Origin of the sequence: Shimia sp. NS0008-38b (assembly GCF_040370365.1) — a bacterium.
Taxonomy (GTDB): Bacteria; Pseudomonadota; Alphaproteobacteria; order Rhodobacterales; family Rhodobacteraceae; genus Shimia.
On sequence record NZ_BAABWQ010000001.1, the window covers coordinates 56,526 to 972,314 of the forward strand.

Annotated in this window: 879 protein-coding genes, 12 tRNA genes, 1 other RNA gene, 1 pseudogene and 2 riboswitches (2 of these 895 running past the window's edge); of the genes and pseudogenes, 437 read left to right on the forward strand and 456 right to left on the reverse strand. The window is 55.3% G+C overall.

Features of this window, described 5'->3' with window-relative positions; all coding sequences use genetic code 11:
* From ABWV47_RS00270 to ABWV47_RS00280, 3 genes are all read left to right on the forward strand, one after another.
* Positions 1-179, forward strand: partial view of a PQQ-like beta-propeller repeat protein gene (locus ABWV47_RS00270; protein ID WP_353307824.1) — the end only. 1,120 nt of this gene lie to the left of the window's left edge; the window shows 179 of its 1,299 coding nt (coding positions 1,121-1,299); its start codon lies off the left edge, out of view; the stop codon is at positions 177-179.
* A 48-nt stretch (positions 180-227) separates the two neighbouring features.
* A complete protein-coding gene (der, locus tag ABWV47_RS00275; RefSeq protein WP_353307825.1) occupies positions 228-1,718 on the forward strand; it encodes a ribosome biogenesis GTPase Der in 1,491 nt (496 codons plus the stop codon).
* Between the two features lie 202 nt (positions 1,719-1,920).
* On the forward strand, positions 1,921-2,904 hold the full coding sequence (locus tag ABWV47_RS00280) for a fatty acid desaturase (protein ID WP_353307826.1): 984 nt from the start codon (positions 1,921-1,923) through the stop codon (positions 2,902-2,904).
* A gap of 36 nt (positions 2,905-2,940) precedes the next feature.
* Here the strand turns inward: ABWV47_RS00280 and ABWV47_RS00285 are convergent, their stop codons facing one another.
* From ABWV47_RS00285 to ABWV47_RS00325, 9 genes are read right to left on the reverse strand one after another with little or no spacing between them, the layout of a single operon-like run.
* Complete coding sequence (locus tag ABWV47_RS00285) at positions 2,941-3,933, reverse strand: energy transducer TonB family protein (RefSeq protein ID WP_353307827.1); 993 nt, start codon at positions 3,931-3,933, stop codon at positions 2,941-2,943.
* 6 nt (positions 3,934-3,939) lie between these two features.
* Complete coding sequence (locus tag ABWV47_RS00290) at positions 3,940-4,323, reverse strand: ExbD/TolR family protein (RefSeq protein WP_353307828.1); 384 nt, start codon at positions 4,321-4,323, stop codon at positions 3,940-3,942.
* Between the two features lie 3 nt (positions 4,324-4,326).
* On the reverse strand, positions 4,327-4,704 hold the full coding sequence (locus ABWV47_RS00295) for an ExbD/TolR family protein (RefSeq protein WP_353307829.1): 378 nt from the start codon (positions 4,702-4,704) through the stop codon (positions 4,327-4,329).
* 3 nt (positions 4,705-4,707) lie between these two features.
* Positions 4,708-5,376: a MotA/TolQ/ExbB proton channel family protein gene (locus ABWV47_RS00300; protein ID WP_353307830.1), complete on the reverse strand. Its 669-nt coding sequence runs from the start codon at positions 5,374-5,376 to the stop codon at positions 4,708-4,710.
* Positions 5,377-5,378: 2 nt separating this feature from the next.
* Positions 5,379-5,759 carry a DUF8817 family protein gene (locus ABWV47_RS00305; protein WP_353307831.1) on the reverse strand — a complete coding sequence of 127 codons (381 nt, stop codon included), beginning with the start codon at positions 5,757-5,759 and terminating at the stop codon, positions 5,379-5,381.
* 1 nt (position 5,760) lies between these two features.
* The gene (locus ABWV47_RS00310) at positions 5,761-6,552 is read right to left on the reverse strand and encodes a heme ABC transporter ATP-binding protein (RefSeq protein WP_353307832.1); all 792 of its coding nucleotides are present in this window, start codon (positions 6,550-6,552) and stop codon (positions 5,761-5,763) included.
* Positions 6,553-6,556: 4 nt separating this feature from the next.
* Complete coding sequence (locus ABWV47_RS00315) at positions 6,557-7,633, reverse strand: FecCD family ABC transporter permease (RefSeq protein ID WP_353307833.1); 1,077 nt, start codon at positions 7,631-7,633, stop codon at positions 6,557-6,559.
* 3 nt (positions 7,634-7,636) lie between these two features.
* Entirely contained in the window at positions 7,637-8,506 is an 870-nt protein-coding gene (locus tag ABWV47_RS00320) for a heme/hemin ABC transporter substrate-binding protein (RefSeq protein ID WP_353307834.1), read from the reverse strand.
* Positions 8,503-9,555, reverse strand: a complete 1,053-nt coding sequence (locus ABWV47_RS00325) for a hemin-degrading factor (protein WP_353307835.1) — start codon at positions 9,553-9,555, stop codon at positions 8,503-8,505. Before ABWV47_RS00325 ends, ABWV47_RS00320 begins: the two co-directional genes overlap by 4 nt.
* 243 nt (positions 9,556-9,798) lie before the next feature.
* On the opposite strand from ABWV47_RS00325, the gene ABWV47_RS00330 reads away from it, so the two are divergent.
* The gene (locus ABWV47_RS00330) at positions 9,799-11,823 is read left to right on the forward strand and encodes a TonB-dependent receptor domain-containing protein (RefSeq protein ID WP_353307836.1); all 2,025 of its coding nucleotides are present in this window, start codon (positions 9,799-9,801) and stop codon (positions 11,821-11,823) included.
* Positions 11,824-11,956: 133 nt separating this feature from the next.
* Here the strand turns inward: ABWV47_RS00330 and serS are convergent, their stop codons facing one another.
* Both serS and ABWV47_RS00340 read right to left on the reverse strand, forming a co-directional pair.
* Positions 11,957-13,249: a serine--tRNA ligase gene (gene serS / locus ABWV47_RS00335; RefSeq protein ID WP_353307837.1), complete on the reverse strand. Its 1,293-nt coding sequence runs from the start codon at positions 13,247-13,249 to the stop codon at positions 11,957-11,959.
* An 88-nt stretch (positions 13,250-13,337) separates the two neighbouring features.
* The gene (locus ABWV47_RS00340) at positions 13,338-14,720 is read right to left on the reverse strand and encodes a pentapeptide repeat-containing protein (protein WP_353307838.1); all 1,383 of its coding nucleotides are present in this window, start codon (positions 14,718-14,720) and stop codon (positions 13,338-13,340) included.
* Between the two features lie 206 nt (positions 14,721-14,926).
* Here ABWV47_RS00340 and yajC point away from each other — a divergent pair, with 206 nt between their 5' ends.
* The 10 genes from yajC to ABWV47_RS00390 all read left to right on the forward strand — a co-directional run bounded on the left by yajC (position 14,927) and on the right by ABWV47_RS00390 (position 22,125).
* On the forward strand, positions 14,927-15,211 hold the full coding sequence (yajC, locus tag ABWV47_RS00345) for a preprotein translocase subunit YajC (protein WP_353307839.1): 285 nt from the start codon (positions 14,927-14,929) through the stop codon (positions 15,209-15,211).
* Between the two features lie 34 nt (positions 15,212-15,245).
* On the forward strand, positions 15,246-16,907 hold the full coding sequence (gene secD, locus ABWV47_RS00350) for a protein translocase subunit SecD (protein ID WP_353307840.1): 1,662 nt from the start codon (positions 15,246-15,248) through the stop codon (positions 16,905-16,907).
* 3 nt (positions 16,908-16,910) lie between these two features.
* On the forward strand, positions 16,911-17,879 hold the full coding sequence (gene secF, locus ABWV47_RS00355; RefSeq protein WP_353307841.1) for a protein translocase subunit SecF: 969 nt from the start codon (positions 16,911-16,913) through the stop codon (positions 17,877-17,879).
* Positions 17,872-18,627: a TSUP family transporter gene (locus ABWV47_RS00360; protein ID WP_353307842.1), complete on the forward strand. Its 756-nt coding sequence runs from the start codon at positions 17,872-17,874 to the stop codon at positions 18,625-18,627. The genes secF and ABWV47_RS00360 overlap by 8 nt, the downstream gene beginning before the upstream one ends.
* A 10-nt stretch (positions 18,628-18,637) precedes the next feature.
* On the forward strand, positions 18,638-18,991 hold the full coding sequence (locus ABWV47_RS00365) for an Mth938-like domain-containing protein (protein ID WP_353307843.1): 354 nt from the start codon (positions 18,638-18,640) through the stop codon (positions 18,989-18,991).
* A gap of 335 nt (positions 18,992-19,326) precedes the next feature.
* Complete coding sequence (gene ccmA / locus ABWV47_RS00370; protein ID WP_353307844.1) at positions 19,327-19,947, forward strand: heme ABC exporter ATP-binding protein CcmA; 621 nt, start codon at positions 19,327-19,329, stop codon at positions 19,945-19,947.
* Positions 19,944-20,600 carry a heme exporter protein CcmB gene (gene ccmB, locus ABWV47_RS00375; protein WP_353307845.1) on the forward strand — a complete coding sequence of 219 codons (657 nt, stop codon included), beginning with the start codon at positions 19,944-19,946 and terminating at the stop codon, positions 20,598-20,600. Before ccmA ends, ccmB begins: the two co-directional genes overlap by 4 nt.
* A 90-nt stretch (positions 20,601-20,690) precedes the next feature.
* Positions 20,691-21,443 carry a heme ABC transporter permease gene (locus tag ABWV47_RS00380; RefSeq protein WP_353307846.1) on the forward strand — a complete coding sequence of 251 codons (753 nt, stop codon included), beginning with the start codon at positions 20,691-20,693 and terminating at the stop codon, positions 21,441-21,443.
* Positions 21,440-21,589 carry a heme exporter protein CcmD gene (gene ccmD / locus ABWV47_RS00385; protein WP_353307847.1) on the forward strand — a complete coding sequence of 50 codons (150 nt, stop codon included), beginning with the start codon at positions 21,440-21,442 and terminating at the stop codon, positions 21,587-21,589. Before ABWV47_RS00380 ends, ccmD begins: the two co-directional genes overlap by 4 nt.
* 23 nt (positions 21,590-21,612) lie before the next feature.
* On the forward strand, positions 21,613-22,125 hold the full coding sequence (locus tag ABWV47_RS00390) for a DsbE family thiol:disulfide interchange protein (RefSeq protein ID WP_353307849.1): 513 nt from the start codon (positions 21,613-21,615) through the stop codon (positions 22,123-22,125).
* Between the two features lie 53 nt (positions 22,126-22,178).
* Here ABWV47_RS00390 and rpiB read toward each other — a convergent pair whose 3' ends face one another.
* Positions 22,179-22,619: a ribose 5-phosphate isomerase B gene (gene rpiB / locus ABWV47_RS00395; protein WP_353307851.1), complete on the reverse strand. Its 441-nt coding sequence runs from the start codon at positions 22,617-22,619 to the stop codon at positions 22,179-22,181.
* Positions 22,620-22,946: 327 nt separating this feature from the next.
* Here rpiB and ABWV47_RS00400 point away from each other — a divergent pair, with 327 nt between their 5' ends.
* Positions 22,947-23,642, forward strand: a complete 696-nt coding sequence (locus tag ABWV47_RS00400; protein ID WP_353307853.1) for a DUF1223 domain-containing protein — start codon at positions 22,947-22,949, stop codon at positions 23,640-23,642.
* Positions 23,643-23,677: 35 nt separating this feature from the next.
* Here ABWV47_RS00400 and ABWV47_RS00405 read toward each other — a convergent pair whose 3' ends face one another.
* From ABWV47_RS00405 to purB, 3 genes are all read right to left on the reverse strand, one after another.
* Positions 23,678-24,757: a flagellar motor switch protein FliG gene (locus ABWV47_RS00405; protein ID WP_353307854.1), complete on the reverse strand. Its 1,080-nt coding sequence runs from the start codon at positions 24,755-24,757 to the stop codon at positions 23,678-23,680.
* A gap of 65 nt (positions 24,758-24,822) precedes the next feature.
* The gene (locus ABWV47_RS00410; RefSeq protein ID WP_353307855.1) at positions 24,823-25,356 is read right to left on the reverse strand and encodes a tetratricopeptide repeat protein; all 534 of its coding nucleotides are present in this window, start codon (positions 25,354-25,356) and stop codon (positions 24,823-24,825) included.
* A 144-nt stretch (positions 25,357-25,500) separates the two neighbouring features.
* Positions 25,501-26,805, reverse strand: coding sequence for an adenylosuccinate lyase (purB, locus tag ABWV47_RS00415; RefSeq protein WP_353307856.1), 1,305 nt, complete (start codon positions 26,803-26,805; stop codon positions 25,501-25,503).
* Between the two features lie 159 nt (positions 26,806-26,964).
* Between purB and ABWV47_RS00420 the strand changes: the two genes are divergently transcribed.
* Together ABWV47_RS00420 and ABWV47_RS00425 are read left to right on the forward strand one after the other, a co-directional pair.
* Complete coding sequence (locus ABWV47_RS00420; RefSeq protein ID WP_353307857.1) at positions 26,965-27,522, forward strand: hypothetical protein; 558 nt, start codon at positions 26,965-26,967, stop codon at positions 27,520-27,522.
* A 12-nt stretch (positions 27,523-27,534) separates the two neighbouring features.
* Positions 27,535-27,837: a hypothetical protein gene (locus ABWV47_RS00425; RefSeq protein ID WP_353307858.1), complete on the forward strand. Its 303-nt coding sequence runs from the start codon at positions 27,535-27,537 to the stop codon at positions 27,835-27,837.
* Here the strand turns inward: ABWV47_RS00425 and ABWV47_RS00430 are convergent.
* Positions 27,834-29,069, reverse strand: coding sequence for a bifunctional alpha/beta hydrolase/OsmC family protein (locus ABWV47_RS00430; RefSeq protein WP_353307859.1), 1,236 nt, complete (start codon positions 29,067-29,069; stop codon positions 27,834-27,836). The two genes, ABWV47_RS00425 and ABWV47_RS00430, sit on opposite strands and share 4 nt — an antisense overlap.
* Before the next feature lie 166 nt (positions 29,070-29,235).
* On the opposite strand from ABWV47_RS00430, the gene ABWV47_RS00435 reads away from it, so the two are divergent.
* Positions 29,236-29,988 carry a heme-dependent oxidative N-demethylase family protein gene (locus ABWV47_RS00435; protein WP_353307860.1) on the forward strand — a complete coding sequence of 251 codons (753 nt, stop codon included), beginning with the start codon at positions 29,236-29,238 and terminating at the stop codon, positions 29,986-29,988.
* Positions 29,989-29,995: 7 nt separating this feature from the next.
* Here the strand turns inward: ABWV47_RS00435 and ocd are convergent, their stop codons facing one another.
* Both ocd and rocF read right to left on the reverse strand, forming a co-directional pair.
* Complete coding sequence (gene ocd, locus ABWV47_RS00440) at positions 29,996-31,042, reverse strand: ornithine cyclodeaminase (protein ID WP_353307861.1); 1,047 nt, start codon at positions 31,040-31,042, stop codon at positions 29,996-29,998.
* A gap of 71 nt (positions 31,043-31,113) precedes the next feature.
* Entirely contained in the window at positions 31,114-32,040 is a 927-nt protein-coding gene (gene rocF / locus ABWV47_RS00445; RefSeq protein WP_353307862.1) for an arginase, read from the reverse strand.
* A 117-nt stretch (positions 32,041-32,157) separates the two neighbouring features.
* Between rocF and ABWV47_RS00450 the strand changes: the two genes are divergently transcribed.
* Positions 32,158-32,583: an Lrp/AsnC family transcriptional regulator gene (locus tag ABWV47_RS00450; RefSeq protein WP_353309516.1), complete on the forward strand. Its 426-nt coding sequence runs from the start codon at positions 32,158-32,160 to the stop codon at positions 32,581-32,583.
* 9 nt (positions 32,584-32,592) lie between these two features.
* Here ABWV47_RS00450 and ABWV47_RS00455 read toward each other — a convergent pair whose 3' ends face one another.
* Positions 32,593-33,060 carry a disulfide bond formation protein B gene (locus ABWV47_RS00455; RefSeq protein WP_353307863.1) on the reverse strand — a complete coding sequence of 156 codons (468 nt, stop codon included), beginning with the start codon at positions 33,058-33,060 and terminating at the stop codon, positions 32,593-32,595.
* On the reverse strand, positions 33,057-33,635 hold the full coding sequence (locus ABWV47_RS00460; protein ID WP_353307864.1) for a YqaA family protein: 579 nt from the start codon (positions 33,633-33,635) through the stop codon (positions 33,057-33,059). The genes ABWV47_RS00455 and ABWV47_RS00460 overlap by 4 nt, the downstream gene beginning before the upstream one ends.
* Positions 33,636-33,804: 169 nt before the next feature.
* Between ABWV47_RS00460 and ABWV47_RS00465 the strand changes: the two genes are divergently transcribed.
* The 3 genes from ABWV47_RS00465 to ABWV47_RS00475 all read left to right on the forward strand — a co-directional run bounded on the left by ABWV47_RS00465 (position 33,805) and on the right by ABWV47_RS00475 (position 35,443).
* Positions 33,805-33,890, forward strand: a tRNA-Leu gene (locus ABWV47_RS00465).
* A 172-nt stretch (positions 33,891-34,062) separates the two neighbouring features.
* Positions 34,063-34,416: a hypothetical protein gene (locus ABWV47_RS00470; RefSeq protein ID WP_353307865.1), complete on the forward strand. Its 354-nt coding sequence runs from the start codon at positions 34,063-34,065 to the stop codon at positions 34,414-34,416.
* A 67-nt stretch (positions 34,417-34,483) separates the two neighbouring features.
* Positions 34,484-35,443, forward strand: a complete 960-nt coding sequence (locus ABWV47_RS00475) for an ABC transporter transmembrane domain-containing protein (protein ID WP_353307866.1) — start codon at positions 34,484-34,486, stop codon at positions 35,441-35,443.
* 51 nt (positions 35,444-35,494) lie between these two features.
* Here ABWV47_RS00475 and mepK read toward each other — a convergent pair whose 3' ends face one another.
* The gene (mepK, locus tag ABWV47_RS00480; RefSeq protein ID WP_353307867.1) at positions 35,495-36,070 is read right to left on the reverse strand and encodes a peptidoglycan L,D-endopeptidase MepK; all 576 of its coding nucleotides are present in this window, start codon (positions 36,068-36,070) and stop codon (positions 35,495-35,497) included.
* Between the two features lie 324 nt (positions 36,071-36,394).
* Here mepK and ABWV47_RS00485 point away from each other — a divergent pair, with 324 nt between their 5' ends.
* The 4 genes from ABWV47_RS00485 to ABWV47_RS00500 are packed head-to-tail and all read left to right on the forward strand — an operon-like array spanning position 36,395 to position 40,649.
* Positions 36,395-38,002, forward strand: coding sequence for a L,D-transpeptidase family protein (locus tag ABWV47_RS00485; protein ID WP_353307868.1), 1,608 nt, complete (start codon positions 36,395-36,397; stop codon positions 38,000-38,002).
* A gap of 32 nt (positions 38,003-38,034) precedes the next feature.
* On the forward strand, positions 38,035-39,126 hold the full coding sequence (gene lpxD / locus ABWV47_RS00490; RefSeq protein ID WP_353307869.1) for a UDP-3-O-(3-hydroxymyristoyl)glucosamine N-acyltransferase: 1,092 nt from the start codon (positions 38,035-38,037) through the stop codon (positions 39,124-39,126).
* Positions 39,127-39,154: 28 nt separating this feature from the next.
* Positions 39,155-39,409 (forward strand): acyl carrier protein, encoded by a 255-nt coding sequence (locus tag ABWV47_RS00495; RefSeq protein WP_353307870.1) that lies wholly within the window; start codon positions 39,155-39,157, stop codon positions 39,407-39,409.
* A 31-nt stretch (positions 39,410-39,440) separates the two neighbouring features.
* Positions 39,441-40,649 (forward strand): beta-ketoacyl-[acyl-carrier-protein] synthase family protein, encoded by a 1,209-nt coding sequence (locus ABWV47_RS00500; RefSeq protein WP_353307871.1) that lies wholly within the window; start codon positions 39,441-39,443, stop codon positions 40,647-40,649.
* A 78-nt stretch (positions 40,650-40,727) separates the two neighbouring features.
* Here the strand turns inward: ABWV47_RS00500 and ABWV47_RS00505 are convergent, their stop codons facing one another.
* Positions 40,728-41,333, reverse strand: a complete 606-nt coding sequence (locus ABWV47_RS00505) for an invasion associated locus B family protein (RefSeq protein ID WP_353307872.1) — start codon at positions 41,331-41,333, stop codon at positions 40,728-40,730.
* Positions 41,334-41,835: 502 nt separating this feature from the next.
* On the opposite strand from ABWV47_RS00505, the gene ABWV47_RS00510 reads away from it, so the two are divergent.
* Positions 41,836-43,383, forward strand: coding sequence for a helicase HerA-like domain-containing protein (locus ABWV47_RS00510; RefSeq protein ID WP_353307873.1), 1,548 nt, complete (start codon positions 41,836-41,838; stop codon positions 43,381-43,383).
* Positions 43,384-43,467: 84 nt separating this feature from the next.
* Here the strand turns inward: ABWV47_RS00510 and ABWV47_RS00515 are convergent, their stop codons facing one another.
* From ABWV47_RS00515 to ABWV47_RS00540, 6 genes are all read right to left on the reverse strand, one after another.
* Positions 43,468-44,772 carry a branched-chain amino acid ABC transporter permease gene (locus tag ABWV47_RS00515; RefSeq protein WP_353307874.1) on the reverse strand — a complete coding sequence of 435 codons (1,305 nt, stop codon included), beginning with the start codon at positions 44,770-44,772 and terminating at the stop codon, positions 43,468-43,470.
* Positions 44,769-45,779, reverse strand: coding sequence for a branched-chain amino acid ABC transporter permease (locus ABWV47_RS00520; RefSeq protein ID WP_353307875.1), 1,011 nt, complete (start codon positions 45,777-45,779; stop codon positions 44,769-44,771). The genes ABWV47_RS00515 and ABWV47_RS00520 overlap by 4 nt, the downstream gene beginning before the upstream one ends.
* The gene (locus ABWV47_RS00525; RefSeq protein WP_353307876.1) at positions 45,779-46,315 is read right to left on the reverse strand and encodes a hypothetical protein; all 537 of its coding nucleotides are present in this window, start codon (positions 46,313-46,315) and stop codon (positions 45,779-45,781) included. The genes ABWV47_RS00520 and ABWV47_RS00525 overlap by 1 nt, the downstream gene beginning before the upstream one ends.
* A gap of 1 nt (position 46,316) precedes the next feature.
* Positions 46,317-47,144 carry an ABC transporter ATP-binding protein gene (locus ABWV47_RS00530; protein ID WP_353307877.1) on the reverse strand — a complete coding sequence of 276 codons (828 nt, stop codon included), beginning with the start codon at positions 47,142-47,144 and terminating at the stop codon, positions 46,317-46,319.
* Between the two features lie 108 nt (positions 47,145-47,252).
* Positions 47,253-48,035 carry an ABC transporter ATP-binding protein gene (locus ABWV47_RS00535; protein ID WP_353307879.1) on the reverse strand — a complete coding sequence of 261 codons (783 nt, stop codon included), beginning with the start codon at positions 48,033-48,035 and terminating at the stop codon, positions 47,253-47,255.
* A gap of 94 nt (positions 48,036-48,129) precedes the next feature.
* Positions 48,130-49,317, reverse strand: coding sequence for an ABC transporter substrate-binding protein (locus ABWV47_RS00540; RefSeq protein WP_353307880.1), 1,188 nt, complete (start codon positions 49,315-49,317; stop codon positions 48,130-48,132).
* Between the two features lie 191 nt (positions 49,318-49,508).
* On the opposite strand from ABWV47_RS00540, the gene ABWV47_RS00545 reads away from it, so the two are divergent.
* Entirely contained in the window at positions 49,509-50,582 is a 1,074-nt protein-coding gene (locus tag ABWV47_RS00545) for a PQQ-dependent sugar dehydrogenase (protein WP_502959682.1), read from the forward strand.
* A gap of 40 nt (positions 50,583-50,622) precedes the next feature.
* Entirely contained in the window at positions 50,623-51,042 is a 420-nt protein-coding gene (locus ABWV47_RS00550; protein ID WP_353307882.1) for a hypothetical protein, read from the forward strand.
* A gap of 13 nt (positions 51,043-51,055) precedes the next feature.
* Here ABWV47_RS00550 and ABWV47_RS00555 read toward each other — a convergent pair whose 3' ends face one another.
* On the reverse strand, positions 51,056-52,051 hold the full coding sequence (locus tag ABWV47_RS00555) for a GlxA family transcriptional regulator (RefSeq protein WP_353307883.1): 996 nt from the start codon (positions 52,049-52,051) through the stop codon (positions 51,056-51,058).
* A 168-nt stretch (positions 52,052-52,219) separates the two neighbouring features.
* On the opposite strand from ABWV47_RS00555, the gene ABWV47_RS00560 reads away from it, so the two are divergent.
* Together ABWV47_RS00560 and ABWV47_RS00565 are read left to right on the forward strand one after the other, a co-directional pair.
* A complete protein-coding gene (locus ABWV47_RS00560) occupies positions 52,220-53,587 on the forward strand; it encodes a class II 3-deoxy-7-phosphoheptulonate synthase (RefSeq protein WP_353307884.1) in 1,368 nt (455 codons plus the stop codon).
* A gap of 158 nt (positions 53,588-53,745) precedes the next feature.
* Positions 53,746-53,835 (forward strand) — tRNA-Ser (locus tag ABWV47_RS00565).
* 80 nt (positions 53,836-53,915) lie between these two features.
* Here the strand turns inward: ABWV47_RS00565 and ABWV47_RS00570 are convergent.
* Positions 53,916-54,137 (reverse strand): sulfurtransferase TusA family protein, encoded by a 222-nt coding sequence (locus ABWV47_RS00570; protein ID WP_502959670.1) that lies wholly within the window; start codon positions 54,135-54,137, stop codon positions 53,916-53,918.
* Between the two features lie 92 nt (positions 54,138-54,229).
* Here ABWV47_RS00570 and ABWV47_RS00575 point away from each other — a divergent pair, with 92 nt between their 5' ends.
* Genes ABWV47_RS00575 through ABWV47_RS00585 form a run of 3 tightly spaced genes read left to right on the forward strand, consistent with a single transcriptional unit; the run spans position 54,230 to position 57,601 of the window.
* Positions 54,230-54,982, forward strand: a complete 753-nt coding sequence (locus ABWV47_RS00575; RefSeq protein ID WP_353307885.1) for a cytochrome c biogenesis CcdA family protein — start codon at positions 54,230-54,232, stop codon at positions 54,980-54,982.
* A 55-nt stretch (positions 54,983-55,037) separates the two neighbouring features.
* Positions 55,038-56,258 (forward strand): hypothetical protein, encoded by a 1,221-nt coding sequence (locus ABWV47_RS00580; RefSeq protein ID WP_353307886.1) that lies wholly within the window; start codon positions 55,038-55,040, stop codon positions 56,256-56,258.
* Positions 56,255-57,601, forward strand: a complete 1,347-nt coding sequence (locus tag ABWV47_RS00585) for a cytochrome P450 (RefSeq protein ID WP_353307887.1) — start codon at positions 56,255-56,257, stop codon at positions 57,599-57,601. The genes ABWV47_RS00580 and ABWV47_RS00585 overlap by 4 nt, the downstream gene beginning before the upstream one ends.
* 98 nt (positions 57,602-57,699) lie before the next feature.
* Here the strand turns inward: ABWV47_RS00585 and ABWV47_RS00590 are convergent, their stop codons facing one another.
* Positions 57,700-59,514 (reverse strand): extracellular solute-binding protein, encoded by a 1,815-nt coding sequence (locus tag ABWV47_RS00590; protein ID WP_502959671.1) that lies wholly within the window; start codon positions 59,512-59,514, stop codon positions 57,700-57,702.
* Between the two features lie 297 nt (positions 59,515-59,811).
* Here ABWV47_RS00590 and ABWV47_RS00595 point away from each other — a divergent pair, with 297 nt between their 5' ends.
* Positions 59,812-60,585, forward strand: coding sequence for a 3-hydroxybutyrate dehydrogenase (locus tag ABWV47_RS00595; RefSeq protein WP_353307888.1), 774 nt, complete (start codon positions 59,812-59,814; stop codon positions 60,583-60,585).
* A 20-nt stretch (positions 60,586-60,605) separates the two neighbouring features.
* Entirely contained in the window at positions 60,606-61,631 is a 1,026-nt protein-coding gene (locus tag ABWV47_RS00600) for a patatin-like phospholipase family protein (protein WP_353307889.1), read from the forward strand.
* A 136-nt stretch (positions 61,632-61,767) separates the two neighbouring features.
* Here ABWV47_RS00600 and ABWV47_RS00605 read toward each other — a convergent pair whose 3' ends face one another.
* From ABWV47_RS00605 to ABWV47_RS00625, 5 genes are all read right to left on the reverse strand, one after another.
* Complete coding sequence (locus ABWV47_RS00605) at positions 61,768-62,451, reverse strand: DUF502 domain-containing protein (RefSeq protein ID WP_353307890.1); 684 nt, start codon at positions 62,449-62,451, stop codon at positions 61,768-61,770.
* A gap of 137 nt (positions 62,452-62,588) precedes the next feature.
* On the reverse strand, positions 62,589-63,506 hold the full coding sequence (locus ABWV47_RS00610) for a pseudouridine-5'-phosphate glycosidase (protein ID WP_353307892.1): 918 nt from the start codon (positions 63,504-63,506) through the stop codon (positions 62,589-62,591).
* The gene (locus tag ABWV47_RS00615) at positions 63,503-64,396 is read right to left on the reverse strand and encodes a PfkB family carbohydrate kinase (protein ID WP_353307893.1); all 894 of its coding nucleotides are present in this window, start codon (positions 64,394-64,396) and stop codon (positions 63,503-63,505) included. The genes ABWV47_RS00610 and ABWV47_RS00615 overlap by 4 nt, the downstream gene beginning before the upstream one ends.
* A gap of 38 nt (positions 64,397-64,434) precedes the next feature.
* Positions 64,435-65,058, reverse strand: coding sequence for a thiamine phosphate synthase (locus ABWV47_RS00620; RefSeq protein ID WP_353307894.1), 624 nt, complete (start codon positions 65,056-65,058; stop codon positions 64,435-64,437).
* An 82-nt stretch (positions 65,059-65,140) separates the two neighbouring features.
* The gene (locus ABWV47_RS00625) at positions 65,141-65,470 is read right to left on the reverse strand and encodes a TfoX/Sxy family protein (RefSeq protein WP_353307895.1); all 330 of its coding nucleotides are present in this window, start codon (positions 65,468-65,470) and stop codon (positions 65,141-65,143) included.
* Between the two features lie 144 nt (positions 65,471-65,614).
* Between ABWV47_RS00625 and ABWV47_RS00630 the strand changes: the two genes are divergently transcribed.
* The 3 genes from ABWV47_RS00630 (at position 65,615) to ABWV47_RS00640 (ending at position 69,120) form a co-directional block, all read left to right on the forward strand.
* The gene (locus ABWV47_RS00630) at positions 65,615-66,358 is read left to right on the forward strand and encodes an RNA methyltransferase (protein ID WP_353307896.1); all 744 of its coding nucleotides are present in this window, start codon (positions 65,615-65,617) and stop codon (positions 66,356-66,358) included.
* A gap of 107 nt (positions 66,359-66,465) precedes the next feature.
* Positions 66,466-67,617 (forward strand): heme A synthase, encoded by a 1,152-nt coding sequence (ctaA, locus tag ABWV47_RS00635; RefSeq protein ID WP_353307897.1) that lies wholly within the window; start codon positions 66,466-66,468, stop codon positions 67,615-67,617.
* 27 nt (positions 67,618-67,644) lie between these two features.
* Complete coding sequence (locus ABWV47_RS00640; protein WP_353307899.1) at positions 67,645-69,120, forward strand: carboxypeptidase M32; 1,476 nt, start codon at positions 67,645-67,647, stop codon at positions 69,118-69,120.
* A gap of 669 nt (positions 69,121-69,789) precedes the next feature.
* On the opposite strand, the gene ABWV47_RS00645 is transcribed toward ABWV47_RS00640, so the two are convergent.
* A complete protein-coding gene (locus ABWV47_RS00645) occupies positions 69,790-70,674 on the reverse strand; it encodes a LysR family transcriptional regulator (protein WP_353307900.1) in 885 nt (294 codons plus the stop codon).
* A 311-nt stretch (positions 70,675-70,985) separates the two neighbouring features.
* Positions 70,986-73,721, reverse strand: coding sequence for a DNA gyrase subunit A (gene gyrA / locus ABWV47_RS00650; protein WP_353309523.1), 2,736 nt, complete (start codon positions 73,719-73,721; stop codon positions 70,986-70,988).
* A gap of 259 nt (positions 73,722-73,980) precedes the next feature.
* Here gyrA and ABWV47_RS00655 point away from each other — a divergent pair, with 259 nt between their 5' ends.
* Positions 73,981-74,724: a lipid-binding SYLF domain-containing protein gene (locus tag ABWV47_RS00655; protein ID WP_353307901.1), complete on the forward strand. Its 744-nt coding sequence runs from the start codon at positions 73,981-73,983 to the stop codon at positions 74,722-74,724.
* Positions 74,725-74,746: 22 nt separating this feature from the next.
* Here the strand turns inward: ABWV47_RS00655 and ABWV47_RS00660 are convergent, their stop codons facing one another.
* Positions 74,747-75,688: a radical SAM protein gene (locus ABWV47_RS00660; RefSeq protein ID WP_353307902.1), complete on the reverse strand. Its 942-nt coding sequence runs from the start codon at positions 75,686-75,688 to the stop codon at positions 74,747-74,749.
* Between the two features lie 183 nt (positions 75,689-75,871).
* Here ABWV47_RS00660 and zwf point away from each other — a divergent pair, with 183 nt between their 5' ends.
* The 3 genes from zwf to pgi are packed head-to-tail and all read left to right on the forward strand — an operon-like array spanning position 75,872 to position 79,601.
* Entirely contained in the window at positions 75,872-77,326 is a 1,455-nt protein-coding gene (gene zwf, locus ABWV47_RS00665; RefSeq protein WP_353307903.1) for a glucose-6-phosphate dehydrogenase, read from the forward strand.
* Positions 77,323-77,994, forward strand: coding sequence for a 6-phosphogluconolactonase (gene pgl / locus ABWV47_RS00670; RefSeq protein WP_353307904.1), 672 nt, complete (start codon positions 77,323-77,325; stop codon positions 77,992-77,994). The genes zwf and pgl overlap by 4 nt, the downstream gene beginning before the upstream one ends.
* 5 nt (positions 77,995-77,999) lie before the next feature.
* A complete protein-coding gene (gene pgi, locus ABWV47_RS00675) occupies positions 78,000-79,601 on the forward strand; it encodes a glucose-6-phosphate isomerase (protein ID WP_353307906.1) in 1,602 nt (533 codons plus the stop codon).
* Between the two features lie 111 nt (positions 79,602-79,712).
* On the opposite strand, the gene ABWV47_RS00680 is transcribed toward pgi, so the two are convergent.
* Positions 79,713-79,786 (reverse strand) — tRNA-Gly (locus tag ABWV47_RS00680).
* A 125-nt stretch (positions 79,787-79,911) separates the two neighbouring features.
* On the opposite strand from ABWV47_RS00680, the gene ABWV47_RS00685 reads away from it, so the two are divergent.
* The gene (locus ABWV47_RS00685) at positions 79,912-80,298 is read left to right on the forward strand and encodes an ankyrin repeat domain-containing protein (protein ID WP_353307908.1); all 387 of its coding nucleotides are present in this window, start codon (positions 79,912-79,914) and stop codon (positions 80,296-80,298) included.
* Here ABWV47_RS00685 and ABWV47_RS00690 read toward each other — a convergent pair.
* Positions 80,295-82,337, reverse strand: a complete 2,043-nt coding sequence (locus ABWV47_RS00690) for an ASKHA domain-containing protein (RefSeq protein ID WP_353307909.1) — start codon at positions 82,335-82,337, stop codon at positions 80,295-80,297. The genes ABWV47_RS00685 and ABWV47_RS00690 overlap by 4 nt on opposite strands.
* Positions 82,338-82,611: 274 nt before the next feature.
* Here ABWV47_RS00690 and guaB point away from each other — a divergent pair, with 274 nt between their 5' ends.
* Positions 82,612-84,063 carry an IMP dehydrogenase gene (gene guaB / locus ABWV47_RS00695; RefSeq protein WP_353307910.1) on the forward strand — a complete coding sequence of 484 codons (1,452 nt, stop codon included), beginning with the start codon at positions 82,612-82,614 and terminating at the stop codon, positions 84,061-84,063.
* A gap of 100 nt (positions 84,064-84,163) precedes the next feature.
* On the opposite strand, the gene ABWV47_RS00700 is transcribed toward guaB, so the two are convergent.
* A complete protein-coding gene (locus ABWV47_RS00700; protein WP_353307912.1) occupies positions 84,164-86,131 on the reverse strand; it encodes a methyl-accepting chemotaxis protein in 1,968 nt (655 codons plus the stop codon).
* A gap of 293 nt (positions 86,132-86,424) precedes the next feature.
* On the opposite strand from ABWV47_RS00700, the gene ABWV47_RS00705 reads away from it, so the two are divergent.
* Both ABWV47_RS00705 and ABWV47_RS00710 read left to right on the forward strand, forming a co-directional pair.
* Positions 86,425-87,573, forward strand: a complete 1,149-nt coding sequence (locus tag ABWV47_RS00705; RefSeq protein WP_353307914.1) for an RsmB/NOP family class I SAM-dependent RNA methyltransferase — start codon at positions 86,425-86,427, stop codon at positions 87,571-87,573.
* Between the two features lie 191 nt (positions 87,574-87,764).
* Positions 87,765-89,978 carry an ATP-binding protein gene (locus tag ABWV47_RS00710; protein ID WP_502959683.1) on the forward strand — a complete coding sequence of 738 codons (2,214 nt, stop codon included), beginning with the start codon at positions 87,765-87,767 and terminating at the stop codon, positions 89,976-89,978.
* Here ABWV47_RS00710 and ABWV47_RS00715 read toward each other — a convergent pair.
* Positions 89,975-90,574 (reverse strand): gamma-glutamyl kinase, encoded by a 600-nt coding sequence (locus ABWV47_RS00715; protein WP_353307916.1) that lies wholly within the window; start codon positions 90,572-90,574, stop codon positions 89,975-89,977. The two genes, ABWV47_RS00710 and ABWV47_RS00715, sit on opposite strands and share 4 nt — an antisense overlap.
* A gap of 195 nt (positions 90,575-90,769) precedes the next feature.
* Between ABWV47_RS00715 and recA the strand changes: the two genes are divergently transcribed.
* From recA to ABWV47_RS00740, 5 genes are all read left to right on the forward strand, one after another.
* Positions 90,770-91,837: a recombinase RecA gene (gene recA, locus ABWV47_RS00720; protein WP_353307917.1), complete on the forward strand. Its 1,068-nt coding sequence runs from the start codon at positions 90,770-90,772 to the stop codon at positions 91,835-91,837.
* Positions 91,834-92,388 (forward strand): hypothetical protein, encoded by a 555-nt coding sequence (locus ABWV47_RS00725; protein ID WP_502959672.1) that lies wholly within the window; start codon positions 91,834-91,836, stop codon positions 92,386-92,388. Before recA ends, ABWV47_RS00725 begins: the two co-directional genes overlap by 4 nt.
* 97 nt (positions 92,389-92,485) lie before the next feature.
* On the forward strand, positions 92,486-95,158 hold the full coding sequence (gene alaS, locus ABWV47_RS00730) for an alanine--tRNA ligase (protein WP_353307918.1): 2,673 nt from the start codon (positions 92,486-92,488) through the stop codon (positions 95,156-95,158).
* Between the two features lie 78 nt (positions 95,159-95,236).
* Positions 95,237-95,524, forward strand: coding sequence for a DUF1330 domain-containing protein (locus tag ABWV47_RS00735; protein WP_353307919.1), 288 nt, complete (start codon positions 95,237-95,239; stop codon positions 95,522-95,524).
* A gap of 22 nt (positions 95,525-95,546) precedes the next feature.
* On the forward strand, positions 95,547-96,329 hold the full coding sequence (locus ABWV47_RS00740; protein ID WP_353307920.1) for a class II glutamine amidotransferase: 783 nt from the start codon (positions 95,547-95,549) through the stop codon (positions 96,327-96,329).
* Between the two features lie 2 nt (positions 96,330-96,331).
* On the opposite strand, the gene ABWV47_RS00745 is transcribed toward ABWV47_RS00740, so the two are convergent.
* The 5 genes from ABWV47_RS00745 to ABWV47_RS00765 all read right to left on the reverse strand — a co-directional run bounded on the left by ABWV47_RS00745 (position 96,332) and on the right by ABWV47_RS00765 (position 101,736).
* Entirely contained in the window at positions 96,332-97,393 is a 1,062-nt protein-coding gene (locus tag ABWV47_RS00745) for a ligand-gated ion channel (RefSeq protein ID WP_353307921.1), read from the reverse strand.
* A gap of 115 nt (positions 97,394-97,508) precedes the next feature.
* Positions 97,509-99,329, reverse strand: coding sequence for a translational GTPase TypA (gene typA, locus ABWV47_RS00750; RefSeq protein WP_353307922.1), 1,821 nt, complete (start codon positions 99,327-99,329; stop codon positions 97,509-97,511).
* 69 nt (positions 99,330-99,398) lie between these two features.
* On the reverse strand, positions 99,399-99,734 hold the full coding sequence (locus tag ABWV47_RS00755) for a DMT family transporter (RefSeq protein ID WP_353307924.1): 336 nt from the start codon (positions 99,732-99,734) through the stop codon (positions 99,399-99,401).
* Positions 99,735-99,749: 15 nt separating this feature from the next.
* Positions 99,750-100,358, reverse strand: coding sequence for a YitT family protein (locus ABWV47_RS00760; protein WP_353307926.1), 609 nt, complete (start codon positions 100,356-100,358; stop codon positions 99,750-99,752).
* A gap of 163 nt (positions 100,359-100,521) precedes the next feature.
* Positions 100,522-101,736: an NADP-dependent isocitrate dehydrogenase gene (locus ABWV47_RS00765; protein WP_353307927.1), complete on the reverse strand. Its 1,215-nt coding sequence runs from the start codon at positions 101,734-101,736 to the stop codon at positions 100,522-100,524.
* A gap of 250 nt (positions 101,737-101,986) precedes the next feature.
* Here ABWV47_RS00765 and ABWV47_RS00770 point away from each other — a divergent pair, with 250 nt between their 5' ends.
* Together ABWV47_RS00770 and ABWV47_RS00775 are read left to right on the forward strand one after the other, a co-directional pair.
* Positions 101,987-103,816 carry a glycerophosphodiester phosphodiesterase family protein gene (locus ABWV47_RS00770; protein WP_353307928.1) on the forward strand — a complete coding sequence of 610 codons (1,830 nt, stop codon included), beginning with the start codon at positions 101,987-101,989 and terminating at the stop codon, positions 103,814-103,816.
* A complete protein-coding gene (locus ABWV47_RS00775) occupies positions 103,803-104,372 on the forward strand; it encodes a hypothetical protein (RefSeq protein WP_353307929.1) in 570 nt (189 codons plus the stop codon). Before ABWV47_RS00770 ends, ABWV47_RS00775 begins: the two co-directional genes overlap by 14 nt.
* On the opposite strand, the gene ABWV47_RS00780 is transcribed toward ABWV47_RS00775, so the two are convergent.
* The 3 genes from ABWV47_RS00780 to ABWV47_RS00790 are packed head-to-tail and all read right to left on the reverse strand — an operon-like array spanning position 104,373 to position 105,843.
* Positions 104,373-104,954 (reverse strand): HD domain-containing protein, encoded by a 582-nt coding sequence (locus tag ABWV47_RS00780; RefSeq protein ID WP_353307930.1) that lies wholly within the window; start codon positions 104,952-104,954, stop codon positions 104,373-104,375.
* Complete coding sequence (locus tag ABWV47_RS00785; protein ID WP_353307931.1) at positions 104,951-105,187, reverse strand: hypothetical protein; 237 nt, start codon at positions 105,185-105,187, stop codon at positions 104,951-104,953. The genes ABWV47_RS00780 and ABWV47_RS00785 overlap by 4 nt, the downstream gene beginning before the upstream one ends.
* A complete protein-coding gene (locus ABWV47_RS00790; RefSeq protein WP_353307932.1) occupies positions 105,187-105,843 on the reverse strand; it encodes an alpha/beta hydrolase in 657 nt (218 codons plus the stop codon). The genes ABWV47_RS00785 and ABWV47_RS00790 overlap by 1 nt, the downstream gene beginning before the upstream one ends.
* 161 nt (positions 105,844-106,004) lie before the next feature.
* Between ABWV47_RS00790 and iscR the strand changes: the two genes are divergently transcribed.
* The 11 genes from iscR (at position 106,005) to ABWV47_RS00845 (ending at position 117,810) form a co-directional block, all read left to right on the forward strand.
* On the forward strand, positions 106,005-106,469 hold the full coding sequence (iscR, locus tag ABWV47_RS00795; RefSeq protein ID WP_353307933.1) for a Fe-S cluster assembly transcriptional regulator IscR: 465 nt from the start codon (positions 106,005-106,007) through the stop codon (positions 106,467-106,469).
* A complete protein-coding gene (locus tag ABWV47_RS00800) occupies positions 106,466-107,509 on the forward strand; it encodes a cysteine desulfurase family protein (protein ID WP_353309528.1) in 1,044 nt (347 codons plus the stop codon). Before iscR ends, ABWV47_RS00800 begins: the two co-directional genes overlap by 4 nt.
* Before the next feature lie 36 nt (positions 107,510-107,545).
* Positions 107,546-109,069, forward strand: a complete 1,524-nt coding sequence (gene sufB / locus ABWV47_RS00805) for a Fe-S cluster assembly protein SufB (RefSeq protein WP_353307934.1) — start codon at positions 107,546-107,548, stop codon at positions 109,067-109,069.
* Positions 109,069-109,272 carry a hypothetical protein gene (locus ABWV47_RS00810; protein WP_353307935.1) on the forward strand — a complete coding sequence of 68 codons (204 nt, stop codon included), beginning with the start codon at positions 109,069-109,071 and terminating at the stop codon, positions 109,270-109,272. The genes sufB and ABWV47_RS00810 overlap by 1 nt, the downstream gene beginning before the upstream one ends.
* A 66-nt stretch (positions 109,273-109,338) precedes the next feature.
* Positions 109,339-110,094, forward strand: a complete 756-nt coding sequence (gene sufC, locus ABWV47_RS00815; protein WP_353307936.1) for a Fe-S cluster assembly ATPase SufC — start codon at positions 109,339-109,341, stop codon at positions 110,092-110,094.
* The gene (locus ABWV47_RS00820) at positions 110,094-111,380 is read left to right on the forward strand and encodes a SufB/SufD family protein (protein ID WP_353307937.1); all 1,287 of its coding nucleotides are present in this window, start codon (positions 110,094-110,096) and stop codon (positions 111,378-111,380) included. Before sufC ends, ABWV47_RS00820 begins: the two co-directional genes overlap by 1 nt.
* On the forward strand, positions 111,380-111,865 hold the full coding sequence (locus tag ABWV47_RS00825) for a YIP1 family protein (RefSeq protein WP_353307938.1): 486 nt from the start codon (positions 111,380-111,382) through the stop codon (positions 111,863-111,865). Before ABWV47_RS00820 ends, ABWV47_RS00825 begins: the two co-directional genes overlap by 1 nt.
* The gene (locus ABWV47_RS00830; RefSeq protein ID WP_353307939.1) at positions 111,862-112,443 is read left to right on the forward strand and encodes a YIP1 family protein; all 582 of its coding nucleotides are present in this window, start codon (positions 111,862-111,864) and stop codon (positions 112,441-112,443) included. The genes ABWV47_RS00825 and ABWV47_RS00830 overlap by 4 nt, the downstream gene beginning before the upstream one ends.
* Before the next feature lies 1 nt (position 112,444).
* Positions 112,445-113,665, forward strand: coding sequence for a cysteine desulfurase (locus ABWV47_RS00835; RefSeq protein WP_353307940.1), 1,221 nt, complete (start codon positions 112,445-112,447; stop codon positions 113,663-113,665).
* 54 nt (positions 113,666-113,719) lie between these two features.
* Positions 113,720-113,796: transfer RNA gene (locus tag ABWV47_RS00840), tRNA-Arg, on the forward strand.
* A 501-nt stretch (positions 113,797-114,297) separates the two neighbouring features.
* The gene (locus ABWV47_RS00845; protein WP_353307941.1) at positions 114,298-117,810 is read left to right on the forward strand and encodes a calcium-binding protein; all 3,513 of its coding nucleotides are present in this window, start codon (positions 114,298-114,300) and stop codon (positions 117,808-117,810) included.
* A gap of 4 nt (positions 117,811-117,814) precedes the next feature.
* On the opposite strand, the gene ABWV47_RS00850 is transcribed toward ABWV47_RS00845, so the two are convergent.
* The 8 genes from ABWV47_RS00850 to ABWV47_RS00885 all read right to left on the reverse strand — a co-directional run bounded on the left by ABWV47_RS00850 (position 117,815) and on the right by ABWV47_RS00885 (position 126,091).
* A complete protein-coding gene (locus tag ABWV47_RS00850) occupies positions 117,815-118,420 on the reverse strand; it encodes a nucleotidyltransferase family protein (protein WP_353307942.1) in 606 nt (201 codons plus the stop codon).
* 37 nt (positions 118,421-118,457) lie between these two features.
* Positions 118,458-120,875: a GcvT family protein gene (locus tag ABWV47_RS00855; protein WP_353307943.1), complete on the reverse strand. Its 2,418-nt coding sequence runs from the start codon at positions 120,873-120,875 to the stop codon at positions 118,458-118,460.
* A gap of 214 nt (positions 120,876-121,089) precedes the next feature.
* Positions 121,090-121,500 (reverse strand): Fur family transcriptional regulator, encoded by a 411-nt coding sequence (locus ABWV47_RS00860; protein WP_353307944.1) that lies wholly within the window; start codon positions 121,498-121,500, stop codon positions 121,090-121,092.
* Between the two features lie 109 nt (positions 121,501-121,609).
* On the reverse strand, positions 121,610-122,455 hold the full coding sequence (locus tag ABWV47_RS00865) for a PhzF family phenazine biosynthesis protein (RefSeq protein WP_353307945.1): 846 nt from the start codon (positions 122,453-122,455) through the stop codon (positions 121,610-121,612).
* Between the two features lie 22 nt (positions 122,456-122,477).
* A complete protein-coding gene (locus tag ABWV47_RS00870) occupies positions 122,478-123,182 on the reverse strand; it encodes an endonuclease/exonuclease/phosphatase family protein (RefSeq protein WP_353307946.1) in 705 nt (234 codons plus the stop codon).
* Between the two features lie 66 nt (positions 123,183-123,248).
* Positions 123,249-124,661: a protein adenylyltransferase SelO gene (locus ABWV47_RS00875; RefSeq protein ID WP_353307947.1), complete on the reverse strand. Its 1,413-nt coding sequence runs from the start codon at positions 124,659-124,661 to the stop codon at positions 123,249-123,251.
* A 42-nt stretch (positions 124,662-124,703) separates the two neighbouring features.
* A complete protein-coding gene (locus ABWV47_RS00880) occupies positions 124,704-125,153 on the reverse strand; it encodes a GNAT family N-acetyltransferase (RefSeq protein WP_353307948.1) in 450 nt (149 codons plus the stop codon).
* A complete protein-coding gene (locus ABWV47_RS00885; RefSeq protein ID WP_353307949.1) occupies positions 125,150-126,091 on the reverse strand; it encodes a nucleoside hydrolase in 942 nt (313 codons plus the stop codon). The genes ABWV47_RS00880 and ABWV47_RS00885 overlap by 4 nt, the downstream gene beginning before the upstream one ends.
* 273 nt (positions 126,092-126,364) lie before the next feature.
* Here ABWV47_RS00885 and selD point away from each other — a divergent pair, with 273 nt between their 5' ends.
* Positions 126,365-128,554: a selenide, water dikinase SelD gene (gene selD, locus ABWV47_RS00890; RefSeq protein ID WP_353307950.1), complete on the forward strand. Its 2,190-nt coding sequence runs from the start codon at positions 126,365-126,367 to the stop codon at positions 128,552-128,554.
* On the opposite strand, the gene mnmH is transcribed toward selD, so the two are convergent.
* Positions 128,541-129,611 carry a tRNA 2-selenouridine(34) synthase MnmH gene (mnmH, locus tag ABWV47_RS00895; RefSeq protein WP_353307951.1) on the reverse strand — a complete coding sequence of 357 codons (1,071 nt, stop codon included), beginning with the start codon at positions 129,609-129,611 and terminating at the stop codon, positions 128,541-128,543. The genes selD and mnmH overlap by 14 nt on opposite strands.
* Positions 129,612-129,721: 110 nt before the next feature.
* Between mnmH and paaI the strand changes: the two genes are divergently transcribed.
* From paaI to ABWV47_RS00910, 3 genes are all read left to right on the forward strand, one after another.
* Positions 129,722-130,147 (forward strand): hydroxyphenylacetyl-CoA thioesterase PaaI, encoded by a 426-nt coding sequence (gene paaI, locus ABWV47_RS00900; protein WP_353309531.1) that lies wholly within the window; start codon positions 129,722-129,724, stop codon positions 130,145-130,147.
* A gap of 21 nt (positions 130,148-130,168) precedes the next feature.
* The gene (paaK, locus tag ABWV47_RS00905) at positions 130,169-131,476 is read left to right on the forward strand and encodes a phenylacetate--CoA ligase PaaK (RefSeq protein WP_353307952.1); all 1,308 of its coding nucleotides are present in this window, start codon (positions 130,169-130,171) and stop codon (positions 131,474-131,476) included.
* 201 nt (positions 131,477-131,677) lie between these two features.
* Entirely contained in the window at positions 131,678-132,064 is a 387-nt protein-coding gene (locus tag ABWV47_RS00910) for a hypothetical protein (RefSeq protein ID WP_353307953.1), read from the forward strand.
* Positions 132,065-132,111: 47 nt separating this feature from the next.
* Here ABWV47_RS00910 and ABWV47_RS00915 read toward each other — a convergent pair whose 3' ends face one another.
* From ABWV47_RS00915 to pcaF, 7 genes are all read right to left on the reverse strand, one after another.
* Entirely contained in the window at positions 132,112-133,182 is a 1,071-nt protein-coding gene (locus tag ABWV47_RS00915; protein WP_353307954.1) for a 2Fe-2S iron-sulfur cluster-binding protein, read from the reverse strand.
* Positions 133,183-133,193: 11 nt separating this feature from the next.
* Entirely contained in the window at positions 133,194-133,694 is a 501-nt protein-coding gene (paaD, locus tag ABWV47_RS00920) for a 1,2-phenylacetyl-CoA epoxidase subunit PaaD (protein WP_353307955.1), read from the reverse strand.
* The gene (gene paaC, locus ABWV47_RS00925; RefSeq protein WP_353307956.1) at positions 133,688-134,455 is read right to left on the reverse strand and encodes a 1,2-phenylacetyl-CoA epoxidase subunit PaaC; all 768 of its coding nucleotides are present in this window, start codon (positions 134,453-134,455) and stop codon (positions 133,688-133,690) included. The genes paaD and paaC overlap by 7 nt, the downstream gene beginning before the upstream one ends.
* Positions 134,455-134,739, reverse strand: a complete 285-nt coding sequence (gene paaB / locus ABWV47_RS00930; RefSeq protein ID WP_353307957.1) for a 1,2-phenylacetyl-CoA epoxidase subunit PaaB — start codon at positions 134,737-134,739, stop codon at positions 134,455-134,457. Before paaB ends, paaC begins: the two co-directional genes overlap by 1 nt.
* Positions 134,740-134,984: 245 nt before the next feature.
* Positions 134,985-135,464, reverse strand: a complete 480-nt coding sequence (locus ABWV47_RS00935; RefSeq protein ID WP_353307958.1) for a DUF3291 domain-containing protein — start codon at positions 135,462-135,464, stop codon at positions 134,985-134,987.
* The gene (gene paaA / locus ABWV47_RS00940; protein ID WP_353307959.1) at positions 135,461-136,435 is read right to left on the reverse strand and encodes a 1,2-phenylacetyl-CoA epoxidase subunit PaaA; all 975 of its coding nucleotides are present in this window, start codon (positions 136,433-136,435) and stop codon (positions 135,461-135,463) included. Before paaA ends, ABWV47_RS00935 begins: the two co-directional genes overlap by 4 nt.
* Positions 136,436-136,462: 27 nt before the next feature.
* The gene (gene pcaF / locus ABWV47_RS00945) at positions 136,463-137,668 is read right to left on the reverse strand and encodes a 3-oxoadipyl-CoA thiolase (protein ID WP_353307961.1); all 1,206 of its coding nucleotides are present in this window, start codon (positions 137,666-137,668) and stop codon (positions 136,463-136,465) included.
* A gap of 513 nt (positions 137,669-138,181) precedes the next feature.
* On the opposite strand from pcaF, the gene ABWV47_RS00950 reads away from it, so the two are divergent.
* The 7 genes from ABWV47_RS00950 to ABWV47_RS00980 all read left to right on the forward strand — a co-directional run bounded on the left by ABWV47_RS00950 (position 138,182) and on the right by ABWV47_RS00980 (position 145,755).
* Positions 138,182-138,721 carry a ferredoxin-type protein NapF gene (locus tag ABWV47_RS00950; RefSeq protein WP_353307962.1) on the forward strand — a complete coding sequence of 180 codons (540 nt, stop codon included), beginning with the start codon at positions 138,182-138,184 and terminating at the stop codon, positions 138,719-138,721.
* Positions 138,714-138,977 carry a chaperone NapD gene (locus tag ABWV47_RS00955; RefSeq protein WP_353307963.1) on the forward strand — a complete coding sequence of 88 codons (264 nt, stop codon included), beginning with the start codon at positions 138,714-138,716 and terminating at the stop codon, positions 138,975-138,977. Before ABWV47_RS00950 ends, ABWV47_RS00955 begins: the two co-directional genes overlap by 8 nt.
* Before the next feature lie 13 nt (positions 138,978-138,990).
* The gene (napA, locus tag ABWV47_RS00960; RefSeq protein WP_353307965.1) at positions 138,991-141,480 is read left to right on the forward strand and encodes a nitrate reductase catalytic subunit NapA; all 2,490 of its coding nucleotides are present in this window, start codon (positions 138,991-138,993) and stop codon (positions 141,478-141,480) included.
* 129 nt (positions 141,481-141,609) lie between these two features.
* Positions 141,610-142,044, forward strand: coding sequence for a nitrate reductase cytochrome c-type subunit (locus tag ABWV47_RS00965; protein ID WP_353307966.1), 435 nt, complete (start codon positions 141,610-141,612; stop codon positions 142,042-142,044).
* A gap of 23 nt (positions 142,045-142,067) precedes the next feature.
* A complete protein-coding gene (locus ABWV47_RS00970) occupies positions 142,068-142,781 on the forward strand; it encodes a NapC/NirT family cytochrome c (RefSeq protein WP_353307967.1) in 714 nt (237 codons plus the stop codon).
* Positions 142,782-143,279: 498 nt separating this feature from the next.
* Positions 143,280-144,071: a YihY/virulence factor BrkB family protein gene (locus ABWV47_RS00975; RefSeq protein WP_353309534.1), complete on the forward strand. Its 792-nt coding sequence runs from the start codon at positions 143,280-143,282 to the stop codon at positions 144,069-144,071.
* A gap of 82 nt (positions 144,072-144,153) precedes the next feature.
* Positions 144,154-145,755 (forward strand): AMP-binding protein, encoded by a 1,602-nt coding sequence (locus tag ABWV47_RS00980; protein ID WP_353307968.1) that lies wholly within the window; start codon positions 144,154-144,156, stop codon positions 145,753-145,755.
* A 6-nt stretch (positions 145,756-145,761) separates the two neighbouring features.
* Here ABWV47_RS00980 and ABWV47_RS00985 read toward each other — a convergent pair whose 3' ends face one another.
* The 4 genes from ABWV47_RS00985 to ABWV47_RS01000 form a co-directional block, all read right to left on the reverse strand.
* Positions 145,762-145,995, reverse strand: coding sequence for an N-(5'-phosphoribosyl)anthranilate isomerase (locus ABWV47_RS00985; RefSeq protein WP_353307969.1), 234 nt, complete (start codon positions 145,993-145,995; stop codon positions 145,762-145,764).
* Positions 145,996-146,116: 121 nt separating this feature from the next.
* Entirely contained in the window at positions 146,117-147,196 is a 1,080-nt protein-coding gene (locus tag ABWV47_RS00990; protein ID WP_353307970.1) for a methyltetrahydrofolate cobalamin methyltransferase, read from the reverse strand.
* Between the two features lie 11 nt (positions 147,197-147,207).
* Positions 147,208-148,131 (reverse strand): methylenetetrahydrofolate reductase, encoded by a 924-nt coding sequence (locus tag ABWV47_RS00995; protein ID WP_353307971.1) that lies wholly within the window; start codon positions 148,129-148,131, stop codon positions 147,208-147,210.
* Positions 148,132-148,157: 26 nt separating this feature from the next.
* Positions 148,158-148,454 (reverse strand): virulence factor, encoded by a 297-nt coding sequence (locus ABWV47_RS01000; protein ID WP_353307972.1) that lies wholly within the window; start codon positions 148,452-148,454, stop codon positions 148,158-148,160.
* Between the two features lie 309 nt (positions 148,455-148,763).
* Here ABWV47_RS01000 and ABWV47_RS01005 point away from each other — a divergent pair, with 309 nt between their 5' ends.
* Positions 148,764-149,876: a Ppx/GppA phosphatase family protein gene (locus ABWV47_RS01005; protein WP_353307973.1), complete on the forward strand. Its 1,113-nt coding sequence runs from the start codon at positions 148,764-148,766 to the stop codon at positions 149,874-149,876.
* A gap of 68 nt (positions 149,877-149,944) precedes the next feature.
* A complete protein-coding gene (locus tag ABWV47_RS01010) occupies positions 149,945-150,661 on the forward strand; it encodes an RlmE family RNA methyltransferase (protein ID WP_353307974.1) in 717 nt (238 codons plus the stop codon).
* 6 nt (positions 150,662-150,667) lie between these two features.
* Here the strand turns inward: ABWV47_RS01010 and ABWV47_RS01015 are convergent, their stop codons facing one another.
* Both ABWV47_RS01015 and ABWV47_RS01020 read right to left on the reverse strand, forming a co-directional pair.
* A complete protein-coding gene (locus ABWV47_RS01015) occupies positions 150,668-150,850 on the reverse strand; it encodes a hypothetical protein (protein ID WP_353307975.1) in 183 nt (60 codons plus the stop codon).
* A 121-nt stretch (positions 150,851-150,971) separates the two neighbouring features.
* Entirely contained in the window at positions 150,972-151,892 is a 921-nt protein-coding gene (locus ABWV47_RS01020; RefSeq protein ID WP_353307976.1) for a lysophospholipid acyltransferase family protein, read from the reverse strand.
* Positions 151,893-152,067: 175 nt separating this feature from the next.
* Here ABWV47_RS01020 and ABWV47_RS01025 point away from each other — a divergent pair, with 175 nt between their 5' ends.
* Both ABWV47_RS01025 and ABWV47_RS01030 read left to right on the forward strand, forming a co-directional pair.
* Complete coding sequence (locus tag ABWV47_RS01025; protein ID WP_353307977.1) at positions 152,068-152,961, forward strand: hypothetical protein; 894 nt, start codon at positions 152,068-152,070, stop codon at positions 152,959-152,961.
* Positions 152,958-153,662, forward strand: coding sequence for an acylneuraminate cytidylyltransferase family protein (locus tag ABWV47_RS01030; RefSeq protein ID WP_353307978.1), 705 nt, complete (start codon positions 152,958-152,960; stop codon positions 153,660-153,662). Before ABWV47_RS01025 ends, ABWV47_RS01030 begins: the two co-directional genes overlap by 4 nt.
* On the opposite strand, the gene ABWV47_RS01035 is transcribed toward ABWV47_RS01030, so the two are convergent.
* From ABWV47_RS01035 to ABWV47_RS01045, 3 genes are read right to left on the reverse strand one after another with little or no spacing between them, the layout of a single operon-like run.
* Complete coding sequence (locus tag ABWV47_RS01035) at positions 153,659-154,984, reverse strand: 3-deoxy-D-manno-octulosonic acid transferase (protein ID WP_353307979.1); 1,326 nt, start codon at positions 154,982-154,984, stop codon at positions 153,659-153,661. The two genes, ABWV47_RS01030 and ABWV47_RS01035, sit on opposite strands and share 4 nt — an antisense overlap.
* 59 nt (positions 154,985-155,043) lie before the next feature.
* Complete coding sequence (gene neuC, locus ABWV47_RS01040; protein WP_353307980.1) at positions 155,044-156,162, reverse strand: UDP-N-acetylglucosamine 2-epimerase; 1,119 nt, start codon at positions 156,160-156,162, stop codon at positions 155,044-155,046.
* An 8-nt stretch (positions 156,163-156,170) separates the two neighbouring features.
* A complete protein-coding gene (locus ABWV47_RS01045; protein ID WP_353307982.1) occupies positions 156,171-156,860 on the reverse strand; it encodes a hypothetical protein in 690 nt (229 codons plus the stop codon).
* 163 nt (positions 156,861-157,023) lie between these two features.
* On the opposite strand from ABWV47_RS01045, the gene ABWV47_RS01050 reads away from it, so the two are divergent.
* Positions 157,024-157,797, forward strand: coding sequence for a hypothetical protein (locus ABWV47_RS01050; RefSeq protein WP_353307983.1), 774 nt, complete (start codon positions 157,024-157,026; stop codon positions 157,795-157,797).
* Positions 157,798-157,814: 17 nt separating this feature from the next.
* Here the strand turns inward: ABWV47_RS01050 and ABWV47_RS01055 are convergent, their stop codons facing one another.
* From ABWV47_RS01055 to ABWV47_RS01065, 3 genes are all read right to left on the reverse strand, one after another.
* On the reverse strand, positions 157,815-158,486 hold the full coding sequence (locus ABWV47_RS01055; protein ID WP_353307984.1) for a sulfotransferase family 2 domain-containing protein: 672 nt from the start codon (positions 158,484-158,486) through the stop codon (positions 157,815-157,817).
* A 3-nt stretch (positions 158,487-158,489) separates the two neighbouring features.
* Complete coding sequence (locus ABWV47_RS01060; protein WP_353307985.1) at positions 158,490-159,518, reverse strand: N-acetylneuraminate synthase family protein; 1,029 nt, start codon at positions 159,516-159,518, stop codon at positions 158,490-158,492.
* 139 nt (positions 159,519-159,657) lie between these two features.
* The gene (locus ABWV47_RS01065) at positions 159,658-160,962 is read right to left on the reverse strand and encodes an ATP-binding protein (protein WP_353307986.1); all 1,305 of its coding nucleotides are present in this window, start codon (positions 160,960-160,962) and stop codon (positions 159,658-159,660) included.
* Between the two features lie 39 nt (positions 160,963-161,001).
* Between ABWV47_RS01065 and ABWV47_RS01070 the strand changes: the two genes are divergently transcribed.
* Positions 161,002-161,916 carry an MBL fold metallo-hydrolase gene (locus ABWV47_RS01070; protein WP_502959673.1) on the forward strand — a complete coding sequence of 305 codons (915 nt, stop codon included), beginning with the start codon at positions 161,002-161,004 and terminating at the stop codon, positions 161,914-161,916.
* Positions 161,917-162,023: 107 nt separating this feature from the next.
* Positions 162,024-162,098 (forward strand) — tRNA-Asn (locus ABWV47_RS01075).
* Positions 162,099-162,987: 889 nt separating this feature from the next.
* Here the strand turns inward: ABWV47_RS01075 and ABWV47_RS01080 are convergent.
* The 4 genes from ABWV47_RS01080 to ABWV47_RS01095 all read right to left on the reverse strand — a co-directional run bounded on the left by ABWV47_RS01080 (position 162,988) and on the right by ABWV47_RS01095 (position 169,325).
* Complete coding sequence (locus ABWV47_RS01080) at positions 162,988-164,541, reverse strand: alanine/glycine:cation symporter family protein (protein ID WP_353307987.1); 1,554 nt, start codon at positions 164,539-164,541, stop codon at positions 162,988-162,990.
* 12 nt (positions 164,542-164,553) lie between these two features.
* Complete coding sequence (locus ABWV47_RS01085) at positions 164,554-164,985, reverse strand: universal stress protein (RefSeq protein WP_353307988.1); 432 nt, start codon at positions 164,983-164,985, stop codon at positions 164,554-164,556.
* A 911-nt stretch (positions 164,986-165,896) separates the two neighbouring features.
* A complete protein-coding gene (locus ABWV47_RS01090; protein WP_353307989.1) occupies positions 165,897-168,164 on the reverse strand; it encodes a response regulator in 2,268 nt (755 codons plus the stop codon).
* 150 nt (positions 168,165-168,314) lie between these two features.
* Positions 168,315-169,325, reverse strand: a complete 1,011-nt coding sequence (locus ABWV47_RS01095; RefSeq protein WP_353307990.1) for a cytochrome-c peroxidase — start codon at positions 169,323-169,325, stop codon at positions 168,315-168,317.
* 455 nt (positions 169,326-169,780) lie between these two features.
* Here ABWV47_RS01095 and ABWV47_RS01100 point away from each other — a divergent pair, with 455 nt between their 5' ends.
* From ABWV47_RS01100 to ABWV47_RS01120, 5 genes are read left to right on the forward strand one after another with little or no spacing between them, the layout of a single operon-like run.
* Positions 169,781-170,773: a BMP family protein gene (locus ABWV47_RS01100; protein ID WP_353307991.1), complete on the forward strand. Its 993-nt coding sequence runs from the start codon at positions 169,781-169,783 to the stop codon at positions 170,771-170,773.
* Between the two features lie 39 nt (positions 170,774-170,812).
* Positions 170,813-172,330, forward strand: a complete 1,518-nt coding sequence (locus ABWV47_RS01105) for an ABC transporter ATP-binding protein (protein ID WP_353307992.1) — start codon at positions 170,813-170,815, stop codon at positions 172,328-172,330.
* Positions 172,330-173,403, forward strand: coding sequence for an ABC transporter permease (locus ABWV47_RS01110; protein WP_502959684.1), 1,074 nt, complete (start codon positions 172,330-172,332; stop codon positions 173,401-173,403). Before ABWV47_RS01105 ends, ABWV47_RS01110 begins: the two co-directional genes overlap by 1 nt.
* On the forward strand, positions 173,403-174,344 hold the full coding sequence (locus tag ABWV47_RS01115; RefSeq protein WP_353309538.1) for an ABC transporter permease: 942 nt from the start codon (positions 173,403-173,405) through the stop codon (positions 174,342-174,344). The genes ABWV47_RS01110 and ABWV47_RS01115 overlap by 1 nt, the downstream gene beginning before the upstream one ends.
* A 10-nt stretch (positions 174,345-174,354) precedes the next feature.
* Complete coding sequence (locus ABWV47_RS01120; RefSeq protein WP_353307994.1) at positions 174,355-175,641, forward strand: amidohydrolase family protein; 1,287 nt, start codon at positions 174,355-174,357, stop codon at positions 175,639-175,641.
* A 7-nt stretch (positions 175,642-175,648) separates the two neighbouring features.
* Here the strand turns inward: ABWV47_RS01120 and ABWV47_RS01125 are convergent, their stop codons facing one another.
* Together ABWV47_RS01125 and ABWV47_RS01130 are read right to left on the reverse strand one after the other, a co-directional pair.
* Complete coding sequence (locus ABWV47_RS01125) at positions 175,649-176,425, reverse strand: class I SAM-dependent methyltransferase (RefSeq protein ID WP_353307996.1); 777 nt, start codon at positions 176,423-176,425, stop codon at positions 175,649-175,651.
* A gap of 224 nt (positions 176,426-176,649) precedes the next feature.
* Positions 176,650-176,739 (reverse strand) — tRNA-Ser (locus ABWV47_RS01130).
* A gap of 81 nt (positions 176,740-176,820) precedes the next feature.
* Between ABWV47_RS01130 and ABWV47_RS01135 the strand changes: the two genes are divergently transcribed.
* The 9 genes from ABWV47_RS01135 to ABWV47_RS01175 all read left to right on the forward strand — a co-directional run bounded on the left by ABWV47_RS01135 (position 176,821) and on the right by ABWV47_RS01175 (position 184,114).
* Positions 176,821-177,711 carry a DUF2059 domain-containing protein gene (locus ABWV47_RS01135; protein WP_353307997.1) on the forward strand — a complete coding sequence of 297 codons (891 nt, stop codon included), beginning with the start codon at positions 176,821-176,823 and terminating at the stop codon, positions 177,709-177,711.
* Positions 177,712-177,904: 193 nt separating this feature from the next.
* Complete coding sequence (locus ABWV47_RS01140; protein WP_353307999.1) at positions 177,905-178,519, forward strand: 50S ribosomal protein L21; 615 nt, start codon at positions 177,905-177,907, stop codon at positions 178,517-178,519.
* Positions 178,520-178,542: 23 nt separating this feature from the next.
* On the forward strand, positions 178,543-178,812 hold the full coding sequence (rpmA, locus tag ABWV47_RS01145) for a 50S ribosomal protein L27 (protein ID WP_353308001.1): 270 nt from the start codon (positions 178,543-178,545) through the stop codon (positions 178,810-178,812).
* A gap of 81 nt (positions 178,813-178,893) precedes the next feature.
* Positions 178,894-179,487, forward strand: a complete 594-nt coding sequence (locus ABWV47_RS01150; RefSeq protein WP_353308002.1) for a LysE family translocator — start codon at positions 178,894-178,896, stop codon at positions 179,485-179,487.
* A gap of 13 nt (positions 179,488-179,500) precedes the next feature.
* Entirely contained in the window at positions 179,501-180,040 is a 540-nt protein-coding gene (locus ABWV47_RS01155; RefSeq protein WP_353308003.1) for a GNAT family N-acetyltransferase, read from the forward strand.
* A 4-nt stretch (positions 180,041-180,044) separates the two neighbouring features.
* The gene (locus ABWV47_RS01160; protein ID WP_353308004.1) at positions 180,045-180,587 is read left to right on the forward strand and encodes a GNAT family N-acetyltransferase; all 543 of its coding nucleotides are present in this window, start codon (positions 180,045-180,047) and stop codon (positions 180,585-180,587) included.
* 54 nt (positions 180,588-180,641) lie between these two features.
* Entirely contained in the window at positions 180,642-181,688 is a 1,047-nt protein-coding gene (obgE, locus tag ABWV47_RS01165) for a GTPase ObgE (protein ID WP_353308005.1), read from the forward strand.
* Positions 181,676-182,782 carry a glutamate 5-kinase gene (gene proB, locus ABWV47_RS01170; protein ID WP_353308006.1) on the forward strand — a complete coding sequence of 369 codons (1,107 nt, stop codon included), beginning with the start codon at positions 181,676-181,678 and terminating at the stop codon, positions 182,780-182,782. Before obgE ends, proB begins: the two co-directional genes overlap by 13 nt.
* A gap of 66 nt (positions 182,783-182,848) precedes the next feature.
* Entirely contained in the window at positions 182,849-184,114 is a 1,266-nt protein-coding gene (locus ABWV47_RS01175; RefSeq protein ID WP_353308007.1) for a glutamate-5-semialdehyde dehydrogenase, read from the forward strand.
* Positions 184,115-184,197: 83 nt separating this feature from the next.
* Here the strand turns inward: ABWV47_RS01175 and ABWV47_RS01180 are convergent, their stop codons facing one another.
* Entirely contained in the window at positions 184,198-184,794 is a 597-nt protein-coding gene (locus ABWV47_RS01180; RefSeq protein WP_353308008.1) for a histidine phosphotransferase family protein, read from the reverse strand.
* Positions 184,795-184,823: 29 nt separating this feature from the next.
* On the opposite strand from ABWV47_RS01180, the gene ABWV47_RS01185 reads away from it, so the two are divergent.
* The 5 genes from ABWV47_RS01185 to tsf all read left to right on the forward strand — a co-directional run bounded on the left by ABWV47_RS01185 (position 184,824) and on the right by tsf (position 188,659).
* Entirely contained in the window at positions 184,824-185,006 is a 183-nt protein-coding gene (locus tag ABWV47_RS01185; protein ID WP_353308009.1) for a DUF3553 domain-containing protein, read from the forward strand.
* Between the two features lie 122 nt (positions 185,007-185,128).
* A complete protein-coding gene (gene olsB, locus ABWV47_RS01190) occupies positions 185,129-185,908 on the forward strand; it encodes an L-ornithine N(alpha)-acyltransferase (protein WP_353308010.1) in 780 nt (259 codons plus the stop codon).
* On the forward strand, positions 185,905-186,732 hold the full coding sequence (gene olsA / locus ABWV47_RS01195; protein WP_353308011.1) for a lyso-ornithine lipid O-acyltransferase: 828 nt from the start codon (positions 185,905-185,907) through the stop codon (positions 186,730-186,732). The genes olsB and olsA overlap by 4 nt, the downstream gene beginning before the upstream one ends.
* Before the next feature lie 189 nt (positions 186,733-186,921).
* Entirely contained in the window at positions 186,922-187,695 is a 774-nt protein-coding gene (gene rpsB, locus ABWV47_RS01200) for a 30S ribosomal protein S2 (protein ID WP_353308012.1), read from the forward strand.
* An 88-nt stretch (positions 187,696-187,783) separates the two neighbouring features.
* Positions 187,784-188,659 carry a translation elongation factor Ts gene (gene tsf, locus ABWV47_RS01205; RefSeq protein ID WP_353308013.1) on the forward strand — a complete coding sequence of 292 codons (876 nt, stop codon included), beginning with the start codon at positions 187,784-187,786 and terminating at the stop codon, positions 188,657-188,659.
* A gap of 83 nt (positions 188,660-188,742) precedes the next feature.
* Here the strand turns inward: tsf and ABWV47_RS01210 are convergent, their stop codons facing one another.
* The 12 genes from ABWV47_RS01210 to ABWV47_RS01265 form a co-directional block, all read right to left on the reverse strand.
* Positions 188,743-189,924 carry a hypothetical protein gene (locus ABWV47_RS01210; protein WP_353308014.1) on the reverse strand — a complete coding sequence of 394 codons (1,182 nt, stop codon included), beginning with the start codon at positions 189,922-189,924 and terminating at the stop codon, positions 188,743-188,745.
* Positions 189,925-190,216: 292 nt separating this feature from the next.
* Complete coding sequence (locus ABWV47_RS01215; RefSeq protein ID WP_353308015.1) at positions 190,217-190,816, reverse strand: autoinducer binding domain-containing protein; 600 nt, start codon at positions 190,814-190,816, stop codon at positions 190,217-190,219.
* 356 nt (positions 190,817-191,172) lie between these two features.
* Positions 191,173-191,862 (reverse strand): phosphate regulon transcriptional regulator PhoB, encoded by a 690-nt coding sequence (gene phoB / locus ABWV47_RS01220; RefSeq protein WP_353308016.1) that lies wholly within the window; start codon positions 191,860-191,862, stop codon positions 191,173-191,175.
* Positions 191,863-191,883: 21 nt separating this feature from the next.
* The gene (gene phoU / locus ABWV47_RS01225; protein ID WP_353308017.1) at positions 191,884-192,579 is read right to left on the reverse strand and encodes a phosphate signaling complex protein PhoU; all 696 of its coding nucleotides are present in this window, start codon (positions 192,577-192,579) and stop codon (positions 191,884-191,886) included.
* 13 nt (positions 192,580-192,592) lie between these two features.
* Positions 192,593-193,390 (reverse strand): phosphate ABC transporter ATP-binding protein PstB, encoded by a 798-nt coding sequence (pstB, locus tag ABWV47_RS01230; RefSeq protein WP_353308018.1) that lies wholly within the window; start codon positions 193,388-193,390, stop codon positions 192,593-192,595.
* Between the two features lie 17 nt (positions 193,391-193,407).
* Complete coding sequence (pstA, locus tag ABWV47_RS01235; RefSeq protein WP_353308019.1) at positions 193,408-194,763, reverse strand: phosphate ABC transporter permease PstA; 1,356 nt, start codon at positions 194,761-194,763, stop codon at positions 193,408-193,410.
* Positions 194,760-196,232, reverse strand: coding sequence for a phosphate ABC transporter permease subunit PstC (gene pstC, locus ABWV47_RS01240; RefSeq protein WP_353308020.1), 1,473 nt, complete (start codon positions 196,230-196,232; stop codon positions 194,760-194,762). The genes pstA and pstC overlap by 4 nt, the downstream gene beginning before the upstream one ends.
* A gap of 86 nt (positions 196,233-196,318) precedes the next feature.
* Positions 196,319-197,353, reverse strand: a complete 1,035-nt coding sequence (locus ABWV47_RS01245; RefSeq protein ID WP_353308021.1) for a substrate-binding domain-containing protein — start codon at positions 197,351-197,353, stop codon at positions 196,319-196,321.
* 141 nt (positions 197,354-197,494) lie between these two features.
* Positions 197,495-198,571 carry an ATP-binding protein gene (locus ABWV47_RS01250; protein ID WP_353308022.1) on the reverse strand — a complete coding sequence of 359 codons (1,077 nt, stop codon included), beginning with the start codon at positions 198,569-198,571 and terminating at the stop codon, positions 197,495-197,497.
* Positions 198,572-198,694: 123 nt separating this feature from the next.
* On the reverse strand, positions 198,695-199,216 hold the full coding sequence (locus tag ABWV47_RS01255) for a gamma carbonic anhydrase family protein (protein ID WP_353308023.1): 522 nt from the start codon (positions 199,214-199,216) through the stop codon (positions 198,695-198,697).
* Positions 199,216-199,857: a guanylate kinase gene (gene gmk / locus ABWV47_RS01260; RefSeq protein WP_353308024.1), complete on the reverse strand. Its 642-nt coding sequence runs from the start codon at positions 199,855-199,857 to the stop codon at positions 199,216-199,218. Before gmk ends, ABWV47_RS01255 begins: the two co-directional genes overlap by 1 nt.
* A 5-nt stretch (positions 199,858-199,862) precedes the next feature.
* The gene (locus ABWV47_RS01265) at positions 199,863-200,753 is read right to left on the reverse strand and encodes a YicC/YloC family endoribonuclease (RefSeq protein ID WP_353308025.1); all 891 of its coding nucleotides are present in this window, start codon (positions 200,751-200,753) and stop codon (positions 199,863-199,865) included.
* 233 nt (positions 200,754-200,986) lie between these two features.
* On the opposite strand from ABWV47_RS01265, the gene ABWV47_RS01270 reads away from it, so the two are divergent.
* The gene (locus tag ABWV47_RS01270) at positions 200,987-201,685 is read left to right on the forward strand and encodes a PAS domain-containing protein (protein ID WP_353308026.1); all 699 of its coding nucleotides are present in this window, start codon (positions 200,987-200,989) and stop codon (positions 201,683-201,685) included.
* A gap of 106 nt (positions 201,686-201,791) precedes the next feature.
* Here the strand turns inward: ABWV47_RS01270 and ABWV47_RS01275 are convergent, their stop codons facing one another.
* The 14 genes from ABWV47_RS01275 to ABWV47_RS01340 form a co-directional block, all read right to left on the reverse strand.
* A complete protein-coding gene (locus ABWV47_RS01275; protein WP_353308027.1) occupies positions 201,792-202,511 on the reverse strand; it encodes an alanyl-tRNA editing protein in 720 nt (239 codons plus the stop codon).
* Complete coding sequence (locus ABWV47_RS01280) at positions 202,508-204,937, reverse strand: mechanosensitive ion channel family protein (RefSeq protein ID WP_353308028.1); 2,430 nt, start codon at positions 204,935-204,937, stop codon at positions 202,508-202,510. Before ABWV47_RS01280 ends, ABWV47_RS01275 begins: the two co-directional genes overlap by 4 nt.
* 13 nt (positions 204,938-204,950) lie before the next feature.
* Entirely contained in the window at positions 204,951-205,988 is a 1,038-nt protein-coding gene (locus ABWV47_RS01285; protein ID WP_353308029.1) for a cysteine synthase A, read from the reverse strand.
* Positions 205,989-206,045: 57 nt separating this feature from the next.
* Positions 206,046-207,167 carry an NUDIX domain-containing protein gene (locus ABWV47_RS01290; protein ID WP_353308030.1) on the reverse strand — a complete coding sequence of 374 codons (1,122 nt, stop codon included), beginning with the start codon at positions 207,165-207,167 and terminating at the stop codon, positions 206,046-206,048.
* A gap of 3 nt (positions 207,168-207,170) precedes the next feature.
* Positions 207,171-207,605, reverse strand: coding sequence for a TrgA family protein (locus tag ABWV47_RS01295; protein WP_353308031.1), 435 nt, complete (start codon positions 207,603-207,605; stop codon positions 207,171-207,173).
* Complete coding sequence (locus ABWV47_RS01300; protein WP_353308032.1) at positions 207,602-208,813, reverse strand: class I SAM-dependent methyltransferase; 1,212 nt, start codon at positions 208,811-208,813, stop codon at positions 207,602-207,604. The genes ABWV47_RS01295 and ABWV47_RS01300 overlap by 4 nt, the downstream gene beginning before the upstream one ends.
* Before the next feature lie 64 nt (positions 208,814-208,877).
* Positions 208,878-210,305 (reverse strand): cryptochrome/photolyase family protein, encoded by a 1,428-nt coding sequence (locus ABWV47_RS01305; RefSeq protein WP_353308033.1) that lies wholly within the window; start codon positions 210,303-210,305, stop codon positions 208,878-208,880.
* Between the two features lie 57 nt (positions 210,306-210,362).
* On the reverse strand, positions 210,363-211,583 hold the full coding sequence (locus ABWV47_RS01310; protein WP_353308034.1) for an aminotransferase class V-fold PLP-dependent enzyme: 1,221 nt from the start codon (positions 211,581-211,583) through the stop codon (positions 210,363-210,365).
* A gap of 81 nt (positions 211,584-211,664) precedes the next feature.
* Entirely contained in the window at positions 211,665-212,084 is a 420-nt protein-coding gene (locus ABWV47_RS01315; protein ID WP_353308035.1) for an HIT family protein, read from the reverse strand.
* A gap of 74 nt (positions 212,085-212,158) precedes the next feature.
* Entirely contained in the window at positions 212,159-213,151 is a 993-nt protein-coding gene (gene acuI, locus ABWV47_RS01320; RefSeq protein WP_353308036.1) for an acryloyl-CoA reductase, read from the reverse strand.
* An 87-nt stretch (positions 213,152-213,238) separates the two neighbouring features.
* Positions 213,239-214,342: a dimethylsulfoniopropionate demethylase gene (locus ABWV47_RS01325; RefSeq protein WP_353308037.1), complete on the reverse strand. Its 1,104-nt coding sequence runs from the start codon at positions 214,340-214,342 to the stop codon at positions 213,239-213,241.
* Complete coding sequence (locus tag ABWV47_RS01330) at positions 214,333-214,854, reverse strand: DinB family protein (protein WP_353308038.1); 522 nt, start codon at positions 214,852-214,854, stop codon at positions 214,333-214,335. The genes ABWV47_RS01325 and ABWV47_RS01330 overlap by 10 nt, the downstream gene beginning before the upstream one ends.
* A gap of 24 nt (positions 214,855-214,878) precedes the next feature.
* Positions 214,879-215,508 carry a DUF1326 domain-containing protein gene (locus ABWV47_RS01335; RefSeq protein WP_353309541.1) on the reverse strand — a complete coding sequence of 210 codons (630 nt, stop codon included), beginning with the start codon at positions 215,506-215,508 and terminating at the stop codon, positions 214,879-214,881.
* 80 nt (positions 215,509-215,588) lie between these two features.
* Positions 215,589-216,350 (reverse strand): DUF2182 domain-containing protein, encoded by a 762-nt coding sequence (locus ABWV47_RS01340; protein WP_353308039.1) that lies wholly within the window; start codon positions 216,348-216,350, stop codon positions 215,589-215,591.
* A gap of 88 nt (positions 216,351-216,438) precedes the next feature.
* On the opposite strand from ABWV47_RS01340, the gene ABWV47_RS01345 reads away from it, so the two are divergent.
* From ABWV47_RS01345 to ABWV47_RS01400, 12 genes are all read left to right on the forward strand, one after another.
* Complete coding sequence (locus ABWV47_RS01345; protein WP_353308040.1) at positions 216,439-217,167, forward strand: FadR/GntR family transcriptional regulator; 729 nt, start codon at positions 216,439-216,441, stop codon at positions 217,165-217,167.
* A gap of 113 nt (positions 217,168-217,280) precedes the next feature.
* Positions 217,281-217,766, forward strand: coding sequence for a peptidase associated/transthyretin-like domain-containing protein (locus tag ABWV47_RS01350; protein ID WP_422065133.1), 486 nt, complete (start codon positions 217,281-217,283; stop codon positions 217,764-217,766).
* 9 nt (positions 217,767-217,775) lie between these two features.
* Positions 217,776-218,399 (forward strand): ferric reductase-like transmembrane domain-containing protein, encoded by a 624-nt coding sequence (locus tag ABWV47_RS01355; protein WP_353308041.1) that lies wholly within the window; start codon positions 217,776-217,778, stop codon positions 218,397-218,399.
* 78 nt (positions 218,400-218,477) lie between these two features.
* Positions 218,478-219,125 carry a TenA family protein gene (locus ABWV47_RS01360; protein ID WP_353308042.1) on the forward strand — a complete coding sequence of 216 codons (648 nt, stop codon included), beginning with the start codon at positions 218,478-218,480 and terminating at the stop codon, positions 219,123-219,125.
* A 115-nt stretch (positions 219,126-219,240) separates the two neighbouring features.
* Positions 219,241-219,593: a transfer-messenger RNA gene (gene ssrA, locus ABWV47_RS01365) on the forward strand.
* Positions 219,594-219,824: 231 nt separating this feature from the next.
* Positions 219,825-220,256 (forward strand): ester cyclase, encoded by a 432-nt coding sequence (locus ABWV47_RS01370; protein ID WP_353308043.1) that lies wholly within the window; start codon positions 219,825-219,827, stop codon positions 220,254-220,256.
* Between the two features lie 51 nt (positions 220,257-220,307).
* A complete protein-coding gene (gene chrA / locus ABWV47_RS01375) occupies positions 220,308-221,564 on the forward strand; it encodes a chromate efflux transporter (protein ID WP_353308045.1) in 1,257 nt (418 codons plus the stop codon).
* An 80-nt stretch (positions 221,565-221,644) separates the two neighbouring features.
* On the forward strand, positions 221,645-222,115 hold the full coding sequence (locus ABWV47_RS01380; RefSeq protein ID WP_353308046.1) for an SspB family protein: 471 nt from the start codon (positions 221,645-221,647) through the stop codon (positions 222,113-222,115).
* A 114-nt stretch (positions 222,116-222,229) separates the two neighbouring features.
* Positions 222,230-222,787, forward strand: coding sequence for a class I SAM-dependent methyltransferase (locus tag ABWV47_RS01385; RefSeq protein WP_353308047.1), 558 nt, complete (start codon positions 222,230-222,232; stop codon positions 222,785-222,787).
* A 348-nt stretch (positions 222,788-223,135) separates the two neighbouring features.
* Complete coding sequence (fumC, locus tag ABWV47_RS01390; protein ID WP_353308048.1) at positions 223,136-224,530, forward strand: class II fumarate hydratase; 1,395 nt, start codon at positions 223,136-223,138, stop codon at positions 224,528-224,530.
* Between the two features lie 85 nt (positions 224,531-224,615).
* Positions 224,616-224,789: a DUF4169 family protein gene (locus tag ABWV47_RS01395; protein WP_353308049.1), complete on the forward strand. Its 174-nt coding sequence runs from the start codon at positions 224,616-224,618 to the stop codon at positions 224,787-224,789.
* A complete protein-coding gene (locus ABWV47_RS01400; protein WP_353308050.1) occupies positions 224,786-225,013 on the forward strand; it encodes a ribbon-helix-helix domain-containing protein in 228 nt (75 codons plus the stop codon). The genes ABWV47_RS01395 and ABWV47_RS01400 overlap by 4 nt, the downstream gene beginning before the upstream one ends.
* A 49-nt stretch (positions 225,014-225,062) precedes the next feature.
* Here the strand turns inward: ABWV47_RS01400 and ABWV47_RS01405 are convergent, their stop codons facing one another.
* A complete protein-coding gene (locus tag ABWV47_RS01405; protein WP_353308051.1) occupies positions 225,063-225,482 on the reverse strand; it encodes a SufE family protein in 420 nt (139 codons plus the stop codon).
* Positions 225,483-225,610: 128 nt separating this feature from the next.
* Here ABWV47_RS01405 and ABWV47_RS01410 point away from each other — a divergent pair, with 128 nt between their 5' ends.
* A complete protein-coding gene (locus tag ABWV47_RS01410) occupies positions 225,611-226,117 on the forward strand; it encodes a hypothetical protein (protein WP_353308052.1) in 507 nt (168 codons plus the stop codon).
* A 50-nt stretch (positions 226,118-226,167) separates the two neighbouring features.
* Here ABWV47_RS01410 and ABWV47_RS01415 read toward each other — a convergent pair.
* Both ABWV47_RS01415 and ABWV47_RS01420 read right to left on the reverse strand, forming a co-directional pair.
* Positions 226,168-226,244, reverse strand: a tRNA-Ile gene (locus tag ABWV47_RS01415).
* A 35-nt stretch (positions 226,245-226,279) separates the two neighbouring features.
* Positions 226,280-227,212 (reverse strand): LysR family transcriptional regulator, encoded by a 933-nt coding sequence (locus ABWV47_RS01420; RefSeq protein ID WP_353308053.1) that lies wholly within the window; start codon positions 227,210-227,212, stop codon positions 226,280-226,282.
* A 127-nt stretch (positions 227,213-227,339) separates the two neighbouring features.
* Between ABWV47_RS01420 and ABWV47_RS01425 the strand changes: the two genes are divergently transcribed.
* From ABWV47_RS01425 to rnd, 4 genes are all read left to right on the forward strand, one after another.
* Positions 227,340-228,305: an MBL fold metallo-hydrolase gene (locus tag ABWV47_RS01425; protein WP_353308054.1), complete on the forward strand. Its 966-nt coding sequence runs from the start codon at positions 227,340-227,342 to the stop codon at positions 228,303-228,305.
* A gap of 107 nt (positions 228,306-228,412) precedes the next feature.
* The gene (purM, locus tag ABWV47_RS01430; protein WP_353308055.1) at positions 228,413-229,462 is read left to right on the forward strand and encodes a phosphoribosylformylglycinamidine cyclo-ligase; all 1,050 of its coding nucleotides are present in this window, start codon (positions 228,413-228,415) and stop codon (positions 229,460-229,462) included.
* A complete protein-coding gene (gene purN, locus ABWV47_RS01435; protein WP_353308056.1) occupies positions 229,459-230,052 on the forward strand; it encodes a phosphoribosylglycinamide formyltransferase in 594 nt (197 codons plus the stop codon). The genes purM and purN overlap by 4 nt, the downstream gene beginning before the upstream one ends.
* 85 nt (positions 230,053-230,137) lie before the next feature.
* A complete protein-coding gene (gene rnd / locus ABWV47_RS01440) occupies positions 230,138-231,295 on the forward strand; it encodes a ribonuclease D (protein ID WP_353308057.1) in 1,158 nt (385 codons plus the stop codon).
* Positions 231,296-231,322: 27 nt separating this feature from the next.
* Here rnd and cls read toward each other — a convergent pair whose 3' ends face one another.
* Positions 231,323-232,732 (reverse strand): cardiolipin synthase, encoded by a 1,410-nt coding sequence (gene cls / locus ABWV47_RS01445; RefSeq protein ID WP_353308058.1) that lies wholly within the window; start codon positions 232,730-232,732, stop codon positions 231,323-231,325.
* A 417-nt stretch (positions 232,733-233,149) separates the two neighbouring features.
* Between cls and ABWV47_RS01450 the strand changes: the two genes are divergently transcribed.
* Positions 233,150-233,494 carry a TfoX/Sxy family DNA transformation protein gene (locus tag ABWV47_RS01450; protein ID WP_353308059.1) on the forward strand — a complete coding sequence of 115 codons (345 nt, stop codon included), beginning with the start codon at positions 233,150-233,152 and terminating at the stop codon, positions 233,492-233,494.
* 157 nt (positions 233,495-233,651) lie between these two features.
* Here ABWV47_RS01450 and ndk read toward each other — a convergent pair whose 3' ends face one another.
* Positions 233,652-234,074: a nucleoside-diphosphate kinase gene (ndk, locus tag ABWV47_RS01455; RefSeq protein ID WP_353308060.1), complete on the reverse strand. Its 423-nt coding sequence runs from the start codon at positions 234,072-234,074 to the stop codon at positions 233,652-233,654.
* Positions 234,075-234,206: 132 nt separating this feature from the next.
* Between ndk and ABWV47_RS01460 the strand changes: the two genes are divergently transcribed.
* Genes ABWV47_RS01460 through ABWV47_RS01470 form a run of 3 tightly spaced genes read left to right on the forward strand, consistent with a single transcriptional unit; the run spans position 234,207 to position 237,351 of the window.
* Positions 234,207-236,063, forward strand: a complete 1,857-nt coding sequence (locus ABWV47_RS01460; RefSeq protein ID WP_353308061.1) for an ABC-F family ATP-binding cassette domain-containing protein — start codon at positions 234,207-234,209, stop codon at positions 236,061-236,063.
* A gap of 60 nt (positions 236,064-236,123) precedes the next feature.
* Positions 236,124-236,747 carry a MarC family protein gene (locus ABWV47_RS01465; protein WP_353308062.1) on the forward strand — a complete coding sequence of 208 codons (624 nt, stop codon included), beginning with the start codon at positions 236,124-236,126 and terminating at the stop codon, positions 236,745-236,747.
* Positions 236,748-236,769: 22 nt separating this feature from the next.
* The gene (locus tag ABWV47_RS01470) at positions 236,770-237,351 is read left to right on the forward strand and encodes a retropepsin-like aspartic protease family protein (RefSeq protein WP_353308063.1); all 582 of its coding nucleotides are present in this window, start codon (positions 236,770-236,772) and stop codon (positions 237,349-237,351) included.
* Between the two features lie 54 nt (positions 237,352-237,405).
* Here ABWV47_RS01470 and ABWV47_RS01475 read toward each other — a convergent pair whose 3' ends face one another.
* Together ABWV47_RS01475 and ABWV47_RS01480 are read right to left on the reverse strand one after the other, a co-directional pair.
* Complete coding sequence (locus tag ABWV47_RS01475; RefSeq protein ID WP_353308064.1) at positions 237,406-237,873, reverse strand: DNA polymerase III subunit chi; 468 nt, start codon at positions 237,871-237,873, stop codon at positions 237,406-237,408.
* 4 nt (positions 237,874-237,877) lie between these two features.
* The gene (locus ABWV47_RS01480) at positions 237,878-239,344 is read right to left on the reverse strand and encodes a leucyl aminopeptidase (protein ID WP_353308065.1); all 1,467 of its coding nucleotides are present in this window, start codon (positions 239,342-239,344) and stop codon (positions 237,878-237,880) included.
* A gap of 143 nt (positions 239,345-239,487) precedes the next feature.
* Between ABWV47_RS01480 and lptF the strand changes: the two genes are divergently transcribed.
* The 7 genes from lptF (at position 239,488) to ABWV47_RS01515 (ending at position 248,342) form a co-directional block, all read left to right on the forward strand.
* A complete protein-coding gene (lptF, locus tag ABWV47_RS01485; RefSeq protein ID WP_353308066.1) occupies positions 239,488-240,606 on the forward strand; it encodes an LPS export ABC transporter permease LptF in 1,119 nt (372 codons plus the stop codon).
* Positions 240,603-241,700, forward strand: coding sequence for an LPS export ABC transporter permease LptG (gene lptG, locus ABWV47_RS01490; protein WP_353308067.1), 1,098 nt, complete (start codon positions 240,603-240,605; stop codon positions 241,698-241,700). Before lptF ends, lptG begins: the two co-directional genes overlap by 4 nt.
* Positions 241,697-243,844 carry an LPS-assembly protein LptD gene (locus ABWV47_RS01495; protein ID WP_353308068.1) on the forward strand — a complete coding sequence of 716 codons (2,148 nt, stop codon included), beginning with the start codon at positions 241,697-241,699 and terminating at the stop codon, positions 243,842-243,844. The genes lptG and ABWV47_RS01495 overlap by 4 nt, the downstream gene beginning before the upstream one ends.
* The gene (locus tag ABWV47_RS01500) at positions 243,825-245,123 is read left to right on the forward strand and encodes a peptidylprolyl isomerase (RefSeq protein WP_353308069.1); all 1,299 of its coding nucleotides are present in this window, start codon (positions 243,825-243,827) and stop codon (positions 245,121-245,123) included. Before ABWV47_RS01495 ends, ABWV47_RS01500 begins: the two co-directional genes overlap by 20 nt.
* The gene (pdxA, locus tag ABWV47_RS01505) at positions 245,120-246,088 is read left to right on the forward strand and encodes a 4-hydroxythreonine-4-phosphate dehydrogenase PdxA (protein WP_353308070.1); all 969 of its coding nucleotides are present in this window, start codon (positions 245,120-245,122) and stop codon (positions 246,086-246,088) included. Before ABWV47_RS01500 ends, pdxA begins: the two co-directional genes overlap by 4 nt.
* Before the next feature lie 76 nt (positions 246,089-246,164).
* Entirely contained in the window at positions 246,165-247,007 is an 843-nt protein-coding gene (gene rsmA, locus ABWV47_RS01510) for a 16S rRNA (adenine(1518)-N(6)/adenine(1519)-N(6))-dimethyltransferase RsmA (RefSeq protein ID WP_353308071.1), read from the forward strand.
* Positions 247,008-247,469: 462 nt separating this feature from the next.
* Positions 247,470-248,342 (forward strand): hypothetical protein, encoded by an 873-nt coding sequence (locus tag ABWV47_RS01515; protein WP_353308072.1) that lies wholly within the window; start codon positions 247,470-247,472, stop codon positions 248,340-248,342.
* Here the strand turns inward: ABWV47_RS01515 and ABWV47_RS01520 are convergent.
* From ABWV47_RS01520 to ABWV47_RS01535, 4 genes are read right to left on the reverse strand one after another with little or no spacing between them, the layout of a single operon-like run.
* Positions 248,314-249,192, reverse strand: coding sequence for a UPF0280 family protein (locus ABWV47_RS01520; RefSeq protein ID WP_353308073.1), 879 nt, complete (start codon positions 249,190-249,192; stop codon positions 248,314-248,316). The two genes, ABWV47_RS01515 and ABWV47_RS01520, sit on opposite strands and share 29 nt — an antisense overlap.
* Positions 249,189-250,643, reverse strand: a complete 1,455-nt coding sequence (locus ABWV47_RS01525) for a 6-hydroxynicotinate reductase (RefSeq protein ID WP_353308074.1) — start codon at positions 250,641-250,643, stop codon at positions 249,189-249,191. Before ABWV47_RS01525 ends, ABWV47_RS01520 begins: the two co-directional genes overlap by 4 nt.
* A 3-nt stretch (positions 250,644-250,646) precedes the next feature.
* Entirely contained in the window at positions 250,647-253,376 is a 2,730-nt protein-coding gene (locus ABWV47_RS01530) for a molybdopterin-dependent oxidoreductase (RefSeq protein ID WP_353308075.1), read from the reverse strand.
* The gene (locus tag ABWV47_RS01535; protein ID WP_353308076.1) at positions 253,373-254,224 is read right to left on the reverse strand and encodes an FAD binding domain-containing protein; all 852 of its coding nucleotides are present in this window, start codon (positions 254,222-254,224) and stop codon (positions 253,373-253,375) included. The genes ABWV47_RS01530 and ABWV47_RS01535 overlap by 4 nt, the downstream gene beginning before the upstream one ends.
* A 147-nt stretch (positions 254,225-254,371) precedes the next feature.
* Here ABWV47_RS01535 and ABWV47_RS01540 point away from each other — a divergent pair, with 147 nt between their 5' ends.
* Entirely contained in the window at positions 254,372-254,830 is a 459-nt protein-coding gene (locus tag ABWV47_RS01540) for a MarR family winged helix-turn-helix transcriptional regulator (protein ID WP_353308077.1), read from the forward strand.
* Between the two features lie 77 nt (positions 254,831-254,907).
* Here ABWV47_RS01540 and ABWV47_RS01545 read toward each other — a convergent pair whose 3' ends face one another.
* The 6 genes from ABWV47_RS01545 to ABWV47_RS01570 form a co-directional block, all read right to left on the reverse strand.
* The gene (locus ABWV47_RS01545; RefSeq protein ID WP_353308078.1) at positions 254,908-255,603 is read right to left on the reverse strand and encodes an ABC transporter ATP-binding protein; all 696 of its coding nucleotides are present in this window, start codon (positions 255,601-255,603) and stop codon (positions 254,908-254,910) included.
* Positions 255,590-256,312 carry an ABC transporter ATP-binding protein gene (locus ABWV47_RS01550; RefSeq protein ID WP_353308079.1) on the reverse strand — a complete coding sequence of 241 codons (723 nt, stop codon included), beginning with the start codon at positions 256,310-256,312 and terminating at the stop codon, positions 255,590-255,592. Before ABWV47_RS01550 ends, ABWV47_RS01545 begins: the two co-directional genes overlap by 14 nt.
* Positions 256,309-257,256, reverse strand: a complete 948-nt coding sequence (locus ABWV47_RS01555; RefSeq protein ID WP_353308080.1) for a branched-chain amino acid ABC transporter permease — start codon at positions 257,254-257,256, stop codon at positions 256,309-256,311. Before ABWV47_RS01555 ends, ABWV47_RS01550 begins: the two co-directional genes overlap by 4 nt.
* Positions 257,253-258,179, reverse strand: a complete 927-nt coding sequence (locus ABWV47_RS01560) for a branched-chain amino acid ABC transporter permease (protein ID WP_353308081.1) — start codon at positions 258,177-258,179, stop codon at positions 257,253-257,255. Before ABWV47_RS01560 ends, ABWV47_RS01555 begins: the two co-directional genes overlap by 4 nt.
* Positions 258,180-258,236: 57 nt before the next feature.
* Positions 258,237-259,541: an ABC transporter substrate-binding protein gene (locus tag ABWV47_RS01565; protein ID WP_353308082.1), complete on the reverse strand. Its 1,305-nt coding sequence runs from the start codon at positions 259,539-259,541 to the stop codon at positions 258,237-258,239.
* Between the two features lie 107 nt (positions 259,542-259,648).
* A complete protein-coding gene (locus ABWV47_RS01570) occupies positions 259,649-261,004 on the reverse strand; it encodes a hypothetical protein (RefSeq protein ID WP_353308083.1) in 1,356 nt (451 codons plus the stop codon).
* Between the two features lie 113 nt (positions 261,005-261,117).
* On the opposite strand from ABWV47_RS01570, the gene ABWV47_RS01575 reads away from it, so the two are divergent.
* The 3 genes from ABWV47_RS01575 (at position 261,118) to ABWV47_RS01585 (ending at position 265,785) form a co-directional block, all read left to right on the forward strand.
* Positions 261,118-261,903, forward strand: coding sequence for a copper chaperone PCu(A)C (locus tag ABWV47_RS01575; protein WP_353308084.1), 786 nt, complete (start codon positions 261,118-261,120; stop codon positions 261,901-261,903).
* 61 nt (positions 261,904-261,964) lie between these two features.
* Positions 261,965-264,031 (forward strand): hydantoinase/oxoprolinase family protein, encoded by a 2,067-nt coding sequence (locus ABWV47_RS01580; RefSeq protein ID WP_353308085.1) that lies wholly within the window; start codon positions 261,965-261,967, stop codon positions 264,029-264,031.
* A complete protein-coding gene (locus ABWV47_RS01585) occupies positions 264,028-265,785 on the forward strand; it encodes a hydantoinase B/oxoprolinase family protein (protein ID WP_353308086.1) in 1,758 nt (585 codons plus the stop codon). The genes ABWV47_RS01580 and ABWV47_RS01585 overlap by 4 nt, the downstream gene beginning before the upstream one ends.
* A 36-nt stretch (positions 265,786-265,821) precedes the next feature.
* Here the strand turns inward: ABWV47_RS01585 and ABWV47_RS01590 are convergent, their stop codons facing one another.
* Entirely contained in the window at positions 265,822-267,036 is a 1,215-nt protein-coding gene (locus tag ABWV47_RS01590; RefSeq protein WP_353308087.1) for an acyl-CoA dehydrogenase, read from the reverse strand.
* Between the two features lie 425 nt (positions 267,037-267,461).
* On the opposite strand from ABWV47_RS01590, the gene ABWV47_RS01595 reads away from it, so the two are divergent.
* The gene (locus ABWV47_RS01595) at positions 267,462-268,574 is read left to right on the forward strand and encodes a CaiB/BaiF CoA transferase family protein (RefSeq protein ID WP_353308088.1); all 1,113 of its coding nucleotides are present in this window, start codon (positions 267,462-267,464) and stop codon (positions 268,572-268,574) included.
* Here the strand turns inward: ABWV47_RS01595 and ABWV47_RS01600 are convergent.
* The 13 genes from ABWV47_RS01600 to purC form a co-directional block, all read right to left on the reverse strand.
* Complete coding sequence (locus tag ABWV47_RS01600) at positions 268,571-269,260, reverse strand: ABC transporter ATP-binding protein (protein ID WP_353308089.1); 690 nt, start codon at positions 269,258-269,260, stop codon at positions 268,571-268,573. The two genes, ABWV47_RS01595 and ABWV47_RS01600, sit on opposite strands and share 4 nt — an antisense overlap.
* Positions 269,257-270,012, reverse strand: a complete 756-nt coding sequence (locus tag ABWV47_RS01605; RefSeq protein ID WP_353308090.1) for an ABC transporter ATP-binding protein — start codon at positions 270,010-270,012, stop codon at positions 269,257-269,259. The genes ABWV47_RS01600 and ABWV47_RS01605 overlap by 4 nt, the downstream gene beginning before the upstream one ends.
* Positions 270,005-270,988 (reverse strand): branched-chain amino acid ABC transporter permease, encoded by a 984-nt coding sequence (locus ABWV47_RS01610; RefSeq protein ID WP_353308091.1) that lies wholly within the window; start codon positions 270,986-270,988, stop codon positions 270,005-270,007. The genes ABWV47_RS01605 and ABWV47_RS01610 overlap by 8 nt, the downstream gene beginning before the upstream one ends.
* Position 270,989: 1 nt before the next feature.
* A complete protein-coding gene (locus ABWV47_RS01615) occupies positions 270,990-271,907 on the reverse strand; it encodes a branched-chain amino acid ABC transporter permease (RefSeq protein ID WP_353308092.1) in 918 nt (305 codons plus the stop codon).
* 1 nt (position 271,908) lies between these two features.
* Positions 271,909-272,187, reverse strand: a complete 279-nt coding sequence (locus ABWV47_RS01620; RefSeq protein ID WP_353308093.1) for a hypothetical protein — start codon at positions 272,185-272,187, stop codon at positions 271,909-271,911.
* Between the two features lie 58 nt (positions 272,188-272,245).
* A complete protein-coding gene (locus tag ABWV47_RS01625) occupies positions 272,246-273,379 on the reverse strand; it encodes an ABC transporter substrate-binding protein (RefSeq protein WP_502959674.1) in 1,134 nt (377 codons plus the stop codon).
* Positions 273,380-273,688: 309 nt separating this feature from the next.
* The gene (locus ABWV47_RS01630; protein WP_353308095.1) at positions 273,689-276,841 is read right to left on the reverse strand and encodes an Rne/Rng family ribonuclease; all 3,153 of its coding nucleotides are present in this window, start codon (positions 276,839-276,841) and stop codon (positions 273,689-273,691) included.
* A gap of 435 nt (positions 276,842-277,276) precedes the next feature.
* Positions 277,277-277,963, reverse strand: a complete 687-nt coding sequence (locus tag ABWV47_RS01635) for an HAD family hydrolase (protein WP_353308096.1) — start codon at positions 277,961-277,963, stop codon at positions 277,277-277,279.
* A gap of 124 nt (positions 277,964-278,087) precedes the next feature.
* Positions 278,088-279,422: a sigma-54-dependent transcriptional regulator gene (locus tag ABWV47_RS01640; RefSeq protein WP_353309544.1), complete on the reverse strand. Its 1,335-nt coding sequence runs from the start codon at positions 279,420-279,422 to the stop codon at positions 278,088-278,090.
* Positions 279,423-279,426: 4 nt separating this feature from the next.
* Entirely contained in the window at positions 279,427-281,190 is a 1,764-nt protein-coding gene (locus tag ABWV47_RS01645; protein ID WP_353308097.1) for a sensor histidine kinase, read from the reverse strand.
* Positions 281,191-281,226: 36 nt separating this feature from the next.
* Positions 281,227-281,895 (reverse strand): phosphoribosylformylglycinamidine synthase subunit PurQ, encoded by a 669-nt coding sequence (gene purQ, locus ABWV47_RS01650; RefSeq protein WP_353308098.1) that lies wholly within the window; start codon positions 281,893-281,895, stop codon positions 281,227-281,229.
* Positions 281,895-282,125, reverse strand: a complete 231-nt coding sequence (purS, locus tag ABWV47_RS01655; protein ID WP_353308099.1) for a phosphoribosylformylglycinamidine synthase subunit PurS — start codon at positions 282,123-282,125, stop codon at positions 281,895-281,897. The genes purQ and purS overlap by 1 nt, the downstream gene beginning before the upstream one ends.
* Positions 282,126-282,231: 106 nt before the next feature.
* Positions 282,232-282,990: a phosphoribosylaminoimidazolesuccinocarboxamide synthase gene (gene purC / locus ABWV47_RS01660; protein WP_353308100.1), complete on the reverse strand. Its 759-nt coding sequence runs from the start codon at positions 282,988-282,990 to the stop codon at positions 282,232-282,234.
* Positions 282,991-283,143: 153 nt separating this feature from the next.
* Here purC and ABWV47_RS01665 point away from each other — a divergent pair, with 153 nt between their 5' ends.
* From ABWV47_RS01665 to bmt, 3 genes are all read left to right on the forward strand, one after another.
* Complete coding sequence (locus tag ABWV47_RS01665) at positions 283,144-283,458, forward strand: DUF1476 domain-containing protein (RefSeq protein WP_353308101.1); 315 nt, start codon at positions 283,144-283,146, stop codon at positions 283,456-283,458.
* A gap of 145 nt (positions 283,459-283,603) precedes the next feature.
* Positions 283,604-285,508 carry a bifunctional lysylphosphatidylglycerol flippase/synthetase MprF gene (locus ABWV47_RS01670; protein ID WP_353308102.1) on the forward strand — a complete coding sequence of 635 codons (1,905 nt, stop codon included), beginning with the start codon at positions 283,604-283,606 and terminating at the stop codon, positions 285,506-285,508.
* A 93-nt stretch (positions 285,509-285,601) separates the two neighbouring features.
* The gene (gene bmt, locus ABWV47_RS01675; protein ID WP_353308103.1) at positions 285,602-286,618 is read left to right on the forward strand and encodes a betaine--homocysteine S-methyltransferase; all 1,017 of its coding nucleotides are present in this window, start codon (positions 285,602-285,604) and stop codon (positions 286,616-286,618) included.
* Between the two features lie 166 nt (positions 286,619-286,784).
* Here the strand turns inward: bmt and ABWV47_RS01680 are convergent, their stop codons facing one another.
* Positions 286,785-287,870 (reverse strand): PA0069 family radical SAM protein, encoded by a 1,086-nt coding sequence (locus ABWV47_RS01680; protein WP_353308104.1) that lies wholly within the window; start codon positions 287,868-287,870, stop codon positions 286,785-286,787.
* A gap of 218 nt (positions 287,871-288,088) precedes the next feature.
* Between ABWV47_RS01680 and ABWV47_RS01685 the strand changes: the two genes are divergently transcribed.
* Complete coding sequence (locus ABWV47_RS01685) at positions 288,089-288,790, forward strand: cobalamin B12-binding domain-containing protein (RefSeq protein WP_353308106.1); 702 nt, start codon at positions 288,089-288,091, stop codon at positions 288,788-288,790.
* 111 nt (positions 288,791-288,901) lie between these two features.
* Complete coding sequence (locus ABWV47_RS01690; protein ID WP_353308107.1) at positions 288,902-289,552, forward strand: DUF1638 domain-containing protein; 651 nt, start codon at positions 288,902-288,904, stop codon at positions 289,550-289,552.
* 3 nt (positions 289,553-289,555) lie between these two features.
* Here ABWV47_RS01690 and ABWV47_RS01695 read toward each other — a convergent pair whose 3' ends face one another.
* On the reverse strand, positions 289,556-290,599 hold the full coding sequence (locus tag ABWV47_RS01695) for a fatty acid desaturase (protein WP_353308108.1): 1,044 nt from the start codon (positions 290,597-290,599) through the stop codon (positions 289,556-289,558).
* 124 nt (positions 290,600-290,723) lie between these two features.
* Complete coding sequence (locus ABWV47_RS01700) at positions 290,724-291,347, reverse strand: helix-turn-helix domain-containing protein (protein WP_353308109.1); 624 nt, start codon at positions 291,345-291,347, stop codon at positions 290,724-290,726.
* Between the two features lie 86 nt (positions 291,348-291,433).
* On the opposite strand from ABWV47_RS01700, the gene ABWV47_RS01705 reads away from it, so the two are divergent.
* From ABWV47_RS01705 to ABWV47_RS01750, 10 genes are all read left to right on the forward strand, one after another.
* Positions 291,434-292,966 carry a class I adenylate-forming enzyme family protein gene (locus tag ABWV47_RS01705; protein ID WP_353308110.1) on the forward strand — a complete coding sequence of 511 codons (1,533 nt, stop codon included), beginning with the start codon at positions 291,434-291,436 and terminating at the stop codon, positions 292,964-292,966.
* A complete protein-coding gene (locus tag ABWV47_RS01710; RefSeq protein ID WP_353308111.1) occupies positions 292,963-293,604 on the forward strand; it encodes a DsbA family oxidoreductase in 642 nt (213 codons plus the stop codon). Before ABWV47_RS01705 ends, ABWV47_RS01710 begins: the two co-directional genes overlap by 4 nt.
* Before the next feature lie 186 nt (positions 293,605-293,790).
* Positions 293,791-295,002, forward strand: a complete 1,212-nt coding sequence (locus ABWV47_RS01715; RefSeq protein ID WP_353308112.1) for a multidrug effflux MFS transporter — start codon at positions 293,791-293,793, stop codon at positions 295,000-295,002.
* A 53-nt stretch (positions 295,003-295,055) separates the two neighbouring features.
* Complete coding sequence (locus ABWV47_RS01720; RefSeq protein ID WP_353308113.1) at positions 295,056-296,273, forward strand: MFS transporter; 1,218 nt, start codon at positions 295,056-295,058, stop codon at positions 296,271-296,273.
* 235 nt (positions 296,274-296,508) lie between these two features.
* Positions 296,509-296,718: riboswitch (cobalamin riboswitch) on the forward strand.
* A 103-nt stretch (positions 296,719-296,821) separates the two neighbouring features.
* A complete protein-coding gene (locus ABWV47_RS01725) occupies positions 296,822-297,232 on the forward strand; it encodes a DUF1636 family protein (protein WP_353308114.1) in 411 nt (136 codons plus the stop codon).
* A complete protein-coding gene (locus ABWV47_RS01730) occupies positions 297,229-298,017 on the forward strand; it encodes an ABC transporter ATP-binding protein (protein ID WP_353308115.1) in 789 nt (262 codons plus the stop codon). Before ABWV47_RS01725 ends, ABWV47_RS01730 begins: the two co-directional genes overlap by 4 nt.
* A gap of 9 nt (positions 298,018-298,026) precedes the next feature.
* Positions 298,027-298,980 carry an ABC transporter substrate-binding protein gene (locus tag ABWV47_RS01735; protein WP_353308116.1) on the forward strand — a complete coding sequence of 318 codons (954 nt, stop codon included), beginning with the start codon at positions 298,027-298,029 and terminating at the stop codon, positions 298,978-298,980.
* Positions 298,981-300,009 (forward strand): FecCD family ABC transporter permease, encoded by a 1,029-nt coding sequence (locus ABWV47_RS01740; RefSeq protein WP_502959675.1) that lies wholly within the window; start codon positions 298,981-298,983, stop codon positions 300,007-300,009. It abuts the gene before it with no gap.
* Between the two features lie 102 nt (positions 300,010-300,111).
* Entirely contained in the window at positions 300,112-300,987 is an 876-nt protein-coding gene (locus ABWV47_RS01745) for a TIGR01459 family HAD-type hydrolase (protein ID WP_353308117.1), read from the forward strand.
* 102 nt (positions 300,988-301,089) lie between these two features.
* Entirely contained in the window at positions 301,090-301,533 is a 444-nt protein-coding gene (locus tag ABWV47_RS01750; RefSeq protein WP_353309547.1) for a MaoC family dehydratase, read from the forward strand.
* Between the two features lie 95 nt (positions 301,534-301,628).
* Here ABWV47_RS01750 and mfd read toward each other — a convergent pair whose 3' ends face one another.
* Positions 301,629-305,096 (reverse strand): transcription-repair coupling factor, encoded by a 3,468-nt coding sequence (mfd, locus tag ABWV47_RS01755; RefSeq protein WP_353308118.1) that lies wholly within the window; start codon positions 305,094-305,096, stop codon positions 301,629-301,631.
* A gap of 39 nt (positions 305,097-305,135) precedes the next feature.
* Positions 305,136-305,660, reverse strand: a complete 525-nt coding sequence (locus tag ABWV47_RS01760) for a component of SufBCD complex (protein WP_353308119.1) — start codon at positions 305,658-305,660, stop codon at positions 305,136-305,138.
* A 117-nt stretch (positions 305,661-305,777) separates the two neighbouring features.
* On the opposite strand from ABWV47_RS01760, the gene hemB reads away from it, so the two are divergent.
* The 3 genes from hemB (at position 305,778) to ABWV47_RS01775 (ending at position 308,247) form a co-directional block, all read left to right on the forward strand.
* Complete coding sequence (gene hemB / locus ABWV47_RS01765) at positions 305,778-306,776, forward strand: porphobilinogen synthase (RefSeq protein WP_353308120.1); 999 nt, start codon at positions 305,778-305,780, stop codon at positions 306,774-306,776.
* Between the two features lie 103 nt (positions 306,777-306,879).
* A complete protein-coding gene (locus ABWV47_RS01770) occupies positions 306,880-307,440 on the forward strand; it encodes a lipid-binding SYLF domain-containing protein (protein WP_353308121.1) in 561 nt (186 codons plus the stop codon).
* A gap of 3 nt (positions 307,441-307,443) precedes the next feature.
* Positions 307,444-308,247: a hypothetical protein gene (locus tag ABWV47_RS01775; RefSeq protein ID WP_353308122.1), complete on the forward strand. Its 804-nt coding sequence runs from the start codon at positions 307,444-307,446 to the stop codon at positions 308,245-308,247.
* Here the strand turns inward: ABWV47_RS01775 and ABWV47_RS01780 are convergent.
* Complete coding sequence (locus ABWV47_RS01780) at positions 308,222-309,094, reverse strand: NAD(P)-dependent oxidoreductase (RefSeq protein WP_353308123.1); 873 nt, start codon at positions 309,092-309,094, stop codon at positions 308,222-308,224. The genes ABWV47_RS01775 and ABWV47_RS01780 overlap by 26 nt on opposite strands.
* Before the next feature lie 81 nt (positions 309,095-309,175).
* Between ABWV47_RS01780 and ABWV47_RS01785 the strand changes: the two genes are divergently transcribed.
* A complete protein-coding gene (locus tag ABWV47_RS01785; protein WP_353308124.1) occupies positions 309,176-311,647 on the forward strand; it encodes a penicillin acylase family protein in 2,472 nt (823 codons plus the stop codon).
* Between the two features lie 64 nt (positions 311,648-311,711).
* Here ABWV47_RS01785 and hflX read toward each other — a convergent pair whose 3' ends face one another.
* The 4 genes from hflX to trkA form a co-directional block, all read right to left on the reverse strand.
* Positions 311,712-312,986 carry a GTPase HflX gene (hflX, locus tag ABWV47_RS01790; protein WP_353308125.1) on the reverse strand — a complete coding sequence of 425 codons (1,275 nt, stop codon included), beginning with the start codon at positions 312,984-312,986 and terminating at the stop codon, positions 311,712-311,714.
* Positions 312,986-313,225: an RNA chaperone Hfq gene (gene hfq, locus ABWV47_RS01795; protein WP_008204623.1), complete on the reverse strand. Its 240-nt coding sequence runs from the start codon at positions 313,223-313,225 to the stop codon at positions 312,986-312,988. Before hfq ends, hflX begins: the two co-directional genes overlap by 1 nt.
* Positions 313,226-313,347: 122 nt before the next feature.
* The gene (locus tag ABWV47_RS01800) at positions 313,348-314,868 is read right to left on the reverse strand and encodes a TrkH family potassium uptake protein (protein ID WP_353308126.1); all 1,521 of its coding nucleotides are present in this window, start codon (positions 314,866-314,868) and stop codon (positions 313,348-313,350) included.
* 3 nt (positions 314,869-314,871) lie between these two features.
* Positions 314,872-316,248 carry a Trk system potassium transporter TrkA gene (trkA, locus tag ABWV47_RS01805; protein ID WP_353308127.1) on the reverse strand — a complete coding sequence of 459 codons (1,377 nt, stop codon included), beginning with the start codon at positions 316,246-316,248 and terminating at the stop codon, positions 314,872-314,874.
* 131 nt (positions 316,249-316,379) lie between these two features.
* On the opposite strand from trkA, the gene ABWV47_RS01810 reads away from it, so the two are divergent.
* Both ABWV47_RS01810 and ABWV47_RS01815 read left to right on the forward strand, forming a co-directional pair.
* Positions 316,380-316,862 carry a hypothetical protein gene (locus ABWV47_RS01810; protein WP_353308128.1) on the forward strand — a complete coding sequence of 161 codons (483 nt, stop codon included), beginning with the start codon at positions 316,380-316,382 and terminating at the stop codon, positions 316,860-316,862.
* Between the two features lie 16 nt (positions 316,863-316,878).
* Complete coding sequence (locus ABWV47_RS01815) at positions 316,879-317,313, forward strand: hypothetical protein (RefSeq protein WP_353308129.1); 435 nt, start codon at positions 316,879-316,881, stop codon at positions 317,311-317,313.
* Positions 317,314-317,340: 27 nt separating this feature from the next.
* Here the strand turns inward: ABWV47_RS01815 and ntrX are convergent, their stop codons facing one another.
* From ntrX to dusB, 5 genes are all read right to left on the reverse strand, one after another.
* Positions 317,341-318,765: a nitrogen assimilation response regulator NtrX gene (gene ntrX, locus ABWV47_RS01820; protein ID WP_353308130.1), complete on the reverse strand. Its 1,425-nt coding sequence runs from the start codon at positions 318,763-318,765 to the stop codon at positions 317,341-317,343.
* Complete coding sequence (locus tag ABWV47_RS01825) at positions 318,762-321,011, reverse strand: sensor histidine kinase NtrY-like (RefSeq protein WP_353308131.1); 2,250 nt, start codon at positions 321,009-321,011, stop codon at positions 318,762-318,764. The genes ntrX and ABWV47_RS01825 overlap by 4 nt, the downstream gene beginning before the upstream one ends.
* A 135-nt stretch (positions 321,012-321,146) precedes the next feature.
* Positions 321,147-322,511 (reverse strand): response regulator, encoded by a 1,365-nt coding sequence (locus ABWV47_RS01830; protein ID WP_353308132.1) that lies wholly within the window; start codon positions 322,509-322,511, stop codon positions 321,147-321,149.
* Positions 322,511-323,596 (reverse strand): two-component system sensor histidine kinase NtrB, encoded by a 1,086-nt coding sequence (locus ABWV47_RS01835; RefSeq protein ID WP_353308133.1) that lies wholly within the window; start codon positions 323,594-323,596, stop codon positions 322,511-322,513. Before ABWV47_RS01835 ends, ABWV47_RS01830 begins: the two co-directional genes overlap by 1 nt.
* Positions 323,593-324,609, reverse strand: a complete 1,017-nt coding sequence (dusB, locus tag ABWV47_RS01840) for a tRNA dihydrouridine synthase DusB (RefSeq protein ID WP_353308134.1) — start codon at positions 324,607-324,609, stop codon at positions 323,593-323,595. The genes ABWV47_RS01835 and dusB overlap by 4 nt, the downstream gene beginning before the upstream one ends.
* Positions 324,610-324,768: 159 nt before the next feature.
* Here dusB and ABWV47_RS01845 point away from each other — a divergent pair, with 159 nt between their 5' ends.
* From ABWV47_RS01845 to ABWV47_RS01860, 4 genes are all read left to right on the forward strand, one after another.
* Entirely contained in the window at positions 324,769-325,938 is a 1,170-nt protein-coding gene (locus ABWV47_RS01845; RefSeq protein WP_353308135.1) for a bifunctional 2-C-methyl-D-erythritol 4-phosphate cytidylyltransferase/2-C-methyl-D-erythritol 2,4-cyclodiphosphate synthase, read from the forward strand.
* Entirely contained in the window at positions 325,935-326,417 is a 483-nt protein-coding gene (locus tag ABWV47_RS01850; RefSeq protein WP_353308136.1) for a phosphatidylglycerophosphatase A family protein, read from the forward strand. Before ABWV47_RS01845 ends, ABWV47_RS01850 begins: the two co-directional genes overlap by 4 nt.
* Entirely contained in the window at positions 326,414-326,890 is a 477-nt protein-coding gene (locus ABWV47_RS01855; protein ID WP_353308137.1) for a CinA family protein, read from the forward strand. Before ABWV47_RS01850 ends, ABWV47_RS01855 begins: the two co-directional genes overlap by 4 nt.
* Before the next feature lie 160 nt (positions 326,891-327,050).
* Positions 327,051-328,238, forward strand: coding sequence for an ammonium transporter (locus tag ABWV47_RS01860; RefSeq protein ID WP_353308138.1), 1,188 nt, complete (start codon positions 327,051-327,053; stop codon positions 328,236-328,238).
* Between the two features lie 62 nt (positions 328,239-328,300).
* Here ABWV47_RS01860 and ABWV47_RS01865 read toward each other — a convergent pair whose 3' ends face one another.
* Complete coding sequence (locus ABWV47_RS01865; protein WP_353308139.1) at positions 328,301-329,920, reverse strand: calcium-binding protein; 1,620 nt, start codon at positions 329,918-329,920, stop codon at positions 328,301-328,303.
* Between the two features lie 130 nt (positions 329,921-330,050).
* A complete protein-coding gene (locus ABWV47_RS01870) occupies positions 330,051-330,506 on the reverse strand; it encodes a type II toxin-antitoxin system RatA family toxin (RefSeq protein WP_353308140.1) in 456 nt (151 codons plus the stop codon).
* A gap of 112 nt (positions 330,507-330,618) precedes the next feature.
* Here ABWV47_RS01870 and hpt point away from each other — a divergent pair, with 112 nt between their 5' ends.
* A complete protein-coding gene (gene hpt / locus ABWV47_RS01875) occupies positions 330,619-331,164 on the forward strand; it encodes a hypoxanthine phosphoribosyltransferase (RefSeq protein WP_353308141.1) in 546 nt (181 codons plus the stop codon).
* A 136-nt stretch (positions 331,165-331,300) separates the two neighbouring features.
* The gene (locus tag ABWV47_RS01880; RefSeq protein WP_353308142.1) at positions 331,301-331,480 is read left to right on the forward strand and encodes a hypothetical protein; all 180 of its coding nucleotides are present in this window, start codon (positions 331,301-331,303) and stop codon (positions 331,478-331,480) included.
* A gap of 175 nt (positions 331,481-331,655) precedes the next feature.
* Here the strand turns inward: ABWV47_RS01880 and ABWV47_RS01885 are convergent, their stop codons facing one another.
* Positions 331,656-332,546, reverse strand: a complete 891-nt coding sequence (locus ABWV47_RS01885) for a LysR substrate-binding domain-containing protein (protein WP_353308143.1) — start codon at positions 332,544-332,546, stop codon at positions 331,656-331,658.
* 97 nt (positions 332,547-332,643) lie between these two features.
* Here ABWV47_RS01885 and ABWV47_RS01890 point away from each other — a divergent pair, with 97 nt between their 5' ends.
* Positions 332,644-333,348 carry an SDR family oxidoreductase gene (locus tag ABWV47_RS01890; RefSeq protein ID WP_353308144.1) on the forward strand — a complete coding sequence of 235 codons (705 nt, stop codon included), beginning with the start codon at positions 332,644-332,646 and terminating at the stop codon, positions 333,346-333,348.
* On the forward strand, positions 333,323-333,589 hold the full coding sequence (locus tag ABWV47_RS01895) for a DUF6552 family protein (protein ID WP_502959676.1): 267 nt from the start codon (positions 333,323-333,325) through the stop codon (positions 333,587-333,589). The genes ABWV47_RS01890 and ABWV47_RS01895 overlap by 26 nt, the downstream gene beginning before the upstream one ends.
* Positions 333,590-333,816: 227 nt before the next feature.
* Here the strand turns inward: ABWV47_RS01895 and ABWV47_RS01900 are convergent, their stop codons facing one another.
* Positions 333,817-335,277 carry a divergent polysaccharide deacetylase family protein gene (locus ABWV47_RS01900; protein WP_353308146.1) on the reverse strand — a complete coding sequence of 487 codons (1,461 nt, stop codon included), beginning with the start codon at positions 335,275-335,277 and terminating at the stop codon, positions 333,817-333,819.
* Positions 335,278-335,422: 145 nt separating this feature from the next.
* Between ABWV47_RS01900 and ABWV47_RS01905 the strand changes: the two genes are divergently transcribed.
* From ABWV47_RS01905 to lexA, 7 genes are all read left to right on the forward strand, one after another.
* Positions 335,423-336,016 carry an anthranilate synthase component II gene (locus ABWV47_RS01905; protein ID WP_353308147.1) on the forward strand — a complete coding sequence of 198 codons (594 nt, stop codon included), beginning with the start codon at positions 335,423-335,425 and terminating at the stop codon, positions 336,014-336,016.
* Positions 336,013-337,032 carry an anthranilate phosphoribosyltransferase gene (trpD, locus tag ABWV47_RS01910; protein ID WP_353308148.1) on the forward strand — a complete coding sequence of 340 codons (1,020 nt, stop codon included), beginning with the start codon at positions 336,013-336,015 and terminating at the stop codon, positions 337,030-337,032. The genes ABWV47_RS01905 and trpD overlap by 4 nt, the downstream gene beginning before the upstream one ends.
* Before the next feature lie 5 nt (positions 337,033-337,037).
* A complete protein-coding gene (locus ABWV47_RS01915; protein ID WP_353308149.1) occupies positions 337,038-337,697 on the forward strand; it encodes a uracil-DNA glycosylase in 660 nt (219 codons plus the stop codon).
* Positions 337,694-338,509: an indole-3-glycerol phosphate synthase TrpC gene (trpC, locus tag ABWV47_RS01920; RefSeq protein ID WP_353308150.1), complete on the forward strand. Its 816-nt coding sequence runs from the start codon at positions 337,694-337,696 to the stop codon at positions 338,507-338,509. The genes ABWV47_RS01915 and trpC overlap by 4 nt, the downstream gene beginning before the upstream one ends.
* Positions 338,509-338,997 (forward strand): cyclic pyranopterin monophosphate synthase MoaC, encoded by a 489-nt coding sequence (gene moaC / locus ABWV47_RS01925; protein WP_353308151.1) that lies wholly within the window; start codon positions 338,509-338,511, stop codon positions 338,995-338,997. The genes trpC and moaC overlap by 1 nt, the downstream gene beginning before the upstream one ends.
* Positions 338,994-340,169, forward strand: a complete 1,176-nt coding sequence (locus tag ABWV47_RS01930; protein WP_353308152.1) for a molybdopterin molybdotransferase MoeA — start codon at positions 338,994-338,996, stop codon at positions 340,167-340,169. Before moaC ends, ABWV47_RS01930 begins: the two co-directional genes overlap by 4 nt.
* Positions 340,170-340,294: 125 nt before the next feature.
* Positions 340,295-341,005, forward strand: coding sequence for a transcriptional repressor LexA (gene lexA / locus ABWV47_RS01935; protein ID WP_353308153.1), 711 nt, complete (start codon positions 340,295-340,297; stop codon positions 341,003-341,005).
* Here the strand turns inward: lexA and ABWV47_RS01940 are convergent.
* A complete protein-coding gene (locus tag ABWV47_RS01940) occupies positions 341,002-342,954 on the reverse strand; it encodes a ComEC/Rec2 family competence protein (protein ID WP_353308154.1) in 1,953 nt (650 codons plus the stop codon). The two genes, lexA and ABWV47_RS01940, sit on opposite strands and share 4 nt — an antisense overlap.
* A 154-nt stretch (positions 342,955-343,108) precedes the next feature.
* On the opposite strand from ABWV47_RS01940, the gene gltX reads away from it, so the two are divergent.
* From gltX to ABWV47_RS01960, 4 genes are all read left to right on the forward strand, one after another.
* Positions 343,109-344,524 carry a glutamate--tRNA ligase gene (gene gltX / locus ABWV47_RS01945; RefSeq protein WP_353308155.1) on the forward strand — a complete coding sequence of 472 codons (1,416 nt, stop codon included), beginning with the start codon at positions 343,109-343,111 and terminating at the stop codon, positions 344,522-344,524.
* A gap of 87 nt (positions 344,525-344,611) precedes the next feature.
* On the forward strand, positions 344,612-345,907 hold the full coding sequence (gene gltA / locus ABWV47_RS01950) for a citrate synthase (RefSeq protein ID WP_353308156.1): 1,296 nt from the start codon (positions 344,612-344,614) through the stop codon (positions 345,905-345,907).
* 345 nt (positions 345,908-346,252) lie between these two features.
* Positions 346,253-347,116, forward strand: a complete 864-nt coding sequence (locus ABWV47_RS01955) for a calcium-binding protein (protein WP_353308157.1) — start codon at positions 346,253-346,255, stop codon at positions 347,114-347,116.
* Between the two features lie 243 nt (positions 347,117-347,359).
* Positions 347,360-347,869, forward strand: a complete 510-nt coding sequence (locus ABWV47_RS01960; RefSeq protein ID WP_353308158.1) for a DUF2087 domain-containing protein — start codon at positions 347,360-347,362, stop codon at positions 347,867-347,869.
* A 5-nt stretch (positions 347,870-347,874) separates the two neighbouring features.
* Here the strand turns inward: ABWV47_RS01960 and ABWV47_RS01965 are convergent, their stop codons facing one another.
* From ABWV47_RS01965 to ABWV47_RS02010, 10 genes are all read right to left on the reverse strand, one after another.
* Positions 347,875-348,651, reverse strand: a complete 777-nt coding sequence (locus ABWV47_RS01965; RefSeq protein WP_353308159.1) for an enoyl-CoA hydratase-related protein — start codon at positions 348,649-348,651, stop codon at positions 347,875-347,877.
* 65 nt (positions 348,652-348,716) lie between these two features.
* Complete coding sequence (locus ABWV47_RS01970; protein ID WP_353308160.1) at positions 348,717-349,199, reverse strand: cytochrome c-type biogenesis protein; 483 nt, start codon at positions 349,197-349,199, stop codon at positions 348,717-348,719.
* Positions 349,196-351,169, reverse strand: coding sequence for a heme lyase CcmF/NrfE family subunit (locus ABWV47_RS01975; RefSeq protein ID WP_353308161.1), 1,974 nt, complete (start codon positions 351,167-351,169; stop codon positions 349,196-349,198). Before ABWV47_RS01975 ends, ABWV47_RS01970 begins: the two co-directional genes overlap by 4 nt.
* A gap of 87 nt (positions 351,170-351,256) precedes the next feature.
* A complete protein-coding gene (locus tag ABWV47_RS01980) occupies positions 351,257-351,820 on the reverse strand; it encodes a holin family protein (RefSeq protein ID WP_353308162.1) in 564 nt (187 codons plus the stop codon).
* Positions 351,811-352,422, reverse strand: coding sequence for a holin-associated N-acetylmuramidase (locus ABWV47_RS01985; RefSeq protein ID WP_353309549.1), 612 nt, complete (start codon positions 352,420-352,422; stop codon positions 351,811-351,813). The genes ABWV47_RS01980 and ABWV47_RS01985 overlap by 10 nt, the downstream gene beginning before the upstream one ends.
* Positions 352,423-352,567: 145 nt before the next feature.
* Entirely contained in the window at positions 352,568-353,017 is a 450-nt protein-coding gene (ccmE, locus tag ABWV47_RS01990; protein ID WP_353308163.1) for a cytochrome c maturation protein CcmE, read from the reverse strand.
* A 28-nt stretch (positions 353,018-353,045) separates the two neighbouring features.
* Entirely contained in the window at positions 353,046-354,074 is a 1,029-nt protein-coding gene (gene argC / locus ABWV47_RS01995; RefSeq protein WP_353308164.1) for an N-acetyl-gamma-glutamyl-phosphate reductase, read from the reverse strand.
* Between the two features lie 122 nt (positions 354,075-354,196).
* Complete coding sequence (locus tag ABWV47_RS02000) at positions 354,197-355,009, reverse strand: glutamate racemase (protein WP_353308165.1); 813 nt, start codon at positions 355,007-355,009, stop codon at positions 354,197-354,199.
* Between the two features lie 18 nt (positions 355,010-355,027).
* Complete coding sequence (locus ABWV47_RS02005; protein ID WP_353308166.1) at positions 355,028-355,906, reverse strand: lysophospholipid acyltransferase family protein; 879 nt, start codon at positions 355,904-355,906, stop codon at positions 355,028-355,030.
* Between the two features lie 156 nt (positions 355,907-356,062).
* A complete protein-coding gene (locus tag ABWV47_RS02010) occupies positions 356,063-359,479 on the reverse strand; it encodes an indolepyruvate ferredoxin oxidoreductase family protein (RefSeq protein ID WP_353308167.1) in 3,417 nt (1,138 codons plus the stop codon).
* A gap of 473 nt (positions 359,480-359,952) precedes the next feature.
* Between ABWV47_RS02010 and ABWV47_RS02015 the strand changes: the two genes are divergently transcribed.
* The 3 genes from ABWV47_RS02015 (at position 359,953) to ABWV47_RS02025 (ending at position 364,627) form a co-directional block, all read left to right on the forward strand.
* Positions 359,953-360,858, forward strand: coding sequence for a LysR family transcriptional regulator (locus ABWV47_RS02015; RefSeq protein ID WP_353308168.1), 906 nt, complete (start codon positions 359,953-359,955; stop codon positions 360,856-360,858).
* A gap of 318 nt (positions 360,859-361,176) precedes the next feature.
* Positions 361,177-363,456 carry a mechanosensitive ion channel family protein gene (locus ABWV47_RS02020; RefSeq protein WP_353308170.1) on the forward strand — a complete coding sequence of 760 codons (2,280 nt, stop codon included), beginning with the start codon at positions 361,177-361,179 and terminating at the stop codon, positions 363,454-363,456.
* A 22-nt stretch (positions 363,457-363,478) separates the two neighbouring features.
* Entirely contained in the window at positions 363,479-364,627 is a 1,149-nt protein-coding gene (locus ABWV47_RS02025) for a BamA/TamA family outer membrane protein (protein ID WP_353308172.1), read from the forward strand.
* 9 nt (positions 364,628-364,636) lie between these two features.
* Here ABWV47_RS02025 and ABWV47_RS02030 read toward each other — a convergent pair whose 3' ends face one another.
* Positions 364,637-365,428, reverse strand: a complete 792-nt coding sequence (locus tag ABWV47_RS02030) for a metallophosphoesterase (protein WP_353308173.1) — start codon at positions 365,426-365,428, stop codon at positions 364,637-364,639.
* 194 nt (positions 365,429-365,622) lie between these two features.
* Here ABWV47_RS02030 and purL point away from each other — a divergent pair, with 194 nt between their 5' ends.
* From purL to grxD, 6 genes are all read left to right on the forward strand, one after another.
* A complete protein-coding gene (gene purL, locus ABWV47_RS02035; RefSeq protein ID WP_353308174.1) occupies positions 365,623-367,782 on the forward strand; it encodes a phosphoribosylformylglycinamidine synthase subunit PurL in 2,160 nt (719 codons plus the stop codon).
* Positions 367,783-367,848: 66 nt separating this feature from the next.
* The gene (locus ABWV47_RS02040) at positions 367,849-368,271 is read left to right on the forward strand and encodes a hypothetical protein (protein ID WP_353308175.1); all 423 of its coding nucleotides are present in this window, start codon (positions 367,849-367,851) and stop codon (positions 368,269-368,271) included.
* Positions 368,272-368,301: 30 nt separating this feature from the next.
* Entirely contained in the window at positions 368,302-368,823 is a 522-nt protein-coding gene (locus ABWV47_RS02045; protein WP_353308177.1) for a hypothetical protein, read from the forward strand.
* A gap of 65 nt (positions 368,824-368,888) precedes the next feature.
* Positions 368,889-369,125: a BolA/IbaG family iron-sulfur metabolism protein gene (locus ABWV47_RS02050; protein WP_353308178.1), complete on the forward strand. Its 237-nt coding sequence runs from the start codon at positions 368,889-368,891 to the stop codon at positions 369,123-369,125.
* A gap of 202 nt (positions 369,126-369,327) precedes the next feature.
* Positions 369,328-369,591, forward strand: a complete 264-nt coding sequence (locus ABWV47_RS02055; protein ID WP_353308179.1) for a hypothetical protein — start codon at positions 369,328-369,330, stop codon at positions 369,589-369,591.
* Positions 369,592-369,702: 111 nt separating this feature from the next.
* On the forward strand, positions 369,703-370,065 hold the full coding sequence (gene grxD / locus ABWV47_RS02060) for a Grx4 family monothiol glutaredoxin (RefSeq protein ID WP_353308180.1): 363 nt from the start codon (positions 369,703-369,705) through the stop codon (positions 370,063-370,065).
* 63 nt (positions 370,066-370,128) lie between these two features.
* On the opposite strand, the gene ABWV47_RS02065 is transcribed toward grxD, so the two are convergent.
* Genes ABWV47_RS02065 through ABWV47_RS02075 form a run of 3 tightly spaced genes read right to left on the reverse strand, consistent with a single transcriptional unit; the run spans position 370,129 to position 371,698 of the window.
* On the reverse strand, positions 370,129-370,479 hold the full coding sequence (locus ABWV47_RS02065; protein WP_353308181.1) for an MliC family protein: 351 nt from the start codon (positions 370,477-370,479) through the stop codon (positions 370,129-370,131).
* Positions 370,476-370,871, reverse strand: coding sequence for a cell division protein ZapA (locus ABWV47_RS02070; RefSeq protein ID WP_353308182.1), 396 nt, complete (start codon positions 370,869-370,871; stop codon positions 370,476-370,478). Before ABWV47_RS02070 ends, ABWV47_RS02065 begins: the two co-directional genes overlap by 4 nt.
* A complete protein-coding gene (locus ABWV47_RS02075) occupies positions 370,871-371,698 on the reverse strand; it encodes a hypothetical protein (protein WP_353308183.1) in 828 nt (275 codons plus the stop codon). The genes ABWV47_RS02070 and ABWV47_RS02075 overlap by 1 nt, the downstream gene beginning before the upstream one ends.
* Before the next feature lie 257 nt (positions 371,699-371,955).
* Between ABWV47_RS02075 and tkt the strand changes: the two genes are divergently transcribed.
* From tkt to ABWV47_RS02090, 3 genes are all read left to right on the forward strand, one after another.
* Complete coding sequence (gene tkt / locus ABWV47_RS02080) at positions 371,956-373,977, forward strand: transketolase (RefSeq protein ID WP_353308185.1); 2,022 nt, start codon at positions 371,956-371,958, stop codon at positions 373,975-373,977.
* Positions 373,978-374,170: 193 nt separating this feature from the next.
* The gene (locus ABWV47_RS02085) at positions 374,171-374,917 is read left to right on the forward strand and encodes a lysophospholipid acyltransferase family protein (RefSeq protein ID WP_353308186.1); all 747 of its coding nucleotides are present in this window, start codon (positions 374,171-374,173) and stop codon (positions 374,915-374,917) included.
* Positions 374,918-375,025: 108 nt separating this feature from the next.
* Positions 375,026-375,433, forward strand: coding sequence for a hypothetical protein (locus ABWV47_RS02090; protein WP_353308187.1), 408 nt, complete (start codon positions 375,026-375,028; stop codon positions 375,431-375,433).
* Between the two features lie 94 nt (positions 375,434-375,527).
* On the opposite strand, the gene ABWV47_RS02095 is transcribed toward ABWV47_RS02090, so the two are convergent.
* The 5 genes from ABWV47_RS02095 to ABWV47_RS02115 form a co-directional block, all read right to left on the reverse strand.
* Positions 375,528-375,812, reverse strand: a complete 285-nt coding sequence (locus ABWV47_RS02095; RefSeq protein WP_353308189.1) for a hypothetical protein — start codon at positions 375,810-375,812, stop codon at positions 375,528-375,530.
* A gap of 42 nt (positions 375,813-375,854) precedes the next feature.
* Positions 375,855-376,829: a DUF808 domain-containing protein gene (locus tag ABWV47_RS02100; protein ID WP_353308190.1), complete on the reverse strand. Its 975-nt coding sequence runs from the start codon at positions 376,827-376,829 to the stop codon at positions 375,855-375,857.
* A gap of 236 nt (positions 376,830-377,065) precedes the next feature.
* Positions 377,066-377,563, reverse strand: coding sequence for a pantetheine-phosphate adenylyltransferase (coaD, locus tag ABWV47_RS02105; RefSeq protein ID WP_353308191.1), 498 nt, complete (start codon positions 377,561-377,563; stop codon positions 377,066-377,068).
* Positions 377,564-377,667: 104 nt separating this feature from the next.
* Positions 377,668-378,102, reverse strand: coding sequence for a CBS domain-containing protein (locus ABWV47_RS02110; protein ID WP_353308192.1), 435 nt, complete (start codon positions 378,100-378,102; stop codon positions 377,668-377,670).
* Between the two features lie 70 nt (positions 378,103-378,172).
* On the reverse strand, positions 378,173-379,069 hold the full coding sequence (locus ABWV47_RS02115; RefSeq protein WP_353308193.1) for a LysR family transcriptional regulator: 897 nt from the start codon (positions 379,067-379,069) through the stop codon (positions 378,173-378,175).
* A gap of 99 nt (positions 379,070-379,168) precedes the next feature.
* Between ABWV47_RS02115 and ABWV47_RS02120 the strand changes: the two genes are divergently transcribed.
* The 6 genes from ABWV47_RS02120 to ABWV47_RS02145 all read left to right on the forward strand — a co-directional run bounded on the left by ABWV47_RS02120 (position 379,169) and on the right by ABWV47_RS02145 (position 386,690).
* Positions 379,169-380,668: a CoA-acylating methylmalonate-semialdehyde dehydrogenase gene (locus ABWV47_RS02120; protein ID WP_353308194.1), complete on the forward strand. Its 1,500-nt coding sequence runs from the start codon at positions 379,169-379,171 to the stop codon at positions 380,666-380,668.
* A gap of 79 nt (positions 380,669-380,747) precedes the next feature.
* Complete coding sequence (locus ABWV47_RS02125; RefSeq protein WP_353308195.1) at positions 380,748-381,167, forward strand: hypothetical protein; 420 nt, start codon at positions 380,748-380,750, stop codon at positions 381,165-381,167.
* 299 nt (positions 381,168-381,466) lie between these two features.
* A complete protein-coding gene (locus ABWV47_RS02130; RefSeq protein WP_353308196.1) occupies positions 381,467-382,606 on the forward strand; it encodes an acyl-CoA dehydrogenase family protein in 1,140 nt (379 codons plus the stop codon).
* Between the two features lie 400 nt (positions 382,607-383,006).
* Positions 383,007-384,047: an enoyl-CoA hydratase/isomerase family protein gene (locus ABWV47_RS02135; protein ID WP_353308197.1), complete on the forward strand. Its 1,041-nt coding sequence runs from the start codon at positions 383,007-383,009 to the stop codon at positions 384,045-384,047.
* A 4-nt stretch (positions 384,048-384,051) separates the two neighbouring features.
* Positions 384,052-384,924, forward strand: coding sequence for a 3-hydroxyisobutyrate dehydrogenase (gene mmsB, locus ABWV47_RS02140; RefSeq protein ID WP_353308198.1), 873 nt, complete (start codon positions 384,052-384,054; stop codon positions 384,922-384,924).
* Positions 384,925-385,112: 188 nt separating this feature from the next.
* Entirely contained in the window at positions 385,113-386,690 is a 1,578-nt protein-coding gene (locus tag ABWV47_RS02145) for a Hint domain-containing protein (protein WP_353308199.1), read from the forward strand.
* Positions 386,691-386,692: 2 nt separating this feature from the next.
* Here ABWV47_RS02145 and ABWV47_RS02150 read toward each other — a convergent pair whose 3' ends face one another.
* Positions 386,693-387,457 (reverse strand): helix-turn-helix domain-containing protein, encoded by a 765-nt coding sequence (locus ABWV47_RS02150; RefSeq protein ID WP_353309551.1) that lies wholly within the window; start codon positions 387,455-387,457, stop codon positions 386,693-386,695.
* Between the two features lie 129 nt (positions 387,458-387,586).
* On the opposite strand from ABWV47_RS02150, the gene ABWV47_RS02155 reads away from it, so the two are divergent.
* Positions 387,587-388,021: an excinuclease ABC subunit A gene (locus tag ABWV47_RS02155; protein WP_353308200.1), complete on the forward strand. Its 435-nt coding sequence runs from the start codon at positions 387,587-387,589 to the stop codon at positions 388,019-388,021.
* 46 nt (positions 388,022-388,067) lie between these two features.
* Here the strand turns inward: ABWV47_RS02155 and uvrA are convergent, their stop codons facing one another.
* From uvrA to lpdA (ABWV47_RS02170), 3 genes are all read right to left on the reverse strand, one after another.
* Complete coding sequence (gene uvrA, locus ABWV47_RS02160; protein WP_353308201.1) at positions 388,068-390,929, reverse strand: excinuclease ABC subunit UvrA; 2,862 nt, start codon at positions 390,927-390,929, stop codon at positions 388,068-388,070.
* A 356-nt stretch (positions 390,930-391,285) separates the two neighbouring features.
* Entirely contained in the window at positions 391,286-392,455 is a 1,170-nt protein-coding gene (locus ABWV47_RS02165) for an MFS transporter (protein WP_353308202.1), read from the reverse strand.
* A 59-nt stretch (positions 392,456-392,514) separates the two neighbouring features.
* Positions 392,515-393,909 carry a dihydrolipoyl dehydrogenase gene (gene lpdA, locus ABWV47_RS02170; RefSeq protein ID WP_353308203.1) on the reverse strand — a complete coding sequence of 465 codons (1,395 nt, stop codon included), beginning with the start codon at positions 393,907-393,909 and terminating at the stop codon, positions 392,515-392,517.
* Positions 393,910-394,078: 169 nt separating this feature from the next.
* On the opposite strand from lpdA (ABWV47_RS02170), the gene ABWV47_RS02175 reads away from it, so the two are divergent.
* Entirely contained in the window at positions 394,079-394,540 is a 462-nt protein-coding gene (locus tag ABWV47_RS02175; protein WP_353308204.1) for a hypothetical protein, read from the forward strand.
* An 8-nt stretch (positions 394,541-394,548) separates the two neighbouring features.
* Here the strand turns inward: ABWV47_RS02175 and ABWV47_RS02180 are convergent, their stop codons facing one another.
* The 4 genes from ABWV47_RS02180 to ABWV47_RS02195 form a co-directional block, all read right to left on the reverse strand.
* The gene (locus ABWV47_RS02180; protein WP_353308205.1) at positions 394,549-395,124 is read right to left on the reverse strand and encodes a DUF924 family protein; all 576 of its coding nucleotides are present in this window, start codon (positions 395,122-395,124) and stop codon (positions 394,549-394,551) included.
* 142 nt (positions 395,125-395,266) lie between these two features.
* Positions 395,267-396,532 carry an MFS transporter gene (locus tag ABWV47_RS02185; RefSeq protein ID WP_353308206.1) on the reverse strand — a complete coding sequence of 422 codons (1,266 nt, stop codon included), beginning with the start codon at positions 396,530-396,532 and terminating at the stop codon, positions 395,267-395,269.
* A 104-nt stretch (positions 396,533-396,636) separates the two neighbouring features.
* Complete coding sequence (gene queA / locus ABWV47_RS02190; protein WP_353308207.1) at positions 396,637-397,683, reverse strand: tRNA preQ1(34) S-adenosylmethionine ribosyltransferase-isomerase QueA; 1,047 nt, start codon at positions 397,681-397,683, stop codon at positions 396,637-396,639.
* A gap of 14 nt (positions 397,684-397,697) precedes the next feature.
* Positions 397,698-400,988, reverse strand: coding sequence for a hypothetical protein (locus ABWV47_RS02195; protein ID WP_353308208.1), 3,291 nt, complete (start codon positions 400,986-400,988; stop codon positions 397,698-397,700).
* Positions 400,989-401,200: 212 nt separating this feature from the next.
* Here ABWV47_RS02195 and ABWV47_RS02200 point away from each other — a divergent pair, with 212 nt between their 5' ends.
* From ABWV47_RS02200 to aqpZ, 6 genes are all read left to right on the forward strand, one after another.
* A complete protein-coding gene (locus ABWV47_RS02200; RefSeq protein WP_353308209.1) occupies positions 401,201-401,662 on the forward strand; it encodes a peroxiredoxin in 462 nt (153 codons plus the stop codon).
* Between the two features lie 27 nt (positions 401,663-401,689).
* Positions 401,690-402,520, forward strand: a complete 831-nt coding sequence (locus ABWV47_RS02205) for a ferritin-like domain-containing protein (protein ID WP_353308210.1) — start codon at positions 401,690-401,692, stop codon at positions 402,518-402,520.
* A gap of 225 nt (positions 402,521-402,745) precedes the next feature.
* A complete protein-coding gene (locus tag ABWV47_RS02210) occupies positions 402,746-404,059 on the forward strand; it encodes a DUF5930 domain-containing protein (protein WP_353308211.1) in 1,314 nt (437 codons plus the stop codon).
* A gap of 263 nt (positions 404,060-404,322) precedes the next feature.
* Positions 404,323-404,859, forward strand: a complete 537-nt coding sequence (locus ABWV47_RS02215; protein ID WP_353308212.1) for a bactofilin family protein — start codon at positions 404,323-404,325, stop codon at positions 404,857-404,859.
* A 298-nt stretch (positions 404,860-405,157) separates the two neighbouring features.
* Positions 405,158-405,748, forward strand: a complete 591-nt coding sequence (locus ABWV47_RS02220) for a hypothetical protein (RefSeq protein ID WP_353308213.1) — start codon at positions 405,158-405,160, stop codon at positions 405,746-405,748.
* A 120-nt stretch (positions 405,749-405,868) separates the two neighbouring features.
* Positions 405,869-406,561, forward strand: a complete 693-nt coding sequence (gene aqpZ, locus ABWV47_RS02225; protein ID WP_353308214.1) for an aquaporin Z — start codon at positions 405,869-405,871, stop codon at positions 406,559-406,561.
* Here aqpZ and ABWV47_RS02230 read toward each other — a convergent pair.
* Positions 406,558-407,307: a helix-turn-helix transcriptional regulator gene (locus tag ABWV47_RS02230; RefSeq protein WP_353308215.1), complete on the reverse strand. Its 750-nt coding sequence runs from the start codon at positions 407,305-407,307 to the stop codon at positions 406,558-406,560. The two genes, aqpZ and ABWV47_RS02230, sit on opposite strands and share 4 nt — an antisense overlap.
* Positions 407,308-407,382: 75 nt before the next feature.
* Here ABWV47_RS02230 and ABWV47_RS02235 point away from each other — a divergent pair, with 75 nt between their 5' ends.
* Positions 407,383-407,697 carry a hypothetical protein gene (locus ABWV47_RS02235; RefSeq protein ID WP_353308216.1) on the forward strand — a complete coding sequence of 105 codons (315 nt, stop codon included), beginning with the start codon at positions 407,383-407,385 and terminating at the stop codon, positions 407,695-407,697.
* 38 nt (positions 407,698-407,735) lie between these two features.
* Here the strand turns inward: ABWV47_RS02235 and ABWV47_RS02240 are convergent, their stop codons facing one another.
* Entirely contained in the window at positions 407,736-408,671 is a 936-nt protein-coding gene (locus ABWV47_RS02240; RefSeq protein ID WP_353309553.1) for a DUF3179 domain-containing protein, read from the reverse strand.
* Positions 408,672-408,909: 238 nt separating this feature from the next.
* Between ABWV47_RS02240 and ABWV47_RS02245 the strand changes: the two genes are divergently transcribed.
* The gene (locus tag ABWV47_RS02245) at positions 408,910-410,091 is read left to right on the forward strand and encodes a class I SAM-dependent methyltransferase (RefSeq protein WP_502959677.1); all 1,182 of its coding nucleotides are present in this window, start codon (positions 408,910-408,912) and stop codon (positions 410,089-410,091) included.
* 229 nt (positions 410,092-410,320) lie between these two features.
* Here the strand turns inward: ABWV47_RS02245 and ABWV47_RS02250 are convergent, their stop codons facing one another.
* The 3 genes from ABWV47_RS02250 to ABWV47_RS02260 form a co-directional block, all read right to left on the reverse strand.
* Entirely contained in the window at positions 410,321-412,699 is a 2,379-nt protein-coding gene (locus tag ABWV47_RS02250) for a methyl-accepting chemotaxis protein (RefSeq protein ID WP_353308217.1), read from the reverse strand.
* 508 nt (positions 412,700-413,207) lie between these two features.
* Positions 413,208-413,756 (reverse strand): peptidylprolyl isomerase, encoded by a 549-nt coding sequence (locus ABWV47_RS02255; protein WP_353309559.1) that lies wholly within the window; start codon positions 413,754-413,756, stop codon positions 413,208-413,210.
* The gene (locus ABWV47_RS02260; RefSeq protein ID WP_353308218.1) at positions 413,749-414,261 is read right to left on the reverse strand and encodes a peptidylprolyl isomerase; all 513 of its coding nucleotides are present in this window, start codon (positions 414,259-414,261) and stop codon (positions 413,749-413,751) included. Before ABWV47_RS02260 ends, ABWV47_RS02255 begins: the two co-directional genes overlap by 8 nt.
* A 128-nt stretch (positions 414,262-414,389) precedes the next feature.
* Here ABWV47_RS02260 and ABWV47_RS02265 point away from each other — a divergent pair, with 128 nt between their 5' ends.
* Both ABWV47_RS02265 and ABWV47_RS02270 read left to right on the forward strand, forming a co-directional pair.
* Positions 414,390-415,580 carry a phosphoglycerate kinase gene (locus ABWV47_RS02265; RefSeq protein WP_353308219.1) on the forward strand — a complete coding sequence of 397 codons (1,191 nt, stop codon included), beginning with the start codon at positions 414,390-414,392 and terminating at the stop codon, positions 415,578-415,580.
* A 151-nt stretch (positions 415,581-415,731) separates the two neighbouring features.
* Positions 415,732-416,625 (forward strand): fructose bisphosphate aldolase, encoded by an 894-nt coding sequence (locus ABWV47_RS02270; RefSeq protein WP_353308220.1) that lies wholly within the window; start codon positions 415,732-415,734, stop codon positions 416,623-416,625.
* A gap of 87 nt (positions 416,626-416,712) precedes the next feature.
* On the opposite strand, the gene ABWV47_RS02275 is transcribed toward ABWV47_RS02270, so the two are convergent.
* On the reverse strand, positions 416,713-417,864 hold the full coding sequence (locus ABWV47_RS02275; protein WP_353308221.1) for a lytic murein transglycosylase: 1,152 nt from the start codon (positions 417,862-417,864) through the stop codon (positions 416,713-416,715).
* Positions 417,865-418,244: 380 nt separating this feature from the next.
* Positions 418,245-418,964, reverse strand: coding sequence for a GntR family transcriptional regulator (locus tag ABWV47_RS02280; protein WP_353308222.1), 720 nt, complete (start codon positions 418,962-418,964; stop codon positions 418,245-418,247).
* A gap of 261 nt (positions 418,965-419,225) precedes the next feature.
* Between ABWV47_RS02280 and ABWV47_RS02285 the strand changes: the two genes are divergently transcribed.
* From ABWV47_RS02285 to ABWV47_RS02325, 9 genes are all read left to right on the forward strand, one after another.
* Entirely contained in the window at positions 419,226-420,212 is a 987-nt protein-coding gene (locus ABWV47_RS02285; RefSeq protein WP_353308223.1) for an ABC transporter ATP-binding protein, read from the forward strand.
* A gap of 40 nt (positions 420,213-420,252) precedes the next feature.
* The gene (locus ABWV47_RS02290) at positions 420,253-421,539 is read left to right on the forward strand and encodes an ABC transporter substrate-binding protein (RefSeq protein ID WP_353308224.1); all 1,287 of its coding nucleotides are present in this window, start codon (positions 420,253-420,255) and stop codon (positions 421,537-421,539) included.
* Positions 421,540-421,596: 57 nt separating this feature from the next.
* Positions 421,597-422,460: an ABC transporter permease gene (locus ABWV47_RS02295; protein WP_353308225.1), complete on the forward strand. Its 864-nt coding sequence runs from the start codon at positions 421,597-421,599 to the stop codon at positions 422,458-422,460.
* A 3-nt stretch (positions 422,461-422,463) separates the two neighbouring features.
* Positions 422,464-423,300: an ABC transporter permease gene (locus ABWV47_RS02300; RefSeq protein ID WP_353308226.1), complete on the forward strand. Its 837-nt coding sequence runs from the start codon at positions 422,464-422,466 to the stop codon at positions 423,298-423,300.
* Positions 423,300-423,932, forward strand: coding sequence for an aspartate/glutamate racemase family protein (locus ABWV47_RS02305; RefSeq protein ID WP_353308227.1), 633 nt, complete (start codon positions 423,300-423,302; stop codon positions 423,930-423,932). The genes ABWV47_RS02300 and ABWV47_RS02305 overlap by 1 nt, the downstream gene beginning before the upstream one ends.
* A gap of 551 nt (positions 423,933-424,483) precedes the next feature.
* Positions 424,484-424,786 carry a septum formation initiator family protein gene (locus tag ABWV47_RS02310; protein WP_353308228.1) on the forward strand — a complete coding sequence of 101 codons (303 nt, stop codon included), beginning with the start codon at positions 424,484-424,486 and terminating at the stop codon, positions 424,784-424,786.
* A gap of 118 nt (positions 424,787-424,904) precedes the next feature.
* Complete coding sequence (gene pdhA, locus ABWV47_RS02315) at positions 424,905-425,900, forward strand: pyruvate dehydrogenase (acetyl-transferring) E1 component subunit alpha (protein WP_353308229.1); 996 nt, start codon at positions 424,905-424,907, stop codon at positions 425,898-425,900.
* Between the two features lie 233 nt (positions 425,901-426,133).
* Positions 426,134-427,504 carry a pyruvate dehydrogenase complex E1 component subunit beta gene (locus ABWV47_RS02320; protein WP_353308230.1) on the forward strand — a complete coding sequence of 457 codons (1,371 nt, stop codon included), beginning with the start codon at positions 426,134-426,136 and terminating at the stop codon, positions 427,502-427,504.
* Between the two features lie 12 nt (positions 427,505-427,516).
* Positions 427,517-428,827 (forward strand): pyruvate dehydrogenase complex dihydrolipoamide acetyltransferase, encoded by a 1,311-nt coding sequence (locus ABWV47_RS02325; RefSeq protein ID WP_353308231.1) that lies wholly within the window; start codon positions 427,517-427,519, stop codon positions 428,825-428,827.
* Positions 428,828-428,903: 76 nt separating this feature from the next.
* Here ABWV47_RS02325 and cysE read toward each other — a convergent pair whose 3' ends face one another.
* The 23 genes from cysE to fabD form a co-directional block, all read right to left on the reverse strand.
* A complete protein-coding gene (gene cysE, locus ABWV47_RS02330) occupies positions 428,904-429,719 on the reverse strand; it encodes a serine O-acetyltransferase (protein WP_353308232.1) in 816 nt (271 codons plus the stop codon).
* Positions 429,720-429,852: 133 nt separating this feature from the next.
* Positions 429,853-433,773, reverse strand: coding sequence for a baseplate multidomain protein megatron (locus tag ABWV47_RS02335; RefSeq protein WP_353308233.1), 3,921 nt, complete (start codon positions 433,771-433,773; stop codon positions 429,853-429,855).
* Positions 433,773-434,252: a C40 family peptidase gene (locus ABWV47_RS02340; RefSeq protein ID WP_353308234.1), complete on the reverse strand. Its 480-nt coding sequence runs from the start codon at positions 434,250-434,252 to the stop codon at positions 433,773-433,775. The genes ABWV47_RS02335 and ABWV47_RS02340 overlap by 1 nt, the downstream gene beginning before the upstream one ends.
* A complete protein-coding gene (locus tag ABWV47_RS02345; RefSeq protein WP_353308235.1) occupies positions 434,249-435,136 on the reverse strand; it encodes a phage/gene transfer agent baseplate hub protein in 888 nt (295 codons plus the stop codon). The genes ABWV47_RS02340 and ABWV47_RS02345 overlap by 4 nt, the downstream gene beginning before the upstream one ends.
* Positions 435,136-435,768 carry a phage distal tail protein, Rcc01695 family gene (locus ABWV47_RS02350; protein ID WP_353308236.1) on the reverse strand — a complete coding sequence of 211 codons (633 nt, stop codon included), beginning with the start codon at positions 435,766-435,768 and terminating at the stop codon, positions 435,136-435,138. The genes ABWV47_RS02345 and ABWV47_RS02350 overlap by 1 nt, the downstream gene beginning before the upstream one ends.
* A gap of 10 nt (positions 435,769-435,778) precedes the next feature.
* Complete coding sequence (locus ABWV47_RS02355; RefSeq protein WP_353308237.1) at positions 435,779-436,432, reverse strand: RcGTA-type gene transfer agent tail tape measure protein; 654 nt, start codon at positions 436,430-436,432, stop codon at positions 435,779-435,781.
* Complete coding sequence (locus ABWV47_RS02360; protein WP_353308238.1) at positions 436,425-436,628, reverse strand: rcc01693 family protein; 204 nt, start codon at positions 436,626-436,628, stop codon at positions 436,425-436,427. The genes ABWV47_RS02355 and ABWV47_RS02360 overlap by 8 nt, the downstream gene beginning before the upstream one ends.
* Complete coding sequence (locus tag ABWV47_RS02365) at positions 436,615-436,950, reverse strand: gene transfer agent family protein (RefSeq protein WP_353308239.1); 336 nt, start codon at positions 436,948-436,950, stop codon at positions 436,615-436,617. Before ABWV47_RS02365 ends, ABWV47_RS02360 begins: the two co-directional genes overlap by 14 nt.
* Position 436,951: 1 nt before the next feature.
* Complete coding sequence (locus ABWV47_RS02370; protein ID WP_353308240.1) at positions 436,952-437,365, reverse strand: phage major tail protein, TP901-1 family; 414 nt, start codon at positions 437,363-437,365, stop codon at positions 436,952-436,954.
* Between the two features lie 17 nt (positions 437,366-437,382).
* On the reverse strand, positions 437,383-437,799 hold the full coding sequence (locus ABWV47_RS02375; RefSeq protein WP_353308241.1) for a DUF3168 domain-containing protein: 417 nt from the start codon (positions 437,797-437,799) through the stop codon (positions 437,383-437,385).
* Complete coding sequence (locus tag ABWV47_RS02380; protein ID WP_353308242.1) at positions 437,796-438,140, reverse strand: head-tail adaptor protein; 345 nt, start codon at positions 438,138-438,140, stop codon at positions 437,796-437,798. The genes ABWV47_RS02375 and ABWV47_RS02380 overlap by 4 nt, the downstream gene beginning before the upstream one ends.
* Complete coding sequence (locus tag ABWV47_RS02385) at positions 438,137-438,736, reverse strand: head-tail connector protein (RefSeq protein ID WP_353308243.1); 600 nt, start codon at positions 438,734-438,736, stop codon at positions 438,137-438,139. The genes ABWV47_RS02380 and ABWV47_RS02385 overlap by 4 nt, the downstream gene beginning before the upstream one ends.
* Positions 438,737-438,876: 140 nt before the next feature.
* A complete protein-coding gene (locus ABWV47_RS02390; protein WP_353308244.1) occupies positions 438,877-440,070 on the reverse strand; it encodes a phage major capsid protein in 1,194 nt (397 codons plus the stop codon).
* A 29-nt stretch (positions 440,071-440,099) separates the two neighbouring features.
* Complete coding sequence (locus ABWV47_RS02395; protein ID WP_353308245.1) at positions 440,100-440,663, reverse strand: HK97 family phage prohead protease; 564 nt, start codon at positions 440,661-440,663, stop codon at positions 440,100-440,102.
* A complete protein-coding gene (locus tag ABWV47_RS02400) occupies positions 440,660-440,887 on the reverse strand; it encodes a GTA head formation protein, RCAP_rcc01685 family (RefSeq protein ID WP_353308246.1) in 228 nt (75 codons plus the stop codon). The genes ABWV47_RS02395 and ABWV47_RS02400 overlap by 4 nt, the downstream gene beginning before the upstream one ends.
* Complete coding sequence (locus ABWV47_RS02405) at positions 440,880-442,067, reverse strand: phage portal protein (protein ID WP_353308247.1); 1,188 nt, start codon at positions 442,065-442,067, stop codon at positions 440,880-440,882. Before ABWV47_RS02405 ends, ABWV47_RS02400 begins: the two co-directional genes overlap by 8 nt.
* 134 nt (positions 442,068-442,201) lie before the next feature.
* Positions 442,202-443,602 carry a DNA-packaging protein gene (locus ABWV47_RS02410; RefSeq protein WP_353308248.1) on the reverse strand — a complete coding sequence of 467 codons (1,401 nt, stop codon included), beginning with the start codon at positions 443,600-443,602 and terminating at the stop codon, positions 442,202-442,204.
* Between the two features lie 776 nt (positions 443,603-444,378).
* The gene (mltG, locus tag ABWV47_RS02415; protein ID WP_353308249.1) at positions 444,379-445,530 is read right to left on the reverse strand and encodes an endolytic transglycosylase MltG; all 1,152 of its coding nucleotides are present in this window, start codon (positions 445,528-445,530) and stop codon (positions 444,379-444,381) included.
* A complete protein-coding gene (gene fabF, locus ABWV47_RS02420; protein WP_353308250.1) occupies positions 445,530-446,789 on the reverse strand; it encodes a beta-ketoacyl-ACP synthase II in 1,260 nt (419 codons plus the stop codon). Before fabF ends, mltG begins: the two co-directional genes overlap by 1 nt.
* Positions 446,790-446,906: 117 nt before the next feature.
* Positions 446,907-447,650, reverse strand: a complete 744-nt coding sequence (locus ABWV47_RS02425) for a 1-(5-phosphoribosyl)-5-[(5-phosphoribosylamino)methylideneamino]imidazole-4-carboxamide isomerase (RefSeq protein WP_353308251.1) — start codon at positions 447,648-447,650, stop codon at positions 446,907-446,909.
* 168 nt (positions 447,651-447,818) lie between these two features.
* Positions 447,819-448,052, reverse strand: coding sequence for an acyl carrier protein (locus tag ABWV47_RS02430; protein WP_209356079.1), 234 nt, complete (start codon positions 448,050-448,052; stop codon positions 447,819-447,821).
* A 232-nt stretch (positions 448,053-448,284) separates the two neighbouring features.
* Entirely contained in the window at positions 448,285-449,022 is a 738-nt protein-coding gene (fabG, locus tag ABWV47_RS02435) for a 3-oxoacyl-[acyl-carrier-protein] reductase (protein ID WP_353308252.1), read from the reverse strand.
* Positions 449,023-449,039: 17 nt separating this feature from the next.
* Positions 449,040-449,981, reverse strand: coding sequence for an ACP S-malonyltransferase (fabD, locus tag ABWV47_RS02440; RefSeq protein WP_353308253.1), 942 nt, complete (start codon positions 449,979-449,981; stop codon positions 449,040-449,042).
* 177 nt (positions 449,982-450,158) lie between these two features.
* Between fabD and ABWV47_RS02445 the strand changes: the two genes are divergently transcribed.
* On the forward strand, positions 450,159-451,361 hold the full coding sequence (locus ABWV47_RS02445) for a cytochrome b/b6 domain-containing protein (RefSeq protein ID WP_353308254.1): 1,203 nt from the start codon (positions 450,159-450,161) through the stop codon (positions 451,359-451,361).
* Positions 451,362-451,424: 63 nt separating this feature from the next.
* Here the strand turns inward: ABWV47_RS02445 and ABWV47_RS02450 are convergent, their stop codons facing one another.
* The 5 genes from ABWV47_RS02450 to ABWV47_RS02470 form a co-directional block, all read right to left on the reverse strand.
* The gene (locus tag ABWV47_RS02450) at positions 451,425-451,673 is read right to left on the reverse strand and encodes a hypothetical protein (protein WP_353308255.1); all 249 of its coding nucleotides are present in this window, start codon (positions 451,671-451,673) and stop codon (positions 451,425-451,427) included.
* A gap of 137 nt (positions 451,674-451,810) precedes the next feature.
* Positions 451,811-452,392 carry a YceI family protein gene (locus tag ABWV47_RS02455; RefSeq protein WP_353308256.1) on the reverse strand — a complete coding sequence of 194 codons (582 nt, stop codon included), beginning with the start codon at positions 452,390-452,392 and terminating at the stop codon, positions 451,811-451,813.
* A gap of 182 nt (positions 452,393-452,574) precedes the next feature.
* On the reverse strand, positions 452,575-453,093 hold the full coding sequence (locus tag ABWV47_RS02460) for a hypothetical protein (RefSeq protein ID WP_353308257.1): 519 nt from the start codon (positions 453,091-453,093) through the stop codon (positions 452,575-452,577).
* A gap of 122 nt (positions 453,094-453,215) precedes the next feature.
* Entirely contained in the window at positions 453,216-453,470 is a 255-nt protein-coding gene (locus ABWV47_RS02465) for a hypothetical protein (protein WP_353309608.1), read from the reverse strand.
* The gene (locus ABWV47_RS02470) at positions 453,401-453,847 is read right to left on the reverse strand and encodes a class I SAM-dependent methyltransferase (RefSeq protein WP_353308258.1); all 447 of its coding nucleotides are present in this window, start codon (positions 453,845-453,847) and stop codon (positions 453,401-453,403) included. The genes ABWV47_RS02465 and ABWV47_RS02470 overlap by 70 nt, the downstream gene beginning before the upstream one ends.
* On the opposite strand from ABWV47_RS02470, the gene rpsF reads away from it, so the two are divergent.
* The 7 genes from rpsF to ABWV47_RS02505 all read left to right on the forward strand — a co-directional run bounded on the left by rpsF (position 453,830) and on the right by ABWV47_RS02505 (position 458,591).
* On the forward strand, positions 453,830-454,186 hold the full coding sequence (gene rpsF / locus ABWV47_RS02475) for a 30S ribosomal protein S6 (protein ID WP_353308259.1): 357 nt from the start codon (positions 453,830-453,832) through the stop codon (positions 454,184-454,186). The two genes, ABWV47_RS02470 and rpsF, sit on opposite strands and share 18 nt — an antisense overlap.
* Positions 454,187-454,211: 25 nt before the next feature.
* Entirely contained in the window at positions 454,212-454,439 is a 228-nt protein-coding gene (rpsR, locus tag ABWV47_RS02480) for a 30S ribosomal protein S18 (RefSeq protein ID WP_009805008.1), read from the forward strand.
* A gap of 12 nt (positions 454,440-454,451) precedes the next feature.
* The gene (gene rplI, locus ABWV47_RS02485; protein WP_353308260.1) at positions 454,452-455,075 is read left to right on the forward strand and encodes a 50S ribosomal protein L9; all 624 of its coding nucleotides are present in this window, start codon (positions 454,452-454,454) and stop codon (positions 455,073-455,075) included.
* A gap of 178 nt (positions 455,076-455,253) precedes the next feature.
* A complete protein-coding gene (locus tag ABWV47_RS02490; RefSeq protein ID WP_353308261.1) occupies positions 455,254-455,724 on the forward strand; it encodes a transglycosylase SLT domain-containing protein in 471 nt (156 codons plus the stop codon).
* A 69-nt stretch (positions 455,725-455,793) separates the two neighbouring features.
* Positions 455,794-456,258 carry a hypothetical protein gene (locus ABWV47_RS02495; protein ID WP_353308262.1) on the forward strand — a complete coding sequence of 155 codons (465 nt, stop codon included), beginning with the start codon at positions 455,794-455,796 and terminating at the stop codon, positions 456,256-456,258.
* A gap of 3 nt (positions 456,259-456,261) precedes the next feature.
* Positions 456,262-457,497 (forward strand): HlyD family secretion protein, encoded by a 1,236-nt coding sequence (locus ABWV47_RS02500; RefSeq protein ID WP_353308263.1) that lies wholly within the window; start codon positions 456,262-456,264, stop codon positions 457,495-457,497.
* Between the two features lie 155 nt (positions 457,498-457,652).
* On the forward strand, positions 457,653-458,591 hold the full coding sequence (locus ABWV47_RS02505) for a sulfotransferase family protein (protein WP_353308264.1): 939 nt from the start codon (positions 457,653-457,655) through the stop codon (positions 458,589-458,591).
* 35 nt (positions 458,592-458,626) lie between these two features.
* Here the strand turns inward: ABWV47_RS02505 and ABWV47_RS02510 are convergent, their stop codons facing one another.
* The 4 genes from ABWV47_RS02510 to ABWV47_RS02525 form a co-directional block, all read right to left on the reverse strand.
* Positions 458,627-459,040, reverse strand: a complete 414-nt coding sequence (locus tag ABWV47_RS02510) for a DUF1330 domain-containing protein (protein ID WP_353308265.1) — start codon at positions 459,038-459,040, stop codon at positions 458,627-458,629.
* Positions 459,037-459,321 (reverse strand): hypothetical protein, encoded by a 285-nt coding sequence (locus tag ABWV47_RS02515; protein WP_353308266.1) that lies wholly within the window; start codon positions 459,319-459,321, stop codon positions 459,037-459,039. Before ABWV47_RS02515 ends, ABWV47_RS02510 begins: the two co-directional genes overlap by 4 nt.
* Before the next feature lie 23 nt (positions 459,322-459,344).
* Positions 459,345-460,679 carry a trigger factor gene (gene tig, locus ABWV47_RS02520; protein WP_353308267.1) on the reverse strand — a complete coding sequence of 445 codons (1,335 nt, stop codon included), beginning with the start codon at positions 460,677-460,679 and terminating at the stop codon, positions 459,345-459,347.
* A gap of 174 nt (positions 460,680-460,853) precedes the next feature.
* Positions 460,854-461,957, reverse strand: coding sequence for a porin (locus ABWV47_RS02525; RefSeq protein ID WP_353308268.1), 1,104 nt, complete (start codon positions 461,955-461,957; stop codon positions 460,854-460,856).
* A gap of 1,027 nt (positions 461,958-462,984) precedes the next feature.
* Between ABWV47_RS02525 and ABWV47_RS02530 the strand changes: the two genes are divergently transcribed.
* The 7 genes from ABWV47_RS02530 to ABWV47_RS02560 all read left to right on the forward strand — a co-directional run bounded on the left by ABWV47_RS02530 (position 462,985) and on the right by ABWV47_RS02560 (position 473,254).
* A complete protein-coding gene (locus tag ABWV47_RS02530; protein ID WP_353308269.1) occupies positions 462,985-466,083 on the forward strand; it encodes an Ig-like domain-containing protein in 3,099 nt (1,032 codons plus the stop codon).
* Between the two features lie 128 nt (positions 466,084-466,211).
* Positions 466,212-467,489, forward strand: coding sequence for a TolC family protein (locus ABWV47_RS02535; RefSeq protein ID WP_353308270.1), 1,278 nt, complete (start codon positions 466,212-466,214; stop codon positions 467,487-467,489).
* Positions 467,486-469,783 carry a type I secretion system permease/ATPase gene (locus ABWV47_RS02540; RefSeq protein ID WP_353308271.1) on the forward strand — a complete coding sequence of 766 codons (2,298 nt, stop codon included), beginning with the start codon at positions 467,486-467,488 and terminating at the stop codon, positions 469,781-469,783. Before ABWV47_RS02535 ends, ABWV47_RS02540 begins: the two co-directional genes overlap by 4 nt.
* Positions 469,780-470,961, forward strand: a complete 1,182-nt coding sequence (locus tag ABWV47_RS02545; protein WP_353308272.1) for an HlyD family type I secretion periplasmic adaptor subunit — start codon at positions 469,780-469,782, stop codon at positions 470,959-470,961. The genes ABWV47_RS02540 and ABWV47_RS02545 overlap by 4 nt, the downstream gene beginning before the upstream one ends.
* A gap of 206 nt (positions 470,962-471,167) precedes the next feature.
* The gene (locus ABWV47_RS02550) at positions 471,168-472,169 is read left to right on the forward strand and encodes an aldo/keto reductase (RefSeq protein WP_353308273.1); all 1,002 of its coding nucleotides are present in this window, start codon (positions 471,168-471,170) and stop codon (positions 472,167-472,169) included.
* A 111-nt stretch (positions 472,170-472,280) separates the two neighbouring features.
* The gene (locus tag ABWV47_RS02555; protein WP_353308274.1) at positions 472,281-472,886 is read left to right on the forward strand and encodes a LysE family translocator; all 606 of its coding nucleotides are present in this window, start codon (positions 472,281-472,283) and stop codon (positions 472,884-472,886) included.
* A gap of 2 nt (positions 472,887-472,888) precedes the next feature.
* Positions 472,889-473,254: a bleomycin resistance protein gene (locus tag ABWV47_RS02560; RefSeq protein WP_353308275.1), complete on the forward strand. Its 366-nt coding sequence runs from the start codon at positions 472,889-472,891 to the stop codon at positions 473,252-473,254.
* Between the two features lie 204 nt (positions 473,255-473,458).
* Here the strand turns inward: ABWV47_RS02560 and ABWV47_RS02565 are convergent, their stop codons facing one another.
* The gene (locus ABWV47_RS02565; protein ID WP_353308276.1) at positions 473,459-474,157 is read right to left on the reverse strand and encodes a trypsin-like serine peptidase; all 699 of its coding nucleotides are present in this window, start codon (positions 474,155-474,157) and stop codon (positions 473,459-473,461) included.
* A gap of 279 nt (positions 474,158-474,436) precedes the next feature.
* Here ABWV47_RS02565 and ABWV47_RS02570 point away from each other — a divergent pair, with 279 nt between their 5' ends.
* From ABWV47_RS02570 to ABWV47_RS02585, 4 genes are all read left to right on the forward strand, one after another.
* A complete protein-coding gene (locus tag ABWV47_RS02570) occupies positions 474,437-474,937 on the forward strand; it encodes a flavin reductase family protein (protein ID WP_502959685.1) in 501 nt (166 codons plus the stop codon).
* 139 nt (positions 474,938-475,076) lie between these two features.
* A complete protein-coding gene (locus ABWV47_RS02575) occupies positions 475,077-476,051 on the forward strand; it encodes a bifunctional enoyl-CoA hydratase/phosphate acetyltransferase (RefSeq protein ID WP_353308278.1) in 975 nt (324 codons plus the stop codon).
* Entirely contained in the window at positions 476,048-477,199 is a 1,152-nt protein-coding gene (locus ABWV47_RS02580; RefSeq protein WP_353308279.1) for an acetate/propionate family kinase, read from the forward strand. Before ABWV47_RS02575 ends, ABWV47_RS02580 begins: the two co-directional genes overlap by 4 nt.
* A 52-nt stretch (positions 477,200-477,251) precedes the next feature.
* On the forward strand, positions 477,252-477,884 hold the full coding sequence (locus tag ABWV47_RS02585; RefSeq protein ID WP_353308280.1) for a MarC family protein: 633 nt from the start codon (positions 477,252-477,254) through the stop codon (positions 477,882-477,884).
* A 136-nt stretch (positions 477,885-478,020) separates the two neighbouring features.
* Here ABWV47_RS02585 and ABWV47_RS02590 read toward each other — a convergent pair whose 3' ends face one another.
* Positions 478,021-481,233 carry a reductive dehalogenase gene (locus tag ABWV47_RS02590; protein WP_353308281.1) on the reverse strand — a complete coding sequence of 1,071 codons (3,213 nt, stop codon included), beginning with the start codon at positions 481,231-481,233 and terminating at the stop codon, positions 478,021-478,023.
* A 145-nt stretch (positions 481,234-481,378) separates the two neighbouring features.
* A complete protein-coding gene (locus tag ABWV47_RS02595; RefSeq protein ID WP_353308282.1) occupies positions 481,379-485,077 on the reverse strand; it encodes a calcium-binding protein in 3,699 nt (1,232 codons plus the stop codon).
* Positions 485,078-485,519: 442 nt separating this feature from the next.
* On the opposite strand from ABWV47_RS02595, the gene ABWV47_RS02600 reads away from it, so the two are divergent.
* From ABWV47_RS02600 to ABWV47_RS02625, 6 genes are all read left to right on the forward strand, one after another.
* A complete protein-coding gene (locus ABWV47_RS02600) occupies positions 485,520-487,253 on the forward strand; it encodes an ABC transporter substrate-binding protein (protein ID WP_353308283.1) in 1,734 nt (577 codons plus the stop codon).
* 146 nt (positions 487,254-487,399) lie between these two features.
* Positions 487,400-488,461, forward strand: coding sequence for an ABC transporter ATP-binding protein (locus ABWV47_RS02605; RefSeq protein WP_353308284.1), 1,062 nt, complete (start codon positions 487,400-487,402; stop codon positions 488,459-488,461).
* A gap of 11 nt (positions 488,462-488,472) precedes the next feature.
* The gene (locus tag ABWV47_RS02610) at positions 488,473-489,576 is read left to right on the forward strand and encodes an ABC transporter ATP-binding protein (RefSeq protein WP_353308285.1); all 1,104 of its coding nucleotides are present in this window, start codon (positions 488,473-488,475) and stop codon (positions 489,574-489,576) included.
* A complete protein-coding gene (locus ABWV47_RS02615) occupies positions 489,573-490,436 on the forward strand; it encodes a carbohydrate ABC transporter permease (protein WP_353308286.1) in 864 nt (287 codons plus the stop codon). Before ABWV47_RS02610 ends, ABWV47_RS02615 begins: the two co-directional genes overlap by 4 nt.
* A gap of 11 nt (positions 490,437-490,447) precedes the next feature.
* A complete protein-coding gene (locus ABWV47_RS02620; RefSeq protein ID WP_353308287.1) occupies positions 490,448-491,245 on the forward strand; it encodes a carbohydrate ABC transporter permease in 798 nt (265 codons plus the stop codon).
* A gap of 1 nt (position 491,246) precedes the next feature.
* Positions 491,247-491,525, forward strand: a complete 279-nt coding sequence (locus ABWV47_RS02625) for a DUF2160 domain-containing protein (RefSeq protein ID WP_353308288.1) — start codon at positions 491,247-491,249, stop codon at positions 491,523-491,525.
* Positions 491,526-491,918: 393 nt separating this feature from the next.
* On the opposite strand, the gene ABWV47_RS02630 is transcribed toward ABWV47_RS02625, so the two are convergent.
* Both ABWV47_RS02630 and ABWV47_RS02635 read right to left on the reverse strand, forming a co-directional pair.
* Positions 491,919-493,031 carry a M56 family metallopeptidase gene (locus tag ABWV47_RS02630; RefSeq protein ID WP_353308289.1) on the reverse strand — a complete coding sequence of 371 codons (1,113 nt, stop codon included), beginning with the start codon at positions 493,029-493,031 and terminating at the stop codon, positions 491,919-491,921.
* Complete coding sequence (locus ABWV47_RS02635; protein ID WP_353308290.1) at positions 493,021-493,413, reverse strand: BlaI/MecI/CopY family transcriptional regulator; 393 nt, start codon at positions 493,411-493,413, stop codon at positions 493,021-493,023. The genes ABWV47_RS02630 and ABWV47_RS02635 overlap by 11 nt, the downstream gene beginning before the upstream one ends.
* A 240-nt stretch (positions 493,414-493,653) precedes the next feature.
* Here ABWV47_RS02635 and ABWV47_RS02640 point away from each other — a divergent pair, with 240 nt between their 5' ends.
* On the forward strand, positions 493,654-494,274 hold the full coding sequence (locus tag ABWV47_RS02640) for a hypothetical protein (RefSeq protein ID WP_353308291.1): 621 nt from the start codon (positions 493,654-493,656) through the stop codon (positions 494,272-494,274).
* A gap of 227 nt (positions 494,275-494,501) precedes the next feature.
* Here the strand turns inward: ABWV47_RS02640 and ABWV47_RS02645 are convergent.
* Positions 494,502-494,586 (reverse strand) — tRNA-Leu (locus tag ABWV47_RS02645).
* A gap of 60 nt (positions 494,587-494,646) precedes the next feature.
* Complete coding sequence (locus tag ABWV47_RS02650; RefSeq protein WP_353308292.1) at positions 494,647-496,302, reverse strand: NAD(P)H-hydrate dehydratase; 1,656 nt, start codon at positions 496,300-496,302, stop codon at positions 494,647-494,649.
* Between the two features lie 175 nt (positions 496,303-496,477).
* On the opposite strand from ABWV47_RS02650, the gene ABWV47_RS02655 reads away from it, so the two are divergent.
* Positions 496,478-496,816: a P-II family nitrogen regulator gene (locus tag ABWV47_RS02655; RefSeq protein WP_353308293.1), complete on the forward strand. Its 339-nt coding sequence runs from the start codon at positions 496,478-496,480 to the stop codon at positions 496,814-496,816.
* A 40-nt stretch (positions 496,817-496,856) separates the two neighbouring features.
* A complete protein-coding gene (glnA, locus tag ABWV47_RS02660) occupies positions 496,857-498,263 on the forward strand; it encodes a type I glutamate--ammonia ligase (protein WP_353308294.1) in 1,407 nt (468 codons plus the stop codon).
* Between the two features lie 123 nt (positions 498,264-498,386).
* Here the strand turns inward: glnA and ABWV47_RS02665 are convergent, their stop codons facing one another.
* Complete coding sequence (locus ABWV47_RS02665; RefSeq protein ID WP_353308295.1) at positions 498,387-499,019, reverse strand: DNA-3-methyladenine glycosylase family protein; 633 nt, start codon at positions 499,017-499,019, stop codon at positions 498,387-498,389.
* A gap of 203 nt (positions 499,020-499,222) precedes the next feature.
* On the opposite strand from ABWV47_RS02665, the gene ABWV47_RS02670 reads away from it, so the two are divergent.
* From ABWV47_RS02670 to ABWV47_RS02685, 4 genes are all read left to right on the forward strand, one after another.
* Positions 499,223-499,618: a VOC family protein gene (locus ABWV47_RS02670; protein ID WP_353308296.1), complete on the forward strand. Its 396-nt coding sequence runs from the start codon at positions 499,223-499,225 to the stop codon at positions 499,616-499,618.
* A 61-nt stretch (positions 499,619-499,679) separates the two neighbouring features.
* A complete protein-coding gene (locus ABWV47_RS02675; RefSeq protein ID WP_353308297.1) occupies positions 499,680-499,994 on the forward strand; it encodes a muconolactone Delta-isomerase family protein in 315 nt (104 codons plus the stop codon).
* 17 nt (positions 499,995-500,011) lie between these two features.
* The gene (locus ABWV47_RS02680) at positions 500,012-500,383 is read left to right on the forward strand and encodes a ribbon-helix-helix domain-containing protein (protein ID WP_353308298.1); all 372 of its coding nucleotides are present in this window, start codon (positions 500,012-500,014) and stop codon (positions 500,381-500,383) included.
* Positions 500,384-500,500: 117 nt separating this feature from the next.
* Positions 500,501-501,715, forward strand: coding sequence for an MFS transporter (locus tag ABWV47_RS02685; RefSeq protein WP_353308299.1), 1,215 nt, complete (start codon positions 500,501-500,503; stop codon positions 501,713-501,715).
* A 123-nt stretch (positions 501,716-501,838) separates the two neighbouring features.
* Here the strand turns inward: ABWV47_RS02685 and ABWV47_RS02690 are convergent, their stop codons facing one another.
* The 4 genes from ABWV47_RS02690 to cysS are packed head-to-tail and all read right to left on the reverse strand — an operon-like array spanning position 501,839 to position 506,332.
* Positions 501,839-502,612 carry a squalene/phytoene synthase family protein gene (locus tag ABWV47_RS02690; protein WP_353308300.1) on the reverse strand — a complete coding sequence of 258 codons (774 nt, stop codon included), beginning with the start codon at positions 502,610-502,612 and terminating at the stop codon, positions 501,839-501,841.
* Positions 502,609-503,340, reverse strand: a complete 732-nt coding sequence (locus ABWV47_RS02695; RefSeq protein ID WP_353308301.1) for a class I SAM-dependent methyltransferase — start codon at positions 503,338-503,340, stop codon at positions 502,609-502,611. Before ABWV47_RS02695 ends, ABWV47_RS02690 begins: the two co-directional genes overlap by 4 nt.
* A complete protein-coding gene (gene cimA / locus ABWV47_RS02700) occupies positions 503,340-504,971 on the reverse strand; it encodes a citramalate synthase (RefSeq protein WP_353308302.1) in 1,632 nt (543 codons plus the stop codon). Before cimA ends, ABWV47_RS02695 begins: the two co-directional genes overlap by 1 nt.
* Positions 504,968-506,332: a cysteine--tRNA ligase gene (gene cysS / locus ABWV47_RS02705; RefSeq protein WP_353308303.1), complete on the reverse strand. Its 1,365-nt coding sequence runs from the start codon at positions 506,330-506,332 to the stop codon at positions 504,968-504,970. The genes cimA and cysS overlap by 4 nt, the downstream gene beginning before the upstream one ends.
* Before the next feature lie 227 nt (positions 506,333-506,559).
* Here cysS and ABWV47_RS02710 point away from each other — a divergent pair, with 227 nt between their 5' ends.
* Positions 506,560-506,904, forward strand: coding sequence for an MmcQ/YjbR family DNA-binding protein (locus tag ABWV47_RS02710; protein WP_353308304.1), 345 nt, complete (start codon positions 506,560-506,562; stop codon positions 506,902-506,904).
* Between the two features lie 3 nt (positions 506,905-506,907).
* Here ABWV47_RS02710 and ABWV47_RS02715 read toward each other — a convergent pair whose 3' ends face one another.
* Both ABWV47_RS02715 and ABWV47_RS02720 read right to left on the reverse strand, forming a co-directional pair.
* Positions 506,908-507,855: a DMT family transporter gene (locus tag ABWV47_RS02715; RefSeq protein ID WP_353308305.1), complete on the reverse strand. Its 948-nt coding sequence runs from the start codon at positions 507,853-507,855 to the stop codon at positions 506,908-506,910.
* Positions 507,848-508,222: a VOC family protein gene (locus tag ABWV47_RS02720; RefSeq protein ID WP_353308306.1), complete on the reverse strand. Its 375-nt coding sequence runs from the start codon at positions 508,220-508,222 to the stop codon at positions 507,848-507,850. The genes ABWV47_RS02715 and ABWV47_RS02720 overlap by 8 nt, the downstream gene beginning before the upstream one ends.
* A gap of 99 nt (positions 508,223-508,321) precedes the next feature.
* Between ABWV47_RS02720 and soxR the strand changes: the two genes are divergently transcribed.
* The 3 genes from soxR (at position 508,322) to ABWV47_RS02735 (ending at position 511,939) form a co-directional block, all read left to right on the forward strand.
* On the forward strand, positions 508,322-508,801 hold the full coding sequence (gene soxR, locus ABWV47_RS02725) for a redox-sensitive transcriptional activator SoxR (RefSeq protein ID WP_353308307.1): 480 nt from the start codon (positions 508,322-508,324) through the stop codon (positions 508,799-508,801).
* Positions 508,802-508,973: 172 nt separating this feature from the next.
* Positions 508,974-510,161 carry a pyridoxal phosphate-dependent aminotransferase gene (locus tag ABWV47_RS02730; RefSeq protein ID WP_353308308.1) on the forward strand — a complete coding sequence of 396 codons (1,188 nt, stop codon included), beginning with the start codon at positions 508,974-508,976 and terminating at the stop codon, positions 510,159-510,161.
* 242 nt (positions 510,162-510,403) lie between these two features.
* Complete coding sequence (locus ABWV47_RS02735; RefSeq protein WP_353308309.1) at positions 510,404-511,939, forward strand: trimethylamine methyltransferase family protein; 1,536 nt, start codon at positions 510,404-510,406, stop codon at positions 511,937-511,939.
* 78 nt (positions 511,940-512,017) lie between these two features.
* Here the strand turns inward: ABWV47_RS02735 and lipA are convergent, their stop codons facing one another.
* The gene (lipA, locus tag ABWV47_RS02740) at positions 512,018-512,968 is read right to left on the reverse strand and encodes a lipoyl synthase (protein ID WP_353308310.1); all 951 of its coding nucleotides are present in this window, start codon (positions 512,966-512,968) and stop codon (positions 512,018-512,020) included.
* Between the two features lie 220 nt (positions 512,969-513,188).
* On the opposite strand from lipA, the gene ABWV47_RS02745 reads away from it, so the two are divergent.
* Positions 513,189-513,737 (forward strand): peroxiredoxin, encoded by a 549-nt coding sequence (locus ABWV47_RS02745; protein WP_353308311.1) that lies wholly within the window; start codon positions 513,189-513,191, stop codon positions 513,735-513,737.
* Positions 513,738-513,795: 58 nt separating this feature from the next.
* Here ABWV47_RS02745 and ABWV47_RS02750 read toward each other — a convergent pair whose 3' ends face one another.
* Positions 513,796-514,878, reverse strand: a complete 1,083-nt coding sequence (locus tag ABWV47_RS02750; protein WP_353308312.1) for a DUF6456 domain-containing protein — start codon at positions 514,876-514,878, stop codon at positions 513,796-513,798.
* A gap of 245 nt (positions 514,879-515,123) precedes the next feature.
* Here ABWV47_RS02750 and ABWV47_RS02755 point away from each other — a divergent pair, with 245 nt between their 5' ends.
* Complete coding sequence (locus ABWV47_RS02755; protein ID WP_502959678.1) at positions 515,124-515,414, forward strand: DUF6477 family protein; 291 nt, start codon at positions 515,124-515,126, stop codon at positions 515,412-515,414.
* A 9-nt stretch (positions 515,415-515,423) separates the two neighbouring features.
* Here ABWV47_RS02755 and ABWV47_RS02760 read toward each other — a convergent pair whose 3' ends face one another.
* Together ABWV47_RS02760 and ABWV47_RS02765 are read right to left on the reverse strand one after the other, a co-directional pair.
* Entirely contained in the window at positions 515,424-516,974 is a 1,551-nt protein-coding gene (locus tag ABWV47_RS02760; protein ID WP_353308314.1) for a trimethylamine methyltransferase family protein, read from the reverse strand.
* Between the two features lie 130 nt (positions 516,975-517,104).
* Positions 517,105-517,812 carry an MgtC/SapB family protein gene (locus ABWV47_RS02765; RefSeq protein WP_353308315.1) on the reverse strand — a complete coding sequence of 236 codons (708 nt, stop codon included), beginning with the start codon at positions 517,810-517,812 and terminating at the stop codon, positions 517,105-517,107.
* Between the two features lie 159 nt (positions 517,813-517,971).
* On the opposite strand from ABWV47_RS02765, the gene guaA reads away from it, so the two are divergent.
* The 8 genes from guaA (at position 517,972) to ABWV47_RS02805 (ending at position 524,216) form a co-directional block, all read left to right on the forward strand.
* Positions 517,972-519,531, forward strand: coding sequence for a glutamine-hydrolyzing GMP synthase (guaA, locus tag ABWV47_RS02770; protein ID WP_353308316.1), 1,560 nt, complete (start codon positions 517,972-517,974; stop codon positions 519,529-519,531).
* A gap of 133 nt (positions 519,532-519,664) precedes the next feature.
* Complete coding sequence (locus ABWV47_RS02775) at positions 519,665-520,015, forward strand: hypothetical protein (protein WP_353308317.1); 351 nt, start codon at positions 519,665-519,667, stop codon at positions 520,013-520,015.
* Between the two features lie 7 nt (positions 520,016-520,022).
* Positions 520,023-520,316: a putative quinol monooxygenase gene (locus tag ABWV47_RS02780; protein WP_353308318.1), complete on the forward strand. Its 294-nt coding sequence runs from the start codon at positions 520,023-520,025 to the stop codon at positions 520,314-520,316.
* Positions 520,313-521,179: a DMT family transporter gene (locus ABWV47_RS02785; protein ID WP_353308319.1), complete on the forward strand. Its 867-nt coding sequence runs from the start codon at positions 520,313-520,315 to the stop codon at positions 521,177-521,179. The genes ABWV47_RS02780 and ABWV47_RS02785 overlap by 4 nt, the downstream gene beginning before the upstream one ends.
* Positions 521,180-521,297: 118 nt before the next feature.
* Entirely contained in the window at positions 521,298-522,389 is a 1,092-nt protein-coding gene (locus ABWV47_RS02790) for an OmpP1/FadL family transporter (RefSeq protein ID WP_353308320.1), read from the forward strand.
* A gap of 103 nt (positions 522,390-522,492) precedes the next feature.
* Positions 522,493-523,407 (forward strand): DMT family transporter, encoded by a 915-nt coding sequence (locus ABWV47_RS02795; protein ID WP_353308321.1) that lies wholly within the window; start codon positions 522,493-522,495, stop codon positions 523,405-523,407.
* Positions 523,408-523,497: 90 nt separating this feature from the next.
* Positions 523,498-523,791, forward strand: a complete 294-nt coding sequence (locus ABWV47_RS02800) for a DUF1330 domain-containing protein (protein WP_353308322.1) — start codon at positions 523,498-523,500, stop codon at positions 523,789-523,791.
* A complete protein-coding gene (locus ABWV47_RS02805; protein ID WP_353308323.1) occupies positions 523,788-524,216 on the forward strand; it encodes a tellurite resistance TerB family protein in 429 nt (142 codons plus the stop codon). The genes ABWV47_RS02800 and ABWV47_RS02805 overlap by 4 nt, the downstream gene beginning before the upstream one ends.
* A 20-nt stretch (positions 524,217-524,236) precedes the next feature.
* Here the strand turns inward: ABWV47_RS02805 and ABWV47_RS02810 are convergent, their stop codons facing one another.
* From ABWV47_RS02810 to ABWV47_RS02820, 3 genes are all read right to left on the reverse strand, one after another.
* Positions 524,237-525,664: a TRAP transporter large permease gene (locus tag ABWV47_RS02810; RefSeq protein WP_353308324.1), complete on the reverse strand. Its 1,428-nt coding sequence runs from the start codon at positions 525,662-525,664 to the stop codon at positions 524,237-524,239.
* Positions 525,657-526,292, reverse strand: a complete 636-nt coding sequence (locus tag ABWV47_RS02815; protein ID WP_353308325.1) for a TRAP transporter small permease subunit — start codon at positions 526,290-526,292, stop codon at positions 525,657-525,659. The genes ABWV47_RS02810 and ABWV47_RS02815 overlap by 8 nt, the downstream gene beginning before the upstream one ends.
* Before the next feature lie 70 nt (positions 526,293-526,362).
* Complete coding sequence (locus ABWV47_RS02820) at positions 526,363-527,379, reverse strand: C4-dicarboxylate TRAP transporter substrate-binding protein (protein ID WP_353308326.1); 1,017 nt, start codon at positions 527,377-527,379, stop codon at positions 526,363-526,365.
* Positions 527,380-527,857: 478 nt separating this feature from the next.
* On the opposite strand from ABWV47_RS02820, the gene ABWV47_RS02825 reads away from it, so the two are divergent.
* Together ABWV47_RS02825 and ABWV47_RS02830 are read left to right on the forward strand one after the other, a co-directional pair.
* On the forward strand, positions 527,858-529,273 hold the full coding sequence (locus tag ABWV47_RS02825; RefSeq protein WP_353308327.1) for a sensor histidine kinase: 1,416 nt from the start codon (positions 527,858-527,860) through the stop codon (positions 529,271-529,273).
* The gene (locus ABWV47_RS02830) at positions 529,270-529,653 is read left to right on the forward strand and encodes a response regulator (RefSeq protein ID WP_353308328.1); all 384 of its coding nucleotides are present in this window, start codon (positions 529,270-529,272) and stop codon (positions 529,651-529,653) included. Before ABWV47_RS02825 ends, ABWV47_RS02830 begins: the two co-directional genes overlap by 4 nt.
* Positions 529,654-529,834: 181 nt before the next feature.
* Here the strand turns inward: ABWV47_RS02830 and ABWV47_RS02835 are convergent, their stop codons facing one another.
* Entirely contained in the window at positions 529,835-531,175 is a 1,341-nt protein-coding gene (locus ABWV47_RS02835) for a sigma-54-dependent transcriptional regulator (protein ID WP_353308329.1), read from the reverse strand.
* A gap of 1 nt (position 531,176) precedes the next feature.
* Entirely contained in the window at positions 531,177-532,922 is a 1,746-nt protein-coding gene (locus ABWV47_RS02840; protein ID WP_353308330.1) for a sensor histidine kinase, read from the reverse strand.
* A gap of 174 nt (positions 532,923-533,096) precedes the next feature.
* Here ABWV47_RS02840 and ABWV47_RS02845 point away from each other — a divergent pair, with 174 nt between their 5' ends.
* From ABWV47_RS02845 to ABWV47_RS02900, 12 genes are all read left to right on the forward strand, one after another.
* Positions 533,097-533,537 carry a tellurite resistance TerB family protein gene (locus tag ABWV47_RS02845; RefSeq protein ID WP_353308331.1) on the forward strand — a complete coding sequence of 147 codons (441 nt, stop codon included), beginning with the start codon at positions 533,097-533,099 and terminating at the stop codon, positions 533,535-533,537.
* Positions 533,534-534,268, forward strand: coding sequence for a phosphate/phosphite/phosphonate ABC transporter substrate-binding protein (locus ABWV47_RS02850; protein ID WP_353308332.1), 735 nt, complete (start codon positions 533,534-533,536; stop codon positions 534,266-534,268). The genes ABWV47_RS02845 and ABWV47_RS02850 overlap by 4 nt, the downstream gene beginning before the upstream one ends.
* 128 nt (positions 534,269-534,396) lie before the next feature.
* Positions 534,397-535,170: an ABC transporter ATP-binding protein gene (locus ABWV47_RS02855; RefSeq protein WP_353308333.1), complete on the forward strand. Its 774-nt coding sequence runs from the start codon at positions 534,397-534,399 to the stop codon at positions 535,168-535,170.
* Between the two features lie 36 nt (positions 535,171-535,206).
* Positions 535,207-535,914, forward strand: a complete 708-nt coding sequence (locus tag ABWV47_RS02860; RefSeq protein WP_353308334.1) for a transporter substrate-binding domain-containing protein — start codon at positions 535,207-535,209, stop codon at positions 535,912-535,914.
* Positions 535,915-536,016: 102 nt separating this feature from the next.
* Complete coding sequence (locus tag ABWV47_RS02865; RefSeq protein WP_353309562.1) at positions 536,017-536,907, forward strand: ABC transporter permease; 891 nt, start codon at positions 536,017-536,019, stop codon at positions 536,905-536,907.
* Positions 536,904-537,710, forward strand: coding sequence for an ABC transporter permease (locus ABWV47_RS02870; protein WP_353308335.1), 807 nt, complete (start codon positions 536,904-536,906; stop codon positions 537,708-537,710). Before ABWV47_RS02865 ends, ABWV47_RS02870 begins: the two co-directional genes overlap by 4 nt.
* A 191-nt stretch (positions 537,711-537,901) precedes the next feature.
* Positions 537,902-539,218 carry a glutamine synthetase family protein gene (locus tag ABWV47_RS02875; protein ID WP_353308336.1) on the forward strand — a complete coding sequence of 439 codons (1,317 nt, stop codon included), beginning with the start codon at positions 537,902-537,904 and terminating at the stop codon, positions 539,216-539,218.
* 58 nt (positions 539,219-539,276) lie between these two features.
* Positions 539,277-539,960, forward strand: coding sequence for a type 1 glutamine amidotransferase (locus ABWV47_RS02880; RefSeq protein ID WP_353308337.1), 684 nt, complete (start codon positions 539,277-539,279; stop codon positions 539,958-539,960).
* Positions 539,957-541,315, forward strand: coding sequence for a glutamine synthetase family protein (locus tag ABWV47_RS02885; RefSeq protein ID WP_353308338.1), 1,359 nt, complete (start codon positions 539,957-539,959; stop codon positions 541,313-541,315). Before ABWV47_RS02880 ends, ABWV47_RS02885 begins: the two co-directional genes overlap by 4 nt.
* Before the next feature lie 67 nt (positions 541,316-541,382).
* Positions 541,383-542,687 carry an NAD(P)/FAD-dependent oxidoreductase gene (locus ABWV47_RS02890; protein ID WP_353308339.1) on the forward strand — a complete coding sequence of 435 codons (1,305 nt, stop codon included), beginning with the start codon at positions 541,383-541,385 and terminating at the stop codon, positions 542,685-542,687.
* A gap of 115 nt (positions 542,688-542,802) precedes the next feature.
* Positions 542,803-544,020 (forward strand): DegT/DnrJ/EryC1/StrS family aminotransferase, encoded by a 1,218-nt coding sequence (locus ABWV47_RS02895; RefSeq protein WP_353308340.1) that lies wholly within the window; start codon positions 542,803-542,805, stop codon positions 544,018-544,020.
* A 117-nt stretch (positions 544,021-544,137) separates the two neighbouring features.
* The gene (locus ABWV47_RS02900; protein WP_353308341.1) at positions 544,138-545,121 is read left to right on the forward strand and encodes an LLM class flavin-dependent oxidoreductase; all 984 of its coding nucleotides are present in this window, start codon (positions 544,138-544,140) and stop codon (positions 545,119-545,121) included.
* A gap of 1 nt (position 545,122) precedes the next feature.
* Here ABWV47_RS02900 and ABWV47_RS02905 read toward each other — a convergent pair whose 3' ends face one another.
* The 4 genes from ABWV47_RS02905 to ABWV47_RS02920 form a co-directional block, all read right to left on the reverse strand.
* A complete protein-coding gene (locus ABWV47_RS02905) occupies positions 545,123-545,833 on the reverse strand; it encodes an alpha/beta fold hydrolase (RefSeq protein ID WP_353308342.1) in 711 nt (236 codons plus the stop codon).
* A 71-nt stretch (positions 545,834-545,904) separates the two neighbouring features.
* On the reverse strand, positions 545,905-546,333 hold the full coding sequence (locus ABWV47_RS02910) for a VOC family protein (RefSeq protein ID WP_353309564.1): 429 nt from the start codon (positions 546,331-546,333) through the stop codon (positions 545,905-545,907).
* A gap of 24 nt (positions 546,334-546,357) precedes the next feature.
* Positions 546,358-547,338: an alpha/beta hydrolase gene (locus tag ABWV47_RS02915; RefSeq protein ID WP_353308343.1), complete on the reverse strand. Its 981-nt coding sequence runs from the start codon at positions 547,336-547,338 to the stop codon at positions 546,358-546,360.
* The gene (locus ABWV47_RS02920) at positions 547,338-548,090 is read right to left on the reverse strand and encodes an alpha/beta hydrolase (RefSeq protein WP_353308344.1); all 753 of its coding nucleotides are present in this window, start codon (positions 548,088-548,090) and stop codon (positions 547,338-547,340) included. The genes ABWV47_RS02915 and ABWV47_RS02920 overlap by 1 nt, the downstream gene beginning before the upstream one ends.
* Before the next feature lie 553 nt (positions 548,091-548,643).
* On the opposite strand from ABWV47_RS02920, the gene thrS reads away from it, so the two are divergent.
* The 5 genes from thrS to ABWV47_RS02945 all read left to right on the forward strand — a co-directional run bounded on the left by thrS (position 548,644) and on the right by ABWV47_RS02945 (position 553,558).
* Positions 548,644-550,593, forward strand: a complete 1,950-nt coding sequence (gene thrS / locus ABWV47_RS02925) for a threonine--tRNA ligase (RefSeq protein ID WP_353308345.1) — start codon at positions 548,644-548,646, stop codon at positions 550,591-550,593.
* A gap of 242 nt (positions 550,594-550,835) precedes the next feature.
* Positions 550,836-551,141, forward strand: a complete 306-nt coding sequence (locus tag ABWV47_RS02930) for a BufA1 family periplasmic bufferin-type metallophore (RefSeq protein WP_353308346.1) — start codon at positions 550,836-550,838, stop codon at positions 551,139-551,141.
* Between the two features lie 277 nt (positions 551,142-551,418).
* Complete coding sequence (gene bufB, locus ABWV47_RS02935; protein ID WP_353308347.1) at positions 551,419-552,276, forward strand: MNIO family bufferin maturase; 858 nt, start codon at positions 551,419-551,421, stop codon at positions 552,274-552,276.
* Entirely contained in the window at positions 552,273-553,025 is a 753-nt protein-coding gene (locus tag ABWV47_RS02940) for an HvfC/BufC family peptide modification chaperone (protein ID WP_353308348.1), read from the forward strand. Before bufB ends, ABWV47_RS02940 begins: the two co-directional genes overlap by 4 nt.
* A gap of 11 nt (positions 553,026-553,036) precedes the next feature.
* Complete coding sequence (locus ABWV47_RS02945; protein ID WP_353308349.1) at positions 553,037-553,558, forward strand: DoxX family protein; 522 nt, start codon at positions 553,037-553,039, stop codon at positions 553,556-553,558.
* A 54-nt stretch (positions 553,559-553,612) separates the two neighbouring features.
* Here the strand turns inward: ABWV47_RS02945 and ABWV47_RS02950 are convergent, their stop codons facing one another.
* Positions 553,613-553,927, reverse strand: coding sequence for an ArsC/Spx/MgsR family protein (locus ABWV47_RS02950; RefSeq protein ID WP_353308350.1), 315 nt, complete (start codon positions 553,925-553,927; stop codon positions 553,613-553,615).
* Positions 553,928-554,137: 210 nt separating this feature from the next.
* Here ABWV47_RS02950 and ABWV47_RS02955 point away from each other — a divergent pair, with 210 nt between their 5' ends.
* Complete coding sequence (locus ABWV47_RS02955) at positions 554,138-554,344, forward strand: cold-shock protein (RefSeq protein WP_353308351.1); 207 nt, start codon at positions 554,138-554,140, stop codon at positions 554,342-554,344.
* A gap of 451 nt (positions 554,345-554,795) precedes the next feature.
* On the opposite strand, the gene ABWV47_RS02960 is transcribed toward ABWV47_RS02955, so the two are convergent.
* Positions 554,796-555,272, reverse strand: a complete 477-nt coding sequence (locus tag ABWV47_RS02960; protein ID WP_353308352.1) for a dihydrofolate reductase — start codon at positions 555,270-555,272, stop codon at positions 554,796-554,798.
* A gap of 3 nt (positions 555,273-555,275) precedes the next feature.
* Entirely contained in the window at positions 555,276-556,055 is a 780-nt protein-coding gene (locus ABWV47_RS02965) for a thymidylate synthase (protein WP_353308353.1), read from the reverse strand.
* A 214-nt stretch (positions 556,056-556,269) separates the two neighbouring features.
* Here ABWV47_RS02965 and ABWV47_RS02970 point away from each other — a divergent pair, with 214 nt between their 5' ends.
* Together ABWV47_RS02970 and ABWV47_RS02975 are read left to right on the forward strand one after the other, a co-directional pair.
* The gene (locus ABWV47_RS02970) at positions 556,270-556,698 is read left to right on the forward strand and encodes a VOC family protein (protein ID WP_353308354.1); all 429 of its coding nucleotides are present in this window, start codon (positions 556,270-556,272) and stop codon (positions 556,696-556,698) included.
* Positions 556,682-557,425, forward strand: a complete 744-nt coding sequence (locus ABWV47_RS02975) for a DUF1194 domain-containing protein (protein ID WP_353308355.1) — start codon at positions 556,682-556,684, stop codon at positions 557,423-557,425. Before ABWV47_RS02970 ends, ABWV47_RS02975 begins: the two co-directional genes overlap by 17 nt.
* 262 nt (positions 557,426-557,687) lie before the next feature.
* Here the strand turns inward: ABWV47_RS02975 and ABWV47_RS02980 are convergent, their stop codons facing one another.
* The 3 genes from ABWV47_RS02980 to ABWV47_RS02990 all read right to left on the reverse strand — a co-directional run bounded on the left by ABWV47_RS02980 (position 557,688) and on the right by ABWV47_RS02990 (position 558,968).
* Entirely contained in the window at positions 557,688-558,185 is a 498-nt protein-coding gene (locus ABWV47_RS02980; protein ID WP_353308356.1) for a MarR family winged helix-turn-helix transcriptional regulator, read from the reverse strand.
* 91 nt (positions 558,186-558,276) lie between these two features.
* A complete protein-coding gene (locus ABWV47_RS02985) occupies positions 558,277-558,564 on the reverse strand; it encodes a succinate dehydrogenase assembly factor 2 (RefSeq protein ID WP_353308357.1) in 288 nt (95 codons plus the stop codon).
* Between the two features lie 2 nt (positions 558,565-558,566).
* On the reverse strand, positions 558,567-558,968 hold the full coding sequence (locus tag ABWV47_RS02990; RefSeq protein WP_353308358.1) for a helix-turn-helix domain-containing protein: 402 nt from the start codon (positions 558,966-558,968) through the stop codon (positions 558,567-558,569).
* A gap of 87 nt (positions 558,969-559,055) precedes the next feature.
* Here ABWV47_RS02990 and ABWV47_RS02995 point away from each other — a divergent pair, with 87 nt between their 5' ends.
* Positions 559,056-560,258, forward strand: coding sequence for a pyridoxal phosphate-dependent aminotransferase (locus ABWV47_RS02995; RefSeq protein ID WP_353308359.1), 1,203 nt, complete (start codon positions 559,056-559,058; stop codon positions 560,256-560,258).
* Between the two features lie 19 nt (positions 560,259-560,277).
* A complete protein-coding gene (locus tag ABWV47_RS03000; RefSeq protein WP_353308360.1) occupies positions 560,278-560,682 on the forward strand; it encodes a hypothetical protein in 405 nt (134 codons plus the stop codon).
* Between the two features lie 97 nt (positions 560,683-560,779).
* Here ABWV47_RS03000 and ABWV47_RS03005 read toward each other — a convergent pair whose 3' ends face one another.
* Positions 560,780-562,189 (reverse strand): MATE family efflux transporter, encoded by a 1,410-nt coding sequence (locus tag ABWV47_RS03005; RefSeq protein ID WP_353308361.1) that lies wholly within the window; start codon positions 562,187-562,189, stop codon positions 560,780-560,782.
* 105 nt (positions 562,190-562,294) lie between these two features.
* Here ABWV47_RS03005 and ABWV47_RS03010 point away from each other — a divergent pair, with 105 nt between their 5' ends.
* A complete protein-coding gene (locus tag ABWV47_RS03010) occupies positions 562,295-562,939 on the forward strand; it encodes a DUF2461 domain-containing protein (RefSeq protein WP_353308362.1) in 645 nt (214 codons plus the stop codon).
* A 2-nt stretch (positions 562,940-562,941) separates the two neighbouring features.
* Here the strand turns inward: ABWV47_RS03010 and ppk2 are convergent, their stop codons facing one another.
* Positions 562,942-563,898 (reverse strand): polyphosphate kinase 2, encoded by a 957-nt coding sequence (gene ppk2 / locus ABWV47_RS03015; protein WP_353308363.1) that lies wholly within the window; start codon positions 563,896-563,898, stop codon positions 562,942-562,944.
* Between the two features lie 186 nt (positions 563,899-564,084).
* Here ppk2 and ABWV47_RS03020 point away from each other — a divergent pair, with 186 nt between their 5' ends.
* The 7 genes from ABWV47_RS03020 (at position 564,085) to ABWV47_RS03050 (ending at position 571,688) form a co-directional block, all read left to right on the forward strand.
* Positions 564,085-565,413: an alpha/beta hydrolase family protein gene (locus ABWV47_RS03020; protein ID WP_353308364.1), complete on the forward strand. Its 1,329-nt coding sequence runs from the start codon at positions 564,085-564,087 to the stop codon at positions 565,411-565,413.
* 204 nt (positions 565,414-565,617) lie between these two features.
* Positions 565,618-566,394, forward strand: a complete 777-nt coding sequence (locus ABWV47_RS03025) for a substrate-binding periplasmic protein (protein ID WP_353308365.1) — start codon at positions 565,618-565,620, stop codon at positions 566,392-566,394.
* A gap of 233 nt (positions 566,395-566,627) precedes the next feature.
* Positions 566,628-568,586, forward strand: a complete 1,959-nt coding sequence (parE, locus tag ABWV47_RS03030; protein ID WP_353308366.1) for a DNA topoisomerase IV subunit B — start codon at positions 566,628-566,630, stop codon at positions 568,584-568,586.
* Positions 568,583-569,401 (forward strand): hypothetical protein, encoded by an 819-nt coding sequence (locus ABWV47_RS03035; protein WP_353308367.1) that lies wholly within the window; start codon positions 568,583-568,585, stop codon positions 569,399-569,401. Before parE ends, ABWV47_RS03035 begins: the two co-directional genes overlap by 4 nt.
* Before the next feature lie 278 nt (positions 569,402-569,679).
* The gene (locus ABWV47_RS03040) at positions 569,680-570,114 is read left to right on the forward strand and encodes a hypothetical protein (RefSeq protein ID WP_353308368.1); all 435 of its coding nucleotides are present in this window, start codon (positions 569,680-569,682) and stop codon (positions 570,112-570,114) included.
* A gap of 70 nt (positions 570,115-570,184) precedes the next feature.
* Entirely contained in the window at positions 570,185-570,970 is a 786-nt protein-coding gene (locus ABWV47_RS03045; protein ID WP_353308369.1) for a hypothetical protein, read from the forward strand.
* A 43-nt stretch (positions 570,971-571,013) separates the two neighbouring features.
* Positions 571,014-571,688: a hypothetical protein gene (locus tag ABWV47_RS03050; RefSeq protein ID WP_353308370.1), complete on the forward strand. Its 675-nt coding sequence runs from the start codon at positions 571,014-571,016 to the stop codon at positions 571,686-571,688.
* 123 nt (positions 571,689-571,811) lie between these two features.
* Here the strand turns inward: ABWV47_RS03050 and ABWV47_RS03055 are convergent, their stop codons facing one another.
* The 3 genes from ABWV47_RS03055 to ABWV47_RS03065 all read right to left on the reverse strand — a co-directional run bounded on the left by ABWV47_RS03055 (position 571,812) and on the right by ABWV47_RS03065 (position 574,439).
* Positions 571,812-572,390 (reverse strand): PA14 domain-containing protein, encoded by a 579-nt coding sequence (locus ABWV47_RS03055; protein WP_353308371.1) that lies wholly within the window; start codon positions 572,388-572,390, stop codon positions 571,812-571,814.
* Positions 572,391-572,486: 96 nt separating this feature from the next.
* Positions 572,487-573,161, reverse strand: a complete 675-nt coding sequence (gph, locus tag ABWV47_RS03060; protein ID WP_353308372.1) for a phosphoglycolate phosphatase — start codon at positions 573,159-573,161, stop codon at positions 572,487-572,489.
* A 45-nt stretch (positions 573,162-573,206) separates the two neighbouring features.
* Positions 573,207-574,439: a urate hydroxylase PuuD gene (locus ABWV47_RS03065; RefSeq protein WP_353308373.1), complete on the reverse strand. Its 1,233-nt coding sequence runs from the start codon at positions 574,437-574,439 to the stop codon at positions 573,207-573,209.
* 104 nt (positions 574,440-574,543) lie between these two features.
* Between ABWV47_RS03065 and ABWV47_RS03070 the strand changes: the two genes are divergently transcribed.
* The gene (locus ABWV47_RS03070; RefSeq protein WP_353308374.1) at positions 574,544-575,482 is read left to right on the forward strand and encodes a LysR family transcriptional regulator; all 939 of its coding nucleotides are present in this window, start codon (positions 574,544-574,546) and stop codon (positions 575,480-575,482) included.
* Here ABWV47_RS03070 and uraH read toward each other — a convergent pair.
* Positions 575,467-575,823: a hydroxyisourate hydrolase gene (uraH, locus tag ABWV47_RS03075; protein ID WP_353308375.1), complete on the reverse strand. Its 357-nt coding sequence runs from the start codon at positions 575,821-575,823 to the stop codon at positions 575,467-575,469. The genes ABWV47_RS03070 and uraH overlap by 16 nt on opposite strands.
* 152 nt (positions 575,824-575,975) lie before the next feature.
* Between uraH and puuE the strand changes: the two genes are divergently transcribed.
* The 6 genes from puuE (at position 575,976) to lpdA (ABWV47_RS03105) (ending at position 585,188) form a co-directional block, all read left to right on the forward strand.
* A complete protein-coding gene (puuE, locus tag ABWV47_RS03080; RefSeq protein ID WP_353308376.1) occupies positions 575,976-577,391 on the forward strand; it encodes an allantoinase PuuE in 1,416 nt (471 codons plus the stop codon).
* Complete coding sequence (locus tag ABWV47_RS03085; protein ID WP_353308377.1) at positions 577,388-577,900, forward strand: ureidoglycolate lyase; 513 nt, start codon at positions 577,388-577,390, stop codon at positions 577,898-577,900. The genes puuE and ABWV47_RS03085 overlap by 4 nt, the downstream gene beginning before the upstream one ends.
* A gap of 64 nt (positions 577,901-577,964) precedes the next feature.
* Positions 577,965-579,299, forward strand: a complete 1,335-nt coding sequence (locus tag ABWV47_RS03090; protein ID WP_353308378.1) for a uracil-xanthine permease family protein — start codon at positions 577,965-577,967, stop codon at positions 579,297-579,299.
* Between the two features lie 200 nt (positions 579,300-579,499).
* On the forward strand, positions 579,500-582,154 hold the full coding sequence (gene aceE / locus ABWV47_RS03095; RefSeq protein ID WP_353308379.1) for a pyruvate dehydrogenase (acetyl-transferring), homodimeric type: 2,655 nt from the start codon (positions 579,500-579,502) through the stop codon (positions 582,152-582,154).
* A gap of 23 nt (positions 582,155-582,177) precedes the next feature.
* Positions 582,178-583,443: a dihydrolipoyllysine-residue acetyltransferase gene (aceF, locus tag ABWV47_RS03100; protein WP_353308380.1), complete on the forward strand. Its 1,266-nt coding sequence runs from the start codon at positions 582,178-582,180 to the stop codon at positions 583,441-583,443.
* Positions 583,444-583,454: 11 nt separating this feature from the next.
* Positions 583,455-585,188 carry a dihydrolipoyl dehydrogenase gene (gene lpdA / locus ABWV47_RS03105; RefSeq protein WP_353308381.1) on the forward strand — a complete coding sequence of 578 codons (1,734 nt, stop codon included), beginning with the start codon at positions 583,455-583,457 and terminating at the stop codon, positions 585,186-585,188.
* A gap of 329 nt (positions 585,189-585,517) precedes the next feature.
* On the opposite strand, the gene ABWV47_RS03110 is transcribed toward lpdA (ABWV47_RS03105), so the two are convergent.
* The 3 genes from ABWV47_RS03110 to ABWV47_RS03120 form a co-directional block, all read right to left on the reverse strand.
* Positions 585,518-587,296: an SLC13 family permease gene (locus tag ABWV47_RS03110; RefSeq protein WP_353309567.1), complete on the reverse strand. Its 1,779-nt coding sequence runs from the start codon at positions 587,294-587,296 to the stop codon at positions 585,518-585,520.
* A 72-nt stretch (positions 587,297-587,368) separates the two neighbouring features.
* Positions 587,369-588,220 carry a DMT family transporter gene (locus ABWV47_RS03115; RefSeq protein WP_353308382.1) on the reverse strand — a complete coding sequence of 284 codons (852 nt, stop codon included), beginning with the start codon at positions 588,218-588,220 and terminating at the stop codon, positions 587,369-587,371.
* Positions 588,221-588,245: 25 nt separating this feature from the next.
* Positions 588,246-589,064 (reverse strand): TIGR00282 family metallophosphoesterase, encoded by an 819-nt coding sequence (locus ABWV47_RS03120; protein ID WP_353308383.1) that lies wholly within the window; start codon positions 589,062-589,064, stop codon positions 588,246-588,248.
* 208 nt (positions 589,065-589,272) lie between these two features.
* Between ABWV47_RS03120 and ABWV47_RS03125 the strand changes: the two genes are divergently transcribed.
* The gene (locus tag ABWV47_RS03125) at positions 589,273-589,509 is read left to right on the forward strand and encodes a putative hemolysin (RefSeq protein WP_353308384.1); all 237 of its coding nucleotides are present in this window, start codon (positions 589,273-589,275) and stop codon (positions 589,507-589,509) included.
* Between the two features lie 15 nt (positions 589,510-589,524).
* Here the strand turns inward: ABWV47_RS03125 and ABWV47_RS03130 are convergent, their stop codons facing one another.
* On the reverse strand, positions 589,525-590,088 hold the full coding sequence (locus tag ABWV47_RS03130) for a 5-formyltetrahydrofolate cyclo-ligase (RefSeq protein WP_353308385.1): 564 nt from the start codon (positions 590,086-590,088) through the stop codon (positions 589,525-589,527).
* 17 nt (positions 590,089-590,105) lie between these two features.
* Positions 590,106-591,503 carry a magnesium transporter gene (gene mgtE / locus ABWV47_RS03135; protein WP_353308386.1) on the reverse strand — a complete coding sequence of 466 codons (1,398 nt, stop codon included), beginning with the start codon at positions 591,501-591,503 and terminating at the stop codon, positions 590,106-590,108.
* A gap of 201 nt (positions 591,504-591,704) precedes the next feature.
* Between mgtE and guaD (ABWV47_RS03140) the strand changes: the two genes are divergently transcribed.
* Positions 591,705-592,994: a guanine deaminase gene (gene guaD / locus ABWV47_RS03140; RefSeq protein WP_353308387.1), complete on the forward strand. Its 1,290-nt coding sequence runs from the start codon at positions 591,705-591,707 to the stop codon at positions 592,992-592,994.
* Here guaD (ABWV47_RS03140) and ABWV47_RS03145 read toward each other — a convergent pair.
* Both ABWV47_RS03145 and ABWV47_RS03150 read right to left on the reverse strand, forming a co-directional pair.
* Positions 592,991-593,374: a nuclear transport factor 2 family protein gene (locus ABWV47_RS03145; RefSeq protein ID WP_353308388.1), complete on the reverse strand. Its 384-nt coding sequence runs from the start codon at positions 593,372-593,374 to the stop codon at positions 592,991-592,993. The two genes, guaD (ABWV47_RS03140) and ABWV47_RS03145, sit on opposite strands and share 4 nt — an antisense overlap.
* A gap of 22 nt (positions 593,375-593,396) precedes the next feature.
* The gene (locus tag ABWV47_RS03150) at positions 593,397-593,636 is read right to left on the reverse strand and encodes an Lrp/AsnC ligand binding domain-containing protein (RefSeq protein ID WP_353308389.1); all 240 of its coding nucleotides are present in this window, start codon (positions 593,634-593,636) and stop codon (positions 593,397-593,399) included.
* 132 nt (positions 593,637-593,768) lie between these two features.
* Between ABWV47_RS03150 and hisB the strand changes: the two genes are divergently transcribed.
* Positions 593,769-594,356, forward strand: a complete 588-nt coding sequence (gene hisB / locus ABWV47_RS03155; RefSeq protein ID WP_353308390.1) for an imidazoleglycerol-phosphate dehydratase HisB — start codon at positions 593,769-593,771, stop codon at positions 594,354-594,356.
* Positions 594,357-594,411: 55 nt separating this feature from the next.
* Here the strand turns inward: hisB and ABWV47_RS03160 are convergent, their stop codons facing one another.
* Entirely contained in the window at positions 594,412-595,044 is a 633-nt protein-coding gene (locus ABWV47_RS03160; protein WP_353308391.1) for a DUF2306 domain-containing protein, read from the reverse strand.
* A gap of 97 nt (positions 595,045-595,141) precedes the next feature.
* On the opposite strand from ABWV47_RS03160, the gene ABWV47_RS03165 reads away from it, so the two are divergent.
* A complete protein-coding gene (locus ABWV47_RS03165) occupies positions 595,142-595,744 on the forward strand; it encodes a TetR-like C-terminal domain-containing protein (protein WP_353308392.1) in 603 nt (200 codons plus the stop codon).
* 108 nt (positions 595,745-595,852) lie between these two features.
* On the forward strand, positions 595,853-596,491 hold the full coding sequence (hisH, locus tag ABWV47_RS03170) for an imidazole glycerol phosphate synthase subunit HisH (RefSeq protein WP_353308393.1): 639 nt from the start codon (positions 595,853-595,855) through the stop codon (positions 596,489-596,491).
* Between the two features lie 318 nt (positions 596,492-596,809).
* Here the strand turns inward: hisH and ABWV47_RS03175 are convergent, their stop codons facing one another.
* From ABWV47_RS03175 to gloA2, 14 genes are all read right to left on the reverse strand, one after another.
* Entirely contained in the window at positions 596,810-598,879 is a 2,070-nt protein-coding gene (locus ABWV47_RS03175) for an FAD-binding protein (RefSeq protein ID WP_353308394.1), read from the reverse strand.
* 21 nt (positions 598,880-598,900) lie between these two features.
* Positions 598,901-600,064 (reverse strand): Gfo/Idh/MocA family protein, encoded by a 1,164-nt coding sequence (locus tag ABWV47_RS03180; protein ID WP_353308395.1) that lies wholly within the window; start codon positions 600,062-600,064, stop codon positions 598,901-598,903.
* A 22-nt stretch (positions 600,065-600,086) separates the two neighbouring features.
* Positions 600,087-601,091, reverse strand: a complete 1,005-nt coding sequence (locus ABWV47_RS03185; protein WP_353308396.1) for a LacI family DNA-binding transcriptional regulator — start codon at positions 601,089-601,091, stop codon at positions 600,087-600,089.
* Positions 601,092-601,124: 33 nt separating this feature from the next.
* Positions 601,125-601,433: a Dabb family protein gene (locus ABWV47_RS03190; RefSeq protein ID WP_353308397.1), complete on the reverse strand. Its 309-nt coding sequence runs from the start codon at positions 601,431-601,433 to the stop codon at positions 601,125-601,127.
* A complete protein-coding gene (locus ABWV47_RS03195) occupies positions 601,430-603,022 on the reverse strand; it encodes a GMC family oxidoreductase (RefSeq protein ID WP_353308398.1) in 1,593 nt (530 codons plus the stop codon). The genes ABWV47_RS03190 and ABWV47_RS03195 overlap by 4 nt, the downstream gene beginning before the upstream one ends.
* Positions 603,022-604,506, reverse strand: coding sequence for a GMC oxidoreductase (locus ABWV47_RS03200; RefSeq protein ID WP_353308399.1), 1,485 nt, complete (start codon positions 604,504-604,506; stop codon positions 603,022-603,024). Before ABWV47_RS03200 ends, ABWV47_RS03195 begins: the two co-directional genes overlap by 1 nt.
* Complete coding sequence (locus tag ABWV47_RS03205; protein WP_353308400.1) at positions 604,506-605,618, reverse strand: ABC transporter ATP-binding protein; 1,113 nt, start codon at positions 605,616-605,618, stop codon at positions 604,506-604,508. The genes ABWV47_RS03200 and ABWV47_RS03205 overlap by 1 nt, the downstream gene beginning before the upstream one ends.
* Positions 605,619-605,622: 4 nt before the next feature.
* Positions 605,623-606,504: a carbohydrate ABC transporter permease gene (locus tag ABWV47_RS03210; RefSeq protein WP_353308401.1), complete on the reverse strand. Its 882-nt coding sequence runs from the start codon at positions 606,502-606,504 to the stop codon at positions 605,623-605,625.
* Positions 606,504-607,397 carry a carbohydrate ABC transporter permease gene (locus tag ABWV47_RS03215; RefSeq protein WP_353308402.1) on the reverse strand — a complete coding sequence of 298 codons (894 nt, stop codon included), beginning with the start codon at positions 607,395-607,397 and terminating at the stop codon, positions 606,504-606,506. The genes ABWV47_RS03210 and ABWV47_RS03215 overlap by 1 nt, the downstream gene beginning before the upstream one ends.
* 90 nt (positions 607,398-607,487) lie before the next feature.
* Complete coding sequence (locus ABWV47_RS03220) at positions 607,488-608,741, reverse strand: ABC transporter substrate-binding protein (protein WP_353308403.1); 1,254 nt, start codon at positions 608,739-608,741, stop codon at positions 607,488-607,490.
* 40 nt (positions 608,742-608,781) lie between these two features.
* Positions 608,782-610,305: an aldehyde dehydrogenase family protein gene (locus tag ABWV47_RS03225; protein ID WP_353308404.1), complete on the reverse strand. Its 1,524-nt coding sequence runs from the start codon at positions 610,303-610,305 to the stop codon at positions 608,782-608,784.
* A 3-nt stretch (positions 610,306-610,308) separates the two neighbouring features.
* The gene (locus ABWV47_RS03230) at positions 610,309-611,076 is read right to left on the reverse strand and encodes an enoyl-CoA hydratase/isomerase family protein (RefSeq protein ID WP_353308405.1); all 768 of its coding nucleotides are present in this window, start codon (positions 611,074-611,076) and stop codon (positions 610,309-610,311) included.
* Positions 611,073-612,644: an acyl CoA:acetate/3-ketoacid CoA transferase gene (locus ABWV47_RS03235; RefSeq protein WP_353308406.1), complete on the reverse strand. Its 1,572-nt coding sequence runs from the start codon at positions 612,642-612,644 to the stop codon at positions 611,073-611,075. The genes ABWV47_RS03230 and ABWV47_RS03235 overlap by 4 nt, the downstream gene beginning before the upstream one ends.
* Positions 612,645-612,747: 103 nt before the next feature.
* A complete protein-coding gene (gloA2, locus tag ABWV47_RS03240) occupies positions 612,748-613,155 on the reverse strand; it encodes an SMU1112c/YaeR family gloxylase I-like metalloprotein (RefSeq protein WP_353308407.1) in 408 nt (135 codons plus the stop codon).
* A gap of 214 nt (positions 613,156-613,369) precedes the next feature.
* Between gloA2 and ABWV47_RS03245 the strand changes: the two genes are divergently transcribed.
* Positions 613,370-613,561: a hypothetical protein gene (locus tag ABWV47_RS03245; protein ID WP_353308408.1), complete on the forward strand. Its 192-nt coding sequence runs from the start codon at positions 613,370-613,372 to the stop codon at positions 613,559-613,561.
* 26 nt (positions 613,562-613,587) lie between these two features.
* On the opposite strand, the gene ABWV47_RS03250 is transcribed toward ABWV47_RS03245, so the two are convergent.
* Positions 613,588-614,313 (reverse strand): AraC family transcriptional regulator, encoded by a 726-nt coding sequence (locus tag ABWV47_RS03250; protein ID WP_353308409.1) that lies wholly within the window; start codon positions 614,311-614,313, stop codon positions 613,588-613,590.
* Between the two features lie 95 nt (positions 614,314-614,408).
* On the opposite strand from ABWV47_RS03250, the gene ABWV47_RS03255 reads away from it, so the two are divergent.
* Complete coding sequence (locus ABWV47_RS03255) at positions 614,409-614,945, forward strand: peroxiredoxin-like family protein (RefSeq protein ID WP_353308410.1); 537 nt, start codon at positions 614,409-614,411, stop codon at positions 614,943-614,945.
* A gap of 70 nt (positions 614,946-615,015) precedes the next feature.
* On the opposite strand, the gene ABWV47_RS03260 is transcribed toward ABWV47_RS03255, so the two are convergent.
* On the reverse strand, positions 615,016-615,408 hold the full coding sequence (locus tag ABWV47_RS03260) for a DUF2147 domain-containing protein (RefSeq protein WP_353308411.1): 393 nt from the start codon (positions 615,406-615,408) through the stop codon (positions 615,016-615,018).
* A gap of 214 nt (positions 615,409-615,622) precedes the next feature.
* On the opposite strand from ABWV47_RS03260, the gene hisA reads away from it, so the two are divergent.
* The 8 genes from hisA to ABWV47_RS03300 all read left to right on the forward strand — a co-directional run bounded on the left by hisA (position 615,623) and on the right by ABWV47_RS03300 (position 622,752).
* Positions 615,623-616,345, forward strand: a complete 723-nt coding sequence (gene hisA, locus ABWV47_RS03265) for a 1-(5-phosphoribosyl)-5-[(5-phosphoribosylamino)methylideneamino]imidazole-4-carboxamide isomerase (protein WP_353308412.1) — start codon at positions 615,623-615,625, stop codon at positions 616,343-616,345.
* 125 nt (positions 616,346-616,470) lie between these two features.
* Positions 616,471-616,644, forward strand: coding sequence for a hypothetical protein (locus tag ABWV47_RS03270; RefSeq protein WP_353308413.1), 174 nt, complete (start codon positions 616,471-616,473; stop codon positions 616,642-616,644).
* Between the two features lie 73 nt (positions 616,645-616,717).
* The gene (locus ABWV47_RS03275) at positions 616,718-617,188 is read left to right on the forward strand and encodes a DUF2867 domain-containing protein (RefSeq protein WP_353308414.1); all 471 of its coding nucleotides are present in this window, start codon (positions 616,718-616,720) and stop codon (positions 617,186-617,188) included.
* An 89-nt stretch (positions 617,189-617,277) separates the two neighbouring features.
* Positions 617,278-618,039 carry an imidazole glycerol phosphate synthase subunit HisF gene (hisF, locus tag ABWV47_RS03280; RefSeq protein ID WP_353308415.1) on the forward strand — a complete coding sequence of 254 codons (762 nt, stop codon included), beginning with the start codon at positions 617,278-617,280 and terminating at the stop codon, positions 618,037-618,039.
* Entirely contained in the window at positions 618,036-618,353 is a 318-nt protein-coding gene (locus tag ABWV47_RS03285) for a phosphoribosyl-ATP diphosphatase (RefSeq protein ID WP_353308416.1), read from the forward strand. Before hisF ends, ABWV47_RS03285 begins: the two co-directional genes overlap by 4 nt.
* A 67-nt stretch (positions 618,354-618,420) precedes the next feature.
* Positions 618,421-618,969 carry a hypothetical protein gene (locus tag ABWV47_RS03290; protein WP_353308417.1) on the forward strand — a complete coding sequence of 183 codons (549 nt, stop codon included), beginning with the start codon at positions 618,421-618,423 and terminating at the stop codon, positions 618,967-618,969.
* 356 nt (positions 618,970-619,325) lie between these two features.
* A complete protein-coding gene (locus ABWV47_RS03295; RefSeq protein ID WP_353308418.1) occupies positions 619,326-620,801 on the forward strand; it encodes an ATP-binding protein in 1,476 nt (491 codons plus the stop codon).
* A gap of 475 nt (positions 620,802-621,276) precedes the next feature.
* Complete coding sequence (locus ABWV47_RS03300) at positions 621,277-622,752, forward strand: ATP-binding protein (RefSeq protein WP_353308419.1); 1,476 nt, start codon at positions 621,277-621,279, stop codon at positions 622,750-622,752.
* Here ABWV47_RS03300 and ABWV47_RS03305 read toward each other — a convergent pair.
* The 3 genes from ABWV47_RS03305 to rlmB all read right to left on the reverse strand — a co-directional run bounded on the left by ABWV47_RS03305 (position 622,749) and on the right by rlmB (position 624,695).
* Positions 622,749-623,216: a CoA-binding protein gene (locus tag ABWV47_RS03305; RefSeq protein ID WP_353308420.1), complete on the reverse strand. Its 468-nt coding sequence runs from the start codon at positions 623,214-623,216 to the stop codon at positions 622,749-622,751. The two genes, ABWV47_RS03300 and ABWV47_RS03305, sit on opposite strands and share 4 nt — an antisense overlap.
* 228 nt (positions 623,217-623,444) lie before the next feature.
* Positions 623,445-623,789: a hypothetical protein gene (locus ABWV47_RS03310; protein WP_353309570.1), complete on the reverse strand. Its 345-nt coding sequence runs from the start codon at positions 623,787-623,789 to the stop codon at positions 623,445-623,447.
* A 114-nt stretch (positions 623,790-623,903) separates the two neighbouring features.
* Complete coding sequence (gene rlmB, locus ABWV47_RS03315) at positions 623,904-624,695, reverse strand: 23S rRNA (guanosine(2251)-2'-O)-methyltransferase RlmB (RefSeq protein ID WP_353308421.1); 792 nt, start codon at positions 624,693-624,695, stop codon at positions 623,904-623,906.
* 138 nt (positions 624,696-624,833) lie between these two features.
* On the opposite strand from rlmB, the gene ABWV47_RS03320 reads away from it, so the two are divergent.
* Positions 624,834-624,917 (forward strand) — tRNA-Tyr (locus tag ABWV47_RS03320).
* A 155-nt stretch (positions 624,918-625,072) separates the two neighbouring features.
* Here the strand turns inward: ABWV47_RS03320 and ABWV47_RS03325 are convergent.
* A complete protein-coding gene (locus ABWV47_RS03325; RefSeq protein WP_353308422.1) occupies positions 625,073-625,903 on the reverse strand; it encodes a LysR family transcriptional regulator in 831 nt (276 codons plus the stop codon).
* Between the two features lie 122 nt (positions 625,904-626,025).
* Here ABWV47_RS03325 and ABWV47_RS03330 point away from each other — a divergent pair, with 122 nt between their 5' ends.
* Together ABWV47_RS03330 and ABWV47_RS03335 are read left to right on the forward strand one after the other, a co-directional pair.
* Positions 626,026-626,583: a carboxymuconolactone decarboxylase family protein gene (locus tag ABWV47_RS03330; RefSeq protein ID WP_353308423.1), complete on the forward strand. Its 558-nt coding sequence runs from the start codon at positions 626,026-626,028 to the stop codon at positions 626,581-626,583.
* 24 nt (positions 626,584-626,607) lie between these two features.
* The gene (locus ABWV47_RS03335; RefSeq protein ID WP_353308424.1) at positions 626,608-627,420 is read left to right on the forward strand and encodes a TlpA family protein disulfide reductase; all 813 of its coding nucleotides are present in this window, start codon (positions 626,608-626,610) and stop codon (positions 627,418-627,420) included.
* Positions 627,421-627,552: 132 nt separating this feature from the next.
* Here ABWV47_RS03335 and ABWV47_RS03340 read toward each other — a convergent pair whose 3' ends face one another.
* The 4 genes from ABWV47_RS03340 to ABWV47_RS03355 are packed head-to-tail and all read right to left on the reverse strand — an operon-like array spanning position 627,553 to position 631,491.
* Entirely contained in the window at positions 627,553-628,335 is a 783-nt protein-coding gene (locus tag ABWV47_RS03340; RefSeq protein ID WP_353308425.1) for an SDR family NAD(P)-dependent oxidoreductase, read from the reverse strand.
* Positions 628,332-629,270 carry an SDR family oxidoreductase gene (locus ABWV47_RS03345; protein WP_353308426.1) on the reverse strand — a complete coding sequence of 313 codons (939 nt, stop codon included), beginning with the start codon at positions 629,268-629,270 and terminating at the stop codon, positions 628,332-628,334. Before ABWV47_RS03345 ends, ABWV47_RS03340 begins: the two co-directional genes overlap by 4 nt.
* The gene (locus ABWV47_RS03350) at positions 629,267-630,175 is read right to left on the reverse strand and encodes a bile acid:sodium symporter family protein (RefSeq protein WP_353308427.1); all 909 of its coding nucleotides are present in this window, start codon (positions 630,173-630,175) and stop codon (positions 629,267-629,269) included. The genes ABWV47_RS03345 and ABWV47_RS03350 overlap by 4 nt, the downstream gene beginning before the upstream one ends.
* On the reverse strand, positions 630,175-631,491 hold the full coding sequence (locus ABWV47_RS03355; protein WP_353308428.1) for a flavin-containing monooxygenase: 1,317 nt from the start codon (positions 631,489-631,491) through the stop codon (positions 630,175-630,177). The genes ABWV47_RS03350 and ABWV47_RS03355 overlap by 1 nt, the downstream gene beginning before the upstream one ends.
* A gap of 63 nt (positions 631,492-631,554) precedes the next feature.
* Between ABWV47_RS03355 and ABWV47_RS03360 the strand changes: the two genes are divergently transcribed.
* Positions 631,555-632,235: a TetR/AcrR family transcriptional regulator gene (locus ABWV47_RS03360; protein ID WP_353308429.1), complete on the forward strand. Its 681-nt coding sequence runs from the start codon at positions 631,555-631,557 to the stop codon at positions 632,233-632,235.
* On the opposite strand, the gene ABWV47_RS03365 is transcribed toward ABWV47_RS03360, so the two are convergent.
* Entirely contained in the window at positions 632,224-632,682 is a 459-nt protein-coding gene (locus ABWV47_RS03365; RefSeq protein ID WP_353308430.1) for a hypothetical protein, read from the reverse strand. The two genes, ABWV47_RS03360 and ABWV47_RS03365, sit on opposite strands and share 12 nt — an antisense overlap.
* Positions 632,683-632,786: 104 nt before the next feature.
* Between ABWV47_RS03365 and ABWV47_RS03370 the strand changes: the two genes are divergently transcribed.
* The 4 genes from ABWV47_RS03370 (at position 632,787) to ABWV47_RS03385 (ending at position 639,274) form a co-directional block, all read left to right on the forward strand.
* Complete coding sequence (locus ABWV47_RS03370) at positions 632,787-633,791, forward strand: GT-B fold glycosyltransferase domain-containing protein (RefSeq protein WP_353308431.1); 1,005 nt, start codon at positions 632,787-632,789, stop codon at positions 633,789-633,791.
* 172 nt (positions 633,792-633,963) lie between these two features.
* Positions 633,964-635,256, forward strand: a complete 1,293-nt coding sequence (locus tag ABWV47_RS03375; protein ID WP_353308432.1) for an O-acetylhomoserine aminocarboxypropyltransferase/cysteine synthase family protein — start codon at positions 633,964-633,966, stop codon at positions 635,254-635,256.
* A gap of 207 nt (positions 635,257-635,463) precedes the next feature.
* On the forward strand, positions 635,464-638,088 hold the full coding sequence (locus ABWV47_RS03380) for a prolipoprotein diacylglyceryl transferase (RefSeq protein WP_353308433.1): 2,625 nt from the start codon (positions 635,464-635,466) through the stop codon (positions 638,086-638,088).
* Positions 638,089-638,293: 205 nt separating this feature from the next.
* On the forward strand, positions 638,294-639,274 hold the full coding sequence (locus tag ABWV47_RS03385) for a hypothetical protein (RefSeq protein ID WP_353308434.1): 981 nt from the start codon (positions 638,294-638,296) through the stop codon (positions 639,272-639,274).
* Positions 639,275-639,355: 81 nt separating this feature from the next.
* Here ABWV47_RS03385 and hppD read toward each other — a convergent pair whose 3' ends face one another.
* Complete coding sequence (gene hppD / locus ABWV47_RS03390; RefSeq protein WP_353308435.1) at positions 639,356-640,453, reverse strand: 4-hydroxyphenylpyruvate dioxygenase; 1,098 nt, start codon at positions 640,451-640,453, stop codon at positions 639,356-639,358.
* Between the two features lie 149 nt (positions 640,454-640,602).
* Between hppD and ABWV47_RS03395 the strand changes: the two genes are divergently transcribed.
* The gene (locus ABWV47_RS03395; RefSeq protein WP_353308436.1) at positions 640,603-641,058 is read left to right on the forward strand and encodes an Lrp/AsnC family transcriptional regulator; all 456 of its coding nucleotides are present in this window, start codon (positions 640,603-640,605) and stop codon (positions 641,056-641,058) included.
* 29 nt (positions 641,059-641,087) lie between these two features.
* On the forward strand, positions 641,088-642,971 hold the full coding sequence (locus ABWV47_RS03400) for a monovalent cation:proton antiporter-2 (CPA2) family protein (protein WP_353308437.1): 1,884 nt from the start codon (positions 641,088-641,090) through the stop codon (positions 642,969-642,971).
* A 4-nt stretch (positions 642,972-642,975) separates the two neighbouring features.
* On the opposite strand, the gene cobT is transcribed toward ABWV47_RS03400, so the two are convergent.
* Positions 642,976-643,986, reverse strand: a complete 1,011-nt coding sequence (gene cobT, locus ABWV47_RS03405; RefSeq protein WP_353308438.1) for a nicotinate-nucleotide--dimethylbenzimidazole phosphoribosyltransferase — start codon at positions 643,984-643,986, stop codon at positions 642,976-642,978.
* A gap of 84 nt (positions 643,987-644,070) precedes the next feature.
* Here cobT and cobS point away from each other — a divergent pair, with 84 nt between their 5' ends.
* Entirely contained in the window at positions 644,071-644,832 is a 762-nt protein-coding gene (gene cobS, locus ABWV47_RS03410) for an adenosylcobinamide-GDP ribazoletransferase (RefSeq protein ID WP_353308439.1), read from the forward strand.
* On the opposite strand, the gene ABWV47_RS03415 is transcribed toward cobS, so the two are convergent.
* The 6 genes from ABWV47_RS03415 to ABWV47_RS03440 all read right to left on the reverse strand — a co-directional run bounded on the left by ABWV47_RS03415 (position 644,829) and on the right by ABWV47_RS03440 (position 650,879).
* Complete coding sequence (locus ABWV47_RS03415; RefSeq protein WP_353308440.1) at positions 644,829-645,599, reverse strand: potassium channel family protein; 771 nt, start codon at positions 645,597-645,599, stop codon at positions 644,829-644,831. The genes cobS and ABWV47_RS03415 overlap by 4 nt on opposite strands.
* Positions 645,600-645,726: 127 nt before the next feature.
* Positions 645,727-646,236 (reverse strand): CarD family transcriptional regulator, encoded by a 510-nt coding sequence (locus tag ABWV47_RS03420; RefSeq protein WP_353308441.1) that lies wholly within the window; start codon positions 646,234-646,236, stop codon positions 645,727-645,729.
* Positions 646,237-646,533: 297 nt separating this feature from the next.
* Positions 646,534-646,872 carry a ferredoxin FdxA gene (gene fdxA, locus ABWV47_RS03425; RefSeq protein ID WP_353308442.1) on the reverse strand — a complete coding sequence of 113 codons (339 nt, stop codon included), beginning with the start codon at positions 646,870-646,872 and terminating at the stop codon, positions 646,534-646,536.
* Between the two features lie 50 nt (positions 646,873-646,922).
* Positions 646,923-647,300 (reverse strand): RNA-binding S4 domain-containing protein, encoded by a 378-nt coding sequence (locus ABWV47_RS03430; protein WP_353308443.1) that lies wholly within the window; start codon positions 647,298-647,300, stop codon positions 646,923-646,925.
* 4 nt (positions 647,301-647,304) lie between these two features.
* Entirely contained in the window at positions 647,305-650,187 is a 2,883-nt protein-coding gene (locus ABWV47_RS03435; protein ID WP_353308444.1) for a helicase-related protein, read from the reverse strand.
* A gap of 32 nt (positions 650,188-650,219) precedes the next feature.
* Positions 650,220-650,879, reverse strand: a complete 660-nt coding sequence (locus ABWV47_RS03440; RefSeq protein ID WP_353308445.1) for a tetratricopeptide repeat protein — start codon at positions 650,877-650,879, stop codon at positions 650,220-650,222.
* A 37-nt stretch (positions 650,880-650,916) separates the two neighbouring features.
* Here ABWV47_RS03440 and ABWV47_RS03445 point away from each other — a divergent pair, with 37 nt between their 5' ends.
* On the forward strand, positions 650,917-651,207 hold the full coding sequence (locus tag ABWV47_RS03445; RefSeq protein ID WP_353308446.1) for an SCP2 sterol-binding domain-containing protein: 291 nt from the start codon (positions 650,917-650,919) through the stop codon (positions 651,205-651,207).
* Positions 651,207-652,145, forward strand: a complete 939-nt coding sequence (locus ABWV47_RS03450) for an alpha/beta hydrolase (protein ID WP_353308447.1) — start codon at positions 651,207-651,209, stop codon at positions 652,143-652,145. The genes ABWV47_RS03445 and ABWV47_RS03450 overlap by 1 nt, the downstream gene beginning before the upstream one ends.
* Positions 652,146-652,316: 171 nt before the next feature.
* On the opposite strand, the gene ABWV47_RS03455 is transcribed toward ABWV47_RS03450, so the two are convergent.
* Positions 652,317-653,060, reverse strand: a complete 744-nt coding sequence (locus ABWV47_RS03455; RefSeq protein WP_353308448.1) for a metallophosphoesterase family protein — start codon at positions 653,058-653,060, stop codon at positions 652,317-652,319.
* 107 nt (positions 653,061-653,167) lie between these two features.
* Between ABWV47_RS03455 and ABWV47_RS03460 the strand changes: the two genes are divergently transcribed.
* Both ABWV47_RS03460 and ABWV47_RS03465 read left to right on the forward strand, forming a co-directional pair.
* The gene (locus tag ABWV47_RS03460) at positions 653,168-654,985 is read left to right on the forward strand and encodes a M3 family oligoendopeptidase (RefSeq protein ID WP_353308449.1); all 1,818 of its coding nucleotides are present in this window, start codon (positions 653,168-653,170) and stop codon (positions 654,983-654,985) included.
* Positions 654,982-655,689, forward strand: a complete 708-nt coding sequence (locus tag ABWV47_RS03465; protein ID WP_353308450.1) for a hypothetical protein — start codon at positions 654,982-654,984, stop codon at positions 655,687-655,689. Before ABWV47_RS03460 ends, ABWV47_RS03465 begins: the two co-directional genes overlap by 4 nt.
* A 155-nt stretch (positions 655,690-655,844) precedes the next feature.
* On the opposite strand, the gene ABWV47_RS03470 is transcribed toward ABWV47_RS03465, so the two are convergent.
* The gene (locus tag ABWV47_RS03470; protein ID WP_353308451.1) at positions 655,845-655,982 is read right to left on the reverse strand and encodes a hypothetical protein; all 138 of its coding nucleotides are present in this window, start codon (positions 655,980-655,982) and stop codon (positions 655,845-655,847) included.
* Between the two features lie 132 nt (positions 655,983-656,114).
* Here ABWV47_RS03470 and ABWV47_RS03475 point away from each other — a divergent pair, with 132 nt between their 5' ends.
* Complete coding sequence (locus ABWV47_RS03475; protein WP_353308452.1) at positions 656,115-656,576, forward strand: hypothetical protein; 462 nt, start codon at positions 656,115-656,117, stop codon at positions 656,574-656,576.
* Between the two features lie 12 nt (positions 656,577-656,588).
* On the opposite strand, the gene ABWV47_RS03480 is transcribed toward ABWV47_RS03475, so the two are convergent.
* Positions 656,589-657,074: a flavodoxin family protein gene (locus tag ABWV47_RS03480; RefSeq protein ID WP_353308453.1), complete on the reverse strand. Its 486-nt coding sequence runs from the start codon at positions 657,072-657,074 to the stop codon at positions 656,589-656,591.
* Between the two features lie 169 nt (positions 657,075-657,243).
* Between ABWV47_RS03480 and ABWV47_RS03485 the strand changes: the two genes are divergently transcribed.
* Complete coding sequence (locus ABWV47_RS03485; RefSeq protein ID WP_353308454.1) at positions 657,244-657,687, forward strand: hypothetical protein; 444 nt, start codon at positions 657,244-657,246, stop codon at positions 657,685-657,687.
* 91 nt (positions 657,688-657,778) lie between these two features.
* The gene (locus tag ABWV47_RS03490) at positions 657,779-658,951 is read left to right on the forward strand and encodes a dipeptidase (RefSeq protein ID WP_353308455.1); all 1,173 of its coding nucleotides are present in this window, start codon (positions 657,779-657,781) and stop codon (positions 658,949-658,951) included.
* A 287-nt stretch (positions 658,952-659,238) separates the two neighbouring features.
* Here the strand turns inward: ABWV47_RS03490 and ABWV47_RS03495 are convergent, their stop codons facing one another.
* Entirely contained in the window at positions 659,239-660,084 is an 846-nt protein-coding gene (locus ABWV47_RS03495) for a LysR family transcriptional regulator (RefSeq protein WP_353308456.1), read from the reverse strand.
* 82 nt (positions 660,085-660,166) lie between these two features.
* On the opposite strand from ABWV47_RS03495, the gene ABWV47_RS03500 reads away from it, so the two are divergent.
* Complete coding sequence (locus tag ABWV47_RS03500) at positions 660,167-660,532, forward strand: DUF1330 domain-containing protein (RefSeq protein ID WP_353308457.1); 366 nt, start codon at positions 660,167-660,169, stop codon at positions 660,530-660,532.
* A gap of 252 nt (positions 660,533-660,784) precedes the next feature.
* Here ABWV47_RS03500 and ABWV47_RS03505 read toward each other — a convergent pair whose 3' ends face one another.
* Together ABWV47_RS03505 and mazG are read right to left on the reverse strand one after the other, a co-directional pair.
* Complete coding sequence (locus tag ABWV47_RS03505) at positions 660,785-661,798, reverse strand: Fe(3+) ABC transporter substrate-binding protein (RefSeq protein WP_353308458.1); 1,014 nt, start codon at positions 661,796-661,798, stop codon at positions 660,785-660,787.
* Positions 661,799-661,875: 77 nt separating this feature from the next.
* On the reverse strand, positions 661,876-662,709 hold the full coding sequence (mazG, locus tag ABWV47_RS03510; protein ID WP_353308459.1) for a nucleoside triphosphate pyrophosphohydrolase: 834 nt from the start codon (positions 662,707-662,709) through the stop codon (positions 661,876-661,878).
* 63 nt (positions 662,710-662,772) lie between these two features.
* Between mazG and ABWV47_RS03515 the strand changes: the two genes are divergently transcribed.
* The 6 genes from ABWV47_RS03515 to ABWV47_RS03545 all read left to right on the forward strand — a co-directional run bounded on the left by ABWV47_RS03515 (position 662,773) and on the right by ABWV47_RS03545 (position 668,599).
* Positions 662,773-663,933 carry a M20 aminoacylase family protein gene (locus ABWV47_RS03515; protein WP_353308460.1) on the forward strand — a complete coding sequence of 387 codons (1,161 nt, stop codon included), beginning with the start codon at positions 662,773-662,775 and terminating at the stop codon, positions 663,931-663,933.
* Between the two features lie 97 nt (positions 663,934-664,030).
* Positions 664,031-664,990 (forward strand): agmatinase, encoded by a 960-nt coding sequence (gene speB, locus ABWV47_RS03520; protein WP_353308461.1) that lies wholly within the window; start codon positions 664,031-664,033, stop codon positions 664,988-664,990.
* A 153-nt stretch (positions 664,991-665,143) separates the two neighbouring features.
* On the forward strand, positions 665,144-665,563 hold the full coding sequence (locus ABWV47_RS03525) for a DUF1499 domain-containing protein (protein WP_353308462.1): 420 nt from the start codon (positions 665,144-665,146) through the stop codon (positions 665,561-665,563).
* Positions 665,564-665,856: 293 nt separating this feature from the next.
* Entirely contained in the window at positions 665,857-666,906 is a 1,050-nt protein-coding gene (prfA, locus tag ABWV47_RS03535) for a peptide chain release factor 1 (protein WP_353308463.1), read from the forward strand.
* Complete coding sequence (prmC, locus tag ABWV47_RS03540; RefSeq protein ID WP_353308464.1) at positions 666,903-667,736, forward strand: peptide chain release factor N(5)-glutamine methyltransferase; 834 nt, start codon at positions 666,903-666,905, stop codon at positions 667,734-667,736. Before prfA ends, prmC begins: the two co-directional genes overlap by 4 nt.
* A 221-nt stretch (positions 667,737-667,957) precedes the next feature.
* Positions 667,958-668,599, forward strand: coding sequence for a DUF4167 domain-containing protein (locus tag ABWV47_RS03545; protein WP_353308465.1), 642 nt, complete (start codon positions 667,958-667,960; stop codon positions 668,597-668,599).
* 81 nt (positions 668,600-668,680) lie between these two features.
* Here ABWV47_RS03545 and ABWV47_RS03550 read toward each other — a convergent pair whose 3' ends face one another.
* From ABWV47_RS03550 to ABWV47_RS03565, 4 genes are all read right to left on the reverse strand, one after another.
* The gene (locus ABWV47_RS03550; RefSeq protein ID WP_353308466.1) at positions 668,681-669,652 is read right to left on the reverse strand and encodes a Gfo/Idh/MocA family protein; all 972 of its coding nucleotides are present in this window, start codon (positions 669,650-669,652) and stop codon (positions 668,681-668,683) included.
* 97 nt (positions 669,653-669,749) lie between these two features.
* Positions 669,750-670,679: a hypothetical protein gene (locus tag ABWV47_RS03555; protein WP_353308467.1), complete on the reverse strand. Its 930-nt coding sequence runs from the start codon at positions 670,677-670,679 to the stop codon at positions 669,750-669,752.
* A 131-nt stretch (positions 670,680-670,810) separates the two neighbouring features.
* Entirely contained in the window at positions 670,811-671,707 is an 897-nt protein-coding gene (gene rpoH / locus ABWV47_RS03560) for an RNA polymerase sigma factor RpoH (RefSeq protein ID WP_353308468.1), read from the reverse strand.
* A 303-nt stretch (positions 671,708-672,010) separates the two neighbouring features.
* Positions 672,011-673,048 (reverse strand): RluA family pseudouridine synthase, encoded by a 1,038-nt coding sequence (locus tag ABWV47_RS03565; protein ID WP_353308469.1) that lies wholly within the window; start codon positions 673,046-673,048, stop codon positions 672,011-672,013.
* Here ABWV47_RS03565 and ABWV47_RS03570 point away from each other — a divergent pair.
* The gene (locus ABWV47_RS03570; RefSeq protein ID WP_353308470.1) at positions 673,047-673,340 is read left to right on the forward strand and encodes a DUF6476 family protein; all 294 of its coding nucleotides are present in this window, start codon (positions 673,047-673,049) and stop codon (positions 673,338-673,340) included. The genes ABWV47_RS03565 and ABWV47_RS03570 overlap by 2 nt on opposite strands.
* A gap of 75 nt (positions 673,341-673,415) precedes the next feature.
* On the opposite strand, the gene ABWV47_RS03575 is transcribed toward ABWV47_RS03570, so the two are convergent.
* The 5 genes from ABWV47_RS03575 to ABWV47_RS03595 all read right to left on the reverse strand — a co-directional run bounded on the left by ABWV47_RS03575 (position 673,416) and on the right by ABWV47_RS03595 (position 683,430).
* Positions 673,416-675,158, reverse strand: coding sequence for an adenylate/guanylate cyclase domain-containing protein (locus ABWV47_RS03575; RefSeq protein WP_353308471.1), 1,743 nt, complete (start codon positions 675,156-675,158; stop codon positions 673,416-673,418).
* On the reverse strand, positions 675,155-680,053 hold the full coding sequence (locus ABWV47_RS03580; RefSeq protein ID WP_353308472.1) for a PKD domain-containing protein: 4,899 nt from the start codon (positions 680,051-680,053) through the stop codon (positions 675,155-675,157). The genes ABWV47_RS03575 and ABWV47_RS03580 overlap by 4 nt, the downstream gene beginning before the upstream one ends.
* A gap of 35 nt (positions 680,054-680,088) precedes the next feature.
* A complete protein-coding gene (locus tag ABWV47_RS03585) occupies positions 680,089-682,404 on the reverse strand; it encodes a FecR domain-containing protein (protein ID WP_353308473.1) in 2,316 nt (771 codons plus the stop codon).
* A gap of 418 nt (positions 682,405-682,822) precedes the next feature.
* A tRNA-His gene (locus ABWV47_RS03590) sits at positions 682,823-682,899 on the reverse strand.
* Positions 682,900-682,941: 42 nt separating this feature from the next.
* Positions 682,942-683,430: a GNAT family N-acetyltransferase gene (locus tag ABWV47_RS03595; protein ID WP_353308474.1), complete on the reverse strand. Its 489-nt coding sequence runs from the start codon at positions 683,428-683,430 to the stop codon at positions 682,942-682,944.
* A 110-nt stretch (positions 683,431-683,540) separates the two neighbouring features.
* Here ABWV47_RS03595 and ABWV47_RS03600 point away from each other — a divergent pair, with 110 nt between their 5' ends.
* Positions 683,541-683,729 (forward strand): DUF6324 family protein, encoded by a 189-nt coding sequence (locus ABWV47_RS03600; RefSeq protein WP_353308475.1) that lies wholly within the window; start codon positions 683,541-683,543, stop codon positions 683,727-683,729.
* A gap of 82 nt (positions 683,730-683,811) precedes the next feature.
* On the opposite strand, the gene ABWV47_RS03605 is transcribed toward ABWV47_RS03600, so the two are convergent.
* Positions 683,812-684,297: an MmcB family DNA repair protein gene (locus tag ABWV47_RS03605; protein ID WP_353308476.1), complete on the reverse strand. Its 486-nt coding sequence runs from the start codon at positions 684,295-684,297 to the stop codon at positions 683,812-683,814.
* A 258-nt stretch (positions 684,298-684,555) separates the two neighbouring features.
* Complete coding sequence (locus tag ABWV47_RS03610; protein ID WP_353308477.1) at positions 684,556-685,341, reverse strand: ATP-grasp domain-containing protein; 786 nt, start codon at positions 685,339-685,341, stop codon at positions 684,556-684,558.
* Between the two features lie 137 nt (positions 685,342-685,478).
* Between ABWV47_RS03610 and ABWV47_RS03615 the strand changes: the two genes are divergently transcribed.
* The 3 genes from ABWV47_RS03615 to ABWV47_RS03625 are packed head-to-tail and all read left to right on the forward strand — an operon-like array spanning position 685,479 to position 686,696.
* Positions 685,479-685,916 carry a hypothetical protein gene (locus ABWV47_RS03615; RefSeq protein ID WP_353308478.1) on the forward strand — a complete coding sequence of 146 codons (438 nt, stop codon included), beginning with the start codon at positions 685,479-685,481 and terminating at the stop codon, positions 685,914-685,916.
* Positions 685,917-685,939: 23 nt separating this feature from the next.
* Positions 685,940-686,284 (forward strand): ArsR/SmtB family transcription factor, encoded by a 345-nt coding sequence (locus ABWV47_RS03620; RefSeq protein ID WP_353308479.1) that lies wholly within the window; start codon positions 685,940-685,942, stop codon positions 686,282-686,284.
* On the forward strand, positions 686,259-686,696 hold the full coding sequence (locus ABWV47_RS03625; protein WP_353308480.1) for an SRPBCC family protein: 438 nt from the start codon (positions 686,259-686,261) through the stop codon (positions 686,694-686,696). The genes ABWV47_RS03620 and ABWV47_RS03625 overlap by 26 nt, the downstream gene beginning before the upstream one ends.
* 54 nt (positions 686,697-686,750) lie before the next feature.
* On the opposite strand, the gene ABWV47_RS03630 is transcribed toward ABWV47_RS03625, so the two are convergent.
* Together ABWV47_RS03630 and ABWV47_RS21045 are read right to left on the reverse strand one after the other, a co-directional pair.
* Complete coding sequence (locus tag ABWV47_RS03630; RefSeq protein WP_353308481.1) at positions 686,751-687,080, reverse strand: hypothetical protein; 330 nt, start codon at positions 687,078-687,080, stop codon at positions 686,751-686,753.
* Between the two features lie 284 nt (positions 687,081-687,364).
* Positions 687,365-687,451 (reverse strand): annotated as a pseudogene (locus tag ABWV47_RS21045) (GFA family protein); the annotation flags it as partial.
* Between ABWV47_RS21045 and ABWV47_RS03640 the strand changes: the two are divergent.
* Positions 687,410-687,631, forward strand: a complete 222-nt coding sequence (locus tag ABWV47_RS03640; RefSeq protein ID WP_353308482.1) for a winged helix-turn-helix transcriptional regulator — start codon at positions 687,410-687,412, stop codon at positions 687,629-687,631. The pseudogene ABWV47_RS21045 and the gene ABWV47_RS03640 overlap by 42 nt on opposite strands.
* 156 nt (positions 687,632-687,787) lie before the next feature.
* On the opposite strand, the gene nusB is transcribed toward ABWV47_RS03640, so the two are convergent.
* From nusB to ABWV47_RS03665, 5 genes are all read right to left on the reverse strand, one after another.
* On the reverse strand, positions 687,788-688,258 hold the full coding sequence (gene nusB / locus ABWV47_RS03645) for a transcription antitermination factor NusB (RefSeq protein WP_353308483.1): 471 nt from the start codon (positions 688,256-688,258) through the stop codon (positions 687,788-687,790).
* On the reverse strand, positions 688,255-688,806 hold the full coding sequence (locus ABWV47_RS03650) for a 6,7-dimethyl-8-ribityllumazine synthase (RefSeq protein ID WP_353308484.1): 552 nt from the start codon (positions 688,804-688,806) through the stop codon (positions 688,255-688,257). Before ABWV47_RS03650 ends, nusB begins: the two co-directional genes overlap by 4 nt.
* Before the next feature lie 3 nt (positions 688,807-688,809).
* A complete protein-coding gene (gene ribB, locus ABWV47_RS03655; protein ID WP_353308485.1) occupies positions 688,810-689,931 on the reverse strand; it encodes a 3,4-dihydroxy-2-butanone-4-phosphate synthase in 1,122 nt (373 codons plus the stop codon).
* Positions 689,932-690,340: 409 nt separating this feature from the next.
* Entirely contained in the window at positions 690,341-690,466 is a 126-nt protein-coding gene (locus tag ABWV47_RS03660) for a hypothetical protein (RefSeq protein ID WP_353308486.1), read from the reverse strand.
* Positions 690,467-690,802: 336 nt separating this feature from the next.
* On the reverse strand, positions 690,803-691,393 hold the full coding sequence (locus tag ABWV47_RS03665; RefSeq protein ID WP_353308487.1) for a riboflavin synthase: 591 nt from the start codon (positions 691,391-691,393) through the stop codon (positions 690,803-690,805).
* Between the two features lie 158 nt (positions 691,394-691,551).
* Between ABWV47_RS03665 and ABWV47_RS03670 the strand changes: the two genes are divergently transcribed.
* The 3 genes from ABWV47_RS03670 to ABWV47_RS03680 all read left to right on the forward strand — a co-directional run bounded on the left by ABWV47_RS03670 (position 691,552) and on the right by ABWV47_RS03680 (position 696,088).
* Positions 691,552-692,844 (forward strand): capsule polysaccharide biogenesis protein, encoded by a 1,293-nt coding sequence (locus ABWV47_RS03670; protein WP_353308488.1) that lies wholly within the window; start codon positions 691,552-691,554, stop codon positions 692,842-692,844.
* A 95-nt stretch (positions 692,845-692,939) separates the two neighbouring features.
* A complete protein-coding gene (locus ABWV47_RS03675; protein WP_422064030.1) occupies positions 692,940-694,076 on the forward strand; it encodes a polysaccharide biosynthesis/export family protein in 1,137 nt (378 codons plus the stop codon).
* Between the two features lie 101 nt (positions 694,077-694,177).
* A complete protein-coding gene (locus tag ABWV47_RS03680; RefSeq protein WP_353308489.1) occupies positions 694,178-696,088 on the forward strand; it encodes a capsule polysaccharide biogenesis protein in 1,911 nt (636 codons plus the stop codon).
* Positions 696,089-696,093: 5 nt separating this feature from the next.
* Here ABWV47_RS03680 and ribD read toward each other — a convergent pair whose 3' ends face one another.
* The 16 genes from ribD to ABWV47_RS03760 form a co-directional block, all read right to left on the reverse strand.
* On the reverse strand, positions 696,094-697,209 hold the full coding sequence (gene ribD / locus ABWV47_RS03685) for a bifunctional diaminohydroxyphosphoribosylaminopyrimidine deaminase/5-amino-6-(5-phosphoribosylamino)uracil reductase RibD (protein ID WP_353309581.1): 1,116 nt from the start codon (positions 697,207-697,209) through the stop codon (positions 696,094-696,096).
* Positions 697,206-697,673, reverse strand: coding sequence for a transcriptional regulator NrdR (gene nrdR / locus ABWV47_RS03690; protein WP_353308490.1), 468 nt, complete (start codon positions 697,671-697,673; stop codon positions 697,206-697,208). The genes ribD and nrdR overlap by 4 nt, the downstream gene beginning before the upstream one ends.
* A gap of 227 nt (positions 697,674-697,900) precedes the next feature.
* Positions 697,901-698,317, reverse strand: coding sequence for a secondary thiamine-phosphate synthase enzyme YjbQ (locus tag ABWV47_RS03695; RefSeq protein ID WP_353308491.1), 417 nt, complete (start codon positions 698,315-698,317; stop codon positions 697,901-697,903).
* A 20-nt stretch (positions 698,318-698,337) separates the two neighbouring features.
* Positions 698,338-698,751 carry a hypothetical protein gene (locus ABWV47_RS03700; protein ID WP_353308492.1) on the reverse strand — a complete coding sequence of 138 codons (414 nt, stop codon included), beginning with the start codon at positions 698,749-698,751 and terminating at the stop codon, positions 698,338-698,340.
* 556 nt (positions 698,752-699,307) lie between these two features.
* Complete coding sequence (locus ABWV47_RS03705; RefSeq protein WP_353308493.1) at positions 699,308-699,718, reverse strand: hypothetical protein; 411 nt, start codon at positions 699,716-699,718, stop codon at positions 699,308-699,310.
* A gap of 128 nt (positions 699,719-699,846) precedes the next feature.
* Positions 699,847-700,125 (reverse strand): HlyU family transcriptional regulator, encoded by a 279-nt coding sequence (locus tag ABWV47_RS03710; RefSeq protein ID WP_353308494.1) that lies wholly within the window; start codon positions 700,123-700,125, stop codon positions 699,847-699,849.
* 3 nt (positions 700,126-700,128) lie between these two features.
* Positions 700,129-702,117, reverse strand: coding sequence for an RNA polymerase sigma factor RpoD (gene rpoD, locus ABWV47_RS03715; RefSeq protein WP_353308495.1), 1,989 nt, complete (start codon positions 702,115-702,117; stop codon positions 700,129-700,131).
* Between the two features lie 118 nt (positions 702,118-702,235).
* The gene (gene dnaG, locus ABWV47_RS03720) at positions 702,236-704,197 is read right to left on the reverse strand and encodes a DNA primase (protein ID WP_353308496.1); all 1,962 of its coding nucleotides are present in this window, start codon (positions 704,195-704,197) and stop codon (positions 702,236-702,238) included.
* 10 nt (positions 704,198-704,207) lie between these two features.
* Positions 704,208-704,543 carry a hypothetical protein gene (locus ABWV47_RS03725; protein WP_353308497.1) on the reverse strand — a complete coding sequence of 112 codons (336 nt, stop codon included), beginning with the start codon at positions 704,541-704,543 and terminating at the stop codon, positions 704,208-704,210.
* Between the two features lie 34 nt (positions 704,544-704,577).
* Positions 704,578-705,123 (reverse strand): sarcosine oxidase subunit gamma, encoded by a 546-nt coding sequence (locus ABWV47_RS03730; protein ID WP_353308498.1) that lies wholly within the window; start codon positions 705,121-705,123, stop codon positions 704,578-704,580.
* Positions 705,116-708,046 (reverse strand): sarcosine oxidase subunit alpha family protein, encoded by a 2,931-nt coding sequence (locus tag ABWV47_RS03735; protein WP_353308499.1) that lies wholly within the window; start codon positions 708,044-708,046, stop codon positions 705,116-705,118. Before ABWV47_RS03735 ends, ABWV47_RS03730 begins: the two co-directional genes overlap by 8 nt.
* The gene (locus tag ABWV47_RS03740; protein WP_353308500.1) at positions 708,043-708,315 is read right to left on the reverse strand and encodes a sarcosine oxidase subunit delta; all 273 of its coding nucleotides are present in this window, start codon (positions 708,313-708,315) and stop codon (positions 708,043-708,045) included. Before ABWV47_RS03740 ends, ABWV47_RS03735 begins: the two co-directional genes overlap by 4 nt.
* A gap of 11 nt (positions 708,316-708,326) precedes the next feature.
* A complete protein-coding gene (locus ABWV47_RS03745; protein WP_353308501.1) occupies positions 708,327-709,583 on the reverse strand; it encodes a sarcosine oxidase subunit beta family protein in 1,257 nt (418 codons plus the stop codon).
* Between the two features lie 162 nt (positions 709,584-709,745).
* Entirely contained in the window at positions 709,746-710,627 is an 882-nt protein-coding gene (locus ABWV47_RS03750) for a porin family protein (protein ID WP_353308502.1), read from the reverse strand.
* Between the two features lie 77 nt (positions 710,628-710,704).
* Positions 710,705-711,301, reverse strand: a complete 597-nt coding sequence (locus ABWV47_RS03755) for a DUF6151 family protein (RefSeq protein ID WP_353308503.1) — start codon at positions 711,299-711,301, stop codon at positions 710,705-710,707.
* A 3-nt stretch (positions 711,302-711,304) separates the two neighbouring features.
* On the reverse strand, positions 711,305-712,735 hold the full coding sequence (locus ABWV47_RS03760; RefSeq protein ID WP_353308504.1) for a Glu/Leu/Phe/Val family dehydrogenase: 1,431 nt from the start codon (positions 712,733-712,735) through the stop codon (positions 711,305-711,307).
* Between the two features lie 325 nt (positions 712,736-713,060).
* Between ABWV47_RS03760 and ABWV47_RS03765 the strand changes: the two genes are divergently transcribed.
* The 3 genes from ABWV47_RS03765 to ABWV47_RS03775 are packed head-to-tail and all read left to right on the forward strand — an operon-like array spanning position 713,061 to position 716,040.
* Positions 713,061-714,917 carry a pilus assembly protein TadG-related protein gene (locus ABWV47_RS03765; protein ID WP_353308505.1) on the forward strand — a complete coding sequence of 619 codons (1,857 nt, stop codon included), beginning with the start codon at positions 713,061-713,063 and terminating at the stop codon, positions 714,915-714,917.
* Positions 714,914-715,450, forward strand: coding sequence for a TadE/TadG family type IV pilus assembly protein (locus tag ABWV47_RS03770; RefSeq protein WP_353308506.1), 537 nt, complete (start codon positions 714,914-714,916; stop codon positions 715,448-715,450). The genes ABWV47_RS03765 and ABWV47_RS03770 overlap by 4 nt, the downstream gene beginning before the upstream one ends.
* A gap of 2 nt (positions 715,451-715,452) precedes the next feature.
* Positions 715,453-716,040 carry a TadE/TadG family type IV pilus assembly protein gene (locus ABWV47_RS03775; RefSeq protein ID WP_353308507.1) on the forward strand — a complete coding sequence of 196 codons (588 nt, stop codon included), beginning with the start codon at positions 715,453-715,455 and terminating at the stop codon, positions 716,038-716,040.
* Positions 716,041-716,052: 12 nt separating this feature from the next.
* On the opposite strand, the gene ABWV47_RS03780 is transcribed toward ABWV47_RS03775, so the two are convergent.
* The 6 genes from ABWV47_RS03780 to ABWV47_RS03805 form a co-directional block, all read right to left on the reverse strand.
* The gene (locus ABWV47_RS03780; RefSeq protein WP_353308509.1) at positions 716,053-716,562 is read right to left on the reverse strand and encodes a hypothetical protein; all 510 of its coding nucleotides are present in this window, start codon (positions 716,560-716,562) and stop codon (positions 716,053-716,055) included.
* A gap of 20 nt (positions 716,563-716,582) precedes the next feature.
* Complete coding sequence (locus ABWV47_RS03785; protein ID WP_353308510.1) at positions 716,583-717,629, reverse strand: aldo/keto reductase; 1,047 nt, start codon at positions 717,627-717,629, stop codon at positions 716,583-716,585.
* Positions 717,630-717,753: 124 nt separating this feature from the next.
* Positions 717,754-718,716, reverse strand: coding sequence for an agmatinase (gene speB, locus ABWV47_RS03790; protein WP_353308512.1), 963 nt, complete (start codon positions 718,714-718,716; stop codon positions 717,754-717,756).
* Positions 718,717-718,879: 163 nt separating this feature from the next.
* The gene (locus ABWV47_RS03795) at positions 718,880-720,763 is read right to left on the reverse strand and encodes an acyl-CoA synthetase (protein ID WP_353308513.1); all 1,884 of its coding nucleotides are present in this window, start codon (positions 720,761-720,763) and stop codon (positions 718,880-718,882) included.
* Between the two features lie 222 nt (positions 720,764-720,985).
* Complete coding sequence (locus ABWV47_RS03800) at positions 720,986-722,779, reverse strand: ABC transporter transmembrane domain-containing protein (RefSeq protein WP_353308515.1); 1,794 nt, start codon at positions 722,777-722,779, stop codon at positions 720,986-720,988.
* Between the two features lie 146 nt (positions 722,780-722,925).
* A tRNA-Gly gene (locus ABWV47_RS03805) sits at positions 722,926-722,999 on the reverse strand.
* A 296-nt stretch (positions 723,000-723,295) separates the two neighbouring features.
* On the opposite strand from ABWV47_RS03805, the gene ABWV47_RS03810 reads away from it, so the two are divergent.
* Positions 723,296-724,174: a GNAT family N-acetyltransferase gene (locus ABWV47_RS03810; RefSeq protein WP_353308517.1), complete on the forward strand. Its 879-nt coding sequence runs from the start codon at positions 723,296-723,298 to the stop codon at positions 724,172-724,174.
* Between the two features lie 3 nt (positions 724,175-724,177).
* Here the strand turns inward: ABWV47_RS03810 and ABWV47_RS03815 are convergent, their stop codons facing one another.
* The 9 genes from ABWV47_RS03815 to ABWV47_RS03855 form a co-directional block, all read right to left on the reverse strand.
* Positions 724,178-724,579 (reverse strand): RidA family protein, encoded by a 402-nt coding sequence (locus ABWV47_RS03815; protein ID WP_353308518.1) that lies wholly within the window; start codon positions 724,577-724,579, stop codon positions 724,178-724,180.
* Positions 724,580-724,589: 10 nt separating this feature from the next.
* Positions 724,590-725,789 (reverse strand): kynureninase, encoded by a 1,200-nt coding sequence (gene kynU / locus ABWV47_RS03820; protein ID WP_353308520.1) that lies wholly within the window; start codon positions 725,787-725,789, stop codon positions 724,590-724,592.
* Positions 725,786-726,625, reverse strand: a complete 840-nt coding sequence (locus ABWV47_RS03825) for a tryptophan 2,3-dioxygenase (RefSeq protein ID WP_353308521.1) — start codon at positions 726,623-726,625, stop codon at positions 725,786-725,788. Before ABWV47_RS03825 ends, kynU begins: the two co-directional genes overlap by 4 nt.
* Positions 726,622-728,238 (reverse strand): AMP-binding protein, encoded by a 1,617-nt coding sequence (locus ABWV47_RS03830; RefSeq protein ID WP_353308523.1) that lies wholly within the window; start codon positions 728,236-728,238, stop codon positions 726,622-726,624. The genes ABWV47_RS03825 and ABWV47_RS03830 overlap by 4 nt, the downstream gene beginning before the upstream one ends.
* Complete coding sequence (locus ABWV47_RS03835; RefSeq protein WP_353308524.1) at positions 728,235-729,401, reverse strand: acyl-CoA dehydrogenase family protein; 1,167 nt, start codon at positions 729,399-729,401, stop codon at positions 728,235-728,237. The genes ABWV47_RS03830 and ABWV47_RS03835 overlap by 4 nt, the downstream gene beginning before the upstream one ends.
* A gap of 81 nt (positions 729,402-729,482) precedes the next feature.
* Positions 729,483-730,283, reverse strand: coding sequence for an enoyl-CoA hydratase family protein (locus tag ABWV47_RS03840; protein WP_353308525.1), 801 nt, complete (start codon positions 730,281-730,283; stop codon positions 729,483-729,485).
* A 3-nt stretch (positions 730,284-730,286) separates the two neighbouring features.
* Positions 730,287-730,736, reverse strand: a complete 450-nt coding sequence (locus ABWV47_RS03845) for a MarR family winged helix-turn-helix transcriptional regulator (protein WP_353308527.1) — start codon at positions 730,734-730,736, stop codon at positions 730,287-730,289.
* Positions 730,733-731,491 (reverse strand): SDR family NAD(P)-dependent oxidoreductase, encoded by a 759-nt coding sequence (locus ABWV47_RS03850; RefSeq protein WP_353308528.1) that lies wholly within the window; start codon positions 731,489-731,491, stop codon positions 730,733-730,735. Before ABWV47_RS03850 ends, ABWV47_RS03845 begins: the two co-directional genes overlap by 4 nt.
* On the reverse strand, positions 731,488-733,782 hold the full coding sequence (locus tag ABWV47_RS03855) for a bifunctional salicylyl-CoA 5-hydroxylase/oxidoreductase (RefSeq protein ID WP_353308529.1): 2,295 nt from the start codon (positions 733,780-733,782) through the stop codon (positions 731,488-731,490). The genes ABWV47_RS03850 and ABWV47_RS03855 overlap by 4 nt, the downstream gene beginning before the upstream one ends.
* A 199-nt stretch (positions 733,783-733,981) precedes the next feature.
* On the opposite strand from ABWV47_RS03855, the gene ABWV47_RS03860 reads away from it, so the two are divergent.
* Both ABWV47_RS03860 and ABWV47_RS03865 read left to right on the forward strand, forming a co-directional pair.
* Positions 733,982-735,064, forward strand: a complete 1,083-nt coding sequence (locus tag ABWV47_RS03860) for an alcohol dehydrogenase family protein (protein WP_353308530.1) — start codon at positions 733,982-733,984, stop codon at positions 735,062-735,064.
* A gap of 3 nt (positions 735,065-735,067) precedes the next feature.
* The gene (locus tag ABWV47_RS03865; RefSeq protein ID WP_353308532.1) at positions 735,068-735,454 is read left to right on the forward strand and encodes a DUF1801 domain-containing protein; all 387 of its coding nucleotides are present in this window, start codon (positions 735,068-735,070) and stop codon (positions 735,452-735,454) included.
* Here the strand turns inward: ABWV47_RS03865 and guaD (ABWV47_RS03870) are convergent.
* The 4 genes from guaD (ABWV47_RS03870) to xdhA are packed head-to-tail and all read right to left on the reverse strand — an operon-like array spanning position 735,451 to position 741,370.
* Positions 735,451-736,743 (reverse strand): guanine deaminase, encoded by a 1,293-nt coding sequence (gene guaD, locus ABWV47_RS03870; protein ID WP_353308534.1) that lies wholly within the window; start codon positions 736,741-736,743, stop codon positions 735,451-735,453. The genes ABWV47_RS03865 and guaD (ABWV47_RS03870) overlap by 4 nt on opposite strands.
* A gap of 28 nt (positions 736,744-736,771) precedes the next feature.
* Positions 736,772-737,551, reverse strand: coding sequence for a xanthine dehydrogenase accessory protein XdhC (xdhC, locus tag ABWV47_RS03875; protein ID WP_353308535.1), 780 nt, complete (start codon positions 737,549-737,551; stop codon positions 736,772-736,774).
* Positions 737,552-737,595: 44 nt separating this feature from the next.
* A complete protein-coding gene (gene xdhB, locus ABWV47_RS03880; protein WP_353308537.1) occupies positions 737,596-739,908 on the reverse strand; it encodes a xanthine dehydrogenase molybdopterin binding subunit in 2,313 nt (770 codons plus the stop codon).
* Positions 739,909-739,918: 10 nt separating this feature from the next.
* The gene (xdhA, locus tag ABWV47_RS03885; RefSeq protein WP_353308539.1) at positions 739,919-741,370 is read right to left on the reverse strand and encodes a xanthine dehydrogenase small subunit; all 1,452 of its coding nucleotides are present in this window, start codon (positions 741,368-741,370) and stop codon (positions 739,919-739,921) included.
* Between the two features lie 164 nt (positions 741,371-741,534).
* Between xdhA and ABWV47_RS03890 the strand changes: the two genes are divergently transcribed.
* Positions 741,535-742,443 (forward strand): LysR family transcriptional regulator, encoded by a 909-nt coding sequence (locus ABWV47_RS03890; RefSeq protein WP_353308541.1) that lies wholly within the window; start codon positions 741,535-741,537, stop codon positions 742,441-742,443.
* A 138-nt stretch (positions 742,444-742,581) separates the two neighbouring features.
* Here the strand turns inward: ABWV47_RS03890 and ABWV47_RS03895 are convergent, their stop codons facing one another.
* The 6 genes from ABWV47_RS03895 to ABWV47_RS03920 all read right to left on the reverse strand — a co-directional run bounded on the left by ABWV47_RS03895 (position 742,582) and on the right by ABWV47_RS03920 (position 748,967).
* On the reverse strand, positions 742,582-743,589 hold the full coding sequence (locus tag ABWV47_RS03895; protein ID WP_353308543.1) for a diguanylate cyclase: 1,008 nt from the start codon (positions 743,587-743,589) through the stop codon (positions 742,582-742,584).
* A 5-nt stretch (positions 743,590-743,594) separates the two neighbouring features.
* Entirely contained in the window at positions 743,595-744,182 is a 588-nt protein-coding gene (locus ABWV47_RS03900) for a heme NO-binding domain-containing protein (protein WP_353308544.1), read from the reverse strand.
* A gap of 61 nt (positions 744,183-744,243) precedes the next feature.
* Positions 744,244-745,995, reverse strand: a complete 1,752-nt coding sequence (locus ABWV47_RS03905; RefSeq protein WP_353308545.1) for a DUF4153 domain-containing protein — start codon at positions 745,993-745,995, stop codon at positions 744,244-744,246.
* 135 nt (positions 745,996-746,130) lie between these two features.
* Positions 746,131-747,693: a trimethylamine methyltransferase family protein gene (locus ABWV47_RS03910; RefSeq protein ID WP_353308546.1), complete on the reverse strand. Its 1,563-nt coding sequence runs from the start codon at positions 747,691-747,693 to the stop codon at positions 746,131-746,133.
* Between the two features lie 198 nt (positions 747,694-747,891).
* Positions 747,892-748,581 (reverse strand): HAD family hydrolase, encoded by a 690-nt coding sequence (locus tag ABWV47_RS03915; protein WP_353308547.1) that lies wholly within the window; start codon positions 748,579-748,581, stop codon positions 747,892-747,894.
* Between the two features lie 101 nt (positions 748,582-748,682).
* Positions 748,683-748,967, reverse strand: a complete 285-nt coding sequence (locus ABWV47_RS03920; RefSeq protein WP_353308549.1) for a DUF3572 domain-containing protein — start codon at positions 748,965-748,967, stop codon at positions 748,683-748,685.
* 45 nt (positions 748,968-749,012) lie between these two features.
* On the opposite strand from ABWV47_RS03920, the gene ABWV47_RS03925 reads away from it, so the two are divergent.
* Both ABWV47_RS03925 and ABWV47_RS03930 read left to right on the forward strand, forming a co-directional pair.
* Positions 749,013-750,476, forward strand: coding sequence for a diguanylate cyclase (locus ABWV47_RS03925; RefSeq protein WP_353308551.1), 1,464 nt, complete (start codon positions 749,013-749,015; stop codon positions 750,474-750,476).
* A 169-nt stretch (positions 750,477-750,645) separates the two neighbouring features.
* Complete coding sequence (locus tag ABWV47_RS03930) at positions 750,646-750,846, forward strand: hypothetical protein (RefSeq protein WP_353308553.1); 201 nt, start codon at positions 750,646-750,648, stop codon at positions 750,844-750,846.
* Positions 750,847-751,041: 195 nt separating this feature from the next.
* Here ABWV47_RS03930 and ABWV47_RS03935 read toward each other — a convergent pair whose 3' ends face one another.
* The 4 genes from ABWV47_RS03935 to ABWV47_RS03950 form a co-directional block, all read right to left on the reverse strand.
* The gene (locus tag ABWV47_RS03935) at positions 751,042-751,557 is read right to left on the reverse strand and encodes a periplasmic heavy metal sensor (protein ID WP_353308555.1); all 516 of its coding nucleotides are present in this window, start codon (positions 751,555-751,557) and stop codon (positions 751,042-751,044) included.
* 2 nt (positions 751,558-751,559) lie between these two features.
* Positions 751,560-751,946: a hypothetical protein gene (locus ABWV47_RS03940; protein WP_353308557.1), complete on the reverse strand. Its 387-nt coding sequence runs from the start codon at positions 751,944-751,946 to the stop codon at positions 751,560-751,562.
* Positions 751,939-752,523, reverse strand: a complete 585-nt coding sequence (locus ABWV47_RS03945) for an RNA polymerase sigma factor (protein WP_353308558.1) — start codon at positions 752,521-752,523, stop codon at positions 751,939-751,941. Before ABWV47_RS03945 ends, ABWV47_RS03940 begins: the two co-directional genes overlap by 8 nt.
* Before the next feature lie 82 nt (positions 752,524-752,605).
* Positions 752,606-753,199: a hypothetical protein gene (locus ABWV47_RS03950; RefSeq protein ID WP_353308559.1), complete on the reverse strand. Its 594-nt coding sequence runs from the start codon at positions 753,197-753,199 to the stop codon at positions 752,606-752,608.
* 220 nt (positions 753,200-753,419) lie between these two features.
* On the opposite strand from ABWV47_RS03950, the gene ABWV47_RS03955 reads away from it, so the two are divergent.
* Together ABWV47_RS03955 and ABWV47_RS03960 are read left to right on the forward strand one after the other, a co-directional pair.
* Complete coding sequence (locus ABWV47_RS03955) at positions 753,420-753,797, forward strand: DUF983 domain-containing protein (RefSeq protein ID WP_353308561.1); 378 nt, start codon at positions 753,420-753,422, stop codon at positions 753,795-753,797.
* 55 nt (positions 753,798-753,852) lie between these two features.
* On the forward strand, positions 753,853-754,557 hold the full coding sequence (locus ABWV47_RS03960; protein ID WP_353308563.1) for an NUDIX hydrolase: 705 nt from the start codon (positions 753,853-753,855) through the stop codon (positions 754,555-754,557).
* Here ABWV47_RS03960 and ABWV47_RS03965 read toward each other — a convergent pair.
* The 3 genes from ABWV47_RS03965 to ABWV47_RS03975 form a co-directional block, all read right to left on the reverse strand.
* On the reverse strand, positions 754,554-755,456 hold the full coding sequence (locus ABWV47_RS03965; protein ID WP_353308564.1) for an EamA family transporter: 903 nt from the start codon (positions 755,454-755,456) through the stop codon (positions 754,554-754,556). The two genes, ABWV47_RS03960 and ABWV47_RS03965, sit on opposite strands and share 4 nt — an antisense overlap.
* A 69-nt stretch (positions 755,457-755,525) precedes the next feature.
* Complete coding sequence (locus tag ABWV47_RS03970) at positions 755,526-756,443, reverse strand: fatty acid desaturase (protein WP_353308566.1); 918 nt, start codon at positions 756,441-756,443, stop codon at positions 755,526-755,528.
* Positions 756,436-756,642 carry a DUF2061 domain-containing protein gene (locus ABWV47_RS03975; protein WP_353308567.1) on the reverse strand — a complete coding sequence of 69 codons (207 nt, stop codon included), beginning with the start codon at positions 756,640-756,642 and terminating at the stop codon, positions 756,436-756,438. Before ABWV47_RS03975 ends, ABWV47_RS03970 begins: the two co-directional genes overlap by 8 nt.
* 118 nt (positions 756,643-756,760) lie before the next feature.
* Between ABWV47_RS03975 and ABWV47_RS03980 the strand changes: the two genes are divergently transcribed.
* Entirely contained in the window at positions 756,761-757,618 is an 858-nt protein-coding gene (locus ABWV47_RS03980) for a helix-turn-helix domain-containing protein (RefSeq protein ID WP_353308569.1), read from the forward strand.
* A gap of 71 nt (positions 757,619-757,689) precedes the next feature.
* On the opposite strand, the gene ABWV47_RS03985 is transcribed toward ABWV47_RS03980, so the two are convergent.
* Together ABWV47_RS03985 and ABWV47_RS03990 are read right to left on the reverse strand one after the other, a co-directional pair.
* Positions 757,690-758,448, reverse strand: a complete 759-nt coding sequence (locus ABWV47_RS03985) for an SDR family oxidoreductase (protein WP_353308570.1) — start codon at positions 758,446-758,448, stop codon at positions 757,690-757,692.
* On the reverse strand, positions 758,445-759,920 hold the full coding sequence (locus ABWV47_RS03990) for a carnitine 3-dehydrogenase (protein WP_353308572.1): 1,476 nt from the start codon (positions 759,918-759,920) through the stop codon (positions 758,445-758,447). Before ABWV47_RS03990 ends, ABWV47_RS03985 begins: the two co-directional genes overlap by 4 nt.
* Positions 759,921-759,997: 77 nt before the next feature.
* On the opposite strand from ABWV47_RS03990, the gene ABWV47_RS03995 reads away from it, so the two are divergent.
* Positions 759,998-760,462 (forward strand): DUF1203 domain-containing protein, encoded by a 465-nt coding sequence (locus ABWV47_RS03995; RefSeq protein WP_353308574.1) that lies wholly within the window; start codon positions 759,998-760,000, stop codon positions 760,460-760,462.
* Between the two features lie 176 nt (positions 760,463-760,638).
* Here ABWV47_RS03995 and bcoG read toward each other — a convergent pair whose 3' ends face one another.
* Positions 760,639-761,550 (reverse strand): 3-dehydrocarnitine:acetyl-CoA trimethylamine transferase BcoG, encoded by a 912-nt coding sequence (gene bcoG, locus ABWV47_RS04000; protein ID WP_353308576.1) that lies wholly within the window; start codon positions 761,548-761,550, stop codon positions 760,639-760,641.
* 74 nt (positions 761,551-761,624) lie between these two features.
* On the opposite strand from bcoG, the gene ABWV47_RS04005 reads away from it, so the two are divergent.
* On the forward strand, positions 761,625-762,602 hold the full coding sequence (locus ABWV47_RS04005) for a GlxA family transcriptional regulator (protein ID WP_353308577.1): 978 nt from the start codon (positions 761,625-761,627) through the stop codon (positions 762,600-762,602).
* Positions 762,603-762,645: 43 nt separating this feature from the next.
* Here the strand turns inward: ABWV47_RS04005 and ABWV47_RS04010 are convergent, their stop codons facing one another.
* The 4 genes from ABWV47_RS04010 to cobO all read right to left on the reverse strand — a co-directional run bounded on the left by ABWV47_RS04010 (position 762,646) and on the right by cobO (position 765,700).
* Complete coding sequence (locus tag ABWV47_RS04010) at positions 762,646-764,079, reverse strand: cobyric acid synthase (RefSeq protein WP_353308579.1); 1,434 nt, start codon at positions 764,077-764,079, stop codon at positions 762,646-762,648.
* Between the two features lie 16 nt (positions 764,080-764,095).
* Positions 764,096-764,440 carry a Lin0512 family protein gene (locus ABWV47_RS04015; RefSeq protein ID WP_353308581.1) on the reverse strand — a complete coding sequence of 115 codons (345 nt, stop codon included), beginning with the start codon at positions 764,438-764,440 and terminating at the stop codon, positions 764,096-764,098.
* Entirely contained in the window at positions 764,437-764,784 is a 348-nt protein-coding gene (locus ABWV47_RS04020) for a Lin0512 family protein (RefSeq protein WP_353308582.1), read from the reverse strand. Before ABWV47_RS04020 ends, ABWV47_RS04015 begins: the two co-directional genes overlap by 4 nt.
* Before the next feature lie 298 nt (positions 764,785-765,082).
* On the reverse strand, positions 765,083-765,700 hold the full coding sequence (cobO, locus tag ABWV47_RS04025; RefSeq protein WP_353308584.1) for a cob(I)yrinic acid a,c-diamide adenosyltransferase: 618 nt from the start codon (positions 765,698-765,700) through the stop codon (positions 765,083-765,085).
* 39 nt (positions 765,701-765,739) lie between these two features.
* Positions 765,740-765,952: riboswitch (cobalamin riboswitch) on the forward strand.
* A 77-nt stretch (positions 765,953-766,029) separates the two neighbouring features.
* Here cobO and ABWV47_RS04030 point away from each other — a divergent pair.
* From ABWV47_RS04030 to cobJ, 7 genes are read left to right on the forward strand one after another with little or no spacing between them, the layout of a single operon-like run.
* Positions 766,030-766,413: a DUF1636 family protein gene (locus ABWV47_RS04030; protein ID WP_353308586.1), complete on the forward strand. Its 384-nt coding sequence runs from the start codon at positions 766,030-766,032 to the stop codon at positions 766,411-766,413.
* Positions 766,410-767,447 carry a cobalamin biosynthesis protein CobW gene (cobW, locus tag ABWV47_RS04035; RefSeq protein ID WP_353308587.1) on the forward strand — a complete coding sequence of 346 codons (1,038 nt, stop codon included), beginning with the start codon at positions 766,410-766,412 and terminating at the stop codon, positions 767,445-767,447. Before ABWV47_RS04030 ends, cobW begins: the two co-directional genes overlap by 4 nt.
* A gap of 7 nt (positions 767,448-767,454) precedes the next feature.
* A complete protein-coding gene (cobN, locus tag ABWV47_RS04040; protein ID WP_353308589.1) occupies positions 767,455-770,748 on the forward strand; it encodes a cobaltochelatase subunit CobN in 3,294 nt (1,097 codons plus the stop codon).
* On the forward strand, positions 770,745-771,878 hold the full coding sequence (locus tag ABWV47_RS04045) for a ferredoxin-like domain-containing protein (RefSeq protein WP_353308591.1): 1,134 nt from the start codon (positions 770,745-770,747) through the stop codon (positions 771,876-771,878). The genes cobN and ABWV47_RS04045 overlap by 4 nt, the downstream gene beginning before the upstream one ends.
* Positions 771,878-772,507 (forward strand): precorrin-8X methylmutase, encoded by a 630-nt coding sequence (locus ABWV47_RS04050; RefSeq protein ID WP_353308593.1) that lies wholly within the window; start codon positions 771,878-771,880, stop codon positions 772,505-772,507. The genes ABWV47_RS04045 and ABWV47_RS04050 overlap by 1 nt, the downstream gene beginning before the upstream one ends.
* Positions 772,504-773,235 carry a precorrin-2 C(20)-methyltransferase gene (locus ABWV47_RS04055; RefSeq protein WP_353308595.1) on the forward strand — a complete coding sequence of 244 codons (732 nt, stop codon included), beginning with the start codon at positions 772,504-772,506 and terminating at the stop codon, positions 773,233-773,235. The genes ABWV47_RS04050 and ABWV47_RS04055 overlap by 4 nt, the downstream gene beginning before the upstream one ends.
* Positions 773,232-773,981, forward strand: coding sequence for a precorrin-3B C(17)-methyltransferase (cobJ, locus tag ABWV47_RS04060; RefSeq protein ID WP_353308597.1), 750 nt, complete (start codon positions 773,232-773,234; stop codon positions 773,979-773,981). The genes ABWV47_RS04055 and cobJ overlap by 4 nt, the downstream gene beginning before the upstream one ends.
* Before the next feature lie 11 nt (positions 773,982-773,992).
* Here cobJ and ABWV47_RS04065 read toward each other — a convergent pair whose 3' ends face one another.
* On the reverse strand, positions 773,993-774,739 hold the full coding sequence (locus ABWV47_RS04065; protein WP_353308599.1) for a cobalt-precorrin-6A reductase: 747 nt from the start codon (positions 774,737-774,739) through the stop codon (positions 773,993-773,995).
* Here ABWV47_RS04065 and cbiE point away from each other — a divergent pair.
* The 6 genes from cbiE (at position 774,738) to cobF (ending at position 779,960) form a co-directional block, all read left to right on the forward strand.
* The gene (gene cbiE, locus ABWV47_RS04070) at positions 774,738-775,934 is read left to right on the forward strand and encodes a precorrin-6y C5,15-methyltransferase (decarboxylating) subunit CbiE (protein WP_353308601.1); all 1,197 of its coding nucleotides are present in this window, start codon (positions 774,738-774,740) and stop codon (positions 775,932-775,934) included. The two genes, ABWV47_RS04065 and cbiE, sit on opposite strands and share 2 nt — an antisense overlap.
* Positions 775,931-776,296 (forward strand): cobalamin biosynthesis protein, encoded by a 366-nt coding sequence (locus tag ABWV47_RS04075; RefSeq protein ID WP_353308603.1) that lies wholly within the window; start codon positions 775,931-775,933, stop codon positions 776,294-776,296. The genes cbiE and ABWV47_RS04075 overlap by 4 nt, the downstream gene beginning before the upstream one ends.
* Positions 776,293-777,087, forward strand: a complete 795-nt coding sequence (gene cobM, locus ABWV47_RS04080) for a precorrin-4 C(11)-methyltransferase (protein WP_353308605.1) — start codon at positions 776,293-776,295, stop codon at positions 777,085-777,087. Before ABWV47_RS04075 ends, cobM begins: the two co-directional genes overlap by 4 nt.
* Before the next feature lie 14 nt (positions 777,088-777,101).
* The gene (locus ABWV47_RS04085; RefSeq protein ID WP_353308606.1) at positions 777,102-778,412 is read left to right on the forward strand and encodes a cobyrinic acid a,c-diamide synthase CobB; all 1,311 of its coding nucleotides are present in this window, start codon (positions 777,102-777,104) and stop codon (positions 778,410-778,412) included.
* Positions 778,409-779,131: a uroporphyrinogen-III C-methyltransferase gene (gene cobA / locus ABWV47_RS04090; RefSeq protein ID WP_353308608.1), complete on the forward strand. Its 723-nt coding sequence runs from the start codon at positions 778,409-778,411 to the stop codon at positions 779,129-779,131. The genes ABWV47_RS04085 and cobA overlap by 4 nt, the downstream gene beginning before the upstream one ends.
* A gap of 73 nt (positions 779,132-779,204) precedes the next feature.
* Positions 779,205-779,960 carry a precorrin-6A synthase (deacetylating) gene (cobF, locus tag ABWV47_RS04095; protein WP_353308609.1) on the forward strand — a complete coding sequence of 252 codons (756 nt, stop codon included), beginning with the start codon at positions 779,205-779,207 and terminating at the stop codon, positions 779,958-779,960.
* On the opposite strand, the gene ABWV47_RS04100 is transcribed toward cobF, so the two are convergent.
* From ABWV47_RS04100 to ABWV47_RS04130, 7 genes are all read right to left on the reverse strand, one after another.
* Positions 779,961-781,106: an iron-containing alcohol dehydrogenase gene (locus ABWV47_RS04100; protein ID WP_353308610.1), complete on the reverse strand. Its 1,146-nt coding sequence runs from the start codon at positions 781,104-781,106 to the stop codon at positions 779,961-779,963.
* Positions 781,103-782,485 carry an aldehyde dehydrogenase family protein gene (locus ABWV47_RS04105; RefSeq protein ID WP_353308612.1) on the reverse strand — a complete coding sequence of 461 codons (1,383 nt, stop codon included), beginning with the start codon at positions 782,483-782,485 and terminating at the stop codon, positions 781,103-781,105. Before ABWV47_RS04105 ends, ABWV47_RS04100 begins: the two co-directional genes overlap by 4 nt.
* 96 nt (positions 782,486-782,581) lie before the next feature.
* Positions 782,582-783,946, reverse strand: coding sequence for a glutamine synthetase family protein (locus tag ABWV47_RS04110; protein WP_353308614.1), 1,365 nt, complete (start codon positions 783,944-783,946; stop codon positions 782,582-782,584).
* A gap of 74 nt (positions 783,947-784,020) precedes the next feature.
* Complete coding sequence (locus ABWV47_RS04115) at positions 784,021-785,055, reverse strand: TRAP transporter substrate-binding protein (protein WP_353308615.1); 1,035 nt, start codon at positions 785,053-785,055, stop codon at positions 784,021-784,023.
* A 52-nt stretch (positions 785,056-785,107) separates the two neighbouring features.
* A complete protein-coding gene (locus ABWV47_RS04120; RefSeq protein ID WP_353308617.1) occupies positions 785,108-786,430 on the reverse strand; it encodes a TRAP transporter large permease in 1,323 nt (440 codons plus the stop codon).
* A complete protein-coding gene (locus ABWV47_RS04125; protein ID WP_353308619.1) occupies positions 786,430-787,026 on the reverse strand; it encodes a TRAP transporter small permease subunit in 597 nt (198 codons plus the stop codon). Before ABWV47_RS04125 ends, ABWV47_RS04120 begins: the two co-directional genes overlap by 1 nt.
* Complete coding sequence (locus tag ABWV47_RS04130; protein WP_353308621.1) at positions 787,026-787,787, reverse strand: N-formylglutamate amidohydrolase; 762 nt, start codon at positions 787,785-787,787, stop codon at positions 787,026-787,028. Before ABWV47_RS04130 ends, ABWV47_RS04125 begins: the two co-directional genes overlap by 1 nt.
* Before the next feature lie 121 nt (positions 787,788-787,908).
* Between ABWV47_RS04130 and ABWV47_RS04135 the strand changes: the two genes are divergently transcribed.
* Positions 787,909-788,784 (forward strand): MurR/RpiR family transcriptional regulator, encoded by an 876-nt coding sequence (locus tag ABWV47_RS04135; RefSeq protein ID WP_353308622.1) that lies wholly within the window; start codon positions 787,909-787,911, stop codon positions 788,782-788,784.
* A 280-nt stretch (positions 788,785-789,064) separates the two neighbouring features.
* Positions 789,065-790,144, forward strand: coding sequence for a response regulator (locus ABWV47_RS04140; protein WP_353308624.1), 1,080 nt, complete (start codon positions 789,065-789,067; stop codon positions 790,142-790,144).
* Between the two features lie 11 nt (positions 790,145-790,155).
* Here the strand turns inward: ABWV47_RS04140 and ABWV47_RS04145 are convergent, their stop codons facing one another.
* Positions 790,156-790,749 carry an acyl-homoserine-lactone synthase gene (locus ABWV47_RS04145; RefSeq protein ID WP_353308625.1) on the reverse strand — a complete coding sequence of 198 codons (594 nt, stop codon included), beginning with the start codon at positions 790,747-790,749 and terminating at the stop codon, positions 790,156-790,158.
* Between the two features lie 543 nt (positions 790,750-791,292).
* Here ABWV47_RS04145 and ABWV47_RS04150 point away from each other — a divergent pair.
* Positions 791,293-791,673 carry a hypothetical protein gene (locus ABWV47_RS04150; protein WP_353308627.1) on the forward strand — a complete coding sequence of 127 codons (381 nt, stop codon included), beginning with the start codon at positions 791,293-791,295 and terminating at the stop codon, positions 791,671-791,673.
* A gap of 228 nt (positions 791,674-791,901) precedes the next feature.
* On the opposite strand, the gene ABWV47_RS04155 is transcribed toward ABWV47_RS04150, so the two are convergent.
* Entirely contained in the window at positions 791,902-792,366 is a 465-nt protein-coding gene (locus ABWV47_RS04155) for a hypothetical protein (protein ID WP_353308628.1), read from the reverse strand.
* A gap of 93 nt (positions 792,367-792,459) precedes the next feature.
* Between ABWV47_RS04155 and ABWV47_RS04160 the strand changes: the two genes are divergently transcribed.
* On the forward strand, positions 792,460-793,278 hold the full coding sequence (locus ABWV47_RS04160) for a sensor histidine kinase (RefSeq protein ID WP_353308630.1): 819 nt from the start codon (positions 792,460-792,462) through the stop codon (positions 793,276-793,278).
* Positions 793,265-793,603, forward strand: coding sequence for an Hpt domain-containing protein (locus ABWV47_RS04165; protein ID WP_353308631.1), 339 nt, complete (start codon positions 793,265-793,267; stop codon positions 793,601-793,603). The genes ABWV47_RS04160 and ABWV47_RS04165 overlap by 14 nt, the downstream gene beginning before the upstream one ends.
* Before the next feature lie 6 nt (positions 793,604-793,609).
* On the opposite strand, the gene ABWV47_RS04170 is transcribed toward ABWV47_RS04165, so the two are convergent.
* On the reverse strand, positions 793,610-793,999 hold the full coding sequence (locus ABWV47_RS04170) for a response regulator (RefSeq protein WP_353308633.1): 390 nt from the start codon (positions 793,997-793,999) through the stop codon (positions 793,610-793,612).
* A 192-nt stretch (positions 794,000-794,191) separates the two neighbouring features.
* Here ABWV47_RS04170 and ABWV47_RS04175 point away from each other — a divergent pair, with 192 nt between their 5' ends.
* On the forward strand, positions 794,192-794,956 hold the full coding sequence (locus ABWV47_RS04175) for an enoyl-CoA hydratase/isomerase family protein (RefSeq protein WP_353308634.1): 765 nt from the start codon (positions 794,192-794,194) through the stop codon (positions 794,954-794,956).
* A gap of 41 nt (positions 794,957-794,997) precedes the next feature.
* Here ABWV47_RS04175 and ABWV47_RS04180 read toward each other — a convergent pair whose 3' ends face one another.
* Complete coding sequence (locus ABWV47_RS04180) at positions 794,998-797,238, reverse strand: xanthine dehydrogenase family protein molybdopterin-binding subunit (RefSeq protein ID WP_353308636.1); 2,241 nt, start codon at positions 797,236-797,238, stop codon at positions 794,998-795,000.
* A gap of 3 nt (positions 797,239-797,241) precedes the next feature.
* Positions 797,242-797,700, reverse strand: coding sequence for a (2Fe-2S)-binding protein (locus tag ABWV47_RS04185; RefSeq protein WP_353308637.1), 459 nt, complete (start codon positions 797,698-797,700; stop codon positions 797,242-797,244).
* A 327-nt stretch (positions 797,701-798,027) separates the two neighbouring features.
* Here ABWV47_RS04185 and gap point away from each other — a divergent pair, with 327 nt between their 5' ends.
* Positions 798,028-799,026 carry a type I glyceraldehyde-3-phosphate dehydrogenase gene (gene gap / locus ABWV47_RS04190; RefSeq protein ID WP_353308638.1) on the forward strand — a complete coding sequence of 333 codons (999 nt, stop codon included), beginning with the start codon at positions 798,028-798,030 and terminating at the stop codon, positions 799,024-799,026.
* Positions 799,027-799,116: 90 nt separating this feature from the next.
* Entirely contained in the window at positions 799,117-799,260 is a 144-nt protein-coding gene (locus ABWV47_RS04195; protein WP_353308639.1) for a hypothetical protein, read from the forward strand.
* A gap of 93 nt (positions 799,261-799,353) precedes the next feature.
* Here ABWV47_RS04195 and ABWV47_RS04200 read toward each other — a convergent pair whose 3' ends face one another.
* Complete coding sequence (locus tag ABWV47_RS04200) at positions 799,354-800,178, reverse strand: ABC transporter permease (RefSeq protein WP_422063950.1); 825 nt, start codon at positions 800,176-800,178, stop codon at positions 799,354-799,356.
* 158 nt (positions 800,179-800,336) lie between these two features.
* On the opposite strand from ABWV47_RS04200, the gene ABWV47_RS04205 reads away from it, so the two are divergent.
* Complete coding sequence (locus tag ABWV47_RS04205) at positions 800,337-800,930, forward strand: GcrA family cell cycle regulator (protein WP_353308641.1); 594 nt, start codon at positions 800,337-800,339, stop codon at positions 800,928-800,930.
* A 72-nt stretch (positions 800,931-801,002) separates the two neighbouring features.
* Here the strand turns inward: ABWV47_RS04205 and ABWV47_RS04210 are convergent, their stop codons facing one another.
* The 3 genes from ABWV47_RS04210 to ABWV47_RS04220 form a co-directional block, all read right to left on the reverse strand.
* On the reverse strand, positions 801,003-801,830 hold the full coding sequence (locus ABWV47_RS04210) for a prephenate dehydrogenase/arogenate dehydrogenase family protein (protein WP_353308643.1): 828 nt from the start codon (positions 801,828-801,830) through the stop codon (positions 801,003-801,005).
* Positions 801,831-802,045: 215 nt separating this feature from the next.
* Positions 802,046-803,263, reverse strand: coding sequence for a multidrug effflux MFS transporter (locus tag ABWV47_RS04215; protein WP_353309585.1), 1,218 nt, complete (start codon positions 803,261-803,263; stop codon positions 802,046-802,048).
* Between the two features lie 2 nt (positions 803,264-803,265).
* Entirely contained in the window at positions 803,266-805,173 is a 1,908-nt protein-coding gene (locus tag ABWV47_RS04220; RefSeq protein ID WP_353308645.1) for an AsmA family protein, read from the reverse strand.
* A gap of 227 nt (positions 805,174-805,400) precedes the next feature.
* Between ABWV47_RS04220 and rimO the strand changes: the two genes are divergently transcribed.
* Together rimO and ABWV47_RS04230 are read left to right on the forward strand one after the other, a co-directional pair.
* Positions 805,401-806,783: a 30S ribosomal protein S12 methylthiotransferase RimO gene (rimO, locus tag ABWV47_RS04225; RefSeq protein ID WP_353308647.1), complete on the forward strand. Its 1,383-nt coding sequence runs from the start codon at positions 805,401-805,403 to the stop codon at positions 806,781-806,783.
* Between the two features lie 205 nt (positions 806,784-806,988).
* Positions 806,989-807,378 carry a thiol-disulfide oxidoreductase DCC family protein gene (locus tag ABWV47_RS04230; RefSeq protein WP_353308649.1) on the forward strand — a complete coding sequence of 130 codons (390 nt, stop codon included), beginning with the start codon at positions 806,989-806,991 and terminating at the stop codon, positions 807,376-807,378.
* On the opposite strand, the gene ABWV47_RS04235 is transcribed toward ABWV47_RS04230, so the two are convergent.
* From ABWV47_RS04235 to ABWV47_RS04255, 5 genes are all read right to left on the reverse strand, one after another.
* Complete coding sequence (locus ABWV47_RS04235; RefSeq protein WP_353308651.1) at positions 807,366-807,635, reverse strand: DUF6455 family protein; 270 nt, start codon at positions 807,633-807,635, stop codon at positions 807,366-807,368. The two genes, ABWV47_RS04230 and ABWV47_RS04235, sit on opposite strands and share 13 nt — an antisense overlap.
* Positions 807,635-807,916: a DUF6455 family protein gene (locus ABWV47_RS04240; RefSeq protein WP_353308653.1), complete on the reverse strand. Its 282-nt coding sequence runs from the start codon at positions 807,914-807,916 to the stop codon at positions 807,635-807,637. The genes ABWV47_RS04235 and ABWV47_RS04240 overlap by 1 nt, the downstream gene beginning before the upstream one ends.
* A gap of 14 nt (positions 807,917-807,930) precedes the next feature.
* On the reverse strand, positions 807,931-808,188 hold the full coding sequence (locus ABWV47_RS04245) for a DUF6455 family protein (protein WP_353308655.1): 258 nt from the start codon (positions 808,186-808,188) through the stop codon (positions 807,931-807,933).
* Positions 808,189-808,264: 76 nt separating this feature from the next.
* Positions 808,265-808,618: a YigZ family protein gene (locus ABWV47_RS04250; RefSeq protein WP_353308657.1), complete on the reverse strand. Its 354-nt coding sequence runs from the start codon at positions 808,616-808,618 to the stop codon at positions 808,265-808,267.
* A 4-nt stretch (positions 808,619-808,622) separates the two neighbouring features.
* Positions 808,623-809,348 carry a M48 family metallopeptidase gene (locus tag ABWV47_RS04255; protein ID WP_353308659.1) on the reverse strand — a complete coding sequence of 242 codons (726 nt, stop codon included), beginning with the start codon at positions 809,346-809,348 and terminating at the stop codon, positions 808,623-808,625.
* A gap of 123 nt (positions 809,349-809,471) precedes the next feature.
* On the opposite strand from ABWV47_RS04255, the gene ABWV47_RS04260 reads away from it, so the two are divergent.
* On the forward strand, positions 809,472-809,711 hold the full coding sequence (locus tag ABWV47_RS04260) for a DUF8831 family protein (RefSeq protein ID WP_353308660.1): 240 nt from the start codon (positions 809,472-809,474) through the stop codon (positions 809,709-809,711).
* Between the two features lie 22 nt (positions 809,712-809,733).
* On the opposite strand, the gene ABWV47_RS04265 is transcribed toward ABWV47_RS04260, so the two are convergent.
* Positions 809,734-810,027, reverse strand: a complete 294-nt coding sequence (locus ABWV47_RS04265) for a DUF167 domain-containing protein (RefSeq protein WP_353308662.1) — start codon at positions 810,025-810,027, stop codon at positions 809,734-809,736.
* Positions 810,028-810,083: 56 nt separating this feature from the next.
* Between ABWV47_RS04265 and ABWV47_RS04270 the strand changes: the two genes are divergently transcribed.
* Genes ABWV47_RS04270 through ABWV47_RS04280 form a run of 3 tightly spaced genes read left to right on the forward strand, consistent with a single transcriptional unit; the run spans position 810,084 to position 812,547 of the window.
* The gene (locus ABWV47_RS04270; RefSeq protein WP_353308664.1) at positions 810,084-811,211 is read left to right on the forward strand and encodes a histone deacetylase-like amidohydrolase; all 1,128 of its coding nucleotides are present in this window, start codon (positions 810,084-810,086) and stop codon (positions 811,209-811,211) included.
* 50 nt (positions 811,212-811,261) lie between these two features.
* The gene (locus ABWV47_RS04275; RefSeq protein ID WP_353308665.1) at positions 811,262-811,840 is read left to right on the forward strand and encodes a nitroreductase family protein; all 579 of its coding nucleotides are present in this window, start codon (positions 811,262-811,264) and stop codon (positions 811,838-811,840) included.
* Positions 811,825-812,547, forward strand: a complete 723-nt coding sequence (locus ABWV47_RS04280) for an EI24 domain-containing protein (protein WP_353308666.1) — start codon at positions 811,825-811,827, stop codon at positions 812,545-812,547. Before ABWV47_RS04275 ends, ABWV47_RS04280 begins: the two co-directional genes overlap by 16 nt.
* Here ABWV47_RS04280 and ABWV47_RS04285 read toward each other — a convergent pair.
* The gene (locus tag ABWV47_RS04285) at positions 812,492-812,797 is read right to left on the reverse strand and encodes a DUF1467 family protein (protein WP_353308668.1); all 306 of its coding nucleotides are present in this window, start codon (positions 812,795-812,797) and stop codon (positions 812,492-812,494) included. The genes ABWV47_RS04280 and ABWV47_RS04285 overlap by 56 nt on opposite strands.
* Positions 812,798-812,865: 68 nt before the next feature.
* On the reverse strand, positions 812,866-813,270 hold the full coding sequence (gene mce / locus ABWV47_RS04290) for a methylmalonyl-CoA epimerase (RefSeq protein WP_353308670.1): 405 nt from the start codon (positions 813,268-813,270) through the stop codon (positions 812,866-812,868).
* A 178-nt stretch (positions 813,271-813,448) separates the two neighbouring features.
* On the opposite strand from mce, the gene ABWV47_RS04295 reads away from it, so the two are divergent.
* Positions 813,449-814,165, forward strand: coding sequence for a response regulator (locus tag ABWV47_RS04295; RefSeq protein ID WP_353308672.1), 717 nt, complete (start codon positions 813,449-813,451; stop codon positions 814,163-814,165).
* 74 nt (positions 814,166-814,239) lie between these two features.
* On the opposite strand, the gene ABWV47_RS04300 is transcribed toward ABWV47_RS04295, so the two are convergent.
* From ABWV47_RS04300 to ABWV47_RS04325, 6 genes are all read right to left on the reverse strand, one after another.
* Positions 814,240-814,956 (reverse strand): GNAT family N-acetyltransferase, encoded by a 717-nt coding sequence (locus ABWV47_RS04300; protein WP_353308674.1) that lies wholly within the window; start codon positions 814,954-814,956, stop codon positions 814,240-814,242.
* Positions 814,957-815,040: 84 nt separating this feature from the next.
* The gene (locus ABWV47_RS04305; protein WP_353308675.1) at positions 815,041-816,288 is read right to left on the reverse strand and encodes a DUF1501 domain-containing protein; all 1,248 of its coding nucleotides are present in this window, start codon (positions 816,286-816,288) and stop codon (positions 815,041-815,043) included.
* A gap of 11 nt (positions 816,289-816,299) precedes the next feature.
* Complete coding sequence (locus ABWV47_RS04310; RefSeq protein ID WP_353308676.1) at positions 816,300-817,700, reverse strand: DUF1800 domain-containing protein; 1,401 nt, start codon at positions 817,698-817,700, stop codon at positions 816,300-816,302.
* Positions 817,701-817,932: 232 nt separating this feature from the next.
* A complete protein-coding gene (gene aspS, locus ABWV47_RS04315; RefSeq protein ID WP_353308677.1) occupies positions 817,933-819,789 on the reverse strand; it encodes an aspartate--tRNA ligase in 1,857 nt (618 codons plus the stop codon).
* Between the two features lie 257 nt (positions 819,790-820,046).
* Positions 820,047-820,709 (reverse strand): aminotransferase class IV family protein, encoded by a 663-nt coding sequence (locus ABWV47_RS04320; RefSeq protein ID WP_353308678.1) that lies wholly within the window; start codon positions 820,707-820,709, stop codon positions 820,047-820,049.
* The gene (locus ABWV47_RS04325; protein WP_353308680.1) at positions 820,664-821,791 is read right to left on the reverse strand and encodes an aminodeoxychorismate synthase component I; all 1,128 of its coding nucleotides are present in this window, start codon (positions 821,789-821,791) and stop codon (positions 820,664-820,666) included. The genes ABWV47_RS04320 and ABWV47_RS04325 overlap by 46 nt, the downstream gene beginning before the upstream one ends.
* A 215-nt stretch (positions 821,792-822,006) precedes the next feature.
* Here ABWV47_RS04325 and carB point away from each other — a divergent pair, with 215 nt between their 5' ends.
* Positions 822,007-825,336 carry a carbamoyl-phosphate synthase large subunit gene (gene carB, locus ABWV47_RS04330; RefSeq protein ID WP_353308681.1) on the forward strand — a complete coding sequence of 1,110 codons (3,330 nt, stop codon included), beginning with the start codon at positions 822,007-822,009 and terminating at the stop codon, positions 825,334-825,336.
* A gap of 79 nt (positions 825,337-825,415) precedes the next feature.
* Here carB and ABWV47_RS04335 read toward each other — a convergent pair whose 3' ends face one another.
* Positions 825,416-825,748 (reverse strand): winged helix-turn-helix transcriptional regulator, encoded by a 333-nt coding sequence (locus ABWV47_RS04335; RefSeq protein WP_353308682.1) that lies wholly within the window; start codon positions 825,746-825,748, stop codon positions 825,416-825,418.
* A gap of 130 nt (positions 825,749-825,878) precedes the next feature.
* Between ABWV47_RS04335 and gstA the strand changes: the two genes are divergently transcribed.
* From gstA to ABWV47_RS04360, 5 genes are all read left to right on the forward strand, one after another.
* On the forward strand, positions 825,879-826,535 hold the full coding sequence (gene gstA, locus ABWV47_RS04340; RefSeq protein WP_353308684.1) for a glutathione transferase GstA: 657 nt from the start codon (positions 825,879-825,881) through the stop codon (positions 826,533-826,535).
* Complete coding sequence (locus tag ABWV47_RS04345) at positions 826,532-826,912, forward strand: nuclear transport factor 2 family protein (protein WP_353308685.1); 381 nt, start codon at positions 826,532-826,534, stop codon at positions 826,910-826,912. Before gstA ends, ABWV47_RS04345 begins: the two co-directional genes overlap by 4 nt.
* 3 nt (positions 826,913-826,915) lie before the next feature.
* Complete coding sequence (locus tag ABWV47_RS04350; RefSeq protein ID WP_353308687.1) at positions 826,916-827,131, forward strand: tautomerase family protein; 216 nt, start codon at positions 826,916-826,918, stop codon at positions 827,129-827,131.
* Between the two features lie 125 nt (positions 827,132-827,256).
* Positions 827,257-828,510: an Hsp70 family protein gene (locus tag ABWV47_RS04355; protein WP_353308689.1), complete on the forward strand. Its 1,254-nt coding sequence runs from the start codon at positions 827,257-827,259 to the stop codon at positions 828,508-828,510.
* A 411-nt stretch (positions 828,511-828,921) separates the two neighbouring features.
* Positions 828,922-829,122: a hypothetical protein gene (locus ABWV47_RS04360; protein ID WP_353308691.1), complete on the forward strand. Its 201-nt coding sequence runs from the start codon at positions 828,922-828,924 to the stop codon at positions 829,120-829,122.
* A gap of 17 nt (positions 829,123-829,139) precedes the next feature.
* Here the strand turns inward: ABWV47_RS04360 and ABWV47_RS04365 are convergent, their stop codons facing one another.
* The 15 genes from ABWV47_RS04365 to ABWV47_RS04435 all read right to left on the reverse strand — a co-directional run bounded on the left by ABWV47_RS04365 (position 829,140) and on the right by ABWV47_RS04435 (position 845,218).
* Positions 829,140-830,981, reverse strand: a complete 1,842-nt coding sequence (locus ABWV47_RS04365; RefSeq protein ID WP_353308692.1) for a methyl-accepting chemotaxis protein — start codon at positions 830,979-830,981, stop codon at positions 829,140-829,142.
* A gap of 21 nt (positions 830,982-831,002) precedes the next feature.
* Complete coding sequence (locus ABWV47_RS04370; protein WP_353308693.1) at positions 831,003-831,572, reverse strand: PDC sensor domain-containing protein; 570 nt, start codon at positions 831,570-831,572, stop codon at positions 831,003-831,005.
* Between the two features lie 963 nt (positions 831,573-832,535).
* Positions 832,536-833,363, reverse strand: coding sequence for a hypothetical protein (locus ABWV47_RS04375; protein WP_353308695.1), 828 nt, complete (start codon positions 833,361-833,363; stop codon positions 832,536-832,538).
* An 891-nt stretch (positions 833,364-834,254) separates the two neighbouring features.
* Positions 834,255-835,514, reverse strand: a complete 1,260-nt coding sequence (locus tag ABWV47_RS04380; RefSeq protein ID WP_353308696.1) for a CaiB/BaiF CoA transferase family protein — start codon at positions 835,512-835,514, stop codon at positions 834,255-834,257.
* A gap of 8 nt (positions 835,515-835,522) precedes the next feature.
* The gene (locus ABWV47_RS04385) at positions 835,523-835,852 is read right to left on the reverse strand and encodes an NIPSNAP family protein (protein ID WP_353308698.1); all 330 of its coding nucleotides are present in this window, start codon (positions 835,850-835,852) and stop codon (positions 835,523-835,525) included.
* A gap of 17 nt (positions 835,853-835,869) precedes the next feature.
* Complete coding sequence (locus ABWV47_RS04390) at positions 835,870-837,306, reverse strand: aldehyde dehydrogenase family protein (RefSeq protein ID WP_353308699.1); 1,437 nt, start codon at positions 837,304-837,306, stop codon at positions 835,870-835,872.
* Positions 837,307-837,325: 19 nt separating this feature from the next.
* A complete protein-coding gene (locus ABWV47_RS04395; RefSeq protein ID WP_353308701.1) occupies positions 837,326-837,697 on the reverse strand; it encodes a YciI family protein in 372 nt (123 codons plus the stop codon).
* Between the two features lie 64 nt (positions 837,698-837,761).
* A complete protein-coding gene (locus ABWV47_RS04400; RefSeq protein WP_353308702.1) occupies positions 837,762-838,721 on the reverse strand; it encodes a Bug family tripartite tricarboxylate transporter substrate binding protein in 960 nt (319 codons plus the stop codon).
* 70 nt (positions 838,722-838,791) lie between these two features.
* Entirely contained in the window at positions 838,792-840,291 is a 1,500-nt protein-coding gene (locus ABWV47_RS04405; protein ID WP_353308703.1) for a tripartite tricarboxylate transporter permease, read from the reverse strand.
* Positions 840,292-840,293: 2 nt separating this feature from the next.
* Positions 840,294-840,761: a tripartite tricarboxylate transporter TctB family protein gene (locus ABWV47_RS04410; protein WP_353308704.1), complete on the reverse strand. Its 468-nt coding sequence runs from the start codon at positions 840,759-840,761 to the stop codon at positions 840,294-840,296.
* Between the two features lie 39 nt (positions 840,762-840,800).
* Entirely contained in the window at positions 840,801-841,847 is a 1,047-nt protein-coding gene (locus ABWV47_RS04415; RefSeq protein ID WP_353308706.1) for an Ldh family oxidoreductase, read from the reverse strand.
* A complete protein-coding gene (locus ABWV47_RS04420) occupies positions 841,844-842,731 on the reverse strand; it encodes an alpha/beta hydrolase (RefSeq protein WP_353308707.1) in 888 nt (295 codons plus the stop codon). The genes ABWV47_RS04415 and ABWV47_RS04420 overlap by 4 nt, the downstream gene beginning before the upstream one ends.
* A 36-nt stretch (positions 842,732-842,767) precedes the next feature.
* Complete coding sequence (locus ABWV47_RS04425) at positions 842,768-843,325, reverse strand: NADPH-dependent FMN reductase (RefSeq protein WP_353308710.1); 558 nt, start codon at positions 843,323-843,325, stop codon at positions 842,768-842,770.
* A 21-nt stretch (positions 843,326-843,346) separates the two neighbouring features.
* On the reverse strand, positions 843,347-844,252 hold the full coding sequence (locus ABWV47_RS04430; protein ID WP_353308713.1) for a VOC family protein: 906 nt from the start codon (positions 844,250-844,252) through the stop codon (positions 843,347-843,349).
* A gap of 120 nt (positions 844,253-844,372) precedes the next feature.
* Positions 844,373-845,218: a fumarylacetoacetate hydrolase family protein gene (locus ABWV47_RS04435; protein ID WP_353308715.1), complete on the reverse strand. Its 846-nt coding sequence runs from the start codon at positions 845,216-845,218 to the stop codon at positions 844,373-844,375.
* Positions 845,219-845,390: 172 nt separating this feature from the next.
* On the opposite strand from ABWV47_RS04435, the gene ABWV47_RS04440 reads away from it, so the two are divergent.
* Positions 845,391-846,089, forward strand: coding sequence for an FCD domain-containing protein (locus ABWV47_RS04440; protein ID WP_353308717.1), 699 nt, complete (start codon positions 845,391-845,393; stop codon positions 846,087-846,089).
* Positions 846,090-846,692: 603 nt separating this feature from the next.
* Here the strand turns inward: ABWV47_RS04440 and ABWV47_RS04445 are convergent.
* Both ABWV47_RS04445 and ABWV47_RS04450 read right to left on the reverse strand, forming a co-directional pair.
* The gene (locus ABWV47_RS04445; RefSeq protein WP_353308719.1) at positions 846,693-847,382 is read right to left on the reverse strand and encodes an aspartate/glutamate racemase family protein; all 690 of its coding nucleotides are present in this window, start codon (positions 847,380-847,382) and stop codon (positions 846,693-846,695) included.
* Between the two features lie 360 nt (positions 847,383-847,742).
* Positions 847,743-848,972 (reverse strand): acyl-CoA dehydrogenase family protein, encoded by a 1,230-nt coding sequence (locus ABWV47_RS04450; RefSeq protein WP_353308722.1) that lies wholly within the window; start codon positions 848,970-848,972, stop codon positions 847,743-847,745.
* Between the two features lie 221 nt (positions 848,973-849,193).
* On the opposite strand from ABWV47_RS04450, the gene ABWV47_RS04455 reads away from it, so the two are divergent.
* Positions 849,194-849,268 (forward strand) — tRNA-Gln (locus tag ABWV47_RS04455).
* Between the two features lie 608 nt (positions 849,269-849,876).
* On the opposite strand, the gene ABWV47_RS04460 is transcribed toward ABWV47_RS04455, so the two are convergent.
* The 5 genes from ABWV47_RS04460 to ABWV47_RS04480 form a co-directional block, all read right to left on the reverse strand.
* The gene (locus ABWV47_RS04460; protein ID WP_353308725.1) at positions 849,877-850,863 is read right to left on the reverse strand and encodes a zinc-dependent alcohol dehydrogenase family protein; all 987 of its coding nucleotides are present in this window, start codon (positions 850,861-850,863) and stop codon (positions 849,877-849,879) included.
* 185 nt (positions 850,864-851,048) lie between these two features.
* Positions 851,049-851,957 carry a 2OG-Fe(II) oxygenase family protein gene (locus ABWV47_RS04465; RefSeq protein WP_353308728.1) on the reverse strand — a complete coding sequence of 303 codons (909 nt, stop codon included), beginning with the start codon at positions 851,955-851,957 and terminating at the stop codon, positions 851,049-851,051.
* Positions 851,958-852,109: 152 nt separating this feature from the next.
* The gene (locus ABWV47_RS04470; RefSeq protein WP_353308731.1) at positions 852,110-852,955 is read right to left on the reverse strand and encodes an enoyl-CoA hydratase/isomerase family protein; all 846 of its coding nucleotides are present in this window, start codon (positions 852,953-852,955) and stop codon (positions 852,110-852,112) included.
* A 101-nt stretch (positions 852,956-853,056) separates the two neighbouring features.
* A complete protein-coding gene (locus ABWV47_RS04475; RefSeq protein WP_353308735.1) occupies positions 853,057-853,845 on the reverse strand; it encodes an SDR family NAD(P)-dependent oxidoreductase in 789 nt (262 codons plus the stop codon).
* A gap of 36 nt (positions 853,846-853,881) precedes the next feature.
* A complete protein-coding gene (locus tag ABWV47_RS04480; protein ID WP_353308738.1) occupies positions 853,882-854,667 on the reverse strand; it encodes a CmcJ/NvfI family oxidoreductase in 786 nt (261 codons plus the stop codon).
* 98 nt (positions 854,668-854,765) lie between these two features.
* Here ABWV47_RS04480 and ABWV47_RS04485 point away from each other — a divergent pair, with 98 nt between their 5' ends.
* A complete protein-coding gene (locus tag ABWV47_RS04485) occupies positions 854,766-855,689 on the forward strand; it encodes a LysR family transcriptional regulator (protein WP_353308741.1) in 924 nt (307 codons plus the stop codon).
* Between the two features lie 195 nt (positions 855,690-855,884).
* Here ABWV47_RS04485 and ABWV47_RS04490 read toward each other — a convergent pair whose 3' ends face one another.
* Positions 855,885-856,610: a helix-turn-helix transcriptional regulator gene (locus tag ABWV47_RS04490; RefSeq protein WP_353308744.1), complete on the reverse strand. Its 726-nt coding sequence runs from the start codon at positions 856,608-856,610 to the stop codon at positions 855,885-855,887.
* Positions 856,611-856,696: 86 nt separating this feature from the next.
* Between ABWV47_RS04490 and ABWV47_RS04495 the strand changes: the two genes are divergently transcribed.
* Genes ABWV47_RS04495 through ABWV47_RS04505 form a run of 3 tightly spaced genes read left to right on the forward strand, consistent with a single transcriptional unit; the run spans position 856,697 to position 860,573 of the window.
* Positions 856,697-859,087: a vWA domain-containing protein gene (locus tag ABWV47_RS04495; protein ID WP_353308747.1), complete on the forward strand. Its 2,391-nt coding sequence runs from the start codon at positions 856,697-856,699 to the stop codon at positions 859,085-859,087.
* Positions 859,088-859,098: 11 nt separating this feature from the next.
* Positions 859,099-859,998: a hypothetical protein gene (locus tag ABWV47_RS04500; protein ID WP_353308750.1), complete on the forward strand. Its 900-nt coding sequence runs from the start codon at positions 859,099-859,101 to the stop codon at positions 859,996-859,998.
* 11 nt (positions 859,999-860,009) lie between these two features.
* Complete coding sequence (locus ABWV47_RS04505) at positions 860,010-860,573, forward strand: hypothetical protein (RefSeq protein WP_353308753.1); 564 nt, start codon at positions 860,010-860,012, stop codon at positions 860,571-860,573.
* 808 nt (positions 860,574-861,381) lie between these two features.
* On the opposite strand, the gene ABWV47_RS04510 is transcribed toward ABWV47_RS04505, so the two are convergent.
* Entirely contained in the window at positions 861,382-861,618 is a 237-nt protein-coding gene (locus tag ABWV47_RS04510) for a hypothetical protein (RefSeq protein WP_353308756.1), read from the reverse strand.
* A gap of 49 nt (positions 861,619-861,667) precedes the next feature.
* Positions 861,668-863,221 carry a UxaA family hydrolase gene (locus ABWV47_RS04515; RefSeq protein WP_353308759.1) on the reverse strand — a complete coding sequence of 518 codons (1,554 nt, stop codon included), beginning with the start codon at positions 863,219-863,221 and terminating at the stop codon, positions 861,668-861,670.
* A gap of 81 nt (positions 863,222-863,302) precedes the next feature.
* Between ABWV47_RS04515 and ABWV47_RS04520 the strand changes: the two genes are divergently transcribed.
* Positions 863,303-864,040 carry a GntR family transcriptional regulator gene (locus tag ABWV47_RS04520; RefSeq protein ID WP_353308762.1) on the forward strand — a complete coding sequence of 246 codons (738 nt, stop codon included), beginning with the start codon at positions 863,303-863,305 and terminating at the stop codon, positions 864,038-864,040.
* A 1,017-nt stretch (positions 864,041-865,057) separates the two neighbouring features.
* Here the strand turns inward: ABWV47_RS04520 and ABWV47_RS04525 are convergent.
* From ABWV47_RS04525 to ABWV47_RS04535, 3 genes are read right to left on the reverse strand one after another with little or no spacing between them, the layout of a single operon-like run.
* Positions 865,058-868,387 (reverse strand): error-prone DNA polymerase, encoded by a 3,330-nt coding sequence (locus ABWV47_RS04525; protein WP_353309588.1) that lies wholly within the window; start codon positions 868,385-868,387, stop codon positions 865,058-865,060.
* Between the two features lie 38 nt (positions 868,388-868,425).
* Positions 868,426-869,901 (reverse strand): Y-family DNA polymerase, encoded by a 1,476-nt coding sequence (locus ABWV47_RS04530; protein WP_353308764.1) that lies wholly within the window; start codon positions 869,899-869,901, stop codon positions 868,426-868,428.
* Positions 869,843-870,412, reverse strand: coding sequence for an ImuA family protein (locus ABWV47_RS04535; protein ID WP_353308767.1), 570 nt, complete (start codon positions 870,410-870,412; stop codon positions 869,843-869,845). The genes ABWV47_RS04530 and ABWV47_RS04535 overlap by 59 nt, the downstream gene beginning before the upstream one ends.
* Before the next feature lie 381 nt (positions 870,413-870,793).
* Between ABWV47_RS04535 and speA the strand changes: the two genes are divergently transcribed.
* Genes speA through speB (ABWV47_RS04555) form a run of 4 tightly spaced genes read left to right on the forward strand, consistent with a single transcriptional unit; the run spans position 870,794 to position 875,984 of the window.
* A complete protein-coding gene (speA, locus tag ABWV47_RS04540; protein ID WP_353308769.1) occupies positions 870,794-872,683 on the forward strand; it encodes a biosynthetic arginine decarboxylase in 1,890 nt (629 codons plus the stop codon).
* Positions 872,684-872,702: 19 nt separating this feature from the next.
* Positions 872,703-873,914, forward strand: a complete 1,212-nt coding sequence (locus ABWV47_RS04545) for a saccharopine dehydrogenase family protein (RefSeq protein ID WP_353308772.1) — start codon at positions 872,703-872,705, stop codon at positions 873,912-873,914.
* A gap of 52 nt (positions 873,915-873,966) precedes the next feature.
* Positions 873,967-875,136: a carboxynorspermidine decarboxylase gene (nspC, locus tag ABWV47_RS04550; RefSeq protein WP_353308774.1), complete on the forward strand. Its 1,170-nt coding sequence runs from the start codon at positions 873,967-873,969 to the stop codon at positions 875,134-875,136.
* Positions 875,133-875,984 carry an agmatinase gene (gene speB / locus ABWV47_RS04555; protein WP_353308777.1) on the forward strand — a complete coding sequence of 284 codons (852 nt, stop codon included), beginning with the start codon at positions 875,133-875,135 and terminating at the stop codon, positions 875,982-875,984. The genes nspC and speB (ABWV47_RS04555) overlap by 4 nt, the downstream gene beginning before the upstream one ends.
* Here speB (ABWV47_RS04555) and ABWV47_RS04560 read toward each other — a convergent pair.
* Positions 875,977-876,870, reverse strand: a complete 894-nt coding sequence (locus ABWV47_RS04560) for an AraC family transcriptional regulator (RefSeq protein ID WP_353308779.1) — start codon at positions 876,868-876,870, stop codon at positions 875,977-875,979. The two genes, speB (ABWV47_RS04555) and ABWV47_RS04560, sit on opposite strands and share 8 nt — an antisense overlap.
* A gap of 162 nt (positions 876,871-877,032) precedes the next feature.
* Here ABWV47_RS04560 and ABWV47_RS04565 point away from each other — a divergent pair, with 162 nt between their 5' ends.
* From ABWV47_RS04565 to ABWV47_RS04595, 7 genes are all read left to right on the forward strand, one after another.
* Positions 877,033-877,281: an SDR family NAD(P)-dependent oxidoreductase gene (locus tag ABWV47_RS04565; protein WP_353308782.1), complete on the forward strand. Its 249-nt coding sequence runs from the start codon at positions 877,033-877,035 to the stop codon at positions 877,279-877,281.
* Entirely contained in the window at positions 877,263-878,105 is an 843-nt protein-coding gene (locus ABWV47_RS04570) for an SDR family NAD(P)-dependent oxidoreductase (protein ID WP_353308784.1), read from the forward strand. Before ABWV47_RS04565 ends, ABWV47_RS04570 begins: the two co-directional genes overlap by 19 nt.
* A 39-nt stretch (positions 878,106-878,144) precedes the next feature.
* The gene (locus ABWV47_RS04575) at positions 878,145-878,609 is read left to right on the forward strand and encodes a (2Fe-2S)-binding protein (RefSeq protein ID WP_353308786.1); all 465 of its coding nucleotides are present in this window, start codon (positions 878,145-878,147) and stop codon (positions 878,607-878,609) included.
* A 4-nt stretch (positions 878,610-878,613) separates the two neighbouring features.
* Entirely contained in the window at positions 878,614-880,800 is a 2,187-nt protein-coding gene (locus ABWV47_RS04580; protein ID WP_353308789.1) for a xanthine dehydrogenase family protein molybdopterin-binding subunit, read from the forward strand.
* A gap of 204 nt (positions 880,801-881,004) precedes the next feature.
* A complete protein-coding gene (locus tag ABWV47_RS04585; protein ID WP_353308792.1) occupies positions 881,005-882,561 on the forward strand; it encodes a hypothetical protein in 1,557 nt (518 codons plus the stop codon).
* 128 nt (positions 882,562-882,689) lie between these two features.
* Positions 882,690-883,583: a hypothetical protein gene (locus ABWV47_RS04590; RefSeq protein WP_353308795.1), complete on the forward strand. Its 894-nt coding sequence runs from the start codon at positions 882,690-882,692 to the stop codon at positions 883,581-883,583.
* Positions 883,584-883,738: 155 nt separating this feature from the next.
* Positions 883,739-886,186: an acylphosphatase gene (locus ABWV47_RS04595; RefSeq protein WP_353308797.1), complete on the forward strand. Its 2,448-nt coding sequence runs from the start codon at positions 883,739-883,741 to the stop codon at positions 886,184-886,186.
* Positions 886,187-886,189: 3 nt separating this feature from the next.
* Here the strand turns inward: ABWV47_RS04595 and ABWV47_RS04600 are convergent, their stop codons facing one another.
* From ABWV47_RS04600 to ABWV47_RS04620, 5 genes are read right to left on the reverse strand one after another with little or no spacing between them, the layout of a single operon-like run.
* Positions 886,190-886,519 carry an L-rhamnose mutarotase gene (locus ABWV47_RS04600; protein WP_353308799.1) on the reverse strand — a complete coding sequence of 110 codons (330 nt, stop codon included), beginning with the start codon at positions 886,517-886,519 and terminating at the stop codon, positions 886,190-886,192.
* Positions 886,520-886,579: 60 nt separating this feature from the next.
* A complete protein-coding gene (locus ABWV47_RS04605) occupies positions 886,580-887,416 on the reverse strand; it encodes an amidohydrolase family protein (protein WP_353308801.1) in 837 nt (278 codons plus the stop codon).
* Complete coding sequence (locus ABWV47_RS04610; protein ID WP_353308804.1) at positions 887,413-888,393, reverse strand: aldo/keto reductase; 981 nt, start codon at positions 888,391-888,393, stop codon at positions 887,413-887,415. The genes ABWV47_RS04605 and ABWV47_RS04610 overlap by 4 nt, the downstream gene beginning before the upstream one ends.
* A complete protein-coding gene (locus ABWV47_RS04615) occupies positions 888,390-888,560 on the reverse strand; it encodes a hypothetical protein (RefSeq protein WP_353308806.1) in 171 nt (56 codons plus the stop codon). The genes ABWV47_RS04610 and ABWV47_RS04615 overlap by 4 nt, the downstream gene beginning before the upstream one ends.
* Entirely contained in the window at positions 888,557-889,105 is a 549-nt protein-coding gene (locus ABWV47_RS04620; protein ID WP_353308808.1) for a hypothetical protein, read from the reverse strand. The genes ABWV47_RS04615 and ABWV47_RS04620 overlap by 4 nt, the downstream gene beginning before the upstream one ends.
* A gap of 539 nt (positions 889,106-889,644) precedes the next feature.
* On the opposite strand from ABWV47_RS04620, the gene ABWV47_RS04625 reads away from it, so the two are divergent.
* From ABWV47_RS04625 to ABWV47_RS04640, 4 genes are all read left to right on the forward strand, one after another.
* Entirely contained in the window at positions 889,645-891,987 is a 2,343-nt protein-coding gene (locus tag ABWV47_RS04625) for an ankyrin repeat domain-containing protein (protein ID WP_353308810.1), read from the forward strand.
* Positions 891,988-892,310: 323 nt separating this feature from the next.
* Positions 892,311-892,451, forward strand: a complete 141-nt coding sequence (locus ABWV47_RS04630; protein ID WP_353308813.1) for a hypothetical protein — start codon at positions 892,311-892,313, stop codon at positions 892,449-892,451.
* 105 nt (positions 892,452-892,556) lie between these two features.
* On the forward strand, positions 892,557-893,252 hold the full coding sequence (locus tag ABWV47_RS04635) for a fumarylacetoacetate hydrolase family protein (protein ID WP_353308816.1): 696 nt from the start codon (positions 892,557-892,559) through the stop codon (positions 893,250-893,252).
* A gap of 122 nt (positions 893,253-893,374) precedes the next feature.
* Positions 893,375-894,202, forward strand: a complete 828-nt coding sequence (locus ABWV47_RS04640; protein WP_353308818.1) for a GNAT family N-acetyltransferase — start codon at positions 893,375-893,377, stop codon at positions 894,200-894,202.
* A gap of 209 nt (positions 894,203-894,411) precedes the next feature.
* Here ABWV47_RS04640 and ABWV47_RS04645 read toward each other — a convergent pair whose 3' ends face one another.
* On the reverse strand, positions 894,412-895,305 hold the full coding sequence (locus ABWV47_RS04645) for a LysR family transcriptional regulator (protein WP_353308820.1): 894 nt from the start codon (positions 895,303-895,305) through the stop codon (positions 894,412-894,414).
* 111 nt (positions 895,306-895,416) lie between these two features.
* Here ABWV47_RS04645 and ABWV47_RS04650 point away from each other — a divergent pair, with 111 nt between their 5' ends.
* The 5 genes from ABWV47_RS04650 (at position 895,417) to ABWV47_RS04670 (ending at position 899,947) form a co-directional block, all read left to right on the forward strand.
* Positions 895,417-896,085, forward strand: a complete 669-nt coding sequence (locus ABWV47_RS04650) for a YceI family protein (protein WP_353308823.1) — start codon at positions 895,417-895,419, stop codon at positions 896,083-896,085.
* A gap of 16 nt (positions 896,086-896,101) precedes the next feature.
* Positions 896,102-896,863 carry an SDR family oxidoreductase gene (locus tag ABWV47_RS04655; protein WP_353308826.1) on the forward strand — a complete coding sequence of 254 codons (762 nt, stop codon included), beginning with the start codon at positions 896,102-896,104 and terminating at the stop codon, positions 896,861-896,863.
* A gap of 271 nt (positions 896,864-897,134) precedes the next feature.
* Positions 897,135-898,682 carry a phage tail sheath family protein gene (locus ABWV47_RS04660; protein ID WP_353308829.1) on the forward strand — a complete coding sequence of 516 codons (1,548 nt, stop codon included), beginning with the start codon at positions 897,135-897,137 and terminating at the stop codon, positions 898,680-898,682.
* 12 nt (positions 898,683-898,694) lie between these two features.
* Positions 898,695-899,195 (forward strand): phage tail protein, encoded by a 501-nt coding sequence (locus ABWV47_RS04665; protein WP_353308831.1) that lies wholly within the window; start codon positions 898,695-898,697, stop codon positions 899,193-899,195.
* Positions 899,196-899,230: 35 nt separating this feature from the next.
* Positions 899,231-899,947 (forward strand): hypothetical protein, encoded by a 717-nt coding sequence (locus ABWV47_RS04670; protein WP_353308834.1) that lies wholly within the window; start codon positions 899,231-899,233, stop codon positions 899,945-899,947.
* Positions 899,948-900,697: 750 nt separating this feature from the next.
* On the opposite strand, the gene ABWV47_RS04675 is transcribed toward ABWV47_RS04670, so the two are convergent.
* The gene (locus ABWV47_RS04675) at positions 900,698-900,967 is read right to left on the reverse strand and encodes a hypothetical protein (RefSeq protein WP_353308836.1); all 270 of its coding nucleotides are present in this window, start codon (positions 900,965-900,967) and stop codon (positions 900,698-900,700) included.
* Between the two features lie 31 nt (positions 900,968-900,998).
* Between ABWV47_RS04675 and ABWV47_RS04680 the strand changes: the two genes are divergently transcribed.
* The 12 genes in view from ABWV47_RS04680 to ABWV47_RS04735 are tightly spaced (at most 11 nt apart) and all read left to right on the forward strand, a layout consistent with a single transcriptional unit that may run on beyond the window.
* Positions 900,999-902,168: a Pvc16 family protein gene (locus ABWV47_RS04680; protein WP_353308838.1), complete on the forward strand. Its 1,170-nt coding sequence runs from the start codon at positions 900,999-901,001 to the stop codon at positions 902,166-902,168.
* Complete coding sequence (locus tag ABWV47_RS04685) at positions 902,165-904,054, forward strand: ATP-binding protein (protein WP_353308841.1); 1,890 nt, start codon at positions 902,165-902,167, stop codon at positions 904,052-904,054. Before ABWV47_RS04680 ends, ABWV47_RS04685 begins: the two co-directional genes overlap by 4 nt.
* Positions 904,051-904,335, forward strand: a complete 285-nt coding sequence (locus ABWV47_RS04690; protein WP_353308844.1) for a hypothetical protein — start codon at positions 904,051-904,053, stop codon at positions 904,333-904,335. Before ABWV47_RS04685 ends, ABWV47_RS04690 begins: the two co-directional genes overlap by 4 nt.
* A complete protein-coding gene (locus tag ABWV47_RS04695) occupies positions 904,332-905,030 on the forward strand; it encodes a hypothetical protein (RefSeq protein WP_353308846.1) in 699 nt (232 codons plus the stop codon). Before ABWV47_RS04690 ends, ABWV47_RS04695 begins: the two co-directional genes overlap by 4 nt.
* Before the next feature lie 7 nt (positions 905,031-905,037).
* Positions 905,038-905,316: a LysM peptidoglycan-binding domain-containing protein gene (locus tag ABWV47_RS04700; RefSeq protein ID WP_353308849.1), complete on the forward strand. Its 279-nt coding sequence runs from the start codon at positions 905,038-905,040 to the stop codon at positions 905,314-905,316.
* 9 nt (positions 905,317-905,325) lie between these two features.
* Entirely contained in the window at positions 905,326-906,471 is a 1,146-nt protein-coding gene (locus tag ABWV47_RS04705) for a hypothetical protein (protein ID WP_353308851.1), read from the forward strand.
* Entirely contained in the window at positions 906,468-907,148 is a 681-nt protein-coding gene (locus ABWV47_RS04710; protein WP_353308853.1) for a phage baseplate assembly protein V, read from the forward strand. Before ABWV47_RS04705 ends, ABWV47_RS04710 begins: the two co-directional genes overlap by 4 nt.
* A 7-nt stretch (positions 907,149-907,155) precedes the next feature.
* Positions 907,156-907,626: a hypothetical protein gene (locus ABWV47_RS04715; protein WP_353308855.1), complete on the forward strand. Its 471-nt coding sequence runs from the start codon at positions 907,156-907,158 to the stop codon at positions 907,624-907,626.
* An 11-nt stretch (positions 907,627-907,637) separates the two neighbouring features.
* Positions 907,638-908,033, forward strand: a complete 396-nt coding sequence (locus tag ABWV47_RS04720) for a GPW/gp25 family protein (protein ID WP_353308857.1) — start codon at positions 907,638-907,640, stop codon at positions 908,031-908,033.
* Positions 908,030-910,462, forward strand: a complete 2,433-nt coding sequence (locus tag ABWV47_RS04725; protein ID WP_353308859.1) for a baseplate J/gp47 family protein — start codon at positions 908,030-908,032, stop codon at positions 910,460-910,462. Before ABWV47_RS04720 ends, ABWV47_RS04725 begins: the two co-directional genes overlap by 4 nt.
* Positions 910,459-913,008, forward strand: a complete 2,550-nt coding sequence (locus tag ABWV47_RS04730; RefSeq protein ID WP_353308861.1) for a baseplate J/gp47 family protein — start codon at positions 910,459-910,461, stop codon at positions 913,006-913,008. The genes ABWV47_RS04725 and ABWV47_RS04730 overlap by 4 nt, the downstream gene beginning before the upstream one ends.
* A protein-coding gene (locus tag ABWV47_RS04735) for a hypothetical protein (protein ID WP_353308863.1) crosses the window boundary here: on the forward strand, positions 913,008-915,789 show its 5' portion. Its footprint extends 461 nt past the window's final position; 2,782 of the gene's 3,243 nt are visible here — the first part of the coding sequence; the start codon lies at positions 913,008-913,010; its stop codon lies off the right edge, out of view. The genes ABWV47_RS04730 and ABWV47_RS04735 overlap by 1 nt, the downstream gene beginning before the upstream one ends.

Here is a 915,789-nt window from a genome sequence, read left to right on the forward strand (position 1 = left end):
TGGCTGGCGGTCAGTTGGTTGTCGCCTCCTCTGATGAGCGCATTCGCTTTTATGATCCGCAATCAGGTGCGCTGACCTATTCCATAGAACTGCCTCATGGTGCCGCGACCAATCCGGTTGTTGCAGGAGGCGTGCTCTACGTTGTGAACCGCAAAGGCGAATTGTACGCTTTCCGTTGACGCAATAATGGTATATCGGAGCGACTTCAGACGTTCCGGAGACCTGTCATGAGTTTCACGCTCGCCATCGTGGGCCGCCCCAATGTGGGCAAATCCACTCTATTCAACCGCCTCGTGGGCAAAAAACTGGCTTTGGTCGACGACCAGCCGGGCGTCACGCGTGATTTGCGGGAAGGGGACGCGAAACTCGCCGATCTGCGCTTCACGGTGATCGACACCGCAGGGCTGGAAGACGCCACCGATGACAGCCTCGAAGGCCGTATGCGTCGCCTGACAGAACGTGCCGTGGACATGGCGGACATCTGTCTGTTTATGATTGATGCCCGCGCCGGGGTGACCCCCACCGATATGATCTTTGCGGAGATTCTGCGCAAACGTGCCGCTCATGTAATTTTGGCGGCGAACAAAGGCGAAGGATCTGCTGCGGATGCAGGGGTGATTGAGGCCTATTCCTTGGGGCTGGGTGAGCCGATCCGCCTGTCCGCTGAGCACGGCGAGGGGCTCAACGATCTCTACGTGCATCTGATGCCGCTTGCGGATGAATTTTCAAAGAAAGCCGAAGAGTTAGCGGATAGTGTTGAAGTTGATGTAGAGATTGACGAAGACGAAGCGCAAGCTGAAATCGATCCAAATGCTTTGCGGCCATCTCAGCTGATCACCGAAAAAAGACCGCTTCAAATTGCGGTTGTTGGACGCCCAAATGCGGGTAAGTCCACGTTGATCAATCAGATCATTGGCGAGGATCGTTTGCTGACAGGCCCGGAGGCCGGCATCACGCGGGATGCGATCAGCCTGCGCACCACGTGGGGTGAAACGCCCATGCGTATTTTTGACACTGCCGGGATGCGCAAGAAGGCCAAAGTGCAGGACAAACTGGAAAAGTTGTCTGTTGGCGACGGCCTGCGTGCCGTGAAATTTGCCGAAGTGGTTGTGGTGTTGCTGGATGCCGCGATTCCTTTTGAGCAACAGGATTTGCGCATCGCGGATCTGGCGGAGCGCGAAGGCCGTGCCGTGATTGTGGCGGTGAACAAATGGGACGTCGAAGAACACAAGCAAGAGAAGCTGCGCGATCTCAAAGAGGCGTTCAACCGATTGTTGCCACAGCTGCGCGGCGCGCCGCTGATCACCGTGTCGGCCAAAACCGGTCGTGGATTGGATCGTCTGCACGACGCCATCCTGACCGCCTATGACACTTGGAACCAGCGTGTGCCTACATCTCACCTGAACCGCTGGCTTGTGGAAATGTTGCAACAGCATCCGCCACCCGCACCACAAGGCAAACGCATCAAGCTACGCTATATGACGCAGGCCAAAACCCGTCCTCCGGGCTTTGTTGTGATGTGTTCGCACCCCGATAAGCTGCCGGAAAGCTACTCGCGCTATCTGGTGAACGGGCTGCGTGAGACCTTTGACATGCCGGGCACTCCGATCCGGTTGTTCATGCGCGGGCAGGGGGATCAGAACCCCTACAAGGGCAAAAAGAAGTCCACGCCGTCACGTCTGCGCAAACATATTAAGGGGCGCGGTGCAGCACATTAGACGGCATCCTCGCGCCCAGACACCTCAGGGCGGTCTGGGCCACCCACTTTACTTGCTTTGATTTCAAACCGCCCGTTGTGAGTTCCTTTTTTCGCGCTATAGTTGGAAAGCGTGGGCCAACTGTGCTGGCTCATGCATTTTGTAGTCACCCAGGCGTTTCGGGACGCCTAGGCAGAATTTTGATTGAATAGAGGGGTTTGCGATGGACATTCGCGAGCGCTTAAAAGAATTCACCGTGCAAGATGATCGCCTTGGAGCGTTGAGCTTCTTTGGCTCCTATGCATTTTATCTGGCGACGCTCTATCTGGCGATCACCTATCAAGGTGTCTGGTACATCCTGATTCCGATGATGGTGCTAAACGGGCTGTCTGCGGTACGCCTTTACGTGCTTCAGCATGACACCGGACACGCGTCGCTATTCACCAATCGCAAGCACAATGATTGGGCCGGCGATGCGCTTTCCGTGGTGACCTTTGCGCCTTATGCGGCCATGCGTCTCAACCACAACATGCACCACAGCCACATTGGGAATCTGGAACATCGTGAAACCGGTGAGATTCACACCATGACTTTGCGAGAGTGGACAGAGGCCGGCTTTTGGCAACGCCTGCAATATCGGCTCTATCGCAATCCCTTTGTCCTGATCCCTTTGGGCAGTCTGTTTACCTATTTTATTCGCTACCGGTGGCCCAAAAATGCCCATACGGTTTGGCGCTCTGTTGTGCTGCACAATGTTGTGATTTTCACCTATATGGCGGTGATCTTTGCACTCGCAGGCTGGACCGGTGTGTTGATTTGGTTCCTGGCATCGTTTTTTGGCGGCATGGTTGGGGTGTTTATGGTCTACCTTCAGCACAATTTTGAAGACACGTACTGGGACCGCCGTCCGGATTTAGATCCACGTATCGCGGCCCTTCAGGGCTCTTCGGCGTTGGATCTTGGCTGGTGGATGGATTTGGCCTCGGCCAATATCGCCTATCATGACATCCACCATTTCAATGCACGAATTCCGCATTACAACCTGCGCAAATGCCACCAGATGATCCGGGACGAGTACGACCTGCCTACGATTGAGTGGCCGGAGGCCATACGCTCTTTTTCCCTGAAGTTGTGGGATGAGGACGCCGGGCGTCTGGTCCCTTTCCCCAAGAAGGGTGCAACACAGAAACCTGTTGCGGCAGAATAAGAAAATGCGCTGCAATTTCGCAGCGCAACTTCAACATCAGCGGGACGCTATTGGGATGTCAAAACTCTGCTTCCCGACACTCAATCCTTTTGGGGCTTTGGGCAGACGTTTGACATTTTTCACCGCTGAGAGCGCAAGCCGGTCGATCTTGTCGTTGCCTGATGATTTCACAAGCTTGGCCGCCAAAAGATCACCTTTGCCTGACACAGTGACTCGGATCACCGCTGTGCCTTTTCCGGCCCCTTTGGGAGAACGTTGCGCCACGCGTGCGCGCACCTGACTCCCCCACTTACGCATCAGAGATGTCTGTTTGGCGTTTGATTTTGTGGCAACTTCTGCCTGTCCATTGTCACCTTTTGCAGTTTTCCCTCCTGATCCGCTGGCCTTGCGCGCCTCGACCTGAATGCTGGCTTGTGATGATTGCGCGGTGGTGGTTTTTGGCGGCTCGGGAGTCGGTGTTGGTTGCGGTGGCTTTGGCGGTGCGGGGGGCGCTGGAGATGGCGGTGTTGGTGGACTCTGCGGGGTGTGATCGGCTGTGATCTCAAGTTTTTTTGGGGGGGTTGGCGTTTGCGGTGTGTCAGGCACCGATGCCGTTTGCGGGTCCAATATCGGTTCAGATGGAACCTGCTGTGGCGCGGCCGGAGCCATGTCTGTCTCAGGTATGGAAGCCGGGGCAGGCGGCAGCACTGGCAGGGGCGGCGCATCATGGGATGCAACAGGCATGCTGAACTCTGGTGCCGCGCTGTTTGGTGCGGTTGGGGTTTTGGGGGCCGGAGGTGTGTGGACTGCGGGCTGCGTCGTTGGAGGAGCTGGCGCAACAGGGCTCTCGACCTGATCAGTGGCTTGGGGTGGGCTGTCCCACGTTTGAACCATGGTCTTGATGCTGGCATTGGACGCCATCATCTGCAGAAGATCGTCGCCTCCATCACCGGCACTGACCAACCCAGTCTCATCAGGTGGCGTCAGAAAAGAAAGGTGCAGACCAACCGCCATGGCTGCAAACATCAAAATTTCCAGAAACGTGCGCATGTTTGGCTACCGTGATGTTGAGATAAGCTTGAGGTGACGCACACCCACGCTGGCTAATTTTGGCAACAGGGCGGCGATGGTTTCGGCCGGCACTGCCCGATCTGCGCGCAGCATCAACGCATCCCCGTCCATGGAGTCCTTAAGCGCGCTCAAAACCGCGTCCTCGCCGCGCGCATCGCCATAGGCCATTTCACCTTCCGCAGACACATGAAGGGTTTGACTGCCTTCTGCAGGCGCCTCAGCAAGTGACTCAGGGGGGCTGACTTCAAATGGCTCAGGGGGCGCAATCTGTGCCGTCATCAAAAAGAAAATCAGCAACAGAAACACCACGTTGATCATGGGAATGATACTCTCACCCATGTCACGTTTTTGAGGCCGGGCCATTTTCATCGGTTACTCCACCAACACCAAGGTTTCGTAGCCTGCACTGGACAGACGCTCCATCACCACAACAACGCGTTGCAGATCCGCCTCATCACGGGCGCGCAGCACAATAGCGTCGTCATGCGACAACATCATTGTCCCCAGATCAGAGAGCAGATCCTCAATCGCTGTTTCAACACCATTCAGTCGCACCGCGTCCGGGGTGATCTCCACCAAACGTGGTGGGCCCTGATAAGGCGTATCGGCGGCACCGGTCAGGGGCAGGTTGATCTCAACCTCCTGTCCAAACCGCGATGCCAGCATAAAAAACACCAACAGCAAAAACACCACATCGATCATCGGTGTCAGGCTGGGCTTGCGCCGGATCTGTGCGGGGGCGAATTTCATGGATCACTCAGCGGCGGCAAGCACAGGGCTTGTGCCCGGTGCATCACGGGTCAGGATGCGGGTTGCGGCATCTTCCATGTCGGTTTGCGCGCGGTTTGCGACACTCTCAAACCATGTCAATGCAACCGAGGCCGGGATCGCAACCGCCATGCCGGCGGCGGTGGTCAGGAGCGCCTCCCAGATGCCGCCTGCCAAAGCTGCCGGATCGGCGCGTGAGCCAGCTTCTTGCAAGGTTTGAAACGCGGCGATCATGCCCAAAACGGTGCCCAGCAAGCCGAGCAGCGGCGCAATGGTTGCGATCAGCTCCAATGCGCGCAGCCCACTTCTGGCGCGAGACAGCTGTCGTTGTGCGACACGCTCCACTTCTTCGCGAAGGTCTGTTGCATTGAAGGTCCCGTTGAGGCGCGCGGTGATTGCTGTGCGCGCCACCACGGCCCGGATAGAGCGGCGATGTATCAGAAGATCACGTGCAGCTGTTGCCTGTCCGTTTGTCCAAAGGTCTACGGCGCGCTCCGTGGTCCGGCCAGCCCAGGCCCCCATCAGCACCAATCGCCAGACCTTCCACAAAATCAACGCCAATGTGAGAACCGACAAGGCCGCGATCGCCCATATCGACGGGCCACCCATTTCCAGAAAACTCTGAGCTTCAGCCCATCGTGCGGTCAGGTCCATCTTTAGGACTCCCAATTTGGGGCGTCAAAACCCACGGGCAAAGCATCAGAAGACATGCCAAACTTCAGCAGGTTGCCATGTGGATCGTGCAGATAGAATTCTGTCATGCCCCAATCGCGCTTGGTGATGTCGCTAAGCCGCGCGGCTCCACGCGCTTTGAGCGTCGCATGCAACTCAAGAATGCCGCCGCCTCGGATGTAGCAACTGGTTTCCTTGCAGGCCTCTGGCCTGTCGGTGTGGCTGTAGTGAATTTCAATCCCATGGCCGCGCAGGATGGCATAGCCGCCAAGGGTTTCGACGTCAAAGCCCAAGCTTTCGGCAAAAACGCAGGTCTCTGCCACAGAAGGGGTGAGTAAGATTGGTATGGTCTGAAGGTCTGTCATGTCACTCAGCTGCAATGGATGAATTTGCCATATGTGGAAGTAGGTAGGTGCCCGCGGACGGGGCCGTGTTGACCCGCACATTGCATTGATACGCACGGCTTAAGAGCCCGTCGGTAAAGACGTTTTCCGCAGTATCTTGCTTAAGGATGCGTCCCTCTGCGATCAGAGCCACAGAATCTGCAAACATGGCGGTCAGGTTCAAATCATGCATCACCGCCACAACGCCGCCGCCTGCATCTGCATAGTCTCGAGCAATCTGCATCACCTGTAGCTGATGCCCGATATCGAGCGCGGACACCGGCTCGTCGAGAAACAACCAACGGGGAGCGCCGTTCTCAAGAGGTGTCCAAACTTGCGCCAACACGCGCGCCAATTGCACCCGTTGTTGCTCTCCGCCAGAGAGTTCCTGATAGAAGCGCCCCCCAAATCCGGTCAGGCCAACCCGTTCCAGCGCACGCGGGATAAGGTGTTCACGCCCGGCGGTGATGCCACTGGTCAAGCCAAGCCGGACCACTTCGACGACGGTGAACGGAAAGGCCAGCGGGGTCGACTGTGGCAACACAGCACGGATTGCGGCGAGTTCCCAAGGTTTTGCGCTGACAATGTCACGGCCATTTAGAACGACCTCTCCGCCATAGGTGTTCTCACCCGTGATGGCGCGCATAAGGGTGGTTTTGCCTGACCCGTTGGGGCCAACGATGGCGGTCACCTGTCCAGCGGTGGCCTGAAAATCAACCGCGTGTAAAATCTCACTTCGGCCATAGGACACGGTTATATTGTTTGCTGTTAGCATGGTTTCACATATCCAGCACGCCGCGTTGACGCAGCAAAATCCATAGGAAAAACGGGCCGCCCAATGTGGCGGTGACGATGCCGATTGGCAGTTCGGCAGGCGCGATGATCACCCGGCTGATGACATCCGCAACCAACAGTAGCGCCGCGCCAAGGATCGCAGAATTTAGCAACAGATAGCGGTGATCTGGCCCAACCAGCAGGCGAAGAAGATGTGGGACAACAATGCCTACAAATCCAATGCCGCCGGACACCGCCACGGAGGCACCAACGGCGCAGGCCACCATCAGAATGGCGCTGTTTTTCAGCTGCTGAACCGGAATGCCCATATGCGCTGCTGCTGCTTCCCCCAAAGCCAAGCCGTTTAGGCCACGGGCCAGAAAGGGCAGGGCAGCAAGCGCCAGCAGAATGAGGGGGGCTGAGGTGAATACTTTGGACCATGTCGCGCCTGCAATCGATCCCATGCCCCAAAAGGTCAGGGTCCGCAGCTGTGCGTCGTCTGCCATATAGACCAACACACCTTGCACGGCGCCCATCAAAGCAGAGAGCGCGATGCCGGCCAAAAGCATGGTGGCGATGGACGTGCGTCCGCTGCGCGTGGCGACACGGTAGAGCAGCAACATAGACCCCCACGCCCCGACAAATGCCGCAACAGGCACGACATAATATCCCAGAAGCGACGTGATCGCGGCGGGCAAATAAGCGCCCAATACAATCGCGATGATCGCGCCAAACCCCGCACCAGCGCTCACACCGACCAAACCGGGATCCGCCAGTGGGTTGCGAAACAGCCCCTGCATGACCGCACCAGACGCGGCCAACGCGGCCCCGACAAGTGCGCCCATCACCGTGCGCGGCAGACGGATGTCAAGCAAGACCACGCGATCACGTAGTTCCAACGGAACACCTCGCACAAGATCAAACAGCCCTTGCCAAAGTGAGGTGCCGGCCGCGCCAATAGCAAGGCTGGCCAGCATGGCGCAACTGAGCAGCAACAGAAGCACCAAGGACAGCAAGCGCGCCTGTGCGCTGCGATCCCCGTCAAGCACCGTGCTGGGCGAGTTTTGCGTTAGAACCGTCATTGGTCAGCTGCCTGTTTCTTTCAGCGCAGCTGAGAGTTTTTCAATCGCTTCTGCGGTGCGCACCGAAAATCCTGTCATCAGCATGCCATCTAATCGCACCACAGCCCTATTTTGACCGGCTGGTGTCGCCGCAATGGCGGGGTGTGAAAACAATTGTTCGTCGGTGATGGCTGCGTCGCCTTCGCGCGCCATCAGTAGGATCACGTCTGGCTGGCTGGAAATCACCGCTTCGTCTGTGAGTGGTTTCCATCCTTCAAAGACTGAGGTTGCGTTTGTGCCACCGGCCAAAGTGATGATCCCATCCGCAGATGTCTGGGACCCTGCCGCCATAATGCGCCCCCCTGTCATGGAGAGGATAAACAAGACGTTTGGTTGGTGATCGGTGTTTGTGGCCTGTACTGCAGCGTCAATCTTCTCAGACACATCTGTCACCAAATGGTCGCCCTTGGTGGGCACACCCAGCGCGTTTGCCACCACTTTGATTTTCTCCAGAACGGCGTCTTTGGTGAACCCATCGGGCACCCAGACGATCGGGATACTTGCTGATTCAAGCAATTCCACAGTCTCCAGAGGCCCGGCGCCTTCTTTGGCGATGATCAAATCGGGGTTCACTGACAAAATGCCTTCAGCGGACAAGGCACGGATGTAGCCGACGTTTGGTAGGTCCAACGCAGGTTGTGGATGGTTCGAGGTTGTATCGCGTGCCACCAAACGATGCTCTTCACCCAGCGCATAGACGATTTCTGTTATGCCTCCCCCCAAGGAAGCAATACGATGTGCCGGCTCATCGGCACGTCCGGAGGCGGCGATCACCACCACCAAAACGGCGCTCATCAGCAACTGAAGCCGTGATATCCCTGTTAGTCGCCTCATGCTGCCACAAGGCCTTTCTCAGCCTCAAGATCGGCCACAAGGGCGTTCCAACCTGCTGCGGCGTCTTCTCCACGCAACACCCCAAAGAATTGCGCGATCACCCAGCCGTCCGCATCAAACGCCTCGATCGAAATGGCCGGTCCACGCTTAGTGTTTTTGGTGACAGCCCAAACCTCAGCGATGTGGTCGGTGCGCAAATGTAGATCAAATCCGGGATCTAACACATTGATCCAAGGCCCCATTTCAACAATGCGCTTCACGGGTCCTGTGTGAATTTCAATGCAACCAGGGTTGCCTACAAAAACCATGATCGGCACCGCACGGTCCGCCGCTTGATGCAGAAGCGTGGTCACCGCCTCAGGTGCCAGCTGGCGCGCATACGGTGCACCGGCGAGATGATATGCACCCAAACGGTTCATTTTCAATTTGCGAGTCATCTGCAAGAATTGGTGTGTGTCGGTCAGCTTGTCCCACTCAGCGCGCAGGATATCGGCTTTTTCCGGATCCGCCTTTGGACCTTCCACAGGTTGGCGTGGGGACACGGACAGTGTGTCAGACTGATCAGGGTGACGCAGCTCTTCAACCACGTGATCCCATTCCTCAATCACCGAGCTTTCGCGCAAGTGCACTTTGTGAATGGCATCCCCGGCGGCATCAAAAACCTGTAAGGAACGCTGCACGCCTTTGTCGGTCTGTTTCTCAACCGCAAAGCCGTGCACCCATTGTTTTGGGAACATACGCATATCGATCTGTTCATTCAAAATCATCGCGGCATGCTGGCCTGCGGTGAATTTGTCGTAGATACCGACTTTCTCGATCACGCAGCTCTCGTTGCGCGTCAGCGCCATAACTTCGCCCAAACGTGCAACCGCAGGCATAAGGCTCTCAAGCTCAGCGTGGATCCGCGTGACTCCATGGCCTGTGTGTGCCGCAACAAGCTGCGCCTCGCTCACGCCGAGTTTTTGGGCCAGATCGCGCTCGCGCATCTTGGCGTTTTCGATCTTTGCGGCGCGGATGTCTTCGGACGACAAAACGTCTCCCATGGTCATGGAAGTCTCCTGAGTGCTGGTGTTTTTGAAATACGTCTGGCTGTCCGTCGAACGGGGTGTTGCCGATCGACACACTTGCTGGTGTATCGTGACTCTTCGGTGAATCACATTGTTGACAGAATTAGTCGGAAAAATTATGGAACGCAAGTCTGCCGAACGACTCGGTGGAAAAACACTCAACAAACCAAGCCAGTGCCAGCTCCTCCGCCAGCAGATCTAACTGACTTCTGGAAAGGGACAACCATGCGCGCGCGAACATCTATTCGGACCGCACTGATGTGCGGCGCCGCCGCAATTATTGCTTCACCAGTCTGGGCACAAGACAACGATACTGTCATTGAGCTCGACCCGATTTTCCTCGGCAAAAGCAAACGAGAAGTGCAAACGGACATCGCAGAAAGCGAAACGGTCATCGGGCAGGAAGAAATGAATGACCGGCAGGCCAGCACGATTGCTGAGCTGGTAGATTCTGTGCCAGGTGTCACCTTGATCAACGGCGCATCACCACAAGGGTCAGGCATCAACATCCGTGGTTTTGGCGCCAATCCCACTTACGGCAGCGACCAGAAAGTGTTGATCCAGATCGACGGCGCGTCAGTTGGTTCAGAAGAGCTCTATCGTATTGGTACCCAGCTCTATACTGACCCTGAACTCTACAAAGAGGTCACGGTTCTGCGCGGCATGGGCGGATCTTACGAGTATGGATCAGGGGCCATCGGTGGGACAATCCTTTTGGAAACCAAAGACGCGTCTGATTTCACCAACGGGGAACTTGGGTTCCGCTTCAGAGAGACCTTACAGTACAACTCAAATGGTGATGGCTTTACGTCGTCTTCAATTTTGGCCTGGCAGCCGACGGAAGACTTTGAAGTTTTGGGGAACTACACCTATCGGAACCAGGGGCTGCAGACGGATGGCAGCGGTGCGATCATCGGAAACTCTGATTTCTCTCTGCCATCAGCCGCGCTCAAACTGCGCAAATTCTTTGGCGATGCCAAAGAGCATAGGTTTGAACTGTCACTCAGCGACACCAACTCCGAAGCGTTGGATGTGCCCTATGACAGCTTTGGCACCACAACTGACTCCTTTGGAAACGTGGATCGGTTCACACACACGCAAACGGGCGTGCTCACCTACGGCTACAATCCCGCAGACAACGATCTGATCGATCTGTCGGTTGTGCTGAGCTACGCCAACCAAGAAATCGAACAGAGCTACGTTGCGGGCAGCTCTTCGCTGGAAGGCACACCGTCGTTTCCATTCTTGCTGCCTTTGGTTGAGGCCGATCATCAATATGAAACCACCAAACTCACTGTAAAGAACGCATCGACCTTTGCGACGGGCAATGTGACGCACAACATGCGCTACGGCGCTGAGTTTAGCCAACGTGATCGTTTGGACGCCTCGTCGGCTCCGGGCGGCACAGATGAACGGCTGGCTCTGTTCTTGGTTGACGAAATGGATTTTGGCAACGGGCTCATACTGACACCGGGAGTGCGCTATGAGGATCAACACATCGGCGGAAGTGGCACCTACTACGACAATTCCGCGCTGATGGGCGGCATTTCGGCGTATTATGGCTTCCAAAGCGGATGGGGCGTGTTTGGGAGCGCGGGCTACACCGAAAACATGCCGATTATCGATGATTTGGGAACAGCCGCCTACATGACGCAACCGGAAAAAGGCCGCAACTTCGAGCTTGGGTTCTCGTTTGACAATGCGTCTGTGTTCTCTGAGTCAGATCAATTGGGCTTCAAAGTCACAGGCTATAAGACCGATGTTTGGGATGTCACCTCCTACTCGCATACGGTTGGGACGACGTCATATCCCGTGACAGAAATCAACACACGCGGGTTGGAAATTGAGGGTCGGTACGCCCATGCCTCCGGCGCCTATGTTGACCTGAACGCCAATATCCAACGCGGCACGTTCCGCGCGCCGACAGCGCCCGCAGGGGATCAAAACGGAGACTGGAGAGGGATTCCAGCCGATCAGCTGCGCCTGACATTGGGCAAACGTTGGGGTGAGACCATCGATCTCAGCTGGGAGATTGTTGCGGATGCCAATATGTCGCGTTCAACCTCACCCACACCATCGCAAGTGGTCAACAATGTGCGGGCCACGTTCCGTCCGCAGTCCGGGGTGTTGGAAGGTGCCGAAGTGCGTGTAGGTCTGGAGAATGTGTTTGATGAACTCTACACACCTCACTTGGCGACCCGTCCCGCGCCCGGCAGAACGCTGAAACTGTCTTTGGCAAAAACGTTCTAAGACAAAAGAGATGGCAGCAAGTGGCCAGAGTGTGCAGCGGCGTGTTGCCACTCTGGTCCAGCGCATCGTTTGAAACACAAAAAAGGCGCGACCAAATTGGGTCGCGCCTTTTTACATGTTTGGCTTAAGGGTGTTACACCAGCACACCGGCGGGTGTCAGAACGGTTTTGCCGCCTAGATAAGGCACAAGCGCCTCTGGCAGCTGCACAGAGCCATCCGCCTGTTGACCGTTTTCCAGCACCGCAATCAGACAGCGGCCGACAGCAAGGCCAGAGCCGTTGAGCGTGTGCACATACTCAGGCTTGCCACCATCTGTTGGGCGGAACCGCGCATTCATACGACGGGCTTGAAACGCACCGGTGGTGGAGACAGAGCTGATCTCGCGATAGGTGTCCTGACCGGGAATCCACGCCTCGATGTCAAAGGTGCGGCGCGCGCCAAAACCCATGTCACCGGTGCACAGCACCACGGTGCGATAGGGAATGTCGAGCTTTTCCAGAATGCCCTCAGCACAGCGCAACATACGTTTCTGCTCCGCGTCACTCTCATCCGGATGGGTCACCGACACCATCTCCACCTTCTCAAACTGGTGCTGACGCAGCATGCCGGAGGTGTCTTTGCCTGCACTGCCCGCCTCGCTGCGGAAACACAGCGAATGCGCCGTGTAGCGGATCGGCAGCGCGCTTTGCTCCAAGATGTCACCGGCCACCGAGTAGGTCAGCGGAATTTCCGACGTGGAGATCAACCACCAGCCATTGGTGGTCTGATAGCTGTCCTCGGCAAATTTGGGCAACTTATCAGTGCCATACATCGCCTCATCGCGCACCAGAACCGGGGTGTTGACCTCGGTCAGACCGTTCTCATCCACATGGGTGTCGATCATAAACTGCGCCAGCGCGCGGTGAATGCGCGCCACGGCGCCTTTGAGCATCACAAACCGCGCGCCCGAGATTTTGGCGGCGGTTTCAAAATCCATCGCAGCCGCAACGCCTTTGATCTCAAAGTGCTCGACGGGGGCAAAATCCATGTCACGCGGCGTGCCCCAGCGGGACACTTCCACGTTGTCATCTTCATCCGCGCCCTCTGGCACATCGTCCGCAGGCAGGTTGGCAATGCGCGCCAAAGCGTCGGTCAGCTTGGCGTCAAGCTCCTTGGCCTCGTTTTGCATGTCGGCCACTTCGGATTTCTTCTCGCCCACCAGCGCGCGCAGCCGTTCGAACTCGGCCTCGTCACCTTTGGCTTTGGCGGCACCAACCTCTTTGGCAGCCACCTTCTGGGCGGCCTGCGCAGCCTCAGCGGCGCCAATTTTGGCGCGGCGTTCTTCGTCCAAAGCCAGCAGAGATGAGGACATGGCCGCGTCCCCACGCCGCGCCAGGGCGGCGTCAAAAGCGGCCGGGTTCTCGCGGATCGCCTTGATATCATGCATCGGTCTTGTCCTTTGGATCGTGTGAATCTGTAGGGCCTTATATGCCGAAACGATCCGCAAAGGGGAAGGGTGGTGTTCGCTGAAAAGACTACTTGGGACTCTCCACCCCTTTGCGCGCCGCAAACGCGCGCCATTGGGTGTCGTAGTCTATCTCGTTCAGCTTTTCATTTGGCCAAGTTGCCGGACGCCTCACATCTTCCGGAAGCTTCGTTGTGCCATCGCCAAACACCGCGTCGATATGGATGGCAATCTGTGGTATATCCGTAAAATCAACAAACCTCACAGACGCACCTGCAAAGAAGGCGTCTGTGAGGTTTGTTGAAATATCCAGTTTTGCGCTGTTGAGGTCAGCCCCCTGCAGTTCCGCGCCCACGAGGTAAGCCCCCCGCAGTTCCGCGCTGTTGAGGTCAGCCCCCTGCAGTTCCGCACTGATGAGGTCAGCCCCCTGCAGTTCCGCACTGATGAGGTCAGCCCCCTGCAGTTCCGCGCCCACGAGGTCAGCCCCCTGCAGTTTTGCGCCCCAGAGGTTAGCCCCCTGCAGTTCCGCACTGATGAGGTGAGCCTCCTGCAGTTCCGCACCCATGAGGTTAGCCCCCTGCAGTTTCGCGTTTGTCAGTTGGGCCTTGTCAAAACTTAGGCCTGAAAGGTCCATCGCTTGCAAATTGGCCTTGCGCAGGTCAATCGACAGGGTGGAGGTGTCTACATCGGTTATGGTGGCCAGTCGGCCCAAAACCTGCACCGCGTTTTGCATGTCCGACCGGGGGATGGTCAATTTGTGGGCCCAGTCTTTCAACGTTTCCACATCCTCGGTGTCCGGAGTCGGCTGTGCTGGAATTTCATCTGACAGTTCACGCACATACACGCTCAGCAGGCGGGAGACCCGCGCGGCCTCCTGCGGCTCTTCACGCACGAGGCCTTCAAGCCGGTCAATTGCCGCATTGCGGCGCACAATGTCATCTTCCCACAGCGTTTCCCATTTGCGCACACCCACCTTTTTCGAAATCTGTCGCTGCGCATGCAGATCCGCTGCGGCTTCGGTGATCTTTTGATTAAACAGCGATGCTTTGGCGGTGTGCGTTTGGTCTTGTGTGAGTTTGAGCCGGATCACGGTGAAGGGCAGGGCGACCGTGGCCCCCAATGTGGCTGTCAAAGCCGCCAGTTGGATCAGCGGAAAGCGGTTGGCGGTGAAATCATCCGCAAAAAACAGTTGGTGGCCTATCATGCCAATGGTGACGACCAATCCTGCAAACAGGCACAGGGCCAGAACCATCCATAACAGGACCAGCAGGAAAAACAGCGCTTCCGGCATGTCCTGTGCCCCCAGCGCCTTTCGCACATTCACATTCTTGGCGTCTGCATCCTCACGTGAGGTTGGCAGCACCGCGTAAATCAGGCCTGACAGCACAACAATGCCTGCAAGGGTGACACATAGCCAAAACACCTGTGGCTCAATCGGAAGGGTGGTGTGCACCTAAATACCTCTGCTCAAATGTTCAGGTCACTCTAGAGTTGCACCCGTCACAGGTCCACCCGTCCGGCGGCGTTTGCGTCTTAAATCCGTGCACAAAGGGGGGCATGTGTATTTCCCATCATCTCACCTTGCATGTGGCGCCAAGGGCTCATAGGTTCCCTGCGACTTTTACGGGGCAACCCCGCACTTACAGAGGACCTGACATCATGGACCAAATTGGCCAGTTTCTGCCGCTCATTCTGATCTTTGCGATCATGTATTTCCTGCTGATCCGCCCACAGCAGAAAAAAGTTAAAGAGCACCAAGCCATGGTTGCGGCTGTGCGTCGTGGCGACCAAGTGGTGACCCAAGGCGGTCTGATCGGCAAAATCAGCAAGGTCAAAGACGACAACGAAGTTGAGGTTGAGCTGGCCGAAGGTGTGAAAGTGCGTGTGGTGAAGTCCACCATCGCCAACGTCACATCCAAGACCGAGCCGGCCAAAGCCGACTAAGCACCCCATAAACAAGACCAACAGGGCATCTAACATGCTGCAAATTGACCTTTGGAAACGGGTCCTGATCTGGCTCACCTGCGCGGTGGGCCTGCTTCTGGCCATGCCAAACGCGTTTTATCCGAGGGTTGAGGCCCATAATGATGCCGTTGCTGCCATTGAGGCAGGGCAAACCGGGGAGGCGCTTGAGGCACAGGTTGCAGGCTGGCCCTCAGCTTTGCCCAGCCGTCTGGTGAACCTTGGTCTTGATTTGCGCGGTGGTGCGCATCTTTTGGCAGAGGTCAAAGTGGCTGAGGTCTATGAGGCGCGCATGAAAAGCATGTGGCCCGAAGTGCGTGACCTTCTGCGGGCTGAACGGGCCACCATTGGCACCATCCGCCTGCAACCGTCACCGCCGGAACAGTTGCGCGTGAAGATCTCCAAACCGGAGGCGGTTCAAGACGCCGCGTCCTTGGTGCGTGGTCTGTCTCGCCCTGTGACGTCCATCACCGGGGCGGGCGCAAGCGATATTGTTGTCTCCACCGATGGTGATGTGATTGTGGTGGAGCTGTCCGATGCCGAAAAGCTGGCCACCGATCAGCGCACGGTGCAGCAGGCTCTGGAGATCATCCGGCGCCGGATTGATGAGGTTGGCACACGCGAACCCACCATTCAGCGCCAAGGTGCAGACCGCATTCTCATTCAGGTGCCCGGTATCGGCTCCGCCTCAGAGCTTAAAGGGCTGATTGGCACCACAGCGCAACTGACGTTTAACCCGGTGGTGGGCCGCGCCAGCAGCGCGGATGCATCCGCCGGTGTGGGCAATGAAGTTCTGCCATCACTGGACGAAGAGGGTGTGTTCTACATCGTAGAAAGCGCCCCCGTTGTGACCGGCGAAGATTTGGTTGATGCACAACCGAGCTTTGATCAAAACAACCGCCCAGCTGTGTCTTTCCGGTTTAACGCCTCAGGCGGCCGCAAATTTGGCAATTACACAGCGGACAATATCGGCAGCCCCTTTGCGATTGTGCTGGACGGTGAAGTGATTTCTGCCCCTGTTATTCAAGCGCATATCTCAGGGGGCTCCGGCATCATCACCGGGCGGTTTTCTGTGGAAGAAAGCACCAACCTTGCGGTGCTGCTGCGCGCAGGTGCTTTGCCTGCCGGCCTTGAGTTCCTAGAGGAGCGCACCATTGGGCCAGAGTTGGGGCAAGACAGCATCGAGGCTGGGCGCATCGCCTGTATCGTGGCTTTTGTCGCAGTGCTTGTGTTCATGTTCCTCAGCTACGGCACCTTTGGTATCTTCGCCAACATCGCCCTCATCATCAACGTCGGTCTGATCTTTGGTTTGTTGTCGCTGATTGGTGCGACGCTGACGTTGCCGGGCATTGCCGGTATCGTGCTGACCATCGGTATGGCGGTGGACGCCAACGTGCTGGTGTTTGAACGCATCCGAGAAGAGCTCAAATCCGCCAAAGGCCCGGCCCGCGCAATTGAGCTTGGCTATGAGAAGGCGCTCTCTGCCATTCTGGATGCCAATATCACCACCTTCATCACCGCTGTGATCCTCTTTGCGGTAGGCTCCGGCCCGGTACGCGGCTTCGCCATCACGCTCGGCCTTGGCATAATCACCTCTGTCTTCACCGCGATCTTTGTGACCCGTGTGATGATTGTGATGTGGTTTGAACGCCGCCGACCCAAGACAATCGAGGTATAAGCCATGCGTTTGAGACTTGTTCCCCAAGAGACCAACTGGGATTTCTTTTCCCGCCCCACGCTGTGGCTTGGTATTTCCGGTGTTCTGATGGTGGCCGCTCTGGTCAGCTTTTTCCTTCAGGGGCTGAACTTTGGCATCGACTTCCGCGGTGGGACCACCATTCGCACACAAAGCGCTCAGGAAGTGGTGGTGTCTGACTACCGCGACGCTTTGGTGCCGCTGGAACTTGGAGATGTGACCATCACAGAGGTGTTTGACCCCACCTTTGAAGATGATCAGAACGTCACGATGATCCGCATTCAGGCGCAGGATGGCGAAGAGGCTGTCAGCTCTGAGATGATTGAACAGGTCATGGCGGCCCTGGCCACCGTGGCACCTGACATCGATGATGTGGCCGTGGAATCCGTTGGGCCGAAAGTGTCCGGTGAGTTGATCAAGACCGCTGTGATTGCGGTGGTTTTGGCAATTGGCGCCGTGCTGGTCTACATATGGCTGCGGTTTGAGTGGCAGTTTGCCGTCGGTGCCGTTCTGGCACTGGTGCACGATGTGGTGCTGACCATTGGTGTGTTTTCTGAGCTGCAAATCCGCTTTGACCTCGCCATCATTGCCGCGCTTTTGACCATTGTGGGCTACTCGCTCAATGACACGGTGGTGGTGTTTGACCGCGTACGGGAAAACCTGCGCAAGTTCAAAAAGATGGACCTCAAAGAGGTTATGAACCTGTCGATCAATGAAACGCTGAGCCGCACGGTTATGACCTCTGTCACGACGTTGCTGGCGTTGGTATCATTGTTTGTGCTGGGCGGTGACGTGATCCGTGGTTTTGTCTTCGCCATGATCTGGGGTGTGATTGTCGGGACGTATTCTTCGATCTTTATCGCCTCTGCGGTGCTTCTGAAACTCGGGGTGAAACGGGATTGGTCCAAGCAGGCCAACACCGCAGGTAATCAATTTGCCGACATAGATGCCTGATCTTCTGACCCAGGCACTGGCTTTTGACGGCCTGGCCTGGGTCATCCTTGCCGCCTTTGTGGCTGGGATTGTGCGCGGCTTTTCTGGGTTCGGCACAGCACTTATCTACCTTCCCATCGCCGCGCAGTTCATGCCGCCCATTTGGGCGATTGTGACACTGGCGTCTATGGATTTACTCGGGCCGGCGCCAAACATCCCTGCGGCGGTGCGCAATGGCCATCCCCGCGATCTGATGCGTTTGTTGTGTGGTGCGGCGGTGATGTTGCCTGTTGGATTGTGGGTCTTGGGGCGGACCGATCCGGAAGTCTTCCGCTATGGTGTGTCTGTTTTGGCATTGGTTATGTTGGCCATTCTGCTGACCGGCGTTCGCTATCGCGGGCGGGTGACGCGGACTATGGTGTACGGGCTTGGTGGGGCAGGCGGGTTTTTGGGAGGGGCTGTGGGCTTACCCGGGCCCCCCGTGATTCTGTTTTATATGGCCAGCCCACATGGCGCCGGTGTGATCCGCGCCAACACCATGGCCTTTCTGTTTTTCTTCGATCTGATGCTGGTGGCGCTGTTGGCTGTGCTGGGGCGGCTGGAGACACTGCCTTTTGTCGGGGGCTTGGCACTGACCGTGCCGGCAATGGCCGGCAACCTTTTGGGCGCTTGGCTCTTTCATCCACGGTATGAAAAGATATATCGAAGCGTGGCCTACCTATTGATCGCGCTGGCGGCCCTTTCAGGGCTTCCATTTGTACACAGCTGAGGACCGCATCATGCAAATGACTGAAGTGACCTATTCGGATGCCATTCCAATTGACAGCTATGGCCCCGGGTTCTTTCGCATTGCGGGGGAAGTGATCGAGGGCGGGGCAATTGTGCACGCCAAAGGCGCGCGCAGCTGGAACGGCTATGAAGATGTCGATGCGGTGCTGTCGCTGAAAGACCAAGTCGACTTCATCTTGATGGGCACCGGCGCGGCCATGGCCCCTGTGGATGCGACATTTCGTGCAGCACTGGATGCGGCGGGCATTGGTGTGGAACAAATGGCGTCATCTTCAGCGTGTCGCACCTACAATGTCTTGGTCAGCGAAGGCCGTCGCGTCGCGGCGGTGATGTTGCCAGTGTAAGCAATGGGCTCCCGCCCAAAACACCCGCATTCAAGATGCGTGATTTTGGTTGGGCGATGCTCAGCGAAGCTGAGCCTGGCGGGCGCTGTCCTTCTGCGGTGTTTACAAACGGACCGCGCAACCCCCTTTGCAGCATTTGTGAACACAACAAAAGCGGCCAGAGCCATGCAACGGTCGATGGTTTCACGGGTGTATTTGGCATTTGAGAGCCGTTTTGCACCTCCGCAAAACAGTCGCGATACCGACGCGATACAGATGTGTCGTTCCAAGAGATTCGCTGCTGCGTCAAAAGGTTACTCTTTTGCCATTCGCGCAGATGGGATAAGTCTCAAAACATGAAATTGCATGCGCAAGATGTCAGCGTGGCCCGGGGTGGGGTGTCGGTCCTAGAAGGGCTGTCATTTGAGTTGTGCGCAGGCGAGGCTCTGGTCATTCGCGGACCAAACGGCATCGGAAAAACCACGTTATTGCGCACCCTTGCTGGGTTGCAGCCTGCCCTCAAAGGACGAGTGGACGCCCCGGAAGACAGTATTGCCTATGCGGCCCACAGCGACGGGTTGAAAACCATGTTAAGTGTCGCGGAGAACCTGCGGTTTTGGGCAGATGTGTTTGGAACATCAGACATTTCCTCAGCTCTTGAGAGCTTCGAGCTGACGGACCTGCAGCACCGGTTGGCAGGCAGCTTGTCGGCGGGTCAGAAGCGGCGGTTGGGGCTTGCGCGGCTGATGGTGACCGCGCGGCCAATCTGGATCTTAGACGAACCGACGGTGTCGCTGGACAAGGCGGCGGTTGCGCTTTTTGCGACGGCCGTCAAACGGCATTTGGCGCACGGTGGCAGCGCGATTTTGGCCACACACATCGAGTTGGGACTTGAGGCCAATGTATTGGAGTTAAGCCCATATAAAACGGTGGCAGGGAGCGCTGTGCTCAGCGGTCAGGATGAGGCGTTTTTATGAGAGCGCTTCTGACACGTGATTTGATCCTGGCATTCCGCGCCGGTGGCGGTTTTGGTCTCGGCATCGCTTTTTTTCTGATTGTGGTGATCTTGGTGCCATTTTCTGTAGGGCCCTCGAGTGCGCTTCTGACCAAGATTGCGCCGGGCGTGCTTTGGCTTGGCGCGCTGTTGGCCTGCCTGTTGTCACTGGACCGTATTCTCGCGCTCGACTGGGAGGACGGCACGCTTGATTTGATCGCCACCTCACCGTTGCCGTTGGAAGCTGTGGTATCTGTCAAAGCACTGGCACATTGGCTCACAACTGGTGTGCCCTTGGTGGTTGCCGCGCCGATTTTTGGTGTGTTTCTGAATTTGCCGCCTCAGGGATTTGTTTGGCTTGTCGTATCGTTGGTCTTGGGGACACCTGCGTTGAGTGTTATTGGGACGTTTGGCGCGGCGTTGACAGTTGGGATCAAGCGGGGGGGCTTGCTGCTTTCTCTTTTGGTTCTGCCGCTTTATGTGCCGACATTGATCTTTGGATCGGAGTTGGCTCGGCGTGGCGCAGAAGGTCAACAGGTGATGACGCCAATGCTGATGCTTGCAGGGATTAGTTTTGGCGTCATCGCGCTTTTGCCCTTTGCCAGCGCCTTGGTGTTGCGGATTAATCTGCGCTAGCGTAGGCGCGGTTTAATCCATATCAAAGCGGCTGTGTTGCTCTCATGGAAGTGAGGTGCAAATCAGCCAATAGCAATATAGGACGGCCTTATGGGATCGATCTGGGAATATGCCAATCCGGTCAAGTTTAGCCAAACCGTGTCGCGGTTGCTGGCGCCGGTGGCCTTGGTAGCCACATTGTGTCTGCTGGTGGGGCTGATTTGGGGGTTTTTCTTCACGCCGGATGACTATCGTCAAGGCGCGACAGTGAAGATCATCTATCTGCATGTGCCGTCTGCACTGATGGCAATCAATATTTGGTTTATGATGCTTGTCACGTCGCTTATTTGGCTGGTCCGCCGCCATCATGTGAGTGCACTGGCTGCCAAGGCAGCCGCACCGGTGGGCATTGTGATGACCATTATCGCACTTTTGACCGGTGCGATTTGGGGACAACCGATGTGGGGCACTTGGTGGGCTTGGGATCCGCGCCTGACGTCCTTCCTGATTTTGTTCCTGTTCTATCTTGGCTACGCAGCTCTTTGGGAAGCCATTGAGGATCCGGATACCGCCGCTGATTTAACGGCAGTTCTGTGTATCGTTGGATCCGTCTTTGCGATGCTCAGCCGCTATGCAGTGAACTTCTGGAATCAGGGTTTGCACCAAGGTGCATCGGTGATGCGGGCCGGGGCCGTGACAGGCACGGACACCGAGGAGAAAGTCTCCAACGTCTTTTTCTATCCGCTTCTTATGTGCATCATCGGCTTTGTTCTTCTGTTTGTCGCGCTTGTGCTTTTGCGCACGCGCACTGAAATTCACAAACGGCGCGCCCGCGCGCTGTTGGCACGGGAGCGGACGGCATGATGCCAGATTTGGGAAAATATGCCGAGGCGGTTCTGTCCTCTTATGTGTTTTCGATCGCCCTGATTATTGGTTTGGTATGGTGGAGTATCCACGCTGCGCGCAAAGCACGTCGCGCACTGGACGATGTTGAGGCACGTCGCAAATGAGCAAAGGCCGAATATCGCCGCTGATGTTGTTGCCCCCAGTTTTGTTTGTGGGGCTTGCACTGATGTTCTTGTGGGGCATGCAACGTGAGAACCCAAATGAGCTGCCAAGTGCGTTGGTGGGGCAACCCGCACCTGATGTACAACTTACAGCCTTGGGAAACAAAGTTCTCTGGAACAAGGACGCTTTGCAGACAGGCGCACCGGTGCTGGTGAACTTCTGGGCAAGTTGGTGCGGGCCTTGCCGCGTAGAGCACCCAAATTTGACCCAATTGCAAAGCGAAGGGCTCAGCATTTTGGGAATCAACTACAAAGATCCTGCTGGCAATGCTCTCAGGTTTTTGGAGGAGCTTGGAGACCCCTATACCGCTGTTGGGGCGGATGATGCCGGGCGCATGGCGCTCAATTGGGGGGTATATGGCGTGCCGGAAACCTATCTGATTGACGGGCAGGGCAACGTTGTTTTGAGGATTGCCGGCCCTGTGACGGAACGCGAAATCGAAGGACGGCTACGACCTGCTTTAGAAGCTTTGAAGTAGGGCAACACGCCTCTGGTTTGGGTAACCTAAGGCGTGCTGCAAAACGCTTAGAATTAGTCTTCTATCATGTCGGCACGGGTTGCATGCCTCCCGCCCTCAAATTCTGTGCGCAAGAACGCATCCACAATTTCCAGTGCCAGTCCTTCTCCAACCACGCGCGCGCCAATCGATAGCATGTTGGCGTTATTGTGCGCACGGATCATGCTGGCAGAGAACGTGTCTGAGCACACACCGCACCGGATGCCGGTGACCTTATTGGCGGCCATCATGATGCCCTGACCCGTTCCGCATAAGACAATTCCCAAATCGCAGTCACCAGACGCCACCCGCGCCGCAGCCGCTTTGCCGTGGATCGGATAGTGGGTACTTTCAGGTGTGATCGGGCCGATGTCGATCACCTCATATCCATTGGCTGTGATATGGGCGGCGACCGCTTGACGCAAGGCGATGGCGGCGTGGTCGCTGGACAGGACGATGCGTTTGGTATCAGTCATAAATCAAGACCTTGTTATGTGCGTTTTGCCAGACGCATATGCGTAACTGGGGCATTGTGCAATTGGCGCTTTGGCGCAAATGAACGTATCTGCCGCCACATCTTTTTGTGACCATCGCATTTTTGTCTTCGGCGCCCAAAATAGTCCTCATTGCACAAGGTCTGGCGATCATTGTCCACCGTGCCTTTTGACCTGCGTTGACCAGTTTGGCGTATGGTCGTTTGGGTCGCAGGTCCCTCACTTTCATCTCGCGAAACCTTGATTGGCATGTCACCTATTCTCAGCTTAGAAAGGGGCGGGGATAGATACGATGAAATGGACACAATCATGATCCGAGCGACTGGCGTTTTGGCGACACTCTGGCTGAGCGTGGCTTCTGTTTTAGGGGCTGAAGAGGCTCCGGTTGTGGTTGAACTTTACACATCACAAGGATGTTCTTCCTGTCCACCGGCAGATGACTACTTTTATCGACAGCTTTCTATGAGAGATGATGTTATCGCGCTGGCCTTGCACGTAGACTATTGGGACTACATTGGTTGGAAAGACGAGTTCGCCAGCCCTCAGTACACGCAACGGCAGCATCGGTACGCACATGCTGCCGGGCATCGTTCGGTCTACACCCCGCAGATGATTGTGAATGGCCAAGATCATGTGGTTGGTGCCCATCCGGATAAAGTAGAGCGTTTGATTGCGGCCCATAAATCGGCGCCGCGGTCCGTGGACCTACAGATCGAACGTAGCGGAAATCGCGTAAAAATTCGCGCAACTTCTGAAGTTACAGCGCCTCTGCAAGTGCATGTCGTTCGGTATCGATCTGCTGAAAAAGTGGCGATCAAACGCGGCGAGAATGCAGGGCGTGTCTTGACCTACGCCAACATCGTTGATGATTGGGAAATGGTGAAAGCTTGGAATGGTAAGTCGGAGCTTTCAATGGCCGTCCGAGCAGCCGGCGAGACACCGGTTGTGGTGCTCATTCAACGTGAAAACGGGGGCCCCATCGAAGCTGCAGCGCGTTTGCCCTAAAAAATAGGTATTCGTTCTACGGGACGTGGATGTGGCTACTCGTCGTCTTCATCCTCGTCGCTGACCAGTTTGATTTCTCCCATATCCACCAACTCGCGGATGGATTTGGTGATTTCTGACATGGCCGCCTCGGCCTCTTTGGTTTTCACTGTGCCGCGCTCGGTGATCCCTTCGCGCAACTGATCTGCCATGCGGCCTGACATGTTGGACAGGATGAATTCAGTCGAAAGGCCAAAGTCTCCGGCGGTTGCGAAAGCCATGGCAGTGATTAGGATGTCGTCTTCCAAGTCTTTGACAAGGCGTGGAACATCAAGCGGCTTCACTCGTGTTGCAATATGCGCGTAAGTGAAGATTCGACGGCGTACTGCACCCGCAAATTCCGCATCTTTTTCGTCCAGAGATTCGAGCACTTCGTCGCGCGTAGCCGTGGTCGCGTTGTTCAAAATCGCGCCCAAACGATCTTCGGGACCCTGCTTGAAGGCTTTGGGTGGTTGATCCTCCAATTGGCAGGCCAAAGTCAGGCCAATTCTGTCGACAGCTTCGGGGGTGATGGATTCCGTCATGGACATCGCAAAAGTGATCCGCCGCGCTTTGTCACCGGGCAATTTGGCCAACACCATCGCGGCTTTTTCCACCGGAAGTTTGGAAATCAACACGGCCGAGACTTCGATGCTTTCGCCGTCAATCATGGTGATCAATTCTGGTACAGATTGCTCTTTGATCCGCGCCCATGGATTGCCGATCATCCGCACGCCGGCTTCTTTGCGGAGCCGGGCCTCGGTTAACGGGCTGATCTGGCCTTGCAGCACGCTGAGCGCACCGGAGATCCCGTTGGGGAAGGACAAACCGATTGACTCGAGTTCTTGCGCAAACTCCATGAGCACATCGCTCAAAGTCTCGCGGTCAATATACCCCATGTCGCCCATCATATAGGTCAGGTCAGCTTGGTGCCCGTCTGACAGCTCCGCCAGCGCCAGCTCCGCGCCTTCATTCAGCAGGAACCGCACAATGATGGCTGCCTTCTGTGGACGGGTGAGATTGGTTTTGCGCATGCCGCCAAAACTGGTCAAGTCGCCAGCGCCGCCCAAGGGTGCCATAGGAATCATGCTGCTCATCAGGGTCTCCATAGATCTTGAGTGCAATCAATCACTCAAGCCTAAAGAAACCCTGAACAAAATCGTCAGTAGTTGAATGTTTGACCGGTCTGAATGGCTTTCGCCAAAGAGGTTTCAGACCAGCTGCCGTCGCCACCACGATCCCTGATTTCCTTCAGTTGAATCCGCGCGAGATCGAGCCGCCCGGCTTCTACGTGCGCCTGGCCCATGTAGGACCGTGCCAAGAGGTTGTCGGGGTTCTGCGCCAAGGCTTTGCCATAGTAAGCCATGCCCGTATCCACGTTGCCCAAACGTCTATGTGTAAAGCCCCAATAAGTGAGAGCTCTGTCTGATGATTGGTCTTCCAACAAGCTCAGCAGCGTCTGAGCGGACTCGTTTTGGCCCGCGTAAGCAAGGCTGCGCATCGTGTCAAAATAGTCGTCGTCAGTCAGCGAACTGTCCTGTTGCGCCACACATTTGCCTTTGCTCTCGCTAAAGACTTTACCATCGCTACAAACAACGGTCTTGGGCTTGGTATCGGAGTCACTGCCAGCGGCAAAAACCGACCCGGCGAGTCCTGTGGCCACACAAACGCTCAAAGCTATCTTAGAAAATGACATGGTGTTCTCCCAACGCTCAAAAATACATATTTAGAGATACGGTAACACGCAGCTTCTGGATGCAGAAATCACACAGTTGTCAGAAATGCAACAAGGGCGCAGCATCATGCCACGCCCCTGAATTTAATTCTATCGGGTCAGCTTTTAGTCTTTGAAAACACGAGAAAAAATCGTGTCCACATGCTTGGTATGATAACCCATGTCGAACTTTTCGTTGATCCCATCTACCCCAAGCGCTGTAACCACATCGGCGTCCGCCAAAAGTTGCTCTTGGAAGTCGACGCGCTCCTCCCAGACTTTCAACGCGTTGCGCTGAACCATGGCGTATGCATCTTCGCGTGACACACCAGCCTGTGTCAGTGCCAACAGAACGCGCTGAGACATTACCAGACCGGGGAACTTGTTCATGTTGTCGAGCATGTTGTCGGGGAAGATCAACATCTTATCGATCACACCTGCCAAACGGTTCAGTGCAAAATCCAGCGTCACTGTGGCGTCTGGACCAATGCCGCGCTCTACAGAGGAGTGTGAAATGTCGCGCTCGTGCCACAAAGCCACGTTCTCCATAGCTGGGATCACGGTCATGCGCACCAGCCGAGCCAAACCTGTCAGGTTTTCAGTCAGAACCGGGTTCTTTTTGTGTGGCATTGCAGAAGAGCCTTTTTGGCCCATCGAGAAAAACTCGGCACCTTCTAGCACCTCGGTGCGCTGCATATGGCGAATTTCCACCGCAACGTTTTCGATTGAGGAGGCGATGACTCCCAAAGTGGCAAAGAACATGGCGTGCCGATCGCGCGGGATCACCTGTGTGGAAATTGGTTCTGGGCTTAGGCCAAGCTGTTCACACACGTGCTCTTCAACTGCGGGGTCGATGTTGGCAAACGTGCCCACCGCACCAGAAACAGCACCAGTTGCGATCTCCTCACGTGCCTGAACCAAACGTGCTTTGTTGCGATCCATTTCGGCGTAGAAGCGCGCAAAGGTCAAACCCATAGTGGTCGGCTCTGCATGGATGCCATGCGAGCGGCCAACACGCAGCGTGTCTTTGTGCTCATAAGCACGTTTCTTTAATGCCGCTAGAAGCTTGTCCATGTCCGCCAGCAAAATATCTGCTGCTCGCACAAGTTGTACATTCAAGCAGGTGTCCAACACATCTGACGATGTCATGCCCTGATGCACAAACCGTGCTTCTTCAGAGCCAACATGCTCCGCCAAATGGGTCAAAAAGGCGATAACGTCATGTTTCGTGACCGCTTCGATCTCATCAATCCGGGCAACGTCAAATTCTACGTCTTTTGCCTTCCACACTGCGTCCGCATTTTCTTGTGGAATGACGCCCAGTTTAGCCATTGCGTCACAGGCATGCGCCTCGATCTCGTACCAGATGCGGAATTTGGTTTCAGGTGACCAAACGGCGACCATCTCGGGGCGGGCATAGCGCGGGATCATATCAAAGCCTTGTTTTGTTAGCGTGGGGTCGCGCGTCGTTTAGACCGTGGGGGGGGAAACAGCAAGGCAACAGGCGTTTATACCTGCTGAATGCCATTTTTAGGCTGTACCTATGTGCATTTGGCTGCCCTAATGGGGGCGATTTTGATGGAGGAATAGATGAAAGCTCTAATCTGGCTTCGCGCCGCGGCGACTTTGGGCTGTTTTTGTGCCTCTGTGACCGCAGTTACGGCTGGCACGACAGCTGTGTATGAGGATGCAGGAAAAGGCGTTTTTGAGGTGACCGTTCCAGACTTCTGGACCCTGCGCGTTGGCGGTGATCGCGATCTGACGCCTTCGTCTGAGGATGAGTTGCGGGTGGTTGAACGTGTGTTCGGTCTGACACCGGAAAAAGACCATGGAGTGTGGATTGGGTTGATCTCTCCCCCTCGTTTTCACACGCTGCAAGACGCGAAAGACTATGCGCGCAGCCTAGGCGGCCAGTTGGCCAAAACAACAGAAATCACCAGCAGCAAAGATCGCCGAATTTCCGGATATCCAGCTCACGTGATTGAGGGCACCGGTCGGCGTGACGGGCGGGCTGTAAATTTCACGGTGATGCTTTTGGATATGCAAAACAGCCGTGTTGTGGTCGGCCTGACGGTATTGGAAAAGGGCTATGACCCAAACGCGGTCGCAGATATTAATGCAATTTTGCAGTCCATAAAAGCGCGTTGAGGAGTCGATGGTATGTTATTGAAAAATATGCGCTCTCTTAAGTTGGTGTCCGGCATTCTAGTGGCGGGTTTCACACTGGCCGGCTGTGAAGGCACCGGGTCAGGGTATTACAGCACCGGCGTGTACTACGACTCCATGATGTGGAACGATTACTATCGACCTCGTCCACCACATCCAGACCGGCCCCCAAAGCCTGAGCATCCGATTGAGCGCCCTGAGAGGCCGGTGCATCCAATTGCACCACGTCCTCCCGTGGCCCGTCCGGCGCCCCGGCCAGCTCCGCGTCCGGCGGCACGACCGTCTCCGCGCCGCTAGGTCGCGCCTTCGACCACGGCTTCTGACAGATGTGTCGTCACAACAGAAGCACGCTCCAAGGTCTGATGAACTGGGCAGCGATCAGCGATTTCAAGCAATCGCTGGCGCTGTTCGTCGGTCAGCTCCCCTTGCAGATGTATGGTGCGCAAAAACGTGTCCACTTTCTGCCCAGCGGGAGCCTCCGCGTCGCGCGCGTGCACTTTGTCGTGGCTCACATCCACCCAGACGTGGTCCAGTGGCCACCCCTTACGCCGTGCATACATCCGGATGGTCATTGACGTGCACGCCCCCAAACCTGAGGCGAGAAAGCCATAGGGCGTCATACCCTGATTTGTCCCTCCGTAAGCCAAAGGTTCATCGGCGAGCGCATGATGGAGGGGGCCTGCATTCACATCTTGCAAAAAGCCTTTGGGATCAGCTTCTGACACACGTACAATCCCTTCAGGCGCGCCCGGAGGTGGGGCAGGTGGCGTCAGTGAGAGGTAGCGTCCCGCCCAAGATGCGATAACTTCTGCAGCATATTCTGCATCACTAGGCTCGCTTATCAAATGATCCGCATCATCCAATGTAACAAAGCTCTTGGGATGTTTCGCAGCTTCAAAGATTCGCGCTGCATTGTCGATGCTAACCGTGGCATCTTTGGGGGCGTGCAGAACCAACAACGCTTGTTTCAGACCACGTATGCAGGGCTCTAGGTTTTGCCCGGACACATCCTCAAGAAAGGACTTCTTGATGGTAAAGGGACGGCCTGCCAGTGAAACTTCTGCCTGCCCATTTGCGCTGATCTTGCTGATGGCGTCACCAAATTGATGGCTGACATGGTCAGGTTCGTAAGGTGCACCCACCGTGACAACTGCTTTTGATGACACAATACGTGTTGCAGCCTTCAGTACCGCAGCGCCGCCCAAACTGTGACCGATCAGCAGCGCTGGTGCCATACCCCGTGAGGCCAGATAGTCAGCTGCGGCTTCCAAATCGGCCACATTGGAAGAGAAATGTGTGTTGGAGAACTCTCCCTCGCTGTGCCCAAGCCCTGTAAAGTCAAAGCGCAGCACGGCAATGCCCATCGTTGCCAGCCGCGCAGCGATCCGCCGTGCCGCTGGAATGTCCTTTGAGCAGGTAAAACAATGAGCAAACAGGGCCGTCGCCAGATGTGGGCCGTCCGGCATATCCAGGCGTGCGGACAGCATGTCGCCGCTATGGCCGGGAAAGGTGATGCGTTCGATGGGCATGTGAGGTCTCCTGCAGGCGTTGTCCGACCAATGTGAGATCTGGTGGCCATGAGTAAAAGCACGATCTGGCGTATTCACGGCAAGGTGAGTGCGCGCGATCTGGCGTTAGCTGGTATGGAACCGAATTTGACGTGCACCCGCTAAGAAGCTGCGCTACGCCTGCGGTATGGATACGATACTTCAGAAACATATGCCGTTTGACCCGCTGCAAAACACACCGCTGCCGGGGGTTGCCCCATTGGCCATGTCGGACTGGCTGATCATTGATGATGCCTACGCGCCGCAAATGGCGTTGCGGCGTCGGTTGCTGGCCAATAGACGCCAAGACGTTCTGCAAGTGGCGCCTCAAGCGCTGCCTGCCGCACAAGAGTTGCTCTCTCTGGTGCTGGAACAGCTTGCAATGCGGGAGGAGTTTGACGTGTCAGAGCGCCATGTGACCTGCCCGGACGGGCATCGCGTCACACTGATCTGGGACGATCCAATGCAAACCGTGGGGCAACTTGTTCAAGAGGATATGTGCCTGCTGCAAAAACAAGGAGACGAGCACGTGCTGTCAGGTGCCGTATTGTGTTTCCCCGCAGGCTGGACGCTCTCGGAGAAATTTCAAAAACCCTTGTTGCGTATCCATGCGCCGGTGTCTGAGTATGACGAAAACATTGCCAAGCGTGTGCAGCGTTTGTTTGATGGCGTGCGCCCGGGGCGGCCTCTCTGGCGTAAAAACGCGCTCTGGTACGATGACCCTTGCCTCTTTGCCCCTCGATCCGAAGCAACACCACATCTCCCAGCCCGAGATCCGGGAACACATCGTCCGTTTCTACGATCTGAGAGGCAAAGTGTCGTACGTCTTCCGAAATCTCAGGCTGTGGTTTTCTCTATTCATACCTTTGTGTTACGGCGCGAAGATGCATCGTCTGAATGACACCCCTCTAGGTCTTTGCGCGCTGTAACATGCCAAACAGATCGCGCGGGTCGTCAGGATCTGCCAACATATCCAGATCTTCGTGGAATGGTGTTTGAGCCACCTTGTCGCGCACGTATCGCAGAGCTGAAAAGTCCTCGATGGCAAATCCGACGCTGTCAAATAATGTCGTTTGGCGCGCATCGCGTCGCCCGGGTTTTGCCCCTGTGATCACCTGCCAGAGCTCCGTAACTTCAAAATCTTCCGGCATCTGCTGAATCTCGCCCTCAATGCGCGTTTGCGGCGGAAACTCCACAAACACGTCGGACCGATCCAATATGCCTTTGGCCAATTCTGTTTTCCCTGGGCAATCCCCACCAATTGCGTTGATGTGCACGCCTGCACCGACCATGTTGTCGCTGAGGATCGTTGCGTTTTGCTTGTCTGCTGTACACGTCGTCAGAATTTGTGCGCCTTCGATGGCCTCTTCAGGGGAGGAACACCGCACGACATTTAACCCGCTGTGCTTCAGATTGGCGGCGCATTTCGCTGTCGCTGCAGGGTCTTTGTCATAGAGGCGGATAGATTTCACACCAACGATGGCCTTCATGGCCAGCGACTGAAACTCAGATTGCGCTCCGTTGCCGATCATTGCCATTGTGTCGGCCCCTTTAGGCGCCAAGACTTTCGCGGCCACGGCTGATGTGGCGGCTGTGCGCAAGGCCGTCAAAATAGTCATTTCTGTCAGCAACACGGGGTAGCCGGTATACACGTCCGCTAGCAGACCAAAGGCTGTGACGGTTTGCAGGCCTTCTGCGGTGTTCTTTGGGTGTCCATTGACATATTTGAACCCGTAAGCCTCACCGTCCGATGTTGGCATAAGTTCAATAACACCGACGTCTGAATGACTTGCCACGCGGGGGGTCTTGTCAAACATCTCCCAACGCCGAAAATCTTCTTCAACGTATGTGGCAAGATCTACCAACATTTGCTCAACACCAACGTGATGCACAAGACGCATCATGTTGTCGACAGAAACAAATGGAACCAGCGCTTTGTCGGAGGGTTGTGTCATTAGATTGATCCTTCAATCGGCAGTAGCTGTGGCAAAATTCTATTGAACTTTGCCATTTACTCATCTGATTATTATGTAAAACTTCTTGTCGTACGGTCAAAAACACGACGCCCTAATGCCGAAGCTGCTAGATCGACGATCAGCTTTGCAGTGCGCCCGCGCTCGTCCAGAAATGGGTTCAATTCCACCAGATCCATAGATGTTACCAGCCCACTGTCGTGCAACATCTCCATGACCAAATGTGCTTCGCGTACGGTGGCGCCACCCGGGACTGTGGTGCCGACGGCGGGTGCTTCGGAGGGATCGAGAAAATCCACATCCAGCGAAACATGTAACAATCCGTTTTGCGCGGCCACGTCCTTTAGGAATGCCGCCAAAGGCTTTGCAATGCCATTTTCGTCGATCTCACGCATATCGTGACGGCGGATTTGTGTGGTTTGGAGCGTTGCCCGCTCAGCCGCATCCACAGACCGAAGGCCGATCATACATATGTTTTCTTCTGGTACGGTGTTCCGTACAGCGGGAAAACCCTCAAACCCGTCTTTGCCAACGACATAGGCCACCGGTGTGCCGTGCAAATTGCCACTGTCTGTGCTGTCTGGCGTGTGAAAATCCGTATGGGCATCAAGCCATAGAACAAACAATTTGCGTCCAACTTTGGCCGCGTAGTTGGCGACGCCGCTGACTGTGCCGGCGGACAGGCTATGATCACCACCCATAAAGATAGGAAAGCCAGCCTCAGAGGTCGACTGAGCTGTATCGCACAGCGCTTTGGTCCATGCGATCGTTTCGTTCAATGCGTGAAGTGTTTGGCCCTCTGAATCAGGCTCAAACGGGGTAGGTTGCACATTCCCAAAGTCTGTCACTGCGTGTCCGAGGTCTCTCAGACTCTGACCAAGTCCCGCCGTGCGCAGCGCATCTGGTCCCATCAAACACCCGCGTCGACGTTTACCACTGTCCACAGGTGCACCCACCAAAATACAGGTTTTTTGCGTCATGTGTGTTTCCATCATTGTCATTGAGGCAAAAGATGTTTCCGAATTGGGTTGAAATACACCCAACATTTTGCGCATAACGGGCGCAATTTTACCAATATGGAAATGGAGTTCTCCGAAATGGATGATGTGGATCGTAAGCTGATTTCTGCTTTGCGAAATGATGCGCGAGCATCTCTTTCTGATCTTGCCTTGCTGCTTGGCGTGTCCAGAACCACCGTTCGGGGTCGTATTGAACGACTGCGTCAACGCGGAGACATTGTGGGGTTTACCGTTGTCCTACAGGATGATGTGAAGAGCGATCCTGTGCGTGGTCTGATGCTTATCGGTATTGAGGGAAGAGGAACAGACCGCATTATTCGCCATTTAACCGGTTTTACCGCTGTCCGTGCGATCCACAGCACCAACGGCCGTTGGGATCTTATTTTGGAATTGGGCACCCAAACGCTTGCGGAATTGGATGATGTGCTGGCGCAAATCCGACGTCTTGATGGGGTTGCCACCAGCGAGACAAATTTGCTGCTGTCCACCCGAAAGTCCGGATAGACTGGCGCCTTAGGTCAGGCGTTTGATTGCATAGATCCAGAGCGCTGCCGCTGCCAATGATAAAATGGCGTTGTAGCTTGCCATCGATAAGCCAAACATCTGCCACGGGATATCATCACAGCGCACAATAGGCGCGGCCATGATCTGGTTGAACAGATCATCAGAGCTCATGTTTGAAACGTCACCGCTTGTGCAGGTCGACGGCCCCTCCCACCATTTTTGCTCAACACCCGCATGATACAGCCCAATAAGACCGGACGCCGCGGCGCCGACGGCGGCAACGTAGGCCAGAAAAAGCGTGCTAGTGGCGAGTGCCAAAGCTCCTGCTCCGGCGGCCAACCAATGGGGATACCTTTGATAGTAGCAAAGCTTGCAAGGTGCCAAACCGCCAATGAATTCAAAGGCCCAAGCGCCAAGGATCATGCTCACTGAGAACGCGGTGAGTAGCGCAAATGCGGTATTTCGGTTCAAGGTCATAAGAAGCTCACGATCAGGAAGCCGCCAAAAAGAAGCAGCAGAAATATGGTGGATACAAGGCCCAGTCGTTTTTCGATGAAGTCACGGATCGGGGGCCCAAATGCGCGCAAAAGTGCTGCGACGAGAAAGAAACGGATGCCACGTGCCAGAACAGATGTGATCATAAAGGTCATCAACGGCATATGGGTGAAACCGGACATAATGGTGATAACCTTGTAAGGAAACGGCGTCACCCCTGCGCCCAAAACCGCCCAAAACCCAAAATCATTGAAACGGCTTGAGAATTCGGCGACCGAGTCTGCTTTGCCAAGAGAAGACAATATGGGTTCGCCAATTTGCTCAAACGCGAAATACCCAATTGCGTACCCAAAAAGACCGCCGAGAACCGAGGACCCAAGTGCGACCAGCGCAATCATCCAAGCACGTGACGGTGCTGCGAGAATCATTGGAATCATCAAGACATCGGGCGGAATCGGAAAAAAGGAACTCTCGACAAAACTGACAATTGCCAATGCCCAAAGGGCCCTCGGATGATCTGCCAGACGCATGGTCCAGTTGTACAGGCGTTGCAGCATAGCGCGGTCTCATGGGCCTTTATTTCAGTCTTTTCCTGCCTATGCGATTGGCTTTGAAGTGCAAGCAAATAATCCGTGTACGCGCCGACATCGGTCGATTCTTTCTCATCAAAGAAGTTGCGTTTTGTGTCTGGACCTTCGCTGAAAGCTTATATAAATCACTCCCGTGGCCCAAGTGGCGGAATGGTAGACGCAGGGGATTCAAAATCCCCCGATAGCAATATCGTGAGAGTTCGAGTCTCTCCTTGGGCACCACAATCCGCATGTTATCAACTGCTTGATCGTCGAATCTTATCTAAGACTTCGCCGGTCTGGTGAGCATTTGCGTGCCGCAATACGACCAAAGGCCAATTCCGCAATACAGGCTTTTTATATGTGCTTTGGCTCAGGTGGGGTCCAAAGACCCGACGTTTTGGGGAGAGGACATATGTCAGGACACATCAATAGACCTATGGCTGCCGCGGCGACGGCTGGTTTGATTTTCGTTTTGAGCACATTTGGTTTTGGTTGGAACATTGCTGTGTCCGGTCTCTTGGCCATCGCAGCCTACGTCGGCATCTCGCGGTTGCGAACGGCACGTAACATGCCCACCGCCACTGCCGCATCGGTCCTTGAGGAGCCAGTTCCAAAGCCGGAAACGGAGTCGGTTTCATCAGACGTGCCGACGCAGAGCCCTCCAAAATCAACCTCGAGTGCTGCTGGAAGGGTGAAACTGGGCACACTATTGCCGGGTGAGATCGAATTGGCTGAGCGTCGTGGTGGTTGGCGTTACCAAAGCTAGACTCGCCCCTCGGGGAGTGGTTCTTTGGGATGCAGTCAGGATTTCATTCCCCGTTCTAGGACCTCACATGTTCAAATTTTACAAACGCATCTGGCAAGTCACGGGACGGGTGCAGGTTCTACTCATCGTTTTGTCGCTTGTCGTGGCTGCATTGGCCGCTGTGCCACTGCAGTTTCAGAAAGACATCATCAACAGCATTGGTCCAGATCTTGACGTCAATGTCCTTCTGTCAATGTGTGCCGGGTATTTCGCAGTTATTGCTGTCACCAACCTGTTCAAATTTCTGCTGAATTACCGCAGTTCTGTGTTAGGCGAGGCGACCATCCGACGTATCCGAGCGGCGGTGTATGAGGCCCGCTTTGGTGCAGACAAGGGGCTACCCATCAAGTCAGAGTCCAGTGGCACGGTGGCAACCATTCTGTCAGCGGAAGCCGAAGAGGTCGGTCGGTTTGTGGGGCAGGCGGTCGCCAACCCGTTGCTGCAAATCGGCACGCTTGTGTCTGTTGTTAGCTTTGTTGCTGCGACACAGCCGTATTTGGGTGCATTTTTGGTGGCCATTGTATTGCCGCAGGCTTTGATTGTTCTTGTACTGCAGGAGAAGGTCAACACGCGCGTCAAATCTCGTACTTTGGTGTTGCGACGTGCCACCGGCGCGGTCTCTGATCAATCGCTTTCAGACGCTGCGCAGATATCCCAAGATGTGCTCGCCGATTTCGACGAGATATATGAAACCCGAACAGGCATCTTCAAACTCAAACTGTCGATGAAATTCCTGATGAACTTGCTCAGTGGAGCAGGGCTTGTTGGTATTCTGCTTATTGGCGGGCTCTTGATGATGCATGGACGCAGTGACATCGGCACCGTGGTGGCATCCATTTCGGCTTTGGAAAAAATCAACAGCCCTTGGCGATTGTTGTTGGGCTTTTACAAAGAGCTGAGTTCGGTGCGGGTAAAATATGATCTGATTGTGGGAGAAGGGCTTGTGACTCAGACCGCAACACAACAGCCCTCCAAGCGCTCCAAATAAAAAAAAGGCGCCCATCTCCGAGCGCCTGTTTCATATTCTGACCCTGGGCTTTTAGCGCCCCCAAGTCCTGACCGGGCCACAGTCCATATGCACAAAGTTGGAACCAGAGTAACGGCCAACACCTCCCGCGCGACACGCGGCGGCGGCTTTGGCCATCTGATGCACAGACCGAGATCCCAAACGAAGGTCAGCTGCCTGACCCTTCATATGTAGCGAGTTCTTGGCCACACCACGTGAGCGCGAACGCAACATGGCATTTGTGGCTGGGCTGCGATAGCCAGACAACAACATGTACGGCTCATCAGCATCCATAAGATTGTGGGCCGCCGCCATAATGTCGATTGTCCGAATATCAATGTCGATCACAGAGTTGGTACGCCAGTCGCGCATAAACGCATTGACCTCTTTGACCGCGTCTTTGATGTATTTGCCTTCCACCCAATAGATAGTGTCAATGCGCTCGCCGGTACGGCCAGAATACATTTTGATGCGGCGGATATCGCCACCGCCACGCAGGAAACCTGCCGCTTTGGAGTAGCTTGGAGCTGCAACAAGTGCTGTTGCTGCGAACGCGCCGAGTAGGCTGCGTCTGGTCATGCTCAAAGAGCCGTCTTTCGGTTCGTTCATTGTTTCAGCGCCTGTCCCGTCGCTAACCTGCCACCGCGATGTTACGCGGTAATGTTCATCCTCATCCCCTCAGATGTGCGGATTTTATGACACACAAGGAAATTTACACCAAGGGTTCTTTTCCCCCTTGACCTAGGGAAGCATCAAATTTCGGCGAAATTTTGCTGAATAGGTGAACAGATTGTTTACCGTGTGGGCGAATTAAGGCGCGATATCGATGCAACAGGTGCTGATTTCAACACCTTGTTCGAGAACTTGTGATTGGACAGGCAAGCAGCTAGGGAGAACTCTAGTGAAAATTAGTCCTGATTTTGGAAGTATCTCATGTTGTTACCTGTGCGCGCGCGCAAGTCTTTTGGCCAACTCGGTGCCTTAATCTCTCTTATGTGGCTGCTCGCAACCGCAGCCCAAGCCTTTCCGGCTTTCAAACAGGCTGTTGCCGAGTCTGCTGCGCGTGATGATGCGCTGGCGCAATTCTATAGAGAAGCTGCCTATACCCCGGTTTGGACAGGGCAGGGCGAAGGGTACGTGGCGCGTCGTAAGGCTTTGATCAATGCTTTGGCCAACGTCGAAGATCACGCGCTGCCCGCCGCGCGGTATGATGTTGATGCTCTGGTGTCACAGATGGCCACAGCCAAGAGCGCGCGCGACCTTGGATTGGTCGAAGTGGCGCTTAGCAAAGCCTATTTGACATATGCCCGAGATTTGACATCGGGCATGCTTGTACCAAGCCGCATTGATGATGGTATTGTGCGTAAGATTGAGCGCCGCGACCGCACCGAATTGCTCGCGAGTTTCGTCGAGAATGCAGAGCCAAAGGCGTTCTTGCGCTCCCTTGCGCCGCAAACACCTGAATACACTCGTTTGATGAAGGAAAAAATGCGCCTTCAGCGTTTGGTTTCGCAAGGTGGCTGGGGGTCAACGGTGCCGGTAACCAAGTTGGAACCAGGTGACAAAGGTGACGCCGTCGTGGCTTTACGCAACCGTATGATGCGCATGGGTTTCATGTCGCGGTCGGCTACAGCGTCCTATGATCGGGATGTTGAGAAAGCGGTTCAGGCCTTCCAAATCGCGCACGGGCTGGAAAGTGATGGAGTGGCAGGCAAAGGAACCATCACAGAAATCAATGTCTCCGCTGAAACCCGTTTGAAATCGATCATGGTTGCGATGGAACGTGAACGTTGGTTGACCCGAGACGCCATTGGCCGCGAAGTTCTCGTGAATCTGACCGATTTCACGGCCAAAATTCTGGATGACGGAAAGCTGACCTTCCGCACACGGTCTGTGGTTGGAAAAAACCAATCAGATCGCCGCAGCCCTGAATTTTCGGATGTAATGGAGCATATGGTCATCAATCCGACCTGGAATGTGCCGCGCTCCATTGCGACCAAAGAATATCTGCCGATGCTGAAGAACAACCCAAACGCGGTCAGCTATCTGCGTTTGGTGAATGGTCGTGGACAAACCGTAGATCGCTCTGCCGTAGATTTTTCACAGTTTACCACGCGCAACTTTCCCTTCGACATGAAACAGGCGCCTGGCAATCGCAACGCTTTGGGTCTGGTGAAGTTCATGTTCCCAAATCGGCACAACATTTACCTGCATGACACACCACAAAAGGCCCTGTTTAAACGCGAAGTCCGCGCTTACAGCCATGGTTGCATCCGCCTGCAGGACCCGTTCGATTTCGCCTATGCATTGCTGGCGGTTCAGGAAGACAACCCCAAAGCGTTCTTTCAGTCTAAGCTGAAAACCGGCCGCGAAACCCGTGTGGATCTGGTGACGAACATTCCTGTACACATCATTTACCGCACCGCTTACACCGAAGCCAAAGGGCCGGTTCAATATCGTCGCGATATCTATGGTCGTGACGCTAAGATCTGGAAAGCTCTGGCAAATGAAGGGGTGGCCTTAACTTCCCATCAAGGATAAACACGCCTCCGAGATCATCCGGAGGACCACGCATGTCGTTCACTGTTCAGCAGATTGCAGAGGCGATTGACGCAACTGCACATGGCAACACAGGTCTGACTGTCAATCGCGTTGCAGAGCCGGCGTTGGCTGGTCCGGATGAGCTGGCGCTTTTGACCAACCCGAAATTTGCTGATGGGCTGTCTCAGGGACAGGCGCGTGTTGCGTTGCTTTGGGAGGGTGCTGACTGGCAATCCATGGGGCTGGAGGCGGCGATCACCGCCACGCGTGGTCGCTATGCGATGGCTGCGCTGTCCAAAATGGTGGATCCGGGCCAGGGCTTTGAGATGGGTATTCATCCGACGGCAGTGATTGATGCAAGTGCGGTTTTGGGCGCAGATGTCTCTATCGGGCCGTTCACGGTTATTGGCGCCAACGCGCAGATCGGCGAAGGCTCGGTGATTGGACCACACTGTCATATCGGGGCAGATAGCACTTTGGGCGCGCGCGCTATGCTGCGTGATCACGTTTCCATTGGCGCACGTGTGACCATCGGGGCGCGGTTTTGGGCTCAACCGGGCGCGCGAATCGGCTCCGACGGCATGTCTTTTGTCACACCAGAGGCCAGCGGTGTGGAAAAAGCCCGCGCCAGCTTGGGTGACCAAGGCGAGGTGACCCAGCAAGCTTGGGCGCGTATCCATTCTCTTGGGGCGGTGACCATAGGGGACGACGTGGAGATCGGCGCAAACACCTGTGTCGACTATGGCACCGTACGTGACACCTGTATTGGCAATGGATGCAAAATCGACAACTTAGTGCACATTGCCCACAACGTCGTGATCGGCAACGATTGTCTTTTGGCTGGCCAAGTCGGTATTGCGGGCTCCACGCGCATTGGCAACAACGTGGTGATGGGGGGGCAAGTCGGCGTCTCTGACAACACGGTTGTGGGCGACAACGTTATATGTGGTGGCGCCTCAAAAGTCCTGAGCAAAGTGCCCGCAGGCCAAGTTGTGCTTGGGTACCCTGCGGTCAAGATGGACACCAATCTCGAAATGTATAAATCCCTGCGGCGGTTGCCTCGATTGGCCAAGCAATTCGCCGATCTTCAAAAAACTGTTTCGAAGTTAGGCTTGAAGTCCTAACACAGCCTGCAGTGCGGGAGAGGAAAACATGAGTGTTAAAGAAAACGTCATAGCCATCATCGCAGAACAAGCGGTTTTGGACCCATCAGATATCGCGATGGAGAGCACCCTAGAGGATCTGGGCATAGACAGCCTTGGGCTTGTCGAGAGCATTTTTGCCATCGAAGAAGCCTTTGATATTACAATACCATTTAACGCCAACGAGCCTGAGAAAAGCGATTTTGATATCTCATCAGTGGCGTCCATCATTGCTGGCATCGAGCAGCTGATTGGTCAGAAGTAAACCATACCCAAACCAAAGAGAGCAGGGAGTCATGAAGCGCGTCGTCATCACCGGAGCGGGGACCATCAATGCCTTGGGGCACGATGTGCCACAAACACTCGCCGCTATGCGAGAGGGGCGGTGTGGCATTGGCGAGCTTCGCCTAAGAGATGTTGACCGTCTTGCTGTGCAAATTGGCGCGCAGGTCTGTGGGTTTGAGCCAGATACCATCTTCAACCGCCAACAATTGGCGCTTTATGACCGTTTCACACAATTCGCTTTGGTGGCCGCTCGTGAAGCGTTGGCCCAATCCGGCCTGACGTTTTCTGGCGAGCTTTCCGCAAAAACCGGGGTTGTCTTGGGAAACTCCGGCGGCGGTATGCAGACTTTGGACGAAAACTACCGCACGGTTTATGAAGACGGAAAGAACCGCGTGCACCCCTTTGTTGTCCCTAAGTTGATGAACAATGCAGCCGCGAGTCACATCAGCATGGAGTTCAATCTCAAAGGCCCAAGCTTCACTGTGGCCTCTGCCTGTGCCAGTTCCAACCATGCGATGGCCCAAGCCTTTCAAATGGTCCGCCATTCCATGTCACCAGTGATGATCACTGGTGGAGCAGAATCCATGCTGTGTTTCGGAGGCGTAAAGGCTTGGGAAGGCCTGCGGGTTATGTCCAAAGACGCGTGCCGACCGTTCTCTGCGACCCGCAATGGAATGGTTCAGGGCGAAGGCGCTGGAGTGTTTGTATTTGAAGAGATGGGCCATGCCAAAGCGCGTGGCGCCGAAATCCTCGCGGAAGTTGTGGGGTTTGCGATGACGTCTGACGCCGCTGACATTGTGATGCCATCTCGTCAGGGGGCCTCGCGGGCGATCTCTGGTGCGCTGGCCGATGCGCGGCTAAACCGCGAAGAAGTCGGCTACATCAATGCGCACGGCACCGGAACTGCGGCCAACGACAAAACCGAATGTAGTGCAGTGGCGGATGTGTTTGGTCCGCATGCAGACAATCTGATGATCTCATCGACAAAATCCATGCACGGCCATCTCATCGGCGGGACGGGCGCTGTGGAACTTTTGGCCTGCATTATGGCTCTGCGCGATGGGGTGATCGCGCCAACCATCGGCTATGAGGAAGCTGACCCGGAATGTGCCATGGATGTGGTGCCAAATGAGGCGCGCGAAGCCAAGGTGGACGTGGCTTTGTCCAACGCCTTTGCGTTTGGTGGCTTAAACGCAGTGATGGCACTTAAGCGGTTCTGAGCCTCAATAAAAAAGCCGCAAACACTTGGTTTTGCGGCTTTTGTTGGGGGTACTTCTCCAGCTAGAAATCGAAGCGCTCTATTCCGTTGTGCCTTCAAGTTTACCATAAGCTCTGGTGAAACCTTTCAAAGACATACGGATATTGACAACCTGTGTTGGCGCTAGGGCGGGCACGATCGTAAGCTCTGCTGCCTCTCCACTCTTATAGCTCGCAATGTCTTCGGCGCTCAAACCGATGCGGGCGACACAGCCTGTCTGATTGCAAAAGGCAAACGGGTATCTGCGGGCGTTATCTTCATCCACTTTGACGGTCAGTTGCGATGTAAGCAGTGTTTCCAGCGGAACAATCACGGTGGCGCCTGCAATGGCTTCTCCTTCAGGAATCGCCAACTTGAACAGAGTCACCTCTGCAATCGGCGTATCGCCGGCATCCCGTAAAAGTTGCACAAGGCGACAGGGGCGCGGTTCAGGGCCCGATGCCGCGCACTGTGCTTCCCAATCACCAATGACCTCCGAAGTGACCCCTTCCGCGGCTGCTTGCGGAATCTGTGCTTCCGAAACCCCACTGACATCTTCACCCATCGAGAGAGTGCCGTCCGCCAACGAAGGCACCCCTTGTGCAGACAGTTGTCCAGCCAACAAAAGCGCGGTTGCTGTTGCAAAAAAGGAAGGGCATTTGATCATGATATTTCCACGTGTGTCTTTTTCTGTCCGATGTGAATTAGCATGTGTCGATGTGAAAGTCAGTCTGCGCATATTGAAAAACTGACTGATTTTGGCAAGTTTTTGCTCTCAGCGTCAACGCAAGCCGTTTGCATCGCAGATCCATCAGAGATGGCTGCCAAATATCAAGAAATGTGCCTGTTTCACAAAAAAAGAAAAGGGCCTGAAAACAAGCCCTTTTCCATTTTTTCACTCCCCGTCGGACTGGCCGACTTATTCATTGGCGAAAAGTTACGAAGAAAACGCACATTGGTCAACAGAAAAAAGAATTTAGTTTGTTACTGAAATTGTTAAAAAAAAGGCCGCACATGACGTGCGGCCCAGTCTCAACAGGGAGGAGTTCTTTCCCAAACCGTTAAGGTCTGGTCTGGAACGCTTTAGAAAATGACGCATAAAGGTTAACAATGTATTTGATGCTCGAAAAATGGGCGCGCAACTTCTTGACCAAAGGGATAAGCCACTGATGGAAGGCAAAATTTTTTTAGGCGGCGGCGGTGCTGACTATGCAGAAAAACAGGGGCTGTCGCTGAAATATGCCAACCGACATGGGTTGGTTGCGGGGGCAACCGGCACCGGGAAGACAGTCACGCTACAAATTCTCGCGGAGGGTTTTTCCGAAGCAGGTGTGCCAGTGTTTCTATCTGACGTTAAGGGTGATCTGTCCGGATTGGCCGCCGCAGGTCGCGCTGACTTCAAATTGCATCAACCCTTTATGGATCGTGCGAAGACGATCGGTTTTGAGGACTTCGGATACCGGGCCTTCCCGGTCACTTTCTGGGATTTGTTCGGTGAACAAGGCCATCCCGTGCGCACCACGGTGGCTGAGATGGGTCCTTTGCTGCTGGCACGTCTGATGGAGCTTTCTGAGGCGCAGGAGGGCATTTTGAACATCGCCTTTCGTCTTGCCGACGAACAGGGGCTACCGCTGCTTGATTTGAAAGACTTGCAGGCTTTGTTGGTCTGGGTTGGCGAAAATCGCACCGATTTGGCGCTGCGCTACGGCAATATCTCGGTCAATTCCATTGGCGCCATCCAGCGACGTCTGCTTGTGTTGGAAAACCAAGGAGCGAACAAGCTCTTTGGGGAGCCTGCCTTGGCGTTGGAGGATTTGATGTGTACCGCACCGGATGGCCGTGGTCAGATCAATATTCTCGCGGCGGACAAGCTGATGGGCGCACCACGCCTCTATGCGACATTCCTGTTGTGGCTGCTCTCTGAGTTGTTTGAGACTCTGCCTGAAGTGGGTGATCCTGATAAGCCCAGATTGGTGTTCTTCTTTGACGAGGCGCACCTGCTGTTTGACGGTGCACCCAAAGCTCTGGTGGACAAAGTTGAACAGGTTGCGCGCCTGATCCGATCCAAAGGGGTCGGCGTGTTCTTTGTCACGCAGAACCCCGATGATATCCCCGAAGACATCCTCGGCCAGCTCGGCAATCGGGTGCAACATGCTCTGCGCGCCTTCACAGCTCGGGACAAAAAGGCTCTGCGCATGGCGGCTGAAACCTACCGACCAAACCCTCGCTTTTCCACAGAAGAGGCTATTCGTGAGGTTGGGGTCGGGGAGGCGGTGACCTCGATGCTTATGAAAAAAGGTGTGCCGGGTGTTGTCGAGCGTACGCTCATCCGCCCACCATCCTCACAACTTGGTCCATTGGACGACACCGCGCGTGCATCAGTTCTGGCGACCTCACCGGTCACTGGGAAATATGACACTCTTTTAGATCGTCGTTCGGCTTATGAAATCTTACGAGATCGCGCTGCCAATGCGGCGCAAGAGGCCGAACAGATAGAAGCTCAGGAAGAAGAGCAGTCGGTTGCACAGCGCGAGTTCAGTGCGGCACGTCGTTATTCCGGCAGCCGTGTTAGCAGATCAACCTCTCGCTCCATGCGCATCCGTGCAGATGACAGTTTTGGCGAAGCGATGGGCAAAATGGTGATGAAAGAACTCACCGGCACCACAGGCCGCAAAATCGTGCGCGGCATTCTGGGTGGCCTGTTCAAAGGGCGCTAACCCAAGGTCTCATTCTGCGAACACTACCCACACAGAAGCAAAGAGGCGCCCCAGAAGGAGCGCCTCTTTTCGCACTTCATACACTCACTTCTCGGGGATCAATCCGCGCGGGCTGAACCTCAGCACCAACAGCAAGATCACTCCCATCGTCAACAGCCGCATGTGCGCCGCACTGTCAATCAAGTGTTTCTTCAAACCGCTGTCGTCGGCCAGACCAGATGTGATCAGCTCCATCAAGAACAGGCCCATCGGCTCCACCTGCACCCAAAGGAACCAGATCAGGAACCCCCCCAGAACCGCGCCAAGATTGTTGCCAGAGCCGCCAACAATCACCATCACCCAGATCAGGAAGGTGTAGCGCAGCGGCTGATAGGTGCCCGGTGTGAGTTGCCCATCCAACGTGGTCATCATGGCGCCCGCGATGCCGCAAACGGCAGAGCCGAGCACAAAGATCTGCAAATGGCGGTTGGTCACATCTTTGCCCATCGCCTCAGCCGCCTCCTCATTGTCGCGGATCGCGCGCATCATCCGGCCCCACGGGCTTTTGAGCGACAACTGCGCAGCCACAAAGATCAAGATCAGCACAACAGCGAACAGCAGCGAGTAGTTGAGCTTCACAAAGAGTGATGAGGCCGTGGCCACATCCAGCCCCAACCCCTCGGCGCGGTTGATAAAGCTTGACGTGTTCTGCAAGTCGATTTCGTAAGGCACGGGACGATCCAGCCCAACGACGTTTTTCACGCCGCGCGCCAGCCAGTCCTCATTTTTCATCACTGCAATGATGATTTCCGCAATCCCCAATGTGGCAATCGCAAGATAATCGGAACGCAGCCCCAATGCGGTCTTCCCAATCAACCAAGCCACACCCGCCGCCAGCAATCCGCCCATGGGCCAAGCCAGCAACACTGGTAAATTTAGACCACCAAGGTTGCCTTGCAGCGCCGGATTGATGGCTTCCACGGCCTCAACGCCGGGATCAAGAATGCCGCGATAGAGGAAGAAGCCAAGACCGAGAACCGCGACGGTCGCCGCATTGCGCGCACGCCCAACGGCCATCCGTTGGCGCACCATCACCGTGCCAATAATTGTGCCGGCGCCTGCAAGCAGCGCGATCATGATCCGCCAGCCACCCGCACTCCACGCACCCTCCACTGGTGCGGCAGAGGTCAGGACAACCGCCAAGCCGCCAAGCGCAACAAAGCCCATGACACCCACGTTAAACAGGCCCGCAAAGCCCCATTGCAGGTTTACACCCAGCGCCATGATTGCCGAAATCAGCCCCATATTGAGGATCAACAAAGCAACGTTCCAGCTCTGCATAAAGCCCGTCAACGCGATCAATCCAAAGACCAGCGCAAACAGCGCGATATTTTTCATCTGCTCGCTCATACCGATTTCCCCTTAAACAGACCGGTCGGCTTAAACAGCAGGACCACAATCAGGATCACAAAGCTGACGGCAAATTTATAGTCTGTGCTCAAAAGCTGCACGAGGCTGTCCGGTTCCAAATTCTCTGGCAGCATGTATTTCAGTACTTTTTTCCACGCATAGGTGATGGTGACCTCGCTAAAGGCGATCACAAATCCGCCCGCAATCGCACCTAATGGGCTGCCCAAACCGCCCACAATCGCAGCGGCAAAGATCGGCAGCAACAGCTGGAAATAGACAAACGGTTTAAACGATTTATCCAATCCGTAAAGCACACCGGCAATCGTCGCCAATGCGGCCACAATCATCCATGTGTACATCACCACGCGCTCTGGGTTGATGCCAGACAGCAGCGCCAAGTCTTCGTTGTCGGAATAGGCGCGCATCGACTTTCCAGTACGTGTGCGGTTCAAAAACCAGAACAGCACGGCAACACAGATGATTGCCACAACCACCGTAATGCCTTGAGATGTCTTGATCGCCAGCCCTTCTTTCAGCCCGGTCAACTGTTTGAATTCCCGTGCAGAAATGATGAATCGTTCGCCATCGGCAAATCGTTGGTCATTTGGCCCGATGATAAACCGCACCAACCCGTTCATGATGAACATCACACCCATCGACACGATCACAAGGATCACTGGCTTGGCCTTTTGTTCGCGATAAAAGCGGTAAACCACACGGTCGGTGATCAGCATCAGCACCATGGTGCCAAGGATCGCAAAGGGCAGGGCCAAAAGCGCCGTTGGCAGCGGACCAAAGCTTACACCCATGGATTGGAACCACCAGGTGACCAACACGGCGAGCATCGCACCAAAGGCCATGGTGTCGCCATGTGCGAAGTTACTGAATCGCAGGATGCCGTAGATAAGCGTAACACCCAGCGCCCCAAGCGCCAGTTGGCTGCCATAGGCAATTGCGGGGACGATGACAAAATTAGAAAGCGCCACAATGGCGTTGAGGAAGTCCATTAGAACTCCAGTTCGCAAGGGCCAGCGAATACCCGCTGGGCGTTGTTATAATCCGCATATTTTGCAGGAATGGTCATGAGTGTGGCGTAAACAGTTTCTGCATCCGCTTGGGCCAAAGTCAAAGCGAGCGATCTCCCGTCAGACTTAGATAAAGTGCGTATCATATTGCTGCTTGAAGTAATTGTGTACTCGCCACTGGCAAGTTTGACCTCATCCAGCTTTGTTCCAGCCTTGGCCTTTATTTCAACTTCAAAATCACCGAAGTTGGTGTGCAGCCTATCTGATTGGATGTCGCCAAAACCAATTGATAGCACGCCTTCACAGTTGGCTTCTGCTGTGCAGGTTTCCTCAAGTGTACAGTTAAACACGGTTTCTTCAGCGGTCGCGACTTGAGCTGCAATGACGCCGAGACTCAGAGCGCTGGCTGCCAACGGCGCGGCTTTGCCGCGCCACGCGTCCGACCCGCCCCCACGGGCGGGCGCGTTCTGCACCCACCCTCGGGCCGGACGCGTGGGAGTATGAGGTTGTACTGTCATATCAGCCCCCCAAGAACGACTTGCGGACGTCGTCATCCGCAAGCAGGTCTTTGCCAGTGCCGGTATAGGCGTTGCGCCCCTGAACCAGCACGTAACCTTTGTCGGCAATTTCCAGCGCCTGACGGGCGTTTTGCTCGACCATCAGGATCGGAATGCCGGTGCGGCTCACCTCAATAATGCGGTCAAACAGCTCGTCCATCACGATGGGGGAAACTCCAGCGGTCGGCTCATCCAGCATTAGCACCTTCGGCTGCGTCATCAACGCGCGGCCCACGGCCACCTGTTGGCGCTGACCACCTGACAGCTCGCCCGCAGGCTGGTTGCGTTTTTCTTTCAGGATAGGGAACAGGCCATAGATCTGCTCCATCGTGTCGGCAAAATCATCTTTGCGGATGAAAGCCCCCATCTCTAGGTTCTCTTCCACCGTCATCGAAGTGAAGATATTGCTGGTTTGCGGCACAAACCCCATGCCTTTGGCCACACGGGCCTGCGGGGTCAGCGCGGTGATGTCCTCGCCGTCGAGCCGCACCGAGCCTTGGCGCAGGTTCAACATGCCAAACACCGCTTTCATGCCTGTGGACTTGCCTGCGCCGTTGGGGCCGACAATCACCGCGATCTCGCCTGGGTTCACGGCAATGGTGCAGTCATGCAAAATGTCCGGTCCATCTTTGCCGTAACCACCGGTCATGCTGTCGCCAACCAGAAAGGCTTCGGTTGTATTCATTTCTTTGCCACTGCCCACATAGGAGGTCATATCACCTCCATTCTTGGGCTTGGTGATCGAGGCGTCTTTGTTGCCACGATCGTCCTGATACGGGTTCCCCGTCATCCCATTATCTCCCCGCTGATACGCATTTTTTGCCGGATTTTGGCGTCGTTTTGGCACCTCCGCGATACAGTCGCGATACAGACGCAATACAGACGTGCCATTTTGGCCCTATGCGTTCAGCTGTTCCTTGTTTTTGAGACCGGTGCCAAGGTAGGCCTCGATCACCTGTTCGTTGGCTTTGATCTCATCCAAAGTGCCTTCTGCGAGCACCTTGCCTTCGGCCATACAGATCACCGGATCACACAGGCGACCAATGAAATCCATGTCGTGTTCGATGACCACAAACGTGTAATTTCGCTCTTTGTTCAGGCGGATAATTGCGTCACCTATGGTGTTGAGTAGCGTGCGGTTCACACCTGCGCCAACCTCATCCAGAAACACAATTTTGGCGTCCACCATCATAGTGCGCCCCAGCTCCAGCAGTTTCTTTTGGCCACCGGAAATTTGGCCTGCCTTGTGATCGGCAAGGTGTTCAACTGTAAGGAATTCAAGCACTTCGTCAGCTTTCGCCCGCAGCGCCCGCTCTTCATTGGCAATGCGTTTGCGGCCAAACCACGTGTTCCACAACGCCTCACCGGACTGATTGCCCGGCACCATCATCAGGTTCTCTCGGCAGCTCATAGAGCTAAACTCATGCGCAATTTGGAAGGTGCGCAAAAGACCTTTGTGAAACAGAGTGTGTGGCGGCAGCCCGGTGATGTCTTCACCATCCATGGTCACCCGCCCTGATGTGGGCGGTAGTACCCCTGCGATCACGTTGAAAAGTGTGGTTTTCCCGGCACCGTTGGGCCCGATCAGCCCGGTGATCGAACCCGGTTCGATTGTGAGGGTGGCGCCGTCCACAGCGTGGAACCCCCCAAAGTGTTTGTGAACGTCTTCAACGACGATCATGGCATTTTCCCCCATGCGCGGTTCTAGCCGCGCCTTATATATTGAAAAACAGCCCGGGCAAGCCGGGCTGTTTCTACCGTAGATCGATAAATGATTATCGATACTTAGCTGTTGCGATCTCGCCGCCATCGATGACTATCTGGCGATAGTTGCCCGCTGATTCACCGGGGCCGATCAATTCGACAGCAGTTGCACCAACGTAGTCTACGTCACCACCGCCAGCGATAATGTCGAGCGCTTTGCCCAGCTCGCCAGGGAAAATTTGTTCGCCTGGCGCGTTGGCCACATCCATCACTTTTTCTTTGTAAGCTGCTGGATCGGAAGAACCCGCCGCCTGCATCGCCAGCAGCATGAGAGCTGCTGCGTCATAGCTTTCAGGGGTGAATGGGGACGTTGCATCAAACGCACCGCCAACCAGCTCTTCGAACTTTGCAGCACCTGGGCTGTCTGTACCTGGGTGCTGACCAGTAGACCCTTCGATTTCGTCACCGAAGTTTTCCTGCAGCTTCGCACCGATCATACCGTCTGGGAAGTGGAATGTGTCAAACGCACCAGAGTCGATGGCCGCACGCACGATGCCGGAACCACCTTGGTCCACGTAGCCTGCGACGACCAAACGGTCTCCACCTGCAGCCGCCAGCGCGCCGACTTCAGCGGAGTAGTCCGCTTTTCCGTCTTCATGTGCTGCGTTGATGGTGACAGTACCACCAGCCGCTTCGAATGCAGCTTGGAAGCTATCGGCCAAACCTTTTCCGTAGTCGTTGTTGGTGTAGGTCAGAGCAACTTCTTCGATGCCTTCTTCCATCAAAATTTCTGTCATAACAACGCCTTGACGCGCATCAGACGGAGCCGTGCGGAAGAAAAGCCCATTGTCTTCGTTGCCTGTATGGCTCAGGCCTGGAGAGGTCGCTGACGGTGACACCATAACAACACCATTGGCTAAAGCCACGTTGTTAAGGATCGCGCCAGTCACACCAGAGCAATCCGCACCCATGATGCCTTTTACGCCGTCAGCCGTGATCAGGCGCTCTGCAGCAGCGGACGCGGCAGCTGCGTCAACGCAGGTAGAATCCGCTCGCACCGGAATGACAGTAGAGCCATCCAACAGCTTTCCGCTGTCGGTCACTTCTTTCATCGCCAACTCCGCACCATCCGCCATAGATGGCGTCAGCGATTCAATGGGTCCAGTGAAGCCAAGGATGATCCCTAGCTTGATGTCCTCTGCAGACGCAGTACCAGCCAGAAGTGCGCCAGCAGCAGACGCCAAAAGCAGCTTTTTCATTGTGAAACTCCCTATTTGTTTTTTTTGTTCCAATTCAAAGCCTATGCGGGCGCAATTCAAAAGAAAAGGGGCAGATGACCAATATTTGATCACATTGTCCCAGCGAATATGAGATGCTTGAGACATGAGTTCATTTGTTGAATGCTTGAGAGGGATAAGTGTTTTTTGTCAGAGTTTTATCGCTTTTTGCTTTGGTGTCCCAAAGCGGACCAGCTTTCGCGCAGAGCATATCGACCTCGCAGGGAAGAGTGCAGGTAGAGGCTGTCGTTGAAAATTTGAGCGAACCTTGGGGGTTTGCTCATCTATCGGACGGAAGCGTTTTGATCACTGTGCGTGGCGGCACGCTTTTGCATGTCTCTCCTCGCGGAGTGCGGCAGGAGGTGCAAGGTGTGCCTCAGGTACATGTTCAAGGGCAGGGAGGCTTGTTGGACGTCATTGTGTCTCGAGATTTCCCTCAAACAAGAGAGGTTTTTCTCAGCATGTCGGTGCGGCAGAAAGACGGAGCTGGAACGGCAGTGCACCGCGCCCAGCTTTCTAGGGACGGTAGTCGGCTGACCAACGTGATCAAAATCTTCGAGATGGCTGCCGGAAGCTCAGGTGGCAGACACTTCGGAAGTCGCATTGTCGAAGCGACGGACGGGACACTTTTTGTGACAATCGGTGAGCGCGGAGACCGGCCGGCTGCTCAGGATATTTCGAGTCATGAGGGAAGTGTTGTTCGGGTTACAAAGTCTGGGGCTGTGCCCAAGGATAATCCTTTTGTTGGGAAAGAAGCTGCTCGTGCCGAAATCTGGTCTTTTGGCCACCGAAATCCCCAAGGCGCTGCATTGGATTTGCAGGGACAATTGTGGGTCGTTGAACATGGTGCAAGAGGCGGAGACGAGCTTAACTTGGTCCGGAAAGGTTCCAATTTTGGCTGGCCAGTGATTGCATTTGGACGACATTACTCAGGCGCGAAAATCGGCGAAGGTACATCGAAAAAAGGCATGCAACAGCCTGAATTCTATTGGGATCCTTCAATAGCGCCTTCAGGAATGATGGTCTATTCGGGAGAACTATGGCCCGAATGGAAAGGACACTTCTTTGTTGGAAGTTTGAAGTTCGACTACATCAGCCGATTGTCCGGGGCTCCTGTGGTGGAACGTGAAAAAATCCGTGGTCCAAGTACGGGACGAGTTCGGGATGTTCGCGAGGGTCCCCATGGTGGAATTTGGTTTTTGTCCGTAGAGAACGGCGCGCTTTACCGGATGACGCCCAACGAGTAGGGTGGTGAAAACACTAATAATTTTTCTATCAGGGTCCTTTATGTTTAGAATATCTATTCTTAGCGCAGTTGCTGCGTTCTTGTTCTGCACCGCGTCTTTGGCTCAGGTCAATCAGCGCACACAGTTCAATCAAGGTCTGGCGATGTTCAATGAATTGGTGATGCAACATGAGTTAGGGGAGGCCATTGATTTCATCCAGATCGACAAGCTGCTCGAAGAGGAAGAGCTGACTGAGCTCAATAGATCCCTAAGAGTGGCCATACCAGATGATTTTGTTAACAATCAATCGGTCAGAAGCGAAGTGCTTAAGAACGGTTTTCGTCAAGAACTTTTGGCGTTCTGGACAGAGGAAAACGACTACTACTTCGTCTATATCCTTTTTCACTCCCGCAAGGATGGTTTTTCGGTGATACACATTGAGCACAGCACCGAAATTCAGAATTTGATGGCGTTCTTCTAGAGATTGTTGCCGTCTAAACAGACAGCCTAGTGCTTTGGGACCCGCGCTCGCGATAAGGTGTGGTCTCATAGTGGGCCCGGTAGCACTTTGAAAAATGACTAGGGGACGCAAAGCCACAAGCTAAGGCAACGTTAATCACACTCATATCTGTTTGCATTAACAGGTTGCGTGCTTTTTGGAGGCGAAGTTCCATGTAGTACCGCTTTGGAGATCGGTTGAGATATCGACGGAACAACCTTTCCAACTGGCGCGTAGACATGCCCACTTCTTTTGCCAAAAGCGACGGGCTTATTGGTTCTTCGATGTTGGCTTCCATCATTTGGATAACCATTGACAATTTGGGGTGACGAACGCCAATGCGTGTCGGGACTGATAGCCGCTGAGTGTCCTGGTCGGTGCGGATTGAATTGTAGATCTGTTGATCCGCAACCCAGTTTGCGACTTCTTCACCCAGATCTTCTGCGATCAACTTCAAAAAGAGGTCAATCGAGGAAGTACCTCCTGCGGTCGTCATGCGGTTTCCGTCGATGCTGAAAACAGATTTCGACAATTCGACTTCGTCAAATTCTTCGGCAAAGCTGTCTTGGTTCTCCCAATGGATTGTTGCTTTCTTTCCATTCAGGAGCCCAGCCTTCGCCATCGTGAAAGATGCTGTACACAGCCCGATAATTGGCGGGGCTTTACGCGCTTCGCGACGCAACCAGTTCAACAGCCTTTTGGTCGTCGCTTTCTGAATATCGACGCCTCCACACAAAACGATTGTGTCATCACGCTGCAAATCTTCCAGGTCGCTGTCCAGTTGTAGCGTGGTTTGAGTAGAGCAAGACACGACCTCTCCGCCTTCACCGCAGAGAATCCACGTATAGTGATCTTTGCCCAGCCGTCGGTTCGCCAAACGCAGGCAATCGACCGCAGATGCAAACGACAATAGTGTAAAACTCTCAAGAAGAACGAACACGAAGCGCCGCGGTTTGTTGTCTTCCCGTTCAGAAGCGATAGCCGAAGTCATTGACATCGTTTCCTTTTCCCTGTTTTGATGAGCGTCTCAATGCGCCTTCAGTTTATTGACTAAACGTGCATTTTGCGGTGCGCGTCAAGTGCCGATATTTCATCTATGGTCCTATCACAAGAGCTTTTGTATAAGGTGCTTCAAACCTGTCTAAGCGGAGTAAAGACGATGGCGGAATGGCAAAAATCTGACTGGCGCTCAAAGCCCCGGGTGCAGATGCCTGAGTATACGGACGAGGCAAAGCTGACGGCTGTTGAAGCCAAGCTTGCGAGTTATCCGCCGTTGGTCTTTGCCGGTGAGGCGCGGCGCCTGAAAGCACAGCTTGGTGCCGCATCTCGTGGTGAGGCATTTTTGCTGCAAGGGGGCGATTGCGCTGAAAGCTTTGAGCAATTCAGTGCGGACGGAATTCGCGACACCTTCAAAGTGATGTTGCAGATGGCTATGGTGTTGACCTATGGCGCGAAAGTGCCGGTGGTGAAAGTTGGCCGGATGGCAGGGCAATTTGCCAAGCCACGTTCAGCACCAACCGAAACGGTTAATGGTCTGGAACTACCCAGCTACCGTGGCGATATCATCAATGATTTGGCGTTCACGTCTGAGTCACGCATTCCAAATCCAGATAAGATGTTGCAAGCCTATACTCAGGCCGCTGCGACATTGAACCTGCTGCGCGCATTTTCGACGGGTGGTTACGCCGACGTGCACCAAGTCCATTCATGGACACTTGGCTTCGCCGAAGGCGAGAAGGCAGTGAAATACCGTGACATGGCCAACCGGATCAGTGACGCACTGGATTTCATGAAAGCAGCGGGTGTAACGTCCGAGCGCTTGCACTCGTTGCAGACGGTCGATTTTTACACCAGTCACGAGTCACTGCTGTTGGAATATGAAGAGGCGTTGACGCGTTTGGACTCGACTTCGGGTCAATGGCTTGCTGGGTCTGGCCACATGATTTGGATCGGTGACCGCACACGTCAACCTGATGGGGCACATGTCGAATTCGCGCGCGGGGTTCAAAACCCAATTGGCCTGAAATGTGGTCCTACGACCACTGCAGACGACCTGAAAGTGCTGATCGAAAAATTGAATCCTGAGAACGAGGCTGGCCGCTTGACACTGATTGCGCGGTTCGGTGCAGGCAGTGTTGGTGATCACTTGCCACGTCTGATCAGAACCGTGCAAGAAGAGGGTGCCAACGTTCTTTGGACCTGTGATCCAATGCACGGCAACACCATCAAGTCGGCAACCGGATATAAAACGCGTCCATTTGACAGCGTGTTGCGCGAAGTGCGCGAGTTCTTTGGTGTACACAAAGCTGAAGGCACCATCCCGGGCGGTGTTCACTTTGAGATGACTGGGCAGGACGTTACAGAATGCACCGGTGGCGTGCGTGCGGTAACTGAAGAAGACCTGTCAGCGCGCTACCACACGGCATGTGATCCGCGCTTGAACGCGAGCCAATCTTTGGAATTGGCGTTTTTGGTGGCTGAAGAGTTGTCCAATCGTGAACAGCCGCGAGCCGCAAAAGCCGTCTGAGAGCTATGCGAAACAATTCAAAAGAGCCGTTCGGAAGTGCGGCTCTTTTTTTGTGCCAAATTGCCAAGATATCCGCAATTTGCCTCTTGCATCCCACCAATAGATACCGCTAAACACCGCTCCACAGAGACATGATCAGCCGGTCAAGTCTTTGTTGCGGAGAGGTGGCCGAGTGGTCGAAGGCGCACGCCTGGAAAGTGTGTAGGCGGGAGACCGTCTCCAGGGTTCGAATCCCTGTCTCTCCGCCATACATTAAACAGACATTTCTGAATTCGATCGCTGTTTGCGGCTGTATTAATTTTGAGTATTAGCATTTTTGCAAAAGGCCTTATGCCTTTTGAACCGTAAACTCCAAATAGCCGTCTTTTTCCACCATACCCAAAAATCTGTGGCCAGCTTCGTTGCAGAAATGCGGGACGTCGACAATCGCGGCGGGATCATCTGCAAGCAAGCGAATGGTTGCCCCAGATGGCAACGGTTGCATGCGTTTGCGCAATCGTAGCACCGGCAGAGGGCAAAGCAAATTCAGAGCGTCAATTTTCATATCCATAATAATCACATAAGCGCGATATTTTGTCCTGTCCACGGGGATGTTACCTGCGGAGAGGTGACCTTGTCGCTGCGATGATCTAAGTGTGACTCATGTTTGGAATAGATATCATAGACGCGGGACTTTTGCCTGCAATGTTGGTGGCTCTAATGGCGGGCACCATCTCCTTTCTCAGTCCCTGTGTGTTGCCGATTGTACCACCGTACTTGGCCTACATGAGCGGCGTCAGCATGTCGGAACTCACCACACAAGAAGAGGCGCGGCGCAAAGCAATTGTCTCGGCCCTTTTCTTTGTACTCGGATTGTCGACAGTCTTTTTATTTCTTGGCTTCACAGCCTCGGCGTTTGGAGCGTTTTTCCTTCAAAACCAAGAGCTTTTTAGCAAAATCGCAGGCGGGGTTGTGGTAATCTTTGGTCTGCATTTCCTAAACGTTTTCAGAATACCGTTTCTTGATCGCGAAGCACGGATTGAGACGGGAGAAAGCGGCGGTTCGGCCTTTGGCGCCTATGTGCTGGGACTGGCGTTTGCGTTTGGGTGGACCCCATGTATTGGTCCGCAGTTGGGTGCGATCTTGTCCATCGCGGCCAGTGAGGCGTCAATCGCGCGTGGCACGTTGCTTCTTGGAGTCTACGCTGCAGGGCTTGGCATTCCCTTTTTATTGGCGGCGGTTTTCTTGAATCGAGCGATGGGCGTGATGGACCGCATCAAGCCTTACATGGGTACCATCGAAAAGGTTATGGGTGGGCTGCTCTTGTTTGTTGGGATCATGTTGTTGACCGGAGCATTTTCCACCTTCTCCTATTGGCTGCTTGAGTCCTTTCCTGCACTTGCAACTCTCGGATAAGGCTTAATTTTGCCAAAGAGAGCCGCTACACTCCTGTGAAAGGAGACAGCAGTTTATGCGGCCACCCGATCAAAAAAAAGTGCATCGGCGCCGGGTTTTTTATATTCCCGGTTACGACCCGATTCATCCACGGCGTTACCGCGAGCTATACCGCAAGGAAAGCGCCGCGCAGGCCGAGGTCTCAAAGTACAGCATTGATTTGAGTGCCAAGAAGAGGTCCAGCGGTGGTCCCTATGGATGGCAGGTAGTAAGCGTACAAGAAGGTGACAACGTGCGCGCGGATTTCGAAGTTCTGGTCTGGTCAGACATCGTGCGCGACAGCATGGAGAAGGGCATTTTCGGCACATATATGCAGCTTGTTCGCACAGCAATCGCCTATATCGGAAGCGGAGTGCTTTGGCGATTGATGCGTCTGCGCAAAGGGCCAGTAATTGCAGCGCTGTATCCGGTATGTTTTCTTTTAATTCAATTGGTTATTTCGGTTTTATTCGCGTGGATTTTGGGCTCAATTTTCGCGCTCTTTGGACCTTGGTGGCTGGGGTTTTTCGGCCTCGGAGCGGTCTATCCGGTGTTGCGCTGGTTCCAAAAGCATGACGGAAGGTTTTTTGCGTACTACCTTATGCATGATTACGCATATTCAGCGGCCTCGAATGGTGAAAACTCCATTGCGCTAGAAGCACGTATGTCTGAATTCAAAGAGCGTATCGGCACAGCGTTGCAAGAGGAGTACGATGAAGTTCTCGTGGTAGGGCATTCGAGTGGGGCGCATTTGGGTGTGTCGATCCTGTCTGATTTGATTCGAGAGGGTCGATGTCAGCAAACGGGCCCGTCATTGGGGTTTCTCTCGTTGGGTCAAGTTGTTCCGATGGTGTCATTCCTGCCCGAGGCGCAGAGGTTGCGGGCCGATTTGGCGTTTCTGTGCCAGCGCCAGGAACTGACATGGGTCGATGTGACTGCCCCGGGAGATGGATGCGCGTTTGCGCTGTGTGACCCCGTTTCAGTTTCAGGTGTTGCACCGAGCCAGGGCAAACGATGGCCATTGGTGGTGTCTGCTGCATTCACAAAAACCCTAAGCGAGGCCCGTTGGGCGGAGTTGCGGTGGCGGTTTTTTCGTCTGCACTTTCAATACCTTTGTGCCTTTGACCGTCCGGGAGACTATGACTATTTCCGGATTACGGCTGGGCCTTTGACATTGGAGGAGCGGTACCATGGACGCAAACCTTCCAAGTCGCGGATCGAGACGCCTGTTAGCAAATACACATCGGTCACGTCATGATCCCACCCAAACCTGAGCCACGCCCTGATAAAGTCTCTTTGCGCCAGTATGTTAAACTGTTTCAGAAAGATTTGCTTTCTGCTCAGCCGCAGCGACTTTACCGTGCATGGATGGCCGAATTTAGGACCCCCTTTTTCCGATCTTACATGATCAATCAGCCGTCTTTGGTTCAGGCGGTGCTTAAAGAGAGACCAGATGATTTTCCTAAATCACAACGGGTTAGCGAGGGTTTGAAACCTCTTCTGGGAGAATCTGTCTTTCTTACCAATGGCGAAACGTGGAAGCGGCAGCGGCGGATCATCGATCCCGCGTTTGAAGGTGGGCGGCTGCGTGATACTTTTCCGGCGATGTGGGCGGCAGGTCAGGCCGCGATTGCACGTCTGGACCGATTTGATGGTCAGGTCGTTGAAATTGAAGAGGAAACCAGTCACGCAGCGGCAGATGTGATCTTTCGTACTCTGTTCTCGATCCCGATTGAACATGAAGTGGCGGGGCGGGTGTTTGAGGAGTTTCGCACCTATCAGCGCAGTGCTCCGATTGTAAATTTGGGCGCGTTTTTCCCTTTACCACGTTGGTTTCCAAGGTTTTTCCGAAAGGACACCAAGCGTACTGCGGTGAGCATTCGAAAGCTCATCACCCAGTTGACTGCCGAGCGCATGGCGGCGATCGCTTCGGGTATGGCCCCGGATGATTTGGCAACGAAGATCATGACAACTGTCGATCCTGAAAGCGGAAAATCGTTTGATGCCAATGAGATGGTTGATCAAGTTGCAATCTTTTTCTTGGCTGGGCATGAAACCAGTGCGTCGGCCCTCGCGTGGGCGCTTTACCTGTGTGCCTTGTATCCAGAGTGGCAAGAGAAAATCTCGCAGGAAGCAGCGGAGCTGAGCGAAGATTTCGCCAGCATCAGTAAGCAGCGTACTTGCCGAGATGTGTTCCGGGAGGCGTTGCGCTTGTATCCGCCTGTGCCGATGATGGTGCGTGAGAATACCTGTCCTGAGAACTTCAGAGATCGAGATATTTCCGTTGGTTCTCAGGTTGTTATCTCCGCTTGGCATCTGCATCGCCAAGAGCGGCTTTGGGACAATCCGGACGGATTTGACCCGACACGGTGGCAGACCGAAAATGGTAAGACGTGTGCGCGCGACGCGTATATCCCGTTCTCCGCGGGCAGTCGCGTGTGCACGGGTGCAGGGTTTGCGATGGTGGAAGGAGTTTTGATGCTGTCGATGATCCTAAAGCATTTCAAGGTCACCCCAGTTGGCGATCCGCCTGTGCCAATTGCACATCTGACGGTGCGGTCGCGTGATGGCATTAACCTGCGTTTGGAGCGCCGAAAGTAGCGTCGGTATTGCGTCTGTTTTGCGACTGCATTGCGGAGGTGCAAAATCCGGGCAACAAATGGTTAATGAAAGGGCGCCAAGAGGCGCCCTTTTGAGGATTATTCTTCGTGCCACCAGACGCCGGGCAACCATTTGACACCATCGCCGTAGATCGGCAGCGACTCCGGGAAATGCAGGTCTTGGTGATGTGCGACGCGGCCCGCAGCGTAGGTCCAGATTGGGATCACGTAGCGCCCGGTTGTCAGGACGCGATCCAGCGCCTTGGTTGCGGCGAAGAAGTTTTCCCGAGATTCAGATGTGAGCATCTCATCGATCATTGCGTCGATCGCTGGGGACTGGACACCCATCCAGTTGCGTGACCCGTCTTGAGACGCGGCTTCCGACCCCCAATACAGGCGTTGCTCGTTTCCGGGGCTGAGAGAGATCGCTCGGCGGTAGTTGGTGATGTCAAAGTCGAACGTCCCGGTACGTTGTTTGTACTGAGGGCCATCCACAAGCGTTATGGTTACGTCCACACCAAGGGCTTCCAGCGCCTTGCTGTAGATGTCGGTGATGGCTTTGTTTTCTGTGTCGCCCTGTGAGAGCAGGATCTCCAGCGCGAGCACCTCACCAGATGCGTTTTGCATTTTGCCGTCTACCACTGTCCACCCAGCGGCTTCCATCAAGGACATGGCTTTGCGCAGATTGGCCCGATTGCGTACGGAGCCGTTGGATTCTGGCAAGCTGTATCCAGAAAACGCTTCAGGCGGCAGGGTGTCTTTGAAAGGCATCAAGAGCTCTTGCACACGGCCTGTTGCGGGGCCGTCTTCCATTGCCAGCTGTGAGCCTGAAAAATATGAAGAAATGCGCGGCTGGCGACCGCCAGTCATCGTGTCGTTGATGAATTCAAAGTTGAACACGTGCATCAGTGCGTCACGCACGCGAATGTCATCCAGCGGGGCGCGACGGGTGTTGAGTACCAAGCCGGTGATGCCAGACGGTTTTTGATGCGGAATCTCCGATTTTATGATGTCGCCAGATTGGGCGAGGGGGAAGTTGTAGTTCGACGCCCATTTTTCAGCATTGAATTCGCGGACATAAGAGATTTCACCTGCTTTGAAGGCCTCAAACATCACAGAGGCGTCGCCAAAGAAATCGATTTTGATTTCATCAAAGTTCTGCGTGCCTTGGCGAAATGGCAGGTCTTTGCCCCAATAGTCTTTGTTGCGGCTTAATGTAACAAAGCGACCAGCTTCAAAGTCGGAGACCACATATGGGGCTGTTCCAATGGGGGCCTCTTGTAACGTGATGTCTTCAAAGGCTTTGCCCTCAAACTGAGCTTTTTGGAGGATGGGGCGGAGGCCTGCGATTAAGGCCAATTCTCGGTCGTCGGTGTTAAAGGTGATGCGCAGGCTCCTTGGACCTGTCGCCTCGATGGTCTCCACTTTTTTCCAAAAACCGAGGTAGCGCGGGTGGCCAATTGTCCCCAACGTTTCATAGGACCAGATCACGTCATCGACGGTCACAGGCGCCCCATCAGAGAAGCGCGCTTCCTCACGCAACGTGAATTCGACCCACGAGCGATCCGCTGGTGTCTCAATCGATTCGGCAAGAAGACCGTATAGGGAGAATGGCTCGTCAAAGTTACGACCCATGAGGGATTCATATGCGAAGAACCGGAGTTGCCACGGGACCGTGCCTTTGCGGACAAACGGGTTGAGTGAGTCAAAGCTGCCACCGTTGCCTGTGACGATTCGGCCACCCTTGGGGGCGGTGGGGTTCGCGTAGGGCAAAGACACAAAATCGTGTGGCAGGGTGGGGTCGCCATACATAGCGATGCCATGGCTGGGCTCTGCCAGGCTTGGGTTGCCAAGCAATGTGAGTGCCAGCGCAGCGGCGGCTCTGGTGAGTTTGGGGAAACATATTGGTGTCATTGCCTGAACAATCCTGTTGGTTGCTTGTTTTGCTTACCCAAAAAGTAACGCCGGATTCGTGGGTTATCAAACTTTTAGCTTGGAGCCCGGCGCACTAACGCTTATAAAGGTGTCACTGCTCGATAGGTTTCTTGCCTGTATGAAACCTGCCTCAATAACTTTACGCCCGCTTCGCGCGGGCGTTTTTTTTGGGCAATCGGCGGGTTTACGTAAGACTACGGTATCGCAGGTATTTCCCTTATTTTGCGGGTGCAGCATGTTATGGTGCGCGTGAGCGTTTAGTGGAAGGGCAGCAAGATGAGTATGACGGGCAAAACGGCGATTGTGACGGGGTCAAATTCGGGAATCGGTCTGGGGGTGGCGCGTGAATTGGCGAAGTTGGGCGCAGATGTTGTGCTCAATTCGTTCACAGATCGCGATGAGGATCATGCGCTGGCTGCGGACATCGCCTCAGAGTTTGGTGTCGTTGCACGATATATCGCTGCAGATATGTCACAAGGAGATCAATGTCGGCGTTTGATCGAAGATGCGGGCGGATGTGACATTCTGGTGAACAACGCAGGCATTCAGCATGTGGCACCAATTGACGAATTTCCGGTGGAGAAGTGGGATGCAATCATTGCGATCAACATGAACTCCGCGTTTCACACAACGGCTGTTGCGCTGCCACATATGCGTGCAAGGGGCTGGGGGCGTGTGGTGAACATTGCAAGTGCGCATGGTTTGACAGCATCGCCGTTTAAAGCCGCGTATGTCGCTGCCAAACACGGTGTGGTTGGCATGACAAAGACGGTTGCGTTGGAAACAGCGGAGGAACCGATCACCTGCAATGCCATCTGCCCCGGATATGTGCTGACCCCGCTGGTGGAAGCGCAGATCCCGGACACAATGGCGAAATACAACATGGGCCGCGAGGACGTGATCAAAAAGGTCATGTTGGAGCGTCAACCCAGCCGCGAGTTTGCCACGGTCGAGCAGCTGGGTGGCACGGTGGCCTTTCTGGCCAGTGATGCAGCTGCACAGATCACCGGCACGACCATAAGTGTCGATGGCGGCTGGACCGCACTTTAAATGTATCTAGGGAGGGTTTCATGAAGCGCATCAATCTGGCTTTGCAAGGGGGCGGCGCGCATGGGGCCTTTACCTGGGGGGTTCTGGACGCGTTGTTGCAGGACGAAGATATCGAGATTGCCGGGATCACCGGCACCTCTGCTGGGGCGATGAATGGCGCTGCGCTCAAGGCGGGTCTGCTGAAAGGTGGGCTTGACGGCGCGCGACAGAATCTAGATTGGTTCTGGCAAAAAATGGGAGCGGCGCAGGTTCCGGGTTTAGATGCGTGGTTTGCCGCTGTGCCACCGGGGATGGTGAGCCGGGCGATGGAATACAGTTGGCCGTTTATGGCGGTCGATATGATGCAGCGCTTGACGTCGCCGTATTCCATGGGGCCGTTATACGAGCATCCGCTGCGCGACATTGTCGACCAGTTCAGTTTTCAAGATGTCTGCGCGGACGAAGGTCCGGAGCTATTTGTCTGTGCCACCAATGTGCGCAGCGGCAAGGCGCGGGTGTTCTCCGGTGGTGAGATTTCCACCGATGCGCTTTTGGCCTCAGCCTGTCTGCCGACTTTGTTTAAGGCCGTGCAGATTTACGACGCCAAGAGCGGTAAAACCGAGGCCTTTTGGGATGGGGGGTATACCGGCAATCCGCCGCTGTGGCCGCTCTACCGCCGTTCATTGCCGGAGGATGTGGTGATTGTGAACATCAACCCCTTGCGTCGAGAAACGGTTCCGGTGACGCCGCAGCAGATTGCCAATCGGATCAATGAGATAAGCTTCAATTCGTCTTTGATGAGTGAATTGCGAGCGGTGGAGTTTGTACAGCGACTGATTGATGTGGGGGCGTTGACGCGGGAAGAGAAGCGTGAAGTTAAGGTGCACATGATTGCGGATGACGATCTGATGACGCGCCTGTCTGTGGCGACCAAAAGCTGGCCAATCACATCGGTTTTGTTACATCTCAAAGAAGCAGGGCAAGTGGCTGCCAAAACGTTTTTGAGCGCGCATAAAGCGGATATCAACGAGCGCGGAACTGTGGATTTGGCGGCGATGTACAGCTGACTGGGGAAGAATCCCTAGACGGAGATACACTGGGTTGGCGCCATGTTCCGAACAGGTGCACGGTCGCGGTTTTGACGCGTTCGGTCTCTGGGTGAGAGTAGTTTGGATCAATTTAGGCTGGTCGGGGCTGTCTGTGTTAGGCCTCTGCCGGGAGCGTCGGATCCTTGGGATTCGGATAAACCAAGCCTGCGGAAATCACCAGTTTGGCGGCTTCTTCGACGGACATCTCCAGCTCGATCACGTCGTCTTTGGGAAAAAAGAGCAGAAAGCCAGATGTTGGGTTTGGTGTTGTTGGTACAAAAACGCTCATCAGCGGGCTTGTGGTGGCCGCTGTTTCTGCCACTTCGCCTTTGGCATTGGTGGAGATAAAGCCAATCGCCCAGATGCCGCGGCGGGGGTATTCGATCAGGCAGGCCTTTTCAAAGCTGCGTTCGGTTTGCGCAAAAACCGTTTCAGCGATTTGTTTCACACCGGAATAGATTGACCGCACCACCGGCATGCGGGCGACGATGTTTTCGGCGACACGCAACAGCGAGCGGCCCATAAGGCCTTTGGCGATCCAGCCGACCATAATGGTGAAGATCAGGAAGATGATCATCCCCACGCCACGCAGGTTAATGCCAATGTAGTTTTCTGGCTTGATCGTGTTGGGAATGAGCGGCAGCACAAATCCGTCCACCCAGCCGACAAATGTCCAAACCAGCCAAATTGTCAGAGCAATTGGCAAAATGACGACGATGCCGGTCAGGAAGCTGGACCGCAAACGTCCAAAGAAGCCAGTTTTATGCGGCGGATCGTTTTCGTCGAATGGGGTCGTCATTGGGCATTCCTGCAGGGGGGTGTCATGCCTAGTTAGGTGTTTGTAACGCAAGCTGCAATGACGTTTACGTAGGGGCGACATTTGGCGGCTGCCGCACGGGGCGACAGCCTTAGTTTTAGGCAGATGAAAATGGCAACTTAGGCCACGAGGGCGGTTGCGATGTCTGCCGCAAGCCGCGCGTTGTTGCGCACAAGTGCAATATTGGCGGTTAGAGAGCGGCCATCGGTCAATTCAAAGATGCGTTGTAGCAAAAACGGTGTCACATCTTTGCCGCTGATCCCCTGATCTGAGGCTTCTTGTGTCGCCTGCGCAATCACTGGCGCCAGCGTTGCGGCCGCGATTTCATCTGTGGCCGGGATTGGATTGGCCACCAATTGGCCACCCGGCAGTCCCATCGCGCCGCGCATTTTATGCGCAGCTGCGATCTCGGCAGCACTGTCCATGCGCAGCGGTGCTATGAGATCAGAGCCTGCAGACCAAAACGCAGGGAAGCTGTCTTGGCCATAAGCAATCACCGGCACTCCGTTGGTTTCGAGAACTTCCAGCGTTTTTGGGACATCCAAAATCGCCTTGGCACCGGCTGCCACAACAGTAACGGGCGTGTGTCCCAGTTCGGTGAGGTCTGCGGAAATGTCAAAGCTGTCCTCCGCCCCTTTGTGCACGCCGCCGATGCCGCCGGTTGCAAACACTGCGATGCCTGCCAGATGGGCGGCGATCATGGTGGCGGCGACTGTGGTCGCTCCGGTACGACCTTGCGCCATAATCACGGCGATGTCGGCGCGGCTTACCTTGGCGACATCGCGGGCTTGGGCAAGCTCTTCGAGTTGTGTGTCGTTCAGGCCTGCGTGCAGGGTGCCGTTGAGTACCGCCATTGTTGCGGGAGCGGCACCTTTCTCACGAATGTCGTTTTCCACCTGACGCGCCACTTCGAGGTTTTGCGGGTACGGCATGCCGTGTGTGATGATGGTGCTTTCCAGCGCCACAATGGGCGTGCCATTTTTCTTGGCTTCAGAAATTTCTGATGACAATTCAAGGGGAAGTGCGGTCAAGCTCATGTGGCGTGTTCTCCGGAGACGTATTTTGCAGCAGCGGTGAGCGCACGTTCTAGGGCGTCTGCACGGCTGCAGTTTCGAGATTCGGCTACGATGTGCGCGGCCATGAAAGTATCCCCTGCGCCGGTGACGCGCGTCACTAAGACAGCGGGAGGTTGTTGTGTGATGATGCCATCAGGCGTTCCGTCGGAGGCGTCGTTGCCACCATCCGTGACCAAAGCACGTGCGGCCCCACGTGCCAGCAGGCCCTCGGCGGCGTCTTGCGAACTTTGGAATTCGGTCTGGCAGAGGTATCCGGCTTCCTCAAGGTTCACATAAAGGACCGCGCGTGAGTGCATTAGGAATGGCATCAGCCGCTCGGCTTTGCCCGGAGAGGCCGGGGCGACACGTAGATCGGCCTCTGAAAACAGAGGGCTGCGGGCAATTTGATCCAGCAATCGTTGGGTCAGGTTCCCGTCTAGCGCGATGAGACCTGCGTAGGGGGCTTTGGGGGACCCAAGTGTTCCGTCTTCGAGTGGAGAGAGAATTTTCTCGCCGGCGGCTTCTAGAGAGTGAGCGTCAGCAATGGCCGCGATGAGGCCGTTTTTGCCCTCAATGGCCATATAGGTGTCGGTCGGCAGATCAGCGGAGCGATAGACGTAGTCCATGATCGCCCCCATTTCGCGGCAGGCGGTGATCAGTTCGTCCCCTTCCACGTCTTGGCCGATGGCAGAGAGGGCTGCAGGGCGCAGGCCAAAACGCGCAAGGGTCATTGCGATGTTCCAAGCGACGCCACCCGGCAGGCGGGAGATGCGGCCCGGCACGTCAGAGCCCACGCGCATATGGCTTGGCGCGCGTCCAATGATGTCCCAGAGTACGGAACCGATGCAAAGGATGTCAGGTGTGGCAGTCATGTTTGGCCTCACAAATCAGAGTGGGCGGAGCAGTTTGATCAGGCGGAGAAAGCGGCCTGTAGGTCTTTGAGTTTGGAAGCTGGATCATCGGTGCGCCAGATTTCTTCACCAATGCCAAAGAAATCCGTGAAAGGCGACAGTTTGGCAATGATGTCGACGTCCAGCGCGCCTTCGGCAACCACAGGCACTTCGATCATTTGCGACCACCATTCAAACAGGTCTTGTTCCGCCAAAGTCCCGTCACCCAAAGGGGTTGTGCCAACTGGACCGAAGCTCACGTAGTCCGCGCCGTTTTCGGCAGCAGACATGCCTTCGTGGCTGGACGCGCTACAGAAGGCGCCAACAATGGCGTCTTTGCCGAGGTCCTTGCGGGTCTTGGCCACAGAGCGCGCGCCATCGGTGAGATGGACGCCGTCCAGACCAAGCCGTTCGGCAAGGATTACATGTGCATCGATGACAATCGCCACATCGCGGGCGTGCGTCACTTCGCGCAGGGCGTCTGCGGCGCGCGACAAGCGGTCTTCGTCGCGTGTGGCAAGCGCAAGACGGACGCAGGCGATATCAGCGGTGTCCAGCACGGCAGCAAGTTGATCAGGAAAGCTTGAGAGTTCGATTTCTGGCGGGGTGATCAGGTAGATCTGCGGCAGCTCTATGTCGGACATGCTCTGGCTCCTTGACGTTGGATCGGGCCGCTATAACGCGGTTTTTTGGGAATGGCTATCGGCAGTTGTGCAAAATGGGTTTTCATTTTGGCGGCAGGCTACGCGCATATGTTAGCGCCATGGCCACGATTTGAGTGCGTCGGGTGTCGTCACCGAGGAGATCCTCAGACAGATCCACCATGCCGCCCATGGGACGTCCGGTAAAAGACAAAGGGTCTACGCCTTCAATTTTAAGAGCCGCAGGTTCAGCTGCTTTTCCGATACGGGCCATGCCGCCGTCTTTGTGCACGCCGCAGATCATGTTGCCGCAGAGCAGAAAGCAAAGGCCACCAAACATCTTTTTCTCAGAGATACCGTCGACATCCTGTAGGGCTTCGCGCATCAAAGTTGCGTGTCCTTCGTCATAGGCCATGGATCTGTCTCCGAATGTTGCGCACTGGGATTCTATGCCTCCGGTGGGGATATTTACAGCCAAATGAATCGGGAGCGCTTGTTTTGTTGGGGGCACAGGGGTATCAGCGGCCAGATTTTAGCGCAGCATCGTCTGGAGAGCCTCATGACCACCGACACACCGCAGCCCGCCTTTGTTCTTGTGCGTCCGCAGATGGGTGAAAACATCGGTGGCGCGGCGCGGGCGATGCTGAATTTTGGGCTCGATAAGATGCGGGTGGTTGACCCACGGGATGGCTGGCCAAACGAGCGCGCTGTGGCGATGGCCTCTGGCGCAGGTCGGGTGTTGGACGCGGCGTTCTTGACGGACACCACGGAGCAGGCGCTAGAAGACTGTCACTACGTTTTTGCCACCACGGCGCGGGCGCGGGGTCTGACGAAGCCAGTGGTCACGCCTGAGAAGGCGATGCAGCAGGCCGCGGAGATGATCGGGCGTGGCGAAAAGGTTGCGGTGTTGTTTGGGCCGGAGCGTGCCGGGCTTGAGAATGAAGACATCGCGCGGGCCAATGCAATCATCAATGTACCGGTAAACCCAGAGTATGCCTCACTTAACTTGGCGCAATGTGTTTTGTTGACTGCCTATGAATGGCGTCGTCAAAGCGCCACTATTGTGCATGAGCGGGTGGATATGGCCAAGACCGATTGGGCCAACCAATCGGACATGGACGCATTGGGGCGTCACTACGAGGATCGGCTGGAGGAGGCCGGGTTCTTTTTTCCGTCTGAAAAGTCAGACGGCATGAAAATCAATCTGCGCAATATGTGGAGCCGGATGCGGCTGACTCGCGCGGATGTGCAGATGTTGCATGGTGTGATGCGACAGATGGTCCGTTGGAAAGAAAAAGACTGATTTGTCGCTTGTTCCGGTGGGCTGAATATACGTTCATTCCGTAAGAGTGAATGGTTGAAGCTTCGACGCGGCCCTACTAGGCTCGCGCGCAAGATCAGGAGTCAGCGATGAGCCAGAAACGTAACATTTTCGAAGAGGTTGGCAGCGAGGCGTCCAAAGTTTCGCCCGCAGCTGTGGGTGTGATTGATGGCGCAGCAAAAGGTGCACGGCGCGGCATCCGTGTCTGGCTGATGGTCCTGTTTGCGCTGGTGTTTGCGATGATTGCTGTCGGGGGGCTGACCCGGTTGACCGACAGCGGCTTGTCGATCACCGAATGGCGTCCCGTGACCGGGGCCATGCCACCGATGAACGCGCTCGAATGGCAAAGCGAGTTTGATAAATACAAGCAGATTGACCAATGGGCGATTGAGAACCAGTGGATGACGTTGGCTGATTTCAAATCCATCTATTGGTGGGAATGGGGACATCGCCAGCTAGGACGTGTCATTGGCCTTGTTTGGGCCCTTGGCTTTGCAGGTTTTGCATTGGCACGACAGATTCCGACCGGATGGACGGGGCGGCTTTTGCTGATTGGGGCGCTTGGTGGTTTGCAAGGGGCTGTGGGCTGGTGGATGGTGGCCAGTGGCGTGACGTCCGGTGAGGGCGTGACAACAGTTGCGAGCTATCGTTTGGCGACTCATTTGGGGCTGGCCTTTGTGATCCTTGGGTTCATAACTTGGTACATTCTACTTCTGGGACGCACTGAGCGTGATCTGATGCAGGCGCGACGCGGCAAAGAAGACAAGTTGTTTTCCATGTCGACGGGGCTGTTGCATATGACAGCTGTGCAGATCCTCTTGGGGGCTCTGGTGGCGGGTATTGACGCCGGGCGCAGCTTTACCGACTGGCCCTTGATGGGGGGGCAGGTGTTTCCGCCTGATGCGTTTATGATCGAGCCGATCTGGCGCAACTTCTTTGAAAACCCTGGTCTGGTTCAGTTTGTACACCGGATTTGGGGCTATCTTCTGGCGATCTTTGCCATCGTTGTTTGGCGTCGCGCACGAGGCTCTGCCCATGGGGCAACAAAATTTGCTTTTAATGCGATGTTGGCAGCTGTTGCCCTGCAAATCACCATTGGCATTGCCACGGTTCTCTATGCCGCACAGGTGCATGTCGCCATTGTGCACCAAGCGGTTGCTGTTGTGGTTTGGGTTTTGATCCTGCGCGCCCGGTTCCTGAGTCACTATCCCATTGCAACCTCCCTGCGGGAGTCCTCCTAAAAAACCTTCTGAGAAAAGGAAGATACGATGTCTGCATATGAGCAGTTGATGGCTTTTGAGCACACCACACAGGCGCTGGGTCAGGTGGCCGGGCGTTTGGGATGGGACCAAGAGGCCATTATGCCAGTTGGCGCAGCGCCGCAGCGCGCCGAAGAGATGGCAGCGATGGAAAGCGTGCTGCATGCGCGCCGGATTGATCCCAAAGTTGGCGAGTGGCTGGCGGCCGTCGATGAGACACAGCTGGATGCGGTGGCACACGCGCAGGTGCGCCACATTCGCAAGTCTTTTGAGCGCACATCAAAAGTGCCTGCTGATCTCGCCGCTGAAATTGCCAAGGCAACAAGCCGCGCGCAGGGGATTTGGGCGCAAGCGCGCGCCGATGAGGATGTGGCCGGGTTCCTGCCAACTTTGGAAGAGGTTGTGACTCTAAAGCGTCAAGAAGGGCAGGCACTGGCCGCCGGTGGCGACGTATATGATGCCATGGTTGATGACTACGAACCTGAGATGACGGCCACAGAGATCGCTGCGATGTTTGATGCCATGCGGCCGCGGTTGGTGGCGTTGCGCGCGGCGGTATTGGCAGCAGAAGCCCCACAGAAACTCTCAGGGCAGTTCGCGGCAGACACACAGATGGCGCTGACCAACAAATTGGCGGCGTCGTTTGGCTATGACTTTGAGCATGGGCGCATCGATTGCGTGACGCACCCGTTTTGTTCTGGTTCCGGTCAAGATGTGCGGATCACAACGCGCACCAGCGAAAGTGACCCGTTTAATTGTTTCTACTCCACGATCCACGAAGTGGGTCATGCTGCGTACGAGCAGGGCATTGATGATGCGTATCTTTTGACGCCTTTGGGACGTGGTGTTTCAATGGGTGTGCATGAAAGTCAAAGCCGAATTTATGAGAACCAGATGGGGCGGGGGCGTGCCTATACCAGCTGGCTTTATGAACAGATGAAAGCAGCGTTTGGAGATTTTGGCATCGACAATGCTGAGGCGTTTTATGGCACGGTGAACCGTGTCAACGATGGCTATATCCGCACGGAATCTGATGAAGTTCAGTACAATCTGCACATCATGCTACGCTTTGATCTGGAGCGTGCTCTGATGCTGGGTGATCTGGCGGTTGGTGATTTGGAAGCCGCATGGAATGAACGCTTTGAGGCCGATTTTGGCTATGCGGTGGACAAGCCGTCAAACGGCGTTTTGCAAGATGTGCACTGGTCTGTGGGTCTGTTTGGCTACTTTCCGACCTATTCATTGGGCAATGTATACGCCGGATGTTTGTTTGATGCGCTGAAAACGGAGGTGCCGGATCTGGATGCGCAGCTGTCACAGGGTGACACTTCGGCGGCGACAGGCTGGTTGCGGACAAATTTGCAGACCCACGGCGGGTTGCGCAAGCCAGCGGATACGATTGTACACGCAACGGGTAAGACGCCAAGCGGAGAGCCACTCTTGGCGTATCTGGAAGCCAAATTTGGTGATATCTACAAGCTGTAAAAAAAATGGACGCGCCCGGTTGCAGTTGGGGCGCGTCCAGTTGGCTAGGTAACCCTAGTTGAGCGGACTTGAAAGTGGGTGGAGTCGCAAAGAACTGGCAACGGTGCTGTCGTGGCGGGGTCTGGCCTGGGGTAGTACACAGAACCCGCCGCTGCCTGACAGCACGACTGGGGATGTTGCAGCAATGAAAATCCAAAAGCGTATGGCAAGGAAATCGGGTATGGCTGCGCCGTCTTGGACATAAAGCGAAGTCAAAGACACAATCGCGAGCAATGACCAGAGTGCAGTGAGCCGTGCGGCAAATCCGAAGCCGAGAAAGAGGGCGGCCAAGATCATTTGCACACTTACTACGTGTTTCATCCAGTCAGCTGTCACGACGCGATCTAACGCGCCAATGACGGAATGTCCTGCAATGTCGAATACAAAGTAAATGATCTGTTCCGTGAGAAGAACGATTATTACAACCCGACAAACCAAGAGCGCGAGATCACTTGCAATACGGTCACTATTAGATGAATTTAACATTTTGTGCCTCAAATTCAATCAAGTCTACTTAGTCAATAGTTTTAGTGACTTTGTAATTATGAGTGTTTCGCGGCGCAGTTAATTTGGCAATCGTCAATACTGCATGCCTGAAATTGCATTTTTGTCGGTTGCTGGGGGTTTTCCTTACTCGAGATCAGGAAACACGTTCCGGCAGAGCGCGCTTTCAGCTTTAAAGGTCTCTTTTATCCAGTCTGCAACAGCGCGCACAGTTGGGTCAGACTTCCGGCTTTCGTGAAAACACAAATACAATGGCACGTGCTTTGTTCGGCTTGGATCCACGCGAGACAGTTTTGATGCGTGATCCCGAGCCAATGCGCGCGGCAATACGCAAGCCCCGCCATTGGCGAACATCATTCGAAGGGCATCCGCAAACGTATCCAAGTGGTGCGTTGGTGGACAACCAAAGATACTGGTGCCCAAATCAGTGACGGAGAAGGGCCCCTCCGCTTCGGAGCCCGCAATCCAGTTCTTTTGTCTCTTTAGGTCAGCATCTTTTGGTGCAAATGCTTCCAATGTCATTTGCCCGATGGCTTGTGTCATCAGACGCCCGTGTTCAGGTTGGATGGACGTGACGATCAGGTCGTTCTGGCCAAGCCCTGTTGATGCCAATGACCGGTGCAACGTCACGTTTAACTCTGGTGCAGAGGACGTGAGATTTTCGAAATTTGGTAAGAAAACCCCGCTTACCACACAAGCCGGGGCCTCAACGCTGATCTGACCTGAGGGTGTACTGTCTAAAGATGTGAGTTGGTTGACGACGTTGCTCAACTCCAAGTTGAAGCGCTCAATCACTTCAAAAAAGCTGTCTAGTTCGGGGTTTGCGCGCCATCCGTCAACTTGTTTGCTATAAACCGGCTTACCCAGCGCCTGAGACAGACGTGCCATACGGCGAGAAACCGTGGCAGGATCAACATTTAGAACCTTAGCCGCCCCTGTAAGGCTTTTGGTTTCACTCACAGCGGAAAGAATCCGAAGGTCGTCCCAATTGATTGTACGTACATTTGCCATGTAGGTGCTCTCGTTTGAACTGGGTATCCTCCACACGCCTTCGAAGTGTGCCTCATTCCTTTTTACGGTTATTGTACTCAATGGAGTCAAAAAATTCAGTCAGCGTGAGCGGATTAACGCGGGGCTCATTCTTGATGTGCGCTGAATTCAGCCGAGTTGGCAACTCAAAGACTCTTTCACAATTTACGCGATTCACTTGTTAATTTGAAGAAACAGATTGGTCCCTGAGGGAAAAGTGGCACCCGCCAAAATCAATATGGGCGGCCCGAGAGAACAGGCCGCCCATATTTAAGCATTATTGGAAAAGCAAACTAGCTATCGTTGGTCTCGTCTTCGTCGTCCTGTTCGGCGATCCAGGCAACCGAAACAACTTCCTCACCTTTGCCGGTGTTGAACACTTTCACGCCACCTGCCGAGCGGGAGCGGAACGAGATGCCATCAACAGGCACGCGGATGGATTGGCCTTTGGAGGTGGCAAGCATGATTTGGTCGCCAAGCTCCACCGGGAAGGAGGCCACCAATTCACCGCCACGCATGGCTTTGTCCATAGCAGCAACACCTTGGCCACCACGTCCGCGCACTGGATAGTCGTGGCTTGAGCTGAGTTTGCCAGCACCGCCAGAGGTGATTGTGAGGATCAAGTTTTCGGCGGCAGACATTTCAGCGTACCGCTCTTGGGTCAGCTCACCCGCTGGGGCGTCGTCCTCGTCTCCACCATCATCCGTCAGACCAGCCACAGCGCGGCGCATCTTGAGATATGCAGCGCGTTCTTCGCTTTCGGCGCGGAAGTGGCGGATGACGGACATGGAGACAACTTCGTCGTCCCCATTTAGGCGGATGCCGCGCACCCCAACGGAGGCGCGGCTGTTGAACACCCGCACTTCGGTGGTTGGGAAGCGGATGGCGCGGCCCGAATTGGTGACCAGCATCACATCGTCCTCATCTGTGCAGATGCGGGCGTTGATCAGTTTGGTGTCGGCGTGATCATCCTCAAACTTCATCGCAATTTTGCCGTTGGATTTCACATTGGTGAAATCGGACAGGCGGTTGCGACGGACTGAACCTGCCGAAGTTGCAAACATAATTTGCAGATCATCCCATTCATCCTCAGGACGGTCGACCGGCATGATGGCCGCAATGGAAACACCTGACGGAATTGGCAGGATGTTGACAATGGCTTTGCCTTTGGCGGTACGTCCACCCAACGGTAGGCGCCAGGTCTTGAGCTTATAGGCCATGCCGTCGGTGGTGAAGAACAACAGTTGCGTGTGCGTGTTGGCCACAAAGAGGGTGGTGACCACATCCTCTTCTTTGGTTTGCATGCCCGAGATGCCTTTGCCACCGCGTTTCTGAGCGCGGAAGTCGGCCAGTGGGGTGCGTTTGATGTAGCCACCGGACGTGACGGTCACCACCATGTCTTCGCGCTCGATCAGGTCTTCGTCGTCCATGTCGCCAGACCAGTCGACAATCTCTGTGCGGCGGTCTACGGCAAAGTTCTCGCGCACTTCACGTAGCTCGTCACCAATGATGCCCATGATGCGTTCGCGTGATCCAAGAATTTCTAGGTATTCCTTGATCTTAGATGCCAACTCTTCAAGTTCGTCCGTGACCTCTTTCACACCAATTTGTGTCAGGCGCTGCAGACGCAATTCAAGGATGGCGCGCGCTTGTGTTTCGGACAGATTGTAGGTGCCATCCTCGTTCATCTTGTGTGTCGGATCATCGATCAATTTGATGTAGTCGGCGATCTCTCCGGCAGGCCAGCGACGGGTCATCAGCTTTTCGCGCGCTTCGGCCGCATCCGCAGAGCTTCGAATGGTGGCGACAACTTCGTCGACGTTGGTGACCGCAACAGCCAGCCCGCAAAGGATATGGCTGCGTTCCCGTGCTTTGCGCAGCAAATACGCGGTACGGCGGGCAACAACATCTTCGCGAAAGTCGATGAACGACGTCAGGAAGCGGCGCAGCGTAAGCTGTTCTGGGCGGCCGCCGTTCAGCGCCAGCATGTTGCAACCGAAGTAGGTTTGCATCGGGGTAAAGCGGAACAATTGGTTCAGCACCACTTCAGCAGTTGCGTCGCGCTTAAGCTCCACAACAACACGCACACCATCACGGTCAGATTCATCTTGAACGTGGGCAATGCCTTCGATGCGCTTTTCACGTGCTGCTTCGGCGATCTTTTCGATCATCGTCGCTTTGTTCACCTGATAAGGGATCTCGTCGATGACAATGGCATAGCGATCTTTACGGATTTCCTCGACGCGGGTCTTGGAACGGATCACGACGCTGCCGCGCCCTTCAAGATAGGCTTTGCGCGCGCCAGAGCGGCCCAAAAGAATGCCGCCGGTTGGAAAATCCGGGCCAGGCACGTAATCAATCAGTTGCTCAGACGTCAAATCCGGATCTTCGATCAAAGCCAGAGTTGCATCGATCACTTCGCCCAAGTTGTGCGGCGGGATGTTTGTGGCCATACCCACAGCAATCCCCCCGGCGCCATTGACCAACATATTAGGGAAGCGGGCAGGGAGCACAGTGGGTTCGCGGTCTTTGCCGTCGTAGTTGTCTTGAAAATCGACGGTTTCTTTGTCGATGTCCGCCAACAATGCCGCTGCGGGTTTGTCCATGCGAACTTCGGTGTAACGCATGGCAGCAGCGTTATCGCCGTCCATTGAGCCAAAGTTGCCCTGACCGTCAAGAAGCGGAAGAGACATAGAGAAATCTTGCGCCATACGCACCAATGCATCGTAGATCGCACTGTCACCGTGTGGGTGATATTTACCCATAACATCCCCGACGGGGCGGGCGGATTTCCGATACGCTTTGTCATGGCTATTGTTGGTTTCATGCATCGCATAAAGAATGCGGCGGTGCACCGGTTTGAGGCCATCACGCAGGTCTGGAATGGCCCGGCTGACGATCACGCTCATGGCGTAATCGAGGTAGCTGGCGCTCATTTCCTCCTCGATGGTCACAGATGGACCTTCGTGGATCATCCGTTCACGTGGTGTTTCTTCTTCATTTTCAGGGGTTTCCGGCGTGTCGCTCAAGTCCTGATCTCGCTTCTTTGTGGCGGTCAATATATTGTTGGTTTCGTTATATCAGAGGCATCATATAGGGTGCAATGGCGCTGTTCATCTTCCTGATACAATTGATCTGAAAACGCACTAAATCACTGAATTTAAAATGTGAAAATCCCCTGAAATGTGGATAGAGAGTTTCGCAAGAGCGGGGCACTCTCGGAACGCTTCGGAATCCGCCTGTTTCGTGGTTAAGTGGGGGCAGAGATTGCCTTGTGGAGATTTGGGTATGCGGCACGTTTTAACTGGGTTGGGTATATCGTTGTTGGTGGTGACACACAGCAGCCCTGGGGTGGCTGAAGGGCTGTGGAGAAAGATCAAAAAGGGGGCTGAGTCCACAGGTGACGCAATTGGCGACGGCGTGACGGCAACGGGCGAAGCTATAGGCAAAGGTGCAAACGCCGTTGGAGGCGCGATTGAGGGGGGCGTGGAGGCGGTCGAGGGCGCAGTTTCCTCTACAGGGGAGTTGGTCTCAAATGAAGAGACACCGGAGGCCACGCGTGCGCGTTTGGACAAAATGGCGAGCGACATTTTGGCTCGGCTGTTGGCAGAAAACTCTGACGCCGCCACACTTTATGAGGGCAGTGCTGGATATGCCGCATTTGACAGTCGCAAGGTGACGATTTTTCCGGTGACGACGGGCTATGGTCGCGGGGTGGCCGTGGCCAAAGATGACACATTGCGCAGCTATATGAACATGGGGACCGGTGGCCTTGGCGGAAGTTTGGGGATTGGGGGCTTCGAAAGCCAATTTGTGATTTTGTTTGAAACACCAGCGGATTTGAGGGCCTTTGTTGACAGCGGATACGATGCCACAGCCAGTCGCGGTGCGCAGGCCGGCGCAGACGGAGGCAGCGAAGACTTACACTTTGTCGAGGGACGATCCGTTTTTGTGCTTAGCAAAGACCGCTGGCGCGTCAATGCAAGCCTAGAGGGGACCAAATATTGGCGGTCTCCTGAGCTGAACGACTAATTTCGTGGTGCGGTTTGGGAGTTTAGGCGGAGCAGGAGGCCCCGCCAAGCACACAGAATTTGGCGCAATGGGGATGATTGAGTTGCACCGGCCTCTCGGCCTCCTCAAGCGTTGAACCAAGCTCAAACAAGGGATCGTAGGGCAGAAGTGTACAAGCAATCACCGAAGGCGTTTTAGCGCCGCGATGTTTGACCACCATGCGAGAATTTGAACACATGATTTCTGTTGGAGATTTGTTGAGGATGCCCCAGCATTCAGTGGTGATTTCCGGCACTTCTACTTTTTCATTCATTTCCGGAAAAAGAACTGTTTCACCGGGGTTTAACGCATCGATATTAAAGTTTTCTTTGGCATATAATCGCGCGTAGCCCGCCCGTCCATCTAACTCAGATTCTCCCCACATAGTGCGCCCGGCCACCGTCATCTTTATCATATTGTCGCGCAGCCAGCGCATGCCCTCAAGTGTCCGCTCAAAAGTGCCTTTCCCACGCTCTTTGTCATGCAGCTCTGCGCTCCAGTGATCGACGGAGACACGCAAGGTCAGTTTATCCGGATAGTCTTGCGCCAGCTTCAATAGGTCAGCTCGCACCCGTTTGCGCTGCATGGGTTGCATTGCGTTGGTCAGGATCAAGACCTCATACCCGCGCGCGAGAGAGCGCCGTGCCATTTCGATCATGTCTGGGTTCATGAAAGGTTCGCCGCCCGTAAATGCAATTTCGCGTACGTGCCATTGGCGGATGTCGAGCTGGTCGAGATAGTCGCTGACTTCATCTGCGGTTATGTAAACCAGCGCATCATTTTTTGGGGAAGACAGAATGTAGCAGTTTTCGCAGGCGATGTTGCACAGTGTTCCGGTATTAAACCACAGTGTCTGAGGGTTGTTCAGCGCCACATGCGCACGGGTTTCCCCTTTGGCTGTGATGTAGGGGTCTTGAAACTTGCCGATATTTACGTGGTCTTTCATGCGACTGCCATCTGTGAGTGTTGTTATCCTCCTACCCAATGTTGAAAGGATTGGCCAACCCACGAGTGACTCATCTGACACAGTTGTGAAGCGCGCTTGCGATGATAGGGTAGCAGTGATACATCGTCGTTAGCGCTAACGATAAGCCGTTTTATAACGGTCAGCAAGCAGGGGAAAAGGCCGATGGTTTCTCGCATCATACCGGTGGAAACATTCGATTTGGTGGTATTTGGCGGTACGGGGGATCTTGCAAAGCGCAAGATTTTGCCTGCGCTTTTCAAACGGTTTTGTTTTGGTCAGGTGCCTGACGGCAGCAAAGTTGTTGGCGCGGCGCGCGGAGAGTTGAGCACGTTGGACTATCGTTCATTGGTGGCTCAAGCACTGCGTGAGTACGGCGGTGAGATGGCTCAGGACAGTGAGAAAGTGTCCGCGTTCTGTGAGCATGTTGACTACGTGGCCGTGGACGCGCGTGGCGAAAGTGGCTGGACTGAGTTGGCAGATGTGTTGTCACCTGATGTTGTGCGCGCGTTCTACTTCTCCGTAGGGCCGGGAGTGTATTCTGATCTGGCGCAGGGCCTGCAGCGCCATGGTTTGGTGGCCGATGACACGCGGATCGTTGTAGAAAAGCCCTTTGGTCACGATCTGGAGACCGCACAGGCGCTGAATCGCGAACTCGCGCAGTTTTTCAATGAAAGCCAAATCTACCGGATTGATCATTACTTAGGCAAAGAGACCGTTCAGAACCTTATGGCAGTTCGGTTTGGCAACATGCTGTTTGAACCGCTTTGGAATGCACAATACATCGACCACATTCAGATAACTGTTGCAGAAACGGTGGGCGTCGCAGGGCGCGGTGGATATTACGAAAAATCGGGTGCGATGCGCGATATGGTTCAGAACCATCTGATGCAACTCTTGTGTTTGATTGCAATGGAACCTCCGGCACAATTTGAGCCGGACGCGGTGCGCGATGAGAAGCTCAAAGTCATCCGTGCGTTGGATAGTGTTCAGCCGCACCACATTGTGCGGGGGCAATACACCGCTGCAGATGGTGAAATGAGCTATCGAGAGGATGTAGACAACCCGCGTTCCAAAACCGAGAGTTTTGTGGCGCTAAAATGTCTGGTGAACAATTGGCGATGGGCTGGAACCCCGTTTTATCTTCGTACCGGAAAGAGGCTCAGTGCGCGTGATAGCGAGATCACAGTGGTGTTCAAGGACACGCCACATTCGATCTTTGGGCCGGAGGCCGGTCAGCATCGAAACGAGTTGAGCATTCAACTGCAACCTAATGAAGGCATTACGTTAAATGTCACTATCAAAGAGCCGGGTCCCGGCGGTATGCGGCTTATAAACGTACCTTTGGACATGAGCTTTGCGGAGGCTTTGGGGCCTAAACTTGAAGGCACGTCGGACGCTTACGAGCGGCTGATTATGGATGTCATCCGTGGCAATCAAACGCTGTTCATGCGTGATGATGAGGTGGAGGCCGCCTGGGCTTGGACCGACCCGATCATCCAGGGCTGGGAAGCACGCGGCGACGTGCCAAAACCCTACGACGCCTTTGGCAACGGGCCGGATGATGCAGATGTAATGATGCGCCGGGATGGGCGTGAATGGAGAGGATTGGACAAATGAATTTCAACACTTACCCGGACGCGGACATGATGGCGATTGATGTCGCCAATGTACTTGCAGAGGATTTGCGCGAAGCTCTCCATCAGAAAGACCGAGTGGTTATGGCGGTGCCTGGCGGCACCACTCCGGGGCCGGTTTTTGATGCGTTGAGCGCGGCGGATTTGGATTGGGCGCGCGTTGATGTTCTTTTATCAGATGAACGCTGGGTGCCTGAGGATCATGAACGCTCTAACTCTGCTTTGGTCAAAGCGCGTTTGCTCACAAACCGGGCGATTGCGGCGCGATATCTGCCACTTTATGCCCCCGCTGAGGTTCCTGAAGATGTTTTGCCAGAGTTGGAGGCGGGTATTGTGAATGCGTTGCCGCTGGATGTGGCGCTGCTTGGCATGGGAGCCGACATGCACACAGCATCGCTTTTTCCGAATTCCGCGGGGCTTGAAGACGCACTGGCAGAAGACGCGCCGGTGTTGCTTCCAGTGCGACGAGACGATTTACCTGACACGCGCATCACCTTGTCAGCCCGCGTGCTGAACGGGGCGATGCGCAAACATATTTTGATTAAGGGTGCAGACAAACGCGAGGCGTTGAGTGCTGCACAAAATTTGCCAGCCACAGATGCACCTATTCGTGCAGTGTGTGCCGGCGCAGATGTGCATTGGACGGAGTAATATCAATGTGGAGTGACTTGGACGGCATGAAAGCCGATGCAAATTCTCGCAAGATTGTGGACTTATTTGCGCAAGACGAGACCCGCTTCGGCGCGTTCTCATTAGCTTCAGACGGGTTGGTTTTCGACTACAGCAAAACCTCGATCGACGCGGCGGCCAAGGCCGCACTTGTCACTCTTGCGCAAAAGGCGGGCGTCGCAGAAAAGCGCGCTGCAATGTTTGCCGGAGACAAGATCAACGAGACCGAGGGTCGGGCGGTGTTGCATACAGCATTGCGCAATTTGGATGGCGCACCGGTTGTTGTGGACGGCGAAGATGTGTTGCCTGAGGTAAAGGCGACCCGTGCCCGAATGGCAGAGTTTGCGCAAAAGGTTCGCGACGGTAGCTATCCAGGCGATGGGCGTCGTATCACAGATGTGGTGAACATTGGGATTGGCGGGTCTGATCTGGGGCCGTTGATGGCTGTGCTGGCCTTAGCGCCATATCACGACGGGCCAAAGTGCCATTTTATCTCCAACGTGGACGGCGCGGACGCGACCGACACGCTGGCAGAACTTGATCCGGCAACCACACTGGTGATTGTGGCGTCAAAGACGTTCACGACTCAAGAAACACTGATGAATGCCCGGACGGTGCTCAATTGGGCGGGGGGCGATGCGGCGCTCGGGCGGTTTGTCGCGATATCCTCTGCTGTGGAGAATTGCGCAGAGTTTGGCATTCCAGCAGAGCGGGTGTTTGGATTTGAGGACTGGGTGGGCGGACGCTACTCGGTTTGGGGCCCCATCGGCTTTTCACTTATGCTTGCGATTGGGCCAGCGGCCTTTGAGAGCTTTCTTGAGGGGGGGCAGGCGATGGACCGGCACTTCCAAGAGGCGGGGTTTGCGGAAAACATGCCGGTGCTTTTGGCGCTTGTTGGGATATGGAACCAGCAGGTATGTGGCCATGGCACGCGCGCGGTTTTGCCGTACGAACAGCGTCTTGCGCGTTTGCCGGCGTATCTTCAGCAGCTGGAGATGGAGAGCAACGGCAAGGGTGTTGCCATGGACGGGAGCCCCTTAACGCGCGTCGCCGGGCCGGTTGTTTGGGGAGAGCCTGGCACCAACGGCCAGCACGCCTTCTATCAGCTGATCCACCAGGGACAGCAGGTGGTGCCCTGTGAGTTCATTGTCGGTGCTGAGGGGCATGAACCCGCGTTGGGAGACCACCACCGGGCATTGGTTGCCAATTGTTTGGCCCAATCAGAAGCGCTTTTGAAAGGGCGGACCGAGGATGAGGCGCGAGCGCAACTTGTGACCAAAGGTGTGTCGGGGGACAGGCTCGATCAGTTGGCCAAACATAGGGTGTTTAGCGGAAATCGTCCGTCGACCACTTTGGTTTATCCACGTTTGACGCCTTATGTATTGGGCCAGTTGGTTGCGCTTTATGAACATCGGGTTTTTGTCGAGGGCGTGATCTACGGTCTGAATTCCTACGATCAATGGGGGGTTGAGCTGGGCAAAGAGCTGGCCAACGGGCTGGTTCCGGCCGTGGCTGGCAAAGGCGCGCCTGAAGGGGCAAGCGCTTCAACGGTGGCGCTGCTTGATCATATCCTGAGCCTGCGCGCTTAAGCCGGTCAGAGTTGTTTGGAACTGGACCGCCGTGCAGACATGCGCGGCGGTTCTTTTTGGTCTAAAGCTTTGGTGAGGCTGGGTCTTTGAGAAGATCATGCTGTGAGGTGGTGGAGCGGGTAGCGGGAATTGAACCCGCACCTTAAGCTTGGGAAGCTCGTATGATACCATTTCACCATACCCGCAACGTCGCTTTAGGTAGGGCAGCGGTACGGGAGGGTCAAGCAGGTTTTGCATCAACTGTGCCGTGAGGCACGCTCTATTGTGCGCGCTCTGATGGAGCGCAGAAGGTCAAAAAAGTGAGGCGCGGATGGCCCGTAGATCTAAGAAAAGAGAGACTTTGGATGACATATTGGCTTCCTGTTCTGAAACGCTTTTTCCGGCCGAGATGGGAGCTGCGCCTGTCCTTCTAAACAGTCAGAGCAGCGAAGGTGAGACACCTTTGCATGTGATGCTTCGGAGATCGAATTCCTTTGCTGCCCTGCAAATGATCGCGGCCGGAGCCGAAGTGAATGTCAAAGGCGACATGTCAGAGACGCCTCTGCATTTGGCTGTGCGTAAGGGGCACCTCGACGTTGCTGAAGCGCTTCTTAAGGCAGGCGCGGCGATAGATGTGGTTTCTGAGTTTGGTCAGACACCTAAAGGGCTTGCGCAGGATGCGGGCGGCGCAATGGCACGGCTGTTTGCACTTATCTAGCCGCGCCGGCGGCGTCGGCGGCCACCGGACGTACTACCATCGCCGCCACCGGTGTTAAAGCTGACATCCGGTAAATCCACCACGCCGCGCAAGATTGGGAAAGGATCCGCCGCGTTTGGCAGAGCGGAGGCGTTCACAAAATGCTCTTGGAAGCGTGGCTCCACAGCAGTTTCGATTTTCTCGATCTGGCGCACGAGGGCTTCAATTTGGCCACGAGCGGTTTTGTTAAGCAGCGCGATGCGCGCGCCGGTGCCTGCGGCGTTGCCTGCAGATGTGACCTTGTCGAGCGGGCAGTCGGGGATCATGCCAAGCACCATGGCGTGTTTGGCGGAGATATGTGCCCCAAAGGCCCCCGCAAGCACGACGCGATCCACCTGATCCACACCGCGTTTGTCCATCAGAAGGCGCGCGCCAGAGTATAGCGCGGCTTTGGCCATTTGAATGGCGCGGATGTCAGCATTGGTCACGGTAATCGGTTTCTGGTCCGCGTCACCTTCCCACAGGGTATAGGAGTTGGTGCGCCCGTCGAGGAAACAGCGGGTTGTGCCAGTTTGCTCAGCTGATCCGATGAGACCTGAGGCGTCTACCAGACCGGCAAGGCGCATCTCTGCAATCACCTCAATGATACCAGATCCGCAGATGCCGGTGATACCGCTGTCGGCCACTGCGGCGGCGAATCCTTCGTTATCTGACCACAGCTCGCATCCGATCACGCGGAAGCGCGGCTCCTTGGTGGTAGGGTCGATTTCTACGCGTTCGATGGCGCCGGGTGCGGCCCGTTGGCCTGCGCTGATTTGGGCACCCTCAAAGGCGGGGCCGGTGGGTGATGAGCATGCCAGAACGCCATTGGTGTCGCCGAGAAGGATTTCGGCGTTGGTGCCCACATCAACCACCAGAGCGAGGTCTTTGGATTTATCTGGGGCTTCAGAGAGCGCAACGCCAGCAGCATCCGCGCCCACATGGCCCGCAATGCAAGGCAGGAGATAGGCGCGGGTGCCGGGTGCAATAGAGAGGCCAAGATCGGTGGCGGGCAGGGACAGCGCATCCGACGTGGCCAACGCAAATGGGGCTTGGCCCAGTTCAAACGGGTCGATGCCCAGGAACAGGTGGTGCATCACTGGGTTCATGACAAACACAGCATCCAGAATATCGGTGGTCTCGATCTCGGCCTCTTTGGCGACATCCGCGACAAGCTGATCGAGGCCTTCTCGAACAGCGCTGGTCATTTCCTGATCGCCGCCGGGGTTCATCATCGCATAGCTGACCCGGCTCATGAGATCTTCGCCAAAGCGAATTTGTGGGTTCATGAGGCCAGAGGAGGCAACGACCTCGCCGGTGGCTAAATTGCACAGGTGACCAGCAATTGTGGTGGAGCCGAGGTCTACAGCAAGACCGTAAACTGGGGCATCATAGTAGCCGGGCCAGAGCGCGATAAGGCGCGGGTGGGCATCGGTGTGGTCGGTGTGAATGGCCGCAGTGACGGACCAATTTCCTTTGCGCAAAGTTGGCTGTAATGGGCGCAAAAGGTGTGTATCTACGCTGATTTTTGCATGCCCAGTGGCGGCCTTCAGGGCGGTCAAAAGCCGTTCCAGATCGCCAGAGGGCTTGTGCATGTCGGGCTCTTCGACCTCGACGTAACTGAGTTGCACGGTCGGGTTGAGCGTGATGTCTCGCACCTCAGCACGTTTGCGCACAACCTGCTTGTGAACTTGGCTTTCGGCAGGAACATCAATCACGATGTCGCCTTGCACGGTGGCCTGACAGCCCAGACGGCGACCTTTGGGAAGGCCACGTTTGTCGTCATAGCGCTGCTCAACCTTATTCCACTCAGATAGAGCATCTTCAGCCACCGTCACGCCATGCTTGGGGAACTCTCCGTATGAGGGGGTGATCTGACATTTTGAACAGATGCCGCGGCCACCACAGACAGAGTCCAAGTCGACGCCAAGTTGGCGTGCCGCTGTCAGGATTGGCGTGCCCACCGGAAAGTTGCCGCGTTTGCCGGAGGGGGTGAAGATCACAAGTGGGTTGCTGCTCATCAAGGGTCTCAGTTCTGTTGGCTTGGCTGCGAGCATAGCTGCCTATTTTTGCTGCAAAAGGCAAGGAGCGGCATTGACCGGTCAAAGCGCGCCATTTTTTTCGGACCGTGCGCCAAAACTGTGCATCAAACATGGACGCGAGACCCGCAATGAGGTGCTAAAATGCGCTGCACAAATGGTTGTACCGCGATTTGGCGGCGATTAGGGGTTTTCCACAGGCCAAGGTCGTGCGATAGCGACGTGCCAAATGATGACCCGCAATAGGAGATTTGCGATGGAGATTCGTGAGGCCCTCACTTTCGATGATGTACTACTTGTTCCAGCTGCGTCGGTGGTGCTGCCATCAACGGCGGACACGCGCACGCGGGTTACAAAATCCATCGATTTGAACATCCCTTTGCTGAGTTCCGCGATGGACACGGTCACCGAGAGCCGCATGGCAATTGCGATGGCGCAGGCCGGTGGAATGGGTGTGATCCACAAGAACCTCAACGCAGATCAGCAAGCACGTGAAGTACGTCGGGTGAAACGCTTTGAGAGTGGTATTGTTTACAACCCGGTCACTTTGACGCCCAACCAGACCTTGGCTGATGCCAAGGCCTTGATCGAGCGCTATCGCTTTACTGGTTTCCCAGTCGTGGACGAAAAAGGCCATGTGGTTGGGATCGTCACCAACCGCGACATGCGCTTTGCCCAGAGCGATGACACGCCAGTGCATGCGATGATGACCACCGCTGATTTGGCAATGCTGGCAGAGCCTGCGGATCTGGAAGAGGCCAAAAGCCTGATGCGTGCGCGGCGGATTGAAAAACTTCTCGTACATGACGGCAACGGCAAGCTGACTGGGCTGTTGACGTTGAAGGACACTGAACAGGCTGTTCTGAACCCTACAGCATGTAAGGATCACTTGGGACGTTTGCGGGTTGCGGCCGCGTCTTCTGTTGGTGACAGCGGGTTTGCGCGCTCAGAAATGCTGGTGGATGCTGGGGTGGACATCGTGGTCATTGACACGGCACACGGGCATTCTGCAGGGGTGATTGAGGCGGTGAAACGCGTGAAGGCTCAAAGCAATGCGGTGCAGGTGATTGCGGGCAACGTTGCCACGGGCGAAGCGACCAGAGCCTTGATCGATGCGGGAGCAGATGCGGTGAAAGTGGGGATTGGGCCTGGCTCGATCTGCACCACACGTATGGTGGCCGGTGTGGGTGTTCCTCAACTGACCGCGATTGATGACTGTGCGACTGCGGCGGGTGATGTGCCGGTGATCGCCGATGGCGGCATCAAGTTCTCTGGTGATTTTGCCAAGGCAATTGCTGCGGGCGCGTCCTGTGCCATGGTCGGGTCGATGATTGCAGGTACAGACGAGAGCCCGGGTGAGGTGATCTTGTATCAGGGGCGGTCCTACAAATCGTATCGGGGTATGGGCAGTCTTGGCGCCATGGCCCGTGGCTCGGCTGATCGGTATTTTCAGAAGGATGCCGCCAGTGACAAGCTGGTGCCGGAAGGCATCGAAGGGCAGGTCCCCTACAAAGGTCCAGCGGGCACAGTGATCCATCAGTTGGTTGGCGGTCTACGTGCCGCCATGGGCTACACCGGAAATGCAACGGTAGAAGAAATGCGCAAAAACTCAAAATTCGTGAAAATCACGGGCGCGGGCCTAAAAGAAAGCCATGTGCACGATGTGCAGATCACGCGGGAAGCGCCGAACTATCGCATTGGCGGTTAAGCACTTTGGGCGCGCGCCCTACTTTGATCGTTGACTAAAAAAAGAGGGCTGAACCTGCTGGTTCAGCCCTCTGTTGTTACTGTGGTTGTTTGGATGTAGATCAGAAATCGCTCCAGGTTTCCTCTGCTGCATTACCGTTGCTGGTGAACGAAGCAGCTTTGGGTGCTGGGGCACTGGCTTTCTTTTCTGATACGCGGTCTTCTTCCCAGTCATCGCCGGTCACTTGGGCCGGTTGCGGTTTGGCAGGCTGTGCGGATTTAGCCGGCTGTGCTGGTTTGGCTGGCTGCGCCGGTTTGGATGCGGTGTTGGCCGTAACCGGAGCGGCTTTCTTGCTGCCGTCGATGGTGAAGCGGTCCATCAAGCCAGCAAGGCTGGATGCATCGGACTTGAGTAGGTGCGTTGCGGCAGTGGCTTCCTCAACCATGGCGGCGTTTTTCTGGGTCACCTGATCAAGTTGCGTCACACCGGAGTTGATTTCACCAAGGCTCAGAGATTGCTCAGTTGCGCCTTCAGCAATGTTGGACACCATTTCCGAAATGTGCACCACACGCTCAACAATTTTGTTCAGAGCGTCACCGGTTTGGCCCACCAGAACCACACCACGTTCCACATGTTTGGAGGAGTCACTGATCAGAGTCTTGATTTCGTTGGCCGCTTCCGAAGAACTCTGAGCCAACTTACGAACCTCAGAGGCCACAACCGCAAACCCACGACCAGCGTCGCCTGCACGCGCGGCTTCAACACCAGCATTCAGCGCCAACAGGTTGGTCTGGAAGGCGATGTCGTCGATCACCGAGATGATCTGAGAAATGTGGCTGGAGCTCTGCTCAATTTCAGTCATCGCTGACACGGCGTTTTGCACGACTTCACCACTGGCCTCTGCCTCATGTTTGGCATCGTTCATGGTGCTTTCCACGTCACGTGCTCCATCTGCGGCGGATTTTACCGAGCGCGTCAGATCGTCAAGAGCTGCAGCAGTTTCCTCAAGTGTCGCCGCCTGGCCTTCGGTGCGCTGAGACAAATCGTCAGACGCTTGGCTGATTTCGCCGGCGCCGTTGCGGATGGACTGTGCTGAGTCAACAACATCGGTGATGGTCTGGCTTAGATTGTCCAGCGATGCGTTAAAGTCAGTGCGCAGTTTTTCGTAGTCAGACGGGAAGGCAGTTTCAATCTTTGCGGTCAAATTGCCCTTGGAAAGTGTAGACAAGTGATCGGAAAGCGTTTGAACCACTTCGTTCTGTGAAGCCGCCGCTGCCTTCTGGTTCTCTTCAAGCTCATGCTGTCGCACCATGGTGTCACGGAATACGTCCAGCGTACGGGCCATGTCACCCAATTCGTTTTGGGTGGAGATGAAAGGGATTTCTGAATCGGTGTCGTTCTCTGCGAGGCCGGCCATCCGTGCACGCAGCTTGTCCATTGGACCGGTCACGCTGCGGGTGATGAAGAAAGCTGCGACGCCGAGTGCCAAGAGAATGCCGCCTAGAACCATTATGGCTTTGTTGCGCACCAGCGCCATTTCGGCTTCGATATCTGCGACATATGCACCGGTGCCCACAATCCAATTCCAAGGCTCAAAGTGAAGCGCCATGCCAATTTTGGCCTCCGGAATTGTGCTGTCGGGTTTGTAGAAGTGATACACTAAGGTACCGCTTCCGTTTTCAACTGCGACCGCCTTCATCTCTTCAAAAATCCGAACGCCGTTTACGTCTTCGACTTCGATTTGGTTGTTGCCAATCCACTGAGGACGGTGCGGGTGGGCCTGCATGATGTAGTCAGTGTCAAATGCGAAGATATAGCCTGATGTGCCAAAGGAAATTGCTTCGAGCTGTTCGCGAGCAAGGCCCCGTGCTGTGTCTATATCAAGATCACCAGCTTGAACACGGTTGTCCAATGCGGTCAAAAGGCTGGCTGCAGACTCGGTGATTTCCAACAGACCTTTGTTGCGCAGGGTCTCGGCGGTATTGCGCATGTGGTTCTGTAGAAGTGCAGTCAGAAGTACAGCGAGCGCCAGAGCAACAAAGGCAAGGGCGCTGATCCGCGTGGAAATTTTGGTGAGGAAGGCGGGCATCGCAGGCGGTTCCTAGGTTTGTTTCGTTACCACCGCAGTATCTGAGACAGGTTTATGAAGTGTTAGGTGGTCCAGAGAATGTGCAATTTGGAGAGGTACTGCCGTAGATGTAGGTGAGCGACTCACCTTATGGATGAATTGAGTTCAAAGTGGTGCTCTTTAAATTGATTTTCAGCTCATACCTGTATGTGACGATGGGCCGAGATGAAGCATCGGCTGGTGAGCAGGTTTGTTATGTGCCTCCAGTCAGTGTATTTGCAGTTTCGGAAAGAGCAGACAAATAGGAGAGTCGCATGACTCCTGCGGCGCGCGTTCAGGCATCGATAGAAATTTTGGACCGAATCCTGGACGGGACACCGGCGGAAAAAGCCTTAACAGGATGGGCGCGTAGCAGTCGTTTCGCAGGGTCCAAGGATCGCGCTGCAATTCGCGATCATGTGTTTGATGCCCTGCGCCAATGGAATTCCGCGGCCGCACTTGGAGGTGCATCAACGGGTCGAGCCTTGATGATAGGCTTACTCCGGCTACAAAATGTCGGGTTGGCTGACGTGTTTTCCGGTGCGACCTATGCGCCAGCGACCTTAATTGAGGGCGAAGACACAGTTGAGGTAAGTCAATTGCCGCACGATGTTCCCGCGTGGGTTCTGGAAAAATTAGAAGCAAGCCTTGGGGCTAAAACTGAGCAGACTCTGCGCGATCTTAGGCAGCGCGCACCAATCACTCTGCGGGTGAATTTATCCAAGCTGTCTCGGACGGAGGCGCAACGCCAGCTGATGGCGGACGGGATCGAAACAGAGATGATGGACTTGGCCAACGGCGCGCTCTGCGTGACGGCAGGGGCGCGGCGTATCCGTCAGTCTGCATTGTATTTAGATGGTGTCATCGAGCTACAGGATGCGGCCAGTCAGGCCATGGTGGAAGCCTTGCCGATATCGGAGGGCATGAAGATTCTCGACTATTGCGCAGGTGGCGGCGGGAAGACTTTGGCCATGGCTGGGCACGTGGACGGGCGTTTTTTTGCTTATGACATAGCTCCCCATCGGATGGTTGATCTGCCAGCTCGTGCAGAACGTGCTGGGGTCCAAGTGACGCTCACAGATGCACCTGTGGACAGTGCTCCATACGACTTGGTGTTGTGCGACGCGCCATGTTCTGGCAGCGGTACATGGCGACGTACGCCGGACGCAAAATGGCGATTTACCCCTGAGCGGTTGGGCGAACTCATTGAAACACAGGCCGAAATTTTGACCACTGCGAAAAACCTTGTCGCTACGGGTGGCGCGTTGGCCTATGCGACGTGCTCATTTCTAAAGGAAGAGAACATGGATCAAATCCAGGCCTTTCTTTCAAGGCACAAGGATTGGACGCTAGAGTGGAGCCATCAATATGGGTTCGAAGAAGGCGGAGACGGCTTTTTTGGCGCTGTCTTGCGAAAATCATAAAGAAAACAGGATTTTCTTCAGTCTTCGTTAATGTGGGATTAAGATAAATCTACATAAATTGACGAAGACGAGGAAATAAAGGTGCTGACGTGACCACACTCATTGAGTCAACCGAAGCCAAACGGCCAATGCCCCGGTCCTTCGCAGCCCCAGCCCACCATGCTGGAATTTTGGCCGCCGCCGCTTTGGCAATGGCGGGAACAGCTTATGTGCTCGAAGGTGGTGTTATGCGCGTGGCTATGCTGCTGGCAAGTGGGCTGTTAGGGGGGGCGTGTGGCGCGACGATCCTGATTTCACTGCGTAAGAAATCTGCGCAATTGGGGGTCATTGACCTGCTGGACCGTCTAAATGGCTCATCTACTGATCGTATCTATGCCACCGACACTGCGGCGCAACTGTTCTATTCCAACAAAGCGGCAAGCGAGGTCGGGGACGATCGCCATTCCTCGATGATGGATGTTTTGTCTGGTCAAGTGCTCGACGCTGAAACCAAAGTGAAGGATGCTATAAGTGCATGCCTGAAGAATGGTGAATTTCAGCGAGAACTCGTACTCCGTGACAACACCTTGACGCTGAGCGTGCAGGCACTGGAGGCAGGCGTTCTGGTGTGGCAGTTGCGCAAAGTGCATACGGTGCCAGAGACGCAAACCGGCGCTGCACCTCGGCTTCCGATGCTCACAGCTGGGCGTTCGGGCACCATTTTGTTCATGAATGCAGCGGCACGTCAGTTGTTAGGCGAACGCAAAAAGACGTTGGCAGATGTGTTTGGCACCGACGTGCAGAACCCGCGCGATGCAAATGTTGTTCACACATCAAATGGCGATCAGCAATGTTTGGTTGCCGAATTTGAGGCCTCGGCCGGGCGGCGAGAGGTTTATCTTTTGCCGACTGAGACGCCGGTGGTGCGCGAAGGTGCTGTGCAGTTTGATGAGCTTCCTGTGGCCTTGCTGAAACTGGAGTCGGAAGGTCGGATCGTTTTGGCCAACCGCGCAGCACGCGGATTGCTGAAGCTGGAGATCACTCCGCAAACTGTGATGAGCGATTTGATGGAAGGACTGGGCCGATCCATTCGGGACTGGCTCGTAGAGGTTGCGCTAGGAAAAACAGCGAATCACAGCGAGTTTTTACGCCTTAAACGGGAAGACAAAGAAGTCATCGTTCAGGTGAGTTTGAATCGCGTCGTTGAAGGTGGTGTCAGTTCGTTGATCGCGGTTCTGAGTGATGCGACTGAATTGAAGTCACTCGAAGCGCAGTTCGTGCAGAGCCAGAAGATGCAGGCAATCGGGCAGCTTGCGGGCGGGGTTGCGCATGATTTTAACAATCTTTTGACAGCGATTTCAGGTCACTGTGATCTATTGTTGTTGCGGCATGACCAAGGCGATGCGGATTACGCAGATCTTATTCAGATCAACCAAAACGCCAATCGCGCCGCGGCTCTTGTTGGCCAGCTCTTGGCGTTTTCGCGCAAACAAAACCTGCGGCCTGAAGTGCTTGATCTCCGCAATACCTTGGCGGATCTGACTCACCTCCTCAATCGGTTGGTGGGCGAGCGCGTGACGCTTTCGTTGAACAATGACCCGGTTTTGCCCGCGATTCGTGCGGACAAGCGGCAGTTGGAACAGGTGTTGATGAACCTGGTTGTGAACGCGCGTGACGCTATGCCTGATGGCGGAGAGATTAAAGTCGTTACCCAAGGTGTTGAACTTGAAGAGGCATTGGAGCGGGATCGTGTTGTGGTTCCAGTCGGAAAATATGTTTCGGTCTCCGTCGGAGACGAGGGCATCGGAATCGCTCCGGACAAGCTTCAGAAAGTGTTTGAGCCGTTTTTCACGACAAAACGCACTGGTGAGGGCACCGGACTTGGGCTGAGCACAGCGTACGGAATCGTCAAGCAAACTGGTGGATATATCTTTGTGGACAGCGCCGAAGGCGTCGGTACAACATTTACTTTGATGTTTCCGGCGCATGGGCCCGCGGAGGAATTTGTCGCCGAACTGGATATGTCTTTGCGCCCAGATCTCCCTGTCGTGGAACATAGCGGGGTGGTGTTGCTGGTGGAAGACGAGGCCCCAGTGCGGTCATTTGCAACTCGCGCGCTAAAGATGCGTGGCTTTACCGTGCTTGAAGCGGCGTCGGGTGAAGAAGCATTGGAGCTTCTTGCGACAGATAAGCCAAACGTTGATGTGTTTGTCAGCGATGTGATCATGCCTGGCATCGATGGCCCCGGTTGGGTCCGTCAGGCACGCAGCGCCTATCCGGATGTTCCGGTGATCTTTGTGTCTGGCTATGCGGAAGACAGCTTCTCTGATGATCAGGCGCGGATTGAGAATTCCAGCTTTCTGCCCAAACCGTTCTCGCTTGGTGATCTGACGGAAGCGGTTCAAGCGCGGATCAGCGTCAGTTAAACAAGGCTTTCGTAGAGCTCAAATTCCGCGGCATGTTTCCGGCGCAGTTTGGCCAGTGTTGGTGCTGGTAGGTCTAGTTGCATGTCCGGTGACGTGTTTCGGCGCTCCAATGTAATTTTGTGCTGTAGCCGTGTTTCAAGAAAGGCCAGCAGCTTCGGCTGATCCTCATATCGAAACAAATGGTCAACTTTCACACCGTTGGGGCGCGGCTCCAGAAATTTCGCTTGGCTGCCGACATTTGCGAAGGGCGCCTTTTTGTCGCCTTTCATGTACTCTTGGACAAAGTCTTCAAAGCTTACATCGCGGGTGGAGTTGGGATGACCCTGCATAAAGTCGCGGCGTCTGTACCTGTACCAACTGGCAAGCCAGCTGACCGGTTCGCGCATGACTGCCAGCAGTTCCATGTCTTCTACCCCACAAGCGCGCTCAAACATGGGGCGAAAAAAACGGTTATAGCGGTAGACTGGCGCGTGTTTGAGTTCTGGGGGATTCGAAATCACCATGTCCGCTTTAGAAGCCAAAGCTGCCTCTATCGCGGTGGTTCCTGTCTTGGGAACCGATAGGAACACCAGTTTTTTGCTCCAGAAAACAAGCATATGCGCGACCTCGTTCGAGTTTGACTAAATTTGCTCTTTGTCCGTAAACTACTTGTTAACCTTGGAGGGCGGAAGATGTTCCTATTATTTTCTATTGATTTGTTCTCCTTTTGATCTCATAAAGTTGAAGAACAAGAGGTGAACGCAGGCAGCGATTGCCGCCCGTGCGCGGGTATGGAATAAGGAACCAAGCAAATGGCAACGGCAGATCTTTTGACAATGACCTCCAAAAAAACCCCTGACAAACAGAAAGCGCTTGATAGCGCGCTGGCACAAATCGAGCGGCAGTTCGGCAAAGGCTCGATTATGAAGCTGGGTGCGGACAATCCAGCACAGGAAATCGAATCCACCTCGACTGGGTCTCTGAGCCTGGATATCGCGCTGGGTATCGGTGGGCTCCCTAAGGGCCGCATAATCGAGATCTACGGGCCAGAAAGCTCTGGTAAGACAACGCTCACGCTGCACTGTATTGCAGAAGAGCAAAAGAAAGGCGGCGTTTGTGCCTTTGTGGATGCGGAGCACGCGCTTGATCCACAATATGCAAAAAAGCTGGGCGTGAACCTTGATGAGCTGTTGATTTCGCAGCCTGACACGGGGGAGCAAGCGCTTGAGATCACGGACACGCTGGTCCGGTCAGGGGCTGTGAACATGGTCGTGGTAGATTCGGTTGCAGCACTGACGCCGAAATCTGAACTTGAAGGCGACATGGGAGACAGCAGTGTCGGCGTTCAGGCCCGCTTGATGAGTCAGGCGATGCGCAAGCTCACTGGGTCGATTTCACGATCCAACTGTATGGTGATTTTCATCAACCAAATCCGGATGAAAATTGGTGTGATGTTTGGTTCACCTGAGACGACCACAGGCGGCAACGCACTTAAATTCTATAGCTCTGTGCGTTTGGACATCCGGCGTATTGGTGCCTTGAAAGACCGCGATGAAGTGGTTGGTAACGCAACCCGCGTGAAAGTGGTCAAGAATAAGGTTGCACCACCATTCAAGCAGGTTGAATTTGACATCATGTATGGTGAGGGCATCTCTAAGATGGGCGAATTGCTTGATCTGGGGGTGAAGGCTGGCGTGGTGGAGAAATCCGGCAGCTGGTTTAGCTATGGGGATGAGCGGATCGGGCAAGGGCGTGAAAATGCGAAGACTTTCCTGAAAGAAAACTCCCGTATGGCCTATGAAATCGAGGACAAGATCCGTGCGGCGCATGGGCTGGACTTTGATATGCCACCGGGTGACGAGGAGCTCTTGGAAGAGTGACACCATCTTATGATGATTTGATGCGGGCTTTGCCGCATGTTTTGGCCGCTCCCAAAGACGGGGCGGCCATTTCGCATTTGTGCCTTCGGCCTCAGCGCAATGAGCGGCGGTTTGTGGAAAAGATCACGCTTACCAAAGAACACGGTATTCCGGGAGAGCGGTGGGCGACGCAGCCTTGGTTGCGAGATGCAGCTGGGGACGCACATCCGGGCATTCAGGTCTGTGTAATTCCAACACGAGTTTTGGATTTGGTTTGGTCTCCCGATGCAGATGCAGTGCATCCTGGTGATACCTTTGCTGCGGATTTGGACATGAGCGAAGACAACCTGCCAACCGGTCAGCTTTTGGCTGTTGGTACGGCGGTCCTGCGGGTGTCTGACGTATTCAACGATGGCTGTGTCAAATGGAAAGCCCGGTATGGCCGTGATGTCTATGATTGGGTGCGCGCGCCGGAACATCGTACATACCGGCTGCGCAGTATTTTGTGCAGCATCGAGCAGGATGGGGTTGTTTGTACCGGTGACGTGATGCGTAAAGTCCCGGACGTCTGAGTCCAGATGGACGAAGAAGCCTTTGACATGTGGACAGGCGGGCGCGGGGGTTATACACCCGTTTCGATATCGAAACTCACGCCACGAGAGCCAACCCATGCCCAGCTTGAACGACATCCGGTCGACCTTTCTGAACTACTTTGAAAAGCAAGGCCATGAGGTGGTTGCCTCAAGTCCTCTGGTGCCGCGCAACGACCCGACGTTGATGTTTGTCAACTCGGGAATGGTGCAATTTAAAAACCTGTTCACCGGTGTGGAAAAGCGGGACTATCAGCGCGCGACGACATCTCAGAAGTGTGTGCGCGCAGGTGGGAAGCACAACGACCTGGACAATGTGGGTTACACCGCACGTCACCACACGTTTTTTGAGATGCTTGGTAACTTCTCCTTTGGCAACTACTTCAAAGAAGAGGCAATTCCGTTTGCGTGGCATTTGATCACCAAGGAATTTGGGATTGATCCCAACCGGTTGTATGTCACCGTCTATCACACGGATGACGAAGCATATGACATCTGGAAAAAGATTGGCGTTCCTGAGGAACGGATCATTCGCATCGCAACGTCGGACAATTTCTGGCAGATGGGCCCGACGGGGCCTTGTGGTCCATGCACCGAGATTTTCTACGATCACGGCGAGCATATCTGGGGTGGCCCTCCCGGTTCGCCTGAGGAAGATGGCGACCGGTTCATTGAGATCTGGAATGTGGTTTTCATGCAGAACGAGCAGTTCGAAGACGGCTCGATGAAAGCGCTGGACATGCAGTCGATCGACACTGGCATGGGGCTGGAGCGGATCGGTGCGTTGCTGCAGGGGTCTCACGATAACTACGACACGGATTTGTTTAAGGCGCTGATCGAGGCGTCAGCGAATGTGACATCAACCGACCCATATGGCGATCAGAACGTGCACCACCGGGTGATTGCCGACCATTTGCGGTCCACGTCGTTCCTGATGGCAGATGGCGTGATGCCGTCCAATGACGGTCGCGGTTATGTGCTGCGTCGGATCATGCGCCGGGCCATGCGCCATGCTCATCTGCTCGGCGCAAAAGACCCTGTGATGCATCAGCTGGTGCCATCCTTGGTGACTCAGATGGGCCAAGCCTATCCGGAGTTGGGCCAAGCTCAGGCGTTGATCGAAGAGACGCTGAAGCAGGAAGAGACCAAGTTTAAAGCGACTTTGGATCGTGGTTTGAAGCTGCTTGACGAAGAATTGGGTGGTTTGGAGCAGGGCGCACCGTTGTCCGGTGAGGCTGCGTTCAAGCTTTATGACACCTTTGGGTTCCCGCTTGATTTGACGCAGGATGCGCTGCGCGAGAAGGGGCGTGAGGTTGACACTGATGGCTTCGATGCTGCGATGGCAGAGCAGAAAGCCAAAGCGCGTGCTGCTCATAAGGGGTCAGGTGACACGGCAGAAAACGGCGCGTGGTTTGATGTCGTTGATGAAACTGGTGTTTCGGAGTTTCTTGGCTACGACACTGAGGTCGCCGAAGGTCAGGTACAAGCGATCATGAAGGACAGCGCGTTGGTTGATGCGTTGACGGATGGCGAAGAGGGCTGGCTGGTGATGAACCAGACGCCGTTTTACGCCGAAAGCGGTGGTCAAGTGGCTGACCATGGTTTGGTTGAGCGTTTGGAAAATCGCGACGAGATGGCCCATGTCACGGATGTGCAGAAGTTTGCAGATGGCAAACTGATCGCGCACAAAGTCAAGGTCGCTCGCGGTAAGATTTCCAAGGGGGATCCAGTTGTGATGATCGTTGATCATGGCCGCCGGACTTCAATCCGAGCCAACCATTCGGCAACGCACCTATTGCATGAAGCCTTGCGTGAGGCGCTTGGTGATCATGTGGCACAGCGCGGATCCTTGAATGCGGATGATCGCCTGAGGTTTGATTTTAGCCACAATAAAGCTTTGAGCGCAGACGAGTTGATGCAGGTTGGCTTGGATGTAAACGCGTATATTCGTCAAAATACCTCTGTTGAAACACGGATTATGACACCCGATGATGCGCGCGGAATTGGCGCGCAGGCCCTGTTTGGGGAAAAATACGGCGACGAAGTGCGTGTGGTTTCCATGGGCCGCGCCAACACCGGCAAAGGCCATAACGGCGACACCTATTCGCTTGAACTTTGCGGAGGCACACATGTCAAACAGACCGGGGATATTGGTGTGTTTGTGCTTTTGTCTGATAGCGCATCTTCAGCGGGTGTCCGACGGATCGAAGCTTTGACTGGTGAGGTGGCGTTTGCTCATCTGGAGCGCGAGGCCAAACGTGTGGCCGAGGTGGCTGGCACCCTCAAAGCGCAGCCTGCTGAGATTGTGGACCGCGTGAAAGCTCTCTTGGATGAGCGCAAGGCTTTGCAAAATGAGGTTGCAACTTTGCGCCGTGAGTTGGCGATGTCTGGCGGTGCAGGGCAGGGCGCAGGCCCTGAGGTAAAAGAGATCAACGGCGTGAAATTCTTTGCGCAGGTGTTGTCTGGCGTGTCTGGTAAAGACCTTCCTCCATTGATTGATGAACACAAAGCGCGGCTTGAGAGCGGCGCGGTTCTTCTGATTGCAGATACTGATGGCAAAGTGGCTGTGGCTGCGGGCGTGACAGATGATCTAAAGGGCGCTCTGAGCGCGGTTGATCTTGTACGTGCGGCGGTTGTCCCATTGGGTGGTAAAGGGGGCGGCGGCCGACCTGATATGGCGCAGGGTGGTGCAAAAGATTCTGCTAATGCAGATGAGGCATTTGCGGCGGCGGAGGCGGTGATTGCAAGCTGACCAACTGGTCAGAATTCGCTTGGCCTGCCTCGCCAAATGCATAGACTGCCAGGCAGCACAACAGAATTGGAGACCCAGATGGGCGCACTTTGGATTGCACATGTGACCGTGACCGACGCGGACGCTTACGGAAAATACGCAGAGCTGGCTGGTCCGGCGATTGCCAAACATGGTGGCGAGTTTGTTGCGCGTGGTGGTCGATTTGTGCAGCTGGAAGGCAAAGAGCGGCCACGGAATGTTGTGGCGAAGTTTCCAGATGTCGATACCGCCGTTGCCTGTTACAACAGCCCGGAATACCAAGAAGCGCTGAATCATGCCCGAGGGGCAAGTGAACGCGAACTGATGGTGGTCGAAACCACCGATTGAGACCACAAAGGAGTGACGCCGCATGTGTCGTTGGGCCGCCTATATTGGGGCACCTTGTTATCTTGAAGACGTCGTGACGCGGCCAGATCACTCTCTGATCCAGCAAAGCATCCAAGCAACTGAATGTAAGACCCAGACCAACGGCGATGGCGTTGGTCTGGCATGGTATGGTGGCAAGTCTGAGCCGGGCTTGTATCGTGATACCCACCCAGCGTGGTCTGACCCCAATTTGCGTTCAATCACGGCGCAGGTGAAATCTGGGCTGTTTCTGGCACACGTTCGGGCTTCGACCGGCACCGCCACAAGTCGCAACAATTGTCACCCATTTGCGGTCGGGAAATGGTCGTTCATGCACAACGGGCAAGTCGGTGGATTTGAGACGTTCCGGCGGCGAGCGGATATGTTGATTCCTGACGAGCTCTACCAAGAACGTAAAGGCGCCACGGACAGCGAAGTGCTGTTTTTGTTGGGGCTTACCGAAGGGTTGAATGACAATCCCAAAGAAGCGATGCAAATTGCGGTTGGCATTTTGGAACGTATGAGCCGAGATCGTGGTACAACTCCGCATATGCGGTTGGGTGCGGCGTTCTCGGATGGTGAAACGCTATATGCCGTCCGCTACGCTTCTGATGAACGTGCGCCGACAGTCTATCACCGTGCCAGCGATACGCGACACGGTCGCGCAGTTGTAAGTGAGCCATTGGTGGAAGCGGAAGACGGTTGGGAGGAGATTCCACCCAACTCGTTTTGTCGGTTCCAGCAAGATGGAAGTTACGAAATTGAGCCGTTTAATGCGCTTTCGTAACGCTATATCAGAAAGAACTTAACCGCCCAAAACAAGAACGCGGCGTGCAGGATTGGGAAAATCCAAATGACCAGATAGCTGTCAATTTTACGGGCTAGATCTTCTCGCCCAGAAGTTTTCATGCGTCTGAGTGCAATGTTGACCAAGACTGTAGATCCGGTGATCAAGAACATACCTGCAAGCAGTGAGTCCATAAAAGTGAGATAGCCGAGTTTTGGCAGCATGGTAGATATGGCAAAATTGAAGGCAACAAAGACCAATAAGTTGGCTGACGCCATGTCGATCCTTCGGCGGTATTCCGACAGAAAGAACGTGGCCCAAGTGACCGACAGGATAATCAACAACGGCAGCAAAATTCGCAAAGCGTAATATTGGATGTGCCGTTTGCCTTCAAAACGAAGCGCCACCATGGACGTGCCTTGCTGTCCTATGCCGGGCACAACGGACGCAGAAATGCTGTCATTGCTTAGGATCCACTCTTCTTCGCCGAGCAGATCGCCCATCCCGCTTTTCTCCTCGAGCGGATAGAATTCGACAAATTCGTTGGGAAGCAGGGACGACACCTCAACAAAGAACACTTGCGTGTCAAAGGGGTAGCGTTTGAAGTTGAAATGAGGCGCTTGAAACGTAGCAGAAAAGCGTTCCGCGTAGGTTATGCGCCCGGTGTCTTCGACCAAAACCGATGTTTGTTGGGTGAAGCGACGCCCTTGTTGGTTTCGGAAAATGAAAAACGGTGCAAGCACGCCCTCATCCTCCAAAATCTGTCGAAAACCTTCAAGGCTGTATGTTTTGAACGTTGAGCCATGTTCTTCGGCGTCAAAGGCAAAGGCAGAGTAGTCGACCTGTAGAAAGAGCGTGCCGACCACACCGAAGTTTTCTGCTTGCTGATCCACAGAGGTGATCTGATCGATTTGTATCCCTACACCGACTTTTTGTGAATCTCTTTCAGGTTTGATGAAATCGGTTTGAGAGTATCCCCCGAACCCTTCGATTTGGGCGTGGGCTACCGTGGAGATGAGCAGCAACAGCGCCGCAGCGACGAACGCAATTTGTTTGGTGAACATGACGTTTGAAAAATCCGTGCAAAATACTCTAGGCATATTGTTCGGATAGAATGGCCGCGTACTCAAGCCTTAGTTCAAAGAGAAACGCCGGAGCATTGCCCCGGCGCTTGAATTCTTAGCCAATCTGCTTGGACATCCGCTTACGCTCATGCGGATCAAGGTAGCGTTTGCGCAGGCGCACATTGCTTGGCGTGACCTCAACCAACTCGTCGTCGTTGATGTAGGCAATGGCCTCTTCCAACGACAGGGTTGTTGGTGTGGTCAAACGTACAGCTTCGTCGGTACCGGACGCGCGCACGTTGGTCAGTTTCTTACCCTTCAGTGGGTTCACTTCCAGATCATTTTCACGGCTGTGCTCACCAATGATCATACCGGTGTAGACGTCCGCCTGTGCGCCAATCATCATCTTGCCGCGATCCTCGAGGTTCCAAAGCGCAAATGCGACTGAGGAGCCATTTTCCATGGAGATCAGGACGCCGGCGCGGCGGCCTGCAATGGCGCCTTTGTAGGGTGCCCAGCCATGGAAAACGCGGTTCAGAACACCAGTACCGCGGGTGTCCGTGAGGAATTCACCGTGATACCCAATCAGGCCACGTGATGGAACATGCGCGATGATCCGGGTTTTACCAGCACCGGCAGGGCGCATCTCAACCAATTCACCTTTGCGCGAACCGGTGAGCTTTTCGATCACAGCGCCTGAATACTCGTCATCCACGTCGATGGTGGCTTCTTCGATGGGCTCAACCTTTTGACCGTTTTCCTCGCGCATAATCACTTGCGGGCGCGAAATTGACAGCTCAAAGCCTTCGCGGCGCATGTTTTCAATCAGCACACCCATCTGAAGTTCGCCACGGCCAGAAACTTCGAAGGCTTCGCCACCGGGTGTGTCCGCGATTTTGATCGCTACGTTGGATTCTGCTTCTTTCATCAAACGGTCGCGGATAACGCGTGATTGAACTTTCTTGCCGTCGCGCCCAGCGAGAGGACTGTCGTTGATACCAAAGGTAACCGTGATGGTGGGCGGATCGATCGGCTGCGCTTCAAGCGGATCATCAACGGCCAACGCACAGATTGTGTCCGCCACGGTGGCTTTGGCCATGCCTGCGATAGATACGATGTCACCAGCCTGAGCTTCTTCGATGTCTTGTTGAGCCAGCCCACGGAACGCTTGAATTTTTGTGACGCGGAATTGTTCGATTTTCTGGCCGATACGGGTCAGAGCTTGAACGGTGGCACCAACACGCAGCGTGCCGGATTCAACGCGACCTGTTAGGATACGGCCGACAAAGGGGTCGGAACCAAGTGTGGTCGCCAACATGCGGAAGTCGTCTTCTTGTTTGTGTACCTGTTTAGGCTCAGGCACGTGGTTCACAATCAAGTTGAACAATGCATGCAAGTCTTTGCGTGGACCATCCAGATCAGCATCTGCCCAACCGTTGCGGCCTGATGCGTACATGTGTGGGAAATCGAGTTGATCGTCATTGGCATCCAGTGATGCAAAGAGATCAAAACACTCGTCCAGCGCACGGTCCGGCTCGGCGTCAGGTTTGTCGACCTTGTTCAGTACCACAATAGGGCGCAGTCCGAGCGCAAGCGCTTTGGAGGTCACAAATTTGGTTTGAGGCATTGGGCCTTCGGCTGCGTCTACAAGCAATACAACGCCGTCAACCATACTCAAAATGCGTTCGACTTCACCACCAAAGTCGGCGTGGCCAGGAGTGTCCACGATATTGATACGCGTGCCTTTCCATTCGACCGAAGTCGGCTTGGCAAAGATTGTGATGCCGCGCTCACGCTCAAGTGCGTCGCTGTCCATGGCGCGTTCAGCCACTTCCTGATTTTCACGGAATGCGCCCGACTGTTTCAGCAGCTCGTCCACGAGCGTGGTTTTACCGTGGTCAACGTGGGCGATGATGGCGATGTTGCGAAGATCCATAAGGGCAGCCTTTCATGTTCGCGCTCGCCCTATCGCGGGTCGCAGCAAAAGGCCAGCCCTTTATCTGTCTTAATGCACAGCGGTCTTAGAAAACAGGTTAATCACGAGGATTCCGGCAACAATCAGACCCATGCCCAGAATGGCAGCGAGATCGAGTTTCTGTCCAAAGGCAAAATAGGCAATGATCGAGATCGAAATGATCCCTAGGCCAGACCAAACTGCGTAAGTGATGCCAACAGGAAGAAACTTGAGGGTCAATGCCATCAAATAAAACGCGAGGCCATAGCCGACGACCACGATGATGGACGGAATGGGTTTGGTAAACTGTTGGCTTGCTTGCAGCGCCGCCGTACCAATCGTTTCAAACAGGACGGCGAACATGAGTATCAGATAAGCTTTGGGCATGGGCGTCCTGACGGGTCACTGGGCGACGTAGCGGTCTCGCCGATGGTTGGTTGCAATCATGATATTCGCAATTGCTGCGCCAATCAGCGAGAAGATCACCGCTTCGACGTCAAAAAACGACACCGCCAACGCAAAGACAAGCACATCAAACCCCAGTTGCACGTATCCAGCTTTAATTCCTTTGGCGTCCTGAAGCCATACGGCTACGATGCCGACCCCACCCAATGTGGCGCCATGTCGGAACAAAACGATCAGACCCGTACCGGATGTGACGCCCGCCAAAATCGCAGCGGTTAATGTGTCAGGCTCTTGAAAGCTGATCAATCCAGGAAGGAGCGCTGTCCAGATACTTAGAAAGGCTACTGAGACAAATGTTTTGACTGTAAACCACCATCCCATTCGGTAATAGGCAACCAGATAGAATGGCAGGTTGAACAGGAAGAATAGTGTCGCAAAAGACAGGCCGGTTGCCCGGCTTGCGACCAAGGAAAGCCCCGCTATTTGTCCCGTAAAAAGCCCGCTAATTTGCAAGAATTGGACCGCAAGGGCGACCAGTAGCGTTCCAACAAGAATGCCTTGGGCATCTTCCAATATATTATGTTGCTGCGAAGTTTCGTGTTTCACAAGTCTAAATCCAGTTTAACAAATCTGCTGTAAGGCGACTGAAATGGGGCAGAAATATGATTGTGTCTAGCGTATGAATTGCAAAGCCGTCATGCAAATATCGAAACCCGAAAATAGTTGGGCGATCTGAATGCCGCCCAACTATTTGGCAGTGAAATGCCGGTTAACCCGCCAATGCCTTGTTGAGGTTCTCGTCGATCTTCTCCAGGAAACCCATTGTTGTCATCCAACCTTGGTCTGGGCCCACAAGAAGCGCGAGGTCTTTCGTCATATGACCGCTTTCAACCGTTTCCACGATAACACGTTCCAGCGTTTCAGCAAAAGCGCGTAGGGCAATGTTCTCATCAAGCTTTGCGCGGTGCTTTAGTCCTCCAGTCCATGCAAAAATCGACGCGATGGAGTTCGTGGACGTCGCTTCACCTTTTTGGTGTTGACGGTAGTGGCGTGTGACCGTGCCATGGGCAGCCTCAGCTTCCACGATTTTCCCGTCCGGGGTCATCAGTTGGCTTGTCATCAGGCCCAGCGAACCAAAGCCCTGAGCGACGGTGTCTGATTGAACATCACCATCATAGTTTTTGCACGCCCAGACAAATTTACCGTTCCATTTCATCGCGCATGCAACCATGTCGTCGATCAACCGGTGTTCATACCAAATGCCAGCGGCTTTGAATTTCTCTTCGAACTCTTCTTCAAAGACTTTCTGAAACAGGTCTTTGAAGCGACCGTCATAGGCTTTCAGAATGGTGTTTTTGGTGGACAGGTAAACCGGCCAGCCAAGGTTAAGACCGTAGTTCAGCGACGCACGTGCAAAATCGATGATCGAGCTGTCGAGGTTGTACATGGCCTGATAAACACCGGCGGACGGCGCGTCGTAGACTTCTTTCTCGATCACTGTGCCGTCTTCGCCCACAAACTTCATGGTCAATTTGCCTGCACCAGGAAAGGTGAAGTCCGTCGCTTTGTATTGGTCGCCGAATGCGTGGCGTCCTACAACAATCGGAGACGTCCACCCAGGAACAAGACGCGGCACATTCTTACATATGATGGGTTGGCGAAACACCACGCCGCCCAAGATGTTGCGGATCGTACCGTTGGGCGAGCGCCACATTTGCTTCAGGCCGAATTCCTCAACCCGCGCTTCATCAGGTGTGATGGTGGCACACTTTACGGCTACGCCGACTTCTTTGGTTTTTTCAGCGGCATCAATGGTGATCTGATCGTCAGTGCGATCGCGTTCTTCGATGCCCAAATCGTAGTAAAGAAGATCAAGGTCAAGGTAGGGTAGGATCAACTTGTCTTTGATGAACTGCCACATAATGCGGGTCATTTCGTCGCCGTCCATTTCGACAATGGGGTTATCGACTTTGATCTTGGTCATTGGGGTCTCCTGGTCACCGAGTCGTCTAAGACTCTCCTAAGGTATGTCGCCGCATTTGGAAAGCTCTGTATGCGATGGTATACAATTTTACCTGCAGCGTGTTTTGGGTACTTTTAACAAAAAATGTGCGCGGACCCATTGTGTAGCACTCTTGAGCGCTCCTCAGTTTTTTGCCCCGAATTTTCGAGTCTCGACCCAATAGGACACACCGGATAGGGTCGCTTTATCGATTTGAACTTAGGAGCCATTTATGCGGCACGCTATATTAGAAGTCTTAAAACACTATGGCGTTGCATGGCGATTGCGCATGTCGTTTGTGAAATCTCACTTGGCGTTTAACATTTTGTTGGCGGCGGTTTTTACACCCATGATGGCGGCGACTATATTTGTTGCATTGAAGATGTCAGGTAAGCCAGCTTTGGCCGATTTTGACATCGCTCTGTTTTTGGTTTCACCGATAGGGTTGGTATTTGGTGTCATTTTGGCAGGATTGGCAATTGTGTTGTTGGTCTTGGATGTGTCTTTGATGATGGCCGTTGCTCTCAAAGACAGGCAGGGTGGCTCAACTCGGCTTTCGGACGGGATTGCAATGGTGATCCCTCGCTTACCGCTTGTATTCGGTGTGGCAGTTCAAATTGCCTTGAGATTGTTGGCGATTATGGCACCGTTTTTGGTGGTCAGTGGTGGCGCGTATGCGATGTGGCTCACCGAATACGACATAAACTACTATCTTAGCCAGCATCCGCCGGAGTTCGTCCGCGCAGTTGTTGTGATTGGAATGACGCTTGTTGCAATGATAGCCGTCGCCGTATGGCGCAGTCTTGGCTGGGCATTGGCGGTCCCGTTGGTGCTGTTTGACGGGCAGGCACCGCGAGAGGCTATGCGTATCAGCCAACGCGACATGAAGGGGCGCCGGTTGTCGTTTGTTTTGCGGTTGTCCTTGTGGGCGGCAGTTGGTGCCGTGATCAGTTTGGCGGTCTTGACTCTGGTTGGCGCCGTCCTGCAACTTGGATTGATTTTGGTGCCATCCGGGCTGCGGTATGTTGCATTATTTCTTTTATTTTCAATGATTTTGTGGTCGTTGTTGAACCTTTTTTTGACGGCCATCACAACCGGTGCATTGGCGGTGTCGATCATGGAAATATCGCATTGGCCTTCGGGCAGTGTGGAAAAATCGCAACCGTTGCCGCGCGGTGTCTTTGTTGCGGGAATATGTGTTGCTTTGGCTGCTGTGGTGTTTGGGGGCTTTGGGGTGGCAGGGGTGATGGGCGTCGATCAGACACGTCCTGTTGCAGTGATTGCCCATCGGGGCGCTGCTGGTGCACGTCCCGAAAACACCATGGCGTCGGTACATAAGGCCTTAGAGGATCAAACGGATTGGATTGAGATCGACGTTCAAGAAACTGCGGATGGCAAGGTCGTGGTCATCCACGACAGCGATTTCATGAAGGTGGCCGGAAACGGAACCAAAGTTTGGGACGCCACCTATGAGCAGCTTGGTGAGATTGATATTGGAAGCTGGTTTGACCCCGCATATGCCGATGAACGCACGCCATTGCTAAGCGAAGTTTTATCGGCAGCCAAAGACAAAGCAGGCGTGATCATTGAGTTGAAATACTATGGTCATGATCAAGACCTTGAGGCGCGGGTCGCACGGATCGTTGAGGAAACCGGTATGGTCGATCAAGTCCAGATTATGTCGCTGAAATATGACGCAGTACAGAAAATGCGTGCGCTCCGTCCTGATTGGTCGGTTGGGTTGCTGGCTTCTGCATCGCTTGGCAATATGTGGAATTTGGACGCTGACTTTTTGGCTGTGAACAGTGCCACGGTGTCATCGCGGTTTGTGCGCTCTTCGCACGAGTCGGGAAAAAACGTATATTCATGGACAGTCAACGATGCCTTGTCGATGTCCGCGATGCTGTCTTTTGGGGTAGATGGTCTCATTACCGATGAACCCGCATTGGCCCGCCAAGTTGTGGCAGATCGTCATGAAATCAGTGGAGTCGAGCGGCTTGTTCTGGGACTGGCTGGCAGGATTGGGCTCGATTTGCCGGAGCAGGGCGATGAAGTATTTTAGAGTCCTCTGCGCCGGTCTGATTTTGGCGAGCGCCGGGGGCGCGTTGGCGCAGGATCAGCCGCTCCAAAAGGGAAGTTTGTCGTGGACGGCAAAAGTTGAAGTTTGGCGGCATGCAAGGCTCGAAGCTGTTCGTGCCAAAGATGACAGTCAGTTGAATGCGTTTACCACAGATGGATGCTCTGGGGGAATGTCAGCCGCATGGATGGCGTTGGCCGAGACTTTTCCGTCTTTCTATCAAACATTTGAGCACCAAGCGCCGTGGCACAACTGCTGTGTGGTTCACGATAAAGCCTATCATCTTGGAGGGGCTACATCTGATCCACAGGCGAGTTTTTATGCGCGACTGCGTGCGGATGAGGCGCTACGACACTGTGTAAAGCAGGTGGCAGACTCCGAGAGTGGCGCGTTGTCACGGCAATACAGCCAGTCGCCACAAGATATTGAAACTGTCATAAACTTTGTTGCAGATCGAATGTTTGAAGCGGTGCGGGTTGGTGGCTTGCCGTGTTCCGGGCTGCCATGGCGTTGGGGATACGGCTGGCCACAGTGCTGGTAGTTAGGCTCGTTGATCAAACCAAGTTGCAATGCGGGATTTTAGATGCTCCCAAAGCGCCGGTGCGCCTTTGGCAACTTTCCAACCGACACGATCTTCGAGTTGTTCACGGGACACGTTGTAGTCCACCCAGCTTTGCCCGCCAGTTTCCAGATTGCTGAGAACAGGCTGCACGCGATCGATGCTTTTTGCATACACCGCGTCATTCGTTTCAGCGGCCTCAAATTCTTTCCAAAGCGCGAGAAATTCCGCTGCCTGGTCTTGCGGTAACATTCCAAACAGGCGGTCGGCTGCTGCGTTTTCAGCGGCTTCGGTGGATGCGATGTCATGGTCGCCATGAATCGGGCTGTCGCCGACATCAATCTCGACAAGGTCGTGGATCAAGAGCATTCGAATGACTCGATCAATGTTGATCGACTGGCTGGCGTGTTCCTGCAGGATCAGCGCAAAAAGCGCGATGTGCCAACTGTGACTGCCACTGTCTTCAAAGCGGTGACCGTCCATGACCTTCGTTGCGCGATAGACCGACTTGAGTTTGTCAGCTTCGGTGAGAAACGCCAATTGGCGATCAAGGCGACCTGTCATTCTGTTTGGGCCTTAGCCGTGCGGGCGTCTTTGACTTTGTTGACAAGAAAGGCGCGTGCCTTTTCCTCAGACATACGCACGCGGACTTCTGTCAAATAAGCTTCTTCAAGGGACTGGGACGACGCGGCCAGAATATTGCCAACTTCTACGAACAAACGTTCATCACCCAGCTCTTTCTGAGCCTTTAGGGTGTCGTCAGCAAGCTTCGCAGCCAGCGTCTCCAGTGTGCTCATCAGCGGCTACTTTCGGTCAGACGTCGTTTCACATAGTCAGTCACGTGACCAGTCATTTGATCCATATGTTCTTCGGTTTCGAAGAAATGCCCAGCACTCTCAATCTCTGTGTGGGTGATCGTGATCCCCTTTTGCTCATGTAGCTTGTTTACAAGCGTGTGCGTTTCGGCGGGCGGAGCAACGCGATCATTGGTCCCGTTGATGATCAGGCCAGAGCTAGGACAGGGTGCCAAGAAAGAGAAGTCATACATATTTGCTGGGGGTGCAACTGAGATGAAACCAGTGATTTCCGGGCGGCGCATCAACAGCTGCATGCCAATCCAAGCTCCAAACGAGAAACCAGCAACCCAACAATGTTTGGAGTTGTTGTTCATGGACTGCAAATAGTCGAGGGCTGAGGCTGCGTCAGACAGTTCACCGATACCCTGATCGTATTCGCCCTGAGAGCGGCCGACACCACGGAAGTTGAACCGCAAAACGGTGAACCCCATGTTGTAGAAAGCATAGTGCAGATTGTAGACGACTTTGTTGTTCATCGTTCCGCCAAATTGCGGATGTGGATGCAAAACGATCGCAATCGGCGCGTCTTTTTCTTTTTGCGGGTGGTAGCGGCCTTCGAGGCGGCCTTCTGGTCCTGGAAAAATCACCTCGGGCATGTTTGTCGTCTATCTCCCTCAAAAGGTGGCCGTGTATTCTTGACGAATTTGCTTGGCTACCTTAGAACGCTTCTAAATCTATTTGACGCGTTTGCGCCGTTTGGGTTCTAGCGACTTAAGCACAGTGGCGGCTGAGGTCAATCAATTCGAAGGGGAGTGTGATGAAACTGTCGACAAAAGGCCGGTATGCGGTTGTCGCTTTGGCCGATATTGCATTGCAACCCATCGAAGATTTGGTGAGTCTGAACGAAATTGCCAAGCGCCAAGACATCTCGCTGCCCTATCTTGAACAATTGTTTGTAAAGCTGCGCCGGGCCGGTTTGGTCGAATCTGTGCGTGGGCCGGGCGGAGGCTATCGCCTTGCCCGTTCGAAATCTGACATTCGTGTTGCCGACATTCTGGCCGCAGTCGATGAAACAGTTTCAGCGTTGCACACCGGCGCAGGCGCGAGCGGAGGGTCTTGCGGCTCACGTGCGCAATCGATGTCCAATCGGTTGTGGGAAGGATTGTCAGCACATGTTTATGTCTTTTTGCACCAAACACGCTTATCGGACATCGTTGAAAACGATCTTGCTCCATGCCCCGCTGTGCCAACACTGTTTTCTGTGGTGGACGAAACCATCTGATGCGAGCCTACCTTGATCATAATGCCACAACGCCGTTAAGGCCTGAGGCCAAAGACGCGATGATCGCGGCGATGGACGTTGTCGGGAATCCGTCTTCGGTGCACGCAGAAGGACGTCATTCCAAAAGTCTACTGGAGCGTGCCCGCTCAGACATTGCCAGCGCATTTGGCGCGGACGGAGCAGATGTGATTTTCACATCAAGCGCAACTGAGGCTGCTGCTTTGGCCTTAAAAGGTCGCCATCTTCATGGTGCGGACATAGAGCATGATGCGGTGGGCGCCTGGATTGAAGGTGACCTATCTGTTTCGGCGGATGGTGCGGTTGAGATTTTGGACCCGTCGCAAAGCTGTGTGCAGCTTGCGAATTCAGAGACCGGTATTGTTCAAAACTTGCCTGAGGGTCTCGCGGTAAGTGACATGACGCAGGCTTTTGGCAAACTGCCGCTTGCCTTCAACTGGAGCGGCGCGCAAATGGCGCTGATTTCCGCGCACAAGCTCGGCGGGCCAAAAGGTATTGGTGCTTTGGTTGTGAAACGCGGCACAGAAATTGCTGCGCAGTTGCGTGGCGGCGGTCAAGAAATGGGACGGCGTGCCGGTACCGAAAACATCATTGGAGCGGCCGGATTTGCAGCGGCAGCAACTGCGGCGGCACATGACCTTGCGAGTGGCGTCTGGGATCGGGTTGCAGAGTTGCGAGATTTGCTGGAAGAGAGACTTGCTGTTGATACCAACGACACCATCTTTGTCGGGCAGGGCGCGCGACGACTTCCCAACACCAGCTGTATTGCGACAGCGGGTTGGAAGGGTGAAACGCAGGTGATGCAATTGGATTTGGCAGGCTATGCGGTGTCTGCTGGGTCGGCCTGTTCCTCCGGCAAAGTCCGGGCGAGCAAGGTGCTGACCGCGATGGGTTTTGATGACTCGATAGCCGCAAGCGCGATCCGGGTCAGTCTCGGCCCTGCGACAACAGAACAGGACGTGATGGGGTTTGCCGACACATGGCGCGCCATTCAAAGGAAACATCTTGCGCGCTCTGCATGAGAGCTCCGCAAACAAGCGAACAGACAGGAGTAGCCAATGGCCGCTATCGACCAGACACAAGTAAAAGAAGGCGTCGATCAGGAGACTGTAGATGCCGTTCGCGAAGTGGGCGGAAAGTACAAATACGGTTGGGAAACTGAAATCGAGATGGAATATGCCCCCAAAGGGCTGACCGAAGATATCGTGCGCCTGATCTCTGAGAAAAACGATGAGCCGGAATGGATGACAGACTGGCGTCTTGAGGCCTACCAGCGCTGGCTAACCAAAGAAGAACCAGAGTGGGCGATGTTGGACTATCCTGAAGTGGATTTTCAGGATCAGTACTATTATGCGCGTCCAAAGAGCATGGAAGAGAAGCCAAAATCGCTTGATGACGTGGATCCTAAGCTCCTGGCGACCTATGAAAAGCTGGGTATTCCGCTGAAAGAACAAATGATTTTGGCTGGCGTCGAAGGTGCAGAGAACGCACCGGCCGAAGGACGCAAGGTGGCTGTGGATGCGGTGTTTGACTCGGTCTCCTTGGGCACCACCTTCCAAGACGAGCTGAAAAGCGCTGGGGTGATTTTCTGTTCCATCTCCGAGGCAATCCGCGAGCACCCTGAATTGGTGAAGAAGTACCTCGGTTCCGTGGTGCCTGTGTCTGACAACTTCTACGCCACATTGAACAGCGCTGTTTTCTCAGACGGGTCGTTTGTCTATGTGCCGCCCGGCGTGCGCTGCCCGATGGAGCTGTCTACCTATTTCCGCATCAACGCGGAAAACACAGGCCAATTTGAGCGTACATTGATCATCGCGGACAAAGGATCATATGTGTCTTATCTAGAGGGCTGTACTGCTCCTCAGCGTGACACCAGCCAGTTGCATGCCGCGGTGGTCGAAATCATCATCGAAGAAGATGCTGAGGTAAAATACTCCACCGTTCAGAACTGGTATCCCGGCGATGAGAACGGCAAGGGCGGCATCTATAATTTTGTGACCAAACGCGCGGATTGCCGTGGCGATCGCTCCAAAGTGATGTGGACCCAAGTCGAAACTGGCTCTGCGGTAACATGGAAGTATCCATCTTGCATTCTGCGTGGAGACGACAGTCAGGGCGAGTTCTACTCGATTGCGATTACCAACCACCATCAGCAGGCAGATACCGGCACCAAGATGGTGCATTTGGGCAAGAACACCAAATCGCGCATCGTTTCCAAAGGCATCAGCGCTGGTGTGGCGCAGAACACCTATCGCGGTCTGGTGTCGATGCATCCAAAAGCAAAGAACAGCCGTAACTACACCCAATGTGACAGTTTGCTGATTGGCGACAAATGTGGGGCACACACGGTGCCGTATATCGAGGTGAAGAACAACTCTTCGCGCGTGGAGCATGAGGCAACGACGTCTAAAGTGGATGACGAGCAGATGTTCTATTGCCGCCAGCGTGGCATGGGGGAAGAAGAGGCCGTGGCCTTGATTGTGAATGGTTTTGCCAAAGAGGTGCTTCAGGCTCTGCCGATGGAATTTGCCATGGAAGCGCAACAACTTGTGGCGATTTCGCTGGAAGGGTCTGTGGGCTAATGGAAACGATTCATGCACTTATGCAGCAATCCGCAGGCGTCGGGGCTGGCATTGCGCTTGGCTCGGCCGTGGGGTTCGGGATTCGCAAAAGCCGTACGGGTAGCTCAGATGGGTTGCTGGCTGGATCGGTTTTTGTGACCTCTGCCATCTGCGGAATTGCCGCGATGAGCGTGATGATGGTGATGACATACGTGTTTGGCTGAGGCCAATTCACATCAAAGAAATATGACCGAGCGCCTGGCGCTTGAGGAAACGCGAAGGAATACAAGATGTTGGAAATCAAAGGCCTAAAGGTCAAACTTGAAGACGAAGACAAGCAGATCCTGAAGGGTGTGGATCTGAAAGTGGAAGCGGGCAAAGTGCACGCAATCATGGGTCCTAATGGTTCAGGTAAATCCACGCTGTCTTATGTGCTGTCTGGCAAAGACGGCTATGAGGTCACTGACGGCGAAGCCACTTTGGCGGGCGAAGACCTGCTTGAGATGGAAGCTGAAGAGCGCGCGGCTTTGGGACTGTTTCTGGCGTTTCAGTATCCGGTGGAAATCCCCGGTGTTGGCAACATGACGTTCCTGCGCACTGCGGTGAATTCACAGCGCAAAGCACGCGGCGAAGAAGAACTGTCTGCCGCAGATTTCCTAAAAGAAATCCGTGCAAAAGCGAAAACACTGAAGATCGATGCGGACATGCTAAAACGTCCGGTCAATGTGGGCTTCTCCGGCGGTGAAAAGAAACGCAACGAGATCCTTCAGATGGCGATGCTTGAGCCAAAGATGTGTATCTTGGACGAAACAGACTCCGGTCTGGATGTGGATGCGATGAAACTGGTGTCTGAAGGCGTAAACGCTCTGCGTGACGCTGGACGTGGTTTCCTTGTGATCACGCACTATCAGCGCCTCTTGGATCACATCAAACCCGACGTTGTGCACATCATGGCGGATGGCCGTATCATTAAAACTGGTGGCCCAGAGCTTGCGCTTGAAGTTGAGAAGAACGGCTATGCAGACATTTTGGCGGAGGTGGCGTAATGGCCGCTTTGGCAAAGAAACAAGAGGCTGCAGCAGCGCGTTTGGACACCATGTCCTTGCCTGTTGGTGGCCAGTGGGCTTCGGAGGCGCGCAAAACAGCGCTCGCACGCCTCACTGAGATGGGTCTGCCGGATCGTCGCGATGAATACTGGCGCTACACTCGTCCGGATTCTTTGACGCAATCAGAAGTGCCCGCGGCGGCGGTTTTCGAAACCGGCGAAGCGCCACTGTTTGACAGCTTTGATAGGATCAAAGTGGTGTTTGTCGATGGCGTGTTTGATGCGGAGCAGTCCGACGATCTCAGTGCTGAAGGCATGACAATCGAACGTTTGGTCGATGCCGCGGCAAAAGACATCCATTGGGCCAAAGATCTATATGGTACGTTGGAAACCAACGGGCAGACACCTGTTGAGCGCCCGTTGGCGGCGATGAATACTGCTTTTGCCACAGATGGCGTTGTGATCCATGCCACGTCTAAGGTCAGTAAGCCGGTGAATTTGATTTACCGTCACAAGGCACCAACATCTGATGCCATCCTGCACCACCTTGTAAAGCTTGACGCTGGTGCGGAAGTGACCATTTTGGAGAATGGTCCAGCTGCGGCGCGTTTGAACAAAGTCATGGAAGTAGATGTGGCCGACGGAGCAACGTTCCACCACGTACGTGCCCAAGGCCGTGATCATGAGCGCCGTGCAGTGACTCACATCTTTGGTCGTTTGGCGACTGAAAGTGTGTTCAAGTCGTTCACACTTACCGTCAATGGTCGTTTGACACGGAATGAAGCCGTGCTTGAACTGACGGGTGATGATGCTGTGGCCCACGTCGCAGGTGCGTGTTTGGGTGACGGCGAGTTCCACCATGATGATACGGTGTTCGTGACACATGACGCGGTGAACTGTGAAAGTCGCCAGGTCTTCAAGAAAGTGCTCCGTAACGGTGCGATTGGCACGTTTCAGGGAAAAATTCTGGTCCAGCCCGACGCTCAGAAGACCGATGGCTACCAAATTAGCCAGTCTCTGCTTTTGGATGACGACAGTCAGTTTCTCGCAAAACCTGAGCTTGAAATCTACGCTGACGACGTAGCTTGTTCTCATGGGTCAACCTCCGGTGCGATCGACGAAGATGCTCTCTTCTATTTGCGCGCTCGCGGCGTGCCAAAAGACATCGCAACGGACCTGCTGGTGATGTCCTTTGTGGCGGAAGCAATCGACGAAGTTGAAAGCGAAGCGCTGCGCGATGAGTTGATCGCCCGTTTGGAAGGCTGGTTGGAGCGTCGGCGCGACTGATGTCGTTTGTACGCGATATTGCCATGAGTTACCGCGCACCACGGACTGTGGTGCGCCGGCTTTTGGACATGGGTGAACGTGAGGATCGTGCGTTTGCGATCCTTATGGGCGCCTGTGTCGTGATTTTTGTGTCCCGTTGGCCTGCATTGGCGCGAGAGGCGCATTTGAAGCAAACAGAGTTGAACCCACTGTTGGGGGGCAGCTTGTTTGCATTGTTGTTCATTTTGCCGCTGTGCGCCTATTTGCTCGCGTTTGTAAGCCATCTGTTTCTGAAGCTGTTGAGGCGTAAACAGACGGCTTTTGGCGCGCGTCTGGCACTGTTTTGGGCACTTGCTGCGACCGGACCCATCTACTTGCTTGTTGGGCTTGTGGAAGGGTTTGTGGGAGATGGTGCTGCGCTCGGCCTTGTCGGCGTGGTTTGGTTGGTGGCATTTCTTTGGATTTGGGTGTCCGGTTTGATTGAAGCGGGTAGGGCAGCAGCATGAGAGCTCAACTGAGTGCCCTATTGTGGCTCACCATTCGGGACCCGGCCGAAGCCGCACTTGTATTGCTTGGAATACCTGTTTCAAGGAACGTCGGCTGGCAAAATCTTGCTCTTGGTGTTGTGCTTAATACATTGGCGGGCATTGTGATGCTCGCTGTGTTTCCGCTCCCCGCAGAGATGCAAGCGCCGTTTCTTAACAAGCCACTTCTATATGCCTTGGTGTTTGGAAGCGTTTTTGTGATTTTGGTGTTCTCCCTTTTTTGGGGCGGGCGCGCAATTGGCGGCCGTGGTCGGTTCGAAGATGTGCTTTTGGCCATTGGCTGGTTGTTACATGTCCGATTTGTAGTTCAAGTCGCATCGCTTCTGTTGATGCTGGCGATGCCAGGCTTTGCCTTGATTTTCGTGCTTGGAGTAGGGCTGTACTCAATTTGGGTGTCTTTGAACTTCATAAACGTGGTTCACGGCTTCAACAGCTTGATGAAAGCGGTGCTTTTGTCGGTGATCACCATGGTTGGGATGTTTGCCGGAATGATACTTCTATTGTCGCTTGTCACAGCGACAGCGATTGGGATGCCCTGAGATGTACGACGTAAATGAAATCCGTTCTGATTTTCCAATTCTCAGCCGAGAGGTGAATGGAAAGCCGCTTGTCTATCTCGACAATGGTGCATCTGCACAAAAACCGCAGGCCGTTATCGATGCTATTTCACAGGCGTATTCTGAGGAATATGCTAATGTTCATAGAGGTTTACACTTCCTATCCAACCTTGCGACGGACAAGTATGAGGCTGTGCGTGGCACAATCGCAAAGTTCCTCAATGCAGGGAGCGAGGATGAGATTGTCCTGAACTCCGGCACCACCGAAGGCATCAATATGGTGGCTTATGGTTGGGCGATGCCGCGCATGGAAGCGGGCGATGAAATTGTGCTTTCCGTGATGGAGCATCATGCCAATATCGTTCCTTGGCACTTTTTAAGGGAGCGTCAGGGCGTTGTGCTAAAATGGGTGGACACCGCGCTTGATGGGTCGCTAGATCCGCAAGCGGTGATCGATGCCATTGGTCCAAAAACTAAGTTGGTTGCAATCACTCAGTGTTCAAACGTCTTGGGCACCATGGTTGATGTGAAGGCGATCACACAAGCCGCCCACGAACGTGGTGTTGCGGTGATGGTTGATGGCTCTCAGGGGGCGGTTCATGCCCCGGTTGATGTTCAGGACCTTGGTTGCGATTTTTACGCTATAACCGGGCATAAGCTCTATGGGCCGTCAGGGTCAGGTGCAATCTTTTGCAAGATGGACCGCATGAAAGAAATGCGCCCGTTCATTGGGGGGGGCGACATGATCAAAGAGGTCAGTCGTGATACGGTGATTTACAATGATCCCCCTATGAAATTCGAAGCTGGTACGCCGGGTATTGTTCAAACCATCGGGTTTGGCGTCGCATTGGAGTATATGATGTCTCTGGGTATGGAGAACATCGCGCTACATGAGGCGAAACTGCGGGATTATGCGGTGCGAAAATTCGCGGGTTTGAACTGGATGCAGGTTCAAGGTACCACGCCTGACAAAGCGGCGATCTTCAGCTTTACGCTCGATGGGGCCGCGCATGCACATGATATCTCGACCATTCTGGACAAAAAGGGCGTTGCAGTCCGAGCCGGCCATCACTGCGCCGGACCTTTGATGGATCATCTGGGCGTGTCTGCGACCTGTCGTGCTAGTTTTGGGCTATACAACACCACCGAGGAGGTTGACGTGCTTGTTGACGCATTGGAACTGGCACATGAACTCTTCAGTTAAGCATTCATTTTGCGATTGCGGGGCATAGCCACACTGGCTATACCCCGAACTCAGGCACCTGTAGCTCAGCTGGATAGAGCGCTGCCCTCCGAAGGCAGAGGCCAGAGGTTCGAATCCTCTCAGGTGCGCCATCTTCCCAACTCAATGTTTTTACTTAGCCTAAAGTCGCGAATCTCTTTGGGTCTGTCGACTCAAATGAGACCTTTTGAAGCCTTTGTTTGTTGGGGTCTGGCACCGCGGTGGCCTAAATGTGGCGGCAATTGGGCATGCCGTATCTTCTTAAAATTTTGACAACATTGGGTTTCGAAAGTCTTGCCAAAACCGCTGCTAAAAAGTGCATTTTATCAGTCGCTTACATTCAGTTTCATTTGTTCTAAATTACGCCTCAAATTCTGCTCGATGTGTTTCTAGTTTGTTTTGGTTTCGTTAAGTCCCCCGGCCTACCACTGTATGTGGGATTTGTAGCGGTCCGTAAGGGCCATATCGTGGGGATACAGGTATGTTTCTCAAACAGAATTGCTTTGCCAAAAGCATGACGCATAGAGCGTCGACTACGTACTCAGAACGGTACGCAGTCAAGCGAATGGACTTTATCCAAGCCACCAGCTCGTAACGCTTCTGAGGACTGATTTATGCCTATTACCATTACTGTGGACCGCAGTAGTGCGCCGGTAGAGGTGCGCGAGGATATGTTTGGGATCAACCTTCTTGGCTCGACCAATGAGGAGAATGGGGTTCCCAACGATCTGTTCGTGGATGCTGTTGATCTGGTCGGGGGTACGCGTTTGCGTTATCCTGGAGGGCGGGCCGCATCTGAGAACATTATCGAATTGGACCGCAGCCAATCCGGCTCAGATCAACTACGGGAAGATCTGCGTAACTATTTGGATTGGGTGAAGGAAACAGGCACGCGCACTACGCTGGTTGTTGCAGCGCTCACCGATGAAAACGCCGATCAACGCGATGTTCAGGATTGGGCGGAACTCATGTTGGCATACATGGGTGATCAGGCACACTTGATCGTTGGCTACGAGATTGGGAATGAATTTTGGGCTGAGATTGACGAAGTCGAGTATGGGACGCACGCCTATGACATTGCCAAAGCTCTTGGTACAGCGTCTGTGGATGGCTATCAGCCGGATATATGGGTCCAAACATCAAATGTTGTCGGTAGCGCATCGAACTACAAAGGCGGTAGCTACGGTTCCGTTAGCGACAATGATGCCATTGCGGCAATGGGGCACTGGGACGAGGAGCACCGTCCAGACGACTGGTCTGACAGCCAGAACGCCGAGCAATACTACCGCAGCCTAAGCAACTTTCATCAGCGCGTAATCAAAGGCAATCTCGAATTGATGGAGCAGTTGGATGATGATCACGACATCACCAACGGGTTCCAAAATGACAGCGCTTCCGCTGGGATCGACGGCATTATTGCGCATTACTACTACGATGATGATGTTGAAGGTTATGATCTAAGCGAGCAGTCTACGCGGTCTGAAATCAAGGCTCTGGATTTGAGGTTTTCCACATGGGAAGCCATGATGCCTCAAGACATAGACATTCAGGTTACCGAGTGGAACGTTGAGACCAACATATGGTCTTGGATGGGTCTCCGAGGCGCTGGTGTTGTCGTCGAGCAATTTGAGAACATGATGGAAATGGGCGTAGACGGCGCCGATTTTTGGACTCTGCGCCATAACACGACAACGGCTATCGCAGGTGGTAACTCTGACGCCGGTCCGGTGCAGCTAACACCTGCCGGGTTGGCTGTGAAACTCATGGCCGAAAGCTTGGTAGGCCACGAAGACACTATGTATAGCGTGTCACTTGGAGGGTTTGATCCCACGGAATTGGAGGTCAACGGCTACAGCAACGGGTATCGAAGTGTCGTCTACGTTACCTCCCATAGCGACCAGTTCGGTGAAGGTTTCACTCTTGATCTCTCACAGCTTGCTGGTCAGGCGGTGGAATGGTCTGGCCGCATTATTGGGATCGACTTGGACAGCTCGGACGGTTTCAGCGACAATGCAGCATATGACGCAAACGGTGATCTGGTCTCACGGTTACCGAAACGAAAAATCGAGGATTCTGAACGGCAGGATCTGATAGACGTGCTTGGTGACGCATATGACTCATCTTACTTTAAGTTGAGTAATGGAAATTGGACCACTTATCTTCCTAAGCCTGAAGATATCTATGTTTTGCCCGGCGTCGGGACACCTAACAATCTTGATGATTTCTATTTTGTAACTGAAACCGATGTTGCGGGATCTTTGACCGCGGTCACGCAGTCTCAACTGGGCAGCAGCGTTTCCAATTTGTCCTTTGACCTTGATCCCTACGAGGTGATCGAGATCGTCATTGAGCATGCAAATGTATTGTCGGGAAGCAGTTCTTCAGAGACCATGTACGGCGGCAGTGGCGTAGATGATTTCTTTGGTAGCGGTGGCGACGACTATCTGCGCGGATATGATGGTATGGACGTGCTGGTTGGTGGAACTGGACACGATACTATTTATGGCGATGGCAACAATGACCGTTTGGAAGGGAAATCCGGTAACGATCGGCTCTATGGGGGCAGTGGCGACGACAAGCTGATTGGCGGAGATGGCAACGACTATCTGCGCGATGAAAATGGCAAAGATGATTTTTTCGGCGGCAACGGAAGTGATACTGTTTCTTACTGGGGCCATAAGTACGGCGTGGAAGTCAATCTTGGCACGGGCGCGAATTCCAGTTCTGATACGTATGACAGCATAGAAAACCTTTATGGATCTGATCTGGCCAATGACACCCTGTGGGGAGATGGCGTTGACAATCTTTTGTATGGCGCAAGTGGTGACGATCGGCTCTATGGTCAGGCCGGAAACGATACACTGAAGGGGGGCGACGGAGACGACTATCTCAGGGATGAAAACGGACGTGATGTTTTTATTGGGGGAGATGGGCAAGATACAGTTTCGTACTGGGGACACAAATATGGTGTGACCGCGAATTTGACTACGGGCGCCAATTCGAGTTCAGACAGCTATGACAGCATTGAACACTTTCTCGGCTCCAATATTGCAAATGATAAGTTTTACGGCAATCACCTTGGCAATCACTTAGATGGGGCCGGGGGTGATGATACACTCTATGGCTATGGCGGTGAGGATTCACTGGTCGGCGGTTTGGGTACGGACCGGCTTTACGGCGGGTCCGGGAGTGACACGCTTGAAGGCGGCGCAGGGGATGACTACCTGCGAGATGAAAGCGGCGCTGATTACTTCGTAGGTGGGGATGGCGTGGATACGGCCTCTTATTGGGGCCACAAGTCGGGTGTTTCCGTCAATCTGCTGACAGGTGAAAACACGAGTGCGGATGCTTATGACAGTATCGAGAATTTGTTGGGGTCCAATTTGGCGGCGGATACGCTTATTGGTGACCATGGCGCAAATCTACTAGACGGCGCGGCCTACAACGATGTTCTGTCAGGCAACAACGGGAATGACACGTTGTTTGGTGGGTCAGGAAATGACCACCTCTATGGCGATGCGGACGACGACAGGCTGTACGGAAACAGTGGCAACGACACAATGGACGGTGGTTCAGGTGATGATTATCTGCGCGATGATGCCGGTCGAGATACGTTTGACGGAGGCGCCGGTCAGGACACAGTCTCTTATTGGGGCCACACATCTGGCGTGACCGTGGACTTGGGTACGGGTGCCAATTCAAGTGCGGACACGTATATTGATATTGAACATCTATGGGGTTCTAATGTTGCGGCGGATCATCTCACCGGGAGTTCTGGCGACAACTTTTTGCGCGGTGCAGGCGGTGACGATACATTGATCGGTGGCGCGGGCAATGACACATTGCGTGGTGACGGTGGCAATGATCGAATGGAAGGCGGAGATGGCGTCGATGCCTTTGTTTTCCAAGACAGTTTCGGTCAGGATACCATTGTTGATTTCGCCACATCCGGCGTATCGGATGTCATCGATTTTTCCGAAGTTTCGTCTATCTCAAGCTTTTCCGATCTGATGAACAGTCATATTGTCCAATCTGGCGTCGATGTGGTCATTTCGGTCGGTGCCCATTGGATCACATTAGACGACGTGGATCTAAACGATCTCAGCGCAGATCATTTTGTGTTCTGAAATCTCAGGTGGTTGTCGGTGCAGATTTAGATTTGCGCCAACTGACCCACTGCTCAGGGGTATCTAAATCCGTCAAGGCGTGTTCATTGGGCAGTGCAATTGTCTCGATCACCCCCTGCTTGCGCCGCAACACATCCCGTGCGCCGATGTCTCCACACAGAGCTCCCAACTCAACAAAACAAGATTTCGGGAACAGCACAGGATGCCCCGGTTGTCCTGTTTCAGAAACCCCGCGGAAGATCGTTTCTGGCGCGGCAGAGTGCGCATTTGCAAACAGTTGTAAATCTTCCGCGCTAAGATCCGGCATATCTGCCGGGAAGATCACCACACCAGAGGCCGTTGGATGGAGAACATCAATGCCCGCGCGCAGGGAGTGTGCCATTCCCAAATAGGCATCTTGTACCAACGCCGTTGTCACTTTGAGTCCGTCAAGCGCTGCCAGCCGTTTGGCGTTCTTGGGCGGTAAGGTCACAATGACTGTGTCACAAACATCTAGAGAACGCATTGCCAGCGTTCGCAACAGTGGCGCACCGTCGACCTCCTCAAGTAATTTGTCGCCCCCTCGCATGCGAGAGGATGCACCGGCTGCAAGTAATAAAATTGACAGCATAGTAGGCTGGGTTCCCAGAGCGTTGCTTTACGCGATATTACCCGCGCATGCAGGCTCCGTCTGCATCAAAAAGCGCCTTATCAAGAAGTGTGGCCGGGCGCATTTGCCCAAGGATCTCGATCTCCACAGAAAGGCCGTTTGAAATCTTGTCCGTCGGGAGGAACCCAAGCGCGACAGATTTCTTACTGTAGTGGGAGTAGCCGCCCGAAGTGCAGAAACCGACCACCTCTCCGTCGAGCCAGATCGGCTCGTAGGCATGTACATCGGCATTGTCAGCTTTAACTTCAAATGCACATAAGCGGCGGGTTGGCCCTTGCACACGTTCTGCCTCAGCGGCAGAGCGGCCAATGAAGTTATCCGATTTATTGAACGAGATGAAGCGGTCAAGACCGGTTTCCGCGGCGGTGTAGTCCGGCGAGAACTCAGACAACCAAGACCCAAAAAATTTGTCCAGTCGCAGTGACATCATCGCTCGCATGCCAAAAGGTTTCATGCCCAACGGTTCACCCGTTTCCCACAGGATGTTCCAAAGCGCGCGCTGAGCCATTGGATCGCAATAGATTTCAAATCCGAGATCACCGGTGTAGCTGACTCGTTGCACGATACAGTCGACCATACCAACCATCACCGGTCGCACGTCCATGAAGGCCATTTCGGAGATGTCATCACGCGTGCAGGCTTGTAGCACGTCGCGCGCCTTTGGGCCCGCAATCTGGAAACCGTTTAGCTGATCTGAAACGTTTTTGACGTGTACCCCTTCGGCCTCATTCTTTTCAAACCAGCGCATATGGAACGCTTGTGAGCCGTAGGACGCGGTCAACTGGAAAGCATCGTCAGACAGACAAGATACTGTGAAATCACCAATGAGGCGGCCTTTGTGTGTTAGCATCGGAGTCAGACACAGACGGCCTGGCTTCGGGATGCGCCCGGCCATGATTTTGTTCAACCAGTTCCGCGCATTTGGCCCCGCTATCATGTATTTGCCGAAGTTATGTACTTCGTTGATGCCAGCTGCATTGCGCACGGCGTCGACCTCGCGTGCCGTCGCTTGAAAAGCGTTGGACCGACGGAAAGAAGGGGTCTCGAAGCGCGGCTCATCGCCACGTGCAAAATAGTTCACCACTTCGAGACCAAACTGTTGTCCCCAGACTGCCCCCATTTTGTCAAAAGTGTCATACATTGGCGTCTGGCGGAAAGGACGTGCGGCTGGCAACTCTTCGTTAGGGTAAGAAACGGAAAAACGTTTTTGATAATTTTCGATCACCTTTGGCCGGGTGTACCCGGGTGTTATCCAATCGCCGAACCGCGCACAATCCATGGCAAATGTGTCGCGTTCACATTCCCCCTCAACCATCCATTGCGCCAACATCAAGCCAACGCCGCCACCTTGGCTGAAACCGGCCATTACAGCGCAGGCTGACCAGTAGTTGCGCATCCCCGGAACCGGTCCAACCAATGGGTTGCCGTCTGGCGCAAAGGTAAACGGGCCATGGATCACAGACTTCACACCTGCAGTCTCAAGGGCTGGAAAACGGGCATAGGCAAAGTTGATGCTGTCTTCGATCTTGTCGAAGTCATCCGGAAGCAATTCGTGACCAAAGTTCCAGGGCGTGCCATCCACAGCCCAGGGGCGACAACGTTGTTCATAAAACCCAATACAAAGCCCACGTCCTTCCTGACGCAGGTAGCTTTCGCCCGCTGGATCCATAACATGCGGGTGTTCTTTGCCGTCTTGCATCATCTCTTTGATTAGCGGCACGTCTTCGGTGACGATGTACTGGTGTTCCATTGGGTGCAGTGGGAAGTATACGCCGGCCATTGCCCCCACTTCACGCGCCCAGAGACCCGCTGCGTTGACAACATGCTCTGCGTGAATTGTGCCCTTGTCCGTAACAACATCCCATGTACCGTCAGGCCGTTGTTTGGTTTCAATGACCTTGGTGTGGGTTTGAATTGTCGCGCCCCCCAAACGAGCAGCCTTCGCGTAGGCATGCGTCGTACCTGATGGATCCAGATGCCCATCCAGTGGATCATATAGCGCCCCAATGATGCCCTCGACATTGGTGACCGGTGCGAATTTTTTGATCTCTTCGGGTGTAATGATCTCGGTCTCTAACCCCATAAACCGATGTTTGGCGCGCTCGGCCAACAGCATGTCAAACCGTTCTCGGTTGTCCGCCAATGTCACACCGCCAACATGATGAAGCCCGCAGGACATACCTGTCAGCTCTTCGAGCTCGCGGTACAGGTTAATCGTGTACCCTTGCAGCGCCGCCATATTGGTGTCGCCATTCAAGGTGTGAAACCCGCCAGCAGCATGCCAAGTCGATCCAGAAGTCAGCTCTGAACGCTCTAGCAACATGACGTCGGACCACCCAAGTTTGGTCAAGTGATACAAAACGGAGCAGCCAACCACGCCACCCCCGATAACGGCGACTCGTGTCGTCATGTCCATCGGCTTCTCCTTGTCGTCTGTTAAACTCAGCAACTTCGAACTGGACTAAATCGGCAAGTCGGAATGCGACAATGTTTGTCGCAAAATTAACTTATGAGGCCTGAACGAAGACGGAAACAAGGAACATCGCCGCCCAAATGCAAAAAAACCTCCCGCCGTGCGAGAGGTTTGAAACGTTGGGCGCAGGCACAATCCTAGCTGAATGCGTGAGCGGCTATTTTTTCAAAGGTACGCCGTAGAGCTCCAAACGGTGCCCCTTGAGTTTGTACCCGAGTTTTTCAGCTATTTTCTCTTGCAGCGCTTCGATCTCTGGGTCGACGAACTCAATCACTTCACCTGAATTGATATCAATCAGGTGATCATGGTGTGCCCGCTCCGCATCTTCGTAGCGCGCACGACCATCACCAAATTCCAGTTTGTCCAAGATGCCCGCTTCTTCAAATAATTTCACGGTGCGATATACTGTGGCCAAAGAAATGCCAGCGTCACGTGCAGAGGCCCGTGCATAAAGCTGTTCAACGTCGGGATGATCGGTGCTGTCTTGAAGCACGCCAGCAATTGTCCGGCGTTGTCCGGTCATTCGAAGGCCTTTGGACTCGCAGCGGTCTAAGATGGTGTCGCACATGGCTTATCCGTATATTTGGCTTCGATTTACGTCTGGCTTTCCTGTGTATCCAAACCCAGAACCGGATTCCACCGTTTTTGTGATTGGAGCTCAAAAAGACGCCAACGGCTTAAGCAAATGAGAACGCGCCTTCCATCACTCGCACGGCATTGCCTGAAACAGTGACACCATTGCTGTCGGCTACAACAGAAATTGCGCTGGGGCGGCCCATATCTTCACCTTGCAGAATCGAGAGCGTTACTGGAGTGCTTTCGATTTTGGCCAAAAGCGCTCCGAGAGTGGCGCACGCACTGCCGGTTGCGGGATCTTCAGGGATGTCATCTAGCGGTGCGAACATCCGTGCGAAAACCTGCGATCCTTCGCGGACATAGGCGAATTGAGCAAAGTCCAAGCTAGACGGATGTGCGTCACGTCCACGTCGAAATGCGGCAATGTCGGGGGTGAGTGATGCAAGGCTCTCGCGGTCCTTGAGTTGTGTGATGGTGAAAGCGAGACCCAAAGAGGCCATACAAGGCGGATGAACCGAAAAGTCGATCGCATCTGTGGTTTTTCCCAAGGCCTCCGCAACCAAAGTGGGGTCTGGATCCGCCAAATGCTCAAGCGGAGCTTGTGTTAGGAACTCTGCGGATGACTCTGAAATTTGGCACGTGATCGGTCCAACCCCAAGCTCAAACGTCAAAGGTCCTTTGGCACCTTCATCCCTAAGTGCCAGAGCGGTTCCAATCACAGGGTGCCCGGCAAAGGGGATCTCCATGGTCGGCGTAAAAATGCGCACCCGCGCCGTATGCTCCTCCGACTCTGCCGGATACACAAAGGTTGTTTCGGAGAAGTTGAACTCGCGTGCGATCTTCTGCAAGGTTTCTTCAGCAATATTTCTTGCATCAGGGATGACAGCTAAAGGATTGCCACCGAAAGGTGAGTTCGTGAACACGTCGTAAACGAAATAGCGGGTCATCAAACGTTGAGTCCTTGAGTTTTTACGCTGTGAGCGCGGTTTCATGTTGCAGATCAAAGTCCAGCCAAATCGGAAGGTGATCAGATGCAGCTTGTGCAGGGCGGCGTGTAAGCACGCCATTGTCACGCGGTAAAATCCCAGAGTTTAAGGCAAAGCCGTCTAGTGCCGCTATGGGTCTTGGTGCTGGAAAGCTATGGGGTGTGCGGATGAAATCGAACCCAGGTGTGGCTGCATCAAGTGCTGCTTTAGATCCCCATTCATTGTAGTCACCTGCCAATAGTGTTGGCATGGGTTCCAAACGCCTTAGCACGCGAGAAATTGCGTTCAATTGAAGCAAGCGATAACGGCGAATGAGTCCGAGATGAAGACCGATCACTCGAAGGGGTCCGCTTGGAGTGAGCAAATCTGCGCAAATGGCCCCGCGTGGCTCAAGCCCGGGAAGATGGATGCCTTTTGCCTTTGTGACCTCGATAGTGGGACGCACAAGCATGGCGTTCCCGTGCCACCCTAAGGACCCATGTGGTTGACCAAAGTCCACCGCAACGAAACCCTTTTGGGCCACAAGTTCGCGTGGCAAAGCTGCTGGTCGGGGCGGCATGCGTTTGTCCGCTTCTTGCAGCACGGTAATGTCGGCGCGCAGTGCACGTATGACAACCATAGTTCGCGCCGGCCGACGCTGTAGGTCTATCCCCACGCATTTTTGTAGATTGTAAGTGGCAATACGCACTGGGTTTCCCGCGCTGGCATTCAAACATATTCACTTTGCGCCATGATACGCGACGCCGCAGAATTGTTAAGTGCCGCAAAAGGTTTGTGTGACGGTTTCTTCTGGTTGCGGGGGCAAAGTGTATCTTTGAAACTCTGATGAGCGCTCAAACGGTTTCGAGAGTGCTGTATTGAGCGCGAAAAATGGACCGTAGTCCCCATCAACGGCCTCTTTAATCATCGCCTCGACATTGTGGTTGCGAGGAATGCGGATCGGATTGGCTTTGCTCATAATTTCTTTTGGGTCTTCTGGCTGTGCTTCCAAATGCGTTTGCCAGTCCTCTAGCCAGGCAGGCCATTCTGTTGAGTTCGCCAACTCAGTGATCTGCCATGTGTCTTCGGTTAGAGACCTGAAAGTATTGGTGAAATCTGATCTTTTGTCCGTCACTATCGACAAGAGTCTCGAAATCAATTGCTCGTCAGTTTGCGCGGGTGTAGCGATCCCCAACTTGGCAGAAAACCGATTGCGCCATGCGGTACGGATCAGGTCAGGCATGTTATGGACTACGTCTGTAAATTGCGCGACAGCGCTGTCGGAATTGTCTTCCAACGGCAGCAAAGCAGTGGCGAGCTGGGCCATGTTCCAAACGGAGATATCTGGTTGATTTCCATAGGCATATCTCCCGTTTCGGTCGATCGATGAAAACACCTTACCAGGGTGGAATTCATCCATGAACGCGCAGGGGCCGTAGTCGATGGTCTCTCCTGAGATCGTACAATTGTCGGTGTTCATAACCCCGTGGATGAAACCAAACGACATCCAATGCGCCACCAATTCTGCCTGACGTTTACTCACCGATTGCAGGAATTCAGCAGGATCTGAAACGTGCGGGTAATGACGCGCGCAGGCAAATTCGAATAACGCCCTTAGACCGTCGAGGTCTTGGCGTGCGGCAAGCACCTGAAAGGTGCCAACGCGTATATGGCTACTTGCTACACGCGTTAGAACTGCGCCAGGCAGGGGCCGCTCACGAAAAACTTCCTCGCCAGTCGCAACAGCGGCCAAAGCACGTGTGGTCGGAACCCCTAAAGCGTGCATTGCTTCAGACATCACGTATTCACGTAGTACGGGCCCCATCCATGCGCGCCCATCGCCACGCCGGGAGAAAGGTGTTGGCCCGGATCCTTTGAGCTGAATGTCGTAACCGTTTGATTCTCCTAACAATACGGCTCGTCCGTCTCCAAGCTGAGGATTCCAGTTTCCAAATTGGTGCCCCGCATAGAGTTGTGCGATCGGATCAGCGCCGTCCGGAAGTACAGAGCCGGAAAACACTTGTGCAAGTTCGGTTTCATCCTGTGTCTCTTTGAAACCTAGTTCCGCACCCAAAGCGGCATTGTAGGCAATCAGTTTTGGTGACCTAACTGGCGTGGGTTTTTGTCTGGAAAACAAGCGCTCAGGGAGCGCGGCATAGGTGTTCTCAAACGGGATTTGCAAAGTCATGATGGCAACCTTAGCGCAGTGTGGCGGAGATTTGGTTGCAACCTATGCCTTTCTTGTCATCAACGCAAAGCGTTCGCGTATCAAAAATCCCATGCGTGTATACAGCTTTTGTGTAGCCAAGTCGTCTTTGTCCACTTCAAGGCTGATGCCCATTATGCCATTTTTTTCAAGAGTTTGACAAAGCAAGATGAGCGCTTGGGAGGCCATACCTTTGCCGCGCACATTGGGACGTATGTAGACTTCGTCGAGGGTGGCCTCCATGCCGCCAAATTCTACTGACCACGTGAACGTAACCACGATATAGCCAACTGGCGCGCGACGTGGGCCAATCAAATAAGCCGCTCCATAAGGCGAGCCCTCCAAGAGTGGCATCAGAGCAGCGTGACGGTGGGCCGTATCTGTGGTGATGTGCATTTCGGCGTGAAAGGCCACAACAAGGCCTTCCAGAGCTTTGAAATCCGTGCCTGTCGCAAGGTGCAGAGCACTGCTCATAGACGAGCAAGTCTTTCTTTCAAAAGGGAAAAGAAACCATCTGCATCCACATCCCCAACAAACAGTGCATTGGCGTCTCGGCCTGTGACGCCCCACCAATCTGCAACGGTCATGCCCATGGTCAGTTCTGACTGTGTCTCGATCTCGACGTTGATGTGGCGACCGGAAAACAGTTCAGGCTTGATTAGGTAGGCTGTGACGCAAGGATCATGGAGCGGCGCCCCTTCAGAGCCGTATTTCTCTTTGTCAAAACGTTCAAAGAAATCAGTCATTTGCGCGACGGCAATGCCAACGTCGGTGTTCAGGGCGCGGAAGGCATCATTGCGGGGTTTGGTGACCAAAGCCTTGTGTGTGACATCAAGGGGCATCACCACAATGGGGACACCTGACTTAAAGACAATATCTGCCGCCTGTGGATCAACATATATGTTGAATTCTGCTGCAGGTGTGATGTTGCCTACCTCAAAGTAAGCGCCGCCCATGAGAACAATTTCCTGAACTTTTTCAATGATGTCAGGGGCTTTTGTGAAAGCAGTGCCGATATTTGTGAGGGGACCCAACGGGCACAGTGTGACTGTGCCAGCCTCATGTGCACGAAGTGTTTCGATGATGTAGTCCACACCATGCTGATCCTGAACAGGCATCACGGGATCCGGAAGGGTTGGCCCATCAAGACCAGTCTTGCCGTGCACATGCTCAGCGGTCACCAAGGGTCGACCCATCGGCCGATCACAGCCTTCATAGACCTTAACATCGTGTTTACCTGCTAACTCACAGACAATACGCGCATTTTTAGAAGTTAAATTCAGTGGAACGTTGCCAGCAACAGCCGTGATGCCCAATACGTCAATCTCTTCGGGACTTGCCAGAGCGAGAAGAATTGCGACCGCGTCGTCTTGTCCAGGGTCTGTGTCGATGATGATTTTGCGCGCGCTCATGGCCATACCTCGTTGTCTTGAGCGGGCACCCTGTCAAGGTGGAGCTGGCTTGTCTAGCCGCTTCCTTTCAATCAGGGCAATAAGTTTACCAGATGGTCTAAATTGGGGATTTTGGCACGTCGGTATTGCGTCGTTATCGCGGCTGTATCGCGGAGGTGCCAATTTTGTCGGCAAAAGGCTGCGGGTAAATCTTGCGTTCACTTTGTTTCAGGTGGGTGTTGTGGGACCGTACGATAGGGTAACCAGACAGAAAGCAAAGAAAGAGCAGACTACATGCCGATGACTGGTGACCCCATTTTGACACGTGATCTGGTTTTGGTGGGAGGTGGTCATACCCACGCGCTTTTGCTGCGGATGTGGGCCATGAAGCCGGTGGCAGGTGTGCAGATCACTTTGATCAATCCGGGGCCGACCGCACCGTATTCTGGCATGTTGCCGGGCCACATCGCCGGGCACTACTCGCGCGAAGATTTGGACATTGACCTTGTAAAGCTGGCTCATTTCGCCGGGGCGCGTTTGATTGAAGGCACGGCCGAGGCGATTGATCCGTTGGCCAAAACGATCTCCGTGGCGGGGCGTGGGGAGATTGCCTATGACGTGGCCTCTTTGGATGTGGGTCTTCACGCGGTCACGCCGCACATAGCGGGGCTTGCGGCGCACGGAATGGGCGCCAAACCATTGGATCGCTATGCCGACGGGTGGGCACGGTTTTTGGGGCAAGTACGGGCGGGTGACAGCGGCGCAAACGTTGCGGTGATCGGCGGTGGTGTGGCGGGTTGTGAGCTTGCCATGGCGATGGCTTATCAACTGTCAAAGCTTGGCCACCGGGACTGTGTGACCTTGATTGAAGCTGGTGCGCAATTGGCGGCGGAAGTCCCGGCTGTTGACCGGGTGCTTGCGGCGGCGATGGCGGAGTTGGGGGTACAGGTCCTTCTAAACGCGCAGGTGTCTGAGGTGACATCTGGATCGGTTGAACTGTGCGGGCAGTCTGTGGTGCCTTCCGATTTCACCGTTGTAGCTGCGGGCGGCTTCGCGCATGGCTGGATTGCGCAATCTGGGCTGCCCTGTGATGACGCGGGCTTTGTGAAGGTGGATGCCCAGCTGCAAGTGCCGGGCTGTGACGGGTTATTTGCGGTTGGAGATTGCGCCCATCTGAGCGCGTCGCCACGGCCAAAAGCCGGGGTGTTTGCGGTGCGGGCCGCGCCAGTGCTCTTGGCGAACCTGCGTGCGGCGTTGACCGGGGGGCAGTTCAAATCCTTTGCGCCGCAGAATGATTATCTGAAGCTGATCTCTTTGGGCGAGCAGGCCGCTGTGGCGGCAAAATGGGGGCGGTGTTTGCGCCAACCTGGCAAAGCTCTTTGGCGGATCAAGGACGGCATAGATCAGCGATTTATGGCCAAGTTTTCGTCACTGCCCACGATGGAGCGTTCCGTGCGCCCCGCGTTGCTTGCGCAAGGCGGGGATCACGGAGGAGACGTGCAGATGTTGTGCGGCGGATGTGGTGCTAAGGTTGCGCCTGGCCGGTTGGAACAGGTTCTAAGTGCGCAGCCAAGGATGCAGCGTGAGGATGTCGTGAGTGGTCCCGGAGATGACGCTGCGGTGTTGCAAATGGGATCTGTGCAACAGGTCATCAGTGTGGATCATCTGCGTGGATTTACCGCTGACCACGGTCAGATGGCCCGCATCGCGGCAGTGCATGCACTTGGGGATGTCTGGGCCATGGGGGCTGCGCCGCAGTCCGCGTTATTGTCGGTGACATTGCCGCGGATGTCTGCAGACCTTCAGGCGCGCGCCATGACGGAGATTTTGCACGGAGCAGGTGATGTGCTGCGCGGTGCGGGGGCCGAAATCGTTGGGGGGCATTCGACCATGGGTGCGGAGTTGACGATTGGGCTTACGGTGACGGGTTTGTTGCCGGGCAAGGCGATCTCTGTTGGCGGCGCGCAGGTCGCAGATGAGTTGGTGCTGACACGCCCAATTGGCAGCGGGACGATTTTGGCGGCAATGATGAAGGGGCATGCGCGTGGTGTGGATGTTTCGGCGCTTCTAAAGAAAATGTCGGAACCACAAGGGGATGCGGCATCAATCTTAAAGTCACCACACGCGATGACAGATGTTACTGGATTTGGCTTGGCAGGACATTTGATGGCGATCTGTCGGGCGTCAAATGTGGCCGCAGAGGTGGACTTGGCCTCGGTGCCGATTTTTCCCGGCGCCGAGGCGTTGGCCGAGGCGGGGCACCGCAGCACAATTTTTGACGACAATCGCGCGCATGCGCCGGTGTTTGGGCCAGAGAGCGCGAAGGCGGCGCTTTTGCATGATCCGCAGACGGCGGGAGGGTTTCTGGCTGCTGTGTCTGCGGGTCACGCCAGTGAATTGGTCACCCAACTGCGCGCGGCCGGGCATGAGGCCGCTGTTATTGGGCGTTTGAAGGCAGGCCCGCCCGCGATCACTCTGCGCTGATCAACTGGGCCGCCGTGGTCGCAAGGGTGCTGTCACTGAGATCAGGCAGATCAATAGATTTGGCCACTGGTGCGTGCGCGCGTGAGATGCGCATATAGCGGGGATCATAGTGGGTTTCGATCAAGGCGCGGATCAGCGGCGAGTAAGCGCGTTCGGAGGCCATTTCTTGCCAATATCTGACATTTTCGCGGCCGTGATACCGGATCAGTTGCTCTAGGATTGAGACAAGCTTTTCGGGCTCTGCCAGCATGTCAGGATAAGCGTCCAACAGATGAGTGATGCGGGCTTGCATGGGGCAGGTCAGGCGCAGATTGGGCGCGGCGATCATAGCTTGCCACAATGTTGGTGGGATGATCAGGCGACCAATCTTAGAGCTTTCGGCCTCCACATACACCCGGCGCTCGGGCACAAGATGCGCCATTTCACCTGCGAGGCTGCTCTCAAAGGCTTTTTGGCTTGGTTGAGCATCGCTCAGTGGGCCAAACAAGCTGCCACGATGGTTGGCCATCGCCTCAAGGTCTAACGTTTGTGCGCCTTGCGCGGCGAGGTGGTGCAAAAGGCGGGTTTTTGCGGTGCCGGTTCCGCCATCGATCACCACCACAGGGCAGGGCATCACACCCTCGTAGAGGGTCTTAGATACCAACCTGCGGTAGGCCTGATAGCCGCCCGTTATGGTATCTGCGCGCCAGCCGATTTGTTGCAGAATAATCGCGACCGATCTGGAGCGTTGTCCCCCGCGCCAGCAATATACCAAGGGTTTGTAGGCGCCGTTGTGGGCCGAAAGGGGACCTTCCAGATGTGCGGCCACGTTGCGTGCCACGATGGCGGCACCGATCTTACGGGCTTTGAAGGGGCTGTCTTGCACGTAGATTGTGCCGACACGTGCGCGCTCTTCATTGGACATGGCAGGCAGGTTGACGGCGCCTGGGAGGTGGTCCGTGGCAAATTCGGCCGGCGAACGGACGTCGATGATGTCATCAAATGGCAGCGTTGCAAGGTCAGAAAGCTGGGTCAGAGTAAGCGGCATCGAGCGGTCCAAGTGAGGTTTGTTCTGCATAGCTTGGATGGGCACGGGATGCCAGTTTGTCGAGGGCTTATCATTGACCAAAGGTTTGGTTGATGTAGGCTGCGTTCAGCGCAGGCCAAGGGGAGGGTGGCGTGAAAAAAATGACGCCAAAGCAACGGGCGACGAAATGTGCGGAGGTTCTGTGGGCTGCGGATCGGGCCAGCCAGCTTCTGGGGATAGAAATCAGGGATGTGGACGCAGGCTGCGCGGAGCTGCGCATGGAGGTGCGTCCAGAGCATTGCAATGGGCATGGCATATGCCACGGCGGGTTTACCTTTACGTTGGCTGACTGTGCCTTTGCCTTTGCGTGCAATAGCCGCAACCAAGCCACCGTCGCGCAGCACAACACCATTTCGTATATCGCGCCGGGACGTGAAGGGGATGTTCTCAGAGCGGTTGCGAGTGAAGTCACTCTGAGCGGTCGTAGCGGTGTTTATGATGTGACTGTCTACAATCAAACGGACGAGATTGTGGCGGTGTTTCGTGGCGCGTCGCGTGCCATCAAGGGGCAGGTATTTCCGGAATAAGACGCACTTGGGGAGGGTGTTATGAAAGATTTATCGCCACGCAAAGAAGAGTTGGACCCAATTGAAGTTGCGTCAATTGACGAAATTCAGGGGCTGCAACTGAAGCGGTTGAAGTGGTCATTGTCGCATGCATATGAAAATGTGCCGATGTATCGCGAGCGCTTTGATCAGGCAGGTGTACACCCAGAGGATCTGACATCGCTGAGCGATTTGGCACGGTTCCCGTTCACCTATAAAGACGACCTGCGGCGGCATTATCCGTTTGGTATGCTGGCGGTGCCACGAAAACAGATTGCGCGTATACATGCCAGCTCTGGCACAACCGGCAAGCCTACCGTTGTGGGCTATACCCAAAAAGACATCGACACTTGGGCGGACCTTATGGCGCGCAGTCTACGCGCCTCGGGACTTCGAGCAGGAGACTTGGTGCACAACGCTTATGGCTATGGGCTTTTTACGGGTGGTTTGGGTGCGCATTATGGCATTGAACGGCTTGGCGCGACCGTTGTGCCGATGAGCGGTGGCCAGACCGAGAAGCAGGTTGGTTTGATCACCGATTTTTGTCCTGACGGGATCATGGTCACACCAAGTTACATGCTCAATATCTTGGAAGCGTTTCATAAGGCTGGGCTGGATCCACGAGACTGTTCTTTGTCGGTTGGGGTGTTTGGCGCAGAGCCTTGGACAGATGCGATGCGTCAGGAAGTTGAGGCCGCGTTTGATATGCACGCCGTTGATATCTATGGTCTTTCGGAAATAATGGGACCGGGAGTGGCCAATGAATGTGTGGAAACCAAAGACGGGCCGGTGATTTGGGAAGATCACTTCTATCCTGAGATCATTGATCCCAAGACAGGTTTGGTTTGCGAGGATGGCGAGATGGGGGAGTTGGTTTTCACCACGCTGACCAAAGAGGGCCTCCCGATGATCCGATATCGTACAAGAGATTTGACGCGGCTTCTGCCGGGCACCGCGCGCAGCATGCGTCGGATGGAAAAAATCACCGGGCGCAGCGATGATATGATCATCGTGCGCGGGGTGAACGTCTTTCCCAGCCAAGTGGAAGAGCAAGTGCTCGCCACCGAGGGACTGGCGCCGTATTATCAGATCGCGCTTCACAAATCTGGTCATTTGGATGGGATGCGGGTGCTGGTGGAGGCGACACCCGTGGCGGCGGACGTGCTCAGTAGAGCTGCAGCCGCCCGCGTTTTGCGCAAGCACATCAAAGATATTGTTGGTGTGACGGTGGAGGTGCACGTTGGCGATCCGGGTTCCGTAGAGCGAAGTCAGGGGAAGGCAAAGCGGGTGATTGATCACCGAAAAGAGTGACGTTTACCCCTGAATTTTGGGGTGGCGCTGTCTATCTATTTCTTGTGCTTTATGATAAATATCAGTTCCCTAAGGCGCTTGTTTAAAGTGGTTTTTGAAAGATTGGTCAGGCTGCTGTTTTTGTCAGTCGCCGATGCGATGTTCAGGTTGCAAAAACTATGCTAAAATCGCCGCATTTGGTGTTTTAGTTGGATTGATTAGATGAAGAGTATTTTTGCAAGCGCTGCTGTCGCCATTGGATGTTTGAGCGCATCAACAGGCGTTTCGGGTCCGTCATACGGTATTGGATTGACCTATGTTTTTGGCGGGGATTTTGCGCTTGGGTTTCGGGTGTTCCATGATGATGAGCCGGGAAGCGCGGTTTTGGCGATTGGTGCAGATTACAAATTCAGTTCTCAGGCCTTCCGTCCAACAGTTGGCGTCGGCTACTTGGACGAAGACTACTATCTTGATTTCAGTCTTGGCTACGACACCCGGCTTCAGGCGTTAGACTATGGCATGGGGTTGGGGGCGTCGTTTGAAACTGAGGAAGAGGCTGGGACCACCACAGGTGGCGGCGGACCAATTCCCACCGATTTAATGCGCTAATACGGACAGAAACGTTGTGATTTGAGCGTGACGGTTGCCACGCTCATTTACTGATCATAGTCGACAACGACACGATTGGTCAGCGGATACGATTGGCAAGACAGAATATAGCCTTTGTCGACTTCATAGTCCTCCAACGCATGGTTGGCGGCCATCTCAACCTCACCTGAGATCAAACGACATTTGCAGGTCGAGCAGACGCCCGCTTTGCAGGCAAACGGCGCATCGATGTTATTGGCGCGCGCGGCGTCCAGAAGGGACGTATCGCGCTTCACCGCCACTTGCCGGGTTGTGCCATCCAGTGTGATTTCGGCAGTCACCAATGTCTGCGTTTCCGATTTGGAGATGGTTTGGTGCTTGAGGCGTCCCGGTTGGTCTGCGCCAAAGAGTTCAAATTTTATCTGCGCCTCATCGAGGCCATGGGTCTTTAGGGCAGTTACAATGCTCAGCATCATAGGTTTTGGGCCGCAGATATAGGCAACATCCACGGACGAAATATCAATCCAACCGGCTTGAAAAAGCTTCGCGCACTTTTGTTCTGTGACGCGGCCCGTGAAAAGGTCAATTTCTTGAGCGTCGCTTTCCAGAATGTGGATCACATTGAAGCGGCCGATGTAGATATTTTTGAGGTCCTCAAGTTCCTCTCGAAACATGATCGTTGCGATGCCTTTGTTGGCATATATCAGCGTGAAAGATGACTGTGGCTCTTGGGCGAGAGTGGTTTTGATCAGCGACAGGACCGGGGTTATGCCCGAACCGCCAGCAAAGCCGAGGTAGGTTTTAGCGGCGTCTGGGTGAAGGGCTGTGAAAAACCCACCCATCGGGGGCATGGCTTGCAGGGTGTCACCGACTTTGAGGTCGGTATTGGCCCATGTGGAAAAGGCGCCGCCATCTACGCGCTTGATGCCGACCTGCAAGAACCCGTCGTCCGTGCCCGCGCAAATCGAATAAGACCGGCGCAGCTCTTCGCCATCAAAGTCGCGCTTGAAGGTCAGATATTGTCCCTGAATAAAATCGAAATATTGTTGGGCGCCATCTTCAGGTGTCAACGTCAGCACCACGGCGTCCCGGATGGTCTTGTGAATATCGGTGACGGTCAATTTGTGGAAGTGTGCCATGCGGGATTCCCTCAGATGCACTTGAAGTAGTCAAAAGGTTCGAGGCACATGCAGCATCGCCACAGAGCCTTGCAGGGTGTTGACCCAAATTGGCTTATTTTTTCAATATCTTGACTGCTGCAGTTGGGGCACTTTTGAGGTCCGCCTGCCGGTTCTGGAGGTGCTATGCCGTAGCGTTCAAGTTTTTCACGGCCCTGCTGCGAGAGCCAATCGGTGGTCCAGGCAGGACTCAGTTGGCGGCGAAGTTGTAGGTTCGTAATGCCATGGCTGCGCAGCGTGGTTTCGATGTCCAGATTGATGATGGTGGTGGCCGGGCAGCCAGAGTAAGTGGGCGTCACCGAGACAATCAATGTGTCGCCCTCGTAAGCCACATCACGGATGATGCCGAGATCGGTGAGCGATATCACAGGGATTTCTGGATCAGGCACAGTGTGCAACCACTGCCAAACCTGATCGATGCTTGGAACGGGCGTACCGTTGTCCGCAGGTGTTGTCTGCGCTTTTGTTACCATGTTGCACCGGGGTAAGCGCGTTGAAGCCACTGCATCTGTGTGAGGAGGTGGCCGAGATGTTCGGAGTGAGTTTTGCCGTTGCGGCCGCCTTTGTGGGCAAAAGTGCTGTCCGGTATGGTCAGCGTGGCCTCAAAAAGTACCTTGCCAATCAGCGCGTCATACTCTTCGCGCAAAGAGGCTGGGTCAGGTGCAACACCAGCTGCAACCATGGCCCCGTCGACCTCATCAGCAGCAAACATCTCCCCCACATAGGGCCACAACCGGTCCAATGCGGCTTGCATACGTGTGTGGCTTTCTTCTGTGCCATCGCCCAGACCCACCACGGTATCGGCAGACCGCTCGACGTGATAGGCGACTTCTTTTCTGGCTTTTTCTGCAATCTCTGCAACGGCTTGGTCGGAAGACTTCATCAAGCGCGGCAGCAAGATGGACTGATAGGCGTCAAACAGAAACTGACGCATCAGGGTCTGACCGAAGTCTCCATTTGGCAGCTCCACCAGCAGCAGATTGCGGAACTCCCAGGCATCGCGCAGGAAAGCGAGATCGTCGGCCGTTTTGCCGTTGCCCATGACCTCCGCGGCATAGCCAAGCCAGAGTTGCGTCTGTCCAATCAGATCAAGCGCGGTGTTGGCGAGCGCAATGTCTTCTTCCAGAACCGGCGCATGACCGCACCACTCAGAGACGCGATGGCCCAGAATGAGGGTGTTGTCACCCATACGCAGAAGGAACTGCGTGAGCATATCCTTGTCGACACTTGCCATCACATGTTCCCCACTTCGTCCGGGATGTCGAAGAAGGTTGGATGGCGGTAGATCTTGCTTTCGGATGGCTCGTAGAGTGGGCCTTTTTCCGACGGAGAAGATGCGGAAATATTGTTTGCCTCCACAACCCAGATCGACACACCTTCGTTGCGGCGGGTGTAGACATCGCGGGCGTTCTTTATCGCCATTTCCGCGTCTGGCGCGTGCAGGCTGCCGACGTGACGGTGGCTCAGACCATGCTGACCACGAATGAAGATTTCCCAGAGGGGCCATTCTTTGCTCATGTGTTCCTCCGTTAGTCGAATACGAAGCGAGTGCGTTCGCACAGTGCGTCAGGTGCGCACAGGTAATGGGTTGAGAGGGGTCCTAAGGTTTCCGTGTCCACTCCCCAGACAGTGGTGGGATCGAATAGAAAACCGGAGCCGCTCAATCCTTCGATGAGATGCGGTGACCCAACAAAAAAAGTTGCGACAAGTGATACCGCAAATGTGCCTAAAACCAGCTGGCGGGTGCGTGCATTGGCCATAACCTACTCTGCCGCCACGTTGTTACATCGCGCGCTGCGCCAGCGCGTGGCTTGTGGAACATAAGACCAACCAAAGGCGTGGTCGCTGTCGCCATGTTGATTCAGGTGTTCGAGACGAGCGAGCGCGTCGTCAATTGTGGGCTCTTCCCCCGGTTCAATCCACCACATGCAGAAATGCATACTTTCCATCAGATCAAACCAGTCTTCGCGACGCTGATAGAATTGGCGGTGGATTGTGCCCCAAACAAAAGTCTCCAAGCTTTCGACAGAGTCCCATGTCGACACATTGATGATCACACGGGGATTGTCCGTCGCCTGTGTGTCAGTCGCGTTGCCACTGTTGTCCGTGTAGCGCCATTGGAATCCTTCGGAGCGTTCTGCAATCCCGTTGATCTTGTCCAAAGCGTTGAAAAACGGCGCAACGCGGGGGTCATCGGCATCATGCTTCAGGCGGGCGATGTTCACTTCGGCAAGATGTTTCATTCGGCTGCGGCCTTTGTTTTTTTCTTTTCTGCATGCGCCATGAGTCCATCGCGGACCCATTGGCCGTCGTCCCATGCTTTGTTGCGGGCCTCAAGCCGTTCCGTGTTGCAGGGGCCGTTGCCTTTGAGCACATCAAAGAACTCGGACCAGTCGGGATCAGAGTAGTCGTAGCCGCCTTTTGCTTCGTTCCATGTCAGGTCCTTGTCCGGAATGGTTAGGCCGAGGTATTTGGCCTGTGGCACGGTCTGGTCTACGAATTTTTGGCGCAGCTCGTCGTTGGTGTTCATCTTGATCTTCCACGCCATATTTTGCGTGGAGTGCACGGAGTCTTTGTCAGACGGGCCAAACATCATCAGCGAAGGATACCACAGGCGGTTCAGTGCATCTTGCGCCATTTGTTTTTGCGCCTCAGTGTCTTGCGCCATTTTCATCATGATGTCGTAGCCCTGTCTCTGGTGAAAGCTCTCCTCTTTGCAAATGCGGATCATCGCGCGGGAGTAGGGGCCGTATGATGTGCGTTGCAGCGGCACTTGGTTCATGATCGCAGCACCATCCACCAGCCAGCCCACCGCCCCGATGTCTGCCCAGTTCAGCGTGGGATAGTTGAAGATGGAGGAATATTTCATCTTGCCAGACAAAAGCTGTTCGGTCAGATCGTCCCGGCTCACCCCCAATGTTTCAGCAGCCGCATACAGATAGAGGCCGTGGCCGGCTTCGTCTTGTACTTTTGCAAGCAGGATCATCTTGCGCTCCAGTGTCGGCGCGCGGGTGATCCAGTTGCCTTCAGGGAGCTGGCCGACGATCTCGGAATGCGCGTGTTGACCGATCTGGCGGATCAGGGTTTTACGATAGCCCTCAGGCATCCAATCGCGTGGCTCAATTTTAATGTCGGCATCGATTTTGGCCTGAAAGGCGGCCAGCTGTTCTGGGTTGTCCTGTGACGCCTCGGACGTGATCATCTGGGCATACATATGGGGTTCTCCTCCGACAAATGCGCGCTAGACCCGTTCTAAAATAAGGGCCGTGCCTTGGCCCACACCAACACACATGGTGCAGAGCGCGTAGCGCCCGCCTGTGCGTTTTAGCTGATATGCTGCAGACAGCACGATGCGCGCACCGGTCATCCCGAGCGGGTGACCAAGGGCGATGGCGCCGCCCTGTGCATTTACATGTGGTGCGTCGTCCGCAACGCCAAGTTCGCGCAATGATGCCAGCCCTTGTGCGGCAAAGGCCTCGTTCAGTTCGATAAGATCCATCTGCTCGATGGTGAGGCCCGTCCGAGCCAGCAGTTTGCGGGTGGCAGGCACAGGGCCGATGCCCATCACACGCGGCTCTACACCGGCCGCAGCCATGCCAACGACGCGCACCATTGGTGTCAGACCATTGGCAGCTGCTGCGGACTCGGTTGCCAAAAGCAGCGCGGCAGCGCCGTCGTTGACGCCAGAGGCATTGCCCGCAGTCACGGACATGTCGGGACCGTTCACGCCGCGCAACTTGGCAAGTTTGTCGGCCCCAGTGCCGGGACGGGGGTGCTCGTCGGTGTCAAAGGTCAGAGGGTCTCCCTTGCGTTGAGGCACGCACATGGGGGTAATCTCGGCTGCAAAGTGCCCGGCTTCGTGGGCGCTCGCCCAGCGCGCTTGAGAACGGGCAGCAAAGGCATCCTGATCAGCCCGGCTGATGTTGTAGTCCTCTGCCACGTTGTCCGCGGTTTGTGGCATGCTGTCGGTGCCATACTTTGACTGCATCTTTGGATTCACAAACCGCCAGCCAATTGTGGTGTCATAGATATCGTTGGTGCGGGAAAAGGCGGTGGTGGCCTTGGGCATCACAAAAGGCGCGCGCGACATGCTTTCGACGCCGCCTGCTATCACCATATCATAGTCTCCAGCGCGCAGTCCGCGTGCGGCCATGCCGACGGCGTCCATGCCGGAGGCACACAGGCGGTTGATCGTTGTACCAGGTACGTCGGAGGGCAAGCCCGCCAACAAGGCTGCCATGCGCGCAACGTTCCGGTTGTCTTCGCCTGCTTGGTTGGCTGAGCCGTAAATGACATCATCTAACGCAGCCCAATCGACCTGAGGATTGCGTGCCATGAGTGCGGCTATTGGAGCCGCCGCAAGATCATCAGTGCGCACAGATGACAGTGCGCCTCCGTAGCGACCAATTGGCGTGCGGGTTGCATCACAGATGAAGGCGTCAGTCATAGGGGCTCCTGAGCATACGGCGCGCTGGTAATGATCGGCACCACTGCGAAATGCACATCGTGGCACGCGATTCGAGAAGATTTATTTGTTACAACAATAAACGATCTAGTAAAAAATGGTAACCCTTTTGATTTGCGTTGCCGGTATTTTTTGAAACGTTCGCACCTCAGGGCTCCCGTTGAAAACCCAAGCAATCTCACAGTTGACGCCAAAGCGCCCGGACGCGGTGTGTGGCAGAAAATGTGTGCGAGAGACATATAAAGCAGGACAAAGGTGGGTTGTGATTTGGGGGGGGTGTGCAGGTGCGGTGAGGAATTTTTACGCAGATTACAAACAGTCCGCAGTTTCGAGTTGAGGTGTTAGAAGCTCTATTTTCAGTCTTTCACTCAAAAAACTAAGCGCTTTGACGAACAGGCTTTTCGGGTCATGATCTGAATCAAATACAATACCCAGCTTGTCGTTCAAGGTTGCCCATAATTTCATCGGGACCGTTTTTGTAGAGATCGGATCTACATGTCGACCGCCACATCCTTTTCGCTCGGTAGGCGATCAATCCTAAAGGGCCGTTTCGACGGAAGCTTCGCGTTGCGTCCGCCCGGAGCACTGGGCGCTGGATTGTTCGAAGAGGCCTGCAGCCATTGCGGCGACTGCGCATTGGAATGTCCTCAAGCCATAATTGTTGCTGATGAAGAGGGTTTTCCCAAGGTTGATGTCAGCGCGCGTGGGTGCACCTTCTGTGGCACATGCGCAGAGGTGTGCGAGGATGGCGCCATTTTGTCTGCGGAGGGCTGGGACGTTCGGGCTTCAGTCGATGACACCTGCCTGTCCGTGCAAGGCGTGTCTTGCCGGACATGCGAAGACCACTGTGATGCCGGTGCCATCCGGTTTCGATTGATGACTGCCGGCCGGGCACAGCCAGAGGTCAGCCTAGATGACTGTACCGGATGTGGGGCTTGTGTCGCGCCCTGTCCAAGCGATGCCATTTCCTTGCTGCGCCCAGCGCCGCAACCTTCCACAAGCCAGCCAACAGCGAGCGAGAACCAGAATGTATAATATCTGCGGATGCCTAGTTCATGCGATGCCTGACAAAGTGTCAGACGTCGTAACCGCAGTCGAAAGATCTGAGGGCTGTGAAGTACACGCCCATGAGGAAGGGCGCATTGTGGTCACTGTGGAGGACACGGAGACCAAGCGCGCTTCAGAGATCATCATGGACATGCATCAAATTCCTGGCGTGATCACGGTTGCGCTGACCTATCACCATTTTGAATCCATTGGCGCGGACGCGTCATCATCGCAAACGCTCTGAAGGGGGTCCCGCTATGACATTGCCAACATCCCGACGTACACTCTTGAAAGCTTCCGCCGCGGCCGCGACTGCTTCTGCTGCAGGCATCACACTCTCTAGCCCAGCGCAAGCCCAAGTTGGCGCCCCTGATATTCGATGGGACAAAGCCGCGTGCCGGTTTTGCGGCACCGGGTGTTCGGTTTTGGTGGGCGTCAAAGACGGTAAAGTGGTTGCCACACAGGGTGATCCAGATGCCGAAGTGAACCGCGGCCTGAATTGCATCAAAGGCTACTTCCTCTCCAAAATCATGTATGGTCAGGACCGCCTGACCCAGCCGATGTTACGCAAGACCAACGGTGTTTACGACAAAGAAGGTGAATTCACCCCAGTGAGTTGGGAAGAAGCCTTCGACATCATGGAAGAGAAGTTCAAAGCGGCCCTAAAAGAAAAGGGGCCCACAGGCATTGGGATGTTTGGGTCCGGTCAGTGGACGGTTTGGGAGGGCTACGCGGCCGCCAAACTTTGGAAGGCTGGCTTTAGATCCAACAATATCGATCCGAACGCGCGCCATTGTATGGCTTCTGCTGTGGTTGGGTTTATGCGCGCCTTTGGCATTGACGAGCCGATGGGGTGTTATGACGATCTTGAGGCCGCCGATACCTTTGTGCTTTGGGGATCGAACATGGCGGAGATGCACCCGATCCTGTGGTCGCGCATCACCGACACACGCTTGACCAAGCCCGGTGCGCAGGTGCATGTGCTGTCTACGTTTGAACACCGCTCGTTTGAGCTGGCGGACAATGGCATGATCTTCACGCCACAAACCGATCTGGCAATCCTGAACTTCATTGCGAATTACATCATCGAAAACGATGCGGTGAATTGGGATTTTGTGAACAAACACACAAATTTCAAGAAAGCCACAACCGACATTGGCTATGGATTGCGTGACGAAAACCCGCTTCAGCAAGCGGCGGCCAATCCGAACAGTGGCGCGATGGAAGACATCGATTTTGAGGCCTACAAAAAATACGTCAGCGAATACACCGTAGAAAAGGCCAGCGAGCTTTCAGGCGTGCCGGAAAGCGCCTTGTTGCGGCTGGCCGCGCAATATGCCGATCCAGATCGCAAAGTGATGAGCCTTTGGACAATGGGCTTTAACCAACACACGCGCGGCTCTTGGGTCAACGGGCTGTGTTACAACGTGCATCTGCTGACCGGTAAAATTTCAGAGCCAGGCAATTCGCCTTTCTCTCTGACGGGGCAGCCTTCGGCCTGCGGGACGGCCCGTGAAGTCGGCACGTTCTCGCACCGTTTGCCAGCTGACATGGTGGTGACCAATCCGGAACACCGTGCGCTTTCAGAGAAGAAATGGAAAATCCCATCTGGTTTGCTCAACGGCGAGGTCGGCTCACACGCGGTGCAACAAAACCGCGATCTTAAAGACGGTAAGATCAACGCCTATTGGGTACAGGTGAACAACAACATGCAAGCCGCCCCCAATATGAACGAGGAAGGCTATCCGGGGTACCGCAACCCCGACAACTTTATTGTGGTGTCTGATCCTTATCCAACCGTCACAACCATGGCGGCAGATTTGATCTTGCCGACAGCGATGTGGGTGGAAAAAGAAGGGGCATACGGCAATGCGGAGCGCCGCACCCAGTTTTGGCGCCAGCAAGTGGATGCGCCCGGCGATGCAAAGTCAGATCTGTGGCAACTGATGGAGTTTTCAAAGCGCTTTATGACCGATGAGGTGTGGCCGGCCGACATTCTGGATGCCAATCCTGAGTTCAAAGGCAGAACGCTTTTTGAAGTGCTTTATGGCAACGGGCAAGTGGACAAGTATCCGCTTTCTGAAACCGCTGACGGGTTTGCCAACGACGAATCCGAGGCCTTTGGGTTCTATGTTCAGAAAGGCCTGTTTGAAGAGTATGCCACCTTTGGGCGTGGCCATGGACATGATCTCGCAGACTTTGATGTCTATCATGTTGAACATGGATTGCGCTGGCCTGTTGTAGACGGGAAAGAGACCAAATACCGGTTCCGCGAAGGCTACGACCCCTATGTCAAAGAGGGCGAGGGGGTGAAGTTCTATGGCAACAAGGACGGCCGGGCCAACATCATCTTTGCACCTTATGAACCGCCTGCAGAGTTACCGGATGATGAGTTTAATCTCTGGTTGGTCACAGGTCGCGTGCTGGAGCATTGGCACTCTGGTTCTATGACGCGCCGGGTCCCAGAGCTGCATCGGGCATACCCATATGCGCAGGTCTATATGCATCCGGAGGACGCCAAAGAACGTGGACTACGGCGTGGGCAGGAAATCAACATCGCAACCCGTCGTGGCGAGATGACCAGCAGGGTTGAAACACGTGGGCGCAATAAGATGCCGCGTGGGGTTGTGTTTGTGCCTTGGTTTGATGAGGGCCAGCTGATCAACAAGCTGACGTTGGATGCCACCTGTCCGCTGTCTAAGGAGACGGATTTCAAAAAGTGCGCCTGTAAGATCGCGCGCGTCTGAGACGGTTTTTGAGTTTTGAAAGACTGAGCCATGTTTGCCAAGTCACCACAGTTGAACGCCATCTGTCGCAGCCCCGCTCGGGCCGCGATCGACCTGTCGGCCCGCTGTGTCAGTTACGGAGATAACAAGATGAAACAGCGTCACCTTATCAATGCCTTTGTGGCGGTTGTGATCGCATGTGCCGGGGGGATTGCGGCCGCTGATCAAGCGGGAACCGTGCGCGCGTTGCGCAATGAGCCGATTGATAGCCTGAATCGGATCGGAGAGGTTCCACATCAGGAAACGCGGCGGTTTGTACGCAACTACCGCCAACAGCCACCTATTATTCCGCATTCCATCGACCAGTATCAAATCGACCTGAGCGCCAACCAATGCCTTGCGTGTCATGATTGGTCGGTGGCGGGCGATCGCGGTGCGCCCACGTTGTCTATGACCCACTATTTGGATCGCGATGGAACGCAGTTGGATGCGATCGCTGGCACCCGATGGTTCTGCAATCAATGCCATGTGCCTCAGGTTGACGCACCGGCATTGGTCAACAACACCTTTGAGCCGTCCAAGTGATCGCCTGGCAGAGGAGCTAGAACATGTCTGATCAAGACAACAATACTGGTGAAAAAGCCGGGTTCTTGCGCCGCGTATGGCGTACCGTCAAGACACCAACGGCCAGCTGGTCCTTGGGAGTATTGGTGGTGGGTGGATTTGCTTCGGGTATCTTATTTTGGGGCGGCTTCCACTGGGCGTTGGAGCTGACCAACACGGAAAAGTTCTGTGTGTCCTGCCATGAGATGGAGCGCAACTTTGTCGAATACCAAGATACGATCCACTACAACAACCGCTCCGGTGTGCGCGCGACGTGTCCGGATTGCCACGTGCCCAAAGAGTGGCAGTATAAGATCAAAGCCAAGATCATGGCGTCCAAAGATGTCTATCACACGCTGGCGGGCACGATTGATACACCTGAAAAGTATGATGCACATCGCCTTGAGATGGCGTCTATGTCCTGGGTGAAAATGAAAAAGAGCGACAGCCGGGAATGCCGAAACTGTCACAAGTTCACCTACATGGATTTCACGGTGCAGGAGAACCGGGCTGCCGCCCAGCACCAAACCGCATTGGATGAAGGCAAGACATGTATCGATTGTCACCAAGGCGTCGCGCACAAGCTCCCGGAGGGGTATCTTGAGAAATACAAAGAAGTGACCGCAGATCTGGTCGACACCGTGGAAATTCCTCAGGCGCGTGGCACAAGCGTTGCCGCCTCAGGTGAAGAAATCAGAGGATATCTGGCATCCCACTAAAAGCTTAGGGCAAAGAACCAGACTACGTGTTCTCTTTTTGGGTGTTGTTTTCGCGGGGCCAAAAAAGAAAGCGCCGACGCTCGGGGGGGAGCGGCGGCGCTAGCCTTGATTTCCGTGAGTGGTCTGGCAGGGGCGCAGACAGTGCATGAACGCCAAGGCGTAACGTTTTAGCACAACAGCCAACTCCAAGAGGGAGGAGGGAGGGAGAGTTTGAAGTCAACTGTATCTTTACACCACCAATTGTTGGTTGATGGCGCGGGTCTTTCCAGAAAACCGACGATGTGTCCCCATCGGCGTCCTTCTGTACAACTGTGATATAGGCAGTTCCTAAACAAAACGTTTTCGATTGTAGGAAAATTCCCTTGGAATTTACGCCAATTTGAGCGCTGTAGCGGCCTAGGGTTGCACGGCTTGACCTGAGAGCACGCTTAGGGCCAAATCTAACAAGATGACTTGCGGGGCGCGACAGTGACATTGGCAAAAGACGTACTGTTGACAGTGCAACGGTTCCTGGAAAAAGACGGCTTCATGCGCAGCTCTCATTTGGCGCTGTCCTTTATGTTTGCGATTTTCCCGTTCTGTCTGTTCGCTCTGTCATTGGCAGGGGTTCTGAGTCCCGAGGCCAAGGTGGACGACGTGATCGATTTTGCGATAGGTGCCTGGCCGGATGCAATTTCAGCCACAATCGAAAATGAGTTGCGGGCTGTGTTGCAGGCGGGGAGCTCGACCGTCACACTTGGCGCGATTTTGGCGGTTGTGTTTGCGTCAAATGGTGTGGATGCAATTCGGCTTGTCATCACCGAAGCGTACCGGGAAACGGATCCTCGGCCGTTTTGGAAGACACGTGGCTTGTCGATCTTATTTGTAATCGCGGGGTCGAGCCTGTTTATTGTGGCCGGTGTGGTCAGTTTGGTGGTGCCATTGGCGCTGCATTTCTTTGATGGTCTCGTGCCTTGGCTGGATCAATCCATTCTCAGCAATGATCAATTCCGCCAGTTGGTGACCATGTCAATCACGCTGTTTTTCCTGTTTGCATGCCACAAATGGTTGCCCGGCGTGCCGCATAAGTCCGGCGATCTGTGGCCTGGCATATTACTTTGCGTATCGCTTTGGTGGCTGGCGTCCAAAGGATTTGCTTTTTATATCTCCAGCTTCTCTACCTATTCGGTGACCTATGCGGGTTTGGCCGGGATCATGTCGGCTTTGGTCTATCTTTACCTGATGTCCGCGATCTTTGTGCTGGGTGCAGAATTTAACGGTCAGCTGTTGGATGCGCGTCGCAGAACCTAAGGCACGGTATCGCGCTGTGCAATCACGTTGCACGTGAAGTTGTTGCGCGTATGGTCGGTGCTCAGGGAGAGGGAGACACGACATGAGCACGACCATTGGAGATCTGTTTAACGCGCGTGCGCAGAGCTTTGCGGACAATCTGTTTTTGCAGGTCCCTGCCGATGCGGACCGTGCGTATCATCCCGGCGGATATCTCTGTACGTTCTCTGAGGCGCAGAGGCGCGTTGACAAGATGGTGCAATCGCTTGCGGCCGCCGGATTTGGGCACGGTCACCGTATCGCCGCGCTGCTTGAGAACCGCCCGGAAATGCTGTTGCTTAAGCTGGCTCTTGCGGCGCGTGGGATCAGTTGGGTGCCAGTCAATCCGGACTACCGCGCCGCCGAAGTTGCATATCTTTTGCAGGACAGCGGCGTGGTGCTTGTGCTTGTGGTGCCTTCATTGGCAGTGTTGATGGAAGCGGGGATCTCTGAGAGCGGTGTTGACGTGCCGATGGTGGTCATGGACGGAGATGTTCCTGAGCTGCCACCCGCGCCAACCGCACCTCCGTTGAAGGGGGCGATTTCAGCGGAAACAGAGGCCAGCCTCATCTATACTTCTGGCACAACAGGGCGGCCCAAAGGGTGCATGTTGAGCCATGGGTACGAAGTTGAGATGGGTCAGTGGTATGCTTCTCAAGGTGGATTGATTGCGTTCGAAGCGGCGCATACCAAAGTCTATTGTCCACTGCCGTTGTTCCATGTGAACGCGGCCATATTGTTGTTTATGGCCGTGATTGACACAGGAAGCACTCAGATCATTCCAGAAAGGTTTCGCGCCAGCGCATGGTGGCGGGAGTTGTCAGAAACGGGCGCGACCGCTGCGCACTACCTTGGCATCATCATTCCGGCTCTGATGAATCGCGTACCGGATGAATGGGAGCAGAAGCACAGCGTCGAATGGGCCGTAGGGGCAGGGGTTGAGCCAACGCTACATGGTCCCTTTGAGGACAGGTTTGGATTTCCGTTGATCGAAGTGTGGGGTATGACTGAAATGTGCCGCATATTGGGAGATTGCCACGCCCCTCGCCAGATCGACACACGGGCGATGGGGCGACCAAAGCCTGGGCTTGATGTGCGTGTGGTGGACGACAATGATGTTGAAGTGCCACGCAACACCCCAGGCGAGATGGTGCTGCGCCACAGTGCTGAGACTCCACGCAAAGGTGCGTTTAGCGGCTATCTCAATCTTCCTGAGGTCACTGAGGAGGCCTGGCGTGGTGGTTGGTTTCATACCGGCGATACGGTGGTCATGGACAACAGTGACATGATCTATTTCGTGGATCGCAAAAAGAACATCATTCGCCGCTCCGGGGAGAATATTGCTGCCGCTGAAATTGAGGCCTGCTTACAAGATCATCCGGCAGTCGCACGTGTGGCTGTTGTGGCGGTGCCTGATGCGATGCGTGATGAGGAAGTTATGGCCTGTGTGCAAACGCTTGAAACGCCCCATGCGGGGCTTGCAGATGAGCTGTTTGAGTGGTGTTTCGCCCGTCTGAGCTATTTCAAAGCGCCGGGATGGTTGCGGTTTATGGAGGGGATTCCCGTGACCGGAACGCAAAAGGTTCAGAAACACAGCCTTTTTGGCGACGAAACAGATCCCACCTCCGTGGCGGCGGATTTTCGTCCCCGCAAAAAACGTGGCTAGTCGCGGTCAGCAGATGACACGAAACGGGTTTGTGTCGCACAGAATGATGAAATCGCGGTCAGTTTCGATCAGGTGCCAGCCACGTTTGCGCACCGCAAGTTCCAACGCCGCACGTCCACATTCGCGATCGACATCAGCAACCCGCCGTTTAACGGCGCATGTTTCGCCCGTTGTGAGCGTTTTGAAGACCTGATCAAGCCAATTTTGACCCGTGGTCGTATGAGCAAGGTTGGGTTGCATCCACTCACTTGAGCGCATCTTGGTGAATCTAGGGTTAAATTTAGCAACTGGATTTGAGGAAAGCACCAATAGAAAAAGGCCCGGTGCAAAGCCGGGCCTTTCTAAAGCTGCACTCTATGCCTTAGCCGCGACGACGACGGCCGCCTCCGCGACGCCCACGACCGCCGGATTCTCCGTCTGCCGCAGGAGATTTGTTGAACTTGATCCAAGCACCGCCTGCTTCATCGTTGTTGGTCAGGAAGTTGGCGGCGCGGATGGCTTCCATTTCCTTGCCGGCGCGGGCTTTGGTCGAACCAATACCAAACAACTGACAGAAGGCCTCGTCGTCCATACCCTCTGGCAATACAATGCCAGCGGCTTCTACTTCGGCCTTTTTCTCCGCGAGTTTTTTCGGGCCGACAGGAATGGCAATTGGGTTCATGATTGCAGAGGTCATGCCCGCCCCCATGGCCATCGGCAGGAAGGCATTGTTGATGCCATGCCGGTTTGGCAAACCAAAGGAGATGTTGGAGGCACCACAGGTCGTATTCACACCCAATTCTTCGCGCAAGCGGCGCACAAGCGTGAACACCTGAAGGCCTGCGGTCCCCATAGCGCCGATTGGCATGACCAGCGGGTCCACCACAATGTCATGGGCAGGAATGCCGAAATCCGCGGCACGTTCTACGATCTTTTTGGCAACGGCAAAGCGCACATCCGGATCTTCAGATATCCCTGTGTCATCGTTGGAGATTGCCACCACCGGCACGTTGTATTTCTTCACCAACGGCAGAACCAACTCGAGGCGTTCTTCTTCGCCAGTGACCGAATTCAACAATGGGCGGCCGTTGGCGGCCTCAAGACCCGCCTCAAGCGCGCCAGGCACGGAACTGTCGATGCAGAGCGGGCAGTCGGTGACTTCCTGCACTTTTTCCACCAGCTGACGCATCAGGTCTGGTTCAACAAAGTTGTTGTCGGCGTAGCGCGGATCTTCTGCCATTTTGTTTGAAAATACAGCGCCAGAGTTGATGTCGAGCACGGTTGCACCGGCGGCGACTTGAGCAATCGCGTCGGCCTGAACGCGGGAGAAATCTCCCGCCTCCAGTTCGGCATTGAGAATTTTACGACCCGTCGGGTTGATGCGTTCACCAATCACAGTGAAGGGTTCATCAAAACCCATAATCGCGGTTTTTGTATTTGATTCAATAACGGTACGGGTCATTTTTAATCCTGTCAGACTTTGGCCGGTTGCGCGGATGCGCCGCCGTTTTCGATGGCCCAGTTGGCATTGGTCTTAATGCCGCCAAGTGGGAAGAAATGCACCGACTCGATGTTGAAGTCGGGGTTTACGGCTTTGTGGGCGGCCAGTGCGCTCAGAACCTCAGTCGGCTCATAAGGCAGAAGCAGCTTAGACACATCCATTGCACGTTTTTGCAGCACCTTGAGTGAAGGACCAACGCCGCATGCAATTGCAAATTTGATCAAAGTTTGGAGCTTTGCAGGGCCTGCAATGCCAATATGGATTGGAATGTCGACTCCCGCCTCTTTGACACCGTTAGCCCAGTCAATGATTGGGCCTGCCTCAAAGGCAAACTGAGTGGCCAATGCCATCTTCGCGTCGCTGCGCTGTGAGAAGTCTTGTTTCCACATAAGTGCGGCGTCAACGTTTGCGCTGCCGCCGGATGGATCGATGTCTTTGTTGCCCTCAGGGTGGCCTGCAACGTGCAGACGTTCAAAACCTGCTTTGTCAAATAGACCGGTGTCCAACAGCTGCATCGAGTCAGAAAAATCGCCATGGGGCTGTGCCACACCACCAGCCAGCATCAACGCTTGTTTGACGTTGGCCTCGCCCTGATACATTGCGATCCAGTTTTCCAGTGTTGCCTTGTCTTTGATGATGCGCGCCGGGAAGTGCGGCATCACGTCATAGCCGTCATCGGCGATGCGCTTGGCGGTGGCGACCATCTCTTCAATGGGTGTGCCCTCGATATGCGCAATATAGACACGGGTGCCCGCTGGCAAAAGTGCTCGGAAATCTTCGACTTTGGCCGCGGTGCGGGGCATCACCTCGATGGAATAGCCCTGCAGGAACGCTTCCATTTCAGGAGACGTGGTTTTGACCTCGTCGGTCTTACGCTTGAAATTCAACAAAGCCATTGTGGCCTCCCAAAAAGAGGGGCGTGTCATGCCCAGCCTTCATTGTCGATCAGCGCCTTGATACGCGCCTGATCGAATTCGGTCTCAAGCCGGGTGACCTCGTTTTCCAAGATCGCCTGTGGCTCTCCCTCAACCGTATAGGGATCAGCTTTGCGCCATTCCGCCAAATAAGCGTCTGTGTCAGAGGCACCAATTTTCATTGCTGCACGGTCGATGGCCTGCTCAAAGCGTTCAGCCAAGGGTCTTTTTGCGCCGCGGCGCCCCTTGCCGACGATGACTTGAGCTGGAATATCGCGCCAATAAACAATGGTGACGTCAGGCATGTGATCTGATTCCTTCAGTATCGGTAGAGTATTCGTAGGGCAGGGTGATCCGACGGTTTGGCTCAATTTCGACAGATGGATCGCATTCCGCGACCTTGGGGTTTGTTGTGGGCGCTTTGTAGCGAGCCAAGCGCCCCTTTGGCTATGGCCCCGGCGTGAATTCTTTGCATGAAAAAGATGAGTGGCCGCCGTGAGGGGCGCAAGTCTACGGAGTGGCGCTCGCGGAAACGTGTTGAGACGTGCGCTAGGGATTGCACGGCGGCGGGCGACGGACTACGTTGGAGGTAACACGAAATGGAGGGCGTAACGATGACGCCCAAGCGTCCCAAAGGTGCGGGCGCATTCCCAAAACCGGTTGAGAGCCCCGCGCCGAAACCGCCTGATCCAAGTTCGCTTTATGCGGCGCTGGATTTGGGCACAAATAGCTGTCGCATGTTGATTGCCCAACCCAAGGGCAGTCAAATTCATGTGGTCGACAGCTTTAGCAAGTCTGTGCAATTGGGCTCGGGGCTGGAAAGCACTGGGAGGCTGTCACGTGGGTCTATGCGGCGCACAATACAGGCGATGCGGATTTGTCAGCAGAAGTTGAAACGTCATAAGGTCAAACGCATGCGTTTGGTCGCGACAGAAGCTTGTCGTCGGGCCAAAAATGCGCGCGAATTTGTAAGGCAGGTGCGCCGCGAAACCGGACTTCAGTTGGAAATAATCCAGACCGAAGAAGAAGCGCGTTTGGCGGTGATCAGCTGCGCGCCTTTGGTGTCAACAAAGACGGATCAGTTGCTCGTCGTTGATATTGGCGGCGGCTCTACGGAATTGGTGTGGATCGATTTGACATCAGTGCCACGGATCGAACGCCCACGTGCCATCATGCGACTGCGTGGCGGGTTTCACGCCGCAGACAGCCCGTTTCCAGCGGCCAAGGTTGTGGATTGGATCAGCGTGCCTCTTGGCGTAGCGACATTGCGTGATCAATTCCGGGATGTCGAAGATGATGCTGCACGGTTTGCTTTGATGAGCTGGTTCTTTGAGGAGAACCTAAGCGAGTTCACCCCCTACAAACATGAGGCCCCCAGCGAAGGGTTTCAGATCATTGGGACAAGTGGGACTGTTACAACAGTGGCGGCCAGTCATCTTGGGTTGCGGAGGTATGATCGCACCAAAGTGGATGGATTGCGCATGACCAGCGATCAAATCGACAAGGTGATCCGTGGCTACCTCGATCTTGGCCCCAAGGGGCGTCGCAATGATCCGCGCATTGGCCAAGATCGTCAGGCGTTGATTATGAGCGGGTCAGCCATTTTGCAGGCTTTGCTGCGGTGTTGGCCAACGGATCGTTTGTCTGTGGCGGATCGCGGTCTGCGTGAAGGGCTGCTCTATGCGCAAATGAGTGCGGATGGTGTGCTTGAGGACGGCCCTTATTGAGAGTGCCGCCTTGTGGTGCTGGAAAAAATGACTAGAAGGCTTTGTCTTGAAGCAAAGTGGTGATGGAAATGGCCAAGAGCCCAACCGGCAAGAATACATCTGGACGCGGACAGCGGGATTTGACCATCAAGGTCAAGTCAGCACGCGGGCGTAAGCTGTCGAGCACACGATGGTTGCAGCGTCAGCTCAATGACCCCTATGTGGCCAGGGCGAAAGCTGAAGGGTATCGCGGGCGCGCGGCCTTCAAGATCATGGAACTGGATGACAAATACCGCTTTCTGGTGCCCGGTGCGCGGGTTGTCGATTTGGGATGTGCCCCTGGTGGCTGGCTACAGGTTGCGGTGCCGCGCGTAAACGCGCTTGGTGAGAAGTCCGGCAAAAAGGTTGGCACCATTTTGGGTATTGATCTGCAAGAAGTTGAAGCCGTTGCCGGGGCGGAAATCCATGTATTGGATTTCATGGATGAAGGTGCGGATGACAAGGTCAAAGAGTGGTTGGGCGGCAAAGCGGATGTTGTGATGAGCGACATGGCTGCGTCCAGTTCCGGGCACAAGCAAACCGATCACCTTAAGATCATGGCTCTGTGCGAAACTGCGGCTTACTTTGCCTTTGATGTTCTAGAAGAAGGCGGCACGTTTGTGGCCAAGGTTTTGGCCGGTGGCGCCGAGGGTGAGCTTCAGAAGCTGTTGAAACAGAAATTCACCAAAGTCGCCAATGTGAAACCCCCGAGCAGTCGGTCTGACAGCTCGGAGAAGTTTGTAGTGGCAACAGGATTTCGCGGTTAGGTGCGCTTAGGCGCTGCGCCGGAGCGAACTGGTGGCGCTGCGCAGAAGACGTTCGGCGAGGAAATCGCCTTCTTGTCGTTTTGGTTTAATGTCTTCGCACTGGGACGCCATGTTTTGCTGACGTAACAGTTCAAACAAACGTTTGTGACGTGACGGCTGTGCGACCACAGCATGTGGAGCGTGGAACATTGGATGTCTCCTTTGGCAACAGGACCCGGTGTTGTGCAGATGGGCCTGTCAGACTTTTGCCGTTCAGAGATGGTCAAACTGGTGCGCAAATAAGGTGATTTTGGGGTAAGGTGTTAAGGAACTATTGTTTTGCACGCTTTTTTACCCGCGCTCGGTCCTCTGACGTATCATTTCCCGCACCGCGCCACCGATTGTGGGTCCACATCCATTGGCCGGGGTAGGCACGTATTTTGCGCTCTAAACTCGCGTTTAGAGCACGTGTCATTTGTTCGGCGGTGGTGTGTGGAATGGGAGATTCTGTCTCGACAACATAGCTCCCATCGGGTTGACGGATTCCATAACAAGGGACCAAATCAACATCATATTTCAATGCCAAATCCGCCGCCGAAAATGCTGTGCGGGCCGGCTTCCCCATAAAGTCAATAATCGGCGCGTCGTTGATACGTTGGTCATGCACGATTCCGATAAACGCACCGGACCGCAGATGTTTGATCATATTGGACATCCCTCTGCGGCCCCGTTCAAACATCGGTTCGCCAAATTCTGCCATTGCGCTGACGTAGTGTGCGTTAAAGTAGGGGTTGGACATCCGCTTATAAAGCACCCCGATGGGAATGCCGCGCGCAAGAAAGCCGCCTCGAATGGCCAGATAGTTGCCAAAATGTCCGGTGACCAACAAAGCACCTCGGCCTTCTTCGTGTGCTTTTGTCAACGCCTCAAGGCCGGGGCCAACAATAGGAGCTTGCGCGAGGCGCTCTTTGTATTCTTTCGCCGAATAGGTTTCCATCATCACACGGCCCATTGTTTCAGGGGCCTGATGCACGATGGCTTCGCGGTCGCTTTCAGACAGCTCCGGCATCACAAGGTTGAGATTTTCACGGATACGCTGGCGGTTGCCTGTCAGCGGAGCAAGGACGTTGGTGGAGACCCATCCAGCGATCGAAATGCGCCGATCGTAGGGCAGCTTTCGCATGGTCCACAGAAAAAACCGAATGGCCGCATCGGCGACTTTGTGTTCCAGTTTGCGCAGAAAAGAGCTCATGGGGTTTGTGCTGTACCTAGACATAAACGAGTGTCCGATATCTAGGTTCTGAGACGCGCGCGTGCAAGACAATAGACGAGTTTCGCGTTGCGCCGCCTGACCGTGCAGCGTAACAAAATGCAACAGTTTTTCCGAATGTTGCCTGCAAGCTTTGGCATCAGAGAAAGGGCGCAGAATGGCAGACTTGGCAGAATGGCAATTGGTTCTGATCCTTTGGGGGACCAAATACGGCACCCAAGAAGTTACGCAGCTGGTCGAGACGGTTCGCGCAACAGCCAGTCGTCCGTTTCGTGTTGTATTGATCACCGATCGGGACCGCGACAACATGCCAGAAGGCGTCATTCAGCGTCCATTTCCTGAGTTCTTTTTGAAGCCGGAGTTTCTGGGGCCGGGGTGTCAGGCCAAGCTTGCCATGCATGAAGCGGGTGTTGTGCCTCAGGATTTGCCGTCGATTTACGTTGATCTGGATACGGTTGTATTTGGTGATCTATCCAAGTTTCTGGACCTGTCCAAATCGGACAAAGCTCTGGTTCTTTTTCAAAGCACACTACTGCCAATTGGCGTGATCGGGCGGTGGCTTTATCGGGTCACAAACAAGCGTCGATATGCGCGTGGAAATTCGTCGATTGTGATCTATCATCCAAAAGAAACCACCCATATTGCCGAACAGTTCAGGTCGCTGTTTGACCAATATGACGGTCTGAATTTCAAACCGATGGTCGCAGATGAGAGGTTCATGAGCTGGGCTCAACAAGACCATTTGCAAGCCATCCCACGGAAGTTGGCTGTGAAGTTTCCCACGGAATTTATGTTGCCATGGAAATGGGCGATTGTGTTGCGTGCCTCGATGCCTTGGGTGCGTCGCAGGTGGAACGGGTTGCAGGCGGTGACCTTGCCGGGTGTCGAAGTCAAAGGGCAGCAGCTCTTGGAAATGAAAGAAGGGGCAGAGGTTGTTGATCGAAAAGGGCGCAGATTGATCTGGTCAGACCGCGCCATCGGGCCAATGAAGCAAAAACTGACAGACTACTATCTCGCACTAGACGCGCGGGAAAAGGAGAACGACCAATGATTTTGGGGCATATCGGAGCGCGCCAGGGCTCGAAAGGTGTGGTTGGCAAGAACTTCCGCGAAATCAACGGTAAACCGCTGATTGACTGGTCATTGGACATGCTGTTGGCGCATCCGCTGATCGATCAGGTGGTCGTGTCGACCGACGACGAGCAGATGTATGAGCATTCCGTTGCAAAAGGTGCGCTTGAAATCGGTTTGCGCCCCGCGGAACTGGCCACGGATGCTGCGCCGAAATGGGGTGTTTGGCAGCATGCTTTATCGGCAAGTGAAGCAATCACTGGACAGGATGTGGAGGCTTTCCTTGATTTGGATTGCACCAATCCGCTGCGGATTCCCGAAGACATTACCGGTGCATTGTCGCTTTATCAGGCCGAAAACCCTGACATGGTGATGAGCGTCTGTGAAGCGCGTAAAAACCCTTATTTCAATCTGGTTGAGCCTGACGAAAACGGTGCGTTGCAGGTGTCCAAACAGCTGTCAGGTGGCGTGTGGGCCCGTCAAGCGGCGCCGGTTGTCTATGAGCATGTTGGATGTGTCTATGTGGTTGCCCCGGCTTATTTGAAGCGCGCAAAAACTCTCTATGAAGGGCGTGTATTGCCTTATGAAATCCCATCTGTCCGCGGCTTTGACATTGACGAACCGCATGATTTTGGGTTGGTTGAGTATCTGTTGAAAGAACTGCAAAACGGGCGTCTCTAGTGTTTTGAGTGTGCAGCCTCAAGTGCTGCGGGCAGGGCACTAAGAAGCTTTTCGGTGCCTCCTGCGTGTGCTGTGAAGAACTGATTGATGCTGGCGGCATCAGGGGCAAATGTCCCAGCAAGGCTGTCGCAGAGTTCTCTGGCATCCGCTGCGGCGGCGGCCACTCCTGCGGCTTTTGCCTCTTCAAACGGATATTCAATAGTCCAAGTTTGCGGCCCTGTCATGACTGGCTTCTTAAGGGCGAGAGGTTCAATGATGTTGTGCGCGCCCGCAGGAACAAATCCACCGCCAACAACGGCTTTGTCCGCCAACGCCAAATAGAAATACATCTCACCCAGGCTGTCACCCAACAAGATGTCCGGTGGCCCTGACGGCAGTTCCCATTGATCTGGTTCCGTTGAGAGGTCGTCGGGCAAGGTGGAGGAGCGTCGCAAAACAGCAAAACCTTCGCTCTGTAGCATGTCATAGATTTCGTCAAAGCGTTCTGGACGGCGTGGGACATAGACAAACAACGGCGGGGTGGAAAACTGAGCCTGCAATTTATGCATCGTTTCAATATAGACCGAGTCTTCACCTTCGACTGTGGAGGCGTATGTGATCACCGGGCGGTCAATCGCGCCCAGTTTTTCGCGCACAAATAGGCCCGCTTTTGTCAAATGCTCCGGAATGGGTTGATCAAACCGCAATTCGCCTGTGATATGGATGTTTTTCACGCCGACAGCTGCAAAGCGCGCGGCTTGGAGATCTGACTTCACAAAAGCTCCAGCGAATTGGCGCATCACTGCAGGTCGCAAACCAAAGCTACGTTTGTCTTTTTCAATTGATTTGGACGGGTACTGCGCATTGCACATAAACAATGGCACAGAGGCGCGTTTGGCGGCCACCGCCATTCGGGGCCAGATCTCGATCTCCATTACCAAGCCATACTTGGGCTGAAAGCTGTGAAAGAAGCCGCGATAAGCCCATTTGGTTTCAAGCGGCACCCATACGGATTGCAGCTGTCCAGCAGCGATGGCTTGCGCAAAAACGCGTTCCGTTTCGCGCCGACCTGCCGGGGTAAATTGAGTGACAACCACCTTTTCTCCCTGCGCAAGCAGTGCCTTGATCAGCGGAACCGCGCTGCGCAGTTCACCAAGCGAAACGGCATGCACCCAGACCGCGCCCTGCATGGGCACTCGGTAGCGTCCAAAGCGCTCGTTCAGATGTTCGCCATACAATGCGTCTTTGCGCGCTCTCTTGCGAAGATACAAAAGGATCGCCGGCAAGAACAGATTCCATATGAGTGACCAAAATCCGAGAAAGACGCGTGTTTTCAGCTCCATAAGGCGCTATCCTGATGTTTCGGACCGGCATGTTTGGCCGAACCATATGGTCATTGAAGTCAGATGTCTTGAAACGCTTTTTGCAACCCTTGGTCCCAAAATTCAGGTTGGCCGAGCAACTCTGCAAAGCGACCGGCGGCGTTGCCTTCGCCAAAACCTGTGTGTGGTGTGTGCCGTTGGCCCCATTCGGAGTCTAGGAACGCTTGGATGGCCGCGACGTCCGTAGCCGCGCAACTGTGCACCGAACCCGCCTGAGCGCGGTTTGTTTGACGCGTGCCGACATCCAGCGACGGCAAGCCAAGAAAGGGGGCTTCACGCACGCCAGCGGATGAGTTGCCAATCATACAGGCTGCATTTTTCATCAACTCAGAGAAGTGGTTGAAGCGCATCGAGGGGAATTGGCGAAATCTGTCAGCAGGCAGCTTGTCCAAGACGGCAAAGATGTCCTCTGAGCCGGGATCATTGTTGGGTGCGATCACCACGAAGTTCTTCTGCGAGTTTTCCAGAACCCCAAAAAGTGAAGCGGCCTGTGCGCCCATTGTCGATTGCTCTGAGGTGACGGGGTGAAATGTCACCAAACCGAAGTCCTCAAACCCGATCTCATATCTCTCACGCACTTCCTGCAGAGACACGCCGGATGGGCCTGCGTGAAAATCTAACTCTGGTGAGCCGATCACATGGATTGCACCCTCAGGTTCGCCCATCGCCATCGCCCGACGTTTGGCGTCTTGAGAACTGACAAAATGATGGCTAGAAAGCTTGGTGTTACAGTGACGATAAATTTCGTCAATGGTGCCAGAGACTTCGCCGCCTTCAATATGGGCGCAAGGGATGTAATTGGTCGCGGCCACCAGTGCACCCGCCAAGGCCTCAATCCGGTCGCCGTGCACAATGACCAGATCAGGGCGGGTTTCGGTTATGTAGTCTGAGAACCCCACAACTGTTTTCGCCAAAACGATATCCTGTGGATCACCGGGGCGTTGATTGAGAAACTCGTGTTTGGTTACGCCGGGCATGCGGTGCACTTCAAGCTTGGTAAGCCCATAGCGCTCCAACATATGCATGCCTGTGATGAAAAACGTAACAGAAAACCCAGCATCGCGTGCTGCGATAGCGAGTGGTTCAAGTTTTCCAAAATCGGCGCGCGTGCCTGTCAGAAAAAGGAGTGTGCGGGTCAATGTCGGTTTCAATCTACGTTTTGAGTTGCCGGGAGACTAGCGATGGGCCAAAGCCCGATCGATTTGTCGGTATGTCGCCCGTTCTTGTCGCTGAAGCCCTCATTGATCAGAACATCGGGTTCAGGAAAGTTGAACGGGGGCAAGCACATGTTTAAGCGTCGCCATTCACCAGTCAAAATATCTTCGTTTTCAGCGACTTCAGTGAAGGTGGTCATGAGAAGCCACTTTGCTTCCGAACTCCGGATTGTCTCGATCGCCTTGGTCGCATCGGAGAAACTGAGATGAACAATGCAATCTCTGGTGAAAATGACATCTGCAGAAGGTATGTCAGACTCCAAGAGATTGATCACCTGAAATGCGCGATTGTCTGACCCGAATTTTTGTTGGTTGGCTTCGACCAACTGCGGGACAATATCACCGCCGATGTAAGTGAGATCATCCAAGTCCACTTTGGACATCCAATTAAAGTCCCCACAAGGAACATCAACGATGGATGTCGCAGACAGCTTTTTGAGAAGCGGGGGCAGCTTCTCGCGCAGGGTTTCGGTAACCGCGAGATTTGACCCCTTGCCTGACGCGCTTTCGGCGTCTCCCCACTTATTTGTTTCATAGTAGCGAGAGAACGTTTCTTCAGGTTTCTCAGTAGCCAGTTTGTGGCGGCTTCTCTTACTCTGTAGTGATTTGAGAAACTTAAACATTGTCAGCTGAGCTTCCTACTGGATGAATATGCTATGCGCGTAGCTATTTAGAGGTCTCACGACAATAAGCTTTAAGTCGTTTGAGACACAAGCCTTTGCAGTGGTCTGGACAGCTATCAAGCGACAAGGTTAAAAGGCAAACGACAGTCGCAGGAGGACTCCAATGAACAAATCCGATCGGGTCATCTTGTGTATGAAGTGGGGAAGCCTGTACCCGTCTAGCTATGTCAATGTCTTGTATTCTGCGTGCCAGCGTCACTTGGAGGGAGACTTTCGGTTTGTGTGCTTCACCCCGGATACAGACGGTTTTGCCGAAGGAATTGAAGTTTTTCCGATCCCTGACCTTGGATATGGCGATCAGCATTGGCGTTCTGGTGCATGGCCGAAGTTGTCAGTTTTCCTAAAGAACTTATACGAACTCCAAGGGCGCGCGCTGTTCATTGATCTAGATTCGTTGATCGTCGGCGATCTGGCGCCGTTCTTTGAGGGAGAAGGCTTTCATGCCATCGGTGGGGGCCCTGATTGGCGCCCGGGGCGGACACCGGTTGATCCACCTTTGTTGACAGGTGTGTTCGCTTTTGACCTTGGCGCGCATGGTCACATTCCAGAGGCTTTTACCAAAGACCCTGTTGATGCGTTTGACAGATGTAAATTGGAACAGGTGTTTGTCCAAGAGCACATGCCAGAGTGGCAAGCGTGGCCGCCTGAATGGGTGATCAGTTTTAAACGCCATCTCAGACGACCGATTGGTGTGGATCGTTTTTTGGCACCAAAAGAGCCTGAGAAGAGCGCTCGAATTGTTGCGTTTCATGGCGACCCACGCCCGGTAGACGTGGCCAGAAAAGATGCCGGGGCCTGGGGCAAGTTCCCACGAGCGGGGCGGGGACCGATCCCGTGGGTGCGTCAGTATTGGATCGACAATGGGTTTGAGGGATGACCTCAACGGGAAGCTGACTAGGTTATGGTTTTTTGGTACCCAAGCAGGCCGAAATCCACATCATACAATTGATCGACAAGGGATTTGGCCTCGTCGTCAAAGTAGCTTTGCCAGGGTCTCTTATCCGCACGACTGACCGTTTCGTTCTCCCGTCTCAACGATACGCCGTCAAAATCGAGTTTCTTAGCCAGCTGATCAAAGTCGTCTGCTAGTGTTTCGAAACGCAAGATTTGGTCCACCAGAAGAGATCCTGCGCTGTCGGTGAGAAAGTAGCTTTGATTGGGCAGTCGCGCAAAAAACGTGTCGTTCCAAAAGGGGGGCTTCATGCGATAGCGCAAATAGTCCGAAAAGGACATATTGGCGACCTTTTCGGCGATTTTTGGCAGGCGGAATTGCTTCATGAATTCATAATGGCTCACCGCATGGTCGTAAGGGTTTCGTACGACGGCGAAGCGATGAAATTGACTGAAAACTTCTGCACCAAGTTTGCGTTTTATCCCAGCGGCGGTTTCGTGTTTGCGCAGGTAAACCTGATCGGGCGATTGAATTATCGGCAGGCGCCTCACAAACGAACGCCATAGCGTGCGGGGTGGATAAACCCCATAAGGTTCAAGTGCGGATGTCATGGCTGTGCCTGCAGTTTTGGGCACATGTACAAAAATGAAGTTATGAGATTTAGACAGGATCATAACTTACTCCAAATCTTCCCACTTTAACTGTGTGTTGCGTGTCACTGCCCGTTTCAGTTTTGTGCCGACCACTTTGTCAAAATCATACCCGGCGATCTCACCTGACCCCGGACGGCGCGCCCAAATGTCGGATTCGCCAATCACATGGCCCGCAGGTAGGTCTTTGTCGGCAACAACAGAGGCGCGCGCGAATGCGTAGACCGACTCCTCGGCCGCTGTACGTTGTTTGGGATTGTTGGCAGCGATCCAGATTTCACGTGACCGTTCGATCAATAGGCGCAACTCAGATGGATCCATCGAGTTGATGATATCTGGGCCTTCGCGGTAGCGGGTATCGGTATAGTGACGTTCAAGAATGCACGCGCCCAGTGCCACAGACGCCAAAGCCATTTCAGGACCGATGGAGTGATCAGAGAAACCGACAACTGCATTTGGGAAGGCCGCTTTGAGATCGGTAACACCGCGCAACGAGACGATCTCTGGCGGGGAAGGGTAGAGGTTTGTGCATTCCAGGAGCGCATAGTCGATCCCCGCATCCTCAAGGATTTGAACAGAGCGCTGCATGGTTTCAATGGTTTGCATGCCGGTCGACATGATGACCGGTTTTCCGAACGATGCGATGTGACGGATCAGGGGCAGGTTATCCGCTTCGCCTGATCCGATTTTGAAAGCCGGAACATTGGCCTCTGCCAAGAAATCCGCCGCGCGTCGGGAGAATGGCGTGGAGATGAAGATCATGCCTATCTCTTCAGTGTATCGCATCAACTGCAGCTCATCCTCGGCGGAAAGCGCGCAGCGTTCCATCACGTCCCAGATCGAGACATCCGCGTTTGGCGGAAAGATCTGTTTGGCCTCCTCAGTCATTTCGTCATCCACGAAATGGGTCTGGTGTTTTACCATCTCGCAACCGGACAGCGCTGCGAGGCGCACCATCTCTTTGGCCACTGCAAGGTCGCCACCATGGTTGATACCGATTTCTGCGATCACGAGGGGCGGGTGATTGGGGCCTATTTCGCGGTTTCCAATGCGCATATCGCTTCCTTTTCTCATTGTCACAGCTCGGTTTTTTGACTGCTAACCTCTGGGAAGCCGTCTGTAAAGCGGAGGCAGAAACGATCAAGGCACCAAACTGATATTCGCGCAGGGCCGCAATCTGGTTTCGGTTTTGTTGCTATTTTCCCAATACCAAATCAGCACAGAGCCCACCAAGCCGTTCGCTTTGTTTCAATCGAAGCACTCCCCCATGTGCGCGGGCCACATCTGCCGCGATTGACAGGCCAAGACCAACGCCCATCCCTCGGTTTTGATTGCGACCCGGTTCCAGACGCGCAAAAGGTTTCACCGCTTCTTCGCGATCCTCAGGCGGAATGCCCGGACCGTCGTCTTCTACGCGCACGCGTACATAGCGGTCGTTGATCTGTACTGACACTTCCGCCCGGTTGGCGTAACGGATGGCATTGCCCACAAGGTTTTCGATGGCGCGCCGCACGGTTTCTGGTCGCAAGGCAACCTCGCCCGTTCCATCCGTTTCATACAAGGAAACCTGCGCACCGCTCCTTTGAAAGTCTTCGACGATACTCTGGATAAGCTCAATCGGATCGATGGTTTCGCTGTCATCTTCATAAACACCGCGGGCAAAGTCGAGAAAAGCGTCCAGCATGCGTTGCATCTCGTCGACGTCTTTTTCGAGTGGCTCGCGATCCTCATCGTCCAGCAGAGATAGTCCGAGTCTAAACCGCGTTAGTGGCGTGCGCAGATCATGGCTGACGCCGGACAGTAAGAGCGTACGCTGCTCCATTTGCCGTTCGATCCGTGACCGCATGTCTAAGAACGCACTGCCCGCTGCCCGCACCTCAACGGCACCGCCGGGCGCGTAGGGCACAGAACGGCCCCGTCCAAAGGCCTCAGAGGCCGCCGCGAGTCGTTTGATGGGGCGCAGCTGATTTCGCAGATAAAGATAGGCAACAAATGTCAAAACAGCGCCAAAGAACACCATGTTCACAAAAAGCTGGTGGGAATTGGATGCTGAGACCCGACCGCGTTCGAAACTCAGCACCGCAGGTCCGGTTGGCAATGCAAGATGCAAGAAAACCTTGCGGTTTTGCGCCAATTCCACCGCGCTGGTTTCGGGGACAAATTTCTTAAAGTCACGTGTCACAATGATGGCGGAAAAATCGTACCAGACGCGCGTGTCCTGTGTTGAAAGTGTTTCGGGATAAGTCACCGACATATCCAGTTCCTCCAAAACCACCGGCAAGGCTTCGGGCGTTCTGTCCTGTGCTTCGAGAGCTGCCATCACCAATTGGACCTCGCGCGCAACAGTGCGGGTCATCTGTTCGGTGACACCCTGAAAATGGCGTGTGACCAACCCAAACGACACAACCAGCTGTAACAGAACCACGGGCAGAATCAGGATCATCGCGGCGCGGCCATAAAGGCTGCGCGGCATATAGGGTTTGAGCCAGCGAAAAAACATGCCTACACCTTGGCAAAAGACTTATGTGAGAGGATGACCATGGACGCGCAGATGAAGGCTTTCAACCCTGAACCGGGCAAAGCGGAGTTTTTGGAAGCCAGTGTTCAGCGCGTGCTTGCTCCCAACCCTTCACCGATGACCTTTCGTGGCACAAACACGTATCTGGTTGGGACAAAAGATATAGCTGTGATTGATCCGGGACCAACGAGCGAGCCTCATCTGGAGGCAATTATGCGTGCCTTATCACCTGAGCAGAGCATTTCCCACATTGTTGTCACCCATGCACATTTGGATCATTCCCCGCTGGCCGCACGGTTGGCACAAGAAACCGATGCAAAAATTTACGGATTTGGCGGACCAAAAGCCGGTCGCAGCACGGTAATGCAGTCTTTGGCAGACGCGGGGTTGGCAGGAGGAGGCGAGGGGGTGGATGAAGCGTTTTCCCCAGATGTGACCGTTGCGGATGGAGACGTGATTGCTGGGACAGACTGGCGTTTGGAGGTGTTGCACACGCCAGGTCATTTTGGAAACCACATTTCGTTGGCTCTTGATGACATTTGTTTCTGCGGGGACCACGTCATGGGGTGGGCCAGTTCGCTGGTGTCGCCACCTGACGGAGACCTAACCGATTTTATGATGTCCTGTGAAAAACTCCGCGCCAGACCGTGGCGCGTGTTCCATCCAGGACACGGCGCGCCAGTCGAGGATCCCAAAGCGCGGTTGTCTTGGTTGATCGAACATCGCAAAGGCCGGGAGCGCGAAATTGTGCATGCTTTGCAAGCTGCGCCAGCCACGACAAAAGCGCTGGCCGCGCAGATATATACGGACACACCTCAGGCGTTGTTTCCTGCTGCGGAACGAAACGTGTTTGCGCACCTTATTGATCTTGTTGGTAAAAATGTAGCAACTTCAAAGGGTCCCCTTTGCGAAGGGGCCATGTTCGAACTCCTATGAAATTTTTTTGTCAAAAATCAAAAAACTTGAAAAATGCCTCTGGACGTCCTCAGAAACCAAAGCTATACCCCGCCACATCTCCTGAAGCACTTCAGAAGATAAAATGTTCCGGCGTAGCTCAGCGGTAGAGCAGTTGACTGTTAATCAATTGGTCGTAGGTTCGATCCCTACCGCCGGAGCCATAAAAAGCCTCTAAGCCACTGAGCTTGGAGGCTTTTTTGCTATACGGGTGCCGCCCTTTTCCACAGTATTTCCCACAAATGGATCGAGAGTTTTGCTCCTGAGATGTCGTGGTTTACCCCAGCCACTAGATGATTTCTGTATTGGGTCTTTGCGGGTCAAGCGCGTGAATGTGCTCAAGCTGACGCCCGCACGTCCTGCCCACACCTCACGCAGCAGCGGTTCAGCCCATCGAAAGCAGTAACAGGCTGCCTGCGTGCCGTGAAGCCAAACCCATCTGAAAGGCGTGTGGACACGATGTAGTCACCTCGGGTGGGCCTATTTAGAGCAGGCACCTTAGCAGTTTCTTGAGTATTTCTGAGTTTCAGTTTTATGTGAGTCCGCCGCAGGGGCGTTGTGTGTCGTAAGGCTTACGCAGACAGTGCCAACTGGAGACACACCACTTTTGCTCATAGATTCCAAGCTGAACAAAGTGAAATTGGTGCTGTCCGGATGGAACGGCAATTCCTTTCAAATCGTTATTTTTCAAAATGTTATATATATTAGATCGCGTGCGCGCGCCCTAAGCCTGTAAGCCAAGGCGAGGAGGTGTCACTCAAAGATCGCTGCTTGTTGCTCGCGGCTCTGAACGGTCTTTGGCTCACCTTCCGTCTCAGAGAACAGCTCGCTACCCGGAGGTGGCACGACCTGCCGACACCAAGGGCGGAGAGCAAAGGTATGCTACAAGTGCGAAGTTCGATTGGGTCGCCATGACCAACCGACATTTAAACAGTCAAAAACCAGGATTTCGCCGGCAAACCTGAATTGTCCCACTGGACTGCATGGACTTCCGTTCAAAGGAAGAGGCCGCAGTTTGCCACTGCGGCCTCTCACATGCTCAATAAAAGTCGCCTAGTGTGTAAACTTCTTGATTTCACCTGACTTCAAACGTGACGCGTAAGAATTCAACTCTGTGCGGACGACCTTCATCAGGAAGTACAAGCAGAAGATGTTGACCACGGCCATCGCAAATATCGCTGCATCAGAGAAGTCGATAACAGGTCCAAGGCTGGCTGCTGCTCCGATGACGATGAAGATGCAGAAGATGATCTTAAAGACCAATTCGGCGGTCTTTCCTTCGCCAAACAGATATGTCCAAGCCTTTAGTCCGTAGTAAGACCACGAGATCATGGTCGAGAAGGCAAACAGGATCACTGCAATCGCCAGCACGAATGGGAACCAGCTGATCGCCGATCCAAACGCAGCGGAGGTCAGTGCTACACCGCCGTTACCGTCAACTGTCGCAATGGCTGTGCCAACTTCGTTCAGCATGTATTTGCCTGTTGCTTCATCAATAATCAGCTGCTGCGAGATGATGATAACCAAGGCGGTCATTGTGCAAATCACAACGGTGTCGATCAGTGGCTCAAGCAAGGAAACAAAGCCTTCCGTGATTGGCTCTTTGGTTTTCACCGCAGAGTGTGCGATCGCTGCAGACCCTACGCCTGCTTCGTTTGAAAACGCCGCACGTTTAAAGCCTTGGATCAACGCGCCGACGAAACCGCCTGCAACACCAAGACCGGTGAAAGCACCTGCAAAGATCTGACCAATGGCCCAACCGATCATGTCGTAGTTCACGATCAGCACGACAATGGCTGCACCAACATAGAGTATGCCCATGAATGGCACGACTTTTTCAGTAACCCGCGCGATGGATTTGATGCCGCCCACGATGACGGCAAAGACGACGCCCGCAAATATGAGACCTGTGATCCAGCCTGGGAAATCACCTGTGATCTGTGTGATCTGTGCGTGTGCTTGATTGGCCTGGAACATATTTCCGCCACCCAATGCACCGAGAATACAAAACACAGAGAACAGCACCGCAAGAATTTTACCTCCCGGCAAACCCAGCTCATCGAACCCCTTTGAGATGTAGTACATCGGACCACCAGAAACCGTGCCGTCAGGGTATTCATTGCGATATTTCACACCCAATGTACATTCGGTGAACTTGGACGCCATGCCCAACAGACCCGCTAGGATCATCCAGAACGTAGCCCCCGGACCGCCGATACCGACCGCCACCGCAACACCCGCGATGTTACCAAGCCCAACGGTGCCCGAAAGGGCCGTGGCCAGCGCTTGGAAGTGGCTGACCTCGCCAGCGTCTTTGGGATCTGAATAGTCGCCCTTCACCAGAGCAATCGCGTGTCCGAAGAAACGGAATTGCACGGCTGCGAAGTAAATTGTGAAAACGGTGGCACCAATGACCAGCCACATCACGATCCACGGGAAACTTGTGCCCGGAATGGACATGAAGATGAAATTCACAAACCAGCCAGTCGCACTGGCAAACATTTCGTTGACACGTGCATCCAGGGACCCAGCGTCTTGGGCCATTGCTGGCAGCGCGACCGTAAGACTGGCGGTGATCGCCAAGAGGATTGAATAGAGCTTTTTCATGAGGCTTGTTCCTTATGAGACGACGGTGACAGGAACGCGTGCGTTCATCACGAGGTTTGCAGTTGAGCTACCAAACAGGCGCGACGTCAGGCCACCAGCACTGGAGCGGGCGACAATGATCTGTGTAGCTCCTTCGGAATGGGCAATGTCGTCAATCGTGTCAGCCACATCACCGTGACGCACAATGGCCTGAGCCGAAATTCCAGCCTCTTTCAGTGATGCAACTGCGGGATCGACAACCCGCTCCATCGCAATTGAAATTTCTTCCTCACGTCGTTTATGGCGCTGCGCGTTCTCTTCAGCAGTCTGAAAAGAGAAGGGTGACCATTCGATCACATAAACGACGATCATCTCGCAACTGTTGGCTTTCGCTGCGACGGCTTTTGCAAATTCGAGGGCTTTCTCCCCCGAACTTTGTCCGTCCAGTCCAATAACTAATTTCATAATAAGTCCCCGTTCCTATTAGTTTTGTTTGATTTAATTGGCAAAGACGCGCCAAAAAAATACCAGGTGGGCCAATTCCCTATGATAACGGTAGCGAAGGAAATCAAACCGGTCCAATGGTATATTGGCCTAAGGCAGCGCGACAAATCTCTTGAGTGGAGGCCATTTCCACGACAGCGAAGGAACGTCCCAATCTCCAGCAATCGTGGTCCTGCGGTCATTTTTGACTTTGCAGCTGCTGCGAATGCCCATCTCGAAGGACTGGTTAAAGTACCTACGAACGTCGGCGAAATTTGGGTTTGGCTCGCTTGCTTACCTTTGCCAGCGTCGCGTCCTGCGCAGTGCCGTGATTGCTTTGGTCGGCAACAGACGCCACGAGAACGCCCTGAGCCGACGGACGCGCGAATGAGCGACGGCGCAGCTCGGCACCTCACAAAACAGACATTTACTGCGCAGGTAAATCCCGAGCGAGACCATATGTCGATTGCGGGCCAATTCGCTGACGCGGGTCGCGTCCAATAGTTGAGCACGCATGTCTTTCACCCCTTGGTTGTGACTTGGTCAGCAAGATCGGCTTGAAAATCTTTTAGCTTTTGACTGGCTTTTCTATTGCTTGCGAGAACAGGGCTTCTGAACGTTCAACGGGCTCTAAAGTTCCTGTGTGCTTATAAGATCGGCAGGGCGGGGAAGTATTCATTGTACGCGGCTGGCCTCGTTGCGGTCTCAAAGGCGTAACAAATGGTGCGTGCTACTGATCAATGTTGACCGTCGAAAATCGGCGGCTACGGTCTTGGGGACGTCTGTCTGGATCTGCAGCACGCCAAACTTCGAAAGTCATCGCCTGCAGCCTTAAAGCGGTTCGGCTTGAAAGGCACTCTGGCGCCGGTGTGACGTGTTTGCTTTGAAAACCGCTAGCGTGTGTTGTGACGCTTTCGCGCGCGATCATCTTTTTCCGCAAGCTGGCCAATCAATGCCTTTATAAGCTCGGCTTTGCGCACGGGTTTTGCCAGAAAGTCGTCCATTCCGACTATGTGGCACGCTTGTCGATCTTCTTCCATGGCGTTGGCGGTCAGAGCGATGATAGGGCACGATGGCTTTCCGGTTTCTTGCTCAAACTCACGTATTTTGTTGGTAGCGGTGAGCCCGTCCATCACAGGCATAGACATGTCCATCAAAATCACATCGGCTCCGTCCGCTTTATATGCGTCCAGAGCAACTTGTCCGTTGTCACACATGGAGAGTTTTGCACCGGTCTTGGCCAACAATTTTCGCACCACAAGTTGGTTGGTGCGGTTGTCCTCAGCAATCAAAACACGCGCATTCTTTAAGGCAATTTCTGCTGATTGGATTGGTTTGTGTTCGGCAACCGGTTGTGAGGCAGCCATCACATTCCACAACACGCGGGCCATGGCCTCGGCGCGGGCCGGTTTCATCAGGACTGCGCTAAAGCCTGCGGATCTCAGGGCGTCCACTTCGGAGAGTTTGTCGCTTGAAGAGTATAACACGACTGGGCACAGGTCGGTGCCATCACGGTGTAGTATGGCTTGCAGCAATTCAACACCATCGGTTCGCGGCATGTGGTAGTCGAAAATCGCGGCATCAAAGATGGTCAGAAACCCCGGATTTTCCTCGATTTTCTCAAGTAAACTGTCTGCGCTCTCAAATTCATCTACCGAGATGCCCCAGTGTTGCAGACGTCTGCGAAGCACTGTGCGATTGATCGCGAGATCGTCGACAACAAGCACATGTTTGTTCTGCAGCATCCTGAGGTCTATGTCGTTTGATGTAAGGGTGTCTTCATTTTTGTCGGCCACCGGAAGATTAAGCGCCACACGGAACGTGGTGCCGCCTCCTGGTGTAGATGTGACACCTATTTCGCCGCTCATGAGGTCGATGAGTTGTTTGGTAATGGCGAGCCCCAAACCAGTTCCGTCAAACCGGCGTGTCGATTTCATGTCAACCTGCTGAAACGCGACAAAGATATCATCCAAACGGTCCTCTGGGATGCCGATGCCATTGTCTTGGATACTGATTGAAAGCGGTTTGTGCGCAGAAGAGTCCAATCGAACGATGATCGAAATGAAACCCTCTGGCGTGAATTTGACGGCATTGCCGATCAGATTCATGAGAATTTGGCGGCAGCGTTGAGCGTCCCCAACAAAGAGGTGTGGCACGTCCACTGGATAGTCGATGCAGATTTCAACATTTTTCCCACTGCCAGATGGGCTTAGCAAGGTCGCAATGTCGTAGATCAGACGACACAAGTTAAACGGTTCGCGCACCAGCTTGGTCTCACCGGACTCGTTTTTTGAAAAGTCCAGAATGCTGTTGATGACCAACAACAGGGCTTCCGACGCGCTCAAAATTGTCTCAGAACATTCTTTCTGATCGTCGTCCAGATCGGTATTGTCCAGCACTTCTGCCATTCCGAGGATACCGTTGATCGGTGTGCGGATCTCGTGGCTCATATTGGCCAAGAAACGCGCTTTGGTTTGCAAAGCGGCTTCTGCGCGCCGGTTTTCGAACACCAGCTGCTGAGCGATGTTGGATTTCTCATAGATGCTGTTTCTGACCACATTGAGGGCCGCGAACATTTTAGAAATTTCGCCTGCATTTGCCTTCAGATCGACACCTTCCATATCCGCCAAAGCCGCCAAAGAGCTGGAGATATCATTCATGGAGTGTGAAATCTGATTTGCAACAATTGTTGCCAGTCCGGTCATAACAACAAAGACGGCGACAGAAAGCGTTGCCACAATCAACACAGTGCGTTGGAGGCTGCGCTGAGATGCCGTTGTGATGTGATTGGCCTTTTCCTCGCTCAATTTCACCAACACTTCGGCTTGGTCCTTTGCGTTCTGAGCGTGCATGTGCAACGTCCAAAATGCCGGGATCTGAACGCCTTGCTTTAAGCTCAACAATATCGCGGATCTGTCAGTCCATTCCTTCACTTCCGATGCCAGTTTGGAAATCTCAAACGAGAGTTGCGCGTCAAATTGGATTGCACCGAGCGCATCTAAGTTGTGTCTTAGGCGACCCAGCTGCGTGTTAAACACCTCTTGAACGTCTTTCTTTTCAACCATGTGTGTCATGGCAAGAATGTCGTCAGTGTAGCTGCGCATTGCGGCGATTTCAGTTTCCGTTTGCCGTGCCAGATCCGCGATTTTTTGGGTTGTCATCAGCGTGTCTGCTATATTGCGCGATGCCAAAATCGCGCTTCCACCAATGACAGAGATTGCAATCAATGCGAGTATTGAAATGGCGATAATTGGTATCAATACCGCCTGCCGGATTCTTAGATGAGAACGGTTTAATAAGCTTTTCATGTGTCAATTGGCGGGCAATACGGGCGCTCGAACATCCGTGCCTTCCTCCGTTAGAGTTCTAAGGAATGCGATGATGTCGCTGATTTCTTGCGGCGTCGCTTCGAAAGGCGCGATGTCTAGCGTGGGATCGGTATCGGAAACCTGTGCGTAGTGGTTTACGACCTCTTGCAAATCTCGGAGGTTCCCAAGGTGCATGTACGGGGCGCGCAACGAGATATTGCGCAATGTTGGCACCTTAAACAGCGGCTTTGAGGTCTCTGGCGGCGGGGGCACATACCGCGAAAACATCCGGTCCTGCGAGCCCACGTTGAAAAAGCCATTGCTTGAAAAGCGCCATGTTGCATGGCACCCGCTACAACCGGCTTTCCCAACAAATAGGGAAAACCCATTTTTGGCGCTTTCGCTGATTGCGTTTGTGTCTCCCTCCACCCAATAATCAAATGGGGCGAGTTTGGTTACGACGGTACGCTCAAACGTGGCCAGAGCGAGCAAAATGGTCCTTTCCCTGATCCCTTCCTGTGGAAAAAGGCGATTAAAATGCTCGTGGTATTCCTCAACCTGATTGAGTCTTGCCTCGATGACTGTGAACGAAGAGTTCATTTCCTCAGGTGTTAAAATCGGCGCTTTCGCTTGAGTTTCCAAACTTCTTGCGCGCCCGTCCCAAAAAAATCGGTCTGACCACGCACTGTTCAAAATTGTGGGGGTGTGGCGAGAAAGTGGGGTGTTTTTGGTGCCTACGGCGCGGGCAACAGGGGCCTCCCAACCGAACGAAGGGTTGTGGCATGTAGCACAGCTCATGTTTTGCTCCGCGGACAAGCGCGGATCAAAAAACAGCATTTTCCCCAATGTCGCGATCTCACGATCGTAAGGGGCATTTTGAGGAAAAGGTACCACTGCGGGGCGGCGAAAGGCCTGAAGATCTTCTGGGCTCACAAGTTCCGCAAACGCTGGCAGAGGCCAAAGAATGGCCAATGTACCCAATAAAACACGGGCGAACATAACACTCCAACTCACGACACGGTCCAAACATCGGACCAGCACATAACCAATGTACGAAGTGTATCTGCGACGTTTTAATCTCGATTTAACAATGCACGTAAAATTTGATGGTTTGCCTCCGATATAGTTTTTGAATTTTATGATGATGAGAAAAATATAATTAAAAACAAAACGGTGCAGCCGTAAATTAATCTAACCTCAAGTGAAGGAGTTGCGCCGAAAAAACAGGATGTGGTCGGAATTTGTGATCGGAGTTTGACCCAAAAAGGTGCTTTGGAAAGCGACACCGATGGCGCACATGACGCGAAACCCTGCATCACGCCGACCGCCTATTTTGTGCTCTTTGCCTGTTTTTGTCGCAAAGGACTTTGGCCACGCTGGATTTATGTTAGGGTCATATCTGCGATTTATTGACCGGAAAGTAAAAATCAAAACTATTGCAGAACAACAATCGACAACAGGGACATAACATGACGAAATTTGGTCACTTAAACAGGCGCCTTCTTCTGGCCTCCGCCGTCGGCTTCGGTTTGGTCGCAGGCGCCGGTGCGGCGGTTGCAGATGCGGTGAAGGTTGCGGCAATCTATACATTGCCCGTCGAGCAACAGTGGATCAGCCGCATTCACACCGCTTTGAACGCCGCTGCTGAGCGTGGGGAGGTGGAGTATGTTTTCTCTGAAAACGTCGCAAACTCTGACTATGAGCGCGTTATGCGGGAATATGCCGAACAAGGTTCGCAACTGATTGTTGGGGAAGTCTTCGGTCTTGAGCGTGCCGCGCGCAAAGTTGCGAAAGATTATCCGGAAACGGGCTTTCTGATGGGCTCTTCTTTCGGACCAGTCGCACCGAATTTTTCAGTATTTGACAATTGGATTCATGAACCAAGCTACCTGTCTGGTATGGTTGCTGGGGCAGCCACCGAAAGCAATGTGATCGGCATGGTGGGCGGCTATGCAATTCCAGAAGTGAACCGTTTGATGCACGCGTTTATGGACGGCGCACGTGAGGTCAATCCCGAGGTGACGTTCCTCGTGAACTTCATCGACAGCTGGTATGATCCACCCAAAGCCAAAGAAAGCGCCTTTGCGATGATGGATGCTGGCGCAGACGTTATGTATGCAGAGCGTTTTGGTGTGTCTGATGCGGCTGTTGAGCGTGGCGTAAAAGCCATTGGCAACGTGATCGACACGTCTGCTGATTACCCCGGCACTATCTTGGCGTCCGCCCTGTGGCACATGGAAGCCACCATCGACAAAGCTGTGGCCAATGTGGCAGCGGGCAGCTTTGAAGCGTCGGACTATGGTCAGTATAGCTTTATGGGCTATGGCGGCGGCTCTTTGGTATTGGACGAAACTTTGGTGTCTGCAGAGGTGGTGGAGTCCGTTCGTGCGAAAGAAACTGAGATCATGGACGGTATGTTCCGTGTAAACGTTAACGACGCCCGCCCGGTGTCGGACAACTGATGGCAAAGGAGGCCGGCTCCGCGCCGGCCTCATGATTTTATGACTGACACCCCCGTATTGACCCTCAATGGGCTGACCAAACGTTTTGGCAAAGTTGTTGCGAATGACGCCGTCAGCCTTTCCTTAAAGGAGGGTGAAGTGCTTGCGTTGCTTGGAGAAAACGGCGCGGGTAAAACCACTCTGATGAATATGTTGTTTGGCCACTACCTGCCGGATGACGGCACAGTTGACGTGCGAGGCGCAGATGGCGAGATGCACGCTCTACCGCTTGGGCACCCTCAGGCCGCGTTGGACGCAGGCATCGGCATGGTTCATCAACATTTCACGTTGGCGGAAAACCTGAACGCGCTCGACAACATCGTTCTGGGTGCAGAGCCGCTGTTTGGAGTGCGTCGGGATCGCGCCGCTGCACGTGCCAAAATCGAGGCCACAATGGCCGAAACCGGACTGCGCGCCCCATTGGATGTACCGGTTGGTCGACTGACGGTGGGAGAGCGTCAGCGGGTGGAAATTCTCAAAGCGCTCTATCGAGATGCGCGGATTTTGGTGTTGGATGAACCGACAGCCGTGTTGACACCACAAGAAGCGGACACACTGTTTGACAACATTGGGGCGATGACCCGCAATGGCCTGTCTGTGATCTTTATCTCTCATAAGCTGCGCGAAGTTTTGGCGTTTTCGCATCGGATTGCGGTGCTCCGTCATGGAGTCAAAGTGGGCGAAATGGCCACGTCTGATGCAGATGAACGCAGCATTGCACGGATGATGGTTGGGGCCGACACGCCCTCAACCGAGCGCACAGCCATGGCGCCGGGTGACATCATTCTTAAACTGGAAGATGTCTCTGTTCGTGGCAGCTCTAAGCGCGACAGTCTGAGCGACGTGAATTTGTCTTTGGCTGCGCATGAAATTGTGGGGATCGCCGGAGTATCCGGCAATGGCCAGACCGCGCTTGCAGGATTGATTTCGGGCCTAACAGCCCCGACGTCCGGGCAGTTGATGCTTGACGGCAAACCACTGACGCACAGCCATCCTGCCACAATGATTGACGCAGGGATCGGCCGAATTCCGGAAGACCGCCATCACGATGGCATCGTGGGGTCGATGAGCGTTGCGGAAAACATGGTGATTGAACGGCTGTCTGATCCAGACGTTCAGTCGCATGGCATCTTACGCCGAGATCAGATCGAAAAGAACGCCACAAGATTGTCTGCTGACTACGACGTGCGAGGTCCGGGCGTTACAGCGCGTGCGCGTTTGCTTTCAGGTGGTAACATCCAAAAGCTCATTTTGGCACGTGTGTTTGAGCAGTCACCCAAGTTGATTTTGGCAAACCAACCCACGCGAGGATTGGACATGGGGGCAGCCGCCGAAGTTGGGCGGCGTTTGCTTGAAGCGCGTGCAGGAGGCGCGGCGGTTGTTTTGATCTCTGAGGACCTAGATGAAATTCTGAACTTATCGGATCGGATTGTGGTGATCCACGACGGTAAGTTGGTTGAGGCGTCCACCCGTGATCGCGAAGAAATAGGCCTGATGATGGCAGGGAAACACGCATGATCCGTATTGAACCCCGCACGGCACCAAGCCGCGCAATCACTTTGGGCCTCCCGGTGTTTTCGGCGCTTGTTGCGCTGGGATTGGCCGCAATTCCACTCATTTTCGCGGGGGCCAATATTGCTGTTGCCTACAGCGAAATGTTCCGCGGTGTATTTGGCTCCGTCTTTGCCTTCACAGAAATGCTCACCCGCGCCACACCGCTAATTTTCACAGGACTGGCTGCTGCTTTGGCTTTTCGGGCACGGCTTTGGAATATTGGCGCAGAAGGACAGCTCTACTTGGGCGCAATGGCGGCAGTCGCGGTTGGGGCCGGATTGTTTGACTGGCCAGCAGTGGTCTTGATCCCCACAATCATTGTCTGCGGCTGTGCCGCCGGTGCGGCCGGCATGGTGGCGTCCACCACGCTCAAAACCCGCTTTGGGGCGGATGAAGTTGTCACGACGCTGCTGTTCAACTTCATCATATTGATTTTATTGCAATATATGCTGGAGGGCCCGTTGCAAGATCCCATGGGTCTGGGGTGGCCGCAAAGTGCGCCGATCTTGGATCAAGGCATGCTGCCGCAGTTGATTGACCGCATGCGGGTACACGCCGGTCTGATCATCGCCTTGATTTGTGCAGCTGTGGCACAATTCATGTTGGTCTACACCGTGTGGGGGTTCAAACTCCGCGCCGTAGGGGAGAACGCCGCCGCGGCGCGTCACGCAGGGATCAACGTAAACCGCACCATGATGAGTGTGGCGATTGTCTCGGGTGGATTGGCCGGCATGGCTGGTGTGAGCGAAGTGATTGGTCTGAAAGGGTATCTGACCGCTGATCTGTCGCCCGGATTTGGCTACACCGGCATCGTTGTGGCGATGCTTGCTGGGTTGTCACCCGTCGGCGTTGTGATCTCTGCTTTGTTCATCGCCTCAGTGTTTGTAGGCGCTGATAGTATGAGCCGCGCCATGGGCGTTTCATCCTATCTGGCAGACTTGGTGGTGGCGATGTCGTTGTTATGTGTGTTGATCGGCGGGTTCTTTGCCCGGTTCAAAGTCACGCGTATCCACGCCGCAAAAGGAAAAAGCGCATGATGGATATCTTGCAAATTCTCCTGAGTGAGAGCTTCTGGGCGGCGTCTCTGCGCATAGCAACCCCCTTGATTTTTGGCGTTTTGGGTGCGTTGCTTTGCGAAAAATCCGGTGTCCTGAACCTTGGTATCGAGGGTATATTTGTGGCCGGCGCGATGTCGGGCTGGATGGCCGTCTGGCTGGGCGCAGGTCTATGGGGCGGCGTCTTGGTGGCCGCAGGCGCAGGCGCTTTTTTTGGTCTTTTGCACGCAATTTTGACCGTGCCATTGGGATTGAGCCAACACGTATCCGGGCTTGGCGTGACGCTGTTTGCCACCTCGGTGAGCTATTTCACCTATCGCACCGCTTTGCCCAATGTCTCGTCACCACCTCGTATAGAGCCTTTCCGTGCGCTTGATATTCCGATTTTGTCTGACCTGCCATTCCTCGGCCCAGTGCTGTTTCAGCAAACCGCGCTCACTTGGTTGGCGCTCTTAATGGTGGGGTTGATTTGGTATCTTCTCTACCGCACCCCATTGGGCGTGGCGATCCAAGCGGTTGGCGACAATCCAGACAGTGTGGATGCGCAAGGCCTGTCTGTTTACGGATTGCGGATCGGCGCGGTTGTGGCTGGCTCGGCACTGATGGCGGTGGGCGGGGCGTTTCTGACCATGTCAGCCTTTGACGCCTTCTTCTTTGGGATGGTGAATGGTCGGGGTTGGATTTGCATCGCTTTGGTGATTTTCGCCTCTTGGCGCCCCGGCAAGGCTTTGCTGGGTGCCTTGCTGTTTGGAGCTTTTGATGCCTTGCAGGTACGGTTGCAAACCGAAGTTGGCGCGTTTGTCCCAAGTCAGGCCTTTTTGGCAGCCCCTTACGTGCTGTCCATCATTGCGCTTGTGGTTGCGGCGCGCAAAGCTGACTATCCGCGGGCTCTCCTGACACCTTGGTTCAAAGGTCAACGCTAAAGGACACCACATGTTTGATCTGATCATCAAAAACGCCACGCTACCGGATGGGCGGTCAGGGGTAGATATCGCCTGTAAAGACGGAATGATCTCTGCTGTCGAACCCGCGATCACCGCGGAGGCTCAAGCGGTCATTGACGCGCAAGGACAGCTTGTTTCGCCGCCGTTTGTGGATCCACACTTTCACATGGACGCAACGCTGTCTCTGGGCACGCCGCGCATGAATGTGTCCGGCACCTTGTTGGAGGGCATCGCGCTTTGGGGTGAGCTAAAGCCCGTACAGTCGGTTGACGATATCATCGCGCGGGCTCTGAAATATTGCGATTTGGCTGTGTCCAAAGGGCTTGGCGCAATCCGGTCGCATGTGGACACTTGTGATGACGACCTCAAAGGCGTGCAAGCGCTGCTTGAGGTGCGTGAGCAGGTCAAAGACTACATTGACCTGCAATTGGTGGCCTTTCCGCAAGATGGCGTCCTGCGTGATCCAACGGCGATGCACAACACATTGCGCGCGTTGGACATGGGGGTGGATGTGGTGGGCGGCATCCCGCATTTTGAGCGCACGATGGCGGATGGCGCAGAGTCAGTGCGTCAGCTGTGCGAAATCGCGGCGGGTCGGGGCTTGATGGTCGATATGCATTGCGACGAAAGCGATGACCCGCACAGCCGCCACATTGAAACGCTCGCCTATGAGACCCAGCGTTTGGGCCTGCAGGGTAGGGTGGCCGGTTCGCACCTGACCTCCATGCACTCGATGGACAATTACTACGTGTCCAAGCTGATCCCGCTCATGGTGGAGGCAGGGGTGCATGCCATTCCCAATCCGCTGATCAACATCATGTTGCAAGGTCGGCACGACAGCTATCCCAAACGGCGTGGCCAGACCCGGGTGCGCGAGTTGCGCGATGCAGGGATCATCGTGGGCTTTGGCTCTGATTGTGTGATGGACCCGTGGTATTCGCTTGGCACAGCTGACATGCTTGATGTGGCCTTTATGGGACTGCACGTCGGCCAACTCTCAAGCCGTGAGGACATGGCGTGGTGTTTTGAGGCGGTCACCGCAAACTCCGCAAAAATCATGGGGCTTGAGGGGTACGGCCTCGCGCCGGGCTGTCGCGCAGATATGGTCTTGTTGCAGGCCAAAGACAAAATCGAAGCCGTGCGTTTGCGCGCACATCGATTGGCCGTGATACGTGCAGGCAAAGTTATTGCTCGCAATCAGCCCGTTGTGACGGAGCTGTCTTTGCCAAACAGACCGAGCACCGTCAACGAAGCCAGCTTTGCGCCAGGCCAATAACCGGTCGCTAAACAGGGCGCTGCGCAATGAGCGCTGTGTGCCTGTTCAACGTGGTCCAAGGACCTGGCCCATAAGGCATCAATACGTCGCGCGTTTTGGCCTCCATCTCTTCCAGCCGATCGCCAATCAGGGCTTCGGTTGTTGCGGATCGAGAAAGGGTGTGCTGGATCAGCCGCTCAAATGTCCATTGGTGTGTTTTGTATACAGAGACAGAGCGCATCTTTGAGAAGGCAGAGGCAAACAGGACCTCTTCGTGTGGCACCCAGTTATGTGACATCCGGTGTGCATTAAAGGCATCGATCACCGCGAAGCTTTTGGCAACGGCGTTGACCTCTTTCCACCAAGTGTTTGTGGGAATATCCGTTGGCCCGTCATTTAGGAGCGCGATTGCTCCATTGCGCGCGACCAAAACATCGAGGTCCCTTAAGGTTTGCGGGCGATTCATCCAATGAAACGCGCGCCCGATGGTGACCAATTGCACCGGTGCGTCAACTTTGGACAGCTCCTCTGAGCTGCCGACCTCAAAACGCGTATTCGGCGCCGCCTTTAAGCGGGCAGCAGCAATCATGTTGGGGCTTGGGTCAAGACCCAGAACGTCTGCAGCCATCGGGGCAATGGCATGGGCGATAAACCCCGGGCCGCATCCCAGATCGAGAACGCAACGCCCCAATGTCTGTGTGTCATGGGCGATCCAATTTATCAGGTCAGGTGCATATTGCGTACGCGCAGCCACATAATGCGCAACCTCCGCGTCAAAGCGTGCTGGCTCGAATGGTGCGTCCATAAATCAAGCTCCTATGCCTTGTCGTGTATGATGCGCGAGCCAAAATCTGGATGTGTGCGGCGCGGCATCGATAAAAAGAGACCTTTGTAGGCCGCTTTGATCCTCGGTCAGGATCAAGCTTTGGAAGCGCTAACAGAGTTGGGCGACAAAAACACGACAAAATGCATGGACAAATCCAATGCCGGCAGCTTTTCAATTTGTTCGTTTCAATTGGGTTTGGTGTATGGCGGAGAGACAGGGATTCGAACCCTGGGTCCCCGTGAAGGGACAACGGTTTTCGAGACCGCCCCGTTCGACCACTCCGGCACCTCTCCGCGGTAGGGTCTTGGTGAGGGCGTCGTTTAATCATCTTCGTGATCAGGTGCAAGCGGGTTTTGCATTGTTTCGCCGCCGAAATGAACTACCTTAAAACCATGAACGCTCTTTCCGCCGCATTGGCCCCGAAGAACACCCTGATGTCACGCCTCGCTGCATATTTTGTGGCGTTGGGACTGGTTTTTTTGAGCTTTGGTCAGCACACCGCACAGGCCGCAGATCGCGACAATGTGGCCGCGTTTTTAAAGATCACCGGATTTGATGTGGCGCTTGACTCCATAGCTTTCACAGCCTCAGCCGCCCCAACAATGTTGGGGCTTGAGGAGGAGGATTTTGGCCTTCAATGGCAAACGCTGGCCGATGATGTTTTTGACACCACACTGATGCGCACAAAGGCGTTGAACATTCTGGAAGCCACACTTGAGGATGATATGCTGGCTCATGCCGCTGAGTTCTATGCAAGTGATCTGGGGCAGCGATTGGTTGCGATGGAAAACGCATCTTACAACTCTGACGAAACCGACAAAGAGCGCGAAGGAAGCGCCTTGCTGGCCGCGTTGGAAGCCGCGGAGGATCCACGCATAGATTTGTTTCAGCGTATGAGCATGGCCATCGACCCTGAGGATGTCGGGTCCAAAGCCATGACTGAGATCCAAGTTCGCTTCATTCTGGCGGCCTCTTATGCGGGGGTGATCTCGCTGCGCACTGACGAAGATGGGTTGCGTGCGACATTGAACGAAAACGCCGCAGAACTGGCAGCTGAATTGGAGCAGTCTGCGCTTGAGAATTCCGCCTACACCTATCGTGACTTCTCGGTTGCGGAGCTTACCGCTTATACCGAAGCGCTTGAACAGCCTGAGATGATGACAGTATATGAGTTGATGAACGCGGTGCACTTCGCAGTCATGTCAGATCGGTTTGAAGCGCTTGCGTTGCGTATGGCCGAGCTTCAGCCGGCACAAGAGCTTTGAGCGTCAACTTAAGGGTTGACTAGGGTCCGTTTCCGCAGGATAAGCGCGCATCTGGCGTGAAGTGCACACTTTGCGCCTGATTTTATTGTAACACAGCCCGAAAAGGGCGCGCTGTTCGAGGCGGCATTGCCACAAATACCCGATCCGCAAGGTGAGGGGGCCACAGAACGCGGGAAGATCGAAGGAATAGGACATGTTCGCAGTCCTGAAGACCGGCGGCAAACAGTATAAAGTACAGGCAGGTGATATCCTGCGTGTCGAAAAACTGGCTGCAGACGCTGGCGAGACAATTCAATTCAACGATGTGCTGATGCTTGGTGGTGATACCACCGTTGTTGGCGCGCCTTTCGTTGAAGGTGCGGCCGTGCAGGCTGACGTGATCGACCAGATCAAAGGCGAGAAGCTGATCAAGTTCGTCAAGCGTCGTCGTAAGCACAGCTCCAAGCGCACCGTGGGCCACCGTCAGAAACTGACTTTGGTTCGCATCACCGACATTCTGGCCTCTGGTGCAGACAAGTCCGGCGTGAAAGCAGCCATCGGTTCGGGTTCCGCACCTGCATCCGCAACTGCAGAAGCCGCTCCGGCCAAACCTGCCAAGAAAGCCGCCAAAAAAGCCGAAGCACCTGCTGCAGCAGCTTCCGCTGACGATCTGACCACCATCACTGGTGTTGGTCCGGCCGCCGCGAAAAAGCTGGCAGACGCAGGCATCACCTCTTTCGCTCAACTGGCAGCAGTTGACGTAGAGAGCTTTGACGCTGTTAAAGTGAAGCCTGAGTGGGTTGCACAAGCAGCCGATCTGGCGAAGTAAGCGAAGTATAGGAGACCAACGATATGGCACATAAAAAAGCTGGTGGTAGTTCCCGTAACGGTCGCGACTCTGCTGGACGCCGCCTTGGCGTCAAAAAGTACGGTGGCGAAAACGTGATCTCTGGCAACATCATCGTGCGTCAGCGCGGAACTAAGATGTGGCCAGGCGAAGGCGTCGGCATGGGCAAAGATCACACAATCTTTGCAACCACCGAAGGCAACGTAAAGTTCCACAAAGGCCTCAAGGGCCGTACCTTTATTTCGGTTCTGCCAGTGGCGGAGGCCGCTGAATAAGCCGACCCTAAAGGTTTGAAACATTTGAGGGACCGGCGACAAACGCCGGTCCCTTTTTCATTTTGATGAGTGTCATCCGCCATGAGCGTTGCAGTGATCAGTTTTGGCATATTTGCCGCAAGCCAAGTGGGGACACCCGGGCCTGCGAACATGGCCCTTTTGGCCACAGGCGCGCGGTTTGGTTTTCGGGCGGCGCTGCCCTTTGTGGTTGGCGTTGCGCTTGGCAAACAACTGATTATTTGGCCCATTGGGTTTGGGTTGATGGAGTTGGCAGAAACCGTGCCCAGCGTGTTTGTTACGCTGAAATGGATCAGTGCGGCCTATATTTGCTGGCTCGCGTGGAAGGTTGCCAATCTGCGTTTAAACACCGATCGCGATCTGGTGTCTGCTGCTCCTGGATTTAAGGCCGGGCTGCTTGTGCACCCGCTTAACCCCAAAGCTTGGGCGATGATTGTTGCCGGATTCACAAACTTTGTCACACCCGGGACACCCGCCTTGCAGGCCACGGCGACAATTGCCATTTGCCTATTGGGCGCACAGGCAATTTTTCACCCGATGTGGACCTATGCGGGCGACCGGATTGCGCAGACCGTGGCAGGCAAACCTGCGGAACGATATTTGATGCTGACGTTGGCCGCTTTGACTGTGGCCTCTGTTCTGTACGTGGTTCTTTGAGGAGGAGAGCGCGATGAAATTGGATACGATTGTTAATCAGCCCGTGCTTGATGCGCAGCGTTTTGTGTTGCGCCCATTGCGCCGGTCTGATCAAGGCCTGATTGAGCTGCACACCGCTGACCGAGAGTTGGCGCGCATGACCACTTCAATCCCGCATCCCGTTCCGCCGGGCGCGACGGAAGCCTTCATCGCACGATCGCAATCTGATGGCCGTATGTCAGATGTCTGGGCCATCGACGGAAGCGTCGAAGATCACCCTGAAATCATGGGTGTGATCAGCCTTACACGCGTGGATGCCGGGCAGACAGAGATCGGGTATTGGATTGGCAAGGTATTTCGCAACACCGGTGTGGCTTCAGAGGCCGTGCGCGCGTTGATTGAAGCCAACCCTCTGAACAGCAACACCATTTTTGCAAGCGTGTTTCAAGATAATGCGGCTTCTGCGCGGGTGTTGACCAACTGTGGCTTCCAATACCTTGGCGATGCTGAGAGTTTTTCGGTGGCCCGCAATGCCAACGTTCCCACATGGACGTACAGTCTGAAGCTGGATTGATGTTATGGATATAAAAACAGAACGGCTTACCCTTCGGCGGCTTGTACCGGAGGACGCGTCGTGGGTTGCACAGGGTATCTCGGAACCCTCAGTGCACAGATGGCTGCCCGCTGTGCCTTTCCCTTACCAAATCACATATGCAGACCAATTTATCGCGCGATCGGGCGACCTCGCGGGTGTCCGCGCTGTGGTCAAAGAGGGCGAGCCTCTTGGTGTTGTCTCCCTCGTACCCCGCGATAGCGCTGACCAAAGTCAGCATGTCTCAGGGGCAGGGTTGGGCTATTGGCTCAAAGAGTCGGCTTGGGGAAAAGGCTATATGACGGAAGCGGCTCTCGGGCTGTTGTCTTGGCACTTTGACAATTCCGATCAGATGGTCATCTCAGGTTGGGTCGAAGGCAACGTCGGATCCGAAAAGGTGCTCGACAAACTTGGCTTTCGCCGCACCGGACAAAGACCAGAACGCGACTCTCTGTTTTTGCGCGAAAAAGTGCGTGTTATTGAAGTGGTATTGAGCAAAGACCAAGCGCCAACCGCACAACAGCCTTGAGGCCAAAGCCGTTCCCCGATATGCGGCACACACTTTAACCCGAAAGAGACATCTATGAAATTCCTCGACCTTGCCAAAGTCTACATCCGTTCCGGCGGCGGTGGGGGCGGTTGTGTGTCCTTCCGGCGTGAAAAATACATTGAATATGGTGGGCCTGATGGCGGCGACGGCGGCAACGGCGGTTACGTCTGGGCCGAAGCGGTCGAAGGTCTGAACACGCTCATCGATTTTCGATACCAACAGCACTTCTTTGCCAAATCCGGGCAACCCGGTATGGGCAACCAGCGCACAGGAAAAACCGGAGACGACATTGTCTTGCGGGTGCCTGTTGGTACCGAAATTCTGGACGAAGATCAGGAAACCGTTGTTGCCGACCTGACCGAGGTCGGTCAGCGCGTGTTGCTCGCCAAAGGCGGCAACGGTGGCTTTGGCAACCTGCACTTCAAATCCTCCACCAACCAAGCGCCGCGCCGTGCCAATCCGGGCCAACCCGGTGTGGAACGCACCATCTGGCTGCGCCTTAAACTGATTGCAGACGTGGGTCTTCTTGGCCTGCCCAACGCGGGCAAGTCCACCTTCCTTGCGGCCACATCAAACGCGCGGCCCAAGATTGCCGACTACCCCTTCACCACGCTGCACCCAAATCTCGGTGTGGTGGGCGTTGATGGCGTCGAATTTGTGGTGGCAGACATTCCCGGCCTGATCGAAGGGGCCAGCGAAGGTAAAGGCCTTGGCGATCTCTTCCTCGGGCACGTGGAACGGTGTGCCGTGCTCTTGCATTTGGTGGATGGTACGTCAGGCACGTTGCTTGAAGACTATCAAACCATTGTCAAAGAGATCACCAATTACGCCGATATTCTCGCGGACAAACCCCGCGTCACGGTGCTCAACAAGATCGACTCTCTGGACGAAGAAGAGCGGGTGTTCCTCAAGGAAGAACTCGAAACTGTGGTGGGTGGACCTGTGCTGTTGATGTCTGGCGCAAGCCACGAAGGCACCACCGAGGTGTTACGGGCGCTGCGCGCTCAAATCGATGACGACCGGGTGCGCCAAAAAATCGATGACACTGCGGATGAGGAAGAGGCACCTTGGCAACCCTAAAAGACGCAAAACGGGTTGTTATAAAAATCGGGTCGGCGCTGCTTGTCGACCGGAACAGCGGTCTTTTGCGAGGCGAATGGCTCAAAGCCTTGGCGGAAGATGTGGCGATGCTCAAAGCGCGCGGCACGGACGTTGTGCTTGTGTCCTCAGGCTCGATCGCCTTAGGGCGCAACGCGCTCAAACTGCCACCTGTTGATCTATCGCTTGACCAATCCCAAGCAGCTGCGGCTGTTGGCCAAATTCGACTTGCGGGCGCCTACGAAGACGCGCTTGCGCCTCATGGCATCACCACGGCTCAGGTCTTGGTCACACTGGAAGACAGCGCAAACCGCCGCCGATACCTCAATTCACGTGCCACCTTGGATCAGCTTCTGACCTTGGGTGTGGTGCCTATTGTGAATGAGAATGATACAGTGGCCACAGACGAAATTCGCTATGGTGACAATGATCGTCTGGGCGCGCAAATTGCGCTTACAACCGGCGCTGATCATCTGATCCTTCTGTCAGATGTGGATGGTTTTTATTCTGCCAACCCGATGACAGATCCAACGGCCAAGCGGTTTGATGTGATCGACACGATCTCAACCGATATCGAGGATATGGCCGGTGAGGGGGTCTCTGGTCTCTCCAAAGGCGGCATGATCACCAAGCTGATGGCCGCCAAAACTGCCACTGCTGGTGGCTGCGCTATGGCGATCACCGAAGGTTCGGTCATGCGTCCGGTTTCCGCTTTGGAAAACGGAGCAAACGCCACTTGGTTTACCGCCCAAGGCACCCCACAGCTGGCGCGCAAACGTTGGATCAATTCAATGAAACCCCAAGGCGCGCTGGTGATAGACGCGGGTGCTGCACGTGCGCTTAAGGCCGGCAAAAGCTTGCTGCCCGCCGGGGTCACTGATGTGAACGGCGATTTTAGCCGTGGTGACCCAATTGAGATCACGGACGCCACCGGCCATCGGTTGGGGCAGGGGCTAACAGCCTACTCTTCGATGGAGGCAACGCGCATCAAAGGTCGTCACAGCCGCGATATTGAGCCGATCTTAGGCTACCCGGGCCGAGCCGCACTCGTTCATCGAGATGACTTGGCGCTCTAGGCTTTTTCTTGTTATTACCGACCCGCGTCTACAGCGCACAACACACCCTCGCAAAGGACAGATCTGATGAAAGACATCGCAGATATCCCCGCCCTGATGGCTCAGATTGGCGCAAACGCCAAAGCTGCAAGCGCAGAGCTGGCCTTTGCCCCGCCGGAAGCAAAACGTGCCGCACTTGAAGCTGCAGCGGATGCCGTCTGGGCCCGCCGTGCCGAAATCATTGAGGCCAACAAAAAGGACCTTGAATTTGGCCGCAACAAAGGTCTGTCGGATGCAATGATGGACCGTCTGATGCTGGACGAAGACCGTATCGATGGCATGGTGACCGGTTTGCGCACCGTTGCCGCACAGGATGATCCCGTTGGCGAAGTGTTGACGGAGTGGGATATGCCCTCAGGCCTCAATATCCGCCGGGTACGCACGCCTTTGGGCGTGGTTGGTGTGATCTATGAAAGCCGCCCCAACGTGACTGCAGATGCAGGCGCGCTGTGTCTCAAATCCGGCAACGCTGTGATCCTACGTGGTGGCTCTGAGGGCTTTCACAGCTCGAGTGCGATTCACGCCTGTCTGGTCGAAGGCCTCAAATCTGCCGGTCTGCCAGAGACCGCCATTCAGTTGATCCCAACCCGTGACCGGGCCGCAGTTCAGGAACTTCTGACAATGATTGACACAGTGGACGTGATTGTTCCGCGTGGCGGCAAAGGCCTTGTTGGGTTGGTGCAACGCGAGGCTCGTGTCCCGGTGTTTGCGCACCTTGAAGGCATTGTGCATATCTACGTAGATGCAGCCGCGGATCCGGTGAAAGCCTTGGACGTGGTGCTCAATGCCAAAACACGTCGGACAGGGATCTGCGGCGCGGCGGAATGCCTTTTGATCCATGAAAGTCTTGCGGACACTCTTGGTGTCGCGCTTGTTCAAATGCTCTTGGATGCAGGTGTAAATGTGCATGCGGATGACAGACTGACAGCAATTGCGGGCACAACCGCAGCAACGTCTGAGGATTGGGGCAAAGAATATCTGGATATGGACATTGCTGCCAAAGTGGTCAGCGACGTAGATGGCGCTATTGCTCATATTCGGGAACATGGCTCAAATCATACAGATTGCATTCTGACGGAAGACGATGAAGTTGCTGCGCGGTTCTTTGAGCGTCTGGACAGTGCAATTTTGATGCGCAACGCCTCAACACAGTTTGCCGATGGTGGTGAGTTTGGCATGGGGGCTGAGATCGGTATTGCCACCGGAAAAATGCATGCCCGTGGACCGGTTGGCGCTGCGCAATTGACCAGCTTTAAGTATCTGGTCGAAGGCGATGGCACCACCCGAACCTAACTCAGACGACCACCAGTAAGAGCCGAATGTCATTAAGAAAGGGCGCCTGAAGAGGGCGCCCTAACATATTGAAAGAATTCACTTTAGAATCGAAGCTCTACACTCACATCCGTCATCGCCACAGACAGCGGCCGTCCAAGCAGAGTCGCCCCTTGAGGCAGTAGGCCAAACTGTACTTTTGCGGGCACAAGACCTTCAGGAATTTCTCCGCGAGAAATTGGATCCCAGAGCGTGGCATCAGCGCGCATTTTTTCACTCTCCGCGAGCAGGAACCAGCGCTCGTCTTCTTTGGTCACAGTGACGGCTCCACCGAAGGGCAGAGAGCTTTCAAAGCACATCAAAGCCAAAAACGCGAGGCGCAGCTCAGAGCGTGACACGGACCCTTCAACTTCCCAGTAGGTTGACATGCGAGAGCTTGGCGCAAGACTCTGTAGGATGGATTGAATTTCCGCCTCACCAACCATCTGGCTATCGCCGGGTTGCCCGAAGGCCACGCGAAACAGTCTGATGCGGGCATTCGCGTTGGTGACGCTATCCGAAATCATCTCCATTTCCGGGCCCTTCGCGTCGCCCGTAAGTGCAATGAGTTCCAACCCATTGCCAATTGCGCCGACTGGGCTGATCAGGTCGTGGCAAATGCGTGACCCTACCAATGCAGCGAAATCCGTATTATCTGACATTTGTATTCCCTTTTGAAACGAGCAGCCCCATGCAGAATCTCAACGCGTTTTTGGAACCCGGAATGTTGGTGACCCATCCCGACCAACCCGATTGGGGGTTGGGGCAAGTGCAATCCAATATCGGTGGCAAAATCACCGTAAACTTCCGAGAAACCGGCAAGGTTGTCATCGATGGAACTCGTGTCATGTTGATGCCGGCATCAGACAGTTGAAATGGTTAACAAATAGTGCACACACCGTAAAATTCGTCAACATCTGACATCCTTTTCATGTGGTTGATTTCTGCCGATTGCATGCCTAAAACTCCGACAAACAAACAGGAAATGACAGTTTTATGAGCACGCATGTGCCCGAGTTTAAGGTTAATTTGGCGACAACGCAGGCTGAGCTAAGAGCTGCGCAGCGCTTGAGATATCATGTGTTTGTCAAAGAGCTCGGCGGTGACGGTCCGATGGTGGATCACACAGAACAGCTGGAAATCGATCGTTTTGACCCGCATTTTGATCATTTGATCCTGCGTGACGTCGCGCTGCAGGCAGACGTTGTTGATCAGGTGGTTGGCGTCTACCGCGTGCTGCGCGGAGAGCAGGCCAATAAAATGGGTCAGTTCTATTCAGAGGACGAATATGATCTGACACCACTCAAATCTTCCGGACGCAAATTGTTGGAACTTGGAAGATCCTGCCTGCATCCAAATTACCGAGGTGGTGCCGCGATGTTTCACCTGTGGAATGCTCTGTCGGCCTACGTGACAGACCATGGCATCGAGGTATTGTTTGGCGTGGCCAGTTTCCATGGCACCAATATCGCGGAACATGCTGCGTCGTTGTCATTGCTTCACCACCGACATCTTGCCCCAAAAGAAATTCGCGCCCGGGCGCAGCCTGATGTCTATCAGTCGATGGACTTGATCCCTGAAAGTGAAATTGATCGCCGCACGGCCATGCTTGCGGTGCCGCCTTTGATCAAAGCCTACCTTCGGCTAGGGGGCTTTGTTGGGGATGGCGCCTTTCTGGACGAAGCATTTAACACAACTGACGTTTGCCTGATCCTTGATACCGCGCGCATGAATGAAAAAAACAGAGCGCTCTACACCAAGGACAGAGAGCTTTGAGCACGTGGGAAAGCGACGAGGGGTATCCAGAGCCTGAGAAACTGCGTGTTCAGGGTGTTTTGCGTGCGCTGTTGCGCGGCATACCCTTGGCAGTGTTGGTATTTGGCTGCCTTGGTCTGCTGCTGTTGGTGCGTATCGTTGAGCGACCCCTGTTTGGGCTACGCCGACCATGGACGCCCTTTATCACTCAATTTGTGTGTCGCAACGCTTTTCGGTTCATAGGGATGTCGTTTCAAGTCATAGGCAAACCCATTCGCGAGCGCGGAGCCATAGTGGCCAACCATTCGTCTTGGCTGGATATCTTTGCACTGAACGCAGCTCAACAGGTCTACTTCGTGTCTAAGGCAGAAGTGGCCAACTGGCCCGGAATCGGGTGGTTGGCGCGCGCCACGGGCACCGTGTTTATCCGCCGGGACCGCCGAGAGGCGCGGGCACAGAAAAAACTGTTTGAAGACCGGCTTCTGGCCGGCCATCAGCTGTTGTTTTTTCCCGAAGGGACCAGCAGCGATAGCCTGCGCGTGCTCCCCTTTAAAACCACACTGTTTGAGTCATTCTTTGAGCCCGAACTCAAAGAGTTTATGCTCATTCAACCTGTGACAGTGTATTACCAAGCCCCCAAGGCCGCGGAACCTCGGTTTTACGGTTGGTGGGGAGACATGGACTTTGGCACACATTTGATTGCCACACTTGGTGCGGCTCAGCAGGGGCGCGTTGAAGTTGTCTATCACACTCCCTTGCGGGTCTCTGATTTTGCCAATCGCAAGGCTTTGGCAATGGCCTGTGAGGTGAAAATCCGGAACGCTTTGGTCGACCGCATAAGCTAAACGTCATTCTCGGTTGTTTTATTCTTGGTTCCCTCTTGCACCCGGCATGATCCTGCGGTAAACGCGCGCCATTAAACCCGCAGGCGAGGTTTGGGCTAGGGCAGGGGAGACATCCCTGTCGGTCCGCCGGTTGGAGCATCCGCTCTCACTTAACCCCGCCAAGGCGTAAACCGGAAAAGGAAATAAAGCATGGCTCTTCCCGAGTTCTCCATGCGTCAGCTGCTCGAAGCTGGCGTTCACTTTGGTCACCAAACACAGCGCTGGAACCCTCGCATGGGCCCGTTCATCTACGGCTCCCGCAACGGCATCCACATCATGGACCTGACACAGACCGTTCCGATGCTGGATCAGGCGCTGACAGCTGTTCGTGACACTGTTGCAAAAGGCGGCCGCGTTCTTTTCGTTGGCACCAAGCGTCAGGCCGCAGGCCCAATTGCAGACGCTGCTGACAAATCCGCACAGTACTTCATGAACCACCGTTGGTTGGGCGGTACGCTGACAAACTGGAAAACTGTTTCCCAATCGATCAACCGTCTTAAAGAGATTGACGAGAAGCTCGCGTCTGGCGCCGAAGGCCTGACCAAGAAAGAGCGTCTTGGCATCGAGCGTGACCAAGAGAAGCTGCAAGCGTCTCTGGGCGGCATCCGCGACATGGGCGGCGTTCCTGACCTGCTGTTCGTCATCGACGTGAAAAAAGAAGCACTGGCAATTGCCGAAGCCAACAAACTGGGTATCCCAGTTGTGGCTGTGGTGGACACCAACTGTAACCCAGATGGCGTTGACTACATCATTCCAGGCAACGACGATGCGTCCCGCGCGATCACCCTGTACTGCGATCTGGCAGCCCGTGCGGCTCTGGACGGCATGACCGCACAGCTGGGCGCAGCTGGCGTGGACTTGGGCGAATTCGAAGAAGCACCGGTTGAAGAAGCCGTGGCTGAAGAAGCTGCCGCAGGCGCATAAGCGCAGCGCGACTGACGTTACAATGTTGACATGGGGGCAGGGTAGACCGGCCCTCATTAAATTCGAATTCTGACGAGGAGAGCCTAAGATGGCGATCACAGCAGCAATGGTAAAAGAACTGCGCGAGATGACTGGCGCAGGCATGATGGACGCAAAGAAAGCGTTGACCGAAACCGATGGTGACCAGGAAGCAGCAATCGATTGGCTGCGCACCAAAGGTCTGGCCAAAGCGGCGAAAAAATCCGGCCGCACCGCAGCCGAAGGTCTTGTGGCCGTAAAGGTTGAAGGCGGCAAAGGTGTTGCCGTTGAAGTGAACTCTGAAACCGACTTCGTTGGCAAAAACGCGGACTTCCAGTCCATGGTTGCCAACATCGCTGGTGCAGCAATCAACGTGTCCGATGTGGATGCGCTGAAAGCGGCTGATCTGGGCGGCAAGACTGTTGAAGAAACTGTCACTGACGCTGTGGCCACCATCGGTGAAAACATGTCTGTGCGCCGTTTGGCATCTGTCGAAGGTGACGTTGTGACCTCTTATGTGCACAACCCAGCGGCTGACGGCATGGGCAAAATCGGCGTTCTCGTGGCGCTGAAAGGCGGCGACGAAGCGTTTGGCAAACAGATCGCCATGCACATTGCAGCAGCAAACCCACAGTCTCTGTCTGAAGCAGACCTGGACCCAGCGGTTGTTGAAAAAGAGAAAAACGTTCAGATCGAGATCGCACGTGAGTCCGGCAAGCCGGAGCAGGTGATCGAGAAAATGATCGTGGGTCGCATGAAAAAATTCATGTCCGAAGTCACCCTGTTGGGCCAGAACTTCGTGATCAACCCTGACCTGACCGTTGAAGCAGCAGCCAAAGAAGCGGGTGCTGAAATCGTTGGTTACGTTCGCATGGAAGTGGGCGAAGGCATCGAGAAAAAAGAAGAAGACTTTGCAGCAGAAGTGGCCAAAGCCGCTCAGGGCTAATCCGCTCTGGTCCTGCAAAAGATTTAAGGCCGCCTGAAAGGGCGGCCTTTTTCATTTGTTGAAACCTGACACAAGTGCCCGCATCAGTAGTTGCATGGCTCCAGACACAGGTTTTGGTCAATGCAGTAACCCGGCACACATTCCGGGCCTGCGTATCCTGCAGGTGGGTTTGAGACACATTGGTAGTCAGTGGTCAACGTCGTCCCAGAGCAACTTGCGTTTTCCAAACAGTCTTCGGTGGTGTCTGTTTGAAACTGGTATAGCCAGCGCGTTTCGCCATCCACGGGATCGCACACAGCTTTGGTCGATACTGTCACGGATTCAGTCAGGGCTGTCTGGTAACCGGCTGAGCTGGCGAAACTTATCGACACTTGTTCGCTGACCTTGTCGCCTGTGCCAGCGATCGTAAAGCTCTCTTCAACAGACTCGGTTACAGATGTTTGCCACTGATCCGTAAAAGACCACGTGTTCGTGCGCGAGGTCCCAACAGAGATCACCTGAGAAATAGAGCATCCCGCGCCGCCACACGACGTGACTTCGATCCAACGTCCGATTGTGCTGATTGCGGCTGGCGAAACTGTCATCCAATCACACCGTTTGGCCACCTGAACCGGATCGGCACCAAAAGTTTCATTGGCACATTCATATTGGGCGTTTCCAGAGTGGATGAACCGCCAATTGTACAGATTTTCTGCACCATATCGAATGAGAACAACATCGCCAGAGTTCACGTCACAGGGTTGCCCCTCAGACGCGCATTCTTGCAGCGAGCTTGGATCAGACAGTTCGTAGTAGGCCGCTTGGCTGTATTCACACGTTTTGTCTGTGCCATCCAGCGGGTTGTAGTTGAAGTAGTCATTGGTGCAGGCCATGGTTTCTGACCCATCATTGGCCATCACCGTGTAGATCCACGTTCCCTCAGCACCATATCGAATCCAGTGCATTTGATCACCCACAGTTTCGACATTGGCCAAGGTGAAACTGTCTCCTTCATCCGCAATTTTCTTGAAAGAGTCATCAGGCGTAACGCCCAGCAGATTGGCGGTTGTATACGCACATTTGTTGTCACTGCTGTCAGAAGGGCTTCCCCAGAAATCATTACATGCAATACGATCAAACCCCTCTGTTACAATGTAGGTGTAGTTTTCACCTTCACCGTATCGCATGGTCACAAGACCTTTGCTGCTGGGATAACAGTGATCACCTTCACTTGCACAATTGGACCAGCTATCGCTGGTGTCAGAATGACCGGAAACGGTGGTCATCGCGAGACCGCTCAGCGTAGCGCTGGCGAAAATCAATAAATACCTAAACACGTGAAACACACTCCAAAACTCGTTAACGACGAATTCATGATACCATAATTCGCCTATAACTAGAAGTTATGATGTGAGGCGCAATCCGCATCACGGCGCTTGGGTCGACCTGCTGCGATCAAAACCTGACTGAGGAGACATCGAGCAAAAGGGAACGCACAAAAACGGCGCCATCCGAAGATGACGCCGCTCTTTTCTATGGCCTCCAATACATGGGGATGGGGAGGCCGCCGAAAAGTAGTTAGTTTAAGATCGAAATAAACCTCAAACTAACATCCGGGCTGATTACCGGTCGGCCAAGAGAGCTTCGAAATTGAATCTTGAGGTGTGCGACATTATTCATCAACGAGATTTCCCGTCCACGTTTTTCCCACATCACATCAATCTGCTCCTGGGTGAAATCACGGTGCGCAGCCAAGGAAATGGCGCCTTTGGTGCGGGAAGACACTGTGGGAAAACTCACGGTGTAACCCGCGCTTAGGCCATTTGCTTGATTGAATTCGAAAACCCGGCGCTGCTTGTCCGTCAAAAGCCCTTGCTCAAATGCTTTTTGGGCCAAGTTCCAACTCTTCGCACCAGAGTTTTCTAAGGTCCAGCGCATCATGGGGCCGTCAAAATAAAGCCGATCTCCCAAATACTTATCCAGATAACAACGTTCGTGATTGGACAGAATGAAGAAATCTTCTACATCACCCAGCGACATGCCGTTGCGATAGTTGGTATATCCATAGATCAGCTTGTCAAACCCGAAGGATGACATCTTTACGCAATGCATGTCCCACAGCTCTTCGAGGCTGGTTTGGTTCATCACGTCTTCGATGTAGTCCATAGTCGATTTCATAATCGCTCTCATTGCTTTTGCCGCAAGAGACCCAGACACGATTTTGCATCCACTTGCGGGGTCGTCATGATTTTTGACAGGATGTTCATCCCCATGAACACGAATTGTCTACAGCTTAGAGTAGTTATATTTCAAATGTCTAGTGCAGCTTGCCTTCTATCACGGTGGGATCACGATAAATATATTACCATAATACCTATTATGCGCTTTACGTGTGCCGGATGTTGATTTTGTATTCAGCCAGGCGTGCACGGCTTTGATATGGCCATGCACCCGCTTCAACGGGCCTCCCTGCGAGCACAGGGTACTCGAGATACACCCAAGCGTCTCTGAAGATCGTCCGTAACGTCTTTCCGCTAGCCCAAGGCATATCCTGCACCACGAACCGTTCGCAGCGGATCCTCGCCTCCATGGACACACAGCGCTTTACGCAAGCGTCCGATGTGAACATCAACCGTTCTGCTGTCGACGTAGATGTCGCGACCCCACACACGATCAAGCAACTGCTCACGGCTCCAGACCCGTCCGGGCTTTTCCATGAACGTGGCCAAAAGCCGGAACTCAGTTGGCCCAAGGCGCAGCGCTTCGTCAGACCGCGTGACACGGTGCGTTTCCGCATCCAATATGATGTCTTCGTAATTCAGTGTCTGACCAACTGATGATGGACGCACCCGGCGCAACTGGTTGCGCACACGCGCCATCAGTTCCATCACAGAGTATGGTTTGACAACATAGTCATCTGCGCCAGTCTCAAGGCCCCGCACCCGGTCAACTTCTTCTGAGCGGGCTGAAAGCATGATGACCGGGATGTCACGCGTCTCTGCCCGTGTCTTAAGGCGCCGACAGATTTCGATACCAGACGTTCCGGGAAGCATCCAATCCAGCACAATAATGTCTGGCATGACTTCTTGAACCATCAACAAGGCGGTATCGCCATCTGCGGCGGCCTCTACATCAAACCCTTCGGCTTGGAGGTTGTAGCTTAGCACTTCGCGTTGTGCAGGTTCGTCTTCGACGACGAGCACAGTGGGATGATCTTTGGCCATAATCTTGTCTCTAACAGTCTTTTATGCGTCCAAACGGGTGGCTTTGGGCCGCGCTTCTTCGGGCATTGACCCGGTCACGAGATAGATCACCTGCTCGGCAATCGATGTGACGTGATCTCCCATACGTTCCGTGTTTTTTGCCATGAAATGCAAATGCATACAGGGTGTTATGTGACGTGGATCTTCCATCATGAAGGTCAGGAATTCACGGAACAAAGCGTTGTACATCTGATCAACGCTCTGGTCCCGCTCCAGCACATCCTGCGCCAAGTTTGCATCGCGCTGAATGAACGCGTCCAGCACGTCCTTGAGCATCAGCTGGACTTCGTTTGCCATGCGTTTCAGCGAGCCGTTGGCGCCTTCAACCTGCTCCATATGCACCAAAACGGAAGTCCGCTTGGCCATGTTTTTCGCATAGTCTCCGATGCGCTCCAAGTTGCCTGCAATTTTCATCACCGACAAAACCACGCGCAAATCCACGGCGGCGGGTGCACGCAATGCAATCAAATTGGCGCATTGCTCGTTGATCAGGTCTTCGAGTTCATCGATCGCCTTGTCGGCCGCTTTGACCCGTGCGGCCAGTTCTTCGTCGCGTGTGGCCATGGCATGGGCCGCTTCGCCAATCGCAGCCTCTACAAGGCCGCCCATTTTCATGACATGCGCCTGAATGCCTTCCAAGTCACGGTCAAAGGCCGAAGCAATATGTTGGTCGTTCATGATCCAGTTCTCCTTAGCCGATCCGGCCAGTGATGTAGCTTTCAGTGCGTTCATCTTGCGGGTTTGTGAAGATCTGAGAGGTTTCGCCATACTCCACCAAGTTGCCGAGATGGAAGAAGGCTGTCTTCTGGCTCACACGGGCCGCCTGCTGCATGGAGTGTGTCACAATCACAACCGAGTACTGGTCGCGCAGCTCATCGATCAGCTCCTCGACCTGCGCCGTTGCAATCGGATCAAGTGCGGAGCACGGCTCATCCATCAACAAGACTTCAGGCTCGGTTGCCACGGCGCGCGCGATGCACAAACGTTGCTGCTGACCACCAGAAAGCCCAGTTCCTGGCGCATGCAGGCGATCTTTGACTTCGTTCCAGATCGCCCCGCGACGCAACGACTTTTCAACAATGTCATCAAGTTCCGCTTTGTTCTTGGCCAACCCATGAATACGTGGCCCATAGGCGATGTTGTCATAGATCGATTTTGGGAACGGGTTTGGCTTTTGGAACACCATGCCAACCTTGGCGCGCAATTGCACGGGGTCGACACGTTTGTCATAGATGTCTTCGTCATCAATCAGAATATCACCTTCCACACGACACACATCAATTGTGTCGTTCATCCGGTTGATACACCGAAGAAAAGTGGACTTTCCGCAGCCCGACGGGCCGATAAAAGCGGTGACCGCTTTGGCTTCAATGTCGACGTTTACATCTTTGATGGCGTGGGTGTCACCATAGTAAACTTGTACGTTACGGGCCGAGATTTTTGTCGATTTTTGGTCCACGTCGGTCCCCAATTTTGCTGTGTCATACATGGGTAAAGATCCTTTGCTTACCAGCGGCGTTCAAACCGACGGCGCAGGATAACTGCGAGGGTGTTCATTGAAATGAGGAAGACCAACAGAATGATGATCCCGCCCCATGCGCGTTCGTAATAGGCTGGGTCGGCACGTTTGGCCCACTCATAGATTTGCGCTGGCATGGCTGAGTTTGGTGACATCAGGCCACTGACGATGCCGTCGGGTGCATTGGAGGCAATGTAGCCCACCATACCGATCAACAAGAGTGGTGCGGTTTCCCCAAGCGCCTGTGCCAGACCAATGATTGTACCGGTCAGAATACCTGGAGCGGCAAGGGGCAAGACGTGGTGGAACACCGATTGCATCTTCGAGGCCCCTACTCCCAGTGCCGCATCCCTAATCGAAGGTGGCACGGCTTTAAGAGAGGCGCGTGTGGAAATGATGATCGTCGGCAATGTCATCAGCGTCAGCACCAGACCACCGACCAGAGGCGCGGACTGCGGCAAGTGCATGAACTGAATGAACACAGCGAGACCAAGAATACCAAACACGATGGACGGCACTGCGGCGAGGTTAGATATGTTGACCTCAATCAGATCCGTCCAGCGGTTCTTGGGCGCAAATTCTTCGAGGTAAATCGAGGCTGCCACCCCAATGGGCAGGGCCAAGAACAGCACCACAAACATCATGAACAATGAGCCGATCATGGCCACACCGATCCCGGCTTGTTCTGCACGGCTTTCCGACGCGTCTGCCCCAAAAATGAAGGCCGGGTTGAACGACTTTTTAAGAACACCGGCTTCACGCAGACCGTCGACAATATCGAGATGCTCTGCGTCGATGTTTTTGTCACGCGCCAGATGTTCACGGTGCACGCGACCTTTCAGATAGCCGTCTACACGGCTGGACGCGAGGAATTTGAACTCAACGGTCTCGCCGATCAGCTCCGGGTTATCAATCACCGCGCTGCGGACCTGAGCAGCTGCCGAGGCCGAAATCAACGCTTTCATTTCTTTGGACTTGGTCAGCGGAGTATCGATGTCAGCATCTTCTACCGCCTTGAGCACCGCGTTCTGGATCAACGGGTTATAGCCAAAGGTCGACACTTTTTTGATGTCATCAATGTTGCGCTCACCCTTTTTGTCGAGCTTCGCCGCGTCCAGATAAACCGGAACACTGATAAAGGTTTGCTGAAATGCTCCGATGCCGTTGCTCAGGATAGCGCTCAGAAGCACCACCAGAAAAATGATGCCGGTAGCAATCGCAGCAACACCATAGGCGCGGAACCGTTTCTCAGACGCATTGCGCTTTTTTGTGCGCGCATCCAGCGTGATCAAGGACCCGGAACGCGGCGTCTCGCCGCCTGTGGGTAGGCTTGAGTCGGTCATTCGTACTGCTCCCGGTATTTCCGCACGATGTAGAGTGCGAGCACGTTGAGGCCCAATGTGAGCATAAAGAGGGTGATGCCAAGTGAGAAGGCCACCAGAGCTTCAGGTGAGGCAAAGTCAGAGTCACCCGTCAGCTGGGAGACAATTTTGGCGGTCACAGTGGTCATGGCTTCGAAGGGGTTGAGCGAAAGCCGTGCTGCGGCCCCTGCCCCCATCACCACAATCATCGTCTCGCCGATCGCGCGGCTTGCGGCCAAGAGGACAGCGCCGACGATGCCCGGCAACGCCGCTGGCAAGATCACTTGTTTGATGGTTTCGGATTGCGTTGCGCCAAGCCCATAAGAGCCGTCGCGCATGGCTTGAGGAACTGCGTTGATGATGTCATCAGACAGCGAGCTCACGAAGGGGATCAACATGATGCCCATCGCAATGCCGGCCGTCATCACAGACCGCCCACCACTCATCCAGCCAAGACCTTCTTGACCAAACACGGACACCAACATTGGCCCAATCGTCAGAAGGGCAAACAGACCATACACAATGGTTGGGATACCCGCGAGGATTTCGAGCAGTGGCTTAGCAATGCCGCGGACAACTGGGGAGGCATATTCTGACAAATACACCGCCGCAAACAGACCAATTGGAACCGCCACCAGCAAGGCAATGAAAGAGATATAGAGCGTGCCCCAAAGCAGTGGCAAAATACCAAGTTGCGAAGACCCACCCCGGCCGGAGAAGCTTGGCGCCCATTCCAGCAGCGTGAAGAAGTCGATTGCCGGATACAGCTGGAAAAACTCAATCGTGTTGAACACAAGTGACAGAACAATGCCGATGGTGGTCAAAATCGCCACCGAGGCCGCCGCAATCAACAGTGCCAAAATGCCCTGCTCAACGGAGTTGCGTGCCTTATAGTCTTTGTGACACTGCATGATTGCAACACCTGCTGCGCCCAGTACCACCGCGATCGCTAGAATGGTCATCAAGAGCGCACCGGTGGACGTCATGGCACGATACGCCTGCGCCGCCAGCAAAATGGGTTGCGTAATCGTATTTGTGACAACCTGCCCCGCGTTCTTCAAACGGGCTGTCATATCTGTGATGTCTGCGCGCGCATTGCTGGCCATGTCTTCGCTGATGGCGCCAGCGGCAACCGCGTTGTTAAGACCGTTTGCAGTACGGCGCACCTCGGCCATTACCAAATTGAGGTTTGAGCCCTCTTTGATCTCGCTCGCCGGGATCATGTTGCCAATGCTGCCTTGGATCACCATGGGTTGGGCGATCAGCCAAACGACGATCAGTCCAAACGCGGGAACAGAGGCTTTCATGAAAACACTCCAGCCATAATAACTTGGCAGAGAATGCAGTTGTCTTACGTCTCCGGCGGCGCTGGCAAGTGCGCGCTGCCGTCCAAAAACAAAGCCGACGATAGAAATCGCCAGCACAATCAAACAGAGCCATAGAACGGGCATCGGTCCCCCAAACGTCTCAATGCTAAGACACAAGTGACAAGAGGCGGCGACATGCGCCGCCTCTCATTTTTTCACGCTAAGATGGCTTACATGCCGCCCATGGTCGCCTCAGAAGACACAGCTTCCTGAGTGTCTGCCAGAGCTGGGTCAGAAACCAGACCGTACTCAGCCAATGGGCCGTCGCCGCCTGCGATCTCATCAGAGATGAAGAACTCAGCATATTCTTTCAGGCCAGGGATCACGCCGATGTGGGCTTTCTTCACGTAGAAGAACAGTGGGCGCGATACAGGGTATTCACCAGTGGAGATGGATTCTGTGGATGGTGCAACACCAGCCATTGTCGCCACTTTCAGCTTGTCAGTGTTGTTCTCATAGAACGCCAGACCAAACACGCCGATGCCGTTTGCATTTGCGTCGATGGATGCCAGAGTCTCAGTGTAGTCGCCGTCGATGTCGACCGCGCGACCGTCAGACATAACTGCCAGACATGCATCTTCTGCATCGTCTTCGGACATGCCAGCAGCCATCATAGCTTCAAAAGCGCCAGTGGCTTCACAGCCTGCTGCAACAACTTTTTCTTCAAACACTTCACGGGTGCCGTGCTTGGTGCCCGGGATGAAGGCCAGGATATCTTCGGAAGGCAGGTCAGCGTTGAAATCAGACCACCGCTTGTGTGGGTTGTCGACCAGCTCACCGTCTACCATTACTTTTGGGGCCAACGCGTTGAAGATGTCGGACTGAGTGAAAGCTGTGTATGCAGGGCCGTTCAGCTGGGAAGCAAACACGATGCCGTCATAACCGATGCGAACTTCGATGATGTCGGTCACGCCGTTTTCGGCACAGGCTTTGATCTCTTTGTCACGGATCGCGCGAGATGCGTTTGCAACGTCGGTGTGCTCGGTGCCAACACCTTGGCAGAAGCGCTTCAGACCAGCAGAAGATCCGCCAGATTCAACAACAGGTGTTGGGAAGTCAAAGTTTTCTCCGAATGCTTCAGCAACGATAGATGCGTAAGGCAAAACGGTTGAAGAACCGGCGACCTGTACTTGGTCACGCGCGGCGGCAGATGTAGCAGCAACGGCCGCGATGGCCAGAGCAGAGGCTGTCAGTTTGACGGACATAGGTGTAACTCCATTTTTTTCGGACTGTTTGTTCACAGTCTCGAGAGGCGGTCTATTCGTCCTGAGCAAAGCTTTTGTGACGCGTATGTAACATCTGTATGACAAACGGGCGTCTTTTGTGACATCCAACACATTTTTGTTCTATTGCGCCGGAAGAACCACGCTAAAAACGCTGCCTTTACCTAAAACACTCTCGATCTCAAGCCGACCGCGGTGACGGTTGATGATGTGTTTTACAATGGCCAAACCAAGCCCAGTCCCGCCCATTTCCCGCGATCTATGAGAATCAATGCGATAAAAACGCTCAGTGAGACGGGCAATGTGAACACTGTCTATGCCCGGTCCATCGTCCGCCACCGAAAGTTCAAAACCATTGCCACGCAGCCCGGCCACGTTGTTCACAGGTGTCAGGGAAATAGACACGGTGGTGTTTTGCCCACCATACTTCAGCGCGTTTTCTACAAGGTTTGTGACAACCTGCAAAAGTTGATCCGCGTCACCGGGAACAAAGACTGGCTCATCGGCTGCGTCATACGTCACCCGGCTTTCACTCTCATTGGCAAGATGTGACAGGTTTTGGATGACAGACCGGATCAATTGATCGAGATCCACCGGATCCTTGGGCCGCATTCTTGAAACTTCTTCCACGCGACTGAGCGACAAAAGATCGCCCACAAGTCGGTTCATCCGGCTCGCTTCCGCAGCCATAATCGACAGAAAACGCTCAGAGGCTTTTGGATCACCCCGTGCAGGGCCTTGTAATGTTTCAACAAAACCAAGGATGGCTGTCAAAGGTGTGCGCAATTCATGGCTGACATTGGCCACAAAGTCACGACGCATCTGATCCAGTTGCTGTACTTCTGTGACATCTTGGAACGTGACCATGACGCCCTTTTTGCGCAGCGACGGTGGTACCATACGTCCGCTGACTTCAGCCACCAGATCTACCGGGGCACAATTCACGTCAAACCGATATTCCTGCGGCCCTTCGCTGTGCATATAGATGGCTCGTTGTGCTTGGCCAGTGCGCAAACACTGCTCAACGGCAGTGTTCAAACTGGGTTGGCGAAACACCAATATCAGCGGCCGATCAGCATCGGCATGAGGGTTCAACTTAACTGCGCTTGCGTTGCCCGCCAGAATACGTGCTTGTCCGTCAATCAAAAGCGCGGGCAGTGGCACGGCCTCCAGATAGCTTCTGTAAAACTCATGCGGCATTGCCCGCTCCTGTCATTCCGATCTTTCAGCGTGGCACGCGTCAGGCGCACCAATCAAAAGGCACAAACGCTTTTTATGTAACGGTTTTATGACACATCGCTGCGGGGCACCTGCATCACAGGTTTAAATCTCAACCAGCCCGGACCGGAACCGCTTCGCGTTGGCCTGATAGTGCTGCGCAGACCGCGTGAGCCCGGCAATGGCGGCGTCGTCCAATTGTCCCACCACTTTTCCCGGCGCACCCATCACCAGACTCCCATCTGGAATGACCTTGCCTTCGGTGATCAAGGCGCCTGCCCCAATCAGACAGTTTTTGCCGATCTTGGCTCCGTTCAGCACGGTGGCCCCCATGCCAATCAGGCTGTTGTCGCCAATTGTGCAGCCATGCAGCATGGCTTTGTGACCAATTGTGCAATTCACCCCGATCGTCAAAGGACAGCCAGGATCGGTGTGCATCACCGTGTTTTCCTGAATGTTGGACCCTGCGCCGACACGGATGTCATCGTTGTCTCCACGAATGGTACAGCCGAACCAAACCGAAGTGCCTGCCGCCAGCACCACGTTGCCGATGACATTTGCGTCCTCGGCGACCCAACTGTCTGCGTCAATCTGCGGCGCAATTCCGTCCAATTCGTAAATCGGCATTATGACATCTCCTGAAATTCGCTTTGCAGCCCGTTCACATGTGTTTGTAGGGCCGGTTGTTGTTCTCTGCGCATCCGCTCTGCGGTGATGATGGTCTTGAGCTGGGTTTCTGTGGCGTCCAGATCGTCGTTGACCAAAACATAATCATAAGAATGCCAATGGCTGATCTCATCCCAGCTTTTTAACATCCGTTTGGAGATAACCTCTTCGCTGTCTTGTCCACGGCCCACCAAGCGTCGGTGCAACTCCGTGATTGAAGGGGGGAGAATAAAGATCGACAAAGCATGTTTGCCCAAATCTGAATTCCGGATCTGGGCTTCCCCCTGCCAATCGACATCAAAAAGCACATCGTTGCCGCTTTCGATGGTCTCACGCACGGGCCCGGCAGGTGATCCGTAGAAATTGCCAAATACATGTGCGTGCTCAAGCATTTGACCTTCTGCCACCTGCTTTTTGAAGTCTTCCTCTGATAAAAAGAAATACTCACGTCCGTGCTCTTCACCGGGGCGCGGTGAACGTGTGGTCGCGGATACCGAGAAACTCAACCCCTCATCCCACTGCATCAGCCGCCGCGCCAAAGTGGACTTGCCTGCACCCGATGGGCTGGACAGGATGATCAATAGGCCGCGTCTGTTGCTCATAGTCTTTATTCCACGTTTTGAACTTGTTCGCGCATCTGATCTATCACGGCCTTGAGGTCCAGCCCAATCCGCGTCAAATCCACAGACTGTGCCTTGGAGCAAAGCGTATTGGCTTCGCGATTGAACTCCTGCATCAGAAAATCCAGCTTGCGCCCCACGGGGCTGCCCTGCGCCAACAGATCGCGCGCCGCTGCCACATGGGCGCGCAATCGATCCAATTCTTCCATCACATCAGCCTTCACCGCCAACATCGCCAATTCCTGCGCCACGCGGGTTTCATCAGCGCCATCGCTGTTGTCCAAGACCCGCGCCAAATTGGTCCGCAAAATGGTGGCGCTTTCCGCACGCCGCGCCCTCGCCGCCTCTGCAGCCTGAGCGGTAAGCTCTTCAATCTGTTCCAGTTGATCCAGCAGAACAGCTTCAAGGGCGACCCCTTCTTTGCGCCGCATGTCTTTGAAACTTTCCAGCAAGACAGGCAACTGCGCCGTGATCGCGGCCAACAACGCCTTTGTGTCGGTATCCTCGACCGAGGTTTCCAGTACGCCACGCAAGTTTAGCAGATCGCTGGCTTTGGAGGGGGCAAGCCCGACGCCTTTGTCGATTGCCAGAGTTTCCGCATCCGCCAAAGCATCCAGCACAGCGGACAGCTGCACCTGATTGACCGTCAACGTTCCCTGCTCTTCATCTCTTTGAACGCGCAAAGAGAGGTTCACACTCCCCCGCGCCAGAGATTTGGACAGACCACTGCGCAGAGCAGGCTCCAAGCCTTCGATCCAATCCGGAACCCGAAGCCGCAAATCCAAGCCCTTTGCATTGACGCTGCGCAGATCCCACGTCCAATTGTGACCAAAGGCGTCTCCCTTGAGCGCGGCATATCCTGTCATTGACTCCAGCACGGTCACCTCCTGCTGTTTGAAGTTGAGACAGATAAATCTATTCTGCCGCCAAGAGCAACGTTAACGGCGCGACCGGTTAACCATTCAAATCGATTTTAATCGTAAACCGGCTAAAATGTGAGATAAACGGTTTACAAGTTGTAAACGAACTCAAATCGACAGAGAATAAAACCAGATCTGAGACTGTTTAGACAACATTGAGACATCAAATAGTTTTTCCAGGGGGAAAAGTTGTGAGAATTTTTGGAGACAGCAAATCGAGCGCGGCTAAGGTGCAAAGCATTGCAGTCATGCAAGATGTCAAAAAATACTGGGATGGCTTGAGCGATGGACATCCTGTGCCTTTACGCAGCGATGTAGATCCGCGCAGTATCCAAAAAGTTCTCAAACACGCGTTCATCTTGGAACGGATTGCACCCGGCATGGCGCGTTTGCGCGTCTCGTGCAACACACTGACAGATGTCATGGGGATGGACATGCGCGGCATGCCAATGTCCTCGATGATCAATGATGCTTCCCGCGACAGCTTTGCTGAGGCAATGGAGCGTGTATTTGACGCGCCGGCCATCGGCCGTCTTGAACTGGTGTCGAGCCGCAGCTTTGGCCGCACGGGTCTGCACGCTGAAATGATGTTGCTTCCTCTGCGCAGCGACAGCGGACAAGTGGACCGCATTTTGGGCGCGATCACCTGCGAAGGTGGACCGCTCAAAGCACCGCACCGCTTTGATGTTGAAGGAAGTTTCCTGCGCCGGATTGATATGCCGGGCAATGAAAAACCGCTTCTGCAAAACGCTGTGATGCGTCCGCAGAAGGTCGAACTCACCGCGCCGCTGGCGAACAGTCAAATGCGAAAGCAGTCTGAGCCATCAGACGCACCGCGGCTGATCCCAACGCGGCACCCGCACCTGCGGGTGGTAGTGTCAGGCGCATAGGAAGAATCCTTAGCGTCACGAAAAAGGCGGGGTCTACTGGACATGGCACCCCGCCTTTTTTCGTTTCTGGTACAGGCTTCAGCGCGGGCCACTTGAATGGCGTGATCTAGCCGTCAAGATGCAGATACACCCGCCGGTTCTGACGCCCTTTTTTCTCAATTTTTCCGATCCTCACGGGGCCAATTTCGCCCGTGCTGGCAACATGTGTGCCCCCGCAAGGTTGCAAATCCACCTGTTGGGTCTCAGTGCCAATGCGCACCAAGCGTACTTTACCAGCCCCTTTTGGTGGGGCCACCGACATGGTTTTCACCAAGCCTGGATTGGCTGCGAGCTCTGCATCCGTGATCCACTCTTCCGTCACCGGCAGGTCATCCGCAATCAATCGATTCAACGCATCGGTCAACGTCTGCTTGTCTTCTGGTGCTTCGGGCATATCGAAATCCAACCGGCCTTTTTCGGCGCCAATTGACCCCCCTGTGACTGGCAGGGGCACAACCACTGACAACAGATGTAGCGCTGTGTGCACCCGCATATGTCTGTGACGACGGGGCCAATCCAGCACCTGCATAACATCTGTCCCCACCGGCGGCAACTTCGCAGGTTCGGAGGGCACAAGCACAATTGACCCCTCAGGCGATTTGATGGTCGTTGCAATTTCCAGCTGGCCACTGTCCCATTTTAGGTGCCCACTATCACCGGGTTGTCCGCCGCTGGTGGCATAAAACAATGGGGCATCCACGATAAGGCCACCTTCTGGGGTGTGATCGATCACAACACCAATGGCCTCTTTCTGATACGCATCTTTCAGAAACAAAAGTTCGGTCATCGTCCGTCTCCATCAGCTTCGCCATCCATGTCGTCCAAATCCGGCGGTGTCGGCGCGGCTGAAACAACGGAGGTCGCAGACGTCACAGGGGGCACAGGCGTGGCGTTTTTGGCGTCCTCCCCCCGCAGAGTTTCAGGATTTCGAAGCCACACATCACGCTGCGCGAATGGTATCTCGATACCCTCTTCTACAAACCGACGGGCAATCTCATGGTTCAAGTCGCTTTTGACGGTCAGCATCCAGTTCACGTCGCGCAGAATGGCGCGAATTTCAAAATCCAGCGAATCCGCACCAAAACCTTGGAACACCACCGAAGGGCCGGGATTTGCCAAAACCATCGGGTGTGATTGTGCGATGTCCATCAGAATGCCCTCCACCCAACGCGTGTCGGTGCCATATGCCACGCCAACGGGCACAATCACCCGCCCAACCGTGTTGCCGCGTGTGTAATTGGTGACCGTGCCTGACACCAAATCAGAGTTCGGCACAACCACATCCGTGCGATCAAACGTCTCGATCCGGGTGGAGCGTACCGAGATGTCACGCACATAGCCCATTTGACCACCAACTTCGATCCAATCACCTTCGCTGACAGGGCGTTCTACCAACAAGATGATCCCGCTGACAAAGTTGGACACAATGTTTTGCAGACCAAAACCAATGCCCACGGACAGCGCCCCGGCAAACAACGCAATGTTGCTCAAATTGATGCCCGCAACGGTGAGCGCCACCAAAGCGGCGAGGAATATCCCAACATAGCCGGCACCGGACACCATGGCGTTTTGACCGCCCACATCCAGACTGGTTTTGGGCAGGATATTGTCGCGCAAAAATGCCTGCACCAACCGCGTGATGGCGTGGCCAAAAGCATAGACCACAATCAGCAGGAAAACCGTTTCAGGTGACAGCACCAAATCCCCAAAAGTGAGGCCGTTTGAAATCCCTTGCCAAGCTTGGTGCAAATGAGTGATTTGCGCGCCCCAGCATAGGGCAAACACCGGCAGTGCCAGAACAATCAACGCAATGCCCACCACCACGGAGGCCAGCGAACTGTCATCCTCTTCGTTTTTCCCAGCCAGCGCGGCGAAAATCTTCTGGATCAGGCGCTGCATCACCAACAAAAAGGCGACAAGGAACATACTGCGGGTGCTGGAGAACACCAGATAACTTGCACCACGTGTCAGCCCAGCAAAGGACAGCACCACCGCAATCAGGGACACAAACATCATGTAGCGGCCCATCAGGAAAATCAGTTGCCCAACAGCGGTCCGAGGGGCCTCGTCATCGATGCGCATCGTACGGGCATGGCGCGTGATCAGATGGCCCAACCGCGCCAAAAACAGTGCGGCAACAACCGACAGCACAAAGAACACCACAGCCTCAGTGCCGACGTCCCAGTTTTCATAGCGCGCCAATTCAACAAATAGGCTGCTGAATGCCAGTATCGCTCCCAAAATCGTGCTGGCATGTCGGCCTTGCCGCTTCTCCACGGAGGTCAGATTGATCGTCAAAAGCGGCCGTGGGTGGCGCGAGAAAATCCGTTCCCCCAACCAGCGTGCAGTCAACAACTCAAACGTCATAAGCGGCAGGACGGACAACATCACATCCCCCCGCAGCCCGGGTAAATCAGTGGCATAGACCGCTTTGGAGAAGGCAAACACACCCAGCATTGGCAGAATGACCTGCCCATATGACAGCACAAATACCATCACCCAGCGTATGGCAGACAGCTCCGCATCTCGACGTGTCATGTGGTTCAACACTCGGTCGGTCCAGCGCATACCCTGCGTTAGCAAGGCCACGCTGATCACCAAGTAGAACAACATTGTTGGCAGAGATTTGCGCAACTCATTGCGTTGCTTTTCGTGAATCCACCCGGTTTGGAACTCCAGTGCCACAAGCCGGAAGGTCTCGTTGATCTGTTTGAGTGCTGGCCACCACAGCCCAGGTGTCAACGGAAACGGCCCCGGCTCCAACAGCAGCTGTGCCTGCCGGTTGCGCAGCAATATATCGATCGAACGGATCAGTTCATCCGCTTCGGTCTGTGCCAACTCCGCCCGGCGCACGGGCGCCTGGGCCTCTGACAATTGCAGCTGCAATTGCCGCCGTTCTTCGGCCACATCCTCCGCTTCACCGCCCTCAGGGACTGAGCCAAGCCTATTCAGCTGTGCTTCCAAGGTTGTTACGGAGATACGGGAGCGCGAGCTTTCGTCCGAAAATGTCGCGCGCCAGCCGCTCAATTGCCCGCGCAGACTGTCCATCGCGGCCTCAGAGGCGCGATCATTGTCAATCGCTTCGGTGGCGCGGTCCACCACGTGGCGCCATGCACCATAGTCCGGCTCTTGCACATCTTGCGCCCAAACCGATGAAACTCCGACGATCAAACAAGTGATCGCCACAACAAAGATTTGGGCGAATGCGCGCATGTGGCTGGTGTCCTTAGGCGTCTTCAAACACGCCCGGAATGCTGGACGGGCCTTTGTTGCCCAACCATTCCGGCATCGGCAATCCCTTTTCTTTCAGGAATTCCGGATTGAACAGTTTGGATTGATACCGCGTGCCATAGTCGCACAGGATGGTCACAATCGTGTTGCCTGGGCCCATCTCTTTGGCCATGCGCACAGCGCCTGCCACGTTGATGCCCGAGGACCCGCCCAAACACAGGCCTTCGTCCTGCAACAGATCAAACACGTAAGGCAGCGCCTCTTCGTCCGAAATTTGATAGCTCATATCCGGCGTGAACCCTTCGAGGTTGGCGGTGATCCGCCCCTGCCCGATCCCCTCAGTGATCGACCCACCTTCGGATTTAAGCTCACCAGAGGTGTAGAAGCTGTACAAAGCCGCACCCATCGGATCAGCCAGACCAATTTTTACACCCTTGGACTGAATGGCTTCTGCAACCCCCGCCAATGTGCCGCCGGAGCCAACCGCACACACAAATCCGTCGACTTTCCCTCCGGTCTGCTCCCAGATTTCTGGGCCGGTGGTCTCGACGTGAGACTGGCGATTGGCCACGTTGTCAAACTGATTGGCCCAGATCGCACCATTTGGCTCAGTCTTGGCAAGCTGTGCTGCAAGCCGCCCAGAGTAACGTACATAGTTGTTGGGATTGCGATATGGCGCCGCTGGCACCTGAACCAATTCGGCACCCGCAAGCCGCAGCATATCTTTCTTTTCCTGAGACTGGGTCTCCGGGATCACAATCACGGTTTTGAACCCCATCGAGGCGCCAACCAGCGCCAGACCGATACCGGTGTTGCCAGCGGTGCCTTCCACAATCGTGCCACCCGGCTTCAGGTCGCCGCGCGCCAGCGCATCTTTGATGATGTAGAGCGCTGCACGGTCCTTTACCGATTGGCCGGGATTCATGAACTCCGCCTTTCCGTAGATGTCACAACCAGTGGCCTCACTGACCTTGTTGAGACGGATCAAAGGGGTGTTGCCGATGGCTTGGGCCAGATCACGGGCAATATGCATGTTGCGCGGTCCTTTATAGATGTTTGAAAACCTGTGTAGGCAAGCCTTGCGCGGAACTCAAGCGGTCGTGCGCAGCCTGTCGCGATGTCGTGCCAGCCAAAGGGCAGAAAGCACAAGCGGTGCATTCACCGCCTGCATGGTGTCGGTCATCTCCATGAGCTCGTCAAACGAGTAGAGAAACGAACGAATATCCTCCGCTTCATGCTCCAAGCCAGACACCCCCACAACCTCATCGGGAAGGTCTGAAATCCCCAAATAAATATGGTAAAACTCGGTGGTACAGCCGGGTGAGGCATAACAATTAGCAACCTCGTGCAAGGCGTCCAGTGTCAGCCCAGCCTCCTCCATCGCCTCCCGTCGCGCGGTCGTTTCCGCAGTTTCATTGGCATCGATCCGCCCCGCGATTGGCTCCAATTGCCAAGGCAACGCGTCGCCGCGTGCAAAAGGGCCCGGACGAAATTGCTCAATCAAAAGCACGCGATCACGCACAGGATCATAGGGCAGAACAATCACCGCATCCGTGGCCACAAACACCGCGCGGCGCACCATATCGCTGTTGGCGCCATCATACCGCCTAAACGACAGGTCATATTCATCTAAGGTGAAATAGTTGGCATAGGGCCGTGTCAGGGCGACATCAGTCACGTCTGCCCGCGTCATGCCGCCGGGGCTCAGAGCGAGATTTTTGGTGCGCGCCTGAACTTGGGATGTGGCGCGCGCGCGGATCATCGGCAACATGCCGTCGACGTCGTCTCGACTGCGAATACCAAAGTAGCTCATCTCTTCTAAGGCGCCCAAAACCGCCCATTCGCCGTATCGATCAACCCATGAATTTAGGGACCACGCCCCGTTTGGAGCCCAAGCCGCTTCGCTCTTAAACACTTCTGCGGGACGCGATTCTCCCGCCACCTGCACCGTGATCGGAACCAAATCATATGCAAAACCGCCCTCGTAAAACTGCAACCGCGCAACATCGGTCTCCGTCAGCGCGCCCAGCCAAAGCCCCTCTGCATGTCCATCGCCGGCCTTGATGATCGGGAAGTCTTGATCTTTGACGGCAAAAACCTCGTGATCTGCAAGCTGTGCGGAGGCAATCTGAAGGTCGCTGACATCCTTTCCCAGCACAGCCTCAAGCAGCGGCACGTGTCGCAACGTGCCATAAACAAACAGGTTTTTCATGATTTATCCCCAGCGCCGATGCGCAAAATTCGTCACATATCCGCTGAAAACAACCCCAACGGCCAAGGTGATCAGAATGGGTGGCGCAAGTAGATACACCCCGTAGTCCAAAGCAATCGTCACCAGCGCTTCCAATGCCGCCACCGGCTCGTCAAATCGGTGCCGAATGGCAAGACGTATCATCTCGATTGTCGCAAAAACGGCCAGCCCCCAGAACACCAGCCAAAACACGCCCACCATACCCAACTCAAGGGAGCCGCTGCGCCCGGCTCTGCGCCCCATGATGCGCCAGCCGACAAACAGCCCCACCGCAGCCGCAACCAAGGTCATATGTCCGGGATCTGAGCCTTCCGGCATTTGAGGTTTCACAAATTCCGCCACAAGCCCGCCGATAAAGGCAAGACATATGGCGGCAATCAGTTTGTTAGAGGTTGTCATGTGCTCGGTTTAGATATTGTGATTTGCGTTACGTCACAGCTTCCACTGTGAAACGCCGCAGCACAAGAGGTCAGATAGAAATTCCACATTCTACGGAACCTTTCATCAAAACCCATCGGCTGAATGCGGTCCCACTGATCATTAAACGTGTCATACCAGCGCCGCAGAGTTTGACTGTAGCTTTCGCCAAATTCGATCGAGCTTGCAAACTTCAACCCTGCCCGTTGCACCTCTTCACGCAGGGCTGTTGGACTGGGCAGCATTCCACCGGGAAAGATGTACTTCTGAATAAAATCGACGTTTTTGCGATATTGCTCAAAACGGCTTTCGGTGATTGTGATGATTTGCAATGTTGCATTGGCACCCGGCTTTAGTCGGTCGCGCACACTTTCAAAGTAAATCGGCCAGTACTTCTCTCCCACGGCTTCAAACATCTCAATACTGGCGATGCCGTCATAGGTCGCCGTTTCATCGCGATAGTCCTGAAGTTTGAAGTCAACGATCTCAGAAAGGCCCGCCTTTTCAATCCTTTCTCTGGAGAACTTCAACTGCTCTTCTGAGATTGTCAGACCGGTCACCCGCAGTCCACGTTCCTTTGCCGCGTATTCAGCAAACCCACCCCATCCACAGCCGATTTCCAAAATATGGTCGCCGGGTTTCACCCCCATTTGATCCACCATAGACGCATATTTTGCGGTTTGTGCCACCTCCATGCTTTCTTGGCCTGTCTCAAAAATCGCTGAGGAATAGGTCATCGTGTCGTCAAGCCATAGGCTGTAGAAGTCGTTGCCCAAATCATAGTGATGGCTGATGTTCTTCTTTGCCTGCGACTTTGAATTGTTGTTCATCCAGTGACGCAAACGTTCAAAGGCGCGCACAAAATACATCCCGGGAAAGCCATCATATAGCGCGTCATTGTCAGCCCGCAGGAAATCACAAAACGCCTGCAAATCCGGCGTGCCCCACCAGCCCTCCATGTAGGCTTCACAAAATCCAAGCTCCCCTTCACGCATCAAGCGCCCGAAGGTGTCACCATTGTGAACATGCATTTCGCAAACCGGGCCGGGTTTGGGCCCTTCTGCGCGGAACACACGTCCATCATCCAAAACAAAATCAATCTGACCGTGGTTGATTTTCTTTGCCGTTTCAAAAACAGCAGCAAAATAGCGTGGCAAGTTGGTCTCGCCTTGTGTCGAAGTCAGGAACATCGTTTCCCCTCTCCCCCTGTTTATGTGTGAATGCTAGGCGCAGAAATGGCCTTACCGCAAGAAATTATTGAGTTTTGAACGTCTCATAGGCTGCAAGTGCCCGCCTCCGACCGTCCATGAGCGGGACAATTGGTGTTGTTTGAGGCGTTTCAAATTCAGACAACCAAGAACGGGGCACCGCCTGAAAAAACTGGCGCGCCGTATCGGACCCTTGCGTAGGTCCATCACCCAACCATGTGTTGCGGTACTGCCGATTTGGGTCAAAGCGCTCCGCTTGCGTGTCGGGATTGAAGATACGGAAATAGGGCGCCGCATCCGGTCCGCACCCTGCAACCCACTGCCAGCCCATCGCATTGGATGCTGGGTCCCAATCGACAAGACAGTCTTCAAACCACGCCAGCCCCAAACGCCAATGAACGCCCAAATGTTTGGTCAGATAACTTGCGGCAATCATCCGGGCGCGGTTGTGCATTTTTCCGGTGACATAAAGTTCGCGCATCGCGGCATCCACCAATGCGACACCTGTGCGCCCCTGACACCACGCCACAAAGTGCGGGTGCTCGGCGTCCTCTATCCACTTAAACCCATTCCAAGTGTCGCGCCAATTGGCGGTCGCCATTGTGGGGAAATGCCACATCAGGTGCCACGCGAACTCTCGCCAGACCACCTCTTTGAGGAAATGCTCTGCACCTGCGGCCCCGCTGTGCAACGCACGTTGCCCGCCGTGCCACATCTGAGCCGGACTGATTTCTCCGTATGTCAGTGCATCCGACAAGTCCGACGTGGCCGTTTTATCTAAGAAATCGCGCTCAGCCTTGTAGCCCTGCACCTTTGAGGCCAAAAACGCCTGCAACTTGTGCTGTGCCGCCGCCTCACCCGCTTGCAGAAAAGAGCTCACCACAGGCGCGCCGCGGCGCATGTCCCCATCCAGCGCCCAATCTTCCAAAATGTCGCTGTCTGGCAAAGTCTGCGGTGCAAACATTTCAGGCACAGGCAAAGGCGCCGCAATATCCCGATGCCGCACGGACTTCCAATAAGGCGTGTAAACCCGAAAATGCCCGCCCTGTTTGGTTTGAACGGTCCAGGGCTCAAACAACAGACTCCCGGCAAAGCTTTCCGCTGCAAACCCTTGATCCTTCAGCCAAGACTTGATTCCACAATCCCGCGCCACCCAGTCGGGTGCGTAGTTGCGATTCCAATAAACCCCGCGCGCATCAGTTTGCTTTAGCAGTGTTCTCAAGACGGTTTGTGCAGAGCCACGTTTCAGCACCAAAGGCATGCCTTTACTTGCCAAATCCTGCGCCAGAGCTTTCAAAGACACCATCAAACGCAGCTTGGCCGCGGCCCCAAGCTGCTCGAATAGTGGATCGAGCACAAACACCGGGATGACCGGCCCCTGCTCTGCTGCCGCTGTCAAAGCTGCATTGTCGCTCAAACGCAGGTCTCGCCGCAGCCAGACCAAGGTTGGTTTTGTGACCGTATTTTGCGCCAAGGTGTTGTTTTCCTGTCCTGTATTCAGAACAGATTACGTCTCATAGCAGCGCTTAGATCACAATACGGCGTCCAAAGCGGTCAGAAGTTTCTGCACTTCATCTTCGGTGGTATAATGCACAAAACTGACGCGCAACACGCCGCGCGCCTCATCCACGCCCATACCGGACAACGCCCGCACCGCATAGAAATCGCCGCCCCCCGCCATCACGTCATGTTCTGCGAGTTGCGCGGCCAAGGCTTCACCGGGCACGTTCGCTGCCAAAGCCACAGTGGGCGCGCGATTTTCTGCCTCCGCGGGTCCAAGCAGTCGCACGGAATTGCGGGTTTTGGCAAAATCAAGAATGGGCTGTAACAGTTTGATTTCATGAGATCGAATGACGTCATGTACAGCCACGCCAGTGGCCACAGGGGTTTCCCCCATCACGCCATGATGCGCCGCAAAAGCCTCAAAATAGTCCACCATCCCCGCACAGGCCGCAACCTGTGCATGGTCCGGACCCGCGGGCGTAAAGCGTTTGTACAGGCTGTCAGCGTTGAAATAGTGCCCCTGATTTGGCAGCATTTCCCCAAGATTTCTGCGCATCACCATGATGCCCTGATGGGGACCATAGGTTTTGTAGGCCGAAAACAGATAGACATCAGCGCCCAGCCCACCGACGTCTGGAATCCCATGGGGCGCGTAGCTGACACCGTCCACACAGACAAAGGCCCCGGCCGCATGCGCACGGGCTGTGATCTTGGCCACCGGGTTGATTTCTCCCACAACGTTGGAGCAATGCGGGAAACAAACCAGACGCACACGATCGTCCAGCAATGCGTTTAAATCCTCGGGATCCAAGTGCCCGGTTTCGGGATCAACCCGCCACTCGCGCACCTCAATCCCGTCCTCAGCCAAGCGTCGCCACGGGCCTGAATTGGCTTCATGATCTTGGTTGGTGACGATGATGGCGTCTCCGGGGTCCATCCACTGGCGAAACGCCTGCGCCAAAACATAGGTATTTTGCGTCGTCGAGGGGCCAAACGACACCTCATCGGTGGCCACACCCATAAAACCCGCAAGACGTGCGCGGGCCTCGTCCATCTCCGCACCCGCCAGATCGGAGGCCCGGTACGGCGCATAAGGCTGCACTTTGCGCTCCCGGTAAAATCGGGTCAGCCGGTCAATCACCGGCGCACAGGTGTAGCTGCCCCCGGCGTTTTCAAAAAACGCTTGTCCCTTAAGGCTCTGTTCAGCAAAAGCCGGAAACTGGCTGCGGACAAAATCAACATCAAGCATGGCGCATCTCTCCCTATTGCACGGGAGAAAAGCCCCCTTTGCCTGCGCGGTCAAGCGGCCAATTGCAAAGCGACGTTGTGTTTAGGCCAGTGCGGCACGGATCTTGTCGGCCTGCGTTTTGAGAACCGCAAAATCCGCCATCGTGCCAGGCGGGCGCAGGCTCACACCCGCATGCCTTGGCAGCACGTGGTAGTGTAGGTGAAACACCTCTTGTCCACCCGCGTCTTCGTTAAACTGCTGCACAGTCACGCCTTGTGCGCCAAAGGCTTTCATCACGGCATGGCCCATTTTTTGCACCGTTATTAGGCAGGCGGCCATTTGCTCTGGCGTCGCATCCAGCATGTTGCGGCACGGCGTTTTGGGGATGATCAGACAGTGCCCATCTGCACGCGGCATGATGTCCATGAACACGTAAGTGTCGTCATCTTCGTACAATTTCTCGCTTGGAATTTCTCCGCGCAAAATCTTGGCGAAAATATTGTCGTTGTCATAGGCCGTCATCACATGCCTCCCCTCAGAAACGCAAAAGGCGGGCGAATTCCCTCACCCGCCACTTGCTTTGTGTTCTCGCGCCCTTAGGCGTTCACGTCAACCACAACGCGGCCCTGAACCTGACCTTTGAGAATGTCTGCCCCCAATTGCGGCAAATCGCTCAACGTGGCGGGTTTCACCATGGCGTCCAGTTTGTCCATTGGTAGGTCTTTTGCGATGCGCTCCCAAGCCCGCAAACGATTGTCATAGGGTTGCATAACAGAATCGATGCCAAGCAAGTTCACACCGCGCAGAAGGAACGGGATCACGGTTGCAGGCAAGGCTGCCCCGCCGGCCAGACCCACAGCCGCCACCGACGCCCCGTATTTCATCTGTCCCAACACACGTGCCAGCATCTCGCCGCCCACCGCATCCACACAGCCAGACCATGTTTCGCTTTCCAGCGGGCGTTTTACGGTTTCATTGAGCTCTTCGCGTGCCACAATTTGTGTGGCGCCCAGCGATGTCAGGTAGTCCGCAGTCTCCGGTCGGCCTGTCACCCCGGCAACCTCGTAGCCAAGGTTGGCAAGAATACCAACCGCCACGGACCCGACGCCGCCCGCCGCACCGGTCACCAACACAGGCCCGTTGCCCGGTGTCAGACCGTGATCTTCCAATGCCATAACTGACAGCATGGACGTGAAACCGGCGGTGCCCACCGCCATCGCCTGCGCCGGTGTCAGCCCGTCCGGCAGTGGCACAAGCCAATCCGCCCGAACGCGGGCTTTTTGCGTGTAACCGCCCCAATGTGCTTCGCCCACGCGCCAGCCGGTCAGCACCACTTTGTCCCCCGGTTTGTAGCGCTCGTCACTGGACGCTTCGACCGTGCCTGCGAAATCAATGCCCGGAATATGCGGATATTTGCGCACCAAGCCGCCACCTTTTGCAGACAGGCACAGGCCGTCTTTGTAATTCACCGTGGAGTATTCAACGGCAACCGTAACCTCACCATCAGGCAGATCATCCAGTGTCATGTCTTTGACAGAGGCGCTCGCAAGCCCCTCATCGTTCTGTTCCATCACCAGTGCCTTGAACATCATCTCTCTCCTGTCACGCCGCGCCCCTGCCCGGCTTCACTTGCCAAAATTATCTGCGCCGAAATCATCCGGTTTCGGCGTGTTTCGCTATTGCCAAAAGGCTTCATGCACCGTTGCTGGGCGCACACCGTCCGGCGTCACCACATCCACCTCGGTGCCGAAATTCCAATGGGTCATCCGCACCATGCCGATGCTGACGTTTGTGTTGAAGTCCGGCGACCACGCCGCGCTACTGATGTTCCCAACGTGGTCATTGCCATCCATGATGGGCCAAAGCTGATCACAGGCCGGCACAGCGCCTCCGTGGATTTCGATCGGTCTGATCTGACGCACTGGCCCCTCTTGTGCCACCCGCAGCAACGCATCTCGCCCCACACAGCCGATGGCCGTATTGGTATTGCAAAACCGTCCCAAACCACACTCATGTGGGGTGTTGTCATCGGTCATATCGTTGCCATAACTCAGCAGGCCGCTTTCGATCCGCTCAATCAAGTTGGGACAGCCCGCGTGCACGTCCAGATCTTTGCCCGCCTCCATAAGCGCATTCCAAAGCGGCATGCCGATGTCGCCACCCTCAACATAGATCTCAAACCCGCCCTGCTTGGAATACCCTGATCGCGCCACAACAAGGCTGCGGTTTTGAAATTCAAACCATCCAAATCGGAAGAACTTCACGTCACGGATTTTTTCGCCAAACACCCGCACCATCAAGTCTTCGGCTTTTGGTCCTTGCACCGCGAGCGGGCTGACATCTGGTTCATCCACCAAAACATCCAACCGGTAGCCATAAGCGATGCCTTTGACCCAAAACAACAAATCGCTGTCTGCAATCGAAATCCACCACCGGTCTTCGGCCAGTTTCACCGCCACCGGATCGTTCAACATGCCGCCCGTTTCATCCACAATCGGCACGTAATAACACTGCCCCGGCAGCATCCCGCGCAGATCACGTGGCGTGAGCATCTGCAAAAGCCGTCCGGCATCTGGCCCGCGCACCTCCACCTGACGCTCCACAGCCACATCCCAGACCTGAACTGCGCTTTTGAGATGGCGGTAGTCTTCTTCAACAGAGCGGAACACGGTTGGCAAAAGCATATGATTGTAGACCGTAAAGGCCTTCACACCGGCCGCGTCTACGCCGTCGGAAAATGGGGTGCGCCGCAGCCGACGCGAGAGAGAAATCAGGGCCATGTTTCAATCCCCGGCATAAAGATCAAATCCGTGTCACTGGTCTTTTGACCGGCGCTGGTCAGCATGGCGTGCACTTGCCCGCGATGGTGGGTTTGGTGATTGAACATATGCACCACACACACAGACTTGGGCATCTGATAGTCACGCTGGAACATCCCAGAGAACCAAGATAAATCTTGACCGATCTCTTCAGAAGTCAGCGCGTCAGCCCAAGTTTGAATGCGCTGATCCATGGCCTCACGCGCCGCGCCCCATTCGGCAAAGGTTGCGCAGATCTCTTTGTGCTCTGCAGCTGGCACTGCGGGGGCCGCACCCCCATCAAACCGGCTCATCCAAATGGTGTCACCCCACACAAGATGATTGATCGTGGCCATGATCGAGCCAAAAAACACGCCCCTGTCGGCCCGCAATTCTTCCTCGGTCAGGGACGTGCAGGCCGCGCGCATCTGCGCGTTCTGCCACGTATTATAACGCGCCATCATCTGGCAATATTGCGGGGTGATCAGTGACATTTCGCGCTCCTTTGGCGTCGAGTTTTATCGAGGGCCGTGCCAGTCAATCTGGCAGATTTCAGCGGACCGACCGTCAAAATCCCACACCCGACCAAAGGCCCGAACACGGCCCTTGCTGGCAGTGGCAACAGTGATGTCAGGCCCCATCCAGTACTTTGTGTTTGAGATCACGATCTCTTCGTCTTTGTCTTTTCCTTCAACAGGATAGACCACACCGTCAATCTTGCGTCCAACGGTGATATGGCGTGTTTTGCCATCGGTTTCATAGGCAACCGGTTGACGCTCTACGCCAATGATTTCGCCCACCAACACGGAAAACAGACCGGTTGTGCCTTTGGCTTTGCCGCTGAAGATATCGACCAGGGCGTTGTAGGCTTCATTGGAGGCGCGATCATCAATAAACAGCGCCACTTTCCAATTTCCGCGGCTCATCATGCCCGGAATTTCTATCAACAAACCGATGTTCAATCCTGACAGGTCCACATCGCCATATTGACCTTCGTCGATGCGCACACCGCCCCATGTCTGACAGTGGCCTTCTGTGGGCGGATGCAGGCCCAAGCTGACCACACAGGGACAGAACACCGTGCAGTTACAATTGAGGATAAGCTCACCCTTGATGGTCCATGGGATCGTCCCAAGCCCAGATTTCATCGCCTCCGGATGGCGGTTGTCAATCTTGGCGGGCGCCTCAATGCGGTCTGATGCCATAACGTATCCTCCTTATGTGTTCCTCAAAAGGCGCTTGCCACCACAAAGGCGGCACTGCACAGCAGCACCAGCCCCAATGGCTTCGTCACCCACCGCCCGATCTCAGGCAGTTTTTCCAAAATCATAATCACAGTTGCGAGCCCCATGAACGCAATGTTCATAACGCCGCCCACAAAAGCCAACAGCATCAACGCCCAGCAGCAGCCCAGACATGTCGCGCCCAAGCGCAATCCGTTGCGCCATGGCCCGTCGTCAAAATGCTGCAGAAAGAATGTGATGGGCATCCGGCACTTGCTCAGGCAGGCATCTTTGAGCGCTGAGAACTGGTAGAGCCCTGCGATCGTCAGCAGTCCAGCCGAGAGCACCGCAGACTGGCTTTCGCCGAGAGCCCCAATCAACCCCGCTTGAAACAGTCCCATCTGAACCGCAGCGGCAACCACTGCAAAACCAATCCAAATCACCAAGTAACCGGCCACCAAAGGGCCAAACCTCGCATGTGACGTTTGGCGTGACAGATCATCATAGGTTGCGAATGCTGGCAACGCTGTTGGCGCCATCATCGCGGCGCTCATCACAATCCACATCAGCAGCACACGTGCAAACCCGGCGGCGTCCGGCGTGATTGTACACAGGCTTTCCCAAAAATCGGCGCCGTAAACCGCGTTTAATGCGCGCATTTCTGCCGGAACCGCCATCAAAAAAAGCACAACCCAAGCCAACAGGATGCCAAAAAACAGCGAAATCCAATGAAAACCGGTCATGGAACGAATGCGATCTGCGATCATCTCGGCACTCCTCCTCTTGCCGCGACTCACTTCTTGAGTTTAAAATGTCAGACAATTAAATGCACAGCAAACACTAAATGTCAGACAATTGAAAATAGACCCTAAAAGCCCCGCCGATCTGTCGGCTCAAATCGCCAAGGCCATCCGCGATGCCATCATTTCTGGTGACATGATTGTCGACGAACGCCTTCCCTCTGAGTCAGAGTTGGCGGACCAATTCCAAGTCTCTCGCCCCACGGTACGAGAAGCTCTGAAACGTTTGGCGGCGCAAAATCTGATCCGCACCCAACGCGGTGCAACGGGCGGCGCGTTTGTCCGGCGGCTGTCGTATGACGAAGCTTATGCGCAACATATCACAACCAGCACGCTTTTGCTGTCTATGAACGCTGTGGATTTTGAAACCGCCTGCGAAGCGCGATATGCGTTGGAGCGTGCCTGTGCGCCGATGTCTGCGGCCCGCCGCACACCCGACCATCTGGCGACCATGCGCGCTGAAATTCATCGCCAAGCGCAGCCTGGCCTCTCCGATGAGAGGTTCTGCGATTCAGATGTGGCGTTTCACCGCGCGCTTGTGGATGGCGCGGGAAACCCGGTTCTGTCTTACCAACTGGCGGGCGCTGTGGAATCCATGCAGCCACTCATGAACATGATCACCTTCACCCAACGCAACCGCGACGTGATCATCGGCCTGCACACCCGCATTGCGGATGCGCTTGAGAAACATGACGGCGCAGCCGCAGACACAGCGCTGGCGGAGCTTACGGCCTACACGCTGACACTGGGCGAAGAGGCGATGGCGGCGCGTGCCAAACGCTGATCCGGACGTTCTCAAATCCGGGCCTTCACAAATATGTGCACGGCAAAAACCGACTGATGTGGCACACTGAAACGTAGAGGAATGACACCTTCGCTTTTTCAAAGGAGCCCGCCATGCAAGCGCCCTTCTATACCCGTCGCCGTTTTCTGATCGGGGCCGGTCTGACCACAACCGCCTTTGCCACCGGTTTGGCATCCCCTGTCACCGCCCAATCCTTCAAGCCAACGCAAACCATGCGCGGCGGCTCAAACAACTATCGCCCAAATGCCCCTTTGGTGGACAAGCTGGGCAATGGGTTTCACATCTCAGGCAACGTCCGTCTCGCAGGCACCGGCCAACCCATCCAAAACGCCCGCATTCAAATCTGGGCCGCCACCACGCTGGGTGGGGAGCGGGAACCGCGCAATCATGGCTCAGTTCTGACACAGGCGGATGGCTCCTATCATTTGGAGATGGAGCAGATCGTGCCCAACTTCGGTCAGCCCCACGCACATCTGGCCTATGATGACGGATCGTTCAAAACTGTCTTCCTGCGCCCCGTGATGCCAAGCGCAAGTGACACGTCTCTTGCCGTCGACTTTGTGCTGACTCGCGCCTAACCCGCCGCTATGGCAGATCAGCCCCTGCATTCCCGCTTCAAAAACGCGCTCATCTGGGGCGCCCTCGCTTTGGCTTTGGTCACACCATTACTTGTGGCCACCCAAAGCCCGTATTTGGCAAGCCGCCAACCAATCTATATCGCTGCTGGATTTGCCGGCATCCTCGCCTTGTTGCTCTTTCTGCTACAGCCTCTGCTCGCAGGTTCCTTGCTGCCAGGTCTTCGGCCACGTGCCTCTCGTATGTGGCACCGTGCAACCGGCAGCCTGATCTTGGTATCTGTGGTGGCGCATATCGGCGGTCTTTATCTCACAAGCCCACCGGACACGCTTGATGCTCTCTTGCTGGTCTCACCAACGCCTTTCTCCGTCTATGGGGTTGTGGCGCTCTGGGGCTTGATCATCACGGCGCTGCTTGTGACCTTGCGCCAAAAACTGCCCCTAAGGTTTTTGCACTGGAGCATCCTGCACAACACGCTTGCGGTTGTGGTGGTTCTGTCAACTGTGGTGCACGCGCTTCTGATCGAGGGCACAATGGGGATTGCTTCAAAGTGGCTCACCTGCGGTGCGGTCCTCACAATCACCGCTTGGGTGCTGTTTGATATCCGTATCCGTCGCCCTAGGCGCACGCGCTGAATCCTGCTTGCAACTTTGGCCTGCGCGGGGTTTTCTCCGACGAAACCGGCCACAAGACCGATCTTCAGGAGACCCCCAATGCGCCCCACAGACCATTTGCGACAGCTTGCAGGCGACGACTGGATTGCTGCCACCACACACCCCTTTTGCACAGAGCTGGCCGAGGGCACGCTGCCGCTGAACAAGATGCGTTGGTATTTGGCGCAGGACTACCAATTCATCGACGGTTTTGTACGTCTCTTGGCCAGCGCCATCGCCAAAGCCCCGACATTGGCGGATTCTGTGCCTGGCGCACAATTCTTGGCTGTGGTGACTGGGCCAGAGAACACCTATTTTCTGCGCGCGTTTGAGGCGCTGGACATGGACGCGGCCGCGCAAACACCTCCGCCTGCGGCCCCTACGGCAGGTTTTATCGCTCTCATGACTGAGGCCGCAGAGTCCGGTCGGTACGAGTTGATGCTGGCGGTGCTGGTTGTCGCTGAATGGGTTTATCTCAGCTGGGCATCCCCGGTGAATCCGCCCAAACCTGAGTTGCCATTCTACTTTGCCGAATGGATCACCCTGCACGCAGGCGACGGGTTTGAAGGTGTCGTAGCCTATCTGCGTGATCAGCTCGACAAGACATGGGAAGGTTTGGATTCGGCTGCACAGGGCGAAGTTGAAACCTTGTTTTTGCGGGCCACAAAACTGGAGCGCGCCTTTTGGGATGCGGCCCACACCGCGTGACACAATGAGGCGCAACGCCCGGTCCAATAACGGTTTTTACGGCACAACAATTGGCACCTCCGCGATACAGTCGCAATGCAGATGCGATACCGACGTTCAAAAAACCCGTTAACAGCGGCTTGCACCCCCCGCGCAACGGGCTTATCTAGAGGGTGTCTCTTCGGGGACTATGGACATAAACGCGCTTGCAATAAACGGATCGGACCCGGGGGCGGTACCCGGCGTCTCCACCAAACATCCTTCATTTGGGGATCATGGGGACGAAATAGGATCGACGGACGTCTAAAGAAGTTAGCTTTGTCTCGGCTGTCTGCCACCGTTATCGGCGAAAACTGTACAATTGCAAATGACAATCGTGCTCCGGCAATGGCAGTTGCAGCGTAAGCTGTAAATGTCGCCGAAACTAACTCCTTGGGTTTAGCGACCTAAGGCGGGGTTCGCAGGTACCTGGCAACAGAAACCTGCACTTTTCACACAGAGAATCACCGCGTCAGATAGTCGGCGAATATCGCTCAAATTTCTTTGATTTATTGGGCGATCGTATCTTGACCTTTTGTAAATCAACCTTCGAATAGAGTGATTTTTGGTCTTTTTGGTCAAATTCACAGTTTTGACCAATTTTGACCTTATTTTTTAACCTTTCGCTTACTTTTTGGTCCCTAGCGTTACGCTATGGGGATAAATAGAAGGCAATAGAATATGACTGTTGATAAAAAACAGATCATCGAGGACTGGTTCCGCCGCGTTTGGGTGGAGCAAGACTTGGATGCCATCGATGAAATGTTCCGACCTGACAGCACAGCCGAAGGCGTTTTGCCTGGCTTTGATGTCGGCCCAGAGGATTTCCGTGAAATGGCGTCGATGTATCTCGCGCTGGTCGAAGATCCAATTGTATGTGTTGAGAAAGTCATGGTGGATGGTGACTGGGCCGCAGCTTTGTGGACCATGAGCATAATGAACCCTGTCACGGGCGAAAGAATAACAGGCTTTGGTCAGTTGTTCGTTCGGTTTGAAGAGTCCGTCATGGTCGAAGCTTACAACAACTTTGATCTTGTCGCATTTTTCGAGAAGATGGGCTTCTTGCCTGAGCAGACAATGGCATTGTGCTTGACCGGTCAGAAAGTCGCCTAGGGAGAACAGAATTCACTTGCATCTGAGACCTGCGTCGATAGCCATTGGCGCATGTCTCAGACACCTGACATATCGCAACTAGTCCGCGTCTTTGGGCGTATCGGCCTTCTTTCATTCGGAGGGCCTGCGGCGCAAATTGGCCTGATGCATCAGGAGCTTGTCGACCGTGCTCGCTGGCTCAAGGAAGAAGAGTTTCTTGGGGCTCTGTCTTTTTGCATGCTTCTGCCTGGTCCCGAAGCGATGCAGTTGGCAACGTTTTGCGGCTGGAAATTGCGTGGCACATTGGGCGGCGTCATAGCTGGTGCACTGTTTGTGCTGCCGGGTGCTGCGCTGATCTTTCTTTTGGCGGCAGGCTACGCCCACTACGGCGATGTACCATTGGTCTCCGCCGCCTTCGTCGGCGTTCAAGCCGCGGTTGTTGCCCTTATTCTTCAGGCCTTAATCAAGCTTTCTCGTCGATTGCTGAGAAAGCGGTTAGACATCGCTGTTGCAACGTTGAGTTTTGCGGCGCTCTACACGGCAACCCTGCCCTTTCCTGCGGTTATTCTCGCAGCAGGTATTCTGGGGTTTGTTGTGCCTTCCAATGAGCCTGTGAAGGCCGTTGTCAGCCCCCATGTTTCCCGAGACTCTGCGACCCGCTCATCGCTCAAAGCGATTGCAATTTGGGGGACGTTGTGGGCCATTCCCGTTGCCATCTTGGTGTTCAACGGCGGGTTTCTAAAAGACGTGGCTTTGTTTTTCTCCAAATTGGCGGTCGTCAGTTTTGGTGGTGCCTACGCGCTCTTGGCCTATATGGTTCAAACAGTGGTTCAGGACTTTGGTTGGTTAAGCACGGATCAAATGATGGATGCTTTGGGGCTTGCAGAAACCACGCCCGGTCCATTGATCTTGGTGACACAGTTTGTCGCGACGGTTTCGGGCGTCTTCCAAGGCGGCCCTATGATGGCCTTTGCGGCAGGTCTCGTCGCGCTTTGGTGTACCTTCATTCCTTGCTTTCTCTGGATTTTTGCTGGTGCGCCGCATGTTTCTCGCATCCTGTCAGCACCGCGTCTTAGTCAATCACTCAACTTGATCTCGACCGCTGTTGTCGGAGTGATCATGAACTTGAGCCTCTGGTTTACGATCAATCTGCTTTTCTCGGATGTCGTGCCAACAACCATTGGCCCCCTCCCAGTTCTGAACAGTCTTGATCTGGGAGCCAGTGCGCTTGTTGCAATCGCAATCACAGCGCTGATCGCCCTTAGGTTGCCGCTCTTGGTTGTTCTAGTCCTTTCTGCATGCGCAGCGACACTTTTGAATCTCGTCTAACGCATTTTTTTGCTGATGATCATCTTTCGTTTCCCGCACAATGAGTTATTGTCGAAGAAGTAGACTATCGGAGCCCTGCAATGTCCGGAACTATCGACTACGGAAACCTTATGCATCGCGCCATGCGCAGTCTGATTCAGACCGTACTGGCAGACGTGCAAGCTGACGGGTTGCCGGGAGAGCATCATTTCTTCATTACGTTTGATACCCAACACCCGGATGTTGAAATCGCGGAGTGGCTCGCGGATCGCTACCCCGGTGAAATGACGGTTGTCATGCAGCATTGGTACGACAATCTTACAGTCACCGACGAGGGGTTTGCTGTCACACTGAACTTTGGTGATTCTCCGGAGCCGCTCTATATTCCTTACAACGCCATCAAAACCTTCGTTGACCCGTCGGTGGAATTTGGTCTTCGGTTTGAGACACAGGAAGAAGATGGCGAAGAAGAGGTCTTGGACGAACTCCCTGAAGAGATCAATCTCGAGGAAATCGTTGAAGAACCACGCAAAGATGCAGATGTGGTGTCTCTGGACAGCTTCCGTAAATAGCCAACGCAGCCATCAGCTGCCTGTGAAACTTTCTTGAAATTCGACCTGTGGCTCTTGCGTCCAAAGGGGGTTGCAGTGTGCATTCACCTTAGGTTTTTCTTAAGGCACAGGCTCATGGCAAACGACATTGCAGTATTCATCGGTGAAATGATGCGCCGCCCCTCTCAAGTGGTGGCGCTTGCGCCATCTTCCGCCGCAACCGCCAAACTGATGACAAGCGGTTTAGAACATGTGTCCGGCCCGATTGTCGAAATTGGCCCAGGCACCGGCAGTTTCACAAAGGCAATTCTGGACCTCGGTATCGCGCGTGAACGTCTTACGTTGTTGGAGCTCAATCCAAGGTTCTGCGACGCACTTCGTGAGAAATTTCCCGGCGTGAATGTCTTGAACAGACCCGCACAGCATATTGAAAGCACTGGTTTAAAAGGTGTTGGCGCTGTGGTTTCGGGCGTTCCCGTTTTATCGCGTCCTGCCATCCAGCGCGAAGTGGTCGGTCGGGCTCTCAAAGTGATGGCACCGGACGGAATCTTCACCCAAATCACCTACAGCCCCACCGCCCCAATTTCAGCGCAGATGCAGGCCGAGCTTGGCATCACGTCGAAACGTCGCGGTATCGTTTGGGCCAACCTTCCGCCGGCACACGTCTACCAATTCACGCGATTGGCACAGTAACTCCACTGAGGGTCTCGGTCCTTTTGGTGCGTCCAGAAATCGGCCATCAGCTAAGGCTGGGCCAAATTGACCCCCAATTTTCATTGGAGTTTGAACTCAAAGCTGATCTGCTTGTCAAACTCATGCCGCGCTCTTTGAAATCACAGATGACAAAAACTGTTGCGCCAAACAATTTGTGCCAACACTGCTTATGATGCCAGGGCATGGTTTTGAGTGCGTTGCTGGGCCATACATTCATTGGCCGACGCACGAAACTTGGCATTTGTTAGCGGTATCCCATGGTATACAGCATTGCACTTTGCCTCCGTTCCGCTATGACACTCGTGACATATTTTACCGGAGGTCACGATGGCAGATACCCGCACCGAAACCGACAGCTTTGGGCCACTTGAGGTTCCATCCGAAAAATACTGGGGCGCACAAACCCAACGCTCGATCATGAACTTCCCGATCGGCTGGGAAAAGCAACCGGTTGCCATTGTGCGCGCTTTGGGCGTTATCAAGCAGGCCTGCGCCATGCAGAACAAAGCGACTGGTAAAATGGATGCAAAAATCGCCGATGCGGTGATCGAGGCTGCGTCCGAAGTGGTTGCGGGTAAGTTTGATGACAACTTCCCGTTGGTTGTCTGGCAGACCGGCTCTGGCACGCAATCCAACATGAATTCCAATGAGGTGATCGCCAACCGTGCGATTGAAATCCTTGGGGGCGTGATTGGCTCAAAAGACCCAGTTCACCCCAATGATCACTGCAACATGGGGCAATCCTCTAACGACACGTTCCCCACTGCGATGCACATCGCCGCTGCCATGACCGTGCGCGATGTCCTGCTGCCCGGCCTGACCAAATTGGCCGAAGGTTTGGAAGCCAAGTCTGATGAATTCAAAGACATCATCAAAATCGGCCGCACCCACACACAAGACGCCACACCACTTACACTGGGCCAAGAGTTTGGCGGCTACGCCCACCAAATTCGCCAAGGTATTGCCCGTATTAACGCCGCCCTACCCGGCATCTATGAGCTTGCTCAAGGTGGCACGGCTGTCGGCACCGGCCTAAACACTCAGCACGGCTGGAGCGAAGCTGTTGCGGCCAACATGGCTGAGATCACCGATCTGCCGTTTGTCACAGCGCCCAACAAATTCGAAGCATTGGCGGCCCATGATGCCATGGTCTTTATGTCTGGCGCTTTGGCCACTGTCGCAGGCGCGATGTACAAAATTGCCAACGACATCCGATTCTTGGGGTCTGGCCCGCGCTCAGGTCTTGGGGAGCTGATCTTGCCGGAAAACGAGCCAGGTTCGTCCATCATGCCTGGCAAAGTGAACCCAACTCAGGCCGAAGCCATGACACAGGTTGCAGCACATGTGATGGGCAATAACGCTGCGATGACATTCGCTGGCTCCCAAGGCCATTTTGAGCTCAACGTCTACAACCCGATGATGTCCTACAATCTGTTGCAATCAATGCAGCTTCTGGGCGATGTGGCCGACAGCTTTACAGAGCGTATGCTCAACGGGATCCAAGCCAACGAGCCCCGGATTGATAAGCTGATGAAAGAAAGCTTGATGCTGGTGACCGCGCTGGCGCCTACCATTGGTTATGACAACGCAACCAAAGTTGCCAAGACAGCGCACAAAAACGGCACCACCCTGAAGGAAGAGGCCATCGCGCTAGGGTTTGTGGACGAGGCAACTTTTGATGCAGTGGTACGTCCTGAGCAAATGGTCGGCCCCAAGGACTGATCCTACATCCAACATGTGATTTCAAAGAGGCGGTCCCCAAAACCGCCTCTTTTCTTTTGCCGTCAACCAACGCAATATTGGTCTTATGGCAGACATCATCAATCTCAATACCTTTCGCAAGGCACAAACCCGCGCTGCAAAGAAAGCCTTGGCCGAAGAAAATGCCGTCAAGTTTGGCCGCACCAAGGCCCAGAAAAACCTCGACAAAGCCAAAGCTGAAAAGGCTGACAAAGATTTGGACGGAAAACAGCGCGAATGAGCCGACCAATCAAGCGATCGCTTACCCTGCGGGGGCACCGCACCAGCGTTTCACTCGAAGATGACTTCTGGCGCGCGTTCCGTGAAATCGCGGCAGAGACACATACTCCGATCAATGAACTTGCGGCTCAGATTGACGCAGAGCGCGACTTGGAAGCTGGTCTGGCCACTGCCATTCGACTCTTTGTATTGAATCACTACCGCAAACGCGCGTCCGCCACGTAGCTGACAGGCTTCAATTGGCCACAACGATCCCCAGCTGAGGACACGCGCGTCAGGACAACTTTACGGCCTCACCAGCCACCAAACGAATCCGTTCAATCATCGCGCGCAAACCATTGGACCGCTGCGATGACAGGTGCTCATTAAGGCCCAAGCGTTCCATTTCGGCCCGGGCATCCACGTCTAATACGTCTGACACAGCCAACCCATTGTAGAGCTTGCGCAACACCGCAATCAAACCGCTCACAATCATCGCATCACTTGCCCCCTCGAAACTGAACACGCCAGCCTCAATTTTGGGGTGCAGCCAAACCTGACTGGCGCAACCGTCTACCTTGGTGGCGGGCACACGCAAAGCTTCTTGAAGCTCTGGCATGTCCTTGCCTTGTTCAATCACATACCGATAACGATCTTCCCAGTCCTCGATGAACTCAAAATCTTCGACAATGTCTTCAAACGCTTGCGTCGCCATGTTCGTGGCTCTCCTGATTGATGACATTCACCTAAGCGGGAAGGCTCAAAAGGTCCAGCCCCGCCATAGACGCTTTTCAAGTCGTCGCGAATAGGATAACCCATGACCCCAAAGAATGAGGCCTATCGATGCGCATACCCACCCTGCTTCTGTTGACAGCCACGCTCACACTGTCGGCCTGCCAATCCCGTTGGAATCCAGCCAATTGGTGGGGGCGTGATCGCGAAAGCGCTGTTCAAACAGATGTGAACCCCCTGATTCCGGACCAAACAGAAGACGGGCGCTCGTTTTTTTCCAGTCAGGAACAGAATGCCTACGTCGGACAGCCCATTCAGCAGGTGATCAAAGCAGAATCGCACCGTGTGCCTGAAGGACAGATGATCCTCGCAGTGGGCGTCGCCGCAGTTCATGGTGTAAACAACATCCGATTGATAGCGGCAAATGGCGGCGCTGTTGAAGGCGGTGTTTTGACCCTCAACCTGATGGGTATTGTCCCTGAAGAACCTGTTGTTGGTGGCTCTGATGTGACCCGCGAAGTAACGGCTGCGGTTGTTTTGACCGATCAGCAACTGGCGGGTGCACGGGTGGTGCGCATCAGAGCAGCCGCCAACAGCCAAGACACCCGCGTACGCTGACGCACGCGCAACATATCTGATCACGTAGTTCTTTGACTTTACAGCGGATTTGGTAGGCCCGGCAGGACTTGAACCCGCAACCAAAGCGTTATGAGCGCTCTGCTCTAACCAATTGAGCTACAGGCCCGCCGGATGCTTGGTTATGAAATGCGGCCCATAACGTCAAGCGGTCAGTTTGTTATTTGTGTTGGCAATTGCAGGCGCGGTTGCGATCTCGTTCAATTTGGCCACAAAGGCATTGATCACCAACTCCACCTTAGACCCCGCAATCAATCGCGTGGGGGTGATCGCAAATAGATCTTTGGGGGGCGCAACATAGTCGGTCAGCATCACCTCAAACACACCAGCCTCCAACTCCTCCTGAATCAACATTCGTGGCACACGGGTATATCCGGCACCGGTGCGCACTGCGTTCAAAATGACGTGCGGATCATCTGCGGTAAAGCCAACCCGGATCGGTGCCTGAAATTCCACGCCCTCTTGGGTAATCGGAAAATAGCCCAGTGTTTTGTCTTCCCGATGCTGAATGAATTTCAGACACAGCAAATCTTCGGGTTTGTTCGGACGCCCGTGCTGATCCAAATAGGCCGGGCTTGCAAAAAACACAGTTTCCAGAGATGCGATCTTGCGGCCATATCCGGACGTCTCTCCCATTGAACCGGCCCGAATGGCCAGATCGTAGCCTTCACGTACCACGTCCACCAAACGGTCTTCTGAGCGCATCACGATGTCCAAATCGGCATGGGCTTTATCCAACTCTACCAACACCGGCCCAAAGATTGCGCGCCCTAGAAAGTGACCGGCACTGATGCGAATGGTGCCTGCCACGTCTTTGTGCAAAGCCTCAAGCTCTGCCATCATCAGATCGTGGCGCTCCAGCAAACGCTGTGCGTGCTCGCGCACCAAAACCCCTGCGCGCGTTGCTGTTACCCCCTGTGGTGAACGGTGCAACAACTGTTGCCCAAAATGGATCTCAAGTTGGCGAATTTGCTGGCTGGCAGCAGATTGCGAAATCCCGCGGCGCTGCCCGGCTGCAGAGAGGCTGCCTTCGTTTAGCGCGCTCACAAATGTTTCAAGCAGTCCAAGTCGATCCATGGGTATTAGCTTTCCTTATGCCTAATAGAGGCTCTGGTATGGTACAAGATGTAACCTAACAGTCTATTTTCCAATAGCCAGCCAATGCTGAGCTCAGAAACATGCCAATTTGATAATGGAGTTCCTTATGTCTATGAACCGCAGACGTTTTCTCGCAACCGCAGCCGCCGCCCCTGCAGCAGTTGCGCTTCCAAAAGCTACCCTGGCGTCAGGTGCCCCAACCAAAGCACAGCCAGTGACCTATCGGTTCACCGTCGGTGAGGCCACCGTGACAGCCATTCTGGACGGCTATCTCGACGCGGCACCGGAAATTATTCCGGGATTTGACGCGGACACAGTCGGGTCAGCTCTTGCTTCCGCGCAACAAAAACTGCAGCCAGGTGGTGTGCGTATTCCAGTCAACGCCTTTCTGATCGAACAAGGTGAGACCAAAACGCTGGTAGATGCCGGGACGTCGTCATTTCTAGGCGACACAATGGGTGACACAGGCGCGGCACTGTCTGCGATTGGGGTCACACCACAACAGATCGACGCCGTTGTGCTCACCCACATGCACCCTGATCACTCAGGCGGGCTGATCGATGGCTCCGGCGCCGCCGTGTTTGCAAACGCACAGATCGCAGTGGATCAAACTGAATTTGGCTTCTGGCATGATGATGCGATCATGGCGAGCGTCCCGGAGAGCAGCCGAGGCTTTTTCCAAATCGCACGCAATACCGTGGCACCTTATGCCGACCGCATGATCATGCACACAGGAGAGACTGAGGTCTTGCCCGGCATCAGCACCCTGCCCCTGCCCGGCCACACACCCGGTCATGCAGGCTACATTTTGCAATCTGGCTCAGAGCAGGTGCTGTTTTGGGGAGACATCATCCATCTGACAGCGCTGCAATTTGCAAACCCACAGATGACCATTGCGTTTGACGGCGACCCTAAACTGACGGTGGAAACACGTCTGAAAATGCTGGACCGCGCAGCGGCGGATGGCCTGCGGGTTACCGGTGCACATTTGGATTTCCCGGGGCTCGGCAAAGTGCTCAAAACTGCAGATGGCTATGCATATCAGGCTGCGCCATGGCAATACGGCGCTTAAAATGAGCTTGGCACCGTCTGAACGCTCAGGCGGTGCATTCCTTGGTTTCCTTCGGCCAATTGATGCAGTAAGCAACGCGCCAAGCATTGGTTGTAAGGACGTATCTCATGAGCGACGGCAAGAACGGCATCACCTACGCAGATGCTGGCGTGGACATTGACGCAGGCAACGAACTGGTGGAGCGCATCAAACCCGCCGCAAAACGGACCACCCGGTCCGGCGTTATGGCGGGTCTGGGTGGCTTTGGCGCGTTGTTTGACCTCAAAGATGCTGGCTACACCGATCCAATCCTTGTTGCCGCCACCGATGGTGTTGGCACAAAGCTGCGCATTGCCATCGACACCGGTAATGTGGACGGCGTGGGCATCGACCTGGTTGCCATGTGCGTCAACGACCTTGTGTGCCAAGGGGCCGAGCCGCTCTTCTTTCTTGACTATTTTGCCACCGGCAAACTGGAAACCGAAACCGCCGCCCGCATCATCGAAGGTATTGCTGAGGGGTGTTTTCAGTCCGGTTGCGCGCTGATTGGTGGCGAAACCGCTGAGATGCCCGGCATGTATGAAGCCGGTGACTTTGACCTAGCAGGTTTCTCTGTTGGCGCCATGGAGCGCGGTTCTGACCTGCCCGCCGGTGTCAAAGATGGCGACGTACTGCTGGGCCTTGCCTCCAACGGGGTACACTCCAACGGCTACAGCCTTGTGCGCAAACTGGTCGAGGTCTCTGGCCTTGGTTGGGCAGACGCCTGCCCATGGGACGACAGCCAGACCCTTGGCGTGGCACTCCTTGCCCCAACCCGCTTGTATGTCAAACAGGCGCTCGCGGCTGTGCGCGCTGGTGGCGTGCATGCACTGGCCCATATCACCGGCGGCGGTCTGACTGAAAACCTGCCACGTGTGCTGCCCGACGGGCTGTCAGGTTCAATCGACTTGAACACATGGGATCTTCCGCCTGTGTTCAAATGGCTCGCGAAAACCGGCGGCATGGACGAAGCAGAGATGCTCAAGACCTTCAACTGCGGCGTGGGCATGATTCTGTCCGTAGACGCGGACCAAGCTGCTGCTCTGACATCCTTGCTGCAGGAACACGGCGAAACGGTCTATCAATTGGGCACCGTTTCTGTGGGTGAAGGCGTTTCTTACACCGGGTCACTCTTGTGAAAAAAAAGGTCGCGATCTTTATTTCGGGTGGCGGCTCCAACATGATCCGCCTGCTTGAAGACATGGCCCAAAACGACCATGCAGCTGAGCCGGTCTTGGTACTCGCCAACAGTGCGGACGCTGGCGGGTTGGCCAAAGCACAGGCTCTGGGGGTGAAGACCGTCTCCGTGGATCACCGCCCTTTCAAAGGCGATCGTCCCGCGTTTGAAGCTGCGCTGCAGGCAGAACTGGACAAAGTGCAGCCTGACATTCTGTGTCTGGCAGGCTTTATGCGGGTTCTGACCGAAGGATTTGTGGCCCCATGGGAGGGCCGGATGCTCAACATTCACCCCTCACTACTGCCAAAATATAAGGGTCTGCACACTCACAAACGCGCGCTCGAAGCCGGCGATTCAGAGCACGGCTGCACCGTACACCTGGTCACCCCGGCGCTTGATGATGGCCCAATCCTCGGACAAGCACGTGTACCCGTTCAAAAGGGTGATACACCGGAGAGCCTCGCCGCCCGCGTTTTGGTTCAGGAACACAAGCTTTACCCGGCCGTTTTGCGCCGTTTTGCGTCAGGAAATACAACACCGGTCACTCTTTAAGGCTTGGTCAATTGCTTTCCGTTTAAATTGTACGTAGTGCTGTTATCCACAGCATGGCACACCAGACCAAGAAGATAAGCCGCAGATGAAAACCATCACCACGACCGAAGAGCTCGCGCAGTTTTGCAACATGGCGCGCCAAGAGCCCTATGTGACGATCGACACGGAATTTCTGCGCGAGCGGACTTACTATTCCAAGCTTTGCCTCGTGCAACTGGCCTTGCCCGGCGATACCGATCACAACGCGGTTCTGGTTGATCCGCTTGCGGACGGATTGTCTCTTGAACCGCTGTATGAGTTGTTTCGCGACACTTCCGTGGTCAAGGTGTTTCACGCCGCCCGCCAAGATTTGGAAATTTTCTTTGTCGAAGCGGGTGTTTTTCCAGATCCGCTGTTTGACACACAGGTTGCGGCCATGGTCTGCGGCTTTGGCGAGCAAGTTGGCTATGAAACACTGGTGCGCAAAATTGCGAAACAGGGGTTGGACAAGAGTTCTCGTTTTACCGATTGGTCGCGCCGCCCCCTGACCGATGCGCAAAAAACCTATGCGTTGGCGGATGTCACGCATCTGCGCAAAATCTATGAATTCCTGGCTGCGAAACTAGCGGAAACCGAACGGTCCCATTGGGTCGAAGAAGAGCTGCAAATGCTCACCCGTCCGGAAACATATATCATTGAGCCGGAAAACGCTTGGAAACGGGTGAAGACCCGTACAACGTCACCGAAATTTCTCGCCATTGTGCGCGAGCTGGCCAAATTTCGTGAGGCCCACGCCCAAAGCCGCAATATCCCGCGCAACCGTGTCTTCAAAGATGATGCATTGGTTGAGCTTGCCTCGACCAAACCCGGCAACATGAATGATCTGAGCCGGTCCCGGCTCCTGCTGCGTGAAGCCCGAAAAGGTGAAATCGCAGATGGTATTCTCACAGCTGTTAAGAACGGTATCGCCTGCCCTCAGGACGACATGCCGCGCGTGCCCAAACGTGACGACAAACTACAGGTCAATCCGGCTCTTGCAGACTTGCTGCGCGTGTTGCTCAAGGCCAAGACCGAAACCTCCGGGGTTGCCCCCAAATTGATCGCCACCGCTGCGGATTTGGATGCGCTTGCCTCTGGCGGTCGCGATGTCGATGCCTTGCACGGTTGGCGTCATGAGGTGTTTGGCGCAGACGCCTTACGTCTCTGTGAGGGCAAAGTTGGTCTTGCTGCCAAAGGCAACGCCATCAAAATTGTGTCGCTGTAAGGTCTGAAGCCGCCCGACATGGACCCGTCATAAGATCGGGGCAAACAACCGTGCAATCGGCGCGCCAAGGCGAATATGCCAAGGCTGCGCGCTGATATCAGCGACCAAGCTGTCCGCGCGCGCAAAATCTTCGATCAACATCTCTTCGACATCTCGTGCCGCCCGCTTGTTAAAGAACAGCGCCATGGCTTCAAAATTGAGCCGAAACGACCGATTGTCCAAATTGGTCGTACCCACCCCTGCCAGTTCATCGTCGACCAAAAACACCTTTTGATGCATGAATCCAGGCTTGTAGCGGTAGATCTTAACGCCGGCAAAACGCACCTCATCAAAATAGGCAAACGCCGCAAGCCATACCACCCGATGGTCAATCACCTCCGGCAACAGCAGACGTACATCCACACCGTTCAAAGCGGCAAACTTCAAAGCGCTCAATACATCCCGATCGGGTACAAAATAAGGTGAGGCAATCCAGACGCGTTCCTTCGCTGCGCAAATTGCTGCAAAAAACATCAAAGCGCCGGTTTCCAGCCGATCCGCCGGACCGGTTGGCACTATCAGTGCGGTCATGTCCTCAGGCACCGGTTCAGGTTGCCAATTGAGTGTGTCGCCTAAAAACTCATCGGTCACCCAGTGCCAGTCTTCCACAAACACAAGCTGCAACTGCATCACAACCGGACCACACAGTTTCACATGGGTATCGCGCCAATCGCCAAATGCGGGGTCTTTCCCGAGATATTCATCTCCCACATTGTGACCACCGATAAACCCCACTTTGCCATCAACAACCACGGTTTTTCTGTGGTTGCGAAAGTTGAGTTGAAATCGCGTCTTTGGCCCCCGCATTTCTTCATTTGTTGGCACCTTTACGCCTGCGGCACTGAGGTCGTCCAAATAGGTTTGCGAGAGCCTCAGACTGCCAACCCGGTCATATAAAAACGCAACGGACACCCCACGCTTTGCCGCCGCGATCAACCGATCTTTGAGCGCACGTCCCAGACCGTCATCTCTGAAAATGTAGAACTGCACCAACACATAGTGCTCAGCCTGATCAATCGCAGCAAAGATCGCCTCAAAGGTGGTCTCCCCGTTGCGCATGAGCTGCATTCCATTGCCGCCAAGCGCACCCATATCCGCAACCTTCTCAAACGCTTTGGGTGATACTGCCGGCGCGCTCGATGGTCGAAAAGCCGCCTGAAAATCATCAAGACGGTCAATCACTCGAACCGAATTGCGCCGCGCCACTCGATAGTCTCGAAACCTATGGTGTCCCAGAAAAAGATACAAAGGCACGGCAATCAGCGGGGCAAATAGCAAAAATATCACCCAACCCAGCGCGCCTTGCGACGTGCGGGCCGATGAAATCGCAAGCCACGCACAATACAGCGCTGCAAGTTCCAGAGCGACGATTCCCACCGCCACAAAAAGTGCAAACATGTCCTGTCACCTCTTCTCACCTCGGCAACCCTAGCGAGACTTGCCCTCAAAACAAGCGTGTATACGCGCCGCTCTCACCTGTCCAAACGATTAGACTTGTCTCTTTTGCGCAAGAAAATGCCCTATTTTCAGCACCCCCGCACCCAATCTTTCTCACAGAGTGCTAACACAATACTCATATCTTTCCGATCCACTCGGCAAGATCACCTCACGCAAGAAAGGACAAATCAATGCCTTACGCAACACAAGATGCAGCCCCCAATCCGTCCAGCTCTGCCCGCAAAGATGCGCCCGCACCAAACACAAAGCCTAGCGCCACACCCATCTTTTCAGACTGGGCCATGATCTGAACCACCCGCGACACGACGCGGTCGAAACCGGTTGAATCTGTCTGTGCCTGCAGCGTAACTTTGGCACATGAGTACGCCCGTTTCCTCCATTCGCAATCTTGGCCCAGCGGTGCAAGCCGCCTGCGACAAGGCTGGCATCCATTCCGCGGAAGAACTCCGCGCGTTGGGCGCTGATGAAACCTACGCCCGATTGCTGAAATCCGGCACCCGCCCTCACTTTATCGGCTACTACGTTCTGGTTATGGGCCTTCAAGGCCGTCCATGGAACGATTGCAAAGGCAAAGAAAAAGCCGCTCTGCGCGAGCGGTTTGATGCGCTCAAAGCAAAAACCCTCACCAAACAAGTTAAAGCCACCAACGAACTCGAAATGATGCTCGACAAAATCGGCGTGATCGAGAAACGCAACGCGTGAACGCATCTGCGTCACACCTCCCCAATCTCATTTCATTTTTTTCAATTATTCAGGGGCGTTTTAGAGTTTGGCCTCCGCGCTACCGCGCAGTTTGGCACAAAAAAACGCAGGAGGCTGCACCCCCCGCGTTTCAAAATTCATCCGTAAAGCAGGTGGCTTAGCCGACCAACTCCAGACCGGAGAAGAAGTATGCGATCTCAACCGCAGCAGTTTCTGGTGCGTCAGAACCGTGCACGGAGTTTTCACCCACAGATTCGGCGAACTCAGCGCGGATTGTGCCCGGAGCTGCATCTGCTGGGTTGGTTGCACCCATAACTTCGCGGTTTTTCGCGATGGCGCCTTCGCCTTCCAGAACCTGAGCAACGATTGGCTCGGATGCCATGAATTCGCAGAGTTCGTCATAGAACGGGCGCTCGGCGTGCACAGCGTAGAACACGCCGGCCTGAGCTTTGGTCAGGTGAATACGCTTTTGCGCAACAACGCGCAGGCCAGCTTCTTCAAACTTGGCGTTGATTGCGCCTGTCAGGTTGCGGCGTGTGGCGTCGGGTTTGATGATCGAGAAAGTGCGTTCCAGAGCCATGTCTGTATCTCCATAAAGTCAGGGGCAGGCACCACGCCCGTCCCGCATTCGAATTGGCGCTGCGATACCATGTGGTGATCCACTTGAAAAGCGGTGATTGACGCCGCCGCAATACTGCGCCAAACCCGCCCCATGCTTAAGATTTCAGACATCTCCTACTCCGTCGAAGGCCGCCCTCTGTTTGAGGGGGCTTCCGCCACCATTCCCACAGGTCACAAAGTGGGTCTGATTGGCCGCAATGGGGCGGGCAAAACCACTCTGTTCCGCTTGATCCGCGGCGAGCTCTCACTTGAGGGCGGCAGCATCACCCTGCCCAACCGCGCCCGCATCGGCGGCGTGGCTCAGGAGGTGCCGTCCAATGAGGTCTCGCTGATCGATACGGTACTGGCGGCAGACACAGAACGCGCTTCGCTTTTGGCAGAATCTGAGACGGCCACCGATTCCAACCGTATTGCTGAAATCCAAACACGCCTAAGCGACATTGACGCCTGGAGCGCAGAGGCCCGCGCTGCCTCTATTCTCAAAGGCCTCGGGTTTGACCACGAGGATCAGCTGCAGCCCTGTTCTGCCTACTCCGGTGGCTGGCGCATGCGCGTGGCCCTCGCGGCGGTGCTGTTCTCTCAGCCAGATTACCTGCTACTGGATGAGCCGACCAACTACCTCGACCTCGAAGGTGCATTGTGGCTGGAAAACTACCTCGTCAAATACCCACACACGGTACTGATCATCTCACACGACCGCGAACTTCTGAACCGCTCGGTCGGCGCTATTCTGCATCTGGATGAACGTAAGCTTGCCTACTACACGGGTCCCTACGATCAGTTTGCGCGCCAACGTGCCGAACAGCGCGCAGTTCAAGCTGCCGCTGCAAAGAAACAAACGGCGCAGCGTGAACATTTGCAGGCCTTTGTGGATCGTTTCAAAGCCAAAGCATCCAAGGCCAAACAGGCGCAAAGCCGGGTTAAGATGTTGGAAAAGATGACGCCCATCACTGCGCCCGAAGATGCGGCGCGCGTGGTCTTCACTTTCCCCACACCTGAGGAACTCTCGCCGCCGATCATCGCAATCGAAGGTGGCTCTACGGGGTATGATGACACCGTGGTCCTCAAAAACCTGAACCTGCGCATCGATCAAGACGACCGCATCGCGCTTCTTGGGAAAAACGGTCAGGGTAAATCCACCTTGGCCAAACTGCTGTCCAGTCGGTTGCAACCAATGGGCGGCAAGTTCACAACCTCTTCTAAGCTGCGCATTGGATTTTTTGCACAGCATCAGGTGGATGAGCTTTACGTTGATGAAAACCCGATCCAACACCTGATGCGTGAACGCCCGGCCGAGGGCCAGGCCCGCCTGCGCGCGCGCCTTGCTGGCTTTGGTCTTGGGGCTGCTCAAGCGGAGACCGAAGTCGGGCGGCTGTCTGGGGGCCAAAAAGCACGTCTCTCGCTATTGCTGGCCACATTGGATGCGCCACATCTTCTGATCCTCGATGAGCCGACCAACCACCTCGATATTGAAAGTCGTGAAGCCCTTGTGGAGGCCCTGACGGCCTACACTGGTGCCGTTATTCTCGTCAGCCACGACATGCATTTGCTCACCCTTGTGGCCGACCGTCTCTGGTTGGTCAAAGACGGCACTGTGAAACCATACGAAGAAGACTTGCAAGCTTATCGCAAGCTGCTTCTGACGGCCGACAAACCAGCGGGCTCTAAATCAAAATCCAAAGCCAAACCCGCCGCAAGAAAGGCGAGCCGCGATGATATTGCGGCGCTGAAGTCTGAAGTGCGTAAGTCTGAACAACGCGTCGAAAAACTCAACGACATGGCGGACAAACTGGCCAAAAAACTCGCTGATCCAACACTTTATGAGGACAGCAAGCTGGGTGAAATGGAAGTTTGGCAGAAGAAATACGCCGAAGTGCGCGATGCGCAGGACCGCGCAGAAGATCTCTGGCTGAAAGCGCTGGAAAAGCTTGAAAAGGCCAACGCCTGACTTTAGCGTCAGTGTTCCAATCAGACCTCTCGGAGGTCTGAAATCCCGCTTGGAGGCATTATGGACAGCGCGGCGCTTATCACGGCCTTTGTCACACTTTTTGTGATCATAGACCCGATCGGCTTGTTTCCAATTTTTGTGTCTCTGACCCAAGGCGTCCCGCAGCGCGAGCGCCGGGTCATCGCCGTCCGTGCCTGCGTGACGGGATTCCTGATCTTGGCAGCCTTTGCTTTTCTCGGCGAGGCCGTGCTGGGTGGTATTGGGATTTCCATGCCTGCCTTTCGCATCGCAGGTGGCATCCTGCTGTTTGTGACGGCCTTTGACATGCTGTTTGAGCGCCGCACCAAACGGCGCGAGGATCGCGCGGAAGAAGCGGAAGAAGATTTCCCTGATCCGTCTATATTTCCGCTGGCCATTCCATTGGTCGCAGGCCCCGGCGCGATCACATCAATCATCCTCCTGGCCGGACAAAACACCGGCTTTCAAACCACACTGGCGGTTCTGGGCGTTGCTTTGGTGGTCCTGGCAATTGTCTTGGTGCTCTTTTTGGCCGCAGGGCACTTAGAACGCCTGCTGGGACGCACTGGCATCACCGTAATCACGCGATTATTGGGTATGCTGCTTGCGGCCCTCGCTGTGCAGTTTATTCTTGATGGCCTCAAAGACTTCGGTCTGATGGGCTGAGCAAACCATTTAAAGGCACCCCATGAACGAGTTTGAATTTGCTCATCTGGCCTACCTGCTGCTGCTTCTGGTGATGGTGCTGATCTGGTATGTGTCGTCGGGTCGGCTGAACCTTGGTCAGACCCTGCGCCACGCCGCGATTTGGGCGTTGATATTTCTGGGAGGCATTGCGTTTGTCGGCCTGTGGGAGGACATCCGGTCCACTGTGCGACCGATGCAATCGGTATTGGCTGATGAGGGGCGTATCGAGATCCCCCGTGACCAAGATGGGCATTTCTATGCGCAACTCGACATCAACGGCGCATCGGTGACATTTGTCGTGGACACCGGGGCCACCGACATTGTGCTCACCCAAAGCGATGCCCGCCGCGTGGGTCTTGATCCGGACAACCTGCCGTACTTCGGCCGAGCCATGACCGCCAACGGAGAGGTGCGCACCGCACCGGTCTGGCTGGAGCAGATCACTTTTGGAGGGTTCCACGACACAGACGTGCGCGCCAGCGTGAATGAAGGCGAAATGTTTCAATCTCTGTTGGGCATGAGCTACTTGCAACTGTTTGAACAAATCACAATCGCGGGCAATACGCTTATCCTAGTGCGCTAAGCACGGCCGCCACCACATGTACGCCCACGTCCTTTACACCTTAAAGCGCCAAGCTTAGCTGCCGCCGCTTTCGGCCTTCTTCTGCCAGTTTCCTGTCTCTTCTGACCAATATTGCGCTGCACATCCTGCGTCGGTCAGCATTTTCCACTGGCTTCGCGCCTGCTGCACTGCGTCTGGGTCATGCCCATCAAACAGAACGCACACCCGCTCAGCCGTTTTCACCTCATCTGCGCTGATGTTGGCTCCGTCCACGCTCATAAGGCAGGTCGCGCCATTGGGGGTTTCCGTCTGCGTGGTCAACAAGACGGGCTGCAATGCATCATGCTTGCCACCAGCCAGCCCATGGGCAAGAAAGCTCTCATCCCCCAAAAGCCACAGCTTTTGGTCCAGCCATTCCATCCGCCCGGCCTCAACACCACGCACAACAATGGCCCAGCCTGCCCCCCGCGCCTTTTCCAACAGGCGCGGAAGGGTGACATCCATAGACGTCTGAGTCAGGTGATAGAAATAAGCCGCCCCCAAGGGATCACGCCTCGAATTTGTCCGCCACCAAGCGGCTCAAAGCGCTGACACCCCAGCCTGTGGCGCCCGCAGGCGCAAGGGCGGTTTCCGATTTCACACTGGCAACGCCAGCAATATCAAGGTGAATCCAGGGCATGCCATCCTGCACAAACCGCTGCAAAAACTCCGCCGCGGTGATCGAGCCCGCCGGACGACCGCCAACATTTTTCACATCTGCAATCCGCGATTTTAGCTGCTTGGCATAGCCTTTGCCCAACGGCATACGCCACGCGCCTTCACCTTCTGCGCTTGCGGCCTTCAGGAACCCATTGCACAGAGCGTCGTCATTTGAAAACACACCGGCGTTTTCATGTCCCAAACCAATGATCACAGCCCCTGTTAAGGTCGCCAAATCAATCATACCTGCGGGCTTAAACCGCTCTTGTGCGTAATGCATCACATCACACAGCACCAAACGCCCCTCAGCATCCGTGTTGATCACCTCAATGGTGTCACCTTTCATCGATGTCACCACATCGCCTGGACGGGTCGCACGGCCCGACGGCATGTTCTCAACCAATCCAACAAGCCCGACAACGTTGGCCTTGGCCTTGCGCAACGCCAAGGCTTTCATCGCGCCGGCAACAACACCTGCGCCGCCCATATCCATGGTCATGTCTTCCATGCCGGCGGCCGGTTTGAGCGAAATACCCCCGGTATCAAACACCACCCCCTTGCCAACCAAGGCCAAAGGCGCGGCATCTTTTGTACCACCGTTCCAGTGCATCACCACCACTTTGGACGGGCTGTCAGAACCTTCGCCCACCGACAACAATGCCCCCATGCCCAATTCTTGAAGCGCATCTTCTTCCAGAACTTCGACTTCGACACCGATGTCTTTGAGCGCCACGAGCCGGTCGGCAAATTCCGTAGTGGTCAGTACATTGGCCGGCTCATTGACCAAATCACGGGTGAAAAATGTGCCTTCAGCCACCGCCAGAAGCGGGAGCGCCGCGGTGGCAACTTCGTCAGGTTTGCTGACCATCAGGCGCACCCGTCGCGCATCCTCTTTGGTCTCAGCCGTCTTGTGATCCTCAAAGCCATAGTCCCGCATCGCAATGCCATAAGCCACTTGGGCCGCTTTTGGGTGGGGGCCTGCAAACACCGTTAGCGCTGCATTGCCACGCGCTTTGCCCAGTGCCGCCCCGGCTTTGCGCGCGTCTTCAATCGTGCAGCGACGCGGCAAAACCACCACATCCACAGCCTCAGCCTTCAATCCTGCCGGATGGGCCAGACTCACTAACGTGCCTGCGGCAGCCTCCGCGCCCTTTTGCTCACGCAGCTTTTCAATTGCACCACGGGTCATGCGATTGATCCGGCGCGCGCTTTGATCCAGATTGCCTTCGGCCGGGACAAAGACAGCGATCCGTCCTTCAATCTCGGCAATTTCGTCCAGCTGGGTTTCGACAAAAGCAATCTCTACAGGGCGCATTTGGTGTTCTCCGTTTTGATGGTGTCAAACACCTAACGCGCGGCTTCCCGCTTGACCAGAGCGAACACCAGATAGCAGTTTCGTCACCTTTCCAATTCCACTAAAGTGCCGGGAAAGAACGGCACTTTGGGGGATTCTTGGGCGTGAGTAGATTCGACAGATACATCCTGTCGCAGCTCCTCACCTTGTTTGGCTTTTTTGCGCTGATCCTAGTGTCGGTCTATTGGGTCAATCGGGCGGTGTCGCTGTTTGATACGTTAATTGCCAGCGGGCAAAACGTTGCTGTTTTCTTTGAGTTGTCGATTTTGACGCTGCCAAACGTTATCCGTTTGGTGCTGCCAATGGCGGTGTTTGCGGGCACGGTTTACGTCACCAACCGACTGTCCAGCGAAAGTGAACTCACGGTTATGCAGGCAACCGGTTTTAGCCCTTGGCGGCTCGCCCGGCCTGTGGCCGTGTTTGGAGTGATCGCTGCGCTGATGTTGTCTGCACTCACCCATTTTTTGGTCCCCGCAAGCAATGCAGAGCTGACCGATCGCCAAAAAGAGATCACCGAAAACGTGACGGCGCGCTTGCTTACGGACGGGACGTTTTTACACCCCTCCGATGGCGTGACTTTTTATATCCGCGAAATCAACCAGGATGGTGTCCTGCGTGATGTGTTCTTATCCGACCGTCGTCAGTCTGATCGTACCACAACCTACACCGCCGCCGAGGCCTATTTGGTCCAAGATGACACGGGGCCAAAACTTGTGATGGTGGACGGGTTGGCTCAGTTTCAGCGTCAAAACACTGACACGTTAATGACAACCAATTTTGCAGATTTTTCCTACGATATTAGCGCCTTGGTTGATCCTCAGTCGGCGCCGCGCCGCTCCATAAAGCACTATCCAAGCTGGGCCATTCCCGGACATATGGACGTGATTTCTGAGGAGACCGGGGAAAGTGTTGGGCGCATAACCCAAGAATTCCATGCACGATTTGCGGAACCTCTCACATGTCTCGTTTTCGCACTCATTGGCTTTGCGATGCTGATCACAGGCAGCTTCAGCCGCTTCGGCGTGTGGCGGCAAATCTTGATCGCCTTTGTGCTTTTGGTCTTGTTGGAAACCCTTAAGAACGCGATGGCCGACCCGGTCCGCGACACCCCCGCTTTGTGGCCATTGATTTATGTGCCCACTGCTTTGGGATTTACCACCGCAATTGTATTGCTGTATCTCGCTTCAAATCCGGTAAATTGGCGACGGAGGATGGCCACATGACGGCACATTTCTACTTCGCACGCCGGTTTGTGTGGATTTTCCTCGGCATTCTGACTGTTTTTTTCGTGTTGACCGTTCTGGTGGATATGATGGAACAGCTGCGCCGTTTCGATGTGGACGATGTTGGCTTCTATAGCGTGCTTGGCTTGTCCTTGTTGCGCACTCCTGCGGGGTTGTATCAGCTGCTGCCCTTGATCGTCATCCTCGCCACCATTGCGCTGTTCATCGCGCTGTCACGCAGCTCTGAGCTGGTGATCGTGCGGGCATCAGGCCGGTCAGGCATTGTCTCTGTTTTGTCCCCGACATTTGTTGCACTTGGGATCGGCCTTTTGGCGGTGACGATGATAAACCCCATCGTGGCAGCCACGTCACTGCAATATCAAATACGCAGCGAGGCGCTTCGCTCAGGCGGGCCCAGTGCACTGTCTCTCTCTGATGAAGGTATTTGGCTGCGTCAGGGCGGAGAAGCTGGCCACGCCGTGATCTACGCTGAACAGACAAACGCGGACGCAACACAGTTTCTTGATCTGAGCATCATTACCTATGCGGAAACCGGCGGACCAAAATTTCGGATCGAAGCGGACTCTGCGCGTCTGGTTGCTGGAGGTTGGGACCTGCGTAACGCCAAGGTCTGGGATCTAAAATCGGGCATCAACCGAGGCGCAAACGCGGTATCGCACGAAATTCTGCACGTCGACAGCAACCTGACACCGGACCGCATACGGGATCGGTTTGGCACGCCTTCCAGCATTCCAATCTGGCAGCTGCCGGCGTTTATCCGAGAGTTAAACGAAGCAGGGTTTTCGGCGCGCCGACACACGGTTTGGCTGCATATGGAACTTGCCCAACCTCTGTTTCTAATGGCGATGGTGCTGGTCGCGTCTGCTTTTACAATGCGCCACACGCGCTTTGGCAACACAGGTGTCGCCGTGCTGACCGCCGTGTTGATTGGGTTCAGCCTGTACTTCATTAGGAACTTTGCACAAATCCTTGGAGAAAATGGACAAATCCCCATTCTTTTGGCCGCTTGGGCCCCACCCGTGTCCAGTGTTCTGTTGGCTCTAGGCCTGTTGTTGCATATGGAGGATGGATGAACACGCACCTCGTCCGCCTGCTTGCCGCCACCGCTCTGACCTGTGCGTTGGTTTCAACAGGAAATGCTCAAGCCACGCCCCCGAACCAAGCGCCGCAAAATGTGGTGCTTGTGGCCGACACTGTGGAGATCTCCCCAACAGGGGTTCTCACTGCGCGCGGCAATGTGGAGGCATTAAATGGGGGCACCCGGCTGCAAGCAACCGAAGTCATCTATGACAATCAGACGGGAAAAATAACGCTTAAGGGCCCGATCCGAATTACGGAAGGTGATAGTGTTTCGATTGTGGCCAGTGCCGCGGAATTGGACGCTGACCTGCGCAACGGTCTTATTCATAGCGCGCGCGTTGTTCTGTCTGATCAGGTGCAGATGGCCGCCAATCAAATGAAGCGGGTCGATGGCCGCTACAATGTCCTGAACAAAACAACCGTATCATCCTGCCGCGTGTGTGAAACAGGCGAACCTCCTCTGTGGCAAATTCGGGCAAAACGCGTGGTGCATGACGAAGAAGAACGTCAAATCTACTTTGATCATGCAAGCTTCATGATCCGGGATGTCCCGGTTTTCTATTTTCCACACCTGCGCATGCCTGATCCAACATTGGACCGGGCCCGCGGGTTCTTGATTCCGACGTTTTCGCGCACCTCTTTGCTGAGCTCTGGTATCAAAGTTCCCTACTTCATTCCATTTGGTGACACCCGCGATCTCACGCTGACGCCCTATCTGTCCTCTGAGACCCGAACCTTGGAGTTCCGTTACCGGCAAGCCTTCAAAAACGGTGGTATCGAAATCAACGGTGCGGTGTCTGATGACACAATCCGTCCGGATCTGACCCGCGGCTATCTGTTTGCCACGGGATTGTTTGAACTGGAGCGTGACTACAAACTTACGTTTGATCTCAAAGCGGTGTCCGATGACAGCTATCTGACTGACTATGACTATGCAGATCTCGATCGTCTGAACAGCGACATCACAATCTCGCGTGCCAGTCGCACTGAGAACACGCGGTTTGCACTTCACCACTACCAGTCCCTGCGCGATGGGGAGGACAACGACACGCTGCCCACCTTGGTCATCGAGGCTGAAACCGAACGTCGGTATTTTCCAACCTCCATCGGTGGGGAGCTGCGCACCCGCGTCGAAGCGCATGGGCATCAGCGTCGCTCCACCAGTGACGGGGATGACGGCAGAGATGTGGGACGTGCAAATGCCTCTGTGCAATGGTTGCGAAATTGGACCCTTGGATCTGGGCTGCGCGCAGGCGTGAATGGCGCATTGGCCTTTGATGCCTACCGCACTTGGAACGATAGCAGTGTGTCTTCGTTTGACACGGCGCTTACTCCAACTTTGGCAGCTTACGTGCGCTACCCGATGGCCAAACGGGGCGCGGACGGCGCCACCTATCTGCTTGAACCTGTGGCACAGATCGGCTGGACTGGCGGCAGTGACCTGGATGTCGCAAATGATGAAAGCACACGTGTCGAGTTTGACGAAGGCAACCTTTTGGCGCTGTCGCGGTTCCCGTCATACGAACGGCGCGAGCGCGGCCTGGCAACAGCGATTGGCCTGAATTGGTCTCGCATCACGTCGGACGGATGGGAAAGTCATCTGACTTTGGGTCAGGTGTTTCGCTCTGAAACTCAGGATGATTTCACGCAAACCTCTGGATTATCCGGCAAGACCTCCGACTTTTTGATTGCGGGTCAATTCAACAATCAGAACGGGTTGGTTCTTACAGGCCGGAGCCTTTTGAATCCCAGCGGATCTCTTGACAAAGCAACCGCGCGCCTCGGGTGGTCCAATGACAATATTTGGTTGGATGCCAGCTACATATGGCTCAATCAGGATCTGGAAGAAGACCGGCCAACCGAAATTTCGGAATGGGCTCTGGACAGCCGCTATCGGTTGGCGCGCCATTGGACCGGCTTGGTTGACTGGCGATTTGACGCTGTGAGCGGCGAAACCTCTGAGGCTGGTCTTGGATTTGAATACCGCAACGAGTGTGTGCGTGTGGAACTTTCCCTCTCGCGTCGCTTCTCCACATCCTCTACCGTCCAATCTAGCACCAGCGTGGGCCTGAACGTGGCCCTACTTGGATTTTCGGTGAATTCGAATGATAAAAGCTATGACCGCAAATGCGGCTGAAATGCAGGAAGATAAACCACTCATGATGCGTCGCTCTTTGATCCGCTCCGCTCTCCGCGCCACATACCGTGCCGCCACCGTATCAACCAGCGTCTTGGCGACCTATGCCGTTTTGTCTTTGCCAGTGCAGGCGCAAAACGCCTTTAGCCCCGCGATCTTGGTGAATGGTTCCGTTGTCAGTCACTATGAAATTGATCAGCGCGCGCAGCTTCTCAACATCATGAGCGCGCCTGGTGATATTGGGGAACTGGCCCGCGAACAGTTGATCGATGATCGTCTAAAGCTACAGTCAGCGCGTGAAATCGGCATCGCCGCCTCTGAAGAAGGCATCCAGAACGGCATCAATAACTTCGCTGCACGCGTGAACATGAAGCCCGAAGATCTGATCAAAGCTCTGGCTGCCGAAGGCATCGCCGAAGAAACCCTGCGTGATTTTCTCGCATCTCAAATCATTTGGGGCGGTGTGGTGAACACCCGTTTTGGCGCCAATGCGGAAGTCAGCGAAGAGGAAATTGACCGCGCGATTGGCCAAAACAGTGGCGCTGGCGGCGTGCGGGTGCTGTTGTCTGAAATCGTCATTCCGGTCACACCGCAAAATCAGCAACAAGTTACCAGTCTCGCAGCACAAATTTCTGAACTCACAAGCTTCACAGATTTCGAGAACGCCGCCCGGATCTACTCCGCAGCAGGCACCAAAGAGGACGGCGGGCGTTTGGATTGGATGAACGTGACCAACCTGCCAGCAGAATTGCGGCCCGTGATTTCTGCGCTGCGCAAAGGTCAAGTCACACCGCCCTTTCAGCTCCCCAATGCGATTGCGCTGTTCCAACTGCGCGGAGTTGAGGAAACTGGCCGTGCCACGCCCAAGTATTCTGCCATCGATTATGCAATGTACACGCTTCCGGGCGGACGTACCGAAGACAACTTGAAAATCGTGACCAAGATCCGCAACGACGTTGACCGGTGTGACGATCTGTATGGGATCGCGTACGGGCAGCCGGCTGAACTTTTGGTGCGGGAAAACCTTCCCCCCAACGAAATTCCAAATGATGTGGCATTGGAATTGGCCAAACTGGACCAAAATGAAATCTCCACACAGCTCACCACCGCCGGTGGCCAGTCACTTATTGTTCTGATGTTATGTGGGCGCACTGCGGTTCTGGACGAAGATCTCTCCCGAGAAGATGTGGCACAAGCGCTGCGCAACGCCCGACTGGAAAGCTATGCCAACAGCTATCTCAGCCAATTGCGCGCGCAGGCGCGGATCACTGAAAAATGACCGTTGGCCCAATTGCACTGACTTGCGGTGAGCCAGCAGGTATTGGTCTCGAAATTGCGGAAAAAGCCTGGGATGCGCTGAGAGCAGACATCCCGTTCTTTCTGATCGCAGACCCGGACCACTTGCCCGGTACAGTGCCAGTACAACTGATCGATGACCCCACCGAGGTGTCTGCTGTATCCGCTTCCGCTTTGCCCGTCTTCCCGCATCCTTTCGCGGCCCCGCGCACACCTGGGAACGCCGTCGCGGAAAATGCGGAAAGCGTTGTGGACGTGATCGCGCACGCCGTGGATTTGGTGATGTCAGATCAGGTGAGCGCAATTTGCACATTGCCGATTCACAAGAAAGCGCTCAAAGACGGCGCCGATTTCCCCTATCCGGGCCACACGGAATATCTTGCCGATCTTGGCGGGGTCGATAATGTGGTGATGATGTTGGCCTCTGATCTGTTGCGCGTGGTGCCGACCACCATCCATATTCCCATTGCAGATGTGCCCAACGCTCTCACGCCCGAACTGTTGCAAACCACCATTCGCATCACTGCACAGGGGCTAAAGACCCAATTTGGTATTGCCGCGCCACGTATCGCGGTGGCTGGCCTCAACCCGCATGCTGGCGAGGGTGGCGCTATGGGCCATGAAGACGCGACAGTGATTGCCCCTGCTTTGGATCAACTGCGCGCAGAAGGCTTTGACATCGCTGGACCTCTGCCAGCCGACACCATGTTTCACCCCGCTGCGCGTGCACGATACGACGTGGCGATTTGCGCCTACCATGACCAAGCGCTCATCCCAATTAAGACGCTGGATTTTGATGGCGGCGTCAACGTCACGCTTGGTTTGCCCTTCATTCGCACCTCACCCGATCACGGCACCGCTTTTGACATCGCCGGCACCGGTCAGGCCAACCCGTCCAGCACCATTGCCGCCCTGCGACTGGCCGCCAAGATGGCACAAAGCGCATGACGCTTCATAGGGTGAGACATATCCCCGCCTGTGGCACAAAATCGCGGCACCGCCGCCAAACCCGGATCCAAAGCTCATGAGCGCCATTGATGATCTCCCTCCGCTGCGTCAGGTGATTGATACCCATGGGCTGTCCGCACGCAAATCGCTGGGCCAGAACTTTTTGCTCGATCTCAATCTCACCGCCAAAATCGCCCGGCGTGCCGGTGATATGTCGGGATGTGACGTGCTTGAAATTGGCCCTGGTCCGGGAGGTTTGACCCGAGGCCTTCTTGCCGAAGGTGCCCGTCGCGTCTTGGCCATCGAAAAAGACGAGCGCTGCATGCCTGCGTTGGCAGAAATCGAAGCTGCCTACCCCGGCCGGCTTCAAGTGATCAACGGCGATGCGCTCGACATCAATCCGCTGACCCACCTCACACCTCCAATCCGTGTGGCGGCCAACCTGCCTTACAACGTGGGCACCGAATTGTTGGTACGTTGGCTCACCCCAAAAGAGTGGCCCCCTTTCTGGCAAAGCCTGACTCTGATGTTTCAGCGCGAAGTTGCGGAACGCATCACCGCTGCGCCGGGGTCGAAAGCCTACGGCCGCCTCGCCATTCTGGCGCAGTGGCGCGCTGACGCCAACATTGTGATGTCTTTGCCGCCAGAAGCGTTTTCACCGCCCCCCAAAGTCCATTCGGCCGTGGTGCATCTGACCGCCCTACCCGAACCACGTTACCCCGCAGATGCAGCAACACTTTCTCGGGTTGTTGCAGCAGCATTTAATCAGCGTCGCAAAATGTTGCGCGCCGCCCTCAAAGGTCAGGCGCCAGACATCGAAGACCGGCTGCTGGCCGCAGGCATTCAACCCACGGACCGCGCTGAAGTGGTGTCACTGGAGCAATTCTGTGCCCTTGCACGCGTGCTAAAAGCGGGCTGATTGATCCGGCGGCGCTTGCGCCATTCTGTGACCGATTTTCTCATAACTTAGACCGGTTTTCACAAAGACCTCTCGTTTGTCTGCCCCATATCAGGGTCAGGCAACACAGAGCGTGAACTCATCTCTGACTGCCAGAAACGAGCGCCTGCCATCTTCACTCCCTCCTCCCTGTCCAGAGGCGGGCCGCTCAGCGCACACGCTTTTGCTTTGGGCTGTGCCGGTTTCGCCTTGGCGGCCATCGCCGCCCTTTCTCAAGGCGCGTGCCGACCCTGTCGACGGGTCGGCACCTACCAGATCTCTGGCGCGCGTATACAGGCGCCGTTTGGCTGGGTTCACCCCCGCCAGATCTCACCACGTCGACCTGATATCAAGGTCGGTTGAGACTTTCCGCCATCGGTCATCAGACCGGTTCACGGCGCCTGCCATTCATCCCCCCCGCGTAACCAAGGCAGGCGCCACATTTTGTTTTCCCTGCGCCAAAACGACGGTACGGCGCGCGTAACAGGCTTCATTGGCATGACATCCGCGTCCAGCGCTCTGACACATAACAATCCGACACGGCTTCAAGACATCACCTTGGAAAGCACAACGCGCAGGACCCGGTTGCTGCGCTATGGACCCCCGTCTCTTGTTCAAGTGCCCGCCAATGACCCGACGCCGCCAAACGTAGCGGCATTGAGCACCGCGCCAACAATGACGCTTGTGCTGCTGCCAGGCCCGACCACCCAGGATCATCTACAACTGCAGGCATTTCTTGCAACGCTGATGCCGCTGTTTGGCGCACACAACGATTGCATTCTGCGGGTGGAATGGATTCGGTCTTGGAAACCAAACGGCCAAGAGCGTTTCGCTCCCCTGCTCCGTGATCTGAACAAGGTGATGGCCAAGACATCTGAGAGCCGCTCGAGCCTACATCTGGCCACCTTTGGGGCTGGCGCCCTATTGGCAACCCGATGGTTGGCAGAACAACCAGACGCAGCCAAGCAGTCAAAGATAGCGACGCTCTCGCTGCTTCACCCGTTACTGAATGTCCATGAACGACAGCCCCGGCTCAGAACCCCATCTCTCCTGCCGCCAACGTCGATAGTGGCGCAGTCCTCCGATGGGGCGGCTGACACAAAACCCACGGAACAGTTTGCACGTCGCCTGTCAGACTCCTCACCAACGATCTTCACCTATGACGAAGACAACTGGTTTCATCGTCAGGTCATCAGCCGTGACACCAATGGTGTTGAACACTCCAAGCAATACGGTTTGGCAGGGTATTGGGCGGAAAGCTGGCGAGAATGGATGTTGCAGAAATCTGCTAAATATCCTCTGACAACAACGTTTTAGATCGCCACTCTGGGCGCGCATCTGGCGCAACCTGCACCATCTTTCCAAGGCAACGCCATTGCCCTGCAAGCGTTAGAAACACGCCTGCAATCGGACTACGTTTCATAAGGCTGCGGGCATAGTGCACGCCTGACTCCAAAGCGCGCCCGGCATCTGCATCACTTAAGTTCCCAACGTGGACTGTCACCAACCGATCGCCCAATTCACTGTCATCACGCACGGCATGTGCAGGGCGCTTGCATACCTCTGGATGATTGGGCAAATCAACATGGTTGGCAATCAAGGTGGCCGCGACGTCAGCTTGCGCCGCTGTTTTGGACAAAACGGTCACGGAATCGGCCACACCAAACGACAAACTGCGCCCGCGCCAACCTGAGGTCGCAACGCCGCGTATGGGATCAGTTGCGTGGATAGCGATTTTCGCGTCTGCCCCTGCGACCGCAGAGGTCAACACCTGACCATCTGCCAGAACCAATGCCGCATCTCCACCGTTGTTGACATAGGCACGCAGAACACCGTCACGTGAGGCAATCACCCGCGCAATTTCGTCGGCAACAGCCCCGGCAACTGCGGCCATCGGGGTGACAAACTCAGGCAACGCCTGTTGCGCGGCACGTTGCATTTCTCGTGCCACCACACCCTTAAAAACCACGTCCGCGCAGGCTGGCAAACGCAACATGTCGAGCTCATCCACCATCTCTTGCAGAATTGTCTCAAACCGGGCACTGGCACGGTCATAGGCCTCGCTGCGACCCGGCCCCCAAACTTCAACCAGCAAATCGATTGGGCCATGTTGCAAATGCAGTCGCGACCCATCTGGCAACCATTGAATTTGTGCCCAGCCACTCATTCCTGTTGATCCTCATCTGAGACCACATGGCTGTCGCGCGCATAGATGCCGCCACTTTGCAGAATGTCCAAAACAGGGCGCACTTCGTCGGTGTGCCCGCCCAACGCCGCATAGTCATCTTTTGCGATCGTGAATTCCAAAGGCGCCACGATTGCCGGTGTTGGAACCATACCAAACGCGCCGCGCGGCGTCTTGGTGACGTCGGTCATCAGCGTGATACCGCCACCCGGCCACACATAGCTGTCCGCCCCTCCGACACTCACCCGCGCCCGGCCACTCTGTACCGCCTGTGTGAGTTTCACCGGGTTTTGTGTCACACCAGAGCGCAGCGATCCGCCCGCGCCGCCCATAAACATCACGGTACACAGCGCCGGTTCACAGTTTTGCGCAATCAAAGCAACCGACGCTCGCAAAGGGTCAGGAATGGGCTCCGGCTGGGGCTGCAGTTCCGCATCCAGACGATAAAATGCCGCGTGCTCACCGGTTGTGGACACCATCAACATCGTCAGCCCCGCACGTGCACCTTTCTCGGGCCGCCATGGGCCCAAGATATCCAACGGGTCTGAGATATCTGTGCCCCCCCAACCCGGTCCTGGTGCTGCCACTTGGAAATACCGCCCCGGCGTGCTGCGACGTCCTTTTATGCGGATACCAGTGTCAGGCCAGCCAAGTACTTTTCCCGCTTGATGTTCGCTGACAACCCCGGTGATGTGATCATCTACCACAACAACTTCGTCCGCTAAGCCCTTCCATTGACTGGAAAACATACCGATTGTGGCTGATCCGCAGCCAACCCGCATTCGGACCTCTTTGACACCATTTACAATGGGTGCCTCACCCGCCTGCACCACAACCTCTGCACCACCCTCCACCGACAGATCGACAGCTTCACGATTCAAAAGGCGCAACAGCACATCACAGGTGACACGCCCTTCAGCCTTACTGCCTCCCGTCAAGTGATCCACACCCCCAAGGCTCATCATCTGAGACCCGTATTCGCTGGTGATCATCAAACCAACAGCCTCGCCATTGTGGCATATCTGGGCGCCTTCTTCGCCAAGATGGCGGTCGGTGTCGATCTTCACTTTGACGCCACAATAGGAGAATATCGCCTCGGTCACGACGGTTACGAAATCAGCACCCTGCACGGACTGCTGCACCAAAAACGGCGCCGGTTTGTAGTCTGGATAGGTGGTGCCCGCGCCAACCGCTGTTACAAACAGGTCGTCCGTGTTTAACCCATCATGCCAATCGCGCCCCAAAAACGGTCGAACCGCGGTCCCCCCTTGGATTGCGCGATCCAATACGGTCAAGGGATCACAACGCACAATTTCACCGTTGAGGTTGGCATAGCGATCACAGGCCCCGATCTTGCCGTCCCCGATGTAACACATCACCGGACAGGCATCGCAGCGGATCTTTTCTTCCTTGTTGCGTGCCTGCGGGCTCATATCTCAGTGCTCCCCATTGCCAGTTTCCTGCTGCGCTTCTTTTATGGCTGCCAGTACCCGATCCGGTCGCGCAGGAAGCTGCGTTATCCGCGCCCCGCATGCATCTTTGATCGCGTTCACAATTGCCGGCGCTGTTGGGATCAGCACATGTTCCCCGAGCCCTTTGGCCCCTAACGGTCCTTCAGGATCAGGCACTTCAATCAAAATCGAATGGATCTCAGGCATATCCCCAATTGTGGGGATCAAATAATCATGCAGATTTTCGGTCACACCCGGCACAAACTCTTCCATCAACGCCATGCCCAAGCCCTGTGCGATACCACCTTCAATTTGCCCCTCGGCCAACAACGGGTTGATCACTTTGCCCAGATCGTGCGCAGCTGTCATGCGCTGGACCTTTACCGTGCCCAGATCCAGATCAACTTCGACTTCGGCCAGTTGCGCGCCATACCCATAGACGGCATAGGGCACGCCCTGACCGTTTTCATCCAACGCTTCCGTGGGGGGATCATAGGTTTCCTCCGCTGCAAGCACATAGCCCTGCGCATCCTTGGGCAAGTCACCAAGTGCAATCGCCCGGGTCACATCCTCCTCTGAAATCTCCAGCAGACCTTCAGACAGCGCGATCACTGCATCCGGCCCCATATTGGCCATCCCAAGCGCCTGTTGTCGCAGCGCCTGCCCCGCCAGAAGTGCCGCTTTGCCGCTCACAACCGTCTGACGGCTGGCAGAGGTTTTTCCACCATCTGGCGTGACTGCGGTGTCGGCATCAATCAGCGCAATCTGATGCACCGCCACACCCAGCGCATCGGCGGCAATCTGTGTGATCACCGTGTTGGCCCCCTGCCCAATATCCATAGCGCCTTGGTGCAGACACACCTGCCCCGCGGCCGTGATGCCAATCCGTATGGTTGAGGGGTTGGGCAACGCCGTGTTGCCACAGCCATACCAACAGCTTGCCACGCCAATACCGCGCCGCTTACGCCCGCCACGCCCGTTGTACTCCGCCACTGAGATTTGAGCCGCATCCCAACGCGGCTGCAAGGCCTCCAGACACCGGCCAATGCCAACGCCATACACCTCTTGGCCACACACCGTACGCTGCCCATCACTCAGCACGTTCCTGCGCCGCAGCGTCAATCGATCCATGCCAAGCTCTGCGGCGAGATCATCCAACAATGTCTCTTGCAACACCGCCGCCTGCGGCACGCCAAAGCCGCGAAACGCCCCGGCCACAGGTCCGTTGGTGTGGATCGCCCTTGCCTCGGCCCTGTAGTTTGCGATCTTGTATGGCCCGCTTGCATGCACCGGCACCCGTACCGCCACAGTGGGGCCCCAACTCGCATACGGCCCCGTGTCAAAATCACCGTCAAACTGCATCGCACAAATTGTCCCATCCGCCTTGGCCGCAAGTGTTGCAGTCATCGCAGAGGGATGGCGCTTGGTGCTGGCTTGCATGCTCTCCGCTCGGCTGTAAATCAACACGCTGGGTTGGCCCGTCAGCACTGTCACCAAGCCCAACAGCGGCTGCACAGACAAATCCAACTTTGCCCCAAACCCACCGCCCGTTGCTGCAGGCCGAATGCGCACCCGCTCCTTTGGCAGCCCAAGCAAGATCGCCGTGTCATCGCGGTCCATCACGGGCGCTTGGGTGCAAGCGCGGATGTTAAGCACATCTCCCTCCATCCACGCGGCGCCCGCCTCAGGTTCAATATAGGCGTGCTCCACATGGGCTGTTTGCATGTGACCTGTGACCACATGCGCCGCCGATCCAATGGATGCCGCAGCATCTCCCTGTTGCACCAAACCGGCAATCAACAGGTTTCCAGAACGTGTGTCATGGACCAAGTCTGCCTCCGGCGCGCGCGCTGCGGCAACATCAAGCGCCATTTCTGAAAGCCATGTGATGGGCGCGCTGTCCAAATCCAGCGCCGTCACCACCTCATGGGCCCCAGCAACAACGGCCACCGCCTCACCTGCCATCCGCACACGGTTTGCGGCCAACATCGGTTGATCCGCAAAAGCTGGAATGACGCCTGCGCGATTGCGTCCAGGGACATCTTCTGCGGTGAACACCTGCACACCATGACCTGCCGCCCATCCGGCCAAATCCCCGATCTCAACGCGCGCCGACGCATGCGGGCTGCGGATCACGCGCAACCAGAGCGCATCCTGCGGAACCACATCAGCGCCAAACAGCTCTGCCCCACGCACCTTGTCGACACCGTCCAACCGCTCCACACGTGCCCCAACCGCATGGCCAACATCCGGCTCAGGTCCGGCCCCGCAGCCTGCAGCATCCAAAACAGCATCAACAATCTTGGTGTAGCCTGTGCACCGACACAGCACGCCGCCCAATGCGGCCTCAACCGCAGCGCGGTCTGGCTTGGCCTCACGGCGCAGAAGCGCCTCCGCTGCCATCACCATGCCGGGGGTGCAAATTCCGCATTGTGCCGCCCCATGCCGCAAGAACGCCCGTTGCAAAGCGCCGGGTTCGCGCGGGTGCAGCCCCTCAATGGTCTCAACCCGGCGCCCCTCTATCTGCGCCGCAGGGGTCAAACAGGCGCAGGTGGCAAGACCATCGATCAACACCGTGCAGGCCCCGCAATCGCCAGCGTCACAGCCCACTTTGGTGCCGGTCAACCCACACTCTGACCGTAAGACATCTGACAAACGCCTCCCCGGCGCGCTGTCAGCCGCATGTTCTTTGCCATTTAGGACAAATCGGATCACAACAACGCTCCCGTGGACGTCACCGCCTCCGTCAACGCCCGCCGCACCATCTGAGGGACCACGTCCAGACGATAGCTCGCATGGCCCCGGATGTCGGAAATTGGCTGCAGACTGACGGCCATACTCTCCTCATCCAACACCGCTTCAATGTCCGAACACGCCACCCCCAACAGAGCCGCCTCGATCGCAGGCAAGCGCGTCGCAACCGGACCACAGGCACCCACGGCAATCGCCACTTCAGTGACCAGCCCCCCAGCCACCACAACCCGCACCGCAACCATCGCAATTGAAATCACCAAATGTTTGCGTGCGCCCAATTTATGAAAGGCACTGCCCCCAACAGCGCTTCCTGTCGGAATCAGCACCGCGCTCACAATTTCATCGTGTTGGCGCGCAATTTGGCGGGGCCCGGTCACAAAATCGGCGAGCGTCAGCACACGTGTGCCCCCTTCGCGCACCAACTCCACTTGCGCATCCAGCGCCAACAGAGGCGGCATGCCATCCGCCGCAGGTGAGGCGTTGCAAATGTTGCCAACAACCGTGCCTGCATTTTGCACCTGCACACCACCCACCTGTCGCGCCGCTTGTTTGAGCATGTCAAATCCGCTGGGCAAAGCCTGAGCCAACAGATCGCTCCAACTGACCGCCGCGCCAATCCGCCATGCTCCAGCGGTTTCTGTTATACCTTTGAGGTCCTTAACATTGGTCACATCCAACACCGCACCTGACAACACCTGCGCCTGTGTCGCTGCGAACAGGTCGGTACAACCCGCTGCAACAGTCACCTCCTGCTGCGCCAATATGCGCAGGGCGTCTTTCAACTTGTCGGGGCGATGATAAATCCCCATGCTATCCTCTCAACCTACTGGCTCACTACAGCCTGTTGCGGTCAAATCTTGTTGGCATACAAACAGATTTTGCGGCACAGGCAGGGCCCGTGTCAACAAAACTGCCACCACGCAAGACAGCGTGCGTTGCTTATCAAAGCGGTCTCCATGACGCACACTGACAAACGACCCCGCTCTAAACTCGATCCTGACACCGTGTCTGACTATCACTTGGACACGCAGGTTGGCTTCCTGATGCGCCGCGCCAATCAGCGCCATCTCTCCATGTTCTCGGACGCCATTCCGGAGCTCACCCCAACGCAATTTGCAGCCCTCGCCAAGCTTTGTGAACTGGGCGGCATGTCTCAAAATGCGCTGGGCCGCGCCACGGCCATGGATGCCGCCACCATCAAAGGTGTGGTGGATCGCCTGCGCGGCAAAGCTCTGGTGACCAGTGCGCCAGACCCACAGGATCAACGCCGGGTTTTGCTGAAGCCATCGCCCGAAGGTTGGGCGCTGTTTGACACTCTCACCCCAGCCGCGCGCACGCTGACCAAGGACACCCTTGCGCCGCTCAACGAGGCTGAGCAAACCATCTTTCTCCTGCTTCTTAACAAGCTCACCTGAGCGATATTTCCCACCTCCGCGATACAGTTGGAATACAGACGCAATACCGACGTGCAAAACAAAGGTTAATGGGACCCTCAAACCCCAAGATGCCGCGTGAGGATGTCCGGCTCGTCGCGCAGCTGTGGGCCGTCAATGACGCCGCGCAGTCGACCGTTCTCCAACAGTGCCGCCTTATCTGCCAATGCCATGATCGCCTCAATGCGTTGTTCCACCAGAACTACGGCAACATCTTGATCCCGCAGGGTTTCCGTCACATCGCGGATCGCAGTAATCATTGAGGGCTGCAATCCTTCGGTGGGTTCGTCCAGCAGCACCACTTTGGGCCGCAAACTCAGGGCGCGCGCCATTGCGAGCATTTGCTGTTCACCACCACTCAACGTATTGGCACGTTGTAAATACCTCTCCCTAAGCCTTGGAAAGAGTTCAAGAACTTCTTCCAAAACGGCCTCATCATCGGGCTGCGTAAACCGCCCCACTTCAAGGTTTTGTGCCACCGTCAGGTCGCCAAAGAGCCGCCGTCCCTGTGGCACATACCCCACCCCATGGCGCGCCACCTCATGTGGGGGAAGTGTCGACAGGCACTGATCTCCAAGCCAGACCGCTCCGCCCATCAAAGAGACAGCCCCCATTATGGCCTTCATGGTGGTGGTTTTTCCCGCACCGTTGCGGCCTAAAAGGCATGTGATTTCACCGGTTTGCGCCTCAAATGACACGTCTCGTAAAACCTGCGCCCGACCATAGCCTGCGTCGACGTTCTCAAGCCTCAGCATCCGCGCCTCCTAGGTAGGCGGCCTGCACGGCCGCATTGGCCTGCACCTCCTGAGGCGTGCCTTCAAACAACACCTGACCGTTGTTTAAAACCGTCACAAAATCAGCGACTTGCATGACAACATCCATATTGTGCTCAATCAAAAGCACAGTTGTGGTTTTCCGAAGGTCTGCAATCAATTCTTTAAACGCAGCCACCTCACCATCGGCCAAACCCTGCGTCGGCTCATCCAAAATGAGCAAACGCGGCGATTGCGCCACCCCCATTGCGATCTCCAAAAGCCTCTGATGTCCGTAGCTTAGATCCCCTGCATCCTCTGTCGCACGGTCCAGAAGTCCCACCTGCTCAAGTCCCGAGGCAACCGCACGCTCGGTCTGATCTCGTCCGCCACATATCCGCCGTGCCGCCAGAGCCACGTTTTCACGGACGTCCAAATTGGGAAAAATAGACGTGATTTGAAAGGTATAGGCCATGCCCATCGCAATGCGCTTATGTGCAGGAAGCTGGGTGACATCTTTGCCCGCAAAGCTGATACGTCCGCTGCTGCTCTGCAACCGCCCCGACAGCAGCCCCACCAAAGTGGTCTTACCGGCACCATTTGGTCCAATCAGCGCTCGAACTTGATGCTCTGGCACAGCAAAGTTGACCTGATCAACGGCAATTAGGCCATTGAATTCTTTAGAGATATTTTCTGAAATCAAGAGCGTCATGGCAACCACTTCCAAAATCGCTTGCGCAACTCGCCCATAAAACCCTGCGGCGCAAACAACGTCAGCACCACCAAAGCCACACCCGCAATCAACATATAGGCGGTTGTCACACCAGAGCTTAAGTCGATGAGGTAGAACATGAAAATCGTGCCTACAAGAGGTCCCAAAGCGGTACCAGCGCCCCCCAAGAGTACCCACAGCAACGGAAATATCGAGTATTGTACCGAGGCAAAGCTCGCCCCTACATATCCAAACAGAAGCCCATACGTGGCACCCGCCAACGCAGAAAGTGTGGCGGACAGGATCACTGCCGCCAGCTTGTAGCGCATCACATCATAGCCCAACATGACGGCACGTTCCTCGTTTTCCCTTATGGCCACCAAAACCCGTCCGAAGCGGGAATTCAGCACCAAAAGGATTGCGACAAGCGCCACAGAGAACACTGATAATGCAGCAAAATATCGGTAAGTTGGGTCTGAAAGGTCAAGCCCCCAAATCATCCGATCAATCTGCTGGATCACGAAGCCTTCGTCACCACGTGTGTAGGCCCCAAAATAAAGGATCGTCAGATACCCGGCTTGCGCAAACATCAGCGTGACAATCATAAACGCCACACCTTCGGTGCGCAAAGCCAGGGCCCCGATTACCGCGCCAACAACGACACCCGCAAAAATTCCAAGTAAGAGGGCTGGTGTTGCCGCAAGCCCGATCTGGGAAATACCCAGCCCCATGCCATACAAACCTGCGGCAAAGAACAATGCATGACCAAGGCTCAGCAACCCTGTGTAACCAAAGAGTAAATTGTACCCCACTGCGTAGGTTGAAAGCACCAATATACGGGCCAAATTTCCGTGATGATACACCGGCAAGACAAACTGCAACGCAAACAAGATCGTCAAGACACTGCCGTGCAATGCAAGTGATTTCTTTAGATTCATGCTCATGAGCGGCGCACACCAAAGAGGCCTTGTGGACGGAACACCAACACCAGCGCCACCAGCAAAGTCGCCATAATTTTCGCAAGCGTCGGTGAGAAGAAAACCGATATAATTCCGTCAGATAACCCGATCAGAAGCGCGGCCAGCACAGTTCCCGGTAGGCTTCCTAGACCGCCAATGATCACGACGATAAAACTCAACAAGAGCGGATCCCCTCCCATCAAGTAATGAGCCTGCTGAATTGGAACGATCAACACAGCAGCCAGTGCCGCCAATCCCGCCCCCATGCCAAACACCAACGCATAGACCCGCTCGACGGGGATACCAAACGCCAGGGCCATGTCCCGGTCCTGCTCAGTTGCCCGCATCATCAGCCCCAACTTGGTGCGTGCAAGAATGGCCCAAAGTCCCAGAAGTACAACGACTGCCGCAGCTATCACTGCCAGTTTGTAACTGGTGGTGCTTAAGCCCCAAGGCCAGTAAACGCCCAAGCCCGTTTCGGTCATTTCAAACCACGGCAGCGCAAGCCGGGTGTTAAAAGGAGGTGTGACTGGTCGTGCGTCCGGACCGTAAGTCATCAAAGTAACTTGTTGAAGGATATACAGAATACCAATCGTTGCCACGATTGTCCGTTCTGGATCATACGAAATGCGTTTCAGAATTGCGACATCTGCCAATGCCGCCAATCCCGCCACCAAAAGCGGCACAACAACCAAGGCCAGAGCAAATCCAATCGCCGCATGACCATCCAACAGGCTGGTGATCCACCAAGCAAGCACAGCACCCAACATAAAAAATTCGCCATGCGCGACGTTCACAACACGCATCACACCAAATACCAGCGCAAGACCACTTGCGGTCAACGCCAGAACCGCAGCGGTCACCGCCCCTTCAAGCGTGGCCAGCATTAAATAAGGACCAATTTCCATGCCTGCTCCTGCTGAACCGAATTGACGCGCCAATTTCTCAGCGCGCCAAACATCAAACTATAACGCTTGAGTGGTGTAATCCACTTCGTCTGGATACATCGTATCCTCAATCGAAGTCGTGTGAACCAAGAGCAATTTTCCATCAACAACCTTGGTGATGTACTGATGACCGAACACTTGGTGAGTCTTCCCGTTGAACACCTTGGCACCCTGTGGGTGGGCTTGGGAATGCGGCAGGTCGCTCATCGCCTCCACCGCTTCAATCAATGCAGCACGATCTGACGCACTTTGATAGCCAGCAGTTTCCATACCGGCCTTGATCACGTGCAAGGTCTCCCAGCATCCAAACATATGGGCGTAGGTTGAGACGTCTTTCGGATCGCTGATTGATGCACCATTGGCATCCACGCCGACTCGTTCGCGGAAAAACGCGTCATATTCGGATTGATCCTCTTGCGCATACCGAGGGTTGCCTTCCCAAAAGTATGTCCCATCAAGAAATTCGAGCCCAGGGCTTCCAATATCCACAGCTTCCAAACTGTCAATAAATCCAAACATCTCAGGACGTTGTGGACCAAAGAATTCGCCCAGCTCTTTCACAAATGTCAGCACAGCAGGCCCCACCATCACGTGGTAAATGACCTCGGTGTCGCGCGGAATTTTTGGGAAGTACTTGGTGAAAGATGTCTCTGTTGGTGGAATGGCTATATGTTCCAACACCTCCCCACCTTGGGCCTCGATGGCGGCCGTAAAGTAATCGCGGTGATCGTGGCCAAAGGCGAAATCTGGGAAGATCATTGTGACCTTCTTACCAAGATTGTCAGCGACAAAAGGCGCCATCGCCTGAACTTGGCTTTTTACATCAGTGATGCCGGGCTGCAACGTGTAGCGATTCAGCATGCCACTGGCGACATGATGCCCTTCACTGACCACAAAGTACGGAAGCTTCAACTCTCCGGCGCGCGGCGAGGATCCGATAACAACATGTGAAAACAAGGTGCCAAAGCCGACATCGCAATTGTGCTGACTTGCGAATTTTTCGACAACTTCGGCACCACGCTTTGGGTCCGTGCCGTCATCCTCGGAGACGATTTCGACCGGGCGTCCATTGATACCACCCTGCTCGTTGATCAGTGCCGCAGCAGCAGATGTTGTGCGATCATACCAACGACCATAAGCGGCGCCAATGCCGGTGCGGTGAACCTGAAAACCGATCTTAATCGGCTCCGCACTCTGCGCACTGGCATAGCGCGCCCAAAGCGGCAAAGTGGCAGCAGCCCCGCCGCCAAGCGCCAGAGTTTTAATTGCGCCGCGCCTTGTGGTCGTTTGTGTGATGTTTGAAGTCGTCTTAGATTTGGTCATCATCTGTCCCCCTGTGTTCACATGGAATTGTGACCGCAATTTTCGAATTCTTCACACTTGTTAGAGTGCAAACGAAATCAAGTTCTGTCTAGAGGGATGGTTTTTTGTCAGAATCCACGGGGTGACGCAAGCAGCCAAAGCCCAATAAATGTGCAAAATATCATAAACATAGCGAGCGGCACCTGAGAGAGGGTAGCGCGATTGCCAAAGTGTCTTAGGGCAACTGCGTGTGACAAAAGCAGCGCAACCATGTGCCCGACCACGATCCCACCCGCCTGACAGAGCCATAAAACCCGCACACTGTCTTGGCTGTTAAAGAACCCGGTGGAGACATAAAATGTTCCCAACCCAAGAAAATCCTGCCCGGTGGCCCAAGGATCGCTGGCAGCCACCAGCGCATATTGTGCTTCAACCAAAAAGCTCGTGAAATAGTGGGCAAAGTGATAGCCAAGCGCGATCGGCAACACCGTTGGGGCAAAGATACAAAAGGCTTTGGCAAACGGCATGTCCACGCGCGCAAGCCTCACGCCAATCCACAGTGTAAGGCAGAACAAAGCGATTAGAGCCAAATTTGTTGCGACCAATCCCGTCAAGGTTTGCCAGATCACAGCTGAACGCCCAGGGAACTCTAACGGGTTGATACCTATTTTGGCCAACCACCAAAAGGTTTCGTTCAGCCCGTCAAATATTCCACTCCCGAGCATCAATAGGCACAAAACAGAAATGCCGATGGGCAATGGGCGCCTGCGGGCAATTTGCCAACCGTTCAGCCCCAAGCAGAATTTTCCACCACGCCGCGCAAAAACGCCCACTTTTGCATAAAGTGACAATAGCATGGTCAGGCCATCCGCGCGCCGCGCCCATCTGGACCCAAAAATGATGCGCCCAACCAAACCGACAAGCCAATACAATCCGACGAACCGCGCCAATCGCGCCGGATCTGATGGGGCCACGTCGGCCAACAGAAAGCCAACTATCACGCCGAACGAAACGAGCCCGATTGACTGCCCTAACCAACTTGGAAATCGCGCGAGTGGATGTAAGCCAAGAGCGTTGTGTGTAATCCAAACCAGCCCCCGCCAAGGATTGAACACACGCCACAGGTCCCCAAGCATGCCTTGCAAAAAAACAAACCCTATCCAGCCAATCGACCAGATGCTCAATGGAAGTGGATTGGCCAACGGATCTCTGGGCCCATTTAGGCCGACATAGAGCAGCCAAAGCAAAACGCCAGCGGACAACAGGCTGGTGGACAACTCAAATCGCATGCGAACTGCGTCGCCAAAAAGTGGTTTGGACAGTGAAAACGGCTGAAATAAGTTTGACGTTACGGCTGCGGGCAGAGCGATCAACATCGCCACCGTCAACGCAACGGCCAACACACCTGACGCGATGTACATATCCGTTGGCAACAGGAGCACAAAGCCGCCTTCTGACGTATGGGCGTGCACAGGACGCGTCAAGAGGATGTAAAACAGCAAGAATGTAGCGCCAGAACGACTGGCTTGCTTGAACCTTCTTATGAGGTGGGACATCTTACAGAGCATAAGCGGGAATATAGCGAGGAGCTTTTAGGATGAAAGCGCGAAAAACAACGGTCGTTGTCGTCCTCGCAATCGTGACCGCACTCGCCGCGTGGGCATTGACACGTCCCAATGCTCCAAACACGATCCTTCTTAGCAACGCCACCGCTGCATCGCTTAAGGGCAGCGACAACGTTGTTGCGGTTTTTGTAGACATTGCCAATACCGGGAGCGCTGATCGGCTTTTGTCTGTGTCATCTCCAAACGCTGCCTCTGCCCACTTCACGGGTCAAGACAGCCGCCGTGCCGTGCCCGGATCTACCAAAGTGTCTCTGTCAGCAGATGGGATGCATGTTGTTCTACATGGTTTGACTGGTGACATAAGTGATGGTCGCACCCTGCCTTTGTCACTGACATTTGAGAAGGCCGGGACGGTTTCCACGCGCGCACGGGTTGTGGCCCCGCGCTCTAAAGGCGTTGCGTCCCAATATGGGTTGTTTGGGATCGGCGATATCTGCAAAGTTGGCGAAGGCGAACCTGCGCCTCACATCGAGGTCATCGCGAAACAAATGGACGAAACCTGGCGTATCCAAGTTTTGTCACAGGATTTCGAATTTACCCCTAGTCTCGTAGATGGTCCGCATGTGCCGGGGACCGGCCACGGGCATATTTACCTCAACGGTCTAAAGCTTGGACGCATATATAGTCCCACCACCGTGATTGGCGAGCTGCCACCGGGAGCGCACGACATTCGCGTGACTTTGTCCACCAATGATCATCGCGCCTATGTGGTGGGCGATCTTCCTATCACCTCAGCGATTCGTGTTATCGCTGATTGACAGCCCCACCTGCCAGGTCACATCATTTGTATGCGAATAAGTTTGCCGCAAAGGATGTGTGATGCCAGAATCTCGGTCCGAACCAACAACTGCCGTTGCAGGCATCGACGTGGGAGGCACTTTCACGGATTTGGTGGCTTTGAGCGCCGACGGCACTCTCAAACTGGCCAAAGTGCCCAGCACCCTGACCAACCAAGCTGACGGTGTTTTGAATGCCATAGCACAAGGTGCATGCTCCCCCGCAGAACTCTCTTTGATTGTGCACGGCACCACCACCACGACCAACGCTGTTTTAGAGCGTAAACTTGCACGTACAGGGCTGATCACCACACAGGGCTTTCGCGACGTTTTGGAATTGGGTCGTCGCACAAGGCCTCAGGCCTACGGAATGCACGGCGTCTTTGTACCTCTGATCCCACGTGATTTGCGGATAGAGGTGCCTGAACGGATGGACCACACCGGAACAGTCCTCACACCATTGGACATTTCGGCGGTCCGTATGGCTACCAAGACCCTGATTGAGAAAGGCTGCGAGGCGGTTGTTGTGCATTTCCTACATGCCTATGCGAACCCGACACATGAATTGGCAGCGGTTGCAGAGGTCCAGGCACTCTGGCCAAATGCATATATCACCGCCGGTCATCAACTCTTGTCTGAGAACCGCGAGTATGAGCGCGGTGTCACCGCTGCGGTGAACGCGTCTGTGCAACCCCTATTGGATCGCTACATCCATCGCCTTTTTCAATCTCTGAAAGAACAAGGGTATCCCGGGGATCTCCTGATCATGAACGGCAACGGAGGCATGGTCAGCGCACGCCATGTCGCTAAAGAAGCCGCCAAAACAGTGATGTCGGGACCGGCCTCAGGTGTGATGGCGGCCGCATATACATCGCGCCGTGCCAAAACACCCAATGTGATCACTTATGACATGGGCGGCACCTCCACTGACGTGGCCCTGATCCGCAATGCCACACCAACCGTGTCCAATGAGGTAGAGGTCGAATACGGCATGCCCATTCACGTGGCAATGGTCGATGTGCGCGCCGTTGGCGCAGGCGGCGGATCTATCGCCAAAGTCAACGCAGGAGGGCTTGTGGAGATCGGCCCACAAAGCGCCGGCGCACACCCGGGGCCGATCTGTTACAACAAAGGCGGAGAGCAGCCCACGATTTCCGATGCTAACATGCTATTGGGTCGGCTCGATCCCAAAGGGATCAGCTCGCTGAAGTCGGTTGACATGCAAGCCCGTGTTCAAAAGGTTTTCCAAACACACATTGGTGACGCGCTGGGCTGTGACGCCACACAGGCTGCCGCCGCTGTACTGCAAGTGGCCAATACCAAAATGGCTGGTGCTATCCGTATGGTTTCGCTGTCGTTAGGCGCCGATCCCCGTGATTTTGCGCTCTTTGCCTTCGGGGGAGCAGGGCCTTTGCATGCCTGTGCTTTGGCCAAAGACCTGAATATCCCCAAAGTGTTGGTCCCTGCCCGCCCGGGGCTGACCAATGCGCTGGGATGCGTCGTTGCTGATTTGCGCTATGACTTTGTGCAAACCATCAACGCACCTGTCCACCAGCTAGGCCCCAAACAAATCTCCACTGTTTTTGAGGATCAGGCCGCTCGAGGTCGCGATATGATCTCTGACGAGAACCTCCCAATCTCAGAGATAGAGACACAGTACTCGCTCGATATGCAGTTTATTGGCCAAACTCATCTTTTGCGGGTCGATCTGCCGACACCACATGTCACAGTGGAGGCGCTGCAAACCCTTTTTGAACAGGTGTACAAAAACCGTTTTCGCGTTGAGTTGTCAGACATTCAAGCGGCGGTGGTCAATGTGAATTGCTCGGTGATCGGCCGACGCCGCGCACTGGATCTCTCCTTACTGTTTGACACCAGAAAACGCAGACCGACACTGAGCGACGCACAAATTGGCAATCGTGCCACGTTCTTTGAAAGCCGTTGGCATAGCACCCCCATCTACGATCGTGAATCGCTTCCAGAACGTTTTTCCTTCACCGGTCCGGCCATCATCGAACAACTTGATACGACAACCTTTGTACCACCCGGCGATCACGTCGCCCCAGACGCAGATGGTAACCTAATCATCACCATTGGGGGTGCCTCATGACCGTTGACCCGGTGACCCTCACCGTCATTCAGGCAGGATTGCAGCAAGTCTGCGATGAAATGGATCTCAGCTTCTCACGCGCCGCCTTCTCCCCGGTAATTGCCGAAGCAAATGATCGCTCAGACGGCATTTATTCGGCCACGGACGGTGCGCTCATTGCACAAGGCAATGCAGGCCTGCCTGTTTTTGTGGGCACCATGCAATACTCCACACGGACTTTGATCCAAATGATCAAAGACGGCATGGTCGCGCCGCCGGCGCCTGGGGATATCTACATCGTAAATGACCCCTACCTGGGTGGCACCCATTTGATGGACGTCCGTTTTGCGATGCCTGTCTTCCGGCAAAGTAAGATCTTCTGCTGGCTGTCCAATACTGGACATTGGCCAGATACTGGCGGCGCGGTACCTGGTGGGTTCTCCGCCTCTGCAACGGCCGTTGAGCAAGAAGGCTTACGTATTCCGCCAGTAAAACTCTTCAAGCAAGGCGTATTAGATCAAGAAATTTTCTCGATCATCAAATCCAACATCCGTGTCGCTGAACAGCGTATTGGAGATGTGCAAGCTCAGGCGGCGGCCCTTCTGGTCGGGCAAGACCGACTTGCCTTGCTTTTGGATCGATATGGCGACGCAACGGTCTCTGAAACCATAAAGGAGCTCAACAGCCGCGCACGCCTTCAAATGTTAGATGCGCTTTGTGACATTGTGCCCGGTGAATACCCCTCGACAGCTTTCGTTGACAGTGATGGCGTGGTGAACGAACCACTCACCATCGCCCTAAAGGTCACCCGTGATGACAAAGGGCTGACGTTTGATTTTGAAGGCAGCAGCCCGCCCTGCCAAGGTCCGATGAATTCCGTCCGGGCCACCACGCTGTCTTCTGTTTATCTCGCAATGCGTCATATCTTTCCCGAAGTGCCAATGAACGCAGGCGCATTTGCACCGTTTAGTGTCGTTGGTATCAAGGGCACTTTTCTGGATGCGCAATATCCCCGTCCGGTCTCCGGATGCGCCGCGGAGGTTTCCCAACGGATTGCAGAGGCTGTGTTCGTTGCACTTGTGCCGGCTCTGCCAGACCGCGTCACAGCGGCGCCCGCCGGAACCAGCGGCAACTTTGCACTGGGGGGCTTTGACCCCGAAAAGTCCCGCGAGTACGTAATGTATCAAATATCCGGCGGCGGATATGGCGGAAATGCCGATCACGATGGGCTCGCCAACGGCTGCTCCACCATCGGCATTTCCAAAGCGCCCCCAATTGAAATTATGGAACAGGCGTTTCCCGTGTTGTACCACCGCTACGCGCTGCATGAAGACTCCGCTGGCGCAGGTGAACATCGTGGCGGATTTGGGCTGGACTACGAAATCGAACTCCGACGGGGCCATGCCAAAGCCAGCTTTGTAATGGATCATGGACGGTTTGGCCCAAAGGGCGCACTGGGCGGCATCGACGGCGGTGTAAACCGTGTGACCGTTGTCCAGAACGGATCACCCTACGTGCCAGCACATCTTTCCAAAGAACAGGACGTCCCACTGTCGTCGGGGGATCGGGTCCGTGTTCAAACACCGGGTGGTGGAGGATTTGGAGATCCTTTGGAGCGCGACCCGAATTTGGTCAGCGAAGATGTGCGCCTTGGTCGATATCGCGCAGATACAGCACAAGACCTATTTGGCGTTGTGATCGAACAGGCCACATGCAAACCGGACATCAACGCAACCCACGCATTGCGACAAAAAATGCGCGCCACCCCGTCGTGACGCGCATTAGGTTAATCATGTTAACGCTCTGTTAAATCAGGTAAATGCCTGCAAACCCGTCTGCGCGCGACCAAGGATCAACGCATGCACATCATGGGTGCCCTCATAGGTATTCACAGTTTCGAGATTCACCATATGACGGATTACCCCAAACTCAAGACTGATGCCGTTGCCACCATGCATATCTCGGGAAAGTCTTGCGATATCAAGAGCTTTTCCACAGTTGTTGCGCTTGATAAGTGACACCATCTCCGGTGCGGCTTTGGCCTCATCCATCAGTCGCCCAACTCGCAATGCCGCCTGCAACCCAAGCGAAATCTCCGTCTGCATATTCGCCAGCTTCAACTGAAACAGTTGCGTTTGTGCCAAGGGCTTGTTGAACTGCTTGCGATCCAATCCGTATTGACGCGCCGCATGCCAGCAAAACTCAGCCGCCCCCATTGCGCCCCACGCGATGCCATAACGGGCGCGGTTCAAGCAGCCAAACGGACCTTTTAGCCCCTCTACGTTAGGCAACAGCGCATCCTCTGACACCTCAACGTTTTCCATCACAATCTCGCCAGTGACAGAAGCCCGCAACGACGCTTTGTGCATGATTTTGGGTGCAGACAGGCCTTTCAGGCCTTTCTCGAGCACAAAGCCGCGAATTTTTCCGCCATGGGCATCTGACTTGGCCCAAACAACAAATACATCCGCTATTGGCGCGTTGGAGATCCACATCTTTGCGCCATTCAGAACATAACCTCCGTCGACCTTTTTGGCCGTGGTTGTCATGCTGCCCGGATCCGAACCAGAGTCCGGTTCCGTCAAACCAAAGCACCCGATCCACTCTCCAGACGACAATTTGGGAAGGTATTTGGTACGCTGTGCTTCGGATCCATAAGCGTAGATTGGATACATCACGAGAGAGCTCTGAACCGACATCATGGAGCGATACCCGCTGTCCACACGCTCGACCTCTCGTGCCACCAAGCCGTAGCTCACGTATCCAGCACCAATTCCGCCGTATTCTTCTGGTATGGTGGTCCCCAGCAGACCCATTTCACCCATTTCGGCAAAAATATCTGGATCCGTTTCCTCATTCTCAAACGCCTGAGTCACACGAGGTGAGAGCTTTTCTTCACAGTAGGCACGCGCAGCGTCCCGCACCATACGCTCGTCTTCTTCAAGCTGGCTTTCGATCAGAAACGGATCTTCCCAATTGAATGACCCCAATTCGGGTTTTGATTGTGGTGCCAGGTCCTTGGCCATGGTGTCTCCTTCGCTTGCGCCCCGCACTGGAGCTCAGACATTCGCGTGTGTCGCCAATCTGACCCAACTCCCTAAACTTTCAAGGATAAGTGGATGAAACGTCGCGACGTCGCATTTTCTTTGAACGCTTCTATTGAGCAAAATACTGTGCATTGCTAGATCAAATCAACACCCACCCGCCACGCGGGTTGCCCGTAGTGGACCAGTCTCCTCCGTGCAGCTCGAAAGGAAACTCGGAAGACCCGCACTATGTTGGTGCACGCTCGAAAGCCTGCAATTTTGGGGAGATCTACGTCCACGCCAGATCCTTAAGGCGGGCCACGACCGTTCATTTGGTCGTCAACTCCCGCGTTATTTTGCAAGCATATCAAATCAACCGTCGGCGGGTTTTCAGCCTGCACGCCACCCTACCTTAAAGGCCTCACATGACCCCACTTCATGGTCTCAAAGTTGTCGAACTCGCCCGCATTCTTGCGGGTCCTTGGATTGGTCAATCGCTCGCTGATCTGGGCGCAGAGGTGATCAAGATCGAAGCGCCGCAAGGCGATGACACCCGCACATGGGGCCCTCCTTTCATTGAACGCAATGGGGATACATCTGCGGCCTATTTCTATGCCGCCAATCGCGGTAAAACCTCTATCGTCGCAGATTTCCGTACTGAGCAAGGACGCGCGCAGGTTTTGGAGCTGATCGAAGACGCCGATATTCTGATTGAGAATTTCAAAGTGGGCGGACTAAAAAAGTACGGTCTCGACTACGACAGCCTCAGCAAAGTTAACCCACGCTTGATCTACTGTTCAATCACCGGCTTTGGCCAAACCGGTCCCTACGCCGCCCGAGCGGGTTACGATTTTATGATCCAGGGTATGTCCGGCCTTATGTCCATCACCGGCGAACCCAATCAGCAACCGCAAAAAGTTGGTGTTGCGGTCACAGATGTGACGACTGGGCTATACGGCACCATTGGCATTCTCGCCGCCCTGCACCAACGCCACACAACCGGGCGTGGACAGCACGTTGACATGTCTTTGCTGGATTGCGCCACGGCGATGTTGGCCAATCAAGCCATGAACTACCTCACCACTGGTGAGAGCCCCACTCGCCAAGGCAATGCGCACCCCAACATTGCGCCCTATCAAGCCGTCCCCACATCCGATGGCCATATCATCCTTGCCGTTGGCAACGATGGGCAATTTCAACGTCTGTGCGGCGTACTCTCCCGGGGGGATCTGGGTGATGCGCCAGGTTATGCCACCAATCAGCTGCGCGTCGCCAACCGAGAGGCGCTAACAGTTCAGATTGAATTGGAAACCCAAAAATGGACGGCAGCGGAATTGTTAGCAGCTTTGGAGGCCGCAACGGTTCCAGCTGGACCGATCAATTCGATTGAACAGGCGCTTACCGATCCACAGATCATCGCGCGTGGTATGGTTGTTCAGTCGGAAGGCATTCGTGGTTTGCGCGGCCCATGGCAATTTTCGGACGCTGAACTGGCCACCAGCCGCACCGCACCGATCCTGCCAAAATCAGATGTCTAAACACCCAGATATCTGTCGGTCTCCTCAGCGCCAAGGTCATTAAAGGCTCCAGTCCAGACCGTGCGGCCCTTTTCTAGGATCACGGCACGGTCAGCCACCTGCCCCAATTCACGCAGTGATTTGTCGATTGCGATAATCGCCATGCCACTTTCTGCCTTTAACTTGGCCAAAGCCTCCCAGATTTCCTGCCGGATCACGGGTGCAAGCCCCTCAGTGGCCTCATCCAAGATCAGCAAACGCGGGTTGGTCATCAGCGCACGCCCAATCGCCAACATCTGCTGCTCTCCACCAGACAACGATGCCGCTGCTTGGTCACGGCGTTCTGCCAGCCGCGGAAACAGCGCACAAACTGCGCCAAAATCCCACGCGCCTTTACGCGCGGCCGCAATAAGGTTCTCATGCACGCTCAGATTGGCAAAACAGCGCCGCCCTTCTGGCACCAGCCCAATCCCCAATCGAGCCGCTTTGTAAGACGGCAGATCGGCCATGTCCCTGCCATCAAATGTCACCGCTCCGCTGGAATGGCGTAGCATCCGGCACATCACTTTCACCGAAGTGGTTTTCCCCATGCCATTGCGTCCCATCAACGCCAGAACTTCGCCTTCGTCCACCTCAAGTGACACATCAAACAATGCTTGGCTCGGCCCATAGAAAGCGCCGATGTTTTTGAGTTCAATCAAACTCATGTAGGCACCTCATCACCGAGGTAGGCTGCCCGGATTTCAGGGTTCACTTTGATGTCTTCCGGTGTGCCGGTGGCAATCACCTGACCGTAAACAAGTACGCTGATCCGATCGGCAAGCGCAAAAACCGCGTCCATGTCATGTTCAATCAAAAGGATCGGTGCAGACTGACGCAACTCAGTCAGCAAAGCTATCATTTGCTGTGCGCCTTCTAGTCCAAGCCCCGCCATCGGTTCATCCATCAAAAAGACCTTGGGCTGCAGCGTGAGCGCCACGGCCACCTCAAGTTGCCGCCGCTGGCCATGACTTAAATCCGCCGTAAGCATCGCCGCGTACTCCGCCAAGCCAACACGCGCCAATGCATCTTGCGCCGCAGATAGCAAAGCTCGGTCTTTCATAACGGGCTTTAGAAAACGCATCACATCACCACGCCGACCCAGCGCCCCAAGCACTGCGTTTTGCAAAACCGTGTGCTCCATCGACAGCGAGGAAATCTGAAACGTCCGCCCCAACCCGAGACGCGCACGGGCAGCGGGGCCCTTGCCGGATAAGTCATCCCCCATCAAATGAACTGACCCACTGTCAGACATCATATGCCCCGTGATTTGTTGGACTAAGGTAGACTTCCCTGCCCCATTTGGACCAATCAGCGCGTGGATCTCACCTTTGCGCAAATCCAGCGACACATCATTTGTCGCCCGTAGTGCCCCAAAACTTTTGAAAAGCCGATTTGTACTGAGAACCACATCAGTCATGTGCTTTCTCCCGGCCAGCCAATGCGCCAATCACGCCACCTTTGGCAAACAACACGATGCCCAACAAAAGCGCTCCTAAGTAAACGTGCCAGAATTCGGAGAGACCACCTAAAACATGTTCGAGCAAGATAAACACCATTGCGCCAATCACCGGGCCAAATAGCCGTCCGACTCCGCCGATAATGATGAAAACGATGATTTCACCTGACATCTGCCAGCTCAACATTGTCGGGCTGACGAAACGGTTTAGATCTGCAAACAACGCGCCTGCAAGCCCTGTGATGGCACCAGAAATCGTAAACGCAACAAGCCTTAGTCGATACGGCTCCACACCGACGGACAGCACCCTTGTCTCGTTCTGCCGTGCAGCGCTCAGCGCCAGACCAAAGGAGGACTTTTGCACAGCACTCATCAGCCATAACACCAAGCACAAAAGACCAAAACACAACCCAAAAAACTGGATCGGGACCAAAGTATTCAATCCGGGAAAGTCATTGCGGACGTAGATAGACAACCCATCTTCGCCGCCATATGCTGGCCAACTGATCGCGAAATAGTAAATCATCTGCCCAAAAGCCAGCGTGATCATGATAAAGTACACACCGGAAGTTCGTAGGCTTAAGAGGCCAATTGCTAGGGCTGCCAAAGCGCTTGTGACAATTGCCACCATCCAAATCACGAGCATCGATTTGGTGCCCTCGATTGCGAAAGGCACCTCCATGAGCGGCGTATATGATTGGGCATGGCTGGCCAGAATGCCCATGGCATACCCACCGATACCGAAGAACGCCGCATGGCCCAAGCTTATCAAACCGCCCAAGCCCAACGCGAGGTTTAACCCAACGCCCGCCAACGCAAAGATTGCAGCACGTGTTGCCAACGTAATTGTGAATGGTTCATCCACAATCCAGGCCCAAATAGGGACACCCGCCAACAGCGCCAGCGACGCAATATTTATGTAAGTTTCGCGCCCCATATCAACTCACCCCGTAAAGTCCGCGTGGGCGCACGACAAGAACGCCCGCCATGAGGATGTAAATCAGCATCGAGGACAGCGCCGATCCCACCGACACTGCTGCTGACGGCTCAAGAAACAGCGCAAAGATTTGAGGCAACAGAAACCGGCCCATGGTGTCGGTCAGCCCGACAAGAAGTGCACCAACAAGCGCCCCTTTGACCGACCCAATTCCGCCAATAACAATCACCACAAAGGCAAGGATCAAGACCGGCTCTCCCATGCCCACCTGCACAGATTGTATCGCCCCGACGAGCGCGCCTGCAAATCCGGCCAATGCAGCACCGAGCGCAAAAACAAAGGTGTATAATTTTGCAATATCTACACCCAAGGCTGCAATCATCTCGCGATCAGCTTCTCCAGCGCGGATACGAATGCCAACGCGCGTGCGATTGATCAGGGCAAACATGCCCGCCGCCACCACAAGCCCGATCACAATTATGGACAAGCGGTAGGCCGGGTATTGAATCCCACCGGGCAATGTCACGGGTCCTGACAACATCTCAGGCACATCCAAGAACAGTGGGAAAGAGCCAAACATCCACCGCGTGCCTTCGCTGAAAATCAAGATCAACGCAAAGGTCGCAAGCACCTGATCCAAATGGTCCCGATCATACAAACGTCGAATGATGGTCAACTCAATCAACGCTCCCGCCAAAGCGGCGGCTGCCAATGACGCCATTAGCGCGAGCACAAACGATCCCGTGGCTGTTGCTACTGCCGCCGCCGCAAAGGCCCCAATCATATAAAGTGAACCATGTGCCAGATTGATCAGCCCCATCACACCAAACACCAGCGTGAGTCCGGCGCTCATTAGAAACAGCATGACGCCAAACTGAAGCCCATTAAGCAACTGTTCTATGAAGAGAAGTATCGACATCTTAAAGCTTCACTATTTCCGCATGTTCACGACCACACCAACGCACTGCACACTGCAATGCCGTCTCGCCGGTATCCAAATCGCTCTCAGGTGTATGTGCCGTTGTCACTATCCACCCTGCCTCAGACTTGGCCAAAAAAACGTTCCAATCGTCCAATTCATCTTCCACTTCGTTCGCACCAGGGCCTGACATGGCGATCAGGTCCACTTGATCTAGGGCTGCTTTCTCAACGAATGCGCGCAAATCCGCGTCCGCTGAAAGCGGTAGCTGCAAAACCACGTTTTTTGGAAAACCATCATGGTGTGTGGGGCGGGAACAAAGTCCCGCCCCAGCCAAATTACATCTTACACTCTGCGCCATACGCGTCCGCATGATCGCTCAGGCCGGTTGCGATGATCTTGTTGGTGTAAACGTCACCTTCTTTGATCACTTCACGCACATAGATATCTTGGATCGGGTGGTGGTTGTCCCCAAACGAGAAGTCGCCACGCACAGAGTCAAACTCCGCCGCCTTCAGCGCTGCACGGAACGCATCCGCATCCGCCACATCCGCTTTGTCCATCGCTGACATCAACAAGTTTGCGGTGTCAAAGCCTTGAGACGCATACAGTGATGGTAGGCGACCAAACTCTGCCTGAAAGCTTTCTACAAAGGCCGCATTCTCCGCATTGTCGATGTCTTTGTTCCACTGGCTGGTGTTTTTGACACCGATGGCCGCATCGCCAACCGCCTGCAGAATGCCCTGATCAAAGCTGAACGCCGGGCCAACCAAAGGCAGATCCACACCACTTGCCGCATATTGCTTCAAGAAGGAAATCCCCATGCCACCCGGCAGGAAGAAGAACACGCTGTCTGCACCAGACGCGCGGATCTGCGCAATTTCAGCCGCATAGTCGGTTTGACCCAGTTTGGTGTAAAGCTCACCCGCCAGGTCACCTTTGAAGAAGCGCTTGTAGCCGGTCAGCGCGTCTTTGCCCGCTGGATAGTTGGGCGCGAGGATAAAGCTGTTGTTCAAACCGCTGTCGGTTGCATAAGCACCGGCCGCTTCATGCAGGTTGTCGTTCTGCCATGCCACGTTGAAGTAGTTGGGATGACAGCCTTTGCCCGCCAATGGAGACGGACCCGCATTTGGCGACAAATAGAATTTGCCCTGCGCTGTTGCAGCAGGCACAACCGCCATCGCCAAGTTGGACCAAATGATGCCCGTCAAAACATCCACCTTTTCAGATTGGATCATTTTGTCTGCCAACTGCACCGCAACGTCGGGTTTGCGCTGATCGTCCTCGATCACAACTTCAAGATCACTCCGTTCAGCTTGTTTCACAGCCAACATAAAACCATCACGCACATCTATGCCAAGACCAGCGCCGCCTCCGGACAAGGTGGTGATCATTCCGACCTTGACGTCTGCTTGCGCCGTTGCTCCCAAAAGTGCCATTGATGCGGCCAATGCCGCGCTCCGCAACTTCATCATATCGCTCCCTGATCCCGTTTGGTGTTGTTACAGAACCTTGGGCGTTAAAATGACCATCCGTCAATAAGGTCAGTGAACTTTTTTTTAAGCTTAAAGTATATTTTCAGTTCAAAGGCATTTTTTCACGCAAATACCGACATCTAACAAGCACTCTTTACTCAAACGAAGAGCGTAAATTCGTCAATTTTGCTCACCGAACCCGGCGACACATCTGACCTTGGCCTACGGAATCGGACCGCAACGCACTGTGAGATGTAGCCCGAAAAGCAAAACGCCGGAGATAATCTCCGGCGTTTTGTTTGTTGGTTACCCGCGTGACCACCATCCACGGCGCTTGGGCTTTGGTGGGCTCTCTGGCTCAGGTTCAACCGGTGGTGCCGTCGGCGCGACCGGCGACGGCTCAACAGCCTCAACCACCTCTGCCTCAGCCTCCACAGCACTCACCTCAGGCGTGGTTGCTTCACCTTCAACGGCTTCAGCCTCCGCAATCGGCTCTTGAACTGGCTCCGAAACATCAGACGGGCCTTCGTCAGCTTTCACTGGTTCGCCTTCGATCTCTACAGTGGCCTCATCTGTTGCCACCTGAGCAGCATCAACAGGCGCCTCGGCGGTTTCCGCAGTCTCTGCTTCAGATGTATAGCTTGATGTCTTGCTGCGTGATCGGCTGCGGCGACTCCGAGAGCGTTTTGGCTTATCGCCATCCGCAGTCTCATCACCTTTGCCAGTCTCTTCAGCCGCATCAGTCGACACTTCGTCAGCCTCGGTCTCTTCGTCTGACGCATCTGAAACGTCACCACCTTCGGTGCCCTCACCCGACCCACTGCGACGGCGACGACGGCGACGACGACGCTTCTTGGGTTTGGCTTCACCATCCTCTTCGGACGTCGGTGTTTCGCTTTCTAACGGCGCTTCGTCTTCAACCACTTCCGCATCGTCAATCGCATCCATAATCGACATGTCAGCTGATACAACCGGCGCACTGGCCTCGGGGACAACACGGGTGGCGGTTTTAAACTTCTCAATTGTAAAGTCAGGTGAAACCAGATGTGGATCAGCTTCGATGCGCACGGACAAGCCGTATCGCGCTTCGATCTGCGCCACATGCTCGCGCTTCTGGTTCATCAGATAGTTCACAATCGCAACCGGTGCTTTCACAAGCACCTCACGCGACCGACCCCGTGTGCCCTCTTCCTCGATTTGACGCAAAATCGACAGCGCAAGGTTGTCATCGGAACGGATCAACCCAGTGCCATGACAATGTGGACACGGCTGAGTGGTCGCTTCAATCATCCCTGGACGCAGACGCTGGCGGGACATCTCCATCAATCCAAAGCCCGAAATCCGACCAACCTGAATGCGTGCACGGTCGGTTTTCAGTTTGTCTTTCATCCGCTTTTCGACGGCGGAATTGTTCTTGCGTTCATCCATGTCGATGAAATCGATCACGATCAACCCAGCCAAGTCGCGCAACCGCAACTGACGCGCCACTTCTTCGGCGGCTTCAAGGTTGGTTTTCAGCGCCGTTTCTTCGATCGAACCCTCTTTTGTGGCCCGACCCGAGTTCACGTCGATTGCGACGAGTGCCTCGGTCACCCCGATCACAATATAGCCGCCGGATCGCAGCTGTACTGTCGGGTTAAACATGCCAGACAGATAGCTTTCGATCTGATAGCGCGCAAAAAGTGGCAGGCCGTCCTGATACTGTTTCACGTTCTTAGCGTGGGACGGCATGATCATTTTCATGAAATCTTTGGCGATGCGGTATCCGCGTTCACCCTCTACCAGCACCTCGTCGATCTCACGGCTGTAGAGATCGCGGATCGACCGTTTGATCAGATCGCCTTCTTCATAGATCTTGGCCGGCGCAATGGATTTCAGCGTCAGTTCGCGGATCTGCTCCCACAAACGCTGCAAGTATTCGTAGTCACGCTTGATCTCTGATTTCGTGCGTTTGGCCCCTGCCGTGCGGACAATCAAACCCGCGCCGGTTGGAACATCGATCTCCGTGGCAATTTCTTTGAGCTTTTTGCGATCCGCTGCATTCGTAATCTTACGCGAGATGCCACCACCACGAGCGGTGTTGGGCATCAGGACGCAGTACCGACCAGCCAAAGACAGATAGGTCGTAAGAGCCGCGCCTTTGTTGCCGCGTTCTTCCTTCACCACTTGCACCAGCATAATCTGGCGCACTTTGATCACTTCTTGAATCTTATACCGGCGTGGACGCGGCTTGCGCGGTGGGCGGATATCATCACTGTCATCCTCATCCGCAACGGACTCGATATTTTCGTCTTTTTCCACCGCATCAGACCGCTTTGAACGGCTGCGCGAACGACGGCGGCTGGAGGTTTTCCGGCTCTTGCTGTCGTCGTCAGATCCTTCTGCATCGGCATCTGCATCTTCAGAAGTCTGCTCTGCATCTGTATCTGCGGCCGTCTCACCGTCTTCAGAGGCATCACCTGTGTCCGGTGTCTCTTCGGCCCCACCCTCATCTGCATCATTTTCAGATGCAGACTCGTCGGCAACGTCGGCAGTCTCTTCCGCTACCGGCGTTTCGTCTGCAGTAGTGACCTCTGCAGTCGCAGCAGCATCACCTTCCGGGGCCACTTCAACACTCTCCTCGATCAGATCGCTTTGAGAAGACCCCTCAGTTTCTGTCTCTTCGCCAGTCTCTGGATCCTTGCTGGCAACAGCGTCTTCACCCTCGGTATTGGCAGCGATGGTTTTGCCACCAGTGTCTTTGGTGTCGTCGCCATCTGTGTCAGAAACCTCAGACGGCACATCCGCATCAGCGATAGCCTCGGCACTGTCCTCTGTTCCGGCATTTTCGTCCGCAGTGCTTGCTGGTGTCTCGACCTCGTCGGCCAATTGAACCTCAGGTTCCTCGACGGGGGTTTCTTCAACCAACGCCATAGGAGACAAACCTTCATCGGCATCGGCACCAGAATCTTCAACAAGATCGATGGTTTCCATACCTGAAATTTCCGACGCCGGAGCCTCTTTCACGTCATCATGTGGGGTCTCAGTGGTGTCAGTTTCTGCACCTTCAACAGCTGTGACGCCTGCCTCGACCTGATCGTCGGTCTTTTTCTTACGAGAGCGTGAACGCGAGCGAGACCGCGAAGTCTTTGGCTTCTCGTCGTCTTCGTCACGTGCTTTTTGCGCTTCTGCATAAGCCCGCTCTTCTTCCAGCAGGGCCTCACGATCCGCCACTGGGATCTGATAGTAATCCGGGTGGATTTCTGAGAACGCCAAGAAACCATGGCGGTTTCCACCATAGTCTACAAAAGCCGCCTGAAGCGACGGTTCAACCCGTGTTACTTTTGCAAGATATATGTTGCCAGCTAGCTGGCGTTTGTTTTCAGATTCAAAGTCGAACTCCTCAACCTTGTTTCCGTCGACCACCACAACGCGGGTTTCTTCCGCGTGGGTGGCATCGATGAGCATTTTCTTAGCCATGTTATCCGTTTGCACCCGCGCAAACGCCGCGCCCTTCCCGGAGGATCGGGCCAGTAACGTTGCAGGGGGTGTCTTGTCAGAGCGAGGGGATGCGCGCTGCCGACAGGGCCGCTTACGGCCTCTGCTCGGTCTCTCAAATCACTCGCGCGCTTCATCGCGTTTCTTCTCCGACACAGCGGGCAGGTTTTGCCACGTCTGTGCCTGTTATAAGCCCTCCGCATGCGCGGTTCAGGCGTCTCTTCTGGCTCATTTACATGAACCCAATCGGTCTGATCACGCGCTTGGTCCTCTGCCCCTAAGGGTCCTCTGGGCCACGTAAAACGCCAATGATCAGCGAAACTCATACGGGGCGCACTTTGTGCGCAATCCGTCCCCGCTACATAAAACCACTCCTGTGGAAAACACAATGGGGAATCGTCTGACGAATAGCGCCGCTTAGGTTAACGGTCCGTCAAAAAGCCCAATTTGCACAGCAGCATGGCCCAAACTGTCCGCAACAATTTGCCCCAAATCCGGCAACGGTGTACCGACGGGTCGCAGATCTGGGACTTGAACGGTCTTGCACCCTGCTCTGACCGCTGCTGTGGTGCCCAGATCACTGTCCTCAAACGCGACACATCGCGATGCGGACACGCCCAATCGCGCGGCCCCCGTAAGGTATGGCTCCGGATCAGGTTTGTTCTTAGACACTTCATCGCCAGCACATACCGTTTCAAAAAACGGCAAAAGGCCCGCGTGGTCTAGGTGATGTGACGCTGCCTTTGCGCTTGAAGATGTCACAACGGCCATGGGAACCCCTTTGGCTTCGATCGCTTGCAGCACGTCATAAACGTATGGTTTGACCGGCACGCCTTTCTGCACGTTGTCGCTATGAAGAGTGCGCCACCTCACGTCAAAATCCACGATGTCCGTACCCGTGGGTAAAAAGTCACTTAGTCGTGCTGTAGTGACTTTACTGGATGTACCGACAAGCGTGGCGAAAAAGGACGACGCTGCCCGATTTTCGATTCCCAATTCGGCCGTTAGTTCTACGAACGCTTTGCAGAACATCCGCTCAGTGTCCAAAAGCAACCCATCCATATCAAACAAATACGCGTCGGGGGTTACTTGAAAAAGACTCAAAATATCTGTCCTTCAAAACACGGGTATCGATGACTTTGATCAAACACATGACAGACAAAATAAAACGCCACAATGCCAGGTTTGGCATGTGGCGTTCACTAATTTTGTCGCGCTGAAACGCAGCCTACAGATAGTCCGCCCGCTGCAATCCATACTTGGCCATTTTTTCATTCAATGTCCGTCGTGGCAGGCAAAGTTCTTCCATCACACTGGCTATCGATCCGCGATGACGCCGCATTGTGTTGTCGATCAACATCCGTTCAAATGCCTCGACATATTCCTTCAGTGGTTTGCCTTCAGTGGTCACCACAGGCTGCATCTCTTCGTGATCATTCATCAACAGCGATGCAATCGTACCACCGCCGCGCCGGCTTTGCAGAACCGCGCGCTCCGCAAGATTGATCAACTGTCGCACATTGCCCGGCCATGGGGCTTGCAGCAATTGTGCCGCCTCCTGTGCGCTCACCTTTGGCGCGTCACAGCCGTATTCTTCACTGAATTGCTCAGACAAACGTGTGAATAGTGTGAGAATGTCCTCACCACGCTGACGCAAAGGGGGCACCGTGATTTTCAACGCAGCCAAGCGGTAGAACAAATCTGAACGCAAAGCGTCTTCGCAGGTTCGATCTTGTTCTTGCATGTTGGAGATCGCGACAATCCGCGTTTCCGCGGGCGTTCCCTGTTCATTTATCACATTCAGCAATTTGGCTTGCAGCGCATCGCTCAGGCTCTCAATGTCCTCCAGAACCAACGTGCCGCCACGCGCTTCTTCAACGGCTGGCAGCTGACTGTCTTCTGGGTTCATTGGACCAAACAAACGTTTGGCCAGCGCGTCTTCTTCAAACGCACCACAACTCACAAGGACGAACTTCTTTCCCGCCCGACTGCCAACAGCATGCAACGCATGAGCAACCAAAGTCTTTCCGGTTCCGGTTTCGCCATCGATCAGCACATGCCCATCTGCTTGTCCCAAATCGAGAATGTCCTCTTTGAGACGAGCCATAATTGGGCTCGCTCCAATGAGCTTGTTCATGATCTGGTCACCATCAGACAGCTCACGGCGCAACGCACGCGCATCCAAGGTCAAACGCCGCGCACTGGTGGCCTTCTTGGCAAGCTGTGTCATTCGATCTGGGTTAAACGGCTTCTCAAGAAAATCATACGCGCCGACGCGCATCGCCTCCACCGCCATGGGGACGTCACCATGACCCGTGATCATGATAACCGGCAAGGCGCTGTCTGCTCCCATCAGCTTCTTGAGAAACTGCATGCCGTCCATACCCGGCATCTTGATGTCACTGATCACAATGCCCGGAAAATCCGGCCCCAGCGACTTAAGCGCATCTTCGGCGCTGCCATAGGTTTCCGTGTCATATCCTGACAAGGCCAACCATTGGCTGATGGATTGACGCATATCTTGTTCGTCATCGACGATTGCGATTTTCATGCCTTGGGCCACGAACTCACTCCGCTGCTTCGATATCTTCATTTAAAATAGGCAGCTGTACTTCAAATACAGCCCCCCGCCCCTGACCATTGCGCGCTGTCAGCCGCCCGCCGAGGTCATTCACGATGCCAGAGGAAATTGCGAGCCCCAACCCGACACCTTCCCCCGGCTGTTTGGTGGTAAAAAACGGTTCAAACAGGTTGTTTAGATCTTCAATGCCGGGACCATTGTCGCGCACCGTCAAAGTGGCGGTTTCCCCTGCTGCCAAAAGGATTTCTATCTCTGGATCAGGTTCGGATTCCGTCGCATCCAATGCGTTGCGCAACAGGTTGATCATGACCTGCTCAATGCGCACGCGATCGCCCATCACCCGCACAGACTCTGTCGGCACGATCTTGCCGATCCGAACCTGTCGTTGGCGCAATTGCGGCTCCATCATCGCCAAAGCGGAGGTGACCGCCTCCCCCATATCAACAGGACGAAATTCATCGCCCCCTTTGCGTGCATAAGATTTGAGCTGCTTGGTGATTGTTCCCATTCGTTCGATCAAGTCATCAATGCGCTGAAAAGACGTCAAAGCCTCATCAGGGCGATTGCGACTTACCAGCAGACGTGCGCCTGCCAGGTAGGTTTTCATCGCCGCCAACGGTTGGTTCAGCTCGTGACTGACAGCGGCCGACATTTCACCAAGCGCCGCCAATTTCGAGCTTTGCGCCAAGCTTTGTTCCGCAACCTCAAGGCTCAATTGCATCCGTTCTCGTTCGGCAATCTCGCGTTGAAGACGTTGGTTCAGCCCACGCAGCTCCACACTTTCGCGCTGGAAAAACACCATGCGCGATGCACTCTTTCGCCCCACCAGATAGAAACCAAGCGCCAAAAGGATGGCAAACCCCATGATTTCAAGAGCTAAGACGGCATTTACCTTCTCTCGAACGCTCGCGTAACTTGTGAAGCTGGCCATCTGCCAGCCTCGAAACGGAATGCGGGCGCCCATCCGCATCACAGCCTCGCCGCTCAAGTAAGCGTCCGCCGGGTCTTGTGTCCAATCCGCCGTGACCTTTATCGCCCGTTCAATCGCCCCAAGCGCCGGTTGCTTGGCCAATGCCTCCGCTTCCGTTGTACCGCGCCACCGAGGCTCACTCGCCAGAATGATAACGCCTTCGCTATTGGTCACCAAAACGGCATCCGAAATTCCGGCCCAGGCCCGCTCAAATTTCTGCAAGTCCACTTCGACGGCGATCACACCTAACGTCCCACCACCGCTCTCAAGCCGACGCGAATAAATGAAGCGGTAAGCCCCACCCTCATTGCGCGCGATGGTGAACAAAGTCATGTTGGACCGCAGCGCGTTGATGAAAAACTCTTGTTCGCGATAGTGCGTTCCCAACCGCGTTCGATCGGTCGCGGCCACCGTGCGGCCGGTTTCATCAAGCAACAACAAAGAGGCTGCGCCAATCTCGTCCACAAATGAAATCAAACGCTGAGTCGAGCTGGAAAAGTCCTGAGAATTCAGAGCCCCGATCAGCGCGGGGTCTTTTGCCAACAGCTGTGGCACAATAGCATTGCGTCGCAACTCACTGATAAGATTTCCAGAATACAGCGCAAGCCGCAGTTCCGCGCGGTTGCGCGTATTCGCGGTGAACCGATCTGTCAGAAAACTATTGGTGGTCCATATTGTGACACCTGCCACAATCGCAATCAGTGCCAAGGCCAGCCGCGCACGCCAACTGACGATGGCGGAAGGAACCTGTTTGTTTGCAGAAGAGGCACTTTGCGTCATAGCCCGACACTACGCGCCTCTTGCTCAGGCCTCAAGTCAGGCTGTGGCAAACTGATCCATCAACGCGCGGAACATCGCCACCCCATCGGTGCCACCGTGGCCGATATCCGCCGCCCGTTCCGGATGTGGCATCATTCCCAACACACGGCGGTTCTTGCTGACAACACCTGCGATGTCTGCAACAGACCCGTTTGGGTTGTCGACATAGGAAAAAGCAATCCGATCATCATCCCGCAATTCCGCGAGTTTCTCGTCGGTTACAAAATAGTTCCCGTCGTGGTGCGCTATTGGCACATTCACCACATCGCCCGCGTTGTAGCCTGCAGTGAAGGCCGTCGCGGAGGTCTCCACTTTCAAACCAACGTTACGACAGATGTATTTCAGACCACCGTTGCGGCGCAGCGCGCCGGGCAAAAGTCCGGTTTCTGTCAGAATTTGAAACCCGTTACACACGCCAAGCGCATATCCGCCGCGCTCTGCGTGTTTGATCAATGACTGACAAATAGGCGAATTGGCAGCAATCGCACCACAGCGCAAATAGTCGCCAAAGCTGAAACCGCCGGGCACGCCAACCATGTCGATGCCTTCAGGCAAGGCCGTATCTTTGTGCCACACCATCGTGACGTCCGCTCCGGCCTGCTCAAAGGCAACCGCTAGATCGCGATCACAGTTGGAGCCGGGAAAAACAATGACCGCTGCTTTCATCAGGCCATCTCCACCCGGTAGCTTTCGATCACTGTGTTGGCGAGAAGCTTCTCACACATGTCCGTCACAGTGGCCTCGGTGGTGCCATCGGCCAGATCCAACTCGATCACCTTGCCCTGACGCACACCTTCCACACCGTCAAACCCAAGGCTACCAAGCGCATGGCGCACAGCCTCCCCTTGGGGGTCCAGAACGCCAGTCTTTAGCATGACATATACGCGGGCTTTCATGAGGTCTCTCTCCGGTTGGGCATTAGGCGGGAGCGTCCCGCATTTTCTTGCCAAAAAGTCAGTTCCCAGCGCCCGAAACCGAGCGACGGAAAAACGGGGTGTCAGGTCAGTTCACCAAGGTCGGCTTTTGTGGGCCAGTGCCTTTTGGCATCACACCCAAACGGCGGGCCACTTCAGCATAGGCATCCGTTAGATTGCCAAGGTCTCGGCGGAACACGTCTTTATCGAGTTTCTGTCCGCTTTCGATGTCCCACAAACGACAGCTGTCAGGGCTGATCTCATCTGCAACAACTAAACGCTGAAAGTCACCATCATACACACGTCCGATCTCGATCTTAAAATCGATCAGACGGATACCAACGGCATACATCACGCCGCTCAAGTAGTCATTTACACGCAGCGCCAACCCGAGGATGTCGTCCATGTCCTGCTGGCTCGCCCAGCCAAAGGCTGCGATGTGCTCTTCAGACACCAACGGATCGCCGAGACTGTCATCTTTGTAGCAATACTCCACAATCGGACGTGGCAATTGCGTGCCTTCTTCAATGCCCAGACGTTTGCTCATGCTTCCCGCCGCATAGTTGCGCACGATCACTTCCAGTGGAATGATGTCACATTTGCGCACGAGCTGCTCACGCATGTTCATCCGCTTCATAAAATGCGTCGGCACGCCGATCTGCATCAAGCCGGTCATGAAATACTCGCTCAGACGGTTGTTGAGAACACCTTTTCCGTCGATCACGTCTTTCTTTTCAGCGTTGAACGCGGTGGCATCATCTTTGAAGTATTGCACAATGGTGTCAGGCTCGGGACCTTCAAACAAAATCTTGGCTTTGCCTTCATAGATTTTCTTGCCGCGGGCCATGTCTGTATCCTTCTTTGCCGGAATGAGTCCCGGATTTAGCCGCCCTCTTACTGGATGGGCCGCATTGTCGCAAGTATGGTCGCCCCTCTTGCGATCAATGCCATCAGTAGCCATATATTTTTTCTAAGTTTAGAGACGATGAGGACCGAAAAAATGAGCACCTTTGACCAACGCGAGAACGCTTTCGAAGCCAAATTCGCACATGATGAAGAGATGGTATTTAAAGCAGACGCACGCGCAAACAAAAAGCTGGGCTTGTGGGCGGCAGAATTGCTTGGAAAAACTGGCGAGGCTGCGGAGGACTATGCAAAATCCGTGGTCGTTTCTGACTTTGAAGAAGCGGGGCACGATGATGTGATCCGCAAAGTTGTCGCGGACTTGGATTCCAAATCCGACGAAAGCACCATTCGCGCCAAACGCCGGGAATGTCTGGCGATGGCCAAAGAAGAAATTGCCAACGAAGCCTAAGCGCACCCATCATTTACGCCGAGACGCGGGGGTGCACCCCGCGTTTTTTTATGTCCAATTGAAGATGTTAAGCCTGCAGAAACCCTGCGCCAGATAGCTCTTTTGCCACTGTGGTGGATGAATATTTTGGGCGGGAACCTAACGAATGACGACGTTTCATACTATAAATAAGATGTTTCGGCACATTTTGCCGCTGGCTTTGGGCGTTGTGTGTTGTGTTGTATTGGCCCAACAGCTCGGCGACATGGACCTGTCCGCACTTTGGTCGGCGGTTATGAGCGTATCAATGTGGCAATGGGGTATGGCACTGGCGGCAAGTGCCGTGAGCTTCTTTGCGGTGGCACGTTACGACGTGATCGCACAACGCCACTTCCAAATGTCACATACCGCACCAGACGCCATGTTGACGGGCGCCACAGCCATAGGTCTTGGCCAAACCCTCGGCGCGGGCGCTGTTGTGGGAACCTTCGTGCGCTGGCGTATGACACCAAATATGTCGTTTAAAGACGCCGCGCGCGTCACGGCTTTCGTCACCGTCACCTTTCTTGCGGCCCTAGCGGTCACCATCGCTATGGCCGCTCTTGCACTGCCCACGCCTCATATCCCAACGTTCTTGCCATATCTGATCCTTGCAGTGGCGCTCGGTGTGACTGTGTTGGCTTTTGTTTTTCCGGTTTTGTCGCGTCAAGGACGACGTGTCACGCTGCCAACGTTGCCTGCAATTGCCGCTCTTCTTGCGCTATGCCTCGTTGACACGGTATTTGCCGGTCTTGCTTTGTTTCTGCTTTTACCCGCAGATCTGGCCCTCAGCTTTGCAACCCTCTTGCCGGTTTTTCTGATTGCCTTGGGCGCCGCGATCTTTTCGGGCACACCCGGAGGTGTCGGGCCCTTTGAGTTGACACTTTTGGCTCTCCTGCCAAATCATCCAGAGCCCGCTTTGATGGCAGCGGTTCTTGCCTTCCGCGCCATTTACTACGCGCTTCCCGCCATTCTCGCCGGCGCAGTCTTATTGCATCGCCTGACAAGGCCAAAAACCACGTTTGCCCCCCGACAAGCCCGTGCGTACCAAGCATTTGGCGACAGTCCGCTCACGTCGTCTTCCCGCGCCGAACTGGGCGTTATTCGCCAAAACGGAGGCGCCTTGATGTCATGTGAGGCCGGACGTTGCGGAATTGTGCGCATCGGCCAAACACTGGTGGCTCTGTTTGATCCCATCGAGGGCAACGCTCACACTATGGCACGGCCACTCAAACGCGCCGCGCGGGCGCAAAACCGGATCGCATGCAAATATAAAATCTCTGCACGACACGCCACCCATGCCCGCAAAGCAGGCTGGGCGGTTGTGCACATTTCAGACGAAGCCATCATCTACCCAGAACAGCACACCGTTGACGGGCCAAAGTTTCGCCAATTGCGTCGCAAACTGCGCCACGCAGAACAGGCCAAACTGACGGTCGAACGCCCAACAACACATCTGCCACTGAATGATATGGCTCGCGTTTCCACGGCGTGGGAGACCCGTCATGGCGTACCGCGCGGCTTGACGATGGGACGATTTGAGTCCCTTTACGTCGAACATCAAAACGTTTTCCTCGCCTACCAAAACGCGCGGCTTGTTGGATTTGTCAGCTTTCACGCCACCAAAGATGAATGGTGCCTTGATCTCATGCGCGTGCTTCCGGATGCGCCGGATGGCACAATGCACTTTTTGGTTCAGAAGGCCATTCAAGCGGCTCTGGAGGCAGATGTGACACGGGTCTCTTTGGCCGCCGCGCCAGCGACACCAACCGGTCGGACACAACTCGAAAGATTTCTGCGCAAACAGCACTTCAAACACGGAGGGGGCGCAGGGTTACGCCAATTCAAAGCGTGTTTCGCGCCACACTGGCAACCGCTCTTTATGGCGGCTCCCGGCCCGATTCAGCTGGGGATGGCTACTCTCGATCTGATCCGTGCCGTCAATTTGCGCAGCGCCCCCGCGACACCTATTATGCTGGCACCCGCCCTTCAGAACACAACAGAAAAACAAACTTTGTCACAAACCTCATAATAGTCATGCAGCAAATGACATTGTGCACGGCGCTGCCCCATGGCAAATGGCGGCCAATACACACGTGGCGCCACCGCGCCCAAAGGAGTCCCTATGACCAATGCTTTGTCTAAGCTCTTGGAAACCCGTGACTGGCTGATGGCCGACGGAGCAACCGGCACCAACTTGTTTAACATGGGCCTGAGCTCCGGTGACGCACCTGAACTCTGGAACGCGGATGAGCCCCAAAACATCAAGAAGCTCTACAGCTTGGCGGTCAACAATGGCTCCGACATCTTCTTGACCAACTCTTTTGGCGGCAACGCGTCACGTTTGAAACTGCATGACGCGCAGGGTCGTGTGCGCGAACTCAACCGCCTCGCCGCCGAAATAGGCCGTGACGTCGCAGACGCGGCTGGTCGCCCCATCGTAGTGGCGGGTTCAGTTGGCCCAACAGGTGACATCATGGAACCTGTCGGATCTCTTACACATGCCGATGCGGTAGAGATGTTTCATGAACAGGCTGAAGGGTTGAAAGAAGGCGGCGCAGATGTGCTCTGGCTGGAAACCATCTCCGCCCCTGAGGAATACAAAGCCGCCGCCGAAGGTTTTGCTTTGGCGAATATGCCTTGGGTGGGCACAATGAGCTTTGACACCGCTGGTCGCACCATGATGGGTGTCACCTCTGCCGACATGACACAAATGGTCGAAGGTCTGTCAAACCCGCCCTTGGGCTTTGGTGCAAACTGTGGCGTCGGCGCTGCGGACCTGCTGCGCACTGTTCTGGGCTTCTCGGCTCAGGGCACAGAGCGCCCGATTGTTGCCAAAGGCAATGCGGGTATTCCGAAATACCACGATGGCCACATTCACTATGATGGCACACCCGAATTGATGGCGGAATACGCGGTGATGGCACGTGATTGCGGTGCAACAATTATTGGCGGCTGCTGCGGCACCATGCCGGAACATCTGCACGCGATGCGTGATGCTCTGGAAAACCGCGCGCGTGGCGAGCGGCCAACACTCGAACAAATCACTGAAACACTCGGTGGCTTTTCATCTGCATCTGACGGCACTGGTGATGAGCCTGCACCGACCCGTGAGCGTCGCGGTCGCCGCCGCCGCGCATAAATATACCGTTCACTCACAGTCCCAAAAGGCCCGGTGTTATTGCCGGGCTTTTTTGCTGTCAGCTATTTTAGCTCAGCGCCAAACCACACCCGCGCCACAGGCGTGTTGCCCCACTCCTGACGGGGCGCACCGCCTTGCACGCAGACCGTTTGACGCAAAGAACTGTCTAAAACAACGCCAACTGACCATCACGCGCCAAAGGCACCTCAAACAAATCCTTGCGCAGCTCTGGCAACGTTTTGGACAGCCCAACCCTTACGCGCGCTTTTTCAAAGCGCTGACCGATCATCTCTGCATAAAGCCCCTCGCCGCGCATGCGCTTTCCCCAAGCCGCCTCGTAGGTTTCGCCACCGTGCATTTCGCGCACCCGCGCCATAACCTTTGCCGCACGGCCCGGGTATGCCTCTTGCAGCCATTCCTCAAACAACGGCGCAACCTCCCGAGGCAGGCGCAACATGATCCAAGTGGCCGCTTGCGCACCAGCCTCAGCGCCTGCGTGTAGCAAGGCCTCCACCTCGTGATCACTCAATCCCGGCACCACAGGCGCCAACATAACGCGCACCGGAATGCCTGCCGCACTCAGCTTACGGATCATCTCAACTCGTCGCAGAGGCGCAGGACACCGCGGCTCCATCAGCCGCGACAGCTTGGCATCCAATGTGGTCAACGACACACCAACCTGCGCCAGCCCTCGCTGCGCCATGTCACTCAGAATATCAATATCGCGCTCAATCAACGTGCCCTTGGTCACTATCGCCACAGGGTGGCGAAACCGTTGCAACACCTCAAGCACAGAGCGCATCACCCGATACCGCTGTTCCACAGGCTGATAGGGATCGGTGTTTGTGCCAATCGCCAATGTGTCCAAAGAGTAGTTTTTGCGCCGCAGTTCCGCCTCAAGCACCTCAGCCGCTTTGGGACGCGCCACCAGTTTGGTTTCAAAATCCAGTCCCGGCGACAGTCCCAAGTAAGCGTGTGTCGGGCGCGCAAAACAATAGACACACCCATGCTCACATCCTCGATAAGGATTCAGCGAGCGGTCAAACGGAATATCGGGCGATTGATTGCGGCTGATCACACTGCGTGGGCGCTCTTCAGAGACCTCCGTGTGGAAGGGCTCGCGCGTCTCGGGGATCTCCCAGCCATCCTGCACCTCCTCTCGCACAGGCTCAAACCGGCTGGCATGATTGCTCACCGCACCGCGCGCACGCCGCCTTTCGGCATCAATTTTCTGGGTTTTGAAGTCTGACATGCGCCAAAACTAGAACAAATAGAGAACACATGCAACAAACCCCATGATTTGGATGAAAAACTTTCATTGCAAACCCACTTTTTGCCTCTACACGTCGCACTCAGCCTTGGCTATGTCGCTATTCAGACAGTTTGCCGGGTGAAAAAGACCCACATCTGAGACAACAAAGAGCAAGCGACACCCACAATCGGGTGAAGCCATGGTATGGGAATACGCGCATGTCAGAAGACCAAGACGACATCATCCTGTCCGAATTGGACGACGAAGAACTTGTCCAGCAGATGTTTGACGATCTGTATGATGGCCTCAAAGAGGAAATCGAAGAGAGCGTGAACATCCTCCTGGAGCGCAATTGGCAACCTTATGATATTTTGACCAAAGCGCTCGTCGGCGGCATGACAATTGTCGGCGCGGACTTCCGCGATGGGATTCTGTTTGTACCTGAGGTGCTTCTGGCCGCAAACGCCATGAAAGGCGGCATGCACATTTTGAAGCCCCTTCTTGCCGAAACCGGCGCTCCCCGTATGGGATCAATGGTGATTGGGACTGTCAAAGGGGACATCCATGACATTGGCAAAAACCTTGTATCGATGATGATGGAAGGTGCAGGTTTCGAGGTCGTTGATTTGGGCATCAACAACCCCGTCGAGAGCTACCTTGAGGCGCTGAATGAACATCAGCCTGATATCCTTGGGATGTCCGCGCTTTTGACCACCACAATGCCCTATATGAAGGTGGTGATCGACACGATGATCGAAAAAGGCCTGCGCGATGACTACATCGTTTTGGTCGGTGGTGCGCCGCTCAACGAAGAATTTGGCAAAGCGATTGGTGCGGACGCATACTGCCGAGATGCCGCCGTTGCTGTGGAAACCGCCAAAGAATACGTGGCGCGCAAACACAACCAGATGAGCGCCTAAACACAGGTAAATCACGCTCCGCACAGGCGGGTCTGGTCCGCCTGTTCTGGCGGGCCATTTTTGTTTGTGCCGCAACTGTGAAACACTTGCGTCTTTGAAGGAGCCGGGACTGTGACAGGCAGTGGCACTGCACTTGATGACACCGCTCTCACCGACACAGGGCTTGCTCCCACCGGGGAGACAGGCCGTGTTCTGCTGCTAGCATGTGGCGCGCTTGCACGTGAAATTCTTGACCTTATCAAGATCAACAAATGGGATCACATGGATCTCACCTGCCTGCCCGCAATTTACCACATCCAACCTGAGAAAATTGCACCCGCTGTTCAGGACGCGGTCATCAAACATCGCGAGACCTATGCCTCCATTTTTGTGGTGTATGCGGATTGCGGCACCGGTGGTGGACTACAAAAGACCTGCGACGACCTCGGGGTCGAAATGGTCGCCGGGCCGCATTGCTACAGCTTCTTTGAGGGCAATGATCGCTTTGCCCAAATTGCCGAAGATGAATTTACCGCCTTCTATCTCACCGACTTCCTCGTCCGCCAGTTTGACGCCTTCATCATCAAACCCATGGGGCTTGATCGCCACCCGGAACTGCGTGACATGTACTTTGGAAACTATGAAAAGCTGGTCTATCAGGCGCAAACAGACGATCCAGCCCTGACAGAAAAAGCCAAAGCCTGCGCAGATCGCCTTGGTTTGGACTTTGAACGCCGGTTTACCGGCTATGGAGATCTGAGCGCGGCTCTCACCGCGCTCTAATCCTCACGCTGCGCCAGAGCGCATCTTGGCCATTTTGCGAGCCGCTTTGAAGCTGACCAGCTTGCGGCTGCCAGCATCCCAAAGATCCAGTTTGGCGCAGGCCAGACTTTCCCTTAGGGTCATCCGCCCCATATCCTTAAGTTCTGCGTGATCCCGCAGCACCTCGGGCAAACGATAAAATGGAATGCGCGCATAAAGGTGATGTACATGGTGGATGCCGATATTTGCAGAGAACCAGCGCAAGATCGGTGGCAGATCATAGTGCGAGCTGCCATGCAGCGCAGCCTCATGCAGCGACCAATCTTCCGACGTATCCCACTCTGTCTCTTCAAACTGGTGTTGGATATAGAACAACCACATGCCAATCGACGCCGCGATCAGAATGGTTGGCAAAAACACCAAGAACAAAGACTGCCACCCGCCGAAGTACGCAATCGCAGTCAACAGCACGGCAATACCAACGTTGGTGCCCATCGCTGAGACCCAATATTTAGAGCCTTGATCCATGAACCCCAACGGAAGGCGGTTCTGCAGAATAAAAATGTAGCTTGGCCCCAAGCCGAACAGCACCAGCGGATGCCTGTAAAGGCGATAGAGAAAGCGTCCAAAGGCGCTGCGCTGGTGATACTCTTCGGTGGTAAGCGTCATGATGTCGCCAATGCCGCGATGACCAAGGTCACCTGCATGGCTGTGGTGGATCGCGTGAGATCGACGCCAAACGTCATAGGGGGTCAACGTCACAATGCCCAGGCCGCGCCCAATCCAATCACTGACATCGCGGTTGGCAAAGAACGACCCGTGGCCGCAATCATGTTGAATACAGAACAGGCGTAGCAAAAACATGCCATTCAACAGGGAAATCGCAAAGGCAGCGAAGTAGCTGTAATGCGCGGCCCAACAGGCCAGAACCCATAGCGCCACAAACGGCCCTAAACTGATCCCAAGTTCAAAACTGCTTCGAAGGCTGTTTGGCTCTCTGTATTTGGCCAGAGTGCGCACCCAGTTGCGTGCGACCTGCGCACGATCTACGTCCATCGAATCTTTCATGTACTGCTACTTCCCCAAAATCTCCGCACCACGCCTAAAGCTTCCCGCGCGAGGATCAAGATAAGATCATAAAAATCTGAAAATTTCGCCAATTTTCGCCATCAAAAGAGCATTTGACACATTCTCAGGCCAATGAGGTCACCCACAAGATCGTGGCGTCCTCATCACTTGAGCTGATCACATTGTGGCCCATCGTGCCATCATAGTAGGCGCTGTCACCGCGGCGCATCTCAACCGGCTCATAAAATTCTGTGTAAAGTTGGACCACGCCAGTCAAAACATACAGAAACTCTTCGCCATCGTGCCGCACCCAACCGTCAAATTCATCCATCGAGCGCGCGCGCACCCGAGCGCGATACGGCAACATCGCTTTCTTTCGCAAACCTTCTGCCAAAAGCTCGTGCTCGTAAGTTGTTGTGACTTGATGGGTACCTTCACCGGACTTCACAACCGCCATACGCCCGTTGATCTGGTCCCTTTGGGGAGACGTAAACAGCTGTGGTACGGAAATCTCCAACCCCACTGCAAGCTTTTTCACCGCATCATAGGTCGGCGACATCTGCCCGTTTTCGATCTTTGACAGAGTCGAACGGGCCAAACCAGCCTGATTGGCCGCCTGTTCCAAAGTCCAGTTGCGCGCTTTGCGCAGCTCACGCACGCGCTCCCCAAGATCAAGAGGCTCGACGTGGTCTTGTCCCCCATTCTCACGGGCAATTCGGATTAGCGATTTTGGGTCTTTTTTACTCATGCCTGCGCTTCTAGCCCGCAGGCCCCCCTCCCTGCAACCGCAAGCCACCCCTTGCCCCTGCACAAAAGTCGGCTTACGCACGGGGTATGCACTCCGTTTTTGATAAGGGCGCACCCCCCGCCTGCCCCAACGCCTTTAACATGGCCGCACATGTTCTGCGCCATGCACAAGACAAATCGGACAAAGTTGCGCTGCGTGTGCTGTCTGAAAATGACCCCGAAGACTGGACCTATGGCGCTCTTGAGTCTGCGGTTCTAGGAGCCGGCACCGGCCTGCTGGACGCGGGACTACAACCGGGTCAACGGGTTCTGATGCGACTGGGAAACTCGGTGCACTTTCCCATAGCGTTTCTCGCATGCATTGCTGTGGGTTTGATCCCTGTCCCAACCTCATCACAGCTCACAAAATCCGAAGTCGATGGGATGGTCACCTCCCTAAAACCCGCAGCCATTTTGCAGGATCCAAGTGTCGAAACTACATCAATAACATCGACCAAGATACTGACAATTAATAACCTTATATCTTTTTATGGTTTGTCTTCTGCGACATATGAGCTGGGTAACCCAAACCGCCCCGCCTATATTGTTTACACCTCTGGCACTTCCGGACGCCCACGCGCAGTGGTGCATGCGCACCGCGCCATTTCAGCGCGGCAAATGATGTTTGAGGACTGGTACGCACTTAAGCCCTCTGACCGGCTCTTGCATGCAGGCGCGTTCAATTGGACTTTCACACTTGGCACCGGGCTGATGGACCCTTGGACCATTGGGGCCACGGCGCTCATCCCAGCCCCCAACACGTCCCCCACCGCTCTTGCCGATTTGCTCCATAGACATCAGGCGACGCTGTTTGCCGCCGCGCCGGGTGTGTACCGCAAAATGCTAGACACACCTGATGACCCGGCGCTTACGAAACTACATGACAGCTTGCGCCATGGACTATGTGCCGGGGAAAAACTCTCCACGCCGATGCGCCAACGCTGGTCCAAAGCGACCGGCACGCCTCTGTTTGAAGCTTTCGGAATGTCAGAGTGCTCCACCTTCATATCATCAAACCCAACATCGCAGTCTCCCAACGGCGCTCTTGGCCAACCACAACGGGGGCGTCGTGTGGCCATTGTGGATGAGAATGGCCCTGTTCCGCTTGGTGCCCCGGGGACAATTGCCGTGCACAAAACTGACCCTGGCCTGATGCTGGGTTACCTCGATGCGCCCGACGACACCGCAGAGCGTTTTAAAGGAGATTGGTTCCTGACCGGCGATCTCGGCACGATGGATGCCGCGGGATTTATCACCTATATGGGACGGACTGATGACATGATGAACGCTGGCGGCTTCCGTGTCTCCCCTCTGGAAGTGGAATCTGCGCTGTTGTCTCACCCGCAAATCAAAGGCATTGCGGTCACGGATGTCGAAATCAAACCAGACACCCGGGTGATTGCTGCCTTTTACACAGCAGATCACGATCTTGTGGCGCATGACCTCAAAGCCTTTGCGGCCCAGCGTTTGGCGCGCTACAAGCAACCGCGGCTGTTCACGCGGCTCGATACCCTGCCCACCAACGCCAATGGCAAACTCAACCGCCGCGCCTTGCGCGCCAACTTCAAGGCCACCACATGATCAAACTCGACGTAATCTCTGATCCAATCTGCCCCTGGTGCTTGATCGGCAAGACCCGCCTTGAAAAAGCCCTGGCACAGGAACCGGACCATCCGTTTGTCATCGAATGGCACCCGTTTCAGCTTAACCCCGACATGCCAGCTGCTGGTATGGATCGCCGCGAATATCTGGAAACCAAATTTGGCGGCAAAGACAACGCTGTACGCGTGTACGGTGACATCGAGCGCCACGCGCGCGAGGAAGGTCTTGAGATTGATTTCGCTGCAATCAAACGGACGCCCAATACAATCGATGCGCACCGGTTGATCCACTGGGCCGGCATCGAACAAAAACAAAACGACGTCGTCGATGCCCTGTTCACTGCCTATTTCATGGAAGGCCGCGACATAGGCAGCGCCGACGTGCTTGCTGACATCGCTGATGGTGTTGGTATGGACGCTGCAGTTGTACGCAAACTGCTCAGCACGGACACAGATGTTGAGGACATGCGCAAGCGAGACACCCACAGCCGCGAGATGGGCGTGAACTCAGTTCCGACCTTCATCGTCGCCAATCAGCACGCAGTGCCCGGTGCGCAACCCGCCGAATTGTGGTTGAAGGTGATTGCGGATCTTCGGGCCCAAAACGCCGCTGAATAGATATTCACTTCGCGCTTGTAGCCCTGCGAACTCCGCGATAAGGTCGCGGTGTCCACAGCTCATTTTTGGCTGTCCGGCATACTCAAACACGATCACAAAACTGGTGCAGGCCAGAGATTCCGCAGAAACGCTTTCCGGCATGCTGCCGAACCGCCTGCGCTTCTGACACCGTCGACGGAGCCTGTCATGACCAAAGAAAACCTGCCTATGTCGCAGGTAGAATTCATTGCTTTGATTGCGATGATGTTCGCCACGATTGCGTTCTCGATTGACGCAATGTTGCCCGCGCTTCCCGAAATCGCGCATGAGCTGAGCCCGGGCAATCTAAACCATGCCACATTGATCATCACCTCCTTTGTGATGGGCATGGGCCTCGGCACCTTCTTCACAGGCCCCTTGTCTGACCGTTTTGGCCGCAAACCAGTCCTGATCGGCGGTGCTTTGATGTACACGGTGTGTGCCTTCCTTGGCTGGCAAAGCCAGACATTGGAATGGCTGTTGGCAGCACGTTTCTTTCAAGGTGTGGGGTCAGCGGGACCTCGCATTGTCACGCTCGCAATTGTGCGCGATCTGTTTGCCGGTCGGGAAATGGCGCGCATTATGTCCTTCGCCATGATGGTGTTTACGATAGTGCCAGCCCTTGCGCCTGCCATTGGTACGGTCATCATCGATCTGTCGTCGTGGCGCGGCATCTTTGTTGCCTTTATGATTTTCTCGCTTTTGTCGGTTCTGTGGGTTGGCGTTCGCCTGCCTGAGCCACTGAGTGTAGAAGATCGTCGGCCGTTTAGCTTTGCAAAACTCATGTCGGGTGCACGCGAAATGTGGGGCATTCCTGCTGTGCGCACATCTATGTATGTCCAAACGCTGATTCTGGCGGGTCTGTTTGCCATGATCAGTTCCGTACAGCCCATCTACGACCAAACCTTCGGTAAGGCAGACCAATTTCCACTTTGGTTTGCCTGCATTGCACTACTATCAGGCAGCGCCAGCCTCCTGAACGCCAAATTGGTGATGGTCTTTGGAATGCGGTTTCTGGTGACCTTTGCAATTGGTGCGCAAATTGTATTTTCCCTCGGCATGATCGGTGCCTACGCCGTTCCAAACGACAGCGTTCACTTCGCAGCCTTTGTCATTTGGCAAACCGCGATCTTCTTTTCTGTTGGTATGACCATCGGCAATCTGAATGCTTTGGCGATGGAACCGCTTGGACACATGGCAGGGACCGGAGCCTCCATCATGGGCGCCTTCTCTACCATTTTAGGCGGCGTTCTGGCGGCGCCTGTTGGGTTGGCATTTGATGGCACCCCGTTGCCCATGGCGATCTCGCTTGGGGTCTTTGCGGTGATCAGCTTCGCTCTGATGCTACACATGCGCCGTATTGAGGCGCTCAGCCAGTAGGAATTGTGCAATTCGCGCTTGTGCAGGCTCGGCCATTTTGCAACCATTGCTTTATGGCCAGCCCCCTGCTCCTTCGTAACCGCAACTACCGTCTGCTCTTTGCGTCAGGCGCATTGACAAACCTTGGCGACGGGCTGGTGTCTCTCGCACTGCCGTGGTTGGCCACCTTGCTTACACGTGACCCACTGGCCATTGCCGCAGTTGCCGCCGCCGGACGCCTGCCTTGGTTGTTTTTTTCTCTACCTGCCGGGGTGGTTGCTGATCGGGTCGACCGCCGCAAACTTATTGCCCGCGCTGACCTTCTACGCGCCGCATTGGTGGCTGCGATCCTCTGCCTCGCGCTGAGCCCTCCCAACACCGGCAGTGTCTGGATTTTGGTGGCACTTGCCTTCCTTTTGGGCGCTGCCGAAGTTGTTCGCGACAACGCCGCCCAAACCATTCTGCCAGATATCGTGACAGCTTCAGACCTTGAGGCCGCAAATGGGCAAATGTGGAGCGTTGAGCAGCTAACTGGTCAATTCATTGGCCCGCCATTGGCCGGATTTTTAATCGCCTCAAGCATTGCCTTGCCATTTGGATTGGACGTTGCGGCACTGGTGATGGCTGCCGGGATGGTCTGGCTCATCACATTGGCACCACGCCCCAAAACCAGCCAGAACTTCTTCAAAGCACTGAAAGAAGGTATCACATTCATGCGCAGCGACGCGCTGCTTTTGCGCCTCGCCGTTGTCTTGGGCTGCGCCAACTTTCTGGCCATGGGCACAATGACCCTGCAAGTGCTGTTTGCACAGGATGTGCTTGGCCTGTCCGCCGCACAGTATGGCTTTATCCTTTCAACAGCAGCGCTTGGCGCTATCACTGGCAGCCTCACCGCGCCACGTCTCATTCGTCTGTTTGGCACACAGCGTTGTCTCTATATCTCCATCACAGGTTGGAGCATTGGCTACGGCACCATCGGCTTGACCAATTCCAGCATCGTGATGGCCCTATCTCTGTTTGGTGTGATGGCCTGTGCCATGCTGTGGAACGTGATCACTGTGTCTTGGCGACAGCGCCGCATTCCCACTGACCTGCTTGGACGGGTCAACAGCATATACCGCTTCTTTGGATGGGGCAGCATGCCGCTGGGTGCCATCGCCGCAGGTGCGGCAGTTGCAGCACTACAAACACCCTTTGGTCGCGACATTGCTCTTCGCACCCCCTTTCTGATGGCGGGGGCATTGTGCTTTTTGCTCCTACTCTATGCGATGGCCCGCTTGCGCCTCGACTAAAGCACAGACCCCAGCAAGCAGAAAGCGGCGCAGAATTATAAGACGGCCTGTGCGTTGCGCTTCTCCAAATCGCTCAAAATAGCTGGCCGCTGATTTCCCAATCGCCCATCATATCCATCTATTTGTTAGGTATTTGAAGGCGATGCCAAAGTGAGGCAGACACGCAGGCGTACTGCGCACGACACCCCATTATTCCCACTCTCACTTTCATGGATTGACAACGCAGCACATTATCGCGAAACAAACAGATGATGGTGCTTGTATGAAAATCGATGCAAGCAAAGGGAATACGGTGCGGCGCATAACATAACGCCAATTCCGTGACTGCCCCCGCAACTGTAGGCGGTGTGCAACCCCCAAAACGCCACTGGGCCAAATGGGTCTGGGAAGGTGGGGCGCGCAAGACACCGCAAGTCAGGAGACCTGCCATCGCCAACTGTAACTCAAACCGGGCGGGGTGCCTCGGAAGGAGGCCACATTGACTTATTTGGCATATGCCACTGACATCTCTGGTTTCGTCCGCACCCAGCGCTTTCGCGGAGGGCGAAATGAACCGTACAACCCCATCTCATCGCATCACTGTCTGCACATCCTGCCGCCACAAAGGCAAAACCTGCAATCCCGGCTATGAGCTGATCGCAAAACTGCGCGCTGCCATATCCGCCGCTGCCGACAGCATCCCTGAGGACTTTGAAATCTCCGGGACCGCCTGCATGGCCGGATGTGACCGCCCCTGCACGGTGGCCTACCATGCCACACGCAAAGCCTCTTATCTGTTTGGCGATGTCACAGCGGACGACAACATCGAAGACCTTGTGGACTTCGCCAAACAATACGCTGTTTTACATGACGGTTGGTGCAGCTCAATCGACCGACCGACGGGCCTGCGCAAAAGCACCCTTGCCCGCATTCCGGCCAGCATCGTGGCAATCGAAGACAGTCTGGAGCGCGTGTCATGAATGCACCCGCTTTAGAGGTGAAAAACGTCACCTGGGCCCCGCGCAAACGCGATCCGCTTCTTTTGGAACCCACCAGCTTTGCGCTCAACGAAGGCGAAGTCATGGGCATTGTTGGTCCCAATGGCGCGGGCAAGACAACCTTATTGCGGATGATCTACGGCTACAATCGGCCTTTGAGCGGTGACATTTTGGTGCGCGGAGAGTCTCTGCGCCAGATGGCACCGCGTGCCTTGGCCCGCCAAGTGGCGGCGGTGCTGCAAGAACAACCCTCTGACTTTGCGCTGTCCGTTCGCGAAATTGTGGCGCTTGGCCGTGTCCCGCATCGCTTGGGGCTCTCAACGCCCGGTCGCAGGGATGGTGAAATCATCTCAGCGGCGCTTGAGAAACTGAACCTTGAGCATCTGTCCTATCGCAGCCTGTCCACGCTGTCGGGCGGCGAACGTCAGCGTGTCATGGTCGCACGCGCCTTGGCGCAGGAGCCACATCTCTTGGTGTTGGATGAGCCCACCAATCACCTCGATATCCGCCATCAGCTTGAGGTCTTGCATCTGATCCGCGATTTGGACCTGACCATTGTGACATCCCTGCACGATCTCAACCTAACGGCTGATGTCTGCGACAAGGTGCTGGTGCTCAAAAACGGCAGCCAACAAGGTTTTGGCAACCCACGCGAGGTGCTTAAAGGCGCGCTCGTTTCAAACACATTTCAGGTGCACGCCCGGCAAGAGGAACTCAGCTTCAGCCAAAAACCGCACCTCACCTTTCAATTGCCTTCCAACGGCTAAGGACCCCTCATGAAACATACATCTATCGCCCTCGGGCTCCTTCTCGCAGCCCAGTCTGTGGCCGCAGAAACCACCGTGCAAAGCTGTGATCGTACCGTCACATTTGACGGCCCGCCAAAAGCTGCGATTTCCAACGACGTCAACTTGACCGAAATGATGCTGGTCTTAGGTCTGGCCGACCACATGGTGGGCTACACCGGCATCTCCGGCTGGAAAACTCTGGACGAAGACATGCGCTCCGGTGTTGAGGCCCTACCCGAGCTCTCCGCCAAATACCCTTCCAAAGAAGTCCTTGTTGGCGCGGATGCCGACTTCTTCTTTGCTGGCTGGAACTACGGCATGAAAGTTGGCGGCGAAGTCACTCCAGACTCCCTCGCCCCATTTGGCATCGATGTGTATGAGCTGACCGAAAGCTGCATTCACATCGGCGAAAAGGCCAAAGTCAGCATGGACGACATGTACAACGACCTGCTCAACCTCGGCAAAATCTTTGAGGTAGAAACCAAAGCACAGGAACTTGTCGACGGTTACAAAGCCGAGCTGGCGGATTTCACAACCTCGTTGGCAACAGCAGACGCGCCCCTGCGTGTGTTTGTCTACGACAGCGGCGAGGACTCACCCTTCACAGCGGGCCTCTACGCCATGCCAACCGCGATGATCGAGGCCGCCGGCGGTACAAACATCATGGATGACTTTGAGAAAAGCTGGGGCACGGTCACATGGGAAGCCGTGGTTGAACGCAATCCCGAAGTGATCGTGATCGTGAACTACGGCAACGTCACTGCGCAAGAAAAGCGCGCATTCATGATGAACAACCCAGCTTTCGCAGAGCTGGATGCGGTGAAAAACGACCGCTTTGTGGTTCTGGAATATGTTGAAGCCACCCCCGGCCCGCGCAACATCAAAGCGGTGAAGAAACTGGCTGAAGGTTTCTGGGGCGCAACTGGCACGGCGAGCAACTAAATGGCCCAAGGACTCTCCCACCGCGACGTTCCCATGTGGATCGCCTTTTTAGGTGGATTTGCTGCGCTGGGAGCGTCCTTATCCTTTGCCATCTCGGTGGGCGCAATTTCTGTGCCCATCGACACGGTGTGGGGGGTATTTGTGTCCAAAGTGGGCCTTTGGGACGGGGAGCCCACGTGGTCCAAAGGTCGGGCGGCCATTGTCTGGGAAATCCGCTTTCCACGCGCGCTGCTGGCCATCATGGTCGGCGCCGGTTTGGCCCTTGTTGGTGCAACCCTTCAGGCGGTCACCCGCAACCCACTTGCCGACCCGCATTTGTTGGGTATTTCTTCAGGCGGCGCATTTGGCGCCATTCTGGCGTTGTTGCACACAGGTTTGTTTCTCGGCCTTCTCACTGTGCCGGTCATGGCCTTTCTTGGCGCACTTGCCGCCACACTTGCCGTGTTGGCTGTGTCACGTTGGGCGGGCGCCACCAGCGCCGACCGTCTGGTTCTGACCGGTGTTGCGATGTCGTTTGTCATCATGGCATGCGCCAACATATTGATTTTTATGGGTGATCCCAAAGCAACACATACTGTGGTGTTCTGGATGCTCGGTGGCCTTGGCCTCGCACAATGGTCCCACCTGATTTACCCGCTCGCCATCCTTGTTCCGTGCGGTCTCTGGCTGTGGCTGCAAGCCCCGAAACTCAATGCGATGACCATCGGAGATGAAACCGCCAGCTCCCTTGGCATACCTGTGGGCCGCTTCCGGCTCAGCGTTTTTGTGGTTGGCGCCCTCATCACCGGTGTGATGGTCGCCTTCTCTGGGATGATCGGCTTTGTTGGTCTCATGGTCCCCCATATTGCGCGTCTGCTGACCGGAGGGGACTACCTTCGACTGCTGCCGATTTCCGCTTTGTTTGGTGGGATCTTTCTGTTGTGGGCAGATATCGCAGCCCGCACCATCATGGCGCCCGAAGATATCCCCGTTGGCATCGTCACTGGCCTTGTAGGAGGGCTGTTTTTCATCTTGTTGTTGCGCCGGTAACCATCTCACACACCATCCTTTTTTCCCCTTCAGAATCGCTGGTTCTCTTTGCGTGTGGCTGGCATACCTTTGGCCAACATCTCTGTGTGCAGGACTGCCTTTATGACCACGATCATCTCCTCTCTCGCCGATATTTCTGAGCGCTACAAAGCGTTGTTTGTGGATCTTTGGGGCTGTGTGCACAACGGCGTCACTGCCTATCCGGAGGCGGTTGCGGCCCTGCAGGCCTATCGCGCCCGCGGTGGCATTGTGGTGCTGGTCACCAACTCCCCCAAACCGCGCGCCGGTGTGGCCGAACAGATGGGCGCGTTTGGGGTGCCCAAAGACGCTTATGACACCATCGCCACCTCCGGTGACAGCGCCCGCGCCGCGATGTTTCAGGGGGCTGTGGGCACAAATGTCTACTTCATGGGCGAATGGGACCGCGACGAGGGGTTCTTCGAACCGCTTGAAATCCTTGACAATCCCACCCCCATCACCCGCGTGCCGCTGGCAGAGGCGGATGGCATTGTCTGCTGCGGGCCGTTTGACACATTGGCGGACCCAGAGGTCAACCGCGCCGATTTCCTCTATGCCAAAACCCACGGCATGAAGCTGCTCTGCGCCAACCCAGACATCATTGTGGACCGCGGTGAGATCCGCGAATGGTGTGCCGGCGCCTTGGCCAAACTCTACACCGATATGGGCGGAGAAAGCCTCTATTTTGGCAAGCCCTATCCGCCAATCTATGACCTCGCCCGCCGCCGGTTGAGCGCGTTGGGGGTGTCTCTTGAGGACAGCGACATTCTGGCGATTGGGGATGGCCCACAGACCGACATTCTCGGCGGCATGGGTGAAAGCATCGATTCGCTGTTCATCACCGGCGGGTTGGCGGCGGCAGAAACCCAGACCACCCATCAGCCCAACCCGGACGCGCTGAGCGCCTATCTGGCGGCAGAAAACGTGACACCACAGTTTGCGATTGGCAAATTGCGCTGACACAAACCGCTTGATTTTTCTGCAACTGCAAAGTAATTAAATTTCCAAACACGCACCCCGTGCGCCATGAAGTTGCGTCACCACCCCAATCCGGAGGGTCCTATGTTGGACAATCTGCCCCGCGGCACCATCTTTATCGAAGACCTGGAAATCGGCATGTCACGTTATGTGCGCAAAACCGTGACCGATCAGGACATCGAGATGTTTGCCGCCGTGTCCACCGATCACAACCCGGTGCATCTGGATGAGGAGTACGCAGCGGACACCATGTTTGGCGGCCGCATTGCCCACGGCATGCTGACCGCCGGTCTGATCTCTGCGGTCATCGGCGAGCAGCTGCCCGGTCATGGCACGATCTATATGGGCCAGTCGCTGAAGTTTCTGGCCCCCGTGCGCCCCAATGACACGGTGGTGGCCACGGTCACAGTGCGCGACATCGACATCGCCAAACGCCGCGTCCACATGGACTGCGCCTGCACCGTGGAGGGCAAAAAAGTCCTCACAGGCGACGCAACCGTCATGGCTCCCTCACGCAAACTCGACTAATTAGAGCCTGCAAGAAAGGCTGCATTTTTGGCTCAGATTGGGCCCCAAATGACACCTCCGCAAAACAGCCGCGATACAGATGCAATACCGACGCGTTAATTTGCGGCTTTTGCCTTGGCCTTTTTCTTCTCAGTCACAACTTTTTGCGCCAGATCACGGGCAATCGCAAACGCCCCTTTGATCTTATCTGCGTTCTTCACCCAGTCCCGTCGCACAACAATCTTGTTGTCTTTGACCTTGGCCAGACCTTTCTGATCCTGAATGAACTCCACCAAGCCTTGCGGTGAGGCAAACTTGTCGTTGTGGAACTGAATCGTCGCGCCTTTCGGGCCGCCATCCAACTTTGCTATTCCAGCCTTTTTGCACATCTCCTTGATCCGCACGATCAAGAGCAACGTATTGACCTCTTTCGGTAATTTCCCGAACCGGTCAATCAACTCCGCGGCAAACCCCTCCAGCTCCACCTTGCCCTGCAATCCGCTGAGACGGCGGTAGAGGCCAAGCCGCACATCAAGGTCCGGCACATAGGCTTCCGGAATCAGAACCGGCACACCGAGGTTGATCTGCGGGGCCCATTGATCATCCGCATCACTCAAGCCTTCAAGCTCACCCGCCTTGATCTTGGCAATCGCTTCTTCCAGCATCGACTGATACAGTTCATAGCCCACATCGCGCATCTGGCCAGACTGCTCTTCCCCCAGCAGGTTCCCTGCCCCACGGATATCAAGATCTTGAGAAGCCAAGGTAAATCCAGCTCCCAGTGTGTCTAAGGACCCGAGCACCCGAAGCCGTTTTTCCGCAGCAGGCGTCAGCACATGCCGGGGTTTTGTGGTCAAGTAAGCATAGGCTCGGGTCTTAGAGCGCCCCACGCGCCCGCGAATTTGATACAGCTGCGCCAAGCCAAACATATCGGCCCGATGCACAATCATCGTATTGGCGGTTGGGATATCGAGCCCGGACTCCACAATGGTGGTCGCCAACAACACGTCATATTTGCCGTCATAGAAGGCATTCATCCGGTCATCAAGTTCCCCGGCCGCCATTTGCCCATGTGCAACAACCACGCTGACCTCTGGGACGTGATCACGCAGAAATTCTTCAATTTCAGGAAGATCGCTGACACGCGGCACCACATAAAAACTCTGTCCGCCCCGGTAGTGTTCCCGCAAAAGCGCTTCTCGCACAGTGACCGCATCAAAGGTGCTTACGTATGTACGTATCGCCAGACGGTCGACCGGCGGCGTGCCAATGATCGACAGGTCTCTCACCCCGGAGAGGCTCAACTGCAGGGTTCGCGGAATGGGCGTCGCCGTCAGGGTCAGCACATGCACATCGCTGCGCATCTGCTTGAGCCGTTCTTTGTGCGCCACGCCGAAGTGCTGCTCTTCGTCGATGATCAGAAGCCCAAGATCTTTGAATCGCACTGATTTGGCCAGCAAAGCATGGGTTCCAACAACAATGTCCACGGTGCCGCGCGCCATGCCGTCGCGAGTCTTTTCCATCTCTTTTGCCGACACAAACCGCGACAAAGCTCTCACTTCCAATGGAAAGCCCCGGAACCGTTCGGCAAAGCCTTTGGCATGTTGCCGCGCCAACAAAGTGGTTGGGGCAATCAAAGCGACCTGCTGGCCCGACATGGCCGCCACAAACGCCGCCCGCATCGCCACTTCCGTTTTGCCAAACCCGACGTCCCCACAAATCAGACGATCCATGGGGCGGCCCGAGGACAAATCATCGATAACATCGCCAATGGCGCGCAGCTGATCATCGGTTTCCTGATACGGGAAGCGCGCGGAAAACTCTTCCCACGCGTGGTGTTGCGCCTCCAAAACGGGTGCGGTGCGCAGTTCGCGTTCGGCAGCAACGCGGATCAAACGATCCGCCATATCGCGAATGCGCTCTTTCAGTTTGGCCTTCTTGGCCTGCCATGCGCCGCCGCCAAGCCGATCCAGAAGCCCTTCATCATGTCCGTATTTGGACAAGAGCTCGATGTTCTCCACTGGAAGATAAAGCTTTGAACTCTCGGCATATTCTAAGGAAATCGTTTCATGCGCCGCGCCGGCGGCCGTGATCACCTCAAGCCCCAGATAGCGCCCAATCCCATGGTCTACATGCACCACCAAGTCACCTGGGCTGAGCGATTGCGTCTCAGTCAGAAAGTTCTCAGCGCGCTTTTTGCGCCGTGGTGCGCGGATAAGCCGATCGCCCAACACATCTTGTTCTGAAACAACCGTCATCGTCGGCGTCTCAAACCCATGCTCAAGCGCCCAAACCGCCAGATACAGACCGGTCTTTCCAATCCGCGACGCATCTTTCACCGGAATGGTTTCCGCCAGCCCCTCATCTTCAATCAACCCGCTCAACCGCTCGCGCGCGCCCTCAGAGTAACTTGCGATCACCACAGGACCATCTGGCAGTTTCTTGCGCACATGATCGGCAAGCGCGCCAAAAAGACTGACGTTTTCTTGCTGACGTTCCGGGGAGAAATTTCGACCAATACGTCCGCCAGCATCTATTGTACCGGGCCCTGAGGCTTGTTGCAGTGCGGAGAAATGCAACATCCGCCGCCCAGAAACCGCGCTGTCCCACGCGGATTCGTCCAAATACAACAGCGCAGGAGGAACCGGTTTATAGACCGTATCCATCCGTGCTTTCTGGGTCATTGCATGTTGACGGGTCTCGTATTGATCTTGCACAGACTCCCAACGTGCAATCCGCGCCACATCTGATTGATCGTCGACAGAAATTGACGCGTTTGGGAGATAGTCAAAGAGCGTTTCCAACCGGTCGTGAAAGAATGGCATCCAATGCTCAACACCTTGATGTTTGCGCCCTGCACTGATTGCCTCATACAATGGATCGTCTGTGCCAGCTGCACCAAATTCGATCCTGTAATTCTGTCGAAACCGTGTGATCGCCGCTTCATCTAAAATCACTTCGGACACAGGCGCCAATTCAATCTGCTTCAGAGTTTCCGTGGTGCGTTGCGTCGCGGGATCGAACCGGCGAACCCCATCCAAAACGTCACCGAAGAAATCAAGACGCACAGGCCCGGTGTCGCCCGGAGGGAAGATATCGATAATGCCCCCACGGATGGCGTAGTCCCCGGGCTCCATCACCGTAGGCGCCTGAGAAAACCCCATGCGTACCAAAAACATACGCAGCGACTCTTCATTAACGCGTGTGTCCACCTCCGCCCGAAATGCCGCCTCTTTGAGCACATCACGTGCAGGCACGCGTTGGGTGGCGGCATTTAAGGTTGTCAGCAGGACAAACTGCTGCGGCATACCATGCACCAGCCCTGCCAATGTCGCCATGCGTGTCGCAGAGATGTCCGCATTGGGTGACACACGATCATACGGCAGACAGTCCCAGCCGGGAAAGACAATCACGGGCATGTCCGGTTGAAAAAACGCCAAGGCAGCTCGTGTCGCGGCCATACGTTTGTCGTCGCGCGCCACATGGATCACCGGGCCGCCGGACTTAGCCACCTCATTTAAGATCAGCTGTGCGTCAAAGCCTTCCGGTGCCCCGCCCACAGAAATGTGCTGCGTGTCGTTCATCGCTCTGCATCTTTCAATTCAACAGGTTCCGAGGGAAAGTTAACCCAAAGGTGAAACCAGAAGGTTTTGGTACATGCCCCATAGAGAGGTAATGAAAATAGAGATCATGCCAACAAATTGCACCCAAAATCGGTGCCGGGACAGCCGCTTACGCAAGGCATCTCCCACAAGCGACTCTTCTTGAATTTTACGTGACACACGAATGCTGATCATGCCGACCAAGCTCATCGGACACAGGATCAGAAACACCGCTTGCGCAAATTCAACGCCGTAAACCCACCCCAGAACGATCAACCCTGTCATCACAAAACTGACGATCGCGATCAGCCATAGGCCGGAAACGTTGGCGATGTGCAGGATGCGATTGGTGTTGACCCGCACCAAATCGTGAAAATCATCCTCTGCCTGTCCACCTTTGCGCTTCGCGCGTAGCACCAGATCCCAAGGCACACCCAGCACCCAATGGCTTGCAGACGACCAAAAAACAGCCAATGCAATCCAGAACCAGAGGTTCGAAAAGCTGCGGAAATCGATGAGTTCTAGTACGGTTTGGCTCAGGTCCAAGGTCTTTACTGCCCTTTAGATTTTCACCCCACATACCTTGCTCCTGCGGCAATTCCTAGCCTTGAGATGCGGGAATTTCCATGGCACCTGTGAGAGCGACAATTTTCGGAGCCCGTCATGACCCTCACGCCTGCTGCTTTCCCTTCTGCGCGCTTGCGACGCACACGCCAATCCGCGGCCCTTCGTGGCCTGGTACGTGAAAACACACTTACGGTGGAGGATCTGATCTGGCCGGTTTTTGTGCGCGACGGCGAAGGTGTTGAAGAGCCGATTGCCTCCATGCCCGGTGTGTATCGTCGCTCGGTGGACAAGATTGTGGAGGCAGCGCAAGAGGCCGCCGATCTTGGCATTCCTGTGATCTGTTTGTTTCCTTACACCGATCCGTCGCTGAAGACTGCGGATTGCGCCGAAGCGTGGAACCCAGACAACCTCTCAAACCGCGCCACCCGGGCAATCAAAGCCGCTGTGCCCAACATCGCGGTGATGACCGATGTTGCGTTAGATCCTTACAACATTGACGGCCACGATGGATTTGTCGAAAACGGCGAAATCGTAAACGACCGCACGGTCGAAGCCCTGGTCAAACAAGCTTTGTCACAAGCGGACGCCGGCGCGGATATCATCGGTCCCTCTGACATGATGGATGGGCGCATTGGCGCTATTCGGACCGCCCTTGAGACAGCGGGCCACCACAATGTCACCTTAATGAGTTATACGGCAAAATACGCGTCCGCCTTCTATGGACCCTTTCGGGATGCCGTGGGCGCGTCTGGCGCGCTCAAAGGTGACAAAACAACATATCAAATGGATCCGGCCAACTCCGATGAAGCGCTGCGTCTTGTGGCGCGTGACCTCGCTGAGGGTGCAGATATGGTGATGGTAAAGCCGGGCATGCCATATCTCGATATTTGCCGTCGCGTGAAAGAGTCTTTTGGCGTGCCAACCTTCGCCTACCAGGTCTCTGGCGAATACGCGATGATTCAGGCCGCCGCCCAAAACGGGTGGATCGACGGCGAGCGCGCCATGATTGAGAGCCTCATGGCGTTCAAACGTGCCGGATGTGACGGAATTTTGAGCTATTTCGCGCCAATGGTCGCCCGCAAAATCGGCCAATAAACCGCAGATATAGTGACATCACCGCAGCAGCGACCTATACTGGTTGCAATCCGGATCAAAAAACCGGCGGTAAGAGCAGATATAAACAAACGGGCGACAGACCATGAACAACCTCACACGACGCGGCTTTGCGTTGACCGGCCTTGCAGCGGTAGGTGTCACTGCAGCATGTGGCAACGGTGTCGGATCAAACGGCGCAACAGAAATTGATGCTCGCGTGGATGCCACGCTGGCTTACCTTTACAACGAATATCCCAACACGGTGGATTTGCGAAATAAGGCCACTGGCGTACTGGTCATGCCACTGATCACCGAAGCTGGCTTTGGCTTTGGCGGCGGCTACGGCCGCGGTGCCCTGCGGGTAAATGACACCACTGTGGACTACTATTCCGCCACCAAAGGCAGCGTCGGTTTTCAGATTGGCGCGCAACAGCACGCACATGTGTTGTTCTTCATGACCGAGGGCGCATTGGGTGAGTTCCGTCGCTCCAACGGTTGGGCCGCGGGCGCAGGTGTCGAATATGTCGTCGCAAACGAAGGCGGCGACCTGAGCGCTGAAACAACCAACCTTTTGGCACCAGTGATTGCTGTGGTCTTTGGTCAAGCCGGGCTTAAAATCGGCGCGACACTGGAAGGTATCAAATACTCGCGCATCATTCCCTAAGGGATGCGGTCCTTCCCGGACATCGTTTACGTCGAGCGTAAGGAAGGCCTCCTTGCGCTCGATTTGTTTTTGCCCACAAGCATGGCGCCCACTGCTTTGATTGTCTTTGTCCATGGTGGCGGATTTGCGAAAGGCAGTCGAAAGTCGGAGTTTGCCACCTCCTTGGCTGAGCGCTTGGCGACACATGGGCTGGCGACAGCGGCTGTTGGCTATCGGCTGAATGCGGGCGCCTCCCTTCCGCGATCCCAAAAACAGGCAGTGCGTGCCAACCGAAGTCGCGCCTTTGAAGCAGGTGTAAATCTGCGCCCAAGGCTGATTGGTCCACGGTTTGAGGCTGCCCGCCAAGACATCGGAACCGCGCTCACATTTCTTCGGACATCTTCTGTTCCAGAAGAACTCATCGGGCTCAATATCGGCATGATCGGCGTGTCTGCAGGCGGCATCGCAGGGCTTGCACTTGTGCATTCTCCCGACAATCTGCCGCGCTATGATGGCCCGATCTGCCTGATCACACTTGGCGCGGCTTTGGTCCACCCTTGGGCTATTCGCAAAACGGCGGCGCCCTGCCTGATGCTCCACAGCGCCCAAGACAGGGTCATCTCGCCAAAGAACAATGACATCTTGCGCCCCTTCATTGCAAAATCCGGAGCGCCAATTTCTCAACACACCTGCTCCAGACGTGGGCACAACGCACCGATGGCAGCCTTAATGCAGGACGACGCCCCAGATGGGACGCCGTATTGGAACAGTGCATTGGATCTTTTTGAGATGACCGGCTTACTTAATCAAGGGCCCGCAAGCGTTTGATAAGGCTCGATGTATCCCAACGGCCTCCGCCAATTTTCTGTACGTCTTTGTAGAACTGATCCACCAACGCCGTCACTGGCAGGCTTGCGCCAATCTCGTCTCCAGTGGAAAGCACAATGCCAAGATCCTTACGCATCCAATCCACCGCAAAACCATAATCAAATTTGTCATCAATCATGGTCTCATACCGGTTGTTCATCTGCCAGCTGCCCGCAGCGCCCCCTGCAATCACATCGACAACCGCCCGGCCATCCAGCCCCGCCTTCTCAGCAAAGTGCAGCCCTTCGGACAACCCCTGCACCAATCCGGCAATGCAAATCTGGTTCACCATTTTGGTCAATTGCCCCGCGCCGCTTTCACCCAGCCGTTTGATGGAACGACCATAGGCCTGCATTATCGGCTCGGCCGCATCATAGGCCGATTGATCACCACCACACATGATAGACAGGACACCGTTTTCGGCCCCCGCCTGACCGCCAGACACCGGCGCATCCACAAAGGCAATGCCACCTTCGCTACCGGCGGCATATAGCTCCGCCGTGACCTTGGCAGATACCGTCGTGTGATCCACAAACGTCGCCCCTGCGTGCATGCCAGCAAACGCCCCATCAGCACCCAGACACACCGACCGCAAATCATCATCGTTGCCAACACAACACATGACAAACTCTGCACCCGCAGCCGCCGCTTTGGGGGTGGCGGCAAATGCGCCGCCATATTCTTCAACCCAGCCCTTTGCTTTGGCCTCGGTGCGATTGTAAACCGTCACCTCATGGCCCTGTTTTGCAAGATACCCTGCCATCGGGTATCCCATCACACCCAAGCCCAAAAATGCTACTTTTGCCATCGGCTTTCCCCTGTCTCACATTCGTCGTAATACTTGTCTCGCCTGCGCAAGTATAAGGCAAGGACAATCAGAGGCAGACCCATGGCAGTATTTATTCAATGGCTTTTGCGGCTTGCCAGTGGCTTGGTGATTCTTGTCGTTTTGGCGGTGATGCTGATCTATTTCCTCGCCTCGCGCAGCTTGCCCACCTACGATAAGACGTTTGCCGCCGCCGGGATATCCGCCCCCTTAGAAATTGTGCGCAACAATGCCAATGTGCCCCACATCTTTGGCGAAAATGACGAAGACGTCTATTTTGGGCTTGGCTATGCACACGCGCAGGATCGCCTTTGGCAAATGCTCACAATGCGGCGCACCGCACAGGGCCGTCTGTCTGAGGTATTTGGCCCCCGCACTTTAGACGTCGACAAACTCATGCGGCGATTCGACATCGCCGGGGCCGCGCGCCAGTCTGTATCCGCACAGGACCCTGAGATCCTTGTGTCTTTGAAAGCGTACGCCCGCGGCGTCAACGCCCGGATCGACGAGGTGAACAGCGAAGCGTTGGGACGCGGCGCGCCAGAGTTGTTCCTGTTCAAACAGGCCTTTGCTCCCTGGCAGCCCGCCGATTCCATCGCGTTACAGAAGTTGATGGCCTTACAATTGACCGGACAACTTCAATCCGAAGTGCTGCGCGCACGCACGTCTTTGGCGATCCCCAATCCCGACCGTCTGCGCGACATTTTACCAGACGCGCCGGGCACAGGTCTCGCTGCACTTCCTGAATACGCCAGCCTTGTTCCCGGCACACCGCGCTTTGCAAAGACGGAGCCACTGCCACAAAGCCCCTTGTCGCCCTTTTCTCCGCCCGCTCTGACAGGTGCGTCCAACGCATGGGCCGCAGCACCCAACCGCAGCGCCTCGGGCGGCACATTGCTGGCCAATGACCCACACCTTGGGCTGACGGCCCCCGCAGTCTGGTATCTCGCCCGCCTGGAACTCTCCACCGGCGGCGTGATCGGCGCGACCATTCCCGGCATTCCCGCCGTTCTATCTGGGCGCAGCGACACGCTTGGATGGGGGGTTACAGCCGCCTATGTCGATGACCAAGATCTCTTTATCGAAGAGCTCGATACAGAAGATAGAACTCGTTACAAAACACCCGATGGATACTCAAAATTCGTAACACGAAAGTCCATCATCAAAATCAAAGACGAAGAGCCGATCACTCTAACCTTGCGTTGGACAGAAAACGGCCCCGTGCTTCCCGGGTCGGACTTCAATCTGGGCGCAATCACACCACCGGGCCACGTCGCAGCCCTCAGCTGGACGGCGCTCAGCCCGAATGATCGCTCCACCAGCGCCTTAATGGGGTTGATGCGCGCCGGCTCCATTGAGAAAGCCATTGCGGCCACCAGCGGCCACGTTGCCCCCGGCCTCACTCTGACGTTGGCGGATCAGGAGAATATTGCACTCAAACTTATTGGGGCAGTGCCACGCCGCGATGCACGTCACCAAAGCCAAGGGCGCCTGCCCTCGCTTGGATGGCGGACCGAGAACCGTTGGCAAGGGGTGTACGACAGTGCCACAAACCCGTCGTTTGTCCAACCCGTTGGCGGCATCGTGGGCAACACCAACAACAAGCTGGCAGACAGGCCCTTTCCGATGCACATCTCCCACCTTTGGGGTGACAGCCAGCGCATTCAGAGATGGCAACGCCTTATGCAAAACCGTCGCGTGCACACGCGTGACAGCTTCATCGAGGCGCAACTTGACACGGTAAGTTTCTCAGCGCGGGCGCTTCTGCCCCTGATCGGCGCTGACCTGTGGTTCACCGGCGAAGCCGCAGCGGATGGCACCCGCGACCGACAACGCCAGCGCGCACTGTCTCTTCTGGCTGAGTGGAACGGTGAAATGAACGAACACATGCCCGAACCCCTGATCTACGCAGCCTGGGTGCGCGCACTGCAAGACCGCCTGATCCGTGACGAGCTTGGGCCATTGGCCGATGAATTCACCCATGTTGAGCCCCTGTTTATCGAACGTGTGTTCCGCAACGTCGAAGGCGCAGGCGTTTGGTGCAACGTGCGTCAGAGCGCGCGGGAAGAAACCTGCTCTGAAATGGCACGTTTGGCGTTGGATGACGCCTTGCTGTCGATTGAAGAACGCTACGGCCGTCAACTGGAGGCTTTGCGCTGGGGAGATGTACATCAAGCGACCCATGATCATCAGGTTCTGGGCGCTGTTCCCGTGCTGCGCTACTTTGTGAACATCCGCCAATCTACCTCTGGTGGCGACAACACTTTGCAGCGGGGCAAAACCGCTGGATCGGGTCCCAACCCTTTCCTGAATGTACATGCTGCGGGCTATCGGGGAGTCTATGATTTCGCAGATCCAGACAGCTCGGTGTTTGTCATTTCGACGGGCCAATCCGGCCACTTCTTGTCGCGCTTTTACGACGATATGGCGCAACTTTGGAGACGCGGCGAATACATCCCGATGTCATTGGACACCGAGCTCGCCCATGCCGCAGCGGTGGGCGTCACCCATATCCATCCCCGCACCGCCCAATAAAAAACCGCACCAGAACTGGTGCGGTCTAAGACGTTTTAGCAGTGTTCGCGTTCTGCGCGGTGGTCTAGAGCGATTCAAATTGTGCCCGCTGTTTTGCGGACCACAGCACAGTGATTTCAAACCCCTCTTCGGTCTGAGCTTCGTCCTCAACGACACCTTCTTTGAACAGCCAAGCGCGGCCTTTGCCATCCGCGAACGACAAGCTTAGCGTTTCGCGGGATTTCTCACTCGCCAACGCCTGCGCTATGGCCGCAAACATCTCGTCCAAGCCCTGACCACTCACAGCGGAGACCGCGTGGATCGCCTCTTCCCGGTCCGCCTTTGCCACCATCGCGTCGCGATCATCAGGCTCCAACAAATCGATCTTGTTCCAAACTTCGATCTGCGGCGTGTCCTCACTCATTCCTAAGGTTTCAAGAATGGTGCGCACATCTTCGGCTTGGTGCTCCGTTTCTGGATGCGCAATGTCACGCACATGCAGGACAAGATCCGCGGCCAAGACCTCTTCCAAGGTTGCGCGGAACGAAGCCACCAACTGTGTGGGCAAATCACTGATAAATCCCACGGTGTCTGACAGGATCACTTCGGGACCGTTGTTGGGCAGCTCAACGGCGCGCATGGTCGGGTCCAGCGTGGCAAACAACATGTCTTTTGCCATCACATCTGCCCCTGTCACACGGTTAAACAGTGTGGATTTACCGGCGTTGGTATAGCCAACCAATGCCACAATCGGGAATGGCACCTTCGCACGTGCCTTGCGATGCAATTCTCGGGTTTTCACAACCTTCGACAATTGACGACGCAGGCGAACAAGTTGGTCATCAATGGCGCGGCGGTCAGCCTCGATCTGGGTTTCACCAGGACCACCAACAAAGCCAAGACCCCCCCGTTGCCGCTCAAGGTGGGTCCATGCCCGCACCAAACGCGTCCGTTGATAAGACAACGCCGCCATTTCGACCTGCAGCACCCCTTCACGGGTGCGCGCACGATCGGAGAATATCTCTAGGATCAACCCGGTCCGGTCCAGAAGCTTTACCTTCCATTCTTTCTCAAGGTTGCGCTGTTGCACCGGGGTGACCGGCCCATCAATCAAGACCAATTCTACATCATTGGCCTGAAACAGCGCTTTGAGTTCTTGGATTTTGCCAGTGCCGAACAACGCCGCTGGCTGAGCTTTGGACAAACGCACGATGTTTGAACCCACAACCTCCAGTTCCGGCAGTGCTACAGCAAGAGAAACAGCCTCTTCCAACGCGAAAGAGGCCTCACGCCGTTGGTCGGCGCCAGAAATATCGGGATGCAGGACCCAAGCGCGGGTGACCTGCCTGTCATGCTCCATCAAGAGGCGTCTTCACCTTCATAAAGGGAGATCGGCTGGGCCGGCATAATGGTCGAAATCGCGTGCTTGTACACAAGTTGGCTCTGGCCATCGCGGCGCAGCAACACACAAAAATTGTCAAACCAGGTGATAACACCTTGCAACTTTACACCATTGATCAAAAAAATAGTCACCGGAACTTTGGTTTTCCGGACGTGATTTAAAAATGCATCTTGGAGATTCTGTCGATCCGAAGCCATGTTGCGCTTGCCTTTGTTCTTGTTCGTGCATCGGGTAGTCGTGCGGACAGAGTATGGAACGCACCTCAATGACTTACCAGCCTAAAATGTTAAGTCTTTGGTCACCCTTTGTCCCAACCGCATCATTTCTGCCACAAATCAGGTGAAATCAGCGCGATGATGGCCAAGGCCTCCAATCGACCGACGATCATGGCGATGCAAAGTATGATCTTTTCACCAAATCCCAAGGACGAAATAGCGATTGGAAATTCCCCTGCAACTTGCGTCAGTGGTCCGGTGGTTGTCAGCGCGGAAATTGCCAAGATCAAAGCCTCTTGAAACGTGTTTCCCATCAATGCAAGCAGCGTCGCAATCACCGCCAAGGATAAGGCAAAGAGCATAAAGAAAACCCAAGCAATCACAGCACCACGCCGCCGAATACCCTGCGCACCTGCCCGACGGCGGCCCAAAACAACATTGGGATGCACCAGACGCTCCATTTCACCAAGCCCTTGAAGATAAAGCGCATATACCCGCAACAATTTGACCCCTCCGGCGGTGGTCGCAACCCCGCCGCCAACCATGGCCAAAGCCAATAAGATCAAACCCGGCGTTTTGAGCCCACTCCAGTCGCGCGCAACCTGCCATTCCGTGCTCTCAAATCCGGTGGTGGTCAGAAAACTCATAACGGTAAATATCCCGCCCCAAGCGGCCCGGATCGCAGCGGCAGGATCTCGCAGCGTGTTTTCATCCAAGGCGCCAAACCAGTGACGCGCAAACAACATCGTCGACACACCACAGACGATCAAAAGCCCCAATCGCAACTCGGGATCTTCCCACAGATTGTTGCGCCGCACGGCGCCGGTGTCAGAACTGAATGTGCCACGTGATAGGGCAAACAACAGGAACAGAAAGATCACCATTTCACCAGCCACACCAGAATTGGCATTGGCCACCCCGCCAACCCCTGAAATGCCACTGGTAGACATGGTCGACATGGCATGCATCAGCGCAACAGTCGGTTGGTCACCCAACACCAACAACATCACCCAAAGCGCAAAAGTGAGGCCAATGTAGATGGGCAACAGCGCCTGCGCAGCGCGGCTCCATCTTTTCATCGGACGCGCACGTTGCATCTGGCCCTTATTGTTACTGATTTGTCCGGGCTCCCCCAAAGCGGTAACCTCAAAGCCCCCCAAACTCAGCGGTGCCAGCACCGCCGCCGCCGCGATCCACATCAGAAGACCACCCAGCCAGCCCACCATCCCACGCCACAAATGCACCGGGTCCGCGAGCATGGACGCGGGCTCAAAAATGGTCATACCTGTGGTTGTCAGGCAGCTGACCATCTCAAAATAAACATCCAGAAACGGCACAACATCCAGCGTTTCATACACAGGTATTGCCAAAATCGCGGGCAGGATCGCCACAGCAAAAAACAGCGCTTTCAGATTGTCGATGGTCTTTGAACGCCGCTGAGTGCCTTCAATGGCAACCGCAATCAACGCACAGACAAACAACACCAATGTGCCTGAGTAGAAAAACATCCTCGCAACAAAATGCTCGCCCTGCCCGCTGGCAACAACGGCTGGAACAAGCATCATCAGCCCTGAAATCAGGACCATCTGTACAAGCAATGGGATGCGCGACAAGCTCAGCTTCATGGCTTAGAAAAAGTCGATGGAGACCTGCAACAGCTGCTCTACCCGCGGCACATCCGCAGTCAGCGCAAACAGTACAATCACATCGCCTTCGTCAATCCGTGTGCCGCCCTTAGGTTTCACAACCTCTTTGCCTTTTTGGATGGCCCCAATCAGCACGCCTTCTGGGAAATCCACGTCACGCACCATCTGGCCCGCGATCGGCGAGGTCGACAGCACCTCAGCCTCAATGATTTCAGCCTCTGTATCACCTACCGAATAAACTTCGCGTACACGCCCGTGGCGGATGTGACGCAGAATAGAGCTCACCGTGGTGGCGCGCGGATTGATGAAAGCATCAATGCCCAAGGGCTGCATCAACGGGGCCAGCGTGGGATCATTGATCAGCGCGATTGTCAGCGGACAGCCACTCGATTTTGACCTAACGGAGGCCAACATGTTGGTTTTATCGTCATCCGTAACTGCCAAAACAGCATCTGCACGATCGACACCAGCCTCGGCGAGCAACGCCGCATCCATCCCATCACCATTGAGCACAATGGTGCGTTCCAACGCTTCTGCTGCGATCTCAGCCACGCGCCGGTCTCGCTCAATGATTTTGGTACGAATTCGACTTGCGCTGTTCTCCAGACGTTGCGCCACCATCAGACCGACGTTGCCACCCCCAACAATCACAGCTCGTTCTTGTTTGTTCTGCGGCTTACCGAACACTTCCATTGTCCGGTTTACGTCTTCGATAAAGGTGAACACATAGATTTCGTCACCAACAAACAGCTGATCCCCGGGCTCAGGCGCAAACAAGGTGCCACCACGGCGCACACCAACCACCACAGCACTCAGGGTCGAAAACAGATCCGTCAATTGCCGCAACGGCGTGTTCACAACCGGGCACTCTTCATCCAGTTGCAGCCCCAGCATCTGAACCTTGCCTTTCAGAAAGGTCTCCGCATCAAAGGCCCGCGGCGCGGTCAGCCTTTTGATGGCCGCATCCGCAACTTCGCGCTCCGGAGAAATCACCACATCAATCGGCATGTGATCGCGCCGGTACAAATCCGAATACAGCACATCCAGATAAGACTGACTGCGCAAACGGGCGATTTTGCGGGGGACTGAAAACACCGAGTGCGCCACCTGACAGGTCACCATATTGACCTCGTCTGAATAGGTGGCTGCAATCACCATATCCGCATCACGCGCGCCCGCCCGATCAAGCACATCAGGGTAGCTTGCGAACCCAGAAATACCTTGCACGTCAAGCGTATCCGTCGCGCGGCGCACCAAATCAGGGTTGTTGTCCACAACAGTAACGTCGTTGTTTTCGCCCGACAAATGGCGCGCAATTTGCCATCCGACCTGACCGGCCCCACAGATAATGACCTTCATGTGCTTCCCTCATGGGTTTCGATCTCAGGCATGCCAGAAGGGGAAGATGAGGTCAATTGTAACCATTGACCCGCCCGGACATTCAGGCTTTCATTGTGAATGGTTTCAAACAGTTGACGTAAGGGTTTTTGATGCAGCGCATTTTCTGTGCAATCGCGATGTCCGCCACCGTGTTGAGTGGCTGCGGTCCAACGTCATATTCTGGCTTTGCAAAACCCGACGCGTCGCGAGAAACGGCAGCGCGCGACGACACGGCTTGCTCAGTCGAAGCAAACCGTCTGTTTCCCGCCGCGAATTTCACAACAACGCTCTACGGGGGCTACCATGGCGGCTATGGCGGCTACGTTGGCGGCACATGGGGATACCCGGGCTACTACGGCGGAAGCCACGTACAAATGCGCGATGCCAACGCCTCTATGCGCGCAGAACATCGGCGCGACTGTATGTCTCTGAAAGGGTATTCCCCCGCCACACATCCGGTCTGCACGGAACAACAATTGGGCGGGCGTGCCTTCCGTCCCGTTGCCGGAGCCCCGCAACCTGCCCCCAACATCTGCGCCATCCGTGCGCAGGGCGGCGGCGTGGCGCTGGTCGATTTGAACAACCCCACCTGATATAGGACCCCGAACGATGAAACATCCAATTATCACCGGGCTCATGCTGATGGCTCTTGGCAGCTGCACCGAGTTCAGCACCCTTTATCAGGTCGGAAAAACCAAAACTGAACGCAATGTGGATCAAGCCCAATGCAATCGTTTTGCCGCAGACAACTATCCCCCTCGGATTGTCACAGAATGGTGGCCGATTTACGATTCAAAGGGCCGTGTCGTCAGCCGACGCGCAGAACAATACGACACAAATGAAGGCCCGCGATACACCGCGGCCCGCAACTGCATGACGGAACGCGGCTATGAACGGGTAAGCATCCCCTATTGCAAGGACGAACAACTCGCCGGACGCAACTACGCGAAGGTCGAAGTGGCCCCGGAACTCGGACCCAGTATTTGCGGTTTGCGTACCGAAGGCGGCGGTCGGGTGCTCGTGGACCTCAGCAAACCACTTTAGAGAAACGAGAAACCCAAAGAGGCAAGATCAACTTGCCTCTCTTTGTTCCTCACCCTCGTCACTGTTCACATGCGCCACACGCGCGCCGGCTTTGTTGGATGTCACCACACCCAATGATTTTAGCTTCCGGTGCAACGCACTGCGCTCCATGCCAACAAAGCTGGCTGTCCGGCTGATATTGCCGCCAAAGCGGTTGATCTGGGTCAGCAGGTACTCGCGTTCAAACGCCTCGCGCGCCTCACGCAGCGGCAAAGTCGCCAAGGTGCCCGCCAAAACCACGCGCCCATCATCTGCTGGAATGTCATTTTCACCGGGCAGCTCCCGGCTCTCAATGACCCCCTGCCCATCACCCAAAATCAACACACGCTCAATCAAATTCTTCAACTGCCGCACGTTTCCGGGCCAAACCATGGTTTGCAACAACGCAATCGCATCAGGGCTCAACTCGCGCAGCGGCAACCCTTGCACTTCATGTAGCTGATGCAGGAAGTAGGCAGCCAATGCAGGAATATCTTCTCGCCGCTCTTCGAGAGACGGAACTGCAATCGGCACCACGTTCAGGCGGTGATACAGCTCCTCACGGAACGTGCCTTCTGCAATTTCTCGGGTAAGGTCCCGGTTGGTGGAGGAAATCACCCGCATATCCACGCGGATCTTTTTGGTGCCACCCACCCGCGTAAATTGCTGATCTACCAGCACCCGCAGAATTTTGCTCTGCGCGGCCAAAGGCATATCCGCAACTTCGTCAAAATAGACGACACCGCCGTTGGCCTGCTCCAACAGACCCGTTTCAATCCCGCGCTCAACGCTTTCGCGTCCAAACAGGATTTCTTCCACGCGATCAGGGTCCATTCCGGCACAAGACACGGTCACAAACGGCGCGCTTGCCCGATTGGAATTGGCATGAACATAGCGTGCAGCAACATCTTTTCCGCCGCCTGCAGGCCCGGTCAGCATCACGCGCCCATTTGATCGTGTCACCTTATCCAGTTGCGAAACCATGGTGCGATAAGCTGGGCTCTCGCCAATCAATTCCGCTGGCCGGCTGTCCTGGCGCTTGAGCTCGGTGTTTTCACGCCGCAGACGACTGGTTTCCATCGCGCGTTTGATCACCACCAACAGCTGGTCAATGTTAAACGGTTTCTCGATGAAGTCGTAAGCACCTTGTTTGATCGCAGCCACCGCAATTTCGATGTTGCCGTGCCCCGAGATGATCACCACCGGCACTTCAGGATAGTCGCTTTTGACAGCCTTCAGGATATCGATCCCGTCCATGTTGCTATCTTTGAGCCAGATATCGAGGATCATCAGCGCAGGTTGAGCGCTGGTCACTTCAGCCATGGCCTCATCGGAGGTTCCGGCCAGTCGGGTGCTGAATCCCTCGTCTTTTAGGATATCAGAAATCAGCTCTCGGATATCGCGTTCGTCATCTACGATCAGAATGTCACTCATAATACTCGCTCGCTCTCTTTTTCTTCCTGTGCCGGAACGGCAGACTCTGTCAGCGGCAATCGAACTTCCGCCATGGCCCCGACATGGGAATTGTTGTCAAACATCGGCGCATCCAGCAGCGCGAGCTGCCCGCCGTGTTCTTCGATGATCTTTTTAACAATGGGCAGACCAAGCCCGGTGCCCTTGTCACGCGTGGTGACATACGGCTCAAACAATCGTGCACGGTCCTCTGGCAACCCGATGCCGTTGTCCGCGATGGTCATAACAGCTTCGTTTTTGTCCACTCCCAAGAACACGCGTATCTCTGGAGTGATCGGACCCTCAACACCTTTTTCCACCAAACTTTCAATGGCTTCTCCGGCGTTCTTTATAAGATTTGTCAACGCTTGAGAGATCATAGTTGCGTCAAGCTCCGCCAAAAGTGGTCCTGCACAGATATCACGTTTGAAGGTCACATCCGGCTGGCCCGACTCCTGTAACAACACTGCACCCGACAACAATTCCACCAGATCAACAGCCTTACGATCGGGTTCTGGCATACGGGCGAATTTGGAAAATTCATCCACAATCCGGCGCAAGTCGTTTGTTTGACGCACAATCACATCCGTCATCTGCTCAAGCTGGTCACTGTCTTCACCCACCCGGCTGGCAAACTTGCGCCGAATGCGTTCGGCGCTCAACTGAATCGGGGTCAGTGGGTTTTTGATCTCATGAGCAATGCGACGCGCCACGTCTCCCCACGCGGCCATACGCTGCGCAGTGACAAGGTTGGTCACATCATCAAAGGCAACCACATAACCTTCCAAAGACCCGTCACCACGTCGCCGCGTGGACATGCGTACAAGGAGGTTCTCCAACCGTCCGGATCGCGACACTTTGATCTCTTCCTGCGCAACTTCGCGGCCACTCTCACGCAAAGTATCAAACATCAGCCCAAATTCCGGCACGGCAACGGCCAACGGCATCTTTTGGCGGTCATCCGCCCACTCCAAGAGCTTCTCGGCGGATTTATTTACAAACGCCACTTTGCCGTCAGCATCCAAACCGACAACCCCGGAGGTCACGGAGCTGAGTACGGAATCAAACATCCGGCGGCGACGATCAATCTGGCGGGTGTTGTCCAGAAGTGTCTCGCGCTGCCCTTTCAGCTGTCGGGTCATTTGGTTGAAATAACGGCTGAGCATGGCGATCTCATCATCGCCATCTTCTTCCATGACGTGCACATCAAGATCCCCGGCACCAACCCGCTGCGCCGCCCGTGTCAACCGCCCTACCGGACGGGACAACCGCTCTGCAAACCACATCCCCATCCAGATCGCTGCCAACACAAGGATCAGTGCAAATCCTAAATAGATCAGCCCAAACTCAAACAGCCTCTGTCCGCGTTCGCTTTCCAGCTGGGAATAGAGCTTTGCGCTTGCTTTGGTATCATCCAAGAGCTGAAAAATCTCCGCATCAACATCCCGACTGATGTAGAGAAACCGATCTACAAAGGCATCAAGCTGGATCAACGCGCGCATCTCGTTGTTGTCCAGATCACGAATAATCGTGTACCCATTTTCGATTGCCAGCGCCATTTCCTGCGCCGTGGGTTGCTCGAAATCAAACAGATATGATCGATCTCCACGCGCGCGAATTTCGCCCGTGCCATCGATCACAAAAGCTTCTTTCAAGCCCCGCTGAATCTGCAACTGGCCAGAAGCCAGCAACACACGAAGTTCGCCAGAATCCATGAAAAACGTGGCCCGTCGTTGCGAATTGAGAAAATCCGCAAGCGCGCCACCGTCCTCTTTCATCGCCTCAATGTGTTCTAACTCATAAGCCTCCGCAGCCGCGAGCGAATTGCCCACCACCACACGAACCCGTTCGCTGAACCAGCCCTCAAGTCCAATGTTCAACGTCAGCCCCGCAAACACCGCCACGGTCACTGCGGGCACAATGGCCAAGATTGTAAAAACACCCGTCAATCTCAGGTGCAGCCGAGATCCCACCGACTTTGCCCGACGCGATGCAATGGCCCGCATTACGTTCTGCAGCACCAAAGCCGCAACAACCAAAACGTAGACAAAATCGGCCAGCAAAACCGCACGCAGCGCGTCTGAGGAGGCACCCAGATCAAACGGGCCAAGCACCATAAAGGTGGCGAACGCCAGAACAGGCCCCAGCACAACCAACCCCAACGTTGCGGCATTCTGAACACGCCTTTGACGGCGTAAACGCTGAAAACGCGCCCAATGACTGGTCATTGTCCGGCTTGTCACCCGACTTCCTCAACTGATGTGGTATCGCAACCGCGAACCAACGCCATATTCTGTGGCAGCGTCTAGAGAGCCCGTCATTTTTTGAGACTGCGACTCTCGCGCCACGCTTATGTGGCCTTTTTACATCAATTTGCGGCGGCGTGTCACGTGAATATCCAGATCCGTTATCTTTTTGCGCAAAGTATTTCGATTAATTCCGAGCAGATCAGCACATTTTGCCTGATTGCCGCCAGTTGCATCCAGCGCAATCTCAATAAGGGGCAATTCGATTTCGCGCAGGATCCGCGCATACAGACCCGCCGGCGGCAACATATTGCCATGCAGATCAAAATATCGACGCAAATGGCGTGCCACGCTGGCCGAAAGTTTTTCGCTGTCTTCGCCGCCCATCAAAGGCCCCGCTTGGGGCTGTGTGCCGAGCACCATCTCCGCTTCAGATTTGGCAACTTCTTCTGCCTGAGCGGTCAAAACCAACCGACGCACGGCGTTTTCCAATTGCCGCACGTTGCCCGGCCAGCTGTAAGCGCGAAACATCTCCATGGCGTCCTCGGAGAACACCCGCATCTGCGCCCCATCACGCTCTGCACGATGTAAGAAATGCTCGACAAGCAGCGGAATATCATCCACCCGTTCCCGCAGGGACGGAACATGCAGCGCCGCGCCGTTCAGACGGTAGTACAAGTCTTGTCGAACCGATCCATTTTCCATGGCACTGTTCAAATTCACTTGGCTTGTGGCCATGAAGCGCGGGTTCTGATCACCGGGCGCGTCAATCATCCGTACAATGCGGGCCTGAACCTCATCGTCGATGTCACCAATTTCATCAAATAGAATGGTGCCACCCTTGGCTTTGGCCAACACGCGCGCAGGGCCCTCCAAGTCACTCAGATCCGCCGCATTCGCCACAACAAAGGGCAGATTTCTGCGATCCGAGAAGTCATGGATTTCCTTGGCGATCAAGGATTTACCTGTCCCACTTTCACCAGAAATGAGAACCGGAAGATCCGTATTCATCACCCGCGCCACCAAACGATACAGCGCCTGCATGGCTGGCGTGCGTCCAACAAGGGGCAATTCATCCGGGCGCTCATCATCTGCAACCGGTGCCACAGGGGCACGGCGTTTTTGATCCAGGGCTTTGCCTGTGCGCTTCATCAAATCAGGCAGATCAAACGGCTTGGGCAAGTAATCATAAGCCTCCGCTTCCGCGGCCTGAATGGCTGTCATAATGGTATTCTGTGCCGAGATCACGATCACCGGCAAACCGGGACGATCTTCCGAGATTTTGGGCAGCATTTCCAAGCCATTGCCGTCCGGCATCATCACATCGGTGATGACCACATCACCTTTGCCCTCTCCAACCCAACGCATCAACGTCGTCAACGAAGAGGTTGCGTGCACCTTACAGCCCGCCCGCGTCAGAGCCTGTGTTAAAACCGTGCGGATTGTGCGATCGTCATCTGCGACCAGAACCGTGCCATCCATCAGAGGCTCTCCTCATAAGTTCTCATTGTTTCATTGCTTGCACGCGGCAGCGACAGCTTGAAAACTGTGCGTCCGGGTGCGCTATCCACCGAAATCAGACCACCATGGTCCGAAATAATCTTACTCACCAAAGCCAACCCCAAACCGGTGCCGTTCTCTCGGCCCGACACAAAGGGGTCAAACACATCACCTTCTAAATCTTGCGGCAAACCCGGACCGTCATCGATGATCTCTATCTGCAGCGGCAACGGCTGCCCGCTGCCATCTTTGCGGCGCATACGGAAGGAATGTTCATAGAAGGTGTGAATTCGGATGACGCCTTTGTCGCCAGCGGCCTCCGAGGCGTTCTTCAACAGATTCAACACCACTTGAAGCAGCTGATCAGAATCCCCTTCTGCCGGAGGCAAGGACGGATCATAGTCTTCAATGATCTTCATATGGGCGCCGTAGCTGACCAAGGCGGACCGTCTTGCACGGTCCAACACATCGTGGATGTTCACGGGCTTGCGCGCTGGCAACGACAGGTTACCAAACTGCTCAACCTGTTCCAGCAATTTCACAATCCGGCGGCTCTCCTCAACGATCAGATCGGTCAGCTCCAGATCATCAGGGCTGAGATTCATCGAAAGAAGTTGCGCAGCTCCCGTGATCCCAGCCAACGGATTCTTGATCTCATGGGCCAGCATTTCCGCCATTCCAATGGCTGATTTGGCTGAGGATTTAACGCCATTGCTGCGATTCATCCGTCCGGCCAATTCACGGCTGGAGATCAGAAAGAGCATTTCATTGTCAGAATCCGCCAACGGCGCAATCTGCAAGTTGCATTGAACGGGGGGACCATCGCCGGTGCCCACATCAGCGTCATTTACAAAAAGCGGTGTGCCATGTTCACGGGCCCGGTGGAACGCCTCTTCAAGCGGCGCATCAATCATCACCTTGTCCCAGATCGGCTGCCCGGTCATGGATTTGGACGACGCGTTCAAGAACGTTTCTGCCGCCGGGTTGATGCGCAGGATGGCGTCGGATTCATCCACCACCAACGCTGGCACCGGCAAAGAATTCCATATCGGATTATGCGCGCTCATGCCGCCTCTTCACTGTTCTTAGGGGCCCCGTCATTGGAAGCCATCAAAGCTTCTCCCAACAGCACCATCACTTCTTCTTTGTCTCGACTGGTCTGCACACGTCGGCGCAACACGGGGTCTGTCCCCACGCCGTCCATGTACCAACCCAGATGTTTACGTGCGACACGCAGGCCCAGCTCGTTGCCGTAAAACGACAGCATGGCCGCGTAATGCCCGCGCACCATGTCGACCAACGCCTGCCCCTGCGGAATTTCCGGAGCCGCCGCGCCAAACAATTCGGCGGCCATCTGCGCCAATATCCATGGCTTGCCCTGCGCTCCACGGCCGACCATCACGCCGTCCGCACCCGATGCGGCCAAAGCCACTCTGGCCGTGTCACTGTCTACGATATCGCCATTGGCAATCACTGGAATCGACACCGCGTCTTTTACGTTCTGTATCGCGGCCCAATCCGCCGCGCCTTTGTAAAACTGGCAACGCGTGCGTCCGTGGATCGTCAGCATCTGAACGCCCGCCGCCTCAGCGCGTTGCGCCAGCTCAGGTGCATTGAGCAAATTGTCATCCCACCCAAGCCGCGTTTTCAGGGTCACCGGAATGTCCACCGCACCCACCACCGCTTCAATCAATGTCAAAGCGTGGTCCAAATCTTTCATCAACGCAGACCCACTGGCACCCGCACCGCTGGCGCTGGTCACTTTTTTGGCCGGGCACCCCATGTTGATGTCAATCAGTGTCGCACCGTTGGCCGCAACTTGACGCGCCGCCTCTGCCATCCAATGCGCCTCTCGTCCGGCAAGCTGAACCGATGTGATCGCGTCACCAAATCCCAGTTCTGCGCGCTCACGCACCCCGGGCTTTGCCTGTACCATTTCCTGACTGGCCACCATTTCGCTCACCACCAGACCAGCCCCAAACTGACTCACCAAATCGCGAAACGGGCGGTCCGTGATGCCAGCCAAAGGCGCCAGAAAAACTGGAGGGGTCAAAGAGAGATGTGCGACTTCAATGGTCACGTGCCTAATCCTTGTGCAGTACCTTTGGCGTATCTGACCCATTGGTCAAACTCAATGAAAGTAAGGTGAAGTTTTTGGCATTAATTCACATATGATTAAAAATTAAGCACACACTCCCGGTCAATTGCCACTCTGGCTTGCAGGTTCTACATAGTACACATGACAAATGCCTCATTCGATAGCCCCTCTCGGGTCGCAGCGCTGATTGTCGCGGCAGGTCGCGGAACCCGCGCCGGCGGCGTCCTTCCCAAGCAGTGGCAAAACACTGCTGGAAAAAGCGTCGCTCAGTGGACGCTCAACGCCTTTGAAGCCCACCCACAGGTGCAAGACGTCCTTGTGGTGACCCATCCAGACGATGATGCTTTCGCGCAGCAACTCTCCGTGCCAACCGTTCACGGTGGTGCAACCCGCGACGCCTCAGTCAAAGCTGGGCTCAACGCCCTCAAGGGATTGGGCATCACCCACGTGCTGATTCACGACGTTGCACGCGCGGGCATCGACGCAGCTACAATTTCAGCAGTCATCAACGCGCTGAAAAACGGCGCAGAGGGCGCCGCCCCCGCACTTGCTGTCACAGATGCGCTGTGGCACGGCGATGGCACCAAGGTCACCGGCACCCAAAACCGCGATGGCCTCTTTCGTGCACAAACCCCGCAAGGGTTTGCCTTTGACGCCATCCATGCTGCACATCTTGCACACCCAGGTGGTGCCGCAGACGATGTCGAGGTGGCACGCGCCGCAGGGCTTGACGTGACCATCGTGCCGGGCAATGAGCGCAACCTGAAGATCACCACACCGGGCGACTTTGCCCGTTTGGAAGAGCACTTGCTTGCAACACAGGAACACAAGATGGACATTCGGCTTGGAAACGGCTTTGACGTGCATGCTTTTGAAGACGGAGATCACGTCATACTCTGTGGTGTGCGCATTCCACACACCAAGGCACTCAAAGGCCACTCTGACGCGGATGTCGGCATGCACGCGGTGACCGACGCGATCTACGGCGCATTGGCCGAAGGTGACATCGGCCGCCATTTCCCGCCAAGCGAGGCGGAATGGAAAGACATGGACAGCGCAGTGTTTCTCAAACACGCGGTTGATCTGGCCACCGCCAAAGGGTTTGTGATTTCCAACATCGACTGCACGCTGATCTGCGAGCGCCCCAAAATTGGGCCACATGCTGCCGCAATGATGGCGCGCATGGGTGACATTATGGGCCTGGCCTCCGACCGCGTATCGATCAAAGCCACAACAAGTGAAAAACTCGGCTTCACAGGCCGCGAAGAAGGGATTGCCGCCATCGCGACGGCAACATTGGTGAAACCATGATAAGACTGATCACAACCTTCTTTGGCGTCGGCCGCCTGCCTGCCGCCCCTGGCACGTGGGGGTCATTGGCCGCACTGATCATTGGCTGGGCTGTTGTAGAATTTGTGGGGGTGTGGCTTCTTGTCATTCTCTGCGCGCTGTCCATCGTGATAGGCATCTGGGCCTGCAAACGCGATCTGGCAGACCGCCCCACGGAAGACCCCTCAGAGATTGTAATCGACGAGGTTGCGGGCATGTGGATCGCCCTGCTCTTCCCTGCTGTGGCCTTTGCCATGCGCGACATGCCCATGGTTTGGCCCGGCCCCATCGCTGCCTTTCTGTTCTTCCGCTTGTTTGACATCCGCAAACCCTGGCTTGTTGGGCGCGCAGACCGCCGCCATGACCCGTTGGGAGTGATGCTGGATGACATCTGGGCCGGTGTGTTTGCCGGGATCGCCACCATGATCGCCGCCGCGCTCTATCATGTGGTGCTGATGTGAGCGCGGATGCCGCCGCCGTCTTGGAGGCCTGCCGGGCCGCAAAGCTGCGCGTGGCCACAGCCGAAAGCTGTACTGCGGGCATGGTCGCCGCCGCTTTGACTGACATCCCCGGAAGCTCGGACGTGTTTGAGCGCGGCTTCGTCACCTACACCAACCTCGCCAAAACCGAGATGCTGGGTGTGCGCGAGGCCACTTTGGCCGCCGTGGGGGCTGTGTCCGAAGAGGTGGCGCGCGAAATGGCGCTGGGAGCGCTGGTCAATTCTGATGCGCAGCTAACGGTCTCCATCACCGGAATCGCAGGACCCGGTGGCTCAGAATTCAAACCGGAGGGGCGCGTGTGCTTTGGTCTCGCCACCCAACAGGGCTGCAAAACCGAAACCGTTGAATTTGGCGCCTTGGGCCGCACAAACGTGCGCGAAGCGGCGCGGGATCATGCGTTATCGCTGATTTTTCAGGCAGCCTGCGCACTCTGATCTTTTTTTAATCACTTCAACTGTTTTTCCGCACATTAATTACTCACATTGTAAATCGCCCCATTTTGAAGCAGTAAAATACCACATCAGCCTTTGTTTTGAGCGGTCTTTCGGTTCTTTGACCAAAAAACCATCACTCACGGGACAAAGGGGAAGAAAAATGAACGGAGCGGACACCGCATGGATCATCGTGGCGACAGCCTTGGTTCTGTTCATGACATTGCCGGGTTTGGCGTTGTTTTACGGGGGCCTTGTACGCGCCCGCAACGTGCTCAGCGTGTTTATGCAAACATATGCAATTGCCTGTTTGATGAGCGTTTTATGGCTCGTTTTTGGCTATTCCATCGCATTTGGCAATGACGGCGGCGCCACCTCCCTATGGGGCGGGTTGGGCAAAATGTTCCTCACCGGCGTCACCGCAGATAGCCTGTCCGGCACCCTGCCCGAGGTTCTGTTCTTTGCCTTTCAAATGACCTTCGCCATCATCACGCCCGCCTTGATCGTCGGCGCCTATGTGGAACGGATCGGCTTTGGCTTCGTTCTTCTGTTCTCTGGTCTGTGGATGCTGCTGTGTTACGCACCGGTGGTGCACTGGATTTGGGGAGGCGGCATGATGGCGGACGGCGGCATCTTTGGCGACATCGGTGTGCGTGACTTCGCTGGTGGCATTGTGGTCCACGAAACCGCAGGCCTTGCCGCGCTTGTGCTTGCTGTGATGCTCGGCGCACGTCGCCACCGCACCACCCCACCACATGCCCCTTGGATGGTGATGATCGGCGCGGCCATGTTGTGGGTCGGCTGGTTCGGCTTTAACGGCGGCTCCCAGCTTGCCGCAGATGGCGGCGCGGCCATGGCGCTCACCGTGACCCACATCTCCGCGGCGACCGCATCGCTGACCTGGGCCCTATGGGAGCGCATCAAATACGGCAAAGCGTCTTTGGTTGGCCTCGTGACCGGGACCATCGCTGGTCTTGCGTCCATCACGCCAGCCTCGGGCTTTGTTGGCCCGGTTGAAGCGCTGATCATTGGGGCTATCGCCGGCATCCTCTGTCAGGAAGCCGTAAACCTCGTGCGCAACGGTCTGAAAATCGACGACACTCTGGATGTCTTCGCCGTACACGGTGTTGGCGGCATCTTCGGCACCATCATGATTGCGGTCTTTGGCCAAGGCGCATGGGTGGCCCAACTCGGCGGGCTGGCTGTGGTTGGTGTCTTCACCGTTGTGGTCACCTTTGTGCTGGTCAAACTGGTCAGCCTGATCACACCACTGCGTGTCGATGAAGAGACAGAGGTCAACGGTCTGGACCTCGAAGTACACGGCGAGCGCGCCTACGACATCGCATCCTAACGAAACACCATTTCACTCCAAGACTCGGGCGGCCGCCACTTAAGGCCGCCCTTTTTTGTGGTTCACCAGCGGGTGTAAGGTACAAAGACCTCGCCCGTCACAGCATCAGCTGACACGCCCGTGACCCCCTGCAACTCCACCAAAAGCTCGCCCTGAAACATCACATTGGTGTTGCCATCCACCTCCACCAATTCAAGTGCAATCTCCTGCTCTGGATAAAACGGACCAACAAAATCATCTTCATGCACCGTCACCTGCAGGGTCTCGTTACCAACTTCGAAATCACTGATCACCGCGTGATCATTCGGCCCACTTGCGTTGGCCTCCCAATAGACACCAAAAGCATCTTCGCCGGCGCCGCCCGTCATCACATCCTGTGCGTCACCCAACACCACATCATCGCCTTCCCCGCCAATCAAAGTATCGGCCGATCCGTCCGCATAATCGGTGGCATCAATGTTTGGAAAGCCAGACCCAGCAGCCGGGGGGTTTTCCATAAAATCGCGGGTGCCGCCGATGGTGTCATTGCCGTCTCCGCCGTCAATCACATCAGAGCCGGTGCTGCCAAACAAGGAATCGTCACCGCCACCGCCAGCGACATCGTCGCCCCCGATCCCGCCGGAATGCCCTCCACCAAAGTAAACGTCCTGTCCCGCACCGCCAACAAATGTGTCGTTCCCCGCACCGCCCTGAACAATCGCAAAACCAGCCGCCTCCAACACACTCACATCAATCAGATCGTCTCCTTCACCCGCTTCAATGTAGCTGCTGTTGGTGGTGCTTGCCACGATGGTGTCATTGCCCTCTCCCGCTATCACCACGGTTTCACGAGCGCCCATCGTCACGCTGTCGTCTCCGCCATTGGTTTGGACAACGCTTACGTCGGGCTCAGAAACAGGATCACCCGAAGGAGAGTCTGGCTGAACAAAGGCAAAAGTCTCGTTGTCATAGGCATCAAACCGCGCCGTTCCTGACACACCACCATTGGTATCGGCACTCAGGTCAATCGTGTCACTTTCGTCGCCCGTTGCCACTCGAACGGATGTGTCCCCCTGTATCTCAAGGGTCGTCGCTCCCTCTAGATCAGTCAACGCATAGAGTTCGATGCCACTGCCAGGACGGTAACTGTCATCTCCAGCCTCGCCAAATCTGGCAGAAACAACCTCAAAACTTGCTACAATTTCACTGGTATCCAGCGAAAACTGCTCATCGCCTTCGTCCACAAAATCTTCTTCAACGAAATGCACTTCCATTACACCACGAGGAAGCGCGTCGATCCCTTCCAAAACCGCACCGGACACGACCAAGTCGCCGTCATCGGTCTGCGTCACGTCAAAGTTGGACTCATCATAAGATGCAAAATGATCCACGGGCTCCAAAATGGCGATGCGGTCATTTTCGGCATCAAATTCAGAGAGATCATAAATTGGCTCGCCGCTGTCGGTTTCATCGGAGGGCGTCAAAATCTCGTCGTTCAGAATGACGATCGGCCAGTCCTCTAGACCGGGCTCTTCACTGGGATCATAGGTCAGAGCAGTCACATCGATGTCATCAACGGGTGCCACGTCATCTTCTGAAGGTGTGGGATTGGGGTCAGTGCCGCCCCCCGTATCAGAGTCAGACCCACTGTCCACCAGCGCACCAACACCTGCCATTCCCAAAAGCGCCAATAACAAATACACGATAACTCACTCCAAACCGAAACCTGAAAACAAATTACATCTCAAACGTGTGCAAATAAAGGCAAACTTGCGAAAATTAAGCGGAGTTTTTGGTTAACAAGCCAAATGGCAGGCGCATGCGGCTGCCACCTTAGTCATAGAGCGCCTTTGCCCGCGCCTCAAAGGCGGCGACAATGCGGTGCATGGCTTCGTTGAAGACCAAGCCAATCGCCTTTTGCAGCAGGATGTTTTTGAACTCAAAATCAACATAGAATTTTACGTCGACTCCCCCGTCCACATCCGCAAAGTCCCATGTGGATTTCATGTGTTTAAACGGACCGTCCAAATACTCCGTGTCGATGTGTTTGATCTCCGGATAGAGCACAACCCGGCTGCCAAACCGTTCCCGGAACACCTTGAACGAAATCACCAAATCCGCCAGCATTTCCGCGCCGGTGCCCAACTCGGTCTGCACCGGGGTCACCGAGCGAATGCGCGCGGCAGCGCACCAAGGCAAGAACTTCGGATATTCGGCCACATCCGCAACCAGATCGTACATCTGCTGCGCGCTGTAAGGCAGGGTGCGGGTCTCTGAATGCGTGGGCATCGTGTCTCGTCTCGGCGGGTCCATTTTCACGTGACAGCCCACCGCGTCCCCGCTATGCACTGTTCTGGAAGCGCACATAGCGGCGCGAGATGGGGAAAATCAAGGGGGTCGCATGTCACAGCGTCCATATGTCATCGACCAAATGATCTCGGCCAAACAGATCGCGGCCCGTATCGAAGTCCTCTCTCACGAAATTCAAAGCGAATACAGCGGCACAGACAAGCTGATTGTGGTTGGGCTTTTACGCGGATCATTTGTGTTTATCGCCGATTTGGTGCGCGAACTCGATCTGCCCGTCGAAGTCGACTTCCTCGAAGCGTCCTCTTATGGAAACGCGATGGAAAGCAGTCGAGAAGTGCGTATTTTCAAAGATTTGAGAGGCGAAATTGAAGGGCGTGATGTGCTTGTTGTCGAAGACATCGTTGACACAGGCCACACGCTTGCCCACGTCCTGCATCTGCTCACCGCCCGCAACCCAGCCAAGATCAAAACCATCGCACTATTGGACAAACCATCGCGTCGTGAAGCGGACATTGCGGCGGATTGGATCGGCTTTCCGATCCCAGATGAATTTGTCGTGGGCTATGGCATCGACTACGCGCAACGCAATCGCAACCTGCCCTTCATCGGCAAGGTGCGCTTTGTCGACGAAGCCTAACCAACAGCGACACATGCCACAATGCGATCCAACCTCCGGGCCGCGGAGCTACGCGCCCAATCCGCTTCAGGCACCATTGCACTGATCTGACACGCGGCCTACATTTTTGCAGAACCGCCATCACAAGGCTGCACCAATGAATTTCCGCCATCTCATCCGCATGAGCCGCTTGGCCCGCAATCCGCCCTCTGAGAAACGCGTCAAGCTTGTCTTTGGCGTGATCATCGCCTGTCTTATTCTGGCACTGATCGAACGGTTCATCGGCTGGCCTGACGCCCTCACCGCAGACCGGATTCCGCGAATTGGCAAGTTTTAGGGGCGGCTGACGTAGGCGGAGACCCTCAAAAAGCGCTCATCGCAACCATCCGCGCTCCACAAATGTGCAGAGCCTCCTACGCAGCCTCGCTCCCCACGTCACTTTGAGCACCAAATCCCTTCGGAGACCTCCATAGGCCAAGTATTTGGTCCGAAAGCAGCGACGATCACGCGGGTCACTGAGGCGCGTGTCCCTGTTGATCTGCCTGTGAGATCAGCCATGACACAACCGTTTCGACTGCGGCGTTTGCCCCCGGACGACGTTGTGTCAAAAGATAGAAATCCTGCGTTCCAGCCGTGCTTGACCGCCCAACCTCTACAAGATTGCCTGCCGCTAAGTCGTTGGTGACCAGAAAACGGCTTACCAGCGCGACACCCTGCGCAGAAATGGCGGCGTCCACCGCCAGCGCCGTTTGACTGAGCCGAAGCCCCCGCCGGCTTTGGTCACAAACGCCCAATTCCGCCAAGACCTTGGGCCACAGATCATGCGTGTCATGGATCTTTGGCACAGACGACAGCAAATCGGAGCCAACCGGAAGCTGGACACCTTCCAGCAGTCTGGGCGCTATCACGGCGACCACATCTTGCTTGAACAACAGCGTGGCGCTCAGCGCGGCACCAAATGGCGGCGTCCCTTGCCGAACAGCCAGATCAATTCCATCGCTATGAAAACTCGAAACCTTTTCGGTCGCCAGAATACGCAAATCGACATCGGGGTGTTTGTTTGAAAAGTCCGGAAGATTCGGAATAAGCCATTTGGACGCAAAAGTTGGTGTGACGCTGATCAGAACTTTTCCGGGCTCTGGCTTGAGCTGTGCCGTCGCCGAACGCAGGTCAGAAAACGCGCCCGCAACCCCGTCGTGGTAGGTGCGACCCGCTGAGGTCAGCGCCAAGCCCTTGGGCAATCTGTCAAAGAGCGTCGTGCCAAGATGTGCCTCAAGTTGGCGTATTTGCTGCGCCACAGCGCCCTGTGTCACACCCAACTCATCCGCCGCAGCCCGAAAGCTGAGACGACGACCAGAAACATCAAAGGCGCGCAGACCATTGAGAGGGGGAAGACCTGTCATCTGGCAATAGTATTTCTATTGTCAGGAAACATCAAACCTCAATCGATTTCAAAAAATGTGGCGCATATGATGCGGGTAACCAGCTAAGGAGATGAAGATGACAGTAGAAAAAGTCGCGCTGATCACTGCAGGCGGTAGCGGGATGGGGGCAGATGCGGCGCGTCGGCTTGCATCGGACGGTTTCAAGGTCGGGATCCTGTCTTCTTCAGGAAAGGGCGAAGCCCTCGGCGTCGAACTTGGTGGTTTTGGCGTCACAGGCTCCAACTTGAACAACAGTGATTTGTCCTCTCTTGTTCAAGGTGCACAGGACCGATGGGGGCGCGTGGATGTGCTGGTCAACTCAGCGGGTCATGGGCCAAAGGGCCCGATTCTGGAGATGGGTGACGACGATTGGCATCAAGGCATGGAAATCTATTTGATGAACGTGATACGCCCGACCCGGCTCGTCACGCCCGTGATGCAGCAACAAGGTGGCGGCGCGATCATCAATATTTCAACCTTCGCGGCCTTTGAACCTGATCCCCTTTTCCCGACGTCAGGCGTTTTCCGTGCTGGCCTTGCAGCCTTCACCAAACTCTACTCAGACAAATACGCCGCTGACAACATACGCATGAACAATGTCTTGCCCGGCTTTATTGACAGCTTGCCGGAGACTGAGGACCGAAAAGCGCGCATCCCGATGGGCCGCTATGGCCGGGCCGACGAGGTGTCCTCACTGATTTCACTGCTTGCGTCTGAGGGCGGCGGATACATGACAGGACAAAACCTGCGCATCGATGGTGGGCTCACCCGTGCCGTCTAGCGTCGCACAGCGTTCCGCGGCCGTCGACCGCATTACATTCACGGTCAAATGGGGTGCATCTGCCATTCAAATCATGGGGTATACCGCAACGGCGTTCGGCTGGACGCCATGGAACCTCTACCTATTTTTGGTAGGCGTTCTTGGCTGGTTTACTGTTGGCGCTTTGTGGAATGACAAAGCCTTAATGCTTGTCCATCTTGTCGCACTGGTTGCAATGATCGCGGGCATGACAAACGGCTAGACAGATGTCATTGGCACTCTTGCGGTATCGTCCAAAATGGGCGATCCGCATCCCCTATCCCTAGATGTATTTTAAGCAGCCACTTCGACTCTCACACACCGAAAGGCGCCCGGTTAACGTTTTCACGCACACCAAAACGGCACCTCCGCAAAACAGTTGCGATACAGACGCAATACCGACGTTCCAAAACGCGGATATGCTCCTGTTAACCTTTGCCAGTACCGGGGTCAGTTGATGGTCGCAAACACCGCTGAAACTGGCGCCATCGCAACGGTGCCCGCGCGGTCCTGCAAGGCCCACAAAAGAAGCGCAGATATCGCCTCATCGCGCAAGCGTCCCACCATCACCACTCCGTCTTCTTGGCCCGCCTTAAACGCAGCCTGATCAAGGAATCGTCGCATCACCACGGCAGTTTGGCCTTTGTCATCGAAGTCACGGAACACACTTGCAGAGGGCACACCCTCCTTAGCCGCAAGTTTCTGAGCGGTATTCAACCCATTGGGAAACATAAGCAATCCATGACCACTGCTCAACAGAGCCTCCGTCACTTGATCGCTGATAACCTTGCTTCCTTGCAAACCATCAGAGAGCCCTTCAATGACACCAACAAATTGGTCGGACACCGACAAATGTGCCTGCATCGCCTGCTCCACATCCGCGGCTGTGGCCTCAGCGGGCACGTCCACCATGGCAAGAACCTCAAACCCCCGGTCTCGGTAATCCTTTGTTTTCGCAGAAACTTCGGGATCCAATGTGCTCACAGCAATGGTCAGCGGATACGGAAAGCTCACCAACGCCTCCATATCAAAGCTGTGCTCACCCGTGTCCACCAAGACAATCGCCATCAAGGGTTTGTTGTCAGTGTTTTCAGAGACTTCTGCATTGGCTTCTACGGGGCGTGACGGCACTGGGGCACTCTCTTCACCAGTGGTGGAGTCTGTGTCCGCCCCAACCGTCGGCAACCGATCAGATTTGTGCTGCGGAAACGCCTCCTCGATGTCACCCACGGGCTTTAGCAACGCCGTTTCGACCTCTTCCGATGCGGGCTCTTCTTCTGCCTCCGCATTTGGTGTTACATCCTCAGCTTCCGGGCTTGGCTGGGGGTCGGAAACAAGACTTTGTTCGGAACTTTCTGTTTCTACTTCAACAGCTTCTGCAGGATTTTCCGGCGCTGTTTGATCTGTGCTTTCAACAACAGCCGGTGTCTCAAAGGTCTCGCCATCCGCCACATCAGGCGACGTCGGCTGCGCAGGGTTGGTGGAAATCGACAGTTCTGAATCAGGCACCGGCGCGGTTGGAGTCTGGGCCTGGGGGTTGGGGAACACCGGGCTCTCCGCTTCTAAGGCAACTGCCCCGCTCGCCTCAGGCGCTACGGGCGCCGCAAGCTCGGCCTCAACCGATTCTGCTTGTGGTTTGGGGGCCGACGCCGTGTCGCTGATGGGCGGTTGATCCCCTGCTTCGGCCTCAGGCACCGCCGTCGAAGACGTTGCTTCCACTGCCATATCCGCTTGGGATGTTGCACCCAAGTCACCACTTTGAACGGGAGGGTCTTGAGCCTCAATTGGTGCCTGCGCTGAAGTTTGTGGAGCCACTGTTGCAGGCAAAGGCGACAACAAAGACGTCGCCGCCAACACGCCACCAATTAGGATGACACCCCAGAAAATACCCGCCAAAAATCCGCGCAACATCGTGCTCTGCCTTTTTTTGTTCCAACTTTACGGGGCGAACCTGCCTGTGCCCCTCTTGACCCTTTGGGCCAAGCCTGAGCATGTATACCGCGAGCAGGCCCTCTGCCTCCACCCCTTTCGCATCTTTAGGACAAGAACCGACAAAATGCTGCTTCTGATCGACAATTACGACAGTTTCACCTACAACCTCGTGCATTATCTGGGCGAAATGGGCGCCGATGTGCAGGTCTGGCGAAATGATGCGCTGACGGTTCAGGACGCAATGGGCATGAACCCATCTGGTATTTTGCTCTCTCCAGGTCCTTGTGATCCCGATCAAGCTGGTATTTGCCTCGCGCTGACACAGGCAGCGGCGGAAACGCGGATCCCTTTGATGGGTGTTTGCTTGGGTCATCAGACCATTGGCCAGAACTTTGGCGGCAACGTTGTGCGCTGTCATGAAATTGTGCACGGCAAAATGGGCACCATGAACCACACCGGCAAAGGCCTGTTTGCCGGTCTGCCAACTCCGTTTGAGGCCACACGCTATCACTCGCTTGTGGTGGACCGCGCAACGCTACCGGACTGTCTGGAAATCACGGCTGAACTCGAAGATGGCACCATCATGGGGCTGCAACACAAAGAGTTGCCCATTCACGGCGTACAATTCCATCCTGAGTCCATTGCATCCGAACACGGCCACGCGCTTTTGAAGAACTTTCTGGACATGATGCCAGCGAAAGAAGGCGCTGCAGCATGAGTGACAGCATCAAGACATTGATCGGCGCAGCGGCTGATCGCCCACTGACCCGTGCCGAGGCCGAATCTGCCTTTTCCATCCTATTTGAGGGAGAAGCGACGCCCAGCCAAATCGGCGGGTTGCTCATGGCGTTGCGCACACGTGGCGAAACCGTGGATGAATACGCCGCTGCCGCTGCCGTGATGCGCGCCAAATGCAATGCAGTCAACGCCCCTGACGGTGCTATGGACATCGTGGGCACTGGTGGTGATGGCAAACATACACTCAACATTTCCACCGCCACCGCCTTTGTGACCGCAGGTGCAGGTGTGCCTGTGGCCAAACACGGCAACCGCAATCTCAGCTCCAAATCAGGCACCGCAGATGTGCAAACCCAAATGGGCATCAACGTGATGGTTGGCCCGGAAGTGGTTGAAAAAGCACTTGAAACCTGCGGCATCGCTTTCATGATGGCCCCGATGCATCACCCCGCGATTGCCCATGTGATGCCCACCCGTGCTGAACTCGGCACACGCACAATTTTTAACATCCTTGGTCCGCTGACCAATCCTGCGGGGGTGAAACGCCAACTCACTGGCGCATTCACCCGCAGCCTGATCCGCCCAATGGCGGAAACACTTGGTCAATTGGGCAGTGAACGCGCTTGGTTGGTGCATGGGTCGGACGGCACAGATGAGTTGACCATCACCGGTGTCAGCTGGGTTGCTGCTTTAGAAGCTGATGGGTCAGTGAAAGACGTGGAATTGCACCCAGAAGACGCCGGTCTTCCCGTGCACCCATTTGAGGATATCGTGGGCGGCACGCCTGAGGACAACGCCAATGCGTTTCGCGCGCTTTTGGATGGATCGCAAAGCGCCTATCGCGATGCAGTGCTGCTAAACTCTGCAGCGGCCTTGGTCGTGGCCGACGCCGCGTCTGATCTGCGAGAAGGCGTTGAAAAGGCCCGCGAAAGCATCGATTCAGGTGCGGCCAAAGGTAAGGTGGCTGCACTGGCCAAAGTGACGTCGGCGACGTGACCAACATGTCGCTGCCTAAAACTTGGGGGCACTTGCCGTTCTTTACCGATGTTTGGCCTGGAATTCAGAACGCGCTGAACGCAGATACGCGTGAGATCTTACCACCTGCATCTCAGCGATTTGCGGCGCTTGAACGCGTTGCGCCCGCCGATGTGCGTGTCGTCATCATGGGCCAAGACCCCTACCCGACTTCCGGACATGCCCATGGCCTTTCGTTTTCCGTCGCACCTGATGTCCGGCCTTTGCCTCGGTCACTCAACAATATTTACAAAGAAATGGTCGATGATCTGGGTACCGCACCTCAAAACGGTGATCTCCGCTTCTGGGCGGATCAGGGCGTTTTGCTGCTCAACACCGTTCTTACCGTACCAACTGGCGAGGCCAACGGCCACAAGGCGCTCGGGTGGCAAGCCTTGGCCTATCAGGTGTTGGCAGATGTCTCCGCGCGCCGCGCAACCGCGTTTGTGTTGTGGGGAAAACAGGCCCAAGCCCTTGCACCTCACATCACATCGCCTAAAGATGGCGGCCAACATCTGATGATTGAAACGGCGCACCCCTCTCCGCTGTCTGCCCGACGCGGCTTTTTTGGCTCACGCCCGTTTTCAACCATCAACGACTGGCTCGCCCTGCGGGGCGACACACCGATAAATTGGACCGACGCATGACCGAAACCGTTCTGGACAAGATCAAAGCATACAAGCTTGAGGAAGTGGCCGCTGACAAAGCAGCAAAACCGCTGGAGGCCGTCGAAGCTGAAGCCCGTGAAGCGAGCCCAACACGCGGGTTTTCCGACGCGCTTCACAAAGCCTCTCGTGCAGGATACGGGCTGATTGCTGAGGTCAAAAAAGCATCGCCTTCCAAGGGGTTGATCCGTGCAGATTTCAATCCTCCAGCACTGGCCAAAGCTTATGAAAACGGCGGCGCAACATGTCTATCTGTGCTCACTGACACCCCTAGTTTTCAGGGTCAAAAATCCTTCCTGACAGATGCACGCACTGCAACCAACCTGCCGGCCCTGCGCAAAGACTTTATGTATGACACCTATCAAGTTGCCGAAGCGCGCGCCTTGGGCGCCGATTGCATTCTGATCATCTTGGCCTCTGTCAGCGACACCCAAGCCCAAGAGCTCGAAGTCGCTGCGTTTGAATGGGGCATGGATGTGTTGCTGGAAGTCCATGATGCTGAGGAACTGGAACGGGCCAGCCTCCTTAAGTCTCCCCTTATGGGCATCAACAACCGCAATCTGAAAACCTTTGAAACCACGCTGGACACTACCCGCACCCTTTCCAAACTGGTGCCGGAAGACCGCCTGATCGTGTGCGAAAGTGGCCTCAACACCCCTGCTGAGCTTGCAGATATGGCCCGCTACGGCGCGCGCACCTTTCTGATAGGCGAAAGCCTGATGCGCCAAGACGACGTTGCTAGCGCCACGCGCTCTTTGTTGGCCAACCCGCTGACGGCGATGGGAGGCATGTGATGAGCACACATGCGTCTGGATTGACTCATTTTGACACCAAGGGTGACGCCCATATGGTGGATGTCTCTCAAAAAGCGGTGACATCGCGCATCGCCACCGCCGAAGGCTGGGTGAAAATGGCCTCTGAGACTTACGACATCATCGCCGAAGGCCGTGCCAAAAAAGGTGACGTTCTGGGCGTTGCACGGCTTGCAGGCATCATGGGGGCCAAGAAATGCGCCGACCTGATCCCGCTCTGCCACCCACTGCCCATAACCAAAGTTGCGGTCGAGCTGACGCCAGACGCCAACCTACCGGGTGTGCGCATCGAGGCCACCGTGAAAACGACAGGTCAAACTGGCGTGGAGATGGAAGCGCTTACGGCTGTGAATGTCGCGGCGCTGACGGTCTACGACATGTCCAAAGCCGTGGATAAAAATATGGAAATCGGGGGCATCCGTGTAATTTTGAAAGACGGCGGAAAATCTGGACGTTACGAAGCAAAATGATCTCAGTAACCGACGCGCTTACACACCTGTTTGCTCTTACAAATGAACTGCCCTCAGAGACAGTGCCTCTGGGCCGGGCCAATGGCCGCGTGCTGGCAACTGCGGTTTCCGCCAAACGAGATCAGCCCCCCTTTTCTGCCTCCGCGATGGACGGCTATGGCGTGGCATCTGAAGGCGCAGCTCCAGGAGCAAAATACGCTGTGATCGGCGAAGCGGCGGCGGGCCATGCATTTGATGGTATTGTCGGGTCACGCGAAGCTGTGCGGATTTTTACCGGCGCACCAGTGCCTGAAGGTGTCGACCGTGTCATCATACAAGAGGACGTGGTACGGGACGGCGACGTCATCACCATCGCTGACAGACTCGATAAGGGCTTCCACATCCGCCCGGCAGGTGGCGATTTTCAAGTCGGGCAAACCATCAACGCGCCCCGCGAACTGCGCCCCTCCGATGTTGCGCTGATGGCCTCTATGAACATTGCAAATGTACCAGTGATACGCCGCCCAAAAGTGGCGATTCTTTCCACAGGAGACGAGCTGGTCATGCCCGGCGAGGCTCCCGGACCGGATCAAATCATCGCGTCCAACAGCTTTGGTCTGCAGGCCATGCTGCGCGACGCAGGCTGCGAAGCCCGCCTTTTGCCGATTGCGCGTGACACACGCGCCTCACTGGAAGCGGCCTTTGATTTGGTCGATGACACAGATCTACTGATCACCATTGGCGGTGCCTCAGTAGGCGATCACGATTTGGTGGGCGATGTCGCGCAAAATCTGGGCATGCAACGTAGCTTTTACAAAATCGCTATGCGCCCCGGCAAACCCTTAATGGCAGGTACTTTGGCCAATGGCGCGATGATGATTGGCTTGCCGGGAAATCCTGTGTCGGCTCTGGTGTGCGGTCATGTATTTGTCCTCCCTGTGGTGCGCGCCATGCTTGGACTTGGCCAAGCTCCCACGCCGCGCCTCATCGCCAAACTTGCGGCACCTGCCCCCCAAAACGGCCCGCGCGAACATTACATGCGTGCACATGTCGCCCATGGCGAGCTGACCACTTTTGACAATCAAGACAGTTCTCTTTTGTCGGTCCTCTCAGATGCAAATGCACTTCTGGTGTGCCCGCCGAACTGTCCAGAATTGGCTGTCGGCACCGAGGTACAGTACCTTCCAATTTAACTTAAATCGTTGATATCCTTCGCGTTTTCACCTATTGTTTCTGCAATGTTCTCAAAATGTTTTGACACAAAACGAGAACATGCGTAGAACAGGGTTAAGACGCTTAATAAAAGGGGTCCTCGAGCATGTTGACCAAGAAGCAGCTAGACCTGCTGGAATTCATCCACACCCGCGTGCAACGCGATGGTGTGCCACCCAGCTTTGACGAAATGAAAGACGCGCTGGACTTGCGCTCTAAATCGGGCATTCACCGCCTGATCACCGCTTTGGAAGAGCGCGGCTTTATCCGACGTCTCGCGCACCGTGCCCGGGCAATCGAAGTGGTGAAACTGCCTGAAAGCATGGGCGGCGCGCCGTCAGCCCCCACCGGTTTTCAGCCGAGGGTCATAGATGGCCCTCACCCGTCGCCGACCAAACCCGCCAATGTGGCACCAAACGAAGTGCAATCATTCGCCCGTGAAGTGCCGGTCATGGGAAAAATTGCGGCGGGTGTGCCAATCGAGGCGATCAGCCACGTTGACCACCACGTTGCAGTGCCCGGTCAAATGCTCTCGGTTGGGCAAAATCACTATGCGCTTGAGGTCAAAGGCGACTCCATGATCGACGCCGGTATCAACAATGGCGACGTGGTGATCATCTCTGAGACCAACACGGCAGACAATGGTGACATCGTTGTGGCGCTGGTTGAAGATCAGGAAGCCACACTGAAGAAATTTCACCGCAAGGGCGCATCTATTGCGCTGGAGGCGGCCAACCCGGCTTATGAGACCCGCGTGTACCCAGAAGACAAGGTCAAGGTCCAAGGCAAATTGGTGGGTTTGATCCGCACCTACTAGCGCGCCCTAATCTCGCCATCGTTCCACAACCGACGGCCCGCCATCGCGCGGGCCGTTTTGGTGGAAGTCCCCTCATTTGTTTTGTAGATCGCAAGCGCCCCAGTGGCTTTGAGATCATCCGCGTCTATGACTTCACACGGCAACTCCGCCTCATAAGGCATAGAGAAAACAACTAAATATCCGATTTTGCAGCCCGCAAACGCTGACAAGGCGCGTTTACCAGACACATGGATCACGGCTCCGAAACTTGCGGTTTTCATCGCACCGGACCAAAGCTGCGCAGCCCTTTCCTGTGTCGCCATGGAGCCGTCGTTTTCCAACCAATTGCGCGCGATAAACCCCTGTCCCTTGGCTTTGGACAACGCGCGGCCGTCAGGTGTGACAACGCCGACCAAACCACCTGTGTCGGACACGAGAACCATTGGCCGATCCTCGGCACGCCACACCAACATGGCTGCGAACATCATCGCGGCGCCAAGCCAGCGTGCGCGGCCTTGCCATAACAACAGCGTGACACCCCCCATCGCGATCAACGGCAGCACCCAAGGCCCACCACGTTTCACGCCACCGCGCGCACCGTCCAAAGCACTTACAAACTCAGCCACAGTCACGATCCAACGCAATCCCTGCTCCATCACCCAGAGTGGAATCCACACCAATCCCACAGGTGCCAGCACTGCTGCGACAACCGCCGAGGGCATCACCAAAGTTCCCATGACCGGGACTGACACCACATTGGCCAGCAAACCGTAGTGTGCCACATGGTTGAAATGCATCGCTGCGAAAGGCGCGGTTGCGAGCCCTGCAACAAACGACGATAACACTACGGCCGAGAGCGGTCGCAACCAACGCGGACCCAGCGGCACCTGATGGTCACGCAACCAACCAAAGACGCCAACCAGTGCTGCGGTGGCAGCAAAGGACATCTGAAACCCTGGCCCCATCAAGGCTTCTGGCCTCAAGAGCAAGACAATCACCGCAGCGATCGCCACTGCGCGCAGCGTCAGCGCGCGGCGATCCAGCAGCACGGCGATCAACACCACGGATGTCATCACAAAGGCGCGTTCAGTCGACACGCTACTGCCTGAAAGCAAAAGATACCCCGAGGACGCAACAAGGGCGACACAGGCCGCCACCTTTTTGCCGTTGATCCGCAGGGCGATATAGGGAAACAGCGCTATCCCAAGGCGCACGGAGGCAAAAACAAAGCCTGCCAGCAATCCCATGTGCAGCCCTGATATGGCCAACAAATGCGCCAGATTTGCCCCGCGCAACGCTTCGGTTGTGGGTTTGGGAATGGCAGACCGATCCCCGGTGGTGATTGCCGCTGCCACTCCGGCCACGTCATCCGGCATCCGCGCCTGAATCTGTTGAGACAGCCGCATACGCAGACCATAAATGCCACCATCTGAGGCACGCGGCATAACCTGCACCACAGGACTGCGTGTATATCCAATCGCGCCAATTTTTTGAAACCAAGCATGACGCTGAAAATCAAAGCCACCAGGCTCCACCGGGCCTGAAGGTGGAGAGAGATGCCCGGTAAGACCAATAATCATGCCCGGCTCCGGGGTCACACCGATCTCTGCGCCATGCAGCGCCACCCGAACCCGTTTTGGGGTCTGGTCTGGAGAGAGATCAGCCAGACGTACATCAGACAATGTCAAACGCACCGCATCAGAGGCGGAGCGGTCAATTTTGATCACGTGCCCTTCGATGGGACCGTAAAATCGCCAGCCCAACACGGGACCAGAAACGCTATGCGCCCGCGCACCACCAATGGAAAACCCCGCACAGATCAAAGCGAAACCTAGGATCAGCGCTGCTGTGTCTGCCTCCCGCCCTCGGGCGATCCACATGCAAAAGATCGAGAACAAGCCAGCACACCACAACAGAGTGCCGTGTGGCTCCACAGGCACCGCAAAGTAGAGGCCTATCCCGATGGCCATACAGACCGGCACCCAACAAAATAAATGTCCGCGCTGCGCCATCAAAGATCGACGCAGGGATGTGACGATGCGCAAGCCTTGTCCTTATCCAGCCGGGTCGATAGACAGTGCCCAACGCTAAATCACCCATGGTTACTGAAAGGTTAAGCCCGCTATGACAGGCCAGGTCGTCACCCGATTCGCTCCTTCGCCTACCGGCTATTTGCACATAGGCGGCGCACGCACGGCGCTGTTTAACTGGCTTTTCGCCCGTGGTCGCGGTGGCAAGTTTCTGTTGCGCATTGAAGACACCGATCGCGAACGCTCCACCCCTGAGGCCACGACCGCCATTTTGCAGGGGCTGTCATGGTTGGGATTAGACCATGATGGTGACGTGGTCAGCCAATTTGAAAACGCAAGCCGCCACACCGAGGTGGCACTGCACCTTCTGGCAGAAGGCAAAGCCTACAAGTGCTTTGCCACACAGGACGAAATCGCTGCCTTTCGCGATCAGGCTCGGGCTGAGGGAAAATCCACGCACTATCGTAGCCCATGGCGAGATGCAGAGGCTGCAAGCCACCCCGATGCACCTTTCGTCGTGCGCATCAAAGCACCTCGTGACGGTAACACTGTGATCCGCGATCAGGTTCAAGGTGATGTGACCATCCGAAACGACCAATTGGATGACATGATCCTGTTACGTTCAGATGGCACGCCGGTCTATATGCTTGCCGTTGTTGTAGATGACCACGATATGGGTGTGACCCATGTGATCCGGGGGGACGATCACCTCAACAATGCCGCACGCCAGATGATGATCTATGACGCCATGGGATGGGATTTGCCGATCTATGCACATATCCCCTTGATTCACGGGTCCGATGGCAAAAAGCTCTCAAAGCGTCACGGCGCACTTGGGGCGCAAGAATACCAAGCCATGGGCTACCCAGCTGCTGGGATGCGCAACTATTTGACCCGTCTTGGCTGGAGTCACGGTGATGATGAGTTTTTCACCGATGCGCAGGCAAAAGAGTGGTTTGATCTGGGTGGCATCGGCAAAAGCCCCGCCCGCTTTGACACCAAAAAACTCGAGAACATCTGCGGCCAACACAATGCGATTGCCGACGATGCTGCGCTGCTGCAAGAAATCCAAGACTACTTGGCCGTTTCAGGTCAATCAGCTTTGAGTGACGCGCAGACCGTATTACTACTGGAGGCAATGTATTGCCTTAAAGATCGCGCAAAGACATTCCCTGATCTCCTTGAAAAGGCTCACTTTGCGCTTGTATCACGGCCGATCGATGTCGAGGCAAAAGCGGCAAAAAATCTTGATTCAGTATCCCGTGGTATACTGAATGAATTGACGCCGCAGTTGCAAAATGCTAGCTGGTCACGTGATGGGCTTGAGGCTGTAACGAGCAGCTTTGCAGAAGCCAAAGAAATCAAGTTCGGCAAAATGGCGGGCCCTTTGCGGGCCGCGCTTGCAGGTCGGGCCGCGACCCCCAGTGTGTTTGACATGATGCTGGTGCTTGGGCGCGAAGAAACATGCGCGCGCTTAACGGACGCAGCAGAAAATGAAGCGGTAGATTGAGCTCTGGTAACACCAACTTAATACGCCGCGCAGACAAAGCCACCGGGACGACCCGCGTCCCTCGGCTCGATTGAAAGGGAAACAGCCATGTCCGAGACTCAAAAAACAGCCACCCTCACACTTGATGGTGCGACTTACGATTTGCCGGTCTACTCTCCGACATCCGGTCCGGATGTGCTGGACATCCGTAAGCTCTACGGCCAAGCGGGCGTGTTCACCTACGATCCTGGCTTCACGTCCACAGCCTCCTGTGAGTCAACCATCACATACATCGATGGCGAAGAAGGTATCCTGACGCACCGTGGCTATCCTATTGGCGATCTGGCTGGTAAATCGCACTATCTGGAAGTGTGCTACCTGTTGCTGTACGGCACGCTGCCAACTGCCACCCAGCTTGAAGAGTTCGAAACAACGATCACCCATCACACGATGCTACACGAGCAGATGGTGAATTTCTTTCGCGGGTTCCGCCGTGACGCCCACCCAATGGCCATTATGGTCGGTGTTGTCGGGGCCATGTCTGCCTTCTACCATGATTCCACTGACATCAATGATCCACATCAGCGTGAAATCGCATCTCACCGTCTGATCGCTAAGATGCCTACAATCGCGGCCATGGCTTACAAATACACCATCGGCCAGCCGTTTGTGTATCCCCGCAACGATTTGGACTACGCGTCCAACTTCCTGCGCATGTGCTTTGCCGTGCCCGCAGAAGACTATGAAGTTGATCCAATTCTGTCCCGCGCAATGGACCGCATCTTCACCTTGCATGCAGACCACGAGCAGAACGCGTCCACCTCTACCGTGCGTCTGGCGTCCTCTTCCGGTGCCAACCCGTTTGCCTGTATCGCTGCAGGCATCGCATGTCTCTGGGGTCCAGCACATGGCGGCGCAAACCAAGCTTGCTTGGAAATGCTAAAAGAAATCGGATCCGTTGATCGCATTCCAGAGTACATTGCTCGCGCCAAAGACAAAAACGATCCGTTCCGTCTGATGGGTTTTGGTCACCGTGTTTACAAAAACATGGATCCACGTGCGACTGTGATGAAAGAATCTGCGGATGAAGTGCTTGAGTTGATGGGTGTCGAAGACAACCCTCTGCTGCAGGTTGCCAAAGAGCTTGAGGCCATTGCACTGAGCGACCCTTACTTCAAAGACAAGAAGTTGTTCCCAAACGTCGATTTCTACTCCGGCATCATTTTGGAAGCCATGGGTTTCCCAACATCGATGTTCACGCCGATTTTTGCCCTGTCTCGCACAGTCGGTTGGATTTCCCAGTGGAAAGAGCAACTGTCAGATCCAGCACACAAAATTGGCCGTCCACGCCAGCTTTACCTTGGCGAAGACGTGCGCTCCTACACGGACATCGAAAACCGCTGAGCTTAGCCTCTTACAACACCAAAACGCGTCGGAAAGCTCCGGCGCGTTTTTTTGTGCAGGCATACAAGTGATTGGAAACAATCGCCGCGGTCTCGCAAAACTGATGCACATTTGAAGTCAATTTCATTCAATTTATTGACACGTTTAGCGTGTTTCAGCACAGTCCATTCCATCGCGGTAGGAAGCTGTGATTCTGTGGCAGAAGGCCACGCTTCCAGACCTAACTCTCCTGATACGCTATTGAATTGCGGCATGAGTTTGTGAAGCATTTTTTATTATGCGCTTCCAACGTCCAAATTGATCTTATGGCACCAAGCCTGACTGCTATTTTTGAAGGAATGAACAATGCTACTACTAGGGCTTCTGCTCACTGGGCTCGCAGTTGGTGCAATCGTCGACATGACCGACGACAACGATGACAATACCGAAACCCCTCGCACCGAAGATGATACCCCCCGCGGTGACACAACCACCTCCGATATCACAACAGATGGTGAACTTGGCCTCTTGGTCGAAGGAAGTGATGGGGACAACGTAATTTTTGGCACCGAGGGGCCAGACATCCTCTCAGGTGAAGACGGTGACGACAGCATTCGTGGGCGTGACAGTTCCGACAGATTGCTTGGCGGCGAAGGGAACGACTCTTTGTACGGCCAAAACGGTGATGACATCCTTGTCGGAGGCGATGATGACGACGAACTTCATGGCGGACGTGCTGATGACACGTTGTTGGGGAGTGAAGGCAACGACACGCTCTTTGGCGGCCCTGGCAATGACGATCTGGTCGGCGCCGACATAACCAACCGCGACCTCACAGTGGACGACTGGATGTTAGATCGCACGGGACCTGGCCCCTACACATTTGAGGCACCAACCACAACCGAAGCGAATGAGCTTCACGGCGGCGACGGTGACGATTTTCTGCTTCTTGGCGAAGGAGACACCGGTTCTGGCGGTGCGGGTGATGACGCATTCCTTGTTGGCCAATGGGTAGAAGACGAAGACAATGTGCCTTTGATCACCGATTTCAATGAAGAAGATGATCAATTGCTCATCTACTATCCTGAGGGTGAAGCAACGCCAACAATCACTTTGGGAACCGAAGGGGATCAAACATTGGTCTACGCCAACGGCCAATTGATGGTGCGTGTGGAAGGTGATGGAGGTCCTTTCTTTGCCGGTGATGTTGCGGTTGTCGAATTCACCTGAACCGATAAGCCAGACCACAGAACAGCGTCGCAATCTTTGCGGCGCTTTTTTTCTGCTTGTCGCCGTTCAAAAGGCCACTTAAATTGGCGCTACGGGTCCGCAGTTCACCCAGGCGCCGCCGGTCATACTGACTTAGCTAAACCTGCCAAATATTTGCGACAGCATGCTTTTGCACGTGCCGTCGACAAGGGTGGCCATCGACCCCGATACTCTCGGGATGCACGACATCAAAAGGATGCCCTCATGTCCAAAGACGTGATCCCTCTGTATGTCGACGACGTGTCGACTTTCACAAAAACCCTGCGTAAATCTCTGACCGAGCAGGAAAAATTACCCAGCCACGCCACGATGCTGACGTTGGTGGCCAAAGCCGCCGGGTTTCAGAACCACCAACATCTAAAAGCCAAAAAACGCGCCAGTGTGCCGGAACTGGATGAGCTGGCACTCAAACGTGCGCTGCGGGTGTTTGACGACACCGGCCGTATGTTTCGGTGGCCGAAATGGACCAAGGTACAGGGGCTCTGTCTCTGGCCATTCTGGGCACGGCTTCCCGCCCATCAGGATATGACAGAAAAACTTGTAAACGACGTGCTTAAGACGGGTCTCAACTTTGATGATCACGTGTTGCTGCGCCGGTCATTGATTGACCACAAGCTTGCCACCCGCACCAATGACGGACGGGTCTATCGCCGCATAGAACAAAGGCCAACGCCCGAAGCGTTGGCCCTTATGAAACGGCTTAAAGAAAGATAGAGAGCTTAGCGCCCTTCGTACTTCGCGGGGCGCTTTTCCAAAAACGCAACAACGCCCTCTTGGAAATCACGTGTCTTACCAAGTTTGCCTTGGCGCTTGGCCTCTTGTTCCATTTGCGCTGTCCAGTCGTTGCCATAACTTTCCTGAATGGCACGTTTTATCTCTTTGAACGCCAACGTCGGCCCGTTTGCCAAATGTGCGGCGCGCGCCTGAACAGTGTCAGTGAAGACCTCATCAGCAACGGCCTCCCAGATCATGCCCCAGTCGTCTGCCTGACGCGCAGTGATCTTATCCGCAAACAGCGCCGCGCCCATGGCCTTCGCCGCGCCCATGGCGCGTGGCAACTCATAGGTGCCGCCCGCATCAGGCATCAGGCCAATGCGCGAAAAGGCCTGTAGAAAGTAGGCGCTCTCACTTGCAATCACCACGTCCGCAGCCAACGCAAGATTGGCCCCAGCCCCCGCCGCCGCTCCGTTTACAGCGCTGATTGTCGGAATGCGCGCCTCGCGGATGGCGCGGATCATTGGCATGTACTCGTCGCGCAGCGTACGCTCCAAATCGAGACTAGCCGCGCTCGAACTGTCGCCCAGATCTTGGCCGGAACAAAACGCCTTCCCTGCCCCCGTCAACACCAGAACACGTGCCTCGTTGCTCGCCGCAATCACCGCATCAGTGATCTCGGCGCGCATCTGTTGTGTCAGCGCGTTCAGTGTGTCTGGCCGGTTCAACGTCACCGTTGCCACACCTTCGGTCACGTCATAAGTAATTGTTTGATAGTCCATGGATACCCTCCGCGTCTCCTTACCTCATTGCATTCTGTTGGGGTTGGTCCAAGTGGGACCCAACGTCACTCCTTGAGGATTTCATTCAACCGCGCCTGTTCTTCATCACTCAGGCTGCGTTCTGTGGCTGAGCGCGCCTTAGAGCGCCGCCGCGTGTATCCAAAGCCCAGTAGCAGCGCCAAGACCAACATCACCGGTCCTGCACCATAGAGCACCATATTGGTTCCACTGGTGCGCGGTCGTAGCAGTACATATTCACCGTAGCGTTCCACGACAAAATCCACGACACCGTCGTCCGTATCCCCGGCGACCAGCCTTTCGCGCACCAAAATCCGCAGATCCCGCGCAAGCTCTGCATTTGAGTCATCAATGCTCTCGTTGCGACACACCAAGCAGCGCAAATCTTTGGAAATCTCCCTTGCGCGCTCTTCTAGAACCGGATCGTCTAAGATTTCATCTGGCTGAACTGCACCGCCAGTTGTCGCCAAAAACACAACCAGAAATCCTGCTGAGCAAATAGATTTCAGTGTGTTGAACACATACGTCATTCTGCTGGAACCCCACCACTTGCAGCTTTGCGCGCTCCAGCGGCAACGCGATAACGCCGATCTGACAGGCTCAAACAGCCGCCCAAGGCCATTAACAATGATCCCATCCAAATCCAATTGGTCAGCGGCTTAATATACGTCCGCACCGTGTAGGCACCACCCGGCTGGGCATCTCCAATAGCAAGATATACGTCGCGCAAAAACCGGTAATCAATTGCCGCCTCAGTGGTTGGCATGCCTGCCACCGGGTAGACCCGTTTCTCAGGATGCAAAAGTGCGACGTCGTTGCCATCTTTGCGCACCCGAATATCCGCCATTGTGCTCAAGTAGTTTGGGCCTTCAAGCTCACGGACCTGCTCTAGCGTGATCTCATAAGCACCAACGTCAAACGGTTCATTAAGCTGGGCGACGCGGATGTCCTCTTGCTCCCAAGCCAAGAGCCCAGCAACGCCCAACATCGTGATGCCAAAACCGGAATGGGCGACAGTTTTTCCCCAATCTGCGCGTGGCAACCGAAACAGGCGGCCAAATCGATCAGACAAGCTCCCGCGTCCCGTACGCGACATCACATCGGTTAGCGCGCCAAAGACCAGCCAAGCCCCCAACATAAGCCCAATGGGACCTAGCAAGGAACGGCCGCCTTGGATCGACCAGACCAGCCCACCAACCGCCAATGCCAACACCATGGCTGGCACCAATGAGCGCACAACTTTCGCCACCTTTGCACGCTTCCACGACAACATCGCACCAATTGGCAACACCGCGCCCAACAGCACCATAAAGGGCGTGAAGGCCATGTTGAAAAACGGCGCACCGACACTGAGTTTACGATCAAAGAACAGCTCGCTGACCAATGGCCAAATCGTACCGATGAACACAACAAAACAAGACACCGCCAACAGAATGTTGTTCAACACCAGCGCACTCTCGCGGCTCACCACGCCAAACACACCTTTGGCCTCCATTTCGCGGCCGCGCGCCGCAAAAAGCGTCAGCCCACCGCCGGTAAACACCGCCAAAATCGCCAAAATGAACACACCACGCTCAGGATCATTGGCAAAGGCGTGCACCGAGGTGATCACACCTGAGCGCACGATGAACGTCCCAATCAATGAGAAGCTGAAGGCCATGATCGCCAACAAAATCGTCCAGCTCTTTAGCGCCTCGCGTTTCTCTACAACGATCGCGGAATGCAGCAATGCCGCCGCCAAAAGCCAGGGCATAAAGGACGCGTTCTCCACCGGGTCCCAGAACCAGAATCCTCCCCAACCCAATTCGTAGTAGGCCCACCAAGATCCCAGAGCGATGCCAATGGTCAAAAACACCCACGCTGCCAACGTCCAGGGCCGCACCCAGCGCCCCCAAGCTGCATCCACACGCCCCTCAATAAGCGCTGCGATGGCAAAGGAAAACGCCATCGAAAGCCCAACATATCCGAGATACAAAAATGGCGGATGAAGCGCGAGACCGACATCCTGCAGCAATGGGTTCAGGTCGCGGCCATCAAACGGCGCCACTTCCATCCGCTCAAAAGGGTTCGAAGTCAAAAGGATAAAGGCGAAAAATGCCACACCAATGGCCGCTTGCACAGCCAAGGCGCGCGCGCGAATTCCAGGGGGTACATTGTCACCAAACCATGCCAAACAAGCGCCAAATAACGTCAGGATCAGCACCCACAACAGCATCGAGCCCTCATGGTTGCCCCACACACCACTCACCTTGTAGATCATCGGTTTCAAGGTGTGAGAGTTTGCTGTCACGAGATTGACGGAAAAATCTGAGTTCACAAACGCATAGGTGAGCGCTGCGAAGCTGAACAGCGTAAACAGAAACTGTAAGCCCGCCGCAGGCTCCGCGACAGCCATCCAACCTGGCCAGCGTTTCTGTGCGCCAATTAGAGGAACAGTGGCCTGCACCAAAGCGGTGACGGCGGCGAGGATCAATGCGAAATGGCCGAGCTCAACTATCATGTTCCCTATATAGGGCGCGCACAGGTGAGGGCCAACGCAATTCGGACAAACTCAAGGATCACATTGTCGCGGTGTCCCCGATATGGATCAAGCCCGACCGCGCCGCCAATCCGAGACCACCGGATTGTCGTCATCTGACGGTGTCGCTGATGCGGAGATATCTGCCACTGACGGTGCCGTGTCTTTCTCCAGCGCCTCAAGCGTTTCAAGCGCCTCTACCACCTTGGGAACTCGCTTTAGGTTTTCAGACATAGATCTCTGAAATTCCTGACCTTTTGCCTGATGTCGGGCGCCAAAGTAGAAGCTCACCACAACTCCCAGCAACCACCACAGTGGTTCAGGCACCAAGGCAATCCCACTCATGCGGGATGCGAACCAGATCGGATCGACCATGGCCGAGACAAAAAGCGCCAAACAGCCCAAAGCCATTGCGGGACGCGGCACCCGGTTCAACCCATCCATCAGCCGATCAAATCCGCCACGATTGCTCTGTTGAAATTCGACAGCATGGCTTTGCATCGCTGCAATCTGGACATCCTGCGCGCGTTGTGCCCCCGCCTCAGCATTTTCGCGAAACACCTCGGCGGTGTCTTTCACCAGATTGCGCCCTCCGCCAAAGACAAACGACAGCAGCGTTTCAATCATCCCCATGACGCCACCCGCTTTTGAAACTCAGAGTCTTTCAGATGATAGCGTGGTGAAATGAAACCCTCCGCACGTTTGATCCAACCACCTTTGTTGCCCGCGCGCGTGCGTGCAAACTTGCGCAATTTTGGACGCATGTCAGCGAGCCGAAAATAGTAGTTGCGCCGCGCCACACCGTAGGCATCAGCCAAATGATGCGGTGCCGCAGCCGCCGCCGCCTCTGTCGCCGCCACGGTCTGAGGCCCAATTTTGCCGTCCACCGCCACTTGTTGACCCATTTGGCTCAGCAACCGCTGCAAAATCTTCACAGCGTTTCGGCCGGCATTGACATACATGTCAAACACCGAGGCTTGCAAAATTTGGGGAAGTCGATCTATCTGCGGCGCCTCAAAATAGTGTTTTAGAAAGACCCGTTCCGCGTCTGCTGGCGTCAACTGACGCACATCCGCCACGTCCACATCACCATCACCATCTTTGTCCATCCCCAATTGGCGGGCCGTATGTATGGTAACGCCATAATTTGTGGCCCCGCCCGGATCGTCGGGGTCATCCACAAACCCGCCTTCTCGAGCGACAATCTCTTTTGCAATTTGGCGCACATTCAACATGCTGTCCTCCTGAACATCCACTGATGTCCAGCCTTTCAGCATTCCGTTAAGCCACCCCCAGAGCGCCGCACGCCACCCGTTGCACAAAAAGAAACCCCGCACAGCAATGCTGCCGGGGTTCTGAAATCAGTGTCTTGTAAAGCAATCAGCTGCCTTCGTTTGGATCCTGATACACACCCTGCTCTTTGAGTGCGTCCACCACTTCTTTGGGCATATAGGTCTCGTCGTGTTTGGCCAAAATCTCGGAGGCCACAAACACACCACCCACATAGGATCCTGTTCCAATCATACCTTCGTTCTCTTTGAACAAATCAGGCAGGATACCGGTGAATGTCACCGGCACAGAGGCCCCACCGTCCGTCACGGAAAAGCGGACCGTCTCCCCCTCTTCGCGCACCAATGTACCCTCTTCCACAAGCCCACCAATGCGAAACACTTCGCTTGCCGCTGGTGGCTCTTCCATCACCTGCGACGGTGAGCGGAAATAATTGATCCCATCTTTGAATGCGATGCCAATCAGGCTCACAGAAACAACCAAAGCTGCAAAAGTCAGAACAATGATCTGCACCCTACGTTGCTTCTTCAGACTTTTCATCTCAACTCTCCCGCGCCCAAGCGCAAAATTAAGGGAAACAAGGTGCCAGCATTAGACCAGCCGTCTCGTCCTCACCCAACATCAGGTTGGCGTTCTGCAACGCCTGCCCGCTGGATCCTTTTGTAAGGTTGTCCAGCGCCGCGACGACAATGGCCCGTCCTTCGATCCGATCCGCAGTCACGCCGATGTGGCAAAAGTTTGAGGCCCGAACATGCCGTGTGCTTGGCGCTTCGCCAAACGGCAGAACCTCGACAAACGGTTCATCCGCATAGGCTTTGGCCAGCGTGGCGTGGATCACATCCGCATCGCCCTGCACATAGACGGTTGCCAAAATACCCCGGTTCGCCGGAACCAGATGCGGCGTGAACTGCACTTTCACCTCACGCCCTGCAATCTTGGAAAACTCTTGATCAAACTCTCCCAGATGCCGGTGTGTGCCGCCAAGCGCATAAGCATGGTACCCCTCGCTCAATTCCGCGTGCAGAAGATTCTCTTTCAAAGACCGTCCTGCGCCAGACACTGCACATTTGAGATCCAAAATGATCTGATCCAGATCAATCACCCCGGCTTCAATCAGCGGACGCAGCGCGTATTGTCCGGTCGCCGCATTACATCCGGTCCCAGCGACAACCCGCGCTGCTGTGATATCTTCACGGTAAAACTCGGTTAGCCCGTAGACCACTTCGCTTTGGATTTCGACGGCGTCATGTTGTCCGCCGTACCATTTGGCGTATTCTTCAGGATCGGTCAGCCGGAAGTCCGCGCTCAAATCCACAACTTTAATATCAGACGGCAATGCTTTGATAACACGCTGAGAAGTTGCATGAGGTAGCGCGCAAAAACACAGGTCTACGTCGGCAAAATCAATCTCTTCAATTTTGCACAGGGTCGGCAAGTCTAAGTGACGTAGGTGCGGAAACACTGCCGCCATCTCCATGCCGGCTTTGCGGTCTGCAGACAGGGCAACGATTTCCATACTTGGATGTGTTGCGATCAAACGCACCAACTCGGCACCAGTGTAGCCGCTTGCACCTAAAATTGCGATTTTATGGGTCATCTTTTCGACCTTTTCCTTCTACGGGTCGCCATCATGCGACCGCCCCGTCTTGCGGAGCTAAATAATCAAATCTGGGGTGGATTGCGAGAGCCTGCGCTCTCAAGCCGCATCACGGCTGTGGCTTACGCCACTTCGAAGCTGATTTGTCGTCGCAAAAACTGGGTCGCGCGATCGCTCACTTTGCGTGGATCGCCCGTGGTCAGGAACATATTTTTGTCGCCTTTGCCCAACATTTTCGGGTGCCGCTCCAAATAGTCTGCCAATGATTCTGCTACCAGATTGGCCTGACTATACACATTTACCTCTGCACCTAAAGCATCCTGAAAGGTGTCGTGCATGATCGGATAATGTGTGCAGCCCAATATGGCGGCCTGCGGGTCTGGCATTTTGCGTTTGAGCGCATCCACATGCGAACGCACCAAGGCTTCCGCAAGGATCATATCACCGTCTTCAATTGCATCCACAACTCCACCACAGGCCTGCGCCTCGACATCCACGCCAATGGCGCGAAACGCCAATTCCCGTTGAAACGCTCGGCTCGCCACCGTCGCGGGGGTTGCAAACAATGCCACATGTTTCACTTCAACTTCGCGTGGCGGGCTGTTGTCGCCCCAACTGCGCTCTGTCAGCGCCTCGATCAGGGGCACAAACACGCCAAGCACACGTTTGTCCTGCGGAATCCAGCTTTCCTGCATCCGCCGCAGCGCAGCAGCACTCGCAGTGTTGCAGGCCAAAATCACCAAATCGCAACCGGCGTCCCACATCCGCTGCACCGCAGCGGTCGTCAGATTATACACGTCGTCCGCGTCGCGCACGCCATAAGGCGCATGCGCATTGTCACCAAAATACACCAAGGGGACATCTGGCATGCGTTTGCTCACCGCGTCATATACGGTCAACCCACCCAAACCACTGTCAAAAATTCCAACTGCCACAACGCACCTCTGTCCGCTTTATGCGCGGTATTTTTCTTCAAACTCAAAGCCATACCCAAGGTTGGAAATAGGCTGTGGAGACAAAGAATACGTGCTGACACGCAGAAAGTCCATGAGTGCCTTGGTGTCCTTTGCGCGGCTTTTGACCGCCTCAGCATCAAGCGGTTCACCAATCACCACGCGCACGGGTGTATCCACCCGTTTCTTGAACTCACGGATCAAGAACCCCATGCGCAATGTGGAATGCAAATGGCTGGCAATCTGGAACAACCGGCTGGTGTGACCGTCGAAATAGACAGGCAACACCGTCGCCTCTGATTTTGCCACCATCCGCGCCGTGAACCCACGCCAACCGGGATCAAGCGGTGTTCCAAACGGACGTTCTGCCGTCGACACCGTGCCGCCCGGAAAAATACCAATGGCCCCGCCACCCGCCAAATAGTCCAGCGAGGTTTTGCGGGTCTGCAAATTGAGCTTCACCGCCTCTTTGGAGTCATCAAAGCTGATCGGCAGGATGATGCGGTTCAAATCTGCGGCCTTGCGAAACACATGATGCGCCAGAATGCGGAAATCCCCCCGCGCCTCGCTCAGAATATGCCCCATCATCAAGCCGTCCAGAATGCCATAGGGATGGTTGGCAATCATGATAAGCGGGCCTGTTTTGGGAATGTTAGACAGCGCGCCCCCAACCACGTCCAGCGTCAACCCGTACCGCTCGCGCATCACTTCCCAAAAATCGCGCCCTGCCGCGACTTCATCTTCATACCCTCTGGCGCGTTTGATGAGCTTCAACCGTCCGGTAGAATTTTCCATCACACGGATCATCGCCCGACCGCTGCGGGTCTGAGCGGAATAGGCATAGCTGATGTCACGGGCGCTTTTGAGTGCTGAAGGCATGGGTCTGTCTCAAATCCTGATCGTCCCGCGACCCTATGACAGAAATACGAAAGTTTTTTAACCCCCAAGACGGAGATGTCTTTAATTCGGCATCAATCGGCGCAGAAAGCCCGCCGGTTTCCCGACGGGCTTTGTTTGTCTTGCTTTGGGAGCGATCTATTCGGCGGCTGTCTCGACAACATCCCCATGACGCAGCGCCAACAAAAGTTCTTCGCGCCGCTTTGCAGCTTTTGCCTCATTGGCCACCTTCACTGGGCCAAACCCTTTGATCTGCAATGGCAATTCTGCAAGCGCCACCGCCGCATCAGAGGCGCTTTCGCCATGATCTGCGATGACAGCTTTCATATCAGCCTCATATTGCGCAATCAGCGCGCGCTCCATCTTGCGTTCTGGATGACGGCCAAACACATCAAATGGCGTGCCACGTAGCCCCTTCATCTTTGCCAAAAGCGGGAACGCACGCATCATCGAAGCACCAAACTCTGATTTCAGCGGTCGACCGTTTGGTCCCTCTTTTGCGAGCAGCGGCGGCGACAGATGGAACTTCATCTCGAAATCACCATCAAAGACCTCCTCGGCCTTTGCCCGGCTTTCCAAATGAAGACGCGCCACTTCATATTCGTCTTTGTAAGACAACAGCTTATGATAGCCCAACGCAACCGCGCGCTTCAGATTTCTGTCTGTGATCCCATCCACCATTTTGCGATACCGCTTGGCCAGTCGCTTGTTCTGGTACTTCACCAAATGATCCGCACGGAAAGAGATCTTTTCATCCAGTGTCTTAGGCATCTGCACCACTTTGGGTGCCAACATACCCGCCGCATCTTCAGGATAGAGCACCGCCCAGCGTCCGATCTCAAACGCGCGCAGGTTCTTCTCCACCGCAGCCCCGTTCAACTCGATGGCCGAGACAATCGCCCCATGGCTCAGCGGAACGAGGCCGCGTTGCCACGCAGCGCCAAAGATCATCATGTTGGAAAATATCCCGTCCCCAAGCACAACACGCGCCAATTCAGACGCATCAAACAGCGCCAAGCGATCGCGCAACCGGGCTTGCAACGCAACTTCTAAGCGGCCCGTCGGCAGCTTGAACTCCGTGTTCTGGGTGAAATCGCCGGTGATGATCTCGTGGCTGTTCACAACCGCACCGGTCCGATCTGCACTGGTCAGCCCCAACGTCTTCGCGCCCGCGCTCACCACCAGATCCCCACCAATCAAGGCGTCGCACTCACCCGTCGCAACCCGCACCGCGCTAATCGCTTCTGGTGTTTCGGCAACGCGGCAATGGATGTGCACCGCACCACCTTTCTGTGCCAGCCCTGCCATCTCCATCATGCCCGCGGCCTTGCCATCGATTTGTGCCGCTTGAGACAAGATCGCACCAATCGTGACAACTCCGGTGCCACCAACCCCGGTGATCACCACATTATGTGTGCCCTCGATCTTCTTGATCTCCGGCAAGGGCATCTTTGGCAATTCAAGTGCCGTCGTGGCCGCCTTTTTGATTTTGGCGCCCTCCACAGTCACAAACGACGGACAGAAGCCATTGAGACAGCTGAAGTCTTTGTTGCAACTGGATTGGTTGATTTTGCGCTTGCGGCCCAGCTCGGTCTCAACCGGCTCAATCGAAATACAATTGGATTGCACCCCGCAGTCGCCGCAGCCTTCGCAGATATCTGTGTTGATGAACACCCGGCGGTCGGGATCGGGGAATTGCCCACGCTTTCGCCGACGCCGCTTTTCACTGGCACAGGTCTGCACGTAAACAATAGCCGAAACGCCCTCTACTTCGCGGAACCGCTCCTCCACTTGACGCAACTCCGCGCGTTCATGGAAGGAAATCCCCTTCGGGAAGACGCCCTCGTCAACTTCTTCCTTCTCGTCATAAACCACAGCAAGGGTCTCGACCCCCATGGCGCGCAGTTCTGCTGCGATCTTTTGCGGGCTCAGGTCACCATCATTGGCCTGACCGCCGGTCATCGCCACCGCGTCATTGAACAGAATCTTGTAGGTGATGTTGGTCTTCGCGGCCAAAGCGGCACGAATGGCCTGCACACCGGAGTGGTTGTAGGTGCCATCCCCCAAGTTCTGGAACACATGTTTGGTGGTGCTAAACGGCGCCTCACCAATCCAGTTGGCACCCTCGCCGCCCATGTGGGTGAAACCTGTGGTCTCTCGGTCCATCCACTGCACCATGTAGTGACAGCCAATCCCGGCATAAGCGCGACTGCCTTCCGGCACTTTGGTGGAGGTATTGTGTGGGCATCCAGAACAGAACCACGGTGTGCGCACCGCAATATCCTCTGCATTGTCTGCGCGTTGGGCTTCACTCAGCGTGTTCATCCCCGCTTTCACAGCATCGGTGCCACGCCCCTCTTCGATCAGGATCTCTCCCAATTTCTCGGCGATCATAATCGGATCCAAAGCGCCGCGCGTCGGGAACAGCTCTTCGCGCCCCATCAAACCCGCACCGCCTTTGTACCAGCCATAGACCCGTCGCCCGCGGCGGTCGTCAAAAATGGCTTCCTTGATCTGCACCTCAATCAGCTTGCGCTTCTCTTCAACCACAACAATCAGGTCGAGCCCCTCGGCCCATTCACTAAATGTGGTCATATCCATCGGGAAGGTCTGTCCGACCTTGTATGTGGTGATGCCAAGACGCTCAGCCTCACCTTCATCCACACCCAAAAGTGCCAGCGCATGCACAAGATCAAGCCAGTTCTTGCCCGCCGCGACAAAGCCAATCTTGGCCCCAGGTTTTCCCCAGATCCGCTTGTCCATCTTGTTGGCGCGACTAAACGCTTCTGCAGCAAAGCGCTTATAGTCGATCATCCGCGCCTCTTGCGCATGGGGCGTGTCTTGTAGGCGGATGTTCAATCCGCCCTCAGGCAAATCAAACTCTGGCGTCACGAAATTTAACCGATGTGGATCTCCATTCACCACGGCCGTCGCTTCGATGGTGTCCTTCATGGTCTTCAGACCCACCCAAACACCAGCAAACCGGCTTAGCGCCACCCCGTAGAGACCGTAGTCCATGACCTCCTGCACACCCGCTGGGGAAACCACAGGCATATAGGCATCCACCAACGCCCATTCGGATTGGTGCAGCACAGTCGAGCTTTCGCCGGTGTGGTCATCACCCATCGCCATCAGCACGCCGCCATGAGTTGATGTGCCCGCCATATTTGCATGGCGCATCACATCACCGGTGCGATCCACCCCGGGGCCTTTGCCGTACCAAAGCCCAAAGACACCGTCGAACTTCCCTTCACCACGCAATTCTGCTTGCTGACTGCCCCAAAGCTGGGTCGCTGCCAGATCTTCGTTCAGACCCGACTGAAACAGCACATCACTGGCTTCAAGCTCAGTCTTTGCGCGCATCATCTGGCTATCCACCGCCCCCAATGGGGAGCCCCGATAGCCGGTCACATACCCGGCTGTGTTCAATCCAGCCTTGGTGTCGCGGGCTTTTTGCATCAACATCAGCCGAACCAAAGCCTGCGTGCCATTCAGCATCACGTTCTCTTTGGTCAGGTCCAACTTGTCGTTCAAAGATACCTTCTGGATACTCATCTTGCGCTCCCCTCGCTGGACGGTCTCTTCCAATATACGTGCTATATTAGGTCACGATTTCTGACCTAAGCAAGTTTTTTTTTGAACGCTTGTTCTTTTACCCAGCGCATCGAGAATAAACCCCGAGAAATCAACACGTAATCTTAGGTCCCAAAATGGATGCACCTGCTTTCTAGGCCCGTCAAAAATATGTGATCCCTCAAGACCCGTCTCCATGGACGTCTCCACTTCAGCCCAACACCCGCCCATTGTCTCAATGTCGCTCAAAAATCATGCGGAGTATGATGGGTAACACTTTGCTCATGATCTCAGAGGACGGCACCTGCGCAGCACAAGACTTTGAATTTTTGCAGAAACTTCACTTTTCTTTGCGACATTTTCCCCTTATGCGGGCCATTCGCAAAAACGGCCAAGTCAAAAAATCTTTGACTGACAACTAACCACATGACACAAAACAACAAAATGGAGCCGTCATGGATTGGGATAAACTGAGAATATTTCATGCGGTTGCCGACGCGGGCAGCCTGACCCACGCCGGTGACGTGTTGCACCTGTCTCAGTCTGCGGTGTCTCGACAAATTCGGGCACTTGAGGAATCGCTCAACACCACCCTGTTTCACCGTCACGCACGCGGCCTGATCCTGACGGAGCAAGGCGAACTGTTGTTTGACGCCACCACCGCTATGAACAAACGCCTTGATGCGGCCTCTGCCCGCATTCGCGACAGCGAAGAAGAAGTGTTTGGCGAATTGCGGGTCACAACAACGACGGGTTTTGGCTCGCTTTGGCTGGCGCCACGTTTGGCGAAACTCTATGAACAATATCCGGACCTAAACATTGACCTGATGTTGGAAGAAAAAGTGCTCGACCTGCCCATGCGCGAGGCGGATGTGGCCATTCGTATGAAAGAACCAAGCCAGGCCGACTTGATCCGTAAGCGTTTGATGAGCGTTCGCATGCGCCTTTATGCGACCCCCAGCTATCTGCAGGCGCACGGCAATCCGCAGAATTTGCAAGAGCTTCGTGATCACCGTCTGATCTGCCAGAACATCACGTCTGAACAAATTGGCGCCGGCGCCAGCTTTGTGACAAGCCTCTTGGCCAATGACATCACCAAGATGCTCTACGTGAACAACTACTTTGGTGTTTTGCAAGCGGTGACCCACGACCTCGGGATCGGCGTGCTCCCCGACTATCTGATACAGGATTTTCCGGATTTGGTGCGGGTTGGTGAAGACATAGAATCCGCCGAAGTCCCAGTTTATCTGGCGTTTCCCGAAGAATTACGCCAATCAAAGCGCATTGCGGCCTTCCGTGACTTTGTTCAGCAAGAGATCATTTTGCACCGCAAACAATTGCGAGACAAAGAAAAAACCTGAGCTATGCGAAAGACGCATAGCGGGCATGCCGTGGCGGCAGTCTAAAAAATCTTGAAGGTTTACAAACTGACTACTAATTCATCTCGTGAAGATGATGATTGCTTACACGCTCATCACCTTCACCTCCCTGTTGGACTAAGGCCGAGCTTATTGCTCGGCCCTTTTTTTTGCCCAATTGGTCTCTAAGGGATGGCTCCACTGGTCAACCGTTGATTTCACAATACGAAATTGTCTTTTCAGCTCCCGGAACAATGCTTGACCTCACGCCGGAAAAGGCATCTCATTGAGTCAATTGTTTTTTTGATCATAGAGTATTCCATGAGACACCTCTTTTCGATCGTGTTGCTTGCGCTCACATTGAGCGTAACAACACTTGGCGCTGCCCATGCGCAGGCCCTTCCGACCACAACCGTAACATCAAGCTCTCCGGAAACGGTGGAAATCAACGCCGAGGAAATGACGCCGGAAGCCATCAACGCGATGGTGGCGAGAATGTCGGATGATGAAGTCCGATCCGTGTTGTTGGACCGGCTTGACGCAGTCGCGGCAACACAGGGGGCTGACACAGCCCCAAAAACTCTGATTGAGCAGGCCACCGCTTTGTGGACTGCATTCTCTCAGCCGCTGCTTGATGCGGTCCGAAGACTTCCGGCATTGATCCCCAGACAACTCGAAGCAGTTCAAAACTTCGGGGACAGCTATGGCGGTTTTGGCGGGGTTATGACCCTCTTTGGCTTAACTGCACTTTTGCTGGTGGTTGGTTTGGGCGTGGAATACGCCGTCCGCACTTGGGTGATCAAGGTACGCAATCCAGAAGCCACACATGGCGACCCCACTCTCAAGGAATCCCTGACCTTCCTGTTTAAACGGTTTTTGCGAGAGATCTTTGGTCTCGTAATTTTCTATATCACCGTACGGGCCTTAGGCCGCACATTGGTCGATCCTCATCAGGTCACCTTCATTGCGCCTTTCATTGGCTACATCATCTGGATGCCTCGCATCGCAGCAGCGTTTTCACGCTTCTTACTGGCCCCCAACCGCCCTGATCTCCGACTGGTCAGCATCAACGATCGGTGGGCCAAGTTCCTGCACCGTCACATCGTCGGTATCGTTGTTCTGGGGGGCGCGACCATTTTTGTGGTTCTCTTCAATGGAACCAACGGTGTCCCGCCGGGCGAAACCCGCATCGGCTTCTGGATGGACTCCATGGTCTATCTCTACATTGGCTATGTCGCATGGACAGCGCGAGAAGGTCTCAGCGACATGATGCGTGGCGACGATCCCGACCGCACCGAATTTGATGAGGCCCTGGCCCTTGGCTACCCCTACTTCGCGATTGCAGTCGCGGCTTGCACTTGGGTGTTGGTCTCCACACTGATCGGGCTGGGCAAAGTTCAGTTGCTGATTGGCGGCGCGCATTACACCACCATGTTCTGGTTGTTGATCGCTCCGGTCATCGACACCGGCATCCGCGGCCTCGTCCGCCACCTGGTACCGCCAATGCAAGGCGAAGGCCAAGTGGCCGAAGACGCGTATATTGCCACCAAACGCAGCTATGTGCGCATCGGCCGCGTGATCGCCGTTGGCCTTGTGCTCGCTTTGATCGCACGCACGTGGCAAGTCTCGTTGCTGGATCTGCTGCAAGACCGCGCGGGCATCGGCGACAACCTCTTCAGCTTCGCCATGACCGTGATTGTGGGCTACATCGTCTACGAAGGTGTCAGCCTTTGGATCAACCGCCGTTTGGCTGCGGAAATGACCGCACTTGGCATGTCCCAAGAAGATGCCGACAATGAAATGGGTGGCGGCGGCGGCTCACGTCTCTCCACAGTGCTCCCACTGATGTTGGTGACAGCCCAAGGTGTGATCATTGTCATCTTCGGCCTGCTGTCGATTGGCAACCTTGGCGTCGACATCACACCACTTCTCGCTGGTGCTGGTATCGCTGGCCTCGCCATTGGTTTCGGGGCACAGAAGCTGGTCACAGATGTGGTCTCCGGTGTGTTCTTCCTTGTGGATGACGCCTTCCGTGTTGGGGACTATGTTGAGATCGACGGCACCATGGGGGCGGTTGAAAAAATCTCGATCCGCTCCATGCAGTTGCGTCACCACAGAGGCCCTGTGCACACCATTCCATACGGCGAGATTCCGAAGCTCACAAACTATTCTCGTGACTGGGTGATCATGAAGCTCAAATTCACCGTGCCGTTTGATACCGATCCCAACAAGGTCAAAAAGATCTTCAAAAAGATTGGCCAAGAGATGCTTGTGGAAGAGCTTTACAAAGATGACTTCCTGCAGCCGTTCAAATCGCAAGGTGTGTTTGATTTCGACGATGTTGGCATGATCATCCGTGGTAAGTTCATGGCCAAACCGGGCAAGCAGTTCATGATCCGTAAGGAAATCTACAACCGCGTGAAATCTGAGTTCAACGCCAACGGCATTGACTTTGCACGCCGTGAAGTGCGCGTTGCGCTGCCCGAGGGGGCTGCTGACATGCCAGACCACGAAAAAGCTGCCGTAACCGCAGCCGCCGCAGCGGCTGCGCAGCAACAGCAAGAAGGTGAAGGGGCAGCCCCCAGCAAAGGGCCCGATTGATCTGATCAAAGAAGAGGGCAAAATGCCCAATACCTTAAAAAGTATGATCTGCTCTGGCGTCCGACGTTTGTCGGGCGCCGCATTTGTGTTTGCCATTCTCACCACATATGCGGCCCAACCTGCGTTTGCCGATCCGTTGTCAGGCGACACACTCAACACAACACTGGACAACGCGGCCAACGACGAAAATCCACTTGGCTTTGGCCAAGGCTCCTTTGTTGTGGCACCTGTCCCCTTCAAAAACGTGCTCATCGGCGGCGGTCTGGTGCTGGGCGGCGGCTATCTCTTCAACATAGACGAAGGCAGCGACACCTCGGTGATCGGTATTGGCGGGTTGCGCAGTGAAAACGGCACCAACGCCTTTGGTCTGGGCGGCAAGCTGGTCTTTGATCAAAACCGCTGGCAACTCAGTGCCAGCTTGGGCCAAGCCGAGGGATTTTATGACCTCTATGTCGGCGGCATCCCGGTTCCGGTGCGCCAAACCGGCGATGTCTTCAATCTGAGTGTGCTGCGTGGTGTCACCTCCGAATTGCTGTTTGGCGCAGGCGTGCGATATCTGGACACCACATTGGGTTACGGCGGCTCAGGCGGCGGCCTGCCCCCGCTTCCAGAATCCCAATTGCGTGTCGCCTTGTTCAATCTGCTGGCCAAATGGGACACCAGAGATGACAGTTTTTCCGCCCGCAGCGGTAACTTGCTTGAGGGCACACTCAGCTATGGCGAGGTATTGGACAGTTCTAACCGCGCATTCCAACGCGCCATTGTGACCTACAACCGCTACCTGCCTGTGGGGGCGCAAAACGCAGTGGCCCTGCGGCTGGCCGCCTGTACCAACAGCACCTCAACACCTTTCTTTGACAAATGCTCTCTGGGCGGCACCGATGCGTTTCGTGGCTTTAGTCCAACAGAGTTTTTGAATGATGCTTTGTTGTCCGCCCAACTCGAATACCGCCAACAAATCGGCAGCCGGTTTGGCGCGGTCTTGTTTGCCGGGGCTGGCAACACCGCTGCCAACTTCGCGGACCTTAGCGACACAGATTTTCGCTACGCCGGTGGCCTTGGCCTGCGGTTCCAATTGTCCAAGAAATTCAAAGCCACGCTGTCTCTGGACGCCTCAATCAACGACCGAGACGAAGACCTCCTCTATATCTATGTCGGCCAACGGTTTTAGGCGGCGCCGTCAAGACGTCCCTTCAAGACCCACGCCATAGGCGCAAAACTGAATATGCTGCATACACACATCTGCGCCATTGATGTCGACAACCGCATATCGGGGGGCTTCTTTTGGTGGCTGAAAGCTTTCCCAGTCCCATTCCGGCCGCGGTGCGGGCGCTTGAAACGACACAGCGCCAATGGTTGCAAAAGGAATGCCGCGCAGGCTGCCATTGGTCTGGCGATGCACATGGCCCATGTATAGGTGCGCCACGTTGTTGTATCTCGCAACAACATCCAGAAACGCGTCGCCATTCTCCAACATGATCTCATCTTGCTTTGGCAAACCCAATGCCATCGGCGGATGATGCATAAACACATGCACAGGCTTGTCCCCCGCCTGCTTCAGACGCTGTTCAAGCCACGCCAACCGCGCCTCACAAAACGCACCGGCATGTGCACCTTCCTTATGTGTATCCAAACACAGCAGCACACACTCTGGCAAATCGACCGCATATTGCACAAAGCCGTCCATGCCCCCCTCCGGCAACGGCAGCTGATGCAACAGCCCCTGCCGGTTGTCATTGTTGCCAGCCATCGGCAACACGGTGAGATCTGAGCGGGCCATAAAATCGGCCATCAACGCGTAGTCACCTTCAATTTCATCTCCGACAAGGTCACCTGACATCACGACAAACGCTGCGTCGGGGTAATGCGCATTGGCATGATCCAATGCCGCCTTTAGCCGCGCACGCGGATCAAGGCCGCCAATTGTGCCTGCATTTTGCAAATGCGGGTCTGACATCCAGATTATTTTCACCAGCGCACTCCTCTGCGTCCCTTGCCCGAATACAAACCGAGATCACGCAGAGCCACAAGCCAGTCGCCTTAATCCTTTGCAGCTTTTTGATCAGAACCGCAGCCATATCACGGAACTGACACCTTCCCCCTTTCACTTTTGCCCGACCTGCCCTAAAAGCCCCTCAAACGCTATTTATTGGGGACTCTCGCACCATGCAGGAACCGGCCATCACGCCCGATCTCATCTCTTCACACGGCCTTGCGCCCGACGAGTATGAGCTGATCCTGGAAATCATCGGTCGCGAGCCCACCTTCACAGAGCTTGGTATCTTCTCTGCAATGTGGAATGAGCACTGCTCTTATAAATCCTCCAAAAAATGGCTGCGCACTTTGCCAACCGAGGGCCCACAAGTGATCTGTGGTCCGGGCGAAAATGCGGGTATCGTCGACATCGGAGACGGTGATGCTGTTGTTTTCAAAATGGAAAGCCACAACCACCCGTCCTACATCGAACCCTATCAAGGGGCTGCCACTGGCGTTGGTGGGATTTTGCGCGATGTCTTCACCATGGGCGCGCGTCCTGTGGCGGCGATGAACTCTCTGTCCTTCGGTGAACCAGACCATCACAAGACCACACAGCTGGTGAATGGCGTCGTCGAAGGTGTTGGCGGCTATGGCAACTGTTTTGGTGTGCCAACCGTGGGCGGCGAAGTTCGCTTCCACCCTGCCTACAATGGCAACTGCTTGGTGAACGCTTTCGCCGCAGGCCTCGCCAAGACCGACAGCATTTTCTACTCCGCCGCCTCTGGCATCGGCATGCCGGTGGTGTATCTGGGCGCCAAAACAGGCCGTGACGGCGTGGGCGGTGCAACCATGGCCTCCGCAGAATTTGACGACACCATTGAAGAAAAACGCCCCACCGTTCAGGTCGGCGACCCCTTCACCGAAAAACGTCTTATGGAAGCCACGCTGGAGCTGATGCAAACCGGCGCTGTGATCTCCATTCAAGACATGGGCGCTGCTGGCCTCACCTGTTCTGCTGTGGAAATGGGCGACAAAGGCAAGCTGGGTGTCAAACTCAACCTCGAAGACGTGCCTCAGCGCGAAGACAACATGACAGCCTATGAAATGATGCTGTCTGAGTCCCAAGAACGCATGCTGATGGTGCTCAAGCCAGAGCTAGAGGCCGAAGCCCGTGCCGTGTTTGAAAAGTGGGATCTGGATTTTGCCATTGTGGGTGAAACCATCGCCGAGGACCGCTTTCTCATCTTGCATCACGGCGAAGTCAAAGCCGACCTGCCGCTGTCGCCTCTGTCGGGCCGCGCACCAGAGTATGACCGCCCGTGGGTGGAAACACCGGCCGCAGAAGAGCTGGCCGACGTGCCACAGATTGATGCCATTGATGGTCTCAAAGGTCTGATCAGCTCTCCCAACTATGCTGGCAAACAGTGGGTCTATGAGCAATACGACACCACCGTGATGGGTGACACTGCCCAACGCCCCGGCATGGGCTCCGGTGTGATCCGCGTGCACGGCACCGACAAAAAGCTCGCCTTCACCTCTGATGTGACCCCACGATATGTGAAAGCCAACCCAACTGAGGGTGGCAAACAAGCCGTGGCCGAAGCGTTCCGCAATCTTTGTGCCGTTGGCGCCAAACCATTGGCAACAACTGACAACCTGAACTTTGGCAATCCCGAAAAACCGGAGATCATGGGCCAGTTTGTGGGCGCAATCAAAGGCATCGGCGAGGCTGTGGCTGCACTTGATGTGCCAATCGTGTCCGGCAACGTATCGCTGTACAATGAGACCGACGGCTCAGGCATCCTGCCGACACCGACCATCGGTGCTGTTGGTATTATTGCGGCTGGCGAAGACCCCATTCTGGGTGAGGCCCGCGATGGCCATGTGGCGCTGCTGATCGGTGAAACGACTGGCCACTTGGGCCAATCTGCGTTGCTGGCTGAGGTGTTTAACCGCGAAGACGGCGATGCGCCCCATGTTGACCTTGAGGCGGAACGCAAAAACGGCGAATTCATCCGCAACAACCGCGACTGGATCAAAGCCTGCACGGATTTGGCTGACGGCGGTCTTGCACTGGCCGCTTTTGAGCTGGCCGAGGCCGCAGGTGTGGGCGTTCAGCTTGATATGGACGACACACCGACCCTCTTTGGCGAAGACCAAGCACGCTATCTGGTGGCGTGCAACTTTGACCAAGCTGAGGCCCTGATGATCAATGCTGCCAAAGCGGACGTGACAATCACATCCGTGGGCAAATTCACCGGTGACAGCGTGAAATTCGGGAATTCCGAGGCCAGCTTGGCAGAACTTTCCGATACATTCCGTAGCAGCTTTGCGGCGGCTGTCGCCTAGGTGCGCGCCAACGCCCCAATCGTTTATGTGTTGTGCCAAGCAGCGGTTTTAGCAGTGATTTTCACGATGCTGCTTGCCGCGCAGCGCACCACGATAGCCGTCCCATTTTGCGCGCAGGACTACCTGTCGCAAACGGTGATTAACATACTCAAAGTGTGCACGTTCTGCGCCCTCTTGCAGCTGCCTGGAACACTGACGGCGTCTTACTTTGGTAAGGTGAAATGGCGCTGGTCAATCCTTCCAACAGCGATTGGTATCACCTATGTTCTGACCCTGTTTGGCAACGATATAGCGATGCATGTCCCCTCCGATCTGCGGTGTGGAAGCACACAAGAAATGAACTATGAAAACCGCTCTGTTTTTATACCCGAGTGGAGTCGCCCCAGCTTGGAAACCATCGTTGACGCCGTGTTCCTGACTTGGGGTTTTTCGATATTGATTGTGTTATACAAACTGATCACAACTCCGGCTGTACCGCAGGAGCAATAACCTGCCCTGACACCTAAGAACTGCTCAGATATGACATCAAACACGCAACTGCCCATCCTCACCGATGACTGCGCCAATTGCGCCGCGCTTTGTTGTGTCGCCTACCCGTTTGACGCCGACGAAGATTTTGCGATTCTCAAACGGGCTGACTCTCCTTGCACCAATCTCTCAGACGCGTGTTATGACTGCACCATCCACACAAATCTGACATCACGCGGATTTGGCGGCTGTGTCGCCTATTCCTGTGCCGGGGCCGGTCAGCGCGTCACGCAAGAGCTGTTTGACGGGGACACATGGCGCGATGATCCCGATCTCTTGGAGCACATGACCTACGCCCTTAGGGTGCTGCGTCCCATCCATGAGGCCCTGCTGCTCTTGCAAGAGGCCAGGCAGCTGTCGATCCCAGACAGTGCAACGGCGCAAGCCGACGCACTTATGGCGGCGCTCTGCCCCGATGATCCCAGCTCCGTGCATGATTTTGAGGCACCCGAGGTTCAGGATGCATTGGCGGATGTGCCCGCTTACCTGCAATCGCTTGCACCCTTTGTCTAAACCGACTTGCAGAGCCCTCAGCCAAGGCCTACATTTTTCACACCCAGACAAAGGAACTGCCAACCATGCCAATGACCACCCATCAAATCGAGGACCTTCTGCGCGAAAGCTTCCCGGACGCTGACATTCAGGTTGGTGGATCGGACGGCGTGCACATGTCCGCGATGGTGATCGACGAAAGCTTCCGCGGCAAAAACCGCGTTCAGCAACAGCGCGCTGTTTACGCAGCCCTCAAAGGTAAGATGGACGGCCCCTCTGGCGAACTGCACGCTCTGGCGCTGACCACAAAGGCACCTGAATAATGCACGAACCCGTAGGAATGCTGTTGTCACCGATTTTTTCGTTGATAGCAACATTGCTGCGGGGCGTATTGGATCTCGTGTTTGTGGTCCTTGTGACCGTTTGTGAATGCAACAGACTCAGAAAATACGGCCCAAAATTCTGGCGAGTTGAGGGTAGGATGCGCAGACGCGCCTGGGCGCGCCAGAATCGTAAGATTTTAGCATGATGTCTGATCTACAAACCCTTCTGTCCTCGGGGCTGGTGCCCATTCTGGGTCTCGGCGTTGTGGCCCTTGTGGCTTTCACTGCCTGGATCAACCGCAATCGCACACCTTTTGCAGAAGAAGACGACCAAGACCCAGACAACCACGTGCTCCGGTCTGACTATCAATCCGGCGTGGGCGGCGGCAATGTCACCACATGGAAGGTTCCCAAAGACCCTGACGCTTACGCCAAGCTGTTTGTCCCCAAAAACAAACAGAAATAGCCATTGGGCCGGCCAGTCCTTCATACACATCACTGGGATTGGCAAAATGCCCCTTCATGACCTATATCTGGGTCAACAGTGAAACGCTGACCCGCGAACAAGGAAACACCAATGACCGACGTCAAAGACCGCATCGACGAAACCGTAAAAGCCAGCGACGTGGTGCTCTTCATGAAAGGCACCAAAGACATGCCCCAATGTGGCTTCTCCTCCCGCGTGGCAGGCGTGCTGAACTATATGGCGGTGGACTACACCGACGTAAACGTGCTGGCTGACGAAGAAGTCCGTCAAGGCATCAAAGACTATTCTGACTGGCCAACCATTCCGCAGCTCTACATCAAAGGTGAGTTTGTCGGCGGCTGTGACATCATCACCGAAATGACCCTGTCGGGCGAGCTGGACACCATGTTCACAGACAACAGCGTCACGTTTGACAAAGAAGCAGCAGACAAAATCCGCGAAGCCAACGCCTAAGCTTTGCACCTTAAAGTACTGAAAAGCCCCGACCAATTGGCGGGGCTTTTTGTCTGAAAACCGCTACTGCAGGTCCTCAGCACAACGCATCAACATCTCTTCTGCCTGCGCCGCATCTCGCCAAAACAGCACCGCTTCAGCGCCTTTGGTGTGCCACACATACCCAGAAGAGCCGCCATCCGCTGGGCCGTAGCGCGCCCCGGAACCGCTCCGCTCCGCAACCAACGCCACCTGCCGTCCCTCGACAACCAGCACTGCATAGGCAACATCCGCAGCATTTATATAAGTGGCATCAACCCACGCGTCACGATCACACCGATAACCCGCAGTTTGCACTGCGTCCGCGCGCGCTTGGGACACGGCCAGACTTGCGACGACAAGCCCCGCCGCCCCAAATACCCAGCGCCTGATCACCCTGCCGCCTTTTCTTCCACCAAATCCGCCAGTGACTCCGCACGTGCCGCCATTTCAGCCAAGGTCTGCGTCACTTCTTCGGGAATTGTGGGCACCTCAATCTTCTCTGGTTCAGCTTTAGGAGCATCCAGTAAGGATTTGATTTCTTTATCTCGTGCTTCGATCTTAGCCTCAGCATCACGCAACTGGTCTTCCAACCCGGCCGTCTTGTCCGCCAGCATCAAACCCGACATCAACAACATACGTGCTTCCGGAATGCGCCCCGCCTGAGCCACCAGCACTTTGGCCTGATCGTCGACCATCTGAGCTGCCGCCCGTAGGAAATGTTGTTCGCCATCCTGACAGGCCACTTCGAACACCCGTCCCCCTATTTCGATCTGAACCTCTGGCATCAGGCTTCTCCCGTTTCGTTCGTTGTATCAGGCGCTTGCACCTCATCAGTCACATCATCTTCCGATGTGGCGTCTTCTAGTGCGTCATCTTCAGACATGTCGCTTTCTGAGATGTCATCTTCTGATATGTCGTCTTCAGGCACCCCGTGCACCAATGGACGCAACTCCTCAAGGATCAACGCCGTCTCCGTCAGCTCCGCATCTCGCAGCGCTGTGAGGGTGGCCAGATCCGCTTTCAACGCCTGCTCCACTGCTGACAGTTCTACCAAGCCATCTTTTTCAACTTGATCACGCAGTTGCTTGTTGGCGCCACGCTCCCGGCGAACCATTTGGCGCAACCGCCGCAGACGTTTGGCCAATTCTTCCAACAAGACGCGGCTCTCACTCTCGGGCTCCGGTTGCGGCGCTGGCGCGGCCTCCACAACAGGCTCAGCCTGCGGCACAGCATTTTCCAACGCCTCGAGTTTTTCCGCAGCGGCCGCAGCCGCAGTCTCAGCGGCCTCCGCGCGGGCCTGCGCGGCCAACAAATCCTGCGCAACTGCAACCTTCGCCGTTTCGGAGTCCTTTACAGTGTCTTCTGCTGCGGTGCGGGCTTCTTGAGCCGCACTGAGCTCAGTTTCCAACTCGGTCTGACGTGTGGTCAACACCCGCACGCGTTCTTCCATCTGCGCGGTCACCAGTGCTTCGTTTTCCAAAGCCCGGCGCAACGCCTGTACATCTTCGCCCTCTTCGGGCTCACCAACCACCGGCTGCATCGCATCCACGCCCCGCGCGATGCGTTCCAGCGCTGTGCTTAACCTGCCTTCTAGATCGCTGATGTCACTCATATGCCTCGTCCTTTCCGGTCCGGTTCTTATCGACCCGTGTTCTTTTTGCGTGCCCTTCTGTCTTAACGAATCGCAGCAGCGCACTCAATGCAGAGATATTAGCCAAAGGCATGGTAAAATGCGCCCCCCCTTGCGGCGAGATGGCCCTTACAACACGCCTCGCCAATTAACACCTGCAAAGCCTTGTTAGGTTGCTATTAACCACAATCCTGTTATGCACCCGACAACCCCAACCCTAGACCCAGAGGAGCGCATCCGTGGACATCGCCGCCCTGCGTGAAAAGAACCCTGAACATTGGATGAAAGCCGCTGCCATTCGCGCCCTGACGCTGGATGCTGTAGCCGCCGCTAATTCCGGTCACTCCGGCATGCCGATGGGCATGGCCGATGTGGCCACCGTGCTCTTTGAAAAGCACCTGAAATTTGACGTGGCCGCACCAAGCTGGCCAGACCGCGACCGTTTTATCCTGTCCGCGGGTCACGGCTCTATGCTGATCTATTCTCTGCTGTATCTCATGGGCGACAAACAGGTCACCCAGGACCAAGTGAAAAACTTCCGCCAAATGGGCGCGTTGACCGCAGGCCATCCGGAAAACTTCTTGATTGATGCCGTGGAAACCACCACCGGCCCATTGGGTCAGGGCATCGCCAACGCCGTTGGTTTCGCCATGGCCGAAGAAATCCAGCGCGCACAATACAGCCGTAAACTGGTCGACCACAAAACCTACGTCATCGCCGGCGACGGGTGTTTGATGGAAGGCATCTCCCAAGAGGCCATCGGCCTTGCTGGCCGTCACTCTCTGGGCAACCTGATTGTCCTCTGGGACAACAACAACATCACCATCGACGGCACCGTTGAACTGTCTGACCGCACCGATCAGGTCAAACGCTTCAAGGCGTCTGGCTGGCACGTGCAGGAAATCGACGGCCACGATCCCGAAGCGATCGACGCCGCGCTTGAAGCTGCAAAAAAGGCCAAAAAGCCATCGATGATTGCCTGCAAAACGCACATCGCAATTGGCCACGCCGCCCAAGACACCTCCAAAGGTCACGGCGCTCTGACCGATGCCGACCAGATGAAAGCCGCCAAAGAAGGCTACGGCTGGACATCCGCGCCTTTCGAAGTGCCCGCAGACATCAAAGCCCAGTGGGAAGCCATCGGCGCCCGTGGCGCGGCAGACCGCGAAGCATGGGAAGCCCGCTTTGCAGAAGCCTCCGAGCAAAAGCAAAAACGTTTCAACCGCGCTTATGCACTGGATGTACCAAACAAACTCTCCGCCACTGTTAAGGCCCTGAAGAAGCAGATTTCTGAAGAGCAACCCTCTGTGGCAACACGGAAATCATCCGAAATGGCACTGGCCGCGATCAACCCGATCATGCCTGAAACCGTTGGTGGTTCGGCTGATCTGACCGGGTCCAACAACACCAAGACCGGCGATATGGGTGTGTTTGACACCGACAACCGCAAGGGTCGCTACATCTACTGGGGCATCCGTGAGCACGGTATGGCGTCTGCGATGAACGGCATGGCCCTGCATGGTGGCATCCGGCCTTATGGCGGCACGTTCTTCTGCTTCACCGACTACGCGCGCCCCGCGATGCGTCTGGCGGCTTTGAGCAAAATCCCAACCGTGTTTGTCATGACCCATGACTCCATCGGGGTTGGCGAAGACGGCCCAACCCACCAGCCTGTGGAGCACCTCGCCATTTGCCGCGCCACGCCAAACACCTATGTGTTCCGCCCAGCGGATTCCGTGGAAACGGCTGAGGCTTGGGAACTTGCTCTGACCTCCAAAGACACACCGTCTGTCATGGCTTTGACCCGTCAAAACCTGCCAACCCTGCGCACCGAGCACAAGCTGAAGAACCTGACCGCCCAAGGTGGCTACGTTCTGGCCGAAGCCGAAGGCAAACGTCAGGTGATCCTGATCGCCACCGGCTCTGAGGTGTCATTGGCAATGGACGCCAAGAAGCTGCTGGAAGCTGAAGGCATCGGCACCCGCGTGGTCTCTATGCCCTGCATGGAGCTGTTTGCCGCCCAAGACGAAGACTACCGTCGCAAGGTTCTGCCAGCAGGCGCTGCGGTGCGTGTTGGTGTTGAGGCCGCGGTCCGCAACGGCGGCTGGGATCAGTGGTTGTTGGGTGAACGTGCCCGGCCTGGCAAGTCTGACTTTGTTGGCATGACCGGCTTTGGGGCCTCTGCGCCAGCCGGAGAACTCTATGAAAAGTTCGGCATCACCGCAGCCAACGTGGCAGAAAAAGCCAAAGCACTGCTGTAAGTTTAACGTATAAGCACATGAAAAGGCGCGTCATTTATGTCGCGCCTTTTTCTATGGGACATCGCTGCGACGCGCGCCCATCAGAGCCACCCAAACATGCCACTCAAATTTCCACTATCCTTACGTAACGCAACGCTCTATCAGCCAAGGGCACACTGTTTCGCGGCTCAACACCCCAAATCTAGGACCATACATGCTGCTCACTCTTGCCAAGCGCATTCTATTGGTCATCACCGGCCCATTGATCTTTCTGTTCTTGGCCTTTGTCCCAATGATCTGCGGCAAACGTGTTGGGTTTCGTGGGTGGTTTTGGCGCACGGTTTCGCGGTGTTGTTCTTGGCTTCTGTGGTTCTTGGACGTCCAAGTTGAGATTTCAGACGAGGCACGTGAAGCGCTGCGTACCGACACCAACTCCGTGATTGCTGTGAACCATCGCAGCCATCTGGATGGCTTTTCGATGCTGCATGTCATCCCCAATGAAAAATGGGTGACTTTTGGGGCGAAGAAAGAGCTCTGCGAAGCCACCCTGCTCAAACGTGGATTTGACGGCGCGGGTCTGCTCAAAATCGACCGTTCCAAAGGTCGCGACGCGCTGACGTCTTTGGTTGACGCCGTGCAAGAGATGCCGGCGCGCCGCTCGCCCATCCTTTTTGTCGAGGGCACCCGCGCCACAGAACCCGGTCTGCCCCCCTTCAAAGCTGGTGCGGTGTTGATCGCTCAAAAAACCGGCCGCGCCGTACGCCCCTTTGTGATCAGCCATTCTGATAAGCTTTTGCCGCGCGGCAAATTTTTCCCTTTTAAAGGCACCATTCATATCGACGTGCTCGAACAGATGTGTTTCTCGCCAGAGCAGAACACCGATGCCTGTGTCGCACGCCTGCGCACGGCTATGGCGGACGCTTATGATGCTCAGACCGGTGAAATCACCCACCGGGATTGAGCCGCAACCCTGTTCACAAAAGACACTGGCCTGCGGCCAATTTTTTGGGGTTACGCCTTATGCGTCAGTGGTCTCGCCATTGGGTGTATTTGCTTATATATTGAAGCGATGAACATTGCCTTTGAACTATTTCTAGACGACATTTCACGAGCCTTTCTTAAGTGCGACTTTGAGCTTTGGCGCTCCCGTCTAGAGTTGCCTCTTTCACTGATCACCAAGTCCAATGCAGTTGTCCTTGAAACCGAAGACGCAGTTGTCGAAAATTTCGCGCTATACTTGCAGGCCGTGGATGTTATGGGCTTGGATCTGATTCACCGCACCCCGATCAGCCTTGAAAAATGTCCCGACGGCACGTGGCTTGGAACCTTTCAAACACGGCTGCTTAGGCAAGAGACGCTCACAACGCCGCCTTATACGTCTACGGCTTTGCTACACGATATCGACGGGCGTTTTGCGATGTCGTCCATGCTCAATGCGCGAGGTCACACGGAATGGACAGGCCCGATCGATGGTTAGCTTTTAGGGTAGCCAACACATCCTGAGCAACATCCACACGCAGATCGTACAACGCATCGACGTCGGTGATGTCACCAACCTCCGCGCCGATCACCTACAAGATGTCACAGACCTCGCGGCCGGTCAGGCGCAAGTAGTCCGATGACTCCCCAGACAATGCGTTATACGCCCGCCCCAGCCAAAATTGCCGTCGACTTTGCGCGCAACGCGCGATTTCCAGACGCATTTCTAAAAACACGCCAAGCTCATCATCGCTCAGTTTGGCATGGGCCATGGCATGCGCAAAGTTCCGCAGGCTTTGAGTGCGATATCCCCCGTGTCTGCGCCCGGCCAAAACGGAGGCATTTAGACCGCGATACCAAGGAACGTAGGGTTTCACCACGGGTTGCAACGTCAGTGATCTGCGTGGTGAAACCACGCTTCAGTGCGCAGTTTTCTTGCCTGTCACCGCGCCCCAAATCGGCGCTATCACCTTGCTCACCACTGGGATCATCACCAGTCCTAGCGCCACGCCAAACACACCGTCCATCGCCGCTTTGGATGTCCACTCCACAAAGCCTGTCCAGGCCGTTGGCACCATATGTCCCACCACATGCGCCCAGTCGTGGATGTGGTGTCCAAGCCAGCCAAAGCCAAGCTCTTCCATACCATGGATCACAATTGACCCGCCAACCCACAGCATCGCGGCTGTGCCCACAATGGTCAGAAACTTCATGAAATGCGGCATGCCACGTACCAACCAACGCCCCAAGGTGCGGGTGAGTGACAGGTTGCCGCCTGCATACATTGCAAGGCCGACATCATCCATTTTGACGATCAACGCAACCGAGCCATAGACCGCCACCGTGATGCCCACACCGGCCAACGCCAATGTGGAAGCCTCCATCCAGAAATTGCTTTCTGGAATGCCGGATAGAATGATGGTCATGATTTCCGCAGACAGAATGAAATCCGTCTTGATTGCGCCAGCCGCCTTCTTTTCTTCCAGATGCGCCGGATCGTCACCCACCTCTTTTTCGGCAATATGGTGGCCCTCATGCGGCACGAGAACATGGTAGATTTTCTCCGCACCCTCAAAACACAGATAGGCCCCGCCAAGCATCAACAAAGGCGAAATCAGCCAAGGTGCAAAATTGGCCAGCAACAACGCCGCGGGCAACAAAATCAGCAATTTGTTTTTGATAGAGCCTTTGGCAATTTTCCAGATGATCGGCAGCTCACGTTTGGCTTCAAAGCCATGTACGTATTTTGGCGTCACAGCCGCGTCGTCAATCACCGCACCAGCAGCTTTTGCACTGGCCTTCATGGCCCCAGCGGCCACATCATCAATCGACGCTGCCGCCACCTTGGCGATTGCCGCCACATCATCCAACAACGCCAGCAAACCGCCTGCCATCTGCACCACTCCCGATTGCCCACATAGATGGGGCCTCTTTGTCCTGTGGCTTCTTCATGCCCGATCTGGACAGATTTGCAAAGTCTCGTTGCGCAACAAGCCGTTGCGGCGCGCGGGTCCTTTACACCTGCGCGAAAAGAGATCGGCAACTTTCCAACAGACGCAAAGCAGCCGCGATACAGACGCATTACCGACGTCGAAAATGCACCGAATTTTTGGTTAACGCGACGACGCGGTTAGGTTTTGCCCAACCGTTCAAGCAAAGCGGTGTTGACCGACGGTGGCACAAACTGAGACACATCCCCGTCCAACCGCGCGATCTCTTTCACCAGTTTGGACGCAATCGCCTGATGCTTCAGATCAGCCATCAGAAACACCGTCTCGATGCTGGCATCCAATGCCCGGTTCATGCCCACCATCTGGTACTCATATTCAAAATCGGTTACCGCCCGAAGGCCACGCACAATGATCTGCGCCCCCACCTCTTTGGCGCAATCGATCAGCAGATTTTCAAACGGATGCACCAATATTTCAGTGCCCGTTTCCTGCGACAGCTTGGCACACTGGCTCTCAACCATTTCCACCCGTTCTTCCAGCGAAAACAGAGGCCCCTTGTCGCGATTGATCGCAACACCGATCACCAATCTGTCCACCAACTGGGTCGCGCGGCGGATAATATCTATATGCCCCAATGTGATAGGGTCAAATGTGCCCGGGTAAAGTGCAGTGCGCATGAAAGCCTCCCTTGGTCCTGAGGGCACGCAACATTATTGCGCAGGCATTTGCAAGGTCTGTTTACGGCGTAGGTATTTCTGCGGTGTAGGAATGTTGCGGCACATCAGTGCCCCATGATCATGCCTTCCAACGCATCTTTCTCCATCGCCAATTCGGACAGACGCGCTTTCACGGTATCGCCAAGCGATATCAGCCCCACAAGCGCACCGTCTTCCAACACAGGCATGTGCCGAAAACGGCCCTTTGTCATCTTCTCAAGCACGGCAACTGCATCGTCATTGCGCGAGCAGGTCACCAACTCGGTGGTCATGTAGTCGTCAATTTTGTCAGACATACAGCCAGCGCCTTTGCGCGCCAATTCCCGTACAATGTCGCGCTCTGACAAAATGCCAATCGGCACGCTGCCATCTTCGGACACCAGAACCGTACCGATCTTTTTGTCAGCCAGAATCTTGGCCGCCTCCGACACCAATGTTCCCGGCTTAACAGTCAAGACCCCCTCGGACCCTTTCGACTTGAGAATTTGGTGAACAAGCATGGCAACCTCCGCTCTACAATTTCTTGATCGTACGCCCCTTTTCCAAGCGTCGCGTGTCTGTAATCACTTGTCAAGCAAGGCTTTCAAGCCGCGCCACCTCTTGCCGCATGCCCTCACAGAGTGCCTCCGCAAACCGATTAAGCCGTTCCAGACGCCGATCATCTGCATGCCGAATGAGATAGAAACTGCGGATGAGCGACACCTCATCTTCAAGGATTTTCACCACACGCCGCGTAGAGGGAATAGCAAAATCATGCACCACCCCCACACCGGATCCGGTACGCACCCAGTTGAATTGTACTGCTGCTGAATTGGATGCCAACCGCACACGGTCCACCCCAACCTCATTCAGGTAGTCAAGTTCCTTGTCAAAAATCATGTCTGGAATGTACCCGGCCACAAGGTGATCTTTCAGGTCGGCTACACTCTCAATATTTGGGTGAGTGCGCAGGTATCGCTTTGCCGCCGCCAGGTGCAATTTGTAATCTGTTATTTTTCGCACTGTCAGACGTCCAGCTGTGGGCGCGCTAACAGCGATCACAAGGTCTGCTTCGCGTCGAGACAAACTGACAACACGCGGCAGCGCCACAATTTGAATGTCGAGATCCGGGTTCTCTTCGGCGATCTGTGCGCAGACTTGAGGCAGCAGATAGTTGGCCACACCATCCGGGGCGCCAAGTCGAATTTGGCCAGACAATCCAGCACTTTGCCCCACCATCTCTTCGGTGGCCTCTTGCAAGCTCTGCTCCATTCGCAGCGCGTGTGACATCAACCTTTGACCTGCATCGGTCAGGGCGTAGCCTGTTGGTGACTTCACAAATAGCGGCGACTCAAGGTCCGTTTCCAATCTCCCAACACGACGCCCGACCGTCGCCGGGTCAACGTGTAGTCTGCGCCCTGCCGCGGAAAGGCTTTCTTCGCGCGCGACCGCAAGAAAAATCCGTAAATCGTCCCACTGCATCGCCATATCGCCTCCAGAATTTTTGCAAAGCCGTTTTGAACATTTGCTTCTTTTCCATTGGTTTTTGCAAGCCTATTGTGGCGCCAACTGTCATTGGAGGATGCCATGCAAGAGTTGACTCACTATATTAACGGCGAACACGTGAACGGTACGTCGGGCCGTTTTGCCGACGTTTTCAACCCCGCCACCGGCGAGGTTCAAGCCAAAGTGCCTCTCGCAAACAAAAGCGAGATGGAGATCGCCGTAGCGGCTGCAGCAGCTGCTCAGCCGGCCTGGGGCGCTGTAAACCCACAGCGTCGTGCACGCGTGCTTATGAAATTTGTCTACCTTTTGCAGCGCGACATGGACAAGCTCGCAGAGGCTCTGTCTCGCGAGCACGGTAAAACCATCCCAGACGCCAAAGGGGACATCCAGCGTGGTCTTGAAGTTGCAGAGTACTGCATCTCAGCGCCAGAAATGCTCAAGGGAGAGTACACTGATGCTGCAGGTCCCGGCATTGACATCTATTCCATGCGCCAACCTCTGGGTGTGAGCGCAGGCATCACCCCGTTCAACTTCCCAGCTATGATTCCAATGTGGATGTTTGCGCCTGCGATCGCGTGCGGCAATGCCTTCATTCTCAAGCCGTCTGAGCGTGCACCATCAGTACCATTGATGCTGGCTGAACTGCTGGAAGAAGCGGGTCTGCCAAAGGGCATCATTCAGGTGGTGAATGGCGACAAAGAAGCTGTGGACGCTATTTTGTACGACGACACGGTTCAGTCTGTTGGCTTCGTGGGTTCTACCCCAATCGCCGAATACATCTATGGCACAGGCTGTGCGCAGGGTAAGCGCGTTCAGTGCTTTGGTGGCGCGAAAAACCACATGATCATCATGCCGGATGCGGACATGGACAAAGCCGCCGACGCACTGGTTGGTGCGGGATATGGTGCAGCCGGTGAACGTTGCATGGCGATTTCCGTGGCGGTGCCCGTGGGCGAAGAAACCGCTGACAAGTTGCGCGACAAACTGATCCCACGGATCGAAAAGCTCAAAATCGCCCCTTACACCGCAGGCGATGACACAGACTACGGTCCAGTTGTCACCGCTGCTGCCAAAGAAAACATCTTGCGTCTGGTGCAGACAGGTGTTGATCAAGGTGCGGATCTGGTTGTTGATGGCCGCGACTTTAGCCTTCAGGGCTATGAAGATGGCTTCTTTGTGGGCCCACACCTCTTTGACAACGTCACCAAAGACATGGACATCTATAAAACCGAAATCTTCGGCCCCGTCCTCTCTATGGTGCGCGCGCAAAGCTATGAAGAAGCGCTTGGCTTGGCGATGGACCACGAATATGGCAACGGCACCGCGATCTTCACCCGTGATGGTGATGCAGCGCGTGATTTTGTCAACCGCGTGAACGTGGGTATGGTTGGTGTGAACGTGCCAATCCCTGTGCCACTTGCCTACCACACCTTTGGCGGTTGGAAAAAATCGGCCTTTGGCGATTTGAACCAGCACGGCCCAGATGCGTTTAAGTTCTACACACGGACCAAGACTGTGACATCGCGCTGGCCTTCCGGCATCAAAGAAGGCGGCGAATTTCACTTTAAGCAGATGGATTGATCCAAAATCGATTCCGTGTAGAGTTAAAAAAGGGCGGCAGAAGCGGCCCTTTTTTCAGTTTCCCTGTTCGGAGTAATGCATGTCGGTGTCCTTTCGGATCCTATCGCACCTTGGTGTTGTCTATGTCCGCTATGAAGGGCATGCCAAAATGGCAGAAACCCTTGAAGCGTTTTCTGAATATGCTCAACATCAAGATTTTCGACCCGGACAAAAACAACTCGTGGACCTCACGCATGTCACTGGGTGGGACGAAGAATATCTCGAGTTACTGAAGACCCAGGCGAAAAAAGCTGACGCCTTTATCGGCAACAAATCCGAGACCCTGATTGTCTATCTGGCACCAACGGAAATTGGTCAAAAAATCGCTCACCTTGCGATGCGCAGTTGGGAGCCATTCCCAGCGGTTGTGCCGATTGTACATGATACGGAAACCGGGGCGCTTGCGATCTTGGGTCTCCCATTTGACTCGCTCACTGACTTGCTGACCCGTTCTGCATAGGTGCGCCACCGTGTGTGGCCTGACGCCATTCCTCACGTCCTATCAGAGCATACCGATACCCTCTTAGAAGTCCCGCGGGGGTCATGTAATTTTGCAAAACCAACATGCAATTTCGCCATGTGATTGCGGCTGATTTAGGTCTTTGAACCTTTGCATTTACCCACAAAAGGTGTTAATTTAACATACGTTCAATTCGTGGTGGGGAGGCCATGATCCGAGCGCCATGCGCTTAGACAAAAATAACTTCCACCCGCAAGAACCAAATCGCAGTGAGAGCGCTGCGACCCAGAGGATGAGATATGGATTTTGCACTAAGTGAAGAACAAACCCTGATCTTTGACATGGCCAAAGGCTTTGGCGAAGACCACATTGCTCCCAATGCGCAAAACTGGGAATCCGAAGGCACCATCCCGAAAGATCTTTGGCCGCAGATCGCTGAGCTTGGTCTGGGTGGCATCTATGTGTCCGAAACATACGGTGGCTCCGGCCTGTCACGCCTTGATGCAACGCTGGTTTTCGAGGCCCTCGCCATGTCCTGCCCCTCAGTTGGGTCCTTCCTGTCGATCCACAATATGTGCGGCGGCATGATCGACAAATTTGGCTCCGAGGACACAAAACGGAAATGGCTGCCAGACCTCTGCGCGATGACCAAAGTCTTCTCCTATTGCCTGACTGAACCGGGTTCCGGCTCCGATGCCTCCGCCCTCAAAACCCGCGCCGACCGCACCAACGATGGCTACACTTTGAATGGCACCAAAGCCTTCATCTCTGGCGGCTCCTACTCCGACGCTTATGTCTGCATGGTGCGCACCGGCGAAGACGGCCCCAAGGGCATCTCCACTGTGGTTGTTGAAGATGGCGCCGAAGGGCTTTCATTCGGCGCGCTGGAAAAGAAGATGGGCTGGCTCAGCCAACCCACATCCCAAGTGCAATTTGACGACTGCAAAGTACCAGCCGACAACCTGATTGGCGAAGAAGGCAAAGGCTTCTCCTACGCTATGGCGGGTCTGGACGGCGGTCGCCTGAACATCTCCGCCGGAGCTTTGGGTGGCGCTCAAAAAGCGCTGGACCTAACTGTGCAATACATGTCCGAGCGCAAAGCCTTCGGCAAATCCATCAACCAGTTCCAGGCGCTTCAGTTCCGCCTCGCCGAATATGAAACCAAACTGCAAGCCGCCCGCACCTTCCTGCGCCAAGCGGCGTGGAAACTCGACAACGGCGACCACGACGCCACCAAATACTGCGCCATGGCCAAGCTGATGGTCACCGATGTGGCCTTTGACGTCGCCAACGGCTGCTTGCAGCTGCACGGCGGCTACGGCTATCTCGCGGATTATGGCATCGAGAAAATCGTACGTGACCTGCGCGTACACCAGATCCTCGAAGGCACCAACGAGATCATGCGCCTGATCATCTCCCGCCAGATGATCACTGCCTAAATCATGGGGCGATGGTACCGATATTTTAAATCCAGCCGGTTCTTTGGATCTTTCCTGAGAACCCGCTACTGGATTTGGCGAACGGCACCTTCCGCTTCCATTTTTTCGCTGTTTCTGATCGGAATCCCGTGGCTTTGGCTTTTTGGACCAATTCTAGCAGGACTAGCTCTGGCATTTCTCATCGCTGGTGTTCTTGAACTCATTCAAACAAAGGCGGGAAACTTCATCATTTTTGGCACCGCACTATCCGTCTATGTTGCGATTTTGCCAGTCACATGGCGTGTTTTTGCAGACACTTTCTTGGACTACTTCGCGGTATTGGGAATTACTTTCGGAAAAACCACTCTCGCCGAAGAACGTCTTCGCGCGGCAAGCAGAGACTACAACAACTGGCTCAAAAATGACTGACATCTCAATCCGCAAAGCTGGTCAAACTGGCCGCATCACCTTCACCCGCCCCAAGGCGCTCAACGCCATGTCCTATGACATGTGTATCGCCATTGAAGGCGCGCTTGATGCTTGGGCCGCTGATGAAGACGTAAAAATGATTGTCATCGATGCGGAAGGCGAAAAAGCCTTCTGCGCGGGCGGCGACATTGCCGAGCTCTATGAGACCGGCACCAAAGGCAACTTCGCTTATGGCCGGAAATTCTGGGCTGACGAGTACCGCATGAACGCCAAACTCTTTGAGTTCCCCAAACCGGTGGCGAGCTTCATGCAAGGCTTCACCATGGGCGGCGGCGTGGGGGTGGGCTGTCATGGCTCCCACCGCATCGTGGGCAAGAGCAGCCAGATCGCCATGCCCGAGGTTGGCATTGGCCTCGTGCCAGATGTCGGCGGCTCTCTGATCCTGGCCCGCGCACCGGGCCGCTTGGGTGAATACCTCGGCCTCACCGCCGCGCGCCTCAATGCCGCCGATGCAATCTATGCAGGGTTTGCCGACTACTTCATTCCCGAAGACCAATGGCCCGCTCTCATTGCCCAACTCGAAGAGACCGGGAATTGGGAATTGATCGACGCCGCAGCAAACACGCCCGAGGACAGCCGCCTCGCCGCACAACAAACCGACATTGACGCGAACTTTGGCGGCGAAACCCTCAACGACGTGCTCAACGCGCTGAAACATGCCGACAGCAACTTCTCAGCGGGAGCCCTCAAAAAACTGGGCCGCAACTCACCAATCGCCATGGGCGCGGCGCTGGAAATCATCCACCGTGTGCGCCAACGCGACGACATCCGGTTCGCTCTGGATCAGGAATATCGTTTCACCTTCCGCGCCATGGAACAGGGCGATTTCCTCGAAGGTATCCGCGCACAGATCATCGACAAAGACCGCAATCCGCAATGGAAATTCAACCTGGAGGAGGTTCCAGCAGGTATCATTACCAAAATGGTGCTGCCGCTGGGCGCGGATGCGCTGACATTTGAAAAGGGAGAGTAGCACCATGAAGATCGGATTCATCGGACTGGGCAACATGGGTGGCCCCATGGCTGCCAATCTGGCCAAAGCAGGCCACGAGGTCACCGGCTTTGACATGGCAGACGTGACCATTGACGGTGTCACCATGGCGGACACCGGTGCAGCCGCCGCCACCGGTGCAGATGTGGTCATCACCATGCTGCCCAACGGTCAAATTCTGCGCGCTGTGGCCAATGAGATTATCCCGGTGATGTCCGAAGGCGCCGCCTTTGTCGATTGCTCGACCGTGGACGTCGACAGCGCCCGCGCCGTGGCTGAACAAGCCACCGCAGCGGGCCTGCTGCCCGTCGATGCGCCAGTGTCCGGCGGCGTTGGCGGCGCGGCAGGCGGCACGCTGACCTTTATGGCAGGTGGCTCCAAAGACGCCTTTGCAAAGGCGGACCCGCTGTTTGACATCATGGGGCAAAAGGCGGTGCATTGCGGCGACGCGGGTGCCGGTCAAGCTGCCAAAATCTGCAACAACATGATCCTCGGCGTGACCATGATTGCCACCTGCGAAGCCTTCGCGCTGGCGGACAAGCTGGGTCTGGATCGCCAGTCGATGTTTGATGTGGTCTCCACCTCCTCTGGCTATAGCTGGACGATGAACGCCTACTGCCCTGCCCCCGGCGTTGGACCACAAAGCCCGGCAGACAATGACTACAAACCCGGCTTCGCGTCCGAGCTGATGCTCAAAGACCTACGTCTGTCGCAACAAGCGGCCGAAAGCGCAGATGCGGACACCCCGATGGGTCAGGCCGCCGCCGCGCTTTACGAGCAATTTGTCGAAAACGAAAACGGTCTGGGCACCGACTTTTCCGCCATGCTGCCACGCTTTGAGAAACGCTCACGCGGCTAAAAAACCCAATTAAATCAATAAAAAAGCCGCGCCTCCCTCGGCGCGGCCTTTTCTCTATTGCCCCAAATTTTGGTTAATATTTCCTTACCACTGCCCCTTTTGCGCCCTTTTTCAGCGGCACCTGTTGTTGCCAAAGCGGAAACAAAGATTTCCGGAGAGGCAAGAGCAGAAAGCACTGGGAAAAGACGATGCCAACGGCAACAGAACTGAATATCAACACTTCCGCCAACGCGGCTCAAATGGCTGATGAAATCTTCGGCGATCCAACCCGTATCGTCAGCGCAACTTATTCCGGCGACAACCTGTCCTCAGGGATCTACACTGGCGCGGACGCGACCAGCCCGGGCGTAGCTCCGGCTGACAGTGGCGTTATCTTGTCCACAGGGTATGCGCGTGACTTCACCAACAGTGACGGCAGCCTCAACACAAACCAAAGTACCAACACATCGACCAACACCACAGGTCAGAACAACAATGCCTTGTTCAATGCATCCGCTGGCACCAATACTTACGATGCGTCTTTCCTGACAATCGACTTTAACGGCAGCGCAGGCGAGATGCTGACGATCGACTTTGTACTGTCCTCTGAAGAATACCCTGAATTCCTCAGCTACAACGACGCCATTGGCGTCTGGGTCAACGGGGTCGAGGCAGAAATTTCGGTGGGCGATGGCTCTGCCACCATTGGCAACATCAACGAAGCAAACCCAAACATATACCTCGACAACAGTGGCGACGCTTACAATACAGAAATGGACGGCTTTACCGTCACGCTCACATTTGTTGTTCCCCTGCAGGATGGCGTCAACGAATTGATCATCGGAATCGCGGACGCCACCGACAGCAGCTACGATTCCAATCTGCTGATCGCCGGTGGCTCTGTACAAACCGCCATCGTGGCTCAGGATGACGCCCTGTCGATCAAATACGGCGGCACGCGCACACTTGATGTGCTTGACAACGACAACTCCACAGCTGGTCCCACACTGACCATCACGCATATCAACGGCATCGCTGTCAGCCACAACAACGCGGGCGGTCTGCCCAACAGTGTCACACTTTCCACAGGGCAAGTTGTGACGTTGAACGCAGATGGTACTTTGACCATCGACGCAGACACCGACGACGAAACCGTCTATTTCAACTACACCATCGAAGATGATGATGGCGGTACCGACACCGCGCTTGTTGAGATCGAACAGCGCGCGCCGTGTTTCACAATCGGCACATTGATCCGAACATCGGAAGGTGATGTACCAGTTGAAAATCTCCGCAAAGGGATGTTGCTAGAAACACTGGATTCTGGACTTCAGCCCATTCAATGGGTGGGGCGCTCTCACATCGCGCCATCTTTTGACACCTTGCCCATTCGTATCAAAGCGGGCGTTCTGGACAATGAAACCGATCTCGTTGTCTCCCCTCAACACCGTGTTCTGTTGCGCGGTGCCCGCGCTGAACTGCTGTTTGGCTGCGATGAGGTTCTGGTCAAAGCCAAAGACCTGTTGAATGACCGGGACGTATTGCGCGATCATACAGATCAAACGATCACCTATTTCCACATTCTGATGCCGCAGCATGAATTGCTTTACACCGAAGGCCAATGGAGCGAGAGCTTCTTGCCGGGCCCGATGACGCGGCACAGTTTTGACCCTTTTGCCAACCGGTCCCTGCGGGTTGTGATGCAGCGCAACGCTCAAAACTGGGAAGACGTCGCCGCGCGCCCAAGTTTGCGCAGCTTTGAAGCCGCCGCCCTGCTCGCCGCCTAACGCTACGCGGTTGCCAACGCTTCCAAGGCCAAGCGGGTTGCGGTATCTGCCGGAAACATCATTTCGATCTTTAGCTCCGAAAGCGCGACATCCTCTGTCGAGCCGAACTGGCTGATCGTGGAGAACAAAGAAAGCCGCATACCGCCAAAGTCATAGACCGCAGGGATAATCGCAGGCCGTATACCATCTTGCACCGCCCCCTCAGAACCCAAAGCCGTCTCAAGCTTTGCGATACCCTGTTCCAAGACGGGATCATGCCCAAAATGCGTGTACTCAACCCGCAACCTCGCAATCAGGTGTTCAACGATTTCATCATAGTTCACCAGCGCCTGTCGAACGGCCGCCGTGTCCGCCATCATGTCGATCATGCTGTCGCCAATCGACACACCGAACCCGGCCATCAGCCGTGTGGATACGACATTCATATCCACCAGACGCCAATGGCGATCCAAGGCCACCGCCGGATAGGGTTCGTGTCGCGTCAACATCCACTGTACCGCCTCGCGGACCGGAGCCATTTCCTCTTCTGACAAATCCCGCTCTGCGTATGCTGGACTCATTCCCGCCGCCAGCAACATGCGATTGCGCTGTGCAACTGGAACGTCCAATTCCTCACATAAGCGGAAAACCATACCGCGGCTGGGGCGAGACCGCCCAGTCTCCATAAAGGAGATGTGGCGAGAGCTCACACCAGCCGACAACCCCAAATCCAGCTGGCTTACCCGCCGCAACTGCCGCCATTCTTTCAAGACCGATCCAAATTCGATTCCTGCCTCCTATCCCCTGCTCACCTGTCCACTTTACCCGAGAAGACGCGCTGTGCACTTACCTCACAGGTAATTGTTTTGCTTCCTAAGGTCGCTAAATCTGCATCCAGAACAAATTGGAGACAGAACATGACACATAATCGCGCAGTCACTTTTCTCAAAATCGCGTGCGGCGTCACCATGGCCATGGGGATTGGAACTGTGTTTGCTCTCGCAACACAGACGTTTGGCCTTCTCAGTTGGTTTATGGATTTACTGCATTTGCCACTTGATGGGCAACAAAGCTTTGGAGCTGACAGCGAACGTGTGCTCGGTGCCATTGGTGGAGGACTGATGTTTGGCCTTGGCTTGATGGTGTGGCAGATCGTCGACCTAATCTACGTCGAGGACCCCGTGAAAGGCGCAAAGATCATACTGTGGGGTTTGTGGGGATGGTACATTGCTGACAGCCTTGGGTCCGTGCTCGCCGGCGCATGGTTCAACGCCATACTGAACGCCAGCTTCCTTGCACTTTTCCTCCTGCCGATTTTGCTTGCGAAACCACGGCAGCCAGTGACCGCCTAACAGGAAGGGCCGACGTCTTGCTCCAGAGACGTCGGCCTTCGTTTGTTTACTCTGCTGCAACCCTTTTCTTGGGCACCAGCATGTCTTTGAGGTAATGTCCGGTGTGGCTCGCCGCCACTTTCGCCACTTTTTCCGGCGTCCCCTTAGCGACAATTTTTCCACCACCGTCACCACCTTCAGGGCCAATGTCGATAATGTGATCTGCGGTTTTCACCACATCCAAATTGTGCTCAATCACCACAACAGTGTTGCCCTGATCAACCAGTTCATGAAGCACTTCCAATAGCTTACGAACATCCTCAAAATGTAGACCCGTTGTTGGCTCATCCAAAATATAAAGCGTCCGCCCGGTCGAACGTTTCGCCAGTTCTTTGGACAACTTTACCCGCTGTGCTTCCCCCCCAGATAAGGTCGTCGCCTGTTGGCCCACTTTGATGTAGCCGAGACCAACCCGCATCAGCGCGTCCATCTTGTCACGAATGCTCGGCACCGCTTTGAAAAACTCCTGTGCCTCCTCAACGGTCATATCCAGAACGTCGGCAATACTTTTGCCCTTGAACTTGATCTCCAAAGTCTCGCGGTTGTAGCGCGCGCCTTTGCAGGTCTCACATTCCACATAGACATCCGGCAAGAAGTGCATCTCGATCTTGATAACACCGTCACCCTGACAGGCCTCACAGCGCCCGCCTTTGACGTTGAAACTAAACCGGCCCGGTTTGTACCCCCGCGCTTTGGCCTCTGGAAGTCCGGCAAACCAATCACGGATTGGTGTAAAGGCCCCCGTGTAGGTCGCCGGGTTCGACCGCGGCGTACGACCAATAGGCCGCTGATCGATATCGATCACCTTGTCCAAATGCTCAAGACCTTTGATCGTCTCACAAGGCGCAGGCGTTTGGCGTGCCCCGTTTAGCCGCATGGAAGCCGTCTTAAAAAGTGTCTCAATTGTCAGCGTGGACTTGCCACCACCAGACACCCCGGTCACACAGACAAATTTACCCAATGGGAAGTCCGCCGTGACTTTCTTCAGGTTATTGCCCGTTGCCTTCACCACGGTCACTGTCTTGCCATTGCCTTCGCGCCGCTCTGTTGGAACGGCAATCTCGCGTGCGCCAGACAGGTATTGCCCGGTCAACGATGCTGGATCAGCTGCAATCTCTTCAGGCTTGCCTTGCGACACCACCTGCCCGCCATGCACACCTGCGCCAGGGCCAATATCAAAGACGTAGTCTGCTTCGCGCACCGCCTCTTCATCATGCTCCACCACAATCACGGTGTTGCCTTGATCACGCAGGTTCTTAAGCGTGGTCAACAGCCTGTCGTTGTCACGCTGATGCAGGCCAATGGATGGTTCATCCAGCACATAAAGCACGCCGGTCAGACCAGACCCAATCTGGCTTGCCAAGCGAATACGCTGGCTCTCACCGCCAGACAACGTGCCACTGTTGCGCGACAGTGTAAGATACTCCAGCCCCACATTGTTCAGGAACCCAAGACGCTCTTGGATTTCTTTCACAATCGCCCGTGCAATCTCTTGGCGCTGCGGCGTCAGCGTTGCCGGCACACCCTCAATCCAAGCCAAAGCTTCACGGATCGACATCTGCACCACGTGCCCCACGTGTTTGTGGTCAATCTTTACAGCAAGCGCCTCTTCACGCAGACGATGCCCGCCACACGCACCACATGGGCGGTTATTTTGATAGTTTTCAAACTCTTCACGGATCCAGTTGCTGTCGGTCTCCCGATATCGCCGCTCCATATTGGGGATCACCCCCTCAAACACACGTGTCACCTGATAAACACGCCCGCCCTCGTCATAGCGGAACTCAATCTCTTCTTCGCCAGAGCCATACAAGAAGACGTGCTGAACCTTCTTGTCCAAATCTTTCCAAGGTGTGTTGCGATCAAAGCCGTAGTGCTTGGCCAAGGACTCAATCGTCTGCAGGAAATAGGGTGACTTACCTTTGCGCCAAGGCGCCAGCGCCCCGTCATAAATCTTAAGCGTAACATCCGGCACCACCAAGCGTTCATCAAAGAACAGCTCTTTGCCCAACCCGTCACATTCCGGGCAAGCACCAAACGGGGCGTTGAAAGAAAACAGCCGCGGTTCAATTTCCGGAATGGTGAAGCCACTGACAGGACAGGCAAATTTCTCACTGAACGTGATGCGGTCAGGGTCGCCCTCTTTGGGCGCTGTCTCCAAAACCGCAATGCCGTCTGCAAGATCAAGCGCCGTGCGCAAGCTGTCTGCAAGACGCGTTTCCATGCCGTCCCGCACGACAAGCCGATCGACCACCACATCAATGTCATGCCGGTACTTTTTGTCGAGTGTCGGCGGCTCATCCAGCTCATAGAACTGGCCATCCACTTTCACCCGCTGAAAGCCTTGTTTGCGCAGTTCAAGGAATTCTTTGCGATATTCGCCTTTGCGATCCCGCACGATTGGCGCCAGCAGGTACCCACGTGTGCCCTCCTCCAGCGTCATGACACGATCCACCATGTCTTGAACTTGCTGCGCCTCGATAGGCAAGCCCGTCGCCGGGCTGTAGGGGGTGCCAACACGCGCAAACAACAAGCGCAGATAGTCGTAAATCTCGGTGACTGTGCCGACGGTTGAGCGAGGGTTTTTGCTGGTGGTCTTTTGTTCAATTGAAATCGCCGGAGACAAACCGCTGATGTGATCGACATCAGGCTTCTCCATCATATCCAAGAACTGCCGCGCATACGCCGACAAGCTCTCAACATAGCGCCGCTGCCCTTCGGCATAGATCGTGTCAAAAGCCAGTGACGACTTGCCAGAGCCTGACAAACCAGTGATCACCACCAGCTGATCTCGCGGAATATCCACGTCGATTGACTTTAGATTGTGCTCGCGCGCGCCGCGCACCTCGATGTTTTTTAGTTCGGCCATCAAAACCCCCAGCGGATACGGCACCTGACATATGGCAGCACATCACATGTGCCAACCAGATATTGCGAACATACAGAGAACATTTTAATTCGCCAAGCCCGTTGGCCCAGCAAATATCTGTCGTGCGCAATTATCGCATATAGGTGTTCTTTCTTACGCATGTAAGCGCCAAACGGATGAACCATTTTGTCGTCAAACAGGCGTAAACCTGTCAGTGCACAGTTTTTACTTCCGCGGAGAGGAAAACCGCGACAGCTTGAAAGTTGATCATTGGTTCGGATGTCAGAAGAGTCCCGCCCCGCGCAGGGCTGTGAGGGAACACTGCTTCTCAAAGAACGCGTACGGTGCAGAGGTTGCTAGATACCTGCGCTGCCCGCCCGTGCACGTTTTAACAACGCATGCACCGCTGCCCCGGCCAGCAGCAGCCCCGCAATCACCACCATCATACCACCATATCCACTCACTGCGACAACCGCCAACAAGACAGGCGTGCCCAGTGTATTGCCCAAATTCCCTGCCTGCGCAAAAACACCATTGGCGTCAGCCCGCGCAGAAACCGTGTCGTTCAAATCGGGCACCAAGGCAAAGCTTGCGCCCTGAATCAACCCAAGCGCGCCCGCCAAAAACAGACACACCAACGGCTGTCCCGGAAGCACCATCAGCAACAACGCCGCGCCCGCAGAGACCAGAAAGCCACACTGAATCACCTGAACTGTTGACCAGAACCGCAACATCCACACGCCAAGCGTCATCGAGGTCACCATGCTCATAAATGGCATCGCCCCCACTGTGAACGTGCGCCATTGCTCAGGAATATATGGCGGCAACAACGTCAAAAGGCTGACAAAACAAAATGTGTAAAACAGCCACCCCGCCGCCGCCGCATTGCGAAACGGCGAGCGATAGATGTCGAGGTGTCGCCGCAACACAGACTTCACGCGAAACGGCTCCCACAGGCCGGTCTGATCATCGGGCAAGCGCAACGCCACAACAGCCAAAACACTTCCCGCCATCCAAATTGCATGCGCCAGAAACAACGTGTGCACCCCGTACGCAGCCACCAAAGGCCGCCCAGCCCAAGCGAACAACGCAAAGGCCACGCCAAAGAATGTCCCCCAAAGCGTCAGTGAAAAGGCGCGTCTCTCAGGCGGAGCAACTTTGGCAATGACCGTGGGAGCAGAGACCACAATGGCCAAGTGAGCAAGCCCCTCGATAACGCGACTGATGAGGAACGTATCAAATGAGAGCCCTTGGGCCTGCACAAACGACACGACGGCGCTCAACACCAAACCGCCAACCAACGTGCGTCGCAAGCCAATCTGGGTGACCAACATTCCAGCAATCACCCCCAAAAGAATTCCTGCCATGCCCAAGATCGACAAGGCAAAACCCAATCGTGCACCTGCATCGGGATACAAATGGCCCATATGGTCAAATGTGACGCTGACCTTGGCGAACTGGCCAGCTGCACCAATTCCGGCAAGCCAAATGACCCAAACGGCCATCATTGCATGTGTCTTTGGCACTCAAACACCCCAACAGCGCGCCCTGAAACGCGTCTCAGAAAAATCAAATCAAAACGAAGTTAGATGTGGATCACACGATCGTAGGCATCCAACACACTTTCATGCATCATCTCACTCAAGGTCGGATGTGGGAAAACAGTTTCCATCAGTTCGGACTCTGTTGTTTCCAGCTGGCGACCGACAACGTAGCCTTGGATCAACTCAGTGACCTCCGCCCCCACCATATGCGCTCCCAAAAGCTCGCCGGTCTTGGCATCAAACACGGTCTTCACCATGCCTTCCGGCTCTCCCAAAGCGATCGCCTTGCCGTTCCCGATGAAAGGAAAGCGCCCGACTTTCACATCATAACCCAGCTCTTTGGCCTTCGCCTCACTGTAGCCCACGCTGGCCACCTGTGGGTGACAATAGGTGCACCCAGCAATGCTCTCAGGTTTCACCGGATGAGGGTTTCCGCCTGCGATCAGTTCTGCAACCATGACACCTTCGTGGCTGGCCTTATGTGCCAACCACGGAGCCCCCGCGATGTCGCCAATCGCATAAAGTCCATCCACGCCGGTCCGACAATGCTGATCCGTCACCACATGCGTGCGATCGATCTTCACTCCCAACGCCTCAAGCCCAAGGTTTTCGACATTTCCAACAATGCCAACAGCCGAAATAACCGTGTCAAAATCCTGCATGACGACCTTCCCGCCAACCTCAATATGCGCTGTGACTTTCTCAGCGGTCCGATCAAGTTTTTTGACCGTAGATTGCTCCATGATCGTCATGCCTTGTTTGACAAATTGCTTTTTGGCGAAAGCACTTATCTCTTCATCTTCAACCGGCAGAACACGATCCATCACCTCCACAACTGTGGTTTGGGCACCCAAAGTATTATAAAAACTGGCAAATTCGATCCCAATGGCCCCTGAGCCAATCACCAACAAGTTCTTAGGCATGTGCGGCGGATCAAGCGCGTCTTTGTAAGTCCAAACGCGCTTGCTGTCGCCTTCAAGACCGGGCAGCTCACGCGCACGCGCCCCGGTCGCCAGCACGATGTTCTTGGACGTCAACTCTTCGACGCCTTTTTCGCCCGTCACGGTCACTTTCCCTTTCGCAGGCAAAGTGGCCTCCCCCATAAAGACAGACACTTTGTTCTTCTTCATCAGGAAACCCACACCTGAGCTCAATTGCTTGGCGACACCACGGGACCGTTTCACAACCGCATCAATGTCATAACCAATGCCATCTGCCGTCAGGCCAAATTCTTTGGCACGATCCATCAAGTGATAAACTTCGGCTGATCGCAACATCGCCTTCGTCGGAATGCAGCCCCAGTTGAGGCATATGCCGCCCATGTGCTCCCGCTCAACAATGGCCACCTTCAGACCCAGCTGTGCCCCACGAATGGCAGCCACATAGCCCCCTGGTCCCGCACCGATCACAATCATATCGAAGTTCTTGCTGGCCATGCTGGTTCCTTTGCCTCTCAATGCGTACAGAAGGAAGCCTAGTCCACTTCTTTGCGAGCTTCAACAAAGCCCGACGCCCGTAAGCCGTGTATCTTTTTGCTGGAGATCGCGCCGCCAAAGGCGCATTCTACATAACAAATGATCACCACAACTTCATTGGAGTTGCTCTATGAAAATCCTGAAAGATCTATTGCTTGCGTTTATCAACGCCACGCTAATCTTAGTGGCGCTATGCCTGTTCCTACTTTGGCAACTGTCCGGTACCGCTGAACGCGTTGTCGCGAGCTTCACCGAGAACCTGCAAATTGTGCAGCCGCTTGAGGAAAAGGTCGTCAGCCTGCAAACAGAGGTGCAAAATCTGCGCAGCGATCTGGCGGCAATGTCGTTGGAAAGCGCCGCATTGAACGCGCCCATGGCGCAGCGCCTTCAGTCTCGCGCCGACGCGCTTCAGGACAACATAACCGCGATCAACAACAGCCTCAGTGACCTTTCGACCGCCCCTGATCGCATGATGTCCAAAGCCATTGACGAAGCCACGAGCCGCGTCAGCGCGCAGATTGGCGCGCTCGCCGCCTGTCACCTGCCCTCAAGCACCGGGGACTCCGTCCCCAGCCTTCCACCAGAGGGGTGATTTACGCGTTACACAGCAGCCTGTAGCTCACGTACAGTATGACCGTATCCGCCTTGCGCAACATACGCCGTCTCCACGTCTGTGGAGGACCGATCCAATGCGTCATTGCGATAAGGAAAGCGACCAAACTTACGGATAACTTCACGATGGGCCTTGGCGTGTAGCATGTTGCTTTCGCTGTCACCCATCCGATCCAAGAACATGCGCACACAGCGCTCTTGATCACACAGGTTCTCCGAATGCATCAACGGCAGATAGAAAAACTGCCGCGCAGGGCCGTCAATCTTGAGATCCCATTTCTTGTGAATCGCCGCCTTGGCCGCCGCCAATGCGTTGCGGTCAGTCGCAAATGCTTTGCCTTGGCCGCGAAACATATTGCGTGAGAATTGATCGGTTAAAATCAGATACGCCAACGTGCCGCTTGGGTAAGTCAACCACTGACCCAACCCGCCTGATTTTGCAGTTTCCCATGTTGAGAGAAAACGTTGACGGATGGTCTCGTCCAACTCTTCTGAAACTGCGTACCACCCATCAGGTCCAACTTCATCGAGCCAAAATGCGAGTATTTCCTCGGGACGTGCCATGCCCCTCTCCTTCTACCTTGTTCTCCCCCCGAGGAGATCTTGTTACAGAAGTGTTACACACAAGCCTAAGCCTATGAGAAGTCACAAAATGCAACAGCCGGTCATATGGCGCGACATCGGGCGCTAACATGCCACATTCCAATCAGCCAGCGGCGGCTTCCTGCTCCTCTTCGAGCGCAGTTTCGATTGCAACCTCTTGTGCGAACTCGACGGCCATGACCGATGCCGTTGGCATAACGGCGGTAAAGCTGCCGGTGTCTTCCACCGCTGCTGCAGGGCGGCGTGTGGTTCTGTACCCCGCATAGACCCCCAACAGAGCCAAAAGGAGGATCACATAAATAAAGAAGCCACTGGGCCCGACAATGTCCATCATACGTCCGATGACAATCGGGCCGGCGATCGCTCCCACCCCATTTACAAACACCAGTCCCCCTGAGGCCGCCGCCATATCCTCAATGTCCAGAAAATCATTCGTGTGCGCAATCAGCATCGAATAAAGCGGGTTGGAAAATCCGCCAATGAACAAAGCAGACACCAGCAAAAGGTAAAAGTTATCCCCAGCAAGGAAGCCAGCCACAGATCCCGCCGTACCAATCGCCGCAACAACCATAATCAACTGGCGGCGATCCATACGATCGCTCAGCCACCCCAACGGGTACTGAAAAACAGTCGCCCCGACATAGAACGTCGCGATGAAGATACTCAGCTCATTTAGGGTCAGGCCAACACGTGTGGCAAAAACGGCTGACATGCCAAATTGTGCTGCAAAGACACCACCCAACAAGAACATGCCCACCACACCCAAAGGGGAGTTGTGAAACAATTCCTTCAAACTCATTGGTTTGGTTGTTTCAAACGCTGGTGTTGGCGAAATCGATAGCAAAATTGGTGCAAATGAAATCGACACCAGAACAGATGGGATCACAAACAACAGAAACCCACTGCTGTCCGGCACGGTCATCATACCCTGTGCGGTAATAATTCCGATCATCTGAACGATCATGTAAAGCGACAGCGCTTTGCCTCGTGTTTCATTGGTGGCCGCATTGTTGAGCCAACTTTCCGCGGTGACGTAGACGCCCGAAAAACACAGCCCCATAATGATGCGGCCCAACATCCAAGCAATCGGATGCTCAACAGTGGGAAATAGGATCAAAACCGCAGAGATCATTGAGCCTAGCGCCGCAAAGACACGCACATGCCCCACGCGACGGATCATTTCCGGTGCCAATCGGCTGCCACCGAGAAAGCCCAGAAAATAGGCCGACATCACCATGGACATCTCAAAAGTGGAAAATCCCGCGACCTCGCCACGAATGCCAAGCAGCGTGCCATGCATGCCGTTGCCAACCATCAGCAACAACATCCCCAAGAGCAGCGGCCAAGACCCTTTGATAAACGACGCCATGATATAACCTTTTCACGTTTGCACCCATTTGCAAAATCCAAGACCAGGTCAGCGCACTTGTTCACGACAAAGGAGTGTCGTTTTGGGACGTTGGTGCGCAATCCCTATGGGATCAACAAAGACGCATCACCGTAAGAAAAGAATCTGTAGTTCTCTGAGATTGCGTGATCATAGACACGTCGAATGCGGTCCTGTCCCAATAAGGCGCTCACAAGCATCATCAAGGTGGATTTTGGCAAATGAAAATTTGTCATCAGCGCATCAGCCACATGAAACGTGAAACCCGGATAAATGAAAATATCTGTGGGACCTTCCCAAGGCGCGATCGCGCCACTTGCCGCCGCACTCTCGATCAAGCGCAAAGCAGTGGTGCCCACCGGAATCACCCGCCCACCTGACGCCTTTGTTGCGGCAATTTCATCAACCGCTTGCTGTGTGACCCGCCCCCACTCTGCGTGCATCTTGTGATCCGTGACATTGTCGACTTTCACCGGCAAAAACGTACCCGCGCCGACGTGCAACGTCACATGTGTCAGCAGCACACCTTTTTCCTTGAGAGCCGCCAAAAGCGCCTCATCAAAATGCAACGACGCGGTTGGCGCGGCGACAGCCCCTGAATGGGCGGCCCAAACGGTTTGATAGTCAGTCTTGTCGCGCTCATCTGCGGCCCGTTTGGCGGCAATATAGGGCGGTAGGGGCATCTTACCGGCCGCCTCTAAGGCAGCATCAAAGTCCGCGCCTTCCAAATCAAATTGCAGCACGCCCTGTCCATCCGCTTTGCTCAGCAAACGCGCTTTGAGACCCGCGGCAAAAACGATCTCTTCTTCTTCACGAATTTTCTTCAACGGTTTGATCAAGGCCGCCCAAGCCCCCCCTGCACGCGGTTCTAGCAGGGTCACATCCATGCGCGCCTGTGTCTCGCCTTCAGGTCCGCTGCGCACGCGATATCCAGCCAAGCGCGCCGGGATCACCTTGGTGTCGTTTAGCACCAGCCGATCCCCAGGATTCAGCCAGTCCAACAAATCTGTGACCACCCCATCCGTAATCTTGTCTCCCTCTGCCACCAACAAACGCGCGGCGCTGCGCGGCTCTGCCGGGCGGGTTGCAATCAAGGACTCCGGGAGATCAAAATCAAAATCAGAAAGCTGCATCAGAACCTGTATTGTTAGTTGGAGAGATCGGGGGGTTGGCGGCGGAAAATCTCTCTAAAGAAGCCCGGCGTCAAGGCTGATAGCGGATTGACCGACACCTTTGGTTGCGACGATGGCCCCTGCATACGGTAGTTAAATCCGATCAGTCCCTCTCCGCGCCGAGAAAATGGCCGCCCCAGAACGTTGACGGCATACAGCGGAGAGATCGTACCCTGCAAATCAAACCAGCTTTGCACAAAACTATAGGTCCCATTAACCGACAAGCCTATCGATGGCCCTGCCGCGCTGCCCTCGCCAATAATCAACCGTTCCGGAGTGAGGCGAAATTTCGAGTAGACATCCGTGAACAACAACCCGGGTCCGCTCAGCTGTTCTATCAGCCCCACAACGCTGATCGCGTTCAACAGCTCTGCAATAACGGGTACATCCTGCACCTTCAGCTCTTTCATGCTCAAGGTGCCATCGTATTGTCCGGCCTGTTCGCGCGGAATCAGATCCAATGTCATCCGCCCTCTGGTCGCGGCATCAACAAAACCCATCTGAACCGCGACTTGGCCACCTTGATCGGATTGAACCTGAATACGGCTGCCATGCGTGTGCGGGCTGAAGGTACCCTGCACAAAAGGCACGCCATTGAAGTTCCCTGAAAACGTGCCAGACAAACGCCCATTCTGACTTGTGAGCTCCGCCGTCGCAGGCGCCAACCTGATGGTATCCGTGACGATCACCTCATCCACCGTTGCAGACACCGGCCCCATATCGCCACCCGACCCGCCTCTGCTGGCGCTTGGCATCGCCCGCATGTCCAAACGCCCACTTGTGACAATGACCGCAGGCGGTACGGAAAAACCGCGCCCGCGCAATTCCCCCTGACCACGTGCCCAACTGCCCACAGCAAAACTGTCAAGTTGTGCAACACCTAAGCCGCCGTTCTCCGCAAGCGTGACACGCCCCTCAGCAGAAAGCCCCGGAGTCTTCAACACAACGCGGTCAATCTCTGCGCGCGGCCCAAGTGTCATGTCGATTTCAAGCGTGCCCGGTGTCTCGGGTTGCTTGTTCCAACCTAACGGCGGTGCCGACAACCGAACACCCACCAGATCAGAGCGAAGCTCTAACACTGGCGGGACGTCTTTCGCGATGGCCAGATCATAGGCGATTTCGCCCCGCTCTTGCACGGTTCCGTCAGGCAAACCCACCTCAAACACATCCAGCGCAGTCTCGCTTAACTCGGCCGTGCCGTTCAGCCAACTGTTGCCAGCGTTTTCTTTCCCTCCCAGCATATGCCAATGAGCCGTGACCGGCAGGTCCTCTAAAAAGCCAGCCCCCTCCACATCGACCCGCTCAGGTCGCGCATGCACGGTGAATTCGCCACGCATTTCTTTGCCTGGCAAAAAATGGTCGCTCACCACATCTCGCAAATCCCCGCGCACATCGTAGTGCACCTCTTCAATTGGCAAATTGTCTTTAAGAACAAGCTCAACTGTCCCTTCGAGCTCCGCTCGGCCCGGCGCGAAGTCCACAGGTAAATTGGCCTTAGACAACAGACGCAAAGGCTCGCGATCCAACAGTGAGAGCACCGCTGTGATGGAGCCAACGGCCTTGGCCCGCACAAGCGCCGGAGACTGTTTCAATCTTGTGTTCAAAATCACAAAGCTGGCGCCGCTGACGTCGATCAACCCACCTTCTTCAGCCTCAACAAAAGCCTCCTCAACCGCAAGATGCAGCTGGTTGTCCTGAAAAACCCCAAATCCGCTGCCATCTATGATCGGCGGCATGGTCTTGACCGCCCGCACAGCCGTGTCCGCAAACTGAAAATCGACATACACATCCGGCACATCTGCGCCGCGGGACCGGATCGCGAGGTCAACGTCATGCACATGCGCCTTGTGCACGTTTTCGACGATCCACTTGCGCAGCTTGTGTTTGAAGCTTCTCGGCCAGACGGCAAGAACGTCATCCGGCTCAACCGCATCCAAATGCCCGTTCACCGCATAGTTCCAATTCGCCTGATCTGTCTCCAGATGGCCGTTCAACACAATTTGGTTATCTGCCTGCCGGACCACCAATTGGCCTAGATCCAGCGAGAACGGGTCAAGTCTGAGCCGAAAATCAGCAAAACTCCGTTCCAGCCGTATGGGGTCATCGTCCAGATTGCGCGGGTTTGCACGAAATTCATTCAGCGTCAGCTGCACCAAAAATTCACCCGGCACGCCTTGCTCAAAGTCCCGCATGAAGGCCTCGCCAAATGCGGAAACACGCATCAAATCACTGTCGATTGACAACTCGTCAAAGCGAATGGCTCGGCGTTCGGGGTCGTAGGTCAGATAACTGCGCATCTCCTGAAACGGCACAGGTCGCACTTCGCCGCCCGGCTGCAACATGCCATCACTGACTTGCAACGTCGCGTTTACGTTGCCGAGGTTGCCATCCGCGTCGATATTGGCGCGCAATGCCCCCGAAATCGGGGCCCGCATAATTTCAAGCCAGCTTAGTGCCACAATCTGAGAAGCAATGTCTTCGCTTGGAAGATCCTCAAAGCTAAAACCAAATTCGGTTTCAGATGTGCCAAATCGCGTGGTCAGAGACGCCTCAATGGTACTGGCGTAGCTGCGACCAGCCAACAGCGTCATTTGCGCAGAGACATCCACCCGATCGCCGTCACGCATCAACGTGATTTGCCCACCATCAACCGTCCATGCGCGGCGTTCGCGCAAATCCTCAAATCGAATGGTCACGTCTTCGACGCGAAAGGCGTCCAATTGCGCAAGCACTGGGGCCTCAAGGTAACTCTCGATCTGATCGCCAAATCGGGTTGCATCGGTATCGGTCTGCAGCCCGCCTGAGTCAGCGACCTGCCCCACGGCGATACGCGTAGACCCATCCGCTTGTCGCAGCACCGTTAGGGTCACACCCGACACGCGCACGTCACGAAATGCCACCTGCCGATCCAGCAGCGGCGCAAAGGCAAGGCGCGCCGTTACCAACGACAAAGATATCGGTCCGCCATCTGGCGGCAACACCTGTACCCCTCGAAGCTCAATGCTTGGATCCCAATCGTCTTCGATCACCAATGCAACGCCATCAATGGACACATCAAACGATTGCAATTGCGCACTCAATAGGGTTTCAACGCGCGCCCGCGCCCAATCCGGCATCTCCCATGGTGTGCCACTAATCGCAAAAACCAAGAGGGCGACCGCCGCCACCGGCACAATCAAGCTAAACAACGCAACCACTCCCAAACGCCGTCCACGTCTGGGCCGGCGCGCAGGGTGCGCCTCTGCGGTGTCGGGGCTTCCTGTCACCTCGGTCGCCCTCGGCTCAACGTCGACGACTTTTGCAGGTGTGTCAGCTTTTCCCTCAGACGCGGTTCTATGATCGCCGTTCTCCGTCAGGGTTGATGCCTCTGTATGTTCTGATATTGCGGTGCTCGTGGACGAAACTATACCCGTAGAACTCGCCCGACCCAAGGCCGGATCACATTCGGCCGAGCAAAGGGCCGCTTAGGAGCAAAACGATGATCGACGCAGACACAATCGCACCAGATTTCACCCTCCCCTCCACCTCAGGAAACGATATCACGCTTTCTGCTCTGCGACCTTCTCCGGTGGTGCTGTTTTTTTACCCGCGAGACAACACGCCCGGTTGCACCAAAGAAGCGATTGGTTTTTCCCACTTGGTTCAGCAGTTTGCCGACGCCGGGGTACAGGTTTTCGGCATCTCCAAAGACAGCCTCGCCAGCCACGACAAATTTGTCGCCAAGAAGGAGCTGACCATCCCACTTTTGTCAGATGAAAACGGCACTGTCTGCGAGGACTACGGCGTTTGGGCAGAAAAAAAGATGTATGGTAAAACCTTTATGGGCATTGTCCGCGCCACTGTGCTGATCGATTCAACAGGCAAAATTGCCCGCACATGGCCCAAGGTGAAGGTGGACGGTCACGCCGAAGAAGTGCTTTCCGCCGCCCAATCTCTGTAAGCCCAATCTCTGTAAGAAAGTCTTTCAATGACAAAATCCCTCGCAGAGATGGCAGTGGAAGTTCTAACCACTGCTGATGGTCGCCAAAAAACCGCGATCTCAAAGGCCCACGCCGAGAGTTGGTTTGCCGCGCGCGCTGCAGGCACGCCCTTGCCGATTGGCCAAGCCGCGCCCCCCTTGCGTCCGGCGCGCCCTGACAAGCCAGACCTCCTAAATCCCCGTGACGTTCCGCGCCGCAAACCCGGCAGCCCACAGGGACGCATCGCCATGTTACATGCTGTGGCGCATATTGAACTCAACGCTGTTGATCTGCACTGGGACATCATCGCGCGGTTCACTGACGTGGATATGCCGATTGGATTTTACGATGACTGGGTCAAATCCGCATCTGAAGAATCAAATCATTTCAACCTGATATGTGACAGTCTTGAAGCGAAAGACAGCTTTTATGGCGCGCTCCCAGCACATGCAGGCATGTGGCGTGCCGCAGAAGATACCGTGGATGACCTCATGGGGCGTTTGGCGGTGGTGCCCATGGTCTTAGAGGCCCGTGGCCTTGACGTCACACCCGGCATGATCCGCATCTTTGAAAACGCCAAAGACACGCAAACTCTGGAAGCTCTGCGCGTCATCTATGCCGAAGAAGTTGGTCATGTGGCCTATGGTTCCAAATGGTTCAATTTCCTCTGTGGCCGCCATGGTCTGGACCCAAAGGCCGAATTCCATGCTTTGGTGCAAAAATATTTCCACGGCGCGCTCAAACCACCGTTTAATGAAGAAAAACGGGCCGACGCAGGGCTACCGCCAGATTTCTATTGGCCACTCTCAGACGAAGAGCCCCCTGCTTACGCCCGCTAGGGACAGATCGGCCATAGTTCACCAAAGTTAGGCGGCAAACCGCTGGTTGTCGGCGGGTCCTCTCGCCGTGTCGGGCAATTTAGGTCAAAAACCTTGCCCGACATCCACTTGAGGGTTAAACCTTTCGCCCAAGGCGCTGGGAAACAAGTGCCGGGGACAGGATTGTGTCGGGGAGAACCCCCACATGGCGCAGTTCCGGGATGGGACAAAACAAGGAATACTTCCGTGAGAACACGACTCGCGATCCGGATGCATACGTTGCTCGAACGCTTTTTCCCGGAAAGACGGCTTTTCCTCAGATCAGACACCGATACGCGGTTCATCCGCCTGCGGCCGAGCACACAATTGGTTGCCTTTACCGGCGCCTCAGTGATGGTGGCCTGGGCCATTATTGCAACCGCCATTTTATTGATGGACAGCATCGGCTCTGGCAACTTTCGCGAGCAAGCAAAGCGTGACCAGCTGACCTATGAGCAACGACTGAATGATCTGTCTTCCGAACGCGACGCCCGTACCGACGAAGCATTGGCCGCACAATCACGCTTTAACGCTGCGTTGACACAAATTTCGGAGATGCAATCGCAACTTTTGGAATCCGAAACGCGCCGCCGTGAACTGGAAACTGGTATCGAAGTGATCCAATCCACCCTGCGCCGCACGATGAAAGAGCGCGAAGTGGCGCGTGCGGAACTTGAGGCGCGCGATCAAGCAGACGCAGAAACCCAAACCGCGCTGATTGGTTCCTCCCCGTTGGGCAACGATATGTTAGATGTGCTCTCCACAGCACTCAACGAAACCGCGGCGGAAAGAGATCAAGTCTATGCGGATGCCCAAGAAGCGCTGAAAGCAGCTGATGACATGGAGCGTGAACTGCTGCTGATGGAGGAGAAGAACGATCAAATCTTCCGACAACTGGAAGACGCGATGACAGTCTCGGTCGAGCCTTTGACCAAAATGTTCACCGCAGCAGGTCTGGACACAGACAGCCTGTTGGCGGAGGTGCGGCGCGGCTATCAGGGACAGGGCGGCCCAATGATGCCCCTAAACTTCTCCACCAAAGGCGGAGAGTTGACAGCGGAAACTCTCCGCACAAATCATTTGCTGGAGCAGCTTGATCAGCTGAACATGTATCGCATCGCTGCGGAAACCGTCCCATTTGACAACCCGCTAAAATCCGCGTTCCGCTATACCTCAGGCTTCGGCATGCGGTGGGGACGGATGCACAAAGGCACGGACTTCGCTGCGCGCTACGGCACGCCAATCCACGCCACTGCCGAAGGTGTGGTGACACACGCAGGCTGGCTGTCTGGCTATGGTCGCCTCATAAAAATCAAACATGACCACGGCATCGAAACCCGGTACGCACATTTGGCCAAGATCAGCGTGAAGGTTGGTCAAAGGGTCAACCGCGGCGACCGCATTGGGGATATGGGTAACTCCGGCCGGTCCACGGGAACACATCTGCACTATGAGGTGCGTGTGAATGGGCGGGCAATCAACCCAATGAAATTCATCCGCGCTGGCGAAAGCGTTTTCTAGGCGCGGAGCCGCGTGTGTTTTGACGATACAAATGACATGGGCCAAACACTCCAAGCTCTCACCAAATAGAGTGAGTGACGATCACGTCGTTTTACGAGCAGTAGGAGCAAATTGCTTAATGTACGGGCGACACCCCGGCACGTCTCCGCCCAGCACGGCGGTACTGTCCCTAAACCGGCTTGCGCGGACGCACGCAAGGCCGTACACAATACTCAAACGCGCGGGTCTGAACCCGATGAAAGCAAGGACGAAGGCTGGAACAGATGTTTTCTAAGAGCAAAATCAACGAACCTGCACCCAAAACCGATGCCCCCGCGAGACCTGCGGCAGCAGACACTGCCGGTATCCCTGCGGCCCCGGCGAAGGCAAGCGAATTTAAAAGCAGCGCAGCGCCCAAAGCAAAGCCACCTGCATCCGTGCTGTCCTCTGATCTGCACGTATCTGGCAACATGAAAACCACCGGTGACATTCAGGTTGAAGGCACCGTCGAAGGTGACATCCGTGCGCATCTGCTGACCGTTGGCGAAACGGCAACGATCAAAGGCGAAGTCATTGCTGATGACGTGGTGGTCAATGGTCGTATTGTTGGTCGTGTACGTGGCCTCAAAGTACGTCTGACGTCCACGGCCCGTGTTGAAGGCGACATCATTCACAAGACCATCGCCATTGAAAGCGGTGCACATTTTGAAGGCTCTGTTCAGCGTCAGGACGATCCACTGACCGTTGGCAAAGCTGCCCCGGCGCCCAAAGCGGCACCAGCACCAGCTGCGGCAACACCAACGGCCAAACCAGCGAAATAAAGCGTCCGCAACGGACCAATTTTTGCCGCTGCGCTCGATTGAGTGCAGCGGCATTTTTGTGGCATGACCTCAAGTGTCGTGGGTGTGCCTCAGCGCCAATGTACAGCGCCAAATCAGCACCAGGCTCTCGGCCCTTTGCGGCACCTTGAACAGATTAAATGACCGCTCGCCAAGTCATATCACCTTTCCAATGTGCGAGAGAGTTGACCGAAATTCGATTGCACCCGTATAGTTTTTTGAGTGGCAAACGAGAATTTTGTACTCGTGTCAGTTTTTGTTAATCAGTTTTGGAGGCAACATGCGTTCCTTTGTTTTAGCTCTTTTATCGTTCTCTATCATCTTTCAGCCGGTGGTCTTACGCGCTGACAATCGGTTTATTACGGCTGAATCTGTACGGGTTGAGAGCGGCGAACAGGTGGTCACAACCAGCGTGATCGCCGGTGCGGAGACCCAGACAAACGAGGACGGACTCTTGGTCCTTACCGGTGTTTTACTACTATCGGATGGATCACAATCCGCACTAGAACTCCAAATCCAAACAGCAGGAAGGGAAACGGCCCCTTCATTGGATGAATACATTGAACAGACTGAGCGCCTCGCCGTCACAGCACAAACGACCTATACATCAGAATTCGACGACGTGAAGGTGGAGAAAACCATCTATGCGCTCATCGACAATTCGGACGGATCTAGAGGGACAGTGACCCTCACGGATGACCCGCTTCCTGCATTGGCCGGGTGGATGCTCTTCGCAGCAGTTACAAGTTTCACGGGTCTCGGATTCTACGTGGTGACCGAGTGTATGAGAGCCGAAGGAAAAACAACGGTCTCTGTCGATGGCGAATTGACGAAACTAAGCGGAGGTGTGTCTGTGTCTTGCGAACTCTAGCACTTGCAGGCGCAATTGCAGGTCGCATTGACCTCCCCACCGGGGAATTCCAATCCAAAAAAACCTTTCTTTGGAGAAGTTTCGCTCCTACCGTCCTGCGTGTGACTTTTGGAGGTTCATATGTTCAACAAACTTTTTGCAGAATTTATTGGGACATTCTGGCTTGTGCTTGGCGGTTGCGGCAGTGCCGTTCTGGCTGCGGGTGTTGCCGATGTCGGCATCGGCTGGCTGGGCGTCAGCTTCGCCTTTGGCCTGACGGTTCTGACCATGGCCTACGCGGTCGGTCATATCTCAGGCGGACATTTCAACCCTGCCGTCAGTCTTGGACTGATGATTGGCGGCCGCTTTGAAGCCAAAGACCTGATCCCATATTGGGTTGCGCAGGTGGCAGGCGCCATCGTTGCCGCCCTTGTGCTCTACATCATTGTCTCAGGTGCCCCAGACTTTGCCGGGGCTGGCGGATTTGCCTCCAATGGCTACGGTGACGCATCACCGCAGGGCTACTCCATGATGTCTGCCCTCGTGATAGAGATTGTGCTCACCGCTGCGTTCCTCTTCATCATTCTGGGGGCCACATCATCGGGTGCACCAGCAGGTTTTGCCCCTATTGCCATCGGCTTGGGCCTAACCCTGATCCATCTGATCTCCATTCCGGTCACCAACACATCGGTCAACCCGGCCCGCTCCACTGGCGTGGCGCTGTTTGCGGACGGTCCTGCGTTGGCACAGCTGTGGCTGTTCTGGGTCGCCCCTCTGATCGGTGGCGCGCTTGGTGGTGTTCTGTGGAAACTCTGCAGTCCGTCAGAAGACTAAATCACGTTGTTTCCGCTCAGCGCCCCCTCAAAGGCGCTGAGCGGGGCCAACTTAAAAGTTTCAAACCCTTCCGTCGCGGCCAAAATCCGATCACAGCGAAATGTACGCGGCTCCTGTCGCAGATGATCAAAGGCCAACACATACCAGACCGGAAAATTGAGCAGCAGGTAGTGCGGTTCGATCACCCGCACGCTCTCGCTCATATCTTCACGCCGATAAGTGATCTCCATGTCTTTCTGGGACAAAAACGCCTGATGCAAACGCTGAACAACGCGTTTCTGTGGCGCTTCAAGCGACGTCTGCACCGTCACCGACGCCGCAGCGCCAATCAAAATCCGGTTCTTGATCCCCTCAACTGCACGCCGTTTGTCTCGCGAAAACGAACCGATCAACTGCCGCCGCACCGATCCCATCTGAGCCAGAAACAGCGGCGAATTCATCTGCTCTGCCACCGCCAGGCTGATCAACAAATCCACACTCTCGGCATAGCTCAAGTTGAGCCGCCCAACCCCCCAGTTGGCGTCCAATCGCACACCGCCACCACGACCGCGCTCCGCCTCAATGGGCAAGCCCTGTTCACGCATGATTTCCAAATCCCGCGCAATGGTCCGTCGGCTCACGCCATGTGCCAGCGCCAAACCCTCAATCGTACAAGGCGCATCGCCTTTTAACTGTGCTGCCAACCGTTCCAAACGCGTCATGCGATCTTGGGTGTTTGCGCGTGGGCGCGTGTCGATATTTGTCATGAAACAAATAGGACATAAAACGGCATATTAAACAATACACAGTCTCCACGAACACTTGATACAGGAGACACTAACATGACCCCCATCACGATACTTGCCCCCGTGAAACTGGCCCCAGGTAAAACGGAAGCTGACCTGCTCGCCGCTTCAACCAAATTCCAACAGAATTTTGTCGCACATGAACCGGGCGTATTGCGCCGCGAACTTGTGCGCACACCCGACGGGACCTATCTGGACATTGTCCAGTTTCGCAGCGAGGCCGATGTGGCCGACGTCATGGAGAAAGAGATGAAGTCCCCAGTTTGCGCGGAGTTTTTTTCCATCATGGATCTCTCGGACTTTGATCCAGAGGCGCCCATGGACATGTACGTATCTCTACAAACCCACTGACCGATACCAGCGGGCCGGACATCCGTCCGGCTCGCTTTCTAGGGCTCCAACATCCACTGCCCATCCGGCCAAAATGCGTGAAACGCAAAAGCGAACATCACATCGTGCGGCACATCATGGCCCGCGCTGTCTTTCACACGGATCGAACCAACCTCTTTGCCCTGCCCAATATTGGCCTTATCCAAAGCCGAAGCCTGCCCCTCTTGCCATGTGATCGTGACCCCTGCTTCCGTCACACGCCCCACGCTGGCCAGTCGCGTCAACGGCCAAGCCCGATCCGCCACCCGCACCACACGCACCAAGGGCGCAACCCCATGAGGTGGGTTCTCGCCGCTGTAAAGAAACGGTCGGGCGGAACTGTCATAGCTTACATAAGGATTGCGCCCGTAGTCGCGATTGTAGGCGGGTTCCGCCATCACCAACCCATTGGGATTGCGCGCCTTAAACTGCGCCCAGCTTTCCATCCAAGTGGGCAGCGTGGTCAGCGTGACACCGGTCATCTCACCAACAATCCCCTGCCCCATCGCCTGCTGCCACCAGCTCTGCGTCTCGCGGTCATACATCACCATATCGCTGTTGCGCAGTTTGCCGGACACCCCAAAGGTCAATACACGCCCTTTGACTGTCCGATCAAAGGTGATCGCCGAATTGCACAGCGGGCAAAACGTCACCGCAATCGGCCGCTCAGCAACGCTGTCATTCACAATCTCATGCCACATCAAATAGCGGATCGGATAGGCGCGTGGGATCTCCCCCGCGATCTCTATCGCCACAATCGGTTCGCGGTCACCAATTCTGGTTTCCTCATGAACCCAAATGAACTGAGGATCGCTGAGCGCCGGAATGCCATCTTTGGGCGGCCCACCACTCATGATTTCGACCCAATTTGGAACTGTGGTGTTTGAGAAATCCGTTTCTGGCCATTCATGCTTCCAGAAGCTCGGATCTCCAGCGGCCCCAGAGGCCATCACCATCAGACCAAGCGTCCCAAGCCATGCCCAAATGTCTCTTCGTCCCATGTGCCCTGCCTCCCGCGCTGCCGTAAGACTGCGTCCAATGGCGCCACCGGTCCACCCCACACACGCAGAAGTGAGCCCAAACGAAGGTGCACCAACCCATTTTTCAGAGGTCAAAACATCTACTTTTACCAAAATTAAATGCAGATCGAGAATAAGCTTAGCGGTGGCTTTTTATCCAAAGGAAATCCAAACGTTGTTAGAAAAACACACGCCAGCCTCCACTTCAGAATTCACCGACACTGCATCTCCGCTGCACATTGCAGCAGAGGCTGACGCGCTTGTGGAACAAGCCCAAATCCAGCCTCTAAGTGACGGTGGTCTGATGACATCTCGGTTGCTGTCAGAGGCCTTGAGCAAAGTCCCACATCATCATGACGCGCAATTGTTGAACGAACAGCTCAACCAGATGTTTGTGCCGCGATGGCATTTTCCAATGCTGGCTGACACCGACCGCAACAGCGCCTACGCCAAGGCCATTGCCGCCAAGGTCCAACACGGCGACATCGTGCTCGATATCGGGTCTGGTGCAGGCCTCACCGCAATGCTCGCAGCGCGTGCAGGCGCAAAACACGTCTATGCGGTGGAGCATCAACCCCTGATCGCTGCCGCCGCCAAACGCGTGATTGCCGCCAATGGCCTCAGCGACCGCATCACGGTGATAAACAAATGGTCCCACAATATTGTCGTTGGCGAAGATATCCCGGAGAAAGCCGACGTTGTGCTGTCAGAAATTGTTGACAGCAACCTGTTGGGGGAAGGTGCACTTGCCACCCTCAAACATGCGATGACCACGTTGGCCAAACCCAACGCGCGCGCCATTCCGGAGCGCGGAACGCTTATGGCGCAACTGGTGGAAAGTGATGCATTGGTGGCCCAGTGGCGCCCTCAACTTGCCGAAGGCTTCGATCTCAGCGCGTTCCACCACTTTGCCAAAGTGGCTCAGGTCACGCCAAACGATGCCACCGCCTGCCCGTTGCGCGCGCTCGGTCCGGCCAAAGCGTTGTTTCACTTTGATTTCGCCAACCCGAACATTTTCCCGGAACACACCAGCGCAGAGCTGCCATGCCTGCAAGACGGCACCATTCATGCGGTGCTTGTAAGCTTTGAGATGGAACTGGCGCCGGGGATCTCCGTGTCCAATGGATTGCAGTCAAAAGGTCACTGGGGCCGCACAGCCTATCTGCTAGACCAAGCCACACCGGCCGACATCGACACCTCCGTCCTCATTGTGGCCCAGCATGATGCCACCAAACTGAGCCTATGTGTGGAGAGCATCAAAGCGCCGGCAATCATCGAGGCGCCAACAGGGGCAAATGTGATGTGGAACTCTTCCAGGGCCACGATGCCTCAAGCCAACAAACAGGCACAGCTTTAGCCACGCCAAAGCGCTCTATCAGGTGATAAGCACCTAAACTGCCGCACCAAGGCCCAACCAAAAGCCCACCGCAGTGTCCCCGCGGTGGGCTTTTTCGACTCTGCCCGATGACCAAAAAGTCATTTTGCGCTCATCTCGTCATGCGACCGAACATTCTTTCACTGGGACATCCCGACACAAAAAAAGCGGCCTCAAATGAGACCGCTTCTTTCATAGATTTGAATTGACCTTAGAAATCAGACCACTGCTCATTGGCAGCCATCTTAGTCTGTCCTACGGGTGCCGCCGGTTTCGGTTTCGGAGCCTCCGCTTTGGACGCCTTGGCAACCTCTACAAATTCGGCGTCCGCTTCGTCTTCGGAGCTCTTTGCCTCGACATCCGCGGATGTGGTGGCAGGGCGCACCGCTTTCGCCTCGTTGGTCTTAAACTGTCCAACGTGCTCAACCAGCTTGTCAGCATCAGTGCGCAACATGTGCGATGCAGCGGTGTTTTCTTCCACCATGGCCGCGTTGCCCTGCGTCACCTGATCCAACTGTGTCATGCCCGAGCTGATCTCGGTGAGTGCTTCAGACTGCTCGCGCGAGGATTGGGCGATCTGTTCCACCAATCCAGAGATATCCTGAACCTGCCCCACAATTGTCGTCAACGCCTCACCGGTCCGTCCGACCAGCTTCACGCCACGGCCCACCTGCTCGCCACTGGACTCAATCAGGGCTTTGATCTCCATTGCGCTTTCTGCTGAGCGCAACGCCAAACCGCGCACTTCAGAGGCCACAACAGCAAAGCCTTGTCCTGCTTCTCCTGCACGGGCCGCTTCGACCCCCGCATTCAACGCCAACAGGTTGGTCTGGAACGCAATGTCATCAATGACGCTGATGGTCTGCTTGATCTGGTTGGACGACTGTTCAATCTCCGTCATCGCTTCAATCGCTTGGCTGACCACCTCGCCGCTCTCTTCCGCTTTGCCGCGCGCAATCTGAACTGTTTTCTCCACGGTTTCCACGTTTTCGGCAGCAGAGCGCACCCCTTCGGTCACACCGTTTAGGGAGTTCGCGGTCTGCTCCAACGTCGCGGCTTGGGCTTCGGTGCGATGCGCCAACTCGTCAGCAGATCCGGCAATTTCCTGTGAGCCATGGTTGATGCTTTCTGCGGTTTCGCGCACGGCGTTCACCACCTCACTGAGACCGTGAACAGCCTTGTTCAGACTGGTCCGCAGGACCTCATGCTCTTCGGGGAACGCTTCCAGTTTCTGGTCCCGGAAATCGCCTTTGGCCAAGTTGGTCAACGCCGCACTCAATTGGTTCACAACCCGCTGATTGGCTTCTTGTACTTCTGCCTCACGTGCTTGGGCCTCAGCACCCTCGCGCAACTTAACCTGCACATCCGACAGCGTGTTGGAAATCACACCAATCTCGTCTTTGCGGTCACGCCCAACAATCTCTTGAGTGTAGTTTTCCTTGCCAATTTCTTCCATCTCGGTTGCGACTTGAGTAATTCGCTTGATTGCACCTCTCAGAGCGAACCACGCGAGCCCACACAGCAACAAACCTGTGATTGCAAGTTCGATCAGTCCCATAATGATCGACTGATTGATGAAGCGCATAGATTCAGAACGGTCAATTTCAAAAACCATGCCCCAGTGCGCACCCGTTGGCGTCAAAACGTCAGCGGTCTCAGCAATCACATCGTGCCCATCAAGACCCGTGGTGTGCTCAAAATGTGCTTCCTGCCCAGACAAGGCCAAGGCAACCTGATCAACCATCGGCAGCTGTTCAAGCGCTTTGAATCCGCCCTCATGGCGTGAATTGGTCAAGGCACGACCGGTCTCATCGACCAGATAAACTTCACCTGTCTCACCCAACAACTCCGAATGCGCAACGATGTATTCCATCACATCCAACGGCAATTGGATCGCCACGACGCCCAGCCGTTGACCATTCACAAACACCGGTGAGGACATGAACATCGCTGGGGCATCCGCGCTGGGTGCATAAGCGTCAATATTCGTTATGTGGAAGTCGCCTTCTTGGAGCACGTTGCCCTTCTGGAACACCTCTCCAAGACCGCTGTCGGCATATTTTCCTGAGTTAAACTCCAGCGCAAAGTCGTCTTCCTTATACACCGAATAGACTAGGTTTCCGTCCACATCGAACAAGAACACGTCATAATAGTTGCGCGCCCGTTGATGCGCACGCAAGCCCGGATGGTGACGTTCATGCACCGTCGACCAATCAGAGCCGTCTTGTGCTTTGTCCAACTCATCCTTTTGACCCGCTGGGTTTGGGTTCTCGGAAATATACAGCCGGCGCAAGTCCTCTGCGACGCCATCCCCATATGCGTCCCAAGCGGCATCAAATTCGGTTAGGGCTGTACGGACACCAAAGTTCTGGGCCATCGCAATCACGTCAACCTTGCCGTCATTCAGCCAACGCTCAACCGCGTCGCGTTTGTCGTGAATGTAGCTCTCGTAGGCGAGCTGATGGTCTTTTTCGATCGCACGGGCCGCTTGTCGCAGCTGAGTCAAGCTGGTGATTGAAACCAACACAACAGCCGGAATAGCAATGGCCAGCGGCAGCTTCCATGCAAGCCTCATATCGCGAAATTTCATTGTCTTCACCTTCCGAATAGTAGCTATAATAATGGCTAGGTTGGCTAGGTTCTGGCCTTTGAAAATTGAAATAGTATTAAAGAGATTTCTGAAATAGCTGCCAAATCAGGTAGTTAGCATGTTCATCAAATGTTGCCGCGCGTAAAATACAAATCCAACATCGCGCAAAAAAACCAAATCCAAATCGATCAAATATCACAGATATGCGCCCCAAAATTTGCGTCATGTGACGATGAGAACAGCGCAAATCCGACCGCCAAGTGTCTCAATGCGACATCCTAAATGTATGATTTCCCTACCTAAGCTGATCTAGCTCCAATTTGTCATCGCAGCATTCTCTATCCGTCAAATTGGCCACAAAATTTACAAGGACTTACGCGAAAAATTTGTGCGTCCCACGGCAAGCTATTCCATAAAAAACACCCACTGCGGCATGGCCGCAATGGGTGAGAACTTGGCGTGATCCGAGGTCAGAAATTTTGAGACCAATTGGCTCATTCGGATAGGTTCAGTCGGTTACAACGACTTTTTTCATCATATCTGGCGCACCAACAACGGCGCCATTTTGGCCCGCGCCGCGCTTGATGGAATCAACCACATCCATGCCGCCAGTCACTTTGCCCACAACCGTATATTGCCCGTTCAGAAACGGACCCGGGGCAAACATGATAAAGAATTGACTGTTGGCAGAGTTCGGGTTTTGGCTGCGCGCCATCCCAACCACACCACGGTCATAGTTGATGTCGGAGAACTCAGCAGGCAAATCGGGCCGGTCAGATCCGCCACGGCCTGCCATGCTCATGTTCCCACCAACTTTGCCAAACTCGACATCACCTGTTTGTGCCATAAAGCCGTCGATCACGCGGTGAAACACCACGCCATCATACTGACCTGCGGCCGCCAGTGCGGTGATCTGCTCCACATGTTTGGGCGCAACGTCCTCAAACAAATCGATCACAACGGTGCCATTCGCACCTTCACCTGCGATTTCAAGTTCAAGCCCGGTGGCCAGCGCGGGGCCGGCCATCAAGGCAAAAGCTGCGGCGAGTTTAACCATCGACATCGGCAGCCACCTTCACGCTGATCATACGGTCGGGGTTTGCAGGCGGCTCACCTTTCACAATGGCGTCCACATGATCCATACCTTCGATCACACGACCATAAACCGTGTACTGACCGTTCAGGAAGTGATTGTCTTTGAAATTGATGAAGAACTGGCTGTTTGCGGAATCTGGCATCTGGCTGCGTGCTGCACCCAATGTGCCGCGATCGTGTGGCAGCTTGGAGAATTCCGCTTTCAGGTCCGGCAGATCAGATCCGCCAGTGCCCGCGCTGCGCAGGTTGAAGTCTTTTTCCATGTTGCCGTTTGCCACGTCGCCTGTCTGCGCCATGAAACCGTCGATCACCCGGTGAAACGCAACGTTGTCATACTGGCCAGAGCGCGCCAGCTCTTTCATGCGTTCTGCGTGGCCCGGTGCCACGTCTGGCAGCAGCTCAATCACAACAGTGCCGTTGGTCAATTCCATCAGGATAGTGTTTTCGGGATCTTTGATCTCAGCCATTTGTGGGCTCCTCTTACAATAACTTGAGAGCTAGTTAATCATCTGTCGCACGAATGCCAAGAGAACGTTGACCCTGTCCCCCAGTGCGCTAGGAATGCGACAACATTTTTTCTTAGGAGATTGCGACCATGGCGTGGAAGACACTCGATCAAATGGACCTTGGCGGCAAACGTGTGCTGACCCGCGTGGACATCAACGTGCCTGTGGCCGACGGCGTGGTCACCGACGCCACCCGCATCGAGCGGATCGTGCCCACGGTGCGTGATATCCTTGCAGCTGGTGGCAAGCCCATCTTGTTGGCGCATTTTGGCCGACCAAAGGGCGAACGCGTGCCAGATCTGTCTCTGCAACAACTCGTCCCTGCATTGGAAGCCGCTTTTGAGGCTCCGGTCATGTTTGCGGCCGATTGCGTTGGCCCGGCTGCGGCCGCAGCTATTGACGCGATGGCGGACGGTCAGGTCCTGCTGCTGGAAAACACTCGGTTCCACGCCGGTGAAACCAAAAATGACACAGAGCTGACCGCACAGATGGCCGCGCTTGGCGATATTTTTTGCAACGACGCCTTCTCCGCCGCTCACCGTGCCCACAGCTCCACATGTGGTCTTGCAAAGGCGCTCCCCGCCTGCGCTGGCCGTTTGATGCAGGCAGAACTCTCCGCACTGGAAGGCGCATTGGCCAATCCCGTGCGCCCGGTCACAGCTGTGGTTGGGGGCGCAAAAGTCTCCACCAAACTTGAGTTGCTGGGCAACTTGGTGAGCAAAGTCGACAACCTTGTGATTGGCGGTGGCATGGCCAACACATTTTTGGCCGCGCAAGGCATCGACGTTGGCAAATCGCTTGCCGAACACGACATGACCAACACCGCGTCTGAAATCCTCACCAAGGCTCAGGCGGCTGGCTGTAACATCGTGCTGCCCACCGACGTGGTTGTGGCGCGCGAATTTGCCGCCAATGCCGCCAATGAAACCGTCGCCGCAGACGCCTGTCCGGCAGACGCCATGATCTTGGATGCAGGCCCCGCCACCGTCGCCGCTGTGGCAAAGGTATTTGAAGCCTCCAAAACCCTCATCTGGAACGGCCCGATGGGCGCGTTTGAGATCGAACCGTTTAATGCCGCAACCGACGCAGCCGCCCTTCAGGCCGCCGCATTGACCAAAGCCGGCAACTTGGTGTCCGTCGCCGGCGGCGGTGACACGGTCGCCGCACTCAACGCCTCAGGCGCCGCAGCTGACTTCAGCTACATCTCCACCGCAGGTGGCGCCTTCCTGGAATGGATGGAAGGCAAAGAGCTGCCCGGTGTGGCAGCGCTGAACCAATAATTGCCCCTTTTGGTGGCGCTGATTTAAGCCGAGACTCAAATTAATTGTCGGTAGCGCCACCATAATTGAAACCCGTAGATCGCTCCTTTAAGAGCGGACACAACGGGCTCTTAACCCATTATTCACAACCAATTTTTGACCGGGGACAGATATGTCAAACCACGCTCAAGCCGAAAAAATTTCCGCAGGTCAAGGCTTCATTGCCGCGCTCGATCAATCTGGTGGTTCGACACCAAAAGCACTGCGCCTTTATGGAATTGAAGAAGACGCCTACAGCAATGACGCGGAGATGTATGACCTGATCCACGGCATGCGCTCGCGCATCGCACAGGCCCCTGCCTTTACTGGCGACAAAGTGGTCGGCGCAATCCTGTTTGAAATGACCATGGACCGTGACATCGACGGCACGCCGACACCGACCTACATGTGGGAACAACGCGGCGTGGTGCCGTTCCTGAAAGTAGACAAAGGCCTTGAGGCCGAAGAAAACGGCGTTCAGCTGATGAAACCGATGCCCGCGCTTGACACCCTGTGCGAACGCGCAGCATCCAAGGGCGTTTTTGGCACCAAGATGCGGTCCGTGATCTCCGCGGCCAACGAAACCGGCATTCGCGCCATTGTGGCCCAACAATTCATGATTGGCGAACAAATCATCGGCCATGGTCTGATGCCGATCATCGAACCCGAAGTCACCATCTCCATTGCAGACAAAGCTGAAGCCGAAGACCTGTTGTTGGCAGAGCTGACCGCCGCGCTCGACGCGCTGCCGGAGGATCAACAGGTGATGCTCAAACTGACTTTGCCAAACAAAGCCAATCAATATCAGACGCTGGTCGACCACCCGCGCGTGATGAAGGTTGTCGCACTGTCAGGCGGCTATTCTCGTGCAGAAGCCAACGCCAAGCTGGCGCAAAACACCGGTATGATCGCCAGCTTTTCGCGTGCCTTGACCGAAGGTCTTTCAGCCCAACAAACGGATGAAGATTTCGCGGCCACCATCGCCGACAGCATCGACGGCATATATCAAGCCTCCGTTGCAGGCTAAGACACAGCGACAAAGGTTTAAAAAGCGCTCCTGTTGGGGCGCTTTTTTGGTGATCGCGCGGACTTTGGTGATCAGGCGGACAACGGCTTACGCCAGCGACGCAAGCAGCGCCTGGGACGGGTCTCCGGTTGGATCAATTCCAAGACTGCGCTGGTAGTCAGAGATCGCGGCGCGGGATTTGGGCCCCAACACCCCATCCGCGCCCCCGGTATCAAATCCGCGCGAAGTTAGGCGGGATTGCAACGCGATGCGGTCGTCTTTGGTCAATCCATATTGATCGGGCGGAAACGGGGTCCGCAGCGCGCCAGCCCCGCCGATGCGATCCGCAAGATGCCCCACACCAATCGCGTAACTGTCGGAGTTGTTGTAACGCTTGATGGCATTAAAGTTGCCCGTCACCGCAAAACGCGGTCCTCCAGCCTGTGGTTGGATCACCCGCGACGCGGTCTCACCGGGGCGCAACTCCCAGCCCCATTTGGTGCCACGCGACCAGCCATTCTTTTGCAGGTACGCGGCGGTAGAGGCCAGCGCATCGGACGGATCATCCGACCAGATGTCTCGGCGGCCATCGCCGGTATAGTCCACTGCAAAAGCTTCATAGCTGGTCGGAATAAACTGCGTGTGCCCCATGGCACCCGCCCAACTGCCAGTCATACGGGCGACAGTTATATCGCCGTTTTGCAGAATCTTGAGCGCCGCGATCAGCTGTTTTTCATAGAAACTTCCCCGCCGACCATCAAACGCCAACGTCGAGGTGGCGGAAATCACCGGAATGTCGCCCTTACGTTCGCCGTAGTAGCTTTCGAGTCCCCAAATGGCGCAGATGATTTCTGCATTCACGCCGTAGCTTTGTTCCAGGCGCTTGAGCGTGCTGTTGTGCTTTGCGAAGGCCGCACGTCCTTTGGCAATGCGTTCATCAGAGGCAGCAATAGACAAGTAATCTTCTAGCGTGCGGGTGAACTCCGTTTGGTTGCGATCTCGTGTAATGACACCGGGCAGATATCCCGTGTTGCGAAACGCGGAATTCAGCGTCGCTTCCGTGATGCCTTTGCTCAGCGCACGACCCCGAAAGCTGGCGACCCATGCCGCGTAGTCGTTGTTGGCCTGTGGCCGCAGATCCGCAGGCAAACCCTGAGGCGTCGGAGCGGAAGACCCCGAGGACGTGCTCAACCGACTTTGACAGGCTGCAAGCGTTAGAGCCGAGAGCCCGAGCACCACATTTCGACGCGACATAATCATTACCACTACCCTCGTTTTCCAAGTTTCTTTGGAGGGACTTTGACAGAGAAAAACGCAAGGAGCGAGAGCGGAAATCACCAACAGAGCTTGTGCCCGCGAAGAGACCCGCATGCGCGCGCCGAGACCGCTTACGCCATGTATGACAAGTCACGTTGCTTGGGAAAATTTCGAAAACCCAAAGCGCCCCAAACACCCTGCAAAAACGGTGAAAAGAAAAGGTCCACTGAAGACCCGGCGCCAACGCGTTGCGCAATACTTCGGCCCTTCACTGTGCTGGTCTCAATGTCGGCTAACGCCCGCGCATTCCTCTGAAATTCACAATGGAGCGCTACGCAGTCTGTCTCGCCACTCTGACAGTCGAACCGTCAAACCCAATCATCTCAAGTTGATTTTAAGATCTGTGCCGGGCCCAACAACATCGTTTTTAGATCCTGCTCAACCGCTGGCAAATCGTGCAGGTTAAGTGCAGAATGCAGATCAACCAGATGGCTTTGCATCAACTCTTCACTTAGAACACCATCACCATCCGCAATAGATTTGATCAACGCGTGGTGTGCGTGACTTTCACAAAGCGCACTCTCTCTCCGCCAATACAAAGCAATGATGAGGGACGAGCGCGCAATCAATACGTTGATCATATCCGCGATCGTTTTTTGGTTTGCGATCCGCGCAATCTCCAAGTGGAACTTCCCAGACAGATACAAGGCACGCCCGCGATCTCCTGCGTCCATAGCAGCATGTTCCTGAACGATATGGTCCGTTAGCAATGCAACATCGTCAGCCGTGGCGTTCCGCGCCGCGCTTTTGGCGGTGCGTGGCTCAAGCAGCTCCCTCGCCTCAAACACTTCATGCGCCTCAGTCAGACTTGGTTGGGCGACAAAGGCTCCTCGATTGCGTTTTATCTCAACCACTTGTTGGTGGGAAAGCGACTGTAGAGCCGTACGCACTGTTGTTCGAGAGACGCCGTAGATATCGGAAAGATCATCTTCACCAAGCTTGGTACCGGGGGCAAGGCGGTGTTCGTGTATCGCCAGCGACAGCCCTGCGGCAATTGACTCACTATTATATGGTCGTTCTTTTGAAACTCCCGAGGTGGGCATAATTTTGGCCTTTCCTTTCTCTTGCTTCACTCCTTGCCAGAGTCGCAGCTGTAGGACAACTCAGATGATATCATCGGCAATTTGATTGCCTATTGTATACAATTTTGTGCACAACAACTGAGCAACCCGGCCTGAGACCGCGCAATTTTCACCCATTCACTGACGTGAGGGTCCATTTGCCCCCCTTGAATCATTGCCTGAGGTTCAGCCTCAAGAATTGACTGTTCTTACGTGAGAGACGTGAACTTTTTGGGGGCCTGAATGAACGCTGCTGTTGAAGATTTGGAATTCGTTTCCGTGACAAAGCGCTATGGCGCGACTGTCGCCGTCGACGCCATCAGCTACCGGTTCAGACCCGCAAGCTACACATGTTTATTGGGTCCGTCTGGTTGCGGGAAATCTTCGACCCTTCGCATGATTGCAGGCCATGAAAGCGTCAGCGACGGTTCGATCCTGCTGGCCGGGCGCGACATCTCAAATCTGCCCCCTGCGAAGCGTGGAACTGCAATGATGTTTCAGAACTACGCTTTGTTCCCGCACTTAAGCGTCTTAGACAACGTCGCCTTTAGCCTCAAAATGCAAGGCACCGATAAGGTCACCCGCCAAAATCAAGCGCGGGAGATGCTTGAGCTTGTTGACCTGACAGATCTCGCGGACCGGATGCCGGATCAGCTTTCCGGGGGTCAACAGCAACGCGTCGCGCTTGCACGGGCCTTGATCACCAGACCCCAGGTGCTTTTGTTGGACGAGCCATTGTCTGCTTTGGATCCCTTCTTGCGGGTCCGGATGCGCAGCGAGCTGCGCAAGCTTCAGAAAGAACTGGGCATCAGCTTTATTCACGTGACACATGGTCAGGACGAGGCGCTCGCACTGGCCGACGACATCATTGTGATGAACAACGCCGTGATTGAACAGGCTGCTTCCGCAAGAGAGATTTTCAACGCTCCCAAAACCCGATTTGTCGCAAAATTTATGGGCGGCCATAACGTCGTTGCTTTGCCTTCAGGGCATTTTGCGATCCGAAGCGATGCGGTGCAGGTGACCGCTCCTGATAAAGGCCACATCGAGGGTCATGTAACGTCCGTCGAGTATCAAGGCACACACGTATCACTGTCCGCGCAGATCACTGGCGATCAGGAAATGACCGCATTGATACCCGATACCACCTTCCTTTCCGCACCACACCACCCCGGTGAGCGCATCGGACTGAATTGGGACACATCCAATCAACACAAACTGACCGCATGAACTGCGGCGCACTTCAACAATCTGACAAGGAGACGACCAAATGACGAAATTCACTCACCGAAATGGCCTCAGCCGTCGGGCGTTGCTGAAAGGGGCAGCGTCCACTGCGATCGCAGCAGGGTCAACCACTCTTGGTGCGCCAATGCTTTGGGCACAGAACATTAAGGACGTCACGCTCCGCCAGTTTGGCACAGGTGTGTCAAACCTCAATGATGTGGCAAACAAAGTGAAGGAAGACCTTGGCTTTACACTCGAAATGACCGCGCTGGACACCGACAGCGTGACCCAGCGGGCCGCAACGCAGCCAAACAGCTTTGACATTGCTGACATCGAGTACTTCATCTGTAAAAAGGTCTGGGCCGCGGGCAACCTGCAAGCCATGGACACATCCAAAATCGACAATTACGACAACATCGCTGGGACATTCCGCAGCGGGAAACTGACACCAACCAGCGAAATCGCCCAAGGGACCGCGCCACATACGGTTGGCTTCACATCTGGCGTAAACGGCACAGACTTTGTTCAGGAAGAGTCCGGCTGGATGACCCTGATCCCGACGATCTACAATGCGGATACCCTTGGCATTCGCCCCGACCTCATCGGTCGCCCAATCACAAACTGGTCCGAGCTGTTGAACCCCGAGTTCAAAGGCAAGGCCTCGATCTTGGACATTTCGTCGATTGGCATCATGGACATGGCAATGGTCGTGGAATCCATGGGCGAATACACCTATCCAGACAAAGGCAACATGACCAAAGAAGAGATCGACCTCACGATCGGAATCTTCACCGAAGCCAAGAAAAACGGCCAATTCCGTGCTTTCTGGAAATCCTTCGACGAAAGCGTCAACCTGATGGCCTCGGGCGAAGTTGTGATCCAATCCATGTGGTCCCCTGCGATCACAGCGGTCCGGTCACAAGGTATTCCATGTGTCTACCAGCCTTTGGAAGAAGGGTACCGTTCCTGGGGCGGCGGTCTTGGCATCTCTGCCGCTTTGTCTGGTCTCGAACTCGATGCGGCCTACGAATACATCAACTGGTATCTGTCTGGCTGGGTCGGTGGTTACCTGATGCGTCAGGGCTACTACTCCGCTGTTCCTGACACCTCCAAAGAGTACATGAGCGCCGACGAATGGGGCTTCTGGTACGAAGGCAAAGAGGCCATCGGCGACATCACCTCCCCGACCGGAGCAAAACTGGCCGGTGCAGGCGAAGTGCGCGATGGTGGATCGTTCCTCGAGCGTATGGGCTCCGTTGTCTGCTGGAACTCTGTCATGGACGAAAACCAGTACATGGTCCGCAAATGGAATGAATTCATCGCGGCGTAAGATCACGACAAAGGTGCGCCAAACGGCGCACCTAATCCTAAGAAAGCAGACAACACAATGAACAAATTGCGCGAGAACACCGCCCTTAAGGGCTGGTTGATGGTGTCACCGCTTGCAGCCGTTTTCTTCGTTTTCCTCATCCTCCCAATTGTTCTGATCGTGATTGTCAGTTTCTGGCGTGCAACGGAGTTCTCCATTGTCCCCGCATTTGAATGGGACAATTACGCGTTCCTGTTTGGGTCACCAGTGACCTACACAGTCTTTTTCAATACATTTAAATACGCTTTGATAACATGGGCTTGCACCCTTCTTATCGGGTTTACCGTCGCCTATTATCTTGCGTTCCACATCCGCAGCCTGACATGGCAAATCGCGTTGTTTTTGCTGTGTACCATCCCCTTTTGGACATCCAACATTATTCGGATGATCTCTTGGATCCCATTTTTGGGTCGCAATGGGATTGCCAATTCTGCTCTCATGTCATGGGGCGTGATCGATGAGCCCGTGGAATGGCTGCTGTTTTCAGACTTTGCAGTCATCCTTGCCTTCGTACACCTCTACACGCTGTTCATGGTTGTCCCGATCTTCAACACGATGATGCGGATCGACAAATCTTTGATTGAGGCCGCACGGGACGCCGGTGCCAATGGCGCACAAATTCTTTGGAACGTCGTTGTGCCTTTGACCAAGCCCGGGATCATGATCGGTACGATCTTCGTTATTACCCTCGTTATGGGCGACTTCATCACTGTGCGCTTCATGTCGGGATCGCAATCCGCCAACGTGGGTCGCTTGATCTCCAACGATATTGCACTGCTGCAATACCCATCCGCCTCCGCCACCGCCATCGTCTTGCTGGTGACGGTCCTAATCACCATCGGCATCCTCTTGCGGTTCGTCGACATCCGAAAGGAGCTGTAAGAGATGGAACCTAGGTCGCGTTCGTTCTACATCCTCTCGGCGTTCTTCGCACTGTTTATGCTGTTTCTGTACGGGCCAACCATCACGATTGGCATTCTCTCGTTTCAGGGCGAAGGCGGAGGGCTCACATTCCCCATGCGCGGTGTGTCGCTGCATTGGTTCTATGACCTTTTTGAACAACAGGCCGTTGGTGATATCTGGGGCAGCTTCCGAAGAAGCGTCCTGCTTGGCCTGATGGTTATGGTTGTGACTGTCGTCGTGTCCGTCATGGGCGGGCTTGCATTTCGCAGCAAATTCCCTGGGTCCAACATCCTGTTCTACTTAATCATCACATCACTGGTGATCCCGTCAATTTTGATATCGCTTGGTGTTGGCCTGTTGTTTTCTCAATCAGGGCTGGACGTTCATTGGTCGACGTCTGGCTTTGGCGCCCAACTTACTTGGACCCTGCCCTTTGGGCTCTTGATCATGTTTGCCGTCTTCAACCGCTTTGACAAAAGCTATGAAGAAGCCGCCCGTGATCTTGGTGCAAGCCAATGGCAAACGTTGCGCTTTGTGGTTCTTCCAATCATCGCCCCATCGCTAATTGGCGTCGCGTTATTCGGCTTCACCCTTAGCTACGACGAATTTGCGCGCACTCTGCTCACATCAGGCAGCTATAACACGCTCCCGCTAGAGATTTTTGGAATGACGACGAACGTTACCTCTCCTGTCCTGTATGCGCTTGGGACGCTCACGACAGTGTTCTCATTGATCATAATCGGCTCTTTCCTATGTGTGGCTCTGATCATGAACCGCCTCAAAAAACGTCAGGCCTCAGATGCGGGAAAAGGTGTCTAATGATCATCCTTATCAACCCCAACAGCACCACCTCGATGACAGATGCGATGGTGGAAACGGCAAAGAACACCGCGCCAAATGCTGCGATCGTCGGATGGACGTCAAGTGACGGCCCTGCTGCCATTCAAGGCGAGAAAGACGGAGAACTTGCCGTACCGCCTTTGTTGAAATTGGTGCAGAAGGCCAACGACGCAGGCGCAACCACAATCATTATAGGGTGCTTTGACGACACTGGCCTCGACGAAGCACGCAGGCTCTCAACTTGCCCGGTGATCGGCATTGGCCAAGCGGCCTACCATATGGCATCGCTCTACGGGCGCCGGTTTTCGGTGGTGACCACATTGGCCGTGTCGGTTCCTGTTCTCGCTCAGAACGTTGAAGGGTACGGGCTAAGTCATAACGTGGCGCGCATTCGTGCAAGCGGCGTCCCTGTGCTTGCATTGGAGAACAATCGCGAGGCCGCGACACAGCAGGTCATCGGAGAAATCCAACGAGCCACACAAGAGGATGACATTGATTGCATCGTTCTGGGATGCGCTGGAATGGTTCATATTACCAACGACAACGCGGCAGGGTCTGTGCGACTGATCGATGGCGTTCAAGCCGCAGTGAAGGTCGCAACGATGTTTTGAAGCGGCCTGAGATCGCTTTGCGCATGCCTGCCCCGACGCAAAAATGTGTTTAAGAAGACCATAGTCCCCGGCCGTTGCATTCACACATGCAACACTCAATCGTCGCGGATTTTGCACCTCCGCAATACAGTCGCAATACAGACGCAAAACCGACGCGCCAAATCACGGTTTTTGAGGTATTAACGCCGGGGCCGACCAGTCGACGATCACTCCAACTCTTAGACCACCTAGCGCGCGGTTTTCATCAGGTCCGCCGCCGCCACGTCCGCCGCCAAAGTATGGGTTTCTTGCGCCTGCTCTCCTCCCAGAGAGCCACCAAACGGTGTCGCTCAGACTGGTTAGACACCTCATGTGAACCCAGCTGTGACACCGCCACCGATGTGGTCATACGCACGCTCCTCCCGATGCCAACGTGCTCAGCGAACCAAGAGCCGCCACCAGCCCTGCAACGTCAAAAAAAATGAAAAAGAATTTAAGTTAAGGGATTCACAGAGAGAATCAGCTAGTCTATAAAGATACCAGACGCCGAAAAGGCGCGACCAGAGGCACACATGACAGGCAAATCCCCTAATACAGCGTTCGGTGCAGTTGCATTTTTCAGCTTGGCATTCGCGCTTGCGACCTATTTCACGTTTGCAGCTGTGCAAGGCGATTATGGCCTTTTTCGACGCGTAGAGATCCTTGCTGAGAAACAACAGCTTGAGGCCGAACTTGCCATTGCAGAGGCCGAAGTCGCTCATATGGAAAATCTCACGCGACGCCTGTCTGACAGTTATCTAGACCTTGATCTTCTCGATCAACAAGTGCGCGATGTGCTTGGGATGATCCGAGCTGACGAAGTTGTTATTCGCTGATCGTTCCAAGAACCTGAGACAAAGCGCCTTTTTTCACTCGCCAGCGTGTTGGTGATCCAGTACCATTTTTCCGAGTATGGTTTAAAGCTAAACCATCTAGTCTTTGGGAGGAATCACGATGGCGGCAAAACGTGCTGAAAAAAAGCCCAATGTATCGGGCGATGAGCTCACTCAGTATTACCGCGAGATGTTGCTGATCCGACGCTTCGAAGAGAAGGCCGGTCAGCTCTATGGCATGGGTTTGATTGGGGGCTTTTGTCACCTTTACATTGGACAAGAAGCCGTTGTCGTCGGTTTGGAAGCGGCCGCAGAAGAGGGTGACAAGCGCATCACATCCTATCGTGATCACGGCCATATGTTGGCCTGCGGGATGGATGCCAACGGTGTTATGGCTGAGCTCACGGGCCGCGCTGGCGGCTATTCAAAGGGCAAAGGCGGCTCAATGCACATGTTTTCAAAGGAGAAGCACTTCTACGGCGGTCACGGCATCGTCGGCGCACAAGTGCCGCTTGGAGCTGGCCTAGCATTTGCAGACAAATACAAAGACAACAGCCGCGTGACCTTCACCTACTTTGGGGACGGGGCAGCAAACCAGGGTCAAGTCTACGAAACTTTCAACATGGCGGCGATCTGGGATTTGCCCGTCGTGTTTGTGATCGAAAACAACCAATACGCTATGGGCACCGCACAAGCGCGGTCCACCTCCTCTCAAGACATCTACAAGCGCGGGGAAGCCTTTGGTATCCCCGGCGAAATGGTCGATGGAATGGATGTGCTTGCGGTCAAAGATGCCGGCGACAGAGCGGTCAAACATTGCCGCTCCGGCAAAGGGCCCTACATCTTAGAGGTTAAGACCTACCGGTACCGTGGTCATTCTATGTCTGATCCAGCCAAGTACCGCACACGCGAAGAAGTACAAAAAATGCGTGAAGAGCGTGACCCAATCGAACACGTGCGCCAGATGCTGCTCACGGGCAAACACGCCAGTGAAGACGATCTCAAGACAATCGACAAAGAGATCAAAGCAATCGTAAACGCGTCTGCGGACTTCGCCAAAGAGAGCCCTTTGCCCGACGAGTCTGAGCTCTGGACCGATATTTATGCGGAGGCATAATCATGGCACATTTTGAAATGCATGCTCAGCACGTGCGATCATCGATGTGGGCCGGGACCGTGAGTTTCTCCCACTCAGACATCAACAGCCCTCACAGCTTGATGCTTTCACACGGCGGTGATCAAGCTTTGCATCAGTTGGGCAGCTTCCTGCGCCCCCCGTGCATCAGGGTCGACAATGACCCAAAAGTTATTGTTGAGAAAATAGCCCCGGCCAAAGAGGGAAACTGAATCATGGCAACTGAAATTCTCATGCCCGCGCTCTCTCCCACGATGGAAGAAGGCACTCTCGCCAAATGGTTGGTCAAAGAAGGCGACACGGTTACCTCCGGAGACATTATCGCTGAGATTGAGACTGACAAAGCCACGATGGAATTTGAAGCCGTCGACGAAGGCGTGATCGGCAAGATCCTCATCGCAGAAGGCACTGAAGGCGTCGCCGTGAACACGGCCATCGCTATTCTGGCGGAGGATGGCGAAGACGTGAGTTCCATGGAAACGGCGTCCACCGCTGGCTCAAGTAACGAGGCTGCGCCGGCTGATGAAACGCCGCCTGCTCGCGCACAAGCTGCACCTGTGATGCCCGTAACCGATCTCAGCCTGGATTGGCCCGAAGGCACCCCCATGAAGACGCAAACTGTACGCGAAGCATTGCGTGACGCAATGGCTGAGGAGATGCGCGGAGACGAAGATGTCTTTCTGATGGGCGAAGAGGTTGCAGAGTATCAAGGCGCTTACAAGATTAGCCAGGGCTTGCTGGATGAATTTGGCAGCAAGCGGGTGATTGACACTCCCATTACAGAGCATGGTTTCGCGGGGATCGCAGTGGGTGCTTCTTTTGGTGGATTGAAACCAATTGTTGAGTTCATGACATTTAACTTCGCCATGCAAGCCATTGACCAAATTATAAATTCCGCCGCCAAAACGCTTTACATGTCAGGTGGTCAGATGGGTGCGCCCATGGTCTTCCGAGGGCCGAACGGTGCTGCGGCTCGCGTGGGAGCACAACACAGTCAGGACTACGCCGCTTGGTATGCACAAATCCCCGGCCTGAAGGTGGCCATGCCCTATTCGGCATCAGACGCCAAAGGGCTCTTGAAATCTGCGATCCGAGATCCAAACCCGGTGATCTTCTTGGAAAACGAAATCATGTACGGCCGCACCTTTGACGTGCCAGACATGGACGATTTCACAATACCTTTCGGCAAAGCTCGCATCTGGCGCGAAGGCACCGATGTGACACTCGTCAGCTTCGGCATTGGCATGCAATATGCCTTAGAAGCTGCCGATAAGCTTGCAGAAGATGGCATATTCGCCGAGGTTATCGATCTGCGCACGCTGCGTCCGATTGACTATGACACGGTGATTGCCTCGGTCATGAAAACTAATCGATGTGTCACGGTGGAGGAAGGCTTTCCAGTTGGCTCCATAGGGAACCACTTGTCTGCCACCATTATGGAGCGCGCCTTTGACTATTTGGATGCTCCTGTGATCAACTGCGCAGGTAAAGATGTGCCGATGCCCTATGCGGCCAATCTAGAAAAACTGGCGCTGCTGACCACGGACGAGGTTGTTGCCGCCGTGAAGCAAGTGACCTATCGCTGAGGAGACCACGAGATGCCCACTGAAATCCTCATGCCAGCCCTCTCACCTACTATGGAAGAAGGAACGTTGGCGAAATGGTTGGTCAAAGAAGGCGACACCGTTTCCTCCGGTGATCTGATTGCCGAGATTGAAACCGACAAAGCAACTATGGAGTTTGAGGCCGTAGACGAAGGCGTCATAGGTAAAATCCTGGTTCCGGAAGGCACCGAAGGGGTGCAGGTCAACGCGGCCATAGCGCTACTTCTGGAAGACGGCGAAAGCGCAGATGGCATAGCTGCATTGCCGCCAGAATCTCAAAAATCGGCACCCGAAACTGGCGCAGCCTTAGAGGCGGTTCCTGACATGAGTTCCCAAAAAACGGTCCCTGCCCCAGCAGCGTCTGCCGCATCAGATGGCAGCCGGGTCTTTGCGTCTCCTTTGGCCCGCCGCATCGCAGCGAACAAGGGTTTGGAGCTCTCAACTATTCAGGGCTCTGGACCGCGCGGTCGTATCGTAAAAGCAGACGTCGAGAGCGCCACCCAAACTGCTGCCACACAGGCGAAGCTTTCTGCGCCAAGTGATCCTGCCTCAGCGCCCAAATCACTTGCCACAGGGCCAGACACCAACACCGTCCTGCGCATGTACGAAGGCCGCGACTTTGAAGAGGTCTCTCTGAATGGTATGCGCAAGACCATCGCTGCACGCCTCACCGAAGCCAAACAATCCATTCCACACTTCTATCTGCGACGTGACATCAAGCTTGATGCGCTATTGGCGTTCCGTAGCCAACTCAACAAGCAGTTGGAGAAACGCGGTGCCAAGCTTTCCGTGAATGATTTCATCATCAAGGCCTGTGCGCTGGCCTTGCAGGAAGTGCCAGATGCCAACGCCGTATGGGCTGGTGATCGCATCCTCAAACTGTCCCCATCCGATGTGGCAGTGGCCGTTGCCATCGAGGGTGGATTGTTCACGCCCGTTCTCAAAGACGCGGAAAAGAAATCTCTTTCTGGCCTATCGGCGGAGATGAAGGACCTCGCAACCCGAGCGCGTGACCGAAAGCTTGCACCACACGAATATCAGGGCGGCAGCTTTGCCATTTCCAATCTCGGCATGTTTGGAATCGACAATTTTGACGCGGTCATCAACCCGCCGCATGGCGCCATTCTTGCGGTTGGTGCGGGCACCAAGAAACCCGTTGTCTCCGAGACTGGCGACGTTGCCGTCGCCACAGTTATGTCAGTGACACTCTCCGTCGATCATAGGGTGATCGACGGTGCGCTTGGCGCTCAACTGCTACAGGCGATTGTCGACAACCTAGAAACCCCAATGGCTATGTTAGCTTAAACAAATGTTCGAAAAACAACAAAAGGGCCGGAACCCCGGCCCTTTTGTCGTCTTAAGTAACAAGAACCTCACGTGGTCACCCGCCTTTGCAATCCGCGATGTCCTGATTCATATTGATGGCAGGCTGATCACAGCCAGCCTTTCCAACAACCTTCGCTGGGACGCCAGCCACCGTCGAACACGGCGGCACTTCCTGAAGCACAACGGAGCCCGCAGCAACTCGGCTGCAATGCCCAACAGTGATGTTGCCCAACACCTTGGCACCTGCCCCAATCAACACACCATCGCCGATCTTCGGATGGCGGTCTTCTTCTTCTTTGCCGGTGCCACCAAGGGTCACCGAATGCAACATCGACACGTTGTCCCCCACAACGGCGGTTTCCCCAATCACGATGGAATGCGCATGGTCGATCATAATCCCCTTACCGATTTTTGCGGCTGGGTGAATGTCGATTCCAAATATCTCACTGGTCCGCATCTGGATGAAATAGGCCAAATCCGTGCGCCCTTGTTGCCACAACCAGTGGCCAATACGATAGGCTTGCACGGCCTGATACCCCTTGAAGTACAGGATCGGTTGCAAGAGACGATGGCAGGCCGGATCACGATCATAAATGGCCATGAGGTCTGCACGGGCCGCCTCTGACAACTCTGGCGACGCCGCAAATGCCTCATCTGCAATTTCGCGCAAAATTACCATCGACATCTCGTTGGAAGAAAGCTTTGCCGCAAATCGATAGCTCAGCGCACGTTCTATGGAACGATGATGCAACACACACGCATGCACCAAGCCGCCCATCAGTGGCTCTTCTTGAACAGCTTCTTCTGCTTCGCGTGTGATCTGTCCCCATACGGGATCCAGTTCAGTCACATTTGTCTGTGTTTCAGCCATTGTACTACCTTTCTCTCCCTGCCAGCTTACATCACATAGGCAAACAGCGGCAAATTCAAAGGTGTGAACGATTTCAACAACAATGTGAATGGAACAATTTCTGGTGATCGAGACCAAGCTTTAGGCCGGCAGTCTAGAAATCGATGACTGCCGCACTTCCCGCCCCAAAGACAGCGGAGATTTGAGACACCTCTAAGCGCGCCTCAGCACCGACGCCGTCGCTTTGTTGGTCAGCTTGCGAATAGACCCATTCAGGCGCCGTGGTTTGTACTTCGCGCAATACACTTCCGTCATTGATCACCCGCACCAAATACGCTTCTGACTCCTCCCCTAAGGGCACGTCGATCCCCTCCCAACTGTCACCATCAATGCGTGTTTGGCGGATCCACGAGAAACGCATGTCTCCGTTGGGCAGTGAAGCAAGACGTAGATGTACGGGGGCATAAGGACGCAAACCCACACCGGAAAACGCTTCGGTATACTCTGTATAAGATGGATCACTGACGCTGCGCCCTGCTGGCCCTATCCGGTAGTGGCGCGCAAACCCACGTGCCCGACGCGGAACCGACAACTGCTTCACGCCCAATGACATCAAAACGATCCAACTACCCTCAGGCCAAACATACTGCATCGCAGGGTCCGTTCCAAGTTGTCCGCGCAATCGCGATGACAAAAGATATTGGTCTTGGCTAACAAGTTCCGCATTTTGAAACTGAAATGCTTCCCACGCACCAGATTGGCCATTGCCAATAAACGCGAGGTTCTTTCCATTCAGCATTTCAGTACGCGAAACGCTTTGAAGCGTGCCACTGAGCATGCGAACACTCAGCGCTTCTCCGAGATCAAGCATTCCCACATTGGCAGCCAACAACGGGGTTTGGGTTATCCCCACCATGGCAGGAGTTTCCAATAGGCTATCCAAATCATAGTCGTTTTCTGTGTCGCTGGCGTACACGGCGACGCTGCCGGGCCACGGGTGGCCAGTCACCGCAACATGAGGCGAATAGGGATCTTCTTCGCCAGTCATCAAGGGCACATCCAAAAACAAACTTTGCACTGGGACAGGTGGGACAAAACCACTTCTACGAGGCGCATCGTCCAACATCTCCGAAGGAGTATAGACCGACCTTTCGACACGACCAGCGTCCAATACCTGTGCACTTTGTTGTGTAACTTGCTCAAGTCGGAAAGTTCCGCCGGTCTCATCGCTTCCGACCACTCTGACAACATCGCCAGCTCCCAAATTCATCTGGCTTGGCGGTAGAGCAAGCCGCATCCGATCTCGTGCGACACGTGACTCCGCAAGCCATCGTTCAACGGTTTGGCGTCCTTCTGCGCGCGTAATCACCTCCGGTATATCACTTTGCGCAACCGCATGAGTGGCCTCATCGTGAAGAATGGCCTCCTCCGCCGCAGCCTCGAAATCTCTCTCTGCCAACGTGAAATTCAACCGCACGCGACCGGCCAACTCCGCGTCGGACGCCCGTTGAAATTCCAAATCACCTTCGACTTCTGAGGACAACGCCAGCAAGGAACTATCGAGGTTTGTCACATTGTGCGCACCGCGCATCACAAAGCAAAGAACACCATTGCGCTCAACGGCATCAAATCCATGTCTCAACATCAAGGGTTGCAACGCCGCACGACCATCAGTGACATCTGACTGAACATATCCACGCACAACACCGTAAAGCCCGGAAACATCATAAGATGAAACACCTGAGGTCAAACAGATCTCTTCCACCACCGACGCCAGCGTCCTGTTGGTAGCGCGGCCATTTATCCAATGACCTTTCGCATAGTTTTCGCCGTCGCTCCAAAGGTCTCGGGCATTTGGAAACGTAGGGAATGGTCGTGCGTCCCATGCCCAGGCAAACATGCGATCCGTGTCCAGCATCCGACCATCGTAGACCTCCGACATAAGGTTCTTGGCTGGATCAGACCAGTACCGGCGCAGCGCTTCGTAGTAAGCTTGCTGCATAAGGTCATCTCGTATGCCCTTGGAAAAGTAGGGAAGTGCGGACTCTGAAGACTTTGCGTCCAGAAATTTATTTGGCTGATTGGCCCCTTTGTCGATTGCAGCGCAACCAATTTCCGTGAACCAGATTGGCTTGGACATTGGCTCCCATACTGTGGCCTCTTCTGCGCGAACGCCACCAATGCGTTGATGGTGAGGGCGAGACCACCAATTGCTCAAATCCTTATATCGAAACACCCAAGGCTCATTGTATGACTGATCTTCGATAGGTGTTCGGATTTGCGCTCTGCGTGCTTCTTCGGAGTGGTAATACCAGTCGTAGCCTTCACTACCCGCTACATTCTTTGTCAGATACTGAACATTTCGGCCATCTGCCCACTCTGCGGCATCCAAGTGATCAATTTCGTCACGCCAGTCAGACAACGGCATGTAATTGTCGATGCCGATAAAATCGATCTGCTTGTGCGCCCACAAAGGATCTAAGTGGAAATATACATCTCCTGACCCATCTTGCGGGTGATAGCCAAAATACTCAGACCAATCCGCTGCGTAGCCGATCAACACATCCGGTCCCAAAATCGCGCGCACTTCCATGGTGAGATCAATCAATTGATCAACCGCAGGAAAGCCATCTGATCCCCGGATCTGAGTCAGGCTGCGCATCTCTGATCCAATGCAAAACGCTTCAACCCCCCCTGCCGCAGCGCACAGGGCCGCGTAGTGCAAGATGAAACGGCGATAAGTCCACTCTGCTGCACCGGAATAGCTTACGGTTCCGTCACCAATCACAAAGTCACTTGCGGTGGCTGTCCCAAAAAAGGCCGCCACTTCAGCCTCCGCAGCGGCCGTACCATCCGATGTTCCGGGACGCCCGGGAGCCGCATTCAACGTGATCCGACCGCGCCAAGGCAGTTCCGGCTGATGCTCTGCGTCACTCCATGGATCATTCAACCCATTGTCCGCCAATTGCTCCATCAGAATAAAGGGATAGAACGTCACATTCTGCCCCAAACTATTCAGGTGGCGAATGGCCTCGACCACCGATGCATCCGCCGGTGTACCTCCGTAAACCGGACGGCCTTCCAGCTGCGCGACCGATTGCGCCTCACCCCGCTCCAAGCCGGTGACGTGCCATGGCATATTGCTGCCATCAACCGATGTGTTCTCAACTTTCGGCTGTAGCTGACAATGGCCAGCACGTAAGTCATCCCCAAACCAGCTCACCACCAAAGATGTCGCTTGGCACCGAGGTAGTTCGTCCCCAAGAGCGTCCATTGACGTTGCAAAATCGCTTTTTCCGGAAGGTGTATTTTCATTTGCCGCGCGCGTGCTGCCTTGGCCGTCCTGAAGATATACCGGCGAGGTTGCAAGCGCGTACTCCCCTGTGCCTGGCATCAATGCAACTGCCCGCACAGTTTCGGCAAAATCTGAGGCGCGCGCAGGAACATCGCTCGGCGTCGAACGAACCACTTCAAAACTGAACTGCGGAACCCGGTTCCCAAACCGGCTCAACTCCAAATCTTCAAACACCACATAGGCGGTCCCGCGATAAGCTGGCGCAGCCCCTTCGCCCTCAACAGCTTCCATTTTGGGGTCTGGCATTTGGTCCTGTCCGCCATCGTAGACCCTCAGAGTGAAGTCCTCAGCAGAGACCTCAACACCATCCGCCCAAATCCTGCCCACTCGGGCAATTTGCCCTTCGCACAGGGCGATGGCCAAAGACACCGAGTAGCTATACTGGCGTGATTTCGGTTGTGAAGGCGCGCCTTTGCCACCGCCACCGGTCTCAGATACGGTCTCCAAGAACCGGGTCGCCCAAATCACCTGTCCGGGCAGTCGCACACATCCGAAGGCACGCGTTTGGGCGGCACCTTCGGCAGAGCCCGTCAGTCGAAACCGGTCGACTTTACCGGTTTCGACCACGTCGGATCCATTGCCCATGACGCTCTGGTCAATCACACGGCCCAGCGTTGCGCCAGCCAGCCGTCCGATGGCCGCAGCAGATACCCCAGCCAATCCACCTCCGACCGACCCGCCAATTGCTGCACCAGCCGCCGCCAAAATCACAGTCGCCATCAGGTGGCCTCCTCTTCGATCTCCGGAGCACCCAAGCCGCATGCTGGAAAGGCAAAGCGCGCGACAACACGCCGTCTCCATGGTTTGGAGAGTGGGCTCTCAACCACGGCATGACCGCCATACGCGTGGATTACCGTTGGATGTTGTCCGATGTCTCCTGCAATCCCGAGATGCTTTGCCACCGCCCCAGTCTTCATTCGAAAAAGCAACACATCCCCAACGGCTTCTAAGGTCATTGGCTTTGTCTCAAGATGCGCCATCGCCGCGCGCCACAATACCTCGTCTTGGCTCGCTTCTGACCAATCTCGACTGTAGGGTGGCGCTTTCGCGGGTTCGGCACCATAAAGAGTCCTCCAGACGCCACGGATGAGACCCAAGCAATCCGTGCCAGCTCCTATGCAGCTTGCTTGATGGCGATAAGGTGTGCCAATCCATCGCCGCGCGATCAAAACTGCGGACTGTCCGATCGGTTGCGTCATCGCAGGCTCCCCCCAGTGTTACCACTCTCTCGCGTTGGATAACTGGTGATCCAGTCTTCGCCGGGAATGTCAGGAAAACCTTGAAAATTAAGCGTATTCAAAAACTTATATCGACAAGTTGAGAACCTCTTATCGCACCCTGCAACCAATTTTACCTGATCGCCGCCTCCGATTTGCGCACCCAAGGGTTCCCACAGTTCAATGTTGCGCCCACCGTCCTGGTCAAACCAATCTCTTTTGATCAGTCCAGAAAGCCCTTCAGCTATCCCACTTTGAACCTGCAATTGTCCTCGGTTGAACCACCCTGGCTCATAGTCATCAAGAGTTGGAAAATAAAACACACGACGCTCTGAAACGTCCTCGACCTCACGTGTATGAACATATCCCGGAGCATTCAGGTCAAACCGACACGAAGCGTCGCCCAACACTGCGGAACAGGGCCGTTGATACACCCGGCCACGCGGCACATTCAGTTTTTCTGCCAAACCGCGCAGTTCCGCGATAAACGCCCCACCTGATCGACGAATTTCGCCAATATTGCCCCGGAACAACACACTCCGCTCGTCAGGATTGACCCAATTCACAAGCCAAGCCGTGATATCTGCGCCATCCATCCGGCCTGCCGCGATATCCGCCTCCTGAACTGACGCGTCAGACAACACTCCGATGGCTTCCGCATTGTCAACAGACAGCCCCGTGCTCTGTTCCAGCGCACTCGTTGTCAATCCGGTCGCAGCTCGAAAGGAAAACCCCTCAAACTCGAGATCATTGTCATGATCCGTAAAACCAAGCCGCACGCTGTCGCGACGCTCGATTCCCCACGCCCGTGCAACCGTGGTTGTTCCGGTTTGCAAATGGGCCAATATCTCAGGTTGCATACCCATCAGACCCGCACCTCCACGACCGGTACATTGGGCACATCGCCGGCTTTAAAGCTCGCAACACTGGTCTGAATCTGATCCGTGTCAAACCGCACCGGAACGTCAAACTCAAACCCAGCGGTGATCTCCGTTCCCAAGCTTGGCGGGTGGGAAAAGGTCACAATACCCGCCGTCACATCCACCTCAAAATCCACGCTCTCGCGCAGCGGATCATCCGCCAAACCAACATGCACCGTGCCCTCAACGGGCTTACACACTGGACGCGCATAGCTGTGCGGCCCTGAATGATAGGTCTTCATCAACTGAAAACGATCCGTGACATCATCACCTAGGGCAATCACCTGATCGCGATAACTGATGTCTTTGGAGGCCGTGCAGGATTTGAAATCCGACCAATCTTTCCAACGAAACCCGTGCAGCTGCCCCTGTCTTGCCTCAAAAAAGGAAATCAGGGTCTCGACGTCATCAAGCGAACGCATGCCCACTCCCGCATCATACCGACGTCGCGAATGTGCCCAAGGTGTATTGCGCTCCTCAAATCCGTTGACCAACGTCACCACCTCAGTCCGGCGCTGTGGACCACCGATGGATCCAAAACTTAACGTGGCTGGAAATCTGATCTCATGAAACCCCATAGCGACCTCCTCATCTGTTGCGATTGGCCCGCGACAGCGCACGGCTCATCTGGGTGGTGATCTGGCCCTTGGATCTCTGAAAACTCTCCGCGTCAGGCGTGGAAATGTTCATCACAACCTGAACCGAACCTGCGCCACCCGCACTGCGCACACCTAACTTCCCGTCAGATCCACGCGACAGCGGCATGATCGCCTCCGGCCCTGCCTCACCCATCAACCCGCGCCCGCCACGCATCGGGAAACTGACCGGACCGTTGACGACCCCGCCGTTGGCAAACGGCATGACACGCCCCTGCGTGAACCCTGCCCCATCGGCAAAAGGAAGCAGCCCCCCCAGCATAGTGCCAATGCCCCCAGACACGGCTTGACCGATCTGATCTGTCACCGGTTTCAATGCGGCGCGATAGGCCGCGTCAATCATCGTTTGCGCCAATGTGTCGAGCGCATCCGAGAGTTTCATCCCATCAAATACCAGCCCATCAAAAGCTTTGCGCAGCCCTCGGCTTATGCCCTTTTCAAGCGTCGCCACGTCTTGTCCAGTTGCGTCCAAAGCTTGCTGCATTCGGCGCAACTCTCCGTCAAAACCAGACACCATCGCAGTGGCCTGCCCCAAACTCACCTCGAGCGCATCAACCTGCGCATCAAAAGCGTCCAAATCATCCATCGTCGGTCTCCATCTCTTGATCCGGATAGGCCTGCAAGAGCGCGTCAAAACCTGCGCGAGTCATCGCCGCTCTCACATCGCCGTTCCCCAGCTTCACCGCCAGCTCCACCGGCGTCAGCGCCCAGAACTCTGCCGGCGAGAGCCCAAGCCCCCGCAGACCGGCGGCCATCAAAGCTGGCCAATCAAACGTCGCCATGCGCCACGGCCTTCGTCGTGCCAAACGCCAGCACCAAAAGCTGAGCAGCAATTCGCGCGGCCTCCAAAGCCCCGCCTTCAATATCCGCCTGCATCAGATCGCGTGCCTGCCCCTGCCAGCCCCCGCCGCGCAATCCCGCAACGATCAGCGCCAGCACGTCACGGCTGGCAAAATCGCCACTTTCAAATCGCTCAATCAACCCCAGCAACGTGTCCTCAGCCAGACCCGTCTCAAGCTCTGCCAACGCACCAAGCGTCAACTTGAGCACGTGAGGCTGCCCGTTCACCACCAGCACCGCTTCTCCTGCATACGGATTGGCCATGTCACGCCGCCGTAAAGGTCAACACGCCAGCACTGGCCATCGACATCTCATAGGTCGCCTCACCGTTGTGGCTGCCGGCATATTCGATGGCAGAGATTTGAAACGGACCTTCCACCACTCCAAAATCAGGGATGATGACCTGGAACCCAGGCGTCTCACCGTCAAAGAATATCTGCCGAGCCCGTTCGTCTGTGTTGGCATCCTTAAATACACCCGACCCGGTGATGGCGGCCGATTTCACGCCAGCGCCCGCCAACAACTCACGCCAACCACCCTGACTTTCAAGCGAGGTCACATCCACGCTTTCTGCGTTGAAACTGATCCGGGTGGCGCGCAATCCGGCCACGCTCTGGAACTGTCCGTCTCCGGTCAGATCAACCTTGATCAAAAGATCCTTGCCACTTTGTGCACCCATAGCTCTGTCTCCGAATTTCAGGTTTGATTGTCTTCAATGCGCGCGCGAAACCGCAGATCGATCCGTCTCAGATTCTTGCTTGTGTCCCGCTTGGCAACCGCCCGATCGAAGGTCAGAAAGACCACTCGACCGCGCGCCAAATTCAATGTGTCGGCCATCATTGCATCGCTGATCGCCACGGCAGTCGCTTTGGCTTTGCCAAATCCACCTTTGTCGCTGACCACCGAAACCACAAACCGATGCTCCGCTGCACCGCCATCAGCATCTGAACGATCCACGACAGTTTCTGTGCCCAGCGAAACATAAATCGGGGGCACCTTACCGGCGGGCACCTCATCAAAGATCGCGTTCCCCACAAGGGCCGCCAATTCCGTGTTTGCCACCAACCTCTGGTAGACCGCCGCTTGTAAGGCCGCTCCGGCTCCATAGCTCATGCTGCGTCCTCCTCAACTGCGTGACACACCAAATACCGCCCCTGTGGATCCGCCTCTGTCACCGCCTCAATTGCAAACACACGCGCACCTTCGCGAAACCGGCAATCTGGCGTCGGCCGTGCTGTTGTTCCCACCGGCGCAGCGCGCACTGTGATTTTGTATTTTGCGCTGGACAGAGACAAATCACCGCCATCGCGTTCCCGACCACTGCGCGCGCGCATCTCCGCCCAAACCGTGCCCAGTTCCTCCCAACTGTGGGTAAACCCGCCGGCCCCATCTGGCGCCGTTACGGCACGCTCCAGCACCAACTGGCGCGACAATGTCACCGCTATTGGGCTCATTGGACCGCCCCCAAACCCATACGCAGCGGACGATACCGCTCCAAAAGGCTGGTCACACCAAAGGGCATACAGCCTTCGCTCAGCGTGGTTTCCTGTCGGAACTCATAAAAATGCGCAGCAAGCAAAAACACCGCTTGCTGTAAATCCGCCGGGACATCACTCCAGGCTGCGCCAAACCCGGCCACAAACCGAAGCGTCACACTTCCGTTTTCTGGAACTTGTGGCAAAGAATTTGACACGCCACGCACGCGTGGGTGGTGTGTGTCCTTCACCAATTGGTAAGCGCTCGCCGCAACGACAACTTCACTGCCTTGCGCATCCGTTAGACCGATATCCGTCACCGCGCTGACAGGCGCCACCGGCAACGCTTGTGCAGCCCCGTCACGCCACCCATACAGCGTCCAGGCATAGGCACGCTCAATCAAAACCTTGCATGTGCGCGCTTCAACCGCGCTCATCGCCGCCTGCAAAAAACTCTCAAGCAGACCATCCTGCAGGCTGTCCTCTGTAAACCCGCTGCCAAGACGCAAGTGCTCTTTGAAGGCGGCCACCGGCAAAGCGCCTGGCGGCACAGAGGTTTCTTCGACTAACATCATGGAAAAACTCCAAAGTTTTGCTCGCCAACATGGAGGGCGCGCGTCCTCACGTCGCTTTAACGGAGGGGGTCAGCCAGACAACGTGACGCAGTCCGACGCGCGCCCAGGTGCGAAGACATGCCCCGCACCCAGCTCAAGGATCAGCTCACCGCAAAGCGCAGAAGCTTGATTGCCGCAAAGTCGCTGACGTCGCCGCCAATGCGCTTGGTTGCATAGAACAATACATGTGGTTTGGCGCTGAACGGATCGCGCAGCACCCGCAAATCAGGGCGTTCCGCCACCGTATACCCGGCCGCAAAATCACCAAATGCAATTGCGTCCGCGCCACTGGCCACATCAGGCATATCCTCAGCGATCAACACCGGATAGCCGAGCAATCGCGCAGGCTCTCCTGCCGCCAGTCCGTCAGACCAAAGGAACCGCCCGTCCGCGTCTTTAAGCTTGCGTACCGCTCCCGCCGTTTTTGAGTTCATCACAAAGCTGCCGTTCGCCCGGTACTGCGCTCCCAGCGCATAAACCAAATCCACCAACGCATCGCCGCCATTGAAATCGCCGTCCACACCCGTGGCCACATAGCCAAGGTTGCCCCAGCTCCAACTGGCATTGGCCGTGGTTGGGTGGGTCAAAATGCCGGTCGGCTTGTCGACACCATCACCGCCGATAAATGCAGCGGCTTCTGCGCGGGCAAATTTGTCCGCGATACGGCCAGCAAGCCATCCTTCGATGTCAAACGCGCTGTCATCCAGCAAACGTTGCGACGCTTTGGGCAGGGCAGACAATTCATGCAGAGGAATCGAAATCCGCTCAATTGCGGAGGTGCCTGTTTCCGCAGTGGCGGACGTTTCGTCTGCCCAGCCTGCTTCGACATCCGTACTGTCGATCAGGACGTCAAACGAACCCGCTTCTACGGTCACGACATTGGCAATGGCACGGATGCTGGCCGTGGCGTTGAGCACCGACTTGATAGTGTCGGCGGTTTGAGGATCTACCAAGAAACCGCCATCGCTGTTCACGGTCGAAGACATCGCTTTGCCCTCTAGGTCCAGCCCACGCAGGCCATCGTCTTCACCGGTACGCAGATAGGCATCAAATGCCTTCTGATGTGGTGCATCAAAATCTGCTGAGGTCGCCAGCAAAGGGCGCGCTGCGCGTGTATCCAATTTTGTGCTCTTGCGCTCTAACATGGTCAATCGCTCTTTCTGTTGCTGCATTTCCGCGTGAATATTTCCCTTTAGGGCATTGAAATTAGAGATGAACTCCGCCACGGCAGACTTCATTTCATGGATCGGAGACACGCCTTCCCCAATCCGAGACTCGGTCTCGGTCTTACTCATTGATCTGTTCCCGTTCTTGTCTGCGGCGCTTAAGTCTGCACCATCTGTCGGCTCGCATCCGAAAGGAGGGTTGCCATTTCGCGCAATATCTCCAAGGAGGTGTCTTCCTTGGCGGTCAGCCGCGCACTGGGCAGCATCGGAAAGGTCACCAGCGACACCTCCCAGAGCTCCAGTTCCTGTAAGAGCCGCTGGCCCTTGGTGGTTTTTGAGGCCCGTTTGGTCCGATACCCAATTGAGAGCCCATCAAGCGCTCCAGCCGCGATCAACGCCGCTGCCTCACGCCCCTTGGCGACGCTGTCTAAAAGACGCCCTTTGACCCAAAGCCCTTTGTTGTCCTCACGTACCTCATCCCAGATGCCAATCGGTTGGCTTGGATCGTGCTGCCACAACATTTTCACCTGACGTCCACTGTCTTTCAGCGCCTTAAGCGATGCGCTGTAAGCCCCGGCCAGCACCGTGTCTCCACTCTGGTCAGCGGCGCCAAACAAGCTGGCATATCCAGCGATCACATGGCCATCCTTCACCGCAACGCTGTCCCCAAAGCGGGCAAATTTTGTCTCCAACTCCGTCATCTCGTTCTCTCTCCCACTCATGGCGTCACCGTCAAAAGCGATTGCAACGCCTGTGCCACGACCACTGCGACCACACCGTAGACCGCCAACCAAAGCCGTTTTTCGAGCCGTTCGATGAGCAATTCAATCTTGTCCAACCGCCTGTTCAAACTATCAAATTGCAACTTGGCCACTCTTTCATGCGCTTCCAACCGCAGTCCCGGCGCGCAATCAAATCGTTCAAACCCAAACCGCGGATCACCCATCCGCGCCCTCATCTGCCAACGCAGGCAATCCCAACAAGGCGCGTTTCTCCGTCTCTGAAAGGAAATCTGCCTTCGCCACACGGGCCCATTGCGCGTCTCGCTCCGGTGCCAAAGCAGGCACCTGATCCAGATCGGGTTTCAGCTGCAACGCCTCACCGATGTGGTCCGACAGCCAGTGCCCCACCGTCGCCACAACCCTCTGCGCCAGAGGCAACACCGTTAGACGGTAAAAAGCGCGGTTGGCCTCCTGATAATTGGCATAAGTCGCATCGCCGGGGATTCCCAACAACATCGGGGGCACGCCAAAAGCCAGAGCAACTTCACGCGCAGCGGCTTCCTTGGTTTTTTGGAATTCCATATCGCTGGGCGAAAACCCCATGGGCTTCCAGTCTAAACCGCCTTCTAACAACATCGGTCGGCCCGCATTGCGCGCGCCTTGATGGTGGCTTTCCATTTCTCCAACCAAGCGATCATATTGATCAGAGGACAAGCTGCCCTGCCCCTCTTGGCCTTTGTAAACAATTGCACCCGACGGGCGCGCGGCATTGTCCAAAAGCGCTTTGGACCAGCGTGACGCACTGTTGTGCACATCCAACGCCATCGCTGCCGCCTGTAAAGGAGACAACCCATAGTGGTCGTCCTGCGGGTGAAATGTTTTGACATGGCAGACGGGCGATACATCCCCGACCGCAAACCGATGTTTGCGCCCACCCACTGCATATTCATAGCCAACCGGCCAGCCATCGGCGCCTGGGATCACGCTCATCCGATCAGAGCGCAGCACATGCAGTTCCGCTGGTATCCCGTCGTCGTGACCACCCACGGCCTCTACATAGCCATTGCCGGACAACAAAAGCTGCCCGTAGAGCATCTCAAACAGCTCCGCATAGCCCTGTCCGCCATTGGGGCGCGCCAAGAGTGCTAGCACGGGGTGCTGCTCAAATCTTTGGGTGCCATCCTGCAAAACCAACGGCAACGCGGCCGCTGCTTCGGCAATCATCCGCACCGCGCGAAAGCCAACCGGGTTGGCAGCAAAGCCCGTCCGTGTCAGCGACACAGTGTCCCTCGGGCTCCACGCCACCCGGCCTGCCCCATGCCAGGCAAACACCGGCCCCGCCGCGCTTGCTTTTTGCTGTGGTGCTTGCGCTTGTGACCTGCGCTGAAACATCTTCCCTAGCATTCTTTGCCGCTCCCGCTTTTGGGTGATCACCCTTTGGGCAATCCCGATCGCCTCGCTATGTCCGCTTTGGACAAGAACAGTTCTCCCGCATTTTCTTTAAATTGATCCTTCCCCTGCGCCCGCAGCCCGTTGCCTTACAGATTGCGCAATCGAGGTCTCCGCCAATGCGCAGCCGGCGCCACAATCAACTCATGCAAAGCCCACACAAGTGCATCCACGCGATCCGGGCTGCCTTTGCCCACAAAGCCCTTTTGCGTCATTTCACACATCTGATCTTCAAGCGGGCCAAGATCGCGCATGTGGCTGATCCGTCCCTGTTCATAAAGCGCCGCAACAGGCTCCGCGCGGGCGGCTTTTCCCCGGCTGGCGCGGACGGCTTTATAAGGCACCATGGGATCAATCTGATTGATCACCGATTGCACCAAATCTCCGCCCTGATTGACCTCCGCCACCAACCGGTCTGCGCCCCAAGTCTCCATTGCGGTCAAAGCCACGCGCGCCCAGCCGTCCGGACTGGCAGCGCGCACACTCACATCATCAAGCACCCAGGCCCGCCAATCCTGAACCGGACCACTGGTACACGCTCCAACCACAACAATCCCGCATTCATCTGACCCCGCATGACCACTCACCGGCGGATCCACTGCCACCACGATCCGGTCCAGCTCCGGCAACTTATCTACTCGGATCGCGTCAAGCTGCGCACGGGTCCAAAGTGCGCCCTCCGCGTCTTCCAACAACGTGCCGTCCAACTCTTGGCGGCCCAAACGGGTACCCGCATAACGCGCCTCAACTTCCTGCAAAAAGCTATCCGCCAGATTGGCACGGTTCGCCTCCGTCGGAGCGCTGGTCTGCACCGTGCTTGAGACTTTCAACAACTGCTTTAAAACACCCACATTGCGCGGTGTTGTTGTCACCACCTGACGCGGATTGTCCCCAAGGCGCAGCGCAAATTGTAGCATGTCCCACGTCTCTTGCGCGTTGCGCCATTTTGCCAACTCATCCACCCAAGCTGCGTCAAACTGGGGCCCTCGCAGACTTTCTGGGTCATGAGCAGAAAACGCCTGTGCAACCGCCCCATTTGGCCAAACCAAACGCCGCCGTCCCGCCTCCCACACCGGGCGGCGATCGGGGGGCGCACAGGCGATCAACCCGCTTTCCCCAAACACCATCACCTCCCGCACCTGATCAATGGTTTCCCCGACCAAGGCCACACGCCGCGCCGCACCCGTATCCAGCGGTCCGGCGCCCTCGACCATGGCGCGCACCCACTCTGCCCCTGCGCGGGTCTTTCCTGCCCCTCGACCGCCAAGGATTACCCAAGTCTTCCAATCCTCCTCAGGCGGCAGTTGATGTTCCATCGCCCAAAACTCAAACAAATACGGCAGCGCCAAAAGTTCAGTCTCGCTCAGACTGTCCAGAAATCCCTGCTGCACCTCGACAGGTTCGGAGGCGATCCAAGCGGCACCCAATCGAAGATCGGGCCGCGTTGAGATCGAGGGGGGCACAACCAGCTGTGCTACGGGTTCTTGCATCGCGTTCTTCAAAGTCTGTCTCCATCAAAAGGGCCAACCGAAGGCATTGGCGCGTGTCTCCCAAAACGTTCAATACATCGGCGATCGCAGCAGACCTTTCCAACCGCAACGCGCTGTAAACCCGCAGCAATTCGTCCGAAAGATCGCGCAACGTCGCGCGAAGCACGCTGAGTTCGGGATCCAGCGCGCGCCCACCGTTGGGCGAAAAATGGTGTGTCATTGGTGCTCTTTGCCTCTCATGCGCAGTTTCCCCTCCGCATAAGTCATTTACGTGCCTAATTTGCAGGCGAACCTGCCAATATTATGCGTGATCCAGCATGGGTGAAACATGGTTCAACCAGACACGAAAGTAAAGTTTTTTAATATTATCAATACGTTAAACCAAAGATCGCAGGCCGTTGCCCATCTAAACAAATTGTTTCCAAAGCTGGTCCTTGTGGCCGTATTTGTGCCTTGATCCCAACCTAATATTTACTTCGGTCAGATAGACTAAAACGGTCAAATAGGGGTGACTCAAATGGACAATGCTGCCGCATCCACCATTTCGCCTGCCACTTGGCGAAAACGTAAGTGGCACCTTAAGTGTGGGCTCGCTGTCGCGTGTTTCTTTGGCACGGTGCAAGCCGGTCCAGCAACGGACTCCGCCACCACAACATTTCAACCCGCGACACCAATTACGTCGGAACCGCTGCTCGATTGATAAAAATCAACGATCCTAAAAACAAAAACGCGGCGCTCATAGGCACCGCGTTTTGTTGTTTCTGACCGTTGAAACTTTACTGATTGGCCCGCTCTGCCTCGATCTGACGCCACCGCGCAACGTTCTGGTTATGCTCCGCCAAAGTCGTTGCAAACGCATGACCGCCGGTGCCATCTGCCACAAAGAAGATATAAGGCGTCTGATCTGGATTGGCCGCAGCTTCAAGGCTGGCCCGCCCCGGATTGGCAATCGGTGTCGGAGGAAGCCCTTCGATCACGTAGGTGTTCCACGGCGTTTCCCGACGCAGCTCACTTTGGCGCAATCCGCGCCCTAAAACGCCAACGCCTTCTGTCACGCCGTAGATCACTGTAGGGTCAGTTTGAAGGCGCATGCCACGGTCCAAGCGATTGGCAAACACACTTGCGACCTGACGCCGCTCTTCCGCAACACCAGTCTCTTTCTCAATGATCGACGCCAGAACAAGCAGCTCCTCAGGCGAATTGAGCGGCACATCTGCGGACCGGCTTTCCCACGCTGCATCAAGTAAAATCACTTGTGCATCCTGCATCCGGTCAATCACACTCTGGCGGCTGTCTCCCACACGCACTTCATAGCTGTCCGGCGCCAAAGCCCCTTCATCAGGCCGCTCAATATCCCCACTGAGCAAATCAATGTTGTTCAGAGAGTCCATAACCTGCCAGCTGGTCACACCTTCCGCCACCGCAATGCGATACCGTGTGTCAGCTTCGGCGCGCACACGTGTATATTCGGCGGGTGCATCACTTTCCGCTGGATTAAAAGACGCCACCTCAACAAAGCTGCCGGTCGCGGGATCAAGCTCTCGCACTTGCACCGTTTTGCGGGTCACGCCAACGCGATACACCACCTCGGTGCCACAGGTGCTTGCGCCACCGCGGGTCACAATATCGACAATCTCTTCCATCGACGCGCCCACCGGCACCAGAAATGCGCCCGCTTTCAATTTGTCTGCTTTGTCTGAATAGTCCGCCCCCAAACGAAACAAGGTTCCGCTGGCAATAGCATCTTTGTTTTCAAGATCTTGAGACACGCGGCTCATGTTGGATCCGGGTTCAACACGCAGACACACCGGCGCCGTCAGCGGCCCTTCGGCACGATAAGTCGATTGGCCAAAAAGGATGACGCCCCCCAAAAGGAAGAGCGCCACAATAAGCAAGGTTAGTGCGTTAGACGCAACAGCGCGCCACATCAGTCAACCTTTCCAAAGATCACCGATGCGTTGGTGCCACCAAATCCAAAGCTGTTGGACAGCGCCACATTGATTTCGCGTTCAACTTTCTTGTTTGGCGCCAGATCAATCGCTGTTTCCACCGCTTGGTTGTCGAGGTTGATGGTCGGCGGTGCAACCTGATCCCGGATCGCTAGGATCGAGAAAATCGCCTCAATCGCGCCAGCAGCCCCCAACAGGTGTCCGGTCATCGATTTGGTCGAAGACATGGTCACCTTGCTGGCGTGCTCGCCCATCATACGCTCTACCGCGCCCAGCTCAATTGTATCCGCCATGGTCGATGTGCCGTGCGCGTTGATATAATCCAAATCTTTTGGCTCTAGCCCGGCTTTCTTAAGCGCCGCCCGCATGGAACGTTCACCACCCTCACCGGTCTCCGAAGGAGCCGTGATGTGATAAGCGTCGCCCGACAAGCCATAACCCAGAACTTCGGCGTAGATTTTTGCACCGCGCGCCTTGGCGTGCTCATATTCTTCCAGCACAACAATGCCGCCGCCTTCGCCCATGACAAACCCGTCACGATCCGCATCGTAAGGGCGTGACGCCTTGGTCGGGTCATCCGCACAGCCTGTAGACAGGGCCTTGCAGGCGTTAAAGCCGGCAATGCCAATTTCACAGATCGCGGCTTCTGCGCCGCCTGCAACCATCACGTCAGCATCATCAGAGGCAATCAAACGTGCGGCATCACCAATCGCATGCGCGCCCGTCGAACAGGCGGTCACCACGGAATGGTTTGGACCTTTGAAGCCGTACTTGATGCTCACCTGACCAGAGATCAGATTGATCAACGCGCCGGGAATAAAGAACGGCGACACACGACGTGGGCCTTTTTCCGCCATCAACAGCGTGGTCTGCTCAATGGACTGCAACCCGCCAATGCCGGAGCCGATCATCACACCAGTGCGTTCCAGAGACTCGGTGTCTTCTGGCATCCAGCCGCTGTCTTGCACCGCCATCTGCGAGGCCGCGAGACCATAGAGAATAAAATCATCGACCTTGCGACGCTCTTTGGGCAGCATCCAGTCGTCTGGATTAAACGTGCCATCGCTGCCATCGCCATAAGGAACTTCGCAGGCATACTTTGTGGTGACCCGTTCTGGATCAAACCGAGTGATCGTGCCCGCGCCGGACTGACCGTCCAGAATACGAGACCAGCTTTCTTCCACTCCAGAGGCAAGTGGGGTGACCAGACCGAGACCGGTGACTACTACTCGACGCATTTCATTGCTCTCCTAGCCTTTGGCAATTTGCCCATCCAAATAGCTTGGAATGACTATGGCGCGCAAGGGCGGCTGAGCAGGGATTCACCGATATGCCCGCCCAAGCAAAGGAGATTGTCATAAAAAGTCAGCCACAGCCTCTGGTTCTGGCTTGGCAACCGCCAAAGCCTCCTCAACTGTCATCGTCTTGCGAAACAATGCGCGACCAACCAATGCGCCTTCAATGTTGGGAATATACTTCAAACGTGCAATGTCATCTGCGCTGCGCACAACACCGCTGGCCGTCACCGGCCACTTACTCTGTTCGGCAAGTCCCGAAATCAATCCAAGCTGAGCCTCAACATCGCTCATGTCACTGTCGATATCAGTGACCACAATGCCAGCAAATGGCGCATCGCCAAATGCCGCGATATACGCCGCAGGATCAAACGCGCCCGCCTTGCGCCATCCCTCCGTCATCACTTGCCCCTGCCAGATGTCCACGGCCAAAACAATCTGGTCAGGATGCGCATGGGCCAATTGCGTGGTGGTTGCCGGATCATAAGCCGCCAACGTCCCCAGAACGATGCGGCCAGCGCCTTTGTCTATCCAATGCTCCACTTGTTCGCGTGAACGCAGGCCGCCCCCCAACTGCACGGGTGTGCCCGCCGTTCGAATGATCTCTTCGACCAATTCGGTGTTGGTATCTTCGCCCTGCACAGCATTGAAATCCGTCAAATGCATCCACTCGGCACCCGAGGTGGCAAAACCCTTTGCCGTCTCAATCGGGTCCACGTGCCAAACCTGCGGGCTGTCTAAGTTGCCCTTGTCCAAGGTCACGCACCGACCGTCCAAAAGCTCTATTGTCGGGTAAATCATCATGATGGGGTCCTCCTCAACAACGCTTGCTGAGGTCAGGGTAACACCCGATTGCAGGGATCACGCACTAAAAACGGCGCGCCCACCGATATCCGCGACTTCGGACCTTCCAAAGCAAAACGGCGCCTCCCGAAGGGAAGCGCCGCCTCAAAACTAATATCGCCGATAAGCTTAGGAAGCTTCGGTGATGAACTTCACGGCGTCGCCGAAGGTCTGAATGGTCTCAGCAGCGTCGTCTGGGATCTCGATGCCGAACTCTTCTTCAAAAGCCATTACCAGTTCCACAGTGTCGAGGCTGTCTGCGCCCAGATCATCGATGAAAGATGCAGCTTCGACAACTTTGCCTTCTTCTACACCCAAGTGCTCTACAACGATCTTTTTTACGCGGTCTGCGACGTCGCTCATGTCAATTCCTCATTCGTATTGGGCAATTTGGCCCGTTTGATCTCCCACCCACCCGGGCGGGGCTGATTTGTGCCCCATCCGGGACGGCTTTAATCCGGTGGTCCCGGAAGGTCTCCATATGCCCTAAAACTAAGGCACCCGGAAAATACTCGCCGCCTATAGCACATCCGCTTCACAACGCAAACGCTTTCCCCAGCGACAAGGAAGGCCCCCCAAAGGGAGCCTTCAAGGTTCACAACATGGCCATGCCACCGTTCACATGCAAGGTCGAACCGGTCACATAACCAGCTTCAGGGCTTGCAAGGTACAGCACAGCCGCCGCAATTTCTTCTGCGGCCCCCATGCGGGAGGCAGGAATCTGTTTGTTGATCGTGTCTTTCTGATCATCGGTCAGCTTGTCGGTCATCGCGGTCGCAATAAAGCCCGGAGCAATTGCGTTGGCTGTGATACCACGGCTTGCCACCTCATAAGCGATGGATTTGGTCATGCCGACCATACCGGCCTTCGACGCTGCATAGTTCACTTGGCCGGGGTTTCCGGTGGCGCCCACAATCGAGCTGATGTTGATGATCCGGCCCCAACGGGCTTTCATCATTGGGCGCATCACACCCCGGCACAACCGCATTGCGCTGGTCAAGTTCACGTCGATCACGCTCTGCCATTCATCATCGCTCATGCGCATGAAAATCTGGTCCCGCGTGATGCCCGCGTTGTTCACCAAAATATCGACGCTGCCCATCGCCTCAATCGCCTGTTTCGGAAGCGCATTCACAGCTTCGGAGTCACTCAGATTACACGGCAACACATGTGCCCGCTCTCCAAGTTCGGACGCCAACGCCTCAAGCGGCTCCACACGGGTACCAGACAAGCCTACGGTTGCGCCTGCCTCATGCAGGGCTTTCGCAATTGCGCCGCCAATACCACCAGACGCGCCAGTCACGAGTGCGGTTTTTCCAGTCAGATCAAACATATCTTTGTCCTTGTCCTTTAACCCTGAAGCGCTTCAACAGCGGCTTTCACATCATCCGGCGTGCCAACGGCACGCACAGCATTGCCACGATCTATTTTGCGGATCATTCCAGACAGTGCTTTGCCAGCCCCGATTTCCCAGAATTCCGTCACGCCGTCAGCGCTCATCTGCATCACCGATTCGCGCCAGCGCACCGACCCTGTCACCTGCTCCACCAGCAGCTTCTGGATCTCAGCCGGATCACTTACAGCGGCGGCGCGCACATTGGCAATCACCGGCACCGCCGGCGCTTTGATCTCAACACCTGCCAGAGCCTCCGCCATGACATCCGCTGCTGGCTGCATCAACGCACAGTGGAACGGGGCACTCACCGGCAACATCACCGCACGGCGAGCGCCTTTTTCCTTGGCAATTTCTGCCGCCCGTTCGACAGCTGCTTTGGCCCCGGACACCACAACCTGCGTCGGATCGTTGTCATTGGCAGCCTGGCAAACGTCGCCCTGCGCTGCCGCATCAGCAACCTCTTGAACCGCTGCAAAATCCAACCCCAAAATGGCGGCCATCGCGCCAACGCCAACAGGCACAGCTGCCTGCATGGCCTCGCCACGGATGCGCAACAAACGGGCGGTATCGCCGATCGACAAAGCACCCGCTGCCGCCAGTGCCGAATATTCACCCAATGAATGCCCGGCCACACAAGCTGCGGCGTCAATGTTCACACCTTCAGCTTCCAGCGCCTTCATCGCTGCCAATGACGTTGCCATCAGCGCCGGTTGTGCGTTCTGCGTCAGTGTCAGCGTGTCTTGATCACCATCCCAGATCAGCCCGCTCAGGTTCTCACCTAAGGCAGCATCGACTTCATCAAACACCGCTTTGGCGGCGGGATAGGTTTGGGCCAAGGCCTGCCCCATTCCAATGGTCTGCGCCCCTTGTCCAGGGAATACAAATGCACGGCTCATTCTTGGCTCTCCTCGCAAATCTTTGGTTGGGCATAGCGCGCAAGCCACGTGCACGCAACGTCAATAGACTGTTAATCCAGTGCTATGCGCAGCCGCGCACCCGCCATGTGCACCAATGCAAGTTGCGCACAGCGCAGACAATTGCCACTGTCACAGAAAGCAAATACGAGGATTCCAATGTCGCGCACCAACACAACCGCCCGCTATGGCAGTGTCGCCAAGACATTTCATTGGCTCACAGCTCTTTTCATCCTGACCGCGCTCGCGATTGGATTTATTGCGCACAACGCGCCTTATGAAGACAGCGCGCAACTCGCGATCAAAGCCAACCTGTTCTCGTTGCACAAAACTGTAGGACTGGCTGCTTTCTTCACGGCGCTGCTCCGCATTCTCTGGGCCTTCACCCAACCGCGTCCCAAACTCCTCAATGGCGATCACAAACTCGAAGCCCTGGCGGCGGAAACCGCCCATTGGGTGCTCTATGGTGCGATGGTTCTGGTGCCGCTCACCGGCTGGACACACCATGCGGCCACAACCGGCTTTGCGCCCATCTGGTGGCCATTTGGGCAATCCCTGTTCTTTATTTCAAAAGATCCCGACTTGGCCGCCACACTTGGCGCGCTGCACTATGTCTTTATGATCCTGTTGGTGCTCACGCTGCTCGCGCATGTGGGTGGTGCTATCAAACACGCCATCATTGACCGCGACAAAACTCTGCAACGCATGCTGCCTGGCACTCCAGTGCTGCCTGATGTGCCCGCTCAACAACCTGGCCATTTCCTGCCCATTGCTGGTGCTGCGAGCGTCTGGGCGGTTGTTCTCTATATCGGTGCGTTTTCCGGCCTTTTTGCCCACGACCAAAACACCGGATCTGCTGCGCAACTCGCCGAAGTCTCATCCGATTGGCAGGTCCAATCCGGCTCCTTGGAAATCGCCGTTCAACAATTTGGCGCCGAAGTCAGCGGTGAATTTGCCGACTGGACCGCCCAAATCGCCTTCGATGAAGCGGCGACTGACGGCAAATACGGCGACGTCACGGTGACCATTTCCATTGGGTCTCTGACACTTGGTTCTGTGACCAACCAAGCCCTTGGCGCGGACTACCTCAACGCAGAAGGCTTCCCGACAGCGACCTTCACCGCGGACATCCTACCCGCAGAAACAGGCTACATCGCTGAAGGCATCTTGAACCTGAGCGGCCATGACGTGCCCACCACCCTGCCTTTTGCTCTGGTCATGGACGGAGACACCGCCAACATGACGGGCTCTCTGGAGCTTGATCGCCGCGCCTTCCATGTGGGCGACGACATGACCGATGAAAGCTCTCTGGGCTTTGGTGTCGCGGTAAATATCGCGCTGACGGCGACTCGAACGGAGTGACCTCAGACGCCCAAGGCATTGCAGGCCAGCACCCGATCACGTGACGGTGCTGGCAGATTTATCTTACAAAGCTGCAGAGCAGGTTTGTTGTAGGTAGAGCCACAGCACAAGAGGCCCAGCAAGCGTCACAGCGATCAAACACCAGTCTACCAGGTTCTTTTCGTGAGACCGTGTGCCCAAAAGCACCTGGATGGCTTCGACAAAAGGCAGCTTTCGCACCACAATCGTGTAAATCAGATTGAGGGTGCAGCACGCCACAAAAAGGGCGACAGGCAAAGACCCTGTTTGTTCGAGACATTCCATAGACAACATGATGTCACCTTAAACCAACTAAGTGCTTTTAAATCAATCGAAAAGCCGGAGCGAACAGCCCGTTTTGAAATGCCGAATTCGTCAAAAAAAAAGGCCGCCCAACCGGGCGGCCTTCTCCGTGAGTGATGGTGGAAGTCTTACTCCGCCTTCATAGCTTCTACAGAAATCTGCACAGCCACTTCGTCCCCAACGAAGGGCGCGAAGTTGCCGACGTCATAGTCGGTACGTTTCAATGTGGTGGTTGCGTTGAAACCCGCCCAAGGTTTTTTCGCCATTGGGTGCTCGCTTGATGCGTTCAGCTGTGCGTCCAGAACCACAGATTTGGTCACGCCATTCAGGGTCAGATCGCCGGTGATCAGCGCCGTGTTGTCGCCCGTCACTTCGATGCCAGTGGACGAGAAGCTCACCAGTTCATCGTCTGTTGCGCCAAAGAAGTCGTCGCTCATGATGTGGCCGTCACGTGCTTCCCAACCAGTGAACATCGATTTGACAGGCATCGACACGTTCACAGAGCTTGCCGCGGGGTCTTCCTGATCAAACATGATCTCGCCTTCAAAGCCTGAGAACATGCCCCAAGTGGTCGAATAGCCAAGGTGGTTATAAGAAAACAGAATCTGGCTGTGCGATGCGTCCAGCACGTATTTCTCAGGTGCAGCAACAGCAGATGTCGCAGTTACAGCGGCCAAAGCCAATCCGGCAGCAAAAAGGGTATGTTTCATCAAGATCTCTCCAAAGTTGGGTAATTGCATGTTCATGCGGATTATGTGCCCACAAGACGCGCAATCTCAATTCCACGTAAACCCACAACTTATGTGCTTATGTGAACAATTCCGTGATCTGAAACGCGCAAAGCCGCACATAGTGCGGCTCTGGACCTCATTTCAACGTCGGCAGCAGTGAATTAAATCGGCAAAACCGCTTGACTGCGCAGCTGCGCGATTGTGTCAAGCCGTGCATGCGCGCCGTCAATCGGCAACGCCACGGTCACACGTCCATCCATGCCGAAAACCTGCAGCATATGATCCGACACGTCGACTCGCATAATATCTTCGTAGTTCAGGGACTTGATCACATGTTTGCCGCTGCGTGGCAGGCCTTCGTAGACAAGAAGCTGGCGATTGCGTTGATCAAAGTGAAGCTCCCGGCGCGGTTTGTCCGTAGCGATCTGTGTCATACCAACGCCCGCGGTCACCAACAGGATAGACACACCCATTTTTGACAAGAGGATATAAGGAGTCAAATCCAGCCCCGGCACCAACCACAGCCCGACACCTGCCAAAATAAAGGCAAATCCAAACACCATCGCAGTCGCGCGAACAGAAAGAGAAGGCCTTTTGCCCTCCACCATCGCCACGCGCGATTGATTGTCTTCAGCGAAATTGGCAAGCGCCACCATTTTCCCGATCTCCCGTTGGCTCATTCGAGCAATCAAACAGCGGGTTCTCCCGCCTTTGATATGACCTTCCGGTTGAAATCGGGCGACAATGCGGCGCTTTGTGGAAACTCCTGTGTTGCTATGAAAATAGGCACATCCCGCAGAGATCACGTTTCGTCTTTGGGTTTGCTCCCAGCCACACTGGTTGCACAGCCGAAAAAATGACGTTTCAACTGAACATCCAAGTCTTCGGCCTTCAATGCTTCTGCAAACTGCGCACAATCCCCAAAGTTTCGCGTGTAAGCACCGATCATACTGAAATCATCGGCTCCGCGTAAAAAGAGCCGCTCTATCAATGGCAAAACACGGTCAATGGCAAAACACGGTCCAAATAGAAACGGTAAACAGGACGCAAAACCCATGTTTTTGGATCAGAGGCCTCAATCAATGCAAACTGCCCACCCCGTTTCAATATGCGCGCGATTTGACCTGCCAAAATCACATGCTGCGCCTCATTGAAGGTCTTCAAGCCGAAACTCGACACAACAACCCAAAACCAGCCAGACACACAACTGTCTGCGACCCGTCTTTGACGGCGGACCAATCCGGACGCATGTACCAAAAGTGGCGTATCGATTCCGCGCTTGCACCCTCTGCAATTTCCGCTATACAGCGCCATCCTTTTGCAAAAGCTTGAACCGCGCAGTCTCTCGTGGGTGGGGTGCAAAAGGTCTAACTGCCCCGCTCTTTGAAATGCGCCCATAAATTGAATGGAGAGCACATGCCACTGTATGAGCATGTTTTCATCTCGCGCCAGGACCTGTCCAACGCGCAAGCAGAAAGCCTCGTGGAACACTTCAGCACTGTTGTGGCTGACAACGGCGGGTCCGTTGTTGAGTCTGAGTACTGGGGCGTGAAGACCATGGCCTACAAAATCAACAAAAACCGCAAAGGCCACTACGCCTTCCTGAAGACCGACGCGCCTGCGCCTGCGGTTCAGGAAATGGAACGCCTGATGCGCCTGCATGACGACGTGATGCGCGTTTTGACCATCAAGGTTGATGAGCACGCCGAAGGTCCTTCGATCCAGATGCAGAAACGTGACGAGCGTGGCGACCGCCGCGAGCGCCGCAACTAATCACTTTAGGAGAGGACATTAAGTTATGGCTGCAAAACCATTTTTCCGCCGTCGCAAAGTCTGCCCTTTCTCGGGTGAGAACGCGCCGAAGATCGATTACAAAGACACAAAGCTGCTGCAGCGCTACATCTCTGAGCGCGGCAAGATCGTGCCATCGCGCATCACAGCCGTGTCCGCAAAGAAACAGCGTGAGCTGGCCCGTGCAATCAAACGCGCGCGCTTCCTTGCACTGCTTCCATACGCCGTGAAGTAAGGAGAGACTGATATGCAAGTTATCCTTCTGGAACGTGTGGCCAAGCTGGGCCAAATGGGTGAAGTTGTAGACGTGAAGCCGGGCTATGCTCGTAACTTCCTGCTGCCCCAAGGCAAGGCATTGACCGCCTCCAAGCACAACATCGCAGGCTTTGAAGCGCAAAAAGCGCAGCTCGAAGCCCGCAACCTGGAAACCAAAAAAGAAGCCGAAGCGCTGGCAGAGAAACTCGATGGCGAACAGTTCATCGTGATTCGCTCCGCGTCTGACGCTGGTGCTCTGTACGGCTCCGTCACGCCACGTGACGCTGCTGATGCGGCCACCGAAGCTGGTTTCTCTCTGGATAAGAAACAGGTTGCTCTGGCAAGCCCAATCAAAGATCTGGGCGTGCATGCGGTACACGTGAACCTGCACCCTGAAGTGCAAGTCACAATCAACCTGAACGTTGCCCGTTCTGAGGAAGAAGCGGAGCTGCAAGCTTCCGGTAAATCCATTCAGGAACTGGCCGCTGAAGCAGAAGCAGAAGCAGAATTCGAAATCGCCGAACTGTTCGACGATATCGGCGCTGCTGCCTCTGACGACGACGATTATGCTCCGGAAGCGTCCGAAGCAGAAGAAGCCCCTGCCGAAGAGCAGTAAGCTTCACCAGCGAAATCTTCGCAGAGCCGCGTCCGGGTGCACCTGGGCGCGGCTTTTCTTTTGTCCAAACCTCAGCGATCTACGCGGACTCTCGCGCATCCCAAGCCATTGAGCAATAATCACTTTCCTGCACCCGTTTTGCGCCCATACTGAAAGTCTGCACGCCTCAGGAGGCCACATGACTCACGCAATTCCCCGACGCACACTGTTACTTATGTTGGCCAGCCTGCCTCTTGCCGCATGTGCAAGCCCAAAGCCACCCACGCCATTTGACCCACCGCTTTATCCCAACGAAACGCCGGCACTGCGGGCGCTGATCAACCAATACGCGGATTTCTACGACGTCCCGCGTGATTTGGTCCATCGTGTGATCATCCGGGAAAGCACCCACCGCCCTTGGGCCACCAACGGTCCGAACATCGGCCTTATGCAGATCCAGCTGCCCACGGCACGTGGCATGGGATACACCGGCAACCGTCAGGGCCTTCTGGATGCAGAAACAAACCTCACCTACGCCGTGAAATACCTCAAAGGCGCCTTTCTGGTCGCAGACGGCAACTATGACCGTTCGGTGTTTCTTTACGCCAAGGGATACTATCCAGAAGCCAAACGCGCAGGATTGTTGAAAGAAACTGGCCTCGCCCCCTAACGCGCCTTGGCACCGGGTAATCGCCAGACTATTCTCGCCTTATATTATTTTAGCTCTTGAGGCCCGTCCGTGAGTACCGATTCCGAAGCCATCAGCCTTCACCCCTTAGCGCCGCACCATTTGCCCAGCTTCATCTCCGACGCCACGGGGTATGATCCAATGATGACCAACGTCGGCATTTTTGCCGTTGTGATGGTTTTCCTTTTGGTCACCTTCTTTTTGCATCTGCATTCGTTGCCTGAAAAGCTGGCCCATCAAGTTGGCGCAAACCAGCTACAGATCGTGGGGGTGCTTGCGTTGATCGCTCTGTTTACCCACAACAACCTCTATTGGGTGGCTGCGCTGCTGATCGCCCTCGTTCAGATCCCCGACTATGAAACGCCGTTGGGCCGCATTGCCGCTGCACTGGAAGCGTTCAAACCGGCCCAGCCTGCCTCCCCTGAGGGCTTGCTCTCGGCTGACGCTGGCACATCTGTCTCTGAGGATGTCGACACGCAGGATGATCTCACTCCCAACAAAGATGCGGAGGCCTGATCTATGCTGGAATTTATCTGCTGCTCGATGCTCACCATCCTACCTGACTATCTGTTTCGCCGTTACTGGCAGGGCAAGCATCTCGGAAAAGACATCACTTTGTTTTCAATGTGGTACGAGCTTCGCTACGGGCTCAGCGCCTGTTTTATCCTGACTGTCAGCTTGATTACGCTGATCTTCTATTTTCACCCATCGACAACCAGCGTGTCGTCCTATTTCCGCACAGTGACTCTGTTGCCAGAAACGCCCGGCCGTGTGGTCGAAGTGCTGGTCAAAAACAATCAAGATGTCAAAGCCGGGGACGTGATATTCAAACTGGATGACAGCAGCCAGCGCGCCGCCGTCGCCACCGCGCGCGCCGCCATTTACGAAGTGGATGCCGCAGAACTTTTGGCCACCGACGATCTGCGCGTGGCAAAGGCCAATCTGGACGCTGCCGAAGCCGCGTTTGAGCAAACCAAAGATGAGTTTGAGCGTAAAAACACCCTGTTTCAGGAAAACTCACCCGCTGTGACCGTGCGCGAAGTTGAGCGCCTTGAAAACTTGATACAGGAACGCCTCGCCGCTGTAGACGCGGCGCATTCTGCGGTGGAGTCTTCAAAGCACCGTCTAGACACGCAAATTCCCGCCCAGCGTGATAGCGCAGAGGCGGCCTTACATCAGGCTGATGTGGCTCTGTCCAAAATGGTCGTCTATGCGGGCGAAGACGGTCATATTGAACAATTTTCGCTTCAGGTTGGGGATTACATCAATCCAATTCTACGCCCGGCTGGTCTTCTCGTGCCCGCTGGCAGCGGAAAAGGCCGGTTTCAGGCAGGGTTTGGTCAATTGACAGCACAAGTCTTGAAGCCCGGCATGCTGGCGGAAATGTCTTGTATTTCCAGCCCAATGCGGGTGACCCCAATGGTGATTGTCGATATTCAAGACGTGATCCCTTCTGGCCAAATTCGTCCAACCGACAGTCTGCGCGATCCCCAAGACAACAAACGCCCCGGCACCATCATCGCCTTTTTGGAGCCGCTTTACGAAGGGGGAACAGACCACCTGCCTCCGGGCAGCCAGTGTGAAGTCAACGCCTACACAAGCAACCATGACCGCCTGCAGGATCCTGACATCGGCACCGTCGAATTTGTCGCGCTGCACGTCATTGATACGGTGGGATACGCGCACGCGCTGATCCTGCGGTTCCGCGCAATTCTATTGCCGTTCAGAGTGCTGGTGTTCTCAGGCCACCACTAACCACCCCTCTGCCCCGGCCCACAGCCGGGGCATCACACTCCCAAGGCGTGCCGTCTGCACATCACCGAGCCATATAAAATGGTGTCTGTCTTGAGATTTTGGACTTAAACCGCCTACTCTGCGCCAAACCCAACGCTTTCTAGCGGAGCCCGTTCATGTCCCATCGCCCCGATCTCAGCGTCATGTTTGGCTCATTGCGCTCCGGCACAACAATGGTGCGTCTCATGTTAGACGGCCATCCGCGATTGATTGCGCCCGGTGAAACAGATTTTCTGACCGACCATCTTCGTCGCAATCGTGCCGGAGACTGGCAGTATGACCTTGCCTCTCTCGCCGCAGATCGCATGTTTCAGGCCATGGACATTCCCGTGCCGCAAAGCACAGATGCCGCCACCGCCTTCGCCGAACTGTGCGTCAGCCTGCGCAGAGGCCAGACACGCCCCCTTGTGCTCATCGCACATCGCGGCTTGGATCGCCTCCTGGATTTGGTGCCCGACATCCCTGTCATTCATTTGGTACGTGACCCCCGCGACGTGGCCCGCTCAGCCATTGGTATGGGCTGGGCTGGCAACACCTACCACGGTGCGCGCACGTGGCTGGAAACGGAGTTGGAATGGGAGCAGACCGTGCACCGCTTAAACAGCGATCAGCATCTAGATCTGCGCTACGAACAACTGGTCCATGCCCCAGAACACAATCTCAAAGAGATGTGCGCCTTTCTGGGGGAAACCTTTGAACCCGCCATGCTCGACTACACCATAAACAGCACCTACGCGCGCCCGGACCCGGCTCTAACAGAGCAATGGCGCCACAAACAAACGCCGCGTGAATTAGGACTGATCGAGCCTCTGTTTGGCGAGTTGCTCAGCCAACGCGGCTACGCCTTCAGCGGCCACCCCCACCTACACCCGGGCCCCTTTGGGCGTCTCGCCCTCAGGCTGGATCACCTACGCTCTGTCTGGAGCCGCCGCATCGCACGCTATGGGGTCTGGGATCCAATATATGTGCGATTGTGCGAGCGTCTTGGTTTACAGGCGTGGGCGCGCCCGGCACAACGCCGTATGGATGTGATCACCCAAGACTATCTCAAATGATCTGATCACCGCGATGCAGACGACAGCGCGCGTCGTCACGCTCCAAAGTTGCCACCCAAGTCTTGCGGAGACATACGGATCAATCGGCTGTCTTCCACTGCCGCCTGTCGATGCTCTACGGCGGCGCGATATTCGGGATACTTATGCATGGATGCAAAGGCTTCAACGCTGGGGTACGCGGCAATAAAGCACAAATCCCATTGTTTTCCTGGCCCAATCAACATCTGCTCCATCTGTCCGCGCCAAACAATCTTTCCGCCAAGCTTTGCAAAAGTGGCCGCACTCTCACGCCCATACGCCGCATAGGCCTGCGCACCCGTCGCCATACGCCCATCAGCATATTGCGCCGACTTACGCAGCTTTATCAGGTTCAACATATGTACAGGCCCGGCCCGATCGTTGGCTTTGAACGCGTCATATCCAGCCTTGTCAAACGTGGTATAATTCAACGAAAGTCCCCCCAATTCACATTTTCCACATCAGTATTTTCAATCAAGCTGGCAGTAGCAATGATTGATTGGTTCGCATCGACCGACATGCGGACAAAACCGACTTGGAAACGAAGTTCTATTTGGATCAAAGAGAAAAGCTGCTGAAATTGGTCAGCACCAACAAAGGCACCTTTATCGGCTACAACACGTTCTTTGAGTAAAAGGACTGCAAGCGCTTTAAGGCAGCCAGAAACACACCCAACGAAAAAAGGCCGCCCCATATAGGAGCGGCCCTTCACTGTCCCATAACTGGGTGTTGGACTTATTCGTCGTCCAGTGCCTCTACGGCTTTTTGCAGGTCGTCTTTGGAGACCTCTTTTTCGGTCATTTCAGCCAGTTCAAAGACATAGTCGACAACTTTGTCTTCAAAGATCGGCGCGCGCAGCTGCTGCTGCATCTGCTGGTTCTGCTGAACAAATTCAAAGAACTGACGCTCTTGACCCGGGTACTGACGCGCCTGGTTCATGATTGCTTGGGTGATTTCTGCGTCGGTCACTTCGACCTCTGCTTTTTGACCCAGCTCTGCCAGCAACAGGCCCAAACGCACGCGGCGCTCTGCCAGTGTGTTGTGCTCATCTGTCGGTGTGATCTCTGGGTGGTCGTGGCCTTCCACCTCAGGGTTTTCTTCATGCCACAGCTGATGCGCAATCTGGCCAGCTTCCGCTTCCACCAAGGAAGGTGGCAGTTCAAAAGACACCAGCTTGTCCAGCTCGTCCAGCAGCGCACGTTTGGTCACTGCGCGTGCAGCACCTGTGTATTCGCCTTCCAGACGCTCAGACACCTGAGCTTTCAGACCGGCAAGGTCTTCTGCGCCAAATTTGGTGGCCAGCTCGTCGTTGATCTCAGCAGCAACCGGTTCTTTCACTTCTTTGACAGTGCAAGAGAACACAGCTTCTTTGCCAGCAAGGTTTTCAGCGCCATATTCCTCAGGGAAGGAAACGGTCACGTCTTTTTCTTCACCGGCTTTTACGCCAACCAGCTGCTCTTCAAAGCCCGGGATGAATTGGTTGGAGCCCAACACCAGTGGGAAATCGTCGCCTGCGCCGCCTTCAAACGCTTCGCCGTCGATGCGACCCACAAAATCCATCACAACTTGGTCGCCGTCTTTGGCTTTAGAACCTTTTTTGCGGGCTTTGAAATCCTGCGCGGTTTCGGCCAGGTTGGCCAGCGCTTCGTCAACATCCGCTTCAGCTGCTTTCACAACCATTTTTTCCAGCTTGATGCCTTTCAGATCAACGTCTGGAATAACAGGCAGAGCCTCATAGGACATTTCGACTTCAACATCGTCGCCCTCTTTCCAGTTTTCGCCGTCTTTCATTTCGACTTTGGGCTGCATGGCAGGACGATCACCGGACTCTTCGAAGTGCGCGTTCATCGCACCGTCGATGGTCTCCTGCATGGATTCACCCAACAAGCGCTCACCAAATTGCTTTTTAAGGAGCGGCATAGGCACTTTGCCTTTGCGGAAACCTTTCATTTCGATTTCCGGCTGCGCTTCTTTCAGCTTTTCGTTTACTTTTTCGTTCAGCTCAGCCGCGGTGACAACGATGTTGTAGCCGCGCTTCAGGCCTTCGTTCAGAGTCTCGGTAACCTGCATCAGGAGTCCCCATTAAGTAGCTGCGCGCGGTCAATTGAGCCCGCACGCAGTCGAGAAAAATTTGAGTTCTTCTAGTGGTCCCTGCCCAGAGGCGCAAGGGCATATCCAAGCAAAAACGCGCCCGATCCATTTGACCCGGCGCGTTTGAAGGACAATTGGTTGTCTACTGGTGCCTTAGAAGCTCCAACGCGCGCCAATCATATAGCCATCAACATCGCTAAAGTTGGTGCCGGTCTGCTCGTAGGAATGGCTGCGATAGGCCGCAAACAGTTCCACGTTGGCCGAATCGACTTTCTGAACAGCTTCGAGCCCCCAAACAACACCTTCGTCGCCTGTGGCCACCATGTCCTGAGACCTAAAGACATCCGCAGACAAATAAGTCTTACCAAAACTGAACCACTGCTGCTGATACCCGACCTTACCATAGACATAGCTGCCGGATTGGTCGTTCTCGCCGACCGACAATGTGCCACTGATGCCCGTTGGGTTGTGCAAGGCACCAATTGAGCCAATCACCGTCTTGGTTTCGCCCGATGACAGATCATTCACAGCATAGGCCAACGTGCCTTTGAAGCTGGTATCCCCAAAATCCGTGCCATAGCGCAAGGCAACATCGTAGAAGCGGTCGCTGTTGTCGTCTTTCAGGATCTCCTGACCTGCAGCCGCCGAAATCACAAACCCGTTGAAGTTCGGGCTGTCATAGCGCACCCGGCCTTTCCGTCCGCCGTCAAAGTCCTTGAACACATCGCCAATCGAGACCCCAGAGCCGACGCCGCCGGTGAGGAACTCAAAACCGCCAAATGTATCGGACACGGCAACCGTACCCACAAGGCCAGTGCCGGAGAAGTCCGTGCCGCCGGTGATACCATCTGACGCCATCGAACCTTGACCAACGTAGAAAGTCCCTACGTTGTCGGTTTGATAAATCAGTTCAACCTTACGCAGGTTTTCTTGGCTCCACTCAATGTCACCCCCGCCACTTGTTTGGCTTCGGCTGCTGGAACCGGGCAAACCAAGCGCCGTTTCAAAGTTGAATTTGATGGTGCCGTTGGCCAAGTCGTTGTTGAACCAAAACCCCAATCGGGACGGCGCATTGCTGTTATCGACAACCTCAGTGGTTGTGGAGGTCCCATCATCAACGCTAATCACGCCGCCGTTTAGGAACCCATACCAACTGAAACCTTCTTCAGATTGCGCAATCGCCGCGCTTGTCATTGCCGTTGATCCCAGAACAAACGCCATCGGCGCTGCCAGAATTTTCACTGATCGTTGAACCATAGCAGTTTCTCCATGCTGATCCTGTCCACGCGGACAGGATGGTCCTAAAGGATGGGCCTGTGTTGCGAGTCTTTGGCATATGGCAATGGGCCATACCCTCAGATCCCACGGGTCGAACTCCACGCCGCGCAAAATTTGCAACGTAGAAATGTCTTTGTGTGACACGCACAGAAAATCGAGGTGCATGCCACAATCTCGCCGACGTGTGCCTGTTAGGATATGCGCAAAGCAGGCGCAAATGCCTTCCCTGCCAAGCTGGGCCAATTCATGCCAACGCCGTGTCTCAGTCGTTAAAATGTGTCCTCAAGTGCGTCACTTGTACCTAGGAACTCAGCGAGAAACCGCAAGGTACGGGTCAAAAACGTCGCAGTCTCCTTGACATATTCTTTAGGAAAAGGGCCCGACAGCACGCCAAGCGCCCCCTCACTCACGGCAACGTGTGTAAAATGAGCCATTTCTCGCGCAGCTTACACAAGCGCTAGGCCAATTTCCGCCAGATACGGGTGTTCAGACACGGAGTTTTCGGAAAAACCACGACGACAAAAAGTGTCCAACACCTGAGAGGGTCGTGGAGCGTCACACATGCACAATGAAAAGGCCACCACCAGACCGCACCTCTCAGGTCCGCCAAAGACCTCTCAAACAACATGTGACCAACCGCTCCGCTGAAGACCTAAAACGCGCATGAGCGCTGCGAGTAATCTACCCCTGATTGAATTTGACTATCCGCGCCACAGATTTTCGCCAAACCCGATAACCTGCCCCCGCGACACTAGGGACACCTTTGGTTGCGCCGAGGACCGCAAGACCTGCGCAGATGACCAAGAAACACAGAGGTTTTCGTACATTTTCCTCGGAAACGCCGTATGACGTTTCAAAAAGGCCACATCCCACCCCCTAAACCCATAAAAATCCTGTGTTTTATGGAAATGTGGCGAAAAAGTGTTTGGCGAAACCTCTTTGGCGTTTTATAAATGGCAACAGCAAACAAGGGCAAAAGCCCGAACAACCTAGAGCGGTAAATAAGATGAGTAGTTTGAGTTATGCCGTCCGCGGAGCGGATGGAGTTGTGGTTCGTGGGCAAACAGCAGACAGCGCCAATGGCAGCGTGGCTCTGCATCAGGCCAAAGAAGTCTCTCTGAACCTCGCCCCCAACGACATTGCTGGATATGTGCAAGACGGTGACAATTTGGTTATCCACCTTGCGTCTGGCGAAACCATCACGTTGGAAAACTACTTTGTTGCTGTGGATGGCGAAGACCGAGATCTTTTTCTTTCCAAAGATGGACAATTTCATCAGGCCGATCTCGGTGATCCGATCAACGATCAGTATTTTGCGCAATATCAGTCGGTATCGACCACGGAAAAATGGAGCGCCTATGACGAGTTGGCCTTCCTTGATCTGGAACGCATCGAACCGGTTGTCGCACCGCTCGCGGCCCCTGCTCTCGGTCTGATCCCCGGCCTTTTGGGCGCCGGCGGCGCGGCTGCGGTTGTTGGCGGCTTGGGTGGCGGAGGCGGCGGTGGCTCCGACACCATCATCCCAACCGTCGACGATCCAGACGTGTCTCGCGTGATCGGCGGCACAGGCGATGACACTGTCACCATCACCGGAACCGGTGAGCCCGGCTCTGACGTCACAGTCACCATCGGAACGGAAACCGGCACCACCACGGTTGCGGATGACGGCACATATGAGGTGGTTTTTGATCCTGCCGCGCTGCCAGACGATGGCGTCTACGTCAGCACAGTCACCGTGGTTGCTCCCGATGGCAGCGTCTACGATCTTGACGGCCCCTCTGTCGATATCGACACCACCCCGCCGGATGTCTCTGTGGTGGACGGCACCCTGTCCACCGGCGACATCGTCAACGAAGACGATCACAGCACCGGTCACGTTATCTCCGGAACCGGTGAGCCCGGTGCGGCACTGACTGTCGAAATTGATGGCACCACCCACAGCACCACAGTGCTGGATGACGGCACGTGGGCTGTCACCTTTGCCACAGGCGAGATCACCACAGGCGAATATGACACCGCGATTACCATCACCTCAACTGATGCGCGTGGCAATGTCACCACCGTGACCGACACATTGCAAGTGGACACCATTGCCCCCGGTGTGGCGCTCAACACGGTTGAGGGCGACGACATCATCAATGCGTCAGAAGCCTCTGATGGTGTTGTACTTTCCGGCACTGGTGAAGCCGGTACAACTCTGTCGATCCTGTTTGAAGGCGTCACCCAAACGGTGACCGTTGCCGGTGACGGCACGTGGTCTGCCAGCTATGATGCCGCCAGCATTGGCACCGGCACCTATGACAGCACCGTTCAGATCACGGCCACCGATCTGGCAGGCAACAGCCACACCGAAACCTTCACTGTTGCCATCGACACGGAAGGCAGCGCCACCATCACAGCACCGATTGCAGGCGACGATGTCTTAAATGCCGCTGAGCACGCCAGCGGGTTGACCCTCACCGGCACCGCTGAGCCCGGCTCGTCGGTAGAAATTACCCTTGAAGGCGTAACACATACAGTGACCGCCGACAGCAGCGGAAATTGGACCACCACCTATTCGACCACAGACATTCCGGCAGGCACCTACGACAGCACCGTCACCGTGACCGCCACCGATGCGGCGGGCAACGTCACCACAACTTCTGACACTTTCCGTGTCGACACGGAAATCTCCGCAGGCCTTGATGCGAGCCAATTGGGCGGCGACAACACGGCCAACGCAACAGAGGTGGCCGGTGGCTTCTCTCTGACCGGCACCGCAGAACCAGGCAGCTCTGTCGCTGTCACCCTTGAGGGTGTGACCCACACGGTCACATCCGCAACAAATGGCACATGGTCAGCAAGTTTTGCTGCGGGCGAAATCCCACAAGGCACCTACGACAGCACCGTCACCGTGGTCGCAACCGACACTGCCGGCAACAGCGCCACCTCCACCGGAACCGTGCGCGTGGACACAGAGATTTCTGCCGCACTCGACAGCAATCAGGTGGGCGGCGACGACATCGCCAACGCCTCAGAAGTTGCTGGCGGCTTTGCGTTGACCGGCACAGCAGAGGCCGGCAGCACCGTTGTGGTTCAAATGGCGGGCGCGACACGCTCCGTGACCGCCGCCGCCAACGGCACGTGGTCCGCCAACTTCACCGCCGCAGATATTCCACAGGGTGAGTACGACGCCCCGGTGACTGTCACCGCGACTGATGCGGCTGGCAACAGCGCCACCTCAACTGGCACCGTGCGTGTCGACACCTCCACATCCATCGACGTTGATCTGTCCGCAGGGGTGTTCACCGCACCGGTCAATGCGGCGCAGATGCAAGGCGGCGTTGTGCTGGAAGGCACCACAGAGCCCAATGCACAGGTTGTCGTGACCGTCGAAGGGGTCGTGCGCACCACAACAGCAGACGCCTCTGGCAATTGGTTTGTCACCTACGAAAACGGCGCGCTCTCCGAGGGCACCTACACCGCCGATGCGACGCTTTCGGTGACTGACGCCGCTGGCAACACAGCCACAGCCAGCGCCAGCTTTGAGGTCGACACAGAGATCACCAACCCGGTGGTGCAATCGGTCACCTTCTCTGATGACGATGTGACGTCGGTTTCACTGGACACCGAAGCGCAGGACTACAGCATTCATGCGCTGCATCAGAACGGCAGCGCCGCAGAGCTGAGCACCACCGAAGTGGCGCTTGGCGGCAATGAAAGCCTGTTTGTGCTGAACCCTCAGGCCTCGGATGGCACCCATCTCGTCATCGCGTCCACCGATGATGCGGGCAACCAATCTGACACGCTGCTGGTGCTGGATGACAACGTCACCAACGCAGGCACGCTTGATCACGCGGCCATTGGCGGCTTCAACATCGAAGGGATCGAACTGGACTACGCCTCTGACGCCAATCTGACCCTGACAGAGGCGCAGATCCGCGACCTGTCAGACACCTCCGACACGCTCACCATTCACGGCGGTGCAGACGATCAGATCACTGTCACTGACGCGGTCAAAACCAACCAGACTGTCAACATCGAAGGCGAGTCTTATGATGTCTATACCGTCGGCAATGACGGCGTCACGCTCATTGTTGATCAAGACATCACTGTGACCATCTGATACCAGCCGGGGCGGCCCCGCCGCCCCGCGTCTCACTTGAACTACGGACTATCAAACGCCTCATGCTCCCCCGTCCTTTCAAAACAAGCCTGCCCCTGCTGTTGGGGGCCACGCTACTAGGCGGGTGCATGTCCTCTATGCCTGAAATCGGCAATCCTTTGACTCTGCTGCAGTCCAAACCCAAGGCGGAAGACGCCGGAGAAGTCACCAAGCGCACCAGCTTTGAACAAGACGCTGACGTGGGTGAAGATGGTCAAAGTGCCATTCTGAGCACGCTTCTGACCCGCCAATCCATGATCCCGCCAGACAGCAGTCTGGGACATGTTGCGGATGTCGCCCTGACCTCTTCGCGCCGTTCAGCGGAGGCCCAGTTGCGCACTGCAAAATTGCGCGCCCAAGCCGAAGACAAAAACTGGCTGCCCACCATTGGCCCTGAAATCTCTCTCACCTCGCTGGGTGATGTGATTGCGGGGCTGGTGTTTGAGCAGGTGCTGTTTGACCACGGTCGCAAGAAGGCTGAGCGCGAGTATGCTGCCGCCGACGTCGAAGTGGCCGCTGTCACGCTGTCACAGGATCTAAACGAACGAACCTTTACCGCTTTGGCACTTTACATCAAAGCCTTGCGCGGCCGAGACAAAGAGCATGTGGGCAACAAAGGCCTTGCTCAGATGCACCAATTTGAACGCATCGTGAAGGGGCGTGTTGAGGGCGGGGTCTCCAACAAGGGTGATCTGCGCATGGTGCGCACCAAAGTCCAAACACTGGAAACCAAAAGCCAAACCGCCAGCGAAAGCAGCGCCACAGCTTTGGCTGAACTTAAGGCAATGACCGGCACCGCCTTTTCGCTGACACCCGCGACGCCCTTGGGCTCACATTATCCCGATCTGGAGCCGCTTGATGTGCTCAAAGCTCGGGCAGAGGCTGATCGCTCCGTGGCCCAAGCCACAGTAGAGCGCGCCGCGCAATTGCCCGGCCTCTCAGCCAACGCACGTGTGACAAACCAAGGCAACGGTGGCAGCCTGAATGTCGGCAACGATGTCGGTCTGGGACTTGGCACCGGTGCGCGATTGAAAGCCATCGAAGCCTCCAAAGACATCGCCGCCCGTCAGGTGGGCGAGGCACGCGAAGACGGTGCCCGCGCCCGCAAGCGTCTGGAAAGCAATATCCAAAGTCTGGCCCGCCAAGAAAAAGAGGCCAACACGCTGGCCCGCGAGGGGCGCGAAACCTACACGCTGTTTGAGGCACAATTCCGCGCCGGACAGCGCTCTGTCCTCGAAGTGGTTGATGTCTATGAACAGTCCATCCTGCGCGCGCTGGATGGGGTGGACGCCAAATACGACAAACTGATCGCCCAGCTCGAACTGGCGCGCGATCTGGGTCTTCTGGCTGACGGAGATAAAATTTGAGCGGCGGCGCCACAGGCAACAAAGCGGGCAAAGCCCCGGTTGTGCTGTCCATTGCCGCTGTACAGGCCGCCAAACCGGCCAACCAGACCCCTGCCCCTGCATCCAGCAAACCGTTGACCCGCGCAGCACAGCCGGAGGCAAAACCGGCGCCCGCCGAGGCCATCCACGATCTTGTCGAGGCAACCGCCAACCGCATTCAGCACCGCGCCACTTTGATCTCTACGCTGGCCGCGCTCAACGGTGCCGATGTGCCGGTGACCGACATTGCCGAACACATGTGGACCACCGCGCCGGGCGATGTTTCCTTTAAGGCGCTTTCCGGCGCACTGGCCCACGCAGGTGTAGAGCCCAAAATCCACACCAAACTCACCATCGCGCCCACAGCATGGCCCGCCATTGCGGAAATGACCAACGGTCAGGCCATTCTTGTGCTCTCGCAAGACGAAGACATTCTCACGGTCTATGACGACAGCTGTGCGGACAATCGCGCCGAAGTTGCGCTCACCGAGTTTGCTCCTTTCTTTTCCGGGACCGCGCTGCGCGCCAAGGTCTCTCTGCGCCAACTGGCCGAACGCCATGTACCCCAAATCGCCGAAGGTATGTCGGGCCATTGGTTCTGGGGCGAGTTCACCAAATACCGCCGCCACATGGGCGAAATCATGCTGGGCTCGCTGGTGGCCAATCTTCTGGCCGTTGCTGTCGCGCTGTTCTCGTTGCAGGTCTATGACCGCGTCATTCCGCATCAATCCCAAGCCACCCTTTGGGTGCTTGCTGTGGGGGCTGTCTTCGCCATTGGTCTGGAAGGGCTGCTGAAACTGGCGCGCGCCAAGATGAGCGATGCTGCGGGACGCCGTATGGAACTCTCCATTCAGCACCGCCTTATGAAACGTCTTCTGGGCATGCGTTCTGACCGCCGCCCGCTGCCCCCATCTGGCCTGTTCGCGGCCATGCGCGACTTTGGCGCAGTGCGTGATTTCTTCACCTCCACGACGATCTCTGTGCTCGCGGATATGCCGTTTATCGTGATCTTCCTCGCCCTTGTGGCCTCCATCGCGGGCAACCTCGTCTGGGTGTTGGTGTTTGGCGGTTTGTTGATGGTGCTGCCCGCTTACGTGTTACAAAAACGCATGATTTCTCTGTCACGTGAAACACAAGGTGCCTCCGCCAAAGTGGGCCGTCTGCTGCAAGAGGTCATCACTGAACTCGACACCGTAAAAACACAACGCGGCGAAGACCGCGTGTTGCGGCTCTGGGACGAACTCAACGCGGTCTCCAGCCATTCCTCCGCAGAGCAACGCCGCCTCAGCTCCGCGCTGACCTACTGGTCCCAAGGTGTACAGCAAACCACCTATATCGCCACCGTGGTGATCGGAACCTATCTGGTGTTTGCCGGCGAATTCACGGTTGGCACCATCATTGCCACCGGCATTCTCACCTCGCGCACATTGGCGCCTTTAACGCAGTTTGCAGGCACCTTGGCCCGCTGGTCCAATGTCAAAGGTGCACTGGAAAGCCTTGACGCGATTGCTTTGTCTGAGCAAGAAAAAGGCAGTGACCGCAAATACTTGCGCCGTGAAAAGCTGACTGGGCAGTTTGAGCTGCGCGAACTGTCTTTCGCTTATGACGAAGATGCCGCAGCCACACTTGATGTCCCCGGTGTGGTCATCAAACCCGGTCAACGTGTTACCATTTTAGGCGCAAACGGTTCGGGCAAATCCACGCTTTTGAAACTCATGGCAGGGCTTTATGGCCCCACCAAAGGCCGCATCCTTCTGGACGGCACCGACATGAGCCAGATTGACCAACGCGACCTGCGCCGCAACATCGGCTACCTGTCTCAGGACGTGCGCCTGTTTGCCGGGTCTCTGCGCGACAACCTCAACCTCACACAGCTGGAACGTGATGACGACCGCCTGATGGATGCACTCGATTTTGCCGGTCTCGGCCCCTTCCTACGCAACCATCCCCAAGGACTCGACCTGCAAATCCGCGACGGTGGCGAAGGGCTTTCTATCGGCCAGCGCCAATCGATTGGCTGGGCGCGTCTCTGGCTGCAAAATCCCAGCATTGTGCTGCTTGATGAACCCACAGCCGCGCTGGATCAGACGCTCGAACGGACCCTGGTCAGCCGTCTTTCCAAATGGCTTTCGGGCCGCACGGCGCTGATCGCCACGCACCGCACCCCTATCCTTGCGCTCTCAACACGTACGCTGATCTTGCAAAATGGCCGGCTCGTTGTAGACGGCCCACGTGAGCAAGTCCTCGCACACCTCGCCGCCGGAGAAGGCGCATGAGTGCCGCGCAATTTGACACGGACACCGGCCTTGACGATCAGGTCCGCGCCTCCCGCCTCACCATCCGTCTGATCTTTATGGCTGTTGCGGGCTTTATCCTCTGGGCCTCCTTTGCCTGGGTCGATGAAATCGTCCGCGCTGAAGGCCAGGTGGTCTCCTCATCTCGCTCCCAATCCGTGCAAAACCTCGAAGGTGGTATCCTCGCCGACCTCGCCGTGAAACAGGGCGATCTGGTTGAGGCGGATCAAATCCTCGCCACCTTGAGCGACACCCGCTTCCGCAGCGCCTTTGACGACCTGCAAGACCAGATCGACGCCCTAGAACTGCGCCGCCTGCGGCTGGAGGCGGAGATCGCCGGACAATTCGAATTTGCGGCGCCAGAAAGCCTCGCCACCCGTGCGCCTCGCATTCTGTCATCGGAAAAAGCGCTGCTGGAGGCACGCCAAACCGACATCGACAGCCGCCGCGAAGGCGCCTTTACCCAGCTGGAACAGGCCAACGCAGAGCTCGCCAATATGGAGCGGCTTTATAAGAAAGAGTTTGTCGCCCTGCTGGAGGTCAACAAAGCCCGCGAAAAGGCGTCAGAGGCCGAAATCCGCTACATGGACATCATCACTCAGGCCGAGCTGACCTTGGCGGAAGAATACTCTGAAACGCTCAAAGAGATCACCTCGCTGAAGCAGGAAATGCGTCTTGCGCAGGACCAACTGTCGCGCACGGTGATCACCGCCCCGATGCGTGGCATCGTGAACAACCTCGCCGTCACCACCATCGGCGGCGTTGTGCGCCCGGGCGAAGAAATCTTTGAGATCATCCCCTTGGGCGAAGAGCTGTTTGTCGAGGCCCGTGTGCGACCCGAAAACATCGCCAACGTCGAGCCCGGCCAAGACGCCTCCATCAAGCTCACCGCCTATGATTACACCATCTACGGCACCCTGAAGGGCAAGGTGGATTTTATATCTGCCGACACCTTTGAAGATGAACGTGATCCATCCCTGCCTCCCTACTACAAGGCGACCGTAACAGTGGACACAGCCGCGCTGACGGAGCGCCAAAAAGCCATCGAAATCCGCCCCGGCATGCGCGCCACAGTCGAGCTGCACACCGGCTCCAAGACCATTCTTCGGTATCTGCTGAAACCGCTTTATAAGAGCAAAGAAGCGTTTCGGGAGCCGTAGCGCCGCGGATGTGGCGGGCCTTTGAGAAAAACGGATATTCGTTTCAAAAAGTGCCTGCTTTGACGCCGTCGCAATCCCAACCAAAAATGGAAATGGCGGCGCGGCGCGTATCAACGCGCTGAGGCTCGGCGACCCGGTTGAACAGCCGAGAAAATTCCGCTCTATGTGGCCATAGAATTTTTCAGAACACATTTCTTGAGGCATCAATGCAGTATGCAAAACTAGGCAAATCAAATCTGACCGTAAGCCGATTGACCCTCGGCACGATGACATTTGGCCCCCGCACGTCCGAGTCAGAGGCGCATCGTATTCTGGATCAAGCTGTCGATATGGGGATCAACTTGATTGACACGTCCAATGACTACGGCAATCCGATCTGGGGGCAGACCGAAACGATCGTTGGCAATTGGATCGCAAAGAGCGCGTCTAACCGCGATCGCATCGTGCTCGCCACCAAAGTTTTTCAGGAGAAACCCGAACCGCGCCTTCCAAACGAAGAGGCCGGTCTGTCCGCTTACAAAATTCGCAAGCAAGTCGAAGAGTCGCTGACAAGGCTAAAAACAGATCACATCGATCTGTACCAAGTCCACCATGTGGACCGCCGCATCACCGGCGAAGAGTTGTGGGGCACGTTTTCACGGCTCCAAGACGCCGGAAAGATCACCTACGTCGGGTCCAGCAACTACAATGGCTGGGCGCTTGCCAAACACCAAATGCAAGCCCAGCATCGCGGCGCACTTGGATTCGTGTCAGAGCAATCGATGTACAGCCTGCTCTGCCGGTACCCGGAATTGGACCTCATCCCGGGAGCACAAGATCTTGGCATCGGCCTGTTGGCCTACATGTCATTGGCCGGTGGCCTTCTGGCCAGCGGAAATCGACATGCCGATGGCAGCCGAGCAAAAACCGTTATGGAGTGGTATGGGTTGGATGAAGACGATTTTGGTCCCCGCCTTGATGCCTATCACGCGCTCTGTTCCGACCTTGGAGTATCCGGAAACACCCTCGCCACAGCTTGGGCGCTGTCAAACCCCGCCGTGGCCAGCGCGATCGTCGGCATTCGGGTGCCAGAACAGTTTTCCGGTTTGCCAGAAGCTGTTGAGATGAAATTGAGTTCCGAAACCCTTTCACGGCTGGACCAGCTCTTTCCAATCAGCAGCGGCAAAACACTCAAAAATGCACCGTCACCAGAAGCCTACGCATGGTAGAATAATAAGCGCATCAGGCGGCCCGCGCCACGTATCGGACGACCAACAAAGACGCTCCGAGCGGTGTATCTGCACCAGGGTTGCCACCCAAACGAACAGGAGCCGCCCAACATGGACCTCACCCATATCCTCGCCTTCAACCTCGCGCTCGCCGCGGCCATCGCCAGCCCCGGTCCGGCCTTTCTGATTTCGGTGAAAACCACCCTCACCGCAGGCCGCCGCGCGGGCCTCGCTGTCGGCGCGGGTCTCGGCCTTGTGGCTGCGCTCTGGACTCTTGCTGCGCTCATGGGGCTAGAGGTCATCTTCACCGCCTTCCCTTGGGCCTATGTGGCCGTAAAAACCATCGGCGCGCTTTATCTGATCTACATCGCCTATGGCATGTGGAAAGCGGCCAGCGCCCCGCTTGCTCCCTCCGAAGTCAAACCCGCGCGCCATGCGTTTGTGCAAGGCATGATGATCAATCTGATGAACCCCAAATCGGTGCTCTTTGCGGCCGCTGTACTGGTGGTGATCTTTCCCCCCAACATGACATTGGCCCAAACCGGTCTGATCTTTGCCAACCACCTCGTGATCGAGCTGATCTTCTACAGCCTGCTGGCCTTTGGCATGAGCACCACAACCGCCCGCACCGCCTATCTGCGCGCCAAGGTGTATCTTGACCGCGTTGCGGCGGTGGTGCTTGGCGCGCTTGGCCTGCGCCTGCTGTTTGGACGTTAAATATGGGCAACGCGCTGGTGCCAGAGTTCGCCGTCACAAATTGCGCGGCGTCAAAGGCATTTTATTGTGATGTGCTTGGGTTCACCTGTGCCTTTGAGCGGCCAGAGGAAGGTTTTGCTTACCTCAAACTTGGCGATGCCGAAGTGATGATTGATGAAATTGGACAGGGCCGCACCTTTGAGAACGGCCACCTGCCAACGCAACGCCCCTTTGGTCGAGGCCTCAATGTCCAAATCAAAGTGCCCGACATCACGCCCCTGCTCTCTGCTCTGGCCGCCGCAGACCATCAGCTTTACATGCAGCCAGAGGACAAATGGTATCGCAACAAAAACATCGAAGCGGGCAATCGGCAGTTTGTGTGTTGCTGACCCTGACGGGTATTTGCTGCGGTTTTTTAGTGATCTCGGCACCCGGCCGCTACATCCGCAAATTACCCTCACACCCTAGCCCGTTGGCGTTGTGAATGCAGGTGGCAGAACAAAAAAAGCGGCCCGCAATGGGGCCGCCAGTGTTGGACAGTCAGGCAAGAGCAGGCAGCCTGAAGTCCCAATTCGTTGCAATTTCGGGGAAAGCTAGCCGCCGGCGATCATACGTTTCAACGTATCCGCGCTTAGCAATGTGCCAACGGAGACGTTCTTGCCGCCCATCGCCGCTTTGGCCGACACCACCGACACCACAGAGGGATTGCGGCCGTTGGTCAAAGCCAGCACCGGCGCACCTGAGGCACCAAACTCCACCTCACAGCTCATAACCAGCGTCTCGCCCTGTTGTGCCAATACCCGACAGGGGTACTCCAAGATCGGATCCGCGCGGTTGCTGACCGTGTAGCTCAACACACCCAACATATCCCCGCTGGCCAAATTGGCCCCATACCGCATGGGCAAAACACTGTTTTTGGAAATTGGCTTGGACAGCTTGAGCAGTGCCAGATCATGGCCAACCTGCGCATTGCCGCGGCCGCGATGTTCATACTTTGGGTGCACTGTCACCGCCGAAACTTGGCGCACGGCGGTGGCTTTGCCTGCCTTCAGGCCCGCCTGAAATTCGATGGTGGCCGGTGCGACCTTCCGTCCGGAGCGCTGATCATACACACAATGGGCTGCGGTCAGCACCGTATCAACGGAAATCAACGCGCCTGTGCACATGGCCTGACCGGAAACGACCAACCGCCCTACAGCGGCCTCTCCGGGCAAAAGTCGTGCGCTTGTATCGGCTTGAGCCACCGCGGGCAGCATGGCTGCAATGACGGCAAGTAGTTTGATGGCACGCATGTTGGCTCCCTAATTCGTTGTCCCATCTGCGCAACAGATAGCGGCAGCAATCGGGCAAAACCCGTGCGTTTTTCAGCCCGTTTTGGGCGCGCGACGTGGCACCACGGCGACAAATGTAAGGCTCATGTCCGCACAAGGCAGGGTCGCTTGCCCGCAAACGCGCGCCCTCATCGCCACAATCCCCCTGTAACGTGGGGTTTGCGGCATCTGTCTCTTGCACCCGTCGCATTTTCGTCCCATTGCTGCGCTAAACAGCGCGACATGAAAGACACCCCGCATATGACAGCTCAGACATTTGTCCCTACGCCGGAGAATGAGCGCCACTTCCGCGACGCGCTTGGCTGCTTTGCCACTGGCGTGACAATTGTCACGGTGCCAACCGCAGATGGGCCTCTGGGCATGACTGCAAATTCTTTCTCGTCTGTATCGCTGGATCCACCGCTGATCCTGTGGTGCCCTGCGCGCAATTCTGAACGGCACCCCCATTTTGCCGGGGCCAGCCACTTTGCCATTCACATGCTGCGTGACGATCAATCAACGCTCGCCATGGAATTTGCCCGCAATGGCGATCCTTTTGCCAATCAGCCTTACCAGACCAACCCCCATGGGGTGCCGCTGATAGACAACTGCCTTGCGCGGCTGGAATGCAGCACCCACGCGGTGCACAATGGCGGCGACCATGACATCGTGGTCGGTAAAGTAGAGCGTCTCTGGATCGACCATGGTGCGCCGCTGGTCTTTGCCCAGTCAAATTTCGGCCGCTTCCTCCCCAACGCGTAAACACTCCAAACCCGCACAGTCACAGTGGCGACACAGCGCATTTCCAAGGCGCTGAGCCGCTTTACGCGCGGGATATGGCCTTGCGCCACAACACCGGTTGTCAAATCGCGCCAACGGCGCATAGTGGCTCTTAAATGGTATGATCACCTCCACAACCGCCCGGAGCCGCCCCTTGGAACAAACCACAGATCACGTGAACAGCTTTGACGCTATGCTGGCCGCCACGGCCCCGCTCGCCCCCATCACCACAGCCGTTGTTCACCCCTGCGACGCGGCCTCTCTGACCGGGGCGCTGGAGGCGCGTGACAAAACCCTGATCACCCCCATTCTGGTTGGGCCAAAAGACCGCATCACCGCTGTTGCAAACACCGAGGGCCTTGATCTGTCTGGTCTAGAGATTGTTGACGTCAAACACAGCCATGCCAGCGCCTCCGCCGCCGTGCGATTGGTGCGCGAGGGCAAAGCGCAGGCCTTGATGAAAGGCGCGCTGCACACCGATGAGGTCATGGGCGCCGTGGTTGACAAAGCCACCGGCCTGCGCACTGAGCGCCGCATGAGCCACGTCTTTGTGCTGGATGTGCCCACCTACCCCAAACCGCTGCTGATCACCGATGCGGCCATCAACATCTTTCCCGATCTGATGGTCAAAGCTGACATTGTGCAAAACGCCATCCATCTGGGCCATGCGCTTGGCATTGACACCCCCAAGGTGGCAATTCTGTCAGCGCTTGAAACCATCTATCCAAAAATTCCCTCAACAGTGGAAGCTGCAGCCCTTTGCAAAATGGCAGATCGCGGTCAGATCACTGGCGGTCTCCTGGATGGGCCTCTGGCCTTTGACAACGCCATCTCACGCAAGGCCGCTGACGCCAAAGGCATCAAATCCGATGTGCCCGGTGATGCGGACATCCTTGTTGCGCCGGACCTTGAGGCCGGGAACATGATCGCCAAACAGCTGATGTATCTCGCAAATGCAAGCAGCGCTGGCATCGTGTTGGGCGCGCGTGTCCCAATCATGCTGACCTCACGTGCGGATGGCACTCTGTCCCGGCTTGTCTCTGCGGCATTGGCGCAGCTGATGGTACACCACACTCTTGGAAAGGGCGTGATGTGACACGGGCTTTTCTCGTCCTCAACGCGGGATCATCTTCGATCAAGTATGCCGTTTACACCACTGATTCAAAAAAGATGTTCAGTGGACAAGTCGACCGCATAGGTTTGGGACCGGCGTATAACGATGGCACCGAAGAGATCGCGCTTCCTGTGGCCAGAGATGCGACACACGCCACCATTTTGGATTGGCTTTTGCCCCACATCGAAGGCCTCTCCGACACATTGAACATCGTTGGCGCCGGACATCGTGTGGTGCACGGTGGACGAGACTTTGCTGCACCGGCCCGTGTCACAGAAGATGTGATCGCCAAGCTGCAAACCCTCGCACCTCTTGCGCCGGGCCATCAACCACACAATCTGGCAGGCATCAAAGCCGTTGACCGCCGCTGGCCAGGCATTCCTCAGGTTGCCTGTTTTGACACCGCCTTTCACCGCACCCAACCACGCATTGCGCAGCTTTTTGCCATCCCGCGCGCGCTCGCAGACGACGGCGTGCTGCGCTATGGCTTCCACGGGCTCAGCTATCACTATATCTCGACCCAGCTGCCGCACTGTCTGGACCGCCCCAATGGCAAAGTGATCGTGGCCCACCTTGGGAACGGTGCGTCTATGTGTGCAATGCAAAACATGAAGAGCGTTGCGACAACAATGGGCTACACTGCACTGGATGGTCTGGTCATGGGACGCCGCTGTGGCGAACTCGACCCCGGCGTGATTTTCCACATGCTGCGCGACCGTGGCATGACAGTGGCCGAAATCGAAGACACGTTGGGCACCAAATCCGGCCTTCTCGGGGTCTCAGACATCAGCTCCGACATGCGTGACCTTCTCAGCTCCGACAGTCCAGCCGCCGCCGAAGCTGTAGACCTATTTGTCTATCAGGCTTGCAAGAAGATCGGTGCATTGGCGGCCACCCTTGGCGGATTGGACGCCATCGTCTTCACCGGCGGCATCGGCGAAAACTCTGCCGCCATTCGCGGTCGCATCTTACAGGGCTGTGCTTGGCTGGGCGCAGACATTGACGATGCCGCAAATACCGCTGGGGCGACGCGCATCACCACCGATGGCAGCCGCCTTGCTGCACATGTGATCGCAACCGACGAAGAAGGCATCATCGCAGGCGAAACCCAACGTCTTATAGCGGAATGAACGTTTGAATTCACACGGTGACATCCGCAGCAATCCCCAATAGCGTGCTGTCATGGATTTGTTTGAACGTTTTGTCACCCTTTGGGTTGTGATCGACCCAATTGGCACCATTCCGGTGTTCATCGCAGTCACCGCCGCCATGAGTGCGCCAGAAAGGCGTAAAACCGCGATGATCGCTGCGGCCACCTCCGCAGGCGTGCTTCTGTTCTTCCTGCTGCTTGGACAGATCTTGATCGACGCGCTTGGCATCAGCCTTTTGTCGTTCCAAGTGGCCGGTGGCATTGTGCTCTTTCTCTTTGCACTCACCATGATCTTTGGTGAATCCAAACCAGAGAGCGAAAAACAATCAGCCGATGTAGACGCCGAGCTTGACGAAGGTCCATCGCCCGCGGTGTTCCCGCTGGCTGTGCCCTCCCTTGCCAGCCCCGGTGCCATGCTGGCCATCGTGCTGTTGACCGACAACACCACCGTGTCCATCGCTGATCAGGCAATTACCGCGATTGTCATGCTTGGTGTGATTGCCATCGCCTATCTGTGCATGCTGACTGCCGGACCGATCATCCGCCTGATCGGAAATTCCGGCGCCGCCATCGTCAGCCGTGTGATGGGTATGATTTTGGCGTCTGTCGCCGCAGATTTGGTGATTGGCGCGGCCCTGGAGATTGCAAAGACCGGATCGCTCTGAGCCTTAAATCGCCGAGTGCGCATGTCGCCACATTAAGGTCTGCGCATGCGATCCGCGCAACCTCTGCAAAACAGCCGTGAAACAGACGCAATACCGACGTTATATATGGCACCATTAGGGCGGTTAATCGACCGTGCTATAGGTCGATTTCAACCACACCACCGGCCTCTTTCGCCCGGCTCTGACAGAGAATGACCGCAGTTTCCCGCTGCTTGTTGGACAGCACAAAATCACGGTGCTCAACCTCACCAGACACCAACCCACATTTACAAACCCCGCAAATGCCATCAGCGCATTTCACATCCACATGCACGCCATTTTCAAGCAACACATCTGTCGCAATTTTATCATCAGGAACAAAGAGTTCCCGGCCATCTTTCAGTCGAAGTGTGAAGTCAAAATTCTCATAGTCTGGTTGGTCTGGAACACTGAAATACTCAAGATGCCGGGCCTCCTCAGGGAAACCTTGGCGCGTCGCGGCCTCCATGACGCCGTCCATAAACCGGTCAGGACCACAGGTGTAAACATGCCATCCGTCCTGATACCCTGACAGAATTGCATCCAGATCAGCGCGTGTGCCTTTGTCTGAAAAGTGGAACACAACCTTGTCGGCCCAAGGCATCCCTTTGAGATCATTGATATAACCAGCCCCATCTTCGCGGCTGGCAGAATAATGCAGTGCAAAATCTTGGCCGAGATCATGCAATCGATGTGCAAATGCAATCATCGGGGTTATCCCGATCCCGCCCCCCATCAAAAAGCTCTTGGTCGCTTGCTCTACAAGACCAAAATGGTTGATCGGTTTGGAGACAAAGACCGTACGCCCTTCGCGAAAAATCCTGTGTAGCAAAGCACTTCCACCACGGCCGGCGTCTTCACGCAACACACCGATCTGATACCTAGACCGATCTTTAGGATCCCCTGACATGCTGTACTGGCGCAAAAACTCAGGGGCGACCAAGACATCCAGATGCCCGCCTGCCGTCCAAACCGGCAAATCTGCCCCATCTGTTGCGGCAAACTCATATTTGGTCACATCCGCCGTCATTTCTTCAACGCGGGACACTTTCACCTGAACAACCGGCGCATCCTCCGCACTCGGCACCTTGTATCGGTCAATGACACTGTCATCTCCAGAGGCCAATCTTAACTTGTACTCCTTCTCGGAAACCATTGATTCATAGGCTTTAATGCCAGCCTCACGGTCCATGACAAAAGGGTACGGCCAGGGATGTGGTGCCAATGAAGCAGGATACACCGCCAGGGTCTGATCCTCGTATTTCAGGTTGAGATCTTTCTGCAAATCACGACGGTTCAACGGATGTTGCGTCGGCCGATACGCACCATCATCTTCCAACTCAATGTCCCACCACCACTTTTTCGTGTCGTTTAAGCTGCCATGCCCCACAGCGTCATCAAGCTTTGCCAGAGGTTTGGCCAGACTTGGAAAATTGGACGCCGCCCAGCGAAACGGCGCCTCTGCAAACAGCCCTTCCAAATTCCAGGGACAGGTTTTCATGCAACGACCACACATCGATCCCCCCGGTGTTGTGATCCGATACGTCGCGCATTTTTGGCTGTCAGACTTCCAAATCTCATAGCCATTGAACATCAATTTTGGCCCGGCAGTGATGGCCCCGCTGGGACATTCCCGCGCACATTTGTTGCAGTTCTCACAAAAGTTTTGCAGCCCAAAATCAATGGGTTGATCGTGATCCATTGGCATATCTGTGGTCACCGCCCCTGACTTCAGACGCGGCCCCAGATAGGGGTTTAAGATCACCTCACCAATCCGGCTGACCTCCCCAAGTCCAGAAAGCAGCAACAACGGAGGTTGCAACACCTCACCATCGATCACGGTGTGTGTTTTGGCCTTGTAGCCCAAGTTCCTGATGTGCTGCGCAATCACGCCCCCCAAGAGCGAAAACCGCAAGTACGCACGCATGGATTGCGCCACGCTGATCCAATCATCCCCGCTGGCGCCTTCCATGGTTTCATAGCCCTGATCAATGATCATGCTCAACGCGTTGTCGTGGATGGGCTCAATTGGTGTTCCGGTTGCGTCATGGCTGTACCAAGCCCATTCCGGACAGCGGCTCAGACCCACGGCATCCACACCTAGAAAGTAGGATGCTGCTTTGAGGTTTGCCGCGTTACGCTCTGAATCCGTTGGCTTTTTGACCGATTTACTGGCCCCATCTTGCAGCAAGACAAACGCACCCAAAGCGCGGCGTTGCGCCATGCTGGGCGCAGATTTGCGCACATAGTATCCGCCTTTGGCCGCATCTTGCAGGGTCTTGCCCATGTCGCCAAATTGGGCACGCGCAAACATGTCTGCGCGTTTAGGGACACGCGCCACATTGGCCTCATCAATATAGGTTGTCGGGCTCTCCGCCCGCTTCAACCGCTCAAAAGGATGCGCGCCTTTGACATAATCCCGATTGCGGTAAGGGTCTTGCGTCAAAGCAGATTTTGCCGATCCCTTGCCCAACCACCACGCAGGTCCATGGGTCTGCAGCCAAGGCTGCTCTGCCATGGGAGCAAGCGGCTGATCATGCGCCAGATCCATCTCAGTTGTGATAACTGCCAAGCCGAAACGCTGCCCAACCCAAGGCGCAACCAAGTTGCCCTCTTCGCAGCTCACCAACCCCGCCGCCAAGGCCACTTTGCCCAGATCCACATCAGAGGACGTTGCGGTATGTGCCTTTGCACTGAACCCTAAGAGCCTGATATAATTGGCGATGACCACGGCACTTTCGGTGGCACGCAAACAGGCGCGATGATCCTGCGCATCCAGAATCCAATCGCTGCCAGGCTCGCCACTCTCTGGATCACGATGATGCTCAATCAGAAACACCAGCGCGTTTTTGTGCCCGTCAATACTGCTTGGCGGAGCTTCCATGCTGTCTTTCAAATCCGCCATGATCACATCAATCCCCGCCGCCAAGGATTTGATTTGTCGCGTTCGAAGCGCCTCTGACAAACGGTCGATGTCTGGATTACGGCGCGGGGATTTCAAACGCGCTTCGTCCATCAGCGGCCCCACACCAACCATCGAGGTATCGTTGAAATACCCAAAGGCTTTCATGTGGTTGGCTCGTTCCTCGGGATCTGACGGAATGCCTGATTGCACTGGGTTTACCAGCCCATCGCGCAACGCGTCCATCATCGCCTGGAACTCTCCCATGGCGTTGACAATACTCTCTGGCCGCTCAGGCCGATGGAAACTGAGAATTTTATCGCTCGGTGCGTCTTGATGATCAACGATTGATTGCCGTTTCAGGCGTTCCAATGGGTACGGCCCCAGATGTACTGGCCGCGCCTTGTCGGAAAAAAACTTGATGCCCATGATCCCCCCGTCGTGCGCTTACGTGCGCCCTCTTGTCCCTACGTGCTTAACATGCGAACCGCATGTCAGCCACACAGCTGTGCACCAGCATTTTGTAACTTTCAACGCAAGTATTGGTGAGATGGGCATACGGCGCGCGCACAGCTTAAGCGAAAAGGAAGTTCCGAGGGTCCGCCACCTGAGCAAGGGTCAGCTCGCCTTGCAACAAGACACCACCGTGATCTCCGACGTAGAGTACAACCCCTTGTTCGACCTCAGCAATTACCAGATCCTCTAAGGTCTGAATGTCATCATAGTTCAGCGAGATAACATCTCGACCAGGTTCAAAATCAGTGATGATATCACCGTCAATCATATCTTCGCCTTCAAAAGCGAACGTGTCAGATCCGTTCCATCCCGTCAGCGTGTCCCGACCTGCGCCGCCTTTCAACGTATCTGACCCTTTCCCACCGTTCAGCGTGTCATTGTCGTCTCCACCACGCAGTTCATCATTGCCCTCTCCCCCCAACAAAGTGTCATCACCCTGATTGCCGGAGACGGTGTCATTCCCATCAAGGCCTTTCAGACTATCATCACCGCCATGACCGTAAAGCGCGTCTGAACCAGCATCACCAAAGACAGTGTCATCGCCTTTGCCACCCTCAATGCGATCGTTGCCATCACCGCCGTAAACCGTGTCAAAACCACCATTTGTGGCGATGATGTCGTTGCCGCCAAACCCAAAGACAAGGTCGTTCTCCTCGCCGGTGATCAACTCATCGTCTTCCTGCGTGCCCTCAGTGGTCGGGTCTTCGCCAATGGGAGGCGGCCGAGGTGCGTCGTCAAATTCAAACACCATCTGCACCATTTCATAGGGATTGAGATGCAACTCCACCTCATTGGCCTCCACAGCAACGTTGGTCACGGTGGCACGCGTGTCACTCTCGTTGAAATAGTAGGCCTCTCCATCAACAAACGCCTGTTCCGCCTGATAGAGCGTGCCACTCTTTTGGAACACGCCATCGGAGCTTGTTGGCGAGCGATCATACCCAACCTGCACACCGTAAGCCGTGTCGAACCCATCCACGATGGTGGAAAGGTCCAGATCAAGGTCCACCGGCTCACCCGTCCGCGATGCCACTTGCACCACAATTTTTCCGTCCGCCTGATAGACCTGTACTTCCATCCGTCCGTCATCGTTGGAGAAGGTGGCGTCCATCAATTCGGTGCCCACCATTTCAGACGACATCACATCAAACACTGCGCCGCGTACCGAGTTCACCACCCACCCGTCCTCATTGACGATGGGCATATCTGTGCGTGTTCCGGCCAAATGGGTTGTGGTGTTGTGCACGACCGGCCAACCGTGCGCGGCATCCGCGCCCCAAGACACCATGTACTCAACCATCTCTGGCAAAATCCCTGATGCGCGGATTCCATTTTGCTCCAGATTCGTCGTGCGCACGTTCCATTCGGTGATGTGCAGATCCAGCTCTTTGTCAAAATTGGCTTCCCAGATCGCATAGTCATTGGGAATGAACCCCTGTTCGTTGCCGTCTCCAGTAAACGCGTCGTAGTCACGGCGATAATAGTAGTGCTCTACAACGCCATCAATTTCGTCCCGCGCCGCCTCAGACAGTTGGTCCACGATCTGCTGATTGGCATCGTCGCGCCGTTCGCCAAACGGGCGATCATCAACTGAGGTGTGGAATTCACTGCCCTCGTTTGGTGTGGCCATCTGCACAAGTATGCTTGGTTGATCCTCGGTCTCGACCCCGGCCCGCTCCATGCCTTCCGCTAAGGCCCGCGCCGCGATATCGGCTTTCTGACCGTAGTCCGTTTCACCAATAGCCCAATACTCATTGCCGATCTCTATGGCCTCCACCTGATCGGCGTAGTCTGTCACCATAATTTCTGCAAACCGCGCGATGTCATCGTAAAGCGCATCATATTCTGCAACCGTGTAAAGCTTGGTCGCAATGACCATGGTGACTTTCACGTCGTTGCCATTGTCGTGCGCTGCGATGGCCGCATCCAAGGCGTTCACCACCTCATCGCGTAACACACGGGTGCCGTCGTCAGCCTCCGCAAGCTCTATCACGTTGAGCCAATCCACGCCTTCATTCTCACCATCCAAGGAATCGCCCTGCCCAGCCGGGAAGCGGAAATTCTCAATTGCCAGCTCTCTGGAGGCTTCAACATAGTTGTCCAGGGGCACGCCTTCGTCGGTGTTCACACTGTACACCGCATTGGCCCCAAACAATTCTGAAGACACCACTTGCCCAGTGCCCGCGGCGGATTGCAATGTCATAGAGATTTCGCTGGCGTCATTGGCGCCAGTTATGCTGGGCACAGGCACCTCGACTTCCGGCTCAAAGTTACCAATCCAAAGCTGTGTCTGCTGCAAGACGACGGCCGGCATCCCATGCATGATCACCGCCATTCTGCCATCGTATTCTAAAATCGCATCAACGCCGTTCTCGCTCTGATACACCACAAGCTTTTCGGCGACATCTTCAGCGCTGAGAGCTTCTCCATCTGGTCCCAACAATGTCAGGATCTCAATCAGCCGATCGTCTTCTGTGCCAAATTCATACCCGTAGATCTCGATCGGACGATCCTCATCCGTCTGCGGCACATAAACATCGTAACTGTCCCGACCTGCCTGCCCACCAAGCCGGTCCCCATCATCCGCAATGAAATGATCGTCACCTGCCCCGCCCACGGCAATGTCTGCGGCAGGATCAGCCCCAGAAGCCACTGCCGCAAAATCTGTACTGTCAAGCAGGTCATCACCCGCATCGCCTTGCAGATAGTCCTCTCCACCACCGCCAAACAGCGTGTCATCCCCTTCCGCACCAACCAGATAATCATCCAGAACATCACCCTCTGGATCACCGTTGATGAGGTCATCGCCAGAAAACCGCCCGGTCAGCTCCGGCGAGAAATTCCCCATCCAATTGGAATCCGCGCTGAAATCATCTGCGATGTATCCTTCAATGACAGCCACAACCTGATCCCCATAAAAGATCTGCACACCGCTGCCATCTTCAGCATCTTCGAGCCGCCCGCCGTTGGTCAATATCTCCGCGCGGCTGAGCATGGCGCCATCTTCATCAAACAAAGTCAGCAGGTCGGAGGACAGCTCCGCCTCTGGAGGATGGAACAACTTAAAATCGGTGATCGTAACCGGATCGCCCCCCACAACCACTTCAAACCGGGAGACCCCGGGGCCACCCTCCATGATATCGCCGTCATCGCCAAATAGCCTGTCGGTCCCCAGCCCCCCCACCAAAGTGTCGGGCGCGCTCTCGCCTTCCGGGTCATCCAACGCCACCAGAATATCGTCCCCCTGATCGCCACGCACATAATCAGAGCCAGACCCGCCGGTCACAACATCGTCGCCGGGCGAGCCGATAAGCGTATCGTCTCCCTCGCCGCCAAACACAAAGTCGTCACCTTTGCCGCCTTTGACGACATCGTCGCCAAGCCCGCCTTCAACGACATCAACACCGTACCGTCCCAACAAGACATCATCGCCGGCCTCACCACTGACCAAATCATTGCCAAATCCCGCATCGATCCGGTCGTCGCCGTCTCCGCCACGCAACGTATCGTCATCCGGTGTACCTTCAATCAGGTTGTCGGCCTCATCCCCCGACACATCGATACCCAAAACCCGGTCTGCGTCGTTGCCCACATCTACAAGCGACAAACGTTGTCCGAACCCCACGTCGATATCAGCTCGTTCCTCGACATCTCCGGTATCGGGATCCTCAGGGTCACGCTCCTCGGATGTGTCAACTTGAACACCAACCGCAGCCATGCCGGCCAGAACCGGCAATAAAACAGACAAAAGCAACATGGGCTTGCCCCCCCCGGGAAGAACCAATTCAAAAACGCAGTGCCAATTCATTGAGCTTAAGCGGCTTTTGAGAAATCCGTTAACCATAAATTCAGACTTTCCGTTTCCAAATCGAGAACAATCAAAGCGACCTCAATGGGAACCCACACGATTCGAGTGCCGCCTTGTTTGGTCTCACACAACATCAAGCACCGCCTAAATCTCGTCGATTTAGCGCTGCAAACACGTCAAAGGCACTGATGTTTTGGATCATGCTTGATCGCCTTGACCTGCAAACGACCTCTCAAAAATTCAAATTTTTACATTAACTATCATATGCATAGCGAGAATTTACGCCACAATCCGGCAAGCTACTAAATTATTAGTTGACTAAAAAATGCGCTTTTGACAACGTAAGGCATCCGGCCTCCAAGGCTGGTCTACAAACAATTGGGAGGACAAGATGCGGAAGTATCTTATCTCCGCTGTTGCGGCGTCTGCCGTGATTGCGGGTACACAATCGCTACATGCCGATGAAGCCGCTGCCAAGCGCTGGATCGACGCTGAATTTCAACCATCGACTTTGTCCAAAGACGAACAGATGGGCGAAATGCAGTGGTTCATCCAAGCCGCTCAGCCTTATGCCGGTATGGAAATCAATGTGCTGTCAGAGGGCATTCCAACCCACGGCTATGAATCCGAAGTGCTGACAAAAGCCTTTGAGGAAATCACGGGCATTAAGGTCAACCACCAGATCCTCGGCGAAGGCGAAGTTGTGCAGGCTGTGCAAACACAGATGCAGACACAGCGGAACCTTTATGACGGCTACGTCAATGACTCCGACCTGATCGGCACCCACTCTCGCCTGCAACTTGCCTATAACCTGACCGATCAAATGGCCGGTGAGTGGTCCGCGACCACGTCCCCGACGCTTGATCTGGCTGACTTTATGGGCACCCAGTTCACCACCGGTCCAGATGGCGATCTGTACCAGCTTCCAGACCAGCAGTTTGCGAACCTCTACTGGTTCCGCAAAGACTGGTTTGACCGCGCAGACCTGCAAGAGTCGTTCAAAGCCAAGTATGGTTATGACCTCGGCGTTCCTGTGAACTGGTCCGCCTATGAAGATATCGCAGAGTTTTTCTCCAACGATGTCAAAAACATCGACGGTGTCGATATCTATGGCCACATGGACTACGGCAAACGCGCACCTGATCTGGGCTGGCGTATGACCGATGCTTGGCTCTCGATGGCTGGTGCGGGTTCCAAAGGGGAGCCAAACGGTGTGCCAATCGACGAGTGGGGCATCCGCATGGAAGCCGGTTCCTGTAACCCAGCTGGTGCGTCTGTCACCCGCGGTGGTGCGGCAAACGGCCCTGCAGCGGTCTACGCGATCCGCAAATGGGACGAATGGCTGCGCAACTACGCCCCTCCCGGCGCTGCATCCTTTGACTTCTACCAGTCCCTGCCTGCTCTGAGCCAAGGCAACGTGGCCCAGCAGATCTTCTGGTACACCGCCTTCACCGCAGACATGGTGAAACCACAGTCTGAAGGCAACAACACCGTGGACAGCGACGGCAATCCGCTGTGGCGCATGGCACCAAGCCCACACGGCCCTTACTGGGAAAAAGGCCAAAAAGTTGGGTATCAGGACGTTGGCTCCTGGACGTTCCTGAAATCCACTCCGGCGGACCGCGCACAGGCAGCATGGCTCTATGCTCAGTTTGTGACATCCAAAACTGTCGACGTGAAAAAGTCCCACGTGGGTCTGACTTTCATGCGTGACAGCACGGTCAACCACGAGAGCTTCACCGAGCGAGCGCCCAAATTGGGTGGTCTGGTGGAATTCTACCGGTCTCCTGATCGTGTGGCTTGGTCACCAACTGGCGTGAACGTTCCAGATTACCCAAAGCTGGCCCAGATCTGGTGGCAGCAAATTGGGGACGTGAACTCCGGTGCCTTCACACCACAGGAAGCCATGGATCGCTTGGCTGAAGAAATGGACATCACAATGGCTCGTATGCAGCGCGCAGACGAAGCTCAGAATGTCTACGGTGGTTGCGGCCCGCGTCTGAACGAAGAGAAAGACGCAGAGTGGTGGTTCGCCAACGGTGGTGCAAAGCCAAAGTTGGACAACGAGAAGCCACAGGGTGAGACCGTCAACTATGACGAGCTCGTGTCCCGCTGGAACCAGTAACTCAGTGTTCCTCCTGACCATTCACTCCCCGTGAATTCGGTCGAACCGGCCGGGGCTTTCACCGCAAAGCCCCGGCCATCCTGCCCACTCTCCCACGAACTGGGACCCCTCCTCCACAGGGCGACACTAGGATAAAAGGTGCATCCATGGCACTGGAAATAAAGAATATAAGCAAGGTTGTGCAGGGTGTGACACACATCAAACCCACAACCCTGACGTTGAGAAAAGGCCACTTCAACGTGTTGCTGGGTGAAACCGGCGCTGGCAAAACCTCACTGATTAAGATGATGGCGGGGTTGGACCCAATCGCCTCCGGTCAGATCCTCTTGGAAGGCGAAGACGTCACCGCGCTTTCCACACAAAAACGCAAAATCAGCCTCGTGCACCAGTTTTTCGTGAACTACCCGCACATGACTGTTTTTGACAACATCGCCTCCCCTTTGAAAGTGGCAGGCATGAACAAATCCGAGATCGCAGACCGCGTGGCTGAAGCCGCCGACATCCTGCAACTTGGCCCCATGCTCGGGCGCCGCCCCCATGAGCTTTCCGGCGGGCAACAACAACGCTGTGCTTTGGCACGTGCAATTGCCAAAGAAAGCCGCGCGGTGTTTCTGGACGAACCACTTGCCAACCTCGACTACAAACTGCGCGAAGAACTGCGCGAGCAATTGCCGGAGCTCTTTGCCGGTCGTGGCGCCGTTGTGGTCTATGCCACATCCGAGCCCGAAGAGGCCCTTCTGCTGGGCGGCGAAACAGCATTGATGGTCGACGGCAATGTGGCCCAATTTGGCACCACCGCCGACATTTACCGCGCGCCAGAAACCCTTACAGCTGCACGTATTTTTTCAGATCCGCCCATCAATCACGCCTCGGTCACAAAACGGGGAGATGCAATGCATCTGGGAGATCTCAGCTGGAGCCTCTCTGGCGAGGCTGCGGGCCTCTCCGACGGCCCCTACATGATGGCTGTGCGCCCGCATCACGTGTTGCCGCACGCCCACGATGGCGCTGATGTGTCTCTGGTTGGCCGCGTTGGGGTCACCGAGCTTTCAGGTTCAGAAAGCTCCGCGCATTTCACCTTTGACGGCAACAGCTGGGTCAGTTTGGCCCACGGCACACATCCATATCGGCTTGGCGAAGATCACGACTTCTTCCTCGATCCCACCACCTGCTTTTACTTCGCGCCCGACGGCGCCCGTGTCGGCTGAGGGCAAACAGAATGGCTAAAATCACACTCAAAAACCTGCGACACAGCTACTTTCCGAACCCCAAAGGCCCGGACGACTATGCGCTCAAAGAAGTCGATCTGGATTGGCAGGACGGCGGCGCTTACGCCCTGCTTGGACCGTCCGGCTGTGGCAAATCCACCCTGCTCAATATCATCTCGGGTCTTTTGGAACCCTCCGAAGGCCAAATCCTGTTTGACGGTCAAGACGTCACCAAACTGCCCCCTGACCAGCGCGACATCGCACAGGTGTTTCAGTTTCCGGTGATCTACGACACCATGACTGTGCGCCAGAACCTCGCATTCCCGCTCAAAAACCGCGGCGTGGATCAGGCCACCATTGAGAAGCGCGTGTCCGAGATCGCTGAGATGCTCGAAGTCACCGACATTCTGGACCGCAAAGCAGCGGGCCTAAGCCCTGACAGCAAACAGAAAATCTCCATGGGCCGCGGCCTTGTACGCGATGATGTGAACGTTGTGATGTTTGACGAGCCCCTCACCGTGATCGACCCGCACCTCAAATGGAAACTGCGCACCAAACTCAAGGAGCTGCATCAGCGTGTCTCTCATACGATGATCTACGTGACACATGACCAGACCGAAGCCTTGACGTTTGCGGATCAAGTTGTGGTCATGCAACTTGGCGAGGTTGTGCAAATTGGCACACCCGAGGAGCTGTTTGAGCGCCCTGCTCATACGTTTGTGGGCCACTTTATTGGCTCTCCGGGCATGAATGTTCTGCCCGCCGAGGTGAAAGACGGCCAAGCCTACTTTGGTGGCCGGCCAGTCACTTTGGAAGGCGGCATCAGCTCAGACGTCAGCGGGACTTTGGAAATCGGCATTCGCCCAGAGTTTGTCTCCCTATCTGAGGGGCGATCTGACAGCGGCATTCCCGCAACCGTCACGCGGGTGGCTGATGTAGGGCGCCACACGGTGGTTGAAGCCACAGTTGGCGTCCACAAAATCTCTGCCGTTCAAAATGGCCCTGTGCCTCAAAAAGGCGATCCGGTGGATCTACACTTTGCCCCAGAACACACCCGGCTTTATGCCGACGGCTGGATCGCATCCCAGCCTGCGCAAAAGGAGAGCGCAGCATGAAAACCGAAAACCAAAAAGCCTGGTTCTTTGTCCTGCCAGTTCTGCTGTTGGTGGCCTTCAACGCCATCATTCCCATGATGACAGTGGTCAACTACTCGGTCCAAGAAACCTTTGGCGACAACCTGTTCTTCTGGGAAGGCCTATCGTGGTTTGAGCAAATCCTGCGCTCTGATCGTTTCCACGCCGCGCTTGGCCGTCAGTTTTTCTTCACTTTTATGATCCTGATCATCGAGGTGCCGCTGGGCATTGCGATTGCGCTGTCAATGCCACGCCAAGGGTTCTGGGTGCCGGTCTGTCTGGTGCTGATGGCTCTGCCCATGCTTATCCCATGGAATGTGGTTGGCGCGATGTGGAACATCTTTGCCCTGCCCGACATCGGCTTGATGGGCTACTTCCTGAACCACGTACTAGGCATCAACTACGACATGACCCAAGACCCGGTTGCCGCATGGATCACCATCATCACCATGGACGTCTGGCACTGGACCTCTCTTGTTGTGTTGCTGGCTTATGCGGGCCTCGTCTCGATCCCCGACGCTTACTATCAAGCGGCCAAGATCGACGGCGCGTCCAACTGGTCTGTGTTCCGCTACATCCAGTTGCCAAAGATGAAGAACGTGCTGACCATCGCAATCCTGTTGCGGTTCATGGACAGCTTCAACATCTACACCGAGCCCTTTGTGCTCACCGGTGGTGGCCCCGGCAACTCCACAACACTCCTATCGATTGATTTGGTAAAAATCGCATTGGGTCAGTTCGACCTCGGCCCTGCGGCAGCGATGAGCCTCATCTACTTTGCAATCACCCTCTTTGTGTCTTGGCTGTTTTATACGCTGATGACCAAAGACGACCTGAACTAAGGAGAGCGATCATGCGTAAAAGATCACTCGTTCCAATCATCTACATCTTCTTCTTGATGCTACCGATCTATTGGCTGGTCGCAATGAGCTTCAAAACCACCAATGAGATCCTCTCAGGTTTTTCGCTCTTTCCCCAGACGTTTACTCTGGAGGCCTATATCACGATCTTCACCGATCCTTCTTGGTATTGGGGCTACATAAACTCAATCATCTATGTGTCTCTCAATACGGTGATCTCCATCGCGGTGGCTCTGCCTGCGGCCTATGCTTTCTCCCGCTACCGCTTTTTGGGTGACAAACAGCTGTTTTTTTGGCTGCTCACCAACCGCATGGCACCGGCAGCCGTGTTTGCGCTGCCCTTCTTTCAGCTCTATTCTGCGGTGGGCCTGTTTGACACCCACCTCGCGGTGGCGCTGGCACATTGCCTCTTTAACATCCCACTCGCAGTGTGGATCTTAGAGGGTTTCATGGGGGGCGTGCCCAAAGAGTTGGATGAGACAGCCTATGTCGACGGCTATTCCTTCCCCCGCTTCTTCCTGACGATCTTCATTCCGACGATCAAAGCTGGCGTAGGTGTCGCTGCATTCTTCTGCTTCATGTTCTCATGGGTGGAACTGCTTCTGGCGAAGACCCTCACCGCTGTGGCGGCAAAACCCATCGCTGCCACGATGACCAAAACCGCCTCCTCTGCGGGATATGAATTGGGACTGCTGGCCGCTGCCGGCACTCTGACCATCATTCCCGGCGCAATCGTGATCTATTTTGTCCGCAACTACATCGCGAAGGGCTTCGCGATGGGGAGAGTTTGATATGTTGAGTTGGATGGCATGGACCTGGCCGACCGCGGCCGTTTTCATCGGTCTCTTTAGCGCGATCGGAACATTGATCGTGATCGAAATCAAACACCCTGGCGGCGCTGAACGTCAAGGCGTGCTTGGGCTTGTCACGACCCGTGGAGACAGACTGTTCCTGACATGTCTAGGCAGCAGTTTTATCTTCCTCGCTTGGCTTGGCTTTGTGGGTGAACCCCTTTGGTGGCCGCTTGGGCTGGCAATTGGGTGGGGGACTTTCTGTTTCTGGAAAGTCTGACACCGTCACCACTACAAAAAACAAGGGGCAGACGTCAGCATTGACGCCTGCCCCTTCTCTGTTTGGCACCCGACTTCCCTACCAACCAAGCAGCCCGTCTCGCCTAATGTGGCCAAAAGGCGGTGGGGAGACGCGGCCGCTTAAGTGTCGCGTACAACGCCTGCAGCCCCAACGCTGACAATCCAACATCACAGACGCGGTGCGGCAGCAAACGGCAGTGGAAGAGCCCCTCAAAGCCGCTGGCATCCAATCGTTAACGCCCTCTCAGCGCCGCACCTTCGCACCTCCGCATTACAGTCGCGATACAGATGCAATACCCACGTCACAAAAAGGGGTTAAAAAACCCCGCCGCAGCTTCCTGCGGCGGGGGTAAATCCTGCACAACGACACGTGTTACCAAGTGCGCTGTGCCATCGTGTTCAATTGATTAAGCCGATCCAGATTGGCCACGGTGCTGAGCATAATGCGCTCATGACTCCAGTCCTCAGGCTCCGCCAGAGACACAGCCCCCAACAACACCACACTTGCCATCAAGAGAGACAAAAACACCCCCAAAACAGCGGCTTCCTTGGCGGGTTTGTCCTGATGATGGGCAATTTCCAAGATACGATCTTTCAGCATAGAGCGTCGTGATAGAAACGGAATGCGCCGCCCCACAAGGGGGACACCAAAGGCTGATGGCTGGTTCTTAGCTGTACTGGTGGTACGCGCGATTTCCAACAAACGCAGCGCGTAACCGTGTGCATCGAACCCTTTGCGGGACAAATACGCACGGTCACAAGCCAACTCACCCAGCTTGCGCAACCGACTGGAAAGAAACCAAAAACCTGGATTCAATACTGCTATCGGAGAGATCAAGGACAGCAAGACCTCCGCATCCACGTCGCCCTGACGGATGTGCTGCAACTCATGCCCAAGCGCCATCTGCACCGCCGCGCGATCTCCCAAAAGAGCGTCTGGCAAGACCACATAGTAGTGCCATAAACCCCGCGTCGAAAACGGTACGCTGACTGTCGGGCTCACAACAACCCGGCACCTTGCGGTCTGATGGATCACTTGTCCTGACTGAACCGCAAAGCGAATTCTGCCAATGTTTAAAATCAGATACGCGCCGCGCGCAACAAACGCGACAGCAAAGCCCGAAATCACGATCTGCGCAAATGTCGAACTGGCTGTTGCGACTTGTGACATCCAATCCGTCTTGATCGCCAAAAGCTGAGTCATGTCCTGCGCACTGATACGAATATTGCCATTAAGCACCTGCGCAACAATTGCGTCCGTTGCATTCACATGCGCGGCATATGGGGATGCTACAAGGTATGGCGCAATAAGCGGAATGACTGCCAAACACGCAATCACCGCCATGCCCATACGTCGTCGGGTGTGATAACTCCGTCGTCGCCCCGAAAGCACCAAGATGCCCTCAAACGCGCCAAACACCAATGCGGCCAACAGGATAACAAGCTGTATCCAGATCGCCCCCCCTACGATTTGATCAACCGTCATCCTTTCTGATCCTTGTTTCGATGATCTCTTTGATTTCCTGGATCATCTCATCTGTCAGGTCCTCGTTATCCACCAGTCGCGCAACAAGCGCCGTCGGTGTTCCTCCAAACAAGGTTGTAGACAGGTTCTTCAGGCTGCGACCTTCATAGTCGCGTTTCTCGACGGCAGGGGTATAGACCAACGCTCGATCTTTGCGAGCGGAGGTGACAAACCCCTTGTCGTCAAGAATTTTCATAACAGTTGCCACAGAGGTATAGGCACGTTTCTGGGTGCCATCCAAAGCCGCCATGACGTCGCGCACAGATCCTGCGCCGATCTCCCAGAGGGCGATCATGAACTCAAGCTCAACATCTGTGAGCATCTCACTGCGTCGACGTGCCAATTGGCCACTCCGTGATTAAAACTAGAGAATTAGTAATACAAGAAACGAGTGCTGCAAAGAAAAATCGTCAGTGCGCGCTTCTCGCCCCCCCCGGCGACACCGGCATCTTGCACAGGACCTTCAAACCTGCTGACCTGCATCGCGCCTTCGATCAAACAGTTGCATCCCCCAAAATTAGGTTTTCTTAACTTACAGACGTTAAACTTTTAGAGTGAACTGAACCGCAACGACGGCCTCTAAATGCAACATGCCTTGTCCCTCAAGTCGGCTTTTGCCCTACCTCGCCAAACGTTTCCAGCGCAGGTGCAAGCCTTTGTGGACGAACAATATACTTCGCATGATATCATTTTGGAATATGGCAGCGGCGGCTCCACCTTTTTGGCCGCCAGCCAAATACACTCTCAGGTGATGTCCGTTGAAAACGACCGCTCTTGGGCCGAAAATATGCGGCATGGGCTGCAGACCCACTTCCCGGACGCCCCCGTACACCTACACTACGTAGACACAGGACCCACCAACAAATGGGGTCGCCCCACAGCAGATCAGACATTTGAGCAGTGGCGCAACTTTCCCAAGTATGCCTTAGACATCTGGGACCAACCCTTTTTCAAACATCCAGACCTGATCCTGATCGACGGGCGATTTCGACCTGCCTGCCTTCTTGCGACAATGATGCGAATAGAGCGCCCTGTTACTGTGCTTTTTGACGACTACGTAAACCGGGATCGCTATCACTGGATTGAACGCTTCGCAAAGCCCACACATACGATCTCAAGGATGGCCAAATTTGATTTGGTCCCCACACAATGGTCAAAAGGCGAACTTACCAAAATTGTGCTGGCATTTTCAGATTGCTACTAGGCGCTCCGTGTCTTCCAGATTGTATCAAGCGAACTTGAATCAGCGTTTGTTTCTCGCAGTACTGTCACCCCTGAATAAGCTTACGCTTGCGCGTCGGTTTTGAGGTGCGGTTCAAGTCACCAAAAGGTGTATTCTGACCACATAAATGCGCCCTAAGAAAACTTCGTCGAAAACACCAACATCGTACGGAACGACCTGTCACAAATAATTTGAAGTCAATGAGATAATGGTGCGGGTGAAGGGACTCGAACCCCCACGCCTCGCGGCGCCAGAACCTAAATCTGGTGCGTCTACCAATTCCGCCACACCCGCACTCTGCGCGCGTCTTAGCAAAGCCTTAGGCGGGATGCGAGCGGAAAATTGAGGGTCATGTCAAGATTCTGACACGCCTCCTAACGGCAGGTCCCTCAACACCGTCGGCAGCATCTCTGGCAAATCCTCCGCAATAAGACCCGGACCAAACGCCCGCGCACATTCCACATGCAACCACGCCCCCGTTTCCGCTGCCGCCATCGGCGCAAAGCCACGCGCCAACAGGCCCGTGACGAACCCGGCCAAAACATCGCCAGATCCAGCCGTCGCCAACCACGGCGCCGCGCGCTCATACACCGCAGCGTTCACCGAACAGTTCCCGCTGGGATCCGCAATCACCGTATCCGCGCCTTTGAACAGCACCACGCACCCCGCCCGCGCAGCCGCCTCACGCGTCGCATCCACCTTGGAATAGGCCGGGCCTTTGGTCGGTGGTTCCGCCAGTTTGGCTGCGATGTCCGGAAACAGCCGCGCAAACTCGCCACCATGCGGCGTCAGCACAACATTCTTGTGCAACTGATCAAAAAGCACTGTTGGATCGTCCGCATAGGCGCTTAAAGCATCCGCATCCAACACCGCTGCACACATAGAGGCCAGCGCCACTGGCACCAACTCACGCGCACGCCGCAATCCTATGCCCGGCCCGAGGCACAACGCATTAAGCCTTTCATCTTGTGAAACAATCTCAAGCGCCGTGGCATCTCCGACCCGTTGCATCATCAAGGCGGTAATCTGACAAGCTACTTCCAGTTGCGCGTTTGGCGGCACACCCAAGGTGACCAACCCTGCCCCGATACGCAGCGCGCCCCGCGCCGCCAGCCGCGCCGCTCCTGTTTTGCCGGACCCTCCGGTGAGAACGAGCGCGTGACCGTAGGCGAATTTGTGACCTAGATGTTTATTGAGAACCTCACGCCAAAAGGTCGGCAATCGGCGATCTTTCACCAAGGGTTCCCTGACAATTAGCCGGGTTGCGGCTTTTCTCATCATTCCCAACTTCATGCTGGGTTTCCATTCAGTCTCGCGCCATTTGCGAATACCGATATCCTTGACCACCAGCTTACCACAAGCCTCCGGACCGTCATCAAGGAAGTGTCCTACTTTTGGGCTGTCAAAAGCAACTGTCAGGCGACACAAAGGCACAGTGGTTTCGAAAGGAAATGGATCACCACCGCGGAGCATACGACCGCTGTCCAAACACAGGCCGGATGGTGCGTCAATCGCGACTAACCTTGCTTGGTAGTGCGCCCAATCCCCTCCAGAGCCGCCGATAAATTGCAGAAAATCAGCCAACTCTCCTTCTGGAGCACGTGACAAGCCTGTGCCAAAAATAGCATCAATGTACACCGCAGCACCGGGTTCGCTACGAAACTCCATGTCATCAAGGTCGCGGATGTCCCCGAGAGTTTCCCAAAGGTTGTAGTTGGTGCGGGCATCGGCTGACAACTTGTTTCGATCGCCCCAGAACCAAACTTGAACCCTCCATCCTTTTGAGTTGAGAAGGCGCGCAACCACAAACCCGTCGCCACCGTTGTTGCCCGGGCCACAAAGAACGGAGGCTGATTGCGGAGCGTTGGCGTACTCCGGCCATTCCTCAAAAATCGCCTCGACAACCCCCTGCCCGGCCCGCTCCATCAACTCCAGACCGGTGACTTCACCCGACTCGATTGCGGCCTGCTCGATGGCGCGCATTTGGGCAGCTGTTAACAATTCGCTCATTTTAGCACCAAATAAAGTTTTCATTTCGCACAATTATACGCCGTTACGCACAGTAATTAGGCTAACCTTATGAAACCGTTAAACACCAACGCCCTGCGTCACCCTATCCAATTGTGACCACCAAATGAAAGTGGTCTGTCGGTCATCAAGTACGCATTTCAGGGGGAGCCTCCATATGAAAAAGATTGAAGCAATCATCAAGCCATTTAAGCTTGATGAAGTCAAAGAAGCCCTGCAAGACTTTGGTGTCCAAGGTCTAAGCGTTGTCGAAGTAAAGGGCTTTGGTCGCCAGAAAGGCCATACGGAACTGTACCGAGGCGCTGAGTATGTCGTGGACTTCCTGCCTAAAGTAAAAATCGAAGTTGTGCTGGAAGCCGATCAGGTTGACGGTGCAATTGAGGCCATCGTGGGCGCTGCCAAAACCGACAAAATCGGCGACGGCAAGATTTTTGTCTCCCCTGTTGAGCAAGCTATCCGCATCCGCACCGGTGAATCCGGCCCGGACGCACTTTAAAGTTAACCCAAAATTCGAAGCAATCAGAAGGACTAAGGGAATGAGCGCAGACGCAGTTCTCCAGCTGATCAAAGACGAAGATGCGGCTTATGTCGACATCCGTTTCACAGACACACGCGGCAAGTTGCAGCACGTCACAGTAGACGTGGACCTTGTTGACGAAGACTTCCTCGAAGAAGGCTTCATGTTTGACGGCTCCTCCATCGAGGGCTGGAAGTCGATCGAAAACTCCGATATGAAACTGATCCCAGACACCACGTCTGCGTATGTTGATCCGTTCTACGCTGAGAAAACCATCTGCATTCACTGCTCCATCGTTGAGCCTGATACTGGCGAAGCTTATGAGCGTGACCCACGTGGCACAGCCGAAAAAGCCGAAGCTTACCTAAAGTCTTCCGGCATCGGTGATGTGGCCTACATGGGTCCAGAAGCAGAATTCTTCCTGTTTGATGATGTTCGTTTTGAAAACAAAATCAACAAAGTATCTTACGAAGTTGATGCAATCGACGGTTCTTGGAACACAGACACCGAATACGAAATGGGCAACATGGGTCACCGCCCTGGCATCAAAGGCGGCTACTTCCCTGTAAACCCAACCGACGACAGCCACGACCTGCGCTCTGAGATGCTCTCCACCATGAAGCGTCTGGGTATGAAAACTGACAAGCACCACCACGAAGTGGCATCCTGTCAGCACGAGCTGGGCCTGATCTTTGACAGCCTGACCAAACAGGCCGACGAGCTGCAGAAATACAAGTACGTGATCCACAATGTGGCTGCGTCTTATGGCAAATCCGCCACCTTTATGCCCAAGCCAATCTACGGCGACAACGGCACCGGCATGCACGTAAACATGTCCATCTGGAAAGACGGTAAGCCGCTCTTTGCAGGAGACAAATACGCGGACCTGTCTCAGGAAGCTCTGTACTTCATCGGTGGTATCCTGAAGCACGCAAAAACCCTGAACGCTTTCACCAACCCATCGACGAACTCCTACAAGCGTCTGATCCCGGGTTTTGAAGCACCTGTTCTGCGCGCCTACTCTGCTCGCAACCGCTCTGGCTGCGTTCGTATCCCTTGGACAGAGAGCCCAAAAGCCAAGCGCGTCGAAGCACGTTTCCCGGATCCATCCGCGAACCCGTACCTGTGCTTCGCAGCCCTGCTGATGGCTGGCCTTGATGGCATCAAGAACAAGATCGATCCCGGCGAAGCCATGGACAAAAACCTGTACGATCTGCCTGCTGAAGAGTTGGCTGGTATCCCAACAGTTTGTGGCTCCCTGCGTGAAGCTCTGGAATGCCTCGAAGCGGATCACGACTTCCTTCTGGCCGGTGACGTGTTCACGAAAGACCAGATCGAAGGCTACATTGAGCTGAAGATGGGCGAAGTGGAGCACTATGAGCACACACCTCACCCTGTTGAGTTCGGCATGTACTACAGCTGCTAAGCTGCAGTTTTTCTGACAATAAAAAGGGGCGCTCATCCGAGCGTCCCTTTTTCTACGAACAATGCAAACGTCGCAGTCTGTCTCGAAGCCGCGCTAGATTGTCCAATGTTCGCATGTGTCCCGCTAGGCGATCCCCTCGCGGCCCTTGTCGACCCGATAGTAAGCCCACAAAAGACGCGCAGCCACGCTGCGCCACGGAGACCATTGCGCGGCCATCTCCCGTAATGCGCGCTCTTTGGGGCGCTCTGGCAGATCAAACAACATCCGCGCGCTTTCCTGAAGCGCCAGATCGCCCGGCGCAAAGACATCGGCGCGACCAAGGGAAAACATCGCGTAGATCTCTGCAGTCCAAATCCCAATCCCCCTCACGTTGGTAAGGGTTTTAAACACCATATCATTGGGCGCTGTGCGCAGTGCCTCAAAGTCGATGCCTTCTTCGGCCAGAGCGCGCGCATAGCGCATTTTCTGTCGGCTTAACCCCACGGCTTTCAGATCCTCATCGGACGCCGCCGCGACGGCCTCGGGTGTTGTCACCCCCGCCTCTTGCATCCGTCCCCAGATGGCCGCAGCCGAAGCAACGCTCACCTGTTGGCTGATGATCGCACTGAGTAGTTGATCAAACCCATCAGAGCGCAAACGCAGCGGCAAAGGTCCGGTCAGCTTGAGCGCTGCCGCAATCTTTGGGTCCTGCGCAGCCAGCCATGCGGCTCCTTCTGCAACACAGGCATCTGATGTGATAATCCGTCCAATGGTCATGATGTGCCCCAAACCCTCTGCATGAATGGCAGTGTGATGCTTGCGACCTCCAAATCGGCGGCCCCTAAACCGCGGTTACGCCGCAAACATCCGCCAACCACAACCCGAAACCTGCACATTTCGCAAGCCAGTCGCATTGTATTATCCCCATAATACCTGCTGCGGTTTCTTTGGTGCTACCACTTCGCTGAAGAGGAGACACTATGGTTAAGCTTGCACATACTATGATCCGTGTTTTGGACGAAGCACGGGCGGTGGCGTTTTACGAGGCTGCCTTTGGTCTACAGATCAAAGATCGGCTCGATTTTGACAGTTTCACGTTGATTTACATGGTTCTGCCGACGTCAGGTTTTGAGCTGGAACTGACCATCAATAAAGACCGCTCAGAACCATATGCGCATTCAGACGGCTATGGGCATCTTGCATTGGTTGTTGATGATTTGGAAGCGTCCCGCGCCCAAGTCACCGCAGCTGGTGGCACCCCAAAAGACATCGTTGATTTTCGACCCGGCGGAGACCGGGTGGCACGGTTCTTTTTTGTGACGGACCCAGATGGCTATCAAATTGAGGTCATTGAGAAAGGAGGCCGGTTCGTCTGATCCGTTGAGGTTTGGGCACTGAACGACACGACATTCACTCAAAGCATTAATAGGAGGACATATGCTTTATCGTTTGGATTTTACTGTGGAATACGATTCCACAATGGAACAACAAGGCCTTTTGGGCGTTTGGGCAGAGGAGGCTGAGGCCGCACTTGGTGCAAAATCCGCAGGCGTTGTAAAGGATCTTTGGAAAGTGGTTGGAGAGCGCAAAGTGCTCGCCATTGTTGAGTGCGAGACACCTGACGATCTGGATCGGATCCTGTTTGACCTTCCGATCATGCAGAAAATGGGCCACCATGTGCAAGTCGACGTTAAATCATTGCGCCGGTATGAAGACTTTGCTGCTGACGTAAAAGAACGTCTTGGTCGATAAAACAAAGGGATGCCCACATGTGTGAGCTGTTTATAGACGCGGATCCTGCCCTTTGGGCCTCCCACACCCGCTCGTTTCGGATGGATGGCATGGTCACAAGTGTCCGGTTAGAGGAATTGTTCTGGCGCACTCTCGAAACAATCGGAGCGCGCGACGACCTGACAGTGCCGCAGTTGCTGCACCGTCTTTACAACGAAAGTCTGGATGCGGGTCACGACGTCGGGAACTTCACGTCGTTCTTGCGTGTGTGCTGTTTGCGCTATTTGGAATTGCAAAAAAGTGGGTATGTCCCCGATTCTGCTCATGTGGCATTATCGTCACTGCCAGCAAGAGATATTCTCGCGCTTGAAAAACGCGACCGTGCTCAACGCAGGTCACGAATGACATAAGCTTTCGGCCTTGGCAGAGACCGTGACGCAAGCGTCGACAACGCTTTAACACCATCGTTTGTGATGCCCGTACGGTGCCTATGGACCTTGCTTCGTGAACCGGTTAACCGTTGGCGTATGACCCAACTCGTCGACGACACCCGCGCCCGCCGCACCGTATTCATTCTGGTTTTGGCCCAAGCGTTTCTAGGCGCTCAGATGCCGATGATATTCACCATTGGCGGCCTTGCAGGACAGTCTTTGGCATCCAACCTGTGTTTTGCCACTCTGCCCATTTCTCTCATCGTTCTGGGGTCCATGCTGTCGGCGAACCCAATCTCCACGATCATGCAAAAATATGGTCGCCGAGTTGGCTTTTTGGTTGGCGCCTTGGGTGGCGCGCTTGGCGGCGCAATCGGCGCATATGGACTGTACCTAAGCTCTTTCCCAATCTTCCTCGCTGGATCGTTTCTGACAGGTATCTACATGTCTGCTCAGGGGTTCTATCGCTTCGCAGCCGCTGACACCGCTTCCGATGATTTCCGTCCCAAAGCGATTTCCTACGTAATGGCAGGCGGCCTTCTGTCAGCCATCATTGGTCCTCAACTGGTCAAAGTCACCGCAGACAGCATGATTGTGCCCTTCATGGGCACCTACTTTGGCGTTATCGCTCTGAATGTGATCGGCTCGTTGCTGTTCCTTTTCATCGATATTCCAAAACCCGAAGTTCCTGCGGAGGACGCCCCCAAAGGTCGCAGCCGCTGGGAGTTGATCACCACGCCACGCATCGCTGTGGCGGTGATCTGCGCCATGGTGTCTTACGCGCTGATGAACCTTGTGATGACCTCTACACCTTTGGCAGTTGTCGGATGTGGATTTGACCAAAACGACGCGGCAGATGTAGTCACAGCCCATGTGCTGGCGATGTTTGCGCCGTCCTTTTTCACAGGCCACTTGATCGCACGGTTCGGCGTTGAGAAAATCCTTGCCCTTGGCATTCTCATACTCGCCGGCGCTGGGGCTGTTGCACTGCAAGGTGTTGAGTTGGAAAACTTTTTCATCGCACTCATCTTGCTTGGCCTTGGCTGGAACTTTGGCTTCATCGGGGCAACCACAATGTTGGCGGGCGCACATGAACCACATGAACGTGGGCGCATGCAGGGTATGAACGATTTTATCGTTTTTGGCGGTGTGACCGTGGCTTCGCTGGCTTCCGGTGGTTTGATGAACTGCTCAGGTGGCGATGCAGTCACAGGGTGGACCAGTGTGAACTTGGCAATGGCACCCTTCCTCATGTTGGCAGGCGGTGCACTGATCTGGTTGGTGATGCGTCCTAGGGACGAAACTGTCTAACTGGCTCGTTGTGTTGCACTTCAAGCTTTTCGGTTTGGTCAAGTTTTCCTAGACTAAGCGCTACATGATGCAACGGGGTCAACATGGTTGCCCTTCTGTTTAAGGCCGCCGAGTTGCGCCCGACTACCAACGCCCCATCAATGCGCGCCTCATCAATCCAACCCGCTTGCCAAACTCACTGCTGCCCAATGCGCCATTTGATACACGCCTTGGGTCCGCAATCGCTTGTTTTAGCACCATTTCTACCTGCCAAGCGGCGTAAAATGCCTGACCAGCAGCCCGATCGACCTCTTTTCGGCGCTGTCGTGCCGCCTCTAGGCGGCTCAAAGCACCCTGAGCAAATTCAGCCACCGCCTCAGGGCGCCCATTCACCAAAGGCACCCGGTTGGCGTCTTCCAACGCCGGAATCGCCATAAGCCAATTGGCTACACCCAAAGCATAGCCCACATCTCGTGCCACGCCCTCTGCACACTGTCCCAACGCGTGCGCGCCAACCAACATCAACCCACCGGCGGTCTCCGCCAGATACCGTTCCAGGTGCTGCTGATCCTCAAATGGGTCTTTGTAGATATCCCAGCGCCGCGCTTCTATCAGCGTATCCAGCACCTCAGTGGCGTTGGCATCAAGTATTGCTGCTAGCGGGGTCACAACTTCATGGCGGCGCACGCCCTCTCCCGATCTGATTTCCTCCAGCGCGTCACGCCACCATTGCAGCCGCATCTCTGCGATCATGGTTTCCTGCGTAACCCAAGGCGCTCGAGAGACCTCAACATTGAACGCATAGAGCGGGAACAAGACGTCGCGTGCGTCAGGATGCGCAGCCATAGTTGCGGCAAACCGATCCGGATCGCCGTTTTTTACGGTCCCAGCACAAGCCTTTAGGTCCTCATCACTCACCCAAAGTCTCCTCGTCTGCGCGCGACAATCAGTAAGTATCCAGTCTCAGACCGCACCTCACGCCAACTGGCCGCTTCCGCGGCACATAAATCCAGCATCTTGGTCAGCGCGGCACCCGCTTCGTCCCTCAGCGTCGCAATCCGCATTTCCATGGACTGATAATACGCTTCCCAGCCAGCATCAGATACTTTGCGATGCGCTATAACTTCAAAACCTTGCGCCTCAACATCTTTGAGAATGGCGTCAGATCTCTGTGTATTGTAGCCCTCCCAAAAGGCCTGCGCCATTTCACTTGGTGTGTCAGTGAAATAGCAAGGCTCGGAAAAAGCCACGACGCCATTTGGCACCAATGCTTTGGAAAAGGCGCCAAGTCCGCTTGGGATACTCAGGAAGTAGAGCGCACCTGCGCACCAGATGAAATCAAACGGCGCTTCAGCCAATCCTGCCACATCTTCCATGCTGCGGCATTCTGCACGAAACCGCCCCTCATGAGCAAAGCGGGCATTGGCCTGAGCCACAAATGCATCACGTGTGTCAACGGCGACCACCAGCGCGCCGGGAGCTCTTAGCAACTCGAAGCTGTCGCCTCCCGGACCCGAACCGGCATCACAGATCACTGCGTCTTCTCCAACAGCGGCAAGTTCCAAAGCCCAAGCCACCTCTTCCGGACTGCCAGGTCCTTCTCTCGGCAAGTCTTTGTGTACAATAAAGAAGTTTTCTTTATCCATCAGAGTGCCACTTTGGCTCCGTCATGTACTAGCTTCCAGTTCAGCGCATCAAGCAAAGCTTCAAAGCTTGCGTCCACTATGTTTGCAGACACGCCCACTGTGGCCCAACGACGACCGTGATCGTCCTCAAAATCTATGATCACGCGGGTCACAGCTTCGGTACCGCCATTGGTGATCCGCACCTTAAAATCCACAAGCCGCACGTCCTCTATGACACTTTGATAAGGGCCAAGATCAGACTTTAGCGCTTGCCACAACGCGTTGACGGGCCCCTCATCGCTCATCTCATCGGTGTGATCATTTTTGAAATAGCTAGTAGTCTTATGACCGTTGGGCAATTGAACCGTGACCACGGCTTCACTTTCCACAACCGTGGCTCCACGTGCATTGCGCCGCCGCTCCGAGATCACCCGGTAGCGTTCAACATCAAAATACGTTTCGCTGAGCCCCAATGCATCCCGTGCCAGAAGCTCAAAGCTGGCTTGGGCCGTATCGTACGAATAACCTTTGGCTTCAGCCTCTTTGATACGCGACAGGATTTCCCCCAGAGCTGGCGCGCCTTTCTCGGTGTCCAGTCCTGCATCCGCCAACCTTTTGCGAAGATTGCTTTGCCCTGCCTGATTAGACATTGGGATGATCCGCTCGTTGCCCACTACGCTTGGATCAATGTGCTCATATGTGCTCGGGTCTTTTAAAATTGCACTGGCATGCAATCCGGCTTTATGTGCAAACGCGCTTGCCCCCACAAAAGCGGCTTGCCTCATCGGCACACGATTGAGAATGTCATCCAACATTCGACTTGCCCGTGTCAGTCCCTCAAGCGCGGTATGGCTCACGCCAATCTCGTAAGTGCTCGCATAAGGTTCTTTCAACAACAGCGTCGGGATCAGCGTCGTCAAATTGGCATTGCCACAGCGTTCACCCAAGCCGTTCAGCGTGCCTTGAACCTGACGCGCACCAGCATCCACCGCCGCCAGAGAGTTGGCGACAGCGTGCTCAGTGTCATTATGCGTGTGGATGCCCAGATGATCGCCAGGAATACCCGCAGCAATCACCGCTTTGGTGATCTCATAGACCTCATGCGGCAAGCTGCCGCCGTTGGTGTCACAAAGCACCACCCATCGCGCACCGGCCTCATAGGCCGCCTTTACAGTCTGGATCGCATAGTCCGGATTGGCCTTATACCCGTCAAAGAAATGCTCAGCATCAAACAGCGCTTCACGCCCTTGCGTCACCAAGTAGGCCAAAGATTTCGCAACGTTTTCCGCGTTTTCTTCTAGGGTGATGCCAAGCGCAGTGGTGACATGAAAATCATGGGTTTTGCCGACCAGACATACCGCAGGTGTGCCCGCATTCATTACAGCTGCCAGAACGTCATCGTTCTCCGCCGACATTCCCGTCCGCTTGGTCATGCCAAAAGCTGTGAACGTCGCCGCCAGTTTCGGTTGGGCTTCGAAGAATTCGCTGTCCGTCGGGTTGGCCCCCGGCCAGCCACCTTCGATATAGTCCACGCCCAACTGATCCAACACCGCCGCAATCTGCGCTTTTTCCGAGGTCGCGAACTGCACACCTTGCGTCTGCTGACCATCGCGCAAAGTTGTATCGTAAAGGTAGAGGCGCTCTTTACTCACAACAACCCCTCCAGCTTCCCAGCGTCAAAGCCCGCCGCTGGTAAGAGTTCAACGCCCGCCTTGCTCATACGCACTTCGACGCCTGCGTCCACCAAGGCGCCCTTGATCCGGTCCACTTCAGAGAAGTCTTTGCTCGCCATAGCCGCCTCGCGTGCGCCAGCCAACAGTGCCCTATAGGCGTCAAGATCGGCCCCCTGCGCCCAATCACCAAGGGCGTTGCTCAAAAGGCCCAACATCTGCGCGCCTGCAAGCAGTCCAGCGGCATCGCCCGCACTGGCAAGCCCGTGCAACACCGATATGGCGCCCGCCGTGTTTAGATCATCTGCCACACATTTCAACACCTCTGCGGGCACGTTGAGCGAGGGCTCAAAGCCCTCGGTCAACGTTCGCCACTTGCGCAACGTCGCCTCAGCTTCACCTGCTTTTTTGGCAGTCCAATCCATCGGCTTGCCATAGTGGGTGCTTAAGAACACAAAGCGGATCACCTCGCCGGGAGTTCCTTGATCCAGCAAATCACGCACGGTGAAGAAATTGCCCAAAGACTTGGACATCTTCTTACCTTCCACCTGCAACATTTCGTTGTGCAGCCAGTAGTTCGCCATGCTCTGGCCGCCATTGGCGCAACAGCTTTGCGCGATCTCGTTCTCATGGTGTGGGAACATCAAATCATTGCCGCCACCGTGAATATCAAACGACGCGCCCAGCAATTCAAAGCTCATCGCGGAACACTCGATGTGCCAACCCGGGCGCCCACGGCCCCAAGGGCTCTCCCAGCCCGGCGTTGCATCATCTGAAGGTTTCCAAAGTACAAAATCCATCGGATCTTCTTTGTAAGATGCAACCTCAACCCGCGCGCCTGCGATCATGTCGTCCACCGACCGGCCTGACAGCTTGCCGTAGTCGTCATATTTGCGCACCCGAAAAAGTACATGCCCGTCATGGGCATAGGCAAACCCATCCGCAATAAGCTTTTCGATCATGGTGATCATCTCGGCGATATACTGTGTCGCACGCGGCATATGGTTGGGTTCCATCGCGCCAAGCGCCCCCATATCATCCAGATACCATTGGGTTGTCTCCGCAGTGATCTCCCCAATTGCCCGACCGCTTTCCGCCGCGCGTGCATTGATCTTGTCATCCACGTCGGTGAAGTTTCGCACATAGGTCACGTGATCTGCGCCATAAACTTCACGCAGCAGGCGATAGAGCACATCAAAAACCACCACAGGCCGCGCATTGCCAATATGGGCGCGATCATACACCGTCGGCCCACAGACATACATCCGCACATTATTTGGGTCGATTGGCGTAAACACCTCTTTGCGGCGTTTCAGCGTGTTGTGCAGTTTGATCTCAGTCATAGCAAAGTGGCTCCTCGGCACACGGGTGGTCCGCGGCGGGCTTACCAACTCTCAAACATGTTTGAAATAGAAGAACGGCCCGCCTGACGATGTCAGCAGGGAATGCAGCAGCAAATAATAATGGTGCGCGCAGTGTTCATGACGGAGACCCTATGTGGCGCGGCGAAAGTGGTCAAGCCCGTGATTGAGCCATTGACCATACACTTTCGGCTCCTCAAAGTACCGACATGAGCCGCGAGACCATCAATACGATTTGTGCCAAATTTCCTGGCGCCCAGCTTTCCGATCCGTTCGGCGGGGGACATGACGCTTGGAAGGTTGGCGGTAAAATGTTTGCCTGTATTGGGACCGCCAACACAGGCGTTTCTGTGAAAACCGACAGTGTTGAGACCGCACAGATGTTGATAGATGCTGGCATCGGCGTCAAAGCACCTTATTTTCATCGCAGCTGGATCCACCTGCCACTTGACGGTGACGAAGAAGAACTCCGCCACCGTCTGGGGGTGTCTTACGATATCGTGCGCGCCGGACTGACAAAAAAACTTCAAGCCAAAATGCCGCCGCGCAATTAGGGTTCAACAGCCATCATTGAGTAATTTGGCCCGCGTTCGACGTCCCAATGGCAACGGAAACGTCAGCTTCACGCCGCTCTGCGCTAGGACGGTTAGCACGATACCCAATGCCGTAATCGCTGCACCGATCCAACTCACAGGTCCATACCGCTCTCCAAGCAAGGCAACGCCAATCACAAGTCCAACAGCCGCCGCGACATAACCAATCTGGCTCAAGAGCACAGGTCCGCCCAACTTTTGCAGCCTGAAGTAGGCCGGAAAGGTCAGAGCTGCCGCCACCAATTGCACCGCTGCGGCCCAAGGCACCACGGCGACATCTTGCAAAGCCACACCATCACCGCGCGCTATCAACACGCCAAGCAGAGCCACAATCGCCACACCATGGCTCCAGAAAGCCAAGGCAATCGGATGTGCATTCTCAGGCCAGTCGAGTGTCCGATACACATTGCCGCCCGCCAAAATCAACGGGATGGTCAATCCCACCAACGACCACAACATTGTCCCATCTAAGCCACCCCGACCAAAGGCCACCATCAAGGCGCCAACCAGTCCAAAGCCAATACCCCAAAGCCCCATGCGCGACGGCGTTTTCAACCCGAAAACCGCAGAGAGCGCCAAAGTAGCCACCGGTGAGAGTGCAAACATCATGCCCACCTGTCCCGCACCCAGCTTCGGCACCAGCCCAAATATAAGCAAGTTGATGCCCGCAAAACTCGCCAACCCCGAGATCACCACATAGCGCAGCATTTGCCCGCGTGGCAGCTTCAGATGGCCGCGCAGAGCAAGAACCGGAAACAGACTTAAGCTCGCCCCCATCGACACCAAGAGCGCCCAAATCAAGGGCGACACACCCGCCGCCGCTGATATCTTGCTCAAAGGAAAACCAATGCCCAGAAGTGCACCGCACCAAATCAACAGCCCCACCGGGCCCACAGAAGATACCTTAGGCATAGCTGATCACCTCATATTCGATGTCATCAGGTCCATCGAAGTAAAACCGCTTCCCAGGCTCATAGTCGGCGTGGCTTTTGGGGACAAAACCAGCGGCCTTCACTCGCTCTTCGATCCTGTCCAGATCGGTGACAACGATTCCGATATGGTTCAGCCCACCGGCACGGTAGTAGCTGGGTTCCGCATTCTGAATGTCGACCGGCGGCGCGTAAAGCGCCAGGTAACTTTCTGTCTCGCCGACGTGGACGCTATGTCCGCCGTGGATCGAGTCGCCTTCCCATCTCACCTGCCAATCAAACAGGTCACACAACATGGCCGCCGTGGACTTCGGATCGCGCACAGTCAGATTCACATGCTCAAGTTTCATAGCTCAACTTCCTTCCATTGAATTTCTTGGTAGACACAAGGTAATTCTTCAAGTTAACTTGAGGTCAACAACTTTTTATGGTTTGCTTTCAATAGTATGATGAAATCGAAAAAAAGAATCCGGCTCCGCCCCACTGGTTTGACCATTGGTCAAATCTCTGAACGCACTGGCCTTGCACCCTCTGCGATCCGCTATTACGAAGAAGAAGGTATCGTACACCCGCACCGCACTGATACCGGCCAGCGTCGATTTGAACGCGCGGACATCCGACGTTTGTCGTTTGTGATGATTTCACAATCACTGGGTTTCTCTATTGCCGAAATCCGCGCAGCGCTTTCAAGGTTGCCGGAAAACCGCACTCCAACAAAATCAGACTGGCAAGCGATCTCTGAGATCTTCCGCGAAACGCTTGATCAGCGCATTTTGCAAATGACAAAACTGCGCAACCAGCTAGATGGTTGCATTGGGTGCGGTTGCCTCAGCTTGTCCAATTGCAAACTCTATAATCCGGATGACCGCGCGCGTTCCCGCGGCCCCGGACCGCGGTATTTACTGGGCGACACTCCAACCGACCTGTGAGAGTCCCAAACTGGCGCCAATTGGCCGTAGGTGACCGGAGAAAATGTGAGGTTCAGTTGGAGGCAAAGCCCCCGCAACACAACCTGTCATATCTCCCATCACGGTTTTGAATTTGACAATCTCAAAGGCCCTCTGCCACCACGGTCCAAACACAAAACAGGGAGTGCAGCCTATGCAGCTATCACAGCGCATCACCAACATCACCGGCGGCGGATCAGACGGCTGGGATGTATTCTACAAAGCCCGAAAAATGATCGCGGATGGCATCGACGTGACCGAGCTTACAATTGGTGAGCACGACATTCGAACCGATCCCACGATTTTGGCCGCTATGGATAAATCCGCACAAGGCGGACACACCGGCTATGCAATGGTCCCAGGCACCCACGACATGCGGTTGGCAGTCGCGCAACGTATAACCGAACGCACCGGCGTTCAGACGACTTTCGAAAACATCCTGATCACCCCCGGCGGACAGGCTGCACTTTTTGCTGCGCATTTGGCGGTATGTTCGGAAGGCGAGCGTGCTCTGTACATTGATCCATATTATGCCACCTACCCCGGCACAATTCGCGCCGTTGGGGCTGAACCTGTCGCAATACAGACGCATGCCTCAAACGCTTTTCAGCCACGCCCTGAAGACATCTCAGAACAAGCCACCAAAGGCGCAGCGTCTCTGTTGATAAACACCCCAAACAATCCCACTGGTACAGTGTATGGGCGCGACACGCTCGAAGGGGTCGCACAGGTTTGTAAAGAGCACGACCTCTGGCTCATCTCCGATGAAGTCTATGACACTCAAATCTGGGACGGTGCGCACCTGAGCCCGCGCGCGCTTCCCGGCATGGCCGATCGTACCTTGGTAGTTGGTTCGATGTCCAAATCTCATGCCATGACAGGCAGCCGTATAGGCTGGATCGCGGCACCAAAAGAGGTGATCACACATCTTATCAACCTTGCGACACACACAACTTATGGCGTGCCAGGTTTTGTGCAAGACGCAGCGGTTTTTGCGTTGAATCAAGGCGACGCGCTTGAAGCAGAGATCGCGGCACCATTTTTGCGGCGGCGCGCCTTGGCCAAAGACATCTTGGCGGATCAAAACACCATTGGGCTGATCCCTGCGCAAGGCGCAATGTATATAATGTTGGATATTCGTGCCACCGGCCTATCGGGCGAAGACTTCGCAAACTCTCTGCTAGACACGCACCATATTGCTACGATGCCCGGTGAAAGTTTTGGTCAATCGGCGGTTGGCCACATCCGGGTGGCAATGACAGTAGACGATATGAAATTCCAATCCGCGCTCAAAACGCTGGTTGGTTACGCGGAACATCTCGCCAATCAAAACGCAGCCTGATGTGATCAATTGTCGCCAAGCGCGTCATGCCTCAAATGCGACATGTGTCGCAAATGGGCATGACGCCCTGTGAAGAGAATCGCAGACTGTCCCGCAAGGGAGAGACCATGCAAGGCATCCGCTGCAAAATAAAACTTGTGGACCGGACCATCGGGGCGTCCCGCGGGCGCGCTGCACGAGGCCGCCCTGACAGTTAAGCTGATATTTTTCTTTCCGCTTAACTTACAAGGCCTTACACAAACATGAACGTTCAATCTTCCCGCCGATCCGGCGGACGCACTGCCCGCCGTGCCGCGCGCGCAGCCCCTCTTTCCAATGAAATTCGTCCCATTCGCGCAGGTATGAGCGGAGGGCAATACAAGCCTCTGTCAGATCACGACATCCAGCGCATCCACGAAACAGCCCTCACCGCACTTGAGGAGATTGGGTTGGCTGACGCACCCCAAAGCGGAATTGAGATCATGACCGGCGCAGGCGCTTTTTTGGGGGATGACGGCCGGCTTAGATTTCCTCGTGCGCTTGTCGAAGATATGCTCACCAAGGCTTGCAAAGACATAACCTTGAACGGGCGCGACGCCAAACACGATCTTCATCTGTCCGGCAATCGCGTGCATTTTGGCACTGCGGGCGCGGCTGTGCATATGGTGGATCCCGACACACAAGACTACCGCGACAGCACCTTACAAGACCTGTTTGATGCCGCTCGAATTGCCGACCAATTGGACAATATCCACTTTCTGCAACGCCCAATGGTTGCCCGCGATGTCACCGACAATCGTGAACTTGATATCAACACGATCTATGCTTGCTGCGCTGGAACAACCAAACATGTTGGCACCAATTTCACTGATCCCGACTACGTTGCGGATGCTTTGAACATGCTGCACATGATCGCTGGAAGCGAAGACGCTTGGCGCGCACGCCCTTTTGTCAGCAACTCCAACTGTTTTGTGGTGCCACCAATGAAGTTCGCAACCGAAAGCTGCGAAGTTATGGAGGCATGCATCCGTGGAGGCATGCCTGTGCTGTTGCTCTCAGCGGGGATGGCAGGCGCAACCGCCCCGTCCACAATCGCTGGCGCCATTGTTCAAGCCACCGCTGAATGCCTTGCGGGCATCGTTTATGTAAACGCCCTCAAGCCCGGCCATCCGGCGATTTTTGGCACCTGGCCATTTGGTCTCGACCTGCGCACGGGGGCCATGACAGTAGGCTCCGGGGAACAGGCGCTTTTGAGCGCCGGATGCGCACAAATGCACAAATTCTACGGACTGCCCGGCGGCGCAGCCGCGGGTGCAAGCGATGCCAAGCTGCCAAATATGCAGGCCGGATGGGAGCAGATGTGTTCCAACGTTATGGCGGGGCTTTCAGGTTTGAACATGGTCTACGAGGCAGCGGGCATGCATGCCTCTCTTCTGGGGTTCTGTCATGAAAGCCTGATTCTGGGCAACGATCTGATAGGTCAAGCTCTGCGCTGCGTACGTGGGATCGAGGTCGACGAAGAAACGCTCGCGCTGGAGCAAATCCGAGACGTGTGTTTAGGCGGTCCTGGGCACTACCTTGGCACTGAGGCCACGCTCAGCCGGATGCAGAAAGATCACGTCTATCCGAGTATGGGCGATCGCACGTCACCAAAGGAATGGGCTGAAATCGGCAAACCTGACTTGGTCGCCAAGGCGAAAGCGCACAAAGAAGGCATTTTGGCCACCACTCCCCCCGCGCGCTTTGATCCCATTCTGGACAAAGCAATCAGGGATCGCTTCACTATCCATCTGGCCTGAAAAGAAAAAGGGCGCTCCAAACAAATGGGCGCCCTAATTATCAGTCCGAAAGTACGGGTATCGGGGTCGATCCCGATATCACCCCTTTGCCAGCTGCGCTTCTCGTGCATCGCGAAGACGGGCAAAATCATCTCCAGCATGATATGATGAGCGCGTAAGTGGTGTCGCTGAAACCATCAGGAAACCTTTGCCATATGCAGCCTTCTCGTAGCTCCCAAACTCTTCAGGCGTCACAAATCGGTCGATGCCATGGTGCTTGGGCGTCGGCTGTAGGTATTGGCCGATTGTGAGAAAATCAATGTCTGCGGCGCGCATATCGTCCATCACCTGATGAACAGATTGTTTGTCTTCGCCCAGTCCCGCCATAATGCCGGATTTGGTGAAAATCGACGCATCAAGCTCTTTGACTCTCTGGAGCAGGCGCAAAGAGTGGAAGTATCGCGCACCCGGACGCACCTCAGGGTAAAGCCCCGGCACGGTTTCTAGATTGTGGTTAAACACATCCGGTTTGGCCTCAACAACTGTTTCCAAAACCTCAGGCGCACATTTCAAAAAATCAGGTGTGAGAATTTCAATTGTGGTTTTGGGCGAGCGATGACGCACCGCACGAATGGTCTGCGCGAAATGCTCCGCCCCGCCATCCTCCAAATCGTCGCGATCCACCGAGGTGATCACCACGTGGTTCAATCCCAATTTCTGAACTGCATCCGCGACACGGCCCGGCTCAAACACATCAAGTGCGTTTGGTTTACCGGTCGCAATGTTGCAAAAGGTACAGCCACGCGTACAGATGTCGCCCATGATCATCATGGTTGCGTGACCTTGGCTCCAGCATTCGCCGGCATTGGGGCACCCGGCCTCTTCGCACACCGTGACCAATTTGTTTTCACGCATGATCTTTTTGGTGGTGTTATAACCTTCTCCGGTTGGAGCCTTCACGCGAATCCACTTGGGCTTTTTTGGCTGAGCGTTGTCTTTGCGGTGCGCCTTCTCAGGATGGCGCTGCTCTGGCAGCTTCAGATCACGCAACTTAGGGTCCTCCCGACCAATTACGGTTTGTGGTGTGTAACATAGGTGATCGCTCTGGCCACTACCAGAAATGCAAACCAGTTATGCACTGGACGCCCAAAATTGCCCAAATCTCGTGCCTTTTGCAGTGCAGAAAAATATTTCGCAAATGCAGCATTGCGTCCAAATTTAGAATCATTATAGGTCAATCTCAGCAAAAATCTGACCGAGGAAAGCATCAATGCAAGTTGGCGTAAAAGTCCCTAACGTAGTCTTCAAAACACGCGTACGCGACGAGGCCATAGGCGGCCCGAACCCATTCCGCTGGCAAGACATGACCAGCAACGACTATTTCAAAGGCAAGCGCGTCATTTTGTTCTCGCTACCCGGCGCTTTCACCCCGACCTGCTCAACCTACCAGTTGCCGGGCTTCGAAGATAACTTCGATAAATTTCAAGATCTTGGTGTGGACAGCATTTACTGCATGTCAGTCAACGACAGCTTTGTTATGAACAAATGGGCCGAAGCACAGGGCGTTAAAAACGTGGACGTGATCCCCGATGGATCCGGCGAATTCACCCGCAAAGTTGGCATGCTTGTTCGCAAAGACAACCTCGGATTTGGCCTGCGCTCCTGGCGCTACGCCGCCATCATCAATGATGGTGTCGTTGAAGCATGGTTTGAAGAACCCGGCCTTGAAGACAACCATGGTGAAGACCCATATGGCGAAAGCGCCCCAGAGAACCTGCTGAAATACCTGCATGCCGCCAACGTCGAAACTGCGGCCTAAAACTCTGAACCCGATTTTCCGGAAGGCCCGCAATTTGTGCGGGCCTTTTTCTTTGCGGTTAGCCAATATAGTCGCCAGCTCCACCCGCGTTTTCCTGATAGTGATCTCGCAGTCGTATCAACGCGATCCTCAGTACAATTTTCCCAGAACGCGCCGACCAGCCAAGCCGCCGCTCCGCAGTTTCGAGCCCCTCAAGATAACAACAACATCGCAACGCCACGTCGCACAGGCCAGGCCCCAAATCTAACAATGCGTCCACCACACGTTGGCGAGCTGAAGCCGGGCCGCGTCCTACATTGGGATCAGGCTGATATTGGCCATCGCAGGGGCCACGCAAAAATGCCTCCCAACCCGGGCTGTCCCCCGGGCCCATCTGCGCCAGTTCAAAGTCCTCGCGCAACCGCTCCCCTGCCCCAACCATCGCCTCACTCAAAAACCGCTCGCCATCTTTATCACGTCGGCGAGACAATCCAGTGAGCGGACTTTCAGCCATGTTGAAACGCACCTGACCCGGACCCGCCCGATGCCGTCGCGGCCGTTGACCAATCACCTCGTTTGGGTTGCCAAACCGGGCCTGTGCCTCCGCAAAACCAAGTGCGCAATTCTCCGATGCAGCCGTCATCTTGCTTAGTGCAGCCCGCCCAGCAGGCGTAATCACATAACGTGAAATGCGGCCCGGCTGCGCGCAGCTGATCCAATCTTTCAACGCCATGGCTTGGGCGATTTGGCGCGAAACAACACCTGTGCGCGTGCCCCCGTCCCGCACCACGACGGCATTCTCCATATCACTTGCAACAGCCAGAACCGCACCTGTTTCACACAGCCGGTTCAGTATTCGCAGTCCCTCTGCACGCAACACCTCCTCTTTAGGCATCTCAGTGTTGCTGTCATCCGCCGCCAACAGCGGCGCCGCGCTGGACTTGCGTGTCTTGGCGCGAAATCGGTTCAAAGCCGCGTCTACCAAAGGATCGTCGCGCATCATTTCGAGTTTGCGGATTTGGCGCAAAACCGTGGAGGCGTGACAGCCATCTCGCCGGGCCAGTTCTCGAATGGACACGCCTTGCTCTGTGTGGGCGACATACCGTTCAACGCTGCTGGGAAGCCACTTAGGCAAACTTTGAGGGGCTGTATTTGTCGGCATATCACGTCACTCCTTACTGAACTATCTTCAACAAACCATCTTCCCTGCTTATCCACAGGGTTATCCAGAGAGTTTTGCACAGCCAAAATCGGCTGTGTAGCGACTGAAACAATTCAACCGCACAGCAAGGATTGGTTCAAAATAGTGAACAGCACCATGCACTTGCGTACGCAGAAACCGATCACACGCAACACCTGAAGCAGCTGTGCTCTGGTGGTCTACGTCATTGGAGAAAGGTTGATTCTATGCAGGATGTACTCGCGCGAATGAGTGAATTACGCCGCCCACGCCTACTGATCCGAGCCGCACGCGTCGGAATGGAAGATTACGTTCGAGATCAGCATCTTAAGCGGATCATTGGCCGTGGCAAACTACCTCGCCATGGCGCAGCCTTGGTCAAGCTAATGGACATGGAAACAGAGTTGGATCGTCATCGCCGACAGGGGTTGGCATCGTACTCAATCGTGTCTCATGTCGATCTCCTGATCGCCATGATGAGCGAGGCCCACTTGTTGCGGGCCACGCGTCGAAACTAAAGTTACAGTTTAGACAAAGGAGTCTGGCATGGAGGCCTTTTTTTCCGCCACATAGGCTCGCAACGCCTTCTCAATCTCGGGATCAAGTGCTGGTTGCTGATAAGCGTCAAGCAAGGTTTCAACACGCGCAGACGCCAACGCCTGCGTGTCACGAGAGCCTTCATCTGCCCAGGTTTCAAACGGCTTGTAGTCCAGCAGCTCTGAGCGCCAAAATGCGTCTTTGAAGTTGGCCTGCGTATGTTCGCAGCCAAGGTAGTGACCTCCGGGACCAACTTCACGCACCGCATCCATGGCTTGGGCATTCTCATCGTAAGCCACACCCGCAGCCATCTTATGCAACACACCAAGCTGATCGGCATCCATCACAAACTTCTCAAAGCTGGAAACCAACCCACCTTCCAGCCAGCCGCAGCTGTGCAACATAAAGTTCACGCCACCCGTTAGCGCAGCATTATGTGTATGTGCAGTTTCATATGCTGCCTGCGCATCTGGAAGCTTTGAGCCGCAGAGCCCCCCACCGGAGCGGAACGGCAACCCAAGACGGCGCGCAAGTTGGCCCGCGCCGGAAAGGATCTGGCTTGCTTCAGGCGTGCCAAAAGTTGGCGCGCCAGAGTTCATGTCGATCGACGTCACAAATGCCCCAAAGATCACCGGCGCGCCTTTGCGCACCAACTGACTGTAGGCGATACCAGCCATCACTTCGGCCAACACTTGCGTCAGAGTACCAACAACACTCACTGGTGCCATCGCGCCGCCAACAATAAAGGGCGAAACGATGCAGGCTTGGTTGTTCTTGGCGTAAACTTCCAACGCACCCATCATCACATCGTCAAACGTCATTGGCGAGTTGATGTTGATCAGCGACGTCATCACTGTGTTTTCCTGCACAAAATCCTTGCCAAAAAGGATTTCACACATCTCGACACTGTCCTGCGCGCGGCTCGGCTCTGTCACGGAGCCCATGAAGGGTTTGTCCGACAGAGTCATGTGGGCCAAAAGCATATCGAGGTGACGTTTGTTCACGGCCACATCGGTGGGTTCACACACGGTGCCACCGCTGTGGTGTAGCCATTTGGACATATAACCCAGTTTTACGAATTTCTCAAAATCCGCCATGGTGGCATAGCGACGCCCACCCTGAGCATCTCGGACAAACGGCGGTCCATAGACGGGCGCACAGACCAACGTGTTGCCGCCGATCTCAACGGTACGTTCGGGGTTGCGTGCATGTTGTGTAATCCGCGACGGAGCGGTCTTGCAAAGCTCACGGGCCATACCACGTGGAATACGAACGCGCTCGGCCTGGAAATCGACTTCTGCGCCGGCCTCTTTCCAAAGATCAAGCGCGGGTTTGTTGTTCACAAAATTGACACCGACCTCTTCAAGCAGGGTCTCGGCATTGGCTTCGATGATCTCAAGCGCTTCCTCGTTCAGCACTTCGAGCAGCGGCATGTTGCGTTCGATAAACTTCGCCGCCTCGATCTTTACACCGGTGCGTTCTGCGCGACGCGCGGCTCCGCCGCCCCCTCTTCCACGTCGACGTGTCGCTGCTTCTGCCATGTCTCGTCCTCATAGGCTGAATTGTTTCCTTGAGATGGATGTACCCTGCCCGAACCGTTCGCCGCAGCAGATTAACGGCCTCTGAAACAAGAATGCGACATGTGCAGCACTCAAAGGTCGGTTTTATTCGTCATTCGTCGTCTCCGGCGCCCCAAGAGACTTTCGAGATCCGCGCATCCAACATCAACGGGTTTAACAATTGAGCCAATTGCACCTCGCTGCGTTCCTCTATGGTCAGCAAGATATCAAGCACTGCACGGTCCTCGTGATGTTCTTTGCGTTCCATTCCTGTCACCACCACTCCGATTTGCGTTAGAGCTCGCAAAGCGAGCGCGCGCACCTGCGTCTCTTCATCAGGCGCATAAGTGATGGACACTTCGTAGTCCTGATTGAGCGGCACCCCAGCTTTGGTTTTTCGTTTGAGCCACTTCACCAACGGCCGCAGCCCAAGATTGACAAATACCACCAACGACGTCGCCAGTACCGCAAACATCGGCTGCCCGGCTCCCGCCATCAACCCAACGGCCGCTGAACACCAAAGCGTGGCCGCAGTGTTCAAACCATGCACCGTAAACCCTTGGCGGAAAATGATCCCCGCCCCTAAGAAACCGATGCCAGACACCACCTGCGCAGCCACGCGTGTAGGGCTTACCTCGTTGGGGAAAAGTGATGAAAACACCACATAGCTTGCGGCCCCAAGTGCAACCAAAGCATTTGTTCTGAGCCCAGCCATGCGCTGCCGCACTTGTCGTTCCGACCCAATTAGTGCGCCACAGACAACGGCCAACGCCAAATTCAGTGCAGCAGACTGTAGCTCAACAGGAAAATAGTGATTCATGTATATACCTTTAATATACAATTTCCATTTCAGCAAACGTGACAGCTCCGCCGCCGCAGAACACAACAAACACGACCAATTGGTGAAAAACCGCGACAAACACGCAGCCAGCACACACAGAGACTTGCACCAAACGCTGCCATAGCCTATGCGGCGAGCATGTCCGATATTTCTCATGACCGCCTCCTCATCATTGACTTCGGAAGCCAGGTTACGCAGCTGATTGCGCGCCGCCTGCGCGAACTGAACGTTTATTGCGAAATTCACCCCTACCAGAACGTCGACATGGACTTCGTGCGCAGCTTCGCACCCAAAGCCGTGATTTTCTCTGGGGGCCCCGACAGTGTGACCCGAGAGGGCTCACCTCGCGCGCCACAAGAGATTTTTGACTACGGTGTACCAATCCTTGGCATCTGTTACGGTCAACAAACCATGATGACGCAACTGGGCGGCAAAGTGGAAAGCGGTCACGGCACCGCCGAATTCGGCCGCGCCTTTGTAACTCCTCAAAATGGCTTGGACATTCTGGACGGCTGGTTTGCTGACGGCGACGAACAAGTCTGGATGAGCCACGGCGACCACGTCAGCGAAATCGCGCCGGGCTTTGAGGTCTATGGCACCTCACCCAATGCGCCTTATGCGATCACCGCCGACACCAAGCGTCATTTTTATGCGGTGCAATTCCACCCCGAAGTGCACCACACGCCCAACGGCGCAAAACTCTATGAGAACTTTGTAAAAATTGCTGGTTTCTCTGGCGATTGGACCATGGGCGCCTATCGCGAACAGATGATTGCAGCCATCCGTGACCAAGTTGGTGACAAACAGGTGATCTGCGGTTTGTCTGGTGGTGTTGACAGTTCCGTGGCTGCGATCTTGATTCACGAGGCCATCGGCGATCAACTGACATGTGTGTTTGTCGACCATGGTTTGCTCCGAAAGAACGAGGCTGAGGAAGTGGTCGCGATGTTCCGCGACAACTACAATATCCAACTGATCCATGCAGACGAAAGTGATCTGTTTCTTGGTGAACTGGACGGTCAATCTGATCCAGAAACCAAACGCAAAATCATTGGTAAGCTGTTCATCGATGTGTTCCAAAAACATGCTGACACCATCGATGGCGCCGAATTCCTCGCCCAAGGCACGCTCTATCCGGATGTGATCGAAAGTGTAAGCTTCTCTGGCGGTCCCTCTGTGACCATCAAAAGCCACCACAATGTGGGTGGATTGCCGGAAAAGATGGGTCTCAAACTGGTTGAACCGCTGCGTGAACTCTTCAAAGATGAAGTCCGCGCTTTGGGCCGCGAGTTGGGCCTCCCACAAAGCTTCATTGGTCGCCACCCCTTCCCGGGACCGGGCCTTGCGATCCGCTGCCCCGGTGAAATCACCATCGAAAAGCTCGATATCCTGCGTGAAGCGGATGCGATTTTCATCGACCAGATCCGCAAACACGGTCTCTACGATGACATCTGGCAGGCCTTTGTGGCAATCTTGCCCGTGCGCACTGTGGGCGTGATGGGCGACGGCCGGACCTATGACTTCGCCTGCGCGCTGCGCGCGGTGACCTCTGTGGATGGTATGACCGCAGATTACTATCCGTTCAGCCACGAGTTCCTCGGCGAGACCGCCACGCGGATCATCAACGAGGTCAAAGGCATCAACCGCTGTACCTACGACATCACCTCAAAGCCTCCGGGCACAATTGAGTGGGAATAAGAGTAACACAGATGCCGCGCCTTAAGCGCGGCATTTTTTGTTAAGCGCCTGCAACAAGTTTTCATGGTCTGAAATCAAATTCTTCTGGCATGTCCGGCGCACCTGCGCGAAACATCTTTGCGGAGGATATGTTGTGAAGTTCACCATTCTATGCGTTCTGAGCTTAATCGCTGTGCCAACACTTGCCGTCGCGACACCTCCGCTGGCGTGTGAGGGCGTGCATGGCAACGTGTTTCTGTCCGTTGCCGGCAGCGCCGTACAAATTTGGCGAACAGACAGTGCGCGCCAAACCGGTGTCGCGCTCCAGATGTCGCAGGAGCATGAAGAGTTTCCCTCAGCTTGGTCGCTAAGCGTTGCAGGCGCGCAAAGCACTTTGGTCGTTCATGAAAACGTTTGCGATACCGTTGGCGGGCAGTTCCCGCTCTCCTTTTCACTGATAGTCGATCAGCGCCTGACCTACGGCTGCTGCACCGTCGCCGAATGAGCTTACGATGACCAACGCCCCCAACGTTCGCCTAACCGGCCACATCGATGTGCCCGCCGATCGCATGGCAGCGGTCAGCGCCGCGCTGCCGCTGCACATCGCGCTCACACATGAAGAACCCGGCTGTCTGTCCTTTGAAGTCACCAAAGACCCAATGACCGCCGGCCGCTTCCTTGTGGCAGAGCTTTTTGTCGACCGCGCTGCCTTTGATGCCCATCAGACCCGCACCAAAGCCTCGGAATGGGCGACCATAACCGCGGGCATCCCGCGGGCATACAATATAGAAGAAATCCCTACATGAATGACACTTTCAAAGCCGCCCTCTGGATGAGCGGCGCCATCGTGTCGTTCACCAGCATGGCCATCGCTGGGCGCGCGGTCAGCTTTGAGCTCGATACGTTTGAGATCATGATGTACCGCAGCCTGATCGGTGTTGTCTTGGTTTGTGGCGTTGCAGGCATGGCGGGCACCCTCTCTCAGGTCACACGCCGCAATCTCGGGCTGCACTTTGTACGCAACATCTGTCATTTCGCAGGGCAGAACCTTTGGTTTTACGCCATTACGGTTATTCCGCTCGCCCAAGTCTTTGCTTTGGAGTTCACGTCGCCTATATGGGCCATATTGCTGTCGCCGCTGATCCTAAAGGAACGGCTTCGTCCCATTGGGTTGATCGCCGCCCTAATCGGCTTCATCGGCATTCTGATTGTAGCGCGTCCAAATCCCCAAGCGCTTGATATGGGCCAAGCCGCTGCGGCCACCGCTGCTATAGGCTTTGCACTCACTGCGCTTTTCACACGAAAACTTACCCGCAGTGAAGGCATCACCTGTATTTTGTTCTACCTGACCGTGATGCAAGCAGCCTTCGGCGTTTTGTTTGCCGGCTTTGACGGGGACATCGCCTGGCCCTCTATTGCCAGCTTGCCTTGGCTCCTGCTCATTGCCTGCGCGGGACTCATCGCGCATTTCTGCCTAACAACCGCATTGCGACTCGCTCCCGCCTCGGTTGTCATGCCTATCGATTTTGTCAGGTTACCGCTGATTGCTGTTGTAGGAATGACACTATATGGCGAAAGCATCGATATTTGGGTCTTAATAGGCGCGACAATTATTTTTACAGGCAATTACATAAACATACTTGCTCAACTCCGCTTAGCGCGCAGATAACATTGACGCGAAGTCACGTTAACGTAAGGGGATCGTTTCGTTGACTTAACCAATGCTGCGCGAATAGCCTCTGCAAAGCAATAAAAAAACACTCAGACGAACACGGGACAAACAACACATGAAAAAAGTGCTTATGGGAGCCACCGCGCTTGCGATGGTTGGAGGAGCATCTTTCGCCGGAGGAATCGACCGCTCAGGACAAGGTGTCAACATTCTGTTTGAAGAAGGGAACTACCTTCAGTTTACCTTCTCGCGGGTAAATCCGAGCGTCACGGGAACCAACCCAATTCCAGCGGTTGGCAACTCCAACGATGTTGCGAAGTCTTACAACACGTTCGGCTTTGGCTACAAACACGAAATCAACGAAAAATTGGATATGGCCCTGATCTATGATCAACCGTTTGGCGCGCATATTCATTACACTGACGGTCCTCTGTCCGCTGGCGGCGCTGCTGGGCTCCCGTACGACGGATTGGCAGAAATCAATAGCGACGCACTGACTGCATTGTTGCAATACGACTTGGGCAACGGTTTCAGCATCCACGGCGGTGCTCGTGCTCTTAAAGTACGCGGTACCATTCAATCTGGTAACGGCATTCTACGTGCCAGCAGCGACTACGATTTTGGTGGCGTAGTCGGCGTCGCTTATGAGAAGCCAGAGATTGCTTTGCGCGTGGCCCTGACATATGCAACTGAGATCAATAATGCTTTTGAAGGGGTTAATGCAGCGTTCCCCGCTGGTTCGCAGGACCGCGTATTTGACGTTGATTTCCCGGAGAGTGTGAACCTCGACTTCCAAACCGGTGTCGCAGCCAATACACTGGTGTTCGGCTCCGTGCGTTGGGTCGGCTGGGGTGGATTCAGCCTAGATACGACACCCGAAGGATCATGGGTCGACTTCTCTGATGACACGATCAACTACACTTTGGGTGTTGGACAGCGCATAAATGACAAACTGTCGGTTGCGCTTCAGGTCGGATATGAAAAAGCTGGCAATCGCCCCTCGACAACAGCGCTTGCACCAACAACCGGTTCAAAAAGTGTAGGCTTGGGAGCAACGTACCAAGTAAACGAAAAGCTCTCTGTGTCTGGTGGTCTGACCTACGCAATTCCGGGCGATCAGTCCTATAACCTATCACCTGGTGTCGACATCGCGTTTGAAGACAACGAAGCGATTGGTGCAGGTTTCCGCATCGGTTATCGCTTCTGATCTTTGTATCAAACCGAATACAGAGCCCCGCCCTTTCGGTGGGGCTTTTTCTTTGCGCAGGTTTCGGAGTGCGCTGATTTGCTTAAACGACTAAGCCAAAGCAATGAGCACACTCGCACAAAAAAGCCTCTCTCCCCGCACTTGGGTGGAACTCTTCCTGCTCGCTGCGCTCTGGGGCGCTGTATTTTTCACAAATCGTATGGCCTTAATCGAAATTGGCCCGATCACGTTGGTGGCGCATCGCGTGTTCTGGGCCGCGCTTCTGCTGTGGGGCATCATCTGGCTGCGCGGCCACGCTGTGCCACGCTCCATGCGCCTGTGGGCTGCGTTCCTTGTCATGGGGCTGCTCAACAACCTGATCCCCTTCAGCTTGCTGAATTACGCACAGCTCACCATTGAAAGTGGTCTGGCCTCGATCTTCAACGCGGCTACGGCGTTCTTTGGTGTGCTGCTCGCCGCCCTCTTTCTGGCTGACGAACGTCTGACTCTCCAAAAGAGTCTCGGCTTAGGACTTGGATTTCTTGGCGTGGCAACCGCCATTGGCCTCAGCCACCTCACCGAGATCAATCCGCGGTCGTTGGCACAGATCGCGGCACTGCTGGCGACGCTGTCATATGGAGTCGCAGGTATATGGGCCCGCAAACAACTGTCAGGTGTCACACCCATTGTGGCGACGGCTGGCATGCTGTCCTGCTCCTCATTTATGGCATTACCGCTTGCATATTTAGTCGAGGGCCCGGTTACCTTATCCCTTGCCGCACCCACTTGGGCATCAATTGCATATGGAGCCATCTTGGGCACCGCTGGGGCCTATTTGCTTTACTACCGCGTCCTTGCAGCCGCAGGCAGTGGCAACCTCCTGGTGGTCACGCTCTTGATCCCACCCTTTGCCATTCTTCTGGGGACGATCTTTCTCAATGAAACGCTGCACCCACGCGCATTTGTAGGTTTTGGTCTGTTGACTGTCGGCCTCGTCGTGCTGGACGGGCGTCTTGTGCCGCAAAAAAGGCGTGTGTGAGATGCCACATACCTGTGAACTCCGCTTGCCATGCCCCCTTCCCCTTTGGCACGGTGTCTCCAAAACTAAAAAATACGAAGGGAAGCCAGAATGGCCAAAGGGTACTGGATTGGACGCGTGGATGTGGATGACATCAACGCCTATCAGAAATACGTGGCAGCCAACGCCAAACCATTCGCTGCATATGGCGCACGATTTCTTGTGCGCGGAGGCACTTTTGAAAATCCAGAAGGCACCGCGCGCAGTCGCAATGTGGTGATTGAATTCCCTTCTTATCAGGCCGCGCTCGACTGTTATCACTCCGCCGACTACCAAGCCGCGAAAGCACTGCGTGTCCCTGTCAGCGATGGCGATATCGTGATTGTAGAAGGGTATGATGTATGATTTGGGATCAGCTATTGCACCGCCTTATGGGGACACCAAACACCCCGCCGCTGCCTGAGCCCGATGAAAAACTCGCCCTTGGTGCACTGTTGGTACGCGTCGCTAAATCCGATCATTCGTATCACGCACTCGAAATCGGTGAGATTGATCGTATCCTCTGCGAAACCTTCAGTCTGAAGCCGATTGAGGCTGCCAAACTGCGCGCCACATGTGAAAAACTAGAAAATGCCGCTCCGGGCACGCCAGATTTCGCTTTGCTGATCCGTGAAAACGTTGACTACCCGCACCGTTTGGAAGTCGCAAACAAACTGTTCAAAGTCATTGAGGCAGATGGCAAACATCTTCCCGAGGAAGACGCCAGCCTGCACGAGATCGAAGCCATTCTAGGCATCAAACCAGAAGACAGCCCAGCTGGCCCCGCATAAGCGGGACCAGCCTGTGGTCTCTAAGCCAAACTTGGCAGCCAGAGCACGATACTGGGGAACGCAACCAGCAACGCGATGGTCACGGCATCCGCAAGGAAGAACGGTGTGACGCCTTTGAAGACATCTTGCACTGTCAGATCGTCGCGTACACCGGCCACCACAAAGCAGTTTAGGCCAATTGGCGGGGTGATCAGACAGAACTCCGCCATTTTCACCACCAGAATACCGAACCAGATCGCACACATGGTCCCGCTCATGCCAAATGTGCTTTCCGCCGCCGTCACGGCCTCGCCACCGTTCAGAGCCATCACAGCAGGATAGACAACCGGCAAGGTCAGCAACAGCATGCCAATCGCATCCATGAACATCCCCAAAACGGCATAGGCCAACAGGATGCACACAAGGATCAACCACGGCGACATGGTCAGTGAAGTGATCCAGTCTGAAAACGCCCCCGGCAAATCTGCAAATCCCAGAAAGCGTACATAGATCAGCACCCCCCAGATGATGGTGAAGATCATCACCGTTAGCTTCGCTGTATCAAGCAGCGCCATCTTCAACTCAGGCCAGCGCATCCCGCGGATCAACGCCAAAAGGAACACAATAAACGCCCCCACAGCTCCGCCTTCGGTGGGCGTGCCCCAGGCATCGCCAAACGGGTTGTAAACAAAGAAGATGATGATCACGACAACGGCCACAATCGGCAATGCAGGTGGCAATGCGGCAAACCGCTCACGCCACGTGAACCCTGTCACCGGCGGGCCGACATTCTTGAAGACCAAGGCGATGCCGATAATCATCGCGGCATACACTATGGCCGAAAACGCCCCGGGAATGAAGCCAGCCAGCAACAGCTTGCCCACGTCCTGCTCAACGATAATGGCATAAATCACAAGGATCGCAGATGGTGGGATCAACGACGCCAATGTGCCGCCTGCCGCCACCACGCCAGCTGCAAATTGCTTGTTGTAGCCAACTTTGAGCATCTCCGGGATCGCAATGCGTGCGAACACCGCCGCAGTTGCCACTGACGCGCCTGACACGGCCGCAAACCCTGCGGTCGCAAACACCGTGGACACGGCCAATCCGCCCGGCACCCAAGCGATCCACTTTTTCGCGGCATCAAACAGCGCCGTGGTGAGCTTCGCGTAGTAGGCCAGATAGCCAATCAGAATAAACGTCGGGATGAGGCTCAACGCCTGAGAGGACACTTTGGAATGTGGCACCGATCCAGCGATGGCGATGGACTTACCCAATGCCCCATCCCAGATTTCGCGCCGCTCGTTCCAAAACAGGAGTTTTTCAGGCGCATAGCCCATTTTGGCCCAGAATATCCACACAATGCCGATAAACCCGGCCAAAGCTGCGGCAAAAGCCACCCGCATGCCCAGCACAACAAGCACGAGCATGCCACCCGTGACCCACAGGCCAATGGTGATGTTATCCATTTTCACCACTCCCCAGCTGGTCGACCTCTGCACGGGCCTGTTCTTCGATGCTCTGCACAAGCGGCACCGCCACTGGCGTTGGCAAATTCAGCACAAGCGCACGCCCATAACCGTATGCTTGCAATGCTAACCTCAGGCACATCACAAAAAACGCCATTGGCACGATCAACTTTGACGGCCAGATCGGCAACCCAATGTCGATCGAACTGTCGCGTGAACACAACGGCCGCGCACAATCAAAGGAACGCTCAAAATGCGCCCAGCTGCCCATGGTTAGCGCAATCATCAGCAGCATAATCAACATCACCGAAAGAAGCTCTGCGCCCCAAAGCGCGCGGCCTCTTAGCTTACCAATCAGCATGTCCATACGGATGTGGCTGCCATCGCGTTGCACATAAGCAATGCCCATCACCGCAATCAGCGGCATCAGCACCTCGATATAGTCCACATATCCCGAAAGCGGTGACGCAAAAAACTTACGCCCCCCAACCGAGTAAGCGGCCAAAAACATCAAACTGAACACGGCAAGACCGCTCAGCAATGCGAAAAACGTTTCTAACTTGAGTAGATGACGATCAAGCCTGCTCAGTAGGCTGTCGTCTTCAAGCACGGCGGAACTCCCGGCCATGTCCATCCCCTTTTGAGGTGTGCAAAGTGGCCCCGAACACCTCCGAGGCCACTGCATTAGCTATTATATATTAGTTACTTGCGCGGTGATCTTCGAGTGTTTTAACAACCAGATCATAGAGCTCCTGACCGGGAAGGCCTTGGGCTTCCATGTCCGCAATCCACGCTTCGCGAATTGGATCTGCGGCTGTGGCGCGGAATTCTGCGATCACAGCCTCGTCCAGTTCAACCTTCTGAACACCTTTCTCAGCCAGCACGCTGTCCCACTTCTCAAGCAGGGTGCCATAGTTGGCCACATAGTGCGCGATGGCTTCATCTACAGAGCTGTCCAGCGCTGCACGATGATCATCAGGCAACAGGTCATACGCGTCGATGTTCACCACAACCGGGCAGTTAACCGTGCCGGGGTTCAGGTTGGCTGTCCACCAATCCGCTTGGTTGATTGTGCCAAACGCAAGGTGCGCGTGCTGCGCAAATGCGACGGTGTCTACAACGCCACTTTCCATCGCCTGATAAGCTTCGGTGGCGGTCACAGAAGTCGGCACGCCCCCCACTGCTTCAAACGCTTTGCCCAGACCACCGGTTGCGCGCACACGCATGCCGTCAAAATCGGCCAGCTCATCGCGCGGTTCACCGGTGCCCACAATGTTGTATTGTGGCATAGGTGAGGTCATCAGCAGCATTGCATTCCACTGCTCCATTTCCTCAGCCGCTGCAGGGTGTGCGTAGACAGCTTTGGACACAGCAACCTCTTCAGCAAGGTTGGAGACGCCAAGGAACGGAAGCTCCAGTACGGTCACAACGCGGTTCTTATCGCGGTGATACCCCGCACAGAACTGCGCCATCTCAAACGCACCAATAGAGATCCCATCAAGGTTTTCGCGGTTCTTGGAAAGCCCACCATAGCTGACGTTCATGGTGAATTCGCCGCCAGTCTTTTCGCTGACCAGTTCTGCGAGCTTTTCTACATGTTCGGTAAACGCACGGCGCTTGCCCCAAACAGAGACATTCCACTCAGTTGCCATAGCTTCGGTAACAAAGGCCATAGATAGGGCCGCCACAGCGGTCCGGCTCATCAATTTACGCATAGTTTCCTCCCGATTGCGTAAGTACTTATGCGCAGAGCATGCAGGAAAGTGCCCCAACATGCCAATGAAGGTTTTTGCGTGACTTTGGCCGTAAGCCCTGCGGATTTCCGCAGAGTCAAAAAGCTAGGAAAACTTGGAGGATACGCGCAAGCAACGATCTGATTGGAACAGATTTGCAAATGCGGTCCGAAATTTGGGAGCTGCTGACCTCGCTGCCCTCGGCCCAAACGAACGCTTCCGAGCCAGCGCGGTAATGACCCAACGCCACATAAACGTCGAATTCTCGGGCCGGAATCGGTTATCAACCGGCCAGCGACACGGCGAAACGGGCTTATTTTGGTGTCTCAATTGACGTAGCTGTTCTGTGCAATTTTTCCAAAAATGGTATGGTTCACACCATCTCCCCGATGTTTCGGTAACGCGATTTTAAGGTTTGGATGCGAAGTGGGTAGATGAGCTTTGCATATGGGGATGCGTCATGGCTGTAAAACGAAGAGTTGTGGCCTTGTCGACTGCCGGAGTGTTTGTTGGGCTGTGCTTGGTCGCAGTGGGTATTTGGGCAACTTCAGCTTTTGTTGATGACGCCGTGGAGCGCGACGCCTCTCGCCGCTCCTTGGAATGGTCAAATTTTGCGGCTGAAACTCTTACCGGGATAAATGCAATTGTCGCCGGTGCCAAACCGGACATGGAGCAGCAAGAAACGCTCGCGCGTATGGCTGAGTTTGGTGGCGTTTTTCGCTTCAAAATTTTTAGTCCAGACGGCAAATTGCGCTTCGTATCAGACGATCCCAACGCGGAAAGCGTCTCACTTGGATCCCACAACCCGGCTGCCGCCAGCGTTGTGGATGGCGGCCAGCCCTATACTGTTGTGGCGGATGGAACCAACAAGCCCAATCGCCCAGATCTCTATAGCGAAACCTACTTACCTATTGTTGGTGCTGACGGCAAAGTGCTCGCAATCGCAGAGACGTATCTTGATCAGACCGAAACCACTAAAGCAGTCAGAAACGAATACCTGATCTACGGGTTAGTGATGATGAGCTTGGTGTTTTTGGCCCTCCTAATTCCTTCTGTGGCCCTTTTGCTAACGATCCGGAGACTGCGGGAACGCAACCTTGAACTGGACGCGGAACGTGTGCGCGCTCAACAAGCGGATCTTGCGAAAACGCAGTTTGTTGCGACGGTCAGCCACGAACTTCGCACCCCCATGAATGGGATCATTGGTGCAATACAGCTCCTTGAGTTGGCCGACTTGGATGAAGATGACGTGGACAGCTTGGAAATTCTGAAAACGTGCTCTGAAAGCCAGTTGTCATTGATCGAAGAGCTCTTGACGTTCGGATCATTGGAAGCTGATGGAATGAATCTGTTTGAGGACGTGATCGAACTGGCGCCAGCTATGAAAACCGCCACAGGATTCGCCACAATCGCCGCCGCAGACAAAGGCATTTCGTTTGACGTCGACGTCGCAGAAAACACTCCCGCGCTGAAGGCCGACTTCAAACGCCTGCAACAGATCGTGGTAAATTTGGTGGGGAATGCCATAAAGTTCACCGAAACCGGTGGCGTCACATTACATGCAGCCCTAACGTCGACTGACATGTCGGACACTGGTGTGTTGAAGGTATCGGTTATGGACACGGGCCCCGGTATCCCGCTTTCTGAACAAGCGCGGGTCTTTGAGAGATTTACACAAGTTGATGAATCCTCCACACGAAGCGCCGGGGGGACCGGTCTGGGCTTACCCATTGCACGTGGCATTGCGCGGGTAATGGGGGGAGATATCACCCTGGAAAGCACTCCCGGTAAGGGGTCAACTTTCGTTTTGGAAGTGCCGGTGCCGATTGTGGGTCGCCTCCAAGATACGACAAACTCTAAGAGAGACGCAGCATGAAAGAATTCGAAAAAATTGGTGCGAACTTGAAAGTGTTGGCCGTCGACGACGAGCCCATGAATGTAAAGATTCTGCAAAAGATGCTACGCCATTGCGGTCTGGATTGTGAGATTGCAAGGGACGGAGTAGAGGCCGTAGAGATGGCCTTAAATCACGACTATGACGTGATACTCATGGACATAAATATGCCGCGCATGGACGGCGTCGCAGCGGCGCAAGAGATCGCAAAACACCTCAATCCTGCAGGCCCGCAGGTCATCGCTGTGACAGCCAACGCAACAAGTGAGATGGAACAGGAATGCGCCCAAGCGGGGTTCTCTGGATTTATCCCAAAACCCGTTCGCCTTGATCAACTTCGCGCGGTGCTCGCTGCGGCCTAATTTGAGAACTCAGCGTCAGTGAGCTTGGCCCGAACTTGTGAGTGCTTGGATCGCAATGTCTGTTGTCTGCCGCAAATGGTCGTTTGGCAAAACACACTTGGTTCGGGAACTGACTTGGGGCCTAATTGGACGCAAGTAGTAACTGGCCCCTTCAGGGACCCGCGCAACCGCCCCAAACAGCTCACAACAAGGCGGCTTTATCCAACCCCAGTTTCACAATCTTCTCATTAAGCGTCCGCCGTCCAATCCCCAACGCCCCCGCTGCGGCGTCCATCCGGCCCTCATGCGCCTTGATCGCCTTGCCGATCAACTCACGCTCAAACGCGGCTACAGCTTCGCGCAAAGTGTCAGGCATGTCTTCCAGCCCATGATCTTGCGTCAGTGCCGCGGCAAACGTCCCACCGCCACGCCGTGCCAACATAACGCGGCGCGCGCAGACATTGCGCAGCTCGCGCACATTGCCCGGCCAATCATGCGCCATAAGCGCCGCCACGTCTTCATGATCCAACTCAGGCACTGCAATCTCATAAAGCTGTGCGTAGTCAGCCATAAAATGCGCTGCCAACAAGGTGAGATCATCCTTACGGTGCCGCAACGGCGGCAGTTGCATGACAAATGTGTTCAGCCTGAATAACAAGTCTTGCCGCAATCTCTCCTCGACAACCGCTTGCTCGACATCTTCATTGGTGGCGCATACCACCCGCACATCCAGCGTCGCCGGCGCAGAAGCCCCAACAGGAAAAACCTCCTGATCCTCAATCACCCGCAGCAGTTTGGCTTGCACCACAAGCGGACAGGTGCTGATCTCATCTAGAAACAAAGTGCCACCGGAAGCGGCCAGCAACCGGCCTTCGCCCGCGCCCGCCACACCAAACATCTCCGCTTCAAAGCTATCTGGCGTTAGCGCCGCACAGTTGATGGCCAAAAACGGCTGATCCGCGCGCGGCCCCAAATCATGCAATGCCCGCGCCACCAGCTCTTTTCCCGTGCCGGTCTCGCCAAGGATCATCACAGCGCCATCCAGTGGCGCCAAATCCAACACTTCTTCACGGACCGCCGCTACCGCCGGTGTTTGGCCCAACAGCACACGATCAAGCCCGGACAACTGAAACAACCGCTCTTTGAGCTGCGCATTGCGCGCGCGCATCCGGCTTTGCTCTGCCGCATGGGTCAAGATCGTGAGCAAACGGCGTGGATCATAGGGCTTCTCAACAAAGCTATAGGCCCCGGACTGCATGGCCTCCACCGCCATGGGAATATCGCCATGAGCAGAAATCAACACCAAAGGCGGAGACATGTCTCGGTCAAGCCGCGCCAACAACTCCAACCCCGTCATGCCCGGCATGCGCACGTCCGACAAAATCACATCCGGCGTCACATCTGCCAGCCGCTCCAGAGCTTTGTCCGCACGTGACACAGCCTCGGCCTGCCAACCCGCTGCCCCCATCAATTCCAACAAAGACTGCCGCATGCCTTTGTCGTCATCCACAATCAACAGATTGAACGCAGCGCTCTCACTCATGTCATTTTCTCTCCGCATCTGCCGTCAAATCCGTCGCCTCAGCTACCGGTAAAGACACTCGAAATTTCGTGCCATCACCCGCGCGATCTTCCGCCGTCATCGTGCCGTTATGATCTTTCACAATGGAGGCAGATATGGCAAGTCCGAGCCCCATTCCGCGCCCACTTTCCCGTGTAGTTACAAAGGGTTCTTGCAGGTCTTGCAAGTCAGCTCCTGCCAACCCATGTCCCGTATCGGCCAACTCAAACACGGCCCAATGACCGTCTTGAAACACCCGTACTTCCAGCGCGGCGTCCTGCACGACGTCTTCCATGGCATCACAGGCGTTGCGCAACACATTGGTCACAACCTGCTCGATCCGCAACCGATTGCCGCGCACCAAAACGGGGGACGCGGGCCATGTACAAGTCACAGCAATGTCGCCGGCTTCAATGTTGGGTGCGATCAACTCCAAACCGGCCTCCACCGCGTGCTGCAGATCAAACACCTCAATGCCTTCGTGGCCACTGGTGGCGAAAAACTTCAACTGCCGTGTGATACCCTCCATGCGCGCCACAAGTCCGCCAAGGCGTGCGCCCAGTTCGCGGGCCCCCGCCGGGTTGATTTCTGCGGCAGCCAGATGATTGCGCATCGCTGCAATCGGCTGACCCAGTTCATGGGTCACAGAGGCGGACAGCTGCCCAAGGGCGGCCAAACGACTGACCTGCGCCAAATCCTTTTGCGCAGCCTGAAGGCGCAGTTCGGCCGATTTTCGTTCTGAAATCTCAACAGCCAAAACCGCATTGGTCTCTCTCAGCTGCGCCTCTTCGGTCTCGGCACGCCGCAACGCGCGCCCGATCCGCCGCGCACGTTGAACTTGGAAAACAATCAACAAACATCCAGCCAGAAACACCACAGCCGCCGTCGCCAGCCAGCTGCGGGCCACCGCACGATCATCGCTGGCGAAATAGTGCAATTGCCACCCCTCCGGCAAATCTTGCGCCACAAGATGCAGGCGCGCATCCGCACCGATCTCGGCCCGGTTTTGTGGCCGCATCTCCCAATCCAAAGGATCAAGCGGCTGTCCAGAAAACTGCCGGGCCGCGCGGATAGTCTCTTTGCGCGCCTCAGACAAGGGCTCCAAGGTGCGGTAGCGCCAGTCCGGGTCAGAGGCCAAAAGAACCACCCCATCGCGATTGGCCAATATCACCTGCTCTCCGGCCCGGCGCCAGCTGTCTTCCAATCCATAGAAGCTCTTCTTAAGCGCGACGACGCCTGCAATCTCGCCAGTGCTGTTTTTGACGGGATCCGCTAGGAAATATCCTGGCAATCCGGTGGTGGCACCAATGGCATAAAATCTCCCCTGCCCGCCCTGCAACGCATCACGAAAGTAAGGTCGAAACTCATAAACTTGCCCGACAAACGATTGCGGCATGTCAAAGTTGGACGCCGCGATCGTCACACCCAGTTCTGTCATCAGGTAGATGGCATCCAGCCCGGCTTTCTCTGCAAAGTCTTTTAGTCGGGCGTTCAGCGTCCCGGTTCCGGCACCTTCAATGGCGTCGATCACATAGCTGTCTTGCGCCAGCACATGGGTTAAATGACTGTGACGCTCAAGCTCCGCCACAACCGTGGATCGATACAGCGACAGCTGGCCCTCTGATTTGGCCAACTCTTCCGCAGAAAAATAATCAAGCGCAACGCGGTTGATAACAAACCCCACGAAGATCGTGGCCAGCAAAGAGAGAATGAGCGATGCACGCGCCATATATTGGGATCCGGTCCTTAAGTCAGGTCTGCTGCAAGTTAGTGAAAGTTGAGAGGTGGGGAAACGTGAAAATGGCGGCGCGGTGCCCACCGCAGCAAGCTGCCCCGACACCGGGATGCCCGAAGCCCAAAAAGAGAGGTTGCCGCGTCCCAACCTGCGTCCTACATCTTTGTCATGTTTGCTGATTTCCTCAAACGCCTGACGGCGCCCGCCCCTGAAAGCCTGTCCGACACCGATGCACGTTTGGCGCTGAGCGCCTTGTTGGTCCGAATTGCACGCGCTGACGGCACATATGATCCGCAAGAAGCAGCTCGCATTGAGCGCATTGTCATGGAACGTTATGGACTCACACCTTTTGAGGCCACCGCGTTGCGCAAAGAAGCGGAAGTCTTGGAGGCAGAGGCGCCTGATACCGTACGCTTTACCCGCGCCATCAAAGAGGCCGTGCCTCTGGAAGCACGCGTGTCGGTGATCGAGGCGATGTGGCAGGTTGTGTTGGCAGATGGAGACCGGGACTCACGGGAAGATGCTCTGATGCGGCTGACAGCAAACCTGTTAGGCATTTCTGACGTCGAAAGCGCCCGCGCGCGCCAGCGTGTGGAAGCGCGCGGGTGATTGCCACCCTCCCAATGTATGACCGACCTGAAACTGCGGCCGCAAATGATCGGCTTTGGGGTCTTTTTCGCGAAGCCTATGGCGATGGTCCAAACGCGCTGAGCCGTGGTGGTGATCTTTGGGAAATGTGGCAAAGCGACAACTTGCTGCTGGCTCAAACCTGCGGCTTTCCTTATCGCAGCCGACTTAAAGACCGCGTGACCCTGGTGGGCAGCCCGGACCTGGCACTGGAGGGCCTTCCCGCCGGATACTATGCCTCTGTGATTGTCGCTCATCCACGCTTTGAAGGTGCCGGGCTTTCCGCTCTCAGCGATGCCACCTTCGCCTATAATGAGCCTATGTCGCAATCTGGCTGGGCGGCGCCATGGCATCATTTTACGCGGCAAGACGTGCGAATCGGAGATCGAATTCAAAGCGGTGCACACCGAAAATCCGCCCAGATGGTGGCCGAGGGCAAAGCAGATTATGCTGCTTTGGACATCGTCAGTTGGAAAATGATGCAGCGCTACGATACGTTTTCGAGCAAGCTCGTAGAAGTCGCACGCACGATGCCAACGCCTGCTTTGCCTTATATCACGGCACGTTACCAAAAACCGGCCCCGATCAGAAATGCGTTGCACGCCGCCATTGACGCTCTATCCGCTCTGGAGCGCGACACATTGCTGCTCCAAGGGCTGGTCGCACTGCCGCAAAGCGCTTATGAGGCAGTTCCAAATCCGCCCAAACCATGACCCAAATGGTCATTTGTACGGACGAAACGTCAACTTTGGCGTCACAGCTGCCCTTTTGAAAGTTGCATTCGCGCAAATTTTCAGTCCTATTGGGGCACCAAGATCAACCCAAATTTGATGGGGACTCAGTGAGCGACGCCACGCCTGTTCTGCAAATCCGCGGCCTACACAAAGCCTATGCCAACCTAGAGGTCATCAAGGGCGTGGACATCACTGCGCACCGTGGCGATGTCGTCTCTCTTATTGGATCGTCCGGATCTGGTAAGTCGACGATACTGCGATGCGCCAACCTTCTAGAGCACAGCCAACAAGGCGACATCCTGTTCAAGGGAGAGCCGGTGAGCTGGAAAGGCGACGGACATGCCCGCCAGCCGTCTGATGCCAAACAGATCCTGCGCATCCGCACCAACCTGTCGATGGTCTTTCAGCAGTTCAACTTGTGGTCACACATGACGATCCTTCAAAATGTGATGGAAGCCCCCGTTACCGTGCTTGGGCGCGACAAAGGCGAGGTCGAAGAGGCCGCGCATGCCTACCTCGCAAAAGTGGGCATTGCCGACAAACACGACGCGTACCCTGCGCAGCTTTCAGGCGGGCAGCAGCAACGCGCCGCAATTGCGCGCGCCCTTGCCATGGAGCCTGAGGCGCTGCTGTTTGATGAACCAACCTCCGCGCTTGACCCTGAACTTGAACAGGAAGTGGTGCGGGTGATCAAAGCGCTTGCCCAAGAGGGTCGCACCATGATGATCGTCACCCACGACATGAAGATGGCACGGGATGTATCTGATCACGTTATATTTTTACACCAAGGCCTGATCGAAGAACAAGGCGCTCCAGACGCGCTGTTTGGCAATCCACAATCAGAGCGGCTGAGACAGTTCTTGTCATCAACCGCCACCTAACACCAACAGAGACAACCAACCATAGGGAGCAAAACTATGAACAAACTGATCCTAAGCACCGCCGCATTGGCGTTGACCGCAGGCTTTGCAATGGCGGACACTGTGCGTCTTGGCACCGAGGGCGCCTACCCTCCATACAACTTCATCAACGACGCTGGCGAAGTTGATGGCTTTGAGCGCGAGCTGGGCGATGAGCTCTGTGCCCGTGCCGAACTCACCTGCGAGTGGGTCACCAACGACTGGGACAGCATCATCCCAAACCTGCAGTCCGGCAACTACGACGCGATCATCGCGGGCATGTCCATCACGCCTGAGCGTGAAGAGACCATGGACTTCACCAAAGGCTACACTCTGCCATCGCCGTCCGCTTACGTTGCCATGTCCGCAGATATTGACGTCAACACAGCCATCGTGGCTGCACAAACCGGCACCATCCAATCCGACCACGTCGCCACAACTGGCGCAACATTGGTCGAATTCCCAACCCCGGATGAAACTGTTGCCGCTGTGAACGCTGGCGAAGTAGATGCCGTTCTGGCCGACAAAGACTTTCTGGCGCCCATCGTTGAAGAAACCGAACTGACATTTGTCAGCGACGTCTATCTGGGCGGCGGCATCGGCATGGCCTTCCGCGAATCTGATGACGAGCTGCGCGGTAAGTTTGACGCGGCCATCGCTTCCATGAAGGCTGACGGCTCTCTGAACGCTATGCTCGACAAATGGGAAATCGAAGGCAAATTCTAAGCCGCCTTTGATTGCAAAACCTGAAGGGGGGCTGATGCCCCCCTTTTCCAAACCGCGCGGATGCTGCGTTGCACATCCCTTCAGCCTACTAAGAGGCCAGCCATTTTCGCCTATTGCTCAGATCCTGCAGTCCTAGAAGGCCTCTCTTGGCTCAGCTGCTATCTCACGACCGGCAAACATATGGCGTTTTATACGTCATTTGGCACCGTTCTGTTGCTTCTGGCCGTAACTGCGCCCACGGCGCTGGCGTTCGGCTTGGGTGGCGCAATGGCAGCACGAGCGCGTTTCTTTGCACTGCGTTGGGTTGGCAAAGCCTATATCTCGGTCGTCCGAGGTGTGCCTGACATCGCATTCTTCCTCTTCTTTGTGATTGCCTTGGACCAGGGCATCGAATGGATGCGCCACAAAGTGAAATGCCCGGACTGGACCGAGCCGGTCCGTCAGGGAAACGAATTCCTTGTCTGCGACTTAGCGAAAATGCCGCTGTCGACCTCCCCGCAATGGGTCCATGAAATTTACGGCTTCTGGGTTGCCGTTTTCACCTTTGCCATCGTCTTTGGGGCTTTTGCCGCCAATGTGCTTTTTGGTGCCATGAGCGCCGTGCCTCGACCACAGCTGGAAACGGCTGAGGCCTATGGCATGACGCCGCGCCAAAGCTTCTGGCGCATTCTGATGCCGCAAATGTGGATCTACGCCCTGCCCGGCCTCTCCAACCTCTGGATGGTGCTGATCAAGGCCACGCCGTTGCTGTTCCTTTTGGGGGTCGAAGACATTGTGTTTTGGGCACGTGAGCTTGGCGCCTCAAAGACGGCTCGGTTTACCGACTATCCGCATGGCGACTGGCGTATGTGGTATTTCTTCGCCTTGCTTGTGTTTTACCTGCTGTTCACCCGCGCGTCAGAAATCGCTCTGACGCGTCTCACAAAACGTCTCTCGCATGGGCAAGCCACGCTTGATGGTGAAGCCCAACGCAAAGCAGGGAGCGCCGCATGAGCTGTTTTGACACCATTCAGGCGTACGCCTTCCGCTCGCTTGGCTATGGCGAGCGCATGTTGCCCCGCAGCGACTTTACCTTATGTGAGCACTTTACCCTGATTGGCTCCGGCATGATCTGGAATGTGTACTACGGCGTCTTGGCGGTTATCACAGGCTTCTTCTTTGCCAACCTTCTGGCGGTTGCCAAGAACGCCAACAGCCTTTGGGCGCGCAAACCGGCAGAGTGGTTCATCTTCCTCTTCCGTGGCAGCCCACTGTTCATTCAGTTCTTCTTTGCTTACTTTTTGTTCCTGTCGCTCAAAGGTGTCTCACCGATCTTCAACCCATTGTCGTCTGCGGCGTTGGGTGCACTCATCGTTCTGTTTCTGAACACATCGGCCTATTCCGCAGAAATCTTCTACGGCGCGCTACGTTCCATTCCCAAAGGGGATGTTGAGGCCGCCGACGCTTATGGTTTTACCGGATGGTACAGATATCGCCGGATTATGTTCCCAACCATGTTGCGGCTGGCTTGGCCAGCCTACACAAACGAAGCCATTTTCCTGTTTCATGCCACAACCCTTGTGTTCTTCTCAGGCTTCCCGGCATGGCGCCAAAAGGGCGACGCGCTTTATTATGCAAACTACTTTGCGGATAAAACCTATAACCCATTTGTGCCCTATCCCATCTTGGCGCTTTACTTCATCCTGCTGACCTTTGTGGTGATCTGGGTGTTTGGCAAAGTGAATACCCGATTGAACAAACACTTGCCCCAAGAGGTCAGGAAAAAGCTACGGATCCGGCCAAACCTGCTGCGATAGACCTCCTTACTCCTATGCTATTTTTGCAAAGCCTGCGCCGAAAAACGCGCAGGCTTTGTTGATTTTTGCCACTGTCGCATTACCACCGCGATACAGACGCAATACCGACATGCCCGTTTATGGGAAAATTTCTTCTGGACAATCCAATCCGCGCCCTCAATATTTTGATCAAATTATGAATTGGTGTTCTCATGACAACAGCCCATAGTGCGACATTCCGGATTGGTGCGGTTGATCTCAACGGTCAATTGCGCGGCAAGCGTTTGCCGTCTGCCCATCTTGGCAAGCTCAAAAACGGCGGGGCGCGCTTGCCGTTTTCTGCCCTCAACCTAGATGTCTGGGGCTGTGATATCGACGACAGCCCATTGGTGTTTGAAAGCGGCGATCAGGACGGCGTCTTGTTACCTGCGTCACGTGGGTCTGTGCCTATGCCGTGGCTTGCAACCCCCTCTGACCTGGTGCTCATGCAGCTGTTTCATGATGACGGCACCGCATTCATGGGAGATCCGACACAGGCGCTTTCTGCTGTATTGGACCGCTTTGCAGCCCGTGGCTGGTCTGTTGTTGCCGCAACGGAAATGGAATTCACTTTGGTGGATGACAGCGGAGATCACCTCTGCCCGCCCCTACATCCCCGCGATGGTCGTCGCCTCGCGGCATCCGACGTTCTCAGCATCACTGAACTGGACGCATTTGATGCGTTTTTCACCGATGTGTATGATGGTGCCGCGGCTATGGGCATTCCGCTCCAGACCATGACAGCTGAAAGTGGCATTGGACAGTTTGAGGTTACGCTGAACCACCAAAACGCGATGAAAGCTGCGGATGATGCTTTGCTGATCAAACACTTGCTGCGCGCCACGGCGCGCAACCATGGTTTCGCAGCAACGTTTATGGCCAAACCTTACGCTGACGATGCGGGCAATGGCATGCACGTACATTTTTCCGTGGTCGATAAAGACGGCAACAATGTCTTTGACGATGGTACCGATGAAGGGTCCGACCTGTTGAAATCTGCTGTGGCGGGGTGCCTGTCTGCCATGCGCGCCTCCTCCCTGATCTTTGCCCCCAACGGCTCGTCTTATGATCGGTTTGCACCCGGTGCCCACGCGCCTACGACAATCTGTTGGGGGTATGAAAACCGGACAGCCGCCATCCGCATCCCAGGCGGCGCGCAGGCGGCCCGGCGCATTGAACACCGCGTGGCGGGCGGGGATGTAAACCCCTACCTGATCCTCGCCGCCATTCTGGGGGCAGCGATCGAAGGCATCGAGTCCGCGCTCATGCCGCCGCCACCCACAGTCGGGAATGCCTATGGTCAGGACCTTCCGCAACTGGCCGCGACTTGGGCGGAGGCAATAGACCTGTTTGAAGGGGATGACGTCATCACCCGCTGCTTGCCAGCCGAGCTGATTACCAATCTTGTTATGACCAAGCGGCAAGAGATGCTCAAGTTGGCGGAAGTGGCTCCTGAGGCCCAGTGGCAAACCTATTTGGAACGTGTATGACACGCTTGCGATTGCGCCTTTGCGACGCTACGATAAATTTGATCAAATTTGGTGACCCATGAAAATCGGCATCCTTCTTACAGGCCACGCACCCGAAGAACTCGCGCCGCACTACGGCGACTATATCGAGATGTTTAAGTCTTTGCTTTCAGGGCAAGATTTTGAGTTTCTTGGATACAAGGTTGTGGACGGAGAGTTCCCCAAGTCCATTAAAGATGCAGATGGTTGGCTCATCACTGGCTCCAAGCATGGCGCTTATGAAAACCATTCATGGATCCCTCCGCTTGAGGATTTCATCCGTGAGGCCGTCACGCTGAACATCCCGCTTATTGGTGTGTGTTTCGGCCACCAAATTATCGCTCAAGCCCTTGGTGGCAAAGTTGAAAAGTTTGACGGCGGCTGGGCGGTTGGCCGCCAGACATATGACTTTGCCGGCACGGAAATTTCGCTGAACGCATGGCATCAGGATCAAGTTGTGGAACTGCCACCCGGCGCCACCACAATCGCATCCAATAGCTTTTGCGAACACGCCGCCGTTCTCTATGGAGACCGGGCGTTTACCGTTCAGCCCCACCCCGAGTTTTCCGCAGATTTTGTGGACGGATTGATCAACACGCGCGGACGCGGTGTGGTCCCTGAAGACATTCTAGAACAGGCCATCGACCATCTTGATGAGCCCACAGCAAGCCAAACAATTGCAGATCAATTTGCGGATTTCTTCCGCCAAGAGAGGCCCCGATGACCGACTGGCTATCCAAGACCCCCGACGCTGCCCGCGCCTATTTAGAAGGGCACCGGCTGGATGAAGTTGAATGTATCATTTCAGACCTACCGGGCATTGCGCGTGGCAAAGCTGTCCCGGCCAGCAAGTTCGCTCGGCAAGACTATTTTTACCTACCAGATTCTATTTTTTATCAAACCATTACCGGAGACTGGGGCGAAGCCGCAGGGGCGGATGGTTTTATCGAAAAAGATATGGTTTTGCGTCCGGATTGGGGCACGGCAACCGCAGCCCCCTGGACCGGTGACTGGACTCTGCAGGTGATCCACGACGCATTTAACACCGACGGAACACCTGTGCCTTTTAGCCCTCGCAACGTGCTCAAGCGCGTGGTCGATCTGTACCGCAAAAAGGGGTGGGAACCGGTGGTCGCACCGGAGATGGAATTCTTCTTAGTTGCACGCAACACCGATCCGGCACAGGGCATCAAGCCAATGATGGGCCGCTCGGGTCGGCCTGCCGCCGCGCGCCAAGCCTACTCCATGACCGCCGTTGATGAATTCGGGCCCGTCATCGACGACATCTACGATTTCGCCGAGGCCCAGGGATTTGAGATCGATGGCATCACGCAAGAAGGGGGGGCCGGGCAACTCGAAATCAATATGGTGCACGGAGATCCAATCAAGCTTGCAGACGAAGTGTTTTACTTCAAGCGTTTGATCCGCGAAGCCGCACTGCGCCACGACTGCTATGCGACCTTTATGGCGAAACCGATTGAAGAAGAACCTGGCTCTGCGATGCACATCCACCATTCAGTGCTCGACATTGAAACCGGCCAGAACATCTTTGCCGGTCCACAAGGCGGTGAAACAGATGCATTCTTCCACTTTATCGCTGGGCTGCAAAATCACTTACCTGCTGCGATCGCTGTACTTGCACCTTATGTGAATTCTTACCGCCGCTACGTGCGTGACCACGCCGCACCCATCAATCTGGAATGGGCACGGGACAATCGCACCACCGGTATTCGCATTCCAATTTCCTCGCCACAAGCGCGGCGCGTTGAAAACCGAATTGCCGGTATGGACTGCAACCCCTACCTCGGGATCGCAGCCTCGCTTGCATGCGGCTATCTTGGGCTTATCGAACAAGAACGTCCTGACAAACAATACAAGGGCGACGCCTACGATGGTGAAGAGGCCATCCCGCGCATTCTTGGCGGCGCTTTGGACCTGTTTGAAGAGGCCACAGCGTTGCATGATGTGTTGGGACCCGATTTTTGCCGGGTGTATTCGATTGTGAAACGCGCTGAATACGAAGAGTTCCTTTCGGTGATCTCCCCATGGGAACGTGAACACCTTTTGCTGAACGTATAATCGCCAAAGCGTCCGCCACACGCCTCAAGCGAAGTTTCGTAGACTAAAAAGTGTCGGGATGAGATTCATGGATCTGCTCTATACCAATGATTGCAAAGGGGAATATCCGGACAGCTGGTATGCCGCGACAGCGGAACCACTGCCTCCTTTCCCAACGCTACAAGAGGATCTAACCGCCGACGTATGTGTCATTGGCGGTGGGTTTACCGGACTTTCCACAGCATTGCACCTTGCAGAAGCCGGTCGCAAAGTTGTGCTTCTGGAAGCCCATCGCGTCGGCTTTGGGGCCTCTGGCCGCAATGGTGGACAATTGGGGTCTGGTCAGCGACTGGAACAGGATGCGTTAGAAACGCTGGTCGGAGAGCAAGACGCCCAAAAGCTATGGTCGCTGTCTGAGGATGCCAAAAATCTGGTAAAAACGCTGATCACCAAACACGACATCGCATGCCATTACAAACCAGGTATTGCGCACGCTTGTTTCTCTGAAAAAGACGTTGCTGCGGAACATGCATATGCCACGCACCTACAAGAACGGTATGGCTACAGTGACATTACGCCACTGGATCAAGCTGGAATGGCAGCTGTGTGCCCGTCGCCAAAATACGTTGGCGGGTCATTGGATATGGGCGCCGGGCATCTTCATCCTCTCGCGTTTGCCTTTGGATTGGCCCATGCCGCTGATGAGGCCGGCGCGCAGATCTTTGAAACGAGCCATGTGACCAAAATCGACGATGGCGCAAAGATCAAAGTTCACACCACGCAGGGTACGGTCGTCGCAGATCAACTGGTTCTCGCCTGCAACGGGTACCTTGGAAACCTCGCCCCCAAGGTCGCAAGCCGGGTCATGCCCATCAACAATTTCATTGCTGCCACTGAACCTTTGGGCGACGATGCTATCAAGGTTCTTGCCAAAGACGTTGCCGTTGCGGACACAAAATTTGTCATCAACTATTTTCGTCTGAGTCACGACAAAAGGCTGCTGTTTGGCGGCGGTGAAAGCTACGGCTACATGTTCCCTGATGATATCGCCTCAACCGTTCGTAAGCCCATGGTAGAGATTTTTCCGCATCTCAAAGACGTGCGCATAGACTATGCGTGGGGGGGAACCCTGGCGATCACGATGAAACGCATGCCATATCTGCAGCGTTTGCGCCCCAACGTACTCTCCGCCTCTGGGTACAGCGGCCACGGTGTTGGGACCGCCACACATGCTGGACAATTGATGGCAATGGCATTGATGGCACAAAGTGACGGTTTCGACACCATGTCACGTGTTCCCGCGCCGCCATTTCCGGGCGGAGCGCGGCTGCGTAGCCCCCTTTTGGCACTGGCGATGACCTGGTACGCCATGCGAGACCGCCTCGGCGTTTAAGAGTAGACCTGCCAAACTGTCACGAATTTTTCACACCGCAGCCGGTGTTTTTTCTGGTTTGTGCCACGTCTTTGTTTTATATTTTTGAAAACCCAACTTAAGAAAGTTGAAATCTATGACACTGCCACCCAACGTTTATGATGCAGAGCCAATCCCAGAATCCGCGCGTGCGGAGATTGAACGCCTTTTGAACACAGGTGATTTGTTCCGCTACACGGCTGCGGAAAACGCACCAGTTGCCCTGCTGGAATCTGAGTTTGCTGCCATGTTGGGTAGCAAGTACGCGCTGGCTGTTTCTTCTTGCTCAGCGGCCTTGTTCCTATCGCTGAAGGCCCTTGGTTTGCCACGTGATGCGCGTGTGCTGCTTCCGGGTTTTACCTTCGCCGCGGTGCCCTCTTCTGTGGTGCATGCCGACCTGATCCCCGTGTTGTGTGAAGTGGGAGACAACTACCGCATCGACATGGCGGATTTTGAAGCGCGCTTGAATGACAATATCTCTGCGGTGATCATAAGCCACATGCGCGGCCACACCTCTGATATGGACGCCATCATGGCGCTATGTGACGCGCGCGATATCCCTGTGATCGAGGATGCCGCACACAGCCTTGGCACCACGTGGCATGGGCGTAATGTCGGCACCATTGGCAAAATCGGCTGCTTCTCTTTCCAATCCTACAAGCTGGTGAACTCCGGCGAAGGTGGGATCATGGTGTCTGACGATGCTGACCTAATTGCACGCGCGGTGATCATGTCCGGCGCCTATGAGCACAATTGGAAGAAACATAAGTCTCCCGAAGGTGACAACACCGGCGATCTGGCAGCAGCTTTTGGGCGTTGGCAGAACCAGTTACCACTCTATAATCTGCGCCTGTCCAACCTCGCAGCAGCGATCATCCGCCCCCAGCTTGGCGAAGTGCCACGCCGCGTGCGCGACGGCCGCGCCAACCACGACTATGTGGCCAGTGTGTTGAACACCTCGCCATGGCTGCAGGTGCCCGTAAAACTGGATCCAGAGGAACGTGCACCGGACTCCATTCAGTTCAACCTCGAGGGAATGGACAACGATCAAATCCTCGCGTTCCAAGAGGCCGCAAATGCGCGCGGCATCAAAGTACAGGTCTTTGGCCAATCGACCGACAATGCACGTGCGTTTTGGAACTGGCAATTTGTGCCTGAAAAACAAGAGCTTCCCAAAACCCGCGCGATGTTGATGTCGGCTTGTGATGTGCGCCTGCCCGCACGTCTGAAAAAAGACGAGCTGGACGTGATTGCGGGCGCGCTGGTTGGTGCAGCCCAAGATGTCATGGGCGCATTGCGCGCGTACGGCACCTGACCAAAATCGATACTCTTAGAAAAAAGCGGGCCAATGCGCCCGCTCTTTTTGTGTGGCCCTAGGTTTTTGCACAGGCACACCTATATCCAGCTTTCTACAGCCTAAATGGACTCCAATATGATCCCCTACGCCTTGCTGGACCTGTCTCCGATTGCGGAAGGCGCAACCGTGACAGACGCGCTCCACAACACCATCGATCTTGCACAATATGCCGAAGATTGGGGCTATCAGCGGTTCTGGCTGGCGGAACATCATAACTCCCGCGGCATTGCTTCCTCGGCCACGGCGGTTCTAATCGGACAAATCCTTGCGGCCACAAACAGCATCCGTGTTGGCTCCGGCGGCATCATGCTGCCCAATCATGCACCTCTAATTGTGGCCGAACAGTTTGGCACTTTGGCGTCGCTTTACCCTGACAGAGTTGATTTAGGACTTGGACGCGCGCCGGGCACAGACATGCAAACCGCAGCAGCGTTGCGACGTGGGCTCAACGGTTCAGATCAATTTCCCCAAGACGTAGTGGAACTGATCGGATTTCTCGGAGATGCGGGCCCAGCACAGTCTGTAAAAGCCATACCCGGAAGCGGCACCCATGTGCCCGTTTGGATCTTGGGCTCCAGCCTTTTTGGTGCACAGTTGGCGGCGCAATTGGGGCTGCCATACGCCTTTGCTTCCCACTTTGCCCCCGATGCACTTGAAGAGGCCGCCGCGCTGTATCGCCACAGGTTTCAACCCGGCATCACGGATGCACCGCATTTCATGATGGCTGTTAATGTGTTTGCCGCAGACACCGAGGCAGAAGCACATCGCCTGCGCACGTCGATGCAGCAAGGGTTTCTGAATCTACGCCGCGGCACGCCAGGCCCACTGCCATACCCCGTTGACAGTTTCGATCAACTAGTCACCCCGTCAGAAGCCCGCATGGTCAATCATGCCCTGCGCATCACAGCCGTTGGCACTGAAGACATGGTACGCGCCCAGCTCAATACACTCATTGAGACCTACCAGCCCGACGAGATCATTGTTACAAACATGATCCACGCTCATAGCGCCCGCCTAAGGTCTTTTGAAATCGCAGCACAGGCCCTGCAATCCGGGTGATCTACTTCAAAACAAGCGGTTGTGTCATCCAACGCCTCAGCGCTTGAGTGGTGGCCTCTGGCCGCTCCAGAACAGGTAAATGACCCGCCTTTTCTATCACTTCTAGCTTCGCATAAGGGATCAATTCCGCCATGAAACTGTGACGTTTCACCGGTGTGAGCCCATCGTGTTCACCACACATCACCAACGCAGGGCACTTACAGCGACGCAAAACGCCTTGCTGATCGGGTCGCCGCTGCAAAGCGCGGGCTTGCCGCTCAAAAACATCAGCACCAAGACTGCGCCCCATGTCTTGAACCAAGTTCAACACTTCACCGCGTTGCACTCCAGGTGCAAGATACTCAGGCTTTATGAAATCTGCCATCACCACATCCAACCGCCCGCTGCGTGCACCGATGATCATGGGTTCATAGGCCGCCGCAGAGGCTGGCGTTTCAGCGAGCGGATTCGTATCCATCAAAGCCACCCGTGTAATCCGTTCTGGAATGCGCCGTAAGAGCTCCATGGCGACGACTCCGCCCATACTGAGCCCGGCCAACGCGAATTTCTCCGGCAAAGACGGCGCGATAGCTGCCGCAATGGCACTTATGCTGTCACCCTGCGTGATCGGGGCCACCATAACCGCCCCGTCTTTGCTCAATTCAGTCACCTGATGCGCATAAAGCCGCGCGTCACACATCATACCCGGCAGCAGAACAATCGGTTCCTGCATGCTCGTTCCCCTCGTTATGTTCTTATGGCCGCAACTGTGCCATAGCGGCGGCACAGGTCAAGCAGATGCGACTAGTATCCGCCCCAACGAAAAGCACCCTCGTCTGAAAGAGGCGAAAACGGATTGTGCGCCACCTCCCAGACATGCCCATCCAGATCTGCGAAATAGCCTATATAGCCACCCCAGAAGATGTCACCAGCCTGGCGCAGAACACGTCCACCTGCGGCCTCAACTGCAGCCAAAATAGGAGCCACTTCTTCTTTGGTGCGCACGTTGTAACCAAAGGTCACGCCAGAGAACCCACCAATTTCGTCTTCCTCAACTCCAAGATCTTCGGCCAAGGCGGCGCGAGGATACAGACCCAATGTCTGCCCCAACAGATTGAAGGCCACAACACCTTCTTCACCTGGCTCTCGCTGCCAGCCCAATGCTTCGTAAAACGCAGCTGATGTAGCAACATCTTTCACTGCCAAAGTGATCAAACTGACCCGCTGTTCCATTGAGTTTTTCACATCAATTACCCCTCACAAATTATTGATAAACTGTACAAATACATCAACAGCTTTTGCTGTCTCGTCCGGTGAAACAATGTCGCCGGCTATCACATGTGCGCTTGGGTCTGCATCCACACCCAAAGTCTGCACTGCAACCGTTGCTGCATCCCCCCACCGCTGGGCAAAATCGTGCGTCTTCGCCGGGTCTACAACCTGATCGGCATCGGAGAACCAAAACAAAGCCGGAATGTTGATGGACGAGACATCTTTGTCAAACACCCGTTTGACCAAAGCTGCCATCTGAAGCACAGCAGTACTCGGATACCGAGTGGTCCAGTAAGTTTCTTGGGCATCACTCAACGGCTCAAACGATCGCTCCGCACCCGCGAGCAAGGGCACCCACTGCCGCGCAGCGGGCAGCGTCAAAAGCGACGCCAATGGGTTGTTTATACCAAAATTTGGCGACACAAAAATCAAGCCCGTTACATTTTGCATTACATCAGGCTGATCCACCATGCCTGCGATCATCGTGCCGCCGGTGGAGGTTGAAATCACAACCACCTTGTCTGCTGCGCGCCGCGCTACAATCATGGCTTCAGCCACATCGTTGGCCCATCCTTGCACACTTGCTGCATCCAGCGCTGCGCCGTCTCGACCATGACCTTCCAGCCGAGTGTAAATCAGATTTGCCTCCAGAGCCTGCGCAACTTGATCCGGCACCGGACGGATTTCTTCTGAGGTTGCTGAGAACCCATGTACGTAAACAACTGCGAGTTCTGTGCGCACGCCCGGTGACTCGAACCAAACAATACGTTTTTCGACACCCGGAGTTAGGTCATCAAACGCTGCCTCCTGTTGCGCAAAATACGCGTCCAGATCCCCCGTCACATCCGCCTCAGTAACAGTCGGGCTCAGCGAAATTTGCTCATAAGGACCAAAGACATACAGTGCAAAACACGCAAAAATCCCAATCAGCAACAAACGCCCTAAAAAACGACCAATTGTTCGCATTAGACAACTTTAGGTGATAAGAGCACCTCCTCCACCTTCATTTCGATCAATTTTAGACAAGTTGTATCTGAGAAACGGTGATCCTTTCCCTTCACCGTCAGCAGCTGAATGTCGTCGCCTTCGGCATGTTCCAACACCCGATAGGCCACTTCAGAATTCACCGCTTGGTCTTCGGTGCCTTGCAGAAAACGCGTCGGAAATGGCAAGCTCAGCGCGCTGCGCAAAACCAATTGATCGCGTCCATCTTCAATCATCCGCTTGGTGACAATGTAGGGCTCCATGTAGTCAGACGGCAAAGAGACTTGACCCTCGTTCTCCAACTGCGCCCTTTGGGTGTCGCTGAAGTTTGCCCAATAACTGTCTTCCGTGAAATCGGGTGCTGCGGCAATGGTCACCATTCCATGAATACGGTCCGGCATGGTTTTGGCCAGCAAGAGTGCCTGCCATCCCCCCATCGAAGATCCGACCACCACCAACGGCCCTTTGGTCAGCGCGGAGACCGCCGCAACGACATCTTCGTGCCAATCCCCAATACACCCCGCTTCGAAAGCGCCACTGCTTTCGCCATGCCCCGAGTAGTCAAACCTCAAAAACGCTTGTCCACGCGCCTGCGCCCAGGCTTCGAGGTGCACCGCTTTGGTGCCTTCCATGTCTGATTTCAGCCCGCCGAGAAAGACAACAGTTGGCGTTGCACCTTCCGTTTTGTGATAGGCAATTCGGCGGCCTTGCGGTGTCTCTAGACTATCAGACATGCTTTCTCCTCAAAAAGTCTTCGCGTCGATCTAGCCCCCAAACAAAGGTGTTTGAAAGAGAAATCTCCGCTGACCACACGTCGGTAGGAAGTGACCACATCGTCACGTGAATGACTGGCAACTTATAAGCTCTTCATGGACATGGCTTTCAATGCCCCAAGAGACCCCGCTTCACCATGTGTATCTTGGGTGGAACTTTCAGTTGACCCCATACGCACACCCTAGAGCGCGACAGCATGCCCGCGGGCCAAGGTGGCGTAGTTGAAGCTGGGATCACTTTGCGTCGATCTTGAAGTCGTTTCTTTGGGTTGGCCCCACCCGCCGCTTTGGCGATGCAAAGCCGTAAGCACGACACCAACAGAAATGGGAATTTCATCGGTTGGATGGTCTCTGCTGCGCCGATATGGCTCCCAAAACACGGCCGAGGCGCAAAACATCTGCACCCCGTTTCCTCGTTCTTGACTTACCCTGCCAAGAGCGTAAAACCCTCCCGAACCATATACCCGCAACCGGGCGTTCCGTGGGCGCCAAACTGACGAGGAGCTAGAGGCTAATGGCCGATATTTCTCTTACTTTTCCTGATGGTAACGCGCGCTCTTTCGCAGCAGGCATAACCGCTGCCGAAGTCGCAAATTCCATCTCTACATCCTTGGGCAAGAAAGCCATTTCCGCAACTGTGGATGGCCAGCACTGGGACCTGCAATGGCCGATCGATGCGAATGCGTCCATTGCTATCAACACAATCAAAGACAGCAGCGTTGAAGCGCTCGAACTGATCCGGCATGACTGTGCCCATATCATGGCGCGCGCTGTGCAGGAAATCTGGCCAGACGTAAAAGTCACAATTGGTCCAGTGATCGAAAACGGCTGGTATTATGACTTTGACCGTGAAGAACCGTTCACTCCAGAAGATCTCGGCCTCATCGAGAAAAAGATGAAAGAGATTATCAACAAGCGTGATCCTGTGACCACCGAAGTCTGGGACCGCGAGCGCGCAATTGCCCACTACACAGCCAACAATGAGCCGTACAAAGTGGAGCTGATCGACAGCATTCCGGGTGACGAGCCTCTTCGCATGTACTGGCATGGCCATTGGCAGGATCTCTGCCGCGGCCCCCACCTTGTGCACACCGGCCAAGTGCCGGCAGATGGTTTCAAACTGATGTCCGTGGCCGGAGCCTATTGGCGCGGCGACAGCAACCGCTCCATGCTGCAGCGCATCTACGGCGTGGCATTCAAAAACAAAGAAGATCTCAAAGCCCACCTACATATGTTGGAGGAAGCGGAAAAACGCGATCACCGCAAATTGGGCCGCGAAATGAACCTGTTTCACATGCAAGAAGAAGCACCAGGACAAGTGTTCTGGCATCCTAACGGATGGCGCATCTACACCACGCTGCAAGACTACATGCGTCGCATGCAAAACAAAGACGGCTATCAAGAAGTCAACACGCCACAAGTTGTGGATCGCAAACTTTGGGAAGCGTCGGGCCACTGGGACAAGTACCAAGAAAATATGTTCATCGTTGAAGTTGACGAAGAACATGCCCGTGAAAAAGCCATCAACGCACTCAAACCCATGAACTGCCCTTGCCACGTGCAAGTGTTCAATCAAGGCCTGAAGTCGTATCGCGACCTGCCTTTGCGCATCGCAGAATTTGGGTCATGTAACCGATATGAGCCCTCCGGTGCATTGCACGGCATTATGCGTGTGCGCGGTTTCACGCAGGACGATGGCCACATCTTCTGCGGCATGGATCAGATTGAAGCAGAGAGCAAAAAGTTCATCGCGTTTCTGGCCAAAGTCTATGCGGATCTTGGTTTTGAGAACTGGACCGTGAAATTGTCGACCCGACCAGAACAACGTATCGGCTCAGATGAAACTTGGGATGTCCTCGAAAAGTCGCTTGGCGATGCATGTAATGCGGCTGGATATGACTTCGAACTGTTGCCGGGCGAAGGTGCGTTTTATGGCCCCAAGCTTGAGTTCACACTGACCGATGCAATTGGCCGGAAATGGCAGTGCGGCACGCTTCAAGTTGACACCAACATGCCCGAGCGCCTCGGCGCGACGTATATTGGCCAAGATGGGTCAAAACACATGCCAGTCATGTTGCACCGTGCAACTCTGGGATCCTTTGAGCGTTTCATCGGAATTCTGATAGAGGAGCACGCTGGCAAACTGCCGTTCTGGCTCGCCCCACGCCAGGTTGTTGTCGCATCCATCGTTTCTGAGGCAGATGACTATTGCCAAGAAATCGTCAGTGCCTTGAGAGCAGCTGGCGTGCATGCGGAAGCCGATCTTCGCAATGAGAAGATCAACTACAAAGTCCGCGAGCACTCGGTCGGCAAAGTGCCTGTGATCCTTGCCATCGGTAAGAAAGAGATCGAAGAGCGTACGGTGTCCACCCGCCGCCTTGGGGAAAAGCAAAGCAAAGTCCAGTCTTTGGACGAAATTGTGAGCCAATTGTCACAAGAGGCGACAGCACCAGATCTGCTCTGATCACTTTTGCAACAATTGAACAGGCGCGCCGTGGGAAATCCGGCGCGCCTGTTTCATTTTGGGGGCAAAATCATCGTGCCACAGTTGGAATCTTCACGGAATCGTCACACCGTCTAACGCATCCGTTACACACAGTCCCGTGATTGGCCAATCAGGGGGCAGATTGCCTAATCTCTACTCATGCCCCGACGCATTCTAGGGCGGCGGGCCGAGTTCAACTGTATCAAAAGGGAAGAGATCCTATGTCTACTACCGTAAAAACTCTCGCCGTAGCTGGCGCCGTCGCTGCAGCTCTGTCCGCACATGCAACCACTGCCTCCGCCGCAGGAAAAGAGAAGTGCTATGGCGTCTCCCTCGCAGGTCAAAATGACTGTGCTGCGGGCCCAGGCACCACATGTGCTGGCACCTCAACTGTCGACTATCAGGGCAACGCCTGGAAGCTGGTTGACGCGGGCACATGCGCAGACATGGACCTTCCTGCAATGGCTGACGGTGGCGCACGCGCCGGCTCTCTGGAAGCTCTGGATCGCGACCTGCCAAAAAGCTAAGTTTAAAGCGAAGCTTCGGGACACCCTGGAGCTTCGCACACTGTTACATTTGGGATCCCTCTTGAGTATGCTGTGGCTTCACATGCACCAACTCCGGGTCAAATTTGCGGCAGAAGGACCATCCCAATGGCATCACCAAGCACCCATTCCTTTGTGTTCGGCGCAATGGCGCGCGTATCACATCACAACAAAGCGTCTGGCCTTCGCTTTGGGGGCAGCACGCCTTATTGCAATGACGTCGCACATTCGGTGATGACCAACTTGAGAAGGAACACAGATGTTTGACGCTGAAAAAGCCCCAGACACGCTGCCCACCCTTCCAGGCGTTGGATACAAGCCGCAACATTACTCCGACCTAATCGCAGACCCCGGCTGTGTGGGCTGGCTTGAAGTCCACGCTGAAAACTACATGGGTGACGGCGGGAGACCCATCGCGCAATTGCGACAACTGGCAGAAAAATTTCCAATCTCGGTGCATGGTGTCGGCCTGTCGATCGGGGCGGAAACGGCTCTGGACAAAGACCACCTCTCAAGGCTGAGCAATCTGGTCTCATGGCTTAACCCGACTGTGTTCTCAGAGCACTTGGCTTGGAGCACGCATGAAGGGGCTTTCCTCAATGATTTGCTGCCCCTGCCTTACACAGCCGAGACATTGGCTCGCATTTGTGATCACGTCGATCAACTACAAAACACTATTGGCCGTCAAATGATGTTGGAGAACCCTTCCAGCTATTTGGCGTTTGATGAAAGCACGTGGTCAGAACCTGACTTTCTACGCGAGATTTCAAATCGCACTGGATGTGGTCTTTTGCTGGACGTAAACAACGTCTTTGTATCTGCAACCAATCTTTCTTACGATCCGCGCACATATATTGACGAATACCCGCTTGATAAAGTTGGTGAAATTCATCTCGGCGGCCACGACGAAGATGAAGATGATTATGGCCGACCGCTGCTCATTGACAGCCATGGCGCCGCCATCGTCGACCCGGTATGGGCGCTTCTGGATCATACCCTGACGCGTAGCGGACCACGCCCAATTCTGATTGAATGGGACACCGATGTGCCTGAATGGCCACTGCTGCACGCGGAAGCCAGCCGCGCCAAGACTGCTTTGACTAGGGTGACAGCATGACTGTCACACACTCGATTTTCCGCGAAGCCGTTCTGAACGGAGCATTGGCGCGACCCGAGGGCTTGTCTGACGCCTCGGGCCAACCAGCAGGCCGTCGTTTCGATGTCTACCGCAACAATGTGGCCGTCTCCCTCACCGAGGCTCTTGCCACCGGGTTTCCGGCCATCGCAAAACTTCTGGGCGAAGAGAATTTTAGGTCTGTGGCCGGCGTATTCCTGCGTCAATCCCCACCATCTTCTCCACTCATGATGCACTATGGAGCGGAGTTCCCGACGTTTCTGCAGGACTTTGAGCCCTTGGCTCACCTTGGCTATCTTGCAGATGTGGCGCGTTTAGAAATGGCGCTTCGCCGCGCCTACCACGCAGCCGATTGTGCCCCGGTTTTGCCGGAATCTTTGGCCGCCATTCCTCCGGAAAATCTCGCCGACATCACATTTCAGTTTGCACCCGCAGTCTCCGTACAACGATCCGCTTGGCCAGTACACGCCATCTGGGCCTTCAATATGCAAGACGGCCCCAAGCCCGAAGCGATTGCACAGGACGTAGTAGTTTTGCGCGCTGAGTTTGATCCCGTACCTCATGTCCTGCCGCGAGGGGGATACGAATGTATTACCGCTCTGATGGCTGGCGCCAAACTGAACATAGCTGCCGAGTTTGGCACCGATGCCAGCTCAGACTTCGACCTGGGCTCCCTTCTCGGGCTTTTGCTCACCAGCAACGCACTTTCATCTATCGACGTACCCACCTGACCGGAGGTTTCATGACAAAGCTCATCTCTCAATACACCGCACTTTTGGACAAATTGGACCGTCTTGATTGGCTCGTTCCTACCTTGGCCCGCCTGAGCTTTCTCGCCGTTCTGTTCTTCTATTTCTGGAACTCCGCCACGCTGAAAATTGACGGGTCGATTTTCTCCCCTTCTGCTGGCGCCTTTGGACAGATTTTCCCCAAAGCTGCCGAGGCCGTGCTGTATGATGTCACCCAACTGAATATTTTCCAGCGACTGGTGATCTTCGGCGGCACCGTTGCCGAGTTTGTCTTACCGGTTCTGATTGTAATTGGTCTCATGACACGGGTCGCGGCCCTTGCGATGATTGGCTTTGTCATGGTGCAAACCTTAGTTGACGTGACCGGCCACGGCGTAGCTTTGGGCAGTTTGTTTGACAGCGCACAGGGTCTTATCGATCAACGAGTGATGTGGATTTTGTTGTTTGCAATTCTCGTGTTTAAGGGCGCAGGCCCAGTCTCTTTGGACGCCCTGCTGCGCAAACGTGCTACCTAACATTAACTTGCATCGGGAAAGGGCCGGGGACGATCCCGCGGCCCTTTTTTGCGTCTACAACACCGCTTCTTGCGTGTCTTTGTTCCAGCCCAAATAATAGACGCCGTTGTGCTCAATCAATGGGCGCTTCATCAATGTCGGATGCGCCAACAAGAGCGAAATTGGGGCATCACCCTGCTCTTCTGCCGTCAAATTTCTCCAAGTGGTTGATCTCTTGTTTATAATAGCGTCTTCAAAGCGATCAAACGCAAGTTTTAGTGTTTCGACAGGCACACCATCTGCACGCACATCTACAAACGTGACATCGCCCAAACTTTTCAATGCCTTACGGCACGTATCACAATTCTTCAGGCCAAAAACTGTCGTCATCTCATCCCCATCCTTTTGACTGCACAACCTGCATAAACCAGCTGATTTAAAAATTCACGGTGGTTTTGCTTGATTTTTGTCTCCATCGTGCAATCCTTTTGTTGGAACATTTGTTTCGGTTTCCGCAGTCGTGTCCGCGGAAGTTGGGATCTTTGTTCCTCCGAGTCCCCAAATTCGGATCTACCAAAAGTGAATGTAAAGGAGAACGGTATGCCACGCGGTACCGTAAAATGGTTTAACACCACCAAGGGCTTCGGGTTCATTGAACCTGAAGAGGGCGGCAAGGATGTGTTTGTACATATTTCGGTCGTCGAACGGTCTGGCCTGAAAGGCCTGTCCGACAACCAAAAAGTTGAATTTGAAATGAGTCAGGGACGAGACGGCCGCGATATGGCGGGCGAACTCAAACTGCTATAATTGGATTGGGGCGCAATTATGCGCCCCATCCGCACCGCATCAAAGAGCGGTACGTTTCCCAGATCACGAGCATCCCTTAGAACCCGGTGGGCAGCTCATGCTGCTACGGTGTTTACGAGTGCCAGCTGAAGCACGATAGACTTCAGAAGTGTTCGGCGTACCACAACAAATCACTCCGCCCAGAACCACAGGCTGCAAACCGCTTGGACAATAATTGGTGCCACCGCCGTAGGGCTGGATCAACACACCCTCAGGTTGATTGACTGGCCCAATCTGTGGCGCATTGGAACTCCACGTCTGGGCGGAAATAGGGGCCGCAATCACTATAACGGCAGCGGCGAAAAGATAGGACATACGCGTCATGAGGCAAAAGCTCCAATTGGACATCACTTGGTTAACTGAAGCCAGCCTACTGTTCGCACACAGAACCTGTCAAATATCCAAAACGACGTCAGCGACGCAGATACTCTTTCACCTCACACGGCAGCTTGGCCCCCGTCAAAGGGCGTGACGCAAGCATGCGCCATTCGGCCTCTGAGAAGTCGGGAAAAAATGTATCCGCATCTGAGACCACGGTGTCCACTTCGGTAATCAACAACCGATGCGCGATCTCCAGCATCTCTCGGTAAATCGACGCACCGCCAATGCCATAAACCCGATCATATCCTTCGGCCTGGGCCAGCGCCACAGCCTCTGAGATGGAGGGCACCACCACCTCGGCCACATCCGGCCGAGAGGACACTACAATATTGAACCGTCTGGGCAGAGGTTTCACCGGAAGGCTCTCCCAGGTGCCACGCCCCATTATGATCGCGCCTCCCGTGGTTTCCCTTTGAAAGGTCTTAAAATCCTCAGGGATGTGCCAAGGAATGTCTCCGTCTCGTCCGATGGCCCCATTTCGTGCACGCGCAACAACCAAAGAGATCATGATTTACACCGCCACAGGTGCGGAAATTACGGGATCTGGATCGTAGTCCTTAATCTCGAAATCCTCGAATTTGAAATCAAATATCGAGTCGACCTTTCTGTTGATCTCCAACTTCGGCAACACCTTTGGAGCGCGCGACAACTGCAAATCCACCTGCTCTCGATGATTGGAATAGATATGCGCGTCTCCAATGGAATGCACAAAATCACCGGCTTCATGACCGGTCACGTGCGCCAACATCTCAAGCAGCAATGCATATGAGGCAATGTTAAACGGCACCCCAAGAAACATATCCGCAGACCGCTGATACAGCTGCAAATGCATCCGCCCGTTTAACACGCGCACCTGCCACATCGTGTGACACGGTGGCAGCGCCATTTCCGGCACATCCATGGGGTTCCATGCCGAGACAATCAAACGGCGGCTGTCGGGGCTGGCTTTGATGGTATCGACCAGAGTTTTGATCTGGTCTACGCCGCCAAAGTCACGCCATTGTTTGCCATAGACTGGGCCCAAATCACCGTTCTCATCGGCCCATTCGTCCCAAATTGAAACCCGGTTTTCTTGCAGGTACTTGATATTGGTGTCCCCTGCCAAAAACCACAAAAGCTCGTGAATGATGCCACGCAGGTAGAGCTTCTTTGTTGTCACCAAAGGAAACCCGTCCGCCAGCCGGTATCGGGTTTGCATACCGAAATAGGATCGCGTCCCGGTACCTGTACGGTCTGAAGAGTCTTCGCCCAACTCCAAGATCGTTCTCAATGCGTCATGGTACTGCTGCAAAATCTGCCCCTTAGTCTTTTGCGCGACGTCCTTGCGAGTCGGCCAAATTCAACAAATAGGACTATATCTTGTGGCAGCGACCGTGGGAACCGCAGGATTGACACAAATCCGCTCAGGCAACTGCACTTAGAATGTTAACAAAACTACAAAACACACTGGCCAAGCTTAGCACTCACGTGTTTTGATATCCCCGATTCAACCAAGGACATAAATCATGCACGTGAAATATCTTCACACGATGGTCCGCGTGGCCAACTTAGACGCGTCTATCGCTTTCTATGGTCTGCTTGGGCTCAAAGAAATCCGCCGCATAGACAGCGAAGAAGGCCGGTTTTCACTGATATTCCTGGCGGCCGATGGCAATCACGAAGCACCGCTAGAGCTGACCTACAACTGGGACGGAGATGATGGTTTGCCCTCTGACGGTCGCCACTTCGGCCATCTCGCCTATGAGGTTGGTGACATCTATGAGATGTGCCAACATCTGTCTGACAACGGTGTGATCATCAACCGTCCCCCACGCGATGGGCGCATGGCGTTTGTGCGATCTCCAGACAATATTTCCATTGAGCTGCTGCAACAGGGTGACGCCCTGCCTCCGGCTGAGCCTTGGGCCAGCATGGAGAGTGTGGGCCACTGGTGATCCGCTGATCTGCAAAGCACATATCGCAGCACTGGGGGTGGCCTTTGCGGCCTCCCCCACCCTCGCCTCGGACTGTCGCATAGCGCTCTTGCTGGCCTTGGATGTCAGCTCTTCGGTGGACGCGGAAGAGGATCTTCTGCAACGCCAAGGACTTGCCGCCGCTTTGACCGCACCAGAAGTTCAGGCCGCCTTTCTCGACGCACCTCAAAGCGTGGCCTTGGCCGTGTATGAATGGAGTGGGCGCGAAAAACAGAATACCTTGCTTGATTGGACACTGATTGACAGTCCGCGTGTCTTGATGGAAAGCGCCGCAAAACTTGGGCTCTCAAACCGGCAGACCACAGAGTTTCCCACGGCTCTGGGCCATGCGGTCGGCCACGCAGCCAAACTGTTTGCCGCCGCACCAGACTGTGACACCAAAGTGCTCGATGTCAGCGGTGATGGCATGAACAATGACGGTTTCACTCCCAAACAGGCCTATGGCGCCTTTCCTTTGGACGGGGTGATTGTGAACGGTCTGGCAATTGAGACATTTGGTGTCAAAGCTGCGAACTTAAACGCCGTTCCTGGCGACATGACGTCCTACTATCGAGACGAGCTGATCAAAGGTCCCAATGCCTTTGTCGAAACCGCCACTGGTTTTGCTGATTTTGAAGATGCAATGCGCCGCAAACTCTCACGTGAGCTCTCGGTAACAGTTCTTGGGTATCTGGACATCGATCTCTGACCAGAAAAGCAAACCTCCGCGTCGCGTGATCCGCTTTCGATGCTGGATTTGAGAGCGAACTGAAATGCACATTGCCGTCTGGGATTTCTCGTTCCACACGACAATCTCAGGAATGCAAAATCGTTTCGGAGGTTTTCGGATTGCGCAAACGTCACAGGACACAGGCCCACGCCACTTACGCACGCGAAAGGCACGCCGTGCCCCTTCTGGGGGCGGGCGCGCAAAAGCTACGGAATCCCCGTTCTAGGGTATCCGGGCGACCTTAGTAGATATAGCGGATTTGGTCAGTCCAGTAGCGCTCAACACGGCGCAAAGCGTGGGTGATCTGCTCAATCCCGTCTTCGCCAAGCACACCTTTGGCCTGCAGGCCTTCAGCATGACGGGCAAAAAGCGCGGAAATCACATCGCGGATTTCGCGGCCCCGGTCTGTCAGACGCACGCGCACAGAGCGGCGGTCAATTTCGCAACGCTGATGGTGCATATACCCTGCATCCACAAGCTTCTTCAGGTTATAGCTCACATTTGAGCCTTGATAGTACCCGCGCGACTTAAGCTCGCCCGCAGTCACTTCATTGTCGCCAATATTGAACAACAACAACGCCTGAACCGCATTGATCTCAAGTACACCAACACGCTCAAACTCGTCCTTAATCACATCCAGCAACAGCCGGTGAAGGCGCTCTACAAGCGCCAGCGAGTCCAAATAGTCGTTCATAAACGACTGTTCTGTCCCGCTTTCCATTGATGAATGAAAGCTCATTCTACTACTCCGTCAGCTTATCTAAGGAATAAGACTGACGGAAAAAGCCCAACAAGTGGTTAAACCGCCCAAAAGATGTCACAAATTCGCGTCAATTTGGGCCGCTGATCGTCGTCGAAATCCTCGAAATCAGCGCGACATAGGCTTCAGGTGCAGGCTTTTGCCCTGTAACCCATTGATATAAATCCTGATCATTTTCATGCAAAAGCGCATCGTAAAGATCGAGCATTTCGCCGTCCATGGCTTCCAGATTTTCCTCTGCAAACCGCTTCAGAATGATGTCCATCTCTTTTATCCCCCGCCGCATCGACCGCATTGTCATCCGCTTCAAGCGATTCTCATGGGTCTCAACAACCGGGGCATTGGACGTGTCAGACATATTCAAACTTTCTTGCGCAGCGCTTTTTCCAACCGTGCGAGACGGTCGATGTCACTCTTCATACTGGCTCGGATATCACGAATCTCTCCAAGAATAGCAACCATTCCCGCATCGACCATATTGTCCTCTTCAGGTTGCTCAACACCATCACCTTCGCCCATCAGCAACCAACCAACAGACACATTCAAAAGCCCTGCCATCATCGACAGGCGATTGGCCCTTGGTTCGCTGAGATCTTCTTCCCAATCAGCCACAGTGCCTTTCTTGACCCCGAGTCGTTTGGCAAACTCACCCTGCTTCAGCCCGGCCGCTTCACGCGCTGCTGCCAACCGGTCTCCAAAAGTTGCGACATCCTCGCCGTACCAGTCCTCATCGGTCATCGTATTCACTTGATCCTGCGGCATTTGTCGGTCCTTTGCGCTTCAGTCTTGAATGGTGTTCGTGGGCACCCTAAGACATGGGTCTAGTGAATACAAACGAGGCCCAACGGTATGTCTTTCCTGTCCAACACCCTGTCCCGCGTCAAACCTTCTCCCACCATCGCCATGACAGCGAAGACCGCGGAATTGAAGGCCGCAGGCCGTGATGTCATTGGGCTAAGCGCTGGAGAGCCCGATTTTGATACCCCTCAAAATATCAAGGACGCCGCTGCGGCCGCAATAAACGCTGGAAAGACCAAATACACCGCCCCGGACGGCATCCCCGAACTGAAAGAAGCCGTCTGCGCAAAAATGAAGCGTGACCATGGGCTGGAGTATACGCCGGCACAGGTTTCTGTTGGCACCGGCGGCAAACAGACGCTCTACAACGCGCTGATGGCCACGCTGAACGACGGCGACGAAGTTGTCATCCCCGCGCCTTATTGGGTCAGCTACCCGGATATGGTATTGCTAGCTGGCGGCACTCCAGTGGTGGCGGAAACGTCTCTACAGACAAATTTCAAACTGACTCCAGATCAGCTTGAAGAGGCAATCACCCCCAAGACCAAATGGTTTATTTTCAACTCACCCTCAAACCCAACGGGTGCGGGTTATTCTCGTGACGAGCTCAAAGCACTGACCGATGTGCTTATGCGCCACCCCCATGTTTGGGTGATGAGCGATGATATGTATGAACACCTCGCATACGATGGATTTGAGTTTTGCACACCGGCCGAGGTGGAACCGGCGCTCTATGACCGCACTCTGACCTGCAACGGTGTGTCAAAAGCCTATGCCATGACCGGCTGGCGCATTGGCTACGCCGCGGGTCCTGTTGCGCTCATAGCGGCCATGCGCAAGATCCAAAGCCAAAGCACATCCAACCCCTGCTCAATAAGCCAATGGGCCGCACTCGAGGCGCTCAACGGAACGCAGGATTTCTTGGCGCCCAACAACGAGGTGTTCAAACGGCGCCGCAATTTTGTGGTCGACGCACTCAATAAGATTGAAGGCATCTCTTGCCCCAAGCCAGAAGGTGCGTTTTATGTCTACCCTTCGATCGCTGGGTTGATTGGCAAAACCACACCCAAAGGCACCGTGATCGAGGACGACGAGGCTTTTGCAAACGCATTGCTGCAAGAAGCGGACGTGGCAGTTGTATTTGGTGCCGCCTTTGGCCTCTCGCCAAACTTCCGCGTGAGCTATGCAACTTCTGATGACGCCCTGAAAACCGCTTGCGAACGCATTCAGGCTTTCTGTAACTCACTCCAGTAAAGAGAAACGAGGCAAAATCATGGGTGGCGATCTACCAGAGTACTATTTTCGCGTGCGCGAGAACGGCGCAATGGTGTTCCGTGTGGACACGCAAAACAGGCACCGGCGGATCGAGATGGATCAGATCGCCGTTCTCAATGTAAAAAATGGTGAGGTGAAAGCCCATGGCGATCACAAGCTCACCAAAGACGACAAAGAGGCGATTGCCCACTGGATGCAGGAGCGGCGCGCATTGTTGGCCGATCGTGCCATTGACGATATCTTGCGCACTGTCGATCATTTGAACCTGACCACCCAATGGGCGCAATCCAAAGCCACCGCAGAACAGTTGGAAGAAGTCACTGATGCGCTGTTGCTAACGATGCATGATCTGCGCTCCGTTCTGGTACGCAAAAAGGCGGATCGTTTGCTCAAAGGCAAGTGAAACGCATTGCAGAGGTTAAGAGTGCATCTGCGCCCTTCTCTGCACAATGCGCTCCGTCACTCTGAGGGATCTCATACCCGCGAGAAGTCAGTTGGTCTTAAATGGCTTCCTTCGGGTCACGCCCAAAGCGTTTGCGCAATCGGGCAAGGTCGGTGACCCAAAAACGGAGCATCAAAAGGATCGCCGCCGCTGTCAGGCCAAGCACCAGACCGAACCAAACACCTTCCCCACCCCATTGCCACACAAATCCGAGAAAATAGGCGCTCGGCACCCCAATGATCCAATAGCTGACGGCGGCAATAACCATCGGCCCGCGGGTGTCTTGCACGCCACGGAGCAAACCCAGCGCCATGATTTGAGCCCCGTCAACCACCTGAAACAGCGCTGCAACATAGAGCAGCCCGACGCCGGTGGCGATGATCACATCACGCTGAGGCTCGTCCGGCTTGATAAACAGACCCAGCAATTGTTCAGGGACCAACAGGAACACAGCCACCGCCACAAAGGCGATCAGAAGAGACATCACAATCGCCACCTGCGCGCCGCGCGCCATATGATCAGCGTCTTTGCGTCCCATCGCATTACCCACACGCACGGTGGCGGCGTTTGACAGGCCCAGGTGCACCATAAAGGCCAGACTGGCAAGCTGTAGCGCAACCCCGTGTGCGGCCAGAGCGATGGTGCCGAGCCATCCCATCATAATTGAGGATGCCGAAAACAGACCAACCTCTGCAAGGTTGGTCAGGCCAATGGGCAATCCAAGACGGAACACACTCGCAAAAACCTCCCAGTCAGGCCGCCAGATCCGCGCAAAAAGGGCGTGCTCTGGCAGGGCACGCAAAGCGTAGAGAATGACCCCGATCAGGGAAACAAACTGCACAATGATGGAAGCAATAGCCGCACCGCGCACACCTAATTCGGGCAAACCTGCGTTGCCAAAAATAAGCCCGTAGTTGACCAGCGCATTGATCGGAACCGCCGCCATGGTGACCCAAAACACCACACGCGTGTGTTCCAACGCGGCCAAATAGGACTTCAACACCATCACCAACAGCGCAGGCACCAGTCCAAGCCCAGCGATGCGCAAATAGGCCTGCGAGAGTTCGGCGACATCAGGGGCTTGTTGCAGCCCCAACAAAAGCGTCCCGGACAACAAGAATAGAGGTTGTACAACGATCCCGAAGATCAACGACAACCAAAGCCCCATCCGCGTGATCCGGCGCAGGCCTTGTTGGTCGTCCTCAGCCTCTGCCTCGGCCACCAAAGGCATCACGGCAATGGCGAATCCCGATCCCAGAATGAAAATCACAAAGAAAAAGGTACTGCCCAACACCACAGCCGCCAGCGATTGCACCGAGTACCAACCCAACATGATCGTGTCTGTCAAACCGATGGCAAACTGCGCAACGTGGCCACCGATCAACGGCACGCCGAGCCGCATCAAGGCGCGCACATGTTGCGACGTTGGCATTGGAGAGGGCTGTGATGTGTGTGAATGGGTGTTCATGCCCAAGCTTTAGGCGTCTTGTGAAGGGGGGGCAAGAGACCGCGTGCTGTTGATCAAAATCTGTAAGCCTGCCACTTTGGATAGCGTGTGACGCGGAGTGGTTTGATGAAACAAGATCCTTGTGAATGCTTGATTGAAGACACCCAGATGTTTTTGTCCAAGCTGGCCAAAAACAACACCCGAGAGTGGTTTGTTGCGCACAAAGACACCTTTGAAGATCAGCTGAAATCACCAGCTCTGGTCTTGTTGGATCAGGTGGGCGCCGCACTGCACCAACAAACCGGACACGTGCCGACGTCCAAACTGTTCCGTCCCAATCGCGACGTCAGGTTCTCAAAAGACAAAACACCTTACCATCTGCATCTGCACATGTTGTGGTCGACGCCCCCCACCGGCTGGTTCTTTGGCATTGGCCTTAAAACGGTCTCTATCGGGGCTGGCATCATGGGGTTTGACACAGATGGAGTGAGCCGTTGGCGCGCTGCCGTCGCTTCCGCTCAGGGGGATGCGATCGCCTCGGAGGTGCAGTCCTTGTTAGACTTGGGCGCACGCCTGCAAGAGCCGGAACTCAAACGGGTGCCCGCGCCCTTTGACAAAGAGCATCAGCAACGTGACCTGCTACGTCGGAAGTCCTTGTGTCTTTGGTTTGATCGCCAGTCAGAGAGTTTGGCGCGGAGCCCTTTGACAGATGAGATCAGCGCCACCTTCGAAAAACTGGCGCCTCTCAATCACCTTTTGAGGGGCATCTAAGCTTAGCGCTGACTGCGTCCATCAGGATGTAGCACTGTGCCCAGAATGTGATCGGACTGATGCAGAACATGGCTGGCCGTGTGCACAATCAGCGGGTCAGCCGGCCTGGCGATCTTCAAATCTTTGCCGGGATAGTCGATCGAACTTAGAAAATGGCGCATACAATTGAGGCGCGCCCGTTTTTTGTCGTTCGATTTGATCACCGTCCATGGTGCATCAGCAGTGTCGGTGTAAAAGAACATCGCCTCTTTGGCTTCGGTGTAATCGTCCCATTTGCTAAGCGAAGCCTTGTCAATCGGGCTCAGCTTCCACTGCTTCAACGGATCGGTTTCTCGGCTTTTGAACCGCCGTTTCTGCTCGTCTTGCGTGACCGAAAACCAATATTTGTAGAGCCGGATACCAGAACGCACCAACATGCGCTCCAACTCAGGCGTCTGGCGCATGAACTCCAGATATTCCCCCGGCTCGCAAAACCCCATGACCCGTTCTACCCCAGCACGATTGTACCAGCTCCGGTCATACAGCACCATTTCTCCGGCGGTGGGCAGATGTTCCATGTAACGTTGAAAATACCATTGCCCGCGCTCCTGTGTGCTGGGCTTATTCAAGGCAACAACACGTGCAGACCGCGGATTGAGGTGTTCCGTGAAGCGTTTGATCGTGCCGCCTTTACCGGCCGCATCACGCCCCTCAAACAGCATCACAAATTTCTGTCCCGTGTCCTGCGCCCACAATTGCACTTTCAAAAGTTCAGCCTGCAACTTGGCTTTCTGTGACTCATACGACCGCCGCGACATCTTTTTTGGATAAGGGTATTCACCTTTCTCAAAGGCCTCGCGAAGCTCATCTCCTGATGTCGCGGTTTGCGCACCAAAGCTGCCACGATCTCCCACTGCGGCTTCGCTGTGTTCTTTGTCGGTGTTGTGATCTGAAGATAAGATGTCGGTAGCTTTATCCATGGGCGCCTCCTAAAGGTTTCTGCTTGCCCAGAGGATATCAAGAACACGCAGCAGCAGCCTTGACACACGTCAAGAACACACTGTTTTCTGGCGCAGCTGGCGGTGCGCCCAATCGCGCCTCACACACCCTGCGTGATAGAGCCGCGCGAAAACGGCCGAAGACTGTTCCAATTCAGGAGATGCCAAGTGGCTTTTGTACCGTCCCACATCGTCAAAAAGACCGCCCTTAAGACCGCCCTTTCGACCACACTCATTGCAAGCTCTTTTCTGAGCGCAGCAAGCGCGGGGGAAAACCGGATCGATCTCATCCGACCTGACGCACCCACATTGGCTGATTTTGGCGCCTATAAAATCGGGGTTACCTCCCGTGTTTTTCTCCACAAAGATCAACTTGATATCGTGTCTTCTGATGCAGATACATTGGTGCGATACGATCGGCCTTTGCCCGTTGAAATCTGGTATCCGGCGGCAGACGACACAACGCCAGGTGGCACTTATGAAGTCACTCTCAGAGACCCCAATCTAACCGGAACCCTTCATGGTCAAGCTGCGCGCGACGCCCCCCCCAAAACCGGCACGCAATTCCCGCTCATTGTCCTGTCACATGGCTACCCGGGCAATAGGTTCCTGATGTCCCATTTGGGCGAGAACCTTGCGTCTAAAGGCTATGTGGTGGCTTCGATTGACCATACCGACAGCACCTACGCAGACCAAAATGTGTTTGGTGCAACATTGCTCAACCGCCCCATTGACCAGAAGTTTGTGATCGACAGCATGACGGCGTTGGACGGACCAATTGGCACAATCATCAACACGGATAGCATCGGCCTTATTGGCTACTCAATGGGCGGCTACGGCGTATTGATTTCTGGCGGTGCTGGGCTGGCGGATGGCATCGAAGACCTGCCTTTTGCGCCACCCCAAGGGACTTTGCGCCACAATGTGTCAGGCACCGACACGCATGAATCCTTGGTAGATTCACGCGTCAAAGCGCTGGTTTCAATTGGTCCGTGGGGTCGCAATCATGGCTTCTGGGACGACGCGGGCCTTGCGGGGCTGCGAAAACCAACCCTCTTGATCGCCGGTGAGGTGGATGATGTCTCAGACTACGATGCCATGCGCGAGATTTTCACCCATAGCACCGGGGCCACGCGCCACTTGCTCACCTTTGAGAACGCCAACCACAACGCAGCCGCACCAATACCAGCCCCATTGGAGGCGTGGCAATTTTCTGAATCTCTAGGATATGCGCCCTTTGACCACTACGCCGATCCAGTGTGGGACACGACTCGCATGAACAACATTGCTCAGCATTTCACGACTGCTTTTATGGACTTACACTTGAAATCTGATCATGAGAAATTTGAGTATCTGGATCTTATTCCAAATCCCAAAAACAGCCTGCATGCCTTGGATGATAACGGCAAACCAACAGCTGAACATACGTATTGGAAGGGCTTCCCGGCGCGTACTGCGGTGGGCCTAACGTTTGAAACACTTGAGAAAGATCACTAACGGAGCGCCTGCACACGTCTGCTCTCACCCGCCTCACCATCATCGCGGTCGCTCAAGCGACGATACTCATTAGGTTTCTTAAAACTGTCTGAACTTCTGCGTTTGAAACACCCAATGCCTTTGTGGAACGGCGGTATTTGATAATCCGCCGTTAATCTTCAGCAGCCTAGGCTCACCTCGGAAATTGCTGAGGAACCATATCCAATGAAGTCTTTCGTAGCCGCCGTTGCAACCGTTTCTATGACTGTTGCAACCGCCCCTGCTTTTGCCGACACTTTAACCATTCTTGCCGCAGACCTGCCGCCTATGGTCTATTCCGATGGCTCTGGCCGTGAGGCGGAGATTGTCACAAGTGTCATGTCTCACTGCGGGCACGACGTGGAATACGTGGTGCAACCTTTCACACGTCACTGGGCCTCGTTTGAGGCCGGTCAGGGGGACGCTGTGATGACCGTTCCAATGGGCATGCCAATGGCAGGTGAACAATCCGCCCCCTACATTGCTTACCAGAACGGCGTCTCCTATCTGTCGTCATCTGGCAGCGACTTTTCTGCACTAACCGATCTGGCAGGGCTCAGTGTCGCTGCATTTGAAGGTGCCTCCGGAATTCTGCCCGGACTATCAGATGCCACCGAGAGCTTTGGATCCTATCGAGAAATGGCCGATCAAAAAACCCAGTCTAAACTGCTCTTTGGGGGTCGCGTGGACGGCATTCTGGGTGACGGCATGCTGTTTGCAGCCTATGCTGCCAGCCTGCGCGAAGCGGGCAGCAGCGCCGGTGTGGATGCCTCCCAATCTTTGGAGTTCCGCGCCATCTTTGATCCATCAAACTATGCAATGAACTTCCGTGACCCCGCCATGGCCGCTGAATTCAATCGCTGTTTCTCTGAACTTGAGGCAAACGGCGCGATCACCGCAATCAACACCAAGTGGGTCGACAAATATCGCGACACGCTCGCCGACAACTATTTGGCGATGTAAGCCACCCGCCATCCCTTTGCGACCGCCAAGCGCTCTCTGTCTCAATTGCTTCGGAGGTCGCATGTTTGACCCTCCAAGGGTACAATCCGCCCCGCTGCCGTTGCGCCGCGGGGCGGTTTTGCTTTGCCCAGAATGCAGGCATACAGGTGTCATAAACGCTTTCGCCCCTTCCCCCTGCGACCGTGCCCTGCCATAATGCGTCTCAAGCAACAGCAAAAAAGAGCAGCCCGCGAATGCCCAACGACCTTCTGGCCGATACGCAGCCGACCGACTACGACGCCTCCTCCATTGAAGTTCTTGAGGGGCTGGAACCTGTCCGAAAACGCCCGGGTATGTATATTGGCGGCACGGACGAGCGCGCGCTGCACCACATGGTCGCTGAGATCCTCGACAACTCGATGGATGAGGCTGTCGCAGGTCACGCCAACCGCATCGAAATCGAACTCAACGCGGACTACTCCCTGACGGTACGTGACAACGGCCGTGGTATCCCCGTTGATCCACACCCCAAGTTTCCCGACAAATCCGCGCTTGAGGTCATTCTCTGCACCCTGCACGCGGGCGGTAAATTCTCTGGCAAAGCCTATCAGACCTCGGGCGGCCTGCACGGCGTGGGGGCCTCTGTGGTGAACGCGCTGTCCGATCTCATGGTTGTACAGGTTGCGCGCAACAAAGAACTCTATGAGCAGCGTTTCTCCCGCGGCATTCCGCAAGGACCAGTCGAGAAAGTTGGCGCTGCCCCCAACCGGCGCGGCACCACGGTGACCTTCCACGCGGATGAGCAAATCTTTGGCTCCCACCGTTTCAAACCGGCCCGCCTGTTCAAATCGATCCGCTCTAAAGCCTATCTTTTCTCTGGCGTTGAAATCCGCTGGAAAACCCACATCGATGACGGTGAGACCCCAACTGAGGCCACGTTCCACTTTCCCGGCGGCCTGTCTGATTATCTCAAAGAAACCATGGACAAGGCCACCACCTACGCCGACCAACCCTTTGGTGGCACGGTGGATTTTCAGGGCCGCTTTGGCGTGCCGGGCAAGGTTGAATGGGCCATCAACTGGACGCCCTCACGCGACGGTTTCATTCAGTCCTACTGTAACACCGTCCCCACACCCGAAGGCGGCACCCATGTCGCCGGGTTCTGGTCGGCTGTGCTCAAAGGCATCAAAGCCTACGGCGAGCTGGTGAACAACAAGAAGGCCGCGCAAATCACCCGCGACGACCTGATCACCGGCGGCTGCGCGCTGGTCTCCTGCTTCATCAGCGAGCCCGAATTTGTCGGCCAGACCAAAGACCGGCTTGCCACGGTTGAGGCCCAGCGTCTGGTGGAAAACGCCGTGCGCGACCACTTTGACAACTGGCTGGCGGCGGATACCAAATCCGCAGGCGCGATCCTTGATTTCCTTGTGCTGCGCGCTGAGGAACGCCTGCGCCGCCGTCAGGAAAAAGAGACCGCCCGCAAAACCGCCACCAAGAAACTGCGCCTGCCCGGCAAGCTGGTAGATTGTTCGGCCACCAACCGCGACGGCACCGAGCTGTTCATCGTGGAGGGCGACTCTGCGGGCGGCTCTGCCAAAATGGCCCGCAACCGCAAGACCCAGGCGCTCCTGCCCCTACGTGGTAAAATCCTCAACGTGCTGGGGGCCGCAGGCTCCAAGATCACCACCAACCAGGAAATCAACGACCTGACCCAAGCGCTTGGCGTCGGTTTGGGGACCAAATTCAACGTTGACGATCTGCGCTATGACAAGATCATCATCATGACCGACGCGGATGTCGATGGCGCCCACATTGCTGCACTGCTGATGACGTTTTTCTACACGCAGATGCGGCCTATGATTGACGCTGGCCACCTCTACATGGCCTGCCCGCCGCTGTTCCGCCTGACCCAAGGGGCCAAGCGTGTTTACTGTGTGGATGAGGCGGAAAAAGACGCCCACCTTGAAAAAGGCATCGGCGGCAAAGGCCGCATCGACGTGTCCCGCTTTAAGGGTCTGGGGGAAATGGACGCCAAAGACCTGAAAGAGACCACCATGGATCCGGGCTCCCGCAAGCTCATCCGCATCACGATTGATGAGGACGAGCCGGGTGAGACCGATGGTCTGGTGAACGATCTGATGGGCAAAAAGCCAGAAAAACGCTTCCAGTACATTCAAGAGAATGCACGGTTTGTGGAGGAGTTGGATGTTTGAGTAAGCCCGGCTCCGTGGAGACCGCTACTGAGTTTACCTCTCAGTTATTTGAGTTAGTTGAGGCAGCGCTAAACTCAGGGTTTAGCACCGCTCTTCTCGGCGCATTTTTTGGGGCTTTAGCCGCGAACTATTTTGCGATCCGGTCCGAAACCAAGTCGCGCCTAACTACTCAATTGCTCGCTTGCAACGAAGCGACAAGCTACTCAATTGCGGTATTTCAGCATTCGTTGAACATGAAACGACAGTTTGTTGTGCCTTTGATAGCACAATTTCAAGAAGACAAGGTCCGATTTGAAGAACAAATTGCAAGCCATGCCACGGGAAAAGACATACAGCCATCCCAATTTGATCTCGATTTCTTCAATTACTCAACATTCACCCACAATGCCGAAAAGATTGAGCAAATCGTTTGCTCAAACGGCATTGTTGTGGATCAAACCATCACAGCGACGTCCTTTCTAGTTCAATCTCTTCAAAACTTGGACACGTCTTTTGAAGAACGCAGTAAACAACTAAGTTTTCTAGAAGGATTAAAGAAAGAAGAGTCTCCTGTAGTTGTGATTAGTAGATATTTTGGCGTGAGCTTGGATGATCGAGTTGTAGATACACGTCTCGCAGACAGCATAGGAAATATGTCAGATAGCTTAGATGATGCCATTTTCTATTCAAAGTATATTGCAGAACGAACAAGCAAGCGATCTCAAGAACTTGCAAAGCAAATTGGAAAAGCGAGCCCTCAACCTCTTCTTTTTTCATTTGATGACAACGAATTTGGCCACTTGGTTCCGACGAGCGACAACTTTCCCACGTTTTGATGACCTTCTGCGCCAGACCCGAGGGTAGGCGCGGAATGTGCCCTCTCATGGGCTGAAGAGGGACCGTCGCGCCAGTGGCGCGGCGTAAGCGTTCTGAACGGTCGGGCGCGGCGGAATGCAAGGCATTCCGCACTAGGTAGCGATGCACGGAATGGTAGCCCCACCCCGTAGGGTGCGCATTCACTGCGCACCATCCAACATCGCCACCACCGAAACGGTGCGCATAAATGCGCACCCTACATCTTGCTCGCCATCGGGCATCGCCCTAACCTCCCCCCATGCGCCCATCCCTCGCCATCCTCGTCGCCCTCTTGCTGCCCGCCACCGACGCCACAGCCCAAGCCCGCGCGGACAGCGAACGGTATCAAAACAACCACATGTCTCCCCAAAGCCAGCAGGCCCGCCCGCAAAAGCGCCAGACGCCGGACCTGCAGCAATGGCCGCAAGATCAGCAACGCACAGAGCTCTTCTGTGACCAATACGCCCGCGCCGCCACCGGCATGCGCGGCACCGTACAAGGCAGCCGGACCGGCACCAATCTCGGCCAAGGCGCGGGTTACATCGGCACGCGGGATCGCAAACAGGCCGAAGCCTTTGGCATGATCGGCGGCGCACTTGGCTCCGCCGCAGGTGAAGCGCAGGATCAAAACTTCTATGACTATCACTTCGGTGACTGCACGTCCGGCGGCCGTCTTGCCACCACACCCCGGTAGGCTGCCGCATTTACTGCGCACCTCTGCACAAACCGCCACGTTGGACCTACGCAGACCCTGACACAGGAGAGTGAATTCTGTTTCAGGCCAAAATGCCTATGTTGGCGCTATGGCTGATTTTATCACTGTCTACAAACTCCCGCTGATCGTTCTGTGCTTTGTCATTGGCAGCATAGGCGCCGTTTTGCTCTTTAAATTTGCCCACCGCTCCAAAGCTTGGGAGGTGGCAGATGTGATCTGGGTGGCGCTTGGCGGCATTGGCGCGGTGGTGGCCATTGCGGTGGGCATCTACCAAGAAGACAGCAGCGCGCTCAATCGCCAAGTCACCGTGGCCTACTCCGCCAGCCGCGCCTTTGATGCGAACGCCGCCCGGTTCCGGCTGCGCTATTGCGCCCACCCCGAAAATGGTGACCTCTCAGCCCTGTGTGAGAAAGTTGAATTCCTTTCGGCCAGTTCGGCAGGCAACACCGCCCTGCCCTTGTTTGTCGCCGTAACAGAGCACCGCGCCCCGCTGGAAGGGTTTACTTTGCTGTTTGGCCAAGCCCGCGAACGCGCCGCAATGAAGAAAGCCGCCGAGGATTTTGACATGGTCGAGTTCCTCGCCTTTGACACCCGCGATGTGGCCACAGTGACGGCGCTAAAACGTCTGGAGCTGACCCGTCCCGCCGTGGCCGCTGACTACCGCGTCTTGGCGCTGACCTATGATGCGCTGATCACGGACATCGCCGCGTTGCAAGACGCATGGCGTGTGCTGCAATCTGGGCGCGGCCTGTTGATCCTGCAATGTATTGCGCTGGGACTTGTGGCCTTTGCCGCGCCATTTCGGTTGGGGCGGACGATTGATGGGCTTGTGTGATTTCCCCGCTTGCCCACGCCCGGCGAATTGCTAGTGTCACCTTATGCGCGTGTGGCCTCTATTCCTCTGTTTTGCTCTGATGTCCTGTGGCCGCCCATTGACGGAAACTGAAAAGGCCTTTGTCGCCGATTTCCACGGTGAGACGTTGGATGTCAAACCTGTGCGGATCAACAAAGACGCCCCTTTGAGCGTGGCCACCTTTGAATACAAAAAGCGCCCGCGTCTGGCCTGTCGCGAACGGATCAACCCCGAACCAAAAGAGGAGGTTATCACGGCCTCAGCAGCCGGCGTTGCGCTGTTCAATCGGCTGTTTACCTCAGAGGGCTGGTCGGTGCCCAACTATGTGCCGGACTACCCACAACAGTTGCACATGTCTGCCGCACTGTTTTTTGCCCATGAGATGACACATATCTGGCAATGGCAAAACCGAGAGACCACCGGCTACACGCCATTGCGCGCCGCCAGCGAACACAAGCGTGGCACCGATCCCTATCAGTTTGAAAGCGCTTCTGCGGAAACCTTTCTGGACTACGGCTATGAACAACAGGCGGCTGTGGTCGAAGAATACCTATGCTGCGCGTTGCTCGATCCAGACGCGCCGCGCACCGAGCGGTTAAAAGATTTGCTCGATGATCACTTTCCGCTTCAGAACCTGCCCAAGGTTGAGGCTGTGATCCTGCCGTGGGAGGATGCCAAAATCCAAGGCATTTGTCGCTGATTTTGGCGCAATTTCGCACCTCCGCATTACAGTCGCGATACAGACGCAATACCGACGTGTGATTTTGCACAAAAAAGGGGGCGCCTGCCCCCTTCTGTGTGTCAGCTCGTCTATGGCCAGTGCCTATTTATATCCAAAGGCGCTGTCTGGGATCAGCTGTCGTTTTCCACCCGGTGGCGTCCACTCGCTCTCAAAGCACGCGGTGCCTTCTTTCTGGAAATACAATACCTTAATGTCATACCACCCGGCCTGCGGCACGTTCACCTGAGGCCGCCCAGCACTGGCACACCCTGTGATTTTATCAAGCTTCCCGACCGTCTGCCCGCTGATCCAAATTTGCGCGCCGTCGTTGGTGTAGAACTCCACCCCAAAGGTTCCGGCGGAGGGAAATTTGATATACCCCGTCACCATCGCCGAAACCAATTCCGCGCGGCCAGACGTCATCACCGGCGCACCTTTGCCTTTGTCAGGATAGTTCAAACCCGAAAGCGGCTTACCCGGCTCTCCAAATCGTTCAATCCGGCGTTTCGCTGGCGCCAAACTCCGAACCCCGCGATCATTCTGCGCATACACCACCGACAGACCTGCTTTGAGCCCCGTCGGCTGTGGATTTGCCGGGGTCAGATTGATCACCTGTGCCGACGCAACACCAGCCAACCCAAAACCAATAGCCGCTATGGCACCAAATAGAAAAGACTTCACTGCGAACACTCCCTCGCGTTTATGCGGATGTCCGCAGCCTAAATCCTTTGCATAGGATTGAGCAAGTCACAGTTCTGAAACGGCTTACTTATCTCGCTAAGTGTCGCAAAGCTCTGCAAGAGATAGAAAATCTTCCCAGCTTGAAAAGCGCACATCATGTTCAATCTGGGTCACAGGAGATTTTCGATACCCCTCTGTAAATAGAGCAAATTTGACCCCCGCGTTGGTCGCGGTTTCTGCATCAATTTCGCTATCCCCGACATAGAGCACTTCGTTTGGGGCTAAATCTGCCATCACAGTTTGCAACGGCAAAGGATCAGGTTTGCGAACGGACAAGCTGTCTCCCCCAACAATAGTTGAAAAGTGATCAATCAATCCCTTTGCTTTCAGCACACGACGCGCTGGCTGTTCTGGTTTGTTGGTACACACACCTAAATCAAATCCGCGGGTCCTAAGCTTTCCGAGCACGTCGACGACACCTTCAAATACCGATGTGCCTTCCGAACTGGAAGCTCCATAAATTGCCAGAAGGCGTGCACTCAAGCGCTCAAATTCTGTTCCAGGTATATCGCGAACGTGCATCACACGCTCGACCAACTTAGGAAGGCCATTGCCAACAAAAGAAACCACAGTTGGTAAATCGAGTTGCGTCTTTCCTTCTTCGGCCAACATCTTGTTGACTGAAGTTTGAATGTCTGGTGCGCTATCCACAAGCGTTCCGTCTAAGTCGAAAACCACCGCTTTAATCATTGCGCCACCCGTTGTTAGCATTTTGGCACAAGACCAATTTATTGGAACAATCTCAAGCCGCAAAACTCAACTGTTGGCAGCTTTGAACCATGCCACAATCGCCTCACGTTCTTCGGGCTCCATCCAGCTGACATTCGCCGGCGGCATCGCCTCGCTCACACCGGATTGGATATAAATTTGTCGCGCCGCCGCTGCAATTTCAGTGGGTGTTTCCAACAAAACGTTCTTGGGGGCGCGATGGATGCCATCATAACCCGGTTCACGCGAGTGACACATAGAGCAACGCCCCATCACAATGTCCGTAACTTCCGAAAAACCCTCTGCAGCTGCAAAGACTTGCTCGGTCGTGGTCATTTCGCGGGTTTCGGCGTCCTCAAGATCACTTTGGGACAACGGCGCAGTAGAAAGCCACATTATCAAAATGAACAGGATCGCTGTCACAAGCCATGTCCAATACGGGGGGGACTTGTGGGCATGGCTCGTGTTGAAGAAATGCCGAATGGTCACTCCCATCAAAAACACGAGTGCTGCGATTAGCCAATTGTACTCGGTCGCAAACGCCAACGGGTAGTGGTTGGACAGCATCAGAAAGACAACTGGCAAGGTCAGATAGTTGTTGTGCGTAGATCGAAGCTTGGCGATTTTGCCATATTTTGGGTCTGGGGTCCGTCCCTCTTGCAAGTCTTTCACCACAATCCGCTGGTTGGGCATAATGATAAAAAATACGTTGGCGGTCATAATCGTCGCCGTAAACGCGCCGAGATGCAGCATCATTGCGCGACCTGTAAATACTTGATTGTAGCCCCAGCCCATTGCCACCAGGAGCGCGAACAGCAATAGCATCAGCAACGTCGGATGGCCTCCCAAAGGAGATTTGCATAGGAAATCGTAAACAAGCCAGCCAATTGTCAAAGAAAGTGCTGAGATAACAATCCCTTGCCACAGAAACAGTTCCGCTTTGTTCTGATCGATCAGATAAAGTTCTCCGCCAGCCCAGTAGACAATCATCAACAATGCCGCACCGGACAGCCAGGTCGAATAACTTTCCCATTTGAACCATGTCAGGTGTTCAGGCATGGCCTCAGGCGCCACCAAGAACTTGCGTATATGGTAAAATCCCCCGCCATGAACCTGCCACTCCTCGCCATGAGCGCCAGTTGGTAAGTTGGGCGCCTCGCGGAGCCCTAGGTCTAGCGCGATAAAATAGAAAGACGAACCAATCCAAGCGATAGCGGTGATTACATGCAGCCAACGTACGGCAAATTCCATCCAATCCCAGATGATCGCGAACTCATTCATGGTTTTCTCTCAATTTTTGTCGTTGCGACACGCTAGCGTCCCTTCGCTTTCTTCTCTATCGTGAAAAACTCCGAACAGCTTCAAATATTTCCTAAAGATAGCACATGTCCTACATCGACAATATTCGCACTTTTGTGCGTGTTTATGAACTTGGCAGCATGTCCGCTGCAGCCCGAGATCAACGGATTTCTGCAGCTGTCGCCTCCTCGCGCATTTCACAATTAGAGGATTACCTTAGCGTTCGGTTATTCCATCGCACGACGCGACAGCTTAATCCAACCGAACAAGGCAACACATTTTACGACGGCGCGTGTAAGGTTCTTGAGGCGATTGATGAGGCAGAAGCTGCTGTAAATTCAATTACACAAAGCCCACGAGGCCTGCTGCATATCGCTGCACCTCTTGGAGTCGGTCGTCGCCTGATTGCACCGCTAATACCTGAATTTAAAAAAGAATATCCGATGATTGACCTGCGTTTGCGCCTATCAGATCGCAAACTTGATCTCACGGCGGAAGGGTTAGATGTGGCCTTCTTTCTGGGCGTGCCGGAAGACAGCACATTGCGCATCAAGAAAATTGCAGATTGCCCGCGCATGCTGTGCGCAGCCCCCTCATACATTGAGCAAAGGGGCGCACCAACTTCTGCTGAAGAACTCACAAACGGCACCCATGATTGCCTCAACCTGCGCTATCCCGGCGCCCCAGAGTTTCAATGGCCGCTACAAACAGCAAACGGCATTCGGCGATTTGCGGTAAAAGGCCCATTTGAGTCAGATGATGGCGATGTGCTTACAAATTGGGCGCTAGATGGATTTGGGATCACCCTAAAACCTGCGTTTGAGATCGCCGAGCACCTCGAAGCAGGGCAACTTGTTCCAGTTCTTCAAGACACACCGCCCATCCCAATTCAAATGGCACTGCTCTACACACATCGACGCCATCAAGATCCCAAAACCCGGCTCTTGATCGAGTTTATGACCCCACGTGTTCAAGCCGCTCTCAGAGGAACGCTTGTTGCAGAGGAGGCTCAACTACCGCGATAGGTCGAATACCCATAAGGCGATAGTAACAGCGGCACGTGATAATGCACCTCTGGATCTGACATACCAAAACGGATCGGTATCTGATCCAAGAACAACGGCTCAGCCCCGGATTGCTCGGTTTTTGCCAGATACTGACCGCAGAAGAAAATCAGCTCATAAGTGCCTGTACTAAAATCCTCTTTTGCGAGGATAGGCTTGTCAGTCCGGCCATCAGAGTTTGTCACTGTTTCCGCGATTTTTCGATGTGAATTCCCCTTCACTCGATAAAGCGCAATACGAATACCTTCCGCAGGAAGGCCCCGCGCCGTGTCCAGTACATGGGTTGTCAAATAGCCAGCCATCAAAGTTCCTTACGATTTTTAAGCTCATTTAGCGTCTTACGCCCACATTTGAGCAGAGGCAGCGTGCCAACAACTCTTTCATGAATAAAAAGAAAGTACTGGCCAAATTCATCAGATAAAACAAAATAAACAAAATGTAGGGAGCCGACTGAGTGACACGTTACGTCCGCAATATGCGCGGTTATGGGGCGACCCCACCGCATGCCGCATGGCCAAATGGGGCAAAAATTGCGGTTCAATTTGTGCTGAACTACGAAGAAGGCGGAGAAAACTGCGTTTTGCATGGCGACGATGCGTCGGAAGCCTTCTTGTCCGATATTCCAGGTGCCGCCCAATGGAAAGGGCAACGGCACTGGAACATGGAGTCGATCTATGAATATGGTGCCAGAGCTGGCTTCTGGCGTTTGCACCGTCTGTTTACTGGCGCGAATATTCCGGTGACAATATACGGCGTGGCACAGGCTTTGGCCCGCAATCCCGAACAAGTTGCCGCCATGAAAGCCGCAGATTGGGAAATAGCGAGTCACGGCCTAAAATGGGTCGAACACAAAGACATGCCCGAGGATGACGAGCGCGCCTCTATTGAAGAGGCAGTTCGCTTGCACACCGAAGTGGTCGGAGAACGCCCTCGCGGTTGGTATACAGGCCGCTGCTCTGAAAACACCGTTCGTTTGGTGGCGGAAGAAGGCGGGTTTGACTACATCTCAGACACGTACGATGACGACTTGCCATATTGGATCGAAGTGGGCGATCGTGACCAAATGATCATCCCCTATACTCTTGAAGCCAACGACATGCGGTTTGCAACTGCGCCAGGATGGGTCACGGGGCAAGATTTCTTCACCTACCTCAAAGATTCATTTGATGTGCTTTATGAAGAAGGCACAGAAGGCGCACCCAAGATGATGTCGATCGGTTTGCATTGCCGTCTTGTTGGTCGTCCAGGCAAGCTCGCGGCTCTAAAGCAGTTTATCAATTACATCAAAGGGTTTGAGAACGTGTGGACCCCGCGCCGGATCGAGATTTCGGATCATTGGAAAGTCACGCATCCTCCTCACCGTATCGAGCGCCCCAGCCTCATGGACCAGGCCCGGTTTGTGGAGCTTTACGGTGGCATCTTTGAACACTCCACATGGATCGCGGAACAAGCGCATACCTTAGAGCTTGGCCCGGCACACGATTGCGCAGCGGGCGTGCATAGCGCTCTGTGCCGTGTTTTCCGGTCATCGACTGACGAGGCCAAACTGGGGGTTCTGCGCGCGCACCCTGATTTGGCCGGAAAGTTAGCTGCGGCGAGGAATCTCACTGCAGAGAGCACTGCTGAGCAAGCCAGCGCAGGACTGGATATGCTAACAAACGAAGAGCGTGCAAGGTTTACACAGCTGAATTCCGACTACGTCCTCAAGCATGGGTTCCCTTTTATCATTGCAGTCCGCGATCACACCAAAGCGTCCATTATGACGGCGTTTGAAACACGTATCGCCCACTCAAGCGCAGAAGAGCTTGCGGAGGCCTGTCGGCAAGTCGAACGCATTGCAGAGTTCCGTTTACAGGATCTGTTCGCTTGAAGAAAATCACCGCATCCCCGCTGACAGCGACAGACTTCGCGCCTTTTGGGGACGTGCTTGAGTTAAAAGACAGCCCGGACAAAATCATCAACCAAGGCATGTGTGGTCGACACCACGACATCGCCGCGTTGGACTTTGGTTCAAACGGACGCGCAGGCCTCTCTTTGTTCAATGCAACCCCGCGCGCCCTGCCCTACACACTTGACATGGTTGAACGCCATCCAGAGGGATCACAGGCTTTCATTCCGATGTCGGCGCACGCGTTTTTGGTGATTGTTGCTGAAGATTTAGGCGACAAACCGGGACAGCCACGCGCATTCCTCACCTCGCCGGGACAAGGCATCAACTTTCATCGCAACACTTGGCATGGCGTTCTGACACCGCTCTGTGAACCCGGCTTGTTTGCCGTGATCGACAGAATTGGCGACAGCGCTAACCTCGAAGAATTTTGGTTTGAGGCCCCCTATCTCGTGGTCTCAGATCAAAACGTGAGGTCAGGCACATCCTGACCAAATGCCGAAAGCCGTCCAGCACAGAGACGGTGCGGCCAACTAACTGACAGGAGAAGGAAATATGGCTGATACATCCGCAACTGACACGCAGGCCTTGGGGTATTCAGACCCCAATGTCACGCCACCTCTGGCACAGGCAATCCCACTTGGGCTCCAGCACGTTCTGGCAATGTTTGCCTCTAACGTAACCCCATCCATCATTGTTGCCGGCGCAGCTGGGCTCGCGTTCGGGGGACCAGAACAGATCTACCTGATCCAAATGGCAATGCTCTTTGCCGGGATCGCGACATTGTTCCAAACCATCGGTTTTGGGCCAGTTGGTGCGCGCCTACCAATCATGCAAGGCACAAGCTTTGCCTTTGTGGGCGTCTTGGCCGGTGTGGCCGCAACGCAGGGTCTAAGCGTCGCTCTAACTGCCTGTATCATTGGTGGTGTGGCGCATTTTGCCTTGGGATCTGTGATTGGGAAACTGCGCTGGTTGTTTCCACCGCTTGTGACCGGGTTGGTTATTCTGGCCATTGGTCTCTACCTCATCCCAGTGGCCATCAAATACGCCGCAGGTGGAGCTGCTTCGTTCCAAATGGAGGCGGAAAGCTTTGGCTCGTTGAAACATTGGTCCGTCGCTCTAACCGTTATCGTGGTCGCCTTGGTTGTGAAGTTCTTCACTAAGGGCACCCTGTCTAGTGCAGGTATTTTGATCGGCTTACTTGCCGGTTACGCATTGGCCTTTGTGCTTGGCATGGTGAACTTTGGCGCAGTTGCCAAAGCGTCTTGGATCACTGGTATTTCTGCATTCCCTTATGGCTTTGAATTCAGCCTTGGCGCCGTGATCGCCGTAACTCTGGTATCCGTAGTTTCCGCGATTGAGACCGTCGGTGATGCCTCGGCAACGGCCAAAGCTGGCGCAGGCCGCGATGCTACCGACGCTGAAATCCAAGGCGCCACCTATGCTGATGGATTGGGTACTGCCATCGCAGGTGTATTTGGGGGACTGCCAAATACATCGTTTTCGCAAAACGTCGGCATCGTGGGAATGACGGGGATAATGAGCCGCCACGTCGTGACCATTGGAGGAATTGTTCTAATCATCTGTGGTCTTCTGCCAAAAATAGGCGCTGTGATTGCCTCTATGCCATTACCAGTTCTGGGTGGCGGTGTGATCGTAATGTTTGGCATGGTGGCCTCCGCAGGTTTGAACGTGCTGACCGAAGTGAAAATGAATCGCCGCAACATGGTGATCATCGCAGTGTCTTTGGCCGCGGGCCTAGGGCTCAATCTTGTGCCTACCGCTGTGCAATACCTACCGGGTGTGGTTAAAACGCTGATGACATCTGCCGTCGCACCGACAGCACTTTGTGCGATTGTCCTAAATTTGGTTCTTCCAGAAGAAGACTGAGAACCATTCAAAACACAAACTCTTTAGGGGCCTATTGGCCCCTATTTTTTTGCCTTGTTTCTAGGCTACACTGATCAAACGATCCTTACTAAGAAGCTTTGAACCCTGCGCATGGGAGCCATGCAATTCACGCTCTATCTATTTTGTTTAACATTAAACTATAAGGATCGAAACGCGGATTTCAGTGGAGGAGACGCCGCATGGCAAACGAATTTACAGACATCGACCCGGTTGAATCGCAGGAGTGGCAAGATGCCATCGAGGATGTGATTGCCCGGGACGGACCAGACAGAGCACATTATTTGCTCGACAAAGCTGTTCAACAGGCCCGCGCAGCGGGAGCCACATTGCCCTTTTCGGCGACCACACCATACCAGAACACAATCCCAGCCGACGATCAGGAAGAGTTTCCTGGCGACATGGATATGGAATGGCGGATACGCACAATCAATCGCTGGAATGCCATGGCTACCGTGGTACGTCGCAACAAAGTAAGCAGTGAATACGGTGGCCACATCGCGTCCTTCGCCTCCTCTGCGGTGATGTATGATATAGGTTTGAACCATTTTTGGCGCAGCAAGTCCGCAATTCACGGTGGCGATCTCGTCTTCTTCCAAGGCCACGTGATCCCTGGCATTTATGCCCGTTCGTTTATGGAAGGACGTCTGACAGAAGAACAGTTGGAAAATTTCCGCTCTGAGGTGAATGGTGGCGGCCTGTCGTCCTACCCACACCCTTGGCTGATGCCAGACTATTGGCAGTTCCCGACTGTATCGATGGGCTTGGGTCCCTTGATGGCCATCTATCAAGCACGCTTTATGAAATACATGCACAACCGTGGCCACATTGATATGGCAGACCGTAAGGTTTGGTGTTTCTTGGGTGATGGTGAAATGGATGAACCGGAAAGCCGTGGCGCGATTGACCTTGCCGCGCGTGAAGGTCTTGAGAACTTGATCTTTGTGGTGAACTGTAACCTTCAACGGCTGGACGGTCCGGTGCGCGGCAACCACAAAATTGTTCAAGAACTTGAAGGCGACTTCCGCGGCGCTGGCTGGAACGTGATCAAGCTGCTGTGGGGGAAAGGCTGGGACGACCTGTTGGAGAAAGACACCTCTGGCAAACTGCGCCAATTGATGGATGAAACCGTTGACGGCGACTATCAGACCTTCAAATCGAAAGATGGTGCCTATATTCGCGAGCACTTCTTCGGAAAATACCCGGAAACAGCCGCATTGGTCAAAGACTGGACTGATGAGCAGATCTGGTCATTGCGTCGTGGCGGACACGAGCCACAGAAGGTCTACACAGCCTTTAAACGTGCAACAGACACCAAGAACCAACCAACCTGTTTGTTGATCAAAACGGTTAAGGGTTATGGTATGGGCACGGCTGGCGAAGGTCAGAACACCACCCACCAACAAAAGAAGATGGCAGAAGATCAACTGCGTGCTTTTCGCGATCGCTTTGAAATTCCGGTCAGCGACGAAGATCTCCCAAATGCGCCCTTTGTGAAGCTCAACAATGCGCAGAAGGCCTATTTGGCCGACCGGCGTCAAGCGCTTGGTGGGGAATTCCCAAAACGCGAAAGCAAATCACCAAAAATGGAAATTCCCGCGCTCGATAAGTTCGCGGCGCAACTGAAGGGCACCGGAGAACGTGAAATCTCCACCACCATGGGCTTTGTGCGCATCCTAACGACGCTGTTGCGTGACAAAAAAATCGGCAAGAACATCGTGCCAATTGTGCCGGACGAAAGCCGCACATTTGGGATGGAGGGTCTGTTCCGCTCGGTCGGGATTTATAACCCTGAAGGTCAGAAATACACGCCTGAGGATGCCGATCAGATGATGTACTACAAGGAATCGACCAACGGTCAGGTTCTGCAGGAAGGCATCAACGAGGCAGGCGCAATGGCGGATTGGATTGCTGCGGCTACCGCATATTCCAACCACGGCGTGCCGATGATCCCCTTCTTCATCTATTACTCTATGTTCGGCTTTCAGCGGATCGGTGATCTGGCCTGGGCCGCAGGCGATAGCCGTGCACGTGGCTTCATGCTGGGCGGCACCGCTGGGCGTACCACTCTGAACGGTGAAGGGTTGCAACATGAGGATGGCCACAGCCATATCCTTGCAAGCACCATTCCCAACTGCGTGAGCTACGATCCGACCTTCCAATATGAGGTTGCAGTGATCGTTCAGCACGGCATGAAGCGGATGTATGAAGATCAGGAAGACGTCTTCTTCTACCTCACGCTCATGAACGAAAACTACGCCCACCCGGATATGCCAATGGGTGTGGAAAAAGAAATCATTCAAGGTCTCTATCGTTTCAAAGAGGTGAAAAAACCGTCCAAGAAGCATGTGACCCTGATGGGCTCTGGAACAATTTTGGTCCAAGCCATGAAAGCGGCTGAGATGCTGGAAACAGACTTCGGCGTCACGTCAGAGATCTGGTCTGCGACAAGCTATAACGAGTTGGCGCGTGATTGTCAGGACGTGGCGCGCCACAACCGCCTGAACCCATTGGCAGAGCCAAAGACTTCGTTTGTGGCGCAGCAGTTGGCCAAAGCAAAGGGCCCGGTGATTGCGGCAACCGACTATATGAAGAACTACGCGGAGCAGATCCGGACCTGTGTGCCGAGCACCTATACCGTGTTGGGTACAGACGGATTTGGACGCTCTGACAGCCGTGTAAACCTACGCCGTTTCTTTGAAGTTGACGCAAATCACATCGCAGCAGCGGCTATGGTTGAGCTCTACCGTGAGGGCGCTGTGACCAAGAAAGACCTTCAGGCCGCAATGGCCAAATATGACATCGACGGCGCCAAGCCGAACCCGCGCCTGGTGTGATCGGGAAGAGAGGAGATTTTAGTATGACATATGAAGTCAAAGTTCCCGACATCGGCGATTTTTCTGATGTCCCAGTGGTTTCCGTTCTGGTGAGCGCAGGTGATATGGTCGCGGCTGAAGACCCGCTGATCGAGGTGGAGAGCGACAAGGCAACTATGGAAGTGCCTTCGCCCACAGCTGGTAAAGTGGTTGAGATCATGGTTGCAGAAGGTGATTCAGTGTCTGAAGGCACGCTGATCCTAACGCTTGAAGCTGAAGATGGCGCGGCTGATGAAGCCGTCGAGGCCTCAACACCCGCAGCCGCCCCATCCCCTGCAACACCTGCCGCAGCGGCAGCGCCCGCGGCGGCCCCTGTGACCGTAACCGACGCAGGGTTTGGCAAAGCACATGCATCCCCATCTGTGCGCGCCTTTGCACGTCAGCTCGAGATTGATCTGGCCAAAGTAAACGGTTCTGGTCGCAAGGGGCGCATTTTGCGCGAAGACATCACCGCCTTCATGAAAGCCTCCAGCGCCACCGCTCCAGCGGCTGCCAGTGGTGTACAAGGCGGCATGGGTATTCCACCGATCCCGGCCGTGGATTTCTCCAAGTTTGGCCCTGTCGAAGACGTGGAAATGTCCCGGATCAAGAAAATTTCCGGGCCTGCGCTGCACCGCGGTTGGCTGAACATACCGTTGGTCACCCACAACGACGAAGCAGACATCACCGATCTGGACAAATACCGCAAAGAAATGGACACTATGGCCAAAGAAGACGGCTATCGCGTGACCTTGTTATCCTTTGTGATTAAGGCCAGTGTCTCTGCGCTCAAGCAGCATTGGGAAGTGAACTCATCCATCCACCCGGACGGCGACAAGCTGATCAAAAAGAACTACTATAATATTGGCTTCGCGGCAGACACGCCAAACGGGCTTGTGGTGCCAGTGATCAAAGACGCGGACCGCAAAGGCATTGTCGAGATTTCCAAAGATCTCATGGAGTTGTCTGGCAAGGCGCGCGAGGGCAAACTGAAAGGCCCCGACATGCAGGGCGCGAGTTTCACCGTTTCTAGCCTCGGCGGAATTGGCGGCACCTCTTTCACACCTCTCGTGAATTCTCCCGAAGTGGCCATTCTTGGCCTCACCCGCAGCAAAATGGCACCTATGTGGAACGGCGAAGAGTTTGTCCCCCGTCTGATGCAGCCTTTGTCGCTGTCTTATGATCACCGCGCCATCGATGGGGCATTGGCGGCACGCTTTACTGTGACGCTGAAAACCCTGCTCGGCGATATGCGCAAGTTGATGTGGTAAGGAGAGACCCAATGGACGTTAAAGTACCTGATATTGGTGATTTTTCTGAAGTTCCGGTGGTGACCGTTCTGGTTGCCGTCGGGGACACTGTCGCCGCAGAAGACCCGCTGATCGAGCTTGAAAGCGACAAAGCCACCATGGAAGTTCCCTCACCCGCCACAGGCGTGGTGAAGGAGATTAAAGTGGCTGAAGGCGACACTGTCGGTGAAGGCAGCGTCATCCTTGTGCTGGAAGCAGAGGCAACCGCTGCTGCCCCCAAACCGGCGGCAGCAGACGCGCCTGCTGCACCGCAGGCCGTGGCCGCGACGGGTACAGCAACCGGTGCCGGTGATGTGCACGCTGAAGTGGTTGTGCTTGGTTCCGGTCCAGGCGGCTATACAGCTGCCTTCCGAGCCGCAGACCTTGGCAAGAAGGTTGTGCTGATTGAGAAAGACAGCTCATTGGGCGGTGTGTGTCTCAATGTCGGGTGTATCCCGTCAAAGGCACTGCTGCACTCAGCTAAGGTGATCTCTGAGGCCGAGGATATGGGGGCACATGGTGTCACCTTCACAAAGCCTGAAGTTGATCTCGACAAGCTGCGCGGCTGGAAAGAAAGCGTTGTAAACCAATTGACTGGCGGACTTTCGGGTTTGGCGAAAGCGCGTAAAGTTCAGGTGGTCAATGGTTTTGGTACGTTCACTGGCGCCAATATGATTGAGGTCGACAACGACGGTGTAAAATCTACCGTCAGCTTTGATCAATGTGTCATCGCAGTCGGCTCTGAGCCGGTCACGCTGCCGTTTATCCCCCATGATGATCCTCGCGTGATTGACAGCACCGGCGCCTTGGAGCTGGAAGACATCCCAGAGCGTCTGCTGGTGTTGGGTGGTGGGATCATCGGTCTGGAAATGGCCACGGTCTATGATGCGCTGGGGTCCAGCGTCACCATCGTCGAGTTCATGGATCAGATCATTCCTGGGGCTGACAAAGATGTGGTCAAACCGCTGCACAAACGCATTGAAGGCCGCTATGAGGCGATCCTGACCAAGACCAAAGTCACGGCCGTAGACGCCACAGACGGAGGTCTCAAGGTCACCATGGAAGGACCGGACGGCGAGAAAGTCGACACGTTTGACAAGGTTCTCGTGGCCGTCGGCCGTCGCCCGAATGGTGGAAAAGTCAACGCAGCCGCGGCGGGCGTGGCGGTGGATGAGCGCGGGTTCATTGCTGTGGACAGTCAGCAACGCACTGGGCAGGCACATGTTTTTGCCATTGGTGATGTGGTGGGCCAGCCGATGTTGGCACATAAGGCGGTGCATGAAGGTAAAGTCGCCGCTGAAGTGGCTGCGGGCCATAAACGCCACTTTGATGCGCGTGTGATCCCTTCGGTGGCCTATACGGATCCAGAGGTTGCTTGGGTCGGTGTCACCGAAACACAGGCCAAAGCAGAGGGCCTAAAAGTTGGCAAAGGGGTCTTCCCTTGGGCGGCGTCTGGTCGGTCGTTGTCTCTGGGACGCAGTGAAGGGCTCACCAAGCTTATCTTTGACGAAGAGAGTGAACGTGTGATCGGCGCCGGTATTGTTGGCCCAAACGCCGGTGACCTGATTGCTGAGGTCGCGCTGGCCATCGAAATGGGTGCTGATGCCGTTGATCTTGGTCATACCATCCATCCACATCCGACGCTGAGCGAAACCGTGAACTTTGCGGCTGAAATGTTTGAAGGCACCATCACCGATTTGATGCCGCCGCGCAAACGCTCCAAGTAATCCTAAAGCGCGCCGAGGCTTTCGGCGCGCTTTTTTCTATATCGAATCAATTTCTTAACACCCCCGCTTCTCACAAAACCCTCTGCGGTATTGCATCGGTTTCGCGGTGGTATCGCAACGGTGTTACTGCCCGTAACACACGCAAAAGATGTGGTTAAGAATGCGTGCGTCGCTTTCTAGTAGTCGTAGCACTCTCCCCGCGAAATCCGCCCCAAACAGCACATGTGCCGCTGCACTTTGCTCCGCATCGCGGAGCCACACCCAAGTCGGCGATGGGGCCGTCAGGCCACAAGACGGCGCGGGAGCCGCCCCCTTCGGTCAGGTGGTGTTTACAGCGGCCAGATCACCGGGATCAACACCGACGCCAACAGTCCGATGGACAGGTTAAGTGGAATGCCCACACGCATGAAGTCTGTGAACTTATAGCCCCCCGGCCCAAACACCAGCATATTGGTCTGATAGCCAATCGGTGTGGCAAAACTGGCAGAGGCTGCGATCATCACGGCGATCACCAACGGCCGTGGGTCAACACCAATGGCTTGTGCCAGCCCAACGGCAATCGGCGTGACCACCACCGCCACCGCGTTGTTGGAGACAAGCTCTGTCAACACGGACGTCAGAAGGTAAATTGCCCAGACCAATAAGAACGGCGGTAAGTTCTGCAGCCCAGGCGCAAGCCCATCCACAATCAGCGACACTGCGCCGGAATGTGACAGAGCAGCCCCGATGGCGAGCATGGAGAAAATCAGCGACAAAAGGCGCCCATCAACAAAGGAAAATGCCTCCTCCGCATCAATACATCGGGTCAACAACACAACCGCCACCGCAAGCAACGCCAGAAACAATATGGGCGCGACGCCAAACCCGGCCAAAATCACAATGCCCGCCATCGCTCCCAGCGCGATGGGCGCATGCCCACGGCGATATTCGCGCTCGGAGGGCTGTGAGACATCCACCATATCCATCTCACTGGCCAGACGTTGAATGTCCTCCGGTGCGCCTTCCAGAAGCAATGTGTCCCCAACCCGCACCACCAATTGATCCAGCTGTTGGCCGATGTTCTGGTTGCGCCGGTGCACCGCCAACGGATAGACGCCAAACCGGCGGCGCAAGCGCATGGAGCCAAGCCGCCGTCCGACCATTTTACAGCCCGGTGTGATCAAGGCTTCCACAGTGGTTGTTTCCACTGCTCCAACCTGATCCAGTCGTTTTAAAGATTTGTCACGCTGCAGGCTCAACAACTCCGTCATCTTGGTGCGCAAGACCACGCGGTCGCCAACTTGCAGTGTCACTCCGGCGAGGTTGCGGCGCAATGATGTGTCACCGCGGATCACATCGATCAGGCGCACACCTTCGCGTTTGAACAACTGCACACCGACAACTTCGCGACCAATCAGGTTGCTTTCCGGCGGGATCACAGCCTCCGTGAAAAATTTCATCTGGCTGCGGTTGGACAAAAGATCCGCCATGCTGGCGCGTTCGGGCAGCAGGCGCCGGCCAAAGAGATAAAGATACAACATCCCCCAAGCCACAATGATCAGTCCCAGTGGCGTGACCTCAAAGATGCTGAATGGCTCCAGTCCCAAATCACGCGCCACACCGTCAACCAGCAGGTTTGTGGAGGTGCCAATCAGGGTCAATGTCCCGCCCATAATGGCCGCATAACTCAACGGAATCAGCAGCTTAGATGCCGAAGTCCCCAAGGTGCGCGCCAATTGGGTAAAAACCGGGATCATCACAACCACCACCGGCGTGTTGGACACAAACGCAGAGGCGATGATCACAAATGCCAAAAGCATCACAATCGCAAGCGCGGGATTTCTTTGTGCCTGCCCATCTGCCATTTGCGTGAATGTCGACAGCGCGCCAGTGCGCACCAATGCCCCCATCACAATAAACATGGCGGCAATGGTCCAAGGGGCTGGATTTGATAGAACATTTACAGCGGCCTCATAAGGCAGCACCCCCAAGAACAGCAACACGGCAACCCCGCCGATCGCCACAACTTCAGTGGGGTAAACTTCGCGCAGGAACAGCACAAACATGCCTGCCACAGTCAACAGCGCTAAAACCGCCTGTGTGGTCTGAGAAAACGCAAATAAATCCATCATGTGCCCGTTGTTACCAGCGGCCAACATCTACCACGCCCCCCAAGTCGGGCAAGCTGTTTTCACTGATATTTAGCTTTGACGTGGACGCACAAGGGTCATTCCGGTCAAGATTAGGGCAAGTGCCGCCCACACCCAGATTGAATATCTTTCAGACAAAAGCAACATGGCCCAAAGCACGCCAGATCCGGTCACCACATAAGACACCTGCGCGGCAAACACAGACCCTGCACGCGACACCAGCCACACATAAGCCGTGTACACACAGGCGTGGATCACCGACGACAATATCAGGGCATATTCAGGTGCGCCCCATGGGATGCGCGGGTCAATAAATTGCCCGGACCCGACCGCGAGCGGCAGTGCAAGTACAGCCCCCACAACGGAGGCACCATAGAGCACATGCCCTGCTCCAAGCCCGTGTGTGCCCCATTTGGCCACAACATTACCTTCGAGCGCATAGCAAATTGGCGCGATCACCGCGATCGGCACCCAAAGTACCATCCCGGGATCAGGCAACGCTTCCGGCTCCGACAAAATCACCACGCCCATCAAGCCAATTGTCAGCCCCACAAGGCGGCTCCAATTAAATCGATCCACTCCCATCACCAGCGCAATCGGGAAGGACATCATCGGCACCAAGGATATGACAATTGACATCACGCCAGAGGGCAGTTCCGCCGCTGCACGGTAAGAAAAGCTATTGGGGACAACGGTTCCAAGTGCGGCAATCAACATGAAGAACCACAGCTTATCCATTGGCAATGCAACAGATTTTCCAGCGACGACGCGCAGCACAAACAAAAACACAGCACCAATCACCAATTGCCAGAACACCAAACCAAGTGACTGATGCCCGCTGGATACGGCGATTTTGGCCAAAGGCTGTGTCAGGCCCCAACCGGCTCCGATTGCCAGAAGCATCCCGCTGAGGCGCAAAGGTGACATTTTAGCTGGGGCCGGATTGGCTGAGACGGCCCCCTTGGCGCACCATCTCGATCCGCGTGGCGGCGCCGGTACGGTCATCGGTTTCGACATAGACGCCCGACAGGGTGGCCTCCCCTAAGGCGGGTGTGAAGCGCGCTTTGGGCATGCCCGTCACAAAACGGCGCATGGGCTCCGCCTTTTCCATACCAATCACCGAGTTGTAATCACCACACATGCCTGCGTCCGCTTGAAACGCCGTGCCACCGGGCAGGATTTGCGTATCCGCGGTGGGCACATGCGTGTGCGTACCAACCACAAGGCTGACCCGGCCATCGCAATAGTGGCCCATGCCCATTTTCTCAGATGTGGCTTCGCAATGTATATCGACAATCGCGGCCTGTACCATACCGCCGCGGGGATGTGCGCGCAGCACTTGGTCAACAGCGGAGAATGGATCGCCGTAGGGCTGTTTCATAAACACCTGACCCAGCGCCTGTGTCACCAGCACTTTACGGCCGCCTCGCGCAGTGAACACCCGGAACCCTTTGCCCGGGACATCACCACGCCCGAGGTTCATTGGGCGGATGATGCGTGGCTCATTTTGGATGAACTGCATCATATCTTTTTGGTCAAACGCATGATCGCCCAGCGTGAGGCAATCCGCGCCCGCGTCCAGCAAATCCTTGGCATGGGCACCAGACAGCCCCATGCCATTGGAGGCGTTCTCGCCGTTCACCACAACAAAATCCAGCCGCCACTCATCGCGCAGCTTTGGCAGACGTTGCGCCACCGCCGCGCGACCCGCGCGGCCCATTACATCACCGAGAAAGAGCATTTTCATGGGAGATGGTCCTATCCCCCTTCGGACAACACCTCAAGATGCGAACTTCCAAATTCACGTCTCCTCTTCACCATGGAACCTTGGAGCCCCCCTCAGGATTCAAAAAGATGGGATTGAAGCCTCTTGTGCGCATTGATTGACGAGACGTCTTGCCCCAGTCGCGCAACACGATATCGTAGGGTGATAGATTTATTGCCACAGGTGTTACATGAAACTGTTTTTGACCGCTGCCGCCGCGACAAGCATTTTGGTTCTGGCGGGCTGCGAAGACCCTGCCCCCAATGATCCAACCAGTGTCGCCAATCCAGCCGCCACCTTCTGTGTTGCGCAGGGCAACACATACGAAATCCGCGAAGCCGCTGACGGCAGCCAATATGGTGTCTGCCTCCTCAGCGGAGGTGGCGAGATTGACGCTTGGGAATATTTCCGCACCAACGCAACCTGACGCATCTTCGCGCCGCTAGGCTTTGGAAAACTCGATGATCCGACGTTCGGTGACGATCATATCCAGAGGTTGATCTGTCTCTTCAAGCGGCAGGCCTTCGGCCTGCTGCGCCTCAAAGGCAAACCCTATAGCCAATGTAGCGCGGCGCGCGCGCAAACGTTCCAGCGTGCGATCATAGAATCCACCACCATATCCAAGCCTGCCGCCCAACAGATCAAAGGCCACCAGCGGCACAATGACGATTTCAGGGTCAAAGTAATCATCCACCTCAGGCACCTTGGCGCCAAAAGGCCCGTCCTTGAGCGTGCTGTCAGGGTCCCACCGCGAGAATTCCAGCGGGGTGGCTTCGGCTTGAATGACGGGCACGCCAACCGGCCCGTATGCTGCTGCCTCCGCCATTGCGGGTAGGGGTGAAATTTCCGTACGGATTGGCATATAGCCTGCCAGCGGCACACCACGATATCCCGCCAAAATTTCGGAGAGATGTGCGGATTGACCTGGGCCTGCGGTGGCAAAGGCCTCTTTGCGCCGCGCAAAAGCCGCTTTGCGGGCGGCGGCCTTTTGGTCTGTGAGTGTCATGTCACGCGCCTTTTCGATCAAAGCAAAACATGGGCTGCAAGGCCAAGAAAAAGGAAAAAGCCCACCACATCGGTCACCGTGGTCACAAAAGGCCCCGATGCGAGCGCCGGGTCAATGTTCATCCGGTCCAGTGCCATGGGAATGAGGATGCCGCCCAGCGCGGCCGCAATTTGTGTCAGCACCATCGCGACACCGATCACAACGGCCAACATCGGGATGCCGAACCAAAGCCCGGCAACCACCGCCATGATACAGCCAAAAAGCACCCCATTAAGCGCACCAACAGACAGTTCTCGCAGGATCACCCGAAAGGCGTTTTGCGCGGTCAAATCTTTGGTGGCCAGCGCCCGCACGGTCACTGTCATGGTTTGCGTGCCAGCGTTGCCCCCCATAGAGGCGACAATTGGCATCAACACCGCCAACGCAACCATCTGGTCAACAGTGTCGGCAAAGAGATTGATCACGCCAGAGGCCAGAATGGCCGTCAGCAGATTGACAAACAACCACGTGGCCCGGCCTTTGGCTGCGTCAAAGATCGTGTCTGACAGGCTGGCTTCGTCGCTGACCCCGGCGAGCCGCAGAATGTCCTCTTCATGCTCTTCATCAAGCACCGCCATGGCGTCATCGATGGTGATGACCCCAACCAGCCTGTCATCCTCATCCACCACAGGGGCTGAAATCAGATGATACTGATTAAAGGCATAGGCGACGTCTTCCTCGTCTTGTGTAACGGGGATGAGTTGAAACACCTCCTCCACAAGCTCTTTGAGCGGCAAATCGCGCCGTGACGACATCAATTTACCCAATGTGATATTGCCCACGGGCTTCATGCGCGGATCTACAAGGATCACATGGTAGAACTGCTCTGGCAGCTCCTCAGCATCACGTAGGAAATCGATGGTCTCGCCCACGGTCCAATGCTCTGGCGCGCAAACCGTCTCGCGTTGCATCAAGCGGCCGGCGGTATTTTCCGGGTAGCCCAGCGCTTGTTCAACCGCAACACGGTCCGCATCTTCAAGCTGATCCAGGATGGCTTCTTGTGCCGGCTCGTCCAGATCCTCAACGATGTCGACAATGTCATCGCTTTCCAGATCGCGCACAGCTTCTGCCAGCACCTCCGGACGCAGGACGTTCATCACCTCCTCGCGCAGACCCTCATTGAGTTCGGCGAGAATGTCGCCGTCAAATCCGGACCCATAGAGCTGCACAAGGCGACGGCGATCAAACGCGTTGATCTGCTCCAACATGTCGGCGATGTCAGCGGGGTGCAGCGGTGCCATGAGCTCGATCAGCGTATCGCGGTCACCTGCCTCCAGCGCATAGAGTATTCCCGCAACAAGTCGTCGGCTCAGCGCGTAGTCTTCGCGATCGCTCTCTGAAGTGACTTTGGCGGTTTGATCGATGGCTTGGGTCATAACACCTGCTCTCTCGTCTGGCCGCGCGATGGGCATATGGTCTTGAAATTCTGCCGAGCCGCCGCATCAGGGGCTTGGACTTGCTGCAGACCATAGTTTATTGCTGATAGAGAACTCAATGGGATGCGACGAATTTGCAACCAAAAAAGGCGCGTGTAGGCTTTGCCGCGCAATCCCTTGCCCACATCGCGGAGCGCATACATGCAAACCCCTACATTGTTGCTTGGTCAGACGTTATCGTTTGCGCAAAACCCCTTCCATACACAGCTGTCAGAAGCAGTTCGCCATAACACGCAAGGCGGCGTCCTGATCTCAGAAGGCAAAATCCAACAGGTCGGGGACGGTGCCACTTTGCAGGCCGCCCACCCAGACGCGCAGGTCATGGACTACGGCGACAGGCTGATATGTGCGGGGTTTGTGGATGCGCATGTTCACTACCCTCAGACCGGCATTATTGCCAGTTGGGGCAAACGGCTCATTGATTGGCTCAACAGCTACACGTTCCCAGAAGAAATGCGCTTTGGGGAGCGCCCATATGCCGACCAGATGGCGCAAACCTATCTGGATCTGACAACACGGCATGGGGTGACCACAATGGCCAGCTTTTGCACCAGCCACCCAGAGTCTGTGGACGCGTTGTTCACAGCGGCTCAAGCGCGTGGGCAGCGGGTGGTTGCTGGCAAAACCTGTATGGACCGCAATGCACCTGAGGGGCTCCGTGACACGGCGCAATCCGCGTATGATGAGAGCAAAGCACTTATCGATCGGTGGCACGGGGTGGATCGGCTGTGTTATGCCATCACGCCGCGGTTCTCCCCCACCTCTACTCCAGAGCAACTGGATGCGCTCGGAGCCCTCTGGGCGGGACATCCAGATTGTTTGATGCAAACTCACCTCAGCGAACAGACCGACGAAATTGCTTGGGTCGCTGACCTGTTCCCGACCGCACGAGACTACCTCGACACCTATGAACAGTTCGGGCTTCTTGGGGAGCGTGGCCTTTATGGGCACGCCATTCATCTGGAGCCACGCGAAAGGGCGCGCCTGAAAGAAATCGGTGCCGGACTGGTGCATTGTCCCACCTCCAACACGTTCATCGGCTCCGGGCTGTTTGACATGGCAGGGTTGATGCAAGAGGGGCATCGCATTGGATTGGCCAGTGATACCGGTGGTGGCTCAAGCTTTTCTATGCTTCGCACCATGGCCTCCGCTTATGAGGTCGCTCAACTGCGCCACCATCCGTTGCACCCTGCCCAGTTGATGTGGCTCGCCACCTCGGGTTCCGCGCGTGCCCTGCATATGGATGACAAAATTGGCAATCTTCTTCCCGGCATGGAAGCTGATCTGGTGGTGCTTGATCTGGCCAGCACGCCAGAGATTGCACAGCGCACAAACCGCGCCAAAACTTTTTGGGAAGCGTTGTTCCCCACCATCATGATGGGGGACGACCGCGCGATTGCGGCCACATGGATCAACGGGCGGCAGGTCTAGAACAAACCATTGTCATTGGCAGAGGTCGTGGGAATGGTTTGCAGCACATCCCAATGCTCGACCACTTTGCCGTTGTCATCAAAACGGAAGATGTCGATGCCAGCATAGTCGTCCCCACCCGGCCATTCCTGATGGCAATGCAGCACAACCATATTGCCTTCGGCGATGGCCCGTTTGAAATGCACTTTTTTGCCGGGATACTCCGCCGCCATACGATCAAAGTAAGCGATGAAAGCGTCTTTGCCGTCCCCGACATGTGGATTGTGCTGGATATAGGTGTCCCCCACATAGGCGATGATCGCTTTGCGCGGGCTGTTCTGATTAAACATCAGATCATAAAACGCCATGGCGTTCGCTTTGTTTGCTTCCAAATCGGCCATGGCGGTTTCCTGTCACTCCGCTCTAGAACGCTTTGAACGTCAGCGTGGTCAGGGTGCGTTCGATTTCTGGGACGTCCAACATGTGGTGATTGATGAATTTGCCCACATCCTCACCTTCAGGGATGTAGAGCTTCATCAACAGATCATACTCGCCACTGGTGGAATGCAGCTCCGAATGGATTTCTTTGAGCGCAAGCTCTTCGGCCACACGGTAGGTGGTGCCGGGTTTGCAGCGGATCTGGATAAAGACGCAGGTGGTCATAAAAGCCCTCATGTGGATGTGGCGCTAAGCTGGCACAAATGCCACCCTGACCACAATGCAAAAACCGCCCCCTTGGCCCGCCCAGTGCGCGCGCCTATAACAGCGCGGCATTGACAGTGAAGGACGTCTTTTATGCGTAAGGCCAGCGTGACCCGCGCCACTGCGGAAACCAACATCACCGTGGACATCAATCTTGATGGCTCCGGCACCTATGACAATCAGACCGGCGTGGGTTTTTTTGACCATATGCTGGACCAGCTGTCGCGCCACTCGCTGATTGATATGACCATCCGCGCTGAGGGTGATTATCACATTGATGACCACCACACTGTCGAGGATGTCGGCATTTCTCTGGGCCAAGCACTTACACAAGCCTTGGGCGACAAAAAGGGTATTCGCCGCTATGCGACCTGCCACCTGCCTATGGATGACGCTCAGGTGCGCGCCTCCTTGGATCTGTCGGCGCGTCCGTTCCTGATCTGGAACCTTGAGATGCCAACCCAGAAGATCGGCACATTTGACACCGAATTGGTGCGGGAGTTTTTCCAGGGCTTTGCCACACATGGCGGCATCACATTGCATGTGGATCAGATCCACGGCTTTAACAGCCACCACATCGCGGAAGCTACATTTAAGGCTGTGGCCCGTGCGTTGCGTGAAGCCGTGGAAGTGGACCCACGCAAGGCAGACGCCATTCCGTCCACCAAGGGCGCGCTGTAACTGCTTAGGGTCAATTCTAGTAGACTTGAAAAGCCCGCATCGCGCGGGCTTTTTGTTATGCGGATTGCGCCGCTGGACTTTTGGTGGTCCGCCGAATGAGCCACTCTGTGAACAGCAAGTTTGGCACCCAACAGAGCCAGCAGATCAGGGGATAGCTGTTTTCAAAACCCACTGTAAGCTCGCCGATTGGCAGATAGAGCCGCAGCGTGACCGCAGCCACCGTCAGACCAGCTGAGCGGATCATCCATTCCCGATGTGCGGCGATGTCACGTATGATGGCGAGATAGACCGCAATTGCCGTGATCGAAAGCCAAGCCACTGCCAGCGCCACCAAACCGCTTGCGGCCAAAGGTCCTTGCTCGGTCTGAAACCCCAAGAAAATACCCGCTGTGCCAGATACGAGAATAGCCGCTCCGTAGAGACGCCCCAGCCAGCGATGCACCCCCGGTCGGCGCAGACGCAGCTTTTTGCTGAACTGAAACGGCAACAAAGCCAAGGCAATCGGTGCAAAGAAGATGTGGGCGTAGAGCAGCAACGGACGCTCCAATGCGTGATGCAACATTGCGGGCATCACCAAGGCGATGTCAGCGATCAAAAACCTAAGTGAGCCAAGTGCAATGGCGATGGACAGAAACCACAAAACCGGCAAGCCGCGCGGCAGCAGTGGGCGTTTGGGTACAGGATACATTTTGCGACTCCAGATAATTTGACACTGTAAAGTTAATCTTGACGCTGTCAAAATCATATTGGCTTGACACTGTCAAGTCACAGATTAGTTTGTTGTCATGACAAATGTAAAAACCCGCCACCATCACGGTGACCTCAAACGCGCGCTCATAGAGGCCGGTTTAGAACTTTTGGAAGAAGGCGGGCTTGAAGCGCTGACTCTGCGCAAATGCGCCGCCCGTGCCGGCGTGTCACATGCCGCACCGGCGCACCATTTTGATGGTTTACCCGGGCTGATCAGTGCTATTTCCGAAGCAGGTTTTGATATATTTTCCAAACACATGTCAGACGAGATTGAAGTTGGAAACCAAAGTGACATAGGCCGCCTTCGCAGCATTTGTCGCGGATATTTGCAATTTGGCATGACCCACAGCGGTTTGCTGAAAGTGATGTTTGGCGAACACGGACTGGCGATCCATGCGCCACGCAACAACCGTGAAGAAGCTGAGGCCTATCTGCTGCTACGACGTGCCTGCGCGCCGTTTGTCCCTCCCGGCGAAGATCCGCATATTGTTGAGGCTCAGGTTTGGTCGCTGATCCATGGCTTTACATTGCTGTATCTATCCGGTGAGTTTGGCACGCCCCTACCGGAGATCGAGGACGGCCCCTTTGCCGCCGTGATGGCCTTGGTGGAGCGTGTCGGCACACAGGGCAAGACGTAGGCAACATCCGATAGCCGCGAAACATTATGCTGCAGCATCAGGCACAGCCCTTGACCCTACACCAAAATCGTTTCACTTGAGGATGACGATTTCCAAAGGACACTGCCCATGCTGACAGCGATCATCGACTATGAAAGCGGCAATCTGCACTCTGCCGAGAAAGCCTTTCAGCACATGGCCAAAGAGGTACATGGTGGCGAGGTTGTGGTGACGTCAGATGCGGATATTGTTGCAAAGGCTGACCGGCTGGTATTGCCAGGTGACGGAGCCTTTCCGGCTTGCGCAGCGGAGCTTCGTGGGCACAAAGGCATTTATGATGCCATGGTTGAGGCGGTCGAGGTCAAAGGCCGTCCGTTTCTGGGCATCTGTGTCGGTATGCAGTTGATGGCAAGTCGCGGCCACGAATATGAACTGACCCAAGGTTTGGGATGGGTCGAAGGTGATGTTGAAAAGATCACCCCCGCCGACCAATCACTCAAAGTGCCACACATGGGCTGGAACGATCTTGTCATTGATCACCCGCACGCCCTGCTCGATGGTATCAAGAGCGGCGATCACACCTATTTTGTGCACTCCTATCAGTTCCACGTCACCAAGCCAGCAGAGCGACTGGCCCATGTGGAGTATGGGGGGGATGTGACTGCGATTATCGGGCGTGACACCATGGTGGGCATGCAGTTTCACCCGGAAAAGAGCCAAGACATCGGTCTGCGCATGATTGGCAATTTTCTAAAATGGGCACCCTAAACGCAAAAGTGTCTGGGGCCAGACCCCTGCCCGTTTGTGGTTTGCACGTTCATCGGTGGTAGAGGGGGGTTGCAACGGCGGGCCTCGATCTCAATGAGATACGAGGTTGTGGCTGATACGTCCGTGTTCAAGTTCGCACCCGCCGGGCAACTCTAGTAATCTGAGGGTGTCATACAGCCGGGACCGCATGGGAGGCCATCGTTGTTCGCGCTCCACACACGTCCACACCGTCGTTCTCTAGTGACAGCCCAAACTCTGCGCCAGCGTCTTGCACAACGTGAAGCAGGCCCTCCGTCAAAACCCAATCTGTTTTGAAAGTCAGCTGTGCAGGTTCTCGTCCTGCGATTGGTAGATGTCACCGGTCAACCATCCCGGCCAATCCCGTTCAAAAAACGATCTTGCCCCGTCGTGTTCACGGTTGGCACGCGCGGACACGACCAACTGGTCATCCTCATCAAACCACACAATCAATTGTTGCTGCTTGTCTGCCTCTCGTTCCGCGCGAAATCGGGCATTGGCAATGGGTCCGCGCGCTGTTTGAGGCAAGGCATCTCCCTGCGGGTCACAGATGGCCCGAGCGCCTCGGCTGCCGCCGCCTTGCGCGATATAGGTATCAAGGGCACCGAGCACCGCCTCAGATGCCAGAGCCATTTGCTGCCACTGTACGGTCCGCCCAACCTCTGACGGGCGCGACGCGGTGATGCCATATTGCTTGATCTTGGCATTTAGGCCACGGGCGTCGCCAAGGGCGTCTGCCACGTCGGCAGCTGTGCATAAGATGCCTGCCTTGTCGCTCATTCGGGCCTGAACCTCCGAACGCACAGCTTTGACAGACAAAGGGCTGTCAGAGGAAAGCACCGCTTGAAGGTCTTGAACAGCATCCGCCGCAGCTTGCGTCACATCACCGGCCCAAACCGGCGCACCGACGGCGCCAACATGTTCGGCCACGCGGGTGCCAAACACCTGCCCCGCATTCAAAGCCGAGCCGCCCGGTCGTGTCGCACCATGGGTACCAGCAGCCTCACCCACGGCATAGACGCCCGGCACATTGCTGCGCCCCCAGATATCAACCGCGATGCCGCCATTCATGTGTTGATGGTTGACGGCAAATTCCAGCGGCTCTGTTGTAATCTCCACCTTGTAGCGCTTGTAAAGCTCGATCGCGAGCGGGTTCATGTGGCGCAGCCGATCAATGGGCAAGGCATGATCTGCCCCCGCATTGCGCAGGTAAGACGCCACATCGTCATCCAGCCGATCAAGGCTGAAGTCTTGATCAATCGCCAGCGGGTTGCGGTTAAAGTCCATAAAGACCCGTCGCCCGGCTTGCCCTTCCCTGAAGATCGCCAAATCGATCAGGCTGGACTGAAAATCCAGCATCCGGCTTGCGTGAAACGGCCATTGATAGCCTTTGCGAAAGATGTTGGAGGCCATCTCTTGGGTCGTGCGGTAGTAGTCTGCGAGGAAATGGTGTTCGGTCCCGTCCCTGTCGACTGAATAGATATGCGGAATGACCTGCACATAGGTGCCCGATAGGTTCCATGGGAACCCTTCACGGCGGGTGCCGATGCCAAACTGGCTTTCGGTGATGTTGGTCAGCTCCAACCCAGATTCAAGCGCGAGGCCAAGTGTCCCAAAGCAGCCATTCGGAAAAACGCTGTCGCGGTAAAGCTCACCCGGACCACCCGCCGCCAGAACGAGAGCGGAACACGCATAGATCGTCAGACCATAAGGATTCAGAGCGGTGCTGTCCTTTGACCGGATCGCCAGCACACCACAAACGCGGTCTCCGTCCTTAAGCACCTTTACAACCGTGGTCAGATTGAAGAACGGAATTCCCAGCCGGATCGCCTCTTCCGCCAGGACTTTGACCATCAGGCGGGACGTGCGCGGCCCGCAAGACGTCGCACGCCCGACTTCGTCGTGATCGGTCTGATAGCGCAGGGTGCCGCCCAAGTGATCCTGCGGCAAAGGCAGCCCAAGATATTGGAGCGACGCCATGGCGCGGATTGACCCCACGGCTTCGATATAGGCGGTGTCTTCGTCCATCGCCCCGCCGGCCCCAATCGCGGCGGCCATATCAAGGAAATCGTCGCCCTGATCTTTGGTATTGGCAGTGTGCAGCGTTTGCTTGTCAGAGCCCGAACAGGCGGATGTCCCCCCCCACGCGCTTTGGCTGAGAATGGCGACATCTACGCCCCTGCGTTTCATTTCGACAGCGGCGCGCAGCCCTGCGGCTCCGCTTCCGACCACCACGGCTCCGGAGCGATGCAGCGGGATGCTGTAGGAGTTGACAACAAGTGTCTCGACCGCGTCGGGTTCAGACCCAAGCCGTGGCATCGCCACGTCGGTCAACGCATCCAGAATATCTTGCGGGACTGAGAGGGCCACAGACGTCTTCCTTCCTTAAATCTAGAGATCAACCCAAGCGCGCTTGTCAGAGGACACCATGCAGGCATCAACGATCTGACAGATATGGTGGCCTGTCTCGAACGTGGGCCACATGGGCGTTGCCGAGGTGATCGACTTGATGACTTCGGCCACTTCGATGATCTTGCTTTCATTGTAGCCAAGCGCAAAATTCGGCAGTGGCAGGAACGCACCATAGGTTGGGTGTTCCGGGCCCACGTCAATTTCCCGAAAGCCGCGACGCCCGCTGGGATCGTCATTGGTATAAAACCGCAGCCGGTTCACTTCATCAAAGGTGTAAACGAGGCTGCCCTTGGTTCCATAGATCTCATAGGTCTGCATGAATTTGCGACCGGTCGCGACGCGGCTAAAGTCAACAAGACCTTTGGCGCCGTTTTCAAACGTGCACAGGATGTTGGTGCCATCCGCGTTTGTGATATCCCCCCACTGGGTGTCCGTGGTGATGTCAGGCGCGTCGTCGCCATAGCCAAGGCCCTCAACGATGGGTCGTTTCGGCGTGGTGATGTAGCTGTCGGCAATCAGCGAGGACACGCGGCCCACGAGAAACTCCATAAAGCTGAAAACATGGCTGCCGGTGTCGCCAATGATCCCGGTTGGCGCGAGCTCGCCGTCGGCGCGCCACATGTAGGGGGCCAAGGGGTCGCCGTAGATGTCGATATGCTGGCAGGCTTTGAACAGCTTGATTTCGCCAATCTCGCCCGCGTCGATGATGTCTTTTGCACGATCATGGATCGGGTTGCGCGGAAAAGCATGGCCGACACGGGTGATGACCCCCTTTTCGCGGGCAATATCAGCCAGTTCGCGGGCCTGCTGCGCCGTATCAGCCAGCGGTTTTTCGCAATAGACATGTTTGCCTGCAAGCAATGCAGCCTTGGCAACGTCGTAATGCAGATTGTCAGGCAAACAGATATCGATCAGATCGATATCCGGGTCGTTTACCGCATCCTCCCAACGCTCAAGTATCTTCGCACCCGGTGCGCGAAAGGCGAGATCTTTCGCCGCCGCGGGGTTCGCCTCTACAAGCGCTGCAACATGGGCCGTTCCGCCTTCGGTCCCCAAAAAATGCGGGAAGGTCTGGTAAGCCATGGTGTGTACCTTGCCCATCCATCCTGAAGCCCCTAGGACAGCCACATTTACGACAGTCATTTTGTGTTCCTTTATACTTGTGTTACGCGCCGCTGGACGCCCGCACGACAAGCCGTACAGCGCTGTGGGCGGCTGCGGGTGGGACGACGCCATCCTTGATCCAAGCCACGATTTGCTTGGCGGTTGACGCTGCAAAACCTGGGATGTCGCAGCTGATTGTTGTCAACGGCGGATAGCTGTCCTGTCCGTCTTCGATGTCATCAAAGCCCACGACCCTCAGGTCGAAGCCCGGTTTTATGCCCAAGTCAGGGCAGGCTGAGAGAACTCCCAAGGCGACAAGATCGTTAAAGCAGATCGCGCCATCGACCTGGGGAAAGTCTTCTTTCAACGTTGCCGCCAAAGACTTACCAAAGGCCCGCGTCGCCTGCCCCGTGAGGATGACCGGGTCCATGCCGTGTTCTTCAAGCACCGTCAGATAGCCTTGCATTCGTTGGTGGGTCACGGGGCGGCCTTCAAGCCCACCAACAAAGGCGATATTCTTGCACCCCTGCGCGATCAGATGCTCGGCAGCAATCCGACCACCATGCAGATAGTCTGGCGCCAAGAAGGGATAGGTTCCTTCGGATCGGTCAAGGGACCGGAAAACCTGAAGCGTTGGTGTGTTGGCCGCGTCCAAGACCGCAAGTGTTGCGGCCTCATCCCCGTAGCTCGGCGAAATGATGAAACCAGATACCCCATGTTCAACCAACGACGAAATCATCTGCGATTGCAGGTTGGGGTCTTCGTCGGTATTCGCCAGAACCGTCGCAAAACCGGCCTTCGCCAGTTCCATCTGAAACAGCGCCGCGAACTCTGTAAAGAAGGGGTTGCGCAGGTCGTTGATGACAAGCCCGATCAACCCGGAGCTGGCCGACCGCAGCGTCGCGGCTGACCGGTTGTACACATAGCCGATATCACTCATCGCCTTGCGCACAGATTTGCGCGTCTCATCCTTGACGGAAGAACTGCCCTGCAAAACGAGGCTCACCGTGGATTTCGACACCCCGGCTTCTTTGGCTACATCAAGAATGGTTGGACGCTGTTTCATGCTGGTTCCTTGGTTGATCGCGTTCCGATCAACTTAGACGTTCAGGTCCAAAACCAAAATGCCATCAATTCCGCCCACAGCATTTGCCACAAGCTGCCCACCAAGGGCTTTATGTTCCTCGTTGTCGGCATAGTTTTTCAACGCATCCCAGCTGTCGAAGTCGATGACAAAGCCATGCATATATCCGCGTTCGATCTGCTCGGGGCTTTGCGAGCGTCCGCCAGTGAAGCCGCGTGCACCCGGCAGTGTCTCGGACAGAACAGACAGGCCGTCATAGATGCCCGCGATGGTCTCTTCAGAGGTCTCGGGTTTGAATTTGGTCAGGACGATGTGTCGGATCATGTTGTCATTCCTTGGTCGTGTTTAATCATGTCGGCTGCCTTTTCGCCGATCATGATTGAGGGAGCATTGGTGTTTGAAGAGTTGACCGTCGGCATGACCGAGGCATCCGCCACGCGCAGACCATCAATCCCGTTGAAGCGCAGGCGCGGGTCAAGAACCGCGACCTCATCGCTGCCCATGCGACAGGTGCCTGCGCAATGATGTGAGGTCTTGGAGTGGACACAGATAAAGTTGAAGTACTCTTCGTCCGTTTTCACCTCCGGTCCTGGCAACCGCTCTGCCAGTATGTATGGGCTGAGTGCGGATTGAGACAAAATATCCTGCACGAGTTTCAAGCCTCGGATCGACATGTCGCGATCATACGGGTCTGACAGGTAGTTCGGGTCAATCAGCGGCATGTCTTTTGGGTCGGCGCTTTGCAGCCTCACAGACCCGCGCGAGCGGGGCCGCAGGTGACAGGCGTTCAGGGTCACGCCGCCATTGGGCATCACCTCAACCCCAGCCTCGATCCCCGTGCCCAAACCCAGATGCATTTGGATATCCGGGGAGCGGGCGTTTTCGTCTGCGTACCAAAACCCACCGGTTTCAAACAAACTGGACGCCACCGGCCCTTTGCGGGTGAAAACATACTGTAACCCGGCCAATGCTGACAGGTGCAGCTTGGCAAATCGGTCGTAAGTGTGCGGCCCTGTGACTTCGCAAATCGCATAAAGGTCAAGATGATCCTGTAGGTTTTCCCCAACATTGGGCTGGTCATAAACCACATCAATCCCAAGGCTGTGCAGGTGATCCGCCGGACCGATCCCCGACAGTTGCAGCAAACGCGGCGAGCCAATTGCACCTGATGACAGGATCACTTCACGGTCAGCGATGATCCTTGTACCGTCCGCCATTTCGACGCCCGTTGCGCGGCCATGTTCAACCAAGATGCGTTTGACCTGCGCCTTCATCTGAATGGTCAGGTTCGACCGGCCCTTGGCCTGCCCGAGAAACGCCATTGCAGCCGATGACCGCCGCGCGTTCTTTTGGGTGAGTTGGTAGTACCCTGCCCCGTCCTGCTTTTCCCCGTTCACATCTGTGTTCTTGGGAATCCCCATCTGTCCCGCAGCTTCGATGAAGGCATCACAAATCGGCAGCGGCGCCGCCGGCTGTGAAACCCCCAATGGGCCGCCGTTGCCGTGAAAGCGGTCATCAAACGTGTCATTGTCCTCAGACTTCTTGAAATACGGCAGGACCTCTTCATAACTCCACCCGTCACAACCTGCCTGACGCCATTCGTCGTAGTCTTGGGCAGCACCACGGGTGTAAATCTGTGCATTGATGGCTGATCCTCCACCGATGACTTTGGCCTGAGTGTAGTTGAAGACTTTGTTTTGCATCGACTTTTGCGGCGTCGTGGACCAGCCCCATGACCCGATACCTTTGGTCATTTTTGCGAAGCCCGCAGGCAGGTGGAAAAACGGGTGACGATCGCTCCCCCCCGCTTCGAGCAACAGCACCCGTGCGTTTGAGTCTTCAGACAAACGTGCGGCAATGGTTGATCCGGCCGATCCCCCGCCAACAATGATGAAGTCGTATCCTTGGGACATCAGGCGGCAAGCTCCGTCTCGGCAATGTGGCGCCCAGCACGCAGCGCAAGAGCGGCGATTGTGAGCGCTGGATTAACGGCAGCCGATGTCGGCAGAACCGATGCATCGACAATAAAGAGGTTCGGATGATCATGGCTGCGGCAGTGACTGTCCACGACGCTTTCGGCAGGGTTGTGGCCCATGCGCGCGGTCCCGCATTGGTGCGAGGGCGTACGCCGGTCGAAAGATTTCGAGATCACAACTGGGAAACCCGCCTGCCGCAGTTTGGATTTGAGCGTCGCTACAAGTTGCTCATGCGCCGCCCAATTGGAACGCTGCCAGTCCAATTTGATCTGTCCACCGTGAAGTGTAACCCGGCTCTCAGGGTTCGGCAGGTCCTCAGACATCGCATAAAAATCAAAGCTACGTGCCGCGACAAAATCGGCCAGCCATCGCGGCAGCCCAGAATTTGCGGCCAAGATCGGCCCGGTTATCTTGCCCAACATCTGTACGTTCCCCAACGCAGGATGTTCATCCGTCGCCAGATAGAAATCGTTTATCATCATTGTTTTTTGATAGACGCTGCGGTTCTTTCGCAAGGGATGGAGCGCCAGAACGGCCGAACAATTGTGGTTCATAAAATTCCGCCCGACCTGATCGGACGTGTTTGCAAGGCCCACTGGATATGTCTCGTTGGCCGACCGCAACAAAAGAGCCGCCGTCTGAACCGCCCCTGCTGCGAGTGCGACAACAGGCGCCGTCAAGGTCTCGCCCTCCGTGAGCCTTACCCCGGCAACGCGGCCGGTGTCGTCGACCTCAATCGTCTCAACAGGGCATCCCGTGCGTAGGGTCACGTTCTTATGACGCAATGCCACCGCAAGCGCGCCTGACTCTGCATCCATTTTCCCACGCCCGGTGTTGGGATAGGCATCCCACGTGGTTTGGCCACCAGACAGCCAGAGTGAGAGATCCACTCCCAAAGGAATAGAAGAAGGCCGCAGCCCTGCACCGGTCAAACGGGTTCGCAGCTGTGCCATGTCCGGCTCATTAGGAACAGGCGGATGAGGATAAGGTCCGGAATGATAAGGCTCGGTTGGATCTTCGAGCGCACTGCCACGCACCTGATAAAGGGCTTCCGCAGCTCGGTAGTCCGCTTCGAGTTCGAGATAGTCGATTGGCCAACCGGGTGTTGTACCACCGGGGTGGACGACGGGACCAAAATCCGTACGCCGGTATCGGATCAGCGCCGCACCGTAGAATTTGGAATTTCCGCCAACGTTATAGTAGTTGCCTGGGCTAAACGGCTTATCATCTCCGTCCAGCCAGACATCATCCGGGCGAAAGGCCCCATCCCGAAAGATCGCATCTGGATCACGATCCATGGCCGAGGGTCGCAAATGCTCCCCACGCTCAAGGATCATGATCCGCCGACCTGTCGGGGCCAGCGCGGCTGCCAGCGTCGCGCCCCCCATGCCAGACCCAATTATGATGACATCCGCGTCCATCAGGGTGCGATACGCATTTCAGTTTCAGGATCAAAAGCCACGGCCTTCTCCATATTCACAAAAAAATTGAAATCTGCGCCGGCACGGACATCCGCGTCTGAGCGCATCCGCGCAATTACATCTTTGCCACCCAGGGTCATCGTCACGAAGGTGTCAGACCCCGCAGGCTCTGTCACGGTGATCCGATTTGTCATCGGTGCGATGTTGGTGGACTTTCGATCTGCTGCGTCTTCATCCGTGATTGTTTCTGGCCGGATACCCAACATGATGTCGCGTCCATCCCATGCCGCCAAATTGTCCTGACTGAAGGGAAGCTTGGCCAATGTCCCATCGTGTAGCGCCACCACGGCAACCGGTTTTCCCGCTTCAAGGGCGACCTTTGCGGGCATCACGTTCATCGCAGGCGACCCCATGAAAGTGGCCACAAAGACGTTTGCCGGACTGTCGTAGATTTCTTGCGGCGTTCCCAATTGCTGGACATAACCGCCAAACATCACCGCAATCCGGGTCGAGAGCGTCATCGCTTCGATCTGGTCGTGTGTGACATACACAATTGTAGTGCCCAGTTTTTGGTGCAGCTTTTTGATCTCGGTGCGCATGTCGACGCGCAGCTTGGCATCCAGATTAGACAGGGGTTCATCAAACAAGAACACATCCGGGTTGCGCACCAGCGCACGGCCCATGGCCACCCGTTGCCGTTGGCCGCCGGAAAGCGCGCCGGGTTTGCGATCAAGCAACTGCTCGATTTGCAACAGGCCAGCCACGTCTTTCATGGCTTTCTGGCGGTCGGGTTTGGGGACGCCGTGCATCTCAAGCCCGAAGGTGATGTTCTGACCAACCGTCATGTTGGGATAAAGCGCGTAGCTTTGGAACACCATCGCGATATTGCGTTTGGACGGGTGGACCCCGTTCATCACCTGATCCTTGATGCGGATTTCCCCGCTGCTGATCTCTTCAAGTCCGGCAATCATGTTCAGGAGCGTCGACTTACCGCAGCCGGATGGGCCGACGAGGACCAGAAACTCCCCCTCTTCGACAGAGATGTCGACCTGATGAAGCACTTCAACCGCGCCGTAGGACTTGGTGGTGTTGTCGATGTCAAGAAAGCCCATGTGATTATCCTTTCACGGAGCCCGCCATCAGACCGCGCACGAAGTAGCGGCCTGCGACGATGTAGACGAGCAGGGTTGGAAGAGCAGCAAGGATCGCGCCGGCGAAGTGAACGTTGTATTCCTTCACGCCGGTTGATGATTGCACAAGGTTATTGAGGGCAACCGTCATTGGCTGACTGTCCGCCCCGGCAAAAGAGGCACCAAACAGAAAGTCATTCCAGATGTTTGTGAATTGCCAAATGATCGAAACCACAGCGATTGGACCTGAGGATGGCAGCAGAATGCGCCAGAATGTCTGGAAGAACCCTGCGCCGTCGATTTGGGCGGCACGAATAAGTTCGGTCGGGAAGACGGCGTAGTAGTTGCGGAAATAGAGCGTTGTGAACCCAACACCGTAAACCACATGCACCAGCACCAGTCCCCAGGTCGTCCCCGCCATCCCCATCAGCCCCAGCATTCGCGCCATCGGGATCAGCACGATCTGGAACGGAATAAAGCAGGCAAACAGCATCAGGCCAAATAGGATCGTATCACCGCGGAAGCGCCATTTCGTCAGCACATATCCGTTGAGCGCGCCCAATACGGTCGAGATGATCACAGCTGGCACAACCATCTTTATGGAATTCCAAAAATAGGGCTGCAGGCCGGTGGGGTCGACGCCAATCTGAGCAGACGACCAGGCCTTGGCCCACGGCGCGAGCGTGAAAGCCTGAGGCAGGTTCATCATCCCGCCTCCGGTGATTTCCTCCAGTGGTTTCACCGAATTCACCAACATGACGTAGAGAGGCAGCATGTAGAACAGAGCAAAGAGCAACAAGACAAGGTAGATAAGTGCACGTGTTACGCGACCTGTGCGGATCGCAGTCTCTTGTGTGGCGACAGACATTATTTCTTCTCCCGCAATTCAGCATAAAGATAGGGGATCATGATCGCCGCAATGGTCATCAGCATGATCGTGGCCGAAGCGGCACCAATGCCCATTTGATTGCGGCTGAACGTGTAGGAATACATGAACGTCGCGGGCAGTTCGGTCGCCCGGCCCGGCCCACCGCCTGTCAATGCGATCACGAGGTCAAAGGTCTTGATCGCAAGGTGGCTGAGGATCACAAAGGCCGAAAGGAACGCTGGACGCAGCTGCGGAATAATGATCCGTCGATAGAGGTTCCAGTTGGAGGCGCCGTCCATCTGTGCGGCCTTCAGGATTTCGTTGTCGATCCCCCGCAACCCCGCGAGGAACATCGCCATCACAAAACCTGACGTTTGCCAGACCGCGGCCAGAACGACGGTATAAATGGCGAAGTTCCGGTTCTTGATCCAGTCGAATTCAAAACTCTCCCAACCCCAGGTTTGCAGGACATTTTCGAGCCCAATTCCCGGATCAAGGAACCATTTCCACGCAGTGCCAGTCACGATGAACGACAGCGCCATGGGATAAAGGTAAATGGTGCGGATCACCCCCTCAGCCCGGACTTTCTGATCGAGAAAGATCGCAAGGCCGAGCCCAAGGACCGTGCAGATCGAAATATAAAGCGCCGCAAAAACACCCATATTTGTCAGGGAGATTTTCCAATGGCTTAGGCGCCATAGCTTGGAATAGTTTTCCCAGCCGACCCATTCGTAGGAAGGCAACAAGCGGCTGTCAGTGAAAGACAAATACACCGAGAAGATGATGAACCCGTAGACAAAAATCAGCACCAAGGCCAGCGACGGCGACAGCACCAGTTTCGGCAACCAGGATTGAAGCCGCGTTTTGAAATCCACGTCGACAGCATGTGTCATAACGCGCCCCTTTTGGCTGGATCATGAAGAAGTTTTGTTGCGGCAGGGCGACGTATACCGCCGCCCTGCCCTTGGCCAATTGGCCGTGATTTATTGGGCGATTTCCACCGCAGTAATCAATTCATCAACGGCTGTTTCGCTATCAAACTCACCGTTGAAATGTGCGGTGATAACGTCATACATCGCGTTCTTTACAGATGCCTCGTTGGCGTGGCCGTGCGCCATGGAACCGTAAAGGTTGCCACTTTCGGCAGCCGCTGCAAGGTCCGCCATGCCCTGTTTGCCGCAAGCGTCAAAGTCTGCGCTAGACACATCTGTGCGGGCCGGGACAGATCCCTTCACCACATTGAAAGCAGACTGGAAGGATGGGGATAGGATCGCCGTTGCCAGTGCCGCCTGTTCCGCTGAGACCTCACCACCCTGATCAAACATCATGAATTGGTCAGCGTTGAAGGTGACCTGATCCTGCGTGCCGGGGAAGCGGAAGCACAGGAAATCCTCGCCGGGGACTTTGTCCGCATTCAGGAATTCGCCTTTTGCCCAGTCACCCATCATCTGAAAACCGGCTTCTCCGTTGATCACCATGGCTGTTGCCAGGTTCCAGTCACGGCCTGAGAAGTTCTCATCCACATTGGCGCGGATCACAGCCATACGATCAAACGCCTCTTTCATGGCATCCGACCCCAAAGCCTCTGGGTCGAGATCAACAAACGCTGCCTGATATCCATCAGGACCCAGTGCCGACATGGCAACTGCGTCAAACACCGTGGCATCCTGCCACGGCTGACCGCCATGGGCGATCGGCGTCACACCCGCCGCAGCCAGCGCTTCTAGTGCCGCTGCGAAGTCTTCCCATGTTTCGGGGACTGCAATCCCATTTGCGTCCAGAACGGCCTTATTGGCCCAGACCCAGTTGGTCGAATGCACGTTTACGGGCGCGGACACCCATGCGCCATCCACTTTGGCGAATTGCTGCAACGCCGCTGGAATCACGTCATCCCAACCTTCAGCGATGGCGACGCTATTGAGGTTGGCCAGTGCGCCTTCGTTGGCCCAGTCGATGATATCAAAGCCAAGACCCTGCACAGCCGTTGGCGCATTACCCGCTGTCACGCGGGCACGCAGAACGGTCATTGCCTGCTCACCACCGCCACCAGCGACGGGCATGTCGGTCCAGCCAATACCTTGCCCTTCCAGATCCCCCTTCAGCACATTGAGTGCCGCAGCTTCGCCACCAGACGTCCACCAGTGCAGAACTTCCACACCATGCCCGTCTGCCTTTGCTGCACCTGCAGCGGCTGTCAGTGCCAGCGCGATGGCTGTTGTTTTCATGTAAGAACGCATTTGAGACCTCCCGTTTCGCGTTGCCTTTCAAGCGCGTTGATCACGCGCTTGCCTCCACCCAGGGTGCCCGGCTGTCGCGTCCAACGCGCATCACCAGGGATTTCACCTCTAGAAATTCGTCATATCCGTAGCGGCCAATCTCGCGGCCTTGACCGGATTGTTTGACCCCGCCGAACGCCAGCTCGGGATAGCCATCCATCCAAGTATTGGTCCAAACGGTGCCCGCTTCCGCGCGGCGCGCGTATTCAAGGCAGGTGTGTATGTCATTGCACCAGATGCCAGCTGAGAGCCCGTATTCACTGTCGTTGGTCAGCGCTATGGCCTCCTCCAACGTCCTAAAAGTCAACACGCTCAGCACCGGGCCAAACACTTCTTCGCGGGCAATCGCCATATCAGGCGTGACATTGCTCACAACAGTCGGTTGGTAAAATTGCGAACCCAGCCCTTCAACAGGCAGCGCGCCACCACCCAGCTCAAGCTTGGCCCCCGCCGCAACGGCCTGCTGAACGTAGTTGTCAATTTTGCGCTGATGGTCCGCCGTTACAATCGCGCCCACTTGCGTGTCTGGGTCCATCGGATCGCCGAATTTCACCAGACGGGACAACGCCACCACACGTGCAACAAAATCCTCTGCGATGTCCTCGTGCACAATGATCCGACTTGAGGAATTGCAACATTGTCCAACGTTGAAGTAGACGCCAAACGTCACAGCGTCGGCGGCGTTCTCCAAATCAGCGTCGGGCATGATGACCTGCGGGTTCTTTCCTCCAAGCTCCAGAGCAACCTTTTTCAAAGTGCCCGCTGACGCTTCGGTGATCATCTTGCCGACAGCCGTTGAACCGGTGAACGTCACCATGTCGACGTCCTTATGGGTCGACATCATGCTGCCCACGGGTTGACCGTGACCAAGCACGATGTTGCACACACCTGACGGAAGGTCCGCTGCAATCAACAACTCCCCCAGCATCACCGTCGATGACGGTGTAACCTCAGACGGCTTGACCACAACCGTACACCCTGCCGCCAGTGCGAAAGGCAGCTTTTGGGACAGAATCCAGAAGGGAAAGTTCCAAGGCGTGATGATAGATACGACGCCAATCGGGTCTTTGACGACCACGCCAAGCATATCCGCGCCAAGACTATTGTGGCTGTCGCCAAGAGAGGTTCGCGCCAACGAAGCCGCATAACGCCACAGATCCGCAGCTCCCGACACCTCTCCACGCGATTGCGAGATTGGCTTGCCACTCTCCAGTGTCTCTTGCACAGCGATGCGTTCCACATTGGCTTCGATCAGATCAGCCACTTTGAGCAACACCGCACTGCGCTCTTTGGCGGAAATTCGGCTCCAGTCGCCGCGGTCAAATGCCCTGCGCGCGGCGGTGATTGCAGCCTCTGTTGTGGTCTCATCACCCTTGGCCGAGACACTCACAACTGTATCGTGGGAGGGCGATATGCGCGTGAAGGTCTCGGCCCCCTCTATCCACTCTCCGTCGATCAAATGACGACCAAGAAAGGGGTCCGGCAACGCCATTTCAATGGCTTTGTTGATGGTCAGTTTGGTCATTGTTCAAAGTCCCGTGAATTCTGGGCTGCGTTTTTCAAGGAAGGCGCTCACACCCTCGTCCCGGTCATCGCTTGCGGCGGCAGCGGCACTTGCCAATGCCTCGATTGCGGCGGCTCTGTCTTCGCCGACGGCGCCATGGATCATGGCCTTGGCAAGTGTCCCTGCCCGCGGGGACATGTCATCCAGAGAGCGCACGATGTCTTTGGCCACAGCAAGAACGTCATCTGATACATCCGCTGCAAACCCAAGAGCCTGCGCCCGTTCGGATGTGAGCCGACGCCCAAAGAGTGCCATTTCTTTGACAACCGCTTCGGGGAGCAGCCGTGTCAGGCGTTGGGTCCCTGACCACCCTGGCACAATTCCGACCTTGCCCTCAGGCAAGGCCAGCGTTGTATGCGGCGCAAGGACACGGATGTCACAGCATGCTGCAAGCTCAAGGCCGCCACCAAAGGCATGTCCGTTCAGCGCCCCAATCGTCGGTTTGGACAATCGGGCCAATCGATCGAACACACGATGCCCGTCGCGGACCCAAAACCGGGCAAATTCTGCAGGGCTCAACGGGCCCCATTCGGCAATGTCGGCACCGCAGCAAAACGCCTTCCCGCCCGCGCCTGTGAGGATCACCGCGCGCACATCAGGGTTCCACTCGGCAGCAACAAGATACTCTTCAAGCTGCTGCAACATCTCCATTGTAAGTGCATTCAGCTTGGCTTCATTGGCCACGGTGAGGATCGCAGCGCTGCCGTCATATGCACAGGTAATCTCGTTCATAGAACCAACCCCATCGTCGTTTTTGACAGCAAGTCTTTGGGCATCACCTTGGCATTCTCAGCCACCTGAACGCGTCCCTTGGACGCCGCGACGATGTGGGTCTGCGGATCGATACCCGGCATGATCTCTGTGGCGAGCAGTCCGCTGTCCGTTAGTTGGATGACACAGCGTTCAGTGATGTAGATCACGTTCTGACCTTGTTCGCGGGCGCGCTTACCCGAAAAGGTCACATGTTCGACCTCATCCACCATTTTGGTGAACTTGCCCGGCGCTTCGATGTTGATTGCATCGTCTGACAAATTGATCTTTGCCCCGGCCTCAAACCAGCCTGAGAACACGATGTTCTTGGCCTTTGAGGTGATGTCTACAAACCCGCCGCACCCGGCGGTCAGGTAGGGTTTTTTGCCCAACTTCGAAACGTTGACGTTGCCTGCCACGTCGATCTCAAGAAACGATAGAAAAGAGACGTCAAAGCCCGCGCCCTGAAAGTAGATAAATTGCTGCGGCGATGGCATAAACGCTTCGGCGTTTGAGGCGCAGCCAAAGGCAAACCCCGTCAGCGGTACGCCGCCCACGGCCCCCTGTTCAATGGCCCAGGTCACGGCATCGGGATGGCCTTCTTCGAGCAACACCCGAGGCACCATGGCGCTCATTCCAAAGCCAAGGTTGGCGGTCATTCCCCGCTTCAATTCCTGTGCAGCGCGGCGAGCGATGACCTTTTCGACCCCATGATCCACAAGCGAAAAACTGTCCCACGGGCGCATGATCTCGCCCGAAATGGCAGGATCATAGGGCGTTTCTGTGGTCTGTTTCTGATCCGGATCGACCACGACGCAATCAACCAGATGCCCCGGCACCCTCACATCATGCGGGCGCAGCGATCCATTCGCGGTCACTCGCTTGACTTGGGCGATCACCAGCCCGCCGTTGTTGCGCACACAAATCGCCTGTTCCAGTCCACCCAGGTAGGCCCCTTCGTGTTCATACGTCAGGTTGCCTCGCTCATCTGCTGTCGTGGCACGAATGATTGCGACATTGGGAACCACATTGGGAAAGTGCAGCCATGTTTTTCCATCAAACTGAACGCGTTTAACAATGGACGACGCAGCGCCGCGTTCGTTCATCGCACACCCCTGAAGTTTGGGATCAACGAAGGTATCAATACCCACTTCCGTCAATACACCCGGACGGTGCGCCGCAGCCTCACGATGCATGTCAAACATGATCCCGGATGGCACGTTATAGGCCGCAACACGGTCCTCCGTGATCATTTTCCAGATCTCAGGCATCTCTACGCTTGACGGCCCTGATGGATACGACCCCGCCAACACACGGGACAGCAACCCATCCTTGGCAAGGTGATCCATGCCTTTCACGCTATACACATCGCCTGCAGCAATCGGATGAAGTGAGGTGATGTTTCTTGGATGACCTTCGGCACCGAAACGCGCGCCTATGGCAGCCAGAACCGCATCGGGGCACCCCAAAGTAGACGATGATGACACCGTTACGATGGCGCCATCCTCTATTTGAGAAACCGCATTCGCAACTGGAACAACCTTGGTCATGAAACCCTCCAAGCGCCCCGATGTTGGAACGTTCCAAATTATCTAGTGGAACGTTCCAATTTTTGCAAGAAAAATGTCGACCATCAAAAATAGGTATTATTTTTCAAATGTTAGGAACTTCGTAGAGCTCTAGAGGCAGTCCATCTGGATCTTGGAAAAACGTGAAACGTCTCCCTGTGTACTCATCGATTCGAATGGGTTCGAAGCGGACCAAGCGACTCTTAAGCGCTGCAACAGCGTCATCAAGATCACTCACACGGAATGCTAAATGCCTCAACCCACACGCTTCTGGTCGGCTCGCACGCGCAGGAGAATCCGGAAAACTGAACAGCTCAAGTTGACCACCGCACGCCAAGGCAAGATCTAGTTTCCAAGAGCCCCTGTCCTCTCGATAGTTCTCCGCCAGAATCTCAAGACCCAGAACGTCACAATAGAATGCTTTTGACACAGAGTAGTCCCCCACGATCAATGCGACGTGATGAAACCCAAATTGCATAGCGTCCCTTTGCATGACACATTCTCCGCAGTTGGTGCACAACGTTTAGAACCTGCGACGGTCAGCTTTGTAAAGCCGCACAGTCGTCGCCTCAATGGATACAGCACAGAACGCACCTTGGAAGGTTTTACAGGCCAACGAAGGCCTGCTTCAAACGTACAAACCGAACAGAACACACTTGTGGCGCAGGTCATTTTTCCGACAACCCTTCATGAAAACAATGTGTTGGATGGAAATAGAGACAACCAACCCCATGCCGTTTGGCTGTTTCAACAGCTCCCCATTCCGATTGCACGATGAAGCGAAAAAAGAGCAAGGTCAGGCACCCTTGATCACCTTTGACGACTTCCGTCTCGAAGACGGGTTGATCGTTGAGCATTTGGATTTCATCGCGCGTGCCCGGTCCCGGCGCCGCACGTAACGACGCCAACACACTGTGAGCGCGCCTTATGCGAAGCGCAATGCTGTTGGGGCACAGCCATGGGCCTTGCGGAACGCCCGAGAAAAGCTCTCGGGGCTAGCATAAGCATAGCGACGCGCCACCGCCTCTACGCGATCTCCGCGCGCGATGTCTTGGTGCGCCAATATCAGCCGCCACCGCCGCAAATATCCCATCGGAGTCTCCCCAATTGTTTTCGCAAAGAGCTCTGAAAACCGTGACAGCGACAACCCCGCTTCTGTTGAGAGATCCGCATTGCTCCAAATACGACCCGGCTGGTCATGCATCGCCACAATGGCACGGCTGAGACGTGGGTCCGCAAGCCCAGCCAAAAGACCAACATCGGTGGTGCCCTTCGCGATCTGATCACGCAAGAGCCGCACCATGAGCGCCTCTCCAAGGCGGTTGACCACAGATTGCGCGCCGCATCTGTTGGCGGATGTCTCTTCAGCCATAAGGCGCACCAGGGCGCGACTGTCATCTTCATTTTGCAGATTGTACTGCACTTGGTCAGGCATTGACGCCATCAACGGATTGCTCATTCCCATCCAATCCACTTTGGCAGAAAACAAAACCGTGCCGGCGCAGGAGGAAACACATCTGCCTTTACTTGCGAAAATCACTTCGGCGGGCAGGCCGTCCGTCCCCGCACTGGCAATCAAATTGGCTTCCTGCAGTGGAGCGCTCTGCACGGTGAGGTGAAAGCGTTCCACAAGTGTTGTGAGGCGGTCCATAAGCAATCTCGGATTTTAAGCACGGTTTTTCGGATTTTCTTGATCCAAATACCTGCGACATACCAAATAAGCAAATAACCTTTAGGAGATCTCATATGTTGATGCCACGCCAGAAGACCCCGAACCTCACCCTACCTTTGGTTGGGGGTGGCACCTTTGATTTGGCGAACGAAGCCTCAGAGCGCGGCACGGTGGTGTGCTTTTACCGTGGGTTGCACTGCCCGATCTGTGCCACTTACCTCAAAGAGCTTGAAAAACTGGTGGAGTCCTTTGCTGAGCGCGGCGTCAACTGTGTTGCAGTGAGCAGCGACGGCGAAGAGCGGGCCGCTGACATGGCCGAGAAGATTGAAGCCAAAGGATTGCGGTTTGCTTACGATCTGCCGTTGACTGTTGCCAAGGAATGGGGGCTCTACATTTCCACCTCACGTGGCAAAACGTCGATTGGCATTGAAGAGCCTGCGCTGTTCTCAGAACCCGGTCTGTTTATGGTGAGCCCTGATCAATCACTTTACTATGGCTCTGTGCAGACCATGCCGTTTGTGCGTCCTCACTTCAGCGAGTTGGTCGGCGCATTGGATTTTGCGATCAAGAACAACTATCCCGCACGTGGTGAATACACTGGCGCTGTCTAAGCGTAGGTATTGAGAAACAACAAAAGGCGCAGGTTCCCCTGCGCCTTTTGCAGGTGCGTGATCCGAGGGATCAGTTCACGCGCTTCCAATCTTGGCCACGGCAAATCACAGCCACGCAGCCTTTTACAGTCAGTTTGTTTCCGGCAAGGCTCATTTTAGATTTATAGGTCTTGTCTGCATCCGGGGCCCAAATCTTTCCGCCCGAGTAAGCACCGCCACCGTTTGCACTCATGTCCCAGAGCATCTTTTTGCCCAGATGCTCATAGTCAGCGATCGCTGCACCGCTGCCGTCGAAAGCTTTGGAAATGTTGCCGCAGATCGCGCTGCCACACGGTGCAATCTGAACATGCAAATAGCCGCCAGTGTCACCCGGCTCGGTTTGCCAAGTCCCCTCCACTGGATCAGCAAAGGCTACTGTGGCGCCCGCAAATGTCATGGCCGCAGCCAAAAGTGTCTTTTTCATTGGATCCTCCCGTCGTGTTTGCGCGAAACTCTGGGGCAGGTCGCGATTCCCATCAACCTTGACTTTGGGTCAGCAGAATGGGGCGGCAATAGTCTGCCGCGTTGCAATTTTGATGAGCCCGTGCAAAACCCCCTGTAAAACACCCGTTAACACATGTCTGCTAGGGCTCGCTGAAGACTCATTTACAGACACGCAAAAAATAAGGCCCTGCCCCATGATCCTCTATCCCGCGATCGATTTGAAAGACGGCAATGCTGTACGCCTGCTGCATGGTGAAATGGACAAGGAAACCGTCTTCAACGAAAACCCCGCCGCGCAAGCGCTGGAATTTGTCGAAGCGGGCTGTGAGTGGTTGCATCTTGTCGATCTGAATGGGGCATTTGCGGGTATTCCTATCAACGCGACACCTGTGGAAGAAATCCTGAAACAAACCAATGTGCCTGCACAACTGGGCGGCGGCATTCGGGATATGGCAACCATCGAGCGCTGGCTCAAAAAGGGGTTGTCGCGCGTGATCTTAGGCACGGTGGCGGTCGAGGACCCTGATTTGGTGCGAGAAGCGGCCAAAGCTTTCCCGGGAAAAATTGCTGTGGGCATTGATGCGCGCAACGGCAAAGTGGCCACCAAAGGTTGGGCGGAAGAAACCGATGTTGATGTGATCGATTTGGCCAAGTCGTTTGAAGACGATGGCGTCTGTGCGATTATCTATACCGACATCTTGCGCGACGGGGCCATGAAAGGTCCCAATGTGGACGCCACCGCAGAATTGGCGAAAGCTGTGTCGATCCCAGTGATCGCATCAGGTGGCGTGAGCTCTGTAGACGATCTCAAAGCGCTCAAAGACTGTGGCGCGCAGCTCAATGGTGCGATTTCAGGTCGTGCGCTTTATGATGGTGCGATTGATCTGAAAGATGCCCTGAAAGTGCTTAAGGCGTGAGCCAAACGCGCAAGATCCTGTATGGGATCTTGTTGCTTTGCTTGGGAGCAAGCCTTTGGCCGGTCGCATTGGTCTTTTGGGCGCAACGACGTGCTGAAAGTCTGGGCTGCGAATTTGGGCGGCCCATGCAACGCGACGGATGTTGGCTCGACGGGGTCAACATAGCTTCTGAATTGAACGCGGCCTATTCGAAAGCTGGTTTGGTGGTTGTTACCCTTCCAATTGGGTTTTTGGCCGCACTCAGCCTGATCGCCCTGTTTGCCGCAGACCTCAAACGCCGGAGCCCCACAGGCACGTGACGATCTGTCATCTGCCGTCTTTGTGACGCTGGCACCAAATTAGAGAGGCGTATAGGACCAAAGGAGTGTCGCGATGACCTTCTCTCTCTCTCAAGTTACTGCTGTTGAGCTTCCCAAAAACAGCCTGCTGCAATCACGGTTGCGCCCCGATGATTTTGTCGATTGCTACCGTGTGAAAAGCCATCTTCCGGTGCGTGAGGCGGCGGAAGTGATTACCGCGTTTCCGGCATGGGCGCGTCTACTGGTGATGTTGCGCAATGTGGTGGTTTTCCCATTTGGCCTCAAAGACGGGAGCGCACCTGAAGGGGATAAAGTTGGGTTTTTCCCGGTAGAAAGTGAGACCGACGAGGAGCTCATTGCTGGCTTTAACGATCGGCACCTAAATTTCAGGGTTTCGGTGATGCGCCAAGACGGCCATGTATACCTTGCCACCTGGGTGCATCGAAACAATCTATTGGGACGCATGTATTTGGCAACCATTATGCCGTTTCACGTTCTGATCTCAAAAGACGCGTTGAAGCGCGTTGGTCACCTGAACGCCTAAAGCGGTCTGCGCCCCGCACCATCTCACAAGATTGCGCACCGCGCCGCCCCACGCTAAGGAGGGGCACAACGCTTTGAGAAAGCTTCGACATGTTGAAAACCCGTATCATTCCTTGTTTGGATGTTGCTGATGGCCGTGTGGTCAAAGGTGTGAATTTCGTGGGCCTGCGCGACGCGGGAGACCCGGTGAAGGCCGCGCGCGCCTATGATACTGCCGGAGCGGACGAGATCTGCTTTCTGGACATTCATGCAACCCATGAAAACCGGGGGGTGATGATGGATATGGTGCAGCGCACTGCGGAGCAGTGCTTTGTGCCGTTGACCGTTGGTGGCGGAGTGCGCACCTCAGCTGATGTGCGTAAGCTTTTGCTCGCCGGGGCAGACAAAGTGAGCTTTAACTCCGCAGCGGTTGCCAATCCTGACGTGATTGCTGAAGCGGCTGAGCAGTTTGGCAGCCAATGCATTGTCTGCGCCATTGATGCCAAAACCTTGAGCCCAGGAAAGTGGGAAATATTCACCCACGGCGGCCGCAAACCCACCGGTATCGATGCGGTCGAATTTGCTAAGCTGGTGGTGTCTAAGGGTGCGGGGGAAATTTTGCTGACGTCGATGGATCGCGACGGCACCAAAGCGGGTTTCAACCTTCCGCTGACAAAGGCGATATCGGACGCCGTAAACGTCCCCGTAATTGCTTCAGGTGGTGTGGGGACCTTAGACCACCTTGTTGAAGGTGTGACCAAAGGCGGCGCAAGCGCTGTGTTGGCAGCCTCAATATTTCACTTTGGCGAATACACTGTGCAAGAAGCCAAACGGTTTATGCACAATGCTGGCATTCCTATGAGGCTGACATGAGCGTTCTAAACGAAGTTGCCAAAACCATTGCGGCGCGTGCAAAAGCAGACCCCGAAAGCAGCTGGACAGCAAAACTTCTGGCCAAGGGACCGGAAAAATGTGCCGAAAAATTTGGAGAAGAGGCCATTGAGGCGGTGATCGAAGCGGTCAAAGGTGATCGCGAAAAACTGACCTATGAGGCCGCCGACGTGCTGTTTCATTTGCTGGTGATGCTGCAAGCGCGCAATGTGGCACTAGAAGATGTTCTCAATGAGTTGGACCGTCGCCAAGGCGTCAGTGGCCTCTCAGAGAAAGCCGCCCGGCCAGCAGACTGAAAACCTTGCTTTTTAATAGCGGAAACCGTGTCTATAGTCCCCTTAACTTTTGCTTTGGGCGGCCAAAATGACACGCATCTTCCTCGCAACACTGGGTTTGATTTCTGCGGTGTTCCTTGCCAGCTGTGGCGCCGTTCCTGACGAGGCTTTGACACCGGACGTGGCTGGGTTGACGCAGGAAATACAAGATCTGGATGCCTCCGTCAGCGCTGAAGAAGCCGCACGCGTAGCACAAATTTCCTATAGCTACTCCATGCAGTTACGCGCAGAGTACAATGTCACCGACCCCGCCTTGGTTCACAACGCGAAAGTCAACAGAGGCAGCCGTCCACGCGGACTGTGTTGGCATTGGGCGGATGATCTTGAGACCCGGCTCCGGCAGGAAAGCTTACAAACGCTCACCCTGCATCGGGCGATTGCAAACCATGACAACATTCGAATTGAGCACAGCACAGTGATACTTTCAGCAAAGGGACAGCCCATATCAGAAGGTATCGTGCTGGACCCTTGGAGGTATGGCGGGCACCTGTATTGGGCCCCCATCGAACAGGACGTGCGTTACAATTGGGAAGAGCGCAGCAAGGTTTTTGCCTACAAAGAAGCCAAAAAAATGTAATTTTTGCGCGATCCGGACACAAAAAAGACAACTTAAAGCCTATTCCTTTGCACCTAATACCATAGCGTTTTGCTATGTATTTCGAGACTGCTGGGGATAAGACAATGACGCAACATAGCGTTTTTTCAAATCTAATGGCCTACTTCTGGCCAGCGGCCGGACTTGAAGTCGGTTTCAAAAGCGCGCGTGCACGCCTCATCTGTTTTTTCTCAGGCCTTGTTGCCGCCGTCGCGGGAATTCACAGTTTCCATCTTTATTTGGCTGCCCCACCCCAACCTGCGATATTTTGGGTATTTTGTGGGATATGCTTCATCACCTTTTTGAGCGCTCCGGGCATCCTCCATCGCACCCAGAACATGGCATTGGCGACTTGTGTGCTCGTGGGCATGTTTGTTGTCTACCAAAACGTCTTGATTATGCTCAATCAAAGTCATTTGCTGCGTCAGGAGGTCCTCTTGCTTGGCGCGCCTGTATTGGCGCTGCTCCTCATTGGAACCAAAGCGGGAGTGTTCACAAATACTGCTGTTGTCGTCAATATTCTGTCGCTGTCCTATCTTGGACATGCTTTTCCGATGGGAGAAGCGATCACCGCCATCTTAGCTTCCACCGCTTTGACCATCGGTTTGACCATCTTTTACAATGAAGTCCTGAGGAAAGAGCGTGAGCTCATTGGATTACGGGACACAGCAGAACAAGCCACAAAAGAGAAATCTGAGTTTGTTGCCAAGATGAGCCACGAGATACGCACCCCGCTCAATGGGGTCAGTGGCGTTCTTCAGCTGTTAAACGAGTCTGATCTGACCGTAGATCAAAGGCATTTGGTCAACACAGGGCGCGCATCGAGCTATGCTTTGATGAGTTTGATCAATGACGTGCTCGACTATTCAAAAATTTCAGCCAAAGGCGTCACGGTTGAGGTGATGGCGGTCGAAAGCCGCAAACTTCTAGATCCGGTGTGTCAAGCATTGGAAACGCACGCGGCGGCCAAGGCCCTTGATTTGGATGTAAGTTGCGATCTCAACCTTCCCGACTGGATTGAAGTTGATAGCACGCGAGTCACCCAAATTCTCACCAATTTGGTCGGAAATGCGATCAAATTTTCGCAGATTGGAACCATTGCACTCAGAACAGAAAAACTGGACGGCTTTGTTCGGTTTTCCGTTTCAGATCAGGGAATTGGACTTACTCAAGAAGCGCAGAAACGTATTTTCAAAAAATTTGAACAGGCGAGCCCCTCCATTACCCGTGAATTTGGCGGCACTGGTCTCGGACTGGCAATTTGTAAGGAACTTGTCGAGCTAATGGGCGGTGAAATCGGCGTCAATAGCGTCCCAAATCAAGGAAGCACATTTTGGTTCACGCTGCCCTTGATTGAATGTGCCACAGGACAACAAACAGCATCTGTCGGCACAGTCGAACACCCCCGGCCCCGCTTTGATGGCCTACATATACTGGTCGTCGAAGACAACCGCACCAATCAGTTGATTGCACGCCGTTTTTTGGAGAGCATGCACATCGAAGTGGAAATTGTTGGTGACGGATACCCAGCGCTGCAGGTCTGCGCACTTAGAAGGTTCGACCTTATATTTATGGACATCCAGTTGCCCAAACTCAACGGCGACGATACCACAAGAGCGTTGCGCTCCTGCTCTGGACCAAACCAACACACACCCATTGTCGCCCTATCCGCCAATATCTTCGAAGAGCAAACCAGCACGTATTTGGACGCCGGAATGACCGCATGTCTGGCAAAACCATTTCGTAAGGACCAAATGGAGGAGGTCATAAGGTCTCTCATCCCAAAGACCTTGTTGAAAGAGCCAGCAGCCTAAGGGGTGTTTGAAACTATGGAAGGCCGCTCTGAGGTTTTGTGGTGACGAGTATCTGAACGCTAGATACACAACCCATGACTGTGCGACGCCCCCTTCAAAGGTGAATCTGCACATAAATGCGTCGAAATTTTAAGGGCGTGTGCCTCAGTTTTCGAAAGTTTATATCTCGTTAACTATTTTATCCGCATTCAGGACTAATAGAAACTCGAGTGGATTTATGGCTCACTTAGTAAAAAGCAAAGCGTTCTTGTTCCTAAGCCAATATTTCTGGCCGGCGGGCGAAGGCGACGGTTTCCGAGACGCGCGTGCACGTTTGTTGTGCGCCTTCTCTGGAATCGTGTTGCTGTCTTCGCTATTTCACATCTTTCACCTCTACATCGTTTCACCTGACTTACCGTTTCGCTTCTGGGCCTTTGTTGCACTTTGCGTCTTTTCTTTTGCTGGCGCCCCCTCGGTTTGGCATCTGACAAAGAACATGAAACTGGCTTCCTTCTCGCTTATCGGGGTCTTCCTGATCTACAAAAGCGTCATGTTGGCGCTCGATAGCAGTCACCTGATGCGACAGGAGATCTTCTTTCTTGGGGTGCCGATTTTGACAATGGTGTTGTTGGGGTCATTTACAGGATGGGTCATGACAGCTGTGGTATCTGCCCTGCTCGTTGGCCTGTCGGTGGCGTTGGCATCTTTCCCATTTGGTGCCGCGGTCGCCGTTAGTATGTCGTCTTGTACTTTGATGGCCGGAGTTACCTTGTTTTACCGCGAAGTCCTGCGAAAAGAGCGCCGTCTGATAGAGTTGCGCAACGAAGCACAGCGGGCAACAAAGGAAAAATCTGAGTTTCTTGCCAAAATGAGCCACGAAATCCGCACGCCCCTCAACGGGATCAGTGGCATTCTGCAACTTTTGGACGAAACTGACTTGACCAAAGATCAAAAATATCTGGTCGAAACCGGTCGTGCGTCTGGGCGCAGTCTGATGCGCTTGATCAATGATGTGTTGGATTACTCCAAGATCGCGGCCAACGGCGTGACACTCGAACGTATTTCAACCAACTGTCAGCAAATATTGGAGACACTAAAGCAGTCTCAGGAAGCGGCAGCGCACGCAAAGGGTCTGGCCCTCAAAACGGAACTTGACCCGGCACTTCCAAAACAAATTTGTGCTGACCCGACCCGTATAAATCAGATTTTGACAAATTTTGTCGGCAACGCGATCAAATTCTCTTCGAGAGGCGAAATCATTTGTCGTATGGAGCGTGACGGAGATAACCTCAAAATCTCGGTACGCGATAAAGGCATCGGGATGACGCAGGAGGCGCAGAAGCGTGTCTTCAAAAAATTTGAACAGGCCAGTTCATCCACCAACCGCCACTTTGGCGGCACGGGTTTGGGCTTGGCTATCAGCAAGGAACTGGTTGAACTGATGGAGGGCGACATAGGTGTTGAAAGCCGGCCTTTGCTGGGCAGCACCTTCTGGTTTACGATTCCTCTGGTTGAAGGCGCGCCTGTGAATGCGACCGCCCCTGTCGAAGCCACCTCACAAGGGCATATGGACTTTGGTGGGATGCGGGCCTTGGTTGTGGAAGACAATCGCACCAATCAAATGATCATTCAGCGGTTCCTTCAAAGCATGAACGTCACCTTTGATGTGGTGGAGGATGGGCTCCCTGCCCTGCTCCTATGCGCCCGAGAAGCATACGACATTGTTTTGATGGACATTCAACTGCCGGAAATGGACGGAGTAACAGCAACGGAAATCCTGCGTGCCCAACCGGGCCCAAACCGCCATGTCCCCATCGTTGCCCTGACGGCCAATATCCAACCCGAGCAGACGAATTCCTATTTGAAAGCGGGTATGAACGCCTGTCTTGGCAAACCCTTCCGCAAAGATGAACTCATAAAGATCATGTCGGCCCTGCAGGGAAATAAGAAAGCCAGCAAGCCTGCAGCCTAGAGCTTGGACGAGATCACACCAGTCGCAAACCCGCCCATGCGCAGCTCCCCAAAAAGACGTTGATACTCTATCTTAGGACACCGATTTTGGATGACATCCACCCCGTGTGCTTCGGCATTTGCAGCCGCCTCAGAATGCTGCACGCCGATTTGCATCCAGACGGTTCTGAGATTGGGCAACACATCCAGCGCTTGCTCGACAATGGCCGGCACAGCATCAGAGCGACGAAAAATATCCACCATGTCCACAGGTTCCGTGATTTCGGTGAGATCTGAGACGACAGTTGCCCCAAACAGCGATTTTCCAGCATGGCCCGGATTCACCGGGACGATTTTGTAGCCCTTTAGAGACAGATATCGTGCGACGTAATAGCTTGGGCGTACGGGATTCATTGAGACCCCGACCACAGCCACTGATTTGGTGCGCTTTAGAACATCGCGCAAGAATGCATCAGAATAGGTCATGACCACACGCTACGCGTCTTCCGTTGGGATGCAAGTTCTGCGAACGCTCGCCAAAAAAAAGCGCCCAAGAAAACTTGGGCGCAAGTACGGAACGAGGGACAGTGAAGGGGCACACGGAAGCTCCGTAATCCATGTGCCTATAATCACTACGTATGTTCGCAGAATTGGATGTAAAGAGCGTGCTAGATTCCCATGAACGAAAGGTTAATCTTTTGGGCAAAAACCCGCTCAATCAAAAATATCTTCGATAACATCAAAGACGTCTTCGACCCAGTCTTTGACGCGGCTCGTACGTTTCTTACGAGAAGTCTTGGAACGGCGGGCTTTGTGATCTTCCCAATGGCTATGCGCAGCACGTTTAGATTTAGATTGCGCCTTGGTTTTTTTGCGCTGAATGGGATGGGAAAAATGTGCAGGTGCGGCCCCCGGCCCAAGCGCGGGCATAACTTTCAGATTGTGCAAGGGCGCGCCACAATTGCTACAGGCAAGCTCGTGGCGCAAATCGCCACGCAATACCAAGGCTGCACGGGTGCCGCAGTAACAACAGGTTGCAATTTTGGTCGAGTGTCCGATGAAAGCCTCCCTCAGGTATTCTGGTTCTTGCTTCCACCTAAGTATTACCCACCTGTTGTTTGAGCCTCACGCCGAAAATTTTTCGACGCAAAGTCAGATGGGCAACGGCGACACTTAGGCACTCTCACTTTGTGGCAAGGACGCATAGAGGGCGACTGCAGCTGCGTTGGAAACGTTCAAAGACCCAAACGCCCCGGCAAAATTGATTTTCACCAGCTGATCGACCGTTTCTTTGGTCTTCTGACGGAGCCCCGGCCCTTCGGCCCCCAAGACCAACGCCACCGGCGCATCACGCTTGTCTGACAGCGCGACCTCGATTGTCGTGTCCGCTTCCCCATCAAGCCCCAACACAATGTAGCCAATGCTCTGCAACGCTGTGATGGTGTCCGCAAGATTGCGCTCGCGCAGGTATGGTTGGCGTTCAAGCGCACCACTGGCAGTTTTGGCCAAAGCCCCGGTTTCCGGCGCGGAATGGTGGCGGGTGCCAATCACTGCCAAGGCCCCAAAGACTTCAGCGGAGCGCAGAATTGCGCCGACGTTATGGGGGTCGGTCACACGATCCAGCAGGATCAAACGCTGAGGGCGGTCATCATCTGCAATGGCCACATCGGTCAACTTGCCCCAATTGAGCGGTTTGACCTCCAGCGCAGCGCCTTGATGCACGGATTGTGGATCAATCGGCGCATTAAACTTCCGTGGATCAACCATTTCAGGCTGCATTCCAGACTCGGCAATGGCATCCGCCAGTTTATCTGACGCATTTTTGGTGACGATCAGACGCAGCTTTTCCCGTTTGGGATTCGCCAATGCGTCGCGCACTGCATGAAGGCCAAACAACCAGACGGTTTCTGCTGCCTCTTTGCGTTTGGTCTGTTCTTTTTGCACGACCCATTTGGGTTTCTTCATTGCCCTGACACCTTCGAAATAAAGAGGTTTTACCAATGGGCAAAAGAAGCGGGCTGTGCAAGGTATTTTCTGGTTGACGCCCTTGGCCCGGCGCAGTAATCACCCCCTCACACCGAAGCCAGTTGGCTTCAGGAAAGTGGGCGACAGGCCGCAAGGTGTGGCAGGGGACTGTAACTCCCTCGCGGAGACGCACGCCTGGTTCGATTCCAGGGTCGCCCACCACTTTCCTCGCAAAAACCAAGAACACCATTGAATTTGCACTGCGTACCGCAATGTTTCGACCCCTTTAGTTTCAATGGGTTACAATGTGGGCGTGTCGCAGTTTTTGAAGCGAATTCTTTGAACGCGAGGGCTGGTTTTATCGCCGCAAAATGTTGTCAGATCGTGAGACTGGCAATCAACGCGCGCACGCGCGCCGTGTGGCGCAACTCTTTTGGCGCCAAAAGCCATACGTCCAAAGAAAAGGCCACCTCGTCGCCAATCCGTTTGATGGCCATATTGGATTGGGCAACTTGCTTGGGCAGAAGACCGTCACCCAAACCAGATTCTATAGCGTGCATCATCATCAAAGGACTGCTGAAATAGGAGCGAGCTTCAATATCGGGGAGATGTCGTTCCATCCAGTCGGACGCGCGGTTTGCGCAGTCAAGCCCAGAATAATCTAACCAACACGCATTCCCATCTGAGCCAGACGCACTTGTTCCCTTGGCAGTGAATCGACAAAAGTCAAATCGGCCGATACGTTTTCCAAAAAGATAAGGTTCGGGTTCGTTGGTTAGCCGAAGCGCCACTTCGGCTTCGCGGCGAGACAGGCTTCGCACCGCTGGTTCTGCATTCACCGTTAGATTGATTTCAGGGTACTTCGCCGAGAACGCCGCAAGGTTGTGCATGTAGTGCACAGCTAAGATATCAACTGTTGCCAACGTGATATGGCCAAACAGCCCGCCGTCTCGACCCTCTATGCGTCGATCAAGGTCGCGAAGTTCATTGCGGATGGAAACAGCGCTGGCAACGGCAGCTTCTCCTTCAGCAGTCATCACCACTTTGTCTGCCACGCGCTCAATCAAACGCGTGCCAAAGTGAGCCTCCAATTGCCGCACTTTCCGCGCCACGGTTGTGTGGGACATGTTCATCGATTGAGCACAGCCGGAAAACGTGCCCCGGTGCGCCAGTTCTTCAAGCAACAAAAGGTCGCCGGGTGTCTTCATGGGAGTATCCTTTTTGATCGAGTGAACATTTTTGCACAACTGAAGCCATATTTTGGAAGTTGATTGTTCAATCATGCCTCATAGGTGTCAAGCCGGACCCGATAACAGAGAGGAGATCCAAGTTGTCTGAATTCCCACTGCACACACCTCAAACGGCCCCGCAGGCCGCGCGCACCATTCTTAAAGATGTACAAAGCCGGCTCGGCTTTATTCCCACAATGTACGCCAAGCAAGCTGAGGCACCTGTCGTCCTCAAGACCTACCGAATGCTGGACGAAGCATTTGAAACTACAAGCCTTACAACGACCGAACGATTGGTGGTTTTGATGACCGTAAGTCGGTATCACGCCTGTGACTTCTGCATGTCGGCGCACAGTTGGCGCGCTCAAATTGCCAAACTCTCTCCGCCCCTAATTGAAGCGCTGCGCACGGGCGCACTCACTGGCAATACCCGGCTGGATGCGTTGGCGACGTTTACTTATGCAATGGTCGACAGTCGGGGTGCCATTTCAGATGACCAGCTCCAAGCATTCCGAGAGGCAGGGTTTTCAAGGCAACAGGCGCTTGAAGTGATCCTTGGCATTGCCGCAAAGGTCATGACGAATTTCACAAACCGTCTGGCACACACCCCGCCAAACCCAGAGTTCGGCTCCGAGAATATTTGGCGCGCCTCTCAGTAAATTTAGAATTAGGAGCACACATCCATGCTAGTTTCTGCCTCTTCAACATCGGGTTCGTCCCGCGAAACTTATACTTATGACACATTTACCACCGGCCTGATCATTGAGGACCTCCACTACAAGAGCAGCGATCCAGCTCCCGGTCAAACAGTGCCAAAGTTTGATCTGGAGCTTGTTGGCGGTGATAGGCTTCGCAGCGAAGAACTAGGAGGCGCACCGGTGCTACTGGTTTTTGGATCACGCACATGCCCAGTTACGGTTAGCGCGCGCAAGCCTTTGCGAAACCTGCACAAGCAATTTGGCAGCAAAGTGCGGTTCGTGCTCATCAGCACCCGCGAGGCGCATCCCGGGGACAAGATACCTCAACCCAAAACACTTGATGAAAAACGGCGCCACGCGCGCGCTCTGGGCGCGTTTATGGGACCGCATTTTGAAGTTGCGCTGGATGACATCGACGGCACATTTCATCGGGCAATGGGGCCAAAACCAAATTCGGCCTACATATTGGCACCAGATGGAACCATCTTGTTCCGTGCCCACTGGGCCAATGATGCAGTCAACCTTGCTCCTGCTCTGGACGCTGCGGCTCGCAGGGATCGCTTACCCCGCACCAAAAGCCGCCGGCTCGTGCGCCCCCTTCTGAATGCAATTGGCTTTTTGCCGAGTGTGGTCCGCGACGGAGGCGGGAAAGTTGAGCGAGATGTATGGCGTGCAGTTCCACCTTTTGCGCTTATGGGCCGCCTTTCAAAGCTATTCTTTTTTTTGCCGGAAAATCAAAGAGGCGCTGCGGTCGTGTTATTACTGCTCTCGCTCGCAATCTATGCGATTTGGGCCTGACTGAACGCGGTCAGTGAGTGGAAAAAATGCGAAAGATGGGCAGGCGATCTGCCTTGCCCATCACTTAGAACCATCTGGGCAATTCCATGAGTGCCAGACTTTGTCACAGGCGCAGAGATACAAACACCGTGGTTAGCTCGCTGAAACGACGCGGGCCATGAGCCACTGGTAGAAGGCTGGCGATAGCCGCATCACCATTGACGAAAGTTTCGCAACCCGCCCAACCGGAATAAAGGCTCTTTTGCACTCAAACCCACGCAGGATCACCGCAGCGGCCTGCTCAGCTGACATGGCATCGATCGCATCTTTCGCCGCGCCCGGTGGGGACAGTCCCTGATGATCGGCCTTGCCATCCGGGTTGGTTGCCACAAAAGACGGCGCTGCAATGCATACATCCACCCCATGAGGCGCCTCCTCTGCGCGCAGTGAGCCAAAGAAACCGGTCATTGCATGTTTGGAAGCCGCATAGGCCGCACGCTGTCGCAGTGGTGCAAACCCAGCCACCGATGTCACCGCAAGGTGGGTGCCCTGGCTGGCCCGCAGCGGGGCAAGGAACGCCTGCGCCATAGCGGTCGCCGCGAAATAATTGACTTCGAATAGATGGCGATGCGCAGTATCGGTCAACTCTGGTACCGCGCAAACGGATGTGAGACCCGCGTTGTAAATCACCAGATCAATGCTTGGACTCTCCGCCACAACTTGCGCGCACACACCAGCAAGCGCTGTGGCGTCGGTCAGATCACACGTGATCGGGATCTGCATGTCACTGCGTTGCAGACCTCGCAGATCACGGTCCAACACAACCACCCGCCAGCCTAACCTTTGAAGATGCTGAGACAACGCCGTGCCCAGCCCCCCGGCCCCGCCGGAGATCACAGCTGTTCTAGGCGCTCGGCGATCTGAGGCAACACTCATTGCTGCACACTTTGGTGCCAACATTCGAACACCGCGCGGCTCGACTTCTGCGGGGAATAGCCAAATTCCTGCTTGAGTGCCGCGTTGCTCAACACGGGGCGATATTGCAGGAAGCGCACTTGCTCTGGCCCGTATTGGGTGAGCCCAAGCGGTTTCGCAATGCGCAGCGCCATACGCAGAAGCCACGCCGGCAATCGTAGGATCGGTTTGTTCAAGACACCGGCCAAGTCTTGTACATCCATCGCGTCATCGGCGGCGACATTAAAAATTCCAGTTGGACCGTTCGTCGCAGCCCGGCACAAAATGCGGGCAAGATCACGCGTGCAGATAAACACAAAAGGACTGTTGCTCCCCGTCACCGCCAAGAGGCGTGGTTTGAGAAACAAATTTGTGATTTGGTTTTTGGTGCCTTTGCCCAAGACGGTCCCAACCCGAAGCACAACTTGCTCCAACTGGGGTGCATTGACGCGCACTTCCGCTAAGAACTCTTCCACCAAACGCTTGTGATGAGCGTAGGCAAATTCTTCGTTGCCCCGAAGCGGGTCGCTCTCAGAGAGCGGCACAGAATTGTCGGCGTGATACCCGTATGCCGCACCAGAAGACGTGACAATCAAACGTTTGGTACCTGCGGCAAGTGCGGCTTTGACCACGTTTTGGGTGCCCAAGACATCCACTCGATAGGCAAAGTCACGATCGCTGCCCAAAGGTGGTGTGACCACAGAGGCCAAATGCACAATTACGTCGGGTTGGTAGCGTGCAACCACCCGCAGCGGCGCATCGGTTGTGACGTCCATGGGACAAAACTGGGCATTATCTGGAAGTTCTGAAGGCGGTGTCACGTCACATGCAATCAATTGGTGTTCGGTGTCCGCCATTGCCTTCATAAAGGCGCGACCCACCATGCCTGCCGCGCCCGTGACCAATATGCATGTCATCTTTTTGCTTTCGTTCTGTTCATCAAAGCGGCCAAACCAAGGCCCGTAATCGCATGCCAAATCCCCCAAAACGCAGCCACAACCGCCATGCCCCCCAGCCCATCAAAAAACGCAAAGATCAGGACCAGACCGAGGCCTGAGTTCTGGATTCCTGTTTCAATGGTGATCGCACGACGGTCAAACGCGGACACGCCAGCAAACGTGGCCAAGCCATAGCCGCCTGCCAGAGCAAGGGCATTGTGCACCAAAACCAAGAGCGCCACTGTTCCCGCAAATTGCAAAAAATAGGTCCAATTTGCGGCCAATGCCAATGCGATGAACGCAACAAAAATCACCATTGCCAAACCCTGCAGCGGGCGGCGAATGCGCGCCGAGATTTCAGGACGCATGGTATTTAGGGTGATGCCCAAACACAAAGGCAAGACCAGCATCAAACCAACGGTGATCGCCACCGAAAGCGGATCGATTTCGGTGGCCTGCAAAATGTGGCGCGTCGGTTGATACAAACCACCCCACACCGCGACATTGAGTGGCGTAAGAAGTATTGCACCGACGGTGGCGCAGGCCGTTAAAGACACGGACAATGCGGTATTTCCACCTGCGCGGTGGCTGATGTAGTTGGAGATATTGCCTCCAGGACAGGCCGCCACCAGTATGAGGCCAAGCGCTATGGATGGTTGGGGCTCAGCGACGACAACCAACACAAATGTGAGCATTGGGAGTAAAATGAACTGAGAGGCCAATCCCGTGACCAGAGCACGCGGAGTGTGCAAAATCTGCCTGAAGTCGGCAGGCTTTAAGTCGATGGCAATGGAAAACATCACAACCGCCAAGACAGCGTTGAGCGCAGTCAGCGAGGACGCGCTGAAATTCAACGCCACCGCGTCTAAGCCGGTAGGTGTCATTAGGATTGCTCCGCTTTTAGCGCTTTGATCCAGCGCTTTATCGCCCCACGATACGTATCTTTGTCCACATAATATGCCATGCGCGGCAAATCGAGGTACGTCATTCCACCAGTGGCGCGTTCAAACCTTTCCACTTTCACCCGCTGAAGTTTGGCCGCTGCGGCACTCTGAAGTCGACAGCCACGAATGTAGCGCGCCACCATTTCAGCTTGCTCGTGGCGCCCCTGCCATCCCAGCCCGGTGGCCTCCACCATACCCAACACAAACAGATCGTTGCGCTCAGGGTGCATCGCGTTCAAGTAGAGATGCGGCGCGTCTTGGCGCCAATTCAACAGAGTTTTGTCGATAAACGGATAGTGCAACTTGTACCCGGTGGCGGCGAGGATCATATCATATTCCGCCGCGGTGCCATCCGTGAAAGAAACGGTTTTCTCCTCAATATCTGCGATGTCCGCGCGAATGATCAGGTCCCCATGCCCCGCATGATACAGCACCAAAGAGTTCACCACCGGATGACTTTCGTAGAGTTTGTAGTCAGGTTTTGGGAAGCCATATTTTTGGGGATCACCAACAAACCAGCTTAGGATCAAGCCATCCACTTTGCGTTTGAGCCACATCGGCAACTTAAATGCCCCACCCAGAGTGTCAGCGGGGCGACCAAATACATATTTTGGTACGAAATAGTACCCGCGCCGCATCGACAAATCACAAGACACCGCATGGTGAACTGCGTCCACTGCGATGTCGCATCCCGAATTGCCAGCCCCAACGATAAGAACACGCTTACCGGAAAATTGCTCCGGGTGGCGATAAGCGCTGGCATGCAGCAACTCCCCCTCGAAGTTGCCCGGGAAACGTGGCATGTTTGGCTCGCTCAAGGTGCCATTGGCGATCAGCACGCCAGCATAGACCGCCTCATGGGTCTCTGCGCCCGCGCGCCACACAACGCGCCACCCCTCACCATCATTCCCCAAGGGCGTCACACTTTGCACCTCGGACTTGAACCGAAAATGCCGACGCAGTTCAAAATGGTCCGCAAAGGACCGAAAATACGTCACCATCTCGCGATGTGAGGGATAATCGGCAACCGTTTCGTCCATAGGAAAGTCGGTAAATTCAGTCATCGACTTAGACGAAATCAAATGGGCGCTTTCATACATCGTGGAGTTTGGAGCTTCGATATCCCAAAGCCCGCCAACATCGCTGTGCGCTTCGAAGCCCTCAAAGGCGATACCCTGCTCTTTGAGCAGCTTGGCCATGGCCAACCCCATAGGCCCCGCCCCAATCAAGGCGAAAGTATCGCGTGTTTCCGTCATTTTCGTCCCCTCCCAATGAGGTTTTAAATTGAACACTCGTTAAAAATAAAGCAAGCTGTTTTTATGAAACATGAATTTCTAGAAGAAAAACAAAGGCAAAGGGCGTCCTCTCAGAGAGCTTTGCAAACGCGTGAGCGCATCATGGACGCGGCGGAACAAGAGTTTGCACGTAACGGATATGATGGCGCTTCGATTCGCAGCATCGCCTCTGAAGCCGAGGTTCCGGTGGCCTTGGTCAACCACCATGGAGGTGGAAAAGAAGCTTTGTTTTGGCGAGTAGTCGCGCGACGAGCAGAAGACTTAAGCACCGCACGACAAGAAGCGTTGTCCACTCAGGACGCAAAAGGCAACAGTTCCGTACCAGAGCTGTTGCGCTGCTTCATCGCCCCACTTTTGGAGCGCGCTGACCATGGAGGAGCGCAGTGGCTCGCCTATGCCCGGCTTGTGGCCTACGTGTCCGCTGATCCGCGATGGGAAGATTTGGCTGCGGTGTGCTTTGATCCCACAGCGCAAGTTTTTGTGGATAGAATTGCCGCACATTATCCCACACACGCCCGCGCCGCCGTTGCATCGGGTTTCATCTACTCTATCGCGGCAATGCTGGCCCTTTTGACATCTCAATGGCGCATGACGGCCCTCGGGGATGGCCGCATCGAAACGTCCCATCGATTGGATGAACTGGTGGCTTTTTGCGCATCAGGTATTGACGGTTGTGCCGCTCAGAAAGCAGACTTAGGGCATTAGAACCTCGGCACGGGCAAACGTCGCAGACGCAGTGCCAAGATCATCGTAGAGCACGGTAACATCCACAGTTTCAACAGAGCCGAGCGCTTCTGTGATGAACACCTGCGCATCTTCGGGGATGGCCATGGCACTGACAATATCGGGCGGACATTCAGAGATTGGGAACAGCTGCTCTGGGCCACCATTGATTTGATAGCGAACCTCGTAGAGGCCGCAGCGCCATGACACCAAATGCGTAAAATAAACCAAATCCCGTCCATCGAATTCGCGCACACCGATCCAATTTGCCTGCGTTGCTTCTAAGATTGGACGTACTTCTGTCGCGGTAAGAAATTTCCCAGTGGGGGTCTGATCCTCAGCCACTCTATTTTCTTCAGCACAAATAACGCCTGCGGTGGCCAAAAAAGCGGCAAAACATCCGACTAACTGTACACGTTTACGTGGCATAGGTCCCTCCTCATATCAATTTTTCAAAATCTCAATTGTCCACTTTTGCTAGGGACAAGTGAGACGTATAGTCAGGCCAACACACGAACAGAGCAACGGGAAACATGGCAAGCACAGCGCGCAAACCTCAGAAATTCAATGTCGTTGTGGTGGGGCAAAATGGGCGTCTGCAGTACGAAGCGGTTTTGTTCGTCGCCTCATTGCGCGCCAAATCACCCCAATTTAAAGGCAAAGTGTTTGTTGCAGAACCGCAGCCCGGGCCTCTGTGGGAGCAAGATGCCCGGATGGGCAATCCTGAGGTGCGCAACCTGCTGACGTCTCTGGACGCCAAAATTTTGCCCTTCGAAAATCATGTGTTTGGACAAAGCTATCCTTTTGGCAACAAAATTGAGTTGCTGTCTGCCCTGCCCGCAGGTGAACCGTTTGTGTTTTTTGACACAGACACACTGATTATGGATGAGTTGAGCACTGTCCCGTTTGACTTTGAACGTCCTTCTGCTTCGCTGCGCGTAGAGGGAACATGGCCTGAGCCTCCACTCTATGGACCGGGCTACAGCGGCATTTGGAAATCACTGTACGACCGGTTTGGTCTCGACTTTGACAGTTCATTGGATCTCAGCCAGCCTGATGAGTATTGGCGGCGTTACCTCTACTTCAACGCGGGCTTCTTCTACTACAAATGCCCAAAGCTCTTTGGGGAGCGGTTTCTGGAGTATGCCAAAAGCATCCACAACGATCCGCCAGAAGAGTTGGCCTGTCAGTCTCTCTCACCTTGGTTGGATCAGGTGGCACTGCCTTTGGTCATTCATGGGCTTGGCGGCGGTCGCGGCTCACTCCCCTCAGGGATGTTGGATGGATCAGTAAGTTGCCACTATCGCCTCCTACCTCTGCTGTATGCCCGTGAGGCCGACAATGTTGTTGAAACGCTTGAAGAGGTGGCAGCGCCAAACCGGATCAAAAAGGTGCTCAAGCAATACGATCCATTTAAGCGCATGATTTTTCAGAACAGGGGGCAAAAAGCACGGGCCCTTTTTGATCGTGATCACTTGCCACGTCGAGAACAAGCGATCCGTAATATGCTGAAGAAAAACGGCTATTGGCTGCGCTAGACTCTGATTTTTGAAACCTGCGCTGCCTCTGATTTCATGCAGGGGCACTTTGTGCCGGCCAAAACTCTCTGGGAAAAAATTGCACACTTGCACGGATTGTTTCGCAACTTTGGTTGCGTAGGTGCAATGCTGAGCCTAACACTTGCGTCCAACAATTTCAGGGAGGAATAAGATGACCGAAGGTTCCACATACGGTTTTGATACGCTGCAAATTCACGCAGGTGCACGTCCAGATCCGGCAACTGGCGCACGACAGACGCCGATTTACCAGACCACAGCTTACGTGTTTCGTGATGCAGAACATGCGGCGGCTTTGTTCAACCTTCAGGAAGTAGGCTACATCTACTCCCGCCTGACCAACCCCACCGTGGCAGTGCTGCAGGAACGTATTGCAACCCTGGAAGGCGGCGTGGGAGCCGTGTGCTGCTCCTCAGGGCATGCAGCGCAGATCATGGCGCTATTCCCCCTGATGCAACCCGGATGCAATATCGTGGCCTCGTCCCGTCTATATGGCGGCACGATCACTCAATTCAGTCAGACCATCAAACGCTTTGGCTGGTCGGCGACCTTTGTGGACACCGACGATTTGGATGCAGTGGCGGCGGCCATTGACGACAACACCCGTGCGGTGTTCTGTGAGAGCATTGCCAATCCGGGCGGCTATATCACCGACATTGAGGCGATAGCCAAAGTGGCGGATACTGCGGGCGTGCCGCTGATTGTCGACAACACCTCAGCCACACCATATCTGTGCAACCCGATCAGTCTGGGCGCCACGCTGGTGGTGCATTCCACCACAAAATATCTGACAGGCAACGGCACTGTAACCGGCGGCTGTGTGGTGGACAGTGGCAAGTTTGACTGGTCCGCATCTGACAAATTTCCTTCGTTGAGCGCGCCTGAACCAGCGTATCATGGTTTGCGCTTTCACGAGACATTTGGACCGCTGGCCTTCACCTTTCACGGCATTGCCATCGGTCTGCGCGATCTGGGCATGACAATGAACCCACAGGCGGCACATTACACTTTGATGGGTATTGAGACCCTAAGCTTGCGCATGGAGCGGCATGTGGAAAATGCCAAGGCTGTGGCGGGTTGGCTGGAAGGCCATGAACTGGTGGACTATGTCACGTACGCCGGTCTGCCCTCCTCGCCTTACTATGATCGCGTAGAGCGGACGTGCCCAAAGGGCGCAGGCGGGTTGTTCACCGTGGCGCTGAAAGGCGGATATGACGCCTGTGTGAAGTTCGTCGACAGCTTGGAAATCTTCTCCCATGTGGCAAATCTCGGCGATGCTCGCAGTCTTGTTATCCACTCCGCTTCTACCACGCACCGTCAATTGACGCCGGAGCAGCAAGAAGCGGCCGGGGCGGGGCCCAATGTGGTCCGTATTTCAATTGGGATCGAAAACAACGCTGATTTGATCGCGGATCTGGATCAAGCCTTGAAGAAGGCTCACGGCTGACATCAGGTCGCCAGACGCATCACAATTGGTGCCCCATCACATGAGGTTGGGGCACTTTTTGTCCGCATGCGCAGCAAGACGCTCAAACTTAAGAGAGTGGAAGGAAATCACACGTGTTTTCCTTCCACTTCGGCGATAACTTGCTATAAATTCAGCAACTCTTAGGGAGCGCGGGCTTCCAATTTATCTCCATGCTAGGGCTGTTCCATGACTCCGGATCTTGCGCTTACTCTGTCCTTCGAAGGCATAAGCCTTTTGTCTCGCGTGCCGGGCGGCTGGCATTTGTTGGGCGAAGTTGCTCTGGATGACGAGGATTTGTCTGCTTCTTTGGCGGCATTGCGCGCGCAGGCAGTCGAGATTGCCGGCGAGAATTTTGAGACGATACTTGTTCTACCAAATGAACAGATCAAATATCTGGACCTGCCAAGCGGGCAGATGAACGAAGACCAACGCCGCGCACAGGCAACCGAGGCTTTGGAGGCCGCAACGCCTTATAAAGCCGATCAACTGATTTTTGACCTGACGATAGACGAAACGCGCCCACAAGTGGCGGCGGTTGCGCGCGAAACTTTGGCGGAGGCCGAAGCCTTTGCCATGGAACATGCATTTCAGCCCGTGTTGTTCACCGCGATTCCGCCCGCAAACCAGTTTTCCAAAGCGCCTGACTTTGGGACGACACAAGCTGCCGGACAGACAGTTTCGCCCGATCCGCAGGTGATTGAAGTGATCGGCGAAGGCCCGCTCCCATCAGCAACGGCGTCCGAGAACACAGACAAGCCGGAACTTGAAGACACCGCACAAGAGCCAGAGGCTCAAGATATCCCCGCAGCGGCATCGCTCCTTGAGGTGGAAGCACCCGCAGCAGATACCAGCGTCAACGAGGAAAACGCAGCACAGCCTTCGAAATCGCAGCCAGAGCCAGAAGCTGTTCCGGATACAGAACCTGCCGTCACACAAACGATTGACGAGGCTGTGCAGACCGCGACAGAGGCCCCTGCTGCATTTGCCTCTATCCGGGCGCAAAAAGCATCAGACACAAGTGCGGCCCCGGAATTGAGCGGGGTCACGCGACATACCAGCGGCACAAACGCACCGAGTATCCCCGCCCAAGCCGAAATGTCAGATACCCCTGCCCTGCGCTTTGACCCTGCCAAAGCGGTGGCCGGGCTGACGGCGGAGCGCTCCACTGATGACCCAGTCGAAAATGCAACGGATGACAGGACGCAAGCAGACGCTCCCGGTGATACCGCCACGTTTTCCAGCGCGCGCAGCAAGACCATGGTTGCGGGCCCAGCTCCACGAGCCGCGAAAAAAGATCCAAAACCTCTTGGACGCAGAGCACAAAAACAAGCGGCCAAAGAAAGCGAACGCCAAAACCTCACTTTGTTTGGCAAACGTCCAACCGAAGTGCGCGGCAAACCGCGCTATCTTGGGTTGATACTGACCGCCGTATTGTTGGCTTTCTTGGGCGGCGTTGCGCTTTGGGCGTCTCTTGTTGTTGAAGATGGAATATCAGGCCTGTTTTCCTCCCCAAGCGGATCAGAACAGGCACAAACACCTTCGACCGTTACTGAAGTTGAAGTCGCAGAAGACCCCCAAGTTGTGATTTCGCAAACTGACGACCAGTCTGTTGCGCAGTCCGATGTCCAAGATGATGGCTTGGTCCCACTTTCACCACAACCGCCAGAACTAACCGCAACGGAAGAGCTTGGCGGGCGCGCCGAAGACCTGACCGAAACCGTTCCCGCCGGGATACAAGATGCCCCGTTGGTTGTCTCACGGCCTGACGGAATTACCCCGGGAGAGCAGCCAGACTTACAAACAGCCATACTTGAACCTCTGGCGACGGAGGACATCACTGATAGCGCTGAAATCGAAATGATGCTGGACGAGGCAGCAGATGATGTCGTGGTTCCGGCGGACGCTGAGGCTCACTACGCGGTGACCGGGATCTGGCAGCAGGCGCCCACACAGCCTTTAGAGTTGCAAACGGGCACAAGTGACGACATCTACATTGCCTCCGTGGATCGTGACACGATAGGTTTTGACGCCGTTGCCTTGCCTGAAGTCACCGATTTGGCCACCGACGTGCCACCGCGTGCACAGGTGAACCCTGTCGCAGCAGACACCGCATTTGACCTGAACGAGCGCGGCTTGGTTGTGGCCACCCCTGATGGCGCGTTGACGCCTGAAGGAATATTGGTATTTGCAGGCCGCCCAGCTGTCGTGCCTGCGGCCTATCCAAAACGGATCATCGTGGGACAGGAGACGCGCAGTCCTGAAGAAACATCTAGGCTTGCCGCGCTGCGTCCAAAGCTGCGCCCCGGTGATCTAGTGGAACAAAACGAGCGTGCGACACTTGGAGGGCGCACCCGCGCCGAGCTTGGGCAAGTCCGGCCACGGTTACGTCCTGAAAGCCAGCAACAAGCAGAGCGCAGCGACACTGCCCCAACCCAATATGCGGTCAAGACATCGTTGCGGCCACGCCCAAAGCCATCAAACATTGCCCAATTGGCAAGCCGGGCCCTTCCAAACGAAACGCCTCAGGTCGAAGCTGTCCCAACGGCAGCTGCGATCACTCCGGACATTCCGACGACAGCCTCAGTTGCCCGACAAGCCACAATCAAAAACGCCATCAATCTCAGAAAGACTGCTTTGATCGGGGTTTATGGGACCTCGGCAAACCGTCGCGCACTGGTGCGCTTATCAAGTGGACGGTACAAAAAGGTCCAAGTGGGTGATCGCATCGACGGTGGAAAAGTGGCCGCTATCGATGAAGACGAGCTGCGCTACGTCAAAGCCGGGCGCAATGTTACTCTGCAAATGCCCTAGACCGGCGGGCGGTTGTTCTGCCCGTTTGGCAAGCGCCAGCATCAGTCAGTTTCTTATAAGCGACTCCCAGTAATCCACGTGGAATATTGATCAGCGCACAGCGGCCATTTTTGAAAAAATGATCGCTTTCTGCTATGGTGGACATGTTTTCCCAAGCACATTTGCGTCTTTTTGCATTTTTACAAACCGATTTTAGGAGTTTCCCATGGGCTTTTCCGTCACCGAAGATACCATCAAAGCTGCCATTTCAAAAAACGATCTGAGCCTTATATTGCGGGGCTTTGGACAGAGCAAACCGCTGGACCATTTTCTAACTGTTGTGCGATCTCCGAAAGACGAAGACTGCCTTGACCGGGTTGAGATCACTTTGGAGGCCAACTACAGCACCGTCGCCTCAGACACGTCCGACCTCAAAGATGTTTTGACTTATCTCACCGACTTGATCCCACAGTTGATCACCGGCACGCCCGCTCCAGGGGTCATCGTGAATGGGGTAAAAGACGGCGTGGCCACACTCGAGCGCATCATCGAAACAGAAAACGTAACAGGCACTCCCGTCCAGATGACCTTTCCCATTTCCATTTGTGACGCAGAGCAAGAAGCCATTATCGCCACGCTTTCGATTGAGGCCCGTGGCCAAGTCTCCAACGCCGAGCAAGAGAAAGACTATGATCCCAGCGATCGCGGCCAGGCCTTTGCCAAGACCAACATGGTCTGCAACATCGGTCCTGATAGATTGATGCGTAATCGAGTGGTCAGCGCAACAGACGCTGAACGCGGAGACATCAAAACGTATTCTATCGTCAATTGGGCCATTCTGCGTGGCACGCAGACAGTGGTTGCCTCAGTCAGACCACACTGCCGCGTGACCGACGCCGTCAACCTCTGGAACGAAATTGCCGGCCTGACGATCTACAAGCTGCAATTGATTATCGAAGCGGTGCCATCTGAGCTATACCGCAGCAAGTTCAACGAGACATTTATCGGTTACTTAGAGGAGGAAGGCTTCGACATTCCCGATCCGGAAACGGACAAAGAAGCCCGCAAAAAGGCCAAGGCCGACAAGAAGAAAGCCGCGAAAACTTCGAAGGTTTCCGACGCAAAGAAAGAAGACATCGCAGTTGAAGAGACCGGTTCGAAAATCAAACCTATCACCAAAGAAACACTGAAAAAATCGGAAAACTGAACATCAGAAAGCGCCGCCCTCCTTGCGGAAAAGCGACGCTCCGCTCACACCAACCGCGGTTGGTGTGAGACTGGCTTTGCTTTATTCAGCGGCTTGGATTTCGCCGCTTTCGATCTGCTCTTGCTCGATGCTTTCAAACAACGCTTTGAAATTACCCTCACCAAAGCCGTCGTCCCCTTTGCGTTGGATAAACTCAAAGAAGATTGGACCGATGACGGTTTTGGAGAATATCTGAAGCAGGATTTTGGTTTCGCCACCGTTCACGACACCCTCGCCATCAATCAGGATGCCGTGTTTCTTCATGCGATCCAGCGGCTCGTCATGGTCCACGACGCGAGTTTTGCTAAGGTCATAGTACGCGTCATTGGGGCCAGGCATGAATTTGATGCCTTTTTCGGCAATCGCATCGGTGGAGGCATAAATGTCATCAGAGCCAACGGCGATGTGCTGAATGCCTTCGCCGTTGTATTTCTTGAGATAGCTGACGATCTGGCCGGTTTCACCGCGGTCCTCATTGATCGGGATGCGGATTTTACCACAGGGCGATGTCAGCGCGCGTGACAACAACCCAGTGAATTTGCCCTCAATGTCAAAGAAGCGAATTTCACGGAAGTTGAACAGATCACCGTAGAATTTGAACCACTTGTCCATGTTGCCCTTGAACACGTTGTGCGTCAGGTGATCGAGGTAAAAGAAGCCATCTCCCTCGGGCTTGGAGGTCACCAGCCAGTTGAACTCCTCGTTGAAGGGTGAGGTGTCATAGTATTGATCTGTGAAATAGATCAAGGACCCCCCAATGCCCTTGATTGCGGGCCAGTTCAGCGTCTTGTCTTCTGCATCATAAACTTCCGCACCTTTGGCAACAGCATGCGCCACTGCTTTCTCTGCATCCACGACACGCCACCCCATAGACGGTGCGCAGGGACCATGCTCGGCCACAAACCGTGCCGCAAAGCTGCTCGGCTCATTGTTCAGAATGTAGGTCACATCCCCTTGTTGCCATAGTTCTATCGCCTTTGATGTGTGATTGGCGACATGCACGTATCCCATCTTTGTGAACAGATCGCGCAGCTCTTGTGGCTCTGGATGGGCGAATTCAACAAACTCAAATCCGTCTGTGCCAGCTGGATTGAAGTCAGAAATTTCTGCACGTGGGGCGTCATGTGGGAAAGGACCCATGGTGCGTCTCCTCTTTTTTGGGCTACATTTGTTCGCTATGCTCAAAATACGCCTCATTAGACGCGTATTTGCCGCGAAGTGATATACATTATTAGGTTTTTGTGCGTACACTACGCATGTATCCCTGAAATTACGCAACAAACACGCACATGCTTGATGACACTGATCTGCGGCTACTGTCCGCGCTGCAACAAAACGCACACCTGACCTCTCAAGAACTGGGTGAGCGCCTTAACCTGTCGCCCAGTCAAGCTGGTCGTAGGCGCCAACGCCTTGAGGCCGAAGGCTTTATCGAAGGCTACATTGCCCGTTTGAGCGCTGCCAAACTGGGCCTCACGGTACAGGCGTTCATTCAGGTACAGCTGGGCACACACGGGCCCGAACAGGCCCAGAAATTTGCCACCTTGATCAGCACCCGATCTGAAATCGTCAGTGCATGGACGCTCACAGGTGATGCCGACTATTTGCTGCGTGCATATTGCAACGATCTCTCCGCCCTCAACCAACTCATTCACGAGGTTCTGCTACCTCATGCGGCGGTCAGCCGCGTGCAGAGTCAAATTGTCATGGATCAACTCAAAAAAGATGCTCCTCTGCCTACATAGGTTACGCGCACCCCAAACAGGACCAACGAATGGAAGACGCCCTATACACTGCAACCATATTCCTGATGACAGCTGTCATCGCGGTCCCCCTGTCCGCCCGGTTGGGCTTGGGCTCCGTGCTTGGTTACTTAGCGGCAGGTATTTTGATTGGCCCAGTGCTGGGCTTGGTCGGCACCCATGAGGCGGATGAACTGCTGCACTATGCCGAGTTTGGTGTGGTGATGATGTTGTTCATCATTGGTCTGGAATTGGACCCCCGCGCGCTGTGGGCAATGCGGCATAAATTGATCGGTATGGGCGGTTTGCAGATTGGCCTCACTGGGGCGGCCGTTTTCATACTGACCTTGGCCTTTTCCCTGCCGGTGCATGTCGCGGTGGCCTGTGGCATGATTTTTGCCCTCTCCTCCACTGCTATTGTGCTGCAAACCCTAACGGAAAAGGGCTTGATGCAAACCAACGGTGGCCGGGCGACCTTTGCTGTCCTTCTGACCCAAGACATCGCCGTCATTCCCATGTTGGTGATCTTGCCGTTGTTCGCAGGCGCCGCGTTGCCACAGATGATGGCCGATGGGTCGATCACTGTGCCACAACACGCCGACACCAGCCACAGCTTGTCGCTTGTCGAAGGCCTGCCCGGTTGGGGCGTGGCGCTGGTAACACTTGCGGCCGTGGCAGCAATCGTTTTTGGCGGCATGTACCTGACCCGACCGGTATTTCGGTTTATCCACGCCGCACGCCTGCCGGAAATGTACACCGCGCTGGCCTTGTTGATTGTGGTGGGCATCGCGCTGCTGATGAGCTTGGTAGGGCTCTCTCCCGCTCTTGGCACTTTCCTTGCGGGCGTGCTCTTGGCCAACTCTGAATTCCGACATGAACTTGAAAGTGACATCGCTCCGTTCAAGGGCCTGTTTCTTGGGCTGTTCTTCATTACCGTGGGTGCACAAATCGACTTTGAGGTTCTTTTGTCCGCTCCGGTGCAAATTATTAGTCTTGCACTGACGGTGATCGCGCTTAAGGCGGTTGTGCTGTATCTTCTGGGCCGCGCTTTTGGTCTGCGGCGTCGCGGTCTTTGGCTGTTCACGCTTGGCCTCGCACAAGCCGGTGAATTTGGCTTTGTGCTGATCACCACGGCCACAGGACAATTTGTCATTCCGCCCGAAATTGGCGAGCGTCTTCTTTTGGTGGTCGCCTTGACCATGCTGATCACGCCGCTTTTGTTTATTCTGTTTGAGAGGATCGCGAGGAAGTTTGGTGATCTGGAGCCAGCACAGGAAGAACCGGATGAAATAGATCACAAAGGACCTGTAATCATTGCCGGGATTGGCCGCTTCGGGCAGATCGTCAACCGACTGGTACGGGCGTCCGGCTTTGAGACCATTGTCCTGGACCACAACATACAAACCATTGAAAATATGCGGCACTTTGGCGTGAGAGGTTTCTTTGGAGATCCAACGCGCCCTGAAATTCTGCACGCAGCCGGGCTCTCAGAAGCCAGTGTTCTCGTGGTCACTCTAGACAGTGAAGATGCGGCGCTCAAACTCGTGAAATACGCGCGCAAAGAACGTCCTGACCTGCACATTATCGCGCGCGCACGTGATCGCAGCGCCGTGTTTCGCCTCTATAAGGCGGGCGCAAATGACATTGTACGAGAGATGTTTGACAGCTCTCTGCGCGCCGGGCGCTATGTTCTGGAGAACATCGGCCTCACCGAATATGAAGCCGCACGCGCCGAACAGGCGTTTTACAAACATGACCGATACGCTGTGCAAGAACTGGCCGAGGTCTGGCGCGAAGATATCCCACCGACGCGCAATGCTGATTACATCGCCCGCGCCAAAGAACTCGAAAGCGAACTGGAGGCGGTGTTGCTGTCTCAGTTTGATGAGGACCCAGACAGCAAGAAAGAGGCCTAGTCGCTCAGGCGTCTGAAACACCTGCTTCAGCAAAGGTGGCCATCCCCGAATGACAAGCCACAGCCGCTTTCAAGATGTTGATCGCAACTGCCGCCCCCGAGCCTTCTCCGAGCCGCATATTCAGGTCTAGAATCGGCCGTTTGTCCAACTGCGCAAGTAACGCGCCATGTGCACTTTCTGCACTGACATGGCCCGCAACAACGTGATCGAGCGCACCCTCAACCGCATCCGCAAGCGTTGCAGCCGCCGCTGTGGCAATGAACCCGTCCAAGATCACGGGGATACGTAGGTTGCGCGCTCGTGCAATTGCACCGACCATTCCAGCCAACTCACGACCACCAAGACACCGCAACGCCTCAAGCCCCTTGGGTGTGTCATTGATTGCAACGCCTTCACGCACCACGCGCACCTTGTTGGCAAGGCCAGCATCTCCCACGCCGGTTCCGCGTCCAACCCAATCTTCCGCTGCGCCGCCATAGAGGGTATGTGCGATCGCTGCAGCACTGGTGGTGTTGCCGATGCCCATTTCCCCAACAACCAATAAATCGGTGTCAGGATTCACCGCATTCCAGCCAGCGGAAAGCGCCGCAACGATCTCCGCTTCACTCATCGCAGGCCCCTGGGTGAAGTCGGCGGTGGGTGTGTCCAGATCCAACGCAATCACATCCAGATCAGCACCGGCAGCTTTGCTCAGCTGGTTGATTGCTGCGCCGCCATGTTGAAAGTTCAAAACCATCTGCTCGGTCACTTCAGCAGGAAAAGCTGACACACCTTGTTTGGTCACACCATGGTTGCCCGCAAAAACGATCACCTGAGGCGCCTCAATGTTGGGGCGTGGGGTACCGCGCCAACCGGCATACCAAATAGCGATGTCTTCCAAGCGACCCAACGCACCAGGCGGCTTGGTCAATTGGCCGTTACGTGCCTCGGCCTCACCCATGGCCTTCTGATCGACACCGGGTGCCCCTGCCAACAATGCGGTGAAAGCGGCCAAAGTGGAAAATTCTGCAGACATCGGGCGGGGCTCCTGTTGAATTTTTAACGTTAGCGCTGTTTACCTCATTGCCAGCCCCCGGCAAGACAGGAAAAAGACGCAGCTATGGACAGTTCCGACACGTCACCATTTCGCCCGCGCGACATCAACACGGCCATTGCACTTTTGACGCGACTGCCGGTGAAAGCGGACTTCAGCCGAGGTGCACGGGCGTCTTGGGCCTACGGCATGGTTGGAGCTGTATTGGCGCTGTTGGCGGCTTTGCCAACCGCTGCGCTGTTGTGGCTCGGCGTGCCACCGGTCTTGGCGGCCGTTGTCTGGTTGACGGCCATTGTGGTGATGAGCGGTGCGATGCACGAAGACGGTCTGGCCGACACAGCCGATGGCTTCTGGGGCGGCTGGGAAAAAGCCCGCCGGTTGGAAATCATGCGCGACAGCCGGATTGGGGCTTACGGAGTGATTGCGCTTGTGCTCTCCATAGCGGCACGCTGGGGGGCCATTACCATCCTTCTGGAGGCCGATGTATGGCTCTTTGGCTTGATTGCCGTGGCAATGCTGTCACGCGCCAATATGACTTTGGTCATGACCGCCCTGCCCCATGCGCGCAACGACGGGCTCAGTCATGCGCAGGGCCGGGCGCCACGCACTGGAGCCATCACAGGTTTTGCCCTTGCCACAGTTGTCGCCTTTGGCTGTGTGGGTATCAGCGGCGTGGTTTTGGCAGCTGTGGCCTTCGTAATGGCGGCGCTGTGTTCGGCCACTGCGCGGGTAAAGATTGGCGGTCAAACCGGTGACGTACTCGGTGCCACGCAGCAAGTGACCGAAATCGCGCTGCTGTACGCCTTGGTGATTTTGGCACAGCTCTAAGCTCCATCCGTGTCAATACACACCAAAGCACCGCAGTGTTTGCAGTGCACCGCATCCGGATCATGTCGTAGAAGGCCGCAGCTTCCACATCTGTGACGTACTTTTTGCGGTCGAATGATGGCTTGTGCAAGCTGCACAAACAGCGCCACACCACCAACCATCACACAAATGGAAAACAGCTTGCCGCCGGGCGTCTGCAACGTGATATCGCCGTAGCCGGTGGTGGTCAGCGTCGCGACAGTAAAATACATCGCATCAATAAACGGGTTTGCACTGTCGGTGGTGTCAATAAAAAACACCAAAGACGTCGCTGATGTCACCATTACGAAGACAAAGAGATTGATCGTCGCAAGCACCGCATCTTCGTGGTTCCGAAACCATCTGCTTTCTTTTCGAAGGTCATAGAGAAGGTGGTACGAATGGATCAGTCGCAATCCACGAAGCACCCTGAGAAATTCCAAGTCACCCTGCAACCAAGGATCAATAAACAACGACCCAACCACAATGATATCTGCCAGAGTGTAAATGCGGCTCAGGAAAAAACGACGGTTTTCAGCGATCCACCACCGCGCCACAAGATCCAGAGAAATGATCACACCCGTAAGTCGGCTCGCAAAGACCAAGACAGGATCATAAGGGACGTGCGCAGTTGCGATGAAAAACAGAATAGTGACAAAATCAAATACGATCAGCGCATACCTGAATTTCACAGCACCGCGCGTATGTGCCGTATAGAGTCTTTCAACGGTGACCTTAAGCTGTTCCATGCGGCACTCCCTAAGCAGAAGTAAACGTCATGACTTGGCCCCATGCAACGGTTTGGCCTGAAATCACGCACAAAAAAGGGACCGCAAGACGTTGCGATCCCTACTCAAATTCTTCGATCAGTTTTGTTTATGCGGCGCGAGACACCAACACATCGTCCACCTGTTTTGCAGCAGCGGCCTCATCACCACCTGCAACGGCGGCCACTTCCCGTGTCAACCGTTCAAGTGCCGCTTCATACAGCTGACGCTCAGAATAGCTTTGCTCGCGCTGATCGTCCGTGCGATGCAAATCACGCACAACTTCGGCAATGGCGATCAGGTCACCTGAGTTGATCTTTTGCTCATACTCCTGCGCACGCCGAGACCACATTGCACGCTTCACCTTAGCCTTGCCCTTCAGGGTTCTCATGGCCTGATTGATGACATCAGGGCTGCTGAGTCCACGCATGCCAATCTCAGTCGCCTTGTTGGTGGGCACCCGAAGGGTCATTTTGTCTTTCTCAAACGAGATCACAAAAAGCTCCAGCTGCATGCCTGCAACCTCTTGCTCTTCGATGGAGATAATCTGCCCCACGCCATGTGCCGGATAGACAACGTATTCGTTTGGGCTGAACTCGTTCTTTTTGGCTTTGCTCATGCAATACTTCCTTTGTGAGCCCCATCATCCCAGACAAAAAATTTCGCTCGGGAAAGGCTGTTTCCCGATACGGAATGTCCTCTGGTAGAAAAAGCCACCCTCTGCGGTTTCGCGGGGATGGCTCTCAGGCAATTATGTCCTCTATGAAAGTAATATAACACAAAAACACCTGCCTTTAAAGCGCAGCGCGCTGAAAAAGGTCATTCGCATTGTGTTTTCAAGCGCTTGAGCTCGAACTTTACCAATAGGACAGTCTGCGCTCCCCATTTACGGAGCGAATCAATCTTGTTAGAAAGCTTACCCGCCTTCGCCCGGTGCTTCAGAGAAATATTTCTCCATCTTACCGGTTTCTCCGTCGCGCTCTTCAGCTTCCGGCAGCGGATCTTTCTTGGTGATAATCACCGGCCAGACCTCGGAGTATTTGCGATTGAACTCAACCCATTTTTCCATATCCGGTTCGGTATCCGGACGGATCGCATCCGCGGGGCATTCAGGTTCACACACACCACAGTCGATGCATTCGTCCGGATGGATCACAAGGGTGTTTTCCCCCTCATAGAAACAATCCACCGGGCAAACTTCGACACAGTCAGTGTATTTGCAGGCAACGCAGTTTTCAGTGACGACGTAGGTCATAGCTCAGGACTTTCACATCAGATTTGGCAATCTGCCTAAATCAGCACGCCCTAATCTTCAAGGCGGGAAGACTTCATAAGATCGAGATTGCGGCGATCCCGTTTTGTAGGACGCCCTTTTCCGTCTGACCCCGGAGCCTTTGGAACAGGTTTCTCTTCCGGGGTCATATCTTCATACAATGTTTGCGCTTCAGGCGCAGGACCACGGCGTTCCCCGATGCCAAGCACTTTGATCACGCGGATGTGCTTGGCCTGTGGGAAGGTCAAAACATCCCCTACGGCAATGCTGTGGCTGGCTTTGGCAACTTTGGTACCATTCACCCGTAGATGTCCTCCGGTGACAACTTTGGCTGACAGGCTGCGGGTCTTAAAGAACCGCGCCTGCCAAAGCCATTTGTCGGCCCGAAGTTTCGACGTAGGGACGCTCACGCGTTTAACCCTTGTCTTTCAACCCCATAAGCGCTGCGGCAAAGGGGTTGTCCGGGTCGATCGCCTTTTCCTTTTTGGGCGGGCGTGCCTGGAACTGTTTGGGGCCATTGTCACGACGTGGACCTTTGCCCTTGGGCTTGCCACCTTTGCCACCGCGCGGACGGTCACCAGCTTGCGTGTCGTTGCGGCGGTTGTTGCCACCCTGTTGACCACCTCTGCGTTGGTTGTTGCGGTTGCCACCCTGACGACCCACCCATTTGAACGTGTAAAACACCTCCATTTCGGGCTCAACTGTAGTTGGATCCGCTGTTTCTACAACCGGTTCCTCAGCTGCCTCAGCCGCGACCGGAATGTCATCTTCGGCAACAGCCTCTGTTGATGTGTCACCTTCGGCTGGTGTCTCTGCCTGCGCTGCGCTGTCGACCTCCACCGAAGCGTCAGCTTCAGTTTTGGCCTCTGCGTCAGACGAATCTGTTGAGGCATCATTTTTCGGTGCTTCGGCGACGGCTTTGACTTTTTCGCGCTCGTCTTTTTCGGCGGCGTAGCCGAGGCCCTGCATCAGGTCGGCGAATTGCTCAAGCGTCATACCAGTGATCGACAACATGTCCGCTTTGGCTTCAAAACCGCCACGGCTGTCTTCTGACCGCAACATATCAGCCAGGCGCTCCAGCATGTCGATACGAATCGCACGCTCACCTGCGGCGCGATAGCCCGCCATCGCATGATAGCCACGCGGCGTAGCGTCACCAGATGGCACCGTCACCAGACCGGGAGGTGGCGCCTCAGGGAATTCTTGCAGCCCCTGCGACAATGACCACAACACCAAACGCAAACGCGTTGGCGCAGGCTTCAGCAGCAGCGGCATAAAGATGGTGAATTGCCCAAACCGAATGCCGTGTTTGCGCAGCGCACCACGGGCATCTTGATCCAGCTCTTTCACTTCGCTGGCGACCTCACCACGGGGGATGATGCCCAGACCTTCGACCATGCGGAATGCAAAGCCGCGTGCGAGCCCGTTCAGCTCTTCGTCACGGCTCAGATTCAAAAGCGGCTCAAACAGCGCAGCAATCTTGCGATCCACGAAGTGCTGCAAGCGGCGTTCAACTTTTTGCGCCACATCGGCACCAGCTTCATCATCAACAAACACGGCGATACGTGGTTTCAGAGGGTCATCCCCTACCACCAGTTTACCAACGGCGTGTTCGCCCCACATCAGGCCACCTTGTTCGGTGAAGTCGATTTCCGTATCCGGCGCGTTATAAAACCGATCAGCACGCAAATGGAATTGCGGCGCCAAGGCCTGCAAGCTCGCGGTCTTAAGCGTCTTGGCTTCCTGACCACTGGCTTCTTTGTCCGCACTAAAACGGAACCCCTCAAGACGACCGACGAATTCTCCTTCGACGGTTACCTCACCTTTATCATTCACTTCGGCCAAAAGGGCCTCCTTCTGTTTGAGCCGGCGCAACAACACAGATGTGCGCCGATCCACAAATCTTTGAGTCAGTCGCTCATGGAGCGCATCCGATAGGCGATCTTCTACCGCGCGCGTTTCCCCGCGCCAATGGTTTTCGTCACTTACCCACGACTTACGTTGTGCGACATAGGTCCAAGTACGGATAAAGGCCAGACGTTTCGACAATGTGTCAATATCGCCATCAGTACGATCTAGTCGCTTCACCTGCCGGGCAAGCCAATCGTCAGGCACGCTGCCCCGTTCGTGCAAATAGCTGAATATTTGCGCGATCATCTGCGCATGTTCAGCATGGCTGATCCCACGAAAGTCGGGAATACGGCACACATCCCACAACAGCTTCACAGACGTGCCGCTGCTGGCACGCGCCTGAATTTCGGCCTCCGCTGCCACTGTTTTAAGCGCCCTCAGATCGTCGGCTTCACGCGCCTTCATCAACAAAGGGTCGTCGGGACCAACATCCAGCGACCGGATCAATGCATCCACAGTCCCAAACTCAAGCCGTGCGCTGCGCCAATTGAGTTTGCGCACGGGTGTAAAGCGATGCTCCATGATTGCTTCGGCCACCCCGTCATCCAACGTCGGTGCCTCACCCGTAACTCCAAAGGTGCCGTGGCTCATACCGCGACCGGCACGCCCCGCAATCTGCGCCAACTCATTTGGCGCCAAAGGCCGCATACGGCGACCATCAAACTTGGTGGTCGATGCAAAAGCAACATGGTCAATGTCGAGGTTCAACCCCATCCCAATGGCATCGGTGGCCACGAGAAAATCAACGTCACCGTTCTGATACAACTCCACCTGCGCATTGCGCGTGCGCGGGCTCAGCGCCCCCATCACAACCGCCGCGCCACCTTTTTGCCGACGGATCAGCTCTGCAATGGCGTAGACACTGTCCACTGAGAAGCCGACAATCGCCGAGCGCGGTTGCATCCGGCTGATCTTGCGGCTGCCCGAATAGCTGAGTGTGGACATCCGCTCGCGCCGCATGAACTGCGCCTCAGGCACCAATTCCGCAATTGTGGAACGCATGGTATCGCTGCCCAAAAACAAGGTTTCCTGTGTCCCACGCGCCCGCAGCAAACGGTCTGTGAACACATGCCCTCGCTCTGGATCAGCACACAATTGGATTTCGTCAATCGCAACAAAATCCGCGCCCATGCCCTCGGGCATCGCTTCAACAGTGGCCACCCAATACTGGGCACGTGGCGGCACAATGCGTTCTTCTCCGGTCACCAACCCCACAACAGATGGCCCACGCGCCGCAACAATACGGTCATACACTTCGCGTGCCAGAAGCCTGAGCGGCAACCCAATCACACCTGTGCGATATCCCAGCATGCGCTCGATGGCGTAGTGGGTTTTGCCAGTGTTGGTTGGTCCCAACACGGCTGTGATACGCCGATCTGCGGCCATGATGGTGTTGCCTGTGCTCGCTTCGTGTGTCTTTAAAGCTCTTGGCCGCGTGCCAACGGTTGGAGTCTCTGCAAGGCTTCTGTTAGGCCTGCCTGATGGGGATGTATAGCCTTGACCTGCAGATAAGCCTCATAGGCATCTATCGGCTTGCCCATTTCATCGAGCATCAGCGCCAGTCCCATAATGGCATCAAAATGCTTTGGATTGAGCGCCAGCACTTGCTCCAAATCACTCAACGCCGGGCCGTACAGATCCAGCGCATAAAATGCGCGCGCCCGCTCTGCCCAGCCCTGCGCAAACTCAGGCGCGTGATCAACCAGTGCCGTGGCGTGCTCTACGGCCGCCTGCATGTTTTCCGCGTCAATGGCATCTCGCGTGCGCCGCAGCAAGTAGTCGGCACTTGCAGACCCTGATGCATCCCAAACGTGGCGGATCCGACCCGCAACCCGCCCCGCCTGTGCCGGATCAGCATCCGCCAGCGCCTGCATCAAGCTGTCCAAATCCTGCGGAGGCACAACAGATTCGCCGTCTTCAGCTGCCGACACGTTCCCGGCCTCCTGAGCAAAGGCTGCGTCAGATACACCAAAAGGTTGAAAATACCCCGTTGCCAGCACAAATGCCGCAACGGTAGGTTTGAGAAGACGATTAAAGTTGACCATAACGTAAATGATTGTAGCCCTTGCGCGTGACATAACCAAGATGCGCACAACAAGTTGAAGGATCAAGCAGATGAGCGATATCATTTCGGCCGCCGTAGCAGCCCTGAGCGAAAAATTGGGTGGCGAAGCCTTTGACGGTTCTGCCAAATTTGCCATCGAAGGTGAAGGCGCACTGATTATCGACGCCGAAGGCGTACGTGCCGGAGATGACGAAACCGACGTCACCATGACCGCAGACGTCGAAACCTTTCAAGCGATTCTCGATGGCGAGCTGAACCCAACTGCGGCGTTCATGTCCGGAAAGCTGACGATTGATGGCGATATGGGCGCAGCCATGAAGCTTGGCGGCGTGCTGGCCTAATGACTTTGCAGAGCGCACCCTTTCATCACGACGTTTCAGACGGCCCAGACGCACAAGCATATTGGGTTACCGCCGACGACGGGGTGCGCCTGCGCTTCGCCCATTGGACCCAAGACGGGTCAAAAGGCACTGTTCTGCTCTTTCCGGGACGAACAGAATACATCGAAAAATACGGACGCGCGGCGGCTGATTTTGCCAAACGCGGCTTCGGCATGGTCGCCATCGACTGGCGTGGCCAAGGCCTTGCGGACCGATTGGTGGCCCCCCGCTACACTGGCTATGTGGCCAAATTCACCGACTATCAACGGGACGTCGCAGCGGTCTGTGCTGCCTTGAAGGCCATAGACGCGCCAAAACCTTGGTACCTTATCGGCCACTCGATGGGGGGATGTATCGGTCTGCGCGCTTTGATGGAAGGCTTACCGGTTGCCGCCGCAGCGTTTTCCGGTCCGATGTGGGGTATTCACATTGACCCTTGGATGCGCCCAGCCGCTTGGGTGCTCAGCGCTCTATCAAAGCCGCTTGGGTTTGGAACCAAACTGGCCCCTGGCACAAGCGCGACGACATATGTTCTGGATCAGGCTTTTGACGGCAATGCGCTCACCAAAGACGCCGACATGTACGCCTATATGCAACGGCAAATGACCACGCATTCGGATCTGTCCCTTGCGGGGCCCAGTTTGCATTGGCTGTATGAAGCGTTGAAAGAGTGTCGCCACCTTGCGGCACAGCCCTCACCCGACGTCCCGTGTATGACTTTCCTTGGGAAAGACGAGCAAATCGTTGACGTCCCAGCCATCCACGACCGCATGGCGCGCTGGCCCAACGGCACGCTTGATACGATCGATGCAGGTGAGCACGAAGTCATGATGGAAGTGCCAGAAAGCCGCAGCCATGTCTTTGACGCCAGTTCTACGTTTTTTGAGCAACACAACTGAACACTGCCTTTGTTCGCTACTGAACACTGCCTTTGTCCGCTTTTGACCTGAAGACTGTTGATTGCGTATGGCGCCAGCAGGCGCCCAAGAAACCATTTCTGCAATGCAAATATACGGGGCTTAGGCCATCAGAATGGATGTAAACGCGGTCCATAGACGCAAGCCAGCCCGCTATTTTTCGAACCATCCTGTCGCCAACGCTCTGGCCCAATCTTCTCGGTGGTTTCTGGCAGCACATGCGCAGGCGCGCTCTGCCGCATAAGGCACTGACCGGAAGGTTGTGGTCCATTCTCCATGCAACTTTTCGACCACCGCATAAGAGGCGTTCGGTGATCCGGTTTGCATATAGTGATAGACTGGCTTCTCATCATCATAGGCCGGGCACCCCACACTCCCCGGATTCACAATCGTGCGACCATCTGGCAAGCAAACACAGCGCGGAATATGAGTGTGTGCACAGAGAATAAGGCCCTCGGCAACTCCAACCGCCTGCGCCTTAACCTCGTCCAGTGTGGCGGCGCGAACGGTTCCATCTTGTTGCACGTGTTCAAGCCAGTACGTTGAATCGCTCGTCGGTGTTCCATGGCACATGAAAACATCATCAAAGACGGTTCGCGTCGGTGGCAAACTTTCTATCCATTCCAAATGTCTGGGAGAGAGCTCATCAAATGCGACCTGATCAGACAGTCCCATATCCGCCCTTTTTTGTTCGATGAGATAGCGGTCATGATTGCCTCTAATTGAAACAAAATCGCGCGCCATAAGCAGATCGGCGGTTTTTGCAGCGTTCAAGGGACCACTGAAGAAGTCGCCAAGATTCAAAGCTGTCTCAATCTCAAGCGCCTCCATGTCGTGAAGAACCGCTTCTAAAGCGTCCGAGTTGCCATGAATGTCAGCCAAAACCGCAAATTTCATACACAATTTTTCCCATCGCAGGGGCCGGAAAGCAAGGCAATACCTTGAACCTACTGCGCCACTCTGCCTATCTGACACGCAACTGATGATTTCAAAAAGGTGCTCACATGCTGAACCTTCCGTTTCCCGTGCGCGACGCCAACGCGTCTTCTGGCTCTCAAGACTTCGGCGACCTGCCCGAGTGGGACCTGTCAGACCTCTACACCAGTGACGACGCACCAGAATTGCAGGCTGATCTGGCTTGGCTGGAAACCGAATGTGCTGCTTTCGCAACCGACTACGAGGGCAAGCTTGCTGGTCTTTCTGCTGACGATCTGCTGACCTGTGTGCAACGCAATGAGAAAATCTCGCAAACTTCTGGCCGCATTATGTCCTACGCAGGACTGCGCTACTACCAGCTCACCACCGATGCTGAACGCGCACAGTTCATGGCCAACATGCAGGAAAAGCTCACCAATTTCTCCACGCCGCTGGTGTTTTTCACGCTCGAACTGAACCGCATCGAAGATGACACATTGGCCGCAGCCTTTGCACAAAACGAAGAGCTCGCCCGCTACGAACCTGTCTTCCGCCGCATTCGCGCAATGAAGCCACACCAATTGTCTGACGAGTTGGAAAAATTCCTGCACGACCTCGGCGTGGTCGGCGACGCTTGGGAGCGCCTGTTTGACGAAACCATTGCGGGCCTGATGTTTGATGTGAACGGCGAGACGCTCAACATCGAAGGCACACTCAATTTCCTGACTGACCCAGACCGCTCAAAACGCGAGGCCGCCGCGCAGGAACTGGCCCGTGTGTTCAGCGACAATATCAAAATCTTCTCGCGTGTGCACAACACTGCCGCCAAAGAGAAAGAGGTCGTGGATCGCTGGCGCAATATGCCAACCGCACAAACCGGCCGTCACCTGTCGAACGACGTGGAGCCTGAGGTTGTGCAAGCCCTGCGTGATGCGGTTGTGGCTGCTTATCCAAAACTCAGCCACCGCTACTACGAGCTAAAGCGCAAATGGCTCGGCCTGGAGACGATGCAGGTCTGGGATCGCAATGCGCCTTTGCCGATGGAAGACCCCACCACCGTCGATTGGCACACCGCACAACAGACTGTGATGGAGGCTTATAACGCTTTTGATCCCCGCATGGGCGAGATTGCAGCGCCGTTCTTCACCAAGGGCTGGATTGACGCCGGTGTGAAACCCGGCAAAGCGCCGGGCGCCTTTGCCCACCCCACCGTGACCAACGTGCACCCCTATGTGATGCTGAACTACCTCGGCAAGCCCCGCGACGTGATGACATTGGCGCATGAACTGGGCCACGGCGTGCACCAAGTGCTGGCCGCGGAGCAAGGCGAGATGCTGTCGTCTACCCCGCTGACCTTGGCCGAAACCGCCTCTGTGTTTGGCGAAATGCTGACCTTCCGCACGATGCTGGACAAAGCCGAAACCCAGGAGCAGCGCAAAATCTTGCTGGCCGGCAAAGTTGAGGACATGATCAACACCGTGGTGCGTCAAATCGCGTTTTACGACTTTGAGTGCAAACTGCACGCCGCGCGTCGCGAAAGTGAACTCACACCAGAAGACATCAACGCGCTGTGGATGTCGGTGCAGGCCGAAAGCCTTGGCGACGCCTTTGAGTACATGGACGGCTATGAGACCTTCTGGGCCTATATCCCGCACTTCGTACATTCACCGTTCTACGTCTACGCCTATGCCTTTGGCGACGGCCTCGTAAACGCACTCTATGCGGTCTACGCGGAAGGGGATGAAGGCTTTGAAGACAAGTACTTTGAGATGCTCAAAGCGGGTGGCTCCAAACACCACTCCGAACTCCTCGCACCCTTTGGTCTGGATGCCTCTGATCCAAAATTCTGGGACAAGGGGCTCAGCATGATCTCGTCAATGATCGACGAGCTTGAAGCGATGGAATGAAGAAGTCTTCTGTTCGGCGCTATAAGGAAGGAGAGCATGAGCAAGTTTGGCGCGAGCTGGACTTTGCTCTTCTTCCAATCAAAGAACAGTTTGAGCTCGGACTTGGCACTCATCCCAGTGAGGAGGAAACCCGCGAAGTCATCACACTGACCTTTGAAAGAGTGGCGCGAAACGTGGACAGGCTGGTATCGCGCTTGCGCGACATTGGCTATCAATTTGCCTGCGAGGCGGAGGCGAAGTCCCCGCACCCACCGCGCAGGCCGGCTGTCGCAGCTGCAAAACTGGCCCGCACCAACACTCTGGAGCGATTTGACGACCTTGAAGTGACCGGCAGTGGCCCGTTTCCCATTGCCCTCTCACTGTTTGCGGAACTGGTTGGCAGCGTCGATCTTCGGCAGCAACTGACCGAGGATCAACTCGACAAGCCCTCGGATCCTATTCTGAAAACTCTTGGTGATTGGGACCCACTGGAAGTCGATTTTGACTTTCTTCAATACGAGATCGGCGAGGAAGAAGCAGAGCTTCATCCGCTGCCGGAAGGTGGCCTTGCTTTGCAACCCGCCTTCGCTGGAAGTTTTGAACACAAAGCCAACATCAGTGGTGCATGGAATCCGCATCTGCGTCTCCCAAGCTATCGAGTGGATCCAATGGTGTTTGCTGAAGGCATCGCGCTCCCCTTCACGACCTATCTACGTAAGACCTAACCAGAGGCGGTTTTTTTGGGGCACCGCGTCCATTTTTTCGGGCGAAGTATTTTGGTGATACCTCGGGCTACTACCTGAATGAGACCAAGTGGCCAAAACTCAAGGCAGTTGAGGATGGCATCTATTTGCCGGATCATCCAATTTTTGTCTCCTTGTCAAAAGATTTTACAGCTTTCTGATCCCCCACGCCGTCCCGGCCCCAAGCCTGCACAGCAGCCCAATTCTGCGGCGCCAATCACGTTCAGCCCCACAATCACCTCTTCCGATTGCACAGATGTGCAAACAATCAACATTGTCTTTTCATTCCGAAACACCCCAAATACGCCACTCGCCCATTAACGTGTCAACGCAACGCGAAAAACACGCATTGCGCGAAGGAGCTCTTTGCCTCACACTACAGGAAATCTAAAATACCGGACTTACTCATGTTGCGCATTATTCACATTATCCCCCTCATGATCGGCCTCGCGTCGCCGCTTCACGCACAAACCCTGATTGGGGATTGGAATTGTTTGGAACAGCCGCCGGAAGGCGAAGTACATTCACAAGTTACATTCAAGCCAAACGGAAGGATGCATGCCAAAATTCAGTATAAAATCGCGTTTCCTGACGCTGAGATCTTGGGAACGGCGCGTTACAAAGGCAAGTTTGGATATACGGCAGAAGGCCACCTGACAGATATTCCAATGAGTGCGAAAATCACCTCGCTCACCGGCAATGGTATGGATATCAAAAACAGCGAAGTTGCAAGACAACTGAAAGCAGCACTGCTTGAAGACAACGGAACACTTGCGGAAATCAAAGTTCTTACATCTTCTCAATTGGTCATTCGAGCAGATGGCAGGGATATCACATGCAAGAGGCCCCAAGGTTACCTCGGTTCCTAGCATAAAACGACGTTAAAACACCCCCATCGCCAGCCCTGCAGCAAGCGCCCCGCCAATCTCACCACAGCGCGCCAAATCGTCTTTCCCAATCACCTTCTCTGCCAAGATGGCATCTGCCGTTTGCGCCTTTGTACAGACGATTATCGGCGCTTGCACCTCTTTGAGCCGCCAACCCGTCGCGATGCGCGCCAATTGCCGCGCTGCCCCCTGACCGTCTGACCCCGCACAGATCATCTGTGCATAGGGACGCCCTTCTATTTTCCCCAAGGCCGGATAATAGCAGCGGTCAAAAAACTCTTTCATTTGTCCAGACAGGGAGGCCAAGTTTTCGGGCGCCACAAACAAATACCCCTGCGCCCTCAGAAGGTCCTCTGGCCCCACCTCGACTGCGGGCATCAATCGTGCAGAACCTTCTTGTCTGGCGGCATCAAAGGCCGCCTGCGCCATCTGACGGCTGCCTCCAGTCCGCGAATGATAGACGATCAACAATTCCGACATCCAATAACTTCCCTAATGCGGCACCTATGTATGTCTTACAGTAGACCGGTCTGCTGCCCCCAAACAATCACACAGGATGATTGAAGCCTCTGCTTGCTTGCCTTAAGCTCGCAATCAAATGTGCCCCTTTTTCCCTAAGTCCTCATGGTCCGCCACAGGAGTTTCACCCATGAATGTTGTATCCACCGCTTGCGCCTTGATCGCGCTCACCGCCTCAACCGGGTTCGCCCAGTCACTTGTAGGCACATGGACTTGTGAACGAAATACCGCAGATGCGGAGGCGGTCTCAAACGTTACCTTTGATGACAATGGACAGCTCAAGGCACTGGTAAACATAGACTTCCTTGGGCACGATCAGAAGGTTTTTGCGCAAGCCCGCTACAAATCCAGCTATGTTTTTGAGGATGGAAAACTGAGCGACACGCCGATCAGCGCCGCCATAAACGCCTTCACCATTGACGGCGCGGACGCAAAAAAAAGCGACCATGCCAAACGACTGCAAGACAGCCTTCTGGAAGACAATGCAACATCGGCGAAAGTGCTGTTTACATCGGATGCATATATGATTTTGTCGCCCGGCAAGGGAGCGATCAACTGCGTGCGGATGCCGTAGAGGCCAACTCCTGTCCTAGCGTCACGCTTTGACAATCGATCTCTCCATCCTAGTGTATGCCTCTGAAGCATATCGACGTTGGGGAAAAACTATGCGCACCTTTGGAAAATGGTTAGGGCGGCTCTTGCTGCTGATGGTTGCGGGCGTGACTGCCTTTCTTGTGTTCGCACCAGCACATGTAGAACAATCCCGCAATGCGGTGGCAGAACACGCCCCCTATCCGGTCAGTGATAGTGCAAAAGCCCTACATTCTGATTTGATCGTCGGAGATTGGCACGCTGACACGCTTTTGTGGAAGCGCAATCCACTAGATCGCGCCGATCGCGGCCAAGTGGACGTGCCGCGCCTGATCGAAGGCAACGTGGCCGTTCAGGTGTTTACCGCCGTCACCAAGTCGCCTGCTGGGCAGAATTACACATCAAACTCCGCGGATGCGCGCGACAATATCACCTTGCTTGCGGTTGGGCAGCTTTGGCCCGCGCGGACTTGGGAGTCGATCTTTGAACGTGCCATCTATCAAGCGGAACGCTTGCATAAGGCCGAAGCGAATTCCGGGGGCGAATTGCGGGTCGTACGCAACACAGCTGACCTCAACGCCGTTCTGGCGGACCGTGCAGCCGGAAAAACCGTGGTTGCTGGCATGTTGGGCATAGAAGGTGCGCACCCTCTGGAAGGTGACCTCGACAACCTGCAAAAGCTGCAAGATATCGGCTATCGCGTCATTGGGCTGCAGCATTTCTTTGACAACGAGCTGGGCGGCTCGTTGCACGGCATTGGCAACAAAGGCCTCACCGACTTTGGCCGCGATGTGGTGCGGGCTGTGGCGGAGCGCAATCTGGTGCTAGATCTGGCGCACTCCAGCCCCCGCGTAGCCCGAGAAGTCATTGAATTGACGGACATTCCCTTGATCGTTAGCCACACCGGGATCTATGGAAACTGCCCGGTGAAACGCAACTACGAAGATGACCTAATGAAAGACATCGTGGCCTCCGGCGGCGTTGTTGGTATTGGCTATTGGGCAGATGTCACCTGTGATGACAGCCCTGCGGGCGTTGCCAAAACGGTCAAAGCAGCCATCGATTTGTTGGGCGAAGACCATGTGTCGCTGGGGTCTGATTTTGACGGCTCTGTGGCGACAGCGTTTGACACATCCGAACTGGCCGCACTCACACAGGCGCTGATGGATATTGGTCTGACAGAGCCGCAAATTCGCAAAGTCATGGGAGAAAACATGCTGCGTGTGTTGCGCGCCCGCTTGGGGTGAGGCCACTGGCCTACACACAAAGCCGCCCCAAAATCACCGTCGGGCGTGTTTTCGCTTTTGGATTGTTTGCCGACAAAACGCGGATAGGCCTGACGCTTGGGTTGCATGCGGGAAAAGCGGCTCCCGCCCCTAAGCGCTCAGGACGCTGAGGGCACAACCCAACAATGCGGGTCTTTTGCTACGTGAGATCGAACGGTTGGTTAGATACGGGGAAAAGCGTAAAACTTGCATTGCCACGCGGAACCATCTGACCAAGACATGTCGGTGTTGCACTGCAAGTGCTCGCATTACTCAGCCGCATATTCTGCCCGAAGAAAGCTCATGAGGGTCTGTATTCGGGTAAGGCGGCGCTGTTCTGGAAGGCAGATCAGCCAGAGAAACATGTCATTGTCATAGAGCCTGTCCGAAACAGGGGTTAGTCTGGGGTCTTCTTCGCCGAAATCGCTGGGAAGCATGCCGACTCCGGCACCTTGGGCAATGGCTTCTCGCATGGGGACATAGCCATCAATTGAAAGGGTAATTTCCGCATTTGGAAGAATGCTCTTGATGGTTTTGTCGATACTGTCCGCGCCTGGGTAAGAAATGTATCGAGTCAGGTCACTTTGCCCCCCGGCGCGTTCAAACAGTCGAAGAGGCACCACTCCCAGCTTGTATCTGGTCATGCCTTTTGGTGGCTCGAGTGACAACCGCAATGCCACATCTGTGTCATGACGCATGAGGGAGGCAAGCTGATCCGTGGCTTTCAATTCAAGCAAGATCTGAGGGTTTTCAGATTGAAAGCGTGTCAACGGTTCTGCCAGACTAAATGCAAGGTGTGGCGGTATCGACAAACGGACTTTGCCCAAAGGATGTCGTTCACCGCCCAATGCCTGACCAAAGAACGACAGCTCCTGATTGGCGCGTTCGACGGCGGAAAACGCCTTACGCCCTAACAAGGTTAGCTGGAAATTTCCATCGGTGCGGTCAAACAAAGCACGCCCCATCGTGGCCTCAAGCGCTTGAATGCGCCGCGCAACGGTCGTCCGATCAATAGCCAACCTGCGCGCCGCAGCGCTAAGTGTTTTCTCACGGGCCAAGGCAAGGAAAATCGGCAGCTCACTCCATGGGATGTCTTGGTGTGCATTTTTGCCCATCTGCGTGCATTAGTTCTCATTATGTGGCGGAATTACACAGTATAGACAGCAGCCCATGAACTCAATGGCAAAGGAAAACCCAATGAAATCTCTTCTTCTCAGTGCTGCGCTCGCCCTAACTCTTCCTACAATCGCAGCAGCAGACCCCGCCTACTTTATCGCCCAAATTCAGGTCGATGACTGGGATCAATTTTTTGAGGAATATGGCGCAAAGACATTGCCAACTCTGGTGGAACACAACGCCAAGATTCTGGTCGGTGGCCCCGGCGCCACCACATTGGAAGGAGAGTGGGTCGGAAACCACACTGTGGTGCTCGAATTCGAAAGCCGGGAAGCCCTTGAGGGCTGGTACAATTCTGCAGAATATCAAGCGGCGCGCCCGCTCCGTTTTGAGACCACAAGCCTTAACAATATCATCGCAGCAGATGCCTTTGTTATGCCGAACTAAGACCGTCATGATTGCTGCGAAGACCCCGCGAACGTCGAGTTCTTGCTGTGTTGTGCGGTAAATCTCAAGGGCGGCTACAAACGCAGGTGACACAGTCTTCTTGGGTTTTTTGAGATCTTACCCAGAACAGTGATGTGGCCATTTGATTGAAACGCAGCTTCGATCACGGTGGCCTCAAATCAGACCAGCGCGGCAAACGCACAAAAAAGGGCGGCCATTTGGCCGCCCTTCCGATCTCAATCAAGGGTTGGATCAGCCGTCGAAATCAACTTCTTCGGTGATTTTCAGCGCTTGTGAGCGTTGGCCGGCCAATGTCATCAGGTTCACGTCGTCTGCGGTGAACTCGCCCCAACCCGTGACCAATGCATCCGCTTCAGTGCCCGGTGCAACAGGATACTCAAAGTTGGCCTTGGCGTAAATTTCCTGCGCTTTAGGGGACGTCAGGAATTCCATCATCTTGATGGCATTTTCTTTGTTTGGCGCCGCTTTGGTCAGTGCAACACCAGAGACGTTGACGTGGGTGCCGCCGTTTTCAAATGTTGGGAAAACGATGCGCACGCTTTCCGCCCATTCTTTCTGCTCATCGTCGGAAAGCATTTTACCCATGTAGTAGGTGTTGCCGACAGAGATGTCGCATTCGCCAGCCCAAATCGCTTTAACCTGAGCGCGGTCGTTGCCCTGTGGCTTGCGTGCAAGGTTGGATTTAACGCCTTCGAGCCAAGTCTTGGCGCCTGCTTCGCCGTGATGCTCAATCACAGCAGAGGTCAGTGCCACATTATATGCGTTGGTGCCGGAACGGGTGCAAATGCGGCCTTCCCATTTTGGGTCTGCCAGATCTTCGTAAGTTGTGACTTCACCATCAGCCACACGGTCTTTGGAGGCGTAAACGATCCGTGCACGAGTTGTCAGGCCAAACCAGTGGTTTTCTGGATCCCGATACTGCGCTGGCACGTTTGAGTTGATTGCGTCGCTAACGACCGGCTGTGTCAAACCCGCATCCACAACACCCGCCAAGCGAGAAATGTCGACGGTAAGGATCATATCAGCCGGGGAGCGATCGCCCTCTGCTTCCAGACGTTCAATCATGCCTTTCTGCAAATAAGCCACGTTCACTTTCACGCCGGTTTCGGCCGTGAAAGCATCGGTCAGCGGCTTGATCAGTTCAGGCTGACGGTAGGAATACACATTCACTTCCTCAGCAAAGGCTGGGGCAGCCACAGCGGTTGCAGCGGCAAATAAGATTGAGGTGGAAAATGTTTTGGTCATGTCATCACTCGCGGTGTCATGGTTTCGTTGCCGCCGCTTAAATCCGAGTTTTTTTATCAGGTCAATACCTGAACAAATCATTCAGGATTAGACTTCACCGCTTTTTCGTCCAACTTCACTTCGTCCCAAAGTGCGTCCATTTCCGCCAAATCACTATCCTCGGGCCGTTTTCCTTTGGCCGCCAACTTGGCCTCAACACCTTCGAACCGCCTGACAAATTTGGCATTTGTGGCCCGCAATGCGGCCTCTGGTTCGATGTTCAGATGCCGTGCCAAATTGGCCACAACAAACAGCATGTCGCCAAATTCTTCCTCGACTTCCACCTGCGTTAGCGTGTCGCGGGCTTCTGCCAATTCGCCGGCCTCTTCAATCAGCTTGTCCACAACTTGTGAAATATCGGGCCAATCAAACCCAACTCTGGCGGCGCGTTTCTGTAGCTTTACGGCACGCAACAAAGCGGGCAAGCCCAAAGCAACCCCGTCCAACGCACCAGATTGCGCTTTGCCAGCCCTCTCCGCTGCTTTGACGGTCTCCCAATCGCGTGTCTGTTGTTCTGCAGACTTCTCGCGGCTTTCTTCTCCAAAAACATGCGGATGACGTGCCACCATTTTGTCGGACATGGTGTCTGCGATCTCATCAAAGGTAAACAACCCACGCTCGCTCGCCATCTGCGCATGGAACACCGACTGAAACAACAAATCACCGAGTTCGCCCTTGAGCTCATCCCAGGCTTCCCGCTCAATCGCATCCGCCACCTCATAAGCCTCCTCGATGGTATAAGGGGCGATCGTCGAAAAGTTCTGTTCAATGTCCCATGGGCATCCAGTATCCGGATCACGCAAGCGGCGCATAATTTCGAGCAAACGCGGCATGCCGCCATTCGGATTGAGGATCAGAGGGTCTTCGGCCATTGCACAGCGCTCCAGTCTTTGCTTTGACGGCATGTGAGCGAATTGAGTACGAGGAGTCCAGTCATGCCGATTGTAAATCGCATCGCAGATTACGCAGACGAGATGAAAACTTGGCGGCGGCATCTGCATGCGCATCCAGAGTTGGAGTTCGACTGCTTTGAAACCGCTGCTTTTGTGGCAGCGCGCCTGAGAGAATTTGGTGTGGATGAAATCCACGAAGGGATCGCAAAAACAGGTGTCGTCGCGATCATCAACGGCAATGGCAATGGCCCCACCATCGGCCTGCGCGCCGATATGGACGCCCTGCCCATGGAGGAGGTGACCGGCGCGGACTATGCCAGCACGAAAGAGGGGAAAATGCACGCTTGCGGACATGATGGTCACACAACCATGCTGCTAGGGGCAGCCAAGTATTTGGCAGAAACCCGCAACTTTTCTGGCCGCGTCGCATTGATGTTTCAACCTGCCGAGGAAGAAGGTGGCGGAGGTGACATCATGGTTCAAGAAGGGGTGATGGACACCTTTGACGTCAAAGATGTCTATGCGTTGCACAATGTTCCCGGTCTGCCGCTGGGCACATTTCACACCACGCCCGGCCCGATCATGGCAGCGGTCGACACCTTCACCATCCGCCTTCAGGGGACCGGCGGCCATGGCGCCTACCCACAAGACACGGTTGACCCGGTCGTTGCTGCGGTGGCCATGGTCAACGCCATCCAAACCATCGTCAGCAGAAACCACGACACACGTGGCGAAGCCGTGGTGTCGGTGACACAAATTCACGCAGGCACCGTGAGCAACGTGATTCCAGACACCGGGTTCATCAATGGCACCATCCGCACCTTTGACAAAGATGTTCAGACCATGATCCACCAACGTCTTGACGCGATCACCAAAGGCACGGCTGCCGCTTATGGCCTTAGCGCCGAACTGGACCTAGAAATCGGCTACCCCGCCACCATCAACCACGCAGAGCAAACCGCCTTTGCCGCAGATGTCGCCCGCGACATATCTGGCGATGCCAACGTCGATGCGTCACAAGGAATGGAAATGGGCGCGGAAGACTTTTCGTATATGCTGGAGGCCCGCCCGGGCGCTTATCTTTTCCTCGGCGCAGGCGATGGGGCTGGCCTACACCATCCGGCTTTTGACTTTAACGACGACATCTCCCCAATCGGTGCATCTTTCTTTGCACGCTTGGTGGAAACAGCGCAGCCACGCTAACTCAGAACACGCTGTGTTTTGCCCCTCCCGCAAAGGAGGGGCTTGACCTTTTTGTCCAAGATGCGAAATTTGATCAAATTTCTTGAAAGGACACACGATGGCGCTCGAAGATGCCAAAACACAGGTCGACAATGCGTTTACACGCAAAGCGCCACACGGGCTGAGCTTTGAGAACACCTTTGGTGGAGCCACTTCCTTTCTGCGACGTCGCTACAGCAAAGACTTAACCGGCGTTGATATCGCAGTCACCGGCGTGCCATTTGATCTGGCGGTCACCAACCGCCCCGGCACCCGCCTTGGTCCCCGTGCGATCCGCGAAGCCAGCGCCATTCAGGCTTTTGATCCCCCTTACGGCTGGGACTATGACCCGATGACCACGCTCAACATCGTGGATTATGGCGATCTGGCGTTTGACTACGCCCGGGTCATGGAGTTTCCCGACGCGCTCACCGCCCACATCCGCGGCATCTTGCAGGATGGCGCTGCCAGCATCACCTTGGGCGGCGATCACTACATCACCTACCCAATCCTAAAGGCCTACGCAGAGAAATACGGCCCGCTCAGCCTGTTACAATTTGATGCCCATACGGACACTTGGGCGGATGATGAACCCAACCGGATCGACCACGGCACAATGCTTTACAAAGCCGTAAAAGATGGGCTGGTGGACCCCGCACGTTCCGTTCAAGTTGGCATTCGCACCGAAAATCCCGACACAATGGGGTTTAACATCATTGATGCACGCGAAGTGCATCTGAGCGGACCGGTGGCCGTGGCGGAAAAAATCCGTGGTATCTTGGGGGATCACCCGACCTACCTGACGTTTGACATCGACGGGTTGGACCCCGCTTTTGCCCCAGGGACCGGCACACCGGTCTGGGGAGGATTGTCCAGTGCGCAGGCCAGCATCATCCTACGCGACATAGCCGGAATCAACCTGGTTGGCGGCGATGTGGTGGAAGTGTCACCCCCCTTTGATACCACCGGGGCAACCGCTGTCGCGGGCGCACATGTGGCCCTTGAGCTGATCTGTCTATGGGGTTGGCCGCGACGCTGACACCCGAAAGCTCCGCGACACTGTCTGGGGTGATTTAAGATGTATTTCAGCTACATCTTAAATGCATTTCTTAGCAGCAATTGAGACTGATCTGTCTGCCGTTTCTCGACGTATGCTACACTGTAGTACCACGAGCAGGAGGTGCTCGAGACTATGAGGAACGCAATGGCCTACATTGGCATACTGATTGTTTTGATTATCCTTGGCGCGTCTTACGTACGGCTGGCGCCAAGTAACCCTGAAAAATGGCATCGCGATGTGCAGATCAACCACGACAGCGTGTCTGAAAACAGCGTGCGCCGAATGGTGATAACTGGCAAAGACGGTCTTTCCAAATTCGCAGACATCGCCACCAAGACACCACGAACGTCAGTACTCGCGGGATCGGTTGAGGAAGGCATGATCACCTTTGTGACCCGTTCAGCCTTGGTCGGCTATCCGGACTATACCACTGCATTTCAGGACGGTGATATGCTCAAAGTCTACGGCCGCTCACGATTTGGTCGCAAAGATTTCAACGTCAACGCCGAGCGTGTGGATGGATGGATCGACACTTTGCAAGGGCGCGGTTAGACCCGAGCTTAGACATCCCGGCGATACCTCACGCCACATCGGCACATTCAGCGACATCTGACACTGTGCCATGAACATGCGCCCATCCACTTGCAAACAAATGGTCTCCCCCACTTCAATGCGCTGGCCTTGCTTATCAGTGCAATAGCAGTCGACCGGCACGCCGTTGATATACCCATCCGCCATCGCGGGGGACCCCATCAGTGTTATCAAAGCCAAGAGACGTGTCATTCTTGAATGATACACCAAAATGCAGGCCTTGACCAAGCCTGCGGTTTGTCCCACTTAGCGACATGGTTCCGATAGAGCGACTACATCAAATCACCCAGCGTTTTGAATTTCTTGAGGCGCAGATGGCCGAGGGCAGTGGCGACATCGCCACCCTGGCCAAAGAATATGCTGAGCTTAAACCAGTGGTCGAACAGGTCACCGCATATCAAAAGCTGCTGACCGATATTGCAGACGCAGAAGAGATGCTCGCAGACCCAGATATGAAAGATCTGGCGGAAGAGGAACTGCCCGAATTGCGCGCCGCCTTGCCCGCCGCAGAACACGCGCTGCAACTGTCTCTATTGCCCAAAGACGCGGCTGATGCACGCCCAGCCATTCTGGAAATCCGTCCGGGCACCGGCGGGGATGAGGCTGCGCTTTTTGCAGGTGATTTGCTGCGTATGTATCAACGCTATGCGGAGACCCGTGGCTGGAAGCTCGAAATTCTGGAAGAGAACGCCACCGAATTGGGTGGCATCAAAGAGGTGGTGGCCCATATCAAAGGCGAAAACGTCTTTGCCCGCATGAAATACGAATCCGGCGTGCACCGCGTACAACGCGTGCCCACCACGGAGAGCGGCGGGCGCATTCACACGTCTGCTGCCACTGTGGCTGTGCTCCCGGAAGCTGAAGACGTTGATATTCAGATCGACGCCAACGACATCCGCATTGACACCATGCGCGCCTCTGGGTCTGGCGGTCAGCACGTGAACACCACAGACTCCGCAGTTCGGATCACCCACCTGCCCACCGGCATCATTGTGACCAGCTCGGAAAAATCGCAGCACCGTAACCGCGAGATTGCGATGCAGGTTCTCAAAACCCGCCTGTTTGATCTGGAACGTCAGCGCATTGACGATGAACGTGCCGCCGACCGAGCGGGCCAAGTTGGGTCTGGGGATCGCTCTGAACGCATCCGCACCTACAACTTCCCCCAAGGCCGCATGAGCGATCACCGCATCAACCTGACGCTTTATAAGCTCGATCAGATCATGGCCGGCGATCTTGATGAAACCATCGACGCGCTCACAGCAGATGCGCAGGCGACAGCGCTCGCGGAGATGAACGGGTGAGCGCAAGCGTTCAAAACGAGCTCATTCAAATCACCAAGACTCTTCGGGACAACGGGGTGGAAAGCGCAAACACAGATGCGCGCCTGCTCATGGCACACGTACTGGGCATTGAAAAAGCCCGCCTGACTCTGCATGTGCACGATGAGATGACTGAGGAACAAGCATTCTTGGTCAATCAGTTAGCTTTGGACCGTTCCGATCGTATCCCCATGAGCCATATTCTTGGGTATCGAGAATTCTATGGTCGCCGTTTTACTGTCACTTCGGCCGTGCTCGACCCGCGCCCCGAGACAGAAACCCTGATTGTTGAAGCGCTTTCCAAACCCTTCTCAGAGGTGTTGGACCTCGGCACTGGCTCCGGCGCAATTGCCGTCACGCTGCTCGCAGAACGGCCAAACGCCACGGGTTTCGCGACCGACCTGTCCCCCGGCGCGCTTGAGGTGGCGCAACAGAACGCTGAGAAACACGATGTTCTTGCCCGGCTTCATTTCGAAGAATCCAACTGGTTCTCCGCCGTCGGAGGAACCTTCGACCTCATCGTCTCCAATCCGCCGTATATTGCGCTGGTCGAAATGCCCTCACTCGCCCCGGAACTCTCCTACGAACCGCGCATCGCCCTGACCGACGAGGCGGATGGCCTCACCGCCTATCGCAAGATCGCAGCCGGTGCCCCAGAGCATCTCAACCCAAATGGCTGGCTGATGGTGGAAATTGGCTGGCAACAAGGACCGGATGTGGCCGCACTCTTCAACGATGCCGGGCTGCAAAACGTCGCCGTCAAACCTGATCTTGATGGCCGCGACCGGGTGGTCGTTGGCCAATTGGGCTAAAACCCACGTAAATTTTCCTTTTTGCAAGCATTGACGCGATAAAAGCACTTGTGCGAACGCTCAAGGCACAATATCAAGTTCTTGTCCTTTTGGTGGATGCTGGTGTACCGGCGGTCCCGATTGGACATCAAGCCACAAATTGTCGCCCCCGGAATACTGATCGCAAGAGGCGTGAAACGGGATGAGCGACCGCAATTGATTAAGGCTGGATTGCAGATAAAATGAGATCTTCGAAGTCACGCTCGCGGAATAAGTCAAACCGCAATCGCCCAACCTCGGGCAATATTGTCAACCGTGTGTTTGACAGCTCCGGTCCGGAAGGCAAAGTCCGCGGCACCCCTCAACAGGTGATCGACAAATACAATCAGTTGGCGCGCGACAGTCAGCTGGGCAACGACCGGGTTGCAACTGAGAACTTTCAGCAACACGCTGAGCACTATCAGCGCATGCTCAATGAGGCGCAACGCGAACAAGACGCGCGCCGTGAAGAGCAGGAACGCCAGAACCGCGAGCGCCAGGCAGAACGGGATCGTGAACGTCGCGAGCGCGTCGAACGTCAGGAACGCGAAGCCAATGGCGCAAACGACGGCGAGACAGCAAAGCCAGCAGTAGAGGAGGTCATGCCGCTTGATCTTTCCGAAGCTGAGCAACCTGATTTGATCGTGGACACAGCCGATAGCGGTCTGGTGGAAACGCCAGAAACCGAGGCCGAGGCCCCAAAACCTGCGCCAGCACCTAAAAAAGCACCGCGCAAACGGACCTACCGTAAAAAGACGCCAGCAAAAGATGCGGCCTCTGACGACGGCAAGGCAGATACCAAAGCCGACGAAGCGCCAGCTCCAGACAGCAAAGCTGCGGAGTAAGTCGCACCGGCTCTTTAAAAAAAACCCTTGGTTGCAGCGCACCAAGGGTTTTTTCATGTCTGATGTTCGGTCGGCGGCACTTTACGCGGAGTGCGCAAGCACCTGATCAACCATGGCCTGCGTGCCACGCGCCTGCTCCAAAGGCCACGCATACTCTGAGCCCTCTTTCAGCGCCCGACCGAAGGCTTCAACCTGCAAGACATAGTGGTTTACACCGGGAAAGCGCTCCACACGCCGTGTCAAATCCGGGGTGGAAACGACAACTTCAGCTTGGTCAAACACCCCAGCGTTAAACGGCGCGGTCAGGCTGATCACACCTTTGTCACCGTGGAATTGCACCTCTTGTCGCGGTGCCATGCGAATGGCGGTGTAGCCTTGATAGGTAAATCCATCAAACCGAAACCCCATGTCGGCAAACACATCCACACCGTTTTCAAACTCCACACGTGCATAGTCCAACCCCTGCGGCTCCTGCCCGGTGACGTAGCGCACGCTGCCCAACACGTAACATCCGATGTCACGCAATCCACCACCACCGACTGCGGCTTGGTTGCGAATGTTATCAACGTCATTGTTGAAATAGCTGAAGGCGGCACTCACGTGGCACAAGTTGCCAATAGTCCCCGCCTCCAACAATTCTTTGGCCCGCTGCCATTGCGGGTGATGTACGATCATGAAGGCCTCAGCCGCCAGAACACCGCAGTCATCGCGCACCGCAATCAACCGATCAATTTGCGCCACATCCATACCAATAGGCTTTTCGCACAACACCGGTTTGCCAGCTTGCAATGCTTTGATCGCCCACTCTACGTGAATATGATTTGGCAGGGGGATATAGACTGCGTCGATCTCTGGGTCTGCAAGCAGATCGTCATAACTCGTATGATGGCGCACCCCGGGCGCAAACTCTGCAAATCCCGCCACCTTGTCAGCACTGGAGCTGGCCACAGCCGCAAGCTTTGCACCCCGCGCCGCATGGATGGCTGGCCCCATATGATTGCGCGCAAAATTGGCGGCTCCCAAAATTCCCCAACGTATCACCGTCTCACTCATCTCTCTCTCCCAAATCCGATTTTTGCGCCACACAAGGCACCACCTACGCACAACTCAAACGGGTATACATCATGCGTGCAGACTTACATACATTTGCTCACGTAAAGGCAAAATCGCCAAGTCTTCTGTTCAAAGTGGCAAACCATTTTTTTGCGCGCATGTCCAAACAATGCTGACGGAAAAACCAAAACAGAAATGCCTCATATGGCCAGGCACGCGTCAAAGCGACCTCAAGCGCCTCAGGCACATCATCGATCCGCTCAACCGTCTGGGTACAATGGTGAAAGTCCACGCGTCCGAAAGTCAAAGATGGAACATTGTGCAACATCGCTTCTACCGCCACGCTGGAACTGATTGATGCACACACGGCAGCCTGCACCAACATGTCATGAATGTTTGCGTCCACAATGCGAACGCCGTCGTTTGCGTCCGCCATGGCGGCAATTTCAGGAAAACACGTGTCAGCTGAATTGCGCGGATGGCGTTTGATCAACACCTCGCGCCCCGCCCGCACCGAAATCAACGCCTCCACCATCCGCGCCTCATCCGTAAACGCAACGCGTTTTGTCGGCAACGACTCCCCTTGCAGAAACACCGCAATCGCGCCCGGTGCAAATGTATTGGCGGCATTGGGCTGAAGGTGTTTTGAAAGGCGCTTGTTGACAATACGTCTGCGCAACCAATCCGCAAAAGACGCAGCGCGTTCCGGTGGCACATTGCCCACCTCAAATTGCAAATCAAAAAGACTGCTCATACCAAACACACCTTTGGGGTCGGCATACCAAAAATCACGCAAGTAGCTTGGACCAGTGTTCAGAGCATTTGGCATCTGCACCAAACCCTGATGAACAAAGTGAAATGCATCCGATTCCAAATCAGGATGTGCCCGTAAATAGGCGCGCTCGCGAAAGACAACCTCTGCGCCGCGCTGGCGCAGCTCGTTAGCCAAATTCCCATAGAACCCGGTGCTTCGAACCGATGGTTTCTCGAGTTGATGCGGTGGCAAATGAAGAACAAAACGGTGCATATGACCTTGTTCGCAGCCCTTTACACAGCTGTCCAGAGTATCTGTCTGTCTGGCCCGAGAAACACAGGGACAACATAAAAAAGACCGACGCTGTTCGCGCCGGCCTTCTCAATGTTCTCAGCCAAACCCAATCAGGTTACAGCCAGCATCCCGCGCGCACCGGCCAATTCCCGCATGCGTTTCTGCAGTTTCTCAAAGGCGCGCACCTCAATTTGGCGAATGCGCTCTCGGCTGACATCATACTGACCGCTCAGCTCTTCCAACGTCACCGCCTTCTCCGCCAAACGGCGCTGGGTCAGGATGTCTTTTTCTCGATCATTGAGCACATCCATGGCTTCCGTCAAAAGCTCCCGACGGGCGTCAAGCTCATCTTTGGCTTCATAGTCGGCGGCCTGATTGGCGGTCTCATCTTCGAGCCAGTCCTGCCACTCCATAGTGCCTTCACCATCAGAGCCAACCTGCGCATTCAGAGACGCGTCACCACCCGACAGACGCCGGTTCATCGAGATCACTTCCTTCTCGGTCACACCAAGATCCGTCGCGATCCGCTGGACGTTTTCGGGTCGCAAATCCCCATCTTCAAGCGCACCAATGCGCGCTTTGGCTTTGCGCAGGTTAAAGAACAGCTTTTTCTGTGCGGAGGTGGTGCCCAATTTCACCATGGACCAACTGCGCAACACATATTCCTGAATCGAAGCACGAATCCACCACATCGCGTAAGTCGCCAGGCGGAAGCCTTTTTCAGGGTCAAATTTCTTCACAGCCTGCATAAGCCCCACATTGGCCTCAGAAATCACCTCAGCTTGTGGCAGTCCATAGCCGCGATAGCCCATGGCGATTTTTGCTGCGAGACGCAGGTGGCTTGTGACCATTTTATGCGCCGCGTCTGCGTCTTGCTCTTCGACCCAGCGTTTGGCCAGCATGTATTCTTCTTCGGGTTCCAACAGTGGAAACTTGCGAATTTCCTGAAGGTAGCGGTTGAGACCGCCCTCTGGCGTTGGTGCCGGCAGGTTTTTGTAATTGCTCATGGCGAATGCCTCCCTCTCTGTTTCGACCGTATGTTTATGTCGTTAACATCCATCTAGGGTAAGATACGCAGGTTTCAACCTTTGCGCGCGAATTTCTGACATTAAAGGTACGTCTTTTTGCGCGACTATCCACAGGAAACGCCGAGTCTCACGGGCATGTGCGCTTTGTGACAGCTAGACAATGACCCTAAGCGTAAAATCACTGCACTCCCTGCCCCGCGCCACAACCGACGCACCGGCACTCATCACGCCGAACTCAACAGGGCGTTGCACGCGGCCCAAGCAGAAGAGCACAGCTCAGCATCAAAGATCGGCTTTGCCCTGCAAATCTGCGATCAGCTGCGACATATCTTCTGGCAAAGGCGCTTCAAAGCGCAACTCTTGTCCTGTCACAGGATGCTCAAACCCCAAAACGGCCGCATGAAGTGCCTGACGCCCAAACTCTCGCGCGGCCTGAACGCCGCGGGGCCCAATGGCCTTTTCCCCCAGTTTGCGACGACCGCCATAGACGGGGTCACCAATCAACCCATGCCCTGCATGGGTCATATGCACGCGAATCTGATGGGTGCGCCCGGTTTCCAACCAGCACTCTACCAAACAGGCCACCGCAGGCGTGCCAAACGGCTCTACAATTCGCACCCGCGTGACCGCATGCCGCCCGCCTTCAAACAGCACCGCTTGGCGTTGCCTGTCGGTTTTGTGGCGTGCCAGATGGGTGGTGATCTTCATAATGTTGCCCGGTTCAAAATTCACCCCACGCACACCACGCAGGCGGGGGTCATTGGCATCAGGCACCCCGTAACAGACCGCGCGGTAGTAACGCTCCACGGTGTGCGCTTCAAACTGCGCCGCCAGCCCTTGATGCGCGGCGTCAGTTTTGGCCACCACCAAGAGGCCGCTGGTTTCTTTGTCGATCCGATGCACAATACCGGGTCGCTTCATCCCCCCCACACCGGACAGGCTATCGCCGCAATGATGCAACAAAGCATTCACCAGCGTGCCATTTGGTGTCCCCGGCGCAGGATGCACCACCATGCCCGAGGGCTTATTGATCACAATCAGATCGTCATCTTCCCAAATCACGTCCAACGGGATGTCTTCCGGGCCGATGTGGCTCTCTTCTGCGACAGGCACAATGATCACAACTGCCTCGCCACCTGCAACTTTCCGTTTGGGGTCGGTGACCACAACGCCGTCCAGTGCCACGCTGCCCTCCGCAATCAACCTGGCCAACCGCGTGCGGCTCAGGCTTGCTTCCACTGGCACATCCCGAGAAAGCGCCTTATCAAGACGCTTGGGCGGATTGTCCGCAATCACAAATTCAACAAGGGCCTGTGCCATGAACGATACTCCGGAACCGGTAGAGCCTGCCAACCTGCGCTTCCTGCGACTCTTGGTGACGGGGCTAACGGGGGTGATGATTGTCGGGCTTGTAACGGTGGTTTTACTGATTGTCATGCGCTTCCGTGACGATGGACCGATCCTGCCGGAAAATCTTTCTTTGCCCGATGGCGCAAAAGCGCAAGCCGTGACCATGGGGGACGGCTGGTATGCCGTGGTCACTGAGGACAATCGCATTTTGGTCTATGATCGTATCACTGGTGGCCTGCGCCAAGAAGTGCTGGTCGACTGAGTACAGACAGTGAGGCCTTGCTTGCCCGCGACACCACATCAGTACGTCCCTCAGAACATATGAAGCCAAGAAAACTCACTGTATGGGCATCACCTGCTCGGAGGTTGCGACTTCTGAGTAGGCGAGAAACACCGGCACAGGCGCCCCATACCCCTTGAGCGCAACGGGCGGCAGTTCATCCAAGGCAAGGCCTTCGTCCACCAGATCACAGGTTTCTCGATCCACTAAGACCTGCCACGGACCCGCCTTAGAACACAGCCGCGCGGCGAGGTTCACCGTGGAGCCAAGCACCGTGTAGTCCATACGATCACGCGCCCCCATGGCCCCCAAAACCACCGCGCCTGAGGCAATCCCGATGCCAACGGCCAACTCGCGCGCGCTCTGCGCACCAAAGGACGCCGCAAGCGCCTCCTTGATTTCCACACCACAGCGCACGGCACGGTCTTCTTTGTCTTCCCCGACAAACATCGCCATCAATTCGTCACCGACAAATTTATCGATATCCCCACCGTGACGCTCCACAATGGCGGATTGGATTTCGAAATAGCGGTTGAGCACCTCAATCACCTCTTCGGGGGTCACTGTTTCCGAAAAGGCCGTGTAGCCGCGAATATCGGAGAACAACATGGTCACTTCACGCCGCTCCCCCCCGCGCTTCATCCCTGCCCCGTCCTGCTTTTGAATTGCAGACACCGTTTCGTGGCTGACAAACTTCATAAGCTCCAGCCGTTCGCCCAACTGTCCTGCCATCACGTTGATGCGGCTGGCCAGATCGCCAATCTCATCTCGCGATCGCACCCCCGTCACGCGCGCAGAGAAATCACCGTCTTTCACCGCATCTGCCACCCGCCCGATTTTCAGAATTGGGCCCGTCAATCGCCGAGAAAAAATCAAAGCTCCAAAGGACGCAGCCGCAAAGCCCAACCCACCAACAATCACGATGCGCCGCATCATTTGCGTCACAACCGCGTAGGCATCTTTCTCACTCAGCTCCGCAATCACAGCAAAGGGAAACCAGTCTGGAAAGGCATATGCACCCAGCATCTCTGTGCCGTCGGGGCGTGCATAGGCCTCCAGCGCATCGGCCCGCGCTCCCGCCACGATCAACGGCATGGCGGAGGCCACAATCGCCCGCTCCGCCAAAATTTCAGGGTGATCAACCAAAGTGCTACGCCCCGCATGATCGACAACCGTAATCTGGCCACGCGCGGCAAACGGATGGCGCTGAACGCTGCGCTGTAAGGCGTGCAGGTTAATCCGTGCGGCCAACGTCAGTTTGCGACCGGCGATTTGACTGTCCATCGGCAGCGCCAAAGTGGCCAGCCAATCACCTGTCTCCGCCAATTGGCTCACGAGGGGCCGTCCAAATTGTCCGGTGCCCTCGATGTTGGCCAGAAGATCGTTGGAAACCGCCAGCGTGGCAACAGGATCCAGCCCAACGTCACTCAACCGCGCGCCAAACCCCTCATTGCTGACAAGGACCGGAATGTCAGATCCCTCGACACTCAACTGCAGAGAGACCACATCAGGCAGCTGCGCTAAGCCTTCCGTCAGCAGGGAGACTTTCTGCGCCACACCCAAATCCGGATTGTCCACCCCGGCGCGGATCACCATCAGCGGCGCCAGCCAACGCCCTTGATAGAGGCTGTCAAATTCCCCGCGCAGCTGCCCAGCCACACCGGTGAGGTCTTCGTTTACCGCGCTCTTGAGCTCATCCCGGGCGATCTGCACCAGATTGTTGCCCACCAACGCCAGTGGGACCACCGCGATCAAAGCCGCAAACAAGAAGAACTTGAGCGGCAGCGGAAAGCGTATCAATTGCTCTCACCTGCACCAAATCCGTCGCGGGCAACGGCCTGAACCACCGCGGTGTCTTGTGACACACCACAGGCCAATCCCGTGCTGTCACGCGCCACGGCTGTGGCGGTAAACTGCCCGGCCGTTTGGTAGGCATGGCGCGCCACCGCGCCGCTTGCCTGCGTGCCATCGCCAAAAGTCCACGTGATTTCAACGCCATGCCCATCCGGATCAGTCACACCACTGGCATCAAAGCGCAGCACATCATGCGCGGCTCCCACCGGGGTGTCACGGTCCGGCCCCGCATCAATGATCGGTGCCGCGTTCACCAGCACCTGCGCCACATCAACGCCCGCGTTGCAGACCGCACCGCTGTTGTCCAAAGCTGTCAACTCTACGGATACAGACCCCGGCACCTCAAAACGACGCTGCACTTCAGCCCCACGCAACTCTTCGCCATCAGAAAAACGCCAAATCAGATCGGTCACCTCCCCATCAACATCATAGGCACCGGCACGAAACACCACGTCTTCACCCGGACAGACCACGCGGTCCGGTCCAGCATCCGCAACGGGAGGCGCGTTGACCCGCGCATAGACTTCCTCAATTTGCTGAGAATTGGACAGCGCGCGGCCATCATCTGTGGACACGCGCACCGGAAACAGACCCGGCTTGTCAAACACATGAGACGCCATCGCGCCCTCGGCTGAGGCCCCATCGCCAAACGACCATTTCACCGCAACATCGTCAGCCACGGCCAATTGCCAATCTTGGGGTGTGCCAACGCACAATGCCGCCGGCACCGACAGCCCCGCTTTTGGGGCCGGATTCACCACAACGTCGCGTCGCATCACCACGGTCGAATTGGCCACATCCGCGTCATCCACAACCGCGAGGCTCAGCGTGTAAACGCCCGGCGCATCATAGCGGTGTGTGCCCGCCACCCCACGCCCGGTCGCGCCATCACCAAAATCCCAGATGTAATCTGTGATAACCCCATCCACATCCGTGGCGCCGCTGGCGTCAAACCGTGCCAAAACACCCGATGCGATCAGATCCGGCGCATCTATCGCAGGTTTGGGAGCCGCGTTGATACGAACTTTGTGACGGCTCACCAACTCCCCACAGTCCTGTGTGCCACCTTCAAGTGTGGTGGTCAGCGTCGCCGTATACTCTCCCGGCTCTGCAAACACATGCGCCACTTGCTGTCCCTGTGCCGTGGCCCCGTCAGAGAATGCCCAGTCAAACGACACTGGCTCTCCCGTGCCAGGCTCATCACCAAGCACGGCCGCAAACTGAACGGCCTCCCCACTTGGCGCGCGTTCGACCGCATCAATCTCAAGGCTGCGGGCGGATAAAACCGTCACTTTCACCGTGTCTTTGTCCAACGGGCTACATTGGCCAACCGCATCCCCGGTGATGGTCAAAGTGACCTCGTAGTCGCCCGCGCGCTCAAAGCTCTTGATAGGTGTCGCCCCGCTGGCGCGGCTGCCATCCCCAAAAGTCCACTCAAAGGCATTGACCGAGCCATCTGCATCTGTTGACCCGGTGCCATCCATGCGCACCTCTTGGTTGACGCAAACCCTCATGTCCGGCCCGGCATTGGCAATTGGCCCTTCCCGGACAATCACAGCAATGCGGTCGAGATCACTACCGCGGGTGCTGCCGCTTTCATCCTCGACCTTTAAGGTCACCGGATAAGTACCTGGCATTTCATACGTTTTGGTTGGATTGATCAAGTCGGACCCAGTTGCATCGCCGAAGTCCCATGCATAGCGCAACAGGTCCCCGTCCTCATCTGAACTGGCAGACGCATCAAACAACACCGACTGCCCCGAGCACACATTTTTGTTGCCCCCAGCGTTCGCCACCGGGGCGGCGTTGATGATCACAGTTGTTGCGTCCACATCCCCCGAATTGCGCAGCCCTGCGCCGTCATCTACCCGCAAGGTGACCGGGAACTGCCCGGCACGTGGGAACACATGGCTGACCACTTCTCCTGCCATCACCGGCGTTCCGTCGCCAAAGTCCCACAAATACATCAGCGCATCGCCATCCGCATCGCTTGAGCCACTGGCATCCAAGGTCACCAACAATCGATCGGTATCAATCACCGGGCCAGCGTCAGCCTTCGGGCGATGATTAACAGCAATGGTCACACTGTCCTGCGCGGTGGAATTGGCCACGCCACTGCTGTCACGCACCACAAGGCGCGCGTTATACACGCCCGGCACTGGCCAAGCCCGTTCCACAACCGCAGCCTCAAGCGGCAATTGCAGGTCATCAAACTCCCATTGGAAAGTCGCCAATGCGCCGTCGGTGTCAAAACTGGACCTCGCATCAAAACGCACATTGTCATCCGGTGCCACACGCAAGTCCGGCCCAGCTTGTGCCACGGGAGGCGCATTCACGGTGATCAAAACCTCAGATTCATCAACCGCACCTCCTCCGACAAAATCATCGCTGACTTGCAACCGAATGCGATACAGGCCCGGAGCATCAAAGGTATGCGAAACCCGCGCGCCCTCTTTGCTCAGACCGCCCTCAAACAACCACAAATGCTCCGCCACAGAGCCATCCGGATCAAGCGACGCGCCTGCGTCGAGCACAAAGTCTTCCCCCGGCGCCACTGTCAGAGAAGGACCAGCATCCGCAATCGGGCGAGCATTTACAGTCACGGTCATCGTATCACGATGGCTGCTTTGCGGTGCACCACTGTCGTCAATCACCGTCAGCGACACCTCATAGCTGCCCGGCAATGCGTAGTAGTGCAGCGGTTGTGGACCCTGCCCTGTGCGCCCGTCACCAAACTCCCAAAGGTAGCTGGCAATCTGCCCGTCGATGTCACGCGATCCCGTGCCATCAAACTGTACTTCAGAGGCGGTGACAAACTGATCCGGTCCGGCCTCTGCGATTGGCCGCGTGTTGACGATGACCTCAAAACTTGTGCTTTGACTGGCAGATTGAGTGCCGCTGTCGTCGATCACAGTCAACGCAACCTCATAGACACCGGGACTGGCCCAAGCGTATTCGGCAAATGGCCCCTCGCCAATGGCCCCATCCCCAAAATCCCATTGATGGCTCAAGATCACCCCATCCGCATCACTGGACCGGCTGCCATCCAAAGGCACCGCTTCGCCCACAGCCACGGGCTCTGTGGGTCCATCAATCACCGGAACCGGCGGCGCGTTGACGCGAATGGTCACAAAGTCTTGGCTGGTGTCATTTCCCACGCCGCTGTCATCTGTGACGGCAAGCGCAACACGATATACTCCCGGAGCGCTGTATACATGGGTCACAAGGCTGCCGTCCAAGGTGCTGCCATCCCCCATGTCCCATCGATAGCTGTCGATGCCGCCATCCACGTCGTAGCTCGCAATGCCGTCCAACGTCACCGCCCGACCAACAATTGTGTTCACGTCAGTGCCTGCTTCGGCAACCGGCGGGAAATTCACAGTGACAAGGCGCGTGGCCACGCCGAAATTACACGGATGCTGGGAGTCGTCCATCACCCGCAGCACTGCACGGTATGATCCCGGCGCGGCGAAAACATGATCCACCTCAGCCGTCTCCGCAATGGCACCATCTCCAAAGGTCCACTGATAGCGGGTGATCGGGCTGTCAGATGGCACAGACGCCACCCCAGAGAACGGCACAACTTCGCCCGGCGCCACAGTCACAGGCGCCCCGGCCACCGCGCGCGGTGCCACTCGCACATGCACAGGCACCTCAGATTCCGCGCCACGTGCAGCCCGTGTACCGGGCAGCAACACACGCAAACGCGCATTGAGCTTTCCGGGCGCTGCATAGCTGTAAACGATGACGGGTTCATCGGACTGGCCGCCATCTCCAAAGGCCCAGTCATAGGACATCAGGGGATCAGTGTTGGGCAGGCTGCCGTCAAACGCGACGCTGGAACAATCCGCCAGTTCGCGCGCTCTGGGACGCGCCTCAGGCCGCTCTGGCGCAGGAGCTTGGCGAGGCGGCATGATGATCGGCAAAGCAGCGCCCTCCGCATCAAACAAACTCAGAGTGACATCGTTGGGGGTCTCAAATCCGCCCTGCAGGGTGAGCGCCACCACATCCTCGCCCGCCAAAACATCCGCCGCGATGTCCTCACTGGCCCACACGTTTTGACCTGACGCGCGCACCGCCACATCCGAATACATTCGGTTGATGCGCAGATCCGCCGCGGCTCCGTCAAAGTTCTGGACCGTTATAGGGCCCGATATCGCCTCAAATTCCACCCGCGTGCCGGGCCCGGACCCCGGCCAACGGATCGTTGGTTGATAGGCCAACATCTGTAACTCTTGCGGGCGGCGATGCGCATCTCGCAGAAGGCTCACATCCAGATTGAACCCGTTCCCATCGTCCCCATCAGCGCCGAGCACTTCGATCCGAAACCACGCCCTATCACCGACCACATCGCCTTGCCGCGCCCGCACGGACCCGATGGAAACCCATTGCCCATCAGTTTCAGCCTCAGAACCAAATTGCGCCTCCCTCAGAATCTCTCCGGGCTGTGCGGCCAACACGTCTGCGCGTCGCTGTTTCTTAGGGGTGCTGCCTGCCGCCACCGGCGTTGGCAGGGTGGCATCTTGAAACGCACCGGCACCACCATAGACCCGGAAGATCGTCTGGGTATTGCCTGCACGGCCATACCGGAAATCATGGGCACCACGCATTTCGGGGTCAAAGGCACGCACGTAAACTCTATCCCGCAAATCTTTGGGAACACTAAAAAATACCACCTCACGATGATCAACATCACCCTCACGAGTTGGGGCCAATGCACCATAGACAACCAATAGGCCCTCGTCAGGTGGCGCGCTGACATCCTGCGCAGATACGTTGGTTCCCCAAGTTGCCATCACTGCAAAAAGCAGCCTCAGCGCCCCTCGCATTGCATCACTCATCCGCATCTTCACAATCTTCCCCACAGCCATCCCCATCACCGGATCACCTCGTTCCCTGCGTAATCCTGCAAAACCACTTCAATCAGGCGCATTTCACCGTCTGTTTCAGGCAAACTCGCCCGGCACAGCCCCGCAGCGGTGTCACACCGCAGATACCCCTCAAATTCCTTGTCTCCGACCTCCGCCAGATACGGCGCGGCCTGTCGCAGCCCACTCTCGTCCAGCGCGCGCACCACAATCTCAATTGGCCCACTGGTTCCCTGCGGTCTTGTGATCACCGCTTCCGACACCTCTGGCGGCGTCAGATCAAGAAAGGTCTCCAGCAACAGAACGCCGACGTTTCCAGCCGCATCAATCGCAAGTAGTTCAATCTTATTTTTTCCTTCAGAAAGATCGACTTGCATGGCAAAGCTACCGTCAAAAATATCTTGTTTGACCCCATTTAGGCGCAACGTCACCGCATCCCCCAACGTGCCGGTCAGGTCCAATCTGGTCTCCTGTGTGGCGCGCGGCGCGGGCATATCCAACACCAACTCTGGCGGATCTCGGTCAAGCACAACGGAGAACGCTGCCGCCCCCGTTGGCACACCACCCTCTGAAAGAACTTCAACCGAAAAGGCCATCGGCTCTGTTGTCACCGGCACCGAAATTGCCACAATGCCACCCACCCCGGTCTGCGTCTGCCTAACCACGGCTCCGTCGACATCCAACAGACGCACCTGCTGACCGGGACGCGCCGATGAGGCGGCGTACACCGTCATCTCTGGATTGCGGCTCACCAATGTGCCTGTGCTATCGCGCGCCAAATCGGGATTTATCACCACCTCAACATCTTCGCGCGCCACATACCGCAGCTGGCCGCGACGCTCGGTGCTGTTGCCTGCCGGATCAACCGCGACCAAAACGATCTGGTTTGCGCCGGGAACAAGCATAACGTCGGTGCGAAAGCTGCCATCAGAATGAACGTCGACCGCAATGCCATTTACGGTCAGATCCACATCCGTTTCTGAGGCGCCGAACACTTCTATGCTGGGTGTCTCCACCAACAGTCCCTCGGCGGGTGCCAACAAGGCCAAATACGGTGGTGTGCTGTCCAGCCGTACATTAAACGACCGCACTTCGCTCCATTTGCCCGGCAAGCCAAGCCCATCCAGAGCGGCAACCCGCCAAAAATAGCCACCCGGTTCCAATCCCTCCAACGGAAACCTCAGCTTTTTGATCCCCCACTCTGTGGAGATCATTCGATTGAACCCAGGATCGCCAGCAACCTCAAACCAATACCCTGTGGCCTCAGGATAGGCTTGCCACGCCAGCCCGACGGCATTGCCATAGACGTCATCTTCATTGACTGGCGCGCTGAGCAGCGGTCGGTCCAAAACCTGCGCCCGTTCGGCCACGCCGGCTTCGGTGATCACAACCCCTTCATCCTGTCCAAGCGACACTAGTGTTGCGCCGCTGTCGATGTCCAAAACTGCGGTGTCATAGTTCACAAACAGAGCTTTGTCGGCATCTTTCTTGATCCAGAAATCATCGCTGTCTGTTGTGGTCTGAATGCCCGGCACATCAATTTCAAAGCTATCCCGATCCGAAAGCTGATTGAGCAAAGCGTAAAAATCACCGTTCGCAAGCGACACTTTTGTGACTTCTTTGCCGGTCAAAGGATCAGACCGCATGCGTTGAATTGTGGCATTGGAATTGGGGTTCAGGCGCAGGCGGCTGAGATCGCGAAACGTGACCTGCGTTGTTGAGTTGGTAAGCGTGCGCAGCTTTTCAAATTCGACCAGAATGTCATTTATGTCGCGATCAGACCACGCGGGCTCGGCAGGGTCGCGTCCTTCCACCTGACCATGAATGTCGGTGATCAAAGCTTCCGCAGCCCGGTCACGCTGCGCTAAGGCTATCTCAAATGCTTCTGTGGCGTGTGTGGTCGCGGTCTCTGCGAAACTCACAACTTTGCGCCATGCCCCCTCACCGCGATAGCCAACAGCTGCGTCTCGATCCGCAATCGCCGCGCCAATTTGCTCAGGCGCAAACAAGCGTGCGCCCTCTGACGTAGCCTTTTGAATCGCCTGTAGCGAACTCGCCAACGCTTGATCTGCCAGAGCCACCTGACGCACTGGCATCTGAACTTGTAGTCCAGCGACAAAATCAGCCGGTGACTCCAATGCGTTGATTTGTAGAACCGCCGGCCATAGATCCGGGTCGCTGAGGTGGCGCGCCACAAAATCACGCAGCGTTTCCTCGCCATCATAGAGGATCAGCTCATACGGCGCACCCAAGTCGTCGGTTTGCGCAAGCAAAGGCGAAAAGCTTCCAATGGCCAAACCCGCAACAATTGCGGAGACCCTCAAAAGTCGTTTTACAATGTGTCTTCGGTCGTTGGCAGGACACAACATGCCTGCGCCTCCCCCTGAGACAGCGAAATCTAATTATGGTTAATGCTTTGCTTAGATCGTTCTACAAGTTTTCAAAATAGGCAAGTTTTTAAGGGTCTTGCGGCCGAATTTCCACATCACCCAGAAACAAACTTCCAAAATCCAGCTACATTTTCCACAAAAAAGAAACAGCGTACACGCCAAAGCTCTGTCTTCAAAGAGGCTTTGAATCATCATGCAGGCCTCTGAGCGCCACGCTTGATCCCAAGATCGTGCCAAAACGATGTCGCTTGGATCACCAACAATGGTCACGCAGATGTCATAGAACGCAAACCAGATTGTCACCAAAGCCGGACATACTCGGCTCTGTTTGAACACACACATTGGGGGAGGATGGTACCGCCTCCCCGGCTCGAACGGGGGACCCCTGGTTCCACAAACCAGTGCTCTAACCAACTGAGCTAAGGCGGCAACAAGGGCGATTTAGCGCTCCCGGATGGCGAATGCAAGCACCTAAAATGCGATTTTGTAAGTTTGTTCGATCAGATCACATCCAAAGTTGTGGACCGGTCGCTGCGCCGCCAAATGAAATCCGTTTTTATCATAAAGCGCGCAAGCGGCTTTGTGGCTCTGATGTGTCCAAAGTTTAATTCCATCAAAACCCACGCCTTGGGCAAACCCCATACATGTGTCCAAAAGGCGCTGTCCAAGGCCAAATCCACGCGCTTCTGGCAGCACCAGAAACAAACGAAGTTTGGCCCAGTTTTCCTGATCTGCTTTGACACAAAAAATACTGCCAATGCGCCGCTGATCATGTTGCGCAACCCAACCTCGCTCCAGCACGGGATCGTGTTCGGTGAGAAAGTCTTGCAAAATTTCTGCAACCAACGGACCAAAAGTGTCGTCAAAACCGTCGTTGCGCGCATAGAGCGTCGCATGGCTCTCCACCAACCAATCCAGATCGGCCTCACAAAAGGGGCGCAGGTCAATTCCCGTGTCCATTTGTCTCTCCTTACGCAGTCTTACGGCCGATACATTGCACCACTTCTTGCCTTTGGCGTCCCGACAGGCTACCCGAAACGACAACTCAGGAGAACACCCGGGAGAGCCAAATGGGCATCAACACCGAAAGCGACATCGAAGCCAACTTGCAGATCGGTCCAACCGACCAAGGGTTTGTGCGGATTTTCATAGAAGCAAATGGTGTTGAAGTGCCAATGGACTTTGACCCGGAAGAGGCAGAAGAAATCGCTGAGGAGATCCGTGCGGCAGCTGCAACAGCTCGTCAGATGGCGGACTGAGACAACGGCTCACAGCTGGCTCGCAGGATCCGGGCTCCCCTTTGCGCCCTGACCCGCCGAACACATCACACAAAGGCGTTTGTCACCTCTCAGAGGACGAGAGCGCTTCATCATCAGGAAGCGGTGCCAGTTTTGGATCGCGGTATCGCTGTAAACGACGGGCCGCGTCCACCGCGAATTTTTGGATCAGCTTTTTGCGACGCGCCGGTGCAAGTTTGTCTTCGGGTCCCATACGGATAATTTCCGCGTCATAGCCATCCGCAAAGATAAGCCCGGTTCCCTCTGGCAGCAGATCGGTGGGGAAATCGGTGTCCACGGCCCAAAAATAGCGATCACACCATTCAAGGTAGTTCTGCCATTTGCTGTCAGATTGGAAATCCGCCCGGCTGGATTTGCATTCAATCACCCAAAGCTCCCCTTTGGGACCCAAAGCCATCACATCCACGCGAAGCCCCCGATCAGGAACAAATTCTTCAATAGAAACATAGCCATGACTGCGCAGATGGCGGCTCACGCCACGCGCCAGAAGTTGCCCCGGTTGCAGGGTTTGTGTCGCAGTGTTTTCCATATAGCAAACGTGAACATTTGGGGAACAAAATGCAATAGGGTAATTTGGCCACGCCCCTTGCGCCGCGCGTGCCTCAGGCATAGATACAGGGTCGGCGGGTTCTGCCCTTCTCGTAATACGGTTGCATTCCGGTGGCCTTAAGCAATTCCGAGGGAGCTGGCTCTGTTCTGGCCCTGGCCTGATTACCTGGCGCCCACCTGTACATACAGGTCCTCGGGAATGAGATAACCCTACGGCTGCGTTTGCGGGCCCGCCACTTTATCTCTCACATAGGCGTTCAATTGCCAAAACAATCGCCTTGAGATCAGCCGCGTAAAATCCCGCTGCATTGATCCCGTTGGTTTCGATGATCCGCAACCCATCTGCGATGCGGCAAATGTCCATCACATATGCTGGTGCATATCCTGCATTGGCCTGCGCCATCGTCTCCCCGAAGGCCAACACCTCAGGCGGAATGTGAGGCACGTAGTCCACCCGACCAGCCTGCTTGTAGCGCGAATAGGTCACGACTTGATCGTCTGCCACCCACAAACGCCATTCTTCTAATATCCGCCGCGGTGCACATAACATCACCTCAGTGTCGCCCCGTAGCGAGCCAATAGGCAGTTCGTCCTCTGGCAACGCCGACACCCGTTTGGACAACGCCACAATCTCAGACGCCGCCATCACGCGTCCCGGAATCTCTTTGCTATCCTCAACAGGGCGCAAAAACACATCTTCATCAGTCCCGTTCAAATGCACACCGCATTGGTCAAAGCGGATCACAAGGGCGTCTGGACCATTTAACAGATACGGTTGCCATGCATCCTGACGCAGAAATGGCTCAATACGAAAGACGCCGGGTTCCAGCGCATGCGACTCAGCGTATTTCCACATGCTGTATGCACCAAACAACACAACTGACCGCTTGTCTTTGATCACAGGCTCAGGCGTCAGCGCCCCGACAAATGGCACAATTTTATGCCAACTGAAGTCACGGCCCATCGCCAATAGGGTATCGCCGAGTTTGCGCGTGTCTTCAAAGTCTTGCAGCAACCATTGCATTCTGGCGTCCCTTTGCTGTGCAGGTCGTGACGACACAAATTTGCGGGACATCGTCAACACACTTGACTCGATACCAAATGGTATCATATCAATTGAGATACCATTTGGTATCACTTGGATGAGGACACGCCATGCACATGCCCGCCCCACCACTGCAAAATTACCGCGCAACGATTTCGGTGCCGATGGATGCCGCACATGCCCGCACCGCCATCTTTGACGAAATGCATCTGTGGTGGACGTTGCGCGCCGAACGCACCCCAGACGGTGTCACAGCCCGTTTCAACAACAGTCACGTGACTTTTGTTTTCGACACCGACCAACCGCTGATATGGCGTTGCACAGACGCCCACATGATCATCGAGGATGTAGCCGATACCACAGAATGGACCGGCACCTGCCTACATTGGACCATCATCCCCACCAGCGATGGATGCGACATCACTCTGGAACATAAGGGGCTAAACGCGTCTTTGGACTGCTTAGATGTCTGTACCCGTGGGTGGCAGCATTTTTTTGAGAACAGTCTTTTGGCGCACCTCTCCGGCCAAACACCTGCGCCAGAAACCCGCTAAATTTACGTCAGGACTTTCCTCTTATGACCGATCCACTGCAACCCGTATTCCGCGCCCTTGGTGATCCCACCCGCCGCGACATCCTCAAGATGCTCGGGCACACCCCTATGACCATCGCTGAGGTGGCAGAGAATTTCGACATGACCCGCGCCGCCGTCAAAAAGCACCTTGTGGTGTTGTCTGATGGCGGTCTGATTTCCGTATCCGCCCGAGGACGCGAAAAAGTGAACTCTCTGAATGCCTTAGCTCTCAAACCCGCACTCGAATGGATGGGGTGGTTTGATCAGTTCTGGGATGACCGTTTGACCGCATTGAAAACTGCAATTGAAAAGGAAACTTCTGATGACACTGGACGCAACAATGACTGAGCTTTCCCAAGACACGACCATTCGCAAGTCTGTGTTTCTCGCCGCGCCCAAAACACGCGTATGGGACTTCTTAACCAAAGCGGACCTGCTCAAAGAGTGGTTTCACCCTGCCGACGCTGACTTGGCTGCGGGCGAAGAGTACACATTGCTCTCTCAAAAGGATGGGGATCGCATGTGCTGGGGCAAAGTTGTGGAGGCCCGTCCGCACGACTACATGAAATGGGATTTCACTGTGGGCCCAATGCAAGGTCAGATGACTTCTGTGACTTGGGAGCTGTCAGACGCGCCCGGCGGCACACGCTTGACGTTGATCCATTCCGGCCTGCCCGCCAACGCTGATGGTTTTGGCTTGGTTCTGGCGCTGGACAAAGGCTGGCACGGCTTCCTGCTCAACCTGCATGACATGCAATAACCCACAAAAAAAGCGCCCTACAATCTGGGGCGCTTTTACTCTCTTTGGAACAGTTTAGCGGCGCATTTGGCGCTGCTGAGAGGTGCGGCGATCCACTTTCACCGGCACCGGTTCTGCCAACATCACCGGCATCATCTGGCGTTTGCCACCACCGGGATGTTCATCCTCTTTCATGCGCATGACAGCGATGCCAAACTGCACCCCGGCGAACACAATCCCATTCAGCACCCACATGACCGCGACGGCCAAAACACCCTCAGAGCTGTTGCTCATAAGATGCCAAAGGTTGGCAACGTTGAAAGTGAGCAACATCGCCACAAAGGCTGCGGAAATGGCGAACCCAATGGCCACCTGGCGGATGTACAGTGAAATAAGCTTTGGCATGGCAGTGCCTCCTCGCACTCATTAAACGACAGCTGCACCAGAACAGCAAGTCACGTCGGCGCGACACCTTGTCCTGTTTGCTCTATGCGCATGCAACGTGCATATCCAGCAGCGCGTCGTCGGTTTGGCACACCCTGACCGCTCAAGGTTAACAGGGCTTTAAAATCCCCAGCGCCTCACTGTGCTGCCATCATCTCCGCCATGGCCTCAGGTGGGATTTCACCTTCAAAGCTTTGCAGGCCCATCTCCCCACGGATCATTATTGCGGCCTCTGGCACCGCCATGCGCGTGCAGTGACCTGCGCCGCTTGATTTGCGGCAATCCTCACAATGGCAATGGCCAACCGTGATGGGCTCGAACTTGTCGGGGATCGCTCGACACTGGTAATTTTGCGCAATCTTGTCAACGGCAAAGCAAAAATTGCGGATTTTCTGGCAGGCCCAGAAAAGATCACAACCAACATATGGGCGTCGCGGCTCTCTCAAATGGAAGACAACGCGCTGGTCATCAAACAACCTTACCAAAGCAATCCGCCGCGGCACAGCTACTAACTCACGCCCAAAGGCGCGGATTTGCTGCCGCTGATGCAGAGCCTCTCACGCTAGTCCAATGTGCATATGCCGCACATCCGGACCCCGCCACAGTATTTTATGGATATGACGCCCAAAGCAGCGGCTGAGGCAGGTGCAAAACCACCCGCGTGGCGCTTAGAATGCTTCTGGCTTGGCTTCGCGGGCCATGTGATCAAGCACAGCGTTCACAAATTTGCTTTCTTTGCCTTCCGGGAAAAAAGCCAAAGAGATGCTGACGTATTCAGAGATTGCCACTTTGGGTGGCACATCGCTTTGAAGCAGCTCTGCGCCAGCCGCACGAAACAGCGCGCGCAGTGTTGGGTCAATCCGATCAATTGGCCATTTTGCAACCAATGCACGGTCGGTCATTTGGTCAATTGGCGCTTGATAGTTCACCGCGTCCTCAAGCGTTTTGCGGAACAGGTCCACATCACCCTCGATCATATCGGTACCCTCATCAACTTCGGCTCCAAACCGATGGTCCAAAAACTCCACCCGCACCTGATCCACTGTCTGGCTTGAGCTTTCCATTTGAAAGAGCGCCTGCACCGCATAAAGACGGGAGGCGGATTTCATCTTGCGTTTCTGGTTACCGGATAGGGTCATGCCGATGGATTGTCCTTGAGTTGACCAGCCAATTTGTAGTCTTCGGTGTCGGGCAAAAAGCCGACTCCTTTGCGCTGAGCGCCCCACTTACGGCTCAACGCCACAAGATGCAAGGCCGCAGCCGCCGCCCCACCACCTTTGTTCTGATCCGCCGGATCGGCGCGCACTTCGGCTTGTGTGCGGTTCTCAACGGTCAGGATGCCATTGCCGATGCACAATCCCTGAAGGCCCAGCAATTGGATCGCACGACTGCTGTCGTTGCACACCGTGTCATAATGGGTGGTCTCACCCCGAATGACACAGCCCAAAGCGACGTAGCCGTCAAAGTTGCTCATGCGCTCCGCAATGCCAATTGCGGTGGGAATTTCCAGCGCACCGGGCACGTTGACAACCTCATAAGTGCCACCAGCGGCCTCAATCTCGGCCACGGCACCCGCCAGCATATTGTCGGCGATGTCCTTGTAATACGGGGACATCACAATCGCGAGCTTCACCGGCTTGTCAAATTCTGCGCGCGGCATGATGTAGTGGTTTTCTGCGCCAGCCATGATTTATTCCTCCGACAGAATGGGACGTGTGCCCACAATAGACAGCCCATAAGCGTCCAGACCAAGATATTTCGTTTTCGGGCTGTCTGTCAGCAAAATCAGCTCCTTACAGCCCAAGCTGGACAGGATTTGCGCGCCAAGCCCGGTGCGTTTGACAATACGAGGGCCCTCGTCATCCACCGCATAAAGGCTGTGACGGGGTTCGCGGAACAGACACACAGCGCCACGGCCTTCTTCTGCAATCTTGCGCATCGCAGCTGGCAGCTCATTGGCAGACTTAGGCCCCAGACCCAAAACGTCACCCGCCTCATGCAGCGCGTGGGTGCGCACCAAAACCGGCGACTCTGTGGAGATATCCCCTTTGATCATCACCACATGCTCTACGCCGTGGATTTGGTCGGTGAAAATCCGCATGTCCCAATCCCCGCCATATTCTGACGTCACGGTTTCTTGAGAGGTTTGCACCACCTCATTGTCCACGCGGGAGCGATAGGCAATCAGATCGCTGATTGTACCGATTTTCAGATCGTGTTTTTTGGCAAAGTCTACAAGCTCTGGAAGACGCGACATGGTGCCATCGTCATTCATGATCTCACAGATCACCGCACTTGGGTGACACCCCGCAAGACGCGAAATATCAACCGACGCTTCCGTGTGCCCGGCCCGCACCAGCACCCCGCCGCGTTTTGCACGCAACGGGAACACATGCCCTGGCGTTGCCAACGCTGCCATGGTGTTCTGTTCATTGATCGCGGTGGCGATGGTCAAAGCGCGGTCACCTGCAGAAATCCCAGTACTGACCCCTTCGCGCGCCTCAATGGAAACGGTGAAAGCTGTTTCGTGGCGAGAGGAATTGTTCACCGCCATCATCGGCAGATCCAAGCGGTCAATCCGCTCTGCGGTCATGGGCAAACAGATCAAGCCGCGCCCATGCGTGGCCATAAAATTGACGGCATCCGCGTCCGCGAACTCTGCCGGAATGATCAAATCACCTTCGTTTTCACGATCCTCATGATCCACAAGAATGTACATCTTGCCATTGCGCGCCTCTGCAATGATTTCTTCAATCGGACTGATGGCGTCGCGCAGGCTTTGCTCTACGGGGCCGGGCTTTTCAAAGGACATGGGCTGTCTCCGCTGTGTTGCGGCTCAGATAGACCAAAGACGGAATGAACGCCAGTGCAGCTGCGACGCCAATGCGTTCAAAAACGCAACGGCACATGGCTATTCCCGCACAGTGCCGTGGTTCTTTGTGAAAGAGTGCGGCTCCCGCCATTTTCCAAAGCCTATCGGCCTTCTTGCAAATGTTGGGCATGGCTCGGCAGAAGCTGAGCCTGGCAACGCCGCAACGTGAGTGAGATGAATGGATGTGGAGGACACAAATGTGCTGGGCATGTAGCCCCGCTCTGTGGCCCCGGCTGGATGAAATCTGAACAGCGGCCAACTTACTTTGCGCGCAGGCGCGCACGTTGCATCACCGTCCGCGAAAGGTCACCGGCAACTGTGGAGATGTCTTGGCAAACCTTTTAGACCATTACCACCACCGCTCTTGTGCCTTGGCATCCTGCCGGGCCTCAGCCACATCGGGTCCAAGACCGCCAACGACGCCATAATCCATATGGTTGGGACACACCCTAGCGTGCCCGATGTCCACACGCATTCTGGGTCTGCGGAGCTTTGTAAATGCGAAGCAAACACCACGTTTCAGATGCTATTTACCCTGCCCGCGAATGAGGCCCTGAGCGCAGCAGGCTCAGGGGGATATGTGTCCCCCAGCCATCACCGGGTGACTGGCGGATGGGAGCTGGCCCGAAGACATCTCTGCGAAACCGGCGGGCGGACACCATTGACGAGTATCTTCAACTGGCCTGCGTCTCCCCTAAAAGGGCATATCTTAACCGCGCAACACTTCGCAGGCACAACGCAAAATCTACCCGACGCAATACCAACGCGATACTGACGTGTTACCGATGTTGCGTTTGTAGCGCTCGTCGCCTTAAGATTTCATCTCAGCAAGCCGCGCCACGTAACGCGCCAGCGTGTCAATTTCGAGATTGATCTTGTCGCCAACCTGAGCATTTCCCCAAGTCGTCACCTGTTTGGTGTGTGGAATAATGTTGACCCCAAATTCGCAACCCGACACTTCGTTGACCGTGAGAGACGTACCATTCAACGCCACGGATCCCTTGGGCGCAATGAATTTTGCAAGGGATTCCGGTGCCTTAAATGTAAACCGCGTGCTGTCACCTTCATCCGCCATCGCGGTGAGCTCTGCCACGCCATCCACGTGACCAGACACGATATGGCCGCCCAGTTCATCCCCAACCTTTAGCGCACGCTCAAGGTTCACTTTGCAGCCCTCTTTCCAAGCACCCAGATTGGTTTTCGAAACTGTTTCTGCAGAGATTTCAACGTCATACCAAGCATCACCCAGCGCGATCACGGTCAGGCAAACCCCATCGCTGGCGATGGAGGCCCCCATGTCGATGCCCGCAGTGTCATAGGCCGTTTTGATCCGCGCCCGTAGGTCACCTCGTTGTTCTAAGACACTGATTTCGCCCACGTCTGTGATGATTCCGGTAAACACGATCGTCTCCAATGCATTGGTTTGCACCAGACCTACCTGCCTCCCACGGCCAATTCAAGCCACGCACCTGCGTCAAACCTCTGGCACGGGCGCACCATATTTTTGCCATGACGAACCCGTAAGATTTTGTTTAGAAGCGACCTATAAGGTTAACACGCATGACAAACCCAGCCAGCGAGCCAAAGACGTTCTTGTTTTTGCAAGGTCCCCACGGGCCCTTTTTTGCTGTGCTTGCCCGGATGCTGCGCCGATCTGGCTCTAAAGTTTGGCGAGTTGGCTTTAACGCAGGTGATCGGGCTTTTTGGCCCCATCGCAAAAGCTATATTCCCTTTCAGGACGTGCCAGAGAATTGGCCCAACACCCTTCAAGAAATCATTTCTGACAAAGGGGTTAGTGACATTGTTCTATATGGGGACACCCGCCCAATTCACGCGCATGCCGTTGAGGTGGCCAAAGCAGCCGGCCTCAACGTGCACGTCTTTGAAGAAGGCTACCTACGCCCCTATTGGGTCACGTACGAGCGCGGCGGCTCTAACGGCAACTCTCGGCTGATGTCGATGGACATCCCGCAGATGGAAAAGGCCCTAGAAGGCTCGGACATGGAAACCCCCATGCCACCTGGCCATTGGGGCGACATGCGTCAACACGTGTTTTATGGCGCACTCTACCATTGGTGTGTGATGTTTGCGAACCAACGCTATCGAAATTTTCGCCCCCATCGCGCCCTAACCGTTACGCGTGAGTTTCAGCTTTATATTCAACGCCTTATCTTGATGCCCTTTCACGCGTTGGAACGCCGTATTGCAACCTTGCGCATCCGATACGGTGGCTTTCCTTACCATCTGGCGCTGCTCCAGCTTGAACACGACAGCAGCTTTCAGATGCACTCTCCTTTTGACAGCATGACCGACTTTCTGACCCTGTTGATTGAAAACTTCGCCTCCGGCGCCCCCATGCACCATCACCTGGTCTTTAAAGCCCACCCTCTTGAGGATGGTCGCGTGCCGTTGCGACGTGAAATCAGACGCTTGGCAAAGCAACATCAGGTTCAGGATCGCGTGCATTACGTCCGTGGCGGCAAACTTGCGCAGTTGCTGAACGATGCGCGGTCTGCAGTAACGGTAAACTCTACCGCCGCACAACAGGTCCTCTGGCGGGGCATCCCGTTGAAAGCGTTTGGCAATGCGGTCTACAACCAGCCGGAGTTTGTAAGCACACAAGCTCTGCCCGATTTTTTTGCCGGCGCCTCGCGCCCTGACAACCGCGCTTATAAAACCTATCGACGTTACCTGCTAGAGACGAGCCAAGTGCCCGGCGGCTACTATTCTGCCCGCGGGCGCAGACAGCTGATGCGCCAGGTTGTTGACATGATGCTCTCCGGCCATGACCCATACGACGCGCTTGCGGCAGGCACAGCGGCACCAAGGCAACAGTTGCGCCTCGTAAAATAGGCACCACTAAGTCTAGCGCTGGATTTTTGGTTTGAATTTCGATAAGTTGTCTCAAAAAACTGAGGCATAATAAAACAGGTCGAGGAGACCGAGCAGTGAAATTCTTTGCATCCCGATTGGGTAAATGCGCCGTCTTGGCTGTCGCATTGGCAGCAGTGACGTCCTGTAGCTTGGTGCCCCGCTCCGGCCCCAACAAACGTGAAATATATGCAGGTTCGGTGCAGCGCGAAGGCGATGCCTTCATTGTTGAAGTCAATGACCGCGTGTCGCGCGCCACTGCTGTCGTCCCCGCTCTTGGCTTTTCAAACAACTTCCAAAGTGCAGGACAGCTGGGCTCGGACACGATCCGCCCCGGTGACATACTTGCGCTGACCATCTGGGAAAACGTCGACAAACCGCTTCTGGGACCAGAGGGCCAAGTTGCAGCTGTCCTCGAAGAAGTTCAGGTCGATGGTGCCGGGTTTATCTTTGTGCCCTATGCAGGCCGGATCCGTGCGGCTGGCAACACACCTGAGGGCATCCGCAGGATCATTTCTGCAAAATTGGAAGAGCAAACACCCGATCCTCAGGTCGAAGTACGGCGCGCGGCTGGCGACGGTGCCACAGTGTCTTTGGTAGGCGCAGTTGGCGCTCAGGGTGTTTACCCAATCGAACGCCCCACACGCACATTGTCTACAATGCTTGCACAGGCAGGCGGGGTGACCATCGTACCGGAGATTGCACAAATCACCGTTTTGCGAGGGAAATCCACCGGACAAATTTGGTTTCAGGACCTATATGACAATCCAGAACTCGACATCGCGCTACGGGGGGGTGACCGCATTCTGGTCGAAGAAGACACCCGGGCCTTCACAGCTTTGGGTGCAACTGGCACACAGAGCCGGGTGAACTTCTTCACCAAAGATCTCTCAGCCATCGAAGCGCTGGCACAAGTGGGTGGTCTGACACCGACCAACAGTGATCCAACCGGCGTTTTTGTGTTCCGTAACGAGGAAGACAACATTGCCAACAACGTGCTGGGTCGCAAAGATCTCAATGGTGCGCAGCGCATGGTCTATGTTCTAGACCTGACCAAGCCCAATGGCATGTTTATGGCCCGGGATTTCGTCATCCGAGACCGCGATACCCTCTACGTCACTGAAGCTCCGATCACCACTTGGGACAAAACCATCTCTGCGATCACGGGCACTCTGACTTCTGCAGACACACTGAGCAGCCTCGGCGGCCTCTAAGCGTGCCTAAGCACCCTGAAAACAAAGCCGCCGGGAGCGATGCACCCCGGCGGCTTTTTGCGTTCAACGGCGGCTTCTTTTTTCAGAGGCGCTTAAGACGAATGCTTTCGCTTTCTGGCTATGATCTTCGCATTGGTCGCCCCAATGAAGACGATCTGATCGCGATTTGGGGCAACAGCCCAACAGCGCATCGCGGCCGCGCAATGTCGGAGCGAACTGGCGCAAAATGTCTGTATGTTGAAGACGCCTTTCTTCGGTCTTTGTTTCCGGGACGGATTGGAAAAGAACCCCCACTCGGCTTAATGATCGATACTAAAGTTCCGCATTTTGATCCCAGCCAACCCTCTGATTTAGAACTTATCCTCAAACGCCACCCTCTAGATGACACCGCGCTTCTGGATCGGGCGCGCGGGGCGATTGCGCGCCTAAAAGAAAGCCATCTCACGAAGTACTCTGCCGTGGATCCAAAACGCGCAGCGCCTGCCCCCGGCTATGTTCTTGTAATTGATCAAACCCGCGACGATGCAGCGGTGACAGCCAGCGGTGCCAACGACGCACGCTTTAAAGAGATGCTGGTTCTGGCACAGGAGGAAAACCCGGGGTGTCCTGTTGTGATCAAGAGCCATCCGGAGTCTCAAAGCGGCGCTAGGCTTGGCTACTATGGGCCCGACGATGTGACAGAGCGCGTTAGCCTCTGCACCGATGCTCTTAGTCCGTGGGTGCTATTTGAAGGGGCGGTTGCGGTTTACACGGTGTCTTCTCAAATGGGCTTTGAAGCCATATTTGCGGGCCATAAACCGAGGATATTTGGGCAACCATTCTATGCAGGATGGGAACTCACGCAAGACGAGTTCCCAGTTTACCGTCGTCAGCGCCGTCTCACGCGAGCCCAGCTCTTTGCCGCCGCGATGATCCTGTATCCGCAGTGGTATGACCCATGCAATAACAGCCTCTGCCCTCTTGAAACGTCACTGGAACATTTCGCCGCTCAAACCCGGGCGTGGCGCGAAGACCGCGCAGGGTGGAACGCATATGGCATGCGGCTTTGGAAGCGCAAACCGTTACAAGCGTTCTTTGGAGCGCACAAATCGATGGTGTTTGAGAGTGCGCGCTCTGATGCTCCAAAACTCGCTTGGGCCAGCAAGACGGCCACCGAAGGCGCTCATCGGTTAGAAGACGGATTTTTGCGATCGCGTGGACTTGGCGCGGAACTCGTTCCGGCATTGTCGTTGGTTTGTGACGATTTGGGGATCTACTACGACCCCAACCGTCCCAGCAGATTGGAACAAATGATCGCCGCACGCGAGAAACTACGACCTGACCAAGAACAACGCGTGTACGCCTTAATTACGAAACTCAAAAGAGCACGGCTAAGCAAATACAATCTTGGTGGCGAACATCACGACCTCCCGACAGGCCGCTGCATTCTGGTTCCCGGACAGGTCGAAGATGACGCCTCGATCATCAAGGGCACAGACACCATCCGTACAAACTTGGACCTCCTTCGAGCCGTACGCAAAGCCAACCCAAACGCGCGTATTCTCTATAAACCTCATCCGGATGTCGAAGCCGGGCTGCGCGCCGGTCAGGTCACCCGTGAACAGGCTGAGGAACTGGCCGACTTGGTATTAGAGCACGCCGACATGGGGTATCTGCTCGATCATGTGCATGAGGTCTGGACAATGACTTCGCTCACAGGTTTTGAGGCACTGATAAGAGGGTGTTCTGTCACGACTTTTGGCAGCCCGTTTTACGCGGGCTGGGGTCTCACAAATGATCAAGGGGCGCCCCCGGAACGCCGGTCCGCTCGCCCGACGTTGGCCGGACTGGCACATGCGACGCTGATCGACTACCCGCGGTATCGTGACCCGATCAGTGGCTTGCCATGTGCTGTGGAAACTGTCTTGGAGCGCTTGCAAAGTGGTGACATCCCCCACCCTGGCCTTGCCAACAGGACGCTCTCCAAACTTCAGGGACGATTTGCGAGCTATCAGGCGCTTTGGCGCCGCTGAACAGCTTAGCGAGCTTGCCTTTGGGCCTCGACCCGGTGCCAGACACTAAGGATGTCACGTCCGACTGCACACTGGGAAACGAGGTCAAACCGTGGTGCCTCTGCCAGCCGTGCCAAACCCATAGCGCCAATGGCGGGATGCCCTTCGGCTCCGATTACCACGCCCGCAGAGAATGTAATCAACTCATCGACCATGTCGGTGGCTAGTAACGACGACGCCAAAGCACCGCCTCCTTCACAAAACACCCGCGTCAAACCACGTTTGCCCAACGCTTTGAGCACCGCAGGCGCAGAGAGATGGACGCCATCCAGGCCACAAGGCAGCAGCTCCGCGCCCAAGTCGCGCCACGTCGCTTGCAGGGTTGTGTCGGCGTCATGCCCGTGTGCGATCCAAACCGGAATCTCCTGAGCTGAACGCGCCAAATTTCCCATCAGTGGCAAATCTAATCTGCGTGACACCACCACCCGCACGGGCTGATGTGACGCCCCCATATCACGAACTGTCAGCGATGGATCGTCTGCGCGCGCGGTTCCCCCGCCAACCATCACGGCATCATGACGCATGCGCATGCCATGCACAGCACGACGGGCCTCCGGTCCCGTGATCCAACGACTTTCCCCAGACGCCGTGGCAATACGCCCGTCCAGCGTGGTGGCCAATTTAAGCGTCAAAAACGGGCGTCCAAGATCGGTTTTTAGAAAGAACCCCTGTAGATCGCGCGCAGCTTCGTCTGCCAAAACCCCGGTTGTCACCTCGATGCCCGCCTTCCGCAGCATCGCCAACCCTTTTCCTGAGACGCGCGCATCGCTGTCTTCGACTGCCACCACAACCCGGGCCACCCGCGCTGCAATAAGAGCCTCTGCACAAGGTGGAGTTTGGCCATGGTGGGCACAGGGTTCCAGAGAAACATAGACTGTTGAGCCCTGCGCTGCGCTGCCAGCCTGGCTAAGCGCCACGGGTTCAGCGTGAGGTCGTCCACAAGGCTGTGTCCACCCTCGGCCCACGACACGCCCCTCTTTGACGATCACGCAACCAACGGCGGGATTTGGCCAGCACAAGCCCTGCCCACGCCGCCCCAAACTTAGGGCCAGCGCCATGAAACGACGATCAGTCACGTTTATTCCTCTGGAACAGAATCCGGACGCAGTTCGCTCACAAATTTATCAAAGTCATCAGCCGCCTGAAAGTTCTTATAGACACTGGCAAAGCGGACATAGGCCACCGTGTCGATCCGCGCCAAAGCCTCCATGACTATTTCGCCAATGGTTTTTGATGGGATGTCAGTCTCGCCCATACTTTCCAATCGACGCACAATACCGGAGATCATTTGGTCAATCCGCTCCGGCTCAACAGGCCGTTTTTGCATAGAAATTCGGATCGATCGTTCCAGCTTATCGCGATCAAAGTCTTCCCGGCGACCGCTGGATTTCACCACAACAAGATCGCGCAGCTGCACCCGTTCATAGGTGGTAAAGCGACCTCCGCATGCTGGACAAAACCGACGACGGCGGATCGAAACATGATCTTCTGCGGGCCGCGAATCTTTTACCTGAGTGTCGATGTTTCCACAAAACGGACAGCGCATAGACTTCCCCTTGGTTCAGCTGCTCAAAACAAATGCCCCGCAACATGCGACGCCGGTTGGGTATTTTCCCAACTTATCCACAGGCAGTATAGGGGAGCTACAATTCTTTGGGTAGAGGCAAATGCAAACCGCTACATAGGCTAAAGGGGGAAAAAGCTGATTTTTTTCCCTCTGCGATTTTGTCATCACTAAGATACAAGGGCGTCATGGCCCCTCAGCCTGTCCAATCATGTACCAAAATGCGCTGCTACACGTCTCGTGTGCGGCGCATTTCTATGTTCAAAGACGTAAATTCCCTGCCAGGTGCCCAAAGCCATTTGTCCATTAGAAATAGGGATCGACAGCGACACAGGCATCATCGCGGCCTTTATATGGGCCGGCATGTCATCGGGCCCTTCATAGGTATGGGTCAAAAAGCGCATCGAGGGATCTGTGGTTGGCGGCACCAAACGGTGAAAAAAGTTCTGCAAATCCAACTGCACTTCGGGGTCCGCATTTTCCTGCACCAACAGACTACAAGAGGTGTGTCGCACAAACAGTGTGAGCAAGCCACTGTCACCGTGCTGCGCCACCCAACGTGCGACATCAGACGTAAATTCATACAATCCCGGGCCCCGGGTAGAGATGCTAAACTCAGATTGCAAAATCCGGCCCCTTTGCGGCTTTAGTCATCTGAGGTCGGCAAAGGAGCACAGCTATTGCGCGCACGTCCAACCGTCGTCGCATCTCCGACTTCAGGGCCCCAACCCTTTCGCGCCGCACGGCCAGTTGCCCCGCTGACTTGATCTGGCGGCTTCAATGAGAACTGCGCAGCATCTGGGCTTTTCATTGTTACACCTTGGCCTGCACCTCCCACGGCATATACCAATGCTGTGTCTGGAGCGTTCAGGACGCGGCTGGCATAGCTGCCTGCACCACACCAAAAGTCAGAACGCACGCCAGCCGGACGCGCAAAAACTTCGATCACATCCGCATTCACTGGGTTCGCCCGCACACCGTTTTGCGCAGTGAAAGCCGTACTGCCAGAAATATCACATCCCCCGGCAACCAACAAAAGCACAAACAGAGTTTTACGCATTTCGCTTCCCTTTCTCCCTACGCAGATAAGATGACCTGCGTCGATGCACCATCACCTCTAAAGAGGGAATTGCCCCGCCTGCAAACCACAAGAGCTGCTGGCATCGGCTACAAACTTGCTTCGCCCAACCCTTGGGCCCCAATACGATTTATGCCCGGTCGCCCCGGTGACCTGCGCCGGCGGCTTCAGACTGAATTGTGCACTGCTTGGTGCTTTTGTGGTGACAGCAGGTCCGCCGCCGCTAACAACGTAAACACGGTCATTGACCGCGGCACCCAGAGCACGGCGGGCATATTCTCCGGCACCGCACCACAGCTGATTAACCTCATTGTCAGGTCGCGCAATCACTTCAAAAACATCCGCATTAACCGAATTGACGCGCACTCCAGTCATGGTCACAAAACCGCCGCCCCCGTCAGAGCACGCGACAAGAGCAGTCAAGGTAACTGCACACAAACTCAACCGCATTTTTGCCTCCAAAGCATCCAGTACGCCATGTACCCTTAGCTGTTTGTGACAGACAAACAACTGACGAGACACCGCTTACAAAATGGTATCAGGGGAAAAAGCGATCAAAGCCTTCCCAGCAGTACCGGCGCGCATCGCCCACAAACTCTTCTTCTCCCAAATCTGGGCCCCATGTGGCAACGCGACCAGATGCTCCGCTTGCTTGGCCCGGAGGCAGCAGAGAGAACTGAATTGTGTTCGGGGAATTTACTGTGAAGCCACTTCCAGCGCCGCCGACCACATAAAGTCGTGCGTTTGATGGGGCACCAAGCTCCCGAGACGCGTATTCACCACCGCCGCACCAGAACTGATTTATCTCATTGCCGGGGCGCACATAGACCTCAAAGGTGTCTGCGCTCACGGGATTCGCACGAATGCCGCCTGATGTGATAAACCCGCCCTCACCGGTTGTATCACATGCGACGAGCCCAAAAATCAGAAAAATAGAAAGTCGTTTCATAACAAACCTAGTTAACAGCGCCCGCCCAATCTGGCCGACATCACCAACTTAGTAATAAACGAAACAAGAAAAAAGGGGATGCCTAACCTATGCATGCCCCGTTTGCGCAATCGCCCTGTCCCTGCGCGTTAAAAGATCAAATCGCCCATTTGATCGATCATTTGCTTTGCTTTGCCGATAGAAGCCTCATTCGCCTCATCAAGATCACGGATCATGTCCGCCCGTATGAGCGTGTGTGACTTTGCTTCGCCATTAACCGTGCCCTCAATCCGAGCTGAAATGCGAAACTGCCCGCCCTCTTCAATTGGAGTGGGAAGGATTCGATACCCCTTGTAGTCTAAGGGCTGAGGCGCGGAACTCTCTTGCTTTGGAGCTCCGCCACCCAATAACGACTTCAACCAAGACATCTCTTATTGGTCCAGAAAACTACGCAACTTGCGACTGCGGCTTGGGTGCTTCAGCTTACGCAGCGCTTTCGCTTCAATCTGACGAATGCGCTCCCGCGTCACGCTGAACTGCTGACCAACCTCTTCAAGAGTGTGATCGGTGTTCATGCCTATGCCAAAACGCATCCGAAGAACACGTTCCTCACGCGGTGTAAGCGAGGCCAATACGCGGGTTGTGGTCTCTTTGAGGTTTTCCTGAATCGCACTATCCAGCGGCAGGACGGCATTTTTGTCCTCGATGAAATCGCCCAATTGGCTGTCTTCTTCGTCCCCAATTGGCGTTTCCAGAGAAATTGGCTCCTTGGCGATTTTCATCACCTTGCGCACTTTCTCAAGCGGCATCTGTAGCTTCTCAGCCAACTCTTCTGGTGTGGGCTCGCGACCAATTTCATGCAACATCTGGCGGCTTGTGCGCACCAATTTGTTGATTGTTTCGATCATGTGCACAGGAATACGAATGGTGCGTGCCTGATCTGCAATTGAGCGTGTGATCGCCTGACGGATCCACCACGTTGCATAAGTCGAGAACTTGTACCCACGGCGGTACTCAAACTTGTCCACCGCTTTCATTAGGCCGATGTTGCCTTCCTGAATAAGATCAAGGAATTGCAAACCACGGTTGGTGTATTTCTTCGCAATCGAGATCACGAGGCGCAGGTTCGCTTCAACCATTTCCTTTTTGGCTTGGCGCGCTTCTTTTTCGCCTTTCTGAACCTGTTGGACGATGCGGCGGAATTCAGGGATGTCCAAACCAACATACTGGCCCACTTGCGCCATGTCGTTGCGCAGCTCAACCACTTTTTCGGAAGAGCGCTCCATGAACATCTGCCAGCCACGACCAGCCTTCTCAGACATATCCTCAAGCCATGTTGGATCGAGCTCGCGTCCCCGATAGGCGTCAATGAACTCACGGCGGTTGATACGAGCTTGGTCAGCCAGTTTCACCATTGAGCTGTCAATCTGCATAACGCGACGGTTGATACCGTAAAGTTGGTCGATCAGGGCTTCGATACGGTTGTTGTGCAGGTGAAGCTCATTCACCAATTCAACAATTTCGGAACGCAGTTTCTGGTATGTTTGTTCGTCGTTCGAAGAAAACGTGTCATCTTCATTCAGGGTCGCAGAGATCCGCGCATCCTGCATATCGGATAGCATGGCAAAATCGCGAGCGATGACATCAAGCGTTTCCAAAACCCGCGGCTTCAGTGCTGCTTCCATTGCGGCAAGCGACATGTTGGCTTGCTCGTCTTCATCATCGTCATCATCATTGGCAATTGGATTGCCGTCTGCATCAAGTTCTTGAGCAGGTTCTTCGTCTTTTTTCGGTGCGGAAGTCACATTGGCCGCTTCAGCCACGGGCGTTTCTTCTTCGCCATCCTCTCCCATCTGGTTGCCAAATGTGGTTTCCAGATCGATCACATCGCGCAACAAAATATCTTCGGACAAAAGTTCGTCGCGCCAGATGGTAATCGCTTGAAAGGTCAGCGGGCTCTCGCACAACCCGGCAATCATCGTGTTACGGCCAGCCTCGATGCGCTTCGCAATCGCGATCTCGCCCTCACGGCTGAGCAGCTCAACGCTGCCCATTTCCCGCAGATACATCCGCACCGGATCGTCAGTGCGATCCAGTTTCTCATTGCCGCCGCTTGCAACGGCAACACCGCGATTCGCAGACGATGTGTCCACAACAGCTGTGGATTTTAGTTCTTCTTCTTCGGCTTCTTCGTCCTCGATGATGTTGATGCCCATTTCTGAAAGCATCGACATCACGTCTTCGATCTGCTCGGAACTCACCTGATCGGGTGGCAGAACTTGGTTCAGCTGATCATAAGTGATGTAGCCCTTCTCCCGGGCCTCAGCGATCATCTTCTTGACGGCAGTCTGGCTCATATCGAGTGAGATTTCTGCGTCCTGATCGGCGGGCTTCTGGTCGTCGGTGTCCTTGGCGGCCATTAAATGCTCCTGCAAGTTCGGGCTGAAGGTGATTCGCTAGCCCCGAATCAACCTTGCCATGGGGTGATTCGCAACCCCACATCGCCCGTTTTCTTCATGTGTTGCTCACAAGGTGTCTTCAGCCCCGGCGTGGTGGCCGTCCGCCCCTTGTAAAATCAATGGTTTCGCGCAACGCGTCGAGCGCGGCACGTTCGTCTTTATCGATGGGTGCCCCGTTGGATCCAACGGCAAAATCCCCACCTTCTTCCTGTTGGCTTTGCATCGCTTTGTTGCGTGCTTCTGCCGCTTGCCCAAGGCGCCACGTCATGGCCTCGTCAGCCACCCCCATCAAATCTTCTTCGGCCTCAGCGATTTCTTCACTCAACCCCCTAACAGTCTTGAGCTTTGCAAGCTCTTCGGTCAGCGTCACTCGGGCGAGCGTTGCGTCACCGGCTTTGCGCACTGCAGGGGTAATCGCCACATGGGGTTGCCGCAGTAGGTTTTCAACCGCCTCCGGCCCTAAAGCCATTTCAACGTTGCCCCGTGGGTCAGCTGAGTTGGCATACCGCAGCAACACGTCGCGCAGCTGCGCATTGTCCGGATCCAAGCATTCCATATTTTCAATGGCGTAATCAAAATCGTCCAAGATCTCAGGTGTTACCAAGGCAACCGCCAACACCACCGCTTCATGTAAACGTTGCTCAACAGGCCCTTCACTGGCAGCAAGCATGGAAACCTTGGTGCCACTTCGGAACGCGGGTTCTGATTGCCATTTGCCTCGCCGATTGCCACCAAACGTCCCGCCCCCAACACGTTGAGGGCGAAATAGCTGAAACCTCAACTCTTTGATGGCTTCACCATAGTGACGCTTGATGGCTTGATCTTTGATCAGATTGATCTTGGATTTCAGCTGCATATCCAGCGCTGCACGGCGCTCGGGGCTATCAAACACCTTGCCCTCAATCTCACGTTGCCACAGCAGATTGACCATCGGAACGGCGCCATCCAGCACTTTTTGCACGGCACTCGCGCCTTTGGCACGGATCAGATCGTCCGGATCTTGGCCCTCTGGCATCACCGCAAATCGCAATGACTTGCCCGATTGCAATAACGGCAGAGCCAAATCGATCACACGCATTGCGGCACGAATACCAGCTTTGTCACCATCCAATGCGATGATCGGTTCATCCGAAATACGCCACAACAGCTGCAGCTGGCTTTCAGTCACCGCGGTGCCCAAAGGCGCAACCGATGCGCCAAAGCCTGCCTCTGCCAACGCAATGACATCCATGTAGCCTTCCGCCACAACAAGCGGATGTCCTTTGCCCGCTGCTTCCCTAGCGGGGGCATGGTTATAGAGGTTTCGCCCCTTATCAAACAGCTCCGTTTCAGGACTGTTAAGGTACTTGGCGTTGTCGTTGGGATCCATCGCACGACCACCAAATGCGATGCACTTACCGCGACCGTCCCGGATCGGGAACATTATCCGGTTGCGGAACGTGTCATAGGGTTTGCTACCTTTGTTGGAGGCTTTTGCCAAACCCGCCCCAAGGATCAAATCCGGATCGACGCCTTTGCCCGTAAGATGATCCCAAAGTCCCTGCCAACCATCCGTGGCAAACCCGATGTCAAACCTATCACGCGCTTCCTCTGATAACCTGCGCCGATCCAAATAGGCCCGCGCATCGGTCCCCGCGCCGGCATGGAGCATCAGCCGGAAGTGCTGCACGGCCATTTCCATAACCTCTGCAAGTTGGGTGCGTCGATCAGCCTTCTGCTGCGCTTGAGGATCTCGCTTTGGCATAGTCATACCGGCCTCTTCGGCCAATATTTCCACCGCCTCCATAAACCCAACGTTCTCAGTTTCGGTGACAAACTTTATGGCATCGCCTTTGGCCTGACATCCGAAACAATAATAGTATCCCTTCCGGTCATCGACGTGAAACGACGCGGTTTTTTCGTGATGAAACGGACATGGAGCCCACATGTCCCCCTTGCCCTGATTGGATTTTCGCGGATCCCACATAACTTTGCGCCCCACCACCTGAACAAGGGAGGTGCGGTTGCGTAGTTCATCTAGAAATCCGGGCGGTAGCGACATATCGTTCCGATCAGTTTGAAACGGACTTTTGCATTTCTTGAATTTGGTCCCAATTGTCCAGACATTGAGTTTCCAATTGGACACCCAAATCAACTTTTTTCAGATCCCGTCGTTTCGCCTCATACACAATTGGGGCAAATTGCGTGATCACAACGTTGTAGTTTTCGGGCCAACTTGGCTCGTTTTCAAGCAAATGTGCCTCAAGGTCGTCAAGCTTCACCCGATCCAAGCGGGCATCTTGGATCGCCTTCATAATCTCGCCTTGATACTTACAGACCTCTTCTTTGCCGTCGGCTGCATAGGCTGCGCTGCTCAACAGAAGCGCGGCTAGGGTATATCGGACCATGAAGGCCTCCTGAATCACTTTAGACCCGGTGAGACTACCCCCGTGCCGCGACGCTTGCCATGGCTCTATTTAAATCGTGAACAAGTGTCCCCGCCATCGACCGAAACGCCATGATCTGAAAGGCACAATCCTCGACGCGCGTGATCGATACCGTCATGTGTTGCAACAAAGTGCGCGCGGTATGGCCACGCTTGAACACGTTGGCGCGGACATCAACAGGAACCAAACGAGCCAACACGTCCTCCGCTTTTGCCCCTTCTAGGCGCACAATCGCCCAAGCATCACTTTGATCCACAATCATTGCCGCAGTTACCAAATTTGTAGCAGGCTTTGGCCCAAACAGCATGGCTTGTCCCTGTGCAAACCAAACCATCCGGGCTTCAGGCGTACCTATGGACTGGTTTGCTGTAGGAAAACTCAAGCCATGCTCAGCACTAAGAAGATCTCCTAACAGCGCATTTTGGCCCTTTCGCACAGAAATCAAGCTGACATGTGCCGGGGTTTCTTCCGTCAACGATACGCTACCGAGTTCCAATGGCAAAAGCCCGTGACACGGTGATTTAGATTTCAACTCAACCACGCACCCGCCCTCCTTCTGGATCATAAAACACGGGGTCACATACCTCACAAAGCGTGGAGACACGCCTCAAGTGATCCACAACAACAATGCTCTCTCCGTGACGCGCCCGTCCGTTACGCAAAAACGCCAATCCAAGGAACGTCCCAAAGTTAGGTGAAAACCCTACAGAAGTTGTATAGCCCTGTTCGTTCTCTCGCACCGGCGCGGCGTCCACCTCAAACAAATGTGCTCCAGCCGTCAGCTGTTTGACGGCACCAATTGGTTTGAGCCCCACCAACTGCTCGCGCTGTTCTCCGTGCAAACCGGGGCGCTCGCTCATGGTTTTGCCGATGCAGTCTTTCTTGTCGCTCACCATACGTTCCATGCCAATGTCGAAAGCGGTCGTGCGCCCGTGGATTTCCGAGTGGGTAATAAAGCCCTTCTCGATGCGCAAAACGTTGAGTGCTTCCATCCCATAGGCACCACCGCCCATGGCTTCTGAGCGCATGACAAGGTGCTGATACAGGCTTTCGCCATAACGACCCGGAACCGCAATCTCGTAGGCATGTTCACCACTAAAGGAAATACGGAACAGACGCCCAGAAATGCCCCCAACAGTGATCTCTCCACAGCCCATGAAGGGGAACGTCTCATTGGTGATTTTCTCTGGCACCAATTCCGAAATCAGCTCTCTGGATTTGGGACCTGCCACCGCAAATTGCGCCCATTGTTCGGTCACCGACACCAAAGACACATCAAGTTCAGGCCGCAGGCATTGATGCACATACTCCAGATGCCGCATCACAGGCCCGGCCGCTGCCGTGGTGGTGGTCATGACGAAGTGCTCTGCATCCAAACGGGCGCATGTGCCATCGTCCATAACCGTGCCATCTTCCCGCAACATTATGCCATATCGCGCACGGCCCGGCTTCAACGTGCTAAATGTGTTCACATAGACGAAATCAAGAAACGCCGCCGCATCAGCACCTTGGATATCGATCTTGCCCAGAGTGGACACATCACAAACCCCAACTGCACCGCGCACCATCATCACTTCACGATCACAACTTTGACGCCACGTGGTCTCCCCTGGTTTGGGATAATAACTCGGTCTGTACCAAAGCCCCGCCTCGATCATTGGTGCATTGGCTGCCACACTTGCCGCATGACTGGTCGTCAAACGTTCAGGTGCAAAACCTACGCCCTGCCCGCCTGCCCCCAAAGCGGCAATGCTCACTGGCACATAGGGCGGGCGAAAGGTGGTCGTCCCGGTTTCGGCAATCCCGCGACCGGTGGCGTCAGCCAACACCGCCAACGCCCCCATATTAGAGTTCTTACCCTGATCAGGCGCCATGCCTTGCGTGGTATAGCGCTTCATATGCTCCACTGAACGAAAGTTCTCTTTGACAGTCTGCTTCACATCTTTGACCGTTACATCGTTCTGGAAATCAAGCCAGGCGCGCCCTGAGCCAGCCACCGCCCACAAAGGGGTCACGCGATATGGCGCGTCCTCTGCCATCGGCACCTCAGCCGTCCCCCCCTTAAATCCAATCGACTCAAGCGCCTCGGTTGCGCGCGCCAAACCTTCTGACAAAGCGCCTTGGGTGGAAAACGTTCCGTTACACGCGCCCGCCGCCGCCAAGCCCGGCACCATGCCCTCCACAGGCACAAAGCTCTGAATGTCCTCGCGCCATTGCGGCCGACCATTCATGTGGCTGGTCAAATGCACCGTTGGGTTCCAACCACCGGACACAGCAAGACAGTCGGTCTGAATTTTTTCTTCGCCACTAACTGTTCGATAAGTGATGCTTTCCAATGCTTTTCGGCCACCCGAGTTGCATACTTCAGCACCACGAACAACGTCATAGCCGTGCCCTTCAGGCGCGTCGCACCGACTGTCCAGCACCGCGGCAACATGAACACCAGCCGCCGCCAAGTCACGCGCGGTGCGGTGACCATTGTCATTGTTGGTAAACACAGTCATTGCACGCCCCGGCGCAACCCCATAGCGATGCAAATACGTCCGCACCGCCGCGGCCCCCATAATGCCGGGCCGGTCATTGTTGCGAAAGGCGATGGGCCGTTCAATCGCGCCGGCACAAAGTATGGCGCGTTTGGCCACGATCCGCCAAAAACACTCCAGCGGCCTTCCGGCAGCTTCACGCAGATGATGGCTTACACGTTCGAGCGCGCCAAATGTGCCCTGATCGTATGCGCCTGTCACCGTTGTGCGCGGCATCATTCTCACATTGGGCAAGGCCTCAAGTTCTTTTACAACACCGCGCGCCCAAACATCGCCCGGAAGTCCGTCGATGTCGTCACTTTCGCCGTTCAGGCGCCCCCCCATGAGGCTATCTTCATCGGCCAAGATCACATCCGCACCGGCACGTCCGGCAGTCAACGCCGCCATCAGCCCTGCAGGACCCGATCCGATCACCAACACGTCGCAGAAGGCAAAAGCTTTTTCGTAGATGTCCGCATTGTGCTCACCAGACAAAGCCCCAAGACCTGCCGAACGCCTTATGACAGGTTCATAAATGCGTTCCCAAAACGCTTTGGGCCACATGAATGTCTTGTAGTAGAATCCTGCGCCCAAAAAGGCTGCGGCGTAGTCATTCAGCGACAACAGGTCGACATTAAGGTTGGGCCAGCGGTTCTGGCTGCGCACGTCTAGCCCCTCAAAGGCCTCTTGCATCGTAGCGCGCACGTTTGGTTCTTGTGCGGCCCCACGCCCAATCGTCACCAGCGCGTTGGCTTCTTCGCTGCCGGCCCCCATGACACCACGTGGACGGTGGTATTTAAACGACCGAGCCACCAGATTGATGTCATTGGCAAGAAGCGCGGAGGCCACAGTGTCTCCGGCGAACCCGCACACGTTCTGCCCATCAAACGAGAACGTCACAGGCTTACTGCGGTCTACAACACCCTTCTTGGAAATCCTCATACGCTGGCCCCCTTCACGTCAGAAGCCAACTCGGTGGCGATCACCTCATGGGTCACCGTGTTGCGCGTGACAACAATCCAAGCACCACACCCACCTTCGTGGTACCACAAATCCCGAGTTTCTCCGGCTGGGTTGTCCCGGTTATGGACATAGTCATCCCACACCAGGTCACTCGCCTCCGGGTCTGGCCGCTGCAACGCAACCGCATCCCCGACGTAATAGAACTCGCGGCGATCTCGCTCTCCGCAAATCGGACATGTAATTCTCATCGCGCGCGCCCCTAATGCAGATTGTGTTGAGAGCCGGTGCCCTCTTCATCCATGATACCGACGCCCGTCCGAAAACGATCCAGCCGGTACTTCGCAGCCGCGTCATGGTGATTGTCTGTGGCCATCAAATGCGCCATGCACCAACCCGAGGCAGGTACAGCTTTGAACCCACCATAATTCCAACCACAGTCGATAAAGAGCCCATCGATGCCCTCCATTTTATCAATGATCGGAGAGCCATCTGGTGTCATATCCATGATCCCGCCCCAGCTGCGCAGTACCTTGGCTTTGCCGATCATCGGCATCAAGGTCATGCCCGCCTCCATAACGTGCTCTTTCATCGGCAAATTGCCGCGTGACGCATATGAGGCGTAGAAATCCAAATCACCTCCAAAGACCAAACCGCCTTTGTCTGATTGGCTAATGTAGAAGTGCCCCATACCAAAGCTGACGACATGGTCGATTACTGGCTTCAAACCTTCTGTGACAAACGCCTGCAAAACATGGCTCTCGATCGGCAAACGCCGCCCTGCCATTCCAGCCACAAGGCCAGAACGTCCCGCAACCACAATGCCAACCTTTTTTGCTCGGATCGGGCCTCTGGAAGTTTGTACGCCTTTGACCACACCACCTTCAATGTCGATGCCTGTCACTTCGCAGTTTTGCACCAAATCAACACCACGATCGGACGCACCGCGCGCATACCCCCAGGCGACAGCATCATGGCGCGCCGTGCCGCCACGCGGGTGCAAAAGCCCCCCATAAATTGGGAAACGGGCCTGCTCAAAATCAAGGTACGGCAAATGTTTGCGCACCCCCTCACGATCAAGCAGAACCGCATCGTCGCCCTGATTGATCATCATATTACCACGCCGCACCGCCGCATCGCGTTGCGCATCACTGTGGAACAGGTTGATCAGACCACGTTGGGAATGCATCACATTGTAGTTCAGGTCCTGCTCAAGTCCCTCCCAAAGCTTAAGCGAATGAGAATAGAACTCGCTATTGCCCTGAAGAAAATAGTTGGCGCGCACAATTGTGGTGTTTCGACCAACATTGCCGCCCCCAAGGTAGCCTTTTTCCAAAACCGCAATATTGGTCATGCCGTGGTTCTTGGCCAAATAAAAGGCCGTCGAAAGACCATGGCCGCCGCCGCCGATGATCACCATGTCATACTCAGGCTTAGGCTGCGCGTCGCGCCAATGCGCGCCCCACCCTTTGTTGCCAGTCAGCCCCTCTGCCAGGACCTTAAGGCCAGAAAACCGCATCCACTTGTCCCCTGAAATCGTGCCGAAGGTGCGCACATGTCAGCACATCACCCCGTCCAATTCAAACGCAAATACAGCGCGAGCAGGTGGTCAATTTGCGACACGTCACGTCGCGAATGCAGTATCGACAATCATTGGAACACATTGCCCGGTTTCTGTCCGTCAAAACGCCACGGAAATAGCCATTCCCACCAAAGGCGCCGTGTCGTAGCTCTGGGATCGAACGGTGGACCCTGCGGCATTCTCAACCTCCAACCGCCCGTCGAACTCTGCCCCGGCAAACAGCGCAACATTCAATCCCGGGTGCGGGTTGTAGTTCACACTCAACACAACTGGCACGCTGCTGTCTTGCCCAACGCCACCCGGGGTTGGCCCTGTGTCCGACAAAGCAAACCGATTGTTTTCCCGGCGCGCCGATAAGGTGAGCCCCCAATCGTCGTCAAACGCGTACCGCAAAGAAAGGCCTGCGCCCTGGCTTGCTCCCAAGGTTGGGCCGGTGGTGAGACTGAGGCGATTTGAAATTTCCCAATCCAATAGAATGGCGGGAAATACATCAAAATTGTCGCCCCCAAGCCCCTCAAATGCGCCAAAGGCAGGGCCAATCGTCAACCGATCATTCACGCGCCAGCTTACCCCACCAAATAAGCCAGCCGTGCGCCCAGCACCACTGTCTGCACCTTGTTCAGCCCGGTCTCGCAGCGACGGTGCAACAAACCAACGCATACCTCGCGCATTCTCACCGGATAGGGTGAAGGACAGCGTGTTCTCACGAATCCGCACCCATGGAGCGCTCGTTTCGAAATCGTAGTTGGATTGCCCTAAGGTCGCAGACAGACCAAAATTCACCGCATCTGACCGGCGGTTCAGCCCTCCCAAACGCAAATAGGTGCGATCCGCACGAAAGGAACCACCTCCAGAGATATCCGTAGTGTCCTGATTGAGATATGCGCTCTCCAAGCGAAATATCCAGCCCTCAGGCGCCTGCGCGGATGCTTGAGAACAGATCAGTGCGGCAACGGTGGCGATAAATGTTGTACGGATCACGAGAGGTCTCTTTCTGTTTGGGTCCCGACGACTTCTACGCGCCTTCAACACAATCGGATCACCTATTGGTAGATTTCCTAGGGTGTCGCGGCACGTCGTTCTTCTTTGCTTAGAACCCGCGGGACAACAACTGGCGAACCGGTCTCATCAAACAAAGGATTCTCTTTGGACTGCCCGCGCATCAACGCACCAAAATGGCGCGCAAGAATATTAAATCCCGCCCGGTTAAACCCGAACTCTTTTAGAGGCTTAGCCCCAATAGGCGCATCTTTGGTGTGCGCCACAGCAATTGTCTTCCCAATCACCTTCTCAATCCCTCTGCCCTGCATCACCGGTACCAGAACGCCAACAAAAGCAAGCTTGTTATGCCCAAGCGTATTGAACATCGGCGTGTCACAACAGCTTGCATACCAGCGCATCAAGCCCTTTGGAGACAACCGAAAACAGGCCAAATGCTCTGCGCCCTCGGTGATTTCCAGATTGGCTGGGATGGTTTGGAAAAGATCGCTACCGCCACGCGGTAACAGTTGGTCCTGCGCGCCCAGAACATGCGCCCCTGCCTGACAGTCTTTGCAGTGACATTGTACACGTGAGCCCGTTTTGGGGCTCACGTTCTTAAGTTTCGCGCCGAACTTGCCACAGTTGCATCGCAGCTGCACGTCGGTGGTCGCCATATTTTACAGTCCTTTGGCTCTGTAACTCGCCGCGACCTTGTCAATGGACACCAGATACGCAGCCGTTCTCAAATCTTCCACGTCTGCCCGCTCGTGCCAGACATCACGCATAGACTGATAAGCGATCCGCATCGTGTCATCCAGCCCTGAGCGTACCAACTCCAGTTCACCCGCACCACGCAGATACTTCTGCTTAAAGCCATCTGTCAGAGTGTATTGGCTTCCAAGCGCTGCGCTGATCCGCTCGAGTTCGTTCACCACCAACTCATGGCGCGACTCTTCCTGACGTCTCTGCATCCGGCCAAAACGAATATGGCTCAGGTTTTTGACCCACTCGAAATAGGACACTGTGACACCACCGGCATTGGCATACATGTCAGGTATGATCACGGTGCCCTTTTTACGCAGAATTTCGTCGCCGCCCGCCGTGATAGGTCCATTCGCAGCTTCGATAATCAAAGGTGCCTTCACTCTCGCCGCATTTTCGATGTTGATCACACCCTCCAACGCTGCCGGTATCAGGATGTCACACTCTTCCTCCAGAAGGGCATCGCCGTTCTGAGAGTAGGTTGCATCCGGAAATCCGGACACACCGCCGTGTTTCTGCAGCCAATGTTGCACCGCATCCACATCGATTCCGTCAGCGTTAAACAAGCCGCCGTCCCGCTCGATGATGCCAATGATCTTGGAGCCATCCTCGTCGCTCAAAAACTTGGCGGCATGATACCCCACGTTTCCAAGACCTTGAACAATCACTCTCTTGCCATCCAGCGAGCCTTTCAGGTTGGCCTTTTCAACATCACGCGGATCTCGGAAAAACTCTCGCAGTGCGTATTGCACACCGCGACCGGTCGCCTCGACACGACCAGAGATCCCACCTGCATTCAGCGGCTTGCCGGTCACACAGGCCCGCGCGTTGATGTCAGTTGTGTTCATCCGCGCATATTGATCCGCAATCCACGCCATCTCACGCTCACCGGTGCCCATGTCAGGCGCAGGGACGTTTTGTGAAGGGTGGATCAGGTCGCGCTTTGCCAATTCGTAAGCAAACCGCCGCGTAATCTGTTCCAATTCATGTTCATCATACTTGCGTGGGTCTAGGCACAAGCCCCCCTTTGATCCGCCAAACGGGGCTTCAACCAAGGCACACTTATACGTCATCAGTGCTGCGAGAGCTTCGACTTCATCTTGGTGAACACTCGGGGCAAATCGAATACCGCCTTTAACCGGCTCCATGTGTTCGCTGTGCACAGACCGATATCCGGTGAAAGTTTGAATTTGCCCACGCAACCGAACGCCAAAACGCACAGTGTAGGTCGCGTTACAAACACGGATCTTTTCCTCCAAACCTGGCGGCAAATCCATAAGGGCCACAGCCCTGTTGAACATTAGGTCAACACTTTCGCGAAAACTCGGTTCTTTGATTGGGCTCATCTTTTTCCTCCCGACAAGCGTCAAACTGCGACTCACCGTCACATCAGCCGACTTAACAAACAGTAAGCCCACAAATTGTCGGGAGGCGACAGAAGATTCTGAGCAACACACTCGGAAGTACGTGTTGATAAATCGGAAACAGAAGCGCGCATCGAGTACGATTGTCCACAAGTCATTGTTTGGAATGTAAAAAATTTGACTTAACGCCTAACCAAATACTACTTTGCGCCTCATTTCCGCCCCATTCGATTGGGATAACTTCTACGAGGCAAACCGTCCCATTGGGAGAATTATGTGTGGTGTGCCTCATTATGAGGTGAGTGATATGACAAAGTTCTCGGCCGAAAACCGGCGCATTCGTTCTGCAAGGCTACCCGCCCGCTTGCAAGCCGGCGCATCTTGTTTCCGAAAGGATGAAGATGGGGTCATGGTAGGCTTTGCGGTCGTACTCGTCATTATGATGATCATGATTGGCGGCCTCGGCACCGACATTATGTTAGCTGAGATGAAACGCACACGTTTGCAGCACACTTTGGACCGTGCTGTCCTTGCCGCTGCAGACATGGACCAAGATCGCGCAGCAGAAGTTGTTGTCGCAGACTACTTTGACAAATCAGGCGTAGAATATGACAGCGTCTCCGCCACAGAAAGCTCCTCAGTGGTACACCGCAGAGTGAGCGCCACCGCAGAAGTGGACTTCACATTGCGTCATAGCCAGACCGGTGCGCGCTTCCGAAATCTGTGGCGCAAACACGAGGAACCACGCGAAATCATTTCGTCCTTTACTGTTGGAGCGGCTGGTACGGCGGAAGAGCGGATCGGCAACGTTGAAATTTCGCTGGTGCTCGATGTGTCCGGCTCCATGAACAGCAACAGCCGACTTTACAATCTCAAGAACGCGGCCACCGATTTTATCGACACAATGGACGACAACACCGAGGACGGCACTCTCTCTGTTTCCATCGTTCCTTATGCAACGCAAGTCTCTGCACCAAATGCACTTTTTGAACATTTGGCAGTCACCTCAGAACACAGTTACTCGAACTGCGTCGATTTCGATGTGACGGATTTCAGTTCAACTGGGATCGACCCGACAGTCTCTCTAAAACGAACTGGGCACTTTGACCCTTGGGGCGACCGCGACAACCGCGACGACGATCCTGCATACCCGCTTGGGGGCTACCAAACCAGCCAACTGGGTGATCCGGTTTGCGAAATTCACGCATCCCGCGAAATGGCTGTTCTCGAAGACGACCCGGAAGAGCTCAAAAACTACATTGCGGCCATGTGGGGAGGCGGCAATACGTCGATTGACCTAGGCATGAAGTGGGGTACCGCTTTGCTTGATCCCGACATCCGCCCTGCAATCGAAGGAATGATCGAGGATACAACGGTCAGTGAAAACTTCGCAGGCCGCCCGTTCGACCATAATTCAGGTGAGTCTCTGAAAGTCATCGTCCTGATGACCGACGGTCAGAACACGTCACAGTACTACATCCGTGATGCTTTCAAGAGCGGTGCCTCCAATGTCTGGTGGAACGAACAGGAAGAAGTTTATTCGGTCTATCTTGGTTCGGACGTAAATGATCTCGACGAAGATGACGTGACTGACGAACCGATTTTCTACTGGCCCCCCTACACCGGTTCAAGCAACGTCGACATCATCGAAGGCTACTATGATCACGCCTACGGAAATGGCGTTTACGAGGAAGAAGAAACCGACTGGGAACTCGAATGTAAATCATACTACTGGAACGGGTCTTGCCGTCGCTACCGCTGGGTCGAAGTTGTCATAGGTTCAATCACCGTTGACGAACCCGGCGTTGCCGAAGTCATCGACTACCCCGACCTTTGGGCCTACACCACGCCGCGTTGGGTGGCCGACGAGCTATATGCGCCGTTCATGGGACAGTCCTCTGCTCGCTCTTACTGGGACGATGGTGTCCAAGGGTACTATGGCACTTCAACCAAGAATTCGCGGTCCTCGTCAATCTGCGACGCTGCAAAAGATCAGGGAATTATTGTGTTCACGATTGGATTTGAGGCACCGTCAAGCGGACAGACAGTTCTCAAAGACTGCGCCAGCTCAGACAGCCACTACTTTGATGTCGATGGTCTCGAAATCAACGATGCATTTGCAACCATTGCAACCTCCATTCGTCAACTGAGGCTGACCCAATGATGCGTGGCGTATTTCAATGCCTCCGATCCTTTTTCAAGTGCGAGGACGGCACTGTAACGGTTCAGTTTGTGATCATGTTTCCGTTTTACCTTGGCCTGTTCCTGTCCTCGGTAGAGCTTGGCCTGATGACTCTGCGCTACGCCTACCTTGAGCGGGCTTTGGATGTGGTGGTGCGTGACATTCGCCTTTCCACTGGCGGGACCATCACACATGATGACATTGTAGACGCAGTGTGTGCCAACGCTGGCGTCATTCCGAACTGTTCGGAAAACATGCGTCTTGAGATGGTAACACGTGACCCGCGCAACTGGGTTGACCTGTCACAACAGTCGGTCTGCACAGATAGGTCAGAAAATGCTCAACCGGTGACAACATTCCAAAACGGTGGCCAGAACCAACTGATGGTCCTGCGAGCCTGTGCCAAAGTCGAACCCTTCTTTCCGACCTCAATGATTAGTTCCGCCGTGCATAAAGATGCCGCTGGAGACTATTCGCTTGTTGTCTTGAATTCTTTTGTTCAGGAGCCCTTCTGATCATGCCTTTGAAATCTCTCATCAAAAAAGCACGCGACTTTCGCAGAGACACCCGTGGCACGGTTGCCGTTGAGACCGTGATCATGTGGCCCGGGCTCTTTTTGGCCATGCTAGCAATGGCTGTCCTATTTGACGCCTACCGCGCCCGTTCAACAACTGACAAAGCTGCCTTTGCGATCTCTGATATGCTGTCGCGTGAAACGGCCGCTGTGACGTTTGACTATTTGGATGGCGCACGTTCGCTCTTTTCGGAGATTTCCAGCGTTCGAAGCGATCATGATCTGATCGTGTCGCTCGTAACATGGGATACGGTGAACGACACACACCGTTTAGGGTGGTCTCACAGCATCACCGAAGACGGCGCAGAGGACACGCTTGCTTGGGATAACACCGACATGATCAACATGAGCGACAATCTTCCAACGCTGGTAGACGGTGAGAGCATTGTGGTGGTTCAAACCAACAGCACCTTTGTTCCGCCAACAATTTTACGACGTTGGTGGGGCGACAATTGGGATGGGGTTGCATTAAACACACTGGTGTTTAGCAGACCCCGGTTTGTCTCAAATCTGGCGTGGAGTGATGCCTAGTCTCTTAGAGATTTAGAGATCAACAGCACCCTGCTCCGCCAAAAGCGCATCAAGAATTTGCGCCGCGGACTTTGCTTGAGATCCGGGTGTCACTCCCCCAATGCCTACCCGACGCCCCATTGCCCACCAAAGTCCCGGTAGCCATCTGCGCGACCGGGGCCTTTTTAGGATCACCGTAAACCCATTTGACGGTTTGAGGTCAAACATGCCCCGCTTTATCGCTGCAATATCCTCCAGAGATGCAATGATTTCGCCAGAGCTTGAGGCAAGACCTGCACGGGTCAGCTGAATATGTTGTTCCGTCGCACGACGCGTCTTCTCAGCAAGAAGCAGAACCAAGACGCCCATCACCACCAAAAACACCTGCCATAAAAACGCGGGCGACGTAGACAACCCCAAATACAACAGCAGCCCCCCCAACGATGCCAAAGTAGCAATACCAAACACCCGCCGAGGCCCGGTAGCTGTTATTGTCGCTAGGATCTCTGTTGGTTCTGAGATGGTTTCTGGGGACTGTGTCATATCGGTGCGTTTGAACCTTGTTAGTAGGGCATAGGAAAAGCACGATGAGCTGCATCGATATCCGTCTGGATTTCTTTGCTCAGCGACACGTCGATCCCCTTTAGAAGATGGTCCAACTGATCTACCGTGGTGGCTCCAAAAATGGAAGAACACATAAACGGGCGCTGTACGGTGAATGCCATCGCCATATGCACTGGGTCGATCCCGTGTTTGGCGGCAATATCCAGATACGCCTGCACCGCATCAAAAACATGGTTGCCGGCGATTCTTCCTCCCAGATTTCCGTTGATGTCCTTGCGCGATCCCTTTGGCGTCTGATCGTTTTGGTATTTGCCAGTCAAAAGCCCGGCAGCCAGCGGTGAAAACGCCAAAAGTCCCACATCTTCATTGTGACTTAGCTCCGCAAGGTCCGTATCGAACAGACGACACATCAAAGAGTATTCGTTCTGGATCGAGGCCATGCGCGGCAAGCCTTTGTCTTCCGAGAGCCGTAGCCATTGCGACGTACCCCAAGCGCTTTCATTGGAAAGACCAATGGCGCCAATGGTGCCACGATCAATTTCTTTCTGCAGCGCCTCCAGTACATCCTCTAGGTCTGCCAACGTCTCCGCTTTGTTCTGCGAGGACGGATCAAATGTCCAGTTTTGGCGGAACATGTAAGAGCCGCGGTTCGGCCAGTGCAACTGGTACAGGTCGATATGATCGGTCTGTAGCCTTTTGAGAGAGCCTTCCACGGCACCCGACACAGTTTGGGAAGAGATGTCCGCGCCATCGCGAATGTATTTGACGCCAGTACCCCCGTGTTTTGTCGCCAAAATCCAATCTTTTCGGCGTCCTGTTTTGGCAAACCATGTGCCCAGGATTTCTTCAGTGCGACCCTGTGTTTCCGGGCTCATGGGATTGACGGGGTAGAGCTCCGCTGCGTCAATAAAATTGATGCCGTGCTCCAATGCCATGTCCATCTGTGTGTGGGCGTCAGCCTCGTTTGTCTGAGTGCCAAACGTCATTGTGCCAAGGCAATACTCAGACACGTTAAGACCGGTGCGGCCCAAAGGGTTCATTTTCATAAGATTTGTCCTGTTGGAATTCGCTTTGACGCAAAGTTAAGCTTTATCGGAGGCGCCGCAAGTGCCCTCGGGGCCAAAAATGTGCGGCCCCCGGCCCCAAGGTGTTTTGAACCAGAAACAAGCGCTATTCGCGCGAAGCGCGTTCATGAAAAATAAATCCGAGAAAGTTGAGCAAGATCTGCGCTGCCAGTATGGCTGTGGAACCTGTCTGATCGTAGTCTGGCGCAACTTCGACTAGATCAATGCCGATGACTTCGTTGCGCTGCGCAAGCGCCTGAAGCATCTCGAGAACATCGTAGTAGAGAAACCCGCCATGGCTGGGCGTTCCTGTACCCGGTGCAATAGAGGGGCAAAATGCATCGATATCGATGGTGACATAGACGCGCGCCTCTTTTGGGATACGGTCGATGACGCCTTTGGGGCCAAGTTTTCTTGCCTGTCGGACGCTGAATATCTCGCTCCCCATGGCGCGCGCATCCTCGTATCCTTCGCGTGCGGTGGAACTGACGTTGCGAATACCAACCTGTGTCAGACCGGTGACGTAGGGCTTTTCCGCCGCTCGCCGCATCGGGTTGCCATGGCCATGCCGAACCCCATGGCGTTCATCGACAAAGTCCAAATGCGCGTCAATTTGCAGGATGTGGATGTCGCCTTGATCGTCAAAGGCGTTGATGCAGGGAATGTTGATCGAATGATCGCCGCCAATCGTGACTGGCAGTGCCCCTGCAGCCAAGGCTGCGCGAACGCCGGTTTCGATGTTCGCATGGCTTTTGGCGGTGTCGGTGTGCACGATATCTGCATCACCCATGTCCACGATCCGGACGTTTTCGGGCAGATAAGTGGCATCATCCTCATGATCGTAAGCCCCGGCGTGCCCAAAACTAAACAGAGTCGACGCCTCCCGCACCGCGCGCGGACCAAACCGCGCACCACTCCGCCACTGAGTGCCAAAGTCAAACGGCGCGCCCAATACGGCCACATCGGCTTCCAGTGCCCCCCAGTTCGCCTCGTAGTGTCGCTTGGCAAAGGTTGCGATGCCTACAAAAGGCAAATCCAACCGACCTTTGTCATATCCGTGATCTGCCACTGTGTTCTCCCGACCTGCTTTACACCGCGCGACGGTGCCGTGATTTTTGCGTCTCGTAAAGGGTTTGCATGCACTGGAGGCGAAAGCATTGGATCGCAAAAGGGCGCGTCCCTAGACGCGCCCTTTTGTTTAAGTGTTCATTTGCGGCCTTTATACAAACCGCTTAAGCAGTCCATTCCCATGGGCGCACAAAATCTCCCAACACTTGTCCGACATCCTCGTCCACGACCTCACCGGTTGCCTTCAACTGAGCAACAAGACCTCGTTTCTTGTCATCCAATACATGGTCCACATGCGCCGACACTCCGGCCTTCTGTAGGGCTGCATCATAAATACGCGTGATCGCGGCTTTGCGAAGGTCCGGTTTAAAGATTTTGCCCACTGCGGTTTTTGGCAGTTCTGGCATGATCTCAACATACTTCGGATGTGCCGCACGCTCATGAACATGCACTTTTGCGTGGTCCATGAGCTCTTCAGTGGTAACGCTCGCACCTTCCACCAACTCGACATAGACACAAGGCACCTCGCCCGAATGTGCATCTGGCTGCCCAATGGCCCCGGCAAATGCAACATCGTGATGCGCCAACAGCGCTTCTTCGATCTCCGCAGGGTCAATGTTGTGACCACCTCGAATGATCAGGTCTTTGGCGCGCCCTGTGATCCACAGATATCCATCTTCGTCAACGCGGCCCAAATCTCCCGTGCGTAGATATTTCTCATGAAAGTAGAGGTCCACATTTTTGTCAGCTTCTGTGTACGTATTACCCGCAAAAACCCCCGGGTTTGAGATGCAGATTTCTCCAACATCATCGGTAGCACACTCCTGCGGGCCCTCCGGTGAATTCTTAAATATGCGCACATCAGTATAAGGGAATGGCACACCAACGGAGCCCACCTTTTTTGCGCCCGTTGGAGGGTTGCAAGACACAAGGCAGGTCGCTTCGGTTAAGCCATAGCCCTCAACAATATCCACACCACAAGTGCTTTCAAACCGTTTGAAGAGTTCCATAGGCATAGGCGCCGAACCAGAAAATGCAGTTTTTACTGACGAAATATCTGCATCAACCGGGCGCTGCATCAACGCAGAAACCGCCGTCGGCACTGTAATGATAAAGGAGATTTTCCAGCGTTCAATCAGCTTCCAGAAGTTGTCAAAAACGCCGTCGCCGCGATACCCTTGCGGTGTTGGGAACACAACATGCGCGCCGGAGCTGATAGCCGCCTGCATGATCACATGCACCGCAAAAACATGGAACAGCGGCAGAGGACACATGATGTTGTCCTCTTCGGTGAACAGCAGCGTATCGCCAATCCAACCGTTGTAAATCATGCCGGAATACAGGTGCTGCGCAACCTTTGGCATGCCAGTGGTGCCACCTGTGTGGAAGTAGGCGCCTACGCGGTCACCTTTGCTGTCTTCAAACTGCAATGTGGCGCTGTGTTTCGCCAGCTCCTTATTGAAGTCTTTGAAATCCACGTGATGCGGACCGCTCACCTTCGGTCGGATCAGCGGCACAATCCAGCTTTTCGGCGGCGTCAGATATTTGTTGAGATCAATTTCAAGGACGGTGTGCACATGCGGCGCATGGCGCACAGCCTCGGCCACCTTTTGCGCGACATCCGTTTTGGGAAACCCTTTGAGGGTAACCACAACTTTGGCATCGGTTTCACGTAAGATCGCGCCAATCTGCTCAGGTTCAAGCAACGGGTTGATCGGGTTTGCAATCCCGGCAACCATGCCGCCCAACAACGTGATCAACGTCTCGTTACAATTGGGAAGCACATAGGCAATGGTGTCTTTTTCGCCAATGCCCAGATCGCGGAACAGATTTGCCGCTTGCGCGGTCTTTGCGTGCAGCTCAGCCCACGTCAGAGTTTCTGCTTTATCCTTTGGGCCAGAAAAAATCTGATAGCTTACCGCGGGACGTTCAGGGAACTTGTCCTTTGTCCGCGTCAACATTTCAAAAATGGTAACCGGCAGGTCCCGATCGGCCCATGCCTGTTCGTTTTCAATGGCCTTAAGATCTGCCAAAGTCTGAAAGCTCATAGTAGTCCTCCCCCAATTGCCGGCCTGCTCCACCTCTGCAAGCGCGTGCCAGTCGTATTACGTCACGTTGGCCCCTAAAAACACTGCGCGCTGCATCCGAGGCCAGCCGGACCTTAGGTCAACCATACTCGAAACGTTACGTCAAACTACCCTTCAAAGGTTGAATGGTCGTGCAAAAACCACCCACGCGCGCATCTCTACTGCGGCTGGGAGCGCACTCTTTTACGTTGTCCCAGCCGTAAATTGCAGCCGTGCAAGCTTGGCGTACAAACCACCTTCTTGGACCAATGCGTCATGCTTACCCTGCGCCACGATACGCCCATTTTCCATCACGACAATCCGGTCCGCTTTCTTCACCGTCGCCAGTCGATGCGCCACAATGATCGTGGTGCGATCTTGTGCCAACTCATCAACCGCCGCTTGCACCAAACGTTCGCTTTCGGCATCCAAAGCAGAGGTCGCCTCATCCAAGAGCAACACAGGGGCATCTCGCAATATGGCGCGCGCAATAGCAATGCGCTGCTTTTGGCCACCAGATAGCATCACACCGCGCTCCCCAAGGGGGCTCTCGTATCCGTCCGGTAAGCCGACGATAAACTCATGTGCAGCGGCAGCTTTGGCCGCGCGTTCCACTTCATCATCGGTTGCGTCCAAACGACCAAAACGGATGTTTTCACGTGCGCTGTCAGCAAAGATCACCGGATCTTGGGGAACCAACGCAATGTGCTTGCGGAAATCGTCCCGCTTCGCTTCCGTTAAGGCAACGCCATCAAATTCCACGCGCCCCTCTGAAGGATCATAAAATCGCTGAATCATCTGAACAATTGTGGTTTTGCCTGCACCAGACGGCCCGACCAATGCCACGGTTTCCCCCGGCTGAATGATCAACGAGACATCCTCCAACGCCGACACATTGGGGCGCGATGGATATTGAAAAGAGACCTCGTTGAAGCTGATTTCACCCCGCACCGGCGCGCGAAGCACTTTTGGTTTGGCGGGATCGTTCACTGTGTCTTTCGCATACAGCAGCTCGACCAAACGTTCGGTTGCACCCGCAGCCCGCTGTAGTTCGCTCCAGATTTCAGACAGCGCGCCAACAGCGCCAGCAACCATAACCGAGTAGATCACAAACTGCACCAACACGCCGACACTCATGCCACCAGCGCGCACATCGCGCGCGCCCATCCACAACACAACCACCACCCCTGTGAAGATCAGGAATATCACAATCATTGTGAGCAATGCGCGTGTGTTGATACGGCGCAACGCCGCAGTCAGCGACAAGTCAGTGACACGGTTGAAGTTTTCACGCGAACGCGCCTCATGGGTGAAGGCCTGCACGGTCTGAACTGAAAGCAGAGCTTCTGAGGCATTCCCCGAACTCTCCGCAATCCAATCCTGATTTTCGCGGCTCAGCACACGCAAACGCCGACCCAAAACCATGATTGGCACAATCACCATTGGCACCACCAACAACACCATCAATGTCAGCTTGGTTGACGTGTATAACATCAACACCAACCCACCAACGAACAATAGCATGTTGCGCAATGCGATCGAGATTGACGAGCCAATCACCGATTGGATCACCGTGGTATCCGTGGTGATCCGGCTCAGCACTTCGCCCGTCATCAGGTTCTCAAAAAACGCAGGGCTCATATTAATCACGCGGGCAAAAACCGCCTTGCGGATGTCAATAACCACCAGCTCTCCCAAACGGGTCACCAGCAAATAGCGGAGCGCAGTACCAACGGCAAGCATCGCGGCAAACCCTAATGCAGCAAGGAAATATTGGTCGAGAAGCGCATCGCTTTGCGTGCCAAAATTGTCCACGACACGACGCACCGCGACAGGCAACATCAACGATACAGACGCCGTCAGTGTCAGCGCGCAAAGGGCCAAAAACATATGAAACCGATAAGGGCGCAAAAACGGTTGCAGGCCGCGCAACGCGCCCATGTTCTTGCTCTTCTCACGATCTTGTTCGTTTTCTGTGCGCTGTGGCTGTCTGGCCATATTCCGGTCCTTGACTGAGTACCTGAGCGTTAGTGAACCCAGCGCGCAAAAGGGTCAAGCCGTGATGGGCGCAGAACCCATCTACATGCGTCAAAAGGCGCGAGAGCGCCGGTATGAATCACAAATACATTTAGAGAATTTGACCTTGGAGCGGGTAGCGGGAATCGAACCCGCACCTTAAGCTTGGAAGGCTCTTATGATACCATTTCACCATACCCGCCCGAGGTTTGGTTGATGTATTTCAGCCGTCAAAGGAGGTCAAGAGCCTGAACTCGACATTGCTGAGAAAAGCGCGTTTTTTCTGTGAACTGCCGACAGCACCGTTGACTAGAGCCACAACCAATCAATCACGGACAGAAGCAAAAACACGGGCACGGATATGGCCGTTGCACATAGCAACGCTGCTGCCTTAGTCCATTTGGCACTTGGCGCTTGCTGGCCATATACTGCGGATTGATTTGAATTTCTCATGATTTGATTAACCATGAATTAGGTTTCCGATGCGTTAATGAAACCATGTTGGATGCAAACTTCCCCCTCCCCACCAAACCACTGCACCAAAGCCGTGAATGTGCGCAAGCGCTTGATCTTGTAGCTGCCGACACCACAACTTTGGCAGACGGCACATTGGTTGTACGTCGCACTCTGGCAAAGATGCCGGTGGCGATGCTGCCGCGTGCGCAGATTCCGCAAAACTTCCTGAAAGACAGCATCAAAGCTGCAGGTCTTCAAAGGACCGTTTTGGCGATCACCCCCGATCACCCTGCTCCGTGGTTGGCGAACTTGGGGGCCGTGGCCGTCATGAGCCCAGTTCACGTGGCCACACTCGACCTCATGGGGGACATGCGTGCCAGGATGCATCAAAAATGGCGCAATCGTTTGCGCTTCGCCGAACGTCAAAACCTCCGGATCACGCGCCAGAACCTGCCCAGCAAGCCCAACAACTGGCTGCTGCTACAGGATCAAAGGCAACAAGGCGCGCGTGGCTACTCCGCGTGGTCAGAGGCGCTCACTTTAGCTTACGCAAAAGCCAATCGCGGTAGCGCAAAACTCTTCACCGCCTTTGATGGAAAAACACCGGTCGCCGCCATGCTGTTTTTGCGCCACGGCGACAGTGCCACTTACCATGTAGGTCACGCCACCGACGAAGGGCGTGCGTGCTCCGCACACAACTTGCTCTTGTGGGAAGGCATGAACTGGCTGGCGTCCAAAGGCGTCACGTCACTGGAGCTGGGACAGGTCAACACCGATAGGACTCCCGGTCTTGCCCGCTTCAAGCTGGGCGCAGGTGCCACATTGCGCCCTCTCGGCGGCACTTGGATTTGGTGGCCACCTTTGGGAAGAACGCTCTCCCCCCTCAAACTTCTGGATCGAAAGCTGATGCGCGCATCCTAGCCTTTAAGGATGCGCGATATGGGCGGTGGCCTCAATTTCAAGCAACGCTTCGTCCTCCAGCAAATCCGCAACAACCACCAAAGACATCGCAGGAAAATGGCGCCCCATCACCAAACGATAGGCCGCGCCGATTTCTTCTTGATGCGCCATGTAGTCCGCTTTGCTTTTGACAAACCACGTCAACCGCGCCAGATCGTCGACCTGGCCCCCAGCAGCCTCAACAATGGCTTTGATGTTTTGAAGAACCTGCGTCATCTGGCCGATAAAGTCGTGGCTTTCAAACACCTTCTGTTCATTCCAGCCGATTTGTCCACCGATGTGCAACGTGCCATCCTCTGACAACATGCCATTGGCATACCCAAGCGCTGGCGCCCAGCCTTCAGGGTGTATCGTTCTCAAACCCATATTTTTCGCCTCAAGTCACACGCGACCGCACGCTGTATTTCGGATCTCGCCACAGCTCGTTGGCCATGACATCTTCAATGATTTCTGCCGCACCAACAACGTCTGCCGCATCTAAATAGAGCGGTGTGAAACCAAACCGCATGATGTTGGGCGCGCGGAAGTCGCCAATCACGCCGCGCGCCGTCAGCGCCTGAATCGCGGCATAACCATGCTCAAATGCAAAGGACACCTGAGAGCCGCGCGCGTCCGCGTCCCGCGGGCTGGCCAATGTCAACTGCGGGCACCGCGCCTCAACCTCTGCAACAAACAAGTCCGACAGGCGCTCAGATGCTGCGCGCAGCTCCGCCATGTCCACCCCATCCCAAGCCTTTAGCGCTTCTTGCAACACGGCCAACTGCAGGATCGGCGGCGTGCCAACACGCATGCGTTCTGTCGCCAACGCAGGGCGATAGTTCACTTCCATCGCAAACGGTTCATCATGGCCCAGCCACCCCGACAGCGCGGGCGCAATACTGTCGACAATATCAGGGCGCACATAGATAAACGCAGGCGCACCGGGACCACCGTTCAAGTATTTATATGTACATCCAACCGCAAACTCTGCACCGCTCGCCGCGATGTCCACTTCCAACGCCCCTGCGGAATGCGCCAGATCCCAGATCATCACCGCGCCCATCTCATGGGCACGCTTGGTGATCGCTGCCATGTCGTGCATACGGCCCGTGCGGTAGTCCACCTGCGTGAGCATCACCACAGCAACCTCTTCGGTAATCGACTCCAGCACGTCCTCAGGCGCCGGGATCATCAGCGAATGCGCCTGGTCCAAAGTGCTGATCAGCCCCTGTGCCATATACAAATCGGATGGAAAATTGCCGTTGTCGCTCAATATCACTTTGCGCTCTGGTCGCATCTTCAGCGCCGCAGCAAGCGCTTGATACACTTTGATCGACAATGTGTCACCTGTCGCCACTGACCCGGCGGGCGCACCAATCAGCTCGCCAATACGGTCACCAACAACCTGCGGAAGCGCCATCCAACCCGCTGAATTCCAAGCACGGATAAGCTGCGCCCCCCATTCCTCGGTAATCGTTTTCTGCGCACGTGCTGCCGCCCCTTTGGGCAACACGCCAAGCGAGTTGCCATCTAGGTAAATCACCCCTTCGGGCACATCAAACAGCTCTTTTCTGGGAAGCGAAACGCCCATTGTCATAAATCTCCACGCAAGTGCCAAAGTTCGGGAAAAAGCTCAACGTCCAGCATCTTGCGCAGATACTGCACGCCCGACGTCCCGCCGGTGCCCCTCTTAAAGCCGATCACCCGCTCTACCGTGGTGACATGGTTGAACCGCCACCGACGAAAATAATCTTCAAGATCGACCAGTTTCTCCGCCAGCTCATACAGCCGCCAATGCGTGTCCACATCCTCATAGACCACTTTCCACCGCGCCTGCACGTCGGCTACAGCTTTATGCGGTTGCCGGAGCTGCGGGGGAGGCATGGCGCTGTCATCGCCATCCAGTGAGATAAAAAGATACCGGATCACCTCGTCATAGAAACTCGGCTGCGCCAGTTCCGCGTCCAGCGCCGCTTTGGCAGCCGGGACGTGCGCATGTGGCTTTGCCATGTTGGGATTGCGATTGCCCAAAACATACTCAATCAGGCGGTATTGATGGCTCTGAAACCCAGAGGACGGGCCCAGCGCCTCACGAAACGTGGTATAGTCAGCTGGAGTCATCGTACGCAGCACATCCCATGCGGAGTTCAGCTGTTCAAAGATCCGGCTGACACGCGCCAACATCTTAAACATTTGGCTCAGATCACCGGACTTGAGCGCCGCACGCGCACCTCCCAATTCATGCAATGCCAGTTTCATCCAAAGCTCGCTGGTCTGATGTTGAATGATAAACAACATCTCATCATGCGCGTCACTCTTTGGGTGCTGTTGGTTTAGAATACCATCCAGTTTCAGATAGTCGCCATAAGACATCGCGTTATCAAAAGACATCTTTGCGCCGTCTTGAGAGGGGTCATACACGGTATCTGTCATTGGTCTTTCCTCAGTCGAAACCGTTGAATTTTGCCGGTTTCCGTCTTGGGCAACGCCTTAGCGAAAATGACTGAGCGCGGGTACTTGTACGGAGCAATCGTTGCCTTCACGTGATCCTGTAGCGCCGCCGTCATCTCTGTGCCGGAAGCAAACCCTTCACCCAAAACCACATGCGCTTGAACAATGGCGCCCCGCGCTGCATCAGACACGCCAATCACCGCACATTCTGCAACTGCCTCATGTGCCAAGAGCGCCGCCTCAACTTCTGGTCCTGCAATATTGTAGCCCGATGAAATGATCATGTCGTCATTGCGCGCGGCGAAGTGAAAATACCCATCACCATCTTGCCAAAAGGCGTCACCGGAAATGTTCCATCCATCCATCACATACTCTTCTTGCCGCTCCCCGCGAAGGTAACGACATCCCGTGGGGCCACGCACCGCCAGTCGTCCCACATCACCGCGCGGCAATGTGCTCCCATCTGGCCCGACAACTTTGGCCTCATAGCCAGTCACAGGCTTGCCGGTACACGCTGGTCGATGATCATCGAAGCGATTGGAAATGAAAATATGCAACATCTCCGTGGCCCCGATGCCATCTAACATCGGCTTACCAGTCTTCGCGCGCCACGCATCATACACAGGTGCGGGTAATGTTTCCCCCGCACTTACCGCCGCACGCAACGATGATAAATCCGCGCCCTCCTCCATCGCGGCCATCATGGCACGATAAGCTGTGGGGGCCGTGAAACACACGGTCGCTTTATACTTCTCAATAATCTCAACCATGTTGGGCGGTGTGGCCTGCTCCAACAAGGTTGCCGCAGCCCCAAACCGCAGCGGGAAAATCGCCAACCCGCCCAAACCAAATGTAAATGCCAAGGGCGGTGAGCCAACAAAGACGTCTTCCGGCTGCACATCCAGAACCTCTTTGGCGTAGCCATCCGCAATGATCAGAAGGTCCCGATGAAAATGCATCGTGCCTTTTGGCTCGCCCGTGCTGCCGGATGTGAACCCAATCAGCGCCACATCCTCAGCCGCAGTTTGCACGGCCTCAAACGTGACAGGCTTTTCCAAAGCCAGACGATCAAGCTCTGCTTCATGGTTGGCGGTGCCATCAAACGCCATCACCTTGAGGTCGGAGCAAGCCTGTGCGCACAGAGTCATCTCGTCCATCAGACGGGTGTCGCATATCGCGTGGCTGATCTCAGCCTTCTCGACATATTTTGTCAGTTCGACCGCGCGCAGCATCGGCATGGTGTTCACCACCACGGCCCCCGCTTTTGTCGCGGCCAACCAGCAGGCCACCATGGCTGGATTGTTTGCAGATCGGATCAAGACACGATTGCCGGGTACCACACCAAAATCGTCAACCAGCACGTGGGCCAATCGATTGGTCCAATCGGTCAATTCTTTATATGTACGCCGCCGCCCATTGCCGATCAGGGCCGTCTGATCTCCAAACCCTTTGGCAACCATGCCATCTGTTAACTCCCACCCGGCATTCAGCAGATCGGGGTAGTCAAAGCCTGCCAATAACAAGTCCGGCCAACTGTCCTTGGGGGGGAGGTTGTCTTGTGTAAAGCTATCATCGTGTGCGCTTGTTCCCCTCATGGGTTCACCCCTTCTGCCGTCGCCATGGCCAAAGTCTGTCGCGCGATCACCACCCGTTGAACATCGCTGGCCCCCTCATAAATCCGCAACGCACGGATCTCACGGTACAGGCGCTCTACAGCAGCACCAGACTTCACCCCGTCCCCGCCAAACAATTGCACCGCCCGGTCAATCACCTGTTGCGCATGGTCGGTGGCAAACAGCTTCGCCATCGCAGCCTCGCGCGTCACACGCGCCGCGCCGCTGTCCTTGGCCCACGCCGCGCGGTACACAAGTAGCGCTGCGGCGTCGATGTCCACGGCCATATCCGCGATGTGCCCCTGCACCATCTGCATCTCAAACAATGGGGCCCCTGCGATTTCACGGGTCTGTACGCGCCATACCGCCTCATCTTGCGCACGACGAGCAAACCCGAGCGCCGCCGCCGCAACTGTCGAGCGGAACACATCCAGGACAGACATCGCAATGCGAAACCCCTGCCCCGCCTCGCCTATCATTGCAGCCGCCGGAACCCGACAGCCGTCAAAGCGCAACCGCGCCAACGGATGTGGGGCAATTGTCGACATACGTTCCACCACTGACAGCCCGGGCGTGTCTGCAGGCACCACAAAGGCGCTTAGACCTTTGGCGCCGGGTGACTCGCCCGTGCGCGCAAACACAGTATAGACATCCGCAATACCGCCATTGGAAATCCAGGTCTTTTCCCCATCCAAGACAAAGCTGTCCCCATCACGTTGGGCCGTCATTGTCGAATTGGCCACATCAGATCCGGATTGCGGCTCGGTCAATGCAAAGCCTGCTATCGCTCCACCTGTCCGCGTCAGAGGCAACCAAGCCGCTTTCTGATCTTGCGAGCCGAACAGTGATATCGCACCAGTACCCAGCCCCTGCATCGCAAACGCAAAGTCCGCCAGCCCGTCATGACGCGCCAAAATTTCTCGGCTCAGACACAGGATCCGTACATCCAAGCGCCCATCGACCGCTCCCGTTGCTTCCAGTAACCCGGCGTCTCCCAACTGTGTCACCAGTTTCCGACAGGATGCGTCCACGTCAACATGATCCACGCTGCGCAGTGCATTGCTCGCCCAGCGCTCCACCGTCTCAGCCCGCGCGCGGTGCGCTTCTTCAAAGAATGGCCAGTGCAAATAGGTCTGATCCGCCACGTTACTGTCTCCTATACCTCTTCTGGCAACACGGCGCCTTGCGACATGCAACGCTGACCCATTACGCCGATTGCCAAGGTCTCAGTTCCCTTCAAAAACCGGGCGCTGCTTGGCCACAAAAGCCTCATAGGCCCGCTTGAAATCGCGCCCCTGCATACAAATCGCTTGTGCCTGCGCCTCTGCTTCAATGGCCTGCTCAATCGACATCGACCATTCCTGCGCCAACATGGTCTTGGTCATCATGTTGGCAAAGTTGGGACCTTCTGCGATGCGCTGCGCCAACGCCGTCGCCTCAGACATCAGCGCATCTGCGGCAACCACTCGGTTGAAAAAGCCCCAGTTGTACCCTTCCTCAGCCGTCATCGAGCGGCCGAGATATAGCAGCTCGGCAGCCCGCCCCTGCCCGATGATCCGCGGGAGAATGGCACACGCTCCCATATCGCATCCGGCCAGTCCGACGCGGTTAAACAGAAACGCCGTTTTTGTCTCGGGCGTGGTGATGCGCAGATCAGAGGCCATCGACAGGATCGCACCAGCACCAGCACACACGCCATCGACCGCTGCGACAATCGGTTTGCCACATGTCAACATCGCTTTGACCAAATCACCGGTCATGCGCGTGAACGCCAAAAGCTCTTTCATATCCATCTTGGTCAGTGGCCCAATGATGTCATGCACATCACCGCCCGAGCTGAAGTTCCCACCGTTGGCTGCAAAAATCACCACCTTCACGTCATCGGCATATGCCAGATCACGAAACCAGTCGCGCAACTCGGCATAGCTTTCGAAGGTCAACGGGTTCTTGCGTTCAGGCCGGTCCAACTGCACCGTGGCGATACCGTCCTCCACCTGACACCTGAAATGATCTACATCCGTGCGCATCGCTCAGATCTCCCTGTCTTCCAGCGTCTCAATCAATTGCTCTAATCCCGCGCCCATGCCCTCGATCTCCGTCTCTGACAGCCCATCAAGCATCTCATCAATCCACGTCTCATGTGTGGCAGCATGCTCGGCAAAGGCTTGTGCCCCTTTTTCCGTCAGCTTCACCAACGCGGCCCGCCGATCCCCGGGCACAGCCACTCGCTGGGCAAGCCCTTCATCGGAAAGCTTGTCCACAATGCCGGTGACATTCCCATTTGAAACACGCAGCAAGTCGCTAATTTCACTCATTTTTCGACCGTTGGGAAAGCGCGCAAGCACGCTCATTACGTCAAACCGTGGCAACGTGCTGTCAAACTCTCGCCGCAAGCGTCGTCGGATCTCATCCTCGATCATCCCAGATGCTTTCAGCAACTTCAGCCAAAGCCGCAAACGCGCCTTGCTCCCTTCACTCATACCTCGCCTCCAGACAAACTCATCGCGTGACCGTTCACTGACTGCGCGGCCTCTTCACAGAGCCACATCGCAGCCCCTGCAACCTCTTCTACCTGCACAAAGCGCTTTTGCGGGTTGCTCCGCATCAGGCTGCCGCGCGCGCGCTCTTCCGTCATCCCGGTCTTCTCCATGATATTGGAAACCGAGCGCACCAGCATCGGTGTCTCCACAAAACCGGGGCAAATTGCATTGGCGGTGATGCCACTGTCTGCCATCTCGATGGCCACGGCGCGGGTCAAACCAACAACCCCGTGTTTGGCGGCACAATAGCCGCTCACATAGGGGTAGCCTTTCAACCCAGCAGTTGAGGCCACAGCAATCAGCCGCCCCCAGCCTGCCGTTTGCATGTCGCCCAATGCGGCCTGCCACACATTGACGACGCCCGCCAAGTTGACATCCAACATGTCGCGCAACTGCGCCGGCCGCATCTTGGCAAACGGCACACTTTCCGCAGCGCCCGCATTGGCCACAACCACTTCTACAGGCCCGTTCAACGCCCGAGCTTCCGCCACCATAGCCTGTACCGATGCGGCATCGGTCACGTCACAGATCTTCCAATCGATGAATTTGTGCGTGCTTGCCACATCCCGCAACGGGGCCTCGCGTCTGCCCACAACGGTGACCCTTGCACCGGCGTGCGCCATCGCCTCGGCAATCGCAGCCCCTACGCCGGTGCCCCCGCCGGTCACCAACACATGTTTGCCTGAAACACTCATACTCTGATCATCTCCGCATCACGGTCGGCCAAACGCCATGCCTGATCGCGCCCGGGCTGATACGGCGCGGGCCAATCCGCAAGACGATCTCCAATCCGCGCCGCTTCATGATGGGTCCAATAGGGATCCGCCAAATGGGGGCGGCCCACGGCAATCAAATCTGCGCGTCCAGCCATCAAAATAGAATTCGCATGATCCGCTTCATAGATGTTGCCCACTGCCAGTGTCGCAATGCCCGCTTCGTTGCGGATGCGGTCAGAAAACGGCGTTTGAAACATGCGGCCATAGACGGGTTTGGCCTCGATACTGGTCTGCCCTGCGCTGACATCAATGATATCGGCCCCCGCAGCCCGAAACGCTTTGGCAATCTCAACCGCCTCCGCCGGGGTCACCCCGAAGTCTCCCAGCCAATCATTGGCCGAAATCCGCACGGACATTGGTTTGTGTGCGGGCCAAACCGCCCGCAAGGCCTCAAAGACCTCCAGCGGATAGCGCAACCTATTCTGCAAACAGCCCCCATAGGCGTCTTTTCTCTGGTTGCTCACTGGCGACAGAAAACTTGACAGAAAATAACCATGAGCCGCGTGCAGCTCGATCATGTCAAATCCAGCGCGCTCCGCCATCTCAGCCGCGGCGACAAACTGCGCTTTGATCTCATCCATATCCGACCGCGTCGCCTCTCGCGGCGTACTATTGGCGGCACTCCACGGCATGGCAGATGCGGAAACCAGCTCCCAATTGTTCTCTTTGAGAGGCGCGTCCATCTCTTCCCATCCAACCTGCGTGGACCCTTTGCGCCCCGCATGACCGATCTGACAGCAGATTTTCGCCTCTGTTTCCTGATGGACAAAATCCGTCAGCCGCGCCCATGCTGTCTCATGCTCCCGCGCATACAGGCCCGGACATCCAGGCGTGATCCGCCCGTCCGCACTGACACAGGTCATCTCAGTAAACACCAAGCCGGCACCGCCTTTGGCGCGCTCGCCATAGTGGATCAGATGCCAATCAGTTGGACAGCCATCCACCGCCTTATATTGCGCCATCGGCGACACGACGATGCGGTTACTTAAGCGCATTTCACGTAGCGCATAGGGCGCAAACATCGGTGCACGCACAGGGCCATCCGCCGCCACACCGGCCTGCTGCTGAAACCATTTTTCAGCACTCTTAAGCCACTTCGCGTCCCGCAAACGCAGATTTTCATGGCTGATCCTTTGGCTGCGGGTAAGCAGAGAGTAGCAAAACTGCACGGGATCAAGCTCCAGGTACCGCTCCACATCCTCAAACCACTCCAACGAATTGCGGGCCGCTGATTGCAGACGCAGCACATCCAGCCGCCGTTCCGCTTGATAGCGCTCAAAAGCCGCCTGCATATCTGGTTCTGAATGCAGGAACTCTGCCAATGCAATGGCGCTTTCAAATGCCAGTCGCGTCCCCGACCCAATCGAGAAATGTGCCGTCGCAGAGGCGTCCCCCAACAGCACCACGTTCTCATGATGCCAAGTCTCACACAGCACACGCGGGAAATTCATAAACACCGCAGAGCCACGCAGATGCGCTGCATTGCTCATCAACTCATGGCCACCAAGGTGATCCGCAAACACAACACGACAGGTCTCAACGATTTCGTCCTTTGACATGTTTTCAAAGCCAAAGCGGTCCCAAGTGTCCTGTGCACATTCCACAATGAAGGTCGCTGTCTCGTCATCAAACTGATAGACATGCGCCCAAATCCACCCATGAGCGGTCTTCTCAAAAATGAAGGTGAAGGCATCATCAAATTTCTGATGCGTGCCCAACCAGACAAATTTGCAATCGCGCACATCGATTTCTGGCTTGAAGTGGTCCGCATAGGCGTCACGTACCCGGCTGTTGAGCCCATCACAGCCCACAACCAAATCATAGTCCGCACGCAGAGTTTCAATGTCGTCAAATTCGGTCTCAAACCGAAGATCTACATCCAAGTCACGGGCACGCTCTTGTAATAAGATCAGCATTTGCCTGCGCCCAATCCCGGCAAACCCATGCCCGCCTGACACAGTGCGCACACCGTCATGTACAACTGCAATGTCATCCCAATAGGCAAAATTGTCCCGGATCATCTGGGCGGATTTGGGATCGTTGGCTTGCAAATTCTCCAACGCATCGTCTGACAACACTACACCCCAGCCAAAGGTGTCACTGGCGCGATTGCGCTCAATAACTGTGATGTGGTGCGACGGGTCACGCAACTTCATAGAAATGGCAAAATAAAGTCCGGCGGGACCGCCACCCAAACAGGCTACACGCATTTTTCCCTCCCATGCTTGCTGCAGGGCATCAAACGCCCCGTCGTTGCAATCACGCTAGGATGAGTCGCAATTTACTTCAAGCTTAAAATGTTTACCCTAGATACTTCTCAAAATTCGAGCGGCGACCCAAGACAAAGCCCCCATTGCAAGACTCACTCGCACGTGCTTCGATCCCACGTCAGCAACCAAAGGACGCACCATGCCTCTTCCAAAAACGATGAACGCCATGATCCTGACGGGCCATGGCGACATGGACAAATACGAGTGGCGCACGGATTGGCCGGTGCCCGAAGCGGGCAGAGGTGAGGTGCTGGTGCGAGTTCGGGCCTGCGGGATGAACAATACCGACGTGAACACCCGTGCAGGCTGGTACTCCAAAGCAGTCACCGGGGCGACATCTGAAACTGCTGACGAAGCGCCAGATGGGGACGATCCAAGTTGGGGCGGCAAACCTCTTGCTTTTCCGCGCATTCAAGGCGCGGATATTTGCGGCGAGGTCGTGTCCGTCGGCGCAGGCGTGGCGCCCTCCCGGATCGGGGAGCGCATCATCACTGATTGCTGGATCCGCGACGAAAGCAACTTGGACGACAAAACCCAAACCGGATACATCGGCTCTGAAATCAATGGCGGTTTTGCACAATATTGTGTGCTCCCGTCCCGCAACGCGCTCAAAGTGGACAGCCTTTTCACCGACGCCGAATTGGCCACGTTTTCGTGCTCTTACTCCACAGCCGAAGGCATGCTGTCACGGGCCAATGTCTCTGAGGCGGACACGGTGCTTGTCCCCGGTGCATCCGGTGGTGTGGGCGGTGCTTTGGTACAACTGGCCAAGCGCCGTGGCGCGCGCGTGATCGCAATGGCCAGCGAAGCGAAACACGCAGACGTCGCCAAACTCGGCCCAGATCGCATCTTGCCCCGCGCACCAAAAGACCTGCGCGCAGCGTTGGGCACCGAGAAAATCACCGTTGTCGGCGATATCGTTGGCGGGACTTACTGGCCGACACTGATCGACATATTGGAACGCGGCGGGCGCTACACGTGCTCCGGGGCGATCGCCGGCCCGCTGGTCGATCTCGACCTTCGCACACTCTATCTGCGCGACCTCACGTTCACCGGCTCTACCGTGATTGATCTCGACGTCATGCCAAACCTAATCGGCTACATCGAAGCAGGCGAGGTCACTCCAGCCCTTGCGGCAAGTTACCCGCTGAAACAGCTCGTCGAGGCCCAAACCGCATTTATTAGGAAAGAGCACACCGGCAATATTGTTGTGCTACCATAATCCATGACCGTCTCATCCTACATCGATAGCCTACCACCCGCGCCGCGCGCACATCTGAACCTGTTGCAGCAGATCATCCGCAATGCGGCAGACACATCCGCTGCGACGCCGCTCACCGAGAACCTCAAATGGGGACAACCAAGTTATGCGCCACCCAAAGGCATGGGCACCCCAATCCGGCTCAGTTGGTCGGAAAAAACGCCCGATCATGTCGCGTTTCTGGTGCACTGCCAAACGAGCCTGGTGGAAGAGTGGCGCCTCATGTTTGGTGAGACATATATGTTTGATGGCAACCGCGCAGTACATCTGCAAGTGGCACAACCGCTGCCAAAGGACGCCCTACATCAGATGGCCGTCATGGCACTGACCTATCATACACGCAAGCCTTAAGCCTTCTGCGGAGTGCCCGCCACATATGTCTGCGCCACCGCGCGATCATCACCCATCATCATCAAAACAAACAGCTCTTGCGCTAGGGTCGTCACCGCATCCATTCGCAAATCCATCGCAGAGGTGGCCCGCGCATCCAGCACCACCAAATCCGCCGCGCTGCCTGCCTCCAACGTACCAATCTCATTTTGCATCCCAAGCGTCATGGCATTGCCCCGCGTGATCCAATGAAACGCCTGGTATGGATGTAACGCCTGTCCCTGAAGCTGCAAAATCTTGTAGCCTTCATTCAACGTCTGCAGCATCGAATAGCTGGTGCCCGCGCCGATGTCGGTGGCTATCGCGCTTTGAATACCCCGCGCTTTCAACCCGCTGTGGTCAAACAGACCAGACCCCAGAAACAAGTTTGAGGTTGGGCAAAACACCGGATGCGCGCCCATCTCTGACAACGCATCAATCTCACGCGCTTCCAAATGAATCGCATGGCCCAGAAACATCTTCTCCGTAACCAATCCAGCCATTTGGTAGACATCAAGGTAGTCCCGTGCCTGCGGGTACAAGTCCAGAGTATAGGCGATCTCCGCTTTGTTCTCACTCAAATGAGTTTGTATGAAACACTCTGGATACTCTGCCACAAGCGCTCCGGCTGCGTGAAGCTGCGCAGGCGTCGACGTGATCGCAAACCTTGGTGTGATCGCATACCGGGCTCGGCTCTGTCCGTGCCACTTTTCGATCAGCCGCTTGGAAGCATCATAGCCCGTTTGTGCTGTATCCAAGAGCCCGTCCGGTGAGTTGCGGTCCATCAACACTTTTCCGCCAATCATGCACATGTCGCGGCGGGCAGCTTCGCCAAAATAGGCCTCCACAGAGGCCTCATGCACCGAACAATACGCCATCGCGGTGGTTGTGCCATGCCCAATGAGCTGGTCGTAAAACGCCCGCGCCATCGTATTTGCATGCGCGGCATCAGCAAAACCAACCTCCGCCGGGAAAGTATAGGTGTTGAGCCAATCCAGAAGCTGCGTGCCCCAGCTGGCGATCACCTGCACCTGCGGGAAATGCAAATGAAGGTCGATGAAACCAGGCAGCAACAGGTGTGGACGGTGATCGACAACCTCCGCGCCACCGGCCTTTGATGTCACGGCCTCATACCCGCCCATCGCAACGATTTTGCCTGCTTCGATCAACAAGGCACCATCTTCGTGATAGACAAAGCTATCCGTGTCTTCGGGCCCCTGTGGCTCGGCCACAAAGCTTAGCACGCGTCCGCGCAGCAATTTTTGCGTCATGTTTGACCTCTTGATGTCGCGTGCCGCCTCAGCTGGCAGGCACACTTGTTTGAACGGCAGGTTCAGAGGTCAGTGCAGCGATCACCTCGGCCACAACCATGGCCGCAATCACCGCGGGCCGCTTATCACGGCTACCGCTCACCCCGATGGGGCAGTTTAAAGTTTCAGTTTCCAGCCCGGTGCAATGGCTCCGAACAAAGCTCTCAAAATTCGCGCGTTTCGTGGAAGATCCAATCATGCCCAACCAGCGTGAACTCCCAAGCTCAAGCACTTCAGAAGTAACCAGAAAATCTAAAGCGTGATCATGGGTTAGTACGATGAAGGCGCTGCCAGCTGGTGCATTGCGCACTTCCGCTTCCGGCACAGCTGTCAGACGTTTCTCAACATCAGCAATCGATAAGTCCAATTCATCACTGCGGCTATCAATAAGTACACAATGTACTGGAAGGTGCTGAAATTGCTCAGCTAAAGCGCGCCCAACATGGCCAGCCCCAAACACATAGACATGTGGAAATGCCTCTTCTTGAGCCTGAATTTGCGCGACAGCCTCCCTGCGCGCGCTGGAATCCATTTGGGTCAGGGTGATTTCGACACGGCCCCCGCAACACTGACCTATTTCCGGCCCCAACGGAACGTCCATTCGGCAGATATATTTATTCAACTTCAAAGCCTTACGTGCTTCATCTAAGGCCATATACTCCAGTTGTCCGCCCCCAATAGTGCCCAACATCGCACCGTCTGACACAAACATCACAGCACCTTCTTCACGCGGCGAGCTGCCACGCACGCGCGAAATCTCAACCCGCATGACCGTTTTTTCACAATCAAGAAACGCTATGAGTTCGGCACTTTTCATCCGCGCAATCTCTCCACGGCCATCAACACACATTCCGGTGTCGCAGGCGCATCCAACCGCGGGCACTCTGCATAATCGGCCACCGAAGCCACCGCCATGCCCAGCGCCTCAAACACACAGATCGGCAACATGAACGGCGGTTCACCCACCGCTTTGGAGCGCTTGATGGTCAGCTCTCGATTCTCCGACCAATCCGCCAAATTGACGTTGAACTCACGCGGGATATCCCCCGCCAATGGGATTTTATAGGTGCTTGGCGCATGCGTGCGCAGTCGGCCTTTGTCGTCCCATTTCAACTCTTCAGTGGTCAGCCACCCCATGCCTTGAATGAAGGCGCCTTCAACTTGTCCTTTGTCCAATGCCGGGTTCAACGACTTGCCAACGTCATGCAACACATCTGCGCGATCCACTGTGTATTCACCGGTCAATGTATCAACAGACACTTCTGCAACCGCCGCACCATAAGCAAAGTAGTAGAACGGGCGACCTTGCCCTTTTTCGCGATCCCAATGGATCTTGGGCGTTTTGTAAAACCCTGCTGCCCAAAGCTGCACACGCGCCATATAGGCCTGCTTGATAAACTCACCAAACGTGAAGGTCTTGTCGCCGACGTACACAACGTTGGGGCCAAATTCGACCAACAACGCCTCGACCTGAAAGTGGTCACACGCCCACCGGATCAAACGCTCCTTGATCTGCTCACAGGCATTGAGAGCAGCCATCCCATTCAGATCCGTGCCTGACGACGCCGCTGTTGCAGAGGTGTTTGGCACTTTCTCGGTTGTCGTTTTGGTGATTTTAATGGTGTCCACATCCACCTGAAACGCCTCAGCCACCACCTGAGCAATCTTGATGTTGAGCCCCTGCCCCATCTCTGTGCCGCCATGGTTCAACATAATGGAGCCGTCGTTGTAGATGTGCACCAAAGCTCCAGCCTGATTGTACCAGGTCGCCGTAAAGCTGATCCCAAATTTAACAGGTGTCAGCGAAATACCTTTGCGAATAATCCCGCCTTTGGCGTTGTGATCCAGCACCGCTTGACGCCGCGCCTGATAGTCAGAGTTCCGCTCCAATTCATCCACAAGCCGTGGCATAACATTGTCTTCAACCGTTTGATGGTACGGCGTGACATTGCGCTCAGCATCCCCATAGAAGTTCGCCTTGCGCACCTCAAGAGGGTCTTTCCCAAGCTTGTAGGCGATCTCTTCGATCATGCGCTCTGCTGCAACAACGCCCTGAGGCCCGCCAAAGCCACGAAAAGCCGTGTTGGACACCGTGTTGGTTTTCATCGGTCGGCTTTGCAACTTCACATGCGGGTAGAAGTAGGCGTTGTCCGCATGAAACAGCGCGCGATCTGTCACCGGCCCAGACAGATCCGACGTCCAGCCGCAGCGCGCTGCAAACACGCCATCAACGGCCTGAATGCAACCGTCCTCCTCAAAAGCCACATCATAGTCGACCACAAAATCATGCCGTTTGCCGGTGCTTTCCATGTCCTGATCGCGATCAGGCCGTATTTTTACGGCGCGGTTCCATTTCTTCGCCGCCATTGCTGCCACCGCACAATATTGGTTCATCTGGCTTTCTTTGCCACCAAACCCACCACCCATGCGGCGCACATTGACCACCACGGCATTAGACGGCACACCCAAAACATGCGCCACCATGTGCTGTGCTTCACTTGGGTGCTGTGTCGAAGAATGGACAATCACATCATCGTCTTCGCCCGGCATGGCAAAAGCAATATGCCCTTCCAAATACAAGTGGTCCTGCCCACCAATGCGCATCTGACCCTGAATGCGATGCGCAGCCTGCGCTTGTCCTTCAGCGACATCACCACGCTGCAAGGTCATCGGATCAGTCACATGAGGATAGCCTTTGGCCATCGCCTCATCCGCCTCAATCACATGATCAAGCGGAGCATACGTGATCTGAGCCAACTCCGCGGCGCGCCGGGCAATGTCTCGCGTTTCTGCCACCACGGCAAACAGCACCTGCCCCCAGAACTCAACCGTCTCAGTGGCAAACAACGGCTCATCGTGCCGCCCTGAGGGGCTCACATCGTTCACACCTGGCACGTCGGAGGCGGTTAACACCCCAACCACCCCCGGCACGGCACGCACCGCACTCAGGTCCATATTCTCGATTGTGGCATGGGCCACATTTGCCGTTCCAAAATACGCATGTAGCGTACCCATCGGCTCAGCGATATCGTCACAATAGTCCGCAGCACCTGACACATGTTTGGTGGCACTGTCGTGAATGTGATCCGTATGCGCCGCACCACGAATGGAGACTGTCTGTTTCATCATATTCTCCTCACGCCCGCGCCAAACGCACGTCTTCACCGGCGTGTTCCAGCCAGAACCGGCGGAACAGGTTTTGCGCCACGGTCATTCTGTAGTCAGCCGAAGCCCGCATATCCGTCAATGGCTGGAAGTCCTCCGGCAATTTTTGCGCCGCCGCCATCAGGCTTGCCTCGCTCCACGGCTGGCCGAGCAATGCGGCCTCCGCCGCTGCCGCGCGCGCGGGCACCCCCGCCAAACCACCAAACGCCAAACGCGCGGCTGTGACCCGCCCATTCTCAACCCGCACGTTCATACCCACCGCCACCGAAGAAATGTCCTCCTCCCGTCGCTTGGAAATCTTATAGGCCGCATGGAACCCACCGGTCACTCGCGGTATGCGAATGCTCTCGACAAACTCTCCCGCCCCGCGGTCCTGATTGCCATAGGCGATGAAGAAATCTTCCAACGAGACCTCGCGCCGCTCATCCCCCTTGCGCAACGTGATCGACGCGCCCAACGCAATCAACACCGGTGGTGTGTCTCCAATGGGCGATCCGTTGGCGATATTTCCGCCAACAGTCCCCATATTGCGCACCTGCCAGCCGGCAATGCGATCCCAATATGCCACCAGATGTGGATAGTGCTGGGCAATCACATCCTGCGCCTCGCTATAGGTCACACCCGCCCCCATCGTCACAGCATCCTCAGACACATCAATGGATTTCAGACCGTCCAGATGGCCAATGAACACCGCAGGTGACAGTCGTTTGAGGAATTTCGTCACCCAAAGCCCGACATCCGTGGACCCTGCCACAATTGTGGCTTCTGGCTGGGCCGCCAACACAGCCGCCAAGTCATCCACATCCGCAGGCAATATCGCCACGCTATCACCGTGGTTTACCACAACCCGCAGGTCATCTCTCAGCGCCTGCAAACGCGCCGCAATGGCATCGCGCTCCATGGCCAAATGCTCTGCAGATGGCGTGCCATACTCGGTCACCGCCTGTGCGGCTCGAATGATCGGCGCATAGCCTGTGCACCGACACAGGTTGCCCTGCAACGCGGTCTCCACCTGTGCCACCGTGGGCCATTCATGTGCCATCCACAGCGCATACAAAGACATCACGATCCCGGGGGTGCAAAACCCACATTGGCTCCCGTGGTGATCCACCATCGCTTGCTGAACCGGCGACAGCCGCCCCTCTGGGCCACCAAGATACTCGATGGTCACCACATGACAGCCGTCAAGCGACGCCAGAAACCGAATGCAGGCATTCACAGTTTCATAGCGCAGGCCTTGATCTGTCAGCCGCCCCACCAACACCGTACAGGCCCCGCAATCCCCTTCGGCACAGCCCTCTTTGCTGCCGGTAAGCCGCTGATCTATGCGCAAAAAATCAAGCAGCGTATCATCTGCGCCAACATCCGTAAGCGCCACATCACGCCCATTGAGTAAAAACCGTATTTCGCTGCGGTGCTGCATCCTGACCTCTTGCTGGGAGTCGGCACTAACTGGCCATACATCAGTATATCAACGCCTAAGACAGCACCGAAATGGGGGTTTTGGCAAATCTATTTCAATGAATTATTGAAAATAGCGGCGCAATTCGCCAGTAATTTGGGCAAAACAATCACTGGACTCGGCTCATGCCCTATCTTGAAAGCCTTCGCGTCTTTGTTCGTGTGGTGGAACTTGGCTCCATCACTTCAGGTGGACGTGACCTGCGCCTCACCCCTGCGGTTGCATCAAACCGCGTGAAAGAGCTTGAAACCCGGCTCGGTGTCCGCCTGTTCAACCGCACGACGCGCCATCTGTCGCCCACTGAAGTTGGCAAAGTCTTTTACGACCATGCTCGAAAGGTGATTGAGACGCTGGACGAAGCTGAGGCCGTGGTGGCTGGGTTTTCAGACAGCCCCCGTGGCACCATCCGCGTGACCGCGCCATTGGGGGTTGGGCGGCGCATCATCGCACCCCTGATCCCTAAGTTCACCAACCAATATCCGCATGTCGATATTCGGTTGCGCCTGTCAGACCGCCCGGTGGATATGTTTGAGGATGGTCTTGATGTGGCGTTTGTGTTGGGAGAGCTCAAAGACAGCAATCTTAAGCTTCGAAAGATTGCCGATTGCGATCGTGTACTTGTCGCCGCTCCGGACTACCTTGCGCGACATGGAACGCCGCAAACCCCGGCAGAGTTGTTGACGACGACGCACAATTGTCTGCTGTTGCGCTTCCCAAGGTCACCTGAGTACTTCTGGACCCTGCAAACACCGGACGGGCCGCTTAAGATCGAAGCCAAAGGACGTTTTGATGCGGACGACGGCGATGTGCTGACCCAATGGGCCCGCGACGGCCAAGGCATCGCAAACAAACCGCGGTTTGATGTGGCCAGTGATCTCAAATCCGGGGCGCTTGTGGAAATTTTGCCAAAGACACCGCCACTGCCTGCTGCCTTTGGGTGTCTGTATCCACACAGAAAGCTTCAAGATCCCAAAATACGCCTGTTTGTGGACCACATCACCACTGAAAGCCGACAGGCGATTGCCCGTCTCTGACCCTCATCTCAAGGCATAGCAGGTGCCTGTTCACACCGCCGCCCATGGCACCGGCGTGCGCCGTCGCTTCACTATATATACCCCTACGTGCCCCAATGCTGGCGCCGCCGCGGGTCGCCAACCGTCACACCGTCACGATTAGGAATGTAGGGCAAGAGGTCCGCTGTTGCGCAGCTCGGGGGTAAACAATGTAAACGTCGCGCGGCCATCATGTTTGGATGCATAGAGCGCCGTATCTGCATCATCCATCAGTTGGTCCACAGAAGCGTCAGGCTCGCCATTGTAAATCGCGATCCCCACGCTAGCTGAGACATTGCAGGCGCTGTCCTTATAGGTCACCGGGCGCTCAACCTCTTTGATGATCCGCTGAGAAATCCGCCCGAGCACCTCTTGATCGATGGTGCCATTGATCACCAGAACAAACTCATCACCGCCAACACGTGCCACAACATCATCGTTCCGGCTGCTGTCGACCAGAACCTTGGCCACATGCTGCAAAACCAAATCTCCAGCCGCATGGCCCTTGGTGTCGTTCACTTCTTTGAAAAAATCCAAATCGACATGCAGCAATCCAAATGGCTTACGCTCCTCTACCATTCTCGGCAGAATGAAATCCAACGCACGACGGTTTTTCAACCCCGTCAACGTATCCGTATAGGCCTGCTCTTCTGCGGCAATTTTTGCACCTTGCAACCTTTGGTTCAGCTTCCGGCTGGCCTCCATCGCAGCGGATTTGGCCTCCACCAGATAGAGCATTTCAATCGTCAGGTCGGTGGCCGCAAAATCCCCTGCATTCAGTTCATATTCCTGCACAGCATCCAGAATAGAGATGCCAAAACTCAGGTTCACAACCGCTCCGGATTTTCCAAAAGGCATCAACACGCCTTTTAATCCCGTGGGAGGGTCACTGCGTTTTTTCAGATGCAGCTTTTTCCCGGCGACCGCGAGCAGATCGTCCATAGTCGTCACCGCATGCGGGCGGTTCAATTCGAACACCTCAAGAAAACGCAACCCCGTCAAATCCTGACCCGGGTACAGCTTAGCCATGGTTGGCCCCGCATGCGTGATCTTCCCAAACTCATCCAAAAGCACATGCATTGGACACAAAACGTCCAAGACCTCTGGTCGTTCGCAGCTCTGGTCCATCCCGCTCACCCTGCTCGCGCCCCCAACTCAAATTCCCGCCCACTGGCAAATGCATTTTCCACCAAGGTGATATCGATCACCTCAGCCTCGCTCTCTGCGCCACGATGTTCAAGAAAGACCAAAGCACCATAGTCATCCGCCATGGTGCGTAAAATGCCAATCATCACATGCCCGAAGCCTTCTTGATCGTGACGGCAGGTCAGGCTGAAGTTCTGCGCTGAGTGTTCGCGCAGCTCAAGCGAGGGCAAAATCAAATCATCCACCGCAAGCCGGGCGCGTTCTGGCAGATCGTCCAGAGAGTGCAAGAATTCGACAAAATCCAACCCCCCAAACCGCAATAGGCGCCGCAAGGCTTCGACATTCGGATGGGTGACAAGATACGTGCCAATATCTTCAAGCACGGTCTCACGTGGCGCACCGATAACCTCAACACATGCGGCGATCAACGCCTCGGTGACGCTGTCATCGTAGTGTAACATCGCTTCAAAATCAGTGGTCTCGACACCTGCAAAACGAGTCACGTCAATCCAACGCGGCTGCCCATAGCTGTCGCGGACAAAGCACTGTATCGCTCTGTTGATCAACCCATGCATCACTACACCTCTTGCGTCATGGCCTATCAGACCAGACTCACCTTAAGATTTCCCCAACAACTCAGAAGTTCGGAACCAATTCGAACTCTCCAATCCACAAGGATCTGTGGCTGCCGGGCGCAATCTCAAAGCGCCCCTCTACTATATCCGCAACTTGATCGCGGGTCACCTGCTGGCTTCCGGATGGCTTGCGGTAAGCGTCCATAGCAAGAAACTCGCCAATCTCAAACACGTTATGGATGTCAAAATTTCCGTTTTTTGCACCGATAAACAGAAATCCTTCCCGCCCGGCACGCACTGGATTGAAATCGCCGAGCACCATCACACACCCCGGCTCTTCGGTCTCCAGACAAATGTCAGCCCAATTTTCCAAACTGTACTTGGACCATTTTCGCATCATTTTTGGGTGGATATCCGCGCCATCAGCGATGACCGTCAGACCCTCCAACAAACGGGTTGCGCGCTCTAATCCCTGATCTTGATTGAACTTTTGCGTCAGCTCCCACGGGGTGTTCGCCACCCGAACTGCCGCAATGGCCTCTGCAAACTCGACCCGTTCGCCGGCAACACCCTGCTCAAGCGTTTTAAGGCCCGCATGTCCGGCTCTCCCCCAGTCATGCTGCATCTCCCACAGGGCCGCCGCGTCCGGTGTCACCTCACCGGCGTCAATCCGCGCAACCTGAGAGTCTGTGGAAATCCGCTCAGCATTTAAGATAGGCAATTGCCACGCAGCAGCCAAAACCAGCACCAAAGCAGCGATTCCAATATTGGCCTGCCGAATGCGTCCCATCCAGCCCCGTCCCAAAATCACGGACACCAGATAGCAAAGCGCATAAACCGCCACAACGGCCGCCGCACAGGCTGCGGCCAAACGTGCTGGCGTCCATCCGTATTGGTGCACCCGAAGCCACAAAGCATATATGGCCAACCCGGACATGACCGGCAACAAAGCCGCCAAAGCAGCCGTCGCCAACCGCATCCAACCGACTTGAACGGCATCTGCATCGCCACGGTCCAGCGCAATGCTCACAAGGCTGATCATGGCCAAAGACACTGCCAGAATTGTGGCGGCACGGCTCAAGTCTCCAAACAGCGCTCCGGGCTCCTGAAGCACTGCTGCAGCCACAAAGACCACCACAACCAACAAGACCACAGGCACCAACAACCGCAACAGACGGAGCACCAGAAACGGTGACAGATAGTCGCGCATTTCATGCACCACCGACAAGCCGAAACCCAATGAGATGCCCGTCACCACATAGGCCACGCTATCCACCCGCATCACATCACCGATCACCGTCAGACCGACGATCTCCAGCAAAGCATCACTAAGCCACAACACCGCCCAGAACACGCCGACAAACAGCCAAGCCGCTGAATAACGTACCAAGATGCTCCAACTGACATCAAACAGATGCACGTAGTCGCGCAAGCTGTGCCTATCGCGCAGAAGCGACGCCGCGAAAGGCGTGCCAACGCTCAGAAAAATCACCCAGGCAATGATCGGATGACCTGCGTCCTCAAACGCCGCGAGCGTGTCAAAACGCAAACCCGACAACGTGATCAGACAGGCCCCGACAAACGACAGGCCAAACGCCGGCAAAGCCGCGCGCATCACCCGATGGGGTCCACTCAATCCCAAAAGCACGGCAAAGAAACCAGCAACGAAACTGGTCACAAACAGATAGGCAAGCGGATGAGTGACAATGTCAGGTGCTTTTTCAATCAGCGCCCAAACCATGCCACCAGCAACAGCACCGACAAGTGCCATTTCGATCCGCCCGGCCGCCCTGCGCCCGTCTTGTGTGTGCATGGCTCCCCTCCTACAAACACCGCGCACACTCTATAAAGACAACTTGATAAATTTCAATGATTTATCGGCATTCGTTGACAAACGAACTTTTCCAATTGATCAATTTTTCGAAACGTTTCGACCTGCGAAGCCAGCTTAGAAATCGGTTGGCGCCCCGCCTTCTTCTTTGCGTTTCGCCACAAAGGCGGCAAGCTCATCACGGATCGCGACGTCCATCGGCGGCTCTTCGTATTGCGACAGGATTTCTTTATATGTGTGGTGCGCGCGCTCTGCAGTCCAGACCTCGCCCGCGTCCTGAAAAGCTTCAAAGTTACGCCAATCCGACACAATCGGTTGATAAAAAGCGGTGGTGTACCGATCCTGCGTATGATCGATACCAAAGAAGTGCCCTTCCGATCCAACTTCCCGGATCGCATCAAGTGCCACATCCTCTTCTTCTGTGCTCCAGATCGCGGGTTCAAGGTAACGCTGGATCATCTGGACGACTTCGCAGTCCATGATGAACTTCTCAGGACTCGCAATCAGCCCGCCCTCGAGCCATCCTGCGGCATGGTAGACCATATTGGTGCCAGACTGGATCGCGCTCCAAAGGCTGTTGGACGTTTCCCACATTGCCTGCCCGTCTGGCACATTGGCCGCACACACGCCGCTTGCGCGCATCGGCAACCCGTAAAACCGCGCCATTTGGCCGGTCATCTGCGTGGCGCGCATGTATTCCGGCGTGCCAAAGGCAGGTGCTCCAGATTTCATGTCAACGTTGGAGGTAAACGTGCCAATCGCACAAGGCACACCAGGTTGAATGTACTGCGCCAAAGCCACAGCGCACAACGCTTCTGCCACAGACTGCGCCACAGCGCCCGCCATGGTCACGGGAGCCATCGCACCGGCCAAAGTAAACGGCGTGACCACCAAACCTTGGTTGCGCCGCGCCATCCGCATCCAACCGTCCATCATCGGTTCGTCATGTTTCAACGGGGATGTGGAGTTGATATTGGTGAACATATGAGGGCGCGCTTCAAACGCCTCATGGGTCATGCCGCCTGCGATACGCACCATCTCCATAACGTCTTCGACCCGCTCTTTTCCCAGCGAATACGAATGCACCACTTTGTCCGTCAGCGTCAGCGTGTCAAACATCACGTCCAAATGCCGGATCGACGCATGGATGTCCTGCGGCTCAACTGGATATCCGCTGGTGAAGTGCATGCAGTTGAAGAACTGGGTCAGCCGCAACAAATCCGCGCATTGCGCACGTGTGCCCGGAACCTTGCGGCCCAGCTCCAAGTCCCAATAGTTCGGCGGACTGGCCACGCTGCCAAACAACACGTGGTTGTCACCCATCGTCAACTGGCGGTCCGGGTTGCGCGGCGTCAATGTCCAGCTCGACGGGGCCTTGCCCACCATCTCCATGACAAATGCACGCCCCATAAAGACGCGCTCGCCCTCAACTTTACAGCCAGCCTCTTTCAGAATGTCACGGGATTCGGCGTTGAAAAACTCAATACCGATCTCTTCGAGAATACGCATGGCGCCATCGTGAATGCGGGCCACACCCTCTTCGCTCAACGGCTCGGTCGGGCGATCTGTATTTATCGGAATACGCCAATCTGGCTGCCCAAAACCACTCACCCGACCGCGACGCCCTGCCCGTCCGCCGCCACGTTTTCCTTTGCGAGAGGTAGGTGTTTCGTCAGCCATGTCGCGCTCCGTTTATTTCTAAACTCAGAAAAGCCGCCGACAGGGCGCAGATGCCTGTGCATTTGCGACAAACTGTGTCGCATTTACGCGCAGCCATCACTGTGAGCTCGCGATGTCAGTACAGAAGAATGCAAAAACCCGATCCAAAAGGACCGGGCCAGTGGCGCTCAAACAGATCAGGTTTCGCTTAGGTATGCGTCAGTTCACCAGCCACTCTGGAAGAAACCCAATGTTTGGCAGCACCACATCAGCATAAGGGGCGAGTTCCGCTTGGTTGGCCATTCCCGTCAGCACCGCCACAGTCTGCATGCCCGCCCGTCGCCCCGCGATCAAATCATGTGTGCTGTCACCCACCATCGCCACGCGTGCGGGGCTCAGATCGGTCTTGTCGGCAAAGGCCAAAAGCGGTGCAGGGTCGGGTTTGGCCCCAAACCCGCTGTCAAACCCGGCAATGAAGGCAAACCGATCTTCGACACCAGCATCCCTGAGGTGCGCACGTGCACCATATTCTGTATCATTGGTCATCACGCCCAGCTGCAACCCCTCGCGCAAGAACCCATCCATCAAAGGCGCCAAGGGCACGGCGGGTGCAAGTTCGGCCTCCGCAGCGGCCAGCATCAACTGGTTTTCGATGTCATCAACGTCGCTGTTGGGCAGTGCACCCGCCACCGCCTCAGCGGCCTCTCTATTGGTGCCCGCAATCACAAAGCTGTCGGGCGAAAATGCCACGGCCTGCAAATCGAACTGCAACGCGTTTGCGATCCGTGTGGCAACCTCATCATCCCCCGCAGCAAACTCTGTGATCATACGCGCGGCCCAACCGTTCCAAGTGGCACCAAAGTCAAAAAGCGTCCCATCCTTGTCAAACAGAAGTCCGTCTACCCGCATTGCCACCCTCTTCATTGTCGTCTGTTTTTAGCTATTGGCGCCAACCGTGCCTTGCCACCGCATGCGGCGCAAGCAAAACCGCACCCCCTACCTTATGCGCCTTAGGTCCAATGGGCCCGCGCTTCTCCCAACAGCTGGTGGGCCGCCTGCAAAGGCATCTCATAGGCCAACGCGTTGGCATCACAAAAGGCCATCACCCAAGAATCATCCATCGTCAAAAACTCCAGCACCGACCCCAGAAAATCAGTGTCTGAAGCCCGATCACGCAAATCATCCACGGATGCGCCCGTAGCGCCCAAGAACACCGAAACCACTTCATCTTGGGTCACCAGCCAGCCCAAAGCCTTTAAAGCAACGGTCTCCGCGAGGTCTTGAGAAACTGTCATTTGAATCCACTTTCGAAAGAGTTTGTTAACCATTGATCCGTCATGATGAACCTGTCCCTTTTTCCTCAGTTTTCAGGTTTTCTTATGGCAGCTCATGTCTTGATCGTCGACAGTATCTCGGCGAACCGTATCTTGTTGAAAGTCAAATTGGCCAGCGCTTTTGCTCATGTTGAGCAAGCCGCCAGCGCCGGAGAGGCTTTGGATCTGCTTCACGCAGAGACACCGGATCTCTTGGTCCTGGGCGGAGATCTTGTGGATATGCCAGCGATCGAGCTCTGTGGCCTGATCAAAGAGAATCCAGCTTTCTCCCATCTGCCCATCCTTCTGGTTCACACGGATGGTACCCGGGCGGATCGGATCGAAGCGCTGCGCGCCGGTGCGGATGACGCCTTTGAGATGTCGGTCAGCACCGATGCGCTCTTGGCGCGCATTCGCTCGATCATGCGTGTCCGCAATTCCTATGAAGAGCTGCGGTTGCGCGAACGCGCTGGCCGCATTCCCGGCCTGGCCGAAGCCGTCAAAGGATTTGACTCTCCGGCTCAGGTGTTGATCGCCGCACTGAATGCGCCAGAGGGCGACCAATGGACGACACATCTGAAACAAATGGTGCCTTATGGCCTGCGCCATCAAAAGGTGGCAGAGATCATGCGCGACATGTCTCAATTCACCGCGCCTGACGCCATCGTCATCTCACTGCAAGTTGCCCGTCCAGAAGAGGCGCTGCGCCTGCTTGCGGAGGTTCGCGCCCGCGCAGCGACCCGCCAGGCGGCCGTTTTGGTGGTGCTTGACGAAGCCAACGACACCGCGCGCATCAATGCACTGGACCTGGGTGCAAACGACGTGATTGTCGAAGGTTTTGACGCCGAAGAGGCCGCCTTGCGCTTGGACAGCATGATTGCACGCAAGCGGATGACCGACCGTCTGCGCAAGCGGGTGGAAGATGGCTTGACCGCCGCTGTCACCGACCCATTGACCGGACTGTTCAACCGCCGCTACGCCATACCCCACCTGTCCAAAATGGCACAAAGAGCAAACAGTCAGCGTGGCGATTTCGCCGTGATGCTGGCGGATCTGGATCACTTCAAAGGTGTGAACGACCAATATGGCCACGCGGCCGGGGACATCGTGCTTTCCGAAATTGCGCGCCGCATGCGCCGCTGTCTGTCACAGGCAGATCTGATCGCGCGTATGGGCGGCGAAGAGTTCTTGGTGGTCGTGCAAACCAGCGATGCCCACAGTGCGGCACAAGTGGCCCAACGTCTGTGTGATGCTGTGGGATCAGAGCCCGTGTACATCCGGGGCCGCGACATTCAGATTCCGGTGACCATCAGCATTGGTGTCGCCATGGGCAGCGACATGTTGGAGGCAAAAGGCATCGCAGCGAACAGCCATTGCGCCACGTCACAGGATGGTCTGGCCTCAGCCCTGCTCGACCGCGCCGACAAAGCGCTCTATGGGGCCAAAGCGGAAGGTCGCAACACGGTCACACTCTCCGTAACAGCGGCCTAGGACCAAACCTATGACGCGCGCCCCAACTGGAGGCGCTTGGATGTTCTGCCATATCTCAGGACAACCAACGCGTCATGATCTACAGCAGGCTTTCAGCGCGCAGTAAAACCCGACTTGAGCTGTCATCCAGTTCCGCGTGGTCTTTGCCATTGCGACACAGCTGCGCAGTGTGGATCAGATAGATGCCCTGTCCGCCCAGCCCCGTGTGGCCTTGCTGTTTCAATCAAGCGCTCTGGCTGTCGTAGAGAAACCACAGCACCTTCTGCATGCGCAGCTTGTCCTGTGTCTTGGCGATGTGCGCCGTCCCCTGCTTGCACGTGAGGGCATCCGCGTGCACGACGCGGCCACAGAACGGGACGCCATGCATTGACCATATCGACCTTGCGCAAAGACAGACACAACGACAAAAACCATCGAGCCAAAGGCCAAATGTAAGGTCTGAAATGGCATGACACTGCGTTCCGTTGCGATCCTCAAAAGGCCGCCAACGCAAATCCCCGTTCAGCGCACTCAATGCATGGACAAGAAGCTCAACACGCACACACCTGACATTAGAAATCACACATTAAGGCTGTTTTTTGCCGGGCGCCCCTTTGTCGCGCCCGTCTTTGTGCCCACGTTTTAGCGCCTCTTCAAAACGGTCCGCATAGGCGGCACGTTCGGTATCACTCATCGCATTGACTTGCGCCATAAAGCTGTCACGCGCCAAGTCGCGGCGCAGCCTACTCGCACCGTCAAGTGCTGCCACAGTGGCCGCCAAAGCATCCACATCAAACGGGCTCTGCCGCAGCTGTTCAAGCGCTGTCGCATACAATAGCCGATCTGCTGCGCGATCTATGTCCGCATTGCGGTAAGACTTGCGAATGGCACGCCCAACCTCTCGTTTGTCCTCAAAGCTAAGCGCGCGAATAAAGGGGGCACTAAAACGATCCGGCGTCGTGCTAGGTCCACCGGCGTGTTTAAAGTTAAAGATCGCGCCGCCAACCAAGCCGACGATCAGCAGGTTCAGCGCCAGCGAACCGATCAACAGACCGCGCAACAAACCCCGCTTCTTTCCTTTAGGCATGGTCTCTTGGGTCATGCTTATTCCTCCGCGCCCAGCTCAAGAGCGTAGCTTACGTCCAGATCGGACAAATAGGTTTGGGCGGTCTCGCCATAAAGATCAAGACCAAGCGTGTTGGTCATCAAAGCTGTGCCAGACGAGACGCCGATCCAAACACCGGCAACGCCTGCCATAGCCACGCCGCCAAGCGCGCCCCAGCCCCCCACGGCCGCCAAAAACGCCTGCCACAATCCGGTTTTTTGGACGGCCACAGAAGCCGCCGCAGGCGTCGCCGCCAGCTCTGCCTGCACAGCTTCGGCATCCGCCAAAACCCGCGCTAACAAGTCTGGAGAGGGGGCCTGTCGTGCATCCGATTTGGCTGCTGCAAACAGATCATCCAGCATGTCATCGTCAAACTTATCAGCCATCTGTATACCCCAATGCCTCGCGCTGATCGGCCAATGCCGTTGTCAACGCCCGTTTTCCCCGCGCTGTGAGGCTTTCCACGGCCTCAACGCTGATATCCATTACGTCCGCAATCTCAGGATTGCTCAAACCGTCTATGTGGCGCAACACCACCGCCTCGCGCTGACGATCCGGCAACGTTGCCAATGCCGCCTGCAACGCATCCGCGCGCGCGCGGTCCTGAAGTGTCTGTGCCGCCGATTTCGCGTCATCCTCAGGTTCAGGAATGGCATCAAGTGCAACACCCTTTGCCTTACGCAACCGATCTGTGCACAAATTGGCCGTCACACGATACAACCAAGTGGTGACCTTAGCCTCACCTTGCCGCCACTCCGGTGCTTGTTTGAACAACCGGATCATGGCCTCCTGCGCCACGTCTTCCGCTTCCGCGCGATCCCCCAACATGCGAAACGCCTGTGCAAACACACGCGGCGTCAGCCGCACCGTCAAGGTTCGAGCCGCAGCCCCATCCCCATTGGCAAACAAAACCAACAAAGCGTCGTCTGGCGTGTCTTCCTGTTGGTCGTATGGCATCGTCATAGTCTCGATGGCTAGCGTCTCACGGTCAAAGTTTCAATCTCGGGCGACCAGAGCCGCCCAAGATCAGCCTGTGTCTCTGCGATCAGTTGCTCTGAGTGTCCTCACCGCGTTTCTTCATGCTGCGCGCCTCTTTAGCGGCATCCCACTCTTCTTGACTAATGTTGCCATCGCCGTTTGTGTCCAACTTCTTAAACATCTCAGCTTTGCGCTCAGCTTTCTTGCCCATACGGTCTGCCTTTACGGCCTCAAACTCTGCGCTGGACACTTTGCCGTCTCCATCTGTGTCAAACTTCTCCATCATCTTGGCAGTCCGATCACCACGTGGGGACATCTCTTCCAGCGACAGCTGGCCGTCCTCGTTGGCATCCATCCGCGAGAACATACGTTCCGCGCCCTTTGCCATCCGGTCGCTGCCAGAGGCTTCGGCATGCGCTTTCAACTCATCCAAGGTGATCGCGTCATCATCATTGGCATCGACCCCGTCAAAGCGCGCCTGCGCCCGTGCGGCCAGCTCTTCTGTGGTGATAAAACCGTCACCGTTGGTGTCCAATTGCTCAAAGTTCATCATGTCACCGCGGTGGTGGCGTTTTTTGCCGCCCTCTTTGGCGGAAGCCGCTACAGCGGTCACGCCCAGAGCTGCTACAACAACGGCACCGATCATCATTTTGCTCTTCATCTCAACATTCTCCTGTAAAGAGGCCAAATTGGCGTTGGCTCATCGCCTGTTTCGTGAGGATAAAACGCGCCACCTCCGGCGTTCCGTCGCAGATTTTTCGTTTTTTTAACTCTGCCCAAAAAACAGCCTGCTTTGCGACATGGCGCCGCAAGGCCAATTGTCCTCTTTTATGTTGGCGCGAACATCCACATCTTGGTGCAGCGAACAGCGAGGAAGTGTGATGACTGAGTCCGTGATGACCCTAGAAGACAGACCGATGAAACAATCGCTGTGGCGTGGCTTTCAACGCAAGTGCCCCTGCTGCGGCGAAGGCCCTTTGCTCAATGGGTATCTGAAGGTCCGTGACCATTGCCCTGTTTGCAAGCAGGAGTTCCACCATCATCGCGCGGATGACGGCCCCGCCTACCTCACCATTCTGATTGTGGGCCACTTGATGGCGCCGCTCTTGCATGTTGCCTTTGTTCAATGGCGCCCGGAACCTTTGATCCTTTTCACCGTTTTTGCGGTTGGCTGCGTGGGCTTATCCCTCTACCTTCTTCCCAGACTGAAGGGGGGCGTTGTCGCATTTCAATGGGCGCGCCGGATGCACGGATTTTAGGTCAGCCACCTGAAGTTCGGATCAAGACCCCTCCACGTGAGGGGAGCCTGAGACAATGACCATAGACAAAACTGCCATTCGCAACGCCGCCACAGTGATTGTGCTGCGCGATCGCGACACCACCCCGTCCATTCTGATGGGACAACGCGGCGCCAACGCGGCGTTTATGCCAAACAAAGTGGTTTTTCCCGGCGGCGCGGTCGACGCAGGCGATGCCGACATCCCACTTGAGACATCGATCTCAGAGGTCTGCGCGCAACGCCTGCGCCATGACACCCCCCAAGATCTCAGCCACGCACTCTCCGCCGCGGCCATTCGCGAGCTTTGGGAGGAAACAGGTCTGATCCTCGGCCGTCCGGGCACGTGGTCCTCCCCCCCACCGCCGGATTGGGAAACCTATGCCGCCACAGGCCATGTCCCCAGCGCCGACACTTTACAATTTGTCTTCCGCGCGATCACCCCACCGGGCCGTCCGCGCCGGTTTGATGCGCGTTTCTTCCTGCTGGATGCCGCCGAAATTGCCACCGATCTGGATGATTTTTCTGCCGCATGCGAAGAGCTGTCTCACCTGCAGTGGATTCCGCTAAAGGACGCCCGCGCCTTTGACCTGCCCTTTATCACTGAGGTCGTACTGGCCGAAATCGAAGGACGCGTCTCGGACCGCACGCCCCCCATTTCCGTGCCGTTTTTCAAAAACAACGACGAGGACAGCTTGTTTCTGCGCCTCAAAGGTCAAGCGCCAAACCCCGACCACACCTAGGCCAGTAAAATCAATCCCAAGATCGACACGGCCAATAGACTCATGCCGAAATACTCGCGGCGGCTGATGGTCTCTTTAAATATCAGAACCGTTCCCAGAATGCCGAACACCAGTTCGATCTGCCCGACGGTTTTCACATAGGCCGCGTTCTGCAACGTAAAGGCTGTGAACCAACAAAACGTGCCTGCCATGCTGGTCAGTCCAATAAACCCGGCACTGCGCCAAGCGCTCATGACGCGGCCCACTTCTCCCGGCTCACGCAGCTTCAACCAGACCCACATGCCGACCATCTGCATGGCCGTCACCGCCGCCAAAGTGATCAAGGCCCGCGCCATAGGAGCGGCCACATCCACCTGCAATGAAGCGCCGCGATAACACACCGCCGACACGCCAAAAAGCGCCCCCGCCGCCAAACCCAATGCCGCAGATGGCGTCAAAAACCGCCGCCACCCCACCTGATTGGCTTCAATCGGCCCAGACAAAATCAGAACGCCCGCGACGCCCAAAAGAATGGCAATGAGCCCACTGCCAGACACGCTTTCGCCCAAGACCAAAAGGCCAACAAGCACGGTCAACAAGACCTCGGTCTTGATAAATGCCATTCCAACCGCAAAGTTGCGTCGGCCAAACAGCATCACTGTACAAACTGTCGCGGTGATTTGTGCTGTGCCACCCACAATGCCGTACACCCAAAATGCACTTGGCAACACCGGCACCTGCAGCTGTCCACTCATCACAAAGGTCAGCAAGATCGCGCCGGCTATTGGCGCAGAATACACAAACCGCGCAAACGTGGCCCCTGCCGCTGACAGCGACACTTTGGCCAAGTGTTTCTGCAACATGAAGCGCACTGTTTGAAACGCGGCGGCGGCAATTGAGGCAATGATCCAAAGGTCCATGCCGCCCGTGATGCCCGCCTAAGTGCCAGAAGTCACGCCAAACATTGTACCCCTGAGGCCGATGTAAATCTAATCGCCCTTCCGCCACAACGGATGCGCCACAGGGTCTTTGCGTCGCCACAGAAACTTTCGAAATACCTCACTGTAAGAAGCAAAATAGTAGCCGCCGTTGCGCGCCAGATAGCGGTCGCGGTTGCTTTGGAACAGTCCCGGCAATCGGTACCATGGCATCTTGGGGTGCATATGATGCACAACATGCAAATTGTTGTTGAGGAAAATCCACGCTAAGGGCCCGCGATCCTCAATGATCACCGTACGCCCACGAGCGCGCTCATGCGCCTGATGTTCCAAAAAGGTCCGAATTTTTAAGATCGACAGCGCAACATAGGCGCACAGAATGTAGGCCCATATCGGCATCTGCCCAATGGTCGTCATCCACGCGATCACAAGCGCCACAGCAGGGACATGTAATAGCCACCCCGCCAAAACCCGGCGGTCGCCTGCACAAACATCTCTCCAATCCGTCTTCATGAAACAGATCTGCCCAACCAACGGCCCAAGCACCATACGCCCAGCCAGGGTGTTGTTCGTCAACAGCATCATCCGCTGCCATTTTGACAACTCATCCCAGTCTTCAGCGTAAAGGTAATTGCTCTCTGGATCGTCGTATGGATCGGTCAACTGGCTGTCCAAGTGATGCGCAAGATGTGTGTCTTTGAACCGCAAATACGGGACAAAAACACCCAATGACGGAAACACCAAAGCGGCATTTATCAATTCGTTTTCAAATGGATGGCCATGTAGAACTTCATGAGACAAAGAGCTGTGCAATGCCAGTGCCACCACTGTGACCACCATTCCCAGCGGCAACCACAACTCCGCCAACCAAACTGTGCCGATGACAAAGGCTGCATAACAGCCCGCGACCAAAAGCAATGTTGGCCATTCGATCTGAAACGCAAAGAAGCCGCCGCGCGCCTTACCCATGCACACGCCCCCAGTGCACTTTGGACCACACACGCTCGTAAACGAAGTAGCAGCTAACCCCCAAAGCCGCGTTTATCAGCGCCATTTTGCCCCCAAGCGCCATGGACCCTGTGGCCAAAATACCGACCGCTGACATCGAGACGATGCCAATCAGATTCCAAATCACCGCTTTCACGATGGAGCGCTGCCGCGTTTCCATAGAGCTGTCCTGACTGTTCTTTTTTGAGTGTCTTCACAACGTTGTTACCGGCATGCAGCCTGTAGCGGAATTCCGAATTTGATTAACAAAATTCGACAATCGTGATATTTATCACCAGATGACGGATATTATTGACAAACGCCTGCGCGCCGATCGTTTTCGAAAACGCCTCTCGTCCGCAATGCAGGACAAATCCATGACCCAAGCGGCGCTGGCCCGCACCATTGGTGTGGACCGCTCCACCATCAGCCAATTGCTCAAAGACAAAGCCGCACGCTTGCCAAATGCGCAGGTCGTTGGGGAATGTGCTGCCGCTCTTGGGGTCTCTGCTGACTGGCTCTTGTCGCTCACGGATCGACCCGAAAACACCGCAGACATTCTGGCCAATGCGCTCACTGTCACCAAAGCCCCACGAGCCTTGGTGGATGAGCAAATTTTCAATTGGCACAAAGAGGCGGCTGGCTACAAAATCCGCCACGTGCCTGCGGGTCTGCCTGACATGCTCAAAACCGATGAAATGCTGGTTTGGGAATACTCCGCACATTTGGGCCGCACTACGGAGCAGGCGATCAACGCATCTCGCGACCGTCTGAACTGGATGCGCTCATCTCAGTCAGATTATGAAATCGCGCTGCCTCAACACGAAATGGCTGCCTTTGCGCGCGGACAGGGATATTATGAAGGCCTGCCCAGCCACATCCGTGCCCGACAGCTTGATCACTTTGCCACCCTCTCCGAACAGCTTTATCCGCGCATGCGCCTCTACCTATTTGACGCCCACCGGCTGTTTTCAAGCCCCCTCACAGTCTTCGGCCCCCTCCTCGCTGTGCTCTATCTGGGCCGCAACTATCTGGCGTTTCGCGACACCGAGCGTGTGACAAGTTTCACCGAACATTTCGACGATCTGGTACGCCAAGCTGACATCACAGCACGTCAAATTCCAGAGCACGTGAATGCGCTGAAAGCCAAACTCTAAGTCATTAATTTTCCCAAAAATAGTGAAGGTTCCCCACCCGATATGATGGGGAAAACCGCGCTGATCCGCGCTTACACTGTTGGATCTGGGTTTACGGTAAACCCATCCACCGCGATCACCTGCCCGCTCACCAAGCGCGTCTTCTCAGAGCATAAGAACACCGCCATATCCGCCACATCGCGCCCTTCGACAAAGCGCCCCAACGCAGTGCCTGACGCATAGCCCTCATAGACCTGATCGCGCGTCATGCCTTTGGCGGCCGCTTCGCGTGCCAAAACACCCTCCATGCGGGGGCCTTCCACGGCACCGGGACAAATCACGTTCGCCCGGACCCCAAACGGTCCTAGCTCCATCGCCAGAGTTTTCGTCAGCCCAATCACCGCCCATTTCGCCGCCGCATAAGGAGCGCGATACGGGTAGCCATATTGACCTGCGGTCGAAGAGGTCACCACAATTGCACCTGTTCCTGCCGCTTTCATCATGGGGGCTGCATATTTCGCGGCCAAGAACGCCCCCTCCAAATTGACCGCAACACAGGCCTGCCAATCCTGCAATTTTATCTCTTCTATAGCCGCTGTTGGCCCGGCGATACCGGCATTTGCGCAAAGCGCATCAAGCCCTCCCCAACTGGCTGATACCTCTGAAAACAAAGCAGAAACGGCAGCTTCATCCGTCACATCAAGCTCTGTCTTACGCCAAGCTGTTGGCGCGGCGTTCAAAGCGACACCATCCACGTCCGCAATCCAAACCTGCCAGCCCTCACGATCAAACGCCTCCGCCATGGCACGCCCAACACCGGACGCACCTGCGGTGATCAGAACCCGGCTCACCGTGGTTGCCCCACATACCGCCCCATGCCCTCAGGCGCAGGCAAATCTGCATGCGCTTCTGAAATCATCTTGAGGTTGGCCGCGATATCCGGGCTAAACGGCGCAGGCCTACGGGTCTCAAGACTAACGTGGATGAGCACATGCTCCCCCGTCGCCAACAGCCTCTCCCCCGCATACATCTCATGCCAAAGATGCATCTTTTTGCCCTCCGCCATCATCACCCGCGTGCGCACGTCAATCACCGATCCCAGATGGGTCTCGTCAATGTGGCGAATGTGGGTTTCCGCCGTAAAGAATGATCCACCCGTCGCGATATAAGCCTGATCACAGCCAATGATTTCCATAAGCCTGTCGGTGGCATCTGCAAAGGCTTGCAGATACCGACTTTCGGTCATGTGACCGTTGTAGTCCAACCAATCAATTGGCACCGCCCGGCGCACCGTCAAAATCGGCGCCGCCGGATCGGCAATATCCGCCGCACGCCGCACCATCCCAGCATCCGCAGACAAGCGCGCGTCATGCGCGTTCAAAACGGCACCAGAGGCAAAATCCTGCGCCTTTAAGGCCCGCATCATCGACACAAGATTGTTGTCGCGAATGCGCTCCATCTCCCGAATGCTCATATGCCCCGATTGGGCATCCGATTGCCCGGCGATCAAATCTACCAGCTCGTCCGTGAACTCCGGCACATCCATCAGCTTGGTCCAAGGCCATTCCAAAGCGGGGCCAAACTGCGCCATGAAATGCTTCATGCCCGCCTCGCCACCCGCCACACGATAGGTGTCAAACAACCCCATCTGCGCCCAGCGGATGCCAAAGCCCATGCGGATGCTCTCATCAATCTCTTCCGTGGTGGCCACGCCATCTTTGACCAGCCACAGCGCCTCACGCCACACCGCCTCAAGGAAGCGATCCGCAATATGGGCATCAATCTCCTTGCGCACATGCAACGGGAACATGCCCACACTCTTGAGCGTCTCCTTTGCCCGCTCAATAAGCTCCGGCGCGTTCTTCTCGGTTGGCACCAGTTCCACAAGCGGCATCAGGTAGACCGGGTTAAACGGATGGGTCACCACAATCTGCTCCGGCCGCGTCGCACAGCCCTGCAACTCGCTAGGCTTAAACCCGCTGGTCGAACTGCCCAAAATCGCCTCTGGATCACAGTGCTCCTGAAGTGTCTGATAGACCTTGCGCTTTAACTCCAACCGCTCCGGCACGCTCTCCTGGATCCAAACCGCGCCATCTACAGCTTCCGACATGGTCTCATGAAACCTGAGCGTGCCTTCGGGTGGCAAAGCCGTATCGCTCAACCCCGGCAAACTCACCCGCGCATTGTCAATCACCTCGCCAATTTTGCGTTCTGCTTCTGGGTCCGGGTCAAACACCCGTACATCCCAGCCATTGAGCAAAAACCGCGCGGCCCAGCCGCCGCCAATAACGCCGCCACCGATGATTGCCGCTGTTTTTGTCATGCCTTGTCCTTTCCGCACGATCCGGATCGCTTGCTTAAACCGCGTTCCGTATTTTCCTCTCCCAAAGGAGACCTCATATGACCATTCAATTCCAACCACTGCCTTTCGCTTCGGTCACGTCCATCCGTGACAGTGGGCTTGATTCTTACGCCAACCCGGTGGAGTTGGCGGTGAGCGACGGCGACGGCATCCCCTGCCGCAACTGCCTGAAAATCACGCCCAAAGGCCAAAGGTTCCTGATCCTCGCGCACCGCCCATTTGAGGGGCAAAACGCCTACACCGAAACCGGCCCGATTTTCCTCTGTGAAAGCTGCGCGCCCGCGGTGCCGTCGCAGAACCTGCCCGCGATCCTGACCGCACCCAGCTACATCGTGCGCGGCTATTCTGCTGACGAGCGCATTGTCTACGGCACGGGGCAAGTGACCCCAACCTCGGACATTGCCGCCTACGCCGAAAGCCTGCTCGCACGCGAAGGCATTGCCTTTGTTGATGTGCGCAGCGCGTCTAACAATTGCTTCCTCTGCCGGATCAAACGGTCTTAACGAAACAGAGCGAAGCGCACGACTCTTAACGCGCGGCGCCCCCTTTTGGCGCCGCAAACCACCACCTCCGCAAAACAGCTGTGATACTGACGCAATACCGAGGTGTTGCGTTTTGCGCTCCAAGGACCGCCACGGCGGTTTTCCAAACACACCGTTCGACGCCGTTGCTGCAACGCTCACCCCTTGGGCGCTCGCTTCACCAGCCCCAATTTCTCGCGCACTTCCGCTGGTCCAATCACCCGCGCGCCCATGTTTTCAATGATGGTGCCCGCGCGTTCCACAAGCTGCCAGTTCTGCGCCAACTCTCCTTTGCCAAGCCACAGGTTGTCTTCCAACCCAACCCGCACGTTGCCACCCGCCAGCACCGCCGCCGCGACATAGGCCATCTGATTGCGGCCCAAGGCAAAGGCGCTGAACGTCCAATCGTCCGGCACATTGTTGACCATCGCCATAAAGGTGTTGAGGTCATCCGGCGCGCCCCACGGCACGCCCATGCACAGCTGCACCAGTGCGTCCGGCGCCAACACACCCTCTTTGACAAGCTCCTTCGCAAACCAAAGATGACCGGTATCAAACGCCTCAATCTCGGGTTTAACCCCAAGATCTGTCATCATTTTTCCCATCGCCCGCAACATGCCCGGCGTGTTGGTCATCACATAGTCAGCTTCGGCAAAGTTCATTGTGCCGCAATCCAACGTGCAGATTTCCGGCAGGCATTCCGCCACATGCGCCACCCGCTCTGTGGCGCCCACCATGTCTGTGCCATCCACCGTCGGCAGCGGGCTTTCCACGCCGCCAAACACAATGTCACCGCCCATGCCCGCGGTCAGGTTCAACACCATATCCACTTCGCTGTCGCGAATGCGGTCTGTGACTTCGCGGTAGTAACCAAGGTCGCGGCTCGGCGCACCGGTTTCCGGATCGCGCACGTGACAATGCACCACCGCCGCCCCTGCCTTGGCCGCAGCGATCGCGCTGTCGGCAATGTGTTTGGGGGAGCGTGGCACATGGGGGCTGCGATCCTGCGTGCCGCCCGATCCGGTCACGGCACAGGTGATGAAAACCTCACGGTTCATTTGCAATGGCATGGGGAGTCCTTTCGTATCCGTTCCCCCACCGTAACGCACTTGCCGCGCAACAGTTTTCAAAATACGAATGCAATATGTCAAAATCCGCAGAAATCAGCGTTTTTCATCCCAACCCTGCGCCGCTCAACGCGGCCATTCTGGTGCTGGATGACTGCAACACGCTCAGCTTTGCCGCCGCGGTGGACCCGATGCGCGCCGCCAACCGTCGTGCCGGAAAGTCTCTGTTTAAATGGCAGTTCTACACCGCCACACAGGCTCCTGCCAATCTGACAAGCGGACTCCAAATCAATGGCTTACCGATAGATCAACTGCTGCGCTGTGACCTTCTTCTGATCGTGGCGGGTTTCCGGCTAGAGGAACAAGCCACCCCCCAGCTCTTGGCCTCGCTTCGCCGCTTCCACGCTGCTGGCACGACGCTTGCTGCCATCGATGGTGGGCCGTGGTTTCTCGCCCAAGCAGGCCTTCTTGATGGTCAAACGGCCACAACGCACTGGGAAGATATCGAGAAATTCGCCCAACGTTTTCCGCAGGTTACCACCGTCAAAGACCGCTTTTGCCTGTCAGGTCGCATCGCCACCTCCGGCGGCGCCAGCCCCTGTATCGACATGATGCTCTACCTGATCGAAACCCGCTTTGGTGCTGAGCTGGCCCGCCGGGTCAGCAGTGCGTTTCTCTACGATCCGCTGCCCGCCAGCAGCCAAAGGCCGATCTCCCTACCCCGCACAATCCGCCTGCATCCACAGCTCACCAAGGCGCTCGATCTGATGAGCCAAACCTTAGACACCCCACTGCCCATTCCAAGAATTGCTGCAAAAACAGGGCTTTCCACGCGCACATTGGAACTCAACTTCCAAACTCATTTGCGCTCATCGCCCAAAGCAACCTACCTGAAAATGCGTCTGGAAGAGGCCCTGCGTCTGGCAACAGACACGCACATGCCCGTGCGCGAAATCGCGCTAGCCACAGGCTTCAACAGCCCCACCAGCTTCGCCCGCTCGTTTAGACAGGCGCATGGAACCTCCGTCAGAGCCATTCGCCAGACGCGCGGCTAACCTCTTTATTTCGCGAGAATATTCTCGCCAATGACGCAGCGCCCTACCGCGCCACCGCCAACAACCCATCTACATCCAAATGGGTTTCAATGTGATCCGCTAAACGGTCCAGCACGGCCTCAACCGTGGCGTCATAGCCCTCACTGCCAACGGTTGCGCCCAACGCCGCCAGCCACGCACGCCGAAACCCGTCATCCCGAAACATCCCGTGCAGATAGCTGCCGGACACGCGACCATCCGCTGACACCGCCCCCTCGTCACGCCCACCCACGCGGGCAAACGGACGCGCCCGGTCCGCGCCATCGGTGCGTCCAATATGAATTTCATAGCCCCGAAAACTCTGATCAGACGCCACATGCACCGCCACTGTTTCCGTCAATCGCTTGTCTGGCGTCATCAGCGTCTCGACACGCAACATTCCAAGCCCCTCGGTCTCACCAACGGGTCCCTCAATGCCTTCTGGGTCGGATATCACGTCGCCAAGCATCTGATATCCGCCGCAAATCCCAAGCACATGCCCGCCGCGTCGCACATGCGCGACCAAGTCGATGTCCCAGCCCTGATCACGTAAAAACGCCAAGTCTCCGCGTGTGGATTTGCTGCCGGGAATGATCACAACCTTGGCGTCCCCCGGAATCGGCTCGCCCGCGCGCAACATGGTCAACGAGACCCCCGGCTCCTGCGCAAGCGGATCAAGATCGTCAAAATTTGCAATGCGCGACAGCCCCAGACAAACCACCTTCAGCCCATCGGCCTTCTCAGCGTTCTTGATGTCCAGTGCGTCTTCGGCAGGCAATTTCCACGCCTCGCCGAAATAAGGCAACACGCCAAAACCGGCCCAACCGGTCGTTGCTTTGATCAGATCATAACCGTCATCAAACAAACTTGGGTCACCGCGAAATTTGTTGACCAGAAACCCGGCGACCAGAGCGGCATCGCCTTCCGAAATCACGGCCTGCGTTCCGACAATCTGCGCGATGACGCCACCTCGGTCGATGTCTCCTGCCAAAACCACAGGCACGCCGGCCGCCTGCGCAAACCCCATATTGGCGATGTCACCTTGCCGCAAATTCACCTCTGCTGGACTTCCAGCCCCTTCAACAATCACCAAATCACTCTTTGATTTCAGTCTATTAAAGCTATCAAGCACCGCTTCAATGAGTTTGGGTTTTAGCTTTGCATACTCCCTTGCCTTCACAGTGGTCAGCCGCTTGCCTTGAACCACAACTTGCGAGCCAACATCTGTTTCAGGTTTCAAGAGCACCGGGTTCATATCCACCGTTAACGCTTTGTGGCAGGCCATCGCCTGCAACGCCTGCGCCCGGCCAATCTCTCCGCCATCGCTGGTCACAGCGGCGTTGTTGGACATGTTCTGTGGCTTAAACGGCGCCACAGACAGCCCCCGCCGCACCGCCGCGCGACACAGCCCAGCAACCAACATCGACTTGCCGACATTGGAGCCAGTGCCTTGAATCATAAGCGCTTTGGTCACATCACACCTGCTTTGGCAAAAACGCTTCAACCGCAGCCGACGCGATCACAAGTACATTTCCGTCATCCGGATTGGTGACATTCATACCGCCAAACACAGCTTTCACCTCAGCCCGCCCGCGTGGCAGCTTCTCCGCCAACACGGCACAATCCACCTTCTCCGGCTCCTGCACGCCCACAGTCACCTGCACCCGCATCTCTTTGGGGTCTTTGCCCAGCGCGGCAAACATCGGGATCGCAGAATGCCGGATCGCATCCTCAATCGCCCGCACGGCGGCCTTGGTATAGTCCTGACCGTATTGGTCATTGCCCATACCCATTTCGATGATAAAGCGTTGATCACTCATGTCGCCCACTCCACATCCAAAGCCACCGAAATCGCTACATTGGCGATCACAGTAGGATTGCCGCCATCATCGCGCGGTACATCCAACCCGCCTTTCACAGGCGTTACAGTGACTTGGCCGTAGGGGAAAATCGCTGCAATCACATCCGTGTCAACTTTTTCAGGTTGCTGCACGGCCACTTCAACGGTGATGAACATCTCGGCTTTGTCTTTGCCAAACAGCTCCGCGAGGTTGATGGAATTATGCCAAAGAGCATCCTTCACAGCGCGACTAGCGGCTTCCGTGTAATCCTGCCGCCGCAGCGACGACCCCATGCCAAATTCGGTGAGAAGACGTTTTATCATGCTGTTTTCCTAAGAATCCGGAGATCAAGCGTGTCAAAGAAGCCTGACCATTCTTCTGGAGGGGGATTGCCCGCCTTGTAGGCTTGTCGTTTTTGATCGTCTTGACCCGCATACCATTCGAAAAACCATTGCAAATAGGTTTCCCCAGACCCCATTCTCCACCCCATACTGGTTTTCTTCATGTCAGGGAATTCTTGCCAAGGGGCCAGCATCGGATCTGGTAACCGGCGCTTACCAGCTCCGAGACGATCCAGAGCCCTTTCAAGTGACAAACGCGTTTCTGAATCCAGCTGTGTACTCAAAATTCCACCCCAGCCTGCGCCTTAATGCCATCGCGAAAGGGATGTTTCAGCAACGTCATCTCTGTCACCAAATCCGCCGCCTCGATCAGCTCTGGTTTGGCATTGCGCCCGGTCAGCAACACATGTGTCATCTCCGGTTTCTCACTCAGCAAGAAGTCCACCACATCGTCGATATCTAAATAGTCATTGCGCAGTGCGATGTTGATTTCATCAAGCATCACAAAGCGGTTGTCCGGGTCGCGGATCAGCTGTTTCGCCAGTTCCCAGCCGGCCTCGGCCTTGGCGATGTCGCGCTCACGGTCCTGCGTCTCCCATGTAAAGCCCTCGCCAGACACATGAAATTTCACCTCATCCGCGAAATGCTCTTCCAGAAACGCGCGCTCCCCCGTGGCCATCGCCCCTTTGATGAACTGCACAACAGCCACCGGCATGTCGTGTGCAATACAGCGCATGATCATTCCAAATCCAGAAGAGCTTTTGCCTTTGCCCGGACCGGTGTGCACAATGATCAGACCTTTTTCTTCGGTCTTGCTGGCCATCATACGATCCCGTGCGGCCTTGATTTTCGCCATCTTGGCAGCGTGACGTTCGTTCTGATCCATGTTTTCGGGCATATTGCCTCTCCGTTGGCGCTTGACACAGCGGCGATCATTGCCCATTCGGGTGTCGCTGGTTCCTGTTCTTTGAACAGGTGAAAAGGGAATGCGAAACAGGCCTGACGTCAAGGCCCAAAGCGCAGCCGCCCCCGCGACCGTGACCGGAGAGGTCCGCCACAGCCACTGGATACATCCGGGAAGGCAGGTAGACCGACAGGGAGACCCCTGACATCCGCAAGCCGGGAGACCTGCCAGCAAAAATGACATGAACCGGACGGGGTGTTTCGGTGTCGGGCTGTCCACAGATGTCCCGTGTTTGCCCCGTCCCTGAAAAGGGACTGATTTGTATGACGGACGCACATGCTCCTGTCGAATTGCTTGTCTGCACAACCTGCCGTGCAGGCATGCCAACTGATGTCGAAGGCCCCAGGCCGGGAACGCAACTGTTTGAGGCGCTCAATGCAGCTGAATTGCCAGACAACGTGACGCTCAAAGGCGTGGAGTGCTTCTCCAACTGTGACCAAGGCTGCTCGATTACAATTCGTGGTGGCGCTGACCGGTGGACCTATGTCTATGGCAACTTCACTGGTGAAGACGATGCTGAATTGGTTGCCGATGGGGTCACCAAATACGCAGCCACCGCCGATGGTCTTGTGCCATGGCGCGAACGTTCAACTCACTTTCGTAAAAACTGCATCGCCCGCATTCCCCCTTTGGAGGCCGACCAATGAGCTCACTTGAAAAACTGCCCGTCACTGTCATTACTGGCTTTCTGGGCTCTGGCAAAACCACGCTTGTGCGCAACCTGATACAGAACCCGCAGGGCAAACGCCTCGCCGTGATTGTCAACGAATTTGGCGACGTCGGTGTGGACGGTGAAATCCTCAAATCCTGCGCCATTCCGGACTGCCCTGCAGAGAACATTCTCGAACTGGCCAACGGCTGCATCTGTTGCACTGTCGCGGATGATTTTATTCCGACCATCGAAGCCCTGATGGCATTGGACCCGCGTCCTGAGCATATCCTCATTGAAACCTCAGGTCTGGCGCTGCCCAAACCTCTTCTGAAAGCCTTCGACTGGCCGGACATCCGTTCCAAAATTACCGTTGACGGTGTGATCGCCTTGGCAGATGCCGAGGCTGTGGCGGATGGACGGTTTGCCGCCAACGTAGCCGCTGTAGATGCCCAGCGCGAAGCAGATGAAGGTCTGGATCACGAAACCCCATTGTCCGAAGTCTTTGAGGACCAAATCAGCTGCGCCGATATTGTTTTGTTGACCAAACCAGACCTTGCAGGCCCTGAAGGTGTGGCCAAAGCCAAGGAAATCGTACTGGCCGAAGCCCCACGTCCGCTGCCTGTAGTTGAAGTGGCCGAAGGCGAAGTTGACCCCCGTGTGATTCTTGGGCTGGAAGCTGCGGCAGAGGACGACATGGATGCACGTCCCTCCCACCACGATGGCCACCACGATCATGAACACGACGATTTTGAAAGTGTTGTCATCGATGTTCCGGAACAGTCCGATCCTGCGGCCTTTGCTGCAAAGATTGAAAAAATGGCAAAGGACCAGAACATTTTGCGTGTCAAAGGCTATGCAGCGGTCGCTGGCAAGCCCATGAGATTGTTGGTTCAGGCGGTCGGTGCGCGTGTGCGCCATCAATTTGATCGCCCATGGACGCCAGAAGAGGACCGCAAAGGCCGCATGGTCGTGATTGCAGAACATCACGACGTAAATATCGATGCGATCCGCGCAGCTCTGCTAGACTAACACTCCCATGCATGTAGTCTTTCGCGAAAGCCACGGTCTTGATGAGGCCGACACCCCGATGGATCTGGGTCAGTCCCCGGCCGATCTTGTCGTGCTGTCGTTCTCTGACAGTGATCTGGGGGCTTTCGCGGCAGGCTGGCATCGCGCCAATGGCGATTTGCCAACGTTGCGGCTGGCCAATCTCACGGCGCTCAAACACCCGCTTTCTGTTGATACCTATGTAGAGCAGACGCTGTCAGGGGCCAAAGCAATCCTGATCCGCCTGATTGGTGGGATATCTTATTGGCAATATGGCATTCAGCAAGTGCAGGCTTTGGCGGCTGAAAAAGGCATCGCGCTTGCGGTGCTCCCGGCAGATGGCCGCCCGGATGAGCGACTGGACGGGGTGTCTACACTTCCTGTTTCAACTCTGCATCGCTTGACCCACCTTTGTGACACAGGCGGCGCTATTGCAGCTCAAGCCGCGCTGGCGCAATTGGCGTTGGCGGCAGGGCTTTACGCCAAACCGGTCATAGGTTCGAAATCATTGCCCGACCATGGAGGCTGGACGCCCCAAAACGGGCTTTGTGATCCACTCAATGATCGCGACACAACCAAGCCTCTGATCGCGCTCACGTTCTACCGAGCTTACGTCAGCTCCGCCGACACGGCCCCAATCGATGCTTTGTTTGAGGAATTTCAAAATCGCGGCTTTGATGTGATCGGCCTGTTTGCGCCCTCGCTCAAAGTGCCCGCCTCAGCCGCATGGCTCTCTGGCACATTGAAATCGCTTAAACCTGCCGCCATCGTAAACGCCACATCGTTCTCCGGAAAAGGTGACAGTGGCACCTCGCCATTGGACGCCACGGACGCACCGGTGTTTCAGGTCGCTCTGGCCACCTCTCGCAAGAAAGCTTGGGCTGACTCTGAGCGTGGTCTGGCACCTGCAGACTTGGCCATGCATGTTGTGTTGCCAGAGGTTGATGGTCGACTTTTTGCAGGTGTTAGCTCGTTCAAAGAACCTGGCAAAAAAGACACCGCGCTAGAGTACTCCCGCTTTGGCCATCGCCCCCTACCCGAACGCATCCGAAGCGTTGCCGACAAAGTGGAAGGCTGGGTACAATTGGCCAAAAAGCCAAACAGCCAAAAACACATCGCCTGCGTGCTCAGCACCTATCCCGGCAAAGACTGGAACATGGCGCATGCCGTAGGTCTCGACCCATTGGCCAGCGTCGATGCCCTTTTGGGGGACCTGTCTGGAGCGGGATTTACCGCACCCCAAACAGACAGCGACGCACCTGTGAAAGACGCCCTGCTTTCGCACACCCTATCTTGGTCTGTCGACGCCTATCAGAGCGCGCTAAACTCTCTGCCGGACAGTTTACAAAACGACCTGATGCAAACTTGGGGACACCCCGAGGATGACCCGGATTTTGCCAACGATGCGCTTCATTTCAAAGCGACCAAACGCGGCAATATTGTCATTGCGCTTCAGCCCGAACGTGGCAGCAGCGCGCAACGCGAAGATGAATATCACGATCTGTCACGCGTGCCCCGTCACAGCTATGTGGCCTTCTATCTGTGGCTTCGTCATTGCTTTGAAGCGGACGCATTGGTTCATGTTGGCGCCCATGGCACGCTTGAATGGCTGCCCGGCAAATCAGTCGCTCTCTCGGCGGAATGCTGGCCAGAGGCCCTAGTTGGCAATCTGCCGGTCATTTATCCCTTTATCGTGAACGATCCCGGAGAGGCGGCACAGGCCAAACGACGTATCAATGCGCTCACGTTGGGCCATGTACCCCCGCCTCTGAGGACATCCGCCACACCGGATCGGTTTGCACGGCTGGAGACTCTTCTGGATGAGTTTTCCAACGCCGATGGGCTTGATCCCAAACGCCGGGACCGGCTGCAAAGCGACATCCGCAATGAGGCCGAAGCGCTTGGGTTGCAATCCGAGCTCGGACTGGATGCCGCAACGTCGCTGGCCGAAGCGATCACGCGCATCGACACATTTGTGTGCGACATCAAAGAAAGCCAGTTTGGTGACGGGCTGCATGTCTTTGGCCGCGCGCCCACGACCTCTGGCGCCTTTGATGCAACGCCCTCTGCCAATGCAGAACGCGATGGTCTTCTCCGTGCGTTGGACGGGAAGCGAATTGAACCCGGTCCCTCTGGGTCCCCTTATCGCGGCCGGCAAGATGTGCTGCCAACGGGGCGCAATCTCTACACCACCGATCCGCGTTCTGTGCCGTCACGCTCCGCTTACGCCCAAGGTGTCAAACTGGCTGAAGAATTGGTGCGCCGTCATTTGCAAGAAGAAGGCGATTATCCAAGAAATTTGATCGTCGACCTCTGGGGCTCCGCAACCATGCGTACGGCAGGCGAAGAGTTTGCCATGGCGCTCCACCTTCTTGGCGCGAAACCCGTATGGGACAAAGGCAGCGAGCGCGTTTCAGGCGTTGAAATATTGCCCATCGCCCTCCTTGAGCGCCCCAGAGTCGATGTGACTCTGCGCGTGTCCGGCTTGTTCCGCGATGTGTTCCCGACTTTGTCGACCCTGTTCGCTCAAGCGGTCAAAGCCTTGTCAGAGCGTGACGAAGCCTCTGATTGGAACCCTTTCGCCGGGCGTATCACTGCTCCACGCGTATATGGTCCTGCTCCTGGGAGCTACGGGCTTGGTATGGGGCCTGCGATCGACACCTATTCTGAGGAAGGCCGCAAATCCGCGGGGGAGGCTTGGCTGAATGCGTCGTCCTATGCATTTGATGGCGACACGATCACCAAAGATGGCGACGGCATTCGTGCGCGTGTTGGCGCGGCGGACAGTTTTGTACACCTGCAAGACCTGCCGGAAACCGACGTGTTGGTCGCGTCCGACTACGCCGCGCATGAGGCAGGCTTCGCAGCCGCCCAAAAAGTGACTGGCGGCGCAGCCAACCTCTATCACGTGGACAACACCAACCCACATTCCCCGCGCGCCCGCAGCCTGACCGAAGAAATAGCGCGTGTTGTCCATGCCCGTGCAACCAACCCTGACTGGCTGGCAGGCATGATGCGTCACGGCTTTCGTGGAGGGGCTGAAATCGCCGCAACGCTTGATCACATGGGCGCGTTTGCCAACCTCGCCGGCGCAGTGCCGCCACAACTGTTTGACGCCTATCACGAGGCCACGTTGGGCGATGAGGCCATCGTAACATTTTTGGAGCGCCAAAACCCCCAAGCACTGGCCGCCATGCGCGACCGTTTCGCAGCACTGCATGAAAGTGGCCTGTGGCTGACGCGTAGAAATTCGATCCGCGCCGACTTGGAGCGCGCCTCATGAGCCGCCCTCTGGCCAAAGGTTGGTGCCCTGGCGCCTATAAACCCATGATGTCTGGTGACGGCTTGGTGGTGCGCGTACGCCCAATGATGGCACGCCTCACTCTGGAGCAGGCATTAGGGCTGTGTGACATTTCCTCAGACTTTGGCTCTGGTTTGATCGATCTCACCAGCCGCGCAAATCTCCAAATTCGGGGCGTGACTGAGCAAGATCACGAAACCGTTTTAAACGCGCTTGCAGATCTAGGAATGCTGCCGGACGACCCAGAACTAGAAAGCCGCCGCAACATACTTGTGCCACCGCTTTGGACAACGGGAGACGACACAGAGCAGATCACGCACGATCTCGTGTCTAGGCTCGGCGATCTTCCTGAATTGCCGCCCAAAATGGGCGTGGCCGTTGACGTGGCGGGCGCGCCGCAATTTGCCAACGATTCCGCAGATTTTCGTTTTGAACGCTCAACGGATGACGCTTTGATCTTGCGTGCGGATGGGGCATCCGGTGGCCGTCCAATTGAGGTTGAAACGGCAGTAGATGCCTTGATCGAAATGGCAAATTGGTTTGTAAACACAGATGGGCCGTCCCGGCGTAGGATGGCAGCTCATACTGCAGTCACCCACCTTCCACCCGAATGGCAGGCCTCTCTACCCGCGTCGCCGTGCAAACAACTGGTACCTGGAAAGACCGCACTTGGAAGTGTTTTAGGCGTTGAATTCGGTCAAATCGAAGCCAAAAAACTCAGACAACTGATCACAGACACCGACGCGACAGCACTGCGTGTTACCCCGTGGCGTTTGTTCCTTTTGGAAGGCGTCGACCACGTAGACACGGACCATTTCATCACAGCCGCAAACGATCCGTTACTCACAACAACCGCTTGCCCCGGCGCGCCCCTTTGCCCATCTGCAACAGTAGAGACACGCCACCTCGCCCACACTTTGGCGCAACGCACAACTGGCCCGCTGCATGTGTCCGGCTGTTCCAAAGGCTGCGCCCATCCGCGCACCTGCGCGACCACATTGGTTGGTCGCGACGGCGCGTTTGATCTTGTAAAGAACGGCACCCCATGGGATGCGCCTTTCAAAACGGGCCTGACGCCTGACACCCTGACGACTGCCCTTGGAGAGCTTTGATGCCCTACGAATATGAAAAGAATGGTCAGGCCATTTATGATGAGAGTTTTGCCACCATTCGCCGCGAAGCCGCCTTATCTGGATTTGATGCCGACGAAGAACAGGTTGTTGTACGCATGATCCATGCCGCTGGCATGGTTGGCCTTGAGAAACACGTGAAATTCACCCCCGGCATGGTTGCAGCCGCCCGCACAGCCATGGAAAACGGCGCACCGATATTCTGTGACGCGCGCATGGTCAGCGGCGGTGTGACTCGCCCGCGTTTGCCTGCGGACAACGAAGTGATTTGCACGCTGCACGCCGAGGGCATTCATGATCTGGCTGCTGAAATGGGCAACACCCGCTCCGCCGCCGCGCTCGAGCATTGGCGTGACCGCCTTGGTGGCGCCATTGTGGCCATTGGAAATGCTCCGACGGCGCTGTTTCATCTACTCAACATGCTCGAAGACCCTACCTGCCCGCGCCCGGCCGCCATCATCGGCTGCCCTGTTGGTTTTGTGGGCGCGATGGAAAGCAAGGACGCGCTTTGGACTGATCAACCGGTGCCTTGTATGATCGTTGCCGGGCGCCTTGGCGGCTCTGCCATGACGGTTGCTGCCATCAACGCAATTGCGAGCCGCAAAGAATGACTGAGTCAGGCACCATACACGGCGTAGGCCTTGGCCCGGGCGATCCAGACCTGATGAGCGTGCGCGCGCATCGTCTTTTGACCAACGCCAAACATGTTGCGTTTTTTCGCAAAGCGGGACGCAAGGGTCAGGCGCGTCAGATCGTCGAAGGGTTGCTGCCGGAAAATGTGATCGAATTCCCAATGGAATATCCGGTCACAACCGAAATTCCGCTATCAGATCCGCGTTACAACGAAGTGCTCTCGACCTTCTACGAAGAAGTCACCCAGCATTTGATCACGCTCGCCCAAGGCGGCGAAGACGTTGTGGTACTGTGTGAAGGTGACCCGTTTTTCTACGGCTCATTCATGCACCTCTACGCACGCCTGCGCGACTTGGTGCCTGTTCAAGTGGTGCCTGCCATCACTGGTATGTCAGGCGCATGGACAGCAACCGAAGCGCCGATCACTTGGGGCGATGACGTGCTAACTGTGTTGATGGGCACTCTGCCACGGGACACCTTGTCTGATTACATCGCACGCACAGATGCCCTAGTGATCATGAAAATCGGCACCAATTTTGACAAAGTGATCGAAGCGCTCAAGTCCGGCGGACGTTTTGATGACGCATGGATTGTCCAATACGCCACCATGGCAAACCAAACCGTCACAAAGCTCAGCGAAATGACAGACGATGCAACACCTTATTTTTCCATCATCGTGGTGCACGGCCAAGGACGCCGCCCATGACCGGTTGGGTGCAAATTGTGGGCATCGGCCCTGGCGATGAGACGTTGATCACGCCACAGGTACAAGCCGTTTTGTCGGAGGCGACAGATGCGGTCGGCTACATTCCTTATGTGGAACGCGTGGCACAAAACCCGAACCTGGCCCTTCACCCGTCTGACAACCGAGTCGAAATCGATCGCTCTCGCCATGCTTTGGAAATGGCCTCTGCGGGAAAACGTGTGGTGGTTGTGTCTTCTGGTGATCCGGGTGTGTTCGCGATGGCCGCCGCCGTTTTTGAAGCCGTGGAAAACGGCGACCCGACATGGCGCGACTTAGACATTCGCGTATTGCCCGGCATCACCGCAATGCTGGCGGCATCTGCCGCCTGTGGTGCGCCTTTGGGGCATGATTTCTGCGCCATCAACCTCAGCGACAATCTGAAACCTTGGAGCCTCATCGAGAAGCGTTTGCGTCTTGCAGCTGAAGCTGATTTTGCGATGGCGTTTTACAATCCACGTTCAAAGTCTCGACCAGAAGGCTTCGAAAAGGCTCTTATTGCTCTGAAGTCCGCCTGTGACGACAATCGCCCAATGATCTTTGCGCGCAATGTGTCCCATCCAGATCAGTCGATCAAAATCGTGCCCCTGCAAGAGACCACGCCCGATATGGCAGATATGCGAACTGTGGTGATTTTGGGATCAAGCCAAACCCGCATCATCACAAGAGACGGGGCACCAATCGTCTACACCCCGCGGTCCGTAGACTAATGGCTCCGGGGCTACGGAGTCTCGCATCGCCTGAGCCATGCTGCAACGGCGTCAGGCGTTCCCACCTCTTCGCGAGGCGGCAAAACAGGCCGATCAATCATGATTACCTCTATTCCCAATGCGCGCGCGGCGTGCAACTTGGCAGCCGCCCCGGTCCCACCCGCGTTTTTGCACACCACCACATCAATCTTATGCGTCGCCATCAAGGCACAATCGTCCGCCTCCTGAAACGGACCTCGTGCCACGACAACAGTATGATTGGGCAACGGCGGCGTCACTTCGGGGTGGTCAACCAACCTCAAGACGTAGTGATGTTGCGATTGAACTGCGAATGCTGGCAAATTCAATTTCCCCAAGGCCAGCAGGACACGCCTCTTTGGACCTACCAAGGCCTCAACCGCTCCCTCGATATCTGTCACGCACGTCCATTTGTCCCCCGCTTGAGCACGCCATTCTGGTCGCGTCAGCGCCAAAAGTTTCACATCAGCAGCTTCACAAGCCTCAAAGGCGTTCCAACTCATCTGTGCCGCAAAAGGGTGCGTGGCATCCACGACATGGGTGATGTTATGCTGTTTCAGATATTGAACCAATCCAGCGGCACCGCCAAATCCACCGATACGCGTGGGCAAAGGTTGCACCTTTGGAGATGCGACGCGCCCGGCATAGGAAAACACCGCATCCACATGCGTTGCAGACAGGAATTGGGCCAACGCGCTGGCCTCCGTGGTTCCGCCGAGAATAAGGAGTTTGGACGTCATGTCTGATAGTCTCTGGTTGACCATAGTTGGGTTGGGCGAAGATGGCCCAGATGGGCTTTCCCCTGCAAGCCTCAAAGCACTTTCAGAGGCAGAGGTGATTATGGGTGCACCGCGCCATCTGTCCCTGTTGCCCCCCCTTAGCTGCGATACCATTGAATGGCCTGTGCCTTATGCCGACGGGATTGCTCTGTTGCTAGAAAAACGTGGCAAGAAAACCGTTGCCCTGGCCTCTGGGGATCCGTTTTGGCATGGCGCAGGCGGCACTTTGGCCAAACATTTAGAGCGCGGGGAGTGGCGCAGCATTCCGTCCCCTTCAACTTTGTCTTTGGCAGCGGCGGCATTGGGTTGGTCTTTGGAGAGCACGGTTACACTTGGCCTGCACGCAGCGCCCTTTGCCCGACTGCGTCCACATCTTGCCAAAGGCACGCGTGCGATTGTCACCCTACGCGACGGGAACGCCGTTACAGAGTTTGCCGGTTGGCTCAGCAAGATTGGTTTTGGCGACAGCACGCTTCATGTCATGGAAGCACTCGGGGGGCCGAATGAGCGCATTCGCGCAACCACAGCGCAAGATATGGCCTTTGACGACATAAACCACCCGGTCAGCGTTGCGATCAGTGCTAAAGGGGGCCCAGCACTTTCGCAAAGCAGCGGGCAACCCGACGCATTTTTTGACAACGACGGTCAAATCACGAAACGCCCCGTGCGCGCACTGACACTTTCTGCGCTTGCACCGCAGCCCGGCGAGCACCTCTGGGACATTGGGGGGGGCTCTGGATCTATCGCCATTGAATGGCTTCTCGCCCACGGCCAGAACGCGGCCACCAGCGTAGAAATCAATCCGGACCGTGCAAACCGGATCCGCGAGAATGCCACCGCTTTGGGCGCCGACCGGTTGAAAGTGGTCACCGGTGCTGCGCCGCAGGCCTTAGAGGACCTGGCCCCGCCCGATGCGGTCTTCATAGGCGGCGGCATCAGCGAGGATATGTTGCAAACCGTGTGGCGGCAGCTTCCCGCACAGTCCCGGCTTGTGGCCAATGCCGTCACGCTTGAAGCAGAAACGCTTCTGGCATCTTGGCACGCAAAATTCGGTGGAGACCTCTTGCGCATCGAGCTGGCACATGCGACCCCCTTGGGCCGCAAGCGCGGCTGGAAATCCAGCTACCCAATTGTGCAATGGAGTGTAAGCAAATGAAGGTCGCCGGATTTGGTTTCAGACAATCCGCCACCCTAGATAGCCTGCGCAACGCGTTGGCTGCCTGTGATATTGCGGATGTTGTGGCCATTGCCACACCAACAGACAAAGCGCACAACGAAGCTTTCGCAAGCCTTGCCGCTGACCTCTCGTTACCGGTCATTACAATCGAAGCTGAGGCAATGCAGGCTGTCAAAACAGCAACTCAGTCATCCAAAGTGCTGGAGAAACGCCAAACTGGCTCTGTCGCTGAAGCCTGTGCATTGGTCGCAGCTGGCCCAAACGCCATTCTCCTGAAATCACGCAACGTATCTGATGATCGCCTCGCCACCTGCGCCATTGCGCAAGGAGACCCCCAATGACGGTTCACTTCATCGGAGCGGGCCCCGGTGCCGCCGATCTTTTGACGCTTCGCGGGCGTGATCTGATCGCATCGTGCCAAGTATGTCTGTACGCAGGCTCTTTGGTGCCTGAGGCTATCCTGTCGCATTGCCCAGAAGGCGCACGTATGGTCAACACTGCGCCGCTCGATTTGGATGCCATCGTCGCTGAATGCAAATGGGCTCAAGACGCAGGCCACGACGTAGCGCGCTTGCACTCTGGCGATCTATCGGTCTGGTCCGCAATGGGTGAACAAATCCGCCGTCTGCGCGCCGAGGGAATCCCGATCAGCGTTACGCCTGGTGTCCCAAGTTTTGCCGCCGCCGCCGCCGCCCTGCAAACTGAATTGACCCTGCCGGGCCTCGCTCAATCCGTTGTACTGACACGCACACCCGGCCGCGCATCCACCATGCCCGAAGGTGAAACTCTCGCCAATTTCGCCGCCACCGGCGCCACACTGGCCATCCACCTCTCCATTGGTAATCTTGACCATGTGATAGAGGATCTAACCCCAGCCTATGGCAGTGCTTGCCCGGTCGCAGTGGTGTACCGTGCCAGCTGGCCGGATCAGAAGATTATCCGCACCACGCTTGGCACGCTGAAGTCCGACATGACAGAGAACATCACCCGCACCGCCTTGATCCTTGTGGGCCCCGCGCTCGCAGGGGACGGCTTTGACGAAAGCTGTCTTTATGCCAGCGAATACGACAGGCGTTATCGCCCACAATCCGCAGAAAGCCCGTGGTCCAGTTGGCGCCACGGTGACGATTGAGGAAAGAGTACAACATGACCATGCCCCCCGGTATTCTGATCTCAGCCCCGTCCTCTGGCACGGGCAAAACCACCGTTATGCTTGGCCTACTGCGCGCGCTGGCGGAGGATGGTCTTGCGGTACAGCCTTTCAAATCTGGGCCCGACTACATCGACCCGGCCTTTCACCACGCCGCCGCCCGCCGCCCTGCTTTCAATCTCGACACATGGGCAATGCCCTCAACACTTGTCGGTGGCATCTCAGAACAAGCCAAAGGCGCCGACATTGTTGTCGCCGAAGGTTCTATGGGCCTGTTTGACGGCGTTGCAACGCGCGGCGAAGGCGGCTTTGGTAGCTCTGCCGAAACCGCCCTCATGATGGGCTGGCCGGTGGTGTTGGTCATCGATGTCGGCGGCCAAGCCCAATCTGCCGCGGCCACAGCCTTGGGGTTCAAAAGCTACAATCCTGAGGTGCCATTTGCAGGTGTAATCCTGAACCGCTGCGCGTCTCCCCGCCATGAACGTCTTGCACGACTCGGCATGGACCAAGCCGGTATCAATGTTTTGGGTGTTCTACCCCGCCGCGGCGACCTTACTCTGCCGGAACGACATCTTGGTCTTATTCAAGCGATCGAGCACCCGGACCTCGAAGCTGCCATCGCGGGCTACGCCGCCTTTTTGCGCAGCCATGTAGATATCGAGGCCATCAAGGCCACCGCCCGGGCAGGTGATGCCAAAACCGGCACCCTGCCCAGGCCACCGGCACAACGCATTGCATTGGCGCGCGACACGGCGTTCAGCTTCACCTATCCGCATTTGCTCACTGGTTGGCGAAATTCGGGCGCAGAAGTACTGCCTTTCTCGCCGCTTGCCAATGAAGCCCCAGATCCGAGCGCCGATCTGGTCTGGCTGCCCGGCGGCTATCCAGAACTGCACGCCGGCACTTTGGCCGCCAATCAGACCTATCTGAGTGGGCTGCGCAAACACGCGCAGACAAAACCAGTGCATGGCGAATGCGGCGGCTACATGGCACTTGGCACCGCATTGATTGACAAAGAAGGCACCCGCCACGAAATGGCGGGCTTACTTGGCCTTGTGACCTCTTACGAAAAGCGCAAGTTCCACCTCGGTTACCGCCAAGCAACGTTACAAGCACCTATGCTGGGCTTTGACGCCGGTGCCCGTCTGCGCGGCCACGAATTCCACTACTCTACAATCTTGGAGGAGCCGGACGCACCGCTTGCAAACGTCGGCGATGCAGACGGCAACCCTGTACCGGAGACTGGTTCCATCAAAGGCAATGTCACCGGTACTTTCTTTCACATGATTTCTGAGGCCACGTCATGACTGGTTTTGTCAGCTTTGTCAGCTCCGGCCCCGGCGATCCCGAGCTCTTGACCCTAAAGGCCGTGAATCGCCTCAGCAAAGCATCTGCGGTTCTTTTTGATGACCTCTCATCTGGCCCCATCCTAGAACATGCAAACAAAGACGCAGATCTCGTGGGCGTTGGCAAACGTGCAGGCCGTCCGTCCCCCAAGCAAGATCACGTAAGCCAGCTTTTGGTCGACTACGCACAAACCGGAGCGCATGTTGTGCGCCTGAAATCGGGCGACAGCGGTATTTTTGGACGCTTGGAGGAAGAAATCACTGCACTAAAAGATGCAGGTATCAATTTTGAGATCATCCCCGGTGTCACCTCCGCCAGCGCCGCCGCAGCCGCAGCAGGCATCCCCTTGACGCGCCGCCTAGTCGCCCGTCGTGTACAGTTTGTAACCGGCCATGACGTCGCCGGCGCACTACCCGGCGACCTAAATCTTCAGGCTTTGGCAGATCCCGGCGCCACCACAGTGTTGTTCATGCCCAAACGCACCTTTCCTGAGCTTGCTGAGAAGCTTTTCGCTACAGGCCTGCGTCGCGACTGCCCTGCATTGCTGGCTGAAAGCGTATCTCATCCAGATCAAACCCTGACTCGCACAACGATGGAAGATTTGGCCATGCAGCTCGCAAAAAATATCTCCTCCGCTCCCGGCATTATCTTGTTTGGCGACTTGGCAGAAAGCCCATAGGCTCCGTTTGGCGTAAAACACGGCCACTGAAGGCACTCCAGTTCGCGATCTCCCAACAACGCTTGAGAATCTTATGACAACCACACTCTCTCTTGTTGGCATCGGCTCCGGCAACCCCGACCATCTAACGCTACAGGCCATCAAAACACTGGAACGTGCAGATGTCATTTTGCTGCCACGAAAAGGCGCAGAGAAAACTGCGCTTGCCGACCTCCGTCGCATGATTGCATCTGAGCTATTAAAGAAAACACCAAATGTCGTTGAGTTTGACTACCCTGTGCGCGATGCAAACACTCCCAAATATCATGACGGGGTAAACACATGGCATGATGCGTTGGCTGCTATTTGGCAAAACCTGATTGCTACGCACGTGCCTCCAAATGGCCGCCTGGCTTTGATGGTCTGGGGGGACCCGTCGCTCTATGATAGCACGTTGCGCATTGCCGACCGTGTCATTGCGCGCGGCATCGATCTCGCCGTTGAAGTCATCCCCGGCATTACCTCATTGCAAATGCTGACCGCTGCCCATGCCATCCCACTCAACACACTGGGTGACCCGGTCCTGATCACCACAGGTCGGAAATTGCGCGAGGATGGCTGGCCCAGCGGCGTCCAAACTGTGGCGGTCATGCTCGATGGTGAGTGCTCGTTTCAGCACCTTGCACCCGAGGGCCTCAACATTTGGTGGGGCGGTTATGTCGGCATGAAGCAACAAATTCTGATCGACGGCCCTTTGGCAGAAGCCTCGCCGAAAATCATCGAGGCCCGCGCAGACGCACGGGCCAAGAATGGTTGGATCATGGACATCTACCTGCTGCGCAAGTCCTGATCAGATTGTGGCCTCAAACAACGCCGTCAGATTGGCTTCGGTCAACTCAATCGGATTGCCGCCACAGCTCGGATCGATCAGTGCGCCTTTTACCAACTCAGGGATCGCATCTGCCGTCACCCCCAGTTCGCCAAGCTTGCGCGGCACTCCCATGCCGTCGTTAAACCCCTGTACAAACGCACGGAATCCATCAAAGCCGCCTTCGATACCCAAATAGCTTGTCGCGCGGTCAAACCGCTCCGCAATCACCGGCGCATTTAGATCCAACACTGCCGGCATACAGACCGCATTTGTGGTGCCATGATGGGTGTTAAACATCGCACCCACAGGGTGGCTCATAGCATGGATCGCTCCGAGCCCTTTTTGAAAGGCCGTCGCCCCCATCATCGCCGCGCTCATCATATTGGCACGTGCCTCAAGATCGCATCCATCAACATAAGCCCGTGGCAAATTCTCTACCACCAACTTCATACCTTCCAGCGCAATGCCTTGGCTCATCGGGTGGTAATGTGGGCTGGAATAGGCCTCCACACAATGCGCAAAAGCGTCAAGCCCGGTGCCCGCCGTGATGAATTGGGGCATTCCAACGGTCAATTCCGGATCACAGATCACCACGGACGGAAGCACCTTGGGATGAAAGATGATTTTCTTCTCATGTGTCACGGAGTTGGTGATAACGCTGGCCCGCCCCACTTCAGATCCGGTTCCAGCAGTGGTGGGCACAGCGATGATTGGTGCGATGCCTTCTGGATCGGCCCGCGTCCACCAATCTCCAATATCCTCAAAGTCCCAGAGCGGGCGGGTTTGCCCTGCCATAAAGGCCACCATCTTACCCAAATCAAGACCAGAGCCGCCACCAAATGCGATCACGCCGTCATGGCCTCCCGCGCGGTAGACCTCCACACCTGCCTCAAGGTTCTTCTCGTTTGGATTTGGGTCGACGTCTGCAAACATCGCACGCCCCAAACCAGCGGCCTCAAGTAAGTCCAACGCCGCGACTGTGATCGGCAGGTTTGCCAGACCTTTGTCCGTCACCAGCAGCGGCTTGGACATGCCCGTGGCCGAGCAAGCTTCCACCAGCTCTTTGATACGACCTGCGCCAAATTTGATTGCGGTTGGATAAGACCAGTTCCCCACGAGTGTCATGATGTCACCTTTTTAAGATGGTAAGATTTCGGACGAGTCAGGTTTTGATAGCCAATCACCGAAAGGCCCCCACCGCGTCCTGTGTTTTTGCACCCCGTCCAGCAAAGCGCGGGATCCAGATAGTCAGCACGGTTCATAAACACCGTTCCCGTCTCAATCTCGTTGCCGACACGCTCTGCGCGTGCGACATCCTGCGTCCACAAGCTTGCTGTCAGACCAAATTCACTGTCATTCATCAGAGCAATCGCCTCCTCGTCAGACGACACCTTCATGATCCCCACCACAGGTCCAAAGCTCTCGTCGCGCATCACCCGCATCTCATGAGACACATCGGTCAGGATCTGCGGCGTCAGATAGGCCCCACCATCATCCTCGGCAAAGGTCTCAATATGGGCTGTTGCACCAGCTTCCACTGCTTCAGCAATCTGAGCGCGCACCTCGTCGGCAAAGCGCACATTGGCCATGGGGCCAATGGTGGTTTCGCTGTCCAGAGGATTGCCGAGTTTATACCCCTTCACAATCTCAACCGCTTTGGCAACAAATTCATCAAACAGGCTTTCATGAACATAAATGCGCTCAATCCCGCAACAACATTGCCCTGAATTGAACATCGCTCCGTCAATCAAGGTGTCGACCGCTGCATCCAAATCCGCATCATTCATCACATAGCCTGGATCTTTCCCACCAAGCTCTGTTCCCACACCAGTGAACGTCCCTGCCGCAGCACGCTCCATCGCCTGACCGCCCCCAACAGACCCTGTGAAGTTCACAAAATCAAAGGCATTGCCCGCAATCAATGCGTTGGTCACCTCATGGCTCAAAAACACATTCTGGAACACGTCTTTCGGTACGCCAGCCGCATGGAACGCCTGTGCCATACGTTCACCCACAACAAGTGTCTGTGTCGCGTGTTTCAACACGACGGCATTGCCCGCAATCAATGCTGGCGCAACAGTGTTGATCGCAGTCATGTAAGGATAGTTCCACGGCGCCACGACGAAAACCACGCCATGGGGAAGCCGCTTGATGTAGCGTTTAAAGGTGGCATCTTCACCAACTTCAATGTCCGCCAAAACCTCTTCGGCGATCTCAGCCATATAGCCGGCACGCTCCTCAAAGCCGCCGAACTCGCCACCATAACGCACTGGACGCCCCATCATCTGGGCAAGCTCCGGCACGATTTCGTCGTTCATCGCACCCACTGCGGCAACACCTGCCATCACCAGATCAACCCGTTCTTGCAAAGGACGAGCCGCCCAAAGTTTCTGCGCCACCTTCGCAGACACTGTGGCAGCAAAGGCCTCATCTGAACTCAGCGCAGGTCTTTCTGCAAATACCGATCCATCAATCGGAGAGATACACGTCAACATGTCAGTCATGACACACCTCCAGTTTCAGCGGGCCAGCGGCCACTGCTATATTTGGACAAAAAAATCTCGGGAAGCGCGCGGGTTGAACCCATGCCCCCAATTTCACTAAGCGCGCTCAAAACCGCGCGCAATTTCCCAATCGGTCACAACAGCGTCAAACGCTTCCTGCTCCCACTCCGCCATCCGCACATAATGGTCAACCACGTCATCCCCCATTGCTTCACGCAACATGGTTGATGCCCGCAAGGCCACCGTCGCGTCTTGAAGATTTGTTGGAATCTCAGTGCCACCGGCTTCATACGCATCACCAGTAAGCGCAGCACCGGGATCACATTTTTCCTCGATGCCTTTGATGCCCGCCGCCAAAAGCGCGGCAATCGCCAAATATGGGTTCATATCCGCGCCCGGCACCCGGCATTCCACCCGGACCGCTTTGCTACCATCTCCACACAGACGGAACGCTGCGGTGCGGTTGTCCACCGACCAAACTTTGGCAGTAGGTGCAAAACTGCCCTTTTGGAAGCGTTTATAGCTGTTTACGTAAGGCGCCAAAAACACAGTAATGTCATCGGCGTATTTGAGCAGCCCGCCCAAGTAGTGCCGCGCCAGCTCAGACATACCAAGCTCTGCGTCTTTGTCATAAAACGCCGGTTTGCCGTCCGTGGTCCACAAGGACTGATGCACGTGACTGGCGCTGCCCACTTTGTCATGGCGCCACTTCGGTAAAAACGACACCGCATGCCCTTGCTGCCAGCCAATTTCCTTGGCCGCGTGTTTGGAAACTGTGTGGTATTCGGCCGCCTCCATAGCGCCGCCATAGCGAATATTCAGCTCTTCTTGACCAGTCTCAGCCTCCCCCTTGGAGCCCTCCACCGGAATTCCAGACGCATACAACCCATTACGCAGGGTCCGCATCACACCCTCTTCTTTGGTGGTTTGTAGAATGTGGTAATCTTCGTTGTAGTTGCTAATCGGCGTCAAATCGCGATAGCCGGTCTTCGCCAACTCTTCAAAGCTCTGCTCAAAAATGAAGAACTCAAGCTCGGTGGCGGATACCGCCTCAAACCCCATCTCCGCCAGACGCGCAATTTGTTTTTTCAGCATCGCGCGTGGAGAGTGGGCAATATCGTGGTGACCGTGGTGATCCATCACATCACAAATCACCAGCGCAGTCCCCTCCAACCACGCCGCTTTTCTCAACGTCGAAAGATCGGGCTTCATGAGATAGTCGCCATAGCCCGCCGACCAGCTGGTCGAGGCGTAGCCTTCCACCGTGTACATCTCCAGATCCGTTGCCAGCAGATAGTTGCAGCAATGGGTTTCTTCCCATGCGCTATCGACAAAATGCTGCGCGACAAATCGCTTGCCCATTAATCGGCCCTGCATATCCACAATGCAGGCCAGAACGGTGTCAATCTCACCACTCGCGCTCAGTGCGCCAAGCTCTTCAAGGGTCAGGGTGCCAGGCATCAGATGTACTTTCCTCTTTGATCACCGAAGCCCCATCCAATGACGGGGCTTCGAAATTATTCGTGTAGTGAAGCTTAGCCGTAACGGTACGGACGTCCAGCAGCCTGCATATCAGCGTTGTATTTGCGGAAGATTTCCACCACTTTCGCCTTGGTTGGGCTTTCCGCAGCAATCTCATCCCAGAACTTGACAGCAGCCGTTTCAACCTGCGCCCATTCATCATCAGGGATGGTTGTCAGCTGCATCTTTGTGCCGTTCACACGCAGGTTGGCTTCGCCACCCCAATACCACCACTGGCGGTAGTAGTGAGACTGATCGCAGCACACACGGAACAAAGTCTGAAGATCTTCTGGAAGCTCATTCCAACGGTCCATATTGGCAAAGAAGCTGCCCGCCCATGCACCAGAAATGTTGTTGGTGAGGAAGTAGTTGGTCACGTCGGCCCAACCCACGGTGTAGTCCTCGGTGATGCCGGACCATGCCACGCCATCCAACTCGCCCGTTTGCATGGCAACTTCGATGTCTTCCCACGGCAAGGTCACGGGTACAACGCCAAACTGGCTCAGGAAACGCCCCGCTGTTGGGAACGTAAAGATGCGCTTGCCTTTAAGATCATCAAGCGAGTTGATTGGATCTTTGGTGGCGAAGTGACATGGATCCCAAGAGCCAGCGCTGATATGCTTTACACCAACTTTAGAATACTCTTCATCCCAAATTTCGTTCAGGCCATATTGGTTGAACAGCACAGGCACATCCAACGAATAGCGCGAGCCAAACGGGAAATAGCCGCCAAAAACGGTTACTTCGGTTGGGGATGCCATGGAGTCATCATCAGACTGCACCGCATCAATTGTGCCACGCTGCATGGCGCGGAACAATTCACCTGTTGGCACCAACTGATCGGCGTAAAACAGTTCAATCTGCATGCGATCGCCCGCAATTTTGTTGAACATTTCGATCGCAGGATCGATCACATGCGCCGCCAATGCTGAACCGGCATAGGTCTGCATACGCCATTTAATGGTGCTCTGCGCGAGCGCCGGTGTCGCCAGTGGTGCCGCCATTGCGCCAACACCTGCAGTTTGAAGAAACTTACGTCTAGTCGTCATCTCTTACTCTCCTTGTTGAAATCGGCCCCGTTTGCGGCGCTCTTTTGGTCTCTTATTTTCCGTAAACATAGTTTGGCAGCCACAGCGCGATCTGTGGGAAGATCATGACCAACGTCAGCGCCAGGATCATCACGGCCACAAAGGGCACAATGCTGCGATAGATATCTTTGAGGGTCACCTCACTGGGCGCCATCGCCCGCATGAGGAACAAGTTGTAGCCAAAGGGTGGCGTCATATAGGCGATCTGCGTGGTGATCGTATAAAGCACCCCATACCAGATCAGGTCGAACCCCAGCACTTTGACAAGTGGCACATACAGCGGCGCAACAATCACCAACATGGCAGTGTCGTCCAAAAACGTGCCCATCAAAATGAAGCTCAGCTGCATCAAGATTAGGATCATCCACGGATCCAACCCCAACTGCTCTGTAAACAGATCGTCAATGGCTTTCACCGCACCCAGACCGTCAAACACGGCCCCAAACCCAAGTGCCGCCAAAATGATCCACATAAACATGCACGAAATGCCGAGCGTGCTACGCACCGAATTCTCAAACACTTCTCGTGTCATACGTCCTTTGACCACGGCCGCAACAAATGCGGTGATCGCCCCGATCGCCGAGCTTTCCACCAATGATGTCCAGCCATTTACAAACGGCACCATCATGGTCGCAAAAATCACAATCGGCAGAAGCCCCGCACGGAGCAGTTTCATCTTCTCTTCTCGCGAGATATCGCGATCCGCCTCAGGCAAAGCCGGTCCCAACTCAGGCTGAATGCGGCATCGGATCACCACATATAAGATGAACATTGCCGCCATCATCAGCCCCGGAAACACGCCGGCCAACCACAACTGCCCGACGGGTTGACGCGCAATCATCGCATAAAGAACCAGAACCACGGATGGCGGCACCAGAATACCCAAGCTGGACCCAGCCTGTATCACACCGGTCACCATCCGCTTGTCATAGCCACGCTTCAAAAGCTCCGGCAACGCAATGGTCGCGCCAATCGCCATCCCCGCCACGCTTAGCCCGTTCATGGCCGAAATCAGCACCATCAGAAGGATCGTGCCAATCGCCAAGCCGCCGCGCACCGGCCCCATCCAGACGTGGAACATCTTATAAAGGTCGTCCGCAATTTTGCTCTCGCTCAGCACGTAGCCCATAAAGATGAACATCGGCAGCGTTAGCAGCGGATACCACTTCATCAGTTTCATTGCAGCCGAGAAGCCAATATCAGACCCACCAGTCCCCCACAGAAATACCGCCGCAAGCACACCAACAAATCCAATTGCTCCAAAGACGCGCTGCCCCGTCATGAGCATCAGCATCATGGTCGAAAACATTAGTATGGCGATCATCTCGTAAGACATCAGTAGTCGACTCCGCGAATGCGCGCGATGTCTTTAAGCAGTTCAGAAACAGCCTGTAAGAGCATCAAAATAAAACCCAAAAGCATGATTAGCTTGATAGGCCAAAGAACAGGTCGCCACGCTGTCGGACTGCGTTCGATGTACCCCAAGACCTCATTCGCGGCCTCTTTCCCACCGGTCAAGAAAGCCCAAACCAAATCCCTATAGAACGAATAAGGCTCCACTCCAAAATGGCCTAAGGCATAAGCGCTGGAGCCAACAGCGCCATGGATCAGGATCGCCAAATAGAAGATCAAGAAGAACACCGTCATGGCGTCGACCATGGCCCTTTGACGGAGCGTCCATTCGCCGTAGAACAAATCCATACGCACGTTGGAACCCATCTGAACAGAATATGGGCCACCCAGAATGTAGTACGTGACCATGGCAAACTGTGCCATCTCCAACGTCCACATCGATGGTGTCATGAACGTCTTTGAAAACGAAGACCACAACAAGATCGCCATCATCACGAAGATACCGTACATCACAAACCGACCAACGCGGCGATTAAAGCCGTCGACCAGTCGGATATAGAGCTTGAGGATCACCGGCATCAGACGCTCCCTTTTTGCGAACTGGAGGCATAAATCGCCGCAATACCGTGCCGCAACGCGTCCTCGATGACATCAGCCACTAAGTCGACAGCACCACTGTCCGTCAGCAAATCATTGCGCACTTCAAGCATCACATTCGGGATTTTATTGGGCAGCGCGTAGGCTCTGAGTGAATGCGTGACCCCATCTTCGGGTCCATACGGCGCGTTGCGCTGGATCTTGAAAGGCGCGTCCCGCAGCGCAGACAGCATATGATCAGCCAACCTGGCATCGTGATCGTGCAAAATACCGACCTCAACGTCGCGCCGTGCGCCATGATACACAGGTGTAAACGAGTGCACAGTGACCATCGCTTTCGGTTCGATTACGGCCAATGCCTGTTCTGTTGCTGCCCTAAACGGCGTATAGATTTGCTCCACGCGGTCGCGCCGCTCTATCTCAGTGAGGTTGGCATTCCCGGGGATATCGAACACTTCGCTGCGTTTGGGAATCGCGCTATCGACCTCTGGAGGCCTGTTGCAGTCATACAGAAGTCGGGACACCTGCCCCGCCACATAGGTCGCCCCAAACCGACCAGCCAACGCCTTTGTTAGCTCCAAAGCGCCTGGATCCCACGCAACGTGACTTCGCCGAACATCTTCAGAAATGCCCAGATCGCCGAGCTCAGGCGGAAAGTTGCAAGATGCGTGCTCGCAAACGAACATGACATCACAGGGCGCAATAGGCCCCACAACGTTTACCACATCCTCTTCTTTCAGCATTTGTCACGCCCCCATCTTTGAACAAACTTCTTCAGGCTAGGCCGTCCTGTCAACATTATTTCTGAAACTTTCTCTTCTTTTTTATTCAGCCTGAAACTATGATGACAAAAATGCACAAGGGATGGGCAGCTCATTGGCCGATACGGCGCAAGAACATATAAAGAAAGTATACGCCAGCCTCACGCGCGCGGAACGCCAACTGGCCGGGGTGATACTCGAAAACTACCCCATGTCAGGCATGGGTTCGATAACACGGCTCGCGGATAAGGCTTCGGTATCCACACCGACAGTGGCGCGGATGGTTCAAAAACTTGGATATTCGGGTTTCCCTGAGTTTCAAGATGCCCTGCGAAGCGAGGTCGAAGCACGCTTCTCAAATCCCATCGCCAAACATGAAAGCTGGGCTCAAAGTGTTCCCGAAGGCCATATACTAAATCGCTTCACAGATGCGGTCATCACCAATATCCGCCAAACACTCGCCAATGTGGATCCAGAACAATTTGATGCGTTGACGGATTTGCTGGCAAACGAACACCACGCACTCTACATCACTGGCGGTCGGATAACCCACGCTCTTAGCGAATATCTGCACCTTCACATGCAGGTCATTCGCTCTCGCGTGCGCCATATTCGCGGCACCTCAAACGCTTGGCCACATGACCTGCTGGATATTGCGTCTGGCGATGTGGTTTTAATCTACGACATTCGCCGGTACGAGAATTCGACACTCCGTCTTGCAGAGATTGCCAAAGCTCAAGGTGCGCGCATCGCGCTGATTACAGACCAATGGCAAAGCCCGATCAGTCAGTATGCGGATGTGTCACTCAATTGTCGTATCGAAGCCCCTTCCGCATGGGACTCTACGGTGGCGATGATGCTGCTCTCTGAGACACTCATAGCCGCCGTTCAAGAAGCAAGCTGGGCGCGTACAGAGAGCCGGATGCGCAATCTGGAAGACATGTTTGATCAAACAAAGATCTTCCGGAAATTTGTTTGACACGGCTTATGTTTCCTAAAGCCTCACCGCAACCCTAGGTTAAGTTTGCAACTTTTTGTCGAATTCCTGACAAAATCCACGCGGCAGAGCGAAAAAAGCATCGAAAAAGATAGGCATTAAGGTTTTCTTAACTTTTTGTCTCCGGCCTCTATTACGCCCCTTTCTGGACGTATTCTCTTGCCACAGTAACTTCAAACCGAACCGCCAGAAGGCGAGCTTGGTATGTTTTGTTTGAGTTTCATGCGTTCTGGACCACGGCAGCCACAGAAAGGGCTGAGCGATGAAAATATTGGCTGTAGACGACGATGAGAGCATTTGTGCGCTTCTGACCGAAGCCGTGTCGACAAAAACGAAGCATCACATTGTGACGGCGGCTTCAGGCCCGGAGGCAATCCGAACCATTGCCAAAGCAAAAATCCCATTTGATTGTTTCCTATTAGACATTCAAATGCCGATAATGGATGGCATCACGCTGGTTCACAGAATTCGGAAGACCAAGGGGCATGCACGCACACCAATCTTGATGCTCACAGCCACCTCGCAAAAGAAGTACATCGACGCTGCATTCGCTGCAGGTGCCACAGATTTTGTCACAAAGCCCTTCGATTTCTTGGAGCTGTTTAGTCGTATTTCCATAGCCGGCCGACTTGTATCCGAACACAAACGCGTTGCAGAAAAATCGTGGGAAATGGTTTCGCTAAAGCGTGATCTTATGCACAATACCAGCCACAGCTTGACCGAACCGGTTGAGCTCATGGGGGTCACACAGGTCTTGGGTTACGTAAGCTTCGAAGACCATTTGCTTAGCCTGTCGCGCACGGAACTCAAGTCCAAAGCGGCTTTTGCAACAAAAGTTAAAGGCATTGAAACAGCTTACAAAACACTGCCGCCGGTGTCTTTTCGCCACTTCCTGACCGATCTATCCAGTGAACTGATGTCCGTAGTGGCTGACAACGATGCTGTCGCAACTTATCGTGGAAACGGGCTGTTTCTGTGCCTTGTGCCGAACAAACGACAGCTTTCACACAAACGAATTGAAGCGGAAATGAATGACCGGTTGGCTTATATTCCGTCAACCCAAATGGACGGGCTTCAGTGTAGAGTAAGCGTAGGGGAGCCGCAAAAGTTGCACTCGTGGCGTGGCACAGGGGCTTTAGTAGCGGTTCAAAAGGCCACGCTCAACGCTGAGATCCGTGCTCGGTCTGAAAACACAGGGGTTGCATCCCTGCGAAAAGCTGTGCGTTTGCATCCAGGCAGCGGGTTTCAAACAGAGATGGAACGTCGTGCTTATGAGAACCTCTTGCAAGATACGCTAAAAGACGATTCCGAAATGCGACCAACCATGGCCGCATTTGGGTAAAGTCAAAAACATCAATGTTTTTTGCGCTTTAAGTCCATAAGTGCGACTTGAACAGGTAGGCCATCAACAAGCATAACTGGCCCTGCCGGTTCTGCAACCAAGCCAAGCGGACGAATCCAACGCGGCCAGATCGCCGGAACCAACCCCATGACCTGATGCGCATTCATGGCCTTCGCGGTTGCAATCAATTTTTGCATCAATTGCAACTGCACTTTTTTGCGTTGGGTCGCAGGCACATCGCGCGCCACAAAAACGCGACTCGCGTCTAAAACGCCCGGATCGATCGGCGCTTCGTCATACAACAAATTGTTTGGTATGGACTCCAGCATGCCCTTTTGCGCATCCCGCACCATGTAAGAATACATGCCGCATCGCGCCGTTGTCGGCGTCAACCGCACTCCAGCGAGAACACGTTCTCCTTCATGTACCGCAATCCAACTGCTGGCAGGCGTGTCGTATTGATCGTATTCCATCCCCGCCACCTCTGGCAGGTCCCAATTGTTCTGAATTATGAAGGACTGCTTGCGCGCCCTCAGCAGATTGACCATCAATTCGCCATGCTTGTGCATGTTTTCAAACGAAAGGGTCGTTGTCAGCATATCCATAAGTTCTCCGGATATTCTATTGCCCCAATTTGAAACCAAAAAACTCACACATCGGCACGACCATTCTGGCGCGCACCGTACAATCACCAATTTTCACCTAGAACCAAACACACAGGGAAATCGAAGCGAGAAGCTACATAGTCGGAGGTCTGGACCCCACCCACTTGCAACATTAAGAAACCGCTCACATGAATAGCACTCCTGCATTTCTCAACACAACCCAGCCGAGAAGGAGTGCCCAACCCCTAAAACACCTTTTATTCGATTGAGACATAAATTTTCGCCAACATCTACCGAAAAATCTCACCATTTCGAAATTGAGGGGCGCTACAGCGCTACGAACACAGTTTTAAAAATTTTAGCTGAATTTCGCCTAAATGGTTTACACTCTATCAACCTTTTTTCCCGAAGGTTGGGACACCGCTAGGGTAGAGGCGTGCCAACACCTCAAAATCTCCTCGGCCAAAACACCAAAATGCCACCTTGTTTTAAAAGGATCGGCCTCAACAGCGCTTATAAAGTAAGCATCAACAGGGGATTGCCATGCAGGCATACTTTTTGAATTTTCACGTAAAGGGTGAGATTGCCCATACGCTACTGCTGTCCGAGCCGGAACCAAGGTTGTTGGTGGATATTTCTGCGACGACCGCAACAGACGCAGAGGCGCCAGGTTTCCGCTACCCCAAACGGGTCAGCTTTACAGTGCGAGATCAAGATTTGATTGAACGTTTCCGCGCCAATGTCTCGCCCGGTGATATCATTGAAGCTACTGGCACATTTGACCAATCTGGATATGTACCGCATCAACGTGGGCATGTAGACACCACCTTTGAACTGCTGGACTTTGTCCAATTTGAAGCTGGCTCTGACTTGAAACATGATGGGCGCGTTTTCTCGACCGCTCAGACCTCTCGCCCCAACTAACGATTTCCCATTCTTGACGAGAGCTAACCACGTTCAGAACACATTCGGCGCGTTAACTAGATCTTAAAGCCGGCCGCAGGGTCTGCAAACCACTCAAAGATCAATTCCGGATGTCGCAGAATGCACATTGAACACCCATTACGGCCGTGGCGTGCACGGCCCCTTATGCGAGCTGTAGCCAAACGGTTGCAGCTGTTGCGTCCTGCCAAACATCCGCGCGTAGAACACTCACGTCGCATAAAACAGCAAATACACGACTTCGCGAATGGTGGCGTAGCGCTGTTTTGGCAACGACAAGGTATCTACGCAGGCGCGGGTTTTCTGTGCGGATTTTATTACTCGTGGCCATTGGCCGCCTTTTGCTACCTTCTGGTGCAGGCCGCCGACTTGTTTGATAGTGCGATTTGTTTTCGGGTGATCAACCGCACCGACCATTCGCTCCGCCACAGCCATAAACTGCTGCGGCGCTTGTTTTTGTCTAATCTGTTGTCTTCTATATCCATCGCAACGTTCACGTTGCTGTTGGCCCGGCTGGAAGGTCCAACCGAACATTTTACATCTTTGTTCTTCTTGTTTGCTGCGGGTCTGTTTGCAGCCGTGAACAACCACCAATTGCCACAAGTCCTGGCCATGCGCCTCATCATCTACGGCGCCCTCTTTGTTTTCATCCCAGCGTTCGACATTCTCATTCATGACGCCGCTTTCACATCCAAGATGTGGATGCACTTTGCTACATCATTGTTTGTATTATATTTTGTGCTCGAATGCTCGACAATATTTCTGCGCATGTATCAACGCACATTGGACCAGATGGATGATTTGCGGGCTGAACGCGACAGGGCGCGAGAAAGCTATGAGATCAAGTCACAATTCGTCTCGGTCGTCAGCCACGAATTGCGTACCCCACTAACCTCAATCATCGGGTCACTGACACTTTTGCGTGAAACGGATTTGTCCCGAAACCCCGAAAGTGCCAACCGCATGCTGGACATTGCGCATAAGAATGGCCAGCGCCTCAGCAAATTGATCAATGATCTTCTCGACATTCAAAAAATGGAAGCCCGCAAAATGGTTTACCATTTCGCCCCGGTCGATCTCAGCGAACTGATCACTGAAGCTGCCCAATCCATAACCCCCTACGCCGACAAATATAATATCGTTGTAAAAACGGTCCCCCCCGCGATCCCGCTCACCATTCGTGCCGACCGCGAACGGCTGATGCAAGTGCTGGACAACCTTCTGTCCAACGCTGTGAAGTTTTCTCATTGCGGTGGATTTATTGAATTGGGGGCGCGGCTGGTTGACGGATGTGCTGTCTTGGAAGTGAGTGACCACGGCATTGGTATTTCAGACGACAACCGCCATCTGGTTTTTGCCAAATTTTCGCAGGTCGACAATTCTGATTGTCGGAGTTTTGACGGCAGTGGTCTCGGCCTGTCTATCGCGCGCCAGATCGTCGAAGATCACGGCGCGTCCATTGATTTTGAGAGCTTCCCCGGTAAAGGCACCCGGTTCTTCGCGATCTTCCCACTGTGCGACACCGAAGACGATATCAGCATTGAGCTACCGCCGCGCCCAGTAGAGGCCTTCGATGTCGCCGACTGAACTTCAGAAAAAACTCGCAGTGTTGCGCCAGAGTTTTTTGTCAGGCCTTCCGGATCGCGAAGCAGAAATTGAAGATTTAACTGCCACACTACTGGAACATGGCCCGCAAACAGCCGCGCTCGAAAAGCTATACTTCGCATCCCACCGCCTGTCAGGGATCAGCGACACCTACGGCTTTCAAAAGCTCGGTGAATTGGCACGCCGTTCTGAAACGCTTCTTGAGCCTATGCGGCACGCTCTTCCCAACAGAGTACAATTTGACACCATACTGCTGGTCACCGATGATCTCAGCGAAGAACTAAATCAGCTCATCGACGCAGCATAGGTCGCACTATGTGTCCTGCGCATTTGCAACCATGTCACGTAGCTGATCAGGCAAGGCCACTGGATCAAAGGGTTTCTGTATTGCCCCTATCGCTGTGGTGCTGATCTCAGATTGGTGCTCCGATGAAATGTCTTTTGACGTCATAAACACCGCTGGCGTCATCGACAAACCCGGCTGCTCGCGCAGGGCAGCCAGTGTCTCAAAGCCGCTCATTCCCGGCATCATAACGTCCAACACAATCAAATCTGGTACAAAGTCAGAAGCCTTTTCAATAGCTTCCCTTCCACCTTTGCATTGCAACACCTCAAACCCGCCCAGATCGGCTAGCGCAAGCGCGGCGATTTCTCGGATATCGGGGTCATCCTCTACATGCAGAATTTTGTGAATTTCAGTCATTGTCAGTGCCCCAGTTCCCCGCGCTCGAAACCGTAACCACACGATCACTCTTTGGGAAGGCGCAATTCGGCAAACAATCCGCGTTCCTTCTTCTATGTGCATTACGTCACGTTGAACACCGATCACCAACCTTGTTCCGTTTTAGCAACCGCTTAAGCTGCAGATGCCATTTGCAGCCAATAGGAGAACCAAATGACCGTGCCTCCCATAAACCAAGAACGCATTGGAAATGCGGTGGTCATCACTTTGAACGATCCTGACCGCTTGAACCCTATTGGTCTAAACACACGCATTCATCTATCAAACGCCCTCACCGAGGCCGAAGAAAACGCCTCCATTCGCGCCATTATATTGACCGGAGCTGGTGGCAACTTCTCCTCAGGCGGTGACATCTCCGCCATGGACGCCCCGATGCGCGTCAAGCGCACCAATTTCGAACACGTCAAGCTCCTCGCAAATCAGATCACCGGCGCTTCGGTCCCTGTGATTGCCGCTGTCGAAGGCTGGGCAGCAGGTGCAGGCATGGCGGTTGCGATGCTTTGCGACACGGTGATTGCCGGAAAATCGGCGCGTTTCATGGCGGCCTTTCCTAAGATTGGGTTGATGCCAGACTATGGCCTTCTGGCGTCTTTGCCAGCGCGTATCGGTCAGTCCCGCGCGCGACAACTCATGTTATACGCAAAACCAGTGGATGCGAGTAAGGCTGAAAGCTGGGGCATGGTGGATGAATTGGTCAACGATGGTCGCGCACTGGAGTCTGCGCTGAACTTGGCCAAACATGTAGAAACCCTTGGCCCAGAGGCTCTCCGCGCTATCAAGGCGTTTGATTCAGGCCGGTTGGACCGCGCCATCGACTATGAGCGGGACTTACAGCCACTTTTTCTTGGCAGTGAAAACGCGAAAGAGGGGCGCGCAGCCTTTTTCGAAAAACGCGCACCAAAGTTCAAAACGAACTGAAGCTTAAAAAGGCCCGCCAGTTTGGCGGGCCTTTTTCAACGTCACACAAAATCGATGTGATGATAGAGCGGCAACTCGCGAATGCGTTGCCCGGTAGCCGCAAAAATCGCATTGGCCAAAGCTGGCGCGGCAGGAGGCACTGGTGGCTCGCCAATCCCGCGCACTTTGTCCGAATTCTCAAGTCCACGCACAAAGATTTCCGGACATTGATTCATCCGCATGCCCTCCGCATCCCAATAGTTGGCCTGCTCCGCCATCCCATCAGAATAGGTGATCTCGCTGTTCATCGCATGCCCGAGTCCAAAGACCACGCCGCCTTGAACAAGGTTTTCAAAGTTGACTGGGTCGATAACCGTCCCCACATCGGCCGCAACCCAAACCTTGTCGATCTTGATACCATCATCCGTGTTGGTGACTTCGATCACCTCAGCAACAGGCACGCCAAAACTCTCGACAAACGCGATGCCGCGTCCCTTATTGGGGGCAAGTGGACTGCCCCAATTGGACATCTCCCCCACAGCTTCCAAAACCTTGCGACTTACGTCGTGCTCCATCAAACGAATACGTTCCGCAAGCGGATCAGCTCCCGCCTCGTGGATCAACTCATCCAGCAAACAGTCGAAGAAGAACCCACCAGCAGAAGCTCCAACCGAGCGCCAACTCGACACTGGTGCCAATTCTGGCACACGATAGGCCCGCATGCGGAAGTTTTCGAGGCCATAGGGGTTGTTCCAAGCGCCTGCCGAAATCTGGGTATCAGGTCCAGGTATGTTCAGTCCGATCCTTCCCATCTGCGAAACGATCACAGATGGCATTGCAACCTGAAGGTCTGCGGCGACGACTTTGCCGTCCTTTACCGCGCCCGCACCACGCGCCATGCCAATGTGACGCGTGTAGTCATGCGCAAAGTCTTCTTCACGGCTGTAGGTCAACTTCACCGGCGTTCCCGGCATGGTGTTGGCCACTTCGGTTGCCAACTTGATGTGATCAAATTCCAACCGATGGCCAAAGCTGCCGCCCATGTAAAGATTGATGAAATCAACCTGCTCGGCCTCATGTCCAGTAATCGCAGCCACCTGCTGCTGCACCATCCGTGGGAATTGGTGGCCGGTCCAAACGGTGACTTTGTTGTCCTCAACCAGAACCGTCGCGTTCAATGGCTCCAACGGCGCGTGGGCCACGTAAGGCACGCGATATTCGGCCTCAAGCGCTTGACCAACGGCCATGGCTGAGACCACATCTCCATCATTGCGCCACTCTTTGTCGAGCAGCTCATCGGTGAATGATGCCGCGACCGCATCCCAGTGCGCATCCTGCTCGGCAGGGTAAGGCGCGTCAGCCCAATCAAACTCGATGGCCTCTGCCGCCTTGAGCGCACGCCATGTGTTATCCGCGACAACCGCCACACCGCCCGTGACCTCAACAATTTTTTGAACACCGCGCATGTTTTTCGCAGCACTCGCGTCATAACTGTTCATGCCACCGCCCTTACGAGGGTTGCATACCACAGCCGCCTGAACAGCACCGTCGATCTCAAGATCGACACCGTAACGCATCGTGCCTGTGGATTTCGACACCATATCAATACGTTGCATGGGCTTGCCGATCAAACGCCACTCAGACGGCGCGCGCAACGTGATCGCGGTCACGGGATCAAGTTTTGCTGCCTCGGCTGCAAGCTCTGTGTACTTTAGTTCTGTGCCATCTGGCAGCATAACCGCACCATTGGCTGTCTTAAGGTCGGCAACTGGCACGCCGCTTAGGTTGCTCGCAGCAAGTTTCAGAGTTTCCCGCGCAACAGCGCCCGCTTCGCGCAGCTTTACAAAACTGTCGGGCACTGCGCTTGATCCACCAGTGCCTTGTAGCCCCATAAGCTTGATCATGCCGCCCATCACGCTGCGCATCGTTTCCGCACCGAAGCTTGTGTCCGTGGACATGAATGGCACGCCATCATCGGCCATCGCTGTGTTCCAGTAGGCTTTGTCTGGCTTGCCAAAGCTTGTTTCGAACTGGCCGAATTCAACATCCAACTCTTCTGCAATCAACGCCGCCTGTGCATGCATGATGCCCTGGCCCTTGTCGCCATGTGGGCCAATCAAAGTGATCTTTTCGTTGTCGATCAGCACCCATGGGTTAAACGTCGCTGCGCCATCGGCGAGATCTTTTTCCAATGGGTTGTCATACGGCGTGCGCACTTTATAGACGCCAAACGCCACACCGCCAGCCACAGCAGCCGCGCCAACCAAAAACGTACGGCGTGCAATTTTTCCGACTTTACCCATACCCTACGCCCCCTGCAGCTTTGCGGCGGCAGTCTTAACTGCCGCGCGAATACGAGGATACGTGCCACAGCGACACAAGTTGCCCGCCATCGCTTCATCGATGTCAGCGTCGCTCGGGTTTGAAATCTCAGACAACAAAGACGCAGCCTGCATGATCTGACCAGATTGGCAATATCCGCACTGCGCCACTTGCTGCTCAACCCAAGCCTCCTGCACCGCATGCAAAGCATCAGGTTGCCCCAAACCTTCGATGGTCGTCACAGGCCCCTCCACATCAGACATCGTTGTCTGGCAGGAGCGCACAGCGACACCGTCGATGTGCACCGTGCAGGCTCCGCATGCAGCAACGCCACATCCGTATTTCACCCCTTTGATACCAAGCTCGTCTCTCAGCACCCACAACAATGGCATGTCGTCTTCGACATCCACAGTATAAGGTTTTCCATCCACGATCAGTTGCATAAGCGGCCTCCCGTTCATTTTGGCGCGTTTTACCTTCTCTCATATAGGATAGCCCTTCGCTCCGTAATTCCACTCGCAGATCGTGCCAAACTACACTCTCATTGGCACGGTTTCACGAGGACGTACGAATCACGCCGAAAACTTCTGCCGCACCGCAGAAACTCCAACTTGAATGTTAGCGATACCGTGAGCGGAACCGATAGCGGCACCACTCAGGTTTAACGCTAACATATTAAATTTTCACAGGTTTTTACCTTTCGAAAAGACTTTTGCGGCTCTATAGCAAAAGGCAACTTCTCAACGTTCAGAGCAGCACAGGAGCTCCGCATGACTGTTACCGTCGGCATCAATGGATTTGGTCGCATCGGCCGCTGCACGCTTATGCACATTGCTGAAGAAGCTCGCGAGGATGTGCGGGTTGTAAAGGTCAATGCTACCGGCCCTTTAGACACCGCCGCGCACCTGATCCGTTATGACAGTGTTCATGGCCGTTTCCGCAACGAAGTGATTGCTGGCAATGGCACCATGGACGTGGGCCAAGGCCCAATGCGGATGTACTCGACCTATGACATGGACGAACTCGATTGGGACGGCGTGGACATTGTTCTGGAATGTACCGGCCAATTCAACGATGGCACAAAGGCCGCCAAACACCTGGAGCGCGGCGCAAAGAAAGTGCTGATTTCTGCACCAGCAAAGAACGTCCAGAAAACAATCGTGTTTGGCGTGAACGATCATCAGCTTGAAGCCAATGACAACATGATTTCCAATGGCTCTTGTACAACCAATTGCCTTGCGCCTGTGGCCAAAATTCTCAACAACGCTTTTGGCATCGAAAGCGGAATCATGACCACGATCCACGCCTACACCGGGGATCAGCCAACCTTGGACCGCCGTCATAGTGACTTGTACCGTGCAAGATCTGCCGCCATGTCAATGATCCCAACCTCCACAGGAGCCGCCAAAGCCTTGGGTGAAGTGCTGCCGGAGTTGAAGGGAAAATTGGACGGCTCTGCCATCCGCGTACCGACACCAAACGTTTCCGCTGTTGATCTAACGTTTACCGCATCCAAAGACGTAACCGCAGCCGATGTGAACGCAGTTATGGCCGAAGCAGCCGCCGGTGAGATGAAAGGTGTTCTGGGGTACTGCGAAGCACCTTTGGTGTCTGTGGACTTCAACCACACCTGCGAAAGCGCGACCTTTGCGGCTGATCAGACAAAAGTACTGGGCGGACGCCTTGTACGTGTGCTTGCATGGTATGACAACGAATGGGGGTTCTCTGCGCGCATGGCAGATGTGGCCGCCAAGATGGGCCGCATCTAAGCGACATCTGAGACACGATCTTGCGCCTCTTGACCGGGTCGGGCATATCTGAATCCGACCACTATTCTATATCAGGGGGCGCAACGCGCTATGACCAATCCAATTGCCGTATTTTTGGTTTTGCTCATCCTGACCGGCTTGGGTTTGGATATGGTGTTTAACGACAGCGCGACCTCTTTGCTGATCACCAAGAAATTTTTCGACCTGATTGAGTGGACGGCCTTCTGGCGCTGACTTGCTGGCTCGGTTTTGCAAAGATCAAAAGAGCGCGGCCCAAACACATCTGAAACCTATCCAACGCGGGCCATTCTCAGGCTCCAAAGGTCTCTAACTTTTGAGCCGATATCCCGTTTTTAGCATCTGCCAAGCCAAGCCGCATAACGCCAGTGTCACGCCAGTTACCACTGCCAGCCCAAGTATAGGGCTGCCATCCGACACACCAATCATCCCATAACGCGCGCCATCGATCAGATAGAAAATCGGGTTCACTCGTGTGAAGGTTTGCAACACCTCCGGTAAAGCACTGACAGAATAAAATGTGCCAGACAGAAACGCCAAAGGCGTGACAATAAAATTTGTGATTGCGGCCATCTGATCGAACTTGTTGGCAAAAATACCTGCAACAATGCCAACCGCTCCCATCATGGCGCCACCAAGCAACACAAAAGTTAGCGCCCAAATTGGATGGGCCACGCCCTGCCCCAACACAATCCACAATGCGAGTGAAATCGCCACTGCAACACACAGGCCGCGCGCCACGGCACCAGCCAGATATCCCAACACCAACTCAAGCGGAGCAAGCGGGGGCATCAACGTATCCACGATGTTGCCCTGAACTTTAGAAATGACAATTGAGGAGGACGTATTGGCGAACGCGTTTTGGATCACCGTCATCGTCATAATACCCGGAATGAGGAAGGTCAGAAACGGCACCCCCATGACATCCCCGCGGCTGGGTCCAATGGCGATTGAAAAAATGAGTAGGAACAAGCCTGCCGTGACCAATGGTGCCAGAAGGGTTTGCGTCCAGACGGCTACAAACCGCAAAATCTCACGCTTGGCCAACGTGCCAAGGCCGAGCCAGTTCACCCGTCCAAAGCGACGGACACCCATTTGAAGGTGCGTTTCTTGGTCCGACGCCGGATTTTGCATGCCCATTTCCCCGTATTCCTGTGACCGCAGCGCCATGGCTGGCCAAAGCAGTGATTCTTCGCCTTGTAACTCGGGCTGTGGTGATTAGAATAGACCCCTGATCAAGAAATGCAGAGGCGGCCTGACAAAGGGCCGCTTTTTAGCTGAGGAAGTGACGGATGTCCTGGACCGACGAGCGCGTAGAGCTGTTGAAAAAAATGTGGGGCGAGGGCCAATCGGCCAGCCAGATCGCCAAAGAGCTGGGCGGGGTAACCCGCAACGCGGTGATTGGCAAAGTGCACCGTCTGGGCCTGTCCAACCGCGCCACTGGTGGGGCGAAAGCTGACGCAAAACCCAAAGCCGAGGCCAAGAAAGCCGTGCCCAAGGCCAAGGCCGCGCCCAAAGCAACCGCCAAAGCTGCGCCAAAGGCGGAGCCAAAACCAGAGCCCAAAACCGAGCCTGCCGTGGCCGCAAAACCCGCCACTTCGCTGCGTAAGGCTATTATTCCGGCTGGCCAACCCCTGCCACCACAGCCTTCCGCCAATGAAATCAGCCCGGAGGCGCTTGCCAAAGTCAATGAGGTGGAAAAATCCGCTAAAAAATTGACCTTGATGGAGCTGACAGAGCGCACATGTAAATGGCCCGTAGGCGATCCTGCGACTTCAGAATTCTGGTTCTGCGGTTTGCCTGTACAGGCTGGCAAACCGTATTGCGAAGCCCATGTTGGTGTGGCTTTCCAACCTATGAGCGCGCGCCGCGATCGCAAACGGTAACGCCACATAAAAGACAGACATATAAAAAGCCTCGCAGATCGCGAGGCTTTTTGATTTTGCGGCACCACTAACCTATCCCACCAATTTCACCTGAGGCGGCTGCGTGGGGTGCGTGTCGCTCTGTGTCTCAAATTGACGCCGCATTTCCTCAGCCTGCGCAAAAAAAGCTTCTCGCACTTCTGCCGCGTAGGGGTTTGCAACCTCGATAGCATGTAAGACAGTTGGCGGATCATCCTGAACCATGCAAACAGCCTCGCGCAGAAGATCAAAGCTCGCTGTGGTCAAACGCTCTGGCAATGGCCCCAAATCGCTCAACACCTTGCCAATCAGATGGGTGACGCCCTGCACCATCGCCAGCTCCCTATCGTGTGCATCAGCGGTGGTCACGATCACCTCCAGTCCGCGTGCTTTCAAGAACGCGGCCACACGACGCCAGCGGCTTCCGCGTACAGGGCACAACGCAATTTTGCGCCCCAACACACTCTCTTTCGCGCTTTGCGGGCCAAAAAGTGGATGGGTCCCCAACACCTCTACATGCTCCGGCAAATGGCGACGCATGTCCTGAATCGGCGCGACTTTCACCGAACCAACATCCACGACCAACGTACCGGGGCGCAAATGTGGTGCCAAAGCTCTGCATACATGCGCCATGCGCGCCACAGGCACCGCCAGAATGACAATGCTACATTGTGCCACTTCCGCCAGCCCCTGAAGTGGCACCCGCCGCCCATCAGGCATCAACGCACGGCTGAAGGCAGGATCACAAATCGTCAGGTCGCAGTGTGCCGCAAGCTCTCGCACAATGAGGCGGCCAAAACCGCCAAACCCCACCAACCCCACATCTAGAGGTTGTTTGTTCATCATACCGCGCGCAGAATTTATGTTTGTGTTCAGTCCCATGGTCAGGCCCCGTATTTGGGCCACGTCCTTCAGGGATGGATATGAATGGAAGTCTGTTCTTTGGCTTCATCCCCGTCAAACGCGGCAGATGAAGATGCAAAAGACCCCGCCACTATGTGGACAGAGGATAATACATGCCAAAAAAGATGCTTATGTTGTTCATGCCGATTTGGTCGCATGACCAACGGTCCGCTGTCAACCCGCAGACAAGCCCCTCACGAAATCTGATGCGGAAGCGGCTCGGTCAGATCCAGCCAACGTACATAAAGCGCACAGGCCAATGACAACACAACAATCCCCAACATCATCAGCAAACTCACGACAACCCCGGTCTCCGCAACCAAAACAGCGCCGGTGACACTTGTCATAACCGCCCCCACCGCGACGCTCATCGCCCCTGACAAGCCCGAGGCGCTGCCCGCCAGCTTGGGTCGCACCGACATGGCACCACTGTTGGTGGAGGGCAATGTGATCCCATTGCCAAGACCAACAAAAATGACGCTAGCAACATAGGCAAACGGATGCACAACACCTGCCAGCGCAACCAGCAGCCCCACACTGAGCCCGAAAAGTGCCACAACTCGCCCGCCAATGATCAGTTTCCAAAGCGGAACACGTGTTGCAAGCCTTCCTGATAAAAACGACCCAAACGAGAAGCCAAGCGCGATCGCGCCAACCGTTACCCCAACCGTGGTGGGTTGCAGATCAAAGACTTCCGCCCCAATCAAAACCGCTGCCGTGATGTAAATGTAGAACGCCCCCACAGAGAAACTGCTGCATAATGCATATCCCCAAAAGCGGCGCGACTTTAGCAACTCAGGATAGGAGGCAAACTGTTCCTTCATCGTGGCGGCTCGGTTTAAGTTGGTCTCGCCTAAGTCACGCCAACACCAAACAAAAAGCCCAACACCAACAACAGCATAGACTAGAAAGTTAGAGCGCCAGCCAAAGCTCTCATGCAAAAACCCTCCAAGTGTCGGTCCTGTCATCGGTGCAATGGCCATCACCATGGAGATGTAACCCAACTTGCTGGCCGCTTCTTGTGGCCCATGCATATCCCGCACCACGGCACGGCTTAGCGCAATCCCCACCACGCCTGCGGCCTGTAGCATGCGCCAGAACAGAAATCCCTCGATGCTTAAGGCCAGAAGGCATCCAAACGAACCAAGTGCAAACACCGCCAATCCCAACAGCATGACCGGCCGCCGACCAAAGCGATCTGACAAGGGCCCAATGATGATCTGCAACACCACGGTAACCGCTAGGAATCCGCCCATGGACAAGTTGGCAACCGCGTAGTTGACGCCATATTCTTCGGCGATCGCAGCAAGCGACGGCAGAAACATATTCAGAGACAAAACTGACATCGCTGTCAGCAATACCAACGTGTTCAGATGCGGCGCACTTCGCGCGGAAGGTGCGCCAGACAACACGCTCAATTACCGCCAAGCAATTTGAGAAGGCCCTTGGTCGCTTCTTCTTCGAGCTTCTTTTTTAGGGCGTCTTCGGAGGATTGTCCTTCCTCTTTCTGCAGCCCCAGTTCCTTTTCCAATGCCTTCACAGCTTCATCTTCCACAGCCTTGATTTCTTTATCAAAGCTTCCTTTGATCGCGGCATCCAAGTCAGGCACAATGCTTGGGTTGCTCCAGCTGCCCCGCACTTTGACCGGCACAATCAGGCTTGCACCATCCGCGCCACGCAACTGAGGTGTGAACAGGTAGTCGATGGTCTGCTGACCAATTCCGACGGTGCCTTTGCCAGTTGCTGCCATACGTGGCAAACCCATCGCCAAGTCGTCGTTGCGAAGCACGCCATCGGTGATGGTCCAGCTGGCAGACATGTTGTCAAACACCGTGGTGCCTCCGGTCACATCCCCACGCAACAGCCGGTCCAAGTCTATCCCGGCAATGGTGCCCCGGCCAACCTGCATGGCCCCGTCGCCACTCAGCTGTTTCATCAAGGCATCAAGGCTCTGTCCGGAGCTCAGAAACCGGCTTTCAAAGTCTGCTTTACCTGTGAACCGGCCCAGCCCCGCCGTCGCTTGCAACAACGGCTGCAACGCAACCTGCGTCACCGAAAGATCGCCACGCACCGAAAGCCCATTCCGGTTGTTGGCAACAAACGTTCCCGCAACCGTGCCCTCATAGGCTGCCATCTCCGAAAGCGTCGCAACGGCTCGGGCCCGATCAATCTCAACCGTCGCACGCGTTCGGCCAATCTCCAAGCCGCCCAATTGCATCGTTTCTGCGGCAAAAGTGATTGTGCCATCCACCAATCCCAATGCGCTGGCATCAATGGGATCTTCAGACCATCCGACAGACACGCCCTCCGTCTCGGAAGCTTGAGCGCCGTCCGTTGTTCCCAGCATCAACGCATCGGTGGCAATCTGGGCGGTCACCCTCGGGCGCACACCAGACAACTCTACATCCGCCTGAACGGCCAAGACATTGCCCAATGCTTCCACTTCGCCGCCACGCAACGTCAACTGGGCGTCACGCGTCAAGGTTACCTCACCGCCTACTTTCAACGGCCCCTCCACGCCACCAGCGCCCAGCGCCGCCAAAAACGCCGCCCCATCGGGCGCATCCAAGTGCACCCGTCCACTTGCTTCTGGGGCGATACCGACACGCCCGTCAAACGACGCCTGACCGCCGGCTGCAGACAAGGTTGCAGAGACATCTGACACGCCTCCCTGCAATAACACCAAAGGTGCCACAACAGATGCCGCAACATCCATGTCAGTGCCAAACGGGGCGGCTTGCAACGAGATATCCGCCGCCTGCCCGCGCCCTGGCCAACGCATTTGCAGCGACAGACCTGAAATTTCCTGTCGTGCACCACCATGCTCAATATACCGCACGCGCGCATCGCTCAGAACCAGACGGTCCAACGCAAAATCTTCATAAGATGTCGCCTCAGGCGCGGCACCACTTTCCGGGGCCTGCGTCGCCGTCGTTGCCTCGCTTAAGTCCCAATTTGCTTGTCCGTTTTTCCCACGCTCAAGCAGCACATCTGGCGCCACCAACTCGATGTTTTTGATCCGGATGTTGCCACCAAGCGCCGCCATAACATCCACGCCAATCACCGCTTTCTGGGCGGAGAACATCGGCCCTAGGTCCGACCAAGCTGCGTTGCCAAAACTGACATCTTCCGCACTGACACCCAGCACTGGATACCAGCTGATCCCAACGGCACCGCCAAAGGTCAAATCCCGCCCGGTCTGCGATTTGACCTGATCTGCCGCCAGTTTTGCAATCTTCTCACCCGGCAGGGCGACAATCAAAACCACCGCGCCGATCACCAAAATCACTGCCGCTGCCACAATCGTTCGGATCACCTTCATAGGGACCTCCTTCACTTGCTCTGCTTTCAGCCTATGCGCGCGCAGCGACGCAAGCAATCACACAGACCGGGGAAAATGCGTCATCGGGCTGCATACAGGTCCCGACCAACACTCCTGACCACTCTCAATTGTCTCGGGGTCACTTGGCCGCAAAGCCGCGTGAGACGGAGCTCCACGCCACCACCATTCCCTTTGCCAAATCAACCGCGCTCCCATATATGGCCCCCATGTCCAGCAACCCGCCAGAACTCCGCCCCGATCTCGCCCGCACCACGCTCACCGGTGATGCGCGCCCCGGCCAGCCCACCATCGGCATGGTCTCCCTTGGCTGTCCCAAAGCCTTGGTCGACAGCGAACGCATCCTCACGCGCCTGCGCGCCGAGGGCTATGGTATCTCGCCGGAGTATTCTGGCGCTGATGCGGTGATTGTGAACACCTGTGGCTTTCTGGATTCCGCCAAGGCCGAAAGCCTTGAGGCCATCGGCGAAGCCATCCAAGAAAACGGCAAAGTCATCGTGACCGGCTGTCTTGGTGCTGAGCCCGAGTATATCACCGGCGCTCATCCAAAGGTGCTCGCCGTGACCGGCCCACACCAATATGAACAAGTGCTAGATGCGGTGCACGGTGCGGTCCCGCCCAGCCCCGATCCCTTTATCGATCTTTTGCCAGCCAACAACGTGTCGCTCACACCGCGCCACTACAGCTATCTAAAGATTTCAGAGGGGTGTAACCACAAGTGCAAGTTCTGCATCATCCCGGATATGCGCGGCAAACTGGCGTCCCGTCCGGTGCATGCGATCCTGCGCGAAGCTGAAAAGCTGGTCGACAACGGTGTGCGCGAACTGCTGGTGATCTCACAAGACACCTCCGCTTACGGGCTCGACCGCAAATACTCCACCCACCCGTGGAAAGACCGGGAGGTGCGCAGCCACATCACCGATCTGTCGCGCGAACTCGGCCAATTTGACGCTTGGGTGCGCCTGCACTACGTCTACCCCTACCCCCATGTGCGCGAGCTGATCCCGCTGATGGCAGACGGCCTGATCCTGCCCTACTTGGACATCCCCTTCCAACACAGCCACCCAGACACGCTCAAACGCATGGCGCGCCCGGCACACACCTCCAAAACCCTGACCGAGATCGCTGCATGGCGCGACATCTGTCCAGACATTACCCTGCGTTCCACCTTCATCGTCGGCTATCCCGGCGAAACCGAGGCCGAATTCCAACACCTGCTGGATTGGATGGACGAGGCGCAACTGGATCGCGTGGGCTGTTTTCAGTACGAAAACGTCGATGGCGCGCGCTCCAACGATCTGCCCGATCATGTGCCAGCGGAGGTCAAACAAGAGCGCTGGGACCGGTTTATGGAGAAAGCCCAAGCGATTTCAGAGGCCAAACTGGCCGCCAAAGTTGGCAAAACCATGGATGTGATTGTGGACGACATTGATGAGGACGGCATCGCCACCTGCCGCACCAAAGCCGACGCACCAGAGATCGACGGCAACCTGTTCATTGACGAAGGCACAGACGGGCTGAAAGTTGGCGATATCGTCAGCGTTGAAGTTGATGAGGCTGGCGAGTATGATTTGTGGGGTAAACTCGGATAACGAAACTCTCCCGTGGCGAGCTTCCCGGCGCACAGGTAGTTAAAGTCAAAGGTGTCGAAAACGACCACGACAATCCTGATCGCTCCAAATCAGACAACGTGAACCGAAAGAAGTAGCACCCCGGCGCCTGCCCTTCGGGGCGCGCTGGCTGAACCAAAAGTTCAGTTCAAGCGTATCCTATTCAAACACGAGAATAGGACATGCCATGCCCAAAACCCGCGTGCTCTACAACGCAGATTGCCCGGTCTGCAACGCAGAAATCTGCCACTACCGCGATTACAGTAAGGCCCAAGGACTCACGCTTGGCTTTGATGATCTCAACACCGATGCCTTGAAAGATTGGGATATCGATGCGGACACCGCAGCACGAAGATTGCATGTGATCCACAACGGAAGGCTCTACGATGGAATCCCGGCGTTCCTAGTTCTCTGGCAGGAAATGCCCCGCTATCGATGGCTTGCCCGCCTTGTTGGCTTGCCCGGCATCCGACACCTCGCTTGCCTGCTGTACGATTGGGCTTTGGCTCCCCTGATTTATCGCAATCATCTGCGTCGTATGAGACAGCGCGCGGCGGCATCTGATCACCTCTGCTGAAGCAACCTGTCAAACACCTCTGCATGTTTGCAGAATTCAGGCGCTTGAGAGGCCTGTTGCGCCTGACAGGCCAGCCAATCTTTACACGCCGCGCTCGCACAACATCGCCGACACTGAGTGACCATCGTGGCATACTCTTTGGCGGTTAACTGTCCTCCGGCCAACGCCTCACTCAGCGAAACACCCAAACTGCGCGCCACGCTGCGGGTCAGCCAGAAATGTGTTTGGGGATCGCCCAGCATCGACACCCTGCCCATCACTCCTGTACCTCCAATGCGGTCTTGAGTTGGGCAAACCGTGCTTGGTTGGCGCAGCCCTCCGGCGCGTTTTCAGCGGGGCTGTCAGCCAGCGCCTGCTGCGCCTGCCACCGGCCACAACCTGCCTCCCAATCGCAGCCGCGACAGTGCTCCACCATTTCGGCCCAGTCTTTCTGTGACAACGCAGCGGCCTCCCTCGCCGCCACCAGGTCGGTCTGCGTCAGCTGCGCCATGCGCTGCGCCAACCAGTAATGATGCCTGCGATCTCCAAGAGGTTTCATCCGCTGGCCCCCAATCACATTCCCGCCTTCAGCCGATGTAGCAAAGGCACGTTTCGGCAATATGTGGGGGCGTCTTTGGCAACCTGAGTGACCTGCAACCGCGCTGCGCAATCTGTTGGATTGCTACATCCGGTACAGCGCGTCACCGCCTCTGAAATCTCATCAAAGCTCAGCGCGCCACGAATTGCAGCCTCCTGCAAATCCATGCCCAATTGCGTTGCCATGTCGTCAAACAATGCTGCGTGGCGTTTGATGGTGATGCTCCGGTCCATGCACATATCTCCTGTGTCGCATGTCCCAAGTGTAGCAGCGCCCGTCCAAGCGCCCCTTGATATGCATCAAAGTTGTCTAGCCCAAAGCCTCCAGATAGGCCCGCACGCAGTCCTGCACCCGCCGGAACCGATCTCCACCAAGCTTCACACCGCCATACCAACGCGTCACCACCACGATGTGATCGCTCAACGCTTCACGTTCCAACATCCGCAAGATCACCAACCCTGCGCCGCTTTCGCCATCATCGCTTTTGAGCGGCGTGCCATCGCTGAGCAACACAGCCCACGTGTTGTGCGTCGCCTTGGCAAACTTCTTGTTGCGCTTTAACTCCTTGAGGAACATATCCGCCGCTTTGCGGTCCGCCACCGGTGCGCCGGAAACCGCGTATTTGCTGCCCCGATCGGTGACCACATTGGTCAATTGCAGCATGAAATCAGAGCCCTGCCGCCGTTTGTCTCACAACATTGATGCGGGCGGTGTTGGGCGGGTGGGTGCCCAAAAACTGGTTGCCCGGATCGGGGGTCCGTTCAAAGAAATTCACCCCAACCAGCGGGTCATAGCCTGAAAGATGCGTCAAAACTGTGCCAAGGCTGTCCGCCTCAAGCTCATGCTGCTTGGAGTACGACCGTGCCCCTACAGTGGCGCCCAGATCCATTGCCGCCTGAACCGAATTGGGATCGCCGCCAGCCGCAGCCACCAACAACGCGCCGGCCAGCGCCCCAAATCCGGCGTTGGCCTGTTGGCGTGCAATATGTCCACCAATGTGATGCGCCGCCTCATGTCCCATCACAAAGGCCAACTCATGTGCGTTGCGCGTCTCCGCAATCAAAGGGGCTGTGAAGATGATCAAAGGGCGCCCGCTTTTGTCCAACGTCTGATAGGCGTTTGCGACCTTGGTCTCTTTTTCATCTACCGAGATCAGGTAATCACAATTGGTCCCACTGGAGGTGCGCGCCTTGCATTCGCGCTCCACCACCGGCTCCATCCGCGCTCTGATTGGAGCAAGCCGCGCATTGGCCTGGTTGTACGTAATGCTCTTGGCTGCGGGCTGTGGAGCGGCCTGAGGCGCTGGCGCAGTGGTTGTTGACACACATCCCTGCAGCACAAGTCCCGCGATGAGACACATCCCTGTCGCCTTGCCTCGGTTCATGCTGATCATTTTGGCCTCCCAGAAGTCCACGCCGCATCCAATTTACGACGCCTATATGAATTTATGACCGACATGCCAAAGACTCCAGTGGGAAAAGCTTGCGCATGGTTTCACATTCGTTAGGCTGAGATCATGTTCAGCATAGAGCACGAATTTGACGCCACCGTTGTCACGCTGGTCGATGAAGGCACCGCCCCTTTGGGCGAAGATGTGGTTATCAACATGTTTGAAGACTGCGTCACCATCGAACAATATGACCCACGCACCGACAGCATGCAAAAAATCACCCTTTCCAACACACAGGTACAGGATCTGACCGCTGCGTTGGATTTGCCGGAAGGGGTCTACATGCTAAAGCGCGAGCCAACCTAGCGCGACACGCGACACGGCCGGATCAGTCAACCCGAAACACCTTGTCCCGCGCGGTTGCCCCCCGGACGAGGGACAGGCGCGATTTTGCTAGTCCGAGGCTTTGGGCCAAGAGCTTTTGCACAGCGGCGTTGGCTTTGCCGTTTTCCGGCACAACGGTCACATACACCCGCAGGACATCACCGTCCTGCACGACCTTGTTGCGCGACGCCTTGGGAGTCACCCGCACAGAAATCTCCGCGCCCGTGAGAACCTCTATGTTCAGCGCATTTGGCACCCACCCACTCCCTATGATCAGACTGCGATTTACATTCCACATTTGCGCCGCTTAGGGTAGCCCCGCAAAAGGATGCGCGTTGCAAGGGACGACAGATCATGGCCAACACACCGAAAACAGGCTTTTTTTTCGATGAAAAATGCTTCTGGCACTCAGGTGGCAACTATGCGCTGACCTTGCCCGTTGGGGATTTGGTCCAACCTTTGGCGGCTGGCGGATTACCCGAGAGCCCTGAAACCAAACGACGTCTCAAAAACCTGATGGATGTCACCGGACTGACGTCCGAGTTGGATCTGCGCAGCGCACCTGCGGCAACCGATGTGATGCTCAACCGCGTGCATCCGACTGACTTCCTAGCCAAATTCAAGGCGGTTTCTGATGCAGGTGGCGGCGAAATTGGCCTGCGCACCCCTTTCGGCAAAGGTGGTTATGAAATCGCGGCTCTGTCAGCCGGCCTTGCCGCCAACGCTGTGTGCGCAGTCGCGTCAGGTGATCTACAAAATGCATATGCGCTATCGCGCCCGCCAGGTCATCACTGTTTGCCGGATTGGCCCAACGGCTTTTGCCTGCTGGCCAATATCGCCATCGCCATTGAGGAGGCGCAGGCACAAGGGCTGGCCAAAAAGGTCGCGGTTCTGGATTGGGATGTGCATCATGGCAATGGCACCGAAGCGATTTACTATGACCATGACGACGTTCTGACAATTTCTCTGCACCAAGAGCACAACTACCCGCTGGACACCGGAGAAGTTGCCGATCGCGGCACTGGCGATGGCCTCGGACACAACATCAACATCCCTTTGCCCCCGGGTGCGGGCCACAACACCTATCTGCGTGCGATGGAGCGTATTGTGCTGCCGGCGCTTCACAGTTTTCAACCCGACATCATCATCGTGGCCTGCGGTTTTGACGCCGCCGCTTTTGACCCGCTTTCACGCATGCTTGCGACCGCAGATACCTTCCGTCAAATGACCAAACAGGTCATGACAGCCGCCGACGTGCTTTGCGACAGCAAGCTGGTACTGGTGCACGAGGGCGGCTATTCCGAAGCTTATGTTCCATTTTGTGGTCACGCTGTGATCGAGGAGCTTTCAGGCTCTGACATCGTCGCTCCAGACCCGATGGCTGCCGCGCTTACGGCGCGCCAGCCCAACGCCCGCGTCGAAGCATTTTTTGCCACGCTTATCGACGAGATGGCCGAAACTTTCGCCAGCCCGCCCGGTTGAAACCCACCCGCGCCACGCCAACATAGCAAACAACCTTCGAGGGAATAACAATGCCTCAACCCAACAAAGCCGCGCTGGATTTCCTGCGAACTCGCCGCTCCCGCCCGGCCAAAACCTTGATCAGCCCGGTGCCAACCCGCGCAGAGCTTGAGCCCTTGCTTGAGGCGGCATTGCGCGTGCCGGATCATGGCAAATTGGAACCTTGGCGGCTGATCGTACTTGAAAGCGCCGCCCTCACCCGCCTTGGAAAACTGGCCCAAGAACGTGGCACAGCCATGGGCCTTGATCCCGAAAAGATCACCAAAGGCCACAACCAATTTGCCAATGCGGAACTGGCAGTGGCGGTGATTGAAACCCCGGTGATCAGCGAAAAGGTCCCTGACATTGAGCAGTCCTACTCGGCGGGATGTGTTTGTTTGCAACTGGTTAACGCCGCTTTGGCCACAGGCTGGGGCGCCAATTGGCTGTCTGGCTGGGCCAGCCACGATCGCAGCTTCGTAGAAAACGGTCTGGATCTAGCCCCCCACGAAAGGGTTGCAGGCTTTATCCACATCGGCACCGAAAAAACCGCGCCTCCTGAGCGCCCTCGCCCCAATATGGAGACCAAAATCACATGGCAGTCGGCCTAGCAATTTCGTCGTTTGGAAAGACTTTGTCGCAAATCGGTGACCCGCGTTTTCGTCGGGTCCTTTTTAAGGGTGTCGGTCTGACCTTTGTGTTGTTGATCGCAACCTACACCGTATTCTTGATGTTCCTAAACTGGATTGGTGCCGGGCAAACGGTGCAAGAACTTGTGGGCAATATCTCATGGGTTGGGGATGTGTTTACCTTCGCGTCCATGCTGCTCATGATCTTCTTGTCGATTTTTCTGATGGTGCCTGTGGCTTCAGCCATCACATCGCTGTTTTTGGATGAGGTCGCCGACGCAGTAGAAGATCGCCACTATCCACATCTGCCCGATGTGCCCAGCGTGAGCTTTGGCGAAGGCGTCAAGGATTCCGTGAATTTCCTTGGTGTCTTGATCGCCGCAAACTTGCTTGCACTGATCGTCTACGCGATCTTCACGCCCTTTGCGCTGTTCATCTTCTGGGGCCTGAACGGCTTTTTGCTGGGTCGTGAGTATTTTCAACTGGTCGCGATGCGGCGCGTTGGTAGAGCTGAGGCGAAAAAACTGCGTAAAAAACATATGGGCACAATATGGCTGGCAGGTATCTTGATGGCGGTGCCCCTGTCCATTCCGCTGATAAACCTAGTGATCCCGATCTTAGGCGCGGCGACCTTTACCCATCTGTACCATCAACTGGAACCGTCTCCTCAAGCGGCGTCATCCGATTGAACCAATCAAGATCGCGCACAGAGATAACACCGGACCAGATGATCAAAGACACCAGAATCCAAATCACCGCTGCCACAGCAGAGGTGATCTTGGCTTTGGTTTTAAGATAATGGTGCTCAGGCGCCCCTGCATGCGTACCGGGCACCACTTCGCCCACGTCGCCTTGCGTCTGAAGCCGAATCGGAATCACGATCAAAAACGTCATGAACCAAATGACGGCGTATAAAACGAGGGCAGAAGTGATTGTCATAGCGCGCTCCTGAAAAATTCGCGCGGGCGAAATCACCCGCTGATCTTGTCTGTCTTGAGTCGTTTTTTTTAGACCTGCTCCAGCTCCACGAGACACCCATTGAAGTCTTTGGGATGCAGGAACAGAACAGGCTTTCCGTGTGCGCCAATCTTGGGCTCACCGCTGCCCAGAACGCGCGCGCCCGTTGCCTTTAGGTGGTCACGTGCCGCAAGAATATCGTCCACCTCGTAACAAACGTGATGGATGCCACCGGATGGATTCTTTTCAAGGAAGCCATTGATCGGGCTGTCTTCTCCCAGCGGATACAACAATTCGATTTTGGTGTTCGGCAACTCAATAAACACCACCGTCACACCGTGGTCCGGCTCGTCCTGTGGCGCTCCAACCTCGGCGCCCAAGGCATCGCGGTACTGCGCAGTCGCAGCCTCCAAGTCAGGCACGGCAATCGCCACGTGGTTTAGTCGTCCAATCATATCTCGTTCCTCCAAGGTCCATAGGATCCCGCTCGCCTGCCCTTATGAGAGCTCGGCCACATTGGCGCAAGAGACAGGGCGTCGCGGCAACGCTTAACCTTTCGTTAGGCATGTACCGCCTAGCCTATAGGCACGTTTTAGGTACCGAGTATTTTTTGCTTCGCCGAGGATCTTAATCATGAACGACCATATGCCTTTCTCTCCGCTGTCCACACCCTCCGCAGCTCGCCCACTTTTGGGGATGACGGTTCTTGTGGTCGAAGACAGCCGCTTCTCTTCTGACGCGCTGCGCTTGATGTGCGTGCGGTCAGGTGCACGCATTCGACGCGCCGATTGCTTGATGTCCGCACGACGCCACTTACAGGTTTACCTACCGACTGTGGCAATTGTGGATATGGGGCTGCCAGACGGCTCCGGCGCAGAGCTCATTGCCGAACTCAGCAACGCCGCGCCACGGGTCGAACTGATCCTAGCCACATCCGGTGACGATTTTGCAGAAGAAACTGCATTTGCGGCCGGAGCAGACGGGTTTATCGCCAAACCTTACGGAAGCCTCGCATCTTTCCAGCAGGCCATCCTGTCACGCTTGTCTGATGCCTACCGGCCAACCGTGGCCCGCATCGCGGATAACGAAGCCATCAAACCAGATCCGGTCGCCCTGCGCGATGATTTGTTGCACGCCGCTGATGCACTGCAAGACGACAAAGACAACGAACTGATTGATTATGTCGCTCAGTTTCTCGGTGGTTTGGCACGCAGCGCCGAAGACAAAGGCCTGCTGCATGCGGCACAGGCCGTCGAACGGGCGCGCAAAGCAGGTGAGACACCCAAGGCTGATGTCGCTCACTTGACCGGCTTAGTACAGGAACGTCTTGCGCAAACAGCCGCCGTCTAAAACGACATCACGGAAACACCATTTCTCACGTGGGCCTGCACACACAGGTCCACGCGAAATCTTTGTGCGTGAGGTCAATGCTGAGTTGGATCATTTGACACACGCACCAACTGCGTCAAATCGCTCAACCGTTCCCGCTGCTGCCCATTTGCGTCAAAATTGCCCGGCGACAGCCAGACATCAAAGGTGGATTTCAACGCGGGCCAGTCTTTGTCGATCACCGCAAACCAAGCCGTATCCCTATTGCGCCCCTTATAAACAAGCGCCTGACGGAACACCCCTTCAAAGCTGAACCCCAACCGCTGTGCCGCCCGACGCGACGGAGCGTTCAAGGCATCACATTTCCACTCATAGCGCCTGTAGCCCGCCTCAAACGCCCACTGCATCATGAGAAACATGGTTTCGGTTGCGGCAGGCGTGCCCTGCATCACAGGTGCGAAGTTTATGTTGCCGACTTCAAGGGAACCAGCGCCGGGAGCAATCCGCAGGTAAGATGCCACCCCGGTAAACGTGCGCTCTTTCTTGCAATAGATTGCATAAAACAAGTGGTCGGGATTTGACACGGTCTCACGCACCCAACGGTGGTACTGCGCGGCTGAGTGAAACGGGCCGTACGACATGTAGTCCCAGACCCAGTCATCTGCCTGATAGGCGCGGTATAAAAGGGCTGCATGTGCTTCCGCATTCAAAGGCTCAAGGCGCACGTAGCGGCCATCCAAAACATCACCTTCGGGTCGTGGCGGCGCACTCCAATTGGGGACAGCAAATCCCACCGGCCTTTGTTCTGTCATCTGGCAGTTCCTTCGTTTCCCGAAGTTCTGACACAGCCAATGATCCACGCCAAGGCGATTGTGTGTACTGACCTGCCGCCGCCTTCACGCCAACAAGCTTGGATTGTCGCCCAAGGTGACCCCAGGAAACACATCTTGCTCCAAGGCAGCTCGGCTCAGACCAAAGCTCTCCCGGATCGCCCAAGCTGCGTAGCGGCGCACATCATCAGTTGGCATCAGATCGCGCCGTTCATACAGATCGGCCTCCGCAAGCCCGGGCCACCGCCCTAAAACGCGGCCACCTTTCAATGCACCACCAGCCAAAATCATCGCACCACCCGTCCCATGATCCGTGCCGCGCGTGCCATTTTCAGCCACAGTGCGGCCAAACTCCGTCATGGCGACCACTGTTGTCGTGCCCCAAGCAGGTCCAAGCCGCGCCTTGAGGGTCAACAAACTGTCGCTCAGATGCTCAAGCGGCTTTCTAAGCTTTTTGGCTTGCTGTGCATGCGTGTCCCAGCCGCCAAGCGAGAAACACGCAACCCGCGCATCATCGCGCAGCTGATCCGCCGCAAACTCAGCCACCCGCACATGGGCCTTTGCCGCCCCAGCGCCCTTTGGTCTCATCTGAGCGTCCATCATGTCATTTAGTTCAGACATCATGTTTTGATTGTCTGTCTCAACAATGCCGCCCGCCTCTGACCCGTCCACCATCGACATGGCGCGCATCATCGCATGGCTCATTTCCGGATCGCGCTCCATCGTCAGTTGCATCAGGCGCGCGCCTTGACTGGACAACACAAAATTCACATCGGGTGACCAAGTCTGGACCGGCATTTCCCCCCGACTCAACAACATTGGATCCGCACCGATGGCATAGGCCGTCTGCATTTCAGTGTTAGGCATATGTCGCAGCATCCGGTTCAACCAACCGTCCCGCACCCCGCCACTTTCCAAATCCGACGTACCTGCCTCCAGCAAATCCTGCCCGTCGAAATGACTGCGCTTTCTGCGATAAGGCGTGGAGACAGCCTGCACAAACTCCAGTTCTCCAGCCTGCCACAAAGGCCACAGTGGCGCACAGGCGGGATTCAGCATCGCCCCACCTGCCGTCTCCATTCCAGAGGGTTGAGAAGCCGCAAGCGTCGGACGCAAGCGCAACAGTTCCGCGCCAACGGGGCGCAACAAGTCCAACCCATCAAGCCCACCCCGCAAAATAATCACGACCAAACGGTTGTCGCCACCTGTGGCCGCAAAACTCACCGGCGTCAGAACCGGGCTCGCGGCCAGTGAACACCCCATCGCAAGGCTTTGGCCAAGAAAGCTGCGTCGATCCATTCTACGCTTCGCCATGTCGCTCCCCTTCACACACGCTGAAACGCAGGTGACATCAACACAAGTGCAATGCCTTCACGTCTGTTTTCAGCGGCTTTGGCGGCAAACCGCACGGATGCTGGCGCCTCCTCACCCAACGTCGTTATCACAAAGTCTCTTGGGTCGGGCAAATCCGGGACAACGGCGGCAGGTGCGCCCAGCGCCCACTGCAATCGCGCGCCCAACCCTTGCGGCGAGAGCCAATGTGTATCCGCCTCTTCAAAGCCATCCGGCCCAAGCGGCGCGCGCCATGGCTGCCCCATTTTTCTCAAAGGCGCCGTGAAGTAGCGGTGCAACTGCTTCTCTGTGACCTGCATCAGTCGGTCTGGCGGCACCGTCAGCGCGCGCAACGCTGAACTGACAAACATTTCCGGCTGTTTAAAATTCCCAACGCCGTCTCCGTGGGTGTGCCAAGCCGCTGGGTGGCGCAACAACGCCTCAGTCACAGCGCCAAGATCACCTTCTGTCTCCAGAAACCGTCTTTCCAATACATCAACCAATGCGATGTCTGGTGTGTCAGACACAAAGTGAACAGCGATTTTACGGGCAATGTGCCGGGCTGTGTCGGGATGACGCGCCAAGTCACGCAAGACCTCGTGAATATCTGACATTTGCGACCGGCGCGTCTGATACTCTTTCCCAAGAATGGTTTCAGAGCCGGGCTCTGAACGTTTGGTGCGATACCGCGTCTCGATTCCGATCCCTGCGGTCAACCCGGTCAACAACTCCGCCAACTGCCGCACGTCTTGTTGCGTGTAGGCGCCATCAACCCCCAACGTATGTAGCTCTAAGACCTCGCGCGCCAAATTTTCATTCAACCCGCGCACGCCCTTGCCGCGCTGCTTTGCAAATGTACTGTTGGGCCCGACTGAGTACACTTGATCCAGATAATGCAGCATTTGCGGTGACAGAACGGCCGAAATCAGCATGTCTTCAAATTTACCCATCACATGCGGACGGATTGCAGAATTTACATAGGCGGGCGCTGTAAATCGGTAGAATAGCGTTTTGCCTGGCGCCGGGAAATGGTCCGCCCAAAACGCGGTCAACCGTTCACGGAACGCATCTTTGGTCCAAACGCGACGTGCCAGCTCCGCACCAGTCCAAGCCACCGCGTCCAAACGCGCCTGTTGTCGGCCCTGCATGTAGTGTTCTTTCGCGGTGTCTTTTGCATCGGTGCCACCTTTGGCTTTGGCAAAGACCTTCCTTTTCTGCGCCAGGTCTTTCGCTTTGAGGCTGACAAGCTCAGCACTCAGCACAGGAAAACGTTCCGCGGCCAAGTCCGGCCCTCGTAGCAACGCCATCATCTGATCCACACTTTGTGGCCCCGCCACCTCCGGTGACCGCCCGTACCCAAATCGTGTCTGCGCTAACCCCGGATCGAACGTCATTCGGATGATCCCCGATGTTTTGTCAATTCCCAGAACAGCGACTGCTGACCTGTCTTTGCACGATTTTATCGATGTTCTTGCCCGCCTCCTATCACATTTCGATGAAACTCAGGCGGCAAGCACCTTTTTGCTCACATCTGAGCTGCCGATGCACAGCCCGCATAGAAAACGGGCCACTCCCTCCCAGAAGCGGCCCGTTCATATCACACGTGCACAGAGTATTCGCTCATACTCAGTCTTGGGGGATCACCCGCAAGCCGAGTTCCATCAGCTGGTCGCTGGACGGATCGTTTGGTGCGTTCATCATCAGATCTTCGGCGCGTTGGTTCATTGGGAACATCATCACTTCGCGGATGTTCTGTTGATCTGCCAACAGCATCACAATGCGATCCACACCGGCAGCACAGCCACCGTGTGGCGGGGCCCCGTAAGAGAACGCTTTGTAAAGCGCACCAAAGCGCTCCTTCACTTCGTCTTCGCCATACCCCGCGATGTCAAAAGCCTTGAGCATGATCTCTGGCTGGTGGTTCCGGATCGCGCCAGACACCAGCTCATAGCCGTTACACGCAAGATCGTACTGGTAACCCAGCACATCAAGCGGGTTGCCGTTCAGCGCCTCCAAACCGCCCTGTGGCATGGAGAACGGGTTGTGTTCAAAGTCGATCTTGCCGCTTTCCTCATCTGCCTCATAGATCGGGAAGTCCACGATCCACGCGAAGGCAAACCGATCCTTATCGATCAAACCCAACTCTTCGCCGATCACGTCACGCGCGCGGCCCGCAATCTTTTCAAACGCCTTGGGCTTACCGCCCAAGAAGAACGCCGCATCACCAACGCCCAGACCCAACTGCTGACGGATGGCTTCCGTGCGCTCTGGGCCGATGTTCTTGGCCAGCGGACCTGCGGCTTCCATGCCACCTTCCACTTCGCCGGATTTCAGCTTGGCTTGCGCCTCTTTCACCGGAATACCCAGCTCTTGAGCCACGCTGTCGGCGGTTTTGTCGCGCCAGAAGATGTATCCCATGCCCGGCAGGCCTTCACCTTGAGCAAATTTGTTCATCCGGTCACAGAACTTACGTCCGCCACCTGTTGGCGCAGGAATGGCACGCACTTCTGTGCCTTCGTTTTCAAGCAGGCTGGCAAAGATCGCAAAGCCAGAGCCTTTGAAGTGCTCGCTGACAATCTGCATCTCAATCGGGTTGCGCAGATCCGGCTTGTCAGAGCCGTATTTCAGGGCAGCATCGCGATAGGAAATCTGCGGCCACTCATTTGGTGCGTCCACTTTACGGCCACCACCGAACTCTTCAAACACACCGGCCAGAACAGGCGCAATGGTGTCAAAAACGTCCTGCTGCTCCACAAACGACATCTCCAAATCAAGCTGGTAGAAGTCGGTTGGGCTGCGATCCGCACGTGGATCTTCATCTCGGAAACATGGTGCGATCTGGAAATATTTATCAAAGCCTGCCACCATCATCAGCTGTTTGAACTGCTGTGGTGCCTGTGGCAGCGCATAAAACTTACCGGGGTGAATGCGCGACGGCACAAGGAAGTCACGCGCGCCTTCAGGCGAGGACGCCGTGATGATCGGCGTCTGATACTCGCGGAAACCTTTGTCCCACATGCGTTTGCGCATCGAGGTAACAACATCGCTGCGCATCGTCATGTTTTTCTGCATCTGCTCACGACGCAGATCAAGAAAGCGGTACTTCAGCCGGGTTTCTTCAGGGTATTCCTGATCGCCAAACACCAACAACGGCAACTCGTCCGCAGCGCCCAGCACCTCAAGGTCACGCACAAACACTTCAACTTCGCCGGTTGGGATTTTGTCGTTCACCAGATCGGCATCACGCGCTTTGACGTTGCCATCAATGCGGATACACCACTCGCTGCGCACCTTCTCCATATCGGCAAACACCGGGCTATCGGGATCGCACAACACCTGCGTGATGCCATAGTGGTCGCGCAAGTCAACAAACAGAATGCCGCCATGATCACGGATGCGATGCACCCAACCAGACAGGCGAACAGTATCGCCCACGTTTGATTTGTTCAGATCGGCGCAAGTGTGGCTGCGATAGGCGTGCATGTGCGGGCCTTCTTTCAGGGTGAATAACTACAGTCGCGCCGATACACCTTTTTGAGGGGATAAAGTCAAGGGAACAGCACCGGTTTGCACGCAAAAAGCAGCCCCCTCTCGCCTGACCACAAGGCGGGTTGCGCCTGCCCGCCCCCGCCACAGATGCATTTGCAAGGTTTCCCCACGAACTGCGCAGCGGAAAGCCTGCAATCAAAACGCCCCTCCAAACAGGCGCAGCCCTTCCGTGACCACGCAAGTCACACCCTTCAAATCAAAGACCTTCCCGCCCCTAGATATTCCGCAGCAATCTCGCCCCGCAGCGAATTGCCCACCGCGATATGCTGCGCATCGCGTAAATCTTGTAAGGTCACAACCTGTTCTCGCACCAGCCCCTGCTCCAACAAACGCTGACGTAGAACACCTGGCAAACACCCAGAACTCAGCGGCGGTGTCACACGCCCGCCACGGTGCAAGGTCACAAAAACACTTGTGATGGTGCCCTCGCAGACCTCATCACGTTCGTTCAAGAACAACAGCTCATCCACATCTTCCGGCAGGCAAGCGCGCGCCCGGTCATAAATCTCTCTCTGTGTGGTCTTGTGTTGCAGACGCCAATCATCAGACCGCAACCGCTCTTGCGCAATGGCCAGCCTCCAAGGCCCCGTGATAAGGCCAAGCGGTACGGCGGCAAAATCGACATCTCCAACGGCGCCCACCGTCACGCGGCACCGTTGAGCGTTAGGCGCGCTAAAACGTTCAAGCCGCCGCTCAAGTCCTCTGCGATCCAAGACAAAATCCAAAGCGCTTGCCGATCTCTCAAGCCGGCTCAAATGCCGATTCAAATCGCGAAAACCACTCTCAGGGTCGTACCGAAACGTTTCTATCAGACGGGTTCCGGCTGGAACTGCGTCGCAAACCGCGCTTTCCATAGAGCTTCCTCATATTCGCTGGGTGCGGTGCTGTCCCAAACGACCCCACCGCCGACGTTCAATGTCGCCTGCCCTGATTCCGCAATCAACGTTCGGATCGCCACGCTGAACTCAGAGCGCCCGTCCGGCGCAGCCCAGCCAATCGCGCCACAATACAACTCGCGCGGCCACGGCTCCAGATCTCGCAGGATCTGCATGGCCCGCAGCTTTGGCGCCCCGGTGATAGACCCACATGGAAACAGCGCTTTCAAAACATCTGCCAACTGCACATCGTCCTGCAGCTCCGCTGCGACAGTAGACGTCATCTGATGTACGGTGGTATAAGTCTCAATCTCAAAAAGTTTCGGCACATGTACACTGCCTGGCTTGGACACACGGCTGATGTCGTTGCGCAAGAGATCGACGATCATCAGGTTCTCAGCGCGGTTTTTCTCATCCGCTGCCAACCACGCCCGCCGCCGCAAATCTTCTTGGACATCGCTGCTGCGCGGTTGTGTACCTTTCATAGGGCGCGTTTCAATCCGCCCTGCCGCATCTGTCCGAAAAAACAACTCCGGCGAACGCGATAGGATATCTGGCAGCCCATCTTGGCGCACAAAAGCTCCGTGACCCACAGGTTGACGCCCTACCAATGCAGCGTAAAGCGCTTCCGCATCACCTGACATCTTGGCATCCATCGGAAACGTCAGGTTGGCTTGATAGATATCACCAGCGCCAATGTAATCATGCACCCGATCAAATGCGCTTCGGTAAGTTGCAGCACTCCAGCGCGGCGCAAAGGCACCCAGATCATAGCTGCCTGCCACCGGAAAATGTGGCGCCACTTCGGGGGCTCGAAACACGCCAAAATTCAGCAAAGGCAATCGGCGCGTTTTGGGCAGCATTCGTTGCAGACGTGGCTCCAGCACATAGCCAAGCTCATAGCTTGCATACCCTGCCAGCCAAAACCCCGCTTCCTGCACTTGACGCAGCACTTCAAACCCCTGCGCCACATCCTGTGGCTCAGCGATTGAAATCACATGCTCTGGGTCTGAAAACAGCGTCGCGCTGCCGTCAGGCCCATGATCAAACCGAATCTGCACGCGCGCCCCCTAGTCAGCGTAACTTGTGAGTCCCCGTCATATACGGGGCATTTTGTCGAAATACATCGGGCAAAAGCGGCATATCATGACATTTTCCCGATCCCTCTCCGATCCCCCTTGCGCCTTTCTTTGCGATGCGTATAACCCACGACAATTTGCGCATTCGGCGATTGCTGCCCAACAGTCTGCTGTCGCCCACCAGCCCGAGGTCCACCATGCCCAAAAGAACTGATATCTCCTCGATCATGATCATCGGGGCCGGCCCCATTGTGATTGGTCAAGCCTGTGAATTTGACTATTCCGGCGCCCAAGCCTGCAAGGCACTGCGAGAAGAGGGATATCGAGTCATTCTGGTAAACTCCAATCCAGCGACAATCATGACCGATCCAAACATGGCCGACGCGACTTATATCGAGCCTATCACGCCAGAGATCGTTGCCAAAATCATCGAGAAAGAACGCCCAGACGCGCTGCTGCCCACCATGGGCGGCCAAACCGGCCTGAACACCGCCCTTGCGGTTGAGGAAATGGGTGTGCTCGAGAAATTCGGTGTTGAGATGATTGGCGCGGATCGTGACGCCATTGAAATGGCCGAGGATCGCAAACTGTTCCGCGAAGCCATGGACCGGCTTGGCATTGAAAATCCCCGCGCCTCCATCGTGACCGCACCCAAGCGCGAAGACGGCTCCGCGGATCTGGACGAAGGCATTCGGCTTGCGCTGGAGGAACTCGATGACATCGGCTTGCCTGCCATCATCCGCCCGGCCTTTACCATGGGTGGCACCGGCGGCGGCGTGGCTTACAACCGCGAAGACTACATCCACTACTGCCGCACTGGCATGGACGCGTCTCCGGTGAACCAGATCCTTGTGGATGAAAGCCTGCTGGGCTGGAAAGAATTTGAGATGGAAGTGGTGCGCGACAAAGCGGACAACGCCATCATCGTCTGCGCCATCGAGAACGTCGACCCGATGGGCGTGCACACCGGGGACTCCATCACCGTGGCCCCAGCGCTTACGCTGACCGACAAAGAATATCAGGTCATGCGCAACCACTCGATCGCCGTCCTACGCGAAATCGGTGTGGAAACCGGCGGCTCCAACGTGCAATGGGCAGTGAACCCAGCGGACGGCCGTATGGTGGTCATCGAGATGAACCCGCGCGTGTCACGCTCCTCTGCGCTGGCCTCCAAAGCCACCGGCTTCCCGATTGCTAAGATTGCTGCGAAACTGGCAGTGGGCTTCACATTGGATGAGCTGGACAACGACATCACCAAGGTAACGCCTGCGTCATTTGAGCCGACCATCGACTATGTTGTCACCAAGATCCCAAAATTTGCCTTCGAAAAATTTCCCGGCTCTGAACCCAACCTGACCACCGCGATGAAATCCGTGGGCGAAGCTATGTCGATTGGTCGCACGATCCATGAGTCCATGCAAAAAGCGCTGGCCTCTATGGAAAGCGGTTTGACCGGATTTGATGAGATCGAAATCGAAGGCGCACCAGACAAAGCCGCGGTCATCAAAGCCATCAGCCTGCAAACCCCGGATCGTCTGCGCACCATTGCTCAGGCCATGCGTCACGGGCTGACCAACGATGAAATCCACAACGTCACAATGTTTGACCCATGGTTTTTGGATCGCATCCGCGAAATCATCGACGCCGAAGAAGACGTGCGTGCCAACGGCCTGCCTGTGACTGAAAAAGAACTGCGCCAGCTCAAAATGCTTGGCTTCACTGACGCCCGTCTGGCAACCCTGACGGGCCGAGACGAGGACAACGTGCGCCGCGCTCGTCAGAATTTGGGCGTCACCGCCGTTTTCAAACGCATCGACACCTGCGCCGCTGAGTTTGAAGCGCAAACGCCCTATATGTATTCCACCTATGAAACCCCAATGATGGGTGAAGTGGAATGTGAGGCGCGTCCGTCGGATCGCAAAAAAGTTGTGATCCTTGGCGGTGGCCCGAACCGCATCGGCCAAGGGATCGAATTTGACTACTGCTGCTGTCACGCCTGCTACGCGCTGACCGAGCAGGGGTATGAAACCATCATGATCAACTGCAACCCAGAGACCGTGTCGACAGACTATGACACCTCTGACCGTTTGTATTTTGAGCCTCTCACCTTTGAGCACGTGATGGAAATCCTGCGGGTAGAGCAGGAGAACGGCACACTGCACGGCGTTATCGTTCAATTTGGCGGCCAAACCCCGCTGAAACTGGCGAATTCTCTGGAAGCAGAAGGCATCCCAATCCTGGGCACCACACCGGACGCCATCGATCTCGCCGAAGACCGCGAGCGGTTCCAAGCGCTGGTGAATGATCTGAAACTCAAGCAGCCCAACAACGGCATCGCCTCTACCGACGCCGAAGCGCTCGAGATTGCCAAAGACATCGGCTTCCCGCTGGTGATCCGCCCATCCTATGTGCTGGGCGGCCGCGCCATGGAAATCGTGCGCGACATGGGCCAGCTTGAACGCTACATCGCTGAGGCCGTGGTTGTGTCCGGTGACAGCCCGGTTCTGCTCGACAGTTACCTGTCCGGCGCAGTGGAGCTTGACGTGGATGCCCTCTGTGATGGCACCGACGTGCACATCTCCGGCATCATGCAACACATCGAGGAAGCTGGCGTGCACTCAGGTGACAGCGCCTGTTCTCTGCCACCCTACTCGCTGGACGACACCACGATCGAGGAAATCAAACGCCAAACCCACGCACTGGCCATTGCGCTAAACGTGGTCGGCTTGATGAACGTGCAGTTTGCGGTGAAAGACGGTGAAATCTACCTCATCGAGGTCAACCCGCGTGCCTCGCGCACCGTGCCATTTGTCGCCAAGTCCACCGACAGCGCCATTGCCTCCATCGCGGCACGCATCATGGCGGGCGAAAAACTCGCAGATTTCCCCAAGCGGGCACCGTACGTCGAACTGGACAGCACCAAAGATCAGCCCATCGCTGATCAGATGACGCTGGCGGATCCCAACATGCCATGGTTTTCCGTCAAAGAAGCTGTTCTGCCTTTCGCACGCTTCCCTGGTGTGGACACCATCCTGGGCCCAGAAATGCGCTCCACCGGTGAGGTCATGGGATGGGACCGCTCCTTTGCCCGCGCGTTCTTGAAAGCCCAAATGGGCGCAGGGATGGTGCTGCCAACCGAAGGCCGTGCATTCATCTCAGTCAAAGACGCAGATAAAACAACCAATATGGCGGACGCTGCGAAAATTCTTGTCGAGCAAGGGTTCTCCGTGGTCGCAACCTCTGGCACGGCCGCGTGGCTGTCCGAAAACGGCGTGACCTGTGAAAAGGTCAACAAAGTCTATGAAGGCCGCCCCAACGTGGTCGACATGCTGAAAGACGGCGGCATCTCTTTGGTGATGAACACCACCGAAGGCGCCCAAGCCGTCAACGACAGCCGCGAAATCCGCTCTGTTGCGCTCTATGACCGCATTCCCTACTTCACAACGGCGGCTGCGTCCCACGCGGCAGCCCGTGCCATGAAGGCACGCGAAGAAGGCGACCTGGAAGTGCGCAGCCTACAAGGCTAATGGGTTCATATTTCAACAAAAGAGGCCGTCCTTTTGGGCGGCCTTTTTCGTCTGTGCATTGGTAGGAGCGGCTGTCTACCTAAGCGGAAGAAACGTCCTCAGGTAGCGCGTCACGATCCGCCTCGGCCGTTTTCAATCGGTGCCCAACCTGAATAATAGCGTCCAACGCGGGCAACAACTCCGCCCCAAGCCGGGTCAGTTCATATTCGGTTGATGGCGGTGATGTACGGCGCACATGGCGCACCAAAACGCCTTTGCCCTCCAACTCTCTCAACCGTGCTGAAAGAACCTTTGCCGAAACCGGTGGAATATCGACGCGCAACTCGTTGAACCGCCGCGGCCCAGCCCTCAGGCTCCAGATAACATTTGGCGCCCACGCGCCCGAAATCACCGCCATACACTCTGTGAGCATGCACCGCTCCGGCGGTTTTGGGCTTCTGTTTTTACGTTGTTTAAGTGCCATCTTATGTAACCAAGTTTCTCTGTGGTAACCTCATTTTCAAGGTAACCAATGGTAATCTAATTGCAAGGGGATAGTTCCGATGCCATCTCACCTCTGCTTATCATCAACAGAGAAAGACGAAGAGATGAAACTGTACTACAAACCCGGAGCTTGCTCCCTAGCCTCACACATTGCATTGCAAGAAATCGGAGCGGTCTTTGACATTGAAAGCGTAGACACGGACGCAGGCCGCACGCACAGTGGCGCCGACTACTCCAAGGTCAATCCAAAGGGCTACGTCCCAGCTCTGCAGCTGGCAGATGGAGAGGTTCTCACAGAAGGCCCAGCCATCCTTCAGTTCTTGGCGGATACAAATCCAACTGCGGGTCTTTCCCCCGAAGTCGGCTCCCTTCTTCGGGCGCGCATGCAGGAACAACTCACCTTTGTGTCCTCCGAACTTCACAAAGCGTTTTCCCCGCTGTTCAGCAGCGACATCACCGAAGAAGGCAAGTCAAACGCCCGCGCAGCCGTAGCGCGCAAATTCGACGTTCTGGAACAGCACTTTTCAGACGGTCGGCAAATGTTGGTGGGAGATCAGTTTACCGTCGCTGACGCTTATCTGTTTGTGGTCGCAAACTGGGCAAACTTTACCGGCATCAATTTGGCCGATTGGCCTCAGTTGGCCGCGTTTGTTGCACGCATCTCAGAGAAACCAACGGTGCAACGCGCTCTGCGCGCCGAAGGTTTGCTGCAATGACACCGGCGGAACATGGCAACATCACACACGTGATGCAATCTTACTTTGACGGGCTTTATCACGCGGACAGCACGCTTCTACGCAAAGTCTTTCACCCCAAACTGGCCTACGTCTGCGCCACCGAAGGCGACGCGCTGTATCTGGATCTCGACACTTACATGTCGCGTATAGATCAGCGCGAAGCCCCCGCGAAACGCAACGAACACAGACGGGACCGCATTCTCGAAGTGTCGATCAAAAGCCCCCGCCTGGCCCATGTCTCCGCACGCATGACGATGATGGACCGGGACTATTTGGATGTGCTGACACTCGTGCCTTATGGCGGCGAATGGCGCGTTATCAGCAAAGTCTTCAGCTATGTCGAGAAGGACGCTTAGCGCATGCCATATGTGAACATCAAAGTGACCCGCGAGGGCGGCCCTGATGGCACCGGCCCAAGCAACGAGGAAAAGCGCCGTTTGATTGCGGGGGTCTCCGATCTCTTGTTGGAGGTGCTTGGCAAGGACCCCGACAAAACCTTTGTGGTGATTGATGAGGTCTCGTTGGATGATTGGGGCATCGGAGGCTTGCCGGTCACCGAATACCGTAAGCTATAAGACCGCAAACGCCCGGCCCAAAAGGTCGGGCGTTTGCGCTTCTAAGACAGCGCTCACCAAAGCCTTGACGCCAGCTGTACCACCCCCTAAACCCCGCCCCTTTCTGACCGTGCGGAGACAGGACAATGGGTACGAAGAACCACGCTTTGGGCATCGATTTTGGCACCTCCAACTCCGCCGCAGGGTTTGCCGTGGATGGCAAGCCGGAGCTGATCACCTTTGCCCCCGGTGAGACCACTCTGCCAACCACGTTTTTCTTTGATTTTGACACCCGTCAAACCCTGTTGGGCAGCCCAGCCAACCTTGCTCTACTGGACGGTGTGGAAGGCCGCTTCATGCGCGCCCTCAAACGGGTGCTCGGCACCACGCTTATGCATGAACCCCGCCAAATCCTGAATCAGCGCGTGACCTTTGTCGACATCATCGCCCGCTTCCTACGCCACATCAAACAGCAGGCTGAATCCCAAACCGGCCGTACTTTTGACCGGGCGCTGTCTGGCCGCCCCGTGGTGTTTCACGGCAATGGTGACCCACGTGAGCAACAGGCGGAGAATGATCTGCGCACATGTTATCATGCGGCAGGTTTCACCGAAGTCGCCTTTATGGCGGAACCCGAAGCCGCCGCCATCGCAAATGGCGCGCTCAATGCCAATGGCCAGCTTGGGCTGATCGTCGACATCGGCGGCGGCACCTCTGACTTCACGCTCTTTCGCAGCCATGAGACCGGCATCACCACGCTCGCCAACCACGGCGTGCGCATCGGTGGCACTGACTTTGACCGCGCCATCAGCATCGACCGGGTCATGCCGCTTCTGGGCCGCGGCACAGAGCTGCGCAACCAATTTGGCACCGGCACCCACACTGCGCCAAACGCGATATTCAACGATCTCGCCACGTGGGAGAAAATCCCTTTCCTGTATACGGCGCAAACCCGCCGCGCCGTTGACGACATGCTGCGCCAGGCCAACAACCCCACCGAAATCGCCCGCCTCCAATCCACCCTGCGTGATGAACTTGGCCACGACATCGCCTTCGCCGTGGAGGCCGGCAAAGTCGCTGCCAGCACCCGCGCCAACAACCCGCTGATCACCCTTGCCCCGGTAGAGCCCGGCCTCACTGCCGCCCTGCCCGCCGAGATGCTGCCCACCATCCTGTCAGACCACGCCACCCGCCTGCACAGCGCGATGCAAGGCATCCTGACAGAGACCAACACTGAGGCCTCCGATATTGCACAGGTGATCTATGTCGGCGGCTCCAGCCTGTTGTCGGTGGTGCAAGACACCGCCAAAAGCCTCTTCCCACAAGCGGACCACAAAGTCGCCGAGGTCTTCACCGCAGTGGCTGACGGTCTGGCACTGGCCGCAGAGTCACACGTTTAAACAACCCCACCGGCGTCCCTTGACCTAAGGGGACCCACCCGCGCAAGCTTGCTCAAAAACATAACAAAATGAGAGCAGCCCAATGATGCGCACGATCCTGATCCTCGCCGCCCTAGTGACCCTCACCAGCCTCGCCGCCTGTGGAGGCGTGCCTCTGGTGCCTATCATCTGAGGGAGTAAGCGCCGCCGGCCTTTCCAAAAACGAGAAGCACGAAATGCGACCCGTCCCTACGGTCTGGACAAATGTCAGTTTCGCGCAGATGGCGGAGATTGCAAAGTCACGCGGACGACCCAAAGCGGGCCTACACAATCGGAAGTTTTGGGCGGAAATCGCAGCCTGTCTTCAGCTGCTAGGGTAGCTTGTCAATTTGAAGTAAACCAGCATCTGCACCAAAGGGAATGCTGCGACGAATGAGTTACTCCCCAAGAGTTCAGCAGGATCTGACGAAGCTTAAGCTACGCTTTGCACCTGCTGATCTGGGCTTGCTGTTTCATGTCGCTGTCATCAGAATCCAGCGCCGCAAGGCGCGGATTTGTCCGAATGTACGATTGATCGCCTCTGCGGTCCGCAATGGATTGTACGCGCCGGACCGTCAGGGCCTCAGCTCGTGAGCTGAGACCCGTACTCGTCAGAAATCGCCCCAGACTTGCGCCGGAACTTGCGCTCCAACAGCAGCCACGGCTTTGGGGGAAGAATGCGGCACAGCGACATCTTCTTCCGTCCAATCGTTTGCATCAGTCGCGTCGTGCATCACTTCTGTCGAAACAGGTTTGTGTCGTGCCCCTTCCTTAAGTTGGAAACGACTGACCAGAGAGTACAATTGCGAAGCTTGATTGCTCAACTCTTGACCTGCAGCCGTGGACTCTTCCACCATCGACGCGTTCTGTTGCGTAACCTGGTCTAGCTGACTGACACCGGAGTTGATCTCGTTCAGACTGGTTGACTGTTCCGTGGAGCTTTCGACAATGCCAGTCACAAGCTGAGAGACATGGGTCACACGTTCAACAATTGTCTGAAGCGCATCCCCGGCCTTGCCGACCAGATCGACACCACGTTCAACTTGTTGCGAGCTGTCACTGATCAGTGTTTTGATCTCCATCGCTGCTTCAGAAGATCGCTGAGCCAAGGCCCGCACTTCTGATGCCACAACGGCAAAACCACGTCCGGAGTCGCCCGCACGGGCGGCCTCCACGCCAGCGTTTAGTGCAAGAAGGTTGGTTTGGAACGCGATGTCGTCGATCACGCCGACAATCTGGCTAATCTGCGACGAGCTCTGCTCAATCTCAGCCATAGCGGCCACGGCGTTTTCTACGATCTCGCGGTTTTCCACCGCATCGGATCGCGTCTGCTCCATGGTCGTGCCAACATTGCGCGCGCTGTCCGCCGCCGACTTCACTGACGTGGTCAGCTCGTTCATCGCGCCTGCAGTCTCTTCCAAGGTGGCCGCCTGCGCTTCCGTGCGGCGAGACAGATCCAATGAGGCTTGGCTGATCTCAGATGACCCGCCGCGGATATTTTCTGTCGAGTCCACGACTTGGAGAATGGCATCCCCAAGGTTTTGAACAGATTTGTTAAAGTCGACGCGCAGATTTTCATATTGTGGCGGAAAATTCTGCTCAATATGGGCTGTCAAATCGCGTTCCGAAAGACGGGTCAGCTGTTGGCTAAGTACTTCGACAACCTCCGCCTGCTCTTCGGCGTCTTTCTTGCGTTCATTTTCTGCCACCTGGCCGTTGCGGAGCGTATGCGTCAATTCCCGCATATGGCCGCCGACAATCCCGAATTCATCCTTTCGCGCATTCAGGTTGCCGCGATCTTCATAGTCACCATCGGCGATGCCAGAAATCGTTGCGGTCATCTCACGCAATGGGCGACCGAGCACCCGCTGGAACAGCCACAGTGCAACCGCCATCATAGTGGCGAAGACCACCGTAACCGCCATGAGGAACTTCGTGCTTTCCCAATAAGCTGCGTTCAGAGCATCGTCCGCGTTCCAAGCCATCGCGACCGCGCCAATCACTGGCCCGTCCGGAGCAGAGCGCACAGGCCGGGCTATCCACAACCCGCCCTCTGCCATTTTGACATCTTCTGCTTCAAGAGAAGCGCTTACGAGGCCCTGAAGGTCGTCTCGTACGCCCATCGTGTCATCCGCGGAGGCCAGCATAGTGCCAGCGGCATCCACAATAATCATATCAGAGCCGCTTGGCCCGGCGGAGCTCATGGACGTAAGGACAGCTTCCTCGATTTTGGGCGTTGCCTTGAATCGAATAGGCTTTACCAGCGCTTGCGCTTGGTTTTCGACTGTTTTCGCGGCTTGATCTACCACGCTTTGTTGAGCCAATTTCTGGATCAAAGACAGAGATTGAACTGTCAGCGTGGCGGTTACGACGATCGTGGTCAAAGCCACAATCGCCGCGCAGCGTACAAAAACAGATTTCAATCCAATGCGCTGTTTATCCTTACGTTCCATAGGACATCTCCATTGGTTTGATTACATCAGGCTCTCAGCATCGATCCCGATTGTGATCGCGCCGATTGGAGATTGCGTGGCCGGATCAGCGATTGTGACCGAGATTTGAACTTGGTAGGTCTGGCTGGACTCATCGAATTCGACCTCGCTGAAATGCGTGGCACCTGCGCCCATTGGGTAGGTTTTCTGGAATTTGTCTTCGTCACCCTGCCAGTAGTCAGAGGTCGCGCCCGAGGCCGCGACATTCAGACCGAGAGCGTCCATCACAAAAACCTCAGTAATCTGGCCGTTGCTTTCGGCCACACGCTCACGCAAGAAATCCGCAGCAGAGTTTATCAGAACCCCGTCGATCAGGTCAGATGCACTGCCCACTTCGGATCGCCATTGTGTATCGAGTGACTCGATCATGGTGGCGTCGAAAGATCCGGTGTCTTGGTTCTGGTTGGTGATCGCTGAAATCAGAACTTCGCTTTGCAGCCATGCCGAGGCAGTTTCATCAACAAAAGTCTGCATGGCAGAATCGAGATCAGAGGCGAAGCCCATGTGTGGAACGACGGCCAAGGCGAGGGCCGAAACAATTGTGCGGGTCATTGGGAAACTCCAAAAGTAATAGTGACGAGTGGTGAGTGCGCGCAGTTGACGCTGGGCTAGGCTGTCTTCAAATACTTAATTTTTCATCATGTTGAGGCCGACGTGCCTCCCATCGCTGCGGCCCTGAATTTTTGAGAAATGCAATGTCCACAAGTTTGTTACGCACCAATAAATGACAGTGTTGTCGGGTCTAAAGAGGTCGACCGCTACGCTTCGGATTTGAAGTTATATTCATAATTTACAATGGTATATGAAGGTTTTCGCGAACTGGATGCAGGATGCATTGGCCGTTCTGGCAACACAAACGAACGTTTCGAAAAAGAGGATCGATTGCATCGTTTATCCTATCCCAAAAACCCGCTTTTCAGCGCATGGTTCCTCGCACTTCAGCAGCGCCCCGACCGGGATTGAATGACCCCAGCGTGCATGCATAAATTCCCTTAACGCGCTGAGGTTGTGTGTCGGCGGGGAAGAGCTGTGATGAAAGAGCAGCGAGCACAGGACTGATTCGTCAGAATTGATTTATGCCACGCTTAATCTTCGCCTCAGAACACCGTTGGGATGGTGGTCGGAAAAACACTCCGGGGACATCTTATTGATCTGCCGTTGGCGTCCTTGGCAGCCAATGTCCGGTTTCCACCAGCCCGCCGGTTGCTCACGTTTGCTCTGGGCTGGGAGTCGCCCTTGCCCACCTGGGGTCACACGTAATCTCACTGCAGATGTGCTGCGGCCGCGCCGCCGCAATGCAGCTCTGAGCTCAGAGACACCGATGCTGCAGAACGCGCGAACGTCGGCAGTGCGCAGATAACGCACTTTGCAAAGTCCTGTGTGCGAAGCCGACTATGAGCCGCAACCGGCCCCAAAGCCGACGGTGCCCAAACCTTATAGATGCCGCGATGCAGCCCGCCTAGCGCTACATGCAGGGCTTTGCATCGAGCGCTTGTGTAATATACTTCTTGCGTTTCAGGTTACGCTTTTAACGCGAGCCAAAACCTCAGCAGCCAATTTAGCCCGACCTTCACCGTTGTTCAGGTATTGCAGATATCGGATAGTCCGCAGGTCAAAAGGTACATCGTCATGCGACTGAGTTATCAAAATGACTTGCTTACCGAGCGTGTGAGCGATGCCAGCCTCATAGAAGACGTTGGGGTTTTTAGTCGAAAGGTCGCAAACAATAACTGCTGAGGTGCAAATCAACTCAATAATATCTGTCATAATATGAGCATTTTCCCACATGTCGTCTGCTCGTTGGCACTCGTATCCATCTGCCTCAAGCACTCCCCTCAAGTCTTGGTACACAGATGTAAATGGTCCTGTAAATGGCATCATAAACGACACAAGAATTGGGTTTTTGGGTTTTTCACTTATCTCAAAAACAGACGGTTTGGGCTGTTGTTCGGTTTGGCGAGACAACAACACCTGGAACAGATCAACATCCTTGATGGCCCAATGATTAGTGCCTAATTCCCAGTCATCCAGGTGAAATTCCTTCGAAAGCGCATCAATATCCGCGTTTGTCAGTTTTGGGAGGTCGGGGTCCACAGTATAGGTCAAATCATAATCGGTCCCATTTTTAACGACGCGAGAAAGGTTCACAATCCGAATTCTTTCATCGCCACGCCCTTCCTCCATAACAATAGTTGGAAGCGACAACACAGCGTCGATATCCAATACACCGTCAGGCTGAAATTTGGCTTGAATCGCGCCGTCTGTGTATTGAAGAACCCGCCCAGCGTCTATTGAACCTTTACGATCATGGTCGACACGACCAGACACAATCAAATTGAACATCTAAAACCTCAGTAAATCTTGATACTTTGGCAAACTAACAACCTTTCCGGCTCAACCCAATGTAGAATTCAATTACCCTCGAAAGGCAGGCAAAGTGTACCTCTAGTTCATGGTCTGGGTGAAGCGACAATTGGGGCAATCTGACATCAGAAGCGTGTGATTGTATGTTCTCACACACCTTGCAGCTAGCACAAAAAAAGTGGTTGGCAAAAAGACCGAAGGTCTGCTTTGTTAATCTGTCCACTAACCCATCGCGACCGCAGCGAAAGTCCGCAATCCGCCCACCTGTGGGTTTGGACTGGAACCAGCAACGGTGCGGATCACGTCTGCTTTGGGCTGAGGCAGTCATCGCACCAGTTAAGGTCAACGGCTGCAAAGTCCACGTACCACACCTTCAACCCAACACTGCCTCCGCCCCCCTCATCAATGACCGGTTTTACGCGGCATCGCAGCGGTCACGGGTTGTATGCCCGGACCAAAAGGCTGACTTTGCAAAGGCTCGCGATCTGCGCTTAGGCTACTTGATGACCTGATGAGTATCTTTTCTGATTGCGAGCTCTACAGCATGCTGGGATGCGATACGAATACCACCAAATAGCGTCAAGTCACTGCCAGCCCCATAGGCTGGACCGTTCACGGTAGCACTCATCGGAGCTACGACAGCTCAGACCGCTTTCGTTGTCACACATTTATTTCGGATTTTCATCGGATGACAAAGCCTTACCCACACCGGTTGGGAGTGCACGGTGGATCGATTGATCCTAGGCCAACCCATCCATTGCGGCGCAGATGTCATCGACGACCTCCACGTCTGTGATCGGGGTGCGCTGTACTGGCATGTTCAGGGTCAGGGTTGCGATCCCGTCCCCTTGGCTAAAAAGACGTTGTCGGTCATGGCTGGCTTTTTGAAAACTGCACCGCACCGGCGGCCTCTAATGCGGCGAGATCAAATTCGCTTGGGTCCAGAAGTTGATCCAGAACAGCAAATGTGTCCGCCCCCAAACTCGGCGCTGCCTTGGGCGGGATCGGTGGCGTTTGCGACAGTTTGAGCGGAGACGCCACCCCCTGCAAACGCGCTCCGTCTGCTGCGACGGGTGCCGTCTGCATACCGCGTGCCTTGATATGAATATCATCAAAAACCCGCTCAAGATCATTGATCGGCCCGACCGGAACATGCGCTGCATTGAGCGCCTCAATCCAGTCGTCCATGCTGCGCCCCGACATCACGCCTTGTAGGATAGGAATGAGCGTCGCGCGGTTGCGCACGCGTTCGGGGTTCGTCGCAAACCGATCATCCGTGGCCAGCCCTTGCAGGCCCGCCACCTCACAAAAGCGCGCGAATTGCCCATCGTTGCCGACCGCTAAGATCACATAGCCATCGCGGGTCTCGAACGTTTGATAGGGCACGATGCTGGGATGCGCATTGCCAAGCGGCTTGGGTGCTGCTCCGGTTGCCAGATAGTTCATCGCCTGATTGGCCAGCGTCGCCACCTGAACGTCAAGCAAGGCCATGTCGATCTGTTGCCCCTCACCGGTTGCATCACGGTGGCGCAAAGCCGCAAGAATGCCAATGACCGCGTAAAGCCCCGTCAGCACATCGGTGAGAGCCACACCAACTTTCATCGGCTCTGCGCCTGCGGACCCTTCTTTTTGCCCGGTCAGACTCATCAACCCGCCCATCGCCTGAATCAAAAAGTCATAGCCCGCGCGGTCGGCATAGGGCCCGGACTGCCCAAACCCGGTGATCGAACAATAGACAACATCCGGTTTCACCTGGCGCAAGCTGGCGTAGTCCAATCCATATTTGGCCAGCCCACCAACCTTAAAGTTCTCCATCACAACATCCGATGTCTTTGCCAAGGCGCGCAGCACACGTTGCCCCTCGGGTTTGGCGAGATCGACAACAACAGACTTTTTGCCCCGGTTCGCGCTATGAAAATAGGCGGCACCGCGGTCCACCCCATCTTCATCTTTGACGTAAGGCGGCCCCCAACGCCGCGTATCATCCCCCCCATCGGGATGTTCGATCTTGATCACCTCAGCACCAAGATCAGCCAGTATCTGCGTGGCCCAGGGGCCGGCCAAAATACGCGTCAAATCAAGAATTCGAACGCCATCCAAAGCGCGACCCGTAGATTGAGAGTGTGTCATGCGCGGCCTTAGGTCACTGTCGAAAAAGACGTCGGCGATAGAAAGCTGGAGGCAATATTGGCGACAACCTCGCCATGTGCCTCCTGATGGGCCGCACGTGCGGCGACCCATTCGGGGTCGGCGGCAAACGCATTCCAAAGCTGTTCACGCTCGGCCAATGACTCCCAAGCCAAGAAATACGTCAGATCATGATTGTTTGGTCCGACGAGCGTGGTGAAAAACCCAGCTGGGCGAAGGCCAATCCGCTCCCATATCTTCAGGGTTGTGGTTTCAAACCGCTGCAAAAGTGCGGGCATGCCGCCCGGCACACAAGAATAGACGCGCATCTCATAGATCATAGTATCTCCCTCGCTGCTTAGGCTGACGTATAGGCCGTTTTGACGGTTGTGTAGAATTCCGCCGCATAGCGCCCCTGCTCGCGCGGCCCAAAGCTGGACGCCTTACGCCCGCCAAACGGAACATGGAAATCAACACCTGCGGTTGGCAAGTTCACCATGACCATCCCCGCCTCGGCGTTCCGCTTGAAATCAGTGGCGTGTTTGAGGCTGGTGGTGGCGATCCCTGCAGACAGGCCAAAGTCGGTGTCATTGGCCACATCCAGCGCCGCGTCATAATCCGCAACCCGGATCACTGTGGCGACAGGGCCAAAGATCTCTTCGCGCGCGATACGCATATCATTGGTACAATCGGCAAAGAGCGCAGGGCGCTGAAAGAACCCTTCAGTCGGACGAGCCAACCGCTCGCCGCCAATCACAAGGCGCGCACCTTCCGCCTCACCGATCCGAATATACTCTTCGTTTTGCGCCAGTTGAGTTTCGTCAACGACCGGTCCGATCTGGGTCTCCGCATCCAAAGCGTCCCCAACCGTCAGCGCGCTGATCCGCTCGCTCAGCGCCGCCACAAACTGATCATGGATCGCATCCTCAACGATGATGCGCGACGACGCTGTGCACCGTTGGCCTGTTGAATAGAACGCACCTTGCGCCACACAGTCCACCGCCACATCCAGATCAGCATCCGCGAGCACGACAAAGGGGTTCTTGCCGCCCATCTCCATCTGCGATTTGCGCATCAGCTTGGCAGATTCCATCGCAAGTGTAGCCCCGGTGGAAACTGAACCCGTAAAGGTCAGCGCGTCCACATCGCGGCTTTCTGCAATGGCTTGACCAACAACAGAGCCGTGCCCCATGACCAGATTAAGCACACCGTCCGGCAGGCCCGCGCGTTGCAAAATATCGACCAGCGCCCATGCACTGCCCGGCACCAGATCGGCGGGTTTGAAAACAACCGTATTGCCGTAGCAAAGCGCGGGAGCCAGTTTCCATGCTGGTATGGCGATGGGAAAGTTCCAAGGCGTAATGATCCCAACGACGCCGACAGCTTCGCGGGTAACCTCGACGCCCACACCGGGCCGGACAGAAGCCACGGTTTCTCCGGTCAAGCGCAAGGCCTCCCCTGCAAAGAAGTCAAAAATCTGGGCGGCGCGTGCGGTCTCCCCGATGCCCTCTGCCAAGGTTTTGCCTTCCTCGCGAGACAAGAGCCGTCCAAGCTCTTCCTTGCGCGCCAGTATCTCGTCGGAGGCGCGGCGCAAAATGGCATGGCGCTCCATCAGCCCACTGCGCGACCACGCTGGAAACGCTGCCTTGGCCGCCGCAATCGCGTCCTGAGCCTGTGCCGCATCCGCACGCGCATAATGTCCTACGATATCTGTGAGATCAGACGGGTTGATATTGGCTGCGGCATCACCAGCAACCCAAGCCCCACCAATAAAGTTTCGCTTTTGGTCCGACATTCCTGCCCCCTGAGTTGAATTAGCCAATAACGGCGGTTTGGTCGGAATAGCGCACGGTAAAATTCATCGCGCCCTCGTTCAGCATCCAGCGCGTCAGCTCATATGTGCGCAGACCAGCGGCATGAAACGGATCAGCATCCGCATGAGCCCGGGCCTCGGCCTCGTTTTTGGCACGCACGATGATCATGCCGCCATACGGGACGGTCTCGCCTTCTGCAAACAAAGGCCCGGCACCAAACAGGATGCCGTCGCGCTCCATCTTGATCTGATAGTCCAGATGCGCAGGCAGGACGTCTTGCATCCCCGGCCCTCGCGCCGGCGTTGTCGTAATCACATAGAGATCCTGCCGCAGCATCTTGGCATATAAATTTTCGGGATTTGTCGCGCTCATGATGCGGCTCCTAAGAATTCGAAAGAGTCGGCCCGCCAAAGCTAAGTCAGCGGGCCTGTTTGGTTTAGCGCTTTTCGATGCCTGCGGTTGCAATAACATCCGTCCAGACCGCAACCTGACCTTCGATCAGGGCTGTCATGTCCTCGCCTGATGACGGCGACGGCTTGGCACCAAGCGAAGCAATCTTGTCGCTGACAGCTGGAACCGCCAAAGCGTCATGGACGGCGCCACGGATTTTGTCCGCGATGTCGTCTGGCACGCCAGCTGGCATACCGATCCCGGTCCAGGACACGACATCAAAACCGTCTGCTACCGTCTCGGAAACGGTCGGTACATCTGGTGCATCCGGCCAGCGTTCGCCAGAGGTGATTGCAAGGATATCATAGACGCCCGCCTCAGCTTGTGGGCGGATCACCGTGCCCGTATCGATCACAACGTCCACTTCACCGCCCATCAAAGCCGTGGATGCGGCAGCACCCCCTTTGTATGGAATGTGAAGGAACTCTGCCCCGGTGCGCAGCGCAAGCAATTCACCAGTCAGGTGCTGGGTCGAACCAACGCCCGAATGCCCGATCTTTACCGACCCCGGCGACGCCTTTGCAGCCTCAATCAGCGCACCAATGGAGTCGTATTCACCGGAACGTGCTGCCACCATAAAGGGGAATTGACCGAGCGTAGAGATGAACGTGAACCCGTCAACGGACTCGTATGGCAAGCTGTTGTAGAGGGCCGCCGCGACAGCATGACCACCAACCATCAGCTGCATGGTATAGCCGTCAGGATCCTCCTTGGACACGTAGCCTGATGCAACGGTACCACCGGCACCGGGGCGCGATTCAACGACGACAGGCTGACCAAGTGTTTTGGACATTTCCTCTGCCATGATCCGGGACACGGTGTCGGCATTGCCACCAGCACCAAAGCCGTGAACGATCCGCAATGCGCGGTCCGGGAATTCCTGCGCCACAGCGGGCAACGCAAGAGCTGCAGCAAGTGGCAGCGCAGTGATTAGTTTTCTGAACATGATGTTCCTCCCAGTTAAGTTTGCCCTTTTCGTCGATTTTGCCTCGGGCTTCGAAAGGCGTGTTGCACGCTCACTTGGTGGAGCGTTTGGTAATTCTTGCGTCAAAGACGCTAGACCAAATCGCGAAAACGATCAGGAAGGCCGAAAAGGCGACCAGAACAGCGCTGATTGGTCGTGTCAGGAAAACCGTGAAGTCCCCGCCATAGAGCAGCATTGTTCGGCGAAAGTTGTCCTCCAGCAGTGGGCCAAGCACAAAGCCGAGCAGGACGGGCGCTGGCTCAAAGCGGTAGTTTTTCATCAGGTATCCGAGGATGCCGAAAGCAAGGGTCAGCAAAACATCCGTAACGCTGGTACGATGCGAATAGACGCCCACACAGATCATGATCACGATCATCGGGTAGAGCTTTTGGTAGGGAATGCGCAGCAATAGCACCCACAGTTTGATCAGCGGAATATTGATCAGCAACAGAATGATGTTGCCAACAAAGAAACTTGCGATCACGCCCCAGAACAACTCGGGCTGATCGACCATCAAACGAGGGCCGGGAATGATCCCGTTCAGGATCAGCGCTCCGATGATCAATGCCATGACGGCGTCACCTGGAACACCAAGGGTAAGCGTCGGAATGAACCCGGTCTGAGACGCCGCGTTGTTGGCGGATTCTGGTGCCGCCAGCCCGGGCAAATGCCCCGTGCCGAACTTTTCTGGCGATCGCGAAAAACGCCTCTCCATTGCGTAGGCCATAAACGAGGCGATGGCGGCGCCGGTTCCCGGCAATGCGCCAAAAAAGGACCCAATGCTGGAGCCTCGAACAATGGGAAAGGCAAGTGAGCGCGCCTGCGCACGCGTGGGGATCACGTCTCGCATACTGACGGACAAAGGCTTTGCATTCGCTGCGGGTCGGCGCGACGCGTTGCGAATGACCTCGCTCACCCCAAAAAGCCCCATCGCCAGCGACACAAGGCTGATCCCGTCAGCCAGCTCTGGCATGGCGACAAAGCGGTAGTACCCGGTTGTGGCATCCGCCCCAACAAGGCCCAAAGCAATGCCAAGGATCACCATCGCAAAGGATCTGATCTGTGATCCGGTCCCGATCATCGACGCCGCCAGTAGGCCCAAAATCACCAGCATCGCATATTCCGGCGCGCCAAATTTCAAGGCAATCACCGTCATCGGAATGGCTGCGAGAACCAAGATCGATACGCCGACCATCCCCCCAAGGAAGGACGAGAAAGCCGCCACAAACAAAGCAAGCCCAGCGCGGTTGTTTTGGGCCAGCGGATACCCTTCCAAGCAGGTCACCACCGATGACGGTGTCCCCGGTAAATTCATCAAGATGGACGCAATCGAGCCACCATATTGCGATCCGTAGTAAATCCCGGCCAGCAAGATCATCGACGTCGTGGCATCAAGATAAAACGTCACGGGCAGAAGCAGCGAGATTGCGGTGATGGCCCCAACGCCGGGCAACACACCAATCAATTGCCCCAGGAACACCCCGAAAAACGCGTACATCAACACATTGGGTTGCATGACGACCGATAGGCCCAGGAGGAACTGATCAAGCATCGCTACCTCCAGAACGCTGGGATCGGTAGCTCAAGGCCAACCAGAAACAACAGCCAGCCCAGAAAGGTCGCGATCACAGTGTAGATCAACGCGGAAAATGGCCGCACCTGACTATCGGCAAACATGGACACAATCACAGCCAAAAACATCGACGGCACCAAGCCTGCGACATCCACAAGCACAGCGAAGATGATGATTGCGGCGGAGACAAAGATCAGCCCCCGCCAATGCATCGCCCCCCCCTGAGCCAGCTCAGGCGCACGCAGATCAATGATGATGATTGCCACCGCCAAACAGGACAACAAAATGCCAATGGTCTGCGGCATAAACCCCGGGCCCATCTGATTGAGCGAGCCGGTCGGGTAGCTCCATGCGAAGAACAGCATCACCAGACCCGCCACAAGCAACACGCCGCCACTTACCGCGCGCATCGCCGTACTTTCTTCCGCATATGTCTTATTGTTTGACAAGGTTCCCTCCCAAGAACTCCGGATGTTGCGCGTCGCTGCCTAACTGCCTGCCGTGTTTGTCTTGATTGCTGCGGGCGGCGCAACGCCAAGCCGTTTCCCCAAGGTGACGAGCCGCTTCAGCGTGCCGTCTGCCACGGGGATGCCCTCCCGCATCCGCGCTTCCGACAAGCGAAACCCGCGCTCCCCCGGCAGCAGTATTTCGTCAGTATCAGGGGCTTTGGGCAAGGCTTTCACCCGCTGGCTCAGATCTGCGATGTGATCTGCAAACACCTCTGATGCGCCAAACGCATCTACCTTGATCGCCAAAGCCACGCCATTCATCGCACCTTTGCCGCCGCCCAGCACAGTTGCGATGACCGGATTGGCCACCAGCACGCTGGACAGAATTTCAATCATCAACGACAAGCCTGACCCTTTTGGACCTCCCAGCGGCGTCAGCGTTACCACTTGGTTCGGGTCCGTTGCCGGCGCGCCGTCTGCGTCAATCGCCCACCCCGCAGGAATGGCGGCACCTGTATCCTTGGCGTGCATGATCTTGCCGAGCGCGACGGTCGAGGTGGACATGTCCAAAAGCAAGGGCAGCCCGTTTGATGGTGCCGCAATGGAGATCGGGTTGGTCGACAGCCCGGACACCTTCGCGCCGTGATAAGCCATCAGAGGGCCCGAGGCCGTCATCACGATCCCGATGCAGCCGCTTTCCACTGCTCTGAGCGCAAAGTAGCCAACCGCCCCGGCATGGGTGATATTGCGCGCCGAGCACCAACCGATATTGACCCGCTCCGCGATATCAATTGCCGCGTCCATCGCCGCGACCATCCCAGATGGACCTGGCGCCCGTGCCGCGTCCAGCACCGCTATCGCACCGTCATGCGTGACCAATTCAGGTTGCGCCACGGGATCAATTGAGCCCTGTTCGACCATCTCGATGTAGCGTGGGATGCGCAGCACCCCGTGGGAATTGGCGCCCCGTGCATTGGCCCAGACGAGAATGTCTGCCGTGCGCTCGGCATGAGCCGGGGAATAGCCTCCAGCGTGCAAAAGCTCTGCGGCATAGGCCTTCAGGTCATCTGCTTGAAACAGCGTCACGGCGCAGCGCTCAGCGGCGTGGGGAAGAACTTCTTCAACCAAGCATCAATCAATGCGCGGGTATGGGGCGCGTCCTCGTCAGACAAGGGAAAATGCGACATGCCCGTTGGAATCATCAGCTCGGCATTGGCCCCGGCCTTTTCAAAGAGGCTGATGGATTGCTCCATCGGAGTGATCACGTCACCTGCTGTGTGAAACAGCAAAAGAGGACGCGGCGCAATGTCGGCCACAACATCCTCGGCACGGAAATGATACATTGAGATAGCGGTCTCTACCGGCACCTCAAATTGCGCAAGCGGCGACAGGTTCTTACGCAGGTCTTCGGGGATCGGCACCACATCAAAGCGCGACACCCACATACTTTCGCCCGTTTCGGCCCTGTGCTTGCGGCCTGCGTCCAGAATACCGGTGAACTTGTCCCAAGCCTCAGGTGTGGGGTGCTGGCCGCGGAACTTGCGCTCTCCATCGCCCCAACCGCACAGCGACAGGACACAGGCGACACGCTGGTCCACACCGCCGGTAAAGATCGCAACTGCCGCGCCAAAGCTATGACCAGTTACGCCGATACGATCAGGATCCACCTCTTCGCGCTGGGAAATAAACGACAGCGCGTTACGTGTATCCGCCACCTGATCATGGCAGCGCACCTCGCCGCGCGCGCCCTCGGACTGACCGCACCCCCGGAAATCAATGCGGAACACGCAATACCCCATGTCTTCGATCATGCGCGCGACAAGTTCGACATGAGATTTGTCCTTGGTCCCCACGAACCCATGCAGGACGATGAAGGTCGGCAGGCGCTGCCCTGGCTTGCGCCCTTCTGGCACATGAAGAACGCCGGACAGCTTCAGGCCATCGGACATGAACGTAAGTGGGTGTTCCATTTTGGTTAGCCTCTATTGTGTCAGGGTATGTGGCGCTCAGGAGCCACTCCATGAACTGCAAAATGTCCCGAAGGCAGACAGGTGCCCGCGCAGGAACGTTTCGGTGTCTGCATTGGTGATTTGGCCCGCGTCGACATCCAGCTTGCCTTTTGCGCCCGCGATCTGAACCTCAGGCTTGGCCATAATGATCATATCTTGCGACAGGAGCGTGTGGCGCAGCCCTTCGTGGACCCGCGCGCCGCCCAAAAGACCGGGAGATACACTCCAGATTGAGACCGGTTTGTTCGCCAAAGGGTTGGGATTTGCACGTGACAGCCAGTCAATCGCATTCTTCAGCCCGCCCGGAATGGACCAATTGTATTCGGGCGTCACGATCAACACTGCGTCCACACCCGCAACGGCGTCAATGAAGGCACTGACAGATGCCGGCATTCCGTCATCCAGCAGGTCTTGGTTGAACAATGGCAAGGTTCCCGGGTTTGGAAGCGCCACCGCCTCCATACCGTCAGGCAAAAGCCCCGCCGCAGCACGCCCCGCAGCTCGCGATAGAGACGCGCGCCGCAATGAGCCTTCTAGAATGCCAAGTTTCGTCACGTCGATGTTCCTTATCGGTTTTCAGACAGCAGGTGCCGCCCAAGGGAAAAAGTGTTCGCGCCACGGCAAAGGCGCAGGTTCACCCCACACATTCATGATGCGGACGTTTTCAGGGCGCTTGAGGGCGGTAATGATGTTTGGCTCATACCGATCATCATCATTGATCAGCGCCATATTCCCCGCGCACTCGACCATCGCGCCGCAGGTATCAATGTAGTAGGCAAAGGTGTTGTCACCCGGCCGGTGCCGCCCGGGGCCCCAGATGAAGTTCTTTTCAATCGTGTCCAGACGGTCGCCCAGGTGGCAGTAGTCCGAAAATTCGGCAACTTCCCACGAATAATGGTGCAGACCTGTCTTACCCTTCACAATTCCCAGAATGTGGTGGAGGCGGTTTGCGCCGCGCATCCAGTTTAGCCCATCATCCACCATCCGTTCAGACAACCGCATCCCCATGATCTTTTCCATCTGAGCACGTGTTTCAGCAGGCTCCGGCGACATGATATTGACGTGATCAAGGCGCAGCGGCGCCATGCCAGGTGTTGGTTGGCGGTTGCCATAAATCTCGGTCTGAACCGGGCTGTGAAGCTCAAACGTATGCCCCTGAGGCGTTACGAACTGCATGCCTGTGACGCAGCAATCAAGGCTTGGGTCGTTAGAGATCAGAGTGCAGCCTGCCTCTTCGACCCGTTGCGCCGCCTGTGCGACAGCGGCCTCAGACACCGCTTCAAACCCAAGCGAGCGCATCGCGTTCTCACTTGCCTCATGCAGAACCAATTCCGCCATGCGCCCATTGGACGACAGCCAGACACAGCCCGCCTCTTCGCGTGTCACATGCAAACCCAAAATGTCACAAGATTCGCGCACCAACGCATCGACGTCGACAACATTCAACTGAACGTGCCCCATTGAATTCACCAGGTAACTCATTGCTGCATCTCCTCCGGCTGCTTGTGCAGTGCCTAACATGCATTTTCCGCACCGCCAACTATTTTCGAAACTTTTATGATTTTAGAATAAATGGCAAGCCGTTCGGATCTTCTGAGTAGCTCACGCCTCTGCCTCCACCGTATTGGAGAGCACGCCAATGCCTTCGATCTCCACCTCAACCACATCACCGGGTCTTAGAAACTCTTTCGGATCCCGCGTGATGCCAAAGCCCGTGCAGGTGCCCGTCACAATCACATCTCCCGGCTCAAGGGGAGCAAAGGTGGAGATATAAGAGATCAGATAAGGGATATCGAAGATCATCCGGTCTGTGGTTGTCCTCTGCTTTTCAACCCCATTCACCCGCGTGATCAGCGCCACTCCTTCGGTCCGGATCGGCACATCATCCGCCTGCACCATCCAGGGCCCAAAAGCGCCGGTGCCGACGAAATTCTTTCCCGGCGTGAACTGATGCGAATGCTTTTGCCAATCCCGGACACTCGCATCGTTATAACACGCGTAGCCCGCCACATGATCCATCGCCTGATCCGCGGAAATGTGTCGCCCGCCGGTGCCAATAATCACGGCAAGCTCCCCCTCAAAATCCAGCTTCTCCGAGGATCGCGGCTCGATCAGCGGTGCACCATGGCCGATCTGCGATGACGGGAGCCGCAGGAACAACACCGGAAACGCCGGAGCCTTGTCCGGATCAGAATCGTCTTCCCAATAATTGATCGCTGCCAGAACAATTTTGCCCGGATTCGGGATCACCGGTGCTTGCTCGACCTCGACCAGACTGATCTCGGCCGGTCCCAAATCCGCCAGAACGTCAGCAGGCATGCCAGCGGCAATAAACGATTTAAGATCAGGGAATTGGTCCGCATGGCGCGCGCCAATATCCACCAGTCCCTGGCCGACGACGCCCCCCCAAGAGGGCTGCCCTTCGCGTAAAAAAGACAACAACTTCATTCGCAAACCTTCATATTTTCGAAAATAAGGCTATAATAGAACCAATGGATGATGAAGCCCTTTTCTCAAAACAAGTTTTCATTCCCACATACATGGGATATTCGAAAATCTGGGAAATCGGTGACGCTGAGGACTCGGCATTATAAATTGTTAACCAAAGGTGGTGCGCCGCGTGACGCTTGAGAGTTCAAACCTGATAGGCAGCCGAACGTCGAAAGCCGGCGCCAACGGTCAACGTGACGTGCTCACGCGTCTGCGCACCGACATCGTCAGCAGCGTCTTTGAGCCTGAAACCCGTCTAAAATTCGCGGATATGACCAAGCGATATGATGTTGGGATCGGCACGCTGCGCGAAGCGCTGTCGCAACTGGCCTCCGAAGGGTTTGTCACCGTTGAGGCCGGCAAAGGGTTCAAAGTTGCCCCTGTGTCTGCATCTGAACTGATCGAAATCACGGACCATTTCATCGCTTTTGAAAAGCGCGCCGTGCGCGAAGCGATCGCGTATGGGGGAGAAGACTGGGAAACCAACATCGTCGCCGTACATCACAGGCTCAGCTTGATTGAAGGGTTGCCTTGGGAACGGCGGATGGAGCGCCATTCGGAATGGGTTGAACGCCATCGGGAATTTCACGAAGCCATCGTGAGCGCATGTCAAGGAAAGTGGCTGTTCCGGCTCCGCTCGATCATGTTTGATCAACTGGACCGCTACCGCTTCGTTACAAAGCGCGCACCAGATGGTCTTGGCGGACGCAAATTCGAAGAACACCGTGATATCATGACCGCGACACTGGACCGCGACGCGGATCTCGCATCCAACCTCATCGAACAGCACATCCGCGACACATCCGAGCAGGCGATCAAATTGCTATGACCCGACTTGGCCAACCGTTCTCTTCTCATTTGACGTGAACAAACAGGTCCGAACAGGCCCCACATTCTGCTCAAATGTTTTGATCGCCGTGCAACTGCGATAAACATGAAAGCGGGCGTGCCGCATGTCTAGCAATTCACTACAGCAACGCCCTTATCGCGGCGGCTTTTAGCGAAATGCCTGAGGCTCGTCGCGCACACCGCTATGGGTGACGTTTTCAAACGAACCACACCGTGCCTCTGGACATCACCGGCCCGCAATCTGGCGTCTTTCAAAGCCGTCTGTGTGGTAGAAACAGCGACCTTAAGACGACAAAATGGGCTCCCCAAAGAGTGACTTGTGATTTCGCCCGCACAGGGCAATTTGGGAAATTTGGCGCGGCCCTGCCCCGGCCAAATCGAAGGTAAGGCACTCTTGGGCCGCCCTATTGATGCTGCATCACCATCGGACATCAGTTTCATTTAGAGTGCGGTTTTCGCGAAGAACAACCGACTTCAGGTTTTTGAGTTTTTCAACACAATCAACCCTACTCTATCAGTCGTCGGAATGTCGCGACCTGGTCTCTTTCTGTTTGGCGAAACAGCCAACATCAATGGCAGGCGGTCACTTCAATGCGATCTCAATGGCCGCAGCGCAGTGGACGAGTGTCGTATCAAATACCGGAACCGATACGTTACTTTGATTGAGCAGCATACCAACTTCGGTACAACCGAGGATCATACAGTCCGCGCCAGCTTCACGGAGGCGGCTCGCAATAAGAACATACTGAGCTTCGCTGCTTGGTAAACTGATGCCCTTGCACAACTCCTCGTAAATTATGCGATGCGTCTCTGCCCGATCAGACTCGTTTGGCAAAATCGGCTCAAGACCAGCGTCCCGCAAGCGCCCCGTGTAAAATTCTTGCTCCATTGTGAATGCCGTTGCCATGAGACCGGGGCGCTCCAACCCCGCATCACGAATTGCCTGTGCGGTCGCGTCAGCAATGTGAAGCAAGGGTATGCCGACACCAGACATCATTTGCTCACCGAGCTTATGCATGGTGTTCGTCGCAAGGATCAGGACGTCGGCACCGCCACGCTCAAGCGCTTTGGCCTCGTTGTTCAAAATCTCACCAGCCCGTGACCATTCGCCCCGCGCTTGCAGCGCTTCTATCTCTGCGAAATCCAGTGAACGAATAAGCAATTGAGGCGAATGCAACCCTCCAAGGCGCTCACGGGTTAGCCTGCAAAGCTCAGCATAATAGAGTTGCGTCGATGCGGCGGACATCCCGCCGAGTATACCAATCGTTTTCAAGCGTGCCCCACTGAGAGTGAATAGTTGTTGATTTGAACAACTACTCGAAAACGGACATCTGGTGAAGGTCTTGTAGGTCCGGCTTCTTACCAATTCGCGACGTAGGTGGCCAAGGTCAGCTATCGCAGGTTTGTGCCAATGGCTGTTGGGCTACTTGGGGCAGCTCTGCGCCGAAACCACCCGTTTTCCGACGCCTCAGACACATCAGAGACCAAGAGCTTAGCGCCACGTTCCCGCAACGCGCGCTGTCGCTAACCCACGTCACGCAACAAAAACGAGGCCCGTCTCACTGCGCCCGGGCCCCAAAATCCGCACCTCCGCATTACAGCCGTAAAACAGACGTAATACCGACGGTCTAAATCACAGCTTTTCCTGTGTGTATTGGCGCAGCTCTTTGCGGGCCACTTGGCGGCGATGCACCGCGTCTGGCCCATCGGCAAGGCGCAACGTACGCACATGTGTCCAGGCTGTTGCCAAAGGTGTGTCTTGTGAAATCCCGGTGCCGCCGTGCATCTGCACCGCCTCATCAATCACCTTAAGCGCCACATTGGGGGCCACAACTTTGATCTGGCTGATCCACGGGGCTGCCGCACGCGCGTCGCCCTGATCCATCATCCATGCGGTTTTCAGACACAACAACCGCGCCTGTTCGATCTCCATCCGGCACTCGGCAATGATGTCGTAATTCGCCCCCAGCTGCGCCAATGGCTTGCCAAAGGCTTCCCGGCTTAACGCGCGTTTGCACATCTGTTCCAGCGCCGTTTCTGCCTGCCCAATGGCGCGCATACAGTGGTGGATACGCCCCGGCCCAAGGCGGCCCTGAGCAATCTCAAACCCTCGTCCCTCGCCCAGCAAAAGGCTCTCTGCCGGCACGCGCACGTTGGTGAATTTCAGATGCATGTGCCCATGGGGCGCGTCGTCTTGGCCATAGACCATCATCGGGCGCAAAACCTCGATGCCCTCCGTGCCTGCAGGCACCACAATCATCGATTGGCGTTTGTGCACTGGTAGGTCCTCGCCGCCGGTCTTCACCATGACGATATAGACTTTGCAGCGTGGGTCTCCTGCGCCAGAAGCCCAATATTTCTCGCCATTTAGCACATAGTCATCACCGTCGCGTACACAGGACATCGACACATTTGTGGCATCAGAGCTGGCCACGTCCGGTTCGGTCATCAGATAGGCAGAGCGGATGTCTCCGTTGAGCAAAGGTTTGAGCCACGTCTGTTTCATGGCCTCGGTGCCATAGCGCTCAAACACTTCCATATTGCCGGTGTCAGGTGCGGAGCAGTTGAAAACCTCAGCCCCCAAAGGCGTCTTGCCCATTTCCTCTGCAAAGAAAGCATATTCCACGGTGGAGAGCCCAAACCCTTTGTCAGAATCCGTCAGCCAAAAGTTCCAGAGGCCGCGTTGTTTTGCCGTGGCCTTGAGCCCTTCAAGGATCTCGGTCTGCCGCGCGGTGTAGGTCCAGCGGTCGCCTTTGCCGATCTCAGCGTGGTAGGCGTCCTCAAGTGGCATGACCTCCTCGCGGATCATCTCTTTGACCTGCGCCAACAGCGCTTCGTTTTCTGGCCGCATCCCCAAGAACATCGCCGTACTCCTCTCCAACTCTTTGAAACACCTTGTCGCGGGCCTCGGCGGCTGTCTATGCGGGCCGTTCAAAAATGACGCGGGGTCGCGAAAGTGACCAGTTACGGAAAGGTGAAAAACTTCGGAAAATTTTTCAGCATTTTGTGACAATTTTTTTCGCCCCAAAACGCATTTCAGGTCTTGCGCCTCTCTCGCAGCATCAGTAAACACCGCTCCACAGTTGGGGTGTAGCCAAGTGGTAAGGCAGCTGTTTTTGGTACAGTGTATCGTAGGTTCGAATCCTACCACCCCAGCCACTAATCCTTAATCGATACAAGCAAGAAGCTAGATCCACGCTGGGTCTAAGAAATGCCCCTGTTTATGCCCCACTTTAGGAAGCAGCTCTCCCAGTGCCATCAATCCACTTTAATATATATGAGTAATGAATTGATTGCATAGTGAAGAGGGAAAGGGAGACCTAAGAGGGAGAGACCTAAGTAGTGGGTTCTTCTGAATTTCTTCTTCTCTAACTATAAGTCCCAGAAGACTAGAGGACCGAGCATGGCAGAGATCGAGAACCCGTGGCATTCAAGGCCCCTAGATGTGCATCGTTGGTCAGATTATCCTGAGGTAAAGAGCTTCGTGGAAATGATCTGGGATCAGTACGTCGAGGAGACTGTTCCTGAGAAGGGCCGCAACTTAAATAGGGTTGATTTTGCGAATAACAGACCTTCGCTGCGCACTAGACTAAGGTCTGCTTTGGGGGACTTACTGTCGTGTGAACGTCTTCTTTTCCGAGACCTCTATTCCACGTATTCCAAATCGCATTATAGCCTTCTCCCATATTGTATAGCCACCAAAATCTGCTGAGCCACTGCCAACGCGCTTTTGCCTGGGAACCACACGTTTGGAATTTTGTTGTGGGTTAGACGGCAATGACAACCTTGCCGATGGCTTTGCCGCTTGTGAGGCGATCATAAGCTCTGCTGACACTATCGAGGTCGAACACCTTATCGTCGAGCAAGGGTTTCAAAGCCCCTGCGTCAACAATTTTCGACAGCTCGGCTAAGATTGCGCCATGCTTTTCACGGCCTCGATTGCTGAGCATGGGAAGCAGCATGAAAACGATGTGCAGCGACAGGCCTTTGAAATGAGCTGGCGACAGGTCAATTTCCAAAAGCCCAACCGTGGAGGCGATATTTGCGTTCAACGCCGCGGCCTCAAACGAGTTGGTCATGTTGGCGCCACCAACGGTATCAAAGATCAGGTCAAACCCTGCACCGCCCGTGTATTTCCCCACGTAGTCGGCGATCTTTTCAGCAGCGAAATCAATCGGCGTCGCGCCGTACCCTTTGATTACGTCCATCTGATCTTCGCCGGTGCCCGTGCCATAGACATCAGCGCCAAAGTGTTTGGCCAGTTGCACGGCAAGGTGTCCAACCCCACCGGCGCCGCCTTGCACCAGAACCTTTTGACCTTCCGCGACACCGGCGCGTTCCAGACCTTCGTAGGCCGTGATTCCCACCAGAGGCATGGCCGCGGCTTCGCGCATCGAGATGGATTTGGGTTTGTGGGCGATGAGGCGCGCATCGGCCAGCATGAATTCAGCCAAGGCGCCCTGTAGATCTGCCAGACCACCAGCACAGCCATAGACTTCGTCGCCCACCGCGAACTCAGTCACACCTTCGCCGACCGCATCAACGACGCCAGCAAAGTCCATGCCCAGCACGGCAGGTAAAGCGGGGGATAAAGGTAGGTCACTGCCCATTGCGCGGATCATTGTATCCACCGTATTCACGCTGCTTGCGGCAATACGAACCACAACATGCCCAGAAGTTGGCGTAGGTTGCGGGAGATCGGCGGATTCGAATTTTGCAGTTTCGCCGTAGGCGGTGAGGGTCATGGCTTTCATCGTGCACATCCTGAAAAAAAGTGATGAGTGCCAGATAAAGCATTTTGAAATGAGGTAAATTGGCCCAATTTTAAGTTCAGTATTTCCTTTTTCTAAATAATGAAGACGCTCCATCCCAATTAAGGATATGAGGGCCACCCGCTTGGGGACCCTCACAAAGACAGTCTCATCGATGATTTCTGACCTTAGAATGGCGCGAAGCCGTCGTCCTTGGCCTTGGGGACTGTCCAGCGCTGTTTCGCATCAATCTCTGGCTGGCTACCGCCAACACGGGGCACTTGGCCATGATCTCCATACAGCCACAGAACGAGGTTGGATCGCTCGCCTTTTGTGATTGGCATGGATTCGTGAGGCACACTGCCGTGATGGATCAGGGCTTTGCCGGGAGCAAAATTCAACTCCGCCACCTGACGGGTTTCCCGGTCAAAGAACTTCACCCCAGATCCGGAAAAGTCTTCTCCCGGCAAGTTCAAGTTTAGGTTCAGCGTGACCGAAGACGCATCCGTATGAGCCCGCAATGACGTGTCTGCATCTGCCTGCCATTGGATGGAGAACCCAAACGTCTGGCTGTCAAAACCGACGATATCTGGGAATAGCAGTCGCGAGATTGGACGCATGTAGGCATCCATCAACTCACGATAGAAACTCTGAAATCGCGGTGCCGCAAGGTAGCCTTCTGAGCGGCTATCCAACATCGCGCCACCACGATTGAGCGAAATCCCGTAAGGCGGGCGCAATGGAATTTCCGCATTGGCGACGCGTTCGAGGTAGTCTCTCAGGACAGCAAGGCGTGTCGGATCAAAGAATTGCGCCTCATAGACGCCTGGGAAGACCTCTTCCCAAAGATCCTTTACCGCGATCTCGGTCGTGGGATCTTGCCAGGCCCGCTCCACTGCGGCGCGCAGTTTTGGATCATAAAGGCTGCTGTCCAGAACGCTGTCCTGATTGTCGGCGTCGTCCCATTCCTTCCACGCATCCTGAAGCAGACCCCTGTTCTCATTCCAAAACTGATGGACGGAGGGGGTCCGGTTTAACATCTCTTCACGTGTTGGTCGCTTGACCAAACGCGCACGTTCAAGTGAATTCTGTATCATCTCATGTCACTCCTCGTGACTGTCGCGCAGCTACTGTGGTCTGCGTTTTGTTAAGGAAACCGGGCCGCTCGGGCTGGTTTTGGGGTTGAATTTGGGAGCGGTTGGTGGGGTACCCCAAGCTGCGCTTGGGATGCCCCTTTTAGGTGTGACGCTTATTGGATGTCCTGGACGTTCATGACCAAGGTGTTCCAGTTGCGCTGGTTCTCGATGTCATGCTCCAGCCCTTGCTCATCTGCGATGCCAAAGCGTTTGACAGCAGGCGTCTTGCTGGTCGCTTGATACAGCCAATAGGCTTCTGCCTTCAGCGCCTCATCAATCGGCTTATCGATCGATTCATAGACCATTTGCTTGCAGGCATTGATCGAGTCTGCAGGGAACTTGGCAATGCGATTGGCAAGCGTGTTGACGTAGTCGTCGATCTCATCTGCTTCAAACGCCTTGTTGATCGTGCCCATCGCTTCGGCCTCATCTGCGCTGAAATCGCGGGCGCTCAGGATGATCTCCAGCGCGCGACCCAGACCGGTTTGACGGGCCATACGGGAGGCACCGCCGCCACAAGGCAGAATGCCCATGCCAACTTCCATCTGCATGAATTTGTATTTGCCGCGCACCGCAAACCGCATGTCCAGCGCCAGGGCCAACTCGTGTCCACCACCGCGCGCAAAGCCTTCCAGCTTGGCAATCGTGGCCTGTGGTACCCGGCTGATGCGCTCACACACGGATTGAAGATCAAGCAGTTGGGCCTCTTCACGTGACACAGCCTCAGTGGACATGTCTTTCAGTAGTTCAGTGTCATAGTGGCAGACCCAGATTTCCGGATTGGCCGATTGAAAAATAACCACTTTCGTGTCGCGGTCCCGTTCCAGACGCATGGCAAGACTGTTGAGATCAGCCAGCATTTCTTGGCCCTGCACATTCACAGTCCCGAAATCAAACGTGACGGTGGCAATTGCATTCTCTACTTTGACGTCAAATGTTGTGAAGTTCTCGTATTTCATTGGGTTGCCTTTCTTGGGGCCGCGCAGAACTCTCTGGCGGGTTGCTTCGGTTTCGTTGGGGGTCGATGGACAGGGGCCGCTATCGTGTGGGCCGCTGTTGCTTAGGTTTCTTGCGTCACGACACTCTGGATGGCCTGCATCACAGCAGCACTATGTGCAGCGTCTTGCGCGGCGGAATGCGGCGGTGCGAACCGTCCGCTGTCGTTGTCAAAATACTTGCCGCTGGCCGTGGCAAATGAAGCGCCCAATGCGGCTTCACGCAGGACATTCGCGCCAATGCTCAGATCGTTACCGGCCAGCCCGAAGCCTTCTTTGACCATCTTGGATGCCAACAACGACCCCGGATTAACAGCAATGATTGCGGGACCATCCGGCAATGCTTTCGCCATCTCATGGGACCAAATTGTGATGGCCAGCTTGCTTTGTGCATAGGCGTCCATGTCGTTCAGTTTTTTGCGCCCATGCAGAGCGTTCAAATCAATCGGTGCCTGCGCAGCGGACGACAGGTTCACCACACGGCCATCTTTCGCAATGATCGGCAGAAGATCCTGTGTCAGCGCGTATGGCGCAAAGGTGTTCACCACAAACCGGATATCATAACCATCTTTGGTCACTGTGGTTGGAGCTTTTAGAACACCCGCGTTGTTTATGACCACATCGATTGGGCTGTGCTTGGCACGTATGCGATCAGCAAGCGAATGCACATCATCCATATTGGATAGGTCAGCAACGTATTGCTCAGTTGCACCGCCAACAGTTTTTGCCGCGGCTTCCAGCTTGGCAGCATTGCGACCATGCAGCAGGATTGTGTGCCCTTCCGCCGCCAAAGTTTGTGCCGTCAGAAGGCCAATACCATCTGTGGAACCTGTGATGAGAATTGTCTTGGTCATTGGATGATCTCTCTGTGTTTGTCCCAGCACTGGGAATTAGGCCGCATACCGAACCAAGGTCCGGCTCTCGATGCTGCGTCGGACGGTATGGATGTTTGGGTCCTCAACCATGTCCAAGGCGCTGTGGGCGATGGACGGCAGCCCGCGATTGTCAAAGATATTGAAGAACGCCACCTCATCCGGTGTCATTTTGGACATATAGAGCCAATCATGATCAGGGTTTGCCGCGAGCCCCATGATCTGGCCTTTGCGATCTGGATAGATCAGGTCCAGTAAGATCCAATCGGCTTCGGCAACACTGGTTGGGCGGATAAATCCCAACGGAGCAGAATTGATCGCCGCGCCAATAGGCCTCCAGATGTTGATAAATGCGTAGTGGCCCTTGGACCATTCCGCGGCTTTGTCTTCCCCCAAAATATCGATCAAACGTTTCTTGGCCCCGTCAACGCTGTAGTCGCTGTGCACATTGCGGGCTGGTGCCCGATCTGCGTTGGGGTCATCCTCCCGCACTGTATGGTCAAAAACGATGACCTCCTCGGCGCCAATTTCAGTCGCCAACAGCTGCGACAGTTCCGCGTCGTAGGTTGCCAGCCAATTCCTTTGCGCGTCAAACGACTGCACGACCGTTGGAAATTTCGCGAAACTGACAGAGTTCTTTGGGAACGACAGACCGGCATCAAAGCGGCGCACGTCGCGCACGGCCATCTGTGTTGACACAAGTTCCGGTGAAATCAGGTTGCCGACAATTCCGCCGGCGTCCAACTCAAACGCCTGACGCTCGGGTTTGTGGACATGATAGTTTACGGTTGCGATCTGGTCCATTGATGGGCTCCTGTGTCATCTCGCAAACAGACTTATCACTTCCAAAAACTATATAAATAGCGCACATTTGATTTCACTATTCCGAAAATGAGAATAATATGGACACTCAAACTCTGCGCCTTTTTGTGCTTGCAAGCGAAACACTGAACATCAGCGCGGCGGGCCGCACGCTCGGAATGGCGCCAGCTGTTGCAAGCACGCGTATTGCGAAACTAGAGCGCCTCGTCGGCGCAGACCTGCTACATCGATCAACTCGCAAGGTATCGCTGTCCTTAGAGGGGCAAGACTTTCTTCCCTACGCACGCGAAATGATCGCCCAAGAAGAAGCCGCGCTCGCCGCGCTTGGAAAAGGCAGTACAAATGTCGGCGGAACACTACGCTTCGCAGCACCGAGTACTTTTGCCCAACTATACTTGGCCCCTTTGTTGCCCAAGTTTATGGACGAATATCCTGACCTTCGGCTCGACTTGCACCTATCGGATTCTCAATTTGATCTCATCGAAGGCAGTTACGATCTCGCGCTTCGCAACGCAGTTCTTGCCGACAGCAGTCTCACTGCACGTAAACTTGCCGACGATACCCGCATCCTGTGTGCCTCGCCAGATTACCTAAACAGCTATGGCACTCCGAAAGTCCCAGAAGATCTGTCGGCGCATCGACTAATCGCATTCAACGCTATCGAGCCAAAGACGCTGGTGTCTACCGCAGGCACACAAGCATTGTTCGATCCCAAGAATGCCGCCCATTGCTTGATCCTCAACGATGGGCTGACCCAAAAACTAACGACGCTCGAAGGTGCGGGGGTTTCAATCAACTCCTTCTGGGCGGTGCAAAAAGAGATTTCAGACGGAAGTTTGACCCGCGTGTTGCCCGACTATGAGCTGATAGAAAAACCTGCACTTTGGCTACTCTACCCAAAAAGTAATGTCGTTTCTGCCAAAGTCCGCGTATTTATCGATTTTTTGACAGATCACATAGGTCGTTCAATTGAAGCTCGAAAAATGTCCCAAGCCGGCACCTAACCTGAGTGACGGAACCTGCTGATTGGGGCTCTAGCGAACATTTAGTACGTCGTAGATGAAATTCCACTTTCGGCCGGTCACAGCTAAGCGAAACCATATCAGCCAATTAGAAGTGCCCGTTCATTCACATGCTGTAACACCGACGGTCACGCCAAACATTCTAGGCACGTGAACAGAAGTTCATCGAATCGGCTCCTAAACATCCTGTAAAAAGCGGATCACGGCTTCTTCATTTGTCGAAACGCCCAGTTTCAAGCGCGCGTTTTTGATGTAAAGACGGATGCTCGCCTCGCTGAGCGACAATGTTTGCGCGATTGCCTTAGGTCGTTGACCCGCTGCGATTAGCTCAAACACTTGATGTTCGCGAACGCTGAGGCGGCGACGGGCCTTGACCTGATCGCTGGCCAGTCGACAGTTTTCGAATTTACGATGAGCAATCAAACAAAAGGTCTGCAACTGATCTGCCAAGGGCATGATACTACGTTCAAAGTCGTGGCGCTTTGCAGTATTGCCGATAGCGAACCCACCAAAGCGACCAGAGCCCTTAAGGCAACAGGGTATACCAAGGCCCGCATGCCAACCAAAACCGGAGACCGTAGCAATATAGTCGCGCGTCCGATCATCGACATACTGTTCGTGGATATCCAAGAACTCCATACCCAGTTTCGTGACCTCAAACGTAGCACAGCAATGGGCGACGAAGGGCTCCTCAAAAGAGGCGTCCGCGACACATGGCTTTGGCCATGCGTCAGGCAGATTGGACAAGACAAACCAGTCGGGAACCACGCCATCGTCGCGCACCACGTACATGACATGATCAATGCCATGTGCACCCATCGCCTGAACCACAACATCCCACGACGATACCAAGCTTTTTTGAAGTTCGAGCCTGTAGGCGGCCTCTAGAAATACGCTATTCATTTAAGATTGATATATCAATTTTGGCAAATTGAAAACGGTTCTCAATCTCTGATGGTGAAAGAGATTTTAACAAGAGAAACCGCGACATGAGATTTAGAGCCTATTCGTTGCGCCGATATACATATTTCATGATGGCGACCCTGTCCGTCGGTCTCGCTTATGCGAACATGGCGCAGGCCCAGCCCCAACAGGAGAGAGATTTCATGGTCGTTTTTGACGGCTCTGGTTCCATGTGGGGACAGATCGACGGCACAGCCAAAGTCGAGATCGCGCGGGACGTTTTTGCGGGCTTGTCCGAAGAGTGGCAAGCCAATGGACAGGCCGTTGGATTGATCGCTTATGGTCACCGCCGCAAAGGCGATTGCACCGATATTGAGGTCTTGGCGCTCCCTTCTGTCGAGGTCTCCGCGTCTTTGGCTCAGATTGTCGGGACGATCACTCCACGTGGTAAAACCCCCTTATCACAGGCGGTACGCATCGCGGCCCAAGAGATGGGCTACACCGAGAACGCAGCGACTGTGGTGCTGTTGTCCGATGGAATCGAGACCTGTGATCTAGACCCATGTGCCGTAGGGGCTGAGCTCGACCGCCTCGGGCTCGACTTTACGGCGCATGTTATCGGGTTCGATATCCGCGAAGAGACCGACAAGGCGCAATTGCAGTGTTTGGCGAACACGACGGGCGGCACCTATGTGGACGCGCGTGATGCCGCCACGCTCACCAGCGCCCTGACCGAAGTGACCGGCGGAAAAGAGCACGCCGCATCGAACGATCGGGATGCCGCCACAACAAAAGCGCACATCACGATTGCGGTTGCCGAAGGAACCGCGCGTCCCGCGACGGTCACCGTGTCCGCTGTGAATGCAGCGAGCGGGAAGACGCAGGATTTGGGCAGTCTGGAGGGGGCGGATCAGGTCATTGCTGGACTTGTCTTCGATCTACCTCAGGGCGACTGGATCTTTGCAGCCGCAGGCGACGGGGGCGCCGGTGAGATCGCGATCAGCCTTACGGATGCTGAGCACGAGGTTTCCATTCCCTTTGCAGCCAGCGATGCAGCCTTCGAGCTCATCGGCGCGGGTAGGTTTGCTGTCGATGGTACGATCGCGTTCCAACTGCGCAGTCTCGAACCTTTGCAACAAAATGCGACCTATAGCGTTCTGCTGCTGCCAAAGGGCGCTACGGCCTTTGAAGAGAATATTACGTTCACCTATCGCTTTGGCACCGACCCAGAAACAACAGAACATGCATTCTATCCGTGGGAGTTTGACCTGCCAGCTGGGGATTATGAGGTCGCGGTCATGGGCGACAGCTATGATCTTGGCGACCATTTGGGCCGGTTCCCTGTGCAGTTGGCCGAGACGCTTGAGGAGACCGCACCACAGGCCAGCGCCTCGTCAACCGACGACACGCCCCCCCCGCCCAGTTTCGCTTTTTCTCAGATCGCAGACCCTCTTAGCGCAGGCGTGCCACATGCGTTTGTGATCGAAGGGCCTGTTCAGACAGGGGATCAGGTGATGTTTATCGGCCTTGATGGGCAAGATACGCAGATCACCCCTGTGCCAGACACCGGTTTGGTTTCAGTGCCACCCCAGATCGCCGAGGGCACATTCCGTATTCAACTGGTGCGAGAAGACGGATCAGAGTTTCACCTTGGTGTGATCGACATTTTACCAGCTCAGGCGCAGGATATGGGCGATCATGCTGCGGGTGGGGAGCCTGCTGATACGATGTTCGGTACGGATGACCGCGCCTCTGAGGTAGCCCAGCAAGAGCTCAGCTTTGAGCCGTGGAAGACCTGTGATGCACAGACGCCTTGCCGTGTCGCAGATCGGCGTGTTGGGCTTGAATGGATGATGCCCGTCGGATGGACCAGTGATGAGCCGTTTTACTATACGACCGCCAGCGGCGCGCAGGCCGATCACCCAACGATGCATCTGGCACGCAACACAGCAGGCGCATTCACCGTCGCCCTCAATCCGCGGCAATGGGATGCTCAGCTTGGCCCATGTGAAGAGGTCGCATCAGGTCTGTTATGTCGCACGACCTCAGACGTGCTGCGCGATCAAACGGACTACGAGATGATCCGCAACAGCCTGAACGGTGACTTTCCCAAACCCGACGGCTGGTTGCCCATCGGGCGCACTTGGACCATCGAAGACCGGACATTGGGCGTCCGCGTCGGCTTGCTGAAATTGGACGAGCCGCAAAAACGGGCCGAGACCGTGATCGCCTCCGTTCGGTTGGACAACCCCGACCAATTTGGGTTGAGCGACAAAGGCATCGTGCAGACGGAATTGGGTCTGATTTGGGACAAAGACCTGATCGTGAATGCCATTGATGGTGAAATTCGCTTTGAGGACGGCGCTTTGTTTGTGCTTCTGGCCCGTCCTGGTGGGTGGGACGGCACGCAAGATGTCTGGGTCGGTCAAATTGTAAACCAAGCCAACCATCGCGCCGTTCTTGTGGACTTGTATTGAGGGCAAAGTTTATGAAAAACATCATATTTATCGCAGTATTGGCTGCGGTTTACCCTATGGCAGCACCCGCTCAGGGCGTCCCGCTATATATAGAAATCGACGGGCAGCTGGATTTCTCGGGCGACTATCTGAGCGACTCTGAAGTGACAATACTGTTGGGTGGAGAGCGCGCCGCTGATACCTTCGGCCCGCCTGAGTTCATCGCCAAAGATGTCCGGTCTGGAACGGCCGTGCCGGTTTGGGCGTCGATGCGGGATTACGAGTTTGTCCATGGTGGCGACGGCGTTCTCGAAAATCGGCACGATGATCTGACCTTTGACGAAAGCGATGCGCAAGCGCCTCAAGAGGACTTGGTGTTCGATGACAGCGACACGGACGACCTGCGCGAAGACCTCGATTTTACGGAACGCGGCGCGGATGACAGCGGCGATGACATGACCTTCACCGAAACTGATGCGCTCTCGGTGCCTGATATTTTTGACGGCACACAGCCGGATTTCCTTCAGCCCGCTCATGGCGTTTGGAGCATTGCTTTGACGCGCTCTGACGCCAGCGGTTGCCCGCCCGGCATTTCGGAATTGGCGACAGCACAGCTGGGAAAGACAGGCGCCAAAGATATTATTTTCAGTGAACCAGGATGGGTGCCCGCCGATCTCAATCCAGACTACGGGCGCTATTCTTGGACGACGGTTGGGACCAATGGCTTTCAGTCAGAACCTTACACCACTGGCCCACAGGCCGCAGGGTCGGGCGTTTCCTTGGTTGTCACTTTAGCGCTTAACGCAAAATCCGAAACGCAAATTGATGTCTGGGCGCAAATTCAAATGAACTTGGCACCAGCTTTCGCTGCGATGGTGCGCGGCTCAACAACCTGTCTGGCGACCATGACGGGCAGCTACACCAAGACCTGAAAGGACCTACCATGTTTCGCACTGTTTTGATGGCCGCTGGCCTGCTTGCCTCTTGCGCGCTTCCCGCTGTGGCCTGTGGGCCAAGCGCCGATGAACTTAAACTTTCGCTCATTGGAGACTGGCAGGTGTCTAACGGGTTTGGGACCTTGTCGATGAACGGGCATATCATGCCGCTTCCGTCCGGCAACAGCACCACGGCCAAGATTGTCCCCACGGAACTTGGCATAGCCATCACAGGCGGTGCAGCACCGGGGACGTATGAGGCGCAGTTTATTGAGGATGCGCGTTTTGTTATGGATGCCCCTAGCCGCACCATTCTCGAGCAAGGCGCAGCGTGGTTCGGCGAAGCGCCTGAGATTCTCACCGATGAAGAACTTACGATCGTTGCAGGATGCCGCGAAGGTCAAATGCTGCCGCAAATCCACGTGTCCGGCACCTTTAAGGACCCAGAAGGGCCAGTCAAATTCGACGTTTACCTCTTTGTGCTGAGTGAAACGAACATGTACGGGATCATGTCTGGTGATCTTTTATCGATGGGCGGCACCGCGAAACGCGTGACCAGATGGTCGCGCTAGGGGCGCATCTCGTTTTTTTCTTGAGCAGCGCCTTTTCTGTTATTGTCGCAAGTCAATCTATTGCTCCGCGCTTACATGCAAATCAGAGTTGCGGCACCCTAGCTAGGGTGGTCAACATCTGATGCGCGCATGAATGCTTTCGTCGTCGTCAAAATACCGCGTCGCACTCGCGGCGAACTTCTGCTTTCTGCGTATTAGGCCATCCTCGGCCTCGGCCCTCGCCCCTTCTCAGGAACAGTCTCCTCGACACACTCATCCCAGACATTATCCACTAGGTTCTTGCCTTAGGGTGATCTGACCAACGATGCACATCCAATGGCCTTGAATGTTAAGGATTCTCTATCTGAACCATGCTCGGCGCTCTAGTTTTCTGGGACTTGTACTCAGAGGCCTAGCAACTCGGGATCCCACGACTTGAGCTCCCTACTGAGGTCTCCCTATCCCTCTAAATACGCGACCTATCGATTATTCTTACCTATTGTGGAGGGTGGATAGCTCGAGGCGAGATTCTTCCCGAAGTGGGGCATAAACGGGGGCATTTCTTAGACCCAGGCTGGATCCAGCTGCTTGCTCGGATCGACCAACGAGACGTGCCTGGGGCGGTGGAAACACTGGCCACACATATTGATAACCATATGAATTTGTGTATTTTTATGAGATGCCGCGAACTCGTCAGCGCCAGTCAGTCCGTAAATTCCCAAACAAGCCAACAGATACATTGGCTTTTTCTGGCGCCCTACACTACGCGGAAAACATTGTTACGAACGCGCTGCGCCAACCTTCGAGGGCTTCAGAGTGTTTTGCAGCTTCAGAATCGAAGCGCATTTTTCCTGCCGATCACCCACGTTATTGGGAGCGGTGAGCGTGCAAATAAACCGGTGAAGCGCAAGTGGGATTCGATTTTATTCATCCGGCGACTAGCGTCCCCTACCCGCGCCATTGCTACCATCAAGGCATGAATTTCATCGGCTTCAGGATCAAATTGAACGGATTTGAGCGAACGCAAGCTTGGGAAATACCCTTCCTCCCCAGTCACTTCGCTCAACTTTGTTCCTCGGCCACTTGTCGCACAGCTGCATGCCAAAAAAATTCTGTCACATCACCGCTCCGATTTGCCAGGGAACAAACTCAACACCCCCAAAGCCAAGGTCTTCGCTTTTGGTTTTTTCGCCTGAGGCAATTCGAATGAGCGTCTCAAAAAGCTCTTCGCCCTTGGCCTCAATGCTGACCCCTTCAGTTACGATGTCGCCGCAGTTCAAATCCATGTCGTCAGCCATCCGATCATACATTTCTGAGTTCGTCGCAAGCTTAATGCATGGTGTCGGCTGATAGCCCGAGACCGAACCGCGCCCGGTGGTGAAAACGATCAGGTTGGCACCGGATGCGATCTGCCCAGTCACAGAACACGGGTCAAAACCCGGGCTGTCCATAAAGACAAACCCGTGTTTTTCTATTTTTTCTCCGAATTTGTACACATCTCGCAAAGGTGCCGTACCGCCTTTGGCCACAGCACCCAGCGACTTTTCAAGAATGGTCGTCAGTCCCCCTCGTTTATTTCCGGGGCTCGGGTTGTTGTCCATTTCACCGCCGTTACGCGATGTATAGTCTTCCCACCACCGAACCCGTTCGATCAACTTCTCACCTACTTCGACACTTTCAGCCCGGCGTGTCAGGAGATGCTCCGCGCCATATATTTCGGAGGTCTCGGAAAGGATCGTTGTTCCGCCATGACGCACCAACAGATCAGAAGCAAAACCAAGCGCAGGATTGGCCGTGATTCCAGAATATCCGTCCGATCCACCACATTGCATACCCACCGTAATTTCACTGATGGGAGCGGGACTGCGCGCGGCCTGATTGGCGTGTTCAGCAATGCCGCGCAACTCTTGCAGGCCTCGCTCAATCGTTCGTCGGGTCCCACCCTCATTTTGGATTGTCATATAGCGCAAGGTACCATCTGCCCGAATTGGACGCCCACCTACAAGATCTGCCACCTGCATGACTTCGCAACCAAGACCGATCAGTAGAATGCCACCAAAGTTCGGATGCTGTGCATAGCCCGACAACGTCCTGAAGAGCGTCGCATAGCCTTCATCCTTACCAGACATCCCACATCCGGTGCCGTGCACAATAGGCACAATACCATCGACGTTCGGAAAACCGTTGAGCAGGCCATCTTTCTCAGCGGCTTCTGCGATAAAGCGCGCCACCGAGCCCGAACAATTTACCGTGGTCAAAATCCCAATGTAGTTACGAGTTCCGACTCTTCCGTCGGCACGGACGTACCCCTGGAAAAGCTTTCTCGACGCGATTTCCTCCAACGGCGTATTGGAACACGCGTGCGCATAGTCCTGATGGTGATTGCCCATTCCTAGATTATGAACATGCACATGATCTCCCGGTAAAATGTCAGACTTCGCCTCTCCAATAATCTGGCCGTATCGGATCACATGTTGCCCGGTAGCGATCGGGGATGTGGCGATTTTCTGACCTCGTGTAACTGATTGCCGCAACGGTTCCGACAGACCGTCCACAAGGTCGCCGGCTTTAAGAGCCTGTAACGCAATGACTACGTTATCGGCCGGGCTCAGCTTCACAGCTTGGCGAAGAGCGAATTTCTGGGAGGATTTGTTGGTGTCTGTGGTCATGTCTTTTCCATCTGCTTGTTCTTTCGCTAGAGCCCACGACATCACTTGTCAACTAACATGTTAGAATGTTATTGTGCATCCATGAACTATGCAGATGAAATCGACGCCAGTTTATTGAGCGATATAAGGACCATCAAAGGTTCGCTCGGTCAGCGGGTTCATGAGGCAATCAAGACAGCAATTTTGACGTTGGATTTTCCGCCAGGCGCAAATTTGCGAAAGGCTCCGATCTGCGAGCGGCTTGGCGTCTCACGTGCGCCCGTGTCGGACGCGATCGCGCGTCTCGCCTCAGAAGGGTTGGTGGACGTCATTCCGCAATCCGGCACGCGGGTTTCTTACTTTTCGATGAGCGAAATTCGCGAAGGCGCATTCTTACGCGAAGCCTTGGAACTTTCGACAGCCTCCAAGGTGGCGCACGATCTAACAGAAGAACAGCGTCAGAAGTTGAGACGCAATCTGCGAATGCAGGAATTTTTGATACAAGACGGAGATAATGTAGGCTTCTACAAAGCTGACGAGGAGTTTCATGGCTTACTGATGGAATTCACTGGGTATGTCCGCTTGCTGAATTTTGCCCATTCCGTGTCGCTACAAGTTAATCGCGCACGGATTCTGCTTTTACCAACACCCGGTCGCGTTGCAGAAACACTTGAAGAACACCGGGCAATCTACGAGGCGATTTGTGAACGCGACGGTCCAGCGGCACAGGCAGCCATGCAACGCCATCTAGGACAGTTAATGCCACGCATCGAAGAGCTGGCTCTTGAACGCCCGCATCTTTTCAACAATCCCATGGCGACGACTAAGCAAGTGGGATGAATGCTTCCGAAAATGATACCGCTGAACTGTCCAACAGCTCGGCTAGTATAGTGCCCCCTATAGGCTTTGGCTAAGCACCTCCAGTAAACCTGTATAGAAACGTCAACGAAGAGGATTCATCAAATGCCCTCACAAAAGCCTATGATGCCGGCATCCAATGCTTTGACGCTTCGGCTGAATTTGGTTTGGGGGTCTCCAAAACTTGGTTTGGCAGCTCCGACATCCAGCTTTCGACTAAAATGGGCCGCCTTCTAAACAATCGACTGCGAGCCACATGAGGTCACGTCACAAGCCTTTTCAATGTTCCTCAAAAGCGGATTTTTTGATTTGACCAATGGCATTCATGAAATGTGAAAACACTTCCGAGCGAACCGTGGAAAATTGGCTTAGTGGAGGTCTTCATCGCAAAGGTGATCACTTTATCGAACGAATACTAAACTTGAAGGAATTCTCAGAAACCCTTCTGGGCCTATGTGACCGAGTTGCCGATTGCGCTTCATTGGAGCTTATGTATCTCCGAACCACATTGCTCGCATACTCACAACGGCAATAGAGAGAAGCTCGTCTCATACAACCCAAACAAAATTATTCTATCCTGAAAGCCTTTGAGATTGCACTGAAGAATGTATGAGGTAAACCTTGGTTTTAAGCTGGCGAGTTCCCCCACAAGTTACTGACCTATTTAACGATTTCTGAGATCCTCACCGTCAATACTCCTGAAGTGTGCACATTCACTGTAAATTTCAGTGTTTCCAGGCAATTTTAGGAGTTACTGGCTCCCTCAAGGCTGCCGCCAGCACAGTAACAATCTTGTATATCGGCAATAAAAACAAAAATGCTTTTCGCCAAATTGCTTGGCGCTGCGATCATGCAGGGCCTTCGCCAATGAGCACGTTGTGAACATGCTCTCCTAAAGTCGCCTTTTATCACAGATCTCACCAAAGTAATCCGCGATTGCGCAATTGCGTTTGGTGGCCCTTTGGGTGCCGCCTCTTGTGCAATTGTGCAGATCTTAATCTAATGAAAGTCGCGACTGGGGAACAGCCGTTTCGCCTGATCGCGCGGATGCATGGCGCGCGCCGGGTAGCGCGCGCTTTTCGGTGTGTCATCCGTACGCGAACCTTCAGTGGTTAAGGCCTCAGGCTGGGGATGGCCGAGTTCTGCAAGCTCATAAGACAAATCCTGAATGTCCTGCGCAATGAGATGCACAACAATACCTTCACGTTGGAGATGGCCTGTGACACGAAGGAGCCGCCCCCCCATCACAACCCGCTTGAAACGTTCGTAAACCTTCGGCCAGACAATCACATTGCTGACACCCGTTTCATCTTCAAGCGTAAGAAAGATCACGCCAGACGCCGTGCCAGGGCGTTGGCGCGTGATAACAAGGCCGCAGATGCTGTAATGCCCCAAAGGCACGTCTGATAGCGACGCATGCGTAATCAGCCCTGACAGAGACGGACGTAACAATTCCATAGGGTGGGCACGTAGGGTTAAACGGGTGGAAACGTAGTCTGCGACCACTTCTTCGCCCAAGTGCATATTGGGAAGCAGCACCTCAGGTTCTTGGATGGCTTCCCCATCGAGCGGATCGTTAAATAGTGGCAAAGGTTTAGGGCTTTGAATGGCTTTGACTTTCCAAAGCGCCGCCCGACGCGTAAGCCCCATATCTGAAAAGGCGTCCGCCTCTGCCAGCCGTGTCAAAACATCTGGCCGGATGCCGGCCCGCAACCACAGCGCCTCGGGGTCGGGGTAACCATTGCCACGCGCCCCTACAATCCAGCCTGCATCCTCTTCTTTGAAACCTTTGATCTGGCGAAACCCAAGCCGGAGGGCCAAAGCGCCATCTGGACGGCGTTCCAGTGTACTGTCCCATTCAGAGTGATTGATACATATCGGGCGCGTTTCCACCCCATGTTCGCGGATATCGCGCACGATCTGTGCAGGAGCGTAGAACCCCATAGGTTGAGAATTGAGCAGCGCACAGCCAAATATCGCCGGATGATGGCATTTTAGCCAAGCTGACACATAGGCCAACATGGCAAAGGCGGCCGCGTGGCTTTCGGGAAAGCCGTAATCGGCAAAGCCTTCGATTTGCCCAAAACACCGCTCAGCAATCTCAATGTCATAGCCGTTGTTGAGCATGCCTGCGATAAACTTGTCGCGATGTTTGCCAATTGTCCCCATGCGTCGAAACGATGCAAGGGACCGGCGCAAGTGATCCGCGTCTTCCGGCGTAAAACCCGCACCAACGACAGCAATCTGCAGAGCCTGTTCCTGAAAAAGCGGCACCCCCAAGGTGCGTTTTGTCACCTCTTCCAGCGCAGGGCCAAAAGGTTCAGGCGTCTCTAAACCACTGCGCCGACGGATGTAGGGTTGGACCATATCACCTTGGATGGGCCCCGGGCGCACAATGGCGACTTCTATGACCAGATCATAAAACTCTCGCGGCTTCATCCGCGGCAGGAAATTCATCTGCGCCCGGCTTTCCACTTGAAAAACGCCCACAGCATCCGCACGGCACAGCATATCATAGGTAGGCGTGTCTCCTTGCGGGATGGTGTCAATGCTGTGGGTGATCTGTTCGTGTTTCTGCATCAGGGCAAAGGTTTTTTGGATGCAACTCAGCATGCCGAGCCCGAGCACATCCACCTTAAGGATATGCAGCGCATCAATGTCATCTTTGTCCCAACAAATCACGGTACGATCGTCCATTGCGGCGTTTTCAATCGGCACCAACTCATCCAGCCGTCCGCGGGTGATGACAAAACCACCCACATGCTGCGAAAGATGCCTTGGAAAGCCGATAATTTCGCCGATCAAGCGCAGGGTTTGCATCAAGCGATGGTCATCGGGGTTGAGGCCAAGTTCACGCACACGGTCAAGATCCACGCCGCCGCTGCTCATGCCCCAAATTTGTCCGGACAGCCCTGCGGTCACATCTTGGCTCAGTCCCATGACCTTGCCGACCTCTCGGATAGCGGCGCGGGTCCGAAAATGGATGACCGTTGCACAAAGCCCGGCGCGGTGGCGGCCGTACTTCTGGTAAATCCACTGAATCACCTCTTCACGCCGCTCATGTTCAAAATCGACGTCAATGTCAGGCGGCTCACCCCGGTGTTTGGATACAAAACGTTCAAACACCATGGCGATCATGTCTGGGTGGACGTCGGTGATCCCCAAGAGATAACATAGGATCGAATTGGCCGCAGAACCGCGCCCCTGACACAAAATACCTTTGGATTTTGCAAATTGTACAATGTCATACACGGTCAGGAAATAGGCAGGAAATTCCAGTTCCTTGACCACAGCGAGTTCTTTGTTCATCAGCTGGACAGCCCTGTCTGGCGGACCATCAGGATAGCGGTGTTTCAGACCTTCGTTGACCAAACGCTCTAGACGCATTTGCGGGGTTTCACTGTCCGTGCTTTCATGTGGGTATTCATAAGACAGCTCGCTTAAATCAAAGCTGCATTTGTCTGCGATCTCACGTGTCCGGGAGAGGGCCGCCGGGTGGTTATGAAAGACGCGCGCCATATCGGCACCTGCCTTTAGGCGGCGCTCACCATTGGATAGGGCGTGGGTGCCGATTTGGTCGATGGTGATGTTTTTGCGCATGCAGGTCAGTACATCAGCAAGCTGGCGGCGGTTGGCGCGGTGCATAAGTACATCCCCAATGGCCACCATCGGCGCGCAAACCCTTTGGGCCACGAGCGCACAAGCCGCCAGATAGGCCTGATCACTGCCATCATAAGGTGGCACTGCACCCAAAAACACATTGTGAGGGAAATGCCGGCCAACCGTTTGTATGTCGGCGACGGCGCGCTTTAGTCCCTTCTGTGGCAGGGCAATCAAGATCATGTCTTTACATGCAGGGATCATGTCTTTGACATAGAGGGTGCAGTCGCCTTTTCCCGCCCGACGTTTCCCTAAAGTAAGCAAAGATGTAAGGCGCCCGTACGCTGCTCGATCGCGGGGTAAGACTAACCACTCTACGGTACTATCTGCAAGCACAAGGCGGCAGCCAACGATGAGTTTTGGCAGCTGTTGCATCACTGGTTTTTGCAAAGCATGGCTCTCACCACATACTTGGCGAGACGAGGCGTCCAACTGTTGTTCAGATCGGATGTGCACCACCTCCCGTGTCTCAAGGCGGAGCTGCTTTAAGGCGCTCCAGGCGCGCACAACGCCAGCCAGCGAGTTCCGATCAGTGATGGCGATGCCGGTTAGGCCAAGCTCTGCGGCGCGCACGATGAGCTCTTCCGGGTGGGAAGCCCCGGTGAGGAATGTGAAATTAGTGGTGACACTAAGCTCCGCATACTCAAGATTCTGGTATCGAATTGGCATCTGAGGAGCAACATCTGGTGACGGGCGGAGGGCATCGGTCATGCAAATTCGCCCTGAACAAACCAGCCGGGGTTCTGTGGGGTATAAAACAGCCAAAGCCGCCGCCCCTGTCGCGTTTCAACCCGCCAATAATCCCGCAACCCAGAACGCCAGTTATCATCCTCCAACCACCATTCCGGCGCTATACGTTCGGGACCCGTGGCACGCCCGGTGGTTAAAGACATCCGCCGCCAGCGAAACTGTTTGGGGGGGCGCAGGCCAGTTGCTGCAATGGCTTCTGGTGGGAACAGACAGATAGGACGGGGCTTTGTGCTGATCCAAGGGCCGGCGGGGTCTGAGTAAGCGGCAGGTGCAACCATAAAACTACGCTCGGGAATGTGACTGTCAGCCGCAATAAACTGATGAATATTTTCCAACCCAATCCGAGTTCCAAGACGGGTGACCAAATCATCCAGCCGGTCTCTGCCGCCATCTGACACATGGTTAAGCTGCTGCACAGGCAAGGTCTCGACCTGTGTGGCCTCTAGGCGCAGTTGATCAATGCCAAACCCCGCGTCGATCTCTGTCAAACCACGTTCAAAAAGCGGAAGGATGCGCTGTGGATCTCGCAGCGGGCGGGCCAAACGTAGCTCGACCTGCTGTTGGCCCTGATCGACCCGACGTAGAGTCAGGCAAAGCTTACGCGCACCCATCCCTTGAGTCTTCAACTTTGCACAAAGCTGGAAAAGCAGCCGCTCTGTGCCCGCCATCACATCGGAGAGCAACCCAATGGGCTCGGGGACGGTCATCCGCACCGCATATTGCACCGAAATTGATAGGGGAGAAATCTCCTCCGGTTGCGCGCCCAGAGCCTGATCCAATCGCCCTAAAAGACTGGGACCAAAGCGGCGGTTCAGTGGCGCACGAGCCGCTTGGACCAGATCGCCAATGCTGCGCAACCCCAACCTCTGCAAGGCCACGGAAATAGGCTCCTCTATACGTAAAGCCGCCACAGGCAAAGACGTTAAAGCCGACAACATATCGCCGGGTGGGGCAATGCCCTCGCCATAATGCGCCAAGGCCCAAGCCGCGCCCCGTGTGTCTGCGCAGCCTATGCACGCAGAGAGACCCGCCCGCATCAGACGAGCCTGCATATCGGCCAACATAAGCGCCTCCCCCCCAAACAGATGCGCCGCCCCCGTGATGTCCATCACCAGCCCATCTTCCTCCAAGCCGACCCATGGGCAATAGCGCGTCGCCCAGCGACCAAGCAGGCGCAGGAACCGATGATCTTGATCCACATCCGCCTCACGGCTTTTCAGAATTGGGCAAAAGGCGCGCGCGTCAGCATAAGACATCCCTCGATGCAGCCCCTGTTTAATTGCGGCGGTGTTCAGGCAATAAATCCGGTTGGTATTTTTCTGGTTCAGCGTCAGTGCAAAGGGCCCATCCACCGGGCGCTGGCGCAAAACCCGATCACTTGCCAGACGGGGAAACCATAACGATACGATGCGACGCTGCGTCCCAAAGAACATGCCATGCTCCAAGCGTTCCTGATTTGTTCTTTATAAGTTCCCAACTCTGCAGTGTCGAGTCCTCCGCCCGTTGATCAGCATCAAAAATCGGGGAACATCGCCACCGAGTTTGCGCCGCATTACTGCCCATGCCGTCAGGAATAATCGCAAGCCCAGTTGATTCTCCAGCCTGCGCGGCAAGTTGCAAACGCCGCCCTTCGGTCAGACCGATCGGTTTATTTAGGGCCATAACAACAAGTGAGACCGCCTTTGAGCGCAGCGATTCTTCGGCGATCGCAAGGGTATCCAATTGGGTTTGTGTGATGCAGACCATCACCTCAGACGGATTCACAAACCCCGCAAATCCCACGGGGTTGATCTGGTGCTTGTCCCAACCTTCGCGGATCCACAACACCGGACCACCACACCGCGCCGCGAGGGCAAATGCAAACATGTAAGCCCCAGCACCGCACACCTCATGTGTACGAGTCTTGATCGGCGGAAAAAAAGGCACGTTAGAAGCAGACGTCATCCATCAACAATACCATCACCAGACGCGATGTGAAGAGCGCCCGTTGTAGAGCCGAGACTGCATAAAGAGCCTCATGTGTGCGCTTTTGGGCGCGCAACTCACTCCGCATCCGCCAAGTCGCGCCGCCTTTTGCGCATCCCTCCCGATCAAAACTCTTCAGATCTCTTGTCAGGCAACGCCAGCACCATGAATTTCGTTTGACACAGCCCAGTGCGAATTCTAAGACCCGCGAACAATTTATGCGACGACCATTGACCGGAGTACGCGCCCATGGCTTGGCTAGATTCCCGCATCCCAAAACGCATTTCGCCTGCGCCATACGACGCGGCCGCAAGACTCCGCGCGCCCCTTCTTAACAGTTTTTAACCAAGGTGCACTCGATTGCCTCACAAACTCCCCCTTTCCGCTTCAATCTACGGCATCGACCGTTGGGGAAAAGGGCTCGTCACCACCCTGCAAAATGGAGATGTGGCCCTCTGTGATCCTGCGAACCCGCATGTGGCGCCCTTTAGCCTACCCGCCATCCTTCAGGATCTGCAACAACGCGGCATTGCCAGCCCCCTATTGCTGAGGGTTAAAAGCTTTCTTGAAACCCAAATCGCCCAACTCAATAACGCATTTGACAAGGCCATCGCCCAATACAACTATCGCGCGCCCTATCGCGGCGTCTTCCCAATCAAGGTCAATCAACAAGCTCAGGTCGTTGACCGCATTGTCGATTTTGGCCGCCAGTATGATTTTGGTCTGGAAGCGGGTTCCAAACCAGAGCTCGTGATTGCGCTGGCGCACAAATTATCCAAAGACGCGCTCATTGTATGTAACGGCGTAAAGGATGCTGAATTTGTACGGCTTGCAATCCTATCTCTACGGCTCGGATTTAATACGGTGATCGTGCTGGAAAGCCCCAAAGAAGCAGAAATCGTAATCGAGGTGGCTCAAGAGCTAGGCATAGACCCGCTGTTGGGGGTGCGTGTAAAACTGACCAATCAGATCAGTGGAAAATGGCAAAGCAGTTCTGGCGATCGCTCCGCATTTGGCATGAACACAGATCAATTGATGCGAGTGGTGGACCGCTTGCGCGGCGTTGGCCTGCTGCATTGCCTCAAACTGCAACATTCGCACTTGGGAAGCCAGGTGCCAGACGTTAACGACGTGCGGCGCGCCGCAACTGAAGCATGCCGATACTACACAGAAATGACTCACGAGGGGGTGCCGCTCACTCATCTTGACCTCGGCGGCGGTCTGGGGGTGGACTACACAGGCGAACAGCGGGCCACTGAGAACTCCGTCAACTACACAGTAGAGGAATACTGTTCAAACATCGTAGAAACAGTGGCCTACGCAATGGATGCCGCCAATGCCCCCCACCCCATTCTGGTGACCGAAAGCGGGCGCGCAGTGTCAGCCACCTCTTCTATGCTTGTGTTTGATGTACTGGAAAGCACTCTGTTTGATGCCCCAGACGCACCCAGCGCCCAAAGCGACGACCATCACTTCGTCACTGACCTGGCCGCAGTGCTGAGTTATTTGAAACCGGAGCGGGTTCAAGAATGCTGGAATGACGCTCGCTTTTATCGCGACGAATTGCGCGCGCTCTTCCGGCGTGGCCATGTAGATTTGCGCCAAATGGCACGTGCTGAGCGCATCTATCTTAACCTTATGACACACATCAAAGATTTGGTTCGGACCACAGAACCTGAGAGCGACCTGAGTGACGAACTCAAAAAGATCGCAGATGTCTACCATTGCAATTTTTCGCTGTTTCAGTCGCTTCCCGATGTGTGGGCCATTGACCAACTTCACCCGATTGTGCCGCTTCAAATGCTGAACACCCCACCGGATCGCCGAGCGGTACTGTCAGACATCACATGTGACAGCGACGGAAAAATCGATAAGTTCATTCTGGCCAATGAGATCGCCCCCTCTTTACCAGTGCACTCACTGCCCGAAGATCGCCCCTATTACCTCGGCGTCTTTTTTGTTGGAGCATACCAAGAAACTCTAGGTGATCTGCACAATCTCTTTGGCGACACCAACGTGGTCACCATCGATCTGCGTGCGGATGGTGGCTTTGATCTGCTGCATGAACAAGAAGGGGACACAATTGCAGAGGTACTATCCTATGTTGAGTATGATCCAGCCGACTGTATCGCAGCTTTCCGCAAGATGGTGGATGAGGCGATTTCTGCAGGTAAACTCGCAACTAGCGAACGTAAGACGTTGATCGGGGCGTACCGCGATTCGATGAATGGCTACACTTATTTCGAATAACTTTGGTCAGGAGGCTAAAATGGGAAAAACACTCGTCGTAGGCGCAGGTGGTGTAAGCCACGCTGCCGTCCACAAAATGGCGATGAACGCTGAAATCTTCACAGAGATCACTTTGGCCAGCCGGACCAAATCGAAATGTGATGCCATCGCCAAAAGCGTAAAAGAACGCGTCGGAGTGGACATCAAAACAGCTCAGCTGGACGCGATGGACATCTCTGCAACTGTAGCGCTGATCAAAGAAACCGATGCCGATATCCTCGTGAACCTCGCGCTGCCGTATCAAGACCTAAAACTAATGGATGCCTGCCTTGAAGCCGAGTGCCACTACCTCGACACCGCAAATTACGAGCCCGAAGATGAAGCCAAGTTCGAATACCACTGGCAGTGGGCCTATCAGGACAAATTCAAAGAGGCTGGCCTTATAGCCATCCTCGGCTCAGGCTTTGATCCAGGCGTGACATCCGTTTTCGCGACATGGCTGAAGAAACACAAGCTCGACACCATCCGCCAAATCGACGTGCTGGATGCAAACGGCGGCTCCAACGAGCAAGCATTTGCTACCAACTTCAATCCTGAAATCAATCTTCGCGAAGTGCTGCAAGAAGCACGCCATTGGGAGCAGGGTGATTGGCAGACCACGCCGGCCATGACCCATAAGGTCGCGTTTGACTTCCCCGGTATTGGCCCAAAAAACATGTACCTTATGTATCATGAGGAATTGGAAAGCCTGTCTACCCACTTCCCGGAAATAGAGCGCGCCCGCTTCTGGATGACCTTTGGTGATGCCTATATCATGCACGCCAAAGTGCTGGAAAACGTAGGCATGACCCGGATCGACCCAGTGATGCACAATGGCCAAGAGATTATCCCGATCCAATTTCTCAAAACCCTACTGCCCGATCCCGGTGATCTTGGCGAGCAGACCAAAGGCAAAGCCTGCATTGGCGACATTGCCACGGGTCAGGCCAAAAACGGCTCGGGTGAAAAAACATACTATATTTACAACATCTGTGATCACGAAGAGTGCTTTGCAGAGGTGGGCTCCCAGGCGGTATCTTACACCACCGGCGTACCGGCTATGATTGGCGCAGCACAGGTCTTGAAGGGAAATTGGGCGGAGCCGGGCGTGTGGAACATGGAACAACTCGATCCAGACAATTTCATGGACATGCTGAACGCGCATGGCTTGCCATGGCAAGTGCAGGAACTCGACGGCCCAGTCGATTTCTAAAATTACCTAGGACGGCATTTGTGCCGTCCTCATTGGCCTTGAGGAGCCGCAGATGGCCGACATGATGCAAACCAAAGCCGGCGATGCGAGCGTTTTTCGCAGCTTTGACCTGAGCCGTGTCCCTTCGCCTTGTTTCGTGGTCGACGAGGTCGCGATTGAACGCAACTTGCACATTCTAAAAGACGTCTCCGACCGCTCCGGCGCCCATATACTCGCAGCGCTCAAAGCTTTTTCGATGTTCAGTCTTGCGCCACTGGTGCGCCAATATTTGTGCGGCACCTGCGCGAGCGGCATCTACGAGGCCCGTTTGGGGCGCGAAGACTACGGCGGCGAGGTGGCCACCTTCTGCGCAGGTTACAAAGACAGCGACATCGACGAAATACTTATGTTGTCTGACCACGTTATCTTCAACAGCCCTGCACAGAAAGACCGCTTTCTCGCCAAAACACGGGCTGCAGGGGTCTCCGTCGGCCTACGCATCAACCCAGAGCATTCAGAAGGTGAGATCGCCAAATACGATCCCTGCGCCCCGTGTTCTCGCCTAGGCACACCGGCCAGCAAACTGTCACCTGAAGCCCTCGCCGGTGTAGACGGGCTACACATGCACACACTCTGCGAGCAGGGCTTTGAGCCACTAAAACGCACATGGGATGCTGTTGCGCCCAAGCTTGAACCCTATTTAGACCGGCTCAAATGGCTTAACTTCGGCGGCGGGCATCACATCACCCGCGCAGACTATGACCGCGACGCTTTGGTGAGTTTCCTCAGAGAGATCCGCGAAACCCACAACGTCGAGGTCTACCTCGAACCCGGTGAGGCCGTGGCTTTGGACGCTGGCATTTTGGTTGGCGAAGTCCTTGACCTTCCCACCAATGGCGTTCCGCTGGCAATCACGGATATTTCCGCGACTTGCCATATGCCTGACGTGATCGAAGCCCCCTATCGCCCCGCACTTATTAATGAAGCCCAAAAGGGCCACACCTACCGTCTTGGCGGGCCTTCCTGCCTCGCAGGCGACGTGATCGGGGACTACACATGGGAGCAACCTCTTCAGATCGGTCAGCGCTTCGCCTTTCTTGATCAAGCGCACTATTCCATGGTCAAAACCAATACGTTCAATGGCGTGCCCTTGCCCGCGATATCACTGTGGAATAGCGACTCGGATTCTCTCACCATGGTAAAAACCTTTCACTACAGCGATTTCAAGGACCGCCTGTCATGAGCATCTTTCTAAACTCTGAACTCGCACCAAGTGAGCGCACCGAAGACGCTCTGTTTCATGTCCTTCCGCTTCCATTGGAGCGCACCGTGTCCTATGGCGCAGGCACCGGCGCAGGTCCTGCAGCCATTCTGGAAGCCTCCAACGAGTTGGAACGCCTCTGCCTTGGGTTTGAGCCTTGCGAACACGGCATTTTCACCCATGAAGCCATGGCGTGTGACGGCCCATTGTCGGCGGTTATGAGCCGGATTTCGAGTCACACAGAAACCATTGTGAAAGCGGGAAAGATCCCCGTCACCATTGGCGGAGAACACTCTTTAACCTATGGCGCTGTTTCCGGCGTCATGCGTGCGCTGAACCAGCCGGTGGGCATCATCCAGATCGACGCCCATGCCGACTTGCGCATCGCTTATCAGGGAGAGAAACACTCACACGCCTCAGTCATGCACCTGCTGTCTGAAGAGCATGACATCCGGCTTGCCCAATTTGGGGTGCGCGCGCTCTGCGCGCAAGAGGCCGAATCCCGTGCCTCCAATAACGTCTTTTTTGTCGACGCCGAGGATCTGGTCACCAAAGGCCTGCACGCGATCGATCTACCCAAGGACTTTCCTGACCTAGTGTATGTCAGCTACGACGTGGATGGGCTTGATCCCAGTCAGATGCCCGCGACCGGCACTCCCGTTCCCGGCGGGCTCAGCTATTACCAATCACTTCACCTGGTTGAGAATGCGCTCAAAGGGCGCAAATGTGTGGGCATCGACGTGGTTGAACTGGCGCCAAATGGCGACGAAACATGGGATTTCACCGCTGCACAAATTGTCTATCGTTTGATGGCTGCCGCCATTAGCTAGCTAACAATGCCCCGCTGGCTTTGTGATCGCTTGGAGACATACCAAACTTGCGTGAGTATTCGCGACTGAATTGAGTGGGGCTCTCGTAGCCAACATCATAGGCCGTCGCCGCAACCGATAGCTGCCCACCGGTCAGCAAGCGCCGCGCTTCCTGAAGCCGCAATTCCTTCTGATACTGGAGTGGCGTGGTTGAGGTTACGGATTTGAAATGCTCATGAAACGCCGACAGGCTCATTCCGGATTCAGCGGCCAAGTCTGTAACGGGTATCGCGACCCGATAGTTGTCCCGGATGTACGCAATCGTTTTGGAGATTCTGCTCGCCGGACTCTCGCGTCGCAGCAGCTGCCGCAACATACCACCATGGCGCGCCCGCAAAAGACGAAAATGAATTTCCTTGAGCACCAGTGGTGCAAGCGCCTGTCGCTCCACCGGATCGCGTGACAGCCAAAATAGCCGTGCCACCGCATCCAGCAACGCCGCATCAGAGACGGCTGCGTCTATAGAATGTATATCATCCGCTATATCTTTGATACCGCCGATCTCATCGTGGAGACTGCGCACCAGCGCCAAGTCCAATTGCAGCAACAACGCCGTATAAGGCGAATCTTTGCTTGCCTCGATGACCGCCGCCTCAACGGGCACCGCGTGGCTCACGATCAAGGTATCTCCCGCACCATAGCGGATGACGCGACCACCCTGATAAGCTTCTTTGGTTCCTTGCAGAACCAAACACATGATTGGTTCATAAAATGCGGCGGAGCATTCAGTGGTCCTATCATTGGCAAATGCAAAAAAACCATCGATCCCTGTGGCGCACCCAGCGCCCAAAGCCCCTTGAGATCTCACATGTTCAAAAACGTCATGAACCAGATTTTTAGGTACCATCCCAGTCACTCCCTTCCAAAAAAATATAGAGGTTTGAGAGGACATGGGAATAAAAAAACCTACCTCCCGGAGAAATAGGCAAACGATTTGGAGAATAAGGCACGGCACAGATCGGAGGTCATGCTAGATTGAAGCGACACCACTTGAGGAGTCTTTCTTCAAATGCCTCAGACCATTCTAATCACCGGCGCATCTTCTGGCATCGGCAAAGTGACTGCAAATTTCTTCGCCGAGCGTGGCCGGAACGTTGTTCTCATAACACCCAGGCCGGAGAAAGAAGAAGAGCCGACACGCATTGAAAGCACCTTCGCACCCCGTCTGGCGGTGACAGCCACCTTCATCGGCGGCACGAAAGCACAATTCGGCCTGCAACAACTAGAGGAAGGGCAATCATGTACAAAGAGGCATTAGTGGCAGGAGGCTGGGCCGTAGTAACTGGCGGAGCCAGCGGCGTCGGCTTTGCAGCCGCCGAGCGTTTTGCTCGCGCTGGCCTGAGCATCATGCTCGCCGATCTTCCCGGCGCAGCACTGGACAACGCTGCAAAATCAATCGGTGACATATTAAAAACTGGCGCCGAAGTTGCTGCCGTTCCCACAGACGTCAGCGACGTTTCAGCCGTACAGGCACTGGCAGATGCCGCCTTTGCACATGGCGAAGTTGCCATTTTGATGAACAATGCCGGTATTGGTCTCCCCAGCAGCTGCTGGGACCAAGCGAATTCATGGCGCACGACACTGGAAGTCAACCTCTTTGGCGTCATCAATGGTTTGCAAGCCTTCCTTCCACGGATGGTGGCTGCAGATCGGCCCGCCGTAGTGATCAATACTGGGTCTAAACAAGGCATCACAACACCGCCCGGCAACCCGGCCTACAACGTGTCCAAGGCGGGTGTAAAAGCCGCAACCGAGAGCCTCGCACATGAGCTACGTGAGGCCGGTGCGCCAATTTCCTCCCACCTCTTTGTGCCTGGCTTCACCTACACCGGCATGGTGGCGGCGCGTATTTCTGAGAGACCTGCTGCGGCTTGGACGTCGGAGCAGACAGTAAGTTACCTGATCTCGAAAATGGCAGCCGGGGATTTTTACATCCTTTGCCCCGACAACGACGTTTCACCAGAGCGTGACAAACGTCGTGTGAAGTGGGCTGTAGGCGATATTATAGAAAACCGCCCTGCCCTGTCGCGTTGGCACCCGGACTACGCGGAAGCCTTCGCCGACTTCGAAAAGTCGAACTAAGCACTACCTAGCCAAAAGCCAAAGGGAGACGCGCAAGCCATGGCAATTTCGCTCAAACTCAACGGTAAGACTCACCAAGTAGAGGCCGAACCCGGCACCCCACTTCTTTGGGTCATCCGTGACGAACTCAAACTCACTGGCACCAAATTTGGATGCGGGATCGCGTCATGCGGCGCCTGCACCGTACACCTAAACGGTGAGCCAGTGCGGTCCTGCCAGACCTTCATCGAAGATGTCGCGGACGCAGAAATCACCACCATCGAAAAGATGGAGGAAGACAAAGTCGGCGCCGCTGTACAGCAAGCATGGCTGGAACTGGACGTTGTTCAGTGTGGTTACTGCCAATCTGGTCAGATCATGAACGCTGTCGGCTTGCTGCGTGAAAACGCCAAGCCAACTGCGGATGAGATCGACGAATACATGTATGGCAACGCCTGCCGCTGTGCCACCTACCAGCGTATCCGCGCCGGTGTGAAGCGTGCAGCCGAAATTCTGGAGGCATAAGACAATGACTGTTAATCTTTCTCGTCGCGGCTTTCTCAAAAGCGCAGCAGCGGCCGGCGCAGCACTCTACATCGGTGCCAACGCCAAAGGCGCAATGGCAGCCTCCGGTTCTGCTGATGCGATGCTCAACCACTTCGTCAAAATCGGCGCAGATGGCAAAGCCATAGCAATGGTCAAACACGTGGAATTCGGCCAAGGCCCAGCCACCGGCCTGACCACGCTGATCGCCGAAGAACTGGGCGTCACCATGGATCAGATCACCTATGAGTTCGCCCCGTCGAACCCAGAGGTCTACAACAACCTGTTCTTTGGTCCGTTCCAAGGCACCGGCGGCTCTACCGCCATGGCCAACTCTTGGATGCAGTACCGCACCGCTGGCGCAGCCGCCCGCGAGATGCTGATCAACGCTGCCGCCAAAGAGTGGGGCGTAGACGCTTCGTCCCTGGACATCGTTGACGGTATGATCACCGACGGCGGCAACTCTGCATCCATGGGTGATTTTGTGGCAGCTGCTGCTGAGATGGAGGTTCCAGCCGAGCCCCGTCTGCGTGATCAATCTGAGTGGAAGCTGATCGGCAACACCCAGACTCGTCGTCTGGACAGTCCGATCAAAGTCAACGGCCAAGCATACTTTGCGATGGACGTTCAGCTCGACAACCAGATGGTCGTCATGGTGCGTCGTACCCCTCAAAAAGGCGGCGTTGTGGCCAGCTTTGATGACAGCGCCTCCAAAGAGGTCAAAGGCTTCATCATGGCGCAGGCCCTGCCAACCGGTCACGGTGTTGCGGTTTACGCCGAAAACACTTGGGCGGCGATGCAAGCGCGCGAAGCCCTTAAAGTTGTATGGGACATGTCGGCGGCTGAGACGCGTTCTTCCAGCGAGATCAAAGACGAGATCATGGCCGCTCTGGCAACAGAGCCGACCTACAACGTCAACAAAGCGGAGCGCGCAGCTGTCAAATCCAACGTTGAAGCCGCAGCGCAAGTTGTTGAGAGAACTTTCTACTTCCCACTCCTTGCACACGCACCAATGGAACCGCTAAATTGCACGATCGAGCAGACCACAGAAGGCAAAATCGTGCTGCATGATGGCGCGCAGATGCCGACCGGTCCGCACATGGCTTACCAACAGATCTTTGAACTGCCCGCAGACATGATCGAAGTGAACAGTCTGCTCGCCGGTGGCTCTTTCGGTCGGCGCGCCACACCAGATGCCGATTATCAGGTTGAAGCTGGACTGGCTTTCATAATGACCGACCGCTCCCGCCCGGTGAAACTGGTTTGGGATCGTGAAGACGACGTGCGTGGCGGCTACTACCGTCCGGCCGTTGGCCACAAAGTGCGCGTGGGTCTGGACGACAACGGTACCATCGTGGGCTGGGATCACCAGGTTGCCGGTCAGTCGATCATGAAAGGCACCGCCTTTGAGGCGATGGCCGTGATTGATGGGATTGACCATTCCACTGTGGAAGGGATCGCAGACAGCCCATACTCTATCCCCGGTCAAGCTCTGGGTCTGACCGACACCGAAAAAGCGACCTCCGTTCTATGGTGGCGCTCCGTGGGTCACACACACACCGCTTATGTGATGGAAGTGATGATGGATCTGGCAGCGAAAGCTGCAGGTCAGGATCCGGTCGGCTTCCGCCTGTCCTACCTCACCGGCGAAGGTGATGCCGCGCGTAAGGCCGGTGTTCTGAAGCTGGCGGCTGAGAAGGCTAACTGGGGCAATGTTCCTGAAGGCCGAACTCAAGGTATCGCGGTGCACAAATCCTTTGGGTCCTACGTGGCCGAAGTGGTAGAAGTGTCGGGCAACAACGACGACGGCATTGTTATCGAAAAAGTCACCGCCGCTGTGGATTGCGGCATCGCCGTGAACCCGGACACTGTGATTGCCCAGATTGAGGGCGGCATTGGCTATGGTATCGGCCACGCCATGCGCGACCAGATCACACTGGACGGTGGTGCAGTGGAACAGGCCAATTTCCCGGACTACGAGCCTCTGCGCATTTCGGACATCAAAGCGATCGAGACTCACATCGTGGCCTCTGCAGAGGCCCCTTCCGGTGTTGGTGAGCCTGGAACACCTCCGTCTGCACCAGCTCTGGCAAATGCGATTGCGGCTCTGCCTGATAATCCGGAGCACGTCGTAGAGTTGCCAATGAGCGAAAACGGCGTCTACTTCGCTTAAAAACACGTCCGCCCCTTTGGCTTACGACAGGGGGGCGGGTATTCCGACCGTTGGAACGCATGCGACGATGCACGCAATTCACCGCATAATTTTCATGAAGGCTTTTCCTCTACAATCACACATTGTTTGTTTAGATTTAATCCCGTACACAAAGCTTACAAATCGTCGTTTTTGTTTCCAAATAAGTCATAGTCGGATGAAGGTGTGGAGCGTATTTCCGAAAATAGTCTGGTGGCCAAAAACCTATGCGAGCGTGATGGCCGTGACTTCGCTGATACATTTCGCTTTCAGTTCACGCTGTCAAAGACACCCCTTGAGACTTGTCCGTCTTGGCTCCCTTACAAGGTTGGAGGGTGGATCCTTCAGGCCTGCCCTGACTTACCAGTCACCTCTGTATTGGATGCCACAGGCGAACTTGTTGGGTGGTTTCTTGGCATTGGGATCACACGCGACGGTCATCCTGTAAAGCAAGCTCTGCTCCTACCATCAGAGCAAGGCGCCGACAATTTTTTTGAAACAGCACAAACGGTTATACATGGAATTGCTGGGCGCTTCACAATTGTCCTCTGCACTGCACGCGGCGCGCGCATGTACTTTGACGCAGCACTTGACCAATCCGTTGTCTATAACCCGCAATCCGAATTGATCGCCTCAAGCAATACGCTTGCTGCGTATGGCGAGGCTCAAAGTAACACGTTTTTTGACCGAGACGCCATTCTGAACGGCCATCAGTACTACGGGTTTGAGCACACGAGTGATCCACGAGTGGTAAGGGCATTCCCCAACCATTTTTTGGACCTTAAACACTTTAAACTAAAGCGCATTTGGCCTCTGTCCGACACGGCATTTGACGTAATGCGCCCCCGGCGAACCGGTTTAATCCATCGCATGGAGCGCCGGTTGACGCAAATCATGCACGGCCTGCTGATGAACTTCGATTGTTGCCTGCCGATCTCCGGCGGCCATGACAGCCGTTTGCTGCTCACCTTTGGCAAAGGACAGCTGGACAAACTCAACTGTGCTTTTTCTCACGCGACCAACCACAACACACTTGTCGACAGCTTAATCGCCTCCAATGTGTGCAAAGCTTTTGGCATTCCTCACCATGTGATCAACGTGTTTGATGACACGCACAAAGAGGCTTTGACACGATGGAACAATACGCAGCGCTTTAACGACGCGGCCATTCGGACCGGCTTTGAAGCGGGAACCCGTGACCCTCGCGCAGGGCTGGCCAACGTTTTGGCTCCCAAACACGATGTGCTTATCCGAGGCAATCTGATCGGCATTCTTAGCGCACAGCAATATGGTCGACATCTGCTGGACAAACCATTCGACCTAAATTTCGCACTGTCCCGCTTACGCATCCAAAACAAATGGAACCAAGAAGACCTTGACCGATGGGGCGCCCGCTATTTGGAATGGATGAAAACGCTTCCGGAAAATGCACATAGCCGCATTTACGACATCGCGTTTCTGGAGCTTGTGCAACCTCACGCTCTTGGAGCCCTGTTGAATGCATCCACCAACGCCTATCACGTCAATCCCTTCAATGACCGGCTGCTCTTGCACAGTTCAATGCGGTTGCGACCGCGATATCGGCTGTCACGTAAAGCCATGGAAACCATGCAACATGATGGCGCTCCAGAGCTTGGTGTGATCCCTTTCACCTCAGACACAAAACATGTGGTTATGAAGGCATTGGGGAAATCTCCCCCTTGGGAAGATCTGAAAAATCTAGATATCTTGTTGGACACATAATGCCGTGGCCTTCCCTGTGGAAACTGCCGCTTTGAAAGAGTGACATGAACAAAGACTCCAAGCCGATCTATATCCACATTGGAACACAAAAAACCGGATCGACGTCGATTCAGGCTTTTCTTTGGGGCATGCACAAAGAGCTCTATGCAAACGGCGTCAATTTCGTGCAGGCGGGTCGCAAGCGTGCGGCTCACAATCAAATGGCCGTTGTTGAACGCAATGGCGACGTCGCACCATTAATCCATGACGTCATGCATGAGATTGACCGCCAACCCGATCACGTGCACGTTTTGTCCTCTGAAATGTTCTTTCGCACTTCGCTTGCAGATGCCTTTGCAAAGCAATTTTCCGAAGAGTTCAAACACCGCATTCGCATCGTTGCTTATCTCCGGCGTCAGGACAAATTCCTAGAAGCCATGTTCAAGCAGGCGCTGAAAAATGGCCGCTTCCGGGGCACCCCCCAACAATACTGGACACGCCGCGACAACGCGGTGCACTACAGTGAGGTCTTAGACGCCTACTCGGAACTCTTCGGCAAGGACTCTATGATTGTGCGTCCCTTCGAACGCAGCGCCTTTCCTGATGGTGATATCGTCAAGGATTTCGCTGGCCATATTGGCGTTGATACGCAAGTGACGGGAATGCCAGACACACCCCCTTCCAATTTAACTCTATCCTATGAGGTTTCCCATCTCCTCGGCGTTTTGAACCGAACGACGGATATCAATACACGCTATCTGATCCGAGAAATTTCACGTCATAATACGCGAGGCGCTGTGCGTTCCAGTGACTGCTATGTCACCTCAGAGCGTCGAGAAATCATGCAATCTTGTGAAGAAGACAATTCATATGTGCGAAAAACCTACTGTTCAGACCTTTCCGAATTGTTTGATATGTCTGATTTGACCGGAGAGAACGACGATCATCCAGCATCCGAATCTGAACGCCTCGAACGTCTTCAACAAGCAACCTACGCCGTGCTCCGCGCCATCGGGAAAACACACAAAACACGGGTCCGTTGACGCCCCTGCACCGTATTCTGACGCTGGGCGGACTGGCCCCCCGGTAAACGCCGGAAAAATAACAGACAGAAACAGATATTTTCGTCTAAACTGATCTCAAATTGGCTTTGAAAAAGCCGGTTAGAGCAGGCACGTCGAAAACGGAGGCAAACGGGATGGACGGTGCAAAAAATCCAGAAGACTCGCAACTGTTGTCATTCCACTGTTTGGTAGAAGGCACGGTTCAAGGTGTAGGATTTCGCAACTGGACACGTCAGAGAGCGCGGGCCTTAGGCATCGGCGGATGGGTACGTAACAATGCCGACCGTATAGAGTTGATGTTCTCGGCAACAACATCTCAGGCAGCTGCTTTTGAAATGGAACTCAAGGCAGGCCCAAGTCGAGCGACAGTCTCCGATGTAGCCGTTCGTCACGTCAAACAGCGCCAATTTCGAACGTTTAAAGTTCTTGGCTCGAAAGGCACGCCGCCAACTGCCGCTGCTTCACAGCCCCCAAAAATTGAGCTACATTTCGATCCGTCTTATGTTGTGCTTTGCCAACGTGTCTATGATGCTCTTCCAAAAGATTTGCGCACACATAATCGTGTCGAAACCGTTCCATCAGATTGGGGGTTCGGCCAACTTGAAGATGCTGCAGAGCAAGCCAATATGGTTGTAATGCGTGTCGACCAAGGCGCACCGCGCCAATATTTGATTGAAGACGCGACGACACGATTTGGTATGAGTAGTACCCGTCTCAGCTCCGCCTCACAACTCGACACCCTTGTTGCGAACGATAAGTCCCTGACTATGGCGGTCTTGCAGCATGCGGATTTGCCTACCCCTGAGAGCCATGCAACCGATAACTTATCTGATGCCAAGTCATTGTTGGAAGCGCAAAGTCGACCGATTGTACTGAAACCCAGCCACGGCTCAAACTCCGACGGTGTAACCACAAACGTTGCTGATGGGGACGCACTTGTCGCAGCCTTCGCTGCAGCAAAGCACGCGTCACCCGACGGTCGTGTGATTGTCGAAAACTATGTGTGCGGCGTCGACCTACGGGTTCTTTTAGCGGGAGACACGTTTGTGGTCGCCTACTTGCGCCTACCGGCCAACGTGATCGGAAATGGCAAAGACACCATCGATGCGCTTGTTGAACAGAAAAACAAAGATCGTGCGACTTTGCCTGGCATTGGTCCGCAGAATCCGATCCCACGCAACGCGCTTACCGAAGACCTGATGAAACATCAGGACTTGAGCTATGACAGTGTTCCAAACGAAGGTCAGTTCGTGTTGTTGGGTTTGCGGCCAAACACATCGGACGGCGCCGATCAAATCACGATCACAGACCTGCTACACCCCACCATTCGCGCTACCTGCATCAACGCAGCAAAGATCTTAGGTGCCGGCAGTCTTTGGGGATTTGACATCCTCTCAGAGGACTTTACCCGTTCCATTGACGACGCCTGCACCGTCTTCTGCGAAGCAAACAATCGACCTTTTGGTGGTGTGTTTCGTCATGCGACGCACGGTGACTACGTCAATTTCTTCGAGTCAGCGCTGAAATCGGCTGTCCCAGGAAAATGGTTCAAAAGATGGAAATCCTCCACTTGGGAGCTGCATGTTTCAGGCTCTTTGTCGCCTAAGACAAAAGAGATTTTGAGTACAATAGGCGATATTCAAGCTGGTTCTACAACTGTGATAGCTTTAGGAAAGATAAGGCGCGATGAAGCTCTGAGGCACTACGCGCACGTCTCTCGAGATGCTCAATTGCGGGGCCGCATCATTCTGGTTGACACAAAGCATCCAATCCATCCCCTCGCATCAAGCGACATACACGCCTCACAAGAGGCACTTGATTCAATACACATGCCGGGCGACCTCACAACCGCAATCGCAGAAAGAGCCGGTGATGAGACAGCGCATTGGCAAACCGACATCCTAGCTCGCAAAGACACACACACACTGACACTTTGGGACACCAAGGCGCCCACGAGCCTTGCTGCCTACCTAGCTCGCCCCAAACGCCTCATTTCTCTGCGTACGGTGTTGGGCTCCGCCGGTATTCCAATGACGGAGCTCACACTACTGCTCACTCCTAAAGACGTCGCCGAACTAACGTCAAAACCCCCAACTTCAGGCATGTTGCACTTGTCCAGAAACTGGCGAAAACGTGTTTCGGTTGCTATATCAAGTGAAACTGACTTTACGCGTTTGGCAGACAGAATTCCCCCGGAGTGTTATCCATTGCGCATGGAGGCGTGGAGCACTTCCCAGCAACTGGAAGTGGTGGTTGTGAGCGACACTGCAATCGCTGCCGCTATACGAGATGGCGAAACCTTTAGAACGTTGATATCTCCACCGCCAACCCTGATACAAACTGCGGAAGCCGCAGCTGCCGCTATTCCAGGATTTGGCCGGGGAAGGTTTACCTTCCGCCAGTCATCTGCTCCCCTTCAAACTTGGCGTCTCCAATGCCTCAGCGCGCACTTGGCACATATCGATTTCGCAAAGCCTACATCAGGACCACCCACTGATATCGCCGCTGCAATTGCTGACGTACTTGCAGGAAATCAAACAAAGGTCCTCGCCAATCCAGACAAAACGCAGGAACCAATTTAGATCTTACTCAAGAAAGAACACCTGCTCCATGTTTGCCCACCACTCGCCCTCGTTGCGCGTCGACAACGGCTCTTGCATTGGGCCGCATACCTTCCACCACGCCTGTGTCACCGGATCTTCTGAAATCGACAACGCATCCGCTTCAAAATCATCGCCAGTATATTCCCAATAGGAGAACATTACATTCTCTGGTTCTCGTAGAAATATCGAGTAGTTTGATATGTTCGACTGCTTCAGCCGCGCCAAGACTTCTGGCCAGACATCAGCATGAAGCTTCTTGTAAGCATCCAAATGCTCTGGTTTTAGCCCAATAACCATGCCCATACGTTGCATATTACTTCTGTCCAAATGCTGTTCCCGAGTTGCCTTCAGTCTCGTTCCCGTCCCGAAGGCCTACATGCGCAGTCCGTAAAACTTCTGAGCATTTATCCCCATGATTTGGTCACGTTCGAATGCTTCAAAAGGTTCTAGCAGCACCTCCACAACCTTCATCCAGCGCCCGTAGTCTCCAGCCAAGTTCACCACCGGCCAGTCACTACCAAATAAGGTTTTGGCCGGACCAAAGCAGTGCAAAATATGTCGGGCAAACGGCGCGATATCTTCAAAAACCCATTGAGGTCCAATCTCAGTAATCATCCCTGAAAGCTTACAGAACACATTTTCAAAGTTGGCTAAACTATTCATTTCGCTCACCCATTTTGTGTCAGGCATCTGTCCCTGCCCCATAGCTGGCTTGGCCACATGATCGATCACAATCTGCAAATCCGGAAATTTTTGTGCCAATGCTTCAACAACACCCAAGTGGCGTGGCTGAATTAGAGCATCAAATCGCAAACCAACTTGCTCCATATGGGACAGGGCCACCGCCACATCTTCTCCCAAAACCCAATCCGTGGAATCGATGTTTTGCAACATTGGCCGCAGCCCTTTGAGCATCGGGTCAATCCGAAGCTTATCAATCACATCGACTGCGTTAGGCGCGGAGAGATCGACCCAACCAACAACCCCGGCCACGACGTCGCATTTGTTGCCGACTTCCAGCAAATACTGGGTTTCAGCAACTGTATCAGTTGCCTGCACCAAAACTGTTTGTGTCACGCCATTTTCTTTCAACAATGGCAATAAATCATGCGGACCAAAATCTTTGAAAATCGCAGCGACGTCTTCATTTGGCCAAGGATAGTCGCCACGCGCCAAGGTCCAAAAGTGTTGATGAGCATCTATAATCACTTTGTCGCTCCAATGACGCCTGCGCCTTTCAAGGCTGACCAAAGCTCATCGGGGACGGTTTCGTTGAATTGCGCCACATTTCGCTCAAGCGAACGAACCTTCGCTGTTCCAATCAGTGTTGAGGCCACGACATCGCTTCGGCTCGGAAACTGGATAGCAACGGTTGCCAATGCTGTATCGTGCTTATGGCAGATGGTCTCAATCTCGCGCACCCGAGCCAAAATATCTGGCGTTGCTGGTGCGTAATCGTAATTCGCTCCTGCCACAGGGCCAGTGGCCAAAATACCAGAGTTGTATACGCCGCCAATCACCAATTGAATTTTATGTGCTCGCAGTCGCTCAAAGAGGCGCACCTCCGCAGATTGATCCAATAGCGTATAGCGACCAGCCAACAAAATTAGGTCAATGGGCATCTTTCCAATCAAACGCTCACAGACTTCGACGGTGTTCACCCCGAGCCCAACGGAACCAATAACATCACTGGACTTAAGCTCTTCTAGCGCCCGTGCGCCACCGTCCAATAGCTGTTGAAAATGCGCGTGTGTGTTCGTCCCAGCGTCTGGGTCTCCAATGTCATGCACATATGCAATGTCAATACGATTGAGGCCAAGCCGCTGAAAACTGTCCTCAACTGACCGCATGATCCCATCATAAGAAAAATCGAAACGCTGTGAAAATGGAAGGGCGCTGTGAAAGCCATTGGCAACGGCAGGCGGCGATAGGTCAGGCGCGAGCAATCGCCCAACTTTGGTGGACAACACCCAACCGGAGCGGCCACGGAGAAATCGACCCAGCCGATGTTCAGCTGATCCATGTCCATAATGGGGGGCTGTGTCAAAATGACGAATACCAAGATCCCAAGCTGCTTGCAGCACGGTCTCTGCCTCCAACTCAGAGACTTGTCGATATAGACCAGCAATGCCGGAACACCCGAACGCCAACTTATGGTTTTCATTCAGCACTGTTCTGTCCTTCATATTGATTTACAGCTAGGTTCGCTTGGTGACGCTTTTGCTAACGCCAAATCGTCACGCGCTTCGGAAGCTGTCACCCGCCCTTCGGTAAGGCTGGTGAGCTTGCAATAGATTTCATCACCTGCGACAACCGACGACCCAATGCCTTTTAGAATACGATCATCGCTCATATCCAATCCGCTGCCACCGGGTCGTAAGTGTCTGATCGAGAGACGAATATCAAAACCGGGAAAATCTCTGCCCCACCCATCGAAACGCATCTAGAGCGCAAAATCACCACATTTCCACCAAGTGAGTTCAATTCAAAGCTCTCAGCCTTTTCTATGGTTTTGACGATTTTATATTGTGTTGAGCCAGCAGGCTCCACATCAAGCAAGTACCGTCTCCCTAGATCTGGCAGTTGAACTGGATTTAAGATTGAATGAATGCCGGATGTCAGAACCGTTGGATTTCGCCCTGACCATTGAATGACACCAAATTCACTCAAACGAGCCAGAATGGCGCGCACGGCTGTCCTGCTGATCCCCAGGAGTTGGCACAACTCGATTTCAGAAGGCAGCGACCCTAATTTGTCCCCCCCAGCGACATAGCCTAGGCTGCGGTTGAAACTGGTCTTATAGGTCGGATCTTCTTGTGACATGTGGTGCCATCGCTCTCTTGCGAGAAACTTAGGTTTCCAGATCAATGAACTGAAATCCGGCATGACATTTTCCAATGTGTGAAAGTTCCAGATTGAGTTTTGACAAGGTATGCTCATTTCACGCCCAAAACAGCGCGAAACTCTTTCCTGCAGGTGCCGCTCAAGAAGCGTAGCGTCTCACCCGTGCATATTACATAGTTCACAACGCCAAACTTCGTGGCCACTTTCTGCAACCGGCGGGGCTCACGCGCAGTTAAAGTCGTATTTCCATCTCTTCGCTGTGGCATATGGGTCTCCTCGCGTGAGGGTGCCATCACACCACACACAAATGTTTTTTTATATTTAGAACAGAACTGAACTCAGCAAAATGTTTATTTTCAATAAAATACAAATCTCAAACAACCCCCATAAGACACTAAAAAACATACACTTTTCAATCAAACCAACCGAACGCCAAACGCCGGATAGGCCAAATCCCCCAAGATCTTGGGGCCATTGCCTCGGAATCAGACATGGAATCCGTGAAACTTTTTGAAGGTTCGGAGTCATATTTTCAGAGTCTCTCAACTTCTTGTCTCTACTCGATTGGACCACCAAGTGATGGGAGCCGAAAATTGGATCAACGAGTACTCGCCGAAACCGCAGAAGACCTCTTTGCCTTGATCAGAACCACATCTGCAACTGATCAAGACGGCCCGGTCGCGGACCTCCTGCGCAACGGCGACATTTCAGAACTGATGATATCTATAGCCACGGATGATTTCGAAGCCGTTCGCGAAACCGCGCGTTCCGGAAGTGGCGTAAATTTTCAAGGGGCTTATGGCACCAGCCCATTGTTGTTTGCAGCAGCGCTTGCAAAACCGAATGTGTTTTCATTCTTACTCAACAACGGCGCTCGAATTGATCTCAACATTGCGCCAGAAGCCTCAGCCGTCACCTGGGCTGCCCGATACGGCTCGATACAGACCATGGAGCATGTGATAGCCACGGCACTCAAAGGAGAAGATCGTTCGCATCTGATCTTCTTTCAAGCACTAGAAGGCGCGGTGCGCTCAGACGACCCCGAAGCCAAGCTTGATAGACTGGTTGGCTTTGGATTCAACTTCATCCTACCAAACACGCAAAAACTTTCGCCCATGCACATCGCGGCGAGGGTCGGCAATGTCGATGCCATCACGAAATTATCTGCGTTTGGCTTGGACATCTCTACTCCTGGCGACAATGGAATGACGCCTATTCACATGGCCGTGACAGCTGGCAACATGCATGCTGTTACTGCTTTGATTTCCGCTGGCGCTGACTTGGAATCTCAAGACAGTCGCGGCGAAACACCCTTATTCTATGTTTCTTCGCGCGATGGTGGTCACATTTTTGACGCTCTCGTAAAAATGGGTGCGAAACCGGACGCGCGCCGCAAAGACGGTGGTACACTGCTTCACAAAGCTGCTGCCTTGGGCGATGTCCGTCTGTTCGACCGCCTGCGCGATCTTGGCATCGGCCTTGAGGACCGCGACAACAAAGGGAACACTGCTCTACATGCCGCGTCCGCCGCTAGTCAGCTTGTCGCGATGCGTAAGCTCCAAACTCTTGGCGCAGATTTGGAAGCCACCAATGGTCGTGGAGAAACACCTATTTTTCTCACCATCAATGCCGACAATCCAGCGTCGTTCCGAGCTTTAGAGAAACTTGGCGCTGATCTGACCAAACACCGAACTTACGGCGCTAGCCTGTTGCATGACGCCGCGCGATGGGGGCGAACAGAGATTCTTCAAACGTTGCTCGAAAGTGGATGTGACGCAAATTGCGTTAATGAATTCAACGAGACCCCTTTGCACTTCGCAGCTAAGTTTGGCCATATCGAGGTAATTAAAAAACTGCACGAATTTGGTGCCAACCTAGAGCAAGAAAACAAACAGGGAGAAACCCCCATCAATTCCACGATGGAAGCCTTGGGACGTAAATCCTTCGCGACATTGTCGCAATTGGGGGCAAATACTAAGACACTCAATCGTTTTGGCGAGGGGCTGATCCATTCATCCGCCCGATGCTCTGACCTTGAAATTTTTGAGAAAGTGATCGAGGAAGGAGTGGACGTAAACGCAACGTCCGAGATTGGAGAAGGTGCATTTCACTATGCTGCCCGCTCACCATTGGCGCACAAGAAATTCGAAATACTTAGCCTTTTGGGGGCTGAAATCGAAGCGGAAGACGATCGAGGGCGGACTCCAATGCACTCCGCGGCCGAAGCCAAAAATATGCCGGGCATCTTAGCCCTATATGATTTGGGTCTCAGCCCTGCAGCCACTGACCGACAAAGCGTCACACCCTTGCATCTTGCCGCGGGGTCCAGCCGTTCCGACGGCACGCAAGCTATAAAAACGCTTGTTGGCATGGGCGCTGACCCCCACGTAGTCGATGCTGAAGGACTGACTCCGTTGCACTACGCAGCGATGTCCGGGCACGCTTCTCACATCCGCTCGCTGGTTAAGCTTGGCGCCGATATCAATGTGACCGACCCACATGAAAACACACCACTTCACCTCGCAGCCAAAGCGGAGAAGAAAGAAGCTTTGGTCGAACTCTGTGATCTTGGCGCAGATTTGGATGCGCGCAACAGCGACAATCACAACGCTCTCCATGTGGCGGCTGCACTAGGCAAATCGCGCAGGATGCAGTTGATCACACAATTGCTCGACAAAGGCTTTGACATCAATTGGCGCACGGGTTTGGGCGAGACTGCGGCGCATTTGATCGCAGAAGACAAAGATCTCAAGCCCGTCGTATTGATCCGCCATATGGAAGATCTGGCGGAGTTGGGCGTGGATTTCTTCTTCCGCAATCGCAAAGGGCTAGGTGCGCTGCAGATCGCACAGGAACATGTGGAGAGTTTTGGCGAAGAATGGGAACGTAAAAAGATTGCTCAACTTCGTAAGAACCGGGGTAAGAACGGCAAGTAGCCTCTCGACGCTAATTCCAACTCAAGCAAGGCAGCGGCTCAAATCTGCCTTGCGCACACAAAAATAAAACACATCGTGAACCCCAGGTGTCTACTAACTTCTAAGCACTCGGAGATCGTGCTCCAAACAAAGCACCCATCCGCAATTATTTTGCCACAACGGCCAATACTTTAGAGCTGATAGCAAAATCTGATCTGGTCTCCGCCCACCTTCAGCGCCCCTATTTCACACTAAGCCGTTGCCAGATGTCAGGATAGCAAGGAGGGGAAAGGCAGGTTCGGCGCGCACCATAGACGTCAGCGCAGCCAATGACACCATGCCTGATGGATAATCGCTTCCTGAATCGTGAAGTGCGGATGGCCGACAACGCTGGAGTGATGCTGGAGAGTTCTGACGCCGAGCTGAACCTGTCTCACAAAACATATGATGCGACGCAGCGCTGGGGAGCCAAGATCCACGAATGAGTGCCACGCATGTACTAGAAAATACCAGCTTGAAATCGCAACAATTGATCGCTCACCCGGTTGCCTCTATCACTGACAGCCAGCCGCCCTTTGATTGGAGCCCCCATGCCAAGCTATGTGTTTGATCCGCCCTCCCCTAGTGCACTTCCGATTGCTGGGCGGTCAGAGCTGTTTCCGGTGCGCAGGGTCTACTGCATCGGGCGAAATTACGCGGCACATGCCATCGAAATGGGCCATGATCCTGATCGCGAACCACCTTTCTTTTTCCAGAAGAACCCTGACAACCTGTCAACTTCCACCACTTTTCCCTACCCTACGCACAGCGAGGACGTGCACCATGAAGCGGAGATGGCGGTGATGCTCCAGTCAGGCAGCGCCAACATCGCCACCGATGCAGCCCTAGATCACGTCTTTGGGTATGCCCTTGCTCTCGACATGACCCGCCGCGATCTGCAGGCCACTGCCAAGAAAGCTGGCCGCCCCTGGGAAATTGGCAAAGCCTTTGAGCACTCCGCTCCCATTGGTCTGATCCACCCAGTTTCAAGTATCGGCCACCCCGATCATGGACGCATTCAACTTTCTGTAAACGGCGAGCTCAGACAGGATGGGGATCTCAGTCAAATGATCTGGAAAGTGCCAGAAATAATTTCTTATCTTTCAAACTACTTTGAACTCTCCAAAGGTGACGTCATTCTGACGGGGACTCCGTCAGGTGTGGGAGCGGTGCAAAGAGGAGATCGCATGAACATGTCGATCAAAGGGCTCGGAGAGCTCTCCATCGTGGTGTCGAACTTGCGCTGAGAAGAACCCGACCCAAAAGACCCAAATCTGAAGCGCAAATCCCATCACTTTGGATGAGTGTCATCTTTACATGCTAATCGGCACAAGGTGTTATGCTTCTCGCCGGCAAAGGGCACATCACTATGATCATATATCGCAACGCCACTAACCAAGAGCTTTCGACTATTCTAAAATGGGCCGAGAAAGAGGGCTGGAACCCCGGTCTTGATGACGCCACCACGTTTTGGCTGACAGACCCTAAAGGTTTCTTTGTTGCGACCGACGGCGACAAGACTATCGCTGCCATTTCCGTGGTCAATCACACGGAAGAATTTGCCTTCCTTGGTCTGTACATTACGCATCCGTCATATCGCGGTCAGGGTATTGGATACGCGCTGTGGCAACATGCCCTCACACACGCTGGCCCCCGCACTATCGGACTGGACGGCGTGCCAGAGCAGCAATCAAACTACGCTGCTTCAGGCTTTGTCCACTCTAGCGCAACCACACGCTACACTGGTCAAATCAACGCCTCGTGCCACGCTAAAATTCGCAAGGCCATCGCCGAAGACACCGATAACTTAGTCGCGTTAGAAGGAAGAGCAGCAGGTGTCTGCAAACCGGTTTATGTGTCAGATTGGGTTGCCAACACCAGCACTCGTACCACTTGGGTGCTGGAAAGGGAGGGCACCGTTAGAGGTTTCTGCACAGTTCGCATGTGCGTTGAAGGAGCAAAGGTCGGCCCGCTTCTTGCAACGTCTGCACAAGATGCCCAACAGCTTCTTGAACACGCCGCCGCATTTGCAGGCCCCGCGCTCACAATTGATGTGCCTGACACGTCAAGTCCACTCAAACAACTCTGTTCAAAGCTCGGCTTTAAGCCCGGCTTCACGACGGCCCGTATGTATCGCGGACCATTTAGATCGGTCGAAAACACTTTTTTTGCGATTGTAACGATGGAACTAGGATAGCCTCTAAATTTTGATCTCTGGCGCATCTGAACTTAAGATCAATCACTCTCAACTCACCCATGTGAGGGCAATTCGATGGTGTGGGCCAATTCCAAGGGTTTGGATGGGGCGAACAAACGGCGGATTGTTGATCAGATGTTATAGTCGTCTCTTCCATTCTATTCGGCATCACTAGCTTCAGCGTCCCCATGGTGAAAACAGATGCCCATTTATTTCAACGGCTTGCGTAGGTGATCGATGAACACGCGGAGCCGCGTTGGCACATACGCCCGTGATGGGTAGACAATCCAAGCGGCGCTGTCAAAATCCCCCGCACTTACAGCATGATCAGGGAACAGATCGACCAGGGTTCCATCGGCTAGATCTTGATCCACCGTCCACTCTGCCAACAGCGCCACCCCCATGCCCGCAAGTGCCGCTCGCCTCACCGCGAGTGCATTTGAAATCGTTATGGATGCGCGCGGTAAAGCCTCAACAACAGTGTCCCCAACGCAAAATCGCCATGCAGAGCGAAACGCTGGCAGAGCAAACAATAGCCCATCATGTTTCTCCAATTCTATTGGCGACCGTGGCCGCCCCGCCCGCGCGACGTATGTAGGGCTCGCGACAACCCGGTATGCGGTGTCAAACAACTTCGCCATCACCATCGTGCCCATGGTCGGTTGCGGCCCAAGGCGCAGCGCAACGTCCACACCGTCGCTTGCCAAGTCAACCAATGCGTCTGACAGCATCAGCTCCAACTCAATGTCAGGATAGGCCTGGCGAAACGCCGTGATGCGAGGCATCAGCCAACGTTCCCCGAAGGCTACCGACGTGCTCACCCGCAACAAACCGGATGGATCACGCATCACATCGCGCGCAACATCTGCTGCTTCGTCCATCAACTCAAGCGCCGGTGCCAGCCGCGCCAAATACAGCGCCCCCGCCTCCGTCAGATCAAGCCGCCGTGTAGTGCGCTCAAAGATCCGGATGCCAAGATATTGCTCAACCGCCGCCACTTGACGCGATACAGAGGATGGATCCACATCTCGATCCCGCGCCACGGCGGCAAATGATCTCGCACGTGCCACCTGCAACGTAACCCGTAGAAGTTGCTCATCCATCAGCATGTCTCATTCGTGCAGTTCCTGCATGACAGCATGACATTTCATCATGTTTTTCGCAAACCATGCATGCCTCATAGTCTCCGAAGCAACCATAAACGGAGATCATCCATGACACGACTTGTCCCTCTCGCCGCCGCTATAGTTATAGTGACCGCACCGATGGCACTCGCAGCCCCCACAGAATGGACCTTGGACCTTGGCCACGCACATGTCGGTTGGTCCGTGGATCACATGAACATGGCCAACACCGTTGGGCGCTTCAATACCTTTGACGGCACATTTATGATTGATGAGACCGACCCGGCCCAATCACAGATCACCTTTGTAATCGATGCGACCTCCGTCGACAGCAATCACGCGGGCCGAGACGCCCATATCCGCAATGCTGACTACCTTGATACAGTCACATTTCCAGATATCACCTTTATCTCAACCGATGTGCAGCTTCTGACACCCAAAACGGGAAAACTCTTCGGGAATCTCACCTTGAAGGGCGCTACCGCGCCAGTGACGTTGGACTTTGAGATGGTCAACCGCCGCACCTATCCTGCCTTCATTCCCGACTACAACGAAGTCGATGTGGTTGGTTTTCACGTAACCGGCGAGATCATGCGGCTAGATCACGGTATGGATTTCATCGCCTTCCTTGGCTCCCCCACCGGATTTGCCGTTTCGTTGGATGCCCGTTTTGATCTTGTGCAGTGCGCCGACGCGCCAGACCGAAACATCCCCTGCAATTGGGGCCGCGTCGCAGGTTTCAAAGGCCCCAACGAGTAATGGTACGGAGATTTTCATGACACCCGACCTCACCGGCAAGACCGCCATCATAACCGGTGCCAGCCGCGGCATCGGCGAAGCAACAGCACGCCATTTCGCCAGTCTGGGCGCAAACGTCGCTCTTCTGGCGCGCAACAGAAGTGCCCTAGAGAACATCGCCAAGGACATCGGCCACCGGGCCATCGCACTCCCCTGTGACGTGGCCCAATGGAACGATACCAAGTTGGCCGTTGCCAAAAGCAAAGAGATTTTCGGTTCAATCGACATTCTGGTCAACAATGCCGGTACTATCGATCCAATTGCACACATTGCGGATGTAAACCCGTTTGAATGGGGACAAGCGGTCGACATCAACCTAAAGGGCGCCTTTTACATGCTGCGCGCCACTGCGCCAGAGATGTGTGCTCAGGGCGCGGGCGTTGTCATCAACATTTCCTCTGGAGCAGCCAGCTCAGCACTTGAGGGATGGTCGCACTATTGCGCGACAAAGGCTGCGCTTCTCAGTCTCACCCGAACCGCTCACAAAGAGCTTGGCCCCAAGGGCATCAACGTCGTCGGCCTCAGCCCGGGCACTGTGGCCACAGACATGCAACGTTCCATCAGATCGTCGGGACTTAACCCAGTGTCTCAGCTGGCATGGGAAAGCCACATCCCTGCTGCTTGGGTGGCCCAAGCCATCGCTTGGCTCACCACAGACGACGCGCGCACATTTGATGGAACAGACTTCTCCCTGAAAACAGAAAATGGGCGAGATACAGTAGGTCTTCCTACAACCTAGAGCGCAAAGTTATCGCTATCAAACGTGGCGGCGGCGCTTTTACGCCGCCACTTTTTTTCCTTTAGAATTTGATCGTTAAGTGTACACAAGTCAGGAAATACACACCAAAACTTGCAAAGAAACATGGCGGATTTTCGCTCAGAATTCCCGACCAGGTAGAAACGACTCGATAGATGAGTCACCGTGATTGCATAAAATTTCTAACTATTTTTGAGTGCATTTTTATACAGACGATTTTCCGTCGGGCCTGCGATTAACGAGAGGCCTTGGAATGACGACACCATTGACACCGGGAGTGTATGTTCGCGAAGCGCCTGGCGGCGCACGCGCGATTGAAGCGGCCCCGACCGCTGTAACAATTTTTGTGGGAGAAACGGAAAGAGGGCCAGTTGGCCCAACGCCGATATCCAGTGCTATTCAGTTTAGCCGTCTGTTTGGCGGTTACACGCGCGAAGATGTCGGAGGAACCCCGGCGCGCCTATTTCTGCCGTTTGCCGTTCAGGGGTTCTTTGACAACGGCGGTCCGCGCGCTTACGTGCTGCGGCTCATAGATGGGGCCAACGCAACCTCATCCCTCGCAGTGACTGATGGTGCAGAAAATGCCGCCGTTGACGCACGGGCGCCCGGGCTTTGGGGTGACAGCGTTCGGATTGCCATCACAGATGCAACCGACGGCGATGCAGCGCGCTTTAACCTACGTGTCTTTTATCAGGCACCAGGCGAAGCCAATCATACAGAAGTTGAGGTGTTTGAGGGCTTATCCGCCGATCCGTTGGATGAAAAATATACCGTGGACCAATTGGCCCGCTCAGCATTTGTCACATGGAATGGCGCAGATGTGTTCCGTCCCAACAATGACGGCGACCCAGCCGCCACCCCGCCGGGAACGCCATTGGCAGGAGGTTCTGGGGGCGATTCTGCGTCGGCTGCCGCGGACTATCCCGCTGCCTTGGCTACCTTGGATGGTCTCGATGATGCCGCGCTGATCGTTTGTGGTTCTGATCTGATGCTGAATGCCGCCAGCGCGGCTGAACACAACGGCATCGTCAACGCACTTCTCGCCTATGTCGAAGCCCGCCCTCAGCGAGATCTGTTTCTTGTAGCCGACGCACCCCGTTCAATCGCCGCCGCCGATCCCGTCAACGCTGCGGTCTCCGCCGCGCGCACAGGCATCAATGCTTCTGACCATCTTGGATTGTATTGGCCACGCATTGTGGTTGGGGATCCCGTTGGACTGGGCCGCGCCCCACAATTGGCCATTCCGGCTGCCGGACATATCGCTGGTCTCTATGGGCGCACCGACGGGCGGCGCGGAGTTTGGAAAGCCGCCGCCGGGGTCGACGCCACAGTGGCTGGTGCCACCGGTCTAGACTTCAACGTCATCGATCGTGATCAGGACCGGATGAACCCTCACGGATTAAATGCGTTGCGAACTGTACCCGGTGCCGGACGCGTGGTCTGGGGCGCGCGAACCACCCGCCCAACAACAGAGTGGCGCTATATCAATGTACGCCGAACTGCGATGTTTTTGCGGCGCTCCATCTACAACGGAATTCAGTGGGCCGTCTTTGAGGGCAACACAGAAACCCTCTGGGCCGCGCTGCGCCAATCGATTGGAGCTTTCATGGACGCACAATACCGCAACGGCGCTTTCGCAGGGGAAACATCACGCGATGCCTACTTTGTCAAATGCGACAGCGACACCACCACACCTGATGATCAGGCCGCTGGTATCGTTAACGTGCAGGTCGGTTTTGCCCCACAACGCCCGGCAGAATTTGTCATCGTGACCCTCTCTCAGAAAACAGCAATCAACTAAAGGAGCGCTTCCATGCCAATGTTCAACGTCAACGCGCACCGGATCGATCCTTACAAGAACTTCCGGTTTCAAGTCGTATGGGATGGCCAGGTCGTAGCGGCTCTATCCAAAATGTCGGCCGTCAAAAAAACCACCGAGGCCATTGAATGGCGAGCAGCTGGGGACGCAGGAATCGTGCGTAAAATGCCCGGCCGAACCAAGTTCGAGCCCATCTCTTTGGAGCGTGGTCTCACTCACGACAAGCAATTTCTTAATTGGGCAAATCAGGTCAACAACCCCGACGGCCCGGCAGCAAATTCGCTGCTTCAATATCGCAAATCGCTGCGTGTGGTGGTGCACAACATGCAGGCCACGCCGGTGATGGCAATCAACTTGCGCCGTGCATGGGTCAGCGAATTTCAGGCACTGCCGGAGTTTGACGCAAACGCCAACGCGGTCGCGATCGAAACACTCAAACTGGAATATGAGGGCTTTGACGTCGATGAGTCCGTGACTGAACCGGCGGAAACCTGATCAGACAGCGCAATTTGCCTGACGGGAGAGCATAAATGAACCAAATAACAGGACTTCAGGAAATGCGTTTTCTGGCGCAATCCGGTGGTGACGCAGCACGCTTAGCCTCGCTGGCGCGTGCAATGGGCGTTCTCACAGAGGATGCAGATCCCACCATCGCAGAATGGGAGGCGTGTTTGCTGGAGCTGCGCCGCACGTTGTCTGGTCCGCGCATCTCTGCAGAATTGACCTGTCCCGAGTGTAGTGAAGGCGTTGCACTGATATTTGGGATTGATGATCTGCCGCACCAAGCACCCAACGAAACTTTATTGGTTGAAGAGGTGGCACTCAAACCGCTGTGTCTCAGCGATCTTGAGGCCATCGAGAAGGCTCCGGGAGATCGTCTATCAACAATCCTGACGCGGGCATCAGGCAACGACACACACTGGGCAGAACAACAATTGTCTGGTCCCAAACGCGATCACATTTTGAAGGTCTTAGAGCGAGCTTTGGTCGGTTTGGATCTGCAGCTGGGCACACAATGCACAGAATGCAGCACCGAAATCGTCAGTTCCTTTGATGTACAAGCATTTGTTATGGCTGAACGCAGCGGCTCTGCAAAGCACCTGCTGGATCAGGTGCACCTGATCGCGTCAACGTACCATTGGTCTGAAAGCGAAATACTGGCGCTGACACGGGACCGACGCAGAGCTTACCTAGACCGGATTGAAAGGGACGCACTACAGATAGAGGTGAGCGATGTCAGATATTGACAGATCACCTCCCCCCCTGTCCGTCGGCCCGAGATTGGCTCGACTGCTTGGCACGACGCCGACGTCAGACCGCGCACAACTGCGGCCAGCGCAAGTTGCGTCGACACCTTTGATCTCTAGCATGCCCTCCCCCGAACTGACCGGCCCCATTGTAGAAACGACGGTCGAAAACCCCGTTTTGCCCTCCCAATCACACACTCGAAGCACTCCGCCCGCGACAGCGCTTGAACCGAGCAGTCCTCCCCAAGATCTCGACATTGAGAGCACGACAGCATCACGGGCCGCGCCTCACCTTGAAGACGCGACGAAGCCCGCAGTTCAACCGCAACACCAACCGCCCAACACCTCAACGCACACGGTTTCCAAACCACCAGTGCACAAAACCCGCCCCCAACTGCAAACCGTTCCGACCGCCAAACCACAACAACAAAGTAACGTCTCTCAAGAAATTACCATCGCCCCGACCACGGGAAATCACCCCGAAACCATGCGCGTTGAGAGACCGCGGTCGCAACTGTCCTCCAAGCCGGCTGAACTCCCCGCCAAGCACACTACACATGCAGCGCCGACACCTTCGGCGCCTCAGTCGATCATCATCCGCGAGGTCTCAACAGATAACAAATCGTCGGTGCGACCACCAGTCGAGATCAAAACCTTGGAGCCTCAAGCGCCCAAATCTTCGTCTACGCAGTCGAAGATACAAGCAGACGAAACCAACGATGGAAAACCACCACACCACACGCGCGTGCGTCATTCACCGGAGCCACCGGAGGCCGAAATACCTGCACCCACGGCCCCGGTGATACCGATACCCGACCCAATCAACTCTGTAGCGCCGATGGAAAGCAGTCGTGTTGCTCCAAATCCCGACGCACTCCCGTCGACCGTACCGCAGCCAACGCCAAAGCCATCCATCCGCGTGGAAATCGGTTCAGTGAACTTCACCTTGCGCCAGCCCGAAACACCGCGCACGCGCCCTGTGTTGCCAGTGGCCCGAAGGTCCCCACGCAGCCACAGCATTCCGATGCGTGGCTTCGGAGAGGAGTGAACGATGGCGGCGTTTGAAAACCTCCACGATGTCGGCCTGGTTCTCGCCGGATATCTGCGCCGCAACCTTACCCCAGCTCTGGCGGATATTCTGGCGGCACCTCCCATAGAAAATGCCTCCAGCACAGCCGAGGCGATGCGGGTATCTCTTATGTGGGTGACACCGCAGCCCACACATCGCAACGACCCATGGGTGACCAACACTGAGGGGCTGGACCAACCTCCCCCTGTCACCCTCAGCGGATTTTTCCTGATCACCGCCTATGGCACGACAGACACCGGTGAGCCAAGCTCAGCAATCAACCGCCTTGGTCAGGCCATCCAGGTTTTTGAAACAGGTCCTATTCTGTCGTTGCCCCTATCCGATGATCCTGCGACCCCCGGGATTGACCCAACTCCCGGCACAGGTGACATGACCGTCGTGTTTGTGCCCAGCGCGGCCGATTTGATGGAAAAAATCTATACGCCGCTGCAAATGCGACATCGGCCTTGGGCGCTATTTGAGGTTGGGCCAATTCAGCTCCAACGCCTGACCGAAGCACGCCCGGGCCCAGACATCGTGCAACCCGGCGGTGTGCGTCTAGCGAACGTTGCCCCCAGCGCGCCGCCCCGCATTTTGCGCGCCCTGCCAGACTCCGTACGTGCGGGCGGACGTGTGATGTTGGAAACGGTTGAGGCGGGAAACACGCAATCCCTGCGCATCGGCCCACGCGAATTCACGTTTACGGATGCTCCAGCTGCACCCAATGAAATCTCCCGCCCTGACCCTGATGGGCGGGTCTGGATCACTTTGGACACAACGGATATGGCAGGTGATTTTGACGCGGTCCTGCGTGGCGCTCAGCTCGGTTCTGACCCCGAACCGCTTACCATTGATCCTGCAAACACTCCGGGTCTGGATGCACCGCGTGCAGCTTATTCCCTTGGAAACCCACTGACCCTCACAGGCGGAAATCTCACAGCAGCAGAGCGTGTGTTTTTCTGGCCTGAGGCCGGAATACGCGGCCCAGACGAGGTGATAGATTTGCCCCCCACGGCGGTGACTCCCAACAGCGTCCTAATGGCGCCGCTCACAATGAATGCGGCGGGACTTCGGACCGTAACATATCGCGTCAGCTTGAGGATGGCGACGGGGCTATTCACCCCATTTGTGCTGCTGGAGGTCACGCCATGACACAGGCGGAGACCCGTATGGATTGGATGCGACAAGCGGTCCTTCTTGCCGCGCAGTGTCTGGTTCGATTGCCACCCGACCAGCCGGTGCAAACCCGTGCGCCACATGCTCAGGACCACACCGTATGGAAATCCCTAAGCATGACCCGTCCAGCCGGAACGCTTGCAGAATGGTTGCTCGCAAGCATCATGGCTGCGGAACGCCATCCCGATGCCGCAGCGGCTTTTTCCATTCTCGCGGAAGATGAACGGCTAATTTTGCCAACCCCTGCCAGCTTTGCACAGATTGCGGCCGCGGGTTTGGAGGCGTCGTTTGATGATGCACTTCAAGTCGCGCTCGGCGACAGCCCTTTGCATGCGGCAGGATTGATTGAAACCATTGACCCTGCCGGGTCTGCACGTCCTTTGACCCAACAGGGAATGCGTTTACACGGCGGCCATGCCAGCGTGATGTTTGGCGCAAAAATCCCCACACATCCGTTGGATCTGGAACCCTGCCCAAATGCGATCCTGTCGCCACGCGCCGCGCTCGCTGCAAGCCGATTGATGTGCCAAAGCGGCGCGGTATGGATCCGGGCCACCTCACGTCGCTTGGCTCGACAATTTGCATTAGACGTCGCGGGCACCTTGTCTTGTGATGCGGCATTCTTACGTGCCCGCGACACTGACGCGCCTGATTTACCTACCCATGACGCCCTCAACGTAATCGACCTGTTTGACGTGTCCTCTGTGCCCGCAATGCCACCACGCGGCGGTGCTGGATTTGCCGTGATTGCGCCCATGCGTTTGGAGCATCCCGGCTTTGCCGCTGTCGATGCACCTGCACTGGACAGCCGTGACTTAGCCACGCTGTGGGCCACGTTGTACCTGCCAGAAGCAGATCGCAGCGCCTTGGCACTGCGTTTTCATCTGACCGTGTCTGAATTGCGGGCGGCCCAACGCGAAGCTGAAGTGTTGATGTCCATCCGCCAACCTGCCAATGGCGTGCCCACGCCCCCACCTGATGCCACAGTGATCGCCGCCGCCATTCTCAAGGATGGGGCGCGGCGCATGGGGCCGTCTGTGACCAAAGTCGAAAGTGATGTGACACTGGACGATCTGGTCTGCACACCCTCCATGCGCGCGCAACTGGATGACGCCGTGAACTGGCACCGCCACGGTCAACGCGTCTGGTCACAAATGGGATTGAGCCGTGACAGCGCAGATGCCCGCGGCCTGTCCCTTCTCTTCTCCGGCCCTCCGGGAGGTGGCAAAACCTTTGCAGCCCGCTGTTTGGCCAATGAGCTTGAGCTCAACCTCTACCGCATTGATCTCAGCCAAGTGGTGTCCAAATACATCGGCGAGACCGAAAAAGCCCTCTCACGCGTGTTTGACGAGGCGGAGGCCGGCCACGGCATCCTATTCTTTGACGAAGCAGACGCGATCTTTGGCAAGCGCTCAGAGGTCAAAGACGCCCACGACCGTTATGCCAACATCGAGGTCGGCTTTCTGCTGCAACGGATGGAGACCTTTGACGGGGTCATGATCCTCGCCACCAACCTGCGCTCAAATCTTGACCCTGCATTCTTGCGCCGTATCCGTTTTGTGGTCGACTTCCCAATGCCAAGCCGCGCAGAACGGCGAACTCTGTGGGACCGGAATCTCCCGTCAAAGGACTGGCGCGCCACGGGGTTGGATCTCGAAGACCTTGCTGATCGGTTTCGCCTATCGGGTGGCAACATCCGCAACGCAGCGGTGGCAGCGGCACATCTGGCCGCAGCGCAAAACAGCGTATTGGGCCATGACCATTTGGCCCGTGCACTGGTCCGAGAGTTGGAAAAGTCCGGCCTACCTCGCGGCGCAAAAGATCTTGGCCCTTTTGCAGATCACTTGGAGGGACCCGCATGACGCTTGAGCTGGTCATAGATATCGGACAGGTGCGTATCGACGCGATTGGCGGGTCTGAAGACGCCCGACGGTTTGAGGAGACACTGCGCAGAGGACTCGAAAATCTGGCAGAAAAGCTCGCCTCCTCCCTCTTTGCCCGCAATCCCGAGGCAACTGCGTTGGTCATCGAAACGATGCAGATCGACGATCTAAACCGCGATGACTGGGTGGGAGATCGTGGGGCTGTGCGCATAGCGGAGTGCCTCTTTGACGCGATTTCGACGGGAGGTGCACAGAGATGACAAACGACACCATCTCCTTCCAACAAGGTGCCTTGGCGGTGTTTGATCAGGATGCAAGTGGTGGAGAAACTGGTGCAATCTCACGGTTTATCCCCTTCCGCTTCAATCCCGAAGACCTCAACCGCGAGCTCAGCGTTGAACAAGCCCAGGGCCAGGGCCAGGGCGCACAACCAGGCGGCGGTGGTTCAGACGGGGGATCTGCAGATCAAGGTGCAGATGCAGATAGTGGCAGCCTGAAAGAAGCCTTTGCCATTAACCTAAAGTTTGATCTGGCGTATCGAGAAGAACGAGCCAGCGGCAACATGCCCGTGAAATATGGCATTCTGCCAGAAATTTCCGCTCTAGAAGACCTGCTCCATCCGGTCGAAAGCGAGACTGACCAACCCTCCGATGGTTCCGAACCGACCCGCGCGCGCGGCCGCCGCCCATTGGTGCTGTTTGTTTGGGGTGAGCGGCGTGTCGTGCCTGTGAAAATCGTTGGCATGTCGATCAACGAGCAGTTTTTCAACGGCCAACTTTATCCCACACGCGCCGAAATCGATGTGTCTTTTGAAGCGCTTGGAGAGGGGGATGCGCGTGACAACACCCGCGTGTCTTCGTCTTTGAAATTCACGGCTGACAACCGACGAAAGATGGCCCGCATCTATCTGGATACCACCGCCTCGCAAGGGGCCAACATCAATCTGCCAAGCTGAGGACCCCATGCCGATCACCCGCAAAAGTCGATATGTGAATAGCGCCCGCGTGTCATGGACACGCTCCGATGGCTCACAAGTGGAGCTGATCGGTCTGACGCCGCGCCCGCCGCGCACCTCGGTGTTCACCACCACTGCCACCGATAGCGACCGGCTTGATACGTTGGCGTCACGGTACTACCGCGATCCCAAAAAACTGTGGAAAATCGCCGACGCCAGCGACCAAATCGACCCATTTGATGCGATCGCCCCCGGCACCACTATTGACATTCCACCTGACAAGTAGAGAGACCTCATGGCCACAGGACGCATAGCATTGTATCGCGACGACGTCGCCATTGAAGGGGCACTGCTCGCGCGCTTGACCGAGCTTGAACTGCGCCAAGGTGACGATGCGGTCGGCATGCTGCGCATGCGGTTTGCCTTGGCGCAGGGTACCGACGGAACTTACCCATTGCTGGACGGCACATCCTTCGAGCCCGGGGTCGCTTTGTCTCTGTCCTTGGCAGCCCCCGGCGGCAGCGACCAGCGAGTCTTTACGGGATATCTGGCCCATATCCGCCCGCATTTCGAAACCATTGAGGCCAATTCTTACGTAGATGTCATCGCCCATGATCCTGCACTTCTTCTGGATGCAGAGGAGCGTGTGGCCAGCTATCCCGACTCCGCAGATTCCGATGTCGCGCAAGACATATTGGCGCGTTATGGTATCGCAATAGACACCGAGGTGACCTCCGCCCTCTCTGCCGAAGATGACCAATTGCTGCTCCAACGCGGCACCGACTGGCGGTTCCTGCTCAGCCTTGCGACGCGTAATGGATTTGCGGTCTATTTCACCGTTGATCCTAATGACGGCACAGCAAAGTGTATTTTTGGTCCGCCGGATTTAGACGCCCCCCCGCAGGCTGATCTGACCATCCTGAGAGAAAATGCAAATCTCACATGGATCGACTTTCAAGTTACCCACACCCACCCGGCCAAACGCATTGCGGCGGCAATCAACACCCATCAAAAACGGTTGGTCCGCGTTGATGCAGATACCGAAGTGCCGGTTCTGGGTGAAAGCCTTTTTGCACATTCTGCTGCGGATGGATTGGCCCGTGCTGCCTCTGTCACGCCTCAACGTTTCCTGCGCGGTGCAGTGCCTCGAGATACAGCCCTGAACGCACACGCACGTGGACAAATGGCTGCGGACAGCTTTGCCATTGAAGCGCGCGGGGAATTGGATCCCGGCCTGTACCGCAATCTATTGCGCCCTCATCAACCAGTTTTAATCAAAGGCGTCGGCGACCGCTTATCTGGCACCTACTATGTCCGTTCTGTACGCACCTGCATGACCGAAGGTGAGCTGAGCCAAACGTTTGTGGCGGTGACCAATGCACTTGGGCGTTCCGGTGACGAACAATTTGGACAGTCTGCGGAAGAGGAGCCATCAACATGACGCTTGATGACCTAACCCGCGCTTTTCACGACTTGGTGGAAACCAAGTTTTTCGGTAAATACCCCGGCGTTGTAATGGATGTGGACGACCCTTCCGAAATCGGGCGCCTGCGCGCCAAAGTGCCCGAAGTGCTTGGGGAAGACATCGAAAGTGGTTGGGCAATGCCCGCAGCTCCTATCGGCGGTGGGCGCAATCATGGCTTTTTCGCTTTGCCACAAATCGGCGACACGGTTTGGGTCGAGTTCCAAGCTGGCGACATCTCACGCCCGATTTGGTCAGGTGCGTTTTGGGGTGCACCCAGCGCGGGCAATGGACAAGACGATCTTGGAAGCGCAAGCGGCTCTGAGGCGCCAGAGGCCCCCGATAAGGCCGCTGGGCCGGGCCAGAACGTGTGGCGCACCGCAACCGGTCACATAATTTCTATGGATGACGATGGCGGCGTAGTGGTCCTGGCCGAAGCCGCCGGTGCCGAAATCCGCATCACCGCCCAAGGAGACATCACCTTGACTGCCAGCAAGATCAAGCTGGGTGACAAAGCTGGCCAAAAGCTCGTGCTGGGCGATGCCTTTATGCAGCTCTTTAACGCACACACCCACCCCACCGGCGTGGGACCATCTGGTCCCCCCGTGCAACCCATGACCACGCAGCACCTCAGCCGCGTGTCAAAGACGGAGTGAGCGCGCCATGTTGAACCCCATGCCACTCACCCAGTCCCTATTGGCAGATTGGCTGAAAGATGAAAACGGCCCGCACCCTGCCAGTGTGTCCGAAAGCGCTGATGTCTTCAGCCGGATCATCTCCGACTGGTATGCCAGTGCCGCGGCGGGGCCCTTCCCTGTTGCTACGGCGCAGGCCAATAGTGGTGTGCTCACCAATCTGGCCTCAGGTGCGCTGATGGTCGGAAACCCTACCGCAGCAGGGGCCCTGCTGGCAACGGGCACAATGGTCTACATGACGGGTCAAGCCTTCGGTCCGGGCGTCTCCGCGCCACCCATCGCCCATCCTCTTGCGGTTGGGATATTTGGCACCGCTTTTACCGAGCTCGACCTCGATCGCGAGGCGCGCGCCGCAATGATGGCGACGGCGGTCTTTGCCATGGCCATCACCTCAATTGTCACCTTTCCCGGACCGCCATTCACGGCGCCGGTGTTGTAGAGGATCTGCTCATGGATCGTTTTATCGCCTCACCTGTTGCCCTCGGTCCCCAATTGGCGCGCATGGATGTTGCTCAACAGCAAGAGGGCATCGCTGAAATTTCAGACCCCGACCTCCATCTGCGTAATAAAATAATGGCGATCTTGTTCACCGCTCCGGGAGAACGTGTGATGCGCCCATCTTTTGGCGCCGGACTAAATCGCTCGGTCTTTGAGAGCCTGTCTCCTTTGGCCCGTCCAGCACTGGAATACCGCATTCGCGAAAGCCTGAACCGAGATCTAGGCTCCGAAGCCATTCTGGAAGATGTTGATGTTACCTTTGATGGGGCTGAAGGCGCTGTGCTGATCGCGATTGATTACATGCGTCGATCAGATCGAACCCAAAACAGGCTGGAGATTGTGCTGTGAGTGGTCAGGGCACATATGGCCTGGTCTGGGACCAAGCCGAAATTGTTCCTGGCGGCTGGCAGGGTATCGAGGCGCTGAACTTCAGCGATCCCACCCCGGCGGGCCTCGCAGCGGAGCTGACCATCGCTTTGGCAAAAGTCTCTGATGGTCTCACACCCGGTGACATTCAGATTGAGGGACCCGACAGCATAGACTTGCAGTTTTCGGCGACGGTTTCGGACGGTGATATGGTTGTTCTGGTACACTTTCCGGAGCCCCTTGGTGGACGGCTACCGCGTGGCCGCCATAGGGTGCGGCTGAACACTGGAGGCAATGACCCGCTGCATCCGTTCTTCTCTTCGGGGCATTTTGATTTCTATATCGACTGTCCCGCCGGCGATTGTCGCTCTTCCGACATTCAGGCTGCGCGCGCCGAAATGCCCGAACCGGCGATTGATTTGACCACCAAAGACTACACAGGCTTTTTGCAGGTTGCACAAAATTGGGTCAAAGCCACCGACCCCAATTGGTCAGACCTATCCGCCGCCTCCATCGAGAGCACATTGATCGAAACGCTCGCACATCACGCCGAACTTTTGTCTCTGCATCAGGACCGGGTGGTGCAAGAGGCCTTTGTGGACACGGCGCGCGAACGGATCTCTTTGACAAGACACGCCAGTTTTCTGGGGCTCGATCTTGATCAAGGTGCCACGGCAACCACACTTGTTGCATTGGATGTCGCCGTTTCCGGGTATCTTCCCCAAGGCACACCAATCAACCGACGCGAGGATGGCGGCCGCGTGACATCTCGCTTTGAAACCAGTGCGCAGGTGTTTCTTGACCCCCTATGGAACGCGGGTTTGACCGATCCGACAGATGGCACCGGTTTGATGGCAGCGGCATGGCCCGGTGCAACCGACGCCATCTTGCCGGTGGGAACCTGCAATCTGTTGATCCTTGGATGGGACCGCGGCCTCGTGGCCGGACAGCGCGTCGCTTTGGTGCAAGGCGCGCGCATACATGTCGCACATCTAAGCCAAGTACGTGAAATCGAAGCCCCCGGATGGGCGGGTGACCCCTCCGACGCTTTGGGCACGGGCTTGACCCAACTCACAGAGTTGCACTGGACCAATCCAACTGCACAAGAATTCGCACCGTGGTCTGATGCCTCGGGATTACCGATGCTCATTACAGCAAATCTGGTGACTGCGCAGCATGGCGAGACCCGCATAGCAACCCACCCACACACCCAAACCACCATTGGGTTTGGCACTGGTCGCCAAGACCTTGTGACCGCCAGCGATGGTATCACGGGTCAATTGATGCTGCGCGCTCTACGCACACCTGAGGGTGATGTTTTGACCGATGCAAGCATGTCACCGCGCCCCTCAATTTCGGTGACCTTGGCAGGCGAGATCTATGGCTGGCAGCCCAATCTGCGCAGCTCCGCTGGCTTTGACCGGCATTTCACCACCGAACGAGACAACGATGGGTCCATTTGGATCTTATTTGGTGATGGGGTGCGTGGGCGTGCTGTACCGTTGCCAGACGGGCAGATGTTGCCAAATGAGACACTCGAGGTGCGTTACCGACGTGGAGACCCGGCCGCAGGCAACATCGGAGCGTTTGCACTTAACGCGGTGGGGCAGTTTCCTGCCGGTGACACGCGCAACGCTGACGTCGCAGGCTTAGCTGTGATTTCCGCAACCAATATCACCCCTGCGACTGGAGGGCGACGTCCAGTGTCGCTTGAACTGGCACGACAGAAAATTCCTGAGAGCATCCGGCACCCTGCACTGGAGCGCTGTGTGACCCCAGACGACTACCGCCGGGCAGCCGAAATGGTGCCCGGCGTGGCACAAGCAGCAGCCAAGCCATTGGGTGGAATTTTTAATACCATTGCTTTGCTTGTTGCCCCTGACAAGGGGGACACCCTTACAAATGACCTGGCGCAATCGGTGTGGCACCACCTTGACAATCTACGTATGGCAGGCCGCGAACACATCGTACGACCACCCAACTATGTCCCTCTGGATATAGCGCTCTTGCTCTGTCCCGCAGGCACCGCCAGCGCTGCGCAAATCCGCGATCAAGCGCGACGCGCTTTGCTACCAGGCACATCTGCAAACCCCGGCTTCTTTCACCGCTCGCGCATCAGTTTTGGCGCAGAGGTCCGTTTGGCTGACATTCTGGCTGAAATTCATCGCCAACCCGCCATTGGTGCCGTGCGCGCTCTTGCGTTCCGGCCTCTACTGGATGCAGGCAGCGACCTTGTGCGCCGCGTGATCCGACTAACCTCCACAGAAATCGCGCAATTTTCAGGAGAAGAGGGCCGCCCGGATCGTGGGCGTCTTACCCTTCGAGTCGCAGGCATTGACCCCCCAGCGCCACCCGATGCCTTTGTGATTGGCGGACCTGCGCCAGAGCCGACCATGGGGGGTGCCTCATGAGCCGACCACCAATCGTCCGCAAAACACCTTCCCCGCGAGGCATCAATAACGATCAGAACCAAACGACTTATTTTGGCCTCAGGTTTGCTGATCTTGTCGCTTTGGCAGAGGACTTGGCACAAGATCCCGCAGGCGTGAAAGTTCCCGGCAGTTCTCATCGACTGGCCGCAGGCATTGTAGAGCTACCCGGCAAAGACCGAGGCCTCGCCCGAACTCTTATCGAAATCCCAGCAATCCTCGCGCATATTTTAGGTGAGCATCAAAGCCACTACGCTGCTGAGGCCTTTGTAGGAACGGCCACCCAACCCAACAGCCTGATCCGCCATGCCCGCAAACTGGCTTATGTGCCGGACCAAGGCGTCGCCGCAACTGGGTTGGCGGTATTTGACGTAAAGGAAGGCCTAGCAGGGGATGTGCCAGCGCTCTTTGCCCTGCAATCTGAGCCCAAAGGCGCAATCAAGTCACAAACCTATGAAACCCTAAAAGACATTCATGTTCAGGCCCAATGGAATGCCATTCTGCCCGCCGCCGCGCGTGTCCCGACACCTGTCACATTTATCGACAATCTGGTCACTCTGCCACTGCTCACACCATCTGGGTTGGATATTGGCGACATTGTGCTTTTGCAAGGCCAGGGTAAATCCGCCGTCTGCGAAGTCAGCGGCGACGCCCCCGGACTATTAGAACTGCGCCGCCTCTCTCAGGGAGCGGAAAGCGCTGACCCTTGGCCGGCGTTTTCACCCTCTGATCCCTATGTTGTGTTGGCGCAACCAGATTTAGAAACCCGAATGTTCGGGCACTCTGCTGATCCGCTTGCGTTTCCACCAGCAGAACTTTCAGACCCTGGCTCCTATTTCGCCCCGACCACCGTAAGCACTATCACGCATGGCTACACGGTCAGCGGCATAAGCTCTGGAAGCTACTCCGCAGGCAGTTCTTTACTGTTGGCCGAAACCACCCCTCCAATTGCTGCAGGTGCTGAGATCGCATTGGTGCGCGCCAGCAGTGCCACACCGCTCCGCGTTGCACAGGCCCGCGAAGCCGCAGTGAGTTTCCGGCGCGGTGAATTGATCGCGATTCCGCAACCTTCGCCTGCACCTACTGGGTTTCCACAAAATCAATTGGCGGAACGCTCCATCAGCGTCCGTTCGACTTTACTGGATGTCACAAATGTAGACGGCACTGCCCAAGACTGGCCCGCCCTGCCCCTTGATGGGGTGATCTACGCAGGTTGGGCTCGCCGCATTGTGATTGCCCCAAGCCAAGCCAATCCTGCCAACCTGACAGCAACGGTAGCACTGGCCGCTGATCTATCGGACATGCCCCCCGGCCGCGCCGTTATTGTTGAGCGCCTGTCAGATAGCTTTGCCGCGAGCGCCACAATTACACGTATAGAACCGCTTGGCACCAACTGGGAGGTTACGCTCAGCTTTGATGCAGAAGTCACCGCGTCCAGCTTTGTTTTAGGCGACGTTCACATCCGCGCCAACGCCGCCCGGGTCAGCCATGGCGAAAGCAAATCCGAGGTTCTAGGCGCGTCTGACGGCGTCACACCTCACCAGTCCTTTACCTTAAAATCCGCAGATGTAACCCGTATCGCGAGTGCTGAGGGCAGCACTCTTGCGCTATCGCTGAGGGTGAACGGCGTATTGTGGGACCCTGTGACTGATTTCCACGCCTCCGCGCCTGAAGACCGGCTCTATCGCACAGAAGCCGACGCCGATGGCCATGTATCCGCACACTTCGGCGGCGAAAACCGCGGAGCGGTGCCCCCGTCAGGCACGCGCAATATTACGGCTGACTACCGCGTTGGGCTGGGCCGCATTGGGGATGCCGAAGCGGGCCGCCTGACCCGGATCAAAAAGGCCTCGCCGATTTTACAAGCAGTGTCCAACCCTCTGCCGCTTGCAGGCGGTACAGACCGCGCTGCGGTAGATGATATGCGACGGCAAGCGACCAAACCAATCTTGACCTTTGATCGAGCGGTCTCCCTTCAGGACTACGCAGACCTTGCGCTCCTGTTTCCCGGCATCGCCCGTGCAGCGGCACGTTGGTTGGATCGCGGCGCAATCGAGCTGATCGCGGCATCAGCCGACGGCGCGCCACCTGCGGATCCGACCGCCTTACGCGCATTTTTGGACGCCCGGCGCGACACCGAAATTCCACTGGTCCTGCTCACACCGCAAGCGATCGATATTGCGCTAAATCTGCGCATCGAACGCAACCGAACCTGGCTGGCTGATGCCGTGCGGCTGGATGCCACCGCAGCCTTGTTGGATAGCGAAACGCAGAACCCTGGCATGTTCACTTTTGCAGGTCGGGCGTTTTCCGCTCCGCAATCGCTTTCAGGCCTATATGCCCGCCTGCTCGATCTTGACGGCGTAACAGGAGTAGAAGCCAACCGCTTTGCCATTCTACCTGACATCGGTGTCGCCGATATTTTGCATGCAACAGATCGGCAATGGCTGCGATTGACCCCAAGCAACCTGGTGATCGACGTGGTTGAACCAGGCGCGCTGATCCCCGAATTTCAGGTAGGTGTGTGATGAACGGATATCCTTATGACCCCGACCGTTTGGCGCGCACTGCGCAGCTGTTATATGATGCCCTGCCCGCCCACCTGAAAGCCAACGATGCAAAGGCCGCAGGTGCCGTGCCCTCAGGCCCACAAGACTTACGAACGTTGGTGGACATACTCGCCGCACCATTGGCGGCCCTGCGACAAAGCCTTGAAGAAATGCACGGCGACCTTTTCGTCGACACAGCCGGTGACTCGATTTTGCCCCTGCTCGCCGACAGCATCGGTTTACAACTGGTGTTTGGCTCAGCGGAGGCAAACCGCCGCGATCTGGCGGGATCGGTTGGTCTGCGCCGTCGCAAAGGCACACCCGCAATGCTAGAAGAGTTGGCGCGCACCCTGTCAGACCGGCTTGTGTCAAGCAACGAAGGCTGGAAGCTGGTGCAAATCAGTCAGGACCTCAATATTCTGCGTTTAACGCGCACCACGCCAGATCTGCGCCCGCCCTCCGTTGCAGAACGCATAAGCGGTCCTCTGGAAAACCTCGCCAAAACCGTCGATCCACGCCTCATATCGGCGCGATCCGGACGGGTACATGCCCGCCAAATGGCACACTGGCTCCACCTATCTCAGTTTTTCCCGCTGCGCGGTGCAAGCCCGCATCAAATGCCCGATGGCACAGCGGATCTGCGCTTTTCCTTTGATGCCGAAAATGCATGGCGCGCGCTGCGTTGTCGGGCCACCGGCGCTGAGGATGATCTGCGAACTGACCGAGTGCCCGAACTGATTTTTGCGCAAGACCCCGGTGAATGGTTTGACCGTGAAGGACGGTTTTCTGTGCGGATCGCCAACCTGCCCGCTGCCACCGCGCCAAAGCCCGTGATACGCGCGGCACGCGGTTTGCCTGCCAGCGATGGCATGCTCACAACCAGCCCCACGCTTGAGGTGATTGACTATAACGGCGCACGGACCTCTGGTCCTGTTGAGATTGCCCTCATGGCAGTGCCAGTGGTGGGAGCGATGCCTGATCCGACCTCTGCCGTTCTGCGCGGTGCCATCGAAATGGACATCACCGGCCAAATCAACAGCCTGCCTGCAGCCGCCGCAACGCCAGCAGACGCGATCCCAATGTTGCGCCTGTCCACCACTGGCGGCGCAGCCAGCAGGTTTTTTGCCGGAGCTGTCCTGCGCTTGAGCGGTGGATTGATGCGCGCGCGCCACCCCAGTCCGGTTCCTGATTTAGCACAGGAAGGCTACCTAAACGGCAGTTTATACGTGACTATCCCGCCGATGCGGATGACCGACACATGTTGGTTCTACATCGGAGCCGACGGTGCGCTGCACAACGCTGCAGCGTCAGGCGGTACTGGAATTGACCTGCCTCTAAACGGTAACGCTCTGCCGGAGCGTTCAGTTTCCACGTCACCTGTGGGTCCTGTGTGGCCTCAAGCACAGGCCACCGCTGATCGCACTCCCTTCGCCACGCCGCTGATGGCACCAGCTGCAGCCCCTGTACATCTACATGGCGGACAGGCCTTGCACCCTTCGGGCAACTCCTTGCTCCCCGTCGGAGACACCAATGCACTTGTCTTTGCGCTCTCCTACGCAGCACTTGGTCGTCAATTCCATCCGATGGTGCGACTGGTCTGGACCGGCGGCGACCCATCTAGTGCCACATGGGAACCACTCGAAGACTCCGCTGATGTTGCTGCTGACCTACATTCTCGCCTAGCAACTTTGGCCAGCGTGGTCGAAACGGCGCCGGCTGATCTCGCACTCGCCATCCGATTTGAAAGCCAACGGCCGAACGCCCGCCTGTCTCCTGCGGAACTATCCTTTACCGGGCACGATGGTCGCGCAGTTTTGATTCACACGCCCGAGTTTCGCGCCGATGACACCGACATGGCGTGGCCTCGCGGCCCCGGGCCAATCTCCGCCCATTCCGTGGCGGTTCAGGTTGGGCGCGATGGGTCTACATGGACCGCAGGCACCAATCTGCTGCGCCGCAAATCGTTGGGCCAAGCAACGCCACTGTCAGATCCCATGGCAATGCAGCGACGTGTTGTGCGCTGGCGCAAGCTGTGCCCCTGGCAAAATGAAACTCTTGTGGATGTGCTCGATCCCACGCCACCCAGCCAATTGCATCTGGACCCCGAGTTCGGGTTGTTTGCTCTGGCCGCCAGTGAGCCTCCACAATCATATCCACCGGGGCCCACGCCTTTGCCCGCATCTATCAGTGTTGACATGCAAACCGGGGCCACCATGCCCATCGGCGCGCTACCGATTGATCACGATCGCGCATTGGGCCGCGCGCCTGAAGCGCCAACGCGCCTTGTGTCAGCCTCCGGCCATCTGGGACCAACTTCCGATCCATCAGGCACCGGGCAGACCTTGCACCCCACGTTAGCAGATGCACTGGCGGCCATTGCTGTTGATCCGAACCCCAGGGAGGTGATCGAACTCAGCGACAGCCGGTTTTATCCCGCAGAGACGCTGACTTGGCCTGATGGTCCCGAAAGTTTGGTTGTGCGGGCTGCGCGCGACACGCAGCCTGTGGTGGAAATCGCAGGCTCAGCACCGGGCGCCGCCGCCTATCAGCATTTGGATCTGACTGGTCTGGCCCTGACATCGACTGCGGCTCTGACGTTGGATCTTCCCGCAGCTCAAACCTGCGAACTAAACCACGTTACTATTCGGCGTAGCGATTTGACGCTCGCGATGCGTTTCAACGAAGACACCGGCGTTGAGGCCTTAACTGTCGTACGTTCAATTTTGGGACCGTTAACACTGCTGGACCCCGGACAGGTCC

What these genes read in the sequence shown, in the direction of transcription:
- der (WP_353307825.1), top strand. Translation starts at nt 228, where the DNA reads ATGAGTTTCACGCTCGCCATCGTGGGCCGCCCCAATGTGGGCAAATCC.
- ABWV47_RS00280 (WP_353307826.1), top strand. Translation starts at nt 1,921, where the DNA reads ATGGACATTCGCGAGCGCTTAAAAGAATTCACCGTGCAAGATGATCGC.
- ABWV47_RS00285 (WP_353307827.1), bottom strand. Translation starts at nt 3,933, where the DNA reads ATGCGCACGTTTCTGGAAATTTTGATGTTTGCAGCCATGGCGGTTGGT.
- ABWV47_RS00290 (WP_353307828.1), bottom strand. Translation starts at nt 4,323, where the DNA reads ATGAAAATGGCCCGGCCTCAAAAACGTGACATGGGTGAGAGTATCATT.
- ABWV47_RS00295 (WP_353307829.1), bottom strand. Translation starts at nt 4,704, where the DNA reads ATGAAATTCGCCCCCGCACAGATCCGGCGCAAGCCCAGCCTGACACCG.
- ABWV47_RS00300 (WP_353307830.1), bottom strand. Translation starts at nt 5,376, where the DNA reads ATGGACCTGACCGCACGATGGGCTGAAGCTCAGAGTTTTCTGGAAATG.
- ABWV47_RS00305 (WP_353307831.1), bottom strand. Translation starts at nt 5,759, where the DNA reads ATGACAGACCTTCAGACCATACCAATCTTACTCACCCCTTCTGTGGCA.
- ABWV47_RS00310 (WP_353307832.1), bottom strand. Translation starts at nt 6,552, where the DNA reads ATGCTAACAGCAAACAATATAACCGTGTCCTATGGCCGAAGTGAGATT.
- ABWV47_RS00315 (WP_353307833.1), bottom strand. Translation starts at nt 7,633, where the DNA reads ATGACGGTTCTAACGCAAAACTCGCCCAGCACGGTGCTTGACGGGGAT.
- ABWV47_RS00320 (WP_353307834.1), bottom strand. Translation starts at nt 8,506, where the DNA reads ATGAGGCGACTAACAGGGATATCACGGCTTCAGTTGCTGATGAGCGCC.
- ABWV47_RS00325 (WP_353307835.1), bottom strand. Translation starts at nt 9,555, where the DNA reads ATGACCATGGGAGACGTTTTGTCGTCCGAAGACATCCGCGCCGCAAAG.
- ABWV47_RS00330 (WP_353307836.1), top strand. Translation starts at nt 9,799, where the DNA reads ATGCGCGCGCGAACATCTATTCGGACCGCACTGATGTGCGGCGCCGCC.
- serS (WP_353307837.1), bottom strand. Translation starts at nt 13,249, where the DNA reads ATGCATGATATCAAGGCGATCCGCGAGAACCCGGCCGCTTTTGACGCC.
- yajC (WP_353307839.1), top strand. Translation starts at nt 14,927, where the DNA reads ATGGACCAAATTGGCCAGTTTCTGCCGCTCATTCTGATCTTTGCGATC.
- secD (WP_353307840.1), top strand. Translation starts at nt 15,246, where the DNA reads ATGCTGCAAATTGACCTTTGGAAACGGGTCCTGATCTGGCTCACCTGC.
- secF (WP_353307841.1), top strand. Translation starts at nt 16,911, where the DNA reads ATGCGTTTGAGACTTGTTCCCCAAGAGACCAACTGGGATTTCTTTTCC.
- ABWV47_RS00360 (WP_353307842.1), top strand. Translation starts at nt 17,872, where the DNA reads ATGCCTGATCTTCTGACCCAGGCACTGGCTTTTGACGGCCTGGCCTGG.
- ABWV47_RS00365 (WP_353307843.1), top strand. Translation starts at nt 18,638, where the DNA reads ATGCAAATGACTGAAGTGACCTATTCGGATGCCATTCCAATTGACAGC.
- ccmA (WP_353307844.1), top strand. Translation starts at nt 19,327, where the DNA reads ATGAAATTGCATGCGCAAGATGTCAGCGTGGCCCGGGGTGGGGTGTCG.
- ccmB (WP_353307845.1), top strand. Translation starts at nt 19,944, where the DNA reads ATGAGAGCGCTTCTGACACGTGATTTGATCCTGGCATTCCGCGCCGGT.
- ABWV47_RS00380 (WP_353307846.1), top strand. Translation starts at nt 20,691, where the DNA reads ATGGGATCGATCTGGGAATATGCCAATCCGGTCAAGTTTAGCCAAACC.
- ccmD (WP_353307847.1), top strand. Translation starts at nt 21,440, where the DNA reads ATGATGCCAGATTTGGGAAAATATGCCGAGGCGGTTCTGTCCTCTTAT.
- ABWV47_RS00390 (WP_353307849.1), top strand. Translation starts at nt 21,613, where the DNA reads ATGTTGTTGCCCCCAGTTTTGTTTGTGGGGCTTGCACTGATGTTCTTG.
- rpiB (WP_353307851.1), bottom strand. Translation starts at nt 22,619, where the DNA reads ATGACTGATACCAAACGCATCGTCCTGTCCAGCGACCACGCCGCCATC.
- ABWV47_RS00400 (WP_353307853.1), top strand. Translation starts at nt 22,947, where the DNA reads ATGATCCGAGCGACTGGCGTTTTGGCGACACTCTGGCTGAGCGTGGCT.
- ABWV47_RS00405 (WP_353307854.1), bottom strand. Translation starts at nt 24,757, where the DNA reads ATGAGCAGCATGATTCCTATGGCACCCTTGGGCGGCGCTGGCGACTTG.
- ABWV47_RS00410 (WP_353307855.1), bottom strand. Translation starts at nt 25,356, where the DNA reads ATGTCATTTTCTAAGATAGCTTTGAGCGTTTGTGTGGCCACAGGACTC.
- purB (WP_353307856.1), bottom strand. Translation starts at nt 26,805, where the DNA reads ATGATCCCGCGCTATGCCCGCCCCGAGATGGTCGCCGTTTGGTCACCT.
- ABWV47_RS00420 (WP_353307857.1), top strand. Translation starts at nt 26,965, where the DNA reads ATGAAAGCTCTAATCTGGCTTCGCGCCGCGGCGACTTTGGGCTGTTTT.
- ABWV47_RS00425 (WP_353307858.1), top strand. Translation starts at nt 27,535, where the DNA reads ATGTTATTGAAAAATATGCGCTCTCTTAAGTTGGTGTCCGGCATTCTA.
- ABWV47_RS00430 (WP_353307859.1), bottom strand. Translation starts at nt 29,069, where the DNA reads ATGCCCATCGAACGCATCACCTTTCCCGGCCATAGCGGCGACATGCTG.
- ABWV47_RS00435 (WP_353307860.1), top strand. Translation starts at nt 29,236, where the DNA reads ATGGATACGATACTTCAGAAACATATGCCGTTTGACCCGCTGCAAAAC.
- ocd (WP_353307861.1), bottom strand. Translation starts at nt 31,042, where the DNA reads ATGACACAACCCTCCGACAAAGCGCTGGTTCCATTTGTTTCTGTCGAC.
- rocF (WP_353307862.1), bottom strand. Translation starts at nt 32,040, where the DNA reads ATGACGCAAAAAACCTGTATTTTGGTGGGTGCACCTGTGGACAGTGGT.
- ABWV47_RS00450 (WP_353309516.1), top strand. Translation starts at nt 32,158, where the DNA reads ATGGATGATGTGGATCGTAAGCTGATTTCTGCTTTGCGAAATGATGCG.
- ABWV47_RS00455 (WP_353307863.1), bottom strand. Translation starts at nt 33,060, where the DNA reads ATGACCTTGAACCGAAATACCGCATTTGCGCTACTCACCGCGTTCTCA.
- ABWV47_RS00460 (WP_353307864.1), bottom strand. Translation starts at nt 33,635, where the DNA reads ATGCTGCAACGCCTGTACAACTGGACCATGCGTCTGGCAGATCATCCG.
- ABWV47_RS00470 (WP_353307865.1), top strand. Translation starts at nt 34,063, where the DNA reads ATGTCAGGACACATCAATAGACCTATGGCTGCCGCGGCGACGGCTGGT.
- ABWV47_RS00475 (WP_353307866.1), top strand. Translation starts at nt 34,484, where the DNA reads ATGTTCAAATTTTACAAACGCATCTGGCAAGTCACGGGACGGGTGCAG.
- mepK (WP_353307867.1), bottom strand. Translation starts at nt 36,070, where the DNA reads ATGAACGAACCGAAAGACGGCTCTTTGAGCATGACCAGACGCAGCCTA.
- ABWV47_RS00485 (WP_353307868.1), top strand. Translation starts at nt 36,395, where the DNA reads ATGTTGTTACCTGTGCGCGCGCGCAAGTCTTTTGGCCAACTCGGTGCC.
- lpxD (WP_353307869.1), top strand. Translation starts at nt 38,035, where the DNA reads ATGTCGTTCACTGTTCAGCAGATTGCAGAGGCGATTGACGCAACTGCA.
- ABWV47_RS00495 (WP_353307870.1), top strand. Translation starts at nt 39,155, where the DNA reads ATGAGTGTTAAAGAAAACGTCATAGCCATCATCGCAGAACAAGCGGTT.
- ABWV47_RS00500 (WP_353307871.1), top strand. Translation starts at nt 39,441, where the DNA reads ATGAAGCGCGTCGTCATCACCGGAGCGGGGACCATCAATGCCTTGGGG.
- ABWV47_RS00505 (WP_353307872.1), bottom strand. Translation starts at nt 41,333, where the DNA reads ATGATCAAATGCCCTTCCTTTTTTGCAACAGCAACCGCGCTTTTGTTG.
- ABWV47_RS00510 (WP_353307873.1), top strand. Translation starts at nt 41,836, where the DNA reads ATGGAAGGCAAAATTTTTTTAGGCGGCGGCGGTGCTGACTATGCAGAA.
- ABWV47_RS00515 (WP_353307874.1), bottom strand. Translation starts at nt 44,772, where the DNA reads ATGAGCGAGCAGATGAAAAATATCGCGCTGTTTGCGCTGGTCTTTGGA.
- ABWV47_RS00520 (WP_353307875.1), bottom strand. Translation starts at nt 45,779, where the DNA reads ATGGACTTCCTCAACGCCATTGTGGCGCTTTCTAATTTTGTCATCGTC.
- ABWV47_RS00525 (WP_353307876.1), bottom strand. Translation starts at nt 46,315, where the DNA reads ATGACAGTACAACCTCATACTCCCACGCGTCCGGCCCGAGGGTGGGTG.
- ABWV47_RS00530 (WP_353307877.1), bottom strand. Translation starts at nt 47,144, where the DNA reads ATGACGGGGAACCCGTATCAGGACGATCGTGGCAACAAAGACGCCTCG.
- ABWV47_RS00535 (WP_353307879.1), bottom strand. Translation starts at nt 48,035, where the DNA reads ATGATCGTCGTTGAAGACGTTCACAAACACTTTGGGGGGTTCCACGCT.
- ABWV47_RS00540 (WP_353307880.1), bottom strand. Translation starts at nt 49,317, where the DNA reads ATGAAAAAGCTGCTTTTGGCGTCTGCTGCTGGCGCACTTCTGGCTGGT.
- ABWV47_RS00550 (WP_353307882.1), top strand. Translation starts at nt 50,623, where the DNA reads ATGTTTAGAATATCTATTCTTAGCGCAGTTGCTGCGTTCTTGTTCTGC.
- ABWV47_RS00555 (WP_353307883.1), bottom strand. Translation starts at nt 52,051, where the DNA reads ATGACTTCGGCTATCGCTTCTGAACGGGAAGACAACAAACCGCGGCGC.
- ABWV47_RS00560 (WP_353307884.1), top strand. Translation starts at nt 52,220, where the DNA reads ATGGCGGAATGGCAAAAATCTGACTGGCGCTCAAAGCCCCGGGTGCAG.
- ABWV47_RS00570 (WP_502959670.1), bottom strand. Translation starts at nt 54,137, where the DNA reads ATGGATATGAAAATTGACGCTCTGAATTTGCTTTGCCCTCTGCCGGTG.
- ABWV47_RS00575 (WP_353307885.1), top strand. Translation starts at nt 54,230, where the DNA reads ATGTTTGGAATAGATATCATAGACGCGGGACTTTTGCCTGCAATGTTG.
- ABWV47_RS00580 (WP_353307886.1), top strand. Translation starts at nt 55,038, where the DNA reads ATGCGGCCACCCGATCAAAAAAAAGTGCATCGGCGCCGGGTTTTTTAT.
- ABWV47_RS00585 (WP_353307887.1), top strand. Translation starts at nt 56,255, where the DNA reads ATGATCCCACCCAAACCTGAGCCACGCCCTGATAAAGTCTCTTTGCGC.
- ABWV47_RS00590 (WP_502959671.1), bottom strand. Translation starts at nt 59,514, where the DNA reads ATGACACCAATATGTTTCCCCAAACTCACCAGAGCCGCCGCTGCGCTG.
- ABWV47_RS00595 (WP_353307888.1), top strand. Translation starts at nt 59,812, where the DNA reads ATGAGTATGACGGGCAAAACGGCGATTGTGACGGGGTCAAATTCGGGA.
- ABWV47_RS00600 (WP_353307889.1), top strand. Translation starts at nt 60,606, where the DNA reads ATGAAGCGCATCAATCTGGCTTTGCAAGGGGGCGGCGCGCATGGGGCC.
- ABWV47_RS00605 (WP_353307890.1), bottom strand. Translation starts at nt 62,451, where the DNA reads ATGACGACCCCATTCGACGAAAACGATCCGCCGCATAAAACTGGCTTC.
- ABWV47_RS00610 (WP_353307892.1), bottom strand. Translation starts at nt 63,506, where the DNA reads ATGAGCTTGACCGCACTTCCCCTTGAATTGTCATCAGAAATTTCTGAA.
- ABWV47_RS00615 (WP_353307893.1), bottom strand. Translation starts at nt 64,396, where the DNA reads ATGACTGCCACACCTGACATCCTTTGCATCGGTTCCGTACTCTGGGAC.
- ABWV47_RS00620 (WP_353307894.1), bottom strand. Translation starts at nt 65,058, where the DNA reads ATGTCCGACATAGAGCTGCCGCAGATCTACCTGATCACCCCGCCAGAA.
- ABWV47_RS00625 (WP_353307895.1), bottom strand. Translation starts at nt 65,470, where the DNA reads ATGGCCTATGACGAAGGACACGCAACTTTGATGCGCGAAGCCCTACAG.
- ABWV47_RS00630 (WP_353307896.1), top strand. Translation starts at nt 65,615, where the DNA reads ATGACCACCGACACACCGCAGCCCGCCTTTGTTCTTGTGCGTCCGCAG.
- ctaA (WP_353307897.1), top strand. Translation starts at nt 66,466, where the DNA reads ATGAGCCAGAAACGTAACATTTTCGAAGAGGTTGGCAGCGAGGCGTCC.
- ABWV47_RS00640 (WP_353307899.1), top strand. Translation starts at nt 67,645, where the DNA reads ATGTCTGCATATGAGCAGTTGATGGCTTTTGAGCACACCACACAGGCG.
- ABWV47_RS00645 (WP_353307900.1), bottom strand. Translation starts at nt 70,674, where the DNA reads ATGGCAAATGTACGTACAATCAATTGGGACGACCTTCGGATTCTTTCC.
- ABWV47_RS00655 (WP_353307901.1), top strand. Translation starts at nt 73,981, where the DNA reads ATGCGGCACGTTTTAACTGGGTTGGGTATATCGTTGTTGGTGGTGACA.
- ABWV47_RS00660 (WP_353307902.1), bottom strand. Translation starts at nt 75,688, where the DNA reads ATGAAAGACCACGTAAATATCGGCAAGTTTCAAGACCCCTACATCACA.
- zwf (WP_353307903.1), top strand. Translation starts at nt 75,872, where the DNA reads ATGGTTTCTCGCATCATACCGGTGGAAACATTCGATTTGGTGGTATTT.
- pgl (WP_353307904.1), top strand. Translation starts at nt 77,323, where the DNA reads ATGAATTTCAACACTTACCCGGACGCGGACATGATGGCGATTGATGTC.
- pgi (WP_353307906.1), top strand. Translation starts at nt 78,000, where the DNA reads ATGTGGAGTGACTTGGACGGCATGAAAGCCGATGCAAATTCTCGCAAG.
- ABWV47_RS00685 (WP_353307908.1), top strand. Translation starts at nt 79,912, where the DNA reads ATGGCCCGTAGATCTAAGAAAAGAGAGACTTTGGATGACATATTGGCT.
- ABWV47_RS00690 (WP_353307909.1), bottom strand. Translation starts at nt 82,337, where the DNA reads ATGAGCAGCAACCCACTTGTGATCTTCACCCCCTCCGGCAAACGCGGC.
- guaB (WP_353307910.1), top strand. Translation starts at nt 82,612, where the DNA reads ATGGAGATTCGTGAGGCCCTCACTTTCGATGATGTACTACTTGTTCCA.
- ABWV47_RS00700 (WP_353307912.1), bottom strand. Translation starts at nt 86,131, where the DNA reads ATGCCCGCCTTCCTCACCAAAATTTCCACGCGGATCAGCGCCCTTGCC.
- ABWV47_RS00705 (WP_353307914.1), top strand. Translation starts at nt 86,425, where the DNA reads ATGACTCCTGCGGCGCGCGTTCAGGCATCGATAGAAATTTTGGACCGA.
- ABWV47_RS00710 (WP_502959683.1), top strand. Translation starts at nt 87,765, where the DNA reads ATGGCGGGAACAGCTTATGTGCTCGAAGGTGGTGTTATGCGCGTGGCT.
- ABWV47_RS00715 (WP_353307916.1), bottom strand. Translation starts at nt 90,574, where the DNA reads ATGCTTGTTTTCTGGAGCAAAAAACTGGTGTTCCTATCGGTTCCCAAG.
- recA (WP_353307917.1), top strand. Translation starts at nt 90,770, where the DNA reads ATGGCAACGGCAGATCTTTTGACAATGACCTCCAAAAAAACCCCTGAC.
- alaS (WP_353307918.1), top strand. Translation starts at nt 92,486, where the DNA reads ATGCCCAGCTTGAACGACATCCGGTCGACCTTTCTGAACTACTTTGAA.
- ABWV47_RS00735 (WP_353307919.1), top strand. Translation starts at nt 95,237, where the DNA reads ATGGGCGCACTTTGGATTGCACATGTGACCGTGACCGACGCGGACGCT.
- ABWV47_RS00740 (WP_353307920.1), top strand. Translation starts at nt 95,547, where the DNA reads ATGTGTCGTTGGGCCGCCTATATTGGGGCACCTTGTTATCTTGAAGAC.
- ABWV47_RS00745 (WP_353307921.1), bottom strand. Translation starts at nt 97,393, where the DNA reads ATGTTCACCAAACAAATTGCGTTCGTCGCTGCGGCGCTGTTGCTGCTC.
- typA (WP_353307922.1), bottom strand. Translation starts at nt 99,329, where the DNA reads ATGGATCTTCGCAACATCGCCATCATCGCCCACGTTGACCACGGTAAA.
- ABWV47_RS00755 (WP_353307924.1), bottom strand. Translation starts at nt 99,734, where the DNA reads ATGCCCAAAGCTTATCTGATACTCATGTTCGCCGTCCTGTTTGAAACG.
- ABWV47_RS00765 (WP_353307927.1), bottom strand. Translation starts at nt 101,736, where the DNA reads ATGACCAAGATCAAAGTCGATAACCCCATTGTCGAAATGGACGGCGAC.
- ABWV47_RS00770 (WP_353307928.1), top strand. Translation starts at nt 101,987, where the DNA reads ATGCGGCACGCTATATTAGAAGTCTTAAAACACTATGGCGTTGCATGG.
- ABWV47_RS00775 (WP_353307929.1), top strand. Translation starts at nt 103,803, where the DNA reads ATGAAGTATTTTAGAGTCCTCTGCGCCGGTCTGATTTTGGCGAGCGCC.
- ABWV47_RS00780 (WP_353307930.1), bottom strand. Translation starts at nt 104,954, where the DNA reads ATGACAGGTCGCCTTGATCGCCAATTGGCGTTTCTCACCGAAGCTGAC.
- ABWV47_RS00785 (WP_353307931.1), bottom strand. Translation starts at nt 105,187, where the DNA reads ATGAGCACACTGGAGACGCTGGCTGCGAAGCTTGCTGACGACACCCTA.
- ABWV47_RS00790 (WP_353307932.1), bottom strand. Translation starts at nt 105,843, where the DNA reads ATGCCCGAGGTGATTTTTCCAGGACCAGAAGGCCGCCTCGAAGGCCGC.
- iscR (WP_353307933.1), top strand. Translation starts at nt 106,005, where the DNA reads ATGAAACTGTCGACAAAAGGCCGGTATGCGGTTGTCGCTTTGGCCGAT.
- sufB (WP_353307934.1), top strand. Translation starts at nt 107,546, where the DNA reads ATGGCCGCTATCGACCAGACACAAGTAAAAGAAGGCGTCGATCAGGAG.
- ABWV47_RS00810 (WP_353307935.1), top strand. Translation starts at nt 109,069, where the DNA reads ATGGAAACGATTCATGCACTTATGCAGCAATCCGCAGGCGTCGGGGCT.
- sufC (WP_353307936.1), top strand. Translation starts at nt 109,339, where the DNA reads ATGTTGGAAATCAAAGGCCTAAAGGTCAAACTTGAAGACGAAGACAAG.
- ABWV47_RS00820 (WP_353307937.1), top strand. Translation starts at nt 110,094, where the DNA reads ATGGCCGCTTTGGCAAAGAAACAAGAGGCTGCAGCAGCGCGTTTGGAC.
- ABWV47_RS00825 (WP_353307938.1), top strand. Translation starts at nt 111,380, where the DNA reads ATGTCGTTTGTACGCGATATTGCCATGAGTTACCGCGCACCACGGACT.
- ABWV47_RS00830 (WP_353307939.1), top strand. Translation starts at nt 111,862, where the DNA reads ATGAGAGCTCAACTGAGTGCCCTATTGTGGCTCACCATTCGGGACCCG.
- ABWV47_RS00835 (WP_353307940.1), top strand. Translation starts at nt 112,445, where the DNA reads ATGTACGACGTAAATGAAATCCGTTCTGATTTTCCAATTCTCAGCCGA.
- ABWV47_RS00845 (WP_353307941.1), top strand. Translation starts at nt 114,298, where the DNA reads ATGCCTATTACCATTACTGTGGACCGCAGTAGTGCGCCGGTAGAGGTG.
- ABWV47_RS00850 (WP_353307942.1), bottom strand. Translation starts at nt 118,420, where the DNA reads ATGCTGTCAATTTTATTACTTGCAGCCGGTGCATCCTCTCGCATGCGA.
- ABWV47_RS00855 (WP_353307943.1), bottom strand. Translation starts at nt 120,875, where the DNA reads ATGGACATGACGACACGAGTCGCCGTTATCGGGGGTGGCGTGGTTGGC.
- ABWV47_RS00860 (WP_353307944.1), bottom strand. Translation starts at nt 121,500, where the DNA reads ATGTGCGACACCATCTTAGACCGCTGCGAGTCCAAAGGCCTTCGAATG.
- ABWV47_RS00865 (WP_353307945.1), bottom strand. Translation starts at nt 122,455, where the DNA reads ATGACCCGCTATTTCGTTTACGACGTGTTCACGAACTCACCTTTCGGT.
- ABWV47_RS00875 (WP_353307947.1), bottom strand. Translation starts at nt 124,661, where the DNA reads ATGACTTTGCAAATCCCGTTTGAGAACACCTATGCCGCGCTCCCTGAG.
- ABWV47_RS00880 (WP_353307948.1), bottom strand. Translation starts at nt 125,153, where the DNA reads ATGAGCAGTGCTCTGCACCTTGCGACAGGCACGGATTTCAAAGCTCTG.
- ABWV47_RS00885 (WP_353307949.1), bottom strand. Translation starts at nt 126,091, where the DNA reads ATGAGCGCGCGCAAAATCATCATCGACACAGACCCTGGACAAGACGAC.
- selD (WP_353307950.1), top strand. Translation starts at nt 126,365, where the DNA reads ATGCCGATGACTGGTGACCCCATTTTGACACGTGATCTGGTTTTGGTG.
- mnmH (WP_353307951.1), bottom strand. Translation starts at nt 129,611, where the DNA reads ATGCAGAACAAACCTCACTTGGACCGCTCGATGCCGCTTACTCTGACC.
- paaI (WP_353309531.1), top strand. Translation starts at nt 129,722, where the DNA reads ATGACGCCAAAGCAACGGGCGACGAAATGTGCGGAGGTTCTGTGGGCT.
- paaK (WP_353307952.1), top strand. Translation starts at nt 130,169, where the DNA reads ATGAAAGATTTATCGCCACGCAAAGAAGAGTTGGACCCAATTGAAGTT.
- ABWV47_RS00910 (WP_353307953.1), top strand. Translation starts at nt 131,678, where the DNA reads ATGAAGAGTATTTTTGCAAGCGCTGCTGTCGCCATTGGATGTTTGAGC.
- ABWV47_RS00915 (WP_353307954.1), bottom strand. Translation starts at nt 133,182, where the DNA reads ATGGCACACTTCCACAAATTGACCGTCACCGATATTCACAAGACCATC.
- paaD (WP_353307955.1), bottom strand. Translation starts at nt 133,694, where the DNA reads ATGGTAACAAAAGCGCAGACAACACCTGCGGACAACGGTACGCCCGTT.
- paaC (WP_353307956.1), bottom strand. Translation starts at nt 134,455, where the DNA reads ATGGCAAGTGTCGACAAGGATATGCTCACGCAGTTCCTTCTGCGTATG.
- paaB (WP_353307957.1), bottom strand. Translation starts at nt 134,739, where the DNA reads ATGAGCAAAGAATGGCCCCTCTGGGAAATCTTCATTCGTGGTCAGCAT.
- ABWV47_RS00935 (WP_353307958.1), bottom strand. Translation starts at nt 135,464, where the DNA reads ATGAAACATCTTGCCGAAGTGAACATCGCCCGCCTGAAGCATGATGCC.
- paaA (WP_353307959.1), bottom strand. Translation starts at nt 136,435, where the DNA reads ATGTATGCCCAGATGATCACGTCCGAGGCGTCACAGGACAACCCAGAA.
- pcaF (WP_353307961.1), bottom strand. Translation starts at nt 137,668, where the DNA reads ATGACTGACGCCTTCATCTGTGATGCAACCCGCACGCCAATTGGTCGC.
- ABWV47_RS00950 (WP_353307962.1), top strand. Translation starts at nt 138,182, where the DNA reads ATGTCGACCGCCACATCCTTTTCGCTCGGTAGGCGATCAATCCTAAAG.
- ABWV47_RS00955 (WP_353307963.1), top strand. Translation starts at nt 138,714, where the DNA reads ATGTATAATATCTGCGGATGCCTAGTTCATGCGATGCCTGACAAAGTG.
- napA (WP_353307965.1), top strand. Translation starts at nt 138,991, where the DNA reads ATGACATTGCCAACATCCCGACGTACACTCTTGAAAGCTTCCGCCGCG.
- ABWV47_RS00965 (WP_353307966.1), top strand. Translation starts at nt 141,610, where the DNA reads ATGAAACAGCGTCACCTTATCAATGCCTTTGTGGCGGTTGTGATCGCA.
- ABWV47_RS00970 (WP_353307967.1), top strand. Translation starts at nt 142,068, where the DNA reads ATGTCTGATCAAGACAACAATACTGGTGAAAAAGCCGGGTTCTTGCGC.
- ABWV47_RS00980 (WP_353307968.1), top strand. Translation starts at nt 144,154, where the DNA reads ATGAGCACGACCATTGGAGATCTGTTTAACGCGCGTGCGCAGAGCTTT.
- ABWV47_RS00985 (WP_353307969.1), bottom strand. Translation starts at nt 145,995, where the DNA reads ATGCAACCCAACCTTGCTCATACGACCACGGGTCAAAATTGGCTTGAT.
- ABWV47_RS00990 (WP_353307970.1), bottom strand. Translation starts at nt 147,196, where the DNA reads ATGACCCGTACCGTTATTGAATCAAATACAAAAACCGCGATTATGGGT.
- ABWV47_RS00995 (WP_353307971.1), bottom strand. Translation starts at nt 148,131, where the DNA reads ATGGCTTTGTTGAATTTCAAGCGTAAGACCGACGAGGTCAAAACCACG.
- ABWV47_RS01000 (WP_353307972.1), bottom strand. Translation starts at nt 148,454, where the DNA reads ATGCCTGACGTCACCATTGTTTATTGGCGCGATATTCCAGCTCAAGTC.
- ABWV47_RS01005 (WP_353307973.1), top strand. Translation starts at nt 148,764, where the DNA reads ATGACGCCCAAGCGTCCCAAAGGTGCGGGCGCATTCCCAAAACCGGTT.
- ABWV47_RS01010 (WP_353307974.1), top strand. Translation starts at nt 149,945, where the DNA reads ATGGCCAAGAGCCCAACCGGCAAGAATACATCTGGACGCGGACAGCGG.
- ABWV47_RS01015 (WP_353307975.1), bottom strand. Translation starts at nt 150,850, where the DNA reads ATGTTCCACGCTCCACATGCTGTGGTCGCACAGCCGTCACGTCACAAA.
- ABWV47_RS01020 (WP_353307976.1), bottom strand. Translation starts at nt 151,892, where the DNA reads ATGAGCTCTTTTCTGCGCAAACTGGAACACAAAGTCGCCGATGCGGCC.
- ABWV47_RS01025 (WP_353307977.1), top strand. Translation starts at nt 152,068, where the DNA reads ATGGCAGACTTGGCAGAATGGCAATTGGTTCTGATCCTTTGGGGGACC.
- ABWV47_RS01030 (WP_353307978.1), top strand. Translation starts at nt 152,958, where the DNA reads ATGATTTTGGGGCATATCGGAGCGCGCCAGGGCTCGAAAGGTGTGGTT.
- ABWV47_RS01035 (WP_353307979.1), bottom strand. Translation starts at nt 154,984, where the DNA reads ATGGAGCTGAAAACACGCGTCTTTCTCGGATTTTGGTCACTCATATGG.
- ABWV47_RS01045 (WP_353307982.1), bottom strand. Translation starts at nt 156,860, where the DNA reads ATGTTTAAGTTTCTCAAATCACTACAGAGTAAGAGAAGCCGCCACAAA.
- ABWV47_RS01050 (WP_353307983.1), top strand. Translation starts at nt 157,024, where the DNA reads ATGAACAAATCCGATCGGGTCATCTTGTGTATGAAGTGGGGAAGCCTG.
- ABWV47_RS01055 (WP_353307984.1), bottom strand. Translation starts at nt 158,486, where the DNA reads ATGATCCTGTCTAAATCTCATAACTTCATTTTTGTACATGTGCCCAAA.
- ABWV47_RS01060 (WP_353307985.1), bottom strand. Translation starts at nt 159,518, where the DNA reads ATGCGCATTGGAAACCGCGAAATAGGCCCCAATCACCCGCCCCTCGTG.
- ABWV47_RS01065 (WP_353307986.1), bottom strand. Translation starts at nt 160,962, where the DNA reads ATGTTTTTTCGCTGGCTCAAACCCTATATGCCGCGCAGCCTTTATGGC.
- ABWV47_RS01070 (WP_502959673.1), top strand. Translation starts at nt 161,002, where the DNA reads ATGGACGCGCAGATGAAGGCTTTCAACCCTGAACCGGGCAAAGCGGAG.
- ABWV47_RS01080 (WP_353307987.1), bottom strand. Translation starts at nt 164,541, where the DNA reads ATGAAAAAGCTCTATTCAATCCTCTTGGCGATCACCGCCAGTCTTACG.
- ABWV47_RS01085 (WP_353307988.1), bottom strand. Translation starts at nt 164,985, where the DNA reads ATGAAATTAGTTATTGGACTGGACGGACAAAGTTCGGGGGAGAAAGCC.
- ABWV47_RS01090 (WP_353307989.1), bottom strand. Translation starts at nt 168,164, where the DNA reads ATGACAACCCAAAAAATCGCGGATCTGGCACGGCAAACGGAAACTGAA.
- ABWV47_RS01100 (WP_353307991.1), top strand. Translation starts at nt 169,781, where the DNA reads ATGACGAAATTTGGTCACTTAAACAGGCGCCTTCTTCTGGCCTCCGCC.
- ABWV47_RS01105 (WP_353307992.1), top strand. Translation starts at nt 170,813, where the DNA reads ATGACTGACACCCCCGTATTGACCCTCAATGGGCTGACCAAACGTTTT.
- ABWV47_RS01115 (WP_353309538.1), top strand. Translation starts at nt 173,403, where the DNA reads ATGGATATCTTGCAAATTCTCCTGAGTGAGAGCTTCTGGGCGGCGTCT.
- ABWV47_RS01120 (WP_353307994.1), top strand. Translation starts at nt 174,355, where the DNA reads ATGTTTGATCTGATCATCAAAAACGCCACGCTACCGGATGGGCGGTCA.
- ABWV47_RS01125 (WP_353307996.1), bottom strand. Translation starts at nt 176,425, where the DNA reads ATGGACGCACCATTCGAGCCAGCACGCTTTGACGCGGAGGTTGCGCAT.
- ABWV47_RS01135 (WP_353307997.1), top strand. Translation starts at nt 176,821, where the DNA reads ATGAACTACCTTAAAACCATGAACGCTCTTTCCGCCGCATTGGCCCCG.
- ABWV47_RS01140 (WP_353307999.1), top strand. Translation starts at nt 177,905, where the DNA reads ATGTTCGCAGTCCTGAAGACCGGCGGCAAACAGTATAAAGTACAGGCA.
- rpmA (WP_353308001.1), top strand. Translation starts at nt 178,543, where the DNA reads ATGGCACATAAAAAAGCTGGTGGTAGTTCCCGTAACGGTCGCGACTCT.
- ABWV47_RS01150 (WP_353308002.1), top strand. Translation starts at nt 178,894, where the DNA reads ATGAGCGTTGCAGTGATCAGTTTTGGCATATTTGCCGCAAGCCAAGTG.
- ABWV47_RS01155 (WP_353308003.1), top strand. Translation starts at nt 179,501, where the DNA reads ATGAAATTGGATACGATTGTTAATCAGCCCGTGCTTGATGCGCAGCGT.
- ABWV47_RS01160 (WP_353308004.1), top strand. Translation starts at nt 180,045, where the DNA reads ATGGATATAAAAACAGAACGGCTTACCCTTCGGCGGCTTGTACCGGAG.
- obgE (WP_353308005.1), top strand. Translation starts at nt 180,642, where the DNA reads ATGAAATTCCTCGACCTTGCCAAAGTCTACATCCGTTCCGGCGGCGGT.
- ABWV47_RS01175 (WP_353308007.1), top strand. Translation starts at nt 182,849, where the DNA reads ATGAAAGACATCGCAGATATCCCCGCCCTGATGGCTCAGATTGGCGCA.
- ABWV47_RS01180 (WP_353308008.1), bottom strand. Translation starts at nt 184,794, where the DNA reads ATGTCAGATAATACGGATTTCGCTGCATTGGTAGGGTCACGCATTTGC.
- ABWV47_RS01185 (WP_353308009.1), top strand. Translation starts at nt 184,824, where the DNA reads ATGCAGAATCTCAACGCGTTTTTGGAACCCGGAATGTTGGTGACCCAT.
- olsB (WP_353308010.1), top strand. Translation starts at nt 185,129, where the DNA reads ATGAGCACGCATGTGCCCGAGTTTAAGGTTAATTTGGCGACAACGCAG.
- rpsB (WP_353308012.1), top strand. Translation starts at nt 186,922, where the DNA reads ATGGCTCTTCCCGAGTTCTCCATGCGTCAGCTGCTCGAAGCTGGCGTT.
- tsf (WP_353308013.1), top strand. Translation starts at nt 187,784, where the DNA reads ATGGCGATCACAGCAGCAATGGTAAAAGAACTGCGCGAGATGACTGGC.
- ABWV47_RS01210 (WP_353308014.1), bottom strand. Translation starts at nt 189,924, where the DNA reads ATGACCACCGTTTCCGGTCATTCTGACACCAGCGATAGCTGGTCCAAT.
- ABWV47_RS01215 (WP_353308015.1), bottom strand. Translation starts at nt 190,816, where the DNA reads ATGAAATCGACTATGGACTACATCGAAGACGTGATGAACCAAACCAGC.
- phoB (WP_353308016.1), bottom strand. Translation starts at nt 191,862, where the DNA reads ATGGCCAAAGATCATCCCACTGTGCTCGTCGTCGAAGACGAACCTGCA.
- phoU (WP_353308017.1), bottom strand. Translation starts at nt 192,579, where the DNA reads ATGAACGACCAACATATTGCTTCGGCCTTTGACCGTGACTTGGAAGGC.
- pstB (WP_353308018.1), bottom strand. Translation starts at nt 193,390, where the DNA reads ATGTATGACACAGCAAAATTGGGGACCGACGTGGACCAAAAATCGACA.
- pstA (WP_353308019.1), bottom strand. Translation starts at nt 194,763, where the DNA reads ATGACCGACTCAAGCCTACCCACAGGCGGCGAGACGCCGCGTTCCGGG.
- pstC (WP_353308020.1), bottom strand. Translation starts at nt 196,232, where the DNA reads ATGCCCGTTCTATGGCTCTGTTTGATTGTGCTGGCGATTTCTATCGTC.
- ABWV47_RS01245 (WP_353308021.1), bottom strand. Translation starts at nt 197,353, where the DNA reads ATGTCCGTCAAACTGACAGCCTCTGCTCTGGCCATCGCGGCCGTTGCT.
- ABWV47_RS01250 (WP_353308022.1), bottom strand. Translation starts at nt 198,571, where the DNA reads ATGCCGCATGAGTTTTACAGAAGCTATCTGGAGGCCGTGCCACTGCCC.
- ABWV47_RS01255 (WP_353308023.1), bottom strand. Translation starts at nt 199,216, where the DNA reads ATGCCGATTTACGAATTGGACGGAATTGCGCCGCAGATTGACGCAGAC.
- gmk (WP_353308024.1), bottom strand. Translation starts at nt 199,857, where the DNA reads ATGAGCAACAGACGCGGCCTATTGATCATCCTGTCCAGCCCATCGGGT.
- ABWV47_RS01275 (WP_353308027.1), bottom strand. Translation starts at nt 202,511, where the DNA reads ATGACCGAACTTTTGTTTCTGAAAGATGCGTATCAGAAAGAGGCCATT.
- ABWV47_RS01280 (WP_353308028.1), bottom strand. Translation starts at nt 204,937, where the DNA reads ATGCGCGCATTCGCCCAAATCTTTGTTGTGGCGATCACTTGTTTGATC.
- ABWV47_RS01285 (WP_353308029.1), bottom strand. Translation starts at nt 205,988, where the DNA reads ATGCATATTGCCCGTGATCTGGCCCAAGCCATCGGCAACACCCCTTTG.
- ABWV47_RS01290 (WP_353308030.1), bottom strand. Translation starts at nt 207,167, where the DNA reads ATGAAAAACCTGTTTGTTTATGGCACGTTGCGACACGTGCCGCTGCTT.
- ABWV47_RS01295 (WP_353308031.1), bottom strand. Translation starts at nt 207,605, where the DNA reads ATGACAACCTCTAACAAACTGATTGCCGCCATATGTCTTGCCTTTATC.
- ABWV47_RS01300 (WP_353308032.1), bottom strand. Translation starts at nt 208,813, where the DNA reads ATGTTCCTGACTTCGACACAAGGCGAGACCAACTTGCCACGCTATTTT.
- ABWV47_RS01310 (WP_353308034.1), bottom strand. Translation starts at nt 211,583, where the DNA reads ATGCTTGATGTTGATTTTGTCCGCAGCCAGTTTCCGGCTTTTGCTGAA.
- ABWV47_RS01315 (WP_353308035.1), bottom strand. Translation starts at nt 212,084, where the DNA reads ATGACGGCCTATGACAACGACAATATTTTCGCCAAGATTTTGCGCGGA.
- acuI (WP_353308036.1), bottom strand. Translation starts at nt 213,151, where the DNA reads ATGTTCAAGGCACTGGTGATGGAACAGAACGATGAGGGGCTTGCGAGC.
- ABWV47_RS01325 (WP_353308037.1), bottom strand. Translation starts at nt 214,342, where the DNA reads ATGGCCCTGATTTCTCTCTCGCGTCGGCTGCGGCGCACCCCATTTTCC.
- ABWV47_RS01330 (WP_353308038.1), bottom strand. Translation starts at nt 214,854, where the DNA reads ATGTCACTGATCACCCCGCAATATTGCCAGATGATGGCGCGTTATAAT.
- ABWV47_RS01335 (WP_353309541.1), bottom strand. Translation starts at nt 215,508, where the DNA reads ATGAAATCTGGGCTTGGGACGATCCCATGGACCATCAAGGGTGAGCTT.
- ABWV47_RS01340 (WP_353308039.1), bottom strand. Translation starts at nt 216,350, where the DNA reads ATGATCGCAGATCGCATTCGTTCCATGACCGGTTTTCATTGGATTTCG.
- ABWV47_RS01350 (WP_422065133.1), top strand. Translation starts at nt 217,281, where the DNA reads ATGCAAGCGCCCTTCTATACCCGTCGCCGTTTTCTGATCGGGGCCGGT.
- ABWV47_RS01355 (WP_353308041.1), top strand. Translation starts at nt 217,776, where the DNA reads ATGGCAGATCAGCCCCTGCATTCCCGCTTCAAAAACGCGCTCATCTGG.
- ABWV47_RS01360 (WP_353308042.1), top strand. Translation starts at nt 218,478, where the DNA reads ATGCGCCCCACAGACCATTTGCGACAGCTTGCAGGCGACGACTGGATT.
- ABWV47_RS01370 (WP_353308043.1), top strand. Translation starts at nt 219,825, where the DNA reads ATGACTGTTGATAAAAAACAGATCATCGAGGACTGGTTCCGCCGCGTT.
- chrA (WP_353308045.1), top strand. Translation starts at nt 220,308, where the DNA reads ATGTCTCAGACACCTGACATATCGCAACTAGTCCGCGTCTTTGGGCGT.
- ABWV47_RS01380 (WP_353308046.1), top strand. Translation starts at nt 221,645, where the DNA reads ATGTCCGGAACTATCGACTACGGAAACCTTATGCATCGCGCCATGCGC.
- ABWV47_RS01385 (WP_353308047.1), top strand. Translation starts at nt 222,230, where the DNA reads ATGGCAAACGACATTGCAGTATTCATCGGTGAAATGATGCGCCGCCCC.
- fumC (WP_353308048.1), top strand. Translation starts at nt 223,136, where the DNA reads ATGGCAGATACCCGCACCGAAACCGACAGCTTTGGGCCACTTGAGGTT.
- ABWV47_RS01395 (WP_353308049.1), top strand. Translation starts at nt 224,616, where the DNA reads ATGGCAGACATCATCAATCTCAATACCTTTCGCAAGGCACAAACCCGC.
- ABWV47_RS01400 (WP_353308050.1), top strand. Translation starts at nt 224,786, where the DNA reads ATGAGCCGACCAATCAAGCGATCGCTTACCCTGCGGGGGCACCGCACC.
- ABWV47_RS01405 (WP_353308051.1), bottom strand. Translation starts at nt 225,482, where the DNA reads ATGGCGACGCAAGCGTTTGAAGACATTGTCGAAGATTTTGAGTTCATC.
- ABWV47_RS01410 (WP_353308052.1), top strand. Translation starts at nt 225,611, where the DNA reads ATGCGCATACCCACCCTGCTTCTGTTGACAGCCACGCTCACACTGTCG.
- ABWV47_RS01420 (WP_353308053.1), bottom strand. Translation starts at nt 227,212, where the DNA reads ATGGATCGACTTGGACTGCTTGAAACATTTGTGAGCGCGCTAAACGAA.
- ABWV47_RS01425 (WP_353308054.1), top strand. Translation starts at nt 227,340, where the DNA reads ATGTCTATGAACCGCAGACGTTTTCTCGCAACCGCAGCCGCCGCCCCT.
- purM (WP_353308055.1), top strand. Translation starts at nt 228,413, where the DNA reads ATGAGCGACGGCAAGAACGGCATCACCTACGCAGATGCTGGCGTGGAC.
- rnd (WP_353308057.1), top strand. Translation starts at nt 230,138, where the DNA reads ATGAAAACCATCACCACGACCGAAGAGCTCGCGCAGTTTTGCAACATG.
- cls (WP_353308058.1), bottom strand. Translation starts at nt 232,732, where the DNA reads ATGTTTGCACTTTTTGTGGCGGTGGGAATCGTCGCTCTGGAACTTGCA.
- ABWV47_RS01450 (WP_353308059.1), top strand. Translation starts at nt 233,150, where the DNA reads ATGAGTACGCCCGTTTCCTCCATTCGCAATCTTGGCCCAGCGGTGCAA.
- ndk (WP_353308060.1), bottom strand. Translation starts at nt 234,074, where the DNA reads ATGGCTCTGGAACGCACTTTCTCGATCATCAAACCCGACGCCACACGC.
- ABWV47_RS01460 (WP_353308061.1), top strand. Translation starts at nt 234,207, where the DNA reads ATGCTTAAGATTTCAGACATCTCCTACTCCGTCGAAGGCCGCCCTCTG.
- ABWV47_RS01465 (WP_353308062.1), top strand. Translation starts at nt 236,124, where the DNA reads ATGGACAGCGCGGCGCTTATCACGGCCTTTGTCACACTTTTTGTGATC.
- ABWV47_RS01470 (WP_353308063.1), top strand. Translation starts at nt 236,770, where the DNA reads ATGAACGAGTTTGAATTTGCTCATCTGGCCTACCTGCTGCTGCTTCTG.
- ABWV47_RS01480 (WP_353308065.1), bottom strand. Translation starts at nt 239,344, where the DNA reads ATGCGCCCTGTAGAGATTGCTTTTGTCGAAACCCAGCTGGACGAAATT.
- lptG (WP_353308067.1), top strand. Translation starts at nt 240,603, where the DNA reads ATGACGGCACATTTCTACTTCGCACGCCGGTTTGTGTGGATTTTCCTC.
- ABWV47_RS01495 (WP_353308068.1), top strand. Translation starts at nt 241,697, where the DNA reads ATGAACACGCACCTCGTCCGCCTGCTTGCCGCCACCGCTCTGACCTGT.
- ABWV47_RS01500 (WP_353308069.1), top strand. Translation starts at nt 243,825, where the DNA reads ATGACCGCAAATGCGGCTGAAATGCAGGAAGATAAACCACTCATGATG.
- pdxA (WP_353308070.1), top strand. Translation starts at nt 245,120, where the DNA reads ATGACCGTTGGCCCAATTGCACTGACTTGCGGTGAGCCAGCAGGTATT.
- rsmA (WP_353308071.1), top strand. Translation starts at nt 246,165, where the DNA reads ATGAGCGCCATTGATGATCTCCCTCCGCTGCGTCAGGTGATTGATACC.
- ABWV47_RS01520 (WP_353308073.1), bottom strand. Translation starts at nt 249,192, where the DNA reads ATGAGTGGCTGGGCACAAATTCAATGGTTGCCAGATGGGTCGCGACTG.
- ABWV47_RS01525 (WP_353308074.1), bottom strand. Translation starts at nt 250,643, where the DNA reads ATGAGCCCGCAGGCACGCAACAAGGAAGAAAAGATCCGCTGCGATGCC.
- ABWV47_RS01535 (WP_353308076.1), bottom strand. Translation starts at nt 254,224, where the DNA reads ATGGGGATTTATCATCGCCCCGACAAGTTGAAAGACGCCCTGCGCATA.
- ABWV47_RS01540 (WP_353308077.1), top strand. Translation starts at nt 254,372, where the DNA reads ATGACGCACACTGACAAACGACCCCGCTCTAAACTCGATCCTGACACC.
- ABWV47_RS01545 (WP_353308078.1), bottom strand. Translation starts at nt 255,603, where the DNA reads ATGCTGAGGCTTGAGAACGTCGACGCAGGCTATGGTCGGGCGCAGGTT.
- ABWV47_RS01550 (WP_353308079.1), bottom strand. Translation starts at nt 256,312, where the DNA reads ATGACGCTCTTGATTTCAGAAAATATCTCTAAAGAATTCAATGGCCTA.
- ABWV47_RS01555 (WP_353308080.1), bottom strand. Translation starts at nt 257,256, where the DNA reads ATGAGCATGAATCTAAAGAAATCACTTGCATTGCACGGCAGTGTCTTG.
- ABWV47_RS01560 (WP_353308081.1), bottom strand. Translation starts at nt 258,179, where the DNA reads ATGGAAATTGGTCCTTATTTAATGCTGGCCACGCTTGAAGGGGCGGTG.
- ABWV47_RS01565 (WP_353308082.1), bottom strand. Translation starts at nt 259,541, where the DNA reads ATGACCAAATCTAAGACGACTTCAAACATCACACAAACGACCACAAGG.
- ABWV47_RS01575 (WP_353308084.1), top strand. Translation starts at nt 261,118, where the DNA reads ATGAAAGCGCGAAAAACAACGGTCGTTGTCGTCCTCGCAATCGTGACC.
- ABWV47_RS01580 (WP_353308085.1), top strand. Translation starts at nt 261,965, where the DNA reads ATGCCAGAATCTCGGTCCGAACCAACAACTGCCGTTGCAGGCATCGAC.
- ABWV47_RS01585 (WP_353308086.1), top strand. Translation starts at nt 264,028, where the DNA reads ATGACCGTTGACCCGGTGACCCTCACCGTCATTCAGGCAGGATTGCAG.
- ABWV47_RS01590 (WP_353308087.1), bottom strand. Translation starts at nt 267,036, where the DNA reads ATGGCCAAGGACCTGGCACCACAATCAAAACCCGAATTGGGGTCATTC.
- ABWV47_RS01595 (WP_353308088.1), top strand. Translation starts at nt 267,462, where the DNA reads ATGACCCCACTTCATGGTCTCAAAGTTGTCGAACTCGCCCGCATTCTT.
- ABWV47_RS01600 (WP_353308089.1), bottom strand. Translation starts at nt 269,260, where the DNA reads ATGAGTTTGATTGAACTCAAAAACATCGGCGCTTTCTATGGGCCGAGC.
- ABWV47_RS01605 (WP_353308090.1), bottom strand. Translation starts at nt 270,012, where the DNA reads ATGACTGATGTGGTTCTCAGTACAAATCGGCTTTTCAAAAGTTTTGGG.
- ABWV47_RS01610 (WP_353308091.1), bottom strand. Translation starts at nt 270,988, where the DNA reads ATGGGGCGCGAAACTTACATAAATATTGCGTCGCTGGCGCTGTTGGCG.
- ABWV47_RS01615 (WP_353308092.1), bottom strand. Translation starts at nt 271,907, where the DNA reads ATGTCGATACTTCTCTTCATAGAACAGTTGCTTAATGGGCTTCAGTTT.
- ABWV47_RS01625 (WP_502959674.1), bottom strand. Translation starts at nt 273,379, where the DNA reads ATGAAGTTGCGGAGCGCGGCATTGGCCGCATCAATGGCACTTTTGGGA.
- ABWV47_RS01630 (WP_353308095.1), bottom strand. Translation starts at nt 276,841, where the DNA reads ATGGCTAAGAAAATGCTCATCGATGCCACCCACGCGGAAGAAACCCGC.
- ABWV47_RS01645 (WP_353308097.1), bottom strand. Translation starts at nt 281,190, where the DNA reads ATGACGCAAAGTGCCTCTTCTGCAAACAAACAGGTTCCTTCCGCCATC.
- purQ (WP_353308098.1), bottom strand. Translation starts at nt 281,895, where the DNA reads ATGAAAGCAGCGGTCATTGTTTTTCCCGGCTCCAACTGTGATCGCGAT.
- purS (WP_353308099.1), bottom strand. Translation starts at nt 282,125, where the DNA reads ATGAAAGCCCGCGTATATGTCATGCTAAAGACTGGCGTTCTGGACCCC.
- purC (WP_353308100.1), bottom strand. Translation starts at nt 282,990, where the DNA reads ATGGCCCGCGGCAAGAAAATCTATGAAGGCAAAGCCAAGATTTTGTTT.
- ABWV47_RS01665 (WP_353308101.1), top strand. Translation starts at nt 283,144, where the DNA reads ATGAGCACCTTTGACCAACGCGAGAACGCTTTCGAAGCCAAATTCGCA.
- ABWV47_RS01670 (WP_353308102.1), top strand. Translation starts at nt 283,604, where the DNA reads ATGACGACGTTTCATACTATAAATAAGATGTTTCGGCACATTTTGCCG.
- bmt (WP_353308103.1), top strand. Translation starts at nt 285,602, where the DNA reads ATGACCAATGCTTTGTCTAAGCTCTTGGAAACCCGTGACTGGCTGATG.
- ABWV47_RS01680 (WP_353308104.1), bottom strand. Translation starts at nt 287,870, where the DNA reads ATGTCAGACTTCAAAACCCAGAAAATTGATGCCGAAAGGCGGCGTGCG.
- ABWV47_RS01685 (WP_353308106.1), top strand. Translation starts at nt 288,089, where the DNA reads ATGTCAGAAGACCAAGACGACATCATCCTGTCCGAATTGGACGACGAA.
- ABWV47_RS01695 (WP_353308108.1), bottom strand. Translation starts at nt 290,599, where the DNA reads ATGAAAGATTCGATGGACGTAGATCGTGCGCAGGTCGCACGCAACTGG.
- ABWV47_RS01700 (WP_353308109.1), bottom strand. Translation starts at nt 291,347, where the DNA reads ATGAGTAAAAAAGACCCAAAATCGCTAATCCGAATTGCCCGTGAGAAT.
- ABWV47_RS01705 (WP_353308110.1), top strand. Translation starts at nt 291,434, where the DNA reads ATGCACTCCGTTTTTGATAAGGGCGCACCCCCCGCCTGCCCCAACGCC.
- ABWV47_RS01710 (WP_353308111.1), top strand. Translation starts at nt 292,963, where the DNA reads ATGATCAAACTCGACGTAATCTCTGATCCAATCTGCCCCTGGTGCTTG.
- ABWV47_RS01715 (WP_353308112.1), top strand. Translation starts at nt 293,791, where the DNA reads ATGACCAAAGAAAACCTGCCTATGTCGCAGGTAGAATTCATTGCTTTG.
- ABWV47_RS01720 (WP_353308113.1), top strand. Translation starts at nt 295,056, where the DNA reads ATGGCCAGCCCCCTGCTCCTTCGTAACCGCAACTACCGTCTGCTCTTT.
- ABWV47_RS01725 (WP_353308114.1), top strand. Translation starts at nt 296,822, where the DNA reads ATGAACCGTACAACCCCATCTCATCGCATCACTGTCTGCACATCCTGC.
- ABWV47_RS01730 (WP_353308115.1), top strand. Translation starts at nt 297,229, where the DNA reads ATGAATGCACCCGCTTTAGAGGTGAAAAACGTCACCTGGGCCCCGCGC.
- ABWV47_RS01735 (WP_353308116.1), top strand. Translation starts at nt 298,027, where the DNA reads ATGAAACATACATCTATCGCCCTCGGGCTCCTTCTCGCAGCCCAGTCT.
- ABWV47_RS01740 (WP_502959675.1), top strand. Translation starts at nt 298,981, where the DNA reads ATGGCCCAAGGACTCTCCCACCGCGACGTTCCCATGTGGATCGCCTTT.
- ABWV47_RS01745 (WP_353308117.1), top strand. Translation starts at nt 300,112, where the DNA reads ATGACCACGATCATCTCCTCTCTCGCCGATATTTCTGAGCGCTACAAA.
- ABWV47_RS01750 (WP_353309547.1), top strand. Translation starts at nt 301,090, where the DNA reads ATGTTGGACAATCTGCCCCGCGGCACCATCTTTATCGAAGACCTGGAA.
- mfd (WP_353308118.1), bottom strand. Translation starts at nt 305,096, where the DNA reads ATGAACGACACGCAGCACATTTCTGTGGGCGGGGCACCGGAAGGCTTT.
- hemB (WP_353308120.1), top strand. Translation starts at nt 305,778, where the DNA reads ATGACCCTCACGCCTGCTGCTTTCCCTTCTGCGCGCTTGCGACGCACA.
- ABWV47_RS01770 (WP_353308121.1), top strand. Translation starts at nt 306,880, where the DNA reads ATGAACAACCTCACACGACGCGGCTTTGCGTTGACCGGCCTTGCAGCG.
- ABWV47_RS01775 (WP_353308122.1), top strand. Translation starts at nt 307,444, where the DNA reads ATGCGGTCCTTCCCGGACATCGTTTACGTCGAGCGTAAGGAAGGCCTC.
- ABWV47_RS01780 (WP_353308123.1), bottom strand. Translation starts at nt 309,094, where the DNA reads ATGGCAAAAGTAGCATTTTTGGGCTTGGGTGTGATGGGATACCCGATG.
- ABWV47_RS01785 (WP_353308124.1), top strand. Translation starts at nt 309,176, where the DNA reads ATGGCAGTATTTATTCAATGGCTTTTGCGGCTTGCCAGTGGCTTGGTG.
- hflX (WP_353308125.1), bottom strand. Translation starts at nt 312,986, where the DNA reads ATGGAGCATGACAGGCAGGTCACCCGCGCTTGGGTCCTGCATCCCGAT.
- hfq (WP_008204623.1), bottom strand. Translation starts at nt 313,225, where the DNA reads ATGGCTTCGGATCGACAGAATCTCCAAGATGCATTTTTAAATCACGTC.
- ABWV47_RS01800 (WP_353308126.1), bottom strand. Translation starts at nt 314,868, where the DNA reads ATGAAGCTGAGCTTGTCGCGCATCCCATTGCTTGTACAGATGGTCCTG.
- trkA (WP_353308127.1), bottom strand. Translation starts at nt 316,248, where the DNA reads ATGAAGGTCATTATCTGTGGGGCCGGTCAGGTCGGATGGCAAATTGCG.
- ABWV47_RS01810 (WP_353308128.1), top strand. Translation starts at nt 316,380, where the DNA reads ATGCAGCGCATTTTCTGTGCAATCGCGATGTCCGCCACCGTGTTGAGT.
- ABWV47_RS01815 (WP_353308129.1), top strand. Translation starts at nt 316,879, where the DNA reads ATGAAACATCCAATTATCACCGGGCTCATGCTGATGGCTCTTGGCAGC.
- ntrX (WP_353308130.1), bottom strand. Translation starts at nt 318,765, where the DNA reads ATGAGTGACATTCTGATCGTAGATGACGAACGCGATATCCGAGAGCTG.
- ABWV47_RS01825 (WP_353308131.1), bottom strand. Translation starts at nt 321,011, where the DNA reads ATGACCAGTCATTGGGCGCGTTTTCAGCGTTTACGCCGTCAAAGGCGT.
- ABWV47_RS01830 (WP_353308132.1), bottom strand. Translation starts at nt 322,511, where the DNA reads ATGGATGGCACGGTTCTGGTCGCAGATGACGATCGCACAATCCGCACG.
- ABWV47_RS01835 (WP_353308133.1), bottom strand. Translation starts at nt 323,596, where the DNA reads ATGAGCGCGCATAATCCGATATGGAATTCTTTGCCGGTGCCAGCGTTG.
- ABWV47_RS01845 (WP_353308135.1), top strand. Translation starts at nt 324,769, where the DNA reads ATGACAAATGCCTCATTCGATAGCCCCTCTCGGGTCGCAGCGCTGATT.
- ABWV47_RS01850 (WP_353308136.1), top strand. Translation starts at nt 325,935, where the DNA reads ATGATAAGACTGATCACAACCTTCTTTGGCGTCGGCCGCCTGCCTGCC.
- ABWV47_RS01860 (WP_353308138.1), top strand. Translation starts at nt 327,051, where the DNA reads ATGAACGGAGCGGACACCGCATGGATCATCGTGGCGACAGCCTTGGTT.
- ABWV47_RS01870 (WP_353308140.1), bottom strand. Translation starts at nt 330,506, where the DNA reads ATGCCCACGCATTCAGAGACCCGCACCCTGCCTTACAGCGCGCAGCAG.
- hpt (WP_353308141.1), top strand. Translation starts at nt 330,619, where the DNA reads ATGTCACAGCGTCCATATGTCATCGACCAAATGATCTCGGCCAAACAG.
- ABWV47_RS01880 (WP_353308142.1), top strand. Translation starts at nt 331,301, where the DNA reads ATGAATTTCCGCCATCTCATCCGCATGAGCCGCTTGGCCCGCAATCCG.
- ABWV47_RS01885 (WP_353308143.1), bottom strand. Translation starts at nt 332,546, where the DNA reads ATGACAGGTCTTCCCCCTCTCAATGGTCTGCGCGCCTTTGATGTTTCT.
- ABWV47_RS01890 (WP_353308144.1), top strand. Translation starts at nt 332,644, where the DNA reads ATGACAGTAGAAAAAGTCGCGCTGATCACTGCAGGCGGTAGCGGGATG.
- ABWV47_RS01895 (WP_502959676.1), top strand. Translation starts at nt 333,323, where the DNA reads ATGGTGGGCTCACCCGTGCCGTCTAGCGTCGCACAGCGTTCCGCGGCC.
- ABWV47_RS01900 (WP_353308146.1), bottom strand. Translation starts at nt 335,277, where the DNA reads ATGTTGCGCGGATTTTTGGCGGGTATTTTCTGGGGTGTCATCCTAATT.
- ABWV47_RS01905 (WP_353308147.1), top strand. Translation starts at nt 335,423, where the DNA reads ATGCTGCTTCTGATCGACAATTACGACAGTTTCACCTACAACCTCGTG.
- trpD (WP_353308148.1), top strand. Translation starts at nt 336,013, where the DNA reads ATGAGTGACAGCATCAAGACATTGATCGGCGCAGCGGCTGATCGCCCA.
- ABWV47_RS01915 (WP_353308149.1), top strand. Translation starts at nt 337,038, where the DNA reads ATGTCGCTGCCTAAAACTTGGGGGCACTTGCCGTTCTTTACCGATGTT.
- trpC (WP_353308150.1), top strand. Translation starts at nt 337,694, where the DNA reads ATGACCGAAACCGTTCTGGACAAGATCAAAGCATACAAGCTTGAGGAA.
- moaC (WP_353308151.1), top strand. Translation starts at nt 338,509, where the DNA reads ATGAGCACACATGCGTCTGGATTGACTCATTTTGACACCAAGGGTGAC.
- ABWV47_RS01930 (WP_353308152.1), top strand. Translation starts at nt 338,994, where the DNA reads ATGATCTCAGTAACCGACGCGCTTACACACCTGTTTGCTCTTACAAAT.
- lexA (WP_353308153.1), top strand. Translation starts at nt 340,295, where the DNA reads ATGTTGACCAAGAAGCAGCTAGACCTGCTGGAATTCATCCACACCCGC.
- ABWV47_RS01940 (WP_353308154.1), bottom strand. Translation starts at nt 342,954, where the DNA reads ATGGCCATCGGGATAGGCCTCTACTTTGCGGTGCCTGTGGAGCCACAC.
- gltX (WP_353308155.1), top strand. Translation starts at nt 343,109, where the DNA reads ATGACAGGCCAGGTCGTCACCCGATTCGCTCCTTCGCCTACCGGCTAT.
- gltA (WP_353308156.1), top strand. Translation starts at nt 344,612, where the DNA reads ATGTCCGAGACTCAAAAAACAGCCACCCTCACACTTGATGGTGCGACT.
- ABWV47_RS01955 (WP_353308157.1), top strand. Translation starts at nt 346,253, where the DNA reads ATGCTACTACTAGGGCTTCTGCTCACTGGGCTCGCAGTTGGTGCAATC.
- ABWV47_RS01960 (WP_353308158.1), top strand. Translation starts at nt 347,360, where the DNA reads ATGTCCAAAGACGTGATCCCTCTGTATGTCGACGACGTGTCGACTTTC.
- ABWV47_RS01965 (WP_353308159.1), bottom strand. Translation starts at nt 348,651, where the DNA reads ATGGACTATCAAACAATTACTTATGACGTGACCGAAGGTGTGGCAACG.
- ABWV47_RS01970 (WP_353308160.1), bottom strand. Translation starts at nt 349,199, where the DNA reads ATGACGTATGTGTTCAACACACTGAAATCTATTTGCTCAGCAGGATTT.
- ABWV47_RS01975 (WP_353308161.1), bottom strand. Translation starts at nt 351,169, where the DNA reads ATGATAGTTGAGCTCGGCCATTTCGCATTGATCCTCGCCGCCGTCACC.
- ABWV47_RS01980 (WP_353308162.1), bottom strand. Translation starts at nt 351,820, where the DNA reads ATGGGGATGATTGAAACGCTGCTGTCGTTTGTCTTTGGCGGAGGGCGC.
- ABWV47_RS01985 (WP_353309549.1), bottom strand. Translation starts at nt 352,422, where the DNA reads ATGTTGAATGTGCGCCAAATTGCAAAAGAGATTGTCGCTCGAGAAGGC.
- ccmE (WP_353308163.1), bottom strand. Translation starts at nt 353,017, where the DNA reads ATGAAAAGTCTGAAGAAGCAACGTAGGGTGCAGATCATTGTTCTGACT.
- argC (WP_353308164.1), bottom strand. Translation starts at nt 354,074, where the DNA reads ATGACCCATAAAATCGCAATTTTAGGTGCAAGCGGCTACACTGGTGCC.
- ABWV47_RS02005 (WP_353308166.1), bottom strand. Translation starts at nt 355,906, where the DNA reads ATGCCTTCAGCACTCAAAAGCGCCCGTGACATCAGCTATGCCTATTCC.
- ABWV47_RS02010 (WP_353308167.1), bottom strand. Translation starts at nt 359,479, where the DNA reads ATGAGTATCCAGAAGGTATCTTTGAACGACAAGTTGGACCTGACCAAA.
- ABWV47_RS02015 (WP_353308168.1), top strand. Translation starts at nt 359,953, where the DNA reads ATGGATTGGGATAAACTGAGAATATTTCATGCGGTTGCCGACGCGGGC.
- ABWV47_RS02020 (WP_353308170.1), top strand. Translation starts at nt 361,177, where the DNA reads ATGAGACACCTCTTTTCGATCGTGTTGCTTGCGCTCACATTGAGCGTA.
- ABWV47_RS02025 (WP_353308172.1), top strand. Translation starts at nt 363,479, where the DNA reads ATGCCCAATACCTTAAAAAGTATGATCTGCTCTGGCGTCCGACGTTTG.
- purL (WP_353308174.1), top strand. Translation starts at nt 365,623, where the DNA reads ATGCAGGAACCGGCCATCACGCCCGATCTCATCTCTTCACACGGCCTT.
- ABWV47_RS02040 (WP_353308175.1), top strand. Translation starts at nt 367,849, where the DNA reads ATGCTGCTTGCCGCGCAGCGCACCACGATAGCCGTCCCATTTTGCGCG.
- ABWV47_RS02045 (WP_353308177.1), top strand. Translation starts at nt 368,302, where the DNA reads ATGACATCAAACACGCAACTGCCCATCCTCACCGATGACTGCGCCAAT.
- ABWV47_RS02050 (WP_353308178.1), top strand. Translation starts at nt 368,889, where the DNA reads ATGCCAATGACCACCCATCAAATCGAGGACCTTCTGCGCGAAAGCTTC.
- ABWV47_RS02055 (WP_353308179.1), top strand. Translation starts at nt 369,328, where the DNA reads ATGATGTCTGATCTACAAACCCTTCTGTCCTCGGGGCTGGTGCCCATT.
- grxD (WP_353308180.1), top strand. Translation starts at nt 369,703, where the DNA reads ATGACCGACGTCAAAGACCGCATCGACGAAACCGTAAAAGCCAGCGAC.
- ABWV47_RS02070 (WP_353308182.1), bottom strand. Translation starts at nt 370,871, where the DNA reads ATGCCAGAGGTTCAGATCGAAATAGGGGGACGGGTGTTCGAAGTGGCC.
- ABWV47_RS02075 (WP_353308183.1), bottom strand. Translation starts at nt 371,698, where the DNA reads ATGAGTGACATCAGCGATCTAGAAGGCAGGTTAAGCACAGCGCTGGAA.
- ABWV47_RS02085 (WP_353308186.1), top strand. Translation starts at nt 374,171, where the DNA reads ATGCTGCTCACTCTTGCCAAGCGCATTCTATTGGTCATCACCGGCCCA.
- ABWV47_RS02090 (WP_353308187.1), top strand. Translation starts at nt 375,026, where the DNA reads ATGAACATTGCCTTTGAACTATTTCTAGACGACATTTCACGAGCCTTT.
- ABWV47_RS02100 (WP_353308190.1), bottom strand. Translation starts at nt 376,829, where the DNA reads ATGGCAGGCGGTTTGCTGGCGTTGTTGGATGATGTGGCGGCAATCGCC.
- coaD (WP_353308191.1), bottom strand. Translation starts at nt 377,563, where the DNA reads ATGCGCACTGCACTTTACCCGGGCACATTTGACCCTATCACATTGGGG.
- ABWV47_RS02110 (WP_353308192.1), bottom strand. Translation starts at nt 378,102, where the DNA reads ATGCTTGTTCACCAAATTCTCAAGTCGAAAGGGTCCGAGGGGGTCTTG.
- ABWV47_RS02115 (WP_353308193.1), bottom strand. Translation starts at nt 379,069, where the DNA reads ATGGCGATGCAGTGGGACGATTTACGGATTTTTCTTGCGGTCGCGCGC.
- ABWV47_RS02120 (WP_353308194.1), top strand. Translation starts at nt 379,169, where the DNA reads ATGCAAGAGTTGACTCACTATATTAACGGCGAACACGTGAACGGTACG.
- ABWV47_RS02125 (WP_353308195.1), top strand. Translation starts at nt 380,748, where the DNA reads ATGTCGGTGTCCTTTCGGATCCTATCGCACCTTGGTGTTGTCTATGTC.
- ABWV47_RS02130 (WP_353308196.1), top strand. Translation starts at nt 381,467, where the DNA reads ATGGATTTTGCACTAAGTGAAGAACAAACCCTGATCTTTGACATGGCC.
- ABWV47_RS02135 (WP_353308197.1), top strand. Translation starts at nt 383,007, where the DNA reads ATGACTGACATCTCAATCCGCAAAGCTGGTCAAACTGGCCGCATCACC.
- mmsB (WP_353308198.1), top strand. Translation starts at nt 384,052, where the DNA reads ATGAAGATCGGATTCATCGGACTGGGCAACATGGGTGGCCCCATGGCT.
- ABWV47_RS02145 (WP_353308199.1), top strand. Translation starts at nt 385,113, where the DNA reads ATGCCAACGGCAACAGAACTGAATATCAACACTTCCGCCAACGCGGCT.
- ABWV47_RS02155 (WP_353308200.1), top strand. Translation starts at nt 387,587, where the DNA reads ATGACACATAATCGCGCAGTCACTTTTCTCAAAATCGCGTGCGGCGTC.
- uvrA (WP_353308201.1), bottom strand. Translation starts at nt 390,929, where the DNA reads ATGGCCGAACTAAAAAACATCGAGGTGCGCGGCGCGCGCGAGCACAAT.
- lpdA (WP_353308203.1), bottom strand. Translation starts at nt 393,909, where the DNA reads ATGGCCAGCAAGAACTTCGATATGATTGTGATCGGTGCGGGACCAGGG.
- ABWV47_RS02175 (WP_353308204.1), top strand. Translation starts at nt 394,079, where the DNA reads ATGAAAATCCTGAAAGATCTATTGCTTGCGTTTATCAACGCCACGCTA.
- ABWV47_RS02180 (WP_353308205.1), bottom strand. Translation starts at nt 395,124, where the DNA reads ATGGCACGTCCCGAGGAAATACTCGCATTTTGGCTCGATGAAGTTGGA.
- ABWV47_RS02185 (WP_353308206.1), bottom strand. Translation starts at nt 396,532, where the DNA reads ATGGCGTCGTTTATCAAAGGGTCTTGGCCGCTGCTCTTGGGGATGTTG.
- queA (WP_353308207.1), bottom strand. Translation starts at nt 397,683, where the DNA reads ATGCAGCTTTCTGATTTTGATTTTGATCTCCCGGAGTCCTTGATTGCA.
- ABWV47_RS02200 (WP_353308209.1), top strand. Translation starts at nt 401,201, where the DNA reads ATGATCGACGCAGACACAATCGCACCAGATTTCACCCTCCCCTCCACC.
- ABWV47_RS02205 (WP_353308210.1), top strand. Translation starts at nt 401,690, where the DNA reads ATGACAAAATCCCTCGCAGAGATGGCAGTGGAAGTTCTAACCACTGCT.
- ABWV47_RS02215 (WP_353308212.1), top strand. Translation starts at nt 404,323, where the DNA reads ATGTTTTCTAAGAGCAAAATCAACGAACCTGCACCCAAAACCGATGCC.
- ABWV47_RS02220 (WP_353308213.1), top strand. Translation starts at nt 405,158, where the DNA reads ATGCGTTCCTTTGTTTTAGCTCTTTTATCGTTCTCTATCATCTTTCAG.
- aqpZ (WP_353308214.1), top strand. Translation starts at nt 405,869, where the DNA reads ATGTTCAACAAACTTTTTGCAGAATTTATTGGGACATTCTGGCTTGTG.
- ABWV47_RS02230 (WP_353308215.1), bottom strand. Translation starts at nt 407,307, where the DNA reads ATGACAAATATCGACACGCGCCCACGCGCAAACACCCAAGATCGCATG.
- ABWV47_RS02235 (WP_353308216.1), top strand. Translation starts at nt 407,383, where the DNA reads ATGACCCCCATCACGATACTTGCCCCCGTGAAACTGGCCCCAGGTAAA.
- ABWV47_RS02240 (WP_353309553.1), bottom strand. Translation starts at nt 408,671, where the DNA reads ATGGTGATGGCCTCTGGGGCCGCTGGAGATCCGAGCTTCTGGAAGCAT.
- ABWV47_RS02250 (WP_353308217.1), bottom strand. Translation starts at nt 412,699, where the DNA reads ATGAAATTTCGCGATATGAGGCTTGCATGGAAGCTGCCGCTGGCCATT.
- ABWV47_RS02255 (WP_353309559.1), bottom strand. Translation starts at nt 413,756, where the DNA reads ATGGTTAAACTCGCCGCAGCTTTTGCCTTGATGGCCGGCCCCGCGCTG.
- ABWV47_RS02260 (WP_353308218.1), bottom strand. Translation starts at nt 414,261, where the DNA reads ATGGCTGAGATCAAAGATCCCGAAAACACTATCCTGATGGAATTGACC.
- ABWV47_RS02265 (WP_353308219.1), top strand. Translation starts at nt 414,390, where the DNA reads ATGGCGTGGAAGACACTCGATCAAATGGACCTTGGCGGCAAACGTGTG.
- ABWV47_RS02270 (WP_353308220.1), top strand. Translation starts at nt 415,732, where the DNA reads ATGTCAAACCACGCTCAAGCCGAAAAAATTTCCGCAGGTCAAGGCTTC.
- ABWV47_RS02275 (WP_353308221.1), bottom strand. Translation starts at nt 417,864, where the DNA reads ATGATTATGTCGCGTCGAAATGTGGTGCTCGGGCTCTCGGCTCTAACG.
- ABWV47_RS02280 (WP_353308222.1), bottom strand. Translation starts at nt 418,964, where the DNA reads ATGCCCACCTCGGGAGTTTCAAAAGAACGACCATATAATAGTGAGTCA.
- ABWV47_RS02285 (WP_353308223.1), top strand. Translation starts at nt 419,226, where the DNA reads ATGAACGCTGCTGTTGAAGATTTGGAATTCGTTTCCGTGACAAAGCGC.
- ABWV47_RS02290 (WP_353308224.1), top strand. Translation starts at nt 420,253, where the DNA reads ATGACGAAATTCACTCACCGAAATGGCCTCAGCCGTCGGGCGTTGCTG.
- ABWV47_RS02295 (WP_353308225.1), top strand. Translation starts at nt 421,597, where the DNA reads ATGAACAAATTGCGCGAGAACACCGCCCTTAAGGGCTGGTTGATGGTG.
- ABWV47_RS02300 (WP_353308226.1), top strand. Translation starts at nt 422,464, where the DNA reads ATGGAACCTAGGTCGCGTTCGTTCTACATCCTCTCGGCGTTCTTCGCA.
- ABWV47_RS02305 (WP_353308227.1), top strand. Translation starts at nt 423,300, where the DNA reads ATGATCATCCTTATCAACCCCAACAGCACCACCTCGATGACAGATGCG.
- ABWV47_RS02310 (WP_353308228.1), top strand. Translation starts at nt 424,484, where the DNA reads ATGACAGGCAAATCCCCTAATACAGCGTTCGGTGCAGTTGCATTTTTC.
- pdhA (WP_353308229.1), top strand. Translation starts at nt 424,905, where the DNA reads ATGGCGGCAAAACGTGCTGAAAAAAAGCCCAATGTATCGGGCGATGAG.
- ABWV47_RS02320 (WP_353308230.1), top strand. Translation starts at nt 426,134, where the DNA reads ATGGCAACTGAAATTCTCATGCCCGCGCTCTCTCCCACGATGGAAGAA.
- ABWV47_RS02325 (WP_353308231.1), top strand. Translation starts at nt 427,517, where the DNA reads ATGCCCACTGAAATCCTCATGCCAGCCCTCTCACCTACTATGGAAGAA.
- cysE (WP_353308232.1), bottom strand. Translation starts at nt 429,719, where the DNA reads ATGGCTGAAACACAGACAAATGTGACTGAACTGGATCCCGTATGGGGA.
- ABWV47_RS02335 (WP_353308233.1), bottom strand. Translation starts at nt 433,773, where the DNA reads ATGGCGACTGTGATTTTGGCGGCGGCTGGTGCAGCAATTGGCGGGTCG.
- ABWV47_RS02340 (WP_353308234.1), bottom strand. Translation starts at nt 434,252, where the DNA reads ATGACGCAACCGATCGGACAGTCCGCAGTTTTGATCGCGCGGCGATGG.
- ABWV47_RS02345 (WP_353308235.1), bottom strand. Translation starts at nt 435,136, where the DNA reads ATGGGTATGCAACCTGAGATATTGGCCCATTTGCAAACCGGAACAACC.
- ABWV47_RS02350 (WP_353308236.1), bottom strand. Translation starts at nt 435,768, where the DNA reads ATGGGGTTTCATGAGATCAGATTTCCAGCCACGTTAAGTTTTGGATCC.
- ABWV47_RS02355 (WP_353308237.1), bottom strand. Translation starts at nt 436,432, where the DNA reads ATGGATGATTTGGACGCTTTTGATGCGCAGGTTGATGCGCTCGAGGTG.
- ABWV47_RS02360 (WP_353308238.1), bottom strand. Translation starts at nt 436,628, where the DNA reads ATGGCGACGTTTGATTGGCCAGCTTTGATGGCCGCCGGTCTGCGGGGG.
- ABWV47_RS02365 (WP_353308239.1), bottom strand. Translation starts at nt 436,950, where the DNA reads ATGGCCAATCCGTATGCAGGAGAAGCGGTGCTGGTGGTGAACGGGCAG.
- ABWV47_RS02370 (WP_353308240.1), bottom strand. Translation starts at nt 437,365, where the DNA reads ATGGGTGCACAAAGTGGCAAGGATCTTTTGATCAAGGTTGATCTGACC.
- ABWV47_RS02375 (WP_353308241.1), bottom strand. Translation starts at nt 437,799, where the DNA reads ATGAGCTATGGAGCCGGAGCGGCCTTACAAGCGGCGGTCTACCAGAGG.
- ABWV47_RS02380 (WP_353308242.1), bottom strand. Translation starts at nt 438,140, where the DNA reads ATGAGCCCAATAGCGGTGACATTGTCGCGCCAGTTGGTGCTGGAGCGT.
- ABWV47_RS02385 (WP_353308243.1), bottom strand. Translation starts at nt 438,736, where the DNA reads ATGATGTTAGTCGAAGAAACCTCTGTGCCGCCAGGCGCTTTGCCGGTG.
- ABWV47_RS02390 (WP_353308244.1), bottom strand. Translation starts at nt 440,070, where the DNA reads ATGAGTAAGACCGAGACCGAGTCTCGGATTGGGGAAGGCGTGTCTCCG.
- ABWV47_RS02395 (WP_353308245.1), bottom strand. Translation starts at nt 440,663, where the DNA reads ATGAGTGGGAGAGAGAACGAGATGACGGAGTTGGAGACAAAATTTGCC.
- ABWV47_RS02400 (WP_353308246.1), bottom strand. Translation starts at nt 440,887, where the DNA reads ATGGGTGATCCGCGGTTTGGGTTTGAACGATTTGATTGCGCGCCGGGA.
- ABWV47_RS02405 (WP_353308247.1), bottom strand. Translation starts at nt 442,067, where the DNA reads ATGCTAGGGAAGATGTTTCAGCGCAGGTCACAAGCGCAAGCACCACAG.
- ABWV47_RS02410 (WP_353308248.1), bottom strand. Translation starts at nt 443,602, where the DNA reads ATGCAAGAACCCGTAGCACAGCTGGTTGTGCCCCCCTCGATCTCAACG.
- mltG (WP_353308249.1), bottom strand. Translation starts at nt 445,530, where the DNA reads ATGTGGCGCGCTGTTGCGTCTAACGCACTAACCTTGCTTATTGTGGCG.
- fabF (WP_353308250.1), bottom strand. Translation starts at nt 446,789, where the DNA reads ATGCGTCGAGTAGTAGTCACCGGTCTCGGTCTGGTCACCCCACTTGCC.
- ABWV47_RS02425 (WP_353308251.1), bottom strand. Translation starts at nt 447,650, where the DNA reads ATGATGATTTACCCGACAATAGAGCTTTTGGACGGTCGGTGCGTGACC.
- ABWV47_RS02430 (WP_209356079.1), bottom strand. Translation starts at nt 448,052, where the DNA reads ATGAGCGACGTCGCAGACCGCGTAAAAAAGATCGTTGTAGAGCACTTG.
- fabG (WP_353308252.1), bottom strand. Translation starts at nt 449,022, where the DNA reads ATGTTTGATCTGACTGGAAAAACCGCACTCGTGACTGGCGCGTCTGGT.
- fabD (WP_353308253.1), bottom strand. Translation starts at nt 449,981, where the DNA reads ATGAGCCGTGCATTTGTATTCCCTGGACAAGGGGCGCAGACCATTGGA.
- ABWV47_RS02445 (WP_353308254.1), top strand. Translation starts at nt 450,159, where the DNA reads ATGTCGCGCACCAACACAACCGCCCGCTATGGCAGTGTCGCCAAGACA.
- ABWV47_RS02450 (WP_353308255.1), bottom strand. Translation starts at nt 451,673, where the DNA reads ATGTTGTCTATGGAATGTCTCGAACAAACAGGGTCTTTGCCTGTCGCC.
- ABWV47_RS02455 (WP_353308256.1), bottom strand. Translation starts at nt 452,392, where the DNA reads ATGAAACATACCCTTTTTGCTGCCGGATTGGCTTTGGCCGCTGTAACT.
- ABWV47_RS02460 (WP_353308257.1), bottom strand. Translation starts at nt 453,093, where the DNA reads ATGAGCCAACGGGAGATCGGGAAAATGGTGGCGCTTGCCAATTTCGCT.
- ABWV47_RS02465 (WP_353309608.1), bottom strand. Translation starts at nt 453,470, where the DNA reads ATGGGTTTTGCGTCCTGTTTACCGTTTCTATTTGGACCGTGTTTTGCC.
- rpsF (WP_353308259.1), top strand. Translation starts at nt 453,830, where the DNA reads ATGCCACTGTATGAGCATGTTTTCATCTCGCGCCAGGACCTGTCCAAC.
- ABWV47_RS02470 (WP_353308258.1), bottom strand. Translation starts at nt 453,847, where the DNA reads ATGCTCATACAGTGGCATGTGCTCTCCATTCAATTTATGGGCGCATTT.
- rpsR (WP_009805008.1), top strand. Translation starts at nt 454,212, where the DNA reads ATGGCTGCAAAACCATTTTTCCGCCGTCGCAAAGTCTGCCCTTTCTCG.
- rplI (WP_353308260.1), top strand. Translation starts at nt 454,452, where the DNA reads ATGCAAGTTATCCTTCTGGAACGTGTGGCCAAGCTGGGCCAAATGGGT.
- ABWV47_RS02490 (WP_353308261.1), top strand. Translation starts at nt 455,254, where the DNA reads ATGACTCACGCAATTCCCCGACGCACACTGTTACTTATGTTGGCCAGC.
- ABWV47_RS02500 (WP_353308263.1), top strand. Translation starts at nt 456,262, where the DNA reads ATGCTGGAATTTATCTGCTGCTCGATGCTCACCATCCTACCTGACTAT.
- ABWV47_RS02505 (WP_353308264.1), top strand. Translation starts at nt 457,653, where the DNA reads ATGTCCCATCGCCCCGATCTCAGCGTCATGTTTGGCTCATTGCGCTCC.
- tig (WP_353308267.1), bottom strand. Translation starts at nt 460,679, where the DNA reads ATGCAGGTTACCGAGACTCTGAACGAAGGCCTGAAGCGCGGCTACAAC.
- ABWV47_RS02525 (WP_353308268.1), bottom strand. Translation starts at nt 461,957, where the DNA reads ATGGTTCAACGATCAGTGAAAATTCTGGCAGCGCCGATGGCGTTTGTT.
- ABWV47_RS02530 (WP_353308269.1), top strand. Translation starts at nt 462,985, where the DNA reads ATGAGTAGTTTGAGTTATGCCGTCCGCGGAGCGGATGGAGTTGTGGTT.
- ABWV47_RS02535 (WP_353308270.1), top strand. Translation starts at nt 466,212, where the DNA reads ATGTCCTCTATGCCTGAAATCGGCAATCCTTTGACTCTGCTGCAGTCC.
- ABWV47_RS02545 (WP_353308272.1), top strand. Translation starts at nt 469,780, where the DNA reads ATGAGTGCCGCGCAATTTGACACGGACACCGGCCTTGACGATCAGGTC.
- ABWV47_RS02550 (WP_353308273.1), top strand. Translation starts at nt 471,168, where the DNA reads ATGCAGTATGCAAAACTAGGCAAATCAAATCTGACCGTAAGCCGATTG.
- ABWV47_RS02555 (WP_353308274.1), top strand. Translation starts at nt 472,281, where the DNA reads ATGGACCTCACCCATATCCTCGCCTTCAACCTCGCGCTCGCCGCGGCC.
- ABWV47_RS02560 (WP_353308275.1), top strand. Translation starts at nt 472,889, where the DNA reads ATGGGCAACGCGCTGGTGCCAGAGTTCGCCGTCACAAATTGCGCGGCG.
- ABWV47_RS02565 (WP_353308276.1), bottom strand. Translation starts at nt 474,157, where the DNA reads ATGCGTGCCATCAAACTACTTGCCGTCATTGCAGCCATGCTGCCCGCG.
- ABWV47_RS02570 (WP_502959685.1), top strand. Translation starts at nt 474,437, where the DNA reads ATGACAGCTCAGACATTTGTCCCTACGCCGGAGAATGAGCGCCACTTC.
- ABWV47_RS02575 (WP_353308278.1), top strand. Translation starts at nt 475,077, where the DNA reads ATGATCACCTCCACAACCGCCCGGAGCCGCCCCTTGGAACAAACCACA.
- ABWV47_RS02585 (WP_353308280.1), top strand. Translation starts at nt 477,252, where the DNA reads ATGGATTTGTTTGAACGTTTTGTCACCCTTTGGGTTGTGATCGACCCA.
- ABWV47_RS02590 (WP_353308281.1), bottom strand. Translation starts at nt 481,233, where the DNA reads ATGGGCATCAAGTTTTTTTCCGACAAGGCGCGGCCAGTACATCTGGGG.
- ABWV47_RS02595 (WP_353308282.1), bottom strand. Translation starts at nt 485,077, where the DNA reads ATGTTGCTTTTGTCTGTTTTATTGCCGGTTCTGGCCGGCATGGCTGCG.
- ABWV47_RS02600 (WP_353308283.1), top strand. Translation starts at nt 485,520, where the DNA reads ATGCGGAAGTATCTTATCTCCGCTGTTGCGGCGTCTGCCGTGATTGCG.
- ABWV47_RS02605 (WP_353308284.1), top strand. Translation starts at nt 487,400, where the DNA reads ATGGCACTGGAAATAAAGAATATAAGCAAGGTTGTGCAGGGTGTGACA.
- ABWV47_RS02610 (WP_353308285.1), top strand. Translation starts at nt 488,473, where the DNA reads ATGGCTAAAATCACACTCAAAAACCTGCGACACAGCTACTTTCCGAAC.
- ABWV47_RS02615 (WP_353308286.1), top strand. Translation starts at nt 489,573, where the DNA reads ATGAAAACCGAAAACCAAAAAGCCTGGTTCTTTGTCCTGCCAGTTCTG.
- ABWV47_RS02620 (WP_353308287.1), top strand. Translation starts at nt 490,448, where the DNA reads ATGCGTAAAAGATCACTCGTTCCAATCATCTACATCTTCTTCTTGATG.
- ABWV47_RS02625 (WP_353308288.1), top strand. Translation starts at nt 491,247, where the DNA reads ATGTTGAGTTGGATGGCATGGACCTGGCCGACCGCGGCCGTTTTCATC.
- ABWV47_RS02630 (WP_353308289.1), bottom strand. Translation starts at nt 493,031, where the DNA reads ATGACGGTTGATCAAATCGTAGGGGGGGCGATCTGGATACAGCTTGTT.
- ABWV47_RS02640 (WP_353308291.1), top strand. Translation starts at nt 493,654, where the DNA reads ATGCAACATGCCTTGTCCCTCAAGTCGGCTTTTGCCCTACCTCGCCAA.
- ABWV47_RS02650 (WP_353308292.1), bottom strand. Translation starts at nt 496,302, where the DNA reads ATGAGCGAATTGTTAACAGCTGCCCAAATGCGCGCCATCGAGCAGGCC.
- ABWV47_RS02655 (WP_353308293.1), top strand. Translation starts at nt 496,478, where the DNA reads ATGAAAAAGATTGAAGCAATCATCAAGCCATTTAAGCTTGATGAAGTC.
- glnA (WP_353308294.1), top strand. Translation starts at nt 496,857, where the DNA reads ATGAGCGCAGACGCAGTTCTCCAGCTGATCAAAGACGAAGATGCGGCT.
- ABWV47_RS02665 (WP_353308295.1), bottom strand. Translation starts at nt 499,019, where the DNA reads ATGACCATTGGACGGATTATCACATCAGATGCCTGTGTTGCAGAAGGA.
- ABWV47_RS02670 (WP_353308296.1), top strand. Translation starts at nt 499,223, where the DNA reads ATGGTTAAGCTTGCACATACTATGATCCGTGTTTTGGACGAAGCACGG.
- ABWV47_RS02675 (WP_353308297.1), top strand. Translation starts at nt 499,680, where the DNA reads ATGCTTTATCGTTTGGATTTTACTGTGGAATACGATTCCACAATGGAA.
- ABWV47_RS02680 (WP_353308298.1), top strand. Translation starts at nt 500,012, where the DNA reads ATGTGTGAGCTGTTTATAGACGCGGATCCTGCCCTTTGGGCCTCCCAC.
- ABWV47_RS02685 (WP_353308299.1), top strand. Translation starts at nt 500,501, where the DNA reads ATGACCCAACTCGTCGACGACACCCGCGCCCGCCGCACCGTATTCATT.
- ABWV47_RS02695 (WP_353308301.1), bottom strand. Translation starts at nt 503,340, where the DNA reads ATGGATAAAGAAAACTTCTTTATTGTACACAAAGACTTGCCGAGAGAA.
- cysS (WP_353308303.1), bottom strand. Translation starts at nt 506,332, where the DNA reads ATGACTGAGATCAAACTGCACAACACGCTGAAACGCCGCAAAGAGGTG.
- ABWV47_RS02710 (WP_353308304.1), top strand. Translation starts at nt 506,560, where the DNA reads ATGAGCCGCGAGACCATCAATACGATTTGTGCCAAATTTCCTGGCGCC.
- ABWV47_RS02715 (WP_353308305.1), bottom strand. Translation starts at nt 507,855, where the DNA reads ATGCCTAAGGTATCTTCTGTGGGCCCGGTGGGGCTGTTGATTTGGTGC.
- ABWV47_RS02720 (WP_353308306.1), bottom strand. Translation starts at nt 508,222, where the DNA reads ATGAAACTTGAGCATGTGAATCTGACTGTGCGCGATCCGAAGTCCACG.
- soxR (WP_353308307.1), top strand. Translation starts at nt 508,322, where the DNA reads ATGAAATCGAAAAAAAGAATCCGGCTCCGCCCCACTGGTTTGACCATT.
- ABWV47_RS02730 (WP_353308308.1), top strand. Translation starts at nt 508,974, where the DNA reads ATGCAGCTATCACAGCGCATCACCAACATCACCGGCGGCGGATCAGAC.
- ABWV47_RS02735 (WP_353308309.1), top strand. Translation starts at nt 510,404, where the DNA reads ATGAACGTTCAATCTTCCCGCCGATCCGGCGGACGCACTGCCCGCCGT.
- ABWV47_RS02745 (WP_353308311.1), top strand. Translation starts at nt 513,189, where the DNA reads ATGCAAGTTGGCGTAAAAGTCCCTAACGTAGTCTTCAAAACACGCGTA.
- ABWV47_RS02750 (WP_353308312.1), bottom strand. Translation starts at nt 514,878, where the DNA reads ATGCCGACAAATACAGCCCCTCAAAGTTTGCCTAAGTGGCTTCCCAGC.
- ABWV47_RS02755 (WP_502959678.1), top strand. Translation starts at nt 515,124, where the DNA reads ATGCAGGATGTACTCGCGCGAATGAGTGAATTACGCCGCCCACGCCTA.
- ABWV47_RS02760 (WP_353308314.1), bottom strand. Translation starts at nt 516,974, where the DNA reads ATGGCAGAAGCAGCGACACGTCGACGTGGAAGAGGGGGCGGCGGAGCC.
- ABWV47_RS02765 (WP_353308315.1), bottom strand. Translation starts at nt 517,812, where the DNA reads ATGAATCACTATTTTCCTGTTGAGCTACAGTCTGCTGCACTGAATTTG.
- guaA (WP_353308316.1), top strand. Translation starts at nt 517,972, where the DNA reads ATGTCCGATATTTCTCATGACCGCCTCCTCATCATTGACTTCGGAAGC.
- ABWV47_RS02780 (WP_353308318.1), top strand. Translation starts at nt 520,023, where the DNA reads ATGACCAACGCCCCCAACGTTCGCCTAACCGGCCACATCGATGTGCCC.
- ABWV47_RS02785 (WP_353308319.1), top strand. Translation starts at nt 520,313, where the DNA reads ATGAATGACACTTTCAAAGCCGCCCTCTGGATGAGCGGCGCCATCGTG.
- ABWV47_RS02790 (WP_353308320.1), top strand. Translation starts at nt 521,298, where the DNA reads ATGAAAAAAGTGCTTATGGGAGCCACCGCGCTTGCGATGGTTGGAGGA.
- ABWV47_RS02795 (WP_353308321.1), top strand. Translation starts at nt 522,493, where the DNA reads ATGAGCACACTCGCACAAAAAAGCCTCTCTCCCCGCACTTGGGTGGAA.
- ABWV47_RS02800 (WP_353308322.1), top strand. Translation starts at nt 523,498, where the DNA reads ATGGCCAAAGGGTACTGGATTGGACGCGTGGATGTGGATGACATCAAC.
- ABWV47_RS02805 (WP_353308323.1), top strand. Translation starts at nt 523,788, where the DNA reads ATGATTTGGGATCAGCTATTGCACCGCCTTATGGGGACACCAAACACC.
- ABWV47_RS02810 (WP_353308324.1), bottom strand. Translation starts at nt 525,664, where the DNA reads ATGGATAACATCACCATTGGCCTGTGGGTCACGGGTGGCATGCTCGTG.
- ABWV47_RS02815 (WP_353308325.1), bottom strand. Translation starts at nt 526,292, where the DNA reads ATGGCCGGGAGTTCCGCCGTGCTTGAAGACGACAGCCTACTGAGCAGG.
- ABWV47_RS02820 (WP_353308326.1), bottom strand. Translation starts at nt 527,379, where the DNA reads ATGCGTAAATTGATGAGCCGGACCGCTGTGGCGGCCCTATCTATGGCC.
- ABWV47_RS02825 (WP_353308327.1), top strand. Translation starts at nt 527,858, where the DNA reads ATGGCTGTAAAACGAAGAGTTGTGGCCTTGTCGACTGCCGGAGTGTTT.
- ABWV47_RS02830 (WP_353308328.1), top strand. Translation starts at nt 529,270, where the DNA reads ATGAAAGAATTCGAAAAAATTGGTGCGAACTTGAAAGTGTTGGCCGTC.
- ABWV47_RS02835 (WP_353308329.1), bottom strand. Translation starts at nt 531,175, where the DNA reads ATGAGTGAGAGCGCTGCGTTCAATCTGTTGATTGTGGATGACGACAAA.
- ABWV47_RS02840 (WP_353308330.1), bottom strand. Translation starts at nt 532,922, where the DNA reads ATGGCGCGTGCATCGCTCATTCTCTCTTTGCTGGCCACGATCTTCGTG.
- ABWV47_RS02845 (WP_353308331.1), top strand. Translation starts at nt 533,097, where the DNA reads ATGTTTGCTGATTTCCTCAAACGCCTGACGGCGCCCGCCCCTGAAAGC.
- ABWV47_RS02860 (WP_353308334.1), top strand. Translation starts at nt 535,207, where the DNA reads ATGAACAAACTGATCCTAAGCACCGCCGCATTGGCGTTGACCGCAGGC.
- ABWV47_RS02870 (WP_353308335.1), top strand. Translation starts at nt 536,904, where the DNA reads ATGAGCTGTTTTGACACCATTCAGGCGTACGCCTTCCGCTCGCTTGGC.
- ABWV47_RS02875 (WP_353308336.1), top strand. Translation starts at nt 537,902, where the DNA reads ATGACAACAGCCCATAGTGCGACATTCCGGATTGGTGCGGTTGATCTC.
- ABWV47_RS02880 (WP_353308337.1), top strand. Translation starts at nt 539,277, where the DNA reads ATGAAAATCGGCATCCTTCTTACAGGCCACGCACCCGAAGAACTCGCG.
- ABWV47_RS02885 (WP_353308338.1), top strand. Translation starts at nt 539,957, where the DNA reads ATGACCGACTGGCTATCCAAGACCCCCGACGCTGCCCGCGCCTATTTA.
- ABWV47_RS02890 (WP_353308339.1), top strand. Translation starts at nt 541,383, where the DNA reads ATGGATCTGCTCTATACCAATGATTGCAAAGGGGAATATCCGGACAGC.
- ABWV47_RS02895 (WP_353308340.1), top strand. Translation starts at nt 542,803, where the DNA reads ATGACACTGCCACCCAACGTTTATGATGCAGAGCCAATCCCAGAATCC.
- ABWV47_RS02900 (WP_353308341.1), top strand. Translation starts at nt 544,138, where the DNA reads ATGATCCCCTACGCCTTGCTGGACCTGTCTCCGATTGCGGAAGGCGCA.
- ABWV47_RS02905 (WP_353308342.1), bottom strand. Translation starts at nt 545,833, where the DNA reads ATGCAGGAACCGATTGTTCTGCTGCCGGGTATGATGTGTGACGCGCGG.
- ABWV47_RS02910 (WP_353309564.1), bottom strand. Translation starts at nt 546,333, where the DNA reads ATGGAACAGCGGGTCAGTTTGATCACTTTGGCAGTGAAAGATGTTGCT.
- ABWV47_RS02915 (WP_353308343.1), bottom strand. Translation starts at nt 547,338, where the DNA reads ATGCGAACAATTGGTCGTTTTTTAGGGCGTTTGTTGCTGATTGGGATT.
- ABWV47_RS02920 (WP_353308344.1), bottom strand. Translation starts at nt 548,090, where the DNA reads ATGTCTGATAGTCTAGAGACACCGCAAGGCCGCCGAATTGCCTATCAC.
- thrS (WP_353308345.1), top strand. Translation starts at nt 548,644, where the DNA reads ATGGCCGATATTTCTCTTACTTTTCCTGATGGTAACGCGCGCTCTTTC.
- ABWV47_RS02930 (WP_353308346.1), top strand. Translation starts at nt 550,836, where the DNA reads ATGTCTACTACCGTAAAAACTCTCGCCGTAGCTGGCGCCGTCGCTGCA.
- bufB (WP_353308347.1), top strand. Translation starts at nt 551,419, where the DNA reads ATGTTTGACGCTGAAAAAGCCCCAGACACGCTGCCCACCCTTCCAGGC.
- ABWV47_RS02940 (WP_353308348.1), top strand. Translation starts at nt 552,273, where the DNA reads ATGACTGTCACACACTCGATTTTCCGCGAAGCCGTTCTGAACGGAGCA.
- ABWV47_RS02945 (WP_353308349.1), top strand. Translation starts at nt 553,037, where the DNA reads ATGACAAAGCTCATCTCTCAATACACCGCACTTTTGGACAAATTGGAC.
- ABWV47_RS02950 (WP_353308350.1), bottom strand. Translation starts at nt 553,927, where the DNA reads ATGACGACAGTTTTTGGCCTGAAGAATTGTGATACGTGCCGTAAGGCA.
- ABWV47_RS02955 (WP_353308351.1), top strand. Translation starts at nt 554,138, where the DNA reads ATGCCACGCGGTACCGTAAAATGGTTTAACACCACCAAGGGCTTCGGG.
- ABWV47_RS02960 (WP_353308352.1), bottom strand. Translation starts at nt 555,272, where the DNA reads ATGATCTCTTTGGTTGTTGCGCGTGCACGAAATGGGGCCATCGGACGA.
- ABWV47_RS02970 (WP_353308354.1), top strand. Translation starts at nt 556,270, where the DNA reads ATGCACGTGAAATATCTTCACACGATGGTCCGCGTGGCCAACTTAGAC.
- ABWV47_RS02980 (WP_353308356.1), bottom strand. Translation starts at nt 558,185, where the DNA reads ATGAGCTTTCATTCATCAATGGAAAGCGGGACAGAACAGTCGTTTATG.
- ABWV47_RS02985 (WP_353308357.1), bottom strand. Translation starts at nt 558,564, where the DNA reads ATGTCTGACACGTCCAATGCCCCGGTTGTTGAGACCCATGAGAATCGC.
- ABWV47_RS02990 (WP_353308358.1), bottom strand. Translation starts at nt 558,968, where the DNA reads ATGCCGCAGGATCAAGTGAATACGATGACCGATGAGGACTGGTACGGC.
- ABWV47_RS02995 (WP_353308359.1), top strand. Translation starts at nt 559,056, where the DNA reads ATGTCTTTCCTGTCCAACACCCTGTCCCGCGTCAAACCTTCTCCCACC.
- ABWV47_RS03000 (WP_353308360.1), top strand. Translation starts at nt 560,278, where the DNA reads ATGGGTGGCGATCTACCAGAGTACTATTTTCGCGTGCGCGAGAACGGC.
- ABWV47_RS03005 (WP_353308361.1), bottom strand. Translation starts at nt 562,189, where the DNA reads ATGAACACCCATTCACACACATCACAGCCCTCTCCAATGCCAACGTCG.
- ABWV47_RS03010 (WP_353308362.1), top strand. Translation starts at nt 562,295, where the DNA reads ATGAAACAAGATCCTTGTGAATGCTTGATTGAAGACACCCAGATGTTT.
- ppk2 (WP_353308363.1), bottom strand. Translation starts at nt 563,898, where the DNA reads ATGGATAAAGCTACCGACATCTTATCTTCAGATCACAACACCGACAAA.
- ABWV47_RS03025 (WP_353308365.1), top strand. Translation starts at nt 565,618, where the DNA reads ATGAAGTCTTTCGTAGCCGCCGTTGCAACCGTTTCTATGACTGTTGCA.
- parE (WP_353308366.1), top strand. Translation starts at nt 566,628, where the DNA reads ATGCCCAACGACCTTCTGGCCGATACGCAGCCGACCGACTACGACGCC.
- ABWV47_RS03040 (WP_353308368.1), top strand. Translation starts at nt 569,680, where the DNA reads ATGCGCCCATCCCTCGCCATCCTCGTCGCCCTCTTGCTGCCCGCCACC.
- ABWV47_RS03050 (WP_353308370.1), top strand. Translation starts at nt 571,014, where the DNA reads ATGCGCGTGTGGCCTCTATTCCTCTGTTTTGCTCTGATGTCCTGTGGC.
- gph (WP_353308372.1), bottom strand. Translation starts at nt 573,161, where the DNA reads ATGCTAACAACGGGTGGCGCAATGATTAAAGCGGTGGTTTTCGACTTA.
- ABWV47_RS03065 (WP_353308373.1), bottom strand. Translation starts at nt 574,439, where the DNA reads ATGAATGAGTTCGCGATCATCTGGGATTGGATGGAATTTGCCGTACGT.
- ABWV47_RS03070 (WP_353308374.1), top strand. Translation starts at nt 574,544, where the DNA reads ATGTCCTACATCGACAATATTCGCACTTTTGTGCGTGTTTATGAACTT.
- uraH (WP_353308375.1), bottom strand. Translation starts at nt 575,823, where the DNA reads ATGGCTGGCTATTTGACAACCCATGTACTGGACACGGCGCGGGGCCTT.
- ABWV47_RS03090 (WP_353308378.1), top strand. Translation starts at nt 577,965, where the DNA reads ATGGCTGATACATCCGCAACTGACACGCAGGCCTTGGGGTATTCAGAC.
- aceE (WP_353308379.1), top strand. Translation starts at nt 579,500, where the DNA reads ATGGCAAACGAATTTACAGACATCGACCCGGTTGAATCGCAGGAGTGG.
- aceF (WP_353308380.1), top strand. Translation starts at nt 582,178, where the DNA reads ATGACATATGAAGTCAAAGTTCCCGACATCGGCGATTTTTCTGATGTC.
- lpdA (WP_353308381.1), top strand. Translation starts at nt 583,455, where the DNA reads ATGGACGTTAAAGTACCTGATATTGGTGATTTTTCTGAAGTTCCGGTG.
- ABWV47_RS03110 (WP_353309567.1), bottom strand. Translation starts at nt 587,296, where the DNA reads ATGGATTTATTTGCGTTTTCTCAGACCACACAGGCGGTTTTAGCGCTG.
- ABWV47_RS03115 (WP_353308382.1), bottom strand. Translation starts at nt 588,220, where the DNA reads ATGCTTCTGGCAATCGGAGCCGGTTGGGGCCTGACACAGCCTTTGGCC.
- ABWV47_RS03120 (WP_353308383.1), bottom strand. Translation starts at nt 589,064, where the DNA reads ATGAAAATGCTCTTTCTCGGTGATGTAATGGGCCGCGCGGGTCGCGCG.
- ABWV47_RS03125 (WP_353308384.1), top strand. Translation starts at nt 589,273, where the DNA reads ATGAAACTGTTTTTGACCGCTGCCGCCGCGACAAGCATTTTGGTTCTG.
- ABWV47_RS03130 (WP_353308385.1), bottom strand. Translation starts at nt 590,088, where the DNA reads ATGACACTCACAGACCAAAAGGCCGCCGCCCGCAAAGCGGCTTTTGCG.
- mgtE (WP_353308386.1), bottom strand. Translation starts at nt 591,503, where the DNA reads ATGACCCAAGCCATCGATCAAACCGCCAAAGTCACTTCAGAGAGCGAT.
- guaD (WP_353308387.1), top strand. Translation starts at nt 591,705, where the DNA reads ATGCAAACCCCTACATTGTTGCTTGGTCAGACGTTATCGTTTGCGCAA.
- ABWV47_RS03145 (WP_353308388.1), bottom strand. Translation starts at nt 593,374, where the DNA reads ATGGCCGATTTGGAAGCAAACAAAGCGAACGCCATGGCGTTTTATGAT.
- ABWV47_RS03150 (WP_353308389.1), bottom strand. Translation starts at nt 593,636, where the DNA reads ATGACCACCTGCGTCTTTATCCAGATCCGCTGCAAACCCGGCACCACC.
- hisB (WP_353308390.1), top strand. Translation starts at nt 593,769, where the DNA reads ATGCGTAAGGCCAGCGTGACCCGCGCCACTGCGGAAACCAACATCACC.
- ABWV47_RS03160 (WP_353308391.1), bottom strand. Translation starts at nt 595,044, where the DNA reads ATGTATCCTGTACCCAAACGCCCACTGCTGCCGCGCGGCTTGCCGGTT.
- ABWV47_RS03165 (WP_353308392.1), top strand. Translation starts at nt 595,142, where the DNA reads ATGACAAATGTAAAAACCCGCCACCATCACGGTGACCTCAAACGCGCG.
- hisH (WP_353308393.1), top strand. Translation starts at nt 595,853, where the DNA reads ATGCTGACAGCGATCATCGACTATGAAAGCGGCAATCTGCACTCTGCC.
- ABWV47_RS03180 (WP_353308395.1), bottom strand. Translation starts at nt 600,064, where the DNA reads ATGACTGTCGTAAATGTGGCTGTCCTAGGGGCTTCAGGATGGATGGGC.
- ABWV47_RS03185 (WP_353308396.1), bottom strand. Translation starts at nt 601,091, where the DNA reads ATGAAACAGCGTCCAACCATTCTTGATGTAGCCAAAGAAGCCGGGGTG.
- ABWV47_RS03190 (WP_353308397.1), bottom strand. Translation starts at nt 601,433, where the DNA reads ATGATCCGACACATCGTCCTGACCAAATTCAAACCCGAGACCTCTGAA.
- ABWV47_RS03195 (WP_353308398.1), bottom strand. Translation starts at nt 603,022, where the DNA reads ATGTCCCAAGGATACGACTTCATCATTGTTGGCGGGGGATCGGCCGGA.
- ABWV47_RS03200 (WP_353308399.1), bottom strand. Translation starts at nt 604,506, where the DNA reads ATGGACGCGGATGTCATCATAATTGGGTCTGGCATGGGGGGCGCGACG.
- ABWV47_RS03205 (WP_353308400.1), bottom strand. Translation starts at nt 605,618, where the DNA reads ATGGGCTTTCTTGACATCGACAACACCACCAAGTCCTACGGCGCGGTT.
- ABWV47_RS03210 (WP_353308401.1), bottom strand. Translation starts at nt 606,504, where the DNA reads ATGTCTGTCGCCACACAAGAGACTGCGATCCGCACAGGTCGCGTAACA.
- ABWV47_RS03215 (WP_353308402.1), bottom strand. Translation starts at nt 607,397, where the DNA reads ATGACACATGCTGTCGACGTGGATTTCAAAACGCGGCTTCAATCCTGG.
- ABWV47_RS03220 (WP_353308403.1), bottom strand. Translation starts at nt 608,741, where the DNA reads ATGCGTTCTTACATGAAAACAACAGCCATCGCGCTGGCACTGACAGCC.
- ABWV47_RS03225 (WP_353308404.1), bottom strand. Translation starts at nt 610,305, where the DNA reads ATGACCAAACTGACCATCAACAAAGCCATTGAAATGGCGTTGCCGGAC.
- ABWV47_RS03230 (WP_353308405.1), bottom strand. Translation starts at nt 611,076, where the DNA reads ATGAACGAGATTACCTGTGCATATGACGGCAGCGCTGCGATCCTCACC.
- ABWV47_RS03235 (WP_353308406.1), bottom strand. Translation starts at nt 612,644, where the DNA reads ATGACCAAGGTTGTTCCAGTTGCGAATGCGGTTTCTCAAATAGAGGAT.
- gloA2 (WP_353308407.1), bottom strand. Translation starts at nt 613,155, where the DNA reads ATGCAAAGGGACGCTATGCAATTTGGGTTTCATCACGTCGCATTGATC.
- ABWV47_RS03245 (WP_353308408.1), top strand. Translation starts at nt 613,370, where the DNA reads ATGGAAATAGAGACAACCAACCCCATGCCGTTTGGCTGTTTCAACAGC.
- ABWV47_RS03250 (WP_353308409.1), bottom strand. Translation starts at nt 614,313, where the DNA reads ATGGACCGCCTCACAACACTTGTGGAACGCTTTCACCTCACCGTGCAG.
- ABWV47_RS03255 (WP_353308410.1), top strand. Translation starts at nt 614,409, where the DNA reads ATGTTGATGCCACGCCAGAAGACCCCGAACCTCACCCTACCTTTGGTT.
- ABWV47_RS03260 (WP_353308411.1), bottom strand. Translation starts at nt 615,408, where the DNA reads ATGAAAAAGACACTTTTGGCTGCGGCCATGACATTTGCGGGCGCCACA.
- hisA (WP_353308412.1), top strand. Translation starts at nt 615,623, where the DNA reads ATGATCCTCTATCCCGCGATCGATTTGAAAGACGGCAATGCTGTACGC.
- ABWV47_RS03270 (WP_353308413.1), top strand. Translation starts at nt 616,471, where the DNA reads ATGCAACGCGACGGATGTTGGCTCGACGGGGTCAACATAGCTTCTGAA.
- ABWV47_RS03275 (WP_353308414.1), top strand. Translation starts at nt 616,718, where the DNA reads ATGACCTTCTCTCTCTCTCAAGTTACTGCTGTTGAGCTTCCCAAAAAC.
- hisF (WP_353308415.1), top strand. Translation starts at nt 617,278, where the DNA reads ATGTTGAAAACCCGTATCATTCCTTGTTTGGATGTTGCTGATGGCCGT.
- ABWV47_RS03285 (WP_353308416.1), top strand. Translation starts at nt 618,036, where the DNA reads ATGAGCGTTCTAAACGAAGTTGCCAAAACCATTGCGGCGCGTGCAAAA.
- ABWV47_RS03290 (WP_353308417.1), top strand. Translation starts at nt 618,421, where the DNA reads ATGACACGCATCTTCCTCGCAACACTGGGTTTGATTTCTGCGGTGTTC.
- ABWV47_RS03295 (WP_353308418.1), top strand. Translation starts at nt 619,326, where the DNA reads ATGGCATTGGCGACTTGTGTGCTCGTGGGCATGTTTGTTGTCTACCAA.
- ABWV47_RS03300 (WP_353308419.1), top strand. Translation starts at nt 621,277, where the DNA reads ATGAAACTGGCTTCCTTCTCGCTTATCGGGGTCTTCCTGATCTACAAA.
- ABWV47_RS03305 (WP_353308420.1), bottom strand. Translation starts at nt 623,216, where the DNA reads ATGACCTATTCTGATGCATTCTTGCGCGATGTTCTAAAGCGCACCAAA.
- rlmB (WP_353308421.1), bottom strand. Translation starts at nt 624,695, where the DNA reads ATGAAGAAACCCAAATGGGTCGTGCAAAAAGAACAGACCAAACGCAAA.
- ABWV47_RS03325 (WP_353308422.1), bottom strand. Translation starts at nt 625,903, where the DNA reads ATGAAGACACCCGGCGACCTTTTGTTGCTTGAAGAACTGGCGCACCGG.
- ABWV47_RS03335 (WP_353308424.1), top strand. Translation starts at nt 626,608, where the DNA reads ATGCTAGTTTCTGCCTCTTCAACATCGGGTTCGTCCCGCGAAACTTAT.
- ABWV47_RS03340 (WP_353308425.1), bottom strand. Translation starts at nt 628,335, where the DNA reads ATGAGTGTTGCCTCAGATCGCCGAGCGCCTAGAACAGCTGTGATCTCC.
- ABWV47_RS03345 (WP_353308426.1), bottom strand. Translation starts at nt 629,270, where the DNA reads ATGACATGCATATTGGTCACGGGCGCGGCAGGCATGGTGGGTCGCGCC.
- ABWV47_RS03350 (WP_353308427.1), bottom strand. Translation starts at nt 630,175, where the DNA reads ATGACACCTACCGGCTTAGACGCGGTGGCGTTGAATTTCAGCGCGTCC.
- ABWV47_RS03355 (WP_353308428.1), bottom strand. Translation starts at nt 631,491, where the DNA reads ATGACGGAAACACGCGATACTTTCGCCTTGATTGGGGCGGGGCCTATG.
- ABWV47_RS03360 (WP_353308429.1), top strand. Translation starts at nt 631,555, where the DNA reads ATGAAACATGAATTTCTAGAAGAAAAACAAAGGCAAAGGGCGTCCTCT.
- ABWV47_RS03365 (WP_353308430.1), bottom strand. Translation starts at nt 632,682, where the DNA reads ATGCCACGTAAACGTGTACAGTTAGTCGGATGTTTTGCCGCTTTTTTG.
- ABWV47_RS03370 (WP_353308431.1), top strand. Translation starts at nt 632,787, where the DNA reads ATGGCAAGCACAGCGCGCAAACCTCAGAAATTCAATGTCGTTGTGGTG.
- ABWV47_RS03375 (WP_353308432.1), top strand. Translation starts at nt 633,964, where the DNA reads ATGACCGAAGGTTCCACATACGGTTTTGATACGCTGCAAATTCACGCA.
- ABWV47_RS03380 (WP_353308433.1), top strand. Translation starts at nt 635,464, where the DNA reads ATGACTCCGGATCTTGCGCTTACTCTGTCCTTCGAAGGCATAAGCCTT.
- ABWV47_RS03385 (WP_353308434.1), top strand. Translation starts at nt 638,294, where the DNA reads ATGGGCTTTTCCGTCACCGAAGATACCATCAAAGCTGCCATTTCAAAA.
- hppD (WP_353308435.1), bottom strand. Translation starts at nt 640,453, where the DNA reads ATGGGTCCTTTCCCACATGACGCCCCACGTGCAGAAATTTCTGACTTC.
- ABWV47_RS03395 (WP_353308436.1), top strand. Translation starts at nt 640,603, where the DNA reads ATGCTTGATGACACTGATCTGCGGCTACTGTCCGCGCTGCAACAAAAC.
- ABWV47_RS03400 (WP_353308437.1), top strand. Translation starts at nt 641,088, where the DNA reads ATGGAAGACGCCCTATACACTGCAACCATATTCCTGATGACAGCTGTC.
- cobT (WP_353308438.1), bottom strand. Translation starts at nt 643,986, where the DNA reads ATGTCTGCAGAATTTTCCACTTTGGCCGCTTTCACCGCATTGTTGGCA.
- cobS (WP_353308439.1), top strand. Translation starts at nt 644,071, where the DNA reads ATGGACAGTTCCGACACGTCACCATTTCGCCCGCGCGACATCAACACG.
- ABWV47_RS03415 (WP_353308440.1), bottom strand. Translation starts at nt 645,599, where the DNA reads ATGGAACAGCTTAAGGTCACCGTTGAAAGACTCTATACGGCACATACG.
- ABWV47_RS03420 (WP_353308441.1), bottom strand. Translation starts at nt 646,236, where the DNA reads ATGAGCAAAGCCAAAAAGAACGAGTTCAGCCCAAACGAATACGTTGTC.
- fdxA (WP_353308442.1), bottom strand. Translation starts at nt 646,872, where the DNA reads ATGACCTACGTCGTCACTGAAAACTGCGTTGCCTGCAAATACACTGAC.
- ABWV47_RS03435 (WP_353308444.1), bottom strand. Translation starts at nt 650,187, where the DNA reads ATGGCCGCAGATCGGCGTATCACAGCCGTGTTGGGACCAACCAACACT.
- ABWV47_RS03440 (WP_353308445.1), bottom strand. Translation starts at nt 650,879, where the DNA reads ATGTCACGCGCAAGGGCTACAATCATTTACGTTATGGTCAACTTTAAT.
- ABWV47_RS03445 (WP_353308446.1), top strand. Translation starts at nt 650,917, where the DNA reads ATGAGCGATATCATTTCGGCCGCCGTAGCAGCCCTGAGCGAAAAATTG.
- ABWV47_RS03450 (WP_353308447.1), top strand. Translation starts at nt 651,207, where the DNA reads ATGACTTTGCAGAGCGCACCCTTTCATCACGACGTTTCAGACGGCCCA.
- ABWV47_RS03455 (WP_353308448.1), bottom strand. Translation starts at nt 653,060, where the DNA reads ATGAAATTTGCGGTTTTGGCTGACATTCATGGCAACTCGGACGCTTTA.
- ABWV47_RS03460 (WP_353308449.1), top strand. Translation starts at nt 653,168, where the DNA reads ATGCTGAACCTTCCGTTTCCCGTGCGCGACGCCAACGCGTCTTCTGGC.
- ABWV47_RS03465 (WP_353308450.1), top strand. Translation starts at nt 654,982, where the DNA reads ATGAAGAAGTCTTCTGTTCGGCGCTATAAGGAAGGAGAGCATGAGCAA.
- ABWV47_RS03470 (WP_353308451.1), bottom strand. Translation starts at nt 655,982, where the DNA reads ATGTTGATTGTTTGCACATCTGTGCAATCGGAAGAGGTGATTGTGGGG.
- ABWV47_RS03475 (WP_353308452.1), top strand. Translation starts at nt 656,115, where the DNA reads ATGTTGCGCATTATTCACATTATCCCCCTCATGATCGGCCTCGCGTCG.
- ABWV47_RS03480 (WP_353308453.1), bottom strand. Translation starts at nt 657,074, where the DNA reads ATGTCGGAATTGTTGATCGTCTATCATTCGCGGACTGGAGGCAGCCGT.
- ABWV47_RS03485 (WP_353308454.1), top strand. Translation starts at nt 657,244, where the DNA reads ATGAATGTTGTATCCACCGCTTGCGCCTTGATCGCGCTCACCGCCTCA.
- ABWV47_RS03490 (WP_353308455.1), top strand. Translation starts at nt 657,779, where the DNA reads ATGCGCACCTTTGGAAAATGGTTAGGGCGGCTCTTGCTGCTGATGGTT.
- ABWV47_RS03495 (WP_353308456.1), bottom strand. Translation starts at nt 660,084, where the DNA reads ATGGGCAAAAATGCACACCAAGACATCCCATGGAGTGAGCTGCCGATT.
- ABWV47_RS03500 (WP_353308457.1), top strand. Translation starts at nt 660,167, where the DNA reads ATGAAATCTCTTCTTCTCAGTGCTGCGCTCGCCCTAACTCTTCCTACA.
- ABWV47_RS03505 (WP_353308458.1), bottom strand. Translation starts at nt 661,798, where the DNA reads ATGACCAAAACATTTTCCACCTCAATCTTATTTGCCGCTGCAACCGCT.
- mazG (WP_353308459.1), bottom strand. Translation starts at nt 662,709, where the DNA reads ATGGCCGAAGACCCTCTGATCCTCAATCCGAATGGCGGCATGCCGCGT.
- ABWV47_RS03515 (WP_353308460.1), top strand. Translation starts at nt 662,773, where the DNA reads ATGCCGATTGTAAATCGCATCGCAGATTACGCAGACGAGATGAAAACT.
- speB (WP_353308461.1), top strand. Translation starts at nt 664,031, where the DNA reads ATGGCGCTCGAAGATGCCAAAACACAGGTCGACAATGCGTTTACACGC.
- ABWV47_RS03525 (WP_353308462.1), top strand. Translation starts at nt 665,144, where the DNA reads ATGAGGAACGCAATGGCCTACATTGGCATACTGATTGTTTTGATTATC.
- prfA (WP_353308463.1), top strand. Translation starts at nt 665,857, where the DNA reads ATGGTTCCGATAGAGCGACTACATCAAATCACCCAGCGTTTTGAATTT.
- ABWV47_RS03545 (WP_353308465.1), top strand. Translation starts at nt 667,958, where the DNA reads ATGAGATCTTCGAAGTCACGCTCGCGGAATAAGTCAAACCGCAATCGC.
- ABWV47_RS03550 (WP_353308466.1), bottom strand. Translation starts at nt 669,652, where the DNA reads ATGAGTGAGACGGTGATACGTTGGGGAATTTTGGGAGCCGCCAATTTT.
- ABWV47_RS03555 (WP_353308467.1), bottom strand. Translation starts at nt 670,679, where the DNA reads ATGCACCGTTTTGTTCTTCATTTGCCACCGCATCAACTCGAGAAACCA.
- rpoH (WP_353308468.1), bottom strand. Translation starts at nt 671,707, where the DNA reads ATGAGCAATTACAAAAACCTGCCGGCACCAACGCCAGAGGGCGGTCTC.
- ABWV47_RS03570 (WP_353308470.1), top strand. Translation starts at nt 673,047, where the DNA reads ATGAACGATACTCCGGAACCGGTAGAGCCTGCCAACCTGCGCTTCCTG.
- ABWV47_RS03565 (WP_353308469.1), bottom strand. Translation starts at nt 673,048, where the DNA reads ATGGCACAGGCCCTTGTTGAATTTGTGATTGCGGACAATCCGCCCAAG.
- ABWV47_RS03580 (WP_353308472.1), bottom strand. Translation starts at nt 680,053, where the DNA reads ATGAGTGATGCAATGCGAGGGGCGCTGAGGCTGCTTTTTGCAGTGATG.
- ABWV47_RS03595 (WP_353308474.1), bottom strand. Translation starts at nt 683,430, where the DNA reads ATGGACACGGGAATTGACCTGCGCCCCTTTTGTGAGGCCGATCTGGAT.
- ABWV47_RS03600 (WP_353308475.1), top strand. Translation starts at nt 683,541, where the DNA reads ATGGGCATCAACACCGAAAGCGACATCGAAGCCAACTTGCAGATCGGT.
- ABWV47_RS03605 (WP_353308476.1), bottom strand. Translation starts at nt 684,297, where the DNA reads ATGGAAAACACTGCGACACAAACCCTGCAACCGGGGCAACTTCTGGCG.
- ABWV47_RS03610 (WP_353308477.1), bottom strand. Translation starts at nt 685,341, where the DNA reads ATGCAATGGTTGCTGCAAGACTTTGAAGACACGCGCAAACTCGGCGAT.
- ABWV47_RS03615 (WP_353308478.1), top strand. Translation starts at nt 685,479, where the DNA reads ATGCCCGCCCCACCACTGCAAAATTACCGCGCAACGATTTCGGTGCCG.
- ABWV47_RS03620 (WP_353308479.1), top strand. Translation starts at nt 685,940, where the DNA reads ATGACCGATCCACTGCAACCCGTATTCCGCGCCCTTGGTGATCCCACC.
- ABWV47_RS03625 (WP_353308480.1), top strand. Translation starts at nt 686,259, where the DNA reads ATGACACTGGACGCAACAATGACTGAGCTTTCCCAAGACACGACCATT.
- ABWV47_RS03630 (WP_353308481.1), bottom strand. Translation starts at nt 687,080, where the DNA reads ATGCCAAAGCTTATTTCACTGTACATCCGCCAGGTGGCCATTGGGTTC.
- ABWV47_RS03640 (WP_353308482.1), top strand. Translation starts at nt 687,410, where the DNA reads ATGGCAATGGCCAACCGTGATGGGCTCGAACTTGTCGGGGATCGCTCG.
- nusB (WP_353308483.1), bottom strand. Translation starts at nt 688,258, where the DNA reads ATGACCCTATCCGGTAACCAGAAACGCAAGATGAAATCCGCCTCCCGT.
- ABWV47_RS03650 (WP_353308484.1), bottom strand. Translation starts at nt 688,806, where the DNA reads ATGGCTGGCGCAGAAAACCACTACATCATGCCGCGCGCAGAATTTGAC.
- ribB (WP_353308485.1), bottom strand. Translation starts at nt 689,931, where the DNA reads ATGTCCTTTGAAAAGCCCGGCCCCGTAGAGCAAAGCCTGCGCGACGCC.
- ABWV47_RS03660 (WP_353308486.1), bottom strand. Translation starts at nt 690,466, where the DNA reads ATGCGTGTGGACATCGGGCACGCTAGGGTGTGTCCCAACCATATGGAT.
- ABWV47_RS03670 (WP_353308488.1), top strand. Translation starts at nt 691,552, where the DNA reads ATGACAAACCCAGCCAGCGAGCCAAAGACGTTCTTGTTTTTGCAAGGT.
- ABWV47_RS03680 (WP_353308489.1), top strand. Translation starts at nt 694,178, where the DNA reads ATGCTTTCGCTTTCTGGCTATGATCTTCGCATTGGTCGCCCCAATGAA.
- nrdR (WP_353308490.1), bottom strand. Translation starts at nt 697,673, where the DNA reads ATGCGCTGTCCGTTTTGTGGAAACATCGACACTCAGGTAAAAGATTCG.
- ABWV47_RS03700 (WP_353308492.1), bottom strand. Translation starts at nt 698,751, where the DNA reads ATGCGTAAAACTCTGTTTGTGCTTTTGTTGGTTGCCGGGGGATGTGAT.
- ABWV47_RS03705 (WP_353308493.1), bottom strand. Translation starts at nt 699,718, where the DNA reads ATGAAACGACTTTCTATTTTTCTGATTTTTGGGCTCGTCGCATGTGAT.
- ABWV47_RS03710 (WP_353308494.1), bottom strand. Translation starts at nt 700,125, where the DNA reads ATGTCTTGGTTGAAGTCGTTATTGGGTGGCGGAGCTCCAAAGCAAGAG.
- rpoD (WP_353308495.1), bottom strand. Translation starts at nt 702,117, where the DNA reads ATGGCCGCCAAGGACACCGACGACCAGAAGCCCGCCGATCAGGACGCA.
- dnaG (WP_353308496.1), bottom strand. Translation starts at nt 704,197, where the DNA reads ATGTCGCTACCGCCCGGATTTCTAGATGAACTACGCAACCGCACCTCC.
- ABWV47_RS03725 (WP_353308497.1), bottom strand. Translation starts at nt 704,543, where the DNA reads ATGGTCCGATATACCCTAGCCGCGCTTCTGTTGAGCAGCGCAGCCTAT.
- ABWV47_RS03735 (WP_353308499.1), bottom strand. Translation starts at nt 708,046, where the DNA reads ATGAGGATTTCCAAGAAGGGTGTTGTAGACCGCAGTAAGCCTGTGACG.
- ABWV47_RS03740 (WP_353308500.1), bottom strand. Translation starts at nt 708,315, where the DNA reads ATGAGAATTACATGTCCGATTTGCGGAGAGCGAGATCGCCGCGAGTTC.
- ABWV47_RS03745 (WP_353308501.1), bottom strand. Translation starts at nt 709,583, where the DNA reads ATGCGGTTTTCTGGCCTTAAGGTCCTGGCAGAGGGGCTGACTGGCAAC.
- ABWV47_RS03755 (WP_353308503.1), bottom strand. Translation starts at nt 711,301, where the DNA reads ATGGCGACCACCGACGTGCAGCTGCGATGCAACTGTGGCAAGTTCGGC.
- ABWV47_RS03760 (WP_353308504.1), bottom strand. Translation starts at nt 712,735, where the DNA reads ATGAGCCCAATCAAAGAACCGAGTTTTCGCGAAAGTGTTGACCTAATG.
- ABWV47_RS03765 (WP_353308505.1), top strand. Translation starts at nt 713,061, where the DNA reads ATGACAAAGTTCTCGGCCGAAAACCGGCGCATTCGTTCTGCAAGGCTA.
- ABWV47_RS03770 (WP_353308506.1), top strand. Translation starts at nt 714,914, where the DNA reads ATGATGCGTGGCGTATTTCAATGCCTCCGATCCTTTTTCAAGTGCGAG.
- ABWV47_RS03775 (WP_353308507.1), top strand. Translation starts at nt 715,453, where the DNA reads ATGCCTTTGAAATCTCTCATCAAAAAAGCACGCGACTTTCGCAGAGAC.
- ABWV47_RS03780 (WP_353308509.1), bottom strand. Translation starts at nt 716,562, where the DNA reads ATGACACAGTCCCCAGAAACCATCTCAGAACCAACAGAGATCCTAGCG.
- ABWV47_RS03785 (WP_353308510.1), bottom strand. Translation starts at nt 717,629, where the DNA reads ATGAAAATGAACCCTTTGGGCCGCACCGGTCTTAACGTGTCTGAGTAT.
- ABWV47_RS03795 (WP_353308513.1), bottom strand. Translation starts at nt 720,763, where the DNA reads ATGAGCTTTCAGACTTTGGCAGATCTTAAGGCCATTGAAAACGAACAG.
- ABWV47_RS03800 (WP_353308515.1), bottom strand. Translation starts at nt 722,779, where the DNA reads ATGGCCAGACAGCCACAGCGCACAGAAAACGAACAAGATCGTGAGAAG.
- ABWV47_RS03810 (WP_353308517.1), top strand. Translation starts at nt 723,296, where the DNA reads ATGTTGGATGCAAACTTCCCCCTCCCCACCAAACCACTGCACCAAAGC.
- ABWV47_RS03815 (WP_353308518.1), bottom strand. Translation starts at nt 724,579, where the DNA reads ATGGGTTTGAGAACGATACACCCTGAAGGCTGGGCGCCAGCGCTTGGG.
- kynU (WP_353308520.1), bottom strand. Translation starts at nt 725,789, where the DNA reads ATGACAATGGGCGTTTCGCTTCCCAGAAAAGAGCTGTTTGATGTGCCC.
- ABWV47_RS03825 (WP_353308521.1), bottom strand. Translation starts at nt 726,625, where the DNA reads ATGACAGATACCGTGTATGACCCCTCTCAAGACGGCGCAAAGATGTCT.
- ABWV47_RS03830 (WP_353308523.1), bottom strand. Translation starts at nt 728,238, where the DNA reads ATGAGGGGAACAAGCGCACACGATGATAGCTTTACACAAGACAACCTC.
- ABWV47_RS03840 (WP_353308525.1), bottom strand. Translation starts at nt 730,283, where the DNA reads ATGCGCACGGATGTAGATCATTTCAGGTGTCAGGTGGAGGACGGTATC.
- ABWV47_RS03845 (WP_353308527.1), bottom strand. Translation starts at nt 730,736, where the DNA reads ATGAGTGAAGGGAGCAAGGCGCGTTTGCGGCTTTGGCTGAAGTTGCTG.
- ABWV47_RS03850 (WP_353308528.1), bottom strand. Translation starts at nt 731,491, where the DNA reads ATGAGTGTTTCAGGCAAACATGTGTTGGTGACCGGCGGGGGCACCGGC.
- ABWV47_RS03855 (WP_353308529.1), bottom strand. Translation starts at nt 733,782, where the DNA reads ATGCGTGTAGCCTGTTTGGGTGGCGGTCCCGCCGGACTTTATTTTGCC.
- ABWV47_RS03860 (WP_353308530.1), top strand. Translation starts at nt 733,982, where the DNA reads ATGCCTCTTCCAAAAACGATGAACGCCATGATCCTGACGGGCCATGGC.
- ABWV47_RS03865 (WP_353308532.1), top strand. Translation starts at nt 735,068, where the DNA reads ATGACCGTCTCATCCTACATCGATAGCCTACCACCCGCGCCGCGCGCA.
- guaD (WP_353308534.1), bottom strand. Translation starts at nt 736,743, where the DNA reads ATGACGCAAAAATTGCTGCGCGGACGCGTGCTAAGCTTTGTGGCCGAG.
- xdhC (WP_353308535.1), bottom strand. Translation starts at nt 737,551, where the DNA reads ATGCGGGTTGAGATTTCGCGCGTGCGTGGCAGCTCGCCGCGTGAAGAA.
- xdhB (WP_353308537.1), bottom strand. Translation starts at nt 739,908, where the DNA reads ATGAAACAGACAGTCTCCATTCGTGGTGCGGCGCATACGGATCACATT.
- xdhA (WP_353308539.1), bottom strand. Translation starts at nt 741,370, where the DNA reads ATGCAGCACCGCAGCGAAATACGGTTTTTACTCAATGGGCGTGATGTG.
- ABWV47_RS03890 (WP_353308541.1), top strand. Translation starts at nt 741,535, where the DNA reads ATGCCCTATCTTGAAAGCCTTCGCGTCTTTGTTCGTGTGGTGGAACTT.
- ABWV47_RS03895 (WP_353308543.1), bottom strand. Translation starts at nt 743,589, where the DNA reads ATGGACCAGAGCTGCGAACGACCAGAGGTCTTGGACGTTTTGTGTCCA.
- ABWV47_RS03900 (WP_353308544.1), bottom strand. Translation starts at nt 744,182, where the DNA reads ATGCATGGGTTGATCAACAGAGCGATACAGTGCTTTGTCCGCGACAGC.
- ABWV47_RS03905 (WP_353308545.1), bottom strand. Translation starts at nt 745,995, where the DNA reads ATGCACACACAAGACGGGCGCAGGGCGGCCGGGCGGATCGAAATGGCA.
- ABWV47_RS03910 (WP_353308546.1), bottom strand. Translation starts at nt 747,693, where the DNA reads ATGGCTGACGAAACACCTACCTCTCGCAAAGGAAAACGTGGCGGCGGA.
- ABWV47_RS03915 (WP_353308547.1), bottom strand. Translation starts at nt 748,581, where the DNA reads ATGCGGGTAGACGGACTTCTGTTTGACAAGGATGGGACGCTTTTTGAC.
- ABWV47_RS03920 (WP_353308549.1), bottom strand. Translation starts at nt 748,967, where the DNA reads ATGACAGTTTCTCAAGACCTCGCGGAGACCGTTGCTTTAAAGGCTTTG.
- ABWV47_RS03925 (WP_353308551.1), top strand. Translation starts at nt 749,013, where the DNA reads ATGAACCTGTCCCTTTTTCCTCAGTTTTCAGGTTTTCTTATGGCAGCT.
- ABWV47_RS03935 (WP_353308555.1), bottom strand. Translation starts at nt 751,557, where the DNA reads ATGACCCAAGAGACCATGCCTAAAGGAAAGAAGCGGGGTTTGTTGCGC.
- ABWV47_RS03940 (WP_353308557.1), bottom strand. Translation starts at nt 751,946, where the DNA reads ATGGCTGATAAGTTTGACGATGACATGCTGGATGATCTGTTTGCAGCA.
- ABWV47_RS03945 (WP_353308558.1), bottom strand. Translation starts at nt 752,523, where the DNA reads ATGACGATGCCATACGACCAACAGGAAGACACGCCAGACGACGCTTTG.
- ABWV47_RS03950 (WP_353308559.1), bottom strand. Translation starts at nt 753,199, where the DNA reads ATGAAGAGCAAAATGATGATCGGTGCCGTTGTTGTAGCAGCTCTGGGC.
- ABWV47_RS03955 (WP_353308561.1), top strand. Translation starts at nt 753,420, where the DNA reads ATGACTGAGTCCGTGATGACCCTAGAAGACAGACCGATGAAACAATCG.
- ABWV47_RS03960 (WP_353308563.1), top strand. Translation starts at nt 753,853, where the DNA reads ATGACCATAGACAAAACTGCCATTCGCAACGCCGCCACAGTGATTGTG.
- ABWV47_RS03965 (WP_353308564.1), bottom strand. Translation starts at nt 755,456, where the DNA reads ATGGACCTTTGGATCATTGCCTCAATTGCCGCCGCCGCGTTTCAAACA.
- ABWV47_RS03970 (WP_353308566.1), bottom strand. Translation starts at nt 756,443, where the DNA reads ATGGGTAAGGCGCGCGGCGGCTTCTTTGCGTTTCAGATCGAATGGCCA.
- ABWV47_RS03975 (WP_353308567.1), bottom strand. Translation starts at nt 756,642, where the DNA reads ATGGAAACGCGGCAGCGCTCCATCGTGAAAGCGGTGATTTGGAATCTG.
- ABWV47_RS03980 (WP_353308569.1), top strand. Translation starts at nt 756,761, where the DNA reads ATGACGGATATTATTGACAAACGCCTGCGCGCCGATCGTTTTCGAAAA.
- ABWV47_RS03990 (WP_353308572.1), bottom strand. Translation starts at nt 759,920, where the DNA reads ATGACAAAAACAGCGGCAATCATCGGTGGCGGCGTTATTGGCGGCGGC.
- ABWV47_RS03995 (WP_353308574.1), top strand. Translation starts at nt 759,998, where the DNA reads ATGACCATTCAATTCCAACCACTGCCTTTCGCTTCGGTCACGTCCATC.
- bcoG (WP_353308576.1), bottom strand. Translation starts at nt 761,550, where the DNA reads ATGCCATTGCAAATGAACCGTGAGGTTTTCATCACCTGTGCCGTGACC.
- ABWV47_RS04005 (WP_353308577.1), top strand. Translation starts at nt 761,625, where the DNA reads ATGTCAAAATCCGCAGAAATCAGCGTTTTTCATCCCAACCCTGCGCCG.
- ABWV47_RS04010 (WP_353308579.1), bottom strand. Translation starts at nt 764,079, where the DNA reads ATGATTCAAGGCACTGGCTCCAATGTCGGCAAGTCGATGTTGGTTGCT.
- ABWV47_RS04015 (WP_353308581.1), bottom strand. Translation starts at nt 764,440, where the DNA reads ATGAGTGATCAACGCTTTATCATCGAAATGGGTATGGGCAATGACCAA.
- ABWV47_RS04020 (WP_353308582.1), bottom strand. Translation starts at nt 764,784, where the DNA reads ATGATAAAACGTCTTCTCACCGAATTTGGCATGGGGTCGTCGCTGCGG.
- cobO (WP_353308584.1), bottom strand. Translation starts at nt 765,700, where the DNA reads ATGCCCGAAAACATGGATCAGAACGAACGTCACGCTGCCAAGATGGCG.
- ABWV47_RS04030 (WP_353308586.1), top strand. Translation starts at nt 766,030, where the DNA reads ATGACGGACGCACATGCTCCTGTCGAATTGCTTGTCTGCACAACCTGC.
- cobW (WP_353308587.1), top strand. Translation starts at nt 766,410, where the DNA reads ATGAGCTCACTTGAAAAACTGCCCGTCACTGTCATTACTGGCTTTCTG.
- cobN (WP_353308589.1), top strand. Translation starts at nt 767,455, where the DNA reads ATGCATGTAGTCTTTCGCGAAAGCCACGGTCTTGATGAGGCCGACACC.
- ABWV47_RS04045 (WP_353308591.1), top strand. Translation starts at nt 770,745, where the DNA reads ATGAGCCGCCCTCTGGCCAAAGGTTGGTGCCCTGGCGCCTATAAACCC.
- ABWV47_RS04050 (WP_353308593.1), top strand. Translation starts at nt 771,878, where the DNA reads ATGCCCTACGAATATGAAAAGAATGGTCAGGCCATTTATGATGAGAGT.
- ABWV47_RS04055 (WP_353308595.1), top strand. Translation starts at nt 772,504, where the DNA reads ATGACTGAGTCAGGCACCATACACGGCGTAGGCCTTGGCCCGGGCGAT.
- cobJ (WP_353308597.1), top strand. Translation starts at nt 773,232, where the DNA reads ATGACCGGTTGGGTGCAAATTGTGGGCATCGGCCCTGGCGATGAGACG.
- cbiE (WP_353308601.1), top strand. Translation starts at nt 774,738, where the DNA reads ATGTCTGATAGTCTCTGGTTGACCATAGTTGGGTTGGGCGAAGATGGC.
- ABWV47_RS04065 (WP_353308599.1), bottom strand. Translation starts at nt 774,739, where the DNA reads ATGACGTCCAAACTCCTTATTCTCGGCGGAACCACGGAGGCCAGCGCG.
- ABWV47_RS04075 (WP_353308603.1), top strand. Translation starts at nt 775,931, where the DNA reads ATGAAGGTCGCCGGATTTGGTTTCAGACAATCCGCCACCCTAGATAGC.
- cobM (WP_353308605.1), top strand. Translation starts at nt 776,293, where the DNA reads ATGACGGTTCACTTCATCGGAGCGGGCCCCGGTGCCGCCGATCTTTTG.
- ABWV47_RS04085 (WP_353308606.1), top strand. Translation starts at nt 777,102, where the DNA reads ATGACCATGCCCCCCGGTATTCTGATCTCAGCCCCGTCCTCTGGCACG.
- cobA (WP_353308608.1), top strand. Translation starts at nt 778,409, where the DNA reads ATGACTGGTTTTGTCAGCTTTGTCAGCTCCGGCCCCGGCGATCCCGAG.
- cobF (WP_353308609.1), top strand. Translation starts at nt 779,205, where the DNA reads ATGACAACCACACTCTCTCTTGTTGGCATCGGCTCCGGCAACCCCGAC.
- ABWV47_RS04100 (WP_353308610.1), bottom strand. Translation starts at nt 781,106, where the DNA reads ATGACACTCGTGGGGAACTGGTCTTATCCAACCGCAATCAAATTTGGC.
- ABWV47_RS04105 (WP_353308612.1), bottom strand. Translation starts at nt 782,485, where the DNA reads ATGACTGACATGTTGACGTGTATCTCTCCGATTGATGGATCGGTATTT.
- ABWV47_RS04110 (WP_353308614.1), bottom strand. Translation starts at nt 783,946, where the DNA reads ATGCCTGGCACCCTGACCCTTGAAGAGCTTGGCGCACTGAGCGCGAGT.
- ABWV47_RS04115 (WP_353308615.1), bottom strand. Translation starts at nt 785,055, where the DNA reads ATGACGACTAGACGTAAGTTTCTTCAAACTGCAGGTGTTGGCGCAATG.
- ABWV47_RS04120 (WP_353308617.1), bottom strand. Translation starts at nt 786,430, where the DNA reads ATGTCTTACGAGATGATCGCCATACTAATGTTTTCGACCATGATGCTG.
- ABWV47_RS04125 (WP_353308619.1), bottom strand. Translation starts at nt 787,026, where the DNA reads ATGCCGGTGATCCTCAAGCTCTATATCCGACTGGTCGACGGCTTTAAT.
- ABWV47_RS04130 (WP_353308621.1), bottom strand. Translation starts at nt 787,787, where the DNA reads ATGCTGAAAGAAGAGGATGTGGTAAACGTTGTGGGGCCTATTGCGCCC.
- ABWV47_RS04135 (WP_353308622.1), top strand. Translation starts at nt 787,909, where the DNA reads ATGGGCAGCTCATTGGCCGATACGGCGCAAGAACATATAAAGAAAGTA.
- ABWV47_RS04140 (WP_353308624.1), top strand. Translation starts at nt 789,065, where the DNA reads ATGAAAATATTGGCTGTAGACGACGATGAGAGCATTTGTGCGCTTCTG.
- ABWV47_RS04145 (WP_353308625.1), bottom strand. Translation starts at nt 790,749, where the DNA reads ATGGATATGCTGACAACGACCCTTTCGTTTGAAAACATGCACAAGCAT.
- ABWV47_RS04150 (WP_353308627.1), top strand. Translation starts at nt 791,293, where the DNA reads ATGCAGGCATACTTTTTGAATTTTCACGTAAAGGGTGAGATTGCCCAT.
- ABWV47_RS04155 (WP_353308628.1), bottom strand. Translation starts at nt 792,366, where the DNA reads ATGAATGAGAATGTCGAACGCTGGGATGAAAACAAAGAGGGCGCCGTA.
- ABWV47_RS04160 (WP_353308630.1), top strand. Translation starts at nt 792,460, where the DNA reads ATGTATCAACGCACATTGGACCAGATGGATGATTTGCGGGCTGAACGC.
- ABWV47_RS04165 (WP_353308631.1), top strand. Translation starts at nt 793,265, where the DNA reads ATGTCGCCGACTGAACTTCAGAAAAAACTCGCAGTGTTGCGCCAGAGT.
- ABWV47_RS04170 (WP_353308633.1), bottom strand. Translation starts at nt 793,999, where the DNA reads ATGACTGAAATTCACAAAATTCTGCATGTAGAGGATGACCCCGATATC.
- ABWV47_RS04175 (WP_353308634.1), top strand. Translation starts at nt 794,192, where the DNA reads ATGACCGTGCCTCCCATAAACCAAGAACGCATTGGAAATGCGGTGGTC.
- ABWV47_RS04180 (WP_353308636.1), bottom strand. Translation starts at nt 797,238, where the DNA reads ATGGGTAAAGTCGGAAAAATTGCACGCCGTACGTTTTTGGTTGGCGCG.
- ABWV47_RS04185 (WP_353308637.1), bottom strand. Translation starts at nt 797,700, where the DNA reads ATGCAACTGATCGTGGATGGAAAACCTTATACTGTGGATGTCGAAGAC.
- gap (WP_353308638.1), top strand. Translation starts at nt 798,028, where the DNA reads ATGACTGTTACCGTCGGCATCAATGGATTTGGTCGCATCGGCCGCTGC.
- ABWV47_RS04195 (WP_353308639.1), top strand. Translation starts at nt 799,117, where the DNA reads ATGACCAATCCAATTGCCGTATTTTTGGTTTTGCTCATCCTGACCGGC.
- ABWV47_RS04200 (WP_422063950.1), bottom strand. Translation starts at nt 800,178, where the DNA reads ATGCAAAATCCGGCGTCGGACCAAGAAACGCACCTTCAAATGGGTGTC.
- ABWV47_RS04205 (WP_353308641.1), top strand. Translation starts at nt 800,337, where the DNA reads ATGTCCTGGACCGACGAGCGCGTAGAGCTGTTGAAAAAAATGTGGGGC.
- ABWV47_RS04210 (WP_353308643.1), bottom strand. Translation starts at nt 801,830, where the DNA reads ATGGGACTGAACACAAACATAAATTCTGCGCGCGGTATGATGAACAAA.
- ABWV47_RS04220 (WP_353308645.1), bottom strand. Translation starts at nt 805,173, where the DNA reads ATGAAGGTGATCCGAACGATTGTGGCAGCGGCAGTGATTTTGGTGATC.
- rimO (WP_353308647.1), top strand. Translation starts at nt 805,401, where the DNA reads ATGTCCAGCAACCCGCCAGAACTCCGCCCCGATCTCGCCCGCACCACG.
- ABWV47_RS04230 (WP_353308649.1), top strand. Translation starts at nt 806,989, where the DNA reads ATGCCCAAAACCCGCGTGCTCTACAACGCAGATTGCCCGGTCTGCAAC.
- ABWV47_RS04235 (WP_353308651.1), bottom strand. Translation starts at nt 807,635, where the DNA reads ATGGGCAGGGTGTCGATGCTGGGCGATCCCCAAACACATTTCTGGCTG.
- ABWV47_RS04240 (WP_353308653.1), bottom strand. Translation starts at nt 807,916, where the DNA reads ATGAAACCTCTTGGAGATCGCAGGCATCATTACTGGTTGGCGCAGCGC.
- ABWV47_RS04245 (WP_353308655.1), bottom strand. Translation starts at nt 808,188, where the DNA reads ATGGACCGGAGCATCACCATCAAACGCCACGCAGCATTGTTTGACGAC.
- ABWV47_RS04250 (WP_353308657.1), bottom strand. Translation starts at nt 808,618, where the DNA reads ATGCTGCAATTGACCAATGTGGTCACCGATCGGGGCAGCAAATACGCG.
- ABWV47_RS04255 (WP_353308659.1), bottom strand. Translation starts at nt 809,348, where the DNA reads ATGATCAGCATGAACCGAGGCAAGGCGACAGGGATGTGTCTCATCGCG.
- ABWV47_RS04260 (WP_353308660.1), top strand. Translation starts at nt 809,472, where the DNA reads ATGTTCAGCATAGAGCACGAATTTGACGCCACCGTTGTCACGCTGGTC.
- ABWV47_RS04265 (WP_353308662.1), bottom strand. Translation starts at nt 810,027, where the DNA reads ATGTGGAATGTAAATCGCAGTCTGATCATAGGGAGTGGGTGGGTGCCA.
- ABWV47_RS04270 (WP_353308664.1), top strand. Translation starts at nt 810,084, where the DNA reads ATGGCCAACACACCGAAAACAGGCTTTTTTTTCGATGAAAAATGCTTC.
- ABWV47_RS04275 (WP_353308665.1), top strand. Translation starts at nt 811,262, where the DNA reads ATGCCTCAACCCAACAAAGCCGCGCTGGATTTCCTGCGAACTCGCCGC.
- ABWV47_RS04280 (WP_353308666.1), top strand. Translation starts at nt 811,825, where the DNA reads ATGGCAGTCGGCCTAGCAATTTCGTCGTTTGGAAAGACTTTGTCGCAA.
- ABWV47_RS04285 (WP_353308668.1), bottom strand. Translation starts at nt 812,797, where the DNA reads ATGACAATCACTTCTGCCCTCGTTTTATACGCCGTCATTTGGTTCATG.
- mce (WP_353308670.1), bottom strand. Translation starts at nt 813,270, where the DNA reads ATGATTGGACGACTAAACCACGTGGCGATTGCCGTGCCTGACTTGGAG.
- ABWV47_RS04295 (WP_353308672.1), top strand. Translation starts at nt 813,449, where the DNA reads ATGAACGACCATATGCCTTTCTCTCCGCTGTCCACACCCTCCGCAGCT.
- ABWV47_RS04300 (WP_353308674.1), bottom strand. Translation starts at nt 814,956, where the DNA reads ATGACAGAACAAAGGCCGGTGGGATTTGCTGTCCCCAATTGGAGTGCG.
- ABWV47_RS04305 (WP_353308675.1), bottom strand. Translation starts at nt 816,288, where the DNA reads ATGGCGAAGCGTAGAATGGATCGACGCAGCTTTCTTGGCCAAAGCCTT.
- ABWV47_RS04310 (WP_353308676.1), bottom strand. Translation starts at nt 817,700, where the DNA reads ATGACGTTCGATCCGGGGTTAGCGCAGACACGATTTGGGTACGGGCGG.
- aspS (WP_353308677.1), bottom strand. Translation starts at nt 819,789, where the DNA reads ATGCACGCCTATCGCAGCCACACTTGCGCCGATCTGAACAAATCAAAC.
- ABWV47_RS04320 (WP_353308678.1), bottom strand. Translation starts at nt 820,709, where the DNA reads ATGGAAAGCGCGGTTTGCGACGCAGTTCCAGCCGGAACCCGTCTGATA.
- carB (WP_353308681.1), top strand. Translation starts at nt 822,007, where the DNA reads ATGCCCAAAAGAACTGATATCTCCTCGATCATGATCATCGGGGCCGGC.
- ABWV47_RS04335 (WP_353308682.1), bottom strand. Translation starts at nt 825,748, where the DNA reads ATGCTCACAGAGTGTATGGCGGTGATTTCGGGCGCGTGGGCGCCAAAT.
- gstA (WP_353308684.1), top strand. Translation starts at nt 825,879, where the DNA reads ATGCCATCTCACCTCTGCTTATCATCAACAGAGAAAGACGAAGAGATG.
- ABWV47_RS04345 (WP_353308685.1), top strand. Translation starts at nt 826,532, where the DNA reads ATGACACCGGCGGAACATGGCAACATCACACACGTGATGCAATCTTAC.
- ABWV47_RS04350 (WP_353308687.1), top strand. Translation starts at nt 826,916, where the DNA reads ATGCCATATGTGAACATCAAAGTGACCCGCGAGGGCGGCCCTGATGGC.
- ABWV47_RS04355 (WP_353308689.1), top strand. Translation starts at nt 827,257, where the DNA reads ATGGGTACGAAGAACCACGCTTTGGGCATCGATTTTGGCACCTCCAAC.
- ABWV47_RS04360 (WP_353308691.1), top strand. Translation starts at nt 828,922, where the DNA reads ATGAGTTACTCCCCAAGAGTTCAGCAGGATCTGACGAAGCTTAAGCTA.
- ABWV47_RS04365 (WP_353308692.1), bottom strand. Translation starts at nt 830,981, where the DNA reads ATGGAACGTAAGGATAAACAGCGCATTGGATTGAAATCTGTTTTTGTA.
- ABWV47_RS04370 (WP_353308693.1), bottom strand. Translation starts at nt 831,572, where the DNA reads ATGACCCGCACAATTGTTTCGGCCCTCGCCTTGGCCGTCGTTCCACAC.
- ABWV47_RS04375 (WP_353308695.1), bottom strand. Translation starts at nt 833,363, where the DNA reads ATGTTCAATTTGATTGTGTCTGGTCGTGTCGACCATGATCGTAAAGGT.
- ABWV47_RS04380 (WP_353308696.1), bottom strand. Translation starts at nt 835,514, where the DNA reads ATGACACACTCTCAATCTACGGGTCGCGCTTTGGATGGCGTTCGAATT.
- ABWV47_RS04385 (WP_353308698.1), bottom strand. Translation starts at nt 835,852, where the DNA reads ATGATCTATGAGATGCGCGTCTATTCTTGTGTGCCGGGCGGCATGCCC.
- ABWV47_RS04390 (WP_353308699.1), bottom strand. Translation starts at nt 837,306, where the DNA reads ATGTCGGACCAAAAGCGAAACTTTATTGGTGGGGCTTGGGTTGCTGGT.
- ABWV47_RS04395 (WP_353308701.1), bottom strand. Translation starts at nt 837,697, where the DNA reads ATGAGCGCGACAAATCCCGAAAATTTATATGCCAAGATGCTGCGGCAG.
- ABWV47_RS04400 (WP_353308702.1), bottom strand. Translation starts at nt 838,721, where the DNA reads ATGTTCAGAAAACTAATCACTGCGCTGCCACTTGCTGCAGCTCTTGCG.
- ABWV47_RS04405 (WP_353308703.1), bottom strand. Translation starts at nt 840,291, where the DNA reads ATGCTTGATCAGTTCCTCCTGGGCCTATCGGTCGTCATGCAACCCAAT.
- ABWV47_RS04420 (WP_353308707.1), bottom strand. Translation starts at nt 842,731, where the DNA reads ATGGAACACCCACTTACGTTCATGTCCGATGGCCTGAAGCTGTCCGGC.
- ABWV47_RS04430 (WP_353308713.1), bottom strand. Translation starts at nt 844,252, where the DNA reads ATGAGTTACCTGGTGAATTCAATGGGGCACGTTCAGTTGAATGTTGTC.
- ABWV47_RS04435 (WP_353308715.1), bottom strand. Translation starts at nt 845,218, where the DNA reads ATGAAGTTGTTGTCTTTTTTACGCGAAGGGCAGCCCTCTTGGGGGGGC.
- ABWV47_RS04450 (WP_353308722.1), bottom strand. Translation starts at nt 848,972, where the DNA reads ATGTTCTTGGGGATGCGGCCAGAAAACGAAGCGCTGTTGGCGCAGGTC.
- ABWV47_RS04460 (WP_353308725.1), bottom strand. Translation starts at nt 850,863, where the DNA reads ATGAAAGCCATGACCCTCACCGCCTACGGCGAAACTGCAAAATTCGAA.
- ABWV47_RS04465 (WP_353308728.1), bottom strand. Translation starts at nt 851,957, where the DNA reads ATGATACAGAATTCACTTGAACGTGCGCGTTTGGTCAAGCGACCAACA.
- ABWV47_RS04470 (WP_353308731.1), bottom strand. Translation starts at nt 852,955, where the DNA reads ATGAAATACGAGAACTTCACAACATTTGACGTCAAAGTAGAGAATGCA.
- ABWV47_RS04475 (WP_353308735.1), bottom strand. Translation starts at nt 853,845, where the DNA reads ATGACCAAGACAATTCTCATCACAGGTTCCACAGATGGTATTGGCCTT.
- ABWV47_RS04480 (WP_353308738.1), bottom strand. Translation starts at nt 854,667, where the DNA reads ATGGACCAGATCGCAACCGTAAACTATCATGTCCACAAACCCGAGCGT.
- ABWV47_RS04485 (WP_353308741.1), top strand. Translation starts at nt 854,766, where the DNA reads ATGGACACTCAAACTCTGCGCCTTTTTGTGCTTGCAAGCGAAACACTG.
- ABWV47_RS04490 (WP_353308744.1), bottom strand. Translation starts at nt 856,610, where the DNA reads ATGAATAGCGTATTTCTAGAGGCCGCCTACAGGCTCGAACTTCAAAAA.
- ABWV47_RS04495 (WP_353308747.1), top strand. Translation starts at nt 856,697, where the DNA reads ATGAGATTTAGAGCCTATTCGTTGCGCCGATATACATATTTCATGATG.
- ABWV47_RS04500 (WP_353308750.1), top strand. Translation starts at nt 859,099, where the DNA reads ATGAAAAACATCATATTTATCGCAGTATTGGCTGCGGTTTACCCTATG.
- ABWV47_RS04505 (WP_353308753.1), top strand. Translation starts at nt 860,010, where the DNA reads ATGTTTCGCACTGTTTTGATGGCCGCTGGCCTGCTTGCCTCTTGCGCG.
- ABWV47_RS04515 (WP_353308759.1), bottom strand. Translation starts at nt 863,221, where the DNA reads ATGACCACAGACACCAACAAATCCTCCCAGAAATTCGCTCTTCGCCAA.
- ABWV47_RS04520 (WP_353308762.1), top strand. Translation starts at nt 863,303, where the DNA reads ATGAACTATGCAGATGAAATCGACGCCAGTTTATTGAGCGATATAAGG.
- ABWV47_RS04525 (WP_353309588.1), bottom strand. Translation starts at nt 868,387, where the DNA reads ATGCCAATTCGATACCAGAATCTTGAGTATGCGGAGCTTAGTGTCACC.
- ABWV47_RS04530 (WP_353308764.1), bottom strand. Translation starts at nt 869,901, where the DNA reads ATGTTCTTTGGGACGCAGCGTCGCATCGTATCGTTATGGTTTCCCCGT.
- ABWV47_RS04535 (WP_353308767.1), bottom strand. Translation starts at nt 870,412, where the DNA reads ATGACGTCTGCTTCTAACGTGCCTTTTTTTCCGCCGATCAAGACTCGT.
- ABWV47_RS04545 (WP_353308772.1), top strand. Translation starts at nt 872,703, where the DNA reads ATGGGAAAAACACTCGTCGTAGGCGCAGGTGGTGTAAGCCACGCTGCC.
- nspC (WP_353308774.1), top strand. Translation starts at nt 873,967, where the DNA reads ATGGCCGACATGATGCAAACCAAAGCCGGCGATGCGAGCGTTTTTCGC.
- speB (WP_353308777.1), top strand. Translation starts at nt 875,133, where the DNA reads ATGAGCATCTTTCTAAACTCTGAACTCGCACCAAGTGAGCGCACCGAA.
- ABWV47_RS04560 (WP_353308779.1), bottom strand. Translation starts at nt 876,870, where the DNA reads ATGGTACCTAAAAATCTGGTTCATGACGTTTTTGAACATGTGAGATCT.
- ABWV47_RS04565 (WP_353308782.1), top strand. Translation starts at nt 877,033, where the DNA reads ATGCCTCAGACCATTCTAATCACCGGCGCATCTTCTGGCATCGGCAAA.
- ABWV47_RS04570 (WP_353308784.1), top strand. Translation starts at nt 877,263, where the DNA reads ATGTACAAAGAGGCATTAGTGGCAGGAGGCTGGGCCGTAGTAACTGGC.
- ABWV47_RS04575 (WP_353308786.1), top strand. Translation starts at nt 878,145, where the DNA reads ATGGCAATTTCGCTCAAACTCAACGGTAAGACTCACCAAGTAGAGGCC.
- ABWV47_RS04580 (WP_353308789.1), top strand. Translation starts at nt 878,614, where the DNA reads ATGACTGTTAATCTTTCTCGTCGCGGCTTTCTCAAAAGCGCAGCAGCG.
- ABWV47_RS04590 (WP_353308795.1), top strand. Translation starts at nt 882,690, where the DNA reads ATGCACAAAGAGCTCTATGCAAACGGCGTCAATTTCGTGCAGGCGGGT.
- ABWV47_RS04595 (WP_353308797.1), top strand. Translation starts at nt 883,739, where the DNA reads ATGGACGGTGCAAAAAATCCAGAAGACTCGCAACTGTTGTCATTCCAC.
- ABWV47_RS04600 (WP_353308799.1), bottom strand. Translation starts at nt 886,519, where the DNA reads ATGCAACGTATGGGCATGGTTATTGGGCTAAAACCAGAGCATTTGGAT.
- ABWV47_RS04610 (WP_353308804.1), bottom strand. Translation starts at nt 888,393, where the DNA reads ATGAAGGACAGAACAGTGCTGAATGAAAACCATAAGTTGGCGTTCGGG.
- ABWV47_RS04615 (WP_353308806.1), bottom strand. Translation starts at nt 888,560, where the DNA reads ATGAGCGATGATCGTATTCTAAAAGGCATTGGGTCGTCGGTTGTCGCA.
- ABWV47_RS04630 (WP_353308813.1), top strand. Translation starts at nt 892,311, where the DNA reads ATGGATAATCGCTTCCTGAATCGTGAAGTGCGGATGGCCGACAACGCT.
- ABWV47_RS04635 (WP_353308816.1), top strand. Translation starts at nt 892,557, where the DNA reads ATGCCAAGCTATGTGTTTGATCCGCCCTCCCCTAGTGCACTTCCGATT.
- ABWV47_RS04640 (WP_353308818.1), top strand. Translation starts at nt 893,375, where the DNA reads ATGATCATATATCGCAACGCCACTAACCAAGAGCTTTCGACTATTCTA.
- ABWV47_RS04645 (WP_353308820.1), bottom strand. Translation starts at nt 895,305, where the DNA reads ATGGATGAGCAACTTCTACGGGTTACGTTGCAGGTGGCACGTGCGAGA.
- ABWV47_RS04650 (WP_353308823.1), top strand. Translation starts at nt 895,417, where the DNA reads ATGACACGACTTGTCCCTCTCGCCGCCGCTATAGTTATAGTGACCGCA.
- ABWV47_RS04655 (WP_353308826.1), top strand. Translation starts at nt 896,102, where the DNA reads ATGACACCCGACCTCACCGGCAAGACCGCCATCATAACCGGTGCCAGC.
- ABWV47_RS04660 (WP_353308829.1), top strand. Translation starts at nt 897,135, where the DNA reads ATGACGACACCATTGACACCGGGAGTGTATGTTCGCGAAGCGCCTGGC.
- ABWV47_RS04665 (WP_353308831.1), top strand. Translation starts at nt 898,695, where the DNA reads ATGCCAATGTTCAACGTCAACGCGCACCGGATCGATCCTTACAAGAAC.
- ABWV47_RS04670 (WP_353308834.1), top strand. Translation starts at nt 899,231, where the DNA reads ATGAACCAAATAACAGGACTTCAGGAAATGCGTTTTCTGGCGCAATCC.
- ABWV47_RS04675 (WP_353308836.1), bottom strand. Translation starts at nt 900,967, where the DNA reads ATGCTGTGGCTGCGTGGGGACCTTCGGGCCACTGGCAACACAGGGCGC.
- ABWV47_RS04680 (WP_353308838.1), top strand. Translation starts at nt 900,999, where the DNA reads ATGGCGGCGTTTGAAAACCTCCACGATGTCGGCCTGGTTCTCGCCGGA.
- ABWV47_RS04685 (WP_353308841.1), top strand. Translation starts at nt 902,165, where the DNA reads ATGACACAGGCGGAGACCCGTATGGATTGGATGCGACAAGCGGTCCTT.
- ABWV47_RS04690 (WP_353308844.1), top strand. Translation starts at nt 904,051, where the DNA reads ATGACGCTTGAGCTGGTCATAGATATCGGACAGGTGCGTATCGACGCG.
- ABWV47_RS04695 (WP_353308846.1), top strand. Translation starts at nt 904,332, where the DNA reads ATGACAAACGACACCATCTCCTTCCAACAAGGTGCCTTGGCGGTGTTT.
- ABWV47_RS04700 (WP_353308849.1), top strand. Translation starts at nt 905,038, where the DNA reads ATGCCGATCACCCGCAAAAGTCGATATGTGAATAGCGCCCGCGTGTCA.
- ABWV47_RS04705 (WP_353308851.1), top strand. Translation starts at nt 905,326, where the DNA reads ATGGCCACAGGACGCATAGCATTGTATCGCGACGACGTCGCCATTGAA.
- ABWV47_RS04710 (WP_353308853.1), top strand. Translation starts at nt 906,468, where the DNA reads ATGACGCTTGATGACCTAACCCGCGCTTTTCACGACTTGGTGGAAACC.
- ABWV47_RS04715 (WP_353308855.1), top strand. Translation starts at nt 907,156, where the DNA reads ATGTTGAACCCCATGCCACTCACCCAGTCCCTATTGGCAGATTGGCTG.
- ABWV47_RS04720 (WP_353308857.1), top strand. Translation starts at nt 907,638, where the DNA reads ATGGATCGTTTTATCGCCTCACCTGTTGCCCTCGGTCCCCAATTGGCG.
- ABWV47_RS04730 (WP_353308861.1), top strand. Translation starts at nt 910,459, where the DNA reads ATGAGCCGACCACCAATCGTCCGCAAAACACCTTCCCCGCGAGGCATC.